The organism is Paraburkholderia sp. RAU2J, assembly GCF_003634845.1.
Lineage (GTDB): Bacteria > Pseudomonadota > Gammaproteobacteria > Burkholderiales > Burkholderiaceae > Paraburkholderia > Paraburkholderia fynbosensis.
The window spans coordinates 2406129-3096711 of record NZ_RBXG01000002.1 but is presented as its reverse complement, the minus strand read 5'-3'; the positions used below and the strand labels follow the sequence as shown (position 1 = coordinate 3096711).

Below are 690583 nucleotides of genomic sequence, written 5' to 3'. Positions count from 1 at the left end.
CCACGCGGCGGTGATCTTTGCCGCGGTCGGCCAGCAGGGTGCCTCGCCCACGGCAAGCAACGCGCGCATCAACAGCAAGGCGGAGATCGAACCCACCACGCCGGTCAACCAGGTGGCGACACTCCACCAGATCATGCCGAGCGCGTACGCCCGCTTCGCGCCGAATCGATCGATCAACCATCCTGCCGGCAGTTGCATCAATGCATAGGTCCACGCGAACACGCTCCCCAGCAGTCCAATCTGGGTCCGCGTCAGGCCAAGCTCCTGAATCATGCCGGGTGCGGCGATCGACAGGCTTGCACGATCGAGATAGTTGATGATCCCGCCGACGAGCAGCCAGAACAGTACATGCCAGCGGTAACCGATGCGAGCGGGTTGTGTCGCGGCGGCCGATACGGAAAGGGTGGGTTTGTCCAACGCGTGTCTCCGTCCAGATGGCCTTGAGTGGCCATTCATCGTTAGGGTTGCCTGCCTCACGTTGCGCGACGCTCGCTTACGTAAGTACTCAATGGCAAGTGTACGGGCGGATGTGTTTCGACTCCAATGCCGAAACTGGATGGGCCGATAGCATTTGCGTTATCGGCGCAACTTTCTTTAGGTGGCAGTCACCTCGAAGACGTGATAACCCCAAGGCGGCAGATCCAGATAAAGGCCACGCGTGGCGAGCTCATTACCGTCGCGATCTAAACTCGCCGATCCCATCAAGTCCCTTAGCCGCACCGTGCGGCCGATCACGTCGACAAACGGAATCCGGATATAGCACTGGCTCCCGTTACCGGCGTAGTTGACCACGACGAGCCGCCGTTCACCGTCGTCCCGCTGCCAGCACCACGCAATAAAGCAATCCGAAGTCCAGTTGCCATCCCGTGCCGGCACGAGTTCGATCAGGCTCCACGTGCCGTCCCGGAAGACCGGCTGCCGCAGCGCCGCCAGCAGCTTCACATAGAACTCCTGCACGCTTGCGTCGACAGGTTTTTGCGGCGCGCGCACCAGATGAGGCGAAATCCGCTTTTTGCGGCCCTCGAACTGCCCCTGGTGGAAGAAGCGCAAACCGGGCGAAAGAAACGTGATGATGGCCGCTGCCTCATGCATGGCGGGTTCGAAGGTGGCCGCAGTGCGGGGCTCGTCGTGGTTTTCGAGGAAGCGGGCCAGTTTGTCCTGGTAATCGAGCCCGGCGTACAAGTGCTCACGCACCGGTCGTGCATGCGCATCGCGCAGGCGGTCGTACAACTGCTTGTCGTAGGCGTAATCGAAACCCTGCTGCTGCATCGTCCATTCGAGATCCCAATACACCTCCGCCATGAGCAGGAAGCGCGGATGCTCGCGTCGCACGGCTTCGGCCGCCTTCGGCCAGAAGGGCTCGGTGCGGATGCCCCAAGTCCGCTCGAACACGTCGGGCAAAACCAGCATCGCCATGTCGCAACGCACGCCGTCGCATTGCGCGGCGATTCTTTTCAACTCGTCGATCATCGCCTGCTGCAACGCCGGATTGCCATAGTTGAGCTGCAGCGTGTCGGGCCATCCGTCGAAGTACGGGTCCCTGCCGTGCGCGAGTATCAGCGGTCCGTTCTTCGTCTGCACCCGGCAATAGTTGTGCGGCGCGCGAGCCAGGTCCGCCTCGCTGCCGGGGACGAAATAGTCCGGATGCGTGTCGATCCAGTCGTGGTCCGGCGCCATGTGATTCGGCACGAAGTCGAGCATCAACTTCAGGCCGCGTTGCTGCATGCGCTGCCGCAAGCGGGCGAGCGCCTCGGCACCGCCCAGATCGCGATGAACCGTGTAGGCCTGGATGGCGAACCCGGACCCGGCGATGTCTTCGTCCGCGAGATCGGGCAGCGTCTCGGCGAATTCGCGGCGCCACCCGGCATGCGCGCGCGAGATCGCCTGAGCCGCCGGGCCGGTCTGCCAGACGCTCAGCAGCCAGACCCAGTCGAAGCCCAGGTCGGCGAGGCGATTCAGTTCGGCATCCGGAATATCGTCGAGCGTCGCGCGCCTGCCGAGCGCGCGAGACAGCTCGGTCAGCCAGACGCGTGTGTTGATCTGGTACAGCGACGGGTAGCGTACGTCGGACATTGTGCTTTCCTCATTGCTGGCCGCTGTCTTCTCCGCCCACCTGCTCCCTGACGACCTGCGACATCACGCGGCCACGATCGATTTCCAGCACGGTTTTGGCGTCGACGCGCCCGAACAGGTCGAGCATCGGGGCGACAAGACCCGTCCAGCCCGTCTGATGACTGGCGCCGAGTCCCGCGCCGTTGTCACCGTGAAAATATTCATAGAACAGGATCAGGTCGCGCCAGTGCGGATCGTTCTGGAATTTCTCCGTGCCGCCATAGACCGGCCGTTTGCCGTCGGCATCGCGCAGGAACGTGCTCGTCAGGCGGCGCACGATTTCCTGCGCCACTTCGAAGAGCGTCAGGTGCTGGCCCGAGCCGGTCGGGCATTCGACCTTGAAGTCATCGCCGAAAAAGCTGTACAGGTTCACCAGCGCACGGACGATCAACAGATTGACCGGCATCCACACTGGTCCGCGCCAGTTGGAGTTGCCGCCGAACATGCCCGTATTCGATTCGGCCGGCAGGTACTGCACCGTGTAGTCCTGTCCGCCGAGGTGGATCACGTACGGATGTTCCCGGTGATACAGCGAGAGCGAACGGATGCCGTGCGGCCCGAGGAACTCCTTCTCGTCGAGCATGTAGGCGAGCACCCGTTCGAGCTTGCGTTTGTTCAGGATCGACAGAAGCCTGCGTTCGTTGTAGCCGATGAAACCGGCGTCGGTCGGGGCAACCTGGGCGATCAGCTCGGGGTAGCGCTTGCGAAACTGCGCGATCAGCTCCATCAGCTTCGGATAGCGCGTCAGGGAGCGCGCTTCGAATACCGTCGACGCGCACAGCGGCAGCAACCCAACCAGTGACCTTATCTTCAGGCGCTGCGTCTTCCCGTCGGGAAGACGCAGCAGGTCATAGAAAAAGCCGTCCTGCTCGTCCCACATCTCGTCCTCATGTTCGCCGCGCCGGTCCATCGCGTAGGCGATCCACATGAAATGCTGCACGAACTTGAACGCGACTTCCTCGTAGAGTGCGTCGTAGTCGGTCAGATTGATGGCCATCTCCAGCATGGTCTGGCAATAGAACGCCATCCACGCCGTCCCGTCCGCCTGTTCGAGCGATCCGCCGGTGGGAAGCTGCGCGCTGCGATCGAACACGCCGATGTTGTCGAGACCCAGAAAGCCGCCGGCGAACACGTTGCGGCCTGTCGGGTCCTTGCGATTCACCCACCAGTTGAAATTGAGCATCAGCCCCTGGAACGAGCGCTCCAGGAAACGCGGGTCGGCGCGTCCCAGTTCTTTCTCGTACTTGTACAGCCAGAGCGTGGCGGCGGCGTGGACCGGCGGATTCACATCGCTGAAGTTCCACTCGTAGGCGGGAATCTGGCCGCTCGGATGCACATACAGGGTGCGCAGCATCAGCAGCAACTGTTCTTTGGCGAAATCGAAATCGACCTGCGCGAGCGCGATCGTATGGAAGGCCAGGTCCCAGGCCGCGTACCACGGATACTCCCACTTGTCCGGCATGGAGATCACATCGGCATTCAACATGTGGAACCACTCCGTGTTGCGCACATCGCGCCGTGCGGAGTCGAGCAATGGGTGACTGCCGTGCTCGCGCAGCCAGAGTTCGAGATCGAAGTAGTAGTACTGCTTGCCCCATAACATGCCCGCCAAAGCCTGGCGATGCACCCGCCGCTGATCTTCGGTCAGCGCTCTGGGCGTAATGCGTTCGTAGAACTCGTTGGCATCGGCGAGGCGGCTATCGAAGATCTGCTCGAAGTCGCCGAAGGCGTCGTCGAGCCGGGTTGGCGCGAGGCGCAAGCGGATGATCGCGCTGCCGCCGCCGGGTACGTCGCAGGTGTAATGGGCCGCGGCCTTGGTCCCCGTACCGGCGGGATTGACGGCGTCGCGCTTTCCCGAGATCACGTAGTCGTGGAACGCGTCCTTCACGAAGGGCGAAGCGTTGGGCTGATTCCACAGGCGTTGCGCATTGCTTTCGTTGTCGGTGAACAGCGTCTGCGGCGTGCCTTCGCAATGAAGCCAGTATTCGCCCAGATCATGATGGATGGCCTGAATGACGCCGGCGCCCGCGTCGTGCAGCGACGGCTTGCGATCGTCCTCGCCCCGCGACCATGTGTTGCGGAACCAGAGCGTCGGCAAGACCTGCAGCCGCGCCGCCTGCGGTCCGCGGTTGTGCACGGTAATCCGCACGAGGGTATCTTCCGGGGCTGCCTTCGCATATTCCACAAACACGTCGAAATAGCGGTCATCGTCGAAGATGCCGGTGTCGAGCAGTTCGTATTCCATCTCCTCGCGCGATCGCGTCCGGTTGGTCTCGACCAGATCGCGGTACGGATATTCCCGCTGCGGATATTTATAGAGGTACTTCATGTACGAATGCGTGGGCGTACTGTCGACGTAGAAGTAATACTCCTTCACGTCTTCACCATGATTGCCTTCGCTGTTGGTGAGGCCGAAGAGCCGCTCCTTCAGTATCGGGTCGCGCTCGTTCCATAACGCGAGCGCGAAGCATAGCCGCTGCTGGTCGTCGCACAGTCCGCCTAGCCCGTCTTCGCCCCACTTGTAGGCGCGGGAGCGCGAATGGTCATGTGTGAAGTAGTTCCAGGCATCGCCGTTGTCACTGTAGTCTTCGCGTACCGTTCCCCATTGCCGCTCGCTGAGATAGGGGCCCCATTTCTTCCACGGTACGTGCGACTCACGCGAGTCGTTCAGGCGCTTTTGCTCCGCTACATCGACGAATACCGGGCACATATTCTTCCTCCGTGACGGGTGAATAAGCTCGACTCGACGCGGCGCGCCGACGATCAACCGGGTTGATCCGTCTCCAAGTGTAGTGTGTGCCGATGCAGATGCGAGCCCGGTGACGATGCTTTTATGGGCGACGACGATCACGCCTTTTGCGGAAGCTCAGCCTGCGCTCCGGTTTGACATTCGCATGTCGTTTTTATTAAGAATCCAGAACTCTTTGCAAGGCATTGAGCCGAGGGTCTGGTGCTGCCTGGCTATCTGGTGCTGCGCGTGCAGGAGCTTCTGCCTTTCGACGCCCTGCAGCGTGCGTCGCAAACGCCCGACCTCGCTTTCAACACGGCGACATCTAAGTCGCCGGAACACCTCGCATATCGGCGACTACTGGGTCGACTTCACGCGGGTCGTTTATCGCGTGTTGCTGCCGCTGTCCGTGCTCGTCGCGTTGGTCTATGTGTGGCAGGGCATCCCGCCGACGCTGGGCAGCGATGTGACGGCCACGACACTCGAAGGCCTCAGACAACATATTCTGATGGGCCGATCGCGAGTCTCGAGTCGATCAAGCACCTCGGCACGAACGGCGGTGGCTTCTTCGGCATGAACGCCGCGCATCCGTTTGAAAACCCGACGCCGCTGACCAACACCGTGCACATCCTGCGCATGCTGCTGATCCCATCGGCGCTATGCGCACGCCATGAGATCGGCTTGATGCCGCCGGAAGGTCCCGACGGCGGAGTGTGTCCACTTTGACGAAGTGCGAGTCGGTGCTGAATCTGCGAGGCAAAGCCCGCCATCGAGCAATTAATCAGTTTTCCGTATTAACGCCTAACCGGGCCGCTTTTCCAGGACGTCCTTGACGACAGGCAGTGCGGTAAAGACGTTGGGCCAACCCGTATAGAACGCCAGTTGCGTCATGACTTCCGAAGCCTGTGCCTGGGTCAGTCCGTTATCCATGGCCCGGTTGAGGTGATAGGTCAGTTGCGCAACCTGACCCGCGGCAACGAGCGCGCTGACGGTCACGAGACTGCGATCTCGCGGCGCGAGTTCGGGCCTCAGCCAGAGGTCCAGAAACAGCGCGTCTCGCGTGAACTGGACGACGCCCGGCGCCACGGCGCCGAAGTTCTGCGCGACCCTTTCATCGCGCTGCGCTTCGGCAGCTTCGTCGAGCGGGAGAAGCTCGCCGGAGGCGGGCGGAAGTTGCGCTGCCGTGATGCCGCGTCGCTCGAAGACAGCATTCGTCACCTTCACCGCCGACGTCGCATTCGCCCAGCCCGAGTAGAACGACAGATGCGTGATGATCTCGGAAATCTCGCTGGGTTTGAGGCCGCTGTCGAGCGCGAGGTCGAGGTAATAGGGCATCTCCGCGCTCTGATTGCGTGCAATCAGGACCGAAAGCGTGACGATACTGCGGTCTCGCGCGGACAGTTGGGGACGCTTCCACAGATCGCCCAGCACGACCTCGGTCGTGTAGCGTTCGAGGGCGGGCGATACCGCTCGCATGCCGGCGAGCAAATTGGCGGGAGAACGGGAATCGGATTGCATAGCTGGTTTCCTTTCGATTGGCGAGCAGCCCGCGAAACCGAGAGAAAGCACCAACATCGCCAGAGCGACAGTTTTCATGGAACATTCCTCAGCGGCGCGCGGGCAGCGCTAAACGACCTTCTGCCCGAAGGTCTCTTTTGACAGGCCTGCGAAGCCCCGTCGCGCCACGAACCGCTTCTGAGCGACGTTGGCGCGAGCGATGTTTCGCGACATTGACCAATCTAACTCTCGCACCCCGTCGCGACTAGACGCTAAAATCGGCAAACACCTATGAAACGAGTTCATTAATGCGCCGCGAAAACTATAACGACCTGCTCGCCTTCATCGCCGTCGCGCGCGAGCGCAGTTTTACGCGGGCCTCGGCGCAGCTGGGCGTGTCGCAATCCGCTTTGAGCCACACCATTCGCTCACTCGAATCCCGGCTCGGGCTGCGCCTGCTGACCCGCACCACACGCAGCGTCGCGCCGACCGAGGCGGGCGAGCGTCTTCTGCTCACTGTCGCGCCGCGTTTCGAAGAGATCGAATCCGAACTGGCGGCCGTGACCGAGTTTCGTGACAAACCCGCGGGCACCATTCGCATCACCGCCACTGACTATGCGACCAAAACCATCCTGTGGCCGCGCTTGTCGAAAGTCCTGCGCAAGTATCCGGAGATCAAGGTCGAAATCATGACGGACTACGGCCTGTCCGATATCGTGGCCGATCGTTATGACATCGGCGTTCGCAACGGCGATCAGGTCGCCAAGGACATGATCGCGGTCCGCATTGCGCCGGATATGCCCATGGCGATCGTCGGCTCGCCGGGGTATCTGGCAGAGCGGGAATTGCCGAGGAAGCCGCAAGACCTGACCGCGCATAACTGCATCAATCTCCGTTTGCCAACTCTCGGTGGCTTTTATCCATGGGAACTGAAAAAGGGCAGTCGTGCGGTTCAGGCGCGGGTGGAAGGTCAGTTTGCCTTCAATGGAACCTATCAGATGCTCGATGCAGCCCTGTCCGGATACGGTCTCGCGTATGTGCCGGCCGATCTGGTTCAGGCTCATGTCGCGGCGGGGCGCCTCATCCGGGTGCTGGAGGACTGGTGTCCGACTTTCCCCGGCTTGCATGCGTATTACGCCAACCGGCGGGAGTTTTCGCGAGCGATGGCCGTTGTCATCGACGCATTGCGTTACCGCCCGCAGGACACCAAACCGTAAGGCCTGTTTTATTCATGATCGCGATTCATAAAGCTTAGCGGTTTTAGGGGCTTTATCGCTAGATGCCATTTGCCTATCATCTTTTCGATAGCAACCGCAGGCCCGGCCTGCATGGAGAAGATGATGGACTATCGATATCTCGGCCGTAGCGCCCTCAAGGTTTCGCCGCTGTGCCTGGGCGCGATGATGTTCGGCGGCGAAACGGATGAAGCCACGTCCCGCCGGATGATCGACAAGGCGTACGAGCAGGGCGTGAACTTCCTGGATACCGCCGACGTTTATCACGCCGGGCGCTCCGAAGAAATCGTCGGCCGTGCGATTGCGCAACGACGTGACGATTGGGTCGTCGCGACGAAGTTCGGCTATCCCGCTTCGGCTGACGCGCGTCCGAACCAGCAGGGCCAATCGCGCAAGTGGATCTTCCACACGGTCGATGCCAGCCTGAAGCGGCTTGGCACCGACTACATCGATGTCCTTTACTTCCATCGGTCGCTCATCGATGCGCCGCTCGAGGAAGGCGTGCGTGCTATCGGCGATCTGATCCGCGAGGGCAAGGTGCGTTATTTCGGCCTGTCTAACTTCCGCGCCTGGCGCATCGCGGAGATCGTGCGTCTTGCCGATCAGCTTGGGATTGACCGCCCCGTGGCGATCGAGCCGGTGTACAACATGGTCGATCGCACGGCGGAAGTCGAGTTGATGCCCGCGGCCGGACACTATGGCATCGGCGTGGTGCCCTACAGCCCGCTCGCGCGTGGGGTGCTCACGGGTAAATATGCGCTCGACGGCGCGCCGCCCGCCGACTCCCGCGCCGGACGCGGCGACAAGCGTATCCAGCAGACCGAGTGGCGTCCCGAGTCGCTGGCCATTGCGCAGAAAGTGGCGGCGCATGCTGCTGAACGCGGTACGACGTCGATTGCGTTCGCGATTGCGTGGGTGCTGAAGAACAGGCTCGTGAGTTCCGCCATCGCAGGCCCGCGTACGGAAGCGCACTGGGACAGCTATCTCGAAGCGCTGACGCTGCAACTTGGACCGGACGACGAAAAGTTCGTCGACAGTCTGGTGCTCCCGGGCCGTGCGTCGACGCCCGGCTATACAGACCCGAACTATCCTGTCGAAGGACGGCGTGTGATCGGCTGACCTGTGGGCTTGTGATCGGGGCGCTCCTGAGTTGCAACGGCTTGGTAGCGGCGCGTATTCGCACGAGGAAAGGGCAGCTCGCGCCTCCGCCAGATGTCAACGCGATCTTTGTCCGGAGACCGGTACCCACTGTCGGGTTTCAGATCATCGACGCTGACATCTGGCAATGCCGGCAGTGACGGCAAACTGGCATAGTAGGTAATAGGGGCATTGGCGGAGGGAGTGTGATCCCTTGTTGCGGCGCGCGGCTCAGTAGTTTTCTGTCGCCGCCTCGTTGCCCGCCGCGCCCGAAGGCGCCGATGGCTCCGCCGATGCCGGCGCGCCCTGAGCGCCCGCACCGCCGGCTTGGCCCGGCCGCAGTAGCAAGCCGCCGAGTACGCCGGCCGCCGCCGCGAATATCGCCCCGCACAGAAACGCCACGTGATAGCCGCTGTTGAGCGCCGCTATCGCGCCGGCCGAGGCTTGCAGCGCGTCGCTGCGCGCGGCCGCGAGACTCGCGAGCACCGCGAGGCCGAGCGCGCCGCCCATCATGAAGGACGTGTTGACGATGCCGGACGCGAGGCCCGAATCGGCCGGATCGACGTCGCTCATGGCGGCGAGCAGCATCGGATTGAACGCGATGCCTGCGCCGAAGCCGAGCAGGATCATGCCGGGCAGCACGTCGGGCACGAAGCTGCCGTCGACCGGCGCGCGTGCGAACCACGCGAGACCGCACGCGGCGACCAGCAGACCCACAGCCAACGGACGACGCAGACCGAAACGCATCACCACGCGCGCCGACAGACCGAGCGAAAAGAATCCCATGATCAGATTGGCGGGCAGAAACGCGAGCCCGACCTGCAACGGCCGGTAGCCGAGCACGCGCTGCAGGTACAGCGCGGAGATGAAGAACCACGCGAACATCGCGGCGGCCCACAGCACGCCGACTATGTTCGCTGTCGCGACATTGCGCAGGCGGAACAGGCCGAGCGGCATCAGCGGATGTTGGACCCGCGCTTCGATCGTCAGGAACGCGCCCATCAACGCGAGCGCGGCGAACAGCAAGCCGAGCGTCCGCGCCGAGGTCCAGCCTGCTTCGTTGCCATTGACGACCGCGTAGACGGCGAGCATCAGCGACGCGGTGACCGTGACCGCGCCGGCCACGTCGAGCCGCTCGCCGTGAGCATGCCCGCGCGCGGACGGCAGTAGCGCGACACACAGTGCGTACACGGCGATGCCGATCGGCAGGTTGACGAGAAAGATCCAATGCCAGCTCAGCAGGTTGGTGAGCAGGCCGCCGAGCAGCACGCCAATGCTGCCGCCGCCCGCGCAGACGAAGCCGTACACGCCCATGGCTTTCGCGCGCTCGCCGGGCTCGGTGAACAGATTCATGATCAGCGACAACGACACCGCCGAAACGATGGCGCCGCCCAAACCCTGCACGGCGCGCGCGGCGACGAGCAGGATTTGCGAGTTCGCCATGCCGCACGCGAGCGACGCGAGCGTGAAGAGCGTAATGCCGCCGAGAAACAGCTTTCGGTGTCCATACAGATCGCCGAGCCGTCCGCCCAGCAGCAGGCAGCCGCCGAACGTGAGCATGTAGGCGTTGACGACCCAGACCAGTGAAGTTTCGGTAAAGCCGAGGTCCGCCGCGATGGACGGTAGCGCGACGTTCACGATGGTGGTGTCGAGCACGATCATCAACACGCCCAGGCATAGCACGATGAGCGCCAGCCAGCGTTGCTTGCCGTGAATGGAATGATGAGTCATGCGGGCGCTCCTGTGCCGCGATCGAGCGGGTTCGCTTCGGGGCGGAATCAAGCGGATTCGAGGGATGTGAGCCGTTGCCGGATATGCCGCCGCCGGTTGGACACCGGCGGCGCGAATTCGTCGAAGGCAATGAGCTTTTGAGTCTAGCACTCGGGCGTTTCGCGGCACACTACGAAACCCCGGGTCTGCAAACCGCGAGCTGCGTCAGTGGCCGCCGAGTATGTCGTACCTGCCGCCGCGTTCGAGCGCGCGCTGATAGGCCGGCCGTGCGTGAGAGTTGTTCAGATGATGGACGGTCAGCATGGGTCGATGGGCGTTGAACAGTGGAGCATCAGATCATAGGGATGTTGTGCCGAGGTGTGACTCTAGTCGCACCTCGTGGCCCATGCCCACCCCGCACGAATCAGACCCGCGCCTTGCTGCCCATCAGTCGATTCGACGGCAAGGTTTCATCGAGCAGCTTGCGAGCGCTTTCGATCCCGGCCACCGGCAGTCCCTCGGGATTCAGCAGGCCCACCTGCACCAGCACCGATGCCTGATCCCAATAGATGTGCTCGTTATAGAGCTTGTCGCCACGGAAGCACACCACCGCCAGCATCGGCACTTCGAAATACTTGCCGGTCGGCGCGACGCCCGGCAACAGCCAGTCCATTTCGCAGCTATGCGTGCAACTGAAAATGAACTCGTCGACGATGCGGTCCGCGCCGATCGTGCGCGAAATCGGAATCAGCTTCGTGTCGGGCGGATTCGAGTTGACGAAGTGATGGGTGTAGAAGCGCTTGAGCCGGTCATGGCCGACGCCGCCGGTCATCGTCGGCACGTGGTTGACGTAGGGCTCGGCGACCATGGTCGGCATGACTGCGTCCACGTCGCGCGTGGCGAACTCGTGGTAGCAGTGCGCTTCCCACAACGCGTTCAGATCGTAGACCGGGCCCAGCACTTTACGCAGCAGCGCGAGCGTGCGCGAATACGCCATCATCGCGGCGGGTTTGTCGTACTGCGCACGCGCGGGAGCCGCGAACGCGTGATCGCAACCGGAGTAGACGTATTGCTCGATTTGCGCTCGCGTGCGCAAGGCGGCGCTGATCTGCTCGCGCGTTTGCGGCGGGCAGTGCGCGTCGTTTTCGGGGAAGTGGAACACCATCGGGCAGCGCACGGCGGACACTTGGTCCAGATGCGCGTCGAGGCCTACGCCGTAGTAGCTGACCGCGCAATCGACATCGGTGCGCGCCGCGCTCAGGAACGCGAGCTTGCCGCCGAGGCAGTAGCCCACCGTGCCGACCTTGCCGGCCTGCTCGGGCAGCGCGCGCAATGTGGCGATGGTCGCGGCGATGTCGTCGACAGCGAGGTCGACGTTGAACTGACCGAGATAGGCGAGCGCCTGTTGCATATCGGCTTCACCATAACCGAGGTCGATGCCCGGCTTGATGCGCCAGAACAGATCGGGCACCAGCACCACGTAGCCTTCTTCGGCGTAGCGGTCGGCGGTGGCCTTCATCGAGTCGTTGACGCCGAAGATCTCCTGCAACAGGACGAGCCCCGGGCCCGACCCTTGCGCCGGACGCGCGACGTAGGCGTTGAAACGGCCGCCATCCTGGGCGACGACTTCGATGAAAGAGCCAGTCATGCGGTATGCCTCCAATCCTGTCAGGGGTTACGTCATCGTGCGCAACTCGAAGCGTTTGAGCTTGCCGGTTTCAGTACGCGGCAACGCATCGACGAACGTGATGACGCGTGGGTATTTATACGGCGCGACGCTATTTTTCACGAAATCCTGCAATTGCGCGACCAGTTTGTCATCCGGGGTGTAGCCCGGGTTGAGCACGACGAACGCCTTGACGATCTGTCCGCGTGTTTCGTCCGGCAGGCCTATGACGCCGCATTCGGCCACCGCGTCGTGTTGCAGCAGCACGCTTTCCACTTCGGGACCGGAGATGTTGTAGCCGGCCGAGACGATCATGTCGTCGGCGCGTGCCTGGTAGAACACGTAGCCGTCCGCGTCGAGATACACCGAATCGCCCGGCAGATTCCAGCCATCGCGCACGAACTTCGCTTGCCGCTCGTCGGCGAGATAGCGGCAGCCGGTCGGGCCGCGCACCGCGAGTTTGCCGATCGTGCCGGGAGGCACCGGTTGCATGGCGTCATCCACGGCCTGAACGACGTAGCCCGGCACCGCGCGGCCGATTGCGTGCGGACGAATCTCATCGCCCTGTGCGGCAACGAAAATGTGGATGAGCTCGGTGCCACCGATGCCGTCGATCATGTCGATGCCGCTCGCCTCGCGCCACAGACGCCGCGTGGAATCGGGCAGCGCTTCGCCTGCCGACACGGTCTTCTTCAGGCTCGACAAGTCATGACGCGCAACGAGCGGCGCCATTTGCCGATAGAAGGTGGGCGCGGTGAACATGATGGTCGCGTGAAATCGTTCGACCGTTTGCAGCAGGGTCTCGGGCGTGAGCTTCTCGATCAGCACCGTGGACGCCCCCACCCGCAGCGGAAAGCACAGCAGGCCGCCGAGGCCGAACGTGAACGCGAGCGGCGGCGTGCCGCAAAACACATCGCTCGACGACGGCTTGAGCACGTGACGTGGGAACAGATCGCACATCGCCAGCACGTCACGGTGAAAGTGCATGCAGCCTTTCGGCGCGCCGGTCGTGCCGCTGGTGAAGGCGATCAGGCAGACGTCGTCGGCGGCGGTGTCGCATGCGACGAAGTGCTCGGGCTTGTTGATCGCAAGGGTGTCGAGCGAATCGGCGGCCTCATCGTGAAAGAGGCGCGTTTGCTTCAGGTTCGCGCAGTAGAACTCGTCCTGAGGATTCGCGCAGCGTGCAAGCTCTTCGGTCAGGCGCGCGTCGCACAACGCCGCGCTGATCTGCGCCTTGTCGATGATCTGCTTCAGTTCCTTCGCACGCAGCAAGGGCATGGTCGGCACCACGACCAGGCCGGCCTTCAGCGCGGCCAGCGCGGTGACGGCCATCTGCAGCGTGTTGGGCCCGCGCAGCAGCACGCGGTTGCCGGGCCGCAAACCCATTTCATCGACCAGCACGTGCGCGCTGCGGTTGACCAGCCCAAGCAGTTCGCCATAGGTGGTGGCGCGCGGTGCGCCATCCACATCGGACCAGATCGCCGGACGATCGCGATGGCCCGCTTCGATGGTGCGCTCGAGCAGCTCGGTCGCGCAGTTCAGGCGCGCCGGGTAGGCCACGTCCGGATTGTCGAGCAGGAAGACGGGCCATTGGTCCTGTGGCGGAAGATTGTCGCGCGCGAAAGTATCGACGTGTGCTGACGGTTCCATCTGGGTCTCCCGGGCGTTGAGCCGGCTAAATGCGCTTCGGTTGGCGTGAGTGGTGGCGTGGGCTGCTTTCGTTCGATGCTTACTGCGGGATCACGGCGGTCGCTTCGATCTCGACTTTCGCTTCGTCTTCGATCAGCGCGACGACCTGCACCGCGCTCATCGCGATGTCGTAGTCGCCGATCAGCTCGCGAAACGCGCGGCCGATATCTTTCAGCGCCGCGAGATACTCGCGTTTGTCGGTGACGTACCACGTCATTCGCACGAGGTGCTCGGGCTTGCCGCCCGCTTCGTGCAGCACGGCCACTACGTTCTTGAGCGCCTGAACAGCTTGCGCGGCGAAGTCGGTGGTCTGGAATGTCGCCTGTTCGTCCCAGCCGATCTGTCCGGCGATGAAGACCTGCGTGCCGCGAGCCGCGACACCGTTCGCGTAGCCGCGCGGTTTGATCCAGCCAGCGGGAAGGAGAGCCTGTTTCATGAGCGATGCGCCTCGATGGATTCGGTTTGGGGTGCGAACTTCGCGAGCGCGCTCGCGATGTCGGCGGGAATGTCGATGGATTTGCCGCTGTCGAACGACGTGGTCACAAGTACCTGCTTCGCGCGAAAGCGGGTCTCGCCGCCGCAATGGCCGACGATGTCGATGCTGATCGAGCGCCGGCCGAGCGCGCTCACACTAAGGGTCAGCGTGATCGTTTCGCCCATCTGGCTCGGCCGCGAGAACTCGCAGTCGAGTTTGACGATCGGCAAGCCGACGCGGCGCTGCGCGATCATGTGCGCGTAGTCGACGTGCAGGCCTTCGTTGAACCAGTCTTCGACCAGGGCGTTGGTCATCACCAGATACTGCGGAAAGAACACGATGCCCGCCGGGTCGCAGTGCGAGAAGCGGATGCGCACGGGCCTCTCGAAGGTTGCGGTCATCATCGTTGCTCCGCGGCGGCAGCATGCGCCTTCAGCAGATCGCGGCCGATGATCAACTGCTGCACTTCAGTCGCGCCTTCGTAAATGCGCAGCGCGCGAATCTCGCGATACAGCATCTCGACGGCGGTGCCGCTTTGCACGCCCATGCCGCCGAACAGCTGCACGGCGGCGTCGATCACCTGCTGCGCGCCTTCGCTCGCGTGCCACTTCGCCATCGCCGCTTCGCGCGTGACGCTTTCGCCCTGATCGCGCAGCCATGCGGCGCGATAAACGAGCAACGCGCTGCTGTCGATGGTCAACGCCATCTGCGCGAGTTTGGCCTGCGTGAGCTGGAAATCGCCGAGCGTCTGCCCGAACATCTTGCGCGACGCGGCGCGCGCGAGACCTTCGGCCATCGCGTGACGCGCGAATCCGAGCGATGCGGCGGCGACCGACGTGCGGAAAATATCCAGCGTGCGCATGGCGAGCTTGAAGCCTTCGCCGGGCGCGCCGAGCATCCGGCTGCGCGGCACGCGAGCGCCTGCAAAATGCAGACGCGCGAGCGGGTGCGGCGCGATCACGTCGATGCGTTCGGCAATGTCGAGCCCCGGTGTGTCGGCATCGACGATGAATGCGCTGATGCCGCGCGCGCCCGGCGCTTCGCCGGTTCTCGCGAACACCACGTAGAAGTCTGCAATGCCGCCGTTGGAGATCCACGTCTTGTCGCCCTCGAGCACGTAGGCGTCGCCGTCTTCACGGGCGCAGAGCGCCATCGCGGCGACGTCGGAGCCCGCTTCCGGTTCCGACAGCGCGAACGCGGCGAGCGCCGTGCCGTTCGCGACGCGCGGCAGATAGCGGGCCTTCTGTTCATGCGTGCCGCCGAGCGAGATCGCGCCCGAGCCGAGGCCCTGCATCGCCAGCGCGAAGTCGGCAAGGCCCGAATGTTTGGCGAGCGTTTCGCGCAGCAAGCACACGGCGCGCGTATCGATCGTGTCCCCGTGGCCGCCGTAGGCGACACCGCCTACGCCGTATTTCAACCAGCCCGCGGTACCGAGTTCACGCACGAGGCGCCGGCAGGTCGCGTCGGTGTCCGCGTGATCTTCGTGTCCGAGATTCGCGCTGCACCATGCTTCGATGCCGGCGGCCAGTTCGCGATGACGCGGCTCGAAGAACGGCCACGCGAGCGCGCTATGCCAATCCATTGTGTTATCGACGCTCAACTCAGTCTCCTTCGAACACGGGACGCGACTTCGCGGCGAACGCGCTGTATGCGCGCTCGAAATCGCGTGTGCTCATGCAGATCGCCTGCGCCTGCGCTTCCGATTCGATCGCTTCGTCGATGCTCATGCTCCATTCCTGGTGCAGCATTTTCTTCGTGATGCCGTGCGCGAACGTCGGACCGGCGACGAGATCGGCGGCGAGCTTCTGCGCTTGTTCGACGAGGGCGGCCGGTTCGCACAGGCGGTTGTAGAAGCCCCACGCGTGGCCTTCATCGCCGCTTGCCGAGCGGCCCGTGAAGAGTAGTTCGGCGGCGCGGCCCTGGCCGATGATGCGTGGCAGGATCGCGCAAGCGCCCATGTCGCAGCCAGCGAGACCCACGCGCGAGAACAGGAAGGCGAGCTTGCTGCGCGCGGTGCCGAGGCGCATGTCCGAGGACATCGCGAGAATTGCGCCGGCGCCGGCGCAGACGCCGTCGACGGCTGCAATGATGGGTTGCGGGCAATGGCGCATCGCCTTGACGAGATCGCCGGTCATGCGCGTGAACAGCAGCAGTTCGGGCATCGGCAGATCGATCAGCGGCGCGATGATGTCGTGCACGTCGCCGCCCGAACAGAAGTTGTCACCCGCGCCGTGGATCACGACCGCTTTCACATCGGTCGCATAGGCCAGTTGCCGGAACAGGTCGCGCAGCTCCGCGTACGATTCGAAGGTGAGCGGGTTCTTGCGCTCGGGGCGGTTCAGCGTGATGGTCGCGACCTTGCTGGTCACTGACCAGCCGAAGTGACGCGCTTCATAGCCGGCGAGTGTCAGGCGGTTGCCGGCCAGCAGTGCGTCGGCGTTGGATCGTGTCATGGTGTCTCCTACGGTTCGGTACGTTTCGATATTTCAGACTGATTCAATCTTTCAGACTGTCGAGCAAATGCTGCTTGAGTTTCCCAAGCCGTTGATGCGTGCGCGACTTTTCATCGAGGCTCAACCCGCCGAACAGTTCGACGACCCATTGCTCGTGCGCGGCCGCCATCTTGTCGAACGCCTTGCGGCCGACAGGCGTCAAACACACGCTGATCGAACGGCGATCGTTCGGGTCCGTATCGCGCGACACCAGCCCTTCTTTTTCGAGCTGATCCGTAATGCCGGTGACATTGCCGCCCGTCACCATCAACCGGCGCGACAGCTCGGTCATCTTCAGTCCTTCCGGATGACGTTCGAGCTGCGCCATCAGATCGAAACGCGGCAACGTCGTGTCGAATTCGTTACGCAGACGCTTGCGCAACTCGGCTTGCACGAGGTTCGTCGTGGTCAGCATGCGCAGCCACAGGCGCAAGCCCATGTGACTGTCCACGCCAGTGCTCATTTCGAGGTCCACGACGTTCTCCGCGGGTTGGGCCACGCCTTTGCGCGTCGGCTTCGTTTCGCCCGCCGCAGCGGGCTTCTTCACGTTCGATGACTTGGTCACATCACTTCTCCACCGGAGATGGAAATGGATTGCCCCGTAATGGCCTCGGAGCCGGGTTGGCACAGCCACAGCACGCTGTTGGCGACCTGCTCGGGGCTCACGAAGCGATGTTGCGGATTCGAGCGCAGCAAGGTTTCGCGCGCCTGCTGTTCGGTGCGCGAGGTCTTGCTGGTGATCTGTTCGAGCGACGCGCGCAGTAGTTCGGTTTCCGTGTAGCCGGGGCACACGGCGTTGACCGTGATGCCCTTCGTCGCGACTTCGAGCGCGAGCGAGCGCGTGAGACCGATCACGCCGTGTTTCGCCGCGCAATACGCGGCGACGTACGCGTAGCCGATTTGCCCCGCCGTGCTCGCGACGTTGACGATGCGACCGCGTCCGCGTTCGAGCATGCCGGGCAACACCGCGCGCGTGCCAAGAAAGACACCGGTGAGGTTCACGTCGAGCATGCGCTGCCACAGCGCCATGTCGGTGTGCATGAACGGCGCGGCTTGCGCCTGGCCCGCGTTATTGACGAGGATATCGACCGCGCCCGCCTGGCTGAACGCGTTCGCGACCGACTCTTCCTGCGTCACGTCCACGGCGAGATACGTCACGTCGCCCAGCGCGTTGCATTTTTCCTGCTGCGCGGCGAGTCGCTGCACGTTGCGGCCCGCCAAGGTGACACGTGCGCCAGCGCGCAACAACGCTTCCGCGATGGCCGCGCCGATGCCGCTGCCGCCACCGGTGACGACGGCGTGCTGGCCCGCGAGCGGGGAGAGGGGGGTATGCACGTGGCTCACGTAGTTCCTTCTGCGCGTTGCGCGCGTTCTTGCGGCGACAGCCCCGCGTTCGCGATGGCCTGTGCGCGCTCGCGTTCGAGATTGCGTTCGAGCTGCGACTTCGCGGCGGCGTAGGGCTTCGGCCACGCGACATCGAAGTAGCCGATCTTCGCCGCTTCGTTCAGCGTCCACGACGGGTTCGCCAGATGCGGGCGCGCAATCGCGCACAGATCCGCACGGCCTGCCGCGATGATGCTGTTCACGTGATCCGCTTCCGAAATCGCGCCGACAGCGATCGTCGCGATGCCGGCTTCGTTGCGCACGCGGTCCGCGAACGGCGTCTGGAACATGCGGCCGTACACGGGCTTCTCTTCCTTGCTGACCTGACCCGACGATACGTCGATCATGTCCGCGCCGGCTGCCTTGAAGGCACGGGCGATCTGCACGGCGTCGTCCGGCGTGGTGCCGCCTTCGACCCAATCGTTCGCGGAGATACGCACGGAAATCGGCTTGTCTTGTGGCCATGCCGCGCGGATCGCCTTGAAAACCTGCAGCGGATAGCGCAAACGGTTTTCGAGCGAGCCGCCGTATTCGTCGGTGCGTTGATTGGTCAGCGGCGACAGGAAGCTCGACAGGAAATAGCCGTGCGCGCAGTGCAGTTCGAGCCAGTCGAAGCCGGCTTGCGCCGACATGCGTGTCGCGTCGACGAATTGCGCTTCGATTTCGCGCAGCTCTTCATACGTGGCTTCACGCGAGTGCTGGCTGACGCCGCGCAGATATTGTTGCGGCGAAGCCGAAACGAGCGGCCAATTCCCTTCGGCGAGCGGCTGGTCGATGCCTTCCCACGCGACGCGCGTCGAACCTTTGGCGCCCGAATGGCCGAGTTGAATGCCGATCTTCGCGTCCGACTGACGATGCACGAGGTCGACGATGCGCTTCCATGCACTCAGATGCTCGGGCGCATACATGCCGGGACACGCGGGTGTGATGCGTGCTTCGGGCGACACGCAGGTCATCTCGGTCATCACGAGCCCGGCGCCGCCCATCGCGCGCGCGCCGAGGTGCATCAGGTGATAGTCGCCAGCGATGCCATCCACCGCCGAGTATTGCGCCATCGGTGAGACCACTACGCGGTTTTTCAGCGTCACACCGCGCAGCGTGAACGGCGTGAACATCGGCGGGACCGAGTGCTTGTCCGGCGCGCGCTGCACACCTGAGCGCTGCGCGAGCCAGTCTTCGAAACCCGACAGATAGCGCGCGTCGCGCTCGCGCAGATTTTCGTGCGAAATGCGCTGCGAGCGCGTGAGCAGCGAATACGCGAACTGTTCCGGCTCGAACGATGTATAGCGATCGACGTGCTCGAACCATTCCGTCGAATTGCGCGCGGCGTTCTGGATGCGCAGCACGCCGATGCTGCGCACTTGCGTATAGTGCCGCAGCGCGGCGGGCAGATCGCCGGGATGGGCGCCGATGCTGTTGGCGAGTTCGATCGCGTCTTCGAGCGCGAGCTTGGTGCCCGAGCCGATCGAGAAGTGCGCGGTATGCGCGGCGTCGCCCATCAGCACGATCGGCGTTTGCGAACCGTCGGCGTTGCGGCGCCAATGCACCCATTCGCCGTTGACCACGCGCGGAAAACGGATCCACTGCGACGAGCCGCGCAAGTGCGCGGCGTTCGACATGAGCGCGTGGCCGTCGAGGTACTTCGCGAACAGCTTTTCGCAGAAGGCGATGCTGTCTTCCTTGCTCATTTCGTCGAGACCGGCGGCGCGCCACACGCGCTCGGGCGTCTCGACGATGAAGGTGGAAGTCTGATCGTCGAAACGGTAGGCGTGCGCCTGGAACCAGCCGAATTCGGTTTCTTCGAAGGCGAAGGTGAACGCGTCGAAGAGTTTTTTGGTGCCGAGCCAGACGAAGCGGCAGTCGCGCGTGTCGATGTCCGGCTGATAGGTGGCCGTGTATTTTTGCCGGATCGCGCTGTTCAGGCCGTCGCAGGCGATGATCAGGTCGGCTTCGTAGACGTTGTCGTCCGTCACCTGGGTTTCGAATACCAGCTTGACGCCGAGTTCTTCGCAGCGTGCCTGCAGGATGTTCAGCAGGCGCTTGCGGCCGATGCCGCAGAAGCCGTGACCCGACGAGCGGATTTGCCGGCCGCGGAAATGGATCTCGATGTCGTCCCAGTGATTGAACGCGTCGAGGATCGCGTCCGCGCTCGGGGCGTCGGCGGCGCGCAGGTTGCCGAGCGTCTGGTCGGAGAACACGACGCCCCAGCCGAAAGTGTCATAGGGACGGTTGCGCTCGACGACCGTGACTTCGTAATCGGGGTTGCGGCTCTTCATCAACAGGCCGAAGTACAACCCGGCCGGGCCGCCGCCGATACAGACAATGCGCATGCTTGTTCCCCCAGTGTGAACTCTGCTTTGGGGTAATTTAGGTTTTGATAGTTTAGATGTCAAGTAAATTTGCGTGGGGACCGGGCGGAAGGCGATCAGCTATTGATCCGAGAGAATAAAGTCCGTCATGCGAGAATAAAGTCCGTCATGGATTTTTCACGATGTGGACTCCGCTTGGGTTTGACTCGTGGATTTCTCAATCGGGAACTCGGGCCGATTGGGAGGCGGTATTGGCGGCGTCAAGATGTCGCGGAATCTAGCGAAGTCTGTGACGGTGGAGTCGGAGAGCGCAGTTCGGTGCCCCCGTGCCCGGAAATAATGAAAGCGTCCGAAACGTCTCAATAGAAGCGTCCGAAAGTGGGGGTGAAATCTCCCGCTAACCCTCGCACGCCAAGGTTTCGGACGCTTTCATTTGAGGTCGCCGTCGCCGATTGAAAAGCAGCTTTTTTACCGCCGCTTTTTCTTGGGAAATTTCGGCAAATTGGACTTTTCGGGACACTATTAGCGGGGGGTGATTTCGCGCGTCGGGTTCAAGGATGCCGTTTTTCCCGGCTTGTCGATAATCCTCAAGACTCCAGTAGCAGCCACTCCACCGCCCCAGCCGGATACTCCTCCGGCCACCCCTTTGCCAGCAAATCCACTGCACCCCGCATCACCGCGATGGCATCCACCGTATCCCCCGCGTGCCGCACGCTATCTGCCGGATTCCCCGCGTCGCCGTCCGCCCCATCTCCGGCACCGTATCCCTCGTGACGTCCGCAACGCCCCTTCGTCATCGCTCGCCCCCTCACTCCCGGCCCTCATTGCTTCCAAAACCAACTGCGCGCAAGCAACCCGGTCCATCGCTCGGCGCAGGCGAATGAAGCTCGCGTCTGAAATCCCCGCGTCTCGAGCCGCGACTTCGATGTCGCTGGCGACATCTGCGGGCAAGACTGACAGTAGTTCAACCGCTTGGTACTCACGTACTCCAATACGACTGGTCCGACACATCGCGACGGGACATATGACTCGGCGACCAATTCCCCTGTGGGACGCCTGTTGCAGGCTGTATTCGAGACTCTGGGACAAAGGCGGTTCAAGAATGGGCAGCTTTTCCAAACTGCTCTAAGAGAGCGTGTGGAAGCGACTCTAGCCGTTCCCGGCGATGCCCGCTATCACGCTATCGCGTTTCTGGGCGGACGACTGCATTTCATTTTCGTGGTTGATAGCAAATGGGTGAGCAAAAAACTGCTTCCCCATTTTTTGTCCGACGACAGGTCTTCGGCTGCTCTCTGGTCAGGCGTGGTCTACGATTCGTATCGCCCGTACCCTGACCAGTTGTTCAAACAAATAAAAGCCGAATTCCTGCAGGTCTTCTCGCGTAGTTCTGTGTTGCTCGACGAGGAGTCGGAGCGACATCTCGCCACGATGTTAGTTGAGGCAACCTTCGTCCGCACTCGTCGAGAAAGGTACATTACCTTCTCCGAATGCCGCTCAGCGCTCCAATCAATGAGCGAATCAGGCCGGTTATCGGCGCTCTGGTCCACCGGGCACATTCTCGCTAAAGAGAATGGCTGGGCTAGCTTTGGAAAGTCATTTTTTGTGAAAGCTTGGCCCCGCGAGACAGTCTATCGTACAAGCTCTACAACTGAGAGCTTGATTCGACTAGCAACAAACTTGACGGATGAGTTTGGAGATGTTGTGGACGTTCTTGAAGAGTACTTCACTTTCGTGGACCATCCCGATTCCTACCTTTTTGGCCTTCTTCAGAATGGAACCAAGGGAAAAATTTTGGCAAAGTGGCCCGGGCATGTACTGACCATCCTCGCGAAGACCATTCGGACGGACGCGCCATACAAGCCGTATCAGCTCGAAAAAGTGCTGGAAGCAATTGGCGACACTGACAATTCATTGCGGAGCACGAGGCGATGGCGCGCGCTCCACAACCTCTTGTCGCAATAGGGCCCCCTCGCCTTACCAGACTTTGCTGAAGCTGCAACCCTAGTCGAAAGAGGATTGCCTGTCCTGAGAAACTTGGGTGCAGTCTTTGCACGCGGTGTTGGCCTCGGCGGTGCGAGGCCGAAAGCGGTTATCTGCGATGAATGCGCAATCTCGTGGGTGGCAAAGTTCTCGAGCGTCAGGGACAGTCTAAGCGTCGCTGCAATCGAGTACGTGACCTTGGTGTTTGCAAGCCGGGCTGGTCTACGAGTGCCGCCGGTCAGATTGCTGGAACTTGACGACCGTCAGTGCTGCTAAGCCGGAGATTTGACCGCGCTTGGTCGGCCATGAAGAACAATGCGGGCGCAAGCCGACGCTCGCTTTGAGAGGCCAACGTGCCCGACGGGAAGAACGTCGGCTGCCCTATGCGACTCACGCCACCGTTCTTGCGGCGACATCGTTGCAGCAGTGCGAGTCCACTGCTGCTGCCTGCAGATGATGGAAGACGATGCGGCGGAGCGGTTCATACGGGCACTGCTCGACGTCTTTGTACCCAACGACGATTGTTCGTGTCGTGCCCCGGCCCCCCAACGACGAATCGCGAGCAGCCTCTCCACTTGGGAGGATGGGTTGAAGCGAGGGAATCGATGTCTTCGTTCCAGTTTCGCACTCCCCCCAAACGAAATCGCTATTGAAGCCACTAACTCGGGATGTAGTACGGAACCAACTGCTCCTTTACAGGTGCTCGGTATCCGAGATAAGGCCGGGTAGCGAATATGAGTCCATGCCTGATTACGATAATCTCAAACGGGACGAAAGACTGCTTTTTCGGCTCGAAGCTCACATGATGCGTGTATCCGTGACAATCTTTCGTGGTGCAGCAATCTCGCGTAGGGTCGCCCCGTACTATGCGAGTTATTGATGTACTGAGCCGAAGCTCACCGTGCGGCCTATCGAACCCGTCTCGCAGCAACTTCAACACGAAAAGGGATAAGAAGCGATTCAATGCGTAAGCGAAGCCTAAGTGCGGTTCGCGAGTCACCCAGACGAAATTCGGGAAAGGCTCATCATTGAAGTCCTCTCTGAGGACCCGTCGTGCAAGCTCTTGAAGGGCGGGCTTTGTTGCGGCAACCGTATCGACCACGGTCACGTCGAGTATGCCGTTCTGTCGGCCGTACAACTGGATGAAATCAGCACACGAGTCCTCGACCACGCTTTCGAACGTTGCATCCCAGATTTGCATCTCGGCGTCTGGAGTCTTGTCGTTCGGGTTCGACATTCCCCAAGCACACGCCCTTCGCGCTCGGTCTTCGGCAGCCAGTAGTGTGACGAGATACTTATCTTGTATGGGAGATTCAAGGCAGCGCTCAAGGTGTTTGAGTAGTGGCAGCCCGAATTGTCGGGTGGTCGCACGTTGAAAATCTTGCATGGCACCGTCTCCGCCACCGGAAACTAGCACACCTTTTACGGCATGTCGGTATTTTGAATTGAATTTCCATCGGTCAAGATGGTCCGGGTCGAGCCAGAATCTCGCTCCATGGAAGCTTCTGAGTTCGACGTTGCCGGAGTACAACGGCGACGGATGCGGTACATGAATCCGCAACTGACGAACCAACGTTCGTTCGCGCATAAAGCCGGTGCATGCGATAACCGCGCCAAAATCTCTAGTGGTGCGGGTGCCTTTTGTCCCCGCCCATAGTCCTGCTACGTGGACAGCTCCGTTGACGGGTGTTGCGGTAAAGTTTCGAGCATTATAACCGTATAGGATTTCTAACTTGTTATTCGAAGACAGAAATGCACCGAGCGCGCTTTGCCATTCGGCGGCGAGGACATCAGCGGCGTCGGAGTGGAATTCGAGCGGAAACCAGGACGGGGAAAACTGCATCGAGTCGGACGTCGGCCGAGGCCAGTCATACTCGAACGGGGCAATCCGGCGTGACTTTGCGACCGATAGCGTATTGAAAGCGTGGAACCGTTTTTCGATTACCGTGACGTTTATTCCTCGGAGCGCAGCAACAAACGCACATGAAAGGCCCGAAACGCCGCCCCCAAGGACTAATAACCCCCTCCCGGGGTCTTGGGCTATTTGCGGAACGTCAGAGATGAGTGCTTCAGTGACCGAGATAGCGCGGACGAACTGGTCTCGGACGCTGCCCGTCCGCAAACCAGAAAGGTCGTACTGTCGCTCGCCAACACGGTGAAATCCTAACAACTGATTCCTTGGCATCGGAGCCCCGATTAGGTCGCATTAAACAGAAGCCGCACGAGAGAGCGGCGCTGAGTTGGAACTTACGACGCGTGACTTAACAGGCGATGCAGATGCGGGAGCGTTTGATGAAAATACTTGTCCGCGTGCTTGACAAGTACTGTTCGCGCCTGTTCATTCATCTGCGCTCTTTCAGCGAACTCGCTGGTTTTAACTACCAGTCCGTAGCCGTTCAGCTTCTGGTCGATAGGACCGAGAAGCTCCAAGTGGATGTAGTCCGGCACGAACACGAAAGCGGTCCCTCGTACAGGTGTTTCCATCTCTTGGAGAAGTCGCGCAACAGGATGTTCAGCGCGACGGACATTGGAAATGACTGCCACCCGTAAGCCGCAGTCTGGCTCGGTCATCTGGATGGTAGCAGGGGATTCGTCGATAGGGGCACCCTCTCCCCACGACAACTCGAACGCATGTAGAAGTCGGGTCTGAAACCGGGACGCGAGCGCTTGAATCACTTTCGAATATTGACGGGATTCGTTCGCCTCGATTTGAACCACGTGATATTCCGCATCGCCGTTCATACCGCCTCCCTTGTTGTGACTTACAATCGGGGATGCCCTCTCGACTGCAATCACTTCGCACGCCCGTTCGATAAACGGAAGAAAGAATGCTACGGATACGTGCTACTAAACTTGAGCAATGGTCTCTCCTGCATCGACGCAGGCCTACGGTTATAGTCTACCCCTGTATAAAAATATATGTGCGGGTGCCCGCACAGCCGAATCACGAATGTGGCGTCATACCCACATAGGCGATACCTTGGCAACCGCCGCGCGCGTAGTGTCCGTTGTAATGGGCAAGCGCCCCAGAATAGGGCTCGTGTGGCTGTGAGTGAACCCGCGAAGAAGCCGCTAGTGAGTGCGGGTTCGAACAACGGAGAACCAACGCGTTTGCGGCACCGATACCATGCTGAGCTCGGGCGACCACATCGGTCTAAAGGCTTGCAGCCGCAACGTCGGCAGGTGAACACCGAGAAATACGCGCATGCCGTGACAGCAAAACGGGAGTGGGCCGGAGTGCAATCGCCAGGGGTCCGTGCACAAGGGCCCTCGTCATTTCACAATGTCGACAGTCAGGCCGCTCGCCGACGGTCTGAGGGCAAGCCGCAGCAATGCTGGTGACGCGTCCTGCCCAGCGGCCAGCGGCCGCACCATGACAAAAGCGTTTCTGAGGACTGAGCCGCCAGGTGCAAACGTCGAAGCGATGAAGCCTGCGCGTACTGCGTCCAGAAAATCAGCGCCCCGCAACTGCCGGCACGAAGAATCTGCTCGGCCGACCACAACGCATCCGCGGTTTTCGGCGTCTTCACTCGGAGCACCCGGTCCAGAGAAAGCCCGATGTAACTCAACCCCAGTCCGTCTGGGGGTATGAGGCGGCTGCACGAACGCGACCGGTCGTTTTCCGGCGGCGCTGAGCGCCGGACGTAGCAGTCGCAGTTCGCCCACACCGGCCTGTTGGACCAGGAGGTCGACCAGCGCGCCAACGGGCCGTCCTCCACCCGGCAGTTCCGCCGACAGTGCCGGGTTACCCAGTCTCGACGACCCTGCCGCGACTACGGGCGAGCTGCGGCGCCCGCCATAGCGATGGTGGTATCTCCTCGGCAAAGACGGTAGCGGTAGACATTGGCAGCCCAAAAACCTGTATATTTATACAGTATCGTACACGCAAATCCCTAGGCGAACTGACACTTTTTTGCAGGCTGAACGTTGGACGTGTTTAGAACCAGCCCGTCGATGCCGCAGGTGGGTTCGCTCAAGGGTTGACGTGGGCCGTGTGCCTTATCCAGAGGGAGACTTCAACATGAGAGCGGACGAATGGGTTCCGGAAGCCGAACGGGAATCAAAGCTTGTAGACGTCCTATTCAAGGCGCATCGTCTGATTTTGATGCACAACGGCATGACCGTGCGTTGTGATGGGGAGGAGTGACCGCTCGATTTTGCCCAGGAACTGATGGCAATTGACGCTGCGCTGAACACAGCTGGAATCAACACCCAGCGCCTTAAGCAATAGCGGCTCGTCGCAGGGCAAGTTGGCTTGACGGAGACAGGAGCTGCGCGGGCCGCTCCGACATGGTCTGGTTCACGTCGATTCTCATGCGCCTATGAAGCGGTGCACTCACCGACGAGCGGACTGCAGCCTACACAGACGACGATTTATGAGTCAGCGTGCAGGGACGTCGACGGTCAGAATTTCGTATCCGGAGTCAGCGTGCTGATTTGCCGCTTTTTCGGCTTCGTCATGGGTGGGAAAGTATTTGGCTTCTTTGATTTCCGGCGCGAGACCGATGTCTCCGTCCTCAGCGCTGCACAAAAAATGCTCACCCGTCTTCACTACATAAGCGGTAGTCATGCCAACCTCCACGCCCCTGTCCGGGGAGCCTTCAGTCTAGCAGTGTGGAGGGGCTGCTGGGTTGGTCAGCCGTGATTGGTCGAATCATTGGCACCTGGCAGAGTGAGCCGGCCCGTACATCTGCGCTTACAGCCGCGCGCAGGTGACTTCAAGTAACATCCTCGCCTTGACCAATCCGCCTTGCGCGGGGCATCAGCAGACAAGGCATCGAATGGATATTTTTTACTACTGGCAGAAGTTCGAGCAGAATCTTAAGAACGGCGATGTCGGTTATTTTGGCTCCCACAGTACGAAAATCGTGCGACTCGCTGAGCGATTGCTGAAGCGCATCTGGGTATTCAAAACGCCGAAGGGGATGAAGGGGTCCATCCAGTTGCTCGGTTCGCTGCTTGTCAGTGAAGAACCGCGTGTGCCAGTAGCTACCGACTACCCCAACGTAATCCACTATGACCCGTTTTCGCCCGAATCCGTAATTTTCACAGACTCCAATACTCACGACCGCATCTCGGAGGTCTCTGGCACCGATATTCACCCCTGACGCTGACGGTTGCCGATTTCGGCAATCTATAGCTGGCCTCGATAGTCCTTGTCGTAGGGGCTAATTCTGCCGGGACGCGAAATCATTGATGACCAATTGCAGGTCTGCCTCAGTCGGACGGGTTCCCCAACTACTAGGTCCAGCGACGCTCGCAATCGCGAACCACGAATTCGGCGGAAACCATTCCGCCCAGACGTCATTGCCGTAAAGGATGCGAAGTCGCCCCGTGTGCTCGTCAAATTCGGCCTTTAAGGTCCGTCCGTCGACCATGGCATCCGCCATGATGTATTTGGCTCTGAACATAATCCCTCCCGAGTTGCCCCCCATTGCCCTTGATATGCAGAGAGCGTGCCCGCCTGAGCAATTGCCCATATATCGTGCTTTTGCTCGGAAAGCGACGGAAGGCTCCAACTGGATGCCCGCAGGTCGGTCTTTTCGGCACTCCCTCGGCGCGGCGGGATAGCCGATGCACCTCAAGAATGCGAGCGCAGGCGGCGCTGACGGTAGCAAATGTCAATCGTCGGGCGGGCGCCTTCGCATTCATCTTTTTAAGAAGATTCGGCCATTTGTTCCGTTGCGCATTTCGGGTGGACGATGTGGCGACAGGAAATTTCCTTTCGCTCATATTAGTGAAACGCGTCCGCCCCTCTCAGAGATAAACTGAAAACGCCGTCCATCGGGCTGCGAGGCATAGCTGTTGCGGTTGCCGGAGGTACATAACATTGCTCAAGCCCATGTCAACTGTCCTTCTTGGAGGGCGACAATGATTGCGTCCGGTGTAGCGACATTCATCTTGGCCGGTAGTGAGGAGTCGGAGGCGGCGTAGCCGCCGCAGACGACGAGCTGCCGGCGGCGCCGGGTCGGCGAGGTCTAGGATGGCTGACTGAATCTAAAAAGAGGCGGTCAGCCCATGTCTGGAACCCGCATCACCGACCAACAGGTCCGCCTCTACATGAACCAGCGCAAACTTCATCCACAGAAGGTCGCCGCAGCGAAGTCGGGCATGAGCGAGCGCACGGCGCGCCGCGTCGAACGTGAAGCCGGGCTTCCGTCGCAGCAGCCCCGGCGCTACTGGCGCTCGCGTCCTGATCCATTTGCCGACGTATGGGAAGCCGAAGTCGTCCCATTGCTGCACAGTGCCCCAAAGCTGAAGGCGATCACGCTGCTGCGCAAATTGCAGGAAGACCATCCCGAGCGCTTTCCCGACAGCATGCGTCGCACGTTTGAGCGGCATGTCAGCCAGTGGCGCGCGCTCGAAGGGCCGAACCGGGAAGTGTTCTTCCCTCAAACGTATCAGCCAGGCGCGCGAGGCCTGTCGGACTTCACCCACATGGACAAGCTGTGCGTGACGATTGGCGGCGTTCCGTTTAACCACCTGCTGTATCACTTTGTGCTGGCGTTCTCGCGCTGGGAATACGCCAGTGTGGTCGATGGCGGAGAGAGCTTCCAGGCGCTCGCGACGGGATTGCAGAACGCGCTGTGGCAGGCCGGCGGGTGCCCGCGCGAACACCGCTCCGACAGTCTGTCGGCGGCCTTCAGGAACCTGCAGGAAGAGGAAGACTTCACAGCTCGCTATGCGGCGCTACTCGAGCACTACGGGATGCAAGGCACGCGCAACAATCGTGGCATGGGTCATGAGAATGGCAGTGTCGAATCCTCGCATCGCTATCTGAAGGATCAGATCGATCAGGCCCTGGAGCTGCGAGGTCACCGCGACTTCGCGGACCGGGGCGCGTACGACGAGTTCGTGCGCGGGGTGGTGATGCGCCGCAACCGGCGTAATGCTGCAGCGTTCCAGATCGAGCGCGAACACCTGCTGGATCTACCTGAGCACCGTACCACCGACTTCGACGAAGAAGAGGCGCGCGTGACACGCTGCGGCACGTTCACCGTGCGTTGCGTCCTGTACAGCGCTCCGTCGCGGCTGATCGGTCATCGCCTGAAGGTACGCCTCTACAGTGACCGGCTCGATTGCTATCTGTCCGGCGCGCTCGTGCACAGCACGGCGAGAGCCACACACACGAGCAAACGGCGCGGTCGCGGCATCGACTACCGGCACTTCATCGATTCGCTCAAACGCAAGCCGCAGGCCTTCCGGGGCCTCGCGTTCCGTGACGATCTGTTTCCGCGTGAAGCCTACCGTCGGACCTGGGAGCGACTGGAGCAGGCGCTGACGCCGCGCAGCGCATGCAAGACCATGGTCGGCCTGCTTGAGCTGGCAGGAAACCACGGCGTCGAGGCGCAACTCGCCGAGAGGCTCGATGCATTGCTCGAACTCGGTGAACTACCCGATCTGAGGGCGCTGTTCGATGAGTTGGCGCCGCGCCAGGCCGAGTGTCCGATGGTTGTCGTCGAGATGCCGTCTGCCGCGCTTTATGACACGTTGCTCGATGAGGAGCTGCTCGCATGAACGCCGCCTACGATGCTGGCCGTATCGCGCTGATGCTCAACGAATTGCGGCTGCCCACGATCAGCCGGTTGTGGCCGGACTTCGCTGAACGCTCGGACAAGGAAAGCTGGCAGGCGTCGCGCTTACTCGGCGCATTGCTCGAACATGAACTCGCCGAGCGGGCCAAACGGAGAATCGAGCGTCATCGAACCGAGTCACATCTGGATCCGACCAAGACGCTCGCCACCTTCGACTTCGGCGTTGTGCCGATGGTCTCGAAGGCGCATGTGATGGCGCTGGCCACCGGCGATTCGTGGCTTGAGAAAGGCGCCACGATCCTCCTGTTTGGTCCACCCGGCGGCGGAAAAAGTCACTTGGGGTCCGCCATCGGCCATGCGTTAATCGACGCCGGCTATCGCGTCTTGTTCACGCGCACCGGCGAAATCGTGCAGAAGCTCCAGGTCGCGCGCCAGAGTCTGCAACTGCCTTCGGCGCTCGCGAAGCTTGACCGCTTCGACCTGATCATCCTCGATGATCTGTCGTATGTGAGGAAAGACCAGGCCGAAACCAGCGTGCTGTTCGAGCTGATCGCCGAGAGGTATGAGCGGAAAAGTCTTCTGATAACAGCCAACCAGCCGTTCTCAGGCTGGAATGACGTCTTCCCGGACCCCGGCATGACAGTGGCGGCCATTGACCGGCTTGTGCATCACTCGACGATCTTCGAACTGAATGTTGAAAGCTATCGACGCCGCAAAGCCAGCGACAAACAGAAGGAGCGGCGCCGTCAATTACCCGCTGACAATCCGAACGGAGCGACAACCATGTCCAATTGACAGCGACAAACATCTCGACCGACCGGCCAAGATGTTTGTCGGTAAACCGGACTTCCTGCTTGACGCTGTCCACCTTCTCGTCGACGATGACCCAGACAATCTCTGGGCGCTGCAGCTAGCGCTCGAAGGGAGCGGTCATCGCGTCATACTTGCGCACAACGGAGCAGAGGCCCTGAAAAGGCTCTTACACGAGATTCCGCAACTGATTGTGACGGACTGGCAAATGCCCGAAATGGATGGGGCTGAATTATGCCGACGCGTTAAATGTCAGCCGGCGCTGGTTCACGTGCCAATACTGTTGCTGTCGGCCATGCCAGAGCCCGTAGATGGTGCGCGCTGCTGGTCTGCGTTTTTTCGCAAGCCGGCTGACCTTGACGTTTTGATGCACACAGTCGACCGCTATGCCGCGAACCTCCTTGTTGGTGCGCCCCAAAGCCCGAGAACGGGGGACTGAATTCCGTAGCAGTGGCAAGCAGTAAATCAATCCGACGTATCCACTACAGCGATTGCACGTGCAGTCTGTTTAGAGCAGAGCTTCAGCTGCCTGAGCAAGCTCGCGACGTCGGAGCCGCCTTTGCCTTTTAGGTGCGCCTACTGCAGCGCCTACGAGCGGCGCGGCTGGTGGAGTTCCCGCAGCAAAATGCCGAACGGCGGCCGCCCCTTCCTTGCTCTCACGAGCATCGAGTCGTTCCGCGAGCGTGGCGAGGAAACGTGCGAGGTCGGTACGTCCATGCTTGACCACAAAGCTCGTCACCAACTCTTCAATGCACGCGCCGCGAGACGCGGAAGATAGCATGCTGCTGACGTGCGATGCGCACACGGCAAGTTCAAGCTGATATGCCATTTCAATGGGGACGACGCCCGCTCGGTCGCGTCTTGACACATTGCTCACGTTTCAGTCTCCCTCGTGCGGTTGGAATGACCGCAGACCTTGCTAATACGTGAACACCGGGAAGACGCTATCTAGTCTAGTCTAGTCTGGGCTCCGGTGTTCACGCTCTCTCATTTTTGTGATGCTTTATGGCTCAGGCAGCGGCTGACGTTTTCGGCGCCAGGCGGCTGTCGGAGGAGCGATGCCTTCGTCGAAAAAAGCGAACCGAGGTCCGCTTTTTCAAAAATATCTGGTTTCTAATGGCGCGTCGAAAACGCATTGCCACCGAAGAAATTTGCGTCGATTTTTATTCAGCCACAACTATCGTATTTGCGAGCGGCGAGTTCTTGGTGAGCTTCGCAACAAACCCTTTAGCCTCATCCTGGGATTGTTTGAACTGCGCCTGAGCGGCTGAAGCCAATTCGGCTTGGGTACCGGAAAGGATTTCATAGACCTGCCGGCTGTAGGCCGCTACTTTCTCGCCGGTAGGCTTGGCGAGGTCCGCCGACAGTGCAAACAGTTCTTCGGGCTTCGCCGACAACGCCTTGTTCACGATTGCCTGATTCTCCGCGAGGGTAGTCTTGACGACTTGAAGATTGAGCGCAGTGAGTCTTTCGAGACCATTGAACGCCGTGGCCGAAAAATGAAACACCTGCTGAAAACTTACGCTTTGCGCGTCGACGAGTTGCTGCGGGATGAGTGTGTTCATGACGGCTCCTAACAACGGGGGAAGGCGGCGGGTGCATGAGGACTCCGCATCGGAATGCGAGCCACACGCCGCAGGGCGAAAGCAATTTGCTGCGGCGCAACAAAACTCATTCTACGGAGGTGAGCTCGGAAGTCAACCGCTTACTGAGCGTCAAATGAACTGAGGAAATGCCGTGTTCGACAACTGTCCGGGGCATCTCGGCCCAACAGCATCTCTGCAATAAATCGGTATCAAACAAGTCCGGCTCTTTCGTACGGCGCGCCGAACAGCCTCTCTGTCAAAAGAAGAAGCACCCGCAACCGTTGGGTCGGTTAAGCCGGAGGCGCAGACTATTGACCGTTTCGGCTTGCGCCGCCGAATCCGCGGTTTACGTCGCTATTTGCCCCGCTATTTGTGCCCATATGGAGGCCGTTCATCTTGCCATTGGAACGTCTGGTCGTCGGGTTGCTGATCGCCGCCGCATTAGCCCGGGCTCCCACAACGACGCCAGCGTCTTTGGCGTCTGCCCCGTAGCCTCCCTCGTTCGGAGTTCTCACCGAGCCTGCGCCAGGGCCGGGCGTTGCAGATTCGCCGGCCTTTACGAATGTCATTGCCGACAGGGCCATCGCGAAACCCGAAGCGAACAGCGCCTTGATTAGATATTTCATACCTCGCCTCCAAGTAAATATCTCATGCAAGCGTTATCCGCTCACATGACTGAGGCGCCGCAAGGGGCATGCCGTGTGTCGCGATTTACTTACCGTCCCGGCGGCTGGGAAATGCTCGTGAGCGACCTACGGGAAATGCGTTGCAATTTCTCCCGCAGAGATAAAAAAATTCGCGATGGCCGGTTGCTATTCGACCATCGTCGCGGACCTGACATGGCGAAACTCACAGAGGGAAATGCGGTGTGCCACACCGCGTGGCCGTCTCTTGCGGCGAGGTTGTGTAAAAGACGCTGTCGCCCGGGAACGCAGCATGCGCTGAATGGTTGGATTTGCCCCTGTACCTCCGGACACCGCCTCACCCTTGAGTTGATGAATCGGTCCTGCGCCTGAATTCGCGTGGCGAGCGGTACTTCAGCGCACTATGAGGATGACGCTCGTTGTAGTGCTCAAACGCGACGGCGAGATTGTGCGCGGCGGTTGCTGCGTCGGGCTTCGGCATGAAGGCGACATAGTCACGCTTCATCGTCTTGACGAAGCTTTCCGCCATTCCGTTACTTTGCGGGCTGCAGACCGGCGTGGTCAATGGTTTTAGCCCGATGGACGATGCGAAGCTTCGAGTCTTTTCCGCCGTGTAGCCCGAACCGTTGTCCGTCAGCCACTCGATTTGAGCCGGCGCCTTCAAGGCTTTACCGAATCGGTTCTCGACAGCTGCAAGCATCACGTCACGTACCACATCGCCGCTGTGACCGCCGGTCGTCGCCGCCCAGCTCATCGCTTCACGGTCACAGCAATCCAGGGCGAACGTCACGCGCAATGGCTCACCGTTGTCGCAGCGAAACTCGAACCCATCAGAGCACCACCGCTGGTTGCTCTTCGCCACCGCGACCTTGCCATCGTGCCGACGCTGCGGCCGCGGTGGCAAAGGTTTGCGTTGTAGCAGCAAGCCGTGAACGCGCATCACCCGATACACGCGTTTGGCGTTCACTGGAGCCATACCTCGGCCTTCCCTTTCACGGCGCAACATACCCCAGACCCGGCGATAGCCGTAGCTTGGCAGGTCAGTAACGGTCAGCCGAATCTCTTCAACCAGGCCGACATCTTCCGTCTTCCTGGCGCTGCGTCCATCCTGCCAGTCGGCTGGACGAGCAAGCCTTGCCGCCACATTTGAGCGCGCTACACCGAGAACGTCGCAGACCTGCTTCACTGCTCGTCCCCCGGCAATGAGGGCGAGCGCGCAATCCATTTTCGCGACTTCGCTACCTCCACCGCCTCCCGAAGAATCTCGTTCTCCATGGTTTTCTTTCCCAGCAAGCGTTGCAGTTCCCTGATCTGCTTCAGTGCATCGCTCAACTCGGACGCGGGCACCACTTCCTCGCCGGCGCTAACGGCTGAAAGACTGCCGTCCTGATATAGCTTGCGCCAGTGAAATAGCTGGTTTGGATTGACGCCGTGCTGGCGTGCAACCATCGAGACGGATTTACCCGGCTCGAAACTTTCTCGCACCATCGCCAGCTTTCCCTCCGCTGACCATCGCCGCCGGCGCTCCGGCCCCGTCAACACTTCCATCACTTCTTGCTTGGTGTTAGTCAAAAACACAGTCGTATGCCTACCCGCTATTTTAAGTGGGAGACTGTGTCCGGTGATTCAGGGGGCCGCTTCCGCGCTGGCTTGCGCAGCGAGGGGTAAGGTCGCGAATCTTACTCATCGCGCGGTCGCGGTCTGGGAATTTGAGCAGGTTGAAGTCCGCATACGGAATCATGACGTACTCAGCCTGCCCCCCAATCCAGCCGCCCATGTCCACGTAGCCGTAGGCGCCGCCCGGACGCTCCGGATTCACGGTCAAGCAAACGCCCGTGTTCTGGGCTTTGCACATCGGGCATCGGCCACAAGCCACGTTGAACGGGACCGATACCAGGTCACCAATCTGCAGAGTAGTCACATCGCTTCCGACCTCAATCACTTCCCCGGTGATTTCGTGGCCAAGAACGAGGCCGCTTGGCGCAGTAGTACGACCACGGACCATGTGCTGGTCGGAGCCGCAGATATTGGTCGCGACGACACGCAGGATTGCCCCGTGATTCGCCTTCCTGCCATTCGGCTCGACCAGTTGCGGGTCTGCAATGTTTTGAACTTCAACTTTTCCGGGGCCTACATAAACGACACCACGATTACCAGCCATGAATGCTCTCCTATCAAGCAACGAATTTTTGCCACATACGAACTGTGGCGAAGGAACGACCGGTTGTCCGCCGCCGTGCAAAGCAGCAGCGTGACTCAGGCAATCACGTCCCGACAACCGGCCGAGTGCATCAGAAAAGGTGTCTCACCCCAAGCATGACGCCCGTCTGATTCGAGCCAGCCGCGGGCGTGGCACCAGCGCCGCCTGAACTAACGCTATAGCGGGCATGTGCGCTGTTTCCCAGGTAGCCGACCTGTGCATAAACGGCTGTAGCCTTCGACAGCAGGTATGTAGTTCGAACCGTGCCGAGAGTTGCTCGCGTGTCATGTTCTGCGTTAATGACGCGGTAGACTGCTCCATCCACTATGAAAGCGGGGGTGAAGTAATACTGCGCACCGAGGTAATAGATGTCAGAACGTACACTTGCAACCGCAGCGTTTCCTGGTTCTACCCAACGTCCCAACCATCCGCCCGAAACTCTTACGCCGAAGTAGTTGACGTAGGCATTCGCCTGAATGCGTGTGTCCCTGTCACCACTGCTCGTAATGGGTGTCGTCGCAACGCCATCGAAGAAGTTCGCGGCTGCGTTCGTGCCACCGCGCTGCTGGTCGTAACTCACCACAGCCCCGAAATGGCTGGTGTCGTACTTAAGCATTGCGGACCACTGCTTACACTGCTGGAAGTCACCTGCGACGGAGCCGGCGCAGGTTCCTTGCCCTGGCGAATTTCCCGTGCCCGCGGAGTCACGGCCGAACGAATAGGTCAGCCCCACCGTCAGTCCGGAGAAAGTCCCTTTATAGGCGACGCTGTTATCGCTGCGCGCGTTGGGGACATATGCATCCAGCGAGCCCAGGCTATAGATGGCCGGGCCCATGATTTCGTTTTCGAGCAACGCGATATACGTCATCGTGTACTGTCGCCCGAACGTCAGGTTCCCGTAGTTCGAGCCCAGACCCACCCATGCCTGGCGGCCGAAGAGGCGGCCACCTTGCCCCATGTCGCCACCGCGTACGTTGAAGCCACTTTCCAGAGTGAAAAGAGCCTTTAGGCCGCCGCCGAGGTCTTCGACGCCGCGCAAGCCCCAACGCGAAGGAAGGGAGCCGGTGATGGCCGGCATCCGGAAAACGCTGTCGCCTGCCGCGTTGGCGTGGGACACATATTCAACGCCCGTGTCGATAATTCCGTATAGCGTCACGGAGCTTTGCGCGTACACGGGTGCGATGCTGCTGAACATAAGTGTGGGTAGTAACCAGGACTTCTTCATTACGTCTCCAAACGGGTTTATTGTTTTGACTTGGCCTTATCGCTGGCTTACGGTCAGTGCGTAGCCTGATGGGTGTCGAGCAGCGCCTTGAATTCCGGACGAGCTGATGCGCCGAATACGAATAGGACTGCTAACACAAAAGGTGCGCAAAAGAGATAGTAGAGACCGGAAACGCTCCAACCTGAATCCAGAAGCGTCCCGACGGCGAATGGCGCGACAATGGCACCCGCGCGGCCCATACCGATGGCCCAACCTACGCCGGTTGCGCGTGTCTGCGGCGTGTACAGGAGCGGCGTGATTGCGTATAGGCCACCCACACACGCTGAAATCACTGCGCCCAGCACAACTGCGGCGATGAGAGCCACATCAAGGGTGGAAGAGACTGCGCCGAACACAGCGAGAAGCACGGCACTGGCCACCAGGAACACAGCGAGTAGCCGGGCCACGTTCACGCGGGTAGCGACCAGGCTGAAAACTGTGCATCCAATCATTCCGCCAACGTTGAGTAGTACGCCGCCCGTGATACCTTGCACTGCCGACAGTCCAGCCTGAACCAACAGCTTCGGCGTCCAGCTCATGACGAAGTAGAAGCCCGCCATCACGCAAAAGAACGCTGCCCAGATAAAGAGAGTGCGCCGCAAGGTACCGTTGCCGAGTGGTGACGAGGACTCTCCTGCACCGGCCGTCGAAGTCGCTAACGGAAGTACAGAAACATGCTTAAGGTGCATCCGATTCAGGATGGCATTGACCTTTTCGATGGCACCGGCTGGTTTGCGCGCGATAAGGAAATCGAGCGACTCGGGCAGCGAGTAAAGTACAAGCGGAAGAACAAGCGCCGTTGTCACGCCACCGAAAATAAAGACGCTGCGCCAACCGAAGTGAGTAAGAAGGTAGGCGGAGGCAGCACCACCGAGCGTTGCGCCCAGCGAGTACCCGGCAGATTGCATGCTAATCGCCCCGCTTCGCCACTTGTTTGAACTGTATTCTGCTGCGATGACGGCGATACTAGCCAGCATTCCGCCTATACCGAGCCCTGTAATCGCCCGCAACGCCACGAGTTGCGTGAGGTTCTGCGCTGATGCGGATGCCAACATACCGCATGCGATTGTTGTGAGGCAGGCCAGAACGAGCGGCCGGCGGCCGATTCGGTCGGCAAGCGGCGCGATGAAGAGTGAGCCTCCCGCCATACCAAATAGACCGGCGCTGAGTAGCAGGCCGATTTCCTTTCCGGTCAAATGCCAGTCTGCTGACAGATGTGCGGCCGAGAATGCAACCGCGAGCACATCAAATCCGTCGAGCATGTTCAGAACGATGCAGACTACGACTGCGACAATCTGGAAACGGCTCATCGGGTTTTCGTCAACGGTTCGCCTAAGGTCGAGCTCCATTGTCTGTCTCCATATTATGTAAGGGCTCACGTCGTCATTGAGACAACGTAAGCTTTCAACCGTTATGGGGGATGTCAGGCGGACGTTGTAACGCTCGCGTTTTTTGTATTTGTGAGTGATGCGATGATGCGGCGCGCCCGGTTCGCGCCTACGTCAACGTGGATGTCGACCTGGGGGCTGACACCGAAGCGCTGGAGGTTCTGGAATTGGGCCTCGATAATCACCTTGTCTTCTTCAAATGTCAGGGCCGTTTGCTCGAATACCTTCGTCATGTTGCTTTCGCCGCTCGGCGGGAGATTCGTAGCCATCGTCCAAAAGTAATGCGTCGTGGAATCGGTCTCCGGTGTCACGCCGTGTAAGCCGCGCATATGAAAGCCGTTACGGCTCGGGTCATCCAGAGATTCGGTGCCAGTGTCGACAGCTCCAGTCCAGATTCGGAGATGTGTCACGTCAAACTCGATTTCCTGCCAGCGGTCGATGTTGCCCTGGAATGGCCACGCTTCCGCATAGGTCGCAGGTGCTTTCGAATTCTTCATGTGCCGGACCACATGCACGGTCTTGTCCCCACCGTGCACCTTCATATCCGCTTCCATATGTGTCGACGGGTCGCCGCCAATGGTGCGCAGGTGCACGTAACCCAGGTGACTTAGGTCGAGCAAGTTATCGTGAATCAGTTGATAGGGAGCATCGTAGTGGTAGATGTCGCCGCGGAATTCATAGCGCGCATCCGAGTGCCACGGATAGTCAGGCGGGTCCTGCACAGCTGACGGGTGGTCGTCATCACCAAACCAAATCCACAGAATCTGGTCCTTCTCGGCGAGTTGATAGTTCCGGACCTTGCATTTGCCTGGAATCTTGTCTTGGCCGGGGATTTCGAGGCACGCGCCGTTGGCCGCGAACAGCAGGCCGTGATAGCCACAGCGAAGTCCGCGCTCCTCTACCGTGCCGCACGACAAAGGCAGCGACCGATGGCAACACCTGTCTTCGAGGGCGGCGACTTTGCCGTCCGGCGTCCTGAAAAGAACGATTGGTCTGTTCAGAAGCGTGCGGGCCACAATCGGGGAAGATTCGAACTCCCATCCGAAGCCGGCAACGTACCATTGATTCAATGCAAACATGATTCCTCCAGAATCGAATCTCTCAAAACAACCTTGAGTACACTTAACGTTAAGGTTCAGTATACTTAACGTTGGATGCTGGATAAGCTAGGAACTACCCTGGTAGCTGCTGAGGGAACCAGCCTTGGAACACCGCTACACGCGGGGGCCGCTTGCCATGTAGGTTAGAATTCCAACGGCAGGCGCAAGGATGCCTTGCAACCCAAAGGACACAATATGAGTAGTCGCACGGCACGCGCGCCGGCAAAGACGCAGAAACAGGGAAAGAACGAGCTTTCGACGGACTTGTACGAGCAGCCAGGCCATCTAATACGTAGAGCCCATCAGATTTCAGTGTCGATGTTTCATGAGGTGCTGGGTCCCGACATCACGCCGGTTCAGTACGCGGCACTGCGAATCCTTCAGGACCACCCGGACATTGACCAGGTAACGCTCGCGAGGTACTGCGCCCTCGACAATTCGACCACCGCTAACATGGCTGTCCGGCTTGAAGAGAAAGGTCTCGTCGAGCGCGTGACTCCTCCTGAAAACAAGCGCGTCCGGCTGCTCCGCTTGAGTAAGCAAGGCGCGGAGTTGCTCGAAAGTCTTGTGCCGTCGGTTCATGAGTTGCGACGTCGGATGCTTCAAACGCTGTCTCAGGCTGAGCAGGAGACCTTTCTGGCGTTGCTGTCAAAGTTCGTTCATATCAACAACGAAAAGAGCCGCGCGCCATTACGGCGTCAAGAAATAGCCTGACATGGAGTGCCCAGAGTCGCCGGCGGCTTGATGTCGTCCGTTGACCGTTACAACGACCGACGAAAGGCTGGTCGCTTTGCTTGTTTTGATGCCCCACTTGACATCAATTTTCCTCGTCGACCTGGTGGTTTGTCCGGTACCCCGATGGCTGCAATCGCAGACAACTGCAGCCAACTGACCACGGCCCAGGTCCGCGCCGAAGTGGAATGCCTCTCACAATAGGTCTCAATCCGATGGCTATCGAGTCGGCCTTTTCGGTGTCGTCGCTCAGGCTTGAATCGCAACCGATGTGGACCACTGCCGCGCTTCTCCGCCAGCCAACGACGAGCAACTCGCCAATTCCCACGCATCAGTAATGAAAATCAGAGCGACGCGGCTGCTAACTTCTGGAACAGCGGACAGACGTCTTCAGGTCACAACTCCCCCGTAACCTGCAGTTTGGAATCCGATTTAGTCCGTATCGCCTAGAGCCGTGAGTGACGGTCGTTGCGCCTTCGATTCCGGGAAAACGAGCATATTCCGTAGTTGATAGACACTCAAACATTAAGTACACTGAACGTATCTTGAGTACACTTAACGTGACTGATGCACGCCGTGCCTGCTTTAATGCAGTTCACAGCTAACGTCCGCCATTGGCGGGGTTGGCATACAAGTGCTGCATCGAGTTGCCTATCGCCGGAGGCACCGTGACCACTGCAACGTTGACAGTAATCGTTTCGCGCAAATGGCAGGAAGCGCAGGATATATGTGGATTTGAATTTATCTCCGAGGATGGCTCGCCCCTTCTTCCATTCAGTGCAGGTTCACACGTTGACGTGCACCTGCCGGGCGGGCTGATTCGCCAGTATTCTTTATGTAACAACCCGGACAAAACGAATCACTATCAGATTGCCGTGCTGCGCGATGCTAACGGCCGCGGCGGCTCCGCGGCCATTCACGATTTGGTCAAGGAGGGCGACCGCATCAAAATCAGCGAGCCGAAGAATCACTTTCCGCTTGCGCACAACGCGCCGCATCATCTGCTTCTAGCTGGTGGCATTGGCATTACTCCGATACTGTGCATGGCGGAGCGTCTGACTGCAATCGGAGACGAATTCGAAATGCATTATTGCTCGCGCACACCTGAACGGATGGCCTTCACGTCGCGAATACAAGCGTCCCCTTTCAATGACAAGGTGGCGTTTCATTTCGATACCGGCGACCAGGCGCAGAAGTTTGACATCGAAGCAACCTTGGCCAACACGCAGGCTGGGACGCACCTCTATGTGTGTGGACCCCGCGGCTTCATGGATGCAGTCCTAGACGCAGCTCGGCGACAGAAATGGGAGGAGGCCCGCCTGCACTATGAGTTTTTCGGCGCGGTAATTGAAAGGCCTGCGAGTGACACGACCTTCAAAGTTCGGCTGGCAAGCAGCGGCGTTACTTTAGATGTGCCACCTGAGTGCACGGTCATCGAAGTGCTTGCTGCCAGTGGAATTGAAGTTCCGACGTCCTGCGAACAGGGCGTCTGTGGGACCTGCTTGACTCGAGTTATCGACGGTGAGCCTGACCACAGGGATAGCTATCTGACGGACGACGAAAGAGCTACAGGCGACCAGTTTTTACCGTGCTGCTCGCGCGCAAAAACACCTTATCTAGTTCTCGACTTGTAGGTGATGCTTCGTCGGGGCGAGGCGGTAGGTTCGACCGTCGACTCAACCGAACCGCGTTGATGCCCGTTGCATACCTTTTCCAAGCGACCTGTGCGCCGACCTGAGGCGCTTCCGCGCAAACTTCTCTGGAAACGCGCGACGACCGGCATTTCCGGATGCTCCTTGAAGTCAGCCGCAATGCTAACGCGGGCCGAATTCAACGTGCCCAGTCGACGCGTCGAACCCGCGTTACTGGCACCGCCTGAACGAGCATTCGAAGACGGAATAATCGCGAGAAGCGGTGAAGCAGAATGAGGTTTGGGACTTCTCGGCTTGCCAGTGGTGGCCATGCAATCATCGGCACCCCTCAGCCCTCTGAAGCCACGGGTAGGGGTTAGGTCGACAGGCTCATGTGAAGAGAAGTCGCAGTCGTGTTACCAGCTCGTTGGCAATGACTGTTCGAAATGGAGTCGTCGGAAGACCGGCTAAGCCGCCTAAACGAGAATAAACGAGTTGCGCCCGCGTGAGCCGCTTGCGAGCCAAAATGACCTCAGTCATCCCATTGCGAGAGCAACGGAGAGGCTGACTCTCAATGGTGCGCGGGAGCGCGAAGAGACCCGCACGCCCTTGACGTACAAGGGCCATCCACTACCAGCCCAAGAGCCCGCGCAGCCTCTCCATCAGCCAATCCGCCTCCACTACGCTCACCCATCCTTTGCCTTCAATGGCGCGTCTCATGCGCCTCAGCGTTACCTCACGCGAATTTTGTGGAAAAACCGCCTCGCCGCACTTTCGAATAGGCTCGCAGCAACGCATCTGATTCCTCAGCCATCGACCAACTCTGCGCGAACACGGAAGGTAATCCCTGAATAATGTGCGACCGGTGCGCTCCATCCTCCTCCCATTCCACCTTGATGGCGCGGTCGACTATCTCGAACGGGTCGTCCCACATCGAGGGGGACACGAGAGCGAGACACTTTTCTTGTACCATCTGCAAAAATCTCTCGCGTGGAAAGATTCGATATATCGGCTTATCGAGTTGTTCAGTTGGCACGAGGCAAGTGCCAGAATTGAAAGACTCTTGCATGGGAAGGCCTGTTGTCTGTGAATGAGCCGGTCAAACGCGGTGAATGTCCGCAACGAGCACTGCTCCTCGAGAGCACGCAAACACGTTAACGGACCAAGCATGAAAAACTTAACCGCGAAGGCCAAAGAGGCTGGAGGTTGGAAGTGTTGTGGTTCGTGGATGCGTGCCATCTGAGTCGACAAGCCGCGGCGTAGATACCCCTCTCACGTCGCCGTGCTCGTCGATGTTGTCGCTGTCCCGATTAGGAAAACGGACCGTCACGACCCCTCGCCGAGTTCTGAGCTGAGGTTATGCGGCCAGACGATGCTCGTAGTACGGCCGGTCCCGGTCATCTAGAATTGCGTACATTGCCTCCAGGTTCTTCGGGTCGGGATTAAGCCATGCATCTATGTTTTCCGGCTTGATAGGGATGATGCACCGGTCATGCCCTGCTGCGGCCACTTCGGGAGGAGGTTCGTCCGTGATGGCCGCAAACGATAGCAGGTCCGGCTCTCCGGGTTTGCTCCATCGAGACCACAGGCAGGCAACGTGCATCAGCTCGCCGTTGCTCGGACGAAACTCGAGAACGACATTTTCATCGCGCTCGTGAGGGGGGTGCGGCTAAAACCTTGGACTGGTTTTATGCTGCCATTCCTAGACGCTTATGCGGCGCGTTTCCCGTCTGGTAAAAGCACGTTCGCATCGGACGCCGACCACCGTCTCGAAGCTGGCCGTAAAGCAGGGCGCTGCCGGTGCGGGTATGCGACGCACTACTCCTGACGTATCAAGAATCCCCCGCCTGATAACTCCCGAGGGGAATGTGCTGCGCGTTAACACTCACGATTGGTGTATTCAGGTAGTGCGCTGATGGAATCGGGAAGCTACATGGGATATCGCATCTTCGGTCACGCGATATTTCAATAGGCTTGACCTACGCGCTTCGCGGTGACCCCCGCACTGCTCAGTTTGTGACGTGTTGCTCCCAGGTCTTTGACGCTGATGGCGGCGGTATGCAGTTTGTCGCCTTCGAAGCGCGCGACCCGGTTGCTGACCCTCGGGAGGCTCGGCGCAATCCTTTCCTCAGCCGTAGCGGCATGCGGGCAGTGATGGCGCGTAGCCTGAACCTGTACCTCAATCGCAACGGTGGACGTCTGCCGCGGCGGCTTGTCATTCACAAAACGACGGCATTCAAGGAAGAGGAACTGCGTGGCGTGTTCGACGCGCTGTCCACCGTTAAGTGTCAACGGCACTCAGGAATTGATACAGTTTCTGTCGGCATCGGCACTTCAGATTTGATACACCGGGTTGTAGTGTTATTGCGGTGCCGACCGCATTCCGTTGGCGGCGTTCTCCTTTGTCGTAGTCGATCTCTTCATAACCAGTCCGGCGCGCCGCTTGTCGCGTAGTCGATAGCTCTCGCCCTGGATCGCCACGACGTGAGCGTGATGCAATAGCCGGTCGAGCATGGCAGCAGTGAGCGTTGCGTCATCGGCGAACGTCTGGTCCCACTGCCCGAATGGAAGGTTGCTGGTCACGATCAGACTGCCGCGCTCGTATCGTTTGGCGATCACCTGGAAGAACAGGTTGGCCTGTTCACGGCTCATCGGCAGGTACCCGATCTCATCGATGATCAACAGCCGGTACGGGTTGATGAACCGTTTGAGGGCGTCGCCCAGCTGATTCTGCCGATGTGCCGTGGTCAGTATCATCAGCAGGTCTGCTGCCGTAATGAAGCGCACCTTGATTCCAGCTTGCGTTGCTGCATAACCAAGCGCCATTGCAATGTGCGTTTTGCCTGTGCCACTCGGTCCGAGTAATACGACGTTCTCGTTTCGCTCCAGAAACGTCAGACTCGCCAGCTCCTGAACCTGCGATCTGGGCACACCGCTGGCTGCTGCGAAGTCGAAACCGTCGAGGGTCTTGATCGTCGGGAAGCCTGCCAGGCGTGCAAACGTCGCGCGCTGCCTGACGAGCCGCGCCGTGTGCTCGGCCTTAAGTACCGATTCGAGAAACTCTGTCAGGTTTACCTCATCGGCGATCGCCTTTTGCGCCAGGTGCGGCAACGCGTCCGCGATGGTCGTGAGCTTCAGCTGGGCGCATAGCTGCGCCACTCGTTCGTGTGCGATGTTCATGCGGCAACCCGAATCAGCTGGTCGTACACGGACAGCGGGTGCTGTAGCGGAGATAGCCAGTCGTGGAATCGCTCGCGCAACTCCTGTCCGCTCGCCGGTGTCGTTGCTGGCAACAGCGACGGATACGGTGGCGGTACGCTCTGCAAGGCCTTCTGCTCAACAAGCAACTGCTCGCCTGGCTTCAAGCGGGTCGTTCCATGTATCCGGACATGCGCAACTTCGCGTAGCCAACGCCAGACTTCAGTGTTGGCGGTCGTCACGTCCAGTTCGACGTTGGCCGCCTTGAACTGGGCGGCCAGCGGAACGTAGAAACTGCGGCGCAAATATCCGTTCATCCGTTCGACCTTGCCTTTGGTCTTCGCGCGATAAGGCCGACAAAGCTGGGGCTGAAACCCGTAGTGCCGGGCGAAGTCGAGAAACCCCGGCTGGAAACGGTGCTGCTTCGGACCATAAGCATCCCGCTCGATGACAACGGTCTTCATATTGTCGTACAGCGCACGGCGCGGCACACCGCCGAACCAGTTAAAACAGTTGACGTGACACCTGAGCAAAGTATCGAGTCGCATGTCGGAAACGAATTCGACGTAAGTCGCGCGGCTATAGCCGAGAGTGGCCACGAATGCGAACAGATTCGCTCCTTTGCGCCGGCGGAACTCGACCCAGTCGACCTGCATCTGATCGCCCGCGGCAGTCTCGAATCGCACCAAAGGATCGGGCGCCGGTAGAGGCCGCAATGTCGCAACGAACTTGCGCACGATTCTCTCGCCGCCATTGAATCCCTGCGATTGGATCTCGCGCCACAGAACTGTCGCTGGAATCCAGTCCGGTGCCGCTGACGCGATCCGTTCCCGAAGATAGGCTTCGAACGGTTTCAGTATCGAATCGCGCGCAGTCGCTGCGGGCCGAAACATCGGCGCGTCCTGCGTCGCCAGATATTTCCTCACCGTGTTGACGGAGCAGCCAACCTCACAAGCAATGGCACGCAGGCTCTTGCCCTGCTTGTGCAATATCCTGATCTGCATGTATCCCTCGTACGAGATCATCGCCGCTCAAAGCGGCCATTATCCCTTCGTCGAGGTGTATCAATTCCTCAGTGCCGACGGTGTATCAATTTACAGGTGCCGATGACATAAGGAGGTCGAATGCTTGGAGATTGGCAGCAGGGGCACTTGGCGCGGAGTCTGGCTGGTGGCGAGTAGGAAGCCGGGCGTTAATAGCGAGCCGGACCGGGCACCAGTTCCTCGTGGCGCGATGCTCATGCGAACCAGCAATTCAGCGTTGGTCTGGGTCCCAGGTAATGCGCCTACGGCCGGGCTGGGTGACCCGCTCTTCTATCAAGGTGCCAAAGGCATTCCAAAGCCGCTGAACATAGTTCGCCACGCGGGCAGCGGACCGCTTTGAAATTGCTGCTTTCGAAACCGTAGCGCTAACGAAGATGGACTGGAACAACGATGCTCTGTACGACCCCGTTCCTGTGACGATTCGCTATTCGCAGAAGCTGGCAAGGACAATCGCGAATGTCTCGGGTCTACCGGGCAACCATTACCCTTACCGCATGTTTATGTAACTGTGCGAGAGCGCTAGCGCTGAATCTGTGAAAACGTCGCTACCCCCAGCGTTATCCGGATCGGGCCATGTACGTGGCGAGCGCAGCGCTGATCTCTATGCCCCGCGGCCTGTCCGAATGGATACGTTGACTGCGGCGCCCTTACCGCATCAGCCGCTGAGCTGTTTTGGCGCCAATTAAATCCTTCCGTTGCGTTATATGTTTGTAGTATGTCTGAGAAATTTGAATTATCTGCAAATTATTAACGCGATGCTTCATCATCCATGAGCTCTATCGCCAAATGGTCAAACGTTCGTCTACTTGGCGTCATGTCGGTGCAGCAGTCCAAGTGAGGTCGTGCTCGCTACCCGATGTAATCTAGCAAATAGTACGCGGCCAAGACCGGGGATGCTGTTGCGGGCGTTCGCACCATATTTTCATTTTGTCCCGCAGTTCGTGGACGGCGGTTTCCGGCGCAACGTGAAGTTCGATCGTGGTAAGCCCTTCGACGCCGGTATCTTTTCCAACGTCGAAATGCTTGGCGGCAGAGGCAAGTTGAGAGCTCACGTTCATCCATGGGCCGTTCTCGCACAAGAATGCATCGAAGTCTTTCTTGCCCCGAATGATGCGGCCCGCGAATTCGCTCAAGCGATTCAGCACGCCTGCCTCACGCAACGCTTCATAGACCCAGTCTTTAATTTGTCACGCGGTGGTAACCGCGTTCGTGACCGCATGCGTACGCTGCTCTAGGCCGTCCTGTCAGCGATGGCATGCAGACGTTAGCCATCTTCTCTCGACCGGCGGCTTGGGGTCGGCAGTACGCACTGCCGACTGGCCGCTTTCAAGCAGCGGAATTCCACTGGCCGCTTTCCAGCGACGAGTTCGAAGTGCGGACTGACGCGGCCCGACCCATAGGCGACCTTCAGCCTGTTGCAAGCGTGGCGGCAGCTTCCAAGCTCGAACGGACATTCGAGTCGCCGGCTCGCCAGACCGAGTCCTCGGCTAACAGTCGGTCGGCTGATCGCCGGAAGTCGAATGTCGGCTACTGGTCGCTTAAGCCGGACGGGATAGAAGCTCATGTCGAAATCGACAAGATGAAGACAAGGCTATGGATCAGCAGTTGCAGATTCATGCTCGGCGATCGTCGCCTCGTAGAAGTGAACGCGATGATTGCCGTTGTGTCAGCCAACGTGAAGGCGAAGGAACCAGAGAAACGCACCGATTAGAGCGAGATTCAGGTGAAGCATTCTTTCGAAAGAGGCACCTCACAATCCGGTTCGTAATCGCCGCCAAATATAGGCCTACAGTCCCAACTGTCAAACAAACTTTGACAGTCTGTCAATTCCACGTAGGATTGTCTACAGCCATTGTTCACCGGACAATGCGCCGTCAAGATACATCGGACACCGAGGGCCTGCCCAAACAGACCGCCGGCACTCGAGAGGCCTTACGCTCTAGCTGCCTCGATCTCTCATCAACTGGCCCCTTGATCGGGTCGAAACAAAAATTAGAGACACCATGCAGACTGACAACCTCGCCTTGCCGCTTGCCGGCCTCCGCGTACTGGACTTTTCGCGAATCCTCGCCGGACCCTGGTGCGCTATGGTTCTCGCCGATCTTGGCGCTGAAGTTATCAAGGTCGAGCACCCCGAGCGGGGCGATGATACCCGGGACTGGGGCATGCGCGTGGGCGCCACGGAGACTGCCTACTTCAACAGCGTCAACCGGAACAAGCGGTCGGTCAGCCTGAATCTGCAGTCGCCGGAAGGCGTCGAGCTTGCGCGCGCACTCGCGCGCAAGAGCGATATTGTCATCCAGAACTTCAAAGTGGGTGGCGCGGCGAAACTCGGCCTAGGCTATAACGATTTGCGTCAGGACCACGAAGATCTGATCTACTGCTCGATCTCGGGTTATGACCACACTGGCCCGGAGGCCACACGCCCGGGCTACGATCTCGTCGCCCAAGGCGAAGCCGGGTTGATGGGATCAACGGCGAAGCCGGTCAGCCTCCGTTGAAATTCGGTGTGGCCGTCGTCGATCTGTTCACCGGCATGTATTCAGCGCAAGCGATTCTGGCGGCGCTCTACCAGCGTCAGCGCACCGGGCAAGGCCGCTCGATCGAGATGGCTTTGTACGACTGCGGCCTGATGATCACCGCGTACTACGGGCTCGAAGCCTTGCTAATCGGCGAAGATCCGCCCCGCTATGGTAATGCGCATCCTTCGATCGTGCCGTACGGCGTGTTCGATGCAGCCGACGGCCCACTCGTGATCACCGTCGGCAATAACGCGCAGTTTGTACGCTTCTGTCGGGACGTGATCGAGCGGCCTGACCTCGCGACCGATCCGCGCTTCCTGACCAATCTGGACCGGTCGAAAAATCGCGCGATGCTCCTGCCGGAGCTTCATCGCGAACTCGCCAAACGCAAGCGTGATGGACTGCTTGAGTCGCTGGCCCGTTCGAACATTCCATGCGGCGAAGTATTGGGTCTCCATGAAGCGCTGACGTCGACGCGGACCCGCGATGCTGGGCTCATGACATCACATCCGCACCCAGTGGCCGGCAAGGTCGACGTGTTTGCACCACCTTATCGCTTCGACGGCGAACGGTTGCCGGTCCGCGCCATTCCTCCAACGCTTGGCGAGGGTACGTCGGACGTTTTGAGCACACTACTCAATGTATCGGCCGACCGTCTTTCGCTTCTGAAGGCTAACGGCGTGATCTGAACGCGCTATGAGCAACGGCATTGCAACGGTGCCGACGAACCCGTCCATCGCGACGGGTTCGAAGTAACTTCTGAAGTCCCCATTCCCTGTTTCCCGCACCGTATTCGCCGCCAAAGGCTGCCCGAGCGCATTCTTGATGCACACAGGGCATTTGTTGCACGCGTCGCGCGCATCGAAAGGGTTAATCCCAGTGTCGCAAGTGACAACATGATAAAAATGAGTGACAAAATGATAAAGGCGTTTCGATCACTTTCCCTAAAGTTCCAATCAACGGATTCGCCTTAGCGCAACCGGCCACCAATCCAAGTCTGGAGACGCCCAATGAATTTTCTCGACGATAGCCTCTTCCCCGAAGTTCAGGAAAAACTCGTGATCCAGGTCGCGCCGTTTGGCCCGCAATGGATTCCGAGCGACTCGGACGACATCCCGATCACAATGGACGAACAGATCCAGAAGGCGGTGGACTGCTACAACGCCGGCGCCACGGTGCTCCACGTGCATGTCCGCGAGGAAGACGGCAAGGGCTCCAAGCGCATGTCCAAGTTCAACGAGAGTCTCGCCCGGCTGCGCGAAGCGGTGCCCAATATGGTCCTGCAGGTGGGCGGCTCGATTTCTTTCGCACCGGAAGGCGAGGGTCAGGAAGCCCAGTGGCTCGACTACGACACGCGGCACATGCTTGCAGAACTCGATCCGAAGCCCGACCAGGTCACGATCGCGATCAACTCCAGCCAGATGAACATCTGCGAGTTGCTCACGCCGGACGACGTAGTGGGCACCATTCTCGAGAAGCCTGAATACTTCAATGCCTACTCGGAAATGGTCGTCGATGCGAAGCCGTCATTCTTCATCGAACACCTGCGCCGCCTGCAGGCGGCCGGCATTCAGCCTCACTTCATGCTGGGCCACGTGCACCAGCTCGAGAGCGTCGAGCGCCTGATCCGCCGCGGTCTCTACACCGGTCCGCTGGTGCTCAACTATGTCGCGATCGGCGGCGGCGCAGCGGGCCTGCATCCGGCCGATCTGATCGAATTCATTCGCCGCACGCCCGATGGCGCGGTTCTGACGATCGAAAGTGCAATGCGCGCCGTGTTGCCGATGAACGCGATGGCCATCGCAATGGGGCTGCATGTGCGCGTGGGCATCGAGGACAACCTCTGGGGCCGCAAGGGCGAGCGCATGACGTCGGTGCAGCAGATCGAGCAGACCGTGCGCATTGCCCGCGAGCTCGGCCGCGACATCGCAACGGGCGAAGACGCAAAGCGCATCTATCAGATCGGCGAGCAGTACCGCAGCGCCGACGAAACGATCGCCGCCCTCGGCATGGCGCCGAATCGCAAATCCGCCCAGCGCGGCTTTACGGTGCCGGGACACGCCTGACACCCAGGCGCGCGTTACTTCCACACTCTGACGGGAATGAACATGAAACTACGTGACAAGATTGCCCTGGTCACGGGCGTGGGCCCAGGACTCGGTCTTGCATGCGCGGACGCTCTTGCCGCCGAAGGCGCCAGCATCGTCATATGCGACGTCGACGAAAACGCGCTGGCGGTGGCCCGCGCCGCTGTCGAAGCACGCGGCGCTGAATGTCTTGCACTCCGGTGCGACGTGTCGTCGAGCGAAGAGGTCAGGCATATGTTTGCGCAGATCACGGAGCGCTTCGGCACGTTGCATATTCTCGTGAACAATGCCGCACTGACGCCTAACCGTCCTATCGACACCGAACGACGCAACAAGCTGTACGCGTACATGCAGACGCCCATGCCACGGCAGTCGCTGAAATTCACCAGCGAAATCAGCGACGAAGAATGGCATCGCTACTGGGGCGTCAACGTACACGGTGTGTTTTATTGCACGCGTGAAGCGTTGAAACTGATGGAACCACAGCGCGACGGGAAAATCATCAACATCGCGTCGATTGCCGGACTTTCGACCAGAAGCGCGCACAGCCCGCACTACTGCGCCACGAAGGGCGCGGTCATCGCCTTCACGAAGTCGGTTGCTTTTGAAGTGGCCGGTGCCAATATCTTTGTGAACGCGATGGCGCCGGGCGGCGTCGCCACGCCGGCATTCAACGACTATCTCGACAAGATCGGCGAAGACGCCCGCAACCGTTTGTGGCAAAGCTGTCCGTTGGGGCGTTTTGGCACCGTAGAAGAGTATGCGTCGACAGTGGTCTATCTCGCGGGGGACCATTATCTCGTGGGTCAGGTTATCAGCCCGAACGGGGGCTCGGTGATATGAGTACGAAACCATCAGAACCAGCCACGGCGATTAGCACGAGCGATCGACAGCCGACACCGAACTACGACACGATGCGCGCCGCAGGGCTCGTCGCCCCCACGCTCGATCCGCTCGCTGAATGGGATCCCGAGTGGACCGAGTCGTTCATGAAGCTCAGCCAGAGCGCCCAGACCAGCGACGTGCTCGACCCGCGCCTCGTGGCGCTGATCCGGTTGAATATCGACGTGACGGCCACGCATATGTATGGCCCTGGCGTGCGTCGACATGTTCGCGACGCATTGCGACTGGGCGTCACGCGAGCGCAGATTCTCGAGGTGTTCAAGCTTGCGAGCGTAGTCGGTATTCACGCATGCGCGCTCGGTGTACCGATTCTTGCCGAAGAACTCGCGAGTGCAGGACTGCCCGACGAACCAGCGCCTGCCACGTCGACGCCAGTTTGTGATCATGTGCGCGCGAGCGGGATGTTCAATCCGCTGTGGGAGACGATCTATCGATGGGACCCGCAATATCTCGAGGCATTTCTCGCGATGGGTCTGGGTTTGTGGCGCGACAACGTTCTGCCACCGTTGTGGATCGAGTTCCTTTGCATCGCGGGCGACGCCGCAATCACCCATATGTACGCGCACGGCACGCGGCGTCACATCCAGGCGGCACTCGTACTCGGTGCAACGCGTGAGCAGATTCTGGAAGTGCTGAAAATAGTCAGCCTGCAAGGCATCGAGGCATGCGAGCTCGCCGTGCCTTTGCTGCAGGCCGAATGTGCGGAGCACGACCGTGCCCGGCGTAAAACGGCTTAAGGCAGGGCCGTGCCTTCCGCGCGACGTGTCGCATAAGGCATGCGTGCGGAACCTTCACCATGCGACGGCGACTTTGCGCCGTCGCACTGAATGTAGCAGATGGAGACACCATGAGTCATGCCGCTTTGCAGGCTGAGGCGATCAGCGGGTCGCGTTCATCACCCGAAGTCCGGGAGACATACCGCAAGATCGCCTGGCGGCTGCTGCCGTTCCTGTTTCTGGCCTACGCAGTCAATGCGATCGACCGGATCAACATCTCTTTCGCCAAACTGCGCATGGCGCAGGACCTCGGTCTGACTGATGCCGCCTACGCCATCGGAGCCACAGCGTTCTTCGCCGGCTACATTCTCTTCGAAATTCCGAGCAATCTGTATATGCAGCGGGTCGGCGCGCGTGCCACGCTGACCCGTATCATGATTCTCTGGGGACTCGTCACTGCGCTCACCTGCATGGTCTCGACACCGGTGCAGCTTTACATCGCGCGATTTGTTCTCGGTATTGCGGAAGCAGGCTTCTTTCCCGGCGTCATTCTTTACATGACCTACTGGTTTCCGTCATGGAAGCGCGGGCGGGTGACGTCGATTTTCTTCATGGCGGGTTTTGTCGCGGGAATGATCAGCGGTCCGCTAGCCGGCGCAATCATGACTGAACTCGACGGTTGGCATGCGATGAAGGGATGGCAAACACTGTTCATCCTGGAAGGCATTCCTGCGGTGTTGCTCGGCGCATTCGCGTGGTACTGGCTCGACGATCAGCCCGCGCACGTCAAATGGCTCACCGATCAACAGAAGGCGATTGTCGCCGACAATCTGCGGCTCGACCGTGAATCGAATCATGCGCCGGCGCGCACGTTCGGGAGCGTCATCCGCGATCCCCGTTCCTACATTCCTGGAATTGTATTTTTCGCGATTTATTGCGCGACCAACACGGTCGCCTACTGGATGCCGTCATTGCTTGAGGGCGCAGGATTCACTGATATGCGCAGCATCGGTTTGATTGCGAGTGGACCGTATGTACTCGGCGCGGTCGCCATGTATTTGTTGGGACGCAGTTCGGACCGTCGTCTGGAGCGCCGCTGGCACCTTGCGGCGACCATGTCGACGGCGGCATTGAGCTTTCTCCTGATGCATCTCGTTCATGCGAACGCGTTGCTATCGACCGTTTTTATGACTGTCGGGGCGGCGGCTTGCCTCGCGGCAGTGCCCGTGTTCTGGACCATTCCGCCGGCATTCTTCAACGCCGGTGCAGGGGCAGGTGGCATCGCGCTTGTGAGCAGCCTGGGGTCAATTGCCGCGGTAGTCAGCCCGGTCACCGTCGGTGCAATCAAAATGCACACGGGAAGTCTCTACATCGCGTTCGACGTAATCGGCGTGATCCTGCTGGTGGGCGCGATCGTGCTGCTCACCGGCATCCCAGCCGCGGCTCTCCAGGAACGCCGGCACTAGAATCCGCGATTTCATATTTGCCTTAATCAGCGGTCTCTCATGCGCCCAGGCGATTTTGCCGGGCGCAGGGAAACGGCTGCTCTCGCCACGTCCAAGGAAAACGGAATGAATAGCTCGATGATGCAGATGCCACTGCTCATTTCCTCGTTGCTGGTGCATGCGGAGCGCCATCACGGCGACCAGGAGATCGTCTCGCGGCGCGTCGAAGGCGATGTGCACCGATTGACCTTTCGACAGTTGGCACAGCGTGTGAGACAACTTGCCAACGCGCTGGCCGCACTCGGCATCAGATCTCCCGACCGTGTCGCTACGCTCGCATGGAACGGGCATCGGCATATGGAACTGTATTTCGCCGCATCCGGCTCCGGCGCCGTGCTCCACACATTGAATCCACGTCTGCATCCTGACCAGCTGCTCTACATCGCCGATCACGCGGAAGATCGTGTGCTGTTCTTCGACCTGACTTTTCTTCCGCTAGTGGAGGAAGTCGCTAAACGATGCACTACGTTGAAGACGTTTGTCGCGATGACCACCCGTGATCATATGCCGGATTCCAGTATCGCGGACCTGCAGTGCTACGAGGACCTGCTCGACGCGCAGCCTGGCGACTTTGCATGGCCCATGCTCGACGAGAATCAGGCAGCGTCGATGTGCTACACGTCCGGCACCACAGGTATGCCAAAGGGCGTTGTCTACAGCCAGCGCTCGACGGTGCTGCACACCTACGCAGCCGCTTTGCCCGATGCGCTCAACTGCTCGTCGGGCGACGTGATTCTGCCAGTGGTTCCGATGTTTCATGTGAACGCATGGGGCTTGCCGTACATCGCTTGCATGGTCGGCGCGAAGCTGGTGTTTCCTGGACCTGCACTCGATGGCGAATCGCTTTACGACCTGATTGAATCCGAAGGCGTCACGCTGTCAGCGGGTGTGCCGACTGTATGGCAAGGCCTGCTGGCATGCGCTGATCAGCATGACCTCACATTCACCACCATGCGGCGCACGGTCGTCGGCGGCGCAGCGTGTCCGCCGGCCATGTTGCGGCGGTTCCAGAATCGCTATGACGTGGAGGTTCTGCACGCGTGGGGCATGACTGAACTGAGTCCACTAGGCACGGTCTGCAGTCTGACCGGTGCGCAACGCACGAAACCCACGCAGCAACGCGAAGCGATGCAGGCCAAACAGGGGCGTGCGGTATTCGGTATTGACATGAAGCTCGTCACCGATGACGGCCAGGAGCTTGCATGGGACGGCGAGAGTGTGGGGAACCTGCTCGTGCGTGGCCCGTGGGTCGCGGCCGGCTACTTTCGTCACGAAGGCACGGCACCGCTTATCGACGGCTGGTTTCCAACCGGCGATGTTGCCCGCATCGACCCGCGAGGTTTCATGCAGATCACGGACAGAAGCAAGGACGTGATCAAGTCCGGTGGTGAATGGATCAGTTCCATTGATATCGAAAACCTGGCGATGTCGCATGAAGCCGTTGCAACGGCCGCCTGCATTGGCGTCAAACATCCAAAGTGGGACGAACGGCCACTGCTGGTCGTCGTCAGGAAAGCAGACGCGCACGTGTCGCGCGAAACACTGTTGGCGTTCATGGACGGCAAGATCGCGAAATGGTGGATGCCTGACGACGTCGTCTTCGTCGATTCGATTCCTCTCGGCGCGACCGGCAAGGTGCAGAAAAACCTTCTACGCGAACAGCTCGCGCCGATACGTGCCTAGACACCGGTTTCAGGTTCACAAACAAAGCACCATAAAAAGGAGACAGCATGAAACTGAAGTTGATGGTCGCGTTAGCAGCAATGGCATTTGGCGCTGTGGCTCACGCGCAATCGTCGGTCACGTTGTACGGTTCGGTTGACGGCGGCCTGCTGTATCAAAGTACCTCGGCAGCATCGTTTAGCCCTACAGCAAAAGATCTCGGCAAGATCTATCGGTATAAGGACGCGGGCATCTATTCGAGTTTTTGGGGGCTGAAAGGCGTAGAGGACATCGGCGGCGGTTACGCCGTCAACTTCAGATTGCAGGGTGTGCTCGATACGGGTACTGGCAAGCTCGGACTGTCAGATACGGCGGGCGTGCCAGGGTTCTTTAACCAGATTGCGACGGTGGGTGTCAGTGGTCCTTTTGGTTCCATCAACGCAGGCCGCCAGATCGCTCCGATGATCTATGCGATGGCGGAGACCGATGTCCGCGCATCGCAGTATTTCGGCAGTATTCTGAGCGGGTGGCTCGGGTTGAACACGGCAGCAGGCTGGCCAGGTACAAGCACAAATGGTCCGATTGGCGCGCTATATGACAGTAACGCGCTGGTCTATCGGTCGCCGGTCTTCCACGGAGTGAGCACCGAACTCGAATATGCGCTCGGCGGCGTGGCGGGGCAACCGCAGGGCAATACGCGCGAGTCGGCCGTGCTGAAGTATTCGGGTTACGGGCTACGACTTTCTGCGCTTTACTACAACGGCCACGATACCAACCCCGGCCCGACCACTGTTCCGACCGGACTCAACAACAACCGATACTGGTATCTGGGCGCGCTCTATAAGTACGAAGGGTTCTCGATCTCCGGTTCGTATAGCAATGGATCGAATCCCGCGCACAGGAATCTGGTCGACCTGGATCTGTACTCGTTCGGATTGGGGTATCGCTTCGCCCCCGACTTCCAGATCACCGGTGGTCTCTACTACATCAAAGACAAAAACACTTCAGCGAACAAATCACTGCAGATCGCAGCTGGGGCGGAATACAACCTGTCAAAGGCCAGCGTGTTGTATGCGCAGGTCGGTTGGGTCAACAACCACGGGGACATGACGCAAACCATCACCTACGGGCAACCTGCTGCGCCAGGTATGGGGACGACTGCAGCCATGATAGGGATCCGGCACAACTTCTAAACAAACGCAGGCTGGCGTTCGCCTCGACGGATGCCGGTCTGTGGCATTTCCTATGAACGGAGTCCGGGTCTGAAGACCGGGCTTATCATGCAGCAGTCCGAGTCATTGATCGAAATGACCTCTTTCAGATGCCGCCTGGGAGCGAGTGAAACATCTATTCGCCGCGCCTGGCCAACCACGTGACCGACCCCGGCGAGACGTCCGTCGCATCCTGAATGCCATTCTCCGGGTTAAACAGAACGACGAGAGGGGGCATCGCCTTCCCTTGACCTTCCCATCGCCACAGACCTTTTACGCGAAGCTTCATGCCTGGCGACGCACGTGACTCCTGCAACAGGTCACCGAACGGCTTTGTGCGAAACCACTTGACGGCGGTTCGCCCGAAAACCGATCGGGCGTATCGCCAGTTGTCTTTCATCTAGGTTTGTGGCTGTCAGCGTTAGATTTCTCTTTAGCGGCCGCAGAAGCCGGCGCTTCCCTGGAAACCCATCATGTCACTTCTCATCCTGCATATTGGTCATTTTTAGTCGGGCCGCGTTTCTGCGCAATTCAGTCGGCGTTCGTCCATTCCATCGTTTGAACGCGCGCGTGAAGTTGCCCTGGCTCTCGTAGCCGAGCCGCGTCGCAATGCCGGCAATCTGAAGGTCGGTCTGCGACAGCAACTGATTCGCCAGATCGCGTCTGACGTCTTCCAGCAATTTCTCGTAACTCGTATGCTGTTCGTCGAGATGTCGATAAAGCGTGAAACGGTGGATTGCAAAAAATTCCGCGACTTTCTGTGAGGTACAGCCGGTCGGAAGAAGCGTTTCGATCACCTGCCTGACCCGCGCGCTGAAGTCGTCGGTCTGGCGCGCCTCCAGCTCGGTCATGTGTTGATGCAGGAAGTGGCCAAGCTGCTGGTCGTGGCTCGACCTCGGCTGATCGAGCAAGGACTGGGGAAACAACACCTCGTAGTGCGCCTGGCCGAACCATACAGGCGCTTGAAAATATTGTTCGTACAGCGCACTGGCTTTTGGCTTCCGATACGCGATCCGCACCAGGGTAGGCCGCCACGTGCGACCGAGAATCAACTCCAGAATCCTCACGTTCGCCGCGAGATACGCGGTAAGCAGATGACGCGCGCCCGGAATGCCGCCGTCGATCGACATTGACATACAGGCGTAGCCCTCATCTTCCGTCATGCTGACATGCAGCCCCCGATACCAGACACCACAAAAGCGGATCAGGCTTTCGACGGCCTCGCGCACCGTGGGTGCGTTCAGTACCAGAAAGCGCAGGGGCCCTGCATTGTCAAGTGTTGCTCTTTGTCCCAGCAGAAGGCCGAGGTGCTCGCAGTCAATCAGCTTCGCTGCCGATTCGAGAATGCGGCCGTGTGAGACTGTCGACAAGGGGCTCAGTGGCGAAGCTAACGCTTCGTCTGTCACGCCGAAGGATTCGAGAAGCGCCCAAGGGTCCGCACCATGCTCGCGCAGGACAGCTGGCAACGATTTGAGCGCGCCGATCGGGATGGACTTTTCCGCTTTGGGTGCGCGCTTCATGTTCTGGCTCTTTGAGCAATGCTGAATGGCGAATAATCTGACGTCACTTGATGCCATTTTACCGCTGTTAGGTCCCGCGTCTAATCGCGGAACAAAAGCCTTACACCTGCATCGCCATCTCTACGGGATTTCGCAGAATCACGGCAGGGAAGTTGCACTCGCCCATTACGCCGAAGCAACGGTGAAAAAAACCTGGCTATGCGAATTCACGCAATACGACGAGCGATCAAAATGCAATCCCAGCCTCATGCTCCTGCAATTGAAAGAGACTCGATGAGCACCTTGGCAAGGTGGTTCTCAGCCCGCTGCCCGAACGCCAGCGCCTTCCTGACGTCGGACCGATTCTCAACCTTCCAGTGCGACACGCATAGCCGAACAGAGCTAGCTGGTTGTCGGGCGACCGCGCTACCACCCTCCGTCCGGCCTTTTGCGTGAGAAAAGCGTTTGGCCTACGTTCTGACGTTGCGCCCGATCCGGCCCAATGTTGGCATTTTGCCGATGAAGGAATGGTGATCTTCGCCAATCGGATGACCGGAAGCAGAGTGAAGCCGACGTCTGAACGTCCGATCGACAGGACGAGCGAATGACGCTATGTGGCCGATTGGGTGACTTCGCCAGCGGCCGCTTAGTGGCACTCCCGTTTGCAAAACCTGATTTTGGCTGACTGACCGGTTTGAAGAAAGTTGTCTGACCGGAGTGGGTCGACAAGACTCATTCGCCAAAAACGAATGCGGACATTCGCGGGTACCGGGTCGCGAATGTCGGCTAAGCGATCTCGAACTGCCGCACGTTCTTCAGCGGCCACCGTCCGCATTGGCCGATTATGCCAAGTCGTTGATTATGGAAAGTAGCAGGTCGGAACTCGCGTCGAGAGCTGATGGAAAGCGGCAAGCACGAATTCCGGCCTTTGCATAATCACAGCGCCTTCAGGAAGTTGAGCAGCGAGTCAGGTGCCCGATAGCGCGGGACCTTGCTGCCTGGTTCGTGAAGCCTGGCAAGCGCACGTTCCTTCATGTTCAGGTCGGCTTCGACGTAATGGTGTGTCGTGACGGGGCTCTCATGTCCGAGCCACAACGCGATTACGCTGATGTCGACGCCAGCCTGTAGTAGGTGCATGGCCGTGGTGTGTCGGATGGTATGGGGCGATACGTGTCGCTCTGCCAGACCGGGAGAGGAACGGGCTGCGTTCCTGGCAGCCAACGTCAGCCTCAACGCAACATTGGCTCTCGTCATTGCGTGACCGTTCCGATTCGGAAGCAGTGGCGATGTCGGCTGGAATTCCGGATTGACCCGCAACCATGCCCGTGCCGCCTTCACGGTAGAGCGCCAAAGCGGCACACTGCGCTGCTTGCGTCCTTTGCCGCGCAAATGAATGCAGGCAGAACTGTCATCAAGGACCACATCCGCAACTTTCACCCCGGTAATCTCCGAGACGCGCGCTCCGGTGTTGTACATCAGCAGGAACAGAAGGTGATCGCGTTGGCTCAGCCAGGAACCGCCGGGCGTACCGATCACCGTTAGCATCTCCTCGCGCGACAGATAGCTAAATATCGGGCGATCGAAGCGCTTGACCGGAACGCCCAAGGCGCGCTCAATCGCTTGTAACGACGCGACATCGCGGTGCGCGGCAAACTTCAGGAACGACCGCAGCGCTGCCAGACGTGCATTGCGCGTGCGTACACAATTGTGCCTTTGACGTTCAAGGTGATCGAGGAAGGCCATGATCAGTTCCGGCGTCATATCGGCGAGTGCCATCGTGGCTGGCGGCTTGCCCAGGCTCGCCTCTACGAAGTCAAGGAAGAGTACGAAGCTATCGCGATAGGCTGCAATGGTTTGCTCGCTGAGTGCCCGCTGCTGGGTCAGGTATTCGGCGAACCAGGCTTGCACGAGCGCGGCAAACGAAGGCGCTGTCTTAGTTTGCCTATACATTGCCGTCTCCGGCGAGATCGGCGAAACGCTCAAACTTGCCGCCGGCCAAGGCCATCAATTCCGGAACAGCCGTCAGATACCAGTACGTGTAGAAGATCTCGGCATGACCCATGTAGGTCGACAGCGCCAGCATCATCTGATCGATGTCGGTACCCTCGGCATGCCAGAGCATCATGCGTCGCACGGCGAAGGTATGCCGCAGATCATGAAGCCGTGGCGCCGTATGAGCGCCGCGGTTCACCCAGCCAAGGCTATCACGTAGCGAGTTGAAGACACGATGAGCCTGTCGCTCTCCAAGGGGCTGTCCCAGTCGCCGACCACGACTGCTGATCAGAAACGACATGTCAGGGGTATTGGCAATCTGCTGAATGCGTTGCCGTCGGTAGCGCCTTAACGCGGCAACGGTGCCCGGATGGATCGGCAGTTGTCGCGACTTGGCGACCTTGGTCTGTCGAATGGTCAGCATCCCACGCTTGAGGTCGACGTCGGCATCGCGCAAATGAATGGCCTCGGAGACCCGCAGGCCAGTCGAGGCCATCAGGCCGAACAAGGTCTCGTAGGTAACTGGCCGGAGACTTCCCTTTGGATCGAGCCGGCAGGCCGCCGCCAGCAACGCAACGATTTCGTCCTCATGGAAGATATGCGGGGCAACACGTCCCCGCTCAGGACCGAACACCGCTTCCTCCGGGATTTCGGTATCCGGTTCGAACTGCTTCAGGTAGCGGGCGAAGTGGCGAACTATCGCCAACCGGGCCGCCCAGGTCGCCGGCGTGTCACGGTGCCATTTATCCTGCCGGGCCCAATCCGTCATGAGGTCGGCCGTAAGTGGGCCACGGTGATGCCGATCGGCGGCGTAACGGGCGAAACTGGCCAGGAGCGTGTCCCGCGAGCGCAACTCAAATCCCAGGGAGCGCCTCTCGACGAAGTAGTCGTCGATCCGCTGCTGCAAGCTGATGCGCGCGCTCATGATTGACTCCCCGGCCACGGCAGAGCGACTGCCGACAGCTTCGGCGTGTCTAGCTTGGCGTAGATCAGGGTGGTATTGAGCGACCGGTGACGCAGCAGGTCAGCCACTTCCTTGAGCGAGCTGCCGTTCTCGACGAGGCGACAGGCCAGGGTATGCCGAAGTGCGTGGGCAGTGGAGTGCAGCAGACCGCTACGACTGCAGGCCCGCTTGATCACCTTCTGGACCGCCGTCGAGGTAACGGGCTGGTCTCGCCCTGCTACTCGCCGGACAAAGAGGGCCGGGTGGCTGGTCGCTGGACGTTCGTGTTGCAGATAGTCAGCCAGCGCCTGCCCGCATGCCATCGGCAACGGCATGACGTCCTGGCGCAGCGACTTCGTGCCTCTCAACGTCACAGTGCCTTCGCGCCAGTCGATGTCGCGGATCATGAGATGTGCGATCTCGCCAGAACGCAACCCCATGTCCAGTGCCAGCCGGACCATCGCATAGCTACGCTTCGGCCAGCGCCGAGCGCCTGCAACGGCGCCCAGGAGGCGGATAACTTCTTCTGGCTTGAGCGCACGTGGCAGGGATGCCAGCTTCCAGTGGACCGGATTCAGAATGACGGTGGAGAGCTTGCCGGGTTGGTCTCCGCAAACGGTCCGGTAACGCAGATAACTACGTAACGTTGCTGCCAGATGGGAGGCATAAGAAGCCGAGCCGCCTGCTCTCAACTGCGCCGAAAGAAACTGGCGAACATCGTCGGGGCGCACCTTTCTGAAGTCGATAGCGCACCGCTCGAATCTGTCTCGCAAGAGCAAACCGACAACACGAAGTCGGTTCTTACGGGTCTCGGCTGCCAGTCCCCGTACATCGCGCAGATATGCATCGTAGCGATGCAATTCGGCAGTAATGTGCGGTGGGAATGATGCAAAAGACGGCGCGTTGGACTTGGCCGGGTACAAACGGGTTGGCTTCATAACGGTCCCCTCAGGTGGAACCGTTACTCCAGATCATCGCTGAGATTATGTCGAGTTCGTGGGGCGTCACCTGCCGCCACACCCTGTGATTACCGGTTCGTGCCGCCGACCAGCACAGCTACTTTCCATAATCAACGACTTGGCATAATCGGCCTTATGCGAAGCTTTCCATAAGGCCGATGAACCGCCATCAACTTCGGCAGGTTCAGCGACCGCTTTCGGTGTGCTACCGACGCTCGAATGTCCCCCCGCGTCATCAAGTGAACGTCGCTTCCTCGCCGAACTGAGCCAAAGACTCGCCTCGCAGCATGGACAGAGTTGGCGGAGTCGGCTCGGTCGAAAGTTCGCCATCTTCACGATAGGCTAATTGATGGCACAGATCCGTCGCATGCCTTGTGCGGCTATCCTGCAATGGACAGGCGCCTCATCGAGTTTCGTGAAGCATTACGGAGAGTGCCGGGCATTGCGCAGCCGGAGTTGCTTGACCTGCTAACAATCCTGGCGGCGCTGTTCAATCTTGCTGGCAGTGCGGTTCAAGACGCGCTGTTTCCGGGCACGCGGTCTGAGGCGGAGTTTCAACAAGATGTTCGAGCTGCATTGCGCCGCGGCCCATCCATTGGGGTCGAACTGGACGAACATGCCAACGCAGCGGGTGGTGCCACCGATCTATCGTTCCGCGGAACCCCTATCGAGTTGAAGGTTGAGACGTCGGCATTTTACGCTCTAGAGGATGGCCGGCGCTTTACCAATCAGACAGCATCCTATGCGGTAGCGAAGGGTAGAAAGACTGCGGTGCTCTGCGTGCTGGATTGCAGCCCAAAGAATGGGCCGCCGCATGACCCCGCGCAGTTGGTGGGCCTTCAATCCTTGCAAAATGGTGACCAGATCTGCGTGCTGATCATCCAAGGAAATTTGCGGAAACTGAGCGCGCTCTCGGGCGGTTCGGTGTGCCAATAAGATGTAGAGGCGGAAAGCACTCGGGGATGCCACTACGTCAGACGAGCTTGTCTGGCTGCGGGAGATCGTCAACGGAATAGGCCGTCTGCTGCCTGACGTTGCGACGGGGGCGGTACTCCCATGGCTGGTGTTGGGCGTCCCAAATGCCGCAAGACGGACTTTATTCCGCGGCAGGATCGTCGAACTGTGATTTCCTCGTGTCATGACGGACTTTGCGCCTGAGCACACTCCTAAGTCGAGCGCCTTTCCATTCAACGACTTACGAACTGGCCCTTGGACGGACTTTATTCTCTCAGATCACTATTGATGCGAGAGAATAAAGTCGGTCAGCGACGAATGAAGTTGGTCCGAGCGTTGGTTCGGCATGCGTCAGAGAGATCAACGGGCGGCCGTGGGGAGCGTAATGATGTAGGCGCGAATGGCGCGGCATCGACGCTATCGGAGTGGAAGGTCCATCGACATCTTTCGAGGGCCGCTCGCGGCCATTGTCATGTCAGTCAGTGCGGCCCATTCACCGCAACGTCGCGGTGCCACAAGCACTCCGGAGGGAGCTCGGGTACAGCGCCCAAAGCGCGATGTCTGTGTAGGCACCAGGGTGGCGCGAAGGGCAACCGTAACGCGCAGAAAACCCAGCGGCCGGTGCAATTCGAGATCACCGAGGCTGCGCACAGCGAAGCACCCGGTCTGACCGCACGGGCGATCGAGACGCAGACGGGGGCGCGGGGCGGGATTGGCCGATCTCGAGGTCACAGGCGCAAGCCTACTGTACCGGGCGATGGCAACCAGCAGCATGTCCGGAGACCTTTGTTCAACGTATGCGCCAATTTTATGAATCGCTTCGTGTGGTATCGGCCCCGATGGGTCGGGACCGGGGCTTACGCCATTTCGGAGGCCCGTGCCAGTGCTTGCGTGTCGATATACTCCCGGATGTTCGTCAATTTACCGTTTCGAACGGTAACGGCAAAGACCCAATGGTCCTCCCACGTCCTATTCGTGGCTTTGATTCTGCCCCTAGCGAAGCCGACGACCAGAACCCGGTCTCCTTGCGCTACGAATTCGCGGGGCTCCACGAATGTCGTTTCCATCGTGTCAGATTGCGTCTGAAGCAAATCCGCCAAGCCCACATGCCCGCGGCGCGTGCCGGCTAGCGGCCAGTCCTCGCCCGGAATGATCCACTCAATATCTTCGACGGACAACGCGAGCAGGCCCTGCTTATCGCCGCGACCGATCGCACCAAAGAAGTCCTTAACAATCTGGACATTCTGTTCAATGCTCATCACACTTCTCCATTTCTCTCACATCGGATCGTCCACTGTCAGTAATTCAGCCGAGACCGATGCCAAGTTGTTGCCGCATTACCGAAGCCTCGTTGTAGCAATGGAAGGATATGACCTTTCCATGCTCGAGGTGAACAACATCGCAGCTTGGGACATCGATTGCCTTGCCTGTGGGAGCTAGAGTTCCAGAAGCAAGGGCCAGCTCGCCTTGATGCGTTCCCCGAATTGCGAGCTCGACAACGACGACGTTCTCCGCGACGTAGATGCCAAGCAACTCACGGTGGACGTCGGGGAATGCACTTGCGAACCCGGCAACGGAGTCACCCATGGTCTGCCCGCGGAAGTTCATGCCGGTAGCCATATCCCACATGTATCCTTCGTCAGAGAACATGAAGACAAACTTCTCGATATCCGTTACTCGGCCCTCCGCGGCGGCGTAGAGTTCCCTGATGACTTCTTCATTGCCAGGCATCTTGAATCCTTCCTGTAGTCGGTGCTGTCTCTTGACTTGCTCTCAATGGCGGCGTGCACCTGCTGGTAGGGCCGTGACCGGTGATTCAGCCGAGATCGACGTTCAAGGCGAAGTCCCATGTGCCGGCGCCGTTTTTGGCCAAGCCGATCATCATCAGGCCGAGCGCCTCTAGCGTCTGGGCCATCTGCAGGCCGCCGACATCAAACGGACGCAGCCCGAGACTTTCGAGGAAGGTCGAGACGCGGGCCTTCGCCTTCACATCGTCGCCCGCGATGAACGCGTCGAGGCGTCCACCCTTGGCGAGTACGTGACCGAAGATGGTATTGAAGGCCTTCACCACATGCGCGCCGGCGGGGATGCCCTTGGCGGTCTCCTGCGCACCGGAACTGCCGGGAGGGGTCACGAGGCCCGAAAGGTCGGCGGCGACCGGGTTGGTGATGTCGATGATCAGCTTGCCCTCGAGCGCTTTCCCAAAGTCGGCCACCACCGCCGCCGCGCTGGCGTACGGCACGGCGAGGATGACGATGTCACCCGCCGGCGCGGCGCCGTACTTCCCTGTGATCGCTCCGGACGCGAGCTGGTCGGCCAGTGCCTGCGCCTTTGCGTTATCGCGGCTGATCACCTCGACAGTCTGTCCAGCTTTGGCGACACGGCCAGCGATCGCAGTGGCCATCCCTCCTGATCCGATAATGCTAATAGTGCTCATGTGCAGTTTCCTCGTTAGTTGGGGTGTTGCTGTCTGCCGGGCTCGTTCCGACCCGGCTCCCTACCGTCAGCCCAGTTCAGCCGGCGGGGAAATAATGACCGTTGTCCATGTCCTCGAGCAGGCCTGGCTGAGCAGGCTCCCAGCCGAGAGCCTTGCGCGTGATGGCGTTGGACGCCGGGAAGTCGCCCGTGACCACAGCCGAGAGGAACCCGAAGTAGCCCGGCACCATCAGTTCGTCAGCGGGAATGCTCACAGCGGGCACGCCCAGGCGAGCGGCGATGGCCTCAGCAATCTCGCGCAACCGGATACCCTCGTCGGCGACCGCGTGCCAGGTCTTGCCGGCAGGACCTTTCTCCAATGCCAGTCGGAACAAAGAGGCCAGATCGCGGATGTGCACGGCGGGCCACCGGTTCTTGCCCTCTCCGGGGTAGCCGATGACGCCCTTCTCCTTCGCAAGCCCGATCAGGATCTGGAGGAAGCCGACGCGATCGGCCGTGCTGTGTGCGATGAGGGGAATCCGCACGACCGACGACCGCACGCCTTGCTCAGCAAGGCCGACGACAGCGGTCTCCACGACGTTGCGAGCCCGCAGGGTGCCCGCGTCCAAGGGCCTGCTAGGAAGGGCGGGGTCATCCTCGGTCGCCGGCCGGCCCAAGCTGACCGGTGCGACGATAGGGGCCTCCCGACCCACGTTCGTGGGTGCGCCGATGCTGCCGGCAACGACCAGCGGTTTTCCGGTCCCCGCCAGCGCCTCGCCGATAGCGAGCACGATTGAGAGCTCCGAATTGCCTAAGGCGGCGATCCCACCGGCCTGAAGCAGGTCAGCCCGGTATCCGACGTGGATGACGCCGTCGGACTCGGCCGCTGCCGCCTTGAGCCCATCGAGGTCGCTAAGATCCCCGCGACGCGCCTTGGCGCCGAGAGCGGACACCGCAGCGGCCGACTCGTCCGTTCGGGCCAAGGCGGTGACCTCGTGGCCGGCCGCGACGAGGTCGGGGATGATGTGCGAACCGGCGTGGCCGGTCCCGCCAGTGACGAAAACGTGCATGCAAATGCTCCTTGTGAGTGATGCGAGAAGTGGTGGTACCCGTGCGCTCAGCCGGGATGGCTGATACCGAGTGAGAAGTTCGTGTGGTTGACGGAGTGGGTGGCGAGGCCCAGTGTCAGCAGGGCGGCGTGCTCGAGCGTCCGCGCCATCGGCATCGGCCCGGTATCCATCGGGCGCAGTCCGAGGCTCTCGATGAACGCCGAGACGCGTGCCTTCGCCTGCGCGTCGTCCCCGGCGAGGAACACGTCCAACGGGTTGCCTCCGCCTGGACCGGCAGCCAGTACGTGAGAGAACTGGGCATTGAACGCCTTGACGACATCCGCATTGGCGGGGGCGAGCTTGACGATCTCCTGCGCGCCGAAACTGTCCTCAGGGGTCACAAAGCCCCTGAAGTCGGCGTCGATGGGATTGGTGATGTCGACGAGGAGCTTGCCTGCCAGCTCCTCGCCGTACTGCTTCACCACGTCGAGCACGGCTGCGTAGGGAACCGCCAGGATAACGATGTCTCCGGCCAGGGCGGCGCCGAACGTTCGTGTCGTCGCGCCGGCTCCGAGCTGCCCGGCCAGCGTCCGCGCCTTGACGGCGTCGCGACTCGTCACCTCGACGGCGTGTCCGGCCCTGGCGGCGAGGCCGCCGATCGCTGCGGCCATGCCACCTGCGCCAATGACGCTGATAGTGCTCAAGTGCAGTCTCCTTGTGAGTGGGTTGGTGCTCGTATTCTCTAAAGGTCATGCTAGCCGCTTTACTTGCAAAAAACAAGTAAACATGAAAATTTACTTGCGTCATGCAAGCGATGTTAGGATCTAGCTATGAAGACGACATCTAAAGAAGACATTCGGTCCCATTGCGCAGTGAACTACGGCGTGGAGATCTTCGGCGACCGGTGGTCGCTCCTGATCATTCGCGACATCGTTTTTGCTGGCAAAAAGACGTATGGCGAGTTCCTGAAATCGGAAGAGGGAATTGCGACCAATGTTCTTGCTTCCCGACTTGCCTTTCTTGAGGAGCAGGGAATTCTCTCGAGGGCGCCCAGCCCCGACGACAGGCGCAAGGACTTCTACACGCTGACCGAGAAGGGCCTGGACCTCATTCCGATCATGTTTAACATAGTCATTTGGAGTGCGAAGTATGATTCGAAGTCGTACGTGCGGCACAGCAAGGAGTTTTTTGCTCGATTGAGTCGAAGTCCCATGCAGGTGAGCGAAGAAGTGAAGGCGCTTGTCCGCAATGGCGGGTGTGTCTTTCCTGAGAGCAAGGAATGAGCAAGTGAAGCCGCCATCAAGGTTGCACCAACCCAGCGGCTGTTCAGGGTCCGAAAGACTCGGTCATTGACAGCAAGAGTCGGCACATTCGCCGTTGGAACAGTGCGAGCGACGGTGGAGCAGCTTAACGTCGTGCCACTGATACCAGACGCGTGACTGCCACCCGCAATAGCAGTTGCTTGCCGCGAATGGCTGAGTGCACCGGGTATGGTGAGCGCGACGCGGTGGACCGGCTTGCAAGTCTGAACTGCGGGTCGCGGAGGCGCCGGCGCCCGTTTGTCTAACTTTCCCGAGCAGTTCCTCGCCAAGTAACCTCGAGACAGCGCCGAGTATGAGTCTGACGGACTATATTCCGCTTCGGATTCGCTTTAGCTCCAGAACGGTTCGCGTGACTTACTTTCCCCGCCTGTCGTCGGCAGGAATTTCGTTGTACAACTGTGGGGCATCGACCGCCGCCGTGACCGACTTTATTGTGTCGGACTACTGTGGCACGTCGAACAGACGGCGCGGAGATCATGGTTCTGCGCGCGGAAGCGTCGAAAGGGCAATTGACACTGGTGCAATCGCCGCCGACGAGCAGTCAGGACTTTCAGAGCGTGAAGAGCGGAGCCGAACTTGCGCTCAGCCATGACGGGCTCATGTTTGAGCAGAATAGCTTCGTATCATAGGCGCATTAGCAGAACGAGAACTGCGCGTGGCAAATGGAGATGTGGCTTTTTTCGGGCCGGGAATTGCAGTTATGCGTATGGCCGATCAGCACTTTTTAATCCATTTGACATATAAAACAGCGCGCAGTTAAGCAGGCAGCTATGTAAGCCGTCATTCATAGTAAGAGCGTTGCTATGCGTGCGGCAGCGACACGATTTATCTGCCGAGCGACGTCGACTGAATGCTATTCGATGGTTCAGCCGGCTATTGCCGAAGAAAATCGAGCAATTGAATTGAGCGGAATTCATTACCCTAAATTTCCAAACCTTTTTTGCCGATAACAGGCGGTGTGTTTTTGCGCGTGCCTGGAGGTCATCTCAAGCCGGCGCACAACACAGCCAAGGAGTTTTACACGGCACCAAACGGGCAGTGGAGAAAAAGAATATGCGTATCAAGCAAGGGAAATCGGCTTTCGGGGTAATTGTTGCGCTCTCTCTGGCAGCGAGTCTGGCTGCATGCGGCGGGGGTGGCGGCGGTGACGGCGGCACGAACAGCATGGCCAACACCGGCACGAACACGAGCAACGGCACGAACAGCGGCACCAACACCAACACAGGCACGAACACCGCCGGCAACACACCAATCATCACCCAGACACCGACTGACGACGGCCAACTGCACGCGGCCTGCTCGAACTGCGGCGCGGCCGACGACTCGACCTACACGGGTAGCGGCGTGGGCCTGTGGCAAGCGCTCAACACGGGCGCGCAGCCCGACACCGTCAATGTGTCGCTCAAAGGCACGACGGGCCGCAACGTCACGCTCGTTTTCACCAACGAGCTGGCAACCCCAGTGGCCTTCGACGCGAGCGTGGCGGCTCCGGCGGCGGATGTCGTTTCCATGAAGGCGCAGGCTTCGGGGGCATCGACAGGCGGAGAAGACGCGCTCATGCAAAGGATTCACGAATTCAACTCGACCGGCTGGAAGACGCTGGTGCAGCAGAGCGCGGCTTCGTCGGCTGCTTCGGGTTTGTCCGCTGACATCGTCGGCCGCGTGCAGCGCTCGGTGGTGACCTACAACATCGGCGATACGCGCGACTTCTGGCTGGCGGACTACACGCAGCGCCACATGACGCTTCAGGCTGTGGGCACGACCACAGACGGCACGAAGGTCAATATCTGGGTCGAGACCTCCGAATACGGCACAGGCAAGATCACGCCGGCAATCGTCAGCAGTCTTTTGCAGAACTACGCGGGCACGGGCGGCGTATACGACATGGTCACGGGCGTGGGCGGACCTTTCTGGGGCACGGTCAGCACGGCCGGCATGATTGGCGCATCGCAACCGGTCGACCTCGTCGTCGCGAACTTCGATCACGATGCGCAGCCGTACGGCATGGTGGGCTACTTCTGGTCGCTGAACAATTTCGTCAACCAGGGCAGCGGCCTGACGGCTTACAGCAATGCGGACCTGTCGCTGTATCTGGATTCGGAGACGCTGTATCTGGCCGGCTCGGCCGGCATGAAGTCGATGCAGACCGTGATGGCGCACGAAAGTACCCACATGCAGAACTTCTACCGACGTGACATGCTGATGGGGGCGCAGTACACGTACGACACATGGCTCGAAGAAACGACCGCGATGATGATGGAGGACTGGGTCAGTTTCAACATCGACTCCACCTACAACGCCGTTCGCGACAACCGCTTCATCAGCTATCTGACGTACAACAACCACGGCAGCTATACCTGCGGTCTGACGACGTGGGACGTGGGCGACACGACGTGCGACAGCTACACGACCAACGGCTCGTTTGGCGGCTTCCTGAACCGGCAACTCGGCCTCGCGTTTTACAAGGCCCTGTTGAACGACAAAAATGCGACGACGTCGATGGCTATTCTGAACGACGCCATCAAGCAGGTTCGTGCGGATTCGAGCGTTGCTCAGGAGTTGCGCCACTTCACCGCTGCCGCAAGCGCTCAGGTGCCGCTCACGGCGAACATGGCGCAGTACAGCTTCCCCTCGCGCGCGGAAGGTGGCTTCACGCTGCCGTCCATCGATCCTTCGAAGATGGTCCGTTTGCTGCCGTCGGCCTCGCCGGGCATTCTATTGGGCTACGCGAGTTTCCCGGTAGTGCGTTCGCACGTCGCGAATACTTACCAGGAAACGGTGACCTTGCCGCCTGGCGTCACGCTGTCGGTCATCGTGCAGTGACCTGGTCGCGCGGCGGCATCGCGTGGAATTGATTGAAGAAGCCGTCCCCTTCCCGGGACGGCTTTTTTCGCGCATGCTGCTGGCTGATCGAAGTTGATAACCACTGCACACGTACGGTTTGACCCGGCTGCCGCTATGCTTCGAAAACTTCTGCTGTCTGCATTCGTTCTTTGTGCCGGTGTTGCGTGCGCAGGCGTAGCGCGTCCCGGCGACCCGGTCGATCTGCGCGGTACGTTGGTGCTTCGCGGCAATGAGCCGTTTACGTATGCCGTCGTTTCCGACGGCAAGACGATGTGGCAACTCGTGGGCGTGGAGCGCGCGACGGCACTTCGCTTGCAGGGCCGGCTCGTTCATGTGACGGGCCGGGTAGGACAGACCGCCGTGCCTTCCGGGCTGCCTGCGGTTCAGGTCGATGCGGTGGAGGTGGATGATGGGACGAGGCGTTGAAGTACTCAGCACCCGTCCCCGGAGTCACACGCCGCTGCGGAAATCCTCCGCATCGACGTCATACCCCGACGGCTCCCAGCGAATTGCGAGCAACGCCAGCAATCCGCACAACGGTGCGAACGCGATGACCCAGAAAACACGCGTGCTCAGCGCAGCTGCCAGCACCGGAAAGAGGAAGAGCGACGCGGCCGAGCTGGCGCGCATCAGCGTCTGGTTGAAGCCCACGCCGACCCCGCGCAGCGACGTCGGGTAGCTCAACGACGCGAAGGTCATGCTGTGCGATCCGGGTCCGATGCCCTGGCCCAGCAGGAACAAGGCGAGCAACGCAACGGCCGCGACCACCTCGGGTACCGACGACGGACGCCCCACGACGGCAAGACCCAGCAGCGAGATCAACTGGAGTGCGTAGCCCAGTACCGTCAACTTCCACGCGCCGACCGCCGGCACGATGCGCACCGCAATCAGCCCGCCGACGAAAGCGAAGCAGAGATTCAGCGCGAGCGAGGCGAGAATCGTCGTGAGCATCGACTGGGCAAGGAAGCGCGAAATGATGACAGGCAATCCGAACGCGACGGCGTTATAGGCGAAAGCCGAAGCAATGCCGATGACGGTCGCGAGAACCGTTCGCCGCAGATAGACACCGCGCAGCAGCGCGCCGTAATTGCGCCACGAACCTGTGCGCACGGGCGCACGATCGGCGATGGTTCCGACTTCCGGCGCGAGCTCCGCATCGATTCCGTACGAACGCTTCAGAATGCGCGCTGCACCTTCAAGGTCGCCCTGATTGGCGGCCCAAACGGGCGATTCGCTGATGTATCGGCTGCGAACGGCAATGATGATGATCGCCGGCACCGCGCCGAAGCCGAGAATCAGACGCCATAGCAGGCCCGAGTGGCTGGCCGGCAATGTCGAATAGAAGCCCAGCACGAGCAGGTATGAGATGCTGATCGCCGCATACCAGACGGGGCACCACGTGGCGATACGCGCAGCCTTGTTGCCGCGTCCCGACAGGCGTGAGAACTCGGCCAGAAAAGCCATCGCGACAGGCAGATCGATACCCACGCCGAGCCCCATGACGAAGCGCGCGCCTCCGAGCACCCAGGCGTTGGGCGCAAATGCGCATGCCAGCGCCGCGACCACGAAGAAAAACATGTCGGCCATGAACACGCGATAACGGCCGATCTTGTCGGTGAGAAAGCCCCCGAAAAAAGCGCCGAAAATCGCGCCGAACGTGATCGCCGACGCGACGAGCCCGGTGCCCGCAGGCGTTAGCGAAAATTCGCGCGAGACGTCCTTGAGGCCGAACGCGAGCGCGCCGAGATCATAGGCATCGAGAAAGACGCCGCCGAGCGCGATGGCAACGACGATGCGGGCGTCGCTGCCGGCCGCCGCGCCGCGGTTGACGAGGTCGGAAACATCAGAAGCCGAACGGATGACAGGCTTTGCGGGCCCGGTTGTGGACGCAGCGGACGCCGTGGGCGCAAAGGTAGTTGACATGCAAAGACGACCGGCAAAAAGGCGCCATCGTACGCCGGACCTTTGGGGCCGCACAAATCCATATTGGTTATTTGCTCATGCAGTCAACGGGCGGAATCGTCGTGCATAGCGCTTTTTTCCGCAATAAGCTGAGATTTTTGAGGCTATGTAATTGAAGTTTACGTAATAATTGCTGCGCACGCCCCGTTTGAATTCCATCAACCGTCAAATGTGCAGGTCATGGCTTTTAGCGAACCAAGGTCTCCATTTTTCAGGTGGGTCGTGTCTTCCGCTCAGGAACTCAGTCCGGAAAATCGCCAAATCCTGCTCGCTCATCTATTCACGCGAACGTCGTCGATCATATTTGCGTCGATCTGCGAAATCAGCGTCTGCGCCACCGCTTTCTATCTTTATCCGATCCCGCTCTATGCAGCGTGGGGCATCGCTGTCGTCGTGCTCCTGTTGGCGCGCCTTGCGCTGATCTGGTTGTGCCGCAAGCGCAGCGCGCAAAATCGGCCAACGCCGACCTCCGCGTTTTTGCTGGCGAGTCTGCTGTGGAGCGTGCTGTTCGGTTTCGGCACGTTGTTGTGCAATATCAGCGGAGATCCAACGCTATTCCTGCTCGGAAACGTTTGCGCGGTCGGTGTGATCGGCGGATTGGCCGGCCGCAATGCCGGCACGCCCAGGCTCGCGATGCTGCAGATCTCCTTCATCCTGAGCCTGTTGGGTCTCGGCGCGGCGATGTCGCCAGGCAACGGCAAGCTCGTGCTGCTGTTTCAGGCGCCTTTCTGTGCCGCCGGTTTCTTCACTGTGGCGTTGCGCAGCAATCGCGACACCGTCGCCCTGTTGCTGACGCGTGAAAATGCCCATCGCCTCGCGCGTCAGGACAGCCTCACCGGCCTGCCCAATCGCGCGCATATCAGCGAATTGCTGCTCGAGCGCACCGGGCAGGGCGTGTCGCGTGAGAAACAGTCGTTCGCTGTTCTACTGATCGATCTGGATGGTTTCAAGGCGATCAACGACAGCCTCGGCCATGCCGCCGGCGATCAGATTCTTCAGGAGGCGGCGGTCCGCTTGCGTGAAATCCTGCCGGGCGGTGATCAGGTCGGACGCCTCGCGGGTGACGAATTCGTCGCGATTTCCGACGGTATCAGCGAGATCCGCGAAATTCGCGTGCTGGCCGACCGCATCGTCAAGACGCTCGCACGTCCGTTCGTGTTGAGCGAGGCGCTCGTGCATATCGGCGCGAGCGTGGGGGTTTCGCTTTATCCGGAGCACGCGAAGACGGGGCCGCAATTGCTGATCTGTGCTGACCGGGCGTTATATGCGGTCAAACGCAGCGGAAAAAGCGCGTTTGTCATCTTTGATACCGACAAGCACGTTTCCGACGAAAGCCTGAGCCTGCTGCGTAGCGACCTGGAAGGAGCGCTGAAGTCGTTCAACGGCCTGCGCATGGAGTATCAGCCGATCATCGATCTCAGCGACGGCACAATTTCCGGCCGCGAGGCGCTGATTCGCTGGACCCATCCGAACCGCGGCGAACTGCCTCCGTCCGCGTTCATCCCGACCGCCGAACGCACCGGCCTGATTCTCGCTCTCGGCGAATGGGCGTTGTTGCAGTCGTGCACGGAAGCTGCGACGTGGCGGGACAAGGTCGCCGTCGCTGTCAATGTCTCACCCGTGCAGTTGCGGGAGGAGTCGTTTGCGTCGACGGTTGCGGCGATTCTTCGGAAAACGAGACTGCCGCCCACGCGCCTGAACCTCGAAGTCACGGAAACGGTGCTACTGAACGACGATGCCGTCACGCAGCGCAACGTCGCGAGGCTGCGTGCGCTAGGCATCGGCATGGCGCTCGACGATTTCGGCACCGGCTTCTCGACCATGTCGACGCTCGTGCGTTTTTCGTTCGACAAGCTGAAGATCGACAGCTCGTTCGTCAAGGAGTCCGTGCACGGGCGCGAATCCGCGGCGGTGGTGCGCGGGATCGTCGCGCTGGCTCGCGAATTCGGCATGCCGACCACGGCAGAAGGTATCGAAACGCAGGAGCAGCTGGATTTCGTGCGTGTGTGCGGCTGCACGCACGCGCAGGGCTTTCTGTTGGGCAAGCCGCTGCGCGGCTGTGAGATCGAGCAGATCGACGGACAACTGACCGTGAGCGCGCGTTCCTGAAGACTGGCATCGAGGTGGCAATGGACTCTACACTGCAATTCCAGCTGCGGATCACCGTCTCGCCTGAACTCGCGGATGCACTTCGCAGCGACCCGACGAATGCCGCGCACGCCGCGCTTCGCGACATTCCGCGCAGGCACGGCGCGACGTTGAAGTGCCAGTTCGATGCATTCGCCGATTACGTCAACGAGGCGGAAAGACTCGGGACCGAAAACTATCCGCTCTATCAATGGACGCGGGACACCATCGAGAACCCGGAGAAGAAAGCGAAGTATCTGCAGTCGTTCACGATCTATGTGAACGGTGACGAGGTCTATGGCAAGGACGTCGCGGATGCGATGGAAACCGAATTATTGAAACTGGTCGATGCAGATGGCGTTAGCCGCGTTTCAAGGTTCGATACGCATCCGGCGAATAATCCGCAGCCGCCTGCGCGCTAGCGGTTGCGCTTAGCCGCCGTGTACGTCAGCCGCCGCCGACGCGGCAGAGAAAGTAAAACTGCTGCGATCAATCCACACATGGCAGGCCTTTCTGCCACGCGCCGTTCTCATCCCTTTTCCACGTTATCTTCTTCGTGTCACGCGCAACGACCGCGACGCCGCCCACGCACGGCCCATCCTTTCATCCGGGTGTCACACCTTCACGGCTAGGATCGATGCTCGTAGCCGTCACACACTGCGCCGGCAGCGTGCACTTCAGCGCGAGTAGCCACACGCGCCCGGCATCGGCGCTGGCGTTCCTCGATCCCCCATACAACACCACCGGACATGTCGAACAAAAAAATCGTCAAGGCATCACCGCCCGATGATCAGGGCGCTTCCATCGTCTCGCGTCGTGGGTTCCTGAAGTTTGCCGGCGCTTCCAGCCTCGCCACGGCGGCGGGCACGCTCGCGTCGGCGGCGCGGGCCGCCAACGGCAATCCGCCGGACGGCACGCCGGAGCAGGTTCACCTGACCTGGGGCAACGACCCGACGAGCGAAGTCACGGTGTCGTGGGCGTCGCTTGCGCCGGCGGTGAATCCGCAGGTGCGTTTCAGCGGCGCGGATTCGAAGCGGCACACCGTGCATGCGGTGCAAAGCACGTACACCGACGGCATTAACGGCGAGGTCGTGTTTGCCTATCACGCGCGTCTGCGCAATCTGAAGGCCGATACGAATTACCAGTACGAGGTGACGGCCGAGAACGACGGCAATGCGGCCCAGCCTTTTTCCGCGAGCTTTCGCACGGCGCCGCGCGGGCGCGCGCCGTTTCGCTGGACGAGCTACGGCGACCTCGCGACGCCGAATACCGGCTGGGTGTTGTCGTCGCCGCAAAGCCGCTTCGCGGTGCAGGCGGTCGAGCGCTTCCAGCCGCTGTTCCACCTGCTCAACGGCGACCTTTGCTATGCCAACCTGAATCCGCTGCAACAGCCGGCGGTGTGGCGCGACTTCGGCAACAACGCGCAGACGTCGGCGTCGAACCGGCCCTGGATGCCCTGTCCCGGCAATCACGAACTCGAATTCAATAACGGCGAACAGGGACTGGCGTCGTATCTCGCGCGCTATACGCTGCCGGATAATCATTCGCGCTTCCAGGGCCGCTGGTACAGCTTCCGCGTGAGTTCCGTGCTCTTCATCTCGCTCGATGCGGACGACGTCGTCTATCAGGACGCGGCAGCGTTCGTGGCCGGGCCGGCGCCGCTAGTGCCGGTCGCGAGCACCGGCAATCCGCCGATTCAACCGGGCACCTCGTTATACGTGCGCGGATATAGCGATGGCGAGCAGACCCGCTGGCTCGAAAAGGTCCTGCACCACGCGGCGCAGGACGACGAAGTGGACTGGATCATCGTCCAGATGCATCAGGACGCGCTGAGTTCGTCGCAGACCGGCAACGGTTCGGATAAGGGCATCCGCGAGGCCTGGCTGCCGCTGTTCGACCGCTACGGTGTCGACCTGGTGTTGTGCGGCCACGATCACGACTACGAGCGCAGCTACCCCGTGCGCGGCTGCAATCATCACAAGGGCAGCGACATCGCGACGGGCCGGCCAGTCGATACATTGCAGCCGAAGCCGGTGATGTCGGCGGTATCATCGGGCGCGTCGACGTTCGACACGAGCCACGGCACGATTCACCTGATTCTCGGCGGCGGCGGCACGAGCGCGCCGCTCGATGTGTACGGTGTGGATATCGGCACGGGGCTGCCGCAAGCGCGGATTTTCACGCGACCCAATCGCCCGGTTGTGGGGACGACGGCAGGGACGTTCGCGCGCGCCAGCGCGGACGCCGTCGAGGACGCGATCTGGTCGGCGCAACGCGACACCGGCACGGGCTACGGTATTGCGGTGTTCGATCATGACCCGGGACACCGCGGCGGCGAAACGACGATCACGATGAACTACTATCACGCGCCCGGTGCGGACCAGACGCCGACGCCGAACTACGAGTTGTTCGAGACGATCGAGTTGAAGAAGAAGCGCCGTGGTTGAGCGCTGAATGAGCATGAGCGGCGGGTCGGCGAGACAACGGAGTACCGTGATTCGTCGACCCGCCACCGGGTTGCACAACATATGACCCGGTCAACCGGATAACTTCAGCGGGCCAGTCTTCGCCTCTCCCCTTCGCTCTTCTCGAGTATGTCGCATGCAGTGCCGCGCATTTCCACGCACGTTGCAGCCGCCGGCTTCGATCACTCTCCTACTGTGTAACCCACTGCGCTCAAATCACCCGGTCATTTTGTTACACGTCTTACCGGGTTGGTCCGGCGTGGTTACAAACGCCTTTCGTCAGGCCGGTTATACTCGGCGCCGTCTCAAGAAAACAAAACACCAGTTATGTCGAAGAAAATCATTCAGGTGGTTGCCGTTGCTGTGTTGACCGCTGCGGCGTCTTTGTCGGCAGTGGCCGGCGATATGAACAACATGCTCGGCGGCGCGCTCGGCGGTGTGGCCGGCGCGGCGCTCGGTGGCGCGGTGGGCGGCAGCACGGGCGCGGTTATCGGCGGTGCGGTGGGCGGTGGCGCCGGCGGTGCAGTGACGTCGAATCGCCGCGAGCGCACGGGCGCGATTATTGGCGGCGCGCTGGGCGGCGGTGCGGGCACGGCAGCCGGCAATGCGATGGGCGGCCGCTCGGGCGGCCTCATCGGCGCGGCAGTGGGCGGTGGCGCGGGCTCGGCGCTCGGCGGCAACGTCTCGCGCTCCAACTCGTACGCCGACGATAATTCGCGCGGCTACCGCTCCGGCAAGCGTCATCACAAGCATCGTCATTACGACTGAGCGCGTCACGCTCGCGCTTGAATTCACCTAGGCGCGAGCACGACGTTGTATTCATCAGGATGCATGAATCGGAGCCCAGGTTTCCGATTCATACCGACGCGAAGGCGAACACGGAGATGATCGACAGCGGCATAGCCGCGCTCAAAGGCTGGCAGACGGTAATGAACGCGCTCGTGATCAACCCCGAACGCGCGCGTGGCGCAGCAGGATCGGTGGATCAAGGAGAACCGGGCGCATATCGACGGATCGCTGGCGAAGCTGGATGTCGATTTCGACAAGGTGCTCGGCCGCTCGCGCGGGAATTGACTATCGCGTTGGATAGCGTGACGTCGCGGGCGCGGCGTTGATCCGACCGTGCTCGCGAGGTGGAGATCCGATAAGGCGCTTTACTACTTGTCCGCGAGTGGAAACGCAGCGTCGCGACCCGCACGCGGCGAAGGCGTCGCAGGCTTCAGACTGCCGATAAACGCCGCATCCGGCTTCATGACGAAAGTCAGCAGCACCCCGCAAGCCATCACGCCGATTGACAACAGAAAGGTGACGTTCCAGTTGCCCAGACGATCGATCAGATAACCGGCCATCACCGGGCTCACGATCGCCGCCGTGAAGCCCGTGCCGCTCATGATGCCGCTCGCCGTGCCCGAGCGGTCATAGGCGATGTCCATCGGAATGGCCCACATCGGGCCGATATTCATTTCATTGAAGAACATCGCGGCGGCGAGGAAGACCAGCGAGTACATCGGGTCGTGAATCAACACGACGGGGATCAGCGAGAGGCCGGTCATCGTCATGCAGAACGCAACGAGGGCGCTGCGCGCGAGTTTCAGATTGCCGGTGCGGCGCAACAGCCGATCGCTGATCAGTCCACCGACCAGATCGCCGAACACGCCCGCAATGAACACACCCGACGTGAAAATGACCGCCTTCTTGATGTTCAGATGGAAGCTGTGCATGAAGTAGAGCGGCATCCAGTCCAGCATCAGCCAGAGAATCCAGTTGTAGCAGAAATACACGGCGGAGACCGGCAACAGGCGCCGATAAAGCCGCGCCCAGGTGCCGGGCGCTTCCACCGGACGAACTCTCGGCGGCGGCAGGCTATGAATTTCTTCGGCGGTGATGCGCGGGTGATCCGCGGGTTTCTCGGTGTACGTGATGTACCACAACACGAGCCAGCCGAAACTCAGCGCACCGAGCAGATAGAACGCAAAGCGCCAGTCGAACGCGGTCATCAGCGCCAGCACGAGTATCGGCGCGATGGCGTTGCCAAGCCGCGCCGACGAATGCGTGATGCCTTGTGCGAAACCGCGCCGGTCCTTCTTCACCCACGACGCCATCGCGCTGGTAGAGGCGGGGAAGGTCGCGCCTTCGCCGAGACCCAGCAGCAGGCGCGCCGCGACGAGCGTCGCGAAACCGCCCGCGAGTCCCGTCAGCGTGGTCGCCACGGCCCAGATGAACGCGCAGGCGATCAGCGTGCGCTTCGCGCCGAAGCGGTCGCTCACCCAGCCGCCGATGAACTGGAACACCACGTACGGATACGCAAATGCCGAGAAGATGAAGCCGAGCTGTGTGTTGCTCAGTCCGAGTTCCGATTTGAATTGCCCGGCGGCGGTGCTGATGTTGACGCGATCGACGTAGGTGATGAAGTACATCAGGCACAACATCAGCAGGACGGTGGTGGTCGCCTTGAATTGCAATCGTTTCATGTCTCACTCCACGTTGTTCGTTTATTGTTATTTCGGCGCACCCGAGGTGAAGGCGATCACGGCGTCCTTGAAGCGGGTGCTGCCGTACACCTCGTCGATCAGGTCTTCGTCGTCGAGCCGCTGTTCGACGACGATGCGGCGCAAGCTCTCCTTCACCGCTTTCTGCGTGACCGGCGACAACGCCATGAGCCGTTGCGCGAGCGCATGCGCCGCCTCCTGCAACGCGCCGGGCGAGCAAACGTCGTGGACGTACCCGCATTCCAGCATGTCCGAGGCACTCAGATAGTCGGCGAGCATCAGCATCTTCTTGACGCGCGGCACGCCGAGGGCAGCCTGAAGCCGCGCGATGTTGCGCGAGGACAGCGTGTTCGACAGCGTCTTCGCGATCGGCGCGCCGAAGCGCGATGCATCGCTGCACAGTCTGAAGTCGCACGCTGTCGCGAGCGCGAGGCCGCCGCCCACGGCCCAGCCGTCGATCACGGCGAGGGTGGGCATCGCGATGCGTTCGACCGTATCGATGACGCGTTCCACGAAGGCCTCGTAGGCCACGCCATCGCGGCCGTCACGAAAGTCCTTGAAATACGCGATGTCCGTGCCGGCAATGAACGATTTGCCGCCCGCGCCGCGAAACAGGATGCAGCGCACGCCGCTGGTGCGTTCACACTGGCCGATGAGCGTGAGCAACGATTCGTACATGTCGAGCGTCATGGCGTTGTGCCGCTCGGGCCGATCGATCACGATCTCCGCTGCGCCCGAAGCATGCACTGTGAGGGTGACGGGTTCGTTCATGATGCCGTCCCGTTGATTTCGGCGAAGATTTCATCGTTGTGTTCACCGAGCAGCGGCGGGTGGCGGCGCACCGTTTGCGGCGTGCCGAGCATCTTGACCGGAAAGCCGATGTTCCTGACCTTGCCTTCAAGTGGATGGTCGATCTCCATGCACATGTGCCGGTGCGTGGCATGCTCGCTTTCGAACGCTTCCGGATAGGACAGGATCGGGCCGGCCGGAATGCCGGTCGCGAGCATCGCCTCGACCCACTCGGCGCTGTCGCGCTTCGCAAATTCCTGCTCCAGTACTTCGATCATCGCTTCGCGATTCTTCAGGCGCAGCGAGACGGTTGCATAGTCGGCGTGCGCGACGAGGTCCGGCCGCTGTAGCAATTCGCACAGCTTCGTCCACAGCTTCTGATTAGTTGCGCCCATGACGAAGTAGCCGTCGCGCGCTTTCACTGCCTGATAGGGTGCGCTCATCTTGTTGCTGGTGCCGAGCGGCGTCGGCGGCACGCCTGTGCCCCAGTACTCCGACATGTCCCAGATCGAAAAGGCCATCACGGAATCGAACAGCGACGCGTCGATGTGCTGACCCTCGCCGGTTTTCTGCGCGCCGATGTAGGCCGACAACAGGCCGTACACCGCGAACAGCGCGCAGCCGATATCGGCCACCGGCACGCCTGCCTTCACGGGCTTGCCGCCCTTGTAGCCAGTCACGCTCATGACGCCGGACATCGCCTGCGCCATCAGATCGAAGCCCGGGCGCGAGGCCCAGGGGCCGCTTTGCCCGAAGCCGGAGATGCTCACGTAGACGATCTTCGGATTGATTGCCTTGATCGACTCGTAGTCGATATGCAGGCGCTGCACCACGCCGGGACGGTAGTTTTCGACGATCACGTCGGCGGTCTTCGCGAGTTTGTAGAAGAACTCGCGGCCTTCGTCGCTCTTGAGGTCCAGCGTCAGAGAACGCTTGTTGCGGTTCATGTTCAGGAAGCCCATGCTGTCGGGACCCTTCATCTTGAATCCCATCGCGCCGCGAGTCTGATCGCCTTCCAGCGGCTCGACCTTGATCACGTCCGCGCCCAGGTCGGCCAGCAGCATGCAGGCGAACGGGCCCGCCATGACCTGGCTCACGTCCAGCACGCGGATGCCTTGCAGCGGCAGATGTTTCGATTCGGTCATATCGAGGTTCCTTTGGTACGTTGATTCGTCGTTTCGAAGTGGCGGGAGGATTGCCCGCTCGCGTCAATGTGCAACGAGGCGTGTGGGGAGGACGGGTGTCAGCGCGAGACGCTGGGACGCATGGCTGCCGAAGGTTGCCAGGAATGCGCAAGCGCGAATGAGAACGTTTGGGGAGTCCGCGACGCGGTGCATTGACCGCTTTTCGTGGGGGTGCATCGCGCGATGCTGTCGGTGGTCGCGCCAGGGCCACGGGGCATGATTTGTCTCCGGCTAATCGTTATGCCCCACTGTCGCCGACTGCAAAGGCCGCCGCAAGAATGACCGCGTCATGTCTGGTTTCGCGAGCGGCGAAACCGGAGGGAGTCGAACGATTACGCCGGGTGGCCGAGCAATTCGGTCACCACGTTGCGCAGCGTCTGTTCCTGCGCGTGTCCTTCGACACACGAGAGCACATAGCTGCGCTGATGCCAGTCCCCTTGCAACTCGGCCGATGCGAGCGCTTTCTCCGGATGAAAACTGCGCAGCACGTCGGGTGGCATCAGACCGACCCCGAGCCCATGGCGCACCATCGCGAGCATGGTGTCGAAGCCGCTGGCGGTGAAATTGTTGGCGAACAGGCGTCCGCGGCTGCGATATGCGCGCTGCACGGCCGAGAGCACTGCGGAGCCCTTGCCGAGACTCACGATGGGCAGATCGAGAATGTCGTCGATCCCAACCGGTTCGTCACGAAACCGGAAATGCGCGCGGCTATAGACGAGCACGAGCCGGTCGTCGCGGTACGGCGATTTGGCGAGGTCGAGAAAGCCGCTCTTCTTCTCATAGATGCCCACGTCGATCACTTTGTCGCGCAGCAGCTGTTGCACGATCTTGCTGTTCTCTTCGACGATCTTCAGCGTGATGCCCGGATACTTGCGCTGGATGCCGGCAATCTCGCGAGCGAGGAACTGGATCACGACCGCCTTCGGCGCGCCGATGATGATGCGGCCGTCGAGCCCATGATTGAGCGCCAGCGCGTCGCCTTCGAGCCGGTCGATGAGGTTGTCGATCTGCCGGACGTATTGCAGCAGCTTGGCGCCCGATTCGGTGATTTCGACGCCGTGCGGCACACGGTTGAAGAGCTTCGCGCCGAGTTGCTCTTCGAGGTCCGACACGCGTCGCGATGCGGCGGCCACGGCCAGATTGAGCTTGTCGGCGGCGCGGGAGATGCTGCCTTCCTCGACGATAGCGAGGACCAGCCGAACGGTTGTCGTGTCGAATTTCAAAACGAACTCCAGACTTTGTCTTGTTCGAAGGATGAGCGCGGCGCAGTGGGCGGCGACGAACGGGCCGTGGTCGATCTCGTCATGATATCGGTGATGTGGCGTGATGCCGCCGGGGAGGGTGAGTGTCGAATCGTAGCGGGTTGGCACGCGGTGTCTGCTGTCACGCCGGCCGCGTTTCAGTCAGACACTCGCATGAATGTGATGTTGCCGTCGTCGCTCACGCATGCAGAATCAGTTTCTGCACGCGCCAGTTCAGCAGTTCCGCGACGAACAGCACATTCTCCGATGGACACGCCATCTGATGAATCCAGCCGAACTGCTTCGGTTGTTTGCCCGATTTGCCGAGCACGCCGAGCACTTTCCCATCGAGCGTCATCTTGTAGATGCGCCCCGGAAAAGCATCGGCGCTATAAAGCACCTGGTTCGGCCCCGGCGAAATGCAGATGGCCCACGGCGAACCGGGCGCGAACGTGCCGGCTGCGATCGCCGCTTCGTCGGGCATGTTGCCGATCGCCGGACGCGCATCCGGTGGCACCGGCACGTCGATGGTGAATTGCCGCAGGAAAGTGCCTTCGGTGTCGAACACCTGAATGCGGCGGTTGCTGCGGTCGGCGACATAGACGTTATCGTGCGCATCCACAGCGATGCTGTGCGGCGTATGAAACTGGCCCGGACCCGTGCCGCGGTCGCCCCACGACTTGATCCAGTTGCCGTCGCGATCGACTTTCGCCACGCGTGAGTTGATATAGCCGTCGCTGATGTACGTGTTGCCCGCGGCGTCCCACGCGACGTCCGTCACCTGACGAAAACGCCCGGGTTCGGAGGGCAGCGGCGGATTGGGATGCTTGAGCGGGCCGGTTTCCTCGTCGGCGGCTTCCTGCTTGCGGCCGAATACCATCGCAACCCGTCCATCCGGTGTGAACTTGATCACCATGTCGGAGCCTTTGTCCGTCACCCAGATGTTGTCCTGACGGTCCACCTTGACCGTGTGGGCGAACGACCATGCATAAAGGTTATGGCCGATCTCGCGCACGAAGCGTCCGTCGGGCGCGAACTCAAGCAGTTGCGCGGCGGCCGCGCCATACGCGGGGCCGTTGGTGTTGCCGCGCGACAGCACGAAGATGTGTCCGTGCGAGTTGAGCGCGACGCCGGAGCATTCGCCGAAATAGGTGTCTTTAGGTAAATGAACGGGATTGGCAACCGAATCGTAAGCAATGGCCGGCGCGTCTTGCGTGTCAGCGAATGCCGCAGGCATCGCGAGTCCGGCCGCAGTGCCGGCGATAAGACTCATGAACGCTCGACGACTCATTGCCCGATGCTCCGCGCTGCCACAGCACGGACAAAATGCCCCATATTGCTCGCTCATTCGGTGTCTCCTAGGCGATCGGCCTGATAGTCACGTCGTCAAGCTCTAAACGTGCACAGGCAATCGTAGTGCACAAAACGCTTAATAGCTAAGTCGTCGTTCTGTGTCAGGAGAGGGGGGCTCTGTGTTGTGCCGGCATCGCTCGCTCTCGCGCGTGTGATTCGAATTGGGCCTGCTTGAGCGGCAGGTCGGCGGCGAAATCCTTTGGGAAGTCTGCGGGATCACGCGCGGCACGAAGCCATGCGCGCCACACCAGTGATCGATTCACCGTTTTCGACACGGCGTGAGCGTTCGTATCGACATACTGGTCGGCGCGGACAACTATCTGGTCGAGAATGTGCGCATGACTGCTGATGGGCGCGACGCTGCTCGTCGCCCCGCATCGAAGATATGGAGTGAGCCGCGAAAGCGCAGACCGGTTTCGCCTGGTGTCGAGGAAACGGGCGCCTGGTGGGAACTCGAGGCGGCGTGTCGCAAACGCCAGCGCAAATGCAGATGTCGGTGAACACAGCGCGCGCAACGACAAACGCCTTCGCCGACCAACGCAACGATCTCTCTTTGCTACTATGTAAGCCCGCGACCGCTTTTGAACCGTAGAACAAGGAGAGGCAAATGAGCAAAGGATATTGGGTAACGAGTTACCGCAAGACCAACGACGCGTCGAAGCTGGCCGCTTACGCGCAACTCGCCGCGCCTGCCGTGGCAGCTGCCGGCGGCAAGTTCATCGTGCGCGGTGTGGCTGATGAGGCGCGCGAGCAGGGCTTGAAGGAGCGCACTGTCGTCATCGAGTTTGCGAGTTACGAGCAGGCGGTCGCCGCTTACGAAAGCGAAGCCTACAAGAAAGCGCTCGAAGCGCTGGGTGACGGCGTCGAGCGCGATCTGCGCATTGTTCGCGGCACGGACTAACGCAGCGGATACGGTGGGCAAGCCAATGCCCTATCGCACTGATATGCAGCAGTGAGGCGTTGGGCCGTCAATACAGAACTGGATTGACGGCTGGCCGCGAAGCAAGTCACCACCGGCTTTCGACCCGCGCCAGCTCACTTCACCGCCCCCAACGCCAGCCCCTTCACCAGATACCTCTGCAACCACGCGAACACGATCGAAACCGGCAGTGTCGCGCAGAGCGTAGCGGCCATCACCAGGTGCCACTGGACGACGTATTTCCCTGCGACCATATCCGTCACCTGCACGGTGAGCGTCTTGTTCTCCGGCGAACGGATCAACGTATAAACCACGGCGAACTCGTTCCACGCGTTGATGAACGTGAAGATCGCCGTCACGACGATCGCCGGCACCGCCAGCGGCAGGAACACCTTGAACACCGCCTTGGTGCGCCCACATCCTTCGAGCCAGGCCGACTCTTCCAGATCGCGCGGCACCGTCTGGAAGTACGAAGACAGCATCCACACCGCAAACGCGATGTTGAAGGCCGCATACGAAACGATCACGCCGATCTTGGAGTCGACCAGGTTGCCATCGCCGAACGGAATCATCGCGGCGAGCCGGAACAGACCGACCACGAGCAGAATGGGCGACAGCATCTGCGTGACGAGCAGAAACTGGCGATACAGGCCACGTCCGCGAAACGGAAAGCGGGCGAGTGCATAAGCGGCAGGCAAGCTCACCGCCAGCGCGAGCATCGTCGACAGCAAGCTGATGATCGTGCTATTACGCAGGGCCACGCCGAAGTTGGCCGCTTCCCACATGTCGATGAAATTGCGCCACTGCCACTGCACAGGCAGCCAACGCGCCGGATAGACAAAGATCTCGGAAGCCGGCTTCAACGCTGTGAAAAACATGACGGCGAACGGAAACAGCACGACCACCACCAGCGGCGACAGCGCGAGCCAGCACCACAGCGAGCGCTTCATCTTCGCGTCGAAACTCATGACGGATCTCCTTCTTTCGCGGGCTGCAGGCGCAGATAGGCGATCGAGAAAAGGAACAGCATGACGAGCATGATCAGCGAGACGGCGGCGGCTTCACCGGGACGGCCGAGCCGGAACCCCAGCTCATACAGGTACGTGACGAGAATGTGCGTGCTGTTGTCGGGGCCGCCTTGCGTCATCACCCAGATGATCGGGAACGAGTTGAACACGTAGATCACGTTCAGCAGGATTGTCATGTTGATGAACGGGCGCAGCAGCGGCATCGTCAGCTTGCGGAACTGTTGCCACGCGCTCGCGCCGTCGATTCGCGCGGCTTCGTAGATGTCGCCGGGCACCGACGACAGGCCGCCCAGCAGGATCGTCACAGTAAAGGGAATCGACACCAGAATGCCGACGGCGATCTCCACCGGGAACGCGAGCTCCGGCGTCGCGAGCCAATGGATTGGTCCGCCTATCAAGCCGAGCCGCTGCAACGTGACGTTGACCATGCCGTAGTCGTCGTTGAAGGCCCAGCGCCAGACCACGGCGGTCATTGTCAGCGAGACGGACCACGGCAGCATCACGATGGTGCGCGCCACGCCGCGTCCATGAAAATCCTGATTCAGCACCAGGGCGACCGGCACCGAAATCAGCACCGTGCCGCCCACCACGCAGACGGTCCAGATGATCGTGCGCCGGGTCGACGCGATGAACACGGGGTCGTTGAAAACCGCATAGAAATTCTGCAGGCCGGTGAAATCGCGGATCGCGCCGAAGCGTGAGACTTCGTGCAGCGATTGCCACACGATGTTGAAAATCGGATAGCTGATGATGAAAAGCGCCAGTATCAGACTCGGCGCAATCAGCAACCAGGGCGCTTGCAAGCGCGAAGAAGCGGAACGGCTCATGCGTGCTCGATCGTAAGACGCGCCCGCGTTATGCAGCGGGCGCGACGGGATGGGCCGAATACATCAGGTGCGATCAGGTGCAATCAGGTGCATCACAACCGGAACGCGCGCCGCCTTTGGCAACGACGGCGCGCGTTCCGGGTTCAACAAATCCCACCACGGAGCGACGACGCGATCAATGCCCGAGCGACTTGTTCGCTTGCGCGGCCGCCGCATTGAGCGCAGCAGCCGGCTGCGCCTTGCCGAGGTAGATCGACTGCATCGCGTCGGTTACGGCCTTCGCGGTGTCTTCCCAGCCGGTCACGGTCGGTGCGAAGTGGGCCGTCGGCAGCAGCGCGACGAATGCTTTGGTATCCGGATCGTTGAACGCCGGATCGGTCGCTTCGGCCTTCGTGGTCGGCAGGAAGCCTTCGGTCGTCGTGAACTCGACGCGCGGTTCCTTCGTGAACAGATAGTCGAGGAACTTCCATGCCGACTTCTTCACCTTCGAGTTCTTGAACATCACGATCGAATCGGTGACGGCATAGGTGGCGTGCGTGGTGCCCATCGGAATCGGATCGATACCGTACTTCAGATTCGGCGCTTCCTTCTTGATCTGCTTCGCGAGGAACGGCGCGGAAATCATCATCGCGACGCGGCCCTGCTTGAACAGGTTCTGCACGTCTTCGCGGCTGTAGCCGGTCACGCCCGGTTGCGTGAGACCCTGATCGATCATGGTCTTGTACAGCGTGGCCGCCTTGATGCCGGCCGGCGAATTGAACGCCGCCTTGCCGTCCTTGCCGACCACGTCGCCGCCGTTGGTCCACAGCGCGTAGTAATAGTAGACGTCGGTTTCGATTTCCTTGCCTTGCAGACCGAAGCCGGCGATGCCTTGCGCTTTCAGTTTCTTCGACGCGTTGATCACGTCGTCCCAGGTCTTCGGACCGTCGGGGTAGCCGACCTTCGCGAGCAGATCCTTGTTGTAGTACAACGCGCGTGCGGACGCGGCGATCGGCAGGCCGTAGGTCTTGCCGTTGATCTGACCAGGCGCCAGGAACGGACCGATGAAGCGGCCCTTGAAGTTCGCGTCCATATAGCCGTCGAGCGGCTCGGCCACGTCGTCCTTCACGAAGTCGAGCAGCCAGCGCGTGCCGACGATCGCGAGGTCGGCGTTGGCGTTGCCCGAGATGTCCGTTTGCAGCTTCTGTTGCAGCGTGTCCCAGTTCACGTCTTCGATCTTGATGGTCGTGCCGGGGTTGGCCTTCTCGAAGTTGCGGGCCATTTTTTCGAAGTACGGCGCGGTCGCGTCGCTGTAGTGGGCGACGGTGACGCGGACCGTGTCGGCGTGAGCCGCGACGGCGATACCTGCAAACGCGAGCGCCACGGCAACTTTGCCGAGCGCGAGGGAAGCACGGGCATGCAACGACATTTCTCTCTCCTGTGTCGAACGGAGTGGGCGCTTTCGCGTTTGCTCCGGTCCCATCCAACGATGGTGGGGTGGTCTGCTGCCGTCGCCGGCCGCGTGGGTTGAATTGTTTGAAAAAATCCTACATGACGCAAAATTGCTTGTCACGTAGGGTCTGCGATATTTTTTCCAAGCTGGTTTTGTGCATATGATGCTGTAAAACAGGGGTATTCTTATCACGCGATGTCATGGATACCCAGTCTTCGGGATGACTAGTCAACTGTCTCACCGTCAGTTTTGTAGGAAATTTACACGCTGCGAAGCTGCCGGGCGGCGAGATCGAGGAGCGAGGCGGACATGAATCGTGTGGTGTTGGTAACAGGCGCCTGCGGCGGCATCGGCAGCGTGTTGTGCAAGCGCTTCGTGGAAGCGGGCGATACGGTGCTCGCGCTCGATATCGACGCGGCCGCGCTGAGCGCGTTGACCGCGCAACTCGGCGCGGCGCACGTCACGCCGATCGCCGTCGATCTCGGCGACGCCGCCGCGGTGCAGCAAGCGGTGGCCGCCGCCGTCAAGACACGCGGTCCGGTGGACGTGCTGGTCGCGAACGCCGGCGCGGCGTTGGGCACGACGCTCGCCGCCACCGATGCCGCGAGCTGGCAGCGCGATATTCATCTGAATCTGAACGGCACGTATCACACGGTGGAGGCGGTACGGGCGTCGATGATCGAGCGGCAGCGCGGCGCGCTGGTGCTGATCGGTTCGGTGAACGGCATGGCCGCGCTCGGTCATCCGGCGTACAGCGCGGCGAAGGCCGGACTGATCAGCTACACGAAGGCGCTCGCGATCGAACTGGGCCGTTATGGCATTCGCGCCAACATCGTGTGTCCGGGCACCGTGAAGACGCAGGCCTGGCAGGCGCGTGTCGACAAGAATCCGCAGGTCTTCGAGGATCTGAAGAAGTGGTACCCGTTGCGCGACTTCGCGACGCCCGACGACATCGCCGACGCGGTGCTGTTTCTCGCGTCGCCGATGGCGCGCGTGATTACCGGCGTTGCGTTGCCGGTCGACGGCGGTCTGATGGCGGGCAATCGTCTGATGGCGGAAGAACTGACGCTCGAATCGCTTTGAACCGCTACACACTCCGGATCAACGCAGCAAGACAATGAGGACAGCATGGCAGCAGTGCAACTGAGCGGCATCTTCAAACGCTACGGCGACACGCAAGTGGTGCACGGCATCGATCTTCACATCGACGACGGCGAGTTCGTCGTACTGGTCGGGCCGTCGGGCTGCGGCAAGAGCACGCTGATGCGGATGGTGGCCGGACTCGAAGAGATCAGCGGCGGCGATCTGATGATCGGCGGCACGCGGGCGAATTCGCTCGCGCCGCAGCAGCGCAATATCTCGATGGTGTTCCAGAGTTACGCACTCTATCCGCATCTGTCCGTCTACGAGAACATTGCGTTCGGTCCGCGTATTCGTAAGGAATCCTCGGCGAGTTTCAAGCCGCGCATCGAAGCCGCCGCGAAGATGCTGAACCTCAGCGGCTATCTGGACCGCTTGCCGCGCGCGCTGTCGGGCGGTCAGCGGCAACGCGTGGCGATGGGGCGCGCGGTGGTGCGCGAGCCGTCGCTGTTTCTGTTCGACGAACCGCTGTCGAATCTCGACGCCAAGCTGCGCGTGCAGATGCGCACGGAGATCAAGGCGCTGCATCAGCGGCTGAAGAATACGGTGATCTACGTCACGCACGATCAGATCGAAGCAATGACGATGGCCGACCGCATCGTCGTGATGAACGCAGGGCGCATCGAGCAGATCGGGCGTCCGCTGGAGCTGTACGATCATCCGGCGAACCTGTTCGTCGCGAGCTTCCTTGGCTCGCCGTCGATGAATTTTGCCGAGGGCGTGATCGTGAATCGCGCACAAGGGCAGGGCCTTGCATTGAAACTCGCGGACGGCGCCGAGATCGTGCTGGAGAGCGTGCCCGCCACGGCCGCGCCCGGCGCGAAGGTCACGCTCGGCGTGCGGCCCGAACATATCGAAACCGTCACGCAGACGCCGGACGCCGTGCTCGACGTCGAAGTGGTCGAGCCGACCGGCGCGGAGACGCACTTGTACGGGAAAATAGGCGGCAACACGTGGTGCGTGACGACGCGCCAGCGCTCGAAAGTCGAGCCTGGCCAGCGCGTGACGCTGCGCTTGCCGGCCGAGCATATTCATCTGTTCGATACGGAGAGTGGACGCAGGCTGGTCTGAACCGCGTGTTGCCGCTTGAAGGCCATTCAAGCCGATTGAAGCTGATCGAAGCTGCGAGCGACGCGGATTCATTTAACCCTCGAGGAACACCGGGTGTCCGCACCGAACTTGATTCCCCACATCCGCAGCGCACTTGCCAGTTTGCGGCCCGCCGAACGCAAGGTCGCCGACATGGTGTTGAGCGACGTCGACTTCGCGATGCGCGCGAGCATCACCGAACTGGCGCAGCGCGCGGAGGTGTCCGAGCCTTCCGTCACGCGCTTTTGCCGCGCGATCGGCGCGCATGGGCTGCGCGACTTCAAGATGCAACTGGCGCAGAGCGTGGCGGGCGGACTGCCGTACGCATCGACGGCGGTGGCGCGCGACGACGACGTGCAAACCTTGATGGGCAAGGTCGGCGAGGCGGCGATCGACGGCATTACGCATGCGTGCGGCGCGCTGGACCCGGCGGTGGTCGAGAGTGCGATTGCGGCGTTGTCGAGCGCAGGGCGGGTGTTTTTCTTCGGCGTGGGTTCCGGCTCGGGGCTCGTCGCGCAAGATGCGGCGTTGCGGTTCTTGCGAATCGATATCGCGTCCACGGCGTTTACCGACGGTCATTTGCAGCGGCTGTACGCGGGCCTGATGGAGCCGGGCGACGTGGCCTTTGCGATTTCGCATTCAGGCCGCAGCGTCGAAGTGAACGAGAGCATTCAGATTGCCAAGGAGCGCGGCGCGACCACGATTGCATTGACCAATGTCGGTTCCCGGCTCGCGTGGCTCGTCGATATTCCGCTGCTGCTGCGCGTGCCGAGTCCGGTCGATCCGAATACGCCGGGCGTGTCGCGGCTCGTGCATCTGTGCATCATGGATGCGCTCGCGATTGGCGTCGCGCTGAAGGCCGGACCGAAGACACTCGAGAAGATGCGGCATGCGAAGGCGAGGCTGGCGTCTCATGGGCCGCAGGACGCGGGCGATTGAGTGCGGTCGTGAAGCGCCCGGTGCTGTTGTCTGGTTTGTTCAGAAGCCGATGGCCTTGCGCCGGCCCACTCTTCTTCAACTCCCGTCGGTTGCGGGCATCCAGCCGAACCTGTGCGACAGCCTCGACACCGCCGCACGCAACGTCTGTGCAGGGCCGCCCGCCAGTTCGCTATCGAAGCTCCCGCTCGGCCCCATTAACGCCAGCACGAGGCAGATGCTGCCGGTATGGTCGAACACCGGCGCAGCCAGGGTGCTGATGCCGGGCACGGGGCGGCTCAATGCCGTATCGATGCCGTCCGCTCGGATCCGCGCGAGCCGTTGCGCGTAGGGTGGACTCGCCGGCGCGAATTCCGGTTTGTCCGCAATGGGGGCTCCAGTCCCCGCCCCCGCCAGCCGCAAGTGATCCTGGGCGAGCAGACCCGCGCGAACATCATCCGCGACATACGCCGCGAACACGCGGCCGATCGCGGTGTTCACCAGCGACAGCACCGTGCCGACCCGCAGGCTCACATGCAACGGTCGCGCGGATTCCTCCAGCCGCACGACGGTCGGCCCGAGCGGCCCGAGCACCGCCATCGCCACGCTCATTGCCGTCGATGCCGCCAGCTCGACCACTTCGGGCTCCGCTTCACGCGTCGGCGACAGTCTTTGCAAGCCGATCAAACCCAGTTCCAGCGCGAGCGGCCCGGCTTCGAAACAGCCGGCCGCATCGCGATTGAGCAGGCCGATTTTCAGCAGACTCACCAGGTGCGGGAATGCCTTCGCCGGCGGCATGTCGGCTGCCGCCGCCAGATCGCGCAGGCTCAACGGGCGCGCCGCGGTGACCAGCGCAGTCAGCAATTCGCCCGTGCTATCGAGCGACTGGATGCCGCGCTGCGGCTTCGCATCGGCGCCTGAAGGGGGAGATCGGTCGGGAGAGTCGGTCACGATGCGGAAGAAACTGTCAGAGAAGCTGCGGCCGCCAGGTCGGCGCCGATGTCGTGGGCAGCGTTAAGCAGTGCGCGAGCGGTCGGGCCGTCGGCGGCGACATCGATCACGCCGGTCGAGCCGATCACCGTCAGCGCGAGCAGCAAACGGCCGTCGCCGTCCAGGACCGGCGCGCTCAGGCTGCTGATGCCAGGGCTCGGCGCATCCACGCTCGCCTCCAATCCGCGCTGGCGAATCCCGTTCAACGCTGCCGCGAAAGCGGCGCTTTTGCCGGGTGGCGTCATCGCGTCATCCGCCGCGCCTGATTGATTCGCCCACATCCCGGCCAGCTTGTCGCGCGGCAAAAACGCGCAAAATACGCGCCCCGTCGACGTGGCCGGCAGCGACATCACCGTGCCCACATGCAGATTGACGTGCAGCGGAAACCCCGCATGCTCATAACGGACGATGGTCGGCCCCTGTGGCCCGGCAATGCAGATCGCGACGCTGAATCCGATCGTTTCCGCCAGCGCCGCGACGCGCGGCACGGCGGCGCGAAACGCCGGCTGGTTTTCGAGGTGCAGCAAGCCGAGCCGCAGCGACAGCGGTCCGGGTTCATAACGGCCCGACAGTTCATCGCGCTTGATGAGACCCAGGCGACTCAGGCTCACCAGATAGGCATGCGCCTGTCCCGGTGCGATTTGCGCGGCGCCGGCGAGATCCGAGAGCGCCAGTGGCGTGCGTGCCTGGGCAAGCGCGAGCAACACCCGGCCGCCCACCTCGACGCTCTGAATGCCACGCTGCGTTTTACCGCCGTGCGCTGGCTCGTCGCCGCGCGCGCCTTTGCCTGTGGCCGCGTTTGCTGCTTTGCTCACTCCTGCGCTCGTCCGTAAAAAGCGTCCATCTTAATCGAATGGCCGTTCCTGCCAGCTTTCATCTTAGGCGTCTCGAGATTTGCGTATAGCGATACATTTCGCTATTGACAAAAAATCACGGCGAGCCATAAGATGCATTTACCCCGATACACCGACGCAGTCATAGAGTCAAAAACGGGGCGAGACATTCCTCCAATACCGTCAGCCCGCGCTTTGCGTGCGCAGTCGGCCGTCGTCTCGCCTCACATCCAACTTTTGAGGGAGACAAGCATGGCAAAGGCATTCGCATCCCAGGCCGACCTGGAAGTCAAGCAGGTCACGTGGACCAAGCTGTCGGACAACGCCTACGCATACACCGCAGAGGGCGACCCGAACTCGGGCGTGATCATCGGCGACGACGGCGTGCTGATCGTCGACACCACCGCGACCCCCGCCATGGCGCAAGACCTCATCGCCAAGATTCGCAGCGTGACCGACAAGCCGATCAAATACGTCGTGCTGTCGCACTATCACGCGGTGCGCGTGCTCGGCGCGTCGGCCTATTTCGCGGAGGGCGCGCAGCAGGTGATCGCGAGCCGCGGCACGTACGAAATGATCGTCGAGCGCGGCGAGGCCGATATGAAGTCGGAGATCGAACGCTTCCCGCGTCTGTTCGCCGGCGTCGAAACGGTGCCGGGCCTGACCTGGCCGACGCTCGTGTTCGAGAAGGAAATCACGCTGTTTCTCGGCAAGCTCGAGGTGCGCATCGCGCACCTCGGCGCCGGTCACACGAAGGGCGACACCGTGGTGTGGCTGCCGTCGCAGAAGGTGCTGTTTTCCGGCGACCTCGTCGAGTACGACGCAGCCTGCTATTGCGGCGACGCGCAGCTCGAACAATGGCCGGCGACGCTCGAAGCATTGCGCGCGCTGAAGGCCGACAAGCTGGTGCCGGGCCGCGGCCCCGCGCTGACCACGCCTGAGGACGTCGACAAGGGTCTCGATTACACGAAGGACTTCGTCACCACGCTGCTGCAACAGGGCCGGGAAGCCGTCGCGCAGAAACTGGATCTGAAGGCCGCGATGGCCCTCACGCGTCAGGCGATGGATCCGAAGTTCGGCCACGTCTTCATCTACGAGCATTGCCTGCCGTTCGATGTATCGCGTGCTTTCGACGAAGCGAGCGGCATCACGCATCCGCGTATCTGGACCGCGCAGCGCGACAAGGAGATGTGGGACGCGCTGCAAGCCTGACGGCAACGGAGAGATGGACGGAGACATGACATGAGCATCAACTATCAGACGCTGTCGTTCGAGTATCAGCCGTGCCGCGAACAGCGCGAACAATCTGCTGCGCAGCAGGCGCTCCATCCTGTCATCGTGGTTGGCGCTGGGCCGGTCGGCCTCGCTACCGCGATCGATGTCGCGCAGCAGGGCGTGCCGGTCGTGCTGGTCGACGACGATTGTTCGTTGTCCACGGGATCGCGGGCGATCTGCTTTTCAAAGCGCTCGCTCGATATCTTCGACCGCCTGGGATGCGGCCAGCGGATGGTCGACAAGGGCATTAGCTGGAACGTCGGCAAGGTATTCCTGAAAGACGAGCTGGTCTACACGTTCAATCTGCAACCAGAAGCGGGGCACCACCGGCCCGCGTTCATCAATCTGCAGCAGTACTACGTCGAAGGCTTTCTGCTCGAACGCGCGCAGGAAATGCCGAACCTCGAGATTCGCTGGAAGAGCAAGGTGATCGGCGTCGAGCAGAACGGCACGGCCGGCACGGGCGAGGCCGGCGTGACGCTGACGGTCGAAACGCCCGCCGGACAGTATCCGCTGTACGGCCGTTACGTGGTCGCCGCCGACGGCTCGCGCAGTCCGATGCGCAAGCTGATGGGACTCGACAGCAAGGGCGTGACGTTCAAGGACCGCTTCCTGATCGCCGACGTGAAGATGGAAGCGGACTTTCCGACCGAGCGCTGGTTCTGGTTCGATCCGCCGTTTCATCCGAATCAATCCGTATTGCTGCATCGTCAGCCGGACAACGTGTGGCGGATCGATTTCCAGTTGGGATGGGACGCCGATCCCGTGCTGGAAAAAACGCCGGAGCGTGTCATTCCGCGAGTGCGCGCGCTGCTCGGGCAGGACGCGAAGTTCGAGCTGGAATGGGTCAGCGTCTATACGTTCTCGTGTTCGCGGATGGAGCGCTTCCGTCACGGTAACGTATTGTTTGCCGGCGACTCCGCGCATGGCGTGTCGCCGTTCGGCGCGCGTGGCGCGAATAGTGGCGTGCAGGACGCGGAAAACCTCGCGTGGAAGCTGGCGATGGTGCTCGCAGGCCAAGCGTCCGATGGATTGCTCGACACGTATGCAAGCGAACGCGAATTCGCCGCCGATGAAAACATCCGCAACTCGACGCGCTCCACCGATTTCATTACGCCGAAGAGCCCGGTGAGCCGCGTGTTTCGCGATGCCGTGCTAAAGCTGTCGCGGCATCATCCTTTCGCGCGTCAGTTGGCCAATAGCGGGCGTCTCTCGGTGCCGGTGGTGTTGCGCGATTCCCCGTTGAATACAGCGGACCGTGACAGCTTCGACGGCGCGATGGTGCCGGGCGCGTCGTGCGTCGATGCACCGGTGCAGGCGGCCGGACAGCCGGCCTGGCTGCTGCAGCACCTCGGACAGCAATTCACCGGCGTGCTGTTTTGCGGCGAGCAGGGCATCGATCCGGCGACGCTGGCCGCGTTGGATGCGCTGCGTGCGGGGCCGATTCCGTTGAAGCTCGTCATGGTGATGCGCAGCGATGCGCAAGTCGCGGCGTGGCCGGGCATGGACGTGGTCCACGACACCGAGGGGCTCGCTAGCGCGCGCTACGACGCGATGCACGGCACGTTCTATCTGGTTCGGCCGGACCAGCATGTGTGCGCGCGTTGGCGGCAAGTCGATGTGGACGCCGTGGGACATGCGTTGAGGCGAGCGCTGTGTGTCGAAGGCACGGCCTGAACACATCAGCAAAGAAAAGCAGGAGACAGACATGGCACTGAACACGCAACCGAACCTCGCTCGCCCCGATGATTTCTACGAGGCGCTGATCGACATGCATCGCGATCTGGACGACGCGCAGAGCCAGTCGGCCAATGCGCAATTGATCCTGCTGCTCGCCAATCATATCGGGGATCACGCGACGCTGATCGAAGCGATGCAACATGCGCGTGAAGGCGCGGCGGATGTTTCTGTGCGAGGCGCGCAGGCGCATTCGCTGGCGGCTTGAATCTACGCGATGAAAGCAGCACGCCTGGCAGCCGAGCCGCGCTTATTCTTCCGCGAATCCGCTTAGGCCGTCCGCGCCTTGAAGCTGTACTCGATCGAATCAGCACCACTGCCGCACGGCGGTCCGTCCGGCATTTCGTTGTGGCGCCTCGATTTTGCTTTCGATGTCCGGCAGGACGCCAACACGTTTGCATCCCTAAGCAGCGGCAAGTGCGCTCGCCATGCGCCAATGCGTCAATTGCCCAATGCCAAACCCTTCGGCCACCCGAACGTGCGTACCAGCGCGAGCGGCTGCGCGAGCGCGACCGCCGCGCGAATCTTGCCGTTCATCGGCAGATCGAGCACATGCCAACGGCCGTGTTCCGCGAGATCGAATGCGCAACTCGCGATATCGCTCGATAGCAGATCGCCGTCGATATCGACGGGCGCATAACGCAGCGCATTGCAAAGGCTGCCATAGCGAGCGCGGCGGCGCGATTGGTCCGGTGTCGCCTCGGCGCGGCGCCGGGCGATGGCACGACGACGCTCAGGCCGAGCGTCGCGGACGCCATCCCGATCACGATCCAGATGCCGCCATACGCGATATCGATGGTGACGCCGCGACCATCATGAGGATGGCGCGCTTGCAGTTTCTCGTTGCCGTCGTCTTTGCAGGTCGACCGCATGCGGCTCGCAGTCGAACAGATGGCCGACGACCCAGCGCACTACCACGCGCGCGCCGATAAAGCGTTTGCGCAGTGCGGCGTTCGGATGCAGCCGCGCGCGCTCGCGCTCTGTCTTCGACAGCCAGCTATCGCCTTCCTGTACCGGTAACGCGGCGGGGCGCGGCGTCGCACTTCGCCCGGATGGTCCTCAGCCGAGGTCGTGAGATGCTGGCCGTCTTGGGCTGAGCGCACATCCGCGATCAATAAGGCAACTAACGGTCAGCCGCGCCAGCCACTCCCGGCTATGATGACGACGTGCCGCATGAAGCCTTACCGCCAAACCGTCTCGCAGGATTTCTGCCCACTCACGCCAGCCAATGCCGCCCAGTTCACTCGACACCGCCTCGCACCCCGCGTCCACCGACGCGGCGCAACGCCTGCCCACCTTGATGCTTGCCGCTGCGCTGTCGCTAGGAAGCGCGATTGCGTTGGGGCTCGCGCGCTTCGCATACGCGCTGCTGTTGCCGTCGATGAAACTCGACCTCGGTTGGAGCTTCGCGCAAGCCGGCGCAATGAACACCGCCAATGCGCTCGGTTATCTGCTCGGCGCGCTGGCGTTCCCGCGACTCGCGCGCCGCTGGTCGGCCGGTGCGCTGTTCGGCGGCGGCTGTGCCGCCACTGCGCTGCTGATGGCCGGCAGCGGACTGCTCGCCGACACGAATTCCCTGCTCGTCTTGCGCGTGATCACGGGTGCGAGCAGCGCGGCGATCTTCATTAGCGGCGGCGTGCTGGCCGCGCGGCTGGCGTCGGCGAGGCCGCACGACGCAGGGTTCGTGCTCGGCCTGTACTACGGCGGCACGGGATGGGGCATCGTGGCATCGTCGGTGCTGGTGCCGTTGACCATCTTCAACGTCGCGCACGGCTGGCAATTCGCGTGGTACGCGCTGGCGGCGGCGTGCGCGGCATTCTCGGCGGTGGCGATCGGCGCAGCGCGCAAAATCGAGAGCGTGCATGCGAGCGGAGTCTCGGCCGCACGCGCGGGCGCCGCCGACGACGCGCCGCGTTGGCCGCGTTTCAGCGCGGCGCTGACGGGCTATGGATTGTTCGGCGTCGGTTATATCGGCTACATGACCTTCATCGTTGCGCTGCTGCGCAATGCGGGCATGAGCGCGACGGTTGTGACGGGTTTCTATCTGCTGCTCGGCGTGGCGACGGTGGTGTCGGCTCGCGTGTGGTCCGGGCTGCTCGACCGGATGCGCGGCGGCCAGGCGCTCGCGGTGCTCAACGCCTTGCTCGCGGTGGCGACGCTGCTGCCCGCGCTGTTCACGCAGCCGTGGGTGGCGTTCGTGTCCGGCGTGCTGTTTGGCGCGACGTTTCTGTCGGCGGTGGCTTCGACGACGGCCTTCGTGCGCCACAATCTGCCCGCGAGTCACTGGGCCAAGGGGATCAGCGCATTCACGATCGTGTTCGCGTTTGGGCAGATCGTCGGGCCGATGGTGATCGGGTGGGTATCGGATGGAGCGGGGCTGGCGCACGGGCTGGTTTATTCCGCGTTGCTGCTCGGGCTCGGTGCGGTGTTGGCCGCTTGTCAGAAGCCGTTGCGCGGCGCGTGAGCCGCGTCTGCGCGGCGCTCATTGACGGCGCAGGGCTTACGTTGCCGCCTGTCACTTCAGCGAAAGCAATCCGAGGTTCTCATTCTCTTCGAATAGACGGCGTCTCGCCATCGATCACCACTTCTTCGAGCACCGTGCGCACGACCATCTGCACGAACCGTCATAGCGCATGCATTCTGTCACCGCGTGCGGGATCAAGGCCGGATCGCGCTTTAACTCGTCGAGGCGGGCCGGTCGACGGAGCAGCGCCACCATCGCATTGCCAATCATGTTTGAGATGGTCTCGTGGCCGGTGATGAACAGCAGGGTCATGTTCGAGATGTTCTCGTCGTCTTTCAGTGTCACGCCGTCGTCACTGACGCTAACGAGCGCACAGATGAGGTCGCCTCGGATTGAGGCGCCGTTGTTCGATCACTTGCTGAAAATACCGTCCGAGCGTCGACACCGCTTCGTTCGCTTCGGCGAGCATGGCCTCTTTGAGCGGTGCAAGATCGAATGCCGAAACAAGGCGGCTCGCCGCCGCGCCGAGTTCGTGCCGCCGGCGGACAGAATATCCGGCAGACGGCAGATGATCTCGACTGCAGCGGCAATGCATATTCACTGACCAGATCGAATTCGGTCTTTTCCCCGATGCGTTCGACGAGTTCGCGCGCCGTCGCCTCGACGATCTCCCTTCCATTGAAGGCCTTCATCAGCAGCGCTCTCAGGCGCGTATGCAAAGGCGGATTCATCATCAGGAAGGTGCGGCCCAACGCCTGAAAGACCGGCTGCTGAGCCGTGTCGTCGCCATAGCGTGCCCGCACGCTTTGCAGATAGGTCTTGCCCATGCGCCGGTCACGCAGCAATGCGTCGATGATCTCGAAGCGGCCGGTCACACGCGCATTCGGGCCGACGTACCCGCGACGCATGCGCAGAGACACCTCCCGAGAGTGGCGGCGCGCTCTTTTGTATCGCAATGTATCTGCGCCATGCATGGGTACAGAACGTTGCACAGCCGGTATTCGCCGACACACGCCAGATACGTCAGCGAAGTCTAATACTTCCAAGCCAGATGACCTGGCTAGCAGACCAGAACGCAGACACGTGTTTGCGGAAATCAAATTCTCTTTGAGGTGGACATCATGAAACTGATCCAATCGCTCGTCGTTGCCGCTGTCCTCGCCGTGCCGGCTTTGTCGTTCGCGCAATCGAACCAGCCGCTGACTCGCGCCGACGTGCGCGCGCAACTGGTCGAGTTGCAAAGCGTCGGCTACAACCCCGCCAGTGATGAAACGCAATATCCGAAGAATATCGAAGCAGCCGAGGCGCGGCTGAATGCACAGAAGAGCCTGTCGGCGTCGTCGTATGGTCCTTCGACTGCCGGTACGTCGGCCGCGGGGTCGCGTGGTGCGCAAGCGGACGTTATCGGCCTCGGTTCGATCTACGCAAAGCCCTAAGCAGTGAGCTGGTCGATTGCGTCAATCGAGTCGCCAGTCGGCCCTATCGATGTGCATCGCGGTACTGACCGCGGTGGCGTCTGGCGCTGGCGCCGCCCATTTCGGTGCCGACCATCACACTCGAAGGCGACGCGAACGGTGCGGCCCATCCGGACCCGGCGGCTTACGCGAAGAAGTTCACGGGCAAGTACCAGCACCGGAACATCACGGGCGGCATCGGGCACAACCTGCCACAGGAGGCGCCCAAGGCCTTTGCCGACGCGATCATCGACGTCGTGCGTCTCTAGACCCTCGTTCTGACGCAATAAAGCTTTCACATAGTCCACTGATCTAGAGGAATCTGGATGCGAACGATCCGGACAGCATGCGCGGTAGCGCAATGGCACTCCTGCTTTATGCATTACCCAGCGAGGTCATGGCGCAGGATGCTCACGCGGCGCGCTCGCCAATTTATGGCGTGACGATTCCCGAGGGCTATCGGAAGGGGGAAATGATCGCGCCAGCCGAAGAAGCCGCGCCACTCGACGAACTTCGCGTTGTCCTCGGCAATCCCGCAGCCGTGAAGATGATCGAGAACTCGACGGTGCCGTTTCCGGACGGGGCTATTCTGGTCAAGCTCGCTTATAAGCGGAAGCAGTCCCCCGACTTCGAAACGGCGACTATCCCGGGCCAGGCGACGACGGTGCAGGTGATGGTGAAAGACTCGCATCGATACGCGTCGACGGGCGGCTGGGGTTATGGCCGCTTCATTAACGGACAGCCCGCCGATCTGGCGCAGCATCAAACGTGTTTGCGTGTCACGAAGCACGCGTGAAAAGCCGCGGCTACGTTTTCACGCATTTCGCGCCGTGATGTTGCGTTTGATTGCAGGGGCGCACACGGCTACATGAGGTTGGCGGGAACTGAGCGCGATGATCGATACCTTCGATCATCGCGCTTCTGTTCGTGCCGGCTATGACGCGATCTCACACGCCGGATGTCCACGGAATGAGCGCCGCCTGGCCGCAATAAACGCCTGCGTCATCGTGCAATTGCCAGACCACCACGTTATCGATCCAGAAGCGCTTGCCCGACTTCGTCACACGCATGCCGCGATACGCGCAGACAAAACCATCGCGTTCCACCTGCTCCAGGAAGGCCCGCCGTTCGTCGCGATCGGGCGCTTGCGCCGACAAGCGGGAAGGTAACCCGGTCAGTTCGTCCCAATCGTATTCGAACAGTTTTTGCGCCGTCATGTTGCCGTACACGAAGACCGGGTCCGCCATCGTGTTGTGCGCGAGCAGGCCGAACGGCGCGCTCTCGTAAAGCCAGCGTGGCGCGTCTTCAATCGACACGTGCGCGGGGACAAGCGGCTTGCCGAGCAGGCGCGAGTAGCTGTTCGACAGTAGATTGAAAAAGCCGGGATCGGTGCGCAGGCTCGTTTCCGTGCGTCGCTGTGCGGCGTCCATCTGCGATTTCTCCTGAAACGGTGGGAACACGAAGTGTGGCCCAAGCGGGCGGCGATGTCACGATGGCGCAAGCGTGGAGCAGGATCGTTGCCGGCGCGTTGCTTGATCTAGTCTTTGAACAGGGCGCCGATGGCCCACCGGCCCGTGAGAGCCGGCTCATGATCGTACCGCTCTGGCTAAGTCTGCTCCAGTCATCGACGTTGTTCCTTGTTTGATGTCGTCTACCTGGCTTTGCCGGGCGCGACAAAGATCGGTGTGTGTGACGTCGGTCGAATCCGGTCGGGAAGATAAAGCTATCCGTCGTTCGCATGGGCACGCACTCGCCAAGCTTGGCGGCGATGATCACAGCCCAGCGAAAAAAGCCGGCGCACCTTATCGGAATGCGCCGGCCTGGCTTGCGAAGATCAAGCGCTATCGCGCCGGGCGCGTGACCATGCAGTCGGCGTCAGGCAATAGCACGAGGCAGCGCTGCTTAGACAACGGTAATGACGACGTCGATATTACCGCGCGTCGCTTTCGAATACGGACACGTTTGATGAGCCCTATTCGCCAGCTCCTGCGCGACTTCGCGGTCGAGACCCGGCAGGCTGACGTTCAGGCGAGCCTGCAGGAGGTACGCATCGCCGTTCATGCCCAGATCGACTTCTGCGTCGACGGCGGTATCGGCGGGTAGCGCCACTTTCAACTGTTTCGCGGCGAGTCCCATTGCGCCGATGAAGCACGCCGACCAGCCGGCGGCCAGCATCTGCTCCGGATTCGTGCCAGCGGCGGAACTGCCCGGCGGGGACAGCTTGACGTCCAACCGACCATCGTTGCTGCGCGACGCGCCGTCGCGGCCGCCGGTGGTGTGGGTGTTGGCGGTGTAAAGCACTTTTTCGATGCGGGTCATGATCGATATCCTTGCGTGATGGGTTTAGTGATGCGAGTAAGTGGAAAGCGCTGCGTTCAGTGCGACGCGTGCTCCCGATTCGGAAGCCGTATCGCGCACGCCGCCGTAAGACTGCGTCGCGGTCTCGGCGTTGACGTTGGCGATGGCCTGCGCCTGCTCGGTGCGAACCGTCTGCGCACTCTGGCCGCGTTGCGATGCCGGTGCGCCCGCGAGCGGGTCGTAATGCGGCGCGGGGCCGTAGCCGCTGCTGGCGAAAGCGGGCGATACGATTGCGGCGCTCGCGGAAAGAAGTGTGGCGAGAACGAGATGCTTGATCATGATGGAACCTCGAAACGATAAGTTTGAAAGAGACGGTGCCTTGCGAATCGCGCCGGACATCCGGGGGCACCGTGCCTTCGCGGGAGCGGCGGCGCGATACGCTCGCGTAGCGATCAGCTTCCCTGATAGAACTTGTTGAGCGCGGCAAGCTGACCGTCGTGCTGCGCGCGCACCAGTTCCTGACGAACTTGCTGGCGGGTCTTGCCCGTCGCGTTGGCCTGGCCGGGTGTCCACTGCTGTGTTTGCTGGGCGTCGTTGCTGACTGCGTTGGCGTCGGCCGATGGGACTGCGTAAGCGGTAGCCGTCGTGGCGAATGCGGCGAAGGCCAAAGCGATCATCGATACTTTCATGTCGTTCTCCTGAAGCTGGATTAGTGAAGAGAATCCGTCGGTTGATCTGGGGAAGCGCCGCACTCGGGTTGAGGTCTGCGGCAAGATCTTCATCAGCGTCCGTCGTTGATGTATTAGAACTGGCGGCGGTATCTGGCTTGTGTCGGGAGATCGGACTATTGCAATGCTGTGTATCAGCCCGATCGACATATACATTGCGATACAAAACTATGACGGGCGTCCCGCAATCACTTGAGGGATCGCATGCGTGTACACGTAAGGTCGCTCACATCTTTCGTCATACAGAGCAAAGGCCGCGGCAATTTCTTCACATTGCTGCGGCCCGTGCAGGCATTCCACCAGAAGAGTCCCCATCAATCCTTCTGCGCGAGCAGCGCCTGAATCGCCGCTTCCGTCTTCGCATAATCGCCTTCACCGAAATGCGTGTACACGACCTGCCCCTTCTTGTTGAGCAGATAAAACGCGGGCCAGTACTGGTTGTTGTAAGCGCTCCACGTCGCGTACTGGTTGTCCTGCGCGACCGGATAGGTGATACCGAAGCGCTTGATCGCGGTCTTGACGTTATCGGTGTTGCGCTCGAACGGGTATTCGGGCGTGTGTACGCCAACCACCGTCAGTCCTTGATCCTTGTATTTCTGGTTCCAGCTTTTCACGTACGGCAGCGTGTTGATGCAGTTGATACAGGTGTAAGTCCAGAAATCGACGAGCACCACCTTGCCCTTCAATTGCTGAAGCGTGAGCGGCTCGCTGTTGAGCCATTGGTTGATGCCGGTGAATTCCGGTGCGGGCGGCCCGCTCTGCAACGGCGCGGCGAGGGCGGCGGTGCCGGTGGCGGCCGTAGCGGCGAAAGTCGCGGCGATAGCGAGTGTCTTGAGTTGGGAGAGCATGTCAAAGTCCTTTGAGAGAAGGGAAAATCGCGGCGATCCGGGCGTAGACCAGAACGTCGTATTGCAGATAGATGGCGAGAGCGGTCAGCATCACCAGTACGCCGAATATCTGTTGCAGCAGTTGGGCATGGCGCGCTACCACGCGTACGCGTTGCGTCACGTAATGGCCGCCGTAGATGATCGCGAGCATCGGAATGGCGGCGCCGATCGCATACGAGGTGAGCAGCAGCGCCGACCATCCGAGGTCCTGCGCCTTGACCACCAGCACCAGGATCGACGCCAGCACGGGCCCCGCGCACGGGGTCCAGACCGCGCCCAGCGACATGCCGAGCAGGAAGCCGCCGGCGTTGCCGCTGCCGGGCTGCCCCCCCGGCGCAATCACCGCGCCGATGCGCGCGAGCGGCGCCTGCAATTGCGCGACGAGCCAGTCGTAAGGACGCGGCCACAGACGCAGCAGACCCGACAGCGCGAGCAACGCGATGCCGGTATTGCGCAGTGCTTGCTGGGCGACATGCACGGTGCTGGACACCGCCCCCAGCAGCATCGCGAAGGACGCGAAGGTCAGAATGAAGCCGGCGATAATGAAGAGCGGACGCACGCGGCTCGGCCGTTCGACCGAGGTGCCGAGCAGAATTGGCATCACCGGCAGAATGCAGGGCGAGGCGATGGTCAGCAGCCCGGCCAGCAAGGCGAGCGGTGTTTCGAAGGGGCTGTGCATGGTGGACACTCCGTGAGCTGGTATGGCCATATTGGAACGTCCGCACGTATCTGGTTTATGTCGGCAATACCGCGCGCCTGCAATGTTTTGTGTCTGGCGAAGCTCGGGATACACTGCGACACAATTCGCCGTACGAGGCAGGCTATAAGCGGGCATCGCCAGAAACAGGGTGCAGCCGGTGCGTGATTCGCTTTCTCGTACGAGCCGGGTGCAGTTGAAAACGCCAGCAACCATCCTGTACGAGACCCGAGCAATGGAAACGACCGACCACGTATTGATCGTCGACGACGACCGCGGCATCCGCGAACTGCTCGCCGGCTACCTCGAGAAAAATGGCATGCGCGTGTCGCTCGCGGCCAACGGACGCCAGATGCGCGCCGCGCTGGAACAGGGCGCGCCCGATCTGATCGTGCTCGACCTGATGCTGCCGGACGAGGACGGTCTCGTGCTGTGCCGTGAATTGCGCGCCGGCAAATTCCGCGCCGTGCCCGTGCTGATGCTCACCGCCCGCGACGAGGAAGCCGATCGGATCGTCGGTCTGGAAATGGGCGCCGACGACTACCTGACCAAGCCGTTTGCCGCGCGTGAGTTGCTCGCGCGGATTCGCTCGGTGCTGCGCCGCGCCCGGATGCTGCCGCCCGGCATGCAGGTGACGGAATCGGTGCAAATGCTGTCGTTTGGCGACTGGCGTCTCGACACCACCGCGCGTCATCTGCTCGATTCGGAAGGCACGATGGTCGCGTTGAGCGGCGCCGAATATCGCTTGCTGCGCGTATTCCTCGATCATCCGCAGCGGGTGTTGACGCGCGATCAACTGCTCAATCTGACTCAGGGCCGCCAGGCCGATCAGTTCGACCGTTCGATCGATCTGATGGTGAGCCGTCTGCGTCAACGCCTGAGGGATGTCGCGCGTGAGCCGCGTTACATCAAGACGCTGCGCAGCGAAGGCTATGTGTTTTCCGCCGCCGTGAACGAGATCGAGGACACGCAATGAGCCGGTACTCGTGGGCGCGTTGGCCGACACATTGGCCCCGCACGCTGTTCGCGCGACTCGCCGTGATCCTGTTCGTCGGACTGGCGCTCGCGCAGACGTTGTCGTTCTGGCTCACGATGACCGAACGCGACCAGACGATGACCCATGTGATGATGGGCTACATCGAACGTGAGGTCGCCAGTTCGGTGGCGCTGCTCGATCATTTGCCGCCTGATGAGCGGGCCCAGTGGCTGCCGCGTCTCGCGCGGCGCAGCTACGAGTTCGTTCTCGGGCCCGGCATTTCAGGCGCGCCCGTCGATGCGAGTCTCTCGGAGCGCGTCGCGCGCTCGATCGATGACGGCATCGGCAGTCACTACCCGCTGACGGTGAACGCGGTCCCCGGCGACCGCGAACGCCTGCAGGTGCATCTGAAGTTGAGCGATGCCGGGCGGCGGGAAAGGGCGATGTTCGCACCGGCGCCGCTCACTCAACCCTTACCTCGCAGACGTGTCTTGCGCTTGCGCGCATCATTGCCCTCTCTCGCCGCCGAGAACATCGGCATGCGTTCCTGAATCCACTTGAGCAATTCGAGCGGACCCGGCGCAAGCGGCCGGTCGGTCTTGACCAGCACTCGCGCTTGCGCCCCTTCGAATAGCGGATGCGCAATCGGCACCGTCGTCAGCTCGCCGCTCGCCAGTTCACGGTACGCGGCAAACTCGCCGATCAGCGTCATGAAGTTCTCCGCCGTCACGAAACGCTTTAGTGCGCTCAGCGAGTTCGTCGTCATGGTCGCGCGAATCGTGACGTTCTCGGCCAGTTCCGCCATCTTCACGACATGGCCGATCCCGAATGTCGGCGGCATCAATGCGAGCGGGTACGCCCGCAGATCGTCGATGTTCGCGGGTCCCTTTCTTTTCGCCAGCGGATGATCGCTTCTTAGCAGCAGCACGACGGGCTGCGGCGAACTCGCCCGATATTCGATACGCGGGTGCGGCGGCGGGTTGTACGCCAGCCCGATATGGGCGCGGCTTTCCGCGACTTCATGCTGGATCGCGTCGACCGCGAGCATCTCCATGCCGATGTCCAGCTTCGGATAGCCGGCACAGAACGGCGCCAGCACGTCGTCGACCAGCGTATCGACATAACCTTCGCTGACAGCCAGTTGAATATGCCCTTGCTGAAGGCCTTTCAGCGCGTGCAACTGGTCTTCGAATTTTTCCTGCTGCGACCGGTAGCCGCGCCAGAACTCCAGAAGGTGCGCCGCGGCTTCCGTCGGCTTGACGCCGCGCGCCTGACGCTCGAATAGCGTCGCGCCCAACTCCTCTTCGAGCAGCTTGATCTGCCGCGTAATCACGGACGGCGACGTATTGATGCTTTCCGCTGCGCCCCGAATCGTGCCATGCGTCAGCACCTCGTTGAAATACCGCAGGCGTTGCTGATTGATCTCTCGCATTCCCTTGCTCCAAGCCTTTCTTGCGTTGCTCACAGAGCAACGATACGTGAACTTAGTTGCTCTTGCTATCAGTGTTTTGCACTGCCACTATCGATTCAACCCTGACGACAGGTCCATCCAAGGGAAGCGGAGACAAACATGTCAGCAATTCACCCCTCGACAGCCGGCGACGCCGCCTCGGCGCTCTATAGCAAGCTCAACTGGCGGCTGCTGCCGTTTCTGGTGGCCTGCTACATGTTTGCGTACCTGGATCGCGTGAACGTCGGGTTCGCCAAGCTCCAGATGCAAAGCGACCTGGGTTTCTCCGACGCGGCGTATGGCGTCGGCGCGGGCATCTTCTTTCTCGGCTACGTGCTGTTCGAAATCCCCAGCAATCTGATGCTGCCGAAGGTCGGCGCGCGTCTGACGTTTAGCCGGATTCTCGTGCTATGGGGCATCACATCGGCGTGCATGCTGTTCGTTCAGAACGTCACGGCCTTTTACGCAATGCGCTTCCTGCTCGGCGTATTCGAAGCCGGCTTTGCACCGGGCATGATCTATTACCTGTCGTGCTGGTATGGACCGGCGCGCATGGCGCGGGCGATTGCGCTCGTGTTCGTGGCGGGGCCGCTGGGCGGCATCGTCGGCGGCCCGACGTCGGCATGGCTGATGACGACGCTCTCCGGTGTGTGGGGTCTGGCCGGCTGGCAATGGATGTTTCTGGTCGAAGGGCTGCCGTGTGTGGCGCTGGGTCTGCTCACGCTGCGCGTTCTGTCCGACCGTCCGGCGGACGCGAACTGGCTGAGCGACGACGAAAAGCTGCTGCTGCATAGCGAGACGGCGCCCGCCCAGCATCGTGCGCATTCATTCAAGGATGTGCTGCGCAGCCCGCGCGTCTACGTGCTCGCCGTCGCTTACTTCTGCCTCATTTTCCCGATCTATGCGATCAGCTTCTGGCTGCCGACGCTGCTGAAAGACCAGGGCGTCAACGATACGCTCCGTCTTGGCTGGTACGTCGCGATTCCTTATGTGGCGGCCGCGCTCGGCATGTACCTCGCGGGTCGCCGCTCGGACCGGGTGGGCGAGCGCCGCTACCACTGCGCGATTCCGGCGCTCGGCGCCGCGACCTGCCTGATCGCCGCGATGCTCGCCGATGGAAGTCTGACGCTGACCCTCGTGGGGATGACCGCGGCCACCGCCTGCTTGTGGATGGCCTACACGGTCTTCTGGGCGATTCCTTCGCAGTTGATCGAGGGAACCGCGGCGGCCGGCGGCATCGCGCTGATCAACACGGTCGGCTTGTCGGGCGGATTCTGGGGTCCTGCCGTGTTCGGCTGGACCAAGTCGTGGACCGGGAGCATGCATCTGGGCCTCGTCGTCATGGCATGTGCGGCGGTGGTGTCGGCCACGCTGATTCTGACGGGCAAGCTGACACTCGAGAAAAAGGCGGTTTGACCGCCTTCATCTTCCCCTTCCCATACAGATACAGGGAGTGAAGAACATGAAAATCCTGATCGCCGGTTTCCAGCATGAAACCAATACATTCGCACCGACCAAGGCCTCTTATAGGAGCTTCGTTCAGGGAGAAGGCTTCCCGCCCTTGGCGCGCGGCACCGATGTGATGGCGCTGCGCGAGGTCAACGTGCCGATCGGCGGATTCATCAAGGCGGCGCAGACGAACGGGCACGATCCGATTCCGGCGATCTGGGCGGGCGCGAGCGCCTCCGCGCATGTGACGACCGATGCGTTCGAACGCATCGGTGGAGAGATTCTCGACGCCGTGGCAAAGGGCGGCTTCGATGCGATCTATCTCGACCTGCACGGCGCGATGGTGACCGAGCAGTTCGACGACGGTGAAGGCGAGCTTCTGGAGCGGGTGCGCCGGATCGTCGGTGACCGCATGCCGGTAGTCGTTTCGCTGGATCTGCATGCGAACGTCACCGCGCGCATGGTCGAGCATGCGAGCGCGCTGGTCGCCTACCGCACCTATCCTCACGTCGACATGGCCGAAACGGGAGAGCGCGCCGCGCGGATTCTCGAACAACTGGTGGCCGAAGGCCGTCCGTTGCATTGCGCGTTGCGCCGCGCGCCGTTTCTCATTCCCGTGAACGGCATGTGTACGCTGGTCGCGCCGGCAAGCGACATGTACGGCATGCTGGCGGCGCTCGAAGCAAATGACGTGGTGTCGGTGTCGTTCGCGCCGGGCTTCCCTGCCGCCGATTTCCCCGAATGCGGGCCGACGGTCTGGGCCTACTCGTTTAGCCGGGATGAAGCCAATCGCGCGGCCGACGCGTTGGTTTCGAAGCTCGTCGGCGACGAAGCGCAGTGGGACGTGCCTTTCCTGAGTCCTGACGAAGCGGCGCAGGAGGCGATCGCCGTGAGCCGTGCGGCAACGAAGCCGGTCATCATCGCCGATACGCAGGACAACCCTGGCGTGGGCGGCGATTCCAACACGATGGGCATGGTGCGGGCGCTGCTGCGCAACGGCGCGACGGATGCGGCGGTTGGCGTGATCTGGGATGCGGAGGCCGCGGCGGCTGCGCATCGCGCGGGCGTCGGCGCGCGCATTTCTGTGGCGTTGGGCGGCCGTTCCGGCGTGCCGGGCGATGCGCCGCTCGAAGCGGTCTTCGAGGTCGAACACGTGTCGGATGGGCGCTTCCGTTTCGACGGCCCGATGCTCAATGGCATGCAAGGCGAGCTGGGTCAGGTGGCCTGTCTGCGGATCGACGGCGTCAGGATTGCGGTCAGCGCTATCAAGATGCAGGTGTTCGACCGCAACCTGTTCCGCGTGGCCGGCATCGAGCCCGAGCAGATGAAGATTCTCGTGCTCAAAAGCTCGGTTCATTTTCGTGCGGATTTCGAAGCAATCGCCGATACAATTTTCGTGGCAAAAGCGCCGGGACCGATGGCCGCCGATCCCGTCGACCTGCCGTGGGAGCGTCTGCATCCGGACATCCGCGTGCGGCCGATGGGGCCGTCGTTCGAATCGTTCCGCGCGGTTGCTCTCTGACTTCAACTCTGGTTTGTCTGGACACAGCCTGAACGGCGCCATGCGCTAGCGCTGCCGCGCAGGGCTCGGGCTGAGGTTTCTTTTCGTGCATCGGGAGCGTGCGAATCATAGCGCGCCCGTCGTTAAGGAGAATCGTCATGTCGGAACAGATCAACAACCGGCGTCGCCGTTTGCTAGGGACCACGGTTGCAGGTTTCAGTTTGCTGGAGTTGGGACTGGGCGGACTCGCACATGCGCAGTCCGCCGAAACGACGGGCGGCGCGAAGGCGGCCACGCGCGTTGCATCGTTCGAGAATCTTCGGCAGATCAACGCCGGAACGCTGAGCATCGGCTATGCGGAGGCAGGCCCGCAGAACGGCCCGGTCGTCATTCTGCTGCACGGCTGGCCGTACGACATCTACGCGTTCGCCGACGTCACGCCGCTGCTGGTCGCCGCGGGCTACCGCGTGATCGTGCCGTATCTGCGCGGCTATGGCCCGACGCGCTTCCTGTCCGCAGACACGCCGCGCAATGGTCAGCAGGCGGTGGTCGCGGTCGACATCATCGCGCTGATGGATGCGCTGAAAATCGACAAGGCGGTGCTCGGCGGTTTCGACTGGGGCGCGCGCACGGTGAACATCATGGCGGCGCTGTGGCCGCAGCGCTGCAAGGCGATGGTGTCGGTGAGCGGCTATCTGATCGGCAGTCAGGAGGCCAACCGTGCACCGCTGCCGCCGAAGGCGGAGCTGACGTGGTGGTATCAGTTCTATTTTGCCACCGAGCGCGGCCAGGCCGGTTATGACGCGAACCGTCACGACTTCAACAAGCTGATCTGGCATACGGCGTCGCCGAAATGGAATTTCGACGATGCGGCGTTCGAGCGTTCGGCGGAATCGTTCAAGAATCCGGACCATGTAGCGGTGGTGATTCACAACTATCGCTGGCGCCTGGGGCTGGTCAAGGGCGAGCCGCAATACGACGACCTGGAAAGGCGTCTGGCGCTGGCGCCGCCCATTTCGGTGCCGACCATCACACTCGAAGGCGACGCGAACGGTGCGGCGCATCCGGACCCGGTGGCTTACGCGAAGAAGTTCACGGGCAAGTACCAGCACCGGAACATCACGGGCGGCATCGGGCACAACCTGCCACAGGAGGCGCCCAAGGCTTTTGCCGACGCAATCATCGACGTGACCCGCCTTGCATGACACGTCGGCGCACGCCGGCGACAGACGAGCCGCTCCGCATCCCGGGAGCGGCTTTTTTGTATCGCAATGTATCCACACCGTACTCAGACAAACAAGCATGCATTAAGCGGCTCAACGAAAACATTCCAGATACGTCGGCGCGTTTTAATACCTACACGCAAGGTTGATTCACAACAGTGCGTTTGAATCAGGCGGGACATGACGGTTTGCATGCAGCAACGGCGTCGCGTTCCACCCAACCTTTGATTGCCTTTGATATCTGGAGAAGACTCATGAAACTCGTTCAATCCCTCATCGTCGCCGCGTTGGTCGCCGTTCCCGTCGCATCGTTCGCACAATCGCAGCAACAACCGCTGACCCGCGCCGAAGTGCGCGCGGAGTTGGTCCAGCTTCAGAAGGCCGGCTACAACCCGTCCAGCGACAACACGCAGTACCCGCAGAACATCGAGGCCGCGCTGGCACGCGTGCAGGCCGATAACGGTTCGGCTGCGGCGGCATACGGCGGCGTCGTGCAGACCAGTGCGGCTTCGGGTTCGCGCGCGCCTAAGAGCCATGCACCGATGAGCCATGCCTCGGCGACCGGGTCGGAAGTCATCGGCCTCGGCCCGATCTACGCGCATTCGTGATCGACGCAACCCCATGACCGTCCGCGTGCCGTCGCGTGGATGGTCATTCCATCAGCATCCCTATCTATCGAGACATACACCATGACCATGTTTCTCAAGAAGTGCCTCGGATCAGCATTGCTGCTCGGCGGACTGTTCGCGTTGCAGGCCGCGCATGCCGCTCCCCCGCAGGACCTGCAGGGTAAGAACGTCGTGCTCGTGCATGGCGCGTTCGCCGACGGTTCCAGCTGGGACAAAGTGATTCCGCTGCTCGAAGCGCGCGGCCTTCACGTGGTGGCGGTCCAGAACCCGCTGAGTTCGCTGGACGATGACGTGTCGGCGACCAAACGTGTGATCGATCAACAAAAGGGCCCGGTGATTCTGGTCGGCCATTCGTGGGGCGGCGTCGTGGTCAGCGAAGCGGGCAACGACGACAAGGTCAAGAGTCTCGTCTACGTGGCGGCGTTCGCGCCCGACAGCGGCCAGTCCATCGCGGACATGACGAAGGGCGCACCGGCACCGGTCTGGGCGAGCGAGCTGCGCAAGGACGACGCGGGCTACCTGACGCTCTCGACGAAAGCGGTGCTCGAGGATTTCGCTCAGGACGTGCCGCTGCCCGAGAGACGTTTGATCGCGGCGACGCAAGGGCCGTGGGCCTCCGGCTGCCTCGACGAGAAGGTGACGAAGGCGGCGTGGCATGACAAGCCGTCGTACTTCGTGGTGACCGGTCAGGACCGCATGATCGATCCGAACCTGCAGCAGACGATGGCTAAGAACATCGACGCGACAGTGATGCGCGTCAACGCAAGTCACGTTGCGATGGTGAGCCAGCCGAAGGCGGTGGCCGATGCGATCATCGCCGCATCGCGCGCTGTGCAGTAACACCGGATGTGAGCGGCGGGCCGGTCATGCGATGACGGTCCGCCGCAACAGTCCGCTGATCGCGACGACCCGCTAGATCGCGATGGACGGAATGCTCTTCATGCATCGCAGCGCGAACATCGACCGGCTGTGACGAATCCCGGCAATCTTGTAGAGCTTCTCGCGCAGGAACCGTTCGTAACCCGCGGTGCCGTCGACGGCCACCTTCACCAGATAGTCGTAGTCGCCCGATACCAGATACGCCTCGAGCACTTCGGACAGCGTCGCGAGTTCGGCGCCGAAGCGGGCGAGCGCGTCGTCGTCGTGACGGTCGAGCGTGACTTCGAGCAGTACCACGTCGGCGAAACCGAGCTTCTGCTGATCGAGCAACGCGACATAGCCGCGGATATACCCTTCGGTTTCCAATTGACGCGTGCGATTCCAGCACGCGGTGGTCGACATGCCGACCAGTTCAGCCAACTCGGCATTGCTCAGCCGGGCGTTCTTCTGCAGTTCGCGCATGATCTTGCGATCCTGATTGTCGAGCGGGCGATTTCGGGCGGTCATGTGGGGGTTGGGGAGGTTGTTCTGTATAAGTTAATTTTACCGGAACATTGTCCCTTACGAGGTCGGCTAGACGATCCCTTTAAGAAGCCTATCCAGCCTGCGTCCGGGTATATTTTCACCATGCATTCATGCCCGGGACAACCGTCCGGGCCGCGGGCCTCGCGCCTCGCGGTCTTATGCGGCCACAAGCCGCCACCCGGTGTCTCGCTGCTTTCACAGGAAGGCGGCACGCGGGCGAATTCCGGCGCCACCCGCGCTGGAAAGCGCGCTCGCCGGGCATGGACGCATGTTCCTGACCGATGCTTGTCAGCATGATCGGCAGTATTGCCGGGGCTGCGACTCCGTACCTTGAGACGTCATGCATCGGCAACGCAGCCCCTTGCCTCCTTGCCTCCTTGCCTCCTTGCCCGCCGATGCCGATCCAGCTGTACGTTTCGTTTCTTCTTGCTGCGCTAGTGCTCGTTTATTCCCCCGGTCCGGTCGATGTACTGACGATGAGCCAGGCCGCTCGGCGCTGGCTGGCGCGCCGCGTTGCCGTGCGTCTGGGGCGGCACGTGCGCTGTGCTTCTGCAACTAGCGTTCACCGCGTTGTGTCTGAACTCGCTGTTGCTGATCGACGAGCGTGCGTTGATCGCGCTGCGTTGGGCCGGCGCAATCTATCTGGTTTATCTGGGCAGCAAGCAGTGGCGCAGCGGCAGTCTCGCGGTTCCCACCGACAGTTCGCAGCAACGCAGCATGTTCTGGCGCGGCTTCGCCACCTCGGGCCTCAATCCGAAAACCTTGCTGTTCTTTCCATCGCTTTTTCCGCAGTTCATTAGCACGTCTTCGAATGAAGCGCATTGGTCTGCGGATCAGCAATACCTGTTGCTGGCCGCTACGTTCGCAGTGGTGTTTGCGTTGGGCGTCGCGTCGATGGCGATTTTTTCGCATCGCTTGCGCACCGTCTTGCAACGGCCGAAACGACTACGCGTCCTGAACCGGACGATGGGCAGTCTGCTGGTCGGCATGGGCGCATTGATGGCGGCGGTGCGCTGATTCCGCCGATGCGTCAATGCGCGTGCGCTGCACCGACGCGCGAAGGCGGCGCCCAGTTATGGGCGCCGCCTCTCTTGTTGCAAAAGGTCAATGGAAGATCAGGTACAGGATGACCAGTACGATCAACGGGACGCCGAGCAGCCAGCCGAGTAGATAAGGCATGATGTGATCTCCTTTCGTGGTGAAGTGCGAATACGAAAGTGACCGAGCATCCGCCGTGCCTGACCTGGATCGCAGTGGTTGGCAGCAGCGCCTAAGGTGCGCCGGACGCAGGCTCGAAGAGTTGCTACAGCATTCGTCGCGGCCACGTGCGGCGCGCAAAACAGCCCTCCTTCAAGGCAAATTTTCCCGCAGCACGATGCTGAACTGCACAGGTTTCACATCGCTCATCGCGTCGCGTTTCTCGCGTACGTTGCGGAAAATCCGCAGACAGTTGCCCACCATCGCTTGCGGCGTTTGAGTGATCAGCGCATCCATCGTCCCGTCGATCAGCAGCGCGCGCGTGTCAGGCGTCAAGCCATGTCCCACGAACAGAATCTTCTGCTCCGAGCGCGCCTCGACAATCGCTCGGGCGACGCCGTCCGATCCGCCGCCGCTGTTATAAATGCCCGCGAGGTCGGGATGCTGCTCCAGGAGTTTGCGGGTCTGCATATAGTTGCGCTCGCTGTCGTCGTGTCCCTCGCGCAGTCCGATCACGCGCACTTGCGGAAACGTCGATTCGATCAGGTGTAGAAAGCCGATCTCGCGCTCCTCGTGACCGCGATAGTTCAGACTGCCCGCGAGCATCGCGATCTTGCCGCTGGGCCGCGGTCCCATGAAGCGCCCCAGCAACAAGGCCGCCGTGCGCCCCGCCGAACGATTGTCGATACCCACATAAGCCAGCCGCCGCGCATTCGACAGATCCGAAATCAGCGTGATGGCCGGCACGCCCTGGTCCGCGAGCGCATTGACGGCATCGCGCACCACCGGATGCTCGAGCGCCATGAACACGACGCCGTCCGCACGCTGTCCGTAATGCAACAGACGGTCGGCCAGTTCTTTCGGGTTGAAACTCTCGACGTAATGGACACGGCACTTCATGTCCAGCGCACTCCATTGATCGTGCGCGAAGTCGATGTAGTCGCCGAGCATGTGCAGGTAGCGATTGGTGCCGGCCGGCAGCAGAAACGCGATGCGCATCGGCTTCGACGCGCTCGCCGCAGGCGCGGCGGGCGTGAGCAGATAGCCCAATTGCGCGGCCGCTTGCAGCACGCGTTGCGCGGTGACGGCGCGCACGCCTTCGCGCGCATTGAGCACGCGATCCACCGTGGCCGTCGACACGCCGGCAACGCGCGCTATGTCCGGAATGCGTGCGCGCGCGGCGGCGGTGAGGTGAAGCGGTTCGGACATGGCAGTCCTTCACAAATTGGAAATCCATCAAAAAACATCAAGTCCGCGGTTTGACGCAGGTGCCGCGCACGCCTAGTCTTGCAGCTATCGCGCGGCGACTCAACTGTGATGACCGGAAAATCGACGCGTTGAACCGGGTGATGATGGATTTTGATGGATTCCACAGTCACATCAATTATAAGCAAGGAGACGCTCAAATGACCAACCTCGCGAGACGCACATTGCTGCGTTCCGCGGCCGCCGTGCCGGTGGCCAGTACGCTGGGCTTTCCGGCGATCGTGCGCGCGGCGTCCGGCCCGGAATTCGTGTTCAAGTACGGCAACAACCTGCCGCTCACGCATCCGCTGAACGTGCGTTCGCAGGAGGCGGCCAACCAGATTCGCGAGGCGTCGAAGGGGCGCATGGAGATCCGGATCTTCCCTAACAACCAGTTAGGCGGCGACACCGACATGCTCGCGCAGGTACGCAGCGGCGGCATCGAAATGTTCACGCCTTCGGCCCTCGTGGTGTCGACGCTCGCGCCGTCGGTGGCAATCAATGCGGTTGGCTTCGCGTTCAGCGATTACAACCAGGTGTGGGGCGCGATGGACGGCAAGCTCGGCGCCTATGTGCGGGCGGCCATGCAGAAAGCCGGGCTCGAATCGTTCGAAAAGATGTGGGACAACGGTTTTCGTCAGACCACCACCAGCAACGGCCCGATTACGAGCGCGCAGAACATGCGCGGTCTGAAGATTCGCGTGCCGGTGAGTCCGCTCAGCATCGACATGTTCAAGGGCCTAGGCGCCGCGCCGACCAGCCTGCAATTCAGCGAAGTCTATTCGTCGCTGCAAACGCATATCGTCGATGCGCAGGAAAATCCGCTGCCGATCGTGCAGGTCGCGAAGCTCTACGAAGTGCAGAAGTACTGTTCGCTGACCAATCACATGTGGGACGGCTACTGGTTCGTGCTGAACCAGCGTGCGTGGCAGCGTCTGCCGAAAGACCTGCAAGGCATTGCCAGCGACGCGTTCAATCAGTCGGCGCTCAAGCAGCGTGAGGATGTCCGAAAGCTCAACGACGCAGCCGTCGCCGATCTGCAAAGCAAGGGGCTCACGATCAATCGGCCCGCGCCGGACACGTTCCGCGTCGCGCTGCGTCAGGCGGGCTTCTATGGCGCGTGGAAGGGCAAGTTCGGCAACGAGGCGTGGGATCTGCTCGAACAATCGGTCGGCAAGCTGGCCTGAGCGTGCAGCAGTCCGGTGAGCATCAGAAGACGCGCGGCGAAGAGCCGCGAGGAGACCGCAGGATGTCGAATCACGCATTGAATCCGGCAGAGGCGGCGGCCGTGCCGATGCACGCGGCCAGCACGCCGCGCCGCTGGCTGAGAACCTTGGACCGCGGCCTGATCGCGCTGGTCGAAGTGTGCGCGGCGGCGCTGCTGGCGCTGGAGATCGTCGTGATGCTGGCGGGCGTGGTGTCGCGTTACGTGCTGCATCAGCCGCTCGTGTGGTCGGATGAACTGGCCGGCATCCTGTTCCTGTGGCTCGCGATGCTCGGCGCGGTGCTCGCATTACGGCGCGGCGAACATATGCGGATGACGGCGCTCGTGAGCCGGTTGTCGCCGCAACGGCGCGCCTTCGTCGATACGCTCGCGATCGCCGCGTCGATCGCCTTGCTCGCACTGTTGATCGCGCCAGCGTACGACTATGCGGCCGGCGAGGCGGCGATCGTCACGCCCGCGCTGCAGATCAGCAACGCGTGGCGCGCGCTCGCGTTGCCGATCGGCGCCGCGCTGATGCTGCTGGTCGGTCTGATCCGGCTCGCTCAGGTAAGCCGTGCGCGCGACGTCGTCATCGTGCTCGCAATCGCCGCGCTGCTTGCCGTGGTGTGCGTATTCGCCGGGCCGTGGTTCCAGACGCTCGGCAAGCTCAACCTGGTGATCTTCTTTGTCGGCGTCGTGGCCATCGGCATTTTTTCAGGCGTGCCCATCGGCTTCTCTTTCGCACTCGCGACGTTCGGTTATCTCGGCCTCTCCACTTTCACGCCGCTCGAAGTGGTGGTCGGGCGGATGGACGAGGGCATGTCGCATCTGGTGCTGCTCGCCGTGCCGCTGTTCGTCTTTCTCGGTTTGCTGATCGAAATGACCGGCATGGCGCGCGCGATGATCGAGTTTCTCGCGAGCCTCGTCGGTCACGTTCATGGCGGCCTGTCGTTCGTGCTGATCGGCGCGATGTATCTGGTGTCGGGCATTTCCGGCTCGAAAGTCGCCGATATGGCGGCGATCGCGCCGGTGCTATTTCCCGAGATGAAAAAGCGCGGCGCGTCCGAAGGCGATCTGGTCGCGCTGCTCGCCACAACGGGCGCGCAAAGCGAAACCATTCCACCGAGCATCGTGCTGATCACGATCGGCTCGGTCACGGGGCTGTCGATCTCCGCGCTCTTCACCGCCGGGATGCTGCCGGGCGCGGTGCTCGCGCTGATTCTGTGCGTGGTGGTGTGGTGGCGTTATCGCAAGGAGGACCTGAGCGGCGCGCAGCGGTTTACCAAGCGGCAGATTGGCCGGCTGTTCATCGTATCGTTGCCGGCCCTGGCGTTGCCGTTCGTGATTCGCATGGCGGTGGTCGAGGGCGTGGCGACGGCGACCGAAGTGTCGACCATCGGCATCGCGTATTCGATGCTGATCGGCCTGCTGGTCTATCGCCGCTTCGAATGGCGGCGGCTCGGTCGCATGCTGGTGGATGCGGCAACCCTGTCGGGCGCGATCCTGTTCATTATCGGCTGCGCGACTGCGATGGCCTGGGCGCTTACGCAATCCGGCTTTTCGCAGGATCTCGCGCAATTGATGGGCTCGATGCCCGGCGGCGCGTATGGCTTTCTCGCGGTGTCGATCGTTGTGTTCGTGATGCTCGGCAGCGTGCTCGAAGGCATTCCCGCGATCGTGCTGTTCGGGCCGCTGCTGTTTCCGATCGCGCGACTCGCGGGCGTGCATGAGGTGCATTACGCGATCGTCGTGATCCTGTCGATGGGCGTCGGGCTCTTCTCGCCGCCGTTCGGCGTCGGCTACTACTCGGCGTGCGCGATCAGCAAAGTGAATCCCGATGCGGGCATTCGTCCGATCGTCGGGTATATGGGCGCGCTGATCCTCGGCCTGCTGCTGGTCGCGGCGATCCCCTGGATTTCGATCGGCTTCCTCTAAGTTTTCTTCACAGGTTCGACCTTCGGGCGCTGCATTCCCGCCGCGCCGGGGCGTCGCTCGTCCTTCAAAACCCGCAGCATCGGGAGAGTTTCATGAGTCGTTTCTTTGGCGAAATCCGGCAGGCCGGCTATGTGGTGCGTGATATCGAAGCCGCGATGGACTATTGGAGCCGCGTGCTCGGCGTGGGTCCATGGTTCTACAACGAACGCGTGCCGATCGAAAACTACGCGTATCGCGGGCAAACGTATGAAGTGCACAACTCGGTCGCGCTGGCGAACTCGGGGCCGCTGCAGGTCGAATTGATCCAGACGCGCAACGACGCGCCCTCGATGTATCGCGACTTCCTGGCCGCCGGCCATACCGGTTTGCAGCACAACGCCTACTGGACCACCTCGTTCGACGCGGACCTCGCGCGCCTTCAGGAGCAGGGTTTCAAAGTGGCGATGAGCGGTGAGGTGGGACGTAACGGGCGCTTCGTCTACTTCGATACGGAAGATCATCCTGGCACCGTGATCGAACTCTCGGAGATCGCGGGGCCCAAGGGCAAGCTGTTCGACATGATCTACGCGGCATCGCGCGATTGGGACGGGCGTGAGCCGGTGCGCCGCTTTCCCGACCTGGGCACGCTATGAGCGCGATGCAGCAGGCGCAACCGGCCAACGACGACACCCTCGAAGCCGACTATCTGATCGAGACGCCGCTCGATCCCGCGCAAGTCGCCGAGGTGATGGCCGGCGAACAGTCGAGCGGCACGTTCGTGCGCGTTGCCAATGAAACCGATGCGCTGCGCGCACGCAGCCGCGCGAGCGTGCTGCGTATCGCGGAACTCGAAGCCGTGGCGCAGCCCAGTCTGCCGAGCGCATGGCTCATCCGGCAAGGCATGCCGGGGCCATGGCGGCGCGCGCGCGTCACGCTCTCGTTTCCGCTCGCCAACATCGGCGCGAATTTGCCGACGCTGGCCGCCACCGTCGCGGGCAATCTGTACGATCTCGGCGAAGTCACCGGCATGCGGTTACTGTCGTTGCGCTTGCCGGCTTCCTATCGCGCGCGCTTCGAATTGCCGCGTCACGGCGTGGCGGGCACGCGCACGCTGACGCAAGTGACGGACCGTCCGCTGATCGGCACCATCATCAAGCCGAACGTCGGTCTGAGCGCGGCGGAAACGGCGGCGCTGGTGCGCGAGCTGTGCGAAGCGGGCGTCGATTTCATCAAGGATGACGAAGTATGTGCGAATCCCGCGCATGCGCCGCTTGCCGAACGCGTGCGGGCGGTCATGTCCGAAGTGCGCAGTTACCGCGAACGCAGCGGCCGCTCCGTGATGGTCGCGTTCAATATCACCGACGACCTCGACGCGATGCGCCGTCACGCGGAGCTGGTCGAGCACGAAGGCGGCAATTGCGTGATGGCGAGCATCAACTGGTGCGGCTTCTCCGCGATCCAGACGCTGCGCCGCGCGACGCCGCTCGTGCTGCACGCGCATCGCAACGGCTACGGGATGATGTCGCGCGATCCGGCGCTCGGCATCTCGTTCCAGGCATATCAAATGTTATGGCGTTTGACTGGCGTCGATCATATGCACGTACACGGCCTCGCCGGCAAATTCGCCCAGAGCGATATGGAAGTCATCGAATCGGCGCGCGATTGCGCGACACCGCTCGCGTCCGGTTGCGACGACACCGTGCTACCCGCGTTTTCGTCGGGGCAGTGGGCCGGCACCGCGCCAGCGACCTTCGACGCGGTGCGCTCCACCGATCTGCTGTTCATGTCCGGCGGCGGCATTCTCGCGCATCCGGATGGTCCGTCCGCGGGCGTGACGAGCGTGCGTCAGGCATGGTCGGCCGTGCAGGCCGGTACGCCGTTGCCGGTGTACGCCGAGCGGATGCCGGAGTTGCGGCGCGCGCTGGCGTTTTTCGGCGAACGCGCCTGAGCGCGAATCGGGACATGAGCGACATGGACGATTTTAGCCGTCGAGGCATACGCGAATCGCGTGACACGGGTCCCGCGTACGCGTTCTACGGCGACGACTTCACAGGCGCGACCGATACGCTCGCGCATCTCGCGCGCGCCGGCTTGCGCACGATGCTGCTGTTCGCGCCACCGGATGCCGCCCGTCTGGCGAGACTCGGGCAACTCGACGCGCTCGGCGTCGCAGGCGCCGCGCGGACCATGGAGCCGCTCGCGCAGCAGCAGGAACTCGCGCGGGTCGGCGCCGCGTTCGCCGCGCTCGGTGTGCGCGTGATGCACTACAAGGTGTGCTCGACTTTCGATAGCGCGCCGCGCACCGGCAGCATCGGCGTGGCGATTCGCACGTTGCGCGAGCATTGCGCAAACGAGTTGGTCGCGGTGATCGGCGGTCAGCCGAATTTGCGGCGCTACTGCGTGTTCGGTCAACTGTTCGCCGCGGCCGGGGCGGACGATGATCGGCAAGCGGTCTATCGGATCGACCGTCATCCGACGATGAGCCGTCATCCGGTTACGCCGATGAACGAGGCGGACTTGCGTGTGCATCTGCAACGCCAGGGCGTCGAGCATGTGCAATCGATCGATTGGCGATGCTACGCGGCGGGCGACGCCGCGCTGCAATCCGAAGTGCGGCACCGGCTTGAATCGAAGCCGGACGCGTTGCTGTTCGACGTGCTCGACGACGCGCATCTGCAAGCGATCGGCCGGCTGCTTGTGCGGCGCGCGGCGGTGGCGCCACTGCTTGCTGTCGGCGCGAGCAGTGTTGCGCAGGCTTATGCGTCGGCGCTTGATGAACGGACTGATTCGTCGGCCGGGAATGCGGCAGCGCCGCTGACTCGCGCGCGAGGCCCGGTGTTCGTGCTGGCCGGCAGTCTGTCGCCGTTGACCGAAGTGCAGATTGGCGCGGCGCATTCGTATCTGCGGGTGGAACTGGACCCGCAGCGGATGACCGGCGGTGCCGCGTCCGTCTATCTGGCGGAACGCGTGGCGGCGATCGCGGGGCCGTTGCGAGATGGCCGCCACGTGCTTGCATTTACGACGCGCCGAGCGGTGAACGCGACAAGCGTGACGAACGCAGCGGACACGGCGCTGCCGTCACTTGCGCATGCTTGCGCAACGCTGCTGCGGCAGGTGCTCGACGCCGTGCGATTACGACGCATCGGCATAGCAGGCGGTGACACGTCGAGCTTCGCCGTGCGTGCGCTCGACGCGTGGGGGCTGTCGTATCTAGCGCCCTTATCGGCGGGCGTGACCGTGTGCCGTCTTCATGCCGACCGCACGGAGCTCGACGGCATGGAGATCATGCTCAAGGGCGGTCAGATGGGCGATGCGGAACTGTTCGAACAACTGGTCGATGGCTATGCAGTCGGTCAGAACATCGAGCGCTAAGGCTGAACGGCGAACCGGTAGCGCTATTCAACGAGACAACGAGATCGCTGCACCCCAGGCAGGCGAGTAACTTTTCCATCGTCCGTTCCCGTCTGACAATGAGCGAAGGTGCCTCGACCAGCGAGACTTTTCGGGCCATCGACATGACAAGGCCGCCGGATATCGCTATCCGGCGGCCGCGTTCGTTCGAACTTCGTTACGACGAGCGTTCTCTCATCCCCGTGGACGAATCGGTTCGCGTTTCTTTGCGTTTGCTCGCATTTGGCTATATCACGCCGGCAACCAGCAGTACGATCACCACGATCAGAACGACACCGAGTCCTCCGGTAGGACCATAGCCCCACGAACGGCTGTGCGGCCAAGCCGGAAACGCGCCGATGAGGAGCAGAATCAGCACGATCAGAAGAATAGTTCCCAACATATCAATGACCTCCGCTGGTTGATAAGGACCCGCCTTCGCACGACGGCCGCGCTAACTTCGCAGCTACCGTGCGAAGACAGCATCGGTGTTTCCGTTGAGCAAGCCGCATGCCCGACGCGGAGAATCGAATCGCTTTAATCGTATTCATCCGATCACGCCGTCACCCCACGCGGCGTGCCGATTCGCGCAACCACGATGTCGGCGACGAACGCAATGGCGAGCGCCGTCGCGCCGCAGATGAAAATCAGCGCGTAGTTGTCATGCGTATGGGAGAACAGAAACGAGTATCCATAACCGCCTAGCGCCTGGAAGAGTGCGAATGCCGTAGTCGCGCGGCTCCATGCGGCTCGCTGTTCGATGTGATCGTGCGGCACGAGTTCGTGGATGCGGCCGAGCGCGAGCGGCACGATGCCCGGCGTGAAGATGCCGAGAATCACGGTCGCCGTCGCCACCGCCAGCGTGCTGCCCGAGAGCGCCAGCATCGCCACCGCCGCGGACTGCAGAAACAGCGCGATCCGATACGCGTTGCCGAAGCCGATGCGATCGGCCACGTTGCCGCAGATGACCGGACCCGTAATCGCCGCGAGGCCGTACAGCACCCAGTATTGCGCGCCAATCGCCGCGCCGTGTCCCAGGCCGCGCGCCACGTAGTCGACGAGCAGCACCATCGCGGGCACGAGGCCGAGCGCGTTCGCCGCGTATTGCGCATACAGCAGGCGCAGCTTCAGGTTATGCGCATGCCCGGCGTGATGCGTGCCGGCGGGTATCACCGGAGCGGGCGGATTCGTCGACGGCCAGCCGAACCAGCTCGCCGCGGTCAGGACCAGCGCGACCACGCCGAGACCGATCCAGGTGGTTTGCAGACCAAAGTGCAGCAGTTGAGGAATCAGTGTGCCGGATGCCGCGATGCCGAGACCGAGCCCGAGAAAGATCATCCCGCTGACGAAGCCACGGCGTGGCGGCAGGATGTGCGGAAGGATCGACGTCGCCACCAGCACCATGATGGCGCCGCCCGAAATACCCGACAGCAGGCGCCATGCAAAGAACCAGCTGATCGACAACGGATAGGCGCAGGCGAAGAACGCCGCCGTCACGACCGCCATCAGCAGACGCAACGCGCTGCGGTTCGACAGCGCCGACGCAAGCGGACGGCCAATCAGGGCGCCGATCAAATAGCCGGCGAAATTCGCCGCGCCGAGCGTCACTGCCTGCGACGACGTGAACCAGTGCGCCTGGATCAGCGAAGGAATCAGCGGCGTATACGCAAAACGCGCGAGACCAATGGCGACGAGACTGCCACATAGTCCGGCGAAGGTCGCAAAGAGTGCGCGCGCATCGAGCGAGGCCGGTGGTACGGAGCTTAAAGAAGACGGTGCTGCGGACATGACGATTCCTTTACCGGTGCGCATGCCGATGGCGGCGCTGCCGGATGTCGGTGAGAAAACCAGGGAATGCGCCCGTTCGGACGCGCGGCTCGGACGTGGCCGTCTTATGCCGATGAAGCGGGTGGCGCCGACGGCGGCGGCAGCGCAGGCAAGCCGAGCAGCGTCAACGCCGGCGACACCGAGCCGCTTAGCAGCACGTATTGCGGCGTCACTCGCGCTAGCACGCGAATGCCGATCAGCGTGGCGAGCAGATGGGAGGCGGCGTCTTCGAGGGGCACGGCGACGGTGATTTCACCGCTTTGCCGTGCCGCGACCAGGCCCCGGTGGAAAAACGCGCGGATATCCGCCATTTCCGCCGCGACCATGGCACGAAATGCTTCGTCATCCGATGAAACTTCGAGCGCCGAGTTGACCAGCATGCAGCCGCGCATGTCGGGGTCGGCAATCGCGCGCTCGATGACTTCGTGGAAGAACAGCGTAATGCTCCGCGCCGGCGACGCGGTTTTCTCAAGCCGCTCGATCCGCTCGCGCAATATGTGCTCCAGATAATGTTCGAGCGCTCGCAGGTAGAGGCCGCGCTTGTCGCCGAACGCGTTGTAGAGGCTGGGCTGCGTGAGGCCGGTCGATTTGACCAGATCGCGCGTGGAGGTCGTTTCATAGCCCTTGCTCCAGAACGCTGCGCTGGCCGCTTCGAGCACGGCGTGCTCGTCGAATCCACGGGGTCGTGCCATGGTGACTGTCCTTCATGCGTGATCGGCGACCGTTCTATATCGGTCGATATAGAACTGGATTATATATCGGCCGATATAGAACGCAAGGGGGAAGTTTTGGGGCGACGGCAAAGGGGCGAATGAGCGGCGCAGAGCCGGAGATGGCCCGGCGGGTGCAGGTTGGCTTGCGCCGGGAGCTTTGGTGCACAATTCGCCGCGCGGCGCGGACCCGCACCGGCCGCGCGGCGCAGAGCCGCTCAGCGATGCGGTGTCCAGCGATCAGAATGCCAATGTGAATCGCGGCGGCGCGGCCGCTTCGCGCATGGCGGCACGGGCTACCGGGTACTCTTGCGTGACGCCCTAACGCGCCAATGAACGACCTATTGCTGTGCTGCCACATGTTTTCCGAGCGCGGCTCCCAGGTCTTCATCGGTTAGCGCGGGGAAGATGGTGATCGTCAGCAGGTCACCCCATTCGAGCGACATCGCCACCAAGCTCCCCGTGTCGGCAGCCTCGACGACCGCGAAGCCATGCAGGCCGCCGATTGCATGCCAGCGCCCCAGCATGGTGATGCCATCGGGCGCGCGGCCGCCGGTTTTCATGAAGCGTTCGATGACGGCATTCTCGGCGGTCGGCTGACCGTTCCATTCCACAATGAATTTCATTGCGTGTCTCCCATCTGGATCGGCGATACCGGCTCGTGGCGCGCCGCGCTCGTCGTCTGGGTGGTGACGCCTCGTCTGCCGGGCGCCACGCACACCACTGCGCCATCGAGCCGTCCGGATAGCACAGGCTATTGGCGGGCGGCAGGAAAAAACCACGTGGCGTCCTAAGCATCATAGGAGAGTGCACGACAGCCGATGTCGCCGTGCGCAGACATTCACCAGGTCAATTGAACCGGCACCGCCGTTGCGGCGAGAACGCGAACGGGACGCCACATTTCCAATTGCGGGTGTCTCGCGCGTCCTACAAATAGGTTCCATCCAAAGGGCGTTCGGCGATTGCAGCGTCGATTTCACCATCGACGCCGATTCGCCGCGCGACGCGGCAGGTCTCTGACAATGACAGTGGATTTCGTGGCAATCCTTCCTGAAGCAGGCGAGCCCACACCATGCGGTGTACGGCTTTGCTTTTGCTTCAGGTACAGCCATGCGCGCGGGTTTCGCGCGAAAAAGCAGTGGGTGATTGCGGCGCGATTTCATGCAGTGAGCGGTGTTACGCATCGGCCGCATATGACGGTGCAAGTAGCGGCACAACTCGCGACACAACCCGCGCCCAAAACACAAACGGCATGCGGTTGTACCGCATGCCGTTGCGATGCCAGTTCGAATTCGACTCTATTCGCGCTGCCGATTACGTGGCAGCGCCACTTCGGCAATCGTCCGATGCGCGGCAGGAAAGCCGGGCGGATATTCGACGACGCGCGCGGCGGCCGGCACCAGCGGCGCGGCCACACTCGATCGCGCGCCGACGCGCGCGCCGCCGACGATGGCGGCCATCGCCTCACGGTCGAGTTCGACGCTGTCAACAAGGTCCTTGATGATGAGCTTCGCCATGACGGCTCCCGAAAAGAAATTGGGCGGCCGGTCCATGAACGGGTCCGGCCGCCGCTACTGTCTGTCGTTCGATGTAGAGAGGTCTCGTCGCACTATCAGTATAGGAAATCTGTTTGCAGCTTGTCTGTCGGTGACGATGAAGCAGCACTGAAGGAACCCCCGTTCCTGCGGTGCTTCTCGTGCTTATGCAGCGGCGTAGTTGGCGCCCCACAGCGACGGGCTGACGTCGAGATGCAGCGGCACGAACCCCGCACCGATCACGCCGACGTTGTTGAGCGCGGCGACGTTCACGTATTGCATCTGGTTGAGGTTCTGGTTGATCGAGACATTGACGTTGGCAATGCCGCCGAGCCCGGCCACCGACGGCAGGCCGGGCGTGCCGCCGCCGGCCACCGCCGACATTGCGCGGCGGTCGAGCTCGCGGGTGCGGGACAGATCGCGAATCAAGAGGGATGACATGGTGATTCTCCAAAGGTGCGCGGAAGACGGGCGTGATCGGCGTGAGGCGAAGCGGCCCGCGATCGCGAGCGCTTCGCCTCGTCACGCTTTACACGTGGATGTTGTTGTTCGACGAGATGCTCGGGCTGAACGACGAGGCGATGCCGGCCGCGAACGCAACGTTGTTGCCGTTGGCGTTCTGAAGGTCCATCTGGGTGTTGATCAGTTGCGTCGCATCGACGTGCTTGCTGTTGTTCGGCGCATAGACCGGGCTGAAGTTATAGTACGAGACCGACGGGCCGAAGCCGCCGCGCACGGCGCTCATCGCCTTGCTGTCGAGTTGTTCGGTGATGGACAGGTCTTTGATCATCAGCGTGTTCATGGTAAGTCTCCTGGAAGAAAATATCGCGGTGTTGCGATTGGGTTCGAGCAATTTGTCTGCTCGGGTGTCACTAACGCATGGGCTGTGCCAGTTTTATTCAAGGTTCCTAATAAAGTTGGTGGCTCCTTGCTGCACAAGGCTTTCGCATTGCGTCCACAGGTTGGCCATAGCGTCACCCTCCGTTCCGTCGGCGCGCGAGCGGTGGCGCATGGCCGACATACGGCCGCATGCTGTCGGCTGGCGGGCGACACTTGCGCGCCACGCCCGCGATGCACGGCGCGGGCCAATCCCGGTTTGCGAAAGCACGGACCGGGAGCTAGTATCGAAGCGGCACATGTAACTGGTTACGACAGGTTTTCCATCAGCCCGAGTGTCTTCGGTCACATGCGATCGGACCCAACGGCAGCGGCGGCGCTTCGCACAAATGGCTAGCCTTGCACGTGTGATTCACGACTTTCAGAGCGGCGAGCTGTCGCGTGACGAGTTCGTCGCTCAACTGGACAGTACGTTGACGACCGAAGGACTCGGTCCCACGCAGCTGCTGGAGATGCTTGGCGCGGCGCATCGTAAAACCCCGTTACCCGACGATCTCTACCTCGAAGTGCGCCGCCGCATCGAGCAGTTGCACGTTTCGAACGTGGCGGCGGGTGGGGAAGAAACCGGCATCCAGACCACGGTGGAGATTCCATCGGCGCCTTCGGCCAGTGCCGGTAGCGCAGGTAGTGCGGGCAACGCCAGCAATGCGCCGAGCGGCGCGGGACACGACCAGAGCAAAGGCACCGGCGACACGTTGAATAACCGCTTCGTCCTCGAGGAATGTCTGGGCGTGGGCGGCATGGGCACGGTGTACAAGGCGCTCGACTTGCGCAAGCTCGAAGCATCGGATCGCAAGCCCTATCTCGCGATCAAGGTGCTCAATGTCCAGTTTCGCGGCAATCCGAATTCGCTCGTCGCCTTGCAGCGCGAGGCGCGCAAGGCGCAGGTTCTCGCGCATCGCAACATCATCACGGTGTACGACTTCGACCGCGACGGGCCGATCGTCTATCTGACGATGGAGTATCTGAGCGGCAAACCGCTCAGCCAGTTGCTGCGCACGCCAGGCTATCAGGGCATGCCGGTGCGCGCGGCTCTGCCGATCGTGCGCGGCATGTGCGCCGCGCTCGCATACGCGCATGAACGCGGCTTCGTCCACTGCGACTTCAAGCCGGCCAACGTGTTTCTGACCACCAACGCCGAAGTGAAAGTGATCGACTTCGGCATTGCGCGCGTGTTTCAGCGCCCCGAAGAGGAGAGCGACGCGACCGTGTTCGATCCGGGCAGCCTCGGTGCGTTGACGCCCGCGTATGCGAGCCCGGAGATGATCGAGCATCGTGAGCCCGATCCGCGCGACGATATCTACGCGCTTGGCTGCATCACCTATGAATTGCTGACCGGTCACCATCCGTTCGACCGTTTGTCGGCGACTCAGGCGCGCAATGCCGATTTCAAGCCGCAGCGGCCACAGAATCTCGATTCGAGGCAGTGGCGCGCGTTGCGTGCCGCGCTGTCGTTCGATCGCGCGACGCGCATGCCGAGCGTGGTGCGCTTCATCACCGAGTTCGACAACGAGGCGCGCGCGGAGAAGTCGGGTACGTTGGCGAAGGTCGGACTCGCGAGCTTTGCCGTGGTGTGCGCGGCGGCGGTCGGCGTGTTCGCGCTGCGCTCGGGGCCGAGCCGGCAGGCAAGTGCGCCGCCGGCGGAGGTAGGGGCGTCGCAGGCATTGGCGGATCGAGCGGAAACCGCGTCGGAGCCGAATGCGGTGGCGGCAGTGCCGCCGACTGTGACGGCATCCACCGCATCAAACTCCGCACCTGCTGCCGCGAGCGCCGCAGCCGTGCCGGCCCCAACCGCCACGCCACCCGCGCCCAAGCCCGCACTGACGCTCGCAGCCATCGCACCCACGTTGGCGCAAGTACCGTGTTCGGCGCTCTCCGCCGCCGTCCAGAATCATTCGCTGACGGTGCGCGGCTTCGTCTCGCAGCGCTACGGTGCGGCCCATCTGAAGGAAACGTTGGCGGCCTTGCCGGGCGTCGATACGCTGACGCTCGACGTCGAGCCCATCGCCGAGGACAAATGCGATACCGTCAACGCGCTCGCTCCCTACTGGGTTCGCAACTGGCAAGCGGGGCGCATCGCGGCGTTGCATGTGCGCCCGCCCGGCGGTCAGTTGAGCGAGGGCGACGCGCTGGTCGTCGACGTGACGACGCCTGGCTTCGACTCGTATGTGAACCTCGACTATTTCCAGCTCGACGGCAGCGTCGTGCATATGGTGCCGAGCCCGCGCGCGAAGGACAATCAGGCGCCGCCGCACTACGCCGCGACGATCGGCAGCGGCGGCGACTGGATCATTTCGAAACCGTTCGGAGCGGAGATGGTGGTGCTGCTGATTACGCCGGTGCTGCTATTCGACAAGCCGCGTCCGGAAAGCGAATCGCGCGCGGACTATCTGCGCGCGCTCGACACGCGGCTCACGCAGATCGGCGGCAAATACGGGCAGGACCGCATCGTCGCCGACTTTGCTTCGATCACGACGAAGCCGCGCGCGCCGTAAAGGCGGAGCGGGCGTCAGCACCACGTCTGGTCTCGACCGCATGAGCCGCTGATCTCGCCGCAAGACCACGCGCTTCATTTGAGATCTTTGACGACCCGAAAGCCATCCTGCGATTGACGTACGCCCGCGCTGTATTTGAAGCGCGTCGCGCTGAGCATGTAGATGCTGCCTTCGCGCCATGAACCGCCGCGAATCACGCGCATGTCGCAGCCGGGACTGTCCCATGCGTGGCCGTCGGCGGGCCCGCCCTGATAGTTGTTGTGCCAGCAATCGGCGGTCCATTCCCATACGCTGCCGTTCATGTCGTACAGGCCGAGCGGGTTCGGCGCGAATGAACCGGCGGACTCCGGTCCTTCCTTGTGCCACGGGTCGCCGCAATCCTTGCAATTGGCGGTGCCCTTGCGCATCTGATCACCCCACCAGTAGGCGGTCGTCGTGCCGCCTCTGTCCGCGTATTCCCATTCCGCCTCCGTGGGCAGACGGTAGGGCTTGCCGGTGACTTTGGTGAGCCATTTGACGTACTGCTGCGCGTCGTCCCAACTCAGGTCGCGCGCCGGTGCGGCCTTGTTCGTGTTGCTTTCGGGCGTCGCTTTCTGACAGGCGTTGGCGGCGACGCAAGCGTTCCATTGTTCGACCGTCACCTCGTATTTGCCAATGGCAAATGGCGCGCTGATGCTCACGTGGTGGACCGGCTTCTCCGATGGATCGTCGCTGCTGCTGCCCATCGCGAACGAGCCGGCGGGCACGGGGACCATGATCGGGCAGGCGGCGCAGTCGCGGCTTTCACCGGCGGTGGGCGGGCGAGTGACGGCTTTTTGTGCGACTGCGGCGGCGGGTGGGGCAATCGGCGCGGCCGGTGCGGCGGCGCTTGGCGTGGGCGTTGGATTTGGCGCCGACGCTGTGCGCGGGCGCTCCTGCGCCGGGGCACTCGTTGGCGCGGCGGGGTGAGCGGCTTGCGGCGCAGGTGCGGGTGCAGGTGTTGGCGCACTAGCCGCCGCGCGCAGGCGATCGATGCGCGCATGAGCGAGCGTAGCGAAGCGGCCATTCGGATAGGCCTTCAAATAGGCCTCGTAATCGGCGGGGTAGTTGCTGTCCTTGATCGAGTTCCAGAACGTGATTTCGTATTGCTCGCTGCTGTCTTTCGGAAGAATGCCCCTGCTATGCAGCGCGACGGGCGGATTCTCCTGACGCGCCCACGCGACGACCGGCACAGATGCCTCGCGATAGCGGCTGGCGGTGTCGTTCAACTGAGCCGAGGGAGCGAGCGTCGAAGCAATCCACGGCTTTTGCTCGCCAGCGGTTGCATCGCGAACTTGCGCGGCGACGTGCTCGAACAGACCGTCGAGCGTTTGCGACGAAGCGCTTTCGAGCGCGTGCAGCAAAGCATTCGTGTAGACGCCGTGGCGCGCGCCGTCCGCCGCAAAGCCGCCGGGTGCGGTGGCATAGGCGATCACGGTATCGGCACCCACCGATGGCGCATCGCTCGTCGCGCCCGGCGAGAACGGATTGTTCAGGCACGCATCGAGAATCACGAGATTGAGCCGACCCGCACGCGGTGCGGCCATCACCCGCAACACGCTATTCAGATCGACGCCGTTATTCACCATCGATGCCGGCACGCGTGGATCGAGTCCGGCAGGCATGAGCAACGTCTGCCGGCCAATTTGCATGCCGTGGCCCGCGAAATAGAAGAGTCCGACGCCGCCGCCTTGCAAACGCCGCTGGAATTCGTCGATCGCCTCCTGCATGTCGCCTGGCGCCGCATTCGTGCGCATGATGACGTCGAAGCCGAGCGCATGGAGCGTGTCGCGCATTGCTTCGGCGTCGCGTGGCGCATTAGAACGAATAGGGGTCGCGAGATCGCCATATACGCCATTGCCGATCACGAGCGCGATACGTGGAGAATGCGCAGGCTCGCGCGTTAACGTGAATGGCGAGATCGTATCGGCTATCGCCGCCGCATGCGCAGCCGTTGCAATGGGCGCAGGAATTGCAGTGCTCGCCATGGTCGAGATAGCCGCATGAGCCACGCTCCATTGCGCCTGGATTGCCCCGGCCATGCACACCAGCAGGAATATTCGCCACATCTTTGCATCCTGTTTGTACCGGACAGAACCCAGGCATTCGAGGACCGCGCTGTGTGCAGCATTCGCTGCGGTACTTCGGGCCAAGCATCGATGCCGCTTTCGATGACCACGCGTGTGGAACCTTTCAATAACGATAGCACGCGCTTTGCGCGCCACAACTCGACGCGTCATACGGATAACGAGTGTGGCGTATCTTTTTGGCAAGTTACGTCCTAAGCTAATTCACAAAGTAACGCCGCACAGTCGTTTTAACTTTGCGGTCGTCCCGTCACTCGCACCCGCGATATCCAGCCGGAGCGCTCGGTCTGCTTTGCGCAGCCGACGGCCGTGACCCCTCTTCGGGAGAGTGCGCCATGCGAAGAAAAACCCTCACCCCCGTTGTTTCCGATTCGCGTCATGCAGCGAGAGCGCGCGTCGGCATGGGGCGCGCGGCTGCGTGCGCAACGCTGTTTGCCGCACTCGGCTGTATGGCGACTTTCGATATCGCGCTGGCCGAACAGACCGCATCGACGCCGGGCGCCGAGGAATACATCATCTGGCCATCGGATGGCACGGTGATTCATGGCGGCAAGCTCTGGGTGCGCATGGGTCTGCGCAACATGGGGGTGTGTCCGAAGGGCGTCGCACGCCCGAACTGCGGGCATCATCATCTGTTGATCGATACCGATCTGCCTGCGCTCGACCAGGAAATTCCGTCGGACCGCAATCACCTGCACTTCGGTGCGGGCGAAACGGACGCGCGTATCGAGTTGCCGCCGGGCAAGCACACGCTGCAACTGCTTCTCGGCGACCAGAATCACGTGCCGTTCGTGCCGCCCGTCTATTCGAAGAAGATCACCATTACCGTGCAAAAAGACTAGCGCGATCCGTTGGTTTCACGCGGGTCCGTCAGGACGGAGAGACCTCATGTACAAGATCTTTGTGATCGCGGCGCTCGTGACATCGGCGGGATTGACCTTGCCTGGCTTCGCCGTGGCCGGCACGACACCATCGCCGCCCGGCGCGTACGCCTATATCGGCTACCCGAACGACGGCCAGGTCGTGCCCGCCAACAAGCCGTTTCGCGTGTGGTTCGGCTTGCGTTTCATGGGCGTGGCGCCCAAAGGCGTCAAGTATCCGAATACGGGCCACCATCATCTGCTGATCGACACCGATCTGCCGCCGATGGACCAGGAAATTCCTTCGGACCGCAACCACCTGCATTTCGGCGCGGGCGAAACGGAAACGATGATTCAATTGCCGCCGGGCAAGCACACGCTGCAGTTGCTGATGGGTGACGATATGCATGTCCCGCACAATCCGCCGGTGTACTCGAAGAAGATCACCGTCATTGCGCGCTGAGAACTTGCACGGCGCACCTCGTGCATGCCAGTGTCACGACGCAGCCAACAACTTCGCGCTGTCTGTTGGCTGCAATCCATCATCGGCTGCTTGCCATGTCGTCGCGTTCACTTCTCCCAGGCTCGCTGATCATCGGCAAAGCCCTTTGTCTGCGGCTTTTCCGGAGATCTCTTAGGATCGGAAACCAACTCTGGCACAGCCCATGCGTTAGTGACACCCGAGCAGACAAATTGCTCGAACCCGAACGCAGGACTGTGCAGTTTCCCCTTCCCCTTCCAGGAGATTTACCATGAACACGCTGATGATCAAAGACCTGTCCATCACCGAACAACTCGACAGCAAGGCGATGAGCGCCGTGCGCGGTGGCTTCGGCTATCCCTCGTCATCCTATTTCAGCTATGCGCCGGTATACGCGCCGAACAACAGCAAGACCGTCGACGCTACCCAGCTCATCAACACGACGATGAGCATCCAGAGCGCGAACGGCAACAACGCAGCGTTCGTCGCGGGCACCACGACCACGATCGCTCCGCATGTAAGCTCGGCCAACAACATCTACGTGTCCTGAGCGACGCGTCCCCCGCGAAGGCCTGCCAGCCTCTGCGGGGTCCGCTCCGCCCGGGTCGAGCACCGATCTGGCGTTGGCGCCGTGTCGGCTAGTGACTCAAAAAGATTTCCACTTCAATCGTTCTTTGCACGCACCCCTCGCGTCACCGTCCGATCCCCGCGCCAACCTTCCCGCCCGCTCCTTCGATGGTGAAGCCGCGTGGGAGAGGCTTTACCTGAAGGGCGCTCCCGTTGGGCAGTGCGTGCAGCGAAGCGGGCGTCATCGGAGACAATCGTGTCAGCGTTGCTTGATTCACCGGTCTGTCAGCGCTTCTTCCTCATGACATCGGCACGGCGCAAGCCGGTGCGTTCAAGCGGCGGCAAGCGCGCCGGCGCCGCGTTGCGCGTCGTATGTGCGGCAGCGGTATGCGCGCTGTCGCTCGGTGCGTGCGTGGACTTCCGCATGGCCGACTACAAGCGCCCCGACACGCCTGCCAAAGCGTCGTGGTCGGATCAGAAGGGCGCGGTGTCGGCCACCGCGACCATCGAGCCCGACTGGTGGAAAGGCTTCCATGATCCGTATCTCGACACGCTGATCGCCAACGCGATTGCGGGCAACTTCGATATCAGAGTGCTGGCCGCGCGTATCGATGTCGCCGGCACGCAGATCGCAGAGGCCAAAGCAGGTGCGTTGCCCACGATGGACCTCGGCGTCGGCGCCGATTTCGAAAAGACCACAGGCCAGACCTTTGCGAAGCAGTACAACGTCGCGGCCCAGGTGAACTGGGATATCGACATCTGGGGCAAGGTCGAAAAGGGCGTGCAGGCGCAGAAGGCGGAATTTCACGCGAGCGAAGCGGATTGGCGCGCCGGGTATCTCGAACTGGTGGCGAACGTCGCCAGCACCTACTTTCAGATCCTCCAATTCGACGACCAGATCGAGCAGCAGCAGAGAACGCTCGTCACGAACAAACAGATTCTCACGATCTACGACGGCCAGCGGCGCAGCGGCCTCATACCGCAAACCCAGGTGCTGCGCCAGCAGGCGGAAATCAACCGGCTGACGAACGAGCTGCTCGACTTGCGCCGTTCGCGCGCGATTGCCAACAATGCGCTCTGTACGCTGATGGGCGTACCGGCGGGCGAGTTTCAATTGCCGCAGGGCCACCTGCAGGAACGCGTGCAATTGCCCGCGGTACCGGACGGCCTTCCCGCGCAACTGCTCGCGCGCCGCCCCGACGTGGTGGCGGCGGAGTTCAGAGTGCTGGAGGCTTACGACCTCGTCGGCCAGGCCAAGCTCGCGCAATTGCCGACCATCGGTCTCACGGCACACGGCGGCACGGCGAGCGCCGCGCTGAACAACCTGCTGAAATCGTTCACATTCGGCTTGATGCCGAGCATCAACATCCCCTTGCTCGATCCCGGTACGCGGGCTCACGTGAAGACGACCCAGGCGCAATCGACGGTAGCCGAGCAGCAGTACCGCGTGGCCGTGATGGGTGCGTTCGAGGAAGTGGAGAACGCGCTGGTCAATCTGAATTCCCATAAGGCGCAACGCGTGGAATTGCAGGAACAGGTGTCGCGTCTGCAAATCGTCGCCGATCAGATCCAGTCGCAATTGCGACTTGGCGTGGTGTCGCAACTGGAGGTGTTCGAAACTGAACGGACTTTGCTCGAAGCGCAGCAGGGCCTTCTCGCCAACCATCAACTGATTCTGTCCGACACGGTTCTGCTGTACAAGGCGCTGGGCGGCGGCTGGCCGAGCGTGGACGTGCAGGCGCAGGTCAATAGCAAGTAGGTGACAAATAAGCGGCAGGCAAAAGAGAAGTAAAGGAACACTGAGCTAATCGCGAGACGGCGCGCGGCGTGGGTGTTTTAGATGCAGACGACGCGTACTGCCTTGACAACTGAACATCTGAAAATTGACACTCGCCATGCGTGACTTACAATTGTTGAGGGGCCCTATTCCATGCGGCTCATTACAACAAGATCGTTTCGCCGTTGTCCTTCGTCCCGTTTCCGTTGCGCTCTCGCCGCGGCGGGTAAACGCTTAGTGATCCAGATAAAATGGCCACCGGCGAAGTTCCGATTGCTGAAATGCGCGCGACCGTGATCGCTGCCTTCGACGTGGTGTTGTCGCCGGTTGCGTCCGCGCAACGTCCCGCGCTCGACGCGATCCGGATTGTCGACAACCTGTTTGCGATCGGCCGCAGCGAAGCGCCATTCACCGACTACCCGCCCGAGCGAACCTCGCGTCTGTCGCGCCGTCACGCGCGCGTTTTCACGGAGCACGGCGTGGTTTATGTCGCCGATCTCGGCAGCAAGAACGGCACCACGCTAAACGGCATCGCCGTGCGGCAAATGCCGGCGCGCGTGCGGGCCGGCGACGAATTGTGCTTCGGCGGCGAGCTGTGCTACCGGGTGAGTATCGAGCCGCGCGCACGTATCGTGGCGGCCGCCAGCACGCCGCCCACGCCGGGCCTGCTGCTGGTGCCACAGCGCGACGACCTCGGCTTGCAGCCGATCGAGGTGCAGGCGTTCCCGTTTCTCATCAGCAAGGCGGACGACGTTTTTTCGCGCTACAAGGAGCGCTATCCGCATCAGGTCAATTACATCTCGCGGCGGCACGCACACATCTTTCTGAAGGGTGGAGAACTCTACGTCGAGGATCTCGGCAGCACCAACGGCACCTTCGTTGGCGGAAAACGCCTGGACGAATCCGCGCTGCCGCTGGTGGAAGGCGACGTCGTTGCATTTGGCGGCGACCACTTCGTCTACAGGGTGTCGCTGCAGAAAGCCCCTGATGTCGAGCCCACCGTGACCCAGCTATTCCTCAATCCAGCCGTCGACGATGCGGCCGATACCGACAAGACCACGTTCGTCGGCGCCGCGCATTCGTTCCTCGATATCTTTTGCGTCGACCCGGGCCTACAACGTGAAGACGAAGTCAACGAAGCGGCATCGGCCGTGTCGGCGCAGGCGAAGCGCGATGCGCAGAGCGGCGCAAAAGGCGTGAATGGCACCAGCGGCACGAATGGAACGAAGGGCGCGCAGGGCGCGACGAGCGGCGGTAGTGCGCACGGCGCCAACGCCTCGGGCCCCGCGGCGAGCGCGAAGGGCAAGCCGCGGCGCTGGCGCCTCGTCGCGAGCGAACTCGGCAAGGCCTTTGCGGACGACGACCGTCCGAACGTCAAACGCATCGCGGGATGGAGCGGCGCGGGCGTCGCCGTTCTGGCGGCGATCGCGGTGGCGCTCTACTTGCATGGCTCGTCGGAGCGTGAATTGAAGGACCTGTTGGCGAGCGGCGATTACACGAGTGCGGTCACGGCGGCGAAAGGCTATCTGGCGAGTCATCCGGCGGACACCAAAGTCAGCGCGCTCGCGAGCGAAGCGTTGCTGAAGGCGAAACTGCCCGGCTGGTTGAACGCATTGCAGAAGGCTCAATTCGATCAGGCCGACGCTTTGTTGACAGAGATGAGAGCGTTGAGCGTGGACAACGCGGACGCCACCTCGCTGGTCGGCGAACTGCAATGGGTGGGCGATCTGGAGCGCTTCGTGGCGGGGCGCGGCGGCGCGGATGCGCCGATCCGCATGTATGCGGACGAATCGACGATCAATAACCTCCTGCAACGCTGGGAAGACGACGCGAAAAGCCATCAGCGCGCGCTCGACCGGATCGCGTCATACGTGCCGGTATTTGCCGAGCCTTACGCGCAGGCGCTGAGTCATCTGCGCAAGCTGGAAAGCGACGATTCGGTGTACGTCGCCGCGATCGACCGGCTGAATGGCGTGATCCGCACCGAACTGGCGCGCGACAAACCCGACGCGCTGCCGCCGGTGCTCGACGATTATGCGCAGCGCTACCCGCGTCTCGCCGGCCTCGACCGGGTGCGCGAGGATTTGCGCCAGTACTCCGCGTTGCTCAATGCCGCGCTGAGCCGTCAGCTGACGCCATTGCTCGCGATGCTGAAGTCGGTGCATTTCGGCACGCCGCCTTTTCAGGCGCAGTTTCAAGAACTGGCGGCGAGCCGTTTGCCATCCGTCGACGTGGTAGAGCGTCACGACGCGGTGAACGCGGCGTGGCTGCGTGGCGACGCGCAGCAGGCGCTGGCCGATTTGCAGGCGATGCCCGCCGGCCCATGGTCCGACGTGCTCGCGGCCGAAGCAGTGCACAAGAAAGCGCTGCTCGATCAGTACACCGATTTGCAGAAGACGCGCGGCGGCAAGGATTACGACCAGCGCCTGCTGTCGTTCTATGCAAGTCTCGATCCGCAGGCGGATGCGTGGTTTGTGCAGTCGATCGATAAAGACGTTGCCGCGCTGCACGACAAAGCGCTCGCGCGTGCGCAAGATCTGCTGCTGCGCGCGCAGAGTCTGTGGAAGCAATATCGCGCGAGTGGTTCGATCGGCGGCACGCAACGGCTCGAAGCGGGCATCTCGCCGGGCTTTCGCAGTGAGGCGCGTTTGCTGTCCGACGCGCAAACGGCGGCGCAGCAGGGCATGCGCATCTACACGCAACTGAAGGCCGATCATCCCGCCGACTTTGACCGCCTGCTCGCGGACATCGAAGCCGAAGCGGATTTGCAGCGCCGCTCGCTGACGGAGTTGCGCATGGTGCTGGACCCGGGGCTGTTGAAAGCGAAGCTGGCATTGATCGGAGGCGAGCAGAGTGAAGCGCGACAATCACCCTAAGCCGTTGTCCGAGGCGCTGGAGGACCACAGTGTCGAAGGCATCGCGATTCTGACTGCCGAGCCGGTGCGGATCGCGCGTGCGCTGATCTGGGCAATGGTCGCGCTGGTGGTGGCCGGGCTGCTGTGGTCGTTCGTCGGCCGGGCGGATGTGATCGTCACCGCGCAGGGAACGTTGTCGCCCGAATCGGAAGTGCGCCGCATCTATGCGCCGATCGACGGCGAACTGGCCGACCTGTACATCGCCGAGGGACAGCCGGTGTCGAAAGGCGACGTGCTGGCGCGGCTGAACGCGCGCGGCGCGATCGAAGCGGCGAGCAACGCGCTGCAAGCGCAACTCAAACTCGAAGACGCGGAGCGCGACTCGAAACAGTTTCCGCAGAAGAAGGCGCTGATGGAGCGTAAAGCCGCGGCGCTGAAGGCTCAAATGGAAGTGGAATCCCGTCTGCACGAAAATCGGGTATCGGAGGGCACCACCAAGCTTGCCGAAGGGCAGAAGGCGGAACTCGACGAAGCGCGCAGCATTCTCGACAACGCCCGCCGCACGCGCGAGGCGGCGCGTCAGGAACTGGACCGCTATTCGAAGCTCTTTGCGCAGCCGGGGGGCGGCGGCATCGCCGAATTGCAAGTCGAGCAGAAACGGACCGCCGCGCTGGAAGCGGACAACGCCTACCGTGTCGCGCAATCGAAACTCGCCGAACTGGACTTTCGCCTGAGTCATGAATACACGCAGGCGAATGCACAACTCGAAACCAGCGGCCAGCAGACCACCGACCTGCAACTCCAATACGATTCGGCGGTGCGCGATATCACCGATGCGGAAGACAAGGTGCGTCTGCAATTGCAGAGCGCCCGCCTCGTGTCCGAGGCCGCCGCGCGAATCCGCTTCGAGAATATCGACAAGGACAACTTCCTGCTGATTCTCGCGCCGGTCTCGGGCGTCATTACCGATGTGACATCGACGCAGCGCGGCGACAAGATCCAGGCGAACGCGCCGCTCGGCGGCATCGCGCCGAAAGACGCACGGCCCGTGCTGAAGATCGAAATCGCCGAACATGACCGCGCTTTTCTGCATGAAGGCCTGCCGGTGAAGCTGAAATTCAACGCGTTTCCGTATCAGCGTTATGGGCTGATCAGCGGCACGCTTGCCTATATTTCGCCCGCCACCAAACCGTCGGCGCAGGACAAGCAGCCGGTCTACGAGGGCCGCGTCACGCTCGACAAGAACTACTACCAGATCGCCGACACCCGTTACCCGTTGCGCTACGGCATGACGGCAAGCGCCGAGATCGTGGTGCGCGAGCGGCGGCTGATCGATCTGGGCCTCGATCCGTTCAGGCAGGTGGCGGGTTGAGCATGCTGAATATTCCCAATCAAAGGAGCGAGTGAAATGACCGCGATAGTGCGTATCGATGATGAAGTCGTGGACGTGTCCGAGTTCATTCGTCTTCTGAAGCTGACCGGCCAGTTCGAAAGCCTGATCGAACAGATCGTGCGCGACAAGCTCACGGTGCACGCGGCGAAAAAGCACGGCGTTACCGTGACCGCCGATGAGATCCAGCAGCGCGCCGATCAGTTCCGCCGTGTGCGCGGCCTGCATCGCGCGACCGACATGAACCAGTACCTCGATGTGCTGCACGTGAGTCTCGACGAGTTCGAAGCGTTCATTACCGACGGGCTGTACCAGGAGAAGATGCTCGACGAGGTCGGCAACGAAGCCGCGATCCGCGACTACTTCGCGCTCAACTCGCCGAAGTTCGACGCGATCGAAGTCAGCCATATCGTGCTCGACAGCGAGGGCAAGGCAAAGGAGATGATTTCGTATCTGCACGACGACCCGGACAGTTTCGCCGACATGGCGCGCGAACATTCGATTGCCGACACGCGCGAGGCGGGCGGCGTGATCGGCAAAGTGCTGCGCGGCTCGTTGAAGCCGGACATCGAAGCGAAGATTTTCAATGCGGCGGTGGGCGATCTGCTCGGGCCGTTTGCCTCGGCGGATCGCTCGTGTTTCGAGATTTTCGCGGTGACGGCCAAGTATCCGGCGACGTTGGATGGGGACGTGGCCGCCGAAGTCAGGCGGCTGCTGCGCGAAAGCTGGCTGATCGCGCGCTCCCAGGAGCATGTGATCGAAGCGCGCTAACGGAACTGGGCGCTTTGCTTTATTCGCGCCGTAGCGCAGTCGCACCACTCGAGCCAAGTCAACGCAGCCAGCCGAACGGAGGTCCGTAGTACATGGACGCACCCCAGACCGCGCCTTCCGCCGCCGAGTTTCTCGCCTCGGTGGAGATTCTCTCGCCATTCTCACGCGATGAGATCGAGCGTCTCGCCGACTACGCGCAAGCGCGCTTCTATTCGTTTGGCGAAACGGTCTGCTCCACGGGCGAGGTGGCCGACGGACTCTACGTGGTGCGTGCGGGTTCGGTGCGCATTTTCACCGAGGAGCACGGCAAGGAAACCAGCATGGGCGTGCGCAAGTCGGGCGAGATCTTCGCCGACATCGCGATGTTGCGCAGCTACATGCACGAAGCGTCGGTGCGCTCGTCGGCGAAAACCGAGTTGCTGTTCATTCCGCGCGCCGCGATCGAACCGGTGATGGCCGGCAATCCGGCGGCACTGGCGTTCGTCGCGAGCTATGTGGCGATCAGTTCGGCGGGCGGCTTCGTCGCGCAGTTGTTCGATTTGCGCGGCAAGCTGAACAAGGCGGAACTGGAAGAGTATGTGCGCAGCGTCGGCGTGAAACGGGTCGTCGCGGGCAAGGAGATTCTCAAGCAGGAGGGTCGCGACGACCGGCGGCTCTACGTGGTGCGGCACGGCCAGGTGCGCATCGTACGGCACGAGGAGGGTCACGACTACACGCTCGCGACGCTCGGCGAAGGCGAGATTTTCGGCGAGAAAGCGTGTCTGATGCGCCAGGAGCAGATGGCCTCCGTCGTCGCGACGACCGATACGCGGCTGCTGGTGATTCCGGAGCGCACGGTTCACTTCATCCTCGAACGCAATCCCAAGCTGCGCGAAGTGCTCGACGAGCGCATCCGCTACGGCGACCGCGAATTACAGCGGCAAAAGCGGCTCGAACAGCGCCGCAAGTTGCCGCTGATGCTCGACTTGCAAAGCAAGCCCGAGTTCGGCGAGAAAGTCATCAAACGCTTTGCGCTGGTCGAACAGGCCGAGGAGATGGACTGCGGCGCCGCGTGTCTCGCGATGGTGTGCCGCCATTACGGCATTCCGATGACGCTCGGCAAATTGCGCGAACTCGCCAACGTCACGACCCAGGGCGCGACACTCGACAGCCTCGCGCGCGCCGGCGAATCGCTCGGTTTCACCGCGCGCGGCGTGCAATGCACGTTCGATTCGTTGCGTGGTTTCGATCTGCCGTTCATCATCCACTGGGAGGGCTATCACTACGTCGTGGTGTACGGGCTCTCGAAGGATTACGTGTGGATCGCCGACCCGGCGCTCGGTTTCCGGAAATTAACCGTCGAGGATTTCGAGCGCGGCTGGAGCGGCACATGTCTGCTTTTCACCGGCGGCCCGCACCTGGTGCAGATGTCGGCGGCGCGTTCGCCGTGGATACGGTTTGTCGGCTACCTGAGGCCGTACAAGAAGATACTCGGCCATCTGTTTCTTGCCACCTTCGTGATTCAGGTGTTGGGCGTGATTCCGCCGCTGATCATCCAGAACATTCTCGACGGCGTGATCGTGCATCAGAACGTCAGCCTGCTGCATCTGCTGATAGGCGGTTTGATCATCGCGAGCGTGTTTTCGCAATTGATGTCGACGATCCGCGCGTATCTCGCCAACTTCATGGTGCGCAACATGGACTTCGCGATGATGTCGCAGTTCTTCAAGCACACCATGTCGCTGCCGTTCTCGTTCTTCGCGAAGCGCAAGACCGGCGACATCTTCGCGCGCTTTCAGGAGAACCAGACGATCCGGGCATTCCTCACCGAATCCACCGTCACCACCACGCTCAATCTGCTGATGGTGTTCATCTACTTCACGATCATGTTCGTCTACAACGTGAAGATGACGCTGGTGTTGATCGCGTTCGTGATTCCGATCATGGCGTTGACCGCGATCGCCACGCCGAAGATCAAGGGCTACGCGCGCGAAGTGTTTACCGCGTCGACCGATTCGAAGTCGTTTCTGATGGAAGCGCTCGCGGGCGTGGAGACCATCAAGGGCATGGGCATCGAGCGGCCGGTGCGTTTGCGCTGGGAGAAGAAGTATGCGAAGGCGCTCGAAGTGCAGTATCGCGCGCACGCGTTCAACATTCTGGTCGGACTCGGCAGTCAGTTGCTGAACGCGGCGACGACCATTGCGATTCTCTGGGTCGGCGCGAATCTGGTGCTGGCGCGCGAAATGACGATCGGTCAGTTGATCGCATTCAATGCGTTCATGGGTAGTGTGATGGGCCCGCTGATGGGGCTCGTCGGTTTATGGAGCATGCTGAACGACGCGGGCGTTGCGATGGAGCGGCTCGGCGACGTGCTCGACATCGAGCCCGAACAGAAGCCGCAGGATTTGCCCTCGCGCGTGATGCTGCCGGAACTGCAGGGCGAGATCAGTTTCAGCGGCGTCTATTTCCGCTACGGAGACAACGACTCCGCCTACGTGCTCGAAAATATCAGCTTCGACATCAAGCCCGGCGAACTGGTGGCGATAGTCGGGCGCAGCGGCTCGGGCAAGACCACGCTTGCGAAGCTGCTGGTCGGCTTTTACACGCCTACCGAAGGAAAGATGAGCATCGACGGCTACGATCTCGGCGTGGTCGACAAAGCCTATTACCGCGCGCAGATCGGCTATGTGATGCAGAGCAATCTGCTGTTTTCCGGCACGATTGCGGAGAACATCGCGAGCGGCGACGATGCGCCCGACCGGCGCCGCATCGAGGAAGTCGCGAAGATGGCCGACGCGCATGCGTTCATCAGCAAGATGCCGCTCGGCTATGAACAGATCGTCGGCGAGCGTGGGATCGGTTTGTCGGGCGGACAGATCCAGCGGCTGTGCATCGCACGCGCGCTGTATCACGACCCGCGTCTGCTCGTGTTCGACGAAGCGACCTCGGCGCTCGATTCGCAGTCGGAAAGCAATATCCTCGGTAATATGCATGACATTCTGAAGGGTCGCACGGCGGTGATCATCGCGCACCGGCTCAGCACCATCATGCGCGCGGACAAGATTCTCGTGCTGTACGAAGGGGCGATCGTCGAACAGGGCCGCCACGATGAGCTGATTCAGCGTGGCGGGATGTATTACCAGCTGGTCCAGAAACAGTTGAGCGCGTAATGATGAAAATACTCGACCAGATTGAAGAGGCCAGGCCCGCGATTTCCTACGCGGGCCTGATCGAGCGGATCGAGATTTTGCGCTCGACGTTGCGCTGGTCGTCGCGCCTCGAACGCGCGGATATCGACAAGCTGCTCAGGCAAGCCACCTCGTTGCGAGACGAAGTGATGCAGCTTTCGCACAAGGAGCGCTTCGTGCAGGCGGCCGTGGCCGCCGAGCCGCAAACGCCGGTCGATCAATCGCGCGGCGCGCGCAGAAAGGCGTTGCTCGAACGCAGCTTCATTTTCGAAGGGACGTTCGGTGACAATGCGCGTCTGCTGGAATCGCTAGAAATCGCGGAGAAAGCGGCGCCCACCGACTTGCCCGTGCTGATCGACGGCGAAAGCGGCACCGGCAAGGAACTGATGGCGAAGGTGATTCACGCGAACGGCTCGCGCGCGGACAAGCCGTTCATCTCCGTGAACTGCGGCGCGATTCCGGAGAACCTGCTGGAGTCCGAATTGTTCGGGCATCGCAAGGGCGCGTTCACCGGGGCGTCGAATGATCGCAAGGGCAAATTCGAAAGCGCGCATACGGGGACGATCTTTCTCGACGAGATCGGCGAGTTGCCGCTCGCCGGCCAGGTCAAACTGCTGCGCGTGCTGGAAGCGCACGAGATTCAACGCGTGGGCTCCGACGAAACCATTGCCGTCGATACGCGCATCGTCGCGGCGACCAATCGCAATCTCCGGCAACTGAGCGAAGAGGGCAAATTCCGCGAGGATCTGTTCTACCGGCTCAGCGTGATTCACGTCACGCTGCCGCCGTTGCGCGAGCGCCGCGATGAAATCCCGCTGCTGATTGCGTGGTTCGGCGACGAAGCGGCCGGCACCTTAAAACGCAGGCCCGTCAGACTGACGCCGCGATTGCGCGACTTTCTGCTGAACTACGCGTATCCGGGGAATATCCGCGAGTTGCGCAACGTGATGTATCGCGTGTCGTGTCTCGCGGGCGATATGGCGGACGTGGATCATCTGCCGCTGGACATGCGGCCGACGGCGCCGGGGGCGGCGGCTGTGTCGACCGGTGCGCCCGTGAGCGGGCAGGAGCCGATCAGCGTGGCCAATCTGATGTCGCTGAGCGACGCGAAACGGGCCGCCAGCGACGACGCGGAGAAAGCCTTCCTCGAGCGTGGCCTTCGCGAGGTGAGCGGCACCGTTGCCGAACTCGCGCGGCGGATCGACATGAACCGCTCGCATTTGCAGATGCTGCTGAAGAAGCATGGTCTGCATTCGAAGGACTTCCGCAATCGCCATGCACCGGCTGCCAGCAGGGACGGCGCAGAGGACGAGCGGGAGCGCGGCGAGGAAGACGGCGAGACTTGATGCCGGTCAAGTGCGGTGTCAAATTGGCGGCGTCCAAGCGGTGACTTCAGGGCGACGGATTCAGCAAGGTTTTATCGGACGCATTCGGATCTTCCGCCTGCACGACCACCGCGGTGATATTGTCCCGCCCGCCGCGCGCGAGCGCCAATTCGACCAGTTCCTCGGACGCGTTCTCACATTGCGCCGAGGTCAGCACCGAGATGATTTCGTCGTCGCTCAGCTCGTTGCTCAGGCCGTCACTGCAGAGCAGGAAGACGTCGCCGTCGGCGACTTCGATCGCATCGTCGTCGAGTTCGAGCAGGTCCGTTGCGCCCACCGCGCGCGTGATCATATGCTGCGCCGGATGATTCCGCGCCTCTTCGTCGGTGATTACGCCGAGTGACTTGAGTTCTTCCACCTGACTATGATCGCGCGTGAGTTGCCGCAGCTGTCCTGCGCGATACAGATAGATGCGACTGTCGCCCGCCCACAGATAGCCGCAAAAGCGATCGCAAGCGAGCAGCACGACGACGGTGCTGCCGATGCGCTGCACCTGGCGGCGCACGGCTTCGTCGCGCAGTTGACGATTGGCGGTTTGCAGCCGCGCGCGTGCGTCGGCAATCAGCGATTTCATGCTGAGCGGCGCCGCGAGCCGGCTCAACGCATCGATCACGAGACGGCTTGCGAGATCGCCCACCGCGTGCCCGCCCATGCCATCGGCGACGGCCCAGCGCCCGGGTTCGGGCTGGTCGAGGCAGGCATCTTCGTTGATCTCACGGACGCGTCCGGCGTCGGAACGCGCGGACGACGTCCAGCGAAATTGGCTCGCACAAATCACAACGGCTACACCGTATCGTTTCTGCTGCGTGCGTCGGGAGAGACAGCGATGTTCGAATTCGCCCCCGTGTTGTAGACATCGACCGACTGAAACTGGTTGATCATCTGGTTAGCATAGAAGTTGTTGGACACCTCATACAAGTTCACGACAGGTCCCATGCTTGGCGTGTTGCGCACATACGGCTGAATCCAGCCATATACCCACGGCGCACCACCGCCGCCGCGAATCGCCGCCATCGCTTTCCGGTCGAGCGCGAGGTTCAGCGTGAGGTCGTTTAGTGTGATGCAAGCCATGACGTTTCTCCGGTTGCCGCGCCGGTTGCGCGCGCGGTTTAAAAGGATCTGGACGTGATGGTGCAAGTGCCATGCCACTTTTCGGCCCCATCCCCGGCTTTGTCGTAACGCGTTGATTGCACGGCGATTCCGTGCGCTTGCTCGCGCAGCGCCGGGTTGCGCGGGCGCTGGTCGGTCGGCTTGCAGCCAACAAACGCTCCCGCGCGGCGGTGTATGACCCAACACATTCGGGTCGCTTCCGGCCACACGTCGACGCACGGACAACAGCGGAAAGCGGCACGCCGGGCAGCCGTCATTGAACGTCGCGTACCAACACATCGGGACGAATTCTGTCGGCTCGCGGCTGACACCCGGACCATTCCGCATCCCACCTCAAGACCCGGAAGTGCCTTAAATAAAGGCTTTCGCGCGCATGGCCCGGATGATGCAAAAGACCTCGCAACAGTGTTGGAAATCGAAACGAGGCCAGCCATGAACACCCCTCTTCTTCAAACGAGCAGTACGGGCAACGAAGCGCGCCAGCCTGCAACGTCCACCATCGACCTGCCGATCGGTGCGCATCTCGTCACGCAACGGCGCGGCTACGAACACCACGGCATCTATGTGGGCAATGGCCGCGTGGTCCACTACGCGGGCTTCGCGAGTTCCGCGCATCCCGGCCCGGTCGAGGAAGTGGAACTCGCGCGCTTCGCCGCCGGCCAGCCGCTGTCGATCCGCTCGACCCCGAGCGCCCGCTACGTCGGCGACGAAGCCGTGCGCCGCGCGCGCTCCCGTCTCGGCGAAAACCGCTACCGCCTGCTGACCAACAACTGCGAACACTTCTGCGCATGGTGCCTGCTCGGTGAAAGCCGCAGCGAACAGGTGCATGGCTGCCTGCGTCATCCGAGCGCCGGTGTGCTTGCGCTGGTGTGTCTGGTGAAGGTTTTCGTCGAAAGCGGTGCGAAGGGCGCCGACGCGGCCACGCAACTGGCGTGAAAGCGCAACGGCGCCGTCGACGGCTCAACGGTTTAACGATTCAAACGCGACAGGATTCAAGGAGACCATCATGGTTGCCGCAGAAAAGACCTTGCACTGGGCCGTCGACAAATGGCTCGCACCCACCCCGTCGATGCCCGCGCGCGTCGTGCGGTTCTGCCACCGCGCTTCGCAACGCTATGTGTGCGTCGAAGCGTTGCGGCCGGGCGGCCTGCTGTCGATCTTCTTCTTCCGTCACGACGACGGTTCGTGGAACGTATTCCCGCCGCAGGCCGAACGGCCCGCGATGAACGGTCATCGCCGCGGCGCGCTGTGCTAATCCGGCGCGTGCTGTCCCGCTTCGTTGACGATCCATTGACTGAACAGCAGCATCGCCGGCGTCATCGGCTTGCCCTTCAGGCAGGTCAGCCAGTAGCTGCCGGCGTGGACTTCCACATCGAACGGACGCACGAGGCGCCCCGTATTGACCTCGTGATCGAACATCAGCGCCGGCGCGAGCGCGATTCCCGCGCCTTGCATCGCCGCTTCCACCATCAGGCGGGACGAATCGAACACCGGCCCGCGAACCGGCCGCGGCGGAATGCCGGCGGCGTTGAACCAGTTCATCCAGTCGTCCGCGCGATACGAACGCAGCAGGGTTTCTTCCGCCACATCGTCGGGCTTCGACAGACGCGCGGCGATCTCCGGTGTGCATAGCAGCGCGAGCGGCGCATCGAGCAGCCGGGTGGCGAGCGAGCCGGGCCACGTGCCGTCGCCGAAGCGGATCGCGAAGTCGAGCCCTTCGGTGGCGAGATCGACGAGGTTGTTGTTCGTCAGCAGCCGCAGTTCGACGAACGGATGCGCCTCGCGAAACGATCTGAGGCGCGGCATCAGCCAACCCACCGCGAACGTGCCAACCACGCCGACCGTCAGCACCTCATGAAAATGCCCGCCTTCGAATTGCTTGAGCACCGCTTCGATGCGATCGAACGCGTCGCTCAGAACCGGGCGCAGCGCGAGGCCTTCGTCGGTCATCGCAAGGCCGCGCGGCAGACGCTTGAAAAGCGCAGTGCCCAGCCGTTCCTCGAGCGTGCGGACCTGTTGGCTGACGGCGGCCTGGGTGACGTTCAGTTCGAGCGCGGCGCGCGTAAAGCTCAGATGTCTCGCGGACGATTCAAAGGCGCGCAGCGCGTTCAGTGGAAGACGCGGTCTCATGATGCAGGCATAAGATTTTCTTGTGAGTCGGCTAACTTATCATCGTTTGTCAGCGCCGGGTGGAAAACCGATAGTGGCGGCTTCACAGAAGGAGCGGCGATGATTACGAGACGGAAGTTCGCGGGTGCGGTGCTGGGTGCTTCGATAGCTGGAGTTGCGCTTGGCAGCGCAGGCGCGTGGGGAAAGACGATAAAGGCAGGTGGCCCCGCGCGTGGGCGTGAGCTGGCCGACGCCGAGGCGATCCGCGAGCGGCTCGCGCGGATCGAGGCGGCAAGCGGAGGGCGGCTGGGCGTGTCGATCGTCGACACGACCACCAGTTTGCACGCCGGTTTGCGCGCGGACGAGCGCTTCCCGATGTGCAGCACCTTCAAGCTGCTGGCGGCGGGCGCGGTGCTGACGCGGGTGGATCTCGGGCAGGAGGATTTGCAGCGGCGCGTGGTGTTCTCCGCCAGCGATCTCGTGCCGAACTCGCCGGGCACGAGCCGGCATACTCGCGAACTGACCGGCGACGCGGGGATGAGCATCGGTGAATTGTGCAAGGCCGCGCTTACGCTCAGCGACAACACTGCGGCCAATCTGTTGCTCGCGAGCTTCGGCGGTCCGGCGGCGGTCACCGCATTCGCACGCAGCCTGGGCGATGGCATCACGCGGCTGGACCGTATCGAGCCCGCGCTGAACGAAGCGATTCCCGGCGATCCGCGCGACACCACCACGCCCAACGCGATGCTCGGCAACCTGCGCGAGCTCGTGCTGGGCGAGCATCTCTCGGCGGCATCGCGGACGCAATTGCTGGCGTGGCTCGTGGCTAACCAGACCGGCGGTTCACGGCTGCGCGCGAAGCTGCCGGAGGACTGGGGCGTCGGCGATAAAACCGGCACTGGCGAGCGCGGCACCGCCAACGACATCGCGATCCTGTGGCCGCCCGGCCGTGGACCGGTCCTGGTGACCGTCTATCTGACCGAAGCGGACGGCGACGCGGCCCGCAGCAATGCGGCGATTGCGAATGTCGGCGCGCTGGTGGCGGAGTCTATCCGGCGCGCATGATCCGAACGAGTTCGATGCTGGCGCAGGCGCTCGCCCGCCTTTTCAGCAGTCGAATTGTGCGACACTGAGGTCACACCGAAAGGGGGCAACCCCCGGGGGCAACCGCGCCGACAACGGCCGATCGCCTCGACGGATGCGGTGAGAAGTTGACTGTCCAGGTGAAATGCTCGACACATACTGCTGACGTTCGTCCAGGTAAGCCGTCGGCTTGTCCAACCGTGCATCATTGCCCTCGTTCGGAGTCCACTATGTCCGTGTACGTCCTGGCCTTGCTCATCGGCATCGTCGCCGGCCTTCGCGCGATGACCGCTCCCGCCGCCGTCAGCTGGGCGGCGCATCTCGGATGGCTGCCACTGCAGGGCACGTCGCTCGCGTTTCTCGGCTTCACCGCGACCCCGTACATCTTCACGTTGCTGGCGGTCGTCGAACTGATTACGGATCAACTGCCGGAAACACCCAGCCGCAAAGTGCCGCTGCAATTCGGCGCGCGCATCGTGGCAGGCGCGTTGAGCGGCGCGGCGATCAGCGGCGCGCACGGCGGGTTGGCGGGCGGCTGGATCGTGGGAGTGCTCGGTGCGGTGGTCGGCGCGGCAGGCGCGGTGATCGGCACGCTCGGCGGCGCGAAGGTGCGCAGCGCGTTGGCTCGCACATTCGGACGGGATGCGCCGGCGGCGCTGATCGAGGATGTCGTGGCGGTGGCGGGGGCCGCGTTGATCGTGGTGTCGTTGCACGGGTTTTGATGGTGGCGTGTCGATGCCGTGACGCGTCGATGCTTGGGCGCTGTGATACGAAAGCGGGGAGACGCATCTCCCCGCTTTCGCCGATCAGCTCGCCCGCGCGACCTGCGAATCGGCGGGCGCTTGCCTCACCGGTGCCGCCGGGGTGGCGGTTGCAGGCGGAAGCAGCTTGCCTTGCACCAGCAAGCCCAGCGTCTTCACCACCAGAATGCCGATGATCACATTCGCCGCCACGAACAGAACCGGCGCGGCCCATTCGAGCGGACCGGCGGCGCCGCGTTCGAGCATCCGCAGAACCATCGTCGGCAGCGCGGCCACGCCAAAGCTGAAGGCCCAGTATCCCGGCACGAACGCTTGCTGGCGGATCCACGGCAGCAGCCGCAACAGCAGTAATGCCTGATACAACCCGTAACCGAGCAGGGCCAGCGCGAACAGATCAGGCGTGCCGCTGCTCAGGCTCAGGTAGGTCACGCCACCGACGACCGGCGGCGCGAGTTGCACGCCGAGGATCGGGCGCAATGCTTCGGGCAGCGGCTCATGGACGGCGGCGCGGTGCAGGATCAGCGATTCGAGTGCGAGCCATGACAGCACACCGGCGCCGAAAAGCAGATCGCCCAGCTGATGAAAACCGAAGGCGGCGGCAGCCGTCCCGGCGACGAAGCTCGGCGCGACGGTCGGCAGATAAATGGCCGGCGTGATCAGTTCAGGCTTGCGTCCACCTTGCCAGAGCCGTCCATGGAGATACACGCCGAGCGCCAGTTGCGCGAGGGCGGCGACGCCGAACAGGCCGAGCGCCAAGGTATGCGCGTACGGCTCCAGCAGTTGCGCGGCGAGCAGGCTCGACACCGGCCCGAGCGCCGCAAACGACGATTGCACCGGATGCTGCATTTCCGCGCGGGCGTCGGCCGCCTGCGTCAGCCACTTATGCCCGTACGCGGCCATAACGACGAGCCACACGGCTAGCGCCGCGACTGTCAGCAGGGTTCCCGCCACGGCGGGCAGATGCCATACCCTGAGCGCCACGCGCCACAAATTGGCGAACGCCAGCGCGCCCACCGCGATCCCGAAGAAAGCAACTGGAATCGCACCACGATTGCTGTTCATCACCGAGCCTCCGAAAGTTGCGACGCGCTCCGGTGTTCCGGTGTTGCGCGACCGATGGCTCACTGTAAGAGGCGGTGGCCAATCGGTGAACGCGGCAAAGGCTCGACAAATGGCGCGATCGTCTCAATCTGCGCGGGTCGCCGTTTCATCGCGGTTGGGGAGGGGTGCCTCGAAGGCCGGAGATTAGACGCACGCGGCGCGGCATTCACCTGCCGCCGGCTCGCGACGACGGCCGTCAGGCCGACATGCGTTCGAGCATCGCGAGCAGCGCGTCGAAAGAAAGCGGCTTGCGCGCGTAGGCGATGGTGGGATTCGGCTGCACCGGAATGTCCGAGGCCGCGCTGCACAGGATGATAGGAATGTCGCGCAGAGCGGGGTCGGCATACAGCGCCGCGCACAGCTGCAGTCCCGACATGACCGGCATCATGCAGTCCGACACGATGACGTCGGGCCGTGTCCTGCGTATCTGTTCGAGCGCGGCGGCGCCGTTCGACGCCGTCATCACGGTATAGCCGTGCCGCTCCAGCAGCAGCCGCCAGACCGTGAGGATGTCGAACTCGTCGTCCACGACCAGAATGGTTTTCATGAGCGGCTACGTCGTGCGCCGTGGCTGCAGCGTGGCCGACAAGCCCGGCGCCGCGGACGCGTTGGCCGACACGCCACTGTCGATCACGTCGAGGCCTTGCGACGAAATCACCAGTTCGCGCAGCGAAGTGTCATGCGCGCTTTCGCGCTGCTTGACCACGGAAATCATGCGCCGCAGACCCGTCTCGGACTCCGCGTAACGCAGCAGCAGGAGGTTCTCGGTCAATGCCGAGACCCGCACACTCTTCGCGTAACCGGGGTCGGCGTAAAGCGGCAGTTCTTCGGTCAGCAGAGCCGTGACACCGATTTCGCGAAGCTGATGCAGCAGCGCATTCAGGAACAGGCCGAAGCGCTCGGTGCGCAACGCCGAATCGCGGAAGCCCTCCACACCGTCGATCACGATGCGCGACGCGCCGATTCTCTTGACGGTGGCAAGCGCGTTGGCCGCGAGTTCGTCGACGGCCAGCTCGATGGCCGGCTGCCATTGGACGACGAGGCGGCCGTCTTCGTACCCCTCGGTCAGCGCGATCGAGACCGCCTCGGCTTTGCCGATCAGCCGCTGCGGTCCTTCGTAAAAGCCGAGATACACGCAGCGTTCGCCGCGCGCCACACCGGCCGCGAGGAACTGCAAACAAAGCATGGTCTTGCCGACGCCCGACGGTCCGATCAGCGTGGTCGTCGAGCCTTGCGCGAAGCCGCCGCCGAGCAGATCGTCCAGATGCGGCAAGCCGAAGCCGAGGCGCGTGGTGAGATCCACCGGACCCGGCTTCATCGCGCATTGTGCTTCGAGGCGCGGGTACATCAGCAGCCCGCTTTCGGCGATGCGGAAGAAGTGCTTGCCCAACAGATGGTCGCGCGCACGCATCTTGTGCACTTCGATTTCGCGGGCGCGGCGCATGCCGTCGCTGTAGCGGTTCAGTTCGATCAGACCGTCGACCAGCGTGTGCTCGGGATGCGGTTCGTTTCCGGAGAGCGGCGCGAGCAGCAACGTGGTGCAATCCATGGCCGCGACCAGCGCATTGAGCTCGTGAATGAACTTCGACAACGACAGTTCGGTTTCGCTGAATTCGCGCGCGCTGCGAAAGCCGTCGATGATCATCAGGCTCGGCCGGTAGTCGTAGATGCTCGATGCAATCAGCTTGAGGAAGCCGTCGAGACCGTCCTGCATCAGCTCGTGATAGCCGGAGACGAACAGCATTTGCTGCGCGACGGCGGTCTCGTCGAAGAAGCTCAGGCCTTTGAGGTGTCCCAGCAGCTTGTCGTGCGACTCGGCGATCAGGGTCATGTACAGCACCTTCTCGCCCTGGCTTACACGATGAAAGCCGATCTGGCTCGACAGGATCGTCTTGCCGGCCCCGGCCATCCCTTCGAGCAGATAGACGCCGCCGCGGACCAGACCTCCACCCAGGATCTCGTCGAAGCCGGGCACACCCGTTTCCACGTTGGCCCGGACGCCAGGAGAGGAGAGCGCGCTCGAAGGGGGCGCGGCAGGCCGGGAGAACGGTTGAGATTCGGGGATAGTCATTGTCGATCTGTCATCCAGAGTGCGGAAAAGCGACGGTGCATATCAAAACCGTCTCGTGCTCGAATTGAACATTGCCAGCAATTCGCATTCCCACCGGCGCCTTGACGCGCTTCGGAATTGGAATGCCCGTGATTTTATCCGGCCACGGCGCGCCTGGGCATGAAACGCCGGCGTGTACCGGGCTCTGGATAAGTGTGGCGGAAGGGGGGAGACGCGATGGTCGATGGTTATCGACGAGCGGTGGGGGGGCTGCTTTCGGCCCGATGTAACGCTGTCGCCTCGCGCATGCAAAAACGACATGCATGCGCAAGGCGCAGGCGTTGCTCTCGCGCCGGACGGCGAGCGATGCAGAGCGCGGGCGGGTGCGGGTCCCGGCCCGAGCTTCCCAGCGGCTTAGCTACACACGAAGCTGCTCGCCGCGTTGACGTCGCCGCCGTGGTAGCGGGCCACTTTCGGATACGCGCAGAGTGGCCGCGTGCGTCCCGTGCCCCAGCCGGCGGGAACGTCGGCGTTGGGCGTGATGCTGCTCGCGTCGCGCGCGCTCGCGAGCACGCCGTCCGGCGCCTTGCCCTGTTCGACCCACGCGATCATCGGCGTGAGCAGGTCAAACTGGTCGGTGCTCGGGCCGCCGCTGCAGTGGTTCATGCCGGCGATCGTGTAGAGCTGCGCGAAGTTCGACGCGTCGCCGCCGTTGGCCGCACTCAGGCGCTGATACCAGTCGGTCGTGTCGTTCGATGAAAACACCGGGTCGCTCGTGCCGTGATAAACCATCAGCTTCGCGCCGCGTTGCTTCAAAGCGCCGAGGCTGGTTTCGTCGGGCGGCGTCATGAACGACCAGGCCGACTCGCTGTACGCGCCGCTGGTGGCGAAGATCTTCGGTGCGTCGGTGTCCATGCTGAAGTTCAGCGCGTAGGCGGACAACTGGCTCAACACGGCGGCGCTTTGCGGCGGGGTCGTGAAGATGAACGCCGCCGCGGCCGGATCGAGCGTGATCGAATTAGCCTGCTTCCATGCCGACCAGCCCTGGCCGAGACCCGCGTCGTACGGAAAACTTGAGTAGAGCGCCGTACCCGCGCTGTTGCGCGCGCCCGAGAACACGTTGCCGATCGCGTCCTTCTGCGCGCTCGTCAGACAGCTTCCGTCGCGCGCGTCGTTCGCGCAGGTAGGCACGTCGTTGGCCAGGCTGAAATTTGCCTGGCATGCCTTGATATCTTGAATGAGACCGTCACTCACGCCGTCGAGCGCGTCACATCTGGCGAGTATCTTCGAGGCGACCATCTGACGTTCGGCGGCGGTAAAACCGGTCGTGATGTCGGGCAGACCATTGGCCGTCGTCGCGGTCGCCACCTTCGCCAGTTGTTGCGCGCTCCACATCTCGCCGATCGCGGCCTTCGGCAGATGGAAGCCGGGGTCGCCCGCAATGATGCCGTCGTATTCAGCCGATGAGCGCGCTGCCGCGACCAGCGCGTGGCGGCCGCCGTTGGAGCAGCCGTCGAAATAGCTGCGGTCCGGCGCCTTGCCGTAGGCGAGCTTGATCACCTGTTTGGCCATCGGCGTGAGCGTGGCGACCGCGTGATAGCCGTAGTCGATGCGCGCCTGCGGGTCGAGCCCGAACAGCGGATTCTGCGAAGCGCTATGCCCCGCATCCGAGCTGATGACCGCGAAGCCCATGTTGAGCGCGTCGTTGGTCGGACCGCCGCCGCCGATCTCGCCGGTGGCGGTCAGGACGTTGCCGTCCAGGCCACCATTGGCCTGGTAGAAGAAGCGGCCGTTCCATGCCAGCGGCAAGCGCATCTCGAAGCCGATCGCATACGTCTTGCCGTCGACGCTGCTCACGCGCTGGTTCATGTTGCCCTGGATCAGGCAGTGTTCGGCGATCGGTTTGCCGGCCACTTTCAGCATGCCGGCCGCCACGTCCGTCACCGTGGTGAAAACGGTGTTGGCGAACGTGAGTTTCGCGGCCAGCGCCGTGCAATTGCCCGCGAGCGTGCCGGGCGTGGCCGCGCTCAGTTGCGGCAACGCATTGGCGCTGCTGTTGCCACTGCCGCTGCCACTGTCGGTGTCATTGCCGCCGCATGCGGAGAGGCCGAGCGCGGCAGCCGCTGCGAGCGCGATGGAAGTGCGCTTCATGTTCATGCGAGATCTCCTAGAACGAATGACGAATGCCGAGCATCACGCCGGTCTGGCCGGTGCCTGCAGAAGGTGTCGTGCCGCCGCCCCCGCCGCTGACCGAATAGCGGGCCTTCGCGCTGTTGGCGAGATACGAGCCTTGCGCGTAGACGGCGGTGCGCTTCGACAGCAGATAGGTGGTGCGCAGGGTGCCCATCGTGGCGCGCGTGTCGTGGTCGCTATTGGTGATGTGATAGACCTCGCCGTCGACGATGAAAGCGGGCGTCACGAAATACGACGCGGCGACGAAGAACAGATTCGAGCGCACATCGGCGAGCGCGGCGGACGACGTATCGACGCGGCGATTCAGCCAGCCCACGCCGAGCTTGGCCTTGCTGCCGAGGTTCGCGTAAGCGCTCACGTGCGTGCGGATGTCCTTGTCGGCGGCGTTGATGAGCGGAGTCGGCGCTACGCCGTCGAAAAAGTTTGCCGCTGCGGTGCTGCCGCCGCGCTGTTCTTCGTATGAAGCCGCAACGCCGAACAAGGGCGCGTCGTACTTCAGCATGACTGACCATTCACGGCATTCCGTGGCATGACCGGGAACCGAACCGGTGCAGGTGCCCTGGCCCGGCGAGTTGCCGGTGCCCGCGGCGTCGCGGCCGAACGAATAATTCGCGCCCAGCGTCACCCCCGCATAGCTGCCGAGGTAAGTCATGGAGTTGTCGGCGCGCGCGTTCGGCACATACGCGTCGAGCGAGCCCAGCCCGTAGATGTCCGGTCCGATCAGGTCCGCGCCCATCAGCGCGAGGTAGGTCATCGTGTACTGGCGCCCGAACGTGAGCGTGCCGTACGGGCTCTTGATGCCGACGAACGCCTGACGGCCGAACAGCCGGCCGCCCTGGCCGAGATCGCCGGCGCGCACGTTGAAGCCGCTTTCCAGCGTGAAGACCGCGCTATAGCCGCCGCCGAGGTCTTCGTTGCCGCGCAGTCCCCAGCGTGACGGAAACTCGCCGGTGACGGCCGGCATGCGGAATACGCTCTTGCCCGCTGCGTTCGCGTGGGAAACGTATTCGATGCCGGTGTCGACGATGCCGTAGAGTGTCACGTTCGATTGCGCTGCGGCGGCGCCGCTGACCGCGCACAGTGCGCCGCAGAGTAGAAGGCGTGCGGATGCTTGCATGAAAGATGTCTCCAAACCGTTTGATTGAACGTATGTGTTGTTGTTGTCGGGTCTGCTTGCGGGGCTGCGCTCAGTCGTCGGCGCGCGGGCGGCGCAGCAACAGCAATGCGGCCGCGGCGGCGATCACCGTCACGGGAATGCTTGCGCCGATCACCGTCGACGAACTGCGCCCCATCGCCAGCAGTTGACCGGCGGCCAGCGGCCCGACCACCGAGCCGACGCGCCCGACGGCCACCGCCGCGCCGACGCCGGTGCCGCGCATCGCGGTCGGATAGAACGCGGCGGACAGCGCGTACAGCACCGATTGCCCGCCGATCACGAACATCCCCGCGAAGAACGCGGCGGCCGCGAGCGCACCGAAGCCGGGCGCCATCGAGAGCGCCGCGAGCGACGCGATGATGCCGACGTACATGCCCGCCACCACGACACCCGAGCGCATCCGATCCATCAACATGCCGATGCACAGCGCGCCGATCCCGCCGCCCACGTTGAAGAAAATCTGCACGTAACCGACCTGCGGGCGCGACAGACCGCTTGCGGCCATCAGCGAGGGCAGCCAGTTGAGCAGGAAGTAGAGGACGATCAGCGTGCAGAAGTAGCTGACCCAGATCTGCACGGTGGAGAGTCCACGCGTGCCGCCGAACAGGATTTCGCCGACCGGCGCGGGCTTGCCCCGTCCGTCGTGCGAAGCCTGGGTGAATGCCTTCGAATCCGCGAGAAACAGGAGCAGCAGCGGCACCAGCAGCAAGGGCCCCGCACCGCCCACATAGAAGATGTGACGCCACTCGGCGTCGCCCGCGCTCATCACGCCGATCACCGAGGCGATCACGCCGCCGAACGGAATGCCGCAATACATCACGCTGACGGCGGTGCTGCGCGAACGCGGCTCGACCGCCTCCGACGACAACGCAATCAGGTTCGGCAGCGCGCCGCCGAGCCCGATGCCCGTCAGCATGCGCACGATCACCAGCGTGTGAAAGTCGCTGACCAGCGCGGTCATGATCGAGAGCAGGCCGAACAGGCACGCGGAAATCACCAGCACGCGCTTGCGGCCGATCCGGTCGGCGAGTCGTCCGCCGAACATGGCGCCCGGCAGCAAGCCGAAAGTGCCGGCGCTGAACGCGAGACCCATCTGTCCGACCGACAGGCCGAACTCGCGCGCCATGCGCGGTGCGGCCACGCCGACCGACTGCAGGTCGAGCCCTTCGAGCAGCGCAATCGCAAAACACAATCCGAGCGTGACCGCGGCGCCCGATCGGCCGGATGTCGCGGGGGCGGAAACGCCTTGCGTCGGAGTCAATGTTCCGGTTCTCTTCACGTTAGTGATCCTTATTAAAGTGCGTGGTTTTCCGGTTTCGATGAAGTACCGCAGATGCCGGCCCGGCGCCAACGCGCGTGCAGGCCCGAGCGTCCGGGTTGACGGACGGCATCGGCAAAACGGTAGTCAGATCGGCATCAAGCGCGTGATGGGACGCCTCGCCACACCGCAGCGCGCGGCGCATCGGGTCGATGTCCGCACGACGGCGTGTGTGCTACGAGGCCAAGCGCCGTCTCTCCACACGCCGCATCGTGGTGTGGATTTAATATCAGGTAGGCTGATAACACAAGTGCAAATCCTTCGGTGAAAACACCTAGCACTCAGGCGGCGCGGAGAATCTAGCCGCGCAGATTCCGAACGAAAGTTTCGAGGTGGGTCTGAAGCGCGCCGGCCACGTCGAGTTCGATGCCTTCCATCATCTGTTTCTCGATGGCCTTGACGGCCAGTTCGCATTCGCGCAGCACGGCGCGCCCTTCGTCCGTCAATTGCAGCAGCACGATGCGGCCGTGCGTCGGGTCCGGTTCGCGGCTGACCCAATTGCGGCTCGCCATCGCGTTCATCACTTCATTGGCCGATTGCGGCGTGATGAACGAGCGCTCGGCGACTTGTGCATTGGACGCCTGCCCCTTCGCCTCAAGCACGGAAAGCGCCGTGAATTGGGCGAGCGTAAGACCGAGCGGCGCGAGCGCTTCACTCATGCGGCGCCGCAGGATGCGATCCAGGCTGCCGATCACATAGGTCAGGCGCAGGCTGGATCGGCGGGTGCGTGCGGTGGGCTCGGCGGCTGGCTTTTGATTTTTGCTCATGATGGACAGGAGGTTCGGTCTATCCCGCATCTTAGCGCGCCGGACCCCCGAAACCGTCGCTAGGGGTTTGCACCGAGCCGGCGAATTTCCGCTTTACATATCAGGCAACCTGATATTAAATGTGTCCATCAGGCCGCTATGCCGGTCGACATTCACGGAGAAAACAGATGAATTACGAAGGCCGTTGGAAAACCGTCAAGGTCGATGTCGTCGAGGGTATCGCATGGGTGACGTTGAACCGTCCCGAGAAGCGCAATGCGATGAGCCCGACGCTGAACAAGGAAATGATCGAGGTGCTGGAAGCGGTCGAGCTCGACGCCGAAGCGCAGGTTCTGGTGCTGACCGGCGAGGGCGATGCGTGGACCGCCGGCATGGACCTGAAGGAATATTTCCGCGAGGTCGATGCGGGCCCGGAAATCCTGCAGGAAAAGATTCGCCGCGACGCGTCGCGCTGGCAATGGCAACTGCTGCGCATGTATTCGAAGCCGACCATCGCGATGGTCAACGGCTGGTGTTTCGGCGGCGGCTTCTCGCCGCTGGTGGCGTGCGATCTCGCCATCGCCGCGGACGAAGCGGTGTTCGGCCTCTCCGAAATCAACTGGGGCATTCCGCCGGGCAATCTGGTGAGCAAGGCGATGGCCGACACCGTCGGGCATCGTCAGGCGCTGTATTACATCATGACGGGCGAGACTTTCACGGGCCAGCAGGCGGCGCAAATGGGCCTCGTCAACAGCAGCGTGCCACGCGCCGAATTGCGTGAGGCGACGCGTGCGCTTGCTGGCAAACTGCTGGAGAAGAACCCGGTGGTGTTGCGTGCGGCCAAGCACGGCTTCAAGCGCAGCCGCGAATTGACGTGGGAGCAGAACGAAGACTACCTGTACGCCAAGCTCGACCAGGCGCAACTGCGCGACCCCGAGCATGGCCGCGAGCAGGGCCTGAAGCAGTTCCTCGACGACAAGGCGATCAAGCCGGGCCTGCAAGCCTATAAACGCTGAGCGTTTTGCGCAGCACCCCAGGTTCGAGCGAAACAGACACGCGAGGAGACGATCCATATGCATGAAGTGACTTTACTGATCGACGGCCAGAGCCGCGGCGCATCGGACGGCAAGACGTTTGAGCGGATCAGTCCCGCGAGCGGTCAGGCCGCTTCGCGCGCGCCCGCCGCGACGCTGGCCGACGCGGACGCGGCGGGCGAAGCCGCGGCGCGTGCTTTCCCGGCATGGTCGGCGCTGGCCCCCACCGAGCGCCGCAAACGGCTGCTCGCCGCAGCCGACCTGATGGATGCGCGTACCGCGCAGTTCATCGAAACCGGTGTGGCCGAAACCGGCGCAATGCCGAACTGGTACGGCTTCAACGTGATGCTCGCGGCCAACATGCTGCGCGAAGCCGCCGCGATGACCACGCAGATCGACGGCGACGTGATTCCGTCCGACGTGCCCGGCAGTCTCGCGATGACCGTGCGCCAGCCGTGCGGCGTGGTGCTCGGCATGGCGCCGTGGAACGCGCCGGTCATCCTCGGCACGCGGGCGCTCGCGATGCCGCTCGCTTGCGGCAACACGGTCGTGTTCAAGGCGTCCGAGGGCTGTCCGGGCGTGCATCGGCTGATCGGCAGCGTGTTGCACGAGGCGGGGCTTGGCGACGGCGTCGTGAACGTCGTCACGCATGCCGCTGAAGACGCTCCGGCTATCGTCGAACGTCTGATCGCGCATCCTGCGGTGCGGCGCGTCAACTTCACCGGCTCGACGCGCGTGGGGCGCATCGTCGCGCAACATGCAGCGCAGCATCTGAAGCCGGCTTTGCTCGAACTGGGCGGTAAAGCACCCGTGGTCGTGCTCGACGACGCCGATCTCGATGCGGCCGTGGCCGGCATCGCGTTCGGTGCGTTCTTCAACCAGGGCCAAATTTGCATGTCGACGGAGCGGGTGATCGTCGATCGCAAGATTGCCGATGCGCTGGTAGAGAAGCTGGCGGCCAAAGCGCGTACCTTGAAGGCTGGCGACCCGGCCGCCGCAGACTCGGTGCTGGGTGTGCTCGAAAGCGAGGCGTCGGCGCGGCGCATCAAGGCGTTGATCGACGACGCGCGCGACAAGGGCGCGCAACTGCCGGTCGGCTGCACGGTCGAGGGCGCGGTGATGCAACCGGTGATCGTCGACGGCATCACGCCTGCCATGAAGCTGTATGCGGACGAGTCCTTCGGCCCGGTGGTCACGGTGCAGCGCGTGGACAACGACGAAGAAGCGGTTCGGGTTGCTAACGATAGCGAGTACGGTCTTTCCGCCGCGGTATTCAGCCGCGACGTGTCGCGTGCATTGAACGTGGCCAGGCGGATCGAATCGGGCATCTGTCATATCAACGGCCCGACGGTGCACGACGAAGCGCAGATGCCGTTCGGCGGCATAAAGAAGAGCGGCTACGGGCGCTTCGGCAGCAAGGCGTCGATTGCCGAATTCACCGATCTGCGCTGGATCACGATTCAGACCGGGCCTCGCCACTATCCGATCTGATCGTCCGCGCTTCGAAGGTTGATCGAAACAGTAGATAGAGAAGGTTGCTCCGCCGCATCGGGCGGAGCGCCCGATGCCGTCGCGAGACGGCGCGCAGGCACCTTTCCAGGGAGACAGGCTTTGCATTCCGAGCCGACACAAACGAACACCTCCGGCGCGCCGACGCGATACCGGGCGACGACGATCGGCGCTTCGTCGTTGCGCATGCGGCGGCAGGGAGACACGTGGTATCTGCAAGCATCCGAAGCGCTCGGCGAGCATCCGCAGCGTTTGACGCAGCGGCTCGCGAGCGGCGCGCAGGCGCATCCCGAGCGCTGGCTGGCGGCGCGCCGCGGCAGCGACGGTGAATGGATCGGCCTGAGCTACGCGCACGCGCTGCAAAGCGCACGCGCCATCGGCCAGGCTTTGCTGGCGCGCAATCTGTCCGCCGAGCGGCCCGTCGCGATTCTGTCGGGCAATGATCTCGACCATTTGCAACTCGCGCTCGGCGCGATGTGGGCCGGCATTCCGTATGCGGCCATTTCTCCGGCCTATGCATTGGCATCCGGCGACTACGGCAAGCTGCGCCATACGATCGACCTGCTGACGCCCGGCCTGGTCTTCGTGAGCGGCTACGACACGTTCGCCAAGGCGATCGACGCGGTCGTGCCGGCCGATGTCGAAGTCGTCGCCGCGACGTTGCCGCGTGAACCGCAAAGCGGGCGCCACGTGACGGCGTTCAGTGAGCTGTTGCGCACCACGCCCACCACGGTCGATGCCGTTCACGCGGCGGTGAGCCCGGACGCGATCGCCAAGTTTCTGTTCACCTCGGGTTCGACCAAACTGCCGAAGGCGGTGCCGACCACGCACCGCATGCTGTGCAGCAACCAGCAGATGCTGCTCGAAACGTTTCCCGAGTTCGCCAAGGAGCCGCCGGTGCTGGTCGACTGGCTGCCCTGGAACCATACGTTCGGCGGCAGCCACAACGTGGGCATCGCGCTCTATAACGGCGGCACGCTTTATATCGACGACGGCAAGCCGGTCAACGGCAAGTTCGGCGACACGCTGCGCAATCTGCGCGACATCGCCCCGACCATCTACTTCAATGTGCCGAAGGGCTGGGAAGAACTGACGATCGCGCTGGAGCAGGACGCGCAGTTGCGCGAGACGTTCTTTTCACGAGTGAAGGTGTATTTCTTCTCGGGCGCGGGGTTGTCGCAAGCGGCGTGGGACCGGCTCGAACGCGTCACGGAAAAGTACTGCGGCGAGCGCATTCGCATCATGGCCGGACTCGGGATGACGGAGACGTCCCCATCGTGCCTGTTCACCACCGGGCCTATCATGAGCGCGGGTTACGTGGGCCTGCCCGCGCACGGCTGCGAGGTCAAGCTCGCGCCGGTCGGCGACAAGCTCGAAGCGCGCTATCGCGGCCCTCATGTGATGCCTGGTTACTGGCGCGCGAACGCCGCGGAGCGTGCCAATGCATTCGACGAAGAAGGCTATTTTTGCAGCGGTGACGCGGTGCGCTTTGTCGACGTGGCGCGGCCCGAGTTGGGGCTGCTGTTCGACGGGCGTGTCGCCGAGGATTTCAAGCTGAGTTCGGGCACCTTCGTCAGCGTCGGGCCGATGCGCGCGCGGGTCATTTCCGAAGGGGCGCCGTATGTGCAGGACGTGGTGGTCGCCGGCATGAATCGCGACGACGTCAGTCTGCTGGTGTTTCCGCGACTCGACGATTGCAGGCGCCTCGCGGGTCTGCCGGCCTCGGCGAGTGCGCGCGAGGTGGTCGATGCGCCCGCCGTGCGGGCACACTTCGCGGCGCTGCTCGACACGCTCAACCGCGGCGCGACCGGCAGCGCCACCACCATCGCGCGCTTGCGGCTGATGGACGTCGTGCCTTCGCTCGACCTCGGCGAGATCACCGACAAGGGCTCGATCAATCAGCGCGCGGTGCTGACCCATCGGGCTGCGCTCGTCGAGACGATGTACGACACGGCGCAGCGCGATCCCGCTGTAATCGTCGCGAGCGCGTGCGGCGCGCTGTAATGTGTGACGCTCGAACGCGGACACCGACAGGAAATCCGTAGATGAACCTCGACCAACTCGTTGCAATCGACACGCACGTGCACGCGGAAGTCTCGTGCTGCCAGCCGCCGGATCTGTTCGGCAAGGAGTTCGACGATGCCGCCGACAAGTACTTCGGCACCGTGCTGAAGCTCGGCAGGCGGCCGACGATTCCCGAGACGATCGAACATTATCGCGAGCGCAAGATCGGCTTCGTGATGTTCACCGTCGACTGCGAAGCGAATCTTGGCCGGCGGCGCATTCCGAACGAGGAGATCGCCGAATTCGCCCAGAAGAACAGCGACATCATGATCGCCTTCGCAAGCATCGATCCGCACAAGGGCAAGATGGGTGTGCGAGAGGCGCGCAAGCTGATCGAAGAATATGGCGTGCGCGGCTTCAAATTCCATCCGACCATGCAGGCGTTTTTTGCCAATGACCGCCTGGCGTATCCGCTTTACGAACTGATCGCCGAGTACGAACTCACGGCCGTTTTCCACAGCGGTCATTCGGGCATGGGCTCCGGCATGCGGGGCGGCGGCGGGTTGCGGTTGAAGTACTCGGAGCCGATACATCTCGACGACGTCGCCGCGGATTTCCCGGATATGAACCTCGTGATCGCGCATCCGTCTTGGCCGTGGCAGGAGCAGGCGTTGTCGATCGCATTGCATAAGCCCAATGTGTATATCGATCTGTCTGGCTGGTCGCCGAAGTACTTTTCGCCCGAATTGATCCGTCATGCCAACACGGTGCTGAAGCGGAAAATGCTGTTCGGCTCCGACTTCCCGCTGATTCAGCCCGATCGCTGGCTGGAGGATTTCAGGCAGGTCGGCTTCAGGGAGGAGGTGCAGCCGCTGATTCTCAAGCAGAACGCGATCGGGCTGCTGGGGCTGGGCGATCGGACCTGAGCGTGAGCGGAGCTGATCGAAGGTCGATGTGAGGCAAGCGTGGAAACACTCGCGCATGGCAAAGGCGCGCGCCGTATACAATTCGGCAGCGCCTGATTTTTGCCCGCTTTTTTGCCCGCTTTTTTGTCCGCTTCCTGCCCCATACCGACCCTATCCGATCCATGCCGAATGCGACCCGGGCCTTCCTTCTCGGCCCGCTCCTGAAAGGTGTTTCACGCTCCTTCTATCTCACGCTGCGCGTGCTGCCCGCCGGCATGCGCGATCCGATCGGCCTCGCATACCTGCTGGCGCGTGCGGCCGATACGATCGCCGACACCTCGCTGATCTCGCCGGAACAACGCCTCGCGCTGCTGCTGTCGCTGCGCGAGCAGGTGAACGGCGCCACGGACGACGGCGCACTGCTGCGACGCATGGCTGACGAAGTGGCGAGTCAGCAGGTCCAGTCCGATGAAAAGGTGTTGCTCGAATCGCTCGGCCCTGCGCTCGACGTGCTGTCGCAATTGAGCGAAGCGGATCGCAAGGCCGTGCGCGAGATCGTCACGACGCTGACCGAGGGCATGGAATTCGATCTGCGCACTTTTCCCGACGAACGTTCCGGCCAGATCGCGGCGCTTTCCGGATACGATGATCTCGACCGTTATACGTATCTGGTGGCGGGGTGTGTCGGTGAGTTCTGGACCACGATGACCTATGCGCACATGCCGGGCACGCTGAAGGAGCAGCCCGGCACGATGGCGCACCGTGGCGTGCGTTTCGGCAAGGCGCTGCAAATGACCAACGTACTGCGCGATTGTGGCAAGGACTTGCGCATCGGCCGCTGCTATCTGCCGCAGAGCATGTTGGACCAGTACGGGCTCGGTGCGCGAGACCTGCTTGTGCCGGCCAACTCGCTGCGTGCGCGGCCGCTGCTGGTCGAGCTTCTGCGCAAGACGCTCGATCATTTCCGCGAGGCTCTGGACTACACGCTGGCGATTCCAGCGTTTTCCGTGCGTTTGCGTCTCGCGTGTTTGTGGCCGATTCTGATCGGCCTCGAGACACTGTTGCTGCTGGTCGATAACGACGCGTGGCTCGATCCGCAGAAGGTTTCCAAGGTACGACGCAATACGGTGTATCGGATCATCGCGTCGTCGCTGCTGCTGGTGTCGTCGAATGGACTGGTGCGCAACGCGATCGAAAATCGCATCGGGCTGATCGAAGCGCGGCTGTAAAGGCTGCAGAAGATGTAGCTGGATGAGCGGCCTTGCGCGGCATAGCCGCTGTTCGGGCAAGGCGCGAGGCAGGCCGAAAGCGTACGGCGCCAGGTCAACCTTACTGCGCAAGAGCCGGACCACATATCCCACATGCTAGTAAGACCGGCAGTACTACCCGATTTAATCTGCATCATTGAATAGCGATCAATCGGGAAACCCCTAGGACCGTGCGTCTCCGGTTCGCGTTAGTCTCTTCTAAAGAGGAGGCGACCCATGAGACAGGCGTTCAATATTGCCGTGGTGCTGTTGCTCGGATATCTGATGGCGGATAGAGCCTTGATGCGCGCGCAAGCCGGAGAGGTCGGGACCATCACGTGCCATCAGGGCGCGCAACTGGTCAAATCGAACGCGTTAAAGAAGGGGTTTGGAGACGTTGCAGCCAGCAGTCAGGGAGAAAACTTTCTGTCGAGCTGTCTGGTCACTGGTCGTGGTCAGGTGGGCGATCTCATCGCGCGCGATTGACTTGGTCGCGGGCATTGTCATATTGACCGGAGCGGACCGTCAGGGCGCGGAATAAAAAACGGCGTGCCGCCAGCGCCGAAAAAGCGCCCAGACCGTGAAGGTCCGGGCGAAGTCACCGGGAGCCCGATGACGGAGGTAACGAATACAGAACTGGCCCGCGCTCGGGGATACCCGGCCGCGGGCCAGTTCATTTGAATCAGGGAGCGCGTTGCATCGACGCGCTGAGCGACAGATCGGCGCACGACGGCATATCACAACGATGAAGCATGCCGCCGATCGGCTAACAGCCGTCTATCGGCTGCTTACTGTCCGCTCGATGGCGCCTTACTGGCCGAAGTAGATCGACTTCTGACCGTTCGTCGTGACAGCGTGGCCCGACTGCGACGAGCCGCTCGACACACCGCCGAAGCCACTCGCCGCTGCTTGAGCAGTGCCGTTTTGCGCATCGACACGAGCTTGCGCGGCTTGAATGTCAGCCGGGTAGTGCGGGTCGGCGTGACCCGGTTGATAGCCGGCCTTTTCGAGTTGGACCAGTTCCGCGCGCACCTGGGCGCGGGTCACAGGCTGGTTGGACTGCGCAAACGAAGCAACAGGAGCGGCCAGCACAGTGGCGATGACAACAGCTTGAACGAGCGATTTCATGATGAACTACCTCCAGTTCGGATTTGGTCTTGCTGCGAACGTTCTTGTTCGTAGTCAGTGATTACATTGTAGTTTTGCGATCTGAAGAGAGTAATCACCGCTTCAGGTATTGTTTGTTGCAAATTTTGAGACAAAATCGGAGAACTTCTTGCGGCGGCGCGGGCGCAGCAGTCCGGCGACGCCGTCACCGCCATGCCACGGCATCCCACCGGAACTAACGCAGCCAGTCGAAACCGCAAGGCACGCAGCGAGCTGCAATTTCCCCGCGTGCCTTGCATCAGTGAAGAGCGGCTGATCAACTGCCCGAGAAAATCGGACCCTGTCCGCCCGGCGTGAACGGCTGGAGGACTTCGTGCGGCACTGGAGCAGGCGTGGCTTGCGCACGTGCGGCCGATGCCGATGCCGGTTCGCGCAGCGTGAGCGCGCTATCTGACGTGATGGGCACGCTAGGCTTGGCGAGCAGTTCGGTTTTCCGCATCGACCCAACCGAGGTGCCGAAGTAGTAGCCGATGATGCTGATCCACGCGGTGCCCAGCGCGCCGACGATCACGTTGACGAGGTCCTTGTTGGGTCCCGGTAACGGCTGGAACGCCATCAACATCAGAATGCCGAAGAAGCCGGTGGTGACCGCCATCGCGAGTACCTTCGGTACCCAATCGCGATTGCTGGTCGCCATCGCGCGCGCATTGGCCCGATCGTCGGCTTCGATACGCGCCATATCGGTTTCGTGCGCAAGTCTCGCCTGGGCCGCGGTCACGACCAGTTGCTGCAATTGCAGAGAGTTCGCACTCTCGGCCTGCCTGATTTTTTCGAGCGCGCTGGGATCGTTCAACGCCGGTTCGACGAAGGCCGGATCGCTCGGCGTGCCGAGCGCATGCGAAATGATCGCCGCCGCAGCCGTCACGCCGAGTCCGACGGGACCGCCCACCAGCCCGGCGAGAAGCGGGGCAGTGCTGCCAATGTTCGACGCTACTTTTGACCAGTCCATCATGCTGCTCCCAGAAGAAGATTGGCGGCCATCCGTTCGGTCCAGCCACGGCTGAAGTGAGGCCACGTGTGAAGATTGCGCAGGTATCGCAGGCGATAGGCGGCGAAGCGCATGACGAACTTCATCGCGTCAGTGCTTTTGACCGCATTCAGGGTGTCTGGGCCGAACTTGCCGTCTTCCTTCGCGCCGGACGCTTTTTGCATCCACAACACGACGAGGCCGCCGTTGTAATTCGCGTCGAAGATCTGGAAAGCCACGCGCGGCTCGAGTTCGTCGAGATGCAGCGGATCCCAGTACTTCTGCTTGGCAATTTCCTTCGCGGTTTCCAGCGGCAGATCTTTCATCGCGCCGTTGTAGCCCTGGCTGCGCGCGACGCGAGCAGTCACGCCCCACATCGTTTCGCCACCGGGATCGGCCGGATTGAAGCAGTAACCGCCTTCGTTTCCGATCAGAGCCCTGAACGCGTCTTCAAAGTTGTCCATCGACTTCTCCTCTTCAGCTGTATCTACGACAGGAACATGGGGTGCTTCTGCGATTACGCTTCGGCGTTGGGTGATACTTCAAGTGATGCTTGAAACGGAAGTGCTGGGCGTGGATTCGAAACGGGGCGGGTGCGCGCATCGGGTCTCGGCGCGTCCGGTGCGCCGGCGCCGTCTACTGCGTTGGCGAGGCGCGCCAGTTGTGTCTCGTGGGCGGTCAACGTGCCCGCATCGCGTTCCAGCGCTTGCGCATACTTGCGCGAGGCGCCACGCAGATCACCCTTGTGATCGAGTGCCCGGCCCATTTCCGCGTAGGACGGCGCAAGATCGGGACGCAGCGAGATGGCGCGAGAGAGCTTTTCGATCGCTTCGTCGTATCGGCCGACCTTGTCGAGCGCTTCACCCCAGTCGTGCAGATTGTCGACGGAGCTCGGACTCATTTCGTCAGCCTGCCTGAACGCGTCGAGTGCTTCTTCGTTGCGATGCGCGCGCAACAGCACGTCACCGAGAAGGCGCAGGTTTTCGGCCGTCTTCGATTTCTCCCTCGCGCCGGCACGCAATGCTTCGAGTGCGTCGTCGAGGCGTTCCTGCTGGGCGAGCGCACGGCCGAGACTCGCGTGCAGAATCGCCGAATGCTTGTAGACGGTCAGCGCCTCGCGGGTTTGCCGTTCCGCCTCTTCTGCTTTCGACTCCCCTTGATCGGTCAGCAGCCACGCTTTGCCTGCGAGCGCCCATTCCCTTTGCTCGGGTGAGGGCAGGGTAAGTACCTTGTCGTAGATCGCGATGATCTCGTTGTAGCGGCACTCTTGCGGATGGCATCTGGTTTTCCGGACCTGTGAATAGAGATGGCTGGCGAGGATATTCGGTTCGGCGAGGCGCATCGCTTCGACAGCGATCCCGTGCACGAAATCTTCCAGGTCACGTCCTTCGGACGGCACGATGCTTTCGCGGGAATTGAACGGGCCGCCTTCTATCTGCACATGGGCAACGTACGAGTCGGAGCTCTCGTTGATTTTCGTGATGCCGACATGAACGACCACGTCCGTGCGCTTGATGATCCCTTTGATGAAGCGGACCGTCGACGCGTACGACATATCCTGACCAGGAAGCTGGATGTCGGGTTGGGAGTCAGTGTCGGTCATCGTATCGTGAGGAATCGAATCGGCATCCTGAGCGATATCCCGCATGGAAGACATGATTCGCTCTGCGAGAAAGCTCGACGTGTAGCCGCGCTGTGAAAGTGATTGCGGTGTTTCGACGGGCGGCACCAGCAATTGCCGGTTGAGCACGCCACGCACGACGAGGCAAGAAAAGCCGATCGCAAGCAGGATGAAGAACCACGGCAGGATGTACGGCCACACATACTTCGGACCCCTGCCGATGAAGCCGACGGCACGCCACCCGAGCGGCAGGAATCCGGCGAAACGGCGGGTTTGGCGACCATGGCGCCTTTGTGCGGCGCTGCTTGGACGAAATGGCCGGCCGCGCCAATTCATTGGCCGGCGTGGGCTCTGCATACTCGACATGACGTACCTCGTTTCAAAGCGTTGTTGGTCACTGCGCGGCTTGAATGGGCGCAATAACGCATTGACCGTGCCAAAGGGGCGCCGGCCTTTGTGCTAGGGGCGTGTGGGGGTTAACGCCGAGGTCGGGCACGCGAAAAGTGTTGTGCGTAAGCCAACGCATTCCGGTGGGGAAGTTGGCCGGCGGATGACATCGCGTGGGACAAAGCCCATGGAAGACAGGAAGGTGCGTGATCCAGGAAGAACGGCTGCGAGAAAACCGCTTTCGCTTCCTGATCTGAGAACGAAGCAGGTGCGGCGTTATTCAAGCGACGCAGTGCGTCGTCGCTTCATTGCCCGCTTTCTCGCGACACACAAAGAAAAATGCCGTTCAGTCCCGGACTGAACGGCAAGATACGCTGCGGCCGTGTACTACACGGCCTCATACATTTCGCTCACACCGCAGCGGGACGCCATTTGAGCAGACGCTGCTCGATTGCGGTCAAAAGATAATCAGCCGCCAGCGCGACCACGGCCAGCACGATCATCGCCGCGAACACGCCGCTCGCATTGAATGCACCTTGCGCCGTGGAGATCAACAGGCCAATCCCCTGCTTCGACCCGAGAAACTCGCCGACCACCGCGCCGACCAGCGCAAAGCCGAAGCTCACGTGCAAGCTGGCGAGAATCCAGCTCAGCGCCGACGGAATCACCACCGAAGTCGTCACCTGGCGACGCGACGCGCCGAGAATCTGCGCATTCGCGATCATGTAACGGTCGGCTTCACGCACGCCCTGGAACGCATTGGCGAACACGACGAAGAACACCATCACCACCGCGAGCGCCACCTTCGACGCCATCCCGAGGCCCAACGCGATCACGAATACCGAGCCGAGCACCACGCGCGGAATCGAGTTGGCAATCTTGATGTAGAGGCTGAACACATCGGAGAGCAGCTTATTGCGGCCGAGCACGATGCCGCAGAAGATGCCCGCCACCGAGCCGATGATGAAGCCGAGCCCGGTTTCTTCGAGCGTGACCCACACCTGAGTGAGCAACGGGCCTTGCGACGTGCCGTTCACGAACCAGTCGACGATCTGATCGAAAATGGCGGTCGGCATCGAGAAGAAGAACGGGTCGATCCACTTCAGGCGCGCGGACAGTTCCCATCCGCCGAGCACGACCACGAGCACGAGCACGCGCAGCGTGATCACCAGCGCATGACGTTGCCGGATGCGTTTTTGCGCGACGCGTTCGACATGCGCGAGCGACGCGGCGTCGATGCCCGAGGGCATCATCTGTTGAGGGGTAGTAGACATGGTTGCCGTTCCTTGATTATCCGATCTGCACTTCTTCGCGCAGGTCATGCCAGATGTCGCGCGAGATTTCGATGAAACGCGGGTCGTAGCGAACCTCCGAGGTGACGCGCGGACGCGGCAAATCGATTTCGTACACCTTCTTCAGCGTCGCGGGGCGCGCGGTCAGCACGAACACGCGGTCGGCGAGCGCAATCGCTTCTTCCAGATCGTGCGTAACGAACACCACCGATCCGGCACCGCCCCACAACTGCAGCAGTTCGTCCTGCATCAACGTGCGCGTTTGCATGTCGAGCGCCGAGAAGGGCTCGTCCATCAGCAGGATTTCCGGCTTGTTGATGAAGGTCTGCGCGAGCGCGACGCGCTTGCGCATGCCGCCCGACAGTTGATGCGGATAGTGCTTGCCGAACTTGTCGAGGCCCACGCGGCGCAGCCATTCGTTGGCTTCGTCGTACGCGGCCGACTTCGAGCGGCCGCGATACAGCGGACCGGCGGCCACGTTGTCGAGCACCGTGCGCCACGGGAACACGGCGTCGGCCTGGAACACGAAGCCGATGCGCGGGTCGATGCCGTCCACGGGCGCGCCCATCACGCGCACTTCGCCGGTGGTGGGCTTCAGCAAGCCGGTAATCATGCTGAGCGTGGTGGACTTGCCGCAACCCGTCGGGCCGACCACCGCGACGAATTCGCCGCGCGCCACCGACATGCTGAAGTCGCGCAGCGCGACCGTCGCCTTGCCATCCGGCGAGATGAAACGGCACGACACGTTGCGCATCTCGATCGCTGGTGTATCGCGTGACATAGGTTGATTCATCGGCTGGTGCCTCGCAGTGCTCGTGATGTTGAAAAAAGCCTTACTTCGCCGCGGTCTTGACCGGCGCCGCCAGGTAGTCGTTGCTGTAGGTCTTGGCGAGATCGATGTGCTTACCCTTCACCGAAGGATTGAACGCGGACAGCACCTTCAGCACGGTCTCCGGGCCGTCGGCGGGCATCTTGCCGTCCTTCGTGAACATCGGCAGCGAAGCCTTCAGCGCGCCGACGTACAGATCCTTGTTGTTGCCGTAGTAGTCCTTCGGCATCTTCGCGGCGATCTCCTCGGCGCTGTGCGTCGAAATGAAGGTCAGTGTTCTGGCGAAAGCGTGCGAGAGTTTCGCGGCATCGTCCTTGTGCGACTCGGCCCAGGCGCGCTGCACGTAGAAGCTCGAAGCCGGATAGGTGCCGCCGAGCGCGGCGCGCGTGCCTTCCAGCGTGCGCATGTCGACCAGCACCTTGGCGTCGCCGGTCTTCAGAAGTTGCGAAACGGTCGGCTCGGTCGTCATGCCCGCGTCGATACGGCTTTGCTTGATGGCCGCGATGAAGCTGTTGTCCGCGCCGACCGGCAACAGCGTGTATTGCGTGGAGGGCACACCCGCGCGTTGCGCGAGGTATTGCGTGAGGAAACTCGTCGAAGAGCCCAGGCCGGTCACGCCGAGGGTCTTGCCCTTCGCGTCGGCCATGCTTTTGAACGTGCCGGCCGCCTTGGTCGACACCATTTCCACTTCGCCCGGCACCTGGCCAAAGATCACCAACGCCTGAACTTCCTTGCCCTTGCTTTGCAGATCGATCGTGTGATCGTAGAAGCCCACCACGCCTTGCACCGCGCCCGCGAGCAGTTCGTTTTCCGCGTCGACGCCCGCCGGTTGCGAGAGGATCTCGACGTCGAGACCCTCGTCCTTGAAGTAGCCGAGCTGTTCGGTGAGCTTGGCCGGCAGATAGATGATCTTGGTGGCGCCGCCGACCATGATCGTGAGTTTTTCGGCGTGTGCGGCAGCCGAAGCGGCGGCGAGGGTGAACGCAACACCTGACACAGCGGCAATCTGGCGCAAGGTACGCATGAAGCAGTCTCCGTAGGTTTGGTCGCCGCGGGTATGGCAGGCGGCGCTTTCTGGGTGAATGATGGCGATTATAGAAATCTGAAACCTTCTGCTAGCTTTCTGAGGCTTCGACAAAGCATGAGTGTTAACCCCGTACTGCGTGTCAACCCCGCTGCGCTCCGGCCGCAAGCGCACGTTCCGTGTGCGGCGGATCAAACGGGGCGCGCGCAAAGCCTTTGTTTTACGGCACAATCGACGGCCTGACTTTTGCCGTCCCTGCCATGAAGCTGCTGCTCATCGAAGACAATCCCACGCTCGCGCACTGGCTCGCGAAAATGCTGGAGCAGGAGGCGTTCGCGCTCGACGCCGTGCAGGACGGCGACGCGGCCGACCAGCTGCTGCGCACCAATCATTACGACGTGATCCTGCTCGACCTGAATCTGCCGAAGCTCTCGGGCAAGAACGTGCTGCGCCGCTTGCGCCAGCGCGGCGACGCGACGCCGGTGCTGATCTTGACCGCGAGCGGTTCGATCGACGAAAAGGTGGAATTGCTTGGCGCTGGCGCGGACGATTATCTCGTCAAACCATTTGAAGTACGCGAGCTGATCGCGCGCATCAAGGTGGCGATCCGCCGTCAGTCGCCGTCGAAGGCGAGCGAGGTGGTGTGCGGCGATCTGGCCTTCGACATCGACACGCGTCAGTTCACGCTGAAGGGCGCACCGCTGAACGTCACGCCGCGCGAGCGCTCGGTACTCGAAGCGTTGATCCTGCGCCTCGGCAAAACAGTGACGAAGCCCGCGCTGGTCGACGCGATCTTCACACTCGCCGACGAACCGAGCGAGGACGCGGTCGAAATCTACATCTCACGTTTGCGCAAGAAACTCGACGGCAGCTCGGCGGCGATCGTCACGCTGCGCGGGCTCGGCTATCTGCTGCGCAAGAAAGACGATGACCAATAGCCTGCGGGTGCGCCTGTTGTGGTGGCTGCTGGTGCCGCTCGCGTTATATGTGTTCGTTACCGGCAAGGCCGAATACGACAACGCGCGGCGCACGGCGGATCTCGTGCAGGACAATCAGTTGATCTCGTCGGCGCGCATGATCGCCGGCGAAGTGGAGTGGGTGGACGGCTTCCTGCGCGTCGACGTGCCGCCCGCCGCGCTCGAAGTATTCGTGTCGCCGTATCGCGATCAGGTGTTCTATAGCGTGCGTGTCGACGATGGACGGTTGCTCGCCGGCACGCCGGATTTTCCGCCGCGCCCGCCGCAGGCGGCCGACACACCCGACCATTACGACACCGAGCTGCGAGGCCAGCCGGTGCGTGCGGTCGGGCTCGTGCGTCTCATGTACGACAATGGCGCGACGCGCCGCGTGCGGGTCACGGTGGGCAAAACCGTGCGCTCGCGCGACGCCATGGCTCAGCAATTGTGGCAGCCGCAACTCGTGCGGCAGATCGCGATGATCGCGCTCGCGGTGGCGCTGGTGTGCATCGGACTGACGTTCGAATTGCGGCCGCTGATGAAAGTCAAAGAGGATGTCACCGACCGCGACCCGATGCAGCTCGAACCGATTCGAGTCGAACGGCTGCACACCGAGTTGCGCCCGATCGTCGAAGCGATCAATCAATGCATCGCGCGGCTCGGTGTACAGGTGGCGGCGCAACGTCGTTTCATCGCCGACGCCGCGCATCAGTTGCGCACGCCGCTCACGCTGCTTGGCACACAGCTGCAGTTCGCGCGGCAGCAGGACGGCATTCATCCCGCGCTCGACGAAGCGCTTGCCGCGATGCATCGGAGCAATCGTTCGATGGTCGCGCTAACCAACAAGCTGTTGTTGCTGGCACAGGCCGAAGCCACCGACAACAAGCAGCTCGCGACGGAAACCGTGGACCTGGTGCCGCTTGCGATGGAAGTCATGGAAGATCTCGCCCTGCTCGCGCAGGCACGAGAGATCGATCTGGGCGCCGAGCTGAAGGGCATCGCGCCGGTGAGCGGGCATCGGGGTCTGCTTCAGGCGCTGATCGCGAATCTCGCGGAGAACGCGATTCGCTATACCGGCAGCGGCGGCCACGTCACGGTTGCCGTTAGCGCCAACGCCGATACGGTCACCGTGAGTGTGCTCGACGATGGTCCCGGCATTCCGGCCGAGTCGCGCAGCCGCGTGTTCGAACCTTTCTTCCGGGCGTCGGCCGATACCGAGGGCACCGGCCTGGGGCTCGCTATCGTGCGCGAAATTGCCGATACGCATCACGGCGAGATCGCGCTCAAGCCGGGTGTGGGCGGCAAGGGTGTGCACATCAGCGTGTCGTTCCCGCGCGCTGCCATGGAGCTTCGTGACCGATAGGGTATCCGAAGCAAACCGGCTGTCTGAAGCAACTGCTCGACAGCTCGGCGTCACCGGCAGGAAGGAGTTCATTCACCTGATCCAGCACGCCCGTATTCTTGCACCTCATGTACCGCAGATAGCAGGTCTGCTGCGCAGGAACCGTTCCCGGCAATCTGTGTCACTTCTCTTTTCTCTGCAGTAGCCAGAGGATCGCATTGAGAATCTCCCGAGCACTGCGTCGGGGCCGGCCACGGCCAGCCGCAAACCGACTCGCAGCTAACCCACAGCCCCCGGCCTCCCTCCGAACCCACCCTCAAAACGCCGCGACATAAATCCCCAACGCATCGCTCTCGCTAACCGGGCGTGGATTGTTCACCAGTAACCGCGTCTGCAACATCGCATCGCTTGCCATCCGTTCGAGCCCGTCGCGTGCAATGCCGACATCGCGAAGCCGCCCCGGAATCGCGGTCGCGGCGATCATATGTTCGAGCCGTTCAATCAGCGCCTGAGTCTTGCTCGCGTCGCTGCCCGTCGCCTCCGGCACGATCACGTCCGCGAGCTCCGCGTACAGATGAGCCGCCGCCTCGGCGTTGAAGCGCAACACGTGCGGCAACACGAGCGCGTTCGAAAGGCCATGCGGCACGTGATAAATGCCACCGATCGGATACGCGAGCGCATGCACCGCCGCCACTGGCGCATTGGCGAACGCCTGCCCCGCGAAGGTCGCGCCGAGCAGCATCGCTTCGCGCGCATCGCGGTTCTGGCCGTTCTCGCAGGCGGGCAAGAGGTTGCGCGACAGCAGCTCGAGCGCCTTCACGGCGAGCATGTCGGAAACGGGATTCTTTAGATGCGCGGACGTGTATGCCTCGATCGCGTGAACCATCGCGTCGATGCCGGTTGCCGCGGTCGCGGCCACGGGCAGGCCGAGCGTGAGCTCCGCATCGAGAATCGCGAGATCGGCGATCAGTTGCGGCGCGACCACGCCCATCTTCTTCGCTTCACCCACCGTCACGATCGACACGGCCGTCACTTCCGAGCCGGTGCCCGCAGTGGTCGGCATCTGCACGAGCGGCAAGCGCGCGACGCTCACCTTGTTCACGCCATACATCTCGCCGAGCGCCTGTTCCTGCTGCGGCGCGAGCACGGCGATCAGCTTGGCGACATCCATCGACGATCCGCCGCCGAGCCCCAGCACGATTTCCGCGCCGGCCTGCCGCGCACGCGACGTCGCTTCGAGCACGATGTGCTCGGGCGGATCGGCGATCACGTCGTCGATCACGGTGGCGTTCCAGCCATGCGCGCCGAGATCGGCGAGCGCCGGATTCAGCAGGCCGCTCGTGTGCAGAAAACCATCGGTGACGACACACAAACGCGTGAGCGCCGGAAATTGCGCACGCAGCAGCGCACCGAGGCGACGCGCGGCGCCGAACTCGACGACCAGCATTGGCACCGTTTGAAATTTGAATGCGTTCATCATGCTGTGTCTCCGGATACCAGATGGCTCGACACTTCGCGCCGCTCGAGCAGCGGAATGACGATGCCGACGCCGATGCGCTGAAAGTGCTCGGTCTCGCGATGCACGGCGAGGCCATCGGCGTGGCTGTACTGCTCCATGATCACGAAGTGGTCGGGATCGAGCGGCGAGCGGAAGAATTCGTAGTACAGGTTGGCGGGCTCGGCGCGGGTTGCCGCGGCAAGCTCCGTGAGGGGCTTCACCAGCGCGTCGCCGTTGCCGGGTTTGGCAAAGTAATGCGCGATCACCTGCAGGTAAACATCGGCCATCGATCACTCCATCAAGACGGGTATGTCAACGTTTCCATGTTCGGAACCGGGATTTCATCAGTCGCTGTCATTCGCTGCCGTCGCTCGGGAACGCCGGCCTCTTTTGCGGAGGAAGCCTGGCGTGACGATCGCCGCGAAGGGCTGGCGCGGACCGGGTCGAGCATCGACACGGACATCAGTTGTACCAGATTAAGACCGCTTTGCCCGCAAGCCTTCATGCTGCATAACGCGGGCGGCGTGTGAGGCGCGATTCACTGAAGGACTGACGTCCTCACGTGATGACGCTTCGATCCGGAACGGCACGCCGGAGCATGGGCCGGTACCCCGCATCGGCGGTGAATCGTCTGCTCAACCTGTTCGGCGAATAAGGTTAATTCCGCACCGCGTTGGGAATGATTCGCGTTACGTTAAATTGCTGGCCGAGCCGATAGCTACCAGCACGCTACTGCTTCACCACTGCGCCACTCCACAACTCCGCCAGCTGTCAAGAACGCCGCTCACGTCCCGCCCGCGGCCTGGCTTTGCTACCGCGCGGACGCCTCCGCCTCCAACCCTTCGATCATTTCACGCGCAGCCGTTTGAAGCTCGGGCACGAACCGCCGCTTCGCTTCCGCGAGCGTGACGGCGCGCGAAAGAAACACCACGTTCAGACTCGCCAGCACGCGTTGCTCCGACATGATCGCGACGGCCACCGCGCCGATCTTGCTTTGTGCGGACCAGTCACCATGATTGGAGCCAAACCCGTCCGCGCGCACCCGCCGCACGAGACTGCGAATGAGCGCGTCGTTCGACGCCAGCGCCTTCTGCTCTTCGCCACCCGCGCCTGAGCGCAGCAAGTCGAGAATGTCCTCGCGCTCGCCATCGGGGCACATGGCGAAGTACGCGCGGCCAGCCGCGGTCAACAGAATGGGCAGACGACGGCCGACCATGACGATCGCCAACTATCTCGGCTTGCAGGGCGTGCGCGTCGTGCTGCTGGAAAAGCTCGAACAGATCATCGATTATCCGCGCGCCATCGGTCTGGACGACGAAGCGCTGCGCGTGTTCCAGTCGGTCGGTCTCAGCGACGCGCTGTTGCCCCACACCACGCCCCGATCACTGGATGCGTTTCGTCACGCGCACCGGCCATTGCTTTGCGGGCCGCCCCTCGGTCACGCAATAGTTAGAATTGCAAAGTAGCGCTCGCTACAGCGGTGCGATTCGGCGACGGCGATACATAATAGCCCCAGGCGGTGGTCCAGTAGCGGCGGTTGAACAGATTATTGATGCCCGCGCGGAACGTGACGTCCTTGCCGGCAATCTTCGCCTCGTACCTGCCGCTCAGATCGAACGTGGTGTAGGCCGGCACAAACTGGGTGTTGGCCGCGTCGACCGCCTGGTTGCCCACGTACTTGCCGCCGAACGCGAGCGTCAACGGACGCAGATACGCCGGGTTGTATTCGACCCGGCCCGTCACCGTCAAGCGCGGCGCGCCATAAATGCGCTTGCCCTCGATGGCCGGATCGTCGATGTCGACGGCCTTCGTGTCGAGCCACATCACGCCGCCCATCACGCGCCATTCGCTGGTCAGCGCGAGCCAGCCGCTCGCGTCGATGCCGGTGTAACGCTTGGTGCCGTCCTGCACGAAGATGTTCGCGGTGTTCGTGTAGCTGTAGCCCTGATCGACACGGAACAGCGCGAGGTTGGCGCCCCACTTGCTGTGCTCGGACTTGAAGCCCACTTCATACTGCTTGCTGCGCAGCGGGCCGAAAGTCGCCGGATAGTTGAGGTTGAGGTTCGACGCCGCGCCGCCCTGTTCCAGCGACTCGACGTAGCTCGCATACACCGTCGAATACGGATCGGTCTTGAACATCAGGGCGAAAGTCGGCGTGACCGGGTTCGCGCTGTACTGCGACGTGACCGCGCCGTTCGGATCGTATACGTTCTGGCGGTATTGCGTGTAACGGACACCGAGCAGCGCGGACAGTCGCGAGGTGAACTGCAGCGTGTCGCTCGCATACACGGCGGCCTGGGTGGTGCGCTGCTCACGATAGAGGTCCGAGCCGATGCTGACATCGTCGTTGGTCAGCAGCGTGGTGCTGTACAGATTGCCGTTGCCGAGGAAGTAGCCTTCGTTCCAGCCGACGCTATTGCTGTACTCGCTGGTTTGCGTCTGGTAGCCCGCGCCGAGCACCACGTCGTGCTTGATGAAGCCGGTGTTGAATTTGCCCTGCACCATCGCGTCGACGTTCTGGTAGAAGTAGCGCGTCATCGCCGCATAGAGCGTGTTGGAGTAGTTGCCCGCGTCGTCGGACACGTACAGGAGGCTGTCCGAGTTGGTGCGGTTCTCCTTGGCGAAGCGGTACTTCACGCTCGCGTGCCAGTTGTCGGAGAGGCGATAGTCGAGGCCCGTGCCGAACGAGGTCATCTCCGTCATGTAGTAATTCTGCGGCTGCGTGAGCGTGCCGCTGATTTTGCTCGCGTCGGGAATGCCGCCCGCGAACATCAGGCCAAAGAGAGTGCCTTCGGTTTTGCGTTTCTGGTAGAACGCATCGGCGCTCAGCACGAGGTCCGGCGTAATGCGGAAGTCGAACGCGAGTGACGCGACCTGGCGGCTTACGTGCCCGTTCTCCTCGGCGGTGTTGCCGTATTCGTTGGCGAGGTTCAGGCGGTAGCCGAAGCGGTTGTCGTTGCCGAAGCGTCCGCCCAGATCCACCGCTTGGGTGAACACGCTGGACGACTTGTAGCCGAGCGTGAAGCTGCGGTACGGGTCGTCGGTGGGGCGTTTCAGCACGTAGTTGACGATGCCGCCGGGCGAGCCGAAGCCGTACATGAAGCCGGACAGGCCCTTGAGCAGTTCGACCTGCTCGAACGGTTCGAGCGACAGGTCGGTGTCCCACGACGGGAAGGTCTGGCCGTCCATCTTGATGCTGTTCAGCGTGTCGATCGGCATGCCGCGCACATTGAACATCGAGTTTTCGCTAACTGAGTTTTCGCTGCTGACGGTCACGGCCGGGTCGTACTTGAACAGGTCGTTGGCGGTCGTCGCGAACAGATCCTGCGCTTCCTCGCTCGTCACGACCCGCGTCGAGAACGGCGTGTCCACCTGCTTGCGCGAACCCAGCGCGCCGGCGCTGACGGTATCGGCCTGCGCCACGGTCATATCTGTCGCTGCCGATACGCTCACGGCAGGAAGCGTGGCGGCCGCATCGCCAGCCGCGGACTGCGCCCACCCTGACGATGACAGCGTGGAAAGCGACACGCCCACGCTGACCAGAAGCCCCGCGCTCAACAGCGAAGGGGAGCGGCGCGGAGCGCGCGCAAACGCCGGACGGCCGGCCATAAAGGATTTCTGCATGTTTGTTTGAGTTAGGCAGGGTGACGCCGCCGCGCACCAGAGTTGGGCGCGGCGGGCGCGGGTTCGAGCGAGTGGTTATTAAACAGATGTTCCAAACCTTCAAAACGCATGAATAGTAATGCATCTAATTCGTATTTACAAACATAGCAAACGTCGAGTCATGTATAAGACATCTGTCTCAAGACAGCGTCCATTGGTCCGAAAGCCTTATCTGGCGGGGCTCGACCCTGTCGAGGGTGGTTTCCGGACCTGTTTGTTTAGCAGCGAATAGAGGAAAACGCGCATATACTCACGGTCGGGCCGTAAAAAGTAGTGCCGTGGGTTGCGCTGCGTTTTTGCTGCTTCGTCGCAACTTCGCTGGCTCAGCGCTACCAACGCTCTGTCTATCACTTCATCTAGCAAAGCATCGAACATGTCCACACCGCCGAAGATCATCTACACCCTGACCGACGAAGCGCCTGCTCTGGCGACTTACTCGCTGCTGCCGATCGTCAAGGCGTTCACGCGCTCGTCCGACGTGATCGTTGAAACGCGCGACATCTCGCTCGCCGGCCGGATCATTGCTGCATTTCCGGACTACCTGACCGCGGAACAGAAGGGTTCCGACGATCTGGCGGAACTGGGTGGACTCACCACGCGTCCGGAAGCGAACATCATCAAGCTGCCGAACATCAGCGCATCGGTGCCGCAACTGAAGGCCGCGATCACGGAATTGCGCGATCAGGGCTACAAGCTGCCGGCCTATCCGGACGTCGCCACGACCGACGCCGAAAAAGACGTCAAGGCTCGCTACGACAAGATCAAGGGCAGCGCGGTCAACCCGGTGCTGCGCGAAGGCAATTCGGATCGCCGCGCGCCGCTGTCGGTGAAGAACTACGCACGCAAGCACCCGCACAAGATGGGCGCGTGGAGCGCGGACTCGAAGTCGCATGTCGCGCACATGAGCGGCGGGGATTTCTACGGTAGCGAAAAGTCGGCGCTGATCGCGGCAGCCGGCGCCGTGAAGATCGAACTGACGGCCGCCGACGGCACGAAGACGGTCCTGAAGGAAAAGACGACCGTGCAGGCGGGCGAGATCATCGACGCGTCGGTGCTGAGCAAGAACGCGCTGCGCAGCTTCATCGAAGCGGAAATCGCCGACGCGAAGAACAAGGGCGTGCTGTTCTCGGTGCACCTGAAGGCGACGATGATGAAGGTCTCGGACCCGATCATCTTCGGTCACGTGGTGTCGGTGTTCTACAAGGACGTGCTGACCAAGCACGCCGACGCGCTGGCGAAAGTCGGCTTCAACCCGAACAACGGTATCGGCGACCTGTACGCGCGTCTGAAGGATCTGCCGGCTGAAACGGCCGCGGCGATCGAAGCCGACATCAAGGCGCAATACGCACAGCGTCCGCAACTGGCCATGGTCAATTCGGACAAGGGCATCACCAGCCTGCACGTACCGAGCGACGTGATCGTCGACGCATCGATGCCGGCGATGATTCGCGAGTCGGGCAAGATGTGGGGCGCGGACGGCGCGCTGCACGACGCCAAGGCCGTGATTCCGGACCGCTGCTACGCGGACGTGTATCAGGCGGTGATCGAAGACTGCAAGAAGCACGGCGCCTTCGATCCGGTCACGATGGGCACGGTGCCGAACGTCGGCCTGATGGCGCAAGCCGCCGAAGAATACGGCTCACACGACAAGACGTTCCAGATTCCGGCGAACGGCGTCGTCCGCGTGACCGACGCAGCCGGCACGGTGCTGATCGAGCAGCCGGTGGAAGCGGGTGACATCTGGCGCATGTGCCAGACCAAGGACGCGCCGGTGCAGGACTGGGTCAAGCTGGCGGTCAACCGCGCCCGCGCGACCGACACGCCGGCCGTGTTCTGGCTGGACGCGGGTCGTGCACACGACGCGCAGATCATCAAGAAGGTCGAGCAATACCTGAAGGATCACGACACCAGCGGTCTCGACATCCGCGTGATGACGCCGGTCGAAGCGACAAAGTTCTCGGTCGAGCGTATCCGTGCGGGCAAGGACACGATCTCGGTTACTGGCAACGTGCTGCGCGACTACCTGACCGATCTGTTCCCGATCATGGAACTGGGCACCAGCGCGAAGATGCTGTCGATCGTCCCGCTGATGGAAGGCGGCGGCCTGTTCGAAACCGGCGCGGGCGGTTCGGCGCCGAAGCACGTTCAGCAACTGGTCGAAGAAGGTTTCCTGCGTTGGGACTCGCTGGGTGAATTCCTGGCGTTGGCCGCGTCGCTCGAACACCTGAGCAATGCGTACCACAACCCGAAGGCGCAGGTTCTGGCCAAGACGCTGGATCAGGCTACCGGCAAGTTCCTCGACAACGACAAGTCGCCGGCGCGCAAGGTTGGTGGTATCGACAATCGCGGCAGCCACTTCTACCTCGCGATGTACTGGGCCGAAGCGCTGGCCGCGCAAACCGACGACGCCGCGCTGCAGGCGCAGTTCGCCGGTGTCGCGAAGGCGATGGCCGACAACGAAGCGAAGATCGTCGAAGAACTGGGTGCAGCGCAGGGCAAGCCGGTGAACATCGGCGGTTACTACCGTCCGAATGCCGAACTGACGAGCCAGGCTATGCGCCCGAGCGCGACGCTGAACAAGATCGTGGACTCGGTGGCCTGAAGCATCCACTGAGGTACCCGCGCAAGCAGCGAAGCAAGCTGTAAAGACGGCGATGGCGCTCACAAGCGCCATCGCCGTTTCCACATCCACGTGACCAGCGGTCATGCCCGCCCTCACACGTGAACGATTTCCCAATCGGCCAGTTTCTCCGGGATTTCAAGCGTCGACGTGTCGTCGCTTTCGGCCAGATGCGGGCAGGTCAGGCCGCGCGCGAGGTCGTCGGCAGCCTGTTGCGGGGTGGAAAATTCACCGAGCGTATCGTTGCCGTAGGTTGCCTCCCAGCCATCATGGCCCGGCAGAATATAGAACGCTCCCTGAGTCGAACTAAAGCGAAAGCCTTTCATTTTTTGTCTCCCAATTGCCAATTAAAAACCGCGGTGCCTGAGTGGCTTCGTGCGTCGATTTGACTACTGGGCAGACTGCGTCTTTTTCTGACCCATCCAAACTCGACTGCCTGAAGCCGCTGCTCTTGTAAAAGAGTCTACGTCAGCGAACCGCATCGCAAGGGAGGGTTAGACAGTTCGATCGATCAAAAAATATCGTTTAAAAATAATATGTTACGCGCTTCATTTTGCAATGTGCAACGTGGGGCGACATTGCGAAACGCCTGATTTGTGCCACGCACCACGATTTTTTACGAAGCAACGCATCGTCCCGCATCGTGAAATTTCGCCGGGGTTGGCGTCTTCCTGAAGTGTGGGGCGTGTTGGAAGGGGGGCGCGCCGCCCTCGCACCCGTCGCGCGGGCTCCGCTTTCACGAAGCACCGCAAGATCTTCATAACCACCCGAGCCACTTCCACCACGTCGCGGCGAACAGCAGAAGCAGCAGATATCCAAAGATCGTCAGCACGATGCCGACGCGCGCGAACTGGCGCGCGTTGAATGTGTCGGTGGCGAGGCACACCATGTTTTGCGGCGCGTTGATCGGCAGCACGAAGCCGAAGCTGACCACGTAGCCGAGCAGCATCGTCATGCCGAGCCGGCTGAAATCGCCTTGCATCGATTGCAGCACGGCGATCAGGATCGGCAGCATCGCGGAGGTCAACGCGGTCGCGCTAGCGAACCCCAGATGAATGACGATCAGGAATGCGGAGAGAATCGCAAACGCGGTGAACGCGTTCGCCTGATCGAGGCCGGTATGATGCGCGACGAGGTCGCCGAGCCACTGGCCTGCGGTGGTCGTTAGCAAGGCCGTGCCGAGACTAATGCCGACCCCGAACACAATCACCGTCCCCCACGGCGTGCTGCTTGCCTTTATCCTTCGCTTCAAGCGGTGGCATTGCTGATTCAAAGCCGGCGTCGTCGATGTAGCGGCGGCAGTCCGTGCGTTCCCGGTGATTGAATCACTGAATTCGTCTGGGGGTCAATCGAGTTCGATGCGCCGGCGCAGGCTTGGCTTTCCGTGAATCCGATGCGCATGATCGTGTTCATGGGGGCACGAGGATGAGCGCGATGCGTTCAGCTTCACGTCATTGGGATATCGGCCGGTCTTATCGCGTCGTCGGGAAGTACGCGGCGTAGCTTCCCGTTTTTGAGGCCGTCATGGAGGGTTGAGCGAGCGCCGCGCGACACGCGCCTGATCAATACGCGGCGCTCCAATTCGTCCATCGATTCGATACGGAAAGAACCTCACCCGCCCGCTTTACTCGACTCATGCGCACGCCGCAGCCGTTCGCGGCTATTGCTCAAATGCATGCGCATCGCCGCGCGCGCGTCGTCCGCGTCCTGCCGCTCGATCGCTCGATAAATCAATTGGTGTTCGCCGAGCACATTGCGCAGATGCTCGATATGGTCGAGTTCCGCGATCTCGGCGGAACCGAGCCGCGTGCGAGGGCTTACCGCGCGGCCGAGCTGGCTGAGCACGTCGAAGAAATAGCGATTGCCGCTGGCGCGCGCGATCTGCAGATGGAACTCGATGTCGTGCGCCAGCGTATCCGTGCTGCCTCGTTCGAGTTCGGACTCGAAGCGCTCCAGCGCCGCGCGAATCTGCTTGAGATTCTGCTCGGTGCGCCTGGCGGCGGCGAGCGCGGCCGAGGCAGCCTCGACGTCGATGCGAAATTCGATGATCGCCATCACGTCGAGCATGCTCGACAGATCGGCGGCGGGCAGTTGCATCGGCTTTTCGGCGGCGGGCGCGAGCACGAATGTGCCGATGCCGTGACGCGTCTTGACCACCTTGGCCGCCTGCAGGCGTGAGATCGCTTCGCGCACCACGGAGCGGCTCACGCAGAGCTGCTTCATCATCGCGACTTCGGTGGGAATGCGGTCTCCCGGCCTCAGGGCGCCGCGACGAATTTCATCGGAAAGGGTGGCCACCACCTTCTCAGTTAGGCTGCTCATTTTTGAGGGTTGTTGACTAATCGGCTGGAATGCGGACGCTCGCGCAAGCGAGTGACGGCGTCGGACGGTTCGGACCGAGCGGCCATCATCATGGAGCCGGCCGGGATCGGGAGCGACGCCGTGGCCGGACCTCCTGCAAAGTATCGCACAGGACTTTACTCGATTCTCGCGCGCGAGGCCGCCTCGGCGTTGGCTATTTTGCCGGCGACGCATGCCGGGTTGGCGCGCTTTCACGGAGTCGCTGCCCCAATGCTTTTCAGTTGGGCGGGTGAGTGTCGACTGCCGTTAAGCGGTTGCGTCATCTAGTCATCAGACGTCCTAGTTCAACTATGTCTTACCATTTTGCGACGGCCATATAGTGCAACGCCGCGCCTTCAACCCTAGTTCAAATAGGGAAACAGGGTAAACACCCAATTCGAATCGGCAGGCGACGAGGTAAACTGTCATCAGACAACATATCACGCGTGACGGGATAGTTTTCCCTGCTCGAATGCGCGTCGCGTCGCGCATTACGTTCGAGCAGGCCGCCAGCGCGTGGCCGATCCTGGAGACACCCTTGACATCAGCCCTCACCACCGCAGTCGACCCGCTGGATTCCGCGGTCTCAAAGGTCAAGCGACACGTGCTGCCGCTCTTTCTGATCATGTTCATCGCGAACTACATCGATCGCGTGAATATCGGCTTCGTCAATTCGCACATGCACACGGACCTGGGCATCGGCGCCGCGGCGTACGGGCTCGGTAGCGGGTTGTTCTTCATCGGCTATGCACTGTTCGAGGTGCCGTCGAACGTATTGATGCAGAAGTACGGCGCGCGCGCGTGGCTGACCCGCATCATGGGCACGTGGGGGCTGGTCGCGGGCGCCATGGCGTTCGTGTGGAACGACACCTCGTTCTACGTGCTGCGCTTCCTGCTCGGTGTGGCCGAAGCGGGCTTCTTTCCGGGCGTGGTGTATTACTTCACGCAATGGCTGCCGCAGAAAGAGCGCGGCAAGGCCGTGGCGGTTTTCCTGTCCGGCTCGGCGATCGCATCGGTGTTGTCCGGTCCGATCACGGGCAGCCTGCTGTCCATTCGCGGCTTCGGCCTGCAAGGCTGGCAGTGGATGTTCCTCATCGAAGGTGGCTTTTCGATCGTGCTGTGCGGCGTCAGCTGGATGTTGTTGAAGTCGCATATCCGCGACGCGACGTGGCTCACTGCGGAAGAGCAGAGCGTGCTCGAACGCTCGATCGCGGCGGAGCAGGCCGAACGCGAAGCGCAAGGCGGCGCGCATCTGCCAACGATGAAGCTGTTGAAGGACCCGCAGATTCTGCTGTTCTGCTTCCTGTACTTCGCGATCCAGCTGACCATTTACGCGGCCACCTTCTGGCTGCCGACGATCATCCGCAAGATGGGTGGCCTGTCCGACTTCCAGGTCGGCATGCTCAACGCGATTCCGTGGCTGATCGCGATGGTCGCGATGTACTGCTTCGCGGTGCTGTCGGCGAAATGGCGCTTCCAGCAGGCATGGCTCGCGGTGGCGCTCGTCATCGCGGCGTGCGGCCTGTTTGCGTCGACCTCGGGCAATCCGGTGTTTTCGTTCGTGGCGATCTGCTTTGCGGCGATCGGTTTCAAGGCGGCGGCTTCGCTGTTCTGGCCAATTCCGCAGGGCTATCTGGACGCCCGCGTGGCTGCCGGCGTGATCGCGCTGATCAACTCGGTGGGCAACCTCGGCGGCTTCTTCGCGCCGGCCACGTTTGGCTATCTGCAGCAGCACACCGGCTCGATCACGGGCGGCCTGTATGCGCTGGGTGTCGCCTCGCTGATCGCGGCGGCAGCCGGCTTTCTGACGCGCAATCGCCGCGGCGCTCACAGCGAGCTGCCGGAGGCGTTGCGCAGCAAAGTACACTGACGTTCACTATTTTCAATCACGAACTACGAGTCGCGGGCTTGTCACGCGGTTTTGATTTTTCATCCGGTATCGGTGTCGAACGCGACCTTGAGTCGCGATGATTTCCACCCGCCGGCTTTATTACTCAACAGATCCTATTTACATGTCCACGAATCTCTCTGAATCGAACGCCACGCCGATCGTCACCGAGCTGCGCGTCGTGCCGGTCGCCGGCCGCGACAGCATGTTGATGAATCTGAGCGGTGCACATGGTCCGTTCTTCACCCGCAACATCGTCATTCTGCGTGACAGCGCGGGGCATACCGGTGTCGGCGAAGTGCCGGGCGGCGAGAGCATCCGCAAGACGATCGACGACGCGCGTCCGTTCGTCGTCGGCCAGTCGATCGGCAATATGCAGTCGATCCTGAACAAGGCGCGCACGCAGTTCGCCGACCGTGACGCGGGCGGCCGCGGCTTGCAGACTTTCGATCTGCGCACCACGATTCACGCGGTGACCGCGCTCGAAGCGGCATTGCTCGATCTGCTCGGCCAGCACCTGAACGTGCCGGTTGCGGCCCTGCTCGGCGAAGGTCAGCAGCGCGACGAAGTGGAGATGCTCGGCTATCTGTTCTACATCGGCGATCGCAAGAAAACCGATCTGCCGTACGCGAGCGGCGCCGATGGCCGCGACGACTGGGACCGCGTGCGCACCGAAGAAGCGATGACGCCCGAAGCCGTCGTGCGTCTCGCCGAAGCCGCCCAGGCGCGCTATGGCTTCAACGACTTCAAGCTGAAGGGCGGCGTGCTGCCTGGCGACGCCGAAATCGAAGCGGTCACCGCGCTCGCCGAACGCTTCCCCCATGCACGCGTGACGCTCGACCCGAACGGTGCGTGGTCGCTTGCCGAAGCGATCCGTCTGTGCCGCGACCAGCATGACGTGCTCGCCTACGCGGAAGACCCGTGCGGCGCGGAAAACGGCTACTCGGGCCGCGAGGTGATGGCCGAATTCCGCCGCGCGACCGGCCTGCCGACGGCGACCAACATGATTGCCACCGACTGGCGCCAGATGGGTCACGCGATCCAGTTGCAATCGGTGGACATTCCGCTCGCCGATCCGCATTTCTGGACCATGCAGGGCTCGGTGCGCGTCGCGCAGATGTGCAACGACTGGGGCCTGACATGGGGCTCGCATTCGAACAATCACTTCGACATTTCTCTTGCGATGTTCACGCATGTGGCCGCCGCGGCGCCGGGCAAGATCACCGCGATCGACACGCACTGGATCTGGCAGGACGGTCAGCGTCTGACGCGCGATCCGTTGCAGATCGTCGGCGGCAAGGTGAAGGTGCCGCAAGCGCCGGGGCTGGGCGTCGAGCTGGACATGGACGAGATCGAGAAGGCCCATGCGCTGTATCAGCAGCATGGTCTCGGCGCGCGTGACGACGGCGTGGCGATGCAATACCTGATCCCGAACTGGAAGTTCGACAACAAGCGTCCGTGCCTCGTGCGTTGATGCTCGAATGAAGCTTGACTGTAGCGGGGCAGCGGCGCGGGAAACCGCGCGGCGCCCGGCGCTGTTCGATGCCACGTGCGTGCTTCGCTTCAACACGCACGTGGCAATACGCAATCGTTGCGCAGGTCAGGCAGTGATCTTCACGATGCCGTTGCGGCCCGCGTAGCGTTAGCCGGCCACGAGATCGCGCCGTCCACTGCCGCCTATCCGCAAACTACGACGCGTAGCAGATCGCTGGGTCGAGCGACTGCGCGCGATGCCTGCACCGTCCAGGAAAATCGACGCGTCGTTCACCACGCCAACCGGGACCGCCGCCGCAGGCGACCCCCTGGCGGCATCAGCTGCGCCGAAACACCACGTGCGAAATCCGCTGCACCAGCAATGCCGCCGCCAGCGACGCCACCGCCGTCAACCACACGCCGATATGAATCGACTGCACCAGCGCATCGCGCGCCGTATCGAGCAGCGCGAGCGTATCGAGCCCTGACGTTTTCATATCCGCGATCAGCTTCGTTCTCGACGTTTCGTCGATGAGAATGCGCAGGTCGACGAAGCGCGGCCGCCATTGCGACGCGGCCGGTTCGCCGAGCACGCTGATCGTGCGCGTGACGACGTTGCGGTAGTGATGCGAGACGACGGTCGCGACGATGCTCGTGCCGAGCATGCCGCCCACCATCCGTGTGGACTGCAGCAGCGCGGTCGTGATGCCGAAGCGCTCCCGCCCGGCAATTTCCTGGGCGAACACGTTCAGATTGTTGAGGATGAACCCGAGGCCGATGCCGACTGCCGCCATCGGCACGACGATGCGCAGATGCGGCGTATCGGGATTCGCGAACGCCAATGCGATCGACGCGAACATCAGCAGGGCGAAGCCGATCGTCAGAATCCGCGTGGGCTTCTTCATGTGAATCACGATGCGCGTGTTCAGCAGACTGCCGAGCGCGATGCAGGCGGCGATCGGTGTCGCGAGCAGGCCGGCCTGTTGCGGCGACAGGCCAAAGCCGCCTTGCAGCAACAGCGGCGCGAAGAAGATCAGCGAGAACATCACGAAGCCGGACAGCATGCCGAGCGTGAACAGCGTCACGAGCTGCGCGTCCTTGAACAGGTCGAGCGGAATGATCGGATGCGTGGCGCGTTTTTCGCAGATGAACAACGCAATCGCGCCGGCGATCACGCACACCGCCAATACGACGTTGCCGGTGGTCAGCCCGCTTTTCGGCACCGCTTCGATGAAAGTCTGCAAGCCGGCGAGCACCGCCGCGACCAGCGCCGCGCCGAGCCAGTCGATCTTGACCTCGCCCTCTTGCGGACGGCGGAAACTCGGCAGATGCGCCCAGATGAAATACAGCGCGGCGGCGCCGACCGGCAGGTTGACGAGGAAGGTCGAGCGCCAGCCCCAGTGCTCGCTCATCCAGCCGCCGAGCGACGGGCCCGCAGCCGTGCCGATGCCATACGCGGCGGCCAGCACCACTTGCCAGCGCACGCGGGTGCGGGCATCGGGAAACAGATCCGGTATCGACGCGAACGCCGTGCCGACCATCATCCCGCCGCCGACGCCTTGCAGGCCGCGCGCGATGGCGAGAAACAGCATGTCGTTGGCGAGGCCGCACAGCACCGACGCCACCGTGAACGTGATCACCGCGGCGATCACGAAACGCTTGCGGCCGAAGTAGTCGCCGAGCCGGCCGAACACCGGCACCGTCACCACCGACGCCAGCAGATAAGCGCTGGCGATCCACGCGAAATATTCGAAGCCGTGCAATTCGGCGACGATAGACGGCAGCGCGGTGCTGACGACCGTCTGGTCGAGTGCGACCAGCATGTTGACGAGACCGATGCCGAGCATCGCAAAGAGGGCGTTTCGGAAGGGCAGAGCAGTGGCAGTCGGATTCACGGAGCTGGCAAAGGGCTGTTCAGGGTGGGCGTCGCGCGGTGGAGCGCGGGCCAGGGTCTTGACGGCTACATCCTCTAGTTGTCTGACCTCTTGAGGGGATTATACGGGTTTTCCCTGGACGAAATGATGTCCTGCGATTTGGCAGACAAAAAAATGCCGCGCCACGCGGCGCGGCATGTTAGGGGAGGGACGTACGATCTCTCCTGCCCTGCGGGTACATCAAACGTCAGCCGAAATGCGGGCTCTTGCCGAGCGCCATCGCCATGGCCTGCAGTGCAACCAGATAGCCGTTCGCGCCGAGTCCGCAGATCACGCCGGTCGCCGCGCGCGAGATCAACGAATGGCGGTAGGTCTCGTCGCGCTTGTGAATGTTGGTGATGTGCAGCTCGATCAACGGACGCTCGATCAGCTTGACGGCGTCGAACACCGGCACCGACGCGAACGAAAAGCCCGCCGGGTTGATGATCACCGCGGCGTCGCGTTCGAATGCTTCCTGCAGCCAGTCGACCATGGCCGCCTCGCTGTTGGTCTGGCGGAATTCGCAGGTGAGTTCGAGCTTCGTCGCTAGCGCTTGCACCTGTTGTTCGATTTGCGCGAGCGTGGTCGTGCCGTACAGATGCGGCTCGCGCTTACCGAGCATGTTGAGATTCGAGCCATTCAATACATAAACGAGTTCAGTCATTATTCAGTCGCCTGTTTGCAAAATTCAGTCTGTCGCCGGCATGCCGTAGTGCTGACGTCGGTGCTTACGTCAGGGCTCACGTGCGGTGGCCGTTACCCACGCCGGCCGTCGCGAAGTCCGCTTCGCCGGTCACGACCGCGGCCGAGTCCGCACGATTCATGTCGATGCCGCGCGTCTCGCGTGCCGTCAGAATCATCACGAGCGAGATCACGTTGAAGACCACGCACACCGCGACGACGCCCCACGGCGAGCCGTTGCATACGGCGAACAGCCATACGGCCAGCACCGGCATCGGGCCGCCCGCGACCAGGTTCGCGCCCGTATAGGCGAGCGCCGAGCCGGAGTAGCGCACGTTGGTCGGAAACGCTTCCGCGAAAGCCACCGGTTGAATGCCGCTTTGAAACTGCGTAAAGCCGAGGAAGAAGCCCATCGCGGCCAGCATCGGCAGGAAGCTTTTGGTATCGAGAATCTGGAAGTAGAAGAACAGCATCAGCAGAGTCGCGCTCGAGCCGATCGCGAGCGCCTTCTTGCGGCCGATGCGGTCGCTCAACATGCCGCCCGCAAGCGCGCCGACGATCGCGCAGACATTGGCGCCCATCAGCAGCAGGAAACCGGTTTGCTTCGGAATGGCAAGCGTCTTCGTGATGTAGCTGAGCGAGAACACCACGATCAGATAGAAGATCGCCGCAGGCCCGCAGAAGAACAGCATCCAGCGCAGCACGGTGCGCCAGTGCAAACGCAGCGCATCGCGCAGCGGGCTGCCTACGTGCACGACTTCCGTTTTACGCAGCGCCTCGAACGCGGGCGTTTCGCTGACGCGCAAGCGGATGTAGACGCCCACGATCACGAGAATAAAGCTGAGCACGAAGGGGATGCGCCAGCCGTACGAATCGAATGCCTGCGCCGACATCACGGACGACAGCAGAAGCAGCACACCGTTGGCCATGATCTGGCTGAGCGGCGAGCACAGCCCGAGCAGGCCCGAGTACTTGCCGCGCTTATCGGCGCTGGCGTGTTCGATCGCCATCAATTGCGCGCCGGTCGATTCGCCGCCTAGCGCGAAGCCCTGCAGAATGCGCAGCAGCACGAGCATGACCGGCGCCCATACGCCGATGCTCGCGTAGGTCGGCAGCAGACCCATCGCCATCGACGCGAGGCCCATCACCGTCACGGTGCCCAGCATCAGATTGCGGCGCCCAAGCTTGTCGCCCAGATGCCCGCAGATGATCGCGCCGAGCGGGCGCGCGGCGAGCCCTACGCCGAAGGTCGCCAGCGAGGCGAGCAGCGCGGAGGTCGGGTCCATCGAGGGGAAAAACAGCCGCGGCAAAATCGTCGCGGCGAGCGCGCCGTACAGCGTGAAATCGAACCATTCGAGCGCCGTGCCGATGGCGGCGGCGGTGACCGCTCGCGTGCGCATCGCGGCCTGCGCGCCGGGTTGTGCATCCTGTCATGTTGTCTCCTTTGTCCGTCTGTCTCGTGCGAGATGCCCGGGAGGCCGGCGTCCTGACGCCATGCCATGCCCTTGCTTTCGCCCTCTTGTCTGATCGATTGACTCGGCGATTGCGCTGTCGGAATCCGATATCGCAGCCTTGAAAACAGCTTAGCATCCGGAGGTGGGATGCCATTCCGGGGTGGAATTTGATCTCACGATGTGCAAAACTGCGGCTGCTACCGCGTTTGCGGTATAGGCAAACCGGCTTTTTTGCGGGAGACAGATATGCCCGGCGTGACGGAACGCACCCTCGCGGTACTCGAATTTCTCGCCACGCAGATGGAGGGCACGCCGCTCGCCATGATCGCCGACCAGCTCGATATTCCGCGCAGCGCGTGTCATCGGCTGCTGGTCGATCTGAAGCAATGCGGCTATGTGCGGCAGTTGCGCGAACACGGCGACTACGTGCTCACCACCAAGCTCGTCGGCCTGGGCCTCGGCTTTCTCGCGACGTCGGGCATCGTCGATATCGCGCAGACGATACTCGACCGGCTCGCCGAGAAGTCCGGCGAACTGGTGCGGCTCGCCATCGTGGACGGCGACAGACTGACATGGGTCGCGAAGTCGCAAGGCGCGTTGAAAGGGCTGCGCTACGACCCGGACATGGGCATGGACACGATCCTGTCGTGTAGCGCGACGGGCCACGCGTGGATGATGACGATGACCGACGAACGCGCGCTCGAACTCGTCTCAAGGCAAGGTTTCGGACAGCCGAAACAATACGGGCCGAACGCGCCGACCACGATCAACGGCTTGTTGAAGTTCGTGCATGCCGCGCGTGAGCGAGGCTACGCGACCATCAACGAGGTGTTCGCCCCCGGCATGACGGCGATGGCCGCGCCCTTGCAGCGGCGCGGCTATGCCGCGATGGGGGTGATCAGTATCGCCGGTCCGCTCGTGCGGCTCGACGAAAAACGCATGGAAACGCTCGGCCCCACGCTGCTCGCGGCGGCCGCGGAACTCGCCGCCGCGAGTCACGCGTCGCCGTTGTTTAACCGAGGGCGTTAGCCGCCTGCGGCAGAGAAGATTGAAGTCCGAGGCGTCTGTCCGCAGACCCCCTCATTGCGGAATGACCCGCTCCGCTTTCAGCCGGTCGAATAGCGCAAAGAACGCATCGGGTGTGCTTTGATAATCGAGGAAGCCCGCCTGGCGGCTCTTCGTCATGTCCGTCAGCACTTCCATCGGACGGCCGAGATCCGCGTCGGTGTGCCACCACGAGGCAAGCCTGCCGATGTCCGCTTCCTTCAGATCGAAGCGCGCCGCGATCCCGGCCCATGTTTGCCCGGCGTCCTGCATACGCCCTTCCAGAGGATGCAGTTCGCCATCGAACGGCGCGGCTTCGATGCCGAAGTACCCGGCAATGCGCGACCACATCCACTTCCAGCGGAACACGTCGCCGTTCACCACGTTGAAGTCCTCGTTGCGCGCAGTCGCGGACGTGGCGGCCCATTCGAGGTGGCGCGCGAGCAGGCGGGCGTCGGTCATGTCGGTGAGGCTGTTCCACTGCGCGGCCGAGCCAGGGAAGACAAACGGCTGGCCGGTCTCTTTACAGAGCGTTGCATAGACCGCGAGCGTCACACCCATGTTCATCGCGTTGCCGAGCGCATAGCCGATGATCGTATGCGGACGATGCACGCTCCAACCGAACCCATAGCGCTGCGCCGCTTCGAACAGACGGTCTTCCTGTTCATAGTAGAAGTTGTCGACGGGCTGGCGGCCTTGCTCCTCGCGAAACGGCGTGATCGGCACCGCGCCGGTCGCATACGCTTCGAAGGGGCCGAGATAGTGCTTCAGACCCGTCACGAGCGCGGCATGCGTGAGCGCGCCCGTCGGACCCACGGCGTCCATCACGTGACGAACCATCGCGCCGTTCACGCGAATGTTCTCCTTTTCCGTGGCCTGACGCGACCACGCGCTGAAGAAGACGTGACTGAACGACTTGCCGCTTAACGCGCGGCTGACGGAGTCGGCCGAACCCAGGTCGGCGGTGATCGATTCGATCGCCGGCGAGACCGGCGTGCGACCGCGCGAGAGTCCCGCTACCTGCCAGCCGCTCGAGAGCAGCTGGTTCGCGAGATTGCTGCCGACAATGCCGCTTGCGCCAACGATGAGTGCTCGTTTTTCCATGAGAGTGAAGTCGTAAAAAGAAGGACTGGGGGACTCGGCGTGGTTCTGCGACCAGGGTCGAGCCGACGGCGAGTCTGTCTCCGGGTTATGTCGAGCGGTTCAGCACGAAATCGAATTCGAGCGTGCTGAACGGCGTGGTCATGCGCGTGCCGTCCGGCGCCATGCCGGCTTCGTGACGCCGCCATGGCGCGACGAGCGACGAACGCACGCCGAATACCGCGTCGGAGTCGAGGTACTTGTCGCCGTCGCGGAACACGTGCGTGACGAGGCGCTCGTAGCCCGGCGCGGTAATCATGAAATGCAGATGCGCGGGCCGCCACGGATGCCGGCCCAGCGCTTCGAGCATGCGGCCGACCGGGCCGTCGTGCGGAATCGGATAAGGCTCGGCGACGATCGAGCGGAAGTGATAGCGGCCGTCGTCGAGACTGTGCAGCACGCCGCGTGCGCGATGCGCCGGGTCGTCGGCATGTTGCACGTCGTAGAAGCCGTCCGCGTCGGCTTGCCAGACTTCGATGCGCGCGTTTGCCACCGCTTCGCCCGCCGGACCCTTGATGCGCCCCGACACGAAGCAAGGCTCGCCGCGCGCGCCATTCGATACGTCGTCGCCGTTCTGGTAGGCGGGCGCGCCTTCGACGAAGAACGGGCCGAATACCGTCGCTTCCGTGCAGCCCGGCGGTTTGCGGTTGGCCATCGCGGTGACGAGCATCGACAGGCCCAGCGTGTCCGATAACAGGATGAACTCCTGACGCCGGGCGTCGGTGATGTGGCCGACCTCGGTGAGGAAACGAATACCCTGTTCCCATTCGTTTTCGCTCAGGTCGACCTCGCGGGCGAACGCATGCAGATGTCGCACGAGGCTCGTGACGATGGTTTTCAGTCGTTCGTTATCGGCATGGGCGTGGCGCGCCAGTACCGCGTCGGTGATCGTGTTCTCGTCGAGATTGCGCATGACCGTCGTGACTCCTGCTGTCGATCTCGCGATTATCGGCCTGTTCGACGACGGGCGTTCGAAGGCGGCGCCGCGCTTGACCCCGGGCGGCGCCAACGCTGTGGCGCAGACGCTCGGGCCGACTGCCGATCTCTCCCTACAAAGACAGTTGATCCTTCTCGTAATCTGATTGCGCCGGGGATTCAAGCGGATAACCGGTTCAGACGCGGCTCATGAATCTTCCCGCGGCAGCGGTGATATTAATTTGGCGTTTGGATGCGGGATTTTTGACTCGGCGCCGTATGGTTTTATTTTTGTAAGGATTCGGCAATAAAAAAGGCCGACACGATGTGTCGGCCTAAAGATTCTGGCGTCCGAGGATTGCTTGCCAGAACCTGAGAGACGGCGAGCAGGCTAATCTTGCAATTGGCCTTCAGTATGCGGGACTGCGTGCCTGATACCGGAATCGCGGTTATCACGCGGAGTAGCTTCTAACAGGGGACAACCGGCAACAGCACTGACTGGCCTTGTGGCCGTCGCTTTAAACCAAACAGCATGGGCCGAAGCATAACCGGCTCTATAAATTTGGTCAGCCGAGCAATTCTCAGTTAATGATCGGAAAATTCAGAAGTAACTGTAGTACTTGTATGGCTTTGATCAACCCCTATTTAAAAGCGCGCGATGCCAGATGGAGTCGCGAACCAATGGTGAGGTGACGAGAGCCTGTTTTTTTTGACCGGTCCGGTTCCGGATACTATCGGTACATGCAACTCAACGTCTGTTGCCTGACTCTTCAAAAGGACGCGATTATGGACCGCAATGAAGTCACGAAGAAAATTGTCGCCGCCAAGGTGGCCCGCAAGCTGACGTGGGCCGAGATTGCCGGCAAGATCGGCAAGAGCAAGGAGTGGACGACCGCGGCGCTGCTTGGTCAGATGACGCTCGACGCGCAGCAGGCCGGCGTCGCCCGCGATCTGTTCGATCTGACCGACGAAGAAACCGCGTGGCTGCAAATCGTCCCGTACAAGGGCTCGCTGCCGGGCGCGGTGCCGACCGATCCGCTGATCTATCGCTGGTACGAAATCGTGAACGTGTACGGAACGACGATCAAGGAGTTGATTCACGAGGAGTTCGGCGACGGCATCATGAGCGCGATTGATTTCTCGATGGATATCCAGCGCGAGCCGAACGCGAATGGCGACCGCGTGCAAGTGGTGCTCAGCGGCAAGTTCCTGCCTTACAAGTCGTATTGATTGTGCAGCAGGCAGTGCGCGTCACGCGTGTCTGTGCCGGCTAGCGTCGTGCGTGTGGTCCGCGAGTGGCGTCGGCCTTCGCAGAACCAGCGGCGCTGGGTTTATGCTAGCAGCTTCGCCTAACCCGAGGAGCAAGCGATGAAAAACCCAGCAGGATCGATGATCACTTTTAGCCGCCCCGATGGCCAGCAGCTTCAAGGCTATCTGGCCAAGCCGCAGAAGCTGGAGGGCGCACCCGCCATCGTCGTGATTCAGGAATGGTGGGGCGTGAACGAGCAGATTCGCGGCGTGGCTGACCGGCTCGCGCAGGCCGGCTATCTGGCGCTCGTGCCCGATCTCTACCGTGGCAAAACGACGGTCGAGGAAGAAGAGGCGCACCACCTGATGAGCGGACTCGATTTCGGCGACGCGGCCACCCAGGACGTGTACGGCGCGGTCCAGTATCTGAAGCAGCATGCGGCGAAGGTTGCCGTGACCGGCTACTGCATGGGCGGCGCGCTCACGTGGCTGTCGCTGTGCAATGTTCCTGACGTGGCGGCCGGCGTAGTGTGGTACGGCTTCCCGCCGCTCGACTACATCGACGCGTCGAAGATCAAGGTGCCGGTGATCGGCCACTGGGCATCGCAAGACGAATTCTTCCCCGCCGAAACGGTCGACGCGTTGGAGAAGAAGCTGGCCGGCGCCAACGTCGATTTCGAGTTCCATCGCTATCTGGCGCATCACGCGTTCGCGAACGAAACGGCGGTGGGCCCGGGCCGCATCGCGAAGACGCAGTTCGATCCGGTCTGGTCGCAGCTCGCGTGGGACCGTACGCTGACCTTCTTTGGCCGGACGATGTGGAAGTAAGCGGCAGGGCGGCAGGTTATACCGTGGTCCCTTGACGTCGGCGCGTCGGCCGATACTCCTTTCATCGCGGCGAGAGCCTTTCGCACGCTGTCGCTTCGAGTACGAGTGTTGCGCCGCCGCCTCGCCCGGTCGTGAAGTTTTCGCCGGGTGCGGCTATGATTCGCAAATTGCGACTGGCGGAAAAAAACTTGAGGACCGACTCCTTAACGACGCATGCCGCCACGCCTTGCGTCTATAGCCACTTCGATACGCATCACGAAGCACCACGCGCGCAACTGCTCGCATGGCGAGACCGGCTGGGTCACTTTCTCGATGTGCCGATCTCGCGTCGGCAACTGGCCGACGGCTTCAGCGGCAGTATCGACAGTTACCGCGCCGGCAATCTGACCTTTATGGACTGCAGGACCGATCCGATTTCGCAATCGCGATCGGTGGCGCGCATTTCCACGGATTCGGTGCGCCAGCTGGTGTTTCATGTGGCCGTCGAAGGCACGATCGAAACCGGCTCGGGCCTGTACCCGAAACGCATCGCAGTGCAGTCCGAGCCGGGCATCCTCGCGCTCGATATGAATCAGCCGATGCACATGACACGCAGCGTCTGCCGCGTACTCGCGTTTTTCCTGCCGCGCGAACTGGTGGAATCCGTCCTGCCAGAGGCTGAGTCGATTCATGGCCGGGTGATCGACTATCACTCGCCGCTTGCGCGAATGATTCCGACGCATCTTGCCCACCTGTGCACGAGGCTGCCGACGATGAGTGCGCCCGAAGCCTACGACGCAATGCACACCTGCGCGATGCTGATCGCGGCGGCTTTCGGCAAGCAGACCGGACTCAGCGGCAGTGCGCGTGCGGCGGCGCGCGCCGCGATGTTCGCGACGGCGCGCCGCTACATCGAGGCGAATCTCGGACAACTGGATCTCACGCTCGATAACGTGCTTGCCGTCTCGCAGCTTTCGCGGCCCACGCTGTACCGGCTGTTCGAATCCGAGGGCGGCCTCGCCGCTTATATTCGCAACCGCCGTTTGCGCGAAGCGGCCGAGGAACTGCGCCGCTACCCGCATAAGGCGGTTATCGAAGTCGCTTATGGTTGGGGCTTCAATAGCGCGTCGGATTTCAATCGCGCGTTTCGTCGCGCGTATGACATGTCGCCGAGCGATTTCCGTGCGATTTCCGTTCGCTAACGCGATACGCGCGCCGCGCGTCGGCGCACACCGCGCGTGTCAAGCCGCGCTACAGTCGCGAGGCCTGAACGTGCGTCGCAACCGAACCCACGCAGCGTGGGCAGTCAATCAAAGGAGAGGAAAACGTGGTGAAGATCGATCCGCACCGGTTGCTGGCCGACCTGAAACAGCTGCGCAGTTTCGGCGCGACCGGACCGGGCGTGGTCCGGCTCGCGCTCTCGCCGGTGGATCTGGCGTCGCGCGAGTGGCTCGCGGCACGCATGACCGAGGCGGGGCTCGACGCGCGCATCGACGGCGTGGGTACGGTTTTCGGCCGCTCGCGCAACAGCGGTCCCGCGCTTGTGATCGGCTCGCATACCGACACGCAGCCGACCGGCGGCTGGCTCGACGGCGCGATGGGCGTGATCTACGGACTGGAGATTGCCCGCGCGCTGGCGGAACACGACGACACGAAGCATCTCGCCGTGGACGTGGCTTCGTGGATCGACGAAGAGGGCACGTTTTCCGGCTTGCTCGGCAGCAGAAGCTTCGTGGGCGATGCCGTCGACGAGGCGATCCGCGGTGCGACGAACCGGCAAGGCGAGCGCCTCGAAGACGTGCTCAAAGCCGCGGGACTAGCGGGACGGCCGCGTGCGCGCTTCGAGCCCGGCCGTCAGGTCGCCTATCTGGAGCCGCATATCGAGCAGGGCGGCCGGCTGGAGGCGGCGGGAAAATCGATCGGCGTCGTCACGACGATCGTCGGGCTGCGCGAGTTGCGGCTGCGCTTCACGGGCCAGCGCAACCATGCCGGCACCACGCCGATGTCGATCCGGCGCGATGCCGGCGCGGCGCTGGTCGCGTTTATCGCCACGATGAACGACGCGTTCGCGCAACTCGCGGATGCCGACACCGTCTGGACCGTGGGTCGCATCGATCTCGACCCGGGTTCGTTGAGCGTCGTGCCGGGCGCGGCCGACATGTACCTGCAATTCCGCGATGCCAATGCCGCGCGTTTGCAGGCGATGGAAAACAGACTTGCCGAGCTGGTGCGGGACTTCAATGCGCGAAACGGCGTGCATGTGGAATTGACGACCATCGACGAGCCGATGGAACCGGTCAGCATGTCGTTGGCGCTCGCGGAGCATCTCGCCCAGGCCGCCGACGCGATCGCGCCACGGCAATGGATTCGCATGCCGAGCGGGGCGGCGCACGACGCGCAGGTGATCGCGCGCTGCATGCCGGCCTGCATGATGTTCGTGCCGAGCATCGGCGGCGTGAGCCACGACTTCATCGAGGATACGGCCGAGGAGCACATCGTTCTCGGTTGCCAGGTCGCGGCCACGGCGGCGGCCGCTATCTTGCGGGAACAGTGGACGAAGCGTGCGTGACGCACAGGGGCGCCGTGGCGTTACGTTAGATGAACCGCCACGCCGCTTCACGCGCCACGCGCGCCGTAGGCACTATTTCCATTTCGAGCCGAGCTTGTCCAATCCGGCTTTCATCAGGTCTTCCGGCAACATCGCGATGCGCATTTCGCAGTCGGCGTTGAACTTTAGGAACCAGGGTTCCGCGAGCGACGGAATCGCGGACGCGTCGTCGATGTTCACCGCGAGTACGGCTCCGCGGTGCCCGCTCTGCTCCGTGAAGTAGACGGTCTCCGGTTTCGTTTCGTCGAGTATCTTCGCCATCACTTCGCCGATGCTGCCGTCGCGCACCATCGTGTTGAACGGTTCGTGCGGGATTCGTATGTTGAGAAGCATGCGCATGTCATCCTCCTGGTTGAAGCCCAAAGGGCTTCTTAAGGATAGGTGCTTTATGCGCCGCTACCACGTCGCACTTGCGCTCAGTTGCCGAACAGCGATGCCTGCGTTCCATGGCTCGGCGCATGGCGTGCGGGCTTCGCGTGAGCCTTGCGCTCGGCGCCGCCGATTGCCGGCGCGTGCGCTTGCGACTGTGCTTGCGTATCGGTCGCCGCTTCCAGCGAAGTCTGCCCGGCTTCGAGCGACAGCAGCAGCATCTTGTTAGCCAGCCCACCCGCAAACCCTGTCAACTCGCCGGACGCGCCGATCACGCGATGACACGGCGCGACGATCGAGATCGGGTTCCTGCCATTGGCCGCGCCGACTGCCCGCACCGCATTGACGTTGCCGATCTGCTGCGCGATTTCCGCGTAGCTGCGCGTCTGGCCGAACGGGATCGTCAACAGGGCGTGCCAGACTTTTTTCTGGAAGTCGGTGCCCTGAAAATCGAGCGCCAGGTCGAACGCGTGCCTTGTGCCGTCGAAATACTCCTGCAACTGCCGTTCGGTTTCGATCAGCACGGCACGGTCATTCGCTTCGACGAGCTCGCCGAGACGCACCCGGTTCGGCTTGTCGTTTTCCCACAGAATCGCGGCCAGGCGCTCGCCGTTGGCGACGAGCTTCAACTGACCGACAGGCGAATCCATCAACTTGTATGCGTACGTCACTTTGCTTGCTCCTGACTGGTTGGAGGCCGAGGCAAACGAGGCCGGTCGGCGAATCCGCGCTGAAAGCGCGCCGATATTCGACAGTGTGAGCCTCGCTGCTTCTGAAGACGCTCCAGATCTTGCTATCTGATTCGTGCCCGGCATCGATGTTCCCGGCCCTTGGCGGGAAAGCGCGCAGGGCTGTCACTGTAGCGCTGTTTGCGCGTGCCCTCATAGGAGGCTGCGGGCATTACCACCCGATCGAATACACTCGCACCGCACCGCATCGACACGCTCCGGCGAATGGCCCTAGCGCGCATCCAGCCCGCGACTCAGTAGAATTGATGCCTTCGATACGATGCTCACCGCTTTCTCCTCACTGTGACGACGACACTAGAACAACTGCGGGCCGGGCAACTCACGGGCGCACGCCAGCTCAAACTGGCGTGCGGCCTGAACGAATTCCCGCGCGAAATTTTCGATCTCGCCGACACGCTGGAAGTACTCGACCTCTCGGGCAATGCGCTCACCACGTTGCCCGACGATTTGCCGCGACTGCGCAATCTGCGCATTCTGTTCGCGTCCGACAACCCGTTCACCGAACTGCCGGAAGTGCTGGGCGAGTGCGCGCAACTGAGCATGGTCGGCTTCAAGGCGAACCGCATTCGCACGGTGCCGGGTAACGCGCTTGCACCGCAATTGCGTTGGCTGATCCTGACGGACAACGAGATCGAAGCGTTGCCGCCGCAGATTGGCGAATGTACGCAATTGCAGAAGCTGATGCTGGCGGGCAACCGTTTGCGCATGCTCCCCGACCAACTGGCCGCGTGCTCGCGGCTCGAATTGCTGCGTCTCGCGGCGAACCGGCTCGACGGATTGCCGGGCTGGTTGCTGCGTCTGCCGCGGCTCGCATGGCTGGCTTATGCGGGCAATCCGTTCAGCGAGGCGCTGGAAACGGCGGCGATGTGCGACACGCCGATCGCCGGTGTTCGCTGGGATAACCTGACACTCGAACAGCCATTGGGCGAGGGGGCTTCGGGTGTCATCTATCGTGCGCAGCTTTTCGCGAACCCCGAGCACGCGTCGCGTGCCGTCGCCGTGAAGCTGTTCAAAGGCGCTGTAACCAGCGATGGCTTGCCCGACTGCGAAATGGCCGCTTGCATTCGAGGCGGCGACCATGCGAATCTGATCCCCGTGGCGGGAAAAGTGCAGGACCATCCGGCCAACACCCATGGTCTCGTGATGGAACTGATCGATCCGCAATTCAGGAACCTCGCCGGTCCGCCGAGCCTCGCGTCCTGCACGCGCGACATCTACGATGCCGGCACGCGCTTCGATCTCGACTCGGCATTGGGTATCGCGTATGGCATTGCAGCGGCGGCAAATCATTTGCATCGGCGAGGCGTGATACACGGCGATCTGTATGCGCACAATATTTTGCATGACGGCGCGGGGCGCGCGCTGTTGGGCGATTTCGGCGCAGCGTCGTTCTATGCCGCGGACGATCGTGACACCGGCGCCGCGTTGCAGTGCGTGGAAGTCAGAGCGTATGGCTGCCTGCTCGAAGAATTGATCGAACGATGTGACGCTCTGGATGCACACCGGGGCGTCGCGGCGAAGCTCACCGCATTGAAGGACGCTTGCCTGAGCGACGCGGTCGACAGCCGTCCGCTGTTCGATGAAATCGCAACCTGTGTGCTCGCGTTGAAGGGCGATCGATGAACCGCCTGCACGGCTCTGCACGTTGTCGGCGGCGCGATCCGCTTTCGCTCGAACGCGGCGTGGCGATGTGCGAGGCCGGCCCGCAAGGAGAGAACCGATGAAGCAGACCATGCGCCGCCGCATGCTGTTTGCCGGTGCGCTCGCCGCCGCCGGACTGAGCGGGGCGGCACGTGTCGACGCGCAAGGCAGCAAGGTGAAGATCGCGCTCGTGCTGAAGTCGCTCGCCGATCCGTTCACGGTGGCGATGGCTGACGCCGCGCGCAATCATCAGCAGCATTACGCAGCGCAATTCGCGCTGACAATCCGGGGCACGGCGCGAGAGACCGACACGGCCGCGCAGATCCGCATGGTCGAGGAGATGATCAAGGCGAAGATGGACGCGATCGTGATTGCGCCCAGTGATTCGAAGGCGCTCACGACCGTGGTGGCGCGCGGCGTCCGGGCCGGCATCATCATGATCACGATCGACAACCCGCTCGACGACGCGTCGCAGGTGGCCGCCGGCATCTCGGTGCCGTTCGTTGGTCCGAACAATCGCAAAGGCGCGGCGCAGGTGGGGCACTATCTGGCCGGCCGGCTGAATGCGGGCGATCAGGTGGGAATCATCGAAGGCATTACGGTGGATCGCAATGCGCAGCAACGCACGGCCGGCAGCAAGGACGCCATGGACGCTGCCGGTATCAAGGTCGTCGCGATTCAGGCCGGCAACTGGGACTACGGCAAGGGCCGCGACGTGGCCACGAAGATGCTCAACGAGCATCCGCAGATTCGTGGGCTGCTGTGCGGCAACGACAACATGGCGATGGGCGCGGTCGATGCGATTCGCGACGCGGGTCGAAGCGGCGGCGTGTATGTCACCGGCTATAACGCTGTCGAAGCCATCAAGCCGCTTCTCGCCGACGGCCGCGTGCTTGCGACTATCAATCAATTTGCCGACCGGCAAGCCGTCTTCGGAATCGATGTCGCGTTAAAGGCGGTGACCGAACACAAGAAGCAGAAGGATCTGTCGAGACTGATCGAAACGCCGCTGCAACTCGTCACCGCCGCGGGTCACTGAGTGCCGGCGCTCGCCGGCCCTTTGTCTATTCCGCCTTCACCTTGCGCGGCTTGGTTGCCTTTTCGAGCTTGTTGTACTCGAAGCTGGGCACCGACTTCAGCGCCTCCTTCGTGGCGCCCGCGAGGAACAGATTGCCGTCGCGAATCTCGAAGTGATCGATCGGGATCGCTACATAATGCTTGCCCATCCCGAGAAAGCCGCCGACCGACACGACCGCGAAAGTCGCCTTACGGTCCGGCGAAATGATCACGTCATAGATGCTGCCGATCTTGTCGTTCAGATCGTTGTAGACCGGCTCGTCGACGAGCGCGCGGCGCACGCTCCAGCCCTTGAGCAGCGCATTGGTCTGCTCGACCGTGCCGCCGAGCGGCTGCAGGCCGGCGATTTGGGCGAACGCGCCCTGCGACGCGCAGATTGTGGCGAGAGCCGTTGCACAAATCAGTGTTCTTGCGTTCATTGTCCGCCTCCTGTGGATTGTCGAATCGTTGTTCGCCATCGTTTGTGCATGGTTGTTTTGCGTGCAGATTCGATAGCACGTCGCATGCCCGGGTTTGTTGCCGTGTTTCGGATCGTGCGCCTTGAAGCGCCCACGCGCGCCCCCTTAAAGCGCGAGATGGGATTCGCGAGGCAGGTTGCGGATCGCGTGGTGTTTATGGATCAGGACGAGATTGTTGAAACTCGGTGAGGCGGATTAGGTCGGGTTGCCGGTACGCCATTCACGCGATGTGGGGCGTCTTTCAACAACGGCATTCGCCCACGTCACCCACCCTCTTCAGTCGTCCGTCAAGAAATTCGGATGACTTGTGCGGATCTGATCCACCTGATTCAGCGTACCCGACAGATGTTTGCGCAGCGCCGTCTGCGCGGCCGCGACATCACCCTTGTCGATCGCATCGACGATGTCGGTGTGATCGCGCACCACCGCCATTGTCTTACCCTCCACCGGCAGGTGAAGACGCCGCAGCCGGTCGATGTGGCCGCTCAGTCTGCGCACCAGATCCCACAGTTGCGGCACACCTGCCGCCTCGTACATCTGTCGATGAAAGCTCTGGTCGAGCAGCGAGAACTGCTCATAGTTCTTGAGATCACGCAGTTCCATCTGCTGCGCAATCGTGGCGCGCAGCTGCGCGATCAATGCGGCATCGCGCTGCTCCGCGAGCGTGCGCACGACCTCCAGTTCGATCGAGCGGCGCAGGAAATGCGCCTGCAACGCCGACGTCACGTTGATCTGGCTGACGACGGTGGCGTGCTGGGGAAAGATGTCGACGAGGCCTTCCTCGCCGAGCTTCATCAACGCATCGCGCACGGGTGTCTGGCTCAGCCCGTACTGCGTGGCCAGATCGGCGCGCGAGAGCACCGTGCCGGGCGCCAGTTCGAGCGACAGGATCATTTCGCGCAGTCGTTCGAATACTTGCGGCGCGGCGTGGCGGGACCGGTCGAGCCGGCACGCCGTCGATGGGGAAGCGTTGGTTTTCATGGCGGAGCGGAAAGCGTGGGCGCGGGCGGAAATGGCTGATTCGACCCGCTGAAATATTAATACTATAGCCGACGCCCGCACGGCTTCCCGCGCACGTGCAACCATTTTTGCCGCCGAGCGGAGGTGGGTATTTACCCCAGTAACACACTAATACATTAGTGCTTTACTATGCGTTCGTCAGTTTCCACCCCTATATGCCGGATTGCCACCATGACTCGGGACATCACCGTCACCCAAGTGCGAATTACTCCGATCGCTTTCCGCGACGGCCCGCTCCTCAATGCAGCCGGCATCCACGAGCCGTGGGCCTTGCGCGCGATCGTGGAACTGGAAACGAGCGACGGCCGCGTCGGCATCTCCGAGACTTACGGCGACGAACCGATGCTGCGCGTGCTTGAGCAGGCCAAGGCGTTGGTGATCGGCCTGTCGCCGTTCGATCTCAACCGGATGGAAGAGCGCGTGCGCGCGTCGATCAAGGCCGCGCCCGGCGCGGTCGAATTCGAACTCGCGCCCGGCTCGCACGCGGCGAAAAACGCGCCCAAAGTCATCAGCACGCTCGAAGTCGCGATGCTCGATTTGCAGGGGCAAATCGTCGGCGCGCCGATCGTCGACCTGCTCGGCGGCAAGGTTCGCGACGCCGTGCCCTACAGCGCTTATCTCTTCTTCAAGTACGCGGAGCACGTCGAGAAACCGTATGCACCCGATGCCTGGGGCGAAGGCCTGAGCGCGGAGCAGATCGTCGCGCAGGCGCGCCGCATGATCGAGCTGTACGGCTTCCAGAGCATCAAACTCAAGGGCGGCGTGTTCGAGCCGGCGCACGAAATCGCATGCATGCGCGCGCTGCATCAAGCCTTTCCCGGTGTGCCGCTGCGCCTCGACCCGAACGCCAACTGGACGCTCGAAACGAGCATCAAGGCCGCGCCCGAACTCGACGAACTGCTGGAGTACTACGAAGACCCCTGTCCGGGGCTCGCCGGCATGGCCGAGCTGGCGAAGCACACCCGGCTGCCGCTCGCGACCAACATGGTGATCACGACCATGGACGACTTCCGCCGCGGCGCCGAGATGGGTTCGGTCAAGGTATTGCTCTCGGATCACCACTACTGGGGCGGCCTGCGCGCGACCCAGACCCTCGCGCGCATGTGCAAGCTGTGGGACCTGGGCATGTCGATGCACTCCAACTCGCACCTCGGCATCAGCCTGATGGCGATGACACATGTCGCGGCGAGCATCCCCAACCTGACCTACGCCTGCGACACCCACTACCCGTGGCAGGAGGAAGAAGTCATCAAAGGCGGCCGCGTGAGCTTCGATAACGGCGCGGTGCGTGTGCCGACCACGCCGGGCCTCGGCGTCGAGCTCGACCGCGACCGGCTGGCCGAACTGCATGCGCAATATCTGTCGTGCGGCGTACGCAATCGCGACGATCTCAAGCAGATGCAGAAGTACGACCCCAGCTTCACCGGCAAGAACCCGCGCTTCTAAGCCGCGCGGACAGCCGATCCGCGACGCGCATTGCCAACCAAGGAGACAACCCCATGAGCAGAGCCAATCCGGCCCAGACCGGCGTGGACCGAGTCGACGCGCTGGCAATGGCCGTCCGGAAGATCAAGTGGCATGTGCTGCCGCTCTTCGTCGTGATGTTCATCGTCAACTACATTGACCGCGTGAATATCGGCTTTGTCCGCCAGCATCTGAGCGCCGATCTCGGCATCGGCGCGGCTGCGTACGGGCTCGGCGCGGGGCTCTTCTTCGTCAGCTATGCGGTCTTCGAAGTGCCGTCGAACATGCTGCTGCAACGCTACGGCGCGAAGGCGTGGCTCACGCGCATCATGTTCACGTGGGGGCTGGCCGCGGTCGGCATGGCCTTCGTGCGCGGCGAGATGTCGTTCTACGCAATGCGGCTCGTGCTCGGCGCGGCCGAGGCCGGCTTCTTTCCCGGTGTGGTGTTCTATTTCACCAAATGGCTGCCGCGCGACGAGCGCGGCAGGGCGATGGCGATCTTTCTCAGCGGCTCGGCGCTCGCCTCGGTGCTCTCCGGGCCGATCTCCGGCGCGCTGATGCTGATCAGCGGCGCGGGCCTGCACGGCTGGCAGTGGATGTTCGTGCTCGAAGGTATGGCGTCGGTGGTGCTGGCCGGCTTCATCTGGTTCTGGCTCGACTCGAATCCGCGCGATGCCCGATGGCTGAGCCGTGCCGAGCAGGATGCGGTCGTCGCCGAGATCGAAGACGAGCAGCGCCAGCGCGATGCGGCGCACGCGGTCACGCCGTCGGCGTGGAGCCTGCTGCGCGACCCGCAGATCCTGATCTTCTGCGTGATCTATTTCTCGGTTTCGCTGACGATCTACGGCGCGACTTTCTGGCTTCCCAGCATCATTCGCAAGATGGGCCATTTCAACGACTTCCAGGTCGGGCTCTTCAATTCGATCCCGTGGCTGATCTCGATCGTGGCGATGTACTTCTTCGCCACGCTCGCGGCGCGCTTCAAGTTTCAGCAGGCATGGGTTGCGTGCGTGCTGCTGATCGCCGCGCTCGGCATGTATGCGGCCGGCAAGGGCAGCCCGACGTTCTCGTTCGTCGCGATCTGCTTTGCGGCGATCGGTTTCAAGGCCGCATCCGCCCTGTTCTGGCCGATTCCGCAGGGCTATCTGGACGCGCGGATTTCGGCGGCGGTACTGGCGCTGATCAATTCGATCGGCAACCTGGGCGGCTTCGTCGCGCCGGCGACCTTCGGCTTGCTCGAGCAGAAGACCGGCTCGATCGAAGGCGGACTCACGGGGCTGGCCGTGACGTCGGTGGTGGCTGCGGGGGTCGTTTTCTTTGCCCGCATGACGCCTCGCGAGGGGCGGCGCGCCCTCGCACTATAGGCGGCGTGCGGAGCGCTTTGCCAGGCATTCCATATTGACATTCAGGTCCCGGTATCCGTCGTATTCACGAGGATATCGCGCCCTTCATACCAACGTTGGGGACACACGATGAAAATGATAGGAACCCAATCCGTCGCCGATCAAACGGCAGCCGGACGATACCGATGGACGATCTGCGCGCTCATCTTCTTTGCGACGACGATCAACTATATGGATCGTCAGATGCTCGGGTTGCTCGCGCCGCTGCTGCAAAAAGACATTGGCTGGACGCAGGTCCAGTACGCGCAAACCGTGATGGTGTTCACGGTCGCCTATGCAGTGGGTCTCGCGACGTTCGGCCGGATCGCGGACAAGATCAGCACCAAGGTGGTCTACGGCAGTGCGATGGCGATGTGGAGCCTCGCCGCGATGCTGCACGCGGCGGCGGCGAGCGTCCCCGGTTTCGCGGCCGTGCGTGGTTTGCTCGGGTTCGGCGAGGCGGCCAATTTCCCGGTCGCTATCCGTACCACGGCCACATGGTTCCCGAAGAAGGAACGCGCGTTGGCCACGGGCTTCTGGAACATGGGCGCCACCATCGGCGGGATCGTGGCACCTGCATTCGTCCCGATCGCCGCCGTCACGTGGGGTTGGCGCGCGACGTTCATTGCGGGTGGGGCGGCAGGTTTCGTGTGGCTGGCGGTGTGGCTGCTGGTGTACCGTCCTCCGGCGGAGCATGCGTCGGTATCGAAGGCTGAGCTGGACTACATCAATTCGGACCGCGACGAAAGCGTCGAGCAACCCGTGAGCTGGCTTTCGGTGCTGAAGTACCGCGAAACGTGGGCGTTCGTCTTTGGCAAGCTGCTGACCGATCCGGTGTGGTGGTTCTATCTGTTCTGGCTGCCGAAATGGCTCAATGAATCGCGGCATATCGACATCAGCAATATGGGCGTGCCCTTGATCGCCATTTACACGATGGCATCCGTCGGCAGTGTGGCGGGCGGGTGGCTGTCGTCGCGGCTGATGCAGCGTGCCCACAAACCCAATATTGCGCGCAAGGTTGCGATGGGTATCTGCGCGCTGTGCGTGCTGCCGATTGCCACGCTTTCGCATTTTCAGAGCCTCTGGTACGCGGTTTTCGCTGTGGGTTTGGCCGCGGCGGCTCACCAAGGGTGGTCGGCGAATCTGGTTACGACCGTTGGCGACGTGTTTCCGCGCCGGATGGTGGGCACGGTGGTCGGTATCGGCGGCGTGGCAGGGATGATCGGCTCGTTCTTCTTCTCGGGCGTCATCGGTGAGACGTTGCAGCGCACCGGTCAGTATTGGGCGCTCTTCGCTGTGGGGGCGTCGGCTTATCTGGTGGCGCTTGGCATCATTCATGTGTTGATGCCGCGTATGACGCCTGTGAAGCTGCGCGATTGACGGGTTATAGCGGGTTGAAGTCTTTGTGAAAGAGCAGGCGCGATACTGGACTGGTATCGCGCCGAAGACCGTGGTTTGCGTGTGGATGGATGGGGGTGGCGCCAATGCATTGGCTGGCATCGATGTATTTATTAGAAGCCGGAGCCACCCCGACATGAAATACCGCATCAGGCTACACTCGCCATTCATCCCCGGTGCCTGACAAAATGACCCGAATGCAAAGTGTCGTCGATGTGCATGTTCTGTTTCTGAACGACAACGACGAATGCCTCTTCATCCAGAGAGCCAATACCGGACATCGAGACGGGCAATACTCGCTGGTGGCCGGCCACCTTGAACCGGGCGAATCCATCGAGGCGTGCGCAATCCGCGAATCGAAGGAAGAAGCGGGCGTCACGGTTGCACCGGGGACGCTCGACTTCTCGCTGGTGATGAGGCGCGATTCCGAACAGAACCGCATCAGTTTCTTTCTATCATGCCGGGCATGGCAAGGCGTCCTGACCAACATGGAGCCGCACAAATGCTCCGGCTTCGTATGGGCGAAACTGGACAACCCGCCTGCGCCCACAGTCGACTACGTGGCCAATGCGCTCGAACGCATTCGTGAAGGCGTCCAGCTGGCCGATTTCAGACCGTAGGCGCAGGCTGGCGCCTCTTTTGCTGATGCGACGGTTGAGCCCATGCGCGCCATTGAACTCAATCCGATCGAAGCCACGCGTCTTCCGGCAACTGCGCATGCGCACCGACCAGGCACAGACAACCACTCAGAACCCGAAAGGCCGATGTCCTGAGTGTCCATGCTCGTCCCGCTCATCTTTCACGAAGCTGCATTCCCCGGCATGGTCAGAAAGCCGCTGAACGCCGGCGAACTGCTGAGGTACATAATCCGGCAGATCGTCCTTATCCATTGCGAAGACAAAGAACTGGTTCGGATTCGCGATGCCGGCCGGATGATTCGAATCGGTGACATTGCCGAGAAAGTCATTGTCGTTCGCGATGAGGAAGGTGTGCTTGCGCACGCCATTCATCACAATGTCAGGGCCGAACGTCAGACTTTCGAGCTTCGCGGGAATGTCTTGCGCGCTGAAGCCGTGAAAGTTCAGCACAGCAACTACATCGAGAAAGAGCGACTTCGGCACAGCATAAGGCGCGAGCCCCGATTCGCCGCTTGCCTGGCTGATGTCCTGCGCGCCATCCAGGTCGACGCGAAACACTTTCTTGAACGCCGCGGTCGAATCATCGCCAAGGCCTTTGCCATCGCGCTCATCCATCAGAAGCACGTGATCGTTGACTGCCACGACGTCGCTGATGGTCGGATAGTTCGGCTTCGATGCAGTCCCGATGTTGGTCAGTGGATACGCAAACTGCTGGGTCTTGCCGGTACGCAGGTCGATACGGATGATGCGGCTGAAGCCGCCTTTGGTACCGCCGTCCTGCAGCAGCGGACTCTGCATCGCGCCGAACAGTGTTTTGCCGTCGGGCGAAATCGCCAGCCCTTCCATGCCCTTGTTGGCCACGCGACCGGATGTGTTCGCACTGATTTCGGTATTGCCCACCGAACTGAGCGTCGACACGGCGAACGAGTCAGGCAGCTTGATGACATCGATTCGACGTCCCGTGCGGCGATCGAAACGATAGATGTATGGACCGTATTCGTCGGAAATGAACACGCTCTGTCCATCGTTGGTCACCCGGATGCTTTCGGGATCGAGGCGCGCATCGAGCGGATTCGTCGACAGGTGCGTCGGGTCGAAATTGTCCGAGCGCCCCGTGAAGTAGTGCGTGTGGTTCTGGCGGTTCAAGCCGGGTGCACCGTCCGGCAGGCCGGCCGCTGCGCCGTTGCCGTACACGAGCCGCTCCGCGGTGTGCAGGAGCGTCGTGTCGACCAGCTTCGGCGTGAGTGCGTAAGGCAGATCCGAACCTGATGGCGCAGCGACGAGCGACAGTTGGAATGTCTGGAAGCGGTTGATGTATGAGACCGTATCGTCGATCGCCGCGTTGTATGAAATTGCATTGGGGCCGCGATCAGGCAAAGCGACGAACGTGTTGCAGCCCGCGAAGCTCATGCCCGAGCCGATGCCGCCGAGCAGATTGCCCGGCGCACCGTTTTCGAGCGGCGCCGCCGTCTCGCGGGACAGGTCGGAGATCGTGCCGCTAATCTGACCTTTCGCGATTAGATCGACGGTGGCGTGAGCGTTCGACATCGCGAAGAGCGAGGCGATCACGGTGAGCACGAGCGGTCTGGATTTCAGCACGGATATCTCCTTCAATTGTTTCGAGAGAACATCGTCAGGTAGCCTTAAAAGCCGGCCTTCATGGGCTTACGAAGAGCCATCGAAAGTGTGGGTAACTTTCGTGTCATGAGGGTGAAAGCGGATCGGGCTCTGTCGTGGGCATGCGTGTTTCAGAACCGTGCCGTTCAACGATTTTCCTTTTTTCTCGGCGTTTGATATTGCATTGCAGCAATATGCGTATAGACTAGGTCATGAACGTCTACAGCCATGGGCTTTGTTTTGATATGACGGAGAGCGACATGCCGACTTTGCCGGCTTCGAACCGCCCAGCCGTCCCTGAATTGCACGTTTTCGAGCAGGAGGGAGGCTGGCATTGGGGTATCACCGTCCCGCGAGTGGCGGGAGGCGGTTTCAAACTGATTGCCTTCAGCGAAAGCTCCTTTTCGCTCGAAGCGGCCGCGCGCGCCGACGGGAGCCACGCGTTGGCGCATCTTGCAGATAAGGCACACGCAACGGACTTGCCGTTGACGCCGCTCGTGACTGATTTTCAGCAGGAGTAAGCAGGCCTCGCCTGCCATTGATGGCGCTTCGTTGGGTGCATGGACACCGAGGTGCGGCTGCCGTTGTCTTCACTCTCCAACTGCTACCACTGATACGCGTAGGCGATCTGCACTAAATCGGCGCGTATGCCTCAAGCCCATCACCTGCCCGCGAACAAGATAGTCGATATAGCAGCCATCCGAATCTCCGTGCGGCGCGCTCGACGATCCATTTTCTGCAGCCCAACAACGTGCGGGCGATAGCTGCTGCGAATTCACGACGTCTGCTTCCAGCGTGCGCGAATCTCACCGCGTCGCCCCAACTCGGTTCATTACACCGACGTAACCGAACTTTCACATAACTATCTTAAGCTCCTTCGCCGATGTAATAAATCCAACAATCGGGCGAGCCGGCGTAAAGACGCTGCCCGCCTGGCGTGCGACGGGAGCCCCCACGTGATTTTTTCGAAGAACAAGAACCTGACAGGTCGGAAGGGTGCGTTAGCCCTACTGGCCAGTATCGGCCTGGCGGTTGGTTTGAGCGCCTGTGGCGGGAACGATGACATCACCTCCCCGGACACGACTCCCCAGGTTTCCGGCCAGGTGCTCGGCAGCTACATCCAGAACGCCAAGCTCTGTCTCGACCTCAATGACAACGGCAAGTGCGACAGCGACGAACCGTATACGGTGAGCGACGCCAAGGGCAAATTCTCCATCGGCGACAAGAACAACGGCAACTGGAAGAATGTGGTCGCCGATTTGACCAACGCCCGGGAAAACGATGCCAATGGCAAAGACATGGGCACCAAGTTCGGCTCCGGCGCGTTCTTCCTCGCGCCCAAGGGCGCGACCGGCACGGTGAGCGCCATCACCACGCAATTGGCTCAACTGGTGACGGGCGGCGCGGCGCTGAGCGACGCGAAGAACACGCTGGCAGCCAAATACGGCGGTGTGTCCGCCGACAAGCTGCTGGGCGACTTCAACAGCGACAGCAGCCTTGCCAGCGTGAAGGCGGCCAGCGACGACTACATCAAGACGGTGGTCGGTTCGAAGGCTGTGCGTCACGTCTTCGTGATCACGCTCGAGAACAAGAACTACGATGAATCCTTTGGTACGGGTTCGGCTACTAGCGGCCAGGACCCGTACCTGAAGTCGCTCGCTCCGCAAGGCGCGCTGCTGACGAACTATTACGGCACCGGCCACGTCAGCCTGGACAACTACATCTCGATGATGAGCGGCCAGCCTTCGACGGTCGATACCGAGACCGACTGCTTCAGCGTATGGTCCGACATCGTCGACGCAGGCAACGACAGCATCAATCCGAAGGTCCTCAAGGCCGGTACGGATGCGAACGGTCACGCCGGCGGCGGATGCGTGTATCCGGCCCGCGTCAAGACGCTCGCCAACCAGCTCGATAACGCCAAGTTCACCTGGAAGGGTTACATGGGCGATATGGGCAATGACCTGAACCGCGACGGCACGAAGTCGTGCAGCTTCCCGACCCGCACCGCGAAGCTGGCAGGCTCGGACCCGGCGAAGGCGGTCGACGGTACGCAATCGGCCCAAGCGGGCTCCGCGTCCGGCGACGTCAAGGGCGATGCCTACGCGACTCGCCACAATCCGTTCGTGTACTTCCACTCGATCATCGACGACATCAACTATTGCGACCAGCACGTCGTGAATCTCGACGACAACCTGGAAAACGATCTGAAGTCGATCGATACCACGCCGAACTTCGTGTACATCACGCCGAACCTGTGCGATGACGGCCACGACGGCGACGGCACGGGTGCGGCAGGCAAGGGTTGCAAGAGCGGTGCGCCCGGCGGCCTGAAGTCGATCGACGCGTTCCTGAAGAAGTGGGTTCCGATTATCCAGGCTTCGGCGGCTTACAAGCAGGACGGTCTGATCATCATCAACTTCGACGAATCGAATGCGGCCAGCTCGCCCATGACCACGTCGTTCAACGCCAGCTACTCGCAGATGAATCTCACGATCAATCTGCCGGGCGCTTCGTGCTGCACGCAACAGACTGGTCCGAACGTCAAGCGTCCTGAAGATCAGGTCATGTCCACGCTGCCGATTGCCTATGCGTCGACGCTGGGTATCAACACCGCGCTGCTTCCGTCGACCGTTCAGTTGATCCAGATCGGCATGCACTACGACGGGGTTGGCGGTGACCGCACGGGCGCAGTGCTGCTGTCGCCGTTCATCAAGGCGGGCACCACTTCCGATACGGGCTACAACCATTACTCGCTGCTCAAGAGCCTGGAAAACCGTTTCGGTATTCCTGAGTATCTGGGTTACGCGGACGATGCGAACCTCGCGACTTTCGGTTCCGACATCTTCAACCAATAAAGATAGATGCTTTTTCTCTGTACTAAAGGGACCGTCCGGGGGGCGGCCCTTTTTTTCATTTCAAGTCTCTTCCTGACGGCATGTGGCCGCCAGGAAGAAGCCCTCGGCGCCCCCGCCGTCACTACGGTTTCCGCGGCGCCTTCCAACAAGGATATGGCCGAGATCGGCAAGCTGGCCTTTTTCGATCCGTCGCTGTCGGCTTCCGGCAAACAGTCGTGCGCGAGCTGTCACAGCCCTTCGAATGCCTACGGTCCGCCCAACGGCCTCGCCGTGCAACTGGGCGGCATCGATATGAAGCACGCCGGCACACGCGCGACGCCTTCGTTGCGCTATCTGCGCCGGGTGCCGATCTGGACGCACACGTACGCGAGCAGCTTCAAGGAACGTCTCGAGGACGGCGACAACATGCCGTCTGGCGGCTACACCTGGGACGGGCGCTTCGACAGCCCTGCCGCCCAGGCCGCCTTCCCTCTGTTGAACCCCAACGAGATGGCCAATACGGATGCTGCCGACGTTATGGCTAAATTGAGCAAGAGTGCTTATGCCGCGCGTTTTAGCGCAGTGTTCGGCCGGGATATCTTCTCGCGCCCTGCCGATGCGCTCGCCGCATTGGGCAAGGCACTCGAGCGCTTCCAGTTCGACGATCCCAGCTTCCAGCCGTTCGACAGCAAGTTCGACAAGGTGCTGGACGGTAAAGCGCAGTTCAGCACTCAGGAAGCGCGTGGCTTTGCGCTTTTCAATGACCCTGATCGCGGTAACTGCGCATCCTGCCACCTGGTCGAAAAGGGCGCTGCCGGTGCGCACCCGACGTTCACCGACTACAACTTTCAGACGCTAGGCGTGCCGCGCAATCCGGAGATCCCGGCGAACGCGGATCCGAAGTACTACGACATGGGACTGTGCGGCCCGATCCGGACCGACAAGACCGACACCGACTGGTATTGCGGTATGTTCAGGACACCTACGCTGCGCAACGTCGCGACGCGCCGGGCGTTCTTTCACAACGGCCGCTTCCATACGCTGGAAGACTCCTTGCGCTTCTATGTGCAACGGGACACCAATCCGCAAAAGTGGTATCCGCATCCGGGCGGCAAGCAGCAGTTTGACGACCTGCCAGTGAAGTACCAGAGGAACGTCGACCATATCAATGCGCCGATGACGAATCACAAGGGCGGCAAGCCGGTTTGGTCGGAAGGCGATATTCGCGACGTGATCGCATTTCTCAAGACCTTGAACGACAGCGATGCGCAGATGGTGGGGAGTACCGCGACGCATTGACTGAAGAAGCTTGATGCCCGGGAGGGAGGCCGGCCGCCGTGGGACCGTTGTGGTTCTGGCTGTCGGTGCCCGCCGTGTTTCTTGATGATCCGCCTGGAAAATCAGGCGGTTTCATGTACGCGCAGAGCACGCCACGTCTGCCCGACGCTGATGGTCAAAGCGGCATTTCCGTGCAGCTCAGTTTCCGCTACGACCTGAGTTTGCCGACGATCACGGACAAGACGCAGTTGCTCCAGTTCGGATACGACTTCAAGCGAAGCAACAACGATCTGGAATTCGGCGGCTTTCAGGTTTTCAACTCAAACACGCACATCCACCCATTGCTGTTGCTTTGCTTCATCGGCAAGCCGACCGAAGCGGGGATGTCGCATGCCTGCGCGACGCTCGTCGCAAGTGCCGACGTGGTGGATAGCGCCAACAACGACGCGGCATTCAACGCGGCGCGGCAGGGCGCGACGGCCCGCTACGTGTACATGCAATTGATGGCATCACGCGCATTCGCGCTTGGCGATCGTGGCTGGAACCTGCAGACCGAGCTGCGCGCGCCTGCGATCGCCTTCGGGCAGAGTAATGCAGTCGTCTAGTCCTTCATCTTTTTCGATGCCGGGCGTGTGTGGAACCGGATCGATCAGCCGGCGGAGAACAACCCGGGGCTGCTTGCGGGCGTTGGCGCAGGCGTGCGTTTTGAATGGTCGCGATTCGTCGAGTTCCGCTGTACGTATGGTGCGCCTTTACGCGCGCTGACGCGAAGCGCATCGAAGGCACCGGTGGCGCTCTTGTATTTGTCGATCGGGGCATGACCGTTTCCAGCGTTGCTGCCATGAGCTTTAGATAGAGGAAGCCTCGGAGTGTGCGTTACCGCACAGTACACAAGCGTTCAAGGAAGCAACCTCCAGCTCTTGAAAATGCGCAACCGGCGGCAGCGGCCAAAGGCGTCGAACGCTTCGACGTGCCTCGCAAAACGATCAGCTGTGCGTGGCGGCCGGCTCTTGGGGCCGCTTGTGTTTGGTCTCAATAGGTCTAGGTTTAGACGCATCTCGACATCGCCGCGTGATACTTTTCATACACGGGCGCACGCGGTCGGTCCCGGTTAGCCTCGTATATGTTGGCCCATCATTTGCACTTACGCAGAAAGGTGATTTATGAGCCATGCCGCCAGATCGGCGCGCGTCAAGCGCGCAACCCACCGCCGTCGCCCGATCGGAAATACGTGGCTCGTTATAGGCCTCTCGCTGACGGGGCTTTGCGCCGGCCAGTCGAGTTTCGCGGCGGGCATCCTGCCACAAGGCGGCCATTATGTCGCCGGCTCGGGAAGCATCGCTCAGCACGGTGCCAACCTGAGCATCACGCAATCTGACCCGCGGGGCATCATCGAGTGGAACAGCTTTTCGATCGGAGCGGGCCAGAAGGTGTCGATCGACAATGGCACGGGCGCCACACTCAATCGCGTGACCGGTAAAGATCTCTCCGCAATCTATGGCTCCCTGACGGGCACCGGCAGCATCTATCTGGTCAATCCGAATGGCGTGCTCATCGGACCACGCGGCGTGGTGTCGACGGGCACGCGCTTCGTCGCTTCGACACTGGATGTCTCCAACACCGATTTTCTCAAACCCCCTCCATACTTTGGAGCGTTGTACACAGGCAGTTCCACGGCGAATGTGGTCAATCTCGGCAAGATCAGTTCGTCGGGCGGGGACGTGTTTCTCATATCGGCCAACCAGGTCATGAACGCAGGGAAAATCGATGCGCCGAACGGCAATGCCGAACTTGCCGTGGGGCGTAACGTGTCGTTATTGGATGGCAAGTATCAGCAAGTCTTCGTGAGGATAGGAAGCGGCGGCACGGTGACGAACACAGGCACCGTGCAGGCGGCGCTGATCAACCTGCAGGCGGCCGACGGCAATATCTTCGCGCTCGCGGGCCGTTCGGCCGCGCTGCGGGCCACCGGCACTGCGACGCGCGACGGCCATGTGTGGCTCGTCGCGAGCACGTTCGATCAGGCCGGCAACCGCGTCACCGGCAATGTCGATGCGAGCGGGGCGAAGATCGGTGCGCGCAATGCGGACGGCAGCGGCGGCACCGTTGATATGTCCGCCGGGAGCGTCAAGGTCGGTGGCGCAGACGTTCGGGCGAAGGCGTGGAATATCACCAGCGGCGATTTCACCGCCGATGCCAGCACGACCAGCACCTTCGCTGCAAGTCTGAGCCGTGGCGCATCCATCGCCGTGGAGGCGATCGGCGCCGACGGCAAATATGGTGCGAACGGCGAGGGCGACATCGCGGTCGAGTCGAGCGTGCGCTGGCATGGGACAGCGTCACTGACGCTCAACGCCGCGCACTCGCTGACTATCGCACCGCATGCGGACATCGCCAATACGGGCACCGGCTCTCTCAACCTGTCCGCCGATACTCACGGATTTGACAACGGCGGCAGCGTGGTCAATCTCGGCACGATCGACTGGTCACGTAGTACGGGCATCGTCGCGGCGCTTTACGACAGGAACGGCAGCTACACGCGTGGCGATGTCCGCACCAACACATCCTGGAGCCCCGCGCCGTTCAGCGGGCTCGTCACGCAGTTCACGGCTTATCAGCTTGTCAATACCATGGCAGACCTGATCGCGGTGAATAACAACCTCGCTGGCAATTACGCATTGGGCGCCGGGGGGCTGGAATTCGCGGCTGCGCCGGCTTTCAGCGGCATCGGCACCGCAGCGAACCCGTTCACCGGGCAGTTCGACAGCATGGGGCATCTCCCTGCGGATTTGACTCTTGCGGCCGATACCGGACTCTTTGGCGCAATCGGCAAAACCGGCGTCGTGCGAAATTTCACGCTCGCGGGTGGCACGGCAACCTCCTCGGGAGCACCGGTCGGACTGCTAGCCGGGATTAACTGGGGGTACATGGTCAATGACGGCGCAACAGGCACCATCAATTCCATCGGCAACACAAGCACGGCGGTCGGCGGGCTAGTCGGCGAGAACTTTGGACGCATCGAGCAGTCGTGGGCTGGCGTGAGCATCCACGGCGCGGGCCAGATAGGCGGGCTCGTCGGCGTCAACGATGGTTCCATCGACAAGTCTTATACGCTCGGCTCGGTGACAGCCGGTGCGCAAAGCACAGTCGGCGGCCTCGTCGGTACGAACAACGGTGCGATCTCCCGATCGTATGCGCGGGAACCTCTCAGCGGCGGCTCGACGACCGTCGGAGGACTGGTTGGCAGCAATACGGGCTCCATCGGCGAGTCGTATGCCTGGTCGCATCTCCCGGTGGGCGCGAACTCGACGACGGGCGGCATCGCGGGCACGAACAGCGGCTCGATTGCCGCGAACGTGTTCTGGAACAGCGAGACGTCAGGAGCGTCGGCGGGCGTCGGCTCGGGCACGGCGGTGGCCGCCTCGAGCGGACTCACGGAAGCACAATTCAGAAACCCGGCGAGCTTCGGCCCGACGTGGGATTTCAGCGCGAACGGCACGTGGCTGGCCGGTTCGTGGCCGATGCTGCGCCGGTAGGTCTGCCGTCGCGAAACGGGTGCTCGGCTAGCAGCAGGCACGCTCGAGATTCGGGATTCTCCTGCACGAATCGACGGCTGCTTTTCAACGCAGCCGGGACAATCGATTGCTGATCAGCGAAGCCTACTAACGGCCTACGACACCTGGCGTCAAATCACTGGCCGAATCGTATTGGAAATCGAAAAAACGTTCTCGCCGGCGTATACGAAATCACGCTGCATTTCGACATGCCACTTCAAGAAGTTCCGACTGTTCGATTTCCGTGGAAGCATCCAGTCATGCAGTTCAATGATCACCAGCGGAAATCTGTTTAATTCCTCGGAGTGACGTGAAAAGAGGTCCGACTCTGCGCCCTCGATGTCAATCTTCAGGATGAATGGCGTTCCGCTCGATTTCGCTATCACCTGTTCCAGCGTCATCGCTTCAACGGCGTACGAGTGATCGGTGGGCTGCTCAGCCGTACGATATCCGCAGGCGCCTCGTCCCGGGTCGTCCAGATAAAGCGTACCACTGGTCGCTGCAATGGCGGCGTTCAGCGGCACGACAGATGGGAAGGCGCTCGAGTTACTCTTGAGGAGTTCGTAGTTCGATACGTCCGGCTCAATTGCCAGAATCTTCGCTTTCGGATACGTGAGCGCAAACCAAACCGCACTGGCCCCGATGTTGGCCCCGGCGTCGACGATGATCGGATCCGCACAGGCCCGGTAAAAGTCGGCTATCTCTTGCGCCCGGCTAAGTTGATCCGTTGCATAGACTCGTCGAAAAAAAATCTGCTTGCACACCGTTCGGTCCGGTATTGAAGGCCGGAAATTGAAGCGCCTTCCGCCGGGAAGCCTCAACCCGTGCAGACCGTATCGAGCAGCTCCCCAAGCATCGGGAGACCGATTTTTGGGTCGCAGCAATCGCACGAGCCCTGGGGGCAACATGTCCTTCAGGGTGGACCTTACTAGCTCGTGCATATTGGTTCTCCGCGTGATCGTTTCGCTGGTTGGGACCGCAGCTGCATTGACGGGGATCTTCCGATACTCGAAAAAGGCACGCACCATTGCTAGGGTAGTCTATGGATTTGTGCAACTCACCTCGGGCCTTTCCCTATTTCCGGCATACGCGCCAAAGTTGCTTGGTCAGAGTCCAAGGCGTGGCGGACGACGCGGGATCGGCGACGAGCAGCGTGTCGCGAAAGCCGCTTCCTCGAAGCAACGGCCGTTACTATCCATGGGGGCGTGTTTTTGTTAGCGACGTGAGAGCAGCCTCGTCTATCGTCGCAATTTTCTTGTGGGAGGTCCAGTGAGCATTGCTCCATCAGACAAACATTCGTTCGTTGCCACCGGCGAATTTGACGTGAAAATCGCGCCACCCCATATGATCGCCGTTCCGGCGAACGCCTCAGCCATAGGCCGCCATGCTCTCGAGAAAGCGTACCACGGCGGTTTAAACGGCCGGGCACAGGGGGAAATGCTGAGCGCCGGGCAGCCGCAACAGGGTGAGGCAACTTACGTCGCGCTCGAATCTTTTGACGGTACGCTGGACGGTAAAGCTGGCGGATTCGCGCTAGCCCACCTCGGAGAAATGGACGCGGGAAGCGAGGAGTTGCGTATCGCCATCGTGCCGGGCTCCGGAACCGGTGAGTTATCGGGAATTCGGGGCCAATTGCTCATCCGCCGCGAAGCCGGCAAGCATTACTACACGTTGACATACTGGACAGCGTAGGGAATCCGCGGCGGAGATAGGGTCGTCGACGAAGGCGGAGCAGTCGCAAGAAGTCCCCGTCATGGCCTGACGAATGACGCCTCCTCGCCCGACCTGTGTCTGAAGCGCCAGACTCCGTTCGGCCTGGATGCGACGGTTCCAACCGTCTGATGCCGGCCATTTAACGCCGCGGTGTCGCCGCTCGCGTTTTGGGTGTCAGATAAGCGTGGCAAGCCGTCTGCGGCAGCTTTCGACCCTCCTGCGCAGTTTGTGCGATCATTGCGCGCAAAGTCGGACGCATCCTGGCCGATCCCGGCACTGACCGCGCGCACGCGGTCGGCACGGGTTGGCACATGATCGCTCTCGAATCAAACATTTAGCTTTTACTGGACACAGTGCGGGTCGTCCGCCGAGTAACCGGTTATCGAGGAGTATTTGCAGCATGGGAGTGCCAATTTCGCAGGCGTGGACGGTCGCCACCTACGTTCTGAAACAGAAGCTGATGCGGCGAAGCCGTTATCCGCTCGTCCTCATGCTTGAGCCGCTCATGCGCTGCAACCTGGCATGTGCGGGGTGCGGGAAAATTCAGTACCCGGCGCACGTGCTGAAGTCGCAACTCACGCCTGAGCAGTGCTTCCAGGCGGTAGAGGAGTGCGGCACGCCGATGGTCGCGATTCCGGGCGGTGAGCCGCTTCTGCATCCGCAGATGCCGGAGATCGTCGCCGGCCTCGTCGCGCGCAAGAAGTACGTCTATATGTGCACGAACGCCTTGCTGCTTGCCAAGAACCTGCACCTCTTCAAGCCCAGCAAGTATCTGTCCTTCTCCGTTCACGTGGACGGCCAGCGCGAGCATCACGATTTTGCGGTGTGCCGTGAAGGCGGCTACGACATCGCGATGGAAGGCGTGCGGGCCGCGGTCGCGGCGGGTTTCCGCGTCACCACCAACACGACGCTGTTCGACGGCGCGGACCCGAACAGCGTTCGCCTGCACTTCGACGAAATGATGGAAGCGGGCGTCGAAAGCATGATGGTGTCTCCTGGCTATACGTACGACAAGGCGCCCGACCAGAAGCACTTTCTTGGTCGCGCGCGTTCGAAGAAACTGTTCCGCTCGATCCTGTCGAACCGGAAGAAGAGCTGGCGCTTCAACGCGTCGCCGATCTTCATGGAATTCCTGATGGGCAAGAAGGACCTCACCTGCACGCCGTGGGGCATGCCCACGTACAGCATCTTCGGTTGGCAAAAGCCGTGCTATCTACTCCAGGATGGCTACGCTGACAGCTTCGACGAACTGATGGAAAGCGTGAAGTGGTCCGAGTACGGCACCGAAAGCGGCAATCCGAAGTGCGCGAACTGCATGGTGCACTCGGGTTACGAGGCGAGCGGCGTGAATTACACCTTTGGCTCGTTCAAGGGCCTGTTCCAGACGGTCAAAGCGATGCTGTTCGATCGCTATGAGGATCGCGAGGCCACCGAAATGCTCGCGGGATGGAAGAAGACGTCGCACGAAGTGCCGATGGTGTTCGTCCCCCTGGCACAGCGCGCAGAGGCTGCGAAGGGCGAAGCGGCTCACGCCGCCGCGCCGGCGGCCGCAGTCGCTCCGGATCAGATGGAGACGGCCGCTGGTACGGTGCACGAGCATCTCGAGGGCTGGACGCCGGAACTGACGACTGAAGCGGCGGTTCGCGAGGCGATGGAAAAGGCCTTCGATTATCGTGGCGACGTCACGATCACCCGCAAGGATGGCTCGACTGTCGCGGGCTATCTGTACGACCGCCAATACGGCGCTGCCTTCAAGGATTGCTTCGTCCGGATCATTCCGACCGGCAAACAGACCAAGGACGTGATCCCGTACGCGGAGATCGGCGCCATCGCCTTCACCGGCAAGGATACGGCGGCCGGCAAGACCTTCGAAAACTGGGTCAAACGGTACTGGGAAAAGAAAGCCGCGGGCGAAAAGAATATCCAGATCGAGCCTGAATGTCTGGATGAGTGACAGTTGAGGGCGCCAGCCGGGATGCCCGGCTGGCGCCCTTGCGGACCAGTCGCCAAATGGAAACAGGCGGCCGTTGGCCGCCGCCCTCCGCTCACTTGACACCGGTCCCGCTAATGGGTGTCAGCGGTTCGAGTTCGACCGTGGAATGACGGCTAATGGGCCGGTGAACATGAGCGGCAGAAACCGGGACCAGCTACCGCCGCGAGCTATTGCCAACCTTATTGGAAAGCGTCGCGCTCGAACGGGGAAGCCCTTCACCAGAAGGTTTTTCGCAGCGACGCCGCCGGTCGAGCCGGTGGCGCCCGAGATGAGGATGGTGCGTTTCGCGGCCATTCCTTCGATATGCTTATCTTTGCGTCACGCCACTAGCGGCACCAAAAGCATGAGGGTGTGCACGACGCGAATGGCCTGTGCAATAGTCAGTCAGATATGGCCGAGCACAGCGTCGGCAATCATCAGGGTCGAGCCGACCCCGGCCACGAACGCGAGCGTGCGGACGACCGGGATACCGGCGGTGTAGACGACGTAGTGGACGAGTCGCGCGATCAGATACGTCTTGGCTGCGAGGATCGTTGCCGGCGTGCTCGCGCCGATCAGGGCCAGGATGATCACGAGCGGTGCAAACACGGCCAGATTTTCGACCGCATTGGCGTGCGCGCGCCGCGCTCTCTGGGCCCAGGCCGGGTCGGGTGGGGCGGTCGGATCCGCTGGATCGGCGAGTGTCCGAACCGGTCCGCGCGTCAGGATTCTCGATGCCATGTAGGGGACCCACATCAGCACCGTCGCTGTGGCAACCAGCGTCAGGACATAGAGTTCCGGGGTGAGTTTCATGATCGAATACCTTCTATCGTTGCGAGAGTTCCTGTAGGGGCTCCGCGTCGATGCCCTCGATCATTGTTCTGGTGAGCTAACGACAGGACGGAAAAGCCCTTCCGCAGCAGGAATCTGGTTGTGACGCTATCAAGGGGCGCCGCCGATGAGGGGGGCACCGGCGGCGCTTGCGGCACTTACTTGCCCTGGATCAGCAGGCCCAGCGGAGCGAGCGGACCGACGTGCATCAACTCATACTTTGCATACCCGCCGGCCGTGAGCGGCAGCGCCTCGACAGCGTCGCGTGCCTCGTCGATCGACTCGGCGTTCATGAGGAAGATGACGCCCGGCGCATCCTGGCGAAACCAGAACTGCTCAATCTTGCCGTCAAGATAAAGCTTGAGCGTTGCCGGTACTTCGCTCGGCATGATCTGCATTTTTTGTTCGTCCGGGATCGGCTTGACGATCGTTGCAACGGCCAAAACCTTCATGGGAGTCTCCTGGGGGGGTTGATTGCGACATGCAACGGGATCAAGTCTAGTCACTTGCCTTGATGGCTGGTACAGTCACAAACGCCAACTTTGTGGACATTTACGCCATGCGAATTTCTGTGCTCGCTCTTGATGGAGTGTTCGATACGGGCCTGTCTGTCACACTCGACGCGTTCCTGGTCGCCAACGCGCTTGCGACGCGGGCAATGGGCGGGATGCTGCGATTCGATGTATCTCTCGTCGGCGTGCGAAAGAGGGTGAAATCCACGCACGGGCTCGTGGTGCCCGTGCAACCGATCACGGCGGAGCAGCAACCCGACTGGGTGATTGTTCCTGCGCTGGCCACGACGATGCCGGATCAACTGGTTGCTTCTCTGGAGCGGCCGGACGTGGTTCGGGCAAGGGCGCAACTGTTGGCATGGCATGCAGATGGCGTCCGATTGGCGGCTTCCTGTATCGGGACGTTTCAGCTTGCGGAAGCGGGACTTCTGGATGGCCGGGAGGCCACGACCAACTGGGCCCTTGCTCCGTTTTTCCGGCAACGTTACCCAGATGTCCGGCTCGACGAATCTCGCATGCTGGTGCCGACGGACATCGGCGTGACGGCCGGCGCGGCAATGGGCCACCTCGATCTCGCCCTCTGGCTGATACGTACGGCCAGCCCGGAGTTGGCATCGATGGTTTCGCGTTACCTGCTCGCCGATATCCGTTCGTCGCAGGCCGCCTACATCATTCCCAATCACCTCGCGCAGGCCGATCCGCTGATTCAGCGCTTTGAACGATGGGCTCGCGAGAATCTGGCATCCGGATTCTCGCTGCAGAATGCGTCCAGTGCGTTGGCCACGAGCACTCGCTCGTTGCAACGCCGCTGCCAGGAAGTACTCGGCAAATCTCCGCTCGCTTATTTCCAGGATCTGCGCGTGGAACATGCGCAGTCTTTGCTCCGCAGTGGTGGTCTTGACATCGAAAGTATCGCTGCCCAGGTCGGGTATGACGATGGTGCGACGCTGCGCGCATTGCTGCGTCAACGGCTGGGCCGAGGTGTTCGCGAGATTCGTGCTGACCTGCTCTGACGGATGAGGAGGGTGCCGATTCTCGTTCAATAAGAAAATTGGCGTGAATGACGACGAAATTGTCGTTTCTGGTCCTACGTCCTGCTGCGTTCCAGCGTTAAATTCTTCTACGTTGTGGGTGACACGCGAGATTCACTCGGGTGCCGTCACATCCAGAGCGGCCATCATGGCTGCGTCAGGAAAATCACAATCCATCGTGTCGTCCATGATGCGATGGTGAAGTCCGCCAACGTCGGTGTTTCGCCAGAGCGGAGCAGTCGGCGCGATGTCATCAGGCAATTCAGACAGTTCAATCGGACTCAGTTGACTGATGCAGGTGGACACCGAATGGGAGAAGACGATGGAAATGGCCGGCGCTGCAGAATTTGCACAACACTATGAATCGAAAGACCTGCTTGAACGTCTGAAGCTTGCTTTGGCTGGAATGGGGCAGCAAGCAGGCCGTCTAGGTCCCGAGGTGCTTGCACCGCTCGATCAATTTCATTCCCGGGCCCTCGACGCGACGGTGGAACTCGCGCAGGCGTTGAAGATCGACCGCTCGACGCGCGTGCTCGATATCGGCTCGGGCTTGGGCGGCCCGTCGCGCTATCTGGCGGCAACCTACGGCTGCACGGTGCATGGCATCGATCTGAGTGCATCGTTCGTCGAGGCGGCGGCTTTCCTCGCGCAACGGACCGGACTGTCCGACAGGGTGACGTATCAGTGCGCGGACGCGCTTAGCCTTCCGTTCGATGCCGATGCCTTCGATCTGGCATGGACGCAGCACGTTGCGATGAATATCGTTGATCGCGCTGCGTTCTACCGTGAAGCCGCCCGCGTACTGCGAACAGGCGGTCACCTTGCTGTTTTTGACGTCATCGCGGCGTCGGGTGACCCATTGCATTTCCCGGTGCCGTGGGCGAAGGGGCCGGAAGCGAGCTTTCTCATGACGGAGGACCAGATGCATGGGGTGTTGACGGAACAGGGGTTCCGGTCGGTCTCGTGGATCAACACCACTCAGGCAGGCATAGACTGGTTCGCGCAGCGACAGAAGCAACAGGTCCAGCAGTCGGCACCGCCCGCGTTCGGGCTGCATCTCGCCATGGGACCGGGCTTTGGTCAGATGACGGCCAATCTCGCGCGCAATCTGCGAGAGGGACGTGCAGCGCTCGTTCAGGCGATCTACGAAAAAGCTTGATCAAATTCTGCTGCGGTTCTCGTGCGATCGTCAGCTGTACGGGAAAGCATTTCCATGGAGCAAGTGATAACCCGTGCGACCAAGGCACCCGCAGACATGCTCGAAGATTGAAATGGCCGGTCACCATTCGGGATCGGCCATCCGGTGGCGCTAGCAGGCTTTCGGCGTGGCGCTGCATGCGCTATTAACGAGCGGTACGATATTGTGGCTGGTGAAGGGTGACGCGCCCTGCTGTTTGATGGCGGTCTCGGCGGTGTACCCCCAACTTGTGACCCCGACCACTATGTTGCGCGTCGCAGCCTGGCCGAAAGCCGTGTCTTTAAGGATGGGCGCTACGCCAAGGTTGACGAGCCATGGGCCGCCGCTGGACCCTCCTGTCATCAAGGAACCGATAATCGTGTTGTTCGAGAAGGTTGACGCCGTATAACCTTGCGAGTCATTGCGTTGCATGAGATTGCCGCCATCCAGTGAAACTGGAAAGCCCAACTGGCTAATCAGTACCTGCTTCGATGAATTGAAACCGTAGCCGTCCCAACCGTAGCCGTACCAGCCTGTCCGCTTACCGGCATACGTGCCGGACTGCGGACGAAGCGTGAGCACTGCCACGTCGTCCTGGCAGACAACGCCGCTTAAGGTGCACGGGTCGGTTCCGGTGTAATAGGACGTTAGTACCGTCGCGACTGACACAGTCCACACACCGTACGGCGCCGAACCATTGTTATAGGCCGGGACATACACCCAGTTTGAGTAATACTGGCTGCGCCCAAAATCTGCCACGCAGTGTGCGGCAGTCACTACTACTCCCGGTTTGACCATGGAGGCGGAGCAGACGAAGGTAGATCCGTTGATATTGAAGAACAGCTTGCCGGTCGGCCGGAACGCATAAAAGGATTGCGTATTGTCGCCCTGCGCATTGACCCTGTTCGTGGTGAACGGCTGCCCGGACGTCCCGGATTCCTGCGGTGCGACTCCGTCTTGCGCAGCAGCGACTTCGTTTTGTTGATTCAGATTCACAGGCGGAACCAGCTGGACGGGCGCCTGCCTGCCGTCTCCTCCACCGCCAGCCGCATGCCCCGGCGTTGTTTGGGGCAGGTTGGGGGCCTGCAACAGCGAGTCCGCGGACGGTGGTGGCGCAAGGGCCGCACTTGGAAGGGGCATGGCCCGTGCGTTGCCGAAATCAATGCCAACCGGTGCGGCCTGCGTCGCCTGATCTGGCGCCACGAATTGGGTCGTGGCTCCCTGCGACTTTACTTGCTGCGCGAAAGCGCAGGTCGAAATCGCCGAACCTGCCAGAGTGAGAAATAAAAACTTCGCAAATTGACTCACTTTAAACTCCTCAATGATGATGAGTTAATTGGTAAAGCTGGTATAGGCGCAAAGAATTCGGCGCGATCTCAGACCGGGTTGCCGTTTCACAGATTCCCGTTTCTCGACTGCGGGTCGCGCGCAGGCCTATGCACGACGACGAAAATACGCGGACTCGGATGATCGGGCACGCGTGTGCCGCGGCAAACGTTGGGATACCTTGTGAGTACGCAGCACATTTGCCGGGATAAATCGTTGGCGGAAAATAGCTATTTTCGTCAAATTATTCGATAGCATTATTACTCGATTAAGATTGGACTATGAAAAAATAAAAGCAAGATTTTTATTCATGTATAAACATATAGAATAAATAGATAGACACCGACGACATTCGGCTCGAATAAATCAGCGTTTTGAGTATTAGCGGCCGCAATGACGACAGGGAGCTCTTGATGATTGAACGGGTCTTCCGTTCACAACAACGAGCAGATTCCCGATCCCTGTTCTTATCTCAGAATCATGTGCGCTCCAAAGTATCCGATGGTGCGATTAAACCGTTTGAGTTGACGCTTGACCGCGATCCTGAATTCGGGCGACGGAATTCCGGTTTGGCGACATTCACGTTGCGTTATATCCATTCAGCTGGAACAAGGCACAAATCGTTCTCGACAAGGCGATCGCGCCAATGGCGCCCCAGGTCCAGAAGCCATTGCACGAATAAGGTGCCGGTTCGGCACGCGAACGTGCACGCCATCACCCGAGCAGGGCAGACACCCACTGCGCCGTGCAGAAAATGCACTTACACCGTTTGGCACACTTCTCGCTTATTAAGAAGGGCAAGGAGCCGGCGCATCATCCGGTTCAATACACAATCTGGAAATGGATGGCTAGGGTTCCGGCCTGCTTCACGCAGGTGCTGGTCCGAGAGCTGTCGACCTCAGGCGAGGTTACACGGCGGGACAAAAGCCCGGGAGAGAACGCGATGTTTGCGCTGCTCCCTGCCGTCGCTAACTGTCCCTTCCGAGGTCAACCTCATGCGCAAGCTCGTTCGCTTTCTTGGCATCGCCACCGTTTCCCTCGCCGCGTTCGCCTCCACCTCCGCGTTGGCTGCGGGCCGTACCGACTTCAAGGTTTGCTGGACCATCTACGCGGGCTGGATGCCGTGGGGGCAGGCCAAAACCCAAGGCATCGTCTCGAAGTGGGCGAAGAAATACGGCATCAACGTCGATGTCGTGCAACTGAACGACTACGTCGAATCCATCAATCAGTACACCGCCGGCAAGTTCGATGGTTGCGCGATGACCAATATGGATGCGTTGACCATTCCCGCTTCGGGCGGCGTGGATTCGACGGCGCTGATCGTCAGCGACTATTCGAATGGTAACGACGGCGTGCTCATCAAGGGCAAGGGCAAGCAGGTCGCCGACCTGAAGGGTCAGCAGATCAATCTGGTTCAGTTCTCCGTCTCGCACTATCTGCTGGCACGCGCTCTCGAAAGCGCCCACATGAGCGAGCGCGACCTCAAAGTGGTGAACACGTCCGATGCCGACATCGCCGGCGCGTTCGCGACGCCCGCGGTCCATAACGCCGTGACGTGGAATCCGATGCTCGCCGACCTGAAGGCGCAGCCGAACGTCAGCGAAGTCTTCGACTCGAGCAAGATCCCCGGCGAGATCATGGACATGATGGTGGTCAACACCAAAACCCTGCACGACAACCCCGCACTCGGCAAAGCGCTGACGGGCGCATGGTTCGAAATGGTCGCACTGATGCACGCCAACAATGCCGACAGCACCACCGCGCTCACTGCGATGGCCAAGGCATCGGGCACCGACCTCGCGGGCTTCAAGGGGCAACTGTCGACCACCGCGCTCTTCTACACGCCGCAAGCCGCACTCGATTTCGTCACCAGCCCCGACATGCCGAAGATCATGACGCGCGTCGCGAAATTCTCGTTCGATCACGGTCTGCTCGGACAGGATGCCAAAAGCGCGGACGTGGTCGGCATGGCGTTCGACAAGGGCGTCGTGATCGGCAACAAGAGCAACGTCAAGCTGCGTTTCGATCCGACCTACGTGGAAATGGCGGCAGCGGGCAAGCTCTGACGCAAACACCTACGCATTCACAAGGCGGGCAGCCATGCGACTCATCAATCGATATCCCAGCCGAAGCGGCGGCTTGATGCTGCTGTTGCTGCCGTTCATCGTGCTGGTAGCGATTTATTTCACCGGGTCGTCGATGCGGCTTCAGCTCAACCCCGACGACAAGCTGCTGCCGGGGGCGACGCAGATGAGCGACGCCATCAAGCAGGTCGCCTTCACCGAGGACAAGCGCACGGGCGAGTATCTGCTGTGGGCCGACACGGTATCGAGCTTGCGGCGGCTCGGCATCGGCCTCCTCGTGAGTGCCGTGATCGCGCTGGTGGCGGCCATCGCGACCGGCTCGTTTCCGCTGGTGAGCGCAACGTTTTCGCCGTTCATCACGGTGATCTCGATGATCCCGCCGCTCGCGGTGCTGCCGATTCTATTCATCGTGTTCGGGCTCGACGAATTGTCGAAGGTGGTGCTGATCGTGGTCGGCATTACGCCGATGATCATCCGCGATCTGCATTCGCGGGTTCGTGAAATCCCCACCGAGCTATGGGTCAAGGCGCAAACGCTCGGCGCGACCAGCTGGACGTTGATTCTGCGTCTCGTGCTGCCGCAGTTGCTGCCGCGTCTATTGGTGGCGATGCGTCTGTCGCTCGGCGCGGCGTGGCTCTTTCTGATCGCCGCGGAAGCGATTGCTTCGACGGATGGCCTCGGCTACCGCATCTTTCTGGTGCGCCGCTACCTCGCGATGGACGTGATCCTGCCATACGTGGCGTGGATCACGCTGCTCGCGTGGCTCACCGACGAACTGCTGCGCCGCCTCACGCAATGGTCGTTCCCCTGGTATGGCGGAGGCGCACGATGATCGAAGTTCGCAACGTCTGGAAGGAATACGGCGATCAGGTCGTGCTCGAACGATTGAACCTGCGCATCGAAGAAGGCGAGTTCTGTTCGATGGTCGGCGCATCGGGCTGCGGCAAGTCCACGTTCCTGCGGCTGCTGCTCGGCCAGGAGCGCGCGACGCGCGGCGAGATTCTGCTGGACGGCGAACCGTTGCCGGGCGAACCCGACGAGCATCGCGGCGTGGTGTTTCAGCGCTATTCGGTGTTCGACCATCTCACGGTGATTCGCAACGTGATGCTGGGACTCGAACTGCCGCGTGCGAAATTCACGGGCCGTCTGTTCGGCGCGCAACGCCGTGCGGCGCGAGACGAGGCCGCCGCGATGCTCGAACGCGTGGGCCTCGGTGCGGCACTGGACAAATATCCGCAGCAACTCTCGGGCGGCATGCAACAGCGCCTCGCGATTGCCCAGGCGCTGATGATGAAGCCGCGCGTGCTGTTGCTCGATGAGCCGTTCGGCGCGCTCGATCCCGGCATCCGCAAGGACATGCACGAATTGCTGCTGAGCCTGTGGCGCGAATCGAAGCTGACGATCTTCATGGTCACGCACGACCTGAAGGAAGGCTTCACGCTGGGCAGTCGCGTGCTGGTGTTCGACAAGGTCCGCGTCGATCCGCAGGCCCCCGGCGCCTATGGCGCGCGCATCACCTACAACATTCCGCTCGACCACAGCCGCGGCTCCGCGTCGTCCCTTCATATGGCCCAGGCCGTGGTGGAAGGCGCGTCCCGTGTCGAAGCGGTCTCAGCCTGACAGGAGTCTTAACCTCATGGATCTGCTACTCGAAGAAACCGTCCCCGGCGGCGGCCATGCCTCGTTGATCATCAAGCGTGGCCAGTCGCTGCGCATTACCGACCTGCGTGGCGGCGCGAACGTCAGCGTCATGCTGATCAACGCAAACGAGAAGAGCGAACGGCTCAACCTGCCCGACACGCTCAAGTGCCAGCACACGGCGAAGCTCACGGCCGGCCATTGCCTGTACTCCGATATGGGCCGTGTGCTTGCCGCGATCGTGGCGGACACCTGCGGCTGGCACGACAGCATAGGCGGCGTGTCGAATGCGGAAGAAGTGCACGAACGCTACGGGTCGGGCCGCTATCAGGAATTGCGCAACGCGTTTTATCGCAACGGCACCGACAATCTGCTCGTCGAAATGGGCAAGTGGGGGCTCGGCATCTCGGATCTGCTGATGACGCTCAATCTCTTCAGCCGTGTCGACGTCACGGGCGAGGGCGCGCTGAATTTCGTGCCGGGCAATTCGAAGGCCGGCGACTACGTCGACCTGTATGCACCGATGAACACGCTCGTGGTGCTCACCGCGATCCAGCATCCGCTCGATCCGAATCCGGAATATGCGCCCAGGCCGGTCAAGCTTGCATTGAGCCATGCCGAGCGCGACGTCGCCGAACTGTGCCGAACCTCATGTGAGGAAAACGTGCGCGGTTTCATCAACACCGATCGCTTCTTTCTTTGAGCGGAGCCCGACATCATGACAACGACGCTGACAGCTAGCGACAAACGCGCCGAACACGCGGTCTTTCGCGAAACACTCGCGGCCGGGGAACCGTGGCTGCACGAACTGAAGGCTGGCCAGACGCTGCGTATTCTCGATCTGGAAGGCAATCAGGCCGTCGATACGCTGTTCTTCAGTCTCGCCGATCCGCGTGAGCGGTTCGATCCGCAACGCACGCTGCGCAGGCAGAAAAGCCTGTACCTGACGACGGGCACCGTGCTCTATTCGAACCTCGGCAAGCCGATGCTGACGATCGTCGCCGATACCTGCGGGCGTCACGACACGCTCGGCGGCGCGTGCGCGCAGGAGAGCAACACGGTGCGCTACGCGCTGGAAAAGCGCTACATGCATAGCTGCCGCGATAACTACCTGCGCGCCTGTGCACACGACGGACGTTTGTCGAAGCAGGACATCGGCGCGAACATCAACTTCTTCATGAACGTGCCGGTGACGTCCGAAGGCGGCCTGACTTTCGAAGACGGCATCTCAGCGCCAGGCAAGTACGTCGAACTGCGCGCGGAAATGGATGTGATCGTGCTGATCTCCAACTGCCCGCAGCTGAACAATCCGTGCAATGCCTACAACCCGACGCCCGCCGAGTTGCTGATATGGAACTGAAGCGTATCCGCAACTGGCTTTACTTCGTCATGCTGGTTCGCTCCGGACGCTGCTGCACCTGCACGCGCGAACAACTGACTCACGCAGATCGCTGACACGGACCTCTGCCGCGGACGACCGCGGCATGCATTCCCACGTGGCGGGACGGCCCGCCCATGAATCAAGATCCCTTTCATGTTCGAGAAAATCCTGATCGCCAATCGCGGCGCGATTGCGTGCCGCATCCTTAGAACGCTGCGCGAACTCGACGTTACCGGTGTTGCCGTTTACGCGGAAGCGGATCGCGCGAGCCTTCATGTGAGCGAGGCGCCCATCGCGCACGGTCTCGGCGATGGAGCCGCGTCGGCCACCTATCTCGATGCGGAAAAGATTCTGGCGATCGCCCGCCGCGAGAACGTGCAGGCGATCCATCCGGGTTACGGTTTTTTATCGGAGAACGCCGGTTTCGGCGAAGCGTGCGAAGCGGCGGGCATTGCGTTCATCGGACCGACGCCGGCGCAATTGCGCGCCTTCGGTCTGAAGCACACGGCGCGTGCAATCGCGGCGCAAGAGGGCGTGCCGATGCTCGAAGGCACCGGCTTGCTCGAGGACCTCGCCGCCGCGCTCGATGCGGCAGCCGCGATCGGCTATCCGGTGATGCTGAAAAGCACGGCCGGCGGCGGCGGCATCGGCATGCGGGTGTGCTGGAACGTCGAGGAGCTGAGCGCGCATTTCGACGTGGTCAAGCGTCTTGGCCAGAACAACTTCAGCGATGCCGGCGTGTTCCTCGAAAAGTACATCGAGCGGGCGCGGCATCTGGAAGTGCAGGTTTTCGGCGACGGCCAGGGCGATGCGATCGCCCTCGGCGTGCGCGATTGCTCGGTGCAGCGGCGCAATCAGAAGGTGCTCGAAGAAACCCCCGCGCCCTGTTTGCCCGAGGGCATGTCGGCCGCATTGTGCGACGCTGCCGTCAAGCTCGCTAAGGCGGTGAGTTACCGTTCGGCCGGCACCGTCGAATTCGTCTACGACAGCGCGGCGCAGCAGTTCTATTTCCTCGAGGTGAATACGCGCCTGCAGGTCGAGCATGGCGTGACAGAGCAGGTCTGGGGCGTCGATCTCGTACGTTGGATGATCGAGCTGGCGGCGGGCGCGCTCGCGCCGTTGCAGGAACTCGCCGCAGGCTTGCAGCCGCAGGGACACGCGATTCAGGCGCGGCTCTACGCCGAAGATCCGGGCCGCGATTTCAAGCCGAGCCCCGGCCTGCTGACCGATGTCGCGTTTGCGCACGCAGACGGTCGCGCACTGCGCATCGACACGTGGGTCGAAGCGGGCTGCGAAGTGCCGCCTTACTTCGACCCGATGCTGGCGAAAGTGATCGCATGGTCGCCGACGCGCGACGCGGCACGCCGCGCGCTCAATGACGCGTTGCAGAACACGCGCATCTACGGCGTGGAGACGAATCGCGACTACTTGCGGCAGATTCTCGACGATCACCCGTTTGCATCGGGCGAACCGTGGACGCGCTGTCTCGAAGCGCTCAGGTATCGGGCGAGCACGATCGAAGTGGTCAGTGGCGGCACGCAGACGACCGTGCAGGATCATCCGGGCCGTCTCGGCTACTGGGCGGTCGGCATTCCGCCTTCCGGTCCGATGGATGACCGCGCGTTGCGGCTCGGCAACCGGCTGCTCGGCAATGCCGCCGACGCCGCCGCACTCGAAATCACCATGAGCGGGCCGACGTTGCGCTTCAACACGGATGCGGTCGTCACGGTGACGGGCGCGCGTCTGCCGGTGCTGCTCGACGATATCGAACAGCCGTTGAACACGACGCTCTTTGTCGCGGCCGGTTCGACGCTCGCGCTCGGCACGATTCGCGGCGCGGGTGCGCGTGCCTATCTGTGCGTGCGCGGCGGTTTCGATGTCGCGGTGTATCTCGGCAGCCGCAGCACCTTCACGCTCGGCCAGTTCGGCGGACATGGCGGGCGTGCGCTGCGTGCAGGCGATGTACTGCACCTTCACCCGCTGCAGGATGAGAAAGCGGGCGCGGCGCTCGCCAAGGTCCCCGAGCTGGAAACGGTGCGCACGCTGCGCGTGATCTATGGTCCGCACGGCTCGCCGGAGTACTTCAGTCCGCGTTATATCAAGCAGTTTTTCGACACCGAATGGGAGATCCATTTCAACTCCAGCCGCACCGGTGTGCGTCTGATCGGACCGAAGCCGGAGTGGGCGCGCGAGGATGGCGGCGAGGCGGGGCTGCATCCGTCGAACATTCACGACAACCCGTATGCGGTCGGCGCCGTCGATTTCACCGGCGACATGCCCGTGATTCTCGGCCCCGATGGCCCGAGCCTGGGCGGCTTCGTGTGCCCGGTGACGATCATCGAGGCGGATCTTTGGCAGATCGGTCAGTTAAAAGCGGGCGACAAGGTGCGCTTCGTGGCGGTGCACATCGATGCGGCGCGTGAGGCGGCGCGCCAACGTCTGCGTGAATTGCAGACTCTCGAATTCGACGCAAAGCCGCAATTCACCGAGCCCGCAGCGCTCGTCTCGCCGATCGTCCTCGATACCGGTGCGGATCGCGAACGGCTCGTCGCACGCGTTTCCGGCGACACGCATCTATTGCTCGAAATCGGCCCGGCGGAACTCGATCTCGTGTTGCGTTTTCGCGGCCATGCGCTGATGCAGTCGCTCGAATCGATGGCGCTGCCTGGCGTGATTGATCTGACGCCAGGCATCCGCTCGCTGCAGATTCACTACCAGCCTGAAACGCTGCCCCTGCCGCAGTTGCTCGCGATCGTCGAGCGCGCGTGGCAGCATGTGCTGTTGCAGAAGGATTTGCGCGCGCCGTCGCGGATCGTGCATTTGCCGCTGTCGTGGGACGACCCCGCGTGCCGGCTCGCGATCGACAAATACATGACCACGGTGCGCAAGGATGCGCCGTGGTGCCCGAGCAATCTCGAGTTCATCCGCCGCATCAACGATCTCGACTCGATCGATGCCGTCAAACAGATCGTGTTCGATGCCAGCTATCTCGTGATGGGACTCGGCGACGTATATCTCGGCGCGCCGGTCGCGACGCCGCTCGACCCGCGTCACCGGCTCGTGACGACCAAATACAATCCGGCGCGCACCTGGACGGCGGAGAACTCGGTCGGCATCGGCGGTGCGTATCTGTGCGTGTACGGGATGGAGGGTCCAGGCGGTTATCAATTCGTCGGCCGCACGTTGCAGATGTGGAACCGCTATCGCGAAGTCGCTGATTTTGCGGGACGGCCCTACCTGTTGCGCTTCTTCGATCAGATTCGCTTCTACGAAGTGCCCGCCGACGAGTTGCTGCGTATTCGCGCGGACTTTCCGCTGGGGCGCTATCCGTTGAAGATCGAACAAACCGAGTTGTCGTTGGCCGACTATCAAACGTTTCTCACGCGCGAATCGGCGGGCATCGAGCAATTCCGCGCGCGTCAGCAAGCTGCGTTTCAGGCCGAACGCGAGCGCTGGCGCGCAGCGGGAACGGTGGAAGAGAGCTTTGACGCGCCGGTTGCCGAGGACGCGGAACTGGCGCCGCTGAAAGATGGCGAAATAGCGGTGGACAGCGAGATTGCCGGTAGCCTTTGGCAAGTGCGCGTGAATTCCGGCGACACGGTCGAGGCGGGCGACGTGCTGCTCGTCATCGAGTCGATGAAGATGGAAATCTCCGTGTGCGCGCCGTGTGCGGGAACCGTCGGCGAGATACACGTGGCGCCTGGCTCTGCGGTGCGCGCGGGGCAGCGCGTTGCCGTCATCGAACGTCTTTGATTTTCCGGGGTAAAAATTTATGTCTTCATTTGATCTGCGTTTGCCTACGCTGCGCGCCGCTTACCTTGCCGGGACGCTCACGCCGCGCCAATTGATTGGCGAGTTGCGGGCGAAAGCCGCTGCACTGAATCCCGAGTTTCATCTGTTCATCCACCTTCTGAGCGAAGCGGAAGTCGCGCCGTATCTGGACCAGCTGGAAACACAGGATATCGAAGCATTGCCGCTCTATGGCATTCCGTTCGCGATCAAAGACAACATCGATCTGGCGGGGATTCCGACGACGGCCGCCTGCCCCGCGTTTGCCTATACGCCAGGCGAGTCGGCGACGCTCGTCGCGCAGCTGATCGCGCTGGGCGCCGTGCCGCTCGGCAAGACCAATCTCGACCAGTTCGCCACCGGCCTGAACGGCACGCGTTCGCCGTACGGCAAGTGCCGCAACAGCGTGCATCCCGACTATCCGTCGGGCGGATCGAGTGCGGGGTCGTCGCTGGCGGTCGCGCTGGGCGTCGCGAGCTTTGCGCTCGGCACCGACACGGCGGGCTCCGGCCGCGTACCGGCGGGGCTCAATAACCTTGTCGGACTCAAGGCGACCAAAGGTGTGCTGTCCACTGCCGGTGTCGTGCCGGCTTGCCGCACGCTCGATTGCGTGACCTACTTCACGGCGACCGCGCGCGAAGCGAGCGACCTGCTCGCACTTACAGCGCAAGCCGATCCCCGCGATGCATACAGCCGTAAGAACCCGCAATGGAACGACGCGCGCGCATTCGGCAAGCTCGCCACCTTCCGCTTCGGCGTGCCGTCGCAACCCGAATTCGCGGGCTGTGCCGAAAGTCCGGCGTTGTTTGCGAAGGCTCGTGCGCTGCTCGAAGCGGCGGGCGGCGAGGCGGTCGAGATCGACTTCGCGCCGTTCGTCGAAGCGGCGAACCTGCTTTATCAAGGCCCTTGGGTCGCGGAACGCTACAGCGTGGCGGGCGAGTTGATGGAAGCGAACAGGGAGGCCGTGTTGCCGGTCATTCGCGACGTGCTGGCGAAGGCGCCGGGCGCCACTGCAGTCGAACTGTTTCGCGCGCAATACCGGCTGCAAGCGTTGAAGACCGTCTGCGACGCCGCGCTCGAATCACTGGACTTCGTTCTCACGCCGACCTATCCGCGTCCCGTCACGCTCGCAGAGTTGGAGCGCGACCCCATCGGGCCGAACTCGTTACTCGGCTACTACACCAACTTCATGAATCTGCTCGACTACGCGGCCGTCGCGACACCGACCGCATTCATGAAGAATGGCCTGCCATGGGGCGTAACCGTGTTCGGCCGCGCGTTCACGGATCAGTATCTGTTGAGCGTGGCCGATCTGCTGCAGCGGGCAAGCGGTGTCGAATGTGTCGGGGGCGGCAGGCCCGATGCGAGCGAGCGACCGACGACGGCGGCCAACGATCGGGTACGTGTCGCGGTGTGCGGCGCCCACATGCAGGGGTTGCCGCTCAATCGCGATCTGGTTTGCCGCGGCGCACGCCTCGTAGAGGCGACGCAAACTGCGCCGCGCTATCGCTTGTCCGCGCTGGCGGCCACGCCGGATGGCACGAGGCGGCCCGGCATGCGGCGCGTGCCGGACGGCGGCGCGGCGATCGCGATCGAAGTCTGGGAGATGCCCAGTCCGGAATTGGGCTCGTTCCTCACGACGATTCCCTCTCCGCTTGCGCTAGGGAAGGTCGAACTGGCGAACGGTACGTGGGTGACCGGCTTTGTGTGCGAAGGTTATGGCCCGGAGGCCGGGACCGACATCACGGAGTTCGGCGGCTGGCGAGCATGGCTCGCAAGCGGGCGCAAATAAATAGCGCGTGTGGTGGCGGATGCGCCGTTGTGCGGCAGACATGCCTGGCTGCCGCTCATTTTATTTGCAGGGAAGCTGGTGCGGCGCCATAGACCCTCGAGGACAATACCGGCCTCCCTTCGGGGCAAGACAAGATTCGTCCCTTTTCTTTCGCGCGGATGGCCGCTACATTGATCTCTGCGCCGGCATGTCGGAACGCGCCAGGTTTAATGAACAGATCGCCACGAAGCACGCCCTGAGTACGGAGCAAACTGGCCGCGCTTCGGCGCTCGAGACACATGGTCCTCATGTATTGTGTGATCGCCGAACGAGCGAAGGTGATCGGCCGTCACAGGCTCAAGCGCTTGTTCTTCGGTCCGGTGCAGATACCTCTTGATTAGCAACTTGCGAGGCGACACGGGTTCAATGTCGTGCAGCCGCCGTCTCGCGCCATGGCTGCCACGTGCCCAGCGTGTGCCTTCATAGGGAGCGATACATGCAGCAACTCATCAGGCATCCCGTCATCCTGCTGGTCATCTCGTTCGCGTTCATGTCGCTGGCGGCCTGGTTCGGGAACTCGGTTCTACGAAAACGTATGGTGCTCGATGAAGATTCGCGCGACGACTTCAGAACCGTTCAGGGTGCCACGTTGACGCTGCTCGCCCTGATCATCGGTTTCAGCTTGTCCATGGCGGTAGGCCGTTACGATCAGCGAAAGAACTACGAAGAGGAAGAAGCCAACGCGATCGGGACAGAGTTCATTCGCGCGGATCTTTTGCCGGAAGCGGCGGCCGCCGCGATCCGCTCGGACCTCGCGAAGTATCTCGACTTGCGCATCGAGTACTATCAGACTCGCGACACGCAACGCGTGGAGCGGATCAATGCCGCCACCTCTGAACTGCAGGACAAGTTGTGGTCCGCAGCCAGAAGCGGCGCCGTCGCCCAGCCGAATCCCGTCGTCGCGCTCGCCGTTGCAGGCATGAACGATGTGATCAACACTCAGGGCTATACCCAGGCAGCATGGTCGAACCGCATCCCCGTGGCGGCCTGGATAATGATGATCCTGATCGGCGTGTTCGCCAACGTACTGGTGGGATATGGGGCGACAAATCCGGGCAGCAAAGGCCGCTTCCTGATGATCATGCCGTTGACCGTGTCTATCTCGTTCATGTTGATTGCGGACATCGATACTCCGCGCAACGGCATCATCCGTGTCGTGCCGCAAAATCTCATTAGCGCGGCGCAATCTCTGCACAGACCATAAGACCGCTCGACACGCTCACCGGCCCCACACAAGATAACCACGCTCAACCCGCCCCGGCCCCTGCGTAACGCGCCAGAAACATATCCGCCGCGGAATCCGCCACCTGCTTCTGTTCGTCCTGACTGAGAGAGGGCTGCCCCATCGTCACCTGCGGCCAGAATGCGAACGCCTTCACGAGACCTTGCAACTGATGCGCGGCGAACACCGGGTCCGAGGTACTAAGACGCCCATCGGCGGTGGCCGCGCGTACCCATACCGTCAGGTCTTCCTCGCGTTCGCCCAGCCGCGCCACCATGTCCCGCGCCCGCTCCGGCGAATGAATGCCCGCCGCGATGGCCACGCGTGCGAGCGACAGGAACGCATCGTCGTTCATCAGCGTCAGCTTGCGCGACAGCAGTTCGAGCAGCTGCGCGCGCAACGGCATGTCGGCGCGATAAGCCGGCGCGGGTCCCATATGACTGGCGTCCCACAACTGCCGCAGGATTTCCGCGAACAGCGCTTCCTTGCTGGGGAAATGGTTGTAGACCGTGCGCTTGGAAACGCGCGCGCGAGCGGCGATGCGGTCCATGCTGGTCGCATCGAAGCCGGCTGCGAGAAATTCCTCGATGGCCGCGCTGATGACGGCGAGGCGCTTGCGATCGGTGAGGCGCTGAGGGGTGACATTCGGGTCCATCGAAGAATTTTACACCGGGTAGTTTACTTTTCAGGATAATAAACTACACTATCCAGTCTACTTTCCGCATCCAGGCATTCCCTATGACATCGTTCATCGGTTCCATCAGCCGGGCTTTGGGTCTCACCGCGGCGAAACGCGGGCGCGAGTTGTCCGGTTCGTCGGCGCAGCATGACGGCCAGCGCTTTCGCAACGTCAAGCCGCGTCCCGCGGAAGGATTCGGCAAGACCTTGCGCATCGCGTGGAACGTGTTGTTGAACAAGCCTGCGGGCACCGTGCCGTCCGGCGCGTTGCCCGTCGATACGCTGACCCGGGAGCAGCTCGACGCCGCGCCCGATCGCAGCCTGTATCGGCTCGGGCATTCGACGATGTTGCTCAAGCTGCGCGGCCAGTTCTGGCTGACCGATCCGGTGTTCGCCGAACGCGCGTCGCCGTTCCGGAGTGTCGGCCCCAAGCGCTTTCATGCGCCGCCGATTGCGCTTGCCGATTTGCCGCCGCTGCGTGGCGTGATTCTCTCGCACGATCATTACGACCACCTCGACCGCGACACGGTGCTCGCGCTCGCCGCGAGCACGGGCGTGTTTCTCACGCCGCTCGGGGTGGGCGACCGACTGATCGAGTGGGGCATCGCCGCGAGCAAAGTGCGTCAGTTCGATTGGTGGCAGGGCGTGCAGATCGATGGCCTGGAATTCACGGCGACGCCCGGACAGCATTTCTCGGGGCGCAGCCTGTTCGACGGCAACAGTACCTTGTGGGCATCGTGGGTCATCGTGGATGACGATCTGCGCGTGTTTTTCAGCGGCGATACAGGCTACTTCGATGGTTTCAAGGCAATCGGCGAGCGGCTCGGTCCGTTCGACGTCACGCTCATCGAGACGGGCGCTTACGACGCGCAATGGCCGTACGTGCACATGCAGCCCGACGACACCGTGCAGGCGCATGTCGATTTGCGCGGCGACTGGCTAATGCCGATTCACAACGGCACCTTCGATCTGGCGATGCATCGCTGGCACGAGCCGTTCGAACGCGTGATCGGCCTGGCCGCCGCGCGCGGCATCAACCTGTCGACGCCGCGCATGGGCGAGCGGTTGGACCTCGGCGCACCGCATCGCGGCGAGCGCTGGTGGCGCAACGTCGTCGAGACCGCCGATGCGCCGAAGACGTCGCGGCGGTGGTTTGCCTGTCGCCATACCGGGCAGGCCAATTCGTAAAACGCCGACCCTTGACGTTGAACCGCTTTGGCGGGACGCGAGGGCAACTTCGGGCACTGGCCGGTTCAGACAAGGCCGAACGATAGGCGAGCCGGTCGCATCAGGGCGCGCCGTCATCGGCGGCCGCCGTTCGCGCGGGGTGAACCGCCAGCATGTGGCTCGAAAACCCTTTGTCCTGTTCGAGCCGCCACGTCGCCCATAAACGCTTGGCTGGCTCGTCGAGTTCGATGGCGAGCCAGTTACGGCGCGGCGCGAGGCGTATGCCCGCGCCCGGCAGCTCCATCATCTGCAGCCGATGCTCGGTGTCGATTGTTTCGCCGGCTTTCGCGTTCTGCTCCATGTAGAACAGAAAGAAGAAATCCGCCACGCCCGACGGTGCGGGATGGACGACAGCCGAACTCGTCAACTGATTGAGCCTGCGGGCGTTATTCCCGGCTGCGCCGTTCGCTTCGATGATGCCCCATGTGGCCACGTGCACATCGCCGGACACCATGGTCACGCGGCGCTGGCGCGGGCCGTCCGCGAAAGCGACGAGGTTGCGAACGAGGCGCTTGCGCTGGCCTTCGTGATCGTCATTGGACCAGTGATCGTGGATGTCGTCGGACAAACTTTTGGTGACGTGCTCGCGCAGCACACCAAAACTATAGACCGCCTCGGCGATGCGGATCTTCGGATGCGCAACCGGCACGCTGCTGACGAACGGCAGATGCTCGACGGTGTCGGGCAGCGTTCCGAGCCATTGCGCCATCGCGTCCCAAGTTGCTTCGCCGATCACCTGCAATTGCGAGCGCTCGCTGCGCAAGTCCGGTATGAGAATGGCGAGCGACCCGAACACGCCCGCATGCGAAAACCCGGGCTGGCGCGGCAGGAACGAGGGCGCAAGCGGGTCTTGCTTCATCAGCGCATCCCAGTCGATCGGATCGAAACGAGGCAGGCGGGTCGGCTGATCCGGCAGCGATTGCGGCGGCAGCAGTTCCTCGGGCATCTGCAACTGATACACCCAGAAGTTGCGGCGCGCCGCGGCGAACAGTGCGCGAAATACGGGGCTCGCCTGCAACTCGGGGCTATAGGAGCCCCAGCCATCGAAGATATCGTGGTCGTCCCACATGATCAGCGAGGGGATCGTCGCGAACGCGCAGGCGGCGTCGAGCGTGCCGTCGTACGCGTTCGCGGGCCACGGCGTGTTGCCGCGCGCATAGCGCCAGCGGTCGATGTATAGCCCGAAGTAGTAGCGCTCGATGTCGTCGGCGAGTTTCGCGCTGACGGCGACGCCCGGCTGATCCACCACCGGCAGATTGCTCCATGTCTTGAGCGCTTCGATGTCTTCCCAGATCGAATCCATGTAGATCTGGTCGCCGCCCATCAGCATCGCGTGAAATCGCAGCGGGATGCCCTGCTGAAAGAGTGTGGAGTCGACCCACGCCTGATGCTCGTCCCAGTCGGGTTCATGGGCTTTGAGCAGTGCGCCGTCGTGATTCGTGATCAGATCGGCCCAGACATTGCTCGCATCGTGCTGAAGATCCTTCATCACCTTGACCGACGAAAACCCATTGCACGACACATACGTGAAACGCGGCGTCTGGCCGGTGGCGGGCACGATAAAGCGCCACGTCGCATTGCCGCCGAACGAATACGTGACGACCCGTTCTTGCGCCGCTTGTTTGACCGGCATCGCGTAGCGCAGCACTTGCGCGTCGTTCGTCTTGCGCAGCAAGCGTGGCGCGGCCGGATCAGCGTTGCCGTCGACAGTGAGCGTGGGCGGCGCGGCGTCTGCGCGAATGACGATCAGCGCGGTGATGCGCCACAGCGTCGGCGCGTCCGCCATGGCGGGCCGCAAGCCGAGCACCGGGCCCATCAGCAGATCGTTCTGTGAGGATGCCTTCTTTCTGGTGGTGGCCATGCTTCACCTCGCCATGTTGACGTCGCGGGTCCGCGCGCGTCATTCGGGCATTGGATGGTGGGCGCGGTGCGCGTCGATTTTGCGCGGTCGGCCGGTGAAGATTAGTGCAGCGCGCCACCGAACATGCATCGGGACGAACCCTGGCGCATGGCTTCACCGCGCCAGGATCGCGGTTTGTGCATCGAATCCGCAACGCGTACAGCGACGACGCGCCGCGTTCGCTGTGCGGCACGCTTCATTCAGACGTGCCGCACAGCGTCGATTTCCGCGCGAAGCGCGGCCACGACGCCAGTCCAATCACCTCGTGTGGTTTGTCGAAAGAGCCGCGCTTGTGCGTACCACGGACTATCGTTTCGTTCGAGTTGCCATCGCCAATCCGGCATGAACGGCAAAGCAATCCATACGGGTTTGCCGAGCGCGCCCGCCAGATGCGCGACCGCCGTGTCGACGCTGATGACGAGGTCGAGGCGTGCGATCAGTGCAGCGGAATGCGCGAACGTGATGAGCCGCGCGGAAACATCGCGCAACCGCCCACGCTGTGCCAGTTGCGCGAAGCACGCGCGGTCACTTTCGCGCACCTCCTGTTGCAGCGAGAAGAATCTGACGTCGGCATCCAGCAGCGGCGTCAATTGCGCGAGCGGTATGGAGCGGTTGCGATCATTCAGATGCGTTGTGCTTCCTGACCACACGATTCCAATCTTGAGTTGCCGATCGGTATCGGCAAAAAGATCGTCCCACTGACGGATAAGAGCCTCGTCCGCATGCACATACGGTGCGAGCGTGGCGAGATCGGCTGCACGAATCTTGAGCGCGAACGGCAGGCTCATGATTGGAATGTGGTAGTCGAAATGCGGCACCGGCGCTGTCTCGCCGATGACTTCGGCCGCGCCGCGATAATGTCGCAGCAGCGGCAGCAAGGCCTCCTGAACACGCAACACGACGCGAGCGCCGGCTGCGCTGAGTCGATCCACGAAGCGCACGAATTGCAGCGTGTCACCGAAGCCCTGCTCGTGATGAACCAATACGGTCTTGCCGGTGACCGGTTGGGCGCCGGTCCACAGGGTGTTCTGCGGGAAACCATGGCTGCCGGTGCCATCGCGCCAGCGCCATTCGTATTCGCGCCAGCCGTGTTCGAATTCGCCGAGCAGCAGGTTGGTCTGAGCGCGATTGGTGCGCGCGCCGGCATCGTTCGGATCGAGCGAAAGCGCCTTCTTGAACTGGAGCAATGCCTCATCGAAACGCGACAGGTCTCGCAACGCCACGCCGAGATTGACGTAGGCGCGCACGAAACGCGGCTTGAGCGCGATCGCCTGCCGGTAGGCTTCCAGTTCGTCGTCATAGCGCTCCATCGTGCCGAGCAGCGCGCCCCGGTTGTAATGCGCTTCGGCGGATAGCGGCTGGACTTTGCACAGGTGCTCGAGCATCGCAAGTGACCGTTGCAATTCGCCCCGCTGGATCAGGGACATGGCGGCGCCATACAACGAAGCGGCATGGTTGGGAAATTGAGCGAGGCAGCGTTCGAACAGCGCAATCGCATCATCGTGACGTTGCGCCGACTGGCACACTTGCGCGGCGAAATTCAGTTGATCCACGGACATGGACGTGGTCGCCGATGGCCGCGTCAGATACTCCGCTGCGCGCATATGATCGCCCTGCCTCGCGGCGATGGCGCCGAGACCTGCCAGCGCTTCGCCGTGATCGGGAACGCTCGCCAGAATGGTATGCAGCAGACTGGCGGCCTCGTCGAATTGACCGGCGTTAAAGCTCTTTTGCGCAGCGGCGAGCGCGAGTTCAATGTCGTGATTCATGGCGAGGAATGCGATCTGCCGACGAATGGGCAACGGCTCATTGTACGGGATCGCATCGAACGGGGACCGGCAGCTTGCTGTTGGTCCTGGTGCATGCGGTGCTGTGGCCGCTCGCGCTGAGGGTCGTCCAATCACGCTTACTCGACAGCGAAGGCGTCGCGCGCAGCGCGCGAGCAGGCATGTGCGGCCCGATGCCTGCAACGCGACGCGCGTGACGATCAACGAACGGTATTGAGCTCCGGATTCTGGCGTTGGGCAATGTTTCAAAGGCCGCGAGAATTCGGCGCTTCGCGCGATGGGTCAGAGCTTCGAGCCTCCATCGACTCGCAGCGTTTCGCCCGTGATCCAGCGCGCGGCGTCGGATGCAAGAAACACGACCGCATCGCCGATTTCATCGGGCTGGGCGAGACGCTTCAGCGCCTGCATGCCGAGCGTGGCAGCGCGCCCTTCGTCGGTTTTCGTGAAGTTCGACATATCGGTTTCAACGACGCCCGGCGCAACGGCATTCACCCGGATGCCACGTTCTCCGAGCGCCGAGGCGAAATGCGTGACGAGGGTATCGACGGCACCCTTGGTCGCCGCATAGGCCGATAGCGCGCCAACCGCCGCGCGTGCCGCGAGCGACGAGACCATGACGATGCTGCTGCCCTTGCACATCACCGGCAGCAGTTGCTGGACGAGGAAGTAGGGCGCGCGCACGTTCACGGCAAACAGCGTGTCGAAGGCTTCGACCGTCGTCTCTTCGATGCTCGCGGCTCGGGAAACCCCCGCGTTCGCGACGAGAATATCCAGGCGATGGCCAATCACTTCACGCACGCGTTTCGCGAGCAGGTGTGCACCGTCCGCGTCGCGCAGGTCGGCTGCGACTTTTTGCGCGGCGCCCCCCGCCGCGCGAATCTCCGCAACGACGGCTTCCGCTTCCTTTTCGCCGGTGCTGTAGTGGACGAGCACCTGAGCACCTGCACGAGCGAGTGCGAGCGCGCTGGCGCGACCGATGCCGCGCGACGCGCCCGTGACGAGCGCAGTTTTTCCAGTAAGGTTGTTCATGACTAGACTCCAGAAGTGATGAGACAGGTCAGTCCTGTTCGTGATGCGCCTGGCGTTCCGAAAGAAACTGTGTGACATGCGAAACGAACCGCTCAGGGTGCTGATAGAGCGAGCCATGGTTGGCATCGGGATACAGGATCAGTTGAGCGTTGGGGATGTTCTGCTGCAGGATCCACGAGTTGATCGAATAGATGATCACGTCGTTGTCACCGTTGACTACGAGCGTCGGCTGCTTCAGCGCGTGCAGATACGCGTACGGGTCAGCTTGCGGCGCGCCCCACTTCGCGAGCGCCGCAAGCTGAGCGGGTGCGACCTTCTCGCTGGCTTGCGGATCGCGATTCTCCTTGCGCAGGCGGAATCGTTCGAGAAACCGGCGTCCGGCCGCCTGGCTTTGCGCCGACGGCGAGAAGTGCACCTTCAGCCATAACTCGTCGGGTTCGTCGTAGGTCGCGCCGAAGATCTGCTGCGCCTCGGGCGTGAGCGTTGCCATGCCTTCGCCGCTGCGCGGCCCCGTTCCGACGAGCACCACACGGCGCACCAGATCGGGTTCGGCGAGCGCGAGGGTCTGGGCGATCAAACCTCCCATCGAAAAGCCAAGGACGTCGACCTGCTGCAGCCCGAGGGCCTTGATGAACGCCGCGGCGTTGGCGGCCATCTCCTCGATTGATTCCGGAACTTCGCCCGACGAACTGGCGATGCCTGCGTTGTTGAAGAGAATCACTTCGCGGTCCTTAGCAAAACCGTCGGTGATGGCGGGGTCCCAGTGATCCATGGTGCCGGTGAAGTGAATGTTAAACACGAGCGGCACGGTATCGCGCTTGCCGAAGCGGCGGTACGCGAAGCGGCCGCCGTTCGTTTCGACGAATTGCGTCGGCGCGCTCTGGTGGGTGTGGTGGGTCATGGCTTTATCTCCGCATAGATATCGTTGCGCTTAGCCGGCAGTCTTGCCGCCGTCGACGGTGACGATCTGACCGGTCACGAACGACGCTGCGTCGGAAGCGAGAAACGTGATCGCGCGGGCGATGTCGTCGGGCTGGCCGACGCGCCCGAGCGGCACGGACGCGGCGAGCGCGGCCTTGCGCTCGGCGGTGCCGGTGAAGCGGTCGAGCATGCCGGTGTCGGTCGGTCCGGGCGCGACGGCGTTCACGCGCACGCCCGACGACGCCACTTCGAGCGCCGCCGACTTCGTGATGCCTTCCACTGCGTGCTTGCTGCCCGCATAAACCGACGCATACGCGGCGCCCTCGTGACCATATGTCGACGACACGTTGACGATGCTGCCGTGCTTTTGCGCCTGCATGACCCGCAACTCGTGCTTGAGGCTCAGCAACGTGCCGAGAACGTTGGTGTCGAAGGTCGCTGCGTAGCTCTCGGCGCTCTGGTCGAGAATCGAGCCCGGCTGGCCTTCGGTCCCGGCGTTGTTGACCGCCGCGTCGATACGGCCGAAGCGCGCCAGCGCCGCATCGACGAGGTCGCGCACTTCGTTGTCATGACGGACGTCGGCGCGAATGAAGACGGCGTCGGCGCCGCGTTGGCGCAGTTCGGCTTCGAGCGCGCGGCCTTCGGCTTCACGGCGGCCCGAAACGATCAGACGCGCGCCGCTCTCGGCGAATGCGAACGCGGTGGCGCGGCCGATACCGGTCAACGCGCCGGTGATCAGGATGACTGGCTTGTCCATTTGGAAACTCCTTCAGATATAGATGTAAGGTATGGCTCAAACGGTTGCTGCGATTCGCCCTTGCCTGCTCAGCAATGTAGTCGTCGCTTGCACGCGTGAAAAAGACTTTGTAGGCTGAGGGACATGCCTCGCAGGCATGGAACGCCGGGAGGGCAAATGGAGTTGCGCCACTTGAGGTACTTCGTGGCGGTCGCGGAGACCGGCAGCCTGACCGTGGCGGCCGAGCAGCGGCTGCATACGTCTCAGCCCTCGCTGAGCCGCCAGATCCGCGATCTGGAGGACGAAGTCGGCGCAGAGCTTTTCAGCCGCAGCGCGCGCGGCGTCGAATTGACGGCTGCGGGCAAGGCGTTTCTCGATCACGCGCGGCTCGCGCTCGCGCAGGTCGACGCGGCCAAGGAAGCGGCGCGGCGCGCCTCCTCGCCGGCGAGGAGGGTGTTCGCGCTGGGCTTCCTGACGGGGCAGGAGATGACGTGGCTGCCGAGGGCGATGCAGGTCCTGCGCGACGAATTGCCAAACGTCGACGTAACGGTGTCGAGCCACTATTCGCCCGACCTCGCTGACGCGCTCGCGCGCGGCAAACTCGACCTCGCATTTCTGCGGGCCGAGCGGGGATTCGATCTGGAATATCGTGTGGTGAACCGCGAGAAGCTGGTGGTGTTGATGCCGAGCGATCACCGGCTGACCGAACGCGCGGCGATCCGCGCGCAGGATCTGATCGGCGAGCCATTCATCCTGGCCTCGAACAAGGCCACGGTACTGCACGACGTGATCGAGCAATATCTGCTGATCAATGACGTCGATATCGCGGCCGAGCACCGCGTCGACAATCTGGCGATGGCGATGTCGCTCGTGGCCTCCACGCGTGGGCTCGCGCTGATGCCGGAGTACGCGAACAACCTGCTGCCGTGGTCGGTGGTGAGCCGGCCGCTGGAAGGCGAGGCGCCGACCGTCGATCTCGTTATCGGTTATAGCCGCTCAAACGCTTCACCTACGCTCACGCTCTTTTTGTCGAGAGTGGATGAACTGATCGTGCCGTAGTCGTTGAGGATGCCAGGCTGACTCGTGGCCGCCGATCGCGTCGTCAATCTAGCGCTGATCGATGGAGCGGATATCGATACGACGGTGGCAAGCGAACTCGCTGTGACACGGACGGCGCTCGCGAACGTCCGGCAGCAACTTGCCAGTTTGCAGGAGTCGCTGTTCTGGCGCCTGAGCTGGCCCGTGCGGCAACTCTTTGCTGTGGCCCGGTGACGACGGCCGTGCGCGGTAGACATATCCCTCGCCGAACGCGCTTGCGACTACCCACACATCGGCTTGCAATGGAGAAGCGGGGATCGTCTAAGCGTTGAACAGTTCACTACGTGCTGCATCGATGATCGTTGCGACCGCGGGATGGCTGATGCGACGTTCGATGGAGATCGCAAAGAACTCCTCGACGATGGTGTTGATCTGCCCGACCATCGTCAGCTGATGTTCCGCGTGTAACTGGTCCTCCAGCACGCTTGGGGCGAACAGCAGCCCGCGGCCTTCACGGCCGAACGCCAAGGCCATGGCTCCGTCGTCGAATTCGCCGACGATGCGCGGCGAGATCGCGCGCGACGCCAGCCAATGATCGAGCTTGCGGCGCACCGCTGATTCCGTGCCCGGCAACAGCAGAGGCAATTGGCTAAGCGACATCGGAAAGCGTTTCAGCCCGCCTTGCAGCAACGCCTGCGCACCGAAGCAACTCAATGTCGAACGGCCGAGCCGGTGATTGAAGGCCTTGATGTTGACGTCGGCCGGAATAGGGGCGTCCGCGATGATGAGGTCGAGGCGGTGCACGGCCAGTTGCGCGAGCAATGCGTGCAGCTTGCCCTCATGACAGATCACGCGCAGCGACACGGGCGCGCCTAGCGCCGGTTCCAGCAGCCGGTACGCGATCGCCTTCGGCACCGAATCCGCGATGCCGACGCGAAACCGCGACTGCGTGCCGACTTCCTTTTCGCGCCTTACCGCGCTTTCGAGCTCCGAGCCGAGTGAGAAGATTTCGTCCGCGTAATCGAGCGCCAGCCGGCCGGCATCGGTGAGCTCGGTAGTGCGGCCGCTCTTCTTGAAGAGCTTCTTATCCAGTGCTTCTTCGAGCAGTTTGATCTGGCCGCTGAGCGTTTGCGGCGTGATGTGCAACTGCTCGCCGGCGCGGACGATCCCGCCCGCATGCGCCGCGACCCAGAAGTAATACAGATGCTTGAAGTTCACAGTGCCTCCGTCGACCCTGCAACGTTACGTTTTTCCCGAAGTATCAGCAATAAAAATTCGAATTTTCCGTTGTCTCGAGTTCAGTTAGATTCAAGCCTCGGCCCGAGGCGTCAGCGGGCGGCTCATGACAGCTGACAGAGGTGACAAATGACATCGGTTGCACAATTCCTGCGTTCGAAGACTTCCCAGACCGTGTGGTCGACTCAGGCATCGGCGTCGGTGTACGACGCGATAGCGATCATGGCGCACCGGCAGGTGGGCGCGCTCATCGTGGCACACGAGGGGCGCATAGCCGGCATCGTTACCGAACGCGACTACGCCCGCAAAGTCGTGCTGATGGACCGTTCTTCGCGGGATACACCGGTGCGGGACATCATGTCGACCGCGGTGCGCTACGTCGGCCCGGAGCAGACGACGGAGGAATGCATGGCGCTCATGACCGCGCACCGGATACGTTATCTGCCGGTGATCAACGCGGGGCAACTGATCGGAATGGTGTCGATCGGCGATCTGATCAAGAACCAGATGTCAGAGCAGGAACACACGATCCAGCAACTGGAGCATTACATCCACGGCAACGGTTTGCAGGCCACTAGTGGCCGATTGCAGGCTGGCCGATGGCATGTTTGACGGCCGAAATATTACTGTCCGTAATGTTTCTGTGCGAGAAGCTGGACGCACGATGCGGGCGGCCCCTGACTCATCAAGAGAGGTTTCATATGTATACGCAAATCATCAATCAGCTGCGGTGGGCTGCCGGCAAGCTCACGCGCGGGGGCGCGGCGCTGGGTCTGGCGGGCGTGCTCGCCCTTGGCGCGGTGGCATCGAACGACGCCGAAGCGAAGCGGGTGGGCGGAAGCCAGAGTATCGGGCGCCAGTCGCAGATGGCGTCGCCGTCCGGTCAAGGACAACGAAGCCAGCAAGCTCAACCTGCTCAGCAGGCCGCGCAAGCGCCTGCCGCCGCGCCGGCGCGTAACGGCTGGATGGGGCCGCTCGCCGGCCTTGCCGCCGGCCTCGGCATCGCCGCGCTGCTGTCTTCTCTGGGCCTGGGTGCTGGGCTTGCGCAGATGCTGTCGAATGCGCTGTTGATCGGCCTCGTGATTTTTGCGGGCGTGCTGCTATTTCGCTTCATCGCGAACCGGCGTCGTCCGGATCTCGCTTATGGGCAAAGTGCCGCGAACCGGGGGCAGACGAACGGCTCGCCGTTCATGAGTCAGACTGGCCAAGCGCGGCCGGAGGCAAATTTTTTCGGCTCGCAGCGCGCTGCGACGGATCCGGCCGGAACGGCGGGCAGGGTGCAAACCCCGGCCACTGGGCCGGGGTTGGATCAGGTCGAGTTGCTGACATCGGCGAAGACCATGTTCATACGTCTTCAAAGCGCGTGGGACCGCAACGAGCAGGGTGACCTATTCGAGTTGACCACGCCCGAAATGTTCGCGCGAATCAAGCAGGATCTGGAAGGTCGCGGCAGCCAGCCAAACAGCACGGAAGTACCTCAACTCGATGCCGAGGTGCTGGGCGTGGAGACCAATGCGGAGGAGACTTTGGTCAGCGTGCGCTTTTACGGTCAAATGCGGGAAGACGGCGCTCAGACCGCCCAGCCGTTCCAGGAGGTCTGGAACATCGTTCGCGCCGCGCATGGCGACCCGGCATGGCGACTGGCCGGCATCCAGCAACTGGACCATTGACGGTAATTGGGGGGCATTGCGCTTGATCGGAGGCAGCGGATCGGGCGCGGCGGCGGGCGTGCATCGATGCGATGGACGCCCGCCTGCTTTTCGGGCGGGGAAGACATTCAGCGAATACAGGCCACAGGTTGAATGACAATGATCGTGGCTGATGAATCTCACTCATTCATGCTTGTAGTTCGATGGCGCATCGCTGCCCCGCCTCAATGATTCTTTTAACGCATTGCTCGAATGAAGTTGCGTCAAGCGGAAGCCGAAATGGGTTTCAACTTCCGCCTTATTTCTATATCCTGGCGAATAAAGCAGAATTCGGGACAAATAATGGAGCGGCTGAACGATATAAGATCTTCTGCGCGACGCACGGTTTGAGAGCTCCCGTACGCGCGGCATCGGGTCGCGTTCGGCCACGCAGGATCCTTAGGCCGACACTTTCACAGTGGCGCCAATCGCCGAACTAATACGCTTTCCTTAATAGTCAAATGTCGTTATTTACTTAAAATCTCACGCACTGCATAGGAATATAGTGCTATTTTTTGAGCAAAGATAAACGCAGAACGCGTAACGATTGGAATACAATTCGGATTCCTGTGCGGCCAGACACGGTCTATCGTGGAAAAATTTCTGCTCGGTCAATTGAATTTAGCAAGGTCCAGGCTCGGCTGGATTGTGCTCATTATGGCGCTGTTGGGGTGCCGGGTTGCGATCGGCCAGACCAATACCCCCGTGCCCGGCATTAACCTGGGCGACGAAATCAGCGACATCATCTACCGGAATCCCGACAACCCGACTCAGGCAATCGGCAATTACATGGCCGGCCTGGCGGCGACCAAGGCTCACTGGGTCCGGATTGCCATCAACTGGGCGCAAACCCAGCCCTCGCCAACGACCATCAATGATGGTGATCCTAATCCGGGCGCAAGCAGTGGGTTGACCTGGGGAGTGGCGGACACGGTTATCCGGGCCGCCCGCAACAACGGCTTAAGAGTACTGGGCGTGATTTTGCTGACCCCTTCGTGGGCAGCAAGTTCAGCCTGTTCCAGCAGCTATCAGCAAGCGAATTACGTTCCATTCTGGCTGTGCGCGCCGGATCCGACTCTCTATACCAAATTTGCGCGGGCCGCTGCCAAGCATTACAGCAGCGATAGTTACGGCGGCCAGGTCGACGCATGGGAGATCTGGAACGAGCCCAACTGCGGCGGTGATTTCATGCCTCACGATCCCGCTCTCTACACGACGATCCTGAGGAGCGTCTACCCGGCTATCAAGCAGGCAAATCCAGGCGCCTATGTATACGCTGGCGGTAGTTCAGGCTGTACTACGTGGCCGAATAACGCGACCGGTGCTCTGCCGTCGAATGGCATTGCGGGCCTCGTCAATTCGACCAACCCTAGCTACCCGGCGCCAATACAGTGGAACCCGCGCGACTGGCTGGCAGTGATGTATGCGAAGGGCGCCCACGGATATTTCGATGCGCTTGCTCACCATCCCTACTGTTATAGCGACGACTGGCAGTCGGCGCCCAATCAGTGCCCGAGCACGACGCTCAACTCGGCGTTCCCGCAATACTCGAATGCGTTCAACATGATGTGGCATACGTTTTCGTCGCCATCGTACGGTTGGCCGGAAAGCGACGGAGGAAATACATTCGCGAGCTATACGGGCACGAGCCTGCGCGAACAGATGAGCACGCACGGCGACGGCGCGAAGGCGATCGCCCTTACCGAGTTCGGCGTGCCGACCACGGGTTCGGATGGCGCGACAAATTTCACGGGTTATTTAGGCGAGGACCCGACCACGTACACGAACGCCAATTTTCGAATCTGGACGGACCTCTCGTCTCAACTGACGCAGGCCAACCAAGCGCGCGAATATAGTGCACTGATGGCTTGGGTTGGGCATCAACCGAAGGGGATGTACGGTCCGGTATACATGTACAGCTATTCCGACCAGGCATTGTGGTTGCCGAGCAGCACGAACGTCTACGAACCGTACTTCGGCATCGTGACGCTCGGTTCGACGACCGGCTCGACGGGCAACGCGGGTGCGGCGAAGATCGCTGGGAGTTCTCAGGCGCCGTCGAGTCACTACTATCCCGCATGGCCCAATTTCGGTGCAATGGCAGCGGCTGCCGCTGGCGGCAGCGGGGGATACGCACCGATAGGTCCAGGCTGGTTCAACGCGCAGGGCAAGTGACTCGTCGTCGTGCCTCCCAAATGACCGAGTAAAGTCGGTCACAGCACATCCTCGGATTCGCTCGGGAACTGCTTGATGACATCGAGCGTGACCGCGCCGATGCAGAGCGGTTTGTCCTTAAAGCATCACGTTTCGCGCGGTGGGTCGGCACCTATCAGAATCAAGCTATTAACGTTACAACGGTTGCTCATTGCCCTGGTGATTCCCATCACAGAAGAACGACAAAGGCTGCGCCATTGAGCACAAGCTCAAATTGAAGTTTCGACGTAGATACATGCTGCAATGCTGGTTCGGCGTGCAAGAGAACGTGAAGGACGGCTGTACTACAACCGGTCATATTGGGTCGTCGACCCGTGATGAAAGACGCGCACTATTCTGGGCGATGCCGACAAGCCCTTTTGTCGGCGCATCGCCGGTTTTTGCCATTAGGAGAGCTACTGACAGCGATGGATCGGTCGTGTCGACTGTGTTGTTCAATAAGGACAAGCTGGACGGGTACTTCGGACTGTCGACATGGCGGCAGAACGACGAGCCGCTCTATGAGCGCATTCGTGCAAAATCAGGTGCCGGCGCGAAGAGCAACTCACGCCGGCACGCTAAAGCAATAGTTGGTCGTCGCTCTCGTTAAGCCAGAAGACGACCTTTTGACTCATCTTTCGCGTTAATTTCCAACGCCCTCACACAGCGAAACCCCGCATACACATACTGATAATGCGCTTGAAACCAGTTGCGGAAAGCCGGCCGCAGCATGCATTGCGCGGTGCGTGCCGAGCCGCCTTTGAGCACGTAATGCTGCCCGTCGAAGAAATTGGCCGAATACCCCGGATAGAACGGAAACGCTTCGAAACCAGGCAGCGCGTCGAATACCGTCGAGGTCCATTCCCAGCCATTGCCGAACTGACCTTCGACGCCGAACGCGCTGACGTTCTGCGCATACGCGTCGACCGGCTTCGGGTCCCAGCTGCGAAAATCGAAATTGCCCGACTCGGCGTGCGGCGCACCTTGCGCGGCACGTTGCCATTGCGCTTCGCTGGGCAGGGACTTGCCGGCCCAGCGCGCGTAGGCACTGGCTTCGGCATGGCTCACGTAGGCTGGCCAGTCGAGCGGCAGCGGCACTTCATCGAACATCGTGCGGAGCATCCATTCACTCGAGTTGCCACCTGTTTCGCCGCTCGCCTCGCGTCGCGACCAGCAGGCAGGATGCTCGATGTGCTCGGCTTGCCTCCATGCCCAATCTTTCTCCGACCACCATTTGGATTCGCGATAGCCGCCGGCCTCGATGAACTCGCGAAACGCGCCGTTCGTCACCATGTATCGATCGATCTCGAAGGCGGGCACGTCCACGCGCATTTCGCCGAACTCGTTGTCCCAACCGAACTGGCCGGCATCGCGGGACATACCGAGGACAGCCGCCCCGGCCGGCACGCCGACCATCGACGCCAACGCGTCCCGGCGCTCGGGATACGTCACCACGGACTCGCGCAGTTCGGTGACCTTTTGTGCAAGCGGCAACTGATGGAGCATGTACGCGAGCGTCTCGGCATGCATCAGCCGGTGCTCGATCGCGACGTTCAGCAACTGCCGGCAGGTGTCGGCTTGCGCGCTGTCGCGGCCGAACGTCGCGGCGTCCGCGAGACCGGCGAGCGCGTCGTCGATCTGCTTGCGCGCGCGCGAGGCATACGCGTGTACGGTGTCGAGCGACGGCCAGTCGCCGGGTTGATCGGTGGGAAAACCGCCGTCGACCGGGTCGATGCCGAAAGCAAAAAGCTGGTCGAGTTCCGGAGCGAAGGCGGGCAGGTCGCACACACGTCGATCGAACAGATTGCGATCGAACGCTTCCAGATGGCCGATGTAAAACACGATCCGGTGGCGTTCACGGATCGGCCGTTCATACAGAAATTCGGGTTTGACGATGGCAAACAATGCGTCAGTGACCTGACGCGCGTCGATCAGACGCTGGACGAGCGGGTGACGTGGGGCGGGGTCGCGATTCATTTCGCCGGATCTCCTTGCGGGGGAGGGACTAAAGACTGTACCCGGTCGCAGGAGCCATGCCAAGGCGAAATCGCGCCAAATGAGGACGGGCGGGGCGCCGGCTGGCCCCGGGTGAATGGCTCAGACCTGGCGCAGTCCAGCCAGATCGACGATGCGGATGTGCTTGCCTTGCGTGTCGATGAGGCCGCGCTTTTGAAATCTTGACAAGGTGCGGCTCACGGTTTCGAGCGTCATACCGAGGTAGCTGCCCATGTCGTCGCGCGTCATGCGCAGGTTGAATTCCGCCGACGAATAACCGCGCTGCGCATTGCGCTCCGACACGTCCAGCAGGAAAGCGGCGACCCGTTCGTCCGCGGACAGTGAACCGAGCATCATCATCTGCGTGGCTTCGCGGACGATTTGCGCGCCCAGCAGCTTGTGCATGCGCTCCTGCATCGAACTGATTTCGCGGCACAGGCGTTTGAGCGCGCTGTAGGGGACGATGCAGACGGTGCTGTCCTCGAGCGCCACGGCGCTGCACGCGTGGACGTCTTCGCTAATGCCGTCGAGCCCGAGCGCTTCGCCGGCGAGGCGCAGCCCGGTGACCTGCTCGCGGCCGTCGCGGTGCGCCATCACGGTCTTCATCGAACCGGAACGCACGGCGTAGACGCTGTCGAAACGATCGCCGCTGCGATAGAGCGCTTCGCCGCGCTGCACCGAGCGCGCGGAGCAGATCAGCGTTTCAAGTTTCGCGAGTTCCTCAGCCGACAGGCCTTGCGGCATGCAGAGTTGCCGCATCGAGCAACTCGAACAGCGGGCGGCGGTGCGCGCGGTCGCCCGCACCGGTGCCGCGCGGCGGCGGCTGCGCGCGGGCGACGAACTGGCGGAGGAACCGTCGATACCGGTGGAGTGCGTTACAGCGGAAGGAGTGAGCATGTTCTGCAGGCGATTATCGGAGGAGCGGCGATTGTCCCATCCGCCCTATACCCGCTTTGGCGGCAAAGTGACGCGTTCAGTCGGTTAGGCATTTCGAGCGCCGTGGCGCCCGGATAGGTGGTCGGGCGGGTGGACTGCCATGTTTTCTTGAGCGCTTGTATCTGTGCGGGCTTCATGAATGAGCCGCCATTGCGCGACGCCGTTTTCGCACGGCAAACGGCGGTCGCATGTTGCGCCGTTACTGGGCGGCGGGTTCCTTGTCCTGCCCCGCGGCGGACGGAATCAGCAACACGGGGATGGTCGCCTGGCGCACGCAGCGCTCGGCGACGCTGCCGAGAATCAGCCGTTGAAAACCACGCCGGCCATGGGTGCCCATGACGAGGAGGTCGGCGTCGAATTCGGCGGCGGCCTTCAGCACGATGTCCGACACGTCGCCGAGCGACGATGCCTCGCTGACGGCGGGGTCGCCCTTGACGCCTTGCTCGGCCATCGTCTGCGTGAATTCCGCGCGCAACTCCCTGCCTTCTTCGATCAGACGGTTGCGCAGGATCGACGGGTCGTAACCGGGCGCTTCGAAGTACATGGGCGTGTTTTCGACAACGTAAAAAGGCCGCAGAACTGCGCCGTTGGATTTGGCGAGCGCGAGGGCTGCCTCGAATGCACGGCGGGAAGTGTTGCTGCCGTCGACCGCTACAAGGATGCGTGTGTACATGGCGACTCCGCGTCTGAAAGATCCGTATGCCGTAGCCATTTTCACGGCCCGGCTCCTTGATCTTTTATACCAACGAAGCTTAGATGATGGCCGAAAAAGATGCACTCACCAGGATGTAAATCAAACTCTTGTCAAATTCATGGGTCCGGTGTGCTTGTCGCCAAGCTTGATAGCGCGGGTCCTGGCGACTCCGCGACTCGATTCAGGGCGCATATTTCCATAAAGAACGGCCAAAGTTGGCCTTACAATTAAGTGATACTCAGACAAGCTGCTTCAGTCCGCGGATGAACGAGCGCAAAACCACAGGCCTGCCCGACAAGATCTACGGCGATATCCTCAATCGCATTCTTGAAGGCGAATATAAGGAAGGTGAGCGCTTGCCAACCGAGCACGCACTGGCCGAACGGTTTGCGACCTCGCGGCCGACCGTGCGCGAAGCCTTGGCGCGCCTGCGGGCGGACGGCATCATCATGACGCGGCATGGTTCGGGCACGACGGTCGCGCGGCGGCCCGATCCGGACGTGCGCCGTTTCGCGCCGCTCGAAACGCTGTCCGATATTCGCCGATGCTACGAATTTCGCATCGTGACCGAGGCTGGCGCGGCCGCGCAGGCGGCGCTCAAAGCCGATGCCGACGACATCGCCGCGATTCAGCACGCCTGGGACGAACTGGAGCGCATCATCGATAGCCGCGGGATCGGCGCGCAGGACGACTTCCTGTTCCATCTGGCCGTGGCGCGCGCGTCGAAGAACCCGTTTTTCATCACGGTCATGTCGTTCATCGAGGAGCAGATTCTCTTCAGCATGAACCTGTCGCGCAACCTTTCGCTCGTCAAGACGGTGGAGCGTCAGCGGCTCGTCCAGGCCGAGCACATGGCGGTGCTCGATGCGATTCGCCGCAAGGACGCGGCGGCTGCCGGCGCGGCGATGCGCGCGCATCTCGAGAATGCGCTCGAACGGATGTTCGGCTCCTGAGTTCCGCGTACCGACCCGACACAACACAGCAGCGGGAAGGCGTTCGCCCTGGCCAACCGCATGGCCCGCAATCAGCCGGACGAGTTTCCGTGAACCGACGCGAGGCGCGAACTTGCCGCCGGACTAAGCTGCAACCGCAATCGGCCCGAACAGGGCCGTGAGGGTCTTCGGACTCACGGCGACGTTCAGCGCCACCGCCCGCTCCACGCCGATCTGCACCGGCGCGCCGAGCCGGCTGATGTCGATGCCGGTCCGGCGCAGGAGCCGCTCGATCGGCGTGGTGGTCACGGTGACGTACTGCGTGATACCCATTCGCTGCGCGAATTTCATGACTTCCTGAATCGCCTGGATCGTCATGTCCGTGAAGCCGAACGACTGCTCTTCGCCACCGGTTTCGATCGCAAAGCGGCTCAACTCCCAGATATGCCGCCCGACCGGCGCCTGCTCGCCGTGCAGTAGTTGAGGGAAAGTGTCTTTCAGCATATGGGGGCCTTCGGTCGGCATCATGCGCCAACAGCCGCGCAACTTCCGGTCTTCGCTCTGAATCAGCATGTAATACGGCCCGAGGGCGTCGTAGCCGTCGATCTCCATGCCCGCTATGGTCGGAACATCCCAGCCGAGCCGCCCGTGAAACACCCGAGCCCGCAGGCGATACATCTCGTTGATGTCCAAGTTGTCGAAATCCTGCCGCATTCCGATCCGGATCGCTGTTTGCATGCCGTTCTCCTGAACGAGTTGAGAAACCCAATACCAGGAAAACTTATGCATCTTGAATCGTTCTGCCACCTACCTACCTGGATAGGTGTGCATGCTTATCGGGTAACGCAGAATTCGAGACACGTATCCGCACCCAACCGACAAGGGCACGAAAAATGGAACTTCTCGAAAATCACTGGCAACCGCAGACTGGCCTCCAAACGCGCCCGGCGGAGGTCTCCACGGCGGTGGATCGTGTGCTGATCATTGCGTACCGCAAGAAGAAAAAAGAAAGCCAGCGCCGCTTCTGGGCACGGTTCGGCGTCACTCAGTCGCGCGGCAGCCGGTTCGAATCCGGTGCTGAAATCCCCGCGCCGGTGTCGATCCTGCTGGGCTTGTACTTCACGAAAACCGTTTCCGATGCCGATCTGGGCCGTGCCGAGCGGGTGCTGTATAGCCGCGACGCCGCCGCGTTGCTCAACCCGGGTCAATAAGCCCGAGTTGCGCCGCGATCACGGCTGCCGCGCGCCGCGAATTCACGCCGAATTTCGTCCTGATGTTTTTCATGTGGAAGTTCACCACGGCTTCCGAACAGTTCAGGATATGGGAGATTTCCCAGGTGGATTTGCCGCGTGCGGTCCATTTCAGGCACTCGCGTTCGCGCGGCGTGAGCTTGGGCAATACGGTCTGAGCGTGCGTATCCAGATGACGCTGGCTGGTATCGATAACCAGGTCGCGCAATAACACCAGATTCGGTAGCGCCGCGTTGACATGGCGCTGGAAATCGTCGATCGAACTGCTGTCGTTGACGAAGCACATCATGCCGGCTTCCTGGTTCGGTCCGTGAATCGGTACCGTCACCCCGGCGCGCAGCCCGTATGAGCGCGCTTCCTCGTACATGGATTGCTGCGCCGCCGTCGAGAAGACTGCCGGCGACCAGATCAGCGGTGCCGCGCGCGCCATGCAATGCTCGACGGTCGGGTCGATGTGAACCAACCCCTCCTTGTCATACGTCTGTCGCCATGCCGGCGCGTAGGTGCTGCGTATGTAGGCATCTTCCAGACGCATGGTGGGGCGCGGCAGCATAGCGATCAAAATTTTGTCGAAGCCCCATGTCTCGGCAAGGCCCGCAATCGCACTGAACCATTCCGCTTCGTCGGCGGCGTCCAGTAGCGGTGCCATCTGCTCGATAAAATGTAGCGACAATTTTTTTAACTCTCTCAGGCTCGCAAACATCCCGTTGCGGTTCGTCGCGGAACTGTAATTCGTCCGGCTCTATTAATCGTCACAATCTAACACTAAAAAAAACTTGCGCAGCGCCGAACCCGGTCGAACAGCAGGAGGGGGCGCCTCTGCGAAGAAAACGAGCGAATTGTCATCTAAGTGTGTTTAGCCCGATTAAGAGTTGCAGGCTCTTGAAATAGGTAATTCTCTCGTCGGCGGCATTTTGAAGCCTTTCATTGGCAACATTATTACCCTCTGATTTTAATTGAGCACGAGGCCCTGATTGCCGGAACCAACCGCGCATTCGTCCACGATGACGCGCGGCTGCTCGTTATCTGGCAAGGGTGAGGCATCGATGCATCAGGCTCCATTGTCATATAAAAGTGACAGTTCGCAGTGACTTCGAGACACGGCCGGCAAGCTCGCTCGAGCGGCGTCGGCCGGGATGTTTAACAACATGGCGAAGCGAATGCTACCGTGAGCGCGCCCTTTGCGCTCGCCAGGTCGGAGGCGTCATAAGCGAATCCCCACTCCATGACGGCGAGTTCGCCGCCTCGGTCATGGCGGTGCCGCCGCCGACGCGCCGCGCGGACTCGGCACACGCGTCGCCGTCAAGTACGCGATCGTGCGCGACAACCCGGCGGACGATCCGTACCTGCGCCGGCTTCTGCAGAACGTGCCGGCCGCGAAGATCGTGTCGGGCATGGGCGAGCGGCCGGCGCTCGTGCATCTGCGCGAGTTCGGCCTCGCGGCATGGACCACGGGCTCGGGATGCATCGCGCCGCGCATGGTCATGGCCTTGCCGCAAGCGGTCCGCAGCGGTGCTCACGAAACCGCGCATCGGCTGTACGACACCTTCCTGCCGCTCGAAACCCTGCGCGACGCAATCTCGCTGACCCGCGTGCTGCACGATGCCGTCACGTTCGCGCAAATCGCCGACATGGACCCGATGCTGCCACTGCACAGTTCGACGCCGCCCGAACATCATGCGAAGATCGACGCTGCCGCGCGAGCACTGCTTGCGCTGGAGCGCGAGTTTGCGCAAACCCATTCATCCATCTCCGAACCCCAATCACCAGCATGACCGACAACAGCCGACGCTATCCCGATCCTTCTATCCGCATATTCGATCCGCGCTTCAAGCCGCTGATTCTTGCCTCCGCTTCCGTCGAGTGTCTGTACCAGGGCGCACGCTGGTCGGAAGGCCCGGTCTGGTTCGGCGATGGGCGCTATCTGCTGTGGAGCGACATACCCAACGACCGCATCCTGCGCTGGGACGAACCGAGCGGCACCGTCAGCACGTTCCGGCAGTCGTCGAACAATGCGAACGGCCACACGCGCGATCGCCAGGGGCGCCTCGTCAGTTGCGAGCACCTCACGCGCCGCGTGACGCGCACCGAATGCGACGGCTCGATCACCGTGCTCGCCGACCGTTATCAAGGCAAGCGTTTCAATTCGCCGAACGACGTGATCGTAAAGTCGGACGGCTCGATCTGGTTCAGCGATCCGACCTTCGGCATCGACGGCTTCTACGAAGGCGAGCGCCAGGCGTCGGAACTGCCGGCGTGCGTGTACCGCGTCGACGGGCAGTCCGGCGAGGTGTCGATGGTCGCCGACGAGGTGCTCGGCCCCAACGGCCTCGCGTTCTCGCCGGACGAGTCGGTGCTGTACATCGTCGAATCGCGTGGCGAGCCGCGCAAGATTCGCGCGTTCGATGTCGGCAGCGACGGCGCTGCACTGTCGAACAACCGCGTGCTGATCGACGCGGGTCCAGGCACGCCGGACGGCTTTCGTGTCGACGTCCACGGCAATCTGTGGTGCGGCTGGGGCATGGGCACCGACGAACTCGACGGCGTGCGTGTCTTCACCGCGCAAGGCGAGCCGCTTGGCCACATTGCATTGCCGGAGCGTTGCGCGAACGTGTGCTTCGGCGGGCGTCATCGCAACCGGCTGTTCATGGCGGCGAGCCACGGTCTGTATTCGCTCTACGTGAATACGCAGGGCGTGCAAGGCGGCTGAGCGCGAATCGGCGTGAGCAGATGCGTGTGGGCGCAGGTGAGCGCGCCACGCGTTCACCTGTTGCTTGACAACGAATCGTGCGCTCTCCTCACCGGCTCCGGGTTTGCCCTTGGATGCGGCGCGCTCCGCTTTGATCGATAAGGATTCCCCGCAAAAACGGCGGTTTTCACGCGCCGCGCGCTCTCGCGAGTATTTGCTTGACATCGGCTGTTCCGCTTCGCTATGTTGCGTTGGTAGAGAGAGACACCGCCCGCAGCGCACCTGACGGGCGGACTTCCATACCAAGAAGCGAGGAGACGCAATGACTGTTTCACACAGGTTGTCGCTCAAGCTGGTGTCCGTATGTCTCGCGGCGAGCGCCGCATTCGCATCCGCCGCGCACGCGGCCGATCCGGTTACGATCAATATCGTTGACGTGGCCGGCGATCTCCAACTCACGCAAAAGGGCTTCGAGGCCTTCAAGGCGAAGTATCCGAACCTCGTCGCCAATCTCACGTTCACCAACGCACCCGCTCCGCAATTGCCCGGCAAGATCAAGGCGATGCAGGGCGCGGGCCGCTCCGATATCGATCTCGTACTGACCGGCACCGACGCGCTCGCGGCCGGCATCGAACAGAATCTGTGGATCAAGCTGCTGCCCGACAACGCGGCGCAGTTTCCCGGCGTGCTCGACAAATACGCGCCGGGCCCGCGCAAGATGCAGGACCTCGCGCAGGGCTATGGCCTCACGGTCGCGTATATGCCGGCCGGTCCGCTGCTCGAATACAACCCCGCCAAAGTGAGCGATCCGCCGAAGACGCCCGAGCAGCTTCTGCAATGGTGCAAGGCGCATCCGGACAAGCTGATCTATGCACGGCCGGCCAACTCGGGTCCGGGCCGTACGTTCCTGATGGGCTTGCCCTACGTGCTCGGCGACAAGGATCCGCAGGACCCGATTCACGGCTGGGACAAGACGTGGGCCTTTCTGAAGCAACTGAACGAGTGCATTCCTTACTATCCTGGCGGCACCTCCGCGGTGATGAAGGAGCTAGGCGAGGGCACGCGCGACATGACCGTCACGGTGACGGGCTGGGACATCAACCCACGTGCACTCGGCATCGTGCCGGCTGACTTCCGCGTGCAGGCGTTCGACAACATGACATGGGTGAACGACGCACACTACATGGTGATTCCGAAGGGCGTGCCGAAGGAAAAGCTCGACGTCATCTACAAGATGATGAACTTCATGCTCGAACCGGCGCAGCAGGCCATGACTTATGACGACGGCTATTTCTATCCCGGCCCGGCGATCAAGGGTGTGAGCGTCGAACAGGCGCCCGCGCACAGCCAGGATGTGCTGAAGAAGTACGGCCGCCCGGAATACGCGAAGCTGCTGGCTGACCGTCCGCATGCGTTGCCGTTGAATGCGTCCGCGATGGTCGCGGCCTTCAAGAAGTGGGATGCCGAGGTCGGCGCACAGAAGACCAAGTAGTCCGCGCATCCAGCCATGCATGCCGTCGCGATTCGCGCGTGACATGTCGAGAGGAGCATTCGTCGACATGTCGCGCGTACCAGGAACCCTTCATGAAGCATCACTTTGAGCAGTTGCGGCTCGACTCGGTGAGCCGCAGTTTCACGAATGCGCAAGGCCACGCGATCGCGGCGCTGCAGGAACTCGATCTGACGATCCAGCGTGGCGAATTCATCGCGTTGCTCGGGCCATCCGGCTGCGGTAAATCGACGGCGCTCAATTGCATTGCCGGCTTGCAGCCGTTGACGGGCGGCGGCATCTGGCTCGACGACAAACGCATCGACGTGTTGCCGCCGGAAAAGCGCGGCTTCGGCATGGTGTTTCAGAACTACGCGCTGTTTCCGCATATGAGCGTGCTCGACAACGTCGGTTTCGGTTTGAAGATGCGCGGCGTCGGCAGAAGCGAAACGACGCGCCGCGTGCGCGAGGCGCTGCAGCTCGTGCAACTGGTCGGTCATGAGCACAAGTTGCCCGGCCAATTGTCCGGCGGCCAGCAACAGCGCGTGGCGATTGCGCGCGCGATCGTGATCGAGCCGCCGCTGATCCTGATGGACGAACCGCTGTCGAATCTCGACACCAAACTGCGCATCGAAATGCGCGCTGAAATTCGCCGTATCCATAGCCAGCTCGATCGCGCGACGCTCTATGTGACGCACGATCAGGACGAAGCGCTGTCGATGGCGGACCGCATCGTCGTGATGAAAGAAGGCGTGGTGCAGCAGGTCGCCACGCCGAAAGAGGTCTACACGCGGCCGCACAATCTGCATGTGGCCCGTTTCATGGGTTATCGGAACGTGGCTGAATTCACGCTCGAAGGCACGCAGGGCGAAGGCGTCGCGGTGAGCGTGAACGGCGTGCGTCTGATCGGCACGCCGATGGCGGGCTTCGACAGCAAACGCGTGAGCGTCGCACTGCGTCCCGAGGATATGGAGCGCGCCGCGCCCGGCGCGGATAACGCGTTCGACGCGCTGGTCGACGCGGTCGAATACGGCGGCCACGATTCGTTGCTGCGTGTGAAGACCGCATTCGGCGACGTGTGGGCGCGCATCGTCGGCGAGTTCGTGGCGGGCGAGCGCATCACCTTGCGCGTGGCGCCGTCGCGCGTGCTGGTCTACGACGTCGAGGCCGCATGAACACGCCTACGTTGTCGCCACCCGCTTCTCAACCCCCTTCTCAACCCGCTTCGCCACCGCTCGCGGCGCGCGACGCCAAGGCATGGCTCGTCACGCCGGCGTTGCTGTTCATCGTCGCGATGTTCATCTATCCGTTCGCGTACGGTCTCGTACTGTCGTTCCGGCCGATGAACGGCGGCGGCTTATGGGCCAACTATCTGACGTTCTTCACCGACACGTCGATGTGGCCGACGATCCTCGTCACCCTCAAGCTCGCGGTGCCCGCGACGCTGATCAACGTCGGCGTGTCGGTGCCGGTGGCGTTCGCGCTGCGCCGCTACTCGCGCTATCAGAAGATCGTCACGACGCTGCTGGTGATTCCCGTCACGCTCGGCACCGTGCTGATCGCCGACGGCATGCTGACCTACTTCGGCCCCAACGGCTGGTTTCCGCAAGCGTTGCAAGGCCTGCATCTGTACACGCGCGAAGTGCGCCTCACGCACAACTTCTGGGGCGTACTGATCTCGCTGATCGTGTCGGGCTTTCCGTTCGCGTTTCTGCTGACGCTGTCGTACGTGACCGGCATCGACCCGACGCTCGCGAGTGCGGCGGCGACGCTCGGCGCGAGTCCGTGGCAGCAGTTTCGCCGCATCTATCTGCCGCTGCTGGTGCCGGGGCTGACGATGGCGGCGTGTCTGTCGTTCGTGCAGGCGTTCTCGGTGTTTCCATCGGCGGTGCTGCTCGGCGCGCCAGCGGGTCCGACGCGCGTGATGTCGATCGCCGCCGCCGAAGCCGCGTTCGAAAGCTACGACTATTCGCTCGCCTCCGCGATCGCGATGGTGATGGGCTTCGTGCAATTGCTGGTGGTCGCCGCGCTGCTCGGCGCGCGCCGCTTCTTCTACAGCGGACCGGCAACCGGAGGCAAAGGCTGATGACGAGCGAACGTCGTACGGCGCAGCCCGCGTGGTCCGGGTCCGCTTCGAAGGGCCACGGCGACGGCGCGCGCGAGCCCGTCGAGCGCGCGACGCAGCGCGCCGACGTGCCTGGCCGCGTGTGGCGCGTGCTGGTGTGGGCCGTGATGGTGTTCTTCCTGCTCAACGTGGTGCTGCTGATCGCAACCGTCGCGGTCAATTCCGTGGCGACGCGCTGGTTCGGCACCCTGTTGCCGCAAGGCTTCACGCTGCACTGGTATGCGCAGGCGTGGAGCGATTTCCAGCTCGCGAGCGTGCTGTGGGTGACCGTCGAGGTGGTCGGCGCGGTCGTGCTGCTGTCGGTGCTGCTCGGCGTGCCGGCGGCATACGCGCTCGCCCGCGTGCAGTTTCGCGGCAAGCGCCTCGTGATGCTGATCTTCCTGCTGCCGTTGATGGTGCCGCCCGTCACCTACGGCATTCCGATGGCGACAGTGATGTACAAGATCGGTCTCGCCGGCACGCTGAGCGGCGTGATCCTCGCGAACCTGGTGCCGGCGCTGCCGTTCGTAATTCTGGTGATGACGCCGTTCATCGAGCAGATCGACCCGAATCTCGAAGCGGCGGCGCGCATTTTCGGCGCCAACACGTTCCGTTATTTCCGCTATGTGCTGCTGCCGCTGCTGGTGCCCGGCATGCTCGCGGCGGGGCTGCTGGTGCTGGTGCGCACCATCGGCATGTTCGAGCTGACTTTCTTCACCGCGGGGCCCGCTACGCAAACGCTGGTGGTCGCGTTGTACTACGCTGTATTTTCAACCGGCGTGCGCGCTCCGCAATCGATCGATGCGATGGCGATGATCTACATGGCGATCACGCTGATCTGGGTGCTGATCGCGCTGCAATTCGTCAGCCCGACGCAGATCGTGTCGCGCGTGAAGGAGCAGAAGCGCTGAAGCACTCCCGACGCTATTCGTGGAGCCGACGTTGACGAAGAGAAAGACCGCCGAGGAGCTGCGCAGCCACCGCTGGTACGGCGCGAACGATATGCGTTCGTTCGGCCATCGCTCGCGCACCGCGCAGATGGGCTACAACCGGGAGGAATACGCGGGCAAACCGGTCATCGCGATTCTCAACACGTGGAGCGAGATCAACGCGTGCCACACGCATTTCAAGCAGCGCGTCGAGGAAGTGAAGCGCGGCATCTGGCAGGCCGGCGGCTTTCCCATCGAGCTGCCGGTACAGACGCTGTCCGAGCCGTTCCAGAAGCCCACCACGATGCTCTACCGCAATTTCCTCGCGATGGAAGCCGAGGAGACCCTGCGCTCCTATCCCGCCGACGGCGTCGTGCTGATGGGCGGCTGCGACAAGACCACGCCCGCTTTGCTGATGGGCGCGATCTCGATGGACCTGCCCGCGATCTTTCTGCCCGCCGGCCCGATGCTGCGCGGCAACTGGCATGGCGTGACGCTCGGCTCCGGCTCGGACGTCTGGAAGTACTGGGCCGAACTGCGCGCCGGGACGATCACGCAGGACGACTGGCAGGGCATCGAAGGCGGCATTGCGCGCTCGCCGGGGCATTGCATGACGATGGGCACCGCCTCGACGATGACAAGCGCGGCCGAGGCGCTCGGCTTCACGCTGCCCGGCTTTGCGTCGATTCCCGCGGCGGATTCGCGCCATGCGCAGATGGCGGTGCAGACCGGCATGCGCATCGTCGACATGGTGTGGGAGGATCTCAAGCCTTCCGAGCTCATCACCGCCGGCTCGGTCGATAACGCCGTGACGACCTGCCTCGCGCTGTCCGGTTCGACCAATGCGATCGTCCACATGAATGCGCTCGCGCGCCGCGCGGGCATCGCGCTGACGCTCGAGCGCTACGACGATATCTCACGCCGCACACCGGTATTGGCCAACATCCGGCCGACCGGCGCCTATCTGATGGAGGACTTTTTCTATGCAGGCGGCTTGCGGGCGCTGCTCGCGGAGTTGGGCGAGCTGATCGACGGTTCGCAGAGGACCGTGAACGGCCGCACGCTCGGCGAGAACCTCGAAGGCGCGCGAATTTTCAACGACGAAGTGATTCGCCGCCTCGACAAGCCGCTCCTGCCTGACAGCGGACTTGCGGTGCTGCGCGGCAATATCGCGCCCGACGGCGCGGTGATCAAACCCGGCGCGGCCGAGCCGCATCTGCTCGTGCATACCGGCCGCGCGGTGGTGTTCCAGGACTATAACGACCTGGCCGCGCGCATCGACGACGAAGCGCTCGACATCGACGAGACCTGTGTGATCGTGCTTCAGCATGCGGGGCCGGTGGGCGCGCCGGGCATGCCCGAGTGGGGACAGCTACCGATCCCGCGCAAGCTGCTGCAAAAGGGCGTGCGCGACATGGTGCGTATCTCGGATGCGCGGATGAGCGGCACGAGTTACGGCGCGTGCGTGTTGCACGTCGCGCCGGAATCGTTCGTGGGCGGGCCGTTTGCGCTGGTGCAAAGCGGCGACTCGATCGAGCTGGACGTACCGCGTCGCAGGCTCAACCTGCTGGTGCCGGACGAAGAACTGGCGCGCCGCCAGGCCGCGTGGGTGAGGCCCGCGCCGCGTTTCACGCGCGGCTATGGCGCGATGTACCAGGTGCATGTGATGCAGGCGAATCAGGGCTGCGACTTCGACTTCCTGCAACGCGGCGGTGCGCATGCCGCGCCGCAGGCGGACAAGCCGGGCGAGCCGGAGATTCACTGAGGCTCTGGCAGGCGGGTCGCAATGCAACGCCACGCCGCGCCACGCAACGGGTTTATCGAGGGCCGTCGGCAGAGCAGTGCAGCCGCCATCGAGCGGCGACACAGCGAGAGGGGGACGCGATGCGGCGAGACCGCATCGCGTGATTCCCTCGACATTCAATACCCCACGCGATACACCCGCCCTGTCTGCGCGCCTTCCACGCTGCGCACGTAGGCGAGCGCAGCGCGTTGCGCCGTCACCGGCTCGAAGCCGCGGAAGTAGGGCGCATAAGCGTCCATGGCTTCGGTCAGCACGGTCGGGCTCACCACGTTGATGCGGATGCCGCGCGGCAATTCGATCGCCGCGCCGCGCGCGAAACCTTCCAGTGCCATGTTGACCGTGGTCGCGCTCGCGCCCAGGCGAATCGGCTCGTCGGCGATGATGCCGCTCGTCAGCGTGAACGAGCCGCCGTCGTTCACGTATTGCTGCGCGGTCAGCACCACGTTGATCTGACCCATCAGCTTGTCGCGCAAACCGAGCCAGAACTGCTCGATGCTCATGTCCGGCAGCGGCCCGAAGTGCACCTTGCCGGTCGCGGTGACCACGCCGTCCACCTTGCCGATCTCGCGAAAGAGTCGCTCGACGCTTGCCGGGTCCGTGATGTCGGCGCGATACTGCCCGCGCGTCGCGCCCACTTCGATCACTTGATGACGCGCCTGCAATTGCGCACTGACCGCCCGGCCCAGCGTGCCGGCCGCGCCGATCACGACGATTTTTTTCATCGGTTGCTCCATTGAGCGTGGTTGACGTGGGCTCGATTGTGTCGAGGATCGGCGCGGAGAAAAAGCCGCGCTGGCGCCCAGGTCCCGCAACCCTGAGTTTCCAATCGATTCGAAGCAAAACGCGCACCATTATTCAAACGGTGCGCGCGATGATATTCAATGATTAATAGGAATAAGCGGGCGAATTCAAACGGCTGCGCAATTGCCGCCCGCGCTTATTTCACCCGGTGTAATTCGATCACGCGCGTGGGCCGAAAATGATTCAGCGCGTAATGGATACGGCCGCGATCCTGGCGGCTGCCCACGGGACGTGGATCGTCGAACTGGTGATCGGCGGAGTACCCGCCTTGCGGTTCGATCATGCCTTTGTCGATGACCGTGTAGCCGGGTTCGAGCGCGAGCAGCAGATGATTGCCACCAACCCGGCTGTCGAAGCCGGCCATGCCGTCGAGCGCCTCGGGCACGCTGTTCTCCAGCGACGCGTTGCTGGTGGTGATCTCGTCGGGCGAGATAGGGCGGTAACCCGCGATGCGCGCGGCTTCGAGGTTCTTGCCGTCGGTGTCCACCGTGCTGTCGTGCGTGCGGTCGTTGTGCAATTCCGCCGAGCTCGGGCCGCTTGCAGCCGCCTGCTTCGCGACGTCTGCTGGCTTGTCGATATCGCTGTTCATCATGCGTTCTCCTTGAAGAGGACATGGTTGAAGGTCAGCAAAACCCGTACCGCCTGACCCGACGCCCTTGCACGCGTCACTTGCAATGCGCATACCCACGCTTGCAACGCGAATGCATGTGAGGACATTTCACCTGGCGATTGCGTCGGCGATTCTTTTCGTTTTTTTTAATGGACGCGTATTTTCTACAGAGTATGATCTTACTCCGACGAGCGAAGCGCGGTTAAATTGACGACAAGGCCCCGACTAACTCACCATGGTCGGAAACAACGAACGAAAGGCCGCGCTACTTAAAACATTTTTACGGGGCGTCAGGGCGGTGACTCATGCACTTCGATGCTGCATTCACACATCGCGGCTACTTGTTGAATTGCGCGCCGGCGCGCGCTGGCGATGGCACTTGGCAACCTTATGTGGTGATCTCGCGGTCGAGCGACGGCGAGCTGGTCGCCAACCGTTTCTTCCCCAACGAATTGCGCTTCCCTGACGAAGGCGCCGCCATCGCCCATGCGCGCGACTGGGCGGTGCGCTGGATCGACGCGAGCAGCGTAACCATCTGAAGAAGCGCCCGCATGGTATCGCACCGCGCAGCGTGAGCGCACGCGAGCCGCGTGCCAGCCGGCGCCGCGGCTGCGCGGGCCGTGGCAAAACGCGGTAATCTCTCGGCATAATCCATCATCTCGAACCGTGCTCGCCGCATGGCGTCGTTCTTCTATGCCTAACGTGCCTTCCCAGAACTGGGGTCTCGAACAGATCGTCGCGGACCTGCGCGCCTCGCGTGAACAATTGCATCGCACGCGGCACCCGCTCGGCATTCGTGAACTGCCTTCGCGCGAAGCGGTGGTCAACATCGTCGCGGGCCTGCGCGCGGCGCTGTTTCCCACGCACTACGGCGCGCCCGATCTGACCGACGAAACCGTCGACTACTACGTCGGCCACACGCTCGAGAGCACCTTGCGTTTGCTCGCCGAACAGATTCGCCGCGCGCTGCGGTTTCTGCCCGAGTACGCCGCGACCTTCGAGGCGGAGCTGCAGGAGCGCGCGTTCGGTGTCGCGCGCGAATTCGCCACGCAGTTACCGGGGATTCGCGCGCTGCTGGTCAGCGACATCCAGGCGGCCTTCACCGGCGACCCCGCCGCGCAGCACATCACTGAAATCCTGCTGTGTTATCCAGGCGTGTGGGCGATGACTCACCACCGGCTCGCTCACGCGCTGCATCGGCTCGGCGTGCCGTTGCTGGCGCGTTTCATCAACGAGATCGCGCACTCGGCGACCGGCATCGACATTCACCCTGGCGCGACGATTGGGTCGAGCTTCTTCATCGACCACGGCACGGGCGTGGTGATCGGCGAGACCGCGATCATCGGCGAGCGTGTGCGGGTGTATCAGGCGGTCACGCTCGGCGCGAAGAGCTTCGCCGCCGATGGCGACGGCGCACTGATCAAGGGCAATGCGCGCCATCCGATCGTCGAGGACGATGTCGTGATCTACGCCGGCGCGACTATCCTCGGGCGGGTGACGATCGGACGCGGCTCGGTGATCGGCGGCAATGTGTGGCTCACGCATAGCGTGCCGCCAGGCAGCAGCGTGTCGCAAGGCAAGGTGCGAGAAGGCGAGCGCACCGACGAGAACCGGCGATGATGCGCGCGGTGGATGGCCGCTCCGGTTCGTTTGGCTCCAGCCACGGCAACTGAGGTACGACTCATGCCGCGCGGCCGTGTCCACATGCCTCGCTGCGCGATTGCCGGCGTCGAAGCGACGGTGGCCGACACCGCGCATTCGTTTCCGCGTCATTCGCACGACCGCTTCGGCGTCGGCGTGATCGTGCGTGGCGGACATCGATCGGCGAGCGGGCGCGGCGTCGTCGAAGCGCGCGCGAACGACGCGATCACCGTCAATCCTGGCGAGGTCCACGACGGCAGTCCCCTCGATGAGCGCGGACGGGCGTGGCGCATGTTGTATTTCGAACCGTCGATGCTGACTCGCGCTGCCACCGAGATGACGGGTGTGGCGGCGCGGGAGATCGAACTCACGCGGCCGGTGGTCCACGATCCGCTGCTCAAGCATTTGTTCGAGCGGTTATTTGCAGTGTCGGTGCTGACGCAGTCGGCGCCCGACAATCTGCTGACGGAAGCGGCGTTGCTCGAACTCCTCGGGCATCTGGTCCACCGTCACGCGACCCGGCCGGCGCACACGCTCGCCGTTCATGCGCAGGGTCCGATTGCCCGAGCCAAAGCGCGCATCGACGATGATCCGACTGCCACGCTCACCTTGGCCGAGCTTGCCGCCGACACCGGCCTGAGCCGTTTCCAGTTATTGCGCGGCTTCGCGCATGAGATGGGTTTGCCGCCGCACGCCTACCGGATGCAGCGGCGCATCGCGCTCGCGAGGCGCTCGATCGCGCGGGGCGCGACGCTCGCCGATGCGGCAGCAGCGGCGGGCTTTGCCGATCAGAGCCACATGACGCGGGCCTTCGTGCGCCTGCTGGGCGTGACGCCCGCGAACTACGCGGCTGCGATGCGGTAACGCTTAGCCCATGCCCAGATAGCGCAGCAGTGACAGCTTATGTGCGCCATGCCACCAGACATGCTCGCCGATAAACCAGGCCGCGGCCCACGAAGCCGCCACCACGATCAGGTCGCAGTGCCCGCTCTTCCACAGATTCAGCGAATGCCGTCCGGCAATCCACGGCACGCCTAGCGGATTCGGCCAGTCGGCCAGCAGATGCATCAGCCCGCCGCACGCGAAGCCGAATGCGGGCGCGGCATAGATCGAATGTCCGAGCCAGTGATAGGACATCGCGAACAGCGCGAGCCACCCCACACCCCAATGCGTCAACGTGCGATGCGTGATCCAAAGACGCCGCGCGCGCGACCACCACGCCACCTCCATCCAGTCCGGCGCGGTGCTGCCGGCGAGACCGGCGAGGAAGCTCAACAGCACGCCGAGATGATACGAATCACCGTCGCCGGCGTGCGCGACGATTGCCGCCGCGATGACACCGGCTGCAAAACCGGTCGCGTGATGTGCGTTGCTGGAAGCCATGAAACTCGCGGCGCAGCGCGCCGCGTCAAAGACGAAGGGCGGCTATGTTCGCAGATGAGCCGACAAAAAAATAGCCGCCGCGCGAGATAAAAATTCGCGCGGCGGCGTGGCCTTCACAACCCGAATGCGTGAGCGGAATTTCAGGTTGCGCAGCGTGCGATGTCGAAGCGCATCTCTTCTTCCGGCGGATCGTCCGGCGCATTCGCGGGGCGCATCACCTTGATGACCGAGCCCGCGTTGAGCGGCGTCAGCGTGACGAAATACGAGTTGTTCGAATCCGAGCCGACGGCGAGTTCAGTCGCCGTGCCGGCTTGCGACACGCGCACGCGCGGCAAACGATCTTTGAGGCATTGGGCGATAGAGGCGGGGGCGCGTTGCGACGACACGTACACCAGCGGCACGGATGCATCGCGGGCAGGGCCCTTGGAGGTACCGCAGGCGGAGAGAGCGGCAATCACGGCAACAGCGGGGGCTAACAGGAGAAGTCTTTTCATGGTCCGATCGTCGGCGTCCCCGGTCGTACGCGGGGACTTGAGGCGCGGGCGAAGCGCCATGCGTTTTCAGCACGACGTGATGCTTCGCGACGAAGCCGCCGGGCTGCCGCAGCGACATTGCGGTGGCCGGGGCGGCATGGGCCAGTATACCCACCGCGCGCCGGCGCCGTCACTTCGCGCGGTGGCGAGACCTATTGATCACCACCATGTCGAATCGTCAGTGCGATAAAAAAACCCGCGCTGTGATCGTGTCACGCGCGGGTCGAAATGCAGCGGGAATGGATAGATTCGCGCCGCGGGTACTGCGTGGAAAACTTAGAAGCGGTGACGCAGACCGACGGCCGCGGCGACCTGGTTGCCCGTCGACGAGGGCGCCAGCGTATTGATCGCCGCTACGTTCGCGCCGAAGTTGCCGAGTTCGCCCGACGCATGCTGATAGACGCCTTCCACATACACGTCGGTACGCTTGCTCAGCGCGTAGTCGCTTTGCAGCGACACCGTGTGCCACTTCGGATCGCCGGTGCCGTTCGAGCCCGTCATTCTACCGTCGGTGAACGTGTACGCTGCCGCGAGGCTCAGTGCCGGCGTCAGCGCGTAGCGGCCGTTCACTTCGTAGTTGTCGAGGCGCAGATTGGTGCCCGCCACGCCCGGCAGCGTGACGCCGCCCACGTTCACGCCGCTGATGCCGTCCAGTTGCGTGTGTGTGTACACGAAGCCGGCGGTGGCCGGACCGTACGTGTAGTTGAGGCCGGCGCCGAACGAGCGCTGCAGGTTCGCGGCGATCGCCGCGGTGCCGTTGCCTTGCGACACGGCGCCGCCCAGGTTCGAGCTGCCCGAGTTGTTCAGTTGCAGGTACGAGGCCGCGAAGTTCAACGGGCCGTTCTCGTACGAAGCGCCGGCGCTCCACGCGCGATTGTTCGCGAACTGGCCGGCTGCATTGCTGAAGCCATACAGGCCGCCGAACGTCAGGCCCGCATAATTCGCGCTGGTGTACTTCACCGCGTTCTTGACGGAGAAGGACGCGTCCAGATTGTCGTTGTCGAACGGGTGAGCGGCGAGGTTGTTGCCGTAGCCTGCGCCGGTAGCGGATAGCGGCGACAGGTAGTCAACCATCGAATCATATTGACGGCCGAGTGTCAGCGTGCCGTACTGATCGCTTTGCAGACCCACGAAAGCCTGGCGGTTGAACAACGTGCCGCTTTCCGAGTTCTGGCCGTTGTTCAGGTTGAAGCCGCTTTCCAACGTGAAGATCGCGTGCAGACCGCCGCCGAGGTCTTCGCTGCCGCGCAGACCGAAATATGTGTCCGACATCGAGCCGCTGCCTTGTTGCCAATTGCTGTGGCCGCCCTGGTTGTTCGAATACACGAGGCCGGCGTCCAGCGAGCCGTACAACGTGACGCTGCTCTGTGCGTGCGCGGTGACGGCGAACGCGCCCATGAGGCCGGCTGCTATGAGGGTTTTTTTCATGTTCAGATAACTCCGGGACAGTGCGTGGAGAATCGCATTCCAGTGCTTTCAGCCGATCGCGCCGGCTGCCTGACGATTCGCAGCGAAGTGTATTCCTGCCATTCATATCTTTAATCTCATAAGACACAATAATGAATTTTCAAATGCGTAATGGCTACTTTGATTTGGTCTAAGTGCGGGAAAAATAAAAGAAAAGTGGCTGGTTTAGGAAACTGGAATGGGAAGCTCGATCGGAGCGGTGTTGCTGGCTCGCGACGCATCCGCTCAGCCAGTCCTGGTGGGCCTTACAACCTATTACTGAGTGCGTGAGGATTTATTCCGTTTTTTGCAATGCACTCTTCCCGATTGCATGGTCTATCTTGATCGATTACGGATCTACAATTCGCGCACCCCTTTGACCGAGGGTGTCTTTTTCATTTCTACGCGCGGCTTTCGGGCCGCGTTTTTTTATGGGCTTTTTTATAATGATTTTATAAGTTCCCGCGAATACGGAAATAGCGTATTTCGCTGGACCATGGGTTCGCCACGACTTGTCCGTTCGTCAGAGGGGCGCGGCCGGCGCGCTTAGGGCAGGTAGAATTGCGTGCTTGAGATGTGTTTTTGCCCCGCGAACGTGAGTGAACCTGTAATGACCGATACACCCCTTCCATCGTCCGACGCCGCTGCCGATTTCACGACGGAAGGCTCGCCCGGGCTGGACGAAAGCGTCCACGAAGCGCGTCTGTGGCGCGACGACGGCTGGACCGCGCGCGTGATCAAGAATGAAGACGACGAAGGCTGGGCCGTCGAAATGATCAAGGACGGCGAAGCGGAACCCGCGCTCGTCGGACCGTGGACGATGGGCCGCAATAAGAAAGATCCGAAGCCGCTCGACACCTCGGCGTTCAACACGCTAGTCAAGACCGCGTCGGAAGTGCTGCGCCGTCATGAGCAGCAACTGCGCGCGCAACTGCATAAAGAAGTGCGGGTCGCGAGCGCCGACGGGAACGACGAACTCGACATCACGCTGGACATCGTCCCCGATGAACTCGAACCGTACGCGCTGCTGACCGCGCTCGATGCGTTCGGCGAACAGCTCGCGCAGGTGCAGGTCGCGCCCAACTTCAAGCTCAGCAAGGCGAGCGCGGCGGCGTGGGTCGAAAACGAGTTTCGTCGTCCGGGCTAGGGGCAGGCGATTCGGCTGGGGCTGTCGCGCTCGAGCCTCAGCTCCGCTTGCAGAAAATGGCCGTGATCAGCGGCGCCACGTGATGCACGATCGCCGTGCTGCCGGCCCCGGCCAGCGCATTGCGCACTTTGGCTTCACTGCCGAACACTACGACGCCGTAGGCCGAGCGTGCGAGCGGCTCGCCATTGCCGACGCGAAACAGCGGGTCGTCTTTTTCGTAGCCGACCACCGCGAACACATGAAAGCCGAATGCGCTTAGATCGGCGCCGGGCGCCGGTGAGAACGCGTTGATCGAATTCTGTTCGACGCGGGTCGGTTTCGGATCGATGAGTTCCCGCTGCGCGAGGTCGGCGATGAACTGATGGCCGCTTTGATTGCAGGTGAGCGCGGCGTCGAGCGACGCCGCGAAACCGCGCATCGGCAGGGCGGCCGCCAGAAGCAGGAGTACAGAAGAAATAAAACGTTTCATAAGCGTTGAGTCGCGCCGGGTTCGATGTCGTCGTTTTGCAACGTGGGGCGGCGCGGGGGTTTAGACCCGAAAGACGTTGCGTATCGAAGGGATTCCGCGTGACAGGCGCAACTGGATTCGCACTGTATCGCGATTCGGCAAATCTTGCTTTGCGGCTGACACACGCCGGTAACGAACGTGCCTCAAAGAAACGTGCGGGAAGAAAGCAATATTTTACAATCCCGTATATATTTCCGGGTTATGACCTCGCAACCCCAAACTCCAATTAACGTCCCGCCACCCCGCACGTGGGACGCCCGGCTCGCCCGCCAGCTCGTGACTCCGCTGGTGAACAGCTGGGTTACGCCGAATCACCTTACTACGCTGCGTCTGCTGATCGGCGTGGCAGGCGCGCTGTGCCTCGCTCATGGCCAATTCGCCTGGGCCAATGTGGGCGCGCTGCTGATCGTGCTATCGAATTTTGTCGATCACACGGACGGCGAACTCGCGCGCATCAGCGGCAAGTCGAGCCGGATCGGTCATTTTTACGACCTCGCGTGCGACGCGCTCGTCACCGTCATGCTGTTCGTCGGCATGGGCGTCGGTGTGGGCGCCTCGCAGTTCGGCGGCCTGAAGGTCGCGCCGGGCGTGCTCGGCGCGCTGGCCGGCGTGGCTGTCGCGCTGATCTTTTTCCTGCGCATGCGCATCGAGGAAATGGCGGGCAAGGCGGGCACGAAGCAGGCATCGGTCGGCGGCTTCGAAACGGAAGACGTGCTGTACCTGCTGCCGATCGTCACGCTGACGAACGTCGTGATGCCCTTCGTGGTGGTCGCGTCAATCGGCGCGCCGCTCTTCGCCGCGTGGGTCGTGGTCGACTACTGGCGTGTTGCGCGCCGCACTGCGGGGGCTTCCAAAACCAGTCAAACGTGGGCTAGTGAATGAGTACGCACGCCGAAGACGACGTGATCGCAGCGGTCTCTGCCGACGCTGCTTCCGCTGCGGCGCCGGCCGCGCCGAATGCCGACCGCGCGGTCGCGAACCGCACGCGCACGTTCGACACGCCGCGTCTGCGCAAAGACTTCGCCGCTCAGGACGCGTTCCTCTATCTGGAAGACTTTCTCGCGCCCGAAGTCACGGCCCAGCTCATCCACAGCGCGCGCGCGCTGCTCGACGAGGTGAACCGCAACTACCTGCCGGGCCACAAGCAGGGTGGCAGCGTGAGCCGGCACACGATCGACCGCCTCGCGCCGTTCATCGCCGAGCTGTATCGCTCGAAGGAACTGATCGGCTGGCTCGAACAACTGAGCGGCGACAAGCTGCAGGTCTCGCCGCTCGACGACCCGCATGCCTACGCGTTGTACTACTACACTCGAGCGGGCGACCACATCGGCTGGCACTACGATACTTCGTACTATGACGGCCGTCGCTACACGCTGCTGCTCGGCGTGATCGACGACTCGTCCTGCCGGCTCGACTACGAATTGCACACGCGCAATCCGGACATGCCGGATCAGCCGGGCTCGGTGCAGATTCCGCCGGGCGGTCTCGTGTTTTTCGACGGCGACAAGCTGCGCCACCGCGTCACGCCGGCCGGCGCGAACGAGATGCGCGTGTCGCTCACATTCGAATACGTCACGGACCCGAACATGCGGCCGTGGCGCCGCTTGATCTCGAACATGAAGGACGCGATTGCGTACTTCGGTTTCCGCCAGGTATTCCGTCAACTCGCCGCGCGCGGCAAGGACCGCGCATGAGCCGCGCGGCCCTGCTTCTGCTGTCGATCGGGACGGCGCTGTTCGTCGGCCTGCTCGCCTGGCAGGGCTTCGGCTCGGTGGCCTCGACGCTGCTCGCGGCGGGGTGGGGGCTCGCGCTCGTCGCGGCGGTTCACGTCGTGCCGCTGGCGCTCGACGCCGCCGCGATCTCCGTGTTGTTCGAGCGCCGCCGCCATGGCGCGCATCACGATCTGTCGTTGCGCGACGCGCTGTTCGCGCGCTGGATCGGCGAATCGGTGAATAGTCTGTTGCCGGCCGGACAGATCGGCGGCCCGGTCGTGATGGTGCGGCAACTCGCTCAACGCGGCATGCGCATGCGCGAGGCCGCCGCCGCGATCACCGTCAGTACGACCGCGCAGGCGCTCGCGCAAATCGTCTTCGCACTGGGCGGGCTGCTGCTGTTCGGCGCGTATGCCGCCAACGGCGCGCTGCATGACCTGCAAACCGCGACGCTGATCGCCACCGGCGTGCTCGGCGCGATGATCGTCGGTTTCTACTATGCGCAGCGGCGCGGCCTGTTCGGCCGACTGCTCGGCGTGGTCTCGAAGGTCTTCGGCAAGCGCGACTGGTCCTCGCTGATGACACGCGCGGAAGCTGTCGACGCCGCCGTGCAGGCGTTGTACCGCGAGCGCCGCAAGGTAGCGGCGAGTTTCGCGTTGAGTCTCGTCGGCTGGATCGTCGGCACGGTCGAAGTGTGGCTCGCGCTGCGCTTTCTCGGCCATCCGGTCGACTGGATCGACGCGCTGTTGCTCGAGAGCATCGGGCAGGCGATTCGCGGCGCGGCGTTCATGATTCCGGGCTCGCTCGGCGTGCAGGAAGGCGGCTATCTGCTGCTCGCGCCGCTGGTCGGGTTGCCGCCGGATGCGGCGTTGGCGTTGTCGCTCGCCAAGCGTGCGCGCGAAATCCTGCTAGGCTTGCCGGGGCTGCTGGTTTTGCACTTCAGCGAAAGAAGCTGGCAACGGCGGCGCGCCACGGCGCGCGTGCCGGTTGCCGATTAATCTCCGTATTTTTTCAAAGGACCGCGCATGCGTGCCATCATCCTCGCGGCGGGCCTCGGCCTGCGTCTTCAGCAACCGCCGCAAGCTCAGTTCCCGAAATGTCTGTTGCAGTTCGACGGCATGAGCCTGCTCGAACGGCATCTGCAAATGCTCGAAACCGCTGGCGTGACGGACGTCGTGCTGGCGCTCGGCTTTCAGCCGGAATCGGTGCAGGCGGAGCTGCAGCGCATCAACTGGCCGCGCAAGGTGGAAACCGTGCTGAACCCGCGCTTCGATCTGGGCAGCGTGCTGACGGTGCATACGGTGGCCGACGCGCTCACGCGCGGTGGCGACGTGCTGCTGATGGACGCCGACGTGCTCTACGACGAGCGCATTCTGAGCGCGCTGGTGGCGGGCGAGACGGTCAACCGCCTGCTGATCGACCGTGATTTCGAAGCCGGCGACGAGCCCGTCAAGCTATGTCTGAAGGACGGTGTGCCGGTCGAATTGCGCAAGCAGCTCGCGGTCAATCTCGAGTACGACACGATCGGCGAATCGGTCGGCTTCTTCCGTTTCCGCCAGGAAACCGCGCAACGTTTCGCCGAGATCGTCGCGGGCTATATCGACAGCGGCCGGGCCAACATGCCGCACGAGGAAGCCGTGCGCGACCTGTTGCTGGAGCGCAGCCAGGTGTTCGATACCGCCGACGTGACCGGCGCGCCGTGGATTGAAATCGACTTCCCGAACGACGTTGCCCGCGCGAGCACCGAGATCCTGCCGCAACTGCAACCGCTCGTCAGCGCGTCGCGCTAAGCGGCTTCCGCAGGTATCCCGCTGCATCCTGCTGTATCGCGAAGGTGAACCGGCTGTACGCCGCTTCACCTTCGTTGCGTTTTGCGCGCCCGTCGCAGGACGCACGACGAAGCGGCGCACGCACGCGTGCGCACCTGCACGAAAGCCTTCGCGCACCGCCCCGTGTCGCCGCTGCAATGCCATAATCGACTCTTTACCTCGACGGCCTAGCAGCCCGTCGTCATGCCAATGCCTCTCGCTTTAGGCGCCTTCATCGTGCCGCTGATCGTCGCGTGCGCGATGTTCATGGAAAACGTGGACGGCACGGTCATCGTGACGTCGCTGCCGGTTCTGGCACGCGACCTCGGCCAGGATCCCATCACCCTCAAGCTCGCGGTCACTGCCTATGTGATCGGCCTCGGCGTGTTCATCCCGATCTGTGGATGGGTGGCCGACCGCTTCGGTTCGCGCACGGTGTTTCGCACGGCAATCGGCGTCTTCATGGCCGGCTCGCTGATGTGCGCGGCCTCCACGTCGCTCGGGACCTTCGTGGTCGCGCGCTTCGTGCAGGGCATCGGCGGCGCGATGATGGTGCCGGTGGGCCGCATCATCATTTTCCGTTCGGTGCCGAAGTCCGAGTTCATTCGCGCCGTCAACTATCTGACGGTGCCGGCCTTGCTCGGGCCGGTGGTCGGACCGCCGCTCGGCGGCTTCATCACGACGTATCTGCACTGGCGTCTGATCTTCGTCATCAATATTCCAATCGGTCTGCTGGGCATCTGGCTCGCGAACAAGCACATCGCCAACGTGCTTGAAGCGCATCCGGGCCGGCTCGACTGGACCGGTTTCCTACTGTCCGCGAGCGGTGCGTCGCTGTTCATGCTCGGGCTCTCGCTGGTGGGCGGCGAACTGGTGCCGACGAGCGCGTCGATCGGCATGTGCGTGGCCGGTGTGGTGCTGCTGTTGCTGTACGCGCTGTACGCGAGCCGCGTTGAATTGCCGGTGCTCGATCTGCGGCTGCTGCGCATTCCGAGTTTTCATGCGAGCGTGGTGGGCGGTTCGCTGTTTCGCATCGGGCTCGGGGCGGTGCCGTTCCTATTGCCGCTCGCGTTGCAGGAAGGTCTGGGCATGACCGCGTTCAGAGCGGGGTCGATCACCTGCGCATCCGCGTTCGGATCGATCTTCATGAAGGCGGCGGCGTCGCGCATTCTCGGACGATTCGGCTTTCGCACCGTGCTGATGTTCAACGCGGCTTGCGCGGGCGCGGCCATCGCCGTGTACGGATTGTTCTTTCCCGGCACGCCGCACTGGCTGATCTGGTGTGTCGTGCTGTTCGGCGGTTTCTTTCCGTCGTTGCAGTTCACGTCGCTGAACACCTTGGCGTATGCGGATATTCCGAGCAGCGACGTCGGCCGGGCGACGAGTGTGGCGAGCGTGATCCAGCAGATTTCGTTGGGACTCGGCGTGACGATCGCGGGTATCGTGCTGCAGATTTCTCACAACGTGCAGGGTCATTCGAGCATCGTGTTCTCGGACTTCTGGCCGGCGTTTCTCGTGGTCGGCCTGTTCTCGGTCATGTCGATTCCGGTCACCGCGCGTTTGCCGCGAGACGCCGGCGATGAAATCGCGCGGGGTAGCCGCGGGCGGGCGTGAAGCTGAACGGGTGAGGTGGTCATTGGCGATGGCGTTGTGTTTGCGGTCGCATTGACGCCTCATCGTTTCGTCGCTGCTGATGATCGATGCGTGCGCCACTTTTTCTCTCCCGCAATCACGCCGCCGTCACCGCCTTCCGACGCACTCGCGCGAGCCCCGTTTTTGTGTACCGCTACATGCGCCCTACGAATTGTCGCGACTTCGCAAAGCGTCACTTCGCATGTTATAAGCCCAAGGCAGTTTGAATCGTTGTCAGATGAAACAATCGTCCTGGGGGTATTCATTGAGCTTGTTCCGCAACGCCAAAGCTTCAGCCAGCGGATTCGCGCTGGTCGCACTCGTTTGCGTATCGACCGCTTTCCTCGAGGCCACGCCGGCCATTGCGAAGGCGCCCGGGAAAGCGCAGCCCGCTATCCTCACGGCCTCCGCGATCGCGGTGGCCGACAAGTACAGCGCCGACGCCGCCGAGCAGATCTTCAAGCAAGGCGGCAATGCCGTCGACGCAGCCGTCGCGATTGCCTTCACGCTTGCCGTGACGTATCCGGAAGCGGGCAACATCGGCGGCGGCGGTTTCATGACGCTCTATGTCGACGGCAAACCGTACTTCCTCGACTATCGCGAGCGCGCTCCGCTCGCCGCGACCAGGAACATGTACCTCGACGACAAGGGCGAGGTCATCAAGGGCATGAGCCTGTTCGGGTATCGCGCGGTGGGCGTGCCGGGCACCGTCGACGGCATGTGGCAGGCGCAGCGCCGCTTCGGCAAGCTCAAGTGGAAGCAGGTGCTGGCGCCAGCGCTTCATTACGCGCGCGACGGCTTCGAAGTCAGCGAGCAATTGCAGGAACGTCGCGACGCGGCCGCGAAAGAGTTCGCGGGCAAGACCAACTTCGACACATACTTCGCCAATCTGAAGCAGGGCGTCAACTTCAAGCAGCCGGATCTCGCGGCGGTGCTGCAGCGCATTTCAGATCAGGGTGCGAAGGATTTCTACTCGGGCAAGACGGCCGATCTGATCGCCGCGTCGATGCGCGGTCATGGCCTCATCACGAAGGCCGATCTGCAGCAATACAAAGCCGTGTGGCGTGAACCGATCCAGGCCGACTGGAACGGCTATCGCGTGTACACTGCGCCGCCGCCCAGTTCGGGTGGCATCGGCCTCGTGCAACTGCTGAAGATGAAGGCCGATCTCGCGCCCGACTTCAAGGGCGTGCCGCTCAATTCGCCGCAATACGTGCACCTGATCGCCGAGATCGAGAAGCGCGTGTTCGCCGACCGCGCCCAATATCTCGGCGACCCCGACTTCTACAAGGTGCCGGTCGCGCAATTGACGAGCGACGCGTATATCGCGAAGCGCGCCGCCGAAGTCAATCCGAGCTCGCCGTCGGACACGAAGAGCGTGCAGGTGGGTCTCGGCACCAGCATGCCGGAGAAAGCTGAGACCACGCACTTCTCGGTGATCGACAAGTGGGGCAACGCGGTGTCGAACACGTACACGATCAACGGCTATTTCGGCTCGGGCGTGGTGGCAGACCGCACGGGCATCGTGCTGAACGACGAGATGGACGACTTCTCCGCGAAGCCGGGCGTCGCGAACATGTTCGGCGTGGTCGGCAGCGACGCGAATTCGATCGAACCGAAAAAGCGCCCGCTCTCTTCGATGAGCCCGACGATTCTGACGAAGGACGGCAAGGTCGCGCTCGTGATCGGCACGCCGGGCGGCTCGCGCATCTTCACGTCGATCTTCCAGGTGATCAACAACGTGTACGACTACAACATGCCATTGCCGGAAGCCGTCGCCGCGATGCGCTTTCATCATCAGCTGTTGCCGCCGAACACGATTTTCTGGGAGCCGTACAAGCCGATCGACGGTGAACTCGCGCAGCAGATCGAAGCGAAGGGCTACACGCTGAAGGGGCAGAATTTCAGCGGCGACATCCAGGCGATCAAGGTCAATGGGGATACGCCGGAAGCGGCTGCTGATCCGCGTGGCCGTGGGGTCACGCGGGTGATTCAGTAAGCGGTGCTGGATTGGGACCGCCGCGTGTTGGCGGCGGTCTTGGCGAGTGCCGGGTAGAGCTTCATGCAGGCCGGCTATTGGCTCTCCATGTTCTAGCGCCGACCCGTACGTCCTACCCACAGCGCAACAAAAGCGGCCTGCCGCCGGCCGCTTTCCTCAGCTCGCCTGCTCGACCGGCGTCACCGTCAGTTCGAGCCGCTGCGCGCCGCGCAGCACGGTCACGCCGACCGGCTTGTCGATCCGCGACGCGTCGAGCGTGCGTTGCAGGCCATCGACATCCTGCACGCTTAGCCCATCGATCGCGACGATCGTATCGTCGGTGCGCAGACTGCCGAGCGCGGCCGGGCTGCCTTTGACGATCTCCATCACGTGCACGCCGCTCTCCGAACTCAAGCCGAAATACCGCTGCACGCGCCGCGATAACGGCGCCGTGGTGCCCGCCACGCCGATATACGCGCGTCGCACGCGGCCGTGCGCGAAGATCTGCATGATGACCCACTTGGCCGTATCGATCGCGGTCGCGAAGCAGATTGCCTGCGCGCCCGGAATGATCGCGGTATTCACGCCGATCACCTGGCCCGCCGAATTGATCAGCGGGCCACCCGAGTTGCCGGGATTGAGCGCGGCGTCGGTCTGGATCACGTCGTAGATCATGCGGCCGGAGTTCGAGCGCAGCGAGCGGCCGAGCGCCGACACCACGCCCGTGGTCACCGTTTGCGCGAGGCCGAGCGGATTGCCGACGGCGATCGCAATCTGCCCGACGCGCAGCTTCGACGATTCGCCGAGTTCGACGTGCGGCAGCGGCTCCGGCGAGCCGATCCGCAATACGGCCAGATCGCTGCCGGGGTCATCGCCGACCAGATCGGCGTCGAACTTCGCGCCGTCGGCGAGCGTCACCTGAATATGCGTGGCGCCATGGACGACGTGGCTGTTGGTGAGCAGATAGCCGTCGGGCGTGAACAGAAAGCCCGAGCCGGTGCCGCCGCGCGCGCCTCGGCCGCGCCCGGACGGCTCGCCGGGCAGCCGGCGTTCGACGGAGATGAAGGCGACCGCCTGCTGGACGCGTTCCAGCGCACCGATCACGGTGCGGGAGTAGGCGTCGAGCAGGGCGTCGTCGGATAAGGGGTTGAGCGAGTGGGGCCCGGGGGCGTCGGATGCGGCGCGCGACAGGTCATCGATGAAGCGTGGGCGGCTTCCCATGGCGATGCTCCGGATAAACGGAATCGCAGATGCGGGGCGCGGTCGGGGTTTTCAAGGGCGCACGCGGGGTGGGGCGGTCGGGTCCGCTGTGAGACACTTTCCTCATGCGTGGGTTGGGTGAGCGCCGCGTCATGAGCCGCCGCCCGCGTTCCGACTACGCCGAGAAGGAGACACGTATGCCCGCATCCACCCCCTCATCCTCTTCCGACGCGCCGACAGAGCCGCGCATCGAGTCGCTCAGCGCCATCACGCTGGCTACCCGCGATATGCCGCGCGCCGTCGCGTTCTATGAAGCGCTCGGTTTCCCGATGAAATACGGCGGTCCGCAGGAGGCTTTTACATCTTTCGCATTCGGCGGCGCGTACCTGAACCTGATCGTCGATACGCGCGCGCCGGTCAACTGGTGGGGGCGCGTGATCTTCTACGTCTCCGACGTCGACGCGCTGTACCGCAAGGCACTGGCCGCGGGCCTGAGGCCGTCGCTCGAACCATCCGACGCGCCGTGGGGCGAGCGCTATTTCCATATCACCGATCCGGACGGTCACGAACTGAGCTTCGCTCGGCCCTTGTATTAGCGCCGGGTGCGCGCGCGAAACTCGCTATCATCGTCACTATTCGCGGCGCGTGCCGATCGCACGCGCGCAGCGAACGCGCCCGCCGCCGCGCAGCCGTCCGGATGGCCGCAGCGGTAACATGCCTGACACCTGGCGCTTCGATAATCGAACGCGTCTGCGTCGCGTTGGCCGCGCGCCTAACCATTTCTGTTGCCAGGAGAGCCGCAATGAAAGAGCAGGACCCGAGACCTGAAGCCGAATGGCTGGCAGAGCGGCAACGCCGTTTCGAGGAAGATCTCATCGATGCGTACGACGAGGAACTCGAGATGGAGGTCGACGACCGCATCATCGACGGTGCGGACGGCTTCACGCCCGAGCATCGCGAAGCACGCAAGATGTACTTCCGCGAGTTGTTCCGCCTGCAGGGCGAACTCGTCAAACTGCAGGACTGGATCGTGCAATCCGGTCATCGGCTCGTCGTCATTTTCGAAGGACGCGACGCGGCCGGCAAGGGCGGCGCGATCAAGCGCATCACGCAGCGCCTCAATCCGCGCGTGTGCCGCGTGGCGGCGCTGCCCGCGCCGAACAATCGCGAGCGCACGCAATGGTATTTCCAGCGCTATGTGTCGCATCTGCCGGCGGGCGGCGAAATGGTGCTGTTCGACCGTAGCTGGTACAACCGCGCGGGCGTCGAGCGCGTGATGAATTTTTGCAGCGACGAAGAGTACGAAGAGTTCTTCCGCTCGGTGCCGGAATTCGAAAAGATGCTGGTGCGCAGCGGCGTGCAGATTCTCAAGTACTGGTTTTCGATTACCGACGAAGAGCAGGAGATCCGCTTTCAGAACCGCATTCACGATCCGTTGAAGCAGTGGAAACTGAGCCCGATGGATCTGGAGAGCCGGCGCCGCTGGGAAGCCTATACGCAGGCGAAAGAGGTGATGCTGCAGCGCTCGCATATTCCCGAGGCGCCGTGGTGGGTCGTGCAGGCCGTCGACAAGAAGCGCGCGCGGCTGAACTGCATCCAACATCTGCTGAGCCAGGTGCCGTATCACGAGATCGAGCATCCGACCATCGAACTGCCGGCGCGCGTTTATCACGACGAGTACAGCCGTCAGCCGGTGCCCGAGTCGATGATCGTGCCCGAGGTGTATTGAGCGGACACGCTCCGGCCCAATGCAAAAAGCGCGGCGAGGCCGCGCTTTTTTTATGCCGCGCGCGGCCAGCCGCGAGACTGGCCGCCCCCGGCTCGGCGAATCTAGAACACCGCGCGAAACACCCAGTACAAGCCTGCCGCCAGCGCGATCGATGCCGGCAGCGTCAGTACCCACGCCAGGATCAGGCTGCGCACGGTGGCCCATTGCAGGCCTGAGCCGTTGGCCGCCATGGTGCCCGCCACGCCCGAGGACAGCACGTGCGTCGTGGAGACCGGCAAGCCGTACATATCGGCGGCGCCGATCGTCACCATCGCGACCATCTCGGCCGAGGCGCCCTGTCCATATGTCAGATGCTGCTTGCCGATCTTCTCGCCGACCGTGACGACAATGCGCTTCCAGCCAACCATCGTGCCCAGCCCCAATGCGATGGCGACCGCGACCTTGACCCATGTCGGGATGAACTTGGTCGCGTGATCAGTTTGCGCCTTGAAGTTGCTGATGATTTTGGCGTGCTCCGGTGCGAAGGCCGGCTGGTGCGATTTCAGCATCAGACGGATTGCTTCGGACGCGACGTACATGTTGTTGCGCACGTTATCGACGCTGCCTTGCGGCACGGCGGCCAGCGAACCCGACGCGCCGACCTGTGAGCCGATCTGTTCGGTCAATTGCTGCAACGCCGGCAACGTGGCGGGCGTCAACTGGCGGGTGCGCACGAACGCTTCGACATCGGCGCGCGGATCCGTGGAAGGCGCGGCGCCCTGCGTGTAGTGGGCGAGCGCCCCCGCGGTTTGCTGCGCGACCGCGACGAAGGTTTGCGTTTCCGCCGGCGTGACCGCTTTGTTCAGCGCATACGCGGTCGGCACCGTGCCGATCAGGATCAGCATGATGAGGCCCATGCCCTTCTGGCCGTCGTTCGAGCCGTGCGCGAACGACACGCCCGTGCAGGTCAGAATCAGCAGGCAGCGAATCCAGAACGGCGGCGGTTCCTTGCCCTTCGGTTCGGCATACAGCGCGGGCACGCGCACCACGGCTTTCAGGATGAGCAGCAGCAAACCGGCCGCGAGAAAGCCCACCAGCGGCGAAAACAGCAAGGACTTGCCGACGCCGAGCGCCTGAGTCCAGTCGACGCCGCTCGTCCCGTTGGTGCCGTGCATCAACTGGTTCATGAGACCCACGCCGATGATCGAGCCGATCAGCGTATGCGAGCTCGACGACGGCAGGCCGAAGTACCAGGTGCCGAGATTCCAGATGATCGCGGCGATCAGCAGTGCGAACACCATGGCGAAGCCGGCGCTGCTGCCCACCTGCAGGATCAGTTCGACCGGCAGCAACTGCAGGATGCCGAAGGCGACCGCGCCGCTCGACGTCAGCACGCCGAGGAAATTCCACGCGCCGGACCACACGACCGCGAGATTCGGCGCCAGCGAGTGTGTGTAGATCACGGTGGCGACCGCGTTGGCGGTGTCATGGAAGCCGTTGACGAACTCGAAGCCGAGCGCGATCAGCAGCGCGACGCCGAGCAGCAGATACGGAAGAACCGAGCTTTCGCGGACCGGTTGCAAGTCGTCCAGCAAGTGCACGGCGCAGTAGACGGCGCCGACCGCGATGACGGCGAGGAAGATGAACAGGCTGATATTGCGCCCTTTACCGCCTGCGGCTGGCTGCGGATACGAAAGTTCCGGCATGACGTAAGCCCTGAAGTTTGTCGCGGAGCTTCCGATGCTGCGGGGGCTGTGTGTCGTAATGATGACAGGGACGTGGCGGCCCGGCGCAGGCGCAAGCGCGGGGAATGGCGCGGGTTCAGGCCGCGCGCGATATAGGCTGAGCGCCTGCCAAATGGCGGATAGCGATGATTGGATATCCGAAAAGCGCTAGCGGGTTTCAGCTTTGCGAAGCCGTGGCGAGGAGCGGTTACAAGTGAAGCGCAAACGGAAGGCGCAAACGCGACTACGAAGCCGCAATGATCTCCCCGCTCGCACTGCCCCCCAGCGTGCGTTTGTACGCTTGCGCGACCATCGCGGCCGGCACGCCTTGCGACGGATCGCGGCCCATCGACTCCAGCGTTTCGGCGACCCAGCCAGGACTCACTGCATTGACGCGGGCCTTGCCGCGCAATTCGAGCGCCGCGGCACGCACGAACGCTTCCACGCCCGCATTGACGACGCTCACGGCTGCGCTGCCTTCCATCGGCTGTTGCGCGAGCACGCCGCTTGTCAGCGTGAAGCAACCGCCTTGCGACACGTGAGCAGCGCCGCGACGCACCAGATTGATCTGCCCCATCAGTTTGTTGGCAAGACTAAACGAGAAGTCGTCGTCGGAGAGCGATGCGAGCGGCGCGAATTTGGCCGCGCCCGCGGTGCAGATCACGGCGTCGAGCGTGCCGGCCTCACGGTACATCGACTCGATCGTTGCCTTGTCCGACAGATCCACGTGCAGATCGGAACCCTTGCGGCTGGCGGTGACGATCTCGTGTTCGGGCGAAAGCAGCTTCACGACTTCGCTGCCGAGCAGACCCGTTGCACCGACGATAAGTACTCGCATACATCCTCCTGACGCGAAAACGCGTCCGCTCACGGTGAAGCAGGAATCGCGGCCCCGCATGTTCAGGATAGTGGCTCACCTCCCGGCACGCCATCGATTGCGGAAAAGTGCGGCTGCGGCGGCGCGGGGCAACGCGTTACGCGGCTTTCCCGCCGCACGCTCTGCAGAGAAAACGCCGGGTGCCCCTTGGGAACTATTTTTGCTACGCTGCCAGTGACGTCCCCAATAAAGCCGATTCAAGGAGTATCGATGAAGCGAGACAGCGGGAAGATGGACAAACAATCCGCCAGCGGCGATCGGCCGGTCAATCCGGCCAGCACAGCGCCCTCGGCGCAAGCGGCGTTCGCCTCATATGCGGCGCCGCTCGTCGGTCATGCGGTCGAATACGCGAGCGCGGTGCGCGAGGACGCGTCGCCCGAAGCCCTGCACAAACTGCGCGTTTCGCTGCGGCGCCTGCGCTCCTTGTGGTGGGCCTTCGCGCCTTTGCTCGAGAAGGACGAGAGCATTCGTCAGCGGGCGCTGTTCAAATATCTCGCGACGGCGGCTGGCAAGACGCGCGACTGGGACATCCTGATCGAATTGCTGTCGCTGGAGGACAGCGGCGCACACGACATCACGCCCAGACTCCAGGAAGCGCGTGGCAGCGCATTGGCGGTCAGCCGCGAAACGCTATCGAACGCTGACGTGAAACATCTGCTGCGCGAAGCGCTCGCCGGTGCGTCTAAAGAATTGAACACCGCGCACGAGCGCATGCCGTTGCGCAAATTCGCCGCACGGCGCGTGGACGCCGCAAAGCGCTCGTTGAAGAAACGCATGAAACGCGCGAACCGTGCCAGACGTTCGGATTACACAGCGTTCCACGACGTGAGGAAGGCGGGCAAAAAACTGCGCTATCTGCTCGATTTTTTCGAACCGGTTCTGAAGGGCAGTTGTAAAAGCACCGCCAGGCGTGTCAAGCGGATTCAAAAACGCTTCGGTGCGCTGAACGATGTCGTCGCCAGCGAGGGCTTGCTGCGTGAGCATGCCGCATCGCTCGCCGGGTCCGGCGATGCTGGAGCGACGCTCGATTGGCTCGGAAAAGAGCGCAAACGCCGCATGCGCACGGCGGCGGCTCTGCTGCGCAAGCGGTGACGGACTGACGAGCGGGCTCAAGAGCCGGACCACGTCGCTACGCGTCTGGCGGCTTATATAACGACATGGGGCGGAGCGTCCGCACGCGCCGGGCCGTGCGGATCACTTGTCAAGGAGGCGCTGCGCACGTGGCACGTCAAACGCTTTCGCTGCGCCGTCGGCTGCGCAAGACACTGCACGCGGCCGGAGCCGGCGTGACGCGGTATGTGGGCAACCATCCGCTGGTCGCCGGGATGACCGGCACGCTGGTCGCGGTGGCGATGGCGGGCTTGACCTTGCTCACGCTCGGCATGGGCCGCGCCGACGCGCTCGATCACGCGCGCCAAACGTCGCAGAACCTCGTTTCGATCATTTCCAGCGACCTCGAACGCAATGTCGAAATCTACGATTTGTCGCTGCAGTCGATAGTGGACGGCGCCCGCGACGAGGCCGCGCTAGCGCTTCCCCCCGAGGTGCGCCGCGAGGTGCTGTTCGACCGCGCGACCACCGCCGCCTATCTCGGCGGCGCCTATCTGATCGGCCCGAACGGCGAGGTGCTCGCGTCGCAGAACGACGAGGTCCATGCCACCGTTCGCTTCGACGATCGCGACTATTTCCTGGCGCATCAGCGCAGCCCGAGCGTCGGCCTATATTTCTCGCACCCGTTCCATTCGCGTCTGCGCGACGGGAAACTGTCGATCGGTCTCACGCGGCGCATCGACGGCGCCGACGGCGCATTTGCCGGCGTCGCGCTGCTGGCTATTCGCATCGAGTATTTCCAGCATCTGCTGGACCGCATCGACACCGGCAAACTAGGCTCGGTGTTCGTCGTGATGGACGACGGCACTTTGCTCGCGCGCAAGCCGTTCTCCGCGCGCGATATCGGCTCGAGCATAGCGAAGTCGCCGACGTTCGAACGGATGTCCGCGCACGATGCCGGTACGTACGAGGCGGTGTCGGCGATGGACGGCGTGCGGCGCATGTACACCTACGCTCGCGTGCCGGGCACGCCGCTGATCGCGGCGGTGGCGCCCGCCGTCGATGAAGTGCTCGAACCGTGGTGGCATCGCAGCCGTATCGCCGGCGTGCTGACGCTGACATTCGGCGCGGTGGTCGTGATGGTCTCGTGGCTGCTGGCGTTCGCGTTGCGCGACAAGCTGCGCGCGCAGGCCGCGCTGATGCGCCTCGCCGCGACCGATCCACTGACCGGGCTCGGCAATCGCCGCGTGCTCGATAACCGGCTCGACGAAGAATGGCGGCGTGCGCGGCGCAGCGGGCAGCCGTTGTCGGTGCTGTTCATTGACATCGATCACTTCAAGCACTTCAACGACGCGTACGGTCACGCAAGCGGCGACGAAGCGTTGACCACGGTGGCCGAATGCATCTCGGCGGTGGTGCGGCGCTCGGTCGACGTGGTGGTGCGCTACGGCGGCGAGGAGTTCGCGGTGGTGTTGCCGGAGACGTCGGCCGAGGGGGCGCTGAGCGTCGCCGAGAAAATCCGCCGCAAGGTGCAGGGCCGGCATGTCGTGCAAAGCCATGGTGACGGGGCCACGGTGACCGTGAGCGTCGGCTGCGCGACCGGCGTGCCCGCGGCGGGCGAGCGCGCGCTCGATCTGCTGGCCGCCGCCGACCGGCAGCTTTACGCAGCCAAAGCGGGCGGGCGCAACCGGGTCAGTTCGGCGCAGGGAATGGCGCCTTCGATGGCGCACGACCCGTCGGCGTGAGAGGGGCTTGGCTTGGGGCGCGTGGCTGGAGACGCCGCTTACCGTTGCATGCCCTTCACGTCCCCGCACTACTGCGCGGCGCAAACCCGCGCAGCGTGATCGCACCACGCGCGTCGCCGCGTGGCGGCGGCGCGCGTTTGCCGATACCGGGTTCGTCAGCTGGCGTAAGCGCTTCGACGGGAAAGCCGCGCCGCTGCCACGCATCGAGCCCGCCACGCAGCGCGCGAATGCGCGTGTAGCCGTTGCTGCGCATGCGCTGCGTGACCTCGACGGCGGTCGCGCTATCCGGGCAGATGCAGTAAATCACTATGTCATGCGCGCGCAGCGCGCCGTCGATCTGCTCGGGCGAGTGGGGGTCGAGCGCCAGCGCGCCGGGAATGCGGCGCGGCTCGAACGCGGGCGTGTCCGGGCGCGCATCGAGCACGAGCGACGGCGCGATGCGGCGCCATCCTCCGGCGGCGCGTTGTGCCGATGTGGCGTCCGCAAGCTGGCGCCGTTCGCGGCGTCGCTGGTACAGACGGTAGAGCAGAAAAATCAGCGCCACGCCCACGAGAATATCCACGATCGTCCCGCCGCGCGACTCGACGAAGTCGCGCAGCATGTGCAGCTCCCGTTGCGCGGCGGCGCCGCCGAGCAGCCAGAACGTCGCCCAGGCGAGCGCGCTGGCCAGATCCCAGACCGCGTAAATGCGAATGTCGACGGCGGTCGTGCCCATCAGCGGCGGCGTGATGAAGCCGAGCCCCGGGACGAACTTCGAGATCGACACGAGCGGGACGCCGAAGCGCTCGAACAGCGAGCGTGCGGTCTCGACTCTGAGATCGACCGCGGGAGACAGGCGGCCGAGCATCGCGAGCAGCTTGCGGCCATAAAGGCGGCCGGCGGTGAACCAGGCGCCGTCGCCGAGTACCGCGCCGAACACCGCCGCGCCGAGAATCGGCCAGAAGGACAGGGTGCCGGCAGCGATTGCCGACCCCGCGAACAGCAGCACGGGAACCGCCGGGATCGGCACGCCGAGGCGTGTCAGCAGGACATTGAGGAATACGACTGCGCCGCCCCAGGTTGACACCGCCGAAGACGGAAAGGCTACCAATTGAGGCGCTCCTATTAGTGCGGTTGGCCGGCGTGCTGCGCGGACTGCGTAGCGTAGATGCAAAGTACGTTCCCGATGCGTCCTCTGCTCAGGATACCCGATGGATTGCGTGGCGGAAGGCCGTCGGCAGCGGCCTCCCGGTTCCGCCCCGGCACGCTCTGCGTGGGGCGGCACGCGGGCAGCGCGAGCTTGCCGCCATCGTTCGAACGCGATCGGCCACGGGCGCGTGCCGGGCCCGTCAGCCCAAGGCGGCTCTGCAATTTCGTTCAAGACTGTGGGCGCCAGTCCACCTAATCTGGGCGCGTCGCAACCTTCTCAACCGACAGGACAACACCATGAACTCGCGCTACGCGGGATACCTGTTTTGCGCGCTGGCGATGCTCGGCGTCGGCAGCACGGTGGTGGTCAGCAAGGCGATCGCGGCCGGATTGCCGCCGTTTAGCGCAACCGCGCTGCGCTTCGCGATTGCGTTTCCGTTGTTCGTGCTGATCATGCGCTGGCGCGGCGTGCGCTGGCCGCGCCTCGACCGGCGCGATACCTTGCTCGTGATCGCGCAGGCCGGCGCGGGCAGCGTCGGCTATACGGTGCTGCTCATCAGCGGGATGAGGCTCGCGTCGGCCGCCGATGCCGGTGTGATCGCCGGTACCTTGCCCGCTGTATCGGCGGGCGTCGCGATGCTTGCACTCGGCGAGCGTCCCGCGCCTGCGCTGCTCGGCGCGATCGTTCTCGCGACCGCGGGTGTGCTGGTGTGTACCGTGCCTGGCGGTGAGCTCGCCGCGCCGCATGCGGGCGGCTCGCTGACGGGCAACGCGCTGGTGTTCGCGGCGGTGGTCTGCGAGGCGCTGTTTATCCTGCTCAACCGCAAGCTGCGCACGCCGGTCGCGCCGCTGCCACTGTCGGCGCTGATGTGCGGGATCGGCCTCGCGGTGGCGCTGGTGCCGGCCTGCTTCGAAACGCCGTGGCGTGCGCCCGTCGATGCGCACGCGCTGCGCGGCGTGCTCTATTACGCGCTCGTTCCGACCGTGCTGGGCTTCTTGCTTTGGTATGCGGGCGCCGCGCGCATCAGCGGCGCGGAAGCCGGACTGACGACGGCGCTCGTGCCGGTAAGCGCAGTGGCGTTCGCCGCGCTCGTGCTGCGCGAGCCGGTGGGTGCGGCGCAACTGGCGGGCGTCGCGTGCGTGCTGGGCGCGGTGCTGCTTGCCACGTTCGGCCGCAGGCGCATGCCGCGCGGCATGACGTGAGCGGCCACGCGTTCGGCCGTTGCGGCTACGCCGCCGCGCTCAGGTATTGGCGACCGCCACCGCGCCCGGATTGCCGACGATCGACAGAAATTCGCGCCGCGTGGACGGGTCCGTGCGAAACGTGCCGAGCATGCGCGACGTGACCATCGTGACGCCGGCCTTGTGCACACCGCGCGTCGACATGCACTGATGCGCGGCTTCGAGGATCACGCCGACGCCCGACGGTTGAAGTACTTCGTTCAACGTATCGGCGATCTGCACCGTCATCTTTTCCTGGATCTGCAGCCGCTTCGCGAACGCATCGACGAGGCGCGCCAGCTTCGAGATGCCGACCACCCGATGCTGCGGCAGATACGCGACGTGCGCGCGCCCGATGATCGGCACCATGTGGTGTTCGCAATAGCTTTCGAAGCGGATGTCTTTCAGCACGATCATTTCGTCGTAGCCGTCCACTTCGGAAAAAGTGCGGGCAAGGAGCTCGCGCGGGTCGACCTGGTAGCCCGCGTAGAACTCCTCATAGGAGCGCACTACACGCGCCGGGGTGTCGAGCAGGCCTTCGCGTTGCGGATCGTCGCCGGCCCAGCGCAACAGCACGCGCACGGCGGCTTCCGCCTCGTCGCGGCTCGGGCGTTCCACTGCGGATTGGGTCTTGTTTTCGTTGCTGCTGGTCATGCGTTGCTCCTCCGGGATCGCGCGTCGACGCTCACGGGCGCGCGGGGTCAATGAGTGCGGCCATTGTTCCATGTTTTGCGTTCAGTCGTGCCGATGTCCCTTTCGCTGTCGGGGCGCGCCGGCGGCGACCGCCGTTGCCGCGAAGCAGGCCCTAAGCGGGGTTGCTGCGGGAGCGCTTCACTTCGGCCACTCGTCCATCGCGTCGTTGAAGAGTTCGGCGACCACGCCGCGCAGCCAGCTCAAGCGCGGATCGTTATGAAACTTGCGATGCCAGTGCTGGCGCAGATCGAAGCGCGGCAACGGCAGCGGCGGCTCGACCAGCGTGATCGACGCATGCTCGGACACATACGCGAAGCCGATCGCGTGCGGCACCGTCGCGAGCAGATCGCTGCGCGCGAGGATGAACGGCAGGCTCATGAAGTGCGGCGTTTCGAGCACCGCACGGCGCTTGATGCGCTTCTTCTCCAGATACTGTTCGAGGACTTCCTGGCTGCGGCCCTCGGCGCGTACGACTGCATGGCCCGACGCCACGTATTGGGCGAGCGTGAGCGGCGCCTTCGAAAGCGGATGGCCCGAGCGCATCAGGCAGATGAACCGGTGGGTGAAGAGCCGCTGCTGAAAGAAGTTATTGCCGGCCAGATCCGGGAAATAGCCGACCGCGAGATCGACGTCTCCCGATTCGAGCCCGCGTTCCACCTGCGAGGGCGACAGCGTCACCGAGCGCAGATTCGCGGACGGCGCGCGTTCGGCGAACAGTTGCAGAAGCCGCGGCAGGAAGACGATTTCGCCGACGTCGGACAGCGCGATCGAAAAGGTGTGGGTGCTGGTGGCGGGATCGAACTCCTGCACGTCGAGCATGCCTTTCTCGATGCGCAGCAGCGCGTCGCGCGCGGCGGGCAGGATCGCGAGCGCGCGCGGCGTGGGCTCCATGCCTTTGGACGTGCGCACGAACAGCGGGTCGTCGAAGTATTCGCGCAGGCGGCCCAGCGCGGTGCTCACGCGCGGCTGGCTGACGCCGAGCTGCTCGGCGGCGCGGCTCACGTTGCGGGCGTCTTCCATCGCGACCAGATAGGGGATCAGGTTCAAATCCAGATGTGTCTCGGACATGCTTTTATGGGCGTGTGGTGCTGGGAGTGGCGCTGGCGGGCGGCTATCTGTCTTTTGCATAAAGGGTAGTTGAAAAATCGCCTTGGAGGATAGTGCGATTTTGCTTTTGCCTCTGCGCCCGGCGGCGCGACGAGGGGCGACCGTGAGCTTACGCCTTGCCGGTGCGATACCTCGCCGAGTCCAATGAACCCGCCCATATCGCGGACAAGAACCTATGATTAAGGGGATTTCCCTGCCTTGACAAGCCGCCCGAAGGACAACCATAATCGCCTGAGCGTTCGCTAAGCGAATCCATGTTCACACAACGAACAAATCGGCAGTGAACCAACCAAAGGCGCCAGCCCGCATCCCTATCGGCGAGCCGCCGCCAGCATTTGGCCCGGAGACCGTCCCGCAAGCCCTGCCATTCCAAGGCGGCCAGCTCGGCGGCACGCAGCGCCCCAAAAGGAAATTCGACATGATCAACAAGATTTTCGAGTCACTTCAATCGGCCGTCGCCGATGTCCACGACGGCGCGACCGTCATGATCGGCGGCTTCGGCACGGCCGGCATGCCGTCGGAGCTGATCGATGCGCTCATCGAGCAGGGCGCGCGCGATCTCACCATCGTCAACAACAATGCGGGCAACGGCGACATCGGCCTCGCGGCGCTGCTCAAGGCGAAGCGCGTGCGCAAGATCATCTGCTCGTTCCCGCGCCAGACCGACTCGTACGTGTTCGACGCGCTGTATCGCGCGGGAGAGATCGAACTCGAACTGGTGCCGCAAGGCAACCTCGCGGAACGCATCCGTGCGGCGGGCGCGGGCATCGGCGGTTTCTTCACGCCCACCGCTTACGGCACCAAGCTCGCCGAAGGCAAGGAAACCCGTCTGATCGACGGCAAGCATTACGTGCTGGAGTCGCCGCTGCATGCGGACTTCGCGCTGATCAAGGCGTATAAGGGCGACCGCTGGGGCAACCTGGTCTATCGCAAGACCGCGCGCAACTTCGGCCCGATCATGGCGAGCGCGGCGAAAGCCGCGATCGTGCAGGTGTCGCAAGTGGTGCCGCTCGGCGCGCTCGACCCGGAAAACATCGTGACGCCGGGCATTTTCGTGCAACGCGTGATTGAAGTGCCGCAAGCGGCACACGCGCCGACGCCCAATCCTCACGACGCTGCCGCCTGAACCGGAGACCCGACATGAAAAAACTGACCCGCGATGAAATGGCCAAGCGCGTTGCGCTGGACATCCCCGAAGGCGCTTACGTGAACCTCGGCATCGGCGTGCCGACGCTGGTGGCCAACCACCTCGGCGCCGATAAGGAAATCTTCCTGCACAGCGAAAACGGCCTGCTCGGCATGGGCCCCGCGCCCGCCAAGGGCGAGGAAGACGACGAACTGATCAACGCCGGCAAGCAGCACGTCACGCTGCTCACGGGCGGCGCTTACTTCCATCACGCGGATTCGTTCGCGATGATGCGCGGCGGCCATCTGGACTTCTGCGTGCTCGGCGCGTTCCAGGTGTCGGCCAAGGGCGACCTGGCGAACTGGCACACCGGCGCGCCCGACGCGATTCCGGCGGTCGGCGGCGCGATGGATCTGGCGATCGGCGCGAAGCAGGTCTACGTGATGATGGAGCACCTCACCAAGCAGGGCGAAAGCAAAATCGCCGCGGAGTGCACGTATCCGGTGACGGGTGTGGCTTGCGTCGACCGCATCTACACGGACCTCGCGATGATCGACGTCACCGAGCAGGGGCTCGTGGTGCGCGAGATCTTCTCGGACATCGATTTCGATGCACTGCACAAGCTGACCGGCGTGCCGCTGATCGACGGCACGCAAGCGGCTCGCGCGGCCTGACGCGAAACGCGTGGGCGTTGTGCGCCTTGAGCTGTCCGCGCGCCACCACGTTGAGTGAGCGGCAACGCACCGGCTCGACGCGGCGCACGGCGTCTCAGGGTGACGCCAGGTGGGGGTGAGTCATGAGCCTCATCCCCGCCGGCATGCCAACCTGAACGACATGTCGGCCGCGTTTGGCGCACAATACGCCGCAACGCTGCGTGCGCGAGGTTGTCTACAGTGCATGCGGCGCTGAGCGGTATGCGCCGCGTTGAGCCTCGACTCGACGCTTGCGTCCAACGCAGCGTGTCGCGGCGCGTTCGGCAAGCCGCGCCCAATCTTCATTCCCGATTCCCTCGACTCTCGACGTCATCATGCTCGACTCCAGCGCCCGTCTAACCGGCCTTCTTTGCGGCACACAGCCGATGAACGACATCTGGGCGCCGCGTGCGACGCTGCAACGGATGCTCGACGTGGAAGCGGCGCTCGCGCGCGCATCGGCCGCGCATCAGGTGATTCCCCAATCCGCCGTGGCCGCGATCGAAGCGGCCTGCCAGGCCGACCAGCTCGACGCCGACGCGCTTGCGCGCGACGCCGCGCTCGGCGGCAACCTCGCCATTCCGCTCGTCAAACAACTCACCGCGCGCGTCAAGGCGGCCGACGCCGAAGCATCGAAATATGTGCACTGGGGCGCGACGAGCCAGGACATCATCGACACGGCGACGGTGCTGCAATTGCGCGACACCTTCGATCTGCTCGACAATGGTCTGCAAACCACCTGCGACGCCGTGGCGACACTCGCGGCGGCGCATCGCGCGACGCCGATGATCGGCCGCACCTGGTTGCAGCAGGCGCTGCCCATCACGCTCGGTCTGAAATTCGCGCAATGGCTCGACGCGCTGCTGCGTCATCGCGAGCGGCTCGACGCGCTGCGCGCTCGCGTGCTGGTGCTGCAATTCGGCGGCGCGGCGGGCACGCTCGCGAGTCTGCGCGATGCCGCGCCGCAAGTCACGCAGTCGCTCGCGAAAGAACTCGGCCTGGCCGTCCCCACTTTGCCGTGGCACACGCAGCGCGACCGCATTGCCGAAACCGCGTCGTTGTTCGGCATGCTGATCGGCACGCTCGGCAAGATAGCGCGTGACATCTCGCTGCAGATGCAAACCGAAATCGACGAACTCGCCGAGCCTGCCGCGGCCGGCAAAGGCGGTTCGTCGACGATGCCGCACAAACGCAACCCGGTCGGTTGCGCGGCCGTGCTAACCGCTGCCACGCGCGCGCCGGGGCTGGTCGCCACGGTGTTCGCCGGCATGGTCCAGGAACACGAGCGCGCGCTCGGCGGCTGGCAAGCCGAGTGGGACGCGCTGCCGGACCTCGCGCGCCTTGCGGGCGGGGCGCTCGCCAATATCCAGCAGATCGCGGCCGGGTTGAACGTGAACGTGCCGCGCCTCGCCGCGAATCTCGACGTCACGCACGGCCTGATTCTCGGCGAGGCCGTGATGCTTGCGCTCGGCGACAACATCGGCCGGCTCGACGCGCATCATCTGGTCGAACGCGCATCGAAGGCCGCGATCCGCGACGGGCAGACGCTCTTCGAGGTGCTCGCCGCCGACGCCGCCGTCACCGCCCATCTTCCGCTCGAGCGCCTGAAGCAGCTGCTCGACCCCGCTCAATACGTCGGCCAGGCGCACGCTTATGTGGACGCCGCGCTGGCACTTCACACCTCGCGCGCTGAGCGCGCCCATTCCAAGGAGTAACCGGCATGCCCTACGCCGCAGTCAACGGCACCGAGCTTCACTATCGAATCGACGGCGACCGTCACGGCAAGGCGCCGTGGATCGTGTTGTCGAATTCGCTCGGCAGCGATTTGTCCATGTGGACGCCGCAAGTCGCGGCGCTGTCCAAACATTTCCGCGTGCTGCGCTACGACACGCGCGGTCACGGCCATTCGGAAGCGCCGAAGGGTCCGTACACGATCGACCAGTTGACCGGCGACGTGCTCGGCCTGATGGATACGCTGAAAATCGCCCGCGCGAATTTCTGCGGACTGTCGATGGGCGGGCTGACCGGCGTGGCATTGGCCGCGCGTCACGGCGACCGCTTCGAACGTGTCGTGCTCTGCAACACGGCCGCGCGCATCGGTTCGCCGGAAGTCTGGGTGCCGCGCGCCGCGAAGGCTCGCAGCGAAGGCATGCTCGCGCTGGCTGATGCGGTGCTGCCGCGCTGGTTCACGGCCGACTACTTCGACCGCGAACCGGTCGTGCTGGCGATGATTCGCGACGTGTTCGTGCATACGGACAAAGAGGGCTATGCATCGAATTGCGATGCGATCGACGCAACCGATCTGCGCCCTGAAACGGCCGGCATCAAGGTGCCGACGCTGGTGATCAGCGGCACGCACGATCTGGCCGCGACGCCCGCGCAAGGCCGCGAACTCGCGCAGTCGATCCCCGGCGCGCGTTATGTCGAACTGAACGCCTCGCATATTTCAAACATCGAGAAGGCCGACGCTTTCACGAAGACCGTGCTCGACTTCCTGACGGAGACGAAATGAACGACGAAGACCGCTACGAAGCCGGCCTCGGCGTACGTCGCGCGGTGTTGGGCAGCGCGCACGTCGATCGCTCGCTTGCGAACCGCACCGAGCTGACTGAGGAGTTCCAGAATTTCATCACCCGCTATGCGTGGGGCGAAATCTGGACGCGTGACGGCTTGCCGCGTCATACGCGCAGCCTGCTGACCATCGCAATGATGGTCGCGCTCAATCGCAGCGAAGAACTCGCGCTGCACCTGCGCGCCGCGAAGAACAATGGCGTGACGCGCGAGCAGATCAAGGAAGTGCTGCTGCAAACCGCGATCTATTGCGGCGTGCCGGCAGCCAATTCGGCGTTTCACCTCGCGGACAAACTGTTCCGCGAGGATGACGCAGCGGCGGCGGGCGACGTGAAGTCGTAAAGCGGATTGTTACGTCGTGGTGAGAAACGCGCGCCGTTCATCGGCGCGCTTAATGATGGTCACTTCCAACCCTCTTATATGCGGAACAATGTGACCGCGGATGCGTCAGGCAATTTGCCGACGCAGACAAATCCCGTGGACACTTCCAGCTAAACCTACGACGAGTTTGGCCGACCTGTGCGTCTTGTCGTAAGTGGTATCAACGGTACGACACCGCCCGCAACACCGTATCCTTGATAACTTCGCGCCAATGTTCGAGCGCCGCTTTTTCCATCAACGGCTCGCCGAGAAACGCGCCCAGGGTGTACTGATTGGCGTTATAAAAATAGCCGAGCGACGCGATCATCAGGTACACGTCGCGCGCTTTGATATCCGCGCGAAAAACGTTTTGCGCATGGCCCGCATCCAATAACTTTTGCACGACGGAAATCGCGTAGCCCGAAATTTCCTTGAGCTTCAGCGATTTTTTCGCATGCTTGCCCTGGTGCAGGTTTTCGCTCGACAGCAGCGTGACGAACTCGGGATGATCGAGGTAGTACTGCCAGACGAATTCGACCATCTGTTCGAGGCCGTGCACCGGATCGTCCAGATCGAGATCGAGTTTGCTTTCGGCTTCGTTGAATTGCGTGTAGATCGTTTCCAGTACTTCGACGAACAGTTGCTCCTTGCTGCCGAAGTAGTAATAGATCATGCGGTCGTGCGAGCGCGCAGCCTTCGAAATACTTTCGACGCGGCCGCTGGCATAGCCCTGTTTCGCGAACACCTTGATGGCCGCTTTCAGGATCTTGGCGCGCGTGTCTTGCGCCTGTTTCGCGCGGATGCCGGTGGCGCCCGGCTTGCGGGCGGCGGTGGGACTCATGGTGGTCTCGAATCTCGTTGTTGGCGTCAGTCGAACTGCATGCGCGCGAGCCGTGCGGACCCGCTCCCCGGACACGGCGCATTTCCATCATAGGCCCGCTTTGGCCGCCGAAGCACGTGCTGCGCATTCCCGTGCATCGGCGTAGATTGAAGCGTGATTCGCATGCTGATGCCGCTTTGCAGCATTCGCCACCCCAACCGGAAACTCGTTGCACACTCAATTTTGATCGAGTAGATTTCAATCAAGTTTGGTGTAGAAGATACTACATGAACGGTGAGTGACCGCAACATGAAAATAGGCGAGTCACACGAAAGTCCCCTGAAACAAGGGTGATTCGAAGCCGGGCAGGACCGCTTGTAATGTCGTCGTATGGGAACCCCACCATGACAGAACATACGAAGGTCGATTTCGGTGCGGACGGTGTCGATGGCGAAACCGCGTCGACGCCCGGTCCGACCGTGCTCGAGAAGGCGGCGCCGCGCAGCGAGCGCATGGCGTCGAACAAGATCGAATGCAATGCGTGCCCGGTGCTGTGCCAGATCTCCGAAGGACGCACCGGCGCGTGCGATCGTTATGCGAATGCGGACGGGCGGCTGATTCGCGTCGATCCCGTCGTGTTTCTCGCTCGCTCGCCATCCACTGACGAAGCGGGTCAAAAGCAGGAAGCTGCGGTCGAGTTCGGCGGATCGCCCGCCGCGCATGATGCCGCCGCCGAACAGGCGCTGTTCGTGACGGGCGTCGGCGCTTCGTCCACCTATCCCGACTACAAGCCCGCGCCTTTCATCGTCGCCTCGAAACTCGACGACGTCGATATGATCACCGTCGTCACCGAAGGCATTTTCAGCTACTGCAGCTTCAAGGTGAAGATCGACACGGACCGCTTTCTCGGGCCGGAGCAATCGAACGTGCGTTGCCACGGCGAGATTGTCGGGCACGTGAGCACGGCGGAGTACGGCTCGCAGATGCTAAGTCTCGGCGGCGTGCATCATCTGACCGGCGGCAGCAAGAAGGAAGGCCGCGTGACCTGCGACATGATGCTCGCGCTCGGCAACAAGCAAGCGGTGGAGCTGAGCATCGACGGCGGCGCGAGTCTTGTGATTCGCGCGGGCGCGGCGCCGGTGGTCGACGGCGTGGAGGAGCAGCGCATGCGCGTAGGTTGCGGCTCCGCGACCATCGGCATCTTCGCGAAGCAATGGTTCGGTCATGCCGATGAAGTGGTGGTCGTGGACGATCACATTACGGGCGTGCTCACCGAACACCAGGCGGGCCGATGTCTCGGCATGACACGTTCGGGTCTGAAGATTCGCGGACGCAAATCGACGCCCGGCCGCTACTTTCAGGTGGCGAATCCGGGCACGGGCTGGGGCGGCACCGACATTCAGGACCCGCTCGCGATCGTCGAAGGCTTCGATCCGGCCGTTGCGAAACCGGGTCTGCGTTTGCTGATGGTGTCGACCACCGGCGAACACGCACAATGGTACGAACTCGACGAGGATCTCGTGCCGCGCATCGCACCGATGCCGGACGCGGTGCGCCGCACGGTCGAGCGCATTGGCGAGAACTGCGAGCCGTCGCTCGCCACCGTGCTGTTTCTCGGCGGCGCGGGCGGCAGTCTGCGCGCGGGTGCGACCGAGAACCCGGTGCTGCTCACACGGGCGATCAAACAGAAGCAGGTGAACGTGACCTGTGGTGGCGCCCCGGCCTATGTATGGCCTGGCGGCGGCATCACGGTGATGGTGGATGTCTCGCGCATGCCCGACCATTCGTTCGGCACGGTGCCGACGCCCGCGATCGTCGCGCCGATCGAATTCACGATGACGTATGACGCGTATCGCGACCTCGGCGGCCATCTCGACGCGGTGCGCTCATTGGAGAGTGTTCTCGCGAACGGGCCGTACCATACAGACGGAGCGCCGCTCTCGCGCCGCACGCTGGCGCGCCATCCCGACAATCCGTGGCCGCCCGCGATGCCGCCGATGCTCGGCTAACGGCGCGAATCACACGAACCCGCTCACACGAGAACGCGATCCATCCGATGACCCCTACCCGCACCCGGCTCGATGCACGCCGCTGGCATTGGCAGCATGGGCCGATCGATCTGATCCTCGGCGCGGACGGCGAGCCCGCGGCGGTGCAGGTCGCGTATCAGGCGTGCTGGGCGCGTTTCATCGACGTGTTGTCCGAGCTGGTCGGCGAATTGAAGCTGCTTCGGCAGCCCATACACATCGATGACGCACTGAACGACACCGTATTGCATGGCCCGGTTGCGCGCCGTATGTGGTCCGCGTGCCACCCTCATCGCGCGAAGTACATCACGCCGATGGCGGCCGTGGCGGGCAGCGTCGCCGATGAACTGATCGCGGCGTTTGCACGTGAAGGCATCGCGCGCGCGTTCATCAACAATGGCGGCGACATCGCGCTTTATCTGGCTCAAGGCCAGCAGTACCGCGTCGGCGTATTCGCCGATCTCGCGAACTGCTCGGGGGCACCTCTCTCGCGCGAGCACGCGCTCGACGCGGAACTGACGCTCGACGCCGGCCTGCCAGTGCGCGGCGTCGCGACCAGCGGCTGGCGCGGCCGCAGCTTCAGTCTCGGCATCGCCGACAGCGTGACCGTGCTCGCTCGCAACGCCGCCACCGCCGACGCCGCCGCGACGATGATCGCCAATGCCGTGAATCTGGACGATGAACTGGCGCACGGCCCGGCACACGTGGGAATCGTGCGTCGTCCTGCTTCGTCGCTGAAAGACGATAGCGACCTCGGCGACAAACTCGTCACCGTCGACGTCCCCGCATTGCCGCCGGCGCTGATCGACCTCGCGCTCGCGCGCGGTGTGGAGGCCGCGCAGCATCTGCGAGTGCAAGGCTTGATCGAAGGCGCCGCGCTGTTCCTGCAAGGGCGGGCGCGCGTTGCCGGGATTCACGAGACCGGCGCGTGGCTCACGTCGCGCGCGCCTACAACAACGGAGGCTCCGTGTTCGAAATACGCCGCGTGCTGACGCACGTCGAAGATATCTTCCACGAGTTCGGCCCCGCGCCTGCGCAGCCGCTCAGGCGCGGCGCGATTGCCGCGGTGATGACGAACCCGTTCGTGGGCCGTTACGAAGCGAACATCCAGCACGCGATGGAAGTGCTCAAGCCGATCGGCTTCGATATGGCGCAGCGGCTGCTGGCGGCGATGGATGTGCCGCATGCGTCGATCGAAAGTTACGGCAAGGGCGCGATTGTCGGCTCGCGGGGCGAACTCGAGCATGGCGCGCTGTGGCATGTGCCCGGCGGCTATGCGATGCGCGAGTTGCTGGAGAAGAACGGCGTGCCGACCAACGCCATCGTGCCGTCGACGAAAAAGGTCGGCGCACCGTCCACCGCGCTCGACGTGCCGCTCACGCACGTCAACGCGAGCTACGTGCGCAGCCATTTCGATGCGATCGAAGTGCGCGTGCCCGGCGCGCCCGCCGCGGACGAACTGGTCTACATCCTAGTGATGAGCACCGGGCAGCGCGTGCATGCGCGCGTCGGCGGTCTCGCGAAAGAGGCGATCGTGGGCCAGGACGGTTTGCGCTGAAGCATTGCATCCACACAGCGAAACGCCGCAATATCGAAACTCGGAGAGTGAAATGGCAATCAAGCTTCGCAAGCTGGTCGTGCAGGTGGACGAAACACGCATTGAAATGGGCCAGGCAATCGATCCGCCCGCGCGTCGCGCGGTCGCGATCGCGGTGATCGACAATCCGTATGCCGGCCGCTACGAGGCCAAACTCGACACGTTGATCGAGGCCGGCGAAGAGTTGGGCGCGCTGCTCGGCAAGCGCTGCGTCGAAGCGCTCGGTATCGCGCCCGGCGAGGCGCAGAGCTATGGCAAGGCCGCGATCGTCGGCGAGGCGGGGGAGCTGGAGCACGCCGCCGCGATTCTGCATCCGAAGCTCGGCGCACCGCTGCGGGTGGCGGTAGAGAAGGGCGCGGCGCTGGTGCCGTCGGCGAAAAAGATGGGCACACTCGGCACGGCGATCGACGTGCCGCTTGGCCACAAGGACGCCGCCTTCGTGCGCAGTCATTTCGATGCGATCGAAGCGCGGGTCTCGGACGCGCCGCGCGCCAACGAAATCGTCGTGGCGGTCGCGGTGACGGCGTCGGGCCGGCCGCTGCCGCGTATCGGCGGATTGCAGGTGAGTGAGATCAAAGGCGAGGACGGTTTGCGCTGAGTTTTGCTTTCGGTTATTTTCGCAGGCCCCGAAGGGGACTTTCTACGGGTGTGATGCCGTTGACGCGTGCGCGCATGGGGCCGCATGCGCTGCAACGTCTGCCGGTCGTGCCGTATGCGCTTGCCGCATACGCGCCGTCCGGCGAGCTGCCGAGGGTCGCGATGTTTTCGAATTTGCTGGTACAGCTGGTCAACGGACTCGCCGATGCGTCGACGCTGTTTCTCGTCGCCGCCGGTTTGTCGCTGATCTTCGGCGTGACGCGCATCGTCAATTTTTCGCATGGCTCGTTCTATATGTTCGGCATCTATGTCGCGTATAGCATCGCGAGCCGCTTCGGACAGACGGCGGCCGGCTTCTGGCTGTCGGTGCTGGCCGCCGCGCTGGTGGTCGCGGTGCTCGGCGCGCTCGTCGAAATGCTCGTCTTGCGGCGCATCTACCAGGCGCCCGAGCTGTTCCACCTGCTCGCCACCTTCGCGCTCGTGCTGATTTTTCGCGACGCCGCGCTATGGCTGTGGGGCCCGGAAGACCTGTTCGGGCCACGCGCGCCACATCTGGCCGGCGCGGTCGATTTCCTCGGCCATCCGCTGCCGACTTACGACATCGCCTTGATCGTGATCGGACCGGTGGTGTTGCTGCTGCTCTGGTATGCGTTGACGCGCACGCGCTGGGGCACGCTGGTGCGTGCCGCGACTCAGGATCGCGAGATGCTCGGCGCGCTCGGCATCAATCAGGCGTGGTTGTTTACCGGCGTGTTTTTCGTCGGCGCGTTTCTCGCTGGTCTTGGTGGCGCGCTGCAAGGGCCGCGCATGTCGGCGAATCTGTCGCTGGACCTGGAGACGATCGGCAATGCGTTCGTCGTGGTGGTGGTCGGCGGGATGGGGTCGATTCCGGGCGCGTTCGTCGCCGCGTTGATCATCGCGGAGATCAAGGCGCTGTGCATCGGCATTGGTCACGTGACGATCTTCGGCGTCGGCTTGTCGCTGAGCCGCTTTACGCTAGTGGCCGAATTCGTCGTGATGGCGGTGGTGCTGGTGGTGCGGCCCTGGGGTCTGCTGGGCCGTGCGAGCGCCGTGGTGCGCGGCATGGCGGCGCCGGACACGCCATTGCGTGCGGCGGGCAAGCGGCTCAAATGGCTGGCCGCGCTCGTGTTGCTGATTCTCGTGCTTGCGCCGCTCGCGGCTAACGCGTTTCCCTACATGCCCGTGCTGCTGGTCGAGATACTCATTGCCGTGCTGTTCGCGACGAGCCTGCATTTCATCATGGGACCGGGTGGCATGCATTCGTTCGGCCACGCCGCTTACTTCGGCCTCGGCGCATACGGCGCCGCCTTGTTCCTCAAAGTGCTGAATCTGCCGATGGAAGCCGCATTGCTGCTCGGCCCGTTATTGGCGGTCGGCGGCGCGCTGGTGTTCGGCTGGTTCTGCGTGCGCCTCTCGGGTGTCTACCTCGCGATGCTGACGCTCGCGTTCGCGCAGATCGTCTGGTCGGTCGTGTTCCAGTGGGACGATGTGACTGGCGGCAGCAATGGTGTGCTGGGCTTGTGGCCGTCGAACTGGTTGTCGTCTCCGGTGGCGTTTTACTATCTGACGCTCGTTTGCGCGGTGATCGGCGTGTGGCTGCTGCGCAAGATGCTGTTCTCGCCACTGGGTTATGCGATGCGCGCGTCGCGCGATTCCGTGTTGCGCGCCGAGGCGATCGGCATCGACGTGAAGCGGGTGCAGTGGGCGGCGTTCGTGATCGCGTCGCTGTTCTGCGGGCTCGCCGGCTCGCTGTACGCGTTTTCCAAGGGGACGATCTCGCCGGAAGTGATCAGCGTGAGCCGTTCGGTGGACGGCCTCGTGATGGTGCTGCTCGGCGGCTTGCAGACCCTGAGCGGACCGATCGTCGGCGCGGCCGTGTTCACCTGGCTGCAGGACACCGTCGCGCGGCAAACCGACTACTGGCAGGCGTTGCTCGGCATCGCGATCCTGCTGCTGGTGATCGCGTTTCCGCAGGGAATCGTCGGATTCGTCCGCGAGCGTTTCGGCGACGACAGCGCCGACGCCGCAGACACGGGCACGGCGCAGCCGTCGCGACGCGCAGCTGCGGTCAAGGAGGGGCTATGAGCCTGCTGCGCGTCTCCGGTCTCTCGCGATCGTTCGGCGGTCTGAAGGCGGTCGACAACGTCTCGTTCGATCTCGAAGCCGGTCAGCTGCTCGCGCTGCTCGGCCCGAACGGCGCGGGCAAGTCGACCTGTTTCAACATGGTCAACGGGCAGTTGCCACCGTCGTCAGGATCGATCCGTCTCGATGGTCAGGAGCTGGTCGGCATGCGTCCGCGCGACATCTGGCGGCTCGGTGTCGGCCGCACGTTCCAGATTGCCGCCACCTTCAATTCGATGACCGTGCTCGAAAACGTGCAGACGGCGCTGGTTTCGCGCGAACGCAAAACCTTCGGCCTATGGAAGTCCGCGGGCTCGCGTTACACCGACGAAGCCTTCGCGCTGCTCGAACAGGTTGGCATGGGCGCGGACGCGCATCGCGCGTGCGGCGTGCTCGCGTATGGCGACGTGAAGCGTGTCGAACTGGCCATTGCATTGGCGAACCGTCCGAAGCTGCTGCTGATGGACGAACCCACCGCCGGCATGGCGCCGAAGGAGCGTAACGAGTTGATGGCGCTCACCAAACGGCTCGTCACCGAACACAGGATCGGCGTTCTGTTTACCGAGCACAGCATGGACGTTGTATTCGCGTACGCCGATCGCATGATCGTGCTGGCGCGCGGCAAGCTGATCGCCGAGGGCGATGCCGACACGATCCGCAACGACCCGCGCGTGCAGGAAGTCTATTTCGGCACGGGCAAGACTTTCCGTCCGCACGCACCGCTGCATGACAGGGCGGGCGGCGAGGCGAGACCAGCAGGACAGGGAGCACAGCAATGAGCGAGCCGATGCTGAAAGTCTCCGGTCTCAATGCGTTTTATGGCCGCGCACATATCCTGTTCGATGTCGGTCTCGAAGTCGGCCGTGGTGAAGTCGTCGCGCTCATGGGCCGCAACGGCGCTGGCAAATCGACGACGATGAAAGCGGTGATGGGCCTGCTGCCGCGCCGTCACGGCGAGGTGACGTTTCGCGGGCAAAACATCGCCGCGTTGCCGCCGTACAAGATCGCGCGGATGGGCATGGGCTTCGTGCCCGAAGACCGCCGCGTATTCGCCGATCTCACCGTGGTGGAGAATCTCGACGCCGGCCGTCAGCCGCCGCGCGACGGCGCGCCGCAATGGACGCCGGACAAGCTGTTTCGCCTCTTTCCCAATCTCGGCGAAATGCCGCGGCGCCCAGGCGGGCAGATGAGCGGCGGCGAACAGCAGATGCTGACCGTGTCGCGCACCTTGATGGGAAATCCGTATCTGGTGCTGCTCGACGAACCGTCGGAGGGCGTGGCGCCCGTGATCGTCGAGCAGATGGCGAACATGATTCTCGAACTCAAGCGCGAAGGGCTGTCGATTCTGTTGTCCGAACAGAACCTGCACTTCGCCGAGCTGGTCAGCGACCGCGCCTATGTGCTCGAAAAAGGGCAGATCCGTTTCAGCGGCACGATCGGCGAACTCGCACGGAACGAAACAGTCAGGCGCGCTTATCTGAGCGTGTGATTCCAGCGGCGCGCGGGGCGTGCGTCAGGCACGTCCGCGTGGCCGGGCAATCGTTGCGAAAGGAGAGGCAAATGGCAGCAGAGACGTTGACAGGCTTGTCGGGTAAGGTCGCGGTAACGAACATCGGGCTGCTGTTATCCGGCGATATCGACCAGCCGATTCTCGACGCGAACACACTGGTGATCGACGATGGCGTGATCGTCGCGCTCGGCAAGGAGAAGGACTGCGACCTCGAAGGCGCGCGCACCACGGTCGATTGCAAAGGCACGACGGTCGCGCCCGGCCTGATCGACTCGCATGTGCATCCGGTATTCGGCGACTGGACGCCACGCCAGAATCAGATGGGCTGGATCGAATCGAATCTGAACGGTGGCGTGACGACCATGATCTCCGCCGGTGAAGTGCATTTGCCTGGCCGTCCGAAAGATGTGCTCGGCGTGAAGGCGCTGGCAATCACTGCGCAACGGTCGTTCGAAGGGATGCGCGGCGCGGGTGTCGGCGGCGGCGTGAAGGTGATGGCGGGTGCGCCCGTGATCGAGAAGGGCATGGTCGAAGAGGACTTCAAGGAGCTGTCGGAAGCGGGCGTGAAGCTGCTCGGCGAAGTCGGACTCGGCAGCGTGAAGGGCGGCGAGGAAGCCGCGCAGATGGTCGCGTGGGCGCGCAAGTACGGCATTCAAAGCACGATTCACACGGGCGGGCCGTCGATTCCAGGCTCGGGGCTGATCGATCGCGACGTGGTGCTCGCCGCCGACGCCGACGTGATCGGCCACATCAACGGCGGGCATACGTCGCTGTCGTACCGGCATGTGTGCGATCTGTGCGAGCAGTCGAGCCGCGCGCTGGAGATCGTCCACAACGGCAACGAACGGATCGCCTTGCTGACCGCGCGTCATGCGATCGAACTGAAGTGTCCGCACCGGATCATTCTCGGCACGGACAGCCCCGCCGGGTCCGGCGTGCAGCCGCTCGGCATCCTGCGAATGATCGCGCTGATTGCGAGCCTCGCCGACGTGGCCGCCGAAATCGCATTCTGCTTCGCGACCGGCAACACCGCGCGGCAACGCAATCTGCGCCAGGGGTTGATCGAAGTGGGCCGTCCCGCCGACCTCGTGTTCATGGACCGCGCGCAACACACGGCGGCCGATACGCTGCTCGAAAGTGTGCAGCTCGGCGACATTCCGGGCGTGGGCATGGTGATGATCGACGGTTTGATCCGCTGCCGCCGCAGCCGCAATACGCCGCCGGCCACCGAAGTGCCGGTGGTGTTCTGAGCGCGCACGGATCGTGATCAACCGCCCGGCGCCGCTTGTGCTGAAGGTGAATGGCGCGACCCATCTGGTCAGCGCCGCCGCCGACACGCCGCTGCTCTACCTGCTGCGCAACGACCTCGCGCTGAACGGGCCGAAGTTCGGCTGCGGCCTGGGCGAATGCGGTGCGTGCACCGTATTGCTCGACGGCATGCCGACGCGTGCCTGTGTGACCACCGCGCAGGTCGCGGTGGGCCGCGAGATCACGACGCTCGAAGGACTGGGCACGCGCGCCGCGCTGCATCCGGTGCAGCAGGCGTTCATCGAGGAACAGGCCGCGCAGTGCGGCTATTGCCTGAACGGCATGATCATGACGGCCAAGGCCTTGCTCGATCGCGATCCACGGCCGAGCGTCGCGACGATCCAGCGCGAGTTGTCGCGTAACCTGTGCCGCTGCGGCACGCATGTCGAGATCGTGCGCGCGGTGCAGCGCGCCGCCGAATTGCTCGCCGCGCATGAAGGAGCGCGCGCATGACAGGGCCGGATTTCAGCGTCGATCGACGCGCCGCGCCACCGTCGCGCAAGCAGCTTTATGACGCGCAGAGCGTGCTGATCGTCACGCGGCCGCCGCAAGCGCCGGTCAAGGCCGCGATCGGTCAGCCGGGCTCGCGCTCGTCGTTCGTGCCGACCGAAGCGGACCTGTTTCTCGTCGTGCGCGACGACGGCAGCGTGGTCGCGTTCAACGGTCACGTCGATCTCGGCACCGGCATCGGCACCGCGCTCGCGCAGATCGTCGCGGAGGAACTGGATGTGCCGTTGACGCGCGTGTCGATCGTGCTCGGCCACACCGGCGAAGCGCCGAACCAGGGGCCGACGATCGCGAGCGCGACGATCCAGATTTCAGCGGTGCCGCTGCGGCATGCGGCGGCGCAGGCGCGTCACTATCTGCTCGCGGAGGCGGCGACGCGTCTCAAGGTGGGCGTCGAGCAACTGGAGGTGCAGGACGGCCGCGTGTTTCAGCGCGGCGGCGATCCGGCGAAACACATTCAATACGGTGACCTGATCAAAGGGCGGCGCGTCGAACTGATGCTCGCCACCGATGCGCCGTTGAAGTCCCCAGACGACTACCGGATCGTCGGCAGGAGCGCGCCGCGCATCGATATTCCCGCGAAGGCGACCGGCGAACTGAGCTTCGTGCATGACGTGCGCGTGCCTGGCATGCTGCATGGCCGCGTGGTGCGCCCGCCGTATGCGGGCATCGCGCAGGGCGACTTCATGGGCAACAGCCTGCTGCACGTCGATGAGGATTCCATCGGCGAGTTGCCCGGCATCGTCAAGGTGGTGGTGATTCGCGACTTTGTCGGCATCGTCGTGGAGCGGGAGGAAGTCGCGCAGCAAGCGGTGAAGCGGCTCGACGTGCGGTGGAAAGCGGTCGAAGGTTTGCCGCCGCTGGAGACGAGTGACGAAGTGGAAGCCGCGTTGCGCGCGAATCCGGCCACGCGGCGCGACCTGGTGATCGACGGCGACGTGGACGCGGCGCTCGCGCAAGACCCCGCTCGCACGCTCGAACGCACTTACGTGTGGCCGTTCCAGATGCATGCGTCGATCGGACCGTCGTGCGCCGTGGCCGACTATCGCGACGGCGCGTTGACGGTCTGGTCGGGCACGCAGAATCCGCATTCGCTGCGCGCCGACCTTGCGCTGCTGATGTCGATGGAGGAGGCGCACATCGAGATCGTGCGGATGGACGCGGCGGGCTGCTATGGCCGCAATTGCGCCGACGATGTCGCCGCCGACGCCGCGCTGCTCTCGCGGGCGACCGGTGCGCCGGTGCGCGTGCAGCTCTCGCGCGAAGACGAACATGCATGGGAGCCGAAGGGCGCCGCGCAACTGATGGACGTGCGCGGCGCGTTGAACGCGGAAGGCGAGTTGGCCGCCTACGACTTTGCGACGCGCTATCCATCGAACGACGCGCCTACGCTGGCGCTGCTGCTGACCGGCACGATTCCCGCGCAGCCGCAGGTGTTCGAGATGGGCGACCGAACAGCCGTGCCGCCGTACGACTACCGGAGCATGCGCATCGTCTGTGACGACACGCCGCCGATCGTGCGGGCCTCGTGGCTGCGCGGCGTGTCCGCATTGCCGAACACGTTCGCGCACGAGTCTTTCATCGACGAACTCGCGGCGCAAGCGGGCGTCGATCCGGTCGAATTCCGCCTGAAGCATTTGACCGATCCGCGCGCGATCGAACTGCTCAAAGCCGTCGCCGACAAGGCCGGCTGGGAGCCTCGCCACGCCGCGCAAGAAGAAGCTCAACCGCAATCTCAGCAAGACAGCGACATCGCTCGTGGCCGCGGCGTCGCGTATGCACGTTACGTGCATAGCAAATTCCCGGGTTTCGGTGCGGCATGGTCCGCGTGGATCGCCGACGTCGAAGTCAATCGGAAGAGCGGCGAACTCGCGGTGACGCGTGTAGTGGTCGGCCAGGACAGCGGCACGATGGTGAACCCCGACGGCGTGCTTCATCAGATTCACGGCAACGTGATCCAGGCGACCAGCCGCGCGCTGAAAGAGCGCGTGACGTTCGGCGGGAATGCGGTGACGAGCCAGGAGTGGGGCGCGTATCCGATCCTGACCTTTCGTGAAGTGCCGGTGATCGACGTGGTGATGATGCCGCGCCACGGCGAGCCGCCGATGGGCGTGGGCGAATCCGCGTCGCTGCCCGGCGCGGCGGCCATCGCCAATGCGCTGTTCGACGCGACCGGTGTACGCTTTCGGCGGCCGCCGTTCACGCCGGAGACGATCCGCGCCGCGCTGGCCGACGCGCAGGCCGAGGACGCGGCGGCGCGTAAAAGGAAGCGCTGGCGCCTGGGGTTTCTCGGCGCGTTTGCCGCAGGCGCGGCCGGCTGGCTCGGCGCATTGTCTTTTGCGCCGCCCGCGCTCGCGCCGACTACGCCGCCGCTTGCCAGCGCGTTCGCGCCCGAGCTCGTCGCGCGCGGCAAACTGTTGGCCTCGCTCGGCAATTGCGCGGTTTGCCATACTGCGCACAACGGTGTGCCGAACGCCGGCGGCAGGCCGCTCGATACGCCGTTCGGCACCATCTACAGCACCAACATCACGCCGGATGGGCTGACGGGAATCGGCAACTGGTCGCTGGAAGCGTTCGTTCGTGCGATGCGGCAAGGCATCAGCCGCGACGGTCATCGGCTTTATCCGGCGTTCCCGTACACATCGTTCAAGAACACTTCCGACGACGATCTCGAAGCGCTCTACGCCTACCTGATGTCGCAAACGCCGGTCCGTTCCCGCGCGCCGGAAACGAAGCTCGCGTTTCCGTTCAGCGTGCGTGCGCTGATGGCCGCGTGGAACGGTCTCTTTCTCGGCCGCAACACGTTCGCGCCCAGCGCGACGCAGAGCGCGCAATGGAATCGCGGTGCGTATCTGGTGAATAGCCTCGGCCATTGCAGCGCCTGCCATACGCCGCGCAACGCATTCGGCGCCGAGAAAACCGGTGCGGCGTTTATGGGCGGCGGCGTCGCGGAAGGATGGGAAGCGCCCGCGCTTTCCACGTTGTCGAATGCGCCGGTGCCTTGGAGCGAGGACGAACTGTTCAGCTATCTGCGCTTCGGTCACGCGCCGTTGCATGGCGTCGCGGCGGGGCCGATGGCGCCCGTCGTCAATGATCTGGCGGCGTTACCCGATAGCGATATCCGCGCGATGGCGGCGTATCTGGCGTCGCTCAATCCGCTGGAGCCCAACGCCGATCCGGCCGCGATGGCGCGACAGGTCGAGCAGGCCAGCACGATCGCGGGCGCGCCGGCGGGGCTCGGCGCGCGGCTCTTCGACGGCGCGTGCGCGGCCTGTCATCACACCGGCAGCGGGCCGCAACTGTTCGGCGCGCATCCGTCGCTCGCGCTCAACACGAATCTGCACAGCGCGAGCCCGGACAATCTGATTCGCGTGATCCTCGACGGCATCGGCTCGCCTGCACGGCCCGAACTCGGTACGATGCCGGCTTACCGCGACAGTTTCAACGACGCCCAGGTCGCCGAACTCGTGTCGTATCTGCGTCGGCAGTTCGCGGGCGGCAAGCCGGCATGGCAGGACGTCGCGGCGAGCGTGGCCCGCATCCGCACGACGTCACAGGCAAATTGACACACGGGCTGCCCGGACGCCGGGACGCCTGACAAACAGCATTCACGCAATTCCACTGATAACGGAGAAACGCATGACCACGCGCGCAGGATGGATCTCTCGCCTTACGGTCTCGACGGTGTGCTCGCTTGCTGCGTTGGGCGCGAGCGCACAGCAGACCATCAAGATCGGCGAGATCAACAGCTACAAGGCGCAGCCCGCCTTTCTCGGGCCTTACAAGAACGGCTGGAATCTCGCGCTCGAGCAGGTGAACGCGGCGGGCGGAGTGCTCGGCAAGCAGCTCGAAGTCGTGTCGCGCGACGACAACGGCAATCCCGGCGACACGATCCGCGTCGCGCAGGAGTTGATCGCGCGAGAACAGGTGCAGCTGCTGTTCGGCGGTTTCCTGTCGAACACCGGTCTCGCGTTGACCGACTTCGCGAAGCAGAAGAAGATTTTCTTCCTCGCCGCCGAGCCCTTGACCGACAAGATCGTCTGGGCCGATGGCAACAAATACACGTACCGTCTGCGTCCGTCCACGTACATGCAGGTCGCGATGCTGGTGCCGGAAGCGGCCAAACTGAAGAAGAAGCGCTGGGCGCTGGTCTATCCGAACTACGAGTACGGGCAATCGGCGGTGGCGACGTTCAAGAAGCTGCTGAGCGCCGCGCAGCCCGACGTGCAGTTCGTCGCCGAACAGGCGACGCCGCTCGGCAACGTCGACGCGGGCGCCGTCACCCAGGCGATCGCCGATGCGAAGCCGGATGCAATCTTCAACGTGCTGTTCGGCGCGGACCTCGGCAAGTTCGTGCGCGAGGGCAATACGCGCGGGCTCTTCAAGGACCGCAGCGTGGTGTCGCTGCTGACCGGCGAGCCGGACTATCTCGATCCGCTGGGCGCGGAAGCGCCGACCGGCTGGATCGTCACGGGCTATCCGTGGTATTCGATCGATACCGCGGCAAACGAGAAGTTCGTCGACGCGTATAAGGCCAAATATCACGACTATCCGCGGCTCGGATCGGTGGTGGGTTACTCGGCGCTGATGTCGATCGCCGAGGGCATCAAGAAGGCCGGCTCGGTCGATTCCGACAAGCTCGCCGCCGCGTTCAAGGGTCTCAATGTGCAGACGCCGTTCGGGCCGATCAGCTATCGCGCGCAGGACAATCAGTCGACCATGGGCGCATATGTCGGTGTGACGGGGATGAAGGACGGCAAGGGCGTGATGACGTCGTACCGTTATATCGACGGTGCGAGCGTGCAGCCGTCGGATGCCGAGGTCAAGAAGTTGCGGCCTGCTGACTGAACGGCTTGCGTGAGCGGCGCGGCTGGTTTGCGCGCCGCGTTTCGCAGCGTCGTTTATCGGTCGTGTTTTTCATGCGAGGCCGTTTCAGACACTCTATGACCGCCGTCTTCTGGCTTTGCCTTGCGTGTTACGACTGTCGTCAACCCTGGTGATGAAGAGCATTTGCCAGGATCGGCCCCTTCCGCTGTGATGATGGTTGAAGATTTGGCCGCGCTCATGCGATGGTTCATCCTGGCCGAACCTGGAAGTAAAAAGTCAGCGCTGCAAGGCGCGGCAGCCTACCATTGCTGAACTTCAGTGATCGGACCCGGAGCGGCCGGATCACAAACCGACTTGAACGGCCGCTCCTGCTCCGCGAGAAGCCATCCCAGTGCAGTCAGTTCCAAACCGCGTCTTGGGCGCTTGCCCAAGTCACGCGATCGATTTCGGTAGTCGCGGGTTCCGCTGCAACGAGGGTGACCGTTCGTCGATCCGCGAACTGGAGGCTGCTTCGGCAAAATTGCCGGCTGCAAACTGTCTGCGGTAAGCGGAGGGCGTCAGTTGCTTCAATGCCTTGAACTGCCGGTTGAAGTTGGCCACGTTCGGAAACCCGGAGTGGGCTGCAACAACGGAAACGGGAGTCAATGTATGCGCGAGCATCCGGCAAGCGTGTCCAATCCTGACCCGCGCGATGTATCGCCCGACGCTCTCTCCAATGTGCTGCTCGAAGTAGCGAGTCAGAGAACGCTCCGACACATTGGCAGCCTCGCACAGTTCGGATAGACGCAGCGGTTCAGCAAAACGTAGGTCGATCATCGACAGCACGCGGTTTATACGTTCCGGTTCGTGGCCCGAAGGCCCCTCTGCCCGGTCGCTAAACGCGGTCGGCGATGCAAGCGGATCACCTGGCACTACTGCGAGCATGCACAAGACATTCAGCGCAGCGGCAAGGCGTTCTCGCGCGGAGCTGGACAGCAGATTCTGAACCTGTGCGCGCATCGCGGCGCCGACCTGCGGACTGAATGCCAAGCCGCAGGCTGCCCTACGCAACAGGTCACGCAATGGCGCATATTCCGGGCAGACATCCGCGAGCCGGCGCGCCCAGTCGCCGCTGAACCAGATCACGATTGCAACCTGAGGAGAAGCCGGGTCAATTGAACGGTTCGACGCCCACGTATGCGGAAGATTCGGCGGCACGAGAACCAGATCCTCGTCCACATAGTTCGCGATTGAATCCCCGATATAGCGCTTGCCGTGACTATTCAGCGTCAGCGTCAATTCGTACTCGGGATGATGGTGCCATTCAAACGGAATGCGCGGCAGACGCCGGTGGTAAACCCTGACCGAGCAGTCGTCGCCAAATTCGACGTGTTCGTATGCTGGTTTCATGGCGAAAGTCGCAAAGTAATTGTCTGGATCGTATCACTTTTGGGCGCGCGGTCAGCCTATGCTGCGCATATGGCAGAACCATAAGGAGACGACCATGGCACTCAAGATCGACGATTTACCGGCAGCCATCCGGCTGGCCAAACAGGAGCTTCGCGAACGACTCCCGAACTATCGTGAAGTGTTCGCCGAAGTGGATGAAGCGATCCGCGCCGACGCCAGCAGAATTGCCGCGCAACGCAGCCGCGGCGAAAACGTGATCCCTGAAATCCAGTTCTCCGACATCGCGGAGCAGCGCGTAAGCGCAGAGCAGATCGAACTCGTTAAAACGCGCGGTGCATGCGTGATCCGCAACGTGTTCGACCGCGCTCTGGTGGAAGGCTGGGACCGCGACATCGCAGACTATGTCGAGCGCAACGACCTGGATACGCGGCTAAAAACGCGCGCCGAAGACAAATACTTTGGCCAGCTCGCATCGAGCAAGCCGCAGATTTACGGCGTGTACTGGTCAAAGCCGCAAGTCCTCGCGCGCCAGGCGCCGTCGCTGACTGCGGCTCGCGTATTCCTTAACCGTTTGTGGCGCAACGAAAGTGAAGGCCGGGTTCACTTCGATCCCGAGCATGTTCCGGTTTATGCCGACCGTATGCGTCGACGGCCGCCTGGTTCCGCGTCGCTGGGCTTGTCGGCGCATTGTGACGGCGGCTCCGTCGAGCGGTGGATCGAGGGGAACTTCCGCAAGGTGTACCGCCATGTGTTTGACGGCAACTGGCGCCAATACGATCCGTTCGACGCCGCGTTCCGGCCGGACGTAGAAGAGATCGCGTCGCCCGCAGTGTGTTCGATGTTCCGCACATTTCAGGGGTGGACTGCGTTGACGCCGCAAGGGCCTGGCGACGGCACACTGCAACTCGTGCCTATCGCGAACTCGATGGCTTATATCCTGTTGCGCGCCCTTCAGGACGACGTTGCAGACGACGATCTGTGCGGGGCGATGCCTGGCCGCGCGCTTTCGATTAAGCCGGAATACCATGCACCGCTTTTCGACGCGCTGTCATCGATTCCCCACATGCAAGCAGGCGATACGGTGTTCTGGCACAGCGACGTGATCCACGCAGTGGAAGACGCGCATCGCGGTGCAGGCTACAGCAACGTGATGTATATCCCTTCTGCGCCCGCGTGTGCCAAAAACGACGAGTACCTCAAGCGCCAGTTGCCGAGCTTCCTGGAAGGCAAGAGCCCGCCTGACTTCCCGACTGATGATTTCGAAGTCGACTTTGTCGGGCGGGCTACCGTCAACGACCTGACGCCTCTCGGTAAAGCCCAACTCGGTTTCGATCTGTAAGCGCTCGTGGCGCACGCCATCGTGGCGTGTGCCTGTCTGGGGATTCATAAAGATAACTAACGGAGACAGCAATGAAAAGAGCATTCATGTCAGTCGCAATTGTCGCAGCCGCGCTCGCTACAGGCGCAGAGGTCGCAAGCGCTGCCGAGTCACTTTCCGTGTTGCACTGGTGGACCTCGGGCGGCGAATCTAAAGCGATCAGAGTGCTCAAGGACGACATGAATAAACAGGGCTACGAGTGGAAAGACTTTGCCGTAGCAGGAGGAGCGGGTGCGGCTGCCATGACGGCGTTGAAGACCCAGGTCATGTCCGGTAACGCGCCGTCGGCTGCACAGATCAAAGGGCCGCTGATACAGGACTGGGCCGATCAAGGGGTGCTGGTCGATATAGATAAATCCGCCACCGACTGGAAAGCCCAATTGCCAGCGCAAATCAACAAGACCATGATGTCAAAAGGCCACTACGTGGCCGCGCCATTCTCGGTGCACCGGATCAACTGGCTGTGGATCAACAAAGCCAACCTCGATAAAGTGGGAGGCAAGCCGCCCGCGACGTGGCCGGAGTTCTTCGCGCTCGCCGACAAATTCCGTGCTGCCGGCATGACGCCCGTCGCGCGTGGTGGCCAGCCCTGGCAAGACATGACCATCTGGGAGGCGGTTGTGCTTTCTCAGGGCGCGGATTTTTATCGCAAAGCCTTAATTGATCTCGACCAGAAAACACTCACTTCCCCCCAGATGTTGCAGGTATTCCAGATTGTGCGAAGGATTCAGGGTTGCTTCGACAAAAGCTCCGCGGGGCGCGACTGGAATCTTGCGACCGCGATGGTTATCAACGGATCCGGCGGGATGCAATTCATGGGGGACTGGGCGAAAGGCGAGTTCGCGAATGCGAACAAGAAAGCCGACATCGACTATATCTGCGCCGCTGCACCTGGCACGTCAAACGCCTTCACCTACACGGTAGACTCGTTCGTGTTCTTCCAGCAGAACGGCAAAAAAGAAGCGACGCCCGGACAACTTGCGCTTGCCCGGACGATCATGTCCCCCAATTTCCAGGAACAGTTCAGTCTCTACAAAGGCTCCATTCCTGTCCGGCAGGACGTCCCCATGGACAAGTTCGACGCCTGCGCGAAGAAGTCATACGCGGATGAGCAATCCACAATTAAATCCAACACGTTCTTTCCGTCGTTCGCTTTTGGCGATGTCCAGTCGTCGGCCACCGAAGGTGCAATTACCGACGTCGTGACGAACTTCATGAACTCGAATGAAGACCCGCAAGAGGGAGTACGTAAAGTTTCCGCTGCGGCAAAGATCAAATAGGCTGATAGCGCGGACGTCCGCTTCCCGGTCGGGAGCGGACCCTTGGGACGATTTTCGCGAAGTCTCTTCCTGGCCGCCTCCGGAAGTTTGGCGACTGCGCTCTTGCCGGATGCCGGCGTCCTGCGCGAATTTCCCGTATCGAACCTTGACTGCCATTTGCAACTGCCGACCTGTGGTGGCCGCAAACGGATGCTTACGGTCATTACGGCGTTGCGCAACTCAAAAGCCTATCCCACGCAGTCTGCATGCAGGAAGCACTGCGGACCCTTTCCAGCGCGTCTCAATCACTCAAGCGGTTGAGCTGGCACGTGGGTGAACGTACGACAGTTCGCCGCCTTCTAACTGCGCAACACTTCTTGTGATGCCGACGAGGCCGAGCAGCGCCGCCGGCGTTCGATTGAAGTGAAAACCCTTAGGACAGTCGGCCCGAACGCGGAACTATGGGTAAATACATATGTAGCGGTATTTCTTTTCATGGCAACATATGTATCATCCACATCAGACGAGTAATCTATGAAAACGAAGCCGCTGCTCGCATCAGCTTTCGCGCTTATTGCGCTCTCGCTCGTCACGGGGACGAGCCACGGCCAAGGAAGCCAGCCGACACTTGCCAAGATTCAAAGCACGAATCTGATCGCGATCGGCCATCGAGAAACATCCGTGCCGTTTTCGTATGTCGATACCAACAACAATGTCGTTGGGTTTTCGCAGGACTTGTGCAACAAGGTGATCGACGCGGTGAAGGTGAAGACGCAGCACCCCGATCTGCGCGTGCGCTTCATTCCAGTGACGTCGCAGAACCGCATTCCACTTGTACAGAACGGCACGATCGATCTCGAATGCGGCGTGACGACGAATCTCACGGCGCGCCAGAACCAGGTCGCGTTTTCCGACACATTCTTTGTCGCGACGACGCGTCTGCTCACGAGGAAGGATTCCGGCATCAAGGACTTTCCCGATCTCGCGGGCAAAACCGTAGTGACGAATCAGGGCACGACGTCCGAGCGCATTCTTCGCAAGATGAACGAAGAAAAGAAAATGAACATGAATATCATCAGCGCGAAGGACTACGGCGAGGGACGCGCGACGCTTGAAACCGGCCGCGCAGTCGCTTACATGATGGACGATGTTCTGCTGGCCGGCACGCGCTCCCTGACGGCGAAGCCCTCGGACTGGGTGCTGGTTGGCACGCCGCAGTCATCGGAGGCTTACGGCTTCATGATGCGCAAGGACGACCCGGAGTTCAAAAAGCTCGTCGACGATGCAATGAGCCAAGTGATGAAAAGCCCCGAGATCAAGACGCTGTATGACAAGTGGTTCACGAAACCGGTGCCGCCGAAGAACATTAATTTTGAATTCCCGATGAGCGGGACGATGCAGAAGCTCTTTGCCGAGCCGAACGACAAGGCATTCGAGTAACGCGTCGGCGAAACGGCGTCACTCCGCGAAGGGCAGATCGGTCTGCCCCTCAGCGCGCATCCCGAACGTCTTGAGCGTCATCGCCACGAGCGCGTAGTAGCCCAGCAACCCGACGAGATTCACGACGACCCGTATGACCGAAGCGCGCGACAGCGGCGTCGTACGTGGCATCGCTTAGCTTAGCGCACGGGCGTACCACGCGGCCGGACTCAACGCGCCGCCGAGGAGGCGCGTGCGCAGGCGGGGCGAGACGGTGTATTCCGGCGCGTCGAGCAGATTCGCGTGCGCGGTCGCCACCTCCACGTTCGAGACGATCGTCGCCGCGCCGCGCCCGAGCTGCATATCGTCCTCGGACATGTCGATCGATTCGTTCGGCCCGAAGAGCGATGCTGTTTCCAGCACTGCGTCCCGCGCTTGTTGCGATGCGTACGTTTCAAAGTACCCGCTCAATATGCCGACTCTCAGGCGCGATTCGCGCTCGTCCGATGCATTGTCATCGAGTACCGAATAAAGCGCCGCGAGATCGCGGACATCGTTCGCAAAGCCGCCGATGCAATCCAGCGAACTGGCGTAAGCGAGCACGCCTCGCCCGCGTCACGTCGACGGCCGAACGCTTTCGTGCGCGCACGTCCGCGGCGATTTCAAGCGCCCCTGTGCATCATCGCCGGGTTCCGCTTCGTCGAGAGCGACGGCAAGTGGCCGCGCGCTCGCATGCATCGAGTCGAGCAGCGATGCGACGCCGGGCAGCAACGCGTCGGGCAACGCGCAGCAGTTTGCCTTGATGATGGTGAATCACGGCTGCAACGGAGGGACTCAAAATCAAATCCCTTCCAACCTTTTTCCTCAGCCGACTGATGTAGCTTTCGTTATCAACGTGCAGCGACACCTTCACCCTCGTCGAGTTTGTGCGTGTCCGATTGTCGGCGATTTAGGAGGCTCAGTCGACTGTCTCGCTCTGGCCGATCGCCGCCTGATAAGGTCGGCCGAACGCCACTCGACAGCAGCGAGATGCGCTTTTGGAAGAAGCCGGTGGCATTGCGTTATCAAGGCCCGGGCAGGAACTGGATGTCTCCGTACCAGGCGCGTGTCGTGGTACCGGTATTGTCGGTATCGGTCAGCAGCCCATAGCCGCTGATTTGTCCCGGCGGTTCGTGAAAGATCCGCTCATAGTCTTGCACGATATTGCGGCGCAGGCTTTGCCACTGACCCGCGTCGCCGGGCAGACCTGAGACCACGATCATCTGTACGCGGTCCGTGTGAGGATTGGCAATGACGGTGCCTGGCGCGGCGGTGGTCGACCAGATATACATCAGCGTGGCATAGGGCAGCTCTTCGCCACCCAGGCGCTTTGCCAGGTCCATCTTGGCCCGGTCGAAAAGCGACAGCTTGCTTTTGTCGCCGTCAAAGGTGAACACTAGTCGCGCTGGCGCGTCTTCCTTCGATCCGACGCGGTTGTCGGCGCCCTCGATCGGCCTCTCTGCTTTCCAGCGCCATGCCACGACGGGGGTGCGGACGAGGTCGATATTACCCTCGTGCATCAGCGCAGAGGCGGAGCGGTTCGCGTCCGCCTGCAGGACGGTGGTGTGGCCATCGCGAACAAGCGTGTATTGTGTCGTGGGCTTGCCGTGCGCGACCGGCAGGTTCTTCCAGCCTGCGGGCAGTGGTGCATCGGGCTCGATCGTGGAGAAAGCAATACCCGGCTTTTCATCCTGTGCATGGATGGCTGGCGTCGACAGAAGGAGCGCGGTGCACACAGCAAGCCAGACTGGCCGGACTGTTCGTTTCCGCGCTCGAGGGATCGAGGGAAGATACATGGCTGGTCGCATTCGTCTTTTAGCTAGCATCCATTGTAGCGGGCTCGGTTGACGACAGTCCGGCGGAGCCTCTTCCGCTGCTGGCAGACGGGCAGACGCTACGACGAAAGCATCTATTTGAATGCATTGAAAAGCGCGGCTCGCCCCTTCTTGGAAATCTGATGCTTTCCCCTCAGGCCGCTTGACTGATTGCCTCAGGGAATGAAGCCGCCGTTCGCACCCTCCGCGTTACAGCCGTTCGGCAATGACCGGTACGTCCGCGAATTGGCGCACCCGACGCCTCTCGGCCGCTCAACCCTCGGCTGGCCCGACGTCTTTTCAGGGGACAGCGGTCATTCGCACTGCGGCCTGACGAGCCGACCTCCGCCCCTGTCGCGCCCGCTTTGAGCGCGGATCGTCTCCTTACCTAGCCGAACGCCCGCTCCGAGAACCGCTCGATCCAGACCGCGAGGCGGTCGGCCGCAAAACTGGCCGCGCGTGTGCCGGCCCGGCAGACGATAGTGTCACCTTCACGCACAAACTGCAGGGCGCCGCCGGCTTCTTCCAGCCACAGCAGGCAGGCCAGCCATGCAGCGTGCTCGGCCGATACGGCCTGACCCACCGGCCGGGTAAGGAACTCGTTGAGCGTGGTCGGCGAAGTCCAGATCAGCGCATCGCCGCCGCCGCGTACTGTGGCGCCGAGGACTTCAGCGAAGACCTGCACCGCATCGACAGCGCTGCGGCCGGCATTCTGCGTACGCAACTCCGCGAGGCGTGTGCTGACCGCGTGGCCGAAGCTGCCGCTGCATTCGCTCTCGGCATGCACCAGGTCGGCGTAGTCCATACGCTGCCAGTCCGGCTCCACATTGCGCGTGCCAGCCAGCTCGGTGCCGGCCAGGTAGGTTTCCACCGGCTGGAAGCGGCCCGGGCCGATCAGGCTGGCGCACAGCGTGTGTACTATGCCGATGCGGGTGGCCACGGTCTGCGTTTGCAGCACCCCCAGCTTCTCGCGCACGAGTTGGTCGCGTTCCTTGCGCAGTCCCGACAGCTCCAGCGCCTGCTTCATCTCCATGCGCAGCGCGGTGATGTCCCACGGCTTCTTGATATAGCGATGAATCTGGCCTTGATTGACGGCCTCGACAGTCTGGTCCAGCTCCGAATAGGCCGTCGTCAGGATCCGGACGATGTGCGGATAGCGCTCGCGCGCATAGCGCAGAAGTTCGTTGCCATATTCGCCGGGCATGCGCTGGTCGGACACCAGCACGGCCAGGCTGGCGGCGTGGGCATCCAGCATTGCCTTGCCGTCCTCCACGGAGGCGCCCGTCACCACCGGCGCGATCGCGCCGATGGCGCGCTCGAAGTATTTGAGCGCGGTGGCTTCGTCATCAACGAACAGAATCGCCGGGGGCGGTGTCTGGTCGGCAATCGTATTGCTCATTGGTCACTCCTGTGCATTCGATCCTCGAAATTTGGGAATTCCGGCGTCACGGTCCTGCCGCCGCCGGACGCGGATGCGATCCTGATACTCCTGCCAAAGGACTGCATGACGCGGTTGCAGAAAATCATGCCGAAGCCCGCCAAGGCCGGCGTTCGTGATAACTGGGGCGACCGGCAAGCGCTGCATCAGCCCGGGCGCAACACTGGGGCTGTTGTCGCTGATGCCAGCACCTCGCGGACCCTGCCCACGCCTAGCGGTTTCTCCAGGATTCGAAACACCTCGCCAGAATTGACCGCGCCCTGGAGCGCGTTGTTGTCCGCGTAGGCTGTCACCAGGATCCGCACGATATGCGGATACTCCTGGCAGACCTGCCGCAGCAGGTCGTCGCCGTGCCGGCCGGGCATGCGGAAGTCGGTCACCAGGATCGCCACCCGTGCGCCTTCGCGGCGCAGGATCGACATCGCCTCGTCCGCGCCACTGGCGAGCAGTACCTCATAGTCGCTGCCGGCCGCGCGCGCAAAGTACTTGCGGGCCAACTCCTCATCATCGACATAGACGACAGTCTGCCGAGCTTGCGGGGTTTCTCTCATCTCGACATCACTCGACACGCGGCAGGTCGAAGTTGAACGCGGTCCACTTGCCCAACTCGCTTTCTGCAAACAGTATGCCGCCGTGCCGCTCCACCACCGCATAGCTGATGGACAGGCCAAGGCCAAGGCCCTGGCCGACTTCGCGGGTAGTGAAGAATGGTTCGAACACGCGCGCCAGATTCTCCGCGGCGATCCCCGGGCCGTTGTCGCGCACATTCACGTGCAGGCGGTCGTCGTGCCATTGCGCCGTGACATGAATCTGCGGCGATACGGTGCCGGCTTTGTGCATGGCCAGAGCGGCATTCGAGAACAGGTTGATGAGTACGCCGATGATGGCGGCTTCGTCGCCGAGAACGAGGGTGTCGCCGGGCAGCTCGCGCGTGAGCTTCACGCCGCGCAGCTCGTGCGCGCTCAGCCGGGTCGACGAGTCGAGCGCCTTCTCGAACAGGAACGGCACATCGTCGGCCGCCGCGCCGGGTTTGCGGTAGGCGAAGGTCTTCAGGTCCGACACGATGTGCTGGATGCGCTGCATGCCCTGCTTGACATCCGTCAGGCACTCCAGCATCGACGGGCTGTCCTGGGCCTGCGGTTCCTCCATGGCTATTTCGATGGCCATCAGGCAGAAGTTCACCGGGTTGTTGACCTCGTGGAGCAGTCCCGCGGACAACGTGCCGATTGCAGCCATCTTCTCCTGTTGCAGCAACTGGCCTTTGATCTGCGCCAGACTTTCATTGGTACGGGCGAGCTGGTCGTTTTTCTGCGCCAGCTCATCTTTTAACCGGAATAGCTGGAAACGGCCCTTCTCGTTGAAGAAGGTGTAAATGGAGCTGGCCAGCGCGCAGAAGAAGATCAGGATCAGCTGGAACTGAAACTTGCTCGGGTTCTGTATGCCATCCGGATGTGCGCGGCAGGCGATGTAGTAGAGGCAGACCGTGGCGAGGCCAAATGCCAGCGTCTGCCGGTAGCCGGAGGGGAACAGGATACCGACCGCGAAGATCGTCAGCATGAGCCCGGCATAGAACAGCGACTCCTCGCCCTGCGTGACGTAAATCATCCAGGAGATCATTGCCTGCGGCAGCAGCAGCCAGAGGAAGGTGATGACCTGCACCTGGCGTTTGCCCGTTTTCGTATAGAGCGAAAGCAATGCCAGGCCAATCGCGGCACTGGTGAGCACCCGAACGATGGCAAAGCGCGCCTGCTCAGCCGGATACACGACATAGTCCAGCGCCACGCCCATCAGCACGAGCGCGATCACGGTCAGGCCGCCGGCCTTGCTGCACAGCAACCGGTAGTCGCGTAACTCTTCCCGATAGTTCGAATGTAGCCCAGCCAGGGATGTCGTCATCTCAGGCTACTTGTTGCTGGCCGATCACCACCTCGGCGAACACGTTAACCCCGGTCGAGTCCGTGTACAGGCGCGGCTCGCCGCAGTTCTCCGGCATGATTTCCGCCATCTGTGCCTCGTTGCGATAGATCAGGTACCACTCCAGCACGTGCTCCATGCTGAAACGCTCCGGGTTGTCGGCGTGGACATTGGTGACCAGCAGGCGGCCGCCCAGTCTGGTGCGGCTGGCGAAATGCTGGTTCAGCCGGGCACAGACCTTGTCGGACAGGTAGTCAAAGAGGCCCGCGCAATAGACCGCGTCGAACTCGCGGACGTCCGGTGCATCCGCATCCATCCGGCGCTTGAGCAGGTGGTGCACCGAATCATGCGTGTAGCTGATGGTCATGCGCCTACCCATTTTCTGCGCGATCGACGCGAGGCGCTCGCGCGTCCAGTCCAGTGTCTCCTGACTGAAGTCGAGCAGCTCGAACGTCAGCCACTCCGGTTCGTCGTATTCATGCATGAAACGCTGGATCTCCTGAGCGGGGCCGCAACCCACGTTCAGCACCCGGAACGGCCGCCGCGCGGCGCGCGCTTCATTGGCCAGCCGGGTCAGGTAGTCCACCAGCAGATCGACGCGATTGCGGTGCGCGCGTGCCACAGCCGTCTGCAGGAAGGCCGCGTTGACGATCTGGAAATACGTGCTCGGACCCTGGCGGGGATCGTCGAGCATCTGGTTGACCATCTGGTAGTCACCGGCATAACCCAGCGGCTTCGTGAAGGTGCGGAAGACGAAGGGCGAGCGCAGCAGCAGGGGGTGGAGCGCGGCCTGGGCAAAGGCGCGGTGTGCCGGCGCCAGCTCTTCGTCGACCAATTGCGCCTCGGCTTCGAATTCGTCGAAGTAGAGCTTGGTCCTTTCCATCAGTGGCGACGCCAGTTCGAGGAAGAAGTCCTCGCGCAGGCTCTTGCCTTCCTTCGGCATGGTGTCGGCCAGGTCCGCCTGTTCGACCCAGCGCGACATGTCTGAGAGGAAAGCCCGGATCTGATTGACCGCGATCTGGTAGTCGCGGCGGATCTGGAAACGCTCAGTCCAGTCCTGCGCGAACCGGCGGGCTTCTTCCCCCACCGCGCGTGCTTCCAGCGTGCCGCCACTCAGTTCCCGCCACTCGGCGATCAGCGTCACCGAGACAATGGCTGTCAGGCCGGTATTGACCATACTGATGACGACCGCCTTGCCCGAATAGGCGTGTTCCACGCCCATCTTGACCGACAGGTCGTTCAGCACCTCGCTGACCTGGACGATCGAGTACGGGTTATAGACCTCCATCACCAGGGACTTGCGCTGGAGATTGATGATCGTGCCCCGCACCTGCTCGCCCTGCGAGTTGCGGAAGCTCACTACCGGATCGATTTGCGTTTTGGAATACACAGTATTTGTGGCTAGGTAAGTACGACGACAAAGTCGGTTTGAAATCTGGTGCCGTACCCGGACCAGCAGGGCGGCCGGTTCAGCGTCGATGGTTTCCCTGGTCCAGGCGACGAAGCGTCGCCATCGATGTTTCAGTGCCCGCCCCGGCAACCCGTTCTTTCCGGGCGCCGTACCACTTCCTCCTGATCCGCATCGGCCAGACAAGTTATGCATTTCGCTTATCGCGTCACCTCGCGACAGCCTGTTTCGGCCCAGTCCGGATCTTTGCGATTGCAGCATTCTACTGACAAAAAAAGAATGCTGGGGTCTCACGCGGACTTCATCAGTGAAATTGCCTGGAGGCACTCGGCGAAAGCGCGTCAAAGTTGCGGCGAGCGCAGAGGAACAGCCAACCGACCCAGGCTAATCGGTGTCTCGAAGCGGCCGTGTTTCGGGAGGCTTAAGCTGGACCTGCGTGCGCCGGCGATGTTTCCACCGCTCGCGTCATGAAGTGGGGCAATTCGTCCGCCAAGGCATCGACAGCAAGGCGGACCTTCAACGGCAAGTGAGGTGTCTGTAGCCACAGTGCATAGGCGTCGTAGAGAAATGCCGGCTGATCCGGCAATAGCTGGACAAGCGCGCCCGCCTGAATGCGGTCATGAGCCATCGCGCGAACCTTTCCGTTCGACCAGATTGTCGAGGCGCATCGCTTTCTCGAGTCGAACGAACAATTCGGCAAGATTGTCGTGACGGTTTAATCGCGTAGGCGGAGCCTTGGTTCAAAGCTCACCCAAGTTTCGGCTGTCACCCTCTTGAAACGCCATCTGCCAGTCGTTATGCGATGCCTCCATCCGTCTGCAATTGATGAAGTACGTGCATTGCCGTTTGTGCCGATTCGAGGGGAACAAAAATGTGATCGTGGTACGCGCCCGCCACGACGTTACAACTGATGCCGGAACGACCTAATGCACTGGCGAAGGCTGCGGTCAAAGCCACCGCATCCAAGGCTGAATTGACGGTCAACGTAATCCAGGCGCATTTGAACAACGGATTCAAACCGTTGGTCGCCGCGTCTGCCTCACTCGTAATGACCGACAAGCCCTCCGGCTCCCGGATTGACGCAACGATGACGGCTGGGTCAATGGCATGGCCGTCTTTGACCGAAGCAAACACAAACACGCCCGGGTTAAGCGCCGGCTCTAACGTTTTTAGTAAAACTGAAAGATCGGAAACGGTGTCCATGTAATTTCCTATGCAGCATTGCCCGAAGGCCATCCGGGCTTCGTTCGGTTCAGGCGGCACCGTTTAACGGTGCACGACACAGGTCAGGGCGATCGATCGTCCCGACCCTATCGAACGTTCCGATGTGGCCGGTTGGGCGAGGCGACCAATGCGCATAGAAGTACGGGTCGTTTGGACAAAGTGCAAGCCGGTGTTCGCTGCTAACCCGGGCCCCTTGCCGCATCATGAGACGTGCGCAGAACATGATTGCCGCGTACGGCAAAGTTACCCTTTCTGTCTCATGCAAAAAGCCAAACCGTGCCGCTCGGCACACGAGCGACCGCGCTACTCCTCGGCGTCGTGCTCGATGACGAAGCGTCGCAGATAAGCCAGCACCGCGGCTTCGACTGCGCGATGATCGGCGGTGCTCTTGGACCCTGCATTCTCTTCATCGCCGAAGAGTGTGGATGGCGCGTTGTGCACATCCACTTCCTGGCCTTCGCGAAACACGCGAATCTCGTGAACGTCTTCCGCGTATTCGGCGACCCAGTGCACGCCTTCGATATGCGCTCCCGCGCGAACGGTAGGTATCTTCATGGATGTCTCCCGTCGGGCCGGACCGTGGCGCCAACCCTTGCTGACACCATACGCCGTCGCGCTGACGGACGCGAGCCCCGCCGATTGAAATGCCGGAGTTTCGGCGTCGTTCGGCCGATCCTCACCGGCAGACTCGCCGCCCGCGGCACAGCCGTTGCTACATGACAGATGCCACAGTCAACTGGAGAACCGTCATGCCAGAACAGAAAACCCTCAAGCGTGCCGCGGCCGACAAACGCGCCGGCAAGTCAGCGAGCACCCAGGCAGGAGAGTTCGTCAAGGAACAGGTCGACAAGGTGCGCGCCGGCAAGCACGGCGTCAGGTCGGCGAAGCAGGCGATCGCGATCGGCCTGTCGGAAGCGCGTCGCGCGGGCGTCGGCGTGAAGTCGCCGAAGAAAGGCACGGCGAGCGAGGCGACCCGCAAGAAAGCGGACAAGGACAACGCCGCCGGGCAGCACAAGAGCACGGCGCGCAAGAGCGCGAGCACGGAGCCGAGCGCGAAGCGCTCACGTGCCTCCACCAATGCGCTGAAGCGCGAAAGCAGCGCCGGGGCGTCGCCTGCGGCGATGTCGAAGCAGGCGAAATCGGCGGCGGCCAAACGCCCGGCGGCGAGCCGGTCAGCGGCGGCGAAGAAGGCTGCTGAGACGAAGGGTGCGGCGGCTCGGTCGGCGGCGGCGAAGAAGGCGGCGCATACGCGGGCTTCGCGGGCGCATCATTAACGAGGTGGCGCAGAGGCGGCTTCACGAGCGTTCCCATGAGAAGGCGGCGCGTGAGGAGCCATGCGTATGCATCACCGACGAATGCGACGCATACGCGAGTCTTGCGCGCGTCGTTCACGCTTGCTCGCGCGGGTGCACAACGTGTTCGCCGCCGGGCAGGCTCACGCGTCCTTTCAAAAGGAAACGGGCGCATGCAACGCTTGCGCCCGCTTTTACACCAGCCCCGCGCATACTGCGCGGTCGCCGCTTACTGCACGGTCGCCAGCACGTCACCCACGGTCTTGAAGATATGCGCGATCTGCTCTTCGTTGATGATGAGCGGCGGCGAAAACGCGAGGATGTCGCCCGTAAAGCGCACTAGCACACCCGCCTCGAAGCATTTGACGAACGCTTCGTAAGCCCGAGCGCCCGGTGCGCCGTCGCGTGATTCGAGTTCGACGCCCGCGATCAAGCCGAGGTTGCGCACGTCCTTCACGTGCTTCGCGCCGCGCAGCGAATGAGCGGCGGCCTCGAAGGTCGGCGCCAGTGTGGCTGCCCGCTCGAACAGGCCTTCGCGGCGATACAGGTCGAGCGTCGCCACCGCTGCGGCCGCTGCGGCCGGGTGAGCCGAATACGTGTAGCCGTGAAACAGCTCGATCGCGCCTTGCGCGCCACTGTTGACGATCGTGTCGTGGATCGTGCGGCTGGCCGCGACCGCGCCCATCGGAATCGACGCGTTGTTGATGGCCTTCGCCAGCGTGATCAGGTCGGGCGTGACGCCGAAGTATTCACTGGCAGTCGCTTTGCCGACCCGGCCGAAACCGGTGATCACTTCGTCGAAAATCAGTAGGATGCCGTGCTTCGTGCAGATTTCACGCAGCTTCTGCAGATAGCCTTGCGGCGGAATCAGGACGCCGGTCGAGCCGGCCACCGGTTCGACGATCACCGCGGCGATCGTCGACGCATCGTGCAGCGTGACGATGCGCTCCAGTTCCTCGGCCAGATGTGCGCCCCACGCGGGCTGACCCTTCGAGAACGCGTTGTGTTCGAGGTTGTGCGTATGCGGCAGATGATCGACCGCCGGCAGCAGCGCGCCGGAGAAGGTCTTGCGATTCGGCGCGATACCGCCGACCGAAATGCCGCCGAAGCCCACGCCGTGATAGCCGCGTTCGCGTCCGATCAGCCGGGTGCGCTGCGCTTCGCCGCGCGAACGGTGGTACGCGAGCGCGATTTTCAGCGCGGTGTCGACCGATTCCGAACCCGAGTTCGTGAAGAAGATGCGATCGAGGCCGGCCGGCATCAGTTCGGCGACCTTGGTGGCCGCCTCGAAGGCGAGCGGGTGGCCCATCTGGAAGGTCGGCGCGAAGTCGAGCGTCGACAGTTGCTGGGTGATCGCGGCGACGATCTCGTCGCGGCCGTGGCCGGCGTTCACGCACCACAGACCCGCGCAGCCGTCGAGCACTTCGCGGCCGTCCGTGCTGCGGTAGTACATGCCCTTGGCCGATTCCAGCAGGCGCGGCGCGGCCTTGAACTGGCGGTTGGCGGTGAAGGGCATCCAGAAGGACGACAGATCGTCGATGACGGGGCGCGAAGTCATGTGGGCATCTCCTCGAAGTGGTCTCCCCAAGGGGATTTTCCATTGGGGCATGGCGAAACTGTAGCGTTCGCGGTTTAATGGCGGCATAAACAGTTGACGTAGTGTGATGCCAACTGTGTTGGCGGATTGGCGCCAACTGTGTCGACGAGGAGGCGCCACGTCGGCCGCCTGGCCGCTTGCGGCGACCCGCCTCTTCGCCCCGATTTCGTGCTGACCATGATCGAACTAGAACTTGCGCGCGACCGGCGCGCCGCTCCCACGCTCGTCGAGCAAGTGGTACAAGGCTTCGCGCGCGCCATCGAGGCGCAGTCGCTGCGCGCGGGCGCGTTGTTGCCGTCGGTGCGGCAACTCGCGCAGAGCCATCAGCTGAGCACCTTCACGGTCACCGAGGCGTACAACCGGCTGGTGTCGATGGGCCTCGTGGTCGCGCGGCGCGGCTCCGGCTACCGCGTGGCGGCGCGCGCGCCGTCCACGCGCACGGCCGCCACCGACTGGCAGCCGCCGAGCCTCACCGCGACCTGGCTGCTGTCCGACGTGTTCGCCGACCATTCGGTGCCGATCAAAGCCGGCGGCGGCTGGCTGCCGAACGAGTGGATCAACGAGACCGGCTTGCAGCACGCATTGCGCGCGACGAGCCGGGTGCCGGCGGCGCGCCTCGGCGACTACGGGCATCCATACGGTTTCGCGCCGCTGCGCGAGCGGATCGCCGAACAGCTCGACCGGCGCGGCCTGCCCGTCGACGTTTCCAATGTGCTGCTCACGCAGGGTGCGACCCAAGGGCTCGATCTGATCGTGCGCACGCTGCTGCGCGCGGGCGATGTCGTGATCGTCGAAGATCCTGGCTACTGCAACCTGCTGCAGATTCTGAAGCTGGCGGGACTGGTCGTGCATGGCGTGCCGCGCACACCGGCGGGCGTCGATACGGACGTGCTCGAAGCGCTGGTCGCCGAGCACAAACCGAAGGCGATCTTCGTGAACACCACGCTGCAGAATCCGACCGGCGCGACTTTCGGCATGTCGGCGGCGTTCCGGCTGCTGCAGATCGCCGAACGCCAGCGCATGTGGGTAATCGAGGACGACGTGAGCCGCGAACTCGCGCCGTCCGGCGCGCCGCTCTTTGCCGCGATGGAAGGCCTGCAGCGCGTGCTCTACGTGGGCGGCTTTTCGAAAACGGTGACGCCGGGGCTGCGCTGCGGCTACGTGGTCGCCGAGCAGGCCGTGCTGCGCGAACTGGCGCGCACGAAAATGGCGGTGGGGCTGACGTCGTCGGAGGCGATCGAGCGGATCGTCGACAAGGTGCTGCTCGAAGGGCGTTACGCGCGTCATGTCGAAGCGGTCAACGAGCGGCTCAAGCTCGCGCACGCGAACGTCGAGGAGCGGCTCGATTCGCTCGGTCTCGAGGTGTTCCACCGGCCGCGCGCCGGGCTCTTTCTGTGGGCGCGTCTGCCGATCGAGGCCGGGCGGGCCGGCGAAGTGGCGACGGCCGCCCTGTCGCACGGCATCTGGCTCGCGCCGGGTTCCTACTTCCGTCCCGACGATGCGCCGAGCGCCTGGTTCCGTTTCAATGCGCCGTACTCGCTCGACGACGCGCTGTGGCGCTTCATCGAACGAGTCGGGCGAGGAACGCTCTAGGCTGGTCCGTTCAGCCCGATCAGGCGCTCACGCCGATCAGGCGCAGTGCGATCGGGTACAGCGAGAACACGAGCAACAGTGCCATCGCCACGTTGAAAATGCGCAAGCGCTTCGGGTCCGCCAGCACCTGGCGCATCGCGGTGCCGAAGCCGGCCCACAGGCAGATGCACGGAAAGCCGATCACGTAGAAGATCACCGCCATCGCAATGGCGTTCATGCTGTAGCTCTCGCTGAGATGGATCGTCGTGGCGGCGGTCAGCACCATCATCCATGCCTTCGGATTGACCCACTGGAACGCGATCGCTTCGTGAAAGCGCATCGGCCGGCGTTCGCCCGACTTCACCTTCAACTCGCCCGACGTGCCGATTTTCCACGCGAGATACAGCAGATAAGCGACGCTCGCGACTTCGAGCACCGTGTACAGCACGGGGAAATGGACGAAGGCTTCCCCGAGACCGATGCCGACCGACAGCATCAACAGCACGACGCCGAGACTGATGCCGGAAAGATGTGGCAGCGTGCGGCGAAAGCCGAAGTTGACACCCGAGGCGAGCAGCATGGTGTTGTTCGGGCCGGGCGTGATGGTGGTGACGAGCGCGAACAGAATGCCGGCGGGCAACGCACTGAGAGTGAAGTAAGACATGATGGCTCCGGTGTCGGCGAGAGGACAGTGGAGTACATTCTAGCGAGGTGGTCCGGTACAGTACCGGTACGGTTTTAAAGATGAAGGCCGGTACGGGCTCAGCAGGTTATGGACAGACAGCGGGACCGGCCGTCGTCGAACGACACTAAAAGTGAGATTCGCGCCAATGGAACGAACTCATGGAGAGGAGCTTCTTTGACCACCCGAGCGCCGCTACCGCGTCAGTCAATCGGCGGAATCGCGCCTTCCGACAAGGTCTTCAGGAGCCGTATGCGGCGCCGCTCGAGGTCGGCGATCTGACGTTCGATGGTTTCGAGGCGCTGCCGCTGGACATCGCTGATCTGGTCGCAGGTGCGGGCGCCTTCGAGCAGAAGCATGCAGTCCGGAAAACCGCGAATGTCCTCGATGGTGAAACCGGTCGCGATCATGCGCCGGATTTGCTTAACCTGCGTGACCGCCTTGTCGGGGAACATGCGGTAGCCATTGCTCCCACGCACCGAGGCGAGCAATTCGTGTTCGTCATAGTGGCGGATCGAACGAACGCTTGCGCCGGTGCGTTGCGAAAGCTCTCCGATTGTCAGCAATGTCTGCGCAGGCGTCTGGTTCATGTGGGGAGGCATCCTGTTCACGAGACAGGCCATCGTGCCCATAAAAAAGACTATCACGAATCGCTTGACCCTGACATCAGTGTGAGGCTCGAGACTAAGCGCTCTTTCTCTCTCGAGACCTCATCATGCTTACCCGAATGCTGAATTACCTGATGGCCGCCGCAGTCTCCGTGGCAACACTGTTGGCGACCACCCCCGATGCTTTAGCAGCCCCCACGAACTATAGGGTTACGTCGAAGGATGGCGTGAAGCTTGCCGTTCAGGAAAGCGGCAACCCCGACGGCCCGCCTGTCATTTTCATCCACGGTCTGCTCGGCAGTCGCCTGAACTGGGACGCGCAGGTGCAAAGCGCCGAATTGCGCCAGTACCGGATCATCACGTACGACCTGCGCGGCCACGGCCTCTCGGATAAACCGCCCGGTGCCGAGCCTTATCACGATGGGCGTCATTGGGCCGACGACCTCCAAGCCGTCATCGAGGGCTCGCATGCGACGAAACCCGTCGTGGTCGGTTGGTCGCTAGGCGGCGTGGTGATCTCCAACTACCTCGCAGCGTACGGAGATCGCAACATTGCTGGCGGCGTGTACGTCGACGGCGTGGTTGAACTCGCGCCGGGTCAGATCGTCGATCATCCCGACGTCTATCGGGACATGAATTCCCCGGACCTGAAGACCCATCTCGATGGCGAACGCACCTTCGTCGGGCTTTGTTTCAACCATCGTCCGGACAACGACACGTTTAGCCGTCTGCTCGCCAACGCCGCGATGGCATCGTGGGACATGCAGAAAGAAATTCCGGCGATGACGGCATTTGCCGCCGACGGGATTGCCAAGGCGCACGTGCCGCTGCTATTTATCTACGGCGGCCGTGACGCTCTGGTCGATACGCCTAAGACGCTGGCCCGCGCGAGCGCGCTGAATTCACACATTGAAACCAAGGTGTACCCCGACGCGGGCCACGCGTCGTTCGCCGAGGAACCCGATCGTTTCAATCACGATCTGGCCGAGTTCGTCAAATCGGCGTCCGCGAAATAAGCGCTGTTCTATCAGGAGGTACCCATGGCGCCCGAAATCGAACGAGCTGCTGAAGATGACTTCTTTCCAGGCTTCGCCAGGCTCGACATTGAAGCTGACAACGTCTCGTTTCGGGGCGCCATCGGCGGGAGTGGATCACCGGTTCTGCTGCTACACGGCTATCCGCAGACCCACGTTGCGTGGCGCTTGATCGCGCCGAGCCTCGCGAAATCGCACACCGTTATCGTGCCGGACCTGCCGGGATACGGCGCCAGCCGGCTCCACAACGATCAGCCACGATGGACCAAACGTCGCGTGGCCAGTGCACTCGTCGCGTTGATGGATCGGCTCGGGCACGAACGGTTCGCCGTGGTCGGCCATGACCGCGGCGCGCGCGCCGGGTACCGCCTTGCGCTGGATCAGCCTGAACGGGTCAGCCGCTATGCATCGCTGACCGTCGTGCCCACGCTCGATGCTTTCGCAAGTGTCGACAAGGCTTTTGCGCTTAGCGCGTGGCACTGGTTTTTTCTGGCGCAGCCTGCGGACCTTCCCGAGCGGATGCTGGCGAACCATCCTGATGCCTACATCGACGCAGCGCTTGCGAAGATGGCCGGAGGCCTCGAGCGAATCGATCCATTGGCGCTCGACGCCTATCGCACCGCATTCCGCAACCCCGACGTGCGTCACGCCATATGCGAAGACTATCGCGCCGCGGCGTCAGAGGATCTCGAACACGACGCGAACGACTTTGCAGTGGGCCGAAAGCTCACCTGTCCGGTGCTCGTGCTTTGGAGCGAGAGAGAACAGAAGGAAAGGAATATCTCGCCGCTCGATACATGGTCCAGATGGGCGGCGAATGTGACGGGCAGAGGAATGCCCGGCGGGCATCTGCTGCCTGAGGATGCCCCAAACGAGGTGTTGTCCGCCCTCGGTAGCTTCCTGAACAATAGGCTTTGACATTTCCGCTTGCTGCCCGGCCGATGCGTTGAGATAGCAAACCGTCTGTGAATGTTCGAAGAAGGAGCATTCGTCCTTGCCGATCGGATGGCCGGGTAAGGGTGCGGATTCAACCGGCGGATGCAACGAATCGATGGAATCGCTCTGCCGCTGTCATCGAAGTTCCATGGCGAGCATCGACTCAGACCAGGCGAACGCCGCCTTCATCTGCTCGACTTCTTCGGTCGGCGAGCGGCCGAACACGCGCTTGAATTCCCGGCTGAATTGCGAGGGGCTTTCATAGCCGACCGTTGCCGACGCAGCGGCTGCTGTCAACCCTGTGCGAATCATCAGCAGGCGTGCCTGGTGCAGCCGCGTCGACTTCAAATATTGAATCGGCGTCGTGTGGGTCACGGCCTTGAAATGGCGATGAAATGTCGGGACACTCATGCCGCTTTCGCCGCACAGGGTATCCACATCGATACGCTTGTCGTAATCAGTGTGGATACGGCGGAGCGCCCGCGCGATCTGCGAGAAATGACCGGAGGCCGCGAGCGACGCGCGCATGGCATCGCCTTGCTCACCGGTAAGCACGAGGAAGAATATTTCGCGTACGACTAGCGGCGCGACGATCCGGGCCTCCAACGGTGAGCCCAGTGCCTCCAGAAGACGAAGCAGCGTGTTCGACAGCCGGTTGTTCAGCGGGGTGGAATAGATGCCTCGCGGCGCCGCGGGTGGCTTCCTGCTGGACGTATCGACGGCCAGCATCAGGTCCGCGGTGATGCCCGGATCGAGGCGAAGCGTGACCGCGAGAAGCGGCTCCTCGGGCGTGGCCTCGGTTTCCGTAGAAAACGGCAATGGCACTGAGAGCACCAGATAGTGATTCGCATCGTAGAGAAAGACCTCGTCTCCAAGGAAGCCGCGCTTGGATCCCTGGCAGACGAGGACGATGCTCGGTTCGTACAGCACCGGCGTACGGCCTAGCGAGCGGTTCGAACGCATGAAGCTGACACCTGCCAGCATCGATGCCGTGTATCCCTCGTTTGGCGCCAGCCGCTCGATCAGCCCGACGATTCGTCTTTGCCTCGCCAGCATGCTTCCCCCAGTGTTTTCGATGGCGATGGCCAATATAGTCGATACGCGGGCAAGGCGCGCTCATTTGATACTTATAGGCAAGGGTGCGAGAACAGCAGCCATGGCTCACGAAAAATCCTGCATGTACATTGGACTCACTCTATTTCGAACTGTTCGTCAGATCGGTCGGCAAACCATCTTTTGAGGAAATGAATATGCAAGGCATCAATGAGGTTGAAGGTAAAGTTGCGATCGTCACGGGAGCAGCCAGTGGCATCGGGCGCGCAATCACCGAACTGCTCGTGGCACGTGGAGCCCGTGTAATAGCCGAGGATGTCGATCCGGCGGTCCTTGCAATGGAGAGCCCCAGCGTCGTGCCGCTCGTCGCCGATATCGCCGCGGAGGGCAGCGCCGAAAAAGCAGTGGCGCTCGCCATGGATCGATTTTCACGGCTGGATCTGCTCGTGAACAATGCGGGCATCATCATCAACAAGCTGGTGGTCGACATGTCGCGCGACGACTGGGAGCGGATCATGAATGTCAACGTGACCGGTGCTTTCCTGCATTCGCGCGAAGCCATGAAAGCGATGATTCCGCAACGTTCCGGCGCGATCGTCAATGTGGCTTCTTATGCGTCGTACTTTGCGTTCCCTACGATTGCCGCTTATACCGCGTCCAAAGCGGCACTAGCGCAGTTGACGCGAACGCTCGCGCTGGAGGCGATCGGGCACGGCATCCGGGTCAATGCTGTTGGCTCCGGCGACGTGCTCACACATATCCTCGACACCGTGGCACCCGACGGCAACGGCGTCGCTGCGTTAGCTGCGCATGGGAAAAGCGCGCCGATCGGTCGGGCAGCCGATCCGAAAGAAATCGCGGAAGTGGTGCTATTCCTTGCCTCCGAGCGAGCCAGTTTCATGGTCGGGTCGGTCGTGATGGCTGACGGCGGAATGAGCGTGAAGGTTGGCTCGTAACGATTGGTCGTAGCGGGGGGAGAGGTGGCGTTGCGGTGAACGAACGGCCGCTTGCAACTGGCAACGCGGCCGTGGGCGGTGGATTCACGTGAACCACCGAAAGGGCACCCCAGACTTTTCGCCTCGCCAGGGCGGCGGCCCAGGAGCGTCGTGCGAGCTAAAGACCAAATGAGTTTGACGTCAACCCGGCTGTTCAAGGACGTGGATTCAGTCATCCGAAGCGTGATCGACTCGATTTCAGGCGTCGACACGATCGCTGTGAATTAGCTTGACCAGGTGACCCAACAGAACGCGGCGCCCGCTACCCATTCATGATGCTAACGCCCCCATCGACAAAAATCGTATTCCCCGTCATCCTCCGCGCATAAGGCGTCGCGAGAAACGCGCAGGTATACCCGACATCCATGATATCCACGAGCTCGCCGATCGGCGCCCGCTCTGCCGCCTCGTTGAGCAGCAGATCGAAGTCCTTCAGCCCCGACGCCGCGCGTGTCTTCAACGGCCCCGGCGAGATCGGATGCACTCGAATGTGCTTCGGCCCGAGCTCGTGCGCGAGATAACGGCACGACGCTTCGAGCGCCGCCTTGACCGGGCCCATCAGATCGTAGTTGGGCACGACGCGCGCCGCGCCCAGGTAGCTCATCGCGAACAGCGATCCGCCTTCGTTCATCAGCGGCGCCGCGAGCCGCGCCATCCGGATGAACGAGTGACACGAGACATCCATCGCCTTCGCGAAGCCCTCGGCGGAGCTGTTGAGCAGACCGCCCTGCAGATCCTCCTTCGGTGCAAACGCGATCGAATGCACGGCGACGTCGAGCCGTCCCCAGCGTTCGCGGATCGTGTCGAACACGCTGTCGAGTTCGCCAGGCTTCGAGACGTCGAGCGGCAGCAGGAGCGACGCGCCGAGTTCTTCCGCGAGCGGTTCGACGTAAGTCTTCGCCTTGTCGTTCAGATAGGTGATCGCGAGGTCTGCGCCCAGCTCGCGGAACGCACGCGCGCAGCCATAGGCGATCGAGTGATCGTTGGCGATGCCGACGATCAGCACCTTGTGTTGCGCGAATAGCTGCGCGGATGGCTTGTCCATACTTATGCCTCCAATCGTTCGAGCGTGTGCCGGGCAATCATCAGTTCCTCGTTGGTCGGAATGACCCAAACGTCGACGGCGCTGTGTGCATCGCTGATACGCGGCCCGTGCCGCGCGTTCGCGCCCGCGTCGAGCGACACGCCGAGCCACGCGGCTGCGCGGCACACGCGTTCGCGAACCGGCGCCGCATATTCGCCGATGCCCGCGGTGAACACGATCGCATCGAGTCCGCCGAGCGCGGCCGCGAGCGAGCCGAGTTCGCGCGAAATCCGGTAGCAGAACAGATCGACTGCTTCGGCCGCGGCGGGCGCGTCGCTCGCGAGCAGCGTGCGCATGTCGCTCGAAATGCCGGAGACGCCGAGCAGCCCCGAGCGCTTGTACAGCACCGAGCCGATCGCGTGCGCATCCATCTGCGCTTGTTCGATCATCCACAGCACGACGCCGGGGTCGAGGCTGCCCGAGCGGGTGCCCATCACGAGTCCTTCGACGGCGGTGAAGCCCATCGTGCTCGCGACGCTCCTGCCTTGATCCAGCGCCGTCATGCTCGCGCCGTTGCCGAGATGCAGCACGACCGTCTTGCCGCGCGCCGCCCGCTCGCTGAATTGCGGCAGCACGCTCGCCACATACTCGTACGACAAACCATGGAAACCATAGCGCCGCACGCCGCGGCTCGTGATGTCAGGCGGTAGCGCATAGCGGGTCGCGACGGCCGGCTGCGTGTGGTGGAACGCAGTGTCGAAGCAGGCGATCTGCGGTACGAGAGGATTGCGCGCCGTGATCGAACGGATCGCCGCGAGATTGTGCGGTTGATGAAGCGGCGCAAGCGGCACGAGCGCTTCGAGCGCGGCCAGCACTTCAGTGTCGACCCGTACGGGCTCGGCATAACGGTCCCCGCCATGCACGACGCGATGGCCGACGGCCGCCAATGTCGAGGCGCCGGCGTGCGCGCGCAGCCAGTCGAACAGGAACGCGATCGCGTCGTCGTGACCGAGGAGTTCGCCCGCCGGCCAGCGCCGATCGTCGATCACTTCGCCGTCGTGCCGCTTCACCAGCAGGCGCGGCGCGGTGTAAAGCTCTTCGAGCTTGCCGCCCGCGATCGGATCGAGCGTGGCGCCGTTCACCGAGAACGCCTGGAATTTGATGCTCGACGAGCCGGAGTTGATGACAAGAATGACGTCCATGCCGCCGCCTCAGACGACGACGGCGGCGGCTAGCGCCTCGCGCCGCGCGAGCGCGACGAGCGAAGCCACCGCGCAGGACGCGAGCCGCGTCATCACCGAATCGGCGCGGCTCGTCAGAATGATCGGCACTTTCGCGCCGAGCACGATGCCGGCGGCGTCCGCGCCCGCGAGAAACGACAGACTCTTGGCGAGCAGGTTGCCCGCTTCGAGATCCGGCACCACGAGGATGTTCGCGCGCCCCGCGACAGGCGACGCGATGCCCTTGATTGTCGCGGCCTCGACGCTGATCGCGTTGTCGAGCGCGAGTGGGCCGTCGAGGATGCCGCCCGTGATCTGCTGCCGGTCGGCCATCTTGCACAGCGCGGCCGCGTCGAGGGTCGACGGCACTTTCGAGTTGACGGTTTCCATCGCCGAGAGAATCGCGACGCGAGCCTCAGGAAAGCGCAGCGCGTAGGCCAGGTCGATCGCGTTCTGCACGATGTCGCGCTTCTCGTCGAGCGTCGGCGAGATGTTGACGGCCGCGTCGGTGATGATGAGCGCGTCCTCGCGGCCTGGCACGTCCATCACGAAGCAATGGCTCACGCGGCGTTCGGTGCGCAGCCCGGTGCCGCGCGCGACCACTTCCGCCATCAGTTCGTCGGTGTGCAGCGAGCCCTTCATCAGCGCCTGTGCCAGGCCTTCGTGCACGAGTTGCACGGCGGCGGCCGCGGCGGCGTGGCTGTGCGGCGCATCGACGATCGGCAGATCGCCAAGATCGAGATCACCTGCCTGCGCCGCGGCCATGATCTTCGCGCGTGGTCCGACGAGAATCGGTGCGATCAGCCCGAGCCGCGCCGCTTCGATGAGCGCCGACAGCGAATCGTGATCGACGGGATGCGCGACCGCCGTCGGCGTTGGCGGCAGCGTTGCGGCAAATGAGACGAGCCGTTCGTATTTCTCGCGCTTGTGTTCCATGTGACGGACCCTCGATGTCTCAACGTGATGGCACCCGGCGACGATGCGGCGCTAGGCGAACTGACAGTGACGCGCATGTTATTCGACCTTCTGACTAACCTCGCTACGCTGCGTCGTTTTCGCTTTCTCCGCGGCTTTGAAAATGGCCAGCACATGATCGAGGTCGGCGCGTTCGTGCTCATCGAGGACGAGTGTCGCGGAGAGCTGCTCGAGGTGATGCGCGGCGGAGCGTACTTCGGCCGACGGCACGCCCTTCAGCATGCCGGGCAGCGCTTCGATAGCGGCGTCGCTGTCGAAGCGCAGCAACGCGGCCTGCTCGCGCACCACCGTTTTGAACGCCAGAATCCCGCGATCGGAGAGCGTGCCGAGCAGCGCCCGCGCGAGATTGAAGCGGCGCTCGTCGGCTTCGCCATGCGTGCGGCGCACGAACAGCAACGCGCGCACGCTCGCTTCGATCAGACCGCCCGTCGTCATCGCCGCGCGCAGGCGCTGATGCTCGGCCACGATTGCCGCGTCGGGTTCCTGCGCCGCGTCCGGCTGCGACACGGTGGCTTCTTCGGTGCTGCCCGCGGCGGGAAGGCCCGCCAGCGCCTGCAGCCAGGGCGCGCCGTAGATCGTCTCGAACGTCTGCTCGACCGCCGCGTCGCGCATGTCGCGGTAGTAATCGAGCGAGGCTTCGATCGCATTCGACATGAGCGTCTGCATCTGCCAGAACGGATTGTCGGCGGCGACGCTTTTGCGCTCCTGCTTCACGCTGTCGGCGAGATGAGCGACGCTCGACGCGAGCGGATTGCGGTCGGACCAGGACTCGTAGGGTACGCGCAGCGGGTGGAACCGGCTGGCCAGATCGGCGGACCACGGCGTCGTGCAGGCGTGCAGCCATGGCTGCACGAAGCTGCGGTACAGGTCGAGATTGAGGTTGGACACATAAGCGGCCGTCGCGAAGCGGCGGTCGCTCGCCGGGTCGGGTTGCACGATCGCGCGCACGTCGTCGACGCTGCGCCGCGTGACGGCCAGCACATGCTCGCCTTCGACGAGTTCCGCGTGGAGCGTGGTGGCGGCTTTCCTGCCCATCTGCGCTTCATACACACCCGACGGAAGCAGATCGATCAGATCGATATTGCTGACGAACTCGTGATGCTCCTTGCGTCCCGTGCTGCTCGACACAAAAATGCCGAGGTGCCCGATGCTGTCGTGCGTGGCATACACGATCGTCTGGTCGTGGGCGAAGACATCGGCGTCGTCGCGATACAGGTCGGTGATCCAGCCGAGCGCTTGCGGCGGTGGCGTGATGTTGTCGCCGTAGGAGCAGAACACGACGATCGGCGAACGGATGTTGCGCAGATCGAGGCGAATCCCGTCCGACGTGACGATTTCGCCCTGAACGAGCCGGTTGCCGACGAACAGGTTATCGACGATGTACTGCATTTCCGCCGCGTTCAGGAATACATGGCCGCCCCAGTACTTCTCGAAGCCGAGATAGCGCTGCGCTTCGCTGTCGACGTTCGCGTAGAGGTTGTACTGCTTGTGCCACAGCGTGTTGGCCGGATTCATGTTCTCGAAATTCTGCACGAGCCATGCACCATCAAAGCGGCCGGCGCCGAGGTCGCCGGTCAGCGCGGTGAGCCATGAACCGCCGAGCAGCCCGCCGGAATAGCGCATCGGATTCTTGCCGCGCCAGCCGGCCCAATACGACACCGGCGCGCCGGCGACGATGATCGGGCCGAACAGCTCCGGCCGCATCGCGGCTGTCATCAGCACCTGCCAGCCGGCCTGGCAATTGCCGATCACGGCGGGCTTGCCGGGGCTGTCCGGGTGCAACTCGATGACTTTTTCGAGGAACGTCGCTTCGGCGCGCATGACGTCTTCGACGGTCTGGCCCGGCACCGGGTCGGGCAGAAAGCCGACGAAGTAGCACGTGTGTCCGGCGCGCAAGGCGGCGCCGATCTCGCTCTCGCGCTTGAATCCGCCGATGCCCGGGCCGTGCCCCGCACGCGGGTCGAATACGACGAACGGGCGCAGGCGCCCTGGGTCGCGCGCGCTGGCGGCGTCGCGCGCGGGCTTGAGGTCGTCAGGGGCGACGATGCGCACGAGGCCATAGTTGACGGGCCGCGGCAACGTTCTTCCGTCGACGATCAACTCGGCGGCGAAGTCGAGCACGTTGGGCGTATCGTCGAGCAGGTGCGCCTGATACTGGTTGCCGCGCTCGCGCAGCACGTCGGCGAACAGGACGCCGCGTTGCCAGGCATCGATGGAGTACTCGACGGCGGCCTGCACGAGCGGCACGCCATAAGAAATGGGAAAAGCGCCAAAGTCAGGCGGGGCGGATTGCGGTTGTGGCTGGGTCATCGTCGCTCCGAATTCCCTCAGATAGTCGGCCCGGCCCTGTCGCATCCATGTGCGCGATATGACGCGGCTGGCGCGGAACTGGGCGAGACAGGGCGCGCCTTGTCCAAAAGCGCGGTTTTCACCAGGATCAGCGATAAAACGGGCAGCGCAACTACGCGGCGCGCGAGCCTCGACGTGGCGTGTCACATGCGTGACATGAACTCGCCACGGTGTGTGTTGCGCCGCACCAGCCAACCCAGTTTAGACGGTGAAGGTTCCACTGGCAAACCGGAAATGCCAGCGAGTGCGCGGAGCGAGCGCGCTGTCGCGGTGCGTGCCGCGTCGCGTGGACCTGGCGAGCCCGTTTTATGCGGAAACCGGCGGCAGCGTATGCGCACTTCGCCTGAAGCGATCCACGAGAAAAGTCGAGGAAGGCTCGCGCGCGCCAGCGGACAGATTGCCGTGCTGCCCGAACAGGACGAAGAACTCCCCTTGGGAGAAGCGCTCCCTTTTCACCTGCGTTTTACCGTAAGGGCCTTTTAATCCGCTCGGCCGGATGGACCATCGGGTCGGCGTGAATTCGGTCTGCAATCGCGACAGGAACGACTGTCCGAGCAAACCGTCGATGCCTGTGCCCAAAGGCTAACCGTCGCGATTGTCGACCGTCAGTGCGACATGATCCCCCTTGGCGCGGCCGCTCGCCTGGCAGCGCATGAAGTCGTACTGCGGATTGATGTTGTCGGTCTCAACGAGACGGTCCGCGATTTTCACAGCGGCGCTATCGTCGCTGACTGCCATCAGGTCGTTCACTGCCGCATTCAGAAAACCGTCCATCCGGCCGCACTGGTCCACGAACTGGATCAGCGCGTTCGCCGCTTCGCGACGGTAGCCGGCACGTTCGAGTCGCGCCGCCAACGTGTTCATCGCGTCGCGATTGCACGGGTCCCGTCCTGACTGGGACAGTGCGCGCGAGGTATGCAACGTGGTCAGTTCGCTCGCGGCCACGGCGCTCGGATGGCATGGATCGACGGCGCCTTTGAGTTTTCCGGGATAGATTGGCCGCAGCCGCCAATTGAAAGCAGGAGCGACAATCCACCGATACCGAACAGCGATGCGATACCCGGCGTGCATGAATGCCCACTGCGTTTGCCTATGCCCTGATTGGCGAGTTTCGCTCGAAGCCTGACTAGAAGCGGGAGCAGGCGCATGAAAGCTTGATGACGTTCTTTATCGTTCTGAGCCGCATAGGCTGATCTGTTATCGTCGGTTATGGTCGAGCCACCGCTATTCTGGAAAACAATCTGGTTAATGTCGATCAATGTATTGGCCGAATGCCTGAAGGTATTGGCGGAGCTGAGCGTCGTGCGAACGCCCCGCTGTAATAAACTCATCGATAAAGGATCAGCGCGGCCATGTCCGGCAGGTGCTCTCATCGGCTCGAAGGTTCAACGAAGGTTAAATACACATGCCATATTTCTTTGGAATCGGTCTTCACGTCATCGTTGCGATCTGCTTTGCGGTGCATGCGGTGCGCAGCCGGCAGGGTCTGTACTGGCTTTTCATTCTGTTCGCTTTCCCAATGCTGGGCAGCGTGGTCTATCTGTTCGCCATCTACCTGCCGAGCCTGCGCCAATCGCGCGGCGCGCGTGCGGCCACGCAAGCCATCACGCAATTTGTCGACCCCAATCGCGCGGTGCGCGAGGCGCGCGCGCAATTCGACCGCGCGCCTACTGTCCAGCACCGTATGCGGCTCGGCGAAGCCCTGCTGGCAGCCGGTAACGCCAGCGAAGCGCTCGAGCACTATCAGGCCGCCGCAAACGGGCCGTTCGCCAACGACCCGGCGTTACTGCTCGGCCTGGGTCGCGCGCAGTTTGCAATGGGCAACTACACGGCGGCCGACGCGACGCTGGCAAGCCTGTTCGCGGCCAATCCGCAGGCCCGCAATCAAGGCGAGCCGGCGCTGCTGTATGCCCGCACGCTCGCCGCGCTGGGGTCGCCCGGCACACGTGCCGCCTTTGAGCAGGCATTGACCTGCGCGAACGACGTGGCGCCGCGCTGTCTGTTCGCGGACTGGCTGGCGGCGCAGCCGGATGCGGCGGATCGTCAGCGAGCGGATCAGCTGTACGCGGAAATCGTTCAGGATGCCAAACACTGGCCGCGCCACGCACGCGAGCACAACCGGGAGTGGCTGCAGCGCGCACAAAGCGGGTTGGCGATGGCATCGACCCGCAGATGAGCGGCTAGCGAACGGTTGAAGAGCGAGCCGCCGGACAGCGAGTTTCGGCTCGCGCTGGGTTTGTTCGCCTCAGCACGCGGCTATGATCGGCGACGCGTCGCGCCGATTTTCTTCTTCATCGCCGCGATGAACTTTTCTGTGACCGGAGGCAGCGTGCGCCCGCGCTTCTTGATCAGCGTGATCGGCCGCACGAACGCCTGGTCGCCGATCGGCCTTGCAACCAGCCCCGGTTCGGCGAGCACTTCCCGCGCCGTGGCAGGCAGGATCGTCACACCCAAGCCGCCGCGCACCATCGCTACCGCAGTCATCATGTAGGTCGGCTCGCACGCGATCTCAGGCGCGTAGCCGCAGTTTTCAAACGCGACATCGACAACCGCTCTGACGCTCGTCCCCTGTGCGGTCAGCACGAGCGGCACGCGGGCAAGCTCTTCGAGCTTCACGCGCCGCCCGCGCGCCAGCGGATGCTCTTTCGGGCACACCACCACCAGGCGATCGACGCCGGCATGCAACACTTCGAATGCCGTGTCGGAGAGATCGCCGCCTGTCAATCCGATGTCGACCTCTTCGCTGCGCACCAATGCATTCACTCGGTCCGCCACGACGTCGCGAATGTAAAAGCGCGCGCGCGGCACCTCCTGCTTCAGATCCTGGATCAGTTCGGGCAGCACGCTTGCGGCAAAGGTCGGCAGACACGCGAGTCTCACCGTACCGCTCGTCCCTTCACCGAGCGCGCGGGCGTCGCTCAATACATGCTCCATGTCCTGAAGCGACTTTTGCAGCACCGGCAAGAGTTCGCGGCCCGCCGGTGTCAGCGTGACGTTCCTGCTGTTGCGGTCCAGCAGCCGCACGCCAACCGTCTGCTCCAGACGCCGAATCTGCACGGTCAGCGCGGGCTGCGAGACATTCAGGCGCGTGGCGGCGCGCGTGAAGCTGGCCGCGTGCGCCACGGCGATGAAAGCGCGAACATCACGGAAGGTCAGATCCATTACGTTTTGTGATCGTTGCAATCAAATCATTTCAATTGCTTTATTGTAGGCGTGAAATTACGCTGGGCCCACTAAAAGACAAATCTGGAGACAAGCTCATGCTTCCATTGCTGGGGCTGGCAACTATCGTCGTCCTGTTGGGGGCGATCCTTTCCAAACGCATGTCGCCGCTCGTCGCGCTCATCATCGTGCCTATTGCCGCTTCGCTGATCGGCGGGTTCGGCTTTCAGACGAGCAAATTCGTGATCGACGGATTGAAGAATCTCGCGCCGGTGGTCGGCATGTTCGTGTTCGCGATTCTGTATTTCGGCACCATTACCGACGCGGGCACGCTGGACCCGATCATCGACCGGATACTGCGCGCGGTAGGCACGAAACCGACGCGCATCGTGATGGGCACGACGCTGCTCGCGCTGCTGATTCATCTGGACGGCTCCGGCGCCGTGTGCTTTCTCGTGACGATTCCCGCGATGCTGCCGCTCTACGATCGCCTGAAGATGGATCGGCGCGTGCTTGCCGCCGCGGTTTCGATGGCGGCGGGCATCAACTTTCTGCCGTGGACCGGGCCGATGATCGGCGCGTCGGCGTCGCTGCATCTGCCGATCTCGGCGCTGTTCAATCCGCTGATTCCCGTGCAGATCGTCGGACTCGTCTTTGTGTTCGGCATGGCATTCTGGCTCGGCCGGCGCGAAGAAAAGCGTCTCGGGTATCGCCGCGCGGACGGCGCGGTGCCGATGCCGAGGCGCGAACTTACACCGGAAGAACAGGCGCTGCGGCGGCCAAAGAATTTCTGGTTCAACATTGTCCTGACGCTGCTGGTGCTCGGCACGATGGTCGTGCTCGGAGAAAAGGTCCCGCCCGCGATCATGTTCATGGTGGGCCTGTGCATCGCGTTGATGGTGAACTATCCGAACGTGGAGATGCAGCGCAAGCGTATCGACGCACATGCGCGCGCCGCGCTCATGATGGCCGGCATTCTTCTCGCGGCGGGCGTATTCACCGGCATCATGCAGGGCAGCGGCATGCTCAAGGCAATGGCGCAGGCGGCTGTCGGCTTCGTCCCGCAGGCGATGGCGAGCCATATCCCGGTCGCGTTGGGCCTCGTGTCGATGCCGCTCAGTATGTTGTTCGATCCCGACTCTTTTTACTTCGGCGTACTACCGGTGGTGGCCGAAGTCGCGGGACAGCTCGGCGTGCCGGCGGTGCACGTCGGCCAGGCCGCGTTGCTCGGCCAGATGACCACGGGTTTTCCGGTGAGTCCGCTCACGCCTGCGACGTTTCTCGTCGTCGGGCTGTGCGGTATCGATCTCGCCGATCACCAGAAATTCAGCTTTCCATTGCTGTTCGGCGCGTCGATCGTCATGACGATCGCGTGCGTCGTGCTCGGCGTGTTTCCCCTTTGAGTCCTTTTCGACAGGCGGTATCCGTATGACGACAACTCAACACCCACGCCGCGTGCGCATCGGCGCAGGCGCGGGTTATTCAGGCGACCGGATCGAACCCGCGGTCGAACTGGCCGAATCCGGCAAGCTCGACTACCTCGTGTTCGAATGCCTTGCCGAGCGGACGATCGCGCTTGCCCAGCAGAGCCGCCGCAAAGACCCTGAACTCGGCTACGATCCGCTGCTGGAGGCGCGCATGAGGGCGGTGTTGCCGATCGCCGCGCGCAACGGCGTGCGCATCATTTCCAACATGGGCGCGGCGAATCCGCGAGCGGCCGCGCGCAAAACCGCGCAGATCGCGCGCGAACTCGGACTTGGCGGGCTGAAGATCGCCGCGGTCACCGGCGATGATGTGCTCGACGTCGTGCAGCGAGGTCATTTCAATTTCGAGGAGTCGGGGCAAAGCGTCGCGTCGCTCAACGATCGTATCGTTTCGGCGAACGCGTATCTCGGCGCCGCGCCGCTTGTCGCCGCGCTCGCGGCCGGCGCGGACATCGTGCTGACGGGGCGCGTGGCGGACCCGTCGCTTTTCACCGCGCCGCTGATCCACGAATTCGGCTGGAAGATGGACGACTGGAACACGCTGGGACAAGCGACCGTCGTCGGGCATTTGCTCGAATGCGCGGGGCAGGTGACAGGCGGCTATTTCGCCGACCCGGGCTTCAAGGATGTGCCGAATCTTGCCCGCCTCGGATTTCCGATTGGCGAGGTGAGCGAGGATGGTTCCGTCATCGTCACGAAAGTCGCGCAGGCGGGCGGTCGCGTGACCGAGGCGACCTGCAAGGAGCAACTGATCTATGAGATTCACGACCCGGCGCGCTATCTGCAGCCTGATGTCGTGGCGGATTTCACCGGCGTTCGCGTAAGTGAGGAAGCGCCGGATCGTGTCCGCGTGACTGGCGGACGCGGCACGCCGCGCACCGATACGCTCAAGGTTTCAGTGGCGTATACCGACGGATACATCGGGGAAGGACAGATTTCGTATGGCGGTCCGGGCGCTGTCGAGCGCGGCCGGCTCGCGCTCGATATCGTGCGTGAGCGGCTGCAACTGACCTGCGTCCAGACGAGTGAGCTGCGATTCGATCTGATCGGTGTGAACGCGTTGCATGGCGAGACTGCGGGCACAGCGGGCGGCACAGAGCCGAACGAAGTGCGCGCGCGCGTGACTGGGCGCACCGCGTCGGCGGAGGAGGCGCTGCGGATTGGCAACGAAGTGGAAACACTGTATACGAATGGACCCGCAGGCGGCGGAGGCGTCACCCGGTTGACGCGAGAAGTCCTCGCGGTTCAGTCCGTATTGCTGCCGCGCGTCGACGTCGCTCCGGCATTCGAGTTTGTGGAGGCATGAAATGAAACTGCGAGAACTTGCCCATTCCAGAACGGGTGACAAGGGCAATACGTTGAACGTGTCGGTCATTTGTTACGACGCGAGCCACTATGAACATCTGCGGCGCCAGTTATCAGCGGATCGCGTGAAATCGCATTTGCGCGACGTCGTGCGTGGCGAGGTCGTGCGCTATGAATTGCCGCATCTCGCGGCATTCAATTTCGTACTGGGCGAGGCGCTTGGCGGCGGTGTCACGCGTTCGCTCGCGCTCGATGCGCATGGCAAGTCGTTGAGCTCGGCGCTGATGGGGCTGGATATTGCCGAGTTGCCTTGAATAAAACACGCGGCGCGCGGCCGAAGGGCGATACTCGAAACGCCTCTATTCGCCGCGGCGTGGCGACGGTGCATCGACATACACTCACGCCGCCATGCCCGATGTGAGCACGACGCAGTCGCGCCGATAGGCGGCGACTTCGTAATCGTCCGCGTATTGCAATTCTGCGGGCGTGACGGCGAAGACCGTGCCGCTCACCTTATCGCTCGGATTGCCGCTATAGGACACAGAGGCCGCGCCTGCACAGTTCATTCTGCATTGCGCGGGCCAGATTTATTCCCTACTCGACGATACCGATCAGATTGTCGATGTCTTCCTGAATGCGCATCTGTGCTTCGCGCACGGCGGCATCAGGGGTATTGGCAACGAGTGGCAACATCAATCCCGAACCCTTGAATTCAGCTTGATAGTGCACCCATGCGGCATATGAACAAACGCCGGAATCCTTTTGCACGAGATTGACCGTGATGTCATAGGTGCGTTGCTTGCCGTGCCGGCGCTTATATTGAAAGCGGCTTAATACAGGTTTGTACATGGCGTCCCCCTTTGCCTGCGCTTTAGTTATTAACTGTTTCGTCCACGTGCGACGATTTGCCGAATGGGCAACGAGGCATCGGCATGCCGTCCACAAAAGCACTTGCACAGCGTACCGCAAATTCATAGGCGCACGCGGGACTTGCGAACTGCCCGAGATCCTCTAGGGACGTGGATTCGCCGTCTTCTTTCAGAATGCAGGCGCGGGCGACGAACGTGTGGCCGTATCTGACACTCGACGCCTGAATCGCCGCGCCACGGTGATATAGAACCATGCGTGCCCTCCAATCTCAAATCTAAGAAAGTCCAGTGTAATGTTGTCAAATATCATTTGGTAACTGTTACCTTTCTCCATCGGGCGCTTAAGTATGACGAGAAGAATGTAGACATGGACAACGTTTGCGCGAGCTACATGTTCAATAAATCGAGCGAATAAAACAATTGCAACTCAGCGAGAAAAATCGCAGCGTCACATTTCGTCAATATGGCTTCCTGTGTTGAAAGCCCACCCGTCCCTCAGGCTATTGCCGGTTCTACCAGTCGCCGTTTTTTAATTACCGGTTAGATGCTGCCTTTTGCGTCCGGCAGCACGCCCTGCCTTGGGCAAATGATCCGCTTTTGCAGCAGTAGTGACGATGATTCGCCTGATTTGGCCAAGACGTTTGGATTTTGGAAGACAACGTGAAGGAGGTTGGTGAATCGTAAAGTTGGGAGACGTGTGCTCGTAAGATCGGCCGAAGGGCGAACTCAGGCGACGGCGCGGTTCGAGTGCCCGGCCCAGGCGCGTTAGGAACATCACCGCCCGATGCCGCCCGCCGTCTTGGTACACGGTTTGCTGGGGTTTGATGTTTTTTTCGCACGTTGCCCTACATGTCTCGAACCCCGTCTAGTTGCCAAAGGTGGAGCGCCCGCGAAATCCGGGTATTGCACGAAGTGCCGCGCGTCCTCGTCGTCGATGACAATGCCGGCGCGGCCGAAGCGCTCGCCACCTATCTCTCCTACGAAGGCGTGGAAGCCCGTGCCGCCCTCAGTTGCGCGGATGCGCTGCGTTGCGTGCGGGACTGGGTGCCGGACGTCGTCGTGCTCGACATCATGATGCCCGAGCGTGACGGCTACGAAACGGCGAGCGCCTTGCGCAGCTATCTGCCGACGCAAAGTCTCGGCATCGTTGCGTTCACGTCACTCGACGAGGATCACATCAAGGAAACTGGCAGGGCACGTCACAATTTCGACGGCTATTGTCAAAAAGGCACGGCGCCGACGGCTTTGCTTGCGCTGATGCGCAGGCTCTGGCGCGAATAGGGCGGGTTGCGGCGGCTGCGCTCAAGCCGGTTCCCTTGCCGCCGGTTCCGCAATGATCTGCCGAACAATCGCCTCCATCAAACCCGGAAACCGAGCGTCCAGTTCCGCTCTGCGCAGCGAATTCTGATGCACGGTGCCGGCCACGCGCGTGCGTACCAGCCCCGCCTCACGGAGGATCCGGAAATGATGGGATACGCTCGACTTCGGCCGGCCGCCGTCGAGTTCGCCACAGGTGGCTTCGTCCACGTTGGACAGCCGCCGGACGATTTCGAGGCGAACCGGGTCGCTCAGAGCATGAAACAGCCGCCCGAGGGTGAAGTCCTCGGCGGCAGGGTGGGTATAAGTGCGCATTCTGCAAATAGTAGAGGTTTCTGCGATACTCCGTAGTTCGATGTTTGTCGAACTATCGTACAAGCCTATTTAGTGGAGTTTAGCTTGATGTCCGCATTGTTTCAGCCCTACAAGCTCAAGGACGTGTCCTTGCGCAACCGAATCGCCATCCCGCCGATGTGCCAGTACACCGCCGAAGACGGCCTGATCAACGATTGGCACCGCGTGCACCTCGCCGGTCTGGCGCGCGGCGGCGCGGGGCTGGTGATCGTCGAGGCGACGGCGGTGTCGCCGGAAGGCCGTATCACGCCGGGCTGCGCCGGCATCTGGAACGACGAGCAGGGGGAGGCTTTCGCGCCGGTGGTGGCGTCGATCAAGGCGGCCGGTTCGGTGCCGGGCATCCAGATCGGTCACGCGGGCCGCAAAGCCAGCGCGAACCGTCCGTGGGAGGGCGACGACCACATCGCCGCCGACGACAGCCGCGGCTGGCAGACCATCGCGCCATCGGCGATTGCGTTCGGCGCGCATCTGCCGAAAGTGCCGCAAGCGATGACGCTCGACGACATCGCGCGGGTCCGCGAAGACTTCGTCGCTGCCGCGAAGCGCGCCCGCGACGCGGGCTTCGAATGGCTCGAACTGCACTTCGCGCACGGCTATCTCGGCCAGAGCTTCTTCTCGACGCATTCGAATCAACGCGACGACGCGTACGGCGGCAGCCTGGAAAACCGCAGCCGCTTCCTGCTGGAAACGCTGGCCGCCGTGCGCAAGGTCTGGCCTGAGCATCTGCCGTTGACCGCGCGTTTCGGCGTGATCGAATACGACGGCCGCGACGAGCAAACGCTCGCGGAGTCGATCGAACTCGCGAAAAATTTCAAGCGTGAAGGGCTCGACATGCTGAGCGTCAGCGTGGGTTTCTCCACGCCGACAGCGGCGGTTCCCTGGGCGCCCGCGTTTCTCGCGCCGATCGCGGAGCGCGTGCGCCGCGAGGGCGGCATTCCGGTTTCGTCGGCATGGGGAATCGATACGCCGGAACTGGCGGACCGCTCGATTGCGAACCAACAGCTCGACCTGGTGATGGTCGGCCGCGCGCACCTGGCCGATCCGCACTGGCCGTATCATGCGGCGCGCAAGCTCGGCATCGAGCGCGCGTCGTGGACGCTGCCCGCGCCGTACGCGCATTGGCTCGAGCGTTACGCGGTCGCGTCGTGAGCGTTTGAACTGAAGCCGGTGGTGCCGATGAGCGCCGTTTGCCCGCTGTTGAATGCTGCGGGTGAACGGCGCTTTTTTGCGCCATGCGGGTTTGACCTTCGACTCGCGCCATGCGCGGCGCGCGGAACAGCCCTTGCTGGTCCCTCCACTCATCGACCACCAGGGAGGTTCGCCCTATGAAACCTTACATCGTCGCTCACATGATGTCGTCGCTGGACGGCCGCAGTCTCACGGATGGCTGGCATCTCGACTTCGCCAGCGACCTCTACGAGACCGCCGCCGCCAGCTTCGAAGCCGACGGCTGGATCTGCGGGCGCGTGACCATGCAGGAAATCTCGCACGGCGCCGATTATCCGAAAGGTCTCGCGAAGAGCGCGCTGCCTCGCACGGATCATTTCGTCGAACGCAACGCGGCGCAATACGCGATCTCGATCGATCCGCAAGGACGTGTCGCATGGAAGAGCAACACGGCGCTCAAGTCGCATGTGATCGAGGTACTGACCGAAGAGGTCGCCGACGACTACCTCGCCTACCTGCAATCGATCGGCGTGTCGTACGTGTTCGGCGGCAAGCGCGGGATCGATCTCGACCAGGTGGTGCAGACCCTGGCGCGCGAACTCGGCGTGAAGAAGCTGATTGTCGAAGGCGGTTCGCATGTGAGCGGGGCGTTCGTGAACGCCGGTCTGGTCGACGAAGTCAGCGTGCTGATTCTGCCGCTGGTGGATGGCCGCAGCGAGCACCCTTCTTCATTCGAAGTCCCGATGGACAAGTGGCGGGCGCCCGCGTATCTGAAGCTGACGTCGGTAGAAAAAGCGGAGCACGACGCGGTATGGCTGCGCTATACGAAGGCATGAATGACAAGGCGCGGCAGGGTGGCGTTTTGCGCCACGCTGCCGCGCTGCGTCTTTGCCTGTCCCCAGTGCTGCCGCTGGGATTGAATGGCGAGTCGTCAGCTCTTCGTATGTTGCGTCGACATCCACCCGCCGCTCACACCAATCTGTGTGATCTGTTTCACCACCGCATCGGCGAGTCGCTTCGCATCCGCTGACACGCCAGCCCGTTTGGTTTCGGATACCGCATGCAAACCGCCACCCAGTGCCGCTGTGGTCGCGATGCTGCCGGCCACCGCGCCCACGCCGGCGGTTTCGGCGACGCCCGGCGCCTTGCCGCTGTCCGCATCGGCATCGAAGCGCTGTACCAGGCGCGGCGCGCCGCCCGCTGGTTTGTACAGAATCCGCACCGTGCTGCTCACCTGACTCTTGCCTGCACCAAGGCCGATCATCGTGCGACGCAGGCGACTGCCCGAGTCGATCGTATCGAAGCTGCCTTGCACGAGCAGCACGTTCTGGTCGGCCGGGGCGGGGGCATCCGAGCGAACCGCGTGCAGACCCATCGACTGCAGTTGTTGCACGATTTCGCTGGCAACCTGCTCACGCACTGCGTCCGCATCGGCGACCTGCTTCTGTGCATCGGACGAACCGCTGAGGTGCGTCTTCAGTTTCTGCAGCATGCCGCTGTCGAGCTTGACCTGATCCGGATCAGCGTCGAAGGTGTACACGTAAATCGTGTCCGGCCGCACCTGCGGCTGCGCGCTCGCTTCGCTTATGTTTCTGACGCCGCTGCCGGCGCAACCGCTCAGCAACGCGGTGCAGCAGACCATCGCCACGCAGACCAGACGGGTGGCGTTCTTTTTGAGGAAATTTACTGAAGTCAACATGTTCATCCTGTCGTCGGCACGCGGTGCCGGTAGCTTCGAACGTATCAGCCGATGATCGGGCAACCGTAGGATCGTTGATCATCGGCGAGACGTATTCGCACGTGAAACACCCTTGATCTCATGCGTCCTTGTTTCGTACGCACCGGCAGCGAACGAAGTATGGGCGAGTCGCCTGCCGAACTCCATTCAGCAATTATTTCGAGCGATGTCACGCAAAAAACCGGGCACGCGCGCGGTGCCGATGCGGTGTCGCAGCGGCGTGGGACCGAGGCGGGAGGCACGCTAATGTGCCGGGAACAGCGTCATTCGCGCGCAATGTGAAATCGTGAAATGGCGCGGGACGTACCGCGAGAATCGGGCATCAGTTCAGCGCAAGCTTGATGATGCAACACAGGACCAACACAAGGAGGATGGCCGCCACTACCAGATTCATCGGGTATCGCATTCTTCACCATGCGCGAGCGTTTCAGTGCTCCTATCCTAATCACCTGATGGAAGATGAAAAGCGACACTGACGCGCGAGTGTGGCGCAGCTAACGTTGCATGCCAGATGAGCGCATGGCGGACCGGCGGGAGCTCTTCCAGGCGAGCGGCGAGTCGCGGCGTCGCGTATGAAAGGCTCCCGCTACCGCCGAATTACTGCGCCTGCAGCGGCATCCCCGGCGCACCGTGCGGTGCCTTGCTCGCCGCGGCGAGATCCTCCGCCAAACTGGTGCGCAACGTCGCAATCTCCTGCTCGGGATTCGCGGGCTTCAACTGCTCGCGAGCCAGCGAATCGTAGATGTAATACCGCAGCATTGGGTCCTGCGTTTTGCCGAGCACCTCGTGATACACCGCGACGATCTCACCCGGATGGCCGCTCAGCGCATACAGACGGCGCAACTGTTCCAGATCGTTGATCACCGCAAAGCCGGGGCCCCTCGGACCCATCATCGGAACCATCGCGCCATGCGAAGGTGGACCGTCGCCGCGCTGCGCTTCGCCGTGCATCTGGGCGGATGAGGGTGAGGGCGGGGGCGCTTCCTGGGCGAGCGCCGCTGCCGCGGACACGGTCAGAACGACGGCCACCGCCGTGCTGAAAATGGCTTTTTTCATGATGTCGCTCCCATTGAGTCAGAGCCGGCGCCACAGTGCGCCGGTGTAGAAGCAACGATAGTCGACATGCCGTTTCGTAGGGTTACTGAAGCCGTCATGTAACTTACCTAGCCTTGCATGCGCCGCGATGCAGGCCGGTCGAAATCGACAAAGCGGAGAAGAACTGGCCGTGAGCCAGGGTGAGTGTCGGCTGGCGCAATGTGGCCGGATGGCGCATGATTGATCCCGATGCGCCGTCCGACCCCAGATCCGGCAAGCTTCAGCGGATCGTGGGTCGCGCGGCACACGTGCCTGTCGGTGCGCGCGTCGGTGCAACATGCCGCGCTTGCACTGCTGGCGAGTACTCAAACCATTAAGGAGGATTTCGAATGGACCGACCTGACGCCGCCAATCCATTTGGCGATTTCACCAAAATGCTGGAGCAGTTCAAGCTCCCCGGCTTCGACGTCCCCGCCATCATGGAAGCGCGACGCAAAGACATGGAGGCTCTGGTTCAGGCGAATCAGACGGCCTTCCAGGGAATGCAATCGCTCGCGCAGAAGCAGGCCGACATGTTGCGCACGACCCTGACCGAGTTGCAGTCGCTGACGGGTCAGCTGTCGGCGGGCGGCGCAGCGCCTTCCACGAAAACCGCCGAGCTGATCCAGCAGAGTCTGCACAAGTCGCTCGCCGATATGCAGCAACTCGCGCAAGCCGCGTATCAGACGCAAGCCGAGTCGTATGCGGTCATCGCAAAACGCGTAGAAGAGAATGTGCAGGAACTGAAGTCGCTCCTGCAGCAGCAGAAAAAATAGCGGGCGCTGTCGCGTCGAATCATCTGATTCGAGCGCGATGCATCCCGTCGATTGAACAGAGACCGTGAATGGCCGCCGCGCCATTCGCGGTTTTTTTGCAGCCGCTTTTCTTCACGGGAATATGCCTCGCACGCCGTTTCTCGTCAGAGGAAAGCGGCATTCAAGGCCGGCTTTTTCAGCGGGCATTTACATCGAACTGTTCGATGCGGCATGCGTGAACATTTCTCTAATGGACGCCGATTCTTGGTTGCCCATGTTCGCGTTAAACAGGACGCAATGTAAAAATGACCGTAGGAGCGCCGTCTCACGGCGGTCGTGTGTTTAACGATCAAGGGGCGCCGAACGGTATCCCGAGCGCTAAAGGTGTAAATCGCCACGCAAACGATTGCCGCCGCGCGCCGTCATTGCTCAAGTTTCGTCCCGTCGCTCCGTAGACGCATTCACGCAGCCCGACAGGTGCGAAGGCGACAGTGGCACCACCGGTCGGAAGTGCGTCCCTTGTTTCACGTTCGTGAGCGGCGAGTGCCGGGTCACGAGCGTTTCACCTCGAAGGAAATCTCGTGAAACCAATGCTGCACACCCGCATTGCCCGCGCAGTGCTTGGGGCGAGCTGCGCGCTGTCGTTTGCCGCGCACGCCACGCTCGGGCAGAACGTCAGCACTGTCGACAGCGATCAGACACAGCTGCGCGCGATCGCTCACGCGGCCACCACGCAGAGCGGCTATTCCGTTCATCTCCTGACGATGCCGTCGGGCACGCAGGTGCGCGAGTACGTCGGGCGCAACGGCATCGTGTTCGGCATCGCGTGGGAGGGCCCGACGCTGCCCGATCTGAAGTCGATGCTGGGCGGCTCGTTCGACGCGTACGTCGCCGCCACCGCGACCCGGCGCGGCACGCCGCTCGCGGTGTCGAACAGCGACCTGGTGATTTACTCCGGCGGCCATCTGCGCGCGTTCTCGGGTCATGCGTATCTGCCGCGGGCGGTGCCCGCGGGCGTCGACGTCGGCGTCATTCAATAACGGAGCGGATCATGCGTCACATGTCTCCGTGGATGACCCTGTTGTGCGCGGCGCTGCTCGCGTTGCTCGTCACCGCGTGCGGCGGCGGAGGCGGCGGCTCCGGCGGCCCGAGCACGACGGCCAATTCCAGCAGCTCGACCGGCGGTGCAGCCGGTCCCACCGTGACCAATACCTCGCCCGCGCCGCAAGTGCTCGCCGCGAACGCGGTGCGCGTGACGGTCGACTCCGGCGTGAGCAACGTGCCCAACATGCCGTTCGTCAGCATCACGCTGTGCGCGCCGGGTACGAGCGAATGTCAGACCATCGATCACGTGCTGGTCGACACCGGCTCGTGGGGCGTACGGGTGTTCGCCTCGCAACTGCCCGCGTCGATGAACCTGCCGCAGCAGAAGGACGCGTCGGGCAATCTGGTCGCCGAATGCATGCAGTTCTTCGACGGCTACACGTGGGGCTCGGTGCGGCTCGCCGACCTGCAGATTGCCGGCGAAAAAGCCGCTTCGCTGCCGATCCAGGTGATCGACCCGAACTACCCGACGTTGCCCGCCGACTGCGCGAGCCTCGGCGCCTCGCGCAACACGCCGGGCACCTTGCAGGCCAACGGGATTCTCGGCATCGGCGTGTTCAGGCACGACTGCGGCGCGAACTGCGTGACGCAGGCGCTGGCCGGCACGTACTACGCTTGCCAGGGCCTGCCCTGTACGTCGATTCCGCTTGCCGAAGAATTTCAGGTCGCCAATCCGGTGCCGTACTTTGCGACCGACAACAACGGTTCGATGCTGAGCCTGCCGACGGTCTCCGGCGGTGCGGCGTCGGTGTCCGGGCAACTGGTGTTCGGCATCGGCACGCAGGCCAACAATGCGCTCGGCAGTGCGCAGGTGATCGGCGTGAGTCCGTCGAACGGCACGTTCACGACGGTGCAAAACGGCACCACGTATTCGCACAGCATTCTGGACAGCGGCTCGACCGGGCTCTTCTTCCAGACCGGCGCGATGGCGGCTTGCCCGAGTCCGAATAGCGCGTACTACTGCCCGGCGTCGACCCAGCAGTTGAGTGCGCTGATCGAGGGCGCAAACGGCACGACGAGCGCGGTGAGCTTCAGCGTGGGCAATGCCGCGTCGATCGCGCAGACGTATGCCGGCGATTCGGCGTTGCCTTTGCTGGCGGGACCCGCTTTCGTGACGTCGACGATTTTCGACTGGGGGCTGCCGTTCTTCTATGGCCGCAATGTATACGCGGCCGTTGAACAGCAGGCGACGCCGGGCGGCACCGGGCCGTATGTCGCCTATTGAGCGGCTTTGTCGCCCGCGTGCGCAATCACGCGATGCACGAAGCGCAGCTTGTCCACCACCGGCGCGGCCAGCGTGAACGGATAGCCGTCGGCCATGCCGAGACTGCGGTTCAGGCTGTTCAACGCATAGGTGAGCGGAAACCAGCGCTTCATCAGATTCTCGAAGCTGGCGTCCTCGACTGGCGTGCGGTCGGTGAGGGTCGGCTCGCTCGGGTCGTCGGGCAGGAGCGCGAGGCCGTACGACGTCGACGTGTCCAGCACGTCGACAATCAGCAGATAGTGCGCCCACGTCTCCGCCCAATCTTCCCACGGGTGCATCGTCGCATACGCGCTGATGTACGACGCCTGCCAGTCGGGCGGCGCGCCGTCGCGATAGTACGCGTCCAGCGCCTCGCCATAGTCGGCGCGCTCGTCGCCGAACAGCTTGCGGTACGGTTTGAGCCAGCGCGGGTCGTTCTGCACGAACTGATCGAAGTAATAGTGCCCGGTCTCATGACGGAAATGGCCGAGCAGCGTGCGATACGGTTCGCCCATCGCGGTGCGCACTTTTTCGCGGTGAGCGTCGTCGGCCTCGGCGATGTTCAGCGTGATGAGCCCGTTGTCGTGACCGGTCATCACGCGCGCGCCGTCGCCGCCGTCTTCGAGGAATTCGAATGCGAGACCATGTTCGGGGTCTGCCTGACGCGACTTCACCTCGATGCCGAGTTCGGCCAGCGTATAAAGTAGACGGCGCTTGGCCATCTCCAGGCGATACCAGTAGAGCCGGTTGTCCGGTGCGCTTAGATTGGGGATCGTGAGGGTCAACTGGCAAGCGCGGCACAAGGTGTCGGGCGAGTCGGCGGGAATCATCCAGTTGCAGACATTTTCGACCGCATAGTTGTGGCACTGGCGAAACAGCGCACCGTCCGCGCCCGGATGCAGGCTGCGCCAGCGTCCGTCGCCGGCGTCTTCAAATGCGCTGATCTCCGCCAGGTCCGGCACATAGCCGAGCAAGGACTCGCAACGTTCGCAGCGAACGTTCTCGAAGAAGACGAGGTGCGAGCAGTGATTGCAATGGAAGGTTTTCATCGGGCAAGCCTGGGTGAGGGTGGCAGTCGTGAGCGAAGTCGTGCCGCAATCTTCATGCCGCAATTGCCAGACGTCACCGGTTTAACGCACATTACGTGCATGATCGTGCATGGGCGCTGCGCCGCTTTGGTGCGTGGCCTGGCGAGAAGCGGCCAAGCTCTGTGGTTCGTTGGTCCGGACGCCCGGCCAGTACGGCAAAGTTCGCAGCAGCCGATGCGCCGGGCAATGCTGAAGCAGTACACGCGGTTCACAACGCTTGTCGCGCTCGTTCTATCAACGGCATGAAGCTTGCTTTTTGGCGGGCTGCCATCCTTCGTCCAGGAGTCCGGTGTGTCCATACGCGTCGCGTTGCATCACGTCACACATTACCGCTACGACAGGCTGGTTTCGCTGTCGCCCCAGGTCGTGCGGCTCAGGCCTGCGCCGCATTGCCGGACCCCGATCCTCGCCTATTCGATGCGGGTCGAACCGACCGAACACTTTATCAACTGGCAGCAGGACGCGTTCGCCAACTATCAGGCACGGCTCGTCTTTCCGGAGAAGACGCGCGAATTCAAGGTGACCGTGGATCTGGTCGCCGAGATGGCCGTCTATAACCCGTTCGACTTCTTTCTCGAACCGTCCGCCGAGCAGTTCCCGTTTGCTTACGAGCCCGGCCTTGCGCTCGAACTCGCGCCGTATCTGATCAGGCGCCCGATGACGCCGCGCTTCGCCGAATTCGTTGCAAGTATCGACCGCACGCCTACCGGCACCGCCGACTTCCTCGTCGCGTTGAATCAGCGGCTGCAACGCGAGATCCGCTACCTGATCCGGATGGAGCCGGGCGTGCAGACGCCCGAGGAAACGCTCGTGAGCGCCGCGGGCTCGTGCCGCGATTCGGGCTGGCTGCTGGTGGAGACCCTGCGGCAACTGGGACTGGCGGCGCGCTTCGTGTCCGGCTACCTGCTGCAGCTCGCGCCCGACGTCAAATCCATCGACGGCCCGAGCGGCACCGAAGTCGACTTCACCGACCTGCATGCGTGGTGCGAGGTGTATCTGCCGGGCGCGGGCTGGATCGGCTTCGATCCGACCTCGGGCCTGCTCGCGGGCGAAGGGCATATTCCGGTCGCCTGCACGCCCGAGCCGGGGAGCGCTGCGCCGATCTCGGGCGCGGTGGATGAATCCGAAGTCGAGTTCGATCACACGATGTCGATCGAACGGGTGCTGGAGACGCCGCGCGTGACGAAGCCGTATAGCGAAGCGGTGTGGCGCGACGTGCTGAAGATGGGCGAGCAGGTCGATCAGCAGCTCGCCGACATGGATGTGCGGCTGACGATGGGCGGCGAGCCGACCTTTGTGTCGGTGCGCGACCGTGACGCCGCCGAATGGAACACCGACGCGCTCGGCCCGACCAAGCGCGGCTATGCGGTCGCGTTGATGGACAAGCTGCGCGCGCGTTATGGCGCGGACGGCTTCCTGCATATCGGCCAGGGCAAGTGGTATCCGGGCGAGCAGTTGCCGCGCTGGGCGATGTCACTCTACTGGCGCGCCGACGGCGAACCCTGCTGGCAAAACCCGGCGCTGTTCGCCGACGAACGCGAGCCCGGCCGCTACACCGCGGGCGACGCGCAACGCTTTCTCGCGCATCTCGCGGGCAAGCTGTCGCTCGACACGGACTGCATCCAGCCCGGTTTCGAAGACGTCTGGTACTACCTGTGGCGCGAGCGCCGCTTGCCGGTCAACGTCGATCCGTTCGATGCCCGCCTCGATGATGAACTGGAGCGGGTGCGCTTGCGTCGCGTGTTCGATGCGGGCTTGAGCGGCGCGACCGGTTACGTGCTGCCGCTCGCCCGCGAGCGCGACGTGCCGAACGAAGCGCCGAAGTGGGTCAGCGGCCGCTGGTTCTTCCGCGACGACCGCATGTATCTGATTCCCGGCGATTCGCCGATGGGCTACCGGCTGCCGCTCGACTCGCTGCCGTGGGTGTCGAAGACCGACTATCCGTATCAGCACGCGCACGATCCGTTCGCGCCGCCGGTGCCGTTGCGTTCGTCCGCGCAATTGCGCATGCAGTACGACAACGAACAACGCGACGCGAGCCAGGCGCCGACTCTTGTCGAGAAGCGAGGCGCGGCTGCCTTGTCGCTGTCGGCGGCCGATCTGCTGAGCGGCATGGCGGGCAGCGGCGTGCTCGCCTACGCGCGCCAGCCGGGCGACGCGCCGGCGCCGGCGCCGGCGCGCGGGCAGTCGTCGAAGGAAACGCTGCGCACGGCGATCTGCGTCGAGGCGCGCGACCCCAAACGCGCGGCCGGTCCGAAAGTCGAAGCGGATGCGTTCGGCAGCGGCCGCTCGCTGCTGCATGTGTTCATGCCGCCGCTCACCGAACTCGACGATTATCTCGACCTGCTCGCCGCCATCGAAGCGACGGCCGCCGAGTTGAAGATGCAGGTCGTGCTCGAAGGCTATCCGCCGCCACGCGACGCGCGCCTGAAGATGCTGCAGGTGACGCCCGACCCCGGCGTGATCGAAGTGAACATTCATCCGGCCGCGAACTGGGAGCAACTGGTCGATCACACCGAGTATCTGTACGAGTCGGCGGCGCAGAGCTATCTTAGCAGCGAGAAGTTCATGACCGACGGGCGCCACACCGGCACCGGCGGCGGCAATCACCTCGTGCTCGGCGGCGCGACGCCCGCCGATAGTCCGTTCCTGCGCCGGCCCGATCTGCTCGCGAGTCTGATCGCGTACTGGCACAACCATCCATCGCTGTCGTATCTGTTCTCGGGGCTCTTCATCGGGCCGACCAGCCAGGCGCCGCGCATCGACGAAGCGCGCAACGACCAGGTCTACGAACTCGAAGTTGCGTTGCGCGAGTTGCAGCGGCAGATCGACCTGCTCGGCGGCCGCGACAGCGCGAACCTGCCCGCGTGGATGATCGACCGCTCGTTACGCAACATTCTGATCGACGTGACCGGCAACACGCATCGCGCCGAGTTCTGCATCGACAAGCTCTATTCGCCCGACGGCCCCACTGGACGCCTCGGCCTGCTCGAATTGCGCGGTTTCGAAATGCCGCCGCACGCGCGCATGAGTCTCGTGCAGCAGTTGCTGCTGCGCGCGCTGGTGGCGCGTTTCTGGCGTGAGCCGTACACGCAGCGGCTCACGCGCTGGGGCACCGAGCTGCACGACCGCTTCCTGCTCGGCAGCTTCGTGAAGATGGATTTCGACGACGTGCTCGATGAGTTGAACCGTGCCGGTTTCGCGTTCGACAGCAGCTGGTTCGCGCCGCACTTCGAGTTCCGCTTCCCGCTGGTCGGCGAGACCACGGTGAGCGGCGTCGCGCTGACGATCCGCAGCGCGCTCGAACCCTGGCATGTGATGGGCGAGGAGGGTTCGGCGGGCGGCACGGTGCGTTACGTGGATTCGTCAGTGGAGCGGCTCGAAGTGCGCGCGCTCGGTCTGAACGGCAACCGCCATGTGCTGACCGTCAACGGTGTGCCGGTGCCCTTGCAGCCGACTGGCCGCGTCAGCGAATACGTGGCCGGTGTGCGCTTTCGCGCCTGGTCGCAGCCGTCGGCGCTGCATCCGACCATCGGCGTGGACGCGCCGCTCACTTTCGATCTGGTCGACACCTGGACCGGCCGCTCGGTGGGCGGATGCCAGTATCATGTCGCTCATCCGGGCGGGCGCAACTATCAGACCTTCCCGGTCAACGCCTATGAGGCGGAAAGCCGGCGGCGCGCGCGCTTCTTCGCGTCGGGCCATACGCCGGGGCCGCTCACGGTCGACCTGCCGCAGCGCAGTCTCGAGTTTCCGTTCACGCTCGATCTGCGCTACTGGTAAAACCGCACATACTTAGAACGATACGACCTTGGCCTTTCAATCGACTTTTCCCTTCGAAGCGTCCGCCGCTCGCGCGGACGCTTCGTCCCTGTTACGGCTGTTGCCGGGCTACGACGGACATTGGGACGAGTTGCGCGACGAAGCGGGCGTGCTGCGCGAGCCGTGGCGGCAATTCTTCGAGCGGCTTGGTGAGGACGGGGTCGCACGGTTGGAGGATCACTGCGCGTCGGTCGCGCAGCAGGTTCGCGACAACGACATCAGCTACAACGTCTATGCGGATAACGGCGAGTCGCGTCCCTGGGCGCTCGACCTGCTGCCGCTCCTGATCAGCGAGGACGAGTGGGCGCATATCGAGCGCGGCGTGACGCAACGCGCGCATCTGCTCAATGCGATCGTCGCCGACATCTATGGGCCGCAAACCCTGCTCGAACGTGGGCAACTGCCGCCCGCGCTGGTATTCGGGCATCCCGGCTATCTGCGGCCGGTCAAGGGCTTCACGCCGCCGGGCGGCCAGTACCTGCAAGTGGTCGCGGTCGATCTCGCGCGGACGCCGAACGGCGAATGGACCGTGATGGCGCATCGCACCGAAGCGCCCTCGGGTCTCGGCTATGCGCTGGAAAACCGGCTAATCGTGTCGACGCTGTTTGCCGAGCCGTTCCGCTCGATGCGAGTGAGCCGCCTCGCGCCGACCTATTCGCAATTGATCGCGACGCTCGCGCAATCGGCACAGTCCACGATGCGGCACGATCCTGGCGCGGTGGGGTCACCCCAGTCGCCGCACATCGCGCTACTTACGCCAGGGCCGTTCAGCGAAACCTATTTCGAGCACGTGTTTCTCGCGCGCTATCTCGGCGTCACGCTGGTCGAAGGCAAGGACCTGACCGTGCGCGACGACATGCTCTATCTGAAGACGCTCGCCGGGCTCGAACGCGTGCACGTCGTGCTGCGCCGGCTCGATGACGCGTTCTGCGACCCGGTCGAACTGCGCGCCGATTCGAGCATCGGCGTGCCCGGCCTGCTGCAGGTGATGCGCGCGGGCAACGTGATCGCGTCGAACGTGCCGGGTTCGGGCTTTGTCGAGTCGCCGGCCTTGCACGGTTTTCTGCCAGGCGTCGCAGAGGTGCTGCTCGGCGAAGACCTCGTGTTGCCGAGCGTCGCGACCTGGTGGTGCGGCGAAAAGGCGGCGCGCGAGCATGCGTTCGCGCGGCTCGACGAAGCGTTCATCGTGCCGACCTGGCCGGTGACCGGGCGCGATGCGCCGCCCGGCATCGAACAGGGCAAACAGACGCTGTCGGCGTGGCGCGAGCGCATCGACGCGATGCCCGACACGTACACGATCCAGCAGGCGCAACGCTTCTCGTGCACGCCGCGTTACGAGGATGGCACCATCGGCCGCCGTCCGGCGGTGCTGCGCGCCTATGCGATTGCCGATGTCAACGGCGGCTGGCATGTGATGCCGGGTGGCTTCACGCGGATGGCCGCCGAGCGCCACGCGACCGTATCGATGCAGTACGGCGGCAGCAGCGTCGATACATGGGTGCTGTCGAGCCAGCCGACGTCGACCTTCACGCTGCTGCCTTCGCCGATGCAGCCTGCCGACCTCGCGCGCAAGCACCGCACCGTGTCGAGCCGCGCAGCGGAAAATCTGTTCTGGGCCGGACGTTACGGCGAGCGCGCTGAAAACAACGTGCGGCTGCTGCGGCTGATTCTCGGCTCGCTGGAAGGCAACGACGCCGACGCGATGTTTCCGACCCTGGTCGAACTCGCGATGCAATGTGGCCTCGTGCAATCGGGCGACATGTCCGCGCCGTATTCGCCGCAAACGTTCGAGCGCGCGCTGGTCGCGAATCTGAGCGAGAGCACCGGGGCCGCAAGCATCGGCCAGAATCTGAACTGCCAGGCGCGCTCGAATGGCGAAGTGCGTGGGCGGCTGTCGAACGATCACTGGCGCACGATTCTCGCGTCGCGCAACGACTTTCGCGATGTGTTGCAGACCTTGATGCCGGCTGCGGGGTCAGGCGGCGGTTCGGTGGGGCAAGGTAGTGGGAATGGGAATGGGAATGGCAGCGGCAGCGGCAACGGCGCGAATGCTCGCGGCGAACGCTACGACCGCTACGACCGTTATGACCGCATCACGCTGGTCAACGCGCTCGAACGCCTGTCGGTCCAGTTGTCGGCGATCAGCGGCGCGCAAGGCGACCGCATGACACGCGACGAAGCGTGGCGTTTGCTGTTCGTGGGGCGTCACATCGAACGCGTGGCGGCGATGACCTCGTTACTGCGTGTGATCGCCGAGCACGGGCAACTCGCCACGCCCGCGGGGTTCGATCTGCTGCTGCAACTGTTCGACAGTACGCTCACGTACCGCTCGCTCTATCCGGGCCGCTTCGAAGTGCCGGCCTTGCTCGACCTGCTGGTGATCGAGCCGACCAACCCGCGCGGCATCTACGGCGTATACGAGCGTTTGCGCAAGAAGCTCGACGAGATCGCGCTCGCCGCGGGTAGCGTGCGGCATCGTCCGTTCGCGGAGCTGATGCCGCCTGCGGCGTCCTTGCCGTCGCTGGAATCGCTGTGTGAAGTGGATGAAAACGGCGCTTACCGTCACTTGATGGCGGTTTGCGATCAGATCGGCGGGTTCGTCGGGGCGGCCGCACATGAGATCAGCGCGCGCTATTTCAGCCACGCGAGTACCGTGACTTCGCAGGTGTGGTCATGAAGCACGCACCGACCGTGCTGTCTGTTTCGCATCGCACGACTTACGTTTATTCGACTTATGTCGAGACCGCGCAGCATCTCGCGACGATCCGGCCGATCGCCTGTTCGTGGCAGCGGCTGGTCTCGCATAGCGCGCGGATCGAACCCGAACCGTCGTATCTGCACAGCCGTGTCGATGCGTTCGGCAACGATGTACTGTACTTCGCGCTGGACGCGCCGCACGAGCGCTTGCAACTCGTCAGCGAAACGACGGTGTCGCTAACGCCGCGCTGGACCGACCTCGATCCCGACGCCACACCTGCATGGGACGAAGTGGCCGAAGCGCTGCAGTTTCGCGTCGGCGGGCAGTTCAGGCCCGAGGTGGAGTTCTGTTTCGCGTCGCCGAATATCGTACCGAGGCCGTCGCTGCGCGCCTATGCACTGCCGAGCTTTCCGCCGGGACGGCCGATCGCCGCAGGCGCGATCGATCTGATGCATCGGATTCACGACGACTTTGCGTACAAGCCTTCGGCGACGATGTTCGATACGCCCGCCGAGCGCGCGTTCGAATTGAAGAGCGGCGTGTGTCAGGACTTCGCGCAGGTGATGATCGGCTGTCTGCGCTCGCTGGGTTTGCCGGCGCGTTATGTCAGCGGGTACCTGCGTAACGATCCGCCGCCGGGGCAGCCGCGGTTGATCGGCGCGGATGCGTCGCATGCATGGGTGTCGGTGCATTGTCCCGGCAGCGGCTGGATCGATCTCGATCCGACCAACGACGTGCTGGCCGATGTCGATCACGTGACGCTCGCGATTGGCCGCGATTACAGCGACGTGTCGTTGCTACGCGGGATGATTCTTGGAGGCGGCGCGCATCAGGTGGAAGTGGGTGTGACGGTGATTGCGCTTTAGTGGCGCTCCGTCTTTGCACGCATTTCATGCCGGCTTGGGGAAATCCCTTGCCCTTCATTCCCACCCAATGGGAATTTCATTTTTTAAATCTGAGAACGTTCTGGCATCCTGAGCCCTTGTTGGATGGCGGGCGGTGTGATCGTGAACGTGGAACAGGGTGTGACAGGGGCTGAACGGGTGCTGCTGGTGCTGGCGGCGCTCGCCAGTCATGGCAAGGCAATGTCCGTCAAGGATCTGCTAGCCGTGACCGGCCTTGCGCAAAGCACACTGTACCGGCAGATAGCGCTGCTCAAGCGTTGGGGTTTCGTCGCCGAAAACGCGGGGTATTACGCGCCCGGTCCGATCAGCCTGCAACTCGCGCTTGGCTTCGATGTGAATTCGCTGCTAGTCGAAGCGAGCCGCAGCGAAATGCAGCAACTCGCGCGGGCGTCGCAGGAAAGCATTGGACTCGTGGTCGCGGTCAAGCATCAGGTGATGTGCCTCGAGATGGTCGACAGCCAGCATTCGTTGCGCTGCTCGTTCGAGAAAGGCCGCGCCGTGCCGCTCAAGGCGGGCGCTTCGGCGAAATCGCTGCTGGCGTTCATGGCCGACAAGGCGCGCGCCGAAGTGCTCGACAGCGTGTTCGATAACGACCCCGTCGGCCGTGCCGCAATCGAAGCAGAACTCCAACAGATTCGCGCTCAAGGCTACGCCGTGAGCGACAGCGAAGTCGATCCGGGCGTGTGGGGCGTTAGCGCCCCGATCTTTCATCGCAGTGGACGCAGCGCCGGCAGCGGCGCATCGATCACGCTGATGGCGCCGTCCACGCGTGCCATCGGCCGCGAAAGCCAATTCATTGACGGGACGCTACGTACGGCCCGCGCCATTTCCGAGCATATGCAATCCGATTGACTGGACCAGGATTTTCGGTTTCACCCTCAATACGGATTCCGAACGAATCGCACGAATCGATAGAACCACAAGGAGCCTACTTCATGAAACTGCAACGACTGTTGTCCCTCGCATGCGTCACGTTCGCGGTGACGTTGGCCGGATTCTCCGGCGCAGCGTCGGCACAAACGCCGGACGTGCTGAACGTCGCCACCGACGCCACCTTCCCGCCGATGGAGTTCACCGAGAACGGCGCGCGTACTGGTTTCGACGTCGACCTGATGAACGCGCTCGCAAAGGAGATGGGCAAACGCGTGCAATGGACCGACATCGACTTCAAAGGGCTGATTCCGGGTTTGATCGCGCATCGTTTCGACGCTGCGATCTCCGCTATCTACATTACCGACGAGCGTGCGAAAGTGGTCGACTTCACCGATCCGTATTACGCGGGCGGCTTGGCCGTGCTGGTGAAAAGCGATTCGCCGATCAAGACGGTGGCCGATCTGAACGGCAAGAAAGTCTCGGTGCAGGTGGGCACGAAGTCGGTGAACTTCCTGCGCGACAACTTCCCGCAGATCAATCGCGTCGAGGTCGAGAAGAACCAGGAGATGTTCGATCTGGTGGGGATCGGTCGCGCCGACGCTGCCGTGACGGGCAAGCCGGCCGCGTATCAACTCGCGAAAACGCGCAGCGGCTTCCGCGTGCTCGACAAGACGCTGACGACCGAAGCCTACGGTATCGCCGTGCGCAAGGACGAGCCGCAACTGAAGACCGCCTTCAACACCGCGCTCGCGAAGATCAAGGCTGACGGCACGTATGCAGCGATCGTCAAGAAGTGGTTCGGCGCGAGTGTGCAATAAACGGCCGGGCAAACGAAATGGAACTTGATTTCTCGCCGGTGATCGCCGGTTGGCCGGACATCATGCACGGCGCGTTGGTGACGGTCGAAGTAACCGCCGCGTCGCTCGCGCTCAGCTGCGTGCTTGGCCTGTTGATCGGCATTGGCAGGCTGACGCCGAAGCGGCGCATCGTGTACGGCCTGTGTACCGCGTACCTGACGTTCTTCCGCGGCACGCCGTTGCTTGTGCAACTCTTCCTGCTGTTCTTCGGCCTGCCGCAATTCGGCATTCTGCTGCCTGCGTTCGTGTGCGGCATGCTGGGGCTCGGCCTGTACTCGGCCGCTTACGTCTCGGAGATCGTGCGCGGCGCGATTCAGTCCGTCGATCGCGGACAGATGGAGGCGGCGCGTTCGATCGGCATGTCGTCGGGTCAAGCGATGCGCGCGATCATTCTGCCGCAGGCCATCGTGCGGATGATCCCGCCGCTCGGCAATGAATTCATCGCGTTGATCAAGAACTCGGCGCTGGTGTCGCTCCTGACGATCGACGATCTGATGCACGAAGGTCAGAAGATCATCAGCGTGTCGTATCGTTCGCTCGAAGTGTATCTGGCCATCGCGCTGGTTTATCTGGTGCTGACGCAGGCGACCAATTACGCACTGCATCGCGTCGAGCGTCGTTTGCGTGCGGGAGGGATGGTGCAATGAATAACGTGCCCAAAACCAATGAGCCTATCGTCAGCATTCGCGGACTGACCAAATCGTTCGGCCCGCATACGGTGCTCAACGGCATCGATTTCGATATCCAGCCGCAACAGGTCGTGGTGGTGATCGGGCCGAGCGGCTCGGGCAAAAGTACCTTTCTGCGCTGCTGCAACGGACTCGAACAGGCCGAAGGCGGCACGATCGACATCTGTGGGCATCGACTCGTCGAACAAGGCGAGATGCTCAAGGAGCGGTCGCTGAATGCGCTGCGCACTGAAGTCGGCATGGTCTTTCAGTCGTTCAATCTGTTTCCGCATTTGTCGGTGCTGCATAACATCACCGTCGGTCCGCGCATGTTGCGTGGTCTCGGCAAGGTGCAGGCCGAAGCGGCTGCGATCGCGCTGCTGGAAAAAGTCGGACTGGCGCACAAGGCGCATGTGATGCCGGCGAGTCTGTCGGGCGGTCAGAAGCAACGGGTTGCGATTGCTCGCGCATTAGCGATGCAGCCGCGCGTCATGCTGTTCGACGAGCCGACATCTGCGCTCGATCCCGAACTGGTCGGCGAAGTACTCCAAGTGATGAAGCTGCTCGCGAGCGAAGGCATGACGATGGTGGTCGTCACGCATGAAATGGGCTTCGCGAAGGAAGTGGCCGACGTGGTGGTCGTGATGGACGGCGGTGTGATCGTCGAAGCGGGGCCGCCGGCCGAGATTTTCTCCGCGCCTTCGCAGCCTCGCACGCGCGCATTTCTGCAGGCGGTGTTGTCGCGCGCATGAGAGTCCCATTCAATGACAAGGTATGGGCAGGCCGCTCCGACGACGGTGAGCCCGGCGACACGCGGCGTGTTTTCAATCAGGTCATGCCGTTCAGTGACGTTGTGCAGGTGCAGCGCGACGCGCCGGTGATCGTAGGCTTCGGCTCGGATGAAGGCGTGCGCCGCAATCAAGGCCGGATCGGCGCAGCGCATGCGCCCAGGGAGTTGCGCCGTGTGCTGGCGGGGTTGCCCGCCAAAGCGTCGATGGCGGCGCTCGCCGATGCCGGCGACGTGGTGTGCGACGACGGCGATCTCGAAGGCGCGCAGACGGAACTGGCGGACGTGGTCAGCGAAGTGCTGGCGAGCGGTGGACGGCCGTTGGTGTTCGGTGGCGGTCATGAGGTCGCGTGGGGAACGTATAGCGGCTTGCGGCTGCATCAGCAGCGTGAAGCCGGCAACGCTGCTGCGCCGCTCGCTTCGCGCAAGCTGCTGATCATCAATTTCGACGCTCACTTCGATTTGCGCCAGAAGCGTCCCGCGAATTCCGGCACGCCGTTCGATCAGATCGCGCTCGACTGTGCGGCACGAGGGGTGCCGTTCAACTATGCGTGCTTCGGCATCAGCGATCTGGCCAATACGGCCTCGCTGTTCGCTCATGCGGAGCGACTCGGCGTGCACCACGTGCTCGACGTCGAGATGCAGGAAACGCAACTGCCGCAACGTCTGAATGAGCTTCAGCAGTTGCTGGACGCAGCGGACGACGTCTATCTGACGATCGATCTCGACGTCTTGCCGGCCGCCACCGCGCCGGGCGTGTCTGCGCCCGCTACACTGGGCGTGCCGCTATCGGTGGTCGAAGCGATGGTGCTGCGCGTGCGGTCCTCGGGCAAGCTGCGCGCGGCGGATATCGCGGAGTACAACCCGTCGCTCGATCAGGACAAGCGCACCGCGAGAGCGGCTGCACGACTGGCGTACCGGCTGCTGTAAATGGGCTATCGCTCACCGTATCGCTCCGGCGCGCCGTTTCCGTTTCCTTGATGCCGTAAGAGGCGATTCGGTGCGCCGTCGTTAGATTTTTGAAGTTGCGCTGGACATTAAGTCACTACTACGGACTTGTCTATCTAAGACGGCCAGTTCCAGCAACTCCGGCCCAACTCGAAATAAAATTTGACTCTGTGCGTATGCACATATAGACTGCATCTCATGACCCGCCCTCTCTCTTACGACGAATGTAATTGCTTCGCGCTGCGCCAGGCGGCGCGGCACGTCACGCAAATCTACGAACGCCATCTCGGTGGAGTCGGGCTGACGGCTGCGCAATTCACAATTCTTGCCAAGCTCGCACGCACGCCGAACCTGCCAATGGCGGACCTCGCCGACGCAATGGTAATGGAGCGCACCACACTGGTCCGCGCCATGAAGCCCTTGCAGCGCGATGGCCTGGTGGTGGCAGAATCGGCGGAGCATGACGGCCGCACGTTTCTGTTCAGTCTGACGGAGCAGGGCGAAAAGACTTTCGACCAGGCCGCCGTCGCATGGCGCGCCGCCCAGGAGGAGTTCGAAAAGAAGTTCGGCCAGGCGCGCGCCAAGACGCTGCGCGCCGAATTGTTCAGCATCACCGGTTAGTCAGGCGCACGCTCGTTCCGACGAGCGTTGTTGTATCTGTTTGTGTGCATACGCACTCACGAATGGGAAAGCACAGCAATGGAAGGGCTATTCGACGACGACTGCTTTGCGATCCGCCAGGCCGCACGTTACGTGTCGCAGATTTACGACCGGCATCTGGCCAATGTCGGCCTGACGATTACGCAGTTTTCGCTGCTGGCCCGTCTCAAACGCACTGGCCCGATGACGATGAAGCAGATGGCCGAAGCCATGCGCATGCAGCGCACCACGCTGGTCCGCACGATTCAGCCGTTGCGCCGCAATGGCCTGGTGTCGAGCGAGGCGCGCGGTGCAGATGCGCGGGCGTTGACGATTGCGCTCACGGCCATCGGTGAAGAACGGGTGAACGCCGGGCGCGAGCATTGGGATAGCGCGCAAGCCGAATTCGAGCATCGCTTCGGCGAACAGCGCGCGGCCGCATTGCGCGGCGAACTGTTCGCTCTCACACGGGATTCAATCTAAGGCCGTCTGCGGCCGCAACGAAGGCCGGCGCACTGCGCCGTTTTTTTCAACGTAACGAGTGCATACGCACATACCGACATCATGTCCACTACACCTTCGACTGTCGCCCCGCCGAGTGCGGCGCATACCGCCAGGCCGGCAAAGCGCATGCCGTGGATGTTGCTCGCGATCCTCACCGTGATCGTCGCCATGGCGCTTGCCGTGTCGTACTGGTTCTTCGTCGGTCGCTTCGTCGAAACGACGGACGATGCGTACGTGGGCGGCGACGTCACCGTCATGGCGCCGAAGGTGAACGGCTTTGTCGCCGACGTGCTCGTGCACGACAACCAGTTCGTTCACGCGAACCAGGTGCTGGTGCGCCTCGACGCCCGCGACTACGACGCCCGCCTGGCGCAGGCCAGCGCGGAAGTGCAGAGCGCGCAAGCCGCCGTTACCGAGTTGCAGGCGAAGAAATCGTTGCAACTTGCCACCATCAACGAACAGGTGGCCGAGGTGCGCGCCTCCGGTGCGGAACTCACGCGCAGCGCCGCAGACCAGGCGCGTTACCGCGAGTTGGTGAAGGACGACGCGGTATCGAGCCAGGTGGTGGAGCGAGCCGATGCCGATCTGACCAAGGCGCACGCCGCGGTCGATCGCAGCAGTGCCGCGCTGATCGCGGCGCAACGGCAGATCGCCGTGCTCGACGCACAGATAGGCGACGCCGAGGCGCGCATCGCCACCGCCCAGGCGGCGCAGCGCGTGGCCGCCTTGAACGTGGAGTACACGACGATTCGCTCGCCGATCGACGGTTTTGTCGGCAATCGCAGCGCGCGAGTGGGGCTGCTCGCCAACACCGGTGTGTCGCTGCTGACCGTGGTGCCGTCGAGCGGACTGTGGATCGACGCGAACTTCAAGGAAGACCAGTTGAAGAAGATGCAGGTCGGCGATAGCGTCGAAGTCGATCTCGACGCATCGAACCAACGGATTCAGGGCGTGGTGGAGAGCCTCGCACCGGCCACCGGCGCGACCTTCAGCGTGCTGCCCGCCGAAAACGCCACCGGCAACTTCACGAAGATCGTGCAGCGCGTGCCGGTTCGCGTGCGCCTGGACGTGCCGAAGGGCATGCAGGGCGTGCTTCGTCCGGGGCTTTCAGCGACGGTAAAGGTGCATGTCGACGCCGGCCGCGCACAAGTACACGGATGATGAGCCGATCATGACTCAAGTTCTCGACAATCCCGCCGACCAGCCGACCCGCACCAAAGTCTTCGCGTTCGCGCTGATGTGCGTCGGCTTCTTCATGGCCACACTCGATATCCAGATCGTGGCGTCCTCGCTGCGCGACATAGGCGGCGGCTTGTCCGCGAGCCAGGACGAACTCTCGTGGGTGCAGACCTCGTATCTGATTGCGGAAATCATCGTGATTCCGATGTCCGGCTGGCTCACGCGCGTGTTCTCGACGCGCTGGCTCTTCACGTTCTCCGCGCTCGGCTTCACGGTCACGAGCATGCTGTGCGGACTCGCGTGGGACATCAACTCGATGATCCTGTTTCGCGGTTTGCAGGGCGCGGCCGGCGCCGCAATGATTCCGACGGTGTTCACCACCGCGTTCGTGCTGTTTCCCGGCAAGCAGCGGCTGATCGCGTCCACCACGATCGGCGCGCTGGCGTCGCTCGCGCCGACCATCGGTCCGGTGATCGGCGGCTGGATCACGTCGCAATGGTCGTGGCACTGGCTGTTCTATCTGAACCTGGTGCCGGGCATTGCCGTCACGGTGATGGTGCCGAAGTACGTTCACATCGATAAGGTCGACCTGTCGCTGCTGAAAAAAGGCGACTACCTCGGCATTCTGCTGATGTCAGGCTTTCTCGGCTGCCTCGAATACGTACTCGAAGAGGGCCCGCGCAAGAACTGGTTTGGCGACGACGTGATCGTTCTGTGCACGTGGGTCTCGGCGATCTGCGGCTTTCTGTTCATCGTGCACGCGTTCACCGCGAAAGAACCGATCGTCGATTTGCGCGCGCTCGCGGTGCGCAACTTCGGTATCGGCAGCTTGCTGTCCTTCATCACCGGCATCGGGATCTTCTGCACGGTGTTTCTGACGCCAGTGTTTCTGGCGCGGGTACGCGGCTTCGATTCGTTGCAGATCGGTCTCGCGTTGCTCTCGGTCGGCTGTTTCCAGTTGATTGCGTTGGCCGCGTATTCGATGCTCGCGCGTGTCGTCGATATGCGCCTGCTGATGGTGTTCGGGCTCGCGCTGTTCGGTATCGGCTGCTATCTGTATGTGCCGTTGACGAGTCAATGGGGCTGGCAGCAGTTGCTGATTCCACAGGCGTTGCGCGGGATCGGGCAGCAATTCTGCATTCCGCCTATCGTCACGATGGCGCTGGGGGCGTTGCCGCCGTCGAGGCTTCGCTCCGCCAGCGGCCTCTTCAACCTGATGCGCAATCTGGGCGGCGCGATCGGCATCGCGGTGAGCAGCACGATGCTCAACGACCGCCTGAACTTTCACTACGAGCGGCTCGACGAGCACCTGAATGCGGGCCGCCCGGCAGTCGAATCGATCTTGCAGAAGCAGGCCGAATACTTCGCGGCGATTGGCGGGAATGTGTTGAATGCAGCGCACGCGGGGCTCGATCAATTGCACGACGTGCTGTTGCGCGAAGCGCTGGTGCTCACATTCTCCGACACGTTTCTTGCCGTGTCGCTCTGTTTCGTGGTCGGTTTGCTGAGCGTGCTGTTCTCGCGCCCATTCGGCAACACCGCGCCGCCGCCCGAGGCCCATTGAGGATTTCAACATGAAGCCGATCGTAATCAAAGTACTGGCGAGCGCGGCCTTCCTGACGCTCGCGGCGTGCGCGGTGCAACCGGCCACGCACGCGGATTTGCCGCAGACGGTCAAGACCGTCGCGCCGACAGCGTGGAGCGTCGATGCACCGCAAGACAATGTCAGCGCCGGCGCGTGGTGGTCGCAATTCGGCGACCCGGTCATGCACCAACTGGTCGAGTCGGTACTGACCGGCAATCTCGACGTGAAGGCCGCCGCGGAGCGTGTGCGGCAGGCGCAGGATCTGGCCACGCAGAATCGCGCGGCCTTGTTGCCCGAATTGAACGCCAATGCAACCGCATCGGACACGCGGCAAAACACGCCGCCGCCGCTCGGCTATGTGCGCCAGGCCGGCATCGGCCTGACGGCAAGCTGGACGCCCGATGTGTTCGGCGGCGAACGTCTCGCGGTACTGGCCGCGCAGGCCCAGGTGTCGGGAAGCGAGGCGGCGCTGAATCAGGTGCGGCTCGCGCTCGCCGCGAACACGGCGGCGGCCTATATCGATCTGCGCTGGGCGCAGACGCAATTGCAGATTCTCAGCGAGAACGAGCAGATTCGCGCTCGTGCGCTGAAACTCACACAACGGCGTCTGCACTACGGACTGTCGACGCAGCTCGACGTCGCGCGTGCGCAGAATCAGTTGGAGGATTTGCAGTCGCAGATTCCGCGCATGCAATCCGCCGTGCAGCATCAATTGAGTCTGATCGCAGTCTATTCGGGCCGCACGCCGGAAAGCGTCGACCGTTTGCTGCTTGCCGACGCCCGCGAGATTCCGCTGCCCGCGCAAAGCGCGCCGCAGATGCTGCCTTCCGACGCGTTGTTGCAGCGGCCCGATGTGCGCACCGCCTATGCGCTGGTCGAACAGCGCGCGGCCGAGGTGGGGGTGTCGAAGGCGCAGCGCTATCCGAAGTTCAGGATTGATCTCGCCAATGGCCTGCTCGCTTCGTCGTATCTCGGCTTGCCGACGCTCACCGACAGCCTCTTTAGCGCCGCGTTGAATGCGACGAGCCCGATCTTCAACGCGGGCCGCATCACCGCGAATATCGACGCGAGCGAGAGCCGCATGCGCGAATCGCAGCTCGGTTTGCAGCAGACCATGCTGCAGGCGCTGAAGGAGATCGAGGACAACCGCAGCGATCTGGTGAGCGGCGCGGTGCAGGTGCAACGGCTCGGCGGCGCGCTGGAGGCGTCGAACCAGGCGCTGCGTTTGTCGACCGAACTGTACAAGGGTGGCGCGTCGAGCTTTCTCGACGTGCTCGCCGCGCAGGAGGCGTATCTGCGCGACGCGGAATCGCTGAACCAGGCGAGGCGCGAGCACGCGCTCTCGGCGGTCGCGTTGTACCGCTCGCTGGGGGGTGGGTGGGATGTCGCGGCGGGCGAGACGGTTGCGGCGGTATCGGCGAAACGCTGATTCGTGGCGGCGGCCGATCGGCGCCATCAAATGAGCAGGCAGGCGCAGTAGAAAACGCAGTGCTGATTCAACTGGAGAGAAACCATGACGAGTACGCGAGAAGTAGTGATCTGCAATCCGGTGAGAACGCCGATTGGCGCATTCGGCGGATCGCTGAAGGACGTGAGTGCAACCGAACTCGGCGCGGCGGCCGTGCGCGAGACGCTGCGGCGCAGCCGGCTCGATGGGAGCGCGCTGGCGTCGGTCGTGATGGGTAACGTGATTCAGGCCGGCAACAAAATGAACCCGGCGCGTCAGGCGTCGATGGGTGGGGGCGTGCCGGTGGCGGTGCCGGCGCTGACCGTCAATCGCGTGTGCGGCTCCGGCGCTCAGGCCATCGCTTCGGCGGCTCAGGAGATCTGGTTAGGCCTTGGCGATGCCGCCGTCGCGGGCGGTATGGAGAACATGGATCGCGCACCGTATCTGCTCGATGGCGGGCGCTGGGGATATCGGATGGGCAACGCGCAGATTCACGACAGCCTGCTGCGCGACGGCCTGAACGACGCGTTTTCCGGCGAGCATTCCGGCTGGCATACGGAAGACCTCGTCAGCCAGTTCGACATCACGCGCGAAGCCCAGGACCGTTGGGCCGCGCGCTCGCAACAGCGCTTTACCGACGCGCAGGCGCGCGGTGACTTCGACGCCGAGCTGGTCGCGGTGGATATCCCCGCGCGCAAAGGTCCGCAGGAGTTCACGCGCGATGAACAGCCGCGCCCGGACACGACCGTGGAGACGCTCGCCAGATTGCGGCCGGCCTTCCGCCCGGACGGCACGATCACCGCGGGCAATGCGCCGGGGTTGAACAGCGGCGCGGCCGCGATGCTGGTGGCCGAGCGCGGTTTCGCCGAAGCGCGCGGCATCGAGCCGTTCGCGCGGCTCGTCGCGTACGGGGTCGCGGCGGTCGAACCGGGCATGTTCGGTCTCGGACCGGTGCCCGCCGTGCAGATCGCATTGGCGCGCGCGGGTTGGCAACTGGACGATGTCGAGCGCTTCGAAATCAACGAAGCGTTCGCTGCGGTGCCGATCGCGGTCGCGCGCCGCCTCGGCATCGCGGACGAACTGATCAACGTGCAGGGCGGCGCGATTGCGCACGGTCATCCGATCGGCGCGACCGGTGCGGTGCTGACCACGCGCCTCGTTCATTCGATGCGGCGCGACGGGCTCAAGCGCGGCATCGTTACGTTGTGCATCGGCGGCGGGCAGGGGATCGCGCTGGCGCTGGAAACGCTGTAGGTTCGGCGGCGGTGTGCTCAGACGTCGCGAGCACGACCTCGACTGGCCCGCGACCACGCGATCAGCGTACCATTGCTACCCTGTCGTGCGCGTCATGCGGCTTCGCGAACTTTGCTGCGATCGATCGCGAAGCCGACCCGAGGGTTTGGCACCGCCACGCATCAAACCGCGCGACGGCCTGCGTGCAGAGCCTGCCATGACGCTCACGAACCTGATGGGCGCCACTCTTGTTGGCATGTTCATCACGGAGAACCGAATCGAGGACCGCCGCATGAACATGGAACAACTGCTGGAACGCGCGAGCGTCGCGCGAGAAAAGGCCTATGCGCCTTATTCGAAATTCAAGGTCGGCGCCGCGCTACTGACGCGCGACGGCCAGGTGTTCGACGGCTGCAACGTCGAGAACGCCGCCTACGGCTTGTGCAATTGCGCCGAACGCACGGCGTTTTTCAGCGCAATCGCCGCGGGTTATCGGCGCGATCAGTTCGCGGCGCTTGCCGTGATCGGCGATACGGACGGCCCGATCGCGCCGTGTGGCGCATGCCGCCAGGTGATCCTCGAACTGGGCGGCCCCGCTCTGCCGATTCGCCTCGGCAATCTGCGCGGCGCCACGCGCGACACCACCGCGCGCGAGCAACTTCCGGACGCGTTCTACCTATGAGCAGGCACAAGATCATCTACGACACCGACCCGGGCGTCGACGATGCGATGGCGCTCGTCTTCCAGGCGCTGCACCCCGACATCGAACTGCTCGGCCTGACGAGCGTGTTCGGCAACGCGACGATCGAGACGACGACGCGCAATGCACGCTTTCTGGCCGGGCGCTTCGCCGCCGGCGTGCCGGTTGCGCAGGGCGCGGCGGCGCCGCTCAGGCGCGCCGCGCCCGCGCCGCTCGCGCGGATTCACGGCGACAACGGCCTCGGCAACATCGCTTTCGACAGCACCTGCGCGGCGCCGCTCGACGCGCGGCCCGCGCACCGCTTCATCATCGACACGGTGCGCGCGCATCCGGGCGAAGTCACGCTGCTCGCGGTCGGACCGCTGACGAACCTCGCGGTGGCGCTCGCCTACGATCCGCAGATCGCGCCGCTCGTCAGGCAGGTGGTGATCATGGGCGGCGCGTTCGGCACGGCCGGCGTGCTCGGCAATGTGACGCCGGCCGCGGAGGCCAACATCCTCGGCGACCCCGACGCGGCCGACCGCGTGCTCGGCGCGGCGTGGCCGGTGGCGATCGTCGGGCTCGACGTCACGCAGCCGACCATCATGAGCCACGCGTATCTCGCGTCGCTGCGCGAGCGCGGCGGTGCGGCGGGACAATTCGTGTGGGACGTGTCGCGTCATTACGAGGCTTTTCACGAGCAGAGCGCGCAATTGGCGGGCATCTATGTGCACGATTCATCGGCGGTCGCGTACGTGCTGGCGCCGCACCTCTACACGACGCGCAGCGGTCCGGTGCGCGTGTTGACGGAAGGCATCGCGGTGGGCCAGACCATCCAGAAGCCAGCGACGCTGCCGGTGCCCGCGCCGGACTGGGACAACCGCCCGGCGTGCAAGGTCTGCATCGGCGTGGATGTGCCGGGGATGCTGGCGCTCTACGAGCGCACCATTTGCGGCTCGCCCGAATCGACGTAGTGGTTTTGAAAGGCGCCGCACCGCGCGGGCGGCCGATAGTGAAGAAGCGGTGAGCGAGGGCGGCGCATCGCCGCGATTCATCTGACCTGAGCAGCCGTGCGCCGCGGCGACGCTGCATTGCAGCACGCGCCAAGCTCCGCAATCGTCGCCCATGCCTCGCGCCAATCTTTGCTACATTTCTGCACACACACTGTGTACGCGAGCCGGAACTCTCCAATAAGGCGCGCGCGACCGACATCTATCAAGAGGCGAAAAGATGCGAATTCTAGTAGTAGGGGCGGGCGCGGTAGGCGGTTACTTCGGCGGGCGTCTCGCGGCGGCGGGTCAGGACGTGACTTTCCTCGTGCGCGCGGGCCGGGCGGAAAAGCTGCAGCGCGACGGACTCGTCATCAGCAGCCCGCGCGGCGACCTCAAGCTGGACGGCATCAAGACGATCCTTGCCGGCGTCAGCGCCGAGCCGTTCGATCTGGTGCTGCTCAGCTGCAAAGCCTACAGCCTCGACGACGCCATCGATTCCTTCGCGCCGCTGGTCGGCGAGTCGACGCTGATCCTGCCGATGCTCAACGGCATGCGCCACATCGAGGTCCTCACGGAAAAGTTCGGCGCGTCGCGCGTACTCGGCGGTCAATGCGTAATCGCCGCGACGCTCAACGCCGAGCAGCACATCGTCCATCTGAACGACTTGCACGCGATCACTTTCGGCGAACAGGCGGGCGGCACGTCGGAACGCGTCCAGGCGATTGCGGACGCGATGGCCGATGCGAACTTCGATGTCTCGGTCAGCGACAACATCCTGTTGCGCATGTGGGAAAAGTGGGTTTTCCTGGCCACGTTGGCGGCGAGTACCTGCCTGATGCGCGGCTCGGTCGGCGATATTCTGGCCGCGCCGGACGGCAAGCGCGTGATCGAGAATCTGTTGGGCGAGTGCCGCGCGGTGGCCGAACACAACGGCTTCACGATGGGCCCGGACTTCGACGCGCGCGCCACCCAGACGCTGTTCACGCCTTCGCCGCTGACCGCGTCGATGCTGCGGGATGTGGAAAACCACTCGCATACCGAGGCGGATCACATTCTCGGCGATCTGATCGCGCGCGGCGGCGATGCGCAAAAGGGCGAGCACGGCCTGTCGCTGCTGCGCATCGCTTATAGCCATCTGAAGACGTACGAAGCGCGCCAGGCTCGCACGTCCTGAGCGCGGACCGCAGTCGCCGAGAGAGTGCAGGCAGGGGGTGAAGAAGGACCGTCATCGCAGCCTAACGATCGGAGGTGAAACATGCCGAGTCCAATTGGATCGGTGCCCGCACTGAGTGCCGCTTCGGCAACGATCTTCTCGATCGGCATCGTCTTTCTCGGCTACTGGGGCCTGTATGAGCCAACCAAATGGCGTCCCGCCGACATCGTCGTCTTCATCTGCGCGCTGATCGGCTTCGCTTGCCTCGGGCTCGTACCGTGGATGGCGACGAGTCCCGTCGAGCCGGAAAACAGCGATGTGCGCATCCGCATCGCGCGGCATCTGTTTCTCGCGGGCGCCATCGCGGTCTGGCTCGCGGTGGCGATCTCGGTGGTTTTCTGAATGCCACGGGCATCGCGTACGCCCCGTAGAAAACGCGCCCTGTAGCGGCAAGGCGCGTTGTCTTCCATCGAACCTGAACCTGAACCCGCGGATTTAGCGCTCGATCTGCCGGTTCCAGCGCGTGTCCCACTGCGCGCGATGCGCGTTGATCGTGTCCCAATCCACCACGGTCACCTTGCGGATCAGATCGTCGACGTTGCCGAGGCTTTGCTGCATCGGCGGCGTCATCTTCGCGAGATGGTTGGTCGGAATCTGCCTGCCGGCCTCGGCGGCTTTTGTCTGCGCCGGCGCGGACAGCAGGAATTGCGCGAGCTTTTGCGCCAGTTGCGGATCGGGATTGTTGTTGACCACGCACAGATCGACCAGCAGCAGCACCGGCCCTTCCTTCGGATTCACATAAGCGACCGGAATGCCCTTGTCCTGCAGATCGCCGACTCCGGTCGGCGTCAGCGGGAACAGACCCGCTTCGCCGGTCTGAACCATTTCGGAAATCTTCGCCGAATTCGGCACATACTCGACCACGTTCGGGCCCACCGTGCTCGCCCATTTGGTGAAGCCCTCTTCCTGCTGGTCAAAAGCAGCTTCGACGCGGTGTGCCTCGACATCTGCGAAGGGCCGTTTCCGATCCGCTCGTTTACGGGTGACATCGGCGGACGCGTCGCGTTGGGTGTCGGCCAGGGGAGCCTCGCGATTCTCGCGTTTCTGCCCGAGGCGGAGCGCGAGGAAATCATTCGCTTCAACGTGCCGCGGATTCGCGGCTACGGCGTGCTCGACGAAGTGTATTTGCGCACTGAGATCGAACGCGTGCGCCAATTGGGCTACGCGGGGCGCAATAGTGGCGTGCTCGACGGCATGGCCGGCGTGGCGGTGCCGATTCTGGACCGCACCGGCGTCGCGGTGGCGGCGCTGAGCGTCGGCACGCTGGCCGCGCGCCTGGGTGACGACCGTCTGCCGATGGTGGTGGAGTTGCTGCGGCGCCAGGCCGACGCGATCGGCCCGCAAACCAATCCGTTCGATGTCGCGCTGCGTCGCCCGATGCATGGTTTGTCGCGCGCGATGACGACCGAACGGATCACGGGATAAGCGGCGCAACAAGAGGCGCTGGGCGGCGCGGCGCCCCCTTTCCCGCGATGCTTTATCATTGGGCCCGCTCCGCTTGCCGGAGCCGAGCCCGAGGCGGCGCAGCTTACCGCGAGGCGGGCCTCCATACCCCATCCTCCGGTTTTTCCGCTGGTAATTGGCGCATGGGCGTGCGATCGAGCACGCCGATGATGACGCCCGCGCGTATGCGCCAACCGCGCAAGGCTTCGCCAACCGCTTTTCCAGATCCCGTATTTTGCGCCGCGCGGCCCGTTCGCGCGACGCCGCAACCGTTCGAACAAGAGGTACACGATGAACTCATCCCACCCGTCGGACGCACGCGTCTCGCAGACCCGTTCGTTTTCGACGGTCTTTCTGATCGAGATGTGGGAGCGTTTCGGCTATTACGGCATGGCCGCATTGCTCGTGCTGTTCATGATCGGCAAGCTGAACTTCACCGACAGCCACGCGACGCTCACGTGGGGCGCATTCACGGCGCTGGTGTACGCGTCGCCGTCGATCGGCGGCTGGATCGGCGACAAGATTCTCGGTGCGCGCCGCACGATGATCTTCGGCGCCGGCGTGCTGAGCGCCGGCTACTTCATGCTGGCGCTGCCCAACGACCAGCTCGCGTACATGTACGCGTCGCTCGGCGTGATCGTGGTCGGCAACGGCCTTTTCAAGGCGAACGCGGCGAACCTCGTGCGCCGCATTTACGAAGGCGACGACGCGCGCATCGACAGCGCGTTCACGATCTACTACATGGCGGTCAACATCGGCTCGACCGTGTCGATGCTCGCCACGCCGTGGATCAAGGACCATTGGGGCTGGCACGCGGCGTTCGCCCTGTGCTGCGCGGGCATGCTGCTGTCGGTGCTGAATTACTTCGTCATGTTCCGCACGCTCGCGCATATCGGCTCCGCACCGGATGCCGAACCGGTGCGCTGGAAGCGTGTCGGCGCGGTCGCGCTCGGCGGCCTCGTGCTCGGTGCGGCGACGATGTTCGTGCTGCAGCACAAGGCGATCGCGGTGGCCTGCGTGTATGCGGCGGGCCTCGCGATTCTGGCGATCTTCGGCTACATGCTGATGAAGTGCGAACGCTCCGAGCGCGCGGGACTCGTCGCCGCGCTGATTCTGACCGCGCAGGTGATCCTGTTCTTCGTGTTCTACGTGCAGATGTCGACCTCGCTCACGCTGTTCGCGCTGCGCAATGTCGATCCGCGTTTCACGCTGTTCGGCGCGACGCTGTTCACGTGGAGCGCCGCGCAGTTCCAGGCGCTCAACCCGATCTGGATCATGCTGCTGAGCCCGTTGCTCGCGCTGCTCTACACGAAGCTCGCGAGAAACGGCAAGGACCTGCCGGTGGCGGTGAAATACGCGTTCGGTTTCGCGGTGGTGGCGGCCGGCTTCTTCGTGTACGCGGCGAGCGGCAACTACGCGGTGGATGGGCGCGTGTCGTCGTGGTTCATGGTGGGCGGCTACGGCCTGTATTCGCTGGGCGAATTGCTGGTGAGCGGGCTGGGACTCGCGATGATCGCGCGCTACGTGCCCGCGCGGATGAGCGGCTTCATGATGGGCGCTTACTTCGTGGCGACCGGCGTGTCGCAGTACCTCGGCAGCGTGGTCGCGAACTTCGCGCAGATGCCGGCCGGCAATCTCGATCCGCTCGAATCGTTGCAGCTCTACATCAGGCTGTTCAACGGTCTGGGCTGGCTCGCGGCGGCCGGCGCGCTGGTGGCGGTCCTGTTGCTGCCGCTGATGCGCAAGCTGTCGCGCGAACATCAGCGTTGCGGCGATGAAGCGCGGCAAAACGCGCGGCAAAACCCGGCACTTGATAGCGTGGCGACGGAATAATCCGCTACAGCTGCGGAAGCGGCGCGAGCCACTTCCGCGACCCACACACGATCAAAATGGCGCGCTCGCATAGCAAGTCGCGCCATTTTGCATTTCAGGCGCGCAGCCCTTCGTCCATATCCGCTGCGATGGCGGCGCCAGAGGTAAGCTTACGTTCGTCATTGGTCTTCGAAACAACCGTTTCCCAGATATTTGGGGTAGCCACCCGCATGGACATACATATCGCGGTCGAAGGGCATCACGATCTGGCTGGACAGATCTATCGGCAGTTGCGCGCCGGCATCGTCGAAGGACGGCTCGCCGGCGGCACGCGGCTGCCGTCCACGCGCGATCTCGCGACGCAACTTAACGTGTCGCGCAAGACCACGCTCGACGTCTTCGAGCGGCTGCTCTCCGAAGGCTATCTGAGCGCGCGTGCCGGATCGGGCACCTTCGTCGCCGACGGTCTCGAGCGTTTGCCGGCGGAACGCTCCGCGCAGGCGCGCGCAGCGCAGTCGTCGCGCGAGCGGACCCAGGCGAAGGCCAAAGCCGCGGCCGCGCGCGCCCAGCCGCTGTGGGAAGAGATGCCCGGAAGCTTGCCGCTGCCGCGGCCGTCGGTGCCGTCGCCGCAGGATTTCGTCGGCGGCGCGACCGACAAGGCGCTGTTCCCTTTCGACGTCTGGCGCCGCTGCGTGAATCACGCGTTGCGTACGCAGGCGCGCAGCCCCGGCACGTATCGCGACGCGGCGGGCGAGCAGGAGCTGCGCCTCGCGATCTCGCGCTACCTCGCATTCAACCGCGCGGTGGCGAGCAACTGGGAAGACGTGATCGTCACGCAGGGCGCGCAGCACGCGCTCGATCTGATGGCGCGCATCACGCTGCGGCCCGGTGAAGTCGCCGCGCTCGAAGATCCCGGCTATCCGCCCGCGCTTGCGTGTTTCAAGGCCACCGGCGCGCGCGTCGTGCCGGTGCCGGTGGACAGTCAAGGGTTGATCGTCAGCAAGCTGCCGGACAAGGCACGGCTCGTCTACGTGACGCCGTCGCATCAGTTTCCGCTTGGCATGCCGATGAGCCTCGAGCGTCGCGTCGAACTGCTCGAATGGGCGCAGAAGCGCGGTGCGGTGATCATCGAGGACGACTACGACTGCGAATACCGCTTCGAAGGCCGGCCGATGGAGCCGCTGAAGAGCCTCGATCGCGCCGGACTGGTCGCCTACGTAGGCACGTTCTCAAAGACGATTTTTCCGGAGCTGCGGGTCGGCTACGTGGTGCCGCCGGCATCGCTCTATGGTCCGCTCGTCAAGGCGCGTCAGATCGCCGACTGGCATGGCTGCACGCTCACGCAAACCGCGCTCGCGTCTTTCATGCTCAACGGCGACTTCGCCAAGCATCTGCGGCGCATGCACAAGATCTACGCGGCGCGCCGCGCGATGCTGCTCGACCATCTGCACGGCGACCTCGCACCGTGGTTCGAACCGATCGTGCCGACCGCCGGCATCCACATGGCGGCGCGTCTGCGCGCGCCGTTGACGGAGCAGGCGGTGGTCAACGCGGCGCGCGAGGCGTCGATCGGTTTGTATGGGTTGACGCCGTTTCATCGGCATGCGCAGCCGCGGGCCGGCCTGATGTTCGGCTACGGCAGCATCGCGGTCGAGCACATCGATGCGGCGCTCACGACACTCGCCGCCATCCTGCCGCGTGTGGCGCATTGACGCCTGTCGCTAGCCGGGGTTCGTGCGGCCGGGCACGTTCTGCCGCAGGTCGAATCGTCATCTGTTGCGCTGCGACGCGCGCCCGAACCGCGGTTTAACACGGTGTTATTCGCCATCGCAAAGCACCTGGCGCAGCCGTACGCCGAAGACGAATGTGCCTGTATTCATGCATCGAAACGAACTGTAACGTGCGTTACGTGTTCGTGTTGCGCAGCGTGCCGACACACGTTTACCCGCTAAAACAAGCATCAAAATGAGTTGTGGAGTCTGCGCCACGCAACAAACCTGCGAGGGAATACACAAAAGAGTCGCGCAAATCGTATTGGCGCTTGTAGAATCCGGCGTTGAAGCGTGCGCATACGGTGTGCGCTTCTTGCAATTCACTGACCACAACAGGTAGGAGAAACATGCCGACTTCCGCAAAAAAGGTGGCCAAGAAGGCTGCTGCCCCGGTACCGACCAAGAAGGTTGCTGCAAAGAAAGTCCCTGCGAAGAAAGCCGTCGCAGCTAAGAAGGTCGCCGTGAAGGCTTCCAGCGCACCGTCGCCGATCAAGGACACCTTCACGAAGGCCTCGCTGGCTACTCACGTCGCTGAACGCGCTGCTGTCGAACCGAAGACCGCCAAGGCCGTGCTGGCCGCGCTCGAAGACACAATCCTCGGCGCCGTCCACAAGAAGGGCGCTGGCGAATTCACGCTGTCGGGTCTTCTGAAGATCGTCGTGCAAGCTGTGCCAGCGAAGAAGAAGCGCTTCGGCAAAGACCCCTTCTCGGGCGAAGAGCGTTGGTTCCCGGCCAAGCCGGCTAGCGTTCGCATCAAGGCGCGTGCGCTGAAGAAGCTGAAAGACGCTGCAGCAGGCTGATCGCGCATCGAGCGTGGCCGTGGTGTCGACCGTCATGGTTTGACATGACCTCGGCTCACGTTTGAGCCGGTTCGCTATGCGAGGTGTCCCGAAGTCCCCGTGGATGAAAATCCACGGGGACTTTTTTGTGCGTCCTCAGCGTGCGAGTTCCGCTCGCGTGCATCACGGTGCCGCGAATGCACTGTACTGGCGCATCGTGATCCGCCGCAGTACGATGGCAGCGAAGGCTTGCCGGCGTGGGATGCGCTGTTAGCGTGCATGCAACGTGTTCCGTACGCTAAAAGCTCAATGGCATAGCGCTTGCTTGATCGATTGTCGAACACCGAATGCGCAGCGCATTCGCCTTCTATCCGACAACAAGAGCGGGGCGTGACATGCGATGCTATGACGAGATGCGTCATCATGACGATGCCGTGCGGCCACACTACGCACGCTTCGAGCGATGGTTGGTCAAGCAGGGCAACGAGGCGATCGCGCGCAAGCGTGCGGAAGCGGACTTGCTGTTTCGTCGGGTCGGCATCACCTTCGCGGTGAACGGCGATTTGTCCGGCACGGAGCGGCTGATTCCCTTCGACCTGATCCCGCGCATCATCCCGCGCGGCGAATGGCAGACGCTCGAAGCCGGTCTGCGTCAGCGCGTGCAGGCGCTCAATCTGTTCATCCACGACGTCTATCACGATCGCAACATCGTGCGCGCCGGCATCGTGCCGGCCGAGCAGGTCTATACCAATGCGCAGTACCGGCCCGAGATGCAAGGCGTGAATGTGCCGCTCGGTGTTTACGCGCATATTGCCGGCGTCGACGTGGTGCGCGCAGGCGACGAGGGCGAGTTCTACGTGCTCGAAGACAATCTGCGGGTGCCGTCGGGCGTTTCCTATATGCTCGAAAACCGCAAGATGATGATGCGGCTTTTCCCCGAGCTGTTCGTGCAGAACCGCATTGCGCCGGTCGCGCATTATCCCGATCTGCTGCTCGATACGTTGCGCTCGGTCGCCCCCGAAGGTGTCGACGATCCGGTCGTGGTGGTGCTCACGCCGGGCATGTACAACTCCGCGTATTTCGAACACACCTTCCTCGCGCAGCAGATGGGCGTCGAACTGGTGGAAGGCAAAGACCTGTTCGTCGACGACAACTATGTGTTCATGCGCACCACGCAGGGGCCGAAGCGCGTCGACGTGATCTATCGTCGCGTCGACGACGACTTTCTCGATCCGCTCGCGTTCCGCAACGACTCGGCGCTCGGCGTGCCGGGCTTGCTGACCGCGTATCGCGCCGGCCGCGTGGCGCTCGCCAACGCGATGGGCACCGGCATCGCCGACGACAAATCGATCTACCCGTACGTGCCGGAGATGATCGAGTTCTACCTCGGGGAGAAGCCGATCCTCAACAACGTGCCGACGTTCCAGTGCCGCAAGCCCGACGATCTGGCGTACACCCTCGCGCATCTGCCCGAGCTGGTGGTCAAGGAAGTGCATGGCGCGGGCGGCTACGGAATGCTGGTGGGACCGGCCTCGACCACGGCCGAAATCGAAGCGTTCCGTGAACGCCTGATCGCGCGGCCGGCCGGTTATATCGCACAGCCCACGCTCGCGCTGTCCGCGTGTCCGACCTTTGTCGAAGCGGGCATCGCGCCGCGCCATATCGATCTGCGGCCGTTCGTGCTGTCGGGCAAGACCGTCACGATGGTGGCCGGGGGCCTCACGCGCGTGGCGTTGCAGGAGGGGTCGCTCGTCGTCAATTCGTCGCAGGGAGGCGGGACCAAAGATACGTGGATGGTCGACTGACGCCGTTGCGATGCGCTTGCCGCTGCCGCTCATCGGGCAGCCGGGCGGGCGCGTTCGCAGCCCAGCGCGCAGCGGCGGCACGCCATACGTGGTACGCAACACGCGGCACGCCGCCCGCGCATCCGGATAACCAGCGAGCCTGTACTTTCACTTTTAGCGTAAGCCTCGCCTCATCAGACACGGAACGCCGTCATGCTAAGCCGCACCGCCGATCACCTTTTCTGGATGGCCCGTTACATGGAGCGCGCGGAGAACACCGCCCGCATGCTCGACATCAACCTGAAGGCGCTGCTGTTGCCGCAGACCGCCGAACAGGAGGCGCGCGCGCAACGTTCGGTGCTGCGCATCTCCGAGCTCGAAAGCGCGTTCGCGCAGCGCTACGACGAGCCCACCCGCGAACATGTGCTCGACTTCATGGTCGCGGATGCGAACAACCCGTCGAGCATTCATTCGTGCCTGCAGGCCGCGCGCGAAAACGCCCGCGCGGTGCGCGGCACGTTGACGACCGAATGGTGGGAAACCATCAACGACACGTGGCTCGAATTCAACGAGCGCATCTCGTCCGGGCAGGCGGCGCACAATCCGGGCGCGCTGTTCGAATGGGTGAAGTTCCGCTCGCATCTGTCGCGCGGCGTGACGATCGGCACCGCGCTGCAGGACGACGCATTCTTCTTCACGCAGCTCGGCACCTACCTCGAACGCGCCGACAACACCGCGCGGATTCTCGACGTGCGCTTCGCGGATGTCGAACCGAATTCACGCGACGCCGCGCGCCAGCTCGAAGACTTCTATTACTGGACCTCGATTCTGAGTTCGGTGTCGGCGCTCGAAATCTACCGCAAGGTGTATCGCGACGTCGTCACGCCGGCGCGGGTGGTCGAACTGATGATCCTGAACCAGCAGATGCCGCGCTCGCTGCTCGCATCGGTCGACGGCGTCTGCACGAATCTGGCGATGCTGCGCACCTCGGGCTCGAACCAATGTGAACGTTTCGCCGGCAAGCTGCGCGCCGAGCTGGTCTATTCCGATATCCGGCAGATTTTCGAAGCCGGCCTGCACGCTTATCTGACTCAGTTTCTCGCTCGCGTGTTCGAGCTGGGCAATCTGGTCGCGCGTACCTATCTGATGCTGCCAGTCGCCTGACGGAGTTTTATATGTATCTGACGATCCGCCACGACACGTCGTATCGCTACGAAGCGACGGTCCATTATTCGATCCAGCAATTGCGCCTGACGCCAGCGAGCGGCGCCGCCCAGGTCGTGCGGCGCTGGAGCATCGATGCGCCGGGCAAGCTCGACGCGACCTTCGATGCGTACGGCAACGTGCTGCATACGCTGGTCATCAACAAGCCGCATAGCGAGATCCGTCTGCAGGTGTCCGGCGAAGTGGATACGATTCCGCTCGTCGACGGTCTGCTGCGCGACGCGGCCGGCCCGATTCCGCTCGAACATTTCACCTGCGCGACGCGGCTGACCGAGGCTGATGCGGCGATCCGCGAACTGGCCGCCTCGGTGCCGAGTCTCGCGAGTTCGGCGAGTCTGATCGAGCTGTCCGAGCAGATCGTGCAGCGCGTGAAGTATCGCCCCGGCATCACCGAAGTCACCAGCACGGCGGCCCAGGCGCTCGCGCTCGGTAATGGCGTGTGCCAGGACCATGCGCATCTGATGCTGGCGTGCTGCCGCGCGCGAGGCATTCCCGCGCGCTACGTGAGCGGCTATATCGAACCCGGCGACCTGTCCGCGATGGAAGCCTCCGCCGCGGCGCCGCACGGCGCGAGTCACGCATGGGTGGACGTGTGGCTCGACGGCAAGGGCTGGATTTCGATCGACGTCACGCATGCCGCGTTTGCCAGCGAGATCTATTGCCGGCTCGCCGTCGCACGCGACTACGAGGCCGCCGCGCCGGTGCGTGGACGGCGTATCGGCGGACTCGAAGAGCAATTGAAGGTGTCGGTGACGGTCAGCGCGCAGACGCCTCAGTAGACGGCCAAGGAGGCGCCTCGCGGACCCTGTGCGGCTCTGCCTCGCCATGGGGGTCCGGCGGAGCGCTCGAATGCTCATCCTTCAGGACGAGCCCGTCAAGGCCGACATACAGACAGCGGCGCAGAACAAGACGCGCAGAAGAGCGACGCGGAACAGAAACGCATGCGCGCCGCATTACAATAGCGCCGTTCAGTTGCTTTTCGCGGGTACCTTATGACCTACTGCGTAGCGATGGCCGTCGACGACGGTCTCGTGTTCCTGTCGGACACGCGCACCAATGCGGGCGTCGATCACATCAGCACGGCGCGCAAGATGTCGGTGTTCGAGCAGCCGGGCGAGCGCATGCTCGTGCTGCTGGGCGCCGGCAATCTGTCGCTCACGCAAGCGGTGCTGCACGAGTTGTCCGAACCTGCCGACCCCGCGTTGCCGACGCTCTGGAGCGCTCCCACGATGGCCGACGCGGCGCGCGTGGTCGGCCGCGCGGTGCGCTGCGTGCATCAGCGCGAGGCGCAGGCGCTGCAGGAGTTCGGCGTCGATTTCAATTGCAGCTTCATTCTCGGCGGGCAGATCGCCGGTAACCGGACGCGCCTGTTCATGATCTACGCGGCGGGCAACTTCATCGAAGCGTCGGCCGTGAATCCGTACTTCCAGATCGGCGAGGCCAAGTACGGCAAGCCGATCATCGACCGCGTGCTGACGCCATCCACGCCGCTCGACGAAGCCGCCAAGTGCGCGCTGATCTCGATGGATTCGACGCTGCGCTCGAACCTGTCGGTGGGCTTACCGCTCGATCTGCTGGTGTACGAGAAGGACGCGCTGCGCGTCACGCGATTCGTGTCGATCGATCATGGCAACGCGTACTTCGAGATGATCCACAGCACGTGGGGCGAGCAGTTGCGCCAGGTGTTCGGCTCGATTCCCGATCCGGACTGGCAGGACGCGGCCGATGTGCCGTCGTTGCAGCGCGAGCGGGCGCTAGTGCTGCATCGCGCGCCAGTCGGCGCAGACGGTATCGAGCATGAACTCGACGCGAAGCCCGCGCAGACGCTCGCGCAGGCGGATAAAGGGAAGACGCAGCGGCGCTAGGGTATACCGAGGAATACGAAGGTCGTCGCGAGTCCGGCAAGGGGCTCAGCGGCGGCTTTTTTTGCCACGTCACTTTCCGTTGCCGTTGCCGATGCCGTTGCCGCGCTTGCGCCCGGTTCTCGCCGGCGGACAAGCGCATCGACCCGCACCCGCCCAGCCGCAAAAACCATCACCTCAAGACGAAAAAAAGCCAGCCATCGGCATTGCCTCTGGCTGGCTTTTGACTACGTCGCTTTCAGCTACGTAGCAAGTCCCGATTAGAACTTGTGACGGATACCGAGGCTGACCATGACCTGGTTGTCGGTGCTCGCCTGATTGCCGTACGAACCGATCGAAGCCGTAGCGGAGACGAGCTGACCCGTGGTCGGATCACGCTGTTCGCCGCTTGCATGCTGCCATGCGCCAACGAGGTACAAGTCCGTGCGCTTCGAGAGCGAGTAATCGCCGCCCAGCGACACCTGGTGATACGTCGCCGATGCGTCGCCCGAGCCCTTCGTGTATGCGTAGCCGAGACCCAGCAGCGCTGCCGGCGTGACCTGGTAGCCCAGGTAGACGCGGCCGACGTTGAACTTCTGCGTGCTCAGGAAGCCCGACTGCGAGTCCGGCTTGTATTGCGCGTTGCTGTAGCTCAAGTTGGCCGTGAACGGGCCCGTGACGTACTGGACAGCAGCCGAAGCGATGCCGATCGACTTCGACGAAGCGTAGGCCGAGTTGATGCCAGCATTATCCGGGAACGCGGAGTCGAACGTGCCGTCAGACGTAGCCGTCGTGCTCCAGCCCGCGCGCTGCGGCAGCGTCGTCGATGAGTTGCTTGCGTGAAAGTAGCCTGCGGCGACGCTGAACGGACCGGTCGCATACGTTGCCGCGCCTGACCACGTCTGGCCCGAACCCGTCGAGCCTGCCACGCCGCCCAATGCGTACATACCTTCGATCTGGAAGCCAGCGAACACCGGCGACACGTACTTCAGCGAGCTGTTCGTGCGCGAGCTGTTGTCGTTGTTGTCGACGTCACCCGGCGTAGCGAACGTGCTGCCGAAGTAGTTGTCGCCCGTCAGCGGCTGGACCATGTCGACCAGCGGGTCGTACTGACGACCAGCCGTGAACGTGCCCCACTGATCGGCGGCCAGACCGACGTAAGCTTGACGACCGAACAGGCGGCTGCCTTGCTGCAGCTTGCCCGAGTTGATGTCAAAGCCGTTTTCCAACTGGAAAATGGCCTTCAGGCCGCCGCCCAGATCTTCCGAGCCTTTCAGGCCGAAACGGCTACCCTGGAGGTTGCCGCCGAACAATTGCACCACGCTGCCACCAACGGGGGTGGCGTTGTTCACGTATTGGACCGATTCATCGATCAAGCCATACAGGGTGACGCTGCTTTGAGCATGTGCCACGCCGGTGACGCCCAGCAGCGCCAGCGAGAGGGTAGACAGTGCGATTCGTTTCATCCATTTCTCCACGCATGATTAGTTTCGTTGTTGCGGAAAGGAGAATAGCTCACGGTGTCTGCCGGCAAGAACTGGAAAAAAAAGAGTGTCGTCAAAAACCGACAAATCACGCAAAGCCTTGTATTTAAAGACCGTTAAGGATTATTTCTGTTTGAGCAATATTTATTCGTTGATTGAGCATTATTGTTGTTTTGTTGACAGTGACGGATTGGTTATCGCCACATTTGGCATTGATTTGAAGGCATTGTGTAAGAAAGTCGTCTATTCGTCTGGACGATTCCGGTAACGAAAACGCAAAGACGGAAAGACGAGTGTCCGGAGAAAAGCTGGACGGAATCGATATGCTTTGGGCAGGCGCAACCGGGCGCCCGCGCAGCGGTGCAACCGTTGGCGTGCGGATAGCGGGTTCGAGATTGCGCCTGGGGATCAGCGATCGTCGCCCGTGCGGCGTGCCACCGTTGCCGCAGCCAGCCCGGCCGCCGCGGCAAGCAGCACCGAGGTCCACGGATTACGCCTGACGTAGCGATCCGCCGCCGCCGCTTTGCGGCCGGCTTCGACGAGCACGTCGGCGGCGAGGCGGGTGGCCTGCGCTTCCGCCGTGGCGACACCGCGTCCAACCTTGACGGCGGTCGCGCGCGCCGAAGCGCCATTGTGCGCCGGTGTGCGGGAAGCGGTTGCAGACGCCGCTGCGGACGGCACTCCACTGGCGGGTGTGCGCGCCGCGTGTCTGGATGCCGCCGCGTCGGCATACCCCGGTACCGTCGACGCCGCCAGCACCGACGCGAGTTTCGCGCGGCTGCCCGGTGGCGCGCCCGCCTGGATGCCCCAGCCGCCGCGCGGATCGTGCAGGCGCCCGCGCGCCGCCGAAAATTCCGCGCCGAGCAGCAGCACAACCGCCGAGAAGTACAGCCACATCAGCAGCACCGCGAGCGAGCCCGCCGCGCCGAACGACGTCGCCATACCCGCGTGCGCCAGATACAGCGCGAACAGTTTCTTGCCCGCCGAAAACAGCACGGCCGCGACAATGCCGCCGACGAACGCATCGCGCCAGCGCACCGTGGCGTCCGGCAGAAACTTGAGCAGGGCGGCGAACGCGAACACCAGCACCAGCAGGCCGACGCCCAGTTGCAGCAGGTTGCCGATCATCACGTACGGCGAGTTGCCCCACAGCCAGTTGCCGACAAACGTGATGACCGTATCGAGCACCAGCGAAACGATCAACAGGAAGGCGACGCCCAGCACCAGTCCGAACGAAATCAGGCGCACCCGCACCAGTGCGATCACGCTGGAGGTGCGCGGTCCGGTGTAAGGCCACACCTGATTGAGCGCGTTATTGAGCGACGAAAACGTGGCCGACGCGCCGATCGCCAGCGCCGAAAACGAGATGATCGCCGCGATGCCGCCCGCATTGCCGCTGTGATGCGCGTTTTCGACGATGGTCTGGACACCCGCGGCCGCCTGGTCGCCGAGCAAGCCGTTGATGTGGTGGTACAGCTCGCCGCGCGCGGCGGCGGCGCCGAAGAACCAGCCGGCTACCGCGATCACCATCACCAGCGTCGGCGCGAGCGAGAAGGCGGCATAGAAGGCGATGCTGGCGGCCATCGCGGCGCAGCGGTCGTCGGCGAACTGCTTGAATGCGCCGATCGCCCAGTTGGCCTGCTTGCGGGCGACGTGCTGGAGGTTCTCGGAGGAAAGGGTGTCGATGTCCATATCGTGTTTCTCAATGGGATGCCGGCGTGGCAAACGCCGTGTGCGAGCCGTTGAGGTGGCCCCGACGTAGTCTTCGCCGCAGTCGTCGCCGCAGTCGTCGCATGAGTGCCTTGCGCAAACCTTGTGCCCGTCACTATATACAAGCAAATAGCGCGGCGGGCGCTCGTCGCCGGAAACGGGTCACGAGGGGCCGGCAGGGCCCGACGGCGGCGGCTCGCGCGAGGCGATGCCGGCCCGACACGCGCCACGCGCCACGCTCCACGCGATGCGCGCAAGCGAAGTGTGCCGTTAGAATGCGGAGGCATTCTCAACCCTCGCTCATTCACTATGCATTCGCACGAACTCGTACAGCAGCTGGACGTCATTGCGGCGGAACAATGGAGCGCGCGCTTGCCCGTGCACGTGGTCGAGCAGTTGCCGGCTCATGGCGTAACGGTCTTCCAGGTCACCGACGATGCCTCCGACACCGCCGCATTCAGCGCGCGCTATGGCTTCGGCCTCGAAGACTGCGCGAACACGATCGTCATCCGCTACAAGAAAGAGGGTGCCGAGCACTATGCGGCGGTGGTCTCGCTGGGTTCGCTGCGGCTCGACATCAACGGTGCGGTGAAGGCGGCACTGGGCGCGCAGCGGCTCTCGTTCGCCAAACGCGAGCAGGCGGTGGAGCACAGCGGCATGGAATTCGGCGGTATCACCGCGTTTGGCTTGCCGGCCGACTGGCGCATCCTCGTCGACGCCGCCGTGATGCAGCGTGCGCAGATCGTGATGGGCGCAGGCGTGCGCGCGGCCAAGCTGCTGCTCGCGCCTGACGTGCTGCGGCAGTGGCCGCGCTGCGAAGTCGCGTCGCTCACGTTGCCGCCCGAGTGAGGCGGGACGTGCCCGACGTGCCGGCAGGCGAAGCTGGACCATCGCACAGCATGCGCGGGCAAGAGCCTCCGCGCTCAGTTGGCGTGGTGCCCGCTACCGGTCACCCCCGCGCATTGAAGAATAAAACCCGAAGTTTTCCCCCGTTCCGCCGTTAATCCAGCAGTCGACATGAACCGTCGCGGCACACGCTCGCGCGGATGCCGGCGAAGTACAAAGGATACGGAGATGGAACGGTTTCGCCTGAAAGTGCGTCTTTAGCTCGCGCTCGCTGTGATGTGCACGGGCATTCTGGCGATCGGCCTGTGAGGCGCTTTCAAAGCACGCGACACGATGATCGCCGACCGCCAGGCGGAGCTCGAGAGCGTCGTCAGCGTCGCGTACAGCGTGCTGGATCGCTATAACGGTCTGGCCGCGGCCGGCACGCTGCCACTCGCCGATGCGCAGCGCGCGGCGATGGATGACCTGCGCGCGATGCGCTACGACGGCGCTGGCGGCTACCTCGTGCTGGAAGACAGCCACGCCCGCGTGCTGATGCACGGCACACGCGCCGATCTGGTCGGCAAGGACATGACGGGCGTCACCGATCCGGACGGGCGGCATGTGTTCAAGGAAGGCTCGGAGCAAACCCAGCGCGAAGGCGAAGCGTTCGTCCACCTGCAATTTCCGAAGCCGGGCTCGAGCCAGCTCGCGCCGAAGATCAACTACATGCGGCTCTACAAGCCGTGGGACTGGACCATCGTCACCGGCGTCTATACCGACGACATCGACAGCGCGTTTTACACGGCGCTCATGACGTACGCGGGCGCGTCGCTGCTGCTGAGCGTGCTGGTGTCGCTCGTGATCGGTGTGATCCTGCGCAGCATCCTGCGGCAGCTCGGCGGCGAACCGGCCTACGCGGCACAGATCGCCTCGCGGATCGCCGACGGCGATCTCGACGTGGTCGTCGAGACGAAAGCCGGCGACGAGACCAGCCTGCTCGCCGCGATGCGGCGCATGCAGCATCGCCTCGCGCAGGCGATCACGCAGATTCGCGGCGGCGCCACGCTGATCGCAACGGTGTCCCACGAGATTGCCGCCGGCAACGCGGACCTGTCGCGCCGCACCGAACAGCAGGCGAGCGCGCTCGGCGAAACCGCGTCTAGCATGGAGCAGATCACCGCGACCGTAAAACAGAACGCCGACAACGCGAAGCAGGCCAGCCAGCTCGCGCACAACGCATCGGAGACGGCGGCGCGCGGCGGCGAAGTGGTCGGCCAGGTGGTCGAGACCATGCGCGGCATCTCGCAGTCGTCGTACCGGATCGGCGACATCATCGGCGTGATCGAGGGGATTGCGTTTCAGACCAACATTCTTGCGTTGAACGCCGCGGTCGAAGCGGCGCGCGCCGGCGAGGAAGGGCGCGGCTTCGCCGTGGTGGCCGGCGAAGTGCGCACGCTCGCGCAACGCAGCGCGGCGGCCGCGAAGGAAATCAAGGCGCTGATCGAGGAGTCGGCGGCGCAGATCGCGGGCGGCTCGCAGTACGTCGGCCGCGCCGGCGACACCATGCAGGAAGTCGTGCTGGCGGTACGCCGCGTGACGGACATCATGGGCGAGATCAGCGCGGCGTCGGTGGAACAGAGCTCGGGCATCGAGCAGGTCAACATCGCGGTCGCGAGCATGGATCAGACGACCCAGCAGAACGCGGCGCTGGTGGAAGAAGCGAGCGCTTCCGCCGAGGTGCTCAAGGAGCTGACCGGCCAGTTGTCCGCGGCGATTGCGGTGTTCACGCTGCCGCAGCAGCGCTGAACCGGCGCTCGCTCACGCGGGCGCAAAGTAGCCTTCGATGATATCGACCACGCGCCACAGCGAGCATGGCCGCCTGCAATGGCCGTCGAAACCGGCTTCTTTGAGCGGACCAATCGGATCGAGCGGCCAGATATTGCTCATTGCCAGCAAAAGGATGCTGGCGTGGGCGGGTTCGGCGCGCACGGTGCGGGCGAACTGGTAGACCGCCGGCGAGTCGAGCCGGGTGTCCAGCAACACCGCGTGGGGACTCCACCGCTTCAGGAAACACTGCAACCTGCCCAGATCCGCGGCATAGATCGCATCGTATGCCTTCACCGAAAGCAGCCGCACCAGCGAGTCGCCGATGGCCTTGTCGCGATGCGCGATCAGGATGCGGCGCGAAGGCTGCTCGGCCGTCGCGCTGCGCCGATTCCAGATCGCAAATTCGGTTTCATCGTCAAGGGATACTCGTCTCGTCACTGGGGCCTCCGCCAGACCTTCATGCGCGAAAACATCTAATGTAGTGAAAAAGAAAGGTTAGCGGCGGAATTTACCTTTCATCAACAACTACATACCGCGCCTTGCCTCCGGCATCCGGCGCAGACAGGGAAGCGAACCGCGCCGGTTTGTGCCGCGCGCATCATGCGAGGCCAATTCCCGCGCGAGTGAGCAAACGCTGATTGCGCTCCGAGAGATTCTTCATGCGCAACTGCTTGCCGGCTTTGCGATAGCGCTCGACCAATCCCTGCAACGCGGCCAGCGCGGAATGATCCGCCAACAGCAGGTGGCTGCAATCGACTGTGACGCGTTGGGGATCGTCGAGCGGATCGAACAGCTCGTGAAAACGCGTGGTCGACGCGAAGAAGAGCGTGCCGCGCGGCACGTAGGTTTTGTCGCCGGCACTGTCTTCGACATGCGCGTGGATTTCGCGGGCATGCTGCCATGCGAAGTTGAGCGCGGCGATCACGATGCCGCACATCACCGCAATCGCCAGATCGGAGAACACGGTGATGATGGTGACCGCGACGATCACCAGCGCGTCGTTGCGCGGCACCTTGCCGAGCACGCGCAGCGAGCCCCAGGCGAAGGTCTGCTGTGCCACCACGAACATCACGCCCACCAGTGCCGCGAGCGGAATGCGTTCGATCAGCGGCGACAGGAACAGGATGTACATCAGGATCATCACGCCGCTGACGATGCCCGACAGCCGCGAACGGCCGCCCGAATTCAGATTGATCATGGTCTGGCCGATCATCGCGCAGCCGCCCATGCCGCCGAACAGACCCGACGCGATATTCGCCGCGCCCAGCGCGAGGCATTCGCGGTTCGGCTGGCCGCGCATTTCCGTGATCTCGTCGGTCAGATTGAAGGTGAGCAGTGTTTCGAGCAAGCCGACGATCGCCATCAGCACCGCGTAGGGCAGCACCACGTCCAGCGTGTCCAGATTCAGCGGCACCGTGGGCAGATGCAGCGTGGGCAGCCCGCCTGCGATGTGCGCCATGTCGCCGAGCGTGCGCGTGGGCAGATGCAGCAGTTGCGTGAAGAGCCCCACGCCGACGATCGCCACCAGCGCGGGCGGCGCGGCGCGCGTGAGCCGTGGCAGCAGATAGACGATCGCCATGGTCAGCGCGACGAGGCCGCACATCATCGCCAGCGCGCTGCCGTGCAGCCACTGTGCGCCTTGCGGCGTGCTCTGTTTGAAGTGCGCGAGCTGCGCGGTGGCGATGACGATCGCGAGGCCGTTGACGAAGCCGAGCATCACCGGATGCGGTACCATGCGGATCAACTTGCCGAGGCGCAACGCGCCGAACAGCACCATCACAATGCCGCTGAGTATCACGGTGGCGAGCAGATATTGCGCACCGTGCTGCACGACCAGCGCGACGATGACCACCGCCATCGACCCCGCGGCCCCGGAAATCATGCCGGGCCGCCCGCCGAACAATGCGGTGATGGTGCAGATGAAGAACGCGCCATAGAGGCCCATCAACGGATTGAGGTGGGCGACCAGCGCGAAGGCGATGCATTCCGGCACCAGCGCGAACGACGAGGTCAGGCCTGCGAGCACATTGCTTCTGATGCCGGGCAGCGCAGCGGGCCGACCGTGAGTGGGACTAGCGGTGTTCATTGTCAACGAGGTGGGGAGCGCGGGAGCGCGTGGGCAAGCGGCGTACGTGGCGAGGCACGTGGCGCGGCGCAAGTTGCGTCCGGTGGCCAGGCATTTAGCCCTGACCGGAGACGATCGCAAAATGGCGAAAGGGGTGCATTTTACAGCAGTACGGTCGATGTGACCGGTGAGGCGGGCAAGGTCGCAACCGCACGGGACACCGCGACCTCGCCTGATGCCGGCGTCACGCAACTGGCGAGCGGCTGCGTGACGAGGTTCGGACGCTCAGATGATCAGGCGCGACACCTTGGTCCCTTCGACCGACACGCCGGCCATCAGGCCGCCGTTCGTCAGCACGAACGCTTCGACCGGGCTGGTGGCGGTGGACGTGTCGACCGCGCCGTTCGCGCCGACCTTCAGCACCGCGACGGTGGCATCCGCGCCGGCCGCCCATCCCTGGCTGTGGAGGAATGTGTCCAGCGCTTCCTGCGTCATGAACAGGAAGATGAGCGCCTTCGACTGCGCGCCGATCTGCAAACCGAACGACCCCGCGACGGTGCTATAGAAGCCCGTCGTCTGACCGCTCACCCGCAGAGCGCCCTCGCCGTATTGTCCGCCGACCCAGAAGCCCGCCGAAATGACGGACGGGAACACCAGCACGCCGCGCGCCTTCGCGACCAGTTCGCGCGAACCGTGGACGTTTTCGTAGAGGCGCGCGAGTGTTGCGTCGACACCGGCGTTGATCGTATCGCGCTTGCCGGCGTTGGCCGAAGGCGAAGCGCTGGAGGACGGCGAAGTCGTCGTGCAACCGGCGAGGCTGAGGCCAGCGCAGGCCAGGGCAGCGCTGCCGGTCAGGATGAGTTGTCGTCTGCGCATGTTGGTTTTGTCCTTTTACGTGATGGAGGTGACGGGAGGGCGGGTGCCGTTTCGCTTCCCGTGCGTTTGCCGGGGCGATGATGCCTTGCCCCGCTGGCGGCACGCCCGCACGACGGTGGTGAAACAGCAAATAGCGTACCCGACCCCGCGCGTCTGCGCAGGGACGGCGGGGTTGGCTCGGAGTTGGTGTGAATCGGCGAGGTCGTGCGTTGCTTGCTCGCCTGCAGCTGTTAAGCCGCCGGTCGAATGTTCTGGTTGTGGCGGAAAAGATTGTGCGGGTCGTAGCGGCTTTTTACCGCGACGAGCCGTTCGTAGTTCGGCCCGTAGGCTTCGGCGACACGGCCGCCTTCCTCCTGCGTCATGAAGTTGACGTACACGCTGCCGAGCGAGAACGGCGCGGCGGCATCGAAGAATGCACGCGACCACGCGATGCAGCGCTCGTCGTCGGCGGCATCGTCCCAGCGGCCGTGGACGTTCATCGCGTACTGCGTATCGCGGCTCGGGTAGGCGGTGGCCGCGACCGGCACGCGCTGCGTTTGCGCACCGATCTGGCCGAAGAAAATCTCGCACTGCGGCGTCGGCAGGTTGCCGATCGCACTGAGCAGCGCGTCGATCAGACCATCGTCGATGCCGCCGAGATTGTGCGACTTCCAGTAATTGCGCGCGCCCGGCGTGAGCAGCGGGTCGAACGCCTGCTGCCACATCACGTACGGCATCGGGCCGAGATGTTCGCCGACCGGTGTCCCGAAGCCGCGCACGGCTTCCACCACGGACGGCCCGTCGTCGACCGGCCCGCTATAGCACATCGCGAACACGATCACCGGCGTGCCATGAACTTCCGGCGGCAGGAAAGGCAGCGGCGGCGCAAGCCGCAACACCGCCCACACGCTGAGGTCCTCCGGCATGCCGGCGTGCGCGGCGCGGTACTTGACGAGCGCGTCTTTCGCCTGCGCGATCGGCAGCACGACGAGGCCGCCGTACACGAGCGGTCCGAACGGATGCAACTGGAATTCGAATGACGTGACGACGCCGAAATTGCCGCCGCCGCCGCGTATCGCCCAGAACAGGTCTTCGTGCGAATCGGCGCTGGCGCGGACCAGTTCGCCGTTGGCGGTGACGACGTCCGCCGACAACAGATTGTCGACCGTCATGCCGTATTTGCGGCTGAGCCAGCCGAAGCCGCCACCGAGCGTCAAGCCCGCGACGCCGGTGGTCGAGTTGATGCCGAGCGGCGTCGCGAGTCCGAAAGCCTGGGCTTCATGGTCGAAGTCGTGCAGTGTCGCGCCCGGTTCGACATACGCGCGCCGCGCTTGCGGGTCGATACGCACCGACTTCATCGACGACAGATCGAGCACGAGACCATCGTCGCAAAGCGCGCTGCCGCCGATGTTGTGACCGCCGCCGCGAATCGCCAGCGGCAGGTTGTTGTCGCGCGCGAAGGCGACGCCGTAGCGCACGTCGGCGGCGCCGGCGCAACGCAGGATCAGCGCCGGACGCCGGTCGATCATCGCATTCCAGATACTGCGTGCCTGATCGTAGCTCGCATCGCCAGGCTGCAGGAGCTGGCCCCGGATCGCGGATTTCAATTCGTCGGTAGCGCTGCTGGACACGTTAACCATGACTTGCCTCATTGGAGAGTGAACGGCGATTCCCTCATCGCTATTCGGATGACCAAAGCAAACGGAACGCCGAAACAGAAAGCTAATTGAGAGCTTTGCTTGGGTCCAGTAAACGGGGCAGTCTGGCTAAGTCAAACACAGGTAAACCCGCGCTTGCCGGCGATCTCGCGCAAGCGCTCATGCGGCAAGCGTCCTGGCGCCACGCAGGCGACGATGAGCGGGCCGGCGTCGCGGATGGTGGAAATACTTCGGGAAAAGATCGTGCGGCGAAGTGTTGGATTGCGCCGCGCTGGTGGTTGCGCAGCGACACTTTTGGCGTGGCCCGCCTGCATGCGGGCTAGCCGCGCGGGAGAATCAGCCCTTCACGAGACCGCCGTCGACGATCAGATTCTGGCCCGTCACCGCGCGCGCCCAAGGCGACAGGAAAAACAGCACGGCGTCGGCGAATGCCTCGGGCGTCGTGACGCGCCGCAGCGGCGTGGAATTCGCGATCAGGTCGAAGACGAATTCCGGGGTGGCCGCGCTCGCGTCGGTGGTGCGCAGCAGACCGCCCGACACCATGTTGACCGTGATGCCGTCGGGGCCGAGATCGTGCGCGGCGGTGCGCGTGAGCGAGAGCAATGCGGCTTTGGCCGCGGTGTAGTCGTGATACGGGACCACGGGATTCTGAAACAGATTGGTGCCGACGTTGACGATGCGCCCGAACCCGCGCGCGCGCATGCCGGCAGCGGCTGCCTGCATCGTGTTGAGCGCGCCTTTGAGCGAGCCGTCGAGTTGCTGCTGGAAACGCGACCAGTCGATGGAGTCGATCGAGGGGCGTGCGTCGCCGTCGAACTGGAAGTCGGCCAGCGCGTTGTTCACGACCGAGACGATGGCCTGGCCGGTTTGCGCGTGCGCGGCTTCGAACAGACGCGCGACCGCAGCGGTATCGGTGATGTCCGCCTGCAACGGCAGCACGCGCTCGCCGAGTTCCTCTCCCAGCGCGTGCGCCAGCGTCTCACTCTTGCGGTAATTCACGATCACGCCCGCGCCTTCGCGCACCAACGCTCGCGTGATGGCCGCGCCGAGTCCGCGGGCGCCGCCCGTCACCAGCACCCATTGATCGGATAGAAGCATCTGTTTTTCCTGTTGTCGATGAAGTTGCGAGGTTCGTATTGTTACCTGAGTTGAAGACTGCCTCCCTGTGTGGGATAGCGCACGAAGTGGCCAACCGCGATGGAAAGGTGGCGCCAGGTTTGTGAGGGACGTCTGATGAGGGGTGTTTCGCCGGCTTTTTTGCGGCTTCTGCGGTGATGGGTTGTGGTGCCGGGTCGAGGTTGAACAGTGATTGCGCACGGCACTCTCTTCGGTCCTGTCTGTGGGATTGCGCTCACTCGGTTTCGGCAGCCGCTCGCTTGTGTGCGGATGAACACGCAGAAAGATCTGCGGCGTACGTTTTAACCCTGGTGGTTTGACGAAAATCGCGTTGGACTGTGTCGATGCTTATTCGATTCAAGCGGGGAGTGAGAAGCATGGCTCTCGACATAATAGTTTGGACTGCGTATCTAAAAGATAAAAAGTCCGCAGTTTCAGAAGCTCTCGAATTGACTATTTTTTGACGGTTCTACCCGTGCCATTCGCTGGCAATAGATCCGCGATATCGCATTGCGTGGTCTAGCGCACGGTCGCCGTATGGCGCTCCGCATAACTTCAACGTCCATCAGGCCATGCTGTGCCGTTCTACGACGAAGTTCGCGCGCAGCCAGTCTCTTCTCTCGGATCACGCCAAATCGGACCGGGATTTTTCGCGAGAGAAGTACCACGCACGATGCACTTTTGCATCGCTCGCGGCAACGTCGACTGGGCTTTGAATTTTCGTTTTTAACAGTGAACAGGGATTCGTTCGTTATCTGGCCGGTCACTCTAGGTTGATAGTTAGGAGAATGAAATGAAAAGGCAAAACGGGGACGCGCGGGCATTGGGAACGCGGCGGGCGGTATTGGCGGTCGCGGTGAGTCTGTATGCGGCGATGGCGGGAGCGCAAACGAATCCGACGGGGTCGGCGGACTCGTCGACCAGTTCTGCTGGGCTGGTCGTGGCGCAGGCGTCGGCGATGGGTTGTCCGGCCGGCGGGGGGCCTGGTTGCGCGGTGCAGGGCGATGGCTTGTTCGCGCGAGGTCGGGGCGGCCTTGCGGCGGCGACGGTCGGATCAACCACGGGTTCGCAAAGCGGCGGCGGGGCTCCGTCTACTGGCTCGGGCAATAGCGGCGGAAACGGCGTGACCAACTCCGGCTCAGGCGGGAATGGTTCGGGGAGCACGGGCGGCAATGGCAGCGGCAGTGGCGGCGGGAAGGGTGGGGCGGGGGATGGCGGCTCGGGTGGTGACGGGCCGGGGAGTGGTGGCGGTGGCGGTGGCGGTGGTGGCGGTGGTGGTGATGGCGGTGATGGTGGTGACGGTGGTGATGGTGGCCATGGAGATGGTGGTCATGGACATGGTCACGGTCACGGTCATGGGCATGGACATGGGCATGGGCATGGGCATGGCGGCGATGGTGATGGTGGTCATGGTGATGGTGATGGTGATGGTGGTCATGGTCATGGTGATGGGCATGGCGGCGATGGCGGTCATGGACATGGTCATGGTGGCGATGGCGATGGCGGTCATGGACATGGCGGCGATGGCGATGGCGGTCATGGACATGGTCATGGCGGCGATGGCGATGGTGGTCATGGACATGGCGGGCACGGTGACGGTGGCCATGGCGAAGGTGGCCATGGCGGAATGGGGCATGGCGATGGCGGCCACGGTGACGGCGGTCATGGAGACGGCGGCCATGGCGGCACGGGTCATGGAGACGGCGGCCACGGCGATGGCGGTCAAGGCGACGGTGGCCATGGCGGTACGGGTCACGGAGATGGCGGCCACGGTGACGGCGGTCAAGGCGAAGGTGGCCATGGCGGCACGGGTCATGGAGACGGCGGCCACGGCGACGGCGGTCAAGGCGAAGGTGGCCATGGCGGCACGGGTCATGGAGACGGCGGCCACGGTGACGGCGGTCATGGCGACGGTGGCCATGGCGGTACGGGTCACGGTGATGGCGGCCACGGCGATGGTGGCCACGGCGATGGTGGCCATGGCGGTACGGGTCACGGAGATGGCGGCCACGGTGACGGCGGTCAAGGCGATGGTGGCCATGGCGGCACGGGTCATGGAGACGGCGGCCACGGCGATGGCGGTCAAGGCGACGGTGGCCATGGCGGTACGGGTCACGGAGATGGCGGCCACGGTGACGGCGGTCAAGGCGATGGTGGCCATGGCGGCACGGGTCATGGAGACGGCGGCCACGGTGACGGCGGTCAAGGCGATGGTGGCCATGGCGGTATGGGTCATGGTGACGGTGGTCATGGAGACGGCGGCCACGGCGATGGTGGCCATGGCGGCACGGGTCATGGAGATGGCGGCCACGGTGACGGCGGTCAAGGCGATGGTGGCCACAGCGGCACGGGTCACGGTGACGGCGGCCAAGGCAACGGCGGCGATGGTGGTGGAGGTCATAGCGGCACGGGTCATGGCGACGGTGGTCACGGTGATGGCAACGGTCCCGGCAATGGCGGTCATAGTGGCGGGCCAAGTAATGGCGGTCCCGGCAGCGGCGGCAACGGCGGAGGCTCGGGCAATGGTGGTTCCGGCAACGGAGGCCATGGTGGTGGCTCGGGCAGCGGCGGTTCCGGCCACGGAGGTCATGGTGGTGGCTCGGGCAACGGCGGCTCCGGAAATGGCGGTAACGGCGGCGCGGGTGGCGGTGGTTCCGGCAACGGAGGCCATGGCGGCGGCGCAGGCAACGGTGGCTCCGGAAATGGCGGTAACGGCGGTGGCGCGGGCGGCGGTGGTTCCGGCCACGGAGGCCATGGTGGTGGCTCGGGCAACGGCGGCTCCGGAAATGGCGGGAACGGCGGTGGCGCGGGTGGCGGTGGTTCCGGGCACGGAGGCCATGGCGGTGGCGCGGGCAACGGTGGATCCGGGAATGGCGGTAACGGCGGCGCGGGTGGCGGCGGTTCCGGCAATGGAGGCCATGGCGGCGGCTCGGGCAACGGCGGTGCTGGCAATGGTGGTGGCGCAGGCAACGGCGGCAACGGTGGCGGCGGTTCCGGCAACGGAGGCCATGGCAGCGGTGGAGGCAATGGTGGCGGCGCCGGCAACGGAGGCAACGGCGGCGGTTCCGGCAACGGTGGTCCCGGCAACGGCGGCAACGGCGGCAACGGAGGCCCGGGCAACGGTGGCAACGGTGGCAACGGCGGCCCAGGCAACGGCGGCCCAGGCAACGGCGGTCCGGGCAACGGCGCAGGCAACGGTGGTCCCGGCGGCAAGGGCGGTCCTGGCAACGGCGGCTTCGGTTCAGGCCGCGGTGGCTTCGGAGGTGGCTTCGGCTCTGGCCACGGCGGCTTCGGTGGCGGCTACGGCGGTGGTGGCGGCCATGGCGGTGGTCACGGAGGGGGCAACCACTAAACGAGGATAGTTTTACTCGCAGCGCGCGGAGGCCGGCAAGCCGACCTCCGCGCCAGATCAGGCAGCAGAAAACACAAGCAACCTACGCAAACCGAGTGGACGGTCCCCGTCCACTCACCCTCACGCACCACCCATCTCGATCACACGCTCCTGCACCACCAGAAACACCTTCTCTCCAGCAGCACGTCCCTCCTCGCGCGCTCCCCCGGTAAAGCTGCCGAAAGCCGCCAACACGCCACTCTCAATCCCGAACCGGAAACAAGGCACCCGCACCGAATCGGTCCGCGTCGTGATCCGATAGACCGGATGCACATGACCTGCGAGCGCATACGCGCCATCAACCCGCTGCGGCAGATGACACAACGCCCACGGCCCGACGAGCCAGGGTTCCCGCACAGACTCGATACCCAACGTCGACGGCAGCGCGCCCGCATGCCGGTCGTGATTGCCCTCCACCAGCACGACCCGCAATCGCGCATGTCGCGCGCGCCACGCATGCAGCGCATCGAGCACCTCCGGCACATGCGATTCGCGCGCGTGCAGCAGGTCGCCGAGAAACACGAGCATGATCGGGTCGAATTCTGCGATCAGAATGTCGAGGCGCATCAAGTTGTCGGCAGTCGAGCCGATCGGCACCGGGATGCCGCGCGCACGAAACACGGCATCCTTGCCGAAATGGGCGTCGGCGACGAACAGATAGCGAAGCAGAGGATCGAAACTCGCCCGCAAACCCGACAGCACCAGGGCATGCCCGGCGATGTGAACCGTCAACGATGAGGGCTTCATGCGCGCGCGGCCTTCTCGAGTTCGGCCAGCATCCGCTCGACGCGATCCGCGAGCTTTTCCGTGCTGACCTTCTCGCGCAAGCGCCCGACGATCAGCGGAAACGCAAACGGCGTCGGCTTCTTCGGCCGCGTCACCACCACCCGGCTCGCGTTCATGCGTTCGAGCGCGCGGCGCATCCGTTGCGCGTCGAGTTCCTGCAACAGCACTTCGTCATCGGCCTGATTGAGCAGCAGGTTGTCGCGATCGTGCTGACGGAAGATCTCGTAGAAGAGGCCACTCGACGCCTGCAATTGCCGCGCACTTTTCTGCTGGCCTGGATGCCCCTGAAACACCAGTCCCGACACGCGCGCGATTTCGCGAAAGCGACGCATCGACAGTTCGGACGAGTTGAGGCTGGCGAGAATGTCGTGCTCCAGTTCGTCGGGCGAGAGCAGGCCGCCTTGTAATTGCGCGGCCCAATCGAAGGGTTGCGCGGACAGCAGCTCGAACCCATAGTCGTTCATCGAAATCGAAAAGGTGCCGGGCTTCTCGCGCGCGACTCGCCATGCGAGCAACGCGCCCAGACCGATATGCGCGGTGCGCCCGGCAAACGGATAACAGAAGAAGTGATGTCCTTCACGCGACTTCACCAGTTCCACCACGAGCACGCCCGGCTCGGGCAATGCTGACCATTTCTGTTGCAATTCGAGCAGCGGCCGCACGGCGCGCATTTCGGGCTCGTCGAAGATACCGTCGGCGGCGCGCGCGAGCATTGTCAGCGTGGCGTCGGCGAGTTCGGACGAAAGCGGCATGCGGCTGCCCGCCCATTGCGGCATCGCTCCGCGCGAGGTCGTGGCGCGCCGCACCCACGCGGTCATGTCCTGCACACGGATCAATTCGAGCGCACGTCCGCCGAAAGTAAAAATATCCCCTGTTTTAAGGCGTGAAATGAACGACTCTTCGATCGCGCCGATGCGGCCACCCGACAGATACGCGACATTCAGCGTGCCATTCGCGACGATGGTACCGATGTTGTTGCGATGCCGCCGCACCAGATCCTCGCGCGGCACGCGGTACAGTCCGTCGCTTTCGCGCACCACGCGATGGTAGTCAGGGTACGCGCGCAGCGACGTGCCGCCGCCTTCGACAAAGCCGAGCGCCCAGTCGAACTCCGCTTGCGTCAGTTGTCGGTAAGCATAGGTGCCGCGAATTTCAGCATATAGTTCACGCGCATCGAAGCCGCCGCCGATCGCGACGGTGACGAGATGCTGGACCAGCACATCGAACGGTTTCTCCGGCGTTTCGCGGCCTTCTATCTGACGCTTGTCGACGGCCTCGCGCGCGGCGGCGGCTTCGACCAGTTCGAGCGCATGCGTCGGCACGATCGTCACCCGCGACGGGCGGCCAGGCGCATGCCCCGAGCGTCCCGCGCGCTGCATCAAACGCGCGACGCCCTTGGGCGAGCCGATCTGGAACACGCGCTCCACCGGCAGGAAATCGACGCCGAGATCGAGGCTCGACGTGCACACCACTACTTTCAGCAAGCCGTTCTTGAGGCCTCGCTCGACCCATTCGCGCACTTCCTGATCGAGCGAGCCGTGATGCAATGCAATGAGGCCGGCCCATTCGGGCCGCGCTTCGAGCAGCGCCTGATACCAGACCTCGCATTGCGAGCGGGTATTGGTAAACACGAGCGAGGTCTGCGCTTCGCCGATCGCATCGGCAACCGCGCCAACCTGGCGCATGCCCATATGGCCGCCCCAGGGAAACCGCTCGATGGTGTCGGGGATCACCGTATCGACGATCAGCGCTTTGGGCAGCGCGCCATGCACGCTGACGCGCGGCGTCTTCATGGGCGCGAGCAATACGTCGGCGGCGAAGGGCAGGTTGCCGAGCGTCGCCGACAAGCCCCATACCTGCAACTCGGGGCGCCAATGCGCAAGACGCGCGAGCGCGAGTTGTGTCTGCGTGCCGCGTTTGTTGCCGAGCAACTCATGCCATTCGTCGACGATCACGAGGCGCACGTGCGAGAGCACCTCGCGCGCGTCGGGCCGGGTGAGGATGAGCGTCAGGCTCTCGGGCGTCGTGACGAGAGCGGACGGCATGCGCCGGTTCTGTCGCGCGCGTTCGGCCGACGACGTGTCGCCGGTGCGCAGTCCGACGGTCCACGGCACCGCTAGCTCGGCCGCCGAACTTTGCAACGCGCGCGCGGTGTCGGCGGCTAGCGCGCGCATCGGCGTGATCCAGAGCACGGTGAGCGGGTCCGGGTGCGTGCGTGCCGTGCGCTTGCGGGACGAGGGTTCGGCCGTCGCGAAGGCGCCCAGCGCACCGAACCACACGGCCCAGGTTTTGCCCGCGCCGGTGGTCGCGTGCAGCAGGCCGCTCGCGCCTTGGCCGATTTCCGCCCAGACGTCGCGTTGAAAATCGAAGGGTTGCCAGCGGCGCGCTTCGAACCACTCGCGGAGTTTGTCGGCAAATGGGCGGCGCGCGGCGGCTTCGTCGAAAGCAAACGGGAGAGGTTCGAAGGCCGGCTCGCGTGCGTCGAGCCGCGCCTGCTGTTCGCGGCTGCGCGGAATCCGGCGTGCTCGGGGCGCCCGGCGCCGTTCCGGCGCGACAGAAGGTGCGGGAAGGAGGGACTCGTCGGAATCAGTCGGCGCGGTCATCGAAAGTACTCTTTGGGATGGGAGTCACGTGTCGACGAATGGGTCGGGGTGGATCTCTTATGTGGACTACCGAAGCGTGGCGGTGGTTCACATCGCAGCGCGGTCCGTGGTCAAATGCCGGGGCTTCGCTCGCTCATGCTTGCGCTCGAATCCGCACCGGCGCATGGCAACAGTCCATTCACCACGGAGTTCACGTTGAGTCACACACAAGTATCGTTACCGCAAACCTCATTACGAATCGCGACTGCGCAAGCACAACCGGTTCCCGGCGACGTGGCGGCCAACATCGCGAGAACGGTCGAATTGACCGGCGTCGCCGCCGATCAGGGCGCGAAACTGGTGGTTTTTCCCGAGAAATTTCTGAGCGGCTACGAGCCGGACCTGATTGCCGGCGACCCCGCGAAGTACGCATTCGACGCACACGATCCACGACTCGAGCCGATTCGCACGGTTTGCCGACAGCGCGAGATCGTGGTGATCGTTGGCGCGGCGACGTGCGGCAGGGTGGCTGAAGGTGGCGCTAATGGGCTGCATATCTCGTCGCTGATCTTCAACCGCGCCGGCGAACAGATCGAGCCGTATCACAAGCAGTATCTCTATAGCAGCGAGGCGCGCATTTACCAGCCGGGCTCGCAGGGCTGCATGCTGGAGCTCGACGGATGGCGGCTTGCTCTGAGCGTGTGCTACGACTCCGGCTTTCCCGAGCATGCGCGGCTTGCGGCGGTCAATGGTGCGCATGCCTATCTGGCCAGTGCGCTCTTCAGCGCAAAGACTGGCTATCACCAGTCGCGTATCTGGTTTCCCGCGCGTGCTTTCGACAACACCATGTACGTGCTGTTGTCGAATCACGTCGGTACGACCGGTGGGTGGGCAGCGTGCGGCGCGAGTGCAATCTGGAGTCCGTACGGCGACGTCATGGCGCAGGCCGGCCGTGATCGCGCCGAAGTGATTACCGCCTTACTCGATCCGGCAGTGCTGGCCTGCGTGCGTGAACGTGAAACGGTGCTTGCCGACTTCAACGCGCGAGGTGAGGTATTGGCGGCTAATAGATACAGGGTGCAACGCCTCGATTAAAGAGCGTTCAATCGAGCCTGGCCGTTGGTGCAATCGGGATATTGACGCTTTGGGCGGTTCTGGCACTCTCGTAATAGAGCGAATCGTCGGACACGTGCGCTATTTTCCGCGAGACTGGATTCGCGTCGATTACACGAGTCGACAGAAGGCATGCGCCGTACTGCCGCGCGACGGCAAGCGAGATGCGATCCGCTACAATGGCGCGCATTACCCCACTGGAGATTCGCTTTGAAATCCATCGTTGCTTTGGTTGCCGCAGCTGTCCTCTCCTCGACGGCCATGGCCGCCGCGCCCACCACTGACAAACTGCCTTCCGGCGTCATCGTCCAGCATCTGACGGTAGGCACGGGCGCCCAACCGACAGCCGACGATGTCGTCAAGGTCAACTATCGCGGCACGCTGCCGAACGGCACCGAGTTCGATAGTTCCGCGAAGCACGGCGGCCCGGCATCGTTCCCGCTCAATCGCGTGATTCCGTGCTGGACGCAAGGCGTCCAGAAGATGAAAGTAGGCGGCAAAGCCAAACTGACGTGCCCGGCGGCGACCGCTTATGGCGATCGTGGCGTCGGTCCGATTCCGCCGAATACCGATCTGACGTTCGAAATCGAACTGCTCGGCATCGGCAAATAACTCCGGTGCGAAATGCGTCAACAATTGAGCCCCGCTGCGGATGCCGTTGCGGGGCTTTTTGTTGCTCCGGGCGTGGAGTTACCCCTGCTGGGTATTCGTCATGACACGTGAAAAGAACACCGTGCGGGTTGCAACTATCGGTTTCGCCGGCAAGAGCGCCGAGCATTTTTTCGATTTGCTGAAAAGCGCCCAGGTGCGCACCGTTCTCGACATCCGCTTGAATAACACCTCGCAGTTGGCCGGCTTTGCGAAAAAGCAGGATCTTCCCTACTTTCTCCACAGGTTGTGCAATGCAGCGTACGTCGAAATGCCGGATCTCGCTCCCGAGCCGCACTTGCTGAAGCGCTATCAGGCCAAGCAACTGTCCTGGGATCAGTTCACGGCGGAGTACGTCGAGCTGATTGCACAGCGCCGGGTGGAAAGCAATCTGGATGTCGATCTTTTTCAATCGGCTTGCCTGCTTTGCAGTGAACATTTACCCCATCGCTGTCACCGGACGCTTGCGGTCGAGTATCTGAATACGCAATGGAATGGCCGGATGGCGGTTACTCACCTGTGCTGAGGCTCTTATATATATAGGGGGCGCAGGCGGAACTGCTGGAGAGGTCTTCTCTCTGTGCGCGCGACATTGCCCCATCCGGAGGGCGCCTTCTTCTATCGGCATCCCGGAAGTCTGAATGGTCAGGATCGAGCGAGTCATGCCCTTCGGCAAAGCGAATCGCTCCTTATCGCGTGGATCGGCGAATACGGATGAGGCGCCTTTTTTAAAGCCGGACTGCACTCGGTCGTCTACTATCTACTCACGCGCCGACATCGAATTCGCCCTGCCGCGCAGTCGAGAACCTTCGACGTCATCCGTCGCGCGTCAGGAGCGCCAGCCATGAATATCGACTTTCACTATGGTGTGGTCTATATCGCCGCCCGCGTCGGCGGGATGACGGCTGGCGACGCATTGACCGTGGCGCATGCCTGCCAATACGTCGATGACGCGACGACCCGGGGAATACTGCGGTTCAAGGGCGGCGAGACTTTCGAGCGGTTTGCCACCGCGCACAAGCTATTCGACTACGCTAACACCGAGAACGATCAGAACTGCCTCGTGTGGACGCCATTTCATTTTCTGCCGGCCGCGGAAGGTGAAACCCTCGAAGAGAAAGCGATTTGCCGGCCGGACAGCGAGGTCGCCCGCGAAGTGGTGCGGCGTGCAATCCGGCAGCGCGACTCCGAGACGGGTTTGCATCGACTGGGTGTGACGCTTCACGCGTACGTCGATACCTGGGCGCATCAGGGATTCGCGGGAATAGAGAGCCCATGGAATCGGGTGCATCTACTGGAGGCTCAGGATTGCACGCGCAAAGGCTGGTTTGCCAATCTCCAACTCGTGGCAGGCCATCTGCTGGAACACATCGAGGAAGACGTATTGACGCTGGCGCTCCCCGTCGGTCACGGCGCCGCGTTGCACTATCCCGACCAGCCGTGGGCTCGCTGGCATTACATCGACGGCAGAAACAACTTCATCTCGAGACATAACCTGCCGGAGTTCATCGAGGCGGCCGACATGGCTTGCCGCGCAGTGCGCGCTTATGTGGCGGGACGGGAAGACTTCGAAACCCAGCCCGGCTTGCCGGAGGAGGTGAAAGATGCGCTGACCCGTCTGCTCGATACGAACCGCCATGCGGACGATAACGACCGCTTGCTAATCGTTTGCGAGTGGGTAAAAGCCGGCCGCATTCCAGGTTTGAAAGAGCGGATTCCGGCTTATATCGCCAAGGGACGAGGTTCGTGGAAACACATGGCGACTGGTTTGGAGTGCGACGACGACACCGGGGACAGACCGGTGTGGACGAACGCCTTTGAGAAAAGCGATTACCGGCGCTTTCACGACGCGGTCAAGCAACACCGTTTCGTGACGACGCAGGAGATTTTGCCCGCTCACGGATTGCGGATCGCGTGAGTGAGAGGAAGGACTGAAGTTGGAGCCGTCGCCAAGCCTGCGTGATATTGGCGGCGGCTCCTTTTACTGACCAGACTATTGCATCTTGGCTTGCTGACGCTGTGTGGCCTGTTCCTCAGCGTGCTTCTTCGCTACATGCCGTCCGACGATGCAACCGCCCACCGCACCGACGACCGCGTGATGCCCCGCATAGTGACCCGCCACGCCGCCCACGACGGCTCCCTTCAGGCAACCCGCCGCGTTCGCCGTGCCGGACATGGCCGAAGTGAGTGCCGCTGCGGCAAGGGCGACTTTCATAAAACCCGCTTTCATCTGAGAGTACCGTTCTGTTGAGATTGCCGAAGGTGGTGCTGCCCGGGTTCTTTTCAATAGCCAACCCGGTGCCCGCGTTCACGTGTTTCAAGTTCCCGCCGGTTTTCCGCAGGCAAGGTCCGAAGTATAGAAGCGCCGACCCGACATAAGTGAAACAGTGTCGAGAAATCCGTAACGTCGAGTTACCTCTGTCCTCCGTATGCATTTCGTCGGCGTCCAACGTGGTCTTTTCATTGCCCATAGTGCTTTTTTTAAAGCGGGCCGCCGGGAAAGCCAACTTTCGAAAGAAAAATGAACTACTGTCCTTTGAATATTCAAATGCTTGCCTATAGTAGAAACGGCTATTGCTGCGAAGCACGGCAAGCCACCTTTTCGTCGATGCGGGTACGGGGAAACAGAAATGACGCCTTCGAATGCTGCGACCTATCAGTCCGGAGCGTGTACGCCAGAGTCGCTACGCACGCTTGCCGGGTATCTCGAACTGGCGCTCGACGAAGGCGAAAGCGTGGTTCTGATGCGGATTGGCACGCAGGTACGCAACGTTTATGTCGGTGATCCGTCCGGTGCTTTGGAGGATCTCACGGATTCGGGGGTGGTCGATGCTTTTCTGGCGGACGAAATACTGATGCTGACCAGTCTGGGAATCAACCGGATAACGGCAGATGGTCAACAATACCGTTTTGTACGTAGTGTGCGTTACATTGCCGACCGCCAGGCTGTCGTTTTTACGCCTACCTGAGTCGGGATGCCGGAACTGGAAGGAAAAAGAAGAGTCTTCGGGAAAGGAAAAGAAAGAGAGATCAGATAATTCGGTAGTGAACCTGAAAGCTCCGTACTCGAACGCCAGGTGATGGAAATGCGTTGGGTGCCTTAAAACACCACACAGATCTGCCTTTCTTCTTTCATTCATGGCATAGTTCGACGACTACCACATAGGGAGGAATCAAATGCCAACGTTAGAGCAAATCCAGGCAAAGCTGAAGAAACTGCAGGCACAAGCCGATATCCTTGTTGCCAGAAAAGCGCAAGCCGCGGTCGACCAGATTCGCGAGCTGATGCTCAAGCATGGTTTGACTACTGAGGATATCGAAGCCAAAGCAAAGGCGAGGCGCGCGGCGCGCGGCTTGAATGGCCAAGTTGGAACCGGCAAGGCAAAAGCCAGTGCTTCGGGAAAACCGGCGAAATATCGCGACCATAAAACCGGTGCAACCTGGACGGGCCACGGGCGCGCCCCGGGTTGGATTGCAGGCGTGAAAGACCGCACTCAATTCCTGATCGATGGCGCGAGCGAACTCACGTCCGCGGCAAAAGCCGTGGTCGCTCATGCAAAAGCCGGTAAAGGTCAGCCGAAAGGCGCGCAGCCGCCCAAGTATCTCAATCCGAAAACCGGTGCGACCTGGAGCGGCCGCGGTCCGGCGCCCGCATGGCTCGCAACGGTGAAAGACCGCACGAAGTTCCTGATCGACGGTGCAGCGGCCAAGCCCGCGACTAAAGCGGCAACTCAAGCAGCGACCAGGGCTGGCAAAACGAAATCCGCGGCAACCAGCGGTGCGGTGAGCAAGAAAGCCGCGGCGAAAAAAGTCGTAGCGAAAAAGGCCGCCGTGTCCAGAAAGACGGCTGCGAAGAAAGCAACGGCAAGCAAAAAAGTCGCAGCGAAGAAAGCCGCAGTGAAACCCGCCGCGAAGAAGAGCACGGTCGCGAGGGCGGCCCGAAAAGCGCCGGTCCGCAAACCCGCCGCTAAAACCGCTGTGACGAGCACTGGGGCAGCGCCGCAAGCCGCGACCGCGACGGTGCCAGCCAGCGCATGAGCGCAACGGAGTCGTGAAGTAGATGACTAGCACGATCGATTCAGTCCAGCAGGAAGACCAGGTCATCCTGCTGGATTCCGTTCCTCATCCGGCAGCCGATGCCGCCGAACCGTTCATCGTCGCCAGCGACCGCCGGGTGATTCTGGCCTACCCGATTGCGGAAGCCGACTTTGAACGGTTCGGGCCATTCGATCCCGATGACGATCCCTTTTGCACGGTGCTATTTCCCGATGCCGCGTTTCATCGGCTCGGTCCACCGGGCGACGTCGATCTCGAGATTCACCCGCTTGCCATGCAAGGGTTGCTCGGCTATCGGGCACACGAAGTCGTGAATTCGTCGCTGGCGGCGGAAATTGCCACGGTCGGATCGGCGGTGCCGTCATTGCGCCATTTCGTGATTACGTTTCAGGACTCGACGTTCGAATGCGTGGCGTCGGACTATACCGTGGTCGGTGTCTATGGTGCGGGCGAGATTGCGAGCCGGGAAGCGTTCGCGCTGGTCAGGTAAGTCAAAGTAGGCGGCGTAGCAAAGCGCACGCCCGCAACGGGCACGCGCAATGCGTCCGGTTTGCGTGGTTAAAGCCGGACTTCGGGGCCGGCACTCTCCGTCAAACTGCAGGACGTGCGTTACGCGTTCTGCCGCTGAACATCGAGGCCATGCATGCTGACCATTCCCCTTACCGCATTCGTCACGCTGGTCATCATTCTGGTGATCGCCAATCTGTCGAGCGGCGAGAAGAAGATCGAACACAAGATCGAGCGGCTGTATGCGAGCGACGATCCGCAATTTCTTCGTTCAATGGGATTGCTGCTCGGTCCGCCTGTCGTCTCCGGCAATCGCTTTGAAATGCTGCTGAACGGCGACAGCATTTTTCCTTCGATGCTCGAAGGGATTCGCTCAGCGCGCAAAACCATCACATTTGAAACGTTCATTTATTGGTCCGGCGAGATCGGCGAGCAGATAGCCCGTGCACTCGCGGATAAAGCGCGTGAAGGCGTCGCGGTGCACGTTCTGCTCGACTGGGTCGGCTCGTCGAAAATGGACAGGCGTTATCTGGAGATGCTGCGCGACGCGGGTGCGGCAGTGATCCAGTATCACAAGCCGCATTGGACCGGCCTTGGCCGCATGAACGATCGGACTCACCGCAAGCTGCTGGTGATCGACGGCCAGATTGGCTTTACCGGCGGTGTAGGCATCGCGCCGGAATGGACCGGGCACGCGCAGGATGAAAAGCATTGGCGCGATACGCATTTTCGCGTGGCCGGTCCGGTGGTCGGACATATGCAAGCGGTGTTCATGGACAACTGGGTCAAGGCGACCGGCAATGTACTGCACGGCTCGGACTATTTTCCGCACGTCGAACCACAGGGCGACGGTCTCGCCCACATGTTCAGCAGTTCGCCGTCGGGCGGCAGCGACGATATGCAGCTGATGTATCTGATGGCGATCACCGCCGCCACGCATAGCATTCATCTCGCGAGCGCCTACTTCGTGCCGGACAAGCTGACTATCAACGCGATCGTCGAGGCCACGAAACGCGGCGTGAAAGTGCGGATCATCACGCCGGGCAAACGCATCGATACGCACACGGTGCGCGAAGCGTCTCGAGCCTGCTGGGGCGATCTGCTCAAAGCGGGCGTCGAGATATTCGAGTACCAGCCGACCATGTTTCATTGCAAATTGCTGGTCGTGGACGAGTACCTGGTGTCGGTGGGTTCGACCAATTTCGATAGCCGTTCTTTCAAGCTGAATGACGAAGCGAACCTGAATATCTACGATCGCGACTTTGCGCGCCAGCAAACTGCCACCTTCGCGGACGACATCGGGAAGTCGCAACGCATCACGCTTGAAACGTGGATGCACCGTCCGCTGACCGAAAAGCTGATTGAGAAGTTCGTATGGATACTGGACACTCAACTGTAGAGCACGGTCAATTGATGAAAGTCAAATACCAGGGCGAACGCTAAAACGTCTGCGACTTGGTACCGACTGGAGAACCGCGCCACTCAGGTAGGCTTCGACGGCACCGGGAGCCGGTGAGTGGCCGCCGTCCGATGCCATGATAGTAGACTCGCCTGGCGCCGCCTGGGCGTGCCGATAGGCGTTCGCTAAGCCGCGCGATTCCAGGGTGACCGGACGATCCTCCATGCGATCTCTGTGTTGTCATTGTTGTGCTGACCGGGTATGTCGGGTCGCCGATGTTAGCAATGACGTCGACAAGGCCAAAGATCGATTTCTGCGTTGCTATGAAGAATTGCCGATATAGCTGTGGCAGCGTCGCTAGTTGCCCGGATCGAGTACTGGCTTGTCCGGGTTCGCCTGTGTTCGATAGGGCAGTTGCGCGGCATGCGGGTCGACGATCGTGTTGTCGATCACGCGTTCGACGTCCGCTGTCTTCGCAAGCTCGGCGAGGAACGTGCGCTTGTCGAAGCCGGGCGCGACGCAGCCTTCCACGTAGATGAAGCGGCGTTGCAGCGTGAGCCACAGTGTCGACTGTTCGCGCCAGTGCGTCGCATAGTTGATGTTGGCAAGACGCCGCTGCACAGCTTCGGCGATTTCCGCGTCGTACAGATAGGCGTTCGACAAACGGCAGCGGCCCTCTATCCAGCAGCTATTGCCACGTTCGATCCGGTAATGGCTGTCGTCGAGCCATTCCTTTTCCGTTTCGAATGGACCGAGTGGTGTGGGGCACTCGCTGATTGCCCTGGAGATCTGAAAGAACGGGTCGTGGCCGCGATTCACGCGCGGTTGTTCCGCATGAGCTTGAATCGCGGCCGTGCAGACCAGCAGACAGGCGAGGCGCAATTCGATCAGGCGTGTCATCTTTAACCCGCTCCAGGTGTTGGCCGTTCAACTGTAAGGAGTTGAACGGCAACCCTATTTTTACACCTGATGCGGGCAAGTGCTTGACGGACAACGGGCGACGACGGCCACTCACGCGCCTGCGGAGGCTTCCAGTTCCGCCAGACGTTTGCGTAGCAGTCGATCCTCCTGGAAGCGGGTGGATTCGTCCCGGATCACGGCGACGATGCCGCTGAGTTCGTTTTGCGGCGAATGCAGCAGCGCGACGGTGAAGGCGATCGACATTGACCGTCCGTTCTTATCCACTGCGGGGACACGCAGCACGTCATTGCCGTAACGGGTTTCACCCGTTGCCATGGTCTTGTGATAACCGTCCCAATGGCGGCCACGCAGGCGTTCAGGAATGATCAGGTCCAGTGACTGTCCGAGCGCCTCGCTTTGCGTAAAGCCGAACATGCGTTCAGCCGCTGGGTTCCAGAAAGTGATGCTGCCGCCGGCATCGGAGATGATGATGGCGTCGCCGATTGCGTTGGCGAGTTGCTGGAAGTCGATGGCGGTTTGCACGGCGGTCCTCCAAAGTGAACACACGGATTTGAAGCGGATGCAGCGCCCTCACGGGCGCCGCATTTTCACGTCAGAGCCCGAAGCGGGCTCCTATCACCGTTAAACTGCCTTGATTTCGCGTAGATTGAAGATGTCCTGCCGGCTGTAGCCCAGGCCCAACAGCACCTCGTCCGTATGCTCTCCGAGCAGCGGCGAGGCGGTCACTTCCGGCTTCATATCCGAGAACTTGATCGGGCTGCCGACGGTCAGATACGAGCCGCGTTTCTTGTGCGGCACTTCGACAATCGTGCCGCTCGCGCGCAATGACGGATCGTTAGCCAGTTCTTTCATCGTCAGCACCGGTGCGCACGGAATGTCGAACTTGCGCAGGATGTCGACCGCTTCGAACTTGGTCTTGTCGGCGAGCCACGCTTCGATCGTCTTGAAGATGTCGAAGATGTGCGGCTGACGCGCTTCCGCGGTCTTGTAGGACGGGTCATCGATCCACTCGGGCTTGCCGAGTGCCTTGCAGATCGGTTCCCACGCGTGGCCCTGGATCGTGAAGTAGATATAAGCGTTCGGGTCCGTTTCCCAGCCCTTGCACTTGAGCACCCATCCCGGCTGACCGCCGCCACCCGCATTGCCGCCGCGCGGCACCACGTCGCTGAATTCGCCGTGCGGATACTGCGGATATTCCTCGAGATAGCCGACCCGTTCCAGCCGTTGCTGGTCACGCAGTTTCACCCGGCACAGGTTCAGCACGCTGTCCTGCATCGACACGGCAACCTTCTGGCCTTTGCCGGTTTTATCGCGGCCGAGCAGCGCGGTCAGAATGCCGATCGCCAGATGCATACCGGTGTTGCTGTCGCCGAGCGCGGCGGCGCTGATGGTCGGCGGGCCGTCCCAGAAGCCGGTAGTGGAGGCCGCGCCGCCCGCGCACTGCGCGACGTTTTCATAGACCTTCAGGTCGTCGTAGTGATGGCCGTCGCTAAAGCCCTTCACCGAAGCGACGATCATCTTCGGATTGAGTTCGTTCAGGCGTTCCCACGAAAAGCCCATCCGGTCCAACGCGCCCGGGCCGAAATTCTCGACCAGAACGTCGGACTCACGAATCAGCTTTTCGAGCACTTCCTTGCCTTCAGGCTTTTTCGTGTCCAGCGTGAGCGACTTCTTGTTGCTGTTGAGCATGGTGAAATACAGCGCGTCGGCATCGGGGATGTCGCGCAGCTGGTTACGCGTCACGTCGCCCGAACCGGGTCGTTCGACCTTGATCACATCGGCGCCGAACCAGGCGAGCAACTGCGTGCACGCCGGACCTGCCTGAACGTGGGTGAAGTCGATGATCTTGATGCCTTCTAGAGGTTTGGTCATGTCGATAGCTCCGTAGTTGCCCTGATTACTTTTTCATTGCCGCGCTTTGCGGATTCAGATTGGTCAGGCGGCCGCTCTCGGTGCCCGCCGCTTCATCGATGACGGCATTGATCAGGCTCGGTTTGCCCGATGCGATCGCTTCGAGCAGCGCCTTCGTCAGTTCTTCCGGTGTGCTCGCGTGATAACCGACGCCGCCGAACGCCTCGATCATCCTGTCGTAACGCGCACCCTTTACGAAGACGGTCGGTGCGACGTCCTTGCCGCCGGTCGGGTTCACGTCGGTGCCGCGATACACGCCGTTGTTGTTGAATACGATCGTGCAGACGGGCAGTTCGTAACGGCAGATCGTTTCGAGTTCCATCCCGCTGAAACCGAACGCGCTGTCGCCTTCGATCGCGACAACCGGTTTGCCGGTCGTGACCGCCGCGCCGATGGAGAAGCCCATGCCGATACCCATGATTCCCCACGTGCCCGAATCGAAGCGTTTGCGCGGCTCGTACATGTCGATAATGCTGCGCGCGTAGTCGAGCGTATTCGCGCCTTCGTTGACGACATTGATGTCCGGACGCGTCTTCAGCACATCGCGAATCGCACGCAATGCGCTGTGGAAGTTCATCGGCGACGGGTTCTTGTCGAGCGTCTCGGCCATCTTGGCGAGATTCCTGTTCTTGCGCTCGGCAATCGCGCCGAGCCACTCGGCGCCCGGTTTGCGGAAGCTAGCATCGATGCCGGCGCGCAGTGCGGCCACGCATGAACCGATATCGCCGATGACCGGCGCGGCAATCGCGACGTTGCTGTCGATTTCGGTCGGCGAGATATCGACCTGGATGAATCGCTTCGGCTGCGCGCCCCACGTTTTGCCTTTGCCGTGCGAAAGCAGCCAATTCAGACGCGCGCCGATCAGCACGACCACGTCGGCCTCCTGCAGCACGAACGAGCGCGCCGCCGACGCCGATTGTTCATGCGTATCGGGCAACAGGCCCTTGGCCATCGACATCGGCAGATAGGGAATGCCGCTTTGCTCGACGAAGCCGCGGATCTCCGCGTCGGCCTGCGCGTACGCCGCGCCTTTGCCGAGCAGGATCAGCGGACGTTTGGCGCTCTTGAGCACCTCGATCGCACGCTTGACGGAGTCCGGCGCCGGCAACTGGCGCGGCGCAGCGTCGACGACTTTCACGAGCGACTGCTGCGCCTTCACGGCATCGAGCGTTTGCGAGAGCAGTTTGGCGGGCAAGTCCAGATAGACGCCACCGGGGCGGCCCGACACGGCGGCGCGGATCGCACGCGCCACACCGATGCCGATGTCCTCCGCATGCAGCACGCGATACGCGGCCTTGGCATATGGCCTGGCCGCATTCAGCTGATCCATTTCCTCGTAATCGCCTTGCTGCAGATCGACGATTTCGCGTTCGCTCGAACCGCTGATCAGAATCATCGGGAAACAGTTGGTGGTCGCATTGGCGAGCGCCGTCAGGCCGTTCAGAAAGCCCGGCGCCGACACGGTCAGGCAGATGCCCGGCTTCTGCGTGATGTAACCCGAAATGGCGGCCGCGTTGCCTGCGTGCTGTTCATGACGAAAGCCGATGAAACGCATTCCTTCCGCTTGTGCCAGTCGCGCCAGGTCGGTAATGGGAATGCCGACCAGACCAAAAATGGTATCGATGTCGTTCAGTTTCAGCGCATCGATGACGAGATGGAATCCGTCGGTCGTTTCGGTCGCCTGTTGTTTCAACGTGTCCTCCGTTGTGGACTGGTCGGCTTCTGCCATGACATCTCTCCTTGTTGGCGGGGCATTGTGTGGTGGGTCGTGAGCGGCGCGCTCACACGGGCGTTTATTCGGATGAGCCGCTGGACCACGGCTGCAGCCGTGGTTCGGGCGCGGCTACGCCGGCTCGCGCGCCCGAGTTTTCGATCCAGCGCTTTCTCATGGGGGCAAGGATGAACTTCGCGGAGACGGCGGCGGCGATCGAGATGACTGCTGCCGAGATGAACACCGTGTTCCATCCGCCGTTCGCCGACAGCAGCGAGGCGATCGGCACCAGCATCGCCGCCGTACCCTTGGCGGTGTAGAGCGTGCCCGCATTCGCAGCGGCGTGTTTGCTGCCGAACGTGTCCGCGCAAGTCGCGGGGAAGATCGAGAAGATCTCGCCCCAGCAGAGGAAGACAGTGGCTGCGAAGAACATGAACGCATACGGGTTGTGGCCGAACTGCATCAGCCCCAGCAGCGCGACGCCTTCACCGAGGAAGATCATGAACATCGTGTTTTCGCGGCCGATGCGGTCTGAGAGAAAGCCGCAGAGGGGACGGGTGAGGCCGTTGCACAAGTTGTCGATCGACAGCGTCATCGTGAGGAGCGGCAGCGTGATGCCGATCAAACTCACGGGCAGCTTGGCAAAACCATATTCCTTCGCGATGGGCCCGAGCTGCGCCGTCGCGATGATGCCGCCGGCTGCCACGAATACGAACATGAAATACAGCACCCAGAAGAGCGGCGAGCGGATCATCTGGCCGGACGTGTAATCGATCTTGCTGGCAACGATACGTTTGGTCGGGATCGCATTGGCGGGCGGCTTCGGCCGCACCATCAGGGTGGCGAGCAGCAGGATGAAGACACCTTGGAAAATGCCGAAGAACATGAATGCGTGCTCGTAGCCCGAACGCTGGATCATGTTGGCAATCGGTATCACCGTGACGGCCGCGCCGGCGCCGAAACCCGCTGCGGTTAGCCCGGCCGCGAGACCGCGTTTGTCCGGAAACCATTTGAGCGCCATGCCGACGCAGGTGCCATACACGCAGCCCGCACCAATGCCGGCGATGACCGCTGCGACGTACAGTTCGGCGAGACTGGTCGCATGTGCGTTGATGATCCAGCCGAGCGCTGCGCACAATGCGCCGCCGCTCACCACCGGGCGCGGCCCGAACTTGTCGACGAGCCAGCCCTCGACGGGCACGAGCCAGGTTTCGGTGACGATGAAGATCGTGAAGGCGGTCTGGATCGCCGCCTGGCCCCAATGGTGAGCGTTGTCCATCGGTACGACGAACAGCGTCCACGCATACTGCAGATTCGCCACCAGGCCCATGCACATGATGCCGATGGCGAGTTGCACCCACCGGTGTTGCCAGAATGGTGCGCTGCCGCCTTCCGATACGTTGGAATGTCCCATGTCTCCGTCTCCTGTTCTGCCGCGCTCGAGTGGCGCGTTGAACTTACGTGATCGAATCGCTTCGTCGCCGTTTGCCTGCGGGCGATGAAGCGCCAATGGTCGGCCAGAAAGCACTGCACTCGCGAAAACCCTTACTCGCCGACGCACAACTGTTGAGAGAACGCTATTGCACGTGCAACGTGTGTGAGGGGATGCTGCGCGAGAACGGCAATAAACGAAAGTTAAAACATTTTATGGTTTGTATTAGGCATCCATAATATTAGGGTCTACCCTTTGGACTTGGAGGGGTGCGGAAACACGACATTTCTCCGTGGGGCGGGTTTCCCCGAGGTTGGTTGACTCGTGATTTTTTGCGCGCGGGCTGACGAACGCGGGGCCGTTCGGCGGGCGGTCGCTGTGAAAATTGAGCGAATCGAAAAGCATGCACGACGGGGTTCTCGCGGCGCAGGAGGTCGTTGGATTTCCTGCGAGACCGCGCATGCGGGAGGTAAAGGAACTGGATCTCCGACCACCATCGCTGCCGCACCGGCGATCGCATGTATAAACAAAACACTATCGTTTTTCGAAGAAACTTTAACTATTGTTTATTCATGGGCGCTCCTATTCTAGGTTCAATGTCATTTGCCGGAAGGAGACGACCATGAACCCAGCTCAATTGCATGCTCGCGACAGCGAGCACGATGCGCAAGTCCAGGCGCAACTGTGTGCCTATAACGCCGCTTTCGACGAACTCGGCCTGCGCTTCCGTTGGGATGAGCGCACGCTGACGACGCTGGCCATGATCGACGGCGAACAGGAGCAGATTGCCGCGTACATCGAAGCGCAGCATCCGCACTTGCTGAAAGCCTATAGCGCCGAATTTCTGAGCCGCGCCATTCTCGAGAAGAAACACGCCCGCTATCCAGTGCGCTTGCAGATACGCGTCGATAGTGCGACGCCTGCGAGCCACGTGATGCGACAATCACAGACGAGCCGCCGGTCCGAACGCCCGTCGTACGAAGTGGAATTGCCGGCGCTAGTTGGCGTGTAGACGGCGATGCGCGGGATGAGGGCGCCGGCTGCGGGACGGCTACGCGCCCTGTTAGCGCTTTAGCGCCTCACCGCTGCGTGCGCCGATTTTCCACCGCGAACTTGATCAGTTCCGCCTGACCTTCAATATCGAGCTTGCGCTTCAGATTCAACCGGTGCGTCTCCACCGTCCGCACGGACAGATCGTTGCGCTGGGCGATCTGCTTGCTCGACAGGCCCTCGGCCAACGCATCGAGAATGTCGCGCTCGCGCGGCGTGAGACGTTCGACCGGCGATTGCGTCGCCGTCGCCTGGATCAGCCGCGCGCCGAGCCCCGCGCTGAAAAACGTCTTGCCGTCGAGCACCGCCCCGATCGCCTGAATGATTTCGGTGGCGGGCGAGTCCTTGAGCACGTAGCCGCTCGCGCCCGCGCGAACCGCCTGGGTCACGTATTCGAGGTTGTCGTGCATCGACAGCATCAGCACGCGAATCGCCGGAAAGCGCTCATGAAAGAGCCCCGCCAGCGCGATGCCGTTCATCCCGTTCATGCCGACGTCCATCAGCACCAGATGTGGCGTCTCGCTCGCGGCGACTGTTAGCGCCTCCTGCGCGTTGCCCGCTTCGCCCACCACTTCGAAGTGGCGCACCGCTTCGAGACGCGCGCGCAGACCGTCGCGCACGAGCGGGTGATCGTCGACGAGAAGCAGGCGCGCGATGGCGAAAGAGGTGTCGTTCATGAATGGATTTCCTGCAGGGGCGGCTGCGCCGCCTCGGATGTGCCGAGCGGCACGCGCGCGGTGACGAGCGTATGGCCGGTTTGTGAGGCGAGCGATAGCTTGCCGCCGAGCGCTTCGAGCCGCTCGCGCATATTGCGCAGACCGATGCCCGAGCGCCGGCCGACGAAAGCGTGCGTTACGTCGAAGCCGCGGCCATTGTCAGCGATCGTCAGCGTGACCGCGTCGTGAGAGATGTCGAGCGCGAGCGCCGCGCTCGACGCCTGCGCATGGCGCACGATATTGGTCAACGCTTCCTGGGCGATGCGAAACAGCACGGTGTTGACGGTGTCGGGCAGCGTTGCCGCATGTGTGTGCGTGATCTGCGTGAAGCCGATCTCGATGCCGGACTCCTCGCTGAGTTCGCGCGTCAGTTGCTCCAGCGCGGCCGCAACGCCGAGATCGTCGAGCATCGACGGACGCAGCGCGTGAGAAATACGCCGCACTTCGCGCAAGGTATCGCCGAGCCGCGTGAGACTGGTGGTGAGCGCGGCTTCGGCGGCGGGCACGCGCGCGTCGGCGCGCTCGAAGCGCGCGAGCGCGGATTCGAGCAGCAGCTTCACAGACACCATCATCTGGCTGATGCCGTCGTGCAACTCGCGCGACAAACGCGCGCGTTCGTTTTCCTGCGACTCGACCACCTGCTGCGCGAGCCGCTTCAGTTTCGCGTCGGCGCTGCGGTATTCGGTGACGTTGAGCACGAGCGCGCACAGCGCGATCACGGCGAGCCCGGCCACGGCAATGGCGTCGATCCACTTCATCGTGCGATCGATGTTGGCGGCCGCGCCTTCGTCGATATGCGCGAGCGTCGTGTCGACGTCGTCGAGATAGATGCCGGTGCCGATCATCCAGCCCCAGCGTTCGAGCGGCACCACGTAGCCGAGTTTCGACGCGATCTTGCCGGTCGACGGACGATGCCACAGGTAACGCACGTAGCCGCCGCCGCGCGAGGCCGCGGCGACCAACTGCTGGATCGTCGGCGTGCCCTGGCTGTCACGCAGCGCCCATAGATCGCGTCCGACCAGATCGGGCTCGCGTGGATGCATCAGCGAACGGCCGTGCATGTCGTAGACGAAGAAGTAGCCGTCCTTGCCGAAATCCATTTTTTCCAACACGTCGAGCGCGCGCATGCGCAGCAGCGCATCGTCGCGCGCGTTGTCCTGGCCGGCATCGTAAAGCGGCGCGATCGCGGTGGTGGCAAGCTCGACGTAATGTTTGAGCTCGATTTCCTTGCTCGCCATGTACGCGGCCTGGGTGGTCGCGTGCTGCGTTTCGGCGAGCGCCGTGGCTTCCCGGCGCACGCCGGTTTCGATGCTGGCGATAGCCGCGAGAAAGGGCACGATCGCCAGCAGGACAATCTTCGCTTTGAGTTTCATCGTTGAAAAAACAGCCGACAGGCTACGTAGTATTACGTAACCGGCTTACGTAGTTGCGCGCTTGTGAGGACGCTCACGAAGGCGAATACTACATCCCCGCGGCAACCCGCGCGCGGCGGCTCCCTTTGGCCTGTTGCGCGCGTCGATTCGCGTGGCCGCACATGCCGGGTCGCCCCGGTATGTTCGCAAACAGGCGGGAGACGCCTGCATCCGGTTTTCTGCCCAAATATCAGATCATCGGTTTTCCGTGCGCGGGGCCTGGAGCCATGGCGTGCGGTGTCGATAATAGACCTAGGAGAAGTTCGTGGAGACCTCCCCATCCGCCGGCCGTTCATGGCTCTGGCTCATTCTGCTGATCCCTTATATCGCGCTGCTGTGGCTGCCGTTCTATAACGACACGCATCCGCCGCTGTTCGGCTTTCCGTTCTTCTACTGGTATCAGTTTCTGTGGGTGCCGTTGACCTCGCTGCTGATTTACATCGTGTATCGAGGTGTCAAATGAATGATCTGAATCCCGTGAACCCGGTGGCGATGAGCGTGTTCATCGCGTTCTTCGTGCTCGTCACCGTGATCGGCTTTTTCGCCGCGCGCTGGAAGCGGGGCGACCTGACGCAATTGCATGAATGGGGTCTTGGCGGCCGCCAGTTCGGCACGATCATTTCGTGGTTCCTCGTGGGCGGCGACTTCTACACCGCCTATACCGTGATCGCGGTGCCCGCACTGGTGTATTCGGTGGGCGCGTACGGCTTCTTTGCATTGCCGTACACGATCATCGTCTATCCGTTCGTGTTCGCGGTGATGCCGAAGCTGTGGAAGGTCGCACATGCGAAGAACCACATCACGGCGGCGGACTACGTGCAGGGCGAGTATGGCGGCAAGTGGTTCCCGGCGGCGGTCGCGCTGACCGGCATCGTCGCGACGATGCCGTATATCGCGCTGCAACTGGTCGGTATGCAGGTGGTGATCAAAGGGCTCGGCGTGAGCGGCGAAATGCCGTTGATCGTCGCCTTCGTGATTCTGGCGCTCTACACGTATGCGAGCGGCCTGCGCGCGCCGGCGATGATCGCGTTCGTCAAGGACATCATGATCTATATCGTCGTGATCGCGGCGGTGTGGCTGATTCCGGCGAAGCTGGGCGGCTACGCGCACGTGTTCGACGCGGCCGATGCGCATTTCAAGGCCAAGGGCGGTATGACCGGCATCATTCTGCACCCGGGGCAGTTCACCGCGTTCGCTTCGCTCGCGTTGGGTTCGGCGCTGGCGGCGTTCATGTATCCGCATACGATGACGGCAGTGTTGTCGTCCGCGTCGGCGAAGACGGTCAAGAAGAATGCGATCTTCCTGCCCGCGTACACGTTGCTGCTCGGTCTGATCGCGTTGCTCGGCTATATGGCGATTGCCGCCGACGTGAACGTCAAGTCGCCGTCCGATGTAGTGCCGGCGTTGTTCGGCACGCTGTTCCCGCAGTGGTTCGTCGGCTTCGCGGCCGCGGCGATTGCGATCAGCGCGTTGGTGCCCGCCGCGATCATGTCGATCGGCGCGGCCAATCTGTTCACCCGCAACCTGTGGCGTCCGCTGGTGTCGCCGAATATCTCGCCCGAGAGCGAGGCTTCAACCGCGAAGATCGTGTCGCTGGTCGTGAAGTTCGGCGCGCTGCTGTTCATCGTGTTCCTGCCGACGCAGTATGCGATCGACCTGCAGTTGCTTGGCGGCGTGTGGATTCTGCAGATTTTCCCGGCGATCGTGTTCTCGTTGTATACGCGTCGACTCAACACGCCGGGTCTGTTCTTCGGCTGGCTGGTCGGGATCGTGATCGGGTCCGGGCTGGCGATCTCGCAAGGGCTCAAGCCGGTGTACGCGCTGCATCTCGGCGCTACCACCTATCCGTTGTATATCGGCCTGATTGCGCTGGTGGCCAATATCGTCGTGACCTTTGCCGTGTCGGCGGTGTCGCCGCGCCGAGCGGTGGCAGCGGCTTGATCGTTGTGTTTGTCTGAATAGAACGCCGCGAAGCTTCTGCTTCGCGGCGTTTTTTCTTGTGCGTACTGTCTGGCGGTTCTTTGCCGATTCGCCTCAGGCGTCGGCCCAGCGGCGTAGCAGATTGTGATAGATGCCGGTGAGGCTGACCACCGTGGGGTCGTTCGAACCCTTCTCGGCGGCAAGACGCTGCACGTCGTTGTCGAGTTGAAACAGCATGGTGCGCTCGCTGGAGTGCTCCCGTTCGTCCTGCTTCTTTCATACGAATAACAAGCCGTGCATGGCCGTGATTCGGATTCAGGTACGCGGGCGGACGGTTTTCACCGCGATGTCGGCGGTCGATGGGTTGCTGCAAAGGGGCCGGTAACGCTATAGCCCGCCACCTTGATCGGCGACAGCGAAGCTTCGATTCACGGACCGTCTGCGGCTGGCAGTCCGAAAAGGCCGCGCTGACGTTCTCATGCAGGCGGCGCAGGTTCGTTGTGCAAGAAACCTGCGCGATCCACAGCATGCGATGCCTCGCTACAGCATTCGCGCCAGCATTAAAACCGCTCGACGCTGAACGGCTGCGGATTCACCACCGTCGGTTCACCGGTCATCATCTCGGCGATCAGCCGGCCCGTTATCGGACCGAGCGTCAGTCCGTGGTGCGCGTGGCCGAAGGCGAACCATAAGCCCGCGTGTCTCTTCGCCGGCCCGATGACCGGCATCATGTCGGGTGTGCATGGGCGCCCGCCCATCCACGGTTCAGCGTCGAGACGCTCGCCCAGCGGAAACAGCGTGCGCGCAATCGGCTCGACCGCGGCGAGTTGCGTCGGCGTTTTCGCCGCATCGCGGCGCGCGATTTCGGCGCCGGTCGTGAGCCGGATGCCGCGCGCCATCGGCGCGAGCAGATAGCCATTCTCGACATCCAGCACCGGATGATTCAGCCGGGCGTTTTCTCGCGCCGCGTAATGCATGTGGTATCCGCGTTTGACAGCGAGCGGCACGCGATAACCGAGCCGCGAACTCACGCGATCCGACCACGGCCCCAACGCGACGACCGCCGAGTCCGCCTTCACCGTGCCGGCTTCCGTATCGACCTGCCAGCCTTCGCGAAACGTGTCCGCATCGCCGAAAAAAAAGCGTCCGCCGAGCGCTGCGAAATACTTCGCGTACGCGGTGACAAGCGCATTCGGATCGCTGACCGAATCGGATTCGGGGTAGCGCAGCCCGCCTCGCAGATGCGTGTCGAGATCGGGCTCCATCTGCTGCAACCGTGCGGGATCGAGCGTTTCGAACGCGACGCCATACTCGCGATGCCACTGTTGCGCGAGCCGCATTTCCGCCTCCTGTGCCGCGTCGCTGCGAAACACCTTGATCCAGCCGATCGGGCGCAGCAGCGCGCTCGCACCGGCAGCGGCGGCAAGCGCACGGTGCTCGCTCACGCAATGTTCGATTAGCGTCGAATATGACTTCGCGATCTCCGCATGTCTTGCCGGATGAGAGTTGCGCCAGTACTGCCACAGGAACGGCGCGGTCCTGAGCATCGCGTCGGCGTGGTAGCGAACGTCGGGCGACTGGTTGCGCGCGTAGCGAAGCAGGGTGCCGAGGTCGCGCGGAAACGCATAGGGATAAACGCCTTCGCGCTGAATCAGCCCGGCGTTGCCGAACGAGGTTTCGTTGCCGGGCAATTTGCGATCGATCAGCGCAACCTGGCGGCCGCGCTTCTGCAGATGCACGGCCACGCTTACGCCGACAATGCCGGCACCGAGCACGACGGTATCGAATTTCATGCTGCCTGTTTGCCTCGCTTGAAATGATTGCGCTCGAAGATCGAAGATATCCAGGACCCGGTCATCGCTTGAACTCCGGCCTCGGCGGGTTTTATCTTACAACGCGGTGTTGTCGCAGAACCCGGATAACCCGCTCGAATGGGCACGGAAAACCCGCGAAAAGGAGCCATGCAAGTGCGCGTCACGCACGCTGATCCGCCTCACTTCGAAGCATCGAACATCATCCGGCACCGACCTGCATCCCGTCACCGTGTAAACTGCTGACTTTTTGTCTCCGGTGGTATGTTGCAAGCCCCCCAGCGCATAGCGCCCAGCGGCCCGGCGCTTATTCGCCTGCTGGCCCGTCTGGCCGATGTCGATGTCCCCGAATCCAGGCAGTCGCTGTCGGACCGGCTGAGCCAATGGCTCGGCTGGACCGACGCGATTGCGTTGTCGTCGGCGCTGAACGGCAATCCGCCAGCGCTCGCCGCCGGTGCGCGCGGCTTCGGCAGCGCCGAAGAGGACGAGTGCGTCCGTGTGCGCGGCGCGCTCGCCAAGGCCGTTGCCGGCGACAGCGTGTTGGCCGGAACGCGGCGGCGCGGTCACGGGCAAACGCAGATGCAGATGCAGGATGCCCCAGCCGACTACGCGGTGTTTCGTCAACGCTACCTCGCCATCCAGCAGTCGATGGAAACGGGCATCGCCACGCTGCGCGGCCGTCTGCGGGGCATGCTCGCCGCGCGGACGCCCGCGATGGCGCGCCTCGCGGTGATCGACGCGGTGATGGAGCGCGCGCTGAGCGAGCGCGAGCGGAATCTCCTGGCGTCGGTGCCGGGCCTGCTTGCCGGGCACTTCGAGCGTTTGCGCGCAGCCGAAGAGCAGGCGCTTGCCGCCGCACAGACAGCAGAGGCTTCCGAAGACGCCGTGCCGGTCACGCCCGGCGCCTGGCTGGACGTATTCCGCAAGGATATGCAGAGCGTCCTGCTTGCCGAACTGGAGGTTCGTTTTCAACCGGTGGAGGGGTTGCTCGCGGCCCTTCGCACCCGCTAACTGGGACGCTATGTCCAGATATCGTATTGATCTCGTTGTATTCCTGGCAGGTCTGGCCGCTGCGTGCTGGATCGCCGCCAGCTATGTCGGTTCGAACCCGCTGGCGCTGGCCGTCACGTTATTGATCGGTGCCTGCTACGTGGCAGGCGCGCTCGAACTGCGCCGCTACAGTCAGGCGACTGCGACGTTGACGCGCGCGGTCACGGGGCTCGCCGGGCCGCCGCCGAGTCTTGCGGCATGGCTGGAGCCGCTGCATCCGAGCCTGCGCAACGCGGCGCGGCTGCGCATCGAGGGCGAGCGCGTAGCCTTGCCCGGACCGGCGCTGACGCCTTACCTCGTCGGCCTGCTGGTGTTGCTCGGCATGCTGGGCACGCTGCTCGGCATGGTGGCGACGCTGCGTGGCACAGGCCTCGCGTTGGAGAGCGCCACGGATTTGCAGGCGATCCGCGCGTCGCTGGCGGCGCCCGTCAAGGGGCTGGGCTTCGCGTTTGGCACCTCGATTGCGGGCGTGGCCACGTCGGCGATGCTCGGGTTGTTGTCCGCGCTGTATCGCCGCGAGCGGCTCGAAGCGGCGCAGACGCTCGACATGAAGATCGCGACGAGCTTGCGCGTGTACTCGCAGAGCCATCAGCGCGAGGAAAGCTTCAGGCTGCTGCAACGCCAGGCCGAGGTGATGCCGGCGCTGGTCGAACGCCTGCAGACGATGATGACGGCCATCGAGCAACAGAGCGCCGCGTCGAACGAGCGGCAGATCGCAAACCAGCACGCGTTCCATGGCAAGACCGAGGCCGCGTATATGCGCCTTGCCGGAGCCGTCGAACAGTCGTTGAAGGACAGCGTCGCCGAAAGCGCACGTGCTGCCGGCGCGGCGTTGCAGCCGATCATGGAAACTACGCTGGCCGGCCTTGCGCGTGAGGCGGCGGCGTTGCACGAGACGGTCTCCCAGGCGGTGCAGCGGCAGCTCGACGGACTTTCGAGCGGTTTCGAGGCGACCAGCGCGAACGTCGCACAGATCTGGAACAACGCATTGGCCGGCCATCAGCGCTCGAACGACGAACTGGCCGCGCATCTGCGCACGTCTCATGAACGTGCCGCCGAGATCTTCGAACGACGCTCGGCCGCGCTGCTGGACGGCGTATCCGCGCGACTCGACGCGACGGCGGGCAGTGTGTCGCAAGCATGGAAGGATGCGCTGTCGCAGCAGGAGAGCGTCGGCGAGAAGCTGGCGGCGAACAACCAGCAAGCGCTGGTGACGGCTGCTGCGACCTTCGAGCAGCATTCGGCGTCGCTGTTGCGCACGGTGGGTCAGTCGCACGCGGATTTGCAAACGGCGTTGGCGTCACGCGACGAACAGCGGCTGGTGGTTTGGAGTGAAACGCTCGAGTCGATGGCGACAAAGTTGAGCGAACAGTGGGAGCAGTCGGGCACGCAAACCGCGGGCCGTCAGCAGGCAATCTGCGAGGCGCTGGCGCAAACCGCACGCGATATCTCAGCACAAACGCAAGCGCATGCAAGCGAGACGATCGGCGAGATCGACCGCCTTGTACAAGCGGCGGCGGAAGCGCCGAAAGCTGCGGCGAACCTGCAAGCGGAACTGGCCGCGCGGGATCAGGAACGTCTGGCCGCATGGACGGAAACGCTCGGTTCGATGGCAAGCAAGCTGAGCGAACAGTGGGAGCAGTCGGGCGCGCAAACCGCGAGCCGTCAGCAGGCAATCTGCGAGGCGCTGGCGCAAACCGCACGCGACATCTCGGCGCAAACGCAAGCGCATGCAAGCGAGACGATCGGCGAGATCGACCGCCTTGTACAAGCGGCGGCGGAAGCGCCGAAAGCTGCGGCGAACCTGCAAGCGGAACTGGCCGCGCGGGATCAGGAACGTCTGGCCGCATGGACCGAAACGCTCGGCTCAATGGCCGCTAAATTGAGCGAACAGTGGGAGCAGTCGGGCGCGCAAACCGCGAGCCGTCAGCAGGCAATCTGCGAAACGCTGGCGCAAACCGCACGCGATATCTCGGCACAAACGCAAGCGCATGCAAGCGAGACGATCGGCGAGATCGAGCGCCTCGTGCAAGCCGCGTCCGAAGCGCCGAAGGCCGCGGCGGAGGTCGTCGCCGAACTGCGCCAGAAGCTCTCCGACAGCATGGTCCGCGACACCGCGATGCTGCAGGAGCGCAGCCGCTTGCTGGAAACGCTGGAGACGCTGCTCGACGCTGTGAACCACGCGTCCACCGAGCAACGCACGGCAGTCGACGCGCTGGTCGCCACGTCGGCGGATCTGCTGGAGCGCGTCAGCACCCGCTTCACCGATCACGTCGAGCACGAGACCGGCAAGCTCGGCGCGGTCGCCGCGCAAGTCACAGGCAGCGCGGTCGAAGTGGCGAGCCTCGGCGAAGCGTTCGGCGCGGCCGTGCAGATGTTCGGCGAATCGAACGACAAGCTGGCCGCTCACCTGCAACGTATCGAAACCGCGCTGGACAAGTCCCTCGCGCGCAGTGACGAACAACTGGCCTATTACGTCGCGCAGGCGCGTGAAGTGATCGATTTGAGCGTGATGTCGCAGAAGCAGATCGTCGAAGACCTGCAGCGGATTGCGGGTCAGCGCGCGTCCGCCGGAGCCGACGTCGTATGAGCGAGGAAATCGACGGCGGCGTGGAGCCGGCCGCGCCGATCTGGCCGGTATTCGGCGACCTGATGTCGGTGCTGCTGGGCGCGTTCGTGCTGATCCTGGTGAGCGTCATCGGCGTGCAGCTCGAGCTCTCCAACAAGCTGGAGCAGGAGGTCAAGCAGCGTCAGGCGGAAACGCAGCGCCGCAAGACGCTCGAGCAGGCGTTGGCCGGGCCGCTGGCGGCCGGGCGCGTGACGCTCGTCAACGGGCGCATCGGCATCAGCGGCAACGTGCTGTTTGCGCTGAATTCCGATCAGTTGCAGCCGCAAGGCCGGGATCTGCTGAAGAGCCTCGCCGGACCGCTGTCCGCGTATCTGCAGGCCAACGACGAAATCCTCATGGTGAGCGGCTTTACCGACGACCAGCGCCTGCGCGAAGGCAATCGCCGTTTCGCGGACAACTGGGAGCTGTCGGCGCAGCGCGCCTTGACGGTGACGCGTGGCTTGATCGACGCAGGCGTGCCGGCGGCGTCGGTGTTCGCGGCCGCGTTCGGCTCGCAGCAGCCGGTGAGTTCGAATGCGGATGATCAGGGGCGGGCCAAAAACCGTCGCGTGGAAATCGCGCCGATTCCCCGGCCGTCGACTGCAACGGTGAAGCCCGGTGCATAGCGGCGACAGCAACGATAGCAACGAGCGCGACGTGACAAACACCGCCCGCGCGACGCTCGACGCGTGGCGTGCGCGCGGTGCGGATCGTCTGGACCCCGTGCGCTTTCATTTTATCGCGGCGCTGGAACGTCGCGCGGCCGCTCATGGCGGCGAGGCGCGGCGCATGCTCGACGAGAGGCTGTCAGGATTGCTCGATGCGTATGCCGCGGATCTCGAACGCGCGACGGCCGCAGCCGCAGCCGCATCCGCCAAAGCCGACGCCACTGCGCCGGTCTCGACTTCACGCGAGCGCGCCCAGGAAACGCTGGCGGATCTGATCGGCCACATCGCCCGTCATGTGCAAGCCGAGCGCGCGGACGCCGCTTCGTATCCGGAGTTGCCGGCGCTCGATTACTTCCGGGACGTCTGGTCCAAAGTCCGCGCCGAGAAACAGATGCGCCAGTCGCTGGCGCAAGTGCCCGGCAACGCCGGCCCGCTCAACTCGAGTAGCCTCGTGCACCGTTCGCTTTCGTTGATGCGGGAGTTGTCGCCGGGATATCTGAAGCAGTTCTTGTCGTACGTCGATACGTTGGCGTGGATGGAGCAGCTAAACGGCGGCGGCGCGCCAGTGGGTAAAGAAGCGCCGCGCGCCGGAAGCGGCGGCAAAGGCGCGCGCGGGAAAGCACGCTAACGATGCGGGAGCGTTCAATCGAAGTCGAACACGTCGAAAATCGAGCGCTTCTTTTTATATCCCCGATGTCCCGTTCGGTGATCGTCGTAGCCGCGCTGGCGGTCGCTCTCGTACGCAGGCTCCCGATCGCGCTGGCTCTCGCGCCCGGCGCGCGCGGCCGAGGGCGTCTCGATCTGCTCAGCCGCGTCCTGCGCAATCAGTTTGTCGAGTTCGCCGCGATCGAGCCAGACGCCACGGCATACCGGGCAGTAGTCGATCTCGATCGAGCGGCGCTCGGTCATCAGCAGGTCGGTCGTTTTGCACACAGGGCATTTCATGGTGTCCCTCCTCGACTTGAAAGTATCCGCACTTCGAACGTTCAGCCCGGCTAGCCACCCGCGACGGGACCTGCTAGCCGGCACTGCCTGAACCCACTTTCCTCAACCGCGTTTCATACGGGGCCGCATACCGGCGCTCACTGCGCGACGCCGGCCGCACGCTTCGTTTTCGCGCGCCGCACGAGCATGTTCATGGCCTCGACGAACGCGGAGAACGCCATGGCCGCGTAGATGTAAGCCTTCGGCACGTGCGAGCCGAAACCTTCGGCGATCAGCGTCATGCCGATCACGAGCAGGAAGCTCAGCGCAAGCATCACGATGGTCGGATTGCGATCGATGAAGCGAGACAACGGGCGCGCGGCGAACAGCATCACCATGACCGCGGCGATCACCGCGACGAACATGATCGGCACATGCTCGGTCATCCCGACCGCGGTGATGATGCTGTCGACCGAGAACACCATGTCGAGCAGCATGATCTGGCCGATCGCGGCCGCCATCGTCAACTGGACGGTGCGGCTCGCCTTGTCGCTGACTTCGTCCGCGTGGGTCACGTGATGGCGGATTTCACTGGTCGCCTTCCAGACGAGGAACAGGCCGCCGCCGAGCAGAATCAGATCGCGCCACGAGAAACCGTGACCGAAAAGCGTGAACGCGGTTGCGGTCAGTTGCGCGATCCACGCGACCGTGCCGAGCAGCGCGAGCCGCATCACGAGCGCGAGCACGATGCCGATGCGCTGCGTGCGCGCGCGTTGTGCTTCGGGCAGCTTGTTACTGAGGATCGAGATGAAGATCAGGTTGTCGATGCCGAGCACGATTTCCATGACGACCAGGGTCAGCAGCGCGGCCCATGCGGCAGGGTCGGAAACGAGTACGAGCAGAGAGTCCATGGGGCGGCGACAGAAAATCGATGCGACGGCGGTCGCGGAACCGCCATCATGGTCGCCTTCAGGGTTCGAATAAACCAGTGATAAACTGAGCAATATATCGATTATTTCGAAGTGTCCAAGGTATGCTCAATTACCGTCACCTGTACTATTTCTGGATCGTCGTGAAAGAGGGCGGCTTCGCGCGCGCGGCCGAACGGCTCGACATGGCCGTCCAGACGATCAGCGCGCAGGTGCGCGAGCTGGAGAAATCGATCGGGCGGCAGTTGCTCAAACCGGCGGGGCGCGGCGTCACGATGACCGAAGCCGGCGAGGCGGCGTTCGGCCGCGCGGAGCAGATTTTTCAGCTCGGCGAGGCGCTACTCGACGAGATGCGCGAGACGGGCGGAGAGGGTGTCGCGCGGCTCGCCGTCGGTTTGTCAGACGGTATTTCGAAGCTCGCCGCGCACGCGCTGCTGGCGCCCGTGCTCGGCACGCCGTCGCTGCGGCTGCTGTGTCACGAGGGGGAGCATGCGCACCTGTTGTCGGAACTCGCGCTGCATCGGCTCGATCTCGTGCTCGCGTGCCAGCCGGCGCCGCACAACACCGACCTGCGCGTGCTCAGTCAGCGCCTCGTGGGCTCGCCGGTGGATTGGTACGGGCCCGCGGAGATTGTCCGTAAGTCCGCACGGGCGGGTTTCCCGCAGTGTCTCGCGGAATTGCCCGTACTTCTGCCGACCGCGCACGGCGCGTTGCGGGCGCGGCTCGACAGGTGGTTCGACAGCGAAGGCATCCGGCCGCGCATCGTCGGCGAATTCGAGGACAGCGCGCTGATGGCGGTGTTCGCCGCGCGCGGGCTCGGCGTATTTCCGCTCGCGGAACTCGGGGCGGAAGATCTGTCATTGCTGCGTGGTTTGCGTTGGCTCGGTCGCTCCGACGGTGTGATCGAGGAGATTCACGCGATTCGTTCGAGGCGCGGGCAGCATCATGCGCTCGCCTCCCAGGTGTTGGCCGCCGCGCGGTCGTAACCGCACGACGAGCTTCACAGGCACGGCGGCGCGCCGTCCGTGTGTGGGTTAGTGGCGCGTTTTCGGCGCCCAAGCGTTGAACACCGCGGCGAGCAACGCGATCTCGCCGTCGGCCAGGTGGTCGTCCGCGATCGCCACGGCCATACAAAGACGGATGACCTTGCGACGCAGCGCGGGGTCGTCGATTTCGTCGATCAGCGTGGAGAGCAGGGCCGTGTCGGGATGGTCCACGACCAGTTCGGGCGACATGTGCGTCACCGAGCGGTCCTCACACAGCGTCTGCACGATCTGCGCGAATTGCGCCGGTGCGAGACCGAGTTCGCCTGCGATGCCCAATCTTTCGAGCGCGTGTTCCTCGGAGCTGCATACGTGCCCGTCGGAAGTCAGCGCGAGCGCCACGATGCGTGCAGCGGCTTGGGGACTGTTGCGCGGATAGGTTCGCATGATGGGGTGCCTTTCGCGGAGATTGTCCGCAGTGGTAAGGAGCCTCAGTCTGCGTCAGGGCGCATATCGGATAAACCTGCTAATCAGGGAGCGACGCTTCGGAAAAAACGAAATGAGAAAGGCAGCGCACACTAAACAGAGGCGCTGCCCGGACCGGCCGTATGCCTGACAGACGCCAGGCATACGTTTTCACAGGCTGTGTGCCAAAGCGCCGCTCAGAACGCGTGACGCATGCCCACCGTGACGGCCACTTGCGTGTTCGTCGAAGATGGCGAGAGCGTATTGATCATCGCATGCGACAGCACCGAATCCGCCGGCGCACCATGCACGTTCTGATACACGCCTTCGACATAGAAGTCCGTGCGCTTGCTGAGCGCGTAATCGGTTTGCAGCATGGCCGTATTCCAGCCCGGCGACGAACCGTTGTACGCGCCGTGCGTGAACGTGTACGAACTCGACACGCTCAACGCCGGCGTGAGCGCGTACTTCGCGTTCACTTCGTAGTTGTCGAGGCGCAGCGAACCGGCGAGCGTGCCCGCTGTGCTGTCGGCCGCGCCAAGGTAGCTGCCCGTGCCGAACGAGAATACGCCCGACACGTTGTCGATCTGCGTATGGCTCCAGAGCAGCCCGACGGTGGCCGGTCCGAACGTGTAGTTGCCGCCGAGTGACCAGATGCGCTGGCGTTGCGCGAGGAAGTTCGCGCTGGCGTCGCTCGAGGTCACCGCGCCGGCGCCGTTGCCGGCGTTGTTCAGTTGCAGGTAGCCGGCGGCGAGATACAGCGGGCCTTGCGCATACGACAGGCCGAAGCCATACGAGCGGTTGTTCGCGAAGTCGCCGGCCTTGTTGCTGAACGAGTACATCGTTTCGAACGTGACGCCGCGATAGACCGGGCTCGCGTACTTGACCGAGTTGTTGATGACGACCGAGTTCGCCGCGAGGTTGTCGTTCTCGAACGGATGGGCGGCAATGCTGCCGCCCCACGTGTTGAACGAGGCCGAGACCGGGCCGACGAGGTCGTTCATCACGTCGAACTGGCGGCCGAACGTCAGCGTGCCGTACGGATCGCTTTGCAGGCCGACCCACGCCTGGGAACCGAACGCGCTACCCGGGAAAGCCTGCGCGCCGTTGTTCAGCACGAAGCCCTGTTCCAGTTTGAAGATTGCGTGCAAGCCGGCACCCAGGTCTTCCGAGCCCTTCAGGCCGAACACCGTGTTCTGCGTCGAACTGCTGCCCAATTGCCAGTTGCTGTGGCCGAGCTGATTGTTGGTGTACACCAGTCCGGCGTCGATGAGACCGTACAGGGTCACGCTGCTTTGCGCATGCGCGGACATCGTAAATGCGCCGCACAGCGCGGCCGCGAGCAGAGACTTTTTCATACTTGTTGGCTCCGTAATAAGCAGTGCTAGAGGGAATTGGTTGCTTTATTTACCGACGCGCGCCCCGCACGCGCGTGCCATGCGTCTACCTCTCGTCGTTGCGAGAATCGCCGAAACTCAGATGATTGAATGGATGTTTATTGCGCGCAACAACGCCACTGCAATGGCGTTGCAAGCGTGCAAGCCGGTCGACTGCATGGTTTCCCGATGAGCGGAATGGGCGCGTCCTCGTCGGAGCGGGAATAACGTCGCTCCAATCATATGGCGTTGAAAATAATCGGGGTGTTGAAAAAATAAAGCCGTGTGGCTTCAGAAGAACAATGAGGGGGCGAAGCTTACCGTTTTCCGGCGCGCGGCGGGAGTGGCGACGTGCGATTCACGCGACAGAATGTGCGATATAGGAGGATTTGTTTATTGGCTTCGATACCGTCCGGCATTCGGGTCCGAAAGGCAGCATGGCAGTGCATTGGCTTGAATGACGATTTATTTCATTGAAATTAAAAAGAAAGGTCAGTGTAATAACGTGCGCAATTGGTGTTTGATCGATGAGGAAAATGATTGCGTGCAGCGACGCAACAGAACTTCGCACGGCGAGCGTGCAAATGCGTTGTTTTGCATGATCATCTGGCTCCGGGCCTGACAAGACATTCGAGGTTACACCGGTCGGTGCGGCATGGTTCAGCGGGATCGGGCTCGATCTGCGCGCGTTACGGGCCGGGTCGTGCAGATCACGCCGCATGGCTGGGTGGGATTGCGGAAACAGTCGGGGCTGACGCCGGAGTCTATGGAATGCGCGGCGCAGGCGGGGCACGAGTGGGAGCGGCAACGCGCTTCGCAGTAGCCGTTCTCCCAAGCGGCACACAAGGCTCGTGCCGTCATGAATACATGGCATATTGGCAGAACCCGCCATCTCCGGAGCCTGCCATGCGAATCCAGACATCCTTTCTTTTCGATCTCGACGGCACGCTCGTCGACAGCGTCTACCAGCACGTGCTGGCTTGGAAAGAAGCGCTGGACAGCGAAGGCATCCCGCTGTCGGTATGGCGGATTCATCGCAAGATCGGCATGAGCGGCGGCTTGTTCACCAATCAGCTATTGCGTGAGACGCATGGCGAAATCAGCGCCGAGCGCGGCGAGCGGCTGCGTCATGCGCACGCGGCGGCCTATCAGCGACTGCGTGCGCAGGTTTGCCCGCTGCCGGGCGCGCGCGAGTTACTCGATGCGCTGACGCAGGCCGGCACGCCGTGGGCGGTGGCGACCAGCGGCCGGATGGAGACCGCCGCGCTCAATCTGGAGGCGCTCGGCGTCGACCCCGCCAAGGCCGTCGTCGTGACGCGCGACGACGTCAAATACGCCAAGCCCGACCCGGACCTGTTCATCGCGGCCGCAGAGCGCCTAGGCGTGTCGATCGAGCACACGGTGGTGGTCGGCGACAGCATCTGGGACATGCTCGCCGCGCGGCGTTGCCGGTCGCTCGGGGTCGGCTTGCTGTCGGGCGGATACGGCACGGAGGAACTCGAACGCGCGGGCGCGCTGCGGGTCTACGACGACCCCGCCGACCTGCTGGAACATCTGGACGAAGTCGCATCGCGGCCATGACGCGACGGCGTGAAGGCGCTCGCCGCTTCAGTGCTTATACGACTGCGAGGGCGCATTCACCCTGGAGGACTCCCTGACCAACTGATCGGTCATTGCCGATGCCACCGGATTCGAGCTCCGGCCACTCTTGCCGACATGACTGCTGCCAGCCGGTGGGAGCGGCAACGACGGATCGGGCTTGGCGGACTCCTTGACGAGTTGCGCCGTCAGCGCCGCCGAGACCTCGTTCGAGCCGCGCCGGCGCGAGTCGTCATGCTTGCTCCCGCGAGTTTGTCCGGCGCGCGAGGCGGCCTTCGACTTCGTCCGCGCGGATGGCTGGACATTGGTCGAAGCGACGACCGTGCGGGTGGCAGACTGTGAGCCGTTCGCGGCTTGCCTGGTTGCGGGAGGTGTAGTGGGCGTCGCAGTCGTTGCGGGCGTCGGAGGCGTCGCAGCCATAGCAGGCGTGGGAGCCGTCGTTGGCGGGACGGGCGCGACAGGCGTGGCCGCCACGCGAGGGGCAATCGCCGTCGCTGTCATAGCCGCAGCCGTCGTCGCGGGTACGGCAGGCGCCACCGGCGTCACCGCCGCGAGCTTGTTCGAGCCAGTGCCGTCCGGGAGAGTGCGAACCACCATTCCCGCCGCCACATGAGTCTCACTGGCGCGCGCCTGGTCCGCTGCCGCTGTGCTGGTGCTGGCGATCACCTCGCTGGTTGCCGCTGGCGCCCGTTCTTCTTCCTTGGGGAAAAGCAGATAACCGGCGACGCCCACGTCGATCACGAGCAGGCCGATTATCAACACCTTGCCGGTATTCGTCATATTTAACCAACAGATAAATCTGAACCGTAAACAGTAGATGATAAACGACTGCTCTGCGAACGACCGTTCGCTCCGCCAATTGGCGATGGCTGATGTCTGAATGGACCTTGAACGGGCCAGGTCGCAGGCGCGGGCGGACGGGTCCCAAGCTCTGCGGCTGCGCCGCAGCGTTTTGCCGGTTCGGACCGGCTCACCCCCGCGCAGTCGATGTATGCGCTTTCGCTGCACTGCGATGGAAGTTTGCACCGCCAGGCAAAAGAGCCCTGTACTATACGGATCAACAGGGGACCGGCCTGTCAGCCCGCATTCCGCACTCGGGCGCGCAAAAGGGCGTCGGCCGGTTCCCTTGTGAATTTGCTGCGACCGGCAACGGCAAAACAACGCGCCGACCATGCGGCTCACGGGCGAAGCATCGACCGCCTGTCGTGCCCGGGGCCGTCGCATTCCGGCACGCCGCTCGGCCAGGCCTTCGCGCCGGCCAGCCGGCTTGCTTGGGGTGCAACGGTGGCGACGTGACGGACCACGTGAAAAATGAACAACTTTATTCGACCACCTGTTTTCTATCCGGCAACGGTTGTTTTCGTCGACGACAACGACAGCTACCTCGATGCCCTGCGCCGGTTCTTTCCGGACACCTCCACCAATCTGTTTTTCACGCGGCCGCAAGCCGCGCTCAATTTCATCCGTCACCATGCGCGCGAGAATTCGCTGGAGTTCGCGTCGGCGTCGGCGTGCCTGAGCGAGCCGGGCGTCGAGCGGTTCGTCGAGACATCCTCCGAGCGCGATATCGTCGCGCGGGCTTCCCGTTTCGAGGAAGTGGCGGCGGTCGTCGTGGACTACGATATGCCGGGCATGAACGGCGTCGAATTCCTCTCGTCGATCTCTCACCTGCGCTGCGCGAAAGTGCTGCTGACCGGCGTCGCGAACGAGACCGTCGCGGTCAAGGCGTTCAACGCCGGCATCGTGGATCTGTATCTGCGTAAAACGGATGCGGATTCGGCCAACCGGCTAGCGTATTTCCTGAAGGATGCGCGGAACCGGCATTGCTCGGAATCGGGCTGGCTCGCGTTGGGCGAGAACGGCATGACGTATTGCGACCCGCGCACGCGCGAGGTGATCGACGAGGTGGTGGCCGCCGAAGGCATCGTCGAGTATTACTGGCGTCCGGAGCAGAACGCGATTCTGATGTTCGATCGCGCCGGCAACCCGAGCGTGTTCGTCGCGTGGGCCGAGAACGACTGGATCTCGCAGGGCGAGATCGTGGCCGACGAGGGCGGCCCCGCCGAACTGCTGCGGCAACTGGCGGTGCGCGAGGTGATGCCGCTCTTCTGGCCGGACCTCGCCTACCGCGGCGGCATGGAGTTCATCAAGCTGACGCCGCGCGGCATCCCGGGCTGGGACGACGCGTTCTATGGCTGGACCCGCATCGATCCGGCCGAGGTGGGTCTGGATCTCGTGACGTTCTCGCAATGGCGGAATGAGCGCAATCGCTGAAGCCGGCCGACAGGTTGAGCAACATGTACGCCATTCCCACAGCTTTCGTGGCCGCGCTGTTTGTGGTGTTCGGACTATACGTATTCGTCACCCAGGGGATCACGCGGCTGTCCGGGCCGTTTCTGCTGATGTGCGCGACGACCTTTGCCTGGCAGGGCACGTGGACGCTGCTGTTCCAGACCGACAACCCGCAGCTCGCCGGCGTGCTGGTCAGGCTGGGCTATCTGTTCATCCTCTTTCTGCCCACCACGTTTTATCACTTCGTCATCGAGGTGGCGGCGCGGCGGCGTGAGCAGCCGCTTCTGTTCGCCTCGTATGGCCTGTGTCTGGTGCTGGCCGCGCTATTGCCCGGCCACGAAGTGATTGCCGGCTATCAGGCGCACTTCTTCGGTTTCTATCCGGTCGCGGGGCCGCTGCATCCGTTGCATGTCGTGCAGACGGTGGTGCTTGCCGGGCGCTGCGCGCAGATTCTGCTCGCAGCGCGCCAGCACGCCCGCGGCGAAGCACGCAAGCGCCTCGATCTCTGCTTCGCGAACCTGTGCCTGTACTCGTTCGCGGCGGTCGATTACGCGGTCAACTACGGCTATGGGTTCTATCCGCCGGGCGTGCTGTTCATCGCGCTCAGCCTGGGGCTGCTCGCGCTCATGATCGTCCGTTATCACCTGATTCACCCGTATGCGCTGGCGGCTACCATCGCGCACGAGTTCACGACGCCGCTCGCGACCATCGGCCTGCACGCCGACGAAATCGCCGGCGTCTGGACGCAGATGTCCAACGGTCAACGGATGCCGGCCACGCACGGCCCGCATGACGAGCACGCGCAGCCGGGGCAGTTCGAGCGTATTGGCCAGCTTGCCACTGCAATCCGGCGCGAGGTGTCGGGCACCAGCGCGATGGTCGACATGATGCTCGCGTCGTTCACGCTCGACCGCCTGGACCGCAGCCGCTTCAGTGCGCATTCCGTGCAGCAATGTGTGGCATCGGCGCTGGAGCGTTATCCGTTTCGCGGCGACGAACGTGCGCGCGTGAGCGTCATGCCGATCGATCCGGCGCTGAGGTTTTCGGGCTCGGATACGGTGGTGGTCTTCGTCCTGTTCAACCTGCTGAAGAACGCGTTGCACGCGATTCGCGTCAAAGGCGCGGGCTGGATCATGATCAGTGCCGCTCAGGATCAGAACTTCTGCGTATTGCAGTTCCGCGACACCGGAGCGGGCATCGCCCCCGACGTGCTGCCGTATATCTTCGACGCTTTCTTCTCGACCAAGCGTCACGGCAGCGGCGCGGGCATGGGGCTCGCGTTCTGCCGTCGCGCGGCGCTCATGCTGGGCGGGAGTATCAAATGCAGCTCGACGCAAGGCGCGCATACCACCTTCACGATACGGCTGCCGGTTCCGGGCACGCCAGCTGATCGCGCACTACGCGCGCCGTCGTCGCGTTCTGGGCGCTGGCCTTGACGCGCGGTGTCGAGCGTTGGGGATCGCTGGTGATGGGTTCCATCGGCGCACACGCGTTGCCGTTCTAAATCACGCGAGCAGTGGGGTCGCGTCAAACGCGCAACTGCAGGTAGATGGCGGTGACCTTTTCGATCAACGCGGCAAGTCCGGCTCACTCCCATTGCGCCGCGTGTTGGCGGATAAGCCGATCACGCGTCCCGCGAACCTTGGCGGCGGCAACAGCGCGTGGGTGTCGGCCAGTTCCCGCAGGCGGGTTTCGACATCGGGGTCGAACGCTGCGGCGCGCGGCCCGCTGGTATCGACGTGCAGCAACATCTGCTCGCCCGCGGCTACCGGCGCGTCGTCACGACCGCTCCACATTTCGAGGTACAGGTGCAGTCGCTTCGCATCATGCGCGAGCACGCGCATGTCGACGCGAACCGGTGCGCCTTCCTTGATTTCATGCAGATAGCTGACGTGCGCTTCGAGCGTGTAGATCGAACGTCGCCGCGCTTTGCGCTCCGCGTCGGGCAAACCGATCAGGTCGATCAGTGAATCGGTCGCGAAGCTGAAAATCAGCATGTAGAACGCGTCGCGCAAATGCCCGTTGTAATCGACCCATTCGGACCGCACGACGTCGCGATAGCAGGGCAAAGCAGCGTGTTGCGGCATGGGAATGGTCTCCGTCATTCGAATGCATTGGGTTGGAAGCTGCGCGCGCTCGCGATGGCGGGTGCTGGCGGCAGTGCATCGCTGCGCGCGGTCGGCGTCGTCAGTTTATAGCCCACGGGCGCAAACCCGCGCACGAGGGCCAATTCGTGCTGTCTGACGCAACAGTGAATATTTGATTTAGGTGTTTACCCTAGGTCCCCTGACTCCTAAACTCTCTACATCCGCTGCCGAACCCAACAGGTCTCCAGCGCCGCAAAGACAATCTCTGGAGGTGGGAATCATGAAATCGCTGATCGAAGCTGCGCTCATCGCCGCTCTCATTGCCGCGCCGCTTGCCGCGTTTGCTCAATCCAACCAGCCGCTCACTCGTGCTCAAGTACGCGCCGAACTGGTCCAACTGGAAAAGGCCGGCTATAACCCGGCCAGCGCGGACGCCGACGATTATCCGGCGAACATCCAGGCGGCCGAAGCGCGCGTCGCAGCTCAAAACGCCACCGCCCAAACTAGTGGCTATGGTTCGGCAAGCCAAGGTTCGTCGCAAGCCGGCAGCCGCGCCGATGCGCAGTCGAGTTCGTATTCGGCGCCGGTCGTCCGTTACGGTCATTGATCGGCGACGGCGCGAGCGTACGTCTCGCGCCGGGGCCAACTCTGCATCGAACACGAATGGCTTGCTTCACCGGAGGATTGGTGAAGCAAGCCATTCTGCATTCCGGCGCGCTCGCCGTTACGCTTCGCGTGCGCCCGTCGATCACACCGTGAACAACGGGCGCAACTGCTGCAGGTTGTCCACGGTTTACAGCTTGTTGACCTGTTCGATGAGCTGCTCCGTCTTGCGCTCACCGAGAACCGGCGCCACCAGATCGCGCGCCTTCGCATTGACGGCTTGCGTGTTCAACGGGTTCTCCTTGGCGCCCGGCGGGAATCGGGTGAAGTGATCGACCTTCCGTCCATCGGTCAAGGTGACTTGGACGATCGGGCCACGCGGCGCGGGCGGGTCCATCAACGCGGCGTCCGGTGTCACGGTGACCTTGGCACGCCGCGCGAGAATGCGCGGATCGTGCATCAGCGCGACGTCGTGACGTGAGCCGGTCGCTACGGCCATTTACGAGCGTGCAAGCGGTCTTGGCGCGTACGCGCAGATTTACACCACGACGGCACCGAGCCGCCATTCGCAAACGCTGGTGCGGGCGGGTATCCGGCATCGTTTTTGAGCACCCAGCGTGACTGCTTGATCGCTGGAGCATACGGGCGCTACGGGGCAGTTGTGTGCCGCGATGCTCCAGCGGCTCTCGCTGGATATTGGCTACAACCCGCTGGTTTTCAGCAGCACCGGGTCGTTGCGATACAACTCCGGAAACATCCGCTTCAATCCGCTCACCTTTGGCAGATCGTTGATGGCGATATACGGATAGTCGGGATGCAGCACGAGGAAGTTCTGGTGATAGTTCTCCGCCGGATAAAAGCCCTTGTAGTCCTCGACCCGCGTGACGATCGGCCCGGAAAACGCATGCGCCTTGTCGAGCTGCGCGATATACGAGGTCGCGACGCTGCGCTGTTGCGCATTGGCGGGGAAAATCGCCGAACGATATTGCGTGCCGTGATCGGGGCCCTGGTAGTTCAACTCGGTGGGATCGTGCGCGACCGAGAAGAAAATCTGCAACAGACGTCCATAGCTGATTTGTGTCGGGTCATACGTGATCTGTACCGACTCCGCGTGTCCGGTGTCGCCGTCGCTGACGGTTTCATAGTGCGCGCTGCCGGCCGCACCGCCCGCATAGCCGGCGGCGACCTGCTTCACGCCCCGCACGTGTTGGAATACACCTTGCACGCCCCAGAAACAGCCGCCCGCGAACACCGCGGTTTCGCTATGCGTGGCGCCGGCCTGTTCGTCCTGCACGGGCGGGGGAATCTTCGTCGGCGCTTCAGCGGAGTTGGCGATGCGCTGCGCGGCCAGCACGCTCGCCGCAATCGCGACACAACCCGCGACTCGGGCGAAGGTCGAGCGTTTGCGCAACGAAGCCTTGATGGCAGATGTCGTGTTCATGATGCCGGTTCCTTGAGAGTCATTGATGGTCGTTGATTGATGACGCGGCCCGGATCAGCCGAACGTGAATGCGTATGCCTGCACGCCGGGATCGAGAAACTCGATCGAGAACGTGTGGTCCGCGACATCGCCCGGCTGGCGCACGAGCTGGTAAAGGCGTTGTTCGGTGACCGTGCCGCGTCCATCGGCGGCGCTGTCGGCGCCATGGGCCGCACCGGGGGCCGCGCCATCGACGCTCACGCGAAAGCGCACCGGCTTGCCGTCCGCGCCCGGGCCGAGCACCAGATGCAGGTCGCGCGCATGAAAGCGGTAGACGATGCGCCCGTGGGCCGCCGCGAGATCGGCCTGCTCGGCGCAGACCTTCCATGCGCCGGCCAGTCCCCATTCGTTGACGGCGGGCTGCGAAGGCGCCGTGTACGTGCGCATCTTGTCCTGCGCCGCGCCGCCGGGCGACGCGAAGTTCTCCGCGCGCTGATAGCCGATGTACGTTTCCGGCGACTGCAGATCGGCGTTATCCGCCGCTGCCTGCACGCCTTGCGCAGCCGTGCCCGCGATGCCGAGCGCGACCTTCTCCGCATTCGCATGCCCCGCTTCGGCGAGCAACTGCTGGATCACCTTTTCCGACTCCGCGTAGTCGCCTTCGCCGAAATGGTGGTAGCGGATCTGCCCTTGCGCATCGACGAAATAGTGCGCCGGCCAGTACTGGTTATTGAAGGCGCGCCAGATCGCGTAGTTGTTGTCGATGGCTACAGGGTAGTCCACGCCGAGGTCGTGCGCGGCCTTCTTCACGTTGTCGATGTTGCGCTCGAACGCGAACTCCGGCGCATGCACGCCGATCACGACGAGCCCCTGATCCTTGTACTTCTGCGCCCACGCCTTGACGTACGGCAGCGAACGCAGGCAGTTGATGCACGAGTAGGTCCAGAAATCGACCAGCACGACCTTGCCGCGCAGGGCCTGGGTGGTCAGCGGCGGCGAGTTCAGCCACTGAACCGCGCCGTCCAGCGGCGGCAGCGCGCCTTCGACGGGCAACGGCGCCGCGTCGCCTGACGCGGCGTGCGTCGCGCGCATCATCGAAGCGGAGGCGTTCACGGTGGCGGCGCTCGTGTTGGCATCGGCGGCAGTCGGAATGGCGCTGCGCATCATCGCGCCACCGGCGTCAGCGTTGGTGCCGGGGCCAGCGTCCGCGACGACCGGCTTTGCCCGTATCGCGCCGGGCGAGAGCCGGTCCACGAGTTTCTGTTCGAGGCCGCCGGTGGCGACCGTCGACACCCGCGCCAGCAAGCCGGTGTCAAGGCCGAGCGAGATCGCCACGACGCCCAGCAGCATCGCCGCGCCGATCCCACGGCGAATCCATTCGCCCGCGCCCAGCGAACGCTTCATCGCCGTGAACACCCGGCCGCCGATCAGCAGCGCCACCGCGAGCGAGGTCGCGGCCCCCGCCGCATAGGCCGCGAGCAACAACGTCGTGCCGACGCTTGCGCCACGCAGCGCCGCGCCGGTCAGCACCAATCCGAGGATCGGCCCGGCGCACGGCGCCCACAGCAAGCCCGTCGCGATGCCGAGCAGAAACGACGAGCCCGCGCGAACCTGCTGGCCGTCGGCCTGCGCGAAATTCGACAGACGGTTGCCCGCGCTCACGAACGGGCGCATCAGATGATCGGCGAAACGCGGCAGCAGCAGCGTCAGGCCGAACACGGCGAGCAACGCGATGGCGAGCCAGCGGCCATACTGGTTGGCCTGCGTGACCCAGCCGCCGCCGACCGCGGCGAGCGTCGCGACGAGCGCGAATGTGAGCGCCATGCCGGCTAGCAAGGGCAGGCCGCTGCGCACGAAGGGCTGATCGGCGCGCGCGAAAACGAACGGCAGAACCGGCAGGATGCACGGACTGAGGATCGTAAGAGCGCCGCCGAGGTAGGCGAGGACGATGAGTAGCATGGCGATTCCGGACTTGAAAGTGGTCGTTCAATAGGCGTGCCGGCTCAGGTGGCAGCCGGTGTAAAGGTCATCGCGACGCCGTTCATGCAGTAGCGCAGGCCGGTCGGGCGCGGGCCGTCGTCGAAGACGTGGCCGAGATGGCCGCCGCAGCGCCGGCAGTGCACCTCCGTGCGCGACACGCCGAACGAGCGGTCCTCGCGGGTGGCCACCGCGTGATCGAGCGGCGCCCAGAAACTGGGCCAGCCGGTATGGCTGTCGAACTTCGTGCGCGACGCGAACAGATCGAGCCGGCAACCCGCGCAAGCGAACACGCCTGCGCGATGTTCGTCGTTCAGCGGGCTGCTGTACGGCCGCTCGGTGCCTTCGTGGCGGAGCACGGCATACTGGGCCGGCGTCAGCGATTCGCGCCATTGCGCGTCCGTGCGGGTAATTTCGAAGCTTTCACCCGGCGCGGCGCTATCCGCTGGCGTGGCGGCGAGCGGCCGCCAGCGGCTCGCGGCGGCCAGCGCGGCGAGCGCCGCCGCGCCCGAAAAGAAGAAGCGCCTTCTGCTTTGCATGATGAGCCCCTCGGTGGGTGGTTGCGCGCGTTTGCTGAAAGTGGCCTCATCGTAGGGCGGCGCCGATGTCGAAGTCCTCACGAAAAGTTAAATTAAATGTGATAACTCGCCGCGCGAAAATTTTGCACAATGACGGCACGGCCCGCGCCGGCTCAAGCGCTTTTGCGCGCCGGATCCTGCCACCGCGTGTTCCCGCGTGTTCCTTTATGTTCCTGCAAGCACCCGAAGCCTTCCATGGACCAACCGAAGCGCATCCTGATCGTCGAAGACGACGTCGACATCGCCAACGTACTGAGCCTTCATCTGCGCGATGAACGTTATGAAGTGGTGCACAGCGCCGACGGCAACGAAGGGCTGCGCCTGCTGGAGCAGGGCGGCTGGGACGCGCTGATCCTCGATCTGATGCTGCCCGGCGTCGACGGTCTGGAAATCTGCCGCCGCGCGCGGGCGATGACGCGTTACACGCCGATCATCATCACCAGCGCGCGTTCGAGCGAAGTGCACCGCATTCTCGGCCTCGAACTCGGCGCCGACGACTACCTCGCCAAGCCGTTCTCCGTGCTCGAACTGGTGGCGCGCGTGAAGGCGCTGCTGCGGCGCGTCGAAGCGCTGGGGAAGGATTCGCGCATTGACGCGGGCAGCCTGCAGATCGCCGGCCTGACGATCGATCCGCTGACGCGCGAAGCCGCCGTCGACGGCAAGCCGATCGAACTGACGCCGCGTGAATTCGACCTGCTGTATTTCTTCGCGCAGCATCCCGGCAAGGTGTTCTCGCGGATGGATCTGCTCAACGCCGTGTGGGGCTATCAACACGAGGGTTACGAGCACACGGTGAATACCCATATCAACCGGTTGCGCGCGAAGATCGAGACCGATCCGGCCCAGCCCGAGCGCATCCTCACCGTCTGGGGACGCGGCTACAAGCTGGCCGTGGCCGGCGCCGATGCGCCGGCGCAGGCCGCCACGCACAAGGACGCGCCGTGAATCTGACGCTGACCCAGCGGCTCTCGCTCGTTTTCTCCGTGCTGTTGCTCGCGTGTTGCGGCGCGTCGGCGTGGCTGCAGATCCGTTCGAGCGATCTGCACGAAATGGAAGTGGTGCAGAGCCTGTCGAAAAACCTCGCCGACCATATCGCGCACCGCACCACGCTGATGGACGCGAGCGGCCTGCGACCCGACGCCGTGCGCCAGTTGTTCGGCCAGTTGATGATGGTCAATCCGAGCGTCGAGGTTTATCTGCTCGACAACCAGGGGCGCATCGAAGGCGACGACGCGCCCGCGGGGCACCTCAAGCGCGAACATGTGGACCTGGCGCCGATACGGCGCTTCATCGCGGGCGACGCATTGCCGATCCTCGGCGACGACCCGCGCAGCATCGACGGCAAGAAGGTGTTCAGCGCCGCGCCGCTGCAAACGAACGGGCAGCCGCCGTCCGGCTACATCTACGTGGTCCTGCTCGGTGAAGAGCACGACGCGCTCGCCGCGCGTGTCGCGGCCAGTTCGGTGTTGCGCACCACGTTGTGGTCGATGGCGCTCGTCGCGGCGCTGGGGTTGCTCGCGGGCTTGACGGCGTTCGGCCTGATCACCCGGCCGCTGCGCCGTCTCACGGATGCGATGCGCCGTTTCGACGCGGACGGCGCGCCGGACGTGCAGCCGAGCGTGCCGCGCTCGGCGCCGGCCGGACAGCGCGACGAAATCGCCGTGCTCGAAACGACCTTCGCGCAGATGGCGAGGCGCATCGGCGACCAGTGGCGTGCGCTGACGCGGCAGGACCAGCAGCGGCGCGAACTGATCGCGAATATCTCGCACGATTTGCGCACGCCGCTGACGTCGCTGCACGGCTATCTGGAGACGCTGTCGCTGAAGGCCGACTCGCTCGCCGAAACAGAGCGCTCCCGTTATCTGGCGATCGCGCTCGCGCAGAGCGTCAAGGTGGGGCGGCTCGCACAGACGCTATTCGAACTGGCGCGGCTCGAACACGGCAACGTGCAACTGGTGCTCGAACCGTTCTCGCTGGTCGATCTGGTGCAGGACGTGTTTCAGAAATTCGAGTTGCCCGCCGAGGCACGGCATATCCGCATGCGGGCGGGCATTCCGCCACGCCTGCCGAACGTGTGCGCCGATCTGGGGATGATCGAGCGCGTGTTGACGAACCTGCTCGACAACGCGATTCGCCACACGCCCGCCGAAGGCGCGATCGACGTCGATCTGGCTTATAAGGACGGCAAGGTGGAGGTGACCGTCAGCGATACCGGACCGGGCATTCCAGCGGCGCAGCGCGAGGGGCTGTTCGAGCGTCCGTTCAGCGCGAGTGGCGCGCATCGTGGCGGCGGCCTCGGCTTGCTGATCGTGCAGCGCATGCTGCAGTTGCATCACAGTCAGATACGTTTGCTCGATCGGAATGGACCGGGTACGACGTTCCGCTTCGAGCTGCCGACGGCGGATCAACCGAGCGCCGCCGGCGCCCGGCTTTAACCCGCGTTCAGATACCGCCCACGCACAGGTACTTGATAACCACGTAGTCGTCGATACCGTAGTGCGAGCCCTCGCGGCCGAGACCCGATTGCTTGACGCCGCCGAACGGCGCCACTTCGTTCGAGATGAGGCCGGTGTTGATGCCCACCATGCCGTATTCGAGCGCTTCGGCGACGCGCCACACGCGGCCGATGTCGCGGCTGTAGAAATACGATGCGAGGCCGAACTCGGTGTCGTTGGCGAGGCGGATTACTTCGTCGTCCGATGCAAAGCGGAACAGCGGCGCGAGCGGCCCAAAGGTTTCATCGCGCGCCACCTTCATGGCTGGCGTGACATCGGCGAGCACGGTCGGCTCGAAGAAGCCGTGACCGAGCGCATGACGCCGGCCACCGGTGACGACGCGCGCGCCTTGCGCGAGCGCGTCTTCGATATGCGATTCGACCTTGCGCACCGCCGCATCGTTAATCAGCGGACCTTGCGTGACGCCGTCTTCGGTGCCACGGCCGACCTTCAAATGCTCGACGGCGACGCGCAGTTTTTCGGTGAACGCGTCGTAGACCTTGTCGTGCACATAGAAGCGGTTGGTGCAGACGCAGGTCTGGCCGCTGTTGCGATACTTCGACGCGATCGCGCCGGCCACCGCGGCGTCCAGATCGGCGTCGTCGAACACGATGAACGGCGCGTTGCCGCCCAGTTCGAGCGACACCTTCTTGACCGTGGGCGCGCACTGCGCCATCAGCAGACGGCCGACCGGCGTCGAGCCGGTGAACGACAGTTTGCGCACGACCGGGTTGCCGGTCAGTTCGGCGCCGATCGCTTTCGGCTCGCCGGTCACGACGTTGAACACGCCGCGAGGCACGCCCGCGCGCTCGGCCAGCACGGCGAGCGCGAGCGCGGAGAGCGGCGTCGCCTCGGCCGGTTTGACGATGATCGGACAGCCTGCCGCCAATGCCGGTCCGACCTTGCGGGTGATCATCGCAGCGGGGAAGTTCCATGGCGTGATCGCCGCGCAGACGCCGACCGGTTCCTTCGTCACTACGATGCGTTTGTCGCTCGCCGGCGTGGGAATGGTGTCGCCGTTCACGCGCTTGCCTTCTTCCGCGAACCATTCGAGAAACGATGCGGCGTACTGGATTTCGCCCTTGGCTTCGGCGAGCGGTTTGCCTTGCTCGGTGGTCAGGATCAGCGCGAGATCGTCGGCGTTCTCCAGCATCAGGTCGTGCCATTTGCGCAGGATCGCCGCGCGCTGTTTGGCGGTGAGGGCGCGCCATGCGGGCCACGCGGCATTGGCGGCGTCGATCGCGCGGCGGGTTTCCGCCGTGCTCATCTGCGGCACCTTCGCGATCGTCTCGCCAGTTGCCGGGTTGTCGACGTCGAACGTCGCGCCGTTGTCGGCGCCTTGCCATTCGCCCGCGATGTAGGCACGCGTTTGCAGAAGGGTCGGGTCTTTCAGGGGCAGTGTGCTCATCTGTCGTTTGCTTTTTTCGCTGTGAGGATGTCGAGTCAGATTGTCATGCACAGGGCTGGAAAAAGGCCTTAAAACAGGCCTTAAAACCGCCGTTAAACCGCCACCGCCACGCTTTCCTTCAGCACGTCTTCGAGAATCGCCATCGCTTCGTCGAACACGGTGTCCTGAATCGTCAGCGGGAACAGGAAGCGCACCACGTTCGAGTAGACACCGCACACCAGCAGCAGCAACCCGCGTTCGAGGGCGCGCGCCTGCACGCGCTTCGTGAAGTCCGCATCCGGCTCGGTGCCGCCCGGCTTGCAGAACTCGACCGCCACCATCGCGCCCGGCCCGCGCACGTCGGCGATCTGCGGCACGTCGCGTCGCAGCGCGTTCAGCTTGGCCTTGACGCGTTCGCCGAGCGCCGTGGCGCGCTCGCACAGCCGCTCTTCGTCGATGATGTCGAGCACCGCGTGCGCCGCCGCCAGCGCGAGCGGATTGCCCGCATAGGTGCCGCCGAGGCCGCCCGGCGCGGCCGCGTCCATCACCTCGGCGCGGCCGACCACGCCCGACAGCGGCATGCCGCCCGCGAGGCTCTTGGCCATCGTCATCAGGTCGGGCACCACGTCGTAGTGATGCATGGCGAACAGCTTGCCGGTGCGGGCGAAACCGGTCTGCACTTCATCGGCGATCAGCAGGATGCCGTGCTCGTTGCACAGCTTGCGCAACGCGCGCACGAACTCGACCGGCGCGGGATAGAAACCGCCTTCGCCTTGCACCGGTTCGAAGATGATCGCGGCCACGCGCTTCGGATCGATGTCGGCCTTGAACAGGAATTCGATGGCCTTCAGCGAATCGACGGTGCTCACACCGTGCAGCGAATTCGGGAACGGCGCGTGAAACACGTCCGATGGGAATGGCCCGAAGCCGCTCTTGTACGGCGCGACCTTGCCGGTCAAGGCCATGCCCATCAGCGTGCGGCCATGGAACGCGCCGGTGAATGCGATCACACCCGGGCGGCCGGTGGCGGCGCGGGCGATCTTGATCGCGTTTTCGACGGCTTCAGCGCCGGTCGTGAAGAAGGCGGTTTTCTTCGGATAGTCGCCCGGCGCGCACTGATTGATTTTCTCGGCCAATTCGACATACGAGGCGTACGGCACGATTTGATACGCGGTGTGCGTGAAATGATCGAGCTGGTCGCGAATCGCGGCGACGATCTTCGGATGACGGTGGCCGGTGTTGCACACCGCGATGCCCGCGGCGAAGTCGATGAAGCGGCGGCCCTCGATGTCCCACAGTTCCGCGTTCTCGGCGCGCTCGGCGTAGAAATCGCACATCACGCCGACACCGCGCGGCGTGGCGGCATCCTTGCGACTCTTCAGTTCGGCATTCTTCATGGTCATCTCTTTCGCTCCCGGTTTTTCGCGGACGCCTCGCCCACGGCGCGGCACATGCAGCGACTATAATGAGATTTGGCCCTTAACTTCAGAGCCATTTCAATAAAAATGTAGGAGCCAATCATGCGCGCGAGCGTGTTGTCGGACTGGCTGGCGCAGCGTCTGGACCGGGGCAACGGTCAGCCGATCTATCGCCAGTTGCACCGGCTGTTGCAGCAGGCGATCCTGTCGCGCGAATTGCCGGCGGGCAGCAAGGTGCCGTCGTCGCGGCTGCTCGCGCAGGAACTGGGCATCGGGCGCAATACCGTCACTCAGGTGTACGAGCAACTGGCGCTCGAAGGCTATGTGAATTCGGCGACTGGGCGCGGCACGTTCGTCGCCGACAGCGCGCCGGACGAGATCGTCGGCGCGCCCGATGCCGACCTGGCGGAGGCGCGCGGTGCGGCTTCGACACAAGCTGCAGCAGCATTGCCATTGCCGCAGCCCGCGACGCGCGCGCTGTCCACGCGCGGCGCGCGGCTGATCGCGGGCGCGGGCGTGTCCAAGCGTCAGTGGGGCGCGTTCATGCCGGGCGTGCCGGACGTCACGAAGTTTCCGGCGCGCGTGTGGAGCCGTCTGCACAACAAGTATTGGCGCAGGCTGCGCCCGGACCTGCTCACTTACGCGCCGGGCGGCGGGCTGCCCGCGCTGCGTCATGCGCTGGCCGACTATCTGCGCACCTCGCGCTCGGTGCGTTGCACGCCCGGGCAGATCATCATCACGACCGGGATTCATCAATCGGTCGATCTCGCCGTGCGTCTGCTATCCGATCCGGGCGATGTGATCTGGACCGAAGACCCGTGCTACTGGGGCGTGCGCAGCGTGCTGCACGTGTCCGGCCTGCAATCGCGGCCGATCGCCGTCGACGTCGAAGGCATCGCGCCTTGCGCCGACGATCTCGCGCAGCCGCCCAAGCTGATGCTCGTCACGCCGTCGCATCAGTATCCGCTCGGCATGGTGATGAGCCTCGCGCGGCGGCGCATGTTGCTCGAATATGCGCGGCAGCATCAATGCTGGATCATCGAGGACGATTACGACAGCGAATTCCGTTATGGCAGCCGGCCGCTCGCATCGCTGCAAGGGCTGGATACATCGGGTCAGGTGATCTATGTGGGCAGCTTCGGCAAGACGCTGTTTCCGGGGTTGCGCATCGGCTATCTGGTGGTGCCAGAAGCGCTGGCGGAGAGCTTCGCCACGGCGAGTGCGGAGTTGTATCGCGAGGGCCAGTTGCTGCAGCAGGCGATGCTCGCGGAGTTCATCGCCGAGGGGCATTTCACGTCGCATATCCGCAAGATGCGCACGCTGTACGGACAGCGCCGGCAGACGTTGCTCGACGCCGCGTCGCGACGTTATGGCGATGCGTTGCCGGCGGTGGGGGGCGACGCCGGTCTGCATCTGGTGATGCAGTTGCCCGATGGCAGCGATGATCGCCGCGTGGCGGCCGCTGCGCTGGCGCGCAATATCATCGTGCGGCCATTGTCGGGGTATTACGCGCAGCCGTCGCTGGCGCCTTCGGGGTTGCTGATCGGTTATGCGTGCGTGCCGGACGAAGAGATCGCCCCGGCCTTCGACACGCTTGCCGAGGCGATCGACACGATACTGCCGCAGTTTGCGTGAGGGCGCGGGTGGGCCGAGTTGGGCGTAAGTTCGCACGTCTCCCTTAACGCGTCACGCAAAGCGCCTTCGCCTCAAGTCATCCATGAGGCTTCAACGCAGTCTCATCGCAACGCCTCGCGCATCGCGCCACACACCGCCGCGCCGGCACCCGTCATATCCGAATCAACACAGCGCCGAGCGTCACGAGTGCGCATGCCACGATGCGCCGCGCGGTCAGCTTCTCGCGCATGAACAGCCAGCCGATCAGCACCGCGAAGATCGAACTCAACTCGCGCAGCGCCGAGACCATTGCGATCGGCAGATAGCGGTAAGCCTCGATGATCAGGCAATACGCGGCCAGCGCGAGCACGCCCGCCGTGATGCCCTTGAGCACCACCGTGCGGCCGATGAACAGTCCTTTGGCGCCGCCGCGCCAATGCCAGGCGAGCAGAAACTGCGGGATGTTCCAAAGCAGATAGACCCACATGATGTAACTCAGGCCGTTGCCCGCCACGCGCGCACCGATGCCGTCGACCACCGAATATGTGGAGATGAAGAGTCCGGTCAGCAGCGCGAACGGCACGCTCTCGCCGGAAAAGCGCATGCCGCGGCGAAACGCCAGCGAGACGATGCCGAGCGACACCAGCGCCACCCCGATCGCGGCCAGCGGCTTGAGCGCCTCGTGGGCGAACACCAGCGCGCCGACGAACACGAGCATCGGCGACAGGCCGCGCGCAATTGGATAGATCTGGCCGAAGTCGCCGCTTCGGTACGCGCGGATCAGCGTGAGCAGATAGCCGCACTCCAGCACTACCGACGCGCATATGTACGGCCACGCGGCCGGTGCGGGCATCGGCAGCACGATCACGCCGATCGCGCTGATAACCACATACGGTATCGCCATCATGCCGAGCAGCCAGATGCGGTCTTCGGAGAGATGCAGAGACGCGTTCCAGGTGGCGTGAAGCAGCGCGGAGAACAGCACCAGCAGGACGACAAAGGGTTCCATCGACTACCAGGGAAGGGGGAGGAAAGACCGGGACGCCGGCCGCAAGCCGGTGATTATTCCAGCAGAACGCCGGAACGCAGGAGTGGACGACTAAAGCGAAGGGGCTTTATGTGGAGAAACGCGGCGATTTATGGCGTGAGATAAAGTGAGGCGGGGGCGTGCCAGCAGTTGGCATTGGAATGCGGCGGCGGTTGCTGCGAGGCGGGCACAGGTAGACGATGCCCGGGCCGCGCGCTGCCCGCGACCGCTTCGCCAGACCGCCCGGGCCACCATTACCTACTGTGCTTGCGATCGGCGAGTGGTCGAAACATGCTCTCGCCACTCGCGCATTGCCGGCTCTGATTCGGCGGAAGGGTTAGCTTGAGACCGGATTCAAGGCAGCCCGCCCATCCAGCACCGCGGCGACATTGTCCAGTGCCGTAAAACCCATCTGGTCGCGGGTCTCCATCGTGGCGCTCGCCATATGGGGCGTCAGGAACACGTTGTTGAGTTCTGCGAAGCGCTGGTCGACATTGGGCTCGTTCCGGTAGACGTCCAGACCCGCGCTGAACAGATGCCCCGATGTCAGCGCTTCATAGAGCGCATCTTCGTCCACCAGCCCGCCACGCGCCGCGTTGACGAAAACCGCGCCTTTGGGCAGGCTTTGAAATTCATTTTTCGTCATCAGCGGGACACCGCCGCCCGGCACGTGCAGCGTCAGCACCTGGCAGTGCGGCAGCATTTCATCGAGGCTCGCGTAAAACGTCGCGCCATTTTCCAGCGACGCTGGCGCGCGGCTGATGTCCGTGTAGATCACGCGCATGCCGAAGCCCTGCGCACGCTTCGCAACCGCCCGGCCGATTCGCCCGAATCCGACGATGCCGAGCGTCTTGCCATTCACCCGCGTACCGAGCATCTCGGTCATGCCGAACGATTTGCCCCAGCCGTTACGCATGATTCGCTCGTATTCCGACGCGCGGCGGCAGGCCGCCAGCACGAGCAGCATGGAGAAATCGGCCGTGCATTCGGTCAATGCGTCCGGTGCGTTCGTGACGACGATGCCTCTTTCGCGGGCGGCGGCCACGTCCATGTGATCGAAGCCTGCGCTCGCGTTCGCGATGATCTTCACCGTCGAGGGCAGCGCGGCAATGTGTTCCGCCTGCAAACCCGACTTTTTGCCGATCAGTACGGCCGGCACCTCGTGCTTCTTGCAAAAGTCGACGACAGACCACGAGTCCATCTCGGACTCGGTCACGAAGGCATGGAATTCGGTCTCGGCGCGATTCGCCACGGCAGTGGGGACCTTTCGCGCAATCAACAGCCTGGTGCGGTGATTTTCCGGCATGGTTTTTCCTTGGATGGACAGACGTCGAGAGACTACGAAACCCCTAAGGAGGCCGTCAATGTTGATTCGATGAATCAACTTATCGAACGTGATGCGTCTCCGGTTCGTTCCGACGCACCCTGCGGCGTGTTGCCGGCAACTTGCGTATCAGGAAAACCCTAATGCGAACCCCATCGGTAGGGCGCTCAGATGTTGATTCAATGAATCAAGATTGCTCGCCCCCGACGTGGATGCAACTCTCTTTCCATGTTCAATTGAATTGTCGGGAGGAAATGAAATGCCTGCATCGAAGAAGTTCGCCGCTGTGACGGGCGCCGGCTCCGGTATCGGCCGCGCTGCCGCCGTGGCGCTCGCCAACGCCGGATTCACTGTCGCGCTGATTGGGCGCAGAGCCGAGCCGCTGCTGGAAACGAAAGAAGCAATCGGTATGGCCGGTGGAGAAGCGCAAGTATTTCAGGCCGACGTTGCCGACGCGGCATCGGTCGAGCACGCGTTTTCGCAGATCGCCCAGGCATTCGGCCGGCTCGACGTGCTCTTTAACAATGCGGGCCGTAACGCGGGGGCCGTGCCGCTCGAAGACTACGAAGTCGATTTCTGGAACGATGTCGTGGCCACCAATCTGACCGGCGTCTTTCTATGCGCTCGGGCTGCTTATCGTTTGATGAAGGCGCAATCGCCTCAAGGCGGACGCATCATCAACAATGGATCGATCTCCGCTCACTCGCCGAGGCCGCATACCATCGCCTATTCAGCCACGAAACATGCGGTCACCGGCATCACTAAATCGATTGCGCTGGACGGACGTGCATTCAACGTTGCCTGCGGCCAGATCGATATCGGCAACGCAGCCACCTCACTCACGGAACGCATGAATCGCGGCGTACTGCAAGCCGACGGACGCATGGCGCCCGAAGCCCGAATGGACGTGACGCACGTGGCGAACGCGGTCGTGCATATGGCCAGCCTCCCGCTCGAGGCCAATGTGCTCAATATGACCATCATGGCGAGCGCGATGCCGTTCGTCGGCCGCGGATAAGTTGACCTTGCGCCAAATATAAAAAAACAGCAGGCTCATGTTATGGAGACACCGATGAAAGTCATAGAGGAACAAACATTGGCGGCGCGAAACCCGGCGTACGCGGATTCCACGAAACGCACGAGGGTGCGCTACGTCGTGCTCTCGATGTTGCTCGTCGCCACCATCCTCAATTATGTGGACCGGTCGGCGCTGGGCATCGTTGCGCCGAGCCTGTCGAAGAGCCTCTCGCTCAACAAGATGCAGATGGGCGAGCTATTCGCGGCATTCGGCCTCGCCTATTCGATCGCGCTCGTGCCCGGCGGCGTGCTGACCGACGTTCTCGGTTCGCGCCTCGCCTACGCGCTGTCACTTGTCGGCTGGTCGTTCGCCACGCTGACGCAAGGCCTCGCGACCGGCTATCACATGCTGCTCGGCTCGCGGCTCGCCACCGGCGCAATGGAAGCCCCCGCGTTCCCTTCGAACGCGCGCGCCGTGACGTTGTGGTTTCCTGCCCGGGAACGCGGCTTCGCAACCAGCGTCTACGTGATGGGGCAATACATCGGAACGCCCTTGTTTACCGGCCTGTTGTTGTGGATCTCCGCCGCGTACGGTTGGCGTACGGTGTTTTTCGTCACGGGCGGCTTCGGCATTCTGTTCAGTCTGATCTGGTATTGGGTTTATCGTGATCCGCATCGCCACGGCGGCGTGAATGCCGCCGAGATGCAATACATCAATGAAGGCTCCACGGCCGCGCGCAAGCCGCGCGAGAAGTTCGACTGGCGCATGGCGCTCAAGCTGCTCAGCTATCGGCAGATTCTCGCCATCTGCCTCGGGAAGTTCTGCAATAACACCCTGCTGGTCTTCTTCACCACGTGGTTCATGACGTATCTGATCGAAGCGCGTCACATGTCGATGATCAAGGTCGGCATTTTCCAGGCACTGCCTTTTATCGGCGCGACGATCGGGATTCTCGCTGCGGGCTCCCTGTCTGACTTTTTCATCCGGCGCGGCGTGTCGATTTCCACCGCGCGCAAAGCTCCGTTGATCATAGGCACGCTGCTCGGCGCGTCGATCGTGCTCGTGAATTTCGTCGAGTCGAACGAGGTGGTGATCGCCATCCTGACCGTTGCGTTCTTCGCGCAAGGTGTCGGGTCCATGTCGTGGGCCGCGGTCTCTGAAATCGCACCGCGACAGTACGTGGGACTGACCAGCAGTATCACCAGCCTCGCGGCCAATATCGCGGGCGTCACCACGCCGCTCATGATCGGCTACATCACCCAGCACACGGGCCACTTCTATTGGGCCCTCAATCTGATGGGCGCGATATGCCTGCTCGGCACGCTGTCGTATTCCGTGCTGCTGGGGAAGCTTTCCCGCATCGAACTGTGATGCTTTTGACTTTCCGGTGAAATCGAATGATTGAATTCAAGTGGGACCATCTGCAATTGTGTTCGGCAGACGCCGAGGCGACCGCCGCATGGTTTGCGCGCTGCCTGAACGCCGAGATCGTGCGGCGCCCGGGACGGGTGGATTTACGCATCGGCGGCATCAACCTGTTCATCACACCGGTGGCGAGCGCGCCAACCGCGCGGCCCGCTCATGGCGAGCGCAAGCAGGGCATCGATCATTTCGGGGTGACCGTGGATGATCTCGATGCCGCGTTCGCGCACCTGCTGGATTGCGACGCGGAAATCGTCGAGCCGGTCAAGCAGGTTCGGCCCGGTGTACGAGCGTGCTTCGTGCGATCACCGGGCGACATCCTGGTCGAAATCCTGGAGCGACGGCCCGCGGAGATGACTTTTACCTGAAAAGACGTCACTATTGACGCTGAGTCGGATCGCGCTCGCTTGCGAGGCGCGGTCCGCATCGTGACCGCCACGCTTTCCGTTCCACCGCATCACCGCGCTTGCCACCCCATGCAAAACTGGATCACGCTGACTGAAGCGGCTCGACAACTCGGAGTGCGCCCGCAGACCATTTATGCCTACGTAAGTCGCGGCACGATCGCCGTCATGCCGGATCCACACGACCCGCGCAAGAGTCTCTATCGTGCTGAGGACGTCGCCGGCTTGTGCCGCAAGAAGCAGGTGGGGCGCAAGCGCGAGGCGCTTGCCGCCGGGACGATATTCGGCGCGGAGCCCTGCATTTACAGCAGCATCACTGCCTTCTCGAAGGGGCGGCCGTATTACCGGGGACGGGACACCATCCGGCTTGCGGAAACGGCGACGCTCGAGGACGTGGCCGCCATTCTCTGGAATGCGCGCGCGTCCGTTTCCTTCGACATTGGGGATTTGCCGCTGCAGGGTGACGAACGCGGCAGGCAATGCGCATTCACGTCGCTGGCGGCGCTCGCGGCCTGCGGGCACTCGACCCTCGGACGTACCGACAGCGCACTGCATGTCGAGGCCGGCCGGCTCGTGGCGCTCATTGCGCAAGCGTTTGGCGCGCGATGTGACATGACTGCACGACTGACACATGAACGGCTCGCGCTCGGTTGGGGCCAGGACCGCGACGGCGCCGAACTCATCCGCAGGGCCATGGTTCTCGTGGCCGACCATGAGATGACGAGTTCGGCGTTCGCCGCGAGGATTACCGCCTCCACCGGCGCATCGTTGCCGGGTTGTCTGCTCACGGGACTCGCGACTGTTTCAGGGCCTTTGCACGGCGATGCGTCTGGCCGCGTGCGGGCCGTGTTCGACGATGTCGGAAGACTCGGTGCGGATCAGGTCGTTGCCCACCATTTGCAGTCGGCCATTCCAATTCCGGGATTCGGGCATCACCTGTATCCCGACGGCGATCCGCGGGCGAGCGCGTTGCTCGAAGTACTGGATCCGCCGCGCGAGATCACGTCTTTCATCGACAAGGTGGTGGCGTTGACCGGGCTCAAGCCGAATATCGACGTTGCGCTGGCTACGTTGGCGGTGCAGCTGGAGTTGCCGCGCGATGCGTCGTTCGCGCTGTTTGCAACGGCGCGCAGTGTGGGACTGCTCGCGCATTCTATCGAGCAGTTGCGGGTGGGCAAGGTAATACGGCCACGAGGTCGCTATACCGGGCGCGCGTTGGAGGATGCGGGTCCCGCGCTGCCGGCGGAAGACGGCGGGAATGCGATTGATCCGGTTACGCTGGACAGGAATCGCGTGTTCAAGGTGGTTGAGCGTTGAAGGAAGGTGGAGCTGGGTTTGCGCTCGGCATCAATCATCACCTTTAAAAAGAGTACGTAGATTTTCGTCTCACGGGAACGCGTATCGGCGCGATATAAAGAAATGGCGTCCCATCTTCCCGCCAGGGTTGCCTGTCGTTGTAGGGAGAGCCGCAGATTTCTCATTCAAAGGTGAGATTGAGCCTTATACGACGATCGGCGGCAGCGGGATGCCGACAACGCGCAATTTTTGCGCTCACTGTGGCAGCCTGCTATTTGGAACACCACGTCACGCACCGGAGATCGTGACCATCTATGCCGGAACGCTTGATGATCCTTCACGGTTCAAGGCCCTTTCCGCAGGGGGGCCAATCATTCTGCAGGCCGTGCTCTGCGCTGTCAGTTTCATTAGATGCCATGCAATGCTGAACGAGTGACAAACAGACGCTCGATCGATTCGCCGTTGATTGAATCGGCTAAGGTTGCCGTAGTCCTTTTCCTGAAACTTCACTTCATGGTGGTCGTGGTAGAGTCGAACGTCTTTCATTGTCGCGTAGCCCTTATGTCGCCACGCATCGAATCTGAATCCGTCGCTCCGGCGGACCGTCAACAAGGCACGGGAGGCGCCGCCGCGGCGCAAAGCATGAACATGCAGATTCCAGCGATCGTTCCAGCCCGAACCGCTCTGGTGGTCATGCATTATCAGACCGATATCCTCGAGTTATTTCCCTCGGTCGCGCCCACGTTGCTAGCCAATACGCGCAAGCTATGTGATGCTGCGCGGGCCAAAGGTGTCAGCGTCTATTTCGCCAGGATCCACTTTAGTCCGGGCTATCCGGAAGTCAGTCCGTTGAACAGGAATGGGCAGGGGATCAAGCAACTGGGTCTATTCGTCGACGACCAGATCTCGCCGGAACTCGGCCCGCAGGCCACCGAACCGGTCATCATTGCGCATCGTGCGAGCGTGTTCTTTGGCACCGACTTGCAGGTCCGGCTTTCCGCGCAAGGTATTGATACGCTGCTCATGGTGGGCATTGCGTCGACCGGTGTCGTGCTCTCGTCGGTCGCGTACGCGAGCGATGCGGACTTCCGCCTGTTCACGGTCAAGGATTGTTGCTACGACCCGGATCAGGTCGTGCACGAGCATCTTTTTGCTACGGCGTTCGATTCGCGTACGACGGTGCTCTCGCTCGCGGATGCCTTGTCGTTGCTTGGCTAACGTTGGTTGGCATATCGCCGGCTTTGGGATGTGAATACGGATCGCCTGAACTGAATCAACGAACCGAGGTCCGGTGAGTCGTCAAGCGATTCGGTGGCAGCACCCAAAGCCTCGCGAAAGCCTCGCAACCTACTGCTGCGCAGTACAGACGAAAACAAGATCATATGAAGCGAAGCTATCGGGCGTTATATCGCCCGATTCACTCGCGAGCGTAATCGTGCGATCAAGCGAATCCGAATCGAGCGCTTCGATCACGAGGAGACCCGCGAATTCTCCTTCCGAACTTCGGCGCATCGACTTTTCCTGCGTGGCAATCGACGTCGCCTCGTTTTTCACGGTCATTATCTGGACGTTCGCGATCCAGTCGTTTTTTGCCAGCCTGTTCACCAGTTCCCGTCCTTGATCGCCGCGCAATGAATCGGGCAGGGCGCCCTCGAAGCGAGCGATGGCAACGCGGCCACCGTGTCCGGCAGGGTTGCCACCTTGCGCGGGAATCACGCCTCCCCCTCGACGAAACTGCTCCAGTGTAGGCATGATTCGCCGTGTCCACGGAGTGGGATCGTTCAGTCGTTCGAGGTACCCGGGGCTCGACATCACGTCCGCGTTGTCGAGATCGTAGAGCATCACGTACTCCGACGGCCGGCTGCCACGTCGTTTGAGGACCCGGCCGGATCGAAAGCCAGGTACGCTCACACGCTCGAAGACGTGTTCCCGTGTAAGCCAGTGCATGTAGTCGGTTTCAGACTCGGAGGCGATCGTGCTCCAGATCGCGAGCAAGCCGGTTGCTTCGTTGGTCATCTGCGTTCTCGCTGGTTGCTTCTCGGAAGAGGGTGGGTATGTGTTACGCCGTTCAGGAAAATGCGCGCGGCCCTTTTCCTGTGTGAGGATCAGTAGGTGGCTTGGCGCGAGACAAGTTCATGCACGCCGGCAATCTCAGCCGCCGAATCAAGGCGATTCATGTCGATGCCTGCGGTCTCCGGCCCGATTGCGATCATGCAGAACGACAGGATATTGAGCGCCCCGACCAGTGCGACGAGTGCCCAGGGTGAGCCGTTGCCCAGATGCAGCAGCCACGTAGCGACAACCGGAATTGGGCCGCCCGCGAACAGGCTCGCGCCAGTGAAAGCAAGCGCCGAACCGGAATAGCGGACATTAGTGGGAAACACTTCAGCAAAAGCGACCGGTTGAATGCCTGTCTGGACCTGGGTGAAGCCCATGAAAAGGCCCATGGCAATCGCCATCGGCACGAAGCTGCGCGTGGCGAGCACCTGAAAATAGAACATCATGATCACGAACGTCGCGGCCGACGCGAGCAACAATGCGCGCTTGCGGCCGATCCGGTCGCTGAGCAAACCGCCGCCGATCGAACCCACGATAGCGCATGCATTGGCGATCATCAGCAACATGAAGCCGGTCTGCTTGGGCACGCCGAGGGTGTTGGTCAGATAGCTCAACGTGAACACGACGGCGAGATAGAACAGCGCGGTCGGTCCACAAAAGAACAGCATCATGCGCAAGATCGTCTTGTAGTGCAGCCGGAACGCGTCCCGTAACGGACTTCCAACCTTGGCGATCGAAGATTGTTGCATCTTGACGAACGCGGGCGTCTCGGCCACTCGCAACCGGATATAAATGCCCACCAGCACGAGGACAAAGCTCAGGACGAAAGGAATACGCCAACCGTAGCTCGTAAAGGCGGCGGCAGTCATCGTCGAGGAAAGCAGCAGGAGTACTGCATTGGCGAGAATCTGGCTAAGCGGCGCGCACATGCCTATCAAACCCGAGTACTTGCCCCGCCGGTCTGCCGGCGCATGTTCGAGCGCCATGAGTTGACCGCCGGTCGACTCGCCGCCGAGCGCGAAGCCCTGGATGATTCGCAGAATCACCAGCAGCAAGGGGGCGTAGACGCCGATTTGCGCGTACGTTGGCAATAGCCCCATCAGCACCGACGTGAGCCCCATCACCGATACAGTGCCGAGCATCAGGTTACGACGTCCGACCTTGTCTCCGAAGTAACCGCAGATGATTGCGCCGAGCGGGCGCGCCGCCAACCCGACGCTGAAAGTCGCGAGCGAAGCGAGCGTGGCCGAATTCGAATCCATGGCCGGAAAGAACAGCTTTGGCAATATGGTTGCCGCGACCGCTCCGTAGAGCGTGAAATCGAACCATTCGAGCGCCGTACCCAGCGTGGCTGCGCTGACCGCCCGGTTAGCCATGGAATGCGAAGCACCTTTGTCGGTAACGTCGTTCATGCGTGTCTCCTGCAGTTGTGAATAGGCGATTGCGCCGTTTATTTGATCTGATTTTTACTTCGACATACTAAATGTAAGGCCGCGGCGAAGACGGAGCTCATTTCGCCTTGCTGCAGCCCCGAATGGGATTGAACAAACCGCGCGCCGAAAACGGCCGCTTTAACGTCCGGCACTCTCCGTGTGGCTCGCGCTGTGCAGCGCCTGTTTGAGCATTGGCGATACTCCGCTTGCCTCGGAGAGTTCCGTCGCGGTCGACATGAGTGCGGGAACCAGTTCTTTCATTCGTTCGTCTGTCAGGCGCGACATCGGTCCCGCGATGATCAGGATCGCGCGTACCTCGCCGTTTGCCGCGTGCACCGGCGTGGCCATGGAACTCATGGCGGGCAAAAACATGTCCTGCGTCGTCGCGTAGCCGTTTTTTTCGTGCGAGTTTGATCATGGGCAGCAGGGCTTTGAAGGTCGTCGGCGCGCGCGGACCGAAGTCGGCCGGCATACCGAAACCTTGTTGCGATACGAGCCTGAATGCATCTTCCTCGCTCTTGCCCGCGAGCCAGATCATGCCGGCCGCGCTGCACGAAAGGGTGACCGCGCGGCCCATCTCGGGATCGTAGCGAATGCCCTGGCGCGCGCCTTGCGCCTTGGCAACGTAAATGAGCTGCTCACCATCCACGATGGCAAGGCGGATCAATTCACCCGATGCCGCGGCAAGCCGCTCCAGAATAGGCTGCGCGACGTCCACGACGCCACCGGCGCTCAGAAAGCGCAGACCCAGCGACGGCATCTTCATGGTCAGCGAGAATTCGCCACGCCGTTCGTCCTTTCGCACATAGCCTTGATCGACGAGGTCCGCGAGCAGACGATGAGTTGCACTCACCGGCAGGTCGAGGGCAGTCGAAAGTTCTGAAAGCGTTTTGCCCTCTGGCGCATTGGCGAGGTCTTCCAACACACGAAGGATGCGTTCGGCTACGGCGCTCATTGCTTGTCACCTTGAATCCACGGCTTTCGGTCGGGCGCATCCCGATGACGCGCCGATCCGGCACAGGGCCCATATTAGTGGAAAGTCTTTCCAAAACGCAAATACTTTTCGAAATCGCGGTCAGGGAGGCAATTCGGTTCGTGGTCCGGCCTGCCTGCGGGCATCTTTTGATGCTCCGGATTTGATACGATGCCTCTCGCGCCGCGGACGCCAGCGCGCACACGGAGATATCGATGCCAGGAACCAGGCAGGACATGCATGACCGGGCTGAAAGCCATGCCGGACAAGGCGCAGGCGTCCTTTGCGCAAGCTATCGATCGCGCCATGTATAGCCTCCTTCCCGACAGTTTCGCGGAATACGACGACCTCAAGTCGATCCTCGACCACGGCAGCGCGAGCTTCGAAATCGGCACGGTCTGCGAGACGACGGTGCGTGGCCGGCAATTCGCCGTTCACACCGCGAGCATCGGTTCGACCGATCCGCAGGCGCCCGCCATCGGCTTTTTCGGCGGCATTCACGGACTCGAGCGGATCGGCTCGCAACTCGTACTCGACTACATGCGCGCACTGCTCGCGCGGCTCGAATGGGACGAGTTGCTCGTACGCCAGTTGCAGTCGATCCGACTGATCTTCATGCCGATCGTCAACCCTGGCGGCATGTGGTCCGCCACCCGCGCAAATCCGAACGGCGTCGACCTGATGCGCAATGCGCCGCAGAACGCCGACGCCCGCGTGCCGCTGCTCGCTGGGGGGCAACGGCTCGGCCCATGGCTGCCGTGGTATCGCGGCCGCGACGGCGAGCCGATGGAGCCGGAAGCCGCCGCACTGCTGCATGTCGTCGCAACGCAACTGGCAGCGCGGCCTTTGAGCTTCGCGCTCGATTGCCACTCGGGTTACGGCTGGAGCGACAGCATCTGGTTTCCGTACGCGCGAACCCGTAAGTCGATGCCGCATTTGCCGGAGATGTACGTGTTGAAAACGATGTTCGAGCGTGCGCATCCGCATCACGGCTATACATTCGAACCGCAAAGCCACCAGTACCTGTTGCATGGCGATCTATGGGACTTCGCGTACGACCGCGCGCCCGCGCCCAACATCTTCCTGCCGATGACCCTCGAACTCGGCTCATGGCTCTGGATCAAAAAAAACCCGCGCCAGCTGTTTTCGCGTCAGGGCATGTTCAACCCGGTCAAGGCGCATCGCACCGCGCGCGTGTTGCGTCGTCATGCGAACCTGCTCGACTTTCTGGCGCGCGCGGCGTTTTCGTCGCAGCGCTGGTTGCCGCAAGGCAATCGCCGCGAGCAACTGCTGCAAAGCGCAATCGACCACTGGTACAAACCGGACGCCGTATGAGCGCGTGGATTCTGCTGCGCGGCCTGACGCGCGAAACGCGCCACTGGGGCCGCTTGCCCGATGCGCTGCGCGAGGCGGTCGGCGCTGGCCTGCTGCCGATCGATCTGCCCGGCAACGGCGCATTCGCGCACTTGCGCTCGCCGGCCTCGGTCGCGCAGATGGTCGGCTTCGTGCGCCGTGCTGCTTTGCACGCAGGCGTGCCCGGTCCGTATCGCGTGCTTGCGATGTCGCTTGGCGGGATGGTGGCGACGGACTGGGCGCAGCGGCATCCCGAGGAGATCGAACGGCTCGTGTTGATCAATACCAGCATGCGGCCATTCAGCCGCATGCATGAGCGGCTGCGGCCGTCGGCATGGCCCGGCGTGCTGAGTATCGCTTCGCACTGGAGCGACGCGCCGCGCGTCGAGCGCGGCATTCATCGGCTGACCTGCAATCGCGTCGACGATCTGGACGCGGATCTCGACGCATGGAGCGCGATTCGCCGCAGCGCGCCGGTGAGCCGCGGCAATGCGCTACGGCAGTTGTGGGCCGCCGCGCGCTTTACCGCTGCCGCTGCGGCACCGCGTGCTCCCATGCTGATCCTTTCTTCGCGGGCGGACAGACTGGTCGATCCGGCGTGCTCAGCAAAGCTCGCGGCGGCATGGGCTGTGCCGCGGCGCGAGCATCCGTGGGCCGGTCACGACCTGCCGCACGACGATCCCGGCTGGACAGCCGAACAGGTGCGCGCATGGCTCGACGCGGCGCAACCGCCCGAACACGCGCCCACGCGGGCCGTACCGAAACCCGTGCCTTAAGCGGCCGGCTGTGCAACTGCAGCATCCGTGACGTTCAGCGGGTATTACCTAACTGCGGTCGTCGCCGGATTCGGGGCGGCAGGCGCATAATTCCCCTTCGGACGACGCATGTGAATCACGCCTTACTCGCCATAGCCGCTAGCCGGGGGAGTCGATCATGCAAGCAAAGAACGAAGAAGCCGTTACGCACCTGCTGAACGATGTCGTCGAATTTGCGCGTGGGCGGCTGCCTGAGCCGACCTTCAAGATCGTCGAGCCCTTTCTGCGGCACTACTACGATTTCGTCGACGCCGACGATCTGCAAAGCCGCTCGATCGCCGATCTGTACGGTGCGGCGCTCGCGCACTGGCAAACCGCGCAGCGCTTCGTGCCAGGCGCCGAACGGCTGCGTGTCTATAACCCGATTCTCGAACAGCACGGCTGGCACTCGGATCACACCGTGATCGAGATCGTCAACGACGACATGCCGTTTCTCGTCGATTCCGTGTCGATGGCGGTGAACCGGCAGGGGCTCGCGCTGCATTCGGTCGTGCATCCGGTGTTTCGCATCTGGCGCGGCTCCGACGGCGGCATCGCACGAGTCAGCCAGGGCGCGGAAGAAGCCACCGATACGCGCTCGCATCTCACCTCGTTCATTCACTTCGAAGTGGACCGTTGCGGCGATGCCGCGAAACTCGACGCGCTGCGCGACGAAATCGCCGGCGTGCTGCGCGACGTGCGCGCGGCGGTCGAGGACTGGCCGAAAATCGTCGAACTCGCGCGCGTGACGATCAAGGGCATGAAGGCAGGCGAGGCGGGACCCGAAGGTGTCGAAGCGCGCGCGTTTCTCGAATGGATGATTGCAGATCATTTCACCTTCCTCGGCCAGCGCGACTACGAACTGGTGCAGATCGACAACGGCTACGGCCTGCGCGCGGTGCCGGGCTCCGGTCTCGGCATTCTGCGCGACGCGATGCGGCCCGCCGGCGCCGCCGAAGTCACCGCGTTGCCGGCGGCGGCGGCCGAGATCATCGCCAGTTCGTTGCCGATCTTTCTGACCAAGGCCAATTCGCGGGCCACCGTGCATCGGCCCGGCTATCTCGACTACGTAGGCATCAAGCTGACCGGCGCGGACGGCAAGGTGACCGGCGAGCGGCGCTTCATTGGCCTTTACACGTCCACCGCTTATTTCGTATCGGCTGCCGAGATTCCGATCGTGCGGCGCAAATGCGCGAATATCGTAAGACGCGCCGGTTTTCTGCCAAAAGGCCATCTGGCGAAATCGCTGGTGACGGTGCTCGAAACCTATCCGCGCGACGAACTGTTTCAGGCCGACGAAGACCAGCTCTACGAGATTGCGCTCGGCGTGCTGCGTTTGCAGGAGCATCAGCGCACGCGCCTGTTCGTGCGGCGCGACCGCTTCGATCGGTTCGTGTCGTGTCTCGTGTTCGTACCGCGCGACAAGTACAACACAGACCTGCGGCAACGCATCGCGAATCTGCTGGCCGCCGCGTTCAATGGCGAGAGCGTCGAATTCACGCCGCTGCTGTCGGAGTCGACACTCGCGCGGATTCACTTCGTCGTGCATGCGAAACCGGGCGGCATGCCCGATGTCGACACGCGCGAACTGGAGGCGCGGCTCGTGCAGGTCGCGCGCCGCTGGCAGGACGATCTCGCGGATGCATTGCTCGACGCGTACGGCGAAGAGCAGGGCAACCGTCTGCTGCAACACTATGCGGGCTCGTTTCCGGCTGGCTATCGCGATGATTACCCGGCGCGCACGGCAGTGCGAGATATCGAACTGATCGAACGCGTGCAGGGCAGCGAGCGGCTCGCGATGAACCTGTATCGCCCGATCGAAGCAGGCCCTCGCGCATTCCGCTTCAAGGTGTATCGCGCGGGGCAGCCGATCGCGCTGTCGCGCAGCTTGCCGATGCTCGAACATCTGGGCGTGCGGGTCGATGAAGAGCGGCCTTATCTGATCGAGGCGGCGGGCGCCACGCCCGCGTGGATTCACGACTTCGGCCTCGAACTCGCCGACGATGCGGAGTTCGATATCGAACGCGTGAAAGATTTGTTCGAAGAGGCGTTCGAGCGCGTGTGGACCGGGGCGATCGAAAGCGACGACTTCAATCGTCTCGTGCTGCGCGCACAGTTGAATGCGCGCGAGGTGACGATTCTGCGCGCGTATGCGAAGTACCTGCGCCAGGTCGGCTCGACGTTCAGCGACGCGTATATCGAGCGTGCGGTGACCGGCAATCCGGCCATTGCGCGGATGCTGGTCGAACTGTTCATCGCGCGCTTCAATCCGGTGTTTGGCGACACGCGCGAGGCGCGCGTCGACGGCTGGCTGCGCACGATCGACAGCGCGCTCGACCAGGTGCCCAATCTCGACGAGGACCGCATACTGCGCCAGTTTCTCGGCGTCATCAGGGCGACCAGGCGCACGAACTACTATCGCTTCGACGCCGATGGACGCCCCAAACCCTATCTGTCCTTCAAATTCGATCCCGCGCAAGTGCCCGGTTTGCCCGAGCCGAAACCGATGTTCGAGATCTGGGTGTATTCGCCGCGAGTGGAAGGCGTGCACCTGCGCGGCGGCCGCGTGGCGCGCGGCGGTTTGCGCTGGTCGGATCGGCGTGAGGACTTCCGCACGGAAGTGCTCGGCCTGATGAAGGCGCAGATGGTGAAGAACGTGGTGATCGTGCCGGTCGGCTCGAAGGGCGGCTTCGTCGTGAAGAATCCGCCGCCGCAGAGCGAGCGCGATGCGTGGATGCGCGAGGGCGTCGCGTGTTATCAGACTTTTTTGCGCGGCCTGCTCGATCTGACCGACAATCTCGCGGGCACCGACGTGGTGCCGCCACCCGACGTGGTGCGCCACGATCCGGACGATCCGTATCTGGTCGTCGCCGCCGACAAGGGCACGGCCACATTCTCCGACTACGCGAACGCGATCTCGCAGGAATACGGCTTCTGGCTCGACGACGCGTTTGCGTCGGGCGGCTCGGTCGGCTACGACCACAAGAAAATGGCGATCACCGCGCGCGGCGCATGGGAGTCGGTCAAGAGACACTTCCGCGAAATGGGCGTGGATACGCAGACGATGGACTTTACGGTAGTGGGTGTCGGCGATATGTCGGGCGACGTGTTCGGCAACGGCATGCTGCTGTCGCCGCATATCAAACTGGTGGCCGCGTTCGATCACCGGCATATCTTTCTCGACCCGAATCCCGATCCGGCGGCGAGCCTCGCCGAACGCGGGCGGCTCTTCATGCTCGACCGTTCGAGCTGGGCCGATTACGACCCATCGCTGATCTCCGCGGGTGGTGGCGTGTTTGCGCGCAGCGCCAAGACGATCCCGCTGTCGCCGGCGGTGCAGTCGGTGCTCGGCATCAGCGCGCCGGCGCTCGCGCCCGCCGAACTGATGCGCGCGATTTTGCAGGCGCCGGTCGATCTGCTTTATAACGGCGGCATCGGCACCTATGTGAAGGCGAGCCGCGAAACGCATCTGCAGGTAGGCGACCGCGCGAACGACGCGATCCGCGTGAACGGCGCCGATCTGCACTGCAAGGTGGTGGCCGAAGGCGGCAATCTCGGTCTGACGCAACTCGGGCGCATCGAATTCGCGCAGCGCGGCGGCCGCCTCAATACCGATGCAATCGATAATTCCGCTGGCGTGGACTGCTCGGACCATGAGGTCAACATCAAGATTCTGCTGGGCCTCGTGGTGGCCGATGGCGAGATGACCGAGAAACAGCGCAATGCGCTGCTCGCCGAAATGACCGACGAAGTCGGCCTGCTCGTCTTGCAGGACAACTACTATCAGACCCAGGCGTTGTCGATCGCGGGACGCTACGGTGTCGAACTGCTCGATGCCGAAGCACGGCTGATGCGCTACCTCGAACGCGCGGGGCGCCTGAATCGTGTGATCGAATTCCTGCCGACCGATGAGGAAGTCGCCGAACGGGCCGCCGCGAAACAGGGGCTCACCACGCCCGAGCGCGCGGTGCTGCTCGCGTACAGCAAGATGTGGCTATACGACGCGCTGCTCGATTCGTCGATGCCGGAAGATCCGCTCGTCAGCGACATGCTCGTCGAATACTTCCCGAAACCACTGCGGCAGCGCTTCAGCGTGCCGATGCAGCGTCACCCGTTGCGCCGCGAAATCCTCGCGACGCATCTGACCAACGCATTGGTCAACCGGGTCGGCTGCGAGTTCGTGCATCGGCTGATGGAAGAGACCGATGCGCGGCCCGGCGACATCGTGCGCGCGTGCATCATGGCGCGCGACGTGTTCGATCTCGACGACGTTTGGCGCAGCATCGACGCACTCGACAATCGCGTCGCCGACGACGTGCAGGCGCGCATGTTCGTCGAAGTCGCGCGGCTCGTCGAACGTTCGGCGCTGTGGTTTCTGCGGCATCTGCAATCCGGTGCGGTCGGCGATGACAACATGGCCGGCTTGCTCGCACGTTGCCGCGACGCGGCGCAGCGGCTCGCGCCGCAATGGCCGGCGCTGTTGCCGCCCGCCGATCTCGAAGCGCTGTCCGAACGCCAGCGCGTGCTGGTCGATGCGGGCGTGGACAGCGAACTGGCGGTGCGCATCGCGAGCGGCGAAATCTCGGCGGCGTTGCTCGACATTGCCGAAGTGGCGTCGACGTGCGGACGCAGTCTCGAACTGGTGGCGGGGGTGTATTTCGAACTCGGCACGCTGCTGAACTACGGTTGGATCAGCGAGCGCGCGGCTGCGTTGCCCGCGCCCTCGCACTGGGACATGCTTGCGCGCGCGACCGCGCTGGCCGAACTCGCACGGCTCAAACGCGCACTGACCACGAGCGCGCTGGCCGACGCGGACGACGCGTCGACGCCGGATGCGCTGGTGCGCGCATGGCGTGACAAGCGCGCCGCTCAGCTCGAACGCTATACGCGCCTGCTGACCGATCTGCGCGCGACAGGCGGCGCGAGTCTGTCGATGCTGCTGGTGATTGTGCGTGAAATGGCGGCGCTGGAGCGGGCCTAGCGGGCCGCGCGGCGCGCAGGCGGCGGGGACGCCGTCGAGTATGAGCAGGAGTGTGGCGCAAACAACGCCGGGGTTGGACGCATGCCGCCCGGCGTGTCCATAATACGGATTCTTGCTAACCGAAAGCACTCTGCAAACTCACGGCCCCCATCCCGACGATGAAAGAAGAATCGCCGAAAGCCATTTTCTACGCGCTCGCCGCCAACCTCGGCATCGCCATCTGCAAGTTCGCCGCGGCGTCGTTCACGGGCTCCGGTTCGATGTTCGCCGAAGCCATTCACTCGACCGCCGATTGCGGCAATCAACTGTTGCTGCTGTTCGGGCTGCGCCAGGCGCGCAGACCCGCGAGTCCGCTGCATCCGATGGGCCGTGGACGCGAAATCAACTTCTATTCGCTGCTCGTCGCGTTGCTCCTGTTCTTTGTTGGCGGCGCGTTTTCCGTGTATGAAGGCGTGCATCGACTGTTCACGCGCGAGCCGTTGCAGTTCGCGTATGTCGCGTTGGCGGTGCTTGGGGTGTCGGTGGTGCTCGAGGCGCTGTCGTTGTGGGGCGCGGTCAAGGAGATCCGCAAGAAGCATCCGGACAAGGGCATGTGGCGCTGGTTTCGCGAGACGCGCGAATCCGAACTGCTGGTCGTCGCGGGCGAGGATATCGCCGCTCTCGCCGGTCTCGCGATTGCGTTCGCTGCCGTGCTGCTCACGATGGTGACCGGCAATCCCGTTTGGGACGCGTTGGGCTCCGTCGGCGTCGGCTTGCTGCTGATGATGATCGCGTGGCTGGTGGCGCGCGAAGTGAAGTCGATGATCGTCGGCGAATCGGCGAGCCCGGAAGTGCGCGGCGCGATCGAAGCGCATCTGCGCGCGCGCGCCGAGATTCGCGGCATCGTCAATATGATTACGCTGCAATGGGGACGTCACGTGGTGGTGGCGGTGCAGGCGGAAATGATCGAGTACGCGAGCGGGCGGGCGATGGTCGATGCGATCAACGTGATCGAGGAGGATTTGCAGGCGACGTTTCCGCAGGTGCGCTGGGTGTTTTTCGAACCGGAAGTGGCGCGCAGCGAGGCGGCTGCTGCATGAAACGAAGCCGGCGGATTCCATGGTGGTTTCCGGCCGGCTTGGGTGCTTGAACTTACAGCAGCACGGCTTATTTGAAACCGGTCACGGCGTGCGGAACCTGTCGGCGCCCAGCGGCACTTTGGCGAAGTCATCGACGCAGGCGTGACGAGTGTCACGGCCAACGATGGGCAGATATACAGTCGCGCCTGTTCCTCGCCCTTGTGCAAATGATCCGCGCTCACGAGGATAGCTCGACCAAAAGCAGGCGTATCCGGTCGGCAGTCAGGCACCAGTGTGAGCTGGCTGACGGGTACGCGGCGGCGCGGCAAGCTGAACGCAGGCAGGAACCCGAGTTGGGTACGCTACAAGGGCGAACGCCGGACTTTCGGCAGCCGCCCATGCAGGGGCGACGACCTGCGACTCATATTCGACGAAGTCTTTCGCGGGGAGTAAGGGTAGCAAAATCTCGGGCGGTGGCTTTCCCCGCCCGGGCACCTACCGGCACTGCAACACGACGCCGCCGCCAATCCCCTGGCTATCCGGCAATGTGGCCGAGTAACCGACGGCAACCAGCGGCTGCGTCGCATCATGCCCCACGACCACCGACTGAACGGACAACTGCCCGGTCGTCGAGACACCATTCAACGGCGACTGCGAGTTCGTCAGCGCATATTGGGTATTCGCCAGATTGACCGACAGGCTCAGATCGTTGAGCGTGCGTGTGCCGAGATCGAGCGTGGCCGAAGCCATTCCGAGCGTACCGCCTGCGCTGCCGTCATTGCTTGCCACCGTGTCTGCGATCAATTGGGTACACGCGAGCGTACCGCTCGTCGCGGACAACGACAGCGGCGTGCCGACTGCATAGTGGACACCTTGCTGGCTCGCATAGGTATTGCCGTCCGTGTCCATGGCCTGGTTCCACCGGCCAATCGCCATATCGCTGCCGACGCTTTGGACCTCGGTCACCGCCCCGTGGGCGAGCCCAAGACAGTCGGTCGCCGCAGCCGATGATGCAAGCGTGGTAAACGCACCGCCTGTCTGCTGAACCTGGCTTGATGCGGGCGCGTCAGGCGCAGTCATGTTTCTGTTCTTCGAATATGCCACCGGCAAACTCGGCACAACCACTACAGCAAGTTGGCCATTGTTCGGCACCACCTGCGCGGCCGAACCCGAATAGGTAAAGTTGCCGTCCGGGCGGCACGCCGTTTGGGTTGACGCTTGCGGCGTCGAGGCAGCGTCGGGAGCGGAAGCCGCATCTGGTGAGGAAGCCGCTGACGCCGCTCATTGTCAACCAACCGCTTGTCAGAACTGCGCTGTTATCTGAAAGCCGAGCGTGACGCTCGGTGCAGGAAAACCGGACGGCGCATAGATCGGCGTACCGGCGGATACGTCGTAGCTGTATGCACCGAGGCGTGTCGGTACCGAACCCTTAACGCCGATAGCGGCGCCCGCGAGTTGCGTACCGGCGAGATAGGCGGCCGACGGCCCCCACAGGTGGCCGTAATCGAGGCCCGCATAGAGAACCTGCCCCGACTGCCCGAGCGGATACTGGAGTTCGTTGCGCCAGTAGAAACCCTTTTCCGCCGCGAGCATCGTCTGCCCGCTAAAACCGCGCACCGTGTAGCGGCTACCGATGGTCAGATCGTCGATATAGTTCAGCTCGTCGTTGGTGAACTGTCCGTGTACCGTACCGACATAACGAAGCGGCTGACCGGCTACCGCGAACGGGACAGAGAGGTTTGCGTCAAGCGTCGTCATCTTGAAGCGGTAGGTCGGGCCACCCGGCGTATCGGGCATCGCCCCGAGTCCACCGATACCCTGGCGGTAGGCGAGCGTACCGTCGAACTGCGCCGCGCCGAAGTAATGACGATTGGTTAGCCCCGCCTCGATAAACGTATTGTCCCGGTATTGCTGCGGTATTTCGGTATCCTCGATAAAGCTCGCGCCGAACCGCTTGATAAGCTGGAACTCGACGCCCGATACATCGTTCTGGCTACGATGGAGAACCCGCTCCAGTTTCAGGCCCGCCGTCTGCGCGTTGCCGCTCGATACGAACGTCTGGTTGACCCCTGCAACTTGCTGGTAGTACGTATTCGTATAGCCGTAGAGCGTGCCGGTCCAGTAGCCCCACGGCACGGCATACGAGGCGTTCCAGCCGTGCATACCGAGGTCGTGATTGCCGAACTGGAGATCCTGGTTGAAGCCCCCCGACAGTACGTCATTCAGGCCGAGGAGGTTGTACAGGCCGAGCGTCACGTTGCCGATATAACGACCCGTCTCATCCGTGCCCGAGTTGTCTGCCGAGACGACGAGCGACCATGGCTTTGAGCGCTTGACTGTCACGACGACGTCGCTCTCGCCGGGCGACGTACCGGGAATAATCTGCATGGTCGCGTCCTGCTTCGGTACGCGCTTCATCTGTTCGAGACCCTGCTCAAGGTCGCGCAACTGAAGCATGTCGCCATCCCGCGCGGGAAACGCGGATTTCAGCGTACCGCGCGTGGAAGGATCGGCAAACCGGATCGCCCGCACGACACCGGGCACCAGTGCAAGCTTCAGCGTGCCGGTCGACAGGTCCTGCTCAGGTAACAGAACGCGCGTCGTGATATAGCCACGACTGAGAATAGCCTGCTGCAATCCTTTCGTGAGCGCGTCGAGTCCCGCCTTGCCGACGCATTGGTTCTTGTAGTGGTTGAGCCATTCGCGGGCGAAGGCGAAGCGGTCGAGCGGCAACGCAGATGCGCCCTGTTTGCGCGCTGCATCCGGCAGCGTTGCGGGCACATCGAGCGCTAACGAATCAATGCGGAAGCATGGCGTTTCGGTTGGCAACTCGGGCCAGCCTGTGGCGCGCTCAACCGCCGAGCGCACAGACGGTGCATTAACGACCGCTTCGCGTTGCTGCGCGTGGCGCTGTTGCTGGGCCCGCTGATTCTGTTCGGCGTTGGCGCGGGCCGCTGCTGCAGTGTCGGCTGGTGTCGGGGTCGGCGTTTGCTGCCCGTAGGCGAGCGATACCACGGCTGTGAGCGGCAGCACCGCCAGCCATTTCTTATTTTCCATTGCTGATTAGATTTGTGGCCCGCCAAACGGACGAGGTTTACTTAGTTCCAGGCTACGAAGCCAAAGCGCTCTTTACAAGGTCAAAAACAGTGTTCCGTCAGCTACGCTTGCTCCTGCTTCATAAATTGCTTCAGTGGCTGCTTCAAAGCCATCCTGACCACCAGCAAAGCTCAGTGCGGCTAAGGCTCGCGCCTTTCCAAAATAATCACGGTACTCGCTGGTGAATCGCTCTCGATCTGCGGAATCTACTGCTTCGTCCGCCTGCTCTTTAAGCTGAAAATAGTATTCATCCAATTGGTCCGTCAATGCGCCGAGCCGATCTTTCAAGTCATGCGAATAACGCTTCCCCTGGCGAAGCATATCCAGCGCCTCATTTGCGTTCGCCTCGTTCAGTCCATTGGAAGAAGCTGCGTATTCACAAACTCGGAGGCATGGCGTCTGAAGGTGCGACTCGTCTGCCAATTTGAGCGAACTGAACATATCGGGTGCGAGTTGCTGTAGGTGGTGGTTCATTTGCGCAAATCACACTTATCGACGAAGTACCTCTTCAACGGCTTCTCTGTCTGTTTCCTTGAATACCACCTCGAAACGATGTGCTTCTTCTGGCGACCAATCCAGAACAGAATCGCGCAACACGCGTAGGTAGATCTGCAATTCTCGTTCTGGCAACGCCGGCAGATCATCGTGAACTAACACAATGTTGCGCTCTGCGATCCAACTAAAGTCTCGCAAGCAATCAAACAGCGCGTCCCAGTTGGAACCGAAATATGCTGGGAATGCGAGTGCCGAAGCGAGTGCCTCAAGCAAGGTACTCTTCATGCCGATCGCGTGCGGCATCACGGCAACAAACGCCTCCCTTCGAAGGCTCGGGTCTGGCGCCGCCTCGTAACGAAACGGACTTGATTTAGTCATAGCGATCACTTTTGGACAGGAATGAATGTTTTGTAGTTGGTCTGGCATGTAATACGTCTCACCGTTTTGCCCCGTCACGATTCGCTGGGGCCCAACTCCCGTTACTCCCGGGGTAGGAACAACATATTCAGTGTAGTAGCCGGAAGGCTTTGGCGGGAGTATTCCTTCGTTATTGTTGAACGTTGTAGAGTCATTACGCGAAGAGTATTTTGTACCGCTGGCGATTCGATCCAGTGTCGGTTGTACGTTGACGACGCCTTCATAAACATTCCCTGTAGCGCGATCTGTGACCGTAGCGCCCCCAATCATCGCAGCGGAACCGCTAGTACCATTGACCTTCGCGCCACCTCCAGCCGCTGCTGCCGCTGCCAGTGAGGTCGTCGGCAACGAGCTGGCGGGCTCGCCTTGCGGAGTCATCGCGGAACCCTGGCCCAGCATTGCGCGTTCGCGGGCCGCCTGCTGCTGAAGTTCCCGTGCTTCCTTCTGCGCTTCGGTCTCGTTCTTGTCGTTCGCCTGGTTTGTACAGATTGACGCCTGACGCTGTGGCGGCCCCGACAGTCCCGCCGACCAGCGCACCGCCGAGACCGGACAGAATGTTTCCGGCGAGGTTTCCGATCAGCGACGAGCCGGTCGCGTCAGACACCGCATCCCTGACACCCTTTGTCTGGTCTGCGAGCTTTGATGACAGCCCCGCGCCAGCAGCACGCCTACCGCCGTAAACACGCTAATATCGCCGATGCCACCGATCAATGCGCCGCCTCCTGCCTGAAGTATTGCACGCGAGTCGCCGCCTTCTTTCCAAACCCGGCTCAATGCCGGTTTTGTTTTGTTACTGCTTCTTCTGGCGCAAGATCTCGCACAGATTGGCGACTAGCTCTTCAGCATCTCTCTTGTAACGTTCGTTCCACGCTGCCGTCCAATCGCTCGGATTTCCTGCGGATTCCCACTCCGATAATGCCAGGGCATTAACTACCTCAAGCTCAAACCAACAGGCGTTATAAGCAGATTTCTGCTGCTCATCTTGCTCACCATTGTCATGCAACATCTCCGATTCTTGAACGAAACGTGCATATTCAAGATGGTCCCTTGTTGCTGTTTTAGCGCGCTCAAGTATATCGATAGCTCGCATGTCATTTCCCGTACTTGACTGTAATCACTTTGCCTTCGCTATTCGTAACCACCGAAACATTATTGACCGAATCATAGAACACTGTCGTGCCTCCACGGCTTGGCGTTGGCACGCCATTTTCGATCGTGTTCTGTATGACCGATGGGGTTAGCCCTCGATCCTGCATACGATCGAATGCGTGGCCCGCGTAGTCTGTGCCATCGACGGCTCCCGGCGTGTTTCGCGTAGGCTGATATGTTGGATTCTTCGGTTGATTGAACTGGGTAGATTTGCTACCCATAGGAAGCGACGCCTCGGAGTTGTCGCTGGTTGATGCCTGAGCATTATCTCCACCACTACTCAGCGTCGTATTACCGGGCCCATGCCCCGGCACCGCAATACCCGGCGAAACCGGCACTGGCCCCTCAGGGGTCATCGCATAGGCTGGAGGTGTCACGACCGCTCCCGCAGTGCCAGACGGCGTATTGCCGCCATCATTGGCTTGCACAAGTGGATTCGCGTCGGCGGGCGGCTGCTGGCCAGAAGGTGACGGAATGAAGCTGTTCAGCGCATGATTCAATGCGCCGAGCGGGTCTGTCGCCGTGGACACGAGCGCATTGCCCAGTCTGTCCAGAAACTGACTTCCCGTGCCGCCCGTACTATCGCCGTTGCCAGTGCTCCGATTGTACAGATCGGCATTCGACGCCGTGAACGCACCAGCGTTTCCGCCGACTAGCGCACCACCCATACCAGCCAGCACGTTCGACGTCACATTGCCCAGCGTCATTGAACCCGTGCTGTCACCAATCGAATCAGCCAGCCCGTTCAGCTTGCCAGCAAACGCCGCCGACACTCCCGCGCCTGCTGCACCCTGGAGGGCTGTTCCGATGCCACCACCGCCAAGCCCAGCCATCAACGCCCCACCCACTACGTGCAGCAGCACCCGATCCGTCCCACCCTCATCCCATGCTGCTGCCGTTTCCAAATTTCCAGTTTTCAGCGCGGCTTCCTCCTTCTTGTCGGCATACAGGCCTATACCCTGAGCCACTACTTGGCCCGCCGCCTGTGCGGCTTCCATCGTATCGGCCTGCTGCGAGAGGAGGTTATTCACGTCCGGCGTTGCCGACACCGTCCCGTTGGTGTTCGTCGTGTCGCGGCTCAGGTTCGCAACGTCCTGCGTCTGCTCGGCCTGGTTCGTAATATTGATCGAGCCCGCGCTTATCGCGCTGCGCGTCGTCGAGCTCTGGTCGCCGTTGTCGTTCTGCGAAATCATCGGCGATACGCCGCCCGAGCCGCTAACCGAGCCAGGACCGAGAGCCTTGCCCGTATTACCAACGCCCACACCCGCGCTGATGCCATTGCTCGACGCGCTGTAATGCGACTGGTTCTGGATATCGCTATAGGTCAGCGTACCGGTGGTCAGGCTGTTCTGCGACGGATCGGCGGTACTTGAAATCACCGCGCCCGTGAGGTTCGTATTGCCCTTGACGTTGACATCGAAGCGACCGTTGCCCGCCTGAATACCCGCCTGTTCGTTGACCTGGGCGTAGTTGCTGTCCGCGTGGCCGTTCTGCGCGCTGAAGCTCGCGCTGCCGCCGCCCTGGCTGATGCTGGAGCCACCGCCCGCGCTGCTCTGGTGCGCGGTACTGACGGTCGTATCCTGCACGCTCTGGATATTCAGGTTGCCGCCGACGCTCGCCGTTACCTGGCCGCCGCTGACCTGCGAGCCGATGATGTTGGTATCGCCGCCCGAAACGACGTTAACGCTGTTCGTGCCGCTTACGTGCGAGGCGTTCTGCATCGCCGCGTCACTGTTCCCATCGCCGTGCGCGTTTGCCATCGAGGCCGAGACGCCAAACCCCTGGCCAAGGACATAGGACACGCCGACGCTCGCGCTACTCGATTTGTTCGTGCTGGTGGTCGTGTCGGTGTCCGTCGTATTGACGATGTTCACCTGATTCTTCGCGGCGAGCAGTACATCGTTCGCGCTGACGTTCGAACCGGCGATGGTCACGTTGCCGCTGCCGGGCGTGCCCGCATTGTCACCGCCCCCGGTTGCCACGAACGCGGCGGTGCCGCCTGCCTGGACGTTCGAGCCAACCTGCGTCGTCTGGTCCTCGGTAAACGTATTCTTGCTCTGGCTCGAACCGAAGCTCAACTTCACGCCGATGGAGGGCGGCTGACCCGGTGACGCGCCGGCCACACCAGCGGCGGCGATACCCGCATCGCCGACCGCGGCAATCGCGTGCAGCGCCTCGGCGCGACCATTACTGTTGCCGCTCGCGAGCGCCTGCCCCTGCGATACCGCGCCGTTGATCGCATCCCCGATGCTGCCCGCCAGCCCCAGCGTGAAACCGCTTTGCTTCGTTTCCTGGGTATCGTCCTGATGCGAGGTGTTGGTAGCCGCATCGATGATCACGTTGGCCGCCGTGCCCGTGACATTCTGGGCTGCCACGAGATCGCTGCCCGTTACGTGCAGGGTGTCGCCCGCCTGAATCGAGAGGTTGCCGTTCGTGCTGCCCACGAGGCTGCCGTTGTTCGTCACGCTGCTGTCGTGCGTCGTCTCCTTCGTGTCGCTGGTGCCGTAGTTGAGGCTGAATCCACCACCACTCATCGCGCCGAAGCCCGACTTCTTTTCCTCGTAGGACGAACTGCTCTGACTCGTATCCTGCGTCGTGGTGATATTCACGTCATGTACGGCGCTCAGTGATACATCGTTCGTCCCGACGATCGTGCTGCCCGCGACGTTGATGTCCTTGCCGCTTGAGATCGACACGCCGTCTGCCGAAATCATGCTGCCCTGCGAAAGCGTCGTCGTCGTATCGCTCGAACTCGAGACTTCCTTGCCGCTCACCACGTTGCTATGGCTGTGCTGCTCCTGGAAATTGTCGACATAGGTCGCGCTGGCTGCGCCGATATTGACGTTGTTCGCTGCCGCGAGCGTTGCTGTCCCCTGGTCGAGGTTGATCGTGCTGCCAATGACGTTGATATCGTTGCCCGATGCGACGGTCAGCGAATTGCCGGAATTGAGCGTCGTCCCCGTCAGCGTATCGGCGGAGGTGTGCTGCGAATCCGAATAGCTGCCGTGACTGTCGCTGCCCGAGCTGTTGCTGTCGACGGTCGAGGTCGCCTTCGCCGCCTGGAGCGTGACGTCGCCGTTCGCTGCAATCGTCCCGCCGCCGCCGAGATTGATAGTCGCGCCCGTCGCGGTCAGGTTGCCGCCCACGCCGATCTGCGAGACGCCGCCCACCTTGACGGAACTGCCGGTCGTCTGGTTGACGTCGGTATTCGACACGCCATTCGCGCCCGCGACCACCTTGTGCTCGCCGGTCTGCACCGAGCCGAGATCGTAGTTGCCGCCCACGGCCATGCCGAGGTTGCCGCCCACATTCAGGTTGCCCCCGTTCTGCTCGACGTTGCCGCCCGTCACAATCGCCGCGTTGCCCGTTACGTTGAGGTTCGCGATGGGCCCAAGCGTCGTCGTGGTCCGTGTCGCGCCCGTCGCGCTGACCTGGTTGACGGTATTCGCCGCGGTATTGAGGATCAGGTCGCCGCCCGCGTTCAGCGCGAGGCTCCCGGCGTTCACGGTGGCCGAGGTCAGGTCGACATTGCCCGTCGTCGCCAGCGACATGAGGCCGCCGCTTTGCAACGTACCGAACGCGTTGGTGATCTGCTGGCCCTGAATCGAGAGCGTATTGCTCGCCTGCACCGTACCGCTGTTATTGAAGGTCTGCGCGTTCTGCAGGTCGATGTCGGTCGCCGCGATAAGCGGCCCATTCATGTCCTGCTGGCTGGCCTTCGCGAGATAGACGACCGGCACGAGGACGGACTGCCCGTCGACGATCTCGGTCTGCATGATGACGACGTTGCTCGTCAGTGCCGCAACCTGCTCGGGCGAGAGCGCCATGCCGAGCGGCAGGTTAAGGGACTCGGTGAGCGACGCACCCGCCGCCATCAGCGCTTCATACATCGACTGGACGTCGGTATAGGGGCCGAGGACGGCCTTGCCGGTCAGCGAGGTAATCTCGTTCTGTACGAGCTGCTGCTCGTACAGGCCGTCGCCGAGGCGCTTTTCGACGCTCTGCGGATTGAGGCCGAGCTGCTGGAGATAGTAGTCGCTTGAGATAAACGATTTCTGGCTGGTGAAGGCCGGATTCGTCTCGATCAGGTACGGCGCGTTCGGCGCGGTATCCGGTCTGAACAGGCCACCCTGGGGAATCGTCAGGTTGCTCAGGACATTGACCGCCGTCGCGCTCGCGATGACGGGATTCACGAGCCCCGAGCCACCGTTGACCGAAGCCGCTCCGCCTTTCGACCCGCCCGCGCTGCCGCTGACGCCGCCGACGGTCACTCCACCCAGCGACTGGCCGGGGACAAGACCGAGCGAAGGAACGCCCGCATTGCCGGCCGTATTGTTGATATTGACGCCCGTACCGGAAAGCGTACCGCCCGCGACGAAGCTCGACTCGTAGCTCGGGAGTGCGTAGGAGCGGATATCGGCGGGTGCCACCTGGTAGCCGCCCGGATTGGAACCGACAAACGGCGCGTTACCGAACGGCAAGGTCCAGTTGTGCTCGGAGTTGTCATAGTTGTTGTAGTGATAGTAGCCCGAGTAGGTGACCTGTACCTCGGGCGCGGTCTGCCCCTGCCAGCTATTCTGGTCGAGCGTAACGGTCGCGGCAATGTTGCCGACTGCCGCGACCGCGCTCCAGTCGTTCTGGAACAGCCCCACTTTCGACGCGTCAAGGTTGCCGCCCGCAATGATCTGCGCCTGTGGGCTGATGGACGCAATCAGGTTCGCCACCGCCTCGCCCGTATAGGTCGTGTACTGGTAGCCGCTATTCCACTGGCCGGTGTGCGGCGGCACCGTGTACACACCGCCAATCATAGTCAGGAAAGCCGGGTTGTCGGGAGTGGACCAGCCCACATCCTGACCCGAGCAGGCGGCCATGTTGATCGCAGTACACCCGGACAGACTGATGCCGAGTTGGGCCAACAGGTCAGGGTCGACCGGCTGATTCAGACCCGTCGTGGTCATCGTCGTCCGCGTATTCGTGACCTGATTGGCGTCGAGCGTCATGTCACCTGCCGACTGGATCAGCGCCGACTGGTTGCGGATAAGGTTCGCGTTCGTATAGTTGCCGTTCGCATCCTTGCCGCCCGCCAGCACGACCTTACCGAGACCATAAATCGCGGTCGTCGCCTGCGTATCGGTCGTCGTGGTGTCGTCTCGGTTCTCGATATCGGGGGCGAGCAGTTCCAGTGTCCCGCTGCTGTCCGTCGCACCGATCAGCGCGGTCGGCCCGACATTCGTGATTGATTGCGCTGCGTTGAGCGAGACGCTGCCGCCAACAATCGCCCCCGTATTCTCCAGCGTGTTCGAGTGCGTGGTGAGCGTGCCGCCGGCCATCATCGCGCCACTGTTGGAGATATCGCCCGCGTTGATGCCGAGGTTGTTGACCGCCGCCAGCGTGGCGCCGTTGCTGAACGTACCGGGAAGGGTAAAGGTCAGGTCGTGACCGGCACTGAATTGGAGATCCGGGGTGGGCGCGAAGTCGCCCTGAACGCTTATCGCTACGTCGTTAGCCGCGCTATATGCACCGCCGCCCGTCAGCGCTGCCGCGTTCACGGTGAGGTCATGGGTCGCGCCGATCTGCCCGTTCGTATTCGTGATCGCGCCGGTCGTCGTGATCGCAACGTCACCGGTCGGACCGGCGAAACTACCGATCTCGCCGTTGCTGTTGTCGACGGTATTCGCCTGTACGTCGACGCTCCCGCCGCTGACCTGGCCGCCCTGCGTGTTGGAGAGCACTGACGTATCAACGGTGACGTTGCCGTTACCCGTAATGACGCCGCCGCTATTGATGGTCTGGCTGCCGCCCCGTACGGTCGTATTTCCCGTACCGAGGTTACTCACAAGACCACCCGTATTGTCGACGGACGCGGCCTGAACGCCGAGCGTACTCGCATCACCCGCAGCGCCCGTACCGGACTGGATCTGTCCGTTCGTGTTTGTCAGCGCGCCGCCGCTCGCGAGCGAAAGGGACCCGAGCGAGCGTACCGCTCCTTGCGTATTGTCGATATTGCCCGCGACGTTCGCTGCGATATTGCCTTGTGCAGCGAGGACACCGCCCGCATTGTCGAGGCTCGCGGCCTGTGCGGCAATCTGTCCGGCAGTGATGATTTTCCCGCCGACGTTTGATACGGAGCCCGAACCGTTGCCCGGCGCAATCGTCAGGGTCCCCGTTCCGGCGGCGAGGATCGTACCGCCGTCGTTGTTGAGGGTAGCCGGGGCGAGCGTCAGGTCCGTGCTGTTCGTCTGGATCGTGCCGCCGTTCGAGTTGTCGAGCGTATGGCTGACGTTGACGCTCATGGGCGACGCGCCGTACTGCGTGATCGTCCCGCCGCGATTGAGGAGATCCGTCGCGCCCAGCGCGAGCTGGTTCGCCTCGATATCGCCACCGCTATTGTCTAGCGTGGAGCCGACTGCGAGCGCCAGATTCGGCGCGACGATCGAGCCGCCGCTATTGGTCATCGGCCCGCTCTGGATCGTCCCGTTCGAGGCTGCGCCGACCTCGCCGCCGTTGTTGTTCAGCGTGCCGCTCGCGAGGCTCAGGTCCGCATTCGAGAGCAGCTTGCCGTTCGTGTTGTCGAGCGCTCCACCAACCGTCGCGGTTAGCCCGGTTTGGCCGAGTACCAGACCCGCAGCATTGTTGAACGAGCTGCCCTCGGCTACGACCTTGCCGTTGCTCTCGATGGTCCCGTTCGCGTTCGAGATTGACCCCGCGCCGTTGCCCGCGTCAAGCGTCAGCGTCCCGGTGCCTGCGTGAACAATGGTCCCGCCGTCGTTGTCGAGCGTAGCGGGTGTGAGGCTAAGGTCCGTGCTGTTCGTCTGGATCGTGCCGCCCGCCGAATTGTCGAGGGTGGACGATACCGCGACGGTCATCGGGCCGCTGCCCGTTTGCGTAATCGTTCCCGCATGATTGACGAGGTTTGCCGCGTTGAGCGAGACCTGCGCGGCCTGCGTCGTGCCCGAGCTGTTGTCGAGCGTTGTCGCGCTCTCCGTAACCGCCTGACCTGCCGTAATCGACCCGCCGCTGTTGGTCAGATGCGAACCGGCATTAACCGTCGTATTGCCCGATGCGCCGAGCGAGCCGCCGCTATTGTCGACCGATTGCCCGGTCACCTGAAGGTTCGTCTGCGCCGACACCACGCCATGGTTGGCAATGCTCGCGCCTTGCAGCGTGACGGCGCCATTGCCGCCGATAACGCCGCCCTGAGCGCCGGTCGCGGTCGTCCCCGCCGCGTTCACAAGCTGGCCCGTCGTCGTGACCGACAGGCCGTCGCCGTTCAGTGACGTAATGCGGCCTGCGGTATTGTCGAGTGACGCCCCAGACACCGACATGCCCGCCGCGCTCTGCATCGTCCCCTGGTTGTTCGCGATGGCGCCGCCGCTTACCTGCATCGCGCCTTGCGAGACAATCGAGCCGCCCTGGTTTGCAACCTGGCCGGACGCCTGCGCGACGAGCGGGCCTTGCGCCGAAATGTCACCGTCCTGGTTCGACAGGTTGCCCGCGTTGAGCGTGACGCCGCCACCCGTCAGCGAGCCGTTGTCGTTGTCAAGCGTACCCGCTGCATTCGCCACGACCGAGCCGCCTGCGCTCGTCGTCGCGCCCGCGAGGTTCAGGTCGCCTGTGGTTGCCGTCAGCGATACATTACCGTTCGCCGCCGTCTCGCTACCCGCGAGATTGACGCCGCTACCCGAGAGCGACGCATTGCGGCCCGCCACGTTCTCGCCGGTCGCGTTCAACTGGCCGCCCGTCGCAACATTGAGGTCGCCCGAGCTACCGACCGAGCCATCGTTGTTGACGCCTGCGCCGAGGGTACCGGTTGAATCAACGGACGCGGCATTGACCGTCGTATTCTGCTGCGCCGCAAGCGTACCGCTATTGGTCAGCGCGCCCGCCGCGCCGAGGGTAGTATTCTGCTGCGCGTAGACGGTACCGCTGTTTGCGACGCTTGCCGCGTTGATACCGATGTTGCCGCTCGCGGTCATCTTGCCCGACTGGACGAGCTGACCCGAAGTCGTCAGCGTGAGGTTGCCAGCCTGCGCGGCAATCGTACCGGCGTTCGCTACCCCGACACCATTCTCGTTGCCCACCAGAGTGATGCGGTTGGCGTACATACCGCCGAGCTGCGCGACGTCGATAGAGACGGCGGGCGCGGGTCCGCTGCCCGCGATGGGCGTCGGCGTCAGGCTCGCGTAGTCGATATTGTTCGAGCCGGCCGTCACGTTCAGCGTATTGGCGTAAATCGCTGCATTAGCCTGCACGGCGCGCGCCAGTAAATCCACCTCGTCGATATTCGTAGCGTTGAGGCCCGCGCCCTGAACGGTAATCGTGCCGCCAGTCACGCTAAAACCGGTGAGGTCGCCGTTACCGTCAATAAGCGGATTGCCGGTCGTTAAGGTCCCTCTGGACGTATTAATGAAGCCGCCGCCGTCAATGACCAGGCCCGAGGAATTTGCGATCACGACAGCCGCGGTTTTCTGGCCCGCGACTTCGACATAACCTCTCAGTTGTGAGGGGCTGTTGCTGTTCACCTGATTGACGATAATCTTCGCGGCGTCGTTCGGTGCGAAATTCGGATTACCGGATATCTGGCCTGCGAGTTGAGTGTTCGTATTAACCGGCGAATTGTTGAGAATCGCGCCGCCAGACGATACGTCAAACTGTGAATATGTGTTAAGTGATACGCCAGCGCCCGACGGCTTTTTAACGTTAACTTGAGGCAGGCCATTTGCCGTACTGATGACGTTCGGCGCGTGCGCGCCGGACGGCACGATCTGCGCGTCTGCGAGAACGGGAGCCAGTCCGAAGATTGCCAGTGCGGCGAACGCTACGTGACGCATGGCGAAAAGCGTAATCGGTCGACGCGAGGACGACGGCCCGGTTTCTCCATGACTCGTGCTATGCCCGATTGCGGTTTCTGCGACCGCGACGAGCATTCCCCGCAGCTTGCTAAACACAAGCCGGTAACAATGGTTATTCATTGCTTGTACTCGTAATGCTGAATGAAGCCCCGCGCAACGCGAAGCGTTTTCCAATCGGTTTACAACGACGCAAGGCCACGACGGCAGATCGGGCGCCGCTTCTAGATTCAACTTGAGCGTTTGGGTGACGAGACTATCAGACTGATTTCGGAATCACCATCAGATAAAAGTGAATTAATGTTGATTTGACAATTCCTGATAATTTCGGTCACTCTACTTAATGCGCGCTCGATTATTTTCCGGCCCACTAATGGTCAAGAGTCGTCGGTATTGGAGATAAATCAGGATCGGGCGGCGTATCGTTACGCCGCGTAAAAATGACTATGCCTGCGATGCACACCACCAGCAGCAGGGCTACGTCCGCCGAAGCGGCGACGAAGATGGCGGTAATGTGGTCCGTGCGTCTGCCCCCCGTGGATTCGCAAAGAACGCCGTGTGTGCCGGCTGCGCGTCGCTACCCGCGAGCGGCGATATATCCGCCTCCGCTGCCGCCACCAGCCTGTACCAGGCGTCGTGATAGCGTTCCCTGCGATAGGTGCGAGCTGCCAGTCGTGTATCGTCAGCAATTCCGCAAGCTGTGCCGCCTCGTACGGTTAGAGTTGCCAGTTCTCGTTGCCCTGCATACGTATAAGGCACTGATGGAGAACCGTCTCGGCGGCGCGAAACGTCTTCGCATTAGTCGCGCCCGGGTTCTCCGCGCACAGCATCGGCCTGGACATGTAGACGACGCGCGCGAGCGCCGCCAGATGCTCAAGCGTGCCGTGACCGCTACGGAACAGTGCGAAGGCGCTGTGATGCGACATCGAAAGCCGCTTCGTTACGACTGCGGGCAGCGGTAGCAACTGCGCGCGCGCGGCTTGCGGCGTCGCTTGCGGCTTATCGCGGCCCTTGTACGTGAAGACGTGCACGGAAAGGACGGCCACTACGGCTACCGCGAACCTGACCACTAACCCTGCCGTGAACCCGGCGCTCATGAGGGGTACTCCGGGTGGGAGGCGACGATCTGCGAACGCGCGAGCGCGTGAACAACCTCGCGAGCCCATGCACCATGCCATGCCCGCTGCTTACATTTGCCGTACAGGATATCGTTCATCACGGAGTGGCAAATAATTTCGTCGCGCCTATACTTCTTTCGGCCTGAAAGCAGCACTCTCTCCCAACCTGCATTACAAGCATAAAAGGAAGAACATGATGCTGACTCGCTCACTCGGCGCGTTCTGCGCTGTTGCTCTTGCGGCTTGCGCCGCCTTTTCGTCCGGACCGGCTAGCGCGGACGATGACGAAGGTTTCTCTCACGGTTATGGCGGCTCGCATGGGCGACCCGTCAAGGTGATGATCATTTCGATGTTCGGCCCCGAAGGCCAGGTGTGGCTCGATCGGCTCGGGCCATGGCGCGATATCACGGTGGATGGTTTGTCACCCGATTACCCGGCGGTTCATTGCAACAAGCAGGACATCTGCGTGATGACCACCGGCATGGGGCACACCAACGCGGCGGCGTCGATCATGGCATTGACCTTCTCGCCGCGTTTCGATTTGCGGCACACGTACTTCATGGTCGCCGGCATTGCCGGGATCGATCCGCAGCAGGGCACGGTGGGCTCGGCCGCGTGGGCGAAGTATCTGGTCGACTTCGGCATTCAGTGGGAGATCGACGGCCGCGAGATTCCGCCTGGCTGGAACACGGGTTATCTGGGAATCAACACGACGAGTCCTTCGGATAAGCCGCCACTCGACTATCGCACCGAAGTATTCCAGTTGAACACCCAACTCGCCGATACGGCATTTGCGTTGTCGCGCACCGTCGTGTTGTCCGATGACGCGCAGGCTCAGGCCGCACGCGCGAAATATTCCTATGCACCGGCCAATCGCCCGCCGTCGGTCATTCAATGCGATACGCTGGCTGGCGACACCTGGTGGTCCGGTACGCAACTCGGCCAGCGCGCCCGCGACTGGACGAAGATTCTGACGGATGGCAAAGGCGTCTATTGCACGACGCAGCAGGAGGACAATGCCACCTACGAAGCGCTCAAGCGTGCGGCCTCGGTGCATAAGGTCGATCTGAATCGCGTCGCGGTATTGCGCGCGGGTTCCGATTTCGATCGCCCCTACGATGGCCAGACGAGCGCGGACAACCTGCTCAACTATGCGGCGCAAGGCGGCTTCACGATCGCTATCGAGAACCTGTTCCGCTCAGGCAATCCATTGGTGCAGGACATCGTCACGCATTGGGGCGAGTGGCGTGAAGGCGTGCCGAAACGATAACGACGCATCACTTCGATAGAGCTGAATAGCAATGTGCCCGCGGAGCAATACCGCGGGCACACGTACAACGCTTACCGCTAAATTCAAACGGCCAGTCACGCTCAATGTTGCGGCGCGCGATACGGCGTCCACACTGGCGTGTCGGTATCCCAGTTGTCCAGTTCGGATGGTGTCATGATGTGCTCCTTTTTAAAGAGTGCATGGATGACGCCGCAATGATGACTTCTTTTGGAAACCGAACCATTGCGGTGCCTTTGTTTTTCTTACTGACCCTTGGCGACGCGTGTGACGTCGCCGCTCGTGCCTTCCTGCAGTGCGATACGTGCGGTCTGTGTCTGTCCGATCAAGCCTTTGTTCGGATAGCTGGTGCGATTTAGCGCGGGTAGCGAACCGTCACGATAAGCGGCCACCAGTTCCGCTTTCACTTCGGCGCGCGTTTTCGCGCTCGTGCTCGGCGTCGGTTGCGTTTCATAAGTGCCGGCGCGACCGATGCCACCACCGCCGTTGCTTTGTGCGAATACGGATGTGCTGGCAAGCAGAGAAAGAGCGAGACCTGCGAGAAGATTGCGTTTCATGATTCACTCCTGATTCGTTTGCAGCACGAGAAGTACTGCGGCAGGGTGAAATGTAGACTTTGGGCGAGCGCGGATAAATCGCACTTTCGCGAAATGAATTGTCGCGATTTCGGAACAATCGAATTAAAGCCTTGATGGAATAAAAAACCGCGGCATTAGAGCCGCGGTTGAAATTCAGTGTTCCACATTTCGTACTTCGATTTCAGCGCATCACGCGACCCATTCGGTAATCACCGGCGTATCGAGCATCGGCGCGGACTCGCGTTCTTCGAAAGTGCGCTTCGTGCAGGTTGCGTCGAGACTGCCGCGTCCGCTCAGCAACGGGCAACGGTCGAACAACTCCGCGATCCAGTCTACGAAAACACGGACTTTAGGCGACAGATGACGACTGTGCGGATAGACTGCGGAAATCGGCATCGGCAAAGGCTTCAGCTCCGGCAACACTTCCACCAGCTGACCCGAGCGCAGATGCGGCAGCACCATGAAGAGCGCCGGCTGAATCAGGCCGAAACCTTCGAGTCCACACGTCACGTAGGCGTCCGCGTCGTTCACCGACACGATGCTTTTCATCTTCACTTCGACTTCTTTGCCCTCAACCATGAAGGCCCAATCGATCGTGCGCCCCGTGCGGCTTGAAAAGTAATTGACTGCTTTGTGATTCTCCAGGTCTTCGAGCGAAGACGGCATGCCTGCACGCGCGATGTAGTCGGGGGCCGCGCAGGTCACGCCCTCGAACAGGCCAATGCGCCGCGCCACCAGCGAGGAATCCTGTAGCGCGCCTACGCGCACCACGCAATCCACGCCTTCCTGCAACAGATCGACTGGCCGGTCCGACAGGCCCAGTTGCAAGTCGATGTCCGGATAGCGCGTGTGGAATTCACATAGCGAAGGAATCACCAGCAGGCGCCCGATCGAGCCCGGCATGTCGATGCGCAGCTTGCCGTGCGGCTTTTTATTGCCGCTCTGAAAACTGGCTTCGGTCTCTTCGACGTCCGCGAGGATACGCACGCAGCGTTCGTAGTACGCCGCGCCGTCCGGCGTGAGCGACAGACGCCGCGTGGTCCGATGCATCAGACGCGTGCCGAGGAACGCTTCGAGGTTCTGAATAATCGTGGTGACGGATGCGCGCGGCAAGTCGAGCGTTTCCGCTGCGCGGGTAAAGCTGTTGGTGTCGACGACTCGCGTGAACACTTGCATGGCCTGAAGCCGGTCCATTGCAAACCTCCAGAAGGGGCGGGCGCGCCGGGCGGAAATCGCTCCGCAGAGCAATCGCACTCGATTGTTCAGGGGCGCCGAATTGTGTTGCCGGATTATAGGCATTTATTTACGACTCTGCTGAACCCACAATTCGCACCATTGAAAGTTCTATGCGCATTGCGCAGCCCGACATGGATGCATTTAAATCGCCGTACTCTTTCGCGCCCGCCACCGACGGCGCGGTAGCCGCAGACAGCACGGCACTCGACATCACCGACGTACAAATCGAGGGACACGTACAGGACATCACACTGCGTTTGTACCGGCAGGCGAAGAAAACCGCATTGCCAGTGCTGCTTTATTTCCACGGCGGCGGCTTTACGAAGGGCTCGATCGAGCAGGCCGATTTCGCCGCGCGTTATTTCGCAGAACACTTACCGGCGCTGGTCGTGTCGGTGGGTTATTCGCTCGCGCCGCAGTTTCCGTTTCCGGCCGCGCCGGAAGACGCGCACCGCGCGGCGCTGTGGGTGCAGACGCGGGCGCGGGCGTTCGGCGGCAATAGCAGAAAGGTCGGCGTAGCGGGCCACGACGCGGGCGGGCAGTTGGCCAACTGCCTCGCGTTCATCGCACGCGATCGCGGCGACGTGCAGATTGCGGCGCAGGCGCTGTTCGGGCCGATGCTCGATCCGAGCCTCACGCGTCTGGGCGACGAACGGCGTTTAGGCTCCGACATCACGGCAAAAGAGTGCGCGGCGTGTTATCGCGCGTATCTGCCGCAAGCGTCGCAGCGTATGCACCCGTATGCGGCGCCGCTCGAATCGGCGCGGCTCGCGGGCTTGCCGGCCACGCTGATCGCGACCGCGCAGAACGACGTGCTGCACGTGGAAGCGGAGAAGTACGCAAGCAGTCTGATCGACGCGGGTGTGCTGACCCAGGTGGTCCGCTATCCGAGCGTATCGCACGCCGCGCTGGCCGATCATCCGCCCGCTTTGCAGGAAGCGGTGCGCTTTTTTCAGTGGCGCTTCGATGCGCGCGCCCATCGATAAACAGAATTTCAATCAACGATACCGGGAGTTTCACATGACTATCCTTCCTCTTTCTCGCCGCCGCGTGGCGATTGCCGCGCTAGTCGTCATCGCCGTCGCCGGGCTCGGCACGTTCGGCGCGATCCGCGTCGATGCGAGTTCGCCCGCCGCGCCGACCATCGTGCCGGAAGTCGATGTCGCCACCGTGGTGCAGAAAACGATCACCGACTGGCAGAGCTATTCGGGCCGTCTCGAAGCGGTCGAAAAAGTGGACGTCCGTTCGCAAGTGCCGGGCACGATCGTCTCGGTCAACTTCAAGGATGGCGCGCTCGTGAAGAAGGGCGACACGCTGTTTGTGATCGATCCGCGCCCGTATGCCGCCGAAGTGGATCGCGCCGAGGCGCAACTCGCGGCCGCGCAGGCGCGCACCGGCTACACGCAAAGCGACTGGGAACGCGCGCAACGCCTGATCGCCGACAACGCGATCGCCAGGCGCGACTACGACGAGAAGCAGAACGCCGCGCGCGAGGCGAGCGCGAACCTGAAGGCCGCGCAAGCCGCGCTCGAAACCGCCCGCATCAACCTCGGCTATACGAAGATCGTGGCGCCGGTGGCGGGGCGCGTGTCACGCGCGGAAATCACGGTGGGCAACGTGGTGTCGGCCGGCGCAAGTTCGGCGCCGTTGACCACCTTGGTGTCGGTGTCGCCGATCTACGCATCGTTCGACGCGGACGAACAAACCTATCTGCAATACCTGAGCCGCGCGAAAGACGGCAGCAAGGTGCCGGTGGAACTGGGTCTTGCGGATGAAAGCGGCTACTCGCGCAGCGGCACGATCGAATCGGTCGACAACCGGCTCGACACGTCGTCGGGCACGATCCGGGTGCGTGCGCGCTTCGATAACCAGGATGGTGCATTGATTCCGGGCCTGTATGCGCGCGTGAAGGTGGGCGGCAGCGTGCCGCATCCGGCGCTGCTGATCGACGACGCCGCGGTCGGCACGGATCAGGACAAGAAGTTCGTGCTGGTGGTCGATCAGGGCAACCACGCCGTCTACCGCGAAGTGTCGGTGGGCAGCATGCAGGGCAACCTGCGTGTCGTCAAGGATGGGCTGAAGGCCAACGACCGCATCGTCGTCAACGGCATTCAACGCATACGTCCTGGCGACACGGTGCGCGCGCACATGGTGCCGATGACGACCGATCAGGATCCGAACAGCGCGCCGCTCGCACAGACGCGCGCCAAAGCGGACAAGAATTCGTGAGCCCCGTGCGCCGCGGCACGCTAGCGCGGCGCATGCTCCAACGTTAAGAGCTTCCAATGAACATATCCAAATTCTTCATTGATCGACCGATCTTTGCCGGGGTGCTATCGGTATTGATCCTGCTGGGGGGCATTATTTCGCTCTTCAAGCTGCCCATTTCGGAGTATCCGGAAGTGGTGCCGCCGTCGGTGGTGGTGCACGCGCAGTATCCGGGCGCGAATCCGAAGGTGATCGCCGAGGCGGTGGCTTCGCCGCTCGAAGAGCAGATCAACGGCGTCGAGAACATGCTGTACATGCAGTCGCAGGCGAATAGCGACGGCAATCTGACGCTCACGGTGACCTTCAAGCTCGGCACCAATCCGGACCTCGCGACGCAACTGGTGCAGAACCGCGTCAACCAGGCGCTGCCGCGCCTGCCGGAAGACGTGCAACGGCTCGGCGTGACGACCATCAAGAGTTCGCCGACGCTGACGATGGTGGTTCACCTGATCTCGCCGAACAATCGCTACGACATGACGTATCTGCGCAATTACGCGCTGCTGAACGTCAAGGATCGGCTCGCGCGGATTCAGGGCGTCGGCGAAGTGCAGTTGTGGGGTTCGGGCGATTACGCGATGCGCGTGTGGCTCGATCCGCAGAAAGTCGCGCAACGTGGGTTGACGGCGACCGAAGTGGTCAACGCGATTCGTGAACAGAACATTCAGGTGGCGGCCGGTGTGATCGGCGCATCGCCTTCGGTGCCGGGCACGCAACTACAGTTGTCGGTGAATGCGCGTGGCCGCTTGAAGACCGAGGGCGAATTCGGCGACATCATCGTGAAGACCGCGCCGGATGGCGGCGTGACGTATCTGCGCGATATCGCGCGTGTCGAACTCGCGGCGTCGGAATACGGTCTGCGTTCGCTACTCGACAACAAGCCGGCGGTGGCGCTCGCCATCAACCAGGCGCCGGGTGCGAACTCGCTCGCGATTTCCGAACAGGTTCGCGCGGCGATGAAAGAACTCGCCGAAGACATGCCTGCGGGCGTCGAATACCGGATCGTCTACGACCCGACGCAGTTCGTGCGCTCGAGTATCGAGGCCGTAGTGCATACGCTGCTCGAAGCGATCGCGCTGGTGGTGATCGTTGTGATCGTGTTCCTGCAGACGTGGCGCGCGTCGATCATTCCGTTGATCGCGGTGCCGGTGTCGATCGTGGGGACGTTCTCGCTGCTGCTCGCATTCGGCTTCTCGATCAATGCGTTGTCATTGTTCGGCATGGTGCTCGCCATCGGGATCGTGGTGGACGATGCGATCGTGGTGGTGGAGAACGTCGAGCGAAACATCGAGAACGGGTTGAGTGCGCGTGATGCGACGTATAAGGCGATGCGCGAGGTGAGCGGGCCGATCATCGCGATCGCGTTGACGCTGGTCGCCGTGTTCGTGCCGCTCGCCTTCATGACGGGCCTCACGGGTCAGTTCTACAAGCAGTTCGCGATGACCATCGCAATCTCGACGGTGATCTCGGCGTTTAATTCGCTGACCCTGTCGCCGGCATTGTCCGCACTGCTGTTGCGCAGCCATGGCGAGAAGGAAGACTTCCTGACGCGGGCGATGAACCGTGTGCTGGGCGGCTTCTTCAAGCGTTTCAACAAGGTCTTTCATCGTGGCTCCGAAGCGTATGGCCGGGGTGTGAAGGGCGTGCTTCGCCGCAAGGGTGCGATGCTCGCGGTATATGCGATTCTGCTGGGCGCGACGGTTCTTATCTCGCGTGTCGTGCCGGGCGGTTTCGTGCCGGCGCAGGACAAGGAGTATCTGATCGCGTTCGCGCAGTTGCCGAACGGTGCGTCGCTCGATCGCACGGAGAAAGTGATTCGCGATATGAGCGCGGTCGCGCTGAAGCAGCCTGGCGTGGAAAGCGCGGTGGCGTTCCCCGGTTTGTCGGTGAATGGCTTTACCAACAGTTCGAGCGCAGGCATCGTGTTCGTGACGCTCAAGCCGTTCAAGGAGCGTGGCGACAAGAAGCTCTCCGCCGGTGCGATTGCCGGTGCGCTGAACCAGCAGTACGCCGCGATCAAGGATTCGTTCGTTGCGGTGTTTCCGCCGCCGCCGGTGCTCGGTCTCGGCACGCTCGGCGGCTTCAAGATGCAACTGGAGGATCACGGCGCGCTCGGTTACGCGGAGTTGAACAAGGCGGCGGAAGCGTTCGTGAAGCGTGCGGCGCAAACGCCTGAACTCGGCCCGACCTTCTCCAGCTATCAGATCAACGTGCCGCAACTGAACGTCGACCTGGATCGCGTGAAGGCCAAGCAGCTCGGCGTGCCGGTCACGGACGTGTTCAACACGATGCAGATCTATCTGGGCTCACTGTACGTGAACGACTTCAACCGCTTCGGCCGCGTGTATCAGGTGCGGGTGCAGGCGGATGCGCCGTTCCGCCAACGCGCCGACGACATCCTGCAGTTGAAGACGCGCAATGCGGCTGGTGACATGGTGCCGTTGTCGTCGCTGGTGACGGTGACGCCGACCTATGGTCCGGAAATGGTGGTGCGTTACAACGGCTACACGGCGGCCGACATCAACGGCGGACCCGCGCCCGGCTTCTCGTCGGGGCAGGCGCAAGCCGCAGCCGAGCGCGTGGCGGCCGAAGTGTTGCCGCGCGGCGTGAAGCTCGAATGGACCGACCTCACGTATCAGCAGATTCTTGCCGGCAATGCAGGTATGTGGGTGTTCCCGATCAGCGTGCTGCTCGTGTTCCTCGTGCTCGCGGCGCTGTATGAAAGTTTGACGTTGCCGCTCGCGGTGATCCTGATCGTGCCGATGAGCGTGCTGTCCGCGCTGACCGGTGTGTGGCTCACGGGCGGGGACAACAACATCTTCACGCAGATCGGTTTGATGGTGCTGGTGGGGTTGTCGGCGAAGAACGCGATTCTGATCGTCGAGTTTGCTCGCGAACTCGAACATGACGGACACACGCCGCTGTCGGCGGCGATCGAGGCGAGCCGCCTGCGTCTGCGGCCAATTTTGATGACGTCGATCGCGTTCATCATGGGTGTGGTGCCGCTGGTGCTGTCGAGCGGGGCCGGTTCCGAGATGCGTCATGCGATGGGTATCGCAGTGTTCTTCGGCATGCTTGGCGTCACGCTGTTCGGTCTGATGCTGACCCCTGTGTTCTATGTGGTGCTGCGTACGTTGGCAGGCGGGACGATTCACGTCGCGCAGAAGGACTCGCCGCACTATGGCGCGCCGGTGACGGACGCATGAGGAGAAAACAATAATGAAACGCTTTGAATCTGGACCGCACTCGCGCTTTGACACGTTGGGCGGTTGGGGCCGGGCGGCGGTCAGCGGTTTGCTGGTTGCGCTGCTCGCCGCCTGCTCGGTGGAGCCGACGTATAAGCGGCCCGACGTGGATACGCCGGTCGCGTTCAAGGAAGCGCCCGCTGCGGCGTCGGCTACTTCCGCTGCGTCCGCGCCTTCCGCGCCGGACGTCGGCACATGGAAGCAGGCTCAGCCCGCCGACGACGCGCATCGCGGCGAATGGTGGACGATTTTCGGCGACCCGCAATTGAATGCGCTCGAAGAGCAGGCGGCTGCCGCGAATCAGGATCTGAAGGCAGCGGCGGCGCGCGTCCAGCAGGCGCGCGCGGTAACGCGGGCGGCGAAGTCGGACTGGTTCCCGAAGCTCGACGCGGGCTTTGGTCCGACGCGTAAGCGTGCATCGGCGGCCTCGCAATTCCAGCCGGATAGCGCGGGCGGCACGACGGGCACGATCTGGCGCGCACAGGTGGGCGCTTCGTACGAAGCGGATCTGTTCGGACGGGTCGGCTCGAACGTGAATGCGTCGCGTGCGGACGAGCAGCAGAGCGAAGCGCTGTTCCGTTCGGTGCAACTGTCGTTGCAGGCCGATGTCGCGCAGAACTACTTCCAGTTGCGCGAGCTCGATAAGGATCAGGAGCTGTACCGCCGTACCGTCGCGTTGCGCGAGGACACGCTGAAGCTGGTCGAACGCCGTTTCAAGGAAGGCGATATCGGCGAGCTGGATGTTTCGCGCTCTCGCAACGAACTCGCGAGCGCGCGTGCCGATGCGGTCGGTGTCGCGCGTCAGCGTGCGGCGTCCGAGCACAGCCTCGCGATTCTGCTCGGCAAGCCGCCAGCGGACTTTTCGTTCGCGGAAGCGCCGCTTGCACCGGTGACGGTGCGTGTGCCGGCCGGTTTGCCTTCGGCGTTGCTCGAACGGAGGCCGGATATTTCGGCGGCGGAACGGGCGATGCAGGCGGCGAATGCGCGCGTGGGCCTGGCGAAGTCCGCGTTCTTCCCGAAGCTCGATATCACCGGCGCGGCTGGCTTTGAATCGGCGACGCTCGGCGATCTGTTCATGTGGTCGAGCCGCGCATTTATTCTCGGTCCGCTGGCGGGTACCGCATTGACGCTGCCGCTGTTCGACGGTGGCCGTCGCAAGGCGAATCTCGCGCAAGCGCGCTCGAAGTATGACGAGGACGTCGCGCAGTATCGTCAGCAGGTGCTGGTGGCGTTCCGTGAGGTCGAGGACAACCTTGCCGATCTGCGTCTGCTCGACGACCAGATGCGTGAGCAGAACGACGCGGTGGAGGCCTCGCAACGGGCGGCGCATTTGTCGCGCACACAGTACACGGAGGGCGCGGTCAGTTATCTGGATGTGATCGACGGCGAGCGGCAGGTGCTGATTTCGCAGTTGCAGGCGAGCCATTTGTCGGGCACGCAGGCGGTGGCGACGGTGAATCTGATTCGCGCGCTGGGCGGTGGTTGGGGGGCGGTGAACGCGCAGGATACAGCGGTTGGGGCGGTTGCGCCGGCTGCGGGTTCTGATGCGGCGTCGCCTGTGGCTTCACCTTCGGCCTCGGCCTCGCCCTCGCCCTTACCGCAGCAGGTGGCGAAGCGCTAACCGATTGACTCTTGAGCACCGCAGCGTAGCAAACGCCGGGTCGCGCAACAGCGCGCCCCGGCGTTTTTTCATCGAAATTGCTTTTATCGATTTCCTTCCGAAAATCCGTTCGTAGACCACCCGATTGTCGCCCTCTATGATGATTCGCACCTCATCAGGAGAGAGGCGATGACCTGTCCGATCTTCCGTTGTCCGCGCTGATGCACTCGCGCGCTTGAACGCCGCCACGCGGCGGTCAAACCATACGTTGCACCTTTGCGCTGCCCGATGTTTGTCGGCCTGTCTGAGCGTGCCTCTACGCAAGCCGTTGGTCGGCTCGCCGCAACAGATCGCTGACGAACTGGTGTCGTGGATCGACGAAGCCGGTGTCGATGGTTTCAATCTGACGCGCACGGTGATGCCCGAATCGTTCGAAGACTTCGTGAATCTGGCGGTGCCGGAGTCGCAGAATCGCGGCGTCTACAAGGAGGATTACGATCCCGCGCCGACGCTGCGCGAGAAGCTGTTCGGCGGCGGCCGTGCGCGGCTGCCCGCGGTGCACGCCGGTGCGCAGCATCGGCGGCGCGCCGCCTATGCGCTCGACGATGCCTGGCGGCAAGGCCCGTCGTTGTCCGCCGAAACACGCGCGCGAGTCGCGCTTGCCACGTCGGAGGCGAAGATCGTCGCGCATCGCGCCGCGCTCGACGTCAGCGAAAAGCTGTTCGACGCCTATGGGGCGCGCGCTACGCATGCGCCGCTTGCGCTCGACCGTTTCTGGCGCAACGCCCGCGTGCATACATTGCATGATCCGATCGACTATCGCGTGCGCGACGTTGGCCGCTAGGTACTGAGCGGGACATTGCCCGAGGTTTCTTTGTACACTTGAGGCGGTTCGCGGCGGCCTCTAGAGGCGCCGCGGTTGATTCCCATCAAGAGATCCCCTGCTTGCTGTTCAAACTACCGACCACCGCTACGGCGCCGTTTTGCCCATCCGAGGTGCAAGGCTCGGTTGCCGTCTCGCAAGGCGCGCCCTTCTGGAAGAAAATCCTGCAATTCGCAGGCCCCGGTTTGCTGGTTTCGATCGGCTATATGGACCCGGGCAACTGGGCCACCGCGATCGAAGCCGGCTCGCGTTATGGCTACAGTCTGCTGTTCGTCGTGCTTCTGTCGAGCCTCGCGGCGATGGCGCTGCAATGTCTGAGCATGCGTTTAGGTATCGCCACCGGCCGCGACCTCGCGCAATTGTCCGCCGCGCGTTATTCGCCCGGCGTCGTGCGGGTGCAGTGGCTGCTCGCGGAACTGTCGATCGTGGCCTGCGATCTCGCCGAAGTGCTCGGCGGCGCGCTCGCGTTCCATTTGCTCTTCAATTGCTCACTGACTACCGGCGTGCTGCTGACCGCGTTCGACACGCTGATCGTGCTCGGCCTGAAGGGCAAGAACTTCCGCGATCTCGAAGCGATCATGCTCGGCCTGATCGCAACGATCGGCGTGGGCTACATCATCGAACTCGCGCTGGTGCAGCCGCATTGGCCGTCGGTGGCGCAAGGGCTGATTCCGTCGTGGCAGGCGCTCAATTCACGCGAGCCGATGTACCTGGCGATCGGCATTCTCGGCGCGACGGTGATGCCGCACAACCTCTATCTGCATTCGTCGATCGTGCAGACGCGTGCGGTGAAGCGCGATTCGGCCGGCATCCGTTCGGCGATCAGCTTGTCGCGAATCGACACCATCGCGTCGCTGCTGCTCGCGTTGCTGATCAATATGGCGATCCTGATTCTTGCCGCCGCGGCGTTTCATGCAACCGGCCACACCCAGGTGACGCAGATCGAAGATGCTTACCGGCTGCTCGCGCCGATCGTCGGCACCGGTTTCGCGGCGGTGCTGTTCGCCATCACGCTGCTCGCGTCGGGGCAAAGCTCCACGTTCACCGGCACGGTGGCGGGGCAGGTCATCATGGAAGGCTTCCTGAAGCTGAAGATTCCGTGCTGGCAGCGGCGTTTCATCACGCGTGCGCTGGCATTGATTCCCGCGTTGATTGGCGTGCAGATGCTGGGCAACGGCGCGGTCGGCCAATTGCTGGTTGCAAGCCAGGTCGTGCTGAGCCTGCAACTGCCGTTCGCGCTCTATCCGCTGATTCGCATGACCAACGACCGCGCGTTGATGGGCGAGTTCGCCAACCGGCTGCCGACCCGGCTTCTTGCGTGGTTGCTGTTCGGCGCGATCAGTGCGGCGAACCTTTGGCTTGTCGTGCAGACGGTGGGATTGGCCGGCTGATTCACCAGCGCGACAGGCGCCGATGGGCGGCGTGATGTGTGATGGCGAAAAAAATCCGCACAGTGTGCGGATTTTTTAAGGCTTCGGTTCGAGTCGGGCCGGACCAGCCCTCGTCGAGTCACTTCGAATCAGGCGGCTTGCGCGACCTGTGCCGCTTCGAGTGCTTCCTGGCGAGCGGCTGCGGCTTTCTTCGTCTTGCCGGCGCGCGACGGCGGCTGGCAGGCGCCGCACACCACGTTGTGCTGCAGATCATGCTTGTGCGCGACGAACTTGCCGGTGCAACGGCAGCACTTGGTCAACTGCAGGATGTCGGCATCGAAGAAACGCACCAGTGTCCATGCGCGCGTCAGGTCGACCACCGGTTCGGTTTCGCTGTGCTGGCAATGTTCCAGATACAGCCGATACCCTTTGGTCAGCGCATCCAGATGTGAGCAACGCGCTTCGCGCTTCAGGAACAGGTACGTGTTGTAAAACAGCGACGCGTGAATGTTCGCGAGCCACGTCATATACCAGTCCGCCGAGAACGGCAGCATGCCCTTGGGCGGCGATACGCCCTTGACCTCGCGATACAGGCGGATCATGCGGTCGCGCGAGAGCGTCAATTCGCTTTCGAGCACCTGCATGCGGGCGCCGAGTTCGATCAGCGCGATTGCGCGGAATACTTCTTGTGCGTCTTCCGTCAGGCTACGCTTGAGCATCGCAGTCACCTCGATTAAGCAAACTGCTCGGCGGGCTGGCCTGCGAGCAGGATCGCCGCGTGAGTCGGTGCAACTGCTGCGTGCTTTGTCGTTTGCGTCAACGCCGACAACATCGAGTGGTCGTTGAAGCGGAAGAAGCACAGAAGCTGATCGGAAGAAGCCAGCTTGACGATTTGCGCGAGCGAGAGCCCCGCCAGCAAATCGGCCAGTTCCGACGACAGCCCCAGGCGGAACATCCCGACTGGTTTGTCCTCGCGCAACATGCGTTGCGCGAGCATGATGTAAGACAAGTTAATCTCGCGGATTGAATCCAGCGTCTCGCTGCTACGGTCCATTTTCTGTGTTTCCGAAGCCCCGAATTACTATGTCGGCCTTCTTTTTTTGGCCGTTATGTCATTTGTGCCTCGCCGGAAACGCAGACCTCCGGCTACTGTCACCACCTGATACAGACAGCGACTTTTTGATACATCGCGTTACATTTCGTAACAGCTTGCGACGAATTGTATGAAGGCTAAAACAAGAAATCAATCCCTTCTCGAAAAAATATCTCAAAAGATACATCAATTTTCGGTAATTCTTTCACGCGGCTGTAATAGATGATGCTTAGCGGATTTTTGGCGAGATGAGATTTTCCTCTGAACGAAGAAAGTCGTGGTAATACAGGGGTTTAGCTCGATTGCCCAAGCAATGAGCCGGAAGCCGGGCAGCGCCGGTAATTCTGCTTGAAATAAAAATGTAAGAAAGAAGCGAGGCCAAAAATGGGTAATAAATACCTAGCTTTGGCGCTGCTTGGGGGACGCATCGAGAATGTAACGTGGTGGAGCGGCCCCAGTTACAAATGAAGCCGCATTTGTAACGATCTTTGTAACACCTAGCAACCCGTTCGGCGCACTCGTTCCACTTCGAGACCGAACGCCGGGCGCAGCCGCGTGCCGAGGACATTGCCGGCGAACGCGGCGACCAGCCAGAGCCAGCCGTGCAGGCTGCCTGACACGATGCCGCTGAAGTACGCGCCGATGTTACAACCATAGGCCAGACGGGCGCCGTAGCCCAGCATCAGGCCGCCGACCACCGCCGCGAACAGCGAGCGCGCCGGGACTTTCCACACCGGCGCGTAGCGGCCGGCGAGCGCCGCAGCCGTCATCGCGCCAAGGATGATGCCGAAGTCCATTACCGACGTGACGTCATGTGTAACCGGGGCGGCCAGCGAGCCCGCATTCGCGTGAGCGGCCCAATACGGCCAGTTGGCCACGTCGATGCCGAGGGCCGCGAAAATCTTGGCGCCCCACAGCGCGAACGCCGACGTCACGCCCCACGGACGGCCCGACAGCGCAAGGGTGGCGAAGTTGAGCAGAGCCAGGGCGATCGCGCCGACGAACAGCGGCCACGGGCCATGCAGCCACGGCGACGTGTGCGGTTGGCGGGTCGTCTCATTGACCAGCCGGCCATGGCGGCGCCGCTCGACCAGCACGCTGAGCGACGCGATGGCCGCGAAAACGATCAGGTTCAGCACGATGGCCCAGCCTGCGCCGAGCGTCGTCACCATCGACAGTGGCTTGAGCGACGGCAGCGCAGTCCAGAACGGCATATGCGCGGTTGCGACGACCGAGCCGACGATGAACGCTGCCAGCGTGACGAGCATGCGGGTGCTGCCGCCGCCCACCGTGTACAGCGTGCCGGACGCGCAGCCGCCGCCCAACTGCATGCCGATGCCGAACATGAACGCGCCGACCACGACGGACGTGCCGGCCGGGGCGACGAGCCCGACCACCGGATGGCCGAACAGCGTGCCGGCGGCGAGCGCCGGGAAAAACAGCAACACGCCGAAGGCGAGCATCAGCATCTGGGCGCGCAATCCGGCGCCGCGGCCATCGGCGATGAAGACCCGCCAGGCCGACGTGAAGCCGAACGCGGCGTGATAAAGCGACATCCCCAGCAGGGCACCGACGATGTAGAGCGCGGCCTGGCGGCCATTGACGGTTTGCGCCAGATAGATCGCGCCGAGCGCGATGAGAACGAGTGCCGCGCCAAGCGGTTTCGGATTGATATCGAAACGGCGCGGCACGGGTGGGAGCGGAGTCGAGAGGTCGGACATGGTGAGTTGACTGACAAACGGCTGATCAAAGGCCACCCGAAGGCGGCCGGGGAGACAATTCGAGGTGGGTGTGACCGGAAAAGGTAATTAAAAAAGATAGCATGGATTGCGCTGGGGACGGGCGGCCGGTTGAGGCGCCGGGCGCAGGCGGCACTGAAATCCGGGCGTTGAACGCATGGGTGTCCGGGCGCTCAACTACTGGCATCTCACGCGCGAACTTCGGCACTCAGACGCGCGGCCCTGCACCGGCACCGCCGGGCGCGGCTCTCGTCGGTGGACCGAAGCGGCCGTGCGCGCCGCACGTCCGCCTCGGTCACATAAACCGCATCATCAGATCAGTGTCGTAGAAAACGCCATCGACATTCAGCCCCTCGACTTCGCGGCCGTATTGACGAAACCCCACCGACTCATAGAGTTTGCGCGCCGCCTCGTTGCTGCTGTCGACCATCAGCTGAAGTTGCCGCAAACCGTCGACGCGTTCCGCTCGCGCCAGCAACTCGTTGAGCAACGCGCGCCCGACGCCGCGGCCTGCGGCTTCCGGCGCGACATACATGCCGACGACCGCTGCCTTGTGCCGCTCCCTCTCGCGCGGGTTGCGCGCCAATCCGACCACGCCGATCAGCGGTGTATCGGACGATAGAAAAGCGCCCAGCAGGAAGTCACCCTCGGCGGCGTGCAAGCCCTGCAAGCTCGCATCGTGCTGCGCCGCTCCCTTCGCCAGCGCTTCCTCGTAACTCTGGCCGAACAGTTCCGGATGCGCCTTCAGCCCGCGTAGACGAAGCTGGAAATAGGCCTCGCGGTCGGTGGGGCCGAGCTGGCGTACGAGTATGGCGGCGTCGTTCAAGGGCATCGCTTCCTACCTCTCTACGGGGGACTGGCGTGACAATAGCCGGGAGCTAGAAGGCCCGAGGTCCGAGCCTCTTTTCCGATATCGCGCAAAAGCTTTGGAAAGACTATCGTTGAGCTTCCGCGCGTTGGCTTTCGGCAAACTCGCGCAATGCCACGGCGGTCTGCTGATCCGCGGGAAAGAACGCCTCGATGGCAAGTTCCGAGAGCGTGACGTCCACCGGCGTACCGAACACGGTGGTCGTGCTGAAAAACGACAGCATGCCGATCGGCGTGCGCAGCCGCAACGGCACGGCGATCTGATTGACGGCGGTGTCGTCCTTGTCAGCCGCATCCGCGCCCGGCGGTGTGGGATACGCGGCCAGCTCGTCGCGTAGCGCGCTCAACGTCTCGTCGCCGCTTACGTCGATTTGCCGTTGCAGCCGCGCCAGCACATGCTCCCGCCACGCATGCCAGTTGACGATGGACGCCGCGATGCCGTCCGGATGCAGGCTCAGTCGCAGCGCATTGACCGGCGGCTTCAGCAGTTCGGGAGCGGCGCCGGTCAGCAGCGGCGCGAGAGCGTTGTTTGCCGCGACGATGGTCCAGTGCCTGTCGATCGCGAGCGCAGGGTAGGGCTCGTGGCCTTTGAGTACCAGCTCGACGGCCTCGCGTGCGGCGGCCAGTTGCGGATCGGACAAGGGACGTTCGCGAAAGAGCGGCGCATAACCCGCCGCGACCAGCAGCGCATTGCGTGCCCGCAGCGGCACGTCGAGACGTTCGGCAAGATGCATGACCATTTCCCGGCTAGGTACCGCGCGGCCCGATTCGACGAAGCTCAGATGCCGGGTCGAGATCTCGGCTTCAGTGGCGAGCAGCAACTGGCTCATACGGCGCCGCTGCCGCCATTCGCGCAGCAGGTCGCCGACCGTACGACCGGCCGCGCAGGCGTGCGAAGGAACCGTTTGCGCAAGGGAAAGTGTGTTCATGCCTTTGATGATAGCCAAAGCATCCGAGCAATCCATTACCTGAGAGGTAATGCAGATGCCCGGAAGTGCCCGCCCCGCATAAAGAGTCTGGAATTCGTCTGGAATTATTACCCGGCCAGTTTAACCTCGACCCATCCTGCGCCGCGCGTATCCCGATACATTTCGTTCATGCTCGTCCTAACATCCGCGAACGTCATTCCGGCGATATCCTCGTGTCGTTGAGCGGTCAATAGCGCGAGCTCGAAACTACGCGCAACTCACGGATCCGCTTCCTGCGCCTTTCGTAAACGAGCCAGAACTGATCCAGCGTCAGCTTGGATCGCTCGACCTCGAAACTCGGCACCGGCGTCACTGTCACGGGATTTTTGCCCGTGTCGATCAGCCCGCACGTCTGCGCTTCGCGCATCATGTCGCTGAGCGTCTTCGCGATGAGAGCCGCCATTTGTGCGCCGCGCTTCTCCACCACGTCCTTAATGAAAGTCGAAACCTCTGCCGTTGTGATCGCGCGCAGGTGTGTGCCGATGAACGGCGCCGACCGGACCGCTCGGATTCCCGCCTTTACGGTCTGGATCGTGGCGGCCGTCCCGTTCCGCGTTTCGATGCAGATGCGCTCATACTCCGTTGCCCAATCCCCCAGCGTCTTTCCGGCTGGCTGAAGAATCTTTTGCGCAAGCGAAATATTGCCGCGGCGCTGCTCGACAGCGAGGTTCGTGCAGCATCGCGACGAGCAATCCTGGCGTCCCCTCGAGGGCGCTGACCAACACTGTCGCGTCGGCCCGCTCGCGACCCGCATCGACGGCTGGCTGCGCGGCGGGCGCGTCAGGGGAGGCGGCGAGCATGGCGCAGTAGATTTCAGCAAACGTCACGACACTCGCATTCGATGCCCAGTCGATTGCGGCGCGGACCATCTCGGGCGTAGGCTGAACCGGCACCAGCCTCCAACCTTCAGGCGCGGCAGGCTTGTTTGCGGAGAGAAGCGAGCGGATGCCGGTCAGCAGAAGCCCGAGATCGTGCGCATCGAGCGTCGCTTCCAGATTGAGACCCGGCATCTCGAAGTGCTCGAGCAATTGCGCGTCGGTCAGTTGTTGCATTCCCGCTCCTGCTTCGGGAATCGTAGGTTTGGTGGTCATGGGCGCGGGCGCCAATCGATCAGCGGTTGATCGCCGCGAACATAAAGCGGATGGCGCGGAGAGCCGTCCTTCGTCGTACCGAGGCACCACAGCCGAGCTCCGGCGTCACGCATGATGCTGGCGACACGAGCGGCCCGCTCGGGCTTTGCATTCGAGCCCCAGGCACACACAACATCGCCGCACTCGCAGGCGAAGTTCCACAGGTAATCGTCGTTATCGGGGCCGACCGGGTCAGGATGCGTCCAGAGCGCCGCTGGATTCGTCGAACGCAGCGCGCAGAGGTTCGCAACAGCGAGGCCATTGCAGTCCCACAGCTTCGCGAAGCCGCGACATCGGCGAATGGTGGGGTCGTCGAGCTGCGCATCGGCGGTGCTCGGATTGAGCATGATGAACAGGGCCGTCGACTTGACTGGCGCAAGCGATTCAGCGCCGCGCGTCAAGCGATAGCGATATGTGCCGCAAGGGCTGATAACGGCGCTCACGACTGATCCTCCTGATCCCCGGCAAAAGAAGCGGCGCATAATGCTGACATCCCTTTATCAACACGATGGAGGTGGATGTGACCACTCTCGCTATAGACGCCATTCGCATCAACCCGGCGAACGACAGGATTACCCACGTGCGCTGGGGTCCCGTCGACCCGTCGACGCGCGACTGGTTGTCCCCCACCTCGATTGTCGAGGTGGACGAAGTCATCGCCGCGATCCGTCGGGGAGATGCTGTTTGGTCCCTTTTTACTCTCGGCGGCACACGGTATCTGGGGCCGAAAATTGTGTCTGTCGCCCACACCGACGGGCACGACGGGATCAACACGGATGTCCCTGGCGATCATGTCGAAAAATGCATTGACGATCTGCAGCGCATTTGACTGCCTACCTTTAAGAGTGCTCGGCACTGCGTCGTATTAGTAGTCATGGTGTCTTCACTCATTGTTGCGCTGCTTCGCGCGCTGCGCGGATGAACGCTGCTGCCGCTTGCGCGTTGATCGCGTTACCGTACGGTCTCGGATGTGCGGCGCACCGACGCCCGCAGACGGAAAAGGGTTCGCGGCGCCTGCGTATACCAAGGCTTCCAGGTCATCGAAAACAAGGTCGATCCAAGGGGAGACGTCTTTGCTTACAACCTGCTCGCCAAAGATGACTGGAGGGCGGCACTCGCCGATGAGGTGGTGCCACGCCGGGCAGAGGTGCCGCTCGTCAGCAAACCCAACTCCTTTGCCTGCTGGCTGAAAGGTTGGCACGGACAGGAACCGGTCCAAACAGGTCGATCGTCAGGCCATCCGGCGAGTCGAAGCGCGGGCGACCAGACGCCGATTCCGGCGAAGAAATGGCACTGTGTGAATCCAGCCGCGCATTTCTGGTCAGCCTGCTTAAGAAGCGCGGGGTAAGAGGCGAACGGCAGTTGCACCTTGGAAGAGACATAAGACCTGTGTAGTGGTCTAATTTCCTCGGACAGGTCGATAGGGGGACAATCCGGAATCGACGAGGAAAAAGAGCAGGATGACAAGAAGGCGCCGACAATTTGACACCAGCTTCAAGCTGGAAGTGGTACGGATGGTACGGGACCAGGGGTTATCGGTCAGCGAAGTCTGCCGGTCGATGGACCTTGTTGAGACAGCCGTGCGGCGCTGGGTGGCCCAGTACGACGCAGAGCGTGCGGGCGGCCCCGGCGAGGGCAAGCCGTTGACGGCGGAACAGCAGCGCATCCGGCAACTTGAAGCGGAGAACCGGCAATTGCGCGAGGACAATGCGCTGCTAAAAAAAGCGTCGGCCTTCTTTGCCCGGGAACTGAAGTGAGTTACCGCGTGGTAACTCACTTGCAACAGGAGGCCGTATCGGTCAGTCACGCCTGCCGGGTGTTGGAGGTGAGTCGCTCTGGCTACTATGCGCACCAGCGCGCTAAGCCGAGTGCAAAGAGTCTGCAGGAGCGGACCCACGTCAAGGCAGCATTCGTCGCCAGTGGCGCGAGCTATGGCAGCCGCCGTGTGATGCATGCGCTGCGGGAGCATGGGCTGCATATTGGTCGCTACCGGGTGCGGACGCTGATGCGCGAAGCGGGCCTGCGCACGAGCTGGAAGCGCAAGTTCGTCTCGACGACCGACAGCAGGCATACGCTACCTGTCGCGGAGAACGTGCTCGACCGGAAATTTGAGGTCGCCGAGCCCAACCGCGCGTGGGTTTCGGACATCACGTATATCCGCACGGCGCAAGGCTGGCTGTATCTGGCGGTCGTACTGGACCTGTACTCACGCAAGGTGGTCGGCTGGTCCATGGCGCCGACCATGCCGGCCGCACTGGTCATTTCGGCACTGACCATGGCGCTGCAGCAGCGTCGGCCAGCGTCAGGCCTGCTCCTGCATTCGGACCGGGGCAGCCAGTACGCGAGCGATGAATACCAGGCCTTGCTCAAGCAGCATCACGTGGTTTGCAGTATGAGCCGCAAAGGAAATTGCTGGGACAATTCGGTAATGGAGCGGTTCTTCCTGAACCTGAAAATGGAGCGCGTGTGGCAGCGTCAGTACGCCAACCACGATGAAGCACGGCGCGACATCAACCAGTACATCGTCGGTTTTTACAACGCAGTACGCTTGCATTCGACTTTGGGCTATCTGTCGCCCGTTGCCTACGAGGCAAAACCGACAGTAAAAGAACCTATCAGCCTGTCCGAAATAACTTGACCACTACACTGCTCGATACCGAGCGGCTGAGATGGGGCGATCTGGTGCGTTCGCCGTCGGCCGCGTTCGGGCCAGGTACGGTCATCCGCCCGTGCATCCGCAAGGACACTCGAACGTCAGCTGAACCTGGAAGCCGCCGTTAAGGCCGCGCCGGGGCGACGGCTTGTCCGGGTCTTCATGTCTTTTGTTTATTGAAGTTTGTCGGTGTCGTACACGCAACCTAAACTTATCGGGTTGTTCTGTCCTTGGTCGGATCCGAACGTTTCCTCGTCCCGAGGAGGTCGCTATGCAGCACAACGCGTTCGTATTCGCCTTCCTGGCTACGCTGACGGTGACGTCAGCCGGCGCCCTTGCCGGGCCCGAGGTCACCGGCGGGTCGGCCGATATGCATCTGTCGACGCTAGTGTCGCCGAACCCGACCGTCACGCAAAGCCAGTTGGACACTGCAGCGTCCGATGCGGCGGATTGGCTGCTTCCTAACGGCTCGTACGCCCAGACGCGATACTATCCGGGTGCGCAAATCAAAACCACCAACGTGGGGAAGCTGAAGTTGGCGTTCGTCTTCCAGACAGCAGTCAACGGACCACTGGAAACCTCACCGTTGGTGGTGAACGGCGTGATGTTCCTGACCACATCGTTCGATCATGTGTACGCGATCGATGCAGCGACCGGCCGGGAGTTGTGGCACTACCAGCACAAGTTGGGGCGGGTTACTTCCTTCTGCTGCGGGCCAACCAACCACGGCGTGGCGATATACGGCGACAGGCTTTTCATGGGCACGCTCGACGCAAAGCTGGTTGCGCTCGACGCCGGGACTGGCAAGCTCCTGTGGGAAACCGAGGTCGGCGATCCCGAGCTAGGCTACAGCGAGAAGATGGCGCCGATTGTGGTCGATGGCAAGGTACTGATTGGCACCAACGGGGGTGAGTACGGCGTTCGCGGCTTCGTGAAAGCGTTCGACGCCAACACAGGTCAACTGCTTTGGACCTTCTACACGATTCCCGAATCCGGACAGGAAGGCGTGTGGGCGACCAGGGATGCGACCGGCCGGGACCTTAAACGCAATATCGATGCCGAGAAGAAGCAACTTGCTGAGAAGGGTAGCGACTTCTACAAGACGCTCGGCGGCGGCGTGTGGATGACACCGGCGATCGACCGGAAAACGCGCACGGTGTACTTCGTGGTTGGCAACCCATCGCCTGACTTTTATGGCGCAATACGTCCCGGCGACAATCTGTTTACCGACTCGATGGTGGCGGTCGACCTCGACACCGGCAAGTACAAGTGGCACTACCAGTACATCCCGCATGACGTGTGGGACCTCGACGCGGCGAGCCCGCCGATCCTGGTGGATGTGCGCGACCGCGACGGACGCATGGTATCTGGGGTAATCCATGCCGGAAAGACCGGGCATGTCTATGTGCATGATCGCACATCGGGCCAGTTAATCCGCTTCTCGCCGGCGATGATCCCGCAAGAGAACATGTGGACGCCGCCAACGCCGCAGGGCGCGCACATGCTGCCGGGTGCGAACGGCGGAGTCAATTGGTCTCCCACGGCGTACAGCCCCGAGACGCGTCTCGTGTATGCGGCCAACCTGCATCGTCCGTTGACGTACCAGGTCGAGGACACGCCGTATCCGGGCGGCGGCAAGATGTGGCTTGGCGGTTCATTCAAGACCATTCCGAACGAGCAGCAGTGGGGCAAGCTCGCGGCGGTGAACGTCGACACCGGGAAGATCGTCTGGTCGTTTAAAACCGATCAGCCGCTGATCGGCGGCGTATTGGTGACGGCGGGCAATCTCGTCTTCAATGGAGAAGGCAACGGCCTGTTTCGCGCATTTGATGCGCGTACCGGCAAGAAGTTGTGGGAGTTCCAGTGCGGCGCCGGCGTCAACGCCCCAGCGGTGTCGTACTCGGTGCACGGCAAGCAATATGTGGCGGTTGCGGCGGGCGGCAACCAGCTACTCGACTACAAGCGCGGCGACGCGATTGTTGTGTTCGCGCTGCCGTAATGCACACGCACTGCCTGCGTTAGCGGCTCTCCAACTGCCAGGCGGCGTCGCATACGGTCTAGCGTGTCGGTCTTCCATGCTGCTGGCTCGAAGATCCCGTTGCGCCACCGGAGTGTGGCCCGCACGCTTGGATGGCGTGACGAAGGTCGGGAATACTCCGCGAAGCAGCCGTTGACGCGGCGCCGCGCCGAACGGCGGGAGTGGGGTCGCGTGGTGCCGGTCGCGTTGGGCACGATGCGGCCACGAAGAGACATTCGTGTATGTCGTCAATTTGTGCTCTTGAACCTAGTTGACGAATCTGTGAACTCCGGCATGTCCGCAATGCCGTAGGGGCATCAATGGTCGCGTGAGCCCATCACGGTAAACTCGTTACGAAATACCCCTAAGCTTCTGGATGCCGACATGACGTTGCTACGACAATCGATCGAGACTTATATCTGTGCGAAAGACGGAAACCGGCCGCATTTGATGCGTAGCGCATTCACGGTTGATGCCGAGCTTGTGATAGAAGTCAAAACCGAAGAGATATCGTTTCCGACATTGGTTAAGGGCTTGGATAGCATTTCAGCTGTTTTAGTAAGTCAGTTCGCGCAGCGCTACGAGAACATCTACACGTTGTGTATGGGCACACCGCCAGACGATGAAAACACATTCCGTTGCAATTGGCTCGTATGCATGACCGAGAAGGCATCAGGTGCGGCACGCGTGGGTTTCGGTAGATACGAATGGGTTTGTCAAGATCGATCGGGAAGGGTCTCGAAGCTCAAAATAACCATCGAAGAGATGAAAAACCTGCCCGGAGAATTAGGCCAATCGATTCTCGAATGGGTGCGGAAACTGCCCTATCCGTGGTGTCCGCATGATCTGCCAGCGCAAAGCGCTCCGAATATCCCATCGGTTCAGAAAATTGCCAAACAACTGGCGGGTTGATTCGATCAGTTGGATGTCGGTAAGCAACCCCTATTTTGCGTATTTGGGCGAATTGCCGCTGAGTTGGTGTCGCCAATGACCGCTGTCGGGAATGTTGACTGTCCGTTGTGGGTCGATCTGGTGCGTTCGCGGTCGGCCGCGTTCGGACCAGTTTGTGACGTTCGACTTCGTCAGTTAAATCGTCGACAATTGAACGCCCCACACATGATCGGCGCACATCGTCCAGACGAGGAGGTGACTGAAAGCGCATTGAGGAGCGGTACCTTCAGAAATAGGAGGGCGGCCTCAAATCTGAAGTGCAACACCGTTCCGTATAAGGTGTTGCGATGCACGAAAGAACTCAGTACCAGCAACTTCAACCTGAAGAGCGCCTCATCATTGCAAGCCTGCATCTGCAGGGTTCGAGTATGCGGGCCATGGCCCGCATACTCGGGCGCTCGCCGGCCACCGTTAGCCGTGAACTGACGCGAAACAGCTCTCCCGCAGGCTACGCATCGGTGCCGGCTGAAGCGCTCAGCGCCTCACGCCGCACCGCGAGCCGCCGCCCCACAAAGCTTTGCCTGCAAAGCGTCTGCTGGCGTATCGTTCTCACCCTGCTGGAGTGGAAATGGTCACCCCAGCAGATATCGGGCACACTGAAGCGTATGTATCCGACTGACCCGACCCAGCAGGTTTCGCACGAAACCATCTACACGGCCATCTACGCCCAGCCGCGCGGCGAACTGCGCCGCCAGCTCATTGCCTGCCTGCGCCATGGCCACAGCACGCGCATACCGCGTACACGCGGCACAGACCGGCGCGGACAGATTCCCGACATGGTCAGTATTCATGTGCGGCCGCCCGAAATCGAGGACCGGCTGCTGCCCGGACACTGGGAAGGCGACTTCATCAAGGGCGCTGGCAACCAGTCCTCGGTAGGCGTTCTGGTTGAACGGACCAGCCGCCTGGTGCTGCTCGCAAAGATGGAAGACGCCACCGCAGCTTCGGCGCTGGCGGGCTTCTCCGCCAAACTCAATTCGATTGTCGCGCCACTGCGCCAGAGCTTCACCTACGACCAGGGCAAAGAAATGTCGCGCCATAAAGAGCTCTCTGCCGCAACCGGCGTGAACGTGTACTTTTGCGACCCGCACAGTCCCTGGCAACGCGGCACTTGCGAAAACACCAACGGGCTGCTGCGGCAGTATCTGCCCAAAGGCACAGACCTTTCGGTCTACAGTCAGGACGAACTCGACGCCATCGCCGACAGCCTGAATAGCCGGCCTCGTGCAACTCACAACTTCCATTCACCATTCGAGGTCTTCGCCGCGACCCTCGCATCAGCAAGTCAACCTCAACGCTCTAAACATTAATCCCGCTGTTGCGCTTCACCCTTGAAACCGCCGAGTCGGGGCGTAATTGCTGCCCCTTTGCACAACAGAAGAAACGAATAATGCGTATCGAGATGCTCAAAGATTGGTGAGGTTGTTGACCGAACTGCCAACGGCAAGACTGATTCCGCTCGCCTTCGTATCCACTTACGTTGTGTCCGTACCAATCATCACTTTCGCCGTCTTTCATCCTGGAACGGTGCCCGGCGGCCCCGGATGGGGAAAGAATGATCCCATCAAGATTATTGTGCTGGGCGGCATACTAGCGCCGCTGCTTGAGACGGCAGTAACGCAATGGGCTTGCATTCGACTGTTAAAAAAGCTGCGTCTCCCGACCGGAATGGCAATAGTGCTATCTGCCGCTTTCTTTGGGCTGGGCCACACTTACAGCACCTTGTATATATCCATGATGTTCTTCGTGGGGCTGGTGCTGGGATCGGTATTTGCGATTGAAGACGCAAGAGCTGGGCATCCATTTTTAGCGACTCTTGCAGTCCACGCTCTGCGAAATTGGGTAACGGCAGGGCTCACGAGGTTCGTTCTTTGAATACGAATGATTGTGGGCCTGACGACGGCGAATCAACGTGCTGTTTAAAGTCGCGCGCTCCACACGTTCTTCCGGTTAATTGCGCTCTTGTCGTGAAAGAACAAACACGGTCGCGAATGTCTCCTTCTGAGAGCGCCGAACGGCGGTTGCGGGTTCGCCTGCGGCCGATCGCTGTCGGGTACAGGTCGGCCAGATTGGTCGCTCAAACAAAGTTTACGACCGTCCGTATCCGGTTCGAGAAAAGCCAACACCCGCTGCGAGTCATTCCGAACCAACAAACCCACACAGGTGATGAAGTGTGCCAGAGAAGCTCGACGAAGCAGACGCCGTCGCCACCCGGTCCTGACGACTAACAGGACACGCATACGGCAGCGCAGAGGAAGCCTGGCCGTGGCTGTGCGCCTGCCGGCAGAAACGCTCGACACCGCGGCCGCAGGGCAAGCGGCTCAGATCAGGCGGTCGGAACCGTTCCGCCGTCGATGACGTACTCAGTACCGGTGATGGCGCCGGCCCGCGCAGAGACGAGGAAGCCAATGAGTTCTGCCACTTCCCGCGGAGAGCACGGCCGGCCGAGAGGAATGCCGCCGAGCGAATCCATGATGATCTTGCGGGCGCCTTCCGTGTCGATGCCGTTCCGCCGGGCGATCTCAGCAACGAGCCCCGCGGCGGCATCCGTCTCGACCCAGCCGGGGGAAACGCGCACAACGCGAATGCCTTTCGGACTGACCTCCTTGGACAAGGCTTTGCTGTAGTTCGACAGGGCAGCCTTGGCGGCGGCATAGGCGATCGTGGCCTCCGGCAACGGTAACTGCCGCTGAATCGACGTGACGTGAATAATGACGCCCGAGCGCTGCTCGACCATTGCGGGCAACAGTGCTCGATCGATGCGCACTGCCGGGAACAGGTTCAGGCTCAATGCCCTGTTCCATTCGTCGTCGTCGAGCACGCTGAAGCCACCCGCTGGCGCAGATGAGCCACCCGCCACGCGCACGATCATATCGACGCCGCCAAGCCGTTCGAGGACAGCGTCGACTATAGTTTTACAACCCTCGGCCGTTGTGATGTCCGCACCGATGAATCTTTCTTCGGGAAGGTCATCAGGACGCGAACGTGCTGTCGCGAGGACGTTCGCTCCCGCCTCGCAAAGGTGTGCGACAACGGCTTTCCCGATGCCTTTGGTCCCGCCTGTAACAAGCGCCCGGAGGCCCAGAAGTTCGAGTGCCGCGCTCATCAGTGAATCTCCAAAGACGCGATCTTGCCGTCGGCCAGGACAAACGTGTAGGTCAGCTCGACCGGGCTACCGGGGAAGGCGCCCGTGAGCCTGGCGCGCATCGTCACGGCGGCGCCATCCTCGGACAAGTCCAGCGGCTCGACGGTGTACTGGTACTTGGCTTTGGTGTCTTTCTTCCAGGCCTGGATGGCTTCGAGCCCCTCGATAGTGCGGCCCTCGTCGCGCACGACGGCGTCGGCAGCGAAGCAGTTCTCAAGAGGAGCGGTGTCGCTGGTGGTTTCTGCCTTCAGATAAGCATCCACTGGCGGCGGTAGGATGATGCTCATGGACTTTTCCTGAACGTCACGTTTGCACGTCCCAATGATGGCGCTATAGTTACCACATCGCAAGAACGCACTAAAAAGTAAGTAAGCCGTGTCCAACCGAAAAGCCTACACTCCCGCGACCGCCGCAATCGGCGTCGAAGCCGCCTTCAGGCTGCTCGAAGGACGCTGGAAGCTGGTGATCCTGTTTCACCTTTTCGGTGGTCAGGTGCGGCGCTTTTCGGAGCTCGAGAGGCTGATCCCTGGCATCACGCAAAAAATGCTCGCCCAGCAGTTGCGCCGCCTCGAAGAGGACGGCATTGTGACGCGTACGGTCTATCACCAGGTGCCTCCGAAGGTGGACTACCGCCTGACCGACTGGGGCCAGGCGCTGTGCCCAGCACTGGATGCGATCCTGAAATGGGCGGAGCGCCGTGAAGACTTTGCAGCGGCAGCGGCAGCGGCAGCGTCAAGCGTGCGTGCCCAGGGCTGACAAAGCCGTTTCCCCAGAATTCGAATTCTGTGGGTTGTCGACGAGATGAAGGCCGACGTTTTATTCGCGGTCGTCTCGTGTCGCTCCCGGAGCGCACGGTCGTAAATCTTGTCCGAGCGGCTGCATCGGGTTCGAGGGCGGCCCGTCGCGATAGGCGGCGTTCAGCCATCACAAAGGTGACCTGTGGGACTGGGTTCGGCCAACAAGCGCCGTTCGCTTGTGTTCCAGCGCTGACATCCGATCGTCAGGTCTGTGCCGCAAAGCAGTCCAATGCGACGGATTCCCGGTCCAAAACGGGGGTTCGCCCCACAGCAGTTTGCCGCTCCCCCGAAGTCTTGCGCCGCTCAAACTCCGTAGCTCAACGAATCGTCACGCGATTCGCGAGATGCGCTCACCGAGCGGCTTAGCGCTGTGACGGTATGCGGCCAACGTCGCAAACCATGAGCCCGTGTACTGCGTGACGGCGCGTGGCCACGAGCGGCTACTGCCTCTCAAGGCGTTCGATCATTGGACACCTTGATCCTGTTCGCGTTAGTGGGTTCCTGTCATTTAGGTTATCGGGCCACTACACTTTGAAGAATGGCGCGCCGCTGTCCGGAGTTGCTTGTTCTGCTTGCCATAGGCCGGCAATCTGCTCTTTCCGTAGCCCTGTTGGGGCGAAGTACACGGTGTCGACCGATGTCGACGAGGCGGCGCGCAGTTTTCGTCGACTGTGTCCAGCGGAGGAAACAATGAACTACCACCTTGAAGGTCGTCTGCTCGAGGTCTGCAACTGCCGTGTCCTGTGCCCTTGCTGGATCGGCGAAGATCCGGATTTCGAAACCTGCCAATCGATCAATGCCTGGCACATCGACCAAGGCACGGTCGAAGGCGTCGATGTAGCCGGCAATACGGTTGCAACGGTGTGCAACATCCCAGGCAATGTGCTGAAGGGCAACTGGAAAGTGGCCATCTACATCAGCGACCACGCCTCGAAGGCGCAGGAGGAAGCGCTGATCAAGGTCTACACCGGCCAGGCCGGCGGTCCCGTCGCCGACCTGGCGCAGTTGTTCGGCACCGTCGTTTCAGTCGAGCGCGCGCCCATCGCCTTTGATGTCATCGGTGGCAAGGGAACGCTCCAGATCGGCGCGGACTACCACGCAGAACTCGAGCCTTACCTTGGTCCCAGCGGCGCAAAGACTACATTGTCGGACACCGTTTTCTCGACGGTTCCTGGCGCGCCGGTGTTCGTCAGCAAGGCGCCGGTCTACCACTCGAAGAATGCTGCGCTAGGCATCGATCTCAACCTCAAGGACCATAACGCCCTGCAGAGCACCTTCGTGTTCGACGCCTGATCGCGCCGCCGGCTGCGCCGCTCCGCGCCCTCGCATCGCCCAGTGCCCGAGCCGATCATGCCCTCCTTATCGCGTCATCAACGCGTCTTCCGGCTGGTACTTGCCTGCCTGGTGACGTTCGCCTGGCTCACGCTGTGGCTTTGGACACGCAGCCCTTACGGACGCTACCTTGACCACGGCGACTGGACGACATCCGGGCCTGCAGCACCGCTGTGCCGTGCTGTCCCCGGAGGCTCGCTGATCGTGCCGGCCGTACTCTACGCGCTGTCGTGGACGCTGATGATTCTGGCAATGATGCTCCCCACCACGGTGTCGCTGTTTAATACATTCGACCGTGTCGTCGCGGTCCGGCCGGACCGCGCACGCCTGCTGTTCCTTCTCGGCCTCGGCTACGTTGCAACGTGGAGCGCATTTGGACTGCTGGCGCACGCACTGCACGCGCTGCTCCTCGCGGGCATCGCGCGGGTGCCGGCGCTGGCATGGCATGGCTGGCTGATCGGGGTGGCCACGCTCGCCGGTGCCGGTGCGTTTCAGTTCAGCGAACTCAAGTATCGCTGCCTCGACAAGTGCCGCACGCCGCTGAGCTTCGTGATCAGCCGTTGGCGCGGCCGTGCACCCGAGCGGCACGCCTTCATGCTGGGCCTGCGCCATGGGTTGTTCTGCGTGGGCTGCTGTTGGGCACTGATGCTGCTGATGTTCGTCGTGGGTGCCGGCAGCCTCGGCTGGATGCTGTTGCTCGCCGCGGTCATGGCGATCGAGAAAAACGTAAATTGGGGACGGCAACTCAGCGCACCGCTTGGCGTGGCGCTGCTGGCAGGGGCAGCGGTGCTGGCCGCAACGCATGTATGAGGTCTCGCCAGCTCTCCGTGTGTGATTGCAGGTATGAATCAGACAAACGGGGGTCCGCTCGCAGTAGGCCATCACATTCAAGAGGCGGCAAGAGCCATCGGCAGGGCATTTATGCCATACAAACGCCAACGAGCTTTGCATGAACAGGAATTCAACTCCCAGCTTGCGGTTCCGCACCTACATCCATCCGCTCGTTGCCGGGACGGCCGTCGCCGTAATCCCACCAGCGCGAATGGCCGATAGCCCGCCGGACATTCTTGCGATTTCGATGACCGCTGTACGCCGGAACTGACATTTCGATGCGCGAGAACGCGAGAGGCTGAGAGGGGTCGATCCGGTGCGTTCGCCGTCGGCCGCGTTCGGCCAAAGTGAGCCATGCCGGACGCGCCTGCGAACGACCGTTCCAGCTGCGATGAAAGCCGGTCACCACCGGCGCTCCAGACCCGAAAGCCATCGGATCGTGGAGCGTCGGTGGAAGCGCCCCATCCAACCATAGTTGAACGTGTCTGCGGCAATCGTCATCCAATCCGGCTCGCTTGACTATGACCCACATCGGAAAGTTTAGCGGGTCGAGAACACTGAGATGCCCCCGTTGGGAAATCCTGCCGCGCCGGGCTGGAACGGCACGTACACTTGCCCAAGCGCGCTGTCGATGGCGACAGAATGCGCCCCGGTGCCCACCGGAACCTTAAAGAGCAACTGCCGTGAAGCGCCATCGATTACGCCCATCTGCGGGCTAAATCCTGAAGCTGCAGCGGTACCGCTCGTGACGTAGTGCCGAGCCGGCAGGAAATAGCGGTTGGAAGTCGGATCATAACTGACCTGATCCACCCCGCCAAATGGCAGGCTGGCTTGGATTGCGCCACTCGCACGATCGAGGATCAGCGTGACGAGCGGGTCGCCGGCCGGCGGATCGCATCCAACGAGCACGTCGTTATTCGGGCCAAGCACGATCCCCGCCGGTCCGCATTTCCCTAGTGGAAACGATTTGCTGACAGAAGGACTGCCCGCCACTGCAGAACTGGCGGTGATGACATCGAGCTCGCCATCGGGATTGGCAGAGGTCCCGTCATTGTTGATCAAAAAGCTCTTCGAGGCAGGATCGTATGTGCACGCCTCGAGCCCCGACGAACCGTTGAAAGGAAGCTTTACCACCGCCTTTTGTGTCAGCGTGGAAATGAACGTGACGAACGGGGGCGAGTCTCCGGGACTCGCATACATCACGAGATGATCGTCAGGATCGTAGCAACCCTCATCGACGCGCGATCCAGAATTACTGATGGCGATCGTGTTGACCGTCTTTTGTGCAGCCGTATCGATCACCTTAACTGAGTCGACGTCGCCGACGTAGATCGTGTTCGTGCCGGTGATACCTACAATTCCGTCGGGACCGGACTCATTTGTTGTGGCGCCAGCACCGATGAACGGCCCCGGAATCTGTGCGATCAACGTGTTCGATTTAGTGTCCACGACGTCGACTGCTTTGTTATTGCGGTCGGCAAGAAAGTACTTACCGGCCTCGACGTAGCCAATATCGAAACTGAATGGTGGGCTCGAAGCATTGGGCACGGCGATGTTCGTCAATAGCTTTGGCGGTGTCGGTGCGCTGACGTTATCTCCGCCTCCGCAGCCGGCCAGTGCGGCCGCAGCGAGCAAAACCAAGGTCGTTATGCGCTTTCCCATTGATTCGTCTCCTTTCCGTTTATTGGCTCGACCGTCGGTCTAGGGACCGGCTAGAGCACTGAAACTTATATACACTCCTGAACGAGGAGGATCAGTGAACAATTCTTAAGGAGGCTTAAGAAATTGTCATCTCAAGAGATAGCCACGTCTCCCACGGATGCGGCCGCCAGCGCATGAATTGTGGCTATAGACTGGTCGTCTGGCTCACACAATGGCGGCACGACGAAAAATCGGAAAGTAAAACTTATTTATGGTCTGCATTACGTGGACGCTATACCCGTAATGAATCTGAAGCTTCCATAGAGGTGGTGGTGACATGCCGGCCGCAATTTTGCGCTGCAGACTTTGCCGGCTCTGCGCGACATGGCCGGAGTTCAGTGAGCCACACATGTTGGGTCACACAGGCAATCGGACCAGCATGATTGCTGCGACTGGCTGCTGCTTGTCGCTGTACGGACCTTCGTAAGCGGCGGTCGAATGACGGCAACGGGTCGTTCCCAGCCTTTGATTGCGCCAAGCTCATCGCGGCGTCGGTAGCCAAATGCGTTCACGACCCAGATTCCTCACTCCCGATCGAAGCTGAGGCGATGTGAAGAATTTACGGAAATGGCCGGCGGCTGGCATCGTCACTTGTGTTGCTATAAGGCACAAAGCCGCTGCTCAACGTTCTCAGGAGCGGCCCCCTCAAGCAGGCGGAGCACAGTCGCACAGCGACGAAGCGCCTGGTGATGAGTCGTGAAGCACTGAGCCCCATCAGATTTGTCGGCAGCGCACCTGGCGGCCCGGCGCGCACAGGTCGTGCGCAGTGCCCTGATTGCCGAAGGCGGAATCGCCGCTTCGCGCATCTTCGTCGCCGAGCTGCCCGAGACCGACCTTCCGATCTTCACCGGGCGCCCGGTCGACAGCCAGAGCAACCGCAGCGTGCAGCTCGTGCTGCTGGCGCTGCCGCAGCGCGGCCACTGAGGGAATATGTGCGATAGCGCAACAGAGAGCACTGACGTTCCGAGGGAGCATCACCCGGCAACCTCTTGATCCAAATGGCAGAAGGCGCTGCACGTTCCGTTCAGATTTCTTTCAGTTTCTGCACTTCTTCATCTAACCTTGTGAAGGTCGTTAGGGGATCGAGCCATGTTAAACACCAGTCTCAGGTCACAGCTGCAGACGTATCTGCGAAACATCCGTAGACCTGTCGAATTGATCGTGTCGCAGGACGGTAGTCAAAAATCGCCCGAGATGCTGACGATGTTGAACGAAATCGCGTCGTTGACAGATCTGGTGACGGTAATCGAGGAGCAGCAAGGCGAGGAACGCAAGCCATCATTTTCAATCGGGCAGGCGGGAGCAAAACCCGGCATTCGGTTTGCCGCCACTCCAACAGGGCCTGAATTTTCGTCCCTTGTCCTTGCAATACTCCAGGTGGGAGGACATCCCGTAATAGCCGACCGTACGACCATTGAACGGATTCGAACGCTAGAACGTGAATACTATTTCGAGACCTTCATTTCACTATCTTGCGGAAGCTGTGTGGACGTTGTGCAAGCGCTGAACATGATGACGGTGATCAATTCACGGATTCACAACATTACGATCGACGGAGGGCTTTTTCAAAGTGAGGTGTCGGCGCGTGATGTTAGCGTTGTGCCGACGATCTACATGAACGGCGAGTTATTCGGCGAGGGGCGCAGCAGCTTTGATGAACTCGGCGCGAGACTTCACGACATAGAAATGAGCATGAGAGCGGCACTGCGCGCGGCGTGCTAGCCGTAGCACCGACCTGCAGGTTACATCTGTCGCGGGTATCCCCGCTAATTCGCCCCCCGGGGATGCCGTTATCTGTAACGCTGAAAGTCCGCAACGCGTGGGCCTCAGCCGACCGCATCGGGGTGTACTCGACCACTTTCGGCCGTTCGACGAGGCTGTTCAGATCCGCGACAATCGCCTCCGATGCCGAGGTTCGGTTTTCCATCTCAACGGTTCGACTTTCCTATGCGGGTGGCATTTTGAATGACGAGAGCTACATCGGTTGGTTGAGACAGAAGGTCGGTAATGGTTTGATACTCAGCCCGTCGGTTGGGGCCGTGATTCACAATCACGAGGGCAGACTTCTCTTGCAAGAGAAATCTTCGGATGAGGCTTGGAGTTTGCCAGCTGGGGGAATTGAACTGGGTGAAAGCCCCCAAGAAGCAATTGCCTGGGAGGTGATGGAAGAGACCGGATACGCCATCCGCATTCATGGCATTCTCGGCGTCTTCGGCGGCCGAGCATTCCGGTACACGTATCCCAATGGCGATCAGGTTGAATACGTTGCGACGTTGTTTCAGTGCAAGATCACTGGCGGTTCCGGAATTCCTACCGACACCGAAACCAAGGACACCCGGTATTTCAAAAGGCACGGCGGCCTCAAATCTGAAGTGCAACACCGTTCCGTATAAGGTGTTGCGATGCACGAAAGAACTCAGTACCAGCAACTTCAACCTGAAGAGCGCCTCATCATTGCAAGCCTGCATCTGCAGGGTTCGAGTATGCGGGCCATGGCCCGCATACTCGGGCGCTCGCCGGCCACCGTTAGCCGTGAACTGACGCGAAACAGCTCTCCCGCAGGCTACGCATCGGTGCCGGCTGAAGCGCTCAGCGCCTCACGCCGCACCGCGAGCCGCCGCCCCACAAAGCTTTGCCTGCAAAGCGTCTGCTGGCGTATCGTTCTCACCCTGCTGGAGTGGAAATGGTCACCCCAGCAGATATCGGGCACACTGAAGCGTATGTATCCGACTGACCCGACCCAGCAGGTTTCGCACGAAACCATCTACACGGCCATCTACGCCCAGCCGCGCGGCGAACTGCGCCGCCAGCTCATTGCCTGCCTGCGCCATGGCCACAGCACGCGCATACCGCGTACACGCGGCACAGACCGGCGCGGACAGATTCCCGACATGGTCAGTATTCATGTGCGGCCGCCCGAAATCGAGGACCGGCTGCTGCCCGGACACTGGGAAGGCGACTTCATCAAGGGCGCTGGCAACCAGTCCTCGGTAGGCGTTCTGGTTGAACGGACCAGCCGCCTGGTGCTGCTCGCAAAGATGGAAGACGCCACCGCAGCTTCGGCGCTGGCGGGCTTCTCCGCCAAACTCAATTCGATTGTCGCGCCACTGCGCCAGAGCTTCACCTACGACCAGGGCAAAGAAATGTCGCGCCATAAAGAGCTCTCTGCCGCAACCGGCGTGAACGTGTACTTTTGCGACCCGCACAGTCCCTGGCAACGCGGCACTTGCGAAAACACCAACGGGCTGCTGCGGCAGTATCTGCCCAAAGGCACAGACCTTTCGGTCTACAGTCAGGACGAACTCGACGCCATCGCCGACAGCCTGAATAGCCGGCCTCGTGCAACTCACAACTTCCATTCACCATTCGAGGTCTTCGCCGCGACCCTCGCATCAGCAAGTCAACCTCAACGCTCTAAACATTAATCCCGCTGTTGCGCTTCACCCTTGAAACCGCCCTGAGCAAGATCAAACGCTGCCTAAACTACGGTTCCATGATCATCGACTTTGTCTGGCGTATGGCACTTCGCATCGGATATCCGCTTGCTCGTGTCTGGTGGCACCTTCGACGACCCAGCCATCAGGGCGCGCTTGTCGCAATCTATGTCGGGCAGTCGCTGTTGCTCGTGAAAGCATCGTACCGGACCGCGTGGAATCTTCCGGGAGGAAGTGTCCATCCCGGAGAGACGCCCGAGGCAGCCGCGCAGCGCGAAATGGAAGAGGAAATTGGTCTGTCGTCATACACATTGCTCCCGGTGGGCAGCGTCTGCGGCGCCTGGGACGGACGACGCGACCGGGTGCATTTTTTCGAACTACACCTCGATCGCCTACCCAAGCTGCGGATCGATAATCGCGAGATTGTCGCCGCGCATCTGGCAACGCCGGAGGAATTGCATGGCTTCGGACTGACAGCGCCAGTGGCTGCGTATCTGAGCGGAGATCTTTGCCGTTAGATGTCGACCGGGCGGTATCCCGGCTGCCCGGGGTCAAGCTCCGCCGACTGCGAAGGGAAGCGGTTTATCTCGCCCACAATCGTGGGCATCCTGCATTTGACGTTGGTCCCAACGCCAGTGGCATATCGCGAGCGGGGGATGCTGGCGATCGCAGCGAAGGTGTCAAACGGCGCCCAAGCTTCCATCGAGTTTACTGCATCAACCATTGCCCAACTTTTGCGACCGGGTCTCGCCGGGCATCATACCGGGCCAGTAATGGTGTCATCGAACGGCCATTATGAGAACCCGTGAAGGAGCTGGTCGTTGCTACGTCGTCGGTGCTATCTCCCGGCTGGTTCTTGTTTGGCGTCAGCGACGGCAAGGCGGATTCGGCCGCCGCAATGCATGGCAGTAGTCCAGCCGGATAGCGACAAGCATATCCGGTGCTAGACGCATTGGCTGACATCGACGTATGCCACCGCGACACTGACCAGTGTTTAAACGTCTTTGGTGTCGAATACGAGAAGCTCGACACCGGCCTGTGCGAAATTGGTTAGATCGCTCGCTGTCGCTCGCCCTTCGGGTGAATTGAGTGCCTGTTGCAGGGAATCCACCGAATCAAAGCTCAGGATCGCTGCCAGGTAATACGGGGACTCGCCTTGCGGGGTCGCTACCGGCCCGGCACTAACTTCATAGCGCTGAAGCCCGGATATCGTCTTGGCAAGAGGCACATGATTCGAAAAGTAGTGCGCGTCGAATGCGTCCGGGTTTGACGGCGTTTTGTATAGTGCGACGAGCTTTGCCATGGTCATGTCTCCTTGAGCACCCGGCGAGATCGGTGCACGACAGAATGAGCGTCTCGCGCTCCAATCTGCCGACGGCCGGGATCATGCCAGACTGGTACGGGTTCGGGTATATAACTGTCCTACCTTGTTGAGATTTCAGCTTGAATTCTACGCTGGCTATGAATTCGCATCGAAACCCGTCACGAGTCTTCGCATATTTGCCAGACGGCCCAAGGTCCCTTGAGGCTAAGGCCTGCACACAAGCGAGGATGACAATCACGGGTCCGCCGAAGTCGGTCGCGATAGGCAGCCCTCGGCCAGAAAGCGTCATTCGTCCGCACCGTCGCTCGGACATTCAGACGTCGGTTCCACCCGGGAAGAGGCCATTCAAATGGCGCCGATGAACGTTGCTTGATCGGCCAAAGCTTCCAATGGCGTTCGCCGAATTGAATGAATGTATGGCCCTCGTTGCCGACGAGTTCCATACCGATGTGTCCAAAAAAGAAGGTCTATACAGAAGTCGTCTCTTCTTGTTTCTCGCTCCCCAGGAAAAGTAACTTTTCGCGATCCTCAACCTTGAGAGAGAAGCCCCGGCTGCTTTTCATAAATATAGGAGACATTGGCCGCGGCTCCGGATTTGTTCCGGCCTTCTGTCCCGCAGCCGACAACAGAAAGTGAATTGGGGCGACTTCCTGAAATCGGGAAGCGACCGTATCTCGATCGAGCACATCTTTTTCCGATTCGTCCCCGACTGTCTTGAGAACCGCCATGACGATGTACTACGCTATCTTGGGGAAGGGTCTGATTTAGATGACAAGGGTGGGTCAGAATTCGGTGGAGATCGGCGGTGAATCATATTTAGATGGCACATCGAAGGAGAAAATGATGAGCGAGAATAAGCCAAACGAGAAGTCCGACTCGCAGCTGTCACCAGACGGGATCAATCGTCGCCGCTTGCTCGGATCCGCCTCGCTTATCGCTGCGTCAGCGGCGCTTCCGCGATCCGTTGGCGCTGCATCCACTGGCGCTCCATCCTCTGTCACTACGCCTCAGGACGGGTCTGTCTTGCCGAGGGCTGAGCCGGCGTTTCACGGCAGAATTGAACGTCTCGCGAAGAATTCCACCCCCGACTTTCCCAAGGAATACGCGGCGCCCGCCGGATCACCGAACGTTCTTTTGATCCTGACTGATGATGTTGGGTTTGGGGCGAGCAGCACTTTCGGCGGCCCGATTCAGACACCGAATTTCCAACGGCTTGCGGACAGCGGCCTTCGCTATAACATGTTTCACACCACGGCGCTTTGCTCGCCTACGCGCGCGGCGCTGATCACCGGTCGAAATCACCATTCGGTCGCCAGCGGAGTCATTACCGAATTCGCCACCGGCTATCCCGGCTACGATTCGCTTGTTCCAAAGAGCGCTGGCTCCATTGGCGAAGTTCTCAAGGAGAACGGGTACAACACCTCATGGTTCGGCAAGATGCACAACGTGCCGGACTGGATGTCAAGCCAGGTCGGCCCATTCGATCTGTGGCCGAACGGCCTGGGCTTCGAATACTTCTATGGGTTCATCGGCGGCGACAGCGACCAATGGCATCCGGCGCTATACGAAAACACCAAGCCGATTGAGCCCTATCTCGGCGATCCAACCTACATCCTCGATCGTGATCTTGCCGACAAGGGGATCGCATGGATGCGGATGCAACACGCGCTCGCGCCAACCAAGCCCTGGCTTCTTTACTACGCGACCGGCACCGCGCATGCCCCACACCACGCGCCGAAGGACTGGATCGCGAAATACAAGGGCCAGTTCGATCAGGGTTGGGACAAGGTGCGCGAGGAGACACTCGCCCGGCAGATCGAGCTCGGCGTTGTCCCGCCCGGTACGCAACTGACCACGAGGCCGGAGCAGATCCCCGCCTGGGATACCTTGTCGGGTGATCAAAAGCGTCTCTACGCGCGGATGATGGAAGTCTATGCGGGCGCATTGTCACATGCCGACTACAACATCGGCCGTTTGCTCGACGCCGTTGAGGAATCTGGCCAGAAAGATAACACTCTGGTCATTTTCATAATGGGCGACAACGGTGCGAGTGCCGAGGGTACGCTGCAAGGTACAACCAATGAGGTCGGGACCGCCGCGAACAGTGTCCCGGAAAGCCTTCCGTTTCTGCTTTCGATGATCGACGAACTCGGCGGCCCCAAGACCTATAACCACTACCCGGTCGGTTGGGCACACAGCATGGATGCGCCCATGCAATGGACCAAGCAGGTCGCTTCCCACTTCGGCGGCACCCGCAACGGCATGGTGATCTCGTGGCCGGCACGCATCAAGGATAAGGGCGGCCTGCGGTCGCAGTTCTGCCATGTGATTGACATTGCGCCGACGATCTACGAGGCGGCCAGGATCACGCCGCCGGTCATGCTCGACGGCGTGAAACAGAAGCCGATCGAAGGCGTGAGCCTCGTGTACACATTCAATGCCGCCAAGGCGCCGACCCGACATTCCGTCCAGTATTTCGAGCTGGTTGGCAACCGCGCGATCTATAAGGACGGCTGGATGGCAAGCACGACGCCGCTTCGCCTGCCTTGGGTGACGATTGGGGCCGAGCCAAGTCCCGACGATTTCAAGTGGGAACTTTACAATATCAACGAGGATTTCAGCCAGGCCAATAATCTGGCCAGCAAGTATCCCGGGAAGCTGAAAGAGCTTCAGGACGCCTTTGACGTGGAGGCCAAAAAATACAATGTCTATCCGCTTGATTCGAGTTTCGCGTCACGCGCCGATCCTGCGATTCGCCCGAGTCTGACCCGGGGCCGTAGCGAGTTCTCTTATTTTCCGGGCATGATCCGCATTCCGGAGGGATCGGCTCCGGACTTCAAGAACAAGTCCTGGACGGTGGCTGCCGACGTGGTCATCCCGGAGGGCGGCGCCAACGGGGTGCTGGGAACAACAGGCGGGAGGTACGGCGGTTGGGCGCTCCTCATGCAGGATAGCAAGCCTCAATTCGCCTATGCGTTCTCGAACCAGCCAGAGCATAAGTTTGTAGTTGCGTCCAATCAACCGCTCGCGGCGGGCCATCACATCGTGCGGGTTAAATTCGACTACGACGGCGGCGGCATAGGAAAAGGAGCGATGGCGACGCTGTTGGTGGACGAAAAGCAGGTTGGACAAGTCAAGATTTCAAGGACCGTTGGGGTCAGATTTTCTCTCGATGAGACCTTCGACGTTGGGCAGGACACAGGAACCCCAGTGATCGAGGATTACGCGGATAAGATGCCTTTCAGGTTCACAGGCCAACTCAGGCGATTCGTCGTGGTCCTGCAACCGCAGAAGCTCAGCGAGGATGAGCAAAAGAGCCTGCGCGACGGTTTGGCGAAAGCGATGATGTCGGTCCAGTAGCGACCGTAGCGGGGTGCGCCGCCGGGCACCTTTTGCACTCGCTTCCGGGCTTGCTCAGAGGTGTATCGGGTCTTGACGGTGCAGTTATTTGGGTTGACGGGACCTCACAGAAAGCCCGGACGTCGATGATGACCTTCCGGCCGAAGAGCCTGCCCTCACACGAAGATCCGAGGGCAGGTTCAGGCGATTCGCGATCGGAGCAATCACGAAGAGAGGACTTCCTCAACGCGCAGCGTTCGAACGAAACGGACGCCTCGACGAAGGACAAGACAGCAGGACGCCATGAGTTCACAGAGCCAGGTTTCCAAACAAATCGCGACGTCACAGCGGGATCCGCTCGCCGATATGGTTTTTGTCCCGGGCGGCGAATTCCGCATGGGTTCGGACCGGCACTACCCTGAGGAAGCACCCTCCCACCGGGTCAGAGTCGATGGGTTCTGGATCGACCGTACGCCCGTGACGAACCGCCAGTTCCGCAAATTTGTCAACGCCACGAACTATGTGAGCTTCGCCGAGATCGCGCCGAGGGCCGAGGACTATCCGGGCGCGCTCCCACACATGCTGCAGGCCGGGTCGCTCGTCTTCTCACCCCCCAAGGGGCCAGTCGATCTCCAGGATTGGGCGCAATGGTGGCGGTTCAAATTCGGTGCTGATTGGCGAAGGCCCTACGGCCCGCGCAGCTCGATCAGCGGAAAGGACGACCATCCCGTGGTGCATATCGCCTGGTGCGACGCCGAGGCGTATGCGCGCTGGGCCGGCAAGGCATTGCCGACCGAGGCCGAGTGGGAATTTGCGGCGCGTGGCGGCCTTGATGGCGCGGAATATGCGTGGGGCGACGAATTCACGCCCGCCGGAAAGCAGATGGCCAATACCTGGCAGGGCGCCTTTCCGCACCAGAACCTGAAGCAGGACGGTTTCGAGCGCACTTCGCCGGTGAGGTCCTTCCCGCCGAATGGGTACGGCATCTACGACATGATCGGCAATGTGTGGGAATGGACCGCGGATTTCTGGTCGACACGCCACACGGCCGACGTGCCCAAGGCGTGCTGCGTCCCTCAGAACCCACGCGGCGGCGCGGAGGGGGAGAGCTACGACCCTTGCCAGCCCGAGATTCGTCTTCCCCGCAAGGTGCTGAAAGGTGGTTCGCACCTTTGCGCACCAAACTATTGCCGCCGCTACCGCCCAGCGGCACGGCATGCCGAGTCCATCGACACATCTACGAGCCATGTCGGTTTTCGCTGCGTTGTGCGCCTTGAGATGGGTTGAGTGTTAGCGAGCTAGGTTAGAAGAGCGTGCTATGAACTATCGCTCGATTGCCGGCACGGTCCTTAATGAGCGTCGTCGCGCAGTAGCAAGATCAGATTCAGACATCGTGGATGCGGGCAAAATGCGGAACACGGCGGCTGTACAGCATAGTCGGCTGAACGGGTCACAACGAGCGCTGGCAAACTGGCGACCGGACTTCTCTAGAATTCGCGGCAAAACCCATCTCGCGATTGCAAACCAGATTGAGGAGGCTACTCGCCTCGGAGTTTTCGAGCCGGGCGACAGGATGTCCTTGCAGCGCGCGATTGCCACCGACCCAGGCTCTCATTGCAACACCATCAATGCATTCCGGGAGGCAGCGCGATGCGGACTCGTTCGCGAGTGTATGCGGCGGAGGACCATCGTACTCTAAAGAACGTCCGAAAGACTCCTTAAGCCGCCATCGATGTCGCGCCAGCCTGGCTGTCCGTTGGGGGTCGATCTGGTGCGTTCGCCGTCGGCCGTGTTCACCCATCAGGCGACGTTCAGGCATTGCCGCCGAGTGGCCGCCTGTCATTCGAGAGCAGCCAACTGCGCTTCGATTGAACAGAAGCAGGAATCGCCCCACCGACAAACGGTGCCACCTCTACGCGCCTTGAACACGTCGTGCCATAATCGCGCACCACCACGACCGTGTCGCTCCCACCGCCTGACCCATGCTCGCGCGTTTCCATCTGAAGATTGGCAGCCTTTTGGGATTGCTTGGAATCCTGATGGCGACTTTCGCGCCTGTGGTGTCTCAGACGCTCGCTTCGAGTCGCGATGGGGCATCTCTTTCGGCCTCGCTTTGCTCCGCGCAATCGATGCCAGACGACGCGCCGAATGACCAGGACGCTTCCCACTCCCTGGCTTCCCACGGGCAGGCTTGTGGGTACTGCAACCTGTTTGCCCACATGCCAGCGGTGCCAAGCGTTCAACCCGCTTTTGCCATCACGGTCTGGGCAACCCAGCATCGCATTGCGACCCGGTTCAATAGCGTTCGGCGTTTCCCGCCATTCACTGCTGCCCAGCCCCGCGCCCCTCCAGTCTCATCCTGATGTGCGTCCTACCGACGCGATGCATTCGCTGCATCGCAGTGTTTCGCGCGTCTGTCTCCGGACCTGCGACGGCATTACAACGACCTCAAAAGGATGAACCATGCACACCATTTCAACGCGCGGTGGCAAACCGCTGCTCACGGCAGCAATTATTTCGGCTGCCACGAGTTCACTTCTGCTAACGCCCTCGCTCGCAGCAGCTCATGCCATTGCGGGCGACCGCGTCTTTCCGGCGACCATGGCAGTGGATGACCCCGGCGTAGGCGACGAAGCAAATCTTTTGTACGGCCACCAGCGCGTCCCCGGCGACGATGGCGATCAGAGCATCAATACTTTTGATTTCGAGTACGACAAGCTGATCACACCAAGACTAGCCCTATCGGTCGATGGATCGTATGCGATGCAAAACAACCCGACCGCCCGTGGCTTCGATAATTTTGGTGTTGGGCTGAAATATTTGCTGTACGTCAACGACGCGCACGAGTTCATGACGTCCGTCGGCGTCAATGCCGAGTTTGGCGGCACGGGAAGCCGCGCGATTGCCGACAACTTCTCCACCATCTCGCCGACCGTTTATGTCGGCAAGGGCATGGGAGACCTCCCTGATTCGCTGGCATACCTGCGTCCGATCGCGATTACCGCCGAAGCTGCGCCCGCGCTGACCACGGGCGCGGGACAGCCTAACGCCTTCAACTACGGCTTCACGTTCCAGTACAGCCTGCCCTACCTGCAGCAGCATGTCCATGATCTCGGTTTGCCACAACCGCTCTCGAATATCATTCCAATTGTCGAGGTGCCGTTGTCGAGAAGCCAGGGACAGACAACCGGCACGGTCAATCCTGGCTTTATCTGGATCAACCGCTACGGTCAATTCGGTATCGAAGCGCAGATCCCGGTGAACCGCGCGAGCGGCTCGCACGTGGGTATTCTCGTACAGGCCCACATTTTCTTCGACGATGTGGCGCCCAGGACGCTCGGCAAACCGCTGTTCCAGTGACGAAGGAATCCACCGATGAACCAGAATCGAAGCCTTTGGAAACGGGTCATCGCGAGCGTGGCCGGCCTTGTTTTCGCCGGCGCTGCGTTTGCGCATGTGTTTCCGCAGAAGCAGGAGCCGGGAGCCGGCGCGAGCGTTGCAGCACCGTCGCAGGTGAAGATCACCTTCGACGGGCCGCTGGAGCCAGCATTCTCGTCGCTCACGGTGACCAATGCCGTTGGAACGCAGGTCAACGCAGCCAAGTCCGTGGTCGACGCGCATCAGCCGGACGTGATCACCGTTGCGCTGTCTCCCTTGCAGGCTGGGCGTTATACGGTGCACTGGGTGGCAGTCGCCTCAGACGGGCATCGCACCCATGGCGATTACGCGTTCGAAGTAAAGTAGGCGTCGGTGGCGTCGCGGCATGTTGAGCTCCACGTCGTGCCGTTACCTACCGCACGACCTTTAAAGCGTTGATGGCAAAACATTGCTTTATCGTTGACTGACTCGTTTCGATCGGCACGCAGACACCCGCCTCTCCTAACCGAGAGGCGGCAACGGATTGACTTGTGCCGACTGCGTCAGGCAGTCGTCGGCCACATACGGCTCCTCGCATTCGGATTGCGAACGGCTGTTGATGAGCGACGAGTCGCCATTTGACGAAGCGAACAGCGAACGATCCTTCGGGCGAGCCGGCTTCGCTCTCAAGCACTGTGCGCGGCGGCTCAGATTTCGATGGACATTCTGACCGACGACGCGCCTCAGGTCTGTAAATTGCGGCACCGTAGCCGCCTACACGAACGGAACGTGACTGTGCGTGACATCATAGCCATAGGAGGTTCACTCGGCGGCCTGGACGCGTTGTGCACGCTGGTTCATCCTCTGCCACGGGATTTTCCCGCGGTCCTGCTGGCAGTTTGCATACCGCGCCTTCCAGCCCCATGCTTTGCTAGCAGGGCTCGTCGGCAAGTCTACCGCCCTTGTGGTGGCGTACGGTCACGATGGTGAGGTCCTGCAAAAGGGACGCCTCCTTCTGGCTCCGCCCGACCGCCACATGACTGTGCGCCTGTCTGGCCGTATAGGACTGGATTGCGGTCCCGAGGTGCTCTTCGCACGGCCCGCGGTGGACAAGCTGTTTGAGTCTGTCGCACGGAGCTTCGGACCGCGTGCGATTGGGATTGTCCTTTCGGGTGGCCTTCAGGACGGTACGGCAGGACTGCGCTTGTAACTCTTTGATTTCAATGGTTCGAAGTTGTGCATGCAAGTGCGGGTCCGATGCAGCGCAAGAGTGGTGTAACCAATTGAATTCCGTTCTGCTTTGCGCACATGTTCGCGGACTCGGAGCCTGACTAGCTTCACCGTTGGCTTTTTTATTCGCCGCACTCGGCTGGCTTTTAAGGCCACGCGGGTGTGTGTTCGGACCGGCAATGCCGAGGCCGGCGGCAAATCCAGCGAGCCGGCCTGACGACAATAGCCAATGCGGATCACGCGGCCGCCACGCCTTCGGGCACTGCGTTGAGTTTGACGCCGAGCGCGCGCAGCAGTTTGAACACCGTGTCCATACGCGGTTTGGAGCCCGGTGCGAGCGTTTTGTAGAGGCTCTCGCGCCCGAGTCCGGCGTCAGCCGCGACCTTTGCGATGCCACGCGCTTTGGCGATGTCGGCGATGGCGGCGAGAAGGAGGTCGGCGTCGCCTTCTTCGAGTGCTGCGTTGAGGTATTCAGCGATCATTTCCTCGCTGTCGAGGTAGTGCGATGCGTCGAACCGTGCCGTTTTGATCTTGCTCATGATCGTTCCTCTCTGATTGCTGTCCACATTGTTTTGGCATGCTTGATATCGGCCTGCTGCGTAGACTTGTTGCCACCGCAGAGCAGCAGATACACCATGCGCCCTTCACGCGCGTAGTAGAGCCGGTAACCCGGACCGCAATCTATGCGCATCTCGAACACGCCTTCTTCCAGCAACCTCACGTCGCCGAAATTCCCTCGCTCCGCACGCCGGACCCGCACGAGGATTTTCGCCCTTGCGCGTAGATCCGCGAGCTCCGCCAGCCAGGTGTCGAACACCTCGGTGCGGTTGACCGTGTACACAGGCGGTGTGCCGATCTGTTTGTAATTGTATCCCTGTGGATACGTCGATGCAAGTGTGAAAATCATATTGATATAGCGGCTCTCCACCGCACCCCGTTCGTTGCTTCCCATGCCGCGCGCCCTCTCTGCGCGGCCCCATTTGCTACATGAGGTTAGCGGTCTGCGCGGCTCCTGACGATTCGGCCAGACGGCCAATCTGACGGACAAACGCATGCGCAAGGCACCCGCAAAATACTGGCGCTCGCCGGCGATGGCGCGCCCGAATCCTTACCTCCCACGTAATCGACGCCACGCCTGCGGGGCGTCAATCTTCACTCCGAGCCCGCCGCATACGACATGTCTGCCGAGCGTAGTGCTCAGTCATGCCAACAAGGAGTCTTGAGATGAATGCGCATACCGATCTGATCGACCGTTATTTCGACGTCTGGAACGAGACCGATGGCGCGCGCCGTCGCGAGTTGATCGCCGCGACATGGAGCACAGACGCCGACTATCGCGATCCGCTGCTCGCCGGCGCGGGCCACGACGGCATCGACGCGATGATTCGCGCGGTGCATGAACGCTTCCCGCAGCACGTGTTTCGCCGCACGACCCAGGTCGACGGCTTTGCGAACCGGCTGCGCTTTTCGTGGGAACTGACCACACCCGCGGGCGACGCGATCGTCAAGGGATCGGACTTTGGCGTGGTGGATGCGCACGGCCGTCTCCAGGCAGTCACCGGTTTCCTCGACGAGGCGCCCGGCAGCGCCTGAGCCGCGCATTTCTTCACGGAGACGATCATGCACGAGCCCTTCGCCCCAACGCCGGTTCAAACTGTCATCGCGTTCGCGCGTGTGTCGGCGGCCGTCGACGCGTGGTCCAGCGCCATCGCCGGCTTCGCGCTGCTGGCGGGCGCGCGGGCGTTCACGTTCATCGCGTTGCTGGGCTGGCGCGAGCCGGTATTGGGCGGCGCGGGGCTCGTGCTGCTCGCGTTGATCGGCTGGCTGCGGTGGCAGTGTGGCTGTGCAGCCAGCGCCGCTCCGGATGCCGCGCGGGATGGCGGCGTGCCGCTGTGCCGAGTCGACAGAGAGGGCGGCGGCGCTGTCGTAGCGGTCGGCGGCGTCCAGCCACGTTGCGCTGAGGCTCGCAACGTTGCTTGCTACAATCGATCGTCGCAATGCGATGTGTGCGATGCAACGCGCTGCAGCCGCACGACCGTCTCCGGGCAGGCCCGAACCCAGCCGTGAGCTCGAGCGCATTGCGCTATCCAACCCGGACGGCTAGCCCGTCGATCGGGACCAACCGACAATATAAGGAGACACCGTGCTGAAGAATCTGGACCCGCTGCTGAACGCCGATATCCTGTATGCGCTGCGCTCGATGGGCCATGGCGATGAACTTGTCATCTGCGACGCCAATTTTCCGGGCACGTCGGTTGCGCAGGGGACCGTGCTCGGCAAGTTGCTTCACCTCGACGGCGTGAGTTCGCCGCGTGCGATTCGCGCGGTGCTCTCGGTGATGCCGCTGGACACGTTCATCCAGCAGCCCGCATCGCGGATGGAGGTGGTGGGCGAGCCGCACACGATTCCGGCGGTGCAGCGTGAAGCCCAGGCCGAGGTCAACGCGGCGGAAGGGCGCGAGGTGCCGTTTGCCTCGATCGAACGCTTTGCTTTTTATGAGCGGGCGCGCAAGGCATATTGCGTGATCGCGACCGGCGAGGAGCGCGGCTACGGTTGCTTCGTCTTCACGAAAGGCGTCCTGCTCGCGCCGGATGCGCCGCGCTCGTGACGTTTGGAGCGCGAGCGCCTTCATGTGAAGCGTAAGCCGCAAAGCAAGCGCAAGCTGCACGCAGCGGCACCGACCGCATACTGACTTCGGTTCTGCTCGCACCCGGCGTGCTGGCCTGATTCGCCATGACCCTTCGGAATTCATTACGGTGACGAAACCCATGAGCTTCTCAATAGATAGTCTCGATCATCTCGTCCTGAACGTTGCCGACGTCGAAGCCAGCGCGACCTGGTACGCGAGCATGCTCGGTATGCGGCGCACCGAGTTCGCGTCGCGCACGGGTACGCGGGTGGCAATGACTTATGGCAATCAGAAGATAAACCTGCGCCCGGCAACCGCCGACACCGTCGCATGGTTTACCAGCCGCGAGCCGGTGCCGGGCAGCGCCGACCTGTGCTTCGTGACCAGCGCGAGGCCGGCCGACGTCAAGGCGCACTGGCTTGCCGAGGGCGTCGCAATCGAGGCCGGCCCCGTCGAGCGTGACGGCGCGCGCGGCCAGATGATCTCGGTGTATTGCCGCGATCCTGACGGCAATCTGATCGAAGTCGCGACCTATCCCGACGTCTAGCCACGGCGGCAACATGCGCATCCGCGATGCCCGTCTGAAGCGGCCGTTCGCGGTGCGCCCGGATGCCTTTTTCGTCTCCGTGACCCGGCGCATGTCGCGCCGCGCAATCCCGCGCGAGCTTGGAAAACGCAGCCATTGCACATATGCTCAGGTGCTAGGCGGGGAACTGCGGCTGCTCAGGCGGGTCTGCTGCTTATTCATTTACAGGAGTCCCTCATGTCGCGTCCCGTCGATTCCGGCGTTATTTTCGTTGCACGTATCGCCCTTGCCGTGCTGTTTCTGTGGGGTGGTGTGATGAAACTGCTGGGCTATGCGGGCTTTGTCGGCTATCTGCATTCGAAGGGAGTGCCGTTCGTGCAGGTTGCCGCGCCGATTGCGACCGCAGTCGAAGTGCTCGGCGGTCTGCTGCTGATCGTCGGCTTCAAGGTGCGCCCGCTTGCGCTGATTCTCGCCGTGTACACGGTGGCCACCGCGGTGCTGGGCCACGATTTCTGGAACGTGGTCGATCCCGCCTTGCAACGCGACATGGTGATTCATTTCTGGAAGAACATTGGCATCGCCGGCGGCTTCCTGCTGCTGTTCGTGACCGGCGCGGGACGCATGAGCATCGACGGCGCGCGCGCGCCGCGCGGCGGGCTGGGCCTCTGATGCCGCACGTGGTTCGGCAATCGTCGCCTCGGCTTTCGATTCTGGCTGTAATCAAGGGAGCACATAATGATTCAAACTTTCGAGCAAACCATTGCTGGCACGGTCACGCAGTTGTGCGCCAGTCTCGGCGAAGGACCTACGCCGCATCGCGTGATCATCAGCCTCGCCGATTCGGCGAAGACGCTGGTGGTGCTGGATGCGTCCGGGTTCATCAGCGCGATCAAGGCCGAAATCGAGGAGCCGGAGAAATTGATCGCCGATGCGATCACCAAGGCGCAAAGCGAAGGACTGATCGAGCGCGCGATCGATACCGGCGTGATTCAGGAAGCGACGTTATAAGCGGGGTGGTGTCGACGGGTGTTGCGTGACACCCGCGTTGCACTTCGAGTTGCCCATCACGATCCCCCGTCGTGCGCAAGCATCGCGGGGGTGTTTTTTTCCGCGAACAGGACGGCGAAGTGGACGGCCGCAAAGACCGGAAGCGCCACCCTGACTCAAGCCCTCAACGTGATTCGCCGACTCGCGTCGCGTCCCGTTCTTGCGCGCTCTTCCGCGAGCCAGCCGCCGCCGCGTGCGGCTCAGGATCCACGAGGCAGCACAACACGCCGCCCACCACCAGCAAACCGACTGAAATCATGGTCGAAGCTTGCAGCCCCGTGACGATCTGCGTCGCCGCCATGCCGCTCGCCAGCGCGCCGAAGGCGGCCACGCCTACCGCGCCGCCGGCTTGCCGCGCCGTGTTCAATACGGCGGACGCCGTGCCCGCGCGTTGGGCGTCGGTCGACGCAAGTACGGCGGTGGTCATCGCCGGGACCGCGAGGCCCATGCCCGACGGAATCAGCAGGAACGGCAGCAGCAGGCCGATGAGCGGGGTCGCGGCATCGACCCGATGCAGCAGGCCGTAGCCGAGCCCGGCGGTGATCGCACCGAGGATCATCGGCACCCGCACGCCGAAGCGGCCGATCACCCAGCCGCTCGCCACGTTCGAGAGCAGAAAGCCGCCCGTCAACGGCAGAAACGCGAGCCCTGCCTGCAACGGGGTGTAGCCACGCACGCCCTGCAGATAGAGACTCAGTACGAACACCATCCCGTAGTACGTCAGATTCACGCAGATACCGAACAGGACGGCCGCGCTGAAGGTGCGTTTTCTGAACAGCGAAAGCGGCAGCATCGGCGCCGCGACGCGCGCTTGCACGGCGACGAACGCGCCGGCCGCGAGCAGCGCGACGACGAAACCGCCGGCCACGAGCGGGTGGCCGAGCCCCAGTGGCCGCCATTCGATCACCGCGGCGACAAAGGTGGTCAGCGCGACGATCGCGAGACACTGGCCGCCCAGATCGATGCCGCGCGGGTTAATGTCGGCGTTTCCGCCGGCGCCGGTTGCTGGCGGGCTTCGGCGTTCGGCCTGGGGCCTCGGCACCCAAAGCAGGGTCGCCAGCAGACCGGCCGCGCAAATCGGCAGATTGACGAGAAAAATGGCGCGCCAGCCGAATGCCGCAATCAGCAGACCACCGACAACCGGTCCGGCCGCGATCGAGATCGCGCCCGCAGCGGTCCACAGGCCGACGGCGCGCGCCCTCAGTTTGGGATCGTGTCCATACGACTGATTGAGCAAGGCCAGCGAGTTCGGCAGCATCGCGGCGGCGCCGATGCCCTGCAATGCGCGCGCGGCGACCAGCATCGTGGCGTCGAGCGCGAGGCCACAGGCGAGCGACGCGAGCGCGAACAGGACGATCCCGGCCGCGTACATGCGTCGCGCACCGAAGCGGTCGCCGAGCGCGCCGGCCGACAGCATCAGCACCGCGAAGGCGAGCGTGTAGGCATCGACGACCCATTGCAGGCCCGCGACACTCGCGTGCAGGTCCGCGCCAATTCTCGGCAGCGCGATGTTGACGATGGTGACGTCGAGCTGCGTGACGACGAAACCGACGCTGACGGTCGCCAGAACGCGGCCGAGGGCGGGCGAAAGGGGGGAGGTTGGCGAGTTCATGCGCTACATCGTAGGCCCGATGCGGCGCACCATGTTTCGGGGCGGCGTGAAGTGTGGATGTTGGTGGAGGGGGTGTTCGGCGTGGCAGCCAGCAACCGGACCCCAAACAACAACGGCGCCCCCGAAGGAGCGCCGTCGTGTAACAGCTCAGTCAATCCAGACCGTGCACCCGCCCGCTCAAGCCGCCCGCGGCGCATCCTTGATGAACAGCGTCGTCAACGCTCCGAGAATGCAGATCGCCCCGACATACATCGGCGCGGCCATCGGGTTCGACTTCATCATCAGCGACACCGCGATCGGCGTGAGTCCGCCGAACACCGCATACGCGACGTTATACGAGAACGAAATGCCGGAGAAGCGCACGACGGGCGGAAACGCCTTGACCATCACGAACGGAATCGCACCGATCACGCCGACGAACAGTCCGGCCACCGCGTACAGCGGCACCAGCGCCGAGGTATCGACGGCGAGTTGCTGGAACATCACGTAGTACGTCACGGCCAGCGCGAGGCCGCCGATGAAAATCGTGCGCCCCGCGCCGATGCGCCCGGCGATCGAGCCGGCCATCACGCAGCCGATCGTCAGGCACAGCGTCGCGACGCAGTTCGCCAGCAGCGCCGTCGCCGGCGCGATGTGAAACTGCTTTTGCAGCAGCGTCGGCGTCATCAGAATCACGACGACGATCGCGGCCGACAGCATCCACGTAAGCAGCATCGACACGATCACGGCGCGGCCATGATCGCGCAGCACGGCCTTGAGCGGCACTTCCGCGGCGATCGCCTTGCGTTGCTTGAGCTCGGCGAACACCGGCGTTTCATGCAGCCAGCGGCGCAGATAAACCGAGAACATGCCGAACACGCCGCCGACCAGGAACGGCACGCGCCACGCGTACGCGGAGATTTCCTCCGGTGCGAAGTGGTGGTTCACTGCCGACGCGATCAGCGAGCCCAGCAGGATGCCCGCCGTGAGGCCGGCGGTCAGCATGCCGCACGCATAGCCGATGTGCCGCTGCGGCACGTGCTCGGAGACGAACACCCAGGCGCCCGGCACTTCGCCGCCGACCGCCGCGCCCTGCATCACACGGAACAAAAGCAGCAGCACAGGCGCCATCATGCCGATGCTGGCGTAGGTGGGCAGCAGACCCATCATCAGCGTCGGCACCGACATCAGCAGCACGCTCAGCGTGAACATGCGCTTGCGGCCGAACAGGTCGCCGAAGTGCGCCATGATGATGCCGCCTAGCGGCCGCGCGAGATAGCCGGCCGCGAAGATGCCGAAGGTCTGCAGCTGGCGCAGCCAGTCCGGCATCGCGGCCGGGAAGAACAGTTGGCCGATCGCCGGCGCGAAGAACACGAAGATGATGAAGTCGTAGAACTCGAGCGCGCCACCGAGTGCGGCGAGACCGAGCGTTTTATAGTCGCTGCGCCCAAGAGGGCGTGGGGTGACAGCCTGCGCTCCACCCAGATTTGTCGCTTGCATTGCTATGTCGTTGTTTTGAAATGGGAAGCCACACGTGGCGCGTGGAAATACGGCGGTCGTCGGGCGAGAAGTGTGGCAGGCGCTGGGTAGAGCACGGGACACCGGCGCGCCGCCCGGGTAGGACGAACGCGATGACGACTGGGGCCAGGCCGGGATTTTACAGGACGAAAGCAGCTCGCTTCGGGAAGTGCTTAATTCGATGGAAGAAAGTTCCCCGGGGCGCGGCTTTTTCGGGCGCTCTGAATCGTCACCGCGGAGCAGGCTCCATAAATATGAAAATTAAGAATGATCCTATGGGATAGAGACGACATGCCCTGGAGAATGGCGTCCCAGCTATCCCGTTGAGAGCCACCCATGCGCGTTGCTGTACTTCAGCGTGACCCGGTCATGCGTTTGTCGATCGAACAAGCTCTTGTGAGAGCCGGCCATGCCTGCGTGGCTTATGACGACGGCCTTGCCATGTCGAAGGCGCTCGCTCGTTCCACGGTGGATCTGCTGGTGCTGGACTGGCACGGCACCCGTTTGTCGGGTGCCGAAGTGCTGAGGTCGGTGCGTGCGGTCGGCGACGGCCGCCTGCCGGTCATGTTCGCGTCGAGCGACACGTTGGAGGAGAGCATGGTGCGTGCCTTCGCCAATGGCGCGGACGATTACGTCGCGTTGCCGTTGCGCCCGGCCGAGTTCCGTGAGCGCGTCGCGGCGCTGTTGCGGCGCGCGTATCCGGATCGCCTCGGCGGCGCGAGTTTCCACGTGGGGCCTTATCATTTCGATACGCGTCGGCAGCTCGTCATGCTGCGCGATCAACCGGTGCCGCTATCGGGCACTCAGTACCGGCTGGCGACGCTGTTCTTTTCCAACGTTGGCCGCGTGATGTCGCGCGACCATATCTTCGCCATGGTCTGGGGCCGTGAGTTCCGTGAGTTCACCCGCACGATCGATAGCCACGTGTCGCGGCTGCGCTTGTTACTCGAAATCGAGCCGCAGAACGAATTTCGTCTGCAACCGGTTTATAAGAGCGGTTACAGGCTGCTGCATTTGCGTCAAGGCGAATCGGATGAAGAATGGGACGCCGCGCCGAAGCGGGCTGCTTGAGATCAATTCAGGTTGTGTTGAGTCGATTCGATTTTGGGGAGAATGGGAGGGGCCGAATTTTTTGAGGTTTGCTTGATGCGGCGCGCAGTGGAGTGATCTCGTCGGAAAGGTCTGCGGTCCACGTTCAATATCACCATCAGTTCGATCGAAATCTCCACTGAGCTTGTCAGTGGATGCTCTCACCCGGGGACCAACTGCTTCGATTGATGCCAAGGCGCCGCGAAAGGGCGGCTTGAAGATCACTAGATGTCTTTTTCCTCGACGCGATGTGGCGAAGGCGTCGCGTCGGCGTCTTCGGTTTCGCAGGGTGCGTCTACATTGGACGGTTGTGTGCAACCGTTGATTGAGCTAAAACTCTTGCTCGCGTTCCGGTCGACTACTAAAAAGAGGACAAGTATCGCAAGCGAAGTGAGGACGTACTCGACAACGTTTAGAAATGGCTGTTGCATCGATAACAGGACGAGGAAACCACAAATGACGGGACTGCGAAGGCGCATCGCATAAAGACTTTCTGCGCTCAGAGCATTGCTGGCACTCTCATGCTAGCAATGCGCCGGTAACGTTTCTGTCAACGATTGATAGATAGCTGGCGCAAAGTTGCTGTGCATTGCGATGAATGATTTGCCTGGAGCACTTTGCTTGTCGGCGTAGAAGGAAAAGCTTTCGCGGGCGGAGCGCCGTCGTCAATCGCAGGGTGTCTCTACTCTGCCTGGCGGTTATTGCCGATACAGATTCGCCTGAGTGTTCTCGCACGGCGAGAAGTTTGTCGAAGGTGCGCGCCGGTGCCGCATGCAGTATTTGTGTGAGTACGCTCCCTCTGCGAACGAATATTCCTGGGGACCTCGGGGGCTCGCGGACGCCTGTCGTGTCGAAAGCTACAGTAGAACGGGGGGCGAAATATCCGTGTCAAAACGCGCGTCACTGTAGACTCGTTCGCCATCCTTACCTATTCGTTGAATGGAATCATGAAGGGTTGAATGTCGGACAGCTGCTTACGCTGTCTTCATGACGAGAAACGTTAACTGAATGAAGCGCTTTTACGGAATGCACCGGGAAGGCAAATGCTGGACGATCGTGGGAAGTTATTATGAAGGTCGCTGTACTTGAGGACTGCCGGGAGATTCGCGAGTTTGTCTCTCGCCAACTGACAAGCGCAGGCTATCAATGTCAGGAATTTGTCGACAGCAGCGCGTTGCTGGACGAGTTGCGGCGGCAGACGTTTGATCTTCTGGTGCTCGATTGGATGCTTCCGGACAGGCCTGGAACGGAAGTGCTTCATTGGGTTCGAGCAAACCTTCCACGCACGCTTGCGGTCCTGTTTCTGACATCACGCGCGAGCGATGACGACATGTCATCGGTCCTGAACTCGGGGGCCGATGACTATCTCATCAAACCGATCACATCGGGCATGCTGCTGGCGCGCACTCGCGCGCTTCTGCGGCGATGTTCCGTGCCGATCGAATTGTCTGGTCCGCAGATTTTTGACGATTTCGAATTCCACTCCGGACGCGGAGAACTACGATTGCGTGGCGCGCTCATATCGTTGACGCCAAAACAGTTCGCGCTCGCTCTTCTCCTGTTTCAGCATCTGGATGCGCCGTTACCTAACGCGCAGATTATCGAGGCGGTGTGGAGAAGGGCGCCCGACGAGCCAGCGTTGCGGACGTTGAGCACGCACGCTTCGATGCTCCGAACAAAGCTGGGCCTCCGACCGCAGAATGGTTATCGTCTGATGCCGTTGTATGGCTACGGATATAGATTGCAACGTGTGCCATCTGGTTGATTCAAATATCCCGCTGCAACGGCGAGCCTCATGGCGTTGATGGTCCTCGTCGCACAGGCTCGCCAACGTGCGGGGGCTAACCCCTCCTGCCGCGTCAAGCGGCTGGCAACGTCGGCCGTGTTTCGATCGCGCGACGAATCAGCGCTTCGACTGCCTTGCGTTCGTCGCCCGCGAGCGCAAGACGAGGCGGCCGCACGGGCTCGGTGCCCAAGCCGACGATCGTCTCGGCCAGTTTGATGTTCTGCACGAGCTTCGGCGATACGTCGAGCGCCAGGAGCGGCGCGAACCAGCGATAGATCGAGCGGGCTTCTTCGAGGCGTCCCGCTTTCAGCAACTTGTAGATCGCCACCGTCTCGTGCGGAAACGCGCATACCAGACCGGCAACCCAGCCATGCGCGCCCATCAGCATCGCTTCCATCGCGAGGTTGTCGACGCCGCACAGAATCGCGAAGCGGTCACCGACCACGTTGATCAGATCCGTCACGCGCCGCACGTCGCCGCATGATTCCTTGATTGCAACGATCTTCTTTTCGTCGGCGATCTCCGCGAACATGTCGGGCGTCATGTCGACGCCGTAGGCGAGCGGGTTGTTGTAAATCATCAGTGGCAGCGCGCTCGCATCGGCGACGCTGCGGAAATGGTTGAGCGTCTCGCGTCGGTCCGACAGATAACGCAGCCCCGGCAACACCATATAACCCGCTGCGCCATGCTTGCTGCCGGCTTCGGCCTGGCGGCAGGCGTCGAGCGTGCTGTTTTCGGCGATCGTCAACAGCACCGGCACTCGGCCGCGCGCGGCTTCGACGGCAACGTCGAGCACCTGCAGCTTTTCGTCGAGCGATAGCGTCGACGCCTCACCCAGCGAGCCGCATACGATGATGCCGTCCACACCCGCGTCGATCTGCGCTTCGATATTCTTGCCGGTCCACCCACGGTCTATGCTGAAATCCGCGTGGAACTTGGTGGTGACTGCTGGCAATACGCCTTCCCAGATATGCCCCACGACTGCTCTCCTGAGTGTGATGTGTCGAAGCGAAGTGTAAGCAGGGAAAATGTCGCCGTCTTGCGCGAATCGCGCGCGGCGGATGACGATTTCGGCATAGTCGATTTATGGATCATGCCGTGCTTCTGCCGCGCAATCGCGCTGCAAAGCGCATTTGCGGCAGCACCCGTAATTAGTCGATAGCGGGTGAGCAGAGCCATCCATTGATGGTCGCAGTGATATCCGGCGCGAACTGCTCACAAGGACGCGTCGCGCGAGCATTCTCCACGAGCGCACCCGTATCCTCGCTCCGCCGCTATGCCGAAATCGTCACAATCCACGCGCACGCTCACCAAGACCCGAATGCTCGCCGTTCCTACCATGAGCGGCATGAAAACGTTGAACATCATCGATTCGCACACAGGCGGTGAACCGACCCGTCTCGTGGTGTCAGGTGGTCCCGAGCTCGGCGGCGGCACGCTCGCGCAACGGCTCGACGTATTCCGCACGCGCTTCGATGACTGGCGCGCGGGCATCGTCACCGAGCCGCGCGGTTCGGACGTAGTGGTCGGTGCGTTGCTGTGCGAGCCGGACGACCCCACGTGCGCGGCCGGCGTGATCTTCTTCAACAACGTCGGCTATCTCGGCATGTGCGGGCACGGAACGATCGGGCTCGTCGTGTCGCTCGCGCACATGGGACGGATCGGGCCGGGGCGTCACCGGATCGAGACGCCGGTCGGCGTGGTCGAAGCGATGCTTAACGATGACGGAAGCGTCGCCGTGCGCAACGTGCCGGCCTATCGCTATCGCGCGGCGGTGCGCGTCGATGTGCCCGGTTATGGCACGTTGACCGGCGATATCGGCTGGGGCGGCAACTGGTTTTTTCTCGTCGCCGATCATGGGCGCTTACTGGACGCGTCGGATCTTCCCGGCCTGACCGCGTTCAGTTCGGCGATTCGCGATGCGCTGATTGCCCAGCAAATCACCGGCGCGGACGGCGCGCTGATCGACCACATCGAACTCTTCGGACCCGGTTCGCGCGACGGCATCGACAGCCGCAGTTTCGTGCTGTGTCCCGGCAATGCGTACGATCGCTCGCCGTGCGGCACCGGCACCAGTGCGAAAGTCGCGTGTCTCGCGGCCGACGGCAAGCTGGCCGAGGGCGCGGTGTGGCGGCAGGAGAGCATCATCGGCAGCGTGTTCGAGGCGAGCTACGTTCAGGCGGGCGACGGAGTCTCGGTGATTCCCACCATTACGGGCCACGCGCACATCACGGCGCAAGGGCAACTCTGTTTCGACGAGCGCGATCCATTCGCGTGGGGCATTCGCACGACATGAGCGCGGACGTCGTAATAGTCGGGGCCGGTATTGTCGGTGCTGCATGCGCGGCGGAATTGGCCGCGCTCGGCATGCGGGTCGACGTGCTCGACGCGCAGCGCATTGGCGGCGGCGCGACGGCGGCGGGTATGGGCCATATCGTCGTGATGAACGACTCGCCGGCGGAATTCGCGCTGAGTCGCTATTCGCGCGATTTGTGGCTCCAACTCGCGCCGCAGTTGCGTGCGCGCGACGCGTTTGCGCGTTGCGGCACGCTGTGGGCCGCCGCCGACGAAGAAGAATGGGAAGCCGCCCGCGCGATGCAAGCGGCGTTCGAAGCGCACGGCGTCGCCGCCCAACTGCTGAGCGCAGCCGAACTGCGCGACTGCGAGCCGGCATTGGCCGCGTCGTTGACGGGCGGCTTGCGTATCGAGCACGACAGCATCGTGTATGCACCCACCGCCGCCGAGTGGCTGCTGACGCAATCGCCCAATGCCGCGAACATCCGCGTGCGGCTCGCGGCGCCGGTGGCGTCGGTCAAGGCGGGCGGCGTCACGCTGGCCGACGGCGAACACGTCGGCGCGGCGCATGTGATCGTGGCCAACGGGCTGGGCGCGCGGCAACTCGTGCCGCGCCTGCCCTTGCAAGCGAAAAAGGGCCATCTGCTGATCACCGACCGCTATCCTGGACTGATCCGTCATCAACTGCTTGAACTCGGCTACATCAAGAGCGCGCACCACGCGGGCGGCACGTCGGTCGCATTCAATGTGCAACCGCGGCCCACGGGGCAACTGTTGATCGGCTCGTCGCGCCAGTTCGACACCACCGATCCCACCGTCGAAATGCCCGTGCTCGCGCAGATGCTGCAACGCGCCGCTCGCTATCTGCCGGTGCTGCCGACGCTCAACGGTATTCGCGCGTGGACTGGCTTTCGCGCGGCTTCGCCGGACGGATTGCCGCTGATTGGACCGGCCGGCGAGCTTGCGCCGGGCGTGTGGCTCGCTGTCGGTCACGAGGGGCTAGGCGTGACGACCTCGCTCGCCACCGCCAAACTGCTCGCCGCGCAGATCACGGCGAGCGCCATGCCGATTCCGGTGGAACCTTATTTGCCCATCCGTTTCGTCGAGCAGGTGGCTCATGAATGACGCAGACGCCGACGCCGACGCCGACACGGCCCGCATCCGTTTGAGCATAGACGGCCGGCGTATCGACGTCGAAGCCGGCACGACCGTGGCCGCGGCACTCGTTATTGCGGGCGTGAAGGGTGCGCGGCTGTCGGCCGGCGGCGAGCGCCGCAGCGCTTTGTGCGGTATGGGCGTGTGCCAGGAGTGCCGCGTGACGATCGACGGCCGGGCACATGCGCTGGCTTGCCAGACACTGTGCCACGCAGGCCAGATCATCCACACGCACGACGCGGCGCTCGCGCGATGACGCTGCGCTTCGACATCGTCGTGGTCGGCAGCGGGCCTGCGGGCCTGAACGCCGCACACGCAGCGTTGCGCGAAGGCGCCACGGTTGCGCTGATCGATGACAATCCGCGCGCCGGCGGCCAGATCTGGCGGCAAGGTCCGGGGCAGGCGCCGCAAGCGCCACTGCACACGCTTCTCGCTGCATTGAAACAGCAGAGCGAGCTCACCCACTGGCCATCGACTCGCGTAATCGCACCGCTGGCTTCGCGCGGCTTGCTGCTCGAATCGGCGGAACGGGGTGGTGTGTGCATCAGCTATGACCGATTGATCCTCGCGACCGGTGCGCGTGAGCGGCTTTTACCGTTCGCGGGCTGGACCTTGCCCGGCGTCACCGGCGCAGGCGCGTTGCAGGCGCTGATCAAAGGCGGCATGCCGGTGCGTGACGAACGGATCGTGATCGCCGGCAGTGGTCCCTTGCTGATCGCCGCGCTCGCCACGGCACGCGCGGCCGGTGCGCGGGTGGTGGCAGTGGTAGAGCAGGCGCCGGCGTTCAGGGTCGCGCGCTTCGGCGCTTCACTGCTGAGCGAGCCGGCGAAGTTGCGGCAAGCGCTCGGCATGACGCGCGCTTTCGCAGGATTGCGTTACTGGAGCGGCAGTATCGTGCGCGAGGTGCAGGGCGCAGGCCGTGTGCAGCGAGCGATCATTCAGCGTGGCAGCCAGCCGGAGGTGACGCTCGATTGCGAGCGCGTCGCTTCCGGCTATGGACTCGTGCCGAACATCACGCTCGCGCAGGCGCTCGGCTGCGCGATCAGCGACGTGGGCGAGATCGTCGTCGACGGCGAGCAGCGCACGTCGGTCGACTGTGTGTTTGCGGCAGGCGAATGCACCGCCATCGGCGGCGCCGAACTGGCGTGTGTCGAGGGAGAGATCGCCGGGCTCGCGGCGAGCGGCGCTGCCGCTGCAAAGCGCGCGGCGCTGCATTCGACACGGGCACGCTGGCGCCGCTTCGGCCGCCGCGTCGACAGCGCCTTCGCGTTGCAGGACGCCGCGCGCATGCCGCCCGCCGATGCCACGCTGTTGTGCCGTTGCGAAGACGTGAGCATCGGCGAGGTGCGCCACTGCGCGGACTGGCGCGAGGCCAAGCTGCATACGCGTTGCGGTATGGGCGCGTGCCAGGGACGAATCTGCGGCGCGGCTGCGAGCGTGTACTTCGGTTGGCCGGCCGCGGCGCCGCGCCCGCCGTTCAGTCCGGCGCAAATCGGCACGCTGATGACGCCTGGCGCGCAGCCGCCGCCGGGCGACTGACGTTCCCGCACCCACACGTCGCAGGATGGCTCCGGATATAGTCGGCTCAAGCGCCGCTCTATAATCGACCGACTGCGCCCAAGTCATTCGCGAATACGCCTTCTCAGCAACGGACCAACGGAACCCGCACGATGAACACACTCGCTCATCCGCTCGAACCGGACAATGCCACGCTGGCGGACATGCTGTCGCACTTCAGGTTGCTGGAGCCGGTGTTCGACGCGATGCCGGACGTCGTGTTCTTCGTGAAGGATGCCGACGCGCGTTACGCGCTCGTCAATCGTACGCTGGCCTCGCGTTGCGGTTTCAAGGAAAAGGCCGCGCTGCTCGGCAAAACCGCCGAGGATGTGTTCCCGCGCCGCTTCGGGCGAATCTACACGGCGCAAGACAAGGCGATCATCGGCATCGGCAGCCAGATGCTGGATCAACTGGAACTGCACCTGTATCCCGGCCGCCAGCCTGGCTGGTGTCTCACGTGCAAGCAGCCGCTGCGGGACCCGGCGGGCAAGGTGGTCGGGCTCGCCGGCATTTCCCGCGATCTGAAAGCGGACGAGAGCAGCCACCCGGCCTACAGCCGGCTTGCAGCGGTCGTGCAGTCGATCCAGGAAAACTATGTGCAGCCGTTGAATCTGAAGCAGCTCGCTGCGATGGCGGATATGTCGGTCGCGCAACTGGAACGCTACTTTCACAAAGTGTTTCATCTGACGCCGCGTCAGGTGCTGCTGAAAACGCGTCTCGACGCGGCGACCGCACTGCTGGTGTCGCACGACAAGGTCACCGACGTCGCCGCCCTCTGCGGTTACACCGACCACAGCGCATTCACACGGCAATTCAAGGCGACCGTCGGCGTCACGCCGAGCGAATACCGGATGCTGCTGCACGGCACCTCGCGGAGTTGAGCCGCCGCCCATGGTTCGTCGCAGGCATCACTACTACGTGTACGTCGTCGCACTCGACGATGCGGTCTGGAACGAGGCGCGCTTTCGCCGCGCGAATCCGGATTACCGGTTCGACAAGCCTTGCGTGTACGTGGGGATGACGGGACTGGACCCTGACTTGCGCTTTGACCGGCATAAGGCCGGCATTCAGGCGAACCGCTATGTGCGCGATTACGGCTTGCGTCTTGTGCCTGAACTATACGAAGTGTTCAATCCCATGCCTTACCGCGGCGCACAGGATATGGAAGTGGAACTGGCGATCGGGCTGCGCGAAGCGGGATACGGCGTGTGGCAGGCTTGAACTGGGTGGATGTGAGGGTGGATGCCTGCGTGCCGGGGACGTGAACGGGCCGAAGCGCGTCGACCCGGGACTTCGGCTCTCTTGCCTGGGCTCGCTTTACTTGACGCCGAGGCCGCGCAGCACTGCATTGCCCTCGCGCGTCAGACGGATATGCGATGAGCCGGCGTCGCCGGAAACCGTTTCGATCAGACCGGCTTCGTGGAGCAGAGGAATCTCGGGTTTCGCGGACGCGTCGATCGGCGCGTGCAATAACAGCAGCAGCGTTGCCAGTTCGTGATGGCTCAGCAGACGGCGCAGTATGGTGGGGCGCTTTGCCGGCGCTGGCGTGTCGTTCGTGTTGGGATCGGACTGGTTCATGGTGCGCACCTCGTGCGGGGTCGTGTCCGGCGGATCATGCGGACGGAGTCTTAAACGATTCTTAAGACCCATTGTCCTGTAACACCGTGACATGAACATTGCAACGGGACAACTTTCCCAGGCGTCCCACTTACAGTTCCTTAACCCGCAAACCCTTACGGAGCGCAGGTTTTGCCGGCCGACTCGAGCCACAGATTGTTGACATGGCGCTTGCCCGCATAGAAACGGTAAGTCGTAGCGCCATTGTCGCTGCGTACCTTGATGATGTTCGAATCGCCAAAATCGAGCATCTGGCCTTGCGGGATCGCGGTGGATTTGAACGCGGCGTCGTGGCGCGTGGCGACTTGGGTCAGGCAGGCGACGACGTCGTCGACGGAGCGCTGCGTGGTGGTGTCCGTGACGGGCTCGCCGGCATCCGGATTCTTCTGAAAGTACGCGCAAGCGCTGAGAAGCAGGGGAACTGACAGGACTACGGCAAACTTCTTCATATCTCTCCTGGCGTTTCATTCGGCCGACAGGGATGTGACCCCCGTATATGGCGCGGCCGCGCGGCGTGCGCCGCAACAATCAGGCGCCATTATATCGGGGCGGCGCGGATGCCCGAGGCGAGGTCGCATGTGGCGTGCCTGAGACGCGGGACGATGCGGCTGAACTGTTTGGGCTGCCGGGTCTGCCGAACCGCCAACGCCAACGCCAACGCCAACGCCAACGCCAACGCCAACGCCAACGCCAACGCCAACGCCAACGCCAACGCCAACGCCAACCGCCAACCGCCAACCGCCAACTGCAACTGCAACTGCCAACCGCCCAAACCGCCCCCGGTCCGCAGGAAAAGCAGACCGCCCGCCACCTACTTACGCCGCTGCGCCTGCGCAGCAAGCCGCACCGCAGCATTAGCCGCGCCGTAACCGTCGTAACCGCCACGCCGCTCGACGATCTCCAGGAAAAGGCGCTGATCCAGTTGTTCCGTGTAAGCGTGAAAAAACTCGCCCCCACGCTCATCGCGGTCGTACAGGATATTGCTGGCGCGCAGCGCCTCCAGCATCTCGTCGGGCAACCCGTAACGCGCGGCGAGATCGTCGTAGTAATTGCGCGGGATGCGCAACACCGGCAGGCCATCGGCGACGAATTCGGGAATCGCGCTAAAGATGTCGCCCGTGCTGAACGCCACGTGGTTCAGGCCGGAGCCGTGATACGTATGCAGCGCTTCGGCCACCGCCGTGTGGTGATCGACCGACGCGTTCAGCACGATCCGCACCGAGCCATCCCGGCTGCGCAGCGCGCGGCTGCGCACCAGTCCGTACGGGTCGGGCACCAGCACGCCCGGCTCGGCCTGGAAGCCCAGCGCGGTTCTCAGAAACAACACCCACGTATCCAGCGAATTCGCCGGTACAGACAGACACACGTGATCGATACGGGACAGCGGCCCCACTTCGGTCGGACCGTTGACGTCGGTGAGGACGAAATCGGCTTCGAACAGCGTGGGCTGATCGGGCGTTTCGTCGACGAAATAGTTCAGGCTGCTGTCAGGCCCCTGCACGGCGGGCAGCACGCGCTCGTTCGGGCCGATCTGACCGGAGAACGGCGCGTAGCCGAAGCCGGCCGCGCGTTCGAACGCCTGATTGGCGTCGTCGACGCGAAACGCCGACGCGCACAGCGACAGCCCGTGCTGCTGGAAGAACGCGTTGGCGAACGAATCGGGCTCGGCGTTCAGCACGATCGACGCGGCGCCGTGCTGGAACAGCGTGACCTCTTTCGAGCGATGCTCGCCGGCCTGGCGAAAACGCAGCTTGCCGAGCCAGTCGACGAGTTGCGCGCGCGTGGTGTGGTCGACCGCGAATTCGAGGAACTGATAGCCGACGTGCGCGGGCGCCGCCGGCGAGCGGTACAGGTCGCCGACCGGTTGCTGAGCCGTTTCGAGCAGCGCGCGGGTCTGTTCTTCGAGGAACAGCAGCGAGCGGTGACCGTCCGCGGCCGTGATCGTGGTGGGGGCGGCGCGAAAGCCGTCGTTGAAAATCTCCAGCGAAAGCGGACCCTTATAGCCCGTTTTCACGACCTGTGCGGTGAAGTTCGCCAGGTCGAAATCGCCCTGGCCGGGGAAGCACCGGTAGTGGCGGCTCCATTCGAGCACGTCCATCGCGAGCTTCGGCGCGTCGGCGATCTGCACGAACGCGATGCGTTCTCCCGGAATATCGGCGATCGCGTCCACCGTGTCGTTGAGCGACAGCGTGTGAAAACTGTCGAGCACGAGCCCGAGGTTCGGATGGTTCACCGCGTCGACGAGTTTCCAGGCGTGGCGGTAAGTCTTGACGTGCTTACCCCACGCGAGCGCCTCGTAACCGGCGATCACGCCGGCCGCCTCGGCCGCGCGGGCCAGCGCGCCCAGTTGATCGACCATCAGCGCGTCGTCGCCGATGGTGTCGGGCGACACGTTGCTGCACACCAGAATGCGGTCCGTGCCCAGTTCGTGCATCACGTCGAACTTGCGTTTCGCGCGATCCAGATTGCGTTCGAGGCGCTCCGGGCTCACGCCGTCGAAATCGCGGAACGGCTGGAACAGCATGATCTTCAGCCCGAGATCTTCCGCGATGCGGCGCACGTCGGCGGGAGAGCCGTCGAAATACAGCAGATCGTTCTCGAAAATCTCGACGCCTTCGAAGCCCGCCGCCCGGATCGCGGTCAACTTCTCGACGAGGGTTCCGCTAATCGATACGGTGGCAATCGAACGTTGCATGAACGGCTCCTGCAAAAACTATCAGAACGGCAGTGGAAGAATGCGCACACCGGTCAGCGCGGCGCGCCCGCGCGTGTCGCGCGATGCATGCTGCAATGCGCAAACACGCCGGCCGGTGATGTGCACCCGCAAGACGCAGGCCGGAATTACCCACTCTAACGGAAAGTTTCGCCAGTTTATACAAACTAACTAGATGGTACAAATTCGTAGAAACCCCCAATGACGAGACTCGTCGATGGGTGCACACTTCGCTCCACGTCGAGGAGCAACCACGAGTGGCGTGGTCAGGTTGGCGCCTTACTTTGCAGGAGTCGTTGTCATGAGTTTTGCTTCCGTACTGGTCCTCAACGGACCGAACCTCAATCTGCTCGGCACGCGCGAGCCGGCCATCTATGGCGTGGAAACGCTCGACGACGTCGCGAAGCTGTGCCGCGACGCGGGCGAGCGCCTCGGTCTCGCGGTCGACTTCTGCCAGTCGAACGCCGAGCATCAGTTGATCGACTGGCTGCACGCGGCGCGCACCAAGGTCGATGGCATCGTGATCAATCCCGCCGCTTACACGCATACGTCGGTTGCGATCGCCGACGCGCTTTCCGCGATCGCCAAGCCGGTCGTCGAAGTGCATATCTCGAACGTGCATCGGCGCGAAGCGTTTCGCCATCACTCGTATGTGTCGGCGGTGGCGGACGCGATCATCGTTGGTTGCGGCACGCAGGGCTACGTCTTCGCTCTGGAGCGGATGGCGACCATCCTTAAGAATAGGGCGGCTAAATGAACACACAAGCGAACACACGAGCAAACGTACCGGCGAACGCGCTGGTCAGCTCACAGGCGACGCCGAATTCGTATCTGGTCGGCCTGATCGGCGCGGGTATCAGCGGATCGCTGACGCCCGCGATGCACGAGGAGGAGGGCAGCAAGCTCGGCCTGCATTACGTGTATCGGCGCATCGATATCGAAGCTTTGAAGCTCGACGCCGCCGCGCTGCCGGACCTGCTGGACGCCGCCGAGCGCATGGGCTTCAACGGTCTGAACATCACGTATCCGTGCAAGCAGGCGGTGATTCCACTGCTCGACGAACTGTCCGACGACGCGCGCGCACTCGGCGCGGTCAACACGGTGCTGTTCAAGGACGGCAAGCGCGTCGGCCACAACACCGACTGGTCCGGCTTCGCGCGTGCGTTCCAGCGCGGCTTGCCCGACGTATCGCTGGAGCGCGTCGTGCAACTCGGCGCCGGCGGCGCGGGGGCGGCGGTCGCGCATGCGGCACTGCAGATGGGTGCGCAGTCGCTCACGCTGTTCGACGTGGACGCCGCGCGTGCCGCCTCGCTCGCCGACGAATTGCAAAAGCGCTTTCCGTCCAGCACGGTCAGCGCCGGCACGTCGCTCGCGGAATCACTTGCCGCCGCCAACGGCCTGATTCACGCGACGCCCACCGGCATGGCGAAATTGCCGGGCCTGCCGTTGCCGATCGAATTGCTGCACCGCGATCTGTGGGTCGCGGACATCGTTTATTTCCCCATCCGCACCGCCTTGCTGCAGGCAGCCGAAGCCCTCGGCTGCCGCACGCTGAGCGGCGGCGGCATGGCGGTGTATCAGGCGGTCGACGCGATGCGCATCTTCACGGGGCTCGAGCCGGACGCCGAACGCGTGTATACGCACTTTCAGTCGTTGCTGCAACGATAACCAGAACGAGGAGACTAGCTCGACATGTCGCAACCAATTCAATCCACTTCTTCCGGCACGCCCCATCAGAAGGGCGCCACGGTCAACCCCGCGCGCCGCTCGAAGGCCCGTTATCAGATTCTCGGACTGCTCGCAGTCGGCACGATGATCAACTATCTGGACCGCACGGTGCTCGGCATCGCGGCGCCGCAGTTGACCAAGGAACTCGGCATCAATGCCGCGATGATGGGGCTGCTGTTCTCCGTCTTCTCCTGGAGCTATGTGGCCGCGCAAATTCCGGGCGGCCTGTTTCTCGACCGCTTCGGCAGCAAGCTGACCTATTTCCTCTCGATGACGCTCTGGTCCCTGTGCACGCTCGCGCAAGGCCTGGTGCACGGTATCGGCGCGCTGTTCGCGTTTCGGCTGGGGCTCGGCGTGTCGGAGGCGCCCTGCTTTCCGACCAATAGCCGCGTGGTGGCCACCTGGTTCCCGCAAAGCGAACGCGCGATGGCGACGGGCACCTACACCGTCGGCGAATATATCGGCCTCGCGTTTTTCAGCCCGTTCCTGTTTATGCTGATGGGCGCGTTCGGCTGGCGTTCGCTGTTCTATGTGGTGGGCGGCGTGGGCATCGTGTTCGGGCTGATCTGGTGGATGTTTTATCGCGAGCCGCACGAGCATCCGTCGGCCAATCAGGACGAGCTGGACTATATCGAAGCGGGCGGCGGTCTCACGCATAGCCGCAAGAGCGCCGATGTGGCGGCGCCGCCTGCGAAGAGCGGCTTCGAATGGCGCACCATCGGACGCCTGCTCAAGCATCGTCAACTGACGGGCATCTGCCTCGGCCAGTTCGCGGGCAATTCGACGCTGGTGTTCTTCCTCACCTGGTTTCCCACGTACCTCGCCACCGAGCGTCACATGGCGTGGCTGAAAATTGGCTTCTTCGCGATCATGCCGTTCATCGCGGCGTCGATCGGCGTGATGTTCGGCGGCGTGTTCTCCGACTGGCTGCTGCGCCGCGGCATCTCGCCGAACGTCGCGCGCAAGCTGCCGATCATCGCCGGCCTGCTGCTCGCGTCAACCATCATTCTCGCCAACTATGTCGAGAGCAACGTGGTGGTGATCGCGATCCTGTCGGTGGCGTTCTTCGCACAGGGGATGGCCGCATTGGGCTGGACGCTCGTGTCGGATATCGCGCCCGAAGGGCTGCTCGGCGTGACCGGAGGCATCTTCAACTTCGCCGCGAACCTGGCCGGCATCATTACGCCGCTGGTGGTGGGTTTCATCGTCGCGGCCACGGGCTCGTTCGTCGGTGCGCTGGTGTTCATCGGCGCGGTCGCACTGATCGGCGCGCTGTCGTACATCTTTATCGTCGGCGATATCAAGCGGATCGTGCTGGTGGATTGAACGGCCTTTCATTGGCCAAATGAGAAACGGGACGTGGGCTTTGGCCCACGTCCCGTTTTCATTTTCATGCTGGCCTGACACAGGCCGATACCGATTCAGGCCCGCTTCAATCGTCCTTGCGCACGAAACGCAGCACGGCGTCGACGATCATCGCGCGATGCCTTGCGCGCAGGCGCGGATGCGACGGATCGCGGCCGAACGCGGTGCCGAACGTATGGCGATTGCCGACGCGGTGAAAGCAAAACGAGCTGATCAGCAGATGCAGATCGATCGGATCGAGGTCGCTGCGGAACTGTCCCGCGGCGATACCGCGCGCGAGCAGATCTTCAATAGTGTGAATCACGGTGACATTGCGGCCCTTGAACGTCTTCACCTGTTCGACGTACTTCGCGCCGTGAATGTTTTCGATGGTCACGAGGCGCACGAAGTCACGCTGACGGTCGTGATAGTCGAACGTGAACTCGACCAGCGCGCGCATGCCTTCGACCGGATCGAGTTCGCTGACGTGCAGATCCTGTTCGAGCGCGCGAATGTCGCCATACACCTTTTCCAGCACGGCCTGGTACAACCCTTCCTTGCTGCCGAAGTAGTAGTACAGCATGCGCTTGGTGGTGTTCGTGCGTTCCGCGATCGCGTCGACGCGTGCGCCCGTCAGTCCCATCGCGGAGAATTCCTGGGTCGCGACGTCGAGGATGTTGCGCTTCGTCTGTTCGGGGTCGTACTTGCGCCGGGCGTCGCCACGCGGCGTATCGGACGGGATGCCGTTGGTATCAGGCTCGGCGGCCTTGCTTCCCTTTTTCATTGTGTATTCGAGCGGCAGTGACGGCGCATTCTAGCATGGCGAAACTGGCCTCTGGCGCGGGTCCTGGGCATAAGTGGCGGCGTATTGCGATGGCTCACACGACGGGGCGCGCGGCCCGGCGCGCGGCGAGCGCGTCGCGCGTCTGCATCGTGGTGTAGGTCAGTTGCGCGGCGGCGAGACCGAGCGCGCCGAAGGCGGGCGTCAGGCCGAAGCGCGCGAACGCGTCGGGCACCGGACGCTCGCCCGCAATGGCCGCCGCGAGCAGTTCGCCGGACATGGCGGTTGGCGCCATGCCGTGTCCGCCGAAACCGACCGCATGCCAGACGCCGTCCGCGCTGCGGCCGATTTGCGGCATCTTGTGCCGTGCGTAGCTCATCAGGCCGCCCCAGGCGTACTCGATCCGCACGTCGCGCAATTGCGGATACACCTTGAGCAGATCGCGCCGCAGCAGTCGTGCGATCGTGTCGGGCGAGCGGTCGCGCACCGAGATGCGGCCGCCCCACAGAATGCGCGTGTCGGGCAAGGGCCGGTAGTAGTCGAACGCGAAGCGGGTGTCGTAGACGGCGGCGCGCGTGTCGATCGCATCGTGCAGGCGCGTGCCGAGCGGTTCGGTTGCCATCACGTAGGTGGCGATCGGCAGCACCGCGCGCTCGACGCGCGCGTAGACGTTGCGCGCATAGCCGCCGCCCGCCATCACAACGTGGCGCGCGTCGAGCGCGCCTTGCGGCGTGTGCACGACGAAGCCGGCGCCCGCGCGCTGCAGGCGCACGACCGGCGAGTGCTCGTGGATTGTGACGCCCGCGCGCGCGGCGGCATCGGCGACGCCGAGCACGTATTTGAGCGGATGAAAGTGGAACGCGTTGCGCTCGAACAGGCCGCCGTGATAGCGGCGCGTCTTCAGCTGCGAAGCGAGTTGCGCGGCCGGCACGGGTTCCCATTCGACGCCGAACGATTCGCGCATCAGGCGCCGTTGCGCGTCGAGGCGCGCCGGTTCGTTGAACCAGTTCGCGAGGATCACGCCGGCATCGGTCGCATCGCAATCGATCCGGTAGCGCGCGATGCGCTGGCGCATCAGATCGACGGCGTCGGTGGTCAGCGTATAGAGTTCGCGGGCGTGAGCGGGGCCGAGGGTTTTCAGCAGGTCGGCGCAATCGAGGCTGTAGCCGCCGAACACAAAGCCGCCGTTGCGTCCCGACGCGCCGAAGCCCACCTGCTGCGCTTCGAGGACGACGACCTCGTCGACGCCGCGCTCCGCGAGTCCCAACGCCGTCGACAAGCCGGCCAGCCCGCCGCCGATGAGGCAGACATGGGCGCTGCGCTGGCCGGCCAGCGGCGCATAGGTGGATGGGCGCGTCACGGTGGCTTCGTAAAAGCTTTGCATGGGACTAAGGGTAGCGGCAATCGCGCGCTCGCGTCCAGTTGCGCTTGAGTGGAGTGACAACGAAGGAGCGGAGCGTCGCGGCATCGCTTGGGCGTTCAACACTCAACACTCCAAACAAAGGGCCGGCATCCGCATACAGCGAACGCCGGCCTCGCCACACAGCTAAAGCCCCCGGCTTACGACACCGGCAGCAGCTTGCCCGTGAACACGACCGGACCACTCGGCGCATTGTGATCCGGCGAGCCGCCCGGCGCTTCGATCGATACCGCAAGCGCCTCGTAATTCTCAGGCTTCTGCTGACCGGCGGTGACCGTGCCGGTCGCGCTGTCCGGCAGCAAGCCGAGCGATACCGGATGTCCACTCGCCGGAATGCCCCACAGTTCCATCGTGCGGCCGGGCGGCACGTCGACCTTGCCGAGCGGTTGGAGCGTCATCGTCGAGCGGCCTTCGTCCCACGCGACCAGCATGACCGGACGCGCGTCCGTGCTGTTCAGCACGGCGACATGCGACACGGACGGTGCCGGCTTCTGCGCGATGGTCGGCGCAGGTGTCGGCGCAGTCGGTACTGTCGGTACTGTCGGTACTGTCGCGGCCGGCAACAGCGCGCGCACCGCGACCACCACGGCGATGGCGGCGAGCGCCGTGGCGCCGATCGCCCACCCGCGCCAGAACGCGAGGTTGTCGAATAGTCCGCGCGAAGGACGCGCCGGCGTTGCCAGTCCTCTACGCGGCCGCGCGGCTTGGCGCGTGGCGCTCAGGCCGAGATGCCGCTCGATCGCTTCCCACACGGCCGCCGGCGGCATGCGCGGCTCGGCGAGTTCGGCCATCGGCGCGAGGTGCCGCTGCCATGCGTCGATCGCGGTGCGGATCGACGCGTCCTGATCCGCATACCGTTGAAAGCGGCGCCGGGCGGCGCCGCGCAACGTGCCGAGCACGTACTCGGCGGCCAGCAGATCGACGAGCTTAGGATAGCGAGTCAGATTCATTCCTCGCCTCCCAGACAGGTTTTCAGTTTGGCGAGGCCGCGTCTGATCCAGGATTTGATGGTGCCGAGCGGCACCCTCAGCATGTCGGCGATCTCGCTATGGCTCTGATCGCGCAGGTAGGCAAGCGCCACCGCCTGACGCTGCGCCGGTTCCAGTTGCTGCATGCAGCCGGCCAGCAGGCGTGCCTGCAAGCTGACCGCGGTCAACGCTTCGGGATCCGGATCGCTGCTTGCCACGAGATCGTCCAACGCATCGCTCCATTCCGTTTCCTGCATATTGACCCGTCGCAGGTGATCGAGAGCACGGTTTCGGACGATCGCGGACATCCACGTCATCGGTGCGGACAGTGCGCGGCGATAGTCGCCGGCAAAGCGCCAGATATTGACGAAGCTGTCTTGCAAGACTTCTTCGGCCCACTCATGCCTGCTCAATATACGGAGCGCGAGACCAAACAGTTTCGGGGCGGCGAGCTCATAGAGCTCGCGCAATGCCGCTGCATCTTCCTTGGCAATGCGTTCGAGCAGCTCGGCGAGGGTTTCCGGCGTCAGTTCTCGAGGATCGGCGGTCATGGAAAGAAGTAGGATGGGCTTGCGGGCCTATGTTACTCACATTCTTCCCGGCCTTATATGTGGATTTTTCGCGCGGCGTGCATCCGTGTGGCGATGGAATGCGTATAGGGAAACAGCGGGGCAACAGCGGGGCAACGGAGGCTGGCGTTGCGCTTATACGTGCGACCTCTCGAACGCAAACGAAGCGTTGCGGCTTACCCGAATAGCAAGAACACGGGGTGCGTGTGCAGGCAGAAGAGTGCCGTTGCACGGGCTCGAATCGACGACCGGCGACGGAGTCACGCGATGCAGGACGGACAAAGCATCGCGGGCGGGTTTGATGTGGTGTTGCTTGAGCGTCGCGCTCATTCCTTTGAAGGTTCGAACACTTGCCGAGTGCCTGGCAAGCGTTCGAACCGGAATGGATTCGCGGCCGCGTTTCGACAAACGCCGGACAAACGCCGGACAAACGCCCGACAAACGCCCTTTAACGACCCCAGCGCAACACCAGCGGATCGAGCCGCCGCGCGACTTTCAGCAGGCCTTCGCGGGTGGCCGGATGCATGGCCGGCAGCGGATGGCGCACCGCATCCGAGCGGATCACGCCGCCTTCCTTCATCAGCGCCTTGCACGAGGCAAGCCCGCCCTGGCGGTTTTCGTAGTTGATCAGCGGCAGCCACTGCTGATAGTGCGCGGCGGCCGCTTCGGTATCGCCGGCCGCATAGGCGTCGATGATCAGACGGATGCCGTCGGCGTAACCGCCGCCGGTCATCGAACCGGTCGCGCCCGCATCCAGATCGGCCATCAGCGTGATCGCTTCTTCGCCGTCCCATGGACCCACGATCGCATCGCCGCCCAGTTCGATCAGCTCGCGCAGCTTGTTCGCGGCTTGCGGCACTTCGATCTTGAAGTACGACACGTTGTCGATCTCGCGCGCCATGCGGGCGAGAAACGGCGCCGACAACGGCGTGCCGCTCACCGGCGCGTCCTGGATCATGATCGGAATCTGGATTGCATCGGACACCGTACGATAGAACTCATAGATGCCACGCTCGCCGATGCGGATCGTCGCGCCATGGTACGGCGGCATCACCATCACCATCGCGGCGCCCGCGGCCTGCGCGCTGCGGCTGCGTTCCGCACACTGATACGAGCTGAAATGCGTGGTCGTGACGATCACCGGCACGCGGCCCGCGACGTGTTCGAGTACGACGTGCATCAGCGTATTGCGCTCGTCGTCGGACAGGGCGAACTGCTCAGAAAAGTTAGCCAGAATGCACAGTCCGTTCGAACCCGCGTCGATCATGAAGTCGATGCAGCGTTTCTGACCTTCGAGGTCGAGCCGGCCGGCGTCGTCGAAGATGGTCGGCGCGACGGGGAACACGCCGCGCAATGCGGTGGGATGCGATGCCTGGGTCATGGTGATGTCGTTGTCCTTGGATGATCGGTGAAGCCGTTTGAATGTCTCCAACGCCGACTATACGGCGGCCTGCGTCGCAGGTATATTGAATTGTTTCCATCCTGTGATCGCTTTTACGACTCACCTCTGACACTCGCACCTGTCCCATGAAAGACACTCTGAACGTCCTGCTGTCGAAACTGCGCATGAAGCAACTGCAACTGCTCATCGCGCTCGACGACCTGAAGTCGCTGCACAAAGCCGCCGGCGCAATGTCGATGACGCAATCGGCGGCGAGCAAGGCGCTGCAGGAACTGGAATCGATGCTCGACGCGCCGCTCTTCGAACGCTCGAAGACCGGCATGATCCCGAATCAGCTCGGCCACTGCGTGATCCGCTACGCGCGCCTCGTCGCGACGGACCTGACCGCGTTGTGCCAGGACGTCGCCGAGATACGCTCGGGGCGCGGCGGCCGGCTTGCGGTGGGCGCGATCATGGGCGCGATTCCGGAGTGCGTCGTGCCGGCGCTGAACCGGCTGCATGCGGGGCAGCCGAATCTGTCGATCGAAGTGATGGAAGACACCAGCGCGCGGATGCTGCTGCAACTCGACGACGGCCGGCTCGATCTGGTGATCGGCCGCGCCGCGGTGGCGGCCGATCCGTCGAAGTATCAGTACCGTCCGCTCGGCGACGAGCCGTTGTCGGTGGTGGTGGGCTACGGTCATCCGCCGTTGCCGAAGAAAGAGGTGCGGTTGCGCGATCTGGCCGGCCACCGTTGGGTGATGTATCCGTCGCACATGCCGTTGCACGCGCTGCTCGAACGGGAGATGGATCTCGCCGGCCTCGACATGCCGGACAACGCCATTTCGACGGCCTCCACGTTTGTCACGGTCGCCTTGCTGAAAAGCAGCCCCGACTTGGTTTCCCTGCTGCCGACCGCGATTGCCGCGATGTTCGTCCGGCAGAAGATGCTGCGCGTGGTGCCCGTCAAACTCAAGTCGCCGTCCCAGACCTTCGGCGTGGTGACGCGCAAAGGCGGCGTGTTGTCGTCGCCGGCCGAACAGTTCATTGGGTTGCTGTGCGACGAGGCGCTGGAGCACACGCCGGCGCCCGCGCCCGTGCGGAGACGGCCGGCGCAAAAGCGCAAAGCCACCTGAAGCGGCGCGTTTCCGGCGCGTGAAAGACGCTCAATATCTCACGCTAATTCGCGTTTTGCCATGTGCCGCCACGATGTGTTGTAGCCGCGACACTGTCGGGTTAATCCGAACCCATGGCGACCCGAGGTTCCGCGCTACACTGCTCCGAAGTCAGCCGGGTTAGGAAGCCTGGCGATCGCTCGGGGAGAGCAGCCATGAATCGGCCACTGCTTCGGTTTCCGCTTCGCGCGGCCGGCACGACACCAGTGTGGAAGTGGTTCAAATGGGGGCTGGCGGCTGCGTTGCTGCTCGGGCTGGCATGGGCGGCGCGTTTCGTGCAGATCGAGATCGAAACGTCGCGGCTGCAGGCGCACTACCTCTCCGAACTGACTCGTGACGTGGGCTATTCCGTCGCCGACGGTCCCAGTCATTCGATCCGCTTTCCACAAGCCGACAAAGGCCCGTACGACAGCCGGCTCGGCTATGCACTGCTGCCTTCGATCCAGCAACGATTGCTGAAACGCGGGTTTGAAATCAGCGCGCAGGCACGCGATTCCGAGCGGATGCTGTCGCTGGCCGATAACGGTCTATTCCTGCCGTACGCCGAAAAAGACATTGCCGGGCTACAGCTTTTCGACGGCACCGGCGCGCCGCTTTTCGACGCCCGCTTTCCGGGCCACGTGTACGACAGCTTCGACGCGATCCCGCCGGTCATCGTGAACTCGCTGCTGTTCATCGAAGACCGCTATCTGCTCGATCCCAATCAGCCGAACCGCAATCCGGCGATCGACTGGGGACGCTTCAGCCGCGCGTTGGCCGACCAGGGCGTGCGCGTTTTCAACAGCCATCAGCCCGCGCCTGGCGGCAGCACGCTCGCCACGCAGATCGAAAAATTCCGCCACTCCGCGGGCGGCCGCACGGCGACGCCGCCGGAGAAATTGCGGCAGATCGCATCGGCGTCGGTGCGAGCGTATATGAATGGTCCGCAGACGCTGCCCGCGCGGCAGCAGATCGTGGTCCGCTATCTGAACTCGGTGCCGCTCGCTGCGCAACCGGGGATCGGCGAAATCAACGGCATCGGCGACGGTCTCGCCGCGTGGTACGGACGCGATTTCGGCGAGGTCAACCGCCTGCTGAATGCGTCTTCGACTGCACAGAACCTGGCGGAGCAGGGCAAGGCGCTCCGCGAGGTGCTCTCGTTAATGATCGCGCAACGCGCGCCGTCGTATTTTCTGCATCGCGGCTATGGCGAGCTCGAACGGCTGACCGACAGCTATCTGCGTTTGCTGGCGAGCGGCGGCGTGGTGTCGGGTGAGTTACGCGATGCGGCGCTGTCCGCGCAGGTCGAACTGCATCGCGCGCCGGTCGCTACGCAGAGCGCCGGCTCGTTCGTATCGCGCAAGGCCGTCACGTCGATGCGCTCGCATCTGCTGGCCTCGCTCGGCATTCCGAGTTTCTATGAACTCGACCGCCTCGATCTGCAGGCCACGGGCACGCTCAACAACGCCGTGCAGCAGGCTGTCAGCGAACGGCTCGCGGCCGCCTCGACGCGCGACGGCGCGAAAGCAGCGGGACTCGTCGGCTTCGAAATGCTGCGGCCGTCCGACGATCCGTCGAAAATCGCCTATAGCTTCACGCTGTTCGAGCGACGCGACGGCGCGAACCTCGTGCGGGTGCAAACCGATAGCGTGAACCAGCCGTTCGACATCAACTCCGGCGCGCGCCTGAACCTCGGTTCGACAGCGAAAATGCGTACCGTGGTCACTTATTTGCAGATCGTCTCCGACCTGCACGCGCGTTATGCACCGCTGAGCACAGCGGAGCTGAAAGCCGTGAAGCCCGATCCGACCGACCAGTTGACGCGCTGGGCGCTCGACTATCTCGCGCACACCTCGGACCGCTCGTTGCAGGCGATGCTCGATGCGGCCGTGGAGCGTAAGTACTCGGCCAGCCCCGGCGAAACGTTTTACACGGGCGGCGGCGCCCAGACCTTCAACAACTTCGAGTCCGACGACAACAGCCGCATCCTGACCGTGCATCGCGCATTCCAGCATTCGGTGAATCTGGTGTTCGTGCGGCTGATGCGCGACATCGTCCACTACGAGATGGTGCAGACGACTGGGCCCTCGGCGCAATGGCTCGGCGATCCGGCGATCCGCAAGATGTATCTGACGCGTTTCGCCGATCAGGAAAGCCGCGTGTACATGAACCGTTTCTACACGAAGTATCACGGCAAGACGCCGGATCAGGCGTTGGCGCTGCTGGTGCTCGGTGTGCGCAAGTCGCCGCCGAAGGTGGCAACCGTGTTGCGCAGCGTCGCACCGGACGAATCGAATGCGTGGTTCAACGCGCAGATGCGCGCGGCGCTGAAGAACACCCCGGCCGCGTCGATGCTCGACGATGAAGACCTCGCGAACCTGTACTCGAAGTATGCGATCGACCGCTTCAATCTGAACGATCGCGGTTATATCGCGAGTGTCCATCCACTCGAGCTGTGGACGCTCAACTATTTGCGCGCGCATCCTGCCGCCACGCTCGACGAGATTCAGAAAGCGAGCCGTGACGTGCGCCTGTCGACCTATTCGTGGCTCTTCAAGACGCGTTATCACGCCACGCAGGATCGCCGCATCAAGCGGATGGTGGAACTGCGCGCGTACGACGCGATCGGCAAATCGTGGCAGGCGCTCGGCTATCCGTTCACGACGCTCACGCCTTCGTATGCGGCGGCGATCGGCGCATCGGGCGACCGGCCTGCCGCGCTCGCGCAACTGATCGGCGTGATTGCCAACGACGGCAACAAGGTGCCGACCGAAAGCCTCACGCAACTCGACTTCGCGAAAGACACGCCGTACGAAACCCACTTCAAGCGCGCGGCGGTCGCGCCCGAGCAGCAGTTGTCACCGGAGATCGCCGGTGTGATGAAAACGCTGTTGCGCGATGTCGTGACGGGCGGCACGGCGCGGCGGCTCGCGCAAGGCATGACGTTCCCCGACGGCCAGACGCTGGCGGTGTACGGCAAGACGGGTACAGGCGACCAGCGTTTGAATGTCTATGCCAAAGGCGCGCGGCTGATCGAGTCGCGCAAGGTGAACCGCAGCGCGACCTTCGTGTTCGCGATGGGTGACCGTTTCTACGGCACGTTGACTGCGTGGGTGCATGAACCGTATGCGGCGCATTATGAATTCACCAGCGCGTTGTCGGTGCAGTTGTTGAAGTCGATGGCGCCCGTGTTGCAGCCGCTGCTGGATAGTCCAAAGGTGAAGGCGGCTGTGATGGCGAAGGTGGTGGCGAAGTGATGGCGTGAGCGTTGTGATTGCGTGTTATTTGCCTTCAGCGATGGACGCTATGAGCAGCGCTCAATAACCCGTATCCGACGCCGGTTTCAGGAACAACTCGTGCACCGGCGCGAAATGCGCATAGAGCGGCAGAATCGCGCCGCCCATCGCACGCGCATCGGCGCCGATCGCGCCTTCGAGCAATTGCGGACGCACCATCCCTTCCCATTCGAAGCGATCGAGCACGCGCTCGGTGCGGCGGATGATTTCGCGCACCAGTTGCCGGTCGAATTCGCCGTCGATCACGATCGCTTCGAGGTCGAGCAACGCGGCCGCATTGGTCAGCGCGCTGGCGATCGCCGGACATGCGCCGTCGAGCCATTGCTCGGTATGCCGCCACAATTCCGGCGACAGCGCGCGATGATCGTGCGCGGCGGCGGCCAACGCGCCCGCGTCGCTGAACAGCTTTTCAAGCACGAAGCCCGATGCCGCGTGCAGCAATTGCCGCGCGGGTTTGCGCGCGCTGCCGTCGCGCAGCGGAATCGAACCGACGGCGCCCGCGTTGTCATGCGGCCCGCCATGCAAGCGTCCGTCGATCACGAGCCCGCCGCCGATGAAGGTGCCGACGAACAGATACAGGAAGTTGTGAATGCCGCGGCCCTGGCCCATCACGAGTTCGGCCGCGCAGGCAGCGGTGGTGTCTTTGGCGAACTCCACCGGCAGGCCGGTCATGGTCGCGATGCGGGCGCGCAGGTCGATCTCGTTCCAGGCGTCGAGCGCGTCGGGCGGCGCGCCGAGAAAGTCGCGCCAGCCGCCGAGCCACAGCGGCGCGGCGACACCCACGCCGACCACCTTGGCGGCGTTCGCGCCGAGCGTGCGCTTGACGCGCGCGAGCCTGCTTTCGAGCGCGGGAAACAGCGTGCGCGGGTCGGGATAGGCATACTCGAATACATCGCGGCACACCACATGGGCGGCAAAATCCATCGCCAGCACGTCGAGGCTGCGGCGTCCCACCTTGATGCCGATGGTATACGCGCCGTCCGCGCGCAACGCGATCGGCACCGACGGCTGGCCGATCCTGCCGCGCACGCGCGCCTGTTTTTCGAGCAGGCCGTCGTCGATCAGACGGTCCACGATCATCGACACCGTCTGCATCGACAGACGCGTGAGGCGCCCTACGTCGGCTTTCGGCAGCGGCCCATGCAGGCGGATCGTCTGCAGCACGATGCGTTCGTTGAATTGACGCATGCCGACCTGATTCGAGCCAACCGTGCGTTTGAGCGGGGAGCGGGCGCCGGTGGTATCCATCGTCGCGAATCCGCTCAGCAGGAGGCGCGCGTCATGCAATCGCCTTGACGTCTGCTTCCTTTGCGCCGGTCATGATCGCAACCGCCTCCGACATGTGCACGTCGCTCCGGTTGACGAGCGCCGCGCGCCGGCCGAGCCGTTGAATATGAATGCGATCGGCGACTTCGAACACGTGCGGCATGTTGTGGCTGATGAGAATCACCGGTAGCCCGCGATCGCGCACGCGCCGGATCAGTTCGAGCACCATGTTGCCTTCCTTCACGCCGAGCGCGGCGGTGGGTTCATCGAGAATCACCACGTGGCGTGCAAAAGCCGCGCTGCGCGCCACCGCGACGCCCTGGCGTTGGCCGCCCGACAGCGTTTCGACGGCCTGGCGCATCGAACGGATGCCGATCTGCAGGTCCTTCATGTGCGCAGTCGCTTCTTCGAGCATGCGGCGCTTGTCGATCATTTTGAAGAGCGAGCCGCGCCAGCCTGGCTTGAGCAGTTCGCGGGCGAGGAACAGGTTTTCGGCGATGCTCATTGCCGGCGCGACCGCGAGTTCCTGGTACACGGTTTCGATGCCTTGCGCGCGCGCATCCAGCGGGCTGCGGAATTTGACCGGTTTGCCGTCGAGCAGTATCTCGCCTTCGTCCGGCACGGTCGCGCCGGACAGCGCCTTGATCAACGACGATTTGCCTGCACCGTTGTCGCCGATCACCGCGAGAATTTCTCCGGGCAGCACTTCGAAATCGCAACCGTCGAGCGCGGTCACGTTGCCATAACGTTTGACGAGTCCGCGCGCCTGCAGAACGGGCATCGTGGAGGAAGCGGAAATAGGTGTCGACATGACGGGCTCCATGCAAGTGCCGTGAGTACTCAACCGCGACGATGAGAGAGTTTGTCTGCGGCTACCGCGAGAATCACCAGCATGCCGGTGATCAACACCTGGTAGACCGAAGAAACACCGATCAGCGTCAAGCCATTGCGAAACACGCCGACGATCAACGCACCGAGCAAGGTGCCGACAATCGAGCCGCGTCCGCCGAACAGGCTCGTGCCGCCGAGCACGACCGCGGTAATGCTGTCGAGGTTCTCGGTTTGCCCCGCCTGCGGATCGCCGACACCCGTGCGCGACACCGACAACAGCGCGGCGATGCCGTAGATCGCGCCGGCCAGCGAGTACACCGTGAGCAGGATCTTCTGCGAAGAGAGGCCCATCAAACGCGCCGCCTCGGCGTTGTTGCCGAGCGCATATAAGTGACGCCCCGGCACCGTGTCGCGCAGCACGAACCAGGTGGCGAGATACATCAGCAGCGTGAGGACGGTGCCGTACGTGACCTCCGCCGGGCCGAGCTTGAACGTGTTGCCGAGGAACATGATCGCGTCGGGCAGGTTCGACACGCTCTCCGCATTCGAATAGATCTGCGTGAGCGCGAACGCGATGTTCAACGTCCCCAGCGTGACGATGAAGGCGGGCAGTTTGATGCGCGTGATCAACACGCCGTTGAGCGCGCCGAACAAGGTGCTCGCGGCGATCCCGCACAGGATCGCGAGAATCGGCGGCACGCCCAGCGTGACCGCGAATTTGGTCATGATGATGGAGCCGAACGCCATCACCATGCCGCACGACAGATCGATGCCGCCAGTCAGTACGATCAGCGTCTGACCGATGGCGATGACCGCGACCACCATGGTCTGTTGCAGGATCAACGAGAGATTCTGGAACGACAGAAAGCGGCTGCTCTGCGAAATGAAGAAGCCGCACGCCAGCACCAGCGCGATCAGCGGACCGACCTCGGCAAGCGACGGCAGACGGTCGGCGAAAGTGCGTGAATGGCCGGCGGGCGCGGAAGGAGTCGACATGATGATGTCCTCGATACATGAGCGTGCCATACGGGCCACGCGGCAAATCGGATTGCGGCCCGCCGCGGCGGGCACGTCACACAGTGTGGGTTACTTGTTGCCCCAGCAGTTGTCGAGGCCGTACTTCGTATCCTTGCTGTCGATGCCGGACATCGGCTTGTCGGTAATCAACGTTACGCCCGTGTCCTGATAGCCGGAGACTTTCTTGCCGGTCTTCGCGTACTCGACCCCGGCGTTCACCCCGAGTGCGGCCATCTTCAGCGGATACTGCTGCGAGGTCGCGGCGATCGAACCGGCCTTCACGTTGCGCACGCCTTCGCAGCCACCGTCGATCGAAACGATCATCACGCTCTTGTCCTTGCCCGCCGCCTTGAGCGCGCGATACGCGCCCGCCGCGGCCGGTTCGTTGATCGTGTAGACCACGTTGATGTCCGGCGATTTCTGCAGGCAGTTCTCCATCGCCGTCTGGCCCTTCGCCTGATCGCCGCGCGTGTCCTGGCTGCAGACCACAGACGGGTCACCTTCCTTCACGCCGAAGCCTTCCAGAAAGCCGTTATGACGCAGTACGCCGACCGATACGCCGGGCGCGAGATCGAGCGTGGCGATCTTCGCGGGTTTGCCGTTCAGCGCGGCCTTAGCGTATTTGCCGATCAGCACGCCGGCCTTGAAGTTGTCGGTGGCGAAGAGGGCATCGGTGGCGTCCTGCGGATCGGTCGGCGTGTCGAGTGCGACCACCATCACGCCGGCGGCGCGTGCTTTTCTGATGCTCGGCACGATCGCCTTGGTGTCGCTCGGCGTGATCAGAATCGCTTTCGCGCCGGCCGTCATCATGTTTTCGATCGCGGTGACCTGGCTTGCGTTGTCGCCGTCGAACTTGCCGGCGGCGCTGATCAGCTTCGCGCCGTCTTTCGAGGCGGCCGCTTCGGCACCCTGTTTCATCTTCACGAAGAAAGGGTTGGTGTCGGTCTTGGTGATCAGGCCGACGACCGGCTGGTCGGCGGCCTGGCTCGCGCTCGCACACCAGAGCGCCGATGCCGCGACGCACATCGACACGATTTTCCTGGCGACAGGATGCCTGCGGGAATGCTGATTCATGGGACGCTCCTCCGGTTGTTGGCGACGACGTTGTGGACTACTGGCTGCCAGCGGCGAACGCTAAACGCTGCCGGTCGGCAACCTCGGTTATTGCGTTGAGGTGAAGTGGCGGTTGCGCCGACGCTGCGGTGAAAGCTGCCCCGCCTAAATCACTTTGGTTGATTTAGTACAGCAGGCGTGCTGACTTGCGTCAAGGTAGGATTTCCACGGGACGTTGACGCAAGTCAGCACGCCCGAAGGCGGCGCGCCTTTTGGGGAGAGGCTTACGCGCTGTGGTGCGGTGCAAGATGAAGGACCGGGGCTTCGGGAAAGTCCTGGCTCCGTTCGAAGGTGTTTGAAGTCTGAATGATGCGTCGAACATGACCGCGGTTGCATCGAGCGTGGTGAACTCGGTGCGAGTGCCAGCGGGCAGACTGCGCCGCTGTTACGGCCACATCACCGCGCGCGCGGCGCACCCGTGGAGGCCCGCGCGACAAGTTCGGGCGGGGACGAGACCCGCATCGGCACGTCGGCCGCGCTGCGCCCTGCCTGGCCATACGACGACTCGATCAGCTCGCGCAGCAGCGACACCGCGAGTCCAGCAACCTCGACCGTAGGTACGGCCACTGTCGTCAAGGCGGGCCGAGAGTCGCGCGCGAGTTGAATGTCGGTGATGCCGATCACGGACAGGTCGCCAGGGACATTCAGGCCGAGATCGGCGGCGGCGTGCATCGCGCCGAGCGCCGGCAGGTCGTTGGTCGCGAAGATCGCGGTGAGCTTCGGATCGGCTTCGAGCAGCGCGCGTGCCGCGACGTAGCCGCCATGAATCGTGTCGGCCGCGTGTCGGACGCGGTTCTTTGGCGCGCCGGCCGCGCGCAGCGCATCGACGAAACCCTCGTAGCGGGCCGCATGAATGCCCGAAGCCTTACTGCCGACAATTGCGCCGATCCGCCGATGCCCGAGTTCCAGCAGATGCGCGCCGGCCAGTTCGCCCGCCAGCCGAAAGTCGACCGCGACGCACGGCAGCCCAGGCGGTTCGTGCGGCCGTTCCCACATGCACAGCACCACCGGCGTGCCGCGCGCTTCGGTCGTGTGAAGGTCGGCGAAGTCGAGATTCGCGTTCGTCACGAGCACGCCCTCGGAAAGCGTGCCTGCAATCTGGTCGAGATACGCGCGGCCGATCAAGGGATCTTCGTTCGTATTGCAGATGATCACGAAGTGGCCGCTCGTGCGTGCCGCGCGTTCGACGGCGAGCGCAAATTCCGGATAGAACGGATTGGCGATGCTCGACACCATCAGCGCGAGCGTCGGCGCGCGGCCTTCGGCGAGTGCGCGGGCGGCCAGATGCGGGCGATAGCCGAGCGCCTCGACGGCGACGAGAACCCGCTGCCGGGTCGCCGCACCGACGCGGCCGCGATTGCGCAACACGTTCGATACGGTCGCAGGGGTGACGCCGGCATGGCGCGCGACTTCGCTGAGTGTGGGCATGTTTTTTCAATATTTGGGATGACTGTTCGACATTTGCGTCGCGGCGCAAGGCGCGGCACCATCTGTCGCACAAACAATCGATATCGGAGACAGGCTGGCCCCAACGATCGCAAGCGATCGATTTTTTCGGGTCCGCTGATTAAGCGCTTAATCTCCGACTGCGAGTTGATTAAATCACGGAGTCGATGCAATGGCGAGCATTTCGTTAAGAGGCGTGCAGAAGGCGTATGGCGATGGCGCGCCGGTGATTCGCGACGTCGATCTCGAGATCGCGGAGAACGAGTTCTGCGTGTTTCTCGGCCCGTCGGGGTGCGGCAAGTCCACCTTGCTGCGGATGATCGCCGGTCTCGAAGACGTCAGCGACGGCGACCTGTCGATCGGCGGCAAGCTCGTCAACGACGTGCCCGCTGCGCAGCGCGGCGTGGCGATGGTGTTCCAGAGCTACGCGCTGTTTCCGCACATGACGGTGTTCGAGAACATGGCCTTCGGTCTCAAGCTCGCCAAAACCCCGAAAGACGAAATCGACCGCAAGGTGCGTGAAGCCGCGCGCATCCTGCAACTGGAGGCGCTGCTCGAACGGCGGCCCAAGGCGTTGTCGGGCGGACAGCGGCAGCGCGTCGCGATCGGCCGGGCCATCGTGCGCGAGCCCGGCGTGTTTCTGTTCGACGAACCGTTGTCCAATCTCGACGCTACGTTGCGCGGGCAGACCCGCGTCGAGATCGCGCGGCTGCACAAGCAGTTCGCCAAGGCGAGCGTGGTCTACGTGACGCACGACCAGATCGAGGCGATGACGCTCGCCGACAAGATCGTGCTGCTGCATGCGGGCAAGGACACCGAGCGTTACGGCAGCATCGCGCAGATCGGCGCGCCGCTCGAGTTGTATCACCGTCCGAAGAGCCGCTTCGTGGCCGGTTTCATCGGCTCGCCGCGGATGAATTTCCTGCCGGGCAAAGTGACGTCGATCGATCCGCAAGGCGTGGCCATCACGCTCAACCACACCGCTGAAATCTTGCGCGTGCCCGTCAGCGGCGAAGGGCTGCAAAGCGGACAAACGGTCACGCTCGGCGTGCGTCCCGAGCACCTGGAGTTCGTCGACGCCTCGTCCGCTTCAACTGCCGGGTCTGCCGACGGTGTGCTCGCGCGGACCGTATCGCTCGTCGAGCAACTCGGCGAACACAGCTACGTTCACCTCGATCAGCCCGGCGGCGCCGTGCTGATCGCCAAAGCGCCGGGCGATACGCGCCTGGTACCCGGGGACGCTGCGCACTTGCGCGTGCCCCGCGTTGCCTGCCATCTGTTTACCGAAGACGGCTTTGCGGCCGCTTCGCTCGAATCCGTCGAACACTACGCATAACGTCAGGGGACATTGGGATGCGCCTTGGAGTCTGTTATTACCCGGAACACTGGCCGGAGTCGATGTGGGAAGACGACGCCCGCCGCATGAAAGCGCTCGGCATCGAGCAGGTGCGGATCGCCGAATTCGCATGGAGCCGCATGGAGCCGACGCCCGGCGAATACGACTGGGGCTGGCTCGATCGCGCGATCGACGTGCTGGGCGCGGCCGGGCTGAAGGTCGTCATGTGCACGCCGACCGCGACGCCGCCCAAGTGGCTGATCGATCGTTATCCTGACATTCTGCCGATAGGCGCGGACGGACGGCCGCGCGCATTCGGTTCGCGGCGTCATTACGATTTTTCGTCGCCGTCGTATTTCGAAGCGTCGCAATGCATCTGCACGGCGGTGGCCGAGCGTTACGGCAAGCATCGGGCAGTCGCGTACTGGCAGACCGATAACGAATTCGGCTGTCATCACACGGTGGTCAGCTATTCACCCGCGGCCGTGAAGCGCTTTCGCGAATGGCTGAAGGCGCGCTATTGCACGATCCAGGCATTGAACGACGCGTGGGGCACGGTGTTCTGGAGCATGGAGTACCGCAGCTTCGATGAGATCGACGCGCCGGTGGCGACCGTCACCGAAGCGCATCCTTCGCACCGCCTCGATTACCGCCGTTTCGCGTCCGATGAAGTGGCGCGCTACAACCACATGCAGGTCGAGATCATTCGTGCGCATTCGCCGGGCCGCCCGGTCGCGCACAACTTCATGCAGCTCTTCACCGAGTTCGATCACTACAAGGTCGCGGCCGATCTCGACGTCGCGAGCTGGGACAGCTATCCGCTCGGCGCGCTCGAAGAGCAATGGTTCGCGCCGGACGTGAAGGCGCGCTGGCTGCGCAGCGGTCATCCCGATTTCGCGTCATTCAATCACGACGTGTATCGCGGCATGTCGAAGCTGCCGTTCTGGGTGATGGAGCAACAGCCGGGTCCGGTGAACTGGGCGCTGTGGAACCCGGCGCCGCTGCCAGGCATGGTGCGCCTGTGGAGTTGGGAGGCGTTTGCGCACGGTGCGGGCTGCGTGTCGTACTTCCGCTGGCGTCAGGCGCCGTTCGCCCAGGAGCAGATGCACGCGGGGCTGAACACGCCGGACAACCGGCTCGACGTCGGCGGCAACGAGGCGGCTCAGGTGGCGGACGAGATTCGCACGGTGCTCGCCGCGAATGCCGACGCCGACGCGGCAATCCGTTCGAAGGTCGCGCTCGTCTATGACTACGAGGCGAAGTGGCTGTTCGAGATTCATCCGCAAGGTGCGGACTTTCACTATCCGCGCTTCGCATTCGAGTATTACTCGGCGTTGCGTGCACTCGGCCTCGATGTCGATGTCGTGCCGGTGAACGCGCCGTTCGATGGCTACAGTCTGATCGTCGTGCCGCCGCTGCCGGTCGTGCCGGACGATTTCGCGGCACGCCTCGCTAGCTCGGGCGCGCAGGTGGTGCTCGGGCCGCGTACCGGTTCGAAGACGCCCGATCTGCGGATTCCGGCGAATCTGCCGCCGGGCCCGCTGGCCTCGGTGCTGCCGGCGCGCGTGTGGCGTGTCGAATCGATGCGGCCGAACGTGACCGAAGGCGTGCGTCTCGCTGACAGCAAAGAGACCGGCAATGACGACGGCTACGCGCGTCACTGGCGCGATTTCATCGATAGCGATGCGGCAGCCGCGCTCGACGTGCGCGCCCGTTTTGCGGATGGCCATCCCGCGTATGTGCGCGGCGGCGCGATCCATTACTTTGCGAGCCTGTTCGACGACGCGCTCACGGTGCGACTGTTCGAGCGGATCGCGCAGGAGGCCGGTGTCGCGACTATGCAACTTGGTGACAGCGTGCGCCTCGCCCGGCGTGGCGCGTTGACCTACGCGTTCAACTACGGCGACGCCATTCACACGCTCGGCGACGTGGCCGACGACGCTTTCGTAATCGGTTCACGCACGCTCGCGCCGCAAGGTGTGGCAGTCTACCGGTCGCGCTGATGCGCCGAACCACGCGCTTGAAAGAGGATTCCACGCAGTAACAAACAACGACGCTAAATCAAGGCATAAAGGAGACAGGCAGCATGAAACTGAAACCACGCAAAATTCTGTTGGCATTCGCGTTGGCTGCGGCGGCAGCGGGGGCATCGGTCGTCAGCACGGCTTCGCAGGCCGGCACGCTCGCGGTGAATATCGCGTTCAAGGGCGCAAGTCAGCGCGCGGTATGGCAGTCGGTGATCGACGAGTTCAAGAAGACGCATCCCGGGGTCGACGTGAAGGTGTCGTTCATCGATGAAGAAGCGTACAAGGTGCAATTGCCCGGCTGGCTCTCCACCGTCGCACCCGATGTCGTCAACTGGCATGACGGCGAGCGGATGGCGTATTACGCGCAGCGCGGCCTGTTCGAAGATCTGAGCGGCGACTGGGCGAAGAACGGCTGGAACGACATGTATGCGTCGACCAAGGAAGCGTCGTCGTATAAGGGCAAGCAATACGCCGCGCCGACGGTGTACTACTCGTGGGGCATGTTCTATCGCAAGGATCTGCTCGATAAAGCCGGCGTGAAGGGCGAGCCGAAGACGTGGGATGAGTTTCTCGACGCTGCGAAGAAGCTTAAAGCGGCCGGCATTACGCCGATCGCCGTGGCGGGCCGCGATGCGTGGACGCTCGCCGGCTGGTTCGACTATCTCGATCTGCGTCTGAACGGCAATGCGTTCCATCAGAAGCTCATGGCGGGCGAGATTCCGTACACCGATCCGCGGGTGAAGAAGGTCTACACGACGTGGAAGCAACTGCTCGACGCCGGCTATTTCATCGACAATTCGCTCTCCTACGATCTGGACTCGGTGCAGCCGTTCCTGTTCCAGGGCAAGGCCGCGATGATGCTGATGGGCACCTTCATCACTGCCGGTTTTCCGGCGAACGTGAAGCCGCAAATGGGTTACTTCCAATTCCCGGTGATCGACCCGAAGGTGCCGACCGCCGAAGATGGTCCGGTCGAATCGCTGCATATCCCGTCGAAAGCGAAGAACAAGGCGGATGCGCACGCGTTCCTCGCCTTCGTCGAAACGCCGCAGATCGGCGCACAACTGGCGACCGGACTCGGCTCGCTGTCGGCGAACAGCAAGTCGCCCGAACCTGAAGACCCGATCTCGAAGATCGGCTTCCAGATTCTCGCGAATACGAAGGGCGGCATTGCGCAGTTCTACGATCGCGATATGACCAAGGAAATGGCCGACGAAGGAATGAAGGGGATGCAGCAGTTCGTCTCCGATCCCACCAAGCTCGACGACGTGCTCGCGCAACTCGAGCAGACGCGCAAGCGGATCTACAAGAAGTGAACGGGGGCGGCCGTGAGGCCGCTTTGCTGTGGTATTTGGTTGGCAGCTATCTTGCATGGGACCAGAGTAAGGCGCTAAAGCGCCAACTCTGGTCGACCGCTGTGCATGGGACCAGAGTAAGCGCTAAAGCGCTAACTCTGGTCGACAGGAGAAAAGATCGTGTCGCAATCCGTGAGCCGTCACACCGTCGGCGGCCCTGTTGAACCTGGTGTGCCGGGAGCGCCTGCGCCAGGCGGTGCGGTGCGTGGCGCGTCATCGGCTGCGCCGCGCCGACGCCGTCCCACGCCGACCGCGCGCCGCCAGCGCCGTGCCGCGTTCCTGTTTCTCGCGCCGGCCTGCGTCATGGTGGCGATCTACGTCGTCTGGCCCATCCTGTCGACCATCCGGCTCAGTTTCTTCAACTGGGACGGCATGACGGAGCCGTCGTTCATCGGCCTCGCGAACTACGTGGAGCTGTTTCACTCGCAGACGTTCTACACCGCGCTGAAGAACAACCTCATCTGGCTCGTGCTGTTTCTGCTCGCTCCGCCGATGGGCCTCGCAGTCGCGTTATATCTGAACCAGGCGGTGGCTGGCATCCGCATCGTCAAGTCGCTGTTCTTCGCGCCATTCGTGCTGTCGGGCGTGGTGGTCGGTTTGATCTTCTCGTGGTTCTACGACCCGACTTTCGGCCTGCTCGCGTTGATGCTCGGCCACGGCGTGCCGGTGCTCGGCGACCCGCGCTATGCAACGTTCGGGATCGTGTTCGCCGCGCTGTGGCCGCAAACCGCCTATTGCATGATTCTTTATCTGACCGGGCTCACGTCGCTGAACGCCGAACAGATCGAAGCCGCGCGCATGGAAGGCGCGCATGGCTGGTCGATGCTGTGGCACGTGATCCTGCCGCAACTGCGGCCGACCACGTTCATGGCGATCGTCGTCACCATCATCGGCGCGTTGCGCAGCTTCGATCTGATTTCGGTGATGACGGGTGGCGGCCCGTTCGAAAGCTCGACCGTGCTCGCGTATTACATGTACGACCAGGCGATCAAGTACTACCGCATCGGCTATTCGGCGGCGGTGGCGGTCGTGCTGTTCTGCATCATGCTGGTGTACATCGTTTATCACTTGCGGCGGATGCTGCGCGCCGAGCAATAAAGGAACCGATCATGTTTCCGATCCCGATCGACAAATGGAAGCCGCTCACGCGCCGTGCGTACAAACTGACCTTGCCCGTCGCCTTGCTGATCTGGCTGCTGCCGATGATCGCGGTGCTCGTCACCTCGGTGCGTTCGACGGAAGAACTGAGCGAGGGCAACTACTGGGGATGGCCGAAGCACTTCGCGATGTTCGACAACTATCGCGAGGCGTTGACCACATCGCCGATGCTGCATTACTTCTGGAACAGCGTGCTGATTACTGTGCCTGCGGTGGTCGGCTCGATTGCACTGGCCGCCATGGCCGGCTTCGCGTTGGCGATCTACCGTTTTCGCGGCAATTCGACATTGTTCGCCACTTTCGTCGCGGGGAATTTCGTGCCGGTGCAGGTGTTGATGATTCCGGTGCGCGATCTGTCGTTGCAACTCGGGCTGTTCAATACCGTGAGCGCGCTGATTCTGTTCCACGTGTCGTTTCAGACCGGTTTTTGCGCGCTGTTTTTGCGCAACTTCATCAAGCAGTTGCCGTTCGAACTGGTCGAGGCGGCGCGGATCGAAGGGGCGAACGAGTGGACGGTGTTCTTCCGGATCGTGCTGCCGCTGATTCGTCCGGCGCTCGCGGCATTGGCGATTCTCGTGTTTACGTTCGTGTGGAACGACTATTTCTGGGCGCTGTGTCTGACGCAAGGCGATGACGCCGCGCCGATCACGGTGGGCGTTGCCGCCTTGAAGGGGCAGTGGACGACGGCGTGGAATCTCGTTTCGGCGGGGTCGATTCTGGCCGCATTGCCGTCGGTGGCGATGTTCTTTGCGATGCAGAAGCACTTTGTCGCCGGCTTGACGTTTGGGGCGACGAAGGGGTGAGGGCGGGTTGTCTGTTGCTTGATTCTTGATGCTTGATGCCGCAGAAGGGTTGCCCGCGAAAGCGGGCTTTTTTTTCGGGGTTGCTATTCGGACCGATGGTTGCTCACGGTCGGCGTATCGCGACGCGCAGCGCTGCGTGGGCGCTATCGAGCGGTTGCCGGCCCTGGCTGGCGAACTTCACGGCTGGCGCCATCCATGGATGAGCAAACGCGACGACGCTTGCGCCGGCCTCATACGCGTCGTCCGCCGATGCCGCGACAGCGGCGAGGCATGCGTTCATGTCACCACTTTTGAACAGTGCCCAGACTTGCGGCACATGAATGACTTTCACGGACGCATCAGTTCCGCTCGCGTGTTGCGCGAAGAGTCGCCGGGTGGGCTCGATCGCGGATTCAGCGGCACACAACACTGCGATCGATCCGCCGACTTCCGCTGCGGCGGCGGCCAATGCGGCATCCGCTCTCACGATGGGCACCGGCGAACTCTCCATCTCCGCGACGGCGGGCCCGAGCGTAGCGCAAGTCACGATGACGGCATCGGAATTGGCTGCCAATTGCTGAAGACAAAGGCTTGTCTGTGTCAGCAAGTCGGCGGTGAATGCCCCCGCGTGCTCAACGGCCTCGCGGAGATCCGGTCTCACATCATGTCGAAGATCATCGCTGCGCAGACCAAGACTATTGGCCGCGTGTTCGAATACCTGGCGATTTCCGCCGATCGTGTGCAAAAAAGAAATGCGCATTGGCTTCTCCCCCCGGTGACGTTGTCTGAGCCAGATTCATCCGTCCCGATGCGGATTCGGCGCGTCGTGCGTCGGCAGCCGGGTCGAGTGCTGTGCCGGCATTGTTGCGGTGTCACGCTCGGCTAACAAGACAACTTCTGCTACTGGTATGGCTGATACCTGCTTTGGGGAAATGAATTGTGCCGACCGCATATCGAGGTGCGGGAGCTGACGTTCCGGTTCAGACGCCGGCCTTCGGAAGCAGGCTGCGCAAGCCTCTATCAGATAAGATACACCCCGCCATGTATTTTCGAGAACAGAAGGAGTGTTGTCAGTGATTCAACCGAGCGGCGTATTCAAGGAAAATCTCGCACAGATGCCGGCGATCGACGGCATCGCGCGTATCGATCTGGTCGACGGCAAGGGCATCGTGGTTGCGAGCATCGAGAACAATCCGGGCAAGCAGGGCTCTCTCGCGCTGTACAACTATCTGCGCGAGGCATTCGGGACGCTGGACGTCAAAGCGGCCGAGGCAGGCCTCGCTCTGTTCGCCGAACATACGGCCGACGCGCGTAACCGTCCGGGCGCGCACCCGAACGTCGACCTGCTGCTTGCGATCGTGGCGGGTGGCGAGGCGTTGCGTATCGAAGTCATCGCCGCGGGTTGAGGAGAGACGTCGTGAGTTCGGCCGGTTGCCTCGATTGACGCTGAGGCCACTGCTTCGGGAGCCACACACAGCGTACCCCACCTAGCTCCGTTTGCTTGCTGTCTTGCTTCGCGTTGCCGCACGAGCGGCGCGAAGCTCGGCCGAATCGAGAAAGAAGTTTTGTTAACGGCCATCCGTTCGACCATGAAGTCGACAAAAGTCTTCACGCGCTGATGATCGCGCCGGATGTGATCGCCGACTACGACGCTTCGTCGGGCGAGGTTCGCCGCAAAGCCACGCAGATGAATCACAACCAGCCCGGCGATCCGAAGAAATTGGCGCAAGCGCTCGTCGTGCTGGCCGACGCGCCGAATCCGCCGCTGTGTTTGCCGCTCGGAACCGACACGCTCGCCGCCATCGCCAGGAAAAACGCTTACGTGGAGCAGGAAACGCAGACCGGGCGAGCGCTGTCGGCCTCGACGGATTTCCCTGCGTGAGAAGGTGGAGGGTTTGCGATCGAAAGCGGGCCGCCAGATAGCGGCCCGCGCCTATTCTTCAGCGGAATATCGCATTTTTTCGAAGACTTCGGATTGGCTTCACAAACGGCTTCTGTTCGACAGATTGAAAAGCACGGGTCCGGCACAAACTAGCGTCGTGCCATTCGCGCCCAGGAGCCTGCGATGTCTTCCCGCCACGACAAAGATCACCCGTTCGAAGCCGGCTTGCCGGAGCAGGCCGTGCCCGAATCGAACAGCCCGCCGCTGGGTCGGGACGCTGCGATGCACGAGTTGCAACGTGCGTCGGAGACCGTGCTGCGCCTTGCCACGCAGACGCACGCCGCCGTCGCCCGTAGCGACATGGCCGGCGCGGAAATCGCGCGCACGTCGCTTGAACGGCAACTGACGCTGACCACGCGCATGATCGACGGGCTTCTGTTCGGCAGCAGCGACGATCAGCCTACGACGCACTGAGTGGCCGGCAGCCACGACGACATCAATCACAGTCTCGATCCTCTGAAAACTGAAATGAGCGCTTTAACGGTAATTCTCTGCATCTGGGCCACGGTCGCTTTCTGCGCGATCCTTTTTATCCGTGGCGCCAGCACGCGCATCGAGCGTCCGGCGAAAACGCCGCAACCCCGTGCATCGCGCTATTCGATCGCGGAGTAACGGCGACCCAATGCTGCCGCCGCGGCGCAAGCCGGCGAGGTAACATGAAGTGCGCCAGCGCCCATGCTGGATTGCACTGACGGTACCTTCAGCGGAGGTTGTCGCATGGACACGCATTCGATTCTGGGCATGATGCACGCCGAAGAGGCTTTGTTGGTCTCCGTCGTGCGATCGTTGCCCGCGGACATCAAACGCAAGATCGCCAACGATTTCCATGAGCAGGTTCAACTCGCGGAAACGTCGCATCTGAATCCGACCACCGATCGCGAAGCCAGCGACGCGTTCAAGGCCCATCTCAGACGGCTGTCGAACATGCTGGCTTCGTTGTCTTGAGAGAAGAGGGCGGCGCGGAATTCCTCGATGCGGTGCGTCGCCAAAACAAGCCCGAGCGGCAGTCAAACAGCCGCTCGTCCCACGTATTTCGATTCGCCCCCCAAAAAGACGATAAAACACGAGCGCGGGGGCAATTCGCGCTATGTCCGCTGACGCGCCGCAATGCATGCCCAATGCACGCGCAGCCGCCAACTCCCTCGCCCTGTTTATTGGGGGCCAGCTTAATCCTCGCTTAAGAAAGCATCCCTAGGCTTGCCAGCAACCTTATGCAGCGCCTCATGCAGTGACTGGCGGCGCTGATCAATAAACCCACCAGCGTGTGCGTGTCGTCGGCGCACCGCCGGTCGACCGCTTTTAGTCAATGCCCCTATCTGTAGCTCGTGTCCTGCCCGGACGGGCCGGCAAAATCATCGTTGTCTGTGCGATCAGCTCCGTGTGCGCGGCCTATCTGGTGAGCCACGATCGCACTGCTCGCACCGAGGACCCCGACGTGTCTCTCGTGAGCAAGGACTCGGCGAAACCTGCCGCCGCCTCACCCGCCGTGCCTGCCGCAACCAGCACCCCCGCGACGAAGCCGCCCGCTTTCACCGTCAAGCACGCTTCGATCGAACACAGCTTCGCGGCCGCCGCGAAAGCCATGGGTGTCGATCCCGCCACCACGGCGATTCTGGCGCGCGCATTTCGTGGCGAATTCAACTTTTCTCGCGATCTGCGATCCGGCGACAGCGTGAGCGCGGTGTTCGACGAAAGCGGCGACGGCGCCGCGGAGAGCGAGCCGCTCGCGGTTCGCATCGTTCGTGGCGGGACGACACACGACCTGTTCCTGCACAAGGATCTTCAGGGCAAGCCTTTCTATTATTCGAAAGACGGCGCGAGCACCAGGCCTTCGTTCGAGCGCTATCCGTTGGAATTCACGCGGGTGTCGTCGGGCTTTTCGTTGCATCGACTCGATCCGGTACTGCATCGCTGGCAAAGTCATGACGGTGTCGACCTCGCCGCACCGGCCGGCACCCCCGTTCATGCAACGGCGCGCGGTGTGGTCCGCTTCATCGGCCGGCAGACCGGCTACGGAAAAGTGGTCGTCATTCAGAATCCGCCGCCGTATTCGACCACGTTCGCTCATCTGTCGCGCTTTGCGAAAGGCTTGCGTCGTGGCAGCCAGGTCAGTCGCGATCAGGTGATCGGCTATGTCGGCGAAACGGGTTGGGCGACCGGTCCGCATCTGCACTACGAAGTGCACGTGAACAACGTCCCGCGCGATCCGCTGACCGTCGAGTTGCCGCAGAAGACACCGCTTCACGCCGACGAGATGCCGCAGTTCAAGGCACGCGTCGCGCAATTGACTGCGCTCCTGTGAGCCGACGCGGGCCGCGACGACGCAACGCGTTCGCGGCCCGTCGCGCCATGGCGAGCGCAAACATCCTCCGAGAGCGCAGCGACGGCGTCTCAGCTTTGCGACATGTGGGGCAGGGCTGGATAACCACTAGTTTCATCACTCAAACACCGGTATATCTGATCGAAGCGTTCGGCGAACCATTGTCAGCCGGTACGGTTACGGGTTTTCCATCGGCCGGCAGATCGCGTGCCCGACTCGTGCGGCAGCGCTGCCACGCAAACGGCCCGCGTTTCAATTCCGACTCATTGCGTGCCGTGAAGCAGGCGTCAGCACGGAAACCGAATCACACGACATTGTCCAGCAAGGCTTTGAGGTCTCGTGGCATAGCTGTTGCAATAAGCAAATCACAAAGCAAAAACACGCTGCAGCCGGAGATACAAAGCAGTATCACGCAGTGAACAAATTCCGGCAGCAGCAAATGTCTTCGTGGATCGCGCTCGGGGAAATCGACGCATCTCACGAGGTGCGGCGGGGCCAACAAGAATACGGATGTCAATAAAACAGCGACGCCGGTGGCCGATATGGCATGTATCGACCCGCCGTGATCGTGACGACGTGTGACGCGGGGGCCTCGCCACTTTTTTTGTCCAGAGCGTGCGAGCGCCACTCACCCGAGCGTGAGTCGGACAGAAGATTGCTGAAACTGCGATGCCGTTCGATACCCATCGGGCCCAGACGCCTACATGACGCTTCGCATTCGTACCACCAAAGCCCGCGCGAACCGAACGCTTGCGTACCACCCGGCGGGCTGCGAAGATCGCATTAAAGCCCTGTCATCCTTGGCTTTGCGTCGAGCCGCGCCACGCCGGCCAGCTGCACGGCGAGGCGCCTCTGATACACCGTGGTCACGGGGAATCCCATGTTTGCGTCAAGTCCGTTTTCCGGCCTGCTGCACCACGCGAGCCTCTGGCTGCAAGCGTACGCGCTCGTGCTGGTCATGATGGGCGTGGGGGCGTTGCTGGAGCGGCGCTGGCCCGCCACGCTGCTGCAGTCGCGCTCGGGGCAGCGACTGAACATGGCCTATGCGGGTTTGTATCTGGCGCTCGTGGAGGCGGTGAAGCCGTTGGCGGCGGCAGCGAGCGTCGCAATCGTGAACGCGCTCGGCGGCGGCATGGTCGTGCTGGTGTCGCGGGGAGGGAGTGCGCTGGCGTCGTTCGTGATCGTGCTGCTGACCATCGACCTGCTCGAATACGCATTCCACCGCCTGCAGCACACCTGGCCCGTGCTGTGGAAGCTGCATTCGCTGCACCATAGCGCGGTCGATTTCAACGTCACGGTGACGTTGCGGCATCACTGGTCTGAAGCGCTGATCAAGGGCTGTCTGCTGTATCCGCTGGTCGGTGTGCTGTTCAGGGTCGAGCCGTGGATCGTCGGGGCGACTTCCGTCGTATTCATGTTCGGCAATTATTTTGCGCATCTGAATCTGCGCGTGGATCTTGGCCGCTACATCACGTGGATCAACAATCCGCAATATCACCGCTTGCATCACTCGACCCGCGCCGAGCATTTCGATCACAATTTCACGCAACTCTTGCCGCTGTGGGACCACCTGTTCGGCACGCTGTGGGTGCCGGCGAAACACGAGTGGCCCGCCACCGGTCTCGACGACGGCACGCAGCCGCACTCGCTGCTCGGCGCGATCAGCTGGCCGCTGGGCGTGCACGTCGGGCGCGCGGTTGCGCTCGAGCGAGCCGCTCGCGCTGCTGGACAAGGAAACGAAGTGACGGTGCCGAGCGCGCGGAGATCGGGCCGCTGAATCAGGCGAGCCGCGCGCTGTGCACCGCCTTGCCGCCGAGCAGGCAAACGATCGCCGTCGCCATCACGAGCACGCACAGCGCGACGCGCAAGCCGAGCACGCCTGCGCCGAGGCCGATCAACGGCGGTCCGACCAGGAAGCCGGCATAGCCAGCAGTAGCCGCCATCGACACACCCGTCGCCGGCGTCACGGTCGAGCGGCCCGCCGCGCTGAAAATCACCGGAACGATATTCGCGAGGCCGACGCCGACCATCGCAAAGCCCACGCAAGCGCTCAGCACGGTCGGCAGACTCAGCACCAGCCCGAGTCCCGCCACCGCAACCAGCCCGCCAAGCGCGACGACCCGGCTCGAACCGAAACGGCGCACCGACACATCGCCGACGATGCGGCAGGCCGCCATCGAAAACGCAAACGCGGAATAGCCGATGGCGGCGACGCTCGCCTCCTGATTCAGGGTCGAGCGCAAGTACACCGCGCTCCAGTCGGCGACCGCGCCTTCCACGAGCATGCACAGAAACGCGAGCATCGCCAGTTTCATCACGCCGCCGCTCGGCCACGCGAATCCACTGGATGCCACGGCCGCGCGCGGGCCGAGGTCGCGCAACGCCAGCGTCGCCGCGCTGACGATCAGCACGGCAATGAACGCGTCCGGCGCGAGCAGTCCGCCGATCACGCCGACGCCGCCTTTCTGCAACATCGCACCCATCGCCGCGCCGAGCAGTCCGCCCGCACTCCAGGCGGCGTGAAACGATGACATGATCGGCGCGCGCCACTGCGTTTCGATGGTGCTGGCGTGGCCGTTCATCGACACGTCGAGCGCGCCGTTCGCCGCGCCGAGCGCGAACAGGACGAGGCACAGCACGGCCAGGCTGGGCGCGAACGCGGGCAGCGGCAACGCGATGACGAACGCCGCGCCGAGCAGCGCGGTCGCGCGGCCGCTGCCGAAGCGCGGCGCGAGTTGCCCCGCCAATGGCATGGCGACGATGGCGCCCAGCGCAAACGCGAACAGCGCGATACCGAGCGACGTGTCGCTGAGCGCGAGACCTTCCTTGATGCGCGGCACTTCGACGGCCCACGCGCCGATGCCGAAGCCGTTGGCGAGAAACACGCCGACGGTCGCAATGCGCTCCTTGAGCGGCTTGACGTGGTTCACCTGAGCGTTGGCGAGTGCGTTCATGAGCGGGCCACCATCACGTTGTCGCAGACCGCTTCGAGACTCGTGAGCCGCGCGGCCGGCACGTCGGCTTCGACGAACAGATAGTCGATGGCCGCGGCCGGCGCCACCGAAAAGGGCGCGGCGGTCATCAGCTTCTCCGAGGTCAGCGCGATGGCGAGCTGGCCGCTTGCTTTCACCATCGCCCGTTTGAGTTCGGCATCTTCCGCATCGAACGCGGCGACGCCTTCGTCGGGATCGAGCGCGCACGCGCCGAGAAAGCACAGGTCGGCGCGGACTTGCTGGATCTGCAGCAATGCGGTCGCGCCGAGCGCGCCCGCCGCGCCGCGCGCCATGCGCCCGCCGACCAGGATCACGTCGAAGCCCGGGCGGTTCAGCAGACGGCTGCACGCCTCGGGCGAATTCGTCACGACGGTCAGGTCCGCGTTGTCGGGCAGGGCCGCAGCGATCGCGACATTGGTCGAGCCGGCGTCGAGCAGAATGATCTGCTTCGGGCGCACGATCGAGGCCGCCGCGCTCGCGAGGCGGGCCTTTCGGTCCACGGCTTCGCTCATGCGAACGGCGGCAGGCTTGTCGGCGGGCGAGATCAGCAAAGCGCCGCCGTAGACGCGCTTGCAATGTCCCTGTTCGGCCAGATCACGCAGATGCCGCCGCACCGTGTGCTCCGAGGTCTGGAGTTCGGCGGCAAGCGCGGCCGCCAGCACGCGCCCGTGCGTACGCAGCCGCTCCAGAATCATCTGCTCGCGCTGCTCGGGCAGCAGTCCGTTTAGGGCTTCTTCACGCGTTCGCTGCATTTATCCACCTTGCTGTTTGGCTTGAATCGATCATAAACGAGCAAAATGTAGCGTAAACGTGCAGCGTGTGCAACGCGTTTTGGAAAAGGCTGGAGAGTCTATTAGGAGCGGAGCCACTGCGCGAAGGTGGCTGCCAGGAGGAATGCGCCGCCTGGCACGGCAAGACCACGGATGCTGCCACGGCCCGAGCGGATCGAAGTATGCGTCGCTAAGGCGGCTAGTTCGTCTAGCCGCGCGCTTCGGCTAGACGCGGGTCAAACGCCGCGAAGTCCGACCAAAAAACATCCAGTCGAGCACCCACACCGCGACAAGCGTCGCGCCCATCAGCGGAAAAACGATGCCGAGCAGAACGAGGCCGGTTTTCCAGCCGCGCATCGGCGGCGCGCCGCGTTCGCGCGATGGCGCGCCGAGCGTGCGCTGCGGCCGCCGCTTCCACCACATCACGCAGCCCGTCACGGCCATTGCCGCGAGGCCGAGCGAAATCGCGGCGCAGAGAATCTGATTGGCGAGCCCGAAGTAGCGGCCCATATGCAGCGATGTCCCGTACGACACGGCCTTCGATACCGCGCCATAGTCGCTGTAACGAATGTCCTTCAGCACCGCGCCGCTGTATTGGTCGATGTACAGCGTGCGCTCGTTCTTCGGATCGTCGGGAAAGTACGAGACCGTGTACACGCCGGTCGCGGACGTCGGCAGCACGATGCTGTAGCCGGCGTTCACGCCGAGCGACGCGGCGATTTCGACGATGCGCCCGAGCGTTAGTGCTTGCGGCGCGTCGGCGTCCGCGCCGTCATGGGTGACGGCAGAGGACGGCACGCGCGTGTTGCCGACCGCCCAGGGAGTGAGCGGCAGAGGCAGGTCGTCCATCACCATGCCGGGCATCGAGTCCGCGCCGGACGAGTGGCCGCCGTGTTCGTCGTGTGCGTGTCGTGGGGAGTTAGCCTCGCCTCCCGCAGGCCTATTCATCGACGACGAGTCTGGCTCGCGCCGCGCGCCCGGCAGCGCGGAGCGCAACGGCAAGCCGCCCCACGCACCCGGTGGCGCGCCGAGATTCGCGGCTGTCGCGAGCGCCTTGAACTGCTGTCCCCACGAACCCGACCACGGCAGGCCCGTCAACACGAATGCGAGCGCGCCGAGCGCGAGCCAGAGGCCCATCACGGCATGCAGGTTCCTCCACAGTGCGCGCCCTTTGAGCGTGAAGCGCGGCAGCAGCGCCGCGCGTGCGGTGATTTTCTCGCGCGGCCACCAGAGCGCGACGCCGGTGCCGATCATCACCAGCGTCCAGCATGCGGCGAGCTCCATCAGCAGTTCGCCGGGTTTGCCGAGCAACAGCTTGCGATGCAGCATCCGGTCCACCTGCATGAAGCGCCGCTCGACGCTCAAGGTCCCCAGCACTTCGCCGTTGTACGGATTCAGGTAGACGCTCTCCTTGTTGCCGTCGGCGAGACGGAAGACGTACTCGGCGCTGCGTCGCGGATCGCTCGCCATGACGGCGGTCACCGCGCTCGAGCCAGGCGGCATTGCCACGCGGGCCTTCGCAAGTAGCGCGTTGTCGGGCAGCCGGGGCGTCGCCTGCGATTCGACGATCAACCGATGGCGATATAGCAGCGGCTCGATTTGCGGCTGGAAGCAATACAGCGTGCCGGTGATCGCGAGCACGACCAGAAACGGCATCACAAAGAGGCCGGCGTAGAAGTGCCAGCGCCAGAGTGTCCGGTAGCCGGGATTCGTGGCGCCGGTGGCGGGGCTGATGCGTTGAGCGGCGGTAGTGGTTGACATGCAATTCTCGTCAGGCATGAATGGGTCGGTCGGCTTGCGCTCGTGAGGCGCTCATATCGAGCGCCCGGAGGCGCCCGGAAGCGCTCAGATGCGCAACTTCGCTTCCACATAAAACGTGCGGCCCGGATACGGGTGATAAACGAAGTAGCGCGCGTCGAACAGGTTGTCGACGCCGATGCCGATCTCGCTCAGCTTCGTCGGCCTGAAGGTGAATTTCGCGTCCGCTACTGTGTACGAACTCGTGCCGCCGAAGACGTCCGGGTTCGTGTCGGTATTGGTCAGCGTGTTGTACTGACGTCCCGAGTAGCGCGCGGCGAGCGTGAGCGCGGCGCGTTCGTCGAAATGATAGGTCGCGGCGATATCCGCACGCCACAGCGGAATCCGGTAGAAGTACTTGCCGACCGTGGCCGGGTTCTGCGCGTTGGCAATGATCTTCGATTGCGTATAAGCGACGCTTGCCAGCAGATCCAGACCGCGCACCAGCACGTCCTGTCCCGAGTAGCTCGTTTCGACGCCGCGCGAACGAACCTTGCCGATGTTCTGGAAGTTCGTCACGTTGGGAATCACGGTCGTGTCGGTCTGACTGAAGATCGTGTTCTTCACGTCGTCCTGGAACAGCGAGAAGCGGAACACGCCGTTCCAGTGCGCCCATTCGGCGCTCAGTTCTTTCGACAGATCGTCTTCGGGTTTCAGGTTCGGATTGTTGTTGACGATCGACGAGCCGTTGATTTTCCCCTGGAACAATTCGCTGACGGTCGGAAAGCGGTAAGCGCGGCCAATCGATGCGCGCAAGGTCAGATCGTCGCTGACGTCGAACGACAACGACGCTTTCGGCGAAAAGTGACTCTGGCTCGCATCGCCAAACGCAACGGTCTTGCCGGGCAGCGACTGCGCGCCGTCATAGGCTTGCCAGTTTTCGTAGCGCACGCCGTAGACGAGCTTCCAGCGCGGCAGAAAACGCCAGGCGTCCTGCGCGTACAGCGCCTGGGTCTGCGTCTTGCCGACGAATGCGTTCGCAAACGACGTCGCGTCGCCGTCGCGCCAGTTCAACGTGTTGTAGCCCTGGTTGTCGAGGAAGTAATTGTCGTAGTGATAGCCGAAGCTCAGCGCGTGATTCAGAAGACCGGCCTGAGTCGTCACCGGCGTATACGTGCCGCGCAGATCGAGCGTTTTCCAGCCGGTGCCGTCACCGAAGATCACCGTGCCCGGACCGTTGCCCGGCGCGCCGGAATTCGCGGTGCGCGCGACGCTGTTGCTGATGTCGTAGTACGAAGCAATCGCCTCGCCGTTCCAGCCGGTAGCGTTGCGCGTTTTGAGCGAGAGTCCGTACAGCCAGTTTTCGCTGTTTCCGCGGCTCGGCGCGAATGCGGCCTCGGGAATCGTGTAGCGGTAGCCGCCTATCGACACCGTGCCGCTGTAGACAGGGTTGCCATTTTCATCGCGCAGGAAGGTCGAGGTCTGGCTGTCGTAGGTCTGGTGCCAGTAGCCGAGCGTGAAGCCCGCTTGCAGCGTCGGCGTGAAGTCGTACTGCATCTTCAGCTTGAACTGGTCCTGCACCGTGTGTTCGATGCCTTCGCCGTTTACGCCGAGGACGGTGGTCGGCGCGTTGGTCTGGTTGTTGTAAAAGTACGCGCCGCTCACGGGCGTGTCGCCGGCTTTCGCGGGTGTGCTCGATTGCGCGAGCGTCGCGAACTGCAATGGCTGGCTGGTGTTCTCCAGGTGATTCACGCCGAGCAGATATGAGAACTGGCCGATCCGGTCGCCGATCGACGCGCTCATTTCGCTGCCGTTGAAATTGCGGTTCACACCGTACAGGCTGAAGTGCTGGGTGAATGCCTTGACGTCCGCGTTGGCTTCGAATTGCTTCGGCATGCGCGTGCTGATGAGCACCGTCGCACCGAGCGAGTTGCCCGGATATAGCGCTGAATACGGACCGTAGATCACGTCGACCTGCTGGATCTCGTCGGGATACACCATCGACCAGCGCGGCGCGAACGTGAAGCTGTTGCCGAGCAGGTTGGAGAGCAGCAGACCGTCCGCGTAGACGAGACCGCGCGCGCTTTGCGCGTTGCTCGTGCCGCGCACGGCGATCAGCGAATTCAGATCGCCGATGAAGCGCTTGCGCACGGCGAGATTCGGCATGTACTTCAGCACGTCTTCGGTGTTGACGACGTTCCAGTTGGCAAACTGCTCGCGCGTGACGGTTTCGACCGATGCCGGCACATTCGGATCGACGGCGCGCGGCGCGGCGGCCGAATTTGCATTGGCGCTGACGCTGACCGCGGGCAGCGTGGCCTCGGTGTTCGTGCTGTCGGCGGCGTGGGCTGACGACGATACCAGGGCCGGCACGAACGCCGACACGCAGGCTGGAATCAGCGCCGGCCAGTACGCGGGAAAACCCGCCGCGAAGAACGGCTGCGGCAACCGGCGAGACGGGACAACGCGTGGGACACCACGCGAGACGCCGCGCGCGTCACGGCGCGCGTCACGGCGCACGTCGCGGCGCACGCAAAGGGACAGGCTTCGCAGGGCGAAGTTGAACATGAACGTTTCCTTGATGCATTGAACAGACGATCGCGCGCACCCGCGACGGGCGCGACGAAGGCGCGATCAGGACTGGCAGTGATCAGGAAACGGCAGGTGGAGCTCGAGGGCGTCCCGAGGGGAACGCGCCGAGTGGCGTGAAGCGGGTGGAGAGCGTGGGCGGCGCGGTGCCGGCCAACGCGAGGGTGGCGAGGGGCTCGACAGCGGCGACCGTCGGCATCGCGACATGATGTTGGAGCAGATGACAGTAGCCGCACGCGCCGAAGGCGTCGTCGTGGCTCAGATGCACCGGCGCGGGGGCGGTGTGGGCGGCCTGTGCAACCAGGCCGGCCTCGCTCGCGCCGGACGGCTGGAGCGCCGAACAGAGCGCGGCAATCGGCTCGTGCGCCCGGTCCGACATCAGCATCTGACTCACGAGCGGCGCGAACACGACGAGCCACATGGCGAACAGGCCAAGCCAGGCGGTCGTGCGGTTGCGGGATCGTAGCGTCATGATGATCGGGATGAAGGCGGGCGATTCTAACATTGCCGCGCGATCCTTTCTCGCGTGATGCCGGTTATAGCGGCGGAATAGACGGCAAAAAGCCGCTCATTTCGGCGCGCCGGAGCCGCGACGGATCACTTAAGCTGCCGGTTGCACGCAACGCCGCGCGTCTGGCCGGCGCCGTGCCGCTTGCCTTTCTTCTTCGCTTATGACGCCCACGCAGACGCTCGCTTTACCGATCGCCGACATCAATCAGCAGGCCGTCACGTTATGTTCGGCCGGACAGTTCGCCGCGGCCCTGGCGATGGTGACGCCGCTGCTGGACGACAGGACGCTGCCGGACGACACACGCGCCGATGCGCTGAACATCGCGGGCGCCTGTTCGTTTGCGTTGCGCAACGTGGCCGATGCGGAACGCCATTGGCGCGAGTGCCTGCGCGTCAAGCCCACCTACGCCGAGGTGTACGGCAGTCTCGGCGCGCTGTTCAGATCGCTTGGACGCCTGTCCGCCGCCAAGGCGATGTATCGTCAACTGGTGGCGCTGCAACCGCATCGCGCCGACGCTCATCATCATCTCGGCGCCGTGCTGTACGGGCTCGGTTACAAGGAGGCGGCGGAAGTGTCGTATCGTCACGCGCTGACCCTGCGCCCCGATTATGCGGAGGCTCACTACAACCGGGGCATCGTGCTGCGCGATCTGCGCCGCCCGCAAGAAGCCGAAGCGGCTTATCGCGAGGCGCTGATCGGTCTGCACGATTACGCGGAGGTGTACAACAACCTCGGCAGCGTGCTGGTGGAACTCGGCCGCCACGAGGAAGCCGACGCGGCGTATCGTCAGGCACTCAGCATCCGGCCACAGTATCCGGAGGCGCTCAACAACCTGGGCGGCGTGTTGAAGGCGGCGCGCCGGTTCGTCGAAGCGGAGTTGGCCTGCCGGCTCGCGCTGACTATCCGGCCGGACTATGCGCAGGCGCACCTGAACCTCGGCGCGGTGCTGGTGGACCTCGGGCGTTTGCCCGAAGCCGAGGCCACCTACCGCGAAGCGATTGCCTGCCGCCCCGACTACGCCGAGGCGCACTACAACCTCGGCATCGCGCTGTTCAGGCAGGAGCGTCTCGTCGATGCCGAGCAGGCCTACCGCGACGCGATTCGCTGGCAGCCCGGCATCGCGCACGCGCATAACAACCTGGGCTGTGTGCTCCGTTTGCTCGACCGCTTCCCGGAGGCAATCGAAGCCTTTCATCGGACGCTCGAAATCTGCCCCGACCTGGCCGAAGCGCATTTCAACCTCGCCAGTGCGTTGACGCAATCCGGGCAGCTGCACGAGGCCGAACGCGGCTACCGCGAGGCGCTTGCCCTACGACACGACTATGCGGACGCCCGCTTCGGTCTGGCCGCGCTGCTGCTCGGCCTGGGCCGCTTCGACGAAGGCTGGCAACTGTACGAGAGCCGCTACGGGCAGCCGTCGTTCGTGCATCACCAGACTCGCGCCTTGCTCGCATGCCCGCAGTGGCAGGGGGACAGGCTCTCCGGTAAGTCCCTGCTCGTTTGGCAGGAAGACGGCCTCGGCGACATGCTGCAGTTCAGCCGCTATTTCGCATTACTTAAAGCGCAAGGAGCCACGCATATCACGTTTGCGTGCGCGCCGGCGTTGCATCGGCTGATGGCTCGCGTCGACGGCGTGGACGCCGTGCTCGATCATGTCGCCGCGATGGCGCGCGTGTCGAGCTACGACTGCTGGACGAGTCTCCTGAGCGCACCGTGCTATCTGCGCACGACCCTCGATACGATTCCGCGTGCCGTGCAACTGCCGGTCGACCCCGCGCTCGTCGAACAATGGCGGCCGATGCTCGATGCGCTGGCGCCGTGCCGCAAGATCGGTCTGGTCTGGAAGGGCAACGCGAAACACCATAACGACGCGAATCGCTCCATTCCCTCATTGGCGACGCTTGCGCCGCTCTGGCGCGTGCCGGGCCTGAGCTTCGTAAGTCTGCAAAAAGGGCAGGGCGAGGACGAAGCGCGCGATCCGCCAGACGGTCAGCCGTTGCTCGATCTCGGCGCGAAGGTGACGGATTTCGCCGATAGCGCCGCCATCGTCGCGCAACTCGATCTGGTCATTTGCGTGGATACGTCCATCGCGCATCTGGCTGCGTCGCTGGGCAAACCCTGCTGGGTGCTCCTGCCGGAGCGGGACCCCGACTGGCGCTGGATGCACGAACGCGACGATTCGCCGTGGTATCCCCACGCGTTGCGGCTGTTTCGCCGCGCGCCGGGCGAGGGGTGGTCCGCGTCGGTCGAGCGGGTCAGGCAGGCGTGCGCCGAGCGTTTCGGCGCGGCGCCGCCTCACGCGCATCAGCTTGACACGAGCGTCATCGAGAAGCCGTCCCATCCTTTCGAGCCGACGGTCTGAATCGCGGTCGAGTCGAGGCGCGGATTCGTCGCGAGCAGTCTGAAGAATTCGTGCAGACCGATGACGTCGGGGTCGGTGCTCGCCGCATCGGCAATGCGGCCCCCGCGTATCACGTTGTCGCCGACGATCAGTGTGCCGGGCCGGCTCAGTTGCACCGACAGGCGTAGATAGTCGGGATAGCTCTTCTTGTCGGCGTCGAGAAAGATCATGTCGAACGGTTCGACGCCATCCGTGACGAACTTGTCGAGCGTCTGCGCGGCCGCGCCGATCACGATCGAGACAACGCCCGACAAACCGGCTCGCTGGACGTTGGCGCGCGCCACCTCGGCGTTCCCGGGATTCGCTTCGAGCGAGATGAGCCGGCCGTCCGGCGGCAGTGCTCTGGCGAGCCAGATCGTGCTGTAAGCGCCTAACGTGCCGACTTCGAGAATTCGCCGCGCGCCGCGCAACTTCGCGAGCAGATGCAGTAGCTTGCCCTGATTGGGCGCCACGTTGATCGACGGCAGCCCCGCCGCTGCGCTCGCCTCCAGCGCGGCATCGAGCGTGGCGTCCTGCGGCAGCAACCGGCTCGTCAGATAGTTATCCATCGCATTCCACTGTTCCTGATTCATCGTCTCCCCCTGGTCATGTGCCGATATGGAATAAGGTACGTTGTAGCAGAAAAGCGCGCGGTGCATTGTTGGGCAGCGCCGGCTCGTATGTAAGCCGGGACACTTCGGTTCCATCGTGTGTCGAGATACGCAGCACACAGGTCTCGCTATTAGCGATAAACAGATGCGATGACCTCGCGCACTGCTTTACATGGTTTCAAAACGCTTGTGAATCCTACAATGGGGGCTGATGCGCAGACACAGGAAGGAGGGGACATGCCACACCACGCAATTCCATGCACGACCCGTTGGCGCTTCGATCACGCAATCCGTGCCACGTCTTTCGTATGGAAAGCACGGCGATGAGCGGCTTGACACGCATCGATACAGTGGCTTTCGTCGGCTTCGGCGAGGCGGGTGGAATACTCGGCGCGGCGCTGGCCGCGAAAGGCGTACAGGTGTCGATGTTCGATCTGCGGAACGATCAGCTTCGCGACAAGGCACAGGCCGCGGGCGTCCGTGTCGCCGGGACGTTGCAAAGCGCGCTCGCTGGCGCACAATTGGTTATATCGGCGGTGACGGCGCAAGCCGACCTCGACGTGGCGCAAGCGCTCGCGCGCTGCCTCGAAGCCGGGCAGATCTGCCTCGACATCAACTCGGTTTCGCCAAACACCAAGCAACATGCGCAGGCGTGCATCGAGGGCGCCGGCGCGCACTACGTCGAAGCAGCCGTGATGGCGCCCGTGCCGCCTTATGGCCTCGCCGTGCCGATGCTGTTGGGCGGCGCCGCTGCGGCGGATGTCGCGCCGCTGCTCAATGCATTGGGCTTCAATGCGAGCGCGGTATCGGAGAAGATCGGCGTGGCGTCGGCGGCGAAGATGTGCCGCAGCGTGATGATCAAGGGTATCGAAGCGTTGACCGTGGAGTGTCTGCGCGCCGCGCGGCATTACGGGGCGGAGTCGATCGTGCTGGCCTCGCTCGCGCAAACCTTCGGCAAGATGCGCGACGACGCGGACGTGCCCGGCTACTTGGTGAGCCGCGTCGCCGAACATGGCCGCCGGCGCGCGGCGGAAATGCGCGAAGTCTCGCAGACGCTGCAGGAGGCGGGCATCACGCCGTTCATGAGCGACGCGTGCGCGCATCTTCAGGACAGCATCGTGGATGCGATGCAGGCGGGCGGCATCGACTATGACGCGCTGCCTGCGCCATTCGACTGGCGCGCGTTCTTTGACGGCTTGCCGGACTCCAAGTAGCAAAAGGCCCTGAAAACAGCGGCTAATTCGCGCCGATGCTGATCGTGCGCGTGACGTCGACCACCGAGAGCCGGATCGCATCGATCAACGCGCGCGCCGCCGGCGACGGCGTGCCGGCCGCGCGCACGGTCAGGCCGATGTCGCGCCGCGTGTTGTGAAGGTGCACGTCGAGCACTACCAGCTGCCCCGACTGCACCTCGTGATGCAACTGCTGCGCCGACAGCGCGGCCGCCATGTCCGTGCCGAGCAGCAGGCCGCGTATTACCGCCAGGTCGGCGGTTTCGACCGTGGGCAACGGCGGCTTCACCTTCATCCGCTTGAATTGCGCCTCGAACAGCGCGCGCGCCGGCGAGTGGCTGCGCGGCAGGATCCATTGCACGTCGCGCAGGCCCATGACGGTCAGGCCTTGCTCAAGCGTCAGCGGATGATCGCGGCGCACCAGTACCACCATGTTTTCCGACATCAGGCGCTCGTTCTTCAGGCCGCTCGACGCGTCGTTGTCGCGCAGCGCGCCGAGAATGAAGTCGATGTCGCCCGCGCGCAGACCGGCCACCAGCGTCTCGTACGAGCTTTCGTCGGTGACGACGCGCACGCCGGGATTCTGCGAGGTCATCCGCGCGATTGCTTTGGGCAGGATCAGCGTGCGCCCGAGCGGCAATGCGCCTACCGTCACCGAGCCTTGAATCCTGCCGTGCAATGCCGCGATATCGTCGGGCACGTGCCGCAGTTCGTTCAATGCTCGACGCACGTGCAGCAGAAACGTTTCGCCTTCGGCGGTGAGCAGGATGCCGCGCGGGCTTCGATGAAACAGACTCATGCCCGAGCCGCTCTCCAGCACGCGAATCGCGGTGCTCACCGCGGGTTGGCTGATGCCGAAGGTCTTCGCCGCGCTCGGCATATGCCGATGCCGCGCAAGCGCCGTGAACAGCTGCAGCCGCCGTGTGTTGAGCAGATACGCCGGCAACGCGCCTTGCGCCGCGGGACGGCGGCGCGCCTGACGCGCGGCGCACCACTCCGCGAGCTCTTCCAGTTCCGCGAAAATCCGCTCGCAACGATGCAGCACGGCGCGGCCGACGGGCGTGGGCAGCATGCCCGACGGGCCGCGGTCGAAGAGCGGCTCGCCGAGCGCCGATTCCAGTTCCTGCACCGAACGCGTCACCGCCGACTGTGCGCGAAACAGCGCCGCGGCCGCGCGCGTCGCGCTGCCCATTTCGGCGACGAGCCGGAACGCGCGCAGTTGCGCGAGGTTGAGCAGGTCTTTGCTGTTCAAGGACGACGGCGTTTTGGCCGGCGCCGCGTCGCTGGCCATAGACGTGTTGTCGCTCATCACGCGGCCCCCTCGATCAGATGCAACGACGGCAGCGACAGATTCAGGCTTTCCTTCGAGATGTGGGTGTGCTCTTTCATCGGCGCATCGACGCGCGCGCCTTCGCCCTTCTTCAGCGCATCCACGATCGCATGATGCTGGCGATGCGCGTACATCAGCATCATGAACTGTCGCTCGCGCGCGGCTTCGTCGAAGGCGATCGTGAAGGTTGCCTGCTGGGTCGTCTCGTTCATTGTTGTCTGCTCGTCAGAAGCCAGAAGCCAGAAGGCAGAAGCACGGAAGTATAGCTATGCGCTCCGCGCCGCACCACGCCTGTAAAACGGCTTGCGACTTCTTTTCAGGGTCATCTGTTCTGTTTATCGCGCGTGGACGGATGGGCGCGGAGGCCAGACCCCGCGAAACCGGCTTGGGATACCGACAAAGCCATGCGCCGCGTGACTTGGAGCGTCGCGCCGTCGTTCGTCGAGCACCGGCGGGCCGCGTTTTACCCCATTACCCTATCGCTGAGTGAGGTTTACCCGCACTTCTTGTCAGAGGGCACAATTCCTATCTTTGTATCCCAAGATGGTCGTGCTGGCTACTTCCCCGGTCGCGCGAACCTATCCGATTGGCAGGCGGCACGAAGCAACGGAAGACAACGAATATGGCAAGGATCATTGGCGGTATCGGCACCTCGCACGTGCCCACTATCGGGTTGGCGTACGACAAGGGCAAGCAGAACGAGCCCGCGTGGGCGCCGCTCTTCAAGGGCTACGAGCCGGTGGCGAAATGGCTCGCGGATCGCAAGCCCGACGTGATGGTGATGTTCTACAACGATCACGCCAACAGCTTCTTCTTCGATTGCTACCCGACCTTCGCGCTGGGCGTGTCGGCGAATCACGAATTCGCGGACGAAGGCGCGGGCAAGCGTCCGCTGCCGGACATCGCGGGCCATCCCGATCTGGCGATCCACATCGCCGAGCAGATGGTCGCCGACGAGTTCGATCTGACGATCTTCCAGGACCGTCCGCTCGACCACGGCTGCAATTCGCCGCTCTCGCTGATGCTGCCGCATGACGGCGGCTGGCCGATGTCGCTCGTGCCGCTCGAAGTCAACGTGCTGCAGTATCCGCTGCCCACCGCGAACCGCTGCTACCGGCTCGGCCAGGCGCTGCGCCGCGCGATCGAATCGTTCGATCAGGATCTCGATGTCGTGGTGGTCGGCACGGGCGGGCTATCGCACCAGGTGCACGGCGAGCGCAGCGGCTTTAACAACACCGAGTGGGACATGGAATTTCTCGACCTGATCGTCAAAGACCCACAACGTCTCGCCGCGATGAAGCACGTCGATTACGTGCGCCTTGGCGGCGCGGAAAGCGTCGAAACGATCATGTGGCTCGCGATGCGTGGCGCGCTCGGGCCGAAAGTCCGCGAATTGCACCGCAACTACTATCTAGCGACCAGCACCGCGATGGCCGTGACGATCTATGAAGACGAGGTGGCGCAATGAACCCGCAACTGATCGGCGTCGAAGAACTGACCGGCACGTATCCGTTCGATATTCGCCAGAGCATCAAGGCGATGCGCCTGAACCGCTTCTTCTGGCAGATGCGCGAAGCGCCGGCCCGCACGCTGTGGCTGGAAAACCGCAGCGCCGCCTATGACGCGGCGAAACTCACGGCCGAAGAGCGCACGCTGGTCGACAACACCGACTGGATCGGCCTGATTCGTTACGGCGTGTGCTTCTTCGTGCTCGAAAAATTCGCACGCGTGGTGAAGATCACGAACCTCGGCATGTACGCGAGCATGCGAGGCGAAACACTCGAAGCGTTTCTGAAGACGCGCAAGGTGCCTGACGCGGTATAAGGCGCCGGATTCTGCCGGGCCGCACCGGCAGGCATTCACTTCTCGACATTAGAAGACCCCGGATTCGACAGAAATCCGGGGCGGGAAAGTATTTTCTCGGAGACACGCATGAGCTTCGCTGATTCAGCCGGTAGCACGGCGTTTGCCGACGCGCGCCATAGGCCGAGTTCGTCCTCATTGCGTGCGCATTCATTCGCGCATTTGCCGCAACGACCATTCCACGCGTTGCGCCGCGCAGTCTAACCGGCTTTGAAACCTGAACCCATGCGCGGCAGCGTCACGCGATGCCGCGTGGGGTGCAGATTCGACGACCACGAACGGCGGCGCGCAGATTAGCGTTTCCGCACTGACCAACGGCTATCAGACCGCGCAGGCGCAACAGCGCTTTGCAGTAGGCGGCGGCTACACGTTCAATAACGCGTGGGATATCACGGCAACCTATTCGAACGTGCAGTACATTCCGGGCGCGGGTTCGAAATTTGCTCGATAGCCCGGGCTTTTTTTTGCACGGCCGTTTTCGCATCGGTTATTACATCCGAGGTAATTGCTGCGCTGCTCAGCCGCATCTAATCTTCGGTGGTCGCGCGGTTCATTCCGGATCGCGCTCATCATCGAGGACAGATCATGTCGACGTTCCAGATTCATACCATCGAATCCGCGCCGGAATCATCCAAACCGGTATTGCGTCAGCTTCAGCAGAACTTTGGCTTCATCCCCAATATCGCGGGGGCGATGGCCGGGTCGCCCGTTTTGATCGATGCCTTCTTCGGTCTGTTCCAGAAGGTTCATGCAGGCACGTTCAATGAAGCGCAAATCCAGACCTTGCTGTTGACGAATGCAGTGACCAACGCGTGTTCATGGGCGGTAGCGTTTCACACCGCGCTGGCGCTGAACGAGGGACTTGCACCCGCCGATGTCGATGCGATTCGCGCCGGTCGTGCGCCTGCGGATCGCCGGCATGCAGCGCTTTCCATGCTGACGAAGACCTCGATCGAGAAGCGGGGTCATCTCGACGAGCGAGACGTGAGCGCGTTTCTCGAAGCCGGTTTCCGCCACGATCAGGTGCTCGAAGTGCTGGCCGTCGCCGCGGCGTCGACGATCACGAATTACGTCGGCAACATCGCACAGCCGCCGTTGGAGAAGCAGTTTCACGGGCACGTTTGGAAGCGCGCCTGAGTTTCTTTCATACGAAGTCCGATAAGCCGAAGCGAGTATGCTGACCGCTCGGTTCGGTGAGCCCGCGTGGCTCGCCGGTCGCCAGACTTTGCGTGCATCCAGACTTGCGGACAGACAGCGATGAATCCTGCGAACCCAACAAAGAAAGCCCCACCGAACGACCTCGGCGCGTTGTTGCGTCACTGGCGAGATATGCGCGGCATCAGTCAACTGGACCTGTCGTTCAATGCCGGGGTCTCGCAGCGTCATATCAGCTTTATCGAAAGCGGACGCAGCGTGCCGAGCCGTCAGATGTTGATGGATATCGCGCAGGCACTCGACATCCCCCTGCGCGAACGCAACACGCTACTGCTGGCTGCAGGCTACGCGCCGATGTACGCCGACCCCGCGTGGAACGCGCAGGAAATGCAGAGTGTCACGAAAGCGCTCGGAAGGATGTTGCGCCAGCACGAACCGTTTCCCGCGCTGGTCATGGACCGCTACTGGAATGTGCTGATGACCAACGAGTCCGCGCCGCGATTTTTCAATTGCTTCATCGATATGACGGCGCGCAAGGGACCGCGCAATATGCTGCATTTGATGTTCGATCCCGATGGATTGCGCCCGTTTGTCGCCGATTGGAAAAGTGTTGCGGATAGTTTAATTCAGCGGGTTTATCGGGAGGCGGTGGGGCGGGTGATTGACGAGCGCACGCGCGAGTTGGTTGCGGCGTTGCGCGCGTATCCGGATGTGTCGAAGGGGGAGAGTGCCGATTCTCAGGCCGGCGCCGCTGCTGCGATGCCGGTGATACCCATTGGCTTCGTCAAGGACGGCCATGTGCTGAGGTATTTCTCGATGGTCGCGAGTGTCGGCACGCCGCAAACCGTTGCGGCGCAGGAACTGCGTATCGAATGCATGTTTCCCGCGGATGACAAAACTGAAGCGCGTCACCTCGAAATGCTCGACGCGCTGCCGCTGCGTGATTGAGGCGTTGTGTCGACTGGTTCGGGGCGGACGCTGCGGGTGAATCAATGCCGCACCGGCGCGCGGTGTCGTGTCGTATCCGCTCTGACGATCGTTGCGCTTCTCGTCGAAACGCGTTTGCGTGGCGTCGCCTTTTCCGTTGTTGTAGGGCCTGGCGGGTCTTGCGTCGCGACGTTTGCCGAATCTGCCAGCAGACGGGCGGCCTGGTTAGCCGTGATGCGGCTGTGCGCGACGCCCTTTGCGTCGAGTGCGATCACCTGGAACAGCTCGCGGTCGCATGCAAGCTCCTGTTGGTATTGCTCACCGGTCTGGACCAGCAGTTCGAGCATCGTTCGCTGCCGATGACGTTCATCATTCGTGATCGCGGGACTTCTGCAGAGTGAGGCCGCGAGTGAGATGAGCGTGTCCAGGTTGTTCATCTGGCGGTCGCATAGCTCGAAGGCGGAGAGGGCGAGTTTTTCGTATTGGAGAGCGTCGACCGGGGGGCGGGGTGCGGGTTGTTTCGTGGGTTTGGTCATGGTGCGTCTCCCTGAGATGGGTGAATCGCCCGACACTCGCCTGGTTACGTGGGTGAGCGGGCTGTGCGGCTACGATCGCAGGCTTCCAACCTGACCGTCGGGGGTTTTCCGAAGGCCAGGTGATTATATGTGAGGAAAAGAGAGCATTTTTTATGGGATAAGGTTGGTTGACGAAGTTGAACCTGCAATTCAATCCGGTCGAGAAAAGGAGTAGCAGGAAAAATTGCGTAGCCTGTCACTCGCCCTTAGCCAAGGTTGATATTCGATCTAACTGCGGACAGTTGAATGGTTTTTTTTCGAGGGCGCGTGTGAATGCCGAAAGCTGAACGAAAAGAAGAAATCACGTGACGGTCATGTCCCGTCTATAAGGTCTGCGGCACGGTAAGAGGCGACAGCTTCGTCGCCGCCGTCAATGGAGACTAAAGACATGGCACGTGTTCTTTTCCCTGCATCGGCAACGCTGAAGGCGCTCGCCGCTGCGGCGATCATCGGCCTCGCTTCGGCGCGCGCGCAAGCCGACGTACCCGATCCCACCACGCAGATCACGCAAAGCGGCTACTCGCCGGTGTACGTCGGCGTCGATGCGGAAACCGCGACCGTGCCGTCGAATCCCGCGTCGGCCGGCGGCAAGCCCACCGTGAGCCGCGCGTACGTGATGCGCGTCGATCTGCGCGCGCCGGGCGTGAGCGTCGAGACCACCGGGCATAGCGGCCCGCTGATGACGACGTCGGAGACGATTTCCCAGTTTGCCGCGCGCACCGACGTGCGGCTCGCGATCAACGCGAACTTCTTCGCGCCATGCTGCGCGACAACGCCGGAGCCAAAGACGATCATCGGCCTGCTGGTATCGCACGGTCAGATCGTGAGTCCGCTGACCAGCGATCCGACGCAAAGCGAAGCGGTGCTCGCGATTACGCGGCAAGGTCGCGCGTATATCGCCAATGCGCCGCAGATTTCGGCGCAGGATCTGAAGCTGATCGATACGGCGGTCGCCGGCTCGGCGATTCTGCTGAAAAACGGTCAGGATGTCAGCGCCCAAAGCCCGAATGAAGGTGATCCGCTCAATCCGAATCCACGCACACTGGTCGGCCTGTCGCAGCAAGGGCGTTTTCTCTACTTCGTCGTGATCGACGGGCGCCTCGCGGGTTATTCGACGGGCACGACCAACGCGCAATCGGCTCAACTCATGAAGGCGATCGGCGCGGACGATGCGATCAATCTCGACGGCGGCGGCTCGACCGAACTGGTGCGCGCCGATCAGATCGGCGTGCCGTTCATCGTCGATACACCGAGCGGCGGTGCGGAACGGCTCGACGCGTCGGCGATCGGCGTGCATGCGTTAAAACTGCCGGAATTGCCTGGGTCGCCGTTTTAAAGCAGTTAATGTCTGCGGCAGTGCCAGTTGCTTTAAAAAACCAGGCGCTCATACGTCTGGTTTTTTTCTGAATTCACGACAGACCGAGGTCCGGAATCACTCCGCCTCGAGCAGTTCCTTTAGCCTGTTCAGATCGCGCATAACCCATTGCGCGTCGGCGGCGAATTTATCGTCGCTCATCCCCGGCACGCGGAACAGCGTGAGCATCACTTCGCTGCCCGTGCCGTTCGCGATCACGCGCATCGGCACGTAAATCTCGCTGCCGTCGGGCAACTCCACGTAGTGATCGAGCACGCCGTATGCGTTGGGTTCGGTGAAACGGATCTTCACCGGGCCGTTCTCGCCTTCGAATCGCCACACAGCGCCTTCATTGCCGAGAGGCTTGCCGAGACCGGACGCCCAGCGCGCGAACGCGGCGGGCGGCGCCGTGAAGTCATACACGTCCTGCGGGCTGCGCTGGATCGATATGCTGATCATTTTCGATTCGGTCGTTTGCATCGCGCTGTCTCCGGGTTTGCCTCAAGCATTCGCATGAGTGCCGTGTTGATGGATGATGCAGCCTTCACCTCCGGCGATTGAATGCTGACGAGTGTGTTCGAGGCGCAGGCGTCATCAATGATAGATCGTCATGGACGACTGCAGATTAGTCAGGACTCCACGCTTGAGCCGGAACCAGCCTTGCGAGCTTTGCATCACGACTTCATCGTTTTGCCAAAACACGCGCTTGACCGTCATGCGCTTGCCCGAACGCTCTACGATCGGCGGATTGTGGCGGAAGTCGTACAGCACCGGGCCGGAATCGGTCTGCACGAGCGTGCGCTTGACGGTGTCGTTCGCATCGCTGCTGTCATCGAAATGCGTGAGCGTGTTCGCGCCGAAGCGATCGAAGATCTGGTTGTCGAGCATCCCGACGAAATCGCGGTCGGCGCGCACGAACTGCAGTTTGCCCGATGGCGTGACGAGCGGTCCGGCGTCGCTGCTTTGCGCGTAAACGGAAGTCGCGAAAGAGGTGGCTGCGAGCGCAGCGATGAACAGTCGTTTCATATCTTCCAGCGGGTTAGGTGGCGCGTCGATCGCGCCAGGCACGTTTGCGGTGGCGTGGATCGTACAGCACGGAATGTAGTGTTGCCATCATGCATGGGTCCTTCAGCGGGGCTTGTCGTCCTCGGGCGACGACGTCTTTCTGAACAGGCGGGCGCCGGAGAGGATCAGCAGCGCGATGGTCAGGCTACATTTTGCCGAGCCTCATGCCACCAGCCATTCATGGTCGTCTCCCTGAACTCGCTTTTCGCGTAACCAGCGCGACTTTAACGTAATGAAGGCCCGTGACGGCGACGCCGCTGCGTTTTCGTGCCGCGTATCGCGTGGGACGGCTCGCAATAGTCTGCGCTACGCGGGCGTTGCCGTTCAAGCCCGGCGCTGGCCTGTCCGATGCTCTGATAGTCCGTTACTGACCGGCCGCGGCTCACAACAACGAGAGGCCGGATGAATGCATCGGCCCGTCGGCGAGGAGCCTGGACGGTCGGGGTTCATCCGAAGGTCTATCGGTTGGACGAAGAAAGACCCGGTCAGTAGCGCCGCACCTGCGATTAGACCGTTGGCGACAATCATTCGCCGGATGGCTTGCCAAGTGGGCAATGGACCGCGCACGGCTGAATACCCAGTGTCGATCATTGCATTTGGGCCCGCGCATCTGGAGTAATGAATGAGTATGTGCGGTATGCGACGAACGGAGTGACGTATTGCCAATGAACCATGCGCCAAACAGTAGCCTCCGCAGCCTCAAATTGGTTCGCTTCTGCACGCGTTATGTGCACGTGAAATTTTTTGAAGATGATTCGAAAATATTATATTTCCAAAAATTTCTTAGGAGCTTTATTCGATGGCATATAGCGTATTCTGTGGCCGTCGTGCGCAAGCGCGATGACTGGTGCCCGGGGCTGTGTGTCATTCATGCCGGCGCCGTGCCTCCGCGCAAGTCCTGGGCGCGTCATGAACAATAAGTGCACAGAGGTTTCTCTGTCGCTCTGGAAAGCAAGTGAGGTGAAGGCGGGTTCGCACGGATTACTACGGGTCTGATCATCGACAGCGGTCGGCGGGCTCCGTCAGGACGCGTCGGACCTTAACCGTCGTGAACATCCATTGCCTTTTTAACGCGATCTAAAGCCAATAAAAAAGTACTCGGCCAGCGCCTCGAAAAACGCGTCGCTCGCCAAAGCCATAACGTTTTAGTTTTCGATAAGCCTCTTCGTTGCTGTACCGGAAGAGCGGGTGCAGGCGGCTGGCTCACAACCGTTGCGACGCGCTTCTAAAGCATGAGTTACGACGCCCGACCGTCGCCCAACGACGGCGCTTCATTACGCACGCACGCACGCACGCCGGTATGACGATCAACACGTACACGTCACGTTACGAAGCCCCGCTTCTTACCATCGTTGTAGCGGCCTACAACGTCGAAGGCTACATTGAAGAGGCGCTCGCGTCGGTACTTAGGCAACCCTATGGGGATGCAATCCGGCTCGTCGTAGTCGACGATGGCTCCACCGACGACACCTACGCCGCGGTGCAGGCTGCCATGAAGCGCGATGGGCGCAAGCACGTGGAATTGATCCGGCAAGACAACGCGGGCGTGAGTGCTGCGCGCAACAGAGGCCTGGCAGCGGTCACCACCCCGTACGTCGGATTCCTGGATGGCGATGATATTTATCTCGACGGATTCTCAGCTGCGGTTATTCCGCAGTTAGCCGATCTTGCGTGGGACATCGTCGAGTACAACGTGACTATTATTGACGACGATGGACGGCGACTGGAAGACATCGAGATCGTTGCGGCCGGTAGTGAGGGTGGTAAGCGCATGGACGACGCCGGGCGCAGACAGTTCGTCGATCTCTTCCACACATTCGTATGGGCGCGCGTGTTCCGGACGTCGTTATTCGACATTGCGTCGTTCCCCGTGGCGAGGCATTACGAAGACATGGCAGTCATGCCGTCGATCTACATGCGAGCGCGTAGCGTGTTTCGCATTAGCTCGCCGCTGCTCGGCTATCGACGCCGCTTTGGCAGCATCACGCAACAGGCGTCGTTACGCGACATCAAAGATCTGCGCACCAACGGACTTGAAGCGCTCGCGCAATGTGGCCACAGCGAGGCCGCCGACTTCTGGCTTCGCGTGTTCAACAATAATTTCGAGCGTGCGTGCCATGTGGGCGCCCGCGTAGATCGCGGCTCCTTTCGCGAAGCCTTGGAGGTTCTCTTTGCGATGGCTGCCGATCGTCGCAAGGCCTGTTCTGATCCAGGGCGGGCGACTCCACGGTACGTCGCGGAGCTCGGCCGATTGCACCTTAAAGTCGGCATGGACAGATTGGTCCATTTGCTCAAACGTATAGTGAAGAAGGCGTTGCGGCGCAGGCTCGACCGCCAGGCTCGACCGCGCCGCCACTCGATCAATTAGAGGCTGGCGGCTGGCGTGCGGCGTGGGGTCCGGCTGGGTGTAAGCCACTGCTCGATCAGATCACGTCCCCGTCGTGTTAGTCACCGCCGCGGCTCGCATCTAATAGCCATTGTTGTCCGGTCCAGGCGGCAACTGGCCGAAGATCTCCTCACGCTCAACGGGCGAGGGCAGGATCGATCTCGTTGTGTGTCAGGCCGAATCTCGCCATGCGAGCAAGGTGGTTTGACGAGCCCAGATATGACCGTAGCTGTTTGTTTACCGCATTGAGCAAATCGCCGCTTCTTCTATTGAACGAGAATGCGCCGAGCGGAAGGCTCTGCTGCCGCCCTCTCGTTCCCGTCTCGTGCTCCACCGCCTCAAGGACCGAGTCGCCGATGCGATTCGCCAGTATGCGATTTCCCAGTGCGGTGCTCGCGTACGCATCGATCGCCCCCGAGCGTACTGCCGCGATTGCGTCGCCCTGGTGCTCGAAGACGGATATTTGATCCTCGATGACGCCTGCTTCTCTGGCCGCGTCGTGCTGAACCTGACCGGCAATGATGCCAAGGCGAGCATCGCGGCGTTCGGCAAGTGATGCATAGCTTTTAAGCGATTTCGGGTTTCCGGCCCGTACGAGGAAGCCGTCTCCGATCGCCCATACGGGCACGCTGAACGCCACCCGAGCCGCACGTTCGGGCGTCACGAAGAGCGGAACGTTCATATCCCACCGGCCGGCCTCGACGCCCGGCAGCAGTTCACTGAACGTCGTCAGATGATGCTCGATCCGGGTGACCCCGATCTCCCGAAGAACCGCTTCGGCCAGGTCAATGTCAGCACCGGTAGCAGTACGATTCGCGTTCGTCCAACCGAACGGTGGTTCGTCGATATAGGCAATCGTTACCTTCATCGCTGTGTCTCAAGAAGGGAGGCGGCCTTCGAAATTTTCCGAGCCGATTGTCGATGATTCTACGTGCATGCACGGATATCGCGATTTTATTGCCGTGCTTTGCTTCCTGAGTCGTGGCACCGTGGCCTTGATTCGGCTGGTAGATGGCCGCTCCAGGCAGATCATCTGTAGAAAAGTGAAGGCCGAGCCGGCTGCGGTAGAACCTCATTCACTCGCCGGCGATTGGATATAGCTCAGACGCCACGCGCGGCGCTTAGCAATTCTCCCCACTCGTAGTCGACGCGATCCGGGGTGAAAGGCAATACACCGGCGCCCGGCGTGAAGGTCAATTCGCCGAAGTAGAGTCGATTGTCAAAGGCATAAAGGTCGACGCGGACGTATTCGAAATCGCTCGCCAGTGTCGCAGCCGCTTTCAGAAGCGCATTGAGGTTCGATGGTCGCGCTAACCCGTGATCGCTGCGCTTGTACGGCCCAATTGCGATTTCCATGCGGTTCCAACTGGCATCGTACACATCTCCGCGTGTGTTGCTACCAAACCGGTCGCTAATGACAAGGATATACATCACCGGTTTTCGGAGGTTTCCCGAGAAACAATGGATTTTGAAGTCGGCCGGAATGTTTCCGTCGCGATCGAGCAGCAGGGTCTCGAAGAGAATGCGTGGTTTGATCTCGCGGTAGTGCCGCTCCCGATCTATCCAATAGAAATCTGTGGCGAGCCATTTTTCCTCAAGTTGCTTTAATTCTTCAAATGAAGTTGCGGATTTGTCTCTGACTATTTTGACGAAACTGCTGCCATGATTTGCCTTCATGACAAACTGATCCGGCAGGCTATCGTAGACTTCCCGGCAAAAATCGGCGGGTGCCGCAATCAATGGAACGACATGTTGGCTGCCCAGTTTCCTTTCGACGTACGCACGTGTGGCGAGTTTGTCGCTCAGTATCGCGTAGCGTGGATCGGGTCGCAGATTGCGCTGAAGTATCTGCTCATTGAACGTGACGGGATTTCGCAGTCGAGGGAAGCGCCCAATGCACTTCTTGTGCAGCAAGCGAAGGAACAGGGCATCGGGCAAAAGTGATTTCCCGGCTTCCTTGAATCTGCGGGTCAGGCTCTGCGGTTCGCATTGATGCGAATGCTCGCCGGGCAGAGCGTGATTGCCATTGCAAACGTCGGTCAGTTTCTCAAGAAGCCTGACTGCTTCAATGTGCGCGTTGAATCGCGCCTCGATCTTATGGCGCGCGTTCGCTGCTATTTCCGTCAGGTTGTACGTGCCTGCAGCAATTTCATCGATGACCTTCGCCAAGCCGACGGAATCGCGCTCATTCACGAGAAAACCTGACACACCGTGATCGATTAACTCAGGAATGCCGCCATGACGTGACGATACGGTTATTACGCCCGAGGCCATCGCTTCCATCAGCACTACCGGCACACCTTCCATGTCGCCATCCGACGCGGTCACCGAGGGGAGCACGAAGATGTCGGCTTCACTCATCAACGTTCGCACTTTCTCATGAGGCTGCCCGCCTAGAAAACGGACATGCGATTCGAGATTCAACTGGACCACCAAAGCTCTCAGCGAATTTTCAAGTTGACCTGAGCCGACGATGGTCAGCTTCACCGCAGACTTGATATATGCCATGGCCCGAATCGCATATTCGACACCTTTCTTTTCCGTCATTCTTCCAATGAGAAGAATACTCAACGTCGTCGGTGACGAGTCGCACCTCGAGAACGGAAATTTGTCGATATCGACACCCATACGGCTGACATGGATCTTTGCGGAATCGCAACCCCACCCCCGAATGCGCTCTGCAAGGAACTGACTGACTGGCAGAAAAAGTTGGCCACATCGAAAAAGGCGAAGATACTCGCGACGATAGGAATCAACCAGCCTGTGGCTCGTCACGTCATGGCCGTGAAAGACAGTAACCAGGGCTCCAGAAATCAGTCCTGCTTCGCGCAAGTATTGCGCACGAACACCGACCATGCCGAAATGTGCGACTACTGCTTCGTACTTCAGGGTCGAGTTCATACTCGAGACGCGCGCAATATCGGCCGCCGCTGCCCACCGCCGCTGAAGCACCGCGCGCGCCGCGACTCGACAGGCATGCTGGGCGCGCCGATCGTAAAGTCCGCGAGAGACGAGTTGTGCAACAGCTAGCATTTTCGCAGCGCGACTCGCGCCGCACTTCGGACTCTCGAAGGGCGGACATTCGCGGTCTATCACCCGGACAAGCGAGTCATCTCCCCGCGTGAGGCCCAGAATCGAGACATCGGCGCCAGCATCTCGTAACGCCCGCGCTTGCTCTATGATGAACGTCTCGGAAAGCACGGGAAAGCGTTGCGCAATGATAAGTATCCGCATGAATCGGCCCTCGTTAAGCGTGCCGGGAACTGATAACCACGTGCGCCTCACGCGAAAAACTCAACGCCTACCTTATCGCTATTCGTGAGACGCAAAGCGCATGTGAGGCGCCTTATAACTCCCCGAGTCTTGCGCATCCGTTGTGAATGCTGGCGATCTGTTCATAACGAAGAAGACCGAACGCATCCCGCCGAACGTTTGTGAGTGAATCCCGATCGCGGTCTCAGGACCGACGCGTCAGTGCGATGAGCCGAGTCCGTCGCTAACGAACACGTCGCACACAAACACCTCGCACCGGCGCAGACATCGCAAAAGACCGCACGAACGCGTAGCACCACCCGGACGCGCCGCTACCGACCATTGCGCCGCTCATGAAGCGACCATTGACCCGCTTGACTCGCCAGGACAACATCGAAATCGTTGTTGGCAAAGAAATTCGCCAGCAACGACTCGATCCTGTGAATATTCCGATGGCCCCGATTGCGCGAGTTTGACGCTGCCATAGCGGGCATTCTTCGCATGCAGCGCTTCAACGATCGACCAGGTGCGGTCGCGGGAACCGTCGTCGACGAAAGTGATGCGGCCTTCGTCACTCACTTCGCCGGCGTCGGTCAATCGCTCCACAGGGCGCGAGAAGCCGCGTACCCGTCTCAGGATGGGCTGCTTCGTTGTGGCACGGTACGACCAGATTCAACGTCGTCATGGGCAAATCGCCATTTCTGAAGCTGCCTCGACCCGGAGTCAGGCGTTTCGCATATTTGGACATTAATACGCATTTCCGATCACATGCAAGCGCAAGGTCTTCGCGTGTCCGAAAATCGCTAAAACAGCGGGGAAAACGCCGAATCAGAGTGCGTCATCCTCGCCCGCAACATTTGTGCATCGGGCGAAGGGTCGGCGTTTTTTTGCCGAGTACAAGATTCGCGACATCACCGAGGAGATGGCGCGCCTCATGCGCTGCCCGCGCGCACGCCCGATTTCGGAGCGGGCGTGAGCATGTCGATCCCTTGGGAGAAGCGCTATTGCCGAACGCGCAGCTCCGTGCGCAGAAGTATCGGAGCGCTCCCTGGAAGTCGCGGAAAGCCGCCTCCTGGTGACGCATGACCGTTCCGGCTCCACCATGATGGACGACAATCCACTGGCGCGAAAGGTCTTAGGTTTCGCCCGGCGGTCCAGTCCAATGGTCGACGGGTGACGATGCGGGCATGCGGCCGGGCGGCTCTTCATGGCCGGGCGGAGCCTCATCCGATTGCCGTGGACAGCTTCGACATCCTCAGGCAGGCGAACGGCAGCACCCGGCCCGAGCCCGAGGCCGACATCGCACAGGAAGTCAGCTCAGGCGACGGCTGCCAATTCACTCAAGCGCAGACTGTTTCGCGGCACGGCCTGATTCAGGGTTAGCCCTGGCGCGCTCAATACGTGCAACGTGGTGGTGCGGTGGTTGTCGATTCCGATGCGAGTCGATCGTCGTATCTACAAACCGATCGGATCCGTAGACCCGGAGGAATTTATGCGCAAGCTCATTGTTTTCACTTTCATCAGCCTCGATGGCGTCGTTCAAGCTCCAGGCGGGCCCGAAGAAGATACCAGCGGCGAATTCCGCTTTGGCGGCTGGATGGTTCCCTACGCCGACGAAGCCGTCGGCCAAAACCTGCAGGACGTGCTTTCGGAACCGTTCGAGTTACTGCTGGGGCGTTGCACCTACGACATATTCGCGGGGTATTGGCCGCACGTGCCGGCCGACTCAGGCAGCCGCGCGATTGCCGACCTGTTCAACCGCGTACCCAAGCACGTGGCCACGCATCGACCCGGTCCCCTCGACTGGCAGAACAGTCGCGCGCTGCAGGGCGACCTTGCCGACGCCATACGCACGCTAGAACCGCAAGACGGCGCCAATCTATTGACGTTCGGCAGCGGCGCGATCGTGCGCCAACTGCTCGCCGCCGGTCTGGTCGATGAGCTTCGGCTTCTGATTTACCCCGTCATGCTTGGACGCGGCAAACGCTTGTTCGGCGACGACGCACTGGCCTGCGCATTCACGCTGGCTCACTCGGTCAGCACGCCCGGCGGTGTGCTGATTACCCGCTACCTGCGCGACGGCGAAGTGCGCACAGGATCGTTCGAGTAAGGCGGCTATCTCCGCAGGGAGCCGGCAATTTGGCATGCTCTTCCGGGCACGACGAATTGCCGCCTCACGCATCCTTCAAGCCGAACCCATTTCGCGGTTCGGCTAAATGTCTGTGTTCGTGCGAAGAGGCGCATCCATTAGACGATTCGCATCCGTCTTTGCCAGCAATTCAAAGTCGTTAGTCGATCGCTTTCCGAATTGCATTAACGGCGGACTGGGTCCCAGCTCAATGCAAATGGCATATAACAATCGATGGCACTTACAGCGGTCCGAGAGCGCACCGAAAAATGCCTGTCTGTGCACCCAATCGATGCCATCAGCAATCACGATCACGTCGCCCCAATCCATACGCCAGGCGCGCCGCAATTCATCCAATGCGCAACACCCCTCACACCCCCACAAAAAAAAATCCTCACCCTCACCGAATGTGCTAGAAATAATAACTGCACGGGGGCACCGGCAAACAGCCGTACGGGGCAAGCGAGCAAGCGATCTTGGGCTTTCAAAATTCTTAATCGCCGCGAGGTGAATCATGAGAATAAAAACGCTTTTAGGGTTTGGGGTGACGACGGTTGCCTCGGCGCTAACGCTACAGTGCGGCCCTGCGTGGGCCGACGGTCCCGAAGCCGCCTATGCGGCCGACGAGGAAGCGCCGGCTGCCTCGCTGAGTCCGGATGAATATCAGGTCAACGCGGACGGCATGAAAGAGGATCCGAAAGCGAAGATGTCGGATGTGGCTCGTGCTTATCGCAACGGCTATATGAATCGTGGCAAGGAGGATCAGGCCGGTTATAACGCGATGATCGAATCGCACAACCACGGCCAGCGCAAGCCCACCAACACGCAGGTGGCCCGAGTGGACGTGCCGCCCTTGCCGGCCGGCCTTCCCGAAGACGACAACTCGAAGTACACCACCATCCCGCCGCAGCCTCGCCAGTATGCGCAGCGCCAGGTCTCGCAACCGCGCCAGGTGCCACAGCCGCCGCAGCAGCAACAGCCGCAGCCGCAGCCGCAGCCGCAGTACCGGCAGGCCTATCAGGAGCCGCAGTACGCACCGGCGATGCCGATGCAGTACCAGCCGGCGCCCGAGTATGCACAGGCGCAGATGCAGCCGGTCTACGCCGACAGCCAGCCTGTGTATGTGCGCCAGGAGTATGCGCCGCCGCCTCCGGTCCAGTATGTCCAGGTCTACGCGCAGCAGCAGTACGAAGAGATGCCGGTGGTGGAAACCGTGATGCAGCCGGTCGCGCCGCCCGTCGCCTATCAGGTCTATCGGCCGCCGGTCTACTACAGCGCGCCGCGCATGTATGCGTACCGCGCGCCGATGGTGAGCTATCGGATGTGGCGCTGACGCGTTAGCCGGGCGTCCTGAACCGTGACGCAGGGTCGCGCGGGGAAGGCGAACGTCCGGAAAGCAATCGATGGAGTTTGTGTAGGCTCGGCAGATTCACACCGAGCCCCGAGTCTTTGCGCGCACGAGAAGTGCGATCGCGCAAGGCGCGCAACAGATGGCGCCTCAAACTGAAGTGTTGCCCGGTCGGCTCATGCAAACCAGACCGGTCATGTCGAAGCTGCTACAGCGGCATCGATCCTGATTGTTCGATGCCGTCGAGCCGCGCATCGACGACAACGTGTCGAGCCTAGTGACCGCTGCTGTGCCGTGTGCGCACCGTCAACCGGTTGGTCACGGCCCTGACGCCGCGAACCGATCGTGCGGCATTCCCGGCCCGCTGAATCTGTGAGCGCTGCGGCACGCTGCCCGTCAGCGTCACCACGCCGTGGCGCGCCTGCACATGAATGGACGCGGAGTTCAGCCCGGTCGTGCGCGTAAAGGCGCGGCGAACGTCGCGGACCAACTGGCTATCGGTTCTGGCGCGAGACGGAGACGTCGTGATTGACTGGTTTTGCGCGGACGCATCGTTCGGCATACCGCCGGGTGTCTGCGCAAACGCATACGTTGCGCCAATCGCGAGGGATACGGCGACAATCGCGCCGACTATTCTGCTCGTGCCGTTTGTTCTCACTATTCCTCCTTTGCCGGTTTGTCCGGGTCTGCCTTTCAAGCTGCGTGGTGCTAGCGGGGGCGAAGCGGTGAAACGTGACGCCGCCTCGAGAAGCGTGTGCGACCGCCGGATCTGATTATATGCCGCGCTGACAGTATGAACGGGGCGTTCACGACATTGCCGCGTGAGGGCCGGTTCTCGCGGATGAGGCCAGGGCGACGAGTCACGACGCGTGTGTTGTTGTGACGGCGGTGTGTCGACGGAGAACGGCGGAAAGCGGCTTGCCGGAGGATGGCGAAAGCGCGAAGAGCACACATGACTCTCCGGCCAGTGCGCAGCCAAGCGCCGCAGACCGGCGGGAAGATTGCATCGCGAACTTGCGCCGATTGCCTCGCGAGCGGGTGCGTGCATCAGCGCGTCAAGCCACGCGTGCGATCCACCTGCTCGATGAGTTGGGCGACCGAATTGGCGAGAAACTTTGCGTGCGCTTGCGCATCACATGGCGCTGATCGGCGCTTCGCAGTGCGTGCGCTCAAGAGCGCCGCCGTCGACGCTGCGATCGCAATGATGATCGACGCCACGAAGATGGCGGGATCATGGTGAATCGCAGGCTCCATCAGCAACGCGTGCATGCCCCCCACGTAATGCATGCTGGTGATGCCCAGACCCATCAACACCCCCTCACCAGCAACCGGACCATACCCAGATCTTTGCGCGTGACGATATACAGCGCGAACCACGAGACGAGCACGGCAATGAGGAGCGAGTAGCCGGTCACGGCGAGATCGTAGCCGCGTGGAGTGCTCAGGGAAAACGACAGCGTTTCGATGAAGTGCATCGACCGGATGCCGATGCCCATCGCCAACGCGCCGCGGGCCAGCCAGATCTGCCGCGTGCGCGTGTAGGCCAAAGGAGATCCGGTCCGCGAGACCGAGCGTCGTATAGGAAGCGAGCGTCGCGATGACGAGAGAGAAGGCCACCAAGCCCAGGTTGTAGTGACTTTGCATAGGTCCGCGGCTTTTATAAGAGCTCGATTAGTGATGACAGGCAGAATCGCCGGTATTCGTTGTCGATGAATGGCTCGCCAATGGCCCGGCCGGCAAACCGCGCTGGCCGATGCGGTTGTCTATTCAGTCGGGCTCTCCTCCGTGGCAGCCGGATCATTCCGCGGCATTGCATCGGTTGCGAATTGAATTCGGTTCGGATGCAGAGTGGAGCGGAAAACAAAACGGAATGGGGTTTAGTACAGCCGACCGAAAGCTAATTGAAGAATTGAAGGGAAAATGACGGGTTAATTGCAATTGATGCCGGATGTATGGCGGCTCGGCGGCGTGGTGCGCAAGCGCGGTCAGTGACGGGATTCGGCGCCGCTCGACCCTGTTGAGGCCTGCATCGGACGAATATTCAGCATCCGTTTCGAACCGTGACAGCCCCATGTCTTCTGGACGAAGCCGGCCTTGCGGGGACGGCCGCCTCGGGGAACGCACAGTATCCTGGCGAAGTTCATCAACCCGTCATGTGCGTAAGCGCACCGACGGAGTGCATGACGCCGGCGCGTAATAGAGCGAAAATTCCTCGTTCAAAAAACCTGCTATGGCCAACGCATTGGAAATGCTTTCTGCTACACCCCTCGAGAATCGGCGCGAGGATAGCGAGGCGAATAAAATCGACTTCAAAATGCATCCCGCCAGTTTTGGCGGGCATTTTGGTTGGCTTTCCGAACCGTTGCCAAAATCCGCTGAAAATGGCAAAGCGGGCATCGTATTTTGCGCTCCGCTCGGTCACGAAGCCTTATGGCTGCATCAAACTTTGCGCTCGCTAAGCGAGCGCCTCGCGGCCCGGGGATTCGTGGTCCTCAGATTCGATTATGCGGGCACCGGCGATTCCATCGATCCGGGCGGCTTGGTCGAACCGGATAAATGGGTGGACGAGGCCGTCGAGGCCGTGGGCTTCATGAGACGCGCGACGGGTGTCGAGCGTGTCGCGCTGGTGGGATTCCGCTTTGGCGCGGTGGTCGCCGCGCAGGCAGCGCGGGCGGCGCATGTCGATACCGTGGCGCTCGTCGCGCCGGTGGTCGGCGGACGGCAGTTTGTGCGGGAATTGAATGTACTGCAGCGCACCTGGCTGGAGAAGGCAAGGCAAAACGTTCGTGACGACGCCGACGCGGCGGCCGGTGCGTTCGACGTGCTGGGGCATCGCTTCAGCCGCGCCGCCATCGACGCGATCGCGCAATGCGATCTGCGCCGCGCGACAGCGTCCCCGGCGAGCAAGCTGCTGATCGTCCACCCCGGTGATCAGGGCCCCAGTAACGAGTTGGCGGACAAATATGGCGCGCTCGGCGCGCAAGTCGATTCGCTTCCATTTGTCGACTACGCCGAGGCGCTGCAGCCCTCGTGGCAGGCAAAGCTGCCGGAGGCGACACTCGCCTCGATCGAAGCATGGTTCGGCCGCGTATTCGAGCCTTCGTTCCCGGCAACCGGTCTTCCGCCTGCGGCATTCAACACGGTGGCGTCGCTGCTCGCGTATCGGCGCTCGCGCGGGTTGAGCGGCGCGGTCGAAAGACCCGTGGAACTCGCCGACGGACGTTTGTTCGCAATCCTGTGCGAACCCGAAAACCGTGCGGAACGCGCGCCGCTCGTCGTGATCGCCAACACGGCGGCGACCAGCCATGTCGGCGACGGTCGCTTTAACGTCGAACTCGCGCGCTCGCTGGCGCGGGCAGGATTCGCCTCCTTGCGCGTCGATGCGCACGGCATCGGCGACAGCCGCAACGCATGGATGGTCGCCGATCCTTCCTTGCTCAGCTACGAGCAGCTTGCCGCCGATACGTCGCTGGCGGTCGATTGGGCGGTGGCCAGGGGGCATCCACGCGTGGCCGTGTTCGGCATCTGTTCGGGCGCGTATCTCGGCCTTCTCACCGCCACGACCAATCCTGCGGTGCGGGCGCTGCTGCTGGTCAATCTGCAGGCCTTCGATTTTCCGGCCAATTTCCGGATGTGCGACGCCACCACGATCGGTGCGGGCTCGACGCGCGCGCACTTTCGGGCGATGCTGCGGCTGCGGAAATGGTCGCAGGTTCTGCGCGGCGAGGTCGGTCTGCGGCCTGTGTTGCGAACGTTGTCGCGCTATGCCGTCGACGCTGTCGTGAGCAACGTCGCGGCCTTGACCGGCGACGCAAATCGCGCCACGGTGAACAAAGGCTCCCGCGCCCGGCAGCGGATGAAAGATCTCGATGCGCGCGGCGTGCGTGTCAGGCTGCTGTTCAGCCCGCTCGATCATGGGCTCGACGAACTGCACATGCACTTCGGGCCGGGCGGCCGCCGGCTCAACAAGTTGCTGCACGCGCGCGCGATGATCATCCCGAACATGGACCACGAAGTCCTGAATCGTGCGGCACGGCAGCAGGTCGCCGCGGTGTGCGAGAGCTTCTTCAAACAGGCGCTCGCTCACGAATGAAGCGGGTGACGTGTGGCGGTGTGCGTGTTCGCGCGCGCGAGGCGAATGGCGACGGTGGGCCGACGGGCTTGCGACGTTCGTGTGCGTGACGCCAATAGAAGCGCTGACTCATGCAGCAGTGCCGGACTACTCTGAAAGTCTCTCTGAGGAAGTGTTTTTGACGCTGGTCGACGAGGCCACACGACTCATGGTGCGGTATCTACAGTAGACGCCGTCGTAGACGTTGACGGCACGCCTGAATGCTACGCTATACTCCAATCCATGGACTCGAAACCGACCGCGCTGAATCTGCATCGTTGGTGGCCCGCCTGAATCCGGCGGCCCGTTTCCTCACGCATATCGCAAACGTGATGCCGCCAGTCCCTGGCGGCATTTTTGTTTCTGCACGCCGATGGCTGGTGGTTTCAAAAGTATGAGACTCCAGTTCATGACACAAGCCAATCGACCCACTATCCTGACCGGCGACCGAACTACCGGTCCGCTTCACCTCGGTCATTACATCGGCTCCTTGCGAGCCCGCGTTCAGCTTCAGCACGAGGCCCGGCAATTCCTGCTTCTCGCCGATACACAGGCGCTGACCGACAACGTGGGGCGGCATCAGCGTGTTACCGAGAACGTCATCGAAGTCGCGCTCGACTATCTTGCCGCAGGCATCGATCCGTCGACGTCGACGATCTTCATCCAGTCGCAGGTGCCGGAGCTGGCGGAACTCACCCAGTACCTGCTCAACCTCGTCACGGTCGCGCGTCTCGAACGCAATCCCACCATCAAGGAGGAGATTCGTCTGCGTGGCTTCGAGCGAGACATTCCTGCCGGCTTTCTGACCTATCCGGTCAGTCAGGCGGCAGACATCACGGCGTTCAAGGCGACGCACGTGCCGGTGGGAGATGACCAGATACCGATGATCGAGCAAACCAACGAACTGGTGCGCCGCTTCAACAACACGGCCGCGCGGCCTGTGCTGGTTGAGTGTGAGGCGGTGTTGTCCCAGGTCACTCGACTACCCGGTATCGACGGCAAGGCCAAGATGAGCAAATCCCTTGGGAACGCCATTGCATTAGGCGCCACACCGGACGAAATCACGGCGGCGGTCAACAACATGTACACGGACCCGAACCACTTGCGAGTCAGCGACCCTGGCCAGGTGGAAGGCAATGTCGTGTTTGCGTTCCTCGATGCGTTCGAGCCGGATGTGCAGAAGGTGGATGAACTCAAGGCGCACTATCGCCGAGGTGGATTGGGCGATAGCGTCGTCAAGCGCGTACTCAACGACCGGCTCCAATCGCTGATCGAACCGATTCGCACGCGCCGTTGCGAGTTGGCGAAAGAGCGGGCCGAGGTGCTGGCGATTTTGCGTCGCGGCACGATGCGCGCGAGAGAGGTGGCCGCACAGACGTTGTCCGAGGTTAAAAGCGCGCTGGGTTTGACCTACTTCGAGAGCTGAAAGGTGGTTGGCCGCACCTGAAAGAGCGGCCCTCACCGGACAGGTCATCTGCACCGGCGGGGGCCTGTCACTGCACAGGACGGGAGACGCAATGTGAACGACCGGCTGCGCTTCCCGGTCAGGCGAATTGAGAACCGCGTCGCCGCACCATCGAACTGTTTAACGTATTGCGTGTGGGCTCAATATGAAAGCCCGTATCCGTACGGATATAACGGATGCGCTGTATCGTGCGGCAAGTCCTCCAGCTGCGCGTTGACCTCATCCATCGACGACGGCAGTTCGAACGGCAGTTTGCCCTCCGGCTTGCCTTTGCCGGTCAGCACGTCGAACAGCGCGATATCGCTTGCGCCGAAGTTGGCGAGAATCGCAGTCGTCTTGTCCTGCACATTGGTCAGAATGGCCGGTCTGTCCATGTAGACGGATACGATCGATTTCGGCGCGGCGGCCGCCTGTTTGATCGCCTCATAGTCCTTGTTGCCATCGACGAAGGCGAGACTGCCTTCATGCTGCATGGCGCCGAACACGTAGTTCGGATGCAAGGTCTCATAGGGCGTGCTCACGCGCACGATGGCCACATCGGCGGCTTGCGGCGTATCGACAACCGTGTAACCGTATTGCTGGGCCACCGCCGGGTCGATACCGTACAGCCATACTTTCTTGCCCGTCGCCGTCAACGGCAAGACGTTGCCACTGTTTTGCAAGAGCACCATCGAACGGCGCTGTGCATCGAGCGCCTGCGCCTTGAAATCCGCATTGCCGACGATCGTGGCCGCCGCATCCGCATCGACATACGGATGATCGAATAGCCCTTGCTGGAATTTCTGCAGCAGCACGCGATACGCCGAATCGGCAAGCCGTGTTTCACTCAGCAAGCCCTGATTGACGGCTTGAATGAGGAACGACGGATCGTCTTCGCCGCCGAACTGGTCGATGCCTGCCGTGACGGCCTTTGCGAAACGCTGCAGGCGCGTAGCGGTTTCCATGCCCCACGGCATGCCGAGCCCCGCAAACGAGGGCGAGCCTGATGAAACGCCGTTCATGCAGCTGGTGTCGCAATCCGCGGCGATCAGCCAGTCCGACACGATTACGCCCTTGAAGCCGTATTTGCCGCGCAGCAGGTCGGTCAGCAGTGCCTTGTCGTAGGCCGCGCCCACCTGCTCGAGCGCGATGCCGTCCACGGTCACGGGCGCGTCTGGCTCCGAATAGGTCGGCATCACCGAGCCGACGTTGGCCGCGAATGCGCCCTCGAATGGCTTCAGGTGATAGGCGAAGTTGTTACCCGGATAAGTCGCATAACGGCCATAGTAATTGTGGCTGTCGAAGCCTGATTTCTGCGCGCCGTAAGCGGCCCAATGCTTGACCACGGCAATCACGCTCTTCTCGTTGATGCCCGTGCTGCCACCCTGGAAACCTTCGATATACGCCTGAACCTGCGCCTTGGCGAGATCCGCGTCTTCACCGAAGGTGCCATTGATGCGGGCCCAGCGCGGTTCGGTGGCAAGATCGGCCTGCGGCGAAAGCGCCTCCGTGATGCCGACCGCGCGATATTCCTGCCGCGCTATATCGCCGAACTTGCGTGTCAGTGCGCTATCGCCGATCGCCGCGAAGCCCAGCGTCTCGGGCCATTGCGAAAAGCCGCTGCCGCCCGCGCTCGCCCCCAGCACGTACTGGAAGTGATTGCGCGGATCGGAACTGATCGACACCGGGATGCCGAGCCGCGATTGCTCCGCCAGCGTCTGAATCTGGTTGTATTGCGATGCCATCGTCTTCGCATCGCCGCTCATGCGGGTAATGTAGGTGCTGATGTCGAGATCGTTGATTTGCGTCTTCAACGCCGCGAGATCGTAGGCCGTGCCGGTTCCCGCGCCGGTCGTATCGTTCAGCACGGGCGCGGTGCCGTGCATCATCAGGCCGGCTTTTTCTGCCAGCGTCAGACGGCCGGTCAGATCACGTGCGCGGTCCTCGGCGGAAAGACGCCAGTCCTCGTAGGGATCGAGCTGGCCATTGCGATTCATGTCCTTGAACTTGAGGTTGTCCTTCGTGAGCAGCGGCAGAGTGGTATATCCCAAGTCGCGCTGTGCGACGGTGGGGGAATCGTTGAGGTCGCTGCCGCAAGCAAACAGGCCGAGCGCGAGCGCGGCGCTGGCGGCGGCGATTGCCGTGACCCGGCAAGCGGGTTGGGAAAAGAGGTGCATCTGTGTCTCCGGGATTCGGTGGATCTTTCGAGTTTTGGCAGCCCAATCGACGGGCCGCGCATTACCTTATCCTTACCGTCTGCTACCGGTTTGACTGCGCGGTGCACGGTTTGCCTTTGTGGAGCAAGGCGCGTATCGAGCCTTGGCGAAAGTTAGGGAAGGCGAAATGTAATGGCAATTCCTGATGGATTCGCACGCGTGCTGTGGGCATGATCGGGACATGCCCGCCCATCTGGAACTCATGTTTGCCAACACGACGTCGCGCATCGCCCCGCGCCGTACCGTTTCGAACCGCATTGCCGTCGCCGCGCTGCAAGCTGCCGGGTCCGCCGGCATGCCACCGGAAACATTTACTGCACGCACCGGCATCGCTGCACAGGACCTGATCGACATCAATGGCCGGATCGACGGCGCGCGGCATCGCCGGCTGGTCGAGTTGATGGCTTCCATGAGCCCGAATGTCGAACGTCTTCTGGATGAACGCTGCGGTCTCTTTCCGGATTTCCCTGTATTGGGCAACCTGTGTCTGAACGCACGCACGCTGCGCGAGGCTATCGATGCGTTCATTACATTTCGCCCGCTCATTGGCGAGTTCGATTTCCTTTTCTACAAGGAAACACCCGAGTGGGTGCGCTTCGAGTACATCGCCGAATTCGCGCCCGGCAACTGCTTCCAGGCGCTCGCCAATTTTCACGTGCTGGCGACATTGATCCGCGCATACGATGGCGCGCATTCCACAGTATTTCGTGTTGCGTTGACCTGTAGTGAGCCGCGTCGCTCTCGCACGCCCGGCGATTTTTTCGGCGCGACGGTGCAGTACTGCGCGCCCGCAAATCAGATGCAGTTCTCCTCGGCAGCGTTAGACCGGCCCTTTTCCAAATACAACGCCGTGCTCGCTCCGTTTCTGCTGGAGCAGACGCAAAAGGAATTGCAGCGCGTTCAGCAAAGCGGTCTGTTTTCCGCCCGTGTCGCGGATCTGGTCAGGGACATCATCGCGGGCGAAAGCGCGGAGGCGCCGACGTCATCCTCCTTGCTGACTCAGATCTGTGAACGGTTGAACACTTCGCGTTGGACTTTGCGTCGTCAATTGCAGGCCGAAGGTCTGCATTTCAGCGAGCTGGAAGCGCGGGTCAAGTTCAAGGAAGCGTGCCGATTACTGGCCGACACACGCTTCAGTGTCGCGCAGATCAGCGAGCAACTCGGCTTCTCGTCGCAAAGCGCTTTCACGCGCTTCTTTCGCAGCCGGCACACGACGCCGCCAGTGGCTTTCAGGCAGTGGGCGCAGATTCAGCAGGAGAGCAGAGGGTGGATTTGAGGTTGGCCTTTTGCTCGTAATCTCCAGCCTGAGCGAACGACTGTTCCGACATTGGGATCGTCGTTGAGGTCATCGGTTACGCTGAAATGGTTTTGGAACGTCGCCTGAATTATTTGCCAGAAAGAATCGAATCTGTAATTTCATACCGCTCATCGCCAACGGAAATCAGATTGACCTCGCCGTTTTTTCTGGCGACAGCTTTCTGCGCCAGTGACTGGTCGGTAGCCGTTGTACTGACTCCTATCACTGCACCGTCCGCACCGAAGAAGATTGTGCGAGCACCGCCTGGAGGCCAGTAGACCGTGACATTCGCAGTACGGTCGCTGTGACGTGTGACGACGAATCTGCACATGCCTGCAATCTGGCCCGCACTTCGTGCGCACGGGAGCTTCCCTGTCGCGCTGAAAGCGGTTCCTTTTGTCTTTGGGTGTTCGTTTTTGTGGCCGTTTTTGTGGCCGTTTTTCTGGCCGGTCGCGGCGCGGCTCATCGCGGCATCCATCGGAACCGAGATCAGTGTGACGCCTTCCGCCTGACCGACCACATGCCCGCGATGATCGCGAAGCATGGCCCGCACACTCGCGCTATCAGCGCCGCCCGGACAACCGACGAGCGTTGCCGTATGGTCGAGGTAGGCGGAAGTCGCGGGCGATTCGCCAAGTCGGCGACACGCATCTCCTGCCTTCGGATAGCCGTCACCGAAGGGCGCCAGTGAAGCCGGCCATGCGAAGGGTTCGCGTGCATCTGCCCCATGCGCCGGGCTACTGACCGTGACGAAGACGAGCGCCGCCAACGCTGCGGCCGAACGGGAAAGATCGACAGCGTTGCCCATTGGACTTTCTCCTCGTGTTGACACCGGTTTGCAGTATCGACACCGAACGGCATCACGCAGCCCTCGGAAAACGCAACCACAAGCCCTTTCCAGCAACATCAGTCAATTTACGCTTCGGCCAGAACCTGCTCGATAACCTTCACGAACTGCTCCACAGGTTGCCCGCCTGTCACCAGATATCGACGGTTGAAAATAATAGCGGGCACCGACTGGATGCCCATCTCCTGATTATTCTGTTCTTCCGCGCGAACCTCATCGGCATAGATGCCGCTCGTCAGGATGTCGCGCGCTTGCACAGCGTCGAGTCCCACGGACTGCGCCGCTTCGAGCAGCACGTCATGATTGCTCGGGTCCTTCCCATCGGAGTGATAGGCTTGCAGCAGCGCGATCTTGAGCGGCAACTGTTTGCCTTCGATGCCGGCCCAATGCAGCAGGCGGTGCGCATCGAAGGTGTTGTAGACCCGCGTACGCGGGCCGAACGTAAAGCCGACGCTCGCCCCGCGTTCGCGGATCATCGCTTGCGTTTCGGCGATTTGCGCCGGTGTGCGTCCATACTTCTTGCCGAGATAATCGACGATGGCCTCGCCGGCCGGTCCCATCTGCGGATTCAGTTCGAACGGATGCACGGTAATTTCAGCGTCTATAGTGTCCCCAAGACGCGCGAGCGCGAGCTGAAGCGAAGATAGACCGATCGCACACCACGGGCATGCGATGTCGGAGACAAAATCGATGGTTAGCGCCTGTTTCATTGTGGTCCTCGCTGGGGAATGACGCGTTGCGTAGCCGGCACGGCATGTTCGCAACAGAGGCCGACAGCGTAGCCTGAATCGCCGGCTCTTGCAGGACCGCGCGTCGATGGGCGAGCATGGTCGAATTGAAGCGCAAGACCCGGAGTGTTTTCTGTTGTCGACGGCCGTACACTGGCTCGAATGATGATATCTCATGGAACCGGCTACGCGTACGGCCGCGAATCAGCTATGAACCCAAGTGAAGCGAAAGCTCCCACCCTCCCATTTACAGCAACGATCACGCAACGGATCGACGCGCTGGACTGGCGAAGAATCGAGCAGGATCTCGACCTGTACGGATGTGCCACCGTGCCCGACCTCATCACAGCGTCCGAATGCGACATTCTGGCGGGCCTCTATCCGCGCGACGATCTCTATCGAAGCCGCGTCGTGATGGCTCGCCACGGTTTTGGCCGTGGCGAATACAAGTACTTCCAGTATCCGCTGCCCAACATAATTGGAGCGTTGCGCACAGCAATATATCCGCACCTGGTGCCGGTCGCGAACCGATGGAATCAGGCCATGAACATCGACGTGCGTTATCCGGCGATGCACGCGGACTTCATCCGGCGGTGCCATGACGCCGGCCAGGTCCGTCCGACGCCGTTGCTCCTGCAATATGGCGAGGGTGACTACAACTGTCTTCATCAGGATCTTTACGGCGAACATATATTCCCGCTTCAGGTCGCGATTCTGCTGTCGGAGCCTGGGCGGGATTTTACCGGCGGGGAGTTCGTCATGACGGAGCAGCGTCCGCGTATGCAGTCGCGTGCGGAAGTGGTGCCGCTGGCAAAAGGCGACGCAGTGGTGTTTACGGTGAACAGCCGGCCCGTCCAGGGGACGCGGGGTCCATATCGTGTCAATCTGCGTCATGGGGTTAGCCGGTTGCGGTCGGGGCACCGCCATACCGTGGGCATTATCTTTCACGACGCATTGTGAGGTGAGCCGTACAGGTTGGAAGCGGGAGCGCCGGGATCAAAAGAGCGTCATAAGCCGCGTTGTCGTCATGACGCATGAGGGTCCGCACCGGCAAACACCGTCTTCTTTGGCGAATTCCGCAACCCGCGTCACAATCGAGGAATCTGCCGCGACACGACACCATGGAAAACCTCCTCAAGAAACTGGACCTCACTTCGCTGCGCCTGTTCGTCGCCGTCTGCCAGGAGCGCAACATTGCACGCGCGGCCGAGCGGGAGTTCATCGCGTCGTCCGCGGTGAGCCGGCGCATCGCCGAGATCGAAGTCGTGATCGGCTTGCCTGTGATCCAGCGCCAGTCGCGCGGCATCACCGTGACGCCGGTCGGCGAGACCGTGCTGCGCTACGCGCTGGCGATCATCGGCAACATCGAACAGATGAGCGCGGAGTTGTCGCGCTTTTCGTCGGGCGCAAAAGGGCGGGTGCGAGTGGTCGCGAATCTTTCGTCGATCGTGCAGTTTTTACCGGAAGACGTGGCGGCATTTGGGCGCGCGTTTCCGGAGGTATCGATTGAACTGGAAGAGGAAAACAGCGCGGACGTGCTGCGTATCGTCGATGAGCACGGCGCCGACTTCGGCATCTGCAACCAGATTGCCGGCAGCGAGGCTTTCGAGCAGGTGCCGTACCGGCAAGATCGGCTGGCGGTGCTGGTGCCGGGAGGACATCGGCTCGCCAACGCGCCGCGCGTCACGTTCGACGAACTGCTCGAAGACCGCTTTGTCGGCCTGCGTAGCGAGAGCGCCTTGACGCGCCTGCTTGCGCAGCAGGCGGCGAGCGCGGGGCGTCAGCTCGATGTGAGGATTCGCGTCAGCAGTCTCGACGCGCTATGCCGGATGGTGCACGCCGGGCTCGGCATCGCGATCGTGCCCGAGCAGGTCGGGCTGCTCTACGTGAATGCGCTCGACGTGCGCCTGCTGCCCTTGAGCGATGCGTGGGCCGTGCGCCGTCTCATCATGATCTTCAAGGCGCGCGAGCAGTTGAGCGCGAGCGCGGCGGCTTTGGTCGGGTTCCTCGGCAACCAGCCATAGCATGACCGGGGCAGGGTAAGCTGGCGCGAACCGACGCCAGCCGACGCGCCCCGCCGCGATATTCAAGGCAACATAACGCACCCAGCCCTCGCCAAACGAGAAGGCTGCGTTGCCGCACCGGCACTTCGGCATCGACCCTGCGCGCCGTATAGTGAGTGCAAGGAGAAATGCACTGATGAGCGATACGATTCGTCTGGACGGCCGCGTGCTGTACCTGTCTCAAGATCCTGCTGTGATCGACGCGCAACTCGCGGGTGAAAATTTCACGCGCGCCACAGCCGGGCCGTTACGCGAGAACGTGTCCACCGATGAGATCACGCCGGTCACCGTAATGCTCACCTACGACGAACGGCTCGGCCAGTATCCCTACGTCGGCTTCAAGGCTGGCGAGCGCATGCCGATCGGCCGCAATGCGGTGAAAGACGGCGGCTTTCAGATCACGGTGGCGGGCAAGCGTTACGGCAAAGGCTCATCGCGTGAATCGAGCCCGTTGGCGGAATTGTCGGCGGGCATCCGGCTGATCGTTGCGGAGAGCTTCGAGCGAATCTATCAGCAGAACTGCGACAACATCGGCATTCTCACGACCACCGATTTCTCCGTACTCGATCGGCTGGTCGCCGGCGAAACGGTGCCGATCGACGAGTTTCTCAAAGGCCGCGACGCGCTCACGCAGCAGATCATTCGCAGCGGCGGCCTGCTTGCATACAGCAAGTTCGCGGAGTGGCCCGCGCCGTGTGTGCGCGATGCTGCGGGCGACGGAGCGCAGGGCGCTGAAGTTGGCGAGCCGAAAACGCTGGTCGAGAAAATCATCGATCGCCATCTGCATCCGGACATCGCCAGCGCGCAGCGCGGCGACGGCGTGTTCATCGCTGCCGACTGGCGCTTCAGCCACGACTACTTCACCGGCATGTGCGCGCATCTGATGCATCGCGCGTTCGGCAAGCCGGCGCCGCTGCACGCGGCGGATCACATCATCGCGTTTCAGGACCATCTGGTGCTGGCGCCGCAGAGCATTCCGCACGTGCGCGACGGTCTGTTGCCGGGCGTTGCCAATCTGATGGAAGGGCATACGTCGTTCTCGCGCGATTATCCGGTGCGCTCGCACGGTGCGCTCGATGGCGTGCCGGGTTCCGAAGGCATCTGTCACGCGTTGATGGCCGAGCAATATGCGTTGCCCGGCCAGGTGGCGTGCGGCACCGATTCCCACACGCCGCATTCGGGCGCGCTCGGTTGCCTCGCGTTCGGTGCGGGCGCGACGGAAATCGCCAATAGCTGGGTGACGGGCTATGTGCGCTGCAAAGTCCCGGAGACGCTGCGTATCGAGGTCGACGGCAGCTTGCGCGAGGGCGTGACCGCGAAGGACGTGGTGCTGCATCTGCTGCAAATGGATGCGATCCGCTCGGGCGGCGCAATCGGCCTCGTGTTCGAATACGGCGGCGCAGCGGTGCGCGCGATGTCGATCGACGAACGCGCGACTTTGACCAACATGGTCGCGGAATTGGGCGGCTTCACCGGCATCGTGGAGCCGGACGAACGCACGGTGGCGTTTCTGAAGGAGCGGCGCGGCGTCGATTTCGCGCTGGAAAGCTGGATGAAAAGCGATGCGGGCGCAGTCTATCGCGACACGATCCGCATCGACGCCGGCGCCATCGAACCGATGCTCGCGCGTCCTGGCGATCCCGGCAACGGGGTGCCGGCGCCGCAACTGGAGCAGGACGTCGCGATTGACATTGCGTATGGCGGCTCGTGTACCGCAGGCAAGCGTGAAGACTTCGATTTCTATCACGAGGTGCTACGTTGGGGCGTCGAGCGGGGCATCCGTGTGCCGGAGGGTACGCGTCTATATCTGCAATTTGGCACGATGGCGGTGCGCGAGTATTGCGAGGCGCAGGGCTATTTGCCGGTCTTCGAGCGTGCGGGCGTGACGATCGTGATGCCGGGTTGCGGCTCGTGCGCGAATTGCGGGCCGGGCCAGTCGGCCGACGCGGATCAGGTGACGATCAGCGCGATCAACCGTAATTTCCCGGGTCGCTCGGGTCCGGGCAATGTATGGCTGGCGAGCCCGTATACGGTGGCGGCGAGTGCGCTGGCCGGGAAAATCATGACCTTTGAACAATTGAAGCGCACACGCGGCTAGAATGCTGGCCGGATCTCGGAGCCGGCATCGTGACGCGTGCGACGCGCGAACGTACGAAAGACCGGCGTCAGGGCGGTTTCGGCGGAGCCTTATGTTTCGCCGGTATCAGGAGTATTCAGGCTGCATGACAGCCTTGCATGGGACTGGAGTAAGCGCTAAAGCGCCAACTCCGGTCGACAGCTTTGCATGGGACTGGAGTAGGCGCTAAAGCGCCAACTCCAGTCGACAGCCTTGCATGGGACTGGAGTAAGCGCTAAAGCGCCAACTCCGGTCGACAGCTTTGCATGGGACTGGAGTAGGCGCTAAAGCGCCAACTCCGGTCGACAGCTTTGCATGGGACTGGAGTAGGCGCTAAAGCGCCAACTCCAGTCGACAGCTTTGCATGGGACTGGAGTAAGCGCTAAAGCGCCAACTCCAGTCGACAGCTTTGCATGGGACTGGAGTAAGCGCTAAAGCGCCAACTCCAGTCGACAAAGGAGACGAACGACATGGCTTTCCCAGATCACGCCGACTCCGCCGCACGCAACGGCGGCAGCGTGACGTATTCCAGCACCCTCGGCAACACACCGTCCGACACCACCGCCGCCGCGCCGCTCGACGCTGGCAGCATTTCGGCGCGCCTCGACAGGCTGCCCGCCACGCGTTCCATCTGGAAGCTGGTAGTCCTGCTGAGCCTCGGCTTCTTCTTCGAACTCTACGATCTGCTGTACTCCGGTTATGTCGCGCCGGGTCTCGTCAAGAGCGGCTTACTGACCGCGACGACGCACGGTCTGTTCGGCTCGACTGGCGTCGCGAGTTTCATCGCCGCTCTGTTCAGCGGCCTCTTTATCGGCACGATCGCTTGTGGCTTTCTGGCGGATCGCTTCGGACGCCGCGCCGTTTTCACGTATTCACTGCTCTGGTATACAGCGGCCAACGTCGTGATGGCCTTTCAGGAAACGGCGACCGGCCTGAATGTCTGGCGCTTCGTCGCGGGCGTCGGAATCGGCGTCGAACTGGTAACGATCGGCACGTACATCTCCGAGCTGGTGCCCAAGCAGATTCGCGGCCGCGCGTTCGCGTGCGAGCAGGCGGTCGGCTTCACGGCGGTGCCGGTGGTCGCGTTTCTGTCGTTTCTGCTCGTGCCGCGCACGCTATTCGGTCTCGACGGCTGGCGTTGGGTCGTGCTCATCGGCGCGCACGGCGCGCTGTTCGTCTGGTGGATTCGTCGCGCGCTGCCGGAAAGCCCGCGTTGGCTCGCGCAGCAGGGGCGTCTCGCCGAAGCCGACCGCGTGATGAGCGCGCTCGAAGCGAAGGTGCGCAGTGAGTACGGCCGCGAGTTGCCGCCGCCGGCACCGCCGCTGCCAGTTACACCGCGCGGCAGCTTCCGCGATATGTGGGTGCCGCCGTATCGACGCCGCACGCTGATGATGACTCTCTTCAACATCTTCCAGACCGTGGGCTTCTATGGCTTCGCGAACTGGGTGCCCACACTGCTGATCAAGCAGGGCATCACGATCACGACGAGCCTGATGTATTCGAGCGTGATTGCGCTGGCCGCGCCGCTCGGTCCCGTCATCGGCCTCTTCATCGGCGACCGCTTCGAGCGCAAGACGGTGATCGTCGTGATGGCCGGCGTGAACATCGTCTGCGGGCTGTGGTTCAGTCAGGCGTCAGGCGCGGTGCTGCTGGTGAGCCTCGGCGTGTGTCTGACGCTTGCGGGCAACATCATTTCGTACAGCTACCACGCGTATCAGACTGAACTCTTTCCGACCAGCATCCGCGCACGCGCGGTGGGCTTCGTTTATTCGTGGAGCCGGTTTTCGGCGATCTTCACGGCCTTTCTGATCGCGGCGGTGTTGAAGCAATTCGGCACGTCCGGCGTGTTCGTGTTCATCGCCGGTGCGATGCTGATCGTGATGCTGGCGATCGGTTTGATGGGGCCGCGCACGAAGGGGCTGGAACTGGAGAAGATCTAGAAGCAGACGCGCGGCGTTAGGGTTCCGGCTGAAATAGCGGCAACACGTCGTGCGCGAGTTCTTCGATCACGTCGGCGGCAGGGCGCTCCGATGCGAGGTTGAACGTCACGTGATGCGTGCCGCCGGCGCGCATGTCGTTGAGGATGCCGACCAATGCGTGCCGGCCGGTTCGATAGCCTAACGTGACAGGCTGCGCCGGCTCATGCGGATCGCGGCTGAGCTCGAGCCGCATCGCCACGCCGAATGCGCGAAACGCAGTGGGCGCCGCGCGTTCGACCGCGGCGCGCCACATGCTGTAACGCGCTCGCTGTGCATCAGGCTCGCGATGATAAGTCATCCACCCCAGCGAATGCCGCGCGATCCAGTCGACGCTCTGGCCGCCCGAGCCGACCGCCAGCAGCGGCACGGTATTCGCGCTGTCGGGCAGTAGCTGGAAAGCCGGCGCGCCTTCGGGCGCACGATCGGGAATCACGCGAGACGGCTTGCCGAGCGCCGCCGCCAGTGTGTCCCAATGTCGTCGATACAGTTCGCGCCGCTCGTCCGGGTCGCGGCCAAAGGCTGCGTATTCCGGCGGGCGGTCACCGGAGCCCAGTCCTAGAACGAAGCGGCCGTGACTGAGCATGTCGACGGACAGCGCCGCCTTGGCGATATGCAACGGATGGCGCAGCGTCAGCACGATCGCGCCGCTCACGAGCGCGATACGCTGTGTGTGCACGGCAAGTGCGCCGAGCAGGGCCCACGGGTCGAGATGGCCGACCGGGTCCGGATAGTCGGCGCTGTTCAACGGCACGTCGCGGACCCAGAGCGCGCGAAAGCCGCGCTCGTCGGCGAGCCGCGCAAGAGTCAACTGCTCGTCGAAATCGGCGACGATGGTGCCGGCGCGCAGCAGCGGCAGCGTGAGTCCGAGACTGAGTGCATCGTTTGCGAACACGCGGCTCGCCGCGGTTTGTGCGTGATTCTGCTGTCCGCTTGCTGTCGTCAACTTTCGGCTCCTTCTGGTTGATCGGATCGCGCCTGGCCCGATGCTAACACCGCGTCAGAACAACTGCCTTTGCCCCGACAGCAGCGTCGTGAAATCATCGCGCAGCAGCGGCAGAATGGCATCGGCGACGGGCTGCAATTGCCGCGTCAGATAGTGTTCGTAGTCGATTGCCGAGCGCAGCGTTTCCAGTGGTTCGGGACCGGCCACCGTCATCACGTAGCTGATCCAGCCGCCGTTCTGGTATTGCAGCGGGCGCCCTTGACTACGGTTGAACTCATCGGCGATGCGCGCCGCGCGCACATGCGGCGGCACGTTGCGTTCGTATTCGCCGAGCGCTCTGCGCAGGCGCTTGCGATAGACGAGCTGATCGTCGAGCTTGCCGTCGAGCGTATCGCGCACATAGTCGCGCACGTAATCCTGATACGGCTGCTGCCTGAATATGCGTCCGTATAGCGCCTGCTGAAACTGCTGCGCGAGCGGCGTCCAATCCGTGCGCACGGTTTCGAGTCCTTTGTAGACGATCTCCTCGCCGCCGTCGGGCAAGACCGTTAGTCCCGCATAGCGTTTCTTGCTGCCTTCCTCCGCGCCGCGAATGGTTGGCATGAAAAAGCGCCGATAGTGCCGCTCGAACTGCAATTCGAGCGCGCTGTCGAGTCCGAACCGCGCGCGCAGATTCTGTCGCCACCACGCGTTGATGTGCTCGACGAGTGCGCGGCCGATGCGGCCGGCGTCTTCCTCGCTGTGCGCATGTTTGAGCCACACGAAGGTCGAATCCGTGTCGCCGTAGATGACCTCGTAGCCTTCGGCCTGGATCAGCTCGCGCGTGGTGTGCATGATTTCGTGGCCGCGCATCGTGATCGACGACGCCAGACGCGGGTCGAAGAAGCGGCAACCGGTGGAGCCGAGCACGCCGTAAAACGCGTTCATGATGATCTTCAGCGCTTGCGAAAGCGGCTTGTTGTGCTCGCGTTTGGCGCTTTCGCGGCCTTGCCACACTTGCGCGACAATCGACGGCAGGCAATGGCGCGTGCGTGAGAAGCGTGCGCCGAGAAAGCCCGGCACGGAGTGCTCGTCGCTAGGGTTCAGCATGCCTTCCACGAGTCCGAGCGGGTCGATCAGAAAGGTGCGGATGATCGACGGATACAGGCTCTTGTAGTCGAGCACGAGCACCGAATCGTACAGGCCGGGGCGCGAGTCCATCACGAAGCCGCCGGGGCTCGCCGCGCCCGCGACATCGCCTAGATTGGGCGCGACGTAGCCTTGCCGGTGCATGCGCGGCATGTACAGATGCGTGAACGCCGCGACCGAGCCGCCGCTGCGATCCGCGGGCAGGCCGGTCACGCTCGCGCGTTCCAGCAGGAACGGCAGCAGCTCGGTCTTCGCGAAGATGCGCGTGACCAGCTCGCAGTCCTTCAGGTTGTAGTGTGCGAGCGCGGGCTTGTCCTCGTCGAAGCGGCGCTGGATTTCGTCCATGCGCTGATACGGATTGTCGATGGCCTTGCCCTCGCCGAGCACCGCGCGCGCCACGTGTTCGAGACTGAACGACGGAAAGCTCCACGTCGCGGAACGCAGCGCCTCGATACCGTCGATGATCAGCCGTCCCGCGGCACCGGCAAAGAAGTGATTGCGCGTGAGGCCGTGTTCGCGCCACTCCATCACCGTACCGCCGCGGCCGAGCCGCAGTGGTACGCGATATTGTTCGGCATGCTGCTGCAACACACGCAGATCGAACTGCACGAGATTCCAGCCGATGATTGCATCGGGGTCGTGCCGCTCCATCCACAGGTTCAGTTTTTCGAGCAACTGGGCGCGCGTTTCGCAGTATTCGAGTTCGAAGTCGAGCCCGCTCGCGTCGCCGTTCGGCGGTCCGAGCATATACACCTGGCGTTGTCCGCAGCCTTCGAGCGCGATCGAATAAAGCTCGGCATGCGCGCTGGTTTCGATGTCGAGCGACACGAGTTTTAACGGCGGACGATAGTCCGTGGCCGGTTTTAACTCGCTGTTCAGCAGCGGGCCGCCCGGTTGCGACTCGCCGCCGAACCACACCGGCGCGGTGATGAAGCGCTCCATCATGTAGCGCTCGGGCGGGAAGATATCGGCTTCGTAGACGTCCACGCCGCCTTGTTTCAGGCGTTTCTCGAAGCCCGTCAATTGCCGGTACTGCGGGCAGTAAAGCCCCAGCACCGGCCGATGCTGGAAGTCGCGCAGTTCGAGTGGACGCAGATCGAGTGGCATGTCGCGGCGCAGGATCGTTTCGGCGCGCTCGCGGTGTTCGGCGGGAATGAATGCGACCGATGGCTGAGGGCGCAAGCGGATATGACGGGGCCCGCCGTCTGTTGCCAGCCAGAAATCGATCTCCGTGCCGGCGGGCGTGTCCCGCCAATGTCGGGTCAATATGAAACCCTGCTCAAGCTCAGTCAAACTTCCACCTTTAAACGGGCGTCATCGCCTCGCGCGATTTTACCGCCATGCGCGCCGGGCGGTGCCGATCCGAGGCGCCTCGCGAATGCGGCATCCGTACGACCCACCCTTACTGCAGCCTCGCGGCGCTATCTGTATGATCGTGCTGCAGCGATTCCTTCGGCGCAGCGCATGCGCCGGTCAAGTCTACTAAGAACGGAGTGAACGAGATGACGTTGGGCAAACTTGTTGTCGTAGTCGCGGTAGCTGCAACCAGTCTGGGTGCGCAGGCGCAGGTCGCCGGCACGCAGACGCTGAGTGTCACGGTCGAACAGTCCAATGCGCTGCTAAGCGGCTGGAGCGTGAAGAAGAGCATTCTCGGCAAGGCCGTGTACAACGACCAGAACGAAAAGATCGGCACGGTGCGTGATCTGGTGGTCGCGCCGGACGGTTCGCTGTCGGCAGCGATCGTGTCCGCCGGCGGCTTCCTCGGCGTCGCGTCGCATGACGTCGCAGTGCCGATCGCCGCGCTCGATATTCATGACGGCAATTTCTATCTGGCAGGCGCGTCCAAGGCTGCGTTGAAGGCGACGCCCCAGTTCCAGTACAACAAGGTGCAGACGCCGCCGAAGCCGAAGAAGCTGACGGGGCAGTGAGTCAGGGAGCCGGTCGAGCGATCGGCTCTGATACGTTCGGCGGCTTGCGATCGAGCTGCCAATAGACAAGCGGCGCACGTGGCGCGAAACGGTTGATGTAGTGCAAACCGGTTCATGCTAACGGCGCCGCTATTGTATTGCTGAGAGACTATGCGAACCGTCCGGGTTTGAATAAGGCCCGTCAATAAAGCCTCAAAAAATCAGACCAGAGCGCCAAGCCGCCGCCCCGAAAACTCATCAATCAAGCCTCCAGAGCAAGCGTCGCGAAAGTACCTAGCCAGTGCTCGCCCATATAGTCGCCGGCCACATGAGGCAGCGCGCTTTGCAGGTGACGCTCGGCGGTATCGCACAGCACGGTCCGGCGAATGTCGCCGGCGGGCAGCGCCCGTGCGAGCGAGCGCTGGCACCACGCCCGGCTCAGATTCAGGCCGTCCAGGTGCGCGATCTTGCCGTCGCTGCGATCGGTCACGGTCACCGGTTCGAACAGCGTCGCGGGTTTCTTCGCACCGAGATCCGGCAGAAAGCGCCCGAACCAGTCGACGAATTGCGCGGCCGGCAGCACGCGGCGCATCAACTCCGCTTCCATCAGCGAAGGCGAGAGGAACTCGTCGCCGGCCGGCTCCCAGGCCTGACACGCGACGTCGTTCAGAAACCAGCGCTCCGCGGTACTGACGAGCAGCGCCTCGAGCGAGCTGTGTGACGTCTGGCGCGCAAAATCCAGCGTGAGCGCAAGGGCGAACGCCATGTTGAAGTGCGTGCCCACGCGTAGCGGGTAAGTCGCCTTCGGCAAAAATTCCTCGAAGCGTCCGACGAAAAACCCGGTGAGCGGCGCAAAGGTCTTCGACCAGCGCGCCGCGTCCGCGAGTTTCAGCGAGTGCAGCTGCGCGCTGAGCGCGAGCAGCCAGGCCCAGCCATATGGCCGTTCGAAACCACGGTTGTGCGGCAGCTCGAGATACGCGAGTTCGCCGGCCACGTTGGCGTCGGTGAAGTGCTCGTCGACCACCGCGATGATGCGCGCGGCTTCGGGCAGATCGGGAAAGCGCTCCAGCAGATGCAGGATCAGCCAGTAACCGTGCACGCACGAATGCCAGTCGTAGCTGCCGTAGAAGATCGGATGCAAAGCTCGCGGACCTTGCACGTCCTGCGGTCCGGCGAGCGCGTGCGTCAGCTTGTTCGGATACTCGCGCGTGAGGTGAGCGAGCGCGAGATTGGCGAAACGGGACGCAATTTCGCGAGTGAGTTGAACGGTCATCGACAGGCTCCTCAGAAGCGGAATACGAGCAGATACAACAGTATGGTATTGACGATCAGCAATAGTAAAGCGGTCGGCCATTGCGCCTTGATCACGCCGTTCTGGTCTTTCAGCTCCAGCAGCGCCGCCGGCACGATATTGAAGTTCGCGGCCATCGGTGTCATCAAGGTGCCGCAAAAGCCGCACAGCATGCCGATTGCGCCCAGAATCGCGGGGTTGCCGTTGAATTGATGCACGATCAACGGCAGGCCAATGCCGGCGGTCATCACCGGAAAGGCGGCGAACGCGTTGCCCATGATCATCGTGAAGATCGCCATGCCGAAGGTGTACGCCGCGACCACCGCGAATGCCGAGTCGACCGGAATCCACGTTTTCACGAGATCCGATACCACGTGGCCCACGCCGGCAATCGCGAACAGTGCGCCGAGCGCGGCGAGCATCTGCGGCAGGATCGCGGCCCAGCCGACGGTGTCCATCGTGTGCCGTGCGTCCTTGAGCGCGTGCACCGGCGAATCGCGCAGCATGAAGAGCGCCGTGCCGAACGCGACCAGCGTGCCCAGTACGAGCGAAATCAGCGTGACGTTCTTCGTTTCGACGAACGGTGCGTATTTCAGCGTCAATGTGCCGAGCAAGGTAATGACCGGAATCAGCAGCGCGGGGATGAACAGCTTGTTGCCGAAGCGCTGCGCATTCGCTTCGCGGCGCGCGGCGGCCGCTTCGCTGTTACTGTCCGCGCGGCCTTTGCCGAGCTTGCCGGAACCGGCGATCAGCGCAAGCGCGATGGCGAGACAGCCCATCACGAAGTGCGGCAGTTCCCCGCCGAACATGAACGTGATCGCGTAGATGCCCCAGAACAGAAAATTGACGACGCGGCGCGGATTCGAACGGTCTTGCAGATTGAAGAGCGCGAACGCGGCAAACATCAAACCGGCCAGCACATAGAGGGATTCGAGTTTGATCATCACTGCGCGGCGCTCCAGCCCAATGCATTCATTTTGTGCGACAGGCTGCGGTCGAGCAGCATGAGCCGAACCATGTGAATCACGAGCGCGGCGATGGCGGTGGGAATCGCCCATACCGACACGTGCAGCGGTTCGACCACGATGCCGTTCTGTTCGAGAAAGCCTTTGATCAGCAGGATCGACTGGATCGCGATGAAAATGTCTTCGCCGAAGAACACCGCGATGTTGTCCACCGCCGACGCGTTGGCGCGAATCTGCTGGCGCACCGCATCGGGCAATTCGCCGTAGCGGTTCGCAGCGGCCGCTTCGGCCATCGGCGCGATCAGCGGACGCACCATTTGCGCGTGACCGCCGAGCGACGTGAGCCCGAGCGCGGCCGTGACCTGACGAATCACGAAATAGAGCATCAGCACGCGGCCGGTGGTGGCGGCGTGAAGCCGCGAAATCAGGTGCCGCGCCTGTTCCTTCAGGCCGTTGCGTTCGAGCAGCGCGATCACGGGCAGTGTGAGCCAGATCAGGCCCATGTAGCGGTTATCCGCGAACGCCTTGCCGAAGGCGCTGACGATTTCCACCGGCTGCAGGCCGCCGGCCACGCCGGTGGCGACCCCCGCAATGGTCACCACGAGTAGCGCGTTAAAGCGCAATGCGAAGCCGATTACGACGATCGGCACGCCGATTAGAACCCACATAGGGGGTCTCCTTGTTCTGTCTTCTGCCTGGTCGGGGTTGTGCCGCCGCCGTGCGTTCCGGCGCAGATTCGCCGGTTGCCAATGGGTGGCAGGCGACGGAATCTAACACGAGACTTTATCGATAAATAGTCGGTAATTTGGGTTTATCGGGTAAACGCCAGGGTGGGACAGAGAGGGCGCAGGAAGGGCGCAGGAAGGGCGCGGCGAAACAGACCACTGTTCCAGACATCGAAAAATTGCGACTCAGCGGCCACGCGCGCGCGCTATCGTTCCGCCCTTTTCTCGAGGACGCCGACGCGCCCGTGGACCAACCCGCCGCGGCAGCGCTTGCCTGAAGCAGCGCGACACAAACAACACAGTACAAAAAAGAACGGACGCGGGGGGCACGTGGCCCGCGCGAGCGCGTCCATCGCGGCATGGAATGCTGCGGGCAGACGGGGCGAGTGGCTGGATCCGCCCGCACTCGGCATGCACGGCAATACGCACATGATGATGGACGCTAACAGCGACGACGTGTGTTCCGCGTTGTACCCGGATGGCTCGACGAGCATGTGGGGATGGACTGCCGGGTTGCCTTGCGTACCGCCATTACGCCGCGCCGAGTTGCCGCGCAGTTGAATCGATCGCCGCTTTGGCCTTCGAGACGATTTCGTCGATCTCGATTTTGCTGACCACGAGCGGTGGCGACAGCAGCATCCGGTCGCCGGTGGCGCGCATGATCAGATTGCCGTTGAAGCAGAAGTCGCGGCAAATCGTGCCGACGTCGCCGCCATTGGCGAAACGCCTGCGCGCCGCCGGGTCTTGCGCGAGTTGCAGACCGGCCACGAGACCCGCGCCGGCAATCTCGCCGACGATGGGATGATGGGCGAAGGTATCGCGCAGCTTTTTCTGGAAGTACGGGCCAATATCCGTTTTGACGCGCTCGACGATCTTCTCGTCGCGCAGCAGCCTGAGATTGGCGAGCGCGACGGCGGCCGCCACCGGGTGGCCGGAGTAGGTGAGGCCGTGATTGAAGTCGCCGCTCTCGATGATCACCTTGGCGACCCGGTCGTGTAAGCCGACTGCCCCCATCGGTACATAGCCGCTCGTCAGCCCCTTCGCGAGCGTGATCAGATCGGGCTCGAAACCGAAGTGCTGATAGGCGAACCACTCCCCCGTGCGGCCGAATCCGCCGATCACTTCGTCGGCAACCAGCAGAATGTCGTACTTGCGGCAGATGCGTTGAATCTCCGGCCAATACGTCGACGCCGGGAAGATCACACCGCCCGCCCCCTGGAAAGGCTCACCAATAAACGCGGCCACCTTGTCCACGCCGATTTCGAGGATCTTCGCTTCGAGCTGTTGCGCGCGCGCCAGCGCGAATTCTTCCGGCGTCTGCTTGTCTTGCGCTTCGCCGAAGAAATACGGCTGATCGATATGCACGATGTTCCCGACTTTCGAGGGCATCTGTTCATGCATATAACCCATGCCGCCGAGCGTGCCGCCCGCGATCGTCGAACCGTGATAGCCGTTCTTGCGCGAGATGACGAACTTTTTCGTGTGCTTCTGCTGTGCCGCCCAGTACTGGTGAACGATGCGCAGCACCGTGTCGTTGCCTTCCGAGCCGCTGTTGCAATAGAAGAAGTGCTTGAACGGCTCAGGTGTCAATTCCGCGAGCAAGGCCGACAGTTCGATCACCGGCGGATGCGTCGTCTTGAAGAAGGTGTTGTAGTAGGGGAGTTCCTGCATTTGCCGGTATGCGGCGTCGGCGAGTTCCTTGCGGCCATAGCCGACGTTCACGCACCAGAGCCCCGCCATGCCGTCGATGATTCTGTTGCCTTCCGAATCCCATAGATACACGCCCTGGGCTTTGACGATCACGCGGCTGCCGCTGCGATTGAGCGAGCCCATATCCGAAAACGGATGAATGTGATGGGCGGCGTCGAGCGCGCGGTATTCGGCGGTGCTGCGCGCCGCGCTCTGCACGGCTTGCGCGTGTTGCATGTACGCGGCTTCTTCGATTCTGTAGCTCATACTCCCTCCAGTTTTTCTCTTTGCATCTGATAACGACGTCGTAAGACTGGGCCTTTTTTTGATCCGGTCTCAAACGTGCAGCAGCAAATGCCGGCGTTCCCACGAACTGATCACGCGGAAAAACGCCTCGTACTCGGTCTCTTTCAACGCCAGGTAGGCTGTGACGAATTTCTCGCCGAGTACTTCGGCAATCGGTTCGCAGGCGGCCATCAGCGTCAGCCCTTCTTCGAGGTTGCGCGGCAATTGATACGGCAACGCATAACCGTCGCTGAGCAGCGGTTCGGTGGCGTCGAGTTGCTGTGTCATGCCGAGATAGCCCGCGGCCAGCGTCGCGGCAATGGCCAGATATGGATTGCAGTCGACGCCCGGAATGCGGTTTTCGATGCGGCGCGCGGCCGGTCCCGAATGCGGAATGCGAAAACCCACTGTGCGATTGTCATAACCCCACGCGACGTTGATCGGTGCGGCCATGAAGCGCGAAAGACGGCGATAGGAATTGATGTACGGCGCGAAAATCGGCATCAGCGCCGGTGTGTACTTCTGCAAGCCTGCGATATACCTCGTGAACTGCACCGTCGGTTTGCCGTCCGCGCTGGTAAAAATGTTCTCGCCGGTTTCTTCGTCGATGAGGCTTTGATGCATGTGCATTGCCGAACCCGGTTCGCTTTCCATCGGTTTGGCCATGAAGGTTGCATACATCTTGTGGCGCAATGCCGCTTCGCGCACCGTGCGTTTGAACAGGAACACGCTGTCGGCGAGCTTCAACGGATCGCCGTGCATGAAGTTGATTTCCATCTGCGCGGCGCCGACTTCATGGATCAGCGTATCTACTTCCAGTTCCTGCACCTCGCAGTACGCGTAGATGTCTTCGAAAAGCGGATCGAATTCGTTGACCGCTTCGATCGAATATGACTGCCGTCCTGTTTCCGGACGCCCCGTGCGGCCGATGGGCGGTTGCAGCGGCAAGTCCGGGTCCTTGTTCATGTCGACCAGATAGAACTCGAGTTCGGGCGCGATGACTGGCTTCCAGCCTTTGGCCTTGTAGAGTTCGAGTACCCGGCGCAAAACGCGGCGCGGCGAGATCGCGACCGGTGTTCCGTCGAAATGAACGCAATCGTGAATCACCTGAGCAGTGGGATCGACGGCCCATGGAATCATCCGAATGGTGGCCGCGTCGGGCACGCACACCATGTCCGGATCGGTGACGCCGGTGAGCGAGCCGTCTTCCGGATACTCGCCCGTGACGGTCTGGATCATCACCGCCTGCGGCAAGCGCATGGACTCGCCGGATTCGAACTTGCTGCGCGGAATGATCTTGCCGCGCGCGATTCCGGCCATATCCGGAATGATCGCTTCGATTTCGGTGACGTGATGCTTCTTCAGAAAATCGTCGATGTCATGCATGATTGTTCTCTCAGTTTTTGGCGCGCGACCGGCTCAAACCTGCATGGCGGCGGATGCAAATGCCGCGCCGCAGCCGGTCCTGGTGCGCATTCGATCGCGGCACGCGTCGCCGAACGTGCGGAAGATCGCGGTGGAGAGCGGGTCGTCCGCGTACTTCCACTCCGGGTGCCACTGCACGCCCAGTGCGAAAGCGCATGCGTCGTTCACGCTGACCGCTTCGATCAAGCCATCCGGTGCGATGGCTTCGGCAGTGAGACCTACGCCCAGCCGTTCGATGCCCTGGCCGTGCAGGGAATTCACGCGCGCCTCATTCGCGTTGCCCACGAGGCGCTGCAGCAGGCCGCCTCGCATCAACGTGATCGAATGCGACGCCGCGTATTGCACGTCGAGGTCGTCCTGTTTGTTCTCGCGGTGGTCGTTCAGGCCCGCCACTGCGTGAACGCTTTGATGCAGGCTGCCGCCGAACGCCACGTTCATTTCCTGGAAGCCCCGGCATATGGCCAGTACCGGTACGCCGGCGGCGAGCGCCGCGCGCATCAGCGGCAGTGTCGTCGCATCGCGTGCGGCGTCGTGCAGCGTGCCGGGCGCACTGGGATGGCCGCCATAGCGATGCGGCTCGACGTTCGAATAGCTGCCGGTAAACAACAGTCCGTCGACTATCGGCAACACGTCTTCAGCGGACTGGCGTTCACCGAGCGCAGGCAGCAGCATGGCCAAGGCCTGCGAGCCGTCGACAATCGCCGCAATGTATTTCTCGCCGACTGCGTGCGACGGGTGGGCTCCGAGCATCGTTCTGTCGGCGCTGATGCCGACCAGGGGTTTGTTTCGCATAGCGAGGTGTGTGATGTGAATAGCGCTAAAACGCGGCGCGACATGACCTCGCAGCCGCGCAGAATGCGCGAGGCCGCCAGGAGTTTGCGTGCTGTCGCTGTCGAGGGAAGACGCGCCGCGCGCAGTAGCAGGAATGGCCGTTCGATTCGATCCGCCGCAGTGCGCGAGTCACTGAGCCGCGTTAATCCGCGCGAAGCGCAGGGACGGCAGACAGCATCGCGCATACGCACAAACGCGCATAGGCAAGCGGATAGAACGGATGGCGAAAAGGAGGGAGGCGCTACGGCAGCAGCGAGGCAACTTCGTCTGTTCGCACCGCAATGAAAGCGCGCGCGGAAACGGAGTTGTGACGTCGAACTGAACGACGGGACAGGATCGGAAAGACGGACAGGAAGCGGCGGAACGTAAGGCTGCCGTTGCTGCCGTCGGCGATGGCGGTGTCAGCGAGCGTACAACCCGCCTGACTGCGATTCCATCTAACCAAAGGGCCTCGGACTCTCACGATTACACTCGACTGGCAACGTTGAAAGTATTGAACGGCCTGCTCGAAATCCGCACGGGGCGTTTAGAGAAACAGACCGCTGGCATGATCGTCTCGAAGCTGTGCGAAATGAATTCGCGGGGCCCCAGAACATCATGAGATGTCTTTGCCATGCGCGAGACGACCGCCTTGGTAACTAGCATATACGAGCCAATAAGGCCGTCAAACCCCTTTTTGAAAAAGTTGGATCGGAATTTACCCAATGTGCAATTACTCGAGTGATCAAAGGCACTCGTATTCATTGCGCACATTGCATCGATCACCGCGCTTACTCCGCGAGCCTCGCACGCACCGTGTATTCACCCTCGGCGCCTGAATGATCATGATCTTCGAGCATATGGGCCATTGCCGTATTGAAGTCCGGCGGCAGCGGTTCGACTGGATAGCCGCGTTTCTCCCACGCGTCGAGTCCGCCCTTCAGCGCGCGGATATGATGAATGTTCTTGCGATGCAACTGGGCGACGATGCGCTTGGCCGTCGCCTCGTTGGGACACACGCAGTAGACCACGATCGGCCGCTTCAGGAGTTCGGGATGAATCGGATCGGGTGAGTCGAGATCGAGTGGCCGTGCGCCGGCAATCCGGTGCGACTCCTTTTCGCGCACGCTGGGTGGGCGTGCGTCGAGAATCAGCGGCGGCTCATTCGACTTCATCAACGCGTCGAGCTGATCCGGCGTGATACGCGTATGCGCGAGCCAGCGGCGAAACTGCAAACGGCGCACCCAGCGATACAACAGCGCGGCCACGAAGATCGCCGCGAAAGCATCGAAGATCGTGCCGCCGTTTTGCCGCACGAGCAGCACCAGTTGCACGATCTGATCGTGCAACGCGGCGCCGCCGATCACCCACACGCTGGCCCACAACGTGGCGCCGACCATATCCCACCACAGAAACACGCCGACACTAATCGCGGTCGTGCCGAGCAACGGTGCGGAAATCAGCCCGAGTCCCGGCAGAAACTTGGCGATCGTGAGAATCGGCGCGCCGTAGCGCTCATAGGTATTGCGCGCGACGCGCACCGTGGTGTCCAGCGAAAGGGAGAAGCGCACCAGATAGTTCAACAGACGCCGGCCATACGCCCGTCCGGTGAAGAACCATAGCAAGTCGGCGATCAGCGTCGCGGCAACCGCGGCGAACACGACGTGGACGTACGAGGTTTGCCCCATGGCGGCCATGGTGCCGCCGAAGATCAGCATCGGCGCGGCCGGGATCGGCACACCGAGCTGGGTGATGAGCACGCTCATGAAAACGGCCCATACGCCCAGCGAGGCTGGGATAGCAACCGGGAAATGCCACACAACCGCGCTCCTGAGAAGGCAATGAAAGGAAATGAAACGAAGTCAGGCTCTCGCCGCGCATGGCGAACACGCATCGGCGCGAAGAGCGGATTTAAGCACAGGTGGCGAAAGGACGCAGCGAGTGCAGCCGAACGCCGCGTGGATTCTAGCTGGATCAGTCGGCAGGAAGCCACGCGCGAAGCGGCTGGCGCGGCCCAATGGGCCGGTTGCTCAGCGCGAATGGAAAGAGGCGGCGGGTCCGGTCAGATCACGCGTCGGCGGCCGGGTCGTAGGGCACGACGCGTTCGTGTTCGTCCGGATGGTTGCGCGCGACGATGGCGCGCGCGGGGCGCGCGTCGTCGAGATTGAAGGGCTGATGCGGCACGCCCGGAGGAATGAACAGGAAGTCGCCCGCTTCGGTAATCACGGACTCGCGCAAACCCGGACCATAGCGGGTCTCGATTCGGCCTTCGAGCTGGAAGATCGCGGTTTCGTAGTCGGCGTGAAAGTGCGGCTCGGCATGACCGCCCGGCGGCACCACCACCATGTACATCGACAAACCCGTGGCGCCCGCGGTGCCCGCGGAGATGCCGACAAAGTAGGGTAGCCGCTGGGTCGTCATCATCTCCAACTCGGGGCGCACCTTGACGACCGTGGCCCGCGCTTCGCGCAAAACGTCCGACATGGTTTCTCCTGTGCTGGTCGCCGCCGCTGCTCGCGGTTCGGCTCACGTTCCCTGAGACTGCAAGTCTAGACGATATGGGCGGCGAAATCAGACTGTGTCGAGCGCGCAGCAGTTGGGTCGACGATTGCTACAATCGTCTTCGTGCACCTTGAGATATAACGGAGACATCGCATGACAAAAGCTCAACCGATCAGCCGCTACCCCGTGCCGCAGCCGGGCGAATGGCCGGACGACGTCCGCGCCCGCATCCTTGAAGTGCAGGAGAAAGCCGGCTTCGTGCCGAATGTATTTTTGACGCTCGCCCATCGCCCGGACGAATTCCGCGCGTTCTTTGCCTATCACGACGCGCTGATGCTGAAGGACGGCGGCCTCACCAAGGGCGAGCGCGAAATGATCGTGGTCGCCACGAGCGCCGTGAACGAATGCCTCTATTGTGTGGTCGCGCATGGCGCGATTTTGCGCATCTACGAGAAGGCGCCGTTGCTTGCCGATCAGGTCGCCGTCAATCATCGCAAAGCGGATCTCACCGCGCGGCAGAAGGCGATGCTCGACTTCGCGCTGAAGGTGTGCCGCGAATCCGGCGCAGTCGGCGACGCCGATTTCGAAACGCTGCGCGAGCACGGCTTTAACGATGAAGACATCTGGGACATCGCGGCGATTACCGCATTTTTCGGTCTGTCGAACCGGATGGCCAACGTCATATCGATGCGCCCGAACGATGAGTTCTATCTGATGGGGCGCGTGCCGAAAGACGCTGCGGAGAAGCGGAAAAAATAGCCGCACGGATTTGATCTGGTATCCCTATCGAATCGAGCCGCTGAACAAGCCCACTCACGCACGCACTGGTTCGCGCCGAAGCGCGGGCTTGTTCACCGTGGTGTCATCGATCGGAAAGTGCAGCATCGCGGCGACGAGCCCGGCGACAACCGTCGCTTCCCACAGCAGCGAATACGACCCCGTCAGATCGAACACCAGTCCGCCTAGCCACGCGCCGAGAAACGAGCCGATCTGATGGCTCAGGAAGCACACGCCGAACAGGCTGCCGAGGTGGCGCGTGCCGAACACTTTCGCAACCAGCCCGCTCGTGAGCGGCACGGTGCCGAGCCAGGTCAAACCCATCACGGCCGCGAAAATCACCACGGACGCGGCGCTTTTCGGCAACACGAAGAACGCGCCGATCGTCACGCTGCGAATCAGGTAAAGCCAGCCGAGCACATGATGCTGCCGGAACCGGCCGCCGAGCCAGCCGCACGCCCAACTGCCCGCCATGTTGAACAGGCCGATCAATGCGAGCGCGGTGGCGCCAAGCCCGAGCGGCGTATGACAGAGCGAGAGATACTCGGGCAGATGCGTCGCGATGAACGCAAGCTGGAAACCGCACGTAAAGAAGCCGAGGGTCAGCAGCCGGTAGCCGCGATGGCGGGTCGCCAGCGCGAGCACCTCGCGCAGCGGCGCGGCAGGCGCTTCCTGGCGCGGCGTGCCGACTCGCGCGCGCCGGTCGAGCAGGATGCCGAGCGGGGCGATCAACAGCATCAGGAAGGCCAGCACGAAGAGCGACGTGGCGACACCCGAACTTTGCCGGATGCCTTGCACGAGCGGAATCATCAGCACCTGTCCCGCCGAGCCGCCTGCGCTCACCAGCCCCATCGCCATGCTGCGCTTTTCCGGCGTCGCAATGCGGCCGACCGCCGGCAACACGACCCCGAACGTCGTGCAGCTCACGCCGATGCCGACCAGCAGTCCCATGCCGACGATCAACAGCGCGCTGTTCGGCGCTACGGCCGCGAGCCCGAGGCCTGCCGCGAACGTCGTCGCGCCGAACGCGACCATCGGCGCCGAGCCGTAGCGGTCGGCGGCGGCGCCCGCGAACGGTTGCGCGAAGCCCCACACGAGATTGTGCAGCGCGATGGCGAACGCGATCTGCGTGACCGGCAAGCCACGGTCGAACGAGAACGGGCCGATGAAAAGCCCGAAGGTTTGCCGAATGCCCATCGCCGCGCTCAGGATCAGCGCGCCGGCGAGGATCACGAGGATCGTCGGGTTGAAGACGGGGGCGAAGCGTTTGCTATTGGCGCTCGACATGGTTCTGATCTCCTTGGACACCATGGTCGCAGCGGGCGTCAGAACCGGCAAAGGAAAAGATTTCGCCAACAGGTGAGCGTGGCTCACCCGTGCGGTGTTACGTGCGATTCGGCTTCAGCTCGACGCGGTTCTCGAGCGCGGACCGTTGGCATCGGCGGGCGCGTCGAACTGCCCGGCCTCGCCGATGAGCCAGCGTTTGAAGTCGCACAGTTCCGGCCGGCGGTCCGCGTTTTCCGCGCTCACGAGCCAGTAGGCGCCAGCCGAATCGATCGTGTCGGTGGAGGCTTCGACGAGCGCGCCGCTCGCGAGATCGTTATCGACCAGCGGCCTTCTGCCGAGCGCGACGCCGAGGCCCATGGCAGCCGCTTCGAAAGCGAGCTGGATCGTGTCGACGCGCAAACCTCCAGTGGCCTCGATACCGTTGGCACCAGTCGCATCGAGCCACGCCTGCCAGTCTTCGCTCGCCGCGTTCACGTGAATCAGCGTCGCGTGTTCCAGCTTGATGTTGCCGTGCTCATCGCGCAGACTCTCCAGATAAACGGGGCTGCACACAGGTACGAAGCGTTCGCCGAACAGGCGCGTCCACGCGGCGCCCGCGACCGGAGACCGGCTCAGGCGAATCGCGAAATCGAAGCCGTCGACCGGAAAGCCGACCTGGCGGTGCGACGTGTCGACGCTCACGTTCACCTTCGTCCAACGCTCGCGAAAACCCGCGAGGCGCGGCAGCAGCCAGCGCGACGCGAAAGTCGGCGCGCAGCTCAACGCGATCGGGCGGTCCGCGCGATGGTTCGGCAGGCGTTGCGTTCCAATGGCGATCAGCGAAAACGCTTCGGCAACGTAGGACAGGTAATCGGCGCCGGTCGTCGTCAGCGAAATGCCGCGCGGCTCGCGCACGAACAGCTCGACGCCGAGCGCCTGCTCCAGCCCGACGATGCCGTGACTGATCGCGCTCGGCGTCACGTTCAGTTCCGCGGCGGCGAGCTTGAAACTCTGATGCCTGCCGGCCGCTTCGAAGAAGCGAAGCGCGGGCAGAGGTGGCAGACGAAGCGGCATGTTGCATCCCCAAGGACGGCACGCGGTGACGGTGGCTCTGGCTTCAGCCGCGTTTCACGCGCGCGTGCTGTTTCGCAAAAGCATACCTTGCCGCGCGGTTTCGATTGCGGCCGCAATGGCAGGGTTGCCGGATGCCGTCGCCCACCTCGGACGATTTTTTCGCCATGAATGTCGATTTGCCACGACCCCGATCGTCGTGACCATATGGAGGACGACAGGAGCGACGATAAGCGCCCTCCATCCCTTTTCCGCACAAGGAGATGGCTGATGACTGACGTAGACACATCCGCGCAAACACTCAAGCCGGCGCGGCAACTGGCCGGGCAGCCGCCGCGTTTTCCCGGCGAGAGCGCCGACTATCGCCGCGCACGCAACGACTTGCTGGCCGAGGAGATCGAATTGCGCCGCCATATCGAACGGGTGGCGGTGCAGCGCCGCGCGCTGCCGCCTGGCGGCGTCGTGCCCGAGGATTATCGTTTCGACGGCGAAGCGGGCCCGGTGACGCTCTCGGAGATGTTCGGCGAGCACGACACCCTGATCACCTACAACTGGATGTACGGCCCGCAGCGCGCGCGGCCCTGTCCGATGTGCACGTCGCTGCTGAGCGCCTACGACGGCGAAATGCCCGACATCCTGCAACGCGTGGCGTTCGCAGTGATCGGCCGCTCGCCAATCGAAAAGCTCGTCGCGTTCAAGAAGGAGCGGGGCTGGCGGTATCTGCGGCTGTATTCGTCGGGCGGCAACACCTTCAACCGCGATTACGCGGCCGAAGATCCCGCCGGCGACGACAACCCGGCATTGAACGTGTTCACGCGTTCGAACGGCACCGTGCGGCATTTCTGGGCCGAGGAGATGGGGCCGGCGTCTGCGGATCCCGGCCAGGACCCGCGCGGCGCACCGGATCCGATGCCGCTGTGGACGCTGCTCGACATGACACCTGGCGGACGCGGCACCGACTGGTATCCGAGGCTCGACTATCCGAACGTGCCGCGCTAAGCGCGCGGTGGCCGCGTCATCACGCTGCATCCTGCTGCCGTTGCGCGGGGTCTGGACGCGGCCGGACTAGCGCTGCGCGTCCATCGCGTAAGCCTGCCCCGGCGCGGCTTGCAGATATGCGGCAACGGCGCACGCGCGCATCGGCCGGCTGAACAGATAGCCTTGCACCGCGCGCGCGCCAAGCGCTTGGACGACCGCGGCTTGCGACGCCGTTTCGAGTCCTTCCACCACGCATTCGAGCCCCAGGTTGCGGCACAGGTCGAGCACCGACTTGACGATCTTCTTCGACGCGCTGTTCGAGTCCACGTCGGTCACGAAGCTGCGGTCGATCTTGATCGTATCGAACGGCAGCCGATGCACGTAGCTCAGGCTCGAATAGCCGGTGCCGAAGTCGTCGAGCGAGACACGGCAGCCGGCCTGTTTGATCATCGTGAGCGAGCTGCGCGCCTGCTCGAAATCGCGCGTCACGGCGGTCTCCGTGATTTCGAACGACACGCGCTGCGGCGGCACGCCGCTCGCCGCCACGATATCGATCAGACGCCGCGCGCGCGCCGACGTCGAGATGTCCACAGCGGACAGATTGAACGAGAGAAACAGATCGCACGGCCAGCGCGCAGCTTCGTCGAGTGCTTTGTGCAGCAGCACCTCGGTAATGTGCAGAATCAGTTCGGTGCGCTCGGCAATCCGAATGAACTCTTCCGGCCTGATGGCGCCAAGGCGCGCGTTGTGCCAGCGCCCGAGCGCTTCCAGACCGATGGGGCGCCGCGTGAGCAGATCGTAGATCGGCTGGAATTCCAGAAGCAGCTCCGCTTCGAGATCGGCATGGCGCAGTTCCTGGGTCACGAGGCTCGAGCGGCGGATGCGCGTTTCGTGCTCCGTCGAGAAAATCACCGGCTTGCCGCGGCGGCTTTCCTTGCCGAAGTACAACGCGGCGTCGGCACGTTCGAAAACCTGCGCGACGGTCGTGCCGGCTTCGGGAAACGCGGCCCAGCCGATCGTCCCCGACAGCTCGGCGATATTGCCTGCCACGCGATACGGTGCGCTGAGCGCGTCGCAGATGCGCTGGCCCAACTCGACGAGCGCTTCGTCCGATAACCTCTGCTGCGCGAGGACGCCGAATTCATCGCCGCCGAGGCGCGCGAAGAAGAGGCCCGGCTCGGCTTGCGCGAGCAGTCGCGAGCCGACCTCCTGGAGCACGAGGTCGCCGCTCGCGTGACCGTAGATGTCGTTGACCTGTTTGAAGCCGTCCAGATCGATCAGTCCGACATTGAAGCCGCTGCCCGTGGCGAGTGATTGTTCCGCCATCGCGCGCAACGACGCGAAGAAGCTGCGCCGGTTGGGCAGGTCGGTCAGGCTGTCGATGCTCGCGAGACGGAAGTTGTCGTCGCTGAGCCGCTGTGTTTTCTGCTGGCTCGCCTGCAGTTCGCGCTGTGCATGCACGACGTCGGCGAAGGTCCGGTAATAGAGCTGGATGATGACTGCGAGCGCGACGCCCACCAGCGTCATATCGATCGCCATCGCGATGAACACCGGATAGCCCGTGAAAACGAGGAAGGTGGAAAAGCTTAGGATGACGATGGAAAGCAGTAGCAGCGCGGCCGTGCGCAGATGCATCAGGCAGAACACGCAGCCGACCAGCGTGGTCGCCATATAGAACGCGACCTGCGCCTGCTCGAACGCGGTGCCGTAGGGAAACAGCAGAAGCGACCAGGCGCTGAACGCGACGCCGAACAGGCCGGCGAGCCAGGTCACTTGGCGCAGTTCGGCCTCGGCCGTGTCGCCGGTGAGCACGCGGTGCCGGACGTGCCACCAGCGTATGCAACGGACAATGCACAACGTGCACAGCACGGCGGGCAGATAGATGGACAACCATGCCGGCGCACTTTGCCAATGCGTGACCGCTACGGCCATCGTGTTGACGAGCAGGATGAAATAGAGAAGCGGAATCTGACGGCTGAACGCCTGAAGCTGCGAGCACGCGAGCTCTGGGTCGCGTTCCGTGACCCAGCGTGCTTCCCTTAATCTGGCTAGCCGACCCATTCCCTTCCTTTTAACGTTTGCGTCGCGTACGCAGCTTTGTATATCGGCAATGCCGGGGCGAGCTTGATAGGCTATTGGAAGGAAATAAATGGGGCGTCGAGCAAGCGGTAAGTCCGACCTGGCAGGACTTTGATGCGCGAGTCATTTATGCCGCGCCGCGTACTGTGCCTGGCGTTTCTGCTGATTCATAGCATCGGGCACGACAGCACACGTTGAGGGGGAACGGCGGTGCCGGGTTCGCCATTGGTGGCCGGCGTGCCTTGCGGCGGGGTCGACACGAGGCGCACCGCATTCACGCCCGCATTCGCCAGCACGTATTTTTCCGCGCTTTTCTCGGGTTGCCAGTATGCGCGAAAGGCGCCGCTGTCGCCGAAGATCAGCAGCTTGCCGTGGACCGTTTTCGCGCCGCTGACCAGATCGACGGGTTCGCCGTCCCGCATTTTGAAGCCTTCGGGTGTCGCCGAACCGGTTGCGCCGACGAGCGTGGCGCAGCCGTTATCGTCGGCCGCCGAGGCGGCGCACGACAGCGTGGCAACCAGCAAGCCTGTTGCAATATGGCGAAACTTCATTTTTATTTCCTCCCGAATTCTTAAATCGCTCGGGGCGTCGAGCGCCCCACGCCGAATTTCTGCGATCCACCCTAACACAGCCAAAATGCGTGCTCGCAGCCGTTTTGGGGCCGCTAAAGTACTGAAATTGCAACGGATTGTGATGCGCTGCCGATGCGCGCAAAGCGCCGGAAGCGCGTAAGCGCGCGATTCTTATGGCACTTTGCGACGAAAAATCGTCAAATTGGCTCTGGGCGGGTGATACAAGCCTTACACGAAGGTTTGCGCGAATGCGCGCCTATGCGTTAGTGTGTCGGTCCCGGCGCGACAGATGTGGCGCCGGTTCCATGATTACCATACGGGAAGTGCTATGAACAAACAGGAACTGATTGATGCAGTCGCCGCAGCGACGGGCGAAAGCAAAGCGGCCACCGGCCAAACCATCGACGCAATCGTCGAAGCGGTGACCAAAGCGGTTGTCAGCGGCGATACGGTGCAACTGGTCGGTTTCGGTTCTTTCTCGACCGGCGCGCGCGCAGCACGCGTGGGCCGCAATCCGTCGACGGGTGCCGAGATCCAGATCGCGGCAGCCAAGACGGTGAAGTTCACCGCCGGCAAGGCGTTCAAGGAAGCCGTCAACGCGTCGTAATGCAACGCGCTTCACGCCGGAGCATCCGCGTGCGCGCTGCCATGCTGTGACGCGTGCGGCGAGCCATGTATCGGGCGTGATGAATCACGCGCTGCCCAACCCCGTCGAGCTGGACCGGTCGGTGGCTGGTGCGGCGCGTGTGCCTGAGTCGCGATGAATTGCGACTTGCGACGCGCCTCGTTCGACCTGCGGCTCAACCCGCCGCACGACGCTTGCGGGTGGCGTCGGCGAGGGTGTCGAGCGCCGGCTCGGTTTGCGCCCAGCTCACGCAGGCATCCGTAATCGATACGCCGTAACGCAGCGGCACACCGGCCTTCAGATCCTGACGGCCTTCGTCCAGATGACTCTCCAGCATGACGCCGATAATGCGGCGCTCGCGCTGCGTGAGTTGCTGCGCCAGATCCTGCACCACGTCCAGTTGGCGCAAATGCGATTTGCCCGAGTTCGCATGCGAACAATCGATCATCACCTGTTCGCGCAGACCCGCTGACTTGAGCGCCGCGCAGGTCGCCTCCACCGACGCGCTGTCGTAGTTCGGTCCTTTCTTGCCGCCGCGCAGGATCACGTGCGCGTCGTCGTTGCCGCGCGTTTCGAAGATCGCGGCCATGCCCATTTTCGTCATGCCCATGAACGCGTGGCTCGCACGCGCCGCGACGATCGCGTCCGCGGCGATCTGCACGCCGCCGTCGGTGCCGTTCTTGAAGCCGATCGGGCAGCTCAACCCCGAGGCCAGTTGCCGATGACTCTGGCTCTCCGTCGTGCGCGCGCCGATGGCGCCCCACGCGATCAGATCGGCGATGTATTGCGGGCTGAGCAGGTCGAGAAATTCGGTGGCGGTGGCGAGGCCCAGGCCGTTGATGTCGAGCAGCAGTTGCCGCGCGAGGCGCAGGCCTTCGTTGATGCGGAAGCTGCCGTCCAGACGCGGGTCGTTGATATAGCCTTTCCAGCCGACCGTAGTGCGCGGCTTCTCGAAGTAGACGCGCATCACGATCAGCAGATCGTTCTTGTAGGTGTCGGCCGCGGCCTTGAGCTTGCGGGCGTATTCGATCGCCTGGTCGTGGTCGTGAATCGAGCAGGGGCCGACGATCAGCACGAGCCGGTCGTCGCGGCCATGCAGAATGTCGGCGATTTCCGCGCGCGTTTTTTCGACGAGCGTCTGCACCGCTGGCGGCACGGGCAGTTCGTCTTGCAGCAGCGCAGGGGAAATCAACGGACGTACCGCGCCGATCCGGACGTCGTCGATGCGCGTAGTGTCCTGGGTGGCGTCGGCCGAGCCGACTTCCTGATCGTGCAAAGGATTGTCGATGGCGCTCAAAATATTCTCCCGGGGCCTGGATGATGAGGCGGCGTGGCCGCCTGAATGTGCGCGTGCCTGCACGCCGGTTTCGCGTGGACTCTGCGCTGGGATTATGTTGTTTTTATCGAGTTTGCGTCGATCCGCTGGCGCGATTATGACACCCGCTTGCCGCAGCGAGGACTGCGGCGGATCAGAGTTTGCCGATCAACGCCATCGCGGCGGCCGGATTGCGCTCCTTGAAGCCGCTGATCACGTACAGGTAGACATCGCGTGCGGCCGCTTTGGCCGGCGGCTCGGCGCAGGTCTCCAGGTCCGCCGGCGTGGTGCCGGCGGCAAGCTGGCGTGCGCGCTCGGCCCATGCGTCGAGTGCTTTCGCCGAGTAGCCCTTGGCCTGCTTGTCGGTCGTGCCCATGATGCGGACGTACACGAACGGCGCGGTGAGGTCGGCGATTTGCGGGTAATCGCTGTCGCCGGCGAGCACGACCGCAACCTTATACTTTCTCGCGAGCGCGATGAATTCCGGCGACTTGAACGTGTCGTTGCGCACTTCGATCGCGTGCCTGAGCTTCTGGCCTTCGATACTGGCGGGCAGCAGTTTCAGAAACGCTTCGAAGTCTTCGTGATCGAATTTCTTGGTCGGCGCGAATTGCCAATTGATCGGACCGAGCTTCTGTTGGAGCAGCAGCACGCCACTCGCGAAGAAGCGTTCGATCGTTTCGCCTGCTTCCGCCAGCACTTTTCTGTTGGTTGCGTAGCGCGGCGCTTTTAGCGAAAAGACGAAATCGTCCGGTGTCTCCTGATACCACTTCTCATAGCTCGCCGGCTTCTGCAAGCCGTAAAACGTGCCGTTGATTTCTATCGACGTGAGATTGCGGCTCGCGTATTCGAGTTCGCGGGCTTGCGTGAGATCGTCCGGGTAAAACGGGCCGCGCCACGGCGCATAGGTCCAGCCGCCGATGCCGATGCGAATGTTCGCGGTTTTCGTGGATTTCGCGCGCTTGGTGCTCGTTACGCTTGTTGCTTCAGCCACCTGGAATCTCCTTCTGGACACGGCCGGGGAAGCAGTAGATTAAGCTTCTTTTTGCCCGCCGCACAGACGTGGAGAATCGCCTTCGCAGAGAAACGGCGCATTGACCGCGCGCTATGCGTCACGCGGTGTAGTTGGCGAACGCCGCGCAGCTGCTGCTTCGAAGCGCCGGTTCGCCTCCGCCACTTCCATCCTGAACTGCTGCAATGCACTCACGGCCAGGTCCGGCGGCGTGAGCGCGCTCCACAGCACGTCGATCAGTTGATCCGCGGTCGCGTCGATATCGATCTGCCGGTTCGTCAGCGTGGCGTCCCACAGCACGTGCTCCATCGGCCCGAACACCATCGAGCGTAATAGACGCAGCGGCATGTCGGCGCGAATCTGCCCGCTCTCCTGGCCTTGCGCCAGCACGCGCATCAACGGCGCGGTGTAGCGGCGCTGCAGTTCGGTCAGCGCCTCGCTCAACTCGTGATGACGCGCGCGGCCCTCGGACAGCACCAACGCGCACAGATCGGTGCCGTTCACCAGCATCAGTCGCAAATGCGTGCGCACGATGAAAGCGAATTGCTGGCGTACGTTGCCGTCGCGCGGCAAGTCGGACTCGATGGCCTCGATGATCTCGTCGTACCAGTCGCCGATTACGCGCGCGCACAGCTCGCGCTTGCCACGGAAATAGCTGAACACGGTCGCCTCTGAAATGCCGAGACGCTGCGCGATCTCCGCGGTCGTCGCGCGCTCGTAGCCTTTTTCGGAGAACACGTCGCGCCCCGCCTGAAGAATCTCCTTCACGCGTTGTTGCGATTTGCGTCCGGCCGGCTGGCGGCGCGACACGGGTAGTTCGGCCTTCACGGCAACCGTCATATGAGTCAGGTTCAGATTTGCGGCTCGGATTGAGCCGAAGGACAGGCGTCTGGCGCCTGATGACGGCGATCCTATCACGGAAGATGGCATGCGGAGCCCCTTGGGCCATTTTCTGAGTAACACTCAAAAATACCTATTGACGCTTACGTCAATCTGGCGTGAAATGCGCGTTGAAGCTAGCGCGCCTCGCGCAGCATGGCAGCGGTCCGGCAGACCGCGAACGTCGCCAGGCTGCGCCCGACCCGCGCCCGGACCTGCCGGCGCCCCATGAGGCAGACCGGTCGTCAACGAACTCTGGAGACACAGCAATGCACAACCTGCCCGGTTTGCAATTCCCGCTCGGCGAAGAAATCGAAATGCTGCGCGACAGCATCGCGGGATTCGCCGCCAAGGAAATCGCCCCGCGCGCCGCGGAAATCGATCGCACGGATCAATTCCCAATGGACCTGTGGCGCAAGTTCGGCGATCTCGGCGTGCTCGGCATGACGGTTTCGGAGGAATACGGCGGCGCGAACATGGGCTACACCGCGCACATGATCGCGATGGAGGAGATTTCGCGTGCGTCGGCTTCGGTCGGCCTCTCGTATGGCGCGCATTCGAATCTGTGCGTGAACCAGATTCACCGCAACGGCACCGACGCGCAAAAGCAGAAATACCTGCCCAAGCTGGTCTCTGGCGAGCATGTCGGCGCACTCGCGATGAGCGAGCCGAACGCGGGCTCGGACGTGGTCAGCATGAAGCTGCGCGCTGAGAAGAAGGGCGACCGCTACGTGCTCAACGGCACGAAGATGTGGATCACCAACGGCCCGGATTGCGACACGTTGGTGGTCTATGCGAAGACCGATCCCGAAGCGAATTCGCGCGGCATTACCGCGTTTATCGTCGAGAAGGGCATGAAGGGCTTTTCGGTGGCGCAGAAGCTCGACAAGCTCGGCATGCGCGGCTCGCACACCGGTGAGCTGGTGTTCGAGAACGTCGAGGTGCCGGAAGAAAACATTCTCGGCCAGCTGAACGGCGGCGCGAAGGTACTGATGAGCGGCCTCGATTACGAGCGCGCGGTGCTCGCGGGCGGCCCGACCGGCATCATGGTCGCGGTGATGGACGCGGTGGTGCCGTATATCCACGACCGCAAGCAGTTCGGCCAGTCGATCGGCGAGTTCCAGCTGATTCAGGGCAAGGTGGCCGATCTCTACACCACGCTGCAGGCGTGCCGCGCTTATCTGTACGCGGTGGGCCGTCAACTCGACACGCTCGGCAACGAGCACGTGCGCCAGGTGCGCAAGGACTGCGCCGGCGTGATTCTCTATACCGCGGAAAAGGCCACGTGGATGGCTGGCGAGGCGATCCAGATTCTCGGCGGCAATGGCTATATCAACGAGTATCCGGTCGGGCGCTTGTGGCGCGATGCGAAGCTCTACGAAATCGGCGCGGGCACGAGCGAGATCCGCCGCATGTTGATCGGCCGCGAGCTGTTTGCCGAAACGGTCTGACGTGCGGTGATGGCGCTGCGTCACGCGGAGAATCACGCGGCGCACCTGCCTCACACGACGGCGCGCCTCGACGCGGCGCGCCGAACGCCCGACCTCTATAAAAAGCGGCAAAAAGGAGAAGACACTTCATGCCGATCATCGAATCCAGGCTGAATCCGCGCTCGGACGACTTTCGCGCCAATGCGGCGGCGCTCGAAGCGCTGGTCGCCGATCTGCGCGCGAAGGTCGCCAAGCTCGCGCTAGGCGGCGGCCAGGCCGCACGCGACAAACATACGGGGCGCGGCAAACTGCTGCCGCGTGATCGCATCGAGAAGCTCCTCGACCCCGGCACGCCGTTTCTCGAGTTCTCGCAACTCGCCGCGTACAACATGTATCACAACGACGCGCCCGGCGCGGGCGTGATTACCGGCATCGGCAGAATCGCGGGGCAGGAGTGCGTGATCGTCTGCAACGACGCGACGGTCAAGGGCGGCACCTATTATCCCGTCACCGTGAAGAAGCACGTACGGGCTCAGGAAATCGCCGCGGAAAATCATTTGCCCTGCGTGTATCTGGTCGACTCGGGCGGCGCGAATCTGCCGAATCAGGACGACGTGTTCCCCGATCGCGATCACTTCGGCCGCATCTTCTACAACCAGGCAAATCTGTCGGCGGCGGGCATTGCGCAGATCGCCGTCGTGATGGGCTCGTGCACGGCGGGCGGCGCGTATGTGCCGGCGATGAGCGACGAGTCGATCATCGTGAAGAATCAGGGCACCATTTTTCTCGGCGGGCCGCCGCTCGTGAAAGCGGCGACGGGCGAAGTGGTCAGCGCGGAAGATCTCGGCGGCGGCGATGTGCATACGCGTTTGTCGGGCGTGGTCGATCATCTCGCGCAAAACGACGCGCACGCGCTAGGGATTGCGCGCAGTATCGTCGGCAATCTGAATCGCACGAAACCCACGCCGCTCGCGTTGCAGGAACCGAAGCCGCCGCGCTACGACGTGAAGAGCATGTACGGCGTGATTCCCGTCGATACGCGTAAGCCCTTCGATATCCGCGAGGTGATCGCGCGCATCGTCGACGACTCCGCGTTCGACGAGTTCAAGGCACGCTACGGCACCACGCTCGTCACCGGCTTCGCGCATATCTGGGGGCATCCGGTCGGCATCATCGCGAACAACGGCATTCTGTTTTCGGAGTCGGCGTTAAAGGGCGCGCATTTCATCGAGCTATGCTGCCAGCGCAAGATTCCGCTGGTGTTCCTGCAGAACATCACCGGCTTCATGGTGGGCCGCAAGTACGAAAACGAGGGCATTGCGCGTAACGGGGCGAAGATGGTGACGGCGGTCGCGACTGCCAGGGTGCCTAAGTTCACGGTGATCATCGGCGGCTCGTTCGGCGCGGGCAACTACGGCATGTGCGGGCGCGCGTATTCGCCGCGGTTCCTGTGGATGTGGCCGAACGCGCGCATCTCGGTGATGGGCGGCGAGCAGGCGGCGTCGGTGCTGGCCACCGTCAAGCGCGACGGCATCGAAGGCAAGGGCGGCGCGTGGAGTGCCGAAGAGGAAGAAGCGTTCAAGCAGCCGATTCGCGACCAGTACGAACATCAGGGCCATCCGTATTACGCGAGCGCGCGCCTATGGGACGACGGCGTGATCGACCCGGCGCAAACGCGCGACGTGCTCGGCCTCGGCTTGTCGGCCGCGATGAACGCGCCGATCGAAGACACGCGTTTCGGCGTGTTCAGAATGTGACGATGCGCGACGAAGCGCAGGAGCTGCGACGATGCAATACGAAACACTGAATGTGCAATTGGCCGGACAGGTCGCCACGGTCACGTTGAATCGCCCGGACGTGCGCAACGCGTTCAACGAGACGATGATCGCCGAAGTGACCTCGGCCTTCGCGGCATTGAACACGCGCGACGACGTGCGCGCGGTAGTGCTCGCCGCGAACGGCAAGGCGTTCTGCGCAGGCGCCGACCTGAACTGGATGAAGAAGATGGCCGGTTACTCGGACGACGAGAACCGCGCCGATGCGATGCTGCTCGCGAACATGTTGGCGTCGGTGTATCGCTGCAACAAGCCGGTCATCGCGCGCGTGAACGGCGACGCATACGCGGGCGGCATGGGCCTGATCGCCGCGTGCGATATCGTGGTGGCGGTGCAGAGCGCGCGCTTTTGCCTGTCGGAAGCGCGGCTCGGTCTGATTCCCGCGACCATCGCGCCGTACGTGATCCGCGCGTTGGGCGAGCAGGCCTCGCGCCGCTATTTCGTCACCGCCGAGGCCTTCGATTGCGCGACGGCGTTGCGCCTCGGCTTCGTCAGCGAAGCGGTCGAAGCCGGGCAGCTCGACGCCGCCGTTGTGCAGATCGCCGACACGCTCTGCGCGAATGGGCCGCAAGCGGTGCGCGCCTGCAAGCAGCTCGTGCAGGACATTGCGGGCCACGAGTTGAACGATGCGATGATCGAAGACACGGCGGCGCGTATCGCGCGTACGCGCGCCGGCGCGGAAGGTCGCGAAGGCGTCGCGTCGTTCCTCGAAAAGCGCACGCCGGGCTGGCGCGGCTGACGCGCGAGCATGCCCATTGCCGGGGCGCGTAGGCGCGCCTCAACCCGATCAGAACAACAGCGCCGAACGGCCCATTTCATCGAGACATTCATGTTCAACAAGATCCTGATTGCCAACCGTGGCGAGATTGCCTGCCGCGTAGCCGCGACCTGCAAGCGGCTCGGCATCGCGAGCGTGGCCGTCTATTCCGACGCGGACGCCGACGCGAAACACGTGGCCGCGTGCGACGAGGCGGTGCACATCGGCGGCTCGACGGCGGCGGAAAGTTATCTGCGGGTCGCGCGCATCATCGAAGCGGCACGGGCCACCGGCGCGCAGGCGGTGCATCCGGGCTACGGGTTTCTGTCGGAGAACGAAGATTTCGCGCACGCGTGCGAGGCGGCCGGCATCGTCTTCATCGGACCGCCGGTTTCGGCCATCGCCGCGATGGGTTCGAAGGCCGCAGCGAAAGCGCTGATGCACGCCGCCTTGGTGCCGCTCGTGCCCGGCTATCACGGTGACGATCAGGACCCGGAGTTGCTGCATCGCGAAGCGGATGCGATCGGCTATCCGGTGCTGCTCAAAGCGAGTGCGGGCGGCGGCGGCAAGGGCATGCGCGTGGTCGAGCGCAGCGAGGATTTCGCGGCGGCGCTGGCCTCGTGCAAGCGCGAGGCCGCGAGCAGTTTCGGCAACGACCGTGTGCTGATCGAAAAGTATTTGACGCGGCCGCGTCACGTTGAAGTGCAGGTGTTCGCGGACCGTCACGGCGGCGCGGTGTATCTGTTCGATCGCGATTGCTCGGTGCAGCGGCGTCATCAGAAAGTGCTGGAGGAAGCGCCGGCGCCCGGGCTCAGCGCTGAAATCAAGCGCGAAATGGGCGAGGCCGCGGTGGCCGCCGCGCGCGCGGTGAATTACGTCGGCGCGGGCACGGTCGAGTTCATCATGACCGGCAGCGGCGATTTCTATTTCATGGAAATGAACACGCGTTTGCAGGTCGAGCATCCGGTCACGGAGATGGTGACGGGGCAGGATCTCGTGGAATGGCAACTGCGCGTCGCCGCCGACGAACCGCTGCCGCTCACGCAGCAGCAGCTGAAGCTGGATGGTCACGCGATCGAGGCGCGCATTTATGCGGAGCATCCGGCGCGCGGCTTTCTTCCGTCGACGGGCAAGCTCAAGCATCTGCGCATGCCCGAAGGCGTGGAGTTCGCGATCGATGCAGCCGGCGGAGGCACTGCCGCTACAGGCGCGGCCTTACCCGGCGCAGCGGGCCGCAAGGCGCCGGTGCGGATCGACAGCGGCGTGCGCGAGGGCGACACCATCACGCCGTTCTACGACCCGATGATCGCCAAGCTGATCGTCCACGGCGCCACGCGCGAAGAAGCGCTCGCGCGCCTGAGCCGCGCATTGCATGCGTGCGAGGTGGTTGGCCCGCATACCAACGTCGAGTTCCTGCAACGCATCGTCGCGAGCGAGCCGTTTTCCACCGCCGATCTCGACACGGGATTGATCGAGCGTCACCACGACGCGCTGTTTGCTCCGCACAGGAAGCCCTTCAAGGAAGCGCTCGCGCTCGCCTGCGCCGCGCTGCTCACGCGCGAGGGCGGAACGGCGCACGGCGCGTCGCCGTGGGATGCGTTATCGCACTGGCGACTGAACGGCGGCTATACGCAGACGCTCGGCTGGCGCGAGATCGGTCACGGCGACAATGAACACGCGTTCACGGTCTCGTTCGGCCGCGATGGCGGCACGCAGACGCTCGAACACGACGGCGTGCGCGAAGACTTTTCGTGGTCGAGCGGGGCGGGCGAGCACGTATTCCGCGCAACCCTCGGCGATGCGCGGGTGACGGGACGCGTGTTCATCGACGGCGATACATTCCATGTGTTCTGTCTCGGTGAGGCGCTCGCGTTCGAGTGGCAGAACCTGCTCGCGCATGCCGCCGACGCGGAAGGCGGCGAGGGCCGCCTGACCGCGCCGATGCCAGGCAAGGTGATCGCGGTGCTGGTCGAACCGGGCGCCGTGGTCGAGAAGGGCGCGCCGCTGCTCGTGATGGAAGCGATGAAAATGGAGCACACGATCGGCGCGCCGGCGGCCGGTACGGTGACCGAAGTGCTCTACGCGGTCGGCGATCAGGTGGCCGACGGCGCACAGCTTCTCGTGCTGGACGTGCAGTAGTTTTGCGGCTCAGGCGAGGCGCGCATAGCCGGCGGCGCGCGCTTCGTTTTCGAGTTGCCCGATCCGTTCGTAGTCCGTCAGCGGTAGTACGGAAAAGCCCTGCAAACGCAGGCGTTTTGCGCGTTCGGGGCGCACTTCGAGGGTTTCGTTCAACGCTTCGCGCAGCGCTTCGATGGTGGCCGGCGGCACCGTGCCGGACGCGATCAGCGGCAAACCCGGCGACGCCGCCGTCATGCCGATCGCGCGAACCCGCCGCGCCAACTCCGGCATCACGTCGTTGACGAACGCGAAGGTCACGCAATCGACCGCGGCGACATCCGCGCGATCGTCTGCGATGGCGCGCAGCGAACCGAGATGGGAGCCCGTGCGCAGCACCGTGCTGAAGAACATGCCGGCGCGCGCGAGCGGCGCGACCGCATGCCGAAACACATTCATGCCGCTATTCGAATCGTCCTGGTTGTAGGCGGCGCGCGCCCCCCGGCAAGCCGCGAGCGTATCGAACTGCGCGTCGGCTCGCGTCACCAGCACGCTCGCGTAGCGCGCCTCCTCGCAGCCCGGCGCGTCGAAGCGCGGCGTCGCGATCAGGCGAACCTGTTCGTGCAGGCCGTGCATCAGCGGATAGCCGCAGGTTTGTGAGAGCAGCAGGTTGGGACGCCGCCAGAAGCCGTGCAATTCTTCGTCCGGCTCGACGATGCGGCACGCCGGCTTGACCCGGCGCAGCACGTCGACAAGCCACGCTCGCCACTCGAAGTCGAGGGCGGGCGTGACGTTATACATGGGCAGGGCGGCGATCCAGGTCATGATGCGATTCTGACACGGCTAATGTCTGACCATTCGGAATTCGTCGAGTCCGAGCCGCACTGGCTCGGTCGGTCTGACGGTCCACTTCTGCGCGGCGACCGAGAGGATCTCCAGTTGCGCGTCCTCGAACGCGACGAGCAGGTCCTCCTTGCGCTTGCTCGCCGCCCCGCAGAACGTGACGAGCGCTTCGGCGCTGACTTCGAAAATCTGCGCACGATCGTCGCAGCACACCCGGAACGCGACTGTCGCGCATTCCGTCACACAGGGCCTAAACCCTTCATCGACATAAACCGACATGACGATCTCCCTCCGACGCCCGAGTCAACAGGATGACAAGCCGTAGGTTTTGAGTATGTGGGAGAACCGGCATTTGCGGCGAAATGGCGGGTATTCCGAGGCCTGACTCGGGCGGAAATTGACTACATGCTGCAAGCTTTTGTAAGCGCCTACCTGGTTCTGGCCGGTATTCATCCGTTGTTCGCGCGCATGCGCTGCCTACACTCGATGCGGCGACTTCGCGTTTGCTCGGGACAGTCGGTACGGAGGGGGACAGGATGAATTACGTTAGTCGATACGGCACGGTGCTGATGCGCAAGCGGGTCCGGCGGTGGTTATTCGCCGCGACGCTGGTTTGCGCATGTGGTCTGCAGGGCTGCGCGACTTCGCTCGAAACCTTCGGGCTCGGTGCCGGGGTGGGCATTGTCGGGGCGCTAGGGGCGCTTGGTTGTGCGATCGGTTGCCGTTGATCGCATCTGAGGGGTTTCGTGTGCGTAGCGGACCGTTGCATCGAGCGAGCCGGCGAAGCCGCGTGAGACGCATCTATCGTTGCGACTGCGCACGGGTCGGGAGATCGGCCGGTATGGCTGATGGTCGCAAGGGGCGCCAGCGCCTGACCCACGGCAACGCATCGGGCCTGGTGTCGTCGGGTAAGGGGTAGCTTGCCGGGTGCACCGCGTGAGCGACCGGCGCACATGCGTAGCGCGCCAGCCATTCCTTATAGCCGCTTACCAGAAAGCCGCCGTTGCGATCGAGGTAAGCGTCGCGCCGCGCTTCGTAGATCTTTTTCAGCGCGAACCACGGCAGGTGTGGCAGATCGTGATGCACCGCGTGATAGTTGTTGTTCAGGAACAGCAGCCGCCAGCACCATGCTATCGAGCAAAGTATCTGCCCAATCGTGCATAGGCGGCGAGCCCTTGCGGCGGCGTGTTCTCAGGCCTTCACGGCGCATCCGCGACGCGGCACGCGTGATCCATCAGACCTTCGGCCGAGCCGCTGCCGTCGTCGACGTCGATGCCGCTGTTCAGGATCAGCCATCCATCGGTGTCCGCTGACGGCCCCGCGCCTGTCACGAGGATGGTTTGCGTCGCCATGGCTTCGCCATCCTGATTGTCCCGCGCGACAATGCGGAAAGGATTGCCGGCTTGACTCAACGAAGTCACGCGCATGATCCGGTAACGCCGGCCGTCGATCGTATCCCAATGCCACTGGCCGGGCGCGTCCTTCGCGTGACGCCCGAGCGCAAGGCTGACGTCGCGCCGCATGCAGTCGATATGGATATGCAGCTGGTTTTGCGAGCGGCGATATGGGGAGTTGATCTCGAGTCCGAGCAGATTGTCCGGCAGCGTACGCTTGACCGACTGCTCGACATCATGCCGCGAACCCCACGCATCGACCCAGTAATCCTGCGCGTGCGGCGCCAGTATCAGCGGACTTTCGATTCCGGTGATGCGATCGGTCGGAATCAGCAGATACTGCGAGCGCCCGACAATATCCTTCAGGATCACATAGCGTTTCTCGAGATCGACGCGCGTGCATTGGCCCGGCGTGCCGGTGGCCTGCTGCGACGGCACGCAGCGTACGTCGACGATTTTCCACAACGCGTTCGAATCGACGGTGGCAAGGCGCGCGCATGCGGTGACGGTGAGGGTGATGGCGAATGCCGCGGCCAGTCTCGCGGCATGGCGCAAACGGGTTCGCTGAGGGCAGGTGGGTGAAGGGCTGGGTGTCGGTGTTGGCATCGGCACTTGGGTTGGTGTTGTCGGAAGAGTTGGCTGTCGCAAAGAGCAAAGGGCAAAGGGCAACGGGCAACGGGCAAAGGGCAACATCAAAGCACGGGCGCCGGCACCGCACCGAGCACCTGCTCGAACGCGACGCCGATCGCAAGCAGGCGCCGGTCGGCACCGAGCGGCCCGTCCAGTTCGAGGCCGACCGGCAGGCCGCTCGCGGTCATCCCCGCGGGCAGCGAGAGGCCTGGAATGCCCGACGTGCTGGCCGGATCGGTATTGCGCAGAAACGCCTCCATCGTATCGATCGACGGCCCACCGTCGATCGACACACTCGACGAACCGCTCAGGTCGTCGATCGGCACTGCGGCGAGACGCGTGGTCGGAAACAGCAACGCGTCGAGGCGCTCGCCGGCGAACGTCGCGGCCATGTACTGCTGCAAGCGCGGCCGCCACTGATTCAGCGCCGCCGCGTAGTGGCCGCCGAGCGCATCGGCGAGCACGCTGTCGTAGATGGCGCGCACGTCCGGACTCGCGATGCGCGCGGCCAGCTCGGCGACGGTGCTCACCGGCGCGTCGTTGGCGACGAGCCACGCGCGCACGTCGTCGCGCGCTTCGTGGATCGCAATCGGGACGCCGACCATGCCGTTCAGGTGCTCCAACTCGTCCATCGCGACCGGCACGAACACGACGCCCGCCGTTTCGAGCCGGCTCAACGCGGCGCGCGCCACGTCTTCCACGTGTCGTTCGAGCGCCTCCCATAGCGGCGCGGGCAGACCGATGCGCAGCCCGCTCAGCGTGAGCGCCGGCAGCGCGCCCGCGCCGGTGATCACGCCGTCGAGCAGCGCGATGTCTGCGACGGTGCGCGCCATCGGTCCAACGGTGTCGCGCGTGTGGCTGATCGGCACGACGGCGTTGGGATCGTGATAGCGCCGCTCGGCGCCGCCGTTGCCGACCGACGGACGAAACCCGGCGGTGCCGGTCAATGCAGCGGGAATGCGGGTCGAGCCGCCGGTGTCGGTGCCCAGACCTGCGGGCGCGATGCGCGCGGCGATCGCAACGGCAGTGCCGCCCGACGAGCCGCCCGGAATCAGCGAGGGATCGTAGGGATTGCGCACCGGTCCCGCATGCGCGGCGAAATTCGTGCTCGTGATGCCGAACGCCAGTTCATGCATGTTGGCCTTGCCGAGTACGATCGCGCCCGCATCCACGAGCCGTTGCACGGACGGTGCATTGGCCTTCGGAATGAAGCCTGCGAGCGCGGGCGTGCCCGCCGAAGTCTGCAAGCCCGCCGTATTGATGTTGTCCTTGACGACGATGGGCAGGCCCGCGAGCAGCAATTGCGCTCTGGCGGCGGCCGGCAATGCGTCGATGCGCTGCGCGGCGGCGAGCGCGCCGTCGAGATCGAGCGTGGTGAGCGCGTTCAGGCTGGAGAGCGAGGCCGCGCGCGCGAGCAGCGTGGCGACGTAGTCGGTGGACCTGAGGCGCCCGGACTGGATCGCGGCGACCGCCTGCGTGGCGGTCAGCGCGAGTTGTTCATCGACGGTCCATGTCATGGCCGCGTCTCCTTGTCGTCGTGTGCGTTGCGGGTGCGAAAACGCGATGCGAAGCGAGCGAGCGCAAAGCCGGGTTCGCGATCAGTGTGGAATCATCGGGAAGGGAGGGCGGTACGGCCGGCTGCGCAGGCAGCGCCGCAGAGCAAACCCGCAGGCCGCGCGTCGCGCGTGCGCGATGCCCTCAGGCATTCGCGCGAGTTTTCGACAACATCGATCGATGGATCAGGCATGGCAGGCGTGCGCAAGGCGGACTCGTGGTGCCGCCTATTCTGGCACAACCGTTTGACAGACGATGCCGGGGACCGCAGCAAAGCGGGCGCCAGCCGGCTACGCCACCGACGCTCGTTGCCGTCAGGATCGCGGCGCGACCGCTACGGCCGCGTCGATCCCGTTAAGTGCGCCGACCGGCGTGTCCTCTCGTCATTGATGGTTATCGATCCACATACGTCCCCATCGGAACGCGTAAGCGAGCGCATGTTCCTCGTCAAAGAAGTAATCGAGCGCATCGAACGAATACGCTTTCCCGTTGTTCGCAGAGGTTTTTTCGATGGTCAGGTTGGCGGCGAACATCCCGTTGGGCAGAAGCTGTGCGGCCGGAGCGACCTCGTAACCCTTGTAGCGGATATGTGAATTCATGGTATCGACTTGTCAGTGTGCCCGCATGTGTTGCAAGGAAGCCAGCGCGTAGGACGTAACCCGTCTCGCCACGACTCCAATGAATGGGCGAACAGGGTCAAGCGTAGGGCGCGCTGCACAGCGGGTGAACCAATCTTTCGTCGTTTGCAAATCAGCGGGGTTCGGGAGCGGTCTTCAGGAGCCCGGATCGGATCGTATCGCTGTGTCCGGACACACTATCAGCGTGGCGGCGAAAGCGTCTGTTATGTGCCGCACGGTTCGCGAAAACGCCGATGCCGTGGGCCGCGAGCGCGGCGCCACGGGCATGGTGGGGAAGAATGGTCGGACAGAGAAGCGGAAGAATCAGACCGCGTGCAGCAGGCGCGCGGGCGACGCTTCGTTGAGCGTGCTGGCGGACGGCAGCACGCCCGTTGCGCGATGCGCATTGAACGCCAGCGCGAATTGCGCGGCCTGCTGGCCGACCGTGGCGAGCTGATCGACGACCTTCGCATCGGAGCAGGTGTCGACGGAATCGAAGCGCGTTTCCAGGGTGTTGATGCCCGCGCCGAATGGGGTGGGCCAGCCGCGCAACGCATGGACGATCGAGCGCAGCGAAGTCAGCACCGAACCGGCGGCCTGCCAGCCATACGCGGTGACGATGCAGCCGACCGCGCGGCCGTCCAGATACGGGCGCTCGTCAGCGCGCAACTCTTCGAGCGTGTCGAGCGCGTTCTTCACAAGACCCGACACGCCGCCGTGATAGCCGGGCGTTGCGATGATCAGCGCGTCCGCGTGGCGCACGGCTTCGATCAGTTCGAGTTGTTCGGCGGTGCGGTTCGGCTGTTCCGGCGCGTAGTGGGGCAGGCTATGGAGGAACGTGCCGCCGAACAGGCGAGTGTTCGCGCCCGCGGCTTCGGCGCCGCGCAAGGCGAAGCCGAGTGCGCGTTCAGTCGACGATGCGGCGCGTGTGGTGCCGCCAATGCCGATGACGAGCGGCCGGCGATGATGATCGAATCGGGTCAACGAAATGCTCCTTCGGTAGCGGTTCGCGACACGCCGGCGCGCTAACGCTGGGCTGCGCGCAGACGGGCCGGGGCGAACCGGACTTTGACGTGTCATCTTAATGACCGCGGGACGCGAGGCTAAGCGACTTTTTGTTCTAACGATATAACCGCACGGTCCGGCGGCGCGCCGCAAAGCACGTGAGGCCACGGCAGATAAGCATATGGCGAACCGTTGTTTGAGGGCACGGCGACGCACGGCTACGATCGAATCGTCTCCTCCATGACACTCCTTGACATGGGACTCGGCCTTGCCACGACAGTGGCGAGGCCTTTTTTTCGTGCCGCGGCGGCCGCTCGGGCACGGGCCGCGTCACGATAGCGGCGTTTTTCGCATGCTACGATGGGCCGCGATGATTCCAGGCGAGGTCGAGCAAGCAATGACAACCCTTTATGACACGCTCGGCGTGCACGTGCACGCCACTGATGACGAAATCAAGCGCGCCTACCGGAAAGCCGCGATGAAGTGGCATCCGGATCGCAATAGCGGCGCCGAGGAAGTGGCGCGCGCCACGTTCCAGGAGATCAAGGACGCCTACGCGATTCTCTCCGACGCCGCGCAGCGCAAGGTGTATGACGCGGTCTACGCGGAGCAGATGCGCGGCTGGGAAGCGCAGCGCGCGCGCCAGCAGCAGGCGCAGGCCAAGCGCGAGGCGGCGGCGCGCGCGGCAGACGAAGCGGCGTACGCGGAGATGGTCTCAGTCGCCATCCGTTTCGCCGACGAAGGACATAATCGCGACGTGCTGTTCGGTGTGCTGCTCGGGCGGCAATGCGAACCGAAGCGGGCCGCGCAGATCGCGGACAGCGTGGCGGCGTTGCAGGCGTCGCGCCGTGAAGCCGCGAAGGCCGCGAGCGCCGACATGGCCGCCGCAGCAAGCGAGGCAAGCCATGCGGGCGATACGGAACAAGCGGCCGAAACGACCGCATCGGTTCACACCGGCGCCGCTGCCGGGAAGGACGCCGCCGCGCGCGACATACCCGGCAAACGCGCCAGCCACGCCAGCCACGCCAGCAACGCGAAGCGCGAAGAACCCGCCACCGACGCGCATCCCGCCGGCGCCCTGGGCGGTCTGTGGCTTCAATTTCTGAACGGCTTGCGCTTCTGAGGGTTCACGTGGGCCGGCTGCCAATGCGTGTCAGCTCGGACGCGAGTTCGTCGATATAAGGATCGTTCAGGCTGCATTGCGCCAACGCGCTTTGCAGCTTGAACACGTACTCGGCGTTCGTGCCGAACAGACCCGTGGCCACCGCCATCGACGGCGCGATGGCCGACACTCGCGCATCGCTTTCGTATTGCGACCCATCGGGCTCGGCCACGAAGGCAATCGCGGATAGTTGCGTGCCGTCGTCGAGCGTGAGCGCAGCCCACGTCGGACGATAAGCGCCCGTCACCATCTCGCGAATCCAGAGTATCCGCAGTTCTTCTTCGAGCGTCGCGCCGGGAAGGCGCAATGCAAGGCCTTGCGTGCTGCCGCCCGCTTCGAGCGAGAGCATGCGTCCCGGCTGCTCCGGCGTGCCGCGCCCGGCGATCATCCGGATACAGAAGCTGCGATGCCAGCCATGCAGCGTCGCGATACGGCGGCTGTCGAAGTCGGAGATCGGATTCCACATCAGCGAGCCGTACGCGAACACCCACACGTCGTCTGCATTCGGACGCTGCCGCAAAGTCTGCACGAGCGAAGCGTCGATCCGCGCTTGGGTCCAGAGCATCTCGCTCGGCAGCGAATCAAAACTTTCGAGGTATGCGCCGGAGCGAATGGCGTGTCGGTTCAGCATCCGTGGGTTCCGTGACGGTGAGACGCGCAGGTGTCGGTGGACCTCGCGCGCCGCTGCAGCAATCAACCTGAAGTATGAACGCCGGGCGCGGCCGAATAAATTCGTCTGCGGGAAATACTGCGTCGCGCGAACGTGGCTAATCGGTGGGCGCGTTGCCACTATGCCTTGCCCGTCGATGAGGTCGTCACCCGCGCGATTGCCGCGTTCCAGGCCGCTCAGTCACGACACGCACCCTCTTTATCCGAGCCGGATCGGCCACGAGAATAGCCCCCTTGAGCGTTGCACGACGCGCTCCCGGCAAGTACGCGCTTCGCCGCGCGATTGCTTGGCGCTCGCCGAATTCACACGCAAGGACCAATCGATGAAAATTTCAAACCCACCGGACGCGCAGCAGGGCAAGCCGCTGATTCTCGCCGCCGTCTGCCTGGCCGCGCTGGTGCTGCCGCTCGCCTTTTCGGGCGGCGCGCTCGCCACGCCCGCGATCGGCCGGGACCTCGGCGGCAGCGCGAGCGCGCTGACCTGGGTCACCAATGCGTTCATGCTGAGCTTCGGCAGTCTGCTGATGGCTGCCGGCGCGCTCGCCGATCAGTTCGGCCGCAAGCGGCTTTTCGCCTGCGGCCTCGGCGGCTTCGTGGCGACGTCGCTGGCGCTGGGTTTCGCGCCGTCGGTCGGCTGGCTCGACGCATTGCGCGCGTTGCAGGGCGTCGCGGCGGCCGCGTCGCTCGCGGGCGGCACCGCCGCGCTCGCGCAGGAGTTCGACGGCCATGCCCGCACTCGCGCGTTCAGCATGCTGGGGACGAGCTTCGGCATCGGCCTCGCGTTCGGTCCGCTGATGGCCGGTGCGCTGATCACGCAGTTCGGCTGGCGCGCGATCTTTTTCGTCATCGCCGCAATCGGCGCGCTGGCGTTCGTGTTCGGCGTGCCGCGCATGCGCGAGACGCGCGATCCGGCCGCCAGCGGCCTCGACTGGCCGGGCACGATCAGCTTTACCGGCATGCTCGCGCTGTTCACGTTCGCGGTGATCCGGGCGCCGCAGGATGGCTGGTCGAGCCCGACGGTGGCCGGCATGCTGGCCGTGTCGGCGCTGCTGCTGGTGGTGTTCGTGGTGATCGAAACGCGCGTCGCTCGGCCGATGCTCACGCTGAGCCTGTTCCGCTATCCGCGCTTTGTCGGGGTGCAGATGCTGCCGGTCGGCACCTGCTACTGCTACATCGTGCTCATCGTGATGCTGCCGCTGCGCTTCATCGGCGCCGAAGGTCTCGGTGAACTGGAGGCCGGCCTGCTGATGATCGCGTTGTCGGCGCCGATGCTCGTCGTGCCGCTGCTGGCTGCTTCGCTGACGCGCTGGATGCCGGCAGGCGTGTTGTCGGGGATCGGTTTTCTGGTTGCGGCGCTGGGTCTTTACTGGCTGAGCCGGGTCGACATGAGCGCGTCGCGGACCTCGGTGATCGCGCCGATGTTCGTCATCGGCGTGGGTGCGGGCATGCCTTGGGGCTTGATGGACGGGTTGTCGGTGAGCGTCGTGCCGAAGGAGCGGGCCGGCATGGCCTCGGGCATTTTCAGCACGACTCGCGTGGCGGGCGAGGGCATTGCACTTGCAATCGTCACGGCGATCCTCGCCGGCCTCGCGCAGACGAGCCTTGCGCATAGTGTTGCGCAGACCCCGCAGGCCGGGCAGGCGGTCGTGACGGCGACGGCGGCGCAGATCGCCGAAGCGGCGCAGCGTCTGACGACCGGCGATCTTGCGCAAGCCGCCGCGAGCCTGCCGCAAATCAGCCGGCATGATCTGGCGCAGAGCTACACGCAGGCATTCACGCGTTTGGTGCATGTGCTGATCGTGATCACGCTGCTGTCGGCATTCGCGTCATTCGCGTTTCTGAGCCGCACGGAGTCGAGCGACGATCCGCCCGCCGAGCCGCAGCGCAAGGTCGCCGAAACCGCCGCCGGCTGATGAATGGCGCATGACGCATTGGGAGCGCAGGTTGAAGGCGCCAGGCAGTGGCCCGACGCCGGCCTGCAGCAGTGCGTCGCCGTGCCCGCCGCACATGCGACCGACAGCCTGATGTAAGCCGAACTGCCCACGCTGGTACACTTCGCGGCGAACGCGATCGAGCGTTCAGTGCCCGTGAGTCGAGACCCTGGTAAAAATTCCCGTGGCGCAAGTATTTAAGACATCGTACTGTCACGGGGGCGCAAGACTGGGCCGGCACAATGGCGCCCAGAAGCAAAAATAAAACATGGGTACGGGGTGAGCGTGACCAGAAAATACAAAGTGCTGTTTCTCTGCCGCGATAATTCAATACGCAGCATCATTGCCGAAGCTTTGCTGCGCGAACTGGCCGGACACCGGTTCGACGCATTCAGCGCGGGGCCGGAGCCGGCCGCGCGGGTTCATCCGCTGGCGCTCGCGCAACTGCGGCCAGGCATTTCGGGGCGCGACGTGCTCAGCCCGAAAAGCTGGCTGGAATTCACCGGCGAATGGGCGCCGCGCATGGACCTCGTCATTGCGCTCGACGAATCCGTCGACGAACACCACGCGCCTGCGTTTCCGGGTGCGCCTTCGTTGCTCGCCTGGACCTTCGCCGATCCGCTCGCCCACGGTGTGCCGGATGACGAGCGCGTGCGACTGTTCGACAAGATGTTCTGGCAGATCGTGCGGCAGGTCAGCGCGTTTATCGAATGGCCGCAATATGCGGTCGCGCCGGCGCGGGATGCCGAGGCCCGTATCGGTGCCGCCGCGAACGCAAGCGCAGAGCAGACCTCGGACGCGAGCGGCGGACCCTGCGCGGACCGCCGCGTCGCGCCCGCTTCGGCTGGCGATGCATTGAATGCCGGAACAATCCTGGCGCCGCATCAGACCACCACGTGCAACGCATGAGCGACGCCGGAGCGAAACCTCGGGCCATTTCATCGCCCGGCGTCGCCTGCCTCATTGTCCCGTTTTCGTGGCCTTCACCGAGTCATTGGGCGGCATCGGCTGCATTTCGCCATCCATCGATTCCATTTTTTTCATGGCGCCGCCCGGCATCGCGTCGGGCGGACTCGGCGCGGGGTCGCCCCAATGCGTCATGCCCGCCGTCGCGGCGCTATGCGCATTGCCGCCGCCTTGCGCGAAGGCCGCGCCGCTCGCCATCGACAGAGCCGCCAGGCAGCCCAGCGCGATTTCAAGCATCAGTAGTCGCATGACATTCTCCTTGCGAGCTCATCAGGCGTCAGGGGCGCTGCGAGCTGACCATGTGCCGCTCATGACGTGCATGACCGGTCCCGGGCGGCAACGCTCGATTGCGCTGCTGTCACCGGATATACGGCGGGCACGAGTGTCCTGGATGCAGATCGGCAGGGCGCAAGGGGGCTTCGCGCGCGTCGGCGGGCATGCGTGTATGCAAAACCAGTGATGACCCACGGGAGAAAGCGGGGGTACGTTTTGCTTGAGCGGCTCGACAGTTTTACGGCTTGACTGTGACTTAGCGGCTATTGGAGCGCGCAAGCGGACTTCCGGCGAACGGATCGTTCTTCCAGTCCACGTGTTTCTTCGTCTGCGGAGCCGTGGCCGGTTTGGCCGTCAATTCGAAGTGGTCGATTGATTGACCTGCGCTGATTGCCTGTTTCAGCCATTGGGGCATTTCACCCTGGCCATCCCAGCTGTCGCCCGTCGCGCTGCGGTAGCGCTCGGTTTTTTGCGCCGACGGCGCGGACGCCAGCACGGCAGCAAGGTCTTCTGGTTTGATGCCAAACTCTTCCATGCGATGGCGGAGATACGCAATCATGCTATCTCGCTTTCTTTCGTCCATAAGATATTCGTCCTTCTAAAACGTCCAGCGTTCTGTCTGTTACAGATTGCAAGGGAAAGTCGCGATGCGTCGATCCCTTTTAAAGGGGCCGACCCGCGGTGGGTGATCGATCGAAGGAATTCCATGAGCTGCGTTAAAAACGTTGCTCCATAAATCGCAATACAGCTTATGTCCGATGCGGGCGCCTATAAACCGCCGTGCTGACCAGTGAATATTCCAGCGCTTCGCCGCGCGGCGGACAGGGCTCGATAAGCCTCGCGGCCGCAAATGGAAGAACAGTGGTGACAATGCACTGATTGCAAATGGCTGACTTCAGGTCCACGCTCCGTCTCTCGGCGGTGCTTCGTGCGCGCCGCTTTTTTACGTTATGACAGCATCATAACGCACTGAGCGCCCAAAGGACGCGCCGCTCCCGGTGATTTTATCGGCGAATGCGGTTTATCGAACGGTATCGGCCATTTCCGGCACTCGCTGCCCGGATTGAATTCCCGCATGGGCGAGCTATAACCAAATAGCGCAACACCTATTCGCGCTGCCAGCTTGTGGCGACCGGTTCCGGCGATTCGCGTCCGACATCGGTTGCAAGTGTGGCAATTATTTACTCGTTTAGTTCGGTGGCCGGCGCATCGGTTGCGCATCGGCATCGATCTGTCGCTCAGCCCGACTGGGCAAGTTGGTTTTCGCGGATCACTCTGCAGGAGGACGAGAACTGCCGCGCCGGATTCGAGGAGTTGGACATGAAATTACGTTTATTGGTGGTAGCCGCAAGCGCCGTTCTGCTTCTCGCGCCCAGAACGGCCAACGCGATGGGGCCGCAGGGCCACCCGGACACTGCAATCTCCGGCAGCGCGCAGATGCAACGGAACGCGAATGAATCGGCGCAGGCGACGACCGATATGTCGCTCGGCGAAACCTGGCACGGTACGCAGACGGGCGCGCAAGGAGCGCAGAACGTGTCGTACGGCGGCGTGGCCGCGGGGCAGTCGGAAACCGGCGGGCGGCACGGCCGGCCCTGCGGCTCCGGACCTCAATGCAGGATCTATTTCGGTCAATGACCGGTCCACGAGGGGCATGCGGCGTCAGGAGGAAGACGCCGCGTCCCGCGTGTGGTTTTCACGCCAGTGCCATGTTCTGCAGCGATTGGCCTGCCTGTCGGTCAATACGGTCCATCATCCCGGCGACACCTCGTCCTTGCAGTTCGCTGCGCTCGTTGTAGCTGCGGAATTCATCCAGCAGCGCGCGCCATGACCCGTGCCAGCGCATCTCCCTCACACAGGAGCCCGACGGATCGGCAATGCGCAGCACGCCATTGTCCGGATAGAAGGTCAACGTGACGGGCATGCCGTCGAGCACGCAGGTGGCGGTGCAGGGGCGGGTGGTGAGCATGGGCGAGATCCTTTTCCGGTAAGCGGATGAATTTGCGTTGAATGCCGACGGGCTTCAGCAAACGCTATGCCTGCGCCGCGCGCGGCCGCCTCAGAAAAATTAGCGTGATCTGCTAAATACCCCCACGACCGACTGCAACTTTCCGGAGTGCTCAGCGAGCGTTTAAAGACGATGTTAAGGTGTCGTTCATTCGGGTTTCACCCACTGTCTTTCCCCAACGGCAATCGTCAGCAGGCTACCAGGCCTGCTTTTTCAATTGTGATTCGCCGTGCGTGAGTCGATTAGTGCGGTGCAGCCGCTCCAATCTCACCCGTTGTTGAATAACTCGCGAACAATCCTATGTTGATCGAAGATAATCTGACGGCGCAAAGTGCCGTGACGGACGACGGCGTCTCCTCGTCGCCGCGTTCGTGGCTGGCGGTCGGCGCCGTCGCCGTCGGTGCTTTCGCCTTCGTGACGACGGAGTTTCTGCCCGTCGGCGTGCTGCCGCGCGTCGCGGCGGATCTGGGCGTGTCGCCCGGCACGGCCGGCCTGATGGTGACGGTGCCCGGCGTGATCGCCGCGATATCGGCGCCGGGTTTGATGTTGGTCGCGGGCCGCATGGATCGGCGGCGCGTCTTTCTTTTGCTGACCGCGTTGCTGCTGGCGTCGAACCTGATTTCGGCTTTTGCACCCAGTTTTCTGTTCATGCTGCTCGGACGCGCGCTGCTCGGCGCCTCGTTGGGCGGATTCTGGACGCTCGCCACGGCGGCGTCCGGGCGTCTCGTGCAGCCCAAGGATGCGCCGCGGGCCATGGCGACGATATTGACCGGCGTCACCTGTGCGACCGTGATCGGCGTGCCGCTCGGCACGTTCATCGCGAGCTTTGCTTCGTGGCGCGCGTCGTTCCTCGCCACCGGCGTGCTGGTTGCGTTTGCGCTCGTCGCGCAGTTCTTCTTCGTGCCGTCGCTGCCGTCGTCCACCGCGTTGCGTCTGCGCGATCTGGTCGATGTGTTGCGCCGGCCGCATCCGCGCCGCAGCATGCTGATGGTGGCGCTCGTGTTTGGTGCGCATTTCTCGTCGTACACGTACGTCACGCCGTTCCTGCTGCGCAACGCGAATCTGTCGATGTCGACCATCACCTGGCTGCTGCTCGGCTTCGGCATCATCGGCTTCTTCTCCAACTTCGCCGTTTCGTCGACGGTGACGCGCAACCTCAAAACGTCGGTCGGCGCGATGATCTCGCTGTTGATGTTCGCGCTGGTCTCGCTGCCGCTCCTGCAGCATTCGTCGCTTGGCGTGACGGCGTTCGTGCTCGCGTGGGGTGTGTCGTTCGGCGCGTTGCCGCTGTGCTTCAGCATCTGGGTTCAGCGCGCGACGCCGGATTCGCCGGAAGCGGGGTCGGCGCTGTTCGTGAGCATCATCCAGGTTGCGATTGCCCTGGGGTCGCTGGTGGGCGGCGTGGTGGTGGACCATGTCGGCATTCCGGCCGACTTTCTGTTCGGCGCCGGCCTCGCATTGCTGGGACTTGCCGCGCTGGCGAGCTTCGGCAGCATCGAGCAGCGCGTGACGGCCAAGGCGATCGCCTGTCCGGCGTGCATGGATTAGCGGTTCTGCGGGCCGGACGCGATGCGTGGCGTCGGTGAGCGCGGCGCAATAGGCATGCAATGTGCTGTGGACGTGCTGTCAGCGGTAATGGGATAACACGATTCGCAGCCAACGGAGGCAGCCATGCAAGAAGCGGCACCTAGCTCATTTGCGGACAGTCCTGGCACCGCGCCGGACGCATCCCGGACGGTTCCCGCACCGACGCACCCCGTCACCCGAGCGTTCGACGCCTTTGCCAGTTCGGTGATGCGGCTCGCGGGTTCGCCGGTCGCTTTCGGCGTCGCGGCAATTACGGTGCTCGTCTGGGCCATCACCGGACCGCTGTTTCACTTCTCCGATGCTTGGCAACTGGTCATCAATACGGGCACGACCATCATCACCTTTCTGATGGTCTTTCTGATCCAGCAAGGTCAGAACAAGGACAGCGTGGCCGTACATCTGAAGCTGAACGAACTGCTCGCCTCGCATCGCGCCGCGAACAATCAGCTGATCGGCATCGAGGCCGCATCCGAGGACGAGCTTCGACGCCTTGCCGCAGCGTATTTGCAACTGGCGAGCAAGGCCGCTGGCACGCGCACGGAAAGCGTCGATGTGGATGCCTGTGTGGAAAAGAAGCCGGTGCAGGCGAGTGAATGAAAAAAGGTCGATGCGATTATTTGCCTGCTGGGGTTCGCTTCGGCATTCAGGGCGTGGATCTTCCGCCAGGTCGATCGCGAACTGTGACGTGTGCGCACGCGGTGAATAGCTCACGCTGAAGGGCGCTCTGATCAGCATGGGTGAGCGCGCCGCCGCCGTTCCTCTGGCGCGCGGCGTCCGACGGTTCGGCCGCCCGGCGGCGCATGTTCAACCTTCCCGCGAAGTCGTGGCGCAATACCACGGCATGCGAACTCATTGCCTGCGTATTTGATGTGCGCCAGCCGGAATGAGCCAGCCGTATCCGCACGTCTGCCAACCCAATGCATCTGCAATGCGCCATGGATCGACCGAGGCGCCGATCCGTGCCGCCACGCCAGAACGCCACCCCACCCGCGCAGAAACAGCAACGGCTGATCATGGCGGCGGAGCGGGCTCGCGTGTACGATCATTCTGCGCGGCCTGTCGGAGACAGCGCAGGGGCGATCAATGGAATGGCTTGTGGGATTGACTTGTACCAACGACACACTCAAAAAGGATTAATCCATGGCTTACAAGACACCGAAGTCGAAGTTGGGTCGCGTGAAGGCTATTCCGGCCGTGCTGGCGATACTGCTCGCAACGGCTTACCCGGCCATGGCACAGGAGCCGGCTTCAGTGCCACAGGCGGTCGGCGCCGCGGCGCTGGTTCGCGTGCAGGCGCGTGTCGTCGCCATCGATGCGGAGTCGAACAGCGTCGCGTTGCGTGGGCCGCGTGGCAACGTCGAGATCGTCGACGTGAATCCCGAGCTGGCGGACGTGAAAAAGCTGCACGTGGGCGACATCATCGACATTGCCTACAAGAAGGCCGTTCTGATCGGCGTTGACAAGGTCGCGACGAGCGGCATCCGTCAGCGTATCGATACCCAGCTTGCACAGCCCGCGTCGGGTGGCGTCGTGACGTCGGCACGTCGTGTCGAGGTCGTGGCGACCGTGCAGAAAATCGACCGCAAGCGTCACTCGGTCACGCTGCGCGGGCCGACGCGCACCGAAACGCTCGACGTCGCGCCGGACGTTTCATTGGCCGGCGTCAAGGTGGGCGATTCGGTGCGGGCGGTATTCGTCGCCGCTGTCGCGGCCTCTGTGTCGCGCGAGGGCGCCGAGCTCAAATGACGAACGCATGGCGCGAGTGACGCGCCACATCGCGTACGACGTCCGCGGCAGCGCGATTGCGGTTCGAATCGCGCTGCGCCCGAAGTTCGACGCCGTGCCCGGCAACGATCGTCGACGCGCTCAGGGCGTCGCGTGCGAAGGAGCATGGAATGGAACAGAAACCAGTGAAGTCCACCGACGCATCAGCTCGCAGAAAACTCATCCGCAGCAAGGTGCATCTCGGGCTCGCCGCGTTCGGCACGTTGGCGGCGGTCGTGGGAATCGGCGTGGTGATCAAGGGCGGCCTTTACTTCGACCGGACGAAGGTGCTGGTCGGCGTGGGCATCATCATCGTGTCGACCGTCCTGTATGTTTCGATGCTTTTCATCGAATCGGACGAGTAGGCGAGACTTGCGCTTCGTGTGGACGCGGCCGGTGCTCCGTTGACGCGCAAGACGTGAAAGCTCACGCGGAAGCCGCCTTCATAGGAGCACGCGGAGTTCGTTCGTATGTGTCGGTGCACCTCTACGCGGGCAATGCTCATTCATTGGCAAAACACAAATGGACCTGTGGATTCAACCTTGCAGACCGTGCTCCGATCTCTACGGGGAGCCGGCCGCGAGTCCCCCGCACGAGGATCTCAGGTTCGATAGCGTAGGCGCGGTAGCGGATACACGAAAGGAAGAGCACTACACCTGCATGCGATGCCGCGCGGTGTTTGCGCGAATACTTGCCGGGCCGCCGACGCAGCAGATCTGGATGCTGCTGAACGCCGGCCAGCATTAAGGCCGCGCCTGCTCGAAGTACCCATATTGATTTATTGTTTTCGTTCCATATCTGTTTCAGGAGAACGGAAGGCAGATTTCTTCAGTTGCCTCAAGGCATCGACTCCTCGGATCAGACCGCAGAGCCGACGCGGGGCCCTGCTCTTGCGTGAGCCGTTTCAGTCCTTCGGTGCATCGCGCAGTACGCGCGTGCGGAACACGATTGTGCCGGGGACGCGCGTCCCGATCCAGGAAGCGCCTGCTTGCGCCGTGCTACGCCTTGTTCGCGGCCGCCTGCTCCTCACGCGCGTACCGCGTCGGTGGCCGGCCAACGTGTCGGGTGAAGGCGACGCTGAAGGTGCTGGCGGAGCTATACCCGACGCGCTCCGCAATCTCCGCGACCCGGCCTTCGCTACGGCGCAGCAGATCCTTCGCGAGCGCCATGCGCCAGGTGAGCAGATATTCCATCGGCGCGACGCCGACCGCGCGGCTGAAGCGCTCGAAGAAGGTCGAGCGCGACAGCGCGGCTTCTTTCGCGAGCTCGGCGACCGTCCACGCGTGCGCCGGGCGCGCGTGCATCCCGCGAATCGCGGCCGCGAGGCGGCCGTCGGCGAGCCCGCTGACGAGACCGGGTAACGCGTTCGTTCCTCCTGCCGTGGAACGCAGCGCCTCGATGAGCAGCACTTCCAGCAACCGTGAGAGCACGACTTCGCGCGCGGGCCGCTGCTCGTGTGACTCCTCTCGCACGAGTTGCACGAGCGTGGCCAGCCGCTGTTCGCCGCGGACATGCACGAGTTGCGGCAGCAGCGAGACCAGCAGGGGCGCATCCGGCGAACCGAAGCTGCAATGGCCCGCCATCATGCGCGCGTCGATCGGATTGCCCAGGGGGCCGATTCTGAATTCACCGTTGCCCAACGCGACGGGCGCCGGCGTGTCCAGTCCCGGCGGCGGCTCGAGGCTGGACATTGAGACGCCATATGCCGCGGGAATCAGGACGAAGTCACCCGACTGGAGTTCGATGGGATCGTGTCCGTCGATGGCGATGCGGCACCCGCCTTCGAGGAGCACGCAATAGAACGGCTGGCCGGCATTCGAGCGACCGGTGCGCCAAGGGCTCGCGCCGTGGACGAGTTTCGAGAACCGGGCACCCGGCTGAAGCAGCGTCACCACTTCGGCCAACGGATCGATCATCGCCGGACTCCTGCAAATGAAATTCGGATCATTGATTGTAGCAAGTACGGTCTCAGAGACCTATCGTAGGGGCTCGCACAAACACCTCACAGGAATGCCCATGCAATCTGTCCTGATCAGCGGCTGCTCTTCCGGTTTCGGCCTCGAAATCGCCCGCTACTTTCTAGCCCGCGACTGGCAGGTCGTCGCCACGATGCGCACGCCGCGCGCCGACATACTGCCGCCGTCGGAACGCCTGCGCGTGCTGGCGCTCGACGTCACGAATCCGGAGAGCATTCGCGAGGCGGTCGAGCTTGCCGGCCCGATCGACGTCCTCGTGAACAACGCGGGCTTCGGCGCGGCATCCCCGGCCGAACTCGTCCCGCTTGCGACGGTGCGCGAGCTCTTCGAGACCAACTGCTTCGGCACGATCGCATTGACGCAAGCGGTGCTGCCGCAGTTCCGGCAGCGCAAGGCCGGCGTCGTCGTGAACGTGACGTCGAGCGTGACGTTCAAGGCGCTGCCGCTGCTCGCCGCGTACCGAGCGAGCAAGATGGCGGTGAATGCCTTCACCGAGTCGATGGCGCTGGAACTCGAGCCGTTCGGCGTGCGGTCGCACCTGGTGCTGCCGGGCCGCGCGCCCGACACCCGCTTCGGCGATAACGCGCGCGCTCACATACACGGCTTTGACCATGAGGCCTATGCCGATCTCGCCAAGACGATCCTCGAACAGCTGGGAGATACGTCTTCTCCGATTACCCACGCAGAGGACGTTGCCGAAGCCGTGTGGCGCGCGGCGACCGACCCGTCATCGCCGATGCGTATCCCGGCCGGCGCCGACGCCGAAGCATGGGCGGCCGAGGTTCGCTGATCGTCATTGCCTTGGCAAGTTACGTGCGGCGGAGATAGTGACCTTCGAGTTTCAGCCTGAAAAAGCACTGCTTTCGCACGACGTCTAGGTCTTTTCTGGTTAAGGTATGCGGCGGCCGTATGTTCCCAGTACGGTGCGTCGCCGAACTTCTCGGCAAAGAAGTCAATGAACGACCGGACTTTCGAGGAAACAGTCTTTTTTCTTGGGTAGACCGCCCATATAAATGCTTCTTGCGGTGTGGGCTGAATATCCCAGGCGGGGCAGACATGGGTCAGGCGGCCGTCGCCGAGCGCCTCATCTGCGAGGCATGTGGGCAAAGTAGCGACGCCAAGACCGCTTTCGGCTGCTGACATCAACGCGTCGATATCGCTCAGCGTAAGCCGTCCTGTTACCGCAGTTTTTTCCCATTTCGCGGATGGCTCACCGAGCGGCCTGCTATACCAGGAATTACCCAAGGACCGCGAGAACAACAGGCACGCGAGAGCATTCAATGCGGCCGGCGTAGTCGGCGTTCCGCGGGCCTTAATGTATGCGGGCGCGGCACGCGCTACATGTCTGTGCGCAGCGAGGCGCCGAGGTAAGGCATGATATGTTTCCGACCGAATGACACGGGCATCGTCACTCGCAACATGCCTGACGGGCTCAGGTTAAGTGAAGAAGTCGCCTCTCTCGCGTCGTTCAATTGCGCCAATACGTCTGAAACTCTGGCGTAGAAAACTTGCCTTCCTCATCCAGCTCTGTGCCGACGAGCGTGTAGCACCCCTTCGGGCAGTCGACGATGAAATCGAGAGCGATTGACTGATGGCGACGCGGCTTCTGAACCGAATGCCTGGACGTTGACTCGTCGCCCGCGCCCGCTTTAATCGCCAGATGAAGTCGGGCGGCGTGCGAGCGCAGGGCGTTCGGCTTTTCTGAATCGGACCTGCGCCACAGCAGGCCGGTAACCACCCCTGAATGCCACAGATGAAAAACTTCGCGACCAACACAACTGCGGAAAATTGTCCGGCTCTACACTGACGCATAGGCCAACGAGGGAAACATCATGCGGCGAGTCATCGTCCGGAGATCACCGGTGCACGGCAAGGGTGTGTTTGCAATGCGCCCGCTCGCAGCAGGCGAGCGCGTGCTCGAGTACAAGGGCGAAATCACAGCCTGGCGGGACGCGCTCCGCCGGCACCGACGCGAAGGCATCGCGGGCCACACCTTTCTGTTTGGTTTGTCGGACGGGCGCGTCATCGATGGCAGCCGAGGCGGCAACAGCGCTCGCTGGCTGAACCACGCCTGTACGCCGAACTGCGAGACCATCGAGGATGACGGTCGCATCTTCATCTACACGCTCCGGCCGGTCGACTCCGGCGAGGAACTGTTCATCGACTATCTGCTGGCTATCGACGATGCCGAGGACGAAGAGGCTCGAGCTCAATATGGATGTGCTTGTGCCTCTCCTGGGTGTCGTCGGTCGATGCTGGCCGTTGCCGCGTAACGGGAACCAGCGGGGCAATGCCGACAGTGACGCCTGTCAGGAAAGCGGCTCCGGATCGTTGGATCGCGACATTGCCCCGATGGGCCTGGAACTTATTTTTGACCTTGATGTTTTGCGACTGGCGTTGCCGGAGGGGGCGTCGGATGGCCGCGCCGTTTTCCCCATCAAGGGGCACACATGAGGAAACGAAAGTCCTTTGGGCAGGCCGGTGTGAGCGACGCTTCAACGCACGTACCAAGGAACTGATGATAGGTGAACCGTTTTGCACGGTCATCGCGGGTATTCCCGTGATGGCGGACGAAACGTCGATCAGATGGAGAAGTTGAATCGCAGGATGTGTGAGTCCAGCTTTGCCGGGACGAATGCTGGCTGGGCAACGATTTGATTTCACGGGTCGGTCTCTTACTGCTGCAATTCCACCTTGCCGATTACCACGCCTGCATAATTACTCGCACAACGTTGCGTCAAAGCCTCTTTTTTTCACTTTGCCAAGAGTTGAGGTATTGTTGCTATCGGACGCATCAGACTTCCTTCAGTGGTTTCGGTTGCTTGCGTCTGCATATCGCTCCACGCAGTGTCGCAATATCGTTCTATTCAGAGTGGCTTGACAAGTCCTTAACGGTGCAGCGTTCCCTATTTTGGACCGTTGACAATTTCGACAGCAGGAGAAAATGCATGAACGCAATTCGCACAATCAAGACCGCAGGCGCAGCACTTCTCATCTTGAGTTCGGTCCATGCCTACGCGCAGTCGAGCGAGGCCGCCCCTGCGACCCCCGCAAGTACAACGGCCGGCGCACGGCAGCATTACAAATCGATGAAAGCGGCGAACCGGGCGCTACAGCGCCAGGTTCGTTCGGCATTGGTGAAGGATAGAGGAATCGCGATGTCCAACGTCACGATCCGCGCTCGTGACGGTGCGGTCACGTTGCAAGGCAGCGTACCTCTTCAAGCGCAAAGCGACCGGGCAACCGAGGTGGCCAAGGGTGTACCCGGCGTGGTCTCCGTAAGAAACGCACTGTCAATCCGTCCGGTTGGGACCTGACGCTGCATCAGCAGAGGCGGCGCTTTTGCGACGGTCGATGTTCTGTAGCTGTATTCCGTTGAGGGCATCAGGCCGGCCGGCATTCAGCGCCACTTCACCAATGTAAGGCGGGCGAGCGAGGCATAGAGCCCCGTTCGCTCAACTTGCCCGTGGCGCTTCTGCATACCGTCCGCAAGCTTTGCTCGATCCGCATCGCCAATTCACTATGCGCAACAAGTGCGTATAGCGACGGAAAGGCATGCGTCGTCTGAGTCATTGCGCATGACGAGACGGCTCGAAGTTGATTGCGCAGCCGTCCTGTATTGCATATACGCTTCTTGCGCGATGGATCGACGAACGGGTAAATATCGAACTGGCGCAGTCGACCTGCTTGTCGATCCAGAAGGTACCAGCAGAATTTCTCAGGAAGACTATGCAATTACTTTGTTGGACGAGGTGGAACACCCAAAACATCGCGGAACGCGCATTACGGTTCCGTGCATCTCCCACCTTCCAACGGATGCGACCGGTCGACCGGGAGGCGGAGGTACGACGCCCGCGCCGGGTATCGGTCAGCTTGGCGTGATGGCGGGAGTACGGCATAGTTTTTGAGTCCATTTCGCTCTTCGCAACAACACAAACCGGTGTCAGTTTCGCGTCGGCAAATTGCTCGGACAACAAACGTATCTGCACGCCAGAGTTACCCATTCGGCTTCGCAATGGGTTCAAAATTGCCTTCACGGACCTCATATGCCGCATACGGCGCCAGGAAGTTGCATGGATTCGGAAGCCCGTTCAAGCCGATAGGACGACGGTCTGGAATGATGGGCATCCTGGACAGCATTGGTCAGGATGACATTCCTCTGGCGGATCACTTGTCATCCGATTCACAACGGGGTCGGTCAGTTGGCACAGTGACCACGGGCGCTGTCGGAGAACCCGCGTTTGCGCGAAGCCGATATTCTTCATCCGCACACGCTCCAGTCCTCGGCTTGGATCGATCCATCCGAAATGCCGAAGCAGGAACACCGGCATAAACCGTGCCATAGCCGCCGCGCACGCACCGAAGGGGCGAATAGCGCACAATAGAATCGTCAGCCTTCAAACGCGCGTGAGAGGAAACGGCGGCCGACTTCGATCATTAGGGCAGGCGTTAGCGAGACACCTTTGCTGCAGAGAAATCAATGAAGAAAGGAAAGACAAAACTTACCCGTCATGATGCCGAGCGTCTTTTCGAGGGGCTGTCCGACGGGAAGGCGAGAGTATCGAGCCGGCCCGAGAACCCGTTCGAAGCAGGGGCATTCGACGCGGTCGAGCGCGTCGATGACGAAAACAAACTCTGGAAGGACAACCTCATTACGCTTCCGATGGCGATCGAGTTGCCGCACGGCTACGAGTCGATATCTCGCATGCGCGAGGCGATCGCGCGGGCATGGCGCGTGAAGTGGGTGAGGGAGGGAAAAAACGAGGTTGTCGCCGAGTTTCCGGAAGGATGGACTGCCGTCCGCCCGGAAAACGGCCCGATAGAGTTGCGGGATCCATCCGGCATGGTCCGCGCCTTATACGGATGGGCCAAGGATGCTGAACTCAGGATCCTGCCACGGTATCTGGTTGAGTCACAAGCGAACAGTTCAAGCGGACTGGGCAGCTTGCTTGTCCGTGATCGCGGCAACGGTCAGATTCTTGAGAGGTCGTCGACCTGGTCTGCTCAAACCGGGACCAACCATCCAGATTGGACCAGACTGTCAGCGTGGCTCGACTTGCGCTATCCACAACATCGCGACCCGCTGAGGTACTGGGAAGATTGCGAGGAAAACATCCAGAACTGAGCTACTTCCGCAGGGCGCTGTCCTTTCCGGGTTATCTGGTGTGTTGCACCGCTGAACGATGGGCCTGTCCTGTTCCGTATGAAGGTAGAAACTCGTCGTGTTCGGTGACACGTCGCCGAGCCTGCCGCGTACCACGCGCAGATCGATGCCCCTTCGGCCTGACGTAAGCCCGCCACGTGTTGCGGCCCGTGCGCCGAGGCGCGATCCTCACCGCGCGCATTTGAACTAGACCCGGAACACGTGGTGCACAGCCACGATCGCTCGTCACATGGACGGGACGTAAATCTTGAGCTGGAGCGCCAGCCATGAGCGAACCGTGTGTCATCTCCGTTGCCATCATTGGCGCAGTTCCGCGCAAGAAGGACAACCCGGCTGTGCCGACCACGATCTCCGAGCAGATTGAATGAAAGCACGCACCAAGCGTACGAAGCCGGCGCATCGCCCGTTGATCTGCACGTGCGTGACGAGCATGAGAACTCCAGTTCCGACCGGTCGAGTTCCGCCGCTCTCCAGGGGTTGATCAGGGTGGGCTCGTCAGACGTTCAGCCGACGTCGTCATTTCTCCGGGGCGGCGCAGCATTTTGTCGACTTCGCCCGCGTGCATCTCTTCGACATGAATCATCTGACGGGCGAACTCCTCGAGCGCAACGGAACGGTCCTCGACGAGCGCGAGCAGTTCGCGATAGAGCGCGAGCGCCACGTTCTCGGCTTGCAGCGATTCGCGGAGGATCGACGCGATATCGAATGTGTGCGAGTCGAGAAGGGGACCGATCGCAAGCGACGGATAGGCGCCCAGTGTGGTGATCCACTCTCCGACCTGCTGGGCGTGTAATAGCGATTCGTCGGCCTGCTCGCGCAGCCAGGATCTGATCGGGATGCGTCCGAATCCGAATACAAGAAACGAGTAGTGCGTATACCGAACGATGCCGGCCAACTCGGATTCGAGAATCCGGTTGAGCACTGCAACGACGTCTTCCTTGTCTATCTCCGCCATTTGATATCTCCTTTCATGTCAGCGCGGCAGACACGTTTCGCGATTCGCCGCCGTATCGCGCCATATGAGCTTGACGGATATTGATTAAATGTAGTCCCGCCAGGCGATCTCGCAAGGCGCCAGTTCGAACGTATGCGTTTGCGTCGAGCGGCAGCCAGAGAAAAAGTACAGCTGTTACAGGTGGACGCGGCTTAGTTCGGTGGCAAATTGCCTAATCAACGCTGTCGCTCGCGCGACCGTCGAGGCCGGATTTCAGATGCCGAAGCCGGCCGCGACGCGCCCAGGGCCGGACAACGTCGTTATCGCCGCAATCGCCCTGCGGCAACGAAACGGGCGGGGCGGGGCCAGTCGGATGCATTGTCTCGATTCGAATGCATGGGGCTTCGACGGTCTAACGAGAGGTTAAGGTGCTCGGCAGTTCGGCCAAAGCCGACGGCGGCCGACCAGGAAACGTGCGGCCGTTCCAGTTCCAAATATCGGCTGCGCGCGCAATTCCTCGGAGAATTGCAACCTTCGCCGTTGCACGTCGTTTGCGCCCACCGTGCGCAGCTGACGCCCGCGATTAACGAGTTGACTGCCTTCCTGCGGGAGCGCTGCTCTGCATTGCTTGCCAGCTACCCGTCGGATGGTTCCCAATCTGCGTAACGAGGGTCGCCCCTTCCCAAGCGTTTGGAGCCGGCGCGTGAGCGGGGCAAAATGATTGCCCCGCTGCACATCACACGGATCGATGCAAACGGGCCGTCGGTTTCTGTCTTGCCGCCGCTGTATCCGCCGAGCAGGCCCGTCGCCGAGCAACTCGAGACCCGGTTGCGTTAGCCCTGTCACCGCATCCAGGGCGATTGGCGTCACGCAGACCGATGACTCCGGACAACCCTGTCGAGGAACCGTTGACGGCTCAGCGTGACGCGCCCGGCGCCACCAGGCCGCGACGCGGAATGGGCGTGGAGAAGACGATCGAGGTGCGCGTCTCGCCATAGCGATTGATGGTGGCGAGAAAATGCTCGAGTTGTTCGAGGCTGGGGCACACCACGGTCACGATGTAGGAATCGGCGCCGGCCACGTGATGGCATTCCAGCACCTCGGGCGCGCAGCGCAGCTTGTCGAGAAAGGCATTCTTCCCGAACTGCTGCACGGTGATGCCGACAATGGCGCGCACGAGGTAGCCGGCCCGCACCGGATCGAGTTCGGCGCTCACCGACCGCACCACGCCGGCGTCCTTCAGGCGCTTGAGCCGCTCCACCGTGGCAGGCACCGACAACCCGGCGGCAAGGGCCAAGGTCTTCAGTGGCGCGCGGCCATCTTCCTGCAGCGCCATCAACAGCGCCCAAGCTTTGGCGTCGAGTTGGAGTGTTTCGGTCATGACGCGCTTTTACCTGAAAAATCGGAGATTAAATCGATTTTCGCTTGGCGTTTCGCTCTGTGCAATCCTTCAATGCCGCCGGATAATTCCCGACACGGAACCGATCTTGCCAACCCACCCCCGTCCTGTTGGCCAATCGCGCGCCGTCGTTGTCGCCCTGGGTGATGGTGGCCGGCGTACACGTGGGATCGGCGCTCTCGTGGTTAATGCTGGCTACCGGTGTGAGCCGGTTGCGCGACCGTTTCGACGAACGTTGGCAACGCGCCGTCAACCTGTGCTCAGCCGGCGTTGCTGGTTGGACTCGGGCGATAGCAGCTTGGCCACCTGATCATATGACTAACGAGGATTCACCCATGGCGCACCGATTGCACGCCAGCCACCGGATCATGGTCGACGCCGGGGTCGACCATGCCTTCATGTTCTTCACGCCGGCCGGCGAGGAGCTGTGGGTTGACGGCTGGAAGCCAACCTATGTCTACCCCCGCGACGGCCGCACGGAGTCCGGCATGGTGTTCACCACCGGTCAGGGCGATGAACTGACCATCTGGACCCTCGCGGAC

General features: G+C 62.7%; 601 protein-coding genes, 31 pseudogenes and 1 riboswitch (1 of these 633 running past the window's edge). Of the genes and pseudogenes, 338 read left to right on the top strand and 294 right to left on the bottom strand.

What is annotated here, in order from left to right; genetic code table 11:
* From B0G69_RS31475 to B0G69_RS31465, 3 genes are all read right to left on the bottom strand, one after another.
* On the bottom strand, window positions 1-417 hold a 417-nt coding region (locus B0G69_RS31475), incomplete at its 3' end, for an MFS transporter (protein WP_121323753.1).
* Window positions 418-594: 177 nt separating this feature from the next.
* Window positions 595-2073, bottom strand: coding sequence for an alpha-amylase family glycosyl hydrolase (locus B0G69_RS31470; RefSeq protein ID WP_121323752.1), 1479 nt, complete (start codon window positions 2071-2073; stop codon window positions 595-597).
* 10 nt (window positions 2074-2083) lie between these two features.
* Window positions 2084-4822 (bottom strand): glucosidase, encoded by a 2739-nt coding sequence (locus tag B0G69_RS31465; protein WP_121323751.1) that lies wholly within the window; start codon window positions 4820-4822, stop codon window positions 2084-2086.
* A gap of 115 nt (window positions 4823-4937) precedes the next feature.
* On the opposite strand from B0G69_RS31465, the pseudogene B0G69_RS42220 reads away from it, so the two are divergent.
* A pseudogene (locus tag B0G69_RS42220) lies at window positions 4938-5294 on the top strand (potassium-transporting ATPase subunit KdpA); the annotation flags it as partial.
* Window positions 5273-5566: a potassium-transporting ATPase subunit KdpA gene (locus B0G69_RS42215; RefSeq protein WP_241991529.1), complete on the top strand. Its 294-nt coding sequence runs from the start codon at window positions 5273-5275 to the stop codon at window positions 5564-5566. The pseudogene B0G69_RS42220 and the gene B0G69_RS42215, both read left to right, overlap by 22 nt.
* Before the next feature lie 75 nt (window positions 5567-5641).
* Here the strand turns inward: B0G69_RS42215 and B0G69_RS31455 are convergent, their stop codons facing one another.
* Window positions 5642-6358: a carboxymuconolactone decarboxylase family protein gene (locus B0G69_RS31455; protein ID WP_241991528.1), complete on the bottom strand. Its 717-nt coding sequence runs from the start codon at window positions 6356-6358 to the stop codon at window positions 5642-5644.
* Window positions 6359-6645: 287 nt separating this feature from the next.
* Between B0G69_RS31455 and B0G69_RS31450 the strand changes: the two genes are divergently transcribed.
* Window positions 6646-7554: a LysR family transcriptional regulator gene (locus tag B0G69_RS31450; protein ID WP_121323749.1), complete on the top strand. Its 909-nt coding sequence runs from the start codon at window positions 6646-6648 to the stop codon at window positions 7552-7554.
* 123 nt (window positions 7555-7677) lie between these two features.
* Window positions 7678-8691 carry an aldo/keto reductase gene (locus B0G69_RS31445; RefSeq protein WP_121323748.1) on the top strand — a complete coding sequence of 338 codons (1014 nt, stop codon included), beginning with the start codon at window positions 7678-7680 and terminating at the stop codon, window positions 8689-8691.
* A gap of 249 nt (window positions 8692-8940) precedes the next feature.
* Here B0G69_RS31445 and B0G69_RS31440 read toward each other — a convergent pair whose 3' ends face one another.
* The 10 genes from B0G69_RS31440 to B0G69_RS31395 form a co-directional block, all read right to left on the bottom strand.
* On the bottom strand, window positions 8941-10440 hold the full coding sequence (locus tag B0G69_RS31440) for a DHA2 family efflux MFS transporter permease subunit (RefSeq protein WP_121323747.1): 1500 nt from the start codon (window positions 10438-10440) through the stop codon (window positions 8941-8943).
* Between the two features lie 403 nt (window positions 10441-10843).
* Window positions 10844-12067, bottom strand: coding sequence for a dienelactone hydrolase family protein (locus B0G69_RS31435; protein ID WP_121323746.1), 1224 nt, complete (start codon window positions 12065-12067; stop codon window positions 10844-10846).
* 27 nt (window positions 12068-12094) lie between these two features.
* Complete coding sequence (locus B0G69_RS31430; RefSeq protein WP_121323745.1) at window positions 12095-13735, bottom strand: AMP-binding protein; 1641 nt, start codon at window positions 13733-13735, stop codon at window positions 12095-12097.
* A gap of 79 nt (window positions 13736-13814) precedes the next feature.
* A complete protein-coding gene (locus B0G69_RS31425) occupies window positions 13815-14210 on the bottom strand; it encodes a RidA family protein (RefSeq protein WP_121323744.1) in 396 nt (131 codons plus the stop codon).
* Complete coding sequence (locus tag B0G69_RS31420) at window positions 14207-14650, bottom strand: thioesterase family protein (protein WP_121323989.1); 444 nt, start codon at window positions 14648-14650, stop codon at window positions 14207-14209. Before B0G69_RS31420 ends, B0G69_RS31425 begins: the two co-directional genes overlap by 4 nt.
* Window positions 14650-15849: an acyl-CoA dehydrogenase family protein gene (locus B0G69_RS31415; RefSeq protein WP_121323743.1), complete on the bottom strand. Its 1200-nt coding sequence runs from the start codon at window positions 15847-15849 to the stop codon at window positions 14650-14652. Before B0G69_RS31415 ends, B0G69_RS31420 begins: the two co-directional genes overlap by 1 nt.
* A 1-nt stretch (window position 15850) precedes the next feature.
* Entirely contained in the window at window positions 15851-16702 is an 852-nt protein-coding gene (locus tag B0G69_RS31410) for an enoyl-CoA hydratase family protein (protein ID WP_121323742.1), read from the bottom strand.
* Window positions 16703-16745: 43 nt separating this feature from the next.
* Window positions 16746-17306, bottom strand: a complete 561-nt coding sequence (locus B0G69_RS31405; protein ID WP_121323741.1) for a MarR family transcriptional regulator — start codon at window positions 17304-17306, stop codon at window positions 16746-16748.
* Window positions 17303-18076, bottom strand: a complete 774-nt coding sequence (locus B0G69_RS31400; protein ID WP_121323988.1) for an SDR family NAD(P)-dependent oxidoreductase — start codon at window positions 18074-18076, stop codon at window positions 17303-17305. Before B0G69_RS31400 ends, B0G69_RS31405 begins: the two co-directional genes overlap by 4 nt.
* A gap of 5 nt (window positions 18077-18081) precedes the next feature.
* Window positions 18082-20454: a bifunctional salicylyl-CoA 5-hydroxylase/oxidoreductase gene (locus B0G69_RS31395; protein ID WP_121323740.1), complete on the bottom strand. Its 2373-nt coding sequence runs from the start codon at window positions 20452-20454 to the stop codon at window positions 18082-18084.
* A gap of 1116 nt (window positions 20455-21570) precedes the next feature.
* Here B0G69_RS31395 and B0G69_RS31385 point away from each other — a divergent pair.
* Window positions 21571-22395 carry a hypothetical protein gene (locus B0G69_RS31385; RefSeq protein WP_147440792.1) on the top strand — a complete coding sequence of 275 codons (825 nt, stop codon included), beginning with the start codon at window positions 21571-21573 and terminating at the stop codon, window positions 22393-22395.
* A gap of 676 nt (window positions 22396-23071) precedes the next feature.
* Here B0G69_RS31385 and B0G69_RS31375 read toward each other — a convergent pair.
* From B0G69_RS31375 to B0G69_RS31355, 4 genes and pseudogenes are all read right to left on the bottom strand, one after another.
* A complete protein-coding gene (locus tag B0G69_RS31375; protein ID WP_241991527.1) occupies window positions 23072-24256 on the bottom strand; it encodes a hypothetical protein in 1185 nt (394 codons plus the stop codon).
* 404 nt (window positions 24257-24660) lie between these two features.
* The gene (locus tag B0G69_RS31370) at window positions 24661-25155 is read right to left on the bottom strand and encodes a hypothetical protein (RefSeq protein ID WP_121323735.1); all 495 of its coding nucleotides are present in this window, start codon (window positions 25153-25155) and stop codon (window positions 24661-24663) included.
* Window positions 25156-25567: 412 nt separating this feature from the next.
* Window positions 25568-26257: pseudogene (gene imuA / locus B0G69_RS42210) on the bottom strand (translesion DNA synthesis-associated protein ImuA).
* Between the two features lie 537 nt (window positions 26258-26794).
* A complete protein-coding gene (locus B0G69_RS31355; protein WP_121323734.1) occupies window positions 26795-26983 on the bottom strand; it encodes a hypothetical protein in 189 nt (62 codons plus the stop codon).
* Between the two features lie 211 nt (window positions 26984-27194).
* Here B0G69_RS31355 and B0G69_RS31350 point away from each other — a divergent pair, with 211 nt between their 5' ends.
* The gene (locus tag B0G69_RS31350; protein WP_241991526.1) at window positions 27195-27521 is read left to right on the top strand and encodes a hypothetical protein; all 327 of its coding nucleotides are present in this window, start codon (window positions 27195-27197) and stop codon (window positions 27519-27521) included.
* A 60-nt stretch (window positions 27522-27581) separates the two neighbouring features.
* On the opposite strand, the gene B0G69_RS31345 is transcribed toward B0G69_RS31350, so the two are convergent.
* Window positions 27582-27824 (bottom strand): hypothetical protein, encoded by a 243-nt coding sequence (locus B0G69_RS31345; protein WP_241991525.1) that lies wholly within the window; start codon window positions 27822-27824, stop codon window positions 27582-27584.
* A 607-nt stretch (window positions 27825-28431) separates the two neighbouring features.
* On the opposite strand from B0G69_RS31345, the gene istA (B0G69_RS31340) reads away from it, so the two are divergent.
* The 3 genes from istA (B0G69_RS31340) to B0G69_RS31330 are packed head-to-tail and all read left to right on the top strand — an operon-like array spanning window position 28432 to window position 31197.
* Entirely contained in the window at window positions 28432-29931 is a 1500-nt protein-coding gene (gene istA, locus B0G69_RS31340) for an IS21 family transposase (protein ID WP_121315179.1), read from the top strand.
* On the top strand, window positions 29928-30743 hold the full coding sequence (gene istB / locus B0G69_RS31335; RefSeq protein ID WP_121315180.1) for an IS21-like element helper ATPase IstB: 816 nt from the start codon (window positions 29928-29930) through the stop codon (window positions 30741-30743). The genes istA (B0G69_RS31340) and istB (B0G69_RS31335) overlap by 4 nt, the downstream gene beginning before the upstream one ends.
* Entirely contained in the window at window positions 30640-31197 is a 558-nt protein-coding gene (locus B0G69_RS31330) for a response regulator (protein WP_347232529.1), read from the top strand. The genes istB (B0G69_RS31335) and B0G69_RS31330 overlap by 104 nt, the downstream gene beginning before the upstream one ends.
* A 724-nt stretch (window positions 31198-31921) precedes the next feature.
* On the opposite strand, the gene B0G69_RS31320 is transcribed toward B0G69_RS31330, so the two are convergent.
* The 7 genes and pseudogenes from B0G69_RS31320 to B0G69_RS31290 form a co-directional block, all read right to left on the bottom strand.
* Window positions 31922-32323 carry a phasin family protein gene (locus B0G69_RS31320; RefSeq protein WP_121323733.1) on the bottom strand — a complete coding sequence of 134 codons (402 nt, stop codon included), beginning with the start codon at window positions 32321-32323 and terminating at the stop codon, window positions 31922-31924.
* Window positions 32324-32652: 329 nt separating this feature from the next.
* On the bottom strand, window positions 32653-32970 hold the full coding sequence (locus B0G69_RS31315) for a hypothetical protein (protein WP_121323732.1): 318 nt from the start codon (window positions 32968-32970) through the stop codon (window positions 32653-32655).
* Between the two features lie 355 nt (window positions 32971-33325).
* Window positions 33326-34536, bottom strand: a protein-coding gene (locus B0G69_RS31310) for an IS3 family transposase (protein ID WP_241991523.1) whose coding sequence is annotated in 2 segments (ribosomal slippage) — window positions 33326-34212 and window positions 34212-34536 — 1212 coding nt in all. Because the reading frame shifts where the segments join, the coding sequence is not laid out codon by codon here.
* A 115-nt stretch (window positions 34537-34651) separates the two neighbouring features.
* Window positions 34652-35149 (bottom strand): annotated as a pseudogene (locus tag B0G69_RS31305) (alcohol dehydrogenase catalytic domain-containing protein); the annotation flags it as partial.
* Between the two features lie 130 nt (window positions 35150-35279).
* Window positions 35280-36413, bottom strand: coding sequence for a porin (locus tag B0G69_RS31300; protein ID WP_121323731.1), 1134 nt, complete (start codon window positions 36411-36413; stop codon window positions 35280-35282).
* 53 nt (window positions 36414-36466) lie between these two features.
* Window positions 36467-37801, bottom strand: a complete 1335-nt coding sequence (locus tag B0G69_RS31295) for an MFS transporter (RefSeq protein ID WP_121323730.1) — start codon at window positions 37799-37801, stop codon at window positions 36467-36469.
* 74 nt (window positions 37802-37875) lie between these two features.
* Window positions 37876-38919: an aromatic ring-hydroxylating dioxygenase subunit alpha gene (locus B0G69_RS31290; RefSeq protein WP_121323729.1), complete on the bottom strand. Its 1044-nt coding sequence runs from the start codon at window positions 38917-38919 to the stop codon at window positions 37876-37878.
* Between the two features lie 216 nt (window positions 38920-39135).
* On the opposite strand from B0G69_RS31290, the gene B0G69_RS31285 reads away from it, so the two are divergent.
* A complete protein-coding gene (locus B0G69_RS31285) occupies window positions 39136-39654 on the top strand; it encodes a MarR family transcriptional regulator (RefSeq protein ID WP_121323728.1) in 519 nt (172 codons plus the stop codon).
* A 686-nt stretch (window positions 39655-40340) separates the two neighbouring features.
* A complete protein-coding gene (locus B0G69_RS31280) occupies window positions 40341-41306 on the top strand; it encodes a PDR/VanB family oxidoreductase (RefSeq protein WP_121323984.1) in 966 nt (321 codons plus the stop codon).
* Window positions 41307-42660: 1354 nt separating this feature from the next.
* On the opposite strand, the pseudogene B0G69_RS31270 reads toward B0G69_RS31280, so the two are convergent.
* The 4 genes and pseudogenes from B0G69_RS31270 to istA (B0G69_RS31255) all read right to left on the bottom strand — a co-directional run.
* Window positions 42661-42960, bottom strand: a pseudogene (locus B0G69_RS31270) (SOS response-associated peptidase family protein); the annotation flags it as partial.
* A 308-nt stretch (window positions 42961-43268) separates the two neighbouring features.
* A complete protein-coding gene (locus B0G69_RS41160) occupies window positions 43269-43595 on the bottom strand; it encodes a hypothetical protein (RefSeq protein WP_158609001.1) in 327 nt (108 codons plus the stop codon).
* A 69-nt stretch (window positions 43596-43664) separates the two neighbouring features.
* Window positions 43665-44483 carry an IS21-like element helper ATPase IstB gene (gene istB, locus B0G69_RS31260; protein WP_121315176.1) on the bottom strand — a complete coding sequence of 273 codons (819 nt, stop codon included), beginning with the start codon at window positions 44481-44483 and terminating at the stop codon, window positions 43665-43667.
* Window positions 44480-45505: an IS21 family transposase gene (istA, locus tag B0G69_RS31255; RefSeq protein ID WP_241991246.1), complete on the bottom strand. Its 1026-nt coding sequence runs from the start codon at window positions 45503-45505 to the stop codon at window positions 44480-44482. Before istA (B0G69_RS31255) ends, istB (B0G69_RS31260) begins: the two co-directional genes overlap by 4 nt.
* A gap of 932 nt (window positions 45506-46437) precedes the next feature.
* Between istA (B0G69_RS31255) and B0G69_RS31245 the strand changes: the two genes are divergently transcribed.
* The 9 genes and pseudogenes from B0G69_RS31245 (at window position 46438) to B0G69_RS31205 (ending at window position 56132) form a co-directional block, all read left to right on the top strand.
* On the top strand, window positions 46438-46779 hold the full coding sequence (locus B0G69_RS31245; RefSeq protein ID WP_121323726.1) for a hypothetical protein: 342 nt from the start codon (window positions 46438-46440) through the stop codon (window positions 46777-46779).
* A gap of 20 nt (window positions 46780-46799) precedes the next feature.
* The gene (locus tag B0G69_RS31240) at window positions 46800-47255 is read left to right on the top strand and encodes a hypothetical protein (RefSeq protein WP_121323725.1); all 456 of its coding nucleotides are present in this window, start codon (window positions 46800-46802) and stop codon (window positions 47253-47255) included.
* Window positions 47256-47547: 292 nt separating this feature from the next.
* Window positions 47548-48755 (top strand): annotated as a pseudogene (locus B0G69_RS31235) (CaiB/BaiF CoA-transferase family protein).
* A gap of 321 nt (window positions 48756-49076) precedes the next feature.
* On the top strand, window positions 49077-50132 hold the full coding sequence (locus tag B0G69_RS31230; protein WP_121323724.1) for a 3-keto-5-aminohexanoate cleavage protein: 1056 nt from the start codon (window positions 49077-49079) through the stop codon (window positions 50130-50132).
* Window positions 50133-50174: 42 nt separating this feature from the next.
* Complete coding sequence (locus B0G69_RS31225) at window positions 50175-50996, top strand: SDR family oxidoreductase (RefSeq protein ID WP_121323983.1); 822 nt, start codon at window positions 50175-50177, stop codon at window positions 50994-50996.
* Window positions 50993-51793: a carboxymuconolactone decarboxylase family protein gene (locus B0G69_RS31220; RefSeq protein ID WP_121323723.1), complete on the top strand. Its 801-nt coding sequence runs from the start codon at window positions 50993-50995 to the stop codon at window positions 51791-51793. The genes B0G69_RS31225 and B0G69_RS31220 overlap by 4 nt, the downstream gene beginning before the upstream one ends.
* A 110-nt stretch (window positions 51794-51903) precedes the next feature.
* Window positions 51904-53238, top strand: coding sequence for an MFS transporter (locus B0G69_RS31215; RefSeq protein ID WP_121323722.1), 1335 nt, complete (start codon window positions 51904-51906; stop codon window positions 53236-53238).
* A gap of 105 nt (window positions 53239-53343) precedes the next feature.
* Window positions 53344-54960, top strand: coding sequence for a 3-(methylthio)propionyl-CoA ligase (locus B0G69_RS31210; protein ID WP_121323721.1), 1617 nt, complete (start codon window positions 53344-53346; stop codon window positions 54958-54960).
* Between the two features lie 47 nt (window positions 54961-55007).
* On the top strand, window positions 55008-56132 hold the full coding sequence (locus B0G69_RS31205; protein ID WP_121323720.1) for a porin: 1125 nt from the start codon (window positions 55008-55010) through the stop codon (window positions 56130-56132).
* A 494-nt stretch (window positions 56133-56626) separates the two neighbouring features.
* Here the strand turns inward: B0G69_RS31205 and B0G69_RS31195 are convergent, their stop codons facing one another.
* A complete protein-coding gene (locus B0G69_RS31195) occupies window positions 56627-57670 on the bottom strand; it encodes an AraC family transcriptional regulator (protein WP_121323718.1) in 1044 nt (347 codons plus the stop codon).
* A 25-nt stretch (window positions 57671-57695) separates the two neighbouring features.
* Here B0G69_RS31195 and B0G69_RS40780 point away from each other — a divergent pair, with 25 nt between their 5' ends.
* Window positions 57696-57947 carry a hypothetical protein gene (locus tag B0G69_RS40780; protein WP_147440791.1) on the top strand — a complete coding sequence of 84 codons (252 nt, stop codon included), beginning with the start codon at window positions 57696-57698 and terminating at the stop codon, window positions 57945-57947.
* Between the two features lie 638 nt (window positions 57948-58585).
* On the opposite strand, the gene B0G69_RS31190 is transcribed toward B0G69_RS40780, so the two are convergent.
* Genes B0G69_RS31190 through B0G69_RS31180 form a run of 3 tightly spaced genes read right to left on the bottom strand, consistent with a single transcriptional unit; the run spans window position 58586 to window position 61522 of the window.
* Window positions 58586-59599: a tyrosine-type recombinase/integrase gene (locus B0G69_RS31190; RefSeq protein ID WP_121317754.1), complete on the bottom strand. Its 1014-nt coding sequence runs from the start codon at window positions 59597-59599 to the stop codon at window positions 58586-58588.
* Window positions 59592-60566 (bottom strand): tyrosine-type recombinase/integrase, encoded by a 975-nt coding sequence (locus B0G69_RS31185; protein ID WP_121317752.1) that lies wholly within the window; start codon window positions 60564-60566, stop codon window positions 59592-59594. Before B0G69_RS31185 ends, B0G69_RS31190 begins: the two co-directional genes overlap by 8 nt.
* A complete protein-coding gene (locus tag B0G69_RS31180) occupies window positions 60563-61522 on the bottom strand; it encodes a tyrosine-type recombinase/integrase (RefSeq protein WP_121317750.1) in 960 nt (319 codons plus the stop codon). Before B0G69_RS31180 ends, B0G69_RS31185 begins: the two co-directional genes overlap by 4 nt.
* A 411-nt stretch (window positions 61523-61933) precedes the next feature.
* Between B0G69_RS31180 and B0G69_RS31175 the strand changes: the two genes are divergently transcribed.
* Window positions 61934-62479, top strand: coding sequence for a hypothetical protein (locus B0G69_RS31175; protein ID WP_241991522.1), 546 nt, complete (start codon window positions 61934-61936; stop codon window positions 62477-62479).
* A gap of 875 nt (window positions 62480-63354) precedes the next feature.
* Here B0G69_RS31175 and B0G69_RS31170 read toward each other — a convergent pair.
* From B0G69_RS31170 to B0G69_RS31150, 5 genes are all read right to left on the bottom strand, one after another.
* The gene (locus B0G69_RS31170) at window positions 63355-63756 is read right to left on the bottom strand and encodes a nuclear transport factor 2 family protein (RefSeq protein WP_121323717.1); all 402 of its coding nucleotides are present in this window, start codon (window positions 63754-63756) and stop codon (window positions 63355-63357) included.
* 46 nt (window positions 63757-63802) lie between these two features.
* Window positions 63803-64228: an ester cyclase gene (locus tag B0G69_RS31165; RefSeq protein ID WP_121323716.1), complete on the bottom strand. Its 426-nt coding sequence runs from the start codon at window positions 64226-64228 to the stop codon at window positions 63803-63805.
* 85 nt (window positions 64229-64313) lie between these two features.
* Entirely contained in the window at window positions 64314-64940 is a 627-nt protein-coding gene (locus B0G69_RS31160) for an NAD(P)-binding domain-containing protein (protein ID WP_277873592.1), read from the bottom strand.
* A gap of 70 nt (window positions 64941-65010) precedes the next feature.
* A complete protein-coding gene (locus B0G69_RS31155) occupies window positions 65011-65982 on the bottom strand; it encodes an SDR family oxidoreductase (RefSeq protein WP_121323714.1) in 972 nt (323 codons plus the stop codon).
* A gap of 47 nt (window positions 65983-66029) precedes the next feature.
* Window positions 66030-66665 (bottom strand): NAD(P)-binding domain-containing protein, encoded by a 636-nt coding sequence (locus B0G69_RS31150; RefSeq protein WP_121323713.1) that lies wholly within the window; start codon window positions 66663-66665, stop codon window positions 66030-66032.
* A 126-nt stretch (window positions 66666-66791) separates the two neighbouring features.
* On the opposite strand from B0G69_RS31150, the gene B0G69_RS31145 reads away from it, so the two are divergent.
* From B0G69_RS31145 to B0G69_RS31135, 3 genes are all read left to right on the top strand, one after another.
* Window positions 66792-67244, top strand: coding sequence for a helix-turn-helix domain-containing protein (locus B0G69_RS31145; RefSeq protein WP_121323712.1), 453 nt, complete (start codon window positions 66792-66794; stop codon window positions 67242-67244).
* Between the two features lie 1092 nt (window positions 67245-68336).
* On the top strand, window positions 68337-70106 hold the full coding sequence (locus B0G69_RS31140) for a hemagglutinin (RefSeq protein WP_147440790.1): 1770 nt from the start codon (window positions 68337-68339) through the stop codon (window positions 70104-70106).
* 135 nt (window positions 70107-70241) lie between these two features.
* A complete protein-coding gene (locus B0G69_RS31135; RefSeq protein ID WP_121323710.1) occupies window positions 70242-70553 on the top strand; it encodes a hypothetical protein in 312 nt (103 codons plus the stop codon).
* A gap of 24 nt (window positions 70554-70577) precedes the next feature.
* On the opposite strand, the gene B0G69_RS31130 is transcribed toward B0G69_RS31135, so the two are convergent.
* Entirely contained in the window at window positions 70578-72050 is a 1473-nt protein-coding gene (locus tag B0G69_RS31130) for an MFS transporter (protein WP_121323709.1), read from the bottom strand.
* 219 nt (window positions 72051-72269) lie between these two features.
* Here B0G69_RS31130 and B0G69_RS31125 point away from each other — a divergent pair, with 219 nt between their 5' ends.
* The 4 genes from B0G69_RS31125 (at window position 72270) to B0G69_RS31110 (ending at window position 77449) form a co-directional block, all read left to right on the top strand.
* Complete coding sequence (locus B0G69_RS31125; protein WP_121323708.1) at window positions 72270-74198, top strand: EAL domain-containing protein; 1929 nt, start codon at window positions 72270-72272, stop codon at window positions 74196-74198.
* A gap of 20 nt (window positions 74199-74218) precedes the next feature.
* The gene (locus tag B0G69_RS31120) at window positions 74219-74638 is read left to right on the top strand and encodes a hypothetical protein (protein ID WP_121323707.1); all 420 of its coding nucleotides are present in this window, start codon (window positions 74219-74221) and stop codon (window positions 74636-74638) included.
* Window positions 74639-74965: 327 nt separating this feature from the next.
* Complete coding sequence (locus B0G69_RS31115) at window positions 74966-76663, top strand: metallophosphoesterase family protein (RefSeq protein ID WP_121323706.1); 1698 nt, start codon at window positions 74966-74968, stop codon at window positions 76661-76663.
* A gap of 345 nt (window positions 76664-77008) precedes the next feature.
* Window positions 77009-77449: a hypothetical protein gene (locus B0G69_RS31110; protein ID WP_121323705.1), complete on the top strand. Its 441-nt coding sequence runs from the start codon at window positions 77009-77011 to the stop codon at window positions 77447-77449.
* A 389-nt stretch (window positions 77450-77838) separates the two neighbouring features.
* Here the strand turns inward: B0G69_RS31110 and B0G69_RS31105 are convergent, their stop codons facing one another.
* The 5 genes from B0G69_RS31105 to B0G69_RS31085 form a co-directional block, all read right to left on the bottom strand.
* Entirely contained in the window at window positions 77839-79152 is a 1314-nt protein-coding gene (locus tag B0G69_RS31105; RefSeq protein WP_121323704.1) for an MFS transporter, read from the bottom strand.
* Between the two features lie 27 nt (window positions 79153-79179).
* Window positions 79180-79941 (bottom strand): enoyl-CoA hydratase, encoded by a 762-nt coding sequence (locus tag B0G69_RS31100; protein ID WP_121323703.1) that lies wholly within the window; start codon window positions 79939-79941, stop codon window positions 79180-79182.
* Window positions 79938-81104, bottom strand: a complete 1167-nt coding sequence (locus tag B0G69_RS31095) for a CoA transferase (RefSeq protein WP_121323702.1) — start codon at window positions 81102-81104, stop codon at window positions 79938-79940. The genes B0G69_RS31100 and B0G69_RS31095 overlap by 4 nt, the downstream gene beginning before the upstream one ends.
* Window positions 81105-81475: 371 nt before the next feature.
* Window positions 81476-82366 (bottom strand): LysR family transcriptional regulator, encoded by an 891-nt coding sequence (locus B0G69_RS31090; protein ID WP_121323701.1) that lies wholly within the window; start codon window positions 82364-82366, stop codon window positions 81476-81478.
* 217 nt (window positions 82367-82583) lie between these two features.
* Entirely contained in the window at window positions 82584-83732 is a 1149-nt protein-coding gene (locus tag B0G69_RS31085; RefSeq protein ID WP_121323700.1) for a peptidyl-alpha-hydroxyglycine alpha-amidating lyase family protein, read from the bottom strand.
* A 612-nt stretch (window positions 83733-84344) separates the two neighbouring features.
* Between B0G69_RS31085 and B0G69_RS31070 the strand changes: the two genes are divergently transcribed.
* Entirely contained in the window at window positions 84345-84638 is a 294-nt protein-coding gene (locus tag B0G69_RS31070; protein ID WP_121323699.1) for a DUF1330 domain-containing protein, read from the top strand.
* 134 nt (window positions 84639-84772) lie between these two features.
* Here B0G69_RS31070 and B0G69_RS31065 read toward each other — a convergent pair whose 3' ends face one another.
* The 3 genes from B0G69_RS31065 to B0G69_RS31055 form a co-directional block, all read right to left on the bottom strand.
* The gene (locus tag B0G69_RS31065) at window positions 84773-85624 is read right to left on the bottom strand and encodes a carbohydrate ABC transporter permease (protein ID WP_121323698.1); all 852 of its coding nucleotides are present in this window, start codon (window positions 85622-85624) and stop codon (window positions 84773-84775) included.
* Window positions 85621-86511 (bottom strand): sugar ABC transporter permease, encoded by an 891-nt coding sequence (locus tag B0G69_RS31060; protein WP_121323697.1) that lies wholly within the window; start codon window positions 86509-86511, stop codon window positions 85621-85623. The genes B0G69_RS31065 and B0G69_RS31060 overlap by 4 nt, the downstream gene beginning before the upstream one ends.
* Before the next feature lie 175 nt (window positions 86512-86686).
* Window positions 86687-87919 (bottom strand): sugar ABC transporter substrate-binding protein, encoded by a 1233-nt coding sequence (locus B0G69_RS31055; RefSeq protein ID WP_121323696.1) that lies wholly within the window; start codon window positions 87917-87919, stop codon window positions 86687-86689.
* A gap of 333 nt (window positions 87920-88252) precedes the next feature.
* On the opposite strand from B0G69_RS31055, the gene B0G69_RS31050 reads away from it, so the two are divergent.
* The 3 genes from B0G69_RS31050 to B0G69_RS31040 all read left to right on the top strand — a co-directional run bounded on the left by B0G69_RS31050 (window position 88253) and on the right by B0G69_RS31040 (window position 91111).
* Window positions 88253-89026: an SDR family oxidoreductase gene (locus tag B0G69_RS31050; RefSeq protein ID WP_121323695.1), complete on the top strand. Its 774-nt coding sequence runs from the start codon at window positions 88253-88255 to the stop codon at window positions 89024-89026.
* A gap of 45 nt (window positions 89027-89071) precedes the next feature.
* The gene (gene ugpC / locus B0G69_RS31045; protein WP_121323694.1) at window positions 89072-90154 is read left to right on the top strand and encodes a sn-glycerol-3-phosphate ABC transporter ATP-binding protein UgpC; all 1083 of its coding nucleotides are present in this window, start codon (window positions 89072-89074) and stop codon (window positions 90152-90154) included.
* A gap of 93 nt (window positions 90155-90247) precedes the next feature.
* On the top strand, window positions 90248-91111 hold the full coding sequence (locus B0G69_RS31040) for an SIS domain-containing protein (RefSeq protein WP_121323693.1): 864 nt from the start codon (window positions 90248-90250) through the stop codon (window positions 91109-91111).
* A 75-nt stretch (window positions 91112-91186) separates the two neighbouring features.
* Here the strand turns inward: B0G69_RS31040 and B0G69_RS31035 are convergent, their stop codons facing one another.
* Complete coding sequence (locus B0G69_RS31035; RefSeq protein WP_121323692.1) at window positions 91187-92038, bottom strand: IclR family transcriptional regulator; 852 nt, start codon at window positions 92036-92038, stop codon at window positions 91187-91189.
* Window positions 92035-92892, bottom strand: coding sequence for an IclR family transcriptional regulator (locus B0G69_RS31030; protein ID WP_121323691.1), 858 nt, complete (start codon window positions 92890-92892; stop codon window positions 92035-92037). The genes B0G69_RS31035 and B0G69_RS31030 overlap by 4 nt, the downstream gene beginning before the upstream one ends.
* Before the next feature lie 270 nt (window positions 92893-93162).
* Between B0G69_RS31030 and B0G69_RS31025 the strand changes: the two genes are divergently transcribed.
* The 4 genes from B0G69_RS31025 (at window position 93163) to B0G69_RS31005 (ending at window position 98386) form a co-directional block, all read left to right on the top strand.
* Complete coding sequence (locus B0G69_RS31025) at window positions 93163-94122, top strand: MBL fold metallo-hydrolase (protein ID WP_121323690.1); 960 nt, start codon at window positions 93163-93165, stop codon at window positions 94120-94122.
* A gap of 30 nt (window positions 94123-94152) precedes the next feature.
* Window positions 94153-95862, top strand: a complete 1710-nt coding sequence (locus B0G69_RS31020) for an FAD-dependent oxidoreductase (protein WP_121323689.1) — start codon at window positions 94153-94155, stop codon at window positions 95860-95862.
* Between the two features lie 31 nt (window positions 95863-95893).
* A complete protein-coding gene (locus B0G69_RS31015; protein WP_121323688.1) occupies window positions 95894-96130 on the top strand; it encodes a DUF2783 domain-containing protein in 237 nt (78 codons plus the stop codon).
* Window positions 96131-97150: 1020 nt separating this feature from the next.
* Window positions 97151-98386, top strand: a complete 1236-nt coding sequence (locus B0G69_RS31005) for a YbfB/YjiJ family MFS transporter (protein WP_121323687.1) — start codon at window positions 97151-97153, stop codon at window positions 98384-98386.
* A 114-nt stretch (window positions 98387-98500) separates the two neighbouring features.
* On the opposite strand, the gene B0G69_RS42205 is transcribed toward B0G69_RS31005, so the two are convergent.
* Window positions 98501-98731, bottom strand: a complete 231-nt coding sequence (locus tag B0G69_RS42205) for a cytochrome P450 (RefSeq protein ID WP_241991520.1) — start codon at window positions 98729-98731, stop codon at window positions 98501-98503.
* Window positions 98728-99261 (bottom strand): hypothetical protein, encoded by a 534-nt coding sequence (locus tag B0G69_RS31000; RefSeq protein ID WP_241991519.1) that lies wholly within the window; start codon window positions 99259-99261, stop codon window positions 98728-98730. The genes B0G69_RS42205 and B0G69_RS31000 overlap by 4 nt, the downstream gene beginning before the upstream one ends.
* Window positions 99262-99507: 246 nt before the next feature.
* Between B0G69_RS31000 and B0G69_RS30995 the strand changes: the two genes are divergently transcribed.
* The 3 genes and pseudogenes from B0G69_RS30995 (at window position 99508) to B0G69_RS30985 (ending at window position 100674) form a co-directional block, all read left to right on the top strand.
* Window positions 99508-99822 carry a DUF4148 domain-containing protein gene (locus B0G69_RS30995; RefSeq protein WP_121323686.1) on the top strand — a complete coding sequence of 105 codons (315 nt, stop codon included), beginning with the start codon at window positions 99508-99510 and terminating at the stop codon, window positions 99820-99822.
* Between the two features lie 77 nt (window positions 99823-99899).
* A pseudogene (locus B0G69_RS30990) lies at window positions 99900-100109 on the top strand (alpha/beta hydrolase); the annotation flags it as partial.
* Between the two features lie 128 nt (window positions 100110-100237).
* Window positions 100238-100674, top strand: a pseudogene (locus tag B0G69_RS30985) (cytochrome P460 family protein).
* Between the two features lie 113 nt (window positions 100675-100787).
* Here B0G69_RS30985 and B0G69_RS30980 read toward each other — a convergent pair.
* The 6 genes from B0G69_RS30980 to B0G69_RS30955 all read right to left on the bottom strand — a co-directional run bounded on the left by B0G69_RS30980 (window position 100788) and on the right by B0G69_RS30955 (window position 104432).
* Complete coding sequence (locus B0G69_RS30980) at window positions 100788-101270, bottom strand: MEKHLA domain-containing protein (RefSeq protein WP_121323685.1); 483 nt, start codon at window positions 101268-101270, stop codon at window positions 100788-100790.
* Window positions 101271-101742: 472 nt separating this feature from the next.
* Window positions 101743-102159: an organic hydroperoxide resistance protein gene (locus tag B0G69_RS30975; RefSeq protein ID WP_121323684.1), complete on the bottom strand. Its 417-nt coding sequence runs from the start codon at window positions 102157-102159 to the stop codon at window positions 101743-101745.
* Window positions 102160-102183: 24 nt separating this feature from the next.
* Entirely contained in the window at window positions 102184-102477 is a 294-nt protein-coding gene (locus B0G69_RS30970; protein ID WP_121323683.1) for a hypothetical protein, read from the bottom strand.
* Between the two features lie 113 nt (window positions 102478-102590).
* The gene (locus tag B0G69_RS30965) at window positions 102591-102827 is read right to left on the bottom strand and encodes a DUF4148 domain-containing protein (RefSeq protein ID WP_121323682.1); all 237 of its coding nucleotides are present in this window, start codon (window positions 102825-102827) and stop codon (window positions 102591-102593) included.
* A 353-nt stretch (window positions 102828-103180) separates the two neighbouring features.
* Complete coding sequence (locus B0G69_RS30960; protein ID WP_121323681.1) at window positions 103181-103714, bottom strand: thioredoxin family protein; 534 nt, start codon at window positions 103712-103714, stop codon at window positions 103181-103183.
* A gap of 1 nt (window position 103715) precedes the next feature.
* The gene (locus B0G69_RS30955; protein ID WP_121323680.1) at window positions 103716-104432 is read right to left on the bottom strand and encodes a cytochrome c biogenesis CcdA family protein; all 717 of its coding nucleotides are present in this window, start codon (window positions 104430-104432) and stop codon (window positions 103716-103718) included.
* A gap of 253 nt (window positions 104433-104685) precedes the next feature.
* Between B0G69_RS30955 and B0G69_RS30950 the strand changes: the two genes are divergently transcribed.
* On the top strand, window positions 104686-105426 hold the full coding sequence (locus B0G69_RS30950; RefSeq protein ID WP_121323679.1) for a response regulator: 741 nt from the start codon (window positions 104686-104688) through the stop codon (window positions 105424-105426).
* Window positions 105423-105848: pseudogene (locus tag B0G69_RS30945) on the top strand (two-component sensor histidine kinase); the annotation flags it as partial. The gene B0G69_RS30950 and the pseudogene B0G69_RS30945, both read left to right, overlap by 4 nt.
* Window positions 105849-105892: 44 nt before the next feature.
* Here B0G69_RS30945 and B0G69_RS30940 read toward each other — a convergent pair.
* On the bottom strand, window positions 105893-106858 hold the full coding sequence (locus tag B0G69_RS30940; RefSeq protein WP_121323678.1) for a LysR family transcriptional regulator: 966 nt from the start codon (window positions 106856-106858) through the stop codon (window positions 105893-105895).
* Between the two features lie 138 nt (window positions 106859-106996).
* Here B0G69_RS30940 and B0G69_RS30935 point away from each other — a divergent pair, with 138 nt between their 5' ends.
* The 5 genes from B0G69_RS30935 (at window position 106997) to B0G69_RS30915 (ending at window position 112518) form a co-directional block, all read left to right on the top strand.
* Entirely contained in the window at window positions 106997-108292 is a 1296-nt protein-coding gene (locus B0G69_RS30935) for an MFS transporter (protein WP_121323677.1), read from the top strand.
* A 46-nt stretch (window positions 108293-108338) separates the two neighbouring features.
* Window positions 108339-109847 carry a M81 family metallopeptidase gene (locus tag B0G69_RS30930; protein ID WP_121323676.1) on the top strand — a complete coding sequence of 503 codons (1509 nt, stop codon included), beginning with the start codon at window positions 108339-108341 and terminating at the stop codon, window positions 109845-109847.
* A gap of 137 nt (window positions 109848-109984) precedes the next feature.
* The gene (locus B0G69_RS30925; RefSeq protein ID WP_121323675.1) at window positions 109985-111031 is read left to right on the top strand and encodes an alpha/beta hydrolase; all 1047 of its coding nucleotides are present in this window, start codon (window positions 109985-109987) and stop codon (window positions 111029-111031) included.
* Between the two features lie 272 nt (window positions 111032-111303).
* Complete coding sequence (locus tag B0G69_RS30920) at window positions 111304-111657, top strand: DUF4148 domain-containing protein (RefSeq protein WP_121323674.1); 354 nt, start codon at window positions 111304-111306, stop codon at window positions 111655-111657.
* 81 nt (window positions 111658-111738) lie between these two features.
* Window positions 111739-112518: an alpha/beta hydrolase gene (locus B0G69_RS30915; protein ID WP_121323673.1), complete on the top strand. Its 780-nt coding sequence runs from the start codon at window positions 111739-111741 to the stop codon at window positions 112516-112518.
* Between the two features lie 72 nt (window positions 112519-112590).
* Here the strand turns inward: B0G69_RS30915 and B0G69_RS30910 are convergent, their stop codons facing one another.
* A complete protein-coding gene (locus B0G69_RS30910) occupies window positions 112591-113064 on the bottom strand; it encodes an Lrp/AsnC family transcriptional regulator (RefSeq protein WP_121323672.1) in 474 nt (157 codons plus the stop codon).
* Window positions 113065-113477: 413 nt separating this feature from the next.
* Here B0G69_RS30910 and B0G69_RS30905 point away from each other — a divergent pair.
* A pseudogene (locus tag B0G69_RS30905) lies at window positions 113478-114099 on the top strand (LysE family translocator).
* Window positions 114100-114432: 333 nt separating this feature from the next.
* Here B0G69_RS30905 and B0G69_RS30895 read toward each other — a convergent pair.
* On the bottom strand, window positions 114433-115488 hold the full coding sequence (locus B0G69_RS30895; protein WP_121323670.1) for a LacI family DNA-binding transcriptional regulator: 1056 nt from the start codon (window positions 115486-115488) through the stop codon (window positions 114433-114435).
* 197 nt (window positions 115489-115685) lie between these two features.
* Here B0G69_RS30895 and B0G69_RS30890 point away from each other — a divergent pair, with 197 nt between their 5' ends.
* The 5 genes from B0G69_RS30890 to B0G69_RS30870 all read left to right on the top strand — a co-directional run bounded on the left by B0G69_RS30890 (window position 115686) and on the right by B0G69_RS30870 (window position 122014).
* Complete coding sequence (locus tag B0G69_RS30890; RefSeq protein ID WP_121323669.1) at window positions 115686-116711, top strand: TRAP transporter substrate-binding protein; 1026 nt, start codon at window positions 115686-115688, stop codon at window positions 116709-116711.
* Window positions 116712-116773: 62 nt separating this feature from the next.
* Window positions 116774-118663 carry a TRAP transporter large permease subunit gene (locus tag B0G69_RS30885; protein ID WP_121323668.1) on the top strand — a complete coding sequence of 630 codons (1890 nt, stop codon included), beginning with the start codon at window positions 116774-116776 and terminating at the stop codon, window positions 118661-118663.
* Window positions 118664-118755: 92 nt separating this feature from the next.
* The gene (locus tag B0G69_RS30880; protein WP_121323667.1) at window positions 118756-119295 is read left to right on the top strand and encodes a VOC family protein; all 540 of its coding nucleotides are present in this window, start codon (window positions 118756-118758) and stop codon (window positions 119293-119295) included.
* The gene (locus tag B0G69_RS30875; RefSeq protein ID WP_121323666.1) at window positions 119292-120590 is read left to right on the top strand and encodes a ribulose-bisphosphate carboxylase large subunit family protein; all 1299 of its coding nucleotides are present in this window, start codon (window positions 119292-119294) and stop codon (window positions 120588-120590) included. Before B0G69_RS30880 ends, B0G69_RS30875 begins: the two co-directional genes overlap by 4 nt.
* A gap of 14 nt (window positions 120591-120604) precedes the next feature.
* Complete coding sequence (locus B0G69_RS30870) at window positions 120605-122014, top strand: four-carbon acid sugar kinase family protein (protein ID WP_121323665.1); 1410 nt, start codon at window positions 120605-120607, stop codon at window positions 122012-122014.
* A gap of 265 nt (window positions 122015-122279) precedes the next feature.
* Here the strand turns inward: B0G69_RS30870 and B0G69_RS30865 are convergent, their stop codons facing one another.
* The 4 genes from B0G69_RS30865 to B0G69_RS30850 form a co-directional block, all read right to left on the bottom strand.
* Window positions 122280-122435: a DUF3309 family protein gene (locus tag B0G69_RS30865; protein ID WP_121323664.1), complete on the bottom strand. Its 156-nt coding sequence runs from the start codon at window positions 122433-122435 to the stop codon at window positions 122280-122282.
* A gap of 152 nt (window positions 122436-122587) precedes the next feature.
* On the bottom strand, window positions 122588-123820 hold the full coding sequence (locus B0G69_RS30860; protein WP_121323663.1) for a YbfB/YjiJ family MFS transporter: 1233 nt from the start codon (window positions 123818-123820) through the stop codon (window positions 122588-122590).
* Between the two features lie 104 nt (window positions 123821-123924).
* A complete protein-coding gene (locus tag B0G69_RS30855; protein WP_121323662.1) occupies window positions 123925-124551 on the bottom strand; it encodes a TetR/AcrR family transcriptional regulator in 627 nt (208 codons plus the stop codon).
* A gap of 359 nt (window positions 124552-124910) precedes the next feature.
* The gene (locus B0G69_RS30850; protein ID WP_121323661.1) at window positions 124911-125195 is read right to left on the bottom strand and encodes a DUF3303 family protein; all 285 of its coding nucleotides are present in this window, start codon (window positions 125193-125195) and stop codon (window positions 124911-124913) included.
* Window positions 125196-125198: 3 nt separating this feature from the next.
* On the opposite strand from B0G69_RS30850, the gene B0G69_RS41155 reads away from it, so the two are divergent.
* Window positions 125199-125363 (top strand): hypothetical protein, encoded by a 165-nt coding sequence (locus B0G69_RS41155; RefSeq protein ID WP_158609000.1) that lies wholly within the window; start codon window positions 125199-125201, stop codon window positions 125361-125363.
* Between the two features lie 504 nt (window positions 125364-125867).
* Here the strand turns inward: B0G69_RS41155 and B0G69_RS30845 are convergent.
* The 3 genes from B0G69_RS30845 to B0G69_RS30835 all read right to left on the bottom strand — a co-directional run bounded on the left by B0G69_RS30845 (window position 125868) and on the right by B0G69_RS30835 (window position 126906).
* Window positions 125868-126086 (bottom strand): hypothetical protein, encoded by a 219-nt coding sequence (locus B0G69_RS30845; RefSeq protein ID WP_121323982.1) that lies wholly within the window; start codon window positions 126084-126086, stop codon window positions 125868-125870.
* A gap of 183 nt (window positions 126087-126269) precedes the next feature.
* Window positions 126270-126545, bottom strand: coding sequence for a hypothetical protein (locus tag B0G69_RS30840; protein ID WP_121323660.1), 276 nt, complete (start codon window positions 126543-126545; stop codon window positions 126270-126272).
* A gap of 88 nt (window positions 126546-126633) precedes the next feature.
* Entirely contained in the window at window positions 126634-126906 is a 273-nt protein-coding gene (locus B0G69_RS30835; protein ID WP_121323659.1) for a hypothetical protein, read from the bottom strand.
* A 424-nt stretch (window positions 126907-127330) separates the two neighbouring features.
* Here B0G69_RS30835 and B0G69_RS30830 point away from each other — a divergent pair, with 424 nt between their 5' ends.
* A complete protein-coding gene (locus tag B0G69_RS30830) occupies window positions 127331-129496 on the top strand; it encodes a serine/threonine protein kinase (RefSeq protein ID WP_121323658.1) in 2166 nt (721 codons plus the stop codon).
* 74 nt (window positions 129497-129570) lie between these two features.
* On the opposite strand, the gene B0G69_RS30825 is transcribed toward B0G69_RS30830, so the two are convergent.
* A complete protein-coding gene (locus B0G69_RS30825; RefSeq protein WP_121323657.1) occupies window positions 129571-131583 on the bottom strand; it encodes an SUMF1/EgtB/PvdO family nonheme iron enzyme in 2013 nt (670 codons plus the stop codon).
* A gap of 467 nt (window positions 131584-132050) precedes the next feature.
* Between B0G69_RS30825 and B0G69_RS30820 the strand changes: the two genes are divergently transcribed.
* The 9 genes from B0G69_RS30820 to B0G69_RS30780 all read left to right on the top strand — a co-directional run bounded on the left by B0G69_RS30820 (window position 132051) and on the right by B0G69_RS30780 (window position 144815).
* Window positions 132051-132443 (top strand): DUF4399 domain-containing protein, encoded by a 393-nt coding sequence (locus B0G69_RS30820; RefSeq protein WP_241991565.1) that lies wholly within the window; start codon window positions 132051-132053, stop codon window positions 132441-132443.
* Between the two features lie 46 nt (window positions 132444-132489).
* The gene (locus B0G69_RS30815; protein ID WP_121323655.1) at window positions 132490-132924 is read left to right on the top strand and encodes a DUF4399 domain-containing protein; all 435 of its coding nucleotides are present in this window, start codon (window positions 132490-132492) and stop codon (window positions 132922-132924) included.
* Between the two features lie 289 nt (window positions 132925-133213).
* Window positions 133214-133492, top strand: a complete 279-nt coding sequence (locus tag B0G69_RS30810) for a hypothetical protein (RefSeq protein WP_121323654.1) — start codon at window positions 133214-133216, stop codon at window positions 133490-133492.
* A 318-nt stretch (window positions 133493-133810) separates the two neighbouring features.
* Window positions 133811-135268 carry an efflux transporter outer membrane subunit gene (locus tag B0G69_RS30805; RefSeq protein WP_121323653.1) on the top strand — a complete coding sequence of 486 codons (1458 nt, stop codon included), beginning with the start codon at window positions 133811-133813 and terminating at the stop codon, window positions 135266-135268.
* A gap of 269 nt (window positions 135269-135537) precedes the next feature.
* Window positions 135538-138162, top strand: coding sequence for an FHA domain-containing protein (locus tag B0G69_RS30800; protein ID WP_121323652.1), 2625 nt, complete (start codon window positions 135538-135540; stop codon window positions 138160-138162).
* Window positions 138140-139513, top strand: a complete 1374-nt coding sequence (locus B0G69_RS30795) for an HlyD family efflux transporter periplasmic adaptor subunit (RefSeq protein ID WP_121323651.1) — start codon at window positions 138140-138142, stop codon at window positions 139511-139513. The genes B0G69_RS30800 and B0G69_RS30795 overlap by 23 nt, the downstream gene beginning before the upstream one ends.
* A gap of 36 nt (window positions 139514-139549) precedes the next feature.
* The gene (locus B0G69_RS30790; RefSeq protein WP_121323650.1) at window positions 139550-140302 is read left to right on the top strand and encodes a peptidylprolyl isomerase; all 753 of its coding nucleotides are present in this window, start codon (window positions 139550-139552) and stop codon (window positions 140300-140302) included.
* Window positions 140303-140394: 92 nt separating this feature from the next.
* Window positions 140395-143451, top strand: a complete 3057-nt coding sequence (locus tag B0G69_RS30785) for a peptidase domain-containing ABC transporter (RefSeq protein WP_121323649.1) — start codon at window positions 140395-140397, stop codon at window positions 143449-143451.
* Window positions 143451-144815: a sigma 54-interacting transcriptional regulator gene (locus B0G69_RS30780; protein WP_121323648.1), complete on the top strand. Its 1365-nt coding sequence runs from the start codon at window positions 143451-143453 to the stop codon at window positions 144813-144815. The genes B0G69_RS30785 and B0G69_RS30780 overlap by 1 nt, the downstream gene beginning before the upstream one ends.
* A gap of 46 nt (window positions 144816-144861) precedes the next feature.
* On the opposite strand, the gene B0G69_RS30775 is transcribed toward B0G69_RS30780, so the two are convergent.
* On the bottom strand, window positions 144862-145632 hold the full coding sequence (locus tag B0G69_RS30775) for a protein phosphatase 2C domain-containing protein (protein WP_121323647.1): 771 nt from the start codon (window positions 145630-145632) through the stop codon (window positions 144862-144864).
* Window positions 145633-145637: 5 nt separating this feature from the next.
* Window positions 145638-145925, bottom strand: a complete 288-nt coding sequence (locus B0G69_RS30770; protein WP_121323646.1) for a hypothetical protein — start codon at window positions 145923-145925, stop codon at window positions 145638-145640.
* Window positions 145926-146396: 471 nt separating this feature from the next.
* Between B0G69_RS30770 and B0G69_RS30765 the strand changes: the two genes are divergently transcribed.
* Complete coding sequence (locus B0G69_RS30765; RefSeq protein ID WP_121323645.1) at window positions 146397-146900, top strand: lecithin retinol acyltransferase family protein; 504 nt, start codon at window positions 146397-146399, stop codon at window positions 146898-146900.
* A 70-nt stretch (window positions 146901-146970) separates the two neighbouring features.
* Window positions 146971-147219, top strand: coding sequence for a hypothetical protein (locus B0G69_RS30760; RefSeq protein WP_121323644.1), 249 nt, complete (start codon window positions 146971-146973; stop codon window positions 147217-147219).
* Here B0G69_RS30760 and B0G69_RS30755 read toward each other — a convergent pair.
* Window positions 147216-148094 (bottom strand): LysR family transcriptional regulator, encoded by an 879-nt coding sequence (locus B0G69_RS30755; protein WP_121323643.1) that lies wholly within the window; start codon window positions 148092-148094, stop codon window positions 147216-147218. The genes B0G69_RS30760 and B0G69_RS30755 overlap by 4 nt on opposite strands.
* 99 nt (window positions 148095-148193) lie before the next feature.
* On the opposite strand from B0G69_RS30755, the gene bla reads away from it, so the two are divergent.
* Both bla and B0G69_RS30745 read left to right on the top strand, forming a co-directional pair.
* Window positions 148194-149138 carry a class A beta-lactamase gene (gene bla, locus B0G69_RS30750; protein ID WP_121323642.1) on the top strand — a complete coding sequence of 315 codons (945 nt, stop codon included), beginning with the start codon at window positions 148194-148196 and terminating at the stop codon, window positions 149136-149138.
* A 248-nt stretch (window positions 149139-149386) separates the two neighbouring features.
* The gene (locus tag B0G69_RS30745; protein WP_121323641.1) at window positions 149387-149878 is read left to right on the top strand and encodes a DUF4126 family protein; all 492 of its coding nucleotides are present in this window, start codon (window positions 149387-149389) and stop codon (window positions 149876-149878) included.
* 84 nt (window positions 149879-149962) lie between these two features.
* On the opposite strand, the gene tehA is transcribed toward B0G69_RS30745, so the two are convergent.
* The 7 genes from tehA to B0G69_RS30710 all read right to left on the bottom strand — a co-directional run bounded on the left by tehA (window position 149963) and on the right by B0G69_RS30710 (window position 158502).
* On the bottom strand, window positions 149963-150979 hold the full coding sequence (gene tehA / locus B0G69_RS30740) for a dicarboxylate transporter/tellurite-resistance protein TehA (RefSeq protein ID WP_121323640.1): 1017 nt from the start codon (window positions 150977-150979) through the stop codon (window positions 149963-149965).
* A gap of 235 nt (window positions 150980-151214) precedes the next feature.
* Entirely contained in the window at window positions 151215-151565 is a 351-nt protein-coding gene (locus B0G69_RS30735; RefSeq protein ID WP_121323639.1) for a response regulator, read from the bottom strand.
* A 6-nt stretch (window positions 151566-151571) separates the two neighbouring features.
* A complete protein-coding gene (locus B0G69_RS30730) occupies window positions 151572-153089 on the bottom strand; it encodes an ATPase domain-containing protein (RefSeq protein WP_241991518.1) in 1518 nt (505 codons plus the stop codon).
* Window positions 153090-153482: 393 nt separating this feature from the next.
* Complete coding sequence (locus B0G69_RS30725; protein ID WP_121323981.1) at window positions 153483-155219, bottom strand: tannase/feruloyl esterase family alpha/beta hydrolase; 1737 nt, start codon at window positions 155217-155219, stop codon at window positions 153483-153485.
* A 16-nt stretch (window positions 155220-155235) separates the two neighbouring features.
* On the bottom strand, window positions 155236-156378 hold the full coding sequence (locus tag B0G69_RS30720; RefSeq protein ID WP_121323637.1) for a porin: 1143 nt from the start codon (window positions 156376-156378) through the stop codon (window positions 155236-155238).
* A gap of 70 nt (window positions 156379-156448) precedes the next feature.
* Window positions 156449-157678: a 3-(3-hydroxy-phenyl)propionate transporter MhpT gene (gene mhpT, locus B0G69_RS30715; RefSeq protein WP_121323636.1), complete on the bottom strand. Its 1230-nt coding sequence runs from the start codon at window positions 157676-157678 to the stop codon at window positions 156449-156451.
* Window positions 157679-158034: 356 nt separating this feature from the next.
* Window positions 158035-158502, bottom strand: a complete 468-nt coding sequence (locus tag B0G69_RS30710; RefSeq protein ID WP_241991517.1) for a MarR family transcriptional regulator — start codon at window positions 158500-158502, stop codon at window positions 158035-158037.
* 167 nt (window positions 158503-158669) lie between these two features.
* Between B0G69_RS30710 and B0G69_RS30705 the strand changes: the two genes are divergently transcribed.
* The 6 genes from B0G69_RS30705 to B0G69_RS30680 all read left to right on the top strand — a co-directional run bounded on the left by B0G69_RS30705 (window position 158670) and on the right by B0G69_RS30680 (window position 165666).
* Window positions 158670-159497 (top strand): p-hydroxycinnamoyl CoA hydratase/lyase, encoded by an 828-nt coding sequence (locus B0G69_RS30705; protein WP_121323634.1) that lies wholly within the window; start codon window positions 158670-158672, stop codon window positions 159495-159497.
* 57 nt (window positions 159498-159554) lie between these two features.
* Entirely contained in the window at window positions 159555-161006 is a 1452-nt protein-coding gene (locus tag B0G69_RS30700; protein WP_121323633.1) for an aldehyde dehydrogenase, read from the top strand.
* 120 nt (window positions 161007-161126) lie between these two features.
* A complete protein-coding gene (locus B0G69_RS30695) occupies window positions 161127-163028 on the top strand; it encodes a feruloyl-CoA synthase (RefSeq protein ID WP_199731381.1) in 1902 nt (633 codons plus the stop codon).
* A gap of 41 nt (window positions 163029-163069) precedes the next feature.
* The gene (locus tag B0G69_RS30690; protein ID WP_121323632.1) at window positions 163070-163954 is read left to right on the top strand and encodes an amidohydrolase family protein; all 885 of its coding nucleotides are present in this window, start codon (window positions 163070-163072) and stop codon (window positions 163952-163954) included.
* 161 nt (window positions 163955-164115) lie between these two features.
* Entirely contained in the window at window positions 164116-165162 is a 1047-nt protein-coding gene (locus B0G69_RS30685; protein WP_121323631.1) for a phytoene/squalene synthase family protein, read from the top strand.
* Window positions 165163-165417: 255 nt separating this feature from the next.
* Window positions 165418-165666, top strand: a complete 249-nt coding sequence (locus B0G69_RS30680) for a hypothetical protein (RefSeq protein ID WP_121323630.1) — start codon at window positions 165418-165420, stop codon at window positions 165664-165666.
* A 324-nt stretch (window positions 165667-165990) separates the two neighbouring features.
* Here the strand turns inward: B0G69_RS30680 and B0G69_RS30675 are convergent, their stop codons facing one another.
* The 7 genes from B0G69_RS30675 to B0G69_RS30645 all read right to left on the bottom strand — a co-directional run bounded on the left by B0G69_RS30675 (window position 165991) and on the right by B0G69_RS30645 (window position 172467).
* Window positions 165991-166308, bottom strand: coding sequence for a DUF4148 domain-containing protein (locus B0G69_RS30675; RefSeq protein WP_121323629.1), 318 nt, complete (start codon window positions 166306-166308; stop codon window positions 165991-165993).
* A 295-nt stretch (window positions 166309-166603) separates the two neighbouring features.
* A complete protein-coding gene (locus tag B0G69_RS30670; RefSeq protein ID WP_121323628.1) occupies window positions 166604-167296 on the bottom strand; it encodes a hypothetical protein in 693 nt (230 codons plus the stop codon).
* Entirely contained in the window at window positions 167296-167778 is a 483-nt protein-coding gene (locus tag B0G69_RS30665; protein ID WP_121323627.1) for a glycosyl hydrolase 108 family protein, read from the bottom strand. Before B0G69_RS30665 ends, B0G69_RS30670 begins: the two co-directional genes overlap by 1 nt.
* A 53-nt stretch (window positions 167779-167831) precedes the next feature.
* On the bottom strand, window positions 167832-169301 hold the full coding sequence (locus B0G69_RS30660) for a tetratricopeptide repeat protein (protein ID WP_121323626.1): 1470 nt from the start codon (window positions 169299-169301) through the stop codon (window positions 167832-167834).
* 431 nt (window positions 169302-169732) lie between these two features.
* Entirely contained in the window at window positions 169733-170596 is an 864-nt protein-coding gene (locus tag B0G69_RS30655; protein WP_121323625.1) for an ABC transporter permease, read from the bottom strand.
* Window positions 170597-170612: 16 nt separating this feature from the next.
* The gene (locus tag B0G69_RS30650) at window positions 170613-171407 is read right to left on the bottom strand and encodes an ABC transporter ATP-binding protein (protein ID WP_121323624.1); all 795 of its coding nucleotides are present in this window, start codon (window positions 171405-171407) and stop codon (window positions 170613-170615) included.
* Between the two features lie 40 nt (window positions 171408-171447).
* Window positions 171448-172467, bottom strand: coding sequence for an ABC transporter substrate-binding protein (locus B0G69_RS30645; protein ID WP_121323623.1), 1020 nt, complete (start codon window positions 172465-172467; stop codon window positions 171448-171450).
* A gap of 260 nt (window positions 172468-172727) precedes the next feature.
* Between B0G69_RS30645 and B0G69_RS30640 the strand changes: the two genes are divergently transcribed.
* Together B0G69_RS30640 and B0G69_RS30635 are read left to right on the top strand one after the other, a co-directional pair.
* Window positions 172728-173405 carry a response regulator gene (locus tag B0G69_RS30640; protein ID WP_121323622.1) on the top strand — a complete coding sequence of 226 codons (678 nt, stop codon included), beginning with the start codon at window positions 172728-172730 and terminating at the stop codon, window positions 173403-173405.
* Entirely contained in the window at window positions 173395-174786 is a 1392-nt protein-coding gene (locus B0G69_RS30635; protein WP_121323621.1) for a sensor histidine kinase, read from the top strand. Before B0G69_RS30640 ends, B0G69_RS30635 begins: the two co-directional genes overlap by 11 nt.
* Window positions 174787-175081: 295 nt before the next feature.
* Here B0G69_RS30635 and B0G69_RS30630 read toward each other — a convergent pair whose 3' ends face one another.
* The 3 genes and pseudogenes from B0G69_RS30630 to B0G69_RS30620 all read right to left on the bottom strand — a co-directional run.
* Window positions 175082-176242 (bottom strand): iron-containing alcohol dehydrogenase, encoded by a 1161-nt coding sequence (locus B0G69_RS30630; protein ID WP_121323979.1) that lies wholly within the window; start codon window positions 176240-176242, stop codon window positions 175082-175084.
* On the bottom strand, window positions 176242-176550 hold the full coding sequence (locus tag B0G69_RS30625) for a putative quinol monooxygenase (RefSeq protein ID WP_121323620.1): 309 nt from the start codon (window positions 176548-176550) through the stop codon (window positions 176242-176244). Before B0G69_RS30625 ends, B0G69_RS30630 begins: the two co-directional genes overlap by 1 nt.
* Window positions 176551-177074: 524 nt before the next feature.
* Window positions 177075-177479, bottom strand: a pseudogene (locus B0G69_RS30620) (IclR family transcriptional regulator C-terminal domain-containing protein); the annotation flags it as partial.
* 4 nt (window positions 177480-177483) lie between these two features.
* Between B0G69_RS30620 and B0G69_RS30615 the strand changes: the two are divergent.
* Window positions 177484-177661: pseudogene (locus tag B0G69_RS30615) on the top strand (FAD-dependent monooxygenase); the annotation flags it as partial.
* 51 nt (window positions 177662-177712) lie between these two features.
* On the opposite strand, the gene B0G69_RS30610 reads toward B0G69_RS30615, so the two are convergent.
* On the bottom strand, window positions 177713-179887 hold the full coding sequence (locus B0G69_RS30610; protein ID WP_121323619.1) for a TonB-dependent siderophore receptor: 2175 nt from the start codon (window positions 179885-179887) through the stop codon (window positions 177713-177715).
* Between the two features lie 412 nt (window positions 179888-180299).
* Here B0G69_RS30610 and B0G69_RS30605 point away from each other — a divergent pair, with 412 nt between their 5' ends.
* On the top strand, window positions 180300-182528 hold the full coding sequence (locus B0G69_RS30605; RefSeq protein WP_121323618.1) for an NADP-dependent isocitrate dehydrogenase: 2229 nt from the start codon (window positions 180300-180302) through the stop codon (window positions 182526-182528).
* A 113-nt stretch (window positions 182529-182641) separates the two neighbouring features.
* On the opposite strand, the gene B0G69_RS30600 is transcribed toward B0G69_RS30605, so the two are convergent.
* The 3 genes from B0G69_RS30600 to B0G69_RS30590 form a co-directional block, all read right to left on the bottom strand.
* Entirely contained in the window at window positions 182642-182872 is a 231-nt protein-coding gene (locus tag B0G69_RS30600; protein ID WP_121323617.1) for a hypothetical protein, read from the bottom strand.
* A gap of 431 nt (window positions 182873-183303) precedes the next feature.
* Window positions 183304-183867 (bottom strand): anion permease, encoded by a 564-nt coding sequence (locus tag B0G69_RS30595; RefSeq protein WP_277873591.1) that lies wholly within the window; start codon window positions 183865-183867, stop codon window positions 183304-183306.
* 290 nt (window positions 183868-184157) lie between these two features.
* Window positions 184158-184868 (bottom strand): FadR/GntR family transcriptional regulator, encoded by a 711-nt coding sequence (locus tag B0G69_RS30590; RefSeq protein ID WP_121323616.1) that lies wholly within the window; start codon window positions 184866-184868, stop codon window positions 184158-184160.
* Window positions 184869-185424: 556 nt separating this feature from the next.
* Here B0G69_RS30590 and B0G69_RS30585 point away from each other — a divergent pair.
* Both B0G69_RS30585 and gudD read left to right on the top strand, forming a co-directional pair.
* Entirely contained in the window at window positions 185425-186756 is a 1332-nt protein-coding gene (locus B0G69_RS30585; protein WP_121323978.1) for an MFS transporter, read from the top strand.
* Between the two features lie 142 nt (window positions 186757-186898).
* Entirely contained in the window at window positions 186899-188248 is a 1350-nt protein-coding gene (gene gudD, locus B0G69_RS30580; protein WP_121323615.1) for a glucarate dehydratase, read from the top strand.
* Between the two features lie 337 nt (window positions 188249-188585).
* Here gudD and B0G69_RS30575 read toward each other — a convergent pair whose 3' ends face one another.
* The 3 genes from B0G69_RS30575 to B0G69_RS30565 all read right to left on the bottom strand — a co-directional run bounded on the left by B0G69_RS30575 (window position 188586) and on the right by B0G69_RS30565 (window position 192241).
* On the bottom strand, window positions 188586-190094 hold the full coding sequence (locus tag B0G69_RS30575; RefSeq protein WP_121323614.1) for an MFS transporter: 1509 nt from the start codon (window positions 190092-190094) through the stop codon (window positions 188586-188588).
* 274 nt (window positions 190095-190368) lie between these two features.
* Window positions 190369-190824 carry a type II 3-dehydroquinate dehydratase gene (locus B0G69_RS30570; RefSeq protein ID WP_121323613.1) on the bottom strand — a complete coding sequence of 152 codons (456 nt, stop codon included), beginning with the start codon at window positions 190822-190824 and terminating at the stop codon, window positions 190369-190371.
* A gap of 76 nt (window positions 190825-190900) precedes the next feature.
* Window positions 190901-192241: an MFS transporter gene (locus B0G69_RS30565; RefSeq protein ID WP_121323612.1), complete on the bottom strand. Its 1341-nt coding sequence runs from the start codon at window positions 192239-192241 to the stop codon at window positions 190901-190903.
* Between the two features lie 300 nt (window positions 192242-192541).
* On the opposite strand from B0G69_RS30565, the gene B0G69_RS30560 reads away from it, so the two are divergent.
* Window positions 192542-193324 (top strand): IclR family transcriptional regulator, encoded by a 783-nt coding sequence (locus B0G69_RS30560; protein ID WP_121323611.1) that lies wholly within the window; start codon window positions 192542-192544, stop codon window positions 193322-193324.
* Window positions 193325-193375: 51 nt separating this feature from the next.
* Here the strand turns inward: B0G69_RS30560 and B0G69_RS30555 are convergent, their stop codons facing one another.
* Both B0G69_RS30555 and B0G69_RS30550 read right to left on the bottom strand, forming a co-directional pair.
* The gene (locus B0G69_RS30555; RefSeq protein ID WP_121323610.1) at window positions 193376-194443 is read right to left on the bottom strand and encodes an SDR family oxidoreductase; all 1068 of its coding nucleotides are present in this window, start codon (window positions 194441-194443) and stop codon (window positions 193376-193378) included.
* An 85-nt stretch (window positions 194444-194528) separates the two neighbouring features.
* A complete protein-coding gene (locus B0G69_RS30550; RefSeq protein WP_121323609.1) occupies window positions 194529-195392 on the bottom strand; it encodes an intradiol ring-cleavage dioxygenase in 864 nt (287 codons plus the stop codon).
* Between B0G69_RS30550 and B0G69_RS41150 the strand changes: the two genes are divergently transcribed.
* From B0G69_RS41150 to B0G69_RS30530, 5 genes are all read left to right on the top strand, one after another.
* Window positions 195391-195561, top strand: coding sequence for a hypothetical protein (locus B0G69_RS41150; protein ID WP_158608999.1), 171 nt, complete (start codon window positions 195391-195393; stop codon window positions 195559-195561). The two genes, B0G69_RS30550 and B0G69_RS41150, sit on opposite strands and share 2 nt — an antisense overlap.
* Window positions 195562-196180: 619 nt before the next feature.
* Window positions 196181-196624, top strand: coding sequence for a cyanase (gene cynS, locus B0G69_RS30545; protein WP_121323608.1), 444 nt, complete (start codon window positions 196181-196183; stop codon window positions 196622-196624).
* A gap of 138 nt (window positions 196625-196762) precedes the next feature.
* Window positions 196763-197470 (top strand): dienelactone hydrolase family protein, encoded by a 708-nt coding sequence (locus B0G69_RS30540; RefSeq protein ID WP_121323607.1) that lies wholly within the window; start codon window positions 196763-196765, stop codon window positions 197468-197470.
* A 188-nt stretch (window positions 197471-197658) separates the two neighbouring features.
* A complete protein-coding gene (locus tag B0G69_RS30535; RefSeq protein ID WP_241991516.1) occupies window positions 197659-198651 on the top strand; it encodes a helix-turn-helix domain-containing protein in 993 nt (330 codons plus the stop codon).
* Between the two features lie 125 nt (window positions 198652-198776).
* Entirely contained in the window at window positions 198777-200018 is a 1242-nt protein-coding gene (locus B0G69_RS30530; RefSeq protein ID WP_121323606.1) for a Zn-dependent hydrolase, read from the top strand.
* Window positions 200019-200090: 72 nt separating this feature from the next.
* Here the strand turns inward: B0G69_RS30530 and B0G69_RS30525 are convergent, their stop codons facing one another.
* Together B0G69_RS30525 and B0G69_RS30520 are read right to left on the bottom strand one after the other, a co-directional pair.
* The gene (locus B0G69_RS30525; protein WP_121323605.1) at window positions 200091-200396 is read right to left on the bottom strand and encodes a panthothenate synthetase; all 306 of its coding nucleotides are present in this window, start codon (window positions 200394-200396) and stop codon (window positions 200091-200093) included.
* A 77-nt stretch (window positions 200397-200473) separates the two neighbouring features.
* On the bottom strand, window positions 200474-201097 hold the full coding sequence (locus B0G69_RS30520) for a methylated-DNA--[protein]-cysteine S-methyltransferase (protein ID WP_121323604.1): 624 nt from the start codon (window positions 201095-201097) through the stop codon (window positions 200474-200476).
* 360 nt (window positions 201098-201457) lie between these two features.
* Between B0G69_RS30520 and B0G69_RS30515 the strand changes: the two genes are divergently transcribed.
* Entirely contained in the window at window positions 201458-202798 is a 1341-nt protein-coding gene (locus B0G69_RS30515) for a leucine-rich repeat-containing protein kinase family protein (RefSeq protein ID WP_121323603.1), read from the top strand.
* Window positions 202799-202895: 97 nt separating this feature from the next.
* Window positions 202896-203855, top strand: coding sequence for a substrate-binding domain-containing protein (locus tag B0G69_RS30510; protein ID WP_121323602.1), 960 nt, complete (start codon window positions 202896-202898; stop codon window positions 203853-203855).
* 25 nt (window positions 203856-203880) lie between these two features.
* Here the strand turns inward: B0G69_RS30510 and B0G69_RS30505 are convergent, their stop codons facing one another.
* Together B0G69_RS30505 and B0G69_RS30500 are read right to left on the bottom strand one after the other, a co-directional pair.
* Window positions 203881-204312, bottom strand: coding sequence for a PRC-barrel domain-containing protein (locus B0G69_RS30505; protein WP_121323601.1), 432 nt, complete (start codon window positions 204310-204312; stop codon window positions 203881-203883).
* 315 nt (window positions 204313-204627) lie between these two features.
* Window positions 204628-205332 carry a GntR family transcriptional regulator gene (locus B0G69_RS30500; protein ID WP_121323600.1) on the bottom strand — a complete coding sequence of 235 codons (705 nt, stop codon included), beginning with the start codon at window positions 205330-205332 and terminating at the stop codon, window positions 204628-204630.
* Window positions 205333-205542: 210 nt separating this feature from the next.
* On the opposite strand from B0G69_RS30500, the gene B0G69_RS30495 reads away from it, so the two are divergent.
* From B0G69_RS30495 to B0G69_RS30480, 4 genes are all read left to right on the top strand, one after another.
* Window positions 205543-206817 (top strand): glucarate dehydratase family protein, encoded by a 1275-nt coding sequence (locus tag B0G69_RS30495; protein WP_121323599.1) that lies wholly within the window; start codon window positions 205543-205545, stop codon window positions 206815-206817.
* Between the two features lie 53 nt (window positions 206818-206870).
* Entirely contained in the window at window positions 206871-208199 is a 1329-nt protein-coding gene (locus B0G69_RS30490; protein ID WP_121323598.1) for an MFS transporter, read from the top strand.
* A gap of 108 nt (window positions 208200-208307) precedes the next feature.
* Window positions 208308-209597 carry an MFS transporter gene (locus tag B0G69_RS30485; RefSeq protein WP_121323597.1) on the top strand — a complete coding sequence of 430 codons (1290 nt, stop codon included), beginning with the start codon at window positions 208308-208310 and terminating at the stop codon, window positions 209595-209597.
* Window positions 209598-209803: 206 nt separating this feature from the next.
* Window positions 209804-210235 (top strand): NUDIX domain-containing protein, encoded by a 432-nt coding sequence (locus B0G69_RS30480; RefSeq protein WP_121323596.1) that lies wholly within the window; start codon window positions 209804-209806, stop codon window positions 210233-210235.
* Window positions 210236-210361: 126 nt separating this feature from the next.
* Here the strand turns inward: B0G69_RS30480 and B0G69_RS30475 are convergent, their stop codons facing one another.
* A complete protein-coding gene (locus B0G69_RS30475) occupies window positions 210362-211852 on the bottom strand; it encodes an esterase-like activity of phytase family protein (protein WP_241991515.1) in 1491 nt (496 codons plus the stop codon).
* Window positions 211853-212130: 278 nt separating this feature from the next.
* Here B0G69_RS30475 and B0G69_RS30470 point away from each other — a divergent pair, with 278 nt between their 5' ends.
* The 5 genes and pseudogenes from B0G69_RS30470 (at window position 212131) to B0G69_RS30450 (ending at window position 219521) form a co-directional block, all read left to right on the top strand.
* Window positions 212131-212391 carry a hypothetical protein gene (locus B0G69_RS30470; RefSeq protein ID WP_121323595.1) on the top strand — a complete coding sequence of 87 codons (261 nt, stop codon included), beginning with the start codon at window positions 212131-212133 and terminating at the stop codon, window positions 212389-212391.
* A gap of 435 nt (window positions 212392-212826) precedes the next feature.
* Window positions 212827-214728: an alkaline phosphatase family protein gene (locus B0G69_RS30465; protein WP_241991514.1), complete on the top strand. Its 1902-nt coding sequence runs from the start codon at window positions 212827-212829 to the stop codon at window positions 214726-214728.
* A 153-nt stretch (window positions 214729-214881) separates the two neighbouring features.
* Complete coding sequence (locus B0G69_RS30460; protein WP_121323594.1) at window positions 214882-216006, top strand: cytochrome c peroxidase; 1125 nt, start codon at window positions 214882-214884, stop codon at window positions 216004-216006.
* A 107-nt stretch (window positions 216007-216113) separates the two neighbouring features.
* Window positions 216114-216806, top strand: a pseudogene (locus tag B0G69_RS30455) (ShlB/FhaC/HecB family hemolysin secretion/activation protein); the annotation flags it as partial.
* Window positions 216807-217148: 342 nt separating this feature from the next.
* Window positions 217149-219521: a filamentous hemagglutinin N-terminal domain-containing protein gene (locus B0G69_RS30450; protein ID WP_121323593.1), complete on the top strand. Its 2373-nt coding sequence runs from the start codon at window positions 217149-217151 to the stop codon at window positions 219519-219521.
* 149 nt (window positions 219522-219670) lie between these two features.
* On the opposite strand, the gene B0G69_RS30445 is transcribed toward B0G69_RS30450, so the two are convergent.
* The gene (locus B0G69_RS30445; RefSeq protein ID WP_241991513.1) at window positions 219671-220303 is read right to left on the bottom strand and encodes an FkbM family methyltransferase; all 633 of its coding nucleotides are present in this window, start codon (window positions 220301-220303) and stop codon (window positions 219671-219673) included.
* Window positions 220304-220808: 505 nt separating this feature from the next.
* On the opposite strand from B0G69_RS30445, the gene B0G69_RS30440 reads away from it, so the two are divergent.
* Entirely contained in the window at window positions 220809-221231 is a 423-nt protein-coding gene (locus B0G69_RS30440) for a DUF3224 domain-containing protein (protein WP_121323592.1), read from the top strand.
* Between the two features lie 421 nt (window positions 221232-221652).
* Window positions 221653-223206: an adenosyl-hopene transferase HpnH gene (hpnH, locus tag B0G69_RS30435; RefSeq protein ID WP_199731379.1), complete on the top strand. Its 1554-nt coding sequence runs from the start codon at window positions 221653-221655 to the stop codon at window positions 223204-223206.
* A 423-nt stretch (window positions 223207-223629) separates the two neighbouring features.
* On the opposite strand, the gene B0G69_RS30430 is transcribed toward hpnH, so the two are convergent.
* Together B0G69_RS30430 and B0G69_RS30425 are read right to left on the bottom strand one after the other, a co-directional pair.
* Window positions 223630-224037 carry an MAPEG family protein gene (locus B0G69_RS30430; protein WP_121323591.1) on the bottom strand — a complete coding sequence of 136 codons (408 nt, stop codon included), beginning with the start codon at window positions 224035-224037 and terminating at the stop codon, window positions 223630-223632.
* A gap of 176 nt (window positions 224038-224213) precedes the next feature.
* Window positions 224214-224507, bottom strand: coding sequence for a hypothetical protein (locus B0G69_RS30425; protein ID WP_121323590.1), 294 nt, complete (start codon window positions 224505-224507; stop codon window positions 224214-224216).
* A 107-nt stretch (window positions 224508-224614) separates the two neighbouring features.
* Between B0G69_RS30425 and B0G69_RS30420 the strand changes: the two genes are divergently transcribed.
* Window positions 224615-225580, top strand: coding sequence for a helix-turn-helix domain-containing protein (locus B0G69_RS30420; RefSeq protein ID WP_121323973.1), 966 nt, complete (start codon window positions 224615-224617; stop codon window positions 225578-225580).
* A 310-nt stretch (window positions 225581-225890) separates the two neighbouring features.
* Window positions 225891-226757, top strand: a complete 867-nt coding sequence (locus B0G69_RS30415) for a methyltransferase domain-containing protein (protein ID WP_241991512.1) — start codon at window positions 225891-225893, stop codon at window positions 226755-226757.
* Between the two features lie 150 nt (window positions 226758-226907).
* Here B0G69_RS30415 and B0G69_RS30410 read toward each other — a convergent pair whose 3' ends face one another.
* Window positions 226908-228083, bottom strand: coding sequence for a trypsin-like serine protease (locus B0G69_RS30410; RefSeq protein WP_241991511.1), 1176 nt, complete (start codon window positions 228081-228083; stop codon window positions 226908-226910).
* 855 nt (window positions 228084-228938) lie between these two features.
* Window positions 228939-229038: riboswitch (guanidine-I (ykkC/yxkD leader) on the top strand.
* 58 nt (window positions 229039-229096) lie between these two features.
* On the opposite strand from B0G69_RS30410, the gene B0G69_RS30405 reads away from it, so the two are divergent.
* The 8 genes from B0G69_RS30405 to B0G69_RS30370 all read left to right on the top strand — a co-directional run bounded on the left by B0G69_RS30405 (window position 229097) and on the right by B0G69_RS30370 (window position 240028).
* Window positions 229097-230167 (top strand): putative urea ABC transporter substrate-binding protein, encoded by a 1071-nt coding sequence (locus B0G69_RS30405; protein ID WP_121323589.1) that lies wholly within the window; start codon window positions 229097-229099, stop codon window positions 230165-230167.
* 34 nt (window positions 230168-230201) lie between these two features.
* Window positions 230202-231017: an ABC transporter permease subunit gene (locus B0G69_RS30400; protein ID WP_121323588.1), complete on the top strand. Its 816-nt coding sequence runs from the start codon at window positions 230202-230204 to the stop codon at window positions 231015-231017.
* Entirely contained in the window at window positions 231014-231805 is a 792-nt protein-coding gene (locus B0G69_RS30395) for an ABC transporter ATP-binding protein (RefSeq protein WP_121323587.1), read from the top strand. The genes B0G69_RS30400 and B0G69_RS30395 overlap by 4 nt, the downstream gene beginning before the upstream one ends.
* A gap of 16 nt (window positions 231806-231821) precedes the next feature.
* Entirely contained in the window at window positions 231822-232526 is a 705-nt protein-coding gene (locus B0G69_RS30390) for an urea amidolyase associated protein UAAP1 (protein WP_121323586.1), read from the top strand.
* 15 nt (window positions 232527-232541) lie between these two features.
* A complete protein-coding gene (locus tag B0G69_RS30385; protein WP_121323585.1) occupies window positions 232542-233183 on the top strand; it encodes an urea amidolyase associated protein UAAP2 in 642 nt (213 codons plus the stop codon).
* A 174-nt stretch (window positions 233184-233357) separates the two neighbouring features.
* Window positions 233358-236957 carry an urea carboxylase gene (uca, locus tag B0G69_RS30380; protein ID WP_121323584.1) on the top strand — a complete coding sequence of 1200 codons (3600 nt, stop codon included), beginning with the start codon at window positions 233358-233360 and terminating at the stop codon, window positions 236955-236957.
* 19 nt (window positions 236958-236976) lie between these two features.
* Window positions 236977-238785: an allophanate hydrolase gene (gene atzF / locus B0G69_RS30375; protein ID WP_121323583.1), complete on the top strand. Its 1809-nt coding sequence runs from the start codon at window positions 236977-236979 to the stop codon at window positions 238783-238785.
* A 475-nt stretch (window positions 238786-239260) separates the two neighbouring features.
* Window positions 239261-240028, top strand: a complete 768-nt coding sequence (locus B0G69_RS30370; protein WP_121323582.1) for a hypothetical protein — start codon at window positions 239261-239263, stop codon at window positions 240026-240028.
* 43 nt (window positions 240029-240071) lie between these two features.
* Here B0G69_RS30370 and B0G69_RS30365 read toward each other — a convergent pair whose 3' ends face one another.
* On the bottom strand, window positions 240072-240701 hold the full coding sequence (locus B0G69_RS30365) for a TetR/AcrR family transcriptional regulator (RefSeq protein WP_121323581.1): 630 nt from the start codon (window positions 240699-240701) through the stop codon (window positions 240072-240074).
* A gap of 83 nt (window positions 240702-240784) precedes the next feature.
* Between B0G69_RS30365 and B0G69_RS30360 the strand changes: the two genes are divergently transcribed.
* Entirely contained in the window at window positions 240785-241912 is a 1128-nt protein-coding gene (locus B0G69_RS30360) for an MBL fold metallo-hydrolase (RefSeq protein ID WP_121323580.1), read from the top strand.
* A gap of 100 nt (window positions 241913-242012) precedes the next feature.
* On the opposite strand, the gene B0G69_RS30355 is transcribed toward B0G69_RS30360, so the two are convergent.
* The 5 genes from B0G69_RS30355 to B0G69_RS30335 form a co-directional block, all read right to left on the bottom strand.
* Window positions 242013-243812, bottom strand: coding sequence for an alkaline phosphatase family protein (locus tag B0G69_RS30355; RefSeq protein ID WP_121323579.1), 1800 nt, complete (start codon window positions 243810-243812; stop codon window positions 242013-242015).
* Between the two features lie 239 nt (window positions 243813-244051).
* Window positions 244052-245620, bottom strand: a complete 1569-nt coding sequence (locus B0G69_RS30350) for a tetratricopeptide repeat-containing glycosyltransferase family protein (RefSeq protein WP_121323970.1) — start codon at window positions 245618-245620, stop codon at window positions 244052-244054.
* A gap of 300 nt (window positions 245621-245920) precedes the next feature.
* Window positions 245921-246667, bottom strand: a complete 747-nt coding sequence (locus B0G69_RS30345) for a glucose 1-dehydrogenase (RefSeq protein ID WP_121323578.1) — start codon at window positions 246665-246667, stop codon at window positions 245921-245923.
* Between the two features lie 28 nt (window positions 246668-246695).
* The gene (locus B0G69_RS30340) at window positions 246696-247568 is read right to left on the bottom strand and encodes an alpha/beta hydrolase (protein WP_121323577.1); all 873 of its coding nucleotides are present in this window, start codon (window positions 247566-247568) and stop codon (window positions 246696-246698) included.
* A gap of 30 nt (window positions 247569-247598) precedes the next feature.
* Entirely contained in the window at window positions 247599-248345 is a 747-nt protein-coding gene (locus tag B0G69_RS30335; protein ID WP_121323576.1) for a glucose 1-dehydrogenase, read from the bottom strand.
* Window positions 248346-248501: 156 nt separating this feature from the next.
* Between B0G69_RS30335 and B0G69_RS30330 the strand changes: the two genes are divergently transcribed.
* Together B0G69_RS30330 and B0G69_RS30325 are read left to right on the top strand one after the other, a co-directional pair.
* Window positions 248502-249383: a LysR substrate-binding domain-containing protein gene (locus tag B0G69_RS30330; RefSeq protein ID WP_121323575.1), complete on the top strand. Its 882-nt coding sequence runs from the start codon at window positions 248502-248504 to the stop codon at window positions 249381-249383.
* 24 nt (window positions 249384-249407) lie between these two features.
* Complete coding sequence (locus B0G69_RS30325) at window positions 249408-249596, top strand: hypothetical protein (protein ID WP_121323574.1); 189 nt, start codon at window positions 249408-249410, stop codon at window positions 249594-249596.
* An 87-nt stretch (window positions 249597-249683) separates the two neighbouring features.
* Here the strand turns inward: B0G69_RS30325 and nhaR are convergent, their stop codons facing one another.
* A complete protein-coding gene (gene nhaR / locus B0G69_RS30320) occupies window positions 249684-250580 on the bottom strand; it encodes a transcriptional activator NhaR (RefSeq protein WP_121323573.1) in 897 nt (298 codons plus the stop codon).
* A gap of 147 nt (window positions 250581-250727) precedes the next feature.
* Here nhaR and B0G69_RS30315 point away from each other — a divergent pair, with 147 nt between their 5' ends.
* The 3 genes from B0G69_RS30315 (at window position 250728) to B0G69_RS30305 (ending at window position 254461) form a co-directional block, all read left to right on the top strand.
* The gene (locus B0G69_RS30315) at window positions 250728-251210 is read left to right on the top strand and encodes a CBS domain-containing protein (protein ID WP_121323572.1); all 483 of its coding nucleotides are present in this window, start codon (window positions 250728-250730) and stop codon (window positions 251208-251210) included.
* Window positions 251211-251299: 89 nt separating this feature from the next.
* The gene (locus tag B0G69_RS30310) at window positions 251300-252268 is read left to right on the top strand and encodes a Tim44-like domain-containing protein (protein WP_121323571.1); all 969 of its coding nucleotides are present in this window, start codon (window positions 251300-251302) and stop codon (window positions 252266-252268) included.
* 675 nt (window positions 252269-252943) lie between these two features.
* Window positions 252944-254461 carry a cellulase gene (locus tag B0G69_RS30305; protein ID WP_121323570.1) on the top strand — a complete coding sequence of 506 codons (1518 nt, stop codon included), beginning with the start codon at window positions 252944-252946 and terminating at the stop codon, window positions 254459-254461.
* Window positions 254462-255085: 624 nt separating this feature from the next.
* Here B0G69_RS30305 and B0G69_RS30300 read toward each other — a convergent pair.
* The 3 genes from B0G69_RS30300 to B0G69_RS30290 all read right to left on the bottom strand — a co-directional run bounded on the left by B0G69_RS30300 (window position 255086) and on the right by B0G69_RS30290 (window position 258083).
* Window positions 255086-256456, bottom strand: a complete 1371-nt coding sequence (locus B0G69_RS30300; protein WP_121323569.1) for an SUMF1/EgtB/PvdO family nonheme iron enzyme — start codon at window positions 256454-256456, stop codon at window positions 255086-255088.
* Between the two features lie 120 nt (window positions 256457-256576).
* A complete protein-coding gene (gene fnr, locus B0G69_RS30295) occupies window positions 256577-257371 on the bottom strand; it encodes a fumarate/nitrate reduction transcriptional regulator Fnr (RefSeq protein ID WP_121323568.1) in 795 nt (264 codons plus the stop codon).
* Between the two features lie 238 nt (window positions 257372-257609).
* The gene (locus B0G69_RS30290) at window positions 257610-258083 is read right to left on the bottom strand and encodes a universal stress protein (protein ID WP_121323567.1); all 474 of its coding nucleotides are present in this window, start codon (window positions 258081-258083) and stop codon (window positions 257610-257612) included.
* Window positions 258084-258367: 284 nt separating this feature from the next.
* Between B0G69_RS30290 and B0G69_RS30285 the strand changes: the two genes are divergently transcribed.
* Window positions 258368-259057 (top strand): FadR/GntR family transcriptional regulator, encoded by a 690-nt coding sequence (locus B0G69_RS30285; RefSeq protein ID WP_121323566.1) that lies wholly within the window; start codon window positions 258368-258370, stop codon window positions 259055-259057.
* 123 nt (window positions 259058-259180) lie between these two features.
* On the opposite strand, the gene B0G69_RS30280 is transcribed toward B0G69_RS30285, so the two are convergent.
* Window positions 259181-259774, bottom strand: a complete 594-nt coding sequence (locus B0G69_RS30280; protein WP_121323565.1) for an acyl-homoserine-lactone synthase — start codon at window positions 259772-259774, stop codon at window positions 259181-259183.
* A gap of 155 nt (window positions 259775-259929) precedes the next feature.
* Between B0G69_RS30280 and B0G69_RS30275 the strand changes: the two genes are divergently transcribed.
* Window positions 259930-260247 carry an XRE family transcriptional regulator gene (locus tag B0G69_RS30275; protein ID WP_121323564.1) on the top strand — a complete coding sequence of 106 codons (318 nt, stop codon included), beginning with the start codon at window positions 259930-259932 and terminating at the stop codon, window positions 260245-260247.
* Here B0G69_RS30275 and B0G69_RS30270 read toward each other — a convergent pair.
* Window positions 260231-260935: a LuxR family transcriptional regulator gene (locus tag B0G69_RS30270; RefSeq protein ID WP_121323563.1), complete on the bottom strand. Its 705-nt coding sequence runs from the start codon at window positions 260933-260935 to the stop codon at window positions 260231-260233. The two genes, B0G69_RS30275 and B0G69_RS30270, sit on opposite strands and share 17 nt — an antisense overlap.
* Before the next feature lie 637 nt (window positions 260936-261572).
* Here B0G69_RS30270 and B0G69_RS30265 point away from each other — a divergent pair.
* The 7 genes and pseudogenes from B0G69_RS30265 to araD form a co-directional block, all read left to right on the top strand.
* Window positions 261573-262061, top strand: a pseudogene (locus B0G69_RS30265) (dihydrodipicolinate synthase family protein); the annotation flags it as partial.
* Window positions 262058-262996 (top strand): SMP-30/gluconolactonase/LRE family protein, encoded by a 939-nt coding sequence (locus B0G69_RS30260; protein WP_121323562.1) that lies wholly within the window; start codon window positions 262058-262060, stop codon window positions 262994-262996. The pseudogene B0G69_RS30265 and the gene B0G69_RS30260, both read left to right, overlap by 4 nt.
* 301 nt (window positions 262997-263297) lie before the next feature.
* Window positions 263298-264467 (top strand): extracellular solute-binding protein, encoded by a 1170-nt coding sequence (locus B0G69_RS30255; protein WP_121323561.1) that lies wholly within the window; start codon window positions 263298-263300, stop codon window positions 264465-264467.
* A 92-nt stretch (window positions 264468-264559) separates the two neighbouring features.
* Complete coding sequence (locus tag B0G69_RS30250; RefSeq protein ID WP_121323560.1) at window positions 264560-265639, top strand: ABC transporter ATP-binding protein; 1080 nt, start codon at window positions 264560-264562, stop codon at window positions 265637-265639.
* A complete protein-coding gene (locus tag B0G69_RS30245) occupies window positions 265636-266550 on the top strand; it encodes a sugar ABC transporter permease (RefSeq protein WP_121323559.1) in 915 nt (304 codons plus the stop codon). The genes B0G69_RS30250 and B0G69_RS30245 overlap by 4 nt, the downstream gene beginning before the upstream one ends.
* Window positions 266550-267479, top strand: coding sequence for an ABC transporter permease (locus B0G69_RS30240; protein WP_121323558.1), 930 nt, complete (start codon window positions 266550-266552; stop codon window positions 267477-267479). Before B0G69_RS30245 ends, B0G69_RS30240 begins: the two co-directional genes overlap by 1 nt.
* 31 nt (window positions 267480-267510) lie before the next feature.
* Complete coding sequence (gene araD, locus B0G69_RS30235) at window positions 267511-269262, top strand: L-arabinonate dehydratase (RefSeq protein WP_121323969.1); 1752 nt, start codon at window positions 267511-267513, stop codon at window positions 269260-269262.
* 155 nt (window positions 269263-269417) lie between these two features.
* On the opposite strand, the gene B0G69_RS30230 is transcribed toward araD, so the two are convergent.
* Window positions 269418-270023, bottom strand: coding sequence for a short chain dehydrogenase (locus B0G69_RS30230; protein WP_121323557.1), 606 nt, complete (start codon window positions 270021-270023; stop codon window positions 269418-269420).
* Between the two features lie 215 nt (window positions 270024-270238).
* The gene (locus tag B0G69_RS30225) at window positions 270239-270691 is read right to left on the bottom strand and encodes a DUF3005 domain-containing protein (protein WP_121323968.1); all 453 of its coding nucleotides are present in this window, start codon (window positions 270689-270691) and stop codon (window positions 270239-270241) included.
* 326 nt (window positions 270692-271017) lie between these two features.
* On the opposite strand from B0G69_RS30225, the gene B0G69_RS30220 reads away from it, so the two are divergent.
* From B0G69_RS30220 to B0G69_RS30210, 3 genes are all read left to right on the top strand, one after another.
* Window positions 271018-271251, top strand: coding sequence for a hypothetical protein (locus B0G69_RS30220; protein WP_121323556.1), 234 nt, complete (start codon window positions 271018-271020; stop codon window positions 271249-271251).
* A gap of 154 nt (window positions 271252-271405) precedes the next feature.
* Entirely contained in the window at window positions 271406-272332 is a 927-nt protein-coding gene (gene epsC, locus B0G69_RS30215; protein ID WP_121323555.1) for a serine O-acetyltransferase EpsC, read from the top strand.
* 63 nt (window positions 272333-272395) lie between these two features.
* Entirely contained in the window at window positions 272396-273217 is an 822-nt protein-coding gene (locus B0G69_RS30210; protein ID WP_121323554.1) for an AraC family transcriptional regulator, read from the top strand.
* A gap of 3 nt (window positions 273218-273220) precedes the next feature.
* On the opposite strand, the gene B0G69_RS30205 is transcribed toward B0G69_RS30210, so the two are convergent.
* The 3 genes from B0G69_RS30205 to B0G69_RS30195 all read right to left on the bottom strand — a co-directional run bounded on the left by B0G69_RS30205 (window position 273221) and on the right by B0G69_RS30195 (window position 275697).
* Window positions 273221-273736, bottom strand: a complete 516-nt coding sequence (locus tag B0G69_RS30205) for a metal-dependent hydrolase (RefSeq protein ID WP_121323553.1) — start codon at window positions 273734-273736, stop codon at window positions 273221-273223.
* Window positions 273737-273876: 140 nt separating this feature from the next.
* The gene (locus B0G69_RS30200; RefSeq protein WP_121323967.1) at window positions 273877-274230 is read right to left on the bottom strand and encodes a sugar ABC transporter ATPase; all 354 of its coding nucleotides are present in this window, start codon (window positions 274228-274230) and stop codon (window positions 273877-273879) included.
* A 315-nt stretch (window positions 274231-274545) separates the two neighbouring features.
* Window positions 274546-275697 (bottom strand): porin, encoded by a 1152-nt coding sequence (locus B0G69_RS30195; RefSeq protein ID WP_121323552.1) that lies wholly within the window; start codon window positions 275695-275697, stop codon window positions 274546-274548.
* A 628-nt stretch (window positions 275698-276325) separates the two neighbouring features.
* On the opposite strand from B0G69_RS30195, the gene B0G69_RS30190 reads away from it, so the two are divergent.
* Complete coding sequence (locus B0G69_RS30190; protein WP_121323551.1) at window positions 276326-276862, top strand: hypothetical protein; 537 nt, start codon at window positions 276326-276328, stop codon at window positions 276860-276862.
* 37 nt (window positions 276863-276899) lie between these two features.
* Here the strand turns inward: B0G69_RS30190 and B0G69_RS30185 are convergent, their stop codons facing one another.
* Window positions 276900-277331 carry a hypothetical protein gene (locus B0G69_RS30185; RefSeq protein ID WP_121323550.1) on the bottom strand — a complete coding sequence of 144 codons (432 nt, stop codon included), beginning with the start codon at window positions 277329-277331 and terminating at the stop codon, window positions 276900-276902.
* Between the two features lie 240 nt (window positions 277332-277571).
* Between B0G69_RS30185 and B0G69_RS30180 the strand changes: the two genes are divergently transcribed.
* From B0G69_RS30180 to ggt, 6 genes are all read left to right on the top strand, one after another.
* Window positions 277572-278252 (top strand): CDP-alcohol phosphatidyltransferase family protein, encoded by a 681-nt coding sequence (locus tag B0G69_RS30180; protein ID WP_121323549.1) that lies wholly within the window; start codon window positions 277572-277574, stop codon window positions 278250-278252.
* Window positions 278249-279064, top strand: a complete 816-nt coding sequence (locus B0G69_RS30175; RefSeq protein WP_121323548.1) for a 2OG-Fe(II) oxygenase — start codon at window positions 278249-278251, stop codon at window positions 279062-279064. Before B0G69_RS30180 ends, B0G69_RS30175 begins: the two co-directional genes overlap by 4 nt.
* On the top strand, window positions 279061-280080 hold the full coding sequence (locus B0G69_RS30170; RefSeq protein ID WP_121323547.1) for a lysylphosphatidylglycerol synthase domain-containing protein: 1020 nt from the start codon (window positions 279061-279063) through the stop codon (window positions 280078-280080). The genes B0G69_RS30175 and B0G69_RS30170 overlap by 4 nt, the downstream gene beginning before the upstream one ends.
* 27 nt (window positions 280081-280107) lie before the next feature.
* Window positions 280108-280872 (top strand): phosphocholine cytidylyltransferase family protein, encoded by a 765-nt coding sequence (locus tag B0G69_RS30165; protein ID WP_121323546.1) that lies wholly within the window; start codon window positions 280108-280110, stop codon window positions 280870-280872.
* A 228-nt stretch (window positions 280873-281100) separates the two neighbouring features.
* Entirely contained in the window at window positions 281101-282504 is a 1404-nt protein-coding gene (locus B0G69_RS30160; RefSeq protein ID WP_121323545.1) for an MFS transporter, read from the top strand.
* 283 nt (window positions 282505-282787) lie between these two features.
* Window positions 282788-284521 carry a gamma-glutamyltransferase gene (gene ggt, locus B0G69_RS30155; protein WP_121323966.1) on the top strand — a complete coding sequence of 578 codons (1734 nt, stop codon included), beginning with the start codon at window positions 282788-282790 and terminating at the stop codon, window positions 284519-284521.
* 156 nt (window positions 284522-284677) lie between these two features.
* On the opposite strand, the gene B0G69_RS30150 is transcribed toward ggt, so the two are convergent.
* The gene (locus B0G69_RS30150; RefSeq protein WP_121323544.1) at window positions 284678-285721 is read right to left on the bottom strand and encodes a trypsin-like peptidase domain-containing protein; all 1044 of its coding nucleotides are present in this window, start codon (window positions 285719-285721) and stop codon (window positions 284678-284680) included.
* Window positions 285722-285897: 176 nt separating this feature from the next.
* Between B0G69_RS30150 and B0G69_RS30145 the strand changes: the two genes are divergently transcribed.
* Window positions 285898-286296 carry a VOC family protein gene (locus B0G69_RS30145; protein ID WP_121323543.1) on the top strand — a complete coding sequence of 133 codons (399 nt, stop codon included), beginning with the start codon at window positions 285898-285900 and terminating at the stop codon, window positions 286294-286296.
* 206 nt (window positions 286297-286502) lie between these two features.
* Window positions 286503-287429, top strand: a complete 927-nt coding sequence (ppk2, locus tag B0G69_RS30140; protein ID WP_121323542.1) for a polyphosphate kinase 2 — start codon at window positions 286503-286505, stop codon at window positions 287427-287429.
* Between the two features lie 101 nt (window positions 287430-287530).
* On the opposite strand, the gene B0G69_RS30135 is transcribed toward ppk2, so the two are convergent.
* Both B0G69_RS30135 and B0G69_RS30130 read right to left on the bottom strand, forming a co-directional pair.
* On the bottom strand, window positions 287531-289114 hold the full coding sequence (locus B0G69_RS30135) for an inorganic phosphate transporter (RefSeq protein WP_121323541.1): 1584 nt from the start codon (window positions 289112-289114) through the stop codon (window positions 287531-287533).
* Between the two features lie 262 nt (window positions 289115-289376).
* On the bottom strand, window positions 289377-289970 hold the full coding sequence (locus tag B0G69_RS30130; protein ID WP_121323540.1) for a short chain dehydrogenase: 594 nt from the start codon (window positions 289968-289970) through the stop codon (window positions 289377-289379).
* 249 nt (window positions 289971-290219) lie between these two features.
* Here B0G69_RS30130 and B0G69_RS30125 point away from each other — a divergent pair, with 249 nt between their 5' ends.
* Together B0G69_RS30125 and B0G69_RS30120 are read left to right on the top strand one after the other, a co-directional pair.
* Window positions 290220-291101: a CHAD domain-containing protein gene (locus tag B0G69_RS30125; protein WP_121323539.1), complete on the top strand. Its 882-nt coding sequence runs from the start codon at window positions 290220-290222 to the stop codon at window positions 291099-291101.
* A 128-nt stretch (window positions 291102-291229) separates the two neighbouring features.
* Window positions 291230-292804 carry a diguanylate cyclase gene (locus B0G69_RS30120; protein WP_121323538.1) on the top strand — a complete coding sequence of 525 codons (1575 nt, stop codon included), beginning with the start codon at window positions 291230-291232 and terminating at the stop codon, window positions 292802-292804.
* Between the two features lie 55 nt (window positions 292805-292859).
* On the opposite strand, the gene B0G69_RS30115 is transcribed toward B0G69_RS30120, so the two are convergent.
* Complete coding sequence (locus B0G69_RS30115; RefSeq protein WP_121323537.1) at window positions 292860-293894, bottom strand: VTT domain-containing protein; 1035 nt, start codon at window positions 293892-293894, stop codon at window positions 292860-292862.
* 335 nt (window positions 293895-294229) lie between these two features.
* Between B0G69_RS30115 and B0G69_RS30110 the strand changes: the two genes are divergently transcribed.
* Window positions 294230-295135: a DMT family transporter gene (locus tag B0G69_RS30110; RefSeq protein ID WP_121323536.1), complete on the top strand. Its 906-nt coding sequence runs from the start codon at window positions 294230-294232 to the stop codon at window positions 295133-295135.
* Window positions 295136-295174: 39 nt separating this feature from the next.
* Here the strand turns inward: B0G69_RS30110 and folE are convergent, their stop codons facing one another.
* Both folE and B0G69_RS30100 read right to left on the bottom strand, forming a co-directional pair.
* Entirely contained in the window at window positions 295175-295807 is a 633-nt protein-coding gene (folE, locus tag B0G69_RS30105; protein WP_121323535.1) for a GTP cyclohydrolase I FolE, read from the bottom strand.
* A gap of 177 nt (window positions 295808-295984) precedes the next feature.
* Window positions 295985-296914 carry a LysR family transcriptional regulator gene (locus B0G69_RS30100; protein WP_121323534.1) on the bottom strand — a complete coding sequence of 310 codons (930 nt, stop codon included), beginning with the start codon at window positions 296912-296914 and terminating at the stop codon, window positions 295985-295987.
* A 457-nt stretch (window positions 296915-297371) separates the two neighbouring features.
* Between B0G69_RS30100 and B0G69_RS30095 the strand changes: the two genes are divergently transcribed.
* The 5 genes from B0G69_RS30095 to pcaC all read left to right on the top strand — a co-directional run bounded on the left by B0G69_RS30095 (window position 297372) and on the right by pcaC (window position 301684).
* Window positions 297372-298079, top strand: coding sequence for a 3-oxoacid CoA-transferase subunit A (locus B0G69_RS30095; RefSeq protein WP_121323533.1), 708 nt, complete (start codon window positions 297372-297374; stop codon window positions 298077-298079).
* Window positions 298080-298093: 14 nt separating this feature from the next.
* Window positions 298094-298753: a 3-oxoacid CoA-transferase subunit B gene (locus B0G69_RS30090; protein ID WP_121323532.1), complete on the top strand. Its 660-nt coding sequence runs from the start codon at window positions 298094-298096 to the stop codon at window positions 298751-298753.
* A gap of 353 nt (window positions 298754-299106) precedes the next feature.
* The gene (locus B0G69_RS30085; RefSeq protein WP_121323531.1) at window positions 299107-300486 is read left to right on the top strand and encodes a 3-carboxy-cis,cis-muconate cycloisomerase; all 1380 of its coding nucleotides are present in this window, start codon (window positions 299107-299109) and stop codon (window positions 300484-300486) included.
* A gap of 5 nt (window positions 300487-300491) precedes the next feature.
* A complete protein-coding gene (pcaD, locus tag B0G69_RS30080) occupies window positions 300492-301283 on the top strand; it encodes a 3-oxoadipate enol-lactonase (RefSeq protein WP_121323530.1) in 792 nt (263 codons plus the stop codon).
* Window positions 301280-301684 carry a 4-carboxymuconolactone decarboxylase gene (pcaC, locus tag B0G69_RS30075; RefSeq protein WP_121323529.1) on the top strand — a complete coding sequence of 135 codons (405 nt, stop codon included), beginning with the start codon at window positions 301280-301282 and terminating at the stop codon, window positions 301682-301684. Before pcaD ends, pcaC begins: the two co-directional genes overlap by 4 nt.
* Before the next feature lie 199 nt (window positions 301685-301883).
* Here pcaC and B0G69_RS30070 read toward each other — a convergent pair whose 3' ends face one another.
* Window positions 301884-302543 (bottom strand): TetR family transcriptional regulator, encoded by a 660-nt coding sequence (locus B0G69_RS30070; RefSeq protein ID WP_121323528.1) that lies wholly within the window; start codon window positions 302541-302543, stop codon window positions 301884-301886.
* Window positions 302544-302926: 383 nt separating this feature from the next.
* On the opposite strand from B0G69_RS30070, the gene B0G69_RS30065 reads away from it, so the two are divergent.
* From B0G69_RS30065 to B0G69_RS30015, 11 genes are all read left to right on the top strand, one after another.
* Complete coding sequence (locus B0G69_RS30065) at window positions 302927-304531, top strand: 6-hydroxynicotinate reductase (RefSeq protein ID WP_121323527.1); 1605 nt, start codon at window positions 302927-302929, stop codon at window positions 304529-304531.
* A 47-nt stretch (window positions 304532-304578) separates the two neighbouring features.
* Window positions 304579-305541: a UPF0280 family protein gene (locus B0G69_RS30060; RefSeq protein ID WP_121323526.1), complete on the top strand. Its 963-nt coding sequence runs from the start codon at window positions 304579-304581 to the stop codon at window positions 305539-305541.
* Entirely contained in the window at window positions 305517-306107 is a 591-nt protein-coding gene (locus B0G69_RS30055; RefSeq protein ID WP_121323525.1) for an amino acid synthesis family protein, read from the top strand. Before B0G69_RS30060 ends, B0G69_RS30055 begins: the two co-directional genes overlap by 25 nt.
* Window positions 306108-306159: 52 nt before the next feature.
* Window positions 306160-306744 (top strand): amino acid synthesis family protein, encoded by a 585-nt coding sequence (locus B0G69_RS30050; RefSeq protein WP_121323524.1) that lies wholly within the window; start codon window positions 306160-306162, stop codon window positions 306742-306744.
* A 161-nt stretch (window positions 306745-306905) separates the two neighbouring features.
* Entirely contained in the window at window positions 306906-308849 is a 1944-nt protein-coding gene (locus B0G69_RS30045; RefSeq protein ID WP_121323965.1) for an ABC transporter permease, read from the top strand.
* Complete coding sequence (locus B0G69_RS30040; protein WP_121323523.1) at window positions 308846-309664, top strand: ABC transporter ATP-binding protein; 819 nt, start codon at window positions 308846-308848, stop codon at window positions 309662-309664. Before B0G69_RS30045 ends, B0G69_RS30040 begins: the two co-directional genes overlap by 4 nt.
* Window positions 309661-310374 (top strand): ABC transporter ATP-binding protein, encoded by a 714-nt coding sequence (locus tag B0G69_RS30035; RefSeq protein ID WP_121323522.1) that lies wholly within the window; start codon window positions 309661-309663, stop codon window positions 310372-310374. Before B0G69_RS30040 ends, B0G69_RS30035 begins: the two co-directional genes overlap by 4 nt.
* Before the next feature lie 71 nt (window positions 310375-310445).
* A complete protein-coding gene (locus tag B0G69_RS30030; protein WP_121323521.1) occupies window positions 310446-311645 on the top strand; it encodes an amidohydrolase family protein in 1200 nt (399 codons plus the stop codon).
* Window positions 311646-311661: 16 nt separating this feature from the next.
* Window positions 311662-312156: a (2Fe-2S)-binding protein gene (locus tag B0G69_RS30025; protein ID WP_121323964.1), complete on the top strand. Its 495-nt coding sequence runs from the start codon at window positions 311662-311664 to the stop codon at window positions 312154-312156.
* On the top strand, window positions 312153-315776 hold the full coding sequence (locus tag B0G69_RS30020; protein WP_121323520.1) for a molybdopterin cofactor-binding domain-containing protein: 3624 nt from the start codon (window positions 312153-312155) through the stop codon (window positions 315774-315776). Before B0G69_RS30025 ends, B0G69_RS30020 begins: the two co-directional genes overlap by 4 nt.
* 73 nt (window positions 315777-315849) lie before the next feature.
* On the top strand, window positions 315850-317058 hold the full coding sequence (locus tag B0G69_RS30015) for an ABC transporter substrate-binding protein (RefSeq protein ID WP_121323519.1): 1209 nt from the start codon (window positions 315850-315852) through the stop codon (window positions 317056-317058).
* Between the two features lie 411 nt (window positions 317059-317469).
* Here B0G69_RS30015 and B0G69_RS30005 read toward each other — a convergent pair whose 3' ends face one another.
* Window positions 317470-318426 carry an AraC family transcriptional regulator gene (locus B0G69_RS30005; protein ID WP_121323518.1) on the bottom strand — a complete coding sequence of 319 codons (957 nt, stop codon included), beginning with the start codon at window positions 318424-318426 and terminating at the stop codon, window positions 317470-317472.
* 94 nt (window positions 318427-318520) lie between these two features.
* Between B0G69_RS30005 and B0G69_RS30000 the strand changes: the two genes are divergently transcribed.
* From B0G69_RS30000 to B0G69_RS29990, 3 genes are all read left to right on the top strand, one after another.
* Window positions 318521-319765 carry a DUF1479 domain-containing protein gene (locus B0G69_RS30000; protein ID WP_121323517.1) on the top strand — a complete coding sequence of 415 codons (1245 nt, stop codon included), beginning with the start codon at window positions 318521-318523 and terminating at the stop codon, window positions 319763-319765.
* 71 nt (window positions 319766-319836) lie between these two features.
* Window positions 319837-321084, top strand: coding sequence for an ABC transporter substrate-binding protein (locus tag B0G69_RS29995; RefSeq protein WP_121323516.1), 1248 nt, complete (start codon window positions 319837-319839; stop codon window positions 321082-321084).
* A 513-nt stretch (window positions 321085-321597) separates the two neighbouring features.
* Window positions 321598-322503, top strand: a complete 906-nt coding sequence (locus B0G69_RS29990) for a glutamate/aspartate ABC transporter substrate-binding protein (RefSeq protein WP_121323515.1) — start codon at window positions 321598-321600, stop codon at window positions 322501-322503.
* An 18-nt stretch (window positions 322504-322521) separates the two neighbouring features.
* On the opposite strand, the pseudogene B0G69_RS29985 reads toward B0G69_RS29990, so the two are convergent.
* The 8 genes and pseudogenes from B0G69_RS29985 to B0G69_RS29945 all read right to left on the bottom strand — a co-directional run.
* Window positions 322522-322684: pseudogene (locus tag B0G69_RS29985) on the bottom strand (carboxymuconolactone decarboxylase family protein); the annotation flags it as partial.
* Window positions 322678-323085, bottom strand: a complete 408-nt coding sequence (locus B0G69_RS29980) for a hypothetical protein (RefSeq protein WP_121323514.1) — start codon at window positions 323083-323085, stop codon at window positions 322678-322680. The gene B0G69_RS29980 and the pseudogene B0G69_RS29985, both read right to left, overlap by 7 nt.
* Window positions 323086-323546: 461 nt before the next feature.
* Window positions 323547-324317 carry a DUF3047 domain-containing protein gene (locus tag B0G69_RS29970; protein ID WP_121323513.1) on the bottom strand — a complete coding sequence of 257 codons (771 nt, stop codon included), beginning with the start codon at window positions 324315-324317 and terminating at the stop codon, window positions 323547-323549.
* Between the two features lie 406 nt (window positions 324318-324723).
* Entirely contained in the window at window positions 324724-325734 is a 1011-nt protein-coding gene (locus tag B0G69_RS29965; RefSeq protein WP_121323512.1) for a response regulator, read from the bottom strand.
* A gap of 185 nt (window positions 325735-325919) precedes the next feature.
* Window positions 325920-326324: a response regulator gene (locus B0G69_RS29960; protein WP_241991510.1), complete on the bottom strand. Its 405-nt coding sequence runs from the start codon at window positions 326322-326324 to the stop codon at window positions 325920-325922.
* Window positions 326325-326331: 7 nt separating this feature from the next.
* Window positions 326332-327669, bottom strand: coding sequence for an ATP-binding protein (locus B0G69_RS29955; protein WP_121323511.1), 1338 nt, complete (start codon window positions 327667-327669; stop codon window positions 326332-326334).
* Window position 327670: 1 nt separating this feature from the next.
* Window positions 327671-329077 carry a class I SAM-dependent methyltransferase gene (locus tag B0G69_RS29950; protein WP_121323510.1) on the bottom strand — a complete coding sequence of 469 codons (1407 nt, stop codon included), beginning with the start codon at window positions 329075-329077 and terminating at the stop codon, window positions 327671-327673.
* Window positions 329078-329516: 439 nt separating this feature from the next.
* Window positions 329517-329723 carry a hypothetical protein gene (locus B0G69_RS29945; RefSeq protein WP_241991509.1) on the bottom strand — a complete coding sequence of 69 codons (207 nt, stop codon included), beginning with the start codon at window positions 329721-329723 and terminating at the stop codon, window positions 329517-329519.
* On the opposite strand from B0G69_RS29945, the pseudogene B0G69_RS29940 reads away from it, so the two are divergent.
* Window positions 329722-329814, top strand: a pseudogene (locus B0G69_RS29940) (zinc-binding dehydrogenase); the annotation flags it as partial. The gene B0G69_RS29945 and the pseudogene B0G69_RS29940 overlap by 2 nt on opposite strands.
* Before the next feature lie 76 nt (window positions 329815-329890).
* Here B0G69_RS29940 and B0G69_RS29935 read toward each other — a convergent pair.
* Window positions 329891-330298 carry an ACT domain-containing protein gene (locus B0G69_RS29935; protein ID WP_121323963.1) on the bottom strand — a complete coding sequence of 136 codons (408 nt, stop codon included), beginning with the start codon at window positions 330296-330298 and terminating at the stop codon, window positions 329891-329893.
* 324 nt (window positions 330299-330622) lie between these two features.
* Window positions 330623-330874, bottom strand: a complete 252-nt coding sequence (locus B0G69_RS29930; protein WP_042326185.1) for a hypothetical protein — start codon at window positions 330872-330874, stop codon at window positions 330623-330625.
* A 194-nt stretch (window positions 330875-331068) separates the two neighbouring features.
* On the opposite strand from B0G69_RS29930, the gene B0G69_RS29925 reads away from it, so the two are divergent.
* Window positions 331069-331593, top strand: a complete 525-nt coding sequence (locus tag B0G69_RS29925; RefSeq protein WP_121323509.1) for a DUF6496 domain-containing protein — start codon at window positions 331069-331071, stop codon at window positions 331591-331593.
* 247 nt (window positions 331594-331840) lie between these two features.
* On the opposite strand, the gene B0G69_RS29920 is transcribed toward B0G69_RS29925, so the two are convergent.
* Window positions 331841-333169 carry an aspartate aminotransferase family protein gene (locus B0G69_RS29920; protein WP_121323508.1) on the bottom strand — a complete coding sequence of 443 codons (1329 nt, stop codon included), beginning with the start codon at window positions 333167-333169 and terminating at the stop codon, window positions 331841-331843.
* Between the two features lie 216 nt (window positions 333170-333385).
* Here B0G69_RS29920 and B0G69_RS29915 point away from each other — a divergent pair, with 216 nt between their 5' ends.
* Window positions 333386-334801: a PLP-dependent aminotransferase family protein gene (locus tag B0G69_RS29915; protein WP_121323507.1), complete on the top strand. Its 1416-nt coding sequence runs from the start codon at window positions 333386-333388 to the stop codon at window positions 334799-334801.
* 19 nt (window positions 334802-334820) lie between these two features.
* Here B0G69_RS29915 and B0G69_RS29910 read toward each other — a convergent pair whose 3' ends face one another.
* Window positions 334821-335444, bottom strand: a complete 624-nt coding sequence (locus B0G69_RS29910; RefSeq protein ID WP_121323506.1) for a LysE family translocator — start codon at window positions 335442-335444, stop codon at window positions 334821-334823.
* Window positions 335445-335665: 221 nt separating this feature from the next.
* Entirely contained in the window at window positions 335666-336052 is a 387-nt protein-coding gene (locus B0G69_RS29905; protein WP_121323505.1) for a MerR family transcriptional regulator, read from the bottom strand.
* Window positions 336053-336177: 125 nt separating this feature from the next.
* On the opposite strand from B0G69_RS29905, the gene B0G69_RS29900 reads away from it, so the two are divergent.
* Together B0G69_RS29900 and B0G69_RS29895 are read left to right on the top strand one after the other, a co-directional pair.
* Complete coding sequence (locus B0G69_RS29900; RefSeq protein WP_121323504.1) at window positions 336178-337086, top strand: alpha/beta hydrolase; 909 nt, start codon at window positions 336178-336180, stop codon at window positions 337084-337086.
* Window positions 337087-337110: 24 nt separating this feature from the next.
* On the top strand, window positions 337111-338022 hold the full coding sequence (locus tag B0G69_RS29895) for an alpha/beta hydrolase (RefSeq protein ID WP_121323503.1): 912 nt from the start codon (window positions 337111-337113) through the stop codon (window positions 338020-338022).
* Window positions 338023-338175: 153 nt separating this feature from the next.
* Here B0G69_RS29895 and B0G69_RS29890 read toward each other — a convergent pair whose 3' ends face one another.
* Complete coding sequence (locus B0G69_RS29890; RefSeq protein WP_121323502.1) at window positions 338176-339096, bottom strand: AraC family transcriptional regulator; 921 nt, start codon at window positions 339094-339096, stop codon at window positions 338176-338178.
* Window positions 339097-339284: 188 nt separating this feature from the next.
* Between B0G69_RS29890 and B0G69_RS29885 the strand changes: the two genes are divergently transcribed.
* Window positions 339285-340049: an SDR family oxidoreductase gene (locus B0G69_RS29885; protein WP_121323962.1), complete on the top strand. Its 765-nt coding sequence runs from the start codon at window positions 339285-339287 to the stop codon at window positions 340047-340049.
* Between the two features lie 301 nt (window positions 340050-340350).
* Here the strand turns inward: B0G69_RS29885 and fabI are convergent, their stop codons facing one another.
* The 6 genes from fabI to B0G69_RS40770 form a co-directional block, all read right to left on the bottom strand.
* Window positions 340351-341133, bottom strand: coding sequence for an enoyl-ACP reductase FabI (fabI, locus tag B0G69_RS29880; protein ID WP_121323501.1), 783 nt, complete (start codon window positions 341131-341133; stop codon window positions 340351-340353).
* Between the two features lie 2 nt (window positions 341134-341135).
* Window positions 341136-342314: an acetate/propionate family kinase gene (locus B0G69_RS29875; RefSeq protein ID WP_121323500.1), complete on the bottom strand. Its 1179-nt coding sequence runs from the start codon at window positions 342312-342314 to the stop codon at window positions 341136-341138.
* A gap of 9 nt (window positions 342315-342323) precedes the next feature.
* A complete protein-coding gene (locus tag B0G69_RS29870; RefSeq protein ID WP_121323499.1) occupies window positions 342324-343268 on the bottom strand; it encodes a phosphate acetyltransferase in 945 nt (314 codons plus the stop codon).
* A 78-nt stretch (window positions 343269-343346) separates the two neighbouring features.
* Complete coding sequence (locus B0G69_RS29865) at window positions 343347-345617, bottom strand: DUF3141 domain-containing protein (protein ID WP_121323961.1); 2271 nt, start codon at window positions 345615-345617, stop codon at window positions 343347-343349.
* Between the two features lie 621 nt (window positions 345618-346238).
* Entirely contained in the window at window positions 346239-346520 is a 282-nt protein-coding gene (locus B0G69_RS40775) for a hypothetical protein (RefSeq protein WP_147440789.1), read from the bottom strand.
* A 62-nt stretch (window positions 346521-346582) separates the two neighbouring features.
* Complete coding sequence (locus B0G69_RS40770; protein ID WP_147440788.1) at window positions 346583-347029, bottom strand: hypothetical protein; 447 nt, start codon at window positions 347027-347029, stop codon at window positions 346583-346585.
* A 32-nt stretch (window positions 347030-347061) separates the two neighbouring features.
* Here B0G69_RS40770 and B0G69_RS29855 point away from each other — a divergent pair, with 32 nt between their 5' ends.
* Window positions 347062-347832 carry a tetratricopeptide repeat protein gene (locus B0G69_RS29855; protein WP_121323497.1) on the top strand — a complete coding sequence of 257 codons (771 nt, stop codon included), beginning with the start codon at window positions 347062-347064 and terminating at the stop codon, window positions 347830-347832.
* A gap of 80 nt (window positions 347833-347912) precedes the next feature.
* Here B0G69_RS29855 and B0G69_RS29850 read toward each other — a convergent pair whose 3' ends face one another.
* The gene (locus B0G69_RS29850; RefSeq protein WP_121323496.1) at window positions 347913-348818 is read right to left on the bottom strand and encodes a LysR family transcriptional regulator; all 906 of its coding nucleotides are present in this window, start codon (window positions 348816-348818) and stop codon (window positions 347913-347915) included.
* A gap of 98 nt (window positions 348819-348916) precedes the next feature.
* On the opposite strand from B0G69_RS29850, the gene B0G69_RS29845 reads away from it, so the two are divergent.
* Genes B0G69_RS29845 through B0G69_RS29835 form a run of 3 tightly spaced genes read left to right on the top strand, consistent with a single transcriptional unit; the run spans window position 348917 to window position 351921 of the window.
* Entirely contained in the window at window positions 348917-350221 is a 1305-nt protein-coding gene (locus B0G69_RS29845; protein WP_121323495.1) for a citrate:proton symporter, read from the top strand.
* A 25-nt stretch (window positions 350222-350246) separates the two neighbouring features.
* Window positions 350247-351608, top strand: a complete 1362-nt coding sequence (locus B0G69_RS29840; RefSeq protein ID WP_121323494.1) for an acyclic terpene utilization AtuA family protein — start codon at window positions 350247-350249, stop codon at window positions 351606-351608.
* A 1-nt stretch (window position 351609) separates the two neighbouring features.
* Entirely contained in the window at window positions 351610-351921 is a 312-nt protein-coding gene (locus B0G69_RS29835) for a hypothetical protein (RefSeq protein ID WP_121323493.1), read from the top strand.
* 84 nt (window positions 351922-352005) lie between these two features.
* Here B0G69_RS29835 and B0G69_RS41140 read toward each other — a convergent pair whose 3' ends face one another.
* Complete coding sequence (locus B0G69_RS41140; protein ID WP_158608996.1) at window positions 352006-352173, bottom strand: hypothetical protein; 168 nt, start codon at window positions 352171-352173, stop codon at window positions 352006-352008.
* 28 nt (window positions 352174-352201) lie between these two features.
* Window positions 352202-352456, bottom strand: coding sequence for a hypothetical protein (locus B0G69_RS29830; protein WP_121323492.1), 255 nt, complete (start codon window positions 352454-352456; stop codon window positions 352202-352204).
* An 869-nt stretch (window positions 352457-353325) separates the two neighbouring features.
* Here B0G69_RS29830 and B0G69_RS29820 point away from each other — a divergent pair.
* Window positions 353326-353757 (top strand): response regulator, encoded by a 432-nt coding sequence (locus B0G69_RS29820; RefSeq protein WP_199731375.1) that lies wholly within the window; start codon window positions 353326-353328, stop codon window positions 353755-353757.
* A gap of 21 nt (window positions 353758-353778) precedes the next feature.
* Here B0G69_RS29820 and B0G69_RS29815 read toward each other — a convergent pair whose 3' ends face one another.
* Window positions 353779-354108, bottom strand: a complete 330-nt coding sequence (locus B0G69_RS29815) for a helix-turn-helix domain-containing protein (protein ID WP_121323490.1) — start codon at window positions 354106-354108, stop codon at window positions 353779-353781.
* Window positions 354109-354195: 87 nt separating this feature from the next.
* Between B0G69_RS29815 and B0G69_RS29810 the strand changes: the two genes are divergently transcribed.
* The gene (locus B0G69_RS29810) at window positions 354196-355296 is read left to right on the top strand and encodes an NADH:flavin oxidoreductase/NADH oxidase (protein ID WP_121323489.1); all 1101 of its coding nucleotides are present in this window, start codon (window positions 354196-354198) and stop codon (window positions 355294-355296) included.
* Between the two features lie 176 nt (window positions 355297-355472).
* Window positions 355473-356150, top strand: coding sequence for a dihydrofolate reductase family protein (locus B0G69_RS29805; protein WP_121323488.1), 678 nt, complete (start codon window positions 355473-355475; stop codon window positions 356148-356150).
* 95 nt (window positions 356151-356245) lie between these two features.
* Here B0G69_RS29805 and B0G69_RS29800 read toward each other — a convergent pair whose 3' ends face one another.
* Entirely contained in the window at window positions 356246-357013 is a 768-nt protein-coding gene (locus tag B0G69_RS29800; RefSeq protein ID WP_121323959.1) for a DUF4410 domain-containing protein, read from the bottom strand.
* Between the two features lie 636 nt (window positions 357014-357649).
* Window positions 357650-358108, bottom strand: a complete 459-nt coding sequence (locus B0G69_RS29795) for a hypothetical protein (protein ID WP_121323487.1) — start codon at window positions 358106-358108, stop codon at window positions 357650-357652.
* Between the two features lie 368 nt (window positions 358109-358476).
* Here B0G69_RS29795 and B0G69_RS29790 point away from each other — a divergent pair, with 368 nt between their 5' ends.
* From B0G69_RS29790 to B0G69_RS29780, 3 genes are all read left to right on the top strand, one after another.
* A complete protein-coding gene (locus tag B0G69_RS29790; protein ID WP_121323486.1) occupies window positions 358477-358902 on the top strand; it encodes a phasin family protein in 426 nt (141 codons plus the stop codon).
* A gap of 569 nt (window positions 358903-359471) precedes the next feature.
* A complete protein-coding gene (locus tag B0G69_RS29785) occupies window positions 359472-359921 on the top strand; it encodes a DUF2844 domain-containing protein (RefSeq protein ID WP_121323485.1) in 450 nt (149 codons plus the stop codon).
* An 11-nt stretch (window positions 359922-359932) separates the two neighbouring features.
* A complete protein-coding gene (locus B0G69_RS29780) occupies window positions 359933-361210 on the top strand; it encodes a DUF3443 domain-containing protein (protein WP_121323484.1) in 1278 nt (425 codons plus the stop codon).
* On the opposite strand, the gene B0G69_RS29775 is transcribed toward B0G69_RS29780, so the two are convergent.
* A complete protein-coding gene (locus tag B0G69_RS29775; RefSeq protein ID WP_121323483.1) occupies window positions 361204-362277 on the bottom strand; it encodes a putative zinc-binding metallopeptidase in 1074 nt (357 codons plus the stop codon). The genes B0G69_RS29780 and B0G69_RS29775 overlap by 7 nt on opposite strands.
* A gap of 330 nt (window positions 362278-362607) precedes the next feature.
* On the opposite strand from B0G69_RS29775, the gene B0G69_RS29770 reads away from it, so the two are divergent.
* The 18 genes from B0G69_RS29770 (at window position 362608) to B0G69_RS29685 (ending at window position 383687) form a co-directional block, all read left to right on the top strand.
* Entirely contained in the window at window positions 362608-366099 is a 3492-nt protein-coding gene (locus B0G69_RS29770; RefSeq protein WP_121323482.1) for a transglutaminase family protein, read from the top strand.
* 28 nt (window positions 366100-366127) lie between these two features.
* The gene (locus tag B0G69_RS29765; RefSeq protein ID WP_121323481.1) at window positions 366128-368815 is read left to right on the top strand and encodes a circularly permuted type 2 ATP-grasp protein; all 2688 of its coding nucleotides are present in this window, start codon (window positions 366128-366130) and stop codon (window positions 368813-368815) included.
* Window positions 368812-369702 carry a transglutaminase family protein gene (locus tag B0G69_RS29760; RefSeq protein ID WP_121323480.1) on the top strand — a complete coding sequence of 297 codons (891 nt, stop codon included), beginning with the start codon at window positions 368812-368814 and terminating at the stop codon, window positions 369700-369702. Before B0G69_RS29765 ends, B0G69_RS29760 begins: the two co-directional genes overlap by 4 nt.
* Before the next feature lie 141 nt (window positions 369703-369843).
* The gene (locus B0G69_RS29755; protein WP_241991564.1) at window positions 369844-370593 is read left to right on the top strand and encodes an IclR family transcriptional regulator; all 750 of its coding nucleotides are present in this window, start codon (window positions 369844-369846) and stop codon (window positions 370591-370593) included.
* Between the two features lie 83 nt (window positions 370594-370676).
* Window positions 370677-371432, top strand: a complete 756-nt coding sequence (locus B0G69_RS29750; RefSeq protein WP_121323478.1) for a transporter substrate-binding domain-containing protein — start codon at window positions 370677-370679, stop codon at window positions 371430-371432.
* A 17-nt stretch (window positions 371433-371449) separates the two neighbouring features.
* A complete protein-coding gene (locus B0G69_RS29745) occupies window positions 371450-372118 on the top strand; it encodes an amino acid ABC transporter permease (protein WP_121323477.1) in 669 nt (222 codons plus the stop codon).
* Entirely contained in the window at window positions 372115-372891 is a 777-nt protein-coding gene (locus B0G69_RS29740) for an amino acid ABC transporter ATP-binding protein (RefSeq protein ID WP_121323476.1), read from the top strand. Before B0G69_RS29745 ends, B0G69_RS29740 begins: the two co-directional genes overlap by 4 nt.
* A complete protein-coding gene (hutG, locus tag B0G69_RS29735; RefSeq protein ID WP_121323475.1) occupies window positions 372888-373856 on the top strand; it encodes a formimidoylglutamase in 969 nt (322 codons plus the stop codon). Before B0G69_RS29740 ends, hutG begins: the two co-directional genes overlap by 4 nt.
* A gap of 216 nt (window positions 373857-374072) precedes the next feature.
* Window positions 374073-374495, top strand: a complete 423-nt coding sequence (locus tag B0G69_RS29730; protein ID WP_121323474.1) for a MarR family transcriptional regulator — start codon at window positions 374073-374075, stop codon at window positions 374493-374495.
* A 78-nt stretch (window positions 374496-374573) separates the two neighbouring features.
* Window positions 374574-374996: a MarR family winged helix-turn-helix transcriptional regulator gene (locus tag B0G69_RS29725; protein WP_121323473.1), complete on the top strand. Its 423-nt coding sequence runs from the start codon at window positions 374574-374576 to the stop codon at window positions 374994-374996.
* Between the two features lie 81 nt (window positions 374997-375077).
* Entirely contained in the window at window positions 375078-376178 is a 1101-nt protein-coding gene (locus tag B0G69_RS29720) for an HlyD family secretion protein (protein ID WP_199731373.1), read from the top strand.
* Between the two features lie 10 nt (window positions 376179-376188).
* Window positions 376189-377760, top strand: coding sequence for a DHA2 family efflux MFS transporter permease subunit (locus B0G69_RS29715; protein WP_121323958.1), 1572 nt, complete (start codon window positions 376189-376191; stop codon window positions 377758-377760).
* Window positions 377761-377770: 10 nt separating this feature from the next.
* Entirely contained in the window at window positions 377771-379210 is a 1440-nt protein-coding gene (locus B0G69_RS29710; RefSeq protein ID WP_121323472.1) for an efflux transporter outer membrane subunit, read from the top strand.
* 84 nt (window positions 379211-379294) lie between these two features.
* Window positions 379295-380482 carry a thiolase family protein gene (locus B0G69_RS29705; RefSeq protein ID WP_121323471.1) on the top strand — a complete coding sequence of 396 codons (1188 nt, stop codon included), beginning with the start codon at window positions 379295-379297 and terminating at the stop codon, window positions 380480-380482.
* Window positions 380483-380753: 271 nt separating this feature from the next.
* A complete protein-coding gene (locus tag B0G69_RS29700) occupies window positions 380754-381143 on the top strand; it encodes a cytidine deaminase (RefSeq protein ID WP_121323956.1) in 390 nt (129 codons plus the stop codon).
* Complete coding sequence (locus B0G69_RS29695) at window positions 381140-382114, top strand: nucleoside hydrolase (protein WP_121323470.1); 975 nt, start codon at window positions 381140-381142, stop codon at window positions 382112-382114. The genes B0G69_RS29700 and B0G69_RS29695 overlap by 4 nt, the downstream gene beginning before the upstream one ends.
* Before the next feature lie 256 nt (window positions 382115-382370).
* Complete coding sequence (gene panE, locus B0G69_RS29690; RefSeq protein ID WP_121323469.1) at window positions 382371-383306, top strand: 2-dehydropantoate 2-reductase; 936 nt, start codon at window positions 382371-382373, stop codon at window positions 383304-383306.
* 81 nt (window positions 383307-383387) lie between these two features.
* The gene (locus B0G69_RS29685; RefSeq protein WP_121323468.1) at window positions 383388-383687 is read left to right on the top strand and encodes a hypothetical protein; all 300 of its coding nucleotides are present in this window, start codon (window positions 383388-383390) and stop codon (window positions 383685-383687) included.
* A 93-nt stretch (window positions 383688-383780) separates the two neighbouring features.
* Here B0G69_RS29685 and B0G69_RS29680 read toward each other — a convergent pair.
* Window positions 383781-384245: pseudogene (locus B0G69_RS29680) on the bottom strand (extracellular solute-binding protein); the annotation flags it as partial.
* On the opposite strand from B0G69_RS29680, the pseudogene B0G69_RS29675 reads away from it, so the two are divergent.
* The 8 genes and pseudogenes from B0G69_RS29675 to B0G69_RS29640 all read left to right on the top strand — a co-directional run.
* A pseudogene (locus B0G69_RS29675) lies at window positions 384237-384770 on the top strand (IclR family transcriptional regulator C-terminal domain-containing protein); the annotation flags it as partial. The pseudogenes B0G69_RS29680 and B0G69_RS29675 sit on opposite strands and share 9 nt — an antisense overlap.
* 309 nt (window positions 384771-385079) lie before the next feature.
* Window positions 385080-386621: an oligopeptide:H+ symporter gene (locus B0G69_RS29670; RefSeq protein ID WP_121323467.1), complete on the top strand. Its 1542-nt coding sequence runs from the start codon at window positions 385080-385082 to the stop codon at window positions 386619-386621.
* A 209-nt stretch (window positions 386622-386830) separates the two neighbouring features.
* Window positions 386831-388312, top strand: coding sequence for a PLP-dependent aminotransferase family protein (locus B0G69_RS29665; RefSeq protein ID WP_121323466.1), 1482 nt, complete (start codon window positions 386831-386833; stop codon window positions 388310-388312).
* A 407-nt stretch (window positions 388313-388719) separates the two neighbouring features.
* A complete protein-coding gene (locus tag B0G69_RS29660; RefSeq protein WP_121323465.1) occupies window positions 388720-389172 on the top strand; it encodes an HU family DNA-binding protein in 453 nt (150 codons plus the stop codon).
* Between the two features lie 374 nt (window positions 389173-389546).
* Window positions 389547-390956, top strand: coding sequence for a circularly permuted type 2 ATP-grasp protein (locus B0G69_RS29655; protein WP_121323955.1), 1410 nt, complete (start codon window positions 389547-389549; stop codon window positions 390954-390956).
* A 192-nt stretch (window positions 390957-391148) separates the two neighbouring features.
* Window positions 391149-392099, top strand: a complete 951-nt coding sequence (locus B0G69_RS29650) for an alpha-E domain-containing protein (RefSeq protein ID WP_121323464.1) — start codon at window positions 391149-391151, stop codon at window positions 392097-392099.
* 11 nt (window positions 392100-392110) lie between these two features.
* Window positions 392111-392938 (top strand): transglutaminase family protein, encoded by an 828-nt coding sequence (locus B0G69_RS29645; protein WP_121323463.1) that lies wholly within the window; start codon window positions 392111-392113, stop codon window positions 392936-392938.
* Window positions 392939-393151: 213 nt separating this feature from the next.
* Entirely contained in the window at window positions 393152-394024 is an 873-nt protein-coding gene (locus tag B0G69_RS29640; RefSeq protein ID WP_121323462.1) for a proteasome-type protease, read from the top strand.
* Window positions 394025-394281: 257 nt separating this feature from the next.
* On the opposite strand, the gene B0G69_RS29635 is transcribed toward B0G69_RS29640, so the two are convergent.
* Window positions 394282-395466, bottom strand: coding sequence for a porin (locus B0G69_RS29635; protein ID WP_121323461.1), 1185 nt, complete (start codon window positions 395464-395466; stop codon window positions 394282-394284).
* Between the two features lie 426 nt (window positions 395467-395892).
* On the bottom strand, window positions 395893-397176 hold the full coding sequence (locus B0G69_RS29630; protein WP_121323460.1) for a YihY/virulence factor BrkB family protein: 1284 nt from the start codon (window positions 397174-397176) through the stop codon (window positions 395893-395895).
* 327 nt (window positions 397177-397503) lie between these two features.
* Here B0G69_RS29630 and B0G69_RS29625 point away from each other — a divergent pair, with 327 nt between their 5' ends.
* The gene (locus B0G69_RS29625; RefSeq protein ID WP_121323459.1) at window positions 397504-398043 is read left to right on the top strand and encodes a YbaK/EbsC family protein; all 540 of its coding nucleotides are present in this window, start codon (window positions 397504-397506) and stop codon (window positions 398041-398043) included.
* A gap of 273 nt (window positions 398044-398316) precedes the next feature.
* Window positions 398317-399828: pseudogene (locus B0G69_RS29620) on the top strand (methyl-accepting chemotaxis protein).
* A gap of 12 nt (window positions 399829-399840) precedes the next feature.
* On the opposite strand, the gene B0G69_RS29615 reads toward B0G69_RS29620, so the two are convergent.
* The 5 genes from B0G69_RS29615 to B0G69_RS29595 form a co-directional block, all read right to left on the bottom strand.
* Window positions 399841-400287, bottom strand: coding sequence for a histidine kinase (locus B0G69_RS29615; protein ID WP_121323458.1), 447 nt, complete (start codon window positions 400285-400287; stop codon window positions 399841-399843).
* Between the two features lie 160 nt (window positions 400288-400447).
* Window positions 400448-401935 (bottom strand): SulP family inorganic anion transporter, encoded by a 1488-nt coding sequence (locus tag B0G69_RS29610; protein ID WP_121323457.1) that lies wholly within the window; start codon window positions 401933-401935, stop codon window positions 400448-400450.
* Between the two features lie 264 nt (window positions 401936-402199).
* Window positions 402200-402790, bottom strand: coding sequence for a YSC84-related protein (locus B0G69_RS29605; protein WP_121323456.1), 591 nt, complete (start codon window positions 402788-402790; stop codon window positions 402200-402202).
* Window positions 402791-403020: 230 nt separating this feature from the next.
* Window positions 403021-404409 (bottom strand): FAD-binding oxidoreductase, encoded by a 1389-nt coding sequence (locus B0G69_RS29600; RefSeq protein ID WP_121323455.1) that lies wholly within the window; start codon window positions 404407-404409, stop codon window positions 403021-403023.
* A gap of 354 nt (window positions 404410-404763) precedes the next feature.
* On the bottom strand, window positions 404764-405525 hold the full coding sequence (locus B0G69_RS29595; RefSeq protein ID WP_121323454.1) for a 3-oxoacyl-ACP reductase: 762 nt from the start codon (window positions 405523-405525) through the stop codon (window positions 404764-404766).
* A 1229-nt stretch (window positions 405526-406754) separates the two neighbouring features.
* Between B0G69_RS29595 and B0G69_RS42830 the strand changes: the two genes are divergently transcribed.
* Entirely contained in the window at window positions 406755-408905 is a 2151-nt protein-coding gene (locus B0G69_RS42830) for a hypothetical protein (RefSeq protein WP_158608995.1), read from the top strand.
* 110 nt (window positions 408906-409015) lie between these two features.
* Here the strand turns inward: B0G69_RS42830 and pdeM are convergent, their stop codons facing one another.
* Both pdeM and B0G69_RS29570 read right to left on the bottom strand, forming a co-directional pair.
* Window positions 409016-409681: a ligase-associated DNA damage response endonuclease PdeM gene (gene pdeM / locus B0G69_RS29575; protein ID WP_121323451.1), complete on the bottom strand. Its 666-nt coding sequence runs from the start codon at window positions 409679-409681 to the stop codon at window positions 409016-409018.
* Window positions 409678-412323, bottom strand: coding sequence for a ligase-associated DNA damage response DEXH box helicase (locus tag B0G69_RS29570; RefSeq protein ID WP_121323450.1), 2646 nt, complete (start codon window positions 412321-412323; stop codon window positions 409678-409680). Before B0G69_RS29570 ends, pdeM begins: the two co-directional genes overlap by 4 nt.
* 195 nt (window positions 412324-412518) lie before the next feature.
* On the opposite strand from B0G69_RS29570, the gene B0G69_RS29565 reads away from it, so the two are divergent.
* The 4 genes from B0G69_RS29565 to B0G69_RS29550 all read left to right on the top strand — a co-directional run bounded on the left by B0G69_RS29565 (window position 412519) and on the right by B0G69_RS29550 (window position 415981).
* Window positions 412519-413397: a carbon-nitrogen hydrolase family protein gene (locus tag B0G69_RS29565; RefSeq protein WP_241991506.1), complete on the top strand. Its 879-nt coding sequence runs from the start codon at window positions 412519-412521 to the stop codon at window positions 413395-413397.
* A 279-nt stretch (window positions 413398-413676) separates the two neighbouring features.
* Window positions 413677-414027: an FKBP-type peptidyl-prolyl cis-trans isomerase gene (locus B0G69_RS29560; RefSeq protein ID WP_199731420.1), complete on the top strand. Its 351-nt coding sequence runs from the start codon at window positions 413677-413679 to the stop codon at window positions 414025-414027.
* A 100-nt stretch (window positions 414028-414127) separates the two neighbouring features.
* On the top strand, window positions 414128-414589 hold the full coding sequence (locus B0G69_RS29555) for a DUF488 domain-containing protein (RefSeq protein ID WP_121323448.1): 462 nt from the start codon (window positions 414128-414130) through the stop codon (window positions 414587-414589).
* A 318-nt stretch (window positions 414590-414907) separates the two neighbouring features.
* The gene (locus B0G69_RS29550; RefSeq protein WP_121323447.1) at window positions 414908-415981 is read left to right on the top strand and encodes a DUF6765 family protein; all 1074 of its coding nucleotides are present in this window, start codon (window positions 414908-414910) and stop codon (window positions 415979-415981) included.
* Between the two features lie 75 nt (window positions 415982-416056).
* Here the strand turns inward: B0G69_RS29550 and B0G69_RS29545 are convergent, their stop codons facing one another.
* Window positions 416057-416293 carry a hypothetical protein gene (locus tag B0G69_RS29545; protein ID WP_199731371.1) on the bottom strand — a complete coding sequence of 79 codons (237 nt, stop codon included), beginning with the start codon at window positions 416291-416293 and terminating at the stop codon, window positions 416057-416059.
* Between the two features lie 400 nt (window positions 416294-416693).
* Here B0G69_RS29545 and B0G69_RS29540 point away from each other — a divergent pair, with 400 nt between their 5' ends.
* From B0G69_RS29540 to cls, 4 genes are all read left to right on the top strand, one after another.
* Complete coding sequence (locus B0G69_RS29540) at window positions 416694-417032, top strand: hypothetical protein (RefSeq protein WP_121323446.1); 339 nt, start codon at window positions 416694-416696, stop codon at window positions 417030-417032.
* A gap of 208 nt (window positions 417033-417240) precedes the next feature.
* A complete protein-coding gene (locus B0G69_RS29535) occupies window positions 417241-418101 on the top strand; it encodes an H-NS family nucleoid-associated regulatory protein (RefSeq protein WP_121323445.1) in 861 nt (286 codons plus the stop codon).
* 22 nt (window positions 418102-418123) lie between these two features.
* Window positions 418124-418609: a hypothetical protein gene (locus B0G69_RS29530; RefSeq protein ID WP_121323444.1), complete on the top strand. Its 486-nt coding sequence runs from the start codon at window positions 418124-418126 to the stop codon at window positions 418607-418609.
* A gap of 153 nt (window positions 418610-418762) precedes the next feature.
* Window positions 418763-420025, top strand: a complete 1263-nt coding sequence (gene cls, locus B0G69_RS29525) for a cardiolipin synthase (protein ID WP_121323443.1) — start codon at window positions 418763-418765, stop codon at window positions 420023-420025.
* Window positions 420026-420382: 357 nt separating this feature from the next.
* On the opposite strand, the gene B0G69_RS29520 is transcribed toward cls, so the two are convergent.
* The 5 genes from B0G69_RS29520 to oxlT all read right to left on the bottom strand — a co-directional run bounded on the left by B0G69_RS29520 (window position 420383) and on the right by oxlT (window position 425982).
* The gene (locus B0G69_RS29520) at window positions 420383-420925 is read right to left on the bottom strand and encodes a hypothetical protein (protein WP_121323442.1); all 543 of its coding nucleotides are present in this window, start codon (window positions 420923-420925) and stop codon (window positions 420383-420385) included.
* Window positions 420926-421036: 111 nt separating this feature from the next.
* Window positions 421037-421468 (bottom strand): PAS domain-containing protein, encoded by a 432-nt coding sequence (locus tag B0G69_RS29515; protein WP_121323441.1) that lies wholly within the window; start codon window positions 421466-421468, stop codon window positions 421037-421039.
* A gap of 99 nt (window positions 421469-421567) precedes the next feature.
* Window positions 421568-422818: a formyl-CoA transferase gene (gene frc, locus B0G69_RS29510; protein WP_121323440.1), complete on the bottom strand. Its 1251-nt coding sequence runs from the start codon at window positions 422816-422818 to the stop codon at window positions 421568-421570.
* A 25-nt stretch (window positions 422819-422843) separates the two neighbouring features.
* Window positions 422844-424586, bottom strand: a complete 1743-nt coding sequence (gene oxc, locus B0G69_RS29505; protein ID WP_121323439.1) for an oxalyl-CoA decarboxylase — start codon at window positions 424584-424586, stop codon at window positions 422844-422846.
* 64 nt (window positions 424587-424650) lie between these two features.
* Window positions 424651-425982: an oxalate/formate MFS antiporter gene (gene oxlT / locus B0G69_RS29500; RefSeq protein ID WP_121323438.1), complete on the bottom strand. Its 1332-nt coding sequence runs from the start codon at window positions 425980-425982 to the stop codon at window positions 424651-424653.
* A gap of 640 nt (window positions 425983-426622) precedes the next feature.
* On the opposite strand from oxlT, the gene B0G69_RS29495 reads away from it, so the two are divergent.
* Window positions 426623-427012 carry a hypothetical protein gene (locus B0G69_RS29495; protein ID WP_121323437.1) on the top strand — a complete coding sequence of 130 codons (390 nt, stop codon included), beginning with the start codon at window positions 426623-426625 and terminating at the stop codon, window positions 427010-427012.
* 67 nt (window positions 427013-427079) lie between these two features.
* Here B0G69_RS29495 and B0G69_RS29490 read toward each other — a convergent pair whose 3' ends face one another.
* Together B0G69_RS29490 and B0G69_RS29485 are read right to left on the bottom strand one after the other, a co-directional pair.
* Window positions 427080-427727 (bottom strand): response regulator transcription factor, encoded by a 648-nt coding sequence (locus B0G69_RS29490; RefSeq protein WP_121323436.1) that lies wholly within the window; start codon window positions 427725-427727, stop codon window positions 427080-427082.
* The gene (locus tag B0G69_RS29485; protein WP_121323435.1) at window positions 427724-429139 is read right to left on the bottom strand and encodes a cache domain-containing protein; all 1416 of its coding nucleotides are present in this window, start codon (window positions 429137-429139) and stop codon (window positions 427724-427726) included. Before B0G69_RS29485 ends, B0G69_RS29490 begins: the two co-directional genes overlap by 4 nt.
* Before the next feature lie 304 nt (window positions 429140-429443).
* On the opposite strand from B0G69_RS29485, the gene B0G69_RS29480 reads away from it, so the two are divergent.
* Complete coding sequence (locus B0G69_RS29480) at window positions 429444-429641, top strand: DUF3311 domain-containing protein (RefSeq protein WP_042329644.1); 198 nt, start codon at window positions 429444-429446, stop codon at window positions 429639-429641.
* Entirely contained in the window at window positions 429638-431119 is a 1482-nt protein-coding gene (locus B0G69_RS29475; RefSeq protein ID WP_121323434.1) for a sodium:solute symporter family protein, read from the top strand. Before B0G69_RS29480 ends, B0G69_RS29475 begins: the two co-directional genes overlap by 4 nt.
* Before the next feature lie 93 nt (window positions 431120-431212).
* On the opposite strand, the pseudogene B0G69_RS29470 reads toward B0G69_RS29475, so the two are convergent.
* A pseudogene (locus B0G69_RS29470) lies at window positions 431213-431347 on the bottom strand (PKHD-type hydroxylase); the annotation flags it as partial.
* Window positions 431348-431658: 311 nt separating this feature from the next.
* Window positions 431659-432891 carry an FAD-binding oxidoreductase gene (locus B0G69_RS29465; protein ID WP_121323433.1) on the bottom strand — a complete coding sequence of 411 codons (1233 nt, stop codon included), beginning with the start codon at window positions 432889-432891 and terminating at the stop codon, window positions 431659-431661.
* Window positions 432892-433173: 282 nt separating this feature from the next.
* Here B0G69_RS29465 and B0G69_RS29460 point away from each other — a divergent pair, with 282 nt between their 5' ends.
* Genes B0G69_RS29460 through B0G69_RS29445 form a run of 4 tightly spaced genes read left to right on the top strand, consistent with a single transcriptional unit; the run spans window position 433174 to window position 437863 of the window.
* Window positions 433174-433920 (top strand): DUF3348 domain-containing protein, encoded by a 747-nt coding sequence (locus tag B0G69_RS29460; RefSeq protein ID WP_121323432.1) that lies wholly within the window; start codon window positions 433174-433176, stop codon window positions 433918-433920.
* Between the two features lie 10 nt (window positions 433921-433930).
* The gene (locus tag B0G69_RS29455) at window positions 433931-436549 is read left to right on the top strand and encodes a DUF802 domain-containing protein (protein ID WP_121323431.1); all 2619 of its coding nucleotides are present in this window, start codon (window positions 433931-433933) and stop codon (window positions 436547-436549) included.
* Window positions 436546-437193 (top strand): OmpA family protein, encoded by a 648-nt coding sequence (locus tag B0G69_RS29450; protein ID WP_121323430.1) that lies wholly within the window; start codon window positions 436546-436548, stop codon window positions 437191-437193. The genes B0G69_RS29455 and B0G69_RS29450 overlap by 4 nt, the downstream gene beginning before the upstream one ends.
* Before the next feature lie 31 nt (window positions 437194-437224).
* Complete coding sequence (locus tag B0G69_RS29445; protein ID WP_121323952.1) at window positions 437225-437863, top strand: DUF2894 domain-containing protein; 639 nt, start codon at window positions 437225-437227, stop codon at window positions 437861-437863.
* A 14-nt stretch (window positions 437864-437877) separates the two neighbouring features.
* Here B0G69_RS29445 and B0G69_RS29440 read toward each other — a convergent pair whose 3' ends face one another.
* The gene (locus tag B0G69_RS29440; protein ID WP_121323429.1) at window positions 437878-438180 is read right to left on the bottom strand and encodes a zf-TFIIB domain-containing protein; all 303 of its coding nucleotides are present in this window, start codon (window positions 438178-438180) and stop codon (window positions 437878-437880) included.
* Between the two features lie 137 nt (window positions 438181-438317).
* Window positions 438318-439070, bottom strand: a complete 753-nt coding sequence (locus tag B0G69_RS29435; protein WP_121323428.1) for a TerC family protein — start codon at window positions 439068-439070, stop codon at window positions 438318-438320.
* Window positions 439071-439192: 122 nt separating this feature from the next.
* Here B0G69_RS29435 and B0G69_RS29430 point away from each other — a divergent pair, with 122 nt between their 5' ends.
* The gene (locus B0G69_RS29430; RefSeq protein WP_121323427.1) at window positions 439193-440074 is read left to right on the top strand and encodes a LysR family transcriptional regulator; all 882 of its coding nucleotides are present in this window, start codon (window positions 439193-439195) and stop codon (window positions 440072-440074) included.
* Between the two features lie 48 nt (window positions 440075-440122).
* Here B0G69_RS29430 and B0G69_RS29425 read toward each other — a convergent pair whose 3' ends face one another.
* Both B0G69_RS29425 and B0G69_RS29420 read right to left on the bottom strand, forming a co-directional pair.
* A complete protein-coding gene (locus tag B0G69_RS29425; protein ID WP_121323426.1) occupies window positions 440123-440518 on the bottom strand; it encodes a TerB family tellurite resistance protein in 396 nt (131 codons plus the stop codon).
* A gap of 215 nt (window positions 440519-440733) precedes the next feature.
* The gene (locus B0G69_RS29420) at window positions 440734-441894 is read right to left on the bottom strand and encodes a porin (RefSeq protein ID WP_121323425.1); all 1161 of its coding nucleotides are present in this window, start codon (window positions 441892-441894) and stop codon (window positions 440734-440736) included.
* A 924-nt stretch (window positions 441895-442818) separates the two neighbouring features.
* On the opposite strand from B0G69_RS29420, the gene B0G69_RS29415 reads away from it, so the two are divergent.
* Window positions 442819-443493, top strand: coding sequence for an HAD family hydrolase (locus B0G69_RS29415; protein ID WP_121323424.1), 675 nt, complete (start codon window positions 442819-442821; stop codon window positions 443491-443493).
* Between the two features lie 27 nt (window positions 443494-443520).
* Here the strand turns inward: B0G69_RS29415 and B0G69_RS29410 are convergent, their stop codons facing one another.
* On the bottom strand, window positions 443521-444291 hold the full coding sequence (locus tag B0G69_RS29410) for a hypothetical protein (protein ID WP_121323423.1): 771 nt from the start codon (window positions 444289-444291) through the stop codon (window positions 443521-443523).
* 531 nt (window positions 444292-444822) lie between these two features.
* On the opposite strand from B0G69_RS29410, the gene B0G69_RS29405 reads away from it, so the two are divergent.
* Both B0G69_RS29405 and B0G69_RS29400 read left to right on the top strand, forming a co-directional pair.
* On the top strand, window positions 444823-445785 hold the full coding sequence (locus B0G69_RS29405) for a response regulator (protein WP_121323422.1): 963 nt from the start codon (window positions 444823-444825) through the stop codon (window positions 445783-445785).
* A 23-nt stretch (window positions 445786-445808) separates the two neighbouring features.
* Window positions 445809-447239 (top strand): sensor histidine kinase, encoded by a 1431-nt coding sequence (locus B0G69_RS29400; RefSeq protein WP_121323951.1) that lies wholly within the window; start codon window positions 445809-445811, stop codon window positions 447237-447239.
* Window positions 447240-447371: 132 nt separating this feature from the next.
* Here the strand turns inward: B0G69_RS29400 and B0G69_RS29395 are convergent, their stop codons facing one another.
* The gene (locus B0G69_RS29395; RefSeq protein ID WP_121323421.1) at window positions 447372-447890 is read right to left on the bottom strand and encodes a thioesterase family protein; all 519 of its coding nucleotides are present in this window, start codon (window positions 447888-447890) and stop codon (window positions 447372-447374) included.
* Between the two features lie 280 nt (window positions 447891-448170).
* Between B0G69_RS29395 and B0G69_RS29390 the strand changes: the two genes are divergently transcribed.
* A complete protein-coding gene (locus tag B0G69_RS29390; RefSeq protein WP_121323420.1) occupies window positions 448171-448497 on the top strand; it encodes a DUF4148 domain-containing protein in 327 nt (108 codons plus the stop codon).
* A gap of 186 nt (window positions 448498-448683) precedes the next feature.
* Here the strand turns inward: B0G69_RS29390 and B0G69_RS29385 are convergent, their stop codons facing one another.
* From B0G69_RS29385 to msrB, 4 genes are all read right to left on the bottom strand, one after another.
* On the bottom strand, window positions 448684-448992 hold the full coding sequence (locus B0G69_RS29385) for an MmgE/PrpD family protein (protein WP_121323419.1): 309 nt from the start codon (window positions 448990-448992) through the stop codon (window positions 448684-448686).
* A 201-nt stretch (window positions 448993-449193) separates the two neighbouring features.
* A complete protein-coding gene (gene msrA, locus B0G69_RS29380; protein ID WP_121323418.1) occupies window positions 449194-449934 on the bottom strand; it encodes a peptide-methionine (S)-S-oxide reductase MsrA in 741 nt (246 codons plus the stop codon).
* A gap of 54 nt (window positions 449935-449988) precedes the next feature.
* Complete coding sequence (locus B0G69_RS29375) at window positions 449989-451872, bottom strand: cytochrome c biogenesis protein DipZ (RefSeq protein WP_121323417.1); 1884 nt, start codon at window positions 451870-451872, stop codon at window positions 449989-449991.
* Window positions 451873-451916: 44 nt separating this feature from the next.
* Window positions 451917-452429 (bottom strand): peptide-methionine (R)-S-oxide reductase MsrB, encoded by a 513-nt coding sequence (gene msrB, locus B0G69_RS29370; protein ID WP_121323416.1) that lies wholly within the window; start codon window positions 452427-452429, stop codon window positions 451917-451919.
* Between the two features lie 234 nt (window positions 452430-452663).
* On the opposite strand from msrB, the gene B0G69_RS29365 reads away from it, so the two are divergent.
* Both B0G69_RS29365 and B0G69_RS29360 read left to right on the top strand, forming a co-directional pair.
* Window positions 452664-453413 carry a response regulator transcription factor gene (locus B0G69_RS29365; protein WP_121323415.1) on the top strand — a complete coding sequence of 250 codons (750 nt, stop codon included), beginning with the start codon at window positions 452664-452666 and terminating at the stop codon, window positions 453411-453413.
* On the top strand, window positions 453410-454903 hold the full coding sequence (locus B0G69_RS29360; protein ID WP_121323414.1) for a HAMP domain-containing sensor histidine kinase: 1494 nt from the start codon (window positions 453410-453412) through the stop codon (window positions 454901-454903). Before B0G69_RS29365 ends, B0G69_RS29360 begins: the two co-directional genes overlap by 4 nt.
* A 7-nt stretch (window positions 454904-454910) precedes the next feature.
* On the opposite strand, the gene gabD is transcribed toward B0G69_RS29360, so the two are convergent.
* Both gabD and B0G69_RS29350 read right to left on the bottom strand, forming a co-directional pair.
* Entirely contained in the window at window positions 454911-456371 is a 1461-nt protein-coding gene (gene gabD / locus B0G69_RS29355; protein ID WP_121323413.1) for an NADP-dependent succinate-semialdehyde dehydrogenase, read from the bottom strand.
* A 92-nt stretch (window positions 456372-456463) separates the two neighbouring features.
* On the bottom strand, window positions 456464-457747 hold the full coding sequence (locus B0G69_RS29350; protein WP_121323950.1) for a 4-aminobutyrate--2-oxoglutarate transaminase: 1284 nt from the start codon (window positions 457745-457747) through the stop codon (window positions 456464-456466).
* 123 nt (window positions 457748-457870) lie between these two features.
* On the opposite strand from B0G69_RS29350, the gene B0G69_RS29345 reads away from it, so the two are divergent.
* Entirely contained in the window at window positions 457871-459403 is a 1533-nt protein-coding gene (locus tag B0G69_RS29345) for a PLP-dependent aminotransferase family protein (protein WP_121323412.1), read from the top strand.
* 151 nt (window positions 459404-459554) lie between these two features.
* Here the strand turns inward: B0G69_RS29345 and B0G69_RS29340 are convergent, their stop codons facing one another.
* Window positions 459555-460391 carry a DMT family transporter gene (locus B0G69_RS29340; protein WP_121323411.1) on the bottom strand — a complete coding sequence of 279 codons (837 nt, stop codon included), beginning with the start codon at window positions 460389-460391 and terminating at the stop codon, window positions 459555-459557.
* Window positions 460392-460746: 355 nt separating this feature from the next.
* The gene (locus tag B0G69_RS29335) at window positions 460747-461715 is read right to left on the bottom strand and encodes a D-glycerate dehydrogenase (RefSeq protein ID WP_121323410.1); all 969 of its coding nucleotides are present in this window, start codon (window positions 461713-461715) and stop codon (window positions 460747-460749) included.
* Between B0G69_RS29335 and B0G69_RS41525 the strand changes: the two genes are divergently transcribed.
* From B0G69_RS41525 to B0G69_RS29305, 7 genes are all read left to right on the top strand, one after another.
* Window positions 461632-461877: a hypothetical protein gene (locus B0G69_RS41525; RefSeq protein ID WP_199731437.1), complete on the top strand. Its 246-nt coding sequence runs from the start codon at window positions 461632-461634 to the stop codon at window positions 461875-461877. The two genes, B0G69_RS29335 and B0G69_RS41525, sit on opposite strands and share 84 nt — an antisense overlap.
* 115 nt (window positions 461878-461992) lie before the next feature.
* Complete coding sequence (locus tag B0G69_RS29330; protein WP_121323409.1) at window positions 461993-462751, top strand: SDR family oxidoreductase; 759 nt, start codon at window positions 461993-461995, stop codon at window positions 462749-462751.
* A gap of 54 nt (window positions 462752-462805) precedes the next feature.
* On the top strand, window positions 462806-464122 hold the full coding sequence (locus tag B0G69_RS29325) for an MFS transporter (protein ID WP_121323408.1): 1317 nt from the start codon (window positions 462806-462808) through the stop codon (window positions 464120-464122).
* Between the two features lie 26 nt (window positions 464123-464148).
* Window positions 464149-464541 carry a VOC family protein gene (locus tag B0G69_RS29320; protein ID WP_121323407.1) on the top strand — a complete coding sequence of 131 codons (393 nt, stop codon included), beginning with the start codon at window positions 464149-464151 and terminating at the stop codon, window positions 464539-464541.
* Between the two features lie 108 nt (window positions 464542-464649).
* Entirely contained in the window at window positions 464650-465894 is a 1245-nt protein-coding gene (locus B0G69_RS29315; RefSeq protein WP_121323406.1) for a citrate synthase family protein, read from the top strand.
* Window positions 465800-466309: a GFA family protein gene (locus tag B0G69_RS29310; protein WP_347232526.1), complete on the top strand. Its 510-nt coding sequence runs from the start codon at window positions 465800-465802 to the stop codon at window positions 466307-466309. Before B0G69_RS29315 ends, B0G69_RS29310 begins: the two co-directional genes overlap by 95 nt.
* A 206-nt stretch (window positions 466310-466515) precedes the next feature.
* Window positions 466516-467091 carry an isochorismatase family cysteine hydrolase gene (locus B0G69_RS29305; protein WP_241991504.1) on the top strand — a complete coding sequence of 192 codons (576 nt, stop codon included), beginning with the start codon at window positions 466516-466518 and terminating at the stop codon, window positions 467089-467091.
* A gap of 129 nt (window positions 467092-467220) precedes the next feature.
* Here the strand turns inward: B0G69_RS29305 and B0G69_RS29300 are convergent, their stop codons facing one another.
* The 4 genes and pseudogenes from B0G69_RS29300 to B0G69_RS43020 all read right to left on the bottom strand — a co-directional run.
* Window positions 467221-467889: a hypothetical protein gene (locus tag B0G69_RS29300; RefSeq protein ID WP_121323405.1), complete on the bottom strand. Its 669-nt coding sequence runs from the start codon at window positions 467887-467889 to the stop codon at window positions 467221-467223.
* Window positions 467890-467978: 89 nt separating this feature from the next.
* Window positions 467979-469343, bottom strand: coding sequence for an MFS transporter (locus tag B0G69_RS29295; protein WP_121323404.1), 1365 nt, complete (start codon window positions 469341-469343; stop codon window positions 467979-467981).
* 159 nt (window positions 469344-469502) lie between these two features.
* Window positions 469503-469712, bottom strand: coding sequence for an IclR family transcriptional regulator C-terminal domain-containing protein (locus tag B0G69_RS43025; protein ID WP_347232531.1), 210 nt, complete (start codon window positions 469710-469712; stop codon window positions 469503-469505).
* A gap of 502 nt (window positions 469713-470214) precedes the next feature.
* Window positions 470215-470319: pseudogene (locus B0G69_RS43020) on the bottom strand (IclR family transcriptional regulator); the annotation flags it as partial.
* A gap of 324 nt (window positions 470320-470643) precedes the next feature.
* On the opposite strand from B0G69_RS43020, the gene B0G69_RS29285 reads away from it, so the two are divergent.
* The 4 genes from B0G69_RS29285 to B0G69_RS29270 all read left to right on the top strand — a co-directional run bounded on the left by B0G69_RS29285 (window position 470644) and on the right by B0G69_RS29270 (window position 478544).
* Entirely contained in the window at window positions 470644-471672 is a 1029-nt protein-coding gene (locus B0G69_RS29285; protein WP_121323947.1) for a M14 family zinc carboxypeptidase, read from the top strand.
* Window positions 471669-472466: an alpha/beta hydrolase gene (locus tag B0G69_RS29280; RefSeq protein WP_121323403.1), complete on the top strand. Its 798-nt coding sequence runs from the start codon at window positions 471669-471671 to the stop codon at window positions 472464-472466. Before B0G69_RS29285 ends, B0G69_RS29280 begins: the two co-directional genes overlap by 4 nt.
* A gap of 157 nt (window positions 472467-472623) precedes the next feature.
* Complete coding sequence (locus B0G69_RS29275; RefSeq protein WP_121323401.1) at window positions 472624-477465, top strand: NAD-glutamate dehydrogenase; 4842 nt, start codon at window positions 472624-472626, stop codon at window positions 477463-477465.
* 158 nt (window positions 477466-477623) lie between these two features.
* Window positions 477624-478544: a cation diffusion facilitator family transporter gene (locus B0G69_RS29270; protein ID WP_121323399.1), complete on the top strand. Its 921-nt coding sequence runs from the start codon at window positions 477624-477626 to the stop codon at window positions 478542-478544.
* 474 nt (window positions 478545-479018) lie between these two features.
* Here B0G69_RS29270 and B0G69_RS29265 read toward each other — a convergent pair whose 3' ends face one another.
* The 7 genes from B0G69_RS29265 to B0G69_RS29235 form a co-directional block, all read right to left on the bottom strand.
* Entirely contained in the window at window positions 479019-479603 is a 585-nt protein-coding gene (locus B0G69_RS29265; protein WP_121323397.1) for a hypothetical protein, read from the bottom strand.
* 222 nt (window positions 479604-479825) lie between these two features.
* On the bottom strand, window positions 479826-481580 hold the full coding sequence (locus B0G69_RS29260; RefSeq protein WP_121323395.1) for a ShlB/FhaC/HecB family hemolysin secretion/activation protein: 1755 nt from the start codon (window positions 481578-481580) through the stop codon (window positions 479826-479828).
* A 72-nt stretch (window positions 481581-481652) separates the two neighbouring features.
* Complete coding sequence (locus B0G69_RS29255) at window positions 481653-482093, bottom strand: hypothetical protein (RefSeq protein WP_147440786.1); 441 nt, start codon at window positions 482091-482093, stop codon at window positions 481653-481655.
* A gap of 15 nt (window positions 482094-482108) precedes the next feature.
* The gene (locus tag B0G69_RS29250; RefSeq protein WP_121323391.1) at window positions 482109-483068 is read right to left on the bottom strand and encodes a barstar family protein; all 960 of its coding nucleotides are present in this window, start codon (window positions 483066-483068) and stop codon (window positions 482109-482111) included.
* Window positions 483069-483321: 253 nt separating this feature from the next.
* Entirely contained in the window at window positions 483322-483621 is a 300-nt protein-coding gene (locus B0G69_RS29245) for a hypothetical protein (RefSeq protein ID WP_121323389.1), read from the bottom strand.
* Between the two features lies 1 nt (window position 483622).
* Window positions 483623-492652, bottom strand: coding sequence for a hemagglutinin repeat-containing protein (locus B0G69_RS29240; protein ID WP_121323387.1), 9030 nt, complete (start codon window positions 492650-492652; stop codon window positions 483623-483625).
* 593 nt (window positions 492653-493245) lie between these two features.
* Window positions 493246-493626, bottom strand: a complete 381-nt coding sequence (locus tag B0G69_RS29235; RefSeq protein WP_121323385.1) for a hypothetical protein — start codon at window positions 493624-493626, stop codon at window positions 493246-493248.
* Window positions 493627-493843: 217 nt separating this feature from the next.
* Between B0G69_RS29235 and B0G69_RS29230 the strand changes: the two genes are divergently transcribed.
* A complete protein-coding gene (locus tag B0G69_RS29230; protein WP_121323383.1) occupies window positions 493844-494917 on the top strand; it encodes a purine nucleoside permease in 1074 nt (357 codons plus the stop codon).
* A gap of 263 nt (window positions 494918-495180) precedes the next feature.
* Here B0G69_RS29230 and B0G69_RS29225 read toward each other — a convergent pair whose 3' ends face one another.
* Together B0G69_RS29225 and B0G69_RS29220 are read right to left on the bottom strand one after the other, a co-directional pair.
* The gene (locus B0G69_RS29225; protein ID WP_121323381.1) at window positions 495181-495492 is read right to left on the bottom strand and encodes a DUF4148 domain-containing protein; all 312 of its coding nucleotides are present in this window, start codon (window positions 495490-495492) and stop codon (window positions 495181-495183) included.
* 210 nt (window positions 495493-495702) lie between these two features.
* The gene (locus tag B0G69_RS29220; RefSeq protein ID WP_121323379.1) at window positions 495703-496707 is read right to left on the bottom strand and encodes a LysR family transcriptional regulator; all 1005 of its coding nucleotides are present in this window, start codon (window positions 496705-496707) and stop codon (window positions 495703-495705) included.
* A gap of 173 nt (window positions 496708-496880) precedes the next feature.
* On the opposite strand from B0G69_RS29220, the gene B0G69_RS29215 reads away from it, so the two are divergent.
* The 6 genes and pseudogenes from B0G69_RS29215 (at window position 496881) to B0G69_RS29190 (ending at window position 506133) form a co-directional block, all read left to right on the top strand.
* Complete coding sequence (locus B0G69_RS29215; protein WP_121323946.1) at window positions 496881-497735, top strand: alpha/beta hydrolase; 855 nt, start codon at window positions 496881-496883, stop codon at window positions 497733-497735.
* 34 nt (window positions 497736-497769) lie between these two features.
* Complete coding sequence (locus B0G69_RS29210; protein ID WP_121323945.1) at window positions 497770-498978, top strand: efflux RND transporter periplasmic adaptor subunit; 1209 nt, start codon at window positions 497770-497772, stop codon at window positions 498976-498978.
* 56 nt (window positions 498979-499034) lie between these two features.
* On the top strand, window positions 499035-502220 hold the full coding sequence (locus B0G69_RS29205) for an efflux RND transporter permease subunit (RefSeq protein WP_121323377.1): 3186 nt from the start codon (window positions 499035-499037) through the stop codon (window positions 502218-502220).
* A gap of 13 nt (window positions 502221-502233) precedes the next feature.
* Window positions 502234-503880 (top strand): efflux transporter outer membrane subunit, encoded by a 1647-nt coding sequence (locus B0G69_RS29200; RefSeq protein WP_121323375.1) that lies wholly within the window; start codon window positions 502234-502236, stop codon window positions 503878-503880.
* A 562-nt stretch (window positions 503881-504442) separates the two neighbouring features.
* A pseudogene (locus B0G69_RS29195) lies at window positions 504443-504703 on the top strand (acyl-CoA dehydrogenase); the annotation flags it as partial.
* A gap of 101 nt (window positions 504704-504804) precedes the next feature.
* On the top strand, window positions 504805-506133 hold the full coding sequence (locus tag B0G69_RS29190) for an Nramp family divalent metal transporter (protein ID WP_121323373.1): 1329 nt from the start codon (window positions 504805-504807) through the stop codon (window positions 506131-506133).
* A 128-nt stretch (window positions 506134-506261) separates the two neighbouring features.
* On the opposite strand, the gene flhC is transcribed toward B0G69_RS29190, so the two are convergent.
* From flhC to B0G69_RS29150, 8 genes are all read right to left on the bottom strand, one after another.
* Window positions 506262-506831 (bottom strand): flagellar transcriptional regulator FlhC, encoded by a 570-nt coding sequence (flhC, locus tag B0G69_RS29185; protein ID WP_121323371.1) that lies wholly within the window; start codon window positions 506829-506831, stop codon window positions 506262-506264.
* A gap of 14 nt (window positions 506832-506845) precedes the next feature.
* Complete coding sequence (gene flhD, locus B0G69_RS29180) at window positions 506846-507166, bottom strand: flagellar transcriptional regulator FlhD (protein WP_042324711.1); 321 nt, start codon at window positions 507164-507166, stop codon at window positions 506846-506848.
* A 536-nt stretch (window positions 507167-507702) separates the two neighbouring features.
* Window positions 507703-508926, bottom strand: a complete 1224-nt coding sequence (locus B0G69_RS29175; RefSeq protein ID WP_121323944.1) for a YeeE/YedE family protein — start codon at window positions 508924-508926, stop codon at window positions 507703-507705.
* A 313-nt stretch (window positions 508927-509239) separates the two neighbouring features.
* Entirely contained in the window at window positions 509240-509776 is a 537-nt protein-coding gene (locus B0G69_RS29170) for a GNAT family protein (protein WP_121323369.1), read from the bottom strand.
* A gap of 103 nt (window positions 509777-509879) precedes the next feature.
* On the bottom strand, window positions 509880-510740 hold the full coding sequence (locus B0G69_RS29165) for a helix-turn-helix transcriptional regulator (RefSeq protein ID WP_241991503.1): 861 nt from the start codon (window positions 510738-510740) through the stop codon (window positions 509880-509882).
* Window positions 510741-510966: 226 nt separating this feature from the next.
* Window positions 510967-511203, bottom strand: coding sequence for a hypothetical protein (locus tag B0G69_RS29160; RefSeq protein ID WP_147440785.1), 237 nt, complete (start codon window positions 511201-511203; stop codon window positions 510967-510969).
* 148 nt (window positions 511204-511351) lie between these two features.
* Entirely contained in the window at window positions 511352-511831 is a 480-nt protein-coding gene (locus B0G69_RS29155) for a hypothetical protein (protein WP_121323363.1), read from the bottom strand.
* Between the two features lie 35 nt (window positions 511832-511866).
* Entirely contained in the window at window positions 511867-512352 is a 486-nt protein-coding gene (locus tag B0G69_RS29150; RefSeq protein WP_121323360.1) for a DUF1643 domain-containing protein, read from the bottom strand.
* A gap of 77 nt (window positions 512353-512429) precedes the next feature.
* Here B0G69_RS29150 and B0G69_RS29145 point away from each other — a divergent pair, with 77 nt between their 5' ends.
* From B0G69_RS29145 to B0G69_RS29115, 6 genes are all read left to right on the top strand, one after another.
* Window positions 512430-512738 carry a hypothetical protein gene (locus tag B0G69_RS29145; protein WP_121323943.1) on the top strand — a complete coding sequence of 103 codons (309 nt, stop codon included), beginning with the start codon at window positions 512430-512432 and terminating at the stop codon, window positions 512736-512738.
* A gap of 631 nt (window positions 512739-513369) precedes the next feature.
* Window positions 513370-514547 (top strand): IS3 family transposase gene (locus tag B0G69_RS29135; protein WP_199731125.1). Its coding sequence is split into 2 segments (ribosomal slippage): window positions 513370-513637 and window positions 513637-514547, totalling 1179 coding nucleotides; the frame shifts between segments, so codons are not numbered across the junction.
* A gap of 385 nt (window positions 514548-514932) precedes the next feature.
* A complete protein-coding gene (locus tag B0G69_RS29130; RefSeq protein ID WP_241991563.1) occupies window positions 514933-516561 on the top strand; it encodes a PQQ-dependent dehydrogenase, methanol/ethanol family in 1629 nt (542 codons plus the stop codon).
* 402 nt (window positions 516562-516963) lie between these two features.
* Complete coding sequence (locus tag B0G69_RS29125; protein WP_121323356.1) at window positions 516964-517491, top strand: hypothetical protein; 528 nt, start codon at window positions 516964-516966, stop codon at window positions 517489-517491.
* 326 nt (window positions 517492-517817) lie between these two features.
* Complete coding sequence (locus B0G69_RS29120; protein WP_121322128.1) at window positions 517818-518840, top strand: IS30 family transposase; 1023 nt, start codon at window positions 517818-517820, stop codon at window positions 518838-518840.
* A 115-nt stretch (window positions 518841-518955) separates the two neighbouring features.
* Window positions 518956-519405, top strand: coding sequence for a CPBP family glutamic-type intramembrane protease (locus tag B0G69_RS29115; protein WP_158608994.1), 450 nt, complete (start codon window positions 518956-518958; stop codon window positions 519403-519405).
* A gap of 451 nt (window positions 519406-519856) precedes the next feature.
* Here the strand turns inward: B0G69_RS29115 and B0G69_RS29110 are convergent, their stop codons facing one another.
* Window positions 519857-520636 (bottom strand): SDR family oxidoreductase, encoded by a 780-nt coding sequence (locus B0G69_RS29110; RefSeq protein ID WP_121323352.1) that lies wholly within the window; start codon window positions 520634-520636, stop codon window positions 519857-519859.
* Window positions 520636-520962 carry a nuclear transport factor 2 family protein gene (locus tag B0G69_RS29105; RefSeq protein WP_121323350.1) on the bottom strand — a complete coding sequence of 109 codons (327 nt, stop codon included), beginning with the start codon at window positions 520960-520962 and terminating at the stop codon, window positions 520636-520638. Before B0G69_RS29105 ends, B0G69_RS29110 begins: the two co-directional genes overlap by 1 nt.
* An 88-nt stretch (window positions 520963-521050) precedes the next feature.
* On the opposite strand from B0G69_RS29105, the gene B0G69_RS29100 reads away from it, so the two are divergent.
* The 3 genes from B0G69_RS29100 (at window position 521051) to B0G69_RS29090 (ending at window position 523614) form a co-directional block, all read left to right on the top strand.
* Window positions 521051-521431 (top strand): helix-turn-helix domain-containing protein, encoded by a 381-nt coding sequence (locus B0G69_RS29100; RefSeq protein ID WP_121323348.1) that lies wholly within the window; start codon window positions 521051-521053, stop codon window positions 521429-521431.
* A 731-nt stretch (window positions 521432-522162) separates the two neighbouring features.
* On the top strand, window positions 522163-522765 hold the full coding sequence (locus B0G69_RS29095; protein WP_121323346.1) for a DUF1326 domain-containing protein: 603 nt from the start codon (window positions 522163-522165) through the stop codon (window positions 522763-522765).
* Window positions 522766-522822: 57 nt separating this feature from the next.
* Window positions 522823-523614: a DUF2182 domain-containing protein gene (locus B0G69_RS29090; protein WP_121323344.1), complete on the top strand. Its 792-nt coding sequence runs from the start codon at window positions 522823-522825 to the stop codon at window positions 523612-523614.
* 561 nt (window positions 523615-524175) lie between these two features.
* On the opposite strand, the gene B0G69_RS29085 is transcribed toward B0G69_RS29090, so the two are convergent.
* A complete protein-coding gene (locus tag B0G69_RS29085) occupies window positions 524176-525297 on the bottom strand; it encodes a hypothetical protein (protein WP_121323342.1) in 1122 nt (373 codons plus the stop codon).
* A 759-nt stretch (window positions 525298-526056) separates the two neighbouring features.
* On the opposite strand from B0G69_RS29085, the gene B0G69_RS29080 reads away from it, so the two are divergent.
* From B0G69_RS29080 to B0G69_RS29060, 5 genes are all read left to right on the top strand, one after another.
* Window positions 526057-526260 (top strand): hypothetical protein, encoded by a 204-nt coding sequence (locus tag B0G69_RS29080; RefSeq protein WP_121323340.1) that lies wholly within the window; start codon window positions 526057-526059, stop codon window positions 526258-526260.
* A gap of 165 nt (window positions 526261-526425) precedes the next feature.
* Window positions 526426-527058, top strand: a complete 633-nt coding sequence (locus tag B0G69_RS29075) for an alkyl hydroperoxide reductase (RefSeq protein WP_121323338.1) — start codon at window positions 526426-526428, stop codon at window positions 527056-527058.
* A 62-nt stretch (window positions 527059-527120) separates the two neighbouring features.
* A complete protein-coding gene (locus tag B0G69_RS29070; RefSeq protein ID WP_241991502.1) occupies window positions 527121-527729 on the top strand; it encodes an NUDIX domain-containing protein in 609 nt (202 codons plus the stop codon).
* A 9-nt stretch (window positions 527730-527738) separates the two neighbouring features.
* Window positions 527739-528761 carry an IS30 family transposase gene (locus B0G69_RS29065; protein ID WP_121322128.1) on the top strand — a complete coding sequence of 341 codons (1023 nt, stop codon included), beginning with the start codon at window positions 527739-527741 and terminating at the stop codon, window positions 528759-528761.
* Between the two features lie 68 nt (window positions 528762-528829).
* Window positions 528830-529288, top strand: coding sequence for an NUDIX hydrolase (locus B0G69_RS29060; RefSeq protein ID WP_121323336.1), 459 nt, complete (start codon window positions 528830-528832; stop codon window positions 529286-529288).
* A 476-nt stretch (window positions 529289-529764) separates the two neighbouring features.
* Here the strand turns inward: B0G69_RS29060 and B0G69_RS29050 are convergent, their stop codons facing one another.
* Window positions 529765-530073: an EthD family reductase gene (locus tag B0G69_RS29050; protein ID WP_121323941.1), complete on the bottom strand. Its 309-nt coding sequence runs from the start codon at window positions 530071-530073 to the stop codon at window positions 529765-529767.
* Window positions 530074-530934: 861 nt separating this feature from the next.
* Between B0G69_RS29050 and B0G69_RS29045 the strand changes: the two genes are divergently transcribed.
* The 5 genes from B0G69_RS29045 (at window position 530935) to B0G69_RS29020 (ending at window position 537177) form a co-directional block, all read left to right on the top strand.
* Window positions 530935-533454 carry an arylsulfatase gene (locus B0G69_RS29045; protein WP_241991501.1) on the top strand — a complete coding sequence of 840 codons (2520 nt, stop codon included), beginning with the start codon at window positions 530935-530937 and terminating at the stop codon, window positions 533452-533454.
* 282 nt (window positions 533455-533736) lie between these two features.
* On the top strand, window positions 533737-534720 hold the full coding sequence (locus tag B0G69_RS29040; protein WP_121323330.1) for a formylglycine-generating enzyme family protein: 984 nt from the start codon (window positions 533737-533739) through the stop codon (window positions 534718-534720).
* 695 nt (window positions 534721-535415) lie between these two features.
* On the top strand, window positions 535416-535796 hold the full coding sequence (locus tag B0G69_RS29030) for a DUF2946 domain-containing protein (protein WP_121323327.1): 381 nt from the start codon (window positions 535416-535418) through the stop codon (window positions 535794-535796).
* Window positions 535797-535896: 100 nt separating this feature from the next.
* Window positions 535897-536793 carry a hypothetical protein gene (locus B0G69_RS29025; RefSeq protein ID WP_199731366.1) on the top strand — a complete coding sequence of 299 codons (897 nt, stop codon included), beginning with the start codon at window positions 535897-535899 and terminating at the stop codon, window positions 536791-536793.
* A gap of 15 nt (window positions 536794-536808) precedes the next feature.
* A complete protein-coding gene (locus B0G69_RS29020) occupies window positions 536809-537177 on the top strand; it encodes a copper resistance protein CopC (RefSeq protein ID WP_121323325.1) in 369 nt (122 codons plus the stop codon).
* A 1079-nt stretch (window positions 537178-538256) separates the two neighbouring features.
* Here B0G69_RS29020 and B0G69_RS29010 read toward each other — a convergent pair.
* Both B0G69_RS29010 and B0G69_RS29005 read right to left on the bottom strand, forming a co-directional pair.
* Window positions 538257-538559, bottom strand: coding sequence for an addiction module antidote protein (locus B0G69_RS29010; protein ID WP_074769728.1), 303 nt, complete (start codon window positions 538557-538559; stop codon window positions 538257-538259).
* Entirely contained in the window at window positions 538556-538972 is a 417-nt protein-coding gene (locus tag B0G69_RS29005; protein WP_347232524.1) for a type II toxin-antitoxin system RelE/ParE family toxin, read from the bottom strand. The genes B0G69_RS29010 and B0G69_RS29005 overlap by 4 nt, the downstream gene beginning before the upstream one ends.
* Before the next feature lie 272 nt (window positions 538973-539244).
* Here B0G69_RS29005 and B0G69_RS29000 point away from each other — a divergent pair, with 272 nt between their 5' ends.
* The 6 genes and pseudogenes from B0G69_RS29000 (at window position 539245) to B0G69_RS28975 (ending at window position 542183) form a co-directional block, all read left to right on the top strand.
* Window positions 539245-539613 (top strand): nuclear transport factor 2 family protein, encoded by a 369-nt coding sequence (locus B0G69_RS29000; RefSeq protein WP_121323314.1) that lies wholly within the window; start codon window positions 539245-539247, stop codon window positions 539611-539613.
* 27 nt (window positions 539614-539640) lie between these two features.
* Window positions 539641-539859: pseudogene (locus B0G69_RS43015) on the top strand (hypothetical protein); the annotation flags it as partial.
* Between the two features lie 304 nt (window positions 539860-540163).
* Window positions 540164-540628 carry an RbsD/FucU domain-containing protein gene (locus B0G69_RS28990; protein ID WP_121323310.1) on the top strand — a complete coding sequence of 155 codons (465 nt, stop codon included), beginning with the start codon at window positions 540164-540166 and terminating at the stop codon, window positions 540626-540628.
* A gap of 160 nt (window positions 540629-540788) precedes the next feature.
* Window positions 540789-541196, top strand: coding sequence for a VOC family protein (locus B0G69_RS28985; protein ID WP_121323308.1), 408 nt, complete (start codon window positions 540789-540791; stop codon window positions 541194-541196).
* 216 nt (window positions 541197-541412) lie between these two features.
* On the top strand, window positions 541413-541844 hold the full coding sequence (locus B0G69_RS28980; RefSeq protein WP_121323306.1) for a DoxX family protein: 432 nt from the start codon (window positions 541413-541415) through the stop codon (window positions 541842-541844).
* Window positions 541845-541910: 66 nt separating this feature from the next.
* Window positions 541911-542183, top strand: coding sequence for a hypothetical protein (locus B0G69_RS28975; RefSeq protein WP_121323304.1), 273 nt, complete (start codon window positions 541911-541913; stop codon window positions 542181-542183).
* Window positions 542184-542346: 163 nt separating this feature from the next.
* Here the strand turns inward: B0G69_RS28975 and B0G69_RS28970 are convergent, their stop codons facing one another.
* Window positions 542347-543834 (bottom strand): MFS transporter, encoded by a 1488-nt coding sequence (locus B0G69_RS28970; protein WP_121323302.1) that lies wholly within the window; start codon window positions 543832-543834, stop codon window positions 542347-542349.
* Between the two features lie 177 nt (window positions 543835-544011).
* Entirely contained in the window at window positions 544012-545313 is a 1302-nt protein-coding gene (locus tag B0G69_RS28965; RefSeq protein WP_121323300.1) for an MFS transporter, read from the bottom strand.
* A 354-nt stretch (window positions 545314-545667) separates the two neighbouring features.
* Between B0G69_RS28965 and B0G69_RS28960 the strand changes: the two genes are divergently transcribed.
* Together B0G69_RS28960 and B0G69_RS28955 are read left to right on the top strand one after the other, a co-directional pair.
* Complete coding sequence (locus B0G69_RS28960) at window positions 545668-546402, top strand: response regulator transcription factor (RefSeq protein WP_121323298.1); 735 nt, start codon at window positions 545668-545670, stop codon at window positions 546400-546402.
* Between the two features lie 1087 nt (window positions 546403-547489).
* On the top strand, window positions 547490-548185 hold the full coding sequence (locus B0G69_RS28955) for a response regulator transcription factor (RefSeq protein ID WP_121323296.1): 696 nt from the start codon (window positions 547490-547492) through the stop codon (window positions 548183-548185).
* A 94-nt stretch (window positions 548186-548279) separates the two neighbouring features.
* Here B0G69_RS28955 and B0G69_RS28950 read toward each other — a convergent pair whose 3' ends face one another.
* Window positions 548280-549185, bottom strand: coding sequence for a dihydrodipicolinate synthase family protein (locus B0G69_RS28950; RefSeq protein ID WP_121323294.1), 906 nt, complete (start codon window positions 549183-549185; stop codon window positions 548280-548282).
* Between the two features lie 360 nt (window positions 549186-549545).
* On the opposite strand from B0G69_RS28950, the gene B0G69_RS28945 reads away from it, so the two are divergent.
* The 6 genes from B0G69_RS28945 to B0G69_RS28920 all read left to right on the top strand — a co-directional run bounded on the left by B0G69_RS28945 (window position 549546) and on the right by B0G69_RS28920 (window position 554434).
* Window positions 549546-550502 carry a 4-hydroxyproline epimerase gene (locus B0G69_RS28945; protein WP_121323938.1) on the top strand — a complete coding sequence of 319 codons (957 nt, stop codon included), beginning with the start codon at window positions 549546-549548 and terminating at the stop codon, window positions 550500-550502.
* Entirely contained in the window at window positions 550499-551626 is a 1128-nt protein-coding gene (locus B0G69_RS28940) for an FAD-binding oxidoreductase (RefSeq protein ID WP_121323292.1), read from the top strand. Before B0G69_RS28945 ends, B0G69_RS28940 begins: the two co-directional genes overlap by 4 nt.
* Window positions 551619-551912 carry a (2Fe-2S)-binding protein gene (locus B0G69_RS28935; RefSeq protein WP_121323290.1) on the top strand — a complete coding sequence of 98 codons (294 nt, stop codon included), beginning with the start codon at window positions 551619-551621 and terminating at the stop codon, window positions 551910-551912. The genes B0G69_RS28940 and B0G69_RS28935 overlap by 8 nt, the downstream gene beginning before the upstream one ends.
* Window positions 551909-553195 carry an FAD-dependent oxidoreductase gene (locus B0G69_RS28930; RefSeq protein WP_121323288.1) on the top strand — a complete coding sequence of 429 codons (1287 nt, stop codon included), beginning with the start codon at window positions 551909-551911 and terminating at the stop codon, window positions 553193-553195. The genes B0G69_RS28935 and B0G69_RS28930 overlap by 4 nt, the downstream gene beginning before the upstream one ends.
* A gap of 131 nt (window positions 553196-553326) precedes the next feature.
* Window positions 553327-554094 carry an AraC family transcriptional regulator gene (locus tag B0G69_RS28925; protein ID WP_121323286.1) on the top strand — a complete coding sequence of 256 codons (768 nt, stop codon included), beginning with the start codon at window positions 553327-553329 and terminating at the stop codon, window positions 554092-554094.
* Between the two features lie 10 nt (window positions 554095-554104).
* Window positions 554105-554434, top strand: coding sequence for a hypothetical protein (locus tag B0G69_RS28920; RefSeq protein WP_121323284.1), 330 nt, complete (start codon window positions 554105-554107; stop codon window positions 554432-554434).
* 96 nt (window positions 554435-554530) lie between these two features.
* Here the strand turns inward: B0G69_RS28920 and B0G69_RS28915 are convergent, their stop codons facing one another.
* From B0G69_RS28915 to B0G69_RS28900, 3 genes are all read right to left on the bottom strand, one after another.
* The gene (locus B0G69_RS28915) at window positions 554531-554791 is read right to left on the bottom strand and encodes a hypothetical protein (RefSeq protein WP_121323282.1); all 261 of its coding nucleotides are present in this window, start codon (window positions 554789-554791) and stop codon (window positions 554531-554533) included.
* Between the two features lie 155 nt (window positions 554792-554946).
* Entirely contained in the window at window positions 554947-555279 is a 333-nt protein-coding gene (locus B0G69_RS28910; RefSeq protein WP_121323280.1) for a hypothetical protein, read from the bottom strand.
* A gap of 362 nt (window positions 555280-555641) precedes the next feature.
* Entirely contained in the window at window positions 555642-557525 is a 1884-nt protein-coding gene (locus B0G69_RS28900) for a sugar phosphate isomerase/epimerase and 4-hydroxyphenylpyruvate domain-containing protein (protein ID WP_121323276.1), read from the bottom strand.
* 319 nt (window positions 557526-557844) lie between these two features.
* Here B0G69_RS28900 and aroQ point away from each other — a divergent pair, with 319 nt between their 5' ends.
* From aroQ to B0G69_RS28885, 3 genes are read left to right on the top strand one after another with little or no spacing between them, the layout of a single operon-like run.
* Window positions 557845-558300: a type II 3-dehydroquinate dehydratase gene (gene aroQ, locus B0G69_RS28895; protein ID WP_121323274.1), complete on the top strand. Its 456-nt coding sequence runs from the start codon at window positions 557845-557847 to the stop codon at window positions 558298-558300.
* On the top strand, window positions 558297-559211 hold the full coding sequence (locus B0G69_RS28890; protein WP_121323272.1) for a shikimate dehydrogenase: 915 nt from the start codon (window positions 558297-558299) through the stop codon (window positions 559209-559211). Before aroQ ends, B0G69_RS28890 begins: the two co-directional genes overlap by 4 nt.
* A 24-nt stretch (window positions 559212-559235) precedes the next feature.
* The gene (locus tag B0G69_RS28885) at window positions 559236-560597 is read left to right on the top strand and encodes an MFS transporter (protein ID WP_121323270.1); all 1362 of its coding nucleotides are present in this window, start codon (window positions 559236-559238) and stop codon (window positions 560595-560597) included.
* 106 nt (window positions 560598-560703) lie between these two features.
* Here B0G69_RS28885 and B0G69_RS28880 read toward each other — a convergent pair whose 3' ends face one another.
* The 5 genes from B0G69_RS28880 to B0G69_RS28860 all read right to left on the bottom strand — a co-directional run bounded on the left by B0G69_RS28880 (window position 560704) and on the right by B0G69_RS28860 (window position 565734).
* Entirely contained in the window at window positions 560704-561399 is a 696-nt protein-coding gene (locus tag B0G69_RS28880) for a TetR/AcrR family transcriptional regulator (RefSeq protein WP_121323268.1), read from the bottom strand.
* A gap of 94 nt (window positions 561400-561493) precedes the next feature.
* A complete protein-coding gene (locus tag B0G69_RS28875; protein WP_121323266.1) occupies window positions 561494-562780 on the bottom strand; it encodes an FAD-binding oxidoreductase in 1287 nt (428 codons plus the stop codon).
* Between the two features lie 176 nt (window positions 562781-562956).
* Window positions 562957-563766, bottom strand: a complete 810-nt coding sequence (locus tag B0G69_RS28870; protein ID WP_121323264.1) for an anti-sigma factor — start codon at window positions 563764-563766, stop codon at window positions 562957-562959.
* Complete coding sequence (locus B0G69_RS28865; protein WP_121323262.1) at window positions 563763-564335, bottom strand: sigma-70 family RNA polymerase sigma factor; 573 nt, start codon at window positions 564333-564335, stop codon at window positions 563763-563765. Before B0G69_RS28865 ends, B0G69_RS28870 begins: the two co-directional genes overlap by 4 nt.
* Before the next feature lie 466 nt (window positions 564336-564801).
* Complete coding sequence (locus B0G69_RS28860) at window positions 564802-565734, bottom strand: dihydrodipicolinate synthase family protein (RefSeq protein WP_121323260.1); 933 nt, start codon at window positions 565732-565734, stop codon at window positions 564802-564804.
* 146 nt (window positions 565735-565880) lie between these two features.
* On the opposite strand from B0G69_RS28860, the gene B0G69_RS28855 reads away from it, so the two are divergent.
* Both B0G69_RS28855 and B0G69_RS28850 read left to right on the top strand, forming a co-directional pair.
* Complete coding sequence (locus B0G69_RS28855; RefSeq protein ID WP_121323258.1) at window positions 565881-566870, top strand: LysR family transcriptional regulator; 990 nt, start codon at window positions 565881-565883, stop codon at window positions 566868-566870.
* A gap of 194 nt (window positions 566871-567064) precedes the next feature.
* Window positions 567065-570145, top strand: a complete 3081-nt coding sequence (locus tag B0G69_RS28850) for a transglycosylase domain-containing protein (RefSeq protein WP_121323256.1) — start codon at window positions 567065-567067, stop codon at window positions 570143-570145.
* Between the two features lie 60 nt (window positions 570146-570205).
* Here B0G69_RS28850 and B0G69_RS28845 read toward each other — a convergent pair whose 3' ends face one another.
* The 5 genes from B0G69_RS28845 to B0G69_RS28825 form a co-directional block, all read right to left on the bottom strand.
* A complete protein-coding gene (locus B0G69_RS28845; protein WP_121323937.1) occupies window positions 570206-571432 on the bottom strand; it encodes an ROK family transcriptional regulator in 1227 nt (408 codons plus the stop codon).
* A 31-nt stretch (window positions 571433-571463) separates the two neighbouring features.
* Window positions 571464-572261, bottom strand: coding sequence for an ATP-binding cassette domain-containing protein (locus B0G69_RS28840; RefSeq protein ID WP_121323254.1), 798 nt, complete (start codon window positions 572259-572261; stop codon window positions 571464-571466).
* A 29-nt stretch (window positions 572262-572290) separates the two neighbouring features.
* Window positions 572291-573277 carry an ABC transporter permease gene (locus B0G69_RS28835; protein ID WP_121323252.1) on the bottom strand — a complete coding sequence of 329 codons (987 nt, stop codon included), beginning with the start codon at window positions 573275-573277 and terminating at the stop codon, window positions 572291-572293.
* A gap of 90 nt (window positions 573278-573367) precedes the next feature.
* The gene (locus B0G69_RS28830) at window positions 573368-574372 is read right to left on the bottom strand and encodes a sugar ABC transporter substrate-binding protein (RefSeq protein ID WP_121323250.1); all 1005 of its coding nucleotides are present in this window, start codon (window positions 574370-574372) and stop codon (window positions 573368-573370) included.
* 435 nt (window positions 574373-574807) lie between these two features.
* A complete protein-coding gene (locus tag B0G69_RS28825; protein WP_121323248.1) occupies window positions 574808-575839 on the bottom strand; it encodes a LacI family DNA-binding transcriptional regulator in 1032 nt (343 codons plus the stop codon).
* A gap of 190 nt (window positions 575840-576029) precedes the next feature.
* Between B0G69_RS28825 and ugpC (B0G69_RS28820) the strand changes: the two genes are divergently transcribed.
* From ugpC (B0G69_RS28820) to B0G69_RS28795, 5 genes are all read left to right on the top strand, one after another.
* Window positions 576030-577193, top strand: coding sequence for a sn-glycerol-3-phosphate ABC transporter ATP-binding protein UgpC (gene ugpC / locus B0G69_RS28820; RefSeq protein WP_121323246.1), 1164 nt, complete (start codon window positions 576030-576032; stop codon window positions 577191-577193).
* Between the two features lie 17 nt (window positions 577194-577210).
* Window positions 577211-579196: a beta-galactosidase gene (locus tag B0G69_RS28815; RefSeq protein ID WP_121323244.1), complete on the top strand. Its 1986-nt coding sequence runs from the start codon at window positions 577211-577213 to the stop codon at window positions 579194-579196.
* Window positions 579197-579279: 83 nt separating this feature from the next.
* Window positions 579280-580536: an ABC transporter substrate-binding protein gene (locus tag B0G69_RS28810; protein WP_121323242.1), complete on the top strand. Its 1257-nt coding sequence runs from the start codon at window positions 579280-579282 to the stop codon at window positions 580534-580536.
* 159 nt (window positions 580537-580695) lie between these two features.
* Window positions 580696-581673, top strand: coding sequence for a sugar ABC transporter permease (locus B0G69_RS28800; RefSeq protein ID WP_121323239.1), 978 nt, complete (start codon window positions 580696-580698; stop codon window positions 581671-581673).
* A gap of 11 nt (window positions 581674-581684) precedes the next feature.
* Window positions 581685-582536, top strand: a complete 852-nt coding sequence (locus B0G69_RS28795) for a carbohydrate ABC transporter permease (RefSeq protein ID WP_121323237.1) — start codon at window positions 581685-581687, stop codon at window positions 582534-582536.
* A 103-nt stretch (window positions 582537-582639) separates the two neighbouring features.
* Here B0G69_RS28795 and B0G69_RS42185 read toward each other — a convergent pair whose 3' ends face one another.
* A complete protein-coding gene (locus tag B0G69_RS42185) occupies window positions 582640-583011 on the bottom strand; it encodes a hypothetical protein (RefSeq protein ID WP_241991500.1) in 372 nt (123 codons plus the stop codon).
* A 168-nt stretch (window positions 583012-583179) separates the two neighbouring features.
* On the opposite strand from B0G69_RS42185, the gene B0G69_RS41515 reads away from it, so the two are divergent.
* The 8 genes and pseudogenes from B0G69_RS41515 to B0G69_RS28755 all read left to right on the top strand — a co-directional run bounded on the left by B0G69_RS41515 (window position 583180) and on the right by B0G69_RS28755 (window position 588554).
* Entirely contained in the window at window positions 583180-583401 is a 222-nt protein-coding gene (locus tag B0G69_RS41515; RefSeq protein WP_199731436.1) for a hypothetical protein, read from the top strand.
* A 187-nt stretch (window positions 583402-583588) separates the two neighbouring features.
* Window positions 583589-583921, top strand: a complete 333-nt coding sequence (locus tag B0G69_RS28785; protein ID WP_121323233.1) for a DUF2322 family protein — start codon at window positions 583589-583591, stop codon at window positions 583919-583921.
* 206 nt (window positions 583922-584127) lie between these two features.
* Window positions 584128-584397 (top strand): annotated as a pseudogene (locus B0G69_RS28780) (short-chain dehydrogenase/reductase); the annotation flags it as partial.
* A gap of 183 nt (window positions 584398-584580) precedes the next feature.
* The gene (locus B0G69_RS28775; RefSeq protein WP_121323231.1) at window positions 584581-584871 is read left to right on the top strand and encodes a hypothetical protein; all 291 of its coding nucleotides are present in this window, start codon (window positions 584581-584583) and stop codon (window positions 584869-584871) included.
* Entirely contained in the window at window positions 584872-585069 is a 198-nt protein-coding gene (locus B0G69_RS28770) for a hypothetical protein (RefSeq protein ID WP_121323229.1), read from the top strand.
* Between the two features lie 105 nt (window positions 585070-585174).
* Entirely contained in the window at window positions 585175-585402 is a 228-nt protein-coding gene (locus B0G69_RS28765; protein WP_121323227.1) for a hypothetical protein, read from the top strand.
* Between the two features lie 361 nt (window positions 585403-585763).
* Window positions 585764-586759, top strand: coding sequence for a peptidoglycan DD-metalloendopeptidase family protein (locus B0G69_RS28760; protein ID WP_241991499.1), 996 nt, complete (start codon window positions 585764-585766; stop codon window positions 586757-586759).
* A gap of 898 nt (window positions 586760-587657) precedes the next feature.
* Complete coding sequence (locus tag B0G69_RS28755) at window positions 587658-588554, top strand: sterol desaturase family protein (protein ID WP_241991498.1); 897 nt, start codon at window positions 587658-587660, stop codon at window positions 588552-588554.
* A gap of 1 nt (window position 588555) precedes the next feature.
* On the opposite strand, the gene B0G69_RS28750 is transcribed toward B0G69_RS28755, so the two are convergent.
* The 5 genes from B0G69_RS28750 to B0G69_RS28730 form a co-directional block, all read right to left on the bottom strand.
* Window positions 588556-589731 carry an MFS transporter gene (locus B0G69_RS28750; protein ID WP_121323225.1) on the bottom strand — a complete coding sequence of 392 codons (1176 nt, stop codon included), beginning with the start codon at window positions 589729-589731 and terminating at the stop codon, window positions 588556-588558.
* Window positions 589728-590522, bottom strand: coding sequence for a DeoR/GlpR family DNA-binding transcription regulator (locus tag B0G69_RS28745; RefSeq protein WP_121323223.1), 795 nt, complete (start codon window positions 590520-590522; stop codon window positions 589728-589730). Before B0G69_RS28745 ends, B0G69_RS28750 begins: the two co-directional genes overlap by 4 nt.
* A 243-nt stretch (window positions 590523-590765) precedes the next feature.
* Window positions 590766-592301, bottom strand: coding sequence for a PepSY domain-containing protein (locus B0G69_RS28740; protein ID WP_121323221.1), 1536 nt, complete (start codon window positions 592299-592301; stop codon window positions 590766-590768).
* Between the two features lie 84 nt (window positions 592302-592385).
* Entirely contained in the window at window positions 592386-594845 is a 2460-nt protein-coding gene (locus B0G69_RS28735) for a TonB-dependent receptor (protein ID WP_121323219.1), read from the bottom strand.
* 82 nt (window positions 594846-594927) lie between these two features.
* Window positions 594928-595338, bottom strand: a complete 411-nt coding sequence (locus tag B0G69_RS28730) for a DUF2946 domain-containing protein (protein ID WP_121323935.1) — start codon at window positions 595336-595338, stop codon at window positions 594928-594930.
* Between the two features lie 199 nt (window positions 595339-595537).
* Here B0G69_RS28730 and B0G69_RS28725 point away from each other — a divergent pair, with 199 nt between their 5' ends.
* A complete protein-coding gene (locus B0G69_RS28725) occupies window positions 595538-597739 on the top strand; it encodes a tetratricopeptide repeat protein (RefSeq protein WP_121323217.1) in 2202 nt (733 codons plus the stop codon).
* On the opposite strand, the gene B0G69_RS28720 is transcribed toward B0G69_RS28725, so the two are convergent.
* On the bottom strand, window positions 597682-598350 hold the full coding sequence (locus tag B0G69_RS28720) for an O-methyltransferase (RefSeq protein ID WP_121323215.1): 669 nt from the start codon (window positions 598348-598350) through the stop codon (window positions 597682-597684). The genes B0G69_RS28725 and B0G69_RS28720 overlap by 58 nt on opposite strands.
* 341 nt (window positions 598351-598691) lie before the next feature.
* Between B0G69_RS28720 and B0G69_RS28715 the strand changes: the two genes are divergently transcribed.
* Window positions 598692-599582 (top strand): DUF1932 domain-containing protein, encoded by an 891-nt coding sequence (locus B0G69_RS28715; protein WP_121323934.1) that lies wholly within the window; start codon window positions 598692-598694, stop codon window positions 599580-599582.
* Window positions 599583-599604: 22 nt separating this feature from the next.
* On the opposite strand, the gene B0G69_RS28710 is transcribed toward B0G69_RS28715, so the two are convergent.
* Both B0G69_RS28710 and B0G69_RS28705 read right to left on the bottom strand, forming a co-directional pair.
* On the bottom strand, window positions 599605-600909 hold the full coding sequence (locus B0G69_RS28710) for a LysR family transcriptional regulator (RefSeq protein WP_199731364.1): 1305 nt from the start codon (window positions 600907-600909) through the stop codon (window positions 599605-599607).
* Window positions 600909-601115 (bottom strand): annotated as a pseudogene (locus tag B0G69_RS28705) (GntR family transcriptional regulator); the annotation flags it as partial. The gene B0G69_RS28710 and the pseudogene B0G69_RS28705, both read right to left, overlap by 1 nt.
* A 437-nt stretch (window positions 601116-601552) precedes the next feature.
* On the opposite strand from B0G69_RS28705, the gene B0G69_RS28700 reads away from it, so the two are divergent.
* The 5 genes and pseudogenes from B0G69_RS28700 (at window position 601553) to B0G69_RS28680 (ending at window position 604896) form a co-directional block, all read left to right on the top strand.
* Complete coding sequence (locus B0G69_RS28700; RefSeq protein WP_121323213.1) at window positions 601553-602398, top strand: gallate dioxygenase; 846 nt, start codon at window positions 601553-601555, stop codon at window positions 602396-602398.
* The gene (locus tag B0G69_RS28695) at window positions 602395-602754 is read left to right on the top strand and encodes a protocatechuate 3,4-dioxygenase (RefSeq protein ID WP_121323211.1); all 360 of its coding nucleotides are present in this window, start codon (window positions 602395-602397) and stop codon (window positions 602752-602754) included. The genes B0G69_RS28700 and B0G69_RS28695 overlap by 4 nt, the downstream gene beginning before the upstream one ends.
* A 289-nt stretch (window positions 602755-603043) precedes the next feature.
* Window positions 603044-603235 (top strand): annotated as a pseudogene (locus B0G69_RS42180) (porin); the annotation flags it as partial.
* A gap of 143 nt (window positions 603236-603378) precedes the next feature.
* Window positions 603379-603930, top strand: coding sequence for a carboxymuconolactone decarboxylase family protein (locus B0G69_RS28685; RefSeq protein ID WP_121323209.1), 552 nt, complete (start codon window positions 603379-603381; stop codon window positions 603928-603930).
* A 120-nt stretch (window positions 603931-604050) separates the two neighbouring features.
* The gene (locus B0G69_RS28680; RefSeq protein ID WP_121323208.1) at window positions 604051-604896 is read left to right on the top strand and encodes a helix-turn-helix transcriptional regulator; all 846 of its coding nucleotides are present in this window, start codon (window positions 604051-604053) and stop codon (window positions 604894-604896) included.
* Window positions 604897-604937: 41 nt separating this feature from the next.
* On the opposite strand, the gene B0G69_RS28675 is transcribed toward B0G69_RS28680, so the two are convergent.
* A complete protein-coding gene (locus B0G69_RS28675) occupies window positions 604938-605411 on the bottom strand; it encodes a hypothetical protein (protein ID WP_121323206.1) in 474 nt (157 codons plus the stop codon).
* A gap of 427 nt (window positions 605412-605838) precedes the next feature.
* Here B0G69_RS28675 and B0G69_RS28670 point away from each other — a divergent pair, with 427 nt between their 5' ends.
* Entirely contained in the window at window positions 605839-606786 is a 948-nt protein-coding gene (locus B0G69_RS28670; RefSeq protein ID WP_158608991.1) for a phosphodiester glycosidase family protein, read from the top strand.
* A 96-nt stretch (window positions 606787-606882) separates the two neighbouring features.
* Here B0G69_RS28670 and B0G69_RS28665 read toward each other — a convergent pair whose 3' ends face one another.
* A complete protein-coding gene (locus B0G69_RS28665) occupies window positions 606883-607284 on the bottom strand; it encodes an SRPBCC family protein (protein WP_121323202.1) in 402 nt (133 codons plus the stop codon).
* Window positions 607285-607398: 114 nt separating this feature from the next.
* Entirely contained in the window at window positions 607399-607830 is a 432-nt protein-coding gene (locus B0G69_RS28660) for a hypothetical protein (protein ID WP_121323200.1), read from the bottom strand.
* Window positions 607831-609169: 1339 nt separating this feature from the next.
* Here B0G69_RS28660 and B0G69_RS28655 point away from each other — a divergent pair.
* A complete protein-coding gene (locus tag B0G69_RS28655; RefSeq protein ID WP_121323198.1) occupies window positions 609170-610237 on the top strand; it encodes a glycosyltransferase family 2 protein in 1068 nt (355 codons plus the stop codon).
* A gap of 154 nt (window positions 610238-610391) precedes the next feature.
* Here the strand turns inward: B0G69_RS28655 and B0G69_RS28650 are convergent, their stop codons facing one another.
* The 4 genes and pseudogenes from B0G69_RS28650 to B0G69_RS40755 all read right to left on the bottom strand — a co-directional run bounded on the left by B0G69_RS28650 (window position 610392) and on the right by B0G69_RS40755 (window position 614104).
* Window positions 610392-611123 (bottom strand): transporter substrate-binding domain-containing protein, encoded by a 732-nt coding sequence (locus B0G69_RS28650; RefSeq protein ID WP_121323196.1) that lies wholly within the window; start codon window positions 611121-611123, stop codon window positions 610392-610394.
* 233 nt (window positions 611124-611356) lie between these two features.
* On the bottom strand, window positions 611357-612268 hold the full coding sequence (locus B0G69_RS42175) for an ATP-grasp fold amidoligase family protein (protein WP_241991561.1): 912 nt from the start codon (window positions 612266-612268) through the stop codon (window positions 611357-611359).
* A gap of 39 nt (window positions 612269-612307) precedes the next feature.
* A pseudogene (locus tag B0G69_RS42170) lies at window positions 612308-613489 on the bottom strand (glycosyltransferase); the annotation flags it as partial.
* Window positions 613490-613858: 369 nt separating this feature from the next.
* The gene (locus B0G69_RS40755) at window positions 613859-614104 is read right to left on the bottom strand and encodes a hypothetical protein (RefSeq protein WP_147440782.1); all 246 of its coding nucleotides are present in this window, start codon (window positions 614102-614104) and stop codon (window positions 613859-613861) included.
* Window positions 614105-614743: 639 nt separating this feature from the next.
* On the opposite strand from B0G69_RS40755, the gene B0G69_RS41125 reads away from it, so the two are divergent.
* The 3 genes from B0G69_RS41125 (at window position 614744) to B0G69_RS28630 (ending at window position 616968) form a co-directional block, all read left to right on the top strand.
* On the top strand, window positions 614744-614890 hold the full coding sequence (locus B0G69_RS41125; RefSeq protein WP_158608990.1) for a hypothetical protein: 147 nt from the start codon (window positions 614744-614746) through the stop codon (window positions 614888-614890).
* A 109-nt stretch (window positions 614891-614999) separates the two neighbouring features.
* Window positions 615000-615617 (top strand): dihydrofolate reductase family protein, encoded by a 618-nt coding sequence (locus B0G69_RS28635; RefSeq protein WP_121323190.1) that lies wholly within the window; start codon window positions 615000-615002, stop codon window positions 615615-615617.
* Window positions 615618-616149: 532 nt separating this feature from the next.
* Entirely contained in the window at window positions 616150-616968 is an 819-nt protein-coding gene (locus tag B0G69_RS28630) for a hypothetical protein (RefSeq protein ID WP_121323188.1), read from the top strand.
* Between the two features lie 289 nt (window positions 616969-617257).
* Here B0G69_RS28630 and B0G69_RS28625 read toward each other — a convergent pair whose 3' ends face one another.
* From B0G69_RS28625 to B0G69_RS42160, 3 genes are all read right to left on the bottom strand, one after another.
* Window positions 617258-617545 (bottom strand): BON domain-containing protein, encoded by a 288-nt coding sequence (locus tag B0G69_RS28625; RefSeq protein ID WP_241991560.1) that lies wholly within the window; start codon window positions 617543-617545, stop codon window positions 617258-617260.
* Window positions 617546-618030: 485 nt separating this feature from the next.
* Complete coding sequence (locus B0G69_RS42165) at window positions 618031-618291, bottom strand: MHYT domain-containing protein (RefSeq protein ID WP_241991496.1); 261 nt, start codon at window positions 618289-618291, stop codon at window positions 618031-618033.
* A complete protein-coding gene (locus B0G69_RS42160) occupies window positions 618291-618530 on the bottom strand; it encodes an MHYT domain-containing protein (RefSeq protein WP_241991495.1) in 240 nt (79 codons plus the stop codon). The genes B0G69_RS42165 and B0G69_RS42160 overlap by 1 nt, the downstream gene beginning before the upstream one ends.
* Window positions 618531-619213: 683 nt before the next feature.
* Between B0G69_RS42160 and B0G69_RS28615 the strand changes: the two genes are divergently transcribed.
* Window positions 619214-621076 (top strand): alpha/beta hydrolase, encoded by a 1863-nt coding sequence (locus B0G69_RS28615; protein ID WP_121323184.1) that lies wholly within the window; start codon window positions 619214-619216, stop codon window positions 621074-621076.
* A 427-nt stretch (window positions 621077-621503) separates the two neighbouring features.
* Entirely contained in the window at window positions 621504-622520 is a 1017-nt protein-coding gene (trpS, locus tag B0G69_RS28610; RefSeq protein ID WP_121323182.1) for a tryptophan--tRNA ligase, read from the top strand.
* Window positions 622521-622699: 179 nt separating this feature from the next.
* On the opposite strand, the gene B0G69_RS28605 is transcribed toward trpS, so the two are convergent.
* A complete protein-coding gene (locus B0G69_RS28605) occupies window positions 622700-624715 on the bottom strand; it encodes a glycoside hydrolase family 3 N-terminal domain-containing protein (protein WP_121323180.1) in 2016 nt (671 codons plus the stop codon).
* Window positions 624716-624935: 220 nt separating this feature from the next.
* On the opposite strand from B0G69_RS28605, the gene B0G69_RS28600 reads away from it, so the two are divergent.
* Entirely contained in the window at window positions 624936-626030 is a 1095-nt protein-coding gene (locus B0G69_RS28600) for an AraC family transcriptional regulator (protein WP_158608988.1), read from the top strand.
* Window positions 626031-626139: 109 nt separating this feature from the next.
* Here the strand turns inward: B0G69_RS28600 and B0G69_RS28595 are convergent, their stop codons facing one another.
* Window positions 626140-626859 carry a hypothetical protein gene (locus B0G69_RS28595; protein ID WP_121323176.1) on the bottom strand — a complete coding sequence of 240 codons (720 nt, stop codon included), beginning with the start codon at window positions 626857-626859 and terminating at the stop codon, window positions 626140-626142.
* 107 nt (window positions 626860-626966) lie between these two features.
* Window positions 626967-627608, bottom strand: a complete 642-nt coding sequence (locus B0G69_RS28590) for a DsbA family oxidoreductase (protein WP_121323174.1) — start codon at window positions 627606-627608, stop codon at window positions 626967-626969.
* A gap of 228 nt (window positions 627609-627836) precedes the next feature.
* On the opposite strand from B0G69_RS28590, the gene B0G69_RS28585 reads away from it, so the two are divergent.
* The 4 genes from B0G69_RS28585 (at window position 627837) to B0G69_RS28570 (ending at window position 633745) form a co-directional block, all read left to right on the top strand.
* The gene (locus B0G69_RS28585; RefSeq protein ID WP_121323172.1) at window positions 627837-628586 is read left to right on the top strand and encodes a 2OG-Fe(II) oxygenase; all 750 of its coding nucleotides are present in this window, start codon (window positions 627837-627839) and stop codon (window positions 628584-628586) included.
* Window positions 628587-628747: 161 nt separating this feature from the next.
* Window positions 628748-629650 carry a LysR family transcriptional regulator gene (locus tag B0G69_RS28580; RefSeq protein ID WP_121323170.1) on the top strand — a complete coding sequence of 301 codons (903 nt, stop codon included), beginning with the start codon at window positions 628748-628750 and terminating at the stop codon, window positions 629648-629650.
* A 175-nt stretch (window positions 629651-629825) separates the two neighbouring features.
* Window positions 629826-631787 carry an aconitase family protein gene (locus B0G69_RS28575; RefSeq protein ID WP_121323168.1) on the top strand — a complete coding sequence of 654 codons (1962 nt, stop codon included), beginning with the start codon at window positions 629826-629828 and terminating at the stop codon, window positions 631785-631787.
* Between the two features lie 488 nt (window positions 631788-632275).
* A complete protein-coding gene (locus B0G69_RS28570) occupies window positions 632276-633745 on the top strand; it encodes an MFS transporter (RefSeq protein ID WP_121323166.1) in 1470 nt (489 codons plus the stop codon).
* Between the two features lie 16 nt (window positions 633746-633761).
* Here B0G69_RS28570 and B0G69_RS28565 read toward each other — a convergent pair whose 3' ends face one another.
* Window positions 633762-634727 (bottom strand): LLM class oxidoreductase, encoded by a 966-nt coding sequence (locus B0G69_RS28565; RefSeq protein WP_121323164.1) that lies wholly within the window; start codon window positions 634725-634727, stop codon window positions 633762-633764.
* A 54-nt stretch (window positions 634728-634781) separates the two neighbouring features.
* Complete coding sequence (locus tag B0G69_RS28560; RefSeq protein WP_121323162.1) at window positions 634782-637148, bottom strand: DNA polymerase II; 2367 nt, start codon at window positions 637146-637148, stop codon at window positions 634782-634784.
* 209 nt (window positions 637149-637357) lie between these two features.
* On the opposite strand from B0G69_RS28560, the gene B0G69_RS28555 reads away from it, so the two are divergent.
* Window positions 637358-637783 carry a PRC-barrel domain-containing protein gene (locus tag B0G69_RS28555; RefSeq protein WP_121323160.1) on the top strand — a complete coding sequence of 142 codons (426 nt, stop codon included), beginning with the start codon at window positions 637358-637360 and terminating at the stop codon, window positions 637781-637783.
* A 241-nt stretch (window positions 637784-638024) separates the two neighbouring features.
* Here B0G69_RS28555 and B0G69_RS28550 read toward each other — a convergent pair whose 3' ends face one another.
* From B0G69_RS28550 to B0G69_RS28505, 9 genes are all read right to left on the bottom strand, one after another.
* Entirely contained in the window at window positions 638025-639035 is a 1011-nt protein-coding gene (locus tag B0G69_RS28550; protein ID WP_121323158.1) for a DUF2891 domain-containing protein, read from the bottom strand.
* Window positions 639036-639046: 11 nt separating this feature from the next.
* Window positions 639047-639997, bottom strand: coding sequence for a DUF979 domain-containing protein (locus B0G69_RS28545; RefSeq protein WP_121323156.1), 951 nt, complete (start codon window positions 639995-639997; stop codon window positions 639047-639049).
* The gene (locus B0G69_RS28540) at window positions 639997-640686 is read right to left on the bottom strand and encodes a DUF969 domain-containing protein (protein ID WP_121323154.1); all 690 of its coding nucleotides are present in this window, start codon (window positions 640684-640686) and stop codon (window positions 639997-639999) included. The genes B0G69_RS28545 and B0G69_RS28540 overlap by 1 nt, the downstream gene beginning before the upstream one ends.
* A 588-nt stretch (window positions 640687-641274) precedes the next feature.
* Window positions 641275-642699, bottom strand: coding sequence for an aspartate aminotransferase family protein (locus tag B0G69_RS28530; protein WP_121323152.1), 1425 nt, complete (start codon window positions 642697-642699; stop codon window positions 641275-641277).
* Window positions 642700-642768: 69 nt separating this feature from the next.
* On the bottom strand, window positions 642769-644103 hold the full coding sequence (locus B0G69_RS28525) for a glutamine synthetase family protein (RefSeq protein WP_121323150.1): 1335 nt from the start codon (window positions 644101-644103) through the stop codon (window positions 642769-642771).
* A gap of 33 nt (window positions 644104-644136) precedes the next feature.
* Entirely contained in the window at window positions 644137-644934 is a 798-nt protein-coding gene (locus tag B0G69_RS28520; RefSeq protein WP_121323148.1) for a gamma-glutamyl-gamma-aminobutyrate hydrolase family protein, read from the bottom strand.
* A 280-nt stretch (window positions 644935-645214) separates the two neighbouring features.
* Window positions 645215-645418, bottom strand: a complete 204-nt coding sequence (locus B0G69_RS42155; protein ID WP_121323146.1) for a hypothetical protein — start codon at window positions 645416-645418, stop codon at window positions 645215-645217.
* 325 nt (window positions 645419-645743) lie between these two features.
* Window positions 645744-646772, bottom strand: coding sequence for a VTT domain-containing protein (locus B0G69_RS28510; protein ID WP_121323144.1), 1029 nt, complete (start codon window positions 646770-646772; stop codon window positions 645744-645746).
* A 247-nt stretch (window positions 646773-647019) separates the two neighbouring features.
* Window positions 647020-647436: a cupin domain-containing protein gene (locus tag B0G69_RS28505; protein WP_121323142.1), complete on the bottom strand. Its 417-nt coding sequence runs from the start codon at window positions 647434-647436 to the stop codon at window positions 647020-647022.
* Window positions 647437-647607: 171 nt separating this feature from the next.
* Here B0G69_RS28505 and B0G69_RS28500 point away from each other — a divergent pair, with 171 nt between their 5' ends.
* Entirely contained in the window at window positions 647608-648213 is a 606-nt protein-coding gene (locus tag B0G69_RS28500) for a peroxidase-related enzyme (RefSeq protein ID WP_121323140.1), read from the top strand.
* A 54-nt stretch (window positions 648214-648267) separates the two neighbouring features.
* On the opposite strand, the gene B0G69_RS28495 is transcribed toward B0G69_RS28500, so the two are convergent.
* Window positions 648268-649518, bottom strand: a complete 1251-nt coding sequence (locus tag B0G69_RS28495; RefSeq protein ID WP_121323138.1) for an MFS transporter — start codon at window positions 649516-649518, stop codon at window positions 648268-648270.
* 114 nt (window positions 649519-649632) lie between these two features.
* Window positions 649633-650571, bottom strand: a complete 939-nt coding sequence (locus tag B0G69_RS28490) for a LysR substrate-binding domain-containing protein (RefSeq protein ID WP_121323136.1) — start codon at window positions 650569-650571, stop codon at window positions 649633-649635.
* 267 nt (window positions 650572-650838) lie between these two features.
* Between B0G69_RS28490 and B0G69_RS28485 the strand changes: the two genes are divergently transcribed.
* Complete coding sequence (locus B0G69_RS28485; RefSeq protein ID WP_121323134.1) at window positions 650839-651567, top strand: DUF899 family protein; 729 nt, start codon at window positions 650839-650841, stop codon at window positions 651565-651567.
* Window positions 651568-651633: 66 nt separating this feature from the next.
* On the opposite strand, the gene B0G69_RS28480 is transcribed toward B0G69_RS28485, so the two are convergent.
* Both B0G69_RS28480 and B0G69_RS28475 read right to left on the bottom strand, forming a co-directional pair.
* Window positions 651634-653607 (bottom strand): EAL domain-containing protein, encoded by a 1974-nt coding sequence (locus tag B0G69_RS28480; RefSeq protein ID WP_121323132.1) that lies wholly within the window; start codon window positions 653605-653607, stop codon window positions 651634-651636.
* A gap of 185 nt (window positions 653608-653792) precedes the next feature.
* Window positions 653793-654176: a hypothetical protein gene (locus tag B0G69_RS28475; RefSeq protein WP_121323130.1), complete on the bottom strand. Its 384-nt coding sequence runs from the start codon at window positions 654174-654176 to the stop codon at window positions 653793-653795.
* 349 nt (window positions 654177-654525) lie between these two features.
* Between B0G69_RS28475 and B0G69_RS28470 the strand changes: the two genes are divergently transcribed.
* Window positions 654526-654804, top strand: coding sequence for an HU family DNA-binding protein (locus B0G69_RS28470; RefSeq protein WP_042324988.1), 279 nt, complete (start codon window positions 654526-654528; stop codon window positions 654802-654804).
* A gap of 193 nt (window positions 654805-654997) precedes the next feature.
* Here B0G69_RS28470 and B0G69_RS28465 read toward each other — a convergent pair whose 3' ends face one another.
* From B0G69_RS28465 to B0G69_RS28455, 3 genes are all read right to left on the bottom strand, one after another.
* Window positions 654998-656119 carry a 3-deoxy-7-phosphoheptulonate synthase gene (locus tag B0G69_RS28465; protein WP_121323127.1) on the bottom strand — a complete coding sequence of 374 codons (1122 nt, stop codon included), beginning with the start codon at window positions 656117-656119 and terminating at the stop codon, window positions 654998-655000.
* Between the two features lie 172 nt (window positions 656120-656291).
* Window positions 656292-657131 (bottom strand): DUF72 domain-containing protein, encoded by an 840-nt coding sequence (locus B0G69_RS28460; protein ID WP_121323125.1) that lies wholly within the window; start codon window positions 657129-657131, stop codon window positions 656292-656294.
* A gap of 111 nt (window positions 657132-657242) precedes the next feature.
* Window positions 657243-657989, bottom strand: coding sequence for a TetR/AcrR family transcriptional regulator (locus B0G69_RS28455; protein WP_121323123.1), 747 nt, complete (start codon window positions 657987-657989; stop codon window positions 657243-657245).
* 308 nt (window positions 657990-658297) lie between these two features.
* Here B0G69_RS28455 and B0G69_RS28450 point away from each other — a divergent pair, with 308 nt between their 5' ends.
* The 4 genes from B0G69_RS28450 (at window position 658298) to B0G69_RS28435 (ending at window position 664189) form a co-directional block, all read left to right on the top strand.
* Entirely contained in the window at window positions 658298-659479 is a 1182-nt protein-coding gene (locus B0G69_RS28450; protein WP_121323121.1) for an isovaleryl-CoA dehydrogenase, read from the top strand.
* 128 nt (window positions 659480-659607) lie between these two features.
* A complete protein-coding gene (locus B0G69_RS28445; RefSeq protein ID WP_121323119.1) occupies window positions 659608-661215 on the top strand; it encodes a carboxyl transferase domain-containing protein in 1608 nt (535 codons plus the stop codon).
* 31 nt (window positions 661216-661246) lie between these two features.
* The gene (locus B0G69_RS28440; protein WP_121323117.1) at window positions 661247-662032 is read left to right on the top strand and encodes an enoyl-CoA hydratase/isomerase family protein; all 786 of its coding nucleotides are present in this window, start codon (window positions 661247-661249) and stop codon (window positions 662030-662032) included.
* Between the two features lie 90 nt (window positions 662033-662122).
* On the top strand, window positions 662123-664189 hold the full coding sequence (locus tag B0G69_RS28435) for an acetyl/propionyl/methylcrotonyl-CoA carboxylase subunit alpha (protein ID WP_121323115.1): 2067 nt from the start codon (window positions 662123-662125) through the stop codon (window positions 664187-664189).
* A 9-nt stretch (window positions 664190-664198) separates the two neighbouring features.
* Here the strand turns inward: B0G69_RS28435 and B0G69_RS28430 are convergent, their stop codons facing one another.
* Together B0G69_RS28430 and B0G69_RS28425 are read right to left on the bottom strand one after the other, a co-directional pair.
* Window positions 664199-664990 (bottom strand): PhnD/SsuA/transferrin family substrate-binding protein, encoded by a 792-nt coding sequence (locus B0G69_RS28430; protein ID WP_121323113.1) that lies wholly within the window; start codon window positions 664988-664990, stop codon window positions 664199-664201.
* A gap of 18 nt (window positions 664991-665008) precedes the next feature.
* Complete coding sequence (locus tag B0G69_RS28425) at window positions 665009-665287, bottom strand: DUF1488 family protein (protein WP_121323111.1); 279 nt, start codon at window positions 665285-665287, stop codon at window positions 665009-665011.
* Between the two features lie 257 nt (window positions 665288-665544).
* On the opposite strand from B0G69_RS28425, the gene B0G69_RS28420 reads away from it, so the two are divergent.
* Window positions 665545-665736: a hypothetical protein gene (locus B0G69_RS28420; protein WP_121323110.1), complete on the top strand. Its 192-nt coding sequence runs from the start codon at window positions 665545-665547 to the stop codon at window positions 665734-665736.
* Between the two features lie 73 nt (window positions 665737-665809).
* On the opposite strand, the gene B0G69_RS28415 is transcribed toward B0G69_RS28420, so the two are convergent.
* From B0G69_RS28415 to B0G69_RS28395, 5 genes are all read right to left on the bottom strand, one after another.
* Window positions 665810-666163: a fatty acid desaturase gene (locus tag B0G69_RS28415; protein ID WP_121323108.1), complete on the bottom strand. Its 354-nt coding sequence runs from the start codon at window positions 666161-666163 to the stop codon at window positions 665810-665812.
* A 44-nt stretch (window positions 666164-666207) separates the two neighbouring features.
* The gene (locus B0G69_RS28410) at window positions 666208-667008 is read right to left on the bottom strand and encodes a CDP-diacylglycerol diphosphatase (RefSeq protein ID WP_121323106.1); all 801 of its coding nucleotides are present in this window, start codon (window positions 667006-667008) and stop codon (window positions 666208-666210) included.
* A gap of 86 nt (window positions 667009-667094) precedes the next feature.
* The gene (gene iaaH / locus B0G69_RS28405) at window positions 667095-668549 is read right to left on the bottom strand and encodes an indoleacetamide hydrolase (protein WP_121323104.1); all 1455 of its coding nucleotides are present in this window, start codon (window positions 668547-668549) and stop codon (window positions 667095-667097) included.
* Window positions 668550-668969: 420 nt separating this feature from the next.
* Window positions 668970-669185: a transcriptional regulator gene (locus B0G69_RS28400; protein ID WP_121323102.1), complete on the bottom strand. Its 216-nt coding sequence runs from the start codon at window positions 669183-669185 to the stop codon at window positions 668970-668972.
* 342 nt (window positions 669186-669527) lie between these two features.
* Window positions 669528-670187: an NAD(P)H-dependent oxidoreductase gene (locus B0G69_RS28395; RefSeq protein WP_121323100.1), complete on the bottom strand. Its 660-nt coding sequence runs from the start codon at window positions 670185-670187 to the stop codon at window positions 669528-669530.
* A gap of 418 nt (window positions 670188-670605) precedes the next feature.
* Here B0G69_RS28395 and B0G69_RS28390 point away from each other — a divergent pair, with 418 nt between their 5' ends.
* Window positions 670606-671331, top strand: coding sequence for a J domain-containing protein (locus tag B0G69_RS28390; protein ID WP_121323932.1), 726 nt, complete (start codon window positions 670606-670608; stop codon window positions 671329-671331).
* A gap of 4 nt (window positions 671332-671335) precedes the next feature.
* On the opposite strand, the gene B0G69_RS28385 is transcribed toward B0G69_RS28390, so the two are convergent.
* On the bottom strand, window positions 671336-672001 hold the full coding sequence (locus B0G69_RS28385; protein WP_121323098.1) for a gamma-glutamylcyclotransferase: 666 nt from the start codon (window positions 671999-672001) through the stop codon (window positions 671336-671338).
* 361 nt (window positions 672002-672362) lie between these two features.
* On the opposite strand from B0G69_RS28385, the gene B0G69_RS28380 reads away from it, so the two are divergent.
* Together B0G69_RS28380 and B0G69_RS28375 are read left to right on the top strand one after the other, a co-directional pair.
* Window positions 672363-673952, top strand: coding sequence for an MFS transporter (locus B0G69_RS28380; protein WP_121323931.1), 1590 nt, complete (start codon window positions 672363-672365; stop codon window positions 673950-673952).
* 303 nt (window positions 673953-674255) lie between these two features.
* Window positions 674256-674879, top strand: a complete 624-nt coding sequence (locus tag B0G69_RS28375; protein ID WP_121323930.1) for a low molecular weight phosphatase family protein — start codon at window positions 674256-674258, stop codon at window positions 674877-674879.
* A 51-nt stretch (window positions 674880-674930) separates the two neighbouring features.
* On the opposite strand, the gene B0G69_RS28370 is transcribed toward B0G69_RS28375, so the two are convergent.
* Both B0G69_RS28370 and B0G69_RS28365 read right to left on the bottom strand, forming a co-directional pair.
* The gene (locus tag B0G69_RS28370) at window positions 674931-675185 is read right to left on the bottom strand and encodes a hypothetical protein (protein ID WP_121323096.1); all 255 of its coding nucleotides are present in this window, start codon (window positions 675183-675185) and stop codon (window positions 674931-674933) included.
* Window positions 675186-675465: 280 nt separating this feature from the next.
* Window positions 675466-675792, bottom strand: coding sequence for an H-NS histone family protein (locus tag B0G69_RS28365; protein WP_121323094.1), 327 nt, complete (start codon window positions 675790-675792; stop codon window positions 675466-675468).
* 737 nt (window positions 675793-676529) lie between these two features.
* On the opposite strand from B0G69_RS28365, the gene B0G69_RS28360 reads away from it, so the two are divergent.
* On the top strand, window positions 676530-676847 hold the full coding sequence (locus B0G69_RS28360; RefSeq protein ID WP_121323092.1) for a hypothetical protein: 318 nt from the start codon (window positions 676530-676532) through the stop codon (window positions 676845-676847).
* A 58-nt stretch (window positions 676848-676905) separates the two neighbouring features.
* Here B0G69_RS28360 and B0G69_RS28355 read toward each other — a convergent pair whose 3' ends face one another.
* Entirely contained in the window at window positions 676906-677178 is a 273-nt protein-coding gene (locus B0G69_RS28355; RefSeq protein ID WP_121323090.1) for a hypothetical protein, read from the bottom strand.
* A gap of 339 nt (window positions 677179-677517) precedes the next feature.
* Here B0G69_RS28355 and B0G69_RS28350 point away from each other — a divergent pair, with 339 nt between their 5' ends.
* The 4 genes from B0G69_RS28350 (at window position 677518) to B0G69_RS28330 (ending at window position 680933) form a co-directional block, all read left to right on the top strand.
* Entirely contained in the window at window positions 677518-678765 is a 1248-nt protein-coding gene (locus B0G69_RS28350; RefSeq protein WP_121323088.1) for an MFS transporter, read from the top strand.
* 123 nt (window positions 678766-678888) lie between these two features.
* Window positions 678889-679401 (top strand): low affinity iron permease family protein, encoded by a 513-nt coding sequence (locus B0G69_RS28345; protein WP_121323086.1) that lies wholly within the window; start codon window positions 678889-678891, stop codon window positions 679399-679401.
* 543 nt (window positions 679402-679944) lie between these two features.
* Window positions 679945-680550: a hypothetical protein gene (locus B0G69_RS28340; RefSeq protein ID WP_121323084.1), complete on the top strand. Its 606-nt coding sequence runs from the start codon at window positions 679945-679947 to the stop codon at window positions 680548-680550.
* Between the two features lie 149 nt (window positions 680551-680699).
* Entirely contained in the window at window positions 680700-680933 is a 234-nt protein-coding gene (locus tag B0G69_RS28330) for a DUF2964 family protein (RefSeq protein WP_121323080.1), read from the top strand.
* 633 nt (window positions 680934-681566) lie between these two features.
* Here the strand turns inward: B0G69_RS28330 and B0G69_RS28320 are convergent.
* A complete protein-coding gene (locus B0G69_RS28320; RefSeq protein WP_121323076.1) occupies window positions 681567-682484 on the bottom strand; it encodes an AraC family transcriptional regulator in 918 nt (305 codons plus the stop codon).
* Window positions 682485-682584: 100 nt separating this feature from the next.
* Here B0G69_RS28320 and B0G69_RS28315 point away from each other — a divergent pair, with 100 nt between their 5' ends.
* Window positions 682585-683334: an SDR family oxidoreductase gene (locus B0G69_RS28315; RefSeq protein WP_121323074.1), complete on the top strand. Its 750-nt coding sequence runs from the start codon at window positions 682585-682587 to the stop codon at window positions 683332-683334.
* Window positions 683335-683537: 203 nt separating this feature from the next.
* Here the strand turns inward: B0G69_RS28315 and B0G69_RS42150 are convergent.
* Together B0G69_RS42150 and B0G69_RS28305 are read right to left on the bottom strand one after the other, a co-directional pair.
* Window positions 683538-683861: pseudogene (locus B0G69_RS42150) on the bottom strand (LysR substrate-binding domain-containing protein); the annotation flags it as partial.
* 193 nt (window positions 683862-684054) lie between these two features.
* Window positions 684055-684162, bottom strand: a pseudogene (locus tag B0G69_RS28305) (cupin); the annotation flags it as partial.
* Window positions 684163-684376: 214 nt separating this feature from the next.
* On the opposite strand from B0G69_RS28305, the gene B0G69_RS28300 reads away from it, so the two are divergent.
* The 3 genes and pseudogenes from B0G69_RS28300 to B0G69_RS42145 form a co-directional block, all read left to right on the top strand.
* A complete protein-coding gene (locus B0G69_RS28300; protein WP_121323072.1) occupies window positions 684377-684817 on the top strand; it encodes an SET domain-containing protein-lysine N-methyltransferase in 441 nt (146 codons plus the stop codon).
* A gap of 675 nt (window positions 684818-685492) precedes the next feature.
* Window positions 685493-685861, top strand: a complete 369-nt coding sequence (locus tag B0G69_RS28295; protein ID WP_121323070.1) for a BON domain-containing protein — start codon at window positions 685493-685495, stop codon at window positions 685859-685861.
* A gap of 333 nt (window positions 685862-686194) precedes the next feature.
* Window positions 686195-686314, top strand: a pseudogene (locus B0G69_RS42145) (NAD(P)-dependent oxidoreductase); the annotation flags it as partial.
* Between the two features lie 229 nt (window positions 686315-686543).
* Here B0G69_RS42145 and B0G69_RS28290 read toward each other — a convergent pair.
* Window positions 686544-686663 (bottom strand): annotated as a pseudogene (locus tag B0G69_RS28290) (homogentisate 1,2-dioxygenase); the annotation flags it as partial.
* 361 nt (window positions 686664-687024) lie between these two features.
* Here B0G69_RS28290 and B0G69_RS28285 point away from each other — a divergent pair.
* Both B0G69_RS28285 and B0G69_RS28280 read left to right on the top strand, forming a co-directional pair.
* Window positions 687025-687669, top strand: coding sequence for a hypothetical protein (locus tag B0G69_RS28285; RefSeq protein ID WP_121323066.1), 645 nt, complete (start codon window positions 687025-687027; stop codon window positions 687667-687669).
* A gap of 305 nt (window positions 687670-687974) precedes the next feature.
* Window positions 687975-688194: pseudogene (locus B0G69_RS28280) on the top strand (3-keto-5-aminohexanoate cleavage protein); the annotation flags it as partial.
* Here the strand turns inward: B0G69_RS28280 and B0G69_RS28275 are convergent.
* The gene (locus B0G69_RS28275) at window positions 688190-688663 is read right to left on the bottom strand and encodes a ferritin-like domain-containing protein (protein ID WP_121323064.1); all 474 of its coding nucleotides are present in this window, start codon (window positions 688661-688663) and stop codon (window positions 688190-688192) included. The pseudogene B0G69_RS28280 and the gene B0G69_RS28275 overlap by 5 nt on opposite strands.
* An 895-nt stretch (window positions 688664-689558) precedes the next feature.
* Window positions 689559-690023: an Lrp/AsnC family transcriptional regulator gene (locus B0G69_RS28265; RefSeq protein WP_121323062.1), complete on the bottom strand. Its 465-nt coding sequence runs from the start codon at window positions 690021-690023 to the stop codon at window positions 689559-689561.
* Between the two features lie 353 nt (window positions 690024-690376).
* Between B0G69_RS28265 and B0G69_RS28260 the strand changes: the two genes are divergently transcribed.
* A protein-coding gene (locus B0G69_RS28260) for an SRPBCC family protein (protein ID WP_121323060.1) crosses the window boundary here: on the top strand, window positions 690377-690583 show its 5' portion. Its footprint extends 258 nt past the window's final position; 207 of the gene's 465 nt are visible here — the first part of the coding sequence; it begins with the start codon at window positions 690377-690379; its stop codon lies off the right edge, out of view.

Excerpts from the sequence above, each read along its gene's own strand:
- B0G69_RS28900 (WP_121323276.1), bottom strand. The coding sequence starts at position 557,525 with ATGCAACGTTCGATTGCCACCGTATCGATTAGCGGAACCCTCGTCGAG.
- B0G69_RS30100 (WP_121323534.1), bottom strand. The coding sequence starts at position 296,914 with ATGTCCGAGACACATCTGGATTTGAACCTGATCCCCTATCTGGTCGCG.
- B0G69_RS30895 (WP_121323670.1), bottom strand. The coding sequence starts at position 115,488 with ATGTCCGAACCGCTTCACCTCACCGCCGCCGCGCGCGCACGCATTCCG.
- B0G69_RS29245 (WP_121323389.1), bottom strand. The coding sequence starts at position 483,621 with ATGCGAGCTATCGATATACTTGAGCGCGCTAAAACAGCAACAAGGGAC.
- B0G69_RS30070 (WP_121323528.1), bottom strand. The coding sequence starts at position 302,543 with ATGAGTCCCACCGCCGCCCGCAAGCCGGGCGCCACCGGCATCCGCGCG.
- B0G69_RS30285 (WP_121323566.1), top strand. The coding sequence starts at position 258,368 with ATGAACGAGCGCAAAACCACAGGCCTGCCCGACAAGATCTACGGCGAT.
- B0G69_RS31195 (WP_121323718.1), bottom strand. The coding sequence starts at position 57,670 with ATGAAGCGCGCACCCAAAGCGGAAAAGTCCATCCCGATCGGCGCGCTC.
- B0G69_RS41525 (WP_199731437.1), top strand. The coding sequence starts at position 461,632 with ATGGAATTCGGTCTCGGCGCGATTCGCCACGGCAGTGGGGACCTTTCG.
- B0G69_RS28760 (WP_241991499.1), top strand. The coding sequence starts at position 585,764 with ATGCCCCTATCTGTAGCTCGTGTCCTGCCCGGACGGGCCGGCAAAATC.
- B0G69_RS29220 (WP_121323379.1), bottom strand. The coding sequence starts at position 496,707 with ATGGACCGGCTTCAGGCCATGCAAGTGTTCACGCGAGTCGTCGACACC.
- B0G69_RS30480 (WP_121323596.1), top strand. The coding sequence starts at position 209,804 with ATGACCCGAATGCAAAGTGTCGTCGATGTGCATGTTCTGTTTCTGAAC.
- B0G69_RS29895 (WP_121323503.1), top strand. The coding sequence starts at position 337,111 with ATGGCGCCCGAAATCGAACGAGCTGCTGAAGATGACTTCTTTCCAGGC.
- B0G69_RS29535 (WP_121323445.1), top strand. The coding sequence starts at position 417,241 with ATGCCAACGTTAGAGCAAATCCAGGCAAAGCTGAAGAAACTGCAGGCA.
- B0G69_RS29650 (WP_121323464.1), top strand. The coding sequence starts at position 391,149 with ATGCTAAGCCGCACCGCCGATCACCTTTTCTGGATGGCCCGTTACATG.
- B0G69_RS29170 (WP_121323369.1), bottom strand. The coding sequence starts at position 509,776 with ATGCCCTTGAACGACGCCGCCATACTCGTACGCCAGCTCGGCCCCACC.
- B0G69_RS30550 (WP_121323609.1), bottom strand. The coding sequence starts at position 195,392 with ATGCGCAATCTCGACGAGAACACGATCACCGACGCGGTACTGGCGCGC.
- B0G69_RS29925 (WP_121323509.1), top strand. The coding sequence starts at position 331,069 with ATGCCAGAACAGAAAACCCTCAAGCGTGCCGCGGCCGACAAACGCGCC.
- B0G69_RS30870 (WP_121323665.1), top strand. The coding sequence starts at position 120,605 with ATGAGCGACATGGACGATTTTAGCCGTCGAGGCATACGCGAATCGCGT.
- B0G69_RS29775 (WP_121323483.1), bottom strand. The coding sequence starts at position 362,277 with ATGAAAACCTTCCATTGCAATCACTGCTCGCACCTCGTCTTCTTCGAG.
- B0G69_RS31130 (WP_121323709.1), bottom strand. The coding sequence starts at position 72,050 with ATGTCAACTACCTTTGCGCCCACGGCGTCCGCTGCGTCCACAACCGGG.
- B0G69_RS29120 (WP_121322128.1), top strand. The coding sequence starts at position 517,818 with ATGCACGAAAGAACTCAGTACCAGCAACTTCAACCTGAAGAGCGCCTC.
- istB (WP_121315176.1), bottom strand. The coding sequence starts at position 44,483 with ATGAACATCGCACACGAACGAGTGGCGCAGCTATGCGCCCAGCTGAAG.
- B0G69_RS31220 (WP_121323723.1), top strand. The coding sequence starts at position 50,993 with ATGAGTACGAAACCATCAGAACCAGCCACGGCGATTAGCACGAGCGAT.
- B0G69_RS30665 (WP_121323627.1), bottom strand. The coding sequence starts at position 167,778 with ATGGACAACTTTGAAGACGCGTTCAGGGCTCTGATCGGAAACGAAGGC.
- B0G69_RS30980 (WP_121323685.1), bottom strand. The coding sequence starts at position 101,270 with ATGGACGCCGCACAGCGACGCACGGAAACGAGCCTGCGCACCGATCCC.
- panE (WP_121323469.1), top strand. The coding sequence starts at position 382,371 with ATGCGAATTCTAGTAGTAGGGGCGGGCGCGGTAGGCGGTTACTTCGGC.
- B0G69_RS29840 (WP_121323494.1), top strand. The coding sequence starts at position 350,247 with ATGACGACAACTCAACACCCACGCCGCGTGCGCATCGGCGCAGGCGCG.
- B0G69_RS29410 (WP_121323423.1), bottom strand. The coding sequence starts at position 444,291 with ATGACGAATACCGGCAAGGTGTTGATAATCGGCCTGCTCGTGATCGAC.
- B0G69_RS29175 (WP_121323944.1), bottom strand. The coding sequence starts at position 508,926 with ATGTCCGACCTCTCGACTCCGCTCCCACCCGTGCCGCGCCGTTTCGAT.
- B0G69_RS29485 (WP_121323435.1), bottom strand. The coding sequence starts at position 429,139 with ATGAAACTCAAAGCGAAGATTGTCCTGCTGGCGATCGTGCCCTTTCTC.
- B0G69_RS31050 (WP_121323695.1), top strand. The coding sequence starts at position 88,253 with ATGAATCGTGTGGTGTTGGTAACAGGCGCCTGCGGCGGCATCGGCAGC.
- B0G69_RS31190 (WP_121317754.1), bottom strand. The coding sequence starts at position 59,599 with ATGTATAGGCAAACTAAGACAGCGCCTTCGTTTGCCGCGCTCGTGCAA.
- B0G69_RS30640 (WP_121323622.1), top strand. The coding sequence starts at position 172,728 with ATGAAGCTGCTGCTCATCGAAGACAATCCCACGCTCGCGCACTGGCTC.
- B0G69_RS30915 (WP_121323673.1), top strand. The coding sequence starts at position 111,739 with ATGACCATGTTTCTCAAGAAGTGCCTCGGATCAGCATTGCTGCTCGGC.
- B0G69_RS28700 (WP_121323213.1), top strand. The coding sequence starts at position 601,553 with ATGGCAAGGATCATTGGCGGTATCGGCACCTCGCACGTGCCCACTATC.
- B0G69_RS29945 (WP_241991509.1), bottom strand. The coding sequence starts at position 329,723 with ATGGCTCATGACCGCATTCAGGCGGGCGCGCTTGTCCAGCTATTGCCG.
- B0G69_RS30260 (WP_121323562.1), top strand. The coding sequence starts at position 262,058 with ATGACCGACAACAGCCGACGCTATCCCGATCCTTCTATCCGCATATTC.
- B0G69_RS30770 (WP_121323646.1), bottom strand. The coding sequence starts at position 145,925 with ATGGCTTGCATCACACTAAACGACCTCACGCTGAACCTCGCGCTCGAC.
- B0G69_RS28920 (WP_121323284.1), top strand. The coding sequence starts at position 554,105 with ATGGTTCGTCGCAGGCATCACTACTACGTGTACGTCGTCGCACTCGAC.
- B0G69_RS30310 (WP_121323571.1), top strand. The coding sequence starts at position 251,300 with ATGTATACGCAAATCATCAATCAGCTGCGGTGGGCTGCCGGCAAGCTC.
- B0G69_RS29310 (WP_347232526.1), top strand. The coding sequence starts at position 465,800 with ATGCGGGTCCCGCGCTGCCGGCGGAAGACGGCGGGAATGCGATTGATC.
- B0G69_RS29400 (WP_121323951.1), top strand. The coding sequence starts at position 445,809 with ATGTACGCCATTCCCACAGCTTTCGTGGCCGCGCTGTTTGTGGTGTTC.
- B0G69_RS29340 (WP_121323411.1), bottom strand. The coding sequence starts at position 460,391 with ATGGAACCCTTTGTCGTCCTGCTGGTGCTGTTCTCCGCGCTGCTTCAC.
- istB (WP_121315180.1), top strand. The coding sequence starts at position 29,928 with ATGAACGCCGCCTACGATGCTGGCCGTATCGCGCTGATGCTCAACGAA.
- B0G69_RS28695 (WP_121323211.1), top strand. The coding sequence starts at position 602,395 with ATGAACCCGCAACTGATCGGCGTCGAAGAACTGACCGGCACGTATCCG.
- B0G69_RS28865 (WP_121323262.1), bottom strand. The coding sequence starts at position 564,335 with ATGACCGCCGATCCTCGAGAACTGACGCCGGAAACCCTCGCCGAGCTG.
- B0G69_RS28475 (WP_121323130.1), bottom strand. The coding sequence starts at position 654,176 with ATGAAGTTTCGCCATATTGCAACAGGCTTGCTGGTTGCCACGCTGTCG.
- oxc (WP_121323439.1), bottom strand. The coding sequence starts at position 424,586 with ATGGCAGAAGCCGACCAGTCCACAACGGAGGACACGTTGAAACAACAG.
- B0G69_RS28525 (WP_121323150.1), bottom strand. The coding sequence starts at position 644,103 with ATGCATGACATCGACGATTTTCTGAAGAAGCATCACGTCACCGAAATC.
- B0G69_RS28975 (WP_121323304.1), top strand. The coding sequence starts at position 541,911 with ATGATTCAAACTTTCGAGCAAACCATTGCTGGCACGGTCACGCAGTTG.
- B0G69_RS30195 (WP_121323552.1), bottom strand. The coding sequence starts at position 275,697 with ATGAAAAAAACCCTCATAGCAGCCGGCCTCATGGGCGCGTTCGCCGTC.
- B0G69_RS30785 (WP_121323649.1), top strand. The coding sequence starts at position 140,395 with ATGGACGCACCCCAGACCGCGCCTTCCGCCGCCGAGTTTCTCGCCTCG.
- B0G69_RS29395 (WP_121323421.1), bottom strand. The coding sequence starts at position 447,890 with ATGCCGCAACACGCTGCTTTGCCCTGCTATCGCGACGTCGTGCGGTCC.
- B0G69_RS29835 (WP_121323493.1), top strand. The coding sequence starts at position 351,610 with ATGAAACTGCGAGAACTTGCCCATTCCAGAACGGGTGACAAGGGCAAT.
- B0G69_RS29020 (WP_121323325.1), top strand. The coding sequence starts at position 536,809 with ATGAACCAGAATCGAAGCCTTTGGAAACGGGTCATCGCGAGCGTGGCC.
- B0G69_RS29960 (WP_241991510.1), bottom strand. The coding sequence starts at position 326,324 with ATGAGAGAAACCCCGCAAGCTCGGCAGACTGTCGTCTATGTCGATGAT.
- B0G69_RS28830 (WP_121323250.1), bottom strand. The coding sequence starts at position 574,372 with ATGAATCAGCATTCCCGCAGGCATCCTGTCGCCAGGAAAATCGTGTCG.
- flhD (WP_042324711.1), bottom strand. The coding sequence starts at position 507,166 with ATGGACCGTAGCAGCGAGACGCTGGATTCAATCCGCGAGATTAACTTG.
- B0G69_RS29240 (WP_121323387.1), bottom strand. The coding sequence starts at position 492,652 with ATGAATAACCATTGTTACCGGCTTGTGTTTAGCAAGCTGCGGGGAATG.
- B0G69_RS30170 (WP_121323547.1), top strand. The coding sequence starts at position 279,061 with ATGAGCCGCGCGGCCCTGCTTCTGCTGTCGATCGGGACGGCGCTGTTC.
- B0G69_RS30825 (WP_121323657.1), bottom strand. The coding sequence starts at position 131,583 with ATGTGGCGAATATTCCTGCTGGTGTGCATGGCCGGGGCAATCCAGGCG.
- B0G69_RS29520 (WP_121323442.1), bottom strand. The coding sequence starts at position 420,925 with ATGACACGCCTGATCGAATTGCGCCTCGCCTGTCTGCTGGTCTGCACG.
- B0G69_RS29105 (WP_121323350.1), bottom strand. The coding sequence starts at position 520,962 with ATGAGCATCATCCTACCGCCGCCAGTGGATGCTTATCTGAAGGCAGAA.
- cynS (WP_121323608.1), top strand. The coding sequence starts at position 196,181 with ATGGACCGCAATGAAGTCACGAAGAAAATTGTCGCCGCCAAGGTGGCC.
- B0G69_RS29610 (WP_121323457.1), bottom strand. The coding sequence starts at position 401,935 with ATGAACACCGCTAGTCCCACTCACGGTCGGCCCGCTGCGCTGCCCGGC.
- B0G69_RS31215 (WP_121323722.1), top strand. The coding sequence starts at position 51,904 with ATGAGTCATGCCGCTTTGCAGGCTGAGGCGATCAGCGGGTCGCGTTCA.
- B0G69_RS30925 (WP_121323675.1), top strand. The coding sequence starts at position 109,985 with ATGTCGGAACAGATCAACAACCGGCGTCGCCGTTTGCTAGGGACCACG.
- B0G69_RS31055 (WP_121323696.1), bottom strand. The coding sequence starts at position 87,919 with ATGTCGTTGCATGCCCGTGCTTCCCTCGCGCTCGGCAAAGTTGCCGTG.
- B0G69_RS30200 (WP_121323967.1), bottom strand. The coding sequence starts at position 274,230 with ATGAAAAGACTTCTCCTGTTAGCCCCCGCTGTTGCCGTGATTGCCGCT.
- B0G69_RS31205 (WP_121323720.1), top strand. The coding sequence starts at position 55,008 with ATGAAACTGAAGTTGATGGTCGCGTTAGCAGCAATGGCATTTGGCGCT.
- B0G69_RS28815 (WP_121323244.1), top strand. The coding sequence starts at position 577,211 with ATGCGCCTTGGAGTCTGTTATTACCCGGAACACTGGCCGGAGTCGATG.
- istA (WP_121315179.1), top strand. The coding sequence starts at position 28,432 with ATGTCTGGAACCCGCATCACCGACCAACAGGTCCGCCTCTACATGAAC.
- B0G69_RS30395 (WP_121323587.1), top strand. The coding sequence starts at position 231,014 with ATGATCGAAGTTCGCAACGTCTGGAAGGAATACGGCGATCAGGTCGTG.
- B0G69_RS28490 (WP_121323136.1), bottom strand. The coding sequence starts at position 650,571 with ATGCCGCTTCGTCTGCCACCTCTGCCCGCGCTTCGCTTCTTCGAAGCG.
- B0G69_RS28775 (WP_121323231.1), top strand. The coding sequence starts at position 584,581 with ATGTCTTCCCGCCACGACAAAGATCACCCGTTCGAAGCCGGCTTGCCG.
- B0G69_RS30400 (WP_121323588.1), top strand. The coding sequence starts at position 230,202 with ATGCGACTCATCAATCGATATCCCAGCCGAAGCGGCGGCTTGATGCTG.
- B0G69_RS29050 (WP_121323941.1), bottom strand. The coding sequence starts at position 530,073 with ATGGCAAAGCTCGTCGCACTATACAAAACGCCGTCAAACCCGGACGCA.
- B0G69_RS29990 (WP_121323515.1), top strand. The coding sequence starts at position 321,598 with ATGAAAACGAAGCCGCTGCTCGCATCAGCTTTCGCGCTTATTGCGCTC.
- B0G69_RS28650 (WP_121323196.1), bottom strand. The coding sequence starts at position 611,123 with ATGAAGGTAACGATTGCCTATATCGACGAACCACCGTTCGGTTGGACG.
- B0G69_RS29885 (WP_121323962.1), top strand. The coding sequence starts at position 339,285 with ATGAATATGCAAGGCATCAATGAGGTTGAAGGTAAAGTTGCGATCGTC.
- B0G69_RS30960 (WP_121323681.1), bottom strand. The coding sequence starts at position 103,714 with ATGCTCTCCCAACTCAAGACACTCGCTATCGCCGCGACTTTCGCCGCT.
- B0G69_RS28835 (WP_121323252.1), bottom strand. The coding sequence starts at position 573,277 with ATGTCGACTCCTTCCGCGCCCGCCGGCCATTCACGCACTTTCGCCGAC.
- B0G69_RS29000 (WP_121323314.1), top strand. The coding sequence starts at position 539,245 with ATGAATGCGCATACCGATCTGATCGACCGTTATTTCGACGTCTGGAAC.
- B0G69_RS30760 (WP_121323644.1), top strand. The coding sequence starts at position 146,971 with ATGGTTGCCGCAGAAAAGACCTTGCACTGGGCCGTCGACAAATGGCTC.
- B0G69_RS30790 (WP_121323650.1), top strand. The coding sequence starts at position 139,550 with ATGACCGCGATAGTGCGTATCGATGATGAAGTCGTGGACGTGTCCGAG.
- B0G69_RS31020 (WP_121323689.1), top strand. The coding sequence starts at position 94,153 with ATGAGCATCAACTATCAGACGCTGTCGTTCGAGTATCAGCCGTGCCGC.
- B0G69_RS29710 (WP_121323472.1), top strand. The coding sequence starts at position 377,771 with ATGAAGCCGATCGTAATCAAAGTACTGGCGAGCGCGGCCTTCCTGACG.
- B0G69_RS28600 (WP_158608988.1), top strand. The coding sequence starts at position 624,936 with ATGCCCGCCCATCTGGAACTCATGTTTGCCAACACGACGTCGCGCATC.
- B0G69_RS30495 (WP_121323599.1), top strand. The coding sequence starts at position 205,543 with ATGACTCGGGACATCACCGTCACCCAAGTGCGAATTACTCCGATCGCT.
- B0G69_RS28400 (WP_121323102.1), bottom strand. The coding sequence starts at position 669,185 with ATGAATTCACATATCCGCTACAAGGGTTACGAGGTCGCTCCGGCCGCA.
- epsC (WP_121323555.1), top strand. The coding sequence starts at position 271,406 with ATGCCTAACGTGCCTTCCCAGAACTGGGGTCTCGAACAGATCGTCGCG.
- B0G69_RS29165 (WP_241991503.1), bottom strand. The coding sequence starts at position 510,740 with ATGAACACACTTTCCCTTGCGCAAACGGTTCCTTCGCACGCCTGCGCG.
- B0G69_RS30450 (WP_121323593.1), top strand. The coding sequence starts at position 217,149 with ATGAGCCATGCCGCCAGATCGGCGCGCGTCAAGCGCGCAACCCACCGC.
- B0G69_RS30225 (WP_121323968.1), bottom strand. The coding sequence starts at position 270,691 with ATGAACAGCGATATCGACAAGCCAGCAGACGTCGCGAAGCAGGCGGCT.
- B0G69_RS31145 (WP_121323712.1), top strand. The coding sequence starts at position 66,792 with ATGAAGACGACATCTAAAGAAGACATTCGGTCCCATTGCGCAGTGAAC.
- B0G69_RS28360 (WP_121323092.1), top strand. The coding sequence starts at position 676,530 with ATGAAATTACGTTTATTGGTGGTAGCCGCAAGCGCCGTTCTGCTTCTC.
- B0G69_RS30955 (WP_121323680.1), bottom strand. The coding sequence starts at position 104,432 with ATGCACAGCCCCTTCGAAACACCGCTCGCCTTGCTGGCCGGGCTGCTG.
- B0G69_RS31135 (WP_121323710.1), top strand. The coding sequence starts at position 70,242 with ATGCTTCGAAAACTTCTGCTGTCTGCATTCGTTCTTTGTGCCGGTGTT.
- B0G69_RS28655 (WP_121323198.1), top strand. The coding sequence starts at position 609,170 with ATGACGATCAACACGTACACGTCACGTTACGAAGCCCCGCTTCTTACC.
- B0G69_RS29815 (WP_121323490.1), bottom strand. The coding sequence starts at position 354,108 with ATGCGCACTTATACCCACCCTGCCGCCGAGGACTTCACCCTCGGGCGG.
- ppk2 (WP_121323542.1), top strand. The coding sequence starts at position 286,503 with ATGAAAGAGCAGGACCCGAGACCTGAAGCCGAATGGCTGGCAGAGCGG.
- B0G69_RS29560 (WP_199731420.1), top strand. The coding sequence starts at position 413,677 with ATGGCCGCCGCGCCCACCACTGACAAACTGCCTTCCGGCGTCATCGTC.
- B0G69_RS29280 (WP_121323403.1), top strand. The coding sequence starts at position 471,669 with ATGAGCGCGTGGATTCTGCTGCGCGGCCTGACGCGCGAAACGCGCCAC.
- B0G69_RS28850 (WP_121323256.1), top strand. The coding sequence starts at position 567,065 with ATGAATCGGCCACTGCTTCGGTTTCCGCTTCGCGCGGCCGGCACGACA.
- B0G69_RS28955 (WP_121323296.1), top strand. The coding sequence starts at position 547,490 with ATGAAGGTCGCTGTACTTGAGGACTGCCGGGAGATTCGCGAGTTTGTC.
- B0G69_RS28300 (WP_121323072.1), top strand. The coding sequence starts at position 684,377 with ATGCGGCGAGTCATCGTCCGGAGATCACCGGTGCACGGCAAGGGTGTG.
- B0G69_RS31240 (WP_121323725.1), top strand. The coding sequence starts at position 46,800 with ATGCAGACGTTAGCCATCTTCTCTCGACCGGCGGCTTGGGGTCGGCAG.
- B0G69_RS28570 (WP_121323166.1), top strand. The coding sequence starts at position 632,276 with ATGGCTTTCCCAGATCACGCCGACTCCGCCGCACGCAACGGCGGCAGC.
- B0G69_RS28530 (WP_121323152.1), bottom strand. The coding sequence starts at position 642,699 with ATGAGCTACAGAATCGAAGAAGCCGCGTACATGCAACACGCGCAAGCC.
- B0G69_RS41150 (WP_158608999.1), top strand. The coding sequence starts at position 195,391 with ATGACCGTCGTGACTCCTGCTGTCGATCTCGCGATTATCGGCCTGTTC.
- B0G69_RS29725 (WP_121323473.1), top strand. The coding sequence starts at position 374,574 with ATGGAAGGGCTATTCGACGACGACTGCTTTGCGATCCGCCAGGCCGCA.
- B0G69_RS28555 (WP_121323160.1), top strand. The coding sequence starts at position 637,358 with ATGACGTTGGGCAAACTTGTTGTCGTAGTCGCGGTAGCTGCAACCAGT.
- B0G69_RS28715 (WP_121323934.1), top strand. The coding sequence starts at position 598,692 with ATGAGCGGCTTGACACGCATCGATACAGTGGCTTTCGTCGGCTTCGGC.
- B0G69_RS30705 (WP_121323634.1), top strand. The coding sequence starts at position 158,670 with ATGAATTACGAAGGCCGTTGGAAAACCGTCAAGGTCGATGTCGTCGAG.
- B0G69_RS28500 (WP_121323140.1), top strand. The coding sequence starts at position 647,608 with ATGACAAAAGCTCAACCGATCAGCCGCTACCCCGTGCCGCAGCCGGGC.
- B0G69_RS30780 (WP_121323648.1), top strand. The coding sequence starts at position 143,451 with ATGATGAAAATACTCGACCAGATTGAAGAGGCCAGGCCCGCGATTTCC.
- B0G69_RS31420 (WP_121323989.1), bottom strand. The coding sequence starts at position 14,650 with ATGACCGCAACCTTCGAGAGGCCCGTGCGCATCCGCTTCTCGCACTGC.
- B0G69_RS28355 (WP_121323090.1), bottom strand. The coding sequence starts at position 677,178 with ATGCTCACCACCCGCCCCTGCACCGCCACCTGCGTGCTCGACGGCATG.
- B0G69_RS30810 (WP_121323654.1), top strand. The coding sequence starts at position 133,214 with ATGAACACGCTGATGATCAAAGACCTGTCCATCACCGAACAACTCGAC.
- B0G69_RS31370 (WP_121323735.1), bottom strand. The coding sequence starts at position 25,155 with ATGAACGGCGATGCGGAATATCACGTGGTTCAAATCGAGGCGAACGAA.
- B0G69_RS28285 (WP_121323066.1), top strand. The coding sequence starts at position 687,025 with ATGAAGAAAGGAAAGACAAAACTTACCCGTCATGATGCCGAGCGTCTT.
- B0G69_RS31435 (WP_121323746.1), bottom strand. The coding sequence starts at position 12,067 with ATGACTGGCTCTTTCATCGAAGTCGTCGCCCAGGATGGCGGCCGTTTC.
- B0G69_RS31105 (WP_121323704.1), bottom strand. The coding sequence starts at position 79,152 with ATGAAACGATTGCAATTCAAGGCGACCACCACCGTCCTGCTGATGTTG.
- B0G69_RS29320 (WP_121323407.1), top strand. The coding sequence starts at position 464,149 with ATGATTGAATTCAAGTGGGACCATCTGCAATTGTGTTCGGCAGACGCC.
- B0G69_RS29110 (WP_121323352.1), bottom strand. The coding sequence starts at position 520,636 with ATGAGCGCGGCACTCGAACTTCTGGGCCTCCGGGCGCTTGTTACAGGC.
- B0G69_RS41140 (WP_158608996.1), bottom strand. The coding sequence starts at position 352,173 with ATGAACTGTGCAGGCGCGGCCTCTGTGTCCTATAGCGGCAATCCGAGC.
- B0G69_RS30390 (WP_121323586.1), top strand. The coding sequence starts at position 231,822 with ATGGATCTGCTACTCGAAGAAACCGTCCCCGGCGGCGGCCATGCCTCG.
- B0G69_RS28315 (WP_121323074.1), top strand. The coding sequence starts at position 682,585 with ATGCAATCTGTCCTGATCAGCGGCTGCTCTTCCGGTTTCGGCCTCGAA.
- B0G69_RS30180 (WP_121323549.1), top strand. The coding sequence starts at position 277,572 with ATGACCTCGCAACCCCAAACTCCAATTAACGTCCCGCCACCCCGCACG.
- B0G69_RS31210 (WP_121323721.1), top strand. The coding sequence starts at position 53,344 with ATGAATAGCTCGATGATGCAGATGCCACTGCTCATTTCCTCGTTGCTG.
- B0G69_RS30245 (WP_121323559.1), top strand. The coding sequence starts at position 265,636 with ATGAACACGCCTACGTTGTCGCCACCCGCTTCTCAACCCCCTTCTCAA.
- B0G69_RS29785 (WP_121323485.1), top strand. The coding sequence starts at position 359,472 with ATGCTGCACACCCGCATTGCCCGCGCAGTGCTTGGGGCGAGCTGCGCG.
- B0G69_RS29645 (WP_121323463.1), top strand. The coding sequence starts at position 392,111 with ATGTATCTGACGATCCGCCACGACACGTCGTATCGCTACGAAGCGACG.
- B0G69_RS29010 (WP_074769728.1), bottom strand. The coding sequence starts at position 538,559 with ATGAGCAAGATCAAAACGGCACGGTTCGACGCATCGCACTACCTCGAC.
- flhC (WP_121323371.1), bottom strand. The coding sequence starts at position 506,831 with ATGCTCAAGCGTAGCCTGACGGAAGACGCACAAGAAGTATTCCGCGCA.
- B0G69_RS29555 (WP_121323448.1), top strand. The coding sequence starts at position 414,128 with ATGACACGTGAAAAGAACACCGTGCGGGTTGCAACTATCGGTTTCGCC.
- B0G69_RS30385 (WP_121323585.1), top strand. The coding sequence starts at position 232,542 with ATGACAACGACGCTGACAGCTAGCGACAAACGCGCCGAACACGCGGTC.
- B0G69_RS30050 (WP_121323524.1), top strand. The coding sequence starts at position 306,160 with ATGGCAATCAAGCTTCGCAAGCTGGTCGTGCAGGTGGACGAAACACGC.
- B0G69_RS30415 (WP_241991512.1), top strand. The coding sequence starts at position 225,891 with ATGCAGGTGGACACCGAATGGGAGAAGACGATGGAAATGGCCGGCGCT.
- B0G69_RS29230 (WP_121323383.1), top strand. The coding sequence starts at position 493,844 with ATGCTGACTCGCTCACTCGGCGCGTTCTGCGCTGTTGCTCTTGCGGCT.
- B0G69_RS29285 (WP_121323947.1), top strand. The coding sequence starts at position 470,644 with ATGTATAGCCTCCTTCCCGACAGTTTCGCGGAATACGACGACCTCAAG.
- B0G69_RS30420 (WP_121323973.1), top strand. The coding sequence starts at position 224,615 with ATGCGAATTTCTGTGCTCGCTCTTGATGGAGTGTTCGATACGGGCCTG.
- B0G69_RS28750 (WP_121323225.1), bottom strand. The coding sequence starts at position 589,731 with ATGAACGCACTCGCCAACGCTCAGGTGAACCACGTCAAGCCGCTCAAG.
- B0G69_RS28740 (WP_121323221.1), bottom strand. The coding sequence starts at position 592,301 with ATGTCAACCACTACCGCCGCTCAACGCATCAGCCCCGCCACCGGCGCC.
- B0G69_RS30250 (WP_121323560.1), top strand. The coding sequence starts at position 264,560 with ATGAAGCATCACTTTGAGCAGTTGCGGCTCGACTCGGTGAGCCGCAGT.
- B0G69_RS28575 (WP_121323168.1), top strand. The coding sequence starts at position 629,826 with ATGAGCGATACGATTCGTCTGGACGGCCGCGTGCTGTACCTGTCTCAA.
- B0G69_RS30030 (WP_121323521.1), top strand. The coding sequence starts at position 310,446 with ATGGCAGCAGAGACGTTGACAGGCTTGTCGGGTAAGGTCGCGGTAACG.
- B0G69_RS28440 (WP_121323117.1), top strand. The coding sequence starts at position 661,247 with ATGCAATACGAAACACTGAATGTGCAATTGGCCGGACAGGTCGCCACG.
- B0G69_RS29130 (WP_241991563.1), top strand. The coding sequence starts at position 514,933 with ATGCATCTGTCGACGCTAGTGTCGCCGAACCCGACCGTCACGCAAAGC.
- B0G69_RS28870 (WP_121323264.1), bottom strand. The coding sequence starts at position 563,766 with ATGAATCTGACTCGCTATCCTAAGCTCGTCGATCTGCTGGCCGCCGAG.
- B0G69_RS30300 (WP_121323569.1), bottom strand. The coding sequence starts at position 256,456 with ATGAATCGCGACCCCGCCCCACGTCACCCGCTCGTCCAGCGTCTGATC.
- B0G69_RS31085 (WP_121323700.1), bottom strand. The coding sequence starts at position 83,732 with ATGAGCGAGCAATATGGGGCATTTTGTCCGTGCTGTGGCAGCGCGGAG.
- B0G69_RS31225 (WP_121323983.1), top strand. The coding sequence starts at position 50,175 with ATGAAACTACGTGACAAGATTGCCCTGGTCACGGGCGTGGGCCCAGGA.
- B0G69_RS28735 (WP_121323219.1), bottom strand. The coding sequence starts at position 594,845 with ATGTTCAACTTCGCCCTGCGAAGCCTGTCCCTTTGCGTGCGCCGCGAC.
- B0G69_RS30315 (WP_121323572.1), top strand. The coding sequence starts at position 250,728 with ATGACATCGGTTGCACAATTCCTGCGTTCGAAGACTTCCCAGACCGTG.
- B0G69_RS29640 (WP_121323462.1), top strand. The coding sequence starts at position 393,152 with ATGACCTACTGCGTAGCGATGGCCGTCGACGACGGTCTCGTGTTCCTG.
- B0G69_RS29200 (WP_121323375.1), top strand. The coding sequence starts at position 502,234 with ATGAAACGCTTTGAATCTGGACCGCACTCGCGCTTTGACACGTTGGGC.
- B0G69_RS29920 (WP_121323508.1), bottom strand. The coding sequence starts at position 333,169 with ATGACTTCGCGCCCCGTCATCGACGATCTGTCGTCCTTCTGGATGCCC.
- B0G69_RS29670 (WP_121323467.1), top strand. The coding sequence starts at position 385,080 with ATGAACTCATCCCACCCGTCGGACGCACGCGTCTCGCAGACCCGTTCG.
- B0G69_RS31465 (WP_121323751.1), bottom strand. The coding sequence starts at position 4,822 with ATGTGCCCGGTATTCGTCGATGTAGCGGAGCAAAAGCGCCTGAACGAC.
- B0G69_RS30085 (WP_121323531.1), top strand. The coding sequence starts at position 299,107 with ATGCTCGACTCCAGCGCCCGTCTAACCGGCCTTCTTTGCGGCACACAG.
- B0G69_RS29830 (WP_121323492.1), bottom strand. The coding sequence starts at position 352,456 with ATGTACAAACCTGTATTAAGCCGCTTTCAATATAAGCGCCGGCACGGC.
- B0G69_RS28435 (WP_121323115.1), top strand. The coding sequence starts at position 662,123 with ATGTTCAACAAGATCCTGATTGCCAACCGTGGCGAGATTGCCTGCCGC.
- B0G69_RS29760 (WP_121323480.1), top strand. The coding sequence starts at position 368,812 with ATGAAGCACGCACCGACCGTGCTGTCTGTTTCGCATCGCACGACTTAC.
- B0G69_RS31295 (WP_121323730.1), bottom strand. The coding sequence starts at position 37,801 with ATGGAGCTCGACCTTAGGCGAACCGTTGACGAAAACCCGATGAGCCGT.
- B0G69_RS30305 (WP_121323570.1), top strand. The coding sequence starts at position 252,944 with ATGGCGCTGTTGGGGTGCCGGGTTGCGATCGGCCAGACCAATACCCCC.
- B0G69_RS29420 (WP_121323425.1), bottom strand. The coding sequence starts at position 441,894 with ATGAAAAAGTCTCTGCTCGCGGCCGCGCTGTGCGGCGCATTTACGATG.
- B0G69_RS30350 (WP_121323970.1), bottom strand. The coding sequence starts at position 245,620 with ATGAATCACGACATTGAACTCGCGCTCGCCGCTGCGCAAAAGAGCTTT.
- B0G69_RS31470 (WP_121323752.1), bottom strand. The coding sequence starts at position 2,073 with ATGTCCGACGTACGCTACCCGTCGCTGTACCAGATCAACACACGCGTC.
- B0G69_RS28635 (WP_121323190.1), top strand. The coding sequence starts at position 615,000 with ATGCGCAAGCTCATTGTTTTCACTTTCATCAGCCTCGATGGCGTCGTT.
- B0G69_RS30610 (WP_121323619.1), bottom strand. The coding sequence starts at position 179,887 with ATGCAGAAATCCTTTATGGCCGGCCGTCCGGCGTTTGCGCGCGCTCCG.
- B0G69_RS28665 (WP_121323202.1), bottom strand. The coding sequence starts at position 607,284 with ATGCAAACGACCGAATCGAAAATGATCAGCATATCGATCCAGCGCAGC.
- B0G69_RS28450 (WP_121323121.1), top strand. The coding sequence starts at position 658,298 with ATGCACAACCTGCCCGGTTTGCAATTCCCGCTCGGCGAAGAAATCGAA.
- B0G69_RS30605 (WP_121323618.1), top strand. The coding sequence starts at position 180,300 with ATGTCCACACCGCCGAAGATCATCTACACCCTGACCGACGAAGCGCCT.
- B0G69_RS31180 (WP_121317750.1), bottom strand. The coding sequence starts at position 61,522 with ATGAAGCCAACCCGTTTGTACCCGGCCAAGTCCAACGCGCCGTCTTTT.
- B0G69_RS29740 (WP_121323476.1), top strand. The coding sequence starts at position 372,115 with ATGAATAACGTGCCCAAAACCAATGAGCCTATCGTCAGCATTCGCGGA.
- B0G69_RS29995 (WP_121323516.1), top strand. The coding sequence starts at position 319,837 with ATGAAAAGAGCATTCATGTCAGTCGCAATTGTCGCAGCCGCGCTCGCT.
- B0G69_RS28520 (WP_121323148.1), bottom strand. The coding sequence starts at position 644,934 with ATGCGAAACAAACCCCTGGTCGGCATCAGCGCCGACAGAACGATGCTC.
- B0G69_RS29065 (WP_121322128.1), top strand. The coding sequence starts at position 527,739 with ATGCACGAAAGAACTCAGTACCAGCAACTTCAACCTGAAGAGCGCCTC.
- B0G69_RS31395 (WP_121323740.1), bottom strand. The coding sequence starts at position 20,454 with ATGCGCATTGTCTGTATCGGCGGCGGCCCGGCCGGGTTGTACTTCGGC.
- B0G69_RS29210 (WP_121323945.1), top strand. The coding sequence starts at position 497,770 with ATGACTATCCTTCCTCTTTCTCGCCGCCGCGTGGCGATTGCCGCGCTA.
- B0G69_RS30630 (WP_121323979.1), bottom strand. The coding sequence starts at position 176,242 with ATGAACGCATTCAAATTTCAAACGGTGCCAATGCTGGTCGTCGAGTTC.
- B0G69_RS28840 (WP_121323254.1), bottom strand. The coding sequence starts at position 572,261 with ATGTCGACACCTATTTCCGCTTCCTCCACGATGCCCGTTCTGCAGGCG.
- B0G69_RS29715 (WP_121323958.1), top strand. The coding sequence starts at position 376,189 with ATGACTCAAGTTCTCGACAATCCCGCCGACCAGCCGACCCGCACCAAA.
- B0G69_RS30430 (WP_121323591.1), bottom strand. The coding sequence starts at position 224,037 with ATGAAACTCACCCCGGAACTCTATGTCCTGACGCTGGTTGCCACAGCG.
- B0G69_RS30680 (WP_121323630.1), top strand. The coding sequence starts at position 165,418 with ATGAGACAGGCGTTCAATATTGCCGTGGTGCTGTTGCTCGGATATCTG.
- B0G69_RS30335 (WP_121323576.1), bottom strand. The coding sequence starts at position 248,345 with ATGGACAAGCCAGTCATCCTGATCACCGGCGCGTTGACCGGTATCGGC.
- B0G69_RS30880 (WP_121323667.1), top strand. The coding sequence starts at position 118,756 with ATGAGTCGTTTCTTTGGCGAAATCCGGCAGGCCGGCTATGTGGTGCGT.
- B0G69_RS29970 (WP_121323513.1), bottom strand. The coding sequence starts at position 324,317 with ATGTATCTTCCCTCGATCCCTCGAGCGCGGAAACGAACAGTCCGGCCA.
- B0G69_RS31315 (WP_121323732.1), bottom strand. The coding sequence starts at position 32,970 with ATGAAATATCTAATCAAGGCGCTGTTCGCTTCGGGTTTCGCGATGGCC.
- B0G69_RS30565 (WP_121323612.1), bottom strand. The coding sequence starts at position 192,241 with ATGCGCACGCGAGCGGTCACCGCCGCCGCCATCGGCACGGCGCTCGAA.
- B0G69_RS29295 (WP_121323404.1), bottom strand. The coding sequence starts at position 469,343 with ATGAACGACGTTACCGACAAAGGTGCTTCGCATTCCATGGCTAACCGG.
- uca (WP_121323584.1), top strand. The coding sequence starts at position 233,358 with ATGTTCGAGAAAATCCTGATCGCCAATCGCGGCGCGATTGCGTGCCGC.
- B0G69_RS30850 (WP_121323661.1), bottom strand. The coding sequence starts at position 125,195 with ATGAAATTCATTGTGGAATGGAACGGTCAGCCGACCGCCGAGAATGCC.
- B0G69_RS30405 (WP_121323589.1), top strand. The coding sequence starts at position 229,097 with ATGCGCAAGCTCGTTCGCTTTCTTGGCATCGCCACCGTTTCCCTCGCC.
- B0G69_RS29260 (WP_121323395.1), bottom strand. The coding sequence starts at position 481,580 with ATGGAAAATAAGAAATGGCTGGCGGTGCTGCCGCTCACAGCCGTGGTA.
- B0G69_RS29550 (WP_121323447.1), top strand. The coding sequence starts at position 414,908 with ATGAATATCGACTTTCACTATGGTGTGGTCTATATCGCCGCCCGCGTC.
- B0G69_RS29335 (WP_121323410.1), bottom strand. The coding sequence starts at position 461,715 with ATGCCGGAAAATCACCGCACCAGGCTGTTGATTGCGCGAAAGGTCCCC.
- B0G69_RS30865 (WP_121323664.1), bottom strand. The coding sequence starts at position 122,435 with ATGTTGGGAACTATTCTTCTGATCGTGCTGATTCTGCTCCTCATCGGC.
- B0G69_RS28370 (WP_121323096.1), bottom strand. The coding sequence starts at position 675,185 with ATGCGACTACTGATGCTTGAAATCGCGCTGGGCTGCCTGGCGGCTCTG.
- B0G69_RS30280 (WP_121323565.1), bottom strand. The coding sequence starts at position 259,774 with ATGCAAACAGCGATCCGGATCGGAATGCGGCAGGATTTCGACAACTTG.
- B0G69_RS28940 (WP_121323292.1), top strand. The coding sequence starts at position 550,499 with ATGAGCGCGGACGTCGTAATAGTCGGGGCCGGTATTGTCGGTGCTGCA.
- B0G69_RS28350 (WP_121323088.1), top strand. The coding sequence starts at position 677,518 with ATGTTGATCGAAGATAATCTGACGGCGCAAAGTGCCGTGACGGACGAC.
- B0G69_RS30485 (WP_121323597.1), top strand. The coding sequence starts at position 208,308 with ATGAAAATGATAGGAACCCAATCCGTCGCCGATCAAACGGCAGCCGGA.
- B0G69_RS30890 (WP_121323669.1), top strand. The coding sequence starts at position 115,686 with ATGACCAACCTCGCGAGACGCACATTGCTGCGTTCCGCGGCCGCCGTG.
- B0G69_RS30355 (WP_121323579.1), bottom strand. The coding sequence starts at position 243,812 with ATGGCCACCACCAGAAAGAAGGCATCCTCACAGAACGATCTGCTGATG.
- B0G69_RS31115 (WP_121323706.1), top strand. The coding sequence starts at position 74,966 with ATGTCGAACAAAAAAATCGTCAAGGCATCACCGCCCGATGATCAGGGC.
- aroQ (WP_121323274.1), top strand. The coding sequence starts at position 557,845 with ATGAGTTTTGCTTCCGTACTGGTCCTCAACGGACCGAACCTCAATCTG.
- B0G69_RS29435 (WP_121323428.1), bottom strand. The coding sequence starts at position 439,070 with ATGGACTCTCTGCTCGTACTCGTTTCCGACCCTGCCGCATGGGCCGCG.
- B0G69_RS29090 (WP_121323344.1), top strand. The coding sequence starts at position 522,823 with ATGCCCTCCTTATCGCGTCATCAACGCGTCTTCCGGCTGGTACTTGCC.
- B0G69_RS30835 (WP_121323659.1), bottom strand. The coding sequence starts at position 126,906 with ATGAACACGCTGATGATCAAAGACCTGTCCATCACCGAACAACTCGAC.
- B0G69_RS30935 (WP_121323677.1), top strand. The coding sequence starts at position 106,997 with ATGTCAGCAATTCACCCCTCGACAGCCGGCGACGCCGCCTCGGCGCTC.
- ugpC (WP_121323246.1), top strand. The coding sequence starts at position 576,030 with ATGGCGAGCATTTCGTTAAGAGGCGTGCAGAAGGCGTATGGCGATGGC.
- B0G69_RS29750 (WP_121323478.1), top strand. The coding sequence starts at position 370,677 with ATGAAACTGCAACGACTGTTGTCCCTCGCATGCGTCACGTTCGCGGTG.
- B0G69_RS30930 (WP_121323676.1), top strand. The coding sequence starts at position 108,339 with ATGAAAATCCTGATCGCCGGTTTCCAGCATGAAACCAATACATTCGCA.
- B0G69_RS29845 (WP_121323495.1), top strand. The coding sequence starts at position 348,917 with ATGCTTCCATTGCTGGGGCTGGCAACTATCGTCGTCCTGTTGGGGGCG.
- B0G69_RS30560 (WP_121323611.1), top strand. The coding sequence starts at position 192,542 with ATGCCCGGCGTGACGGAACGCACCCTCGCGGTACTCGAATTTCTCGCC.
- B0G69_RS30525 (WP_121323605.1), bottom strand. The coding sequence starts at position 200,396 with ATGCGCATGCTTCTCAACATACGAATCCCGCACGAACCGTTCAACACG.
- B0G69_RS28825 (WP_121323248.1), bottom strand. The coding sequence starts at position 575,839 with ATGCCCACACTCAGCGAAGTCGCGCGCCATGCCGGCGTCACCCCTGCG.
- B0G69_RS29375 (WP_121323417.1), bottom strand. The coding sequence starts at position 451,872 with ATGCTACTCATCGTCCTCGCCTACCTCGGCGGCGCTCTTACGATCCTC.
- B0G69_RS29820 (WP_199731375.1), top strand. The coding sequence starts at position 353,326 with ATGTCTCGAACCCCGTCTAGTTGCCAAAGGTGGAGCGCCCGCGAAATC.
- pcaC (WP_121323529.1), top strand. The coding sequence starts at position 301,280 with ATGAACGACGAAGACCGCTACGAAGCCGGCCTCGGCGTACGTCGCGCG.
- B0G69_RS30735 (WP_121323639.1), bottom strand. The coding sequence starts at position 151,565 with ATGAAAACCATTCTGGTCGTGGACGACGAGTTCGACATCCTCACGGTC.
- B0G69_RS30940 (WP_121323678.1), bottom strand. The coding sequence starts at position 106,858 with ATGCGAGAGATCAATCAGCAACGCCTGCGGTATTTCAACGAGGTGCTG.
- B0G69_RS29315 (WP_121323406.1), top strand. The coding sequence starts at position 464,650 with ATGCAAAACTGGATCACGCTGACTGAAGCGGCTCGACAACTCGGAGTG.
- B0G69_RS43025 (WP_347232531.1), bottom strand. The coding sequence starts at position 469,712 with ATGGCCACGCCGGTGCACGCGGCAAACGGCGAGGTACGCGCGATCCTG.
- cls (WP_121323443.1), top strand. The coding sequence starts at position 418,763 with ATGCTGACCATTCCCCTTACCGCATTCGTCACGCTGGTCATCATTCTG.
- B0G69_RS28455 (WP_121323123.1), bottom strand. The coding sequence starts at position 657,989 with ATGACGGTTGCCGTGAAGGCCGAACTACCCGTGTCGCGCCGCCAGCCG.
- pcaD (WP_121323530.1), top strand. The coding sequence starts at position 300,492 with ATGCCCTACGCCGCAGTCAACGGCACCGAGCTTCACTATCGAATCGAC.
- B0G69_RS30910 (WP_121323672.1), bottom strand. The coding sequence starts at position 113,064 with ATGACCGCCCGAAATCGCCCGCTCGACAATCAGGATCGCAAGATCATG.
- B0G69_RS31025 (WP_121323690.1), top strand. The coding sequence starts at position 93,163 with ATGGCAAAGGCATTCGCATCCCAGGCCGACCTGGAAGTCAAGCAGGTC.
- B0G69_RS30815 (WP_121323655.1), top strand. The coding sequence starts at position 132,490 with ATGTACAAGATCTTTGTGATCGCGGCGCTCGTGACATCGGCGGGATTG.
- B0G69_RS29700 (WP_121323956.1), top strand. The coding sequence starts at position 380,754 with ATGAACATGGAACAACTGCTGGAACGCGCGAGCGTCGCGCGAGAAAAG.
- B0G69_RS30970 (WP_121323683.1), bottom strand. The coding sequence starts at position 102,477 with ATGATCAAGCATCTCGTTCTCGCCACACTTCTTTCCGCGAGCGCCGCA.
- B0G69_RS29850 (WP_121323496.1), bottom strand. The coding sequence starts at position 348,818 with ATGGATCTGACCTTCCGTGATGTTCGCGCTTTCATCGCCGTGGCGCAC.
- B0G69_RS28855 (WP_121323258.1), top strand. The coding sequence starts at position 565,881 with ATGAAAGACACTCTGAACGTCCTGCTGTCGAAACTGCGCATGAAGCAA.
- B0G69_RS42830 (WP_158608995.1), top strand. The coding sequence starts at position 406,755 with ATGGCGGCTCGGGTGGTGACGGGCCGGGGAGTGGTGGCGGTGGCGGTG.
- gudD (WP_121323615.1), top strand. The coding sequence starts at position 186,899 with ATGTCCACGAATCTCTCTGAATCGAACGCCACGCCGATCGTCACCGAG.
- B0G69_RS29695 (WP_121323470.1), top strand. The coding sequence starts at position 381,140 with ATGAGCAGGCACAAGATCATCTACGACACCGACCCGGGCGTCGACGAT.
- atzF (WP_121323583.1), top strand. The coding sequence starts at position 236,977 with ATGTCTTCATTTGATCTGCGTTTGCCTACGCTGCGCGCCGCTTACCTT.
- B0G69_RS30040 (WP_121323523.1), top strand. The coding sequence starts at position 308,846 with ATGAGCCTGCTGCGCGTCTCCGGTCTCTCGCGATCGTTCGGCGGTCTG.
- B0G69_RS30660 (WP_121323626.1), bottom strand. The coding sequence starts at position 169,301 with ATGTCGAGTATGCAGAGCCCACGCCGGCCAATGAATTGGCGCGGCCGG.
- B0G69_RS28615 (WP_121323184.1), top strand. The coding sequence starts at position 619,214 with ATGGCCAACGCATTGGAAATGCTTTCTGCTACACCCCTCGAGAATCGG.
- B0G69_RS28945 (WP_121323938.1), top strand. The coding sequence starts at position 549,546 with ATGAGCGGCATGAAAACGTTGAACATCATCGATTCGCACACAGGCGGT.
- B0G69_RS28445 (WP_121323119.1), top strand. The coding sequence starts at position 659,608 with ATGCCGATCATCGAATCCAGGCTGAATCCGCGCTCGGACGACTTTCGC.
- B0G69_RS29255 (WP_147440786.1), bottom strand. The coding sequence starts at position 482,093 with ATGAACCACCACCTACAGCAACTCGCACCCGATATGTTCAGTTCGCTC.
- B0G69_RS29605 (WP_121323456.1), bottom strand. The coding sequence starts at position 402,790 with ATGCGCAGACGACAACTCATCCTGACCGGCAGCGCTGCCCTGGCCTGC.
- B0G69_RS29075 (WP_121323338.1), top strand. The coding sequence starts at position 526,426 with ATGTTAAACACCAGTCTCAGGTCACAGCTGCAGACGTATCTGCGAAAC.
- B0G69_RS28630 (WP_121323188.1), top strand. The coding sequence starts at position 616,150 with ATGAGAATAAAAACGCTTTTAGGGTTTGGGGTGACGACGGTTGCCTCG.
- B0G69_RS28925 (WP_121323286.1), top strand. The coding sequence starts at position 553,327 with ATGAACACACTCGCTCATCCGCTCGAACCGGACAATGCCACGCTGGCG.
- B0G69_RS29460 (WP_121323432.1), top strand. The coding sequence starts at position 433,174 with ATGTTGCAAGCCCCCCAGCGCATAGCGCCCAGCGGCCCGGCGCTTATT.
- B0G69_RS29865 (WP_121323961.1), bottom strand. The coding sequence starts at position 345,617 with ATGACCCAGCCACAACCGCAATCCGCCCCGCCTGACTTTGGCGCTTTT.
- B0G69_RS28505 (WP_121323142.1), bottom strand. The coding sequence starts at position 647,436 with ATGTCGGACGTTTTGCGCGAAGCGCGGGCCACGGTCGTCAAGGTGCGC.
- B0G69_RS28930 (WP_121323288.1), top strand. The coding sequence starts at position 551,909 with ATGACGCTGCGCTTCGACATCGTCGTGGTCGGCAGCGGGCCTGCGGGC.
- B0G69_RS30035 (WP_121323522.1), top strand. The coding sequence starts at position 309,661 with ATGAGCGAGCCGATGCTGAAAGTCTCCGGTCTCAATGCGTTTTATGGC.
- B0G69_RS31175 (WP_241991522.1), top strand. The coding sequence starts at position 61,934 with ATGGACAGGCGCCTCATCGAGTTTCGTGAAGCATTACGGAGAGTGCCG.
- B0G69_RS29385 (WP_121323419.1), bottom strand. The coding sequence starts at position 448,992 with ATGGCCGTAGCGACCGGCTCACGTCACGACGTCGCGCTGATGCACGAT.
- B0G69_RS29030 (WP_121323327.1), top strand. The coding sequence starts at position 535,416 with ATGCTCGCGCGTTTCCATCTGAAGATTGGCAGCCTTTTGGGATTGCTT.
- B0G69_RS30240 (WP_121323558.1), top strand. The coding sequence starts at position 266,550 with ATGACGAGCGAACGTCGTACGGCGCAGCCCGCGTGGTCCGGGTCCGCT.
- B0G69_RS28580 (WP_121323170.1), top strand. The coding sequence starts at position 628,748 with ATGGAAAACCTCCTCAAGAAACTGGACCTCACTTCGCTGCGCCTGTTC.
- B0G69_RS28385 (WP_121323098.1), bottom strand. The coding sequence starts at position 672,001 with ATGCTGAACCGACACGCCATTCGCTCCGGCGCATACCTCGAAAGTTTT.
- B0G69_RS28675 (WP_121323206.1), bottom strand. The coding sequence starts at position 605,411 with ATGACCAAACCCACGAAACAACCCGCACCCCGCCCCCCGGTCGACGCT.
- B0G69_RS28965 (WP_121323300.1), bottom strand. The coding sequence starts at position 545,313 with ATGCAAGCGACAAATCTGGGTGGAGCGCAGGCTGTCACCCCACGCCCT.
- B0G69_RS29350 (WP_121323950.1), bottom strand. The coding sequence starts at position 457,747 with ATGAAGAATGCCGAACTGAAGAGTCGCAAGGATGCCGCCACGCCGCGC.
- B0G69_RS29625 (WP_121323459.1), top strand. The coding sequence starts at position 397,504 with ATGCATTCGCACGAACTCGTACAGCAGCTGGACGTCATTGCGGCGGAA.
- B0G69_RS31300 (WP_121323731.1), bottom strand. The coding sequence starts at position 36,413 with ATGAAGAAGTCCTGGTTACTACCCACACTTATGTTCAGCAGCATCGCA.
- B0G69_RS30345 (WP_121323578.1), bottom strand. The coding sequence starts at position 246,667 with ATGAACAACCTTACTGGAAAAACTGCGCTCGTCACGGGCGCGTCGCGC.
- B0G69_RS28585 (WP_121323172.1), top strand. The coding sequence starts at position 627,837 with ATGAACCCAAGTGAAGCGAAAGCTCCCACCCTCCCATTTACAGCAACG.
- B0G69_RS30650 (WP_121323624.1), bottom strand. The coding sequence starts at position 171,407 with ATGAATCAACCTATGTCACGCGATACACCAGCGATCGAGATGCGCAAC.
- ugpC (WP_121323694.1), top strand. The coding sequence starts at position 89,072 with ATGGCAGCAGTGCAACTGAGCGGCATCTTCAAACGCTACGGCGACACG.
- B0G69_RS30045 (WP_121323965.1), top strand. The coding sequence starts at position 306,906 with ATGTTTTCGAATTTGCTGGTACAGCTGGTCAACGGACTCGCCGATGCG.
- B0G69_RS31170 (WP_121323717.1), bottom strand. The coding sequence starts at position 63,756 with ATGAGCATTGAACAGAATGTCCAGATTGTTAAGGACTTCTTTGGTGCG.
- B0G69_RS31065 (WP_121323698.1), bottom strand. The coding sequence starts at position 85,624 with ATGAGTTTCGACGCGAAGATGAAGCGCTCGCTGTGGTGCTGGCTCGCG.
- B0G69_RS31095 (WP_121323702.1), bottom strand. The coding sequence starts at position 81,104 with ATGACCGAATCGAAACATCTGCCGCTGCAAGGCATCCGCGTGCTGGAC.
- B0G69_RS29235 (WP_121323385.1), bottom strand. The coding sequence starts at position 493,626 with ATGAGCGCCGGGTTCACGGCAGGGTTAGTGGTCAGGTTCGCGGTAGCC.
- B0G69_RS30645 (WP_121323623.1), bottom strand. The coding sequence starts at position 172,467 with ATGCGTACCTTGCGCCAGATTGCCGCTGTGTCAGGTGTTGCGTTCACC.
- B0G69_RS28680 (WP_121323208.1), top strand. The coding sequence starts at position 604,051 with ATGAATCCTGCGAACCCAACAAAGAAAGCCCCACCGAACGACCTCGGC.
- B0G69_RS30360 (WP_121323580.1), top strand. The coding sequence starts at position 240,785 with ATGACATCGTTCATCGGTTCCATCAGCCGGGCTTTGGGTCTCACCGCG.
- B0G69_RS29810 (WP_121323489.1), top strand. The coding sequence starts at position 354,196 with ATGTCCGCATTGTTTCAGCCCTACAAGCTCAAGGACGTGTCCTTGCGC.
- msrA (WP_121323418.1), bottom strand. The coding sequence starts at position 449,934 with ATGAACACGACATCTGCCATCAAGGCTTCGTTGCGCAAACGCTCGACC.
- B0G69_RS28420 (WP_121323110.1), top strand. The coding sequence starts at position 665,545 with ATGAATTACGTTAGTCGATACGGCACGGTGCTGATGCGCAAGCGGGTC.
- B0G69_RS30855 (WP_121323662.1), bottom strand. The coding sequence starts at position 124,551 with ATGGCACGACCCCGTGGATTCGACGAGCACGCCGTGCTCGAAGCGGCC.
- B0G69_RS28480 (WP_121323132.1), bottom strand. The coding sequence starts at position 653,607 with ATGGGTCGGCTAGCCAGATTAAGGGAAGCACGCTGGGTCACGGAACGC.
- B0G69_RS30860 (WP_121323663.1), bottom strand. The coding sequence starts at position 123,820 with ATGTCCGCAGCACCGTCTTCTTTAAGCTCCGTACCACCGGCCTCGCTC.
- B0G69_RS29805 (WP_121323488.1), top strand. The coding sequence starts at position 355,473 with ATGAAACCTTACATCGTCGCTCACATGATGTCGTCGCTGGACGGCCGC.
- B0G69_RS29070 (WP_241991502.1), top strand. The coding sequence starts at position 527,121 with ATGCCGTTATCTGTAACGCTGAAAGTCCGCAACGCGTGGGCCTCAGCC.
- B0G69_RS31330 (WP_347232529.1), top strand. The coding sequence starts at position 30,640 with ATGTTGAAAGCTATCGACGCCGCAAAGCCAGCGACAAACAGAAGGAGC.
- B0G69_RS29780 (WP_121323484.1), top strand. The coding sequence starts at position 359,933 with ATGCGTCACATGTCTCCGTGGATGACCCTGTTGTGCGCGGCGCTGCTC.
- B0G69_RS28265 (WP_121323062.1), bottom strand. The coding sequence starts at position 690,023 with ATGACCGAAACACTCCAACTCGACGCCAAAGCTTGGGCGCTGTTGATG.
- B0G69_RS30755 (WP_121323643.1), bottom strand. The coding sequence starts at position 148,094 with ATGAGACCGCGTCTTCCACTGAACGCGCTGCGCGCCTTTGAATCGTCC.
- B0G69_RS30000 (WP_121323517.1), top strand. The coding sequence starts at position 318,521 with ATGGCACTCAAGATCGACGATTTACCGGCAGCCATCCGGCTGGCCAAA.
- B0G69_RS30805 (WP_121323653.1), top strand. The coding sequence starts at position 133,811 with ATGACATCGGCACGGCGCAAGCCGGTGCGTTCAAGCGGCGGCAAGCGC.
- B0G69_RS30590 (WP_121323616.1), bottom strand. The coding sequence starts at position 184,868 with ATGAGCAGCCTAACTGAGAAGGTGGTGGCCACCCTTTCCGATGAAATT.
- B0G69_RS29910 (WP_121323506.1), bottom strand. The coding sequence starts at position 335,444 with ATGTCTTACTTCACTCTCAGTGCGTTGCCCGCCGGCATTCTGTTCGCG.
- B0G69_RS30005 (WP_121323518.1), bottom strand. The coding sequence starts at position 318,426 with ATGAAACCAGCATACGAACACGTCGAATTTGGCGACGACTGCTCGGTC.
- B0G69_RS28410 (WP_121323106.1), bottom strand. The coding sequence starts at position 667,008 with ATGCCAACACCGACACCCAGCCCTTCACCCACCTGCCCTCAGCGAACC.
- B0G69_RS29300 (WP_121323405.1), bottom strand. The coding sequence starts at position 467,889 with ATGACCAACGAAGCAACCGGCTTGCTCGCGATCTGGAGCACGATCGCC.
- B0G69_RS40770 (WP_147440788.1), bottom strand. The coding sequence starts at position 347,029 with ATGAGAGCACCTGCCGGACATGGCCGCGCTGATCCTTTATCGATGAGT.
- B0G69_RS30670 (WP_121323628.1), bottom strand. The coding sequence starts at position 167,296 with ATGGACTGGTCAAAAGTAGCGTCGAACATTGGCAGCACTGCCCCGCTT.
- B0G69_RS30635 (WP_121323621.1), top strand. The coding sequence starts at position 173,395 with ATGACCAATAGCCTGCGGGTGCGCCTGTTGTGGTGGCTGCTGGTGCCG.
- B0G69_RS28880 (WP_121323268.1), bottom strand. The coding sequence starts at position 561,399 with ATGAAAAAGGGAAGCAAGGCCGCCGAGCCTGATACCAACGGCATCCCG.
- B0G69_RS31060 (WP_121323697.1), bottom strand. The coding sequence starts at position 86,511 with ATGAGCCGTTCCGCTTCTTCGCGCTTGCAAGCGCCCTGGTTGCTGATT.
- B0G69_RS29665 (WP_121323466.1), top strand. The coding sequence starts at position 386,831 with ATGGACATACATATCGCGGTCGAAGGGCATCACGATCTGGCTGGACAG.
- B0G69_RS29215 (WP_121323946.1), top strand. The coding sequence starts at position 496,881 with ATGGATGCATTTAAATCGCCGTACTCTTTCGCGCCCGCCACCGACGGC.
- B0G69_RS30490 (WP_121323598.1), top strand. The coding sequence starts at position 206,871 with ATGAGCAGAGCCAATCCGGCCCAGACCGGCGTGGACCGAGTCGACGCG.
- B0G69_RS28275 (WP_121323064.1), bottom strand. The coding sequence starts at position 688,663 with ATGGCGGAGATAGACAAGGAAGACGTCGTTGCAGTGCTCAACCGGATT.
- B0G69_RS31430 (WP_121323745.1), bottom strand. The coding sequence starts at position 13,735 with ATGGAACCGTCAGCACACGTCGATACTTTCGCGCGCGACAATCTTCCG.
- B0G69_RS28875 (WP_121323266.1), bottom strand. The coding sequence starts at position 562,780 with ATGCAAAGCTTTTACGAAGCCACCGTGACGCGCCCATCCACCTATGCG.
- B0G69_RS29495 (WP_121323437.1), top strand. The coding sequence starts at position 426,623 with ATGAACCCAGCTCAATTGCATGCTCGCGACAGCGAGCACGATGCGCAA.
- B0G69_RS30575 (WP_121323614.1), bottom strand. The coding sequence starts at position 190,094 with ATGCTCGGCATCGGTCTCGTCAACATGCTGGTCGCACTCGACCAGACG.
- istA (WP_241991246.1), bottom strand. The coding sequence starts at position 45,505 with ATGCAGATCAGGATATTGCACAAGCAGGGCAAGAGCCTGCGTGCCATT.
- B0G69_RS28540 (WP_121323154.1), bottom strand. The coding sequence starts at position 640,686 with ATGTGGGTTCTAATCGGCGTGCCGATCGTCGTAATCGGCTTCGCATTG.
- B0G69_RS31375 (WP_241991527.1), bottom strand. The coding sequence starts at position 24,256 with ATGCAGTTTTCCCCGTCCTGGTTTCCGCTCGAATTCCACTCCGACGCC.
- B0G69_RS29720 (WP_199731373.1), top strand. The coding sequence starts at position 375,078 with ATGTCCACTACACCTTCGACTGTCGCCCCGCCGAGTGCGGCGCATACC.
- B0G69_RS29125 (WP_121323356.1), top strand. The coding sequence starts at position 516,964 with ATGACGTTGCTACGACAATCGATCGAGACTTATATCTGTGCGAAAGAC.
- B0G69_RS28915 (WP_121323282.1), bottom strand. The coding sequence starts at position 554,791 with ATGAACCAGTCCGATCCCAACACGAACGACACGCCAGCGCCGGCAAAG.
- B0G69_RS28810 (WP_121323242.1), top strand. The coding sequence starts at position 579,280 with ATGAAACTGAAACCACGCAAAATTCTGTTGGCATTCGCGTTGGCTGCG.
- B0G69_RS30710 (WP_241991517.1), bottom strand. The coding sequence starts at position 158,502 with ATGAGCAAAAATCAAAAGCCAGCCGCCGAGCCCACCGCACGCACCCGC.
- B0G69_RS31445 (WP_121323748.1), top strand. The coding sequence starts at position 7,678 with ATGGACTATCGATATCTCGGCCGTAGCGCCCTCAAGGTTTCGCCGCTG.
- B0G69_RS31070 (WP_121323699.1), top strand. The coding sequence starts at position 84,345 with ATGAGCAAAGGATATTGGGTAACGAGTTACCGCAAGACCAACGACGCG.
- B0G69_RS30675 (WP_121323629.1), bottom strand. The coding sequence starts at position 166,308 with ATGAAATCGCTCGTTCAAGCTGTTGTCATCGCCACTGTGCTGGCCGCT.
- B0G69_RS28860 (WP_121323260.1), bottom strand. The coding sequence starts at position 565,734 with ATGACCCAGGCATCGCATCCCACCGCATTGCGCGGCGTGTTCCCCGTC.
- B0G69_RS29045 (WP_241991501.1), top strand. The coding sequence starts at position 530,935 with ATGATGAGCGAGAATAAGCCAAACGAGAAGTCCGACTCGCAGCTGTCA.
- B0G69_RS28365 (WP_121323094.1), bottom strand. The coding sequence starts at position 675,792 with ATGGACGAAAGAAAGCGAGATAGCATGATTGCGTATCTCCGCCATCGC.
- B0G69_RS29455 (WP_121323431.1), top strand. The coding sequence starts at position 433,931 with ATGTCCAGATATCGTATTGATCTCGTTGTATTCCTGGCAGGTCTGGCC.
- B0G69_RS30690 (WP_121323632.1), top strand. The coding sequence starts at position 163,070 with ATGAACCTCGACCAACTCGTTGCAATCGACACGCACGTGCACGCGGAA.
- B0G69_RS28390 (WP_121323932.1), top strand. The coding sequence starts at position 670,606 with ATGACAACCCTTTATGACACGCTCGGCGTGCACGTGCACGCCACTGAT.
- B0G69_RS40775 (WP_147440789.1), bottom strand. The coding sequence starts at position 346,520 with ATGAACACGTTGGCGGCGCGACTCGAACGTGCCGGCTACCGTCGCGAA.
- B0G69_RS30110 (WP_121323536.1), top strand. The coding sequence starts at position 294,230 with ATGAACTCGCGCTACGCGGGATACCTGTTTTGCGCGCTGGCGATGCTC.
- B0G69_RS30950 (WP_121323679.1), top strand. The coding sequence starts at position 104,686 with ATGGAAACGACCGACCACGTATTGATCGTCGACGACGACCGCGGCATC.
- B0G69_RS30175 (WP_121323548.1), top strand. The coding sequence starts at position 278,249 with ATGAGTACGCACGCCGAAGACGACGTGATCGCAGCGGTCTCTGCCGAC.
- B0G69_RS30725 (WP_121323981.1), bottom strand. The coding sequence starts at position 155,219 with ATGAAGCGCACTTCCATCGCGCTCGCAGCGGCTGCCGCGCTCGGCCTC.
- iaaH (WP_121323104.1), bottom strand. The coding sequence starts at position 668,549 with ATGACATGGACCGTCGATGAACAACTCGCGCTGACCGCCACGCAGGCG.
- B0G69_RS29475 (WP_121323434.1), top strand. The coding sequence starts at position 429,638 with ATGAATGATCTGAATCCCGTGAACCCGGTGGCGATGAGCGTGTTCATC.
- B0G69_RS28660 (WP_121323200.1), bottom strand. The coding sequence starts at position 607,830 with ATGAAACGACTGTTCATCGCTGCGCTCGCAGCCACCTCTTTCGCGACT.
- B0G69_RS29440 (WP_121323429.1), bottom strand. The coding sequence starts at position 438,180 with ATGAAATGCCCTGTGTGCAAAACGACCGACCTGCTGATGACCGAGCGC.
- B0G69_RS29040 (WP_121323330.1), top strand. The coding sequence starts at position 533,737 with ATGAGTTCACAGAGCCAGGTTTCCAAACAAATCGCGACGTCACAGCGG.
- B0G69_RS31120 (WP_121323707.1), top strand. The coding sequence starts at position 74,219 with ATGGACTCTACACTGCAATTCCAGCTGCGGATCACCGTCTCGCCTGAA.
- B0G69_RS28710 (WP_199731364.1), bottom strand. The coding sequence starts at position 600,909 with ATGAGCGACAACACGTCTATGGCCAGCGACGCGGCGCCGGCCAAAACG.
- B0G69_RS28470 (WP_042324988.1), top strand. The coding sequence starts at position 654,526 with ATGAACAAACAGGAACTGATTGATGCAGTCGCCGCAGCGACGGGCGAA.
- B0G69_RS30830 (WP_121323658.1), top strand. The coding sequence starts at position 127,331 with ATGGCTAGCCTTGCACGTGTGATTCACGACTTTCAGAGCGGCGAGCTG.
- B0G69_RS31015 (WP_121323688.1), top strand. The coding sequence starts at position 95,894 with ATGGCACTGAACACGCAACCGAACCTCGCTCGCCCCGATGATTTCTAC.
- B0G69_RS29305 (WP_241991504.1), top strand. The coding sequence starts at position 466,516 with ATGAACATGCAGATTCCAGCGATCGTTCCAGCCCGAACCGCTCTGGTG.
- B0G69_RS29955 (WP_121323511.1), bottom strand. The coding sequence starts at position 327,669 with ATGACGACATCCCTGGCTGGGCTACATTCGAACTATCGGGAAGAGTTA.
- gabD (WP_121323413.1), bottom strand. The coding sequence starts at position 456,371 with ATGAGCACACTGCCCCTGAAAGACCCGACCCTTCTGCAAACGCGTGCC.
- hpnH (WP_199731379.1), top strand. The coding sequence starts at position 221,653 with ATGGGAGTGCCAATTTCGCAGGCGTGGACGGTCGCCACCTACGTTCTG.
- B0G69_RS28550 (WP_121323158.1), bottom strand. The coding sequence starts at position 639,035 with ATGACCGTTCAACTCACTCGCGAAATTGCGTCCCGTTTCGCCAATCTC.
- B0G69_RS29660 (WP_121323465.1), top strand. The coding sequence starts at position 388,720 with ATGCCGACTTCCGCAAAAAAGGTGGCCAAGAAGGCTGCTGCCCCGGTA.
- B0G69_RS30600 (WP_121323617.1), bottom strand. The coding sequence starts at position 182,872 with ATGAAAGGCTTTCGCTTTAGTTCGACTCAGGGAGCGTTCTATATTCTG.
- B0G69_RS30255 (WP_121323561.1), top strand. The coding sequence starts at position 263,298 with ATGACTGTTTCACACAGGTTGTCGCTCAAGCTGGTGTCCGTATGTCTC.
- B0G69_RS30060 (WP_121323526.1), top strand. The coding sequence starts at position 304,579 with ATGACCCCTACCCGCACCCGGCTCGATGCACGCCGCTGGCATTGGCAG.
- B0G69_RS30290 (WP_121323567.1), bottom strand. The coding sequence starts at position 258,083 with ATGTACACACGCATCCTTGTAGCGGTCGACGGCAGCAACACTTCCCGC.
- B0G69_RS30685 (WP_121323631.1), top strand. The coding sequence starts at position 164,116 with ATGCCGAATGCGACCCGGGCCTTCCTTCTCGGCCCGCTCCTGAAAGGT.
- frc (WP_121323440.1), bottom strand. The coding sequence starts at position 422,818 with ATGACCAAACCTCTAGAAGGCATCAAGATCATCGACTTCACCCACGTT.
- B0G69_RS28625 (WP_241991560.1), bottom strand. The coding sequence starts at position 617,545 with ATGCCGAACGATGCGTCCGCGCAAAACCAGTCAATCACGACGTCTCCG.
- folE (WP_121323535.1), bottom strand. The coding sequence starts at position 295,807 with ATGACCAGCAGCAACGAAAACAAGACCCAATCCGCAGTGGAACGCCCG.
- B0G69_RS30015 (WP_121323519.1), top strand. The coding sequence starts at position 315,850 with ATGACCACGCGCGCAGGATGGATCTCTCGCCTTACGGTCTCGACGGTG.
- B0G69_RS30875 (WP_121323666.1), top strand. The coding sequence starts at position 119,292 with ATGAGCGCGATGCAGCAGGCGCAACCGGCCAACGACGACACCCTCGAA.
- B0G69_RS30700 (WP_121323633.1), top strand. The coding sequence starts at position 159,555 with ATGCATGAAGTGACTTTACTGATCGACGGCCAGAGCCGCGGCGCATCG.
- B0G69_RS29415 (WP_121323424.1), top strand. The coding sequence starts at position 442,819 with ATGCGAATCCAGACATCCTTTCTTTTCGATCTCGACGGCACGCTCGTC.
- B0G69_RS28970 (WP_121323302.1), bottom strand. The coding sequence starts at position 543,834 with ATGAACTCGCCAACCTCCCCCCTTTCGCCCGCCCTCGGCCGCGTTCTG.
- B0G69_RS31005 (WP_121323687.1), top strand. The coding sequence starts at position 97,151 with ATGCCGCCCAGTTCACTCGACACCGCCTCGCACCCCGCGTCCACCGAC.
- B0G69_RS28485 (WP_121323134.1), top strand. The coding sequence starts at position 650,839 with ATGACTGACGTAGACACATCCGCGCAAACACTCAAGCCGGCGCGGCAA.
- B0G69_RS30470 (WP_121323595.1), top strand. The coding sequence starts at position 212,131 with ATGCCGACTTTGCCGGCTTCGAACCGCCCAGCCGTCCCTGAATTGCAC.
- B0G69_RS28670 (WP_158608991.1), top strand. The coding sequence starts at position 605,839 with ATGGCACGTGTTCTTTTCCCTGCATCGGCAACGCTGAAGGCGCTCGCC.
- tehA (WP_121323640.1), bottom strand. The coding sequence starts at position 150,979 with ATGAACAGCAATCGTGGTGCGATTCCAGTTGCTTTCTTCGGGATCGCG.
- B0G69_RS29425 (WP_121323426.1), bottom strand. The coding sequence starts at position 440,518 with ATGCGAACCTATCCGCGCAACAGTCCCCAAGCCGCTGCACGCATCGTG.
- B0G69_RS31450 (WP_121323749.1), top strand. The coding sequence starts at position 6,646 with ATGCGCCGCGAAAACTATAACGACCTGCTCGCCTTCATCGCCGTCGCG.
- B0G69_RS31285 (WP_121323728.1), top strand. The coding sequence starts at position 39,136 with ATGAGTAGTCGCACGGCACGCGCGCCGGCAAAGACGCAGAAACAGGGA.
- B0G69_RS30365 (WP_121323581.1), bottom strand. The coding sequence starts at position 240,701 with ATGGACCCGAATGTCACCCCTCAGCGCCTCACCGATCGCAAGCGCCTC.
- B0G69_RS31165 (WP_121323716.1), bottom strand. The coding sequence starts at position 64,228 with ATGCCTGGCAATGAAGAAGTCATCAGGGAACTCTACGCCGCCGCGGAG.
- B0G69_RS30095 (WP_121323533.1), top strand. The coding sequence starts at position 297,372 with ATGATCAACAAGATTTTCGAGTCACTTCAATCGGCCGTCGCCGATGTC.
- B0G69_RS30845 (WP_121323982.1), bottom strand. The coding sequence starts at position 126,086 with ATGGCGAAGCTCATCATCAAGGACCTTGTTGACAGCGTCGAACTCGAC.
- bla (WP_121323642.1), top strand. The coding sequence starts at position 148,194 with ATGATTACGAGACGGAAGTTCGCGGGTGCGGTGCTGGGTGCTTCGATA.
- B0G69_RS29570 (WP_121323450.1), bottom strand. The coding sequence starts at position 412,323 with ATGACCGCGCCGACTGATTCCGACGAGTCCCTCCTTCCCGCACCTTCT.
- B0G69_RS30460 (WP_121323594.1), top strand. The coding sequence starts at position 214,882 with ATGGCCGAGATCGGCAAGCTGGCCTTTTTCGATCCGTCGCTGTCGGCT.
- B0G69_RS31290 (WP_121323729.1), bottom strand. The coding sequence starts at position 38,919 with ATGTTTGCATTGAATCAATGGTACGTTGCCGGCTTCGGATGGGAGTTC.
- B0G69_RS29935 (WP_121323963.1), bottom strand. The coding sequence starts at position 330,298 with ATGGACACCGTTTCCGATCTTTCAGTTTTACTAAAAACGTTAGAGCCG.
- B0G69_RS29685 (WP_121323468.1), top strand. The coding sequence starts at position 383,388 with ATGCCGAGTCCAATTGGATCGGTGCCCGCACTGAGTGCCGCTTCGGCA.
- B0G69_RS30655 (WP_121323625.1), bottom strand. The coding sequence starts at position 170,596 with ATGTCTACTACCCCTCAACAGATGATGCCCTCGGGCATCGACGCCGCG.
- B0G69_RS28720 (WP_121323215.1), bottom strand. The coding sequence starts at position 598,350 with ATGAATCAGGAACAGTGGAATGCGATGGATAACTATCTGACGAGCCGG.
- B0G69_RS30500 (WP_121323600.1), bottom strand. The coding sequence starts at position 205,332 with ATGAAAACCAACGCTTCCCCATCGACGGCGTGCCGGCTCGACCGGTCC.
- B0G69_RS29085 (WP_121323342.1), bottom strand. The coding sequence starts at position 525,297 with ATGGGAAAGCGCATAACGACCTTGGTTTTGCTCGCTGCGGCCGCACTG.
- hutG (WP_121323475.1), top strand. The coding sequence starts at position 372,888 with ATGAGAGTCCCATTCAATGACAAGGTATGGGCAGGCCGCTCCGACGAC.
- B0G69_RS29870 (WP_121323499.1), bottom strand. The coding sequence starts at position 343,268 with ATGGAACACAAGCGCGAGAAATACGAACGGCTCGTCTCATTTGCCGCA.
- B0G69_RS29965 (WP_121323512.1), bottom strand. The coding sequence starts at position 325,734 with ATGAGCAATACGATTGCCGACCAGACACCGCCCCCGGCGATTCTGTTC.
- B0G69_RS30555 (WP_121323610.1), bottom strand. The coding sequence starts at position 194,443 with ATGGAAAAACGAGCACTCATCGTTGGCGCAAGCGGCATTGTCGGCAGC.
- B0G69_RS29875 (WP_121323500.1), bottom strand. The coding sequence starts at position 342,314 with ATGGACGTCATTCTTGTCATCAACTCCGGCTCGTCGAGCATCAAATTC.
- B0G69_RS30165 (WP_121323546.1), top strand. The coding sequence starts at position 280,108 with ATGCGTGCCATCATCCTCGCGGCGGGCCTCGGCCTGCGTCTTCAGCAA.
- B0G69_RS29600 (WP_121323455.1), bottom strand. The coding sequence starts at position 404,409 with ATGGTTAACGTGTCCAGCAGCGCTACCGACGAATTGAAATCCGCGATC.
- B0G69_RS42165 (WP_241991496.1), bottom strand. The coding sequence starts at position 618,291 with ATGGGTCTGGGCATCACCAGCATGCATTACGTGGGGGGCATGCACGCG.
- B0G69_RS30425 (WP_121323590.1), bottom strand. The coding sequence starts at position 224,507 with ATGAAGGTTTTGGCCGTTGCAACGATCGTCAAGCCGATCCCGGACGAA.
- B0G69_RS29270 (WP_121323399.1), top strand. The coding sequence starts at position 477,624 with ATGAAAGAAGAATCGCCGAAAGCCATTTTCTACGCGCTCGCCGCCAAC.
- pdeM (WP_121323451.1), bottom strand. The coding sequence starts at position 409,681 with ATGAAGCCCTCATCGTTGACGGTTCACATCGCCGGGCATGCCCTGGTG.
- B0G69_RS30370 (WP_121323582.1), top strand. The coding sequence starts at position 239,261 with ATGCAGCAACTCATCAGGCATCCCGTCATCCTGCTGGTCATCTCGTTC.
- B0G69_RS29595 (WP_121323454.1), bottom strand. The coding sequence starts at position 405,525 with ATGCTTCTATCCGATCAATGGGTGCTGGTGACGGGCGGCGCCCGCGGA.
- B0G69_RS28885 (WP_121323270.1), top strand. The coding sequence starts at position 559,236 with ATGTCGCAACCAATTCAATCCACTTCTTCCGGCACGCCCCATCAGAAG.
- B0G69_RS30205 (WP_121323553.1), bottom strand. The coding sequence starts at position 273,736 with ATGGCTTCCAGCAACGCACATCACGCGACCGGTTTTGCAGCCGGTGTC.
- B0G69_RS29745 (WP_121323477.1), top strand. The coding sequence starts at position 371,450 with ATGGAACTTGATTTCTCGCCGGTGATCGCCGGTTGGCCGGACATCATG.
- B0G69_RS29630 (WP_121323460.1), bottom strand. The coding sequence starts at position 397,176 with ATGGACATCGACACCCTTTCCTCCGAGAACCTCCAGCACGTCGCCCGC.
- B0G69_RS31410 (WP_121323742.1), bottom strand. The coding sequence starts at position 16,702 with ATGACACGATCCAACGCCGACGCACTGCTGGCCGGCAACCGCCTGACA.
- B0G69_RS29490 (WP_121323436.1), bottom strand. The coding sequence starts at position 427,727 with ATGAACGACACCTCTTTCGCCATCGCGCGCCTGCTTCTCGTCGACGAT.
- B0G69_RS29705 (WP_121323471.1), top strand. The coding sequence starts at position 379,295 with ATGACGAGTACGCGAGAAGTAGTGATCTGCAATCCGGTGAGAACGCCG.
- B0G69_RS30510 (WP_121323602.1), top strand. The coding sequence starts at position 202,896 with ATGAAGCAGACCATGCGCCGCCGCATGCTGTTTGCCGGTGCGCTCGCC.
- B0G69_RS29635 (WP_121323461.1), bottom strand. The coding sequence starts at position 395,466 with ATGAAACGAATCGCACTGTCTACCCTCTCGCTGGCGCTGCTGGGCGTC.
- B0G69_RS29540 (WP_121323446.1), top strand. The coding sequence starts at position 416,694 with ATGACGCCTTCGAATGCTGCGACCTATCAGTCCGGAGCGTGTACGCCA.
- B0G69_RS30765 (WP_121323645.1), top strand. The coding sequence starts at position 146,397 with ATGAACACCCCTCTTCTTCAAACGAGCAGTACGGGCAACGAAGCGCGC.
- B0G69_RS28330 (WP_121323080.1), top strand. The coding sequence starts at position 680,700 with ATGGAACAGAAACCAGTGAAGTCCACCGACGCATCAGCTCGCAGAAAA.
- B0G69_RS29655 (WP_121323955.1), top strand. The coding sequence starts at position 389,547 with ATGCGATGCTATGACGAGATGCGTCATCATGACGATGCCGTGCGGCCA.
- B0G69_RS28340 (WP_121323084.1), top strand. The coding sequence starts at position 679,945 with ATGGCTTACAAGACACCGAAGTCGAAGTTGGGTCGCGTGAAGGCTATT.
- B0G69_RS31230 (WP_121323724.1), top strand. The coding sequence starts at position 49,077 with ATGAATTTTCTCGACGATAGCCTCTTCCCCGAAGTTCAGGAAAAACTC.
- B0G69_RS28980 (WP_121323306.1), top strand. The coding sequence starts at position 541,413 with ATGTCGCGTCCCGTCGATTCCGGCGTTATTTTCGTTGCACGTATCGCC.
- B0G69_RS28590 (WP_121323174.1), bottom strand. The coding sequence starts at position 627,608 with ATGAAACAGGCGCTAACCATCGATTTTGTCTCCGACATCGCATGCCCG.
- B0G69_RS29060 (WP_121323336.1), top strand. The coding sequence starts at position 528,830 with ATGATCATCGACTTTGTCTGGCGTATGGCACTTCGCATCGGATATCCG.
- B0G69_RS31455 (WP_241991528.1), bottom strand. The coding sequence starts at position 6,358 with ATGCAATCCGATTCCCGTTCTCCCGCCAATTTGCTCGCCGGCATGCGA.
- B0G69_RS31100 (WP_121323703.1), bottom strand. The coding sequence starts at position 79,941 with ATGAACGAACCCGTCACCCTCACAGTGCATGCTTCGGGCGCAGCGGAG.
- B0G69_RS28495 (WP_121323138.1), bottom strand. The coding sequence starts at position 649,518 with ATGTCGAGCGCCAATAGCAAACGCTTCGCCCCCGTCTTCAACCCGACG.
- B0G69_RS29025 (WP_199731366.1), top strand. The coding sequence starts at position 535,897 with ATGCACACCATTTCAACGCGCGGTGGCAAACCGCTGCTCACGGCAGCA.
- B0G69_RS30730 (WP_241991518.1), bottom strand. The coding sequence starts at position 153,089 with ATGACTATCCCCGAATCTCAACCGTTCTCCCGGCCTGCCGCGCCCCCT.
- B0G69_RS28765 (WP_121323227.1), top strand. The coding sequence starts at position 585,175 with ATGGACACGCATTCGATTCTGGGCATGATGCACGCCGAAGAGGCTTTG.
- B0G69_RS30185 (WP_121323550.1), bottom strand. The coding sequence starts at position 277,331 with ATGAAACGTTTTATTTCTTCTGTACTCCTGCTTCTGGCGGCCGCCCTG.
- B0G69_RS40780 (WP_147440791.1), top strand. The coding sequence starts at position 57,696 with ATGGCGAATAATCTGACGTCACTTGATGCCATTTTACCGCTGTTAGGT.
- B0G69_RS30625 (WP_121323620.1), bottom strand. The coding sequence starts at position 176,550 with ATGGCCGATGTTTACCTGCAGGTGATCGCGCATTACTTTGCCAAACCC.
- B0G69_RS30840 (WP_121323660.1), bottom strand. The coding sequence starts at position 126,545 with ATGTCATCCCTCTTGATTCGCGATCTGTCCCGCACCCGCGAGCTCGAC.
- B0G69_RS30270 (WP_121323563.1), bottom strand. The coding sequence starts at position 260,935 with ATGGCACCGCTACTGGACGCCGCCGACGAAGCGGAATGGTTCAGTGCG.
- B0G69_RS30540 (WP_121323607.1), top strand. The coding sequence starts at position 196,763 with ATGAAAAACCCAGCAGGATCGATGATCACTTTTAGCCGCCCCGATGGC.
- B0G69_RS30150 (WP_121323544.1), bottom strand. The coding sequence starts at position 285,721 with ATGGGAAGCCGCCCACGCTTCATCGATGACCTGTCGCGCGCCGCATCC.
- B0G69_RS29730 (WP_121323474.1), top strand. The coding sequence starts at position 374,073 with ATGACCCGCCCTCTCTCTTACGACGAATGTAATTGCTTCGCGCTGCGC.
- B0G69_RS41515 (WP_199731436.1), top strand. The coding sequence starts at position 583,180 with ATGTCGAAGATCATCGCTGCGCAGACCAAGACTATTGGCCGCGTGTTC.
- B0G69_RS30330 (WP_121323575.1), top strand. The coding sequence starts at position 248,502 with ATGGAGTTGCGCCACTTGAGGTACTTCGTGGCGGTCGCGGAGACCGGC.
- B0G69_RS29405 (WP_121323422.1), top strand. The coding sequence starts at position 444,823 with ATGAACAACTTTATTCGACCACCTGTTTTCTATCCGGCAACGGTTGTT.
- B0G69_RS31350 (WP_241991526.1), top strand. The coding sequence starts at position 27,195 with ATGGATATTTTTTACTACTGGCAGAAGTTCGAGCAGAATCTTAAGAAC.
- B0G69_RS30920 (WP_121323674.1), top strand. The coding sequence starts at position 111,304 with ATGAAACTCGTTCAATCCCTCATCGTCGCCGCGTTGGTCGCCGTTCCC.
- B0G69_RS29915 (WP_121323507.1), top strand. The coding sequence starts at position 333,386 with ATGATCGAACTAGAACTTGCGCGCGACCGGCGCGCCGCTCCCACGCTC.
- B0G69_RS28910 (WP_121323280.1), bottom strand. The coding sequence starts at position 555,279 with ATGAAGAAGTTTGCCGTAGTCCTGTCAGTTCCCCTGCTTCTCAGCGCT.
- B0G69_RS30020 (WP_121323520.1), top strand. The coding sequence starts at position 312,153 with ATGACAGGGCCGGATTTCAGCGTCGATCGACGCGCCGCGCCACCGTCG.
- B0G69_RS29905 (WP_121323505.1), bottom strand. The coding sequence starts at position 336,052 with ATGAACCAGACGCCTGCGCAGACATTGCTGACAATCGGAGAGCTTTCG.
- B0G69_RS28430 (WP_121323113.1), bottom strand. The coding sequence starts at position 664,990 with ATGACCTGGATCGCCGCCCTGCCCATGTATAACGTCACGCCCGCCCTC.
- B0G69_RS28795 (WP_121323237.1), top strand. The coding sequence starts at position 581,685 with ATGTTTCCGATCCCGATCGACAAATGGAAGCCGCTCACGCGCCGTGCG.
- B0G69_RS28890 (WP_121323272.1), top strand. The coding sequence starts at position 558,297 with ATGAACACACAAGCGAACACACGAGCAAACGTACCGGCGAACGCGCTG.
- B0G69_RS31425 (WP_121323744.1), bottom strand. The coding sequence starts at position 14,210 with ATGAAACAGGCTCTCCTTCCCGCTGGCTGGATCAAACCGCGCGGCTAC.
- trpS (WP_121323182.1), top strand. The coding sequence starts at position 621,504 with ATGACACAAGCCAATCGACCCACTATCCTGACCGGCGACCGAACTACC.
- B0G69_RS28985 (WP_121323308.1), top strand. The coding sequence starts at position 540,789 with ATGAGCTTCTCAATAGATAGTCTCGATCATCTCGTCCTGAACGTTGCC.
- B0G69_RS30340 (WP_121323577.1), bottom strand. The coding sequence starts at position 247,568 with ATGACCCACCACACCCACCAGAGCGCGCCGACGCAATTCGTCGAAACG.
- B0G69_RS30210 (WP_121323554.1), top strand. The coding sequence starts at position 272,396 with ATGCCGCGCGGCCGTGTCCACATGCCTCGCTGCGCGATTGCCGGCGTC.
- B0G69_RS28725 (WP_121323217.1), top strand. The coding sequence starts at position 595,538 with ATGACGCCCACGCAGACGCTCGCTTTACCGATCGCCGACATCAATCAG.
- B0G69_RS31345 (WP_241991525.1), bottom strand. The coding sequence starts at position 27,824 with ATGTTCAGAGCCAAATACATCATGGCGGATGCCATGGTCGACGGACGG.
- msrB (WP_121323416.1), bottom strand. The coding sequence starts at position 452,429 with ATGCAAAGCAGAAGGCGCTTCTTCTTTTCGGGCGCGGCGGCGCTCGCC.
- B0G69_RS30135 (WP_121323541.1), bottom strand. The coding sequence starts at position 289,114 with ATGCCGGAACTTTCGTATCCGCAGCCAGCCGCAGGCGGTAAAGGGCGC.
- B0G69_RS31245 (WP_121323726.1), top strand. The coding sequence starts at position 46,438 with ATGCTGTTGCGGGCGTTCGCACCATATTTTCATTTTGTCCCGCAGTTC.
- B0G69_RS30130 (WP_121323540.1), bottom strand. The coding sequence starts at position 289,970 with ATGCGAGTACTTATCGTCGGTGCAACGGGTCTGCTCGGCAGCGAAGTC.
- B0G69_RS29365 (WP_121323415.1), top strand. The coding sequence starts at position 452,664 with ATGGACCAACCGAAGCGCATCCTGATCGTCGAAGACGACGTCGACATC.
- B0G69_RS30745 (WP_121323641.1), top strand. The coding sequence starts at position 149,387 with ATGTCCGTGTACGTCCTGGCCTTGCTCATCGGCATCGTCGCCGGCCTT.
- B0G69_RS31440 (WP_121323747.1), bottom strand. The coding sequence starts at position 10,440 with ATGACTCATCATTCCATTCACGGCAAGCAACGCTGGCTGGCGCTCATC.
- B0G69_RS30125 (WP_121323539.1), top strand. The coding sequence starts at position 290,220 with ATGAAGCGAGACAGCGGGAAGATGGACAAACAATCCGCCAGCGGCGAT.
- B0G69_RS30995 (WP_121323686.1), top strand. The coding sequence starts at position 99,508 with ATGAAACTGATCCAATCGCTCGTCGTTGCCGCTGTCCTCGCCGTGCCG.
- B0G69_RS28845 (WP_121323937.1), bottom strand. The coding sequence starts at position 571,432 with ATGGATACCACCGGCGCCCGCTCCCCGCTCAAACGCACGGTTGGCTCG.
- B0G69_RS30820 (WP_241991565.1), top strand. The coding sequence starts at position 132,051 with ATGGCGACTTTCGATATCGCGCTGGCCGAACAGACCGCATCGACGCCG.
- B0G69_RS28935 (WP_121323290.1), top strand. The coding sequence starts at position 551,619 with ATGAATGACGCAGACGCCGACGCCGACGCCGACACGGCCCGCATCCGT.
- B0G69_RS29930 (WP_042326185.1), bottom strand. The coding sequence starts at position 330,874 with ATGAAGATACCTACCGTTCGCGCGGGAGCGCATATCGAAGGCGTGCAC.
- B0G69_RS30570 (WP_121323613.1), bottom strand. The coding sequence starts at position 190,824 with ATGACTGAACTCGTTTATGTATTGAATGGCTCGAATCTCAACATGCTC.
- B0G69_RS29800 (WP_121323959.1), bottom strand. The coding sequence starts at position 357,013 with ATGTTGACTTCAGTAAATTTCCTCAAAAAGAACGCCACCCGTCTGGTC.
- fabI (WP_121323501.1), bottom strand. The coding sequence starts at position 341,133 with ATGGACAAGCCATCCGCGCAGCTATTCGCGCAACACAAGGTGCTGATC.
- B0G69_RS30965 (WP_121323682.1), bottom strand. The coding sequence starts at position 102,827 with ATGAAAGTATCGATGATCGCTTTGGCCTTCGCCGCATTCGCCACGACG.
- B0G69_RS30220 (WP_121323556.1), top strand. The coding sequence starts at position 271,018 with ATGCACTTCGATGCTGCATTCACACATCGCGGCTACTTGTTGAATTGC.
- B0G69_RS31155 (WP_121323714.1), bottom strand. The coding sequence starts at position 65,982 with ATGCACGTTTTCGTCACTGGCGGGACCGGCCACGCCGGTTCGCACATC.
- B0G69_RS28755 (WP_241991498.1), top strand. The coding sequence starts at position 587,658 with ATGTTTGCGTCAAGTCCGTTTTCCGGCCTGCTGCACCACGCGAGCCTC.
- B0G69_RS29430 (WP_121323427.1), top strand. The coding sequence starts at position 439,193 with ATGCTCAATTACCGTCACCTGTACTATTTCTGGATCGTCGTGAAAGAG.
- B0G69_RS29095 (WP_121323346.1), top strand. The coding sequence starts at position 522,163 with ATGAACTACCACCTTGAAGGTCGTCTGCTCGAGGTCTGCAACTGCCGT.
- B0G69_RS28545 (WP_121323156.1), bottom strand. The coding sequence starts at position 639,997 with ATGATCAAACTCGAATCCCTCTATGTGCTGGCCGGTTTGATGTTTGCC.
- B0G69_RS29325 (WP_121323408.1), top strand. The coding sequence starts at position 462,806 with ATGAAAGTCATAGAGGAACAAACATTGGCGGCGCGAAACCCGGCGTAC.
- B0G69_RS28380 (WP_121323931.1), top strand. The coding sequence starts at position 672,363 with ATGAAAATTTCAAACCCACCGGACGCGCAGCAGGGCAAGCCGCTGATT.
- B0G69_RS29390 (WP_121323420.1), top strand. The coding sequence starts at position 448,171 with ATGAAATCGCTGATCGAAGCTGCGCTCATCGCCGCTCTCATTGCCGCG.
- B0G69_RS31185 (WP_121317752.1), bottom strand. The coding sequence starts at position 60,566 with ATGAGCGCGCGCATCAGCTTGCAGCAGCGGATCGACGACTACTTCGTC.
- B0G69_RS31355 (WP_121323734.1), bottom strand. The coding sequence starts at position 26,983 with ATGACTACCGCTTATGTAGTGAAGACGGGTGAGCATTTTTTGTGCAGC.
- B0G69_RS28960 (WP_121323298.1), top strand. The coding sequence starts at position 545,668 with ATGCGCGTTGCTGTACTTCAGCGTGACCCGGTCATGCGTTTGTCGATC.
- B0G69_RS30190 (WP_121323551.1), top strand. The coding sequence starts at position 276,326 with ATGACCGATACACCCCTTCCATCGTCCGACGCCGCTGCCGATTTCACG.
- B0G69_RS30275 (WP_121323564.1), top strand. The coding sequence starts at position 259,930 with ATGGAACTTCTCGAAAATCACTGGCAACCGCAGACTGGCCTCCAAACG.
- B0G69_RS30800 (WP_121323652.1), top strand. The coding sequence starts at position 135,538 with ATGGCCACCGGCGAAGTTCCGATTGCTGAAATGCGCGCGACCGTGATC.
- B0G69_RS29790 (WP_121323486.1), top strand. The coding sequence starts at position 358,477 with ATGGACCGACCTGACGCCGCCAATCCATTTGGCGATTTCACCAAAATG.
- B0G69_RS28425 (WP_121323111.1), bottom strand. The coding sequence starts at position 665,287 with ATGTCGGTTTATGTCGATGAAGGGTTTAGGCCCTGTGTGACGGAATGC.
- B0G69_RS31320 (WP_121323733.1), bottom strand. The coding sequence starts at position 32,323 with ATGAACACACTCATCCCGCAGCAACTCGTCGACGCGCAAAGCGTAAGT.
- B0G69_RS30505 (WP_121323601.1), bottom strand. The coding sequence starts at position 204,312 with ATGAACGCAAGAACACTGATTTGTGCAACGGCTCTCGCCACAATCTGC.
- B0G69_RS29450 (WP_121323430.1), top strand. The coding sequence starts at position 436,546 with ATGAGCGAGGAAATCGACGGCGGCGTGGAGCCGGCCGCGCCGATCTGG.
- B0G69_RS29545 (WP_199731371.1), bottom strand. The coding sequence starts at position 416,293 with ATGAAAGCGGGTTTTATGAAAGTCGCCCTTGCCGCAGCGGCACTCACT.
- B0G69_RS29265 (WP_121323397.1), bottom strand. The coding sequence starts at position 479,603 with ATGACTGCGCCTGACGCGCCCGCATCAAGCCAGGTTCAGCAGACAGGC.
- B0G69_RS31125 (WP_121323708.1), top strand. The coding sequence starts at position 72,270 with ATGGCTTTTAGCGAACCAAGGTCTCCATTTTTCAGGTGGGTCGTGTCT.
- B0G69_RS29155 (WP_121323363.1), bottom strand. The coding sequence starts at position 511,831 with ATGCAACAACTGACCGACGCGCAATTGCTCGAGCACTTCGAGATGCCG.
- B0G69_RS30090 (WP_121323532.1), top strand. The coding sequence starts at position 298,094 with ATGAAAAAACTGACCCGCGATGAAATGGCCAAGCGCGTTGCGCTGGAC.
- B0G69_RS29855 (WP_121323497.1), top strand. The coding sequence starts at position 347,062 with ATGCCATATTTCTTTGGAATCGGTCTTCACGTCATCGTTGCGATCTGC.
- B0G69_RS31110 (WP_121323705.1), top strand. The coding sequence starts at position 77,009 with ATGTCGAAGAAAATCATTCAGGTGGTTGCCGTTGCTGTGTTGACCGCT.
- B0G69_RS28295 (WP_121323070.1), top strand. The coding sequence starts at position 685,493 with ATGAACGCAATTCGCACAATCAAGACCGCAGGCGCAGCACTTCTCATC.
- B0G69_RS29795 (WP_121323487.1), bottom strand. The coding sequence starts at position 358,108 with ATGAAAAAAGCCATTTTCAGCACGGCGGTGGCCGTCGTTCTGACCGTG.
- B0G69_RS29205 (WP_121323377.1), top strand. The coding sequence starts at position 499,035 with ATGAACATATCCAAATTCTTCATTGATCGACCGATCTTTGCCGGGGTG.
- B0G69_RS29900 (WP_121323504.1), top strand. The coding sequence starts at position 336,178 with ATGCTTACCCGAATGCTGAATTACCTGATGGCCGCCGCAGTCTCCGTG.
- B0G69_RS28320 (WP_121323076.1), bottom strand. The coding sequence starts at position 682,484 with ATGATCGATCCGTTGGCCGAAGTGGTGACGCTGCTTCAGCCGGGTGCC.
- B0G69_RS28730 (WP_121323935.1), bottom strand. The coding sequence starts at position 595,338 with ATGACGCTACGATCCCGCAACCGCACGACCGCCTGGCTTGGCCTGTTC.
- oxlT (WP_121323438.1), bottom strand. The coding sequence starts at position 425,982 with ATGGGACATTCCAACGTATCGGAAGGCGGCAGCGCACCATTCTGGCAA.
- fnr (WP_121323568.1), bottom strand. The coding sequence starts at position 257,371 with ATGCTCACTCCTTCCGCTGTAACGCACTCCACCGGTATCGACGGTTCC.
- B0G69_RS29005 (WP_347232524.1), bottom strand. The coding sequence starts at position 538,972 with ATGGGAAGCAACGAACGGGGTGCGGTGGAGAGCCGCTATATCAATATG.
- B0G69_RS28685 (WP_121323209.1), top strand. The coding sequence starts at position 603,379 with ATGTCGACGTTCCAGATTCATACCATCGAATCCGCGCCGGAATCATCC.
- B0G69_RS28345 (WP_121323086.1), top strand. The coding sequence starts at position 678,889 with ATGCAAGAAGCGGCACCTAGCTCATTTGCGGACAGTCCTGGCACCGCG.
- B0G69_RS30720 (WP_121323637.1), bottom strand. The coding sequence starts at position 156,378 with ATGCAAGCATCCGCACGCCTTCTACTCTGCGGCGCACTGTGCGCGGTC.
- B0G69_RS28605 (WP_121323180.1), bottom strand. The coding sequence starts at position 624,715 with ATGCACCTCTTTTCCCAACCCGCTTGCCGGGTCACGGCAATCGCCGCC.
- B0G69_RS30230 (WP_121323557.1), bottom strand. The coding sequence starts at position 270,023 with ATGAAAAAAATCGTCGTGATCGGCGCGGCCGGCACGCTGGGCCGGGCG.
- B0G69_RS29275 (WP_121323401.1), top strand. The coding sequence starts at position 472,624 with ATGCAAGCAAAGAACGAAGAAGCCGTTACGCACCTGCTGAACGATGTC.
- B0G69_RS29530 (WP_121323444.1), top strand. The coding sequence starts at position 418,124 with ATGACTAGCACGATCGATTCAGTCCAGCAGGAAGACCAGGTCATCCTG.
- B0G69_RS29225 (WP_121323381.1), bottom strand. The coding sequence starts at position 495,492 with ATGAAACGCAATCTTCTCGCAGGTCTCGCTCTTTCTCTGCTTGCCAGC.
- B0G69_RS28745 (WP_121323223.1), bottom strand. The coding sequence starts at position 590,522 with ATGCAGCGAACGCGTGAAGAAGCCCTAAACGGACTGCTGCCCGAGCAG.
- B0G69_RS30160 (WP_121323545.1), top strand. The coding sequence starts at position 281,101 with ATGCCTCTCGCTTTAGGCGCCTTCATCGTGCCGCTGATCGTCGCGTGC.
- B0G69_RS29890 (WP_121323502.1), bottom strand. The coding sequence starts at position 339,096 with ATGCTGGCGAGGCAAAGACGAATCGTCGGGCTGATCGAGCGGCTGGCG.
- B0G69_RS31140 (WP_147440790.1), top strand. The coding sequence starts at position 68,337 with ATGCGTATCAAGCAAGGGAAATCGGCTTTCGGGGTAATTGTTGCGCTC.
- B0G69_RS30885 (WP_121323668.1), top strand. The coding sequence starts at position 116,774 with ATGTCGAATCACGCATTGAATCCGGCAGAGGCGGCGGCCGTGCCGATG.
- B0G69_RS30975 (WP_121323684.1), bottom strand. The coding sequence starts at position 102,159 with ATGACCCGCATCGAAAAAGTGCTTTACACCGCCAACACCCACACCACC.
- B0G69_RS30065 (WP_121323527.1), top strand. The coding sequence starts at position 302,927 with ATGACAGAACATACGAAGGTCGATTTCGGTGCGGACGGTGTCGATGGC.
- B0G69_RS29465 (WP_121323433.1), bottom strand. The coding sequence starts at position 432,891 with ATGAAATTCGATACCGTCGTGCTCGGTGCCGGCATTGTCGGCGTAAGC.
- B0G69_RS28595 (WP_121323176.1), bottom strand. The coding sequence starts at position 626,859 with ATGGGCAACGCTGTCGATCTTTCCCGTTCGGCCGCAGCGTTGGCGGCG.
- B0G69_RS30145 (WP_121323543.1), top strand. The coding sequence starts at position 285,898 with ATGCCCGCATCCACCCCCTCATCCTCTTCCGACGCGCCGACAGAGCCG.
- B0G69_RS29345 (WP_121323412.1), top strand. The coding sequence starts at position 457,871 with ATGCGCGCGAGCGTGTTGTCGGACTGGCTGGCGCAGCGTCTGGACCGG.
- B0G69_RS29330 (WP_121323409.1), top strand. The coding sequence starts at position 461,993 with ATGCCTGCATCGAAGAAGTTCGCCGCTGTGACGGGCGCCGGCTCCGGT.